Below are 879,583 nucleotides of genomic sequence, written 5' to 3'. Positions count from 1 at the left end.
ACCAGCCAGACACCGGCAAGCGCGGCCGACTCCCGCCTTCACCCACAAAAGGCTCACACCACTTCAGCCAAGGCCAGCACACGTCTGACCACGGCAGCCAGGGTCGGCAGCAGCTTTAGGATCTGCGGCATGGCAACAAGACTCGTGCAGATCAATATGAAGGCCCAGGACGACTCCGCGCTCGGCCGGTTCTGGGCAGAGGCACTCGGCTGGGGTGTCGACAGCGAGGCCCCCGGCGTCACCAACCTCGAACCCGTGGGTTTCGCCTACCCCGACCCCGCGGCCGTCTGCATCGACCTCATCGCCCGCCCGGAAACCAAAACGGTGAAGAACCGGGTCCACCTTGATCTGGCCACCACCTCGACCGCCCACCAGGAGGAATTGGTCGCACGCTTGAAGGATCTCGGCGCGACCCTCGCCGACGTAGGGCAGGGCGACGTTCCCTGGACGGTCATGGCCGACCCGGAGGGCAACGAGTTCTGCGTCCTGGAGCCCCGCCCGATCTACCAGGACACCGGACCGATCGCCGCGGTGGTGGTCGATTGCACCGACCCACGGCGGATGGCCCAGTTCTGGGGCCAGGCGATGGACTGGACGCTGCACGAGGTCACCGACGACCACGCGAGCATGCGATCCGCCAAGGGCGTCGGTCCCTACCTGGAGTTCATCCCCACCCCCGACACCAAGAGCGTGTGGAACCGCGTCCATCTCGACGTCCGCCCCTACCCCGGTGACGACCCGGAGGCAGAAGAAGCCCGGCTGCGCGCCTTGGGTGCCGCCGACCCCGGTATCGACCAGTCCGCAATCTCCTGGACAATTCTGACCGACCCGGAGGGCAACGAGTTCTGCCTCCTCGCTCCTGGCTGACCTCCATCAGCGTCTCCAGCCGGTTGGCCGGTTCCGGGGCAGGGGCAAAGACCACGTGACATCAGCACATGCCATTGGAGGCAAGGGAAGAGGACGGCAATGACACGGTGTTCGCCCCTGCCTGCATCCAGGCCGGGGAAGACATCGATGCCGCCCATGCCGATCATCTGCAGCCCCCTTCCACCACACTCCCGGCAGGCCCTGCCGGGCACCGAACCGCCACATCCACGTCACGAAGAACCTTCCGAAACCAAGGGCCGAGAGGCGAGAGGCAAAGGCTGAGGGCCGAGGGGCCGAGGCTGCCCCCTCAGGTCGCCGGATCGCACCTGAACCTGGCCGAGCGCAGGCCCTCGACGGCATTGAAGGTCTCCTCCGTGAACCGGGCGCAGCCCTCGAAGACCGCCCCCTCGAACCAGCCGTCGCCCTGGAAGATCGCCGCGTCGAACACGGCCTTGCCACCAAAGGTCCCCGCAGGTCACCGCAGGTCACCGCGTTGAACCATGCGTTGCATTCGAAGACCGCCGACACGCACCGGGTGCCACCGATGGCGGGCTCTCCGCCTGCGTAGCTGTCGCGCAGGACATCGAGCGGGGAATCCCAGAGACGGACTTCGAAGAAGGGAAAACCACCCACGGACCTGGGCGATAAGCGGTCGCGATCCTGGCAGGCGCGCCGTAGCGTGCGCGCGTGGACGTGGGAGATCCGAAGGAAATGGTCCGTCGCGGGTACGACGTGCTCTCGGGGCACTACGAGCGGGCGTTCGGCAGCGAGACGAAGTACGGGCCGTGGATCGAGGAGTTGCTCTGTCGGCTTCCCGGGACGGGCACGGTCCTGGACGTCGGTTGCGGCAACGGTGTTCCCGTGGCCCGGTCCCTGGTGGCGGCGGGGCACCGTGTGACGGGTGTCGACATCAGCGAGGTCCAGATCCGCAGGGCCCGGGAGCTCGTGCCGGGTGCCGACTTCGTCCGGGCCGATGCCACGGAATTGGAGTTCCCCCGAGGAAAATTCGACGCAGTCGTCTGCATGTATGCCCTGATCCATGTGCCGGTGGAGGAGCAACCGCCCCTGCTGGAACGGATCACCTCCTGGCTGCGGCCCGGCGGCTGGTTCCTGGGCACCACCGGGCATCGTGCCTGGACCGGGACCGATGAGAACTGGCTCGGCGGTGGGGCCGCGATGTGGTGGAGTCACGCCGACGCCGCAACGAACCGCGCATGGCTCGTACGGGCCGGACTTGACGTGATCCACGAGGAGTTCGTTCCCGAAGGCGACAACGGCCACGTCCTGTTCTGGGCCCGACGTCTTCCGGAATGACAGCGGCCGGCCGAAGAAGGCAGGCAACGCCCCCTGAAACAGAGGGGGTTCCGGACGATGAACAAGGTAGCGGACCGGGAAGGACCTGGCCTGGCCGGACCGTACGGGCACCGGGTCCGCCGCCGCACCTCGTGGTCTGGCGTTATTGGGGTGTGGCGAGGCCGGTGATGGTACACACTTCTTCGCCGTGGAGATCATGAAGGGCGAGCTGCGGCGTCTTCGGTCCGGGCCGGGGGCCGAGGACGGTCGGCAGCGGCCGTTTCTCGTACAGGTCCGGTTTGCCGCCGAGGACCCCGCCCAGGTCATTGCCAATGCGCGTGCGGCGCTGGCGTGCGTGCTCGAGCGGGCAGACGACTGGCCCGCATTCGAGCAGTGGCAGCCACTGCTGCCGGAACGATTCGTCCAGCAGTGCGCACCCGAGCCCGCGGAGCCGGAGCCCGATGGATCCTTCGACACCGAGGCATGGTCGCGGCAGTGGCGGACAATGACGCCGGAACAGAAGAGGGCCGCCTGCCAGGGGCCGTGGTCGCTCTCGGATTGGCTGCACTGCTTCGACCCGACCGGGGAAGGGGCCGGCAGCGACCGCGGCTGGTGGTGGTGGCACGCGGGAACCGACGAAGCGGGAGGCGGCTGGATCCAGGTGGCCACCACCGGCTGGCCGTTCGGCAGCGGTTCGCTGTTCTGGCTGATCGAGGCCAGCGGCGGCACGGATCTCGCCTACGAACCGTGAGCGTGGCGCACCGCACGCGGCACGCCCGCAGTAACGGCTGACAGAGCAGGACCGTGCCCCACGACTCGGGTGCCCGGCCGGACCCTGTGCCATGCCGGGCCATGTGCCGCGCCGGACCGGGCCGTGTTCCGTTCCATGCCGTGTGCAGTGCCCTATCCCTCCTGCCCCCGATGGTCCTGCACCCGCTGTGCGCTACGTGCGGGCACTCACAGCCCGACCACTCCCGGGGCGAGCCGACCCTATGCCTTCACGATTACGGGCACAGCAGCTGGAACAACGACAGCTACGGCAACGACCGGTGAGGATACGGCGGTTCGTGCGACTGCGCCGAGTTCCGGCCCAAGGACCACACCATATGAAGCCATGCCCCCCACGGCCACCAGAACTCAAGCCACCCCCGGGCTCGGGACGTACACATACAAGAGCTGGTTTCAGCAGTCGTTCTCGACGAGCTTTCGCACCCCGTCACCACAATCGCGCTCCGGCCCGGTCGCCACGGTCATTACCGGTCTCCGGATGGGCATTCCCGGGCTCATCACGGGCACGCAGTGGGCGCTGAACGATCCGTGAGCCGGTGTGTTCGTCGTCCTGTTCGGTGCGCCGGCGCTTGCCGCGGAGATCAGTCTCTCGCGCAGGCCCGCGCGGAGGCGGTTCGGCGGATGAGTCCCCGAACGGCGCGATTTCTTCTACGGCACTCTCCTCTCCAGTGTTCAGGGGGCCAAAGAGGTGCGGCTGTTCGGGATCGGTGACTTCCTGCGCGACCGCATGATCACCGAGCGGCGCCCCGTCGACGCAGCGAAGCGGGCCGTCGTCCGGCGCGGGCTGTCGGACCGGGCCGGACTGGGCACGTTGTCGGCGCTCGCTGCGGGCGGCGGGCTGCTGTGGTCGATCCACGCCGCGTACGAAGGCCGGCTCTCCGTCGGGGACGTCATGGTCTTCACCAGCGCCCGCACCCTGCCGGGCCCGTAGGGATACCTCCAAGGCCGCGTAGTCAGGGGGACAGTGGCCAGTTGGAACTCCCCACGGGCGGCCAGTGGGTGGGGAGGAATCTGGCTGCCCCTGACCACTCAGCGTGGTGGGTTTCGAGGTGGGTGGTCTGCTGATCATGTGCCGCGACCGCCGGGATGGGCGCGTCGACTCGTGCCCGCTGCCCGTCAGGCTGACAGGTTCACAGCCGGGCCGGGGATGGCTACGGGGGGATTTCGCCAAAGCTCACGCGGTGCCCACGGGCCGTGTCCACGTACTCGCGGACCCGGTGGATCAGCTCGTCCCGGAGTTCGAAGACGAAGCAGTAGCCGTTGCTGTAGTGGTTTCCGTCAGTGAGCGTTGCCGTCAGGCTCGCCTCCCCTCTCCCGCCCGCATGTCCGGTACATGGCCGGGTGGGTGAAACCGTTCGAGACCGAAAAGCACAGCGCATGCCAAGCGGCCGTTGTCGTTCCGACCTCGGGCAGCTCGAATCTCGGACAGTTCCGATCTCGGACAGTGCTGACCGAACGGAAGTCTCGGCGGGCGGCTTCGGCGGGGGCGAGGTCTGACGCCAGGGCCCGGTCGGCAGCAGATCCAGGCCGAGCGTGGTGTGATCACACCACCAGACGGTAACTTTAGTTGCCGAACTCGGGGTCGTAAACTATAGTTGTCGCATGATGGTGCCTCAGATCACCCGAGAAGAACAGGTAGAACTCGACAAGGCTCTGTATGACGCCTTGAACCCGTTGGCCTCGGCCATTCGCTCCCGCGAGACCGGGCTTTCCGCGGACCGCATGTGGGACGCGGACCCCGTAGCGGTGGCTCTGTCGGTCCTTGCCGCTTGGAGGACGGTGGACGCGGAGGTCAAGCGACTGACCGCGAAAGCGGCAGCGACGGCAGGCTCCTACGGGGCAAGTTACGAGCAGTTGGGAGCCGTGTGGGGCATCACCCGCCAGGGTGCCCGCAAGAAGTGGCCCGACGCCATCACCCGCCCGGTATCTCCGACAGCGGGCCCGACCAGCCTTGAAGTCTTCGGGGGGACCGCCGAACTGGTCCAGGCTCCATCCGGCGGCTGGAGCTGGACGGGCGAGGGCGCCGACGGAGCATTTGGTGCGGCCGACGACGGGGCGTGCTGCGCGACCGCGGAGGAGGCCGCAGCCCATGCGGGCGCATTCCTCAAGGAGCACGCAGCTGACACTGACGGACGGCCCTGAGCGAGTCCACCCGACGGCGAGCGGCCGGCTCACGCTCTTCGAGCAGTCCCACGACCGACAGCAGCCTCACCCTCCGCCAAAGCGACAACTCGACAACTCGACAACTCGATGACCCGACACCCCATCGCTCCCCGAGATCACCGGCCCCTCGCCCGAACAGAAGAAACGCAGCCCTCGAGCCCGGAAGGACAACAGCCACTACGGCTGGGCCAGCTCCTGGAAGAGCGCGTCGATCTCCGCCCGGTCGGCGACCAGCGGGAGGGTGTCGAAGTACAACTCCCACTCGCCGCCCGGGCCGAAGCGCTCCACGATCCCGAACGGGATGTCCTTGCCCTTCGGCCCGGAAACCGTGCCGTGCCACTCCACGTAGGTCGTGGTCCTGCCGAAGGCGACCTGACCGGCCTTGAAGCGGACGTCCGCCGCGCCGAAGAACCGCTGGAGGTAGGCCCGCTTGCCGGACTCCGTCGCCAGTGGAGCGGCCGGCCCCGGCCCCGACAGCCGTGCGTTGCCCATCCGGGCGAGCAGGGCGTCGACGTCCTCCCCGTTCCATGCCGCCAGGCGGTCCGGGAGTTCCGCAGCCCGCAGGCGCTCGGGCTCCGGGCCCCGGGCGGGAGCCGGGCCGGAGTCCGCGATCCCGTCGAACAGGCCCTCGGGCACCAGCTCCGGGACCGTGTCCCGGAACAGGACGTAACGGTCGTAGTAGCGGCGGGCCTGGAGGGTCCTGCCGTCGTCCCCCAGGACATTGCGCGCGATCTGCGGGTAGGCCACCTTGTGGCCCTTCAGCATGGCCTCGTTCCACTGGCCGAACATCATGACGCCGCCGTCGGCCACCACGTCCGTGCCCCGGTAGCGCAGGTCGGGGACCAGCCGCAGGGACCCGGTGATGGAGGTGCCGATCACGGTGTGGCCGCGCTGCGGGGCGCTGCCCGCCTCCCAGAGGGTGGCCTCCTCGTCGAAGATGTCGAGATAGGCCTTCACCCGGGGGTGGCTCAGGTCCCCAAGGGCAGGCGGGGTGCCGGTCGGCAGCTCGCCGAAGGCGATCTGGCGCTGCATGAACGCGCAGGCGTTCGGGGTGATCCGGCCCTCCAGCCGCTCGACCTCGGCGCGCACCTCCGGGCAGTCGCCCCGGGTGGCGGCCTCCTCACCGCCCGGCAGCGCCGCCGCTGAGGTCGTCACCCCCGCGACGACCGCCGCCACCACGACTCCCACCACACCACGTCGACCCGCGAACATTCCGTACCTCGTCTCGTTCCCACCCGATGCGGCCCGTTGCCGCCCGTGGGGGACAACATGCCTGCCGCCGGGACAGGGGTCGATTACGCCTGAAGTAATGGCCCAGGTCGGAGAGGCATTAGCCTTCCTGACGGTGGGTCAGGAGCAGAGAGTCGCGGCCCGCTCGGCAGTCGCCGCCCCACATCGGCCGCTACGACGGCCGTACGCAGAAGCGGCGGGACCGATCGGCAAGACGGGCCACAGCCAGGCGGCGGACTGCCACAAGAGGGAAATCCGCCGGCAGGCCAAGGACGCCCAAGGAGTACCCAGGGAGTGCCCGAGGGGCCCCTTGGGGATCCGCGGGAAAAGGAACGACGGCATGGGGAGTGCCTCCTGCCGGGTCCGTTTCCTTCGATCACCCTTCGGGTTCGGCAGCGGCCTCGACCCCCGTGTCGATGGTGAGGTGCAGCGAAACGAGGGTTCGGACAGGAGGTTCGTTCAGGGCCCCGTCGGCGCAGCGCGGGCCTCGCGGTCCGGGGCCCCCAGGGCTGCCGAAACACCGGTGCCCCTGTCCCCGGAGGGTCAACACCCCGTCCCTCGCGGCGTGTTCATACCCGTTTCCCCGCGGCAGTCCTTGTCCAGGGGGTTGGCGCTGCGGGCTCGCATGCCTAACGTATGAGCAGAACATGAGCCCAACTCACATTTAAGGATTCATGTGATGACCACGGTTCAACTTCTGCGCCACAGACTCGGATCCCTCGCGGTGGTGTCGCTGCTCCTCACCGTGATGGCGCTGGTGCTCGGTCCGATGCCCAGCTCCGCGGCGGAGCCCGGCTGGTGGGATCCGGTCGCGCGACCCGCGCCCGACTCGCAGGTCGACGTCACGGGCGAGCCCTTCAAGGGCACCGACGCCCAGGGCCGGGTCAGGGGCTTCGCCGACGTCCATGACCACATCATGTCCAACGAGGGCTTCGGAGGCCGTCTGATCTGCGGCAAGCCGTTCTCGGAACAGGGTGTCACCGACGCCCTCGAGGACTGCCCCGAGCACTACCCCGACGGCTCGCTCGCCGTCTTCGACATGATCACCAAGGGCGGCGACGGCAAGCACGACCCCGATGGGTGGCCCACGTTCAAGGACTGGCCCGCCCATGACTCGCTGACCCACCAGCAGAACTACTACGCCTGGATCGAGCGGGCGTGGCGCGGTGGCCAGCGGGTACTGGTCAACGACCTGGTCACCAACGGCGTGATCTGCTCCGTCTACTTCTTCAAGGACCGCGGCTGCGACGAGATGAGCGCCATCCGTCTCGAGGCGCAGAAGTCGTACGACATGCAGGCCTTCGTCGACAAGATGTACGGCGGTCCGGGCAAGGGCTGGTTCCGGATCGTCACCGACAGCAAGCAGGCCCGCGAGGTCATCGAGCAGGGCAAGCTGGCCGTCGTCCTGGGGGTCGAGACCTCCGAGCCGTTCGGCTGCAAGCAGATCCTGGACGTCGCGCAGTGCGGCAAGGAGGACATCGACCGCGGCCTGGACGAGCTGTACGGGCTGGGCGTGCGCAGCATGTTCCTGTGCCACAAGTTCGACAACGCCCTGTGCGGGGTGCGCTTCGACTCCGGCGCCCTCGGTACGGCCATCAACGTGGGTCAGTTCCTGTCGACCGGCACCTTCTGGAAGACGGAGACCTGCCGCGGCCCGCAGCACGACAACCCCATCGGCAACGCGGCGGCGCCGGAGGCGGAGAAGCGGCTCCCGGAGGGCGTGTCCGTCCCCACGTACGCCTCGGACGCGCAGTGCAACACCCGCGGGCTGACCGACCTGGGTGAGTACGCGGTGCGCGGCATGATGAAGCGCGGCATGATGCTGGAGCTCGACCACATGAGCGTCAAGGGCGTGGGCCGGGCCCTGGACATCCTGGAATCCGAGTCGTACCCGGGTGTCATCTCCTCGCACAGCTGGATGGACATGGGCTGGACCGAGCGGCTCTACAAGCTCGGCGGGTTCGCCGGTCAGTACATGAGCGGCTCCGAGGCGTTCAGCGCGGAGGCCAGGCGCACGGACGCTCTGCGCGAGAAGTACGGGGTCGGCTACGGCTACGGCACCGACATGAACGGTGTCGGCGGCTGGCCGGCCCCGCGGGGCGGGGACACCCCGAACCCGGTGGAGTACCCCTTCCGCAGCACGGACGGCGGATCGGTGATCGACAAGCAGACCACCGGCGAGCGCACGTGGGACTTCAACACCACTGGCGCCGCGCACTACGGCATGGTCCCGGACTGGATCGAGGACATCCGGATCGTGGGCGGCCAGGAGGTCGTGGACGACCTCTTCGCGGGTGCCGAGTCCTACCTCCGCACCTGGGGGAACTCGGAGAAGCACAGGTCCGGGAAGAGCATGGCCTCGGGCGCGACGGTCTCGGCGTCCTCGACGCAGTGGTGGAACCCGTTCGTCAGTTACGCGCCCGGCCGGGCCGTGGACGGCGACCCGGGCACCCGCTGGGCCAGCGAGTGGAACAACGACCAGTGGCTGCGGATCGATCTCGGATCCACGGCCCCGGTCGAGCGCGTCACCCTCGACTGGGAGGAGGCGTACGCGAAGTCGTACCGCGTCGAGCTGTCGGAGGACGGCACGAACTGGAAGACGGTGTGGTCCACGAGCACCGGTGACGGCGGCCTGGACACGGCGCGGTTCGACGCGACCCGCGCGCGTTACGTGCGGGTCCAGGGGTTGGAGCGCGGCACCAAGTGGGGCTACTCGCTCCGGGAGGTCGGCGTCTACGGCGGCTGACGGCGCCGGTACGAAGGTGTCTGCAACGTCTGACCGCATCGGCACGAAGGCGTCCGCAGCGACTGACGGCGCCGACACAACGGCGTCCGCAGCGACTGACGGCATCGGCACCACGGGGCCCGCAGCGACTGACGGCGCCGGGGCGCCGGGGCCCGGGGCCGGAACGTCCCGGATCGGTTCTCCCGGTCCGGGACGCCCCCGGCCGGCCTTCCGGACCCCGTCGGCTTCCCCGCTGCGCAAAGCGCATTCGGCAGCCCCTGTCAGGGGGTTGGCGTCGCGGGCTCGCTTGCCCCACACATGGACAGAACATGATTTCAGCTCACATTTAAGGATCTGCGTGATCACTCACCACTCCGAAGCCCGCCTCTGGCTCCTGAGCACCCCCCGCACCTCCTACGCCTTCCGGTTGGACGCCGACGACGTACCCCGGCACGTGCACTGGGGCCGGCCGCTGACCCCGGAGCAGGCCGTCGCGATCGCGGCCGACCTGCCCGCCGAGGACCCCGGTGGTGACGATCCCGGCAGTGAGGAGTACGTGGTCGAGGGAGGCCTGCGCTTCGGGGCTCCGTCGCTGACCATCCGGTTCGCCGACGGCGTCCGCGGCTTCGAGTGGCGGTTCGTCTCGCACACGGTCGAGGACGACCGGCTCACGCTCTCCTTCACCGACCGCGTCCGCTCCCTCGGCCTCGACCTGCACTACCGGATCCGGGACGGCCACGACCAGATCGAGCGCCGGGCCGTCCTCACCGCGCAGGAGCCGGTGGACGTCCTGCGGTTCGACTCCGCCGCCTGGACGCTGCCCGCCCGCGACGACTACCGGGTCAGCCACGTGGTGGGGGAATGGGGCCGGGAGTTCCAGCTCCGGCGCGACCGGGTGCCCATCGGGGAGACCGTGTTCACCAGCCGCCTCGGCATCACGGGACCGCATGCCGGCCCCTGGCTGATGCTCGACGCGCATGACGCCGCCGAGGAGCACGGCGAGGTCTGGAGCGCGTCCCTGGCCTGGAGCGGCAGCCGCCGGATCACCCTGCGTCGTGACCCCTACGGCCGCGTCTCCTGGACGGGCGGTTTCGGCCACGAGGGCCTGGTCTGGAAGCTGCTCCCCGGCGAGCGTCTGGAGAGCCCCGTCTTCACCGGGCTCTACGCCCCCGACGGCTTCGGCGGCACCAGCCGCCGCTGGCACGCCTACGTCGAGGACCAGGTGCTGCCCGACCGCCCTGCCGAGCGCCCGTTGATCTTCAACTCGTGGGAGGCGACCGGGTTCGACATCACCGAGCAACAGCAGACCGAACTGGCCGAGTCGGCCGCGGCTCTCGGCGTCGAGGTCTTCGTCGTGGACGACGCCTGGTTCGGCGCCCGCACCGGCGACACGGCCGGGCTCGGCGACTGGTGGCCCAACCCCGACCGCTTCCCGAACGGTCTGGGCCCGCTCGCCGACCGCGTCCGCGCGCTGGGCATGGGCTTCGGCCTGTGGGTCGAGCCCGAGGCGGTCAACCCCGACAGCGACCTGTTCCGCGCGCACCCCGACTGGATCCTCTGCCAGGACGGCCGTACCCGCACGCAGCGCCGCCACCAGCACGTGCTCGACTTCGCCCGCCGCGAGGTCCGCGAATGGGCGGTCGAATGGCTGGTCAGGACCGTCACCGAGCTGGATGTCGTCTTCCTCAAGTGGGACATGAACCGGCCCTTCAGCGAGGCGGGGCGGCCCGGGGAGGCCGATCCCGACCGGGTCTGGATCGAGCACACGCGAGGTGTCCACGAGGTGATGGACCGGCTGCGCGCCGCGTGCCCCGGCCTGTACCTGGAGTCGTGCGCGGGCGGCGGCGGCCGGGCCGACCTGGGCGTACTGGCCCGCGCGGACCAGGTCTGGACGTCCGACAACACCGACGCCGCCGACCGGGTCGCGATCCAGCACGGGTACAGCCAGCTGCTGCCCGCCCGGACCATGGGCGCCTGGGTCACCGACAGCCCGAACGGCTTCAGTGCCCGCCCGACCTCGATCCGGTACCGCTTCCACGTCTCGATGGCCGGGGCGATGGGCATCGGCGGCGACCTGCGGAAGTGGAGCGAGGAGGATCTCGCGTGGTCCCGGATGCTGGTCGAGCAGTACAAACGGATCCGGCCCGTGGTGCACGGCGGCGTCCAGTACCGCCTGGAGCACCACGCCGTGCAGTACCTCACCGAGGACGAGGTCGTCGTCTTGCGGTTCCAGCCGTCCGCGCTGACCCGTACGACCGCCCGTACCCGTCTGAAGGGCCTCGACCCCGACGCCCGTTACCGGGACGAGGACACCGGCACCGTGCACGAGGGCGCCGTCCTGCTCTGCCACGGTCTCCCGCCGCTGCTGCCCTTCGACTGGACGAGCGAGCTGGTCCACCTCAGGAGAGTGCCCCGATGACTCTCGCCTCCGAACGGCCCGAGGCCCTCGCCGAGCCGACCCGCAGGGTCGGCTCCGGCTGGGTCGCCCTGTACGTCCTGGCCAATGTCGGGATGTTCATCCCGATGCAGGCACCGACCACGTTCCTGATGCCCGAGCAGATCGCCCTGATCGACCCGGCGGGGAAGGTCGGCAGTTACGCATGGGTCAGCATGATGGGCGCGATCTCGGGAATCGTCATCGCGCCGCTGGCCGGCGCGCTCAGCGACCGCACCACCAGCCGGTTCGGCCGCCGTCGGCCGTGGCTGATCGCGGGCTCGCTGATCTGCATGACGGCGCTGGTATGCCTCGGCGTCCAGACGACGGTGGTGGGGGTCGCGCTCGGCTCCCTCGTGCTGTCCGCCTCCTTCATGGTCATCGGCGCCGGGCTCTCCCCGGTGGTGCCCGACCGGGTCCCGGTCGGGCAGCGCGGTGTGGTGCTGGGCTGGGCCATGGTCCCGCAGGCCGGCAGCATGATCGCGGGCGGGCTGCTGCTCGGGCTGGTCACGGGCTTCCCCGCGCAGTATCTGCTGATGGCCGCTCTGCCGCTGCTGATACTGCTGTTCGCGACCGTCATGAAGGACCCGCCGCTTCCCCTCCGGCACCGCGAACCGTTCTCGCTGCGCGCCTTCCTGGACGGCTACCGGATCAGCCCGCGCGAACACCCCGGCTTCGTCCGGGCGATGAGTTCCCGGTTCATCATGGGGCTGGGTTACGGCCTGGGCACGCTCTACATGCCGTACTTCCTGGACGACGTCCTGCACTACGAGCAGTTGTTCCCCGGCCGGTCCACCGAGGACGGCCTGCTCATCGTGATCGGCGTCAACTCCCTGGCCACGATCTCGACGGTGGTTCTCAGCGGCTGGCTGTCCGACAGGCTGGGCAGGCGCCGCATGCTGGTCTTCCTCGGCGGCGTCACGATGGCCGTCGCCGCGATCCCGCTCGCGCTGTCGCCCACGTGGCCCATGACGCTGGTCGCGGCCGCCGTCATGGGCCTGGGCTACGGCGTGTACCTGGCCGTCGACACGGCCCTGGTCACCGAGGTGCTCCCGGCCTCGGCGGACCGCGGCAAGGACATGGCCCTGGCCAACCTGATGACTTCCCTGCCCTACGTCCTGGTTCCCCCGATCGCCGCGGTGGTGCTCGGCAGCCCGGGGGGCTACCGCTCGCTCTTCCTCTGCTCCGCGGCCATGTCCGCACTGGGGGCGACACTGGTCTGGAAGATCGAGGGAGTTCGTTGACGCCCGTTGACGTCCGGTTGACGTCCGTTGACGTCCGGTTGACGTCTGCTGACGCCCGTCGACGTCCGTCCTGCGGCCCCGGCAGCCCGGCGGTCAGGATCCGATGAAGCTCACCGTTTCCATCATGTCCACCCGCCCGGTGCGCAGCCGGGGAACGCCCGCCTTCTCGAATCCGACCGCGACGCCGCAGAACAGCGCGAGTCCGTCATCGGCTCCGACCGTCTCGGATACAGTCCTGCGGTACATCGTCCACATCACCTGGGGGCAGCTGTGCAGCCCTTCCGCCCGCAGCAGCAGCATGACCGTCTGCAGGTACATCCCCGCGTCTCCCCACTGTCCGGGGCCCATCGCGCGGTCGAGGTAGCAGAACAGGACGACCGGCGCCCCGAACGCCTCCGTGTTCAGGGCGGCGATCCTCTTGGGCCGCTCGGGGTCGTCGCGCTCGATTCCCAGCGCCGCGTAGCGCTGGGCGGCCGCGGCGGAGAAGCGGTCCAGGTACGGCGAGGCCAGGTCGGCCGGGTACATCGGGTACTGCCGCTCGTCACCCGGGTCCCCGGCCAGTGCCCTCGCCGTCGCACGCTCCTTCAGCCCGGCCAGGGGTTCGCCGGTCACGACGTACACGTGCCACGGCTGGAGGTTCCCGCTGGACGGAGCCCGCGTGGCCGCGGCCAGCACTCGTTCGAGAGTCTCCCTGGGCACGGGCTCATCGCTGAACGCCCGTACCGCCCGGCGGCTGTCCACGGCTTCGTACACGTCCACGACTTCTCGCCCTCCCGCTCGCTCGTTCCCCACTCGATGACGGATCAGCTGGTGCGGTTCTCATCCGACCCGGCTCCGCCCGTGAACGCCAGGACGGTCCCGGTCAGTTGCCGGCGGGCCGGATCCGGCCGTTCAGATAGCCGTTGAGGACCCGTTTGCACTCGGCGATCAGCTGGGAGTCGCCCTGCGGATCGGTGCGGAAGGCCAGTTGCAGCACGCTGTCCGCGCACTCCAGGGCCACCCGGACGGTGATCTCGAGGTCGGCGCCGCCCTGGACCCCGGTCAGGGTGGCGGTCAGCGCGCGCAGCCGTTCGGCGACCGCGGTGTTGTTGTCCAGGACCGGTTCCAGGGTGTGGTCCTGCCCCACCGCGCCGAAGTCGACCACGCCGAAACCGGTGATGGTCCGGCGCATGGTGACGAACTCGTCGACGGTCGCGTCCACCAGGCCCGAGACGTCCTCGGGCTTCTCGTGCTCCAGCCGGGCCGCGACCCGCTCCAGGAAGGTCTCCAGATTGCGGGCGGCGAGCGCGCCGATCAGTCCCTCCTTGTCGGAGAAGAACTGGTAGAGGGTGCCGATGGGCACCTCGGCCCTGCGTGCCACCTCCTTGGTCGTCAGCGCGGCATGGCCGACCTCGTCCAGGAGTTCGGCACAGGCGTCCAGCAACCGTTCGAAGCGCTCGACGCTGCGCTTCTGGACCGGCAGCCGACGCAGCGTCCCTGCGGTGCGATCTTGATTCACGCTTCCATCATCCCACCGGACGGATTAACATGAGCACCACTCATGTTTCAGGAGGTTGGGTGTGACACTGGACCATCTGCCTGCGGACTTCATCTGGGGCGCCTCGACGGCGTCGTACCAGATCGAGGGCGCCACCGAGGAGGACGGCCGCGGACCATCGGTATGGGACACCTTCACCGCCCGCCCCGGTGCGGTCCGCGACGGGCACACCGGTGACGTGGCCTGCGACCATTACCACCGGTACGAGGAGGACCTCGCGCTGATGGCCGAGGTGGGCCTCACCGGCTACCGGTTCTCCATCGCCTGGCCCCGGATCCGGCCGACCGGCAAGGGCGAGGTCAACCCCCAAGGCCTGGACTTCTACGACCGGTTGGTCGACGGCCTGCTCGCGCGCGGTATCGAACCCGTCCCGACCCTGTTCCACTGGGACCTCCCGCAGGGCCTCGAGGACGACGGCGGCTGGCTGAACCGCGACACCGCGCACCGCTTCGCCGAGTACGCCGCCGTCACGGCCGACAGGCTGGGCGACCGCGTCCGGAAGTGGATCACGCTCAACGAGCCGTTCATCCACATGGTCTGGGGTTACGGCCTCGGCACCCACGCGCCGGGCCGCGCCCTGTTCCTGGACTGCCTGCCGGTCGCCCACCACCAACTGCTCGGCCACGGGCTGGCGTCGGAAGAACTGCGGGCACGCGGCCTCCAGGTGATGATCGCCAACAACTGCACCCCGGTCCGGCCCGCCTCGGACGCCCCCGCCGACCTGGCCGCCGCGCAGGCCTACGACAACCTGCACAACCGCCTGTTCAACGACCCGGTCCTCATGGGCGCCTACCCCGACCTGGCGGCCTTCGGAGCGGACGCCACCCTCGGCGGCTCCGTCCGGGACGGCGACCTCGAACTGATCTCGGCCCCTTTGGACGCGCTCGGCATCAACTACTACAACCCGACCCGGATCCAGGCTCCGACGTCCGAGGGGCTGCCGTTCGAGGAGGCCCCCATCGAGGGCTACCGCCGCACCGCCTTCGGCTGGCCCGTCGTCCCCGACGGACTGCGGGAACTGCTCGTCGGCCTCAAGGAGCGCTACCCGGCGCTCCCGCCGGTCCACATCACCGAGAACGGCTGCTCGGCCGAGGACGTCGTCACCGCGGACGGCACCGTTCCCGACCTCGACCGCATCGACTACCTGGACGGCCACATCCGGGCCGTCGACGCCGCCGTGGCCCAGGGCGTGGACGTGCGCGGCTACTTCACCTGGACCCTGATGGACAACTTCGAGTGGGCCGAGGGCTTCCACCAGCGCTTCGGGCTCGTCCACGTCGACCACGAGACCCAGGTCCGCACCCCGAAGGCGTCCTTCGCCTGGTACCGCGACCTCATCCGCGCCCAGCGCGGCCGAGCCGCCCACCGCCCGTCGGCCGCACCGCTCCGCACGGCCGGCGGCGCCCGGTGACACGGACACCGACGTCTGCGCCGCCTCCCCCACCGGCGAGGGCGACGCGGCGACCTGACACTCCGTCCGTACGGTTCCGGAGCACCTGGTCACAACACCTGGCCGCTCCGGGACCGTGCCCGTCGTACCTGCACGCATGCCCGCACACATGCACGCGCGTACGCATGCCCCGCGCATGCCTGGTGCACGCCCGCGCACATGCCCCTACGCATGTTGTGCACAGCGCCTGCACACCGGGCGCCCACATTTTGCGCGACCGTCACCTCTGCCCGCCTTCCCCCATTCGGGGTCCTCTTGAATACTCCCGTTGCCCCTCTTCTTCGTGGACGGACATCACCGAGGCAACAGGAGGACCCCACTCATGACCGGGATCGATCGGCGTCGCTTCCTCCGGATCGCCGGAGCCGCCACGGGGTTCGCCGCCCTCTCCGGCTCCATCGAACGTGCCGCCGCCATCCCCGCGGCGCGCCGCAGCGGAACCGTCCAGGACATCGAGCACATCGTCGTCCTCATGCAGGAGAACCGCTCCTTCGACCACTACTTCGGGTCGATGAAGGGCGTCCGGGGCTTCGGTGACCCCCGCCCGGTGACGCTCCCCAGCGGCAAACCGGTCTGGCACCAGACGGGCGGCGGCAAGGAGACCCTGCCGTACCACCCGGACGCCGCCAACCTGGGCATGCAGTTCATCGCGGGCCTCGACCACGACTGGGCCGGTGGTCACAGCGCGTTCAACAACGGCACGTACGACAACTGGATACCGGCCAAGGGGACCGGCACCATGGCGTACCTGACGCGCGACGACATCCCGTTCCACTACGCCCTCGCCGACAGGTTCACCGTCTGCGACAGCTACCACTGCTCGTTCATCGGCGCGACCGACCCGAACCGCTACTACATGCTCTCCGGCCACGTCGGCAACGACGGCACCGGCGGCGGCCCGGTCCTCGGCAACCAGGAGGCGGGCTACGGCTGGACGACGTACGCCGAACGGCTGGAGAGGGCGGGCGTCTCCTGGAAGGTGTACCAGGACATCGGCGACGGCCTCGACGCGGCCGGCGGCTGGGGCTGGATCAACGACGCGTACCGCGGCAACTACGGCGACAACTCCCTGCTGTACTTCAACAACTACCGCAACGCCGAGCCCGGCGACCCCCTGTACGAGAAGGCCCGCACCGGCACGAACGCCAAGGCGGGAGACGGGTACTTCGACATCCTCGAGGCCGACGTCAAGGCCGGGAAGCTGCCGCGGATCTCCTGGATCGCCGCCCCCGAAGCGTTCTCCGAGCACCCCAACTGGCCGGCGAACTACGGGGCCTGGTACATCTCGCACGTACTCGACGCGCTCACCTCGAACCCCGACGTGTGGAGCAGGACCGCCCTGTTCATCACCTACGACGAGAACGACGGCTACTTCGACCACGTCGTGCCGCCCTACCCGCCGGCCTCCGCGAGCCAGGGCCTGTCCACCGTCGACACCACGCTCGACCACCACAAGGGCAGCATCGGGTACGCCGCCGGTCCCTACGGCCTCGGGCAGCGCGTCCCGATGATCGTCGTCTCCCCGTGGTCCACCGGCGGGTACGTCTGCTCGGAGACCTTCGACCACACCTCGATCCTGCGCTTCATGGAGAAGCGGTTCGGGGTGGCGGAGACCAACATCTCGCCGTGGCGGCGCGCAATCTGCGGCGATCTGACGTCCGCCTTCGACTTCTCCCTCCGGGTCACGGACCCGGCGGACCTGCCGGACACCGCGGGCTACGCACCGCCGGACCGCGACCGCCACAACAGCTACGTCCCGAAGCCGCCCGCCCGGGGCGCCCTGCCCCGCCAGGAGGCGGGGGCACGGCCGAGCCGCCCGCTCCCGTACGAACCCTACGTCGACGGGGCCGCGGACCTCTCGACCGGCAAGTACAGGCTGACGTTCGGTGCGGGAGACCGGGCGGGGGCCGCCTTCCAGGTGCGCTCACAGAAGCGCACCGACGGCCCGTGGACGTACACGGCGGCGGCCGGCAAACCGGTCTCCGACAGCTGGAACTCGGTCTACTCCGGCGGTGGTTACGACCTCGTGGTGCACGGCCCGAACGGCTTCTTGCGCGCCTTCCGGGGCGACAACAAGGCCGCCGAGCCGGAGGTGACGGCACGCCACGACGGCGTCACCGGCGGCCTGCGGCTCGTCCTGACCAACCCGTCGGCCGCCGCCGCGCGCCTCACCGTGACCAACGCCTACGGGGGCGAACCCCTGACCTGCACGGTCCGCGCCGGTGCCGCCCTCGAGCAGAACATCGACCTGCGCGCCACCAAGCGCTGGTACGACCTGACGGTCGTCGTCGAGGGCAACGCCGGATACCTGCGGCGACTGGCCGGGCACGTCGAGAACGGGCAGGCCGGCACGAGCGACCCGGGCATCGCGACCGTGTGATGAGGGCGACGGGCCGGGCCCGAAGCGCCTTCCGTACCGCTCACGAGCCTCCGGAACCGCCCCGGCCGGGACGGCGGTGCCAGCCGGCCGGTTCGGCGGCGAACCGGAGGCATGGCGAAGCTCCCGGTGGGCGCGCACGACTCCTGTCGTGCGCGCCCACCGGGAGCTTCGCCATGCCTCGGAACCGTCCGGCCCGCGATCAGGCCTTCTTGACCACGCTGGACTTGAGCTGCATCGCGCCGAAGCCGTCGATCCTGCAGTCGATGTCGTGACCGGCGACGCCGTCCTCGATGAGGCGGATGCCCCGGACCTTGGTGCCGGCCTTGATGCCGGTGGGGTGCCCCTTGACCTTGAGGGCCTTGATGACGGTCACGGTGTCGCCGTCGGCGAGGACATTGCCGACCGCGTCCTTGATGACGTGCGCGCCGGTGTCGGCGGACACGGCACCGGCGGATGCCGGGGACCATTCGTGCCCGCACTCGGGGCAGACCAGGAGGGCACCCATCTCGTAGGTGTAGACGCTCGCGCACTCGGGGCAGGGGGGAAGATTTTCGCTCACGGCCGTAGTCTATGAATCGACTAGCTGAATTGCGAAATTTCGCAAGTCGTTAGAATCTGAAGATGGCCGCGCCCCTGCTTCCCCACCCGGTGTCGCTCGCACGGAGACGCGGCCGCCCGTCGTGCGCGCGCCCTCGCGGGCGCTGGTCCAGGAGAGGATTCCGTGTCGGTTCCGCTGTATCAGGCCAAGGCCGAATTCTTCCGGATGCTCGGCCATCCCGTACGCATACGAGTGCTCGAACTGCTCCAGGAAGGGCCGACCCCGGTACGGGACCTGCTGGCCCGGATCGAGGTGGAACCGTCCGCGCTGTCCCAGCAGCTGGCGGTGTTGCGCCGCTCCGGGATCGTGGCCTCGCGGCGCGAGGGCTCCACGGTGGTGTACGCCCTGGCCGGGGGCGATGTGGCCGACCTCATGCGGGCCGCCCGGCGGATCCTGACCGAGATGCTCGCCGGGCAGAACGAACTCCTTGCCGAACTGCGCGAGGCCGAGCAGGGCCGGGCCGAGCCGTACCGGGCCACGGAGGACCGGGCCCAGCGGGGCCGGACCTCGGAGGGCCCGGCCGAGCAGGGCCCGACCGAGCAGGACCGGGCCGAGCCGTATCGGAGCGCGGAGGACCCGACCGAGCGGTATCAGGCTGCGGAGGACCGGGCCCAGCGGTATCAGGCCGCGGAGGTCACGACCTCATGAGTTCCGTGATGGGCCGGGCCCTGAGTTCCGTGCGTTCCCTCCTGCCCACCCGCGCCGATCTGGCGCAGATGGGCCGTGATCCGCGTCACAACCTGCTCGCCGGTCTGACGGTGGCGATCGTGGCGCTGCCGCTCGCGCTCGGCTTCGGTGTCACCTCCGGGCTCGGCGCGGAGGCGGGCCTGGCGACAGCGGTCGTGGCGGGAGCCCTGGCGGCCGTCTTCGGCGGATCGAATCTGCAGGTGTCCGGGCCGACCGGCGCGATGACCGTCGTCCTGGTGCCGATCGTCGCCCAGTACGGCCCCGGCGGCGTCCTGACCGTCGGCCTCATGGCCGGTTTCATGCTGGTGGCGCTCGCGGTGCTGCGCGCGGGCAAGTACATGCGGTACGTGCCCGCACCGGTGGTCGAGGGCTTCACGCTCGGCATCGCCTGCGTGATCGGACTGCAGCAGGTCCCGAACGCGTTCGGGGTGGCCAAGCCGGAGGGCGACAAAGTCCTCGTGGTCACCTGGCGGGCCGTGGAGGAGTTCGTGAAGGCACCGAACTGGACGGCGGTCGCCTTCGCCCTCGCGGTCGCCGCGATGATGCTCGTCGGCGCACGGCTGCGCCCGACGGTCCCCGTCTCGATCGTCGCGGTGATCGCCGCCACCGTCGTGGCACAGGTCTTCCACCTGGACGCGGCCGAGCCCATCGGGGACCTGCCCGCGGGGCTGCCCTCGCCCTCCCTGGCCTTCCTCGATCCCGGGGCGCTCGGTTCGCTGCTCGCACCCGCCGTCGCGGTGGCGGCGCTGGCCGCGCTGGAGTCGTTGCTGTCCGCGTCCGTCGCCGACGGCATGACGGTGGGGCAGAAGCACGATCCGGACCGGGAGCTGTTCGGACAGGGCCTGGCCAACATCGCCGCCCCGTTGTTCGGCGGCGTACCCGCGACCGGCGCCATCGCCCGCACCGCCGTCAACGTGCGCACCGGTGCCTCCTCGCGCCTGGCCTCCCTCACCCATGCCGTGGTCCTCGCGGTCATCGTGTTCGCCGCCGCCCCGCTGGTGTCGAGGATCCCGCTCGCGGCGCTGGCCGGCGTGCTGATCGCGACCGCGATCCGGATGGTCGAGGCCGGCTCGCTGCGCGCCATGGTGAAGGCCACCCGTTCCGACGCCCTGATCCTGATCCTCACCGCGGTGGCGACGGTCTGCCTCGATCTCGTCTACGCGGTCGTCATCGGGCTCGTCGTGGCCGGTGCCCTCGCCCTGCGCGCCATCGCCAGGCAGTCCCGCACGGACCAGGTGCCGCTCGATCGGGGCGAGCACAGCGCGGAGGAGCACGCGCTGCTGGCCGAGCACATCGTCGCCTACCGCATGGACGGGCCGCTGTTCTTCGCGGGCGCCCACCGCTTCCTGCTCGAACTGACCGAGGTCGCCGACGTCCGCGTCGTCATCCTGCGCATGTCCCGGGTGATGACGATGGACGCGACCGGTGCGCTCGTCCTCAAGGACGCGATCGAGAAGCTGAACCGGCGCGGGATCGTTGTCATGGCCTCCGGAATACGGCCGGGCCAGCGCCAGGTCCTCGACTCCGTCGGCGCGCTCGCCCTGTTGCGTCACGAGGGCCGCGAGTACGCCACCACCCCCGAGGCCATCGCCGGTGCCCGGAGCCATCTGGAGCGCGCAGGGGTCCTGCCCCCGGACCCCTCCCGGAAGCCGGGCCCCACCGGGACCGCCGCGCACGAGGAACCCGCTCGATGACCGACCGCACGGACCGCCCCGGGAACCCCGCCCCGCACGTTCCGTACATCCTGTAAATCCCGCATGTTCCGTACGTCCCGCACCAGTTGGTCGAGGTTTCCGGCGCCGTGGCGGCCGTGCGGGCCCGCCGGTGCGGTGGCCGCGCGCCTTCGCACCCGGGGGTGGGACCGGGTGCGAAGGCGCAGGGGCGGGGACGGGGGCGGTGTCAGCTGACGCGGTTGTAGATCGCCGTGCCGGGGCAGGCGGTGACGCCGAGGCGGGTGGCGCAGCCGGTGTACTGGCTGGAACCGTTCCACCAGGCCCAGCCGCCGATGGTGCGGCCGTTCAGCCAGGTGTACTGGCCGTTGTAGTTGGCGTCGTACGTGCGCAGGCTCCAGTGCACGTGGGCTCCGGTCGCGGAACCGCCGGCGCAGGTGTCGGTGCCGATGTTGCCGAGCAGGGCACTGCGGGCGATCGACGTCCCGTTGTAGTAGGTGGTGTTCCACATGTGGTAGTAGTCCGTCGAGAAACCGCCCGGGTGGATCACCCTGGTCCAGCCGCCCCCGGCGCCGCACATCGAGGTCGCCGTTCCCTCGCGGGACGAGCGGACCCGGCCACTGGCGTTGCCACCGGCGAAGTCGAGGCTGCTCCAGTAGCCGGTCGAGCCGGTGTGGGAGTGCGCGCCGCCGGTCAGGGTCATGTAGTAGTCGGGCATCCAGGGCAGCAGCAGCCCGTTGGTGTTGGCCAGGGTCCCCACCGACGGCCTCTGCTCCTGCGGCGTCGCCCTGCGCTGCGCGTATGCCGTCATGGTCTGCCGTTCCGCTGTGCCGACCAGGGGGGACTTCGCCACGTGGTCGGCGAATTCGCGGTCGCCCTCAAGGCCGGAGACCCACCGCCCGTCCTTGCGGTGGGCGATGTAGAGCCAGCCCTCCGGCTCGCCGTGCCGGGTGCGCGGCGCCTCGACGTAGGCGACGCCCCGGGCCCAGTCGCGCGAGACGGTGCGGACGTCGACGACCACCTTGCGGCCCTCGTCGGCGAGCTTGTCGACGGCTGCCTTCGGGGTGAGGCCCTTGGCGTCGTGGGACCGGGAGAGGACGTCGGCGGAGACGGCGTCCACCAGGGCCCGGCGGCCGGTGCCGAGGCGGTCGGCGACCGCGGACGGCATCTTCACGGTGACCCCGGCGGACGGCGACTGGGCGGTGGTCGCCGGGGTCGCGGACGGCGTCGCGGACGAGTCCCGGGAGGTCGCCGTCGCCGAGGGGGCGGCGACGAGCAGCCCGGTGACGGCGAGGGCGGCGAGGGCGGTTCTCACGGCGGTTCTGGAGAGCACGGGTGGTGTCCCTTTCTGTGCGGGGGAGGGTATGCCGGGGCCGGGGGTGGCGAGCGTGCGGGGGAACGCGGGCTGCGGCGCCGTGGTGGCTCTTCTCGGCGTACGGCCCGGCCCGCCCGTTGTGTTTCCGTCGCGCGGTGGGGCTTCGGGGTCGGCGCGGGGTGGGGTGGGCCGGGGTCAGATGCCGCAGTCGGGGGCGGACCAGTGCCGGCCGGTGCCGCCCGCGACGTGGACGTGGTCGTCGTGGTCCGGGTAGCCGGGGCCCAGGATCTGGGTGAAGCCGTGTTCGCGGGCCTCGAGGGCCAGGGCGCAGAAGCCCTGGGAGCCGGCACTCATGTCGGCGGCGAGGCCGTACATGTGGAGGCTGTCGGGGGCGCCGCCGACGGCGTCGTTGCAGGCGTGGTCGCGGAAGCCGTCGTTGATGCCGATGGGCCGGTCGCCCATCGCGTGCCGCAGGGCCTGGAGCTTCCACATGGTGACCAGGACGTTGGCCCGGACGGTGCCGGCATCGACCTGGCCGCCCGACCAGTCGGTACCGCACTGGTTGAGTTCCGACCAGTCGAAGTTGGCCGGGGAGCAGTCGCCCTTCTGGAGTTCGTAGAGCTTGCCGAAGGTGAGCGGGCCCGCGATGCCGTCGGCCTCCAGGCCGTACGCCGCCTGGAAGCGCTGCACCGCGGCTCTCGTGGCCGGGCCGAACTCGCCGTCGATGGCCAGTTCGCCGCCGAATCCGGGGTAGCCGGCGACCCGGATCTGGAGCTGTCGTACGTCCTCGCCGGAGGTCCCCTCACCGAGGGACCTGTTCCAGGTGAAGCAGGCGTTGGCGGGTGCGAGGCCGGCGGAGGCCGAGGCGGGCGCGAGGAAGGGGGCGGGCGCGAGGGAGGGCGCGGGGCTCTCGAACGCGGGGCTCGCGGACGCGGGTGCGGGTGCGGTGAACAGCAGGCTGACAGCGGCCAGGGCCGACGCGAGCAGCAGGGATGAACGCGATGTCATGTGGGGGGCCTCTGTTCGGACGGCGACATGGTCAGGGGCGCAGCCTCGCGAGTCCACCAAACCATTGTCAATGTCCAGTCAAGAAGTGGTGTGACCGGAAGCTGCCAGGCCGCGCCGGGACCGGGGTCGCACAGATGCCGTACGCGTGGTCCCGCCGTTGTGACGGCCACGGTCCCGGGGTCTTCCTGACAGCCGTTCACCGTTCCCGTCCCCGTTCGCCGCTCGTCCGGGCCGGGCTTTCACCGTGTTCCGGAAGACCGGTCGACCGGTACGGGTCCTCCCCCTCCGCTTCCCGCCGCGAGAGAGTGGCGCCCGGGCGGTGCCACTCGATCCAAAAGATCGTCCAGAACAGGGTTACGGGCGATCAGAAGTGAGCACATACCGTGATCGAGGCACTCTCAATCGTGTTGATCATCACTCTGGAGCGGTCAATTCCATGGGCTACCGTTCCCAACCATGATCATCTCTAGCCCCTCTTCCGGCCGTGCCATCACGACGACGGCAGCGCTCACCCGGGTGCTGTTCGGCGAACAAATGGAGCAGCATCACGAGCCGTGGCGCAAACTGTTCGGCACGGAGCCGTTCCGTTTCCGGGAAGGACTGTCGCCCGAGGAGCGTTCCGCTCTGTCGTACGAGCGGTTGGGATTAGTCAATGCCGCGCTCGAGAGTCCTGTCGACTTCGCCGGTGACGTGCAGCGGCTGACGGCGCTCCATGAATGGGTGGGCCCCGTGGATCCGGGGCTGGGGACGGTGGCGAGCATCCACTACAACCTGTTCCTCGGAAGCTTCTTCGACCACTCCTCCGGGCAGCCCGGCCACGACCTGCGGGAGTTCGCCGAACTGCGGCGGACGGGAACGTTCCTGTGCACGGAGGCCGGACACGGCAACAGCGCCTCGCAGTTGGAGACCACCGCCACGTACGACCACGCCGCCGGGGAATTCGTACTGCACACTCCCCACGCGGACGCGCGGAAGTTCATGCCGAACACCAGTTCCACGGGCGGCGCCAAGTCCGCCGTGGTCGCCGCCCGGCTGATCGTCGACGGCAGGGACCGGGGCGTCTTCCTGTTCCTGACCCCGCTCAGCGACGAGGACGGGCGCACGTTGCCCGGCGTGGAGATACGCAGGCTGCCGCAGACGGCCACGGCGCCGGTCGACCACTGCATCACGTCGTTCGACCACGTGCGGCTGCCGCGCGAGGCGCTCCTGGAGTCGGAGTACGGGCGCCTCACTCCGGAGGGCGCCTTCGTGAGCTCGATCGGCAGCCCCCGCAAGCGCTTCCTGAAGTCCATCGGCCGCGTGACGGTCGGCAAACTGTGCATGAGCGGCTACAGCCTCGGGGTCACCCGGCATGCGGTCGCCGTGGCGGTCCGGCACGCCCTCAACCGGCGGACGGCCGGGGTGACGACCGGTGGCAGCGTTCCGCTGTTCGCCCACCGGAGTCATCACACCCCGCTCCTCGAGTCCGTCGCCAGCACCTATGCGGCGACGCTGCTGCACCGGGCCGCGGTCCGGCGTTGGGTCGAGGCGACGGAGCAGGGGCAGGAGTCGGAGCAGGAGGACAGCGAGCGGTTCACGGCCATCGCGAAGGGCTGGATCACCTGGCAGGCGCGGGAGGTCATGACCGAGTGCCGGGAACGGTGCGGCGCTCAGGGGCTCTTCCTCGCCAACGGCATCGCGGGTCAGCTCGCCGCCAACGAGGGGACGATCACCGCGGAGGGCGACAACCTGGTGATCTGGGTGAAGGCGGCCGGCGAGATGCTCCTGGGGCACTTCACCCCGAAGCAGCCCTGCGACCTGGACCCCGCGACCCGGGACCTCGCCGACACCACGTTCCTGCAGGACCTGCTGGGCGACATCGAACGCATCTGGCACCAGCGGGCGCGCAGGCGCCTGCGCAGCGGACCTCCGGGAGATCCGCTCAACCGGTGGAACAACACCGTCAATTCGGCCCTGAAGCTGGTCGACGCCCATGCGGTGCGCCAGGCGGGCCAGGCCCTCCTGGACGCGGCGGCGGAAGCCACCGACGACGAGGCTCGACAGCAACTGGTCCTGCTTTACCGGTTGTTCGCGTTGCGCCAGGTCATGGCACACAGTGGTGATCTGCTCGCCGACGGGCACCTGACCGGCGGGCAGGTGCGGGAGTTGCAGGACGCTTCCGAAGGCGTCGTCGCGGCTCTCGTGCCGCACGCCGAAACGCTCGTGGCCGCGTTCGCCGTCGTCGAGGACGTCCTCCTCGACCATCCCATCGCCCGTCCCGAGGGGTTCGACGAGCAGCCGGTGCCGTCCTGGGACGGTACCGGGTCCGCGCCGCGGCGGGCTGTCGCCGCGGCGACGCCTGCCTGACCCTTCACCGCCCGGCCCCGGGCCGCGGGGGGTGCGCCGCACGGCCGCCCCTGTCATGACGCCCGGGGATCGGGGCGGGTGGGCCCGGTCCCGGGCGGCGAACTGTGACGCGGGGCCTCGGTGGGCTCACCGCACCGACGGAGGGCGGTGGGTGGCCCAGTACTCGGACGCGGTGATGCCCATCAGCACCACGTCGTGGTAGCCGCCGGCGAAGAACTCGTGCTGGCGAAGCCGTCCTTCCTCGACGAAGCCCAGAGCCCGGTAAAGGGCGAGGGAAGCGTCGTTGAAGGCGTGGATCTCCACTTCGCACTTGTTGCAGCGTTGTTCGGCGAACATGTAGGTGAGGAGCAGTTCGGTGGCCTCGGCCGCGTAACCCTTGCGGCGGTTTTCGCGGGTGATCCCGATGCCCGTCCTGAACCTTCCCGCCCGGCTGTCGAACGCGCCGACGGTCACGGATCCCGCGAAGGCCCGGTCGGCCAGCCCCTCGACGACCAGCCGGAACGCCTCCCCGCCCGGTGGACGTCCGGCGCGCTCGGCGGTCCAGGCACGGAAGCTCTCCTCGGAGCGGGGAGGATCGATCAGGTCGGCGGCGCGGACGTCCACGGTGTACCGGGCCAGGTCCCGGAAACCTTCCCAGTCCTCCGGCTCGACACCCCGCAGACGTACCTTCTCCCCGGTCCACATGTCGTCCATGACGCCCCCGCTTCCGTCGGCTGCAGGCGCTGTCCGCCGTGCACACGGATGCCGGATGATATCCCCGCCCCCATGATCGGGCGTCGTACGCGGAGTTCGGGTCCGTCTCAGGAAGCCGATGTCGTGTGCAGGAGTGCGGCGGGCTCGCGCAGGTGGGTGGCCGCCGTTCGCCACGCGGTGGTCACCGCGGTGCGGGCCCGCGCCGTCCGGTCGACGCGGGTGCCGGTCAGTTCCAGCGGCGCGCCCACGTGCACATGGAGGTCCGGTCGGCGCAGGGGTGCGGTGACCAGGCCGGCGAGCTGTTTGACGGGGTTGCCCGAGGTGATCCGGCGGGCTCCGGCCTGGCCCACGGGTATGACGGGGGCGCCGGTGCGCTCGGCGAGCCGGGCCAGGCCGCTGCGGAAGGTGCCGGGCTCCTCTTCCGCGGCGTCCTTGCGGCGGGGCAGGCCCCCTTCGGCGTAGATGAGGACCAGGCGCCCCCGCTCCAGGGCTTCCGCCGCGGTGTCCAGCGCCGCCGCGGCACGCCGGTCCCCGCGGAAGACGGGGATGTGTCCTTCGCGGACGAGCGCCCGGCCGAGCACCGGGACGCGCCACAGCCCCGCCGCCGCCATGATGACCGGCTCGGCGCCGAGGCGGCGCAGGGCGGCGACCACGATCGCGGGGTCGGCCAGGGACGTGTGGTTCGCGGCGACGATGCTGCCGGGCGCGAGTTCGACGCCGGGGTCGGTGGTCACCGACAGGCGGCCGACGGCGGGCACCAGGATGTCGGCGATGCGGCTGAGCATGAACGGTCTCCCCGTCTCGACGGTGTCGATCTTCATCGTCGGGGCGGGGGCCGGTCAGGACGTGAGTAGTCGTACCTATTTTCCGTAGGAGACCATCTGTTCGAGCCCTTGGCGGGGTCCTCGGTTCGAGGGTCCGGCCCTGCTCCCGGCTCCCGCGAAATGGTTCTCGCACCGGCCAGCACCGCCGCGCCGTGCCGGGCGAGGCTGTACAGGATGAGAACGTGGAAGGGCTTGATCACGGCGAAGTAGGCCCGTCCGGCGTACTTGTGGTAGCGCACGACCGTGGTGGTGACGCCCTCCCAGCCGTGCGGACCGGGGCGGACCTTGAAGGTCGACCGGTAGCTGAGGTGCTTGTCGTCCTTGCCCGCGACGACCGCGTCCTCCCCGACCCGGTACAGGCGGAGCGGCCCCGCCCTGCGGCCCTCCTCGATCCGGGTCTCCTCGCTCCGGTCTGTGCCCTTGAGCCCGAAGGGTTTCACCAGCGCGTCCCGCAGCCTCAGAAGACGGGTCGTCGACGCGGGAGGCGTGCCCAGCATCGCCTGGACGAAGTCGCGCGCGCTCGTGCCCTGCGGGACGTCGATGGCCACGGCGTCGATGTGGTCGCAACCACCGAGCATGCCGATGGTGTCCGCCGGATCGGGCTCGACGTGGCGGCTCCGGGGAACGGCTCGTCGGCCGTTCACCGGGTTCGCCCCTTCCGGGATTCCGGAGCGCGGACGCGGTTCCGGTCGGGTCGGGTGCGGTCCTTGTCGGGTCGGGTGCGGCCCTCGATCGCCGCCGCCGCGTCACGGAGCAGGCCGGGGGCCAGTCGGCGGTGGACGGCGGACAACGGGGGCCACACCCTGTGGCCCGGGCGCCTGGCGTAGTGCAGGAAGGTCCCCAACGACACCTTTCCGCCGGCCGCCCGCACGACGAGGTTGCCGGACAGGAACCAGGAGGCGGCCTCGAGCCGGATCCAGTCCTCGCCACGCCCGGTGACGCGCCAGCCCGCCACGGTGTCCGGCGAGCGACCCCGGCTGAGCCGAAGCCCCAACAGGCCTCGCCAGATCACTTGTTGGGCGAAGCCGGGGACGTCGCCGAACATGGCCCTGGCCCACTGCTCCGGGGTCGCCGAGGCGTCCGTCGCGAGGGTGAAGCGATCGGCGTAGTCGATGGCCGGCAACGAGCCGAGGGCGCGGAAGGACTCGGGAAGGGCGTGCACCCCCACGGCCGCGTCGACCACGGCCACGGGCATCCGCCCCCTCGGGCCGTCGGGTTTCACGAGAGCCGCCGGGCGGAGCCCGCACACGGGGCGAGCGGCCCGGACTCCGCGCCGGGACTTGCGTTCACGCTTGCCGAAGCTTGCTGACACATCACGTCTCCGCTCGTATATACGGTAGCGTATAGAAGAACGGTAACCCAGGTATACGGTGCCGTATACCTGGCGACGAGGTGAGGTGAGGCACATCGTGGGCGCGACGCGTACGCCACGTGACAGATGGGTCGAGGAGGGCCTGGCCGTACTGGCCGCCGCCGGGCCGGACGCGGTGCGCGTCGAAGTGCTGGCGAAGCGGCTCGGTGTCACCAAGGGTGGTTTCTACGGGCACTTCACCGACCGCGACGCGCTGCTGGAGGCGATGCTGGACGCCTGGGAGCGGGAGAGCACCGACGAGGTGATCGCCCGCGTCGAGCGCGAGGGCGGCGACCCGAGGACCAGGATCCACCGCGCGGGCATGCTGACCTTCTCCGACGACCGCCTGCTCCCCATCGACCTGGCGATCCGCGCCTGGTCCCGGCACGACGAGTCGGTCGCCGAGCGCCTGCGGCGCGTCGACAACCAGCGCATGGCCCTGCTGCGCGAGATGATCGGCACCTTCTGTTCCGACCCCGACGAGGTCGAGGCCCGCAGCCTGCTCGCCTTCTGCGCGGCGATCGGCGCCCACTTCCTCGCCGCCGACCACGGCGAGCGCACCCGGGCCCAAGTGCTCGCCCACGCCGCCGACCTGGTGCTCGATCGCCCCCGGAAAGACACGGGTTCCTAGAGCGTCTTGTCCCGGACCGGCCATGGGACTTGTTCCAGCGGGTGGTGCCGGGGGCGCCGCCACGTCCGCGAGGCGGCGGGCGACGCCCTTGAGGGGCCGGTTCGACTCAGGCCGCGTCGCGGGCCTTGCGGCGGTGCATGACGGCGGCGGTGCCGCCACCTGCGACGATCAGGGCACCGGCCGCACCGGCGATCTCCGCGGTGTGGTCGCCGGTGCCGGTTTCGGCGAGTGCGGAGCCCTTGTCGGCCACGCCGTTCGTTGCCGTGCCGGTCGCGGCCGTGCCGACCGTGACCGTGCTGCTCGTTGCGGGCCCGGAGCCCTGGTCGGCGGCCGGGCGCGCGTGGGCGGGGGCGTTGGCCTTCATCGTCCTGGTGATCCACTCCACGTAGGCGGGTGCGCTGGTGTAGAGGCCGGGGCCCTCGGAGCACGGCACCTGCGGGGCGCCGGGTCCTGAGGTGACGCCGATCAGCTCCCAGCGGCCGCCCCGGCCCTTCTTGATCTGCGGCCCGCCGGAGTCGCCGAAGCAGGCCATGGAGTTCGGCTTGGTGGTGATCGTGCACAGGCGCGTGCGGTCCGCGTAGCCGGGCGCGCATTCGGACTCGGCGCCCCTGCGGGTGTTCAGCTCCTGCAGCCGGTCGGGGAAGGTGTGCTCGGTGTCGCTGGTGGTGCCGAAGCCCAGGAGCCGGGTGGGTGTGCCGGGCCGCCCCGGCTCGTCGGCGATCCTGATGGGCTTCTGGGTGACTGGGCGGTCCAGGCGTATCAGCGCGATGTCGTTCTTGTTGGCGGCCTTGTTGTCACCGTTGACGTAGCCGGGGTGGACGAAGGACCGGTCGATCTTGCGGACGGTGCCGCCGGACTTGCGGTGGTCGGCGCCGACGCGCACGATGCCGTCGAGTTCGATGCCCTCGACAGCGAGGCAGTGGGCCGCCGTCAGCACCCACTGCCGGTCGATCAGCGACGCCCCGCAGTTCCCATCGATCAACCCCTGCGACGGCGCCGACTCCGGGATGACCGCCATGAAGGGATAGGTCTCGCTGGAGTCCGACCCGTTGACGATGGCCGTGGCGCTGCCGCCCATCACGGTGGTGCAGGCCGCGACGGCGAGGGCGCCGACGACGACGGTACGGACGGCGGCGGTGCGGACGGTACGGCGGCCCAGGGGCTTGAAACTGAACACGGGTGGGTTCCTTTTGCTTGGTGGATCCTGTGCGTTCAGCCTCGTCGTGCCGAGTCGGACAGACCATCCGGGCAGCAGGCCGGTCGGTCCTGTGGGCAGCCCCACCTGCGCACGGGGGGAAACGAGGACCCCATGCTCCGACGAACCGGCCCGGCGGTACCCGTCCCGGGAGATGGCCACGGGCCAGAGGCGGCCGGTGAAGTCCTGCGCGGGCAGGATCACCAGGTCGCTCGCGCGCTGCCGCCGGGGTCGTGCACGTAGGACAGGAGGGAGCCGCCGTCCTCGCCCCCCCGCCTCGCGGCGCGGCGAGTCAGGTACCCCGGCCCCTCGGCGGGGCCCCCACCCTCTCTCGGGCACGTCGAGCGGAGGGTGTGCCCGATGACGTCACGCGGGGTCGGAGTCGTCCCACTTCCATCCGGTTTCGGGAAACCGTCCGAGCAGGTCGGACAGCGAGGGTGCCTGGGGGACGGCGGACGACCAGTCCTGGGCGGAGACGTCGAGGAGGACCAGCGGCGGAGGGTCCTGCTGGAAGTCGTAGGTGAGCATTTCGCGGCTTCCGTCCCCACCGATGACGAGGCTGCCCGGGAAGCGTTCCTGGAACTCACCGGCTTCGTTGACCCCGATGAGCTCCGCGACGGCGTTGATCATCAGGAAGTCGTCCGCCGGGGGCACGAACCGGCTCATGCTTCCCTCCGTCATCAGGAAGTGCCGGTAGTCCTCGGGGAAGCGGACTCCGAAGTGGCGTTCGGCCTGCGCGATCCGGTCCTCGTTCGAACTCACGGGGTCATTCTGCCAAGCCCCGACCGGCATCCCGGCGTCCGGACGCCCCGGTGCCGTGGTCACAGGATCACTTCGCTGCCGACCGGAATGAAACCGCAGGCCAGGAAGGCGCGCAGCGAGCGGGCGTTGCCCGGGGCGACGGCGGCGAAGACCGGTTCGCCCTCCGGTACGAGGGAGAGCGCGTCGGCGAGGAGGCCGCGCCCGCGGCCCCGGCCCGCGTCGTGCGGGGCATGGAGTTCGATGCTCAGCTCGCGGCGTCCGGCAAGGCCGTGGGCCAGGGTGACGATGCCCCGTTCGTCGCCGTGGACCGTGACGTCGTCCCGCAGTTCACGGGCGCGGAGGACGCGGGGGTGGGTGTCCGTTCCCTCCGTCCGTTCGGCGAGGCGGGGCGGGGCGGGCCGCCGGTGCCGCGTGCGGTGAGGGTGACGTCGACGGTGTCGATCCAGCCGTCGGGGCCGGCGAGGCGACGGAGGAAGTCGGGCGCCAGGGAGGCGCCGAAGCCGTCGGGCCGTCCGGCGTGCACCTCTGCCGCGGACAGGGCGGTGGCGACGACCGCGTGCCCGGTGAAGGCGACGGAACATTCCAGCCCTCCGGGCAGCGGCGGCAGCACGGTCACCCCACCGTCGCACGACGGGAACCGGCCGTCGGAGGCGTCGGTGAAGTGGGCCAGGAGCGGGTGGGGTTCAGGCATGGACGGTCACCTGTGCGGCGAGGGGACCTGCGGGGCCGTGACGGTTCATTCCGGGCACTCCAAACCCCCGTGGCACACCACCCTCGGGGGCAGGCCCTCCAGCGGGCGGTGGACCGGGTAGCCGATCGTCAACGGCTCGTCCTCCGCCACCCCGGCGGTCGGGTGGATGCCGGAGAAAGGTGGCAGGAGCATCGTCGCGCAGCCGTCGACGTCGAACTCGAAGTACTCCTCCAGGGGGCACGGCACGGGCAATGTGCCGGCGGGACGCGCCATTCCATCCATCAACCGTGCCGGGTAACTGCCGACCCCGCCCCTGCCGGGCGAAACCCCGTACGGACGTCGCCGTCCGTCGATAGCCTCTTGATCATGTCATCGCGTGATCGCGCGATGACAGAAAGGAGAGAGCATGGTCATGGCAGAACGTGGGGTTCCGTCCCGTGTGGTGGCTGCGGAGCGGGTCGCCTCCGAGATGGGGTTCAAGAAGAGCTGCATCCCCGAAGTGGGCAGGCTGCTCGGGCTGGCCGCCGCCTCGAAGCCCCACGGGGTCCTCGCGGAGAGCGGTACCGGCTCGGGAGTGGGCACCGCCTGGCTGCACAGTGGTCTCGGTCCCGGCGCGCGGCTGGTCACCGTGGAGCGCGACGAGGCGCTGGCCCGCCGGGCGGCCGGGATCTTCGCGGACGACGAGCGCGTCAGCGTTCTCACCGGGGACTGGCGGCTGCTCGATCAGCACGCCCCGTTCGACGTCTTCTTCTGCGACGGCGGGGGCAAGCGCGACGACGCCCAAAAGGTCGTCGAGCATCTCGCTCCCGGGGGCCTGCTCGTCCTGGACGACTTCACCCCCTCGCCGCACTGGCCGCCCCGCTTCGAGGGCGAGGTGGACGATCTGCGGCTGTTCTACCTCACGCATCCGGCCCTGGAGGCCACCGAGTTGCTCACGACACCCACCAGTTCGGTGATCATCGCCACGCGCCGCACCTGACCGGTGTTCCCCGCCCGGCCACCGGATCGGCAGGGCCGGATACTTGGGCGGTACATCCCCAATGCGTACCCGGCACACTCCCGGTACTTTCCCGGCATGAGCGTCGACGGCACATCACCGAAGGCCGGCCCCGTCCCGGCGGCCCGGAACGTTCCTCCTTTCGACCCCGAACTGGGCGCGGCGCTGGCGGATTCGGGGGGCGGGGCGAGGGAGCCGTTCACCCCGGAGAACCTCGCCTCCCGGCAGGAGCGGGACGCCTCGGCCCGGCCCCGGCCGACGGTCCGGGAGCTCCGGGCCGACGGCCGCTTCGAGGTGGAGGAGTTACGGGTGCCGGGAGCGGCGGGCGGGCAGGACGTGACGCTCGTGAGCGCGCGGCCCGCCGGGACCACCGGGCCGCTGCCCCTGCTGTACTACATGCACGGCGGCGGGATGATCATGGGCAACGCGTGGTCCGTGCTTCCTCGGCTGCTGCGCGCATGGGCTCTCCCGCTGGGGCTGGCTGTCGTCTCCGTCGAGTACCGGCTGGCACCGCGGGTGCGGCACCCCGCCCCGCTGGAGGACTGTTACGCCGGTTTCGTCCACGTGGTCGCGCACGCGGACAAACTCGGCATCGACGCGGACCGCGTCGTCGTCGGGGGGAAGAGCGCCGGTGGCGGACTCGCCGCGGCGCTCGCCCTGCTCACCCGTGACCGGGGCGGGCCCACGCCGATCGGGCAGTTGCTCCTGTGCCCGATGCTCGACGACCGCGGGAACACCTTCTCCAGCCATCAGATGGCCGGTGTCGACACCTGGGACCGGACCTCCAACGCGACCGCGTGGCAGGCGTTGTTGGGCGACCGGTACGGCGCCGCGGACCTGCCGCCCTACGCGGCTCCCGCCCGTGCGACGGATCTGTCCGGGCTGCCCCCGGCCTACCTCGACGTCGGTTCGGCCGAGACCTTCAGGGACGAGAGCGTGGCCTACGCCCATGCGATCTGGCGGGCCGGGGGCCGGGCCGAACTGCACGTATGGCCCGGTGCCTTCCACGGCTTCGACACCCTCGCGCCGCAGGCGGCCCTCAGCCGGGACGCCCTCGATGCCCGTACCCGCTGGCTCCGGCGCGTCCTGCGTCCCTGAGACCCCACGAGGGCGGTCGTGGCCAAGGCCGTGGGCGTCCGTCAGCCCGTGTCCGGAAGGCCCCGGTCATCAGGAAGGTCCCAGTCGTCGCGGTGGTCCCAGTCGTCGCGAAGCCCCCGGTGGTCGGGGAGGTCGAACAGGCGCTGCGTCCTGCGGTCGTTCTCCCGCCGGAGCGCGGTGGCCCACGGCCAGGGGTCCTCGGGCCGGAGGCGGGGACAGACCGTGTGGTGCGCGATGCGGCACCGGGTACCGGGAAGGGGTTCCGCGTCCCACGGGTTCATGGCGGCCCCGTCCATGGTGATGATCCAGCGCCGTCGTGGGGGCACGGTGTGGGCGGGGACGAGGACGCGGGGTTCGAGGAGGATCCAGTGACCCGCGTGGAGGGTGGGGTAGCGGTCCTGACGGAGGTCGCAGAAGGGGCAGTCGGGCGGATCGGGCGGGCGTGGGGCGACGGCGCCCTCCAGGAGGGCGCGGAACATGTCGTCGGTGTTGTCCGGACCTGGTGTGTTTTCGGTGTCCCCCATGCTCTTCAGGATCCGGACGGGTTCACGGGGCCGGTAGGTCACGATTCGGCCGTGCCGGGTGAGGGAGCGGCGGTACCCGTTGTGCCGAACCGGTGTGCGCCCTGTCCGGCGCACGCCCGGGCAGCGGTCGCGGGGGCCGGGCAGCGGACGGGCACGGTGGACCACCCCCATGCCACCGGCCCCGAGTCCGCCCTCCAGCGTGTACGCGCCGATGGAAAGCGGATCCCCGTCCTGCAGCGTCACCTGTGCTGCCCTCTCCGCCTGCTCTTCGTCCTTGAATGGCTGGCAAAGCGGCCCCCGTGATGTCCGTGCCGGAGACGGCGGAGAATATCGACAGCAGGGTGGCGCGGAGCGGTGCACCGGCTCTCGCGAGCAGGCCGCGCGCCTCACTCCGACGAAGCGGCCGGAGGGCCGGGCCGAGCCGGGCCGTTACAGGACCACCCCGGGCTTGTCACGGCGTCTGCCATGGAGTGGTCGTGCCGGTCGCGGTCCCGGACGGGCGGCCCGCGACCGGCACTTCCATCACGTCCTACCGCTTGTAGCGGTTGTGGCCCGTGGCCTTGACGGACTTGCAGGTACGGCTGGTGTCGGACCCGGAGCGGACGGCCGGCGCCTTCACGTTGTAGTAGTTCACGGTGTAGGTGTTGCCCGAGAACGTGTTGCCGCCCTTTCCGCACGTGTTGGCCCTCGGGAACACCCAGTAGGTGAACATCCCGTAGTTGCCGTTGCCCCGGATCTTGCCCCGGTAGTCACGCCCCTTCGCGAAGGTGTTGTCCCGGACCTTGTTGCCGCTGCTGCCGTCGCTGGCGCGGACCGGATCGCCGGAGATGACCTTGAAGGTGTTCCCCGCCACGGTGTTTCCGTTGCTCCCCGGAGTCCGCTGCGTCTGGTTGAAGGCGAGGTAGACGCCGTGGGTGTTTCCCCGGTTTGTCTTGTTCTCGAGATTGAGGAACCGGTTCTTGGTGATCTTCGCCTTCGACACGTAGTTCAGGTGCACTCCGGCAAAGCCCTTGCCGCCCTTGACCCAGGCGTTGCCGATCTGCTTGAAGGTGATCCCGTTGACCACGAGTCCCCTGACCGGGCCGTCCTTCTTGGTCCCCGTGGCCTTGATCCCGCCGTCGCCGTAGCGCTGCACGGTGTACGGCCCCTGGAAGTTCAGCTTGGGCGACTTCGGGCCGACCTTCGTCCAGTACCCGGCCTTGGCCTTCCGCCCGTCGAACGTGACGGGGCCCGTTCCCGGCTGGGCCCTGACGGTGACCGTGCCGTCGGCGATGCCCGGCGCCCATTCCACCCCTGCGTCGTCGTAGGTGCCGCCGCGGAGCAGGATCGTCGCGTTCCTGGTGTGCCCGGCCGCGAGCACGGCCTGCGCGTCACGCAGCGAGCCGACCGGGTTCCGTGCCGTGCGGCCGGCTCCGGACGCCGCCTGTCGGAGCGGCTTCCCCGAGAGCCCGGCGAACGAGGTCCCGCCGGGGCCGACGTAGACGGTGATGTCTTCGCCCCCGGCCGGGGCGGCCAGTGCCCCGGCCCCGCCGGGAGCCGCCATCACGCCGGCCGTCGCCAGGCACAGCAGGCCGATGCTCAGGTGTTTGCGCATGGATGTACCCCCTGGTCCAAAATCATGCGAGGCACGGCGGGGCGGGAAGTCCGCCCCTTTTCCGGCCGTGCGACAGGAACGCTGCCGGGCCCGTATCCGCACCACAAGCGTTCCGCGCTGTCCGGGGCTGTCCCGGACAGCCCCGGACACCTGGCCGGAGGGCCGTGGCACCGAGCTGCCGTGGCACCGGACGACTGTGTCCCGGGCAGCCGTGCACCGGACAACCGTGCGCCGGGCGGGTCAGTGCCGGGCGGCAGTCCGACGGCGCGACAGTGCGCCAGTGCAGCAACACCCGGATGGGCGGAAAATGGCTTTTGTTGGGGATTTGCCCGCTCCGGTCGAATCCCCCGACGTTGCTCGCCCGCAGCGGAGGACTTCAGGAACAGCGGCGGAGGACCTCAGGAGCACATGTCCCGAGCGAAGGGAGCCATCCCCATGAAATCCCTCGAGCGCGCCCCGGTCGGCAGGCGTCGCACGGTCGCCGCCGTGCTTGCCGCCACCGCGGCGATCGGCGGCGCCGCAGCCACGACCGCCGCTTCTCCCTCGGACGCCGGTAGCGGTGTCCGGACAGGCGTCGTCGCCGCCCTGCCGGGCACCGACAACGACGACAACGACGACGCGTTGATCAAGAACGCCAAGGTGGACATCAAGCAGGCTGCCGAAGCCGCCGAGAAGTCCGTCGCCGGCACGGTCACCGCGGCCGACCTGGACGGCAGCATGGACAAACCGGTCTGGAAGATCGACGTGACGGCCTCCGACGGCACCGAGCACGAGGTCACCGTCGACGCGACCGATGGCAAGGTCACCGCCACCCGCACGGACAAGGACCAGGACCCCGACGACCGCAGTTACGACGCCGCCCTGGCGAAGTCCGCCAAGACCGACCTGGCCAAGGCCGTCGACGCGGCCCTGGACGAGGTCAGCGGCACCGCGACCTCCGCCGGCCTCGAGAAGGACCACGGCACCACTCCTGCCTGGCACATCGACGTCACGAACCCCAAGGACAAGGACAAGGGCAGGGACCACGAGGTCACGGTCGACGCGACCACCGGCAAGGTGACCGCCGTCAGGACCGACGAGGAGGACAACGGCCGCAACGCCGACGACCGTTCAGGAGCCGTCCGGCTGCCGGCGTGACCGCCTCCCCCACGGCCACGGCCCGGCACTCCGGGAACGCGTTCGGCCCCAGCGACAGGCCTCGGACCCGGTTCGCCTCCGGCCCGCACCAGTCCGCACCGGTCCGTACCGGCGCCGTTACGCGGACGGGGTGATGCCCGTCCCGCGGCGGATCAGGGTGCGCGGGTGGGCGGCGGGGCCGAGCCAAGCCCGTTGCTCCGGGCGACCACCTCGAAGCGGGACTCTCTTCCCTCGATCAAGCGGCACGCCGGGGCGAACCGCTCCCCCGTGCGCCATGCCGACGGTTCGTTCCCCGTTGCGCCCGGAAACGGCGGTGCAGCATCACGGGGCCGACCGCCGCGCGCCGACCGGGGCGGCGGATCCCCGGCCCGGCCGACACCGTCGGTCCTCCCGCCGTCCTACGGCTCCGTCGACTCCGTCGATTCCGGCTCGTAGCCGTACGGGCGGGTGATGATCTCCATGCCGTGACCGGCCGGATCCAGGAAATACAGGCCGCGCCCGCCGTAGTGGCGGTTGATCTCGCCCGGCTGCTTCAGATGCGGATCGGCGTAGTACGTGATACCCGCCTCCTCGATCCGCGTGAAGGCCGCGTCGAACTCCTCGTCCGAGATCAGGAACGCGTAGTGCTGCATGACGATCGACTCCGCCGGAACGGTGGCGAAGTCCAGGGTGACCCCGTTGTCGGTGGCGACCGGAATGAACGGGCCCCACTCCGTTCCGACCTCCAGCCCCAGGATTCGGGCCAGGAACTCGGCGGACTCCCGGTTGTCCCGGGCGTGGATGATGGTGTGATTCAACTCGACTGACATGTTCGGAATGCCTCCGCAAGGCATCTCGCTGCACCTCCATGCCTCACCCGGTCGGTGACCAGCACGCGATGCCGTACTCATGATCGAACACTGTTCCTCGTGTTGTCGAGGGAACCCCACGAACGCGGACGACTTCCGGCCACCGGGGTCCACGACGCATCGGGCCGTCGTGCCGCCCCTCCGGCCGACCTCGCCACCGCCCTGACCGCCTGCACCGCCCGCACCGCCGGATCCGCCCATGTGAACGGCCACGACGACACCGGCAGCCTGCGCCCGGGAACCTCTCCGGCCTGGTGGTCCTGGACCGGGACCTCCACCCGGGCCCCGCCGGAGGAGATCGCCGGGGCCCGGGTGGAGCGGACGTACGTCGGCGGCCGGTTCGTCCACGCCTCCTGACCGCGCCGCACCCGCAGTCGTACCCGCCCCGCCCGACCGATCGCCCACGCAGCCGTGCCTTGTTGTGGCCGGCGACGGTCGGAGCCGTTCAGAACGTCTCGGCTTCCTTGTAGCGCTCGGCGGCCCCCGGCTCGTGCGGGCTTTCCGGGTCCTCCTCCAGGTAGAACTCGGCACCGTCGTCGAGGCACCAGACCAGGACGCTGCCGCCCACGGCGGGGACGTCCGCGGGTGCGGTCGTGAGCGTTTCCACGACGGTGCGGGTTCCGGAGGGTGTCTCGAAGCGCGCCTCCACGGTGAGCACCGGACCGCCGTAGCTCCAGGACGAGCCATGGCCGACGCCGAGCACCTCGGCCCGCACTCTGGTGCCGTGTCCCCTGACGCGCGCGATGCGGTCGTGCCGGGCGGCGATCTTCCGCGCTTCACACATCCGGCCGCGCGTGACGAGGACGGCGGCGAGAGCGGCGAGAGCGCCGATGACGGCCACCACTGTGCCGGCCTTCCCGCCCTCGGTCACGGGGGCGGCCGCGCACGCGACGGCGATGCCGGTCAGGGCCGGTGCGAAGCCCTCGGAGTCCTCACCGAGTTCTCGCGCATCGCGGCCGGCGGCGCCGGGGACCTCGTCGATGTTCGGCGGCAACGCGCGGGTCCGCCGGTACATCCGCCGAGCGATGCGCGAGCACGGAATCGTGAGCAACACGCAGATCAGCACGGCCAGGATCGTCCAGTCCCCCGGAGCCTCCCCTTCGGGGCCGTCGACGGACATCGAGACGATGCCACGGGTCGTCAACAGTGTCGCGGCCCCCGCCAGGAGGGCGATCACCACACGCATCGCGTACAGCACCCGCGTCATCCCCTCGCCCCTTTCGCCCCGTGCCTTCTCCCACTCGTACTCATATACCGGATGGAGTTCCCGGCCGGGAGCGGATGCGTCGACTCCCCAGGCGATCGGCCGAGTTGGCACAGTCCCGGCGTGCTCCCGCAGAAGGGTGCCCGTGCACCGAGCGTGTTTCTGCTCCAGTAGCTTTCGCCCGGTGCAGTAGCTTGCCAACACCGCCCGAACCACCGGCTGCCGTCCACCGGGAAGCCGGCAAGAGACCGTCAAGAGCCCGTCAAGAGATCGCCCAGGAACCAACGAGAAACCGACGAGAAACCGTCGAGAAAGCGGAGAGCCGCCCATGCCCCGAAAGGCCCCCTACCTCGCAGTGGCCGACGCGCTGCGCGCCCGGGTCCTCGCGGGAGAGTGGGCGGTCGGAAAACGTCTGCCGTCCCGGGCGCGACTCGCCGAGGAGTACGGGGTCGGGCGCAACGTCGTGCAACGGGCCGTGGACGGCCTGATCATCGCGGGGCTCCTCGAAGGGCGCGCGGGCTCGGGCACCTACGTCCGCACGCCGCGCGAGCGCCTGCGGATGGTGCGTTCGCGACACCTCGGGCGCCGGGGCGGGTCGCCCTGCCCGGCAGCCATGAAGGAGCGGGGCAGGGCCGGTGCCTGGGACGCGCACAGTCAGGTGCGGGTTCCCGCCCCGGGGGCGATCGCCGAGCGGCTCGCCATCGGGCCCGGGGACCTCTGCGTCAACACCCACTACGAGTTCCTCGCCGACGGGCAGCCCGTCCAGCTCTCCGAGTCGTGGGAGCCGATGGCCCTCACGGGCGGAACGCCGATCATGCTGCCCGAGATGGGGCCCCTCGCGGGCAAGGGCGTGGTCGAGCGGATGCGTTCCATCGGTGTGGTCGTCGAGACCGTGGTCGAGCTGCCGCGCCCGGCCCGTGCCACCCGGGCCCAGGCGAATCTGCTGGGCATCGGCGTCGGGGACCTGGTGCTCCGGATCGAGCGGATCATCCACGACACCGACGGGCGTCCGGTGGAGACCGCCGACATCGTCATTCCCGATGTGCGCCGCGAAGTGGCCTACGAGTTCGGGGTCGACCTGTCGTAGCCACCGCCTCGGGCGGAGACGTCGGGAGACACCGAGCGGGGACGCCAGGGGATACCGGGCGGAGACGCCGGACGGAGACGCCGCGAGGCCATCCGCCGAACGCCCCTGCCTGAACGGAAATCCGGGTCCGACACCATTCGGCAACACTCGAAAGCAGGCGATGCACATGACGAAGTCTTCCCGGCCCGGGCTCCTGCGCGATCCGGACTTCGGGCGGCTGTTCGCCGCCACGGCGCTCGGTCAGCTGGGCGACCGCGTCGTCTTCCTCGCGCTGCCCCTGGTCGCGCTCGTGGCCCTGGACGCCGACGAGTTCCAGATGGGTCTGCTGACCGCGATGACCACGGTGGGCTCGCTCCTGGTCGGGCTGCCGGCCGGGGCGTGGGTGGACCGCGTGCGAAAGCGTTCGGTGATGATCGGCACCGACGCCGCGAGGTCGCTGATCCTCCTGACGGTACCGGTGGCGTGGTGGGCCGGGCTGTTGACGATCCCGTGGCTTTACGCGGTCGCGTTGGCCCATGGGGTGCTGACGGTCTTCTTCGATGTCGCCCACGTCAGTTATCTGCCGCATCTGGTGGGGCGCGGGAATCTCGTCGAGGGGAACTCGAAACTCTCGGCGATACGCTCGGTGACCAGTATCGGCGGACCGGCGACGGCGGGCCCGTTGGCCGGCTGGATCGGAGCCCCCGCGACCCTCCTGGTGAGTTCGGTGGGGATGGCCGCATCGGGCGTCCTCGCGTTCCGCATCCGGAAGCGCGAGCGGAAGCCGGAGACCGGTCTGCGTCCTCGGTTGCGCCAGGAGGTCGGGGAGGGGCTGAAGTTCGTCCTCGGGCATCCCGTCCTGCGCGCGACCATGGCGGGGGACGCGGTGTTCAATCTCTCCCTGGTGATGTACCAGACCATGTTGTTGGTCTTCCTGAAGAGGGAGTTGGGCCTCGGGCCCTTCGGCATCGGGCTCGTTCTGTCGGGGATGGGGTGCGGCGCGTTGCTGGGCGCCCTGCTGGCGGCCAGGCTCTCGAAGCTGGTCGGGCAGGGCCCGGTGGTGTGGCTCGCGCCCCTGGTCACCTGCCCGTTGACGGCCCTGATGCCGTTGGCGCGGCCCGGTTGGAGCGTGTACGCGGCGGCGGTCGGGCTCGCGGCTCTTTCGCTGGGCGGGGTCGTCCGCGTGGTGGCCCAGTCCAGTTTCCAACAGGCCCTCACACCGGACCGTCTCCTGGGCCGGATGAGCGCGACGGTCCGGTTCGTGTCCTGGGGCGGTCTCCCCCTGGGCGGGCTGCTGGGCGGGCTCTCGGGCTCCGCGCTCGGGGCGACGGCCACACTGTGGCTCGGCGCGGGCGGTATGACGCTGAGCTTCCTCCCGAACTTCCTGTCACCGCTTCGTTCCCTGCGCACGCTGCCCGGGGAGCACGCCCCCGAGACCGTGCGTCGTGGTGTGCCCCTTCACCGTCCCGGGGCGCGGATGCCACGTCCTCGGTGACAAAACCTCTGCGGTGGTCGGCCGTTCACCCCAGAGCCCGGTACTCGGCCGGCGGTTCGGCCAGCTCGGGATGGTCCACGGTGTACCGATCGCCGTGAATCGCCAGCATCGCCCAGTGCCACGACTCGTCGTGGAAGACCAGTCCGCGGAACGGCGCGTCGGCCGGTTCGTAGGGATACCAGTCCACAGCCTCCGCCCAGGCCTTCTCCGGGGTCCGATTGCCGTACCGCTGCATCACCCACGCATAGCATCGGCGCTCGCTCTGCAGGTACTCGACGTACTCCGCCTCGCTCCAGGTCATGCAGCGATTCTAGATTCTGCTGTTTCAGGTCCGGTTGTTCCAGGTTCCGTGGTTCCAGGTTCCGTCTTCCGGGCCGGCCCCGTGCTCGCACCGCGACGCCGGCGCGGGTTCCGGGTCCTGGACCCGGGCCCCGGGCCGAGGTCCGGGAGAGCGCGGTGCGTCAGGGCACCGCAGGCTCCGGTGCGTTGTCCGCCCCTTCCGGACGCTCACCCGGGGTCGAGCCCTCCGCCCCCGGGCGCCTCGTCCCGGCCGCGCCGCGCAGCAGCACGAGCGAGAGGACACCGGCCGCGGCCATGACGGCGGCCGCTCCGATCGCGGCGGAACCCATGCCGCGGGTGAAGGCGTCGCGCGCGGCCGTCAGCACGGTGTCCGCCGTTCCGGCCGGGAGCCGGGCCGCCACCGCCATCGCGCCGCCCAGGGTTTCGCGCACCGTCTCGGCGTCCGGCACCCCGGCCGGCAGGGCGTCGGTCATGTCGCGGCTGTAGACCGCCGCGCCGACGGAGCCGAGGATCGCCATGCCCAGGGCGCCGCCCAGTTCCTGGCCCGATTCGAGGACGGCCGCGGCGGAACCCGCACGCTCCGGCGGGGCGGCGCCGAGGGCCAGTTCGTTGGCCAGGGCCATGGCGGCGACCAGGCCGCCCGCGTAGACCGAGGCGCCGACGAGAACGAACCAGAGGGCCGAGTCGGTGCGCACCTGGGTCAGCCAGAGGAATCCGCAGGCGGAGACGAGGAAGCCGCCGCCCATGACACAGGCGCGGTCGACGCGCTGCGCGAGTGCCGCCGCGGCCGGGGCCGTGACGGCGACGCCCACGGCCGGGACCGTGCTCCACAGCGCGCCTTCGAGCGGGCTCATGCCGAGGACGGACTGAAGGTACTGGGTGAGGAAGACGGCCATGCCCACCGTGGCGAACATCGCCAGGAGATCGGCGAGCACCGGACCGCCGAAGGCGCGCCGTCCCAGCAGGCCGAGGTCGATCATCGGATGGGCGAGCCGCTTCTGGCGGCGTACGAGGACGAGGCCGAGCAGCAGCCCCGCGGCAATGCCGAGAACCGGTATCGGCTCGTATCCGTGCCGGGCCAGTTCCTTGATCCCGTGGACGACCGGGAGCAGGGACGCGAGCGAGAGCGCCGCGCTCGGCAGGTCGAATCGGCCCGGCTGCGACGCTCTGAACTCCGGTACCAGGAAAGGCACCAGCACGAGCAGCAGCACCATGGCGGGCAGGTTGACCAGGAAGACCGAACCCCACCAGAAGTGTTCGAGGAGCAGGCCGCTGACCACCGGGCCGAGGGAGATGCCGGTGGTCATCACCGCCGTCCACAGTCCCACTGCCCGGCCGCGCTGTTTCCCGTCGCGGAACAGGTTGCGGATCAGGGCGAGCGTCGAGGGCATCAGGGCGGCGCCGCCGAGCCCCAGCAGTGCGCGTGCGGCGATGAGCAGGTCGGCCGAGTGGGCGTACGCGGCGGCGACCGAGGCCGCGCCGAAGACCGCGGCGCCCCCGAGCACCAGCACGCGTCGGCCGATCCGGTCGCCGAGCGCGCCCATCGTGATGAGCAGTCCGGCGAGCACGAACCCGTACATGTCGAGGATCCACAGTTGCTGGGTGGCGCTCGGCTCCAGATCCCGGCTGATGTACGGGATGGCGAAGTAGAGGATCGACACGTCCATCGAGACCAGCAGCAGGGGCAGCATCAGGACCCCGAGCGCGGTCCATTCCTTGCGGCCCGCGCGGGGGCCGGGTGTGTTCTTCATGGAGCGGTACGGAACCGGATCGGTGCGTACGCCGCAAACAGCTGCCTAGTGCACCTGGCATCGATCCGGCACCGACCAGGCATGACACCTTCCTGGTGCACTAGTACGGTGGAGGCATGGCAGCCGATCCGCCCTATCTCCGTATCGCCGGGGACATCCGTCGTCGTATCGATTCCGGCGAACTCGCCCCCGGCGACCGCGTCCCCTCCACCCGGCACATCACCCGGGAGTGGGGCGTCGCGATGGCGACCGCCACGAAGGCGCTCGCCGCGCTGGGCCAGGAGGGCCTGGTGCGGGCCGTGCCCGGGGTCGGCACGGTGGTCGCGGAGCCGGGGCGGGCGCCCCACGCCGCGCCCGGCCGGGCCCTGACCCGCGCGCGCATCGTCCGTGCCGCGATCACACTGGTCGACACGGAGGGGTTGCCCGCCCTCTCCATGCGCCGGGTCGCGACCGAGTTCGGAGTCTCCACCATGGCCCTGTACCGGCACGTGCCGAACAAGGGCGAACTCGTGCGGCTGATGTCGGAGGAGGTGTTCCGCGAGGAACCGACGGGGCCGCGACCGTCCGGCTGGCGCGAGCAACTGACCCTGGAGGCCAGGTGGTTGTGGGAGCGGTACGAGCGCCATCCCTGGCTGGCACGGGCCCTGGCCGCCCTCACCCGGCCGATGGCCTCACCCCACGCGATGCGCTACACCGAGCACATACTGAGCGCCTTGAACGGGCTGGGGCTCACCCCGGACCAGATGCTCCACATCCATCTCTCCCTCCTCGGGTACGCCCAGGGCATCGCGACCGCCATCGAGTTGGAAACCCAGGCGCGGCAGGACACCGGCATGAGCCCCGAGGAGTGGCTGGCCTCCAACGAGCCGCGAATGGAGGCGATCCAGCTCACCGGCGCCTATCCGGTGCTGTCCACGCTCTTCGACCGGGACGAATTCGGTCTCGAACTCGGCGCGCTCTTCGAGTTCGGGCTCGAACGCATCCTGGACGGCGTCGAGGTGTTCATCGGGCAACACCGCCGGGCGGACCCCCGGCCCTCGCACGGCTCCGGTCCGCGCCCCTCCACCCCCGGTCCGCGCCCGCGCGCCTCCGCCCCCCGCCCGTCCGCCTCCGGGCCGGCGGAAACGGATCGGCCCCGTTCGTGAGTCCATGACCAGCCACCCCAATGCATCCATCTCAATACATCTAAAGTGATTGGTTATGTTGTGGGTGTGGCCACCGCCACGGCGGCCACACCCACAGGAGGACGACATGACCACAGTCCGGAACGCCACGCTCTCCGCGCCCGGGGCCGATCTGTACTACGAAGTCCGGGGCGAGGGGCCGCTGTTGCTCATCTCGGAGAGCGGTGAGGGCGATGCCCGTCGCAGCATCGACCTGGTCGGCCGCCTCGCCACCGACCACACCGTGGTGACGTACGACCGCCGGGGACTGTCGCGCAGCACCCGCACCGACCCGACGGTCCCGATCACCCTCGCCCGGCACGCCGATGACGTCCACCGGCTGCTCACCGAGCTCACCGACGGACCGGCCACCGTGCTGGGCCTCAGCCTCGGCGCCGTCATCGGGCTCCACCTCGCCGTCGAACACCCCGACCCGCCGCTCACCCTGATCGCGCACGAACCGGTGGCCCCCGGCTGCTGCCGGCCCCCGAACGCGCCCACCACGAACGCGAACTCGCCGCCATCCAGCAGCTCTGCACGAGCCGGGGACCGAACACGGCCTTCGGGGAAGTGGCACGGGTCCTCGGCATCGACCTCGCCGCCCAGGACACGGAACCCGGCCTGACCGCACAGCCGTTGACACCCCGGCGCATCGCCAACTTCGACTTCTTCCTCACCCACGACTTCACCGCCGTCATCGACGACACCCTGAGCGTCGAACGGGTGGCCGCACTGCGGAACACAACGGTCCGGATCGTTCCGGCCCTCGGCCGCACCACCCCGCACACCGTCTTCGACCACCGCTGCGCCCGGGAACTCGCCGCTCTTCTCGGCACCGGCCCGGTGGAGTTCCCCGGCGGCCACAACGGCAATCTCACCCACCCCTCCGCATACGCGTCCCGGCTCCGCGAGGTGCTCGCGACCATCCCCGGGTGGGGCGAGGCGGAACGGGAGCCGACGGGCGGAGCCGCAGCGGGACCGGGGCCGGACCCCGGGGTCCGTGACCCCGGGCTTGTCAGTGGGGTGGTGCATGATCGGCACGTCGGACTCCACCGAGCGAACGAGGCACCATGCCGATCACGAACCAGCAAGTGACCGAGGACTTCCTCCTGCACCAGATGTACACGGACGAGTACTTCCCGGATCACATCGTCGACAAGGGCAAGGCGATCCTGCTGCGGCTGTGCGAGCGGATCGAGGCGGAGCAGCCGGCGGACCTGCCGGCCCTGTATGTGCTCACGCAGGCGGCGACGGAGGAGTTCAACCTCCTGGAGAGCGAGTTCGAGGCGGCGGGGAGCGAGATCGAGACCGTTGCCCGCGAGGACATAGCCGAGAGCTTCTGGTTCGTGGCGACGGCCTACGGGTTCACGGACGCGGACGTGGAGGAGCTGATCGCCACCCGGGACTGGTGAGCGAGGGCCGCGAACGGAGGCCGGGGTGGTGAGGAGCCCGGGCTCGGAGCGCAGCGCCCGGGCCCGGGGCTCAGGGCTCAGGGCTCAAAGTCCGGGGCGCGGGGCCCGGGGCTTGAAACTTTCGGGGCGGGTCGCGGTGACCAGCCAGACGGTGCTGAGCAGGCGGACCGACCCGTTCTCCTCGTGGCCGCGCAGGTGTTCCTCCAGGGCCTCGCGGGCGCGGTCCCGGGCCTCCTGGGGCGCCTGGCCGGTCAAATGGCGCCCCGGGCCGGTGCCCAGGAGGAAGCTCGCCGCCTCCTCGGCGTTCCGCCCCCAGTCCCCGTACGCCTCGACCCGGCGCAGAGCCGTGCGTACGAAACCGGCTCCGGACAGCACCTCGCGGATGCGGTCCGGGTCCGCCAGGGAGAACATCCCGGGGCGTCCCGCGGTCCCGAAGTCCCCGAGGGGCAGGTGGTCCCGCAGTGCCGCCATGGCCTGCACCCAGCCGTTGAGGCCGGCATCCGCGGCGCAGACGAACGCCAGTCGGCCACCGGGACGCAGGGCGCCTCCGATGTTGGCGAACGCGGCCGTGGGGTCGGCGAAGAACATCACCCCGTAGCGGCTGATCGCCGCGTCGAAGGCACCGGGCTCGAAGGAGTGGACCTGGGCGTCCGCGCGCTCGAACGTCACGTTGCCGAGGCCCTCCCGCTCCGCGCTCGCGCGGGCGCGTTCGAGCATGGGTCCCGACAGGTCGACGCCGAGGGCCCGTCCGTTCACCGCCCGGCGCGCGGCGAGCCGCGTCGTCCGCCCGGCTCCGCACCCGACGTCGAGCACCCGGTCGTGCCCGCCGATGGCCGCGGCGGTGAGCAACGGCTGGTCGAAGCCCGCGTTCACGGCGTCCCAACGGTCCTGGTTGCGGGCCCAGTACGTGCCTTCGTAGCCGTTCCACGCCTGGGCCTGTTCAGTGTTGACGATGTTGCGCATCGGGTGCCTTCCTGTCGGGCGCCGAGGGGGCGAGCCTATGATGGGCGGGTGCCCATACAGTATGGGCACCCGCCCATACTGGCAATCCCCCATATGGCCGGGGCGGACGGCGACAGCACCGGGAGGGGCTCATGTCACCGCGTGGAGTGGCGATGCCCGACGTCAGGGAGCGGCTGTTCGCCGCTGCGGAACGCGTACTGGAACGGGATGGTCCGGGCGCCCTGACCAGCAGGGCGATCACCGCCGAGGCGGGATGCGCCAAAGGCATGCTGCACGCCCGTTTCGCCGGGCTGGACGAGTTCGTCGCCGAGCTGTGCCTGGACAGGTTCGCGCGCACCGCGCGGCGGGCCGAGGAGCTTCCCGGCCTGGCGGGCTCGGACACGGTGACGGCGAACCTCACGGGCGTCGCGACCGCGCTGCTCGACTCCGGCGGCCCCGTGATCGCCGGCCTGGCCATGACGCGGCCCGCCGCCGCCCTCCGGATACGGCAGGAACTGGAGGGCGGGGCACCGGGGTTCTCGGCCGTCCAGGAAGCGATCGCGCGCTACCTGGACGCCGAACAGCGCCTCGGCCGCATCGCGGAGGGCACGGACACGGCCGCTGTCGCGCTCGCGCTGGTCGGAGCCGTTCACCATCTCCTGATGACCGGTTGGCCCGGCGCGCCCGATCCGCGTGAGCAGGTGGACGGGCTGGTGGCCATGCTGGTGGGCGGGGCCACCGGGGCCGTGCGCGACGGCGCTTCGACCGAGGGGTGACGAGCCCGGCCCTGCCCCCGATGACCGGTCCCGGCAAGAGGGACGCTCCTCGGGAGGGATGCCCCGAAGGGCGTGCCCCGTAAAAGGGTTCGCCCCCGCCGGACCGGTCCTCTACGCTCCCCGCAGCGGGACTGCGCAGTTCCCGCAGGTTGCGGGGCTGTGGCAGAGCGACCTATTGCGATCGGTGTGGGTGAGGCCCTCCCACACCGATTGACGGGGATCAGGGCGGGCCTGCCCCCCACCGTCCACGGGTTCAAATCCCGTCGGCACCCGCAACCGACCGGCCGCCACCCTCCGATTCCGCGTTCCTGCGATTCCGCGTTCCTGTCGGGGCCTCAGCGGTTGGAGCCTCAGCAGTCGGAACCTCGGCGGTCGGAACCTCAGCAGGGGACGGCGACGGAGAGCCGGGCGCACTCGCGACAGGCGCGCGCCGAGGCGGCGACCTTGGCGTGGAAGACGATGGTCACCGCCCCCGCAACCAGACTCGACGGCCAGTTCGTCGCGAGCACCGAGGCGAAGGCGAGCGTGAGGGCGCCGACCCCCAGGGTCACCGCCGTGGTGGTGGCGGTCCAGGCGACGACGAGCGGTAGCCGGTGCGGGGTGGGAAACCGGCGTGCCAGGACGCCGGTGACGCCGAGGGCCGCCGCCGCCAGGAGCGAGGCCGAGACCGCGACGCCGCCCAGGTGGGCGACCAACAGGGGAACCGGGTCGGGCAATCGGTGCCCCGTGAAGTCGTCCCACGCCCGCACCAGGTACCAGCACAGGAGCAGCAGAGGGGCGATCAGCGCGACCGTGCGGGCGGTGTGGCGGGCCTGGGCGATGGTGAGTTCACGCTGGAAGCTCGGCGCGATCTCGGCCACGGTGCCGAACTCGCACACCGCTCGGCGGGCGGCGTCGCAGTCGGATCCAGGTCCGTGCGAAAGGTCCGAGGCGGCCTCGAGGAGTCCTTCCCGGAACTCCGTCACCATCCGGGACTTGGCCTGGGCGGGACCGTGGAGCGCCGCGGCCAGTTCCGCGACATGGGCCTCGATGGGGTCGGCGTCACCGCCGGACGTCCTCACGTCGCGTGTCCGGGGCCCGGAGCCGGCTCCAGCACGGCGCCGATGGCGGCCGTGAACTCCTTCCACACCGACCGCTCCGCCGCCAGGCTGCGCCGCCCGGCGTCGGTGAGTTCGTAGCAGCGCCGACGGCGTTCACCCTCGGACTCCCAGACACTGCGCAGCAGTCCGAACCGCTCCAGCTTGTTGAGGGCGGGGTAGATGGTGCCTTTGCGCAACTCCAGCACGCCGTTGCTGCGCTCCTGGACCGCGGTGATGACCGCGTAACCGTGCAACGGGCCGGATTCCAGCACGGACAGCAGAAGCCCGTCCAGATGCCCGCGTACCGCACTCGCCTTCATGGTCAGGCAGCCTACCCAAAGCGTGCCCGGGCGTGCTACCTATAGGTAGGCAGTCAATCCATTGGCGAGCAATCCATTGGCGGGGAACCCATGGGTGGGCAACCCGTCGACAGGCGATCCGGAAGGGTTCCGATGACCGAACTCCTGCTCTCGGTGCATGTGCTGGCAGCGATCCTGGCGATCGGACCGATCACCGTCGCGGCCTCGATGTTCCCCCGTTACATCCGGGAACCGGACGCCGAGGACGGCGGGCCGGAAGGGCAGAACGTCCGTACTGCGGCGCTCCTGCACCGGGTGTGTCGCGGGTACACCGTTCTCGGCGTCGCCGTTCCGGTCTTCGGGGTCGCCACCGGCTCCCGGCTCGGTGTCCTGACCGACACCTGGCTGCTGGCGTCGATCGTGCTGACCGCCGCCGCGGCGGCCCTGTTGCTGTTGGGGATCCTGCCCGGACAGCAGCGGCTGCTGGACCACCCCGCAGGAACGAGCACCGGCCTCGCCCCCGGGACCGGGGGCGAGGCCGGTGCCGGGGGCGGATCGGCCCCCGGGACCGGTGCCGGGGGTGCCCCTGCGACCGTGGCGACGACGCGGTCGGCGGCGGCGCGGTTGGCCATGATCACGGGCATCTTCAACCTGTTGTGGGCGGTCGTCGTCGTGCTGATGATCGTGCGCCCCGGCTCCACCACGGGGGTCTGAGCCTCGTGCGCGCCGCGGATCGCGGTCGGCCGAGCGGTGGCGGTTACCGCAGGAAGCTGACGACGTGGGCGGTCACCTCGTGGAGGTTTCTCCCGTCTCCCGGTGTGCGGGGTCCGGGGTCATCGGTCGCCTCCGAGCGCCCTGTCGATGCGCTGGGCCTGCCGCCACCGCTGGAACTCGGGCAGGTTCGCGAGGTCGGTGAGATCCTCGAACTCGGGTTCGCGGGTGAGGACCTGGTCGGCCACCCGGTAGGCGTCGTCGGTGCGGCCGAGGGCGAGCAGGACGCGGACCTGGGTGTCGCGGATGAAGTCGTGCGACGGGCCCTCGGCCTCGGCCAGTGCCTGTTCCACGGCGGTCAGCGCACGCTCCGGTTCACCGTTGCGCAGCAGGTGCCAGGCCAGGGCGTTGCCCGTGCGGCGCCTGACCTCTTCCTGGAAGGCGCCCTCGTCGGTGAAGTGCCAGATCGTGTCGGGCAGCAGGGCCATGGCCCGCTCGGCGTACCGGACGAGTTCGGCGTCCAGGGCGGGGCGGTCGGCGTCCGACGCGTTGTCGGCGAGTTCGCCCAGAGTGTTGACCAGGGCGTAGTGGGCGTAGAGCTGGTCGTAGTCGGAGTAGCAGGCGCCCGGCACGCAGAGCGCGATGGCTTCCTCGTAGGCGGCGATCGCCTCCTTGGGTGCCTTGCGGGAGCCTTCCCCGACCAGGGCGTGCACGGCCTGCCAGTTCGGGTCGTGGACGACCTCCGTGCCCCCGATGTCCCTCAGGTCGAGCCGGGTGCGGGGGAACGTCTCGCGCAGCCGGTCCAGCGTCGGCCGGTCGAACTTGGCGCCCTGGAACGTCGCGGACTCCAGGTGGCGCAGGGCGAAGAAGGCTTCGGGAAGGGTGGTGAGCTCGTTGAACGCCAGGTCGATGTGGCGGAGGTTCGGCGTACGGGCGAAGGCGTCGTCGGGCAGGGACCTGAACGCGGTGCGCACCTTCTCCCCCTCGAAGGCCGCCCGGCCCCAGCGGTCGAGTTCCAGGTGTTCCAGGGTGGTGATGTCCCAGATGCCGGTGAGCAGGTCCCTGGAGGCCGGGGACTGTCCGGTCCACGGGGTGTGGCCGCTGAGGCGCAGTACGCGCAGACGGGGCAGCCGGGCCAGTTCGGGCAGGCGGGTCAGCCGGGCGGACGGGCAGGAGTTGAGGTTCAGTTCCTCCAGTGCGGCCATGTCCAGCAGCGTGTCGGGGACGGACTCCAGCCAGGTGTTGGACAGGTCGAGGGAGCGCAGTCCCGTCAGGCGGGTGACGGCCTCGGGGAACGCGACCGGGGTGTCGCAGTAGTGGCGCCCCTGGTTCAGCCGGGACAGGTCCAGCTCGCGCAGTGAGCGCAGCCGGTCGATCCATTCGGGGAGCCGGCAGGTCAGGTGCGCGGCACGCAGGACCTCCAGCCGGTCGAGGCCGCCGAGGGACTCGGGGAGTTCCGTGAAGCGGTTGCCGGATATGTCCAGCACCCGGAGGTGGTGGAGGGCGCCGATCGATTCGGGCAGCCCGGTCAGGCCCGTTCCCGACACATCGAGTTCTTCCAGGGCGGTGAGTTCGCCGATGCGGGCGTCGAGGGCGCCGAGGTCGGCGTTGTCCGCGAGGGAGAGGGCGCGCAGCCGGGGGAAGGCGAGCAGCTGTTTTGGGAAGCCGCGGAGCTTGCGTCCGGAGAGGTCGAGTTCGGTGACCTCGTCGGCCCGGTCCAGCAGGAGGTCCAGCTCCTCCAGCGCGATGACGTGGCTCGGACGCACCCCGGCGCGCAGTATCTGCCGCCCCTCGGCCATGGCGCGCTCGATCAGCCGCGCCTCGGCCTCGCCGTCCTCGCCCAGCAGCTCGGGCAGCAGGATGCGGTCCAGTTCGTCGTCGGTGAAGTCGACCGGGCGGTTGGTGCGGTAGGGGTCGGCGACGAGGAGGGCCTGCGGCTGCTCGGCAAGGTCCAGGCCGAAGTACAGCATGCCGATGACGAGCGCCGCGCGGACGCCGCCGCGCACCGTGAGGATACCGCCGTCGTCCCCGTACGAGCCGCAGAAACCGCCCGTCACCTCCAGGTTGCCGCGCACCAGCACGTTCGGGCAGCCGGACAGGAACACGTTCCGGGCCCGCAGGTCGCCCGTCACGACGAGGAAGTTGCCGCTGCTGTTGTCCCACCAGTCCAGGTCGCCGTCGACGGTGAGGTCGCCGTCCACGACGGTGTTGTACGGGACCCAGTCCTCGTCGCCCTCCGGCTCGAGGTGCCCCGCGACGTGCAGGCCGCCCTCGTACAGCCGGATCTCCTGCTCGTCGGCGAATCCGGCGTACGGGTAGCCGATGTCGTCCGAGATCCGGAAGCGTTCCTCCGCCTCCTCGACGGTGATGACGCGGTACCCCGCGGGTGAGTGGACCGTGGTGATGGGGTCCTGATCGGTCATTCCTGGTCGCTCCCTTGCTGCTGTCCAAGTGGCCCGGGGGCCTGTTCGGTGGGGCTGCGTACGGGCCGGGCGGCCGAGGGGACGGGCCCGGAGCGGTGCTGTCGGGGTTCTCGATGCCCCTGGGGTTCTCGGTGCCTCGGGGTTCTCGGTGCCTCGGGGCGTGCGCCGGTCATGGTGACGACCACCGCTGCCGGTGTCCGCCAGCAGCGTTCTACCGCATGGCTGTGACAACGCCGCTCCCCGGCTGCCGTCCCGTACGAGCGGCGGCGGGACCGGGGCGGTCGGCGGTGCGGCCCCGTCGAGTAGCCTCTGCGGGAACGGAACCGAACGAACCGAATGAATCCGAACAACCTGTGAGCGAGCAGTGATTCGAGACCTGTACAACGTCCGGTGGCAGCCCGCGGAAGACGGTCCCACGCCGCTCACCGACGAGGAGGAGCGGCGTGTGCGGGCGGTGCTGTTCAGCGAGCTCGGCAACACGATCGCCGACCGGGGCTGGGTCCGGTTCCCCGCCTACTCCCCCGAGGAGCGCCGCCGGCTGATCGACGTCGCGCACCGCCTCACCTCCCACTGGGGGCAGCAGGTGTTCGTCGAGGCCGAGGACCAGTGCTCGTTGCGGCTCTTCCTCGCCGGGCACGAGGCACGGCCCGCGCAGCCGTCGCTGCCGCAGCCGTAGCAGTTCCCCACCCTGCCGGCCGGGAGAGCCGGCCGGTCGGGAGAGCTGGCCGGTCGGGAGAGCCGGCCGGCGTCACGCCGGGGCGAACCACTCCTCGGCGAGCGAGGACAGCGTCCGCTTCTCCGGTACCCCCAGTTCCCGCAAGTACCAGGGAAGGTTGCTGTACACGTGCAGCAGCGTGTACGCGAGGAGTTGGTCCGGTTCGAAGGTGCGGCCGTACGCCCCGGTGAGCCGGGCGAGCAGTTCCGGGTCGCCCCGGGTGACGAACACGCCGACCCCGACGAAGTCGTACGCGCGGTCCCCGATCATGGCCGGCTCGAAGTCGAAGAGCCCGGTCAGGCGCCATCCGTCGGGATCGACCAGGAAGTGCTGCCGCATGACCTCGGTGTGCAGCAGGGAAGGGTGCGGGTCGCGGGGCAGCGGGGTCGAGGCGAGGAACTCCGGGATCTGCTCCAGCCACTCGGCCGGCAGTCCGTGCCCGCGCTGCTGCTCCACGGTCTCCGCGCGTCGGCGGTCCAGGAAGGCACCCCAGTCCCCGGGGCCGAGGACGTCCGCGAGGGGGCCGGGGTCGAGGGAGTGCAGAACGGCGAGGGCCTCGCCGATCTCGGCGACGAGCCGTTCGCGGTCGGCCCGCGGCACCCGGTCCCAGGCGTGGGCCAGGTTCTCGCCGCGGAGCCGGGACATCAGGACGTACCGCCAGCCGTTCTCGTACGCCCCGGCCTCGCGCACCCTCGGGGTCTCCACGGGCAGCCGCCCCTGGAGACGGGACAGGACGCGGCCCTCGGCGACACCGTCCTGTGCGGCAGCGCCGGGGAACAGCTTGAGGACGTGTTCGTCGCCCACCGCGTAGACCGGCTGCGATCCTTCGGAGAACCGGGTCAGCGGTTCACCGGCCAGCCCGAGGCGCGCGCAGAGATCCTCCGCCCCGGGCCGCATCACCGTTTCGTCGGGGACGATCGCGTCCCATTCCTCGTCCGTTTCCACCGGGGGCAGCATGATCCGGACCGTAGGCAGCCCGGCCCGGTGGAAGCAACAGGATTTCCCGTACGACGGGATTTCCCTACGCCGGAATTCCGCCGTACGCCGGGATTTCCTGTACGCCGGAACTTCCCGGGCGGCGGAACTTCCCGTACGCCGGTGCCCGGCCGCTCAGCCGATGTGCTCCCTGCGGCGGTGCGGGTGGGCCGGGTACACGCCGAGGATGCGCACCTCCGACGAGAAGAAACGCAGTTCGTGCAGGGCGAGTTCGACGTGGGACTCGTCGGGGTGTCCCTCGATCTCGACGTAGAAGCGGCTGGCGTTCAGCCCGGCGCCCATCTGGTAGCTCTCGATCTTGGTGAGGTTCACCCCGCTGCTCGCGAACCCGCCGAGCGCCTTGAACAGGGCACTGGGGATGTTCCGCACACTGAAGAAGAGGCTGGTCATCGTCGGTTCGCCGGTGTTCGGCGCGAGAACGGAGTCCCGTGAGAGGACAACGAACCGCGTGGTGTTCTCCGGGTCGTCCTCGACCTGCGACCGCAGCACCTCCAGACCGTAGATCTCCGCGGCGGCAGGCGGGGCGAGCGCCGCGTGCCGCGGGTCGCCCAGCTCCGCCACCTCGCGGGCCGCCCCCGCCGTGTCGTCGCTCACGAGGGTGCGCCAGCCGCCCTCGCGCAGGATCTTCCGGCACTGCCCCAGGGCGTGCACATGGCTGCGTACGTACTCCACGCCTTCGGGCGTCGCACCGGGAACGCCCATGAGGTCGAAGCGGATGGCGAGGAAGTGCTCGGCGATGACGAACAGGCCCGATTCGGGCAGCAGTTGGTGCACGTCCGCGACGCGTCCGGCCGCGGAGTTGTCCACCGGGATCACCGCCACGTCGGCCATGCCGAACGTCACGGCGTCCAGGGCCTGCTCGAAGCTCGTGCAGGCCAGCTCGCGCCCCTCGGGGTACAGGACGCGGGCAGCGGTTGCCGAGTTGGACCCGGGCTCACCTTGGTATGCGACGGTCGTCACCGTGTTTGGCCTTCCGCTGTGAAATGTCTCGCCGGGTGGAAGAAGGTCCACCGCGAGCCGTATGTGCTGCAAGTGGCAGTAGCAGTATCGGTGCGTCTCCCGTGACCGGGGAACGCGGGAACGGCGGTCGGCACCGTCGTCCGCGCGAGGGGACACCGGCCGGTTCCGCCCGGATCGCCCCTCGCCGACGCCGTGTTCCCTATGACGCCGTAATAGGTCCTGGTATTACGCCGTAATAGGTTCCGGCCCCGCCCCGGGAGGGTTCCTCCTCCGGGCGTAGGCCGCGGGGCCGCTGCTCCCGGCGCCCGGTCGGGCGGCAGGAAGCGTTCACCCCGGTGTGTGGGTCCGACTGCTCGTCAAGTTCCCCTTTCTACCGCATCCTTGGCCCCGCTTCTATCGCGTGCTCGACCTGTCCGTGCGCTCCGCCGGATGCTGGCATGATCTTCGGCCATGGGTGACTGGTTCATACAGGCGGGCCACGGCGTGCGGTTCGAATGGGGGCCTGACGGGGCGGCCCTCCTCGCGAAGGACGCCGCCTGTCTGGTCGTCGTCGATGTGCTGTCGTTCACCACGTCGGTGACGGTCGCGGTGGAATCGGGGACCAGGGTGTTTCCCCAGCACCGGCGCGACGAGACCGCGGCGGCCCTCGCCGAGGAAGTGGGGGCCGGTCTGGCCGTGGGCCGGAGCATGGTCACCGAGTCCTCGCCGTGGTCGCTGTCCCCGGCCGCGCTGCGCCGCGCTCCCGTCGTTCCCCGGCTGGTGCTCCCCTCGCCGAGGAAGTGGGGGCCGGTCTGGCCGTGGGCCGGAGCATGGTCACCGAGTCCTCGCCGTGGTCGCTGTCCCCGGCCGCGCTGCGCCGCGCTCCCGTCGTTCCCCGGCTGGTGCTCCCCTCGCCCAACGGCTCCACCATCGCCGCGACGGCCGGGGGCTCGACCGTGGTCGCCGGCTCGCTGCGGAACCCGACCGCTGTCGGCCGGTGGCTGGCCGACCAGGGGTACGGAACGGTCGAGAGGCCCGTCGCGGTGATCGCCTCGGGCGAGCGCCGGCCCGACGGCGCTCTCAGGCCGGCCCTGGAGGACCTGCTCGGCGCCGGGGCCGTGATCGCCGCGCTGCGCCGGCACGGCCGGGACCGGCTCTCGCCGGAGGCCGCCATGGCGGCCACGGTCTTCGACGGGACGCCGGACATCGGCACCGCCGTCGCGGACTGCGCGTCGGGACGTGAACTCATCGGCCTCGGTTACGCCGACGACGTCGCCGTCGCGACGGAGCTGGACGCCTGCGCAATCGTCCCCGTCCTCGTCGACGGAGCGTTCACCGCAGCCACCTGAGCCCCTCGGACCTCCTTCGCCATGGAGTGACCGCACGGGACGGGGGCGTGCAACCTTTCGGCCGCCGTACGGGAGCCATGACGTGACGCGTTGTCGGCTCGGGAGCCATGACGCGATGCGTTGTCGGCTGTCGGCGACCGGCGCCTTGGAATCGCGGGGCGTCCTGCCGGTGAACGGTCCGGGGTCCAATCCGCTGAACGGGTCGGCGGACGGGCGGGGGGCCATGACCGTCCCGTCACCGCCTCGCGGCACTCCCCGGGAGGTACGCCGACGCGGGCAGTCGTCCCGACCGGCGGTCAGGGGTGCGGCCCCGGCTCCGTGGCCGGTCCAGGGGCGGTCGTACCGGTCACCGCGCGCAGGGCGAGTTCCCGGCTCCTGCGGACGTGGAGGAGGGTGATCGCCCCCGCGGCGTCGGCGTCCCCGGCGGCGATGCGTTCGTACATCTCGCCGTGCTGCGCGCGCATGGGGGGCGGGTTCCGTGTTCAGGCCGAACAGCAGTCGCAGCTGACCGCTCAGCCGCTGCATGAGCTGGGCGAGCAACGGGTTGTCGGCAAGGGCCACGACCTCGTCGTGGAAGGCGGTCCCGGCATCGTTCTCCCGGGTCCGGTCCCCGGCGGCGGCCGCGGCCTCCGCCCGTTCCAGTACGGCCCGCAGGTCCGCCATGATGCCGGGTCCGTCGGGACCCGCGAGGGCCACCCGGCGGGCCGCCAGGCGGGACGCCTGGATGGCCAGGGGCTCCCACACGTCGTACAGGTGCTCCACGTCGGCGCGCTCCAGTCGGCGCACCCGCGCACCGCTGTGCGGCAGCAGGTCGAGCAGCCCTTCCTCCACCAGGGCCCGCAGCGCCTCCCGCACCGGCACCCGTGACATCCGGAGGTTCTCGGCGATCTCGCGCTCCACGACCCGGGTGCCCTGGGCGTAGCTGCCGTCGATGATGCGTTCCCTGACGGCCCGGCGCGCGATTTCGCTCAGCGGTGTGCGCGCCGTCGGCGCGGACGGCCGTTCTCCGTCCCCGTCTTCCTTCCGGCCGGTGCCTGCCGTCACGTGTGCCGTCCTCCCTCTGCCTTCCCGCCCTGTCCCCGCCCTGTCCCCGGACGGGCGCGGCGTCGGGGCCGCGCGTTCGCCGGGCGGGTGAGCCGGCGACAAGGAGGCGGCCGGGGCCGACGGGGATCGCGACATGGAGATCGCAGGACGGGAGGCGGGCGCCGGATTCGCCGTCGGCCCCGGTGACGGCCCGAGGGCGGCACCCCGACGGGGTGCCGCCCTCCTGTGTCCGACCGGTCACCGCTCACCGGCGGCCGGCCGCCGGTCAGCAGACCCAGGTGTTGGACTTGATGTAGTGGGACGCGCTGTCGGACTTCTTGTATCCCCTCGGGATGACTCCGTGGGACCCGCTGTAGTTCTTCCCCGAGTACCACTTGAAGTCGCAGGAAGCGCCGTGGTTGTACCACGACTTGAAGTTCTGGAAGACCGAGTACTTGGTCAGGTCCGGGTTCTTGCCCGCGACCTGCTGACGGTGGCCGGTGTAGTTCTGCCCGGCCCAGACGCAGAGGTAGCCGGACGGGCAGTCCGCCGCCGCCTGCGGAGTGACCGGTGACGCACCGGCGGAGCCCGCGGTCCCGACCAGCAGACCACCGGTCAGCGCGAGGCCCCCGGCCACGGCTGCGAGCTTCCTGGTCATGTTCATGTGCTCTCCCCCTTCGGGTCCTGAGTGAGTCGCCCGCACCGGCCGGCTCGACATCGAGACTGCGGGACGGGGGGCGGGGGCCGCCACGGTCGCCGGGGCGATGACGTCCTCACGGGACGGCCCATGCTCCGACCTGCTGGGACGTGGTCCCAGGTGGCGGGACGACGGGAAGGGGACGGGCGTCCCTCATGCTGTTGCCTCACCCCGTGCGGTTGTCCCACCCCATACCGGATGTCCCACCCCGTACGGGTCTCCCAATCCGTACGGGCCTCCCAATCCGTACGGGCCTCCCCACCCGTACCGGATGTCCCGTTCCGTGCGAGTCCCCGCCCTTCGCACGGACGGACGGCCCGCCCCGTCGGCGAGGAGGTATGCGGCCGGCGCCGGTCAGTGGGCGGCGACCGTCATCTCGAACGAGTACCGCGAGGCGCGGTACAGATGGGAGCCGCGCTCGACCGGGTTGCCCGAACTGTCGTACGCGGTACGGGTCATGGTCAGCAGGGTCGCGCCGCGCGCCTCGTCGAGGAGCCGGGCCTCGGCGGCGGTGGCCCGGCGCGCGCCGATGGTCTGCGTGGCGCTCCTCAGGTCCGTACCGGAGCGGCGGATCAGCTGGTACAGGCCGTTGCGGGTGAGCGCCTCCCCGGTCAGTTCCAACAGACCGGCCGGCAGGTGGTTGCGGAGCAGGGCGATGGGTTCGTCGTCGGCGAACCGCAGGCGCTCGACGGTCACCACGTCGGCCCCCTCGTCCACCCGCAGCGCGGCGGCGACGTCGCGGTCGGCGGGGACGGTCGCCAGGGAGAGAACCTCGGTGCGCGGCCGGCGCCCGTCCCGTTCGAGGTCCTCGTGGAGGCTGGTGAGCTCGACCTGGCGGCGGATGCGATTGGTGACCACCTGCGTGCCGACCCCGCGCTTGCGGGCCAGGAGCCCCTTGTCGACGAGGTGCTGCATGGCCTGGCGCACGGTCGGGCGGGAGAGGCCGAGCCCGTCCGCCATGGCGATCTCGTTGCTCAGGCGCGTGCCGGGGGGCAGCACCCCGGTCTCGATGAGTTCCTGCAGCTGCTGCGCGATCTGGAAGTACAGCGGTATGGGACTGCCCCGGTCGATGGTGATCAACTTCGTGAACGGCTCCACGTCACCCCTCCTGGGACTGCTGCCGACGGATGCAAGTATGTCCCAGCCCATACTAGCTCCGTACGTCCTTATGTCCTAACAATTAGATCACCGGCTTTTGTTGGAACTCCATAATCTCCTGCTCTCAAATCGGTCGAATCCTCTCCCACTTTTCCCCTCGAAAACTGGAAGGATCCCCAGGAGAGCAAGTCAAGAGATATGTAGCTTTCATACAATCCAAGGGGCTCGCATGACTGATAATGACCGGGTGCTGGTGACGGGTGTCGGGGCGATGACTCCGTTGGGGGCCGATGCGCCCTCGTCGTGGTCGGGGCTGCTGGACGGCAAGTCGGGAGTGCGTTTCCTGGACGAGGAGTGGGCCGCCGACCTGCCCGTGCACGTCGCGGCCGGGCTCACGGTGGACCCCGCCTCCCTGCTGCCGAGGACCCAGGCCAGGAAGCTGGACCGCGGTGAGCAGGTCGCCCTCCTCAGCGCGCGGGAGGCCTGGGCGGACGCCGGTGCCCCGCAGGTCGAGCCCGAACGGTTCGCCGTCGTCATCGGTACGGGGACCGGTGGCGTCATCACCACACTGGAGCAGGACGACGTCTTCGAGCGCGCCGGGGCCCGTCGGCTGTCGCCGTTCGCGGTCCCCATGCTCATGCCGAACGGGCCGGCCGCCTGGGTGAGCATGGACCTGGGCGCGAAGGGAGGCGCCAGGACCGTGGTGAGCGCCTGTGCCTCCGGGGCGGAGGCCCTCGCCGTGGGGCAGGACCTGATCCGCGGCGGGCGGGCGGACGTGGTCGTCGCAGGCGGGGTGGAGGCGTGCCTGCACCCCTTCACCCTCGCGGCGTTCGCCCAGATGAAGGCCCTGTCGACGCGGTGCACGGACCCGGAGGCCGTGTCCCGCCCGTTCGATGTCGAGCGGTCCGGGTTCGTCATGGGCGAGGGCGCGGGGATGATGGTGCTCGAACGCGCCGAGTTCGCCCGGGCCCGTGGCGCACGCGCCCACGGCACGCTGGCCGGCAGCGCCGTGAGTTCGAGCGCGAACCACATCACGGCCTCCGACGCGGAGGGCCAGGCCTTCGCCATGGAACGGGCGCTGCGCGACGCCGGCCTGGCCCCGGCGGACATCGGGGTCGTGCATGCCCACGCCACCTCGACGGAGTCCGGCGACCTGGCGGAGGCCGAGGCGATCGGCGGGGTGATCGGCGACCACGCGGCGGTGACGGCGACGAAGTCGATGACGGGTCACATGATGGGGGCGTCCGGGACGATGGGAGCCATGGCCGCTCTGCTCGCGCTCCGGGACGGCACGGTGCCGGCCACGCGCAACCTCGACGAACTCGACCCGCGCGTGGAACTGGACGTGGTGCGCGGTGAGCGGCGTACCGGCCGGTGGTCGGCCGCACTGGCCAACTCGTTCGGGTTCGGCGGACACAACGTCAGCCTCGTCTTCACCACGTGACGAGGCCCCCTGCCCCGCACCGGCCGCCGCGCCGACCGCTCCCCGCCCGCCGCACCGGCCGGTGCGGGGCAGGGCGGGGCAGGGCGTGTCTCAGGCGGGCAGGGCGGCCAGCCAGTCGGTCAGGATCCGGTTGATCTCCTCGGGGCGCTCCTGCTGGATCCAGTGCCCGCAGCCGTCGAGGATGTGCGAGGCGACCAGACCGGGCAGGGTGGTGGGGTACGCCCGGATCGCGTCGGCCAGCCAGGTGGTGGAGGCGTCCAGCGCCCCGCCGATGAACAGGGACGGCTGGGTGAGGGGCCTGCCCCGGAAGCCGGCGAGGTCCTCCCAGTCCCGGTCCATGTTCCGGTACCGGTTGAGCGCCCCGCTCATGCCGGTCCGCTCGAACTCCCCGGCGTAGAAGTCGAGATCGTCCTCGCCCAGCCAGGCGGGCGGCCCGTCGACGGGGAACCGGTCGCGCAACGTCCCGCCGCGGCCCGCGAAGTGCGGGTCCGGGGCGTCGGCGGCGGGCATCGTGTCGGCGGAGAAAGCGGCGTAGAAGCCCGCGAGCCAGCTGCGGACGTCCGGTTCGATCTCGGCCTCCGCCCGGCCGGGCTCCTGGAAGCGGGAGATGTAGAACTCGTCGTCCCCGCCCATCCGCGCGAAGACCTCACTGGGCCGCGGGCCGCCGGGCGGCGCGTAGGGGACGCTCAGCAGCCCGACCGCGCGGAAGACGTCCGGCCGGAGGAGGGCGGAGTGCGCGGCGATGGCCGAGCCCCAGTCGTGCCCGACGATCACCGCGCTCCGCTCCCCGAGCGCGTGCACCACGGCGACGGCGTCCTCGACCAGTTCGAGCATCCGGTACGCGGCGACCTCGCCGGGCTTGGAGGAACGCCCGTAGCCGCGGACGTCCACGGCGACCGCTCGGTATCCGGCCGCGGCCAGCACCGGAAGCTGGTGGCGCCAGGAGTACCAGGACTCCGGGAACCCGTGCACCAGCAACACCAGTGGCCCGGTGCCCTGTTCCACCAGATGGATACGGCCGGCGGGCGAGGCGACCAGTCGATGCGTGATGTCTGTGGACCAGGTGGACTGCGGCATGAATCCTCCGTGGTGTCGTTCGGTACGGGGCGTTCGGTACGGGGCGCTCGGGTCGGGTCGGTCGGTACGGGTGGCACGACGCGGGCTGCCGGCCGCGGGCTGCGGACTGTGGACCGCGGCCCGGAACACGAGCATGCGCCGGATACGGGGACCGCCGCGAGCCCTGTTGCCGCTTCGGCAAACCGTGAGCCGTTCCGGCGCTTCGAAGGCACCCGCCCGGCGCCCCCGCCCGCGACGCCTCGTCGTTCCCGATGAGGCGGACGCCCCGCACGAAGCGCCGGGCGCTGCTAGTTTGCGGGCGTGGATCTCTTCTCGCGCTCCTGGACGGCGTTGCGCACAGCGGTCGCCGAGCTCTCGGACGAGGACTTCGCACGGCCGTCCGGCTGCACCGGCTGGCTCGTGCGGGACCTGGTGTGCCACCTGGTCATCGACGCCCAGGACGTCCTGATCACCCTCGCCACCCCCGCCGGAACGGAACCGACCCGGGACGCCGTGACCTATTGGGAGGTCACCGCGGAGCCGCCGACCGGCGACGACCCGCTCGATGCGCTGACCGTCCGTCTGGCCGCCGCGTACCAGGAGCCGTGGCTGCTCAAGTTCCACCTCGACGACATCGGTTCGGCCGCCGGGCGCGCCGCCGGACTCGCGGACCCCGCGGGCCGGATCGGCACCCGGGACGAGGTTCTCACCACGGGCGACTACCTCTCCGCGTACGTCCTGGAGTGGACGCTGCACCACCTCGACCTGATCGCGTACCTCCCGGACGCCGCGGAGCCGCCCGCCGAGGGGCTCGCCCGGACCCGCGAGATGCTGGAGAGGATCGCCGGTGCGGTGTTCCCCCCGTCGTTCTCCGACAAGGACGCACTGCTGATCGGCACCGGGCGGCGTGCCCCGACCGAAGCGGAGAAGGCCGAGTTGGGCGAACTGGCCGCGCGGCTCCCGTTCGTCCTCGGCTGACCGGCCCGGCAGGCGCGCGTCCGGCCGGTCGCGGCAGGCGCGTGTCGACCAGGTCCATGTGCCCGGCGGGCATGCGCGCACCGACCGGTGAACCGTTCCCGGCAGCCCGGGACCGGAGCCGGAAACGACGGAGCAACCTCGGGGCCGGGCCGACGGATTGGGGGGGGTGTCGTCGTCGCCCTGGGTGGGAGCACGGTCGTGGGGCGGCGGCGGGCGGTGTCAGTGGGGGGTGATACCCATGGGCTCCATGCCCATGAATGTGGATCACGCCCTCCCCGCCGACCTGGAGGCGCTCCGTGCCGCCTTCGACACCGACTCGTGCTCCCCGCCCCTGGGGTGGGACGCGGTGTGCGCCTTCGAGGCCGCGCACGGGATCGTGCTGCCCGAGCCGTACCGGACGTTCGTCGCGGAGATCTGCGACGGGTCCTTCTCGGGGCCGCCGTACTACGGACTCGTCGCCCTGACCGAGATGCCCTCCGACTGGGGGGACGGCCGCCCCGAGCGCGTACTGGCCAAGCCCTTCCCGTTGACCGGCGCGTGGGCGTGGGACGGGGAGGAGGACGATCCGCGGCCCCAGGAGGAGATCGACGCGGTTCTGGAGCAGGTCTTTTACCACGGCTCGATCGTGCTGGGCACCGACGGATGCGGGATGTACTGGCACCTCGTCGTCACCGGCCCCCATCGCGGGCACATCTGGAACATCAGCGGCGAGGGCGCCGTGCCCTTCGGCGCCGAGTTCGGCCACACCACCTCGGAGCCCGGCTTCGCCGGCTGGGTCGGGCACTGGGCGGCCGACAAGGACTGGTACGACGCTGCGTGAGACCGGGTCCCTTCGGGGCGTGGCACCACGGACACGTACAGGAGGAGGGGGAGCGGCAGTGAGCACGACACCCGGAACGGCGGCGCTCGAACAGGTCGTCCCGACGGCGCCCGGCGTCGACGAGCGGATCGACTGGAGCGAGGTCGAGGGGATCTGGGGCACCCGGTTCCCGGCCGACTACGTCGCCTTCATGAAGACGTACGGGGCGGGCCGGCTCAGCCGGGACATCGGCATACTGCTGCCGGTTCCCCGGCCCGACGCCTGGTCGGACGGGTCCGGTCTGCGGCAGGAGACCGCGAACGCCCGCGGCACCTGGGAGATGCGCGGCGGGAGAGCGGCCCTCGACGTGGACCCGGAGTCCATCCTGGCCTGGGGCGTCACCAGCGGCGCGGACATCTACTGCTGGCTGACCACGGACGACGATCCCGACCGGTGGCCCGTGCTGGTGTGCGGGCGCCACACCGCTCCCCCCTTCCAGGTCCATCCCTTCGGGATGGCGGAGTTCCTGCACCGGCTGCTCACCGATGAGGAGTTCCAGGAGGAGACGATCAGCGTCGTCCTGCCGAAGGAGCATTCGTTCGTCAACTGGCGTGAAGAGAAACGGCGTTGGGAGGCCGGGCTCGATCCGTCCACCGGGGATCCCTGGTAACGGCCGGGCGACGGGGCGTGCCGCACCCCGTCGCCCGGACCCCGGCCGCCTCAGGCCGCGTTCAGGGCCACCGTCGGGTGGAGGCGGGAGGCCCGGATCGCCGGGTAGAGGCCCGCGACCACGCCGATCAGGAGGGTGGCGGCCAGGCCGCCCGCCAGGGATTGCGGCGGGACCACCGCCGTCCATCCCTGGAACCGTGCGAAGCCGTACGTCGCCGCCGCGCCCAGCAGCGCGCCCGTCACCCCGCCCAGCGCCGAGAGCAGCAGTGACTCGGTCAGGAACTGGAGCCGGATCGCTCCCCGGGTCGCGCCCAGCGCGCGGCGCAGGCCGATCTCCTGGCGGCGCTCCAGGACGGAGATGACCATGGTGTTGGCGACGCCCACCCCGCCGACCAGGAGGGCCACCGCGCCCAGGCCGAGCATCAGGTTCGTCAGGCCCTCGTCGGTGGCGGCCTTGGCGGCCAGGGCGTCCGAGGGGCGGGAGACCTTGATGCCCGCCTCCTCGCCGGGGCTGATGGTGCGGGCCAGGATCGCCCGTACGTCCTCCACCGAGGCGTCCGTGGAGCGCTCGAAGACGGTGGTGGGGTGGCCGTCGAAGCCGAAGTAGCGTTCGGCGGCGGGGAATCCGACCATGGCCACCCGGTCCAGGTTGGGGACCAGTTCGAGCGGTTCGAGGATGCCGACGACGGCCACCCTGGTCCCGTTCATCATGATCGTCTCGCCGACGCGGGTGATGCCCAGCCGGTCCGCCGCCACCGCGCCGAGGACCGTCGTCGGGAGGCGTTCGCCGGCCGGGTCCAGCCAGCCGCCCTCGTGCACCTCGCCGCCGAGCGCGGACAGCAGGTCGCGGCGGACCGCCTGGGCGGTGACGCCCGCGGTGCGTTCCTCGGGGACCACGTCGCTGCGGCGGATGCGGACGTCGATGTCGGCAGTGGCCGTGGCGTGCTGCACCGGCCCGATGCGCTCGACCATCGCGACCGCGCTCTTGGGGAGCTTCACCTCATCCCCCAGGGCGTTCTTGCCCGCCTCGGCGGTGAGGAGGTTGGTGCCGAGGCGGTCGAGCCGGGCCATCAGGTCCGCGCGGCTCGACTCGGACAGGCCGACGACCGCGACCATGGTCGCGATGCCGATGGCGATGCCGAGCGCCGAGAGCACCACGCGCGCCCGGCGGGCGCGGAGACCGACCGCGCCGACGCGGAGGACGTCGCGGGGCGAGAGGCGGGAGGGCCTGAGGTCGTTGCTCATGTGCCGTCCTCCGTCGGGCGGGAGGCGGGGGAGGTACCCGGACTCGCGCCCCGGCCCCCACCGAAGCCCCTGCCGGAACCCGGGGCCGAGCCCGTACCTGAAGCCGTGTCCGAGGCCGACGAACGCGCCCCGGAGCGGGTGTCCGAGACGATCTCGCCGTCCCTGAAGCGGACCCGGCGCGGCAGCGCGTCCGCGATCTCGTTGTCGTGGGTGATCACGCAGACGGTGGTGCCGGAGGCGTTCAGCTCGTGCAGCAGCTCCATGACGATCCCGCCGGACGCGGTGTCCAGCGCCCCGGTGGGTTCGTCCGCCAGCAGCAGCCAAGGATTTCCCACCAGGGCGCGGGCGATGGCCACGCGTTGCTTCTCGCCGCCGGACAGTTCGTTCGGCGTGTGCGAGGCGCGGTGGTCCAGTCGCACCCTGGCCAGGGCCTCCCGCGCCCGCGCGCGCCGTTGCCTCAGCGGTACGCCCCCGTACAGCAGCCCGTCGGCGACGTTGTCCACCGCGTCGCGGCCCGTCGCCAGGTGGAAGTGCTGGAACACGAAGCCGATGTGGCGGGCGCGCAGTGCGGAGAGCCGGGAGTCGGAGAGCCCGGACACGTCGTACCCGGCGATCCTGACGGTGCCCGTGGTGGGCTTGTCGAGGGTGCCCATGATGTTGAGCATCGTGGACTTGCCGGAGCCGGACGGGCCGACGACGGCGAGCAGTTCGCCCGCCTCGACGGTGAGGTCCACTCCGCGCAGGGCGTGGACGCCGCCGGGGTACGACTTGGTGGCGGCCCGCAGTTCGACCACCGGGGGCACCGTCATGACGCCGCCACCCCGACCTTCAGGCCCTCGCGCAGGTCCGGGCCGCTGACCTCGATCTGCCCGTCGGCGGTCATGCCCGTCTCGACCCGCACCATCTTCGACGTGGTGCCCCGGACGATCTGGAGGCCGTAGCCGCCGTTCTCGCCCCGCAGGGCGACGACCGCCTCGACGGGTACCGCGAGGACGCCCTCGCGCGCCTCGCTGACGAACTTCACGCTCGCCGGTGTCTTGGGGTCCTCGCCGGACACGGCCTTCGCCCCGCCCTCCAGGACGACCTCGACGGTGATGCCCTCCTCGGCGCCCGCGCCGCCGGACCCGGACTCCTCCGGGCGTACCGTTCCCGCGACCTTGCCGGCCACGGTCCGCCCGCTCGGCAGGGTGACCTCGACCTTGGTGCCGGACGAGGTGAGCGGGCCGTCGGTCTGGTCCAGCTGTGCCCGTACGACGGGTTTGGTGGAGGCGACCGTCAGGACCGGTCCGTCGGGGCCCACCTGGTCGGCGAGCGCCGCGTCGGCGGAGACCACCTTGACCGGTCCCGGCTGGAAGACCACGTCGCCCTTGCCGACCCGGCCGGTGGTGTCGCGGTTGAGGGACTTCTGCCACCGCTTGACGGCGGCCTCGGTGTCCTTGTCGTACCAGACGTCGACGTACAGCCCCGCCCCGTAGCCCAGGTCCCGCAGGTTGCGCTCCAGCTGGAGCACGTCGCTGCCCCGGTCGCCGGTCTTCATCTCGCGGAACATCGGGACCGGCCCGTAGAGGAGGGTGACGGGCTTGTCGTTCAGCTCGTACAGCGCCTGTCCCCTGGTCAGTGTCCGCCCCTCGACGGCGGCCACCGTGACGGTGCCCTCGACGGCGGACTTGACCGGGCGGCGCTGCGCGAAGTCGAGCCTGCCGTCGACCGTCTTGGACTGCACGAGGTCGGTGCGGACGACGGTCGTGGTGGCGGGCGGCAGGTCGTCGCCGCGCCCCGGGGTGTCCCCACCGCTGTCGCCGAGGAGCAGGACTCCCCCGGTGACGGCGACGGCGGCGGTTGCCGCGCCGAGCGCGCGCAGAGCGGTGCCGCGCCTCACTGCATGCCGTCCAGACCGTCGAGCAGCTTCGGCGCGCACGTCTCGCGGGCCTTCTTGTAGGCCGGCGAGTTCGAGTCGATGGACGGGGACATCGGGTTCGGGTCGCCGCCCGGCTGGGCGTTGCCGCCGCTCATGGTCGGGTTGGTGAACCGGGAGACGCCGTTGTCACGCATGCACTTGGCGTGCGCGAGCATCGACTCGTAGGACTTCTGCTGGTCGCGTTCGGGCTCGGCCGCCAGGGCGTCCTGCAGCTCGGTCACGCAGACACCGTTCCTGCCGCCCTTGATGCCCGCGTTGCGGCCGGGCTGGGCACCGATCTCGTTGACCTTGTCCCAGTCGAGGTACCCGCTGAGCTTGGGGTCGGGGAAGTCCTTGTAGCCGCCCTTGGCGCGCATGCACTGGACGTACTTCAGCTGGGCGTCGTAGAAGGCGCTCTTGCCGGCGGGCGGGGCGCTCGGCCCGTCGTCGTCCTTCCCGGTGCCCGCCGTCGGGGCGTCCGGTACGTCGGCGATCGCGGTGTCCTTCTTGTCCGCCCCGTCGGATTCGCCGCCACCGCAGGCGACGGAGAGTGCGAGGAGGGGCAGTGCCACGAGGGTGGCCAGGCGCAGCCGGGCGGTGGCACGGGGGTTCGTGTCGGGGAAGTTCATGCGTCCCACGCTCGCCGCCGCGGATGATGGCCCGTCCATGGCCACATGATGGGAACGTAACAATGCCTCCGGCCTGGGCCTCCGTCCCGGTCCGGGGTGGGGGAAACGGTTGCGGCATGCCCATAATCGGCCCCATGCCGCATGTACTGCTCATCGAGGACGACATGTCCGTACGGGACGGGATGGAGCTCGTGCTGCGTCGGCACGGATACGACGTAGAGACCGCCGCCACCGGGGAGCTGGCCCTCGCCCTGCTCGACGGCCCGGCCGGCAGGAAGGTCGAGCTGGCCGTGCTGGACCTGATGCTGCCCGGCATGGACGGCTTCGAGGTGTGCCGCCGCATCCGGGCCCGGACCGCCGCCCTGCCGATCATCATGCTGACGGCGCGCGGCGACGACCACGACATCGTGACGGGTCTGGAGGCGGGCGCCGACGACTACGTGGTCAAGCCGGTCACCGCGCCCGTGCTGGAGGCCCGCATCCGGGCCGCGCTGCGCCGGGCGGAGCCGTCGGCGCGCCGGGGCCCGGACGCCGATCTCGCCGGGCTGGTGATCGACCGCGCCGGGCTGACCGTCACCAAGAACGGCACCCCCGTCCCGCTGCCGCCCACCGAGCTGCGGCTGCTGCTGGAGCTGTCGGCCTCCCCCGGCCGGGTCCTCAGCCGCGAGCAGCTCCTCGAATCGGTGTGGGACCACACCTTCCTGGGCGATTCGCGGCTGGTGGACGCGGCGGTGGGGCGGCTGCGGGCCAAGCTGGAGGACGTACCGTCCAAGCCCCGGTACGTGCAGACGGTGCGGGGCTTCGGCTACCGCTTCGGGCCGCTGTGAGCCGTACGAGCGGCGGCGGCAGGGGCGGGGGTCGTGCTCCGGAGCGGCGTCGTCGGCAGTTCACCGGGGGCCTGCGGGTACGGCTCCTCGTCGCCTTCGTCGTCGTCGCCCTCCTCAGCGCGGCGACCGCGACCGCCCTCGCCTACCGGGACGCCCGCACCGCCGTCCTCCAGCGCACCCAGAACGCGGCCGTGGACGACTTCCGGAAACAGGTCGGCGCGGTGGCCGCCGACTTCGACCTGCCGCCCGACCAGCGGTCGCTGTCCCGGTTCGCGTCGAAGGTGTCGGAGCGCGTCGGCGGGAAGATCGTGGTCGCCCGCTACCAGGACCTGTCCGCCACCTCCGACTCGCTCGCCGACACGAAGTCCCGGATCACCGTCGAGCTGCGCGCCGCCGTCATGACCGGTGACGGCGCGGGGTTCCAGCGGGTGCGGTGGCGGGGCGAGCCCTACCTGATCGTCGGCACGCCCGTCATGTTCGCCGACGGGGACCGCCGGGCCTCCGGTCTGGAGGTCTACGCGATCACCGATCTGCGGGCCGAGAGCGAGGACACGGCCGCCCTGCTCGACTCCGTACGGGCCGGCATCGTGCCGGTGGTCCTGCTGGCCGCCGTCCTGGCGCTGCTGGCGGCGGGGACGGTCCTGCGTCCGGTGCGGAAGCTGGGCCGGGCCACCCGCGAGCTGGCGGCCGGGGACCTCGGCAGCCGGGTCGCCGTCACCGGGCGCGACGAACTCGCCGATCTGGCGCGGACGTTCAACGAGACCGCCGACGCCCTCCAGGCGTCCGACGCGGAGCTGCGCGAGCAGGAAGCGAAGGCGCGCCGTTTCGTGGCGGACGTGTCGCACGAGCTGCGCACGCCCCTCGCGGCGATGACGATGGTGGCGACCGTCCTGGAGGAGGACGCCGACCAGTTGCCGCCGGACGCGGCGCGGGCGGCCCGTACCGTCGGCGCGGAGACGGCCCGGCTGTCCCGGCTGGTCGAGGACCTGATGGAGATCTCCCGCTTCGACGCCGGGGCGGTGCGGCTGAACGCGGCCGAGACCGACCTCGCCGACACCGTACGGGCGTCGCTGGCGTTGCGCGGCTGGACGGACCGGGTGCGGACGGATCTTCGCGAGGGCGTGCGGGCGGTGGTGGACCGGCGCCGGATCGATGTGATCGTGGCGAACCTGGTGGGCAACGCGCTGCGGCACGGCGCCCCGCCGGTCACCGTGACCCTCGGGACGTCCCGGGCGGCGGACGGGGAGTGGGTGGTCCTCTCCGTCGCCGATCACGGCCCCGGGCTGCCGCCCGAGGCGCGGGAGCGGGTCTTCGACCGGTTCTACAAGGCGGACGCGGCCCGCACGCGCGGTGCGGCCGACGACAGCGGACAGGGCAGCGGTCTCGGTACGGCGATCGCGCTGGAGAACGCCCGGCTGCACGGCGGCACGATCGAGGTGAGCGACATGGCCGAGGCCGCTGGTACGGCCGAGGTGACCGGCACGGCCGCCGACGGGCCGCGGCGCGGCGCGGTGTTCACGCTGCGGCTGCCCCTGCGACGGACGGGAGAGGACGCGGAGTGAGGGTGCGACCGGCGGGGGCGGCTGCCGTGTTGGGGATGGTCCTGGTGGGGTGCGGGGTCCAGCCGACCGGGGTGGTGGACGCGGGCGAACCCGCGTCCGGGCTGACGCGCGGCATGCGGCTGTACTACGCGTCCGCCGACGGGCTGCGCGCGGTGCCCCTGATCGACAGGGAGGTCGACGACCTCAACGGGGTGCTGAAGCTGCTCGGCCAGGAGCCGCCGGAGGGGCTCATCTCCCTCGTCCGTCTCGGCGGCTACTCGGCGACCGGCTCGGGCGCCCGGGTGACGGTCGGGATCGACGGCCTCTACGGCGACTCGGGGCGCGACCAGGGCACGGGCCAGCTGGTGTGCACGCTGGCACGCGCCCAGTCCGTGCTCGAACCGGAGGTCGGGCCCGATGACGTGGAGGTGACCCTGCGGCCGTCCGAGGGCGCCGCGCTGGGCCCCTACCGGTGTGCGGACTTCCTCAACAGGTGAGCCGGGCCGGGCGGGTTCGCGACGGCGGACCGGGCGGGCGGGTTCGCTGTGCGGCGGGTCCTTGAGCAGGAGCGCGGCCCTCGCTCCTCGCGCACGGCTCCCCGGTGCCGGTCCGCCGCCCGAGAAAGGTGTCCGGCCGGTGTCACCGGCACCGGCCGGACACCCGTGCGGTTACGCGGCCGCGCGCGATTCCTGTACGCGGGCCGCCAGGGACCGGACCGTCGGCGCGGAGAAGAGCGCCGAAACCGGCAGGGAGACGTCCAGTTCCTCCCTCACCTTCGCCATCAGCCGTACGGCCTGCAGGGAATCTCCGCCCAGTTCGAAGAAGTTGTCCAGGACGGAGAGCGAGGACGTCTCGAAGAACCCTTTCCACAACGAGAGCAGGGTCCGCTCCTCCGCCGTGGCCGGGCGTGCGTTCTCGTCCTCCGTGTCCGGTTCCTCCTCGTGCCGGGCCAGCGAGGCGCGGTCGACCTTCCCGTTCGCCGTCAGGGGCAGGGCGTCCCACACGGTCACCAGGGCCGGGACCATGTACGGCGGCAGGAGCTCCCCTGCGGCCTTCTTGATGTCCGCGCCCGTCCGCCCGGCGCCCGCCTCCAGCACGACGTGCGCCACGAGCCGCCTGCGCCTGCGGTCGCCCGGGGCCGTGACGACAGCGCCCGCGACCTCCGGGCACCGCAGCAGCGCGGCTTCCACATCACCCAGCTCGACCCGGTGGCCACCGATCTTGACCTGCATGTCGTCGCGACCGAGGAACTCGATCTCGCCGTTGGGCAGGAGACGTCCCCAGTCACCGGTCCGGTACACGCGTTCCCCGGTGTGCGGGGAGACGGTGAAGCTCTTCGCCGTCTTCTCCTCGTCGCCGAGGTACTCACGGGCCAGGCCGGTGCCGGCGATGCAGATCTCCCCCACGACCCAGGTGGGGCGTGGCCGTAGGAGCGTGTCCGCCACGAAGACCTTCTGGTTCCGCATGGACGTGCCATAGGGGATGGACGGCAACGCCATGTCCTCGGGCACGATCCGGTGCCGGATCGACCAGATCGAAGCCTCGGTCGCGCCTCCCAGGCTCCACTGTTGTGCCCGGGGGAAGAAGCGCCGGATCTCGCCGGGCAGGGCCACGGGAATCCAGTCCCCGCTCATGAGGACGGCGCGCAGTGCGGACGGGGCGTCCGGGGGCCGGGGGTCCGGGTACTGCGACGACGTCAGGTACTCGCACACCATGGCCATCAGGGCGGGAACGCCGTTCCACACCGTGACGCCCTCCTCGGCCATCAGGGAGAGCCAGTTGCCGGGTTCGCGCGCGTCCTGCGGACCGGGCAGCACGACCGCGCCGCCGACGGAGAGGGGGCCGAAGATGTCGTAGACCGACAGGTCGAAGTGGAGGGCCGAGAGGCCGAGAACGCGGTCGTGCGCGGTGAGCGACAGCTCGTCGTTGACGTCCAGGATCGTGTTGACCGCCGGCCCGTGCTCGATCACCACCCCTTTCGGGACGCCCGTGGAGCCCGAGGTGTAGATCACGTACGCGACGTCACGAGGTGTCACCGGGCGGTCCGGCGCCGTGCGGGCCGCGTTCCTCCCGAACGGGGTGGGCGCCTCGACGTCCAGCACCGTGAGGCCCTCGGGCCAGTCGACGGCGTCGCGCACCGCGGGCTGGGTGAGGATCGTGTCCAGTCCCGCGGCCGCGATCACGTCGGCCAGACGCCGGGCCGGCCAGTGCGGGTCCATGGGGACGTACGCGCCTCCCGCCCGCAGCACGCCCAGGCTGCCGACCACCTGCTCCCATCCCTTGTGCATCACCACGCCGACCAGCGTTCCCGTGGTGGTGCCGTGTCCTGCCAGGAGGGACGCCACACGAGCCGATTCCGCGTCGACGTCGGCATAGCTGAGCCGCCGGTCCCGGGCGATCACGGCGACGGCGTCGGGGGTACGCGCAGCCCGTTCGGCGAAACGGGAGTGGAGCGTGTGGTCCGGGGGGAACTCGGGCTCCGGAGCGGGCCGGAGCCTGCCGGGGCCCAGCTCGGGGTCGTTCGCCCAGGCGGGCGCGAGCCAGGCGGAGCCGGCGACAGAGTCAGCGACAGAGTTCACGAATCAGCCTTTCGTAGGCCGCGAACATGCCGTCCACGACACCCTCCGGGAACACTTCCTCCACCACGTCCCAGTTGAGGATCAGACCTCCGTTCTCCTCGAACGCCGTGTGGTCGAGGATGACTTGCGGGGTGCGGACCCCGCTCCATACCGGTGTGCCGGTTTTCCCCATGCGGCACAGCCAGCCCACCGGTCCGGTCTCCCGGCCGCCCGCCGGGGCCCCACCGATCGTGCTGTTGAAGACGACCGGCATACGCGCCCGCCCCGCGCTCGCGTCCCTGCGGCCGAGGTCCCTGAGCACGTCGAGGCCGGAGTGGGCCGTGTGTTCCATGTCCTGCATCAACCGGCGCTGGATCCGCCGGGCCGTGTCCCGGAACGGAGCGGCCTGGTCGACATGCACTTCGAGCAGGCTGGTGGAGGAGAAGTTCCCCATGACGTTCGATGTGTCCACGCCGGCTGGCGCGTCCCGCTGCGACACCAGGCAGGTGACCGTGAAGTCCGGTGTCTTGGACCATGCGGCGAGCACGTGGCAGTACGCCCCCAGCACCGCGCCCGACGCCGTCAGACCGGCTGCCGCGGCATTGCGCCTGAACCGTTCCCAGTCCGGGGCCTCGATGCGTACGAAGCGGTTGGTGAACACGGGGCGTCGTACATCGGCGAGGCGGACGGCGAGGGGCAGTTCCGGAGCAGGGGGCAGGCTCGGGAGCCGGTCTTCCCAGTACAACCTGCTCCGCCCGCTTTCCGCCGTGGTGGCCTGCTCGCGCATTCCGAGCACGAACTGGTCGAATCCGGACCGGAGTTCGGGGAGTTCCCGGTCCGGGGCTTCATGGAGCTGCGCCCATTCCCGAAAGAGGACGGAGGTGCTGCTGCCGTCCGAGACGAGGACGTCGATGCCGAAGTGCAGTCGCGTCACGGTCGGGCTGATGACCGTGGCACGCACCATGAACAAGGGCCAGGTCGTGACGTCGAACTCCTTGGCCTTCAGCTCCGTGTGTATCGCGGCGAGCCTCTTCTCGCGCTCGTCCTCGGTGAGCCGGGTCAGGTTCTCGACGGGGATCGACACCCGTGGCACCGTGCCCAGCACCCGCTGGCTCCCGCTCTTCGGGTCGAAGACGGCCCGCAGCATCGGGTGACGCCGTACGAGCCGGTCGAGCGCGCGCCCGGCTGCCGCCACGTCGAAGTCGGTCAGGTCGACCTCCACGTACAAGTACGTGGAGACATTGCCCAGTTCGAAGTCGCCCGCCCGCCCCGCGAGATACGCTTCCTGCAGCTTGGTCAGGGGAAACGGGGCGAAGTCGGGCGCGGAGGGCTCGTCCGCCGCCGGGGCCGGCGCGGAGCCCGGTTCGGTGACCCGGCCTGGGTCGGACTCCTCGGAGTCGTCCGACTCCTGCCCGTCGTCGGGCCGGAAGAGCTCCACGACGTGGGAGACGAGTGCCTCCGGAGTCGGGTGGTCGAAGACCACGGTGGCGCCCAGCCGGATGTCGAGCCTGCGGCCGAGACGGACGCGCAGCTCCATGGAGGTCAGGGAGTCGAAGCCCATCTCGTAGAAGGACTGCTGGGCATCCACGCGCCGGGGCTCGGTGCCGAGCAGTTCGGCCACGCTCTCCTTGACCACCGCGAGCAGGCCGGCGACGCGTTGGTCGTGGGAGGCCTCCGCCGAGTTCAGGAGATCGAGGATGGCGGCCGTCTCCTGCGGACGGGTGGGCCGGGCCGCGCCGGCACGCGGCTGAGCGGAAACGGTGGGCGCCCCCTGCGCTTCCTGTGCCTGCCGCGTCACCTGTTTCTCGTGCGCCTGCTGCGTCATCTGTTTCTCGTGCGTCTTACACGTCTCCCGCGGCTCCCTCGTCTCCCTCGTCTCCCGCAGCTCCTGCGGAACCGGCACCGGTGGGACGACGGTGGGGGTGGGCGTCCGGGCCTTCCCGGTCCGGGCCTTCCCGGTCCGCGCCGCTTCGATTTCCGCGAGGCGGGAGAACAGGAACGGGCCGTCCTCCGCCGTGTCGGACACCGCGAGACGCGCCGCTGTCACGGCGGTGGTGCCGCTGCTGAGTGCGGCATCGAACAGGGCGAGTCCCTCCGGCACCGTGAACGGCGCCACTCCGTTGCGCCGCAGTCGCAGCAGATCCGCCTCGTTGAGGTGGCCCGTCATGCCCGTCGCCTCGTCCCACAGCCCCCAGGCGACGGAGTTCGCCGGCCGGCCCCGGGCCCGGCGCCATTGTGCGAAGTGGTCCAAGAAGGTGTTCGCCGCAGCGTAGTTGGCCTGCCCGGGGCCCCCGAGCACGCCGTACAGGGAGGAGAAGACGGTGAAGAAGCGGAGGTCGTCCTCACGGGTCGCGGCGTCCAGGGCGAGTGCCGAGTCGACCTTGCTCGCCAGGACCCGTCGCAGTTGTCCGGGGGTCATGTTCGGCACGATGGCGTCGTCGAGGAGCCCCGCGGCATGGACGACGCCGGCCAGGGGACGTTCCGTGCGCAGTTCGGCCAGGATCGTGCGCAGGCGCTCCGCGTCGGTGACGTCGGCCTCGCACACGCGGACCGAGGCGCCCAGGCGCTCCAGTTCGGAGGTGACGGCCGCGATGCCGGGGGCCTGCCGGCCGCTGCGGCTGAGCAGGGCCACGGACCGTACGGACCTCCGGGTGACGAGGTGGCGGGCCAGGGCACGGCCGATCGTGCCGGTGCCACCGGTGATCACGACGGTGCCGTCGCCGCAGTCCGGGAAGGCGTCGGCGACGGGGGCGTGCGGCCACAGATACGGGCGCAGTACCCGGCCGGCGCGCACGGCCAGCTGGGCCTCGGACCGTTGCAACGCCGCCTCGATCGGGCCCGGTCCGGCGACCGCGGCGTCGTCGACGTCGATGACGCGGATGTGCCCCGGGGTCTCGGTCTGCGCGGTGCGCACCATCCCCCACAGAGCGGCCGATGCCAGGTCGTGCGCGTCGTCGCCGGGCACGGCCACGCTGTTCCGGGTGACGAACGTGAGCTGGGCCCGTCCGGCGAGGTCCTCGGCGAGCATCCATTGCTGGACGGCCTTCAGCGTCCACTCCGCCGTGTCATGGACGTGGGCCGCGGTCCCGGAGCCGGTGGACGGGGCGGCCAGGACGACCTGCCAGTCACCGGGCAACGCCCTGACGACCATGACGGCTTCGCCGAGCGTGGCCACGGTGATCCCGTCGTGTGCGGTGGCACGCAGGGACGGGGCGAGCGGCCCGTCGGCGCCCACGACGCACAGACGGCGTTTCGCGCCGGGTTCGCCCTCGGCCTCCGCCCAGTCGGTCGTGTAGAGCCCGGCCTCGTCCCGCTCCGGCTGCCGGGCGGGTCGTTCGAGGCCGCGAACCACCATGCGGTCGACGCTCAGCAGCACGTGTCCGTCGTCGTCGGTCAGGGTGAGGGCGATCGCGTCGGGGGCGACTCGCCGGGCAACGGCCCAGCACTGGTCGGCGTCGTCGCGGTCACCGGTGCGCACGCCGTTGAAGACGAAGGGGACCGCGATGTCCCCGGCCTCCGGCGTGTCGATCAGGCCACAGGCCACGGCGGCGTGCAGGGCCGCGTCGGACAGTGCCGGGTGCAGCGCGAAGCCGCTGTGGTCGATACGGGCGCTGTCCGGGAGGACCACGCGGGAGCGGCTCCAGCCGTCGCCGTGCTCTCCCTCGCGTACGCCCTGGAACGCATCGCCGTAGCCGTAGCCCCTCTCGCGCAGCCGCGAGTACAGCGTGCCGGTTTCCAGGCGTCCGGCACCCGGTCCGGCCGGGAGACCGGCGGGGGTCGGCCGCTCGGTTCCGGGGGACACCAGGCCCTCCGCGTGCTGCCGCCACTCGGTGCCGGCCGTCGGGCGCGAGTACACGGCCACGGCCCGCTGCCCCTGTTCGTCGGCGGGGCGCGCGGTCACCTGTACCTCCACCCGGGCCCCGTCCACCGGCAGGAGCAGCGGGTCCCGGAGCACCATCTCGTCGAGGGCGGGACAGTCGAGTTCGCGCCCCGCCGACAGCAGCAGTTCCGCGAAGGCTGTGCCGGGCAGCAGGGGCGTGTCCTCGACCCGGTGATCCAGCAACCACGGGTGGCTGCGGACGGACAGCCGCCCGCTCAGCACCGTGGTGCCGTCGACCGTTTCGAGCACGGAGGTCAGGAACGGGTGGCCGCCGGCCGATATCCGCGTCCTGTCCGGACTCGGCCGAACGGTGGTCGGCGCGGGGGCGGCCATGGCGTCCATCTGGGACGGGAGCCAGAACCGGCGTCCTGCGAACGGGTAGGTGGGAAGGTCCTCCGGAACCGGAGCCCCGGACCAGGTACCGGTGTGCAGGGCGGCCCAGTCGATGTCGTGCCCCTGTACGTGGGCTTCGGCGGCGGCCGTCAGGAACCGCTCGTACGAACCCTGGTCCCGGCGGAGGGTCGCGCACACCGGGGCGTCGCTGCCGGCCTGTTCCAGGATCTGGTGCAGCGAGGTGAGGAGCACGGGATGGGGGCTGATCTCGATGAAGGCGTCGTAGCCGTGCGACACCATGGTCGCGACGGTCTCGGCGAACCGGACCGGCTCGCGCAGGTTCCGGTACCAGTACGCGGCGGTCAGATCCTGGCCGCGCACCCGGTCGCCCTCGACCGTGGAGAAGAAGGTCACGTCCTCCGCGGACGTCTGGAGGTTGTCGAGTCCGGCCTTGATCGGGCCTTCGAGTTCGGCCATGACGGGGGAGTGCGAGGCGCACTTGGCCGGAACCCGGCGGGCGTAGACGTCCCGGTCCTCGCACTGGTCCAGCAGACGTCGCACACCGGGTTCGTCGTCACCGGACAGGATGGTGAAAGCGGGCCCGTTGATCGCCGCGACGGTGAGCCGCGCATCCGCCTCGCGGGTGGCGGTCACCGCCTCCTCGGCGTCGAGCGCCACGGCCACCATGCCCCCGCGTCCCTCGTTCTCCAGAATGCGGCTGCGGCAGGCGACCACCCGGGCCGCCCCGTCGAGGCTGAGCGCACCGGCGAGGCAGGCGGCGGCGACCTCGCCCTGGGAGTGACCGACCACCGCGGCGGGCCGGACACCGGCGAGCCCCCACATCGACGCGAGACCCAGCATCATGGTGAAGATGAGCGGCTGGACGACGTCCGTGCGTTCCCGGTCCGTCTCCCGGTCCTCGCCCCTGAGCACTGCCAGCACGTCGTAATCGAGGTAGGGCTTGAAGGCTCCCGCGACCTCCTCGACCCTCAGCCGGAAGACGTCGGAGCTCTTCAGGAGCTGCACGGCCATGGCGTCCCACTGGGATCCCTGGCCGGGGAACACGAAGACCGGGCGCCGAATGCGCCGGGCCTCGGCGTGCATGACTTCCGGGGAGTCGGTGTCGTCGGCGAACGCCCGGAGCGCGGCGGCCAGGTTCTCCCGTCCTCCCGCGACGGCCACGGCGCGGTGGGGGTAGTGCTCGCGCCGGGTCGCGAGTGTCTGGGCGGTCGCCGCCACGGACGAGGTCCCGGAGGTGAGGTGTGCGGCGATCCTGGTGGCGTGCAAACGCAGCGCGGCCGGTGTTCTGGCGGAGAGGGTGAGCACCTGCGTTTCGTGGTCGGAGGTGTCCGCCGGGGGCGTGGGAGCCGTCGACTCCTCCTGCCAACTCTCCAGGATGACATGGGAGTTGGTGCCGCTGACGCCGAACGAGGAGACGGCGCACCGGCGCCGGCCGTCCGTTTCCGCGGGCCATGGCCTGCTCTCCCGCAGGACGTTCACCGAGGAGGACCAGTCCACGTGGGAGTTGAGGTTCTCGACGTGCAGCGTCTTGGGCATGGTGCCGGCGCGCATCGCGCTCAGGCATTTGATGACGCCGCCGACCCCCGCCGCGGCCATGGTGTGGCCGACGTTCGACTTGAACGAGCCGATCCACACGGGTTCGTCGCCGCGGTCCGCTCCGTAGGTGGCCTGAATGGCGTTGGCCTCGATGGGATCGCCGAGCTTGGTGGCCGTACCGTGCGCCTCCACCAGCTGGATCGCGCCGGGCGCGAGCCGGGCGTCGGCGAGCGCCTGCTGGATCACCTTGACCTGGGCCCTGCCGCTCGGTGCGGTGAGGCCGTTGCTCGCACCGTCCTGGTTGACGGCGGTCCCCTTGATGACGCCGAGGATGCGGCGCCCGTTGCGCCGGGCCTCCGAGAGGCGTTCCAGGACGAGGACGCCCGCGCCTTCGGCCCAGACGGTTCCGTTGGCGGTGTCGGAGAAGGTGCGGCAGCGCCCGTCCGGTGAGAGGGCGCCCTTCTTGGCGTAGTCCACGAACATGCCGGGCCCGGTGAGCACGGTACAGCCGCCCGTGAGCGCCAGGTCCGTCTCGCCGCTGCGCAGGGACCGGACGGCGGTGTGGATCGCCACGCCGGACGACGAGCAGGCGGTGTCGATGGTCAGGGCGGGGCCTTCCAGGCCCAGGAGGTAGGCGATCCGTCCGGACGCCACGCTCGGTGAGGTGCCGGTCCCCATGAACCCGGCCGTCGTGTCCTGCCACTTCCACAGCGGCATTCCGTACTCGTTCGGCATCAGCCCGACGAAGACGCCGGTCCGGGAGCCCTTCAGGCTCGAGGGAACGATGCCCGCCCGTTCGACCGCCTCCCAGGCGACCTGCAGGAGCACCCTCTGCTGCGGGTCCATGGAGATCGCCTCGGCGGGCCTGATCCCGAAGAATTCGGCGTCGAAGACGTCCGCGTCGTGGAGGAACCCGCCCTGTCGCACAAAGCTCGGGTCGTAGAGGTCCTCGGTGTGCCACTCGCGGTTGTCGGGAAAGTCGGTGATGGCGTCCCGGCCCTCGTCGACCATCGCCCACAGCTGTTCCGGGGTGTTCATGCCGCCGGGGTAGCGGCAGGCCATGCCCACGACGGCTATGTCCTCGGGCCCCGTTGTGTTCTCAGCCACGCAGTGCCTCCAGTTCGGTGTTCAGGTGTGCCGTGAGGTCGTTGATCGTCGGGTGGTCGAAGAGCGCGGACTCCGGGAGTCGCACCGCGGTGGCGGCCGTGACGAGGTCATGGAGCTCCAGCAGGGACATGGAGTCGACCCCCAGGTCCTCGAAGGTGCTGTCGGGGTCCACGCGCGGGGGCTCGTCGCCCGTCTCGCCCAGGACACCGAGGAGGGTGTGCTCCAGGAAGGAGCGGATGAGCCAGAGCCGTTCCGAGGGGTCGGCGGTCTTCTCCCAGTCGTCGAGCAGGGGGCGGGCGGGGAAGTCCTCCGGGGCCTCTTCCGGCAGCGCGGGGGCCGGTGCGGCGGGGCGGGGCGGGGTGGGTCCGTGAAAGGTGTCGTGTTCGAAGGGGTACGTGGGCAGGCCGGGCACCTTGCGCAGTCCTGTTCCCAGGCGGGCCGCGACCTCGGCGAGGTTTCCGTGGGCGGCGTAGGCGCCGGCGACGGAGACCCGGGCGAGCCGGTCGGTTCCTCCCTCGTGGAGCCAGTCCTCCGGAATGGCCAGGTCGTGGCCCGCCACGACCTTGCGCAGCCCGTCGCGCATCTCGTCCCAGCAGCCGCCGACCACCGCGGCCCGGTGTTCGCCCTCGTCCCGCTGGGCGAGGGACCACGCCACATCGCCCACGGTGCAGCGCTCCCCGGGAAAGGGGTGTTCGAGGAAGGCGCGGGCCAGTGCGCGGACCGCTTCGCGGGTGCGGCCGGAAAGACACCACACGGTGTCCGGGGCGGGGCGCCCGGAAGGGTCCGTCGTATCGGGTGGACTCGCCAGGACGACATGGACGTTGGTGCCGCCCATCCCGAACGAACTGACCCCGACGACTTCGCCGGCTCCCAGGTTCTCCTCCCGGTCCGCACCGACGACCCGGAGGTTGAGGTCCCCCAACGGCAGTTCCCGGGGGCTTCGGTGGTGGTGCAGGGTGGGCGGCAGCTGCCCGTGGTGCAGTGCCAGGCAGGCCTTGATGAATCCGGCGATGCCCGCCGCCGACTCCAGGTGCCCGATGTTCGACTTGACCGAGCCCACGAGCAACGGTGTGGTCCGCGAGCGCCGCTTTCCGATGGCCTCGCCGAGGGCGGCGGCCTCGACCGGATCTCCCACGGGCGTGCCCGTGCCGTGCAGTTCGACGTAGCCGACCGACGCCCCCGTGACTCCCGCGACGCGGTGGGCGGCTTCGATCACCTCGCGCTGGGCGTCCGGGCTGGGGATGCCGAGACCGGCTCGGCCCCCGTCGTTGTTGGTGGCACTGCCGCGCACCACGCAGTAGACGTGGTCGCCGTCGCGTACGGCGGTCTCCAGCGGCTTGAGCACGACGACTCCGCCCCCTTCGGCGCGGACGTATCCGTCGGCCTGCTCGTCGAAGGTGCGGCAGCGGCCGTCGGGAGACAGGCCGCCCCAGAGCTGAATCTGGTCGGTGACGTCCGGCAGGAGGTTGAGGTTGACGCCGGCGACGAGCGCGGCATCGCATTCGTCCAGCCGCAGACCCGCGATCGCCCGGTGGACGGCGCACAGGGAGGACGACTGGCCGGTGTCGACGACCTCGCTGGGGCCGCGCAGGCCGAGGTGGTGGGAGACGCGCCCCGCCAGCAGCGAACGGCTCGAACCCATGTGCCCGAACCTGTCGAGGCGCCCGGAGGCGAAGTACTGCGTCCTGAAGTCGTCGGCGCACGCTCCCACGTAGACGCCCCAGCGCGTCGCGCGCAGTTGGTGCGGGGAAACAGCGGCGTCCTCCAGTGCCTGCCACGCGAGTTCCAGCAGGAGTCGCTGTTGCGGGTCCATGTGCTCCGCCTCGCGCCGGGCGATGCCGAAGAACCTGGCGTCGAACTGGTCGATGCCCTCGATGAAGCCGCCGTGCCGTATGGAGGTGCGGAGTTCGGCGGGCGCGGGTCCGACGCGCTCCTCCCAGCGACCGGGCGGAGCGGTGCCCACGCTGTCCGTCGCGGACATGAGGTTGCGCCAGAACTTTCCCGGGTCGGTGGCGCCGGGGAAGTGGCACGACAGACCGATGACAGCCATGGGGACGGCGCCCGGTTCCCCGTACGACGGTGCCGGTCGTTGCCGGTGGGTCGGTGCGGTCATCGGGCTGCTCCAGCTGCTTCTGCCGGGCCCGGGCGGGACGGCCGGGGTCCCGGGGCGACGACGAGGTTCCTGAGTCCCCGGAAGGTGGGGCTGGCCTTCCACTCCATGTCCTGGGGCGGGGTGCGGACGGAGAGTTCCGGGCAGCGTCGGACAAGGGCGTCGAACGCGACTTCCGCCTCCAGGCGCGCGAGGTGTTTTCCGATGCAGTTGTGGATGCCGCCGCCGAAGGCCAGGTGTTCACGGCGCGGCTCGTCGACCGTGAAGCGGTCGGGGTCCTCGAAACGCGCCTCGTCGCGGTTGGCCGCGGCGAAGGCCAGGAACACGATGGAGCCGGCCGGGATGGTCACCCCGCCCACGTCGACCGACTCGGTGGCGTACCGGTACAGCGACAGGTTGAAGGGGGACTGATGGCGCAGCATCTCCTCCACGGCGGTCGGCACGAGCGAACGGTCCTGCCAGACGCGGGCCTTCTGCTCCGGGTCCGACTCCAGCGCCAGCAGCCCCGTGACGATCAGGTTCGCCGAGGTCTCGTACCCGGCGGCGAGCAGCGCGTACGCCTGGGCGACCGCCTGCGGCTCGGTGAGCGAGACGGCGAGTTGCGTCAGGATGTCGTCGGTGCCCGTCCCGCGTCGCCGCGCGATGAGGCCGCGCAGATAGCCGACCATCCGCTGCGCATCACGCCGGAGCACCTCGGGGGCCGCGTCACCGGTGATCGTCTGTACCCAGTGGTGGAACGTCTCGCGGTCCTCGCGCGGAACCCCGAGCGTGTCGCAGATGACTCCGATCGAGTAGGGGAAGGCGAAGTCCTGGACGAGGTCGAACGACTCCTGTCCCACGACGGAGTCCAGGACCGAATCGGCCAGTTCCCGCATGGCCCGGCGCTTGGGCGCCACGGCCCGCGCGGTGAAGTGACTGTTGAGCGGCTTGCGCAGGGCGGTATGGATCGGTGGGTCGTTGTTCGCCATGTTGTCGTAGAGCAGCGAGCTCCGGTCCTGCCCCTGTCCGTTGTCCCGGGCGCTCGACGCGAACAACGGCATGGCTTCTTCTATGCTTTTACGGAACCGAGGGTCCCGCAGCACGAATTCGACGTCCTCGCAGGAAGTCACCAGCCAGGCGTGCAGGTTCGGCGGCAGATAGGCCATACCCGTTTCGAGAACGACCCGGGTGGGCTTGTTTCCGTTTTTATTTATCGCCCGGTAGACGGAGTGCGGATCTCTGTAGAAATCGACGTCGAGACGGATGGGACACTTCTCGTGCATCTCGGATTTCATGGGTTTCTTCCAAGGGTCTCGTGAATGTCGGGCATGGCCGGGGGTGAGCGGGATGCCGCACCCGTCAAATCCGAAGGAATTGACCAATACGGCCCCGAACCGTCCCGTGCGCAGCTCGTCCGTGACCGCATTCGGATCGATGCGCGCATCCGTTTCCCGCAGGTCGCGGGTCGCGGGTCGCGGGTCGCTGGAGGGCACCGCCGCACGGCGCCGGGGTCATGGCGCGCGCCCGTCCCGCCACAGCCCGGGACGGTGGTGCGGGCGGCGGGGGCGGACCCGCAGGCCCTCCACCCCGCCGGCCCCCACGAGGGGCGGACCCGCCGGCCCCGACGACATGGCGTGGCGGTCAGGGGAAAGTTCCGGAGAGTCGGCTTCCTGCTGGGCCTCCCCGGGCCGTGCCGGGGGCGATCCGCCCCGTACGGTCGAGTCGACGGACTCCGGTTCGCGCCCGGCCGGCGGCGGGATCCGCCGCGGGGCTCCCGGCGATCCGGACGGACAGCCCCCGGGTCCACCCGTCCGCCCTGCGCCCAATTCCGTCGGCACCGCTCCGCATTGCGGCCCATGCCCTCGGCACGTCCCCGCCGAGCGGTGTCACGGCGCCCGGGGCGGCAAACCATGAGTCCACTGTTCCGTCATCCCTTCACTACTGCCGGTCGGGACCCGTTCCCACAAATCCGGTATAGGGCTGGGTTTTTCCCGGGCAAGCGCCCCTGTGTCATACGCATACCGCACTGCCGGGAGAGGTTTCGTGAGGCGTTCGCACGCTAGCCAATGCCCGGACGTGTCGCAAGAAGCCCTCATCCGGAAAGGCTTTGATGATTAGGGGGGTGGGAGCCACCCCTAATTCTCCGCGCCCCGGGACCCCGACCGATCCGGCCACGGCCCCTGCGGCATCGCGGCGCGCGGGCCTCGACATCGTGAAAATCACTGGGATAGGGGAAACCTCGCGGGGCATGCTCTGATTGCATGAACAGTACACACGGCCGAAAACAGGTGTCTGAAAAGGAGCGATGTCCGGAATGGAGTTGGCAGAGCGATGTCGAGCCCAACAACTTCTTGACAGACTTTTTAGGAATGCCCGTGACGGTAGGGGACAGGCCGCTCTGGTTCTCGGGCCCCCCGGGGTCGGGAAGACCGGGGTGGTCGACTACGTCAAAGGCCGGGCCGAACGGGCGGGCGCCACTGTGCTGAGCGCCACGGCATCGGCTGCGGAGCGCTCGTCCCCGCTGGGCGTCGTCGCCCAGCTCCTGTCCTCCCTGGGTTGCTCCATGGACGAGATCGCGGCCATGTGCGATTCGTCGGCCCAGGTCGCCGCTGCGGTGCACGATGCCGTCAGTCTGCTCGCCGAGCGCACCCCCGTGATCGTCACCGTCGACGACATCCACGAGATGGACCACGAGTCCCTGCGGTGTCTGCTCTACGTCATCCACCGGGTGGCCCCTCTGCGCGTTCTCGTCCTGCTCACCGGAAGTTCCGCTCTCCCCCAGCAGAGCCTGTTGCTGACCGCCGAGTACATGCGCAATCCCAACTGCTCACTGGTGCGCCTTGCCGCGTTGTGCGCTTCGTGTGTCGAGGAAGTGCTCGTCGAGCACATGGGGAGCGGCGTCTGCGACCGGACCGTGGCCCTGTGGCGTCGGGCCTCCGGAGGAAGCCCGCTTCTGCTGCACGCGCTGCTGAAGGACTGGTCGGGTTCCGGCGGAGCGGGCCGGGGCCCGGTACCTCCTCCTCCCGGGGGCGACGCGGTCCGGTTCGCCGTGCAGTACCTCCACGGTCTGATGACCGAGGACGGGCTGCGGACCGCGCGGGCTCTCGCCGTCCTCGGGGAGTCGGCCACCGCGGAGCGGGTGGAGCGCCTGCTGCACCACCTGGGCATGTCCGCCGGAGAGGCCGCGCGTTCGCGCAATGCCCTGGATGCAGCCGGTCTGACCGACGGCCTCCGCTACCACCTGGAGGCGGCGCGTGACGTGGTGCTGGACAGAATTCCCGGCGACGAACGGGCACTGCTGCATCGAAGCGCCGCGCTGGCACTGCGCGAGAGCAACGCCGAACTGGGCGAAGTGGCAGGCCATTTGATTCACGCCCGGCCCGGCCCGGAACCGTGGGCCGTCATAGCCCTGCGGGAAGCGGCCGCCCAGGCCCTGCACGAGCACGACGCCGAGCGGGCCATCGCCTTCCTCCGTTCCGCGTACGACGCGTCCGCCGACGGCTCGACCCGTGCGGTGGTCCGGGCCGAACTGGCGCAGGCGGAGTGGGAGATGGACCCCGGGGCGGTGCGCTGGCACCTGACCGATCTGCTCGATGAGCATCGGGCCGGCCGGCTGAGCCGGGAACACAGTCTGCTGCTGGGCATGTATCTGCTGTGGTCGGGGCGGACGCAGGAGGCCGGCGCCATCCTCACCGAACTCGAATCCGTGCAGGAGGAGTTGTCCCAGGACACACGTGCCCGCCTGAAGGCCCTGCGCGTCTGGTTCGCGTACTTCTTTCCCACTTACGGCGCGCGCTACCGGGACGACCCCCTGGAGCCCCCGCACGATCCGGGCCAGGGCATCGTGTCCGTGGATCCGCAGTGGGACGGGGCGCTGGTGCTCGCCTCACTCCTGGCCGAGGGCCCCACCGAGGACGCCTGCGAGGCCGCCGAGCAGCTCCTGCAGGCACAGGTGCCGCATCGACCGCAGCTGGCCCCGACGATGGCCGCGTTGATCTCGCTGATTCGCGCCGCGCGCCTCGCCCGGGCCGCGGACTGGTGCGACCGGCTGGTCGTGGACCGCTCGGAATACACGACCACCTGTCAGGCGCTCCTGCTGGCCGCCAGCGCGATCCTGGAGAGCTGGCTGGGCAATTTCACGACCGCCCTGACCCGCGCGGAACAGGCCCTGGCACTCCTGCCTCCCTCGGCCTGGGGGGTGGCCATCGGCCTGCCGCTCTCCGCCAAGGTTCTCGCCTGCACCGGTCTCGGGGATCTCGACGCGGCGGCCGAGTGCTTCCGCACCCCCGTACCCCAGTTGATGTTCCAGTCCCTGCCCGGACTGCACTACCTGCAGGCACGGGGCCGCCTCCACCTGGCCGCGGGGCGCCACCAGGCGGCGCTCGGCGATTTCTACGCGTGCCGGGACCTGATGGACGCGTGGAACCTCAGGGTGTCCGTCTTCACGGCCTGGCGCGTCCACGCCGCCGAAGCGCTCGCCGAACTCGGCGACAGGGACGAGGCGGTGCGCCTCCTGACCGAGGAGCTCGCCCAGCCCGACACGGGCAGTCCGTGGCTGCGCAAGCAGGCGCAGGCGCTGTACGACCGGTTGTGCGGCGTCTGCGCGAGGCCGCCGGTGGTGACCGAAGAGCTTCCTGCGCTGAGCAGGGCCGAACACCGGGTGGCCCAGCTCGCGCAGGAGGGTCTCACCAACCGGGAGATCGCCGAACAGCTCGGGGTCACCCCCAGTACCGTCGAGCAGCATCTGACCCGTGTCTACCGGAAGCTGGGGGTGCGGGGCCGTACGGGACTCTCCCCGGCGCTGAACTCGGCGGCCGTCCTGCGGGCATGAGCGGGATCTCACGCCCTGCGCAGCCCCCGGCCCGTCTTGCGCCCGAGGTGACCTCCGTTCACCAACTCCCGGAGCACGGCCGGCGGTTCGCAGCCGGCCCCGGGGAACGCGGCGTGCAGGCGTTCCAGGATCGCCAGGGAGACGTCCAGGCCGATGACGTCGAGCAGAGCGAACGGTCCCATCGGGTGTCCGAATCCCCGTTGCACCGCGGTGTCGAGCGCCACGACGTCGAGAGCTGCGTCGTCCAGCAGCCGCACCGCGTCCGCGAGGTAGGGGAAGAGGAGCCGGTTGACGATGAAACCGGCCCGGTCGGGGCAGGCCACGGACACCTTGCCGAGGCCGGCACAGAACGCGCGGCCCACGTCCATCACCTGGTCGGCCGTGTCCGGTGTCCGCACCAGTTCCACCAGTTTCATCACCGGCGCGGGGTTGAAGAAGTGCAGGCCCAGCGTTTCCCCGGGGCGGCCGGCCGGAGCGGTACAGGCCGCGACGGACAGGCTGGAGGTGGTGGTGGCCAGGATCGCGCCGGGCCGGCACACCGCTCCGAGCTGCGCGAAAACGCCGCGCTTGACCTGGAGGTCCTCCGCGACGGCCTCGATGACCAGGTCGCAGTCGACGAGTGCCGAGACGTCGTCGACGGTGGCGAGCGCGGCGCACGCCGCCCCTTTTCGGGCCGGGGTGATCCTGCCCCTGCGCACCGCCCTGACCAGCGATGCCTCGATGGCCGTCGTGGCACTTCGGGCCTTGTCGGTGCTGCGAGCCACCAAGGTGACGCGGAGCCCTGACGTGGCACACACCTCCGCGATGCCCCGCGCCATCGTGCCGGAACCGAACACACCGACGTGGCCCACGGGCCGGTCGGCCGCCGGCGATTGCGCACGGTCCTCCTCGCCGGGGGCCGGCGCGCCCGGCAGTCCTTGGCCGTCGTGACCGTAAAAGCCCTGGCCGGTCCTCCTTCCCAGGAGGCCCCTTCGAAGCATCGAGGTCAGGAGCGGCACCGGGCGGAATGCCTCCTCGCCGGTGCGGCGCCAACGGGACTCCAGGTAGTCGTGAACCCTGTCCACGCCCAGCTCGTCGATCAGCTCCAACGGCCCGGACGGCAGTCCGCAGCCGAGCCGCATGGCGGTGTCGATGTCGCGGGGGGAAGCGAAACCCTCCACGACCATGGCGACGGCGCGGTTGAGACAGGGGTGGACGAGCCGGGTGGCGGTATCACTCGCGCATTGCCCGAGAACGGCGGGTTCGAGGCCGATGGCCGTCGTGAGGCGTTCCGCCGCATCGGCCGTTTCGTCGGATGTCAGTGAGGTGCGTACGACTTCGGCACACCTTCCCCTCGCCGGCGGGCGCAGCATGCGAAGGCCGGCGATGCGGTCGGGGCACCCCGAGGCGGTGGCGAGGGGGAAGAGAGGCAGTGCGGAGGTGGTGGTGACGATCGCCGTATCGGGCGGGCAGACCTGACGCAGCCGGCGAAGCACGTCGCGTTTGGCGGCCGGATCCTCGGCCACCGCCTCCACCACGACACCGGCACCGGCCAGCGCGGTGATCTCGGTGGTCAGCGTGCAGGCGGCGGGCTCCCCGGTCTCGTCGCCGCCCGTGTGCTTGAGGCGTTGCCCGACCCGGGTGATGACATCCGGGTCGTGGTCCACGCCGACCACCGGGCACCCGGTGGCGGCCACCATGTTCAACAACGACTCGCCGACCGTCCCGAGTCCCACGATTCCGACGGCACGGCCGGGTCCCACTATGTCCTGCACGGCTGTTCCCCTGGTTCTCATCGGCTTGGGTTCCGGATGCTCAGGTCCGTGGTGGTGTGCGGAACAGGTTGATGGCGTCGATGTGCTTCTCGCGCATCTCCCGGTCCCGGACGCCGAGTCCCTCGCGGGGGGCCAGGGCCAGCACGCCGACCTTGCCCTGGTGGAGGTTGCGGTGGACGTCGTAGGCGGCCTGGCCGGTCTCCTCCAGGGAGTAGACCTTGGAGAGGGTGGGGTGGATCTTTCCCTTGGCGACCAGGCGGTTGGCCTCCCAGGCCTCGCGGTAGTTGGCGAAGTGCGAGCCGACGATCCTCTTCAGCGACATCCACAGGTAGCGGTTGTCGTACTCGTGGTGGTAGCCGGAGGTGGAGGCGCAGGTGACGATGGTGCCGCCCTTGCGGGTGACGTAGACGGAGGCGCCGAAGGTCTCGCGGCCGGGGTGCTCGAAGACGATGTCCACGTCCTCGCCGCCGGTCAGCTCGCGGATGCGCTTGCCGAAGCGCTTCCACTCGCGCGGGTCCTGGGTGTGCTCGTCCTTCCAGAACTTGTAGTCCTCGGCGCTGCGGTCGATGATCGCCCCGGCGCCCATCCGCCGGCAGATCTCCGCCTTCTGCGGCGAGGAGACCACGCAGACCGGGTTGGCGCCGCCGGCCAGGGCGAACTGGGTCGCGTACGAGCCGAGTCCGCCGCTGGCGCCCCAGATCAGCACGTTGTCGCCCTGCTTCATGCCGGCCCCGTTGCGCGAGACGAGCTGGCGGTAGGCGGTCGAGTTCACCAGGCCCGGGGCCGCGGCCTCCTCCCAGCTCAGGTGCCGCGGCTTGGGCATCAGCTGGTTCGACTTCACCAGCGCGAGCTCGGCCAGGCCGCCGAAGTTGGTCTCGAAGCCCCAGATGCGCTGCTCGGGGTCGAGCATCGTGTCGTTGTGGCCGTCGGAGGACTCCAGCTCCACCGACAGGCAGTGCGCGACGACCTCGTCCCCGGGGTTCCAGGCGTTGACGCCGGGCCCGGTGCGCAGGACGACGCCCGCCAGGTCGGAGCCGATGACGTGGTACGGCAGGTCGTGGCGCCGGGCCAGGTCGCTGAGCTTCCCGTACCGCTCCAGGAAGCCGAAGGTCGGCATCGGCTCGAAGATCGAGGTCCAGACGGTGTTGTAGTTCACCGAGCTCGCCATGACGGCGACCAGGGCCTCGCCGGGCCCGAGCTCCGGCACCGGGACATCCATGAGCTGAAGGGATTTGCGGGGATCCTTCACCCCCGAGTCCAGTCCATCGAACATTCCGATGTCCGTCTTGCGGACGGCGATGCCTCGGTAGCTGTCGGGGAGTGGCAGCGCCGCGTAGTCGTCGGGCGTCGCCTCGGTGGAGACGATGGCATCGACTATTTCCTTCACGTTTCCTCCGGGGGCGAGTGCGAGGTGGGGCAGTGCACGCCCTTCTCGCCAGAGGTTAAGCAGGGTCCTTTCGCACCGAAATCCCCTACTGCCGACGACCGGTTTCACCTGCCCCCCTACCGGCCCGCTCCTCGGGAGTAGGGGGATTGCTGCTGTCATGCCGTCCGGGCATCATGTGCAACCGCGAGGCTTCGCCCGGTTCATTGGGAAGAATGATTTGGAGTGCGCGGCGTGGTGGGTAATCCCGTGGAAGAAACAGCTTGGGTGCGCAGGTTCCATCCTTCGCCCGAGGCTCGATACCGGCTGCTCTGTTTCCCTCATTCAGGCGGGTCCGCCAGCTTCTTCTTTCCGTTCTCGCACAGGCTGGCTCCGGAGATCGACGTGTGGTCCATGCAGTACCCGGGGCGCCAGGACCGCAGGTCCGAAGCCAATATTCCGCACATTCACGAGCTGGCCGACCGCGTCGTGGAGGCGGTGGGGCCATGCCTCGACGGCCCCTACGCCCTGTTCGGACACAGCATGGGCGCGACGCTCGCCTACGAGGTCGCGCTGAGGCTGCAGTCGGACGGAAAGCCGCCCGAAGCCCTCTTCGTCTCCGGGCGGCCCGCCCCCCACCGCAATGTCGACAAGGGACTGCACCGGCTCTCGGACGAGGAGATGGCCGATGACATCCGCGCACTCGACGGCACCGGCTCGGAAATGTTCGGCGACGCGGACGTACTCAAGATGTTTCTCCCCGCGATTCGGAGCGATTACCACGCCGCGGAGACGTATGAATACACCCCCGGCCCCGTTCTGAAATGCCCCATCCGCGGTTTCACGGGTTTCTCGGATCCACGAGTGGAAGTCGGCGAACTGCACCATTGGAGCGACCACACGGAGGGACCTTTCGAACTGGACGTCTTCTCGGGAGGTCACTTCTATCTCGTCGACGGCCAGGAAGACATGGCCGTCGAAATCGAGCGCACCCTCCGTGGTGCCGGCCACCGGTGAGGAAAACGCGGGGCATTTCGGGCGATCGGGCACCGGTTCCTTCCTGCCGAGACGTACGGCCGGCATCGGGGAGCCGGCGGCCCCGACCGGCACCGCCCGGGAGTGGACCGACCGCAGGTCGTGAGGTCCGTGACCACGTGACGCGGGAACTCCCCCGTGCCGTTCACGGCTTGCCCACGCCCCCTCGCGTCCCCCCGGAAGAGCTCCGCCGCTTCCTCCCGCACCAGACCGACGGGGCGATGCTCGCGGGGTTCGGGGACGGAACGAGCACGGGAACCTCCCCGCCCCGAGGGAATCACCGGCTCGCTCCAGGACGACAACGACGTAAGGACTGACATGGATCCGTTGAAGGCACTCCCTCCTCTGCCCGCCGAGCCCCCGCCGGGCTGTCCCTTCTCCCCGCCGCAGGAATACGCGAAACTCCGTATCGAACAGCCGGTCAGTCGTGTCGCACTGGCGGACAAGAGCTGGGCGTGGCTGCTGACGCGCTACTCGGACATCCGCAGCGCCCTGTCGGATCCCCGGTTCAGTTCCGACGTGAACGCTCCAGGGTTTCCCCGGAGCGGAATGGTGACCGCGGGCGAGGGCGCCAGCCTCATCCGCACCGACCCTCCTGAGCACGGCCGCCGGCGCCGGATGCTGACGCACGCCTTCACCGTGAAGAGTGTGTCCCGGCTGCGCCCCCGCATCCAGCAGATCACCGACCAGCTGTGCGACGAGATGGAGGAACAGAAACGCAAGGACGGATCCGGCGGCTCCGTGGACCTGGTCCGGTCCCTGGCGCTTCCGCTTCCGTCTCTCGTCATCAGCCTGCTGCTCGGTGTGCCGTACGAGGACCGGGACCTCTTCCAGTCGATCACCGCCACCGTGCTCTCCCGGGTGAACACGGAGGACGAACGCACCGCGGCCCGTAAGGAACTGCGCACCTACCTGGGCCACCTCGTCGCCGGCAAGGAGGAGAACCCGGGCGACGACATCCTCAGCGAGCTGGTCCACGATCGGATGCGCGAGGGCCAGTTGACCCGGGAAGAGGTGACGGGGACGGCCACGCTGCTGTTGATCGCGGGGCACGAGACCACCGCCAACATGATCGGGCTCGGCGCGCTGACGCTGTTCCAGAATCCGTCGGCAGCCGACGAACTGCGCAAGGACCCCTCCTTGATGCCGGGAACCGTGGAGGAAATGCTGCGGTTCCACAGCATCACGCGCAGCGGGCCGCGGCGGGCCGCCATCGCGGATGTCGAAGTGGGCGGCCGGCTCATCAGGGCGGGCGAGGGAATCATCTGTGCCGTCGCCTCCGCCAATCGGGACCCCGAGCAGTTCCCCGACGGCGACACCGTCGACATCCGGCGCCGGAACGCCCAGCACCACATCGCCTTCGGGTACGGCGTGCATCAGTGCCTGGGCCAGTCCTTGGCCCGTGCCGAGCTGGAGATTGCCCTGAACACGCTGCTGGCCCGCTTCCCGGGGCTGCGGCTGGCAGTGGATTTCACGGAAGTCCCGTTCCGCAGCGACATGTTGGTCTACGGCTGCCATGCGCTTCCGGTCACCTGGTGACCGGCCGGCAAACCACCGAGTCGGCACCTGAGGAGGAGAACCATGAGAATTTCCATCGACACGGACATGTGCTGCGGCGCCGGACAGTGCGTACTGGTCGCGCCGGAGATCTTCGACCAGGACGAAGACGGCATCGTGATCCTTCTGGACCCCACGCCTCCCGAGGAGCTGCGGGGCGCGGTCGAGGACTCCATCGCCATCTGCCCGGCAGATGTGATCCATGTGGCATGACACCGAGTGGCGGCACCGGTTGCCGGGGTCGAACGTGATGTGACCATCTTCGAGGGAAGGACTGATCGCCATGTGCGGTATCGCCGGCTGGGTGTCGTACCGTCGGGACCTGACGCAGCAGCGGCAGGTCCTCGACGACATGAACGGCACCATGGCCTGCCGCGGTCCCGACGCGGGAGACACCTGGGTGGACCGGCACGCCGCCCTCGGCCATCGGCGGCTCGCCGTCATCGACCTGCCCGGCGGTGCGCAGCCGATGAGGGTGGGGACCGGCGACGGCGACGTGGTGATGGTCTATTCGGGAGAGACCTACGACTACACCGAGCTGCGCGACGAACTCCGCCGCCGCGGTCACCGTTTCACCACGGCGTCGGACACCGAGGTCGTGCTCCGCGGCTACGTGGAGTGGGGCGAGGCGATCGGTGAACACCTGAACGGCATGTTCGCCTTCGCCGTCTGGGACACGCGCACCGAGAAGCTCGTCATGGTCAGGGACAGGCTGGGCGTCAAGCCCTTCTACTACTACGAGACCGAGGACGGCGTCCTCTTCGGCTCCGAGCCCAAGGTGATTCTGGCGAACCCGCTCTGTTCCGCCGTGGTGGGCCTGGACGGACTGCGGGAGATGTTCTCCTTCGCCAAGACCCCGGGGCACGCGATCTGGGAGGGGATGCGCGAGCTCCGCCCCGGTCACGTCGCCGTGGTCGATGTCAACGGGCTGCGGGAGTACGCCTATTGGAGCCTCGACGCCGAGGACCACACGGATGACCGGCAGACCACCGTCGCGCGTGTCAGGGAGCTGCTGGAGGACAGCATCTCCCGGCAGCTCGTGGCGGACGTCCCCCGCTGCACACTGCTCTCGGGCGGTCTGGACTCCTCCGTCATCACCGCCATCGCGGCTCAGCGGCTCCGGGAGCAGGGGGAGACGGTCCGCAGCTTCAACGTGGACTTCCCGGGCCAGGAGGAGAACTTCAGGGCGATCGCCCTCGCCCCCACCCTGGACACGCCGTACGCGCACGCGGTGGCCGAGCACGTACGCAGCGACCACCGGGACATCCTGCTCCACGGCAGCGCGCTGGCCGACCCGGAGGTACGACGGGCGGCCGTCGGCGCACGGGACTTCCCGAACGGGATCGGCGACCGCGACAACTCGCTCCATCTCCTCTTCAAGGCCGTCCGCGAGCACTCGACGGTGGCGCTCTCCGGGGAGTCGGCGGACGAGTTGTTCGGGGGCTACCCGTGGTTCCACGAGGACAGGTTCCGCTACGCGGACACCTTTCCCTGGCTCGCGGGCAAGGGCTCCCTCTTCGAGGCGGGCGGCCTCCTGAGCGACGAGCTGTCACGTCGGCTCGATCTGGAGACCTACGTCCAGGACCACTACCTCGACGCCCTGAAGGAGGTCCCGCTGCAGGAGGGCGAGACCGGCCTGGAGAAGCGGATGCGCCAGGTCTGCTACCTGAACGTGACGCGGAAGATGCAACCCCTCCTGGATCGCAAGGACCGGATGAGCATGGCGGCCGGGCTCGAAGTGCGGGTCCCGTTCTGCGACCACCGTCTCGTGCAGTACGTGTTCAACACCCCGTGGTCGCTGAAGGCGTTCGACGGCAGGGAGAAGAGCCTTCTGCGTGCCGCGACACGCGATCTGCTGCCGCCGGCCGTGGCCGACCGCAAGAAGAGCGGCTACCCCAGTACCTTCGACCCGCGGTACCTCGCGGCGATCCAGTCCCAGGTCTCCGACCTGCTCGCCGGCGATCACCCGGCGCTGGCACTGTGCAGCCGGGAGCGGCTGGGCGAGGCGATGAAGGCGGACAAGGACACCATCAGCCTCCAGCAGCGGACGGTACTGGAACGGTCTCTCGACCTGGCGACGTGGCTCGATCTGCGCAACCCCACACTGAAGCTCGACTGACCGGCCGCCCTCGGGCCGGGTTTGCGCCCCCTGACGGGGCCGGGCCCGGCCCGAGCCTTCTCCTTGACCGGAGAAGACACTCACTGCGGTCGTCCGGGGGGTCGGTATCGGCCTGGAGTTGGGCGTGGTCCCGGAGCCGGACGTCGACCCGGATCTCGGCATCGCCACGGAGCCTTGCGCGGCCGACACCGCCGGCGAAGGCCGGTCCGGCGAGCCCACTGCGGTGGAACGCGACGAGCCCGAGCCGCTTCGCAGGCGGAACGACGAAAGCAATGGTTGCAATTTAAATATTTCTGGTTGCAGGATACAAAATCTTTCCCATGAAACGCGGAAGCTGACGACGGATCATGTAACTTGGCACGCCCTGACACCGGGCGTTCCGGACGTCGAGAGGGCCGGCTGTCGTACGAGGTGACGCCGGGTCAGCGCGGAACAAGCGCCCCTTCGGCTCCCACGACCTGCAAGAAACGCGACTGGCCGGGAGGGTCGTGACCGATGCGAGGCACCGGGTTCGTTTCGACGACCGGGGCCGCCCGGTTCCCACTCCCTGCGCGCATCGGTCCGTCGGCTCGCGCGGGCGACCACCGTGCTCGCGACGTGCCGCCGCCCCTGGTCCACGATGGCGAATTCACGTCTGTGGGAATCGGCCGGCTCGCGGAGAATGGTCCAATGGACCCGGAGGGCCCTCTTTTCCCCTCACCTGTATCCCGAAGCCGGCCTGCGGAGAATTCGGGCACGGGCGGGCGGAAGAGGTGACGACATCAATCTGACAGAAGGAGACCATGTCCAGCGATGCGGCGAGCACCCAGGTCACTGGAGACTCGGTCGGCCGGAAATCTGATCCGGGCGGTGGGCCCGGTCTGAAGCTGGCCGCTCTCGCGGCCGGGTTCGTCATGGCGACGGTCGACGCCACCGTCATAAATATCGCCGGCACGAAGATCCAGGATTTGTTGCACCTGAGATTCTCCGAACTCACTTGGGTGATCGACGGATATGTTCTGACCTTTGCTTCGTTGCTGCTCCTCGCTGGTTCGCTGGCAAACAGCTACGGCGCCAAGAAGATCTATCTTCTCGGCATGGCGGTATTCGTAGTGGCATCAGCCGCGTGCGGGTTGTCCTCGAACGGTCCGGCACTGATCATCTCGAGAATGGTGCAGGGAGTGGGAGCCGCCCTGTTCATGCCGGCCTCACTGACGCTGCTCACGAGCTCCTTCCCCGATCCCAAGATGCGGACCCGCATGGTGGGTCTGTGGACGGCGATCGTGTCCACGTTCACGGCGCTGGGACCGGTGATCGGGGGTGTCCTGGTCGGCACGCTCGGCTGGCGCAGCATCTTCATGCTCAACCTGCCGATCGGTATCGCGGGAATCCTTTTGGCCAGACGATATGTCGCCGAGATCCCGGCACAGCACGTCCGGCCCCGAGTCCTGGGCAACGCCTTGGGAGTTCTCGGGCTCGTGGCGCTGTCCTTCACGCTGATCGAGGGGCCCTCCCTCGGCTGGTCGTCGGTCCCCGTTCTCCTGTCCGGTGCAGCAGCCGTGGTGTTTCTCGTCACGCTGGTGGTACAACAGCGCCGCAGCTCAAAGCCCATCGTTCCGCTGGAGCTCTTCCGTAATTCCTGCTTCACCGCATCCAATCTCGTCGGATTCCTCATCAATTTCGGACTCATGGGAGGGATCTTCATGCTCGGTCTCTTTCTGCAGAACGCGCGAGGAGTCTCACCTTTCCTGGCAGGAATCCAGATGCTGCCCATGATGGTCGGCCCGCTGGTCGGCAACCTGGTATTCGCCCGGTACAGCCCCCGCTGGGGCGCGCGTCGACTGCTGATCGCCGCCCTGTCCCTCGCGGGCGTGGCGTCCGCGGCGCTCCTCGGCATCAGCGACTCCACGCCGTACTGGATGCTGGCCACGGCCGTCGGCATCGCCAACTTCGGTATCGGTCTCGGCGCGCCGGCCATGACCTTCGCACTGATGGAGTCCGCGGGTCCGAAGCACGCCAACATCGCCAGTTCGACGCTCAACGCGAACCGTCAGTTCGGTGGACTGGTCGGTGTCGCCGCGGTCGGCATCGTTCTGACAAATCCCGACAGCTGGTACGAGGGAGCGCGGGCCTCTTTCCTCATCACGGCCATCTGTTACGGTGCGGCCGCCCTGCTCACACTGAAGTACGTCACGTTGGGCGACCGTCGGACGGTGTGACCCGTCTCCGGATCCCGGCCGGCCCCGATCCCGCACGAGGGTCCGTCAGCTTGCCGACGGACCCTCCCTGGCGTTCCGGACCCGGGTTTCGTGTGGGGCGCGGCTGGGGGCCGGGCGCCGAAACGGAAACGGAACGGGGGCACGATCGGGGTACGGGTCGTGTGAACTGGCCAGGAGGCCGACGGCGTGGGCCTCAGCGGAACGTCAGTCGTACCGCCGCCCGTGCGTCGGTGCTCCGGCACACGAGTGCGGGGACACGACGGGGCCGTGCGGCAGTTCTGCCGCACGGCCCCGTCGCGGGGTGGGATCACTGACAGCTGCGCTGCCAGTTCCAGCCGATGAAGGTGTTCTTGAGCTCGACGTCGAAGCGGCAGCTCGCGGTGCCGTCGGCCTTCAGCTCCACGTACGAGTGGTGCGTGTTGGCGTACCGGTCGCCGGAGACGTCGAAGATCCCCTTGTAGGAGAACGCGGCGTGCGCCTCGTTGTTGGAGACCGCGCAGTCGGCGAGGCAGTCGGCGTTCTTGCTCGACGACACCAGCGACCAGCCGGCGTTCCACGGCTCGCGGTTCCACTGCTGGGTGGCGTCGGTGGAGGCGGTGGTGATCCTGGTGCCGTCGGTGGTCCAGGTGGAGGTGGTGTAGAGGCCGGTCATCCGGATGTTGCAGCAGTCGTACATCTCGGACGCGCTGTTCACCTGCCGGGTGCCCGCGGCGACGGCGGCACCGATGGTCTTCGCCGAGACCTCGGCCGCTCCTGCGCCGTCCTTCGTCACCCGCTGCACCGGGCCCAGCTGCGGCTTGCAGTCGGGGCCGATGGTGATCTGCTGCTTCACGGCCGTACCGGCCGGAGGCACGGGCAGCGACCCGGACAGCTTCACGTCCGTGCACGCCTGTCCGGCCCGGGCACCCGTCGAGGCCTCACCGAGCGGGGCGGCCGTTGCGGGAGCGGCCGACAGCATGAACAGACCGGCCGCCGCCGCGATGGCGAGTGTCATTCGGTTACGCAATGGCCTTGCCTTTCCTAGAAGTTCGGACGGAGCGTAACCACGCTTGTTGGAATCCGCGTCGACGGCCGAAAGGTTGGCACGAAGCTGACGGCCACCCCGTCCCGTACCGCCTTCCGACCTGGCAACTTCCTGCCAGACCGTTGTCCGACGGCCGGCCGCGACGGAAGAGTGGGGCCGCCGCTTCCACCCGGGACGATGCTTCCGACCAGGGCGTTGCTGTTGCCGTCGGGCGATAACCTCGGCCGCATGGACGAGATCGATGGGGTGGAAGTCATCGCGTTCGCGGACGCGGAGGCATTCGAGAGCTGGCTGGCCGAGCACGGCACGCGCTATGAGGGCGTGTGGATCAAGGTGGCCAGGAAGAAGTCCGGCATCCCGTCGGTCACCGACGACGAGATGGTCGACATCGGACTGTGCCACGGCTGGGTCTCCGGCCAACGCCAGTCGTTCGACGATCAGTACTACCTGCAGAAGTACGTGCCGCGCCGCCCCAGGAGCCTGTGGTCACAGGTGAACGTGGACAAGGTGGCGAAGCTGACGGCGGCGGGCCGGATGCGCGAGGCCGGACTGGCCGAGGTCCGCAGGGCCCAGGAGGACGGCCGGTGGGCGGCGGCCTACGCGTCGCAGCGAACGGCGACGGTACCGCCCGAGTTGGCGGCGGCACTCGACGCGGATCCCGGGGCACGCGAGGCGTTCGAGGCCCTCGACAGGACCGCGCGGTACCAGCTGATCCTGCCGTTGCTGCAGGCGCTCACCCCGGCCACCCGGAAGGCCCGACTCGACAGGATCCTGCACGCGCTCGCCCGTGACGAACGTTCGTGACGACCGGTCATGACGAGCCGTGGCGACGACCGGTCGTGGCAACCAGCCGTAGCAACCGACCGTGAGGACCGACCATGACGGTCGGTCGTGACAGCCGGTCGGCTTCGGGGCCGCCGGGACGAAACTCGATGTCCAGGACGGTCCCGTCGGCGTTAACGTGCACCGTATGACCGACACGGATCTTCCCCCGCGCCTGACGCGGCTCACCTTCCACGGCCCCTTTTCCGAGGCCCGCGCCGCGCGGACGGTCGACCGGCTCGGCCGGGCGGCACCCGGTCGGATCCTGGACATCGGTTGTGGCTGGGGGGAGTTGATGCTCCGAATCCTCGAAGCGGTGCCGGGGGCGACCGGGGTCGGGGTCGACCTCGACGCCGAGAGCCTGGCCCGGGGGCGTGCGAACGCCGAGGCCCGCGGACTGGGCGGGCGCGTGGAGTTCGTCGAGGGGTCGGCGGCTGAAACGGACCACGGGCCCGCCGACCTCGTCCTGTGTCTGGGGGCCAGTCATGCCCTCAGCGGGGCGGAACCCCCGCAGCACATCACCGAGGCGCTCGACGCACTGCGCCGGACGGTCGCGCCGGGAGGGCGGGTCCTGCTCGGCGAGGGCTTCTGGCAGCGTCCCCCCACCCCTGCCGAACTCGACGCGATGTGGCCGGGCGCCCATGCCGGCGAGCACCAGGACCTGGCCGGACTCGTCGACCTCGCGGTGTCCGCCGGATTCCGGCCCTCCTGGATCGAGACGGCCGACGCCGGCGAGTGGGAGGACTTCGAGTCCGGCTACCAGTCGGACGTGGAGGAGTGGCTGGCCACCCACCCGGACCACCCGCTGGCGGAGGAGACCCGCGAGCGCGTCGACCGGCACCGGGCAAGCTGGCTGAGGGGCTACCGGGGAGTGCTCGGGTTGGCCTACCTCACGCTGGTTCCCGTCGGCTGAACGGGCTGCTCCCTCCCACGGGAGGGACGGAGCGGACGAACACGACCGGGCGTCCGCCCCGACTCCCCCGCGCCCCGCCGCGGTTCGTCCGGGCGCCCTCTGGACTGCCGGACCAGACTGCCGAACCGGACTGTCGGACCCTGGGGTTATGGTCACTGCCATGGCCAACCGTTCTTACCTCTACTCCACGAGCACGCCGCCGGACCCGGACTCGAACCCGAAGAAGATCCGGTGCATCTCCGAGCACAACTGGAGCATCCCGCTGGCGCACCAACTGCTCGTCGGGCGTGGGACGACCAGGGTCCCGTCCATGATCTGGAACCTGCGCATCGGCATCGCCGCGGACTTCGACGGCGGCGCCACCCTGCTCGGCGACCTCCTGCGTGTGGTCGGGCAGGGGCTCGAGGGAGACAGCGAGTTCACCGAGTGCGTTGCCAGGACCACGGCCCACCTGGAGGAGCAGCGGGATCAGTTCTTCGTCCTGGAGACGGGGGAGATCGTCTCGCTCCAGGAGGGCGAGGATCCCGAGGAATCGGTGGAGTACCTGGTCACCCACGAGATACCCGACGCCGTTGCCCGTGCCGAGGCCGCGATCGCCGGGAATGACGACGCGTGGCTCGCCTCCGTCCGGAAGGACTGGCGGGACCACTTCGCTTCTTTCTACAGCGACGCGCTCTACTTCTCGTTCCCCGAAAGGTGACCGGAGCGGGGTCGTACCCCAGCCATGGGACCCGGCAGATGACCCGCCGGACCCTGCACGCGGGGCGGGAACCCCGCACGGGGTCCGGCGGAAGGGCCACCGGGCCGGGTGCAGGTGGTCGTCAGCCCTGTTCTGCCCGGCGCATCAGCAGATGACCCCGGCGGAACCGCTCCCCCTCCTGCGGTTCGCGCAGCATCCGGCCGATCTCGACGAATCCGGCTTCGCGGGCCATCGCCGCGAGGTCGTCGAGCGGCCACCGGTAGGCCGTCGTCACCTTGTGGTCGAACGCCGTGACCGGTTCGCCCTCCGACTCGAAGAAGCCCAGCAGGAGGTGGCCGCCGGGCGCGAGCACCCGGCGGAACTCGGCGAAGTACGGGGGCACGTCCCGCGGCGGGGTGTGGATGAGCGAGTACCAGGACACGACGGCGTTCAACGTTCCGTCGGCCAGGTCCAGGGCGTCCATGGAGCCGACCTCGAACCGCAGGTCCGGGTACGTCTCGCGGGCGAGGTCGATCATCACCGGCGACAGGTCGATGCCGGAGACGTCCAGCCCCGAGTCCCGCAGGTGCGCGGTGAGGTACCCGGGGCCGCACCCCAGCTCGACGACGGGTCCGCCGCCCGCGGTCGTCACGAGTTCGGCGAACGTGGCGAGGAACGAGCGGTCCAGCGGGAGGACGTCGAGCGAATCACGGACGAGTTCGGCGTAGGGGACGGCCACGGCGTCGTAGGCGTCCGCGGTCGTGTTCAGGTACGAGGAGAGTTCGGTCACGAGTGAGGACATTAGATCCTTCCTCGTTCGACATGTAATCCCCCCATACGCACATGGAACGTGAATCGTGGCCGTACGGATCGTTCCCCTCGCGCCCCACCGGTTACGGTACGCATCGGAAAGACGGCCGGCACGACGAGAACACCGACACGAACGGGAACGAGGACGTCGAAGCGATGAGGACACGCGCCCTGAGATTCGGTCTGTACGCGGACGAGCAGGGGCTGGCATGGGTCCAGGGGCTCGTCGACGCGGCCGTGGGTTCCCGGAGCGCCCGGATCGTGGACAGGGCGGTGGTTCACGAGCTTCCCGGGAGCGGGCTGACGACCGCCGACGCGTACGACCACCTGACGGAGCAGTGGGACTGGGAGAACCCCGGCCTGGACAGGGGTGCGCGGGAGGCGGTCGAGCTGCGCGTCCGCCTGGTGTGCTCCCTGCGGACCTGGCGGGTGATCCGCAGGACGGTGATCAGGACGTTGTGCCCGGCGGGCACGGCGCCCCACGTCTGCCGCGTTCCCTGGGCCGCGGCCTGAGGACCGTCCCGTGATCCCGGCGGGCGCACGACGGCGGCCCGGCCCTTCCGACCCGGTTCGGAAGGGCCGACGGCTTCCGGCGCGACACCGGGCGGAGGGCACCGGGCTGACGGCACCGCGCCATGAGCGGCGTCGTGGCGCGGGTGGCCGGTTCGTCGCCTACCGGCCCGGTGCGACGGGTTCGCGAGGCGGTACGCCGTCCGGTTCCGGTGCCCGGAGCCGCACGACGCCGTCCCCGTACGACCGGGCGGACCCGGCGGGCCGGGCGACGGACAGCTCGCAGCGGCCGTCCACGCACGACCGTCGCAGCCGCCCCTTCGAGATGGTCTGCAGCAACCCGATCGTCCAGCACATGGGGCATCCGCGCAGGACGAGCAGCCCCACCGGCACGAGCAGGAGTGCGGCCGGTCCGACCGCCGGGATGAGCAGGACCGAACCGGCCAGGGCTCCGAACCCCAGCCCACCGCGCGCCAGGTGCCGGGGCACTGAAGCACTGGCAAAGTTCTGACGGTCAGTCATGAATGGCTCCCCGGAACGAATCGGGTGTCTCCTGCAGCGCCCGGCGGACCGTCGTACGGGCGCGGTGCAGCCGCGACTTCATCGCGGCGGTGCTGAGGCCGAGTGCGTCGGCGACCATCCGCCCGCTGTGGCCCTGGATGTCCCGCATGATCAGCACGCGTCGCTGGTCGGCGGGCAGGGCGGCGATCGCCGCCGCCACCCGGTCCGCTTCCAGTCGTTGCAGCACCTCGTCCTCGAACGAGGGCACGGCGGTCTCCGGAACCGGCCCGTGACTGCGCAGCCTCAGCCGCGCCCGCCGCAGGCACTCGTTGCGCACGATGCGGAACATCCACGACGCCAGCGCACCGGAGGCCCGCAGCATTCCGATCTTGCGGTACAAAATGATCAGCGCTTCCTGCGCGGCGTCCTCGGCGTCCTGGGGCGAGGCGCACAGGGAGTACGCGAACCGCTGCACGTGCGGGTGCGAGCCCGACACCAGAGCGGCCGCGGCCTCGACGTCGCCCTCCTTCGCCGCGACGATCAACTGCTCGCCGGGCCAGGTGGAATCAGCCATGCGAGCGCCCCCGCCGACGCCGCACGGCGACACTGCACGCGCAGATGAGCACGGCCCCGACAATGACGGCACCAATGATCACGACAAACCTCCGGTTCCTGTGCCGACCCTGTTGTCCGCACAGGAACAAGAGGCGCGACCACCGTCAAAGGATTCATCACGGCAGCGACATCATGATGTCCGCCCGGGCATCATGACCGACCACCCCGTTCCGGCCGGGGAAAACGGACCGGTCGGGGAACGTAGTGGCCGGGAAACGGAGCGGCCGGAAAAAACGTGCTGGTCGACCGATGCCCGGCTCCCGAGCGGGGGCTCACCGCCGTATCGCGACCGAATCGTCCCGGCCCTTCCGCGGCGCGGGCAGCGCCAGGGCCAGCACCGCGACGCCCGCGCACACCGCCGCCATCGCCACGAAGACGGTCCGGTACGCCAGGTCCGGTCCGCCGTCGGCGGTGGCGAGGGTGACGAGGGCGGCGAGCCCGACCACACCGCCCAGCTGCCGGGTGGTGTTCATCAGCCCGGAGGCCGCCCCCGCGTCCTGCTCGCGGATGCCGGAGGTGACGGTGGTGATGATGGGGGTGATGAGCAGGCCCATGCCGGCGGACATGACGATCGCGGGTCCGAGCAGGCCGTCCGAGTAGCCGCTGTCCGTGTCGATACCGCTCTGCCAGAGGAAACCGAGGGCGCCGAGGACGGCGCCGAGAACGATGAGACCCCGGGCTCCGGTGCGCTCCATGGCGGCGGGGGCGAGGCGGGCGGCCGCGATGCCGACAAGCGTGTGAGGCAGGAAACCGAAGCCCGTGGCCAGGGCTCCGTAGTGGAGGACCTCCTGCATGTACAGCGACAGGAAGTACCACATCGGGATGAAGCAGCCGCCGGCCAGCAGCATGGCGGCGTTGCCGACCCGGATCGGTCGCAGCCGTACCAGGTCCGGCGGCACCAGGGGAGCCGCCGCGTACCGGGTCTCCGTCACCGCGAACGCGATCAGCGCCACGACGCCGACCGCCAGGCCGGTCAGGACGGCCGGCCCCGTCCAGCCCTGCGTTCCGGCCCGGCTCACCCCGAGGACGAGCGCCGTGACACCCAGGGTGGCCAGCACCGCCCCGGGCACGTCGAGTCGGCCGGACACCGCGCGGGAGCGCTCGGACGGCAGCAGGTACAGGGCGGCCAGGACGGCCACGGCACCGATCGGCACGTTGATCAGCAGGATCCACCGCCACGACAGCGCGTCGGTCAGGACGCCGCCGATCAGGTTGCCCGCCGCGCCTCCGGCGGAACTGACCGCGGTCCAGATCGCCAACGCCTTGGTGCGACCGGGCCCTTCGGGGAAGGTGGTGGTCAGAACGGTCAGCGTGGCCGGGGCCAGCACCGCGGCGCCCAGGCCCTGCACCGCGCGCATGGCGATCAGCAGGCCGGGGCCGGTGGCGAGCCCGCCCACCAGACTGGAGACGGAGAACAGCACCAGCCCGCACACCAATGTCCGCCGTCGGCCGTACAGGTCCGCGAGTCGGCCACCGAGAAGCAGGAAGCCCGCGAAGACCAGCGCGTAGCTGCCCACGACCCACTGCAGCCCCGCCGCGTCGAGGCCGAGCGCGGTCCGGATCGACGGCAGTGCGACGTTCACCACCGATACGTCGAGCACCACCATGAACTGGGCCGCGCAGGACAGCCACAACAACGCCGCCCGACGGGGTGCCGGTGCACCCGTCTCTTTCCCGGTGTCGATTCGTCCCTCGGTATCACGGGCCTCGCGTCGTCCCATGCTTCTCCCCATCGTTACGGCGAGCTTTTACAGTACAGCGGTACTATGAAAACGGAGCGGACGGGAAGTCCGACGGGAAGCCGGACAGGAGGGGGACACGGTGCCGAAACGGGTGGACCACGCCCAGCGCCGGGCGCACATCGCCGATGCCCTGGTCCGGGTGGCCGCCCGGGAGGGACTGCACGCGGTGACCATGCGCGCGGTCGCGGCCGAAGCGGGCATGTCCTTGAACCTGGTGCAGTACTACTTCGACACCAAGGCCCAGTTGATGCACGCCGCGTTGCAGCACCTGGAGAGGCAGAGCCACGAGCGGTGGTCGGCACGGCTCGAAGGCCCGGACGGCCCCGGTTCGGCACGCGCCCGTCTGGAGGCACTGGTCGACGAGGTCCTGCCGGCCGACGCGGACAGCCACACCTTCCGCCTCGTGTGGACGTCCTACGCGGTACTGGCCATGACCGACCCCGAACTGGCGGAGCAGCCCTTCGTCGAGGGGCCGAACCGGCTCGAGCGGCAGCTCACCGACATCCTGGCCACGGCGCGGGCGGCGGGGGAGATCGAGGCACATCTGGATGTCTCCGCCGAGGCCGCGCGCCTGCTGAGCCTCAGCCACGGTGTCGGAATCAGCGTGCTGGTCGGGCAGCGGTCGGCGGAACAGGCCCGGTACGTGATGCGCTACCACCTCTCCCGCCTGTTCGACGACCCCACTCCGCCCGAAGACCCCGACCGGTGCGCAGCGGCGGTTTCCTGAGCCGACCGGAGTCGGCCCTGCTCTCGCCGAGCACCCGCGCGCCTCCCCGGCAGGGCCGGGTGCGTCAATCGCGAGCCGGGGTCTCCGTGGAGGGCCCCTCGGAAGGAATCGACCCGCTTGCCGCCCGGGGCCGGGCGTCCGCGTCCGTCCGGTCACGCAGTGTGGCGGCGAAGTCCTCGGCCATCGCCAGGCGTGCGCGGAGCGTCTCGCACCGCGCGTCGGCCACCTTGCGGTACGCGTCGAGTCGCGCACGGAGCCGCTCGCGCTCCGGAGGCGCGGGCGGATCGTCCCGGGTGCCGAGCCGGTCGGTGATCTCCAGCAGGTCGCGCATCTCCTCGAGGGAGAAATCCAGCGGCTTCATGCGCCGGATCACCATGAGCCGGCCGACGTCGGCCTCCGTGTAGAGACGGAAGCCGCCCTTGCTGCGGGCGGAAGGGACGATGAGGCCGACATCTTCGTAGTGCCGGATCGTGCGCAGCGACAACCCCGTCCGCTCGGCGACCTCGCCGATCTGCATGTGCCGCTCCTGCGTCATACCGCCCCGGATCCTCTCCACCGTCCCACCGCCCCACCGTCCCCGCCCCGTCGGCCTGCCGTCCCGCCGCTCGACCGCCGAACACCAACTCTCACGTTACGGTAGAGTCCATGGCGGGCCGTTCACTGCCCGTTCCGTCATGTTGGGGCCGATGACGCTCCCGGTGAAGATCCGAGTCCTGCGGGAGAGACGCGTGCGCGAGTCCATGGTGGCCTGCGCCGCCGCCTGGCCCCCGTGACGCTCCGCCCCTGACCGGAACCCGGGCTTCGCGCGCGTTCACGCCGTCCCGGTTCCCTCCCTCTCGACTTTCCGGCCCCGCCTCCGATGGGTCGGCCCCGGATGCCGGCCCGGTATTCCGTACTTCCTTACTTCCTTCGCGCGCCCCGCCCTGCCGCAGGGGTGTGCCCGAGCACGACGGGTTCTCGTCTTGTCCACGTCCACTGTGTCCCCGGCCGCGCGGTTGCGGGGCCTGCGTCCTGATTGGCTGTCCGACCCGAAGGTCTGGCGCACCGAGGTCCTGGCCGGCCTCGTCGTCGCTCTCGCGTTGATTCCCGAGGCGATCTCGTTCTCCATCATCGCCGGAGTCGACCCGGCGATCGGTCTGTTCGCCTCCTTCACGATGGCCGTGACCATCTCGGTCGTCGGCGGACGCCGGGCCATGATCTCGGCTGCGACCGGCGCTGTCGCGCTCGTGATCGCTCCGCTGAACCGTGAGCACGGCTTCGGGTACCTCGTCGCCGCCGTGATCCTGGCCGGCATCTTCCAGATCGTTCTCGGGGCGCTCGGGGTGGCGAAGCTGATGCGGTTCGTGCCGCGCAGTGTGATGGTCGGCTTCGTGAACTCCCTCGCGATCCTGATCTTCATGGCCCAGGTGCCGGAGATGCACGACGTGCCCTGGCCCGTCCACCCGCTCATCGCGGCGGGGCTCGCGCTCATGGTGTTCTTCCCCAAGGTCACCAAGGTGATCCCGGCCCCGCTCGTGTCGATCGTCGTCCTCACGGTCATCACGGTCGCCGCCGGGATCGCGGTGCCGACCGTGGGTGACAAGGGCGACCTGCCGTCCTCCCTGCCCGTCCCCGGCCTGCCCGATGTGCCGTTCACCATGGACACCCTGACCACCATCGCCCCCTACGCGCTCGCCATGGCGCTGGTCGGCCTGATGGAGTCGTTGATGACCGCGAAGCTGGTCGACGACATCACCGACACCCGCTCCTCCAAGACCCGCGAGTCCATCGGTCAGGGCATCGCCAACATCGTCACCGGCTTCTTCGGCGGCATGGGCGGCTGCGCCATGATCGGGCAGACGATGATCAACGTGAAGGTCTCCGGTGCCCGCACCCGTCTGTCCACCTTCCTCGCCGGCTCGTTCCTGATGGTGTTGTGCATCGTCTTCGGCCCGGTGGTCTCGGACATCCCCATGGCCGCGCTGGTCGCGGTGATGGTCATGGTGTCGTTCGCGACGTTCGACTGGCACTCCGTCTCCCCGAAGACGCTGAGGCGGATGCCGGCCGGGGAGATCACCGTCATGGTGATCACCGTCGCGTGCGTGGTCGCCACCCACAACCTGGCCATCGGCGTGGTCGTCGGCACCGTCACCGCCATGGTCGTCTTCGCCAAGCGCGTCGCCCACCTCGCCGAGGTGACCGCCGTCACCGACCCCGACGGCAGCACCGTTGTCTACCGGGTCACCGGTGAGTTGTTCTTCGCCTCGTCCAACGACCTCGTCGGCCGGTTCGACTACGCCACCGATCCCGACAGGGTCGTCATCGACCTGTCCGCCGCCCACATCTGGGACGCGTCCTCCGTCGCCGCCCTGGACGCCATCGGGACCAAGTACAAGCAGCGCGGCAAGACGGTGGAGATCACCGGTCTGAACGAACCCAGCGCCCACCTCCACGACCGGCTCAGCGGAGAACTGGCAGCCGGCCACTGACCGGACCACCTCCCCACGGGCCCGCCCCTGTTCCACGTCGCCGGGGGCGGCCCGTCGTTCCTGTGCCGCAGACTCCTCTCTCCCCCACGGCACCACTCGCACGGGGGATACGGGCCCGCACATGGCCTGCGCGGCCTGCTCGCCGTTCTGCAACGGTCTCCACGGTCTCCGCCGGCTACACGGTCTCCGCGGCCTCTGCGGTCTACGCGGCGAAGCCGATGTTGGTGACGTACTCGTACTGTCCCCACTGCGACCCCAGGTCGACGATCGTGTCCACCCATGCCTCGTCGAGGCCCTGGCGGTCGCCGGTGGCCCAGGCGTCGACGATGCGGTCCCAGCGGCGTACGTTCATCGTGCGGTACTCCACCATCCGCTGGAGCGGCCTGGCCACCTGTGACTGGTTGAGGGGGTGGATCTCCACCCGGGTGCCGCCACCGGCGTTCAGGCGGGCGAGGAGGTGCCGGGCGACGTTCTGGCGGCGCACCCGGCGGTAGGCGAGGTCGATGCGTTCGAGGTTGGCGCGCGAGGGCCGGCGCTTCTCGTCGAGCCAGGCCCTGAGGGTGCGGTCGGTGACGGTCAGACCGGCGTCCCTGGCCGCCCTGCGGCTGTGGTCGGTCCTCGTGAGGTAGTGCAGGCGCGCCATCAGGCCGCGCTTCACAGTCACGGGGGTGACGATGCCGCCCGACAGCTCGTCCAGTTTGCGCGCGACTGCTTCGCTGCCCTTGATTCCCCGGGCGCCGAACTTCCCGAAGTCGATGGTCCTCTCGGGCATCTACTCCCCCTCTCCCGGAAGATCCCCGGTCTCGCCCGTGTACCCGGTGTCGCCCATGTCGCCGGTGTCACCGCTGCCCGCGGTGTAGATGTCCTTCGTCTTGACCTCGGTGACGCCGCGGCCCTCGGGGAAGACCCGCTGCCAGTCGCCGATGACGTGGAGCTCGTCCGTGCCCATCGCGCGTACGACGGTGAGGCCCTCGTCGTGGGCCTTGAGGGCCTTCAGCCAGAGGTTGGAGAACGCCTGGCTGCGGATGATGTGCATCCAGTCGGGGCGGTAGAGCTCCCGGTTGTAGTTCGACTCCCCCATCGTGGAGACGAACTTCGAGTACATCGCCTTCACGTACTCCAGCGTCACCTCGTCGTCGGCGGCGATCGCCGCGTCCCGGGCGTCCTTGAGGACGACGCGGAACTTCTCCAGCAGGTTCTCCGTCGCGCCGGACGTGTAGGACTCGTGGATCTCGGGGGGCGCGCACAGGGCGTGCTTCGGGCCGGAGAGGCGCAGCAGGAGGCGCAGGGTCGGTTCGGTGACCCACAGCGGGCCGGGCTCGTCCCGGTTGCCGATCGGGTTGGGGAGCACTGCTTCGTGTTCCCACTCCGGCGGGGTGATCAGGTGGACACCGGCGCGGCGGCGGTCGTGGGGCAGGCCGGCGGTGTGCTCGAGCTGACCGAGCGGCAGGTGCGTCTTGAGGGCGGAGAGGTAGGCGCCGTTGATGTCGAGCGCGGTCACCTCGTGGCGGCCCGGCGGCAGTTCGCGGCGGGTCCACTTCGGGCGGGCCTCCCACACCTGGTCGGCGCCGCGGGAGGTCTGCTTGCGCAGGATGTCGGGGATCCACGGGTGCGCGACGATGTCGTACCGGGCGCCCTTGCGGGTCTCGTCCAGCAGCCGCATCGCGTCCGGGATCGCCCGCTTCAGCAGCGCGGCGAGGGCCGCGTCGACATCGCCCCCGTGTTCGTCGAGCGCGGCCCGGACCGCCTCGCCGATCAGGTCGCCGGGCCCGTGGGGTTCCTGGAACGCGCGCCCGGCCGGGCCCGTGGCACGCCCGGAACGAGGCGCCCCGCTCCGTCCGCCCCGTCCCTGCGACGCCGCCGCCCCGGGGGCCGGTGCGGGCGGTTCCGGGGCCGGTGCGGGTGGTACGGCAGTGGCGGCCGAGGAGGGTTCCCGTGCCCCGGGGGCGGTGGCGGGCCGGCAGTCGGCCGGGTCCAGGTGCTGGGCGAAGCCCGCCACGCGGTGCCCGGCCGGTGAACCGCACAGCACGCACGGCTCGGGGACGGTCAGGGACTCCACGTCGTCCTCGACTTCACCTTCACCTTCGGCCGCGGTCGAAGGTGAAGGTGAAGTCGAGAGGGAGGGCGGGGGTGCGAGTGAGGGTGAGGCCGAGGGCTCGGTGCCGGGTCCGGCGGGGAACTTGGCGGCCAGTCCGTCCAGCAGGTACGCGTACCTCTTCCGGGTCTCGTCCACCGGGTCCCGGCCGCTCTCCCAGCCGCCGACCGTGCTCGGGCTGACGCCGAGCGTGCGGGCCACCTGCGCCTTGGAGAGCCTGGCCCGCTCCCGCAGTTCCCGTCGTACGTCCGGCGGCGGGAGCTCGGCCTGGGGGCCGACGGCCGCGAGCAGCGCGTCGATCGCGTCGAAGTCGCTCACCGGAGCCGCCCCTTCCGTACCGTCGCGCCGGTCGTTCCCCGGGGTGTGCGCCCGGCGGCCGGGTGGAAGGAGCGGATGCCCGGTCCGGTGTCGGCCATGGCCGTGGGCCTCTCTTCGTCGTGCGGCGGTGCCTGGAGCAGGAGCGTCATGGGGCCGCGTCAGATGTAGGTGACGGGGTTGCGGGACAGGTGCGGGCTCCCGGTGGGGCGGCCGACGCGGGGGTCGTCCCGCAGGAGCTCGCCCTCGAGAGCGTAGCGGTCGCCGTGCTTGGAGATGCCGGTGATCCTCGCGACCGCGAGGACGGTGCCCTCGGCGTTGATGATCTGCGCCTCGTCCTGCGACAGGGCCCGGTCGGCGTTGAACTTCCAGATGCCGCGGCCGGCCTCCCACGCCTCGCCCTCGGTCATGCCCCGGCGCCATCCGAGGGTCGTCCGCATCAGGCGGTCGTCCGCGTCCGCGGCGCGTTCGGCACCGATCCGGATCTGCAGCATCCGGCCGCCTCCGAGGGGATCCAGGGGATTTCGAAGATACTGTTCAACTTGTTGCGAAGTTAGCATCCGGCCACTCCCTCGACCAACCTGACCTGGCCCGGGTCGCCGACGGCGGCGTCCCCGGGACGCACGCGCGCCGTCGGAGTGGGACGGGGCGTGCGACGGCGCCCCCATCGGCGCGTCTCGAAGGAGCCGGGCCGCCCGCTGGGGACACTCTGACCATGACCGAAGCACTGAAAGCAGTCCTCGAGGGCGGCCCCGACGATCTCCCCGACCGCACCGTCCCCCTCCCTGACCCCGGGCTCGACGTCAAGGTCCCGTTCCGCGGCGGATACGAACACTTCAGGGCCACGACGCGCCATCAGGAGACCACCGAGGGGCGGCTGCCCGTCTACGAGTGGTGGGAGCGCACGGAGATCCCCGGCTGAGAACCCGGGCGGAAATCCGGACAGGAGCCCGGGCAGGGGCCGACCCCGAAACTCCGGTCCGAGGACCGGATGCCCCCTCGAAAGCACCCGTGTCACCCGTATCGCCCGCATCACCCGTCGCCCCCTGCCCCTCCCGTAACGCGGGAACGACCGTCGCTCAGGCGGTCTCCCGCGCCCCGTGCGGGAGCAGCCGCTCGCACAGCTCGTCGATCAGCTCGCCCGCCGAGCCCATGAGGACGTCGGGCACCGTGAGGTCGTCCACGATCATGCCGTGCACCGCGAGGTACATCAGGATCACCGCGATACGGTCGCCGGGCAGGCCCGCCCCCTCGTGGAAGCGGATGTTGTCCTCCAGCGTCGCGCGGAGGCGCTTGTTGAGTTCGGCGCCCAGTTCGGGCCGGCGGACGCCCTCCATGCGCAGTTCCAACATGGCCAGGTAGCTGCTGCGGTCCGCCTCCATGCGCTCGTGGACCTGGCGCAGCAGGAGGGCGACCAGTTCGGGGGACTTCGGGGCCTTCATGGTCTCGGCGAGCGCCTCCGGATCCGGTGTCAGTCGCTCGGTGGTGCGTTCCATGATCTGTCGCAGCAACTCGGCGCGGTTGGCGAAGTAGTTGGAGGAGGTGCCGACCGGCACCCCGGCCCCGGTGTCCACGGCCCGCAGGGTCAGTCCGCGCGACCCCTCCCGGGCCAGTACTTCGATGGCCGCGTCGAGCAATGCGGCCCTGCGCGCCGGGTTCTGACGCATGGAAACCTCCCAAGGACGTTGACACCACTTCAAGTGAAGTACTACATTCGAAGCACTCCAAAGGGAGTACATCGCAACGACACAGGGGAGTCAACATGCGAGCCAGCACGACCGCCCGGCGTGGTTCCAGCACCTTCATCGAGTTCAACCGCGGCGGGCGCAACCCCCAGCCGCTGAAGCCCCGGTCCGTCCCCCGTCCCCGACCGCTCCCCAAGCCCGGCACCCGACGGTGACGGGGGCGGGTCGATGACGGCCTCGGCCTGTGGCCCCGGTACGAACGGGGCCGAGGAGAACGACGACGAACGGCGTGGCCCGAAGGCCACGCCGTTCGTCGTCGTTCGGGGCTCCCCCGGAGTTCCGTTCAGACCGCGGGAGTGGCGCGGCCGTGGAGCTTCAGGCTGTGCGCCAGGCAGCCCAGGGCCGCGGTGCACAGCAGGGTGCGCATGATGTTGGTCGCCTCCCAGGTCCCCTTGAACTTGTCGACGACCGACAGGTCACCGGCCTTCACCGGGTTGCCGATCGCGGCGAGTTCGTTGTTCAGGGGGATGTTGACGGAGAACGTCACCAGCAGCGCCACCACGTAGAGGCCGGCGGCGACCCCCGCCCACAGGGCGACCTTGCGGTGTCCCTTGCGGTACTCGAGTACGGCGACGGCCACCGTCACGGCGAGCGCGCCGAGGAAGACGAGCACGAACAGGCCGCTGGTGTCGATCACCTCGTTGAAGTTCTGCATGGCCTCCGCGTACACCCGGTCGTCGGTACGGGCGAGGCCGGGCATGACCGACACGTCGTAGGCGAAGAACAGACCGGCCATCAATCCGACGGCGATGACGGACGCCATCAGCAGAATGCCCGCGGCCCGGCCGGGCCGGACCGGAGGTGTCTGCGGCGGAAGCGGCGCACCGGGGCCGGGAGCGCTGTAGGGGGAGTACGGACTGGCGGTCATCGAAGTGTCCTCACTGTGGACTTCGGCCGATCGCTCGGCGCGCGAGCGGAGAGAGCATAGGCGTGGCGCGCGGAACACAACCAGGTGGTTTCGACCCGTTCCCGAGCGGTCCTCGAGCGCCCTCCCCCGGCCCCTCGCGCGAGCGGGCCGGGAGCGGGGACGGGGCGGGGAGGACTCCACCGGGCCTCCGCCGGGTCTCCAGCGGGTCCCGAGGGGCCCCGAGGGGGTCGCGGCCCGGATCGAGCCGTTGCGCACCACCGCTCCGCCCCCTCACCCCGTGGGCAGGCGGTGCGGGGAGGTCGGCCAGGCGTGCAGGTCGGTGGCGCGCAGCAGTGCGGTGCCGATCAGCAGGCCCCGGTACCCGGCGGCCAGCAGCCGGGCGGCCTTCTCCGGGCTGTCGATGGCGCTGGCGCTGACCGGGCAGGGGGTGCCCGCGGCCCGCAGCGCGGGCAGCAGGTCGAGGCTGCGGCCGATGTCGCCGGCGTCCCGCTCGCGCGCGGTGATGTCCTTGTTGTTGACGGCGATCACGCATTCCCCGGCGTGCGGGACCACCTCCAGTTCCGCCTCGTCGGTGATCTCCACGAACGGGGTCAGCCCGGTGCGCAGCGCGGTCTCGACCAGGGTGCGCATGCTCGACGCGGGCAGCAGTGCGGCGGTGAGCAGGACGGCCGAGGCGCCGAGTTCCCCGGCGGCGGCGATCTGGTCGCGCCGGGTGATGAAGTCCTTCTGGAGCAGGGGGAGTTCGGTGAGCCGGGCGACGTCCCTGAGCAGTTCGGTCGTGCCCGCGAACCAGCGACCGGTCACCACCGAGATGCACGGTGCGCCCGCCGCCTCGTAGGCGGCGACGATGTCCGCGGGGGTGCGGCCCGCGATGAGGTCGATGCCGTGGGCGTCCCGCCGCTTCACCTCCATGATCAGCGGGCGCTCGGCGGTCAGCAGGGCCTCGATGAAGCGGGAGGTCATGGGTGCTCCTTCGGGTGCGGGACGGGGTGCCGGGCGGTCCGCCAGGCACGGGCCAGGGCGGTCACCGCGTCCGCGTCGAAACGGCCCCGCCCGGCACGGGCCGCGGTGTCCACGTCGATCCCGTGGAAGCGCGGATGGTCCGCGACGGCGGCGAAGTCGGCCCTGCTGCGCGGGGTGATGCCGCCGGCCAGCCAGAACGGCAGCGTGAACCGTTCAGCGAGGGCCAGCACATCGGGCTCGGCCAGTCGCAGCCCGGTGCTGCCGACCCGGCCGTCCCCGGACGTCGCGTCCAGCAGGAACAGATCGGTGCCCGCCCGTTCGTACGCGCCGATCAGCGGGCGCTCCGGGCAGGTGCCGTCCCGCACGTGCAGGACCTTGATCAGTACGGCGTCGGGCAGTGCCGCGCGCAACGCCCTCACGAAGGCCGGGGGTTGGTAGGCGTGCAGTTGCAGCCGGGACACCCCGGCGCGGCGCGCGACACCGGCCAGGGCATCGGGGTCGTCGAGGAAGGTGACCAGTACGGGTTCGAGTACGCCGGTGGCGCGGGCCGCCGCCGCGAGGGCGGTCAGCTCGCGCTCCGGCAGATCGGCCGGGCCGCCGGGTACGCCGTGCCAGAGTCCGACACGGTCGGCACCGGCGGCCGCCAGTACCTCGATGTCCTGCGGGGCCGTGGCCCCGCAGACCTTGAGCACCGGTGCGGGCGCCCGGGTCATTTGCCCAGGCCCAGCATCGAGGCGATCCGGTTGTACTGGATCTCGTTGGTGCCCGAGTAGATCGTGCCGCCCACCGCGTTGCGGACGTCCTGTTCGAGCCCGTACTCGGTCATGTAGCCGTGTCCTCCGAAGATCTGGACGGCGGTGATGCTGCTGGCCAGATTGGATTCACTGGTGAGCAGCTTGGCGATGGCCAGGTCCGTGGTGACGTTCTCGCCGGCGACGAGCCGTTCCGCGGTGTCGTACAGCCATTTCCGTGCCGTCTCCAGGCCGATCTTGGTGTCGACGATCTTGTTGGCGATCGACTGGTACGAACCGATCGGCTGCCCGAAGGACTTGCGGGTCTTCGCGTACTCCACGATGCGTTCCAGGCGGTGTCGCATCTCGCCGGCGTTGACGATGAAGGAGAACAGGATCTCCCGCTTCATCACGTGGTCGAGGACGATGAATCCGCCCCCCACCCGGCCCAGGACCCGGTCCCGGGGCACCCGGCACCCGTCGAAGTACAACTCGCTCAGCGGCGAGGTGCGCAGACCCATCTTCTTGACCGGTTCGCCGACCGCCAGGCCCGGGGTGGCGCGGTCCACCAGGAACGCGGTGACCCCGAGCGCCCCGCCGTCGGGACGGGTCCGGGCGTACACCACGAACACGTCGGCGACGGGGCCGTTGCTGACGAAGGTCTTTCCGCCGGTCAGGACGTAGTGATCGCCGTCCCGCTCCGCGCGCGTGGTCATCGCCATCGCGTCGGAGCCGCCTTCCGCCTCGGTGATGGCGTGGGCGCCGATCATCTCGCCGGAGCAGATCAGGGGCAGGTACCTCTCCTTCTGTTCGGGGGTGCCGAACTTCTCCAGGGGGACGCCGGTGCTGGCCAGGGTGGTGGTCACCGAGAAGCTCAGTCCGGCGTCGCGGCAGTGCTCGCCGAGTCCTTCGAGCACGTACATGGTGGTGAGGAGCGACTGGCCGAGGCCGCCGTACCGCTCCTCGAAGGGCAGGGCGAGGATGCCCGTCTTCTGCACGAGCTTCCACTTGTCCCAGGAGAACGCGGCGCGCTCGTCCTGTTCCAGGTGGTCGGCGCTGAGCGCCTCACCCCACCGTGCCAGGCCTTCCCGCAGGTCGACCTGGTCGGTGTTCCATCGGATCACTGGGAACCGCCTTCATAGGTGCTTTCTTCAGTACGCGGAGGACACGTGCGCGTCGAGGCTGTGCACCTCGTCGCCCTGGAGCGCCGGGCTGAAGACGCAGACGAGCCGGAGGTCCTCGTGCGGGCTCGCCACCAGGTAGTGGGCGTCGTGCTTGTCGAGCGCGTACAGGACACCGGGGGTGATCGGGTGCGAGGTGCCGTCGAGTTCGACCACCTCGCCGGAGCCCGCGATGCAGTAGCAGGATTCGAGGTGGTTGCGGTACTCCAGGCGGGACTTGGTGCCGGCCCGGACGACCGTGTCCGTGAGGGAGTAGCCGACGCCGTCCGATGCCAGCAGGAAGCGGCGGCTCAGACCGTTGCCCCACTCGACGGTCTTCACGTCCTCGATGTCACGAATGATCATTGCTCAACTCCTGTTTCTGTCGGGTGCGGTGGCGTCGACGGCCTGCCGCACGGGCTGGACGGACCGGACGAAGGCGCGGAAGCCGGTGACCGGATCGCCGCCCCCGTCGAGGGCTTGCTCGATCCGCTCGACACCGGCGGAGCCGATGATCACGGCATCGGCTCCGCAGGCGTGGACGGCCGCCACGTCGTCGCGGGTCCTGACCCCGAAGCCGACGGCTATCGGGGACGCTGTACGGGCCCGGAGCGCGGCGACGGTGCCGGCCAGCGCGGTGTGTCCCGCAGCGGGGGCGGTGCCGCTGCGTCCGTAGTGGGCCACGAGGTAGAGGTAGGCGGAGGCGTGGGCCGCGGCCCGGTCCATGGTCGCCGCGGAGCTGTTCTGGTAGCAGGTGGTCACGACGGGCAGTCCGGCGGCGCGGGCCGCCGCGTGGTACGCGGTGCCCAGCCGGGGCGGCAGGGCGTGGACGAGGAGTCCGTCCGCGCCGCTCGCGGCGATGTCGCGGGTGGCGTCCGCGAGGTCCCGGTGTTTGAGGGAGTGGCTCCAGTCGGTGAGCAGGGCGATGCGCAGCCGGTGCAGCCGGGGGCGGACGCGGGCGATGAACTCCAGTACGCCTCCGAGGTCGGTGCCCCGGTCCAGGGCGCGGCGTGCGGAGCGCCGGATGACCGGTCCGTCGGTGACGGAGTCGGGGAAGGGGACGGCGAGTTCCAGACAGTCGACGCCCTCCTCGTCGAGCATGAGGACGAGGTCCTCCAGGACGTCGAGGGGCGGGTCGCCGGCGTTGAGGAACAGGGCGAGGCCGGGGCCGGTGCTGTGGTGGTCGCGTACGAAGAATTCAGCCACGGCGTGCCCCCGTTCCGGCTCCTGCCCCTGCGGGGGTGGTCCGGGCCCGCATCCGTTCGGCCAGTTCGCGGGCCGCGCCGTCGGCGACGGCGCGTTCGGCGGCCGCGAGGGCGGGACGCCAGCCGGTGCTGTGGCCGCTCGCCACCGCGAGCGCGGCGGCGTTGAGGCAGAGGGTCCGGGTGGTGGTGGCGGTGGTGTCGCCGCAGAGCACGGCCAGGAAGTGGTCGGCGGCGGCGGTGGGCGCGACGGGGCGCAGGTCGTCGAACGACCCGTCCGGGGCAGTCAGTTGACCCGCCTCCAGCAGGATCTCCCGGTCGGTGGGGTCGTTGGTGTGGATGGTGTTGTCGGTGAAGGGCAGGAGTTCGTCGGCCCCCTCGGGGTTGGTGGTCAGCCAGATCCGCCGGTCCGTCACCCGGTCCGCCAGGGCGCGCAGCGCGGTGTGGGGCATGGTGTGCGAGACGCCGGTGACCTGGGCGGTGGTGGGCAGGTCCGCGAGGAAGGGGCCGAGCGCGTTGAGGAAGCGGCCGAAGGGTTTCATGCCGAGCGGGGCGATGGTGCGGGCCAGCCGGGCCAGTTCGACCGGGTAGACGAAGGGTCCGGTGAAGGCGATCCCGTACTGTTCCAGGGCCCGTTCGGTCTGTTCGTACGAGGCGGTCGGCCGGACGCCGAGGCGTTCGAGCAGGTCGACCGAGCCGAGGCCGGAGGTGTAGGCGCGCGAACCGGACTTGACGACCCGTACGCCCATGGCCGCCGCGACGAACGCGGAGGCCGTGGAGATGTTGAAGGTGGCGGGGCCGCCGCCGGTGCCGACGACGTTGACGGTGCCGTGCCAGTGGCCGGCGGGGACGGCGGGTCGCCGTTCGAGGAGGGATTCCCGCAGGGCGTGCAGGGTCTCGGGGCCGGGGAGCCGGGTGGTCAGTGAGGCCAGCAGGGCGACGGCCTGCTCCTTGTCCAGCGAGCCGTCGCCGAGCCGGTCCCACAGTGACCGCCAGGTCTCGCGCCCGGCCACCGGACGCCGTGCGAGCAGCCCGGTGAGCGCGTCGTGCATGGCTAGCCGGTCACCCCCTGGCGGGAGTCCGCGATGAACGCGTCGATCGCCGCCACGCTGCGGAAATTGTTGGGGTCGAGGTCGGCGTCGCCGACGGCGAGTTCGAAGTGGTCCTCGACCCAGGCGATCAGTTTCAGCACGCCGAGGCTGTCGATGACGCCGTCCGAGAGGAGGTCGTGGTCGTCGGCGAGCTCGTGGGTGCCGAGGTCGGGCAGGAACTCGTCGATGACGAACCTCTTGATGGTGGTGGTGTGACTCATGACGTCCTTCCTTCGTTCGTGACTGCTGGGCGCCGCTCGGCGGGGCGGTCGAGCGCGTTGCGGTCGACCTTTCCCGTGGAGGTCTTGGGGAGCGGGTCGTCGGTGATCCGCAGGACGGTGGGGACGGCCGCCCCGGGCAGGCCGCGGGCGCAGTGCTCCTTGAGCTGGAGGCTGTTGAGCCCGGTGCCGGGGGCGCGGCGGACCCCGGCGACGAGGGTGCGGCCGGTGAGCGGGTCGGGCCGGGCCACGACACCCGCTTCGAGCACGGCGGGGTGGCGCAGCAGCACCTGTTCGATCTCGGCCGTGTTGACGGCGATGCCGCGCACCTTGACCTGGAAGTCGGCGCGGCCGGTGAGGTGGAGCCGGCCGTCGGTGTCGCGGCGCACCAGGTCGCCGGTGCGGAACCATGGGCGGTCGTCGAGGCCGAGCGGATGGCCGGTGAACTTGCCGCGGTGGCGGGTGGGGTCGAGGTAGCCGGGTGCCTGGAAGGGGGTGGAGACGTACAGTTCGCCGGAGCCGGGGCCCTCGACGGGGGTGCCGCGGTCGTCGAGGACGAGGGCCCGGACGCCGGGCAGCGGGAGGCCGAGGGGGACGGGCGGGAGCCCGGTGGTGCCGGTGTCGACCTCGTGGACGAAGCTGTCGTTGGTCTCGGTGCAGCCGTAGACGTTGTACAGCCGCGCGTTCGGGAAGAGCCGGGGCAGCTCGGTGAAGGTGCGGTCGGGCACGGCGTCGCCGGTGAACAGGACGTGCCGTACGGAGGGCAGGGCGGTCCCGGTGCGGCGGGCGGCGTCGGCGAGCAGCCCGTACAGCATCGGCACGGCCTGGACGACGTCCGCCTCGTGCCGGGCCACCAGGTCCAGGACGCGTCGGCCGTCGGCGGCGACCGCCGGGTCGACGAGGACGACCCGGCCGCCGTGCGCGAGGGTCGTCCAGACGTCGAACAGGCACAGGTCGAAGTTGAGCGGGGCGTGGTTGAGGACGGTGGTGCCGGGGCCGATGCCGAAGGCCGGGCCGGCCCAGGCGGTGAACCGGTCCACGGCGTCGCGGCCCAGCGGGACGATCTTGGGCAGTCCGGTGGAGCCGGAGGTGGTGAGCATGAAGGTGGTGCCGGCGGGTGGCGGGAGCGGTTCGGCGGTGACCGTCGGCAGGGCGCGTTCCGGTTCGCCGCGGGGGGCGAGGACGTGCCGGCAGCCGGCCCGGGCGAACAGTTCGGCGAGCTGGGTGTCGGCGAGCGCCGGGGAGGGCAGCAGGAAGGGCCGTCCGGTGAGCAGGCAGGCCAGGACGAGGGCGATGGTGCCGGGGGACTTGGGGGCGAGGACGCCGACGGGTTCGCCGGGGGCGAGGGAGAGGCGGGCGAGGCGTTCGCGTTCGTGGCCGGCCATGTCGTGCAGCGTGCGGTACGTCGTCTCCTCGTCGTGCTGGAGGAGTGCGGGTGCGTCGGGGCGCTCGCGGACGTGGGTGAGGAAACCGGGGAGGAGTTCGCCGGCCGGGGGCCTCGGGGGTGTGTCAGTCATGGGGGCCGTCTCCTTCCGGTGCGGGGGCGAGCTCGGCCCGGCCGGCCTTGACCGCGATTCCTCCGGCGGTGCGGCAGGTGAACCGCACGACGGTGTGGCCGGCGTCGGGCTGGAGGGTGATGTCGAGCGGTTCGTCCGGGAGGACGGGGGCGGAGAACCGGCCGCTGACGGCGCGGATGCGGGCGATGTCGCCGTGCGCGTACCGGTCGGCGATCTCCTCGCAGACCAGGGCGACGACGCTCATGCCGTGGGCGATGACGTTCTCGAAGCCGGCGGCGCGGGCGGCGGCGGGGTCGAGGTGGATGGGGTTGAGGTCGCCGGAGGCGTGGGCGTAGGCGCGGATGCCGTCCGGGGTCGGCTCGTGGGTGGCGGTGGCCGGTTCGCCGGGCGGGCCGGCGGGGGCCGGGGCGCTCCCCTGGGGGATCTCGCCGAACGGTTCGATGCCGTTCGCGCCCACGAGGAGGGCGGCGGTGACCAGTTCGGCGAATTCGGTGCCGTCGTGGCCGGTGAGCCGGGTGCGTACGGCGACCCGGGTGCCGCGCGGTTCGCGCCGGGCGCCGAGCACGTCGAGCGTGATGCCGACGCTCTCGCCGGGCCGTACCGGCCGCCGCAGCCGGATGTCCTGTGCGAGGTGGACGACCGATGCCTCCTGTCCCGCGATCAGCGACCGCACGGTGCGGTCGGCCTCCGCGTGGGCGAGCACGAAGGCGTGCACGGGCGACGCCTGGTCGTTCGCGGCCGGGGGCAGTCCGGCGCGGGCGGCGGCCCGGTAGGCGGTGATCTCCTCGGTGGTGACGGTGTGTTCGGTGGTGCTCGAGGTCTCGGTGGTGTGCGGGGTCTCGGCCGTCGTCGTCATGCCGGCACCACCACCAGCGAGGCGTTGTGTCCGCCGAAGCCGAAGGAGTTCGACAGGGCGGGGCCCGAGGCGATGGGGCGGGGCTTCTCGTGGACCACGTCGATGTCCATTCCTGGTTCGAGGCGTTCGTGGTTGGCGGTGGGCGGCACCTCGCGGGCCCGCATCGCCAGCACGGCCGCGATCGTTTCGACGGCGCCCGCGGCGCCGATCAGATGGCCGATGACGCCCTTGGGGGCGGTGACCGGGGGGCCGGCGGTGCCGAACACCTTCGTCAGGGCGGCGGCCTCGGCCCGGTCGTTGTGCGGGGTCGACGTGCCGTGGGCGTTGACATGGGCGATGTCGGACGGGGCGAGGCCCGCGTCGGCGAGGGCGGCGGCCATCGCACCGGCCGCGCCCGCGCCGTCCGGCAGCGGCATCGACAGGTGGTGGGCGTCGGAGGTGGCGCCGTACCCGGCGACCTCGGCGTAGGCGCGCGCGCCGCGCGCCCGGGCGTCGTCGGCCCGTTCCAGGACGACGAAGCCGGCCCCCTCCCCCATGACGAACCCGTCGCGGTCGGCGTCGAACGGCCGCGAGGCCCGGTCCGGCTCGTCGTTGCGCAGCGAGACGGCGTTCAGGTTGCCGAAGCCGGCCAGGGTGACCGGGGTCAGGGTGGATTCGCAGCCGCCCGCGACGACCATGTCGGCCCGGTGGGTCCGCAGCAGCAGCGCCGCCTGGCCGATGGCGTCGGCGCCGCTGGCGCAGGTGGTGGCGATGGTGGTGGCGGGCCCCGTCCAGCCCAGTCGCATGGCGATCTGCGCGGCGGCCGCGTTGGGCATGGTCATCAGGGGCATCAGCGGGTTGACCCGGTGCGGGCCGTCCGCGGTGAACAGCGCGGACTCCCGGTCGCTGGTGGTCCGTCCGCCGACCGCGTTGCCGACGACGACCGCGGTGCGGCCCGGGTCCGGGGCCGGGGAGCCGGCGTCCCGGTGGGCCGCCAGTGCGGCGGTCGTCCCGTACAGCGCGAACGGGTCCATCCGGCGGGCGTCCTTCGCGGACACCAGGTCCATGGTGTCGAGGCCGCGGACCCGGCAGCCGATGCGCACCCGGTGGCGGGTCAGGTCGAGGTGGGTGAGCTCGGCGGCGGTGGACCGGCCGGCGCGCAGTCCGGCCCACAGCTCGTCGGGGGTGCAGCCGGCGGGGGTGACCACGCCGATGCCGGTGATCACGACCGCTGGTCCGGTGGAGGTCGCCATGGGGGCACGTCCTATCGGGCGGGGAGGATGCCGCACTCTCGGGCGGACTTGAGGAAGACCTCGGCGGCGAAGTCGATGTCGGCCTCCGTGTGGCGGGCCGTGACGGCGATCCGGAGCCGGGCGAGGTCGTTGGGGACGGCCGGGGTGACCACGGGCAGTCCGATGACGCCGTTGCGGCGGCAGGCGGTGGCGAGGTCGTACGCCGCCTCGTCCGAGCCGGCGATCAGCGGCAGTACCGCGGTCTCGCTGTCCTGGGTGCGCAGTCCCTCGGCGTTGATGAGGGCGCGCAGCCGTTCGGACTGGTGCTGGATGTGCGCGACCCGTTCCGGTTCGCGTTGCAGGATGCGCAGTGATTCCAGGGCGGCGGCGGCCTGGGCGGGGCCGAGGGCGGCGGAGAACAGGAACGGCCGCGCCGCGTACCGCAGATGGCCGATCAGCCGCTCGGGGCCCGCGACCCAGCCGCCCATGGAGGGGATCGCCTTGGAGAGCGTGCCGAGTTTGATGTCGACCTCGACACGCCGGTCGAAGTGTTCCTCGATGCCGCGTCCGGTGGCGCCGATGACGCCGAGCGCGTGTGCCTCGTCGACCATCAGGAGGGCGTTGTGTTCGTCGCACACCTTGCGCAGTTCGGGCAGCGGGGCGATGTCGCCGTCCATGGAGTAGACGCTGTCGACGACGACGAGGCGTACGCCGTCGGGTCCGGCGGCCCGCAGCCTGCGGTCGAGGTGGTCGACGTCGTTGTGACGGAAGCGGGTGACGGTGGCGCCGGAGAGGCGGCAGCCGTCGACGATCGAGGCGTGGTCGTACTTGTCGATGAAGACGGTGTCGCCCGCGCCCACGAGGCCGCCGACGGTGCCGACGTTGGCCGCATAGCCGGAGCCGAAGACCATGGCCGTCTCGCGCTCGGCGAACCGGGCGACCTCGGCCTCCAGTTCCTCGTGCAGTGGAATGGATCCGGCCAGCGCGCGCACGCCGTGGTTTCCGGTCCCGTAGCGGTCGACGGCGGCCTTGGCGGCGGCGACGACGCGTTCGTCCCCGGCGAGTCCGAGGTAACTGTATCCGGACATCATCAGCAGCCGGCGTCCGTCGAGATCGGCGTAGGCGCTGTCGCGTTCGACGGTGTAGGCGACGAAACTGTTGCGGCGTTCGGGTTCCGATTCGAGCGCCTGCACCCGCCGCCGGGTGGCCGCCAGTTTCGGTTCGAGGCGTTCCCATGCTCCGGGTGCGTTCACGTGCGTCTCCTCTTCCACGGCTTCGTTCGGCTTCTTGGCCTTGTCCCAACGCGACGTCATTTCTAGAGGTCGGCCGCAAGACGCGCGCAATACGGCACGGACGGCTCGAATTTCCTTCGCGAAAAGGTCGAACGACGAGTCGCCAAATACCGGAAGGAACGGTTCCGACTATTCGCCCCGGTATGTTTACGGCCACGGTTGAACAGGTCGACCGACCGCCGGTACGGTCGAATGCACGGGAAAGAGAATGTAAAAGGAGTGGCGATCCTGTGATCGTCCCCGAAATGGTCCACGATCCATTCCGTGCCGCACCCACGCGCTTTCGGCCAGGGGGAGCCGCCGATGTCTTGGGGAGCCAGATTTGCTGATCAGACTCGTAGGACTCGTCACCGTGGAGCACGACGGAGCCCCGCCCCAGCACCTGTCGAGCGCCCAGGCCCAGGTGGCCTTCGCCCGGCTGGTCCTGGAACGCTCCGCGGGGACCGGCCGCGACCAGCTCGCCGACACCGTGTGGCCGGAAGGACTGCCCGACACCTGGGCGTCGGCCCTGCGCAGCGTCGTCAGCCGGGTGCGCGCCTATGTCAGCGATCCGCGCCAGAGGCCGGGTGAGACACCGCTGGTCGCCCACAGCGGGCGCTATCTGCTGCGACTGCCCGACGACGCGGCGGTCGACCTGGAAGCGGCCGACGCCGCGGTCACCGAAGCGCAGGAGGCGTTCGCGGAGCACGCCTATCCCGTGGCGCAGCAGCTCGCCGCCGGGGCGGTCTCCAATCTCCGCGGCTCGTTCCTGCCGGCGCACGACGGCGAGTGGGTGAGCAGCGTCCGGGAACGGGTGGATGAACTACGCCTGAACGCACTGGAGTTGGCGAGCCTCTCCGCCTCGGCCCTGGGAGACGAGCACCACGGGCTGCGGTACGCGGACGAGGCGGTGCGCCGTGCGCCGTTCCGGGAGAGCGCCTACCGCTGCCAGATGGCGGCGTACGCGTCGGCCGGCAACCGGGCGGACGCCCTGCGCGCGTACCAGCAGTTGCGCGAGGTGCTCGCCGAGGAGCTCGGCATCGACCCGGCGGCCGAGACCCAGGCGGCGTACCTGAACCTGCTGCGGGCCGTTGGTCCCACCCTCCAGGCCCGCCCGCCCCGCGCGATCCGCCGCTCCGGCACCCTGGACCCGCTGCTGATGGGCGCCTTCGAGGCCCTGCCCCCGCCGAGGTAGCCGCACACACCCCGGCGGGGCCGGTCCCGCCGGGGGCGTACGGCCAACCCTGCCCGGGATGTACGACCAACTCCGCCCGGCGCGTACGACCACCCCTGCCCGGGGCACATGTACGAGGTCAGGACGTTGTTGACGCGTGATGGCGTCGCCGAGGCCGGCGGTTGGCCTTCGTGTGCGCCGTGGGGTCGGCGATAGTTGTAGTGCTGGTTCCAGACCTCGAGTGCGGCAGTGCGTTCCCCTTCTGTGTGCCAGGTGCAGGCGTAGAGGAACTCCTCGGCAAGGATGCGGTTGTAGCGCTCGGTCTTCCCGTTGTGTCGTGGCGTGCACGGGGTGATCCGCTGGTGCCGGCTCTCGCCCATTGCCTCGGCGAAGACGGCCGCGCGGTAGCAGGAGCCGTTGTCGGTCACGATTCGCTCGAGCCGGGTGATGCCGTGAGCTGCAAACCATGCTCGCGCCCGGTCGAGGAAGGCGACTGCTGTTACAGCCTTCTCGTCAGACAACGCTTCAGTGCAGGCGAGCCTGGAGTAGCCGTCGATCGCGGAGTGGAGGAAGACGTAGCCGGTCTTCGCACCGCGCTTCTTTGTTCTCGCTACGGCTTTGGCTTCGATGCTGCTCTTCCCATGCACACGCCAGCCGCTGCCGTCCGGGATGCGGCCGGTCTTCTTCACGTCAATATGCACCATGTGGCCGGGACGCTCGGCGATGATCTTCTGTGGCTCCCGGTTCGTCTCGCCATTCGGGTCGATGAATTTCCGCCGGTTCAAGCCGAGCTGCGCGAGCAGCCGTGTGATGGTGCGGCGACTGACCGGGGTTCCGTCTTGATGCAGCTCGAACGCGATGCGGGATGCTGACCACTTGTGCTCGCGCCGCATCGATTCGGTCCGCTTCACCAAGCATCCGGGCGTCGCGGTCGGCTGCCGTGTCGGAGCGGACGATCGGTCGATGAGACCGAGCTCGCCGAACTCCTTGTACCGGTTTACCCACTTCGACGCGGTGGCTCGGGAGATACCCGTCTCTGCGGCTACGTGTGCGATCGGACGGGTGCGGCATCGTTCGATCAGCCGCTTGCGCCCCTCGGGCGTGAGGGGCGCGTTCCGGTGAGAGCGCGGGGGCGTCGTGCCGGAGGGGGCGCGTCTTGAGGTATCGGCCACTCAGAGCGCGAACGAGAGCACGAGAACTGTGATGGAGAGTGCAAGCATGCCAAGGCAGTTGAGCCAGAACGCCTGCCCGGTGAAGCGGGCTCGGACATGGGCCGCGGCGGCACTCACGAAGTAGACGATCACGCCAGTGTTGGTAGCCAGAGCGATGCCGGGAATCCAGATCCCGGCAATGAGCCCGATCACGGCGAGGGTCTTGATCACGATCAGCGTCCACCACCACTCGCGAGGGAAGCCCACGCCGTTCAGGCAGTCGCGGATGAACTTCGGCGGCCGCAGTGACATCGCCGCGTCGCTGAACAAGGCGATGGCGAGGACGGCCGGGGGCCACCACGGATCGGGGGTCAGGGGCATGGGGTTACTCCTTGCAGGTGCAGATGGCCGCGAAGGTGGTTCGGAGGCTGTCCGTGAGGCCGGAGGGATCGGCGGAGCCAAGTGCCGACCAGGTGAAGAGCGTGCCGACGTAGGCGGCATAGAGCGCCTTCGCCTTGGCCGGTGCGTCAGCCTGCGAGCTGCACCCGCGCATGGTGATCGCGGCCGCAAAATCGTCGATGAGCTGGGCGGCGAGGTCAGTGAACAGCGAGGAGGAATGCGCGCCGGATACCAGGATCGACGCGTACGATCGCGCCAGCTCGGGACTGTCGGTGAACAGTAGGACGAACGGCTGGACCAGAACGCCCAAGCGGTCCACGCAAACGTCAGGGCCAGTTGATTGCAGGTCGATGTCGGCGCGCCGGGCATGCTCCGCAGCCACCATCGAGTCGAAAACCCTGACCAACAGTGCGTTCTTGTCACCGACCATCATCACGGTCCCGGTGCTGACGCCGGCCGCCCCGGCGATATCCCGTACCGTCGTGGCGGCGAAGCCGCGCTACCGAACCCAGCTGGGTGTTCCGGGAGCAGATCCGCTGCGACCAGATGACGCCGAACACGGCATCTGTCGGTTGTGTCTTCACCAAGTACACGCCCACCTTCGAGCTGAAGCACAAGTACGTCGAAGGCGCCGCCCTCTATTACATGGAGATGCGCGACAAACTCGCCTGGCACCCCGGCAGCAAGAAGGACAACAGCCCGCTGCATCGTGAGTTCGACTCTGCCGAGCGGGACGCGAACCGAGCCGTGGTCTGCCCGGACTCCGGCCAGTACGCACTGGCACTGCACCCGCAGGCAACCGGTGCCGGCAAGAAGACCCGGTGCGACGAGTACGCCTTCGCGGCAACCAAGGAGAGCGGCGGATCTCAGCAAGGTGCCGAGAACGGCACACAGTGCCTCCAGGCTTACGCCCGTAAGGACGCCGATGACAAGTGGCGTCTCTATGACGACCTGAGGGCGCCGAACACCGCACCCACTTGCCCCGAGAAGTGCGCCCGCACCACCCTGCCGGGCGCCCAGAACGAGCGTGCCGGATCCCGCCTGTCGGGCTTCTGCACGAAGCAGCGCATGCTGGACAACGACGCGTACTTCATCGACGTACCCGGCCTCACCAGACCGTGGCGAGCGACGGCACAGCCGACGGCAGCTCCCTCCCCCACAAGCGGGGCGAGGGAGCTGTCCCTGTTCCTCACCCCTCCCGCCGGGGCTTCTCCAACGCCCAGGTGAGACGACGGGGCGGGTCCTCGTCCAGGCGTGGGACGCGCACGTACTCGCGCGCGTACGGCATGGCCTCTCCCGATTCCAGCGAATCGGCCATCAGCCGGATCATCTCCCCCAGGCTCCTCCAGCGGGCCGTGACGACCTCGGTGCCCTCGTAGTCGATCTCGATGACGGTGCCGAAGCCGTCGCCGGGCCGGTGGTCCACGACGAGGCTCTCCCCCGTGTGCGTACCGGCGACGGGCAGCCACAAGGGGTCCGCCCACGGTTCCTGGATCCAGGCCTCGGGATCCTCGTCGCGCTGCTCCTCCCACTCCTCAAGCATCTCCGCCATGTACGCCGGTCCGGCCATGAGCGTTTCGAGATCGTACGGAACGTAGCCCCCCGGCCAGACGGGAGCGTCGTACAAGGGCGCGCCCGCGTGGATGCCGAGCCACTGCACGAGATGCGGATGAAGCGGATAGGGGATGGCCCGGCGGAGGGACTGGACGGCCTCCTCCGAAGCGGGCGGATGCAGTTCGAGGAGCGTGCCGGCGCATCGGTGTTGCCGATGCCAGCTCTCGACGCGCGTCCAATTGCGTACGAGGTCGTCCATCCACGCCTCCTGGCACGGCTCTCCGCCTGACCGCCAACGGCCCGCGGCGTTGCCGCACGTCTCGCTGCGGCTTCGCAGATCGACTTCATCGTTCGCGCCCCGGGCCGCGTTTCCACTCGGCCGACCGGCCGCGTTCAGCGAACCGGCACCCAGTGCTCGGCGGCGTCCATCAGCCACGAGTTCCGCGGGTCGTCCCATTGCCGATCAGGTCCCGGCCGCCGTGCGCCCCCTTCGCCAGGACCCCCGCGGCTCCCACGACCACCGCTCCCACGACCGCTTTGCGTCCCACCTCCGCGGTCGCGTTCCTCAATTGCGCCGGGTCCCGGGCCGCGTCCCACCAGCGTGTCGTCTCCAGCGCGGGCCGGGCGGACTCGATCCCGAGCGGTCGGTGGAATTCATCGACGGTGATGCCGACGTGGTTGACCGAACCCACCACCGCCCGGTGCGCGGACAGATGCAGCAGCACGTTCGAGTTGACCCTGTCGGCAGCCGCGTCCAGGCGTGCCATCAGGTGCTCGATCCTCCCCGAGACGAGTTCCCGCCGCCTCCGCCGGTCGACGGTCAGCGCGCGCCGACGCCCCTCCAGCACCTCCGGAGACTCTTCCAGCGCCCTCGCCAGTCGCAACGCGTCGAGCGCGGACTGCAGTTCGAAGCAACGGGCCACGACGACGAGCAGCTCCTGGACCTCGAACTCCGCCTGCTTGGCCGTCCGCACGAGATCACCGATCCCGGTCGTGCCCTCCGCCCTCTCCGCGAGCGCGTCGAACCGGCGCAGCGCCCACCCCAGGGCGTCCGTGATCGTGTGAGTCCTGGCCTGGACGGTCGACCAGGTGTCGTCGTCGACCCGGCCCTCCACTTCCAGGACGGTCATGGCGGACTCGATGTCGAGGCCCGCCCCGGACACCTTCCCCAACTCGGCGTCCTTCTGGGCGCGGATCACGTCGTCGATCTTCCTGTCGATCGTCGCGAGACAGTCCCTGATCTCGCCCATCTCGTGCTGCCGCGCGAGCTGGGCCATGATCCCCGCGGCACCGGTGAGCACCGCCGGGCTGGTCAGGAACGAGCCGGTCCCCTGCACGATCTGGAGCCATGACCCGATCGCCCCCGGCTTCCCCACCATCGCGTGGCTGATGCCCGGCGTCCGGCTCTCCATCAGCCCGAACTTCTTGACGAGTTGAGCGGACTCCTCGGTCAGTTTCACCCAGCGGCCCGAATGGGCGGCGATCTCGGAGGCGGCCCGCGCCACTCCGGACCCGGCGCGGAGGAGAGATCCGAGGCGGCGCAGCCCGAGGTCCTTCGACAGCGACAGCAGCCGCTCCGAGGCGAGGAAGTGCTCGACGTCCACCGGGCTCCCGACGACCGCGAGTCCGTCGCCGTCACTGATCAGCTGAATCCTGTTGTCCATCGCCCGCCCCTGTTGTGACTTCCCCGGTCGAGGGTAGTGGGTGGTGGGCGGCGCAAGAGCCTCCGTCCGGGCCGGAACAGCCGTTTAATCGGGTTGCGCGGCCGACCGGGCCGCTCCAAGAATCTGCCCATGACCACGACGACTGCTTGCCTGCTGCCGATGCCCTCCGCCGCCGTTGCGGGACCGGGCCGACAGCAGTCCGGCCGTCCGGGAAGGCCGACTCCGCACCGCACATGAGCGCGGCCCTGGTCGCCGGGCTCCTGGCCGGTTATGGCATCGCCATGCCGGTGGGAGCGGTCGCGACGTATCTCGTGGCCCTCACCGCGCGGACGTCGTGGCGGGTCGGTGCCTGTGCCGCTCTGGGCATCGCGACCGCCGACGGCCTGTACGCGCTGATCTCGATGGTCGGGGGCTCGGCGCTCGCGCCCGTCATCGAGCCGATCGCGCTGCCCCTGCGTCGGGCCTCGGCCGTGGTGCTCCTCGCGCTGGCGTGCCGGAGCGCTGTGACGGCCGTCGCCGGGTACCGCAAGGGGCAGGACGTGGGCGGGGCGAACCGCGAACCGATGAGTCCGGTGCGGGTGTATCTCGGGTTCCTGGGCATCACGCTGATGAACCCGATCACCGTGATCTATTTCGCGGCCCTGGTGCTCGCCGGCCAGGGTGCCGCACCGGATCACTGGGCCAAGGCCGTGTTCGTCCTGGCGGCCTTCGCGGCCTCCGCCAGTTGGCAACTGCTGCTCGCCGGTGGCGGAGCCCTGCTCGGCCGCGTGCTGACGGGTCCTCATGGTCGTTTGTCCACCGCCCTGGTGTCCAGCGCGGTGATCGTCGGGCTCGCCGTCCATCTGCTGGTGGCCCGGCCGTGATCGACGAGCCGACGCGGCCCGCCCGGCTCGACCGGGCGCCGGAAGGGGAGCCCGGTCACGCCGCCCGGAACGGGGCCTGCCTCAGACGTCGAGCACCACGTCCGTGACCGGCACCGCCTGGCAGGTCAGCACCTGGTCGTCGGGCAGGTCCTCGGCCGGGGCCACCAGGTGGGCGACCTGTCCGCCCAGGACGGTGACGGCGCAGCTCTCGCACTGTCCCAGGCGGCAGCCGTTCGGCAGCTTCAGCCCTGCCCTCTCGCCGAGTTCGAGCAGTGTGCCGTCCGCCCGGGTCCAGGTCAGTTCGCGTTCCGAGCGCGCGAAGCGCACGGTCGCGGTGGCATCCGCCGGGACCTCGACGTTCCGCGTGGTGACCTGGAACCTCTCGGCGAAGATGTCGAACTTCGGGACTCCGCGGGCCTTCAGTCCGGCGGTGACGCCATCGATCATCTCCTGGGGCCCGCACAGGTAGAAGCGGGCGCGGCGGCGGATCAGTTCCTCCTCGACCGCGTCGGCGGTGATCCGGCCGCGGACCGAGTAGTGCACTGCCTCCACGTCCTCGGCCACCGGGCGACTGTAATGGTCGATCACCGTCAACTGCGGCATTAATGAGGCCAGTTCCCGCAGCCGGTCCGCGAACGCGTGGGTCCTGCTGTTGCGGTTGCCGTAGTGCAGGACCACCTCGGGGACCGAACCGCCGACGGAACCGAGCGTTTCGAGGTAGCCGAGGAAGGGGGTTATGCCGACACCGGCCGCGAGCAGCACCACCGGTTGGCTGTGGTCGACCGGGATGGCGAACAGGCCGGAAGGAGCGGTCACCCGTACCCGGGCCCCGGCGGTGAGGCCACGGTGCACGAGCGGGGAGAACGCGCCGCCCTCGATCCGCCGGACGGCCAGCCGGTACGTCGCGAGGTCGTCGCCCCGGGCCACGCCGGTCAGCGAGTACGCCCGGGTGATGTCGGGGGCGCCGTCGTCGGCGATGGTGACGTGCTGGCCGGGGCGGAACTCCGGCAGCGGGCCGCCGTCGGCCGGGCGGAGCAGCAACTCCCGTACGTCTTCGGTCACTTCGTCGGAGGCCTCGACAACGAACTCGCGTGGACCGGACCATGTTCCGGTCGGTGTCCGGCGGACCTCGCAGGCCGTCGAGCGCAGCGGTGCCGAGCCGCTGATCGGGTCGTGCGCGGTGTCGCCGACCAGCAGGTTGTAGTTCTGTCCGCCGTCGGCCAGCGGGTCCGATCCGGGCAGTGCCAGGTCGGGAGTGCTCTGCCACCACCCGTACTCGGCAACCACGGTGTCGGGGTGCAGGCCCGGGTCCACCCGGGCGCGCATCCGCACGGTGGCGTTGCGTGTCGTGATCTCCACCATGTCGCCGTCGGTGATGCCCCGGTCCGCGGCGACCTGTTCGCCGATCTCGACGAGGGGTTCGGGTGAGCGTCTGCGCAGTGAGGCCAGTCCACGTTGCTGGCTGTGGCAGAAGTACCCGTTCTTGGCGCAGCTCAGTGTCAGTGGGAAGTCGGGGTCGGCGGGCGGGTCGCCGGCTTCGGGGACCGGGGAGTAGCCGTGGTCGAGCAGTCGTTGTGAGTACAGCTCCACCCGCCCGGTCGGGGTGGCGAATCCGGTGACCCGCCCGTCGGGCGTGGTCTCGGCGTACTTCCGGTACCGCATCGGCAGCGGCACGTCCACGCCGCCCGGGGCCGCGCGCAGGTCGTCCACGGTGAGGCCGAGGGGTTCGAGCTGGTGGTTCCAGGCCGCCTGGATGTCTCCGCCGAAGAAATCGTCCCCGAGGCCGAGGCGGCAGGCGAGGTCGAAGGCGATCTCCAGGTCGGAGCGGGATTCGCCGAGCGGGTCGAGCATGCGGGGGCGCAGTTGCACGCGCTGCTGGGCCTGCTGCGATATCTCGAAGCCCGCGCGCAGCCCTTCCCGCTCCCAGGGAGTGTTGGCGGGCAGGAGGATGTCGGCGAACCGGGCGGTGGGGTTCTCGAACAGGTCGATGTGCACGCCGAATTCGAGCTGCCGCAGGGCTTCGGCGGTGCGTATCGGGTCGGGCTGCGACAGCAGCAGGTTGCCGCCGAAGGAGACCAGGGCGCGCACGCGGTACGGTTCCCCTTCGGTGATCGCCCTGCACAGGGCCCGCGCGGAGATCCAGCCGGATGCCGGGGGGCCGAGGGGGTGTTCGGTCAGGCCCAGGGTCTTCGCCGCCTGTTCGGGCACGGGCGGCAGGGACACCTTGGTGGTCGGTTGCTGCGGCAGGACGACGTTCCCGCCGGGGGCGTCGTGGCAGCCGGTGAGTGCGTACAGGGTGGCGATGGCGCGTTCGGTCTGTGTCGCGTCGACGTGCTGGCCGACTCCGGTCCACGTTCCGTAGCTGACCGCGCGCGAGGTGGCCAGGTCGTCGGCGAACGCGATGAGGGTGCCGGGGTCCACCCCGGTCACCGAGGAGGTGCGTTCCAGCGGCCAGGCCGCCACGGCGTCGAGGTAGTGCTGGAACGCCGGCCGGCAGGTGACCGTTCCGGAGCGGGTGCGGACCCGGTGGGTGCCGCGCAGGGCGAATCGCTGCGGGGCGGGGGCGGCCCGGGTGGTGTCGTAGGGCTCGGGCCGGCCGGCGTGCTCGTCCCACACCACGTGGCCGACGCCGTCGGGGCTCAGCTCGTCGGCCTTCAGGAAGCGGCCGTCGTCGTCGCGCACCAGCAGCGGCCCGTTGGTCCAGGCCCGCAGGAACTCCTGGTCGCCGCCGTGGCGGCGCAGCACGAGGTCGGCCAGTCCGAGGGCGAGGGCGCCGTCGGTGCCCGGCCGTACCCGCAGCCAGTGATCGGCCTGCATCGCGGCGGCCGTCCGGCGCGGGTCGACGACGGCGAGGCGGGCCCCTCGTGCGCGTGCCTCGGCCAGGGCCACCGACCGGGACAGCCAGGTCTTGGCGGGATTGTGCCCCCACATCACGGTCAGGTCGGTGTGCGGGAAGTCGGGTGCGGGCTGGGCGCTGCCGAAGGTGAAGGCGTGGGCGAAGTCCTTGTGCCAGTTGCAGATCTCGGTCGAGTAGGAGATGTTCGGACTGCCGTAGAGGTGGACGAACCGCTCCACCCATTCGAGGGCGTCGCTCATCGGCGTGCCGCTGGCCGAGGTCACCGAGAAGGCGACGGACTCCGGCCCCGTGGTGTCGCGGAACTCCGCGAGCCGGCTGCTGATCTCCGTCATCGCCTCCTCCCAGCCGATCTCCCGCCACTTGGGATCGGGGTCGGTCCGCGGTGTGGTGCGGCGCAGCGGGCGGGTGAGACGGGCCGGGCTGTGCACGAGTTCGGGTGCGGCCCGGCCCTTGGGGCACAGCGCCGCGCCCGTGGGGTGATCCGGGTCCGGGCGCACGCCGACCATGGCTCCCGATTCGATGGTGTAGATCGCGCCGCAGCGTGACTTGCAGAGGGTGCAGTAGCCACGTGCCTCGGTCATCGTCCGTCGTCTCCCCTTGGTAGTGGTCGGGCATCGGGCTCCGGTGTGCCGGAGGGGTGCGGAGGGTTCGGGTCGGGCCGTCCGGGCACGAGAACGGGTCCGGGAACGGGAACGGTCCCGGTCGGTCTTCCCGCACTTCCGGGTACCCTGGTGGGGTATCAAGAAGTACACCCCCCGGGGGTAATGCCGCAAGCCTTTGATCACACCTCGACCGACAGGGAACGATGGGAGGGGAATGTTTCAGCCAACCCTGATACCACCCAGGGGTATGTAGACTGCATAGGGGAACATACCCCCCAGCCGTATACGCAGGGAGCTCGCCCCATGTCCGACGTCACGGAACGCACGCAAGCACCGAAACTTCGCTCGGCCGTTGTCGCCGCGGTCACGTCCCAGGCCGGACGGGCCGTGCTCCAATGCCTTGCCGCCTGTGCGCTGCAGGCGCTCCAGAACCGGGGGACGGCGTGCGGCTGCACCCGGCCGAGGTAGCACGACGGGAGGCGCCCCCATGAACGCCAAAACCGGGCCGATGAACGCCGGGACCGGGCCGATGAACGCCGGACCGATGGGCGCCGGGACGGACACCGCCGTCGCGGACTCGATGCACACCTTCCCCAAGACCTCCCCTCCGTCGACGACGGTCCGGCAGGCGCGGGAGCTCTTCAGGAACGACAAGGTGCACGCCCTGCTGGTGGTCGACGGCGGCGTGCTGATCTCGGTCGTCGAGCGGACCGACCTGATGGGACGGGACGACCACGAGCCGGCCGCGCCGGCGGGACGGCTGGGCGACCGGGTGGTCGCGCCGTCCGCCGGGCTGCGCGAGACCTGGGACGCGATGGTCGCCGCGGGGCGCCGCCGGGTCGCCGTCACCACCGAGGGCGGCCGGCTGGTCGGCCTGCTCTGCCTGAAGAGGTCGGGGCTCGGCTTCTGCTCCGACGCCGGCGTGCGGGCGCGTGCCGAGGAACGCGCGGCGGCCGCACGGGGCCGATGACCCCCAGCCGGGAGACAACCGATGACATCCGCCGGGCAAGGCAAGGACGGTGCAGACGTGGGGATGACGAGCCCGTACACGCTCATCCGGCAGCCTGCTCCAGGCCGGCCGGCAGCTCATCGATCGGCTTCGCTGGGGGCAGGTGCCGGCCGACCGGCACCTGCATCCAGTGGAGTTTCCCCGTACCCACGCACCCACCCACGCGCAGGCGCCCGGCCGGGAGAGCCCGGCCGGGCGCCTGCGTGAACCGCTCGGGGCCGGTGGACCCGGCCGTGTGCCGCGACGGCCCCCGGACGTCACCGGGGCCCGGGCCCCTGCCCCGCACGCGGGGTCAGGTGATGGAGACCCCGCTGTCGATGCTGATGACCTGCCCCGTCATGCAGTCCTGGTCGAGGAACAGGCCCGCGCTGCGGGCCACCTCCTCCACCGTCACGAAGCGCGGTACGGGGGCCTTCTCCTCCATGCTCTCCTTCACCCGGTCGGGCAGGCTCTCCGTCATGCCCGTGATCATGAATCCCGGGGACAGGGCGTTGACGGTGACCCCGCGTCGGCCGCACTCGGCGGCCAGGGTGCGGGTGAAACCGATCAGACCCGCCTTCGACGCGGAGTACGCCGTCTGGCCCGCGGTCGCGATCAGACCGGACGGCGAGACCACGTTGACGACCCTCCCCCACCGCTGCCGCAGCATGTGCGGGACGGCCGCCCGCGCGGTGTGGAACGAACCGATCAGGTTCGTCCGGATCACCTGGGCCCAGTCCTCCGGCGACTGCATCGCCATCAGCGCGTCCTTGCGGATCGCGCCGTTGTTGACGAGCACGTCCACCGGGCCGAGCCGTTCCCCGATCTCCCGGTACATCGCGGTGACGGCCTCGTACGAGCCGACGTCCCCGGTGACCACGACCGAGTCGTTCGTCAGCTTGTCCTGTACCGCCCGGGCCCGCTCCTCGGAGCGGTTGTAGTGGACCGCGACCCGGCAGCCGAGGGCGTCCAGCTCGATCGCCAGGGCCTGGCCCAGCCCGCCGGACGCGCCCGTGACCAGGGCGACCGGCCGCTGTGGCCGGGTTCCCACCGGTTTTGCGCTCAACTGTCTCCTCCGCCCCATTCCAGGAGGACCGATCCCCAGGTCATGCCCGCGCCGAAGCCGGCCAGCAGCACCAGGTCGCCGTCCTCGATCCGGCCCTCGTCCAGGGCTTCGGTCAGTGCGATGGGAATCGACGCGGACGCCGTGTTCCCGTACTTGTGCAGATTGGTGACCAGGGCCTCCGTGCGCAGACCGGTGTGGCCGAGGATGGAGTTGATGATCCTGATGTTGGCCTGGTGCGGGATGACGTGGTTCACGTCGGCCGCCTCGACCTTCGCCTCCTTCAGGGTCTCCCGCACCGTGCGCACCGTGTAGCGCACGGCGTTGAGGTAGATCTCGTTGCCGTTGATCTGCGCGTAGTGCAGTCCCTGGCGGACGGTCTCCTCGGTGGTGGGCATCCGGCTGCCGCCGGCCAGCACCTTGAGGCTGCCGGTGCAGCTGCCGTCCGCGCCCAGGTTCCAGGCCAGGACCCGGTCCCGGTCCGCCGGCCGGAGCACCACGGCGCCCGCGCCGTCGCCGACGAGGATCGACAGGTCCCGGTCGGCCGGGTTGGCGGTCAGGGTGTGGGTGTCGGAGCCGATCAGCAGGATGGGCCGGGGGTCGATCCTGATCAGCGCCATGGCCTGGACCAGTCCGTACACGAACCCCGCGCACTCGGAGTTGACGTCGTGCGCGCTGCCGGCGATGCCGAGTTCGTGGTGGACGAACGCGGACGTGGCCGGGGAGGGCTGCTCGGGCGTGGCGGTGGCGACGATCAGATGCGCGATGTCGCCGCCGCTCAGCCCTGCCTTCTCCAGGGCTCGCCGGCCGGCCTCGACAGCCAGGGAGGCGGTCGTCTGGCCCGGTCCGACGGCCCGGCGCTCACGGATCCCGCACCGGCTGACGATCCAGTGCTCGTCGACGCCGAAGCGCTGCGCCAGCTCCTCGCTGGAGACGACGCGTTCGGGTACGGACATGCCCCACCCGGTGATGTCGAAGCCGTTCACGGGCGGCCCCGCTCAGGCCCGCGCCGGCACGAGCGCGAGGATGCGCTCGTGGACGACGCGCAGGGTGGTCGTGTCGTCGATGTCGGCGAACAGCGACTCGTCGGCGGGGATGTCCGGGTACCTGTTCTGGAACCCGTACAGCCACTCCATCAGGTCCAGCGAGTCCACGTCCGCGATGTGCTGGAGCGGGTGGTCCGGGTCGACCTTCTTGGCGCCGGAGACGGCTTCGAGCTGGCTCGCCAGTTCTTCAATGGTGGGCATGGACATGATGTGCGGTCCTCTCTCGCGGGGCTCGGTCGTTCGGAAGGAATCGAATCCCGGCCCACGCAACGCGTGCGCAACACGGGACCGCCACCGCCGTCTTGCACATCTGTTGCGAGCGACCCGGTTTTCTCGTCTGCGACATCCGCACGCCGCCGGACAGGAGTTGACGAAGAATGACGACGGTCGCAGACAGGTCGGTCCCCGAGGTCGACGCGATCAGGCACCACTACGAGGTGAGCAACGACTTCTACCGCCTCCTGCTGGGCCCGACCATGATGTATTCCGGTGGGTACTGGGAGGAGGGCGAGGGCCTGACCGAGGCCCTCGACGAGGCCCAGGAGCGCAAGCTCGACACGTTCGTCGAACTCGCGGGGGCCGCCGGCGCCCGCCGGGTGCTGGACGTGGGCTGCGGCTGGGGCACCATGCTCAACCGGCTGACCACCGTGCACGGCGTGGAGCAGGCCGTCGGCCTCACCCTCAGCCGTACCCAGGAACAGTTCATCGCCGGCCTGGACAACCCCAGGATCACCACCCGGGTCGAGTCGTGGGAGGACCACGTCACCGACGACCCGTACGACGCGGCGTTCTGCATCAACGCGCTGGAGCACTTCGTCTCCTCCACGCTGCCGCCGCGCGAACGCACCAAGAAGTACCGGGTGTTCTTCAACAAGGTGGGCGCGGCGCTGAAGCCGGGCGGCCGGTTCGTGCTGCACACCATGACCGCCGAGGCCCTGCCGATGAACCGGCAGCTGCTCGACGACCTGAAGTTCCTCCAGCGCTCCGAGTTCGAGAACTGCCACATCCCGCACCTGCACGAGCTGACGCAGGCCGCCGAGGGGCTCTTCGACGTCATCGAGATCGTCAACGAACGCGAGTCGTTCGCCGTCGCCTGCCGCGCCTGGCTGAAACTGCTGGCCGCCCGCCGGGACGAGGCCGTCGCCCTGGAGGGCGAGGAGGTCGTGGCCCGCTTCGAGCGCTACCTGGACATCTTCGCCTACACGCTGGAAGACAAGTTCTTCAACAACTTCCGCGTCACCATCGCGCGACGCTGAGGAGGCCGACGTGACGAGCATTCTCGAACCCGCGCGCGACGACGGCGTCGCCGCGCCCGCCGCACCCCGGCCGGGCGGCGGCGGACCCACCCGGCACCTGCGGGTCGCCGTGATCGGCAGCGGCTTCTCCGGACTGGGCATGGCGATCCGCCTGCTGCGCGGCGGGACCGACGACTTCCTGGTCTTCGAACGGGCCGACGAGGTGGGCGGGACCTGGCGGGACAACACCTACCCGGGCGCCGCCTGCGACGTGATGTCCCATCTGTACTCCTTCTCGTTCGCGCAGAACCCGGGCTGGAAGTCCACCTTCGGCAAGCAGGAGGAACTGCTCGCCTACCTGCGGGACGTGGCCGACCGGTTCGGGGTCCGCCCCCACATCCGGTTCAACCACGAGCTGCTCTCCGCCCGTTGGGACGAACCGACCCGGCGCTGGTACATCGAGACCTCGCAGGGCGACTACACCGCCCAGGTGCTGGTCTCGGGCACCGGCTACCTCTCCGAGCCGGCGTACCCGGACATCCCCGGGCTCGAAAACTTCGAGGGCACGGTGTTCCACTCCTCGCGCTGGGACCACGGCCACGACCTGAAGGGCCGCGACGTCGCCGTCATCGGCACGGGCGCCTCCGCCATCCAGTTCGTGCCGAAGATCCAGCCCGAGGTGGGACGGCTCGACCTGTACCAGCGCACCCCGGCGTGGATCGGCCCGAAGAACGACAAGCCGACCAGCGCGCTGCAGTCGAAGCTGCTGCACAAGGTGCCCGGATACCAGAACTTCCGACGCAACTTCAACATGTGGGGCCGCGAGATCCTGGCCTTCGTCATGAAGCGGCCCAAGGTCGCCGGGAAGATGCAGAAGATGGCAAGCGACCACCTGGTCAAGTCCGTGCCGGACGAGGCGCTGCGCGCCCGGCTCACGCCCGACTACGTCATGGCGTGCAAGCGGCTGCTGTTCTCCAACACCTGGTACCCGGCGATCCAGCAGCCCAACGTCGACCTGGTCACCGACGCCATCACCGAGGTGCGCGCCAAGTCGGTCGTCACGGCCGACGGCACCGAACGCGTCGTCGACACGATCATCCTCGGCACCGGGTTCAAGGCCACCGACCGGCCGGTCGCCGGACGCATCACGGGCCGCGACGGCCGACTGCTGCGCGACGTGTGGCGCGAGCACGGCATGGCGGCGCACCGCGGCACGACGGTCGCCGGATTCCCCAACCTGTTCCTGCTCCTCGGCCCCAACACCACCCTCGGGCACTCGTCCCAGGTCGTGATGATCGAGGCGCAGATCGGTTACGTACTGGACGCCCTGCGGCACATGGAGCGGCGCGGTCTGGCCAGTGTCGAGGTCCGCGAGGAGGCCCAGCGGGCCTGGAACGACGAGGTGCAGGGGCGCCTCGACGGGACCGTGTGGAACGCCGGGAACTGCCGGAGCTGGTACCTCGACGAGCACGGGCGCAACCCGTCGATCTGGCCCACCTACACCTGGCGGTTCCGCCGCCGCACCCGCCGCTTCGACCTGTCCGAGTACCGGCTGGCCACCTCGGTCGGGGCCGGCAGACCCACTCTTGACCACGCATAGCCGAAGGAGAGGAACGCAGATGAACACCACGCTCTCGCGGCGCAAGGTGCTGGGCGGCATCACGGCCGCGGTCGTCGGATGGAGTGCCGCGAGCCAGTCGTGGGCCACCGCGGCCGAGGTGTCCGGCGGCGCTTCCGTGGCGCCGGTGCCCACCCTTGACGGCACGCTGACCACCTCGGCCGCGGACCTGGACCGCTTCCGCCAGGACTTCGGACGGCTGAAGGGCTCGGCCCCCTGGGCGGTGCTGCGCCCCGGCTCCGACCGGGACATCGCCAGGATGGTCTGCTACGCCCGGACGAACGGTCTGAAGATCGCCGTGAACGGGCAGGGCGGCACCGGGACCGACCAGGAGTCGCACTCGGTCTACGGCCAGGCGTCCGTCCCCGCCGGCGGCATCTCCATCGACGCCCGCGCCAGGTCGAGGATCATCAGGATCGACTCGACCAGTGCGGTGGTGGAGGCGGGCGTCACCTGGGGCCAGCTGACGGACGCCGCGCTGAGGTCGGGCCTGACCCCGCCCGCGCTGCCCGACTACATGCACCTGTCGATCGGCGGGACGCTGTCCATCGGCGGCATCGGCGGCACCGTGCAGAAGTACGGCCTGCTGTGCGACACGGTCCAGTCGCTGGACGTCGTGACCGGCAACGGCGACCTGCTCACCGTGTCCCCGTCGTCCTGCGCCGACCTGTTCGACTCGGTGCTGTCGGGCGGCGGCCAGACCGCGATCATCCTGCGCGCCAAGGTGCGGCTGGTACCGGCCCCCGAACGGTCGGTGGTCTTCAGCCTCTTCTACGACGACCTGGCGACCTATCTCGCGGACAGCGAGAAGGTGATGGCGGAGAACCGCTTCCACATCCAGGCCGGCGAGACCCTGCGCAGGCCCGACGACTCGGGCTGGCGCTACAAGATGGAGGTCGCCGCCAACTACTCGGGCGGCGCCGTCCCGGACCGGGCGAGGCTGCTGTCGGGGCTGCGCGACAGCCGCGCCGAGGCGGTGATCGAGGACATCGGCTACCGGGACTACATGTTCCGGCTCGACGGCTACGAGGCGTACCTCAAGGAGAGCGGCCACTGGTACCAGCCCAAGCCCTGGCTGAGCCTGTTCCTGCCGGCCTCGAAGACCAGGACGTTCATGGAGATCGTCGAGAGGGAGCTGACCGCGGCCGACCTCGGCGGCGGGTTCCTGCTCTTCTACCCGTACTACACGCGCAAGGTGACCCGGCCGCTCGCGGTGCAGCCGGCCGAGCCGGTCGGCTACCTCTTCGACCTGCTGCGGTTCCCCGACCCCGGCGAGACCGGCATCCGGGCGATGCTGGACCAGAACCGCCGGCTGTACGACAAGGCCGTGGCGATGGGTGGCAAGCGGTACCTGGTCGGTGCGGTGCCGGGGATGACGAGGGCCGACTGGAAGGCGCACTTCGGGGCTCGCTGGGACGGTTTCTGCCGGGCGAAGCGGCGCTACGACCCGTCGAACGTCCTCACCCCGGGTCAGGGATTCTTCGGCGGAGAGGCGGGCTGATGACCAGTTACGACCTGATCGACGAGGCGGTCGTCGACGCGCCCCGGGAGGCCGTCTGGGACGCGCTGCTCGCCGAGTTCCGCGGCGGGGGGCGCTGGTGGGTGCCGGCCAACACCTTCGCGGTCTCGTCCGGCGCGCCGGACGTGGTGGGCGGCGAGGTCGCGGTCACGGTGCACACCAAGGGCGTCGACAAGGGCGGCCCCAAGCTGCGGTTCACCGCGCGCACGACCGCGGTGGATCCGGGGCGGCGGCTGTCGGTCGAGTACGTCGACGGGGCGTTCCGGGGGGTGAGCGACTTCGTGCTCGACCCGGTGGACGACGGCGCCCGGACCCGGATCGGGATGCACTTCCGGGGCCGCCCGCACGGCTGGCTGCGGCTGCTCGCCAAGGTCGCCGACATCGGCGCGGAGCATTCGCGGGCGACGAGCGCCGCGTTCGTGTCGCTGAACCGGGTCCTGGCGAAGGAACGGGCCCTGGCGAAGGAGCGGGCATGACCGCGGTCGCGACCGCGCCGGTCGCGGAGACGGTTGCGTACCCGAGTGACGGGGGCCTGCTCGCGCTCACCGTCCTGGCCCCCCTCGGCACCCCGTCGGGCACCACCGTGGTCCTGTCCCACGGCTGGGCGGCGTCCCGGCGGGTGTGGGGCACGGTGGCGGACCGGCTGATCCGGGAGGGGCACCGGGTCGTGCTGTACGACCAGCGCGGGCACGGTGCCTCGGTGCCGGGCCGCGAGCCGTTCGGCATCGCCCGCCTCGGCGAGGACCTGGGCACCGTCATCGACCGGGTGGACGCCCCCGACGCGGTGGTCGTGGGCCACTCCGGCGGCGGCTTCGCGGCCCTGTCGTACGTCTCCTCGGGGGCGCGCGCGCTGAAGGGCCTGGTGCTGCTGGGCACGGCGGCGCACGGCCAGGACACCCCGGACGGCGAGGTGCGGATGATGGGCAGCGCGCTGTTCTCCCGGGCGCTGTCCCGGCCGGCGCTGGGCCGCAGGCTGCTGGGGCAGACCATGGGCAAGCGGGCCGACCCGCGGGCCATGGAGGTCAACCGGCAGATGTTCGCGGCCACTTCGCCCCGGGTACGGGCGGACGCGTTCCGCTCCTCGCGCGGCATGGACCTGCGCGAGGCGCTCGGGAACGTCCGGGTGCCGACGGTCGTGCTGGCGGGCGAGGGCGACCGGGTGATCGCCCCGGAGCTGGGCCGCGCGGTGGCGGACGCCCTGCCGAAGGCCCGGTTCGAGGAGCTGGGTTCCGTGGGGCACATGCTGCCCCTGGAGGCTCCGGACGCGGTCGTGCGGGCGGTGCGGGAGCTGGTGTGAACGGACCCCGCACCGCGGGCGCCGGGTCGTGACGACATCCCACGACCCGGCGCCCGCACGTGTCCGTGCCCCGTTCGGGAGCCGTCGGCCCCGCCGCACACGCCCCGGGGTGCGCCGCAGCGCACCGACTACCCTCCCGGTATGAAGATCACTCTGGGGAGTCTCGTCGCCGGGGCGGGTTTCGGGACCGTCACCTCGCTCGCCAACGCGCTCTCGTCGCCGTACACGGAGATCGGGGCGCCGCTCAAGGGCACGCCCGGGGGCAGGACCGCCAAGGTGCTCAGTCTGCTGCTGGACTCGGGCTGGGCCTGGGCCGCGCTGGCGGTGGCGGCGGGCTGGCTGGCCGGGACCCTGGTCCGGGGCGCGCTGGCCGGGACGCTGTCGCTGATCGCCGCCACGGTGGCGTACTACCTGACGGACGCCTATGTCGCGGACGCCGAGTCCGCCATGGCCTATTGGGCGGTGGCGGCGCTGCTGTTCGGGCCGGCCCTCGGCGCGGTGGGAGCGGCCGTCCGGCGGCCCGGACGGGTCGGCCTGTTCGCGGCGCTGACGGTCCCGGTGGGCGCCGCCGTGCAGATGGTCGTGATGCCACCCCGGCCGCACCTCACCCTGACCCCGTCGATCGTGCTGGCCGAGGCCGTCGTCTGGACGGGCGCCGTACTGGGCGTCGTGCTGGCCGTCCGCCGCTTCCGGGCCGAGCGGCGGACGGTGACGGTGTCGCCCATGTGACGTCGGTCGCCGGCATGACCGGCCGCGGGGCGTCAGTCGCCCAGCACGACCGTCTGCGACGGGGCCGCCGAGGGCTGCACCTCCCGCGAGGCGCCGTTCGTGCGGTACTCCTGCGGGCTCATCCCCCGTACCCGTTTGAAGGCCGAGCTCAGCGCGAACGCGCTGCTGTAGCCGACCTGACGGGCCACCGTGGCCACGGTGGCGTCGGGTTCGCGCAGCAGGTCGGCGGCCAGGGCGAGCCGCCAGCCGGCCAGGTACGTCATCGGCGGCTCCCCCACCACCTCGGTGAAGCGGCGGGCGAGGCCCGCCCGGGAGACGCCGACCTTGCGGGCCAGCGACTCCACCGTCCAGGCGCGGGCCGGGTTCTCGTGCAGGAGCCGCAGGGCGGGGCCCACGACCGGGTCGGACTGGGCCCGGTACCAGGCGGGCGCCCCGGCGTCCGGTTCGGCGAGCCAGGTGCGCAGCACGTTGACGAAGAGCAGGTCGAGCAGACGGTCCAGGACCAGTTCCTGGCCCGGCGCGTCGCGCCCGATCTCCTCGGCCAGCAGGGGCACGAGCGGGGTGTCGTCGAGGGCGGCGGGGCGGACCAGGAGGGCGGGCAGGGCGTTGAGCAGGCGGCGGCCGATCTCGCTGGGCGCCTGGTACGTGCCGCTGAGCATGACCGCCGAGCCCTGGCCGATCGGGTCGCCCCAGGTGCGGACCCCCAGGGCCATGGTGTCGGTGACGTCCTCGCCCTCGGTGGTGCTGCAGCGCTGTTCGGGGCCGACGGTGACCTGGACGGGGGTGTCCGGGGCGTCGGCGATGGTGTACGGGTCGGGGCCGCGCAGCACCGCGACGTCACCGGGGCCGATGCGGGCCGGGACTCCGCGGTCGGGGATCACCCGGGCATCGCCGTGGACCATGGTGACCAGGGAGATCGGGGCACGGTCCTCGACACGCAGCGACCAGGGCGGGTTGAAGACGGACTTGAGCAGAAAGGCGCCGCGCGCCTTGGGCCCCTCCAGGAGGCCGGTGAGCACGTCCATGGGGTGGTCCGTCCGTTCCGGGAGGATGGCGCCCGCCCTCCGGACGGGGGATGGCCGGAGGGCGGGCGCGGTTCGGGGGCCTGTCGGGGCCGGGATCAGGGCCGGGACGAGGCCAGGGCGCGGCCCAGACAGACCAGGGCCGCCGTGCAGGCGAGTGTACGGGCCGCGTTGGAGCGCACCCAGGTGGAGGTGAACGCCCTTCGCAGTTCGGCGAGTTCACCGGCGGTGCGGCCCGATGCGGCGAGGCGCCGGTTGAGGGGGATGTTGACGGTGGCCGTCAGGGCGAGCGCGGTGGTGTAGAACCCGAGGGCCGCCCAGGTCCACCGGGCCGCGGTGCGCCGCCCGATGCGCCGGAGCTGTCCGCCGGCGACGGCCGTGGCGAGGAAGGCGCCGATGAAGACGAGGCCGAACAGGCCGTTCTCGATCGCCTCGTTGATGTGGTTCATCGCGGTGAGGTACGTCCGGTCGTCGCCCCGGTCCAGTCCCGGCATCACGGAGACGTCGAAGGCGAAGTACAGACCCGCGCTGAGCCCCATGGCGATGGTGGCGGCGGTGAGCGCGGGCTGGGCTGCCGTGGACATTGCGGGGTTCCTTCCGTCGGTTCCGTCGGCCGGGGGGGGTGACGATCGGTTCCATCGGCCGGGGTGACGATCAGTTCCGTCGGCCGGGGAGTGATCAGTTCCGTCGGCCGGGGGTGGCGATCGCGGCGAGTCCGCGCTCGTAGCGGCGTCTGAGCACCGTACGGCCGAGGAGGCGTACCGGTGGCGGCATCGTCGCCGCGACCAGGGACACGGACCGTGGTTCCGCGCCGTCGAACATCCACGGCGGGAGGTACGTGAGGACGCCCCGCGGCGCGGTGCGCACCAGGCGTTGCTCCAGTGCCAGGTAGTCCCGGGCGTCGAGGCGGGCGAAGAGCGGGAAGACGACCTTCTCCTCGGCCGCGAGGTGTTCGTGCAGGACCTCGTCGAAGCGGGCGGCCGCCGGTGTCATCGCCGCCGGGTCGGCACCCGGCCGCAGGGCGGCGCCCACTCCGTCCATCGCCGCGTCCAGCTCGGCGTGGTCCCCGTCCAGGGCCCGTGCCACGTCCTCGGCGCCGGGCAGCCGGCGCAGCAGTTCGGGCCAGAGCAGTTCGTCCTCGCTGTGGTGGTGCCAGTCGATGACGTCGCGCAGCCGTTGCCACCACTCGGCGACGGCCGGGTCCGGTCCGGTGGCGGCGAGCCGGGGCGCGGCGGCCGTCAGCCGTCGCGCGTCGCGGCGCATCGCCACGTGCATGAGCGCGAAGCCGTGGAAGTGTCCGGGCAGGGTGTCCAGGCGCTCGCTGGACATGGTGCTGCTCATGGTCGCCTCCTGGGGCCTCTCGTTCGGATCATGCCGTGCGCGTGGTTCAGGCCGTGCGCGGTTCGGGGTCCGGTGCCGCGGCCGGGAGTCCGTCGGGTGGTCCCCGACGGACTCCGGGGCCGTGGCGCCGGGGTTCCCGGACCGGTTCTCAGACGTTCCAGACGCCGGTCGCGGCGGCGTCCTTCGCGAAGTCGGAGAAGTCCCGCGGCTTGCGGCCGAGGGCCTCCTCCACCCCGTGGACGACGCTGGCGTTGCGTCCGTCGAGGATCAGGCCGAACAGGTCGGCGAACTCGACCGGCAGCCCGTTCTCCCGCAGGACCGCCCGGTAGTCGTCGAGCCCGACCGGGATGTAGGTGATCTCCCGGCCGGTGGCCTTCGACAGTTCGGCGGCCACGTCGTGGAAGCTGAGCAGCCGGGGGCCGGACAGTTCGTAGGTCCGGCCGATGTGCTTGTCGTCGGTGAGGGCCGCGGTGACGACGTCGGCGATGTCGTCGGCGTCGACGAACGGCTCCACGGCGTCGGCGGTCGGCAGGGCGAGCTCCCCGGAGAGGACGGGCTCCAGGAAGAAGCTCTCGTTGAAGTTCTGGTTGAACCAGTTGGCCCGTACGACGGTCCAGTCGGCGCCGGACTCCTTGAGCTTGTCCTCGCTGATGACCGCGCCCTCCTCGCCGCGTCCGGAGAGCAGCACCAGGCGGCGCGCGCCCTTCTTCACGGCGAGTGCGGAGAAGGCTCCGACGGCTTCGGCGGCGCCCGGGAAGGCGAGGTCGGGGTAGTAGGTGACGTAGACGGCCCCGACGCCGTCCAGTGCCGCCTCCCAGGTGCCGGGGTTCTCCCAGTCGAAGGGCGGTTCGCCGTTGCGCGAGCCCACACGCACCGGCAGCCCCCGTGCGGTGAGCCGCTCCGCGACCCGGCGTCCGGTCTTGCCGGTGCCGCCGATCACCAGGGTCGTCTTCTTCTCGGTCGTCTGTCCGTTCTGCGTGTTCGTCATGCCGATCAGTCAACTCCAGTCCGATGAGACGGGCCATAGCCACAACGCTCAACTCCATACGCGGGCGTCCAGCTTTTCGGCCCTGCGGAGGAACGGAGTGCCCGAGGCGCCCCACCGTAGGCGGCGGCGGGCGCGGCGGCCACCGGGCCGGACCCGTTCTCGACCGTTCCCCTACCGGTGCTGTGGGCGCGACCGCCCGACCGGGGGCGGACGGGGCGGCCTCCACCGGGTCCGGGTCTGTTGTGGAGCGAGACTTGAGCGTTCTTCCAGGGGTTCCGGTGAATCTCGAACCATCCACTGCCGGGCCCAAGGAGAAACGAGATGACAGCGACCGACACAGCGCTCCGGCACGAGCTCTCCGCCTGGTGCGGTTCCGGAGGGGCGGAGGAATTTCCGTACGACGGTGTCATCGGCCGTCTGCGTGCCGTGGGAAAGCACTTCCTCGACGAGGAGCTCCTGTCGCTCCTGGCCGAATGCCGCGCCCTGCTCCTCGCAGCGGACGCGGGTGGCGCCGGAGGTGTCCGGGACGCCCATGCCGGGCCCTTCCTCGACGTTCTCCTGGACAAGTTCGACGGCCGCTACGACTACCCCAGCTACACGGCGCTGGCGTTGCTGCGCCGGGGCGCGCCGGACGACCGGGCGGGCTGGGAGGTGCTGCGCCGGCACCGCGACCGCACGGTGCTCCTGCTGCTCGCCGACCTGATCGGTTTCGAGCGCCTCGTCCTGGACGGCACCCCGCACGATCCGCAGGGGATGCTTCCGGACGCCCTGCTCCTGAACAAGCGGCTGCGGCTGGCGGTCCGGGTCATGGAGCCGGCCGCGCTGCGGGCGCTGGACGGGGCCGTCGACCCCGTCGCCGTCGCCGCGACGCCGGGCCGCACGCCGGCCGGTGAGCTGGCGGACGCCGTGCTGCGCACCACCACCGCCGGGGAGCGGCTGCTGCTGCGCACCAGTGTCCAGCCGGTGTACGTGCTGCACGACGAGTACCTCTTCCTGCGGGTGCTTCAGTCGTTCGAGGCCACGTTCGCCTTCATGTCGGCGACGCTGGACGAGGCGGTGCGCACGCTGCGCGCCGAACAGCCGGGCGACGCCGCCGCGTTGATCGCCGCGGTCGCCGACGTACTGCGCGAGTCGCTGCCGCTGTTCTCGTTGCTGGCCACCATGCAGCCCGAGTCGTTCCGGCTGTTCCGGCAGTTCACGGAGGGTGCGAGCGCCATCCAGTCCGAGGGTTACAAGACCTTCGAGTCGTACTGCTCCACCCCGGCTCGAGCAAGGCTGGACTCGTCCGCGTTCCTCTCTGTTCCGGACGTGCGCGGCGAGGTGCTGGCCGGCCGGGAGACCGTGCAGGGCACCTGGGAGGACGTGATCTCCAGTGGCTGGCTCACCGAGCCGGACGCCGCAGCCGTGCGGGCCGCGGCCCTGCAACTGGAGGCGGTGCACCAGCGATGGAAGCAGACCCACTACCGACTGGCCGTGCGGATGATCGGCACCCGCACCGGCACCGGTGCCACGGAGGGCGTGCCCTACCTGGCGTCGGTGATCTCCCAACGGCTGTTCCCGGCCATGGAGAAGCAGCCGGCCGTCGGCTGACCACGATCCGCGAACCGGAGGACCCCGAAGCCCATGAGCAAGAGAGCCACCACCGGACGGCCGGGCGCCGCGCGCCGCGCCCTGAACCCGGATGCCGCGGACCCGCAGCTCGTCTACGAGTACGACCGGGGCAGCAACTACGAGAAGGACACCCGGCTCACCACCGCGCTGTCCGCCCTGCTCCCCGAGGACCAGCTCGTCCACCCCGACCAGCGGCTGTTCCAGTCCGTGCACCTGATCACGGAGTACGCATGGGCCGCGATGCACTTCGAGATGGGCCGTGCGGTGGCCCTGCTGGACGACGACGACCCGCTGCTGGCCACGCAGGTGCTGGAGCGCGCCGCCTCGCTGGGCCGGATACCGGTGCAGGCGCTGAACACCCTGGTGGAGTACCTGCCGCAGACCGGGCTGCTCACCATGCGTGACACCTTCCCCGAGAACACCACGGGCCTGGACTCCCCCGGTGCCCGCAACCTGCGCCGCGCGGCGCAGCCGCTGTGGCGGGCCTTCACCCGGGCGCTGGAGCGCGCCGGGCTCACCGTCGTGGAGCTGATCTCGGCGCAGGGCCGGCTCGTCCCGCCCGCCGGGCACGAGCGGGCCGCGGTCGATCTCGCACTGGTGCGGCAGGGCCTGATGCGGCTGGACGGGGCGATCGGGGACTGGAAACAGCTCCATCTGCGCATGGTGTGGGGTCAGTTGGGCGGGCATCCCGAGGCCGAGCCGCATTCGGTGGGCGGCCGGGCCTGTCCCGCCATGCCCACGAGCCTGCGCGGGGAGTCCACCGCCGGCCTCGTCCGGATGTCCGAGCGCACGCTCTTCCCGCAGCTGTGGGATGCCGTGGACGCCACCTACCGACGATTCGTCCCCGCCGTGCCCGCTGACGCGGCGTCCTGATCCCGAAGGAGACCTCCCATGACATCGGCGCTTCCCCCCGCGGGCGTGACGAGCGAACTGGCGTCGCTGGTGCGCACCGCCTGGGCCGACAACCTCGGCCACGACGAGTTCCACGACGACGAGAACTTCTTCCTGGTCGGCGGCCACTCGATGTGCGCGCTGCGGATCGTGCGCGCCCTCAAGCAGGAACTGGGCATATCGTTGACGGCCCGTCAGTTCTTCGCCCATCCGACCGTGGCCGAGCTGGCGCTCTTCCTCACCGGCATCGTCCCGGCCCGCGGCGAGGAGCCGAGGCGTGCGGAGGCGGGGGCGTGACCGCGGCCTCCTCCGCCCAGCTGGAGATCTGGCTCGCCGACCGCTGCGAGCCCGATTCCGGCCGGTACAACATCCCGCTCTGCCTGGAGTTCCGCGGCGAGCTGGACGACCGGGCGCTGCGCACGGCCCTGGCCGACGTACTGGCCCGCCATCCCGCGCCGGCGGGGCGGTTCGAGACGGTGGACGGTGCGCTCCGGCACACCGCCGAGCCCGCCGCGACGGTGCCGCTGCACATCGCGGTGCGCCCCGGCCGCTACGACCGCGAGGCGGCGCTCGCCGACGCCTCCCTGGCCGCGGCGCGCCCGCTCGACCCGGGCACCGCGCCGCTGCTGCGGGCCGAGGCGCTGCGGTACGACGACGGGGCCCTGGTGACCGTGACGGTGCATCACATCGTGGCGGACGGCCGTTCCGTCGAGGTGCTCGCCGAGGACCTGGTCACCGCCTACCGGGCCCGGAGCTCGGGCCGCGACCCGCGTTTCGTGCCGGTGCCGGTGCCCGCCCCGCAGCCCGTGGCGGCGGCCCCCGACCCGTACTGGACGGCGCTCCTGGACGGCGAGCCCGCGCGGCTCGCCCCGCTGCCGGACCGGCTGCGCCCCGAGGACGGGCTGCGCGGCCGGGCGGGCTGGACCGAGCGGGAGCTGGACCGGCGGCGGCTCGCCGAGGTCCGCGCGCTCGCCGCCCGCGAGGGCGCCAGCCCCGCGATGGTGCTGCTCGCCGCGTGGGGGCTGCTGCTGCACGCCTGGTCCGGGGAGGACGACGGGGTGCTCGGCATGCCGTTCGCCGGGCGGCACGAGCCGGACACGGAGGACGCCGTCGGGCTGTTCACCCGGGTCCTGCCCGTCCGTACGGTGCACGAGGCGGCCCGCCCCTTCGCCGACTACGCGGCCGCGCTCGGCGAGCAGGTCCTGGAGTCCATGGAGGCGCACGCGGAGTCGGGCGACCTGCCGCCGGGCACGGCCCCCTCGTACGGGGCGGTCTTCCTGCACCAGCCGCAGCCCGCGTCGGCCTGGCAGGTGCCGGGCGCCGAGGTGCGGCTGCTGCACCCGCAGAGCGCGGTGGCCAAGTACGACCTGGCGTTCGCAGCCGTCGAGGCCCCCGACCGGCTCGTGCTGCGCATCGACTACGACCGGGCCCTGTACGCGCCGGCCACGGCCGAGCTGATGGTGGAACAGCTCGACCGGCTGCTCGCGGCGGCGTCCCGGCCCGGTGTCACCTGCCGCGAGCTGCTGACCTCGCTCGCGCCCCCGCCCGGCATCGGCCGGCCGCGCCCCGGTGCGCCGGTGACCGCGGCCACCGTGCCGCAGCTCGTGCTGGAGCAGGCGCGCCGCACCCCCGACGCCCCCGCCGTCGTGCACAACGGGGCCCGGCTGAGCTACGGCGAACTGGTGCGGGACGCCGCGCGGATGGCGCACTGGCTGCGGGTACGGGGGGTGCGCACGGACGATGTCGTCGCGCTGCTGCTGCGCCCCGGCCCGGACACCGTCACCACCATGCTGGCGGTGGGGCTGGCCGGAGCCGCGTACCTGCCGCTCGACCCCACCTACCCCGACGCCCGGCTGGAGCTGGTGGTCCGCGACGCCCGGCCCCGGCTGCTGATCGCCGAGCCGGGCGAGGAGCACCGGATCACCGGACTTCCCGTGCACACCCCGCAGGCGGTCCGGGAGGCCGCCGCGCCGATGCCGGTGTCGGCGCCGACCACGTCGGCCGGACCGGACACGGCCTTCAACGTGCTCTACACCTCCGGCTCCACGGGCCGGCCCAAGGGGGTCGTGCTGCCGCACGGCGGGGTGCTGCGGATGATGCACCGCCCCGATTTCGTGCCGCTGGGCCCCGACGACGCGGTCTCCCACCTGTCGCCCCTCAACTTCGACGGGGCGACGTACGAGATCTGGGGCGCGCTGGCCCACGGCGCGAAACTGGTCGTGCTCGACAAGGAGCTCGTCCTCAGCCCCCGCGAGCTGCGCACCGCGCTGCGGGCCCACGGGGTGACGACGCTGCTGGTCACCACACCGCTGCTGAACCGGCTGATCGAGGACACCCCCGATCTGCTCCAGTCGCTGCGCCGGGTCTACTTCGGCGGCGAGATCATCTCGGTGCCGCACGTCCGCAAGGCGCTGCGCTGGGCGCGCCCCGGCACCCTGCTGCACAGCTACGGGCCGACGGAGAACTCCTTCACCTCCTCCTGGTACCCCGTCGAGGACGTGCCGCAGGAGGCCCGCAGCGTGCCGATCGGCCGGGCGGTGCCGGGCACCCGGCTCCACGTGGTCCTGGAGGGCACCCTCGATCCGGCGCCCCTGTACGTGCCCGGCGAGCTGGTCCTCGGCGGCTCGGGCGTGGCCCGCGGCTACCTGGGCGACCCGCGCCGCACCGCCGAGCGGTTCGTGCCCGACCCGTTCGGCGACGAGCCGGGGGCGCGGCTGTACCGCACCGGGGACCGGGTGCGGTGGGCCGCCGACGGGCAGCTGGAGTTCATCGGCCGCGCCGACAACCAGGTCAAGATCCGCAGCCAGCGGGTGGAGCTGGGCGAGGTCGAGGCGGCGCTGCGCGCGCACCCGTCGGTGCGGGGCGCGTTCGTCACCACCCGGATCGACGGGGCCGGTGCGAAGGAGATCGTCGGCTACGCGGTCCTGGAGCGTCCGGCGGACCCGGAGGCGGTGCGGGCCCATCTGCGTTCCGTACTGCCGCAGTTCGCCGTGCCCTCGCACCTGCTGGCCCTCGACGAGCTGCCGCTGACCGCGAACGGCAAGATCGACCGCAAGCGGCTGCCCGCCCCGCCGGACGCGGGGACGGATCCGGCGGCGGACATGCCGGCGGCGCGGGCCGCGGCGCCGGGTGCCTCCGCTGCCCGGGAGGAGTCGGCCGAGGGGGTGACCGCCGCGGTCCTGCGGGCCTGGCGCAAGGTGGTGCCGGGCCGGGTCTTCGGCCGGGACACCAACTTCTTCGACGCGGGCGGTCATTCGCTGCTGCTGGTCAAGCTCCAGGACGCGTTGCGCGAGACCACCGGCACCGGCCCGGCCGTCGCCGACCTGATGCGGTACACGACCGTGCGCTCCCAGGCCCGGCTGATCGGCGGTCCGGCCGCCGACGAGGAGCCGGCGGAGCCGGGGCTGGCGCCCCGGGCGACGGTCCGCGAGGACGACGACGCGATCGCCGTGGTCGGGATGGGCGCGCGGTTCGCCGGCGCCCCCGACCTGGACGCCTTCTGGGACAACCTGGTCGCGGGCCGCGACTGCTTCACCGAGGGCCCGGGGCCGCTGATCACCGAACGGGGCGACGGCACCCGCCGGGTGGCCCGCTGGGGCATGCTCGCCGACGGGACGGGGTACGACGCCGGTCTGCTCGGCCTCACCGCCGACGACGTCGAGTCGGGCGACCCCCAGCACGGTGTGCTGCACGAGGTGCTGTGGGCGGCCGTCGAGGACGCGTCGCTGCGGCTGTCCGACATCGCCCACCGCACCAGCCTGTACGCGGGCTGCCCCCGGCTGGTGCACACCGACGGCGAGGCCCGGGTGGACGACGTGGTGAGCGTCGACCCGACGTTCGTGGCGTCGCGCTTCGCGTACCTGCACGACCTGTGGGGCGAGGCGCTACTGCTCGACACCGCCTGCTCCACCGGTCTGTACGCCGTGCACCTGGCCTGCCGGGCGCTGCTGCGCCACGAGAGCGACTACGCGCTGGCCGGCGCGGTCTCGCTGGACGGCGAGTCCGACGGCTCGTACGTCCACCGGCCCGGTCTGCTGTACGCCGACGACGGGATGTGCCGCCCCTTCGACCGGCGGGCCTCGGGCACCGTCGGCGGGTTCGGTGCGGGGGCGCTGCTGCTGCGCCGCCTCCGTGACGCCGAGCGGGACGGCGACCCGGTGCACGCCGTGATCCGGGGCAGCGCCGTCAACAACGACGGGCGGGAGCGCGTCGGTTACTCGGCGCCCGGGATCGAGGGCCAGGCCCGGGTGATCCGCCGGGCCGTCGCCGCCGCCGGGGTCACCGGGGCCGACATCGGCTACGTGGAGGCGCACGGGACCGGCACCCGGCTCGGCGACGCGATCGAGGCGACCGCCCTCGGCGCGGCGCTGGGCACGACGGGGCCGCGGGTGGCCGTCGGCTCCGTGAAGGCGTCCATCGGGCACTGCAACACGGCCGCGGGGATCGCCGGGCTCATCAAGACGGTGCTCGCGGTGCGGCACGGGGTGCTGCCCGCGACGCCGAACGTGAGCGATCCGATCGACGAACTCACCGCCCGGGGAGGGCGGTTCGACCTGCTGACGGAGGGCCGGGCGTGGGACGCCCCCGCGGGCCGGCCGCGCACGGCGGGCGTGAGCTCGTTCGGGGTGGGCGGCACGAACGCCCATGTGGTCGTGCAGGAACACGTACGGGAGAGGGTGTGAGTTCCGCGATGGGGACGACGTTTCTGGCAGGGCCCGGCGCACCGCGCGTCCTGGCCGTGTCCGCCCGGGACGGGCGGGCCGCGGCGGACGCGGCCGGGCGGCTGGCGGACCGGCTGGCGGGGGACCCCTCCCTGGACCCGGACGACGTGGCGCTCACCCTCGTGCGCGGACGGGAGCGGTTCGCCGTCCGGCACGCGGTGACCGGCACGACCGGCGCCGAACTGGCGGACGCCCTGCGGGAGTCCGCGGCGCGCCCGCGCCGGGAGGCCCCGGTGCCCGCCCTGGTGCCCGCCCTGGTGCTCGACCTCGGTGACGGTTCGGCGCTGCCCGGCACCCCCGCGCTGCCGCAGGTCGTCGAGGCGTCGGCGGTCGCCGGGTCCGTTTCCCCGGCGGCGACCGTGCGCACGGCGGCGGAGCTGTACGGCACGGCGTCCTGGCTGGCCGCCCACGGGGTGCGTCCGGAGACGGTCGTCGGCCGGGGTCCGGCCGCCGCCGCCGCTGCCGCCGCCGTGCGCGGCGACCTGTCCCTGCCGGACGCCCTGCGGGCGGCGGCGACGGGCGCGGACGTCCCGCAGGGGACGATTCCGCAGGACCCGGAGAAGGCGGTGCTGGTGGTCCGGGTGGGCGACGGCGCCGACGGCCCCGGTGCGCTGGGGCTCGACCCGCTCGACCCCGCCTCGTACGCCCGGCTCTTCGCCGCGCTGTGGGAGCACGGCTTCGACGTGGACTGCACGCTCGGCCGGGGCGGGAGCCGGGTGCGGCTGCCCGGGTACCCCTTCCGGCGCTCGGGTTCCGTCACCGCCGCGTCGCCCGCGCCCGGGCTGCGCCCGCTCACCCCGCACGAGCAGCGCTGGCTCTTCCACGACCTGGTGCGTTCGGGGAGCGCGGCCGAGCACGCGCTGTGCGCCACGGCCGTCCTGCCCGGCACCGTGCCCGGGGCCCCCGACGCCGACGCCGCGCTGGCCGCGCTCCTGGACCGCCACCCGAACCTGCGCACCGTCTTCACCCGGGACGGCGGCCGGTGGTTCGCCCGCGAATCCCGCCGGCCGGTCGCCGCACGCCTCCTCGCCCCGGCCCCGGGCGCCGAACCGGAGGCGCTGGTGCGGGCCGCCGCCGTGGACGAGACGTTCGCCGCGGCGGACGTCCCGCTGGTCCGCTGCGTCCTCGCCCCGGCGGACGGGGGCCGGGCGGTGGCGCTCGCCGTGTACGCCCCGGTCGCGGGCGGCTCGTCCGCGGACGAACTGCTCGCCGAATGGGCCGAGTTCGCCGGGACACCGCTCCGCCCGGCCGCCGGGGCCGGGGCCCGAACGGCCTGAGCCCCGGCTCCCCTCATCCTCGACCCCCGTCCCCGACACTCGTCCGCAGCAGCACCTCGTCCCCGACCTCCGCCCGCCCGTGCAGCGCTCGCCCTGGCCGCCCCCATCAGCGCATCCCCACCGCACACGCCCTCATCCACGCACCCCTCATCAGCACACTCGAAAGGACTCCGCCATGACCGTCGTCCAGGACCTCAGCACCGCGGTGCCCACCCCAGCCGACTGGGCCGGCGCCGCCCCCGCCCCGATGGGGGTGGACCAGGCGTTCAACGGCTACGTGGCCGGTACCGTCATCAACGCGCTCGACCGGCTGGGCGTGTGGGACCGGCTGGCCACCGACCCCCTGATCGACCTGCGCGTCCTCGCCGCCGAGATCGGCCCCGCCGTCCGCGAGCGGGTGCTGCGCGAGGTCGTCCGGGCCGCCGCCACCTGCGGCTGGGTCCGGCTCCAGGACGACGGCGACACCGCGCTGCTGACCACCGCGGGCCAGGAGATCATCCGCATGCGCGGGTACTTCACCTGGGGCGTCGGCGGTTACGACGAGGTGTTCGCGCAGGCCCACCGCATCGTCTCCGGCGAGGCAGCGTTCGGCACGGACGTGCTGCGCGACGAGGCCATGGTGGCGCTCGGCTCCGGCCAGAACGACCGCTCCTTCATGGCCGGGACGCTCGACTCGGTCCTGGCCGACGTGGACTTCTCCGTCCTCGCCGACCTGGGCAGCGGCATCTCCGCCCGGGTCTCCCGGGTGGTCGGCGAGCGTCCCGGCACCCGGGGCCTCGGCCTGGACATCAGCGGCCCGGCCACCGAGCTGGGCCACCGCACGATCGCCGAGGCGGGCCTGGCCGACCGGGTCCGGGCGATCCGGACGGACGTGCTGGACGTGTGCCACCGGGCCGCGCACCGCGACACCCTCGCCGAGGTCGACACGGTGATGAGCTTCTTCCTGCTGCACGACCTGCTGGCGGACCCCGTGACCCGCCCGCACACCTTCACCCGGCTGCGCGAGGCGTTCCCGGCGGCCCGCACGTTCGTCCTCGCGGACACGATGCTGCGCCCCGACTCGGAGAACTCGCGGACGCTGCCCGTCTTCTCGCTCGGCTACGAACTGGCCCACGCGCTCATGGGCGTCCCGCTGCACACCAAGGAGACGTACGAGGAGCTGTTCGCCGGCGCCGGCCTGGTCCCGCGCCGCATCGTGCCCTTCGGCACCCCGCACTCCTGGCTGTACGTGCTGGAGGCCCGGTGATGGCCAACCCCCTGGCGGTGCTGCGGGAGTTCTCCCCGCGCACCCGTGTCGTGCTCTGCGTCAACGCGCTCAACTCCTTCGGTGGCGGCCTGGTGCTGCCGTTCCTGTGGATCTACCTCAGCGACGTGCGCGGGCTGCCCTCCTGGGTGCCCGCCGTGACACTGGCCGTGCAGGCGGCCACGGCCGTGGCCGGCGGGCTGCTGTGGGGCTCGCTGCTCGACCGCTTCCCGCCGCGCACCACGGTGCCCGTGGTGATGGCGGTGGCCGGGGTCGGCACGGCCCTGTACGCGCAGGCGACCGGTGTGTACACCGCGCTGGCCGCGGCGCTGGTGTACGGCTTCGGGATCAGCGGCGTGGGCACGGTGCTCCGCTTCCTGTACGCGGGGGCCCCCTCCGCCCGGGAGAGGGGACTCGCCTACTCCGCCGACTACGCGGTGTTCAACGCGATGACCGGGCTCGGCGTGCTGGCCGGCGGTCTGGTGGCGTCCCTGGACGCGGGGTCGCGCGCGGTCCGGTTCGCCCTGCTGTACCTGGCGGACGGGGCGACGTTCCTGCTGGCCGGCGCGGTGCTGTTCTGGCTGCTGCCCAAGGTCGTCCAGGCGGGCGACGGGGCCGGCGACGACTCCGGCGAGAAGCGCCGGGTGGGCTACCGGGACGTACTGACACAACGTCACATCGGTGTGCTGCTGGCTGCTCTGACGGTTTGTTCGCTCGTCTCGTACGGGCAGTTCCGTTCGGGTCTGCCGGGTTATCTGACGCAGGGCGGGGCGCTCGGGCCCGAGGGCATCTCCGGTGCCTTCGCGGTCAACATCCTGGTCGCGGTGGGCGCGCAGGTGCTGCTGGCCGATCGCATCCAGCGCGTCCGCCGCAGCACGGTGCTGGCCGTCTCGGGCGCGGTGTGGACCGTGGCCTGGGCGCTGGTGCTCGCCGCGGGCCTGCAACGGGGCGGCAGCGCGCTCGGGCCGGCCCTGGCCGGGGTGGTGCTGCTCTCGGTGGGCGAGGCGCTGGTCTTCCCGGTGGTGACCTCGCTGCTGAACGACCTGGCGACCGAGCGCATACGGGGCCGGGTCAACGCCCTGCTCTCGGTGGCCGTCTCGACCGGTTCGGTGGCCGGGCCGGCGCTCGCCGGGGCCCTGCTGCCGTGGGCCGACGGGCTGGGCCTGATGGTGACGCTGCTCGCGGGCTGCCTGGCGGTCGTCGCCGTGGCGGTGCGGCTGCGCACGTCGCTGGGGCCCGGTGCGGACCTGCCGAAGCCGGAGGAGAGCGCGGCACCGGAAGAAGCCGGAACCGCCGCACCGGAAGAAGCCAGGACCGCCGCACCGGAAGGAACCGGGATCGTCACACCGGAAGGAACCGGGACCTCCGCGCCGGAAGCACCGTCGGAGAAGGCCGCCGCCGAACCCGTCACGGCCGCCGTGTAGCGCACGCCCCGGCCCGACCGCGTCCCGCCCCCCTCTTCCCCCTTCACTCCCTACGACGTACCGAGGTGCCGTACACCATGGACAACTGGCCGCTCGCCCGCATCGGCGTGCGCACATCGCGCATCGAGCTGCGCTGGCCCACCCCCGAGGATCTCGACGCGCTCGCGACCCGGGCCGTCGAGGGCGTCCACGCCCCCGGCTTCATGCCGTTCTTCTCCCAGTGGACGGACGGCACCCCCGAGCAGGTCGCCCGCCGCGTCCTCCAGCGCCACTGGCACGCCATGGCCACCTGGACCCCCGAGGACTGGACGCTGTACCTGGTCGTCGTGGCCGACGGCGAGGTGATCGGCTCGCAGAGCCTGGGCGCGCGGGACTTCGGCGTCACCCGGGAGGTGCTGCTGACCTCGTGGCTGGCGCTGGACCGGCAGGGCGAGGGGCTCGGCGGCCATGCCCGTGCGGCCGCCCTGGAGCTGGCCTTCACCGGGCTGGGCGCCGAACAGGCGTTCTCCGTCGTCCGTCGCGGCAACGACGCCTCGCAGGGCGTGTGCGCCAAGTTCGGCTTCGAGCGCGACGGCAGCCAGATCAACGCGGTCCGCGGCGAGCAGGTGGTCAGCGACCGGTTCCGGCTCTCCCGGGAGCGCTGGGAGGCCCACCGCTCCATCGGGGCCGAGGTGACCGGTACCACCGCCGCGCTGCCCCTGTTCGGCGCGACGGCCCCGGCCGCCGCCCGGAACGTGACCGCCGTTCCCGGCGTTCCGGTGGCGAGCGTGCTCTCCGGAGTGCGCTACGCCGAGGAGTCCGACCAGTCCGCCGCCTGAGTGCCTGCCCGGGCCGATCCGACCCGGCCCGATCCGCGTCCATGCCATGCCGTGCCCATGCCACGCCCCGCCCTGTCATACCGTGCCCTGCCGTGCCCTGCCGTGCCCTGCCCGAAGGACTGATCCATGTCTGAGCGTCCCGTCATCGCCGTCGTCCTGGACCGGGGGTCCGCCTCCCTCCTCGACATCGTCGACGGCCTGTCCCCGCTGGGCGAGCCGTTGCTGGCCCTGTGGCCCGGCGACCACACCGACGAACTGGCCCCGCTGGCCGAGGAACTGACCACCGTCGTACGGCTGGACGCCACGGACCACGACGCATCGGCGCGGCGGCTCGCCGCGCACTCCCCCGACGCCATCGTGACCTTCAGCGAGTCCCGGCTTTCGGTCACCGCCGAGATCGCCGAACGGCTCGGCCTGCCCTACCACTCGCCGGCCACGGTGGAGCTGCTGCGGAACAAGTACGCGCAGCGCCGCCGGCTGCGGGAGCGGGGCGCCGACTCGGTGCGTTCGTTCGCGGTGCGCCGGCCGGAGGACTGGGCGGGGGCGCTCGCGGCCGTCGGGCTGCCGGCCGTGCTCAAGCCGCTGTGCGGCGAGGGCAGCCGCAGCACCCATCTGATCGTGGACGCCGAACGGGGCACGGCTCTGGTGGAACGGCTCCTGTCGGGTCCGGGCAGGGAGAACTCCCTGGTGCTGGAGGAGTATCTGCGCGGGCGGGACTGCGGCCCGTACGGCGACCACATCTCCGTGGAGTCGGCGGTGACCGACGGCCGGGTCTCGCACTGGGCGGTGACCGGGAAGTTCCCGCTGGAGCCGCCGTTCCGGGAGGTCGGCCATCTGCGTCCGGCGCCGCTGGCGGAGGCGGAGCGCGCGGCGGCCCTGGAGGTGGTGACCGCCGCCCTGCACGCCCTGGACATCACCACGGGCATCACCCACACCGAGCTGAAGCTGACCGCCGACGGCCCGAGGATCATCGAGGTGAACGGGAGGCTCGGTGGTTTCCAGCCCCAACTCGCGCGTCTGTCCGGCGACTTCGACGCGATCACACTGGCCGGGCGGGTGGCGCTCGGCGAGGACGTGTCGGACGTGCGGGCCGGTGACCGGCGGGTGGTGTTCGCCCGGGCGGTGCCCGCGCCGCCCGGCGGCGGCACCTACGTGGGGGTGCGCGGGCTGCGCGAGGCGCTCGCCGTGGAGGGCGTGGAGAACGTCGTCGTCCCGCACTCGCCCGGCTCCCGGCTGGCCTCCGGTGTGCAGACCGGGGAACTCGCCTGGGTGGAGGGCTCGGTGGCGGACCACGAGACCATGCTCCAGGTGATCGAGCGGGTGCTGTCGGTCCTGTCGTTCACGGTGGCGGCCCCGGACGGGACCCACCGCGTGGTGACCGGGTCCGCCGGGACGGCCGCCGCCGTCCCCGTGGCCGCCGTGGTCCCGGCCGGGCGGCGGACCGGGGCGACGGCCCGGCCCGTCCCCGTGTGGTGAGCGGCCCCGGACCGTACGCGCCCCCGGGGTGAACTCCCCCTGGCCCGTGCCCTCGTGGCGCGGGGCGCCCCCGTCGTCCGGGCGGGTGCTCCACCGGCGCTCTAGTCGGGTCGAGGACGCTGGTCCCCCTCCACAGGACCGTAGCAGCCGGAAGGGGAGTGCCCTCCGTGGCAACCGCTGAGATCCGTACCGACGTACCGCAGTTCCTGCCGGTGGCCGGTCACCACGACCCCGCCCCCTTCTACCTCACCGCCGACATGTTCGGCGGGGTGCCGGTCCAGCTCGCGGGCGGGCCGATCGACCATCTGGTGGGCCGCCCCGTGGCCGACCCGCACCGGCACGAGGTCGCCGAGATCTACTTCCTCGTCTCGCCCAACCCCGGCGGCGCCCGCATCGAGGTGACCGTCGACGGCGAGACCCAACAGCTGTCGTCCCCGGCGCTGCTGCACGTCCCGGCCGGGGCGGAGCACCGCTTCCTCACCCTGGAGGCGGAGCCCGGCAGTTACTGCTTCGGCATCCTGCTGGGGGACTCCGCATGACGATCGCCGCTCCGCGTACGGGCCCGGCCCGGCTGCACCTGAGCGAGAACGCCCACGGCGCCAGCCCGCTGGCCCTGCTGGCCGCGCGGGAGGCCCTCGACCCGACGGCCGTCTACCCCGACCCGGCCCGCTCCGCACCCGCGCAGGCCGTCGCCGCACGGCTCGGCGTCGGGGAGCACCAGATCGCCGTCGCCAACGGCAGCGACGAGCTGGTGCTGCTGTCCGCGCTCGCACTCGGCGACCGCGACCGCCCCGGCGTCACCACCGCCGGCACCTTCCCCGGCTACCGCGTCTGCCTGACCGCCGTGGGGCGCGGCTGCGAGGAGATCCCGCTGGACGGCGTCCAGGTGGACGCGGACGCCGTCGCCGCCGCGATGGAGCGCGCGGGCATCGTCTACCTCTGTCACCCGCACAACCCCTCCGGGGCCGTCCTGGACCGGGGCCGCATGGATCTGCTGGTCGAGCGGGCGGCCGTCACCGGCACTCCCCTGGTGGTCGACGAGGCGTACCTGGAGTTCGCCCCGGCCGGCACCCCGCAGCTGCGTGACTACCTGGGCAGCGGTGCCCCGTTGCTGTCGCTGCGTACGTTCTCCAAGGCGTACGGGCTGGCCGCGCTGCGGCTCGGCTACGCGGTGGGCAGTGCGGAACTCGTCGCCCGGCTGCACGAGGTGCAGGGCACCATGCCGTTCAGTGCCAACGCCGTCGCCCAGGCCGCCGCCGTCGCCGCGCTCGCGGACCGCGACCACCTGGACGAGGTGCGCCGCCAGAACGCGCTGCAACGCGCCTGGTTCCGCAGCGAGTTGACGCGCAGGGGGCGACGATCGCTGCCTTCGGCCACGAACTTCGTGGCCGTCGCCGTCTCCGACCCGGCCGCCGCCGAACGGTTGTTGGCGCAGGATCATGACATCCTCGTCCGCGATGCCGGACGTTTCGGTTTCGCCGGACATCTGCGGGTGTCCCTCGGCCCCGCCAAGGACCTGGTGCGGTTGATGGACGCCCTCGATCTGATCGACCCCGTCCGCTGACGGGCCGTAACCCCCCTCAGGAGAACTTGTGACCCACGCAGTCATCGTCAACGACCGGCAGCAGTACGCCCTGTGGCCGAGCGGCACCGGTCTGCCCGAAGGCTGGCAGGCCACCGGCTGGACCGGTGGCGAGCAGGCCTGTCTGGACCGGATCGCCGAGCTGTGGAAGGACGGCCGGCCCGCCCCGGTGCGCCGGGCCGTCGCCGAGGACGCCGCCCGGCCCGCCGTGCAGCTGCTGGTCACCCCGCGGCTGTGGATGCGCGAGGTGCTGCCCGAGGAGGCCGGGCAGATCACCGAGGGCGGCACCGCCGGGCTCGAATGGCTGGGCGGCGCGCCCAGCGCGGAGACCCGGATCGCGGCGAAGATGCTGACGCGGGCCGCCGGTGCCGGGGTGCACGTGCCCGGCTGGGGCATGTACCTGCTGCTGCGCACGCAGGACGCCCGGGTGGTCGGCGCGATGGGCTTCCACGGCCCGCCGTCCGACGGCTCCGCGGAGATCGGCTTCGACCTCGACGGCGAGGCCAGGGGCCGGGGTTACGCCACCGAGGCGCTGCGCGAACTCGCCGCCTGGTCGCTGCGGCAGGACAAGGTCGACACGGTCGTCGCCACGACCACCGAGGACAACGTCGCCTCGCAGCGCGTCATGGAACGCGCGGGCTTCGAGCTGCTGCCCGAGCGCGATGCGGAAGGTCTGTTCGTCTACCGGCTCACCCGCTGACCGGCTGTCCGCCGGTCCGCCAGAGGAATTCCGAGGAACAAGGTGTCCCGTTCACTCCGTGCCGAGGCGGCCCCCGCGGACATGGCCGCCGAGCCCCTCCCCCAGCCCTACACGTACCGCCGTCACGAGGCGGTGGAACCGGACTGGCGCCGCTTCCCCGGGTGGCGCGACGTCACCGAGCGGGAGTGGTGCGACCCCCAGTGGCAGCGCGCGCACTGCGTCAAGGGGGCCGGGGAGCTGCGCGCGGTGGCGGGCCCCGGCCTCGACGACGCGTTCTACGACGACGTCGAGGCCGACCAGCGCGCCCACGCGACGATGCCGGTCCTGCTGCCGCCGCACGTCCTGAACACGATCGCCCCGCACACCGGGGTGGAGACGGCCGCCTGGTACGAGGACCCGGTGCGCCGCTACATGCTGCCGGTCGCCTCCGACCGGCACCCGTTGTGGCCGAGCCACCCGCTCGCCTCCCGCGACTCGCTGCACGAGGCGGAGATGTGGGCGGTGGAGGGACTGACCCACCGGTATCCGACCAAGGTCCTCGCCGAGCTGGTGAGCACCTGCCCGCAGTACTGCGGGCACTGCACCCGGATGGACCTCGTCGGGACGTCCACGCCGCAGGTCACCAAGTACCGCTTCGTGCTGCGCCCCGCCGACCGGCTGGACCGCATGATCGAGTACCTGCGGGCCACCCCGACGGTGCGCGACGTCGTCGTCTCGGGCGGCGACGTGGCCAATGTGCCCTGGCCGCGGCTCGCCTCGTTCGTCGGCCGGCTCCTGGAGATCGACTCGGTGCGGGACATCCGGCTCGCCAGCAAGGGCCTGGTCGGGCTGCCGCAGCACTGGCTCGCCCCGCAGGTCCTCGACGGGGTCGCGGAGCTGTCCGCGACCGCCCGGGCCCGCGAGGTGTCGCTGGCACTGCACACCCACGCCAACGCCGCCCAGCAGGTCACCCCGCTGGTCGCCCGCGCGTCCCGGGCCCTGCTCGACGCGGGCCTGCGCGACATCCGCAACCAGGGGGTGCTGCTCGACGGGGTCAACGGCACGACCGAGTCGCTGCTCGACCTGTGCTTCGCCCTGCTGGACACCGCCGGTGTCATGCCCTACTACTTCTACCTCTGCGACATGGTCCCCGGTGCCGAGCACTGGCGGCTGCCGCTCGCCCGCGCCCAGGAGCTCCAGCGTTCGCTCATGGGGTACCTGCCCGGGTTCGCGACCCCGCGGCTGGTCTGCGACGTGCCGTACGTCGGCAAACGGTGGGTGGACCAGGCGGACGGCTACGACCGGGAGCGCGGCATATCGTCCTGGACGAAGAACTACCGCACGACCGTCGACCACGACGACCCGGCGGCGCTCGACCGGGTGCACCACTACTACGACCCGGTGCACACCCTGCCCCGGCAGGGGCGGGCGTGGTGGACGAGTGCGCAGGCGCTGATCGGCGGGGTGTCGTGAGCACCGCGCTGGGGCTGCACCGGGTGCGCGAGCCGCGGGGGGTGCTGCCGCAGGCCGCCCTCCGGCTCGACACCGATCCGCGCCCGGCCCCCGACGAGGTGCGCATCGACGTCACCTGTCTGAACCTGGACGCGGCGTCCTTCCGGCAGTTGCGCGAGGCGCACGGCGGGGACGGCGACGCGGTGCGGGCGGCAGCGTGCGCGCTGGTGCGCGACCGGGGCAAGATGCACAACCCGGTGACCGGGTCGGGCGGCATGCTGATCGGCACCGTCGCCGAGGTGGGGCCCGAATCCCCGCTGGGGCTGCGGCCCGGCGACCGGGTGGCGACCCTGGTGTCGCTGACCCTGACCCCGCTGGAGATCACGGACGGGCTGCGCGACTGGGACGGCCGCGGCGAACGGGTCCCGGCGCGCGGGCACGCCATCCTGTTCGGCCGCTCCGTCGCCGCGGTCCTGCCGGACGACCTGCCGGACGAGCTGGCCCTGTCCGTCCTGGACGTGTGCGGTGCCCCGGCGCTGACCGGGCGGCTGGTCGCCTCGTACGCGCGGGGCGGTGCCGCCGCTCCCTCGGTGCTGGTGCTGGGGGCCAGTGGCAAGTCGGGTTCCCTGTCGCTCGCCGCCGCCCGCCGCGCCGGGGCCGGCCGGGTCGTCGGGGTGGTGCCGGACGCCGCCGAGGAGGCGGCCCTGACCGCGGCCGGTCTCGCGGACGAGGTGGTGCGGGCGGACGCGAGGGACGCCGTCGCCCTGCACGCCCTGCTCGACGGCCGGGGCGGCCCGGCCGACGTGACGGTGGTGTGCACGGACGTGGCGGGGTGCGAGCACGCGGCGATCCTGGCCACCCGGGACGGCGGCACGGTGGCGTTCTTCTCGATGGCGACGTCGTTCAGCACGGCCGCGCTCGGGGCCGAGGGGCTGGGCCGTGACGTCACGATGCTGATCGGCAACGGGTACCAGCCCGGCCACAGCGACCTGGCCCTCGGCCTGGTGCGCGAGGAGCCGGGGGTGCGTGCCCTGTTCGACCGGGTACCGGGAACGGCGGCCCGTACGACTGCGAACGTCGGGGCCCTGGGGAACGGAGCGGTCCGGTGACCGCCCCCGCGCCGCCCGTCCACGGCAAGCTGGACCTCGACCCGGACGTCGTCGCACGGGCCCGAGCCCTGGCCGTCCGCGCCGGACGCCCCGTCGTCGACCTCGCCCGCTCCCACACCACCGTGTCCGTCGAACGGGCCACGCTGCGGCTGGCCGGGCTCGACGGCGCCGACCCCGAGGGCATCCCCTGGGTGAACCGCCTCGTCGACGCCGTGGCCGATTCCGTCGGCCTGGAGCACGGCGTCTGCCTGCCGGTCTGGGACGCACTGCGCACCGGACCGTACCGCGACCTCACCGACCTGGCGGCGCACGCCGCCGCCCGCACCGTGCCGTTCCGCCTCCCCGAGGGCGCAGACGCCAAGGAGGCCGCCGCCGGGGCGCACCGCGCGGTCGCCCGCGGCCTGGCCGCCATCGATGCCCGGCGCGCCGAACGGGACCGCATGGTGGGCGAGTTGGGCGATCCGCCCGCGCCCTGGATCTATCTGATCGTGGCGACCGGCGACATCCACGAGGACATCCGGCAGGCCCGCGCGGCGGCGCGCGGTGGCGCGGACGTGATCGCGGTGATCCGTTCCACGGGCCAGTCGCTGCTGGACTACGTGCCGCAGGGCGCGACCCGGGAGGGCTACGCCGGCACCTACGCCACCCGGGAGAACTTCCGGCTGATGCGGGCCGCGCTGGACGAGGTGTCCGCCGAACTCGGGCGCTACGTACGGCTCACCAACTACGCGTCCGGGTTGTGCATGCCGGAGATCGCGGCGCTGGCCGGTCTCGAACGCCTCGACATGATGCTCAACGACTCGATGTACGGCATCCTCTTCCGCGACATCAACCCGGTGCGCACCTTCGTCGACCAGCGTTTCTCCCGGCAGTTGCACGCCCGCGCGGGCATCCTCATCAACACCGGCGAGGACAACTACCTGACGACCGCCGACGCGGTGGACGCCGCCCACACGGTGACGGCCAGTCAGCTGCTGAACGAGTACTTCGCGAAGGAGGCGGGCCTGCCGGACGGGCAGCTCGGCCTCGGGCACGCCTTCGAGATCGACCCGGACCGGCCGGACTCGTTCCGGCTGGAGCTGGCGCACGCGATGCTGGCCCGTGAGCTGTTCCCCGACGCGCCGCTGAAGTGGATGCCGCCGACCCGGCACATGACCGGTGACGTCTTCCGCGGCTACCTCCTCAACGGCTTCTTCAACCTGGCGGGGGCGCTGACCGGGCAGAGCATCCTGCTGGTCGGGATGATGACCGAGGCCGTCGTCACCCCGTTCCTGTCCGACCGCGACCTGGCGTTGCAGAACGTCCGTTACGTCCTGGGCTCGGCGGGTTCGCTGGCCGAGGACTTCCGCCCCGCCCCCGGCGGTTTCATCGCCCGGCGCGCCCATCACGTGCTCGACGAGGCGGTCGGTCTGCTGGAGCAGATCTGCGACCGGGGCCTGCTGGACGCCATCGGGCACGGCACGTTCGGCGGGATGCGGCGCCCCGCGGACGGCGGGCGGGGCGCGGACGGCGTCGTGCGCCGCGCACCCGGCTACCGCAATCCGGCCACCGACCTCCTGGAAGGAACCGAGGCCCGATGAACACCGACCCGTGGGCCCCCGGGCCCCGCCCCGAGAACCGGCCCGGCCCGCCCAAAAACCTGCCCAAAAACCTGCCCGAGGACCTGTACGAGAGCCTGTACGGCGGCCCCTCGAACGGCCCGGGGGGCGGTCCGGAGAGCACTCCGAAGGCCGACACCATCATCCGCCCCTACGGCGACACCACCGACGACGGCATGGTGCAGCTGTCCTTCACCCTGCCCCTGCCGCACGGCCCGCGTGCCGAGGGCGCCGCGCTCCAACTGGCCCGTCGCATGGGCATGGAGCGCCCCCTGGTCGTGCACAGCAAGGCGGTCGGCGGCACCGACTTCAGCTTCTTCGTGGTGTACGGGGCCGTCGCCCACACCGTGGACCTCGACCGGGTCGTGGTGGCCGAGCGCGACTACCCGCTGCTGTCCGCCAAGGAGGCCGACGCGGCGGTACGGGACCGGCTCGGCCGCAGACTCGTGGTGCTGGGCGCCTGCATCGGCACGGACGCGCACACCGTGGGGATCGACGCGATCCTCAACATCAAGGGTTTCGCCGGCGAGAAGGGGCTGGAGTACTACCGGCAGATGCGGGTCCTGAACCTGGGCGCGCAGGTCCCGGTCGGGGAGCTGGTGCGCCGGGCCGGGTCCGAGCGCGCCGACGCCGTCCTGGTCTCGCAGGCCGTCACCCAGCGGGACGCCCATCTCACCAACGTCCGGGAGCTGAGCGCCGAACTGCGGGCCTCGTTCGCCGAACACGAACGTCCCCTGCTCGTGGTGGGCGGCCCCCGCTTCGACCCGGCCGCCGCGGCGACGCTGGGCGCGGACCGGATCTTCGGCCGCGGCACCACGCCGGGCGACGTCGCCAGCTATCTGGTGCACGCCCTGGTGCCCGCCGCCGCCCCCGCCGTGTCCGCAGCCGTTCTGGAGGACGTCGGATGAGCGACACCCCACCGCCCGTCTCCCCCGCCCACCTGGGAGGTCCCATGAACACCCGCCCCGAGAACGGTCCGGGCGGGCTGCCCGGACTGGACCGGCTCGCCGATGACGTCGGCACCCTGCTGGACGCCATCGGCCGGCCCCCGGCCCGCCCGGCGGAGTCCGCCGATCGCCTCGACACCCGGTTCACCGCGGTGGCCGCCCGCCATGCCGCCCGCACCGCCGTGTCCGACGCCGAGGGCGAGCTGAGCTACCTCGAACTGGAGTGGCTCGCCGACGCCGTCGCGCAGCGCCTGGAGGGCCGCACCGGGCCCGGCCGGCTGGTCGCGCTGCGCGCCGCCCGCACCCGGTACGCCCCGGGGGCGGTCCTCGGCATCCTGCGTTCCGGTGCCGCGTACCTGCCCGTCGACCCCGGTTATCCGGTGGCCCGGCAGGAGTACCTGCTGGAGGACGGCGCGGTCGAAATGGTCCTGTCCGACAGCGGTCTGCTGGCGGACGAGACGCCGATCGCCAAGGCCGGCCCGTTCGTCCTGGCGACCCGTGCCGTGGCCGGTGCGGGCACGGGCACGGCGCCGGCCGGGCCGAGGGTGCCCGAGGACACCGCGTACGTCATCCACACCTCCGGCTCCACCGGCGCCCCCAAGGGCTGCGTGGTCGGGCACGGCCAGGTGCTGGCCCTGCTGGACGCGGCCGTGCCGCTGCTGGGCACGGGCCCGGACGATGTGTGGACGCTGTTCCACTCGCCGAGTTTCGACTTCAGCGTCTGGGAGCTGTGGGGTCCGCTGCTGTACGGCGGGCACGCCGTCGTCGTCGACCGCGAGACCGCCACGGAGCCCGCCGAGTTCGCCCGGCTGCTCGCGGACCGGGGCGTCACCGTCCTCAACCAGGTGCCCTCCGCCTTCGGCAACCTGGTCGTCGAGGCCGCCGCCGAGAAGGCCCGGCTGCCCGCGCTGCGCCGGGTCGTCCTCGGCGGGGAGGCGCTGGTGCCCGCCGACGTGCGGCGCTGGTGGGACTCCGGGATCGCCCCGGACGCCGAGCTGGTCAACATGTACGGGATCACCGAGACCACGGTCCATGTCACGTACTGTCCGCTCACCCCGGCCGTCCTGGCGGGCGCGGGGCCCGGCCGCACCCCGATCGGGCGTCCACTGCCGCATCTGTCGGTCGCGTTGCGCGACGCCGAAGGCCGGCCCGTGCCGCCGGGCGGGCGCGGCGAGATGTGGGTCGCCGGCAGCGGGGTCGCCCACGGGTACCTGGGAAGGCCGGAGTTGACGGAGCAGCGCTTCGTCGACGCGGGCGACGGTTCCGGCCGCCACTACCGCAGCGGGGACTGGGCCGTGGCCGACGAGGACGGGCTGCTGCACTACGCGGGCCGGCAGGACGGCCAGGTGAAGCTGCGCGGTTTCCGCATCGAGCTGGGCGAGGTCGAGTCGGCGCTGCGCGCGGTGCCGGGGGTGTCGGGCGCGGCCTGTCTGGTGACGGAGACCCGGCACGGTGACCAGTCGCTCACCGCGTACATCGTGGCGGAGCGGACGGCCGTCCCGGCGAGCGCGGTACGGTCCGCACTGGCCGCGCGCCTGCCCGCGCACATGGTGCCCCAGCGGGTGTGCCATCTGGACCGGCTGCCGGTGACGCCCAACGGCAAGCTGGACCGGGCGGCACTGGCCGCGTAACGGGGAATCCGGGGCCTGAGCCGCTGACGGATCCGGCCCCGGCGTCCGATCCGGTTCGCCGGGGCCGACCACCGCTCCGGGTGACGCCCGGCCCGGCTCGGTGTCCCACCGGATCACCTCATGAGTTCCGGTGAACGAGAACGCCCCCATGTCCTCTACATGCCAGCCGCGGAACTTGACAATTACGCCTTACGCATTACCGGTCCGGAATAACAATCCGGCACGGATCAATACCGACGGCACCATTTCGACGGCCTACTCGACAAGCACAATTCCCGCTGCTACGGTCGCTCGCCAATCGGGCGGCCACTCCAATTCCTCGCGGTGCGGCCCGGGTTGCCCCGGAAGCTCCTCATGCCCGTAATTCCGCAAAGGAGGCGCTCATGCGCCGCGGCATCGCCGTCGCTCTGACCATGTTCCTCGCCTGCCTGGGGGTCACGGTTCCGCTCGGGTCCGCGCACGCGGCCCCCGGCGCCCCGTTCAAACTCCCCTATCCCGCCGGATCGGCGTACACGATCACACAGACGCCGGGCAGCGGTTATTCGCACAACGACGACTACAACCGCCATGCCGTCGACTTCGCCATGCCCACCGGAACTCCGATCGTCGCTTCCGCGGCCGGCACCGTCTACTTCGAGGGATGGTCGACCGGCGGGGGCATCATGGCGCTGATCGACCACGGCAACAATCGGTGCAGCCAGTACGCCCACCTCAATTCCACGATCGTCGACGCCGGGCAGAGAGTGGCGCAGGGCCAGCGGATCGGCACGTCCGGGGCCACCGGCAACGCGACCGGTCCGCACCTGCACTGGAACATCGTCCACTGCAACAGCCAGCTCAGCCGCGAGATACCCAACTCGGTGGAGACCGGCACCCATTACCCCACCGGCTACGCACCGGTGAGCCGGAACGGCCTGCAGACGCTCTGGCCCGACGGTGAGCGGGTGTCCGACTTCAGCGGCGACGGCAAGTCCGACGTACTGGGCGTCAACTCCTCGGGGAACCTGCTGTACTACCCGCACAACGGCACCGGCCTCAGCAACCCCGTGAAGATCGGAAACGGCTGGGGCACGTTCAAGCACGTCATGGCCGCCGACTGGAGCGGCGACGGTGCCGCGGACGTGCTCGGCATCGACGGGTCGGGGAGGCTCCTGTACTACCCCAACAACAGCTACAAGCTCACCGCCCCCACGCAGATCGGGCAGGGCTGGGGCACGTTCAAGCACGTCATGGCCGCCGACTGGAGCGGCGACGGCAAGGCCGACGTACTGGGCGTCGACGGGTCGGGGAACCTGCTGTACTACCCGCACAACGGCACCGGCCTCAGCAACCCGGTGAAGATCGGGCCGGGTTGGGGAGCCTTCAAGCAGGTCATGGCCGCCGACTGGAGCGGCGATGGCAGGGCCGACGTACTGGGCGTGGACGCGTCGGGGAACCTGCTGTACTACGCGCACAATGGTGCCGGGCTGAGCAGCCCCGTGAAGATCGGACACGGCTGGGGCACGTTCAAGCACGTGTTCGCCTCCGATTTCAGTGGGGACGACAGGGCCGACGTACTGGGCGTGGACGCGTCGGGGAACCTCCTGTACTACCCGCACAACGGCACCGGGCTGAGCAGCCCCGTGAAGATCGGACACGGCTGGGGCACGTTCAAGCACGTGTTCTGATCCGCCCTTTGACCCGTTCGTGGTGTCCTGTACCGACGAGTACGGCCACCGCTCCGCGGAGCGATGGCCGTACTCGTGTCCGTAGCCGGTGGTCGTCGGTGGGCGGGATCAGGAGCGGTGGTGGTCGGGCTTGTACGGCCCTCGGCCTCGCCCCCGAAGGCGTCGGGGTGGAGGCGGGCGACCTTGAAGGCCGGGAAGTCAGCGGGCGGCTGCGAGGGCCTGTGCACTCCTTGTGCCCCGAATTCCCTGAGTGCCCTGAGTACTCCGGGCAGTACGGGCAAGGTGGGTGTGCTGGAGGTTCCGGTGGATCTCCAGCGTCGCGGTGGACCGGTTGAGCGTGATGTAGTGCAGCCCTGGAGCGCCTTCGGCGAGCAGGCGGTCGGCCATGGCGGTGGCGTACTCGACACCGATGCGGTGGCCGTCGGCCGGATTGTCGCGGGCGGCGTCCAGGCGCCGGGCGAGGTCGTCGGGGAAGGTGGCGTTGCTGAGTTCGGCGAAGCGGCCGATCTGGCGTACGTCGGTCGCCGGCATGATCTCGGGAATGATCGGTGTGTCGCAGCCCGCGGCGGCGACCCGGTCGCGCAGGCGCAGGTAGTCCTCGACCCGGAAGAACATCTGGGTGATGGCGTAGTCGGCGCCCGCGCGGCACTTGGCGAGGAAGTGCCGGATGTCGTCCGCCCAGTCCGCCGAGCGCGGGTGCCGTTCGGGGAAGGCCGCCACACCCACGCTGAAGTCGCCCGACCGGCGTACCAGCGAGACGAGTTCATGGGCGTGGGTGAAGCCCTCCGGATGCGGGGTCCAGGGGGCGGAGGGGTCGTCGCCCGGCGGGTCGCCGCGCAGGGCGAGCACGTCGCGCACGCCCGCGTCCGCGTACTGGCCGATGATGTGGCGCAGTTCGGCGGTGGAGTGGCCGACCGCCGTCAGGTGCGCGACCGGCCGCAGTGTGGTCTCGGCGGCGATGCGCTTGGTGACCTCGACGGTGCGGTCCCGGGACGTGCCGCCCGCACCGTAGGTGACCGAGACGAACGTCGGGGCCAGGGCCTCGATCCGGCGGATCGCCTCCCACAGCGTGCGGGTGCCGGCCGCCGTCCTCGGCGGGAAGAACTCGAAGGAGAACGAGGGCGTACCGCTCGCCAGGAGTTCGGGCAGTGTGGTCATGGCCTACGGCCTCCCGCGTTGAAGTATCTCGCTTCGGGGTGGTGGATGACGATGGCGTCGGTGGACTGTTCGGGGCAGAAGGGGTCGGCAACGAGGCCATGGACGTACTCCCTGGGATGCGGGGGACGGAGTGGCCCGACCGGTCAGAGACCGGCCGCGGCCTTCAGCCGCTGGGCGCGGTCGGTGCGCTCCCAGGTGAAGTCGGGCAGCTCGCGGCCGAAGTGGCCGTACGCCGCGGTCGGGGAGTAGATCGGGCGCAGCAGGTCGAGGTCGCGGATGATCGCGGCCGGGCGCAGGTCGAAGACCTCGCCGATGGCGTGCTCGATGCGGTCCTGGGCCACGGTGCCGGTGCCGAAGGTCTCGACGAACAGGCCGACCGGCTCGGCCTTGCCGATCGCGTACGCGACCTGGACCTCGCAGCGGGCGGCGAGGCCGGCCGCGACGACGTTCTTGGCGACCCAGCGCATCGCGTACGCCGCCGAGCGGTCCACCTTCGACGGGTCCTTGCCGGAGAAGGCGCCGCCGCCGTGCCGGGCCATGCCGCCGTAGGTGTCGATGATGATCTTCCGGCCGGTCAGACCGGCGTCGCCCATCGGGCCGCCGATCTCGAAACGCCCGGTCGGGTTCACCAGCAGCCGATATCCCTCGGTCTCCAGCTTGATGCCGCTGTCGGCGAGTTCGGACAGCACGTGCTCGACGACGTGCCGGCGGACGTCCGGGGTCAGCAGGGTGTCGAGGTCGATGTCGGAGGCGTGCTGCGAGGAGATGACGACGGTGTCGAGACGGACGGGGCGGCTGCCCACGTACTCGATGGTGACCTGGGTCTTGCCGTCGGGGCGCAGGTACGGGACGGTCCCGTTCTTGCGGACCTCGGAGAGTCGGCGCGAGAGGCGGTGGGCCAGGTCGATCGGCAGGGGCATCAGGGACGGGGTCTCGTCCGTGGCGTAGCCGAACATCAGCCCTTGGTCACCGGCGCCCTGCTGGTCGAGCTCGTCCCCCTCCCCACCTGCGGCGGAGCCCTGGAGGCGCTGCTCGTAGGCGGTGTCGACGCCCTGCGCGATGTCGGGCGACTGCGCGCCGATGGACACCGAGACGCCGCAGGAGGCACCGTCGAAGCCCTTGCCGGAGGAGTCGTAGCCGATTTCGAGGACCTTGTCGCGCACGAGGGCCGGGATGTCGGCGTAGGCCTTGGTCGTGACCTCGCCCGCGACGTGCACCTGGCCGGTGGTGATCAGCGTCTCGACGGCGACGCGGGACCGGGGGTCCTCACGGAGCAGTGCGTCGAGGATGGTGTCGCTGATCTGGTCGGCGATCTTGTCGGGGTGGCCCTCGGTGACGGACTCCGAGGTGAACAGGCGGCGGGACATGGCTCTCCAGAGGTGTGAGGTCCGTTGAACGGTTCGAGGTCCGTCGAACGGTCGGTCGTCGGCGGGCCGGACGGCCCGGGGACCGTCCGGCGGGCGTCCGGCGGATTCGTCATCCGGCGCGTTCGGCGGCGGATTCGAGCAGTCGGGCGAGGTCTGCGGCGGAGGTCGCGGTGCCGGTGAGCACGATCAGCGGCGGTCGGCCGCCGTTCTCCGCGATCAGCCGGGTGATCCCGTACGCGGCGACTCCGCAGCCGGTGAAGCCGCCGAGCACCAGGGGGCCGCCCGCGTCGATCAGCGGTCGCAGCGCGTCGTACCCGGCCCGCGCGTCGTCCGGCGGGGTGCCCAGCAGCACGAGGGCCTCGGGGCCCCGGTAGGAGCGGGCGAGCAGGTCGTGACGGAAGCGCGGGGTGCTGTGTGCCGGGACGAGGCAGACGGTACCGGCGCCGGGTTTCCGGGACGGCCGCAGGGTGATGATCGCGGACGCCCCACCGGGGCCGGTGCCGGCCCCGGTCCCGGGCCCGACTTCGGTGCTGTCCCCCGCTTCGGATTCGGCTCCGTCGTCCGTGGCCGGGCGGGCTTCCGCCCCCGTGTCCGTGCTCGCGTCCGCGTCCGCTGCGGACAGGAGTTCCAGCACCTCGGCGACGGTGGTGAACTCTCCTGCGACCCTGGGGAGTTCGTCCAGCAGATACGCGGCGTGTGCCAGGACGCCGCCGATACCGGCCAGTCGGTCGCGGTCGTAGGTGACGGTCATGACGAGTCCGCCCGCTTCGTCGTGGTGGGCGGCGAGCGTGAGAGGGAAGGCCGTGCGGGCGCCGAGCGTCTCCGGGGGGCCCACCCGGATTCCCCGGGCGGCGAGTTCGGGGGCGAGGTCGTCCGTGTTCCGGGGCCGGCCGTCGAAGGCGACGAGGCTGCCCTCCGGTCCGGTCGGCCGGTCCGGGGTTCCGGTCCAGCCGCGGATGCGGCCCGCCGAGGCCCACTCGTACGCCGCCATGTCCAGCGCCCGGTCGCGCAGCAGGGCGAGCAGCCCGGGCACGCTCGCCCCCGGGTCGACGACGACGGACATCGGCAGCGGGTTGCGCAGCGAGCCCGGCAGGCGTTCCACCGAGTCGAACGGGATTCCGCGGCCGGACACGGTCACGCTGAAGCGGACCGGCCGCGGGTCGGCCGAACCGGTGGCCCGGTACAGCAGCAGCGCCCACACGGCCTGGAGCGCGCCGCTCTCGGTACTGCCCCAACCGGCCGCCCAGGCGCCGAGCCGTGCCGTCCGGGCGGCGGTCAGGCGCAGCCGGGTGCGCCCGGTTCCGGTGCCCGTGCCGTGAAAGTCGGAAGCAGGTGTGTCGGAGGTGGCGGGGAGCGGGGAGTGCGCGGCATCGGGCGGGGGTGCGGCGTCCGTCCAGAACTCCCGTGCGGGGCCGATGTCCTGGCGGGCGAGCCACTGCGTGTAGTCGCCCATGTCGGGGCGGCGTTCCCCGCCGGGCAGGACGCCGTCGGCCAGGTAGGCGCGGTAGAACTCCCGCAGCAGCAGGCGTGCGCTCCAGTCGTCGAGCAGCGCGTGGTGGTAGGTGAGCAGCACCCGGGTGGGCGGGGCGGTGACCGACACGACGGGGCCGCCGCCCAGCACGGTCACGCGCAGCGGTCCGGGGCGGCGCGGGTCGAGGCCGCGTCGCCGGTCGTACTCGACCACCGACGCCCAGTCCTCGGTGCTGTGCGGCAGCCGTACCACTTCGGCCCGGACCCGGTCGTGCACCACGATCCGTGGTTCGGGGCCGTCGTCGAAGGCGGAGCGCAGCACGCTCTCCCGGTCGAAGAGGGACTGCCAGGCGGCGGTGAAGCGTTCCGGGTCGAGCGGGCCGTGCCAGTCCCAGGCGAGCTGCTCGACGTGGCGCCCGGTGCCCGGGTGCGCGTCGGCGTCGGCGAGCAGTTCGAGCTGGAGCGGGCTCGCCCCGGCCGTGCGCACGCAGCGGCCCGTCAGGGGCGGGTCCGTGAGCAGGTCGGCCAGCAGTCCGGCCGGGAACTCCCCGGGGGCGCCCATGGTGAGTCTCAGGGTGTGCAGGCCGGGGCCGTGGGGCCGGAGCCGGTGCTGCCAGGCCGGGCCGTCCGGCCGGCGGGCGGCGAGCCGGTCCAGTGCGGCCTCCAGGCTCCGGGTGTCCAGGGGGCCGCGGAGTTCCAGGAACGGCGGAGCGTCATAGGGGGGTTCCCCGGGGTCGACGACCACGGTCATCGGTCCATCCGGAGAGACCTGCGACATCGGTGAGAAATGGTTGGCGGTCATGATGTGTTCGGGGCGCGCACCCCCCCTCCCTCCCCTCTCTGCGAGCACGGAACGAGTATGCGAGGCCCGCCCATACGGACCTGATACGGCGCTGACACGGCGATGGGCCGGGATCTCCGGCCATCGGCACGGTGTTCGGTGGAGCGGACTCGGTGTTGCGGCGTTGCGGTGCTTCGGTGAAGCGGGTTCTGCGTTCGGTGGTGCAAGTCCGGTGGTTCGGTGGTGCGGATTCGGACGGTGCGGGTAGAGCCGGTCAGGGGGACGGGCTGAGCGGTCGGCGCAGTCCGGCCTCGAACGCGTAGACCACTGCCTGGACCCGGTTGCGCAGGCGCAACTTGCCGAGCAGGTTCTGCACGTGCGTCTTGACCGTGTGCTCGGAGAGCGTCAGCGAGCCGGCGATCTCCGTGTTGGTCAGACCGTGGGCGAGCAGGCCCAGCACCTGCCGCTCGCGGTCGGTGAGCTGTTCGGGGCCGACGTCGGAGATGACCGGGGCGGCGGGCCCGGTCCCGGGGGCGGTCGCGGGTGACGGCCCGTCGGACCGGGCCGCGACGGTGTACCCGGCGGCGGTCAGCACGACGGCGGAGGCGAGCTGGGCGGCGGTGACGGTGCCGGGCAGCCGGCTGTGCGCCGGGCCGGGGACCGCTGCCGGTTCCGGGCCGCCGATGGTGAGCAGCCGGCAGTCCGGCGGAAGCGTTCCGGGGTTCGGGGTGCCGTGCGCGAGGACGACGTCCGGGCCGGCGGTGGCGATGTCGTCGGGGCAGGTCTGCCCCGGCTCGCCGTCGCCCACGACGTGGATGGCGGGCCTGCCGTCGAGCAGTGCCCTGATGCCGCCGCGGGCCAGGGCGTCGGTGCCCAGCACGTACACCCGTACCGTCGTGGTCGCTCCGGCCGCGTGCGGCGCGGCGGGTGGTGCACCGCCGGGCAGTACGCGCAGGGTGGCGCGGCGGGCCGCGAGTGCCGAGAGGTCCCTTTCTCCCACGACCAGCCTCCTCGTTCTCCGTATCCGCAACCGTTCCCCGGCACGCTAGCCGGGTACGGGGGCGGGGCCGGATTTCTCCAGCCGCCCTGGACGGATCCGCGAACGGCCCTGTGGGCCCGCCCGCGACGGAGGGACCGGGAACGGCCCGGTTACCAGTTAAAGGAAATTTCCGGTAACCGGCCCCACGGTGTCAGTCGGGGTCGAGGAGTCCCGCGACGGCCCCCATGAACCCCTCGTCGAGCATGGTGCGGGCCGCCGTGTCGCGCGAGGTGTCCAGTCCGGCGTCGTGGCAGGCCACGCTGACCAGGTAGCGACCCAGCACGCGACGGGTCGTGAACGCCCATTCGCCGCGCGCGGCCGGTGTGCCGTCGGGGGCGAGCAGCCCGCCCTCGCCGATGCCGAAGCCGAACTCGGTGAAGCCGAGCCGCAGTCCCTGGCCGAGTGCCTTGGTGTACGCCTCCTTCAGGGTCCACAGCCGCAGCAGCTCCGCCGTGCGTTCCGTCTCGGACAGTTCGGCGAGGGCCGCGCGCTCGGTGGGGGTGCAGACGTGGCTCTGGAGGAGTTCGAACGACATGTGCCGGTCGGCGGGTTCGGCGTCGACCCCGATCCGGCCGCTGCGGCTGATGCCGACGGCGATCAGGTCGTCGGTGTGGGTGAGGCTCACGTCGATCTGGTCGAGGCCCCGCAGATAGGGCCGTCCGCCGATCTTGTACGCGAGGTCGAGTTCGGCGGGTCCGGTGCCCAGCGCGGCGGCGGCCGTGAACTTGGTGGCCAGCCGGGAGGCGACGAAGCGGAAACGGATCGTGGGGTCGGTGGTGCGCCGGTAGCGCTGCCAGTCCCGGCCGAGCAGCGGGCGCAGCGAGGGGTCGGCGAGGGCTCCGGTGAGCCACTCCCCCCAGGTTGTGTGGATCACGGCGTTGCCGCGCAGGTCCATTCCCTCCCGTACCAGGTCCCACGGTCCGTCGGGGCCGCTGACGTGGATCGGCTCGGTGATGCGTTCCTCGGTCGGTGGCGGGGGCATCGGCTGTTCGATGGCCCTCACGTCGCCCGCGCCCGGTATCCCTGTCATCGGCTCTCTCCGCGTCAACGGTCTTTCCTCCCCTGCTCGTTGCTCCGTCGGTGCCTGCCCGTTCACCGGGCCAGGGCGATGGCGTCCAGGTCGCAGCTGCGGCCCGTGCGGTATCGGCGGACCAGTTCGTCCAGTACCTGTGCCGGACAGCCGTCGGGCAGGTCGGGCACGGGCATGCCGAGGCGTTCGCCGAGGCGGGACAGGGCGAGTACCGCCCAGGCCGGGTCGGCGAGGAACGGGTCCAGGCCGTCCTGGCCCTCCCACACGCCGAGCACCGCGGCGGCGGCGACGATGAGGCTGTAGCGGTCGCTGAGTACGCAGACGGCGGGGTCGGCGAGTGCCGTGGTGCCGTACGCGGGGAGCCGGCGGCATTCCTCGCGCAGCGCCCGCAGTTCGGTGACGAAGCCCTCGGCCAGCTCGGCGAGGGCGGCGATCTGGCCGCCGAGGCCGCGGGACGCGGCGAGGCGGGCGGCGGAGCCGACGAGGGAGGCGGCCATGAAGTCGCCACCGCCCGCGATGCCCAGCGCCCGGTAGTCCAGGGCGGGCAACTCGGCGCCCCGGCGGAACAGTTCGGGCGGCGGTTCCTCCTCCGCGAACCAGGAGCGTTCGGCGAGGCCGCGCAGTTGCGGGACGATGACGGCCTGGCAGGAGGCGGTTCCGGCGTGGCCGAGCCCGGCGACCGGCAGGTCCCGTACGAGCTTGTCGAGTGCGCCGTACTCCGGGTTGTGGTGCTCGTAGCCGCGGGCGCCCAGGACGGTGGAGAGTTCCTCCAGGTTCTCGCGCAGCAGGTCGGGCACCACGTACTTGACGGCCGCGGCGAAGACGTGGGCCCGGGCGGGCAGCAGGCTCAGTGCGCGCAGGACGACGGTGGCCATGCTGTCGCAGGCCAGCAGGTCGGCGAAGACCCCGGTCAGTGGTTTGTGCCAGCGGCGTGCGATGGTGCTGCGTCCGGTGGTCGCGGCCCGTACGGCGGAGTGCAGAACGGTGTCCGCGGCTGCGGTGACGACGCCGCAGATGAGGCTGCGGTTGACCTGGAAGGTGCGCAGGGCGAGGGGGACGCCGTCCCCGGTTTCGCCGACGCGGGCGTCGTCGGGGACGGTGTGCCCGGCGAACTCCAGTCCGGAGAAGAGGGCCCCGCGCATGCCGGAGGTGGGGACGCGCGGCAGGTGCCGTACGGCGGTGCCCTCGTGCCGGCCGCGGTCCAGGAGCAGCACGGAGTGGCTGTGCGGTCCGCGGGCCGGGTCGGTGCGGGCGTAGACGACCTGGGCATCGGCCCGCGCGGCGTTGATGATCACGTCCTTGCGGCCGTCCAGCCGGTATCCGCCGGGGATGGTGCGGGCGGTGAACTCGTGGCGCAGGATCGCGTTGGAGTGGGCCAGTTCGTGGTGGAGGATCGTGGCCCGGCCGCCGCCGAGCAGCAGGTCGGCGACGCGGCGCCGCTGTTCGGGGGTGCCGGCCGCCCAGACGGCGCCGGAGGCGAACAGCGAGATAATCCCGGAGCCGAAGCCGAGGGCGACGTCACGGCGGAAGACCGGGCGCAGGACGCGTGCGAGCAGGTCGGCCCGGGTGAGCCGGCCGCCGTGCTCGACGGGTACGAACTCGGCGCCCAGTCCCGTCCCGGCGAGCAGGTCCTCCGTGTCGGCGGGCGGAATGTGCCGGGCGTCGGCGGCGAACAGCGCGCGCAGCCCGTGCGGGTTGGCGGGGTCGTAGGGATCGCCGAGCAGCGTCTCCAGCCGGGTCGCGCGCGTGCGCGCGTCGGCCTCCCACCGCCTGCGGTCGGCATCCGTGGTCTCGATGGTCTCGGCAGTGATGGTCATGGCAGCGGGTGTCAGCTCCGTCGTCGCAGGATGCGCGCCAGGTATCGCGCCCGTACGCACGACCCTGACGGCAGCGGCTCGCGCCGCGCTGGAGCGGAACTCGACTCGTCGTCCGCGATTTTCCGAACGGCCGCCGAGCCGTCCGGAACCAGACCCCTTTCCTTTCCCTGTCCGAATACGATCCCGTTCCGAGCACGCCCCTTCTCCGCTTCGAGTGCGAATCAAGCCTTCCCGGCAACGATTCGACCGGAATTCCAGCAACACTCGAGCATGATTCGAGCGGAATTCGAGCGATATCCGGTCGGAGTTCGATCGGAGTTCTATCCGAATTCGAGTATGCCGGGACAGCAAAAAGGCTGCCGCCCTCCCCTGCGGGAGGGCGGCAGCCTTTCCGTCCGGTTCGCTTCACCCGGTCTTGCGGCGGAAGTACCTCTTCTTTCCGGCGGATCCACTCATGTTCTTGACCTTCAGCCGCCCCTCCTCGTGGGCCTTCCTGGACTTCGTCGCGCTGCTCTTCCGCTCGAGCGCCTCGCGGAATTTCTGCCGGGGGCCGTTCTCCTCGACATCGATGAGCCGCTTGTCGGTCATGCGAACCTCCTGAACGCAATTGACAGCCCGGCCAGCCTGACACAGGAGTTCAGGACGGGCCAGATTTACTTTCGGTCAGAGAAAATCGGATTCTTCTTGCGCCGATCACATCGGCTCCATCGACCGCACCTGCTTCATCGGCTGCACCTGCCTCACCGGCTATACCGGATCCGGTACGAGATGCCCGGCCGTTCCTTCGTGCCCGTTCTTTCCTTCGTGCCCGGTCTTTCCGTCGTGTTCGGCGGATTCGGCCGCGGCATCGCTTTTCCCCGCGGCCGCGGCGTCGCTGCCCGGAAGGAAGGAGCTGAGCACGGTGGTCAGTACGAAAACGCCCACGTTGCACCAGAGCACCGAAGACGTCACGGAGCTGAAGTGTCCGGGGCCGGCGCTCGCCCCCACCCCGCCTTCCACTCCCCCGAAGTAGAGGGCGCCGAGGATCGCCACCCCCGCGGCGGTGCTGAACTGGATGGCGGCGTTGAGCACCCCCGAGCCGGCACCCGCGTCCTGCGGGGGTACGTCGCCGAGGACCACGGCGGTCAGCACGGGCGTGGTCAGCCCCATGCCGCAGCCCATGACCAGCTCGGCCCCGGCGAGTTGCAGCCAGGACAGCTCCCCGCTCCCGGCCGACCCCACCGCGAGCAGGGTCCACAGCGCGCCGCAGGCCATCAGGAAGGAACCGACGCGTACGCACAGCCTGCCCCGGCCGGTGCCGAACTTCCAGGCGATCTGGAAAGTGGCGGTGATACCGACCGGCCACGCCGCGGTGACCAGGGCGGTCTTCACGATGGACCAGCCGAGACCGGTCTGCAGGTGGTAAGTGAGGACGAGGAAGAACGACGCGACGCCGCTGAAGACCAACAACGTCACTGTCAGACCCACCACGGTGGAGCGGTGCTTGAAGAGCGTCGGCGGAATCAGCGCGGATCCGTCGCGCCGGTGCCGGCGACGCTGCTGCCCGACGAACAGGGCGAGCACCAGGACCGCGACGCCCATGAACACGAACATCCAGCCGGGCCAGCCCTGTTCACGCCCCTGGATCAGCGGATAGAGGATTCCCAGGGAAGCGGTCGTCAGCAGCACCACACCGACGAGGTCGAGGCGCAGCGCCTCGTCCGAACGGGACTCGGGCATGCTGTGGGCGGACAGCACCAGGGCGATCACCCCGAGCGGCACGTTGATCAGGAAGATCGCGCGCCAGCCGAGGCCGAGGACGTCGAGTTCGGTCAGCATCCCGCCGAGGAGCGGCCCCCCGACACTGCCCAGGCTCAGGGCGGCCCCCAGCACGGCGAACGCCCGTGCCCACTCGTCCCGGTGGAACATGGTGACGATGACGGAGACCGCCTGCGGAACCATCAGGGCCGCCATGAACCCCTGCGCGAACCGCCCCGCCACCAGCACTTCGGGCAGCACCGCGGTGCCGCACACGATGGATGCCAGGGTGAAGCCGGCCACCCCGAACATGAACAGCCTCTTGCGCCCGTAGATGTCCCCCAGCCGGCCGCCCGTGATCAGGAACAGGGCGTAGGCCAGTGCGTAGCCGGCCAGGGTCCACTGAGCCGCGGTGAAACCGGCGCCCAAATCCCGCTGAATGGTGGGAAGGACCACGGTGACGGCGTTCGCGTCCAGGTTGTCGAGGAACGAGGCCAGGGTGACCACGGTCAGGGCGATCCACCGGTGCTGCGACGGTGCGCGGTCGCCGGACTCCCCGGCCGGGCCGGCCGGCTCCTCCGGCCGGTCCGGGGTTCTTGAGGGCTGCGACAATCGCGATTCAGAAGTTTCCGTTTTCATCACAGGCTTTCCTCACATCGCTTTTCCGAGGACGGCATCGAGTGCCCGGTCCATGTCGTCGTCCGACAGTTCGCTCGCGGCCTGCAGCGCTTCCTCGGCCGTGCGCGCCCCGCCGGAGGAATCCGTCTGCGGCTGTGCGAGCTCCAGCAGTTGCGCCAGCAGTCCGCTCTGCAGCAGTTGCTCGGGGGTCACCCGTCCGAGCGCCCATTCGGCGGCCTTCGCCGGGTCCTGCGGCGGGCCGGCCTCCCCGGACGCCGTGCCGAGGTCCAGGCGTACGTACAGGAACTCGGCGATGGCCCGCGAGGTCGGGTAGTCGAACGCCAACGTGCTCGGCAGCGCCACCTCGGCGTACGCGGAGAGGCGGTTGCGCAGTTCCACCGCCATCAGCGAGTCCCAGCCGAAGTCCCGCAGCGACTTGTCCGCGGGAACCGCGTCCGCGCCCTGCAGACCGAGCACACCGGACACCTCCTGCCGGACCGTGCGCAGCAGCGTGGCGACCTGGTCCTCCGCGGACAGCCCGGCCAGCCGTTCGCGCAACGACTCGGCCCGTACGACGGCCTCCTGGGCCCGCCGCAGCCTCGGCCGTACCAGAGCACCGAAGAGCGGGGCGACCTCGTCGCCGGAACCGTGCCGCAGACCGGCCACATCGAGCTTGATCGGTACCAGGCGGGTCTCCGGGCGCCCCAGCGCGACGTCCAGCAGCCGCATTCCCTCCTCCGCGGACAGGGCCTGCGAGCCCCGCCGACGCAGCCGGGCCAGCTCCGCCTCGCCCAGGCGGGCGGTCATGCCGACGCCCGCCTGCTCCCAGAGCCCCCAGGCCAGGCTCACCGCGGGGAGACCGAGCTTGCGCCGGTGCGCCGCGAGCGTGTCGAGGAACACGTTGGCCGCCGCGTAGTTGCTCTGTCCCGGCGCTCCGAGCGTGCCGGCCGCCGAGGAGAAGAGCACGAACGCGGAGAGTTCCAGCCCGGCCGTGAGCTCGTGCAGATGCAGCGCGCCCGAGACCTTGGGGGCGAGCACCCGCGCGAACCGCTCCGCGCTCTGGTTGCGCACCACGCCGTCGTCGAGCACGGCCGCCAGGTGGAAGACCCCGGTCAGCGGGTGTTCCGTACCGATCTCGGCCAGGACCTGCGCGACCTCCGCGCGCTTCGACACGTCGCAGGCGAGCACCCGGACGCTTTCGGCGCCCGCCCCGGTCAGCTCCGCCACGATCTCCTCGGTGCCCGGCGCCTCGGGGCCGCGGCGGGAGGTCAGGACCAGGTGCCGCACACCGTGCTCCACGACCAGGCGCCGGGCGACCAGCCGGCCGAGTTCACCGGTGCCTCCGGTCAGCAGGACCGTGCCCGCGCCGTCCAGGGCCTGCGGGACCGTGAGGACCAGCTTGCCCGTCGTACGGCCCTGGGCCATGATCCGGAAGGCGCCGGGAGCCTCCCGCACGTCGAACGCCGAGTACTGGAGCGGTGTGACGGCCCCCTGTTCCAGGAGGGCGACGAGTTCGCACAGCATTTCCTGAATGCGATCGGCACCGCTGTCGACCAGGTCGAACGCGCGGTAGCGGACTCCGGGGTGCGCCGCGGCAACCTCGTCGGCGTCCCGCACGTCCGTCTTGCCCATCTCGAGGAACTGACCGCCCCTGGGCAACAGCCGCAGCGACGCGTCGACGAACTCCCCGGTGAGGGCGTTGAGCACCACGTCGACACCCGCGCCGTCCGTGGCCGCCAGCCACTTGCCCTCGAACTCGGTGTCCCGCGAGGACGCGATGCGGTCGTCGGTCAGGCCGAGCTGTCGAAGCGTCTCCCACTTGCCGGTGCTCGCCGTGCCGTAGACCTCGCAGCCGGCGTGGCGGGCGAGCTGCATGGCGGCCTGCCCGACACCACCGGCCGCCGCGTGGACGAGGACCTTGTTCCCCGGGTTCAGCGTCCCGAGGTCCGTGAAGGCGTGGTGCGCGGTGAGGTAGGCCAGGGGGACGGTCGCGGCCTCGACGAAGGCGAGCGAGTCCGGGATGCGGACCATCCAGCGGGCGTCCACCCGGACCTCGGAGCCGAAGGTGCCCACCGCGAGGCCCATCACCCGGTCGCCCACGCGCAGGTGGTCGACCCCGGGCCCGGTCTCCAGGACGACGCCCGCGCATTCCAGGCCCAGCTTCGGGGCGTGCACCATGTCGAGTGCGTTGAGCACGTCGCGGAAGTTCATCCCGGCGGCCCGGACGCCCACCCGGACCTCGCCGTCGGCCAACGGTCCGCCCCGGTCGACGGGCCGGAAGAAGAACGTGTCCAGCCGGCCCTTCTCCCGGATGTCCAGGTGCCAGGGCTGCTCCTCCGTCTCCGGGACGAGCGTGTCCGGCGAGCCGGACTTCTGCACCCGCACGAGCCGGGGAGCCAGCACGCCTTCCCCGCGGACCACCAGTTCGGGCTCGGTGTCCGTGGTGAGGACCCGGCGCAGCAGGTCCCCGTCGGGCAGGTCGGCGCCGAGGTCGACCAGGCGGATTCCCCGCTCGGGGTGCTCGGCCCGCGCCACCCGGACCAGCCCCCACAGCGGTGCGTGCGCCAGGGATCCGATCGTGTCGACCGGTCCGGCCGAGACCGCCCCCCGGGTCACCCAGACGACGTCGATGCCTTCGGAACGCGGATCGTCCAGGAAGGTCTGCAGCCACTCCAGCGCCCCGGTGACCACGGTTCGGGCGCGCAGGTCGACGGCGTCCCCGTCCCCGCCGTCACCGGCCGCGTCCGGCGCGGTCAGGTCGACGACCACCGTACGGGGCCGGCCCTCGTCGAACTCGGGAAGGGCGCCCACGGGTGCGACGGCCCCGGTTCCCAGGGTCCTCGCGACGATCCCGTCCGGCCCGATCACCAGCAGGTCGTTGGAGTCCTCCGCGGACGACAGGGGCTCCTCGGGGAGCGTCTGCGGCTGGAACTCGACACGGTAGAGGTGCTCGGCGTCGTGGGTGCCGGTGCCTCCGAGCTGTGCGGCGCCGGCCCGCTTGAGCTCCAGGCCCACCGCGCTCGCCACGGGTTCTCCCGCGGCGTCGGAGACCAGGATCGTCGCGGTCGAATCGCCGGTGAGCTCGATGCGGACCCGGAGTTCCCTGCCGCCGGTGGCCGACAGCTCCACCCCGGACCACATGAACGGCAGCAGGACTCCGTCGGTGTCCCCCTCGGCGTCCTCCTCGTCGGCTCCGAGGCCCGTGGCCGCGAAGGCGTGGAGGGCCGCGTCGAGAAGCGCCGGATGGATCGCGAAACCATCGATGCCGGAATGCGCCTCTTCCGGGAGGCGGACGAGACCGTACGCGGTGCTTCCCTTGCGCCACAGCTCGGTGAGGCCCCGGAACGTCGTTCCGTACTCCAGGCCCTTCTCGAACAGTCCCTCGTAGAAGCCGTCGAGAGCCACCCGCTCGGCACCTGCCACCGGCCACTCGCGCAGCTCGGCCACCGCGGTCTCCGGCGCCGCGCCGGGCGAGACGTCGGTCAGCGAACCCGTGGCGTGCTTGGTCCAGGGAGCCGCGTCGGGCGAACCACCCGGCCGGCTGTGGATCTCCACCTGCCGGCCGTTCCCGTCGGAGGCGGAGCCGACCCGTACCTGAAGGCGAAGCTCCTCGCCGGCGGCGAGCACCAGCGGCCGGGACAGCGTCAGTTCGCCGACCCCGGCGGCACCGACGTGATGTGCGGCGGTGAGCGCGAGTTCGAGGAGACCGGTGCCGGGGACCAGGACGGTTCCGAGGACAGCGTGGTCCTTCAGCCACGGCTGGTCGGTGAGCGAGAGCCTGCCGGTGAACAAGTGGCCTCCGCCGTCGGCGAGTTCGGTCACCGCGCCCAGCCAGGGGTGCGGCGAGGTCTCCAGGCCCAGCGATCCGGCGTCGCCGGTGGCCTTCGGGACCGGAAGCCAGTAGTGCTCGCGCTGGAAGGCGTACGTGGGCAGGTTCAGCAGGCAGCCGGTGTCCGGGGCGAGCCCGAGGGCCCGGTCCCAGTCGATCTCATGGCCCTGGACGTGCAGCAGGCCCAGGTTGCGCAGGAGTTGGGCGTGGGTTCCGTGGTCGCGGGCGAGGGAGCCGACGACGATGCCGCCCCGGTCGGCGCTGCCGTCGGTCAGCGGCATGGACAGCACGGGGTGGGCGGAGATCTCGACGAACACGGTGTGCCCGTCGTCCAGGAGCTTGTCCAGGGCGCGGTCGAAACGGACGGGCTCGCGCAGGTTGCGGCACCAGTAGCCGCCGTCCAGGCCGGTGCCGTCGGACACCTCGCCCGTGACCGTGGAGTAGAACGCCAGGTCCGCGCGCTGGGGGACGAGGTCCTTGAAGTGGGTGGCGAGGCCGGGGAGCAGGGGGTCCATCTGGGCGTTGTGGGAGGCGTAGTCCACATTGATCCTGCGGGCGTAGATGTCCCTGGCCTGGAGTTCGGCCACGATCCGTTCGACCGCGTCGGCCCGGCCGGAGATGATCGTCGACCCGGCGGTGTTCACCGCCGCCACCGACAGCGCGTCCCCGTAGGGGGTGAGGTACTCCTCGACCTGGGCGAGGGGGCGTTCGATGAGGGCCATGCCGCCCTGCCCGGCGCAGGCCAGCACGGCCCGCGAGCGCTGGGCGACGATCTGCGCGCCCTGTTCCAGGGTGAGAGCACCGCTCACCACCGCGGCCACCACCTCCCCCTGCGAATGCCCGACCACGGCGGCCGGCTCCACGCCCAGCGACCGCCACAGCGCGGACAGGGCCACCCCCATCGCGAACAGGGCGGGCTGGACCACGTCGACCCGGTCGAACGGCGGATGGTCGCCTTCCGCACCGGCCAGGACCTCCCGCACCGACCAGCCCGTGAACGGCAACAGCGCCGCATCGCAGGCGTCCACGGCTTCCGCGAACACCGCACTGGAGGACAGGAGTTCACGGCCCATGCCGATCCACTGCGAGCCCTGGCCGGGGTAGACGAAGACGACCTTCCCACGGCGCCCAGCCGTACCCGTCACCACCGCCTCGTGCGACCGGCCCCCGGCCAGCGCCTCCAGCGCCTCCACCAGCCCCGCCGCATCCGACGCCACCACACTCGCCCGCGACTCGAAGTGCGTACGATGCCGGGCGGCCGTCACCGCCACATCCGCCACCCGCACACCCTCACGCCCGGACAGGTCCGAAAGCCAGGAAGCCCAGCGCCCCGCCTGCTCCCGCAGCGCCGCCTCGTCACGACCCGACACCACCACCGGGAAGACACCCTCACCGACGGCACCGACCACCGGGTCCACCAACGGCGGTTCCTCCACGATGACGTGCGCGTTCGTCCCGCTCAGCCCGAACGACGACACCCCCGCACGCCGCACCCGGTTCTCGTCCCGCGCCCACGGACGCGCCTCCTGCAGCAGGGCGAGCCCGCTGCCCTCCCAGTCGATCAGAGGGCTGGGCTCCTCCGCGTGCAGGGTCCTGGGCAGCACACCGTGCTGGAGCGCCAGCACCATCTTCATCACACCGATGACACCGGCGGCGGCCTGCGCGTGCCCGATGTTCGACTTCGACGAGCCCAGCCACACCGGACGGCCCGCATCCCGCCCCGGACCGAACACCTCCCCCAGCGCGCCCGCCTCGATCGGATCACCCAACGAGGTGCCCGTCCCGTGCGCCTCGACCGCGTCGATATCGGCCGGCACGAGCCGGGCGGCGGCCAGCGCCTCCTGGATCACCCGCTGCTGGGACGGACCGTTCGGGGCGGTCAGCCCCTGGCTGCGCCCGTCCTGGTTCACCGCACTGCCCCGCAGCACCGCCAGCACCCGGTCACCCGCACGCTCGGCATCCGACAGCCGCTTCAGCACCAGCACGCCCGCACCCTCGGCCCAGACGGCACCGTCCGCAGCGGCCGAGAAGGACTTGCAACGTCCGTCCGCGGCCAGGCCGTTGAGGCGGGAGAACTCCACGAACGGGGTGGGGGTGGACATCACCGTGACGCCACCGGCCAGCGCGACATCGCATTCGCCCTGGCGGAGGGCGGAGGCGGCGAGGTGCATCGCCACGAGCGACGAGGAGCACGCCGTGTCGATGGTGATCGCCGGGCCCTGCAACCCCAGGGCGTATGCCACCCGGCCCGACACCACGCTGCTCGCGTTGCCGGTGCCGACGTACCCGTCGAGCTCCTCCAGTCCACGGCCCTGCTGGTTGCTGTAGTCGGAGCCCATCGTGCCGAGGTAGACGCCGGTACGGCTCTCGGCCAGGGCGTCGGGCCGGATACCGGCCCGCTCCAGCGCCTCCCACGACGCCTCCAGCACCAACCGCTGCTGCGGGTCCATCGACACCGCCTCGCGCGGCGAGATCCCGAAGAACCCGGCGTCGAACCGCTCGACACCGTCGATGAAGCCGCCTTCACGGATGCTGCTCTTGCCGAGGGCGTTCGGATCGGGGTCGTACACGTCCAGGGCGTCCCAGCGTTCCGGGAACGTCCCGATCGCATCGCGTCCACCCGCCAGGAGCTCCCAGAAGCCCTCCGGGGTGTCGATGCCGCCCGGCAGCCGGCACGCCATCGAGACCACCGCGATCGGTTCGTCGGCCGTCCGGTCGGTGTCCACCGGACGGGCGGCGGGGGCCGCGGCGGGAGCCAGTGACAGCCGGTCCAGCAGCAGTCCGGCCACCGCCACAGGAGTGGGGTAGTCGAAGGCGAGGGTGGGCGGCAGCTGAACGCCCGTGGCAGTGGACAGCCGACGACGGAGTTCGACCGCGATCATCGAGTCCATGCCCAGCTTCTGGAACACCTCCTGCTCGCCGACGCTCTCCGGCCGGGTGCCTCCCAGCACGACGGCGGCTTCCTGCCGCACGAGCTCCACGAGTGCCGCGCGCCGCTCCTGCTCCGGGAGCACGGCCAGCCGGTCGCGCAGCTGCGAGCCGGACCCCGGGACCGGGTTCGTGCGGTGCCGCCGGGTACGTACGAGGTCCCGCAGAAGTGCGTGGACCTCACCGCCGCGGTCCGCCTCGCGCTGGACCGCGGTGAGCACGAGCCGTACGGGCACCAGGTGGGCCCGGTTCCCGGCCAGGGCTTCGTCGAGTGCTCGCAGCCCCTGGCGTCCGGTCAGCGCGCCGATGCCCTGTCGGCGCATTCGGGCGATGTCCGCCCGGCCGAGCCGGGCGGTCATGCCGGCCCCGTTCTGCTCCCACATCCCCCACGACAGGCTGACGGCCGCCCGGCCCTCGTTCCTGAGACGTGCCGCCAGGGCATCGAGCCAGGAGTTCGCGGCGGCGTAGTTGCTCTGGCCGGGGCCGCCCAGGAGCCCGGACACCGACGAGAAGAGGACGAAGGCGGCCAGGTCCAGACCCTGCGTCAGCTCCGCCAGGTGTGTGGCACCCGCGACCTTGGACGCCATGACCCGGTGGAGGCGGTCCCGGTCCTGGTCGGCGAGCAGCGCGTCGTCGGTGACACCGGCCAGGTGGAACACTCCGGTCCACGGGTGCTCCGGGGCGACGTCCGACAGCAGTGCGGCCGTCTGGTCCCGGTCGGACACGTCGCACGGGACGACGCGGACGGTCTCGGCGCCGGCCCCGGTCAGCTCGCGCACCAGGTCGTCGGCTCCCGGCGTCTCCGGGCCGCGCCGGGAGGTCAGCACCAGGTGCCGCACGCCGTACGCGCGCACGAGGTGGTGGGCCACGAGGTGTCCGAGTTCTCCGACGCCCCCGGTGACGAGTACGGAACCTCGCGGATCGAACAGCGGCTCCCCGCCGTCCGTGGCATCGGCCGTGGTGTCGGCCGTGGCCGTGGCGGTCCCGGGAACGAGTCGTGGCGTCAGCACCTCGCCCCGGCGTACGGCGATCTCCGGCTCGTCGGTCGTGGCCAGCGCACGGGCGACCACGCCGGGGTCGGTGTCCTGGCCGCCGAGGTCGACGAGGCGTATCGACCGGTCCGGGTGCTCGGCGCGGACGGCGCGGACGAGTCCCCACACCGTGGCGTTCGCCAGTCCGTCCAGGCGGTCGTCGGCCGAGGCCACAACGCTGTCACGGGTGACCCAGACGAGCTCGGTGGAGTGCAGCCGCTCATCGGCGAGAAGGAGCTGGGCGGTGCTCAGCGCGCTCTGCGCCGACTCATGGGCGGCGGTGTACGACGCTTCGGGCGTTCCGTAGTCCGTCGCGTCCACGACGACAGTGCCGGGGGTGGCCCGGCCCTCGTCGAGGCGGGCCGTCAGCTCCTCGATGCCGGTGCAGCGGTCCACCGCCGCGCCGTCGACGAGGCCGTCGAGGGACGGGGCGAGGGTGCCCCGGCCGTCGTCCAGCACCCAGACCGGGCCGGTCGGGGCCGACTGGTCGGGGTGCCGGGGCGGTCGGAAGGCGAGTTCGTAGACGTGCTCCACCGGTTCGGCGGCGCCGATCTGTTCGGCCGTCGCCTCGCGCAGCCGCAGCGCGGCGACCTTCAGGAGGGGACGGCCCTCGGCGTCCGCCGCCCGCAGCGCGGCGGTGGAGGTCGTACGGTCGAGATCCACCCGCACCCGCAGGGTGGTGCTCGGCTCGGCCGAGCACTCGACACCGCTCCATGCGAAGGGCAGCAGGACGCCGCGGTCCCCGCCCCGGTCCTCCGGGCCCGTCCGCTCCCGCAGGGCCGCGAGGCCGTGCAGCGCCGCGTCCAGCAGGGCGGGGTGCACCCCGTACTCCCCCGCCTGCGTCTCGTCGGGCAGGCGCACCAGCGCGTAGACGGTGTCGTCCTTGCGCCACAGCTCGGTCAGTCCCCGGAAAGCCGGCCCGTATGCCAGTCCCAGCCCGTCGAACTGCTCGTAGTAGTCCTCCAGTTGTACGTTCTCGGCGCCCGGGACCGGCCACTGCCGCAGTTCCCCGGCGTCGTCGTGCGCCAAGTCGGTTCCGTGCTCCAGCAGTTCGCCCGAGGCATGCTGTCGCCACGCTCCGTCGACGGCTTCCTCCGAGCGGCTGTAGATCTCGACCGTGCGCCCGGCGTCCTCCCTCGCGGGACCGACCACGACCTGCAGACGGACCGTGTCGCGCAGGACGAGCGGTTCGAGCAGGGTCAGTTCGCCGACGCCGGCCGCTCCTGTCCGGTGCGCCGCCGCGAGGGCCAGTTCCAGCAGGCCGGTGCCCGGCACGAGCACGGTGCCGTGGACGACGTGGTCCTCGAGCCAGGGGTGCTCGGCCGGCGACAGCTTGCCGGCGAAGAGGTGGCCCTCCCCGTTGGCCAGCATCGCGGTGGCCCCCAGCCAGGGGTGCTCGGAGTGCTCCAGGCCCACGGCGGAGAGGTCGCCGGAGACGGGTGCCGGCTCCAGCCAGTAGTGCTCGCGCTGGAAGGGGTACGTGGGGGCGGGCAGCGGCGCGGCGCCGGGGTTCGGGGCGACCCGGTCCCAGGCGATGTCCTCTCCGTGGACGTGGAGGTTTCCGAGCGCCTGCGCGAGCGTGCGGACCTCGTCCACCGGTCGGCCGTCCCGGGTGTCCGCCCGCTGGGAGGCGACGAAGACGCCGTCCCGTTCCGAGCAGGCCGCACCCATCGCGGACAGCACCGCGGCCGGGCCGCACTCCAGGTAGCGGGTGACACCCGCCCGGTCGAGTTCGCGTACGACGTCCAGGAACCGGACCGCGTCGCGGGCCTGGCGCACCCAGTAGCGCGCCGACCGCACGCCCTCGCCCGGTGGCAGGCTCTCGTCGGCCCGCTCACCGGTCACCGACGAGACCAGGGGAATGGCCGGGGCGGCGAACCGGCAGCTCTCGGCCACCGCCTCGTACTCGGCGAGCATCGCGTCCATGTGCGGCGAGTGGAACGCGTGCGACACCTCCAGCCGCCGCGTACGCCTGCCCTGCTCGGCGAAGCGGCCCTCCACCGCCGCCACCGCGGCCTCGTCACCGCTGACCACCGTCTGGGCGGGGCCGTTCAGGCCGGCGATCGAGATCCGGCCCTCGATGCCCTTGAGCACCTCGGTCACCTCGGACTCGGACGCCTCCACCGATGCCATCGCGCCGCCGCGCCCGCACGCCTGCATCAGCCGGCCACGCGCCGCCACCAGCCGTGCGGCGTAGGGGAGTTCCAGTACTCCTGCCACATGAGCGGCCGCCAGTTCACCGATCGAGTGACCGGCCACCGCGGCGGGCTGGATCCCCCAGTCCTGCCACTGCCGGAACAGGGCCACCTCGAACGCGAACAGGGCGGGCTGGGTGAACTCCGTCTCGTGCACGAGTGCCGCGTCCGCGCTGTCCTCGTCGGCGAAGAGCACCTCGGTCAGGGGGCGGGTCAGGTGCGGGTCGAGGGCCGCGCACACCTCGTCGAACGCTTCCCTGAAGGCGGGCAGGGCGGTGTGGAGCGCGCGTCCCATTCCTGCCCGCTGGCTGCCCTGGCCGGTGAAGAGCACCGCCGACTCGCCCGACCCGGCCACCCCTTCGGTGACCGCCGGATGCGCCCGTCCCTCGGCAAGGGCGGTCAGCGCCGCCACGAGTTCCGCGGTGTCGGCGGCGACCGCGCTCGCCCGGTGCTTGAAGTGGGTGCGGTGGGCTCCGGCGGTACGCACCACCTCGGCAAGGCCGATGTCGTCACGGCTCGACAGGTCCGACAGCCAGGACGCCCAGCGCCCGGCCTGCTCCCGCAGCGCCGCCTCGTCACGCCCCGACACCACCACGGGGAACGGCCCGTCGGGCGCCTCTGCCGGTTCCGTCGCCCCGGCGACCGGCTCCGCCGACGGCGGTTCCTCCACGATGACGTGCGCGTTCGTCCCGCTCAGCCCGAACGACGACACCCCCGCACGACGCACCCGCCCCTCGTCCCGCGCCCACGGACGCGCCTCCTGCAGCAGGGCGAGCCCGCTGCCCTCCCACTCGATCAGAGGGCTGGGCTCCTCCGCGTGCAGCGTCCTGGGCAGCACACCGTGCTGCAACGCCAGCACCATCTTCATCACACCGATCACACCGGCGGCGGCCTGCGCATGCCCGATGTTCGACTTCGACGAGCCCAGCCACACCGGCCGGCCCGCATCCCGCCCCGGACCGAACACCTCCCCCAGCGCACCCGCCTCGATCGGGTCACCCAACGACGTACCCGTCCCGTGCGCCTCGACCGCATCGATATCGGCCGGCACGAGCCGGGCGGCGGCCAGCGCCTCCTGGATCACCCGCTGCTGCGACGGACCGTTCGGAGCCGTCAGCCCCTGGCTCCGCCCGTCCTGGTTCACCGCACTGCCCCGCAGCACCGCCAGCACCCGGTCACCCGCACGCTCGGCATCCGACAGCCGCTTCAGCAGCAGCACACCGACACCCTCCGACCAGCCCGCACCGTCCGCACCCGCGGCGAACGACTTGCACCGCCCGTCGGGCGCCATGGCCTTCAGCCGCGAGAACTCCACGAAGAGGGAAGGAGTGCTCATGACCGTCACGCCGCCCACGAGAGCGAGTTCGCATTCGCCCTGGCGGAGGGCGGAGGCGGCAAGGTGCATCGCCACGAGCGAGGAGGAGCACGCCGTGTCGATGGTCATCGCCGGACCCTGCAACCCCAACGCGTACGACACCCGGCCCGACAGAACACTCGACGCCCTGCCCGTACCCACATACCCGTCCAGGGCCTGCAGATCATGCGCCCGATGATCCCCGTAATCGGAATTCATCGTGCCCAGATACACACCCGTCCGACTCCCCGCCAACGACTCCGGACGCACCCCCGCCCGCTCCAGAACCTCCCACGACGCCTCCAGCACCAACCGCTGCTGCGGATCCATCGACACCGCCTCACGCGGCGAAATACCGAAGAACCCCGCGTCAAAACCCTCCACATGCCCATCCGCCAGAAAACCCCCCTCACACCCATAACTCTTCCCCTCCACCCCAGGATCGGGATCGAACAGATCCAGACCCCGCCACCGCCCCGGAAACCCCCCGACCGCATCCCCACCCCCCGACAACAACTCCCAAAAACCCTCCGGCGAATCAATCCCACCCGGCAACCGGCACGCCATCGACACCACCGCAACCGGCTCGGTGCGGGCGGCCCGTTCCGAGTCGAGCTCCTTCTCCGCCTTGAGCAACGCAGTCGTGGCACGCCTCAGATAGGACTCGAGCTTCTCGACGTCGGACGCGCTCATGAACTGACTCCAAACTTCTCGTCAAGGAACTGCAGAAGGTCTTCGGTGTTGTCGGCTTCCAGCTCGACCGTCGTGTCCGGGACGACGACGGTCCTCGCAAGCCCGTCCTTGAGGTCGAGGAAGGCCGATGCCAGGCCCTCCGTCTCCAGTTGCCCGGGCGTCGCCGCCCGCAGCAGTTCCACCAGGCCGTCGATCTGTGCCGCCGTCAGGGCGCCCGCGGCTCCTCTGCGGGCGGGAGCCCTGCCCGGGGCCTCGGGTGGGGCGAGCCGTTCCAGCAGGAACGTGGCCACGGCATCGGGTGTCGGATGGTCGAAGGCGATCGTGGCGGGCAGGGCGATCCCCGTCTCGGCCGACAGGCGGCGGCGCAGCTCGACCGCCATCAGGGAGTCGAGTCCGACCTCCTTGAAGACCTGCTGGGCGCCCACGCCCTCCGAGTCCGGCAGGCCGAGCACCACGGCGGCCTCGCGTTGCACCGTCCGGAGCACCGTGCGCCGGCGTTCCTTGTCGGACAGCTGGACCAGCCTGTCCTTGAGGGCCGCCGCCGGTGCTCCCGGGTCCTGGGCGCGGCGGAGCCGGCTGCGGAGCATGCCTCGCAGCAGCACGGGGACGTCCTGCCCCTTGTCGTTGCCCCGCTGCAGTGCTTCCAGTTCCAGCCTGACCGCCACGAGGTGCGGTTCCGGGCGGGACAGCGCGGCGTCCAGCAGCCGCAGGGCCTGCTCCGAGGTGAGGGCGGAGATGCCCTGGCGTCGCATCCGGGCCAGGTCCGCCTGCCCCAGGTTGTCGGTCGGCCCGTTGCCCGCGGCCTCCCACAGTCCCCAGGAGATGCTGGTGGCGGGCAGTCCCTCGGCACGGCGGTGCGCGGCCAGGGCGTCCAGGAAGGTGTTCGCGGCGGCGTACGTGGACTGGCCGGCGCCACCGAACACCCCGGCCACCGAGGAGAAGAGCACGAACGCGGACAGGTCCAACTCCCGGGTGAGTCGGTGCAGATGGACGGCGCCGGCCACCTTCGGGCCCAGCACCTTCCACAGGCGCTCCGGGTCCTGCGCCGTCAGCAGCCCGTCGTCCAGAGCGGCCGCCAGATGCACCACGCCCGTCCAGGGGTGTGCGTCCGGCACCGCGGCCAGGAGCCGCGCGAGCTGTTCCCGGTCCGTCACGTCGCAGGACTCGATCCGGACGGTCGTGGCGCCGGCCGCCTCCAGTTCGTTCACGAGGTCGGACGCGCCGGGGGCCTGCGGGCCGCGCCGCGAGGTGAGGACCAGATGGCGCACCCCGTGCTCGCGGACGAGACGGGCGGCGACCTGGCGGCCCAGTTCCCCGGTGCCTCCGGTGATCAGGACAGTGCCCCGGGGGTCCAGGCGGCGGAGTGCTCCGTCGTTGCCGGCCGTGTCCCGGACCCGGACCAGGTGGGCGGCGAGGATCTCCTCGCCGCGGACCACGAGTTCCGGCTCGTCGGTCACCGCCAGTGCCCGTTCCAGGGCCGGTGTGTACGCATCGGTGTCGATGAGGCGGACCGTCCGCTCGGCGAACTCCGTACGTGCCGAGCGCACCAGGCCCCACAGTCCGGACCGGGTCAGGTCCCGGACGTCGTCCCCGGCATCTCCGGCGTCCCCGGCGTTCCCGGTGTCTCCCGTGTCCACGGCTCCGCGGGTCACCCACACCAGTTCGACAGCGGCCGTCCGGTCGTCGGTGAGCAGCCGCCGCAGGGTCGCCAGGGCTTCGGCCGTCAGCCTTCGGACAGTCTCGATGCCGTCGTCGTCCCTGTCCTCCGACGCGCCTCGCGCACCAACGGAGTCCGGGTCCGGGTCCGCCGTCGCGTCGACAACCAGTCGAACGGGCGTCTCCCACCCGTCTCCGAGACCGGCAAGGAAAGCATCCACATCAGCCACATGTTCCGTCCCCAATGCATTCGAAAGAACACCGTCACCACCCAGGACCAAGGTCCGTACGGCCGCCGAGGGGGCCGTGGGGCGCACCGGCCGGAATCCGACCCGGTACAGGTGCTGCACGGGCCGTCCCGACCGGATCTGTTCCGCGCTCGCCTCGCGCAGCCGCAGGGTTCCCGCGGCGGCCACGGGCCTGCCCTGCGCGTCCGCCACCCACAGCCGTGCGCTGGACCGCGCGGTGTCCAGGTCGACCCGGACGCGGAGGGTCGAGCTGCCCCCGGCGTGGAGTTCCACGTCCTCCCACTCGAAGGGCAGCAGCACCCGGCGGTCGGCCTCGTCGAGGTCCCGGACCGCCTGGAGCGTGTGGAGTGCCGCGTCCAGGAGGGCCGGGTGCACCCCGTAGTCCTGTCCCTGCACTCCTTCGGGCAACCGGACCAGGCCATAGGCCGTGTCGCCGTCGCGCCACAGCTCGGTCAGCCCCCGGAACGCCGGGCCGTACCCGACTCCCTGGGCGGCGAGCCGTTCGTAGAACCCTTCCAGGGAGACCGGTTCCGCGCCGGCCACCGGCCAGGACCGCAGGTCGTCGAAGCCTTCGTCACCGGTGTCCGCGCCGCCGTCGAGCAGTCTGCCCGTGGCGTGGCACGTCCAGTGCTCCGGTTCCGACTCGGGCCGTCCGTAGACGGCGATGGACCGCTCGCCGTTCAGGTCTGCCGCGCCGACCGTCACCTGGATGTGCACTCCGTCGCCGTCGAGGATCAACGGTTCGGACAGGGTGAGTTCGCCGACCCGTCCCGCGCCGCTCTCCCGCGCGGCCACGAGCGCCAGTTCCAGCAGCCCGGTGCCGGGGGCCAGAACGGTGCCGAAGGCGGCGTGGTCGAGCAGCCACGGGTGGGTGGCCGTCGACAGGCGACCGGTGAGCAGGTGCCCTTCGCCGTTGGCCATCGCGGTGACGGCCCCCAGCCAGGGGTGCCGGGCCGGGGCGAGCCCCATCGAGTTCGCGTCGCCGACGGGATGGGTGATCTCCGTCCAGTAGCGCTCGCGCTGGAAGGCGTACGTGGGGAGGGGGACGAGGGTGCCGGTGGGTGCGCCCAGGGCCCGGTCCCAGTCGATCTCCCGGCCCTGGACGTGCAGCAGGGCGAGCGTTCCGAGCAGTTCGCCGAGGCCGCCCCGCCCTCGCTGGAGGCTCGGCACCACGAGGCCGTCCGTCTCGCCGAGCCCGTTCGTCAGCGGCATGACCAGCACGGGGTTCGGGCTGACTTCGACGAAGACGTCGTGCCCGTCCTCGATCAGCTTCGCCTGGGCCAGGTCGAGGCGGACCGGCTCGCGCAGGTTGCGGCACCAGTAGTCCGCGTCCAGTTCACGGCCATCGACGAGGTCTCCGGTGACCGTCGAGTAGAACGGTACGTCGGTCTGCCGGGGGCGCAGTACGGCGAACCCGGCCCGCAGTCCGGGCAGGAGCGGGTCCATGTGGGCGCTGTGCGACGCGCAGGCCGCGTTGAGCTTTCCGCACGCGACGTCCGCGTCGTCGAGCTCGATCAGTACGTCCTCGACCGCGTCGGCGTCGCCGGAGATCACGGTCCACCGGTCGGTGTTGACCGCCGCGATCGACAGGGCGTCCCCGTACGGTGCGATGTGTTCGCGCACCTGGGCGAGGGGCAGTTCGATCACGGCCATCTCGCCACCGCCGCCGTCGGACTGGAGCACCCGGCTGCGGAGCGCCACGATGCGGGCTCCCTCGTCGACGGTGAGTGCGCCGGCGACGACGGCCGCGGCCACTTCTCCCTGACTGTGGCCGACCACGGCGGAGGGTTCGAGTCCCAGCTCCCGCCAGGCCGCGGCCAGGCCCACGTACATGGCGAACAGCACGGGCTGGACGACGTCCAGCCGCTCGAACGGCAGGCTTCCCCGGTCCTCATCGCCGCGCAGCCGGTCGAGCACCGACCAGCCGGTGTGGGGTCGCAGTGCCGCGTCACACGCGTTCACCGCTTCGCGGAAGGCGGGGCTCTGGTCCAGCAGGTCCCGCCCCATGCCCTCCCAGTCGGTGCCCTGTCCCGGGAAGACGAACACGGTCCTGGTCCGCTCGACGGCCCGGCCCTGCACGAGGCCGGGGTCCGGGGTGCCGTCGGCGAGGGCCCGGAGTGCTTCCACGGCCCGATCGAGGGTCGGGACGGTGACGGCGGCGCGGGAGGCGAAGTGCGTACGGTGCCGGGCGGCCGTCACCGCCACGTCCGCGAGCCGCACCTCCTCACGCCCGGACAGCCAGGACGCCCAGCGACCGGCCTGCTCCCGCAGCGCCGCCTCGTCACGCCCCGACACCACCACGGGGAACGGCCCGTCGGGCGCCTCTGCCGGTTCCGTCGCCCCGGCGACCGGTTCCGCCGACGGCGGTTCCTCCACGATGACGTGCGCGTTCGTCCCGCTCAGCCCGAACGACGACACCCCCGCACGCCGCACCCGCCCCTCGTCCCGCGCCCACGGACGCGCCTCCTGCAACAGCTCAAGCCCACTGCCCTCCCAGTCGATCAGAGGGCTGGGCTCCTCCGCGTGCAGGGTCCTGGGCAGCACACCGTGCTGGAGCGCCAGCACCATCTTCATCACACCGATCACACCGGCGGCGGCCTGCGCGTGCCCGATGTTCGACTTCGACGAGCCCAGCCACACCGGACGGCCGGCATCGCGTCCGGGACCGAACACCTCGGCCAGCGCGCCCGCCTCGATCGGGTCACCCAACGACGTGCCCGTCCCGTGCGCCTCGACCGCGTCGATGTCGGCCGGAGCGAGCCGGGCGGCGGCCAACGCATCCTGGATCACCCGCTGCTGCGACGGACCGTTCGGAGCCGTCAGCCCCTGGCTGCGCCCGTCCTGGTTCACCGCGCTGCCCCGCAGCACCGCCAGCACCCGGTCGCCGTCACGTTCGGCATCCGACAGCCGCTTCAGCAGCAGCACACCGACACCCTCCGACCAGCCCGCACCGTCCGCACCCGCGGCGAACGACTTGCACCGCCCGTCGGGCGCCATGGCCTTCAGCCGCGAGAACTCCACGAAGGTCGCCGGTGTCGACATCACGGTGACACCACCGACCAGAGCCGCTTCGCATTCGCCCTGGCGGAGGGCGGAGGCGGCCAGGTGCATCGCGACGAGCGAGGAGGAGCACGCCGTGTCGATGGTCATCGCCGGACCCTGCAACCCCAACGCGTACGACACCCGGCCCGACAGAACACTCGACGCCCTGCCCGTGCCCACATACCCGTCCAGGGCCTGCAGATCATGCGCCCGATGATCCCCGTAATCGGAATTCATCGTGCCCAGATACACACCCGTCCGACTCCCCGCCAACGACTCCGGACGCACCCCCGCCCGCTCCAGAACCTCCCACGACGCCTCCAGCACCAACCGCTGCTGCGGATCCATCGACACCGCCTCACGCGGCGAAATACCGAAGAACCCCGCGTCAAAACCCTCCACATGCCCATCCGCCAGAAAACCCCCCTCACACCCATAACTCTTCCCCTCCACCCCAGGATCGGGATCGAACAGATCCAGACCCCGCCACCGCCCCGGAAACCCCCCGACCGCATCCCCACCCCCCGACAACAACTCCCAAAAACCCTCCGGCGAATCAATCCCACCCGGCAACCGGCACGCCATCGACACCACCGCAACCGGCTCATCGGAGCCGTGGTTCCGGGGCTCGTCCCGGCCCGCGCCTCCGGCTCGGCCGGCGGTCCCAGTTCCCGTCCCCGTCTCTGTGGCGGAGTCCAACGCCAGCCGCTTCAGCAGCAGTTCGGCGATGGCCACCGGAGTGGGGTGGTCGAAGGCGAGGGTGGACAGAAGGGTGAGGCCCGTCCTGGCGGAGAGGCGGCGGCGCAGTTCGACCGCCATGAGCGAGTCGAAGCCGAGGACCTTGAAGACCTGTTCCTTGCCGACCGCGCCCGGACCGGACATGCCCAGGATCGTCGCGGCCTCGGTGCGCACCAGGTCCGTGAGCTGGGCCAACCGGTCGGCCGGCGGGAGTACGAGCAGTTGACCCCGCAGATCCGAAGGGGCCGCCTCCGCACGACCGGCCCGGCGCCGCGGCGCGCGCAGCAAGGAGCGCAGCGCGGCCGGCACGGCCGACTCCCCTTCACCGTCCAACGCCTTCTGGAGTCCCGCGAGTTCGAGCTTGACCGGGACGCAGTGGGGGTGGGCGGTGGTGAGGGCGGTGTCGAGGGACGCGAGTGCCTGGGCGGGGGTGAGGGCCCCGATGCCCTGGCGGCGGAGTCGGGCGAGTTCGGCCTGCCCCAGGCTCGCGGTGAGGCCGGTGCCCGCCTGCTGCCACAGGCCCCAGGAAAGACTGGTGGCGGGCAGCCCGTCGGCACGGCGGTGCGCGGCCAGGGCGTCCAGGAAGGCGTTGGCCGCGGCGTAGTTGGACTGGCCGGCACCGCCCAGGACTCCGGCGGCGGAGGAGAACAGCACGAACGCCGCGAGATCGAGGCCGAGTTCCTCGGAGAGGTCGTGCAGGTACCGGGCGCCATCGGCCTTGGGAGCCCACACGGGGGTGAGACGTTCCGGGGTCTGGGCGGTGAGCAGTCCGTCGTCCAGGACCGCGGCGAGGTGGAAGATCCCGGTCCAGGGGCGGGCGCCGGTGGCGGTGAGCAGGGTGCGGACCTGGTCGCGGTCGGCGATGTCACAGGCCCGGATGTCGATGTTCTGGGCCCCGGCATCGGTCAGGGCCTCGATCAGGTCCTGGGCGCCGGGGGCGTCGGGGCCGCTCCGGGAGGTGAGGACCAGGTGGCGCACGCCGTGGGTGCGGACGAGGTGGGTGGCCAGGGCGGTGCCCAGTTCACCGATGCCGCCGGTGATCAGGACCCGGCCGCCGGGGGCGAATTCGGGCATGCGGTCGCCGCCGACGACGCGGGTCAGCCGTGCTGCCCGGAACTCTCCGCCGCGTACCGCGATCTCCGGTTCACCGGCGACGAACGGTGCGTCGGCGGCTTCCCCGGTGTCGAGATCGACCAGGTGAACGGCGCGTTCGGGGTGTTCGGAGCGGGCGGTGCGCAGCAGGCCCCACAGCGGTGCGTGGGCCAGGTCGGCGACGCCGTCGCCGGTGTCCACGGCGTTCCGGGTGACCCACACGAACTCGGCGTGTTTCAGGCGTGGTTCGCCCAGCAGCCGCTGGGCCAGGGACAAAGCGTCTGCCGTCGCCGCCCTCGGGTCGTCGACCGCCGCGGTGGCGTCCACCACCACGCGCTCCGGCGCTCCCTCGCCCGTGTCCATGCGTACCGACAGCTTGTCGAACCCGTCGGGGTCCGCCAGCTCCAGGACGTGGGCGGTGTCGGTCGGCCGGGCGATGAGTCCGGGCAGGGCCCGGAAGTCCATCCGGTAGAGGTGCTCGGCGGAGGACCCGGCGGTACGGATCTGCTCCACGTCGGCCTCACGCAGGTGCAGGTCCGTCCGGACGACAGGCTGTCCGGCGGGGTCGGCCGCCAGGAGCCCGAGGGTGTTCTCCCCGTCCAGGTCGATCCGGACGCGCAACTCAGTGCTGCCCGCGGCGTACAGTTCCGCGCCGGCCCATTCGAAGGGAAGCGGTACGTGTCCCTCGGCTCCCGTGCCTCCCTGCACCGCCACCATCGCGTGCAGGGCGGCGTCCAGAAGGGCGGGGTGAATGCCGAAGGCGTCGGCGTCGAGGCCGTCGGGGAGGCGGACGGTCCCGTACGCGGTGCTCCCCTTGCGCCACAGTCCGGTCAGGCCCTGGAAGGCGGGGCCGTACTCCAGTCCGCGCGCCCGGAACGCGTCGTAGAACCCGTCGAGGTCGACCGGCTCGGCGCCGGGGACGGGCCAGTGGGCCAGTTCGTCGAAACCGGTGGTCGCGGACTCCGCCGCGACGTCGCTCAGTTCGCCGCTCGCGTGGTGCCGCCAGGGCGCGTCGTCGGAGGCGTCCTCGGAGCGGCTGTACAGGGCGATCGTCCGACGGCTGCCGCCGGACGGGCCTGCCACCACGGCCTGGATGCGGACGCCCGCCTCCTGCGTGATGACGAGGGGTTCGAGGAGGGTCAGTTCGCCGACTCCGGCCGCGCCGACGTGGTGCGCGACGGTGAGGGCCATGTCGAGGAGACCGGTGCCGGGGACCAGGACGGTTCCGAGGACCGCATGGTCCTTCAGCCACGGCTGGTCGGCGAGCGAGAGTCGCCCCGTGAACAGGCTCCCCTCGTCGTCCGCCGTCACCGTGACGGCACCCAGCCACGGATGCCCGGCCCGGTCCAGGCCGACGGCCCGGATGTCACCGGTGGACTCCTCGGTCCGGAGCCAGTAGTGCTCGCGCTGGAAGGCGTACGTGGGGAGGTTCAGCAGGCAGCCGGTGTCCGGGGCGAGCCCGAGGGCCCGGTCCCAGTCGATCTCATGGCCCTGGACGTGCAGCAGGCCCAGGTTGCGCAGGAGTTGGGCGTGGGTTCCGTGGTCGCGGGCGAGGGAGCCGACGACGATCCCGCCCCGGTCCGCGCTGCCGTCGGTCAGCGGCATGGACAGCACGGGGTGGGCGGAGATCTCGACGAACACGGTGTGCCCGTCGTCCAGGAGCCGGTCCAGGGCGCGGTCGAAACGGACGGGCTCGCGCAGGTTGCGGCACCAGTAGCCGCCGTCCAGGCCGGTGCCGTCGGACACCTCGCCCGTGACCGTGGAGTAGAACGCCAGGTCCGCGCGCTGGGGGACGAGGTCCTTGAAGTGGGTGGCGAGGCCGGGCAGGAGCGGGTCCATCTGGGCGTTGTGGGAGGCGTAGTCCACATTGATCCTGCGGGCGTAGACCTCCTTCTCCTGGAGTTCGGCCACGATCCGTTCGACCGCGTCCGCCCGGCCGGAGATGATCGTCGACCCGGCGGTGTTCACCGCCGCCACCGACAGCGCGTCCCCGTAGGGGGTGAGGTACTCCTCGACCTGGGCGAGGGGGCGTTCGATGAGGGCCATGCCGCCCTGCCCGGCGCAGGCCAGCACGGCCCGCGAGCGCTGGGCGACGATCTGCGCCCCCTGCTCCAGGGTGAGAGCACCGCTCACCACCGCCGCCACCACCTCACCCTGCGAATGGCCGACCACGGCGGTCGGCTCCACGCCCAGGGACCGCCACAGCGCGGACAGGGCCACCCCCATCGCGAACAGGGCGGGCTGGACCACGTCGACCCGGTCGAACGGCGGATGCTCACCCTCCTCACCGGCCAGGACCTCACGCACCGACCAGCCCGTGAACGGCCGCAACGCGACATCGCAGGCGTCCACGGCTTCCGCGAACACCGCACTGGAGGACAGGAGTTCACGGCCCATGCCGATCCACTGCGAGCCCTGGCCGGGGTAGACGAAGACGACCTTCCCGCGACGCTCCGCCGAACCCGTCACCACCGCGTCGTGCGAACGGCCCCCGGCCAACGCCTCCAGCGCCTCCACCAGCCCCGCCGCATCCGACGCCACCACACTCGCCCGCGACTCGAAGTGCGTACGATGCCGGGCAGCCGTCACCGCCACATCCGCCACCCGCACACCCTCACGCCCGGACAGGTCCGAAAGCCAGGACGCCCAGCGCCCCGCCTGCTCCCGCAGCGCCGCCTCATCACGACCCGACACCACCACCGGCACCGGACCGCCGGAAACCCCCACCGGCTCCGGCGTCCCGACGACCGGCGCCTCCTCCACGATCACGTGCGCGTTCGTCCCGCTCAGCCCGAACGACGACACCCCCGCACGCCGCACCCGCCCCTCGTCCCGCGCCCACGGACGCGCCTCCTGCAACAGGGCGAGCCCACTGCCCTCCCACTCGATCAGAGGGCTGGGCTCCTCCGCGTGCAGGGTCCTGGGCAGCACACCGTGCTGCAACGCCAGCACCATCTTCATCACACCGATCACACCGGCGGCGGCCTGCGCGTGCCCGATGTTCGACTTCGACGAACCCAGCCACACCGGCCGGCCCGCATCCCGCCCCGGACCGAACACCTCCCCCAGCGCACCCGCCTCGATCGGGTCACCCAACGACGTACCCGTACCGTGCGCCTCGACCGCATCGATATCAGCCGGCACGAGCCGGGCGGCGGCCAGCGCATCCTGGATCACCCGCTGCTGCGACGGACCGTTCGGAGCCGTCAGCCCCTGGCTCCGCCCGTCCTGGTTCACCGCGCTGCCCCGCAGCACCGCCAGCACCCGGTCACCCGCACGCTCCGCGACCGACAGCCGCTTCAGCAGCAGCACACCGACACCCTCGGCCCAGCCCGCACCGTCCGCAGCGGCCGAGAAGGACTTGCAACGCCCGTCCGCGGCCATCCCCTTCAGCCGGGAGAACTCCACGAACAGCGACGGGGCGCTCATGACCGTTACCCCACCGGCCAGGGCCAGTTCGCACTCGCCCTGCCGCAGGGCCTGCACCGCGAGGTGCACCGACACCAACGACGAGGAACACGCGGTGTCCACCGTGATCGCCGGGCCCTGGAGACCGAGGGAGTACGCCACCCGGCCCGAGACCACGCTCGAGGCCTTGCCCGTGCTGACGTACCCGTCGAGCGCGTCCAGGTCGCGGCCCAGATCGCCGTAGTCGGAACTCATCGTGCCGAGGTAGACGCCGGTACGGCTCTCGGCCAGGGCGTCGGGCCGGATGCCGGCCCGCTCCAGCGCCTCCCACGACGCCTCCAGCACCAACCGCTGCTGCGGGTCCATCGACACCGCCTCGCGCGGCGAGATCCCGAAGAACGAGGCGTCGAAATCCTCGACACCATCGATGAACCCGCCCTCGCGGGCGTAGCTCTTGCCGACCGACTCCGGGTCCGGGTCGAAGAGGTCGAGCCCTCGCCAGCGTTCCGGCAGGCCGCCCACCGCGTCCCCGCCGGAGGCCAGCAGTTCCCAGAACGCCTCCGGCGTATCGATACCGCCCGGCAGTCGGCACGCCATCGACACCACCGCGATCGGCTCATGCTGCCGAGCCTGCTTCGCCTCCAGATCCGCGGCACGCTTCTGCAGCGCACGGATCGCAGGCAGTGCGGCTTCCATCCGATCCTGGTTTGAGATCGACACCATCGAGCCCTTCTCTACGGCCACCGCGAACAACAGCGTCCCGGAGCGACAAATCAGGGACCTGCCCACCCAATCCGTCGCCACTTGAGCCGCAGTTGACGGTGCCTGGATGCCCCGGCGCGTACGGCGACCGCGTTCGCGTCACCGGACCGGTACGCCGACGGGGCCAGGTCCGTCAGGCACAGCAGCGGCAGGAACCGGCCCATCCGCCCCGCCGGAACAGCTTCCGGGTCCACTGCTCCATGGCATCGTCGAACCAGTCGTACGGGAACGCCCGAGGGCCCCGGCGATCGGACGATCGCCGGGGCCTTCGGGGCTTGCGCGGGGCCGACGGGTTGTCGGGCTCCGCTCGTCCGCTCAGTCGAGGTCGAGGTCGAGGCCCGAGGCCTCCAGCAGTGCGTTCAGTTCGGCGTTGATGTCGTCCACCGAACGCTCCTCCTCGGCCGGTGCGACCGGCGGTGCGGCGACCGCCGCGGTGCCGGGGCTCTCCTGCCGGGCCAGTTCGACGAGTTGTTCCAGCAGTCCGCTGCGGTGGATCCGGTCGGCGGAGAGCTGTCCGAGGGCCCAGCCGAGTACGGACTCGGGGTCCTCGTCCCCGGACGCGCCGTTCCCGGGCGCGCCAGTCGCGGGGGCCTCCGGGGGCAGGTCCAGCCGGCCGAGTATCAGCCGTGCGATGTGGTCGGGGGTCGGATGGTCGAAGGCGAGCGTCGCGGGCAGGGAGATGCCGCTCTCGGCCGACAGGCGGCGGCGCAGCTCGACCGCCATCAGGGAGTCGAGCCCCAGGTCCTTGAGGACCTGCTGCGGCGAGAGCGAACCGCCCCCGCTCACGCCGAGCACGGTGGCGACCTCGCGCAGCACCATTTCCGTGACGAGGTCCTGGCGCCGGTCCCCGGGCGCGGCCAGCAGTCGTTCGCGCAGGCCGGTCGGGCTCGTCGCCGGGTCGGCGGAGGGCGCCCGGCGCAGTCGCCGCCGTACCAGTGCACGGAACAGGGCGGGGACGTCCTGGCCCTGCTCCGCCGCCCGCCGCACCGCCCGCAGGTCGAGCTTCACGGGGACGAAGTTGTCGGCGGGGCGGGCGAGCACCGCGTCGAGGAGGGCCAGGCCCTGCTCGAAGGGGAGCGGGGCGATGCCCTGGCGGCGCATGCGTTCCAGTTCCACCGCGCCCAGGTGCGAGGTCATGCCCACGCCCGCCTGGTGCCACAGCCCCCATGCGAGGGAGGTGGCCGGGCGGCCCTCCGCCCGTCGCCGGGCGGCGAAGGCGTCGAGGTAGGTGTTGGCCGCGCCGTAGATGCTCTGGCCCGCCGTGCCGACGGTGCCGGCCGCGGAGGAGAAGAGGACGAAGGCGGCGAGGTCGAGGTCCCGGGTGAGTTCGTCCAGGTAGAGGGCGCCCTTCACCTTCGGGGCCATCACGCGGGAGAGTCTCTCCGCGTCCTGGCCGAGAAGGACGCCGTCGTCCAGAATTCCCGCGAGGTGCAGGACGGCCGTCCAAGGCCGGCCCTCCTCAGCAAGACCGAGCACCTGCGCCACGTCATCTCGCCGAGCGACATCACAGGCCACCACACGTACGCATCGCGCACCTTCCTCTTCGAGTTCGTGGACGAGTTCCGCGGCTCCGGGGGCCTCGGCACCGCGCCGCGAGGTCAGCACCAGGTGGCGGACGCCGTGGTGGCGTACGAGGTGCCGGGCGGTCTCGCGGCCGAGTTCGCCGGTGCCACCGGTGATCAGCACCGTGCCTTCGGGGTCGAGCGGTCGTGCGGTGACCCCGCTGGCCATGAGGGCCCCGTCGGCCGTGGCGGCCGTGGGGGCTTCGCGCACCAGGCGGGCAGCGAGCACCTCGCCCTCGCGGACCGCGAGTTCGGGTTCGCCGGTGACGGCGAGGGCGCGGGCGAGCGCGTCCCGGTCCGCGTCGTCGGGGCCGAGGTCGATCAGGCGGAGGCCGCGCTCGGGGTGTTCGGCGCGGGCGGACCGGATGAGCCCCCACAGCGGTGCGTACGGCAGCCCGCCGAGCCGGTCGCCCGGAGCCGCGGCGACACTGCCACGGGTGACCCAGACGAGTTCGGTCGAGTCGAGCCGGTCGTCGGAGAGCAGTTCCTGGAGCTGTGCGAGGACGTACTCGGTCGCCTTGTAGGCGGCCTCGGGCTCGCTGTAGAAGGGCGGCCGACCGGTCGTGTCGACGACGACACGGGCGGGTGCCTGCGGGCCGGAGTCGAGCAGGGCGGTCAGCTCGTCGATGTCGGACAGGGTCCGTACGCCGATCAGGGCGGCGAGTTCGCCGGTGCCGGTCAGTACGGCGTCGGCGACCGCGCCCTGCGGGGCGGGGGCCCTCACCGGCTGGAACTCCAGGCGGTGGAGGCCGTCGGCGCCGGTGTTGCGCGCGGCCCGGAGCTGTTCGGCGGTGGCCCGCCGGAGGTGGAGCCCACCGATCCGTACGACGGGTTCACCCGTGGCGTCGGCGGCCCGGACCCGGATCTCCTGGCCGGCCTCGGAGGCTTCGACGTCGATGCGGACGCGCAGCTCGGCGCTGCCCGCCGCGTACAGCTCGACGTCGCTCCACTCGAAGGGCAGCAGCGCCCCTTCCGGCTCCTCCGCGCCCCGGGCGGGGATCACCCCCTTCATGATGTGCAGGGCCGTGTCGAGGAGCGCGGGGTGCAGGTGGTACTCGGCCCCGGCCGCGGCCCCGGTGGGCGCGGCGGCGGCCCCGGTGGACCCCGCCGTCCCGGGCAGGCGGACGATTCCGTACGCGGTGTCGCCCTTGCGCCACAGCTCGGTCAGGCCCCGGAAGGCGGGGCCGTAGTCGATGCCCTGGGCGCCGAACCGGTCGTAGAACCCGTCGAGGTCGACCCGCTCGGCCCCGGCCACCGGCCAGTGGCGCAGCTCCGCGAAGTCGTCCGGGGCCGGGTCGGCCGACTCCTCGCGCAGTTCGCCGCTCGCGTGGCGGGTCCAGTCGTCCTGCGTGTCGTCGGGGCGGCTGTGGATCGTGAGGTGTCGACGGCCGTTCGCGCCGGGTGCGCCGACCGTGATCTGTATCCGCACCGCCTCGTCGATCACCAGCGGCTCGGCCAGGGTCAGTTCGGCGACCCCGGCGGCACCGACGTGATGTGCGGCGGTGAGCGCGAGTTCGAGGAGACCGGTGCCGGGGACGATGACGGTCCCGAAGACCGTGTGGTCCTTCAGCCACGGCTGCTCGGTGAGCGAGAGCCTGCCGGTGAACAAGTGGCCTTCGCCGTCGGCGAGTTCGGTCACCGCGCCCAGCCAGGGGTGCGGCGAGGTCTCCAGGCCCAGCGATCCGGCGTCACCGGTGGCCTTCGGGACCGGAAGCCAGTAGTGCTCGCGCTGGAAGGCGTACGTGGGCAGGTTCAGCAAGGAGCCCGCAGCATCCGGGGCGAGCCCGAGGGCCCGGTCCCAGTCGATCTCATGGCCCTGGACGTGCAGCAGGCCCAGGTTGCGCAGGAGTTGAGCCGCTCCGCCGGTCCGTCGTGCGAGGGAACCGACGACGATGCCGCCCCGCTCGGCGCTGCCGTCGGTCAGCGGCATGGACAGCACGGGGTGGGCGGAGATCTCGACGAAGACGGTGTGCCCGTCGTCCAGGAGCTTGTCCAGGGCGCGGTCGAAGCGGACGGGCTCGCGCAGGTTGCGGCACCAGTAGGTACCGTCCAGGCCGGTGCCGTCGGAGACCTCGCCCGTCACGGTGGAGTAGAACGCCAGGTCCGCGCGGCGCGGGGCCAGGCCCTCGAAACCCTGGGCCAGGGCGGGGAGCAGGGGGTCCATCTGGGCGTTGTGGGAGGCGTAGTCCACGTTGATCCTGCGGGCGTAGATCTCCTTCTCCTGGAGCTCGGCCACGATCCGTTCGATCGCGTCCGCCTGACCCGAAATCACGGTGGAACCCGAAGTGTTGACCGCGGCCACGGACAGGGCGTCGCCGTACGGGGCCAGGAACTCCTCCACCACCGCGACGGGGCGTTCGATCAGGGCCATGCCGCCCTGCCCGGCGCAGGCCAGCACGGCCCGCGAGCGCTGGGCCACGATCTGCGCCCCCTCCTCCAGGGTGAGAGCACCGCTCACCACCGCGGCCACCACCTCACCCTGCGAATGGCCGACCACGGCGGCCGGCTCCACGCCCAGCGACCGCCACAGCGCGGACAGGGCCACCCCCATCGCGAACAGCGCCGGCTGCACCACGTCCACCCGGTCGAACGGCGGATGCTCACCCTCCTCACCGGCCAGCACCTCCCGCACCGACCAGCCCGTGAACGGCAACAGCGCCGCATCACACGCGTCCACGGCTTCCGCGAACACCGCACTGGAATCCAGGAGTTCACGGCCCATGCCGATCCACTGCGAGCCCTGGCCGGGGTAGACGAAGACGACCTTCCCACGGCGCCCAGCCGTACCCGTCACCACCGCATCGTGCGACCGGCCCTCGGCCAGCGCCTCCAGCGCCTCCACCAGCCCGGCCGCATCCGACGCCACCACACTCGCCCGCGACTCGAAGTGCGTACGATGCCGGGCAGCCGTCACCGCCACATCCGCCACCCGCACACCCTCACGACCCGACAGGTCCGACAGCCACGACGCCCAGCGCCCCGCCTGCTCCCGCAGCGCCGCCTCGTCACGCCCCGACACCACCACCGGCACCGGACCGCCGGAAACCCCCACCGGCTCCGGCGTCCCGACGACCGGCGGCTCCTCCACGATCACGTGCGCGTTCGTCCCGCTCAGCCCGAACGACGACACCCCCGCACGCCGCACCCGCCCCTCGTCCCGCGCCCACGGCGTGAGTTCGTCGACCACCCGTACCGGCAGGTCGTCCCAGGCGATGTTCGGGTTGCGCGGCGAGCTGTACCGGGTGCCGGGCAGGGCGTCCTTCCTGAAGGAGGCGAGCATCTTGCAGACACCGGCGATGCCGGCCGCCGACTCCAGGTGGCCGATGACGCTCTTCGCCGTACCGAGCCCGAGTTCCCGGCCCGGCTCGCGGCCCTCCCCGTACACGGCGGCCAGCGCCTGCACCTCGATCGGGTCGCCCAGCGCGGTGCCCGTGCCGTGGCACTCGACGTAGTCGACGTCCTCGGTGGACAGGCCCGCCGAGCGGAGGGCGGCGCGGATGACCTTCTGCTGGGAGGAGCCGTTGGGGGCGGTGATGCCGCTGCTGGCGCCGTCGTGGTTGATGGCCGTGGCCCGGATGACGCCCAGTACCGTGCGGTTCTGCTCGATCGCGTCGGAGAGCCGCATGACGGCGATCACGCCGACGCCCTCGCCGCGCCCGTACCCGTCCGCCTCGGCCGAGAACGCCTTGCTGCGGCCGTCCGGGGAGAGTGCGTGCGAGCGGCTGAGGGCGATGAACGCGCCGGGGTCCGTGAGGACCTGGACGCCGCCCGCGAGAGCCAGTTCGCACTCGTCGTTGCGCAGCGCCTCGCAGGCCAGGTGCAGGGCCACCAGCGACGACGAGCACGCGGTGTCGATGGACAGCGCGGGGCCCTGGAGCCCGAGGTGGTAGGAGAGGCGGCCCGCGTTGAAGCTCGGCAGGGTACCGGTCAGGGTGTACGTGTCCGGGGCGCCGTTCGGGCGGTACTTGCCGTACTCGCCCACGCCGGCGCCCACGAAGACACCGGTGCGGGAGTCGCGCAGCTCGCGCGGGCGGATGCCGGCGTTCTCCAGGGAGTTCCAGGCGGCCTCCAGGAGCAGCCGGTGCTGGGGGTCCATCGGTTCGGCCTCGCGCGGCGAGATGCCGAAGAAGGCCGCGTCGAAGTGGGCCACGTCGTCGAGGAAGGAGGCGTGGCGGGCGTACGTCCGGCCCTCGGCGTCCGGGTCCGGGTCGTAGAACGCGTCGATGTCGAAGCGGTCGGCCGGCACCTCGCGCACCGTGTCGCGGCCTTCGGCGAGCACGTCCCAGAGGCTGTCGAGGTCGTGTGCGTCGCCCGGCATGTGCAGGCCGACGCCCACGACGGCGAGCGGTTCGTCGCTGCGATGCGCGGCGACGGCGGCGGAGGTTTCGGTGAGGGCGGAGGTGAGGGCGGGGGCGATTTCGCCGAGCAGCCACCGTGCGGCGGCCGCCAGGTTGGGGTGGTCGAAGATCAGGGTCTTGGGTGTGATGACGCCGGTGCGCTTCTGTACGCGCACGCTGAGGTCGACGGCCATCATCGAGTCGAAGCCCAGGTCCTTGAAGCCGCGCTCGAGGTCGAGCGACGCGGGGTTCTCGGCGCCGAGCACCGCCGCGGCCTCGACGGCGAGCAGGGACCGCAGGTGGTTCTCGCGGGCGTCCTCGGGCAGGGCGAGCAGGGTGGTGCGCAGGGGGTGGGCCTGCTCGGCGGGGGCGTCCGCGATCGCTGCGCGGGCCTCGGGGACCTCGTGCAGGAAGGGGCGGTCGCCGCCCTCGGTGTACGCGGCGGCGGCCCGGGGCCAGTCGATCCCGGCGACGACGGTCGAGCCGCCGCGGTCGAGGGCCGTGTCGAGGGCGTCCAGGGCGCGTTCGGCGGGCATCGGTTCGAAACCGATGCGGCGCAGTTGGTTCTCGGCGGCGCCGTGGGTCATGCCGCCGTCGGCCCAGGGGCCCCAGCCGATGGAGACGGCGGGCAGGCCCTCGGCCCGGCGCGCGGCGGCGAGGGCGTCCAGGGCGGCGTTGGCCATGGCGTAGTTGGCCTGGCCGATGTTGCCGAGGGTGCCGACGACCGACGAGTACAGGACGAAGGCGTCGAGGTCGCGGTCGCGGGTGAGTTCGTGCAGGTGGGTGGCGGCGGTGAGTTTGGGTGCGGCCACGGCGGCGAGGGCTTCGGCGTCCAGGCGGTCGATGAGCCGGTCGTCGAGGACGCCCGCGGTGTGGAAGACGGCGCGCAGGGGTGCCTCGTCGTGGTCGAGCGCGGTGAGGAGTTCGTCGAGCTGCCGCCGGTCGGTGACGTCGCAGGGGGCGAGGGTCACGCGGGTGCCCGCGGCTTCGAGTGCGGCGGTGAGTTCGGCGGCGCCCTCGGCGTCGGGGCCGCGCCGGGAGGCGAGGACGAGGTGTTCGGCGCCGCGTTCGGCGAGGCGGTGGGCCAGGTGGGCGGCGAGTGCGCCGCTGCCGCCGGTGATCAGGACGGTGCCCCGGGGGGTCCAGGGCCGTGCGGTCGCCGTTGCGGTACTCGTACTCGTACGGCGCAGCCTGCGGACGAGGCGGTCGGCGGGGCGCAGCGCGATGTGTTCCTCCGCGCCCGGGGTGCCGTGCGCGGCGAGGGTGGCCAGGAGTCGGCGGAGCGTCGTCGGGTCGGGTTCGGCGGGCAGGTCGACGAGTCCGCCCCAGCGGTTGGCGTGTTCGAGGGCCACGACGTGGCCCAGTCCCCAGGCGAGGGCCTGGGCGGGGGCGGGGGCGGGGTCCGTGTCGTGGGCGCGGACGGCGCCCTGGGTCACGAACCACAGCGGGGCCCGTACCGAGGTGTCGCCCAGTGCCTGTACGAGCGCGAGGCTCCGGGCGGCGCCCGTGGTCACGGCGGGGTGGTCGGGGTGCGGGGCGGTGTCGGCGGCGGTGAGGGCGAGGACGCCGCGCAGTGGTTCGTCGCCGAGTTCCGCGATCAGGTCGCCGATCGACGCGGCGTACGCGGCACGGTCGGTACCGGCACCGGAGTCCGTGTCCGTACCGGCGCCCGTGTCCGTGTCCGTGCCGGTGTCGGCGGTCAGGAGGTGCGGGGAGGCGCCTGCGGCGGTCAGTGCCCCGGCCAGTTCTCCGGCGAGGGGTTGCGCGGCGGCGGGGGCGACGATCAGCCAGTGGCCGCGCGGCAGTGGGGCGGTGCGGGCCACCGGGGAGGGCTGCCAGGTCTCCTCGTAGCTCCAGTCGGCGACTTCGCCGGCCCTGTCCTGCTGTTCGCGCCAAGTGGCGAGGTAGGGCAGGAGGGTGGCGACGGCGGAGCTGTCGGTCACGCCGAGGAGTTCGGAGACGCGTTCGCTCTCTCCGCTGCCGACGGCCTGCCACAGGGCGTCGTCGGCGTGCGGGCGTCCGTGGCCGGTGTGCTTCCCGGCGTTCCTTCCGGTGTTCCTCCCGGCCTTCGGTTCGATCCAGTGGTGCTTGCGCCGGAAGGCGTACGTGGGCAGGTCCACCGGCGTCCCGCCGACCAGCACCCTGTCCCAGGCGATGTCCTGCCCCGAGACGTGGAGTTCGCCCAGGGCCCGCAGCAGGGACCGGACCTCGTCGACCGGCTCGTCCGCGCCGCGGGGAGTGCGCTGCGAGGCGGTGAACACCGCCTCGCCCTGCACGCATCCCGCGCCCATCGCGGACAGCACGCCCGCCGGGCCGCACTCCAGGTACCGCGACACCCCGGACCGTTCCAGACACCGCACCGCGTCCAGGAACCGCACCCCGTCGCGCACCTGGCGCACCCAGTACCCCGGATCGGCCAGTTCCTCCCCCGACACCACCCCGCCCGTCACCGTCGACACCACCGTGATCCCCGGGGCACCGAACACACAGCTCTCCACGACCTCCCGGTACGCATCGAGCATCGCGTCCATGTGCGGCGAGTGGAACGCGTGCGACACCTCCAGCCGCCGCGTCCGCCTCCCCAGCCCCGCGAAGTGCTCCACCACCGCGTCCACCGCGGCCGTGTCCCCACTGACGACCGTCTGCGCCGGACCGTTCAGCCCCGCCACCGACACCCGCACCGCCACATCCGCGAGGACCTCCACCACCTCCGGCTCCGACGCCTCCACCGACGCCATCGACCCGCCCCGCTCACACCCCTGCATCAACCGCCCACGCGCCGCCACCAACCGCGCCGCATCCCCAAGACCCAGCACTCCCGCCACATGCGCGGCGGCCACCTCACCCACCGAGTGCCCGGCCACCGCACCCGGCACCACACCCCACGACTCCCACAACCGGAACAACGCCACACCCACCGCGAACAACCCCGGCTGCGTGAACTCCGTCTCGTGCACCAACACCGCATCCGCACTGTCCTCGGGAGCGAACACCACCGCGGCCAACGGCACCCGCAGATGCGGCTCCAGCGCCGCGCACACCTCGTCGAACGCCTCCCGGAACACCGGGAACGCCCCGTACAACTGACGACCCATCGCAATCCGCTGACTGCCCTGTCCCGTGAACAGCACCGCCAGCTCACCACCGACGGCACAGCCCTCGACCACATCACGGTGCGCCCGCCCCTCCGCCAACGCCAGGAGCGCTTCCCGGGCCCGGTCGGTGGTGCTCGCCACGGCGCTCGCCCGGTGGTCCAGGTGGGCGCGGTGGTGTGCGGCGCTGTAGGCGATGTCGAGCAGTTCCGCGTCGGGCCGGCCCGTCAGGTGGTCGGCGAGCCGGGCGGCGTTCTCGGCCCGTGCCTCCTCGGACTTGCCGGAGACGGTGAGGACGACGGGGGTCTTGAGCGCGGGCCGGTCGGAGCGGCCGTGGACGGCCGTCCAGCCGATGTCGTGGCCCTCGCACCACAGGCGGGCGACCAGGTCCTCCAGGCTCCGGCGGGCGGGCCGGTCGCGTCGGCAGGTGGCGAGGGCGGCTGAGCGGGTGGCGCCGAGCGCGGTGAGCGTCCGTTCCAGGGAGTGCCGGGCGACGGGGTGCGGGGCGATCTCCACGACGGTCAGTCCGTGCGCGGCGGCGGGCCCGGTGCGGGTGAGGGCGGCGACGGCCTCGGCCACCAGCATGGGGCGGCACATGTTGCGCGCCCAGTACTCGGCGCCGAGTGCGGTGCCGTCGACGAAGTCGTCGTCGACGGTCGACCGGAAGGGGATGGACGTGACGCCGGTGCGCAGGGTGCCGAGCCTGCGGACGAGTTCGGGGGCGAGGTCCTCCAGCCCGGCGCTGTGGGACGCGTAGTCGATGTTGACGCGGGCGGTGCGTACGCCGTTCTCGGAGAGTTCCCGTTCGGCGGCGGCGACGGCGTTCGCGGGGCCGGACAGGCAGACCTGGTCGGGTGCGAGGTGTCCGGCGACGGAGAGGCCGTGGTCGGCGGCCGGGCGGGCGGCTCCGTCGGCGGTGAGGTCGCAGACCAGGAGGGCGCCGTGGCCCGAGGCGCGTTCGGCGATCAGCGCGGACCAGGTGGTGATGAGCCGGGCGCCCTCGTCCAGCGGGAGGGCGCCCGCGACGACGGCCGCGGCGACCTCCCCGATGCTCTGGCCGAAGACGGTGTCGGGTTCCGGGCCCCAGGCGGTCAGGGTGCGGGCCAGGGCGACCTGTACGGAGAAGAGGACGGGCTGGACGACGTCGGTGCGGTCGAGCCGGGAGGAGGCCGGGTCGGCGAGGAGTTCGTCGGTGACCGACCAGCCGGTGTGCTCGGCGACGGCGCGGTCGCAGTCGTCGAGGGCGGCGCGGAAGGCGGGCTCGGAGAGCAGGTCGCGGCCCATGCCGAGCCACTGTGCGCCGTGGCCGGAGAAGAAGAAGGCGAGGTGGGGGCGTTGTCCGGACCGGGTGGGTCCCGCGACGAGTTCGGCGCGGCCGGCCGGGGCGGGGGCGACGACCGCGCGATGGGTGCCGGTGGCGTCCGGGGCCGGGGCGACGACCGCACGGTGAGGGCCGACGGCATCCGGGGCCGGGAGCGGGCCGGTCGTGGGGTCCTCCGTGGTGGCGGCCCCGGCGATCGCCGCGTTCAGCGCCTCCTCGGTCGCGGCGGCGAGGGGGACGAGGCGGCGGCGGACGCAGGGGGCCTCTTCGAGGGCGACGTGGGCGTTGGTGCCGCCGAAGCCGAAGCCGCTGACACCCGCGTAGCGGCGGCGGGCGGCGGGCCAGGGGCGGCGCTCGGCGACGACGCTGAGCTTGTTGGCCTCGAAGTCGATGTGCGGGTTGGGCACGTCGAAGTGGAGGCTGGCGGGGATCTCGCCGTGGTACAGGGACAGGGCGGTCTTGAGGAGGCCGGTGACGCCGGCCGCGGGCTCCAGGTGGCCGAAGTTGGTCTTGGCGGAGCCCAGGTGCAGGGGTTCCTCGCGGCCCTCGGCGAACACCGTGCCGAGGGCTTCCGCCTCGATGGGGTCGCCGAGGAGGGTGCCGGTGCCGTGCGCCTCCACGTAGGAGACGTCCTTGGGGTCGACGTCGGCGTCCTGCCAGGCGGTGCGCACGACGTCGACCTGGGCACGCGGGTTGGGGGCGGTGAGGCCGTTGGAGGCGCCGTCGTTGTTGACGGCGGTGCCGCGGATCACGGCGTACACGCGGTCGCCGGCGGCCAGGGCGTCGGAGAGCCTGCGCAGGACGACGGCGCCGCAGCCCTCGCCGCGCACGTAGCCGTTGGCGCCCGCATCGAAGGCGCGGCACTGGCCGTCGGGGTTCATGCCGCCGAACTTGGTCATGGCGACGGTGGTGTGGGGGTGGAGCATGATGTTGACGCCGCCCGCCAGGGCGAGGTCGGTCTCGCCGCGGCGCAGGCTCTGCACGGCGAGGTGGGTGGCGGTGAGCGAGGAGCTGCAGGCGGTCGCGACGGCCATGGCGGGGCCGTGCAGGCCCAGGGTGTAGGCGATGCGTGCCGGGATGATGGAGTTGTCCCAGCCGACGGCGGAGTGCGTCCCGATGTCGTCGGCGTCGGCGCCGGTGGCGAGGTGGTACTCCTGTGCCATCGTGCCGAAGAAGACGCCGGTGCGGGTGCCGGCGATGGCGGTGGGGACGATCCGGGCGTCCTCGAGGGCGGCCCACGCGACCTCCAGCGCCATGCGCTGCTGCGGGTCCATGTGCTTGGCCTCGGCGGGCGAGATCCGGAACAGGTCGGCGTCGAACCCGGCGACGTCGTCGAGGAAGCCGCCCCAGCGGGTGTTCATCCGGCCGGGGGCCCGGGGGTCCGGGTCGAGCCATTCGCGGGCGTTCCAGCGGTCGGCGGGGACCTCGCGGATCGCGTCGAGTCCGTCGCACAGGCTCTCCCAGAGCGCCTCGGGCGTCTCGATGCCGCCGGGCAGCCGGCAGCCGAGGCCGACGATGGCGACGGGTTCGTTCGCGGCGGCGGGGGTCCGGCCGGGGCGCGGTGCGGCGGCGGGGGGCGCGTCCTCGCCGGCCAGGTGGGCGGCGAGCCCGGCGACGGTGGGGTACTGCCACACCACCCAGCCGGGCACGGGGCGTCCGAGGTGTTCCGACAGCACCGCCACGAGGGACAGGATCCGGACGGAGTCCAGTCCGAGGTCGCGCAGCGGCCGGTGGGCGTCGACGGTTTCCGGCCGTACGTCGAGGGCTGCCGCGACGGCGTCGCGCAGGAAGCCGGCGATGTCCTCGGCGCCCGGCAGGGGGGCGGCCACACCACTGTTCAGCTGGGCAAAGCTCATCTGCTCTTCCTTGCTCGTCGAACCGGACTTCCGGCGCGGAGGGGGCACGGGGGGCCGTCCGGACGGAGCGGCCCCCCGGTGTGTTCGGGCGGCGTCAGCGGGTGGTGCCGGCCGCGGTCTCCGGGGCGAACGGCCCCGTACCGCCGAATTCCTGCCTGGTCTGCGAGGACAGGGAACGCGACCCGGCGATCTCCCGGTAGAGCGGCACGGAGCTCGTCGGGATGCGCTCCATGGTGGTGCGGTCCACCTGGTAGAGCCCGAAGCGTGCCGAGTAGCCCGACAGCCACTCGAAGTTGTCGAGCAGGCTCCAGTGGTAGTACCCGCGGACGTCGACCCCGGCGGCGCGGGCCTGGGAGATCTGCTCCAGGGTGCGCACGATGTGCTGGGAACGGCGGGTGCCGTTCTCCGTCGCGATGCCGGACTCGCTCACCAGGAGGGGCAGTCCGCGGTAGCGCTTGCCGTACTCCTTCAGCACTCCGGCCATGCCCTGGGCGGACGCCTCGTAGTTCATCGCCGGAACGAAGTAGGACGGGTCCTTGTAGGGGAGGCAGGGCGCGGTGGTGCACAGGTCCACGTCGAGCACCGGGTAGCTCGGGTCGCCGCCGCCGGACGCGCCGGGCGCGGAGACGCCGATGCGGGCGTACAGCTGGGGGCCGAGCCAGTCGAGGGTGCCCGTCCACTCGGGGTGCCACTCGTCGACGGTGCCGTCCAGGTCGCTGTCGAACGTTCCGCGCCACAGGGCGTCGACGAAGCCGTAGTCGGTGTACTGGCGGTAGCGGTCGCGGGCCGCGATGTCGCGCGGGTCGGTGCTGACCTTGCCGTTGCGGATCGGCACGTACTCCTGGGCGCCGACGGTCAGGCCGACGCTGGACGGCGCGCCGTCGCGGTCGGCGTCGACCCGGTCGGCGGACTTGATGGCCTTGTACATCGCGACGTGGGCCATGATGTAACGCCGCTGCGCCATGGTGAACTTGCTCAGGTTCGCGGGGTTCAGGTTGGCCTTGCCGGGCGGGCCGGCGCCGAAGGCGTGCGCGAAGGTCATGTAGACCATCGGTTCGTTCAGGGTGACCCACTCGTCGACCCGGTCGCCGAACCGGTCGGCGATGAGCTCGGCGAACTCGGCCATCTCCTCGACGACGAGCTCACCGCCCTGCGGGTGGTCCAGGCCGCACAGGTTGGTGTCGCTCGGGCCGTTCGCGCAGCCGAGGTCGCGCGGGTCGTCGACCCACACCGGGTTGGCGAAGTGGTGCAGCGTGATCATCGGGCGGATGCCCTTGGCGGCGAGCGCGTCGAGCTGTTTGCCGTAGTGGTCGAGCGCCGCCTCGTCGATCTTGTCGCGTTGGGGTTCGATCCTGGACCACTCGATACCGAACCGGTACGAGTCCACATTGAGGTCCTTGACGAGGCCGACGTCGTCGAGCGCCCGGGTGTAACCGCCCACGCCGTCGCCGACGAAGGGGCTCTTGCCGAGGCCCTCGGGGGCCGGTTTGCTCCAGAGGTACCAGTCGTTGTTCTCGTTCCGGTCCTCGATCTGCGTCGCGGAGCTGGAGACGCCGAACCGGAAGCTTCCCTTGCCCGAGGGCTGGGAGAGCGAGCCGATGCCCGGGAAGGACACCGTCTCCCCCCGGGTCCTGCCCTCTTCCGTCATCGTTCGGCCCTGGGCGCTCGTGCCGGGCAGGAGGACCACGGCCAGCAGGGTCGCGGCCAGGGTTGTGCCTATCAGTCGTTTCACGCTGTCTTCCTCGATGCGGAGACGGATTCATGTGGCGAGCCACCGGCTCCCCGGCGTTCGACCCGGCGGACAGAAAAACACCGGCCACGTCATCCCGCGCGGGATGACGTGGCCGGTGTTGTGACGGGAGTGCTCCCTGGTCGAATCAACAGCGGCGGACGGAACTCGCGGGATGCCACATCGACATCGTCGCGCCGTCCGCTCGAGCTCGACTTGAACTCAGCGGGTGCCCTCGGTCAGGTACGACTCGACGGTGTCCGCGGCGACGGCGGGGCCGTCGACCTTGCGCATCGCCTCGCCCATCGCCCGGGTGCGGTCGGCGACGGACGTGTCCGCGGACACCTCGTCGATCGCCTTGCGCAGGGTTTCGAGGCTGAAGTCGTCGCGGGTGAGCAGCCGGCCGAAGCCGAGCTCCTCGACGCGGAGCCCGTTGGCGCGCTGCTCGCTCATCAGCGGGTTCACGACCATGGGGACGCCGTTGTAGAGCGACTCCATGACGCTGTTCATGCCGCCGTGCGTGAGGAACAGTTCGGCGTGCCGGAGCACGTCCAGCTGGGGGACGCTGCGTCGTACGTCGAAGTTCGGGGGCAGGTCCCCGAGTTCGGCCGGGTCCATGTTGTCGCCGACGGCCATCACCACGTCCCAGCGGGAGTTCGCGAGGGCCTCGACACAGGTCCGGAAGAACTCCGGCCAGCCGGTCGCGGCGGTGCCCAGCGAGATGAGGAGCACCGGGCGGTCCTGCGACGGGGGCTGCCAGGTGCCCTGGAAGGCCGAGCGGTCGCCGAGGCACGGCCCCGCGAACACGAACCGCTCGTCGAAGGTGTGTCCGTCGTAGTGGAAGTCCCGCGGGAGGAAGATGATGCCGCGCTTCGGCGGCTCCATGAAGAACTCCATGGACGTCATGCCCGGGAACCCGAGCTCCGGGAGCATCCCGTCGAGCTTGGTGACCATCTCCATGACCTTGGGGTCGGTCATCTCGGCCATGGGGAACTTGGCCTGGATGGAGAAGTGCTCGTTGACCCCGTACGAGGGGAACAGCCGTACCGTCGGAATGTCCTGCTGTGCCGCGTAGAAGCGGGCACCCCACGCCATGAAGTCGTGGAGGATCACATCGGGCCGGTTCTCCCCGTAGAAGCCCTCCACCTGGCTCACCAGGGACGTCGCTTCCTCGAGCGTCCGCAGCCCTTCGCCCGAAATGGCTTCGGGGGTGAAGGGGTTCGTGTAGTACTGGCCGAAGACGGAGGTGTAGCGAACGGCTTCCGCCCCCACCGCCTCGATGGCCGGGGCGAAGTGATCCGTGGTGGTGCAACTGACCCGATGACCACGTCGAACGAGTTCTTCCACGACTCCTAGAGTCGGATTCAGATGTCCGAATGCGGGAAAGTTGAAGAACGCGATGTGGGATGTCATCGAACACCTTCTCTGAGGACGACACGAATTCCGTCGGTGGCAGTCCGGCACTGTACCAGCGGCCCAGTGCCGGCGCTTCCGCCGACAACTGGCCTCCCTCAGAAGGGAACGGTCATCCCGAGGGCGCCACGCAGACTTCCCAGCTGACCGCCGTGGTAGGCGTCATGCATTTGTACCAGGGAGAGCGCGGAACCGAGCTTTCCTAGACGCTTCTTCCAGTAATCGTCAAGCGGAGCTTGAATCTCGACCGGGCACTCGCGGTGCAGGTCCTCCGCGCCCAGCGTGGCCACGAGTTCACGCAGTCGGGCATGAATCCTCTTGTAGAGGCCGAGCATTTCGTCCAGGGAAGGCGCACCCTCCCAGTCGACCTTGTCGCAGTCGCCCGCCCATTTGTCGTAGAACTCAAGGGAAAGGGATATGCCGCCCTCCTGATAAAGCCCTGAAACGTAGTCCTTCGAACACATCAGGTGGCCGAGGAACCAGAGGGCGGGCATATGCCCTTCCGGTGCGGTGCGCGCGGTCTCGTTGTCGAAACCGTCAATGAGTTCCAGGATCATCTCGTAGGCGAGGTCGAATTCCTGGAGCAGGTGTGCAACCAGTGCGTCCGTCTTTTCGGGTGCCACCGCGGTGATCGTCACTTGTTCCTCCTCTGCCGGGCCAGCCTGGCCCGTACCTCGTCAAACGTGGGAAGTGTCGGCGAGCTGCTCACCCAGCGCGTCCCCTCCCACCCGTACGCGAGTTCCTTCGTCCTGCGCACCGCGTTCATGTGCCCCTCGGACTGCAGAAAGCCCATCAGCGCCTCCTCGTCCGTCCACACGGCGAGGGCGCGCGAACTCATCCAGCACTTCTGGGAGATGGCGAATGTCGCCGCGAGCAGGCCCTCCCGTTTCCACAGCTCTTCCAGGAGGACCCGGTTCAGCTCGGTGGCGATCTCGATCGCACCGGGCTTGGGCCAGCCGCCGGAGGTGGCCACGACGTAGGAGTCGGGCAGCGGTCCCTTCAGCCCACCGGTTTCCGGGTCGATGGCGGGCCCGGTCCAGGGCACCATGATCTCGAGGTCGGACTCGTCGCAGGCGGCGAATTCCTCGATGGTGGTGGGCACCGGCCGGGTCTCGTTCCCGAGGCTCTGTTCCACCGTCATGCCGTCCCCTCCTTGCGGCGGACCGGGAGCTGCACGAACTCGGAGATGAGCAGGCGCAGCACCAGCATCTTCGAGTCGCCGTGCAGTTCCAGGGTCGGCAGCACGGGCAGCAGGGCGCGGAACATGGCGCGCAGCTCGGTCCTCGCCAGGGCGGCCCCGATGCAGCGGTGCTCCCCGTTGCCGCCGAACGCGATGTGCCGGTTCGGGCTGCGGGTGATGTCGAAGCGGTACGGGTCGGGGAAGGCGTCCGGGTCGCGGTTGGCCGCCGGGAAGAACATGGCGACGGTCTCGCCCTTGCGGATCTTCCGGCCGCGGATCTCGGTGTCCTTCATGGCGGTGCGTGCCATGACCACGGCGACCGAGGTCCAGCGCAGGATCTCGTCCACGGCGCCGTCGAGCAGGGTGGGGTCGTCGATCAGCTTCCGCAGCTGGTCGGGGTTCTCCAGCAACACCTTGATGCCGCCGGCGATGGCGTTGCGCGTGGTTCCGTTGCCCGCCTGCACCAGGTTGAACAACTGGTAGGACATGTCGTGGAATTCGAGGGGGCTGCCGAGGACGGTGGCCTTCGCCAGCCGGCTCAGCACGTCGGTCCCGTTGCTGCCGCCCTCCTCCATGCGCTTCTTCGCGAGACCGGACATGTACTGGTCCAGCTCGATCATGGCGCGCATGAAGCGGGCCTGTGCCTCCTCGCCCTCCTCCTGCTTGTAGCCCTTGTGGAAGGCCGAGGCGGTGTCCTGGTGGACGCGGAAGAGGTGGTCCCAGTCCTCGCCGGGCACCCCCAGCAGTTCGAAGATGGCGGCCAGCGGGAGCCGGGCGGCGAGGTCGTGCGCCACGTCCGCGGTACCGTGCTCGTCCAGCCGCTTCACGAAGTCGGCGACGTACGAGGTGGAGAGCTCGAAGAAGCGCTCCTCCATCGCCGCCATGGCCTTGGGCGTGAAGCAGGGGTACATGGCCTGCCGGACCTGGCGGTGCAGCGGCGCGTCCATGAAGCCCAGGCCGGCGGGGTAGTCGGCAACGTGGCCGTAGACCTGGCCGCGGCGCTCGCGCTCCGTCTCCCACGGCTCGATCTCGTCCGGGGTCTCGATCGCCGTGCGCTCGCGGCAGGAGAAGACGTCGGTGTTGCGGGCGACCCAGGAGATGTCCTCGTGTTTGGTCAGGGCCCAGAACGGCTCGTAACCGGGGCGGTGGTACCAGTGGACGGGAGACTCCTCCCGCAGCCGGTCCCACTCCTGCCACGGATAGCCGTTCTCGTCGTAGAACTGCTCACTCGTGATGTCGATCTCTGCGAGCGATCGCATGGCGTGCTCTCCTTCCTTCAGCTCGGGTTGTTCTTCAGCAGGAACTCGACGATCAACGCCACGGTCCTCGCCCGCCGCCCGGGCCCGGCGAAGCCCGGGTCGAGGAGGGTCGCCTCGGGGGCCTCCAGGGCGATCCGCCCGGCCAGGGCCTCGGGGCGGTGCGGGGCGCTGCCCGGCAGTACCAGCAGGGGGGCGGGGAACTCGCCGATCCACTCGTCGGGTACGGAGAAGTGGGCACGGCCGTCCGGGAACATCGCGTCACGGAACCGCACCAGCAGCGTGACGTACTTCTCGCGCCGGAAGGCGAGGATCTCCTTCTGGAATTCGCTGTCGTCGTGCAGCCGCTGCGCGAACGGTCCGGCCTCCGGGTTCCGTTCGAAGACGCCGTCGCGGGCGGCGGCCTCGAAGACCGCGCCGAGGCCTTCCGTCTCCGGGTCGTCGAAACCGGCCGCGCGCGGAAGCCGCATCGCCGGGTCGAAGAGGCCGAAGAAGTCCCCCAGGGTGTTGGTGTCGTCGCGGCCCGCCGGTTCCTGGGCCACCACCGACCGCACCCGGCCCGGCGCGTCGTGCGCCAGCCGCCAGGCGTGCACACAGCCGAACCCGGCGGCCACCACGTGGGCCTGCTCGGCCCCGGCCTCGTCGAGCACCGCGAGCTGGTCCGCGACCGTCTGCTCGTACGAGAAGGGCACTGCGGGCGCGGCGCTGCGGCCGGCGTGGCGCTGGTCCATCGCGATCACCTTGAAGTGCCGCGACAGCTCACGCACCGGGTGGAAGAAGTTCTCCTCCCACGACTCGATCCTGCTGCCCACCGGGTCGGGGGCCAGCAGCAGCACGGGAAAGCCCTCGCCGTGCACCTCGTAGTGGATCCGTGCGCCGTCCGGCCGGACTGCCTCAGACATTCTTCTCTCTCCTGCCTTTCCGTATCGCCGCCACGAGTTCTGCGGCCATCGCTTCGCTGTTCTCGATCGGCGCCGCGTGGCTGCCGTCGATGACGCGGTGCTCGAACTCCCCGTCCGTCAGGTTCTGCCAGCCCTGTGTCGTCCCCTCGGGAAGCACGGGGTCGTCCTTCGCGGCGACGGCGACGACGGGGATGCGGAGCCGGTCCCGTTCGGCACCGACCAGCGAGTCCCGATGATTCATCGACAGGGTCGCGTCGTGGTGGAGCGCGGCGCTGTACGTGGTGAGGAGCTCGGCATTCGCCAGGATGTCGTCGGGCAGGATTCCCTTGAAGGCGACGGCCAGTTCGTCGGTGGTGGCCCGGTCGAGGTTCCTGGCCAGCTCCTCCATCCGCCGCATCGCCGGTGGCATCTCCACGAAGGGCGGCAGCGCGCAGGCCGGCACGAACGTGAGCGGGGGCGGTTCCGGAAGGGCCGAGAGGGCGTGCGCCAGTTCCCAGGCCATCCATGACCCCTGGCTGTGGCCGTAGACGACGGTCGGCACGGGGGCACGGTCCGTCAGCTCGGCCGTGATCGCCGCCACCACGTCCTTCATGGAGGTCGCGGGGGCCTCGTCCGCCCGGCTCTCCCGGCCCGGCATCTGCACGCCGAGCAGTTCGACGCCGTCCGGGATGTGCCGGATCAGGGGCACGTGACCGGCGGTCGTTCCGCCGCCGCCGGCGACGCAGACGATCCGGGCGGTCGGCTCGGCCGCGGGCTTCAGGGTCCGCAGCCAGCATCCCCGCGTGCTCCCGGCGGTCGCGTCCCGGTCCCCGGCCAGCCCGTCGACCAGGTGCTCGGCGATGCCCAGGCAGCCCGTCTCGCCCAGGATGACCTGGACGGGGACGGTCAGACCGGTCGCGCGGGCGATGCGGCTGCGCAGGCCGACCGCGACCAGCGAATCCACCCCGAGCTGGAACAGGGGCTGATCGGTGACGATGTCGTCGCCCGGCACACCGACGGCCGTGGCCGCCTCCTGGACGACCAGTTCGAGCACCGCCGACAGCCGGTCGTGCCCGGCCATCGCGGCCAGCCGCTCGCGCAGGCCGGTCCTGCGGCCCCGGGACACGGTCGCGCTCAGTCGTTCCGCTTCGGCCTTCTCCGCCTGCTTCCTGAACCAGTCCTCCAGGAGCGGGAGGACGTCCGTGACGCTTTCCTTCAGGTTCTCGGGGGCGCCCAGCACCTCCATGACCTCGGCGGTGCTGCCGGTGCCGACGGCCCTGCGGAGCGCCTCGCCCGCCTCGGCATCGATGGCCCGCGGCGACCGTCGTGCGTCCTTCCAGTAGTGCTCGCGCTGGAAGGCGTAGGTGGGCAGGTTCAGCAGGGATCCGGTGCCCGGGGCGAGCCCGAGGGCCCGGTCCCAGTCGATGTCGTGGCCCTGCACGTGCAGCAGGCCCAGGTTGCGCAGGAGTTGGGCGTGGGTTCCGTGGTCGCGGGCGAGGGAGCCGACGACGATCCCGCCCCGGTCGGCGCTGCCGTCGGTCAGCGGCATGGACAGCACCGGGTGGGCGGAGATCTCGACGAACACGGTGTGCCCGTCGTCCAGGAGCTTGTCCAGGGCGCGGTCGAAGCGGACGGGCTCACGCAGGTTGCGGCACCAGTACGTACCGTCCAGGCGGGTGCCGTCGGACACCTCGCCCGTGACCGTGGAGTAGAAAGCGATCTGTGCACGCTGCGGGACCAGATCCTCGAAGCGGGCGGCGAGGCCGGGCAGGATGGGGTCCATCCGGGCGCTGTGGGAGGCGTAGTCGGCCTTGATCCTGCGGGCGTAGACGTCCTTGGCCCGGAGCTCCGCCACGATCTGCTCGATCGCGGCCACCCGGCCCGAAATCACGGTGGAGCCGGCGCTGTTGACCGCCGCGACGGACAGGTCGTCGCCGTACGGGGCGAGGAACTCCTCCACCACCGCGACGGGGCGTTCGATCAGCGCCATGCCACCCTGGCCCACGCAGGCCAGGACGGCCTGCGAGCGCTGGGCGACGATCTGCGCCCCCTGCTCCAGGGTGAGAGCGCCGCTCACCACCGCGGCCACCACCTCCCCCTGCGAATGGCCGACCACGGCGGCCGGCTCGACGCCCAGGGACCGCCACAGCGCGGACAGGGCCACCCCCATCGCGAACAGCGCCGGCTGGACCACCTCGGTCCGGTCGAGCAGCAGGTGCTCGTCTTCGGCTCCCGCGAGGACTTCCCGCACCGACCAGCCCGTGAACGGCCGCAACGCCGCATCACACGCATCGACGGCTTCCGCGAACACCGCACTGGAATCCAGCAGCTCACACCCCATCCCGACCCACTGCGAACCCTGGCCCGGGTAGACGAAGACGACCTTCCCGCGATGCCCGGCACTGCCAATGGCCACCGCATCGTGCGACCGGCCCTCGGCCAGCGCCTTCAGCGCCTCCACCAGCCCCGCCGCATCCGACGCCACCACACTCGCCCGCGACTCAAAGTGCGTACGGTGCCGGGCGGCGGTCACCGCCACATCCGCGAGCCGCACCTCCTCACGCCCGGACAGGTCCGACAGCCAGGACGCCCAGCGCCCCGCCTGCTCCCGCAGCGCGGCCTCGTCACGCCCCGACACCACCACCGGGAAGACCCCGTCGTCCTCGGACGGGAGCGGTTCCGCGGCCTCCGTCACCGGGACCTCTTCGAGGATCACATGCGCGTTCGTACCGCCGAGGCCGAAGGCACTGACCCCCGCGCGGCGCGGGCCCTGCGTCTGCTCCCAGTGCTTCAACTCCGTGTTGACGTAAAGGAGTTCCGGATCGAGTTCCATCTCGGGGTTCGGCTTGTCGAAGTTCAGGCTCGGCACCAGCTGTCGGTGGTGGAGGGACAGCGCCGCCTTGATGAGGCCGGCCACGCCCGCTGTCACATCCGTGTGACCGATGTTGGTCTTCACCGAACCCAGCGCGCACGGCTCGGTGCGGCCGGCCGTCGCGAGCACCTGTTGCAGGGCCTGGACCTCGATCGGGTCCCCGAGGGTGGTTCCCGTGCCGTGCGCTTCGACGTAGCCGATGGTGTCCGGGGTCACGCCCGCGTCGGCCTGGGCCGCCGCGATGACGCGGGCCTGGCCGTCGACGCCGGGCGCGGTGAAGCCGACCTTGTTGGAGCCGTCGTTGTTGATCGCGCTGCCGCGGATGACCGCGTAGACCGTGTCCCCCGAGGCCAGCGCGTCGGAGAGGCGGCGCAGCACGACGATCCCGACGCCGTTGCCGAGAACCGTGCCCGCCCCGTCGGCGTCGAACGCCCGGCACTTGCCGTCCGGTGAGAACACCAGACCTTCCTGGTGGAAGTAGCCCTGCTCCAGCGGGTAGCTGAGCGAGGCCCCGCCCGCCAGGGCGATGTCGGACTCGCCGCGCAGCAGGCTCTCGCGGGCCAGATGGGTGGCCACGAGGCTGGTGGAGCAGGCCGTCTGGACGGTCAGGGCGGGTCCCCGCAGGTTCAGCTTGTGGGCGACCCTCGTGGCCAGGAAGTCGTTCTTCGTGCCGACCATCGTGCGGTAGAAGTCCGACATCTCGGTGGCGTCGTCGCTGCTGCGGTACCCGCCCTGGCCGGCGCCCGCGAAGACCCCGATGGCGCCGTCGAACTCCTGCGGGACCTGGCCCGCGTGCTCCAGGGCCTGCCAGGCGCATTCCAGGAAGAGGCGGTGCTGGGGGTCCATCGTCTCGGCCTCGGCGGGCGAGCAGTCGAAGAACTCCGCGTCGAAGAGGGCGGCGCCCTCGACGAAGCCCTTGGCGGGTACGTAGTCGGGGTCGGACAGGGTGTCCTCGTCGATCCCGGCCGCCCTGAGCTCCTCGGGGGTGAACCGGCGGATCGACTCCGTACCGTTCTTGAGGTTGTTCCAGAACGTGTCGGCGTCCGGGGCGCCCGGGAGCCGGCAGGCGAATCCGACGATCGCGACCGCCTCGTCGGGGGTCGTGCCCCGGCGGGCCGCGGCCGGGCCGGGGGCGGTGGTCCGCGACGCACCGCCGAGGAAGGCGGAGAGCTGGCGGACGGTCGGGTAGCGGAAGAGCGCGGAGAGGGGGAACTCCCGGCCCAGGCCCTCGCAGATCGTCCGGTGCGCCCGGAGCGCGGTCATCGAACTGGCGCCCAGTTCGAAGAAGCCGCGGTCGCGGTCCACCCGGGCGAGGTTGAGCACCTCCGCCCAGGCCCGGGAGACGAGGCTCTCCAGCGAGTCGTCGCCGTTCCGGGGCGTCGGCGGGGCTGCGGGGCCGGGCGCCGGCAGTGCCAGGATGGCCTTGCGGTCCACCTTCTTGTTGGGCGTGTGCGGCAGCTCGTCCATGCCGACGAGCTGCGACGGCACCATGTAGGACGGCAGTTTGGCCAGGAAGTGGCGGAGCAGTTCGTCGTCGTCCACGCCACCGGCGTCGTCGCCGCGGACCCAGTACAGGCAGAGCCTGGGGTCGCTGCCCTCGTCCCGGCGCACCACGGCCGCGCATTCGGCGACGGCGGGGTGCTCCCCGGCGACCGCCTCGATCTCGCCGAGTTCGATCCGGTGGCCGTACAGCTTGATCTGGGCGTCGCCCCGGCCGCAGTACTCCAGGCTGCCGTCCTCGCGGTAGCGGACGACGTCCCCCGTGCCGTACATCCGGGCGCCGTCCGCCTCGGCGAACGGGTCGTCCACGAATCGCTCCGCCGTGAGTTCCGGGCGGTTCAGGTATCCGCGGGTGACGCCGAGGCCGCCGATGAAGAGTTCGCCGCGGCTGCCGCGGGGCACCCTGGCCCCGTGCCGGTCGAGGACGTAGAGGCTGGTGTTGCGCACGGCGTCGCCCAGGGACACCTCGCCGGGCTCGGCGTGCCAGGTGGTGGACCAGACGGTCGTCTCGGACGGGCCGTAGATGTTCGTGAGTCCGCCCCGGCAGGTGTTCATGAGCCTGGCCGCGAGCCCGCGGTCCAGCGCCTCGCCGCCGACGATCATCCGGTCGAGGCCCCGGAGCAGGGCCCGGCCGGCGGAGTCCGCGAGGAGCATCCGGGCGAGCGAGGGGGTGCACTGGAGGTGGGTCGGCGCGTACGTGCGGTAGGAGGGCCACTCGCCCACGCTGCCCTGGGCGATCACCACGCGGTAGCCGCGGGTCAGGGTCCAGAGCAGCTCCACGGTCGCGATGTCGAAGGAGGGGCTGGTGACGGCGAGCCAGGTGTCACCGCTGCCGCCTCCGATCCGCTCGTCGACCGCATGGCAGAAGTTGACGAACTGGCTGTGCTCGATCTGCACGCCCTTGGGCCTGCCGGTCGAGCCCGAGGTGTAGATGACGTAGGCCAGGTCGTGGAGTGCGGGAGGGGTGATCTCCGGGAGCGCGTCGCCGTCCGGGACGGGCGCGTCGTGGAGGTCGTCGGCGAACAGCAGCCGGGCCCCGGTGCCGGCCAGGTCCGCTTCGGTGCCGGCCCGGGTGATGACCACCTCGATGCCGCTGTCCTCGATGACGTACGCGACCCGTTCCTGCGGGTAGCCGGGGTCCACCGGCAGATAGGCGCCGCCGGCCAGCCAGATGGCGAGGGCCGAGACGACGAGCTGGGAGGACCTGGGCAGATGGACCCCGACCGGGGTCTCGGGGCCGACGCCGGCGGCGCGCAGCTTGTCCGCCAGGGCGGAGGCGTGCCAGGCCGTCTCGCGGTAGGTCAGCTCCTGTCCGTCGGAGATCAGCGCCACGGCGTCGGGGGTCCGGCGGACCTGGTCCCAGACCAGTTGCAGGGCGGACGCCGTGCCGGGGGCGTGCGGGGTGACGCGGCCACCGCGCTCGACCAGCCAGCGCAGTTCCTCGTCGGCGAGGAGCTCCAGGCGGCTGAGCGGGCGGTCCGGATCCCGGACGATCGATTCGAGGAGGGTGGTGAAGTTGTTCACCATGCGTTGGGCGGCCGGGCGGTCGATCACGTGCCCCTGGTACTCGAACTCTCCTCGCAGCTCGTCCCCGCAGGGGATGAGCGTGATGCCGAGCTCGAACTTCGAGGCGCCCCGGACGTTGCCCGCGAGGCTGCCGGTCGGGGGCAGGTGCCACACGGCGTCGCCCTCGCCCACGGTGGGCATGGCGGCGCCGCCGTAGTTGAAGACGGCGCGGAAGAGCGGGTTCTCGTCGCCGGTGCGGGCGCCGCCGACCGCGCGGACGACCTCGGTCAGGGGGACGTTCTGGTGCTCGAACACACCCCTGACGCGGGGGGACATCGAGGCCAGCAGTTCTTCGAAACGGGGGTTCCCCGTCAGCTCGCAACGCAGCGGCAGGGTGTTGGCGAGGAAGCCGAAGGTACCGTTCATTCCCGGGAGTTGGCGGTTCGACCAGACGGTGCCGATGGCGAAGTCGTACTGGTCGGTGGAGCGGGCGAGCAGTGTGGCGAAGGCGCTGACCAGGACGGTGTACGGGGTGACCGAGGTGCGGGTGGCGAGCGCCTCCAGTTCGGTCCGGAGCTCGGCCGGGACGGTGAAGTAGAGGGTGTCACCGCCTTCGGCGCCGTCGGGGACACGGTCCGGGCCGGGTGGGAACTCCAGCCGTTCCACGCCCTCCAGCTCGGTGCCGAAGAAGTGCAGCGCCTCCTCGAAGCGGCCCTCCGCGATGCTGCGCCGCTCCCAAGCCGCGTAGTCACCGAGGTGGAACTCGGCCTGCTCCGGTTCGGGTTGACGCCCCGCCAGGAACTCCTGGTGGGCGTGGAAGAGTTCCATCAGGAAGAGCGAGAGCGACCAGCCGTCGGTGACGGCGTGGTGCAGGCTGAAGCACACCACCTGGTCGTCCGCGGCCAGGTCCAGGACGCGGCAGCGGAACAGCGAGGTGCCGCCGAGGTCGAACGGTTCCTGCTCCTCGTGGCGGATGTGCTGCTCCAGCGCGTCGGCGCCGGATTCGCGCAGGTCCTCGAAGAGGACGGGGACCGGCACGTCCGGGTGCACGACCTGGACGAGCTCGTCGCCCCTCATCTCCAGGCCGGTGCGCAGCGCCTCGTGCCGGGCGAGGACCCATGCGAGCGAGCGGGTCAGGACGGCGTGGTCGAGCGGTTTGGCGGTCCGGATCCGCATCGCCACCTTGTACTGGGCCGATCCGGGGTTCATCCGTTCCAGGAACCACAGCCGGCGCTGGCCCTCGGTGGCCGGGTGGACGTCGCGGGCCTCGGCCCGCTCCAGGGGCAGTACGGCCGGTTCGCCGTCGGATCCGGTGAGGACGTCCGACAGCAGGTGGGCGGCGAGGGCCCCGGCCGTGGGGTGGGTGAAGGCGACGTTCGTCGCGAGCGTGCTGCCCGTCAGGTCGCACAGGCGGTTGCGCAGCTGGAGGCCCATGATCGAGTCCAGGCCGAGTTCCTGGAGGCGCTTGTCCGCGGGTACGGGTCCGGCGGCGCCGAGCACCGCCGCGGCCTCGCGCCGGATGACGTCGGTCAGGGCGTCGAGCCGTTCGTGGTCGGCGAGGCCGGCGAGGCGTCCGCGCAGTCCGGCGGGCTCACGGGTGCGGGCGCCGTCCCGTGCCTCGGCGGCGCGTCCCGGCGTCCCGGCGGCCGGGCGCGGGCCGGACACCGCCGGCGGCAGGTCGACCCAGTGGTACTGGCGCTGGAACGCGTACGTGGGCAGGTCCGCCGCGGGAGCGGCCGGTACGCCGCCCAGGGCGCGGCTCCAGTCGACCGGGTACCCCTGGACGTGCAAGGCGCCCAGGGAGCGCAGGAGTTGGGACATTCCGCCGCGGTCGCGGCCGAGGCTGCCGACGACCGCGCCGTGGGCGTCCGCGGTCGCGCTGGTCAGTGCCATGCCGAGGACCGGGTGCGGGCTGATCTCGATGAAGACGTCGTGGCCGCCGTCCACCAGTTCGCGCAGTGCCAGGTCCATGCGGACGGTGTCGCGGACGTTGCGGCACCAGTAGGCGGCGTCCAGCTCCGCCCCGTCGAGCAGGCCGCCTGTGACCGTGGAGTAGAAGGGCACGGTCGAGGGGCGTGCTTCGAGGTCCCGGAGCTGCTCGGCCAGCCAGGGCAGGACCGGGTCCACGTGGGCGCTGTGCCCCGCCGTGTCGGACTGGATGCGGCGGCTGAACACGTCGCGGCCCGCCAGCTCCGCCAGGAGCGACTCGACCGCGGCCACGTCACCGGAGACGACCGTCGAGGTGGGGGTGTTGACCACGGCCACCGAGAGCGTTCCGCCGTACGGGGCGATCAGCTCCTCGACGTCGGCCACCGGCATCTCGACCAGGGCCATGGCGCCCCGGCCGCTGCATTCGCGCAGCTGGCCCCGGGAGCGCAGCGCCGTGAGGCGTGCGCCGTCCGCCAGGGACAGCGCGCCGGCGATCACCGCGGCCGGGACCTCGCCCTGGCTGGAGCCCACCACGGCGGCGGGCTTCACGCCCAGCGACGTCCAGAGTTCCGCCAGGCCGATCATGACCGCGAACAGGGCGGGTTGCAGGACGTCGATCCGTTCCAGGGACGGCAGGTCCTCGTCCGTCTCCCCGCGCAGCAGGTCCAGCACCGACCAGCCGGTCCACGGCCGCAGCGCGGCGTCGCAGTTCTCCACCGCCTGCCGGAACACCTCGGACTCGGCGAGCAGCGCCCGGCCCATGCCGGCCCACTGGCTGCCCTGGCCCGGGAAGACGAACACGGCCCTGCCCCGCTCCCGTGCCGTGCCGACGACCGTGTCGGCGCTCGGGAGCCCCTGCGCCAGGGCCCGCAGCGCGTCGGCGGCGGCCTCGTGGCCGGGGACGAGCAGGGAGGCCCGGGTCTCCAGGTGCGAGCGCTGCCGGGCCGCCGTGCGCACCACGTCGGCGAACGGCACGTCGTGGTGGTCCGTCAGCCATGCGGCCCAGCGTTCGGCCTGGGCGCCCAGCGCCTGCTGGTCGTGGCCCGACAGCACCAGGGGCAGTACGGTGGGCAGGCCGGCCGGGGGCTCGTGCCGCGGCTCGGGGGCCGGGTCCTCGGCCGGCGGGGCCTCCTCCAGCACCACGTGCGCGTTGGTGCCGCTGATGCCGAAGGCCGACACGCCGGCGCGGCGGGTGCGTTCGCCCCGGTGCCAGGGGCGGGCCTCCCGGAGGAGTTCGAGGCCGCTGCCCTCCCAGGCGATGTGCGGACTCGGCTGCTCGGCGTGCAGGGTTCTGGGGAGGGTGTCGTTCTGGAGCGCGAGCACCATCTTCATGACGCCGGCGACCCCGGCGGCGGCCTGGCTGTGCCCGATGTTGGACTTCGAGGACCCGAGGTACACCGGTGTTCCGGCGGTGCGTCCCGGTCCGAACACCTCCGCGAGCGCGCCCGCCTCGATCGGGTCGCCCAGGGGGGTGCCGGTGCCGTGCGCCTCGATCGCGTCGATGTCGGCGGGGGTGAGCCGGGCGGCGGCGAGCGCGTCCTGGACGACCCGCTGCTGTGCCGGGCCGTTGGGGGCGGTGAGTCCCTGGCTGCGGCCGTCCTGGTTCACCGCGCTGCCGCGGATGACCGCCAGCACCTGGTCGCCGTCGCGCTGTGCGGCCGAGAGCCGTTTCAGGACCAGGATGCCGGCGCCCTCGGACCAGCCGCCGCCGTCGGCGTCGGCCGAGAAGCTCTTGCACCGCCCGTCGGGGGACATCGCCCCGAGCCGGCTGGACTCCACGAACATCCCGGGGGAGCTCATGACCGTGACGCCGCCGGCGAGGGCCATGTCGCACTCGTCGTTGCGCAGCGCCGTGACGGCGAGGTGGATCGCGACCAGCGACGAGGAGCACGCGGTGTCCACCGTCACGGCGGGGCCCTGCAGGCCCAGGGCGTACGAGACGCGGCCGGAGATGACGCTGCCCGACACGCCGGTGCCCTGGTAGCCGTCGAGCAGCTCCAGGTCGGTGCGGATCGTCTCGTAGTCGGGGCGCATCGCGCCCACGTAGACGCCGGTGCGGCTCCCCTTGAACCGGTCGTCCCGCAGCCCGGCCCGTTCCAGCGCCTCCCAGGCCGTCTCCAGGACGACCCGCTGCTGTGGTTCCATCGACTGCGCCTCGCGCGGCGATATGCCGAAGAACGCCGCGTCGAACTGCTCGATGCCGTCGAGGAATCCGCCCTCGCGCGCGTAACTCTTGCCCCGGGCGGTGGGGTCGGGGTCGTACAGGTCGAAGGCTTCCCAGCGCGGGGGCAGGGGGCCGATCGCGTCCCGTTCCCCGGCGAGGAGGTCCCAGTAGTCCTGCGGGGTGGTGATCCCGCCCGGCAGCCGGCAGGCCATGGCCACGATGGCCACCGGTTCGTGGCGTTGGTTCTCGAGTTCCGCGTTGCGTTGTTGGAGTTGCAGGACGGCGGCCATGGCCCGCCGCAGTCGCTCCTCGTTGGCTTGAGCGTTCATCTCTGCTTTCCGTCCCTCTCCAGCAGTGCGGTGGCGGTGTGTCGGGTGGGTGGGTCCGTGGTCAGTGCTCGACCATGACGTCCATGTACGGCGGGAAGCCCTGGATGCGGGTGCCGTCGTGTTCGAGGACGGACACGTCGCCGTTCCTGCCGACCTCGCGGAAGCCGGAGAACTTGTAGGTGACGAACATGGTCCGGTTGCGGCTGGTGGGCACGAACTCGGCGCGCAGTGCGACGCCGGCGTCGTGGGCGCTGCGGATCAGGTGGTTGAGCAGTACGGAGCCGACACCGCGGGACATGACGCGGCAGGACATCAGCAGCAGTTTCACGGTCCAGGCGTCCTCGCCGCGTTCGACGAGGGCGAGGCCGATCTTGCCGTAGGTGCCGTAGGTGTCCTCCAGTCCGGCCACGAGGAGGTCGTGGTCGGGCGAGCGGCGGAAGGCGTCCAGCTCCTCGTAGGAGTAGGTGTAGCCGGTGGCGTTGAGCTGGTTGGTGCGTACGGTCAGTTCCTCGGCGCGCTGGAGGTCGCGTTCCTGGGCGGGGGCGATGGTGAAGCGCATGCCGAGCGAGGCGAGGAAGTCCTCGTCGGTGCCCCGGTGGGCCTGCTCGGCGTCCTTGCGCCGGATGTCGGCCCGGTAGAGGTGGCGGCGTTCGCGGGAGTCCGCGGTGACGAACCGGGGCTGCATCGCGGGCAGTTCGGGGATTCCCGGGGCGTCGAGGGCGTCGATGCACAGCACCTGCGGGTGGGCGAAGCCGACCTCGTCGCGTTCGAAGGGCTGGTCGTCGACGAAGGCCAGGGTGTCGATGCCGATGTTGATGGCCTCGGCGACCGCCTTGACGGAGTCCGACTTGTTGCCCCAGTGGATCTGCGGGTGGAGGAAGTACTCGGCGATGCCGAACTCCGCCAGCTTCGCCGTGGCCGCGTCGTGGTCGTTGCGGCTGGCGATCGAGTGGAGGATGCCGCGCTCGTCGAGGGTGCGGATCGCCTCCACGACGGCGGGGCGCAGGGTGACGTCGCCGTCCTCCAGCAGCACCCCGTCCCACACCGTGTTGTCGAGGTCCCACACCACGCACTTGACGGTCGTCACGGTGGTCGTCGTCATCGGTCACTCCTCGGTCCGCGTTCCTGGAACGCGTACTCGGCGAGCCCCACCTGGTGGAGCTGTGCGCTGCCCTCGATGATCTCCATGACCCTGGAGTCGCCGAGGAGGCGCTGGACGGGGTATGCGGAGCTGCAGCCGTTGGCGCCGTGGATCTGGACGGCGTCCGCCGCGGCGCGGCCGGCGGCGGTGGCGGCGAAGTACTTGGCGGTGGAGGTCGCGGCCAGGGCGCCGGGGTGGCGTTCGTCGCGCAGCCGTCCGGCCTCCAGACACAGCAGCCGGGCGGCGTGCGCGTCCGTGTACATGTTGCTGATCATGCTTCTGACGAGCTGGTGCTCCTTGATGAGGGAGCCGAACTGCTCGCGGGTCGCGGCGTAGTCGACGCTCGCCTCCAGGCAGGCGTCGAGGATGCCGACGCAGCCCCAGCCGACGGTGTAGCGGCCGAGGTCGAGGGCGGCGCCGACCACGTGGGAGACCCCGAGGCCGGGCCTGGCCAGGACGTTGTCCGCCGGTACGCGGCAGTTTTCGAAGCGTACGTGGGAGGTCATCGAGGCCCGGATGCCGATCATGTCCTCGATCAGCTCGGTCCGCAGTCCGGGGGTGTCCCGTTCGACGAGCAGGGCCGTGGGGCCCTCCGGGGAGCGGCCGACGACCAGGAACAGGTCGGCGCTCCCGCCGTACGTGATCCATTTCTTGTGGCCGTCGACCACCCAGTGGTCGCCGTCGCGGACGAGCCGGGTGGTGACTCCCGAGGCGTCGCTGCCCGCGCCCGGTTCGGACACGGCGAGCGCGCCGATGCGTTCGCCGCGGGCCAGCCGGGGCAGCCAGGTCTCCTTCTGGGAGCGGCTGCCCCAGCGGGCGATCGCGTGCGCCACCATCGTGTGGACGGTGAGCAGGCTGCGGAGCGAGGAGCAGGCCCGGCCGAGTTCGCCGGCGAGCAGGCCGAGGGTGACCGCGTCGCAGCCGCCGCCGCCGTACTCCTCGGCGACGGGGAGGCCGAGCAGGCCCTCGTCGGCGAGGAGCCGGATGGTCCCGGGCGGGGTGCGCTGGGTCCGGTGGTGTGCGTCCGCGTGCGGGGCGATGTGCCGGTCGGCGAAGGCCCGGAACTCCTTCTGGGCCTGCGCCTGCCGGTCGGTGAGCGCTCCGGTCATCGTCGTGTCCGCTCCCGTCCTACTGCGGGACCGGAACGGACAGCTTGCGGGCGACGAACGCGTCGAGGGCGCCGATGGAGCGGAAGTACTCCAGCTCCAGGTCCTCGTTCTCGACGGTGATGCCGAACTCGTGCTCGACGAAGGAGACCAGCTGCATCGCGAACATCGAGCTGACGAAGCCGAGTTCGAAGATGTCGTCGTCGTCCTTCAGGTCCTGGACCGGGAAGAACCGGGAGAGGTACTCCGCGATCCGGGTCCTGTTGTCCGTGCTCATCTCTTCATCCGTCCTGTTGTCGTGGGGTGCGGCGCCGGGCGGGTGGCCCGGTCGGGCCACCCGGGCGGTTGTCAGTGGTACTTGTGGAATCCCTCGCCGCTCTTCCGTCCCAGCAGGCCGGCGGCGACCATCTTCTTGAGCAGCGGGGCGGGCCGGTACTTGCTGTCGTTGAAGCTCTCGTGGAGCACCTCGACGGACTTGAGGATGGTGTCGAGGCCGATCAGGTCGGCGGTCTCCAGCGGGCCCATCCGGTGGTCGAAGCAGGTCCGGAAGATCCGGTCGACGTCGGCCGCGGGGGCCACGCCGTCCTGGACCAGGAAGGCCGCCTCGTTGATGGTGAGCATGAGGACCCGGTTGGAGACGAAGCCGGGGACGTCCTCGACGACGATGCACTCCTTGCCCATGCCGGCGAGGAAGCGGCGGGCGGTGTCGATGGTCTCCGGCGTGGTGTGGTGGCCGCGGATCACCTCGACCATCGGCTTCATCGGGACCGGGTTCATGAAGTGCATGCCGATGACGCGTTCGGGGCGGGTGGTCACCGAGCCGACGCGGGTGATGGAGATCGCCGAGGTGTTGACGGCGAAGACCACGTCGGGGCGGACGATGCGGTCGATCCGCTCGTACACCTGCTGCTTGATGCCCCAGTCCTCGGTGACGTTCTCGACGACGAAGTCGGCCTTGGCCAGCAGTTCGTAGTCGGTGGTGAAGTCGATCTTCTCGAAGACCGCCGCCGGGTCGACGCCCGAGCCCTTGTTGAACAGGGCGTGGGCGCGGAGGCTGTTGCGCAGTTCGCGGCGCGCGTTGTCGAGGACCTCCTCCGAGACGTCGACGAGCACCACCCGGTGACCGGTCTGCGCGAGGTTCTGCGCGACGCCGACGCCCATGACGCCCGCGCCGACGACTCCTGCTGTCGTGAATTCCATGTCCTACGACTCCGTTAGCGTGCGCCGCGTACGGCGTAGATGTTGTGGATGTCCGTGCCGACGTACAGTTCGTCCTGTTCGGCCCTGACCGTGAAGCCGCGGTTCTCCAGCAGCTCGACCAGGCGGCCGACCTCGCCGTCCGCGTCGTGCGCCTCCAGCACCATCTGCTGGATCTTCGGCCAGTCCTCGTCGGCGATGCCGTCGATGACCTGCCGCTCGCTCTTCTGCACGTCGATCTTGATCAGGTCGATGCGTTCGATGCCCTGTTCGCGGATGACGGCGCTGAGCGGGCGCAGCGTGGCGGTGAACTCGATCGCCTCGAAGCGGACGTCGAGCAGCTCGTCGCCGGAGACCAGTTCGGCGACCTCGGCGTCGGCCTCGGTCTTCTGCTGGTTGGCGATGATCGTGCGGAGGTTGTGCTTCTCCTCCTCCTCGTCGGGGTGGAACGAGGACATGCCGGAGCTGCGCGGGTAGAAGGTGAAGTTCGCCTCGGCCTCGGTGTCGGAGATCCCGATGTTGAAGAGTTTGGCGTCGACGCCGTGCTCGGCGACGTTCTGACCGAGCAGTTCGAACATCGGGGGTGCGGGTTCGAAGGTGAAGACCCGTACGTCCTTCGCCTCGTAGTGCGCGAAGAGGGTGAACAGGCCGATGTTGCCGCCGACGTCGACGACGGTGGCGCCGTCCGGGACGGAGATGCCGTTCTTGGCGTAGGTGCGGTGGTCGAAGATGTCCTCGTAGAAGTGGCGGGTCTCCGCCTCGTTCTGGTGGGACACCGTCAGGCCGTTCGGCAGGGTGAAGCGGGCCCGGGAGTTGCCGGTGTGCGAGGAGCCCTCCCGGGTCGCGGTCAGTTCGCCGCCGGCCCGCAGGGTGTCGATCGCGGCGGCCATCCGGGGCAGGGTGGCCCACTCGTAGACCTGGCGCAGCGACAGGTCGGTGCCGAAGGTCCGCTTGATGCGCAGGATCAGCCGGGTGGCGAGCAGCGAGTTGCCGCCGATCTCGAAGAAGCTGATGTCGCGCGGCAGTTGTTCGGCCTTCAGCAGCCTGGCCCACAGGCCGTGGAGTTCCTGTTCGGTGGGGGTGGGAGTGGGCCCGTCGTCGGCCAGGGCGGCCGTCGCGGCGCCGTCGGCCACGAGGTCCAGCTCGGAGGCGGGGAAGCCGGTCCAGTCGATGTCGGCGCCCGCGAGCCAGAGCCTGCCCAGTGCCTTGAGGGCCACGGCCGAGTCGGAGCGGCTCTCCAGGGGGTGGCGCATGGAGGCGACGACGGTGCCGGCCGCGCTGCCGCGGACCACGGTGGCCATGCTGCTGAGGGTCTGGCCGGGGCCGGTCTCCAGCAGCAGGTCGGCGGCGGCGAGGGCGGTCAGCCCGTCGGCGAAGCGGACCGGGCTGACCAGGTGGCGCGCCCAGTAGCCGGGGTCGGTGGCCTCCACGTCGGTGATGGGGCGGCCGGTGACGTTGGAGACGTACGGGATGCGGGGCGGGGTCAGGGTGAAGGTCCGCGCCAGCTCGGTCACCTGCTCGGCGATGGGCTCCATCATCGAGGAGTGGAAGGCGTGCGTGGACTGCACCCGGCGGTGGACGACGCCCTGCCGGCCGAGGTCCTGCTCCAGCGCCTCGACGTCGGCGACCGGTCCGGCCACCACGCAGAACTCGGGGCCGTTGACGGCGGAGAGCGAGAGGCCGGTGCCGAGCAGCGGGCGGACCCGCTCCTCGGGGAGCATCACGGCGAGCATGGCTCCCTGCGGCAGGGCGTCGATGAGCGCGGCGCGGCGGGCCACCAGGGTCAGCGCGTCCGGCAGGGACAGCACCCCGGCGAGGGTGGCCGCGACGTACTCGCCGAGGCTGTAGCCGATCATGATCGAGGGCCGGGCGCCCCAGGACTCCCAGAGCCTGGCCAGGGCGTACTCGATGACGAAGAGGGCCGGCTGGGCGAGGCGGGTGGCGTTGAGCCGGCGCTCGTTCTCGCCCTGCGGGGTGGTGCCGCGGCCGAGCATGCGGCGCAGGTCGACGGCGGGGGCGGTGCGCTCCTGGGGCGTCGGGTCGGGGAAGACGACCTCGCGGATGTCCAGGCCCAGTTCGGGGGCGAGCGCGTCGGCGCAGTCGTCGACGGCGGTCCGGAACACCGGGAAGTCGCGGTACAGGTCGCGGCCCATGTCCAGGTAGTGGTCGCCGAGCCCGGGGAACATGAAGGCGACGGATGCCTCGGCCCCGGCGGGCGCGCCCGCGCCCAGCTCCGTGGCCGCTCCGTCGCCGGCCAGGACCGCGCCGCGGTGGCCGTCCCCGGCGCTGCCGAGGGTGCGGATGCGCACGGGCACGTCCTCCCGGGCGGGGGACTCGGCGAGGCGGGCCTTGAGCCCGGCGAGTCCGGCGTCGAGGGAAGTGCCGTCGGCACCGGCGAGCAGGGCGAGGTGCCACAGCACCGGCCCGTCGGACGGCCGTGCCGTCCGGTCGTGGGTCTCCCCGGCTGTGATGGTGTTGGGGCTCATGCCTCTCCTAGGGGTGTGCGGCCGGCCGGAAAAGGGTCGAGCGCCCACTGCTGCCGCCCCGTTCCCCTCCGAGGAAGTCCGTCGGAGCAACTTTCACGGCGACGGCTAGAGCGGGGCCGGAGCAGCGGTGGACGCTCCACCGTGCCGGGCATTCAGGGTTGTTCCGGTACGCAGGGTTGTTCCGGTACGAAGGTGCCGGCGCCGGAGCATGTGCCAGTACCGGCGCCGGAAGGTGTGCCGGCGCCGAAGCGTGCGCCGGTCACAGGACGCGGATCGCGGACTCCGCGTGGCGTTTGGCCAGGTTCAGGGTGGCCGTGGAGTTGCGGCCGAGGGCCTCGCGGACGTGGCGGCGGGCCCGTGCGAGGTCGGCGCCCTCGCCCAGAACGCGTTCGACGGCCTCCTCGCGCAGCACCACGTTGTGCTGCGAGATGACGGTCACGCCGGACTCGTCGGGCAGCACCGACCATTCGCCGGTATGCGCCTCCATCAGCGCGGGGGTGCGGGTCTGCTTGTAGACGATGCGGCCCGCGTGCGGGAAGCAGATCCGCACCGACTCCGTGGTGTGGGTCGCGCCGTCCGCGGTGCGGGTGTCCATCGCCATGACCTGGACGCCGGGGGCGTCCTCGGTCAGGTCGAGGCGGGCGACGTGCGGCACCAGCTCGGGCCAGTCGCCGACCCGGTACAGGAAGTCGTAGACCAGCTCGGCCGGTCCCTTGACCCGGACCGCGTCCTCGAAGGACAGCACGAGTTCGTCGAGCCGGGTCCAGCGTTCCGCCAGGTGCTTCACCTGGGCCAGTTCGGCGGTCGAGTTGGTGTCGACCGCCCGCCTCGTCCAGGACACGTCCTCGGGCCGGTCGTCGATGACCGTGAAGTCGTGCAGCAGGGTCAGCAGGCTCGTCCCGCCGGGCCGCTCCCGCACGCTCCAGGATCCGTTCATGGACTCGACCGGGGCCTGCGGGTGCTGCTGGCGGAAGTCGATCCGCCGGGCCTCCGGGTCCTGCACGCGTCGCGAGAGCCACGACCGCACCTGCCCGTTGGCCACCGCCCACATCCGCAGCCGTTCGTCCCGGCCGTCGAACTCCAGCCGTTCGACGTGCACGTTCGGCGGGAAGAACAGCGGCCATCGGACCGCGTTCGAGATCATTCCGTAGACGACCCCCGCCGGGGCGGCCACCTCGACCGCATGCGTCGTACGGTGTACACGCTCACCGGACACCACAGATCACCTTCCTCATGGTTTTCAGAAATTGCCCAGGCCGCCGCAGACGTTGAGCGCCTGTGCGGTGATCGAGGCGGCGGACTCGGAGACGAGGTAGCCGACCAGTCCGGCGACCTCCTGCGGGGTCGAGTAGCGGCCGAGCGGGATCTTCGCCTCGAACTGCTCCTGCACGTAGTCCTCGGTGGTGTCCCAGGCCGCCGCGTAGCCCTGGCGCACCCGTTGGGCCATCGGGGTCTCGACGTAGCCGGGGCAGACCGCGTTGACCGTGACGCCGGTGGGGGCCAGCTCCCGGCCCAGTGCCTTGGTGAAGCCGACGACGCCGTGCTTGGAGGCGCTGTACGGGGCGCCGAGCAGCACGCCCTGTTTGCCGGCCGTCGAGGCGATGTTGATGATCCGCCCGCGGGCGTTGCCGGTCAGGCCGCCGTTCTTCAGCACCTCGCGCGTCACCAGGAACACACTGTTGAGGTTGGTGTCGATGACGTCGTACCAGAGCTCGTCGGCGATGTCGGCGGTGACGCCGCCGCCGCTGCGCCCGGCGTTGTTGACCAGTACGTCGAGGGGTCCGTACGTCTCGACGGCGGCGTGCACGAGCGCGGCGACGGATTCCCGGGAGCGGACGTCGGCGGCCTGTCCGGCCGCCTCCAGGCCCTCGTCCCGGAGGTCCTCGACGGTCTGCTTGACGTCCTGTTCGGTGCGGGCGCACAGGAACACGCGGTACCCGGATCCGCCGAGCCGGCGGGCCACCGCCAGTCCTATGCCGCTGGTGGCCCCGGTGATCAGGGCCACGGGGTGGTGGTCGGTCACGGTCAGTGCTCCTTCAGCCGTGGGGCGGGGGCCGGGAGTGCGAGTCCCGGTTCGGTCCTGGCCGCTTCGGCGAGCGGCTCGGCGGGGCGCAGCGGGGCGAGCGCCCGGCCCAGGGCGTCCCTGGTCAGTGCAGTGGCGCGGGCGGCGGTGTAGCCGTCGGGGCGGGCCAGCAGCCAGCCGCCGGGGGCCAGGCCGAGCGCCGAGCGCAGCCGTCCGTCCGGGTCGGCGAGCGGGGCGGGTCCGTCCGGTCCGGTGCCGCCGACGGTGCGCACCGACAGCCACTCGGAGTACTGGGCGGCGGCGGTGATGGCCACGCCCACGGGTATGTCGCCGGGTCCGGTGCCGCCCGCGGCGAGCAGCAACGACCAGCGGGGGTCGCGCAGTTCGGCACGGAGTGCGGCGAAGGCTGGGTCGTCGGGGTCGTGGACCGCGGCCCGGGTGACGCGTTCGCCGGGGGCGGGTGCGGGGGTCGGGTCGGGGCCGGCGGCGACGGCGGCGTTGGACGGTGCGGCGGTGCCGGGGACGTGCCGGAAGGTGTCGACGGTGGTCAGGGAGGAGTCGCCGTAGTGGATGCGCAGCCCGGACATGCCGCCGAGCACCTTGCGCTGGATGGCCCGGCGCAGCGGGGTCACCTTCCGCACCACGGAGAAGACGACGGGCAGCACCAGCGGGGCTAGCGTGTTCTTCAGCTGGACGAGGAAGGTGGCGGTGCGGGTGGAGCCGAGCAGGGCCCGGCCGATGGGCATCCGTTCCTCGCCGTAGGTGTCGAGGAGTTCCCGGCCGGCGTGGCCCCGGTGGACCATGGCCAGTTTCCAGGCGAGGTTGTACGCCTCCTGGATGCCGGTGTTCATGCCCTGCCCGGAGGCGGGGCTGTGTACGTGGGCGGCGTCCCCGGCGACGAGGACGCGGCCCTCGTGCATGCGTTCCACCATGCGCTGCTGGAAGGTGAAGACCGAGGTCCAGTCGCTCTCGCCGACCCGGACCGGGCGGCCGAGTCCGGCCGACAGCTTCTCGCCCAGCCGCTCCTCGACGGCGCGCGGGTCGGTGTCCCGCCGGGCGGGGGTGGTGTCCAGCAGCCGCCAGTACCCCTCGCGGGCGTAGGGCACCATCATCAGCGCCTGTCCGCCGGTGTGGGTCCAGTAGATGGTGTCGGGCGGCAGGTCCATGTCGACCGGTGCGTCGGCGAGCATCCAGGTCTCGCCGGCTCCGCCGACCAGTTCCAGGCCGAGCAGTTTGCGCACGGTGCTGTGGCCGCCGTCGCATCCCACCAGCCAGGGCGTCTCGACGTGTTCCTCGGTGCCGTCCGCCTTCTCCAGGGTGACCCGTACGGTGTCCGCGTCCTGCCGGAAGCCGGTGAGCCGCACTCCCCATTCGATCTCGACTCCCAGCCGGGCGACGGCACCGCGCAGCACCGCCTCCGTCTCGGTCTGGCCGATGACGAGGGTGTACGGGTAGGAGGTCGGCATCGTGGCGTAGTCGGCCTCCAGCCGCACCAGCCGGCGCCCTTCGGCGTACATGGTGAAGGCGCGGTTCTTCCGCCCGCGGCCGAGCATGTCCTCGACGACGCCCATCTGGTCGTACGTCTCCAGGGTGCGCGGATGCGTGGCCACGGCCCGGCTGGTGCGGGCGGGGCCGCGGGCGGCGTCGACGAGCCGCACCCGCAGGCCCCGGCGGGCCAGTTCGTGCGCCGCGGTCAGCCCGACGGGGCCGGCGCCCGCGACGAGCACATCGGGTCGGTCGGTGCTCATGGGCAGTCCTCCGTGAGTGGTCAGGCGGCCCGGAAGGGCGGAGTGGGGTCGTCCGGGCGGCGGGGGCCGGGGGTGGTCGTTCAGGCGGCCGACGCAGTCGTCCGGGTGGCTGCCCTGGTCTTCAACCGCTGTCGCAGGGCGCGTCGTTCGGGCTTTCCGGTGGGGGTGCGGGGCACCGCTTCCAGTACCTCCGCCAAGCGGATGCGTTCGAAGTCCGCGAGCCGTTCGTTGGCTCGTGCGGTGATCGCGTCGAGGAGGTCGGCGGGGGTCGCGGGGTGTTCCCCGTCCGGCCCGGTTCCGGTGTGCGGTACGGGTGCCGGGGCGTCGCGCAGCACGACGCCGGCCCAGACCAGGCCGCCGTGCACGTCGTCGGGCCAGTCGGCGACGATGCAGTCGGCGACCCTCGGGTCCTCGCCGATGACCTGCTCGACGCGGCTCGGCGAGACGATCTCGTTGTCGTGCTTGAAGATGTCGGAGAGCCGGTCGACCAGGCGCAGCGAGCCGTGGTCGTCGAGGTAGCCGACGTCCCCGGTGGAGAACCAGCCGTCCTCGTCGATCCGGGACGGGTGGCTGTCGTCGAGGTAGCCGGCCATCAACTGCGGCCCCCTGACCTGGACTTCTCCGGTGGACCAGATCTCGACCGGGGTGCGGGAGTCCACGTCGACGAGGCGGCACTCGGTGCCGGGGACGGGTTCGCCGACCTCGCCCGGCCGGTAGCGGTCGGGGCGCTGGCAGTGGGTGAGCGGGGAGAGTTCGGCCATGCCGTAGCCCTGGATGACGGGGACGCCGAGCCGGTCGCGCAGGGTGCGCGCCGCCCCGGGCCGCAGTCCGGAGCCGCCGGAGAGCACGGCCGTGAGCCGGCTGCCTGCGGGGGCGGGCCGGGCGTCGGCGAGGCGTTCGTCGGCGGCGAGGCGGTGCAGCCGGGCGGGCAGTCCGTAGTAGTGGGTGGCGCCGGCCGCGGCGGCCGCGGCGAGCGAGGCGAACGGGTCCGGGTCCTGGCACAGAACCTGGCAGGCCCCCGCGTGCACCGCCGAGTTGAGGTGCATGACGTGGTACAGCGGCAGGTGGTTGAGGGTGACCGAGGCACAGTCCAGGCGGTGTGCCAGGGCGGTCTGCTTCGCGTTGGCGACCAGGTTGCGGTGGGTGAGCAGGACGCCCTTGGGGCGGCCGGTGGTGCCGGTGGTGAACTGGACGCAGGCGATCGACGCCGGGTCGGACGGGCCCCCGCCGGGGGTTTCCGGGGCCGTCTCCAGGGCCGGGTGCAGCGGTACCGCGTCGCCGGGGGTCACCCCGTCCGGGGCGTCGGTCACCACGATCGTGCGGAGCCGGGGCAGGGCGCCGCGCAGCTTGGTGAGCAGTTCGGCCGTGGCCGCGGGGACGAACACCACTTCCACCCCGGCGGTGGCCAGGACGTGCCGCAGCCCCTCCGCCCCGACCAGCGGGTTGACCAGGACGGCGGTGGCGCCGCTGCGGATCGTGCCGTAGTAGGTGGCGGCGAAGACCGGGTCGAGGACGTTGGCGACGCCGGTGCGCACCCCGCGCCGGTTCCCGTTCTCCCGCCGCAGCCAGGCGGCGACGCGGTCGGTCAGCGCGTCCAGCTCGCCGAACCCGAGGTCCGTGTCCGCGGTCCGTACGGCGATGCCGTCGGGGTCGCGCACGGCCGCCCGGCGCAGCAGGGCGTCCAGCGGAAGGTCCGGAAAGGCGAGGTTCGGCATGGCTCGTTCTCCTCCGGCTGGTCGGTACGCGGCTGCCGTTCGGCATCCGGCAGGCGTGTACACGTTCGACCGGAACGCTTGAGGAATCTTCGAAGAGCGCTCGATCCGCACCGCAGAGAGTGTCCGCATCCGACGGAACGGAGGACGGTCACATGACCACCGAGATGCTCAACCGCACCGGCACCGCCTTCGCGGTGCCCGACGGGGTGCGTGCCCCCGAGGAGGACTTCGGCGTCCTGTACGCGCGGGTCCAGCAGTTCTACGCGCACCAGATGCAGCTCTTCGACGCGCACGAGGCCGAGCGCTGGGCGGGAACCTTCACGGAGGACGCCGTCTTCGACGTGCCGACCCTGGACGAGCCGGTGCGCGGGCGGGCCGCCCTGGCGGCGAACGTGCGGCGCAACGAGGTGCAGCAGGCGCGCAGCGGGGAGCGGTTCCGGCACTGGATCGGGATGCTCGACCTGAGTCCGCAGCCGGACGGGACGCTGCGCACCCGCTGCTACGCGCTGGTGTACGTGACGCCCGCCCGGGGCGCGTCGGCGGTGCACCGGGTGTGCGTCATGGAGGACGTGCTCGTCCGCTCGCGCGGCAAGTGGCGCACCCGCCACCGCGTCGTGACCCGTGACGACCTCGGCTGAGGGCCTGCCGGGTGGTTTCCGGCCGGGCGCTCACGCCCGGCCCGCCCGCCGCCCGGCGGGCTCCCCGCAGAAGAACGCGCACATCGGCCGGGCGACCGGAGAACCAGGAGACACAGGATGACGACGTATGCGACCGAGCCGCGGCTCGGCACCGACCGGACCGCGCTCTACGTGGAGGTGCAGCAGTTCTACGCCCGGCAGGTCCGGCTGCTCGACGACCTGCGGGCGGAGGAGTTCGCCGCGACGTTCACCGCCGACGGGGTGTTCGCGCCGTCGCCCGGCCTCCCGCCGGCGCGGGGCCGCGAGGCCATCGCGGCGGAGCTGCGCGCCGCGCACGTACGCCGGTTCGGCACCGAGCCGGTGCGGCGCCGGCACTGGTACAACATGCTGAGCGTGGACCCGGGGCCGGACGGCAGCCTGGTCACGCACTACTACACGCTGGTGATGGTCAGCCGCCCCTGGGACCCGGCGCCGGCCATCGGGCCGAGCGGTGTGGTGGAGGACGTGCTGGTGCACGAGGACGGGGAGCTGCGCACGCGCGAGCGCCGTGTCACCCCCGACCACCAGTCCTTCTGAGGGGCGGGGCCGGTTCGTCGCGGCCGTCCGTCAGGCGTGGCAGGCCGGTGTCCCGCCGTGGTGCTCGGACATCTCGCGGAACAGTGCGGGGATGTCCAGCGGATCGCCGGGCGCCGCGCCGCGCTCCTCCGCGTAGGCGCGGTGCAGGTTGGGCACCAGCCGCTCGGCGTCCAGCAGACCGGCGTACGGTCCGGGGCCCGCCTCGCGGGCGACCTGGAGCGGGGTGAGTCCGGCGGCCAGCCCCTCCCGGGCGAGCCGCTGGAGGCGCAGCAGGTATCCCTCGTTGTCGTCGAACAGCTCGGGTCCGCCCACCGGTCCGTGGCCCGGCACGACGGTGCGGGCACCGAGGGCGCGCAGGGTCCGCAGCGCCTCCAGGGAGCCGGCGACCGAGCCCATCGGGCAGAACGGGGTGGCGCCCGACATGACCAGGTCGCCGGTGAACACCACCCGCTGTTCCGGCAGCCACACGACGGTGTCGCCGGTGGTGTGCGCGGTCCCCGGGTGGATCAGTTCGGCCCGCAGCGGGCCGACGTGCACCGCCATCCGGTCGCGGTACGTGACCTGCGGGGGCACGACCTCCAGGTCGCCCCAGCACACCTCGGGCCAGAGTCCGGCCATGTGCAGCCCGGCCGCCTCGATGTCGGCGCGCGCCCGCTCGTGGCCGATGACGACGGCCTCGGGGAAGACGAAGTTGCCGAAGGTGTGGTCGCCGTGGAAGTGGGTGTTGACCAGCAGGCGCGGCGGGGCGCCCGCCGCCCGCAGCACCTGTGCGCGCAGGTGCCGGGCCCGTGCCTCGGTGGCGACGGTGTCGACGAGGAGCGGGCCCCCGGTGCCGTCGCCGACGAGCAGTCCGGCGTTGTTCAGGCACCAGCCGCCGTCGGGCTGGACGTAGCCGAGGACGCCGTCGGCGATCTCGGTGAGTCCGGGGGTCGATGACACGGTCGGCTCCTCGACGGGTCTGTGACGGTACGTCAGGCGGCGGCCCGTGCGGACAGGGCGCGGTTGACCAGGTCGAGGTACTGGCGCGGGGTCTCCGCGTCCTCCAGCACCTCCTCGTCCAGCATCACCTCGTAGTCGCGTTCGATGATGCCGGTGACCTGCAACAGGGCGAGCGAGTCGTAGCCCAGGTCGAGGAAGAGGGTGTCGAGGACGTCGCCGTCCAGGTCGACGCCCTCGCCCTCGCCCGCGCAGCTGCGCAGCAGGGCGGTCAGTTCGGTGAGCTCCAGCCGGTCCACAGAAGTGCCTTTCTCGTCGGTCGGGGGTCGGTGTGCGGGGCGGGCGGGGGCGGTGCGCGACCCGGTCGGGGTTGGCGCGGGCGCGCCCCGTTCCCGGGTCAGCGCGCGGCGCGCACCACGGTGGCGGCGTTGAACCCGCCGCGACCGCGGGCCAGTACCAGTGCGGTCCGCAGTCCGGCCCGGCGCGGCGCGCCGACCACCAGGTCGACGGGGCAGTCCTCGGCGGCGCGCGCGGTGCCGGTCGTCGGCGGGATCACCTGGTCGCGCAGGGCGAGCAGGGCGGCCGCCAGATCGAGGGCGGAACCGCCCGCCGAGAGCCGGCCGGCCATCGACTTGGGCGCGGTGACCGGCACCCCGTACGGGCCGAACAGCTCGGCCAGCGCCCAGGCCTCGGCCCGGTCGGCGTCCCGTTCGCCGGCCGCGTCGGCGAACACCACGTCGATCTCGCCGGGGGTGGCCCCGGCGTCCGCCAGGGCCAGTTCGGCGGCGGCCCGCAGCCGGGGCTCCCCGGTGCCGGGCGCCGGGTCGAACGTGGCGGCGCAGCCCGCGACCGTGCCGTGGACCGTGGCGCCGCGGCTCCGGGCGGCGTCCCCGTCCTCCAGGACGAACAGCGCACCGCCCTCGCCGACGACATGGCCCGACGCGGCGGCGTCGAACGGCAGGTAGGCCCGGTCCGGGTCGTCGCCCGTGCTCAGTCCGCCGCCGGCCAGGTACGCCGTCCAGCCCCAGGGGCACAGCGCCGAGTCGACGCCGCCGGTGACCACGGCCCGGACGCCCCTGCGCAGTTGGCGGCGGGCCTGGGCGACGGCGTCGAGGCCGCCCGCCTGCTCGGAGACGACGACCCCGCTGGGGCCGCGCAGCTTGTGCCGGATGGAGATCTGGCCGGAGTTCGCGGCGTAGAACCAGGCGAAGGACTGGTAGGCGCCGACGTGCCGGCTGCCCTTGCTCCACAGCGCCTGGAGCTCGTGCTGCCCGAACTCGAAGCCGCCGGTGGCGTTGGCGGTGACGACGCCGACCGCGTAGTCGGGCAGCCGTTCCGGGTCGAGGTCCGCGTCCTCCAGCGCCTGCGCGGCGGCGGCGAGCGAGAACCGGGTCACCCGGTCGGTCTGCGGGAGCAGCCGGCTCGTCACGTGGTCCTCGTCGACGAACCCGGTGACCTCCCCGGCGAGCCGGGCGGGGTAGCCGGAGGCGTCGAAACGGGTGACGGGCCCGATGGCGTTCTCGCCCCGCAGCACGGCCGCCCACCACTGCTCGGTGCCGACGCCGCCGGGCGCCACGACACCGATGCCGGTGACGGCCGCCTCCACTCCGCGGACGCCGATCAGTCCCGCCTCCTCGGCGGCCACGGCGGTCATGCGGCCACCCCCGTGTGCCGGTTGGTCAGCACCATCGCGCTCTGGAAGCCGCCGAAACCGCTGCCGACGCTGAGCACCGTGTCGGTGCGCTGCCGGCGGGCGACGAGCGGGGTGTAGTCGAGGTCGCAGGCCGGGTCCTGGTCGTGCAGGTTGGCCGTCGGCGGCACGGTGTCGTGCTCGATGGCCAGGGCGCTGGCGGCGATCTCCAGGGAGCCGATCGCGCCCAGCGAGTGGCCGATCATCGACTTGATGGAGCTGACCGGCACCCGGTGGGCGTGTTCGCCCAGGCTGCGCTTGAACGCCGCGGTCTCGTGCTTGTCGTTCTGCTTGGTGCCCGATCCGTGGGCGTTGACGTAGTCGACGGCCGTGGCGTCCAGGCGCGCCTCGTCCAGGGCGACCCTGATCGCCTCGGCCATCTCGCCGCCGTCCGGGCGCAGCCCCGTCATGTGGTATGCGTTGGAGCGGCTCGCGAAGCCCGCGATCTCCGCGTACACATGGGCGCCGCGCCGCAGCGCGTGCCCGTGCTCCTCCAGGACGAGCACCGCGCTGCCCTCGCCGAGCACGAAGCCGTTGCGGGTGCGGTCGAAGGGGCGGGAGGCGGTCTCCGGCTCGTCGTTGCGCGCGGACGTGGCGCGGATCGCGTCGAAGGACGCCAGGGTGATCGGGGTGACCGGTGCTTCCGACGCGCCCGCCACCATCACGTCGGCGCTGCCCTCGCGGATGAGTTCGGCGGCGTGGCCGAGCGAGTCCAGGCCGGAGGTGCAGCCGGTGGAGACGACCGCGACGGGCCCCTGCGCGCCGATGTCGCGCGCCACCTCGACGGCGAGGGAGCTGGGCACCAGGTAGTCGGCGAGCCGTTCCTCGGCCCTGGTGTGGTCCAGGAGCCAGTGGCCGCCGCGCTCGCTGACGTGGGCGTAGCTCTCGTCGAGCCCGGTGCTGCACCCGACGGCGCTGCCCAGGGTGACCCCGGTGCGCTCCGCGCCGTCGGCCGGGGTCAGGCCGCTGTCGGCGACCGCCTCGCGGGCGGCGACCAGCGCGAACTGGGCCGCGCGGTCCAGTCGGCGCGCCTCCCGCGGGCCGAAGCCGTGTTCGGCCGGGTCGAAGTCGACCTCGGCGGCGATCTGCGAACGGAACGAGGAGGCGTCGAAGAGAGTGATGCGGCGGGTCGCGGTGCGGCCCTCCGTCAGCAGTGACCAGAACGCCCTGGTGCCCACCCCGCCGGGTGCGACCACCCCTATCCCGGTGATGACGACGCGTCTCATCGGCTGTCCCTCATGGTGTGTGTCCTCCTGTGGTGGGCGGCGGTCAGCCGCAGGCCGCGGCGGGGGCCGGTGCGGTGCGTCGTACGACCCGGCAGGCCCGCCCGAGCAGGCGCGGCAGCTCGCGGCCGCGTACGAAGAAGTGGTCGCCGGGCACGGTCCGGGCCACCACCCGTCCGGTGGTCCAGCGCCGCCAGCCCGCCATCACGTCCGGCTGGGCCAGCGGGTCGTCCGTGCCGGCGACGACCAGCATCGGCACGGACAGCGGCGTGCCCTCCACCGGTTCGCGGGCGCCGGCCCGCAGGTCGTCGGCGAGCTTCAGGTCGTCGCGCAGCACCGGCAGCACGGCCCGGTGCCAGAACCCGCCGGGTCCGGCCCCCTCGGGGAGGGCGCCGACCTCGCCGAGCAGCTTCAGCAGGTGCTCGTCCGGTTCCCCGACGGAGTCCGAGAGTTCGGACGCGGAGTCGGGCGGCGGACAGGCCCCGAGGGCGAGCAGGGCGGGGCCCGGCAGCCCGGCCTCGTGCAGGGCCCGGGTGACGGTGTAGGCGATCATCGCGCCGAGGCTGTGCCCGTACAGCACGTACGGGACGTCCGGTGCCGGGGCGAAGGTGCCCATCACATCGGCCAGGAGTGCCTCGCGCCCCGTGATCCGGGGCTCGCGGCGCCTGGCCTCGCGCCCCGGCAGCAGCCTGGGCACCGGTTCGACGCCGGGGCCCAGGTCGCGGGGCCAGCCGTAGAAGGACGAGACGCCTGCTCCGGCGTGGGCGAAGCAGTGGAGCGGTACGGGCTGTTCGTCGGGCATCCGCTGTGCCTCCCTCGTGGGCGGGTTCGTCAGGCCGCGTACAGATCGAAGGTGGAGCCGCGGCGCGGTCCGCAGGTGACGTCCAGGGCCGGGTCGACGGCGAGCATCGCCTGGTGCAGCCGCTGGAGCTGCGGCGAGGGCTCCACGCCCAGCTCCTCGATGAGCCGGGTCCGCAGCCTGCGGTAGACGTCCAGTGCGGTGGCCTGGCGCCCGGAGCGGTACAGCGCCACCATCGCCTGCGAGTGCAGTCCCTCGTGCTGGGGGTGACGAGCGATCAGATCGGTGAGTTCCGCGAGGAGTTCGCCGTGCCGGCCGAGCCGGAGGTCGGCGTCGATGCGTCGTTCGACGGTCACCAGCCGGCTCTCCTCCAGCCGCAGGACCTCTATCTCCAGGATCGAGCCGAGCCGTACGTCCACGAGCGCCGTTCCCTGCCACATCGCGAGCGCCTCGCGGTACAGCTTCCCGGCCCGTACGTCCTCGCCCTCGTCGAAGGCGCTCCGTCCCGCCGCCACCAGTCGCTCGTAGCGGTGCACGTCCACGGACTCCGGCGGGATCTGCAGCAGGTAGCCGCCGTGCCGGGTGGCCAGCACCTCCTTGGCGGTGCCGGGTGCGTCGGGCCCCATCGCGGTGCCCAGCCTGCGGCGCAGCTGCAGGATGTACGTCTGCAGCGTGGTCATGGCGCTCTGGGGCGGGTTGGTGCCCCAGATCTCCTCCATGAGCGTGGGCACGGGCATGACCCGGCCCGGGTAGAAGGAGAGCAGCGCCAGGATCTGGCGCGGCTTTCCCGCGGTCGGAACGATCGACACTCCGTTGACGTCGGCACTCAGTGGACCCAGAACCTGAATCTCCACGTTTTCCTCCCCGCATGCCCGGTCGATTCCCCCGAGCTCGAAGCCGTCGGCGTTCCGCACGCTAGCCCCGTTCGCCCCGCCCGCCCCGTACCTCGACCTGGGTTCGAGCGGCCTTCCAACGGGACGCGGGCGGGGCCTTCGGATGCGCGGGCGGGCCGGCCGGGCCCGCCGTCAGCGGTCGGAGAGGTCCTCGGGGAGCAGGAGCCGCAGGTCGTCCATGCTGGGGGCGGGGACCGCGCTCAGCCGTCCCGCCTGGCGGGTCATCATCCGTTCCAGGGTCTGGCGCGCGAGCCGCGCGTTGCCGAAGCCCGCGCCCCTGGGGATGGTGTCGAAGTGTTCCCGCAGGGCGTTCGCCGTGCCCGGCGCGCACTCGTAACCGTTCTCGGCCGCGTGCCGGCGGACGATCGTGACCAGTTCGTCCGAGGAGTAGTCGGGGAACGCGATGTGCCGGGGGAAGCGCGAGGCCAGGCCGGGGTTGGAGCCCAGGAAGCGGTTCATCTCGTCGGTGTAGCCGGCGACGATCACGACCACCTCGTCCCGGTGGTCCTCCATCAGCTTCAGCAGGGTGTCCACCGCTTCCTGCCCGAAGTCCGCGGCCCCGGCCGAGCGGGGGGTCAGGGTGTACGCCTCGTCGATGAACAGGACGCCGCCCAGGGCCCGTTCGAAGGCCTCCCGGGTCAGTTGCGCCGTGTGTCCGACCCAGCGGCCCACCAGGTCCGCGCGCGAGACCTCGACGAGCTGGCCGCGCGGCAGCACGCCCAGGGAGGTCAGCAGTTCGCCGTACAGCCGGGCCACCGTGGTCTTGCCGGTGCCGGGCGGGCCCGCGAAGACCAGGTGGTTGCCGATCCGGGGCGCGGGCAGCCCGGCCTCCTTCCTGCGCCGTGCGGTGGCGAGCAGGTTGACCAGGTCGCCGACCTCGCGCTTGACGTCCGCGAGGCCCACCAGGGACTCCAGCCGCAGCAGCGGGGCGTCGTCCTGCCCGGCGTCCGGGGTGTCGCCCTCCGGGAGGCCCACGTCCACCGCGGTCAGCAGGGCCAGGTCCCGTTCCCCGGCCTCCGGCAGGGCGGCCAGGCGGGACGCCTGCCGGTCCACCATCTCCTCGAAGACCTTGCGGGCGGTGCGGCCGTTGCCGAAGCCGGCGTCCCGGGGGATCCGGTCGAAGCGGGTGCGCAGCGCGGTGCGGGCCGCCGGGTCCAGTTCGTAGTGGTGGCCGGTGCACATCCGCTCCACGATCGTGACCAGTTCGTCCGAGGTGTAGTCGGTGAACTCGACGCTGCGGGTGAAGCGGGAGGCGAGTCCGGGGTTGGACGCCAGGAACTCCGTCATCTCCTTCGGGTAGCCGGCCGCCACGACCACCACGTCGTCGCGGTGGTCCTCCATCAGCTTGACCAGGGTGTCGATCGCCTCGCGGCCGAAGTCGGCGCCGCCCCCGCCGCCGTCGGAGAGCAGGGTGTACGCCTCGTCGACGAACAGGACCCCGCCGAGCGCCTTGTTGAAGGTCTCGGTGGTCTTGATGGCCGTCCCGCCGATGATCTGCGCGACCAGGTCGGCGCGCGACACCTCCACCAGGTGTCCGGAGCGCAGGACGCCCAGCGAGGCGAGGATGGAGCCGTAGAGCCGGGCGACGGTGGTCTTTCCGGTGCCTGGCGGCCCGGCGAAGATCAGGTGCCGGCTCATCGGCGGGGCGGGCATGCCGATGCTGGCCCGGCGCTGCGCCATCCGGTTGAGGTTGATCAGTGTCAGGACCTGCTGCTTGACCTCGTCGAGGCCGATCAGGGACTCCAGTTCGGCCACCGGGCCGGAGTCCTCGCGGGGCTCGGCCGCCACCGGGACCGTGCCGCCGGGCAGCCGCCCGTCGTCCGTCGCCTCCCGTTCGCTGCCCCAGGCGTCGGGGGAGCCGTTGTCCGTACTGGTCAGTCCCTCGACGGCGAGCCGGTCGCCGGGCACCACCTGGCGCACCCCGCTGCCCCGGTTGTCGCGTACGGTGCAGCCGATCAGCGCCACCGCGTCGGTGCCCTCCACCCGGATGCCGTCGGCGCCCGAACCGGTCGCCTCGCAACTGTTGAGGGAGGCCCGCGCGCCCGCGGCCACCAGCACGCCGTGCTCGCCGGAGTCGGTCACCGTCGCGCGTACGGCGGCCAGTTCGCCCTCGGCCTCGATGTGCACGCCCGCGCCGCCGGACTTCTCGATGCCGGTGTCGCGCAGGGTGAGCGTGCCGAGCGCGCCGATGCGGACGCCGGCCTCGGCGGAGCCGGTCAGCCGGCCCTTGCCGAGGTACAGGTTGCCGTGGCCCGAGACGTGCACCGCCGAGCGGCCCGACGTCTCGACGACGCTCTCCTCCAGGCGGCCCCGGCCGTCCTTGACGACCTCCACGCCGTGCCCGCCGGACCCGGTGACACAGGAGCGCCGCAGCAGCGGGTTGGCGCCGCTGCGGATCACGATGCCGGACCCGCCGCAGCCCTGGACCCGGAGCCGGTCGAACTCGGCGGCCGAGTCCTCGTCGAGCAGCACCCCGATGCCCTTGGCGTCCCGGACGACGGTGTTCGTCAGGACCGGCGAGGAGAAGCCGGTGACCCGTACGGCGGGTTCCCCGGCGGCGGTGAACGCGCACTCGTCGAAGACGCCGCGGCTGCGTTCGGTGACCAGCAGGCCGTGTCCCTCCGTGCGGTCGGTGCGGCAGCGGGACAGGGTCGCCGAACCGCCCGCGCCCAGCACGAAACCGTGCCCGGTGGTGTCGCTGACCAGGACGTCCTCCAGGGCGACCGGTCCGGAGCTGTTCACGAACACCCCGACGGCGGCCTTGTGGATCGTGCTGCGCACCATCCTGACCGAGCTGTCCTCCTCGACGGCGACGCCCGGTTTTCCGGCGGACGATATCTCGCAGTCCTCCAGCAGGACGTGCGCCTGCCCGTTGGCGAGCACCCCGTTGCCGTGCGTGTCCCGCAGCCGGCCGGCGCGCACGGTGATGCGGCCCCGCTCGCCGGCCACCACGGCGGACGTCCCGAGGTGTTCGACGACGCAGTCCTCCAGGAAGCTCTCGGCCCCGGAGGTGGACACCACACCGGCGCCCGCCGCGTTGCTGATCCGGCACTGACGCAGCGCCAGGGCCCCTTCCTCGCGGGCGAAGAGCGCCGACCAGGACGAGCCGTGGACCTCGCACCGGTCCATCGCGAGCTGTCCGCGCGGCGCGTCGACCACCGGCAGTTCGTCGTCGTGCCCGCGCAGCACCAGGTCCCGGACCATCACGGCGTCCCCGGTGAGCGTCAGCGCCGTTCCGCGCCGGGGCGCCAGCTCCACCGTGCCCCGTCCCTCCTCGGCGGTCAGGGTGATCGCGGCCGAGATCGTCAGGCGCTCCTCGTACCGGCCCGGGGCGATGCTGACGACGGCGCCGGGGCGGGCCCGGACGACGGCCTCCCCGATGGTGCGGTGGTCGCCCGTCCCGTCGGCGGCGACGGTGAGCATCTGGCGTGACACGTTCCTACCTCCCGGCCCCGGCGCCGTGGGTACGGGGCGGGGACACGCGGCATGTGCGGCATGGGAAACTACTGTGCTCATCATGCCTGTTGGCGCAGGTCGTCCGCCATGGTGGTCGGTGTTCCGAAGCCGGTCGGGATCGCTACGATCGGCCCATGCGATCTTCGAGGTCCCCGGTGTCCCACGCCCTCGGACCGGTGGCGCTGGCCGCCCTGCTCCTGCTGTCCGGCACTGCGGCTCCGGCCGTCGCGGCGGAGGGGGCGGACAGTCCCTCGTTGCCGGGGGTGCCCGCCGTGCTCGCCGACGGCCGTCCCTGTACCACGGGCTCCGCCAAGAAGTCGGCCCAGGTCCCCTGGGCGCAGAGCTTCCTGGGGGTCGACCGGGCCTGGGAGCTCAGCCGGGGCGCGGGGGTGAAGGTCGCCGTCATCAGCACCGGGGCGGACCTGCGGCGGGTGCCGGCCCTGAAGGGCGGGGTCACCGGCGGCCGGGACGTGGTGGCGGGCGGCACCGTGCGGGACGACTGCGTGGGTTACGGCACGTTCCTCGCCGGCATCGTGGCGGGCAGGCCGCAGCCGGGCACGAAGGCGGCCGGGGTCGCCCCCGGGGCCGAGGTGGTCGCGGTGCGGGCCACCGACCGGTCCGGCGCCACGACCCCCGAGCGGCTGGCCGGGGCGATACGGGCGGCGACGGACACCGGGGCGCGGATCATCCAGGTGGCGCTGAGCGTGCCCTCGGCGCCGAAGGCGCTGAAGGACGCCGTGGCCGCCGCGCAGCGGGCCGGGGCCCTGGTGGTGGCGCCGGCCTCGGCGCGGGAGTGGGAGGGCCGCCCGGGAACGTCCGGGGCGGTGGCCGGTCCGGCCCATCCCGCGGCGCTGCCCGGGGTGCTGGCCGTGTCCTCGGTGGGGCCGGGCGGGAAGGTGCCCGAGGAGCCCGGCGGCGCGAAGGGGCGGCGCACGCGGCCCGTGCTGAGCGCTCCGGGCGAGTCGGTGACGGGGCCGGGGCCGGGCGGCGCCGGGCAGTTCGTCGGCCGGGGCGACGCGGTGGCCGGGGCCTTCGTCTCCGGGGCCGCGGCCCTGGTCCTCTCGTACCATCCCCGGCTGACCGCCGACCAGTTGGCGCACCGGCTGAGGAGCACCGCGTACGGGGCGGCGGGCGACGCACCGGGGATCGTGGACCCGGTGCGGGCGCTGTCGGCCGTACTGCCCGAGGAGCACGAGCGGGCCGCGGCCGGGCCGAAAGACGCCGCGACGGCGGTCGTGCCGCCGCCCGCCCCGCCGGAGACACGTGACCGCGCCCTGGTCGTGGCCGCCTCGGCGGGCGCGGTGTCGCTGCTGGTGGCCTTCCTGGCGGTGGTACTGCCCAGGGGACGGCGCCGGGGCTGGCGCGTGGTGCCGTCCCACCGCTTCGGCGACGACCGCCCCTGATACCCCTGCGCGGCGACCGCCCGGCACCCGGCGAACGGGTGCCGGGCGGTCGCCGTCCGAGGCTTCCCTACCTTGAGGGGGGACGTGCCCGCCCGGCTGCGTGACGACAGGCTGGGGGGCGTGTGTCCGTCGCACAGGTGGTCCGCCGGGGGGTTTGGTTCGGCGTGCTCGTCGCCGCATGGCCCGCGGTCCTCTTCGGGTCGCTCTGTCTCGTCGGCACCGCCGCGCAGCTTTCCACGGGGACGCCGGGGAAGGCCCTCGACGTTTTCCGGAGCGGCGTCGTGGCGATCGGCGGAAGCATGGCGGTCGGTGTCCTGCTGGGGGCCGCGACCGGGGGCGCGCTCGCGCTGGCCCCCGGCTGGTTCACCGCCCGGGCCCCGTTGCGGGGACTGCTCGCCGCAGCCGTCGCGAGCACCCTGTTCCTGGCCGAGGTGCCGGTGGTGTTCGCCGCCGGCACCGGCCCCCTGCCGGCTCTGCTCATCATCCTGGGCGCACCGGTCGTCGGCCTGGTGGCGGCGGCCCGCAGCGGCGCCCTCATGGGTTGCCCCCGGCACCACCCCTGACCCTCGATGCGCCGACCGCCCGGCACCCGATGGACGGGTGCCGGGCGGTCGTTGTCCCGGGGGCTTCCGGCATCCGGGCTACCGGTTCGCCTCCTCCGTCTCCGGGAGCAGGGCGGTCTGCACCTGGACCACTCCCCTGCGGGTGATGAACTGCGCGCGTCCGGGCGTGAGTTGCATCGGCTTGGTGTCGTTGAACAGATAGCCCTCCGAGGGCGGGCAGGAGAGCAGCGCGGCCGGTGTGTTCACCTCCATCAGGCGGCGCAGCAGCGGGTCGCTCATCGCCCGGGCCGCGCCGTTGGCGCTGCGCGCCACGATCAGGTGCAGGCCGAGTTCGGCGCCCTGGGCGAGGTACTCCAGCAGCGGGCCGAAGTGGTTGGACATGCTGCCGGAGACCATGTCGTAGTCGTCCACGATCAGGAAGACCCGCGGGCCGCTCCACCAGTCCCGCCGCTTCAGCTGGGCGGGTGAGACGTCCGCGCCGGGCAGCCGTTCCTTCATGGCCCGTGCGACGCCGTCCACCGCCTGCTTGAGGATGTCGACGGAGACCGCGTAGCCCAGCCGGTGCGCCTCGGGGACGTTCTCCAGCAGCCCTCGCCGGTAGTCGACCAGCATCACCCGCGCCTCGGCGGGGGTGTAGCGCTCGGCGATCGTCCGGCAGACCGTGCGCAGCAGGTTGGTCTTGCCGGTCTCCGCGTCGCCGACCACCACCAGGTGCGCGGTCTGTGCGAAGTCGTGCCACATGACGTCGAGCCGGTCGCCCTCCAGGCCCAGCGGCATGCGCAGGTCGCCGTCCGCGCCGACCTCGGCGGCGGGCAGTTCGGCGGGGTCCAGGAGGACGGGCAGGGTGCGGACCGGGGGTGCGGGCGGGCCGGCCCAGTGCCCGGCCACCCGCGCCACCGCGTCGGCGACGCCCGCCCCGAGGTCCGCGGCGCTCTCGCCGCCGTCCACCCGGGGCAGGGCGGTGAGGAAGTGGTGCTTGGTCTCGGTCATGCCGCGGCCGGGTGCCTTGGGGATGGTCGCGGCGGCCCGCATGTTGATCATCGAGTCCATGCTGTCGCCGAGCCGCAGCTCGAAGCGGGTGCCGAGCTGGTCCCGCAGCGAGGTGGAGATCTCCGCCCAGCGGCCCGCCGCCACGATGAGGTGCACCCCGTAGTTGAGGCCGCGCGCCGCCAGCGCCGTGAAGGCGTCCATGGTGTTCATGAAGTCCTGGCGGATCGTGCCCCAGCCGTCGACGACGAGGAACACGTCGCCGTACGGCTCGTCCGGCAGTTCACCGGCGGCGCGGCGGGCGCGCAGGGTGGCCATGGAGTCGATGCCCAGCTCGGCGAACTGCTTCTCGCGCCGGGCCACCAGCGCACGCACCTCGGACAGGGTACGGTGCACCCGTTCCGGGTCCAGCCGTCCCGTGACCCCGCCCATGTGCGGCAGGTCGCGGAGCGCGCCGAGCGAGCCGCCGCCGAAGTCCAGGCAGTAGAACTGGACTTCGCGCGGGGTGTGGGTGAGCGCGAGGGACATGATCAGGTCGCGCACCAGGGTGGACTTGCCGCTCTGCGGGCCGCCCGCGATGCCGATGTGCCCGCCCGCGCCGGACAGTTCGGCGATCAGGGGTTCGCGGCTCTGGTCGAAGGGCCGGTCGACGATGCCCACCGGCACCGTCAGACGGCCGTGCAATCCGGGGTCGACGGTGGTGAGGCCCCGCTCGGGGTGCGGTTCCAGCCCCATCAGCAGGGTGTCCAGCGAGAGCGGGGTGTCCAGCGGCGGCAGCCAGACGCGGTGTGCGGGCCTGCCGCCCTCCCGCATCCGGGCCACGGCCAGCGCGAGCAGGGTCTCCTCGCTCTCCTCCTCCTGCGGCTGCGGCTGCGGGTCCGGTTCGGGTGCGGGGGCCGCGGGGGCGGTCCAGTCCGTGCGGTACGGGACGACCTGGCCGGCGACGGCCGAGGCGCCGACCCTGCGGACGCCCTGGTAGGGCCCCGAGACGTAGGCGGCCTTGAACCGGACCAGGGTGCCGGTGTCCTTCTTGAGGATGGCGCTGCCGGGTACGGAGGGCAGCTGGTAGGCGTCCGGCACGCCCAGTACGCCCCGGCTCTCCATCGCGGAGAACGTGCGCAGCGCGATCCGGTACGACAGGTGCGACTCCAGCTGGGTCATCCGGCCCTCGTCCAGCCGCTGCGAGGCGAGCAGCAGGTGGACGCCGAGGCTGCGGCCGAGGCGCCCCACCATCACGAACAGGTCCATGAAGTCGCGGTGTGCGGAGAGGAGTTCGCTGAACTCGTCGACCACCACGAAGAGCGTCGGCAGCGGTTCCAGGTCGGTGCCCGCGGCCCGGGCGGTCTCGTACTCGAACGCCGAGGTGTAGTTACCGGCGCTGCGCAACAGCTCCTGGCGGCGCATCAGTTCACCGTGCAGGGCGTCCTGCATGCGGTCGACCAGGGCCGATTCGTCGGCGAGGTTGGTGATCACGGCCGAGGTGTGCGGCAGGCCCTCCAGGCCGAGGAAGGTGGCACCGCCCTTGAAGTCGACCAGGACGAAGTTGAGCTTCTCCGAGGAGTGGGTGAGCGCCAGGGCGAGCACCAGGGTGCGCAGCAGTTCCGACTTGCCGGAGCCGGTCGCGCCGATCAGTACGCCGTGCGGCCCCATGCCGCCCTGCGCGGCCTCCTTGATGTCCAGTTCCAGCGGTGTGCCGTCGCCGGTGAGTCCCAGTGGCACCCGCAGCCTGGCCCGCTCGCTCCGGTCGGCGCGCACCGCGTCCAGGTCGACGGTGTGCAGGTCGGGGAGGCCGAGCAGGTTGGTCAGCTGCACGTCCGTGGTGAGGGCCTCGCCGTTGTCCGTGGCGACGCCCATCCGATAGGGGGAGAGCAGGCAGGCCAGTGCCCTGGCCCGGCGGGGGCCCATCGCGTCGGGCCTGCCGAGCGCGGTCGTGGTCTCCTTCCCCGACCGGTCGGTGCCGACCAGTTCCAGTCGCTGTTCGGCGATCCGCAGCCGCAGCGTGTGGCGGGCCTGGCGCCAGGGCAGGGAGCCGGACACGTCCAGCGTCACGACGTTGCGGTAGCCGTCGGTGGCCAACCGGGAGTCGGCGGGCGTCCGGGCGCTGTCCAGCACCACGACACAGTAGGGTTCCTCGGCGCTCGGGGTGGCGTCGGCCTCGAAGGCGGGCCGGCCGGTGAGTTCCTCGCCGAGCAGCGATTCGAGGCCCAGGACGGAGTCGGTGACCAGCCGGACGGATCCGCCGCCGTCGACGTCCGTCGGGTGCTGGGCGTGCGGCAGCCACTTCACCCATTCCCAGGCGGTCCGGCGGTCGTGGTCCGCCAGCACCACGATCCGCAGGTCCTGCGGCGAGTGGAACACGACCAGTTGGGCCAGCAGGGCCCGCACCATCGCGTGCACCGCCCCCTCCTCGCCCTGCAGCAGGACGCGGGCGTAGGTGCGCAGGTAGAGCGCGACCGGCTGGTCGGGCACCGTTCCGTACGCCTTGATGAAGCGGCGCAGGGCGTGCGCGGACAGCGGTTCCAAGTCCTCGACCGGCTTGGTGCTCAGCGGTGTCAGCTTCGTCGCCAGCTGCTGTTCGCCCACCGCGATCCGCACCTCGGCGAAGTCCGCGTGCGACGCCCGCCGTTCCCACAGCCTGCTCGTGGGCACCAGGCCCCACAGGGAGGCCGGGTCCGGGTGCGCCCACGCCTGCGCCTCCCGCTGCTGGGTGATCACCTTGCGGACGCGCCTGCGGCTGATCGACAAGTACCGCATGTAGTCGCGCCGTTCGCCGAGCAGTGCCCGCTTGCGGTCCCCGGAGGCCCGGACGATCTGTGACAGCAGCATGCCGACGGCCGACAGCGCCATCAGCCCGATGGCGACGTACATCATGGGTCCGCCGCCGCTGCCCGGCCGCAGGAAGATGAGGACCATGCCGAGCGAGCTGAGCGCCATCGGCATGTACGTGACCATGTTGCCCATCGCGCTCTGCGTCTCGGGCACCGAGGGCGGTTCCTGGAGGCTCAGTTCGCCCTGGGGCATCTCGGGGCCAAGACGCCTGGGAGGCCTCTTGAAGAGGACCACGCTCAAAGGGGATCGCCTTCCTGGGGGGTGCCGACGGTTGTTGTGTCATGTCTTCGAAGTGACGGGACGACAAACGCCCGGGGTACGGCCGGCGGCGAATGTGCGCAGGCCGGGGTGGGTGGACGCGGGGTTGCCGATCATGACGGCACCCCACAACGTACAGACTGCACCCACAAGTTAATGTGATCAATCCGACCGCGTCGACCACCGTCCTGGAAGGCGATGAAACGCGCTTGACTGACATATCCGCGGCCCCCCTGTGCCGCCTCACGGTGCTGACGCCCGACCGTTCCGTCGAACTCGCCGTGCCGTCCGACGTCGTACTCGCCGACCTGCTGCCGACCATCGTCGACCACGGGGGCGACGACCTCCACGAGCGCGGGCTCCAGTCCGGCGGGTGGGTGCTCCAACGCCTCGGCCAGGAACCGCTCGACGACGAGAACACCCTCGGCGACCTGGGTCTGCGCGACGGCGAGACGGTGCACCTGCGCCTGCGCGGGGACGCCCTGCCCGAGATCCATTACGACGACCTGGTGGACGGGCTCTCCGGCCGGTTGCGGGAACGCCCAGACTCCTGGCGGCCCCTGTGGTCGCACCACCTCATGACCGCGCTCGCCCTGTGCGCCCTCGCCACCGGCCTGCTGCTCCTGCTGCAGCCCGGCCCCGCGGGGCTGCGGGCGGTCTGCGCGGCGGCGACCGCGGGCGTCCTGCTGGCAGGTGCGGGGGCCGCCGCACGGGCGGTCGGCGACGTCGGGGCGGGCGGTGCGCTCGGCGCGGCAGCCGTGCCCTTCCTCGCCCTGGCCGGTGCGCTGGTGCCGCAGGGGTCCGGGACCGATGCGGAACTGGGTGCCCGGCTGCTGGCGGGCTGCTCCGCGGCGGCCGGGGCCGCCGTGCTCGGGGTCGCCGCCGTCGGCGCGTGCGCCCCGTTGTTCCTGGGCACCGCCCTGGCCGCGGTGCTCGGCGCGATCGGGGGCGCCGTCATGCTGTTCGGCGCACCGGCCGCCGCCACGGCCGCCCCGCTGGTCCTGGTGATCGTCCTGCTGGGGAACTTCCTGCCCTCCCTGGCGTTCCGCCTGTCGGGCCTGAAGGTGCCGCTGCTGCCCACCAACGCCGGGCAGCTCCAGGAGGGCATCGACCCCACCCCGGACGAGCAGATCGCCACCCGGGGCGCCGTCGCGGACGGCTACCTCACCGGTCTCTACGGCGCCACCGGCCTGGTGGCCGCGGGCTGCCTCACGGTGCTGGCGTTCGAGACGTCCTGGGCGCCGCTCACCCTGGCCTCGGTGCTGTGCGCGCTCCTGTTCACGCACGCGCGGGCGATCGGCGGCGCGTGGCAGCGCCTCGCCGTCGTCCTGCCGGCCGCCTACGGTGCCGTACTGCTGACGGTGCGTCTGGTCCTGCACGTGCCGGACGGCTCCCGGCCGCTGCTGCTCGCCGGTCTGCTGGCCGTCGCCGCCGTGCTCGCCATCACGGGGTGGACGCTCCCCGGCCGCCGGCTGGTGCCCTACTGGGGGCGTGCGGTCGACCTGCTCCACCTGCTCTTCGCCATCGTTCTCGTCCCGCTGGCCCTGCTCGTCGCCGGCCTCTACCAGTACCTGCGGGGCCTCAACGGCTGAGCCCGTCGCCCGGCGGCGGACGCCGGACGACGGCCCGGTCCCGGGGTTCCCCGGCCGAAGGCCCCGACCCCCGGGGCCCTGGTCCTCGTGTGCCGGGCGGTGCCCGGTCGGAAAGGCAAGGAATGCAGTCCAGGCGGGACCAGGTCCACGCGCACATGTTCGTCATGAGCCGGCTGTCGCTGGGGATGCTCCGGGACGACCCGGACGCCCCCGAGTCGGCGCACCGGCGGACCTCCAAGGGCTTCGTCATCGGCCTCGTCGTCGCGGTGCTGGCCGCGCTCGGCGTCACGGTGTACGGGCTGGTGGTACCGGGCGGTTCGAACGCGTGGAAGGCCACCGGGACCCTGGTGATCGACGAGCGTTCGGGCGCCCGCTACCTCACGCTCGACGGCGTCCTGCACCCGGTGCTGAACGAGACCTCGGCCAAGCTGCTGGCGGGCAGCCGGATGCGGACGGTGGGCGTCGAGCCCGCCTCCCTGGAGGACGCCCCGCGCGGTGCGACCCTGGGCATCGTCGGCGCGCCGGACCCGCTGCCCCGGCCGGGCTCCCTCAGCCGGGACGCCTGGTCGGTGTGTGCCGCCCCGGCCGGGGACACCGGACAGCCGCGGCTCGTCCTGGCCGTCGGCCTGGAGGCCGAGGGCAGGCCCGTCACCTCGGACCGGGCCACCCTGGTCCGCAGCGTCCCGGGCGGGGTCACGTACCTGCTCTGGCACGGCACCCGGCTGCGGCTCGACACCGCGAACTACGCGGTCCAGGCACTGGGGCACGACCGGAGCGGGGTGCGCCCGGTCCCGGACGCCTTCCTCAACGCCCTGCCCGCGGGGCCGGACCTGGCGGTGCCGGAGGTGTCGGGGCGCGGCAAGGCGGGCCCGGCGCTGGCCGGCCGCCCCACGAGGATCGGGCAGCTCTTCGCCGGCTCCGGCCGCCACTACCTGCTGACGGAGCACGGCCTGACCCCGGTCACCGCGCTGGAGGAGGCGCTCCTGAAGGGCGATCCCCGCACCCAGCGGACCGCCTACGCGGGAGGAGCCGTCACCCTTCCCGAGATCGGCCCGGACGATCTGGCACGCCATCAGGACACCAAGCACACCCGGCTGTTGGCGGCCGGGGGCGGCACCGTCCCGACCGAGCTGCCCGAGCCCATGCCGGCCGCGGCGGACGAGGCCGTGTGCGCCGTCATCGGCACCGCGGACGGCCGGCCGACCGTCTCGGTCGTCCTGCCCGGCGCGGAGCGGCTGGGGGGCCGCCCGGTGTCCAACCAGCCCGGGATCTCGGCGAGTTCCGGCACCGCCGACCTCTTCGCGGTACGTCCCGGGGGCGGCGCCCTCGTCACGGCACTGTCCTCCGCGGGCACCGGCACGGCCCACTACCTGGTCACCGAGACGGGTGCCAAGTACCCGGTGCCCGGGGGCAAAAAGACGCTCGAGCAACTCGGCTACGGCACCGAGCAGTCCGTCCCCGTACCGTCCGCCGTGCTCGGGATGCTCGCGTCCGGACCCGCGCTGGACGAGGCCGCCCTGTTGGCGCAGGGGCTCGTGGAGGCGTCGGCGAACGAGGCGTCCGGATAACCGACTGCCCTGCTCCTTAAGGGAATTGAGCTTTCCTTGAGGATGGGGAGGCCTTCGGGCACGCGCTTTCTGCCACATCACCGCAGCTCACACGCATATCGAAGATGAACATTCAGATTGCCCGTGAGCGCGCGTACCAAGATCCCGCACCGCGTATTAATCTGATGATCAGCCGACCTGGAGGGATTCATTCCCGGTGCGGTCGGCCTGCCGTGCACCCGTGGTGTCACCGTGTTCCAGCAGAGTCCAGGAGGACCTCCATGCCTGATGTCTCCGGCTTCAACATCAATTCGGCCGACGGCCTGTCCAACGACGAGACAGCGATGCTCGAAACGCTGAAGACGCTGGACCGGCACCTCACCGACATGGACGAGGCGGGCGTCAAGGTCAAGACCATCCAGGGTCAGGTCCGGGCGGCCTACCAGGCGGTTTCCTCGGAGACCCACGCCGCGGGCATCGACGAGTGGCTCAAGCTCCACAACAGGGTCATGCAGCGCACCCAGTTCTTCCGCGAGGGCACCGCGATGGCCAAGCAGCTCCTCGTGGACGCCGAGTTCGACGCGAACACCTACGCCGCCGGCATCTCCGGCGAGATCAACCCCAAGTAACTCTCCCGTCACTCGCCCCGCCCCCGACCTTCCCGATCTCACCGCCGCCACACGAGGAGTTCTGCCATGACCGTCAAAATCAGCCACCAAGGGGTCCAGGACGCCATCCGGAACATGCAGACGGCCCAAACGGAAATGCGTGAGGCCCTCACCTGGATGGAGAACAACTTCACCGCCCTGCGCGACACCCTGACCGGTCAGACCCGTACGTCCTGGGAGGAGTTCAACGACGAGCTGAAGAGGATCAAGGTCCAGCTCGAGACCCAGTACGGGACCGCCATGACGACCCTTCAGCGGATGCACTCCCGGCAGATCGACGGGGACCAGGAGGGCGGCCGCACCCTGGGCACCCTCCAGGGCAGCTGACCTTCCCGACCGAGTCGACTTCCACCAGGTGAGGTACGGACATGGCCGCTGACGAGAACCCGGGCGACATCTTCCAGTCGACCGACGGCGTCTATCTCAAGTACGCCAACCAGGAGATCCCCCGCTTCCGGCGCGACCTCACGGTCAACCCGAACTACGTGAGCATGGGGTCGAAGATCCCCCTCGCCATCGGGAACCCCGAGAAGAGCATGTCGGCGAAGGCGCTGGAAACCGAGCTGGAGATCTATCGCACCAACATGCGCACCCGGTACGACAACGCCATCAAGCTCCTGGACAGCTTCTCGGCCGCCCTGCGGGACGTGGAGGGCGCGCACAAGGAGGCCGAGGACGACTCCACGACCATGGGTGGCTCCCTCGCCGACGAACTCCTCGAGATCCTGACCCCGAAGGGAAAGTGAAACCATGGCCGAGGCACCTTCCGGAATGCCCGCCAAGTGGGAGGACATCCTCGCCATGTTTCACGACGGGACCACCAAGCTCCCGGACCGGAACCAGGTGGCGGGTCCGGGGTCCAAGCGGTGGATCACCAAAGAGGTGAATGGTGCGTGGTTTGACGGCAACCCGGAGCACCAGGCGAAGCAATGGGGCCTGGACGGGTACTACGCGTTCGCCTTTCCCCTCCGGGAGGACGAGCAGTGGCTCATGTTCGGGTTCGGCTACAACTGGGCGGACTTCGGCAACGGCCCCGGCGCCCTGAGCGAGTTCACGGCAGCGCCGGGCCCCATTCTGAAATCCGTCCTGGCCGGGACCAACAAGGACGCCGATCCGCTGGTGTCGAAAAAGGCGGCCGAGATCCTCGCCAACATGGACGCGTGGACGGACGGATGGATCGCCGAGTTCAACAAGTGGGCCGAGAACGTGGGGAACGGGTCCGAGGAAATCGAGGGCGAGTCCGCGGAAATCTTCGAGGCCACCCTCCAGGCGGTGAAGCGCGCCCTCCAGGAGACCCAGTCCTACTACCTGGGGGGAACGCTGAAGAACAATCTCACCGATGTGAGCACCCAACTGACCGCCAGCATAAAAAAGTTGCAGGAAAACTTCTCCACCTGGTTCGACACGAAGACATCGGTTTCCTTCAATGGAGCGACGAAGGAAACCGGCTCCGTCGCCATGGCGTTCACCCACCTGAACGGCGAGTTCCTCAAGGTGATGGACAGCCTCAACCCCTCCTCGGACCATGACGCCACGGTCAGCGGTCTCGACTGGAACAGCATCGAAACCGCCGCCAAGAACCAATGGCTCGCCCACGTCAAGACCGGTCTCGACGACGCGTCGGCGGAGACGATGACCAATCTGGCGAACACCTACAACATCGCCAGCCGCAAGTTCTCCGACGCGAACTCCATCGTGAAGTCGACGTTCACCATCTCGCTGACCTCCGAGGATCAGGAGAAGTTCTACGGTCCGGCGGGCGGCGGAGCCGGTGGTGCCGGTGGTACCGGTGACGAGTTCCTCAACAAGTTCAAGGAGATGTTCGGCGGCGGGGCGGGCGGCGAAGGCGGCGGGGCCGGCGGGGAAGGCGGTGGCACGGGCGGCGACGGCTCGAGCATCGACGTGCCGCCCCCGGTGACCGGTCCGAGCGGGGGCATCGGCGGCTCCTCGGCCGACCTGCTCAAGAACAAGAACCTCAATCTCAGCACTCCGAACCCGGTCACCGGCCCCAGCGGCGGCACGGGCGGCACGACCGGACCCAACGGCGGGCCCCTGACGGTTCCGTCCGGCTCGCGCATCGACCCCAGGACCGGTGCCGTCACCGACTCCAAGGGCAAGCCCGTTCTCGGCCCGGACGGCCTGCCCCTGGTGGTGCCGCCCGGTTCGACCATCGGGTCCGGCGGGAAGATCGTTCCCCCCGCCACCACCGGCCCCAAGCCGCCGACGTTCCCGAGTGGTTCCACCTCCGGTGACCTGACGCGGGGCTTCCGTGTCGACGCCGAGGGCAACGTCGTCGTCCCCAAGGGCACCAAGGTGGACGCCCAGGGGAACCTGATCGGCCCGGACGGCAAGCCGCTGACCAACGTCTACGGCGGAAAGCTCACCGTGCCGCCGGGCTCCCGGGTCAACCCCGACGGAACCCTCACCGACCCGCAGGGAAAGCACATCACCGAGAGCAGCAACAACCTGCGGACCCGCGCCCCCAAGACCGTCGAGGAGCTGCTGAACGGCCAGCGCCGTCCCCCCACCACGAGCGGCGACCTCTTCGGCGGGTCGAAGAACACCACCGACACCCTGCGCAAGCTGGTGGACAACAACGGCAACGCGATCCGCGAACCGGTCTCCACGGTGTCCGGGATCAGCAACCGGGCGCGCACCGCCCTGGGGCTGCCCCCGGTGCCCACTGCCACCACGGCGGTGACCAGCGGCGTGCCCACCCAGTCGCTCGGCGCCCTGGGCCGCACCGCCCAGACCTCGGGCACCGGGGGCATGCCCTTCATGCCCCCGATGGGCATGGGCGGCGGTGCCCCGGGCGGGGGCAACGGCGCCGACCGGCAGCGCAACGTGTGGCTCTCGGAGGACGAAGAGGTGTGGGGCACGGAGTCCGGCACCGGAACGGGTGTGATCGGGCGATGAGTTCCGCAGGGGAAGCGACGGACGGCGCCGACGCCACGGGCGGGAAGCCCGCCGTACCGCCGGTGCCCGACGACATCCGGGCGGCGGCGCGCGCCGCGCCCGACCACTGGTTCGGCATGGTGGACCCCGCGTGGCGCGGGGAGGGCGAGCCCCCGTTGTGGGCGGTGATCGGGCAGTGGCGTTCGGACGCCGCCGGCGAGATCGCCGAATGGCAGCACAACGACGGGTACCGGCCCTCGCCGGGCATGCTGGGCTGGCCCGAACCGACCGACGACGTGGACGCCGCCATGCAGTTGGCGGCCACCGGTTACGGGCCGGTCGAGGACGTCGCCCTCGCCGTGATCAGGGCCGAGCTGGCCGTACTGACCGCGCCCGGCGGTGGCGCGGTGAGCGCCTGCACCCCGGACGGCGACCCGGTCGTGCCGGTCTTCACCGCCCCCGCCCACCTGGAACGGGCGGGGGCGCTCGCCCATCGGGTGCTGCCCGTCGCCGAGGCGTTCGCGCTCGTGCCCGAGGGGCAGGACCTGTACCTCAACCCGACGGGCCCCGTGGCCCTGCGGCTGTCCGCCGCGGACCTGACCCGCGCGGTGGACGCACTGGAAGCGGCGGAGGCCGCGAAGGACGCGAAGGACGAGGAGGAGCAGGACTGATGGTGTCGTTCCAGGAGCAGTTCGCGGAGGCCATGGCCGGTCTCGCGGAACAGACCAAAAAAATCCAGCGGGTTCAGGAGGAACTCGCCACGGCGTCCGCCACGGCGACCTCCAAGGACCGGATGGTGACCGCCACGGTCAACGCCCACGGCGAGGTCCTCTCCTTCAAGTTCCACACCGAGGGCTACCGCACGATGCCCGCGGCCCAGCTCGCCGAGGTGCTGAAGACCACGGTCAATGCGGCCCGGCTCGAGATGACCAACAAGGTGAGCGGCTCCGTGCGCCCGCTGATGGGCACTCAGGACGACCTGGCCAAGGGCCTCTTCGGCGGGGGCGAACTGGACGAACTGCTCGCCCCGCTGCGGGAGATGCAGCCCGACGGTCTGACCGGGACGGTGCTGGGGGACCGGAAGAAGCCGGCCGGTGGCCGCGGCGAGGAGGACGAGTTCTATGGCTGACGGGACCCTGAGCGTTCCGCAGGACCTGAAGCGGCGTTTCACCCAGTTCGGCGACATCTCCAGGATCGTCGGGGAACTCGGTGTGCTCAACGACCGCATCAACCTGGAGAACAAAACCGCGGGCGGCAAGGACGACGTGTACGCGAAGGAGTACCACAAGTTCGTCAACTCGACGGGCCAGGGGCTCACGTACGGTCTCGAAGGGCTCTCCGAGCTGCTCGAGATGGTCGGTATCAGCGGAAACAAGGCGTCGAACATCCTGAACGACGCCGAGAACGACGCCAACCACATGGCCGCCGGCTGAGCCGGCCGAACTCCGAAGACGCGGCAGCACAACGATGGCGATCGAGGTTCCCGAGGGGTGGGCGACCCTCCTCAAGACCCTGACAGGCATGCCCTTCCCGCAGGCGAACGAGGACATGCTGCGGGTGGTCAGCGACGAGTACCGTCAGATGGCGGAGAAGTTCCGCGAGGTCGAGGATCTTCTCCGCCAGGTCGTCACCCGGGTGGACGAGGACTTCGAGGGCGAGACGGCGACCCGGTTCGTGGCGTACGCCCGTCAGTTCGTCCAGGCCACGAACGGCAACCAGAGCATCCTCGAACGGGCCTACGAGGACGCCCTCAAGCTGTCGAAGAACGCCCACAAGACGGCTGCCGACATCGAGTACACCAAGTGGGCGATCTTCGGCCAACTGGCCCTGCTCGTCGTCCAGATCGCCCTGGCACAGGCCCTGATGCCGGTGACGGCCGGGCTGTCCGAGATCTGGGCGGCGGCGGCGATCGGCGCGTTCCGCGCCATGGCGCTGCTGATCCTGAAGCTCCTGGTGACCCAGATCATCATGCAGACCATCACCGGCATCGTCGGCGGTCTGCTGCTCGACGCCATCCTCCAGCTCACCCAGATCGGTCGCGGCGACCGCACGGAGTGGAACAAGGACTTCACCGGGAACGCGGCGAAGTTCGGTGCCATCGGCGGTGTGCTGGGCGGCCCGTTCACGCTGATCGGCGGCGTGTTCGGCAAGCTCCTCGGCAACCTGGGCGGCAAGGGGCTCGGCAAGATCCTCGGCAACGACGCCGGGAACGTACTGGCCAAGGGGCTGGGCGGGGGCGGCAAGGGCATCGCGGGGGGCGCAGGTGCCAAGGGTGCCGCGGGCGGCCTTGGGAAGGGTGCGGCAGGAGGGCTCGGCAAGGGGGCCGGCGGCGCGGGTGCGGGCGCGGCGGGCGGCGGTGCGGGCAAGGCCGCGGGCGCCGCGGGAGGCGGGGCCGGAAAGGGCGCGGGCGCCGCGGGAGGCGGCGCCGGAAGGGCGCGGGCGCCGCAGGGGGCGGTGCGGGCAAGGGGCGGGCGCGGCAGGAGGCGGCGCCGGAAAGGGCGCGGGCGCCGCAGGCTCGGGGGCCGGGAAGGGCACGGCCGGGGTCGGGGGCGGTGCCGGGAAGGGCGCGGGCGCGGCGGGAACGGGGATCGGCAGCGGGGCTGCCGGTGCCGGTGAGGGCGTGGCCGGTGCGGGCGGAAAGGCCGGGGCCGGGACGGGGGCCGCGGGCCGGACGATCTCCGAGGGATCCGCCCGCGAGCTCGGCGAGAACCTGGGCAACATCCTCGGCAGGACCAGCGATTCCCTCAACCACGTGGGCGCGGACGGCGCCAGGGGAGCGGCGGCGGGCGCAGTCGGCAGAGAGGTCGTCAAGGACTTCGCGAACGCCTTCGAGAAGAACCTCGGCGGTTCCCTCGGCAACGAGACCGCCCGCAACCTGGGCCGCGAATACGGGGAGGCCCTGGTCAAGAACTGGGGCGGCAAGGCCGACTGGCAGGGGCTGACCCATTCGCTGGACGACGCGCTCAAGCCCTACGCGAAGCACCTGGGCGAGTCCGGCGTCCGGGCCCTCTCGCACGATCTGCCGGGTTCCCTCGTCCAGACCATCAGCAAGAACATCGAGGGGAACCTGGGCTACCGGATCGGCAACCTCATCGGCGGGCTCGCGGGTGATACGGCGCACGCCGTGGTCACCGAGGGCATGTACAACCTGATCTTCGGCCCCGACCACACGTTCAAGGTCAGCGGCTGGACGGCCGCCGCCGGTGCTGCGGGCGGCCTCATGGGCCGGGGCCTCGGCCATGGCTTCCAGACCTTGCACCAGTCGATGCAGGGCTCGGGCCCGGCGGCCACTCCGCCGCCGCGGCCCCCGGTCTTCTCGTCCGACTCGCCGTCCGCACCGACCGCCACGCCCCGGCCGAGCACCGAGTCGGGCGCCACGGTCCGCGACGGCTCCGGGACGGTGCGCGAAGGTTCCGGGACGGTGCGCGACGGCTCCGGTGCGAAGGCCGATACCGACACCAGCACCGACGCCGGCACCAGAACCAACACCCGCACCAATGCCGACGCCGACGCCGACGCCGGTACCAACACCGACAGCAAGCCCTCGACGAGGCCGGTCACGGAGTCCGGGCCGGACACCCGTTTCCTCCGGGACGGCGACGAGGCCGCCTCGGACGGTGGTACGCCGTTCCCGCGCGGCAACGACACAGGCGTGCCGCACCACTCGTCCGACGCGTCCGCCCCCTCGTTCGCCACCAGTTCGGACAGCGGGACTACCTCGTTCGGGTCCGACCAGCGCCATTCGACCGGTGACACCCCGGGCACGACCTCCGGCGACACCATCTCCGGCGACACGGCCTCCGGCCCGTCGGTCCCGCCCCTCGTCCCCGACGTCTCCGAGACGCCCGTTCCGCCGGACATGGTGTCGGAGGTGGATCTGCTCCTCAACAGCCTCCCGGACGACGTCCCGGCGCCGCTCTCCCCGGACACGGTCACGGACGTGAACAACCTCCTGGCGGACCTGCCCGATGTCCCTGATACCCCCCTGCCCGGAAACACCCCGCCGGACGTGAACAACCTCCTCGCGGACCTGCCCGACGTACCCGACACCCCACTCCCCGGAAACAACCCTCCGCCGGACGTGGCCGGGCTCCTCGCGGACCTGCCCGAGGTGCCGCGGCACGACCTCCCGAGCCCGTCCGGTGACGACTCGGCGGGGCCGTCCGCCACCCGCTCCGACGACTCCGGGCCCGGGCGCCGGGGTGGAGACGACTTCGAACAACTCCAGAACCGGCTGAACCGCCTGAAGGACCGGCAGGACACGCCGGACACCGACCAGGACGCCGAACTGGCGGCACGGTTCGAGCGGTTGACGGACGGAAACGGCCCGAGTGGGTCGGGTAGGCCCGCGCGTGTCGACATGCTCCGCGAGCAGTACCGCCTCGCCCTGCAGGACGAGGCCGCCGGCACGTCGAAGTCCGACGGGTCGAAGTCCGACGGATCGGAGCCCGACGGGTCGAAGCCCGACGGTCCGGAGTCCGACGGGGACGACCTGGTGTTCCCGGACGTCCCGCAGCACGGGCCCGGCGCCCTGCCCGGCCCGGAGAACACACCGGACCTCGTGTTCCCGGACGTTCCCCTCACCGCCCCCGGCTCGGGCTCAGGATCGGGCTCCGAGGGCGGGAGCCAGCACGGTACGCCCAGGGTCGAGAGCGACGGCGGCGGCGACAACGGTAGGGGCACGGACAAGAGCGGTGCGGACAAGAACGGCGCGGATGAGAGCGGCAGCGACGACCCGTCGGGGCCGATGCGCACCGAGACCCCGGACGACCCCCTGCCCTTCCCCGACGGCTTCGACTCCGATGTCGACGCGCTGATCACCCGGCTCGAAGAACTGGGCAGCGTCTCCGACGGCCCGGCGACCCGGCTGGACGAACAGCTGCCGGCCGTTCCCGACACCGTTCCGGCCGCCGAGCGGCGCAGGCTGGACGCGGAGGTGCGGCGCGAGCTCGACTCCCTGCTGGCCGATGCCCGCCGCGTGGATGTCGACAGTGACGTACGGCAGAGGCTGGACGAGGGCATCCGGTCCGACCTCCGGGCGGGCAGGCACTCCGAGGCGGCCAGGAAACTTCGGGAACTCGACGACCTCGTCGCCGTGCACGGCCTCGGCGAGCGCCTGCGGCATTTCCGTTCCCATGTGGACGGCGGGTACGAGGCACGGGCCGCGCAGTTGGGCATGCGCCGGACGGAATGGCTGCGGCACGCCCTCGACATCGAACAGTCGGCCCTCACCAACGACCGCCACCGGACGACCCAACTGCTGGACGAGTTCGAGAACCGCCTCGGCACCCTCAGGACGGAGCTGGAGGCCCTCGGCGACCACTCCCCCGAGGCGCTCCAGCAGCGGCTGGACGACACCGCGCGGGCCGAGGCCGAGGCAGCGGGCATGGACCGCGAGCGCATCCGGGAGTGGGAGGAGCGACGCTCGCAGGCCGAGACCCCCGAGGACCTCCACAGGGTGCAGTCCGAGTACCGGGCGGAGCTGGAGACGTCGCGGCGGCTCTCGGACCTGCGGGAGCTGGGTGCCTCCGAGGCCGAACTGGCCTCCTGGAAGAGGAGGTTCGAGGGGCAGGGCCGGGGCGACGACCTCGACGCGCAGTACGAGCGCCGCTTGGACACTCTCCGCTCCGAGGCCGAACTGGCCGGTTTCCAGGAGAGGTTGGACGCCCTGCGCGCGGGCGACTTCGCCCAGGACCCGGCGGACCGGCCCACGACGCGCCCGGACGAGGACGTGCCGGAAGGTGCCAGGTACGAGAACGACCGGTGGCTGGAGGAGCGGCTCGACCGGCTGAGCGAAGGAACGGATGCCCCGAGACTGTCGCGCGAGGAGCGGCAGCAGTGGGAGACCCGGCGCGCGGAGGCCGAGGACCCGGCCGCGCGGGAGGCGGTCGAGCGGGCGCAGCTCGACCGGATGGAGGCGCTGGAGCGCGACCGCCGGCTGAGGACACTGGCCGACGGCGGCCCCACGGGAGCGGAGCGCACCCCCGAACAGCAGGCCACGTGGCAGGCCCGGCTGGACGAGGCGGCGGGCGACCCCCGCGCCGTCGACCGGGTCCTCGACGACTACGACGCCGAGACGGCACGACTGCGGCACGAGGGCCGGGAGAGCCTGGAGCACGAGCTCCGCTCCCCGGACCGGCTGCGGAACCTCGACCAGCGCATCGACCGCTCGCTCGACAAGCTGCCCGAAGCGGTGCGCGAGCAGGCGGCCCGTGACGCCCGCACGCTCGTGGAGCGCCTGCGGGACCTGAAGCCCTCCGACTCCCCCGGCTCCCCCGATTCGTCCGACCGTTCCCCGTTCCGCCCGGACGACACGCCCGAGTCCCCCCTGGGGGACGGCTCCGCGCCGGGGAACAACACGCGTGTCCAGAACATGGACCTGCCCGACGGATCGGGCCGGGGGAACGCCGAAACCAACCGGCCCCCGGCCCCCCGGCCGGACACCGACCCCACGAACAGCCCGAGCACGTCGGGAGAGCCCCGTCGGCGTGCCGGCTCGAACGGGGACGAGCAGCGCCCGACAACGCCGGGCGAGCAGATGGAACCCCTGCGCCGGCAGGAGAGGACCCGGGAGTCCGGGGGGACGGACAAGGACGGCACCCGCTCGCAGGACCGGGAGGACCTGCCGTCGCCGAACACCCGGCGCATACGCACGCAGTCCGGGGACGAGACGGACACGACGTCCGAGACCGAAGTGCGGTCCAGGACCGACAGCGAGCAGGAAAACCACTCCGGGACCCACCAGAAGCAGGAACCTCGCCCTGAGGCCGACCCGGAACACAACACCCGCCCCGAGACCCACCAGGAACACAACACCCGCCCCGAAACCGACCCGGAAGGCGACACCCGCTCCGAAACCGCGCCCGGGAAGACCGACGACTCCAACGCCGGGAATTCCCTCCCCCACGACTCCCACCGTTCCCGGCGACGGAACGACGAACCGCCCGGGGGCCCCGGCGGAGACCGTACGCCGGGCGGGAGCGAGCAGGACGCTGCGACGTCCCCGCAGACGGCCCGCGACAAGGCACTCGGTGCGCTCTCCGCGGACGAGTACGAGCAGCGGATGTACCGCGCCTACCGGGCCTCCCCGGCCTACCAGGCCCGCCTCGACCAGCCGAACCTGGTGCCCGATGAGCAGCTCCGCGACGAGGTGTTCCGCCGGGATGAGCAGCTCCGTGACGAGGTGTTCCGCCGGATGGAGAATCCGGGCGAGCCGGTGGTGAAGCCGTCCTTCGCCGATCCGCTGCTGGAATCCGACGTGCCGCCGCTGCCCCAGCAGCCGGCCGACAAGTTCATCACGTTCGACGACAACGCGATGCTGCCCAGGTCGTTGCACGGCCATGGCCACGGCCACGGGAAGATCACCCTCAGGGGGGTCGACGGGCTGGTCGAGTCCATCGCGACGAACCTGCGTCTGCGGCCCGACGCGCTCGACGAGCTGAAGCTCGTGCTCACCCAGAGTCCGCACACCCTGCTGAACCGCCGGGCGTTCGTCCTGCCGACCCTGGACGGCGGCCACCGGGAGATCTCCCTGGAGTTGGAGAGCTACGGGAACTGGCGCCGCCATGCCGAGCCGTCGCCGCTGGCCGTGCCCCCCACGGCCACCACCGCGCAGGTGGGAACCACCAGTGCGGAAAACGCGGAAAGCTCGAAGGGCGCAGGGACCGGGGAAAGCTCGAAGAGCGCGGAAAACACGAAGAGCACCGACACGGAGGCCACCAAGACGAAGGCGAAGGACGACGACGCCCCCGTCAAGGTCGAGACGGAGATGCGTGCCCGCCCCGGGGCCACGGAGACCAAGACCCTCGGGACGTCCCGCGCGTTCGGCCTGGCGATCCCCCTGACGGCCGCACCGGTCCCTTTCACGGGGTTCGGGTCGTTGGCGTTCAACGTCCGGCGCATGGAGGCCAGTTACACCTACAGCCAGGAGAGCCGCGCCCAGAGCAGTGTCACCGCGGTCGGCAAGGCCGGCAGCCATCTGCACGTGAGCGATCTGCACGTCACCGTCGAGTCGCCGCACGTCTGGGACAAGAAGGGCCGCGAGCTGCTTGCGGACCAACAGCCCACCACCCCGCCGAGGCACTACCGGATACGGGACGGGGTCGCCTGGCGAGTGCCGGACAGCGTCACCGACCCGGCGATCCCGGACCGGCTGCCTGACAAGATCGGCTTCGCGGCCGACGACCGCCCCCGGCTGCTCGCACCGTTGAGCGTCACCACGGAGACCCGGCTGCTGGACTGGCTGCTCAGGAACTACCCCGAGGCGGCTCCCGGCACCTTCCTCCGCCGCCAACTGGCCGAGCTGGTGGGGGACGAGAGCCTGCGCCTCATGATCGCGCAGAGCTACGGCGAGACGGTGATCAGCGCCCCGCTCTTCGCCGACCCCAAGGGCCGGTCGCTGGGCTCCCTCGAATTCCGGCTGACCCCGGTCGAGGCCACACTGCTCCAGGCGTCCGACAAGACCGAGATCAAGAAGGCCGACGCGCAGCGCCTCACCGCGACCACGGAGAAGCGCAACACCCAGGGCGGCGGTCTCGCCCTCTCCCTCGGCCCGCAGGTCTCCCCGCTCCAGCCCGTGACGGCCCTGGGCATCCAGCTCTCCGGGACGGCCGGGGCGTCGACCCAGCGCGCCGAGAGCAGCTACAGCGGCAACACGGCCGAGTCCGTGCGGACGCTCAACAGCCGCGGCCACTCGGGGCTCTACGACATCCGCTTCCGGATCGAGCTGCGCAAGCAGGGCGGTAGGTGGGAATCGCCCCGCCAGGAAACAGCGGCCGACCAAGAGGTGTTCTTGAGGGCCACCGTCCAGTTGCCGCGTGCCGAGGCCCGCAGGCTGGCCGGCTGGGACGACGGCATCGCACCCGTGCCGGACGCCGAGGCGCCTCCCGCCCCCGCCTACCTGTCGCCGTCGGATCCGGCGACGTTCGGACTGCACGCGGTCCTGGAGCTCTCGGCCACCCAACCGCCGGAGAGCCCCACCCCGATCTTCCTGGCGAACGAGCTGGCCGACCGCATCCTGGCGGGGCTGCACCGCGCCCACCCCGGCCTGGTGCTGCCGCCCCTGGCGGAGGGCCGGACCATCGAGGGCGACCGGACCATCGAGGGTAACCGGACGTACAACAACGCGGTGCGCAACACCCATCTGCTGCGCCAGGCCGTCTCCCGTGCGGTACTCGGAGGCTCCCTCGACCGGTTGGTGAGCACCGGGCTGCGGATCCAGCTGGAGCAGCTCGACAACGTCCTGAAGCGGTACGTCGTCGTCACCCTGCGAGCGCGGGCCACCAACCGCCGGTTCCGGGGCACGCACCACGATCTGGGCCTGGCCAACAACCTCCTGTCGACCCGTCGGGCCGACAGCGCGACCACCCGCACCCACGGCCTGACCTTTGGTTTCGACCTGGGGCTGACCGGGATCAGGTCCCTCGGCCCCGCCGACACCGGGGGCTACGGCGGCACGGCGAGTGTCGGCTACCGGTACACCCGGCAGACCGCCTACGGCATGACGTACGGCCCGACGCTGACCCCGGACGGTGGCATCACCAGTTCCGGGGCGCAGCACCTGTGGGCGTACGACCTGTCGTTCACCGCCGAGGCCACCAGCTTCTCCCGCCCGCGCCAGTTGCTGCGGACGGCAACCGGCGAACTGCTCAGCACCCGCTGGTTCGTGAAGGAGGCGCCCGGCAGCATCGACGTGCTGGACACCGGGGGCCGGACCGCTCAGGGCGACGCGCCGACCGCCCCGGCCTCGGTGACCGGGCACGTCATCCTCGCCGTACCCGCCTCGCTGTCCGTCGCCCCCTCCCCCCTGACCGCTCCCGGCCTCGTCGCCCCGGCGCCCCGGCCGGACACGGCCTCGGTCGCGTTCACCCCGATGACGCCGGCCATGGCCGAGCTGCTCTCCTCCGGGAAGCCCGTCCCTCCGGAGAGCTGGGCCTCCCACCCCCTCTTCGAGGGCCTGCACCAGGTGCAGAGCGTCACCCGTCCCGAGATCGTGGTGGACCACCTCAAGCAGCTGCTGGCCTCCGTCTCCCACAACTCCTGGGTGTACCGGATGGACGGGACGCCCGCCTCCGGCGCGTTGGCCGAGGCATTCGCCAGTGGTCGCAACGAGGCGGACTTCAGCGACGCGGCACAGACCGGCAAGCACGTCAGTGACCTGTTCGGCAGGACGGCCGTCACCGACATCACCGCCTCGGTCAGCGCCTGGCCCGCGGTGCGGCGGCCCCGGGTGATCGCCGTGGTCGACTCCACCGACCTCGCGCTCTCCGCCATCGGTTCGGGCACCAGCGGGGCGGGCCACTCGGTCGCCCACGTCCGGGGCCACGCCGTCTCGGGTCTGCTCGGCTTCCGGGCCAAGCACACCGACGCGCTGCAGACTGCGGGCACCTACGGGATCACCGCGACCCCGTACCAGAGCACGCGCACCGCGACCACGGCCCTGACCTTCTCGACGAACCCGGTGCACACGGTCCAGTACACCGGTCCGATGGCCCTGGTCTCCGCCGACGTGGCCTGGCACCTCGCGGCCCGCTCGCAGCCGTCCGGTCTGCTCCAGCGGCCCATGAACCTGGTGCGCGGGCGCCGCCCCGAGGGCCGGATCGTGGAGATCCCCGACGGTCTGCTCGTGTGGGTGCCGCTCGCCGAGGCCAGACGGGCGGGCCTCTTCGACGACGGCCTCGCGGCCCCGCCGCCCCAGCCGCTCTACACGGCCGTCCCCGCGGCCGGTCACGCCACGCTCACCGTCGGCCGCATCGACCTGGTCCGGGCGATCGGCCGGTTCACGGACGAGCTGCGGACGGTCCTGCCCTCGCACAAGGACTGGCTCGGTCCCGCACACCTCCTGGAGGACCAGCTCGGCAACATGGCCCGGCAGATGGCCGCCCTGTCGCCGTCCGGGGTGCGCGCCCTGCAGACCGGCATGGAGAACGGCGGCACGTCCCTGCGCCTGGTGCGCAACAAGGTCTGGTCGACCAGGAACGCCAGGCTCACCGTGACCCTGGAACGGGGCGGCCCCACCCGGGGCGGGCTGCGCCACGACGTGAAGCCCACGATCACCCGGCCCACGACCACGGCGGAGACCGTCACGGAGAAGCTGGCGCGCGGGCGCGATGCCGGCTACCGGCTGGCCGAGGCGCCCACCGTCGGCAACAACGTCGTCCGCAACACCGGCTTCACCCTCGACGACAAGGCCGGCTCCACCAGCTCCTCCGCCCTCGCGCACGCCGTCACCGACGCGGTCAGCGCCCAGGTGGCCTTCGAGGGGCCGGTGGTGAGCGGCCGGGCCGCGTTCCGGGTCACCTTCGCCCTGGAGCTGTCCGGCAAGCCGCCGGTGAGCAGGACGTATGACGTCGGCGACACCGAGGTGGTCCTGCCGCTGAGCCTGGCCCGCCCGCAGGAGGTCCCGGCGCCCGTGACGGATCCGCCGCCCCCCGCACGCCCCCGGCTGCTCCCCCGCCGGACGGACGGGACGGTGGCCCTCCGCGAGGCGTACACGGCGGGCAAGAACCTGTTCGCCACCGGGCCGGAGCACGTCGTCGTCACCACCGTCGGCGGCATCACCGCGCTCCGGGAGGCCGGGGCGTACGCCGTGGACCGTGCCGTCTCCGGTAGCCGCTCCACGACGGACACCGCGACGGCGATACCGGGGAACGCCGAGAACCCGTACGTGGGGAAGTCCCCGCTGACCCGGCCCGGCACCGCCGCCGGCGAGGTGCTCAACGGCGGCATCAACTCCGACGTGCTGAGCGCCTACTTCCCGCAGATGGTCCGGGACTCCCTGACCGTCACCCTGCACGACACCACGTCGGAGATCGGCGGGACCGACGCGGACCTGAAGATCTCCGTGGGCGTCGACCTGTCCGGGACCGTGCTGCTGGCGGTGGATCCGGGAGCGGGTATCAGCGGCAGCCGGCGGACCATGGAGAACGACACCTACACCGGGGACACCACCGACACGCACACCCCGGCGCTGACCCTGGGCCCGGGCTTCCAGACCCAGCCCATGGTCCAGTCCACCGGCACCATGCCCGGCTGGACGGACTCCGACGCGTCGGGCGGCGCCGCGGACCGCCGGACCTCCGCGCTGAACACGCTCAAGCCCTTCGCGGGCGGCGCCGTGCTGGTCCGGGCCCCGCTCCACGTGTGGCAGACGGCGACGGCGACGCGCCGGATCAAGGACATGCCGGTCGTCTCGACGGTGCTCGCAGCCGTGTCGCCCTCCGGGGCCGCCTCCCGGCACCCGGTGACCGTCGAGCACACGGTGCAGGACGGCGTGACCATGTGGGTCTCGTTCGACGTCGCCCGGGAGCACGGTCTGCTGCCGGCCGAGGTCGAGGCCGCCGCGAAGATCGTGAAGGAGCAGACCAAGAAGTACACCGAGGCCGCCACCCTGGTGGAGACGGCCGAGCGCCGGCTGCGCGCGCTCGGCGACGAGGTGGCCACCCTCCACGAGGAGCTCCGACAGCTCTCACCCGCGGAACGCCCTGCGGAAGCCCCCGCAGAGGACTCCTCGGAGCGTCCTGCGGAAGCCCCCGCAGAGGGCCCCACGGAGCGCCCCGCAGAGGACCCCGCCCCGGTGGCCGCGGCGAAACAGCGGCTCGCCGCCGCGCTCGTCCGGTACGCCGAGGCGCACCAGGACCTGGCCAACCACCGCCGCGACCTCGCAGCCGCCGAGCGGCGTCTCGCCGGTGCGGCCGGGGCCGCCTGGCGGGCCGTCGACCACTACACCATCAGCGGGCCCCGCCCCACCGGTACGCCGCCGGTCCCGTGGAGCGAGGACACCGGGGCCGCACCGGCCACCGAGCAGACCCCGGTCACGGTCCCCGGCTACCCCTCCCCCACCGAGGCCTTCACCGAACCACTGGTCCTCGTCGAGCGGAAGGAGGTCCTCGACCGGACGGCGAGCTGGCTCGACGGCAGCCGGCCCCTGGCAGAGGTCGCCCCCGTGCGCTGGGAGCAGATCAAGGCGGCGGGCGCGGCACAGCGCCTGCGGGCGGCGGACGCCGCGTACCGGTCGGCCCTGGAAGCGGCCCGGGCCGCCCGGCAGACCATCAAGGAGGCCAAGGCCCAGGAGCGGAGGGCCGAGAAGGCGCGGGCGGGCGAGGAGGCGCGCGCCCGGCTCGACCGGGCCCGGGACACCCAGCGGACGACGCAGCCGGTGTACGACCGGGCGATCGAGCAGTTGCCCGCGGCCCACCGTGAAATCGCCCTGGCCCTGGCGAACTTCGAGGCGGCGACGGCGTCCGCCGCCCAGGTCTTCGGGCCGCGCGCCCCGGGGCAGGAGTTCACCCCCTGGCACCCCGAGCCGGAACCCGAGGGCCACGTCCGCCCGTCCGACGCGACGTCCCGCCCGGAGCCGTACACCGTCCACCGCGAGGACGCGGAGGGCCGGACGGTCGCTCTGAAGGACCCGGACGGCCGGGTCCTCGAACTCGTGGAGCCGCCGAGCAGCACGCCCCCGTCCCTCGACATCGGTACGAGCTTCCACCGCGCGCTCCTCGACGCGGTCGAGCGGGCCCGCCCCGGGCTGCTCACCGAACTGGCGCTGCGCAGGCCGCACGGGAAGGGCCTGCCCGGGGCCGACGTCGTACGGTTGAAGCAACGGCTCGCCGAGCAGCTGCGGGCGGACCGCGAGGAGCTCGCGGCGTTCCTCGCGATCGACCCCCAGGAGCGGTTCACCGCCCAGGAGTTGGCCGACGCCAGGGTCACACTCAGCGAGCACGAAGAAGTCGAGTACGTCGACGGGCGCTACCGTCTCCCGCAGGCCGTGGCCGCCCGGCTGACCCCGGTCCAGCGGCTGGACCTGGCGCTCGTGGCGCTGCTGCGCCCGGCGGGCGAACAGATCGGCCACCGCAAGGACGCCGGCTGGAACCACGGCGCGGGAGACCTGACGGCGCTGCTCGCGGCCCGGGTGCTGGGAATTCCCGTGACCGTGGTGCAGGAGGACCTGAACCATCAGACGTTCGACGCCACGGGACCGACCACGGCGGGGCCGGCCACGGCAGGGGAGACCCGGCCGCCCGGCGTCGTGCTGCACCTCGCGGACAACCTGTACCGGGCCGCCGTGGCCGCCGTGGCCGTCGACGCCACCGAGGCCACCGACGCCACCGACGCCACCGAGGCCACCGAGGCCACCGAGGCCACCGAGGCCACCGAGGCCACCGAGGCGAACGACCCGCTGCTCAACGCCGACACCGACGCCGGCACAGACCTTGGCACCGACGCCGATGCCTCTTCCTCGGCACAGCACGCCGGGGCTTCCTCGGCGCAGCACGCCGACGCGACGCGGTCCGAGATCGTCGAGAGCCCGCCGGTGCCGACGACGACTGCTCCCGCCGCCCCGACCCACTTCGTGGGCAGCGGCAGCGGACCGCTCACCGCGATCCCCAAGGAAATCAACTTCGTCTGGATGGGCGGCCCGCTGGAGGAAGCGGCCCGCGCCAACATTCGGAACTGGGTGCAGAAGGCGCAGGAAGCCGACTGGAAGATCTCGGTCTGGACGAACAGCGCGGGAGGCCGTAGCAACGAGGGATTCCTGAAGGACCTCGTCGCCTCCGCCCCCGACACCGTCCGGCACAGGCCGACCAAGTCCCTGTTCGCCCCGGAGAAGGGCCCCACCGGGGAAAGGATCCCGCCCCACGCCACCGCCCTGTACCGGGCCGCGAAGAAACTGAACAGCTTCGCGATGGCGTCCGACGTCGCCCGGTACGCGCTCCTCCACAAGCACGGCGGGGTCTACCTCGACGTGGACCTGGGGCCGGGAACCGTGGTGCTGCCTCCCGACGGCCTGTTGCTGCCGAAGGGCGATGACACCCTTCCGATGCTCGGCCCGCTGCTGCGGGATGCGTCCGGCGTGCGCAGGACCCTCGGCCTCGACGAGGAGGCCCCGATCACGGGCCGTGTCCGGGAGGCCGCCGTCGCGGCGTACGAGAAGGGGGATTTCGGCAACCAGTTCCTGGCCGCTCACCCCGGGAGTTCCTTCATGAGGCGGGTCCTGCACGCCCTTCCGGACCCCGACAACCAGGACCAGTACGCCAGGGCCATTCTGGAAATGGCCATGAAGGAGAAGAACGTCGGCGAGAAGTCCGGCCCGCTCTTCATCTGGAAACAACTGGTGGAGCACACCAGACCCCCGCAGGCCGTCGGCGGCCCGAGGGGCTTCTCCGCCCCGGGGCACACCCGGTTCCGTGTCCAGTTGTCCGACTGGGAGAACTGGACCGGTCTGGAGTGGGTGACGCCCGAGAGCGAGAACCAGGAGACTCCCCCGGCAAAGTCCGCGCCGTCCGCGCGAAGCACCCTGATCCGGCGCATGAGCACCGCCCTCGGGAACCTCACCCAGCGGTCCGGCGGGACGCGGACGCGGCCCACGGTCCTGCCGACCAACGAGACGGGTTCGGGCGGCCTCCGCATGTCGTCGGAGCCGCCCGCACGAACCACGCAGTCCCTGGGCGAGCTCGTGGGCAGCGACGGCCGGAAGGTCTCGTACGAGAAGGTCCGCGAGAACCTCCGGACGATCCGCGACGCCTCCGGGTCCGTCGTCGGGTACGCGTCGCACAGCGACACGGACTGGGCTCCGCGCGAGGGCTTCTACGCCAAGTACCGTGCGGACGAACTGTCCTCCACGTCCTACCGGAAGACGGACAACGGAAAGTTCGTCCCCCTCACCGACAGGACCGCCCCGCCCCCCGAGTCCCCCTGGCGCACCGGCACGAGCAGCACGTCCCCCGGCCAGAGGCAGCCGGAGCCGCTCTTCTTCGACGCGCACGGCTCCCGCAACGGCGTCAAGCTCCACATCCGCGGCGAACTTCCGCTGGAGGTCGACGGGGCCCAGTTCGCGCACTTCATGGAGACGCTGCGCGACCCGGCCCAGCCCCCGGCCCCGGTCGTGGTGGTCGCCTGCAACACCGCGAGCATCCGGTCGACGGACGGCGGGAGCTTCCTCACGGACGCGGCACGGGCCATGCCCGGACGCCGCTGGTACGCACCCGATGTCGCCGTGGGCCACGTGGCGTCGAGGAGCGGAACGGGCGGGCACGTCGACACCGGCGTGTTCGCGCTGCTCCCGGTGCCGGAAACCCAGCGTCCGGGCCGGTGGATGGCCGCCGGCGGGAGCACCCCCAACGCCCCGAACACCTCAACCGCATCGAACACCTCAACCGGACCGAGCACCTCGACCGCACCGAGCACCTCGACCGCACCGACCGACCTGACCGCGCTGGACACCCCGGCCCCGGCCCCGGCCCCCACGGATTCCCGGCACAGGACCGGCCCGCTCCTGCTCAACTCCCCTTCCGGGACGCAGTCGTCCGCCACGCCCGGCGGGCTGACGCTGGGCGGCGGTACCGAGAACCAGCAGCCGATCCCCAAGAGCCTGCACTTCGTCTGGCTGGGCGGCGAGATGACCCGGGCCGCCCGCACGAACCTCCGGGACTGGGCGGCCAAGGCCGACGAGGCGGGCTGGGAGATGAAGCTCTGGACCGACAAGGAGGGCGCGAAGAACAACCAGGCGTTCCTGGCGGAACTCGCGCGGACCCGCCAGGTCAAGAACCCTTCCGTCGACCAGCTCTTCGAGAAGAACTGGCACGACCTCTCCTTCAAGGACCCGTTGGCGAAGGCCAGGAATCTCTACAAAATGGGCCAGGAGTACCGGAGTTACGCCATGGCCTCGGACGTCGCCCGGTACACGATCCTCCGTGAGCAGGGCGGGGTGTACATGGATGTGGACCTGGCGCCCGGCCGGCTCGACCTGCCGCAGGGCGGCGTACAGATGTCGCACGGCGACGTCCTGCCCATGCTCGGCCCCCTGCTCCGGGACGAGGAAAGCGTACGCAAGAGGCTCGGCCCCGCCACGCCGAACACCACGCAGTCCTCGACCGCCGAACCGCTCACCGTCCCCGTCACCGAACCGCTCACGATCACCGAGGAGCAGGCGCCCGCGCTCCTGACCCCGGAGAACATCCGCGACGCCGCCGTGCACTGCTACGAGACCGGCGAGTACGGCAACCAGTTCATCGCCGCCCACCCGCAGAACCCCTTCCTGAACTATCTGCTGGACAACCTCGTGAGCAAGAAGGGGCTCGTGGACCAGTACGAAAAGGATCTCGGGAAGAAGAGGGGCAAGGAGTACGCGGACCTCCTGTGGGAGGCGAGGAAGAAGGAGATGCGGGAGCGGAACGTGGCCGGCATCACGGGCCCGGGGTTCATCGACAAAATGATGAACAGCTACGGGATGGGGAGGAACCCGTCCCAGCAGGAGGGCACGCAGCGGGGAGCGGCCAGGTTCAAGCCCACGGAGGCCGTCCGGAACACCTGGATCGACCTGGAGTGGGTGACGGCCGAGAGCGCGAACCAGGAGACCGCGTCCCTGAACGTCCCGGACGAGCCGGTGTCGCAGTCCGTCGGACGTTCCGGCGCCCTGCGGGAGAGGCTGGGCAGGCTCACCGGCACGCTGCGCAGGAACCCCACCGGTCACGAAACCGGCTCTTCCTCCTCCTTCTTCTCCGGAACGCAGAAGTTCTTCTCCAACGGCCGGACGACATCGCCCCTCGCCGAGGACGGCCTCTCCGCGCCGTCCTCTCCGCTCTCCTGGCCCTCGGACGGACCGCCGCCCCTGTCGACGTCCGCCCACGCGACACCGGACGCCGTCCTCACGGGCAAGGACGGTCGCCAAATCTCCTACGGCCGTGTGTACGAGGGCCTCCAGGTGATCCGTGGCGCCGACGGCCGCACCCTGGGGTACGCGTCCCACAACCCGCAGGACTGGGGCCCCCGCAAGGACTTCTACGCCACGTACCGGCAGGACGGAACGGTGTTCACGCACCACCGGGCCGTGGGCGACGGGACGTACGTCCTCGACACCGACGAGGGTCCCGCGACCGGCAAGGTTCCCTGGCAGGCCGACGCACAGTCCCAGAAGGCGAAGGAGCAAGGGTCGAAGAAGCCGGTCGGCCCGCTCTTCTTCGACGCGCACGGTTCCGAGGACGGCGTCGAACTCCACCTGGTGGGCGACAAGCCGCTGGTGGTCGACGGGGCCCGGTTCGCGCGCTTCATGGAGACCCTGCGCGACCCGGCCCAGCCCCCGGCCCCGGTCGTGCTGGTCGCCTGCAACACCGCGAGCCCCCGGCCGACGGACGGCGGGAGCTTCCTCACGGACGCGGCACGCGCCGTACCCGGACGCCGCTGGTACGCACCCGACGTCGCGGTCGGTCACGCGAAACCGACGACCGTGACCGATGCCGGTTCGGGGGCACTGGGCCTTCTCTCGGACCCGGTCACCGGCCGCCGCGGCCGATGGGTCACAGCGGGCGAGGACATCGAGGACATGACGCCCACTCCGGACCGGTCGGACCAGGAGGACCAGCCGTCCACGTCCGTGCCCGCCTCCACGTCCACGTACTCGGACATGATCTTCGAAGCCCTCAACGTCGTTCCGCCCACCAGCACCCAGGACACGACGGAGCAGACGGCTTCCCCCGATCCGACGACGAACACCCCGGAAACCGATCAGCAGCCCCAGGAGAGCCGACAAACCCAGCAGCAGACCGACCAGCAGGCAGGACAGCAGACCGAGCCCGAACCGGTGTCGCTGGACATCGCCTTCAGGAACAACGACGGCACCGAGCAGATCCTGCATGCCGGTGACAAGGCGGAGGTGCAGGCGTACCTCTTCACCGCGATCGACAGGCACGACATGGACGCCGTGGACCTGCTCTTCAGTCGTCTGGCGGACTCGGGCCTCCCACCGAGCCACCTGAAGGACCTGCGCTCGCTGGCCGAACCCCTCCTCACCGGGATCCCGGCTCCGCCGGAGATCCCGCGCGAGCTCCACTTCGTCTGGATCGGCGGGGACATCCCCCCGGCCGCGCTCACGAACATCGCCGACTGGACCGCGAAGGCCAAGCAGGCCGGTTGGAGGACCAACCTGTGGACGGACGGGAACACGGCGCTGAGTCTCACCAGCAAGGCAAAGATCCGGATCACGCCGGGACTGGTGCGCAGGACCATCGAAGGCGTCATCGACGAGCGCCTGGCGTCCACCTATTCGACGGCGAGCAAGGGCAAGGCGTACCCGTTCGCCTCCGACCTGGCCCGGTACAGCATCCTCAGGACACACGGTGGTGTGTACGCCGACGTGGACCTGGGGCCGGGGACGGTGGACCTCGAACCGAACGTCCCCAAGCTCCGCAGGAACGACCTGCCCGTGTTCGGCCCCCTCATCCGGGACCATAGGAGCCTGGGAGGAACGCTGGCCGACGCGGCGAGGGCGAGCGACATGCCCCTCGCCCAACTGCTGGAGGAACCCCTCGCCACCCAAATCAGCATCGCGAGGGAACATCTGCTGCACACGGGCGGCTACGGCAATCACTTCATCGCCGCGCAGAGGGACTCCGTCTTCATCGACGCCCTGATCAAGAAGGTCCACGAGAACATCAGGCAGAAGGGCCTTTTCGAAGCCGACGAGATGCTGATGTCCGGCCCCGCGGCCAGTGGCCCGTTCCCCCTCCTGCAAGTGCTGGAATCCCATCTGAGCAGGGAGTTCGGGGTGCGGAACCTGCAACCGGGCGAGTTCGAACTGTTCCAGCGTGCGGGAGGCCATCTCCAGCGCGCCATCGCGTGGCTGACCGCCGAGAGCGAGAACCAGGCCTACGAGAAGTGACACAACGTCAGGTGTTGTGCCGAAGAGCGAGCGAAGGGACGAGAAGGGTCAATGGCAGGGAAAGAGGGGCGATCGGTGGAGCGAGAGCGAGCCGACGAGGAGAGCGAGTCCGCTCGCGGTCGGGGAGAGGCCATGGACGCACCGTCCGAGCCGTCGTCCCGCACGTCGACGGAGAGCGGCACCAGCATGACGACCGGCGGCAAGGTCAGCAGTGGGGCGCGGATGCCGGCCATCACTTCGGAGTCCGGCCCGGAGGAACCCGACGAGCCTGCTGAGCCCGCTGAGGAAACCGCGGCGGTGGTGCACGCGGTCGGGGTCTCCATCGGCAGGAACACGTCCGAGTCCGAGCAGCAGCCGGACGGCGACGACGCGACGGCAGCAGTAGCCGCAGCAGCGGCAGCGGCCCAGGAGGAGGCACCGAAGCCCCGGAAGGCCGCCCCCCGCCCCAGCACCGCCTCCGTGGCCGTGGGCGCCCCCACCACCTCGTCGGACACCGCGGAAGCGGAAAGCGGACCCGAGGCGAAGGCAGCGACCCCCTCCGCCTCTGCTCCCGCCTCTGCCTCCGCCTCTGCCTCTGCCTCCGCCGAATCGGCCACCGCGAGCGCGTCCGCCACCACCGAGCAGACCGCCACCGCCACCTCCACGGCCTCCTCCACCGCGACCGCGACCGCTTCCGCAACGGCCTCGTCCGTTCCCCCCGCGGAGGGCTCGGCAGGTCCGGACGACGCACCGGAACGCCCCGGCCGCGTCTCGCGTCCGATGGTGGTCGCGGCCGCCTTCGCCGGCGCGCTGCTCCTGGCGACCCCCTTCATCGTGGCGGGGGCGCAGCAGGACGAGCCCGACAGGAAGACCAAGGAAACCGCGGCGGCGTGGAAGGACAACGGCGAGGGCGGCGGCTACGTCCCGGGCACCGACCCCGACCGCGCCCAGGGCAAGGGGCCGGCCGGTTCCAAGGACCGGAAGGACACCGCGGCCCGGCACGGCAAGGGTCCGGCCGGGGATCTACGGGCGGACACCGGGGCCGGTGGGAAGCCCGTGAACAACACCACCGACACGAAGACCGGTGACACGAAGGACACCAAGTCCTCCGAGTCCTCCAAGTCCACCGGGGGCGGGACCGAACGGCCCTCGAACAGCGGTACCGGCGGCAGCTCCTCCGGCGAAAAGGACCCGGGCACCCCCGCCAAGGCCCCCTCGACCGGCACGGCACCCAAGTCGACCACCAGCGTGGTGTACAGCGGCGTGTCCGGACCGGAGTGCGACACCCAGCGCTTCCAGCAGGACGGCTACTACACCGACGGCAAGGAGGGCTGGGCCACCCACTCCGGCGGGTACGGCGGTTCCGGCTGCGACGGGAAGTACCTCTCCATGCCGATGTCCGGCAGCGCCTCCAAGGACTCGGGCGGCTCGGCGACCTGGCTGTTCGACCTGCCCTCCACCGCCAAGAAGTGCAGCGTCTCCGTCCACGTCCCGGGCAGCTCCAACGTCGTCCAGGTGGGCGGGAACCCGAGCTACTACACGGTCTACGACCGCTTCCTGCCCAGGACCAACAACCTGGTCGGCTCCTTCACCATCCGCCAGACGGATCGCCGCGGCACCTGGTACAACGTGCCGGGCACCTTCCCCGTGGACGCCATGAAGCTCTCCGTGCGGTTGCACGACCGGGGCGAGGACGACCACTACGAACACCACGCGATATCCGCGGTGAAGGTCACCTGCACCGGCTGACGAAACCCTCTCCGGCCCCTCTCCGGCCCGGTCCCGCACCCCGTGCGGGACCGGCTTCCCCTCGTGCGCGGCGTCGTGGAGCGTCCAGGTGAGGTGCACACATGCTCGAACCGGGCCGGAGGGGCAATCACCGTTCGCGCGCATCGGCTAAGGTCCGGTACTCCGACCGAAAACCACGTCCCACAAGACGGAGTAAGCATGGAACTACGCCTGTTCGTGTTCCACCACGCGGGTGGTTCCCATCTGCTCTACCGCGACTGGCCCGGCCGTTTCCCGGCCGGCTGGGAGGTACGGCTCGTCGACGCCCCCGGGCACGGTCTGTTGGCGGACCAGCCCGCCATCGGGGACGCCCATCGGCTCGTGGACCACTTCCTCACCGAACTGGATGCCGAACTCACCGGCCCCTATGCCCTGTTCGGTCACAGCATGGGCGGTCTCGTCGCCTACGAACTCACCCGCAGGATCCTCGCCGAGGGCCGTACCCCGCCGGTCTGGCTGGGGCTGTCGGCGCGCGGCACGCCGCGTCCCGAAGGTGACGGAACCCGTCGGTACCTGCTCGACGATGCCGGGCTGCGCCGGGAGCTGGCCGCGATGGGCGGCACGCCCGCCGTGGTCCTGGAGGACCAGGAGATGTGGGAGTTGTTCGGGCCGGTCATCCGGGGTGACCTGCGGCTGGTGGAGACCTGGCGGCCCGCTCCCGACCAGGTGCCCCTGCCCGTGCCGCTGTCCGTCTTCGGCGGCACCGGCGACACGGTGGCGCCGCCCGCCCGGCTGTCCGGCTGGGCGGAGCGGGCGGAGCACTTCCTCGGCCTGCACCTGTTCGAGGGCGGGCACTTCTACTTCCAGCCCGATCCCGCCGCGCTGACCTGGCGGATCACCGAGGAAGCCCGGCGTGCGCTCGCCCTCGCCGCGTCCGCCCCCGAGATGCCGTGATGTCCGTGCTCGAACCCGCCCCGCCCCGGCCGCCCCGGTCCCGTCGAACGCCCCGGTGACAGGTCCATCCCCCGTCCTGCTCCCTCCTCCCTCCGCGTTCCTCGTGCCGGAGTGGTGAGACGATCTCCTCCACCACATCGACGGGAATCGGCCCGGGTGGTCGGCGGAAAGGACTCTGGGGGACCGCGTGAGTACAGGGGGCGGGGCGCTCGGTGCGCCCGGCAGTCGTATCGGCTCGTACACCATCGAACGCAAGCTGGGCGAGGGCGGGATGGGGAGTGTGTATCTCGCCCGGTCCCGCGGCGGGCGGGCCGTCGCCGTGAAGGTGGCCAGGTCCGAGCTGGCCGCCGATCCCGTCTTCCGCGAGCGGTTCCTCGCCGAGGTCGCCGCGGCGCGTGCCGTCGGCGGCTTCCACACCGCGCCCGTCGTCGACGCCGATCCGGACGCCCCGACGCCCTGGCTCGCCACCGCGTACGTCCCCGGGCCCACGCTCGCGGAGTTCCTCCGGATGCAGGGCCCCATGGACGAAAGGGCGTTGCGGGCGCTCGGTGCCGGCCTGGCCGAGGCGCTGGAGGCCATCCACCGGTGCGGGCTCGTCCACCGCGACCTGAAGCCCGGCAACATCATCATGGCCGAAGACGGTCCCCGGGTGCTCGACTTCGGCATCGCGCGGGCGGTCGAGTCCACCCGGCTGACGGCCACGGGTCACGCCTTCGGCACACCGGGTTTCCTCGCCCCCGAGCAGGCGACGGGCGACGAAGTCACCGGTGCGGCGGATGTGTTCGCGCTCGGGGCGGTCCTTGTCGCGGCGGCGGGCGGCAGCCCGTTCGGCGAGGGAACGCCCATGGGGATGATGTATCGCACGGTGCACGAACCCGCGAACCTCGATGCCGTGCCCGGCGGGGTACGGCATGTGGCGGCGGCCTGCCTGGCGAAGGAGCCGGAGCGGCGCCCGACGACCGACCAACTCCTGGACTGGTTCGAGGCACCTGCGGAACCGACGGAGGGAGGCCAGGAGCCCGGCCCCGACCCGCGCCGGCTGCTGGCATCGGACCCGACACCCCCGCCGGCTCCCGCCCGGATTCCGAATCCGGCTCCGGGTCCGGCTCCCACTCCCCACCCGCTGCCGACCCCGACTCCGGGTCAGGCTCCGGTGGCGCAGGCCGTCCCGTACGTACCGACGTGGTTGGACATTCCGCCGAAGCCCGCCCACGTCCCGCACGTCCCCACACCGCCCGTCCCCGCCCCGCACACCTCCTCCCCCTCCGAGGAGGAGGTGGTGTTCATCGCCGCGGATTCCGACTCCAGCATCCTGGTGGACGCCGACGGCGTGATGTTCACCCTGTACCGGAGCGGCGCCCCAGACCGGGGCGCGAAGGACGATGACCCCGAACAGCCGGACGTGGAGGCCGAGTTCGCCTGGTCCGAGATCGCCAATGCCACCGGCCGTACCGTCCGCCGCACCCGGCTGCTCGTCACCCTCGCACTGCACGACGGTTCGTCGTACTCCTGCGAGATCAACGCCCGCCGCGCCGCCCACCTCCACACCTGGCACCAGGGCCTGGCCGGTGCCCTGCGGCGGTACCTGCGCCCTTGAGGCGGGCCGGGAGACCGGCCGCGGCCCCGCTCAGACGGGAACGGGCTCCGGGTCGACATGGTCGAAGGGGGGATAGTTCTCGCCACCCATGCGCTCGGCCGCGTCGATGTAGCCGGCAAGGGCGTCACGGGACCGGGCGAGGCTTCCCATCCGGTCATCCAGCTGCCGCAGCCGTGACCGCATCGCGGCCAGCAGTTCGGGACACCCGGCCAGCTCCGGAGCCTCCCCGACCGCGCAGGGCAGCAGGTACGCGATGTCCTCGGAGGACAGACCAGCGCCGAGCAGGTGCCGGATCTGCTTCACCCGCAACACGGCGCTCTCGTCGTACTCCCGGTATCCGTTCGCGCCCCGGTCCGCCTCCAGCAGGCTCTGGGCTTCGTAGTAGCGCAGCTGATGGGCGTTGACGCCCGTTCGGCGACTCAGTTCACCGATCCTCATCAAAACCTCGCTTGACCTTCATACCGGTATCAACGTTGAGGATGCTGCCATGAACAACACAACCGCTGCGCCCGTGACCGTCATCGGGCTCGGGCTGATGGGTCAGGCGCTCGCCGGCGCGTTCCTGAAAGCCGGCCACCCCACCACCGTGTGGAACCGTACGGCCGCCAAGGCCGACCGACTGGTCGCCGGAGGCGCACAGTTGGCACCTACCATCGGTGCCGCGCTCAAGGCTTCCCCCTTGACGGTCATCTGCCTCACCGACTACACGGCCGTGCACGAACTGCTCGGCGCGGACGATGTCGTGCCGGCCGGTACGACGCTGGTCAACCTGACCTCCGGCGACTCGGCCCGGGCCCGGGAGACGGCCCGATGGGCCGACCGGATCGGCGCCCGCTACCTGGACGGCGCCATCATGGCCGTCCCACCAACGATCGGTACCGCCGAGGCGGTGGTCCTGCACAGCGGGCCGCAGGAGGACTTCGAGACGCACCGGTCGACGCTCGAAGCACTCGGCACCGTCACCCACCTCGGTGCGGACCACGGCCTGGCGGCCCTGTACGACGTGGCGGGGCTGGCCATGATGTGGAGCATCCTGAACGCCTGGCTCCAGGGCACCGCCCTGCTCCGTACGGCCGGTGTCGACGCCGCGACGTACGCGCCGTTCGCCCAGCGGATCGCCGCCGGTGTGGCCGAATGGCTGCCCGGCTATGCCGAGCAGATCGACAACGGCTCCTTCCCCGCCGAGGTGTCGGCCCTGGAGACCGACGCACGGGCGATGGAGCACCTGATCGAGGAGAGCAGGGCGGTGGGCGTCAACGCCGAACTGCCCGAGTTGTTCAAGGCGATGGCCGACCGGGCGATCGCCGCGGGGCACGGCGGGGAGCAGTATCCCGTGCTGATCGAGGAGTTCGACAAACCCCACGACGACGACTGACCGATCCCGACAACAGTTCCCGGCGGCGCCCGACGGATACCGGCCCGACGAGAGCCGGCCCGACTCTCCGGGCCTGGGCCTGGGCCTGGACCGAATTTTCCCATCACGGCCCTGTTCTCCCGAAGTTACGGTGAAGTAACAAATAACTCTCTTCAGCGGATCCGGGGTGTGCTTGTCAGTGGTTTGGATCTTCTGGGGCTGTCGGGGGCCGTGCTCGGTGAGGTTGGTCCGGTCATGACGGTCGGAGGGGGCTTCTCGGTGGACGACACCGAGGCGGACCTGCGCGAGAATGAGCCCGACATGGACCAGATCCGTGCCGACCTCACCGCCGTGACCGGCACCGCGGCGTTCACCGACTTTGCCGATACGGTGCCGTATCACCTGCTGTTCACGTTGCCGCGGGGAGTCGCACGGGCACACCGAGGAGATCAATATGGCGACGATCACGGTGGACGTGGCGGTTCCCGACGCGCTGCGGCCGGTCGTGGATGTGGCAGCGTTGCCGGCGGCCCTCGGTGACGCGGGGCCGGCGTGGCTGGTGCTGTCCGAGGGCGGACGGCTGGCGCGGTGGACGCCGACGACCGGCGAGGTGCAGGACGTGGCCCGGTATCGGGAGGAGAGGCCGGCGTCCGAATACGGTGACGGCGTTCGACTGCGGCTTCATGCGTCTCGGTGTGGCCGTTGGGCGGCGGTGGTTCAAGACCGCGGTCGGTACGGCACCGTCGTCGATCTCACCACCGGTTCGCCGGCGTTGAAGTTGGACGGCGGGGATTACTGCTGTGAAACCGTCCCGTTCGCGTTGGCGTTCACCGAACACGGTGGTCGGCCGGTTGTCGTCCATCGCACTGACTGGAACCGGTTGGATGTCACCGATCTCGCGTCCGGCGAGGTGCTTACGGCGCGAGACAGCCCGGACAGAGATGAGGAAGGTGCGGAGCACGACCTCGATTACTTCCACGGCGCGCTGTCGCTGAGTCCTGACGGGACCCGTGTCTACGACGGCGGTTGGGTGTGGCAGCCGTGGGGGATGCCGGCGGTGTGGAGCCTGACCGCCTGGCTGCACGACAACCCGTACGAGTCCGAGGACGGGCCCAGCCATGCGGTGTATCCCGAGGTCTCGAAGTGGAACTGGCCGGTGGTGTGGATCGACGACAGGCGGATCGCGGTGTATGACCGGGACGATGCCGGCAGCGGTACCGTCCACGTCCTCGACCCCACCTCGATCGAACTGCGCTCGCCGGGCGTCCGGTGGATCAAGGCAGTCGCAACGTTCCCCTGGCCGGTCGGCGATTTCGGCTTCTTCACCGACGGAGAGCATCTGCTGATCGTCGGTGAGGCCGGTCTGCAGGGCGTCGACATCACCAGTGGACAGCAGGTGTTCGCGATCGACGGGTTCCGCCCGGTACGTCAGGATCGGCATACCGGAACGCTGATCCAGGTCGGCAGCGCCGATGCCCGGTTGTGGACGCCGCCGGAGTGGACTGCGCGCGTCGGCTGAGCTGTCATTTCCCGCAGGGTGCCGAGCGGGAGAACCTCCGCGATGTCCACACTGGAAGGGCTCGACACCACCTCTCGCAAGGGCAAGCACGGCGGCCGACCGCCGGTCATCACCGACGACATGCTGCACACCGTGCTGCGGCGCCGCGCGAACGGCGAGTCCGTCGAGCAGATCCAGCCCGCCCCGATCATCCCCACCGGCAAGCGCAAGGGGCGCAACCCCTCGGTGGCCGGCGTCTGCCGGGCACTGCGCGCCACGAAGTCACCGAACGTACCTGACCACCCATCAGCTAACTTTTCCACCGCGGACTGCTCAACGACGCCGAACACACCACGTCACGAAGTGTCGTTACAGTACTACTCCAGTCGCAATTCGCTGTTCCTGCTGGTCAGGAGCGTGTATCTGAGTATACTCGGCTGACGTGTTGTCAGGTTGGGTGAGTTCGTGACCTCGGGTACGGCGGCGGTAATGACAGCGGCGGGCTACTGCTTGGTGTCGGCGCCGCCATCGGGACCAGTGCGGTATGTGGTCGATGCGCCGACGGCGCGTCATTGCGGGGCGCCCCGCTGCCAGGAGCCGCCGTATTTCTGCCACGGTGAGCGGGACCAGCGCGCCGGAACCGTTTCTGCTGCCCCCTTTTGCGCTGCCGCGGCGGCCATGGCGGCGAGGAAGGCATGGGCGAGCATGGCCAGGGTGATGTGCCGGTACCAGCCCGGATACCGGCGTACCTCGTACTGGTCCAGGCCGCACTCGTTCTTCGCCGCTTGGAAGGCTTCCTCGATCGCCCACCGCGTCCCGGCGACCCGCACCAGTTCGGCGACGGTGGTGCCGGTTGGTGCGTAGGCGAGGCAGTAGGCGATCTCGTCCGGGCGGGCCAGACTGCGACGGGCCGGCACCCACCGGCCGTGGGTGGGCTCAGGACCGTCGAAGTCGTCGATCGGCGGGAGCCTCGCGGCGGCCCAGTCGTAGACGCGTGGTCCCTTCGCTCCGGCCCCGCACGACTGACGCTCCCAGGCGTCATCCGGGGCTCGGGAGAAGGCGAAGTCGATGCGGCCCGCCGCGTGAATGTGCTGGGACTTCGGCACGGCCAGAACACAGCCGACCCCGACCTCTTCGAGCATGCGGCGCAGCCTCTGGTCCTGGCCGTAGGCAGAGTCGGCGGTTACCCGGGCGACAGGCAGCAGGGAGCCCAGGGCTCGTCTGATCATGTCCTTCGCGAGATCGCCCTTGGTCGCGAAGGCACGCTCCCCGGGAATCCTTGCCTCTGCACAGCGGTCCGTATCCGAGGTCCAGGACTTCGGCCCAGTGCCGGGCCGTTCTTCACTCGTGGTTCGAGGCCGTAACCGTCCATTCGGGGCAGGTGCAGCAGCATCGTGAACCTGGTCGTGCGCTCGACGAGCGTGCCGATCGCCGAATGGTTCAGGCCGATGATCAGGTCGCCCTCCCAGTGCCCCGGGACCGCTCGGTCCTCGGCCTCAGCCGGTCGTTCGCTGATCATCAGCTCAGGCGTGACATGGCCACCGGGACGCCGCCGCGTTCGAGCACGCGGGACGCGCAACGCTCGCCCGGTGCGCAGACAGGCGACCAGTTCGCGCTTGAGCGCGCCGCGGCCCTGGACATAGAGGGCCTGGTAGATCGCCTCGTGCGAGATGCGCATGGACTCATCATCGGGGAAGTCGGCCCTGAGCCGGTTCGAGATCTGCTGCGGACTCCACGACGTCGCCCACCGCCGGTCTCGCCGCCTGGGCTTGTTGCGGCCTTTCCACTGGGGCGTTGCAGGCCCCGGCACAGGCCTCCCGTCTGCAGCCCGGATCACCCCGGCGAGCCTGTCCTGCACGTATCCACACAGCCGCTCATTCCCCGCCAGCTTCGCGGTCTTCGGCCTCTGTGCTCTGCGCTCGGCATGCCACTGCGCGGTGGTCGCCCGATACTCCAGACGGTAGGTGCGCGTTGACGCGTTCCGGCGTAGCTCCCGCGAGATCATCGGCGGCGAGCGGCCCAGCCGACGCGCGATCTCACGGACCCCGATGTTCTGAGCCCGCCACAGGGCGATGTCCTCGCGCTCCGCAAACGACAGATAGCGTCCCGACACCGTCGGGGAGAGATTCGGTCCCACGCCGCCAGCGTGGCGAAACCACCGTGTCCCGACTGCGGGCGACACCCCGGCCTCGACTCCTGCCTCCTCCGACCGGAGCCCTCGGGCGATCGCAGCCCAGAACCGCACGCGGTCCTCACGCCACGCAACCGTTGGCCGGCCCGGCGACGGCATCTGCCCCCGGTACTCACGAACCCTGCGCTGCTGCGGGCCAACACCCATTACTCCACCTCCGACTACGAGGTGTTGCGACGATCAGTTGAATCCACCCTTGCTTCCCACCTGGTGCTACTTCCTCTGGAACCTCAGGATCCCAGTCTCCAGGTGTCCACGATCAAGAGGAAGCTTCATGCCTTCCGTACGCCCTTGACCGGGACACGGATCTCCCGCGCGCCCGCGACGGGCACCTCCTCCCCGGGGACGGGAGCGGCGCGGCGTTCGGCATCGGCCGCGGGCGTGTCGGCGCGAAGTGGCGTGTTCGGCGGGTTGCGAAGCAACCTTCCGTGCACGTTCTCCCTCTCCTGCTTTGACATAGTCAGCGGGTGAACAGCCTTACTGGTGTGGCCAATGGGGCGTCCCACCCTCGATGGAGACAGAGGAGAGCATGAGAGTGAGAACAGGTGTGACCGGGCTGATGACCGCCGCGTGCGCGGCCGTCCTTCTGGCACCGGCCTCAGCCGCGGCGGCCCCCCAGAAGGAGCCCCAATCCCACTGCGTCGTCGACACCGCCACGCGGAAGACCACCTGTTACGACACGTTCCGCGAGAGCATCGCCGCTGCGACCGGCGGCCGGATCAACAACGCGTCACAGGAGGAAGCCGCCAAGGACAAGCACTTCCTCGACAAGCTCAACGCGTCGGCCAAGGCCCCCGCCGGCACGCAGAGCTCACGCACCTCCGCCAGCGCCGCTTCCCCCTTCGTCCTTAGCATCTTCTACGACGATTGGGACTACGAGGGATCCTCCCTGACCTCCACGGGAAATGCGGCATGCAAGAACGACGGAAAGTGGGACTATCAGCAGAATTACATCGAATCGGGTTGGAACAATCACGTCACTTCCCTGAAGCTCTTCAGTAACTGCTACGTCGAACTGTTCTCGGGAGCAAATTTCACGGAAGCACGCCAGTTCTTCACTTCTGACACGCGCTGGGTCGGCGAAGCGATGGACAACCAAGCCAGTTCCGTAGCCTGGACATGATGTGGAGAGCGGGACGGCATCGTGGTCGCAACGGCGCGGCGTCGGGTTCCCCGGCTTTCTGCGCCGGTCCGGGGGTGTCCTGGTCGGTCCGGGTGCTGAACGAGCCGCCTCGCGACGGCTGGTTCGGCTGGGGCACGATCACCGCCCCCGCCCACGCTGCGGCGCCTCTTCCTCCCCCTCACACGGAGGAAGAGGCGCTGGCAGTGCCCAACGGGGCCCGGGGCCGCAGGTGCCCCCGCGCCCGGCCCAGCCGCTCGCCATGCGGTCGGCCCACGGACAGCCCGCAAGTTCAGCGTGATCGCAACGCCCGTCGTGCTGCACAAATGAGGTTCTGCGCATCAACGCCGTACACGGCGGACCGTTGGCCGCCGGGCCGCCGAAGTTCGACGCGGCCGATTACAAAGAGCGCCACGCGGTGGAGTGCGGCATCAACCGCCTCAAGGTGCGACACGAGGTCGCAGTGCGCCGTGAGGCGCTGAAAAACCGTAGGAGGTGCAAGACCTCCTCGCTGACCAGAGACTGCGCCGCATGCTCGAAGAGGTCGGGGTCGGCTGTGTTCTGGCCGTGCCGAAGTCCCAGCACATTCACGCGGCGGGCCGCATCGACTTCGCCTTCTCCCGAGCCCCGGATGACGCCTGGGAGCGTCAGTCGTGCGGGGCCGGAGCGAAGGGACCACGCGTCTACGACTGGGCCGCCGCGAGGCTCCCGCCGATCGACGACTTCGACGGTCCTGAGCCCACCCACGGCCGGTGGGTGCCGGCCCGTCGCAGTCTGGCCCGCCCGGACGAGATCGCCTACTGCCTCGCCTACGCACCAACCGGCACCACCGTCGCCGAACTGGTGCGGGTCGCCGGGACGCGGTGGGCGATCGAGGAAGCCTTCCAAGCGGCGAAGAACGAGTGCGGCCTGGACCAGTACGAGGTACGCCGGTATCCGGGCTGGTCCCGGCACATCACCCTGGCCATGCTCGCCCATGCCTTCCTCGCCGCCATGGCCGCCGCGGCAGCGCAAAAGGGGGCAGCAGAAACGGTTCCGGCGCCCTGGTCCCGCTCACCGTGGCAGAAATACAGCGGCTCCTGGCAGCGGGGCGCCCCGCAATGACGCGCCGTCGGCACATCGACCACATACCGCACTGGTCCCGATGGCGGCGCCGACACCAAGCAGTAGCCCGCCGCTGTCATTACCGCCGCCGTACCCGAGGTCACGAACTCACCCAACCTGACAACACGTCAGCCGAGTACACTCAGATACACGCTCCTGACCAGCAGGAACAGCGAATTGCGACTGGAGTACTAACGGCCCCAGCGCAGCAGGGTGGTTCCGAGGGTCATTCCGCCGCCGAATCCCGCCAGCAGCACCAGGTCGTCGACCGGCCCGTCCGTGCGGCGGGCATGGTCGAGGGCCAGCGGGATCGAGGCGGCCCCGGTGTTCCCGTGCCGTTCCACCGGGAGGTGGACCCGTGCCGAGGTCAGCCCGAGTCCGGCGGCCACGCTCCGCAGCATCTCGCCGTTGGCCTGGTGCGGTACGAAGTGGTCGACCTCGGCGGCCGTGAACCGGAAGGCGTCGAGGGTGCCCGCGACGGCGTCCGGCAACTCCCGTTCCACGAAGGCCCGTACGTCTCTCCCCCGCATCCGGAAGAAGTGGTCGCCGCGGGCGACGGTCTTCTCCGACGCGGGTTTCCTGCTGCCGCCCGCGGTGACGCCGATCAAGTCGTGCAGATGGCCGTCGGTGCGCATGCCCGTGCCCAGGAGACCGCGCTCCCCGGACACCGGACCGAGCACCACGGCGCCCGCCCCGTCCCCGAACAGCGGTGCGGTCCTGCGGTCCCCGGGGTCGATGATGCGCGAGTAGACCTCGCTGCCGACGACGAGCCCCAGGCGCTGCCGCCCGTCGGTCCCGGGCCCGGACAGCAGTCGGGAACAGGTGTGCAGCGCGGCGATGAATCCGGCGCACACCGCGTTCACATCGAAGGCCGCCGCCCGGCGCGCCCCGATCCGGTGCTGCACGAACGCGGCCGTGGCCGGTTGCGGATGGTCGGGGGTGGAGGTGGCGACGACGATCCAGGCGAGGTCCTCCGGCCCGGCCCCGGCATCGGCCAGGGCCCGTACGGCGGCCTCGGCCGCGAGGTCCGACGCGGCCTCGTGGTCCGCGGCGTAGCGCCGCTCGCGGATGCCGGTCTTGCGCTCGATCCATTCGGCGGTGACCCCGGCCCGGGCGGCGACCGTCTCGTTGGTGACGACCCGTTCGGGCAGGTACGAGCCGGTGCCGAGGATGCCGGTGCCGCCCGGGGCGGGCGAGTACACGGTCATGCCGCCACCGGGGTCCGGGCCAGCCGCTCCCGGACCGTGCGGAGCACCTCTTCCTGTTCGTCGACGAGGAAGAAGTGCCCACCGGGCAGCACCCGCAGGCCGAAGCCCGAACGGGTGTGGTTCACCCATGCCTGCACGTTCTCGATGCTCGCCTTGGGGTCCCGGTCGCCGGTGAACGCGGTGACGGGGCAGTCCAGGGCCGGACCCGGACGGTAGCGGTAGCCGCGCACCGCCCGGTAGTCGGCGCGCAACGCGGGCAGGATCATGCGCAGCGTCTCCTCGTCGTCGAGCAGCGCGCCCCCCGTCCCGTCCAGCTTCCGGATCTCGGCGACGACCTCCTCGTCGGTGTCCGGGTACCACGCGTCCGCGCGGTCCAGGGAGGGGGCGCTGCGGCCGGAGACGAACAGTTCGACGGGGCCGTTGCCCGCGGCCTCCATCCGGCGGGCCACCTCGAAGCCGACGACGGCGCCCATGCTGTGCCCGAACAGCGCGTACGGCCGGTCCGCCCACGGCCCCAGCGCCTCGGCGATCCGGTCGGCGAGCGACTCCAGGTCGGTGGCGGCCGGCTCGGCGCGGCGGTCCTGCCGGCCGGGGTACTGGACGGCCAGGACCTCCACCTGGGGCGAGAGCTCCCGCGCCACCGGGAAGTAGAAGCTGGCCGAACCGCCGGCGTGCGGCAGGCAGACCATGCGCACGGGGGCGTCGGGGGCGGGCCGGTAGTTCCTGAACCAGGTGCTGTCGCCGGGGATTCCCGTCATGAGTTCTCCTAGCCGATCCGAGTGGGGCCTGCGCACAGGATGGGTGCGCGCCCCGCTCCCGGTCCTCCCCTAATCACCCCCTATGACCGGGCGCGCGCCTTCTGGGGGCGGACAGGGGTGCCCCATGGGCGGTGCGGTGCCCCACGCTGGACGGACACCCGTGACGGACATCCGGGACGGGAATCCGGGCCGGACATCTACCAACAGACACCCGTGACGGACACGGGGCCCGCTTCGCTCTCCTCGGCTCTCAAGAGAATCAGGGAACTCACGTGGACGAGATCATCAGTGCTCTTCTCTCCGAGGACGCGACGCCGCAGGACTTCGCGGGTCTGCGGCTCCCGGAGAGCTATCGAGGTGCCGTTGTCCGCAAGGAGGACACCGGCATGTTCGAGGGAATGGCCTCCGCGGACAAGGACCCGCGCAAGTCGTTGCACCTCCAGGACGTGCCGACCCCCGAGCCCGGGCCGGGCGAGGCCCTGGTCGCCGTCATGTCGAGCGCCATCAACTACAACACCGTGTGGTCGTCGATCTTCGAGCCGCTGCCGACCTTCGGTTTCCTGGAGCGGTACGCCAGGCGGTTCCCCGGCGCCGCCCGCCACGACCAGCCGTACCACGTCCTCGGTTCCGACCTGGCGGGCGTCGTCCTGCGCACCGGGCCCGGGGTGAACCGGTGGCGGTCCGGCGACCGGGTCGTGGCGCACTGCCTGTCGGTGGAGCTGGAGTCGGCGGACGGGCACGACGACACGATGCTCGACCCGGAGCAGCGCATCTGGGGTTTCGAGACCAACTTCGGCGGCCTGGCGCAGCTCGCGCTGGTGAAGTCGAACCAGCTGATGCCCAAGCCCGAGCACCTGACCTGGGAGGAGGCGGCCTCCCCCGGTCTGGTGAACTCGACCGCGTACCGCCAGCTGGTGTCGCGCAATGGGGCGGGCATGAAGCAGGGCGACAACGTGCTGATCTGGGGCGCCAGCGGCGGACTCGGTTCGTACGCCACGCAGTTGGCGCTGGCGGGCGGCGCCAACCCGATCTGTGTGGTCTCCAGCGAACGGAAGGCGGAGATCTGCCGGCGGATGGGCGCCGAGGCGATCATCGACCGCAGCGCGGAGGGCTACCGGTTCTGGAAGGACGAGCAGACCCAGGACCCGCGCGAGTGGAAGCGGTTCGGCCGGCGCATCCGCGAACTGACCGGCGGCGAGGACGTGGACATCGTCTTCGAGCACCCCGGCCGCGAGACCTTCGGCGCCTCGGTGTACGTGGCCCGCAAGGGCGGCACGATCGTCACCTGCGCCTCCACGTCGGGGTTCCGGCACGAGTACGACAACCGCTACCTGTGGATGTCGCTGAAGAGGATCGTCGGCTCGCACTTCGCCAACTACCGCGAGGCGTGGGAGGCCAACCGCCTGCTCGCCAAGGGACGGATCCACCCGACGCTCTCGAAGGTCCACTCCCTGGAGGAGACCGGCCAGGCCGCGTACGAGGTGCACCGCAACCTCCACCAGGGCAAGGTCGGCGTGCTGGCCCTGGCCCCGCACGAGGGACTCGGCGTCCGGGACGAGGAAATGCGCGAGAAGCACATCGACGCCATCAACCGGTTCCGGGAAGAGGAGGCGCGGACCTCATGACTGCGCGACAGAGCGACCCCACGCCCGCGGCAAGCACCAGCACGCCCGCACCCGTGACGGACGCACCCGTGACAGGCACCCCCACCCCCGTGACGGGCATCGTCGGCCTGGGCTCGACGGGCGAGGCACTCCTGCACCTGCTGCACGGCGCGGGCCACACCGTCGTCGCCGTGGACACCGACCTGGACGTCCTGGCCCGCGTGGCCGGGCGGCTCAAGGCCACCATCGCCGCCATCGCCGCCGGGGACGGCCCCGACCGCCCCGACGGCCCCAACCACCCCGACGTCACCTTCACCGCCGACCACACCGCGCTGGGCGCGGCCGGTCTGGTCATCGAGGCGGTCCCGGAGGACCTCGCCGCCAAGACCGACGCGCTCGGCAGGATCACCTCGGTCTGCCCGCCCGGCACCCCGGTCCTGACCACCACGGCGACGCTGCCGGTCACACGCCTGGCCATCGCCACCGGCAGGCCGGCCGACGTGGCGGGGCTGCGCCTGTTCACCCCGCCCGCCCCCGGCGGCCCCGTCGAACCGGTGCGAACGGCCCTGACCTCCCCGGAGACCGCCGCCGCCGTGGACGCCCTGGTGGCCTCGGCCGGGCTCACCCCGGTCGCGGTCGGCGCCCGGCCCGCCGCCGACGCCACCGCCCTGGTGCTCGGGTTCCTCAACCGTGCCGTGATCCTCCTCGACGAGGACTACGCCACCCGGCACGACATCGACACCGCCATGCGGCTGGGCTGCGGGCTGCCCGCCGGGCCGCTGGAGACGCTCGACCGCATCGGGCTCGGCACCGCCCACGCCGCGCTGACGGAGCTGTGGCGGCGCACCGGCGACAGCGCTTTCGAGCCCGCCCCGCTGCTCAGCCGGATGGTGGCGGCCGGGCGCCTGGGCCGTACCACCGGCGAGGGTTTCCACACGTACGACGAGACCGGTGGCGTGCTCGGCCGGCCGGCCGACAGCTCCGGTGAACCGGACGGCGCGCCGGTGCGCCGGGTGGGTGTGCTCGGCTCCGGTGCGATGGCGCGCGGCATCGCCGAGGTCACGGCCACGGCGGGGTACCCCACGGTCCTGGTGGCCCGTGACCCGGAGAAGGCGCAACGGGCGCTGGACGCCGTCGCCGACTCCCTGACCAGGGGCGTACGGCGGGGCAGGGTCACCGTCGAGGCCAAGGCGTCGGCCGGTGAACTCCTCACCGGCGCCCACGACATGGCGGTGCTGGCCGACTGCGACCTGGTCATCGAGGCGGTCGCCGAGGACCTCGACGTCAAGCGCGCGATGTTCGCGGCGCTCGGCAGGATCTGTGCTCCCGGCACGGTACTGGCCACCACCACGTCCAGTCTCCCGGTCGCCGCGTGCGCCGAGGCGTCCGGCCGCCCGGCCGATGTCGTGGGCATCCACTTCTTCAACCCGGCCCCCGTGATGAAGCTGGTGGAGCTCGCGCACACGGACACGGTGGCCCCGACGACCCTGGCGACGGCCCACGCCTTCTGCCGCGCCCTCGGCAAGACGACGGTGACGTGCCCGGACCGTACCGGCTTCATCGTCAACAGCCTGCTGTTCCCCTACCTCGGCGCGGCCCTCGCCCTGCTGGAACGGCACGACACGGACCTCGAGGAGACCGACCACGCGATCCGGTCCGGATTCGGTTACCCCATGGGCCCGTTCGCGCTCCTGGACACCATCGGCCTCGACGTCTCGCTCGCCATCCAGAACCGGTTGTACGAGTGCTTCCGCACCCCCGAGTACGAACCAGCCGCAGTCCTGGACGAGTTGGTGTCCGCGGGCCTGCTCGGCCGCAAGAACGGCCGCGGCCTGCGCACAGCGGGCCCCCGCCGCTGACGGACCCTGCCGGTGCCTTTCCCCTGATGCCCCGTCACGGGAAAGGCGCCGCCCGCACCTGCACACCTGTGCACCTGCCCCTGTGCCCCTGCATGGCTGCGTAGACTCCGGGGCCGTGGTACCAGGGGAAGGAGCCCGAACCATGTGTGAACCGCGGCGCGTACCGATGTCCGGGCAGGTGTGGGGCCTGGCGGCACCGGATTCCGGTGGGCCCGTCTTCATCACCGGCTACGACGGCAAGGGCCTGTCCACCACGGTGCTCACCGCCGTGGACGTGGACGGAGAGGTCCTGTGGCGCCGCAGGTTCGACGGGCACCCGGGCCCGCCGCGCGTCGGTCCGGGCGGGTCGGTGTGGGTCGCCCATCGCGGGCCGAGGGATGTGGTGCTGACCGAACTGGACGCCACCGGCTCGACCCTGCGCTCGGTCACTCCCGACCACGAACCCCACGAGCACCTCGGCGCGTTCGTGGTGCTGCCCGACGGTGTGTGTGCGTCCTGGCTGCCCGCCGGGCGAGACCGGGTCGTCCCGGCCGGCCGTCATCCGCGGGTCGCACGTCACAACGGGGACGGCTCGGTGCGATGGTCGACACCGGCCGTGCTCGACCGGTTGTCGTTTCCGGGCCGTGTCGAGATCGGTGCGAAGACGGGCTGGGAGCTACGGCCCTCGAAGCCGTGGACTCCGCGGACGGTGGAGGCGCACCACTGGGAGCCGTTGCTGGTCGCGGGTCACCGCGTCGCCGCGACGTTCGCCGACGGCAGCAGCGGCATCTCCGTCACGTTCTTCCTGGACACCGCCACCGGTCGGCCCGTCGCCGCGAGCCGCCCCGGGCCCGGCCGCCACAAGGCGATCGTCGGACCGGGCGAGTTCCTGATCGGCTCCCAGGGCTACGGCGCGTGCGGCACGGCCCATCACGACTCCTCCGGCGCCGTGGTACGGGAATGGCCGACGCACACGATGCCGCTGGTCGACCGACACGGCGCCATCAGCGGACCCGAGTCCGAGAACGTCCTGCCGTCCCGTTCGCGCTTCGTCCGCCTCGACCCCGACGGCACGGTGCGGCATGGACCCGCGCTCTCCGGCTACTACACCGCCTACCCGGCCCTGGACGACGAGGGCACCGCGGTGTTCTGGCGGGACGGCCGACTGCTCGCCGTCGACGCCGAATCGCGGATGCGGGAGCTGTTCGCCCTGGAGGACGAGGAGCGCGCCGTGATGAGCAGAATACTGCTGCTCGACCGGGGGCAGGGGCTCTTCGCCCTCGACGACGAACTCTTCGTCCTGCGGCGGACGGGCCTCGGCCCCCTGGACAGTGGCGTCTGGCCGTGCGCGGACGGCGGCCTCCACGGAAACCCGGTGACACACCAGTAGTACGGAGGGTACTGAGGAACTGATCCGAGTGCAGAGGAAGTTCGGTACGGGCGGGGCTCAGTGCGGGCGGGCCGTCACCAGGTGTGCCAGGTCCCCGCGCGACTTCACGCACAACTTGCGGTAGACCCGGGTCAGATGCTGCTCCACCGTGCTGGTGGTGACGTACAGCCGGGCCGCGATGGCCCGGTTGGTGCAGCCGTCGGCGGCCAGTACCGCGACCCGGCGTTCGGCCTCGGTCAGTCCGGCGATCGGGTTCCCGTCCGCGGCCTCCTCCCCGCGCAGCGCCCGCAGGGCATCGGCCGCCGGGGTGCCCCAGTCGACGGCGCCCCGCAGTTCCGGCCGCCACCCGGACAGCACGTCCCGGCAGGCGTGGAAGTCGCCGAGTGCGGCCTTCGGCCGTCCGACGGCCAGCTGGTGGTGGCCCCTGGCCAGCAGGTAGTGCAGCCCGGCCCGGGTGCGGAACATCGCGGCGGGCACCGGGACGCGCAGCCACCGTACGGCCTCCTCGTGCGCACCCCGGCGCGTCGCCGCCAGCACGGCGGCGGACAGCGGCATGCCGATGGCCACGCCCCACGCCCCCGGCGACATCAGGGACAGCGCCCGTTCCGCGTGCCCGGACGCGATGTCGTACGCCCCGGTGCGGCCGTGCACCACGGCCGCCGCAGCGGCGGCCACCGCCCGCCGGGCCGTGGTGGCCCCCGTCCGGTCCCCGTCGGCCGTCAGCCCGCACCACCGGGCGGCCCGCCCGGTCTCCCCCGTGCGCAGGAGCGCCGAAAGGATGGCGGCCACGGACGCCGGTGGCGCGTGGTCGTAGACGATCGACACCAGCACCCGCTCGGCGGCCTCGTCCCGGAGCTCGGCCATGCTGGCGGTGTCCCGCGCGGAGAACCCGTCCCCGCAGCCGTGGAACGGGGAGGGATCGACGCCGTCGACGCCGTCGGTGTCGTCGGTGCTGTCGGCGCCGTGCGGGTACGGCCCGACGCCCGTACCCGGGTAGACGTACGCCAACGCCGCGGCCGGTCCGTCCATCCCACCGGTTCCGTCCATCCCACCGGTTCCGTCCGCTCCCCCGATTCCGCCGGGTCCGTCCGCACCATCCGCACCGTCGAAACGCGGGGCTCCGGACAGGGCCCGTGCCACCTCGGCGGGGCGCCCGTGCCACAGCAACAGCCCCATCGCTCCCGCCGTGTCCTCGGCCGTCCGCCACCGGGCGTCGGCGAGGGTCCGTCCGAGGGCGGGCAGATGCCGGATCACCGCCGCGGGGTCGGCCTCCCACTCCGCGCGGGCCAGCATCGTCAGCAGCCCGGCCGCTTCCTGGCCGCCGGTCCGGTGGGCGGTCCGCAGGAACTCCGCGGCCTGCCGCGCCCCGCCGGAACTCATCGCGTGCCGGGCCGCCTCGGCAAGCAGGGGAACGGCCCACGCCGGGCCGGGCCCGCCACCGGCGGTGTCCGCGGTGACCAGGTGACGGGCGACCGAGGCCGGTTCGGCGCCGTTCTCGTACAGCATCCGGCCCGCCGTGGTGTGCAGCCGGCTGGACTCCCGGGCGGACAGTTCCTCCAGTACGGCCGCCCGCACCCCTTCATGGCGCAACCGTCCGCCGTCCAGCAGTCCGATCGCGTCGAGCTCGGCCAGGCAGGGGCCGACCGCGCGCTCGGGAAGTTCCAGCAGCCGGGCGAGCAGGGTGAGCGTCGCCGCGTCGGCGAGCACGGCCAGGGCCCGCGCGACCGAGACCGCCGGGTCACCGGCACCCCGCAGACAGCCGGTGACGGCTCGCCGGAACGCCGTGCCCGCCACCGGACGGGACGGCCGCACCGGCTCGCAGTCCCGGTGGTCGTCGAGCAGCCCGCACAGCAGGCGCGGGTTCCCGCCGGTGAACCGGTGCCAGTCGGGGGCCAGCCGCCGTGCCGTCGGCAGGTCCGTCGCACCGCCGGGAGACGCGGCCAGGAACGCGGCGACGCCGTCCTCGTCGAGGGGTGCGAGCGGTACGGGCGTGCAGCGGGGATGCCTCAGCAGCTCGGCCAGCGGCAGGGGCAGCGGGGGCCGGGGGCGGGGCCGCGGCGGGCCGCTCATCACCAGCAGCACCCGGTTCGCGGCGAGCCGCCCGCACACGTACAGCAGGCATCGGGCGGAGACCTCGTCCATGTGGTGCGCGTCGTCGACGAGGACCACCACGGGGGCGGTCACGGCGAGATCCCGCAGGGCCTCGTGGAGCACCGCGGGGTCGTCGCCGGGGTTCCCGGTCGGAACCGGCCGGGCGGGGGAACGGGGCGACGAAGGCTCCGGCCGGTGGTGTCCGGCGTCCCGGCCCGCGCCGCTGAGCAGTTGCCCCACGACGCCGAACGGCAGATCCGTCTCGGCCGGTGAGGCGGACGCGTCCAGCACCAGCGCGCCCGAGTCCCCGGCCCGCTCGGCGAAGGCCCGCAACAGCGCGCTCTTGCCGGTGCCGGGACTGCCGGTGACGAGCACCGCACCGCCCCCGCCCCGCCGGGCGGACGTCAAATGCCGCTCGATCAGGTCGAGTTGTGCGTCCCGCCGGACCAGCCGCACCGGCACCCCCACGTCGTCAGGCCACCCGGATGGCCGCCGTCCTCTCCTGGGAAGTCTGCACAGGAACGTGGAAGCCTCGCTGGTACCAGACCAGAGCCCCGCTCGAGCCGTTCGTGCGCACCTCGGCCGGGCTGCCCAGCAGCAGGTCGTGATCGCCCGCGGGTACGACGTCCGCCAGGGTGCAGCGCAGCAGCACGGACGCGTCCGGCAGGTACGGCAGGCCCCTGCCGGGCCATGGCTCGAACTCCCCGCCGGCGAACCGGTCGGCGCCGGTGGTCGCGAAGCGCCGTGCCAGTGCGCCGTGCCGGGCACCGAGCACGTTGACGACGAACTCCCCCTGTCCGAGGAGGGGTTGGTGACAACTTGAGCCGCGGGTGACACCGACCAGGACGAGTGGCGGGTCGAGCGAGACGGAGGTGACCGAACTGGCGGTGAACCCCCGCGGGCGGCCGTCGCCGTCCACGGTGGTGATGACGGTGACGGGCGCGGCGAGCAGCGCCATCGCGTCCCGGAATTCCTGGGCACCCGTCGCGGCAGCCCGCGGCGGTGTGTACGGCACGGTCACAGAAGGGGCTCCCTCGGTCGACGGCCGGCCCGCGCGCGGGTACGACGCGTCGCGGCCGGCCCGCGCTGTCTCGTACGGGTCGGCTACCGGCCCGTACGTGGGCGCACCCATCGTCGGCCGGTCCACCCACCGCCCGGAACCCCGAAAGCCCCCCTGTCCTCGCCCCCTACAAAACAACTCCCCGCCCCGAACAGCCCTCTACGAAACGACTCCCTCTGCCGACGCACTCTCTGCCGGCACTTCCTCTGCCGGCGCACTCTCTGCCGACTCCCTTTCCCTGCCGACTTCCTCTGCGGGACGGCTCCCTCTGTGGGACGGCTTCTACGCCGCCATGGCGACCGGCTCCGGCAGTGCCAGCAGCCGGGGCGCCCCCCGGTCCCACGGAAAGCCGTGGTGCAGGTGGAAGACGGGCGGGACGTCCGTGTCGGCCGCCACGGCCACGGCCGCCAGGACGTCGGGCACGGGTTCCAGCTCCAGGAACCGCCACGGCAGCGCGGACCCGGCCTCGGGCGGGCGGAAGCCCACCACCCCCCGGTCCTCGGCCAGCGTGAAGGCGAAGCTGTCGAAGGGCAGTCCGAGCCCCAGCCCGCGCGCCTTGGAGTACGCCTCCTTCAGCGTCCACAGCCGCAGCACCCGGCGGTCCCGGGGGCGGCCCGCCGCGGCCCGCGCCACCCACTGCTGCTCCTCGGGCGCGAAGGTCTCCACGATCGCGTCGAACCCCTGGTCGCCCCGGTCGAGCCGTTCCACGTCCACCCCGATGCGGTGGCGCCGGACCACGCCGAGGAAGTTGTGGCCGTGCGCGTGGGAGAGGTTGAAGTCCAGCTCCCGGCCCCCGCGCGGCAGCCCCTCCACGGGTTTCTGCAGGAACGGCCGCCCCCTCGAGGAACGCCAGATCACGGCCTCCGCCTCGGGCACGCCGCTCTCCAGTGCCAGCACCCGCCGTACGAGCGTGTGGGCGACGAGGTACTGGCGCCGGTCGCGCTCGAACAGGAACCGGCTCGCGATCTCCTGTTCGTGCTCGTCCAGCCAGTGCGTGGCCAGGGTCGCGGCGATCCCCGGGGTGAGTTCGTCGTTGGGGCAGAACCACAGTTTGACGGGTTCGGGCCGGGCCGGCGCGAACCTGTCGACGGGGCGTTCCACCACCGAGAGGCCGGTCATCCGGACGCCCCCTTCTCCTCCGTGCCCTCCTGCGTGCCTTCCCGGCCCCCCAGCCACAGGGAACGGCGCAGGAACGCCGAGGGCGGCAGCGGCACCAGGGTCTTGCCCGCGTCCGGCCCGGACTCCAGCGCGGCCCAGTCGATGTCGAGCCCGGACAGCCAGAGGCGCGTCAACTGCTCGATCCGGCCGGCCCGCCACAGCGCGCCGAGATAGTCGCCGGTCTCCGGCACATCGCCCAGGCCCAGCGGATCGGTCCCGCCGGTGCGCAGATCCGCGTACCGCACCCCACCGACATCGACACCAACGTCAACGCCGACATCGACACCAACACCAACACCGATGGCGCGCGTGCCGGCTGTCCCCTCGACTCCGCCGACATCCACCCAGGAGCTGGCGAACTCCCGCAGGGAATTGACCAGTTGGGACAGGTCGCGGGCGAGCAGTGCGATCCGGCAGGACCGCGCCTCGCGGCCGACGCGCAGGGCGCGGGCCACATCGACGAGCGCCACCCGTTCGTCCCCGGTGGTGGTGTCCCCACTCCTGCCGTTGTCCGAGGCCAGCCAGTCGGCCAGTCTGGTCGCCGTGGCGGCGAGATGACCGGGGGTGGGGGCGGAGAGCAGGATCAGCTCGTCCCGTCCGGCACCGCCACTCCCATTGCCCTCACCGGGCGCATCGGTCTCACCCGTCGTACCCGCCCCGTCGGCACGGCCGGCCTCGCTGCGTCCGTTCCCGGCTCCGTCCCCCGGACGCCGGGCCGGTACGAACTCCTCCAGGACGGCGTACGCGTCGAACGCCCCGGTCGTACCGGTCACCTCGGCGACGGCCGTGCGGGGCAGCTCGTGTCCCTGTGCGTCATGGGGCCTCGGCCACGGCGTGGCCGTGTCCTCGCCCCGTGCGGGGGCGAGGACGCCGTACCGCAGTTGGAGCACGGCGGCGGTCAGCGCGGCGAGGCCGGTGACGGCACCGGCGTCGCCCACCCGGCAGGCGGTCGTCCCCCTCGTCTCGCGCAGTCCGGGCGAGCCGGTCCAGGAGCCGGTGCCCGCCGAGGTGGACCGTACGACGGCGTGCACATGATCGCCGTCGGACAGCGCACGGGCCAGTGGCTTGAGCACCACGGCGCCCACGCCCTCCCCCGCCCCCTGCCGGCCGCGCGAGGGGTGCAGCAGCAGTTCGACCCCACCGGCCACCGCCGCCGCGCACTCCCCGCGCCGCAGTGCGCCGACGGCGAGGTGCACCGCCACGAGGGCGGAGGACTCCCCGGTGTCGACGGCCTGCGCCGGTCCGCTCAGTCCCAGCAGGCCGGAGAGCCGGCCCGCCACGCTCCAGTGCCCGCTCTCGGGCATCTCCCGCCCGCCGCGCGCCCATGCCTCGGCGGCCACCAGCGAGTAGTCGGCGGCGCTGACCCCGACGAACACCCCGAGGCCGCGCGGCGTTCCGCCCGGACCGGTCAGGGCGTCGAGCCGGGTGCCGGTGCAGCCGGCGTCCTCCAGCGCCTCCCAGACGGTTTCGAGGAAGAGCCGCTCCTGGGGGTCGATCAGCCTCGCCCGCCGGTCGGTCAGCCCGAAGAAGTCCGCGTCGAAATCGGCGGCTCCGTCCAGGAAGTGCCCGCACTCTCCCGCGCTCAGCAGCGACGCACCGGGGCGGCCGAGCGGCGCGCCCGACGAGGTGTCCCGCCCTTCGCGCAGGTTCTGCCAGTAGGTGCGCAGGTCGGGGGCGAGCGGATAGCGACCGGCGATCCCGACGACGGCGAACCGGTCCTCGACGTCCGTGCCCCCATCGGTCCGGCGGGCCTGCGGCAGGCCCTGCGGAAGGGCCGCCGACGGGTCCGCCGGAGAGAACGGTGCCGGTACTGGTACCGGCACGGGTCCTTGTCCCGGCGTCTGTGCCCGTGGCCGTACCGGGCCGGGGACCGGCGAGGACACCCGGTCGTGGGCCTCCGGCGCCACCGCGACCGGCGCCTTCGACGTCACCGGGCCCGTGGTCCCGTGCGTCACCGGGTTCGTGGGCCCGGGTGGCACCGGACCCGTGGTCCCCGAGGCCGCCGTGTCCGGGGCCGTCGGCAGGACCGGCTCCGGGGGTGGGCCGGGTACCGCCTTCAGCCCGGCCAGCAGTCGCACGGCCCGGTCCCGTTCCAGGGTTCCGGCCTTGAAGCGGGTGAGTATTTCTCGTTCGTCCATTGCCTTCCGCCCGTTCACGCCCGCCTGGGCAGCAGAGTGAGCGCCTCGTCGACGGAGAGCCGGTCGTCGCGCACCGCGTCGAGCAACGCCCGCAGCCCCGGGTCCTCGGCCTCCGCGACCGACTCCGCCACCGGTGCGGGCGTCGCCCCGGCCATCGGCATCGCCCCGGCCATCGGCATCGGCGCGACCACCGGCGTCGGCGTCCCCGTGGTGGCGAGGGCGATGTGCGCGGCCATCGCGGCGAGACTGGGGTGCTCGTAGAGCGCGACCGGCCGCTCCTCCATGCCGTACGTGCCGTTGATGACCTCCATGAACTGGGCGCCGACGATGGAGTCCACGCCGAGGAGGTTGAACGCGGCCGCGGGGTCGATGTCCCACGGGTCGCAGCACAGGATGCGGGCGAGTTCCTCGCGCAGATGGTCGAGGATCTCCCGCGCTCCGACCGGCGAGGAAACGGTCACGGGCAGCGGACCGCCGGACGGCGGGGCGGCCACGGACACGGACGCGGTTTCCGGCACCGGCCCGACCGGCGCCGGCGCCGCGGTCCCCGCCACCGGCCCTGCGGGCACTGGGCCCCAGCCCCGACCCCAGCCCCGACCCCGGGCCGCGACCGGGGCCCCGGCACCGGCACCGGCACCGGACGACGGCACCGCCCCGGTCGCGGAATCCCGTGCCCCCAGCTCACCCACCACGTGCCGGGTGAAGGCCAGTGGAGTCGGATGGTCGAGCAGGGCGGCCGCCCTGACGGCCGTGCCGTACCGGGCGTTCACCGTGGCGACGAACTCCACGGTCAGCAGCGAGTCGAGGCCCAGCGAACGGAACGTCTGCTCGGGATCGATCTTCTCCGGCTTCAGTCTCAGTACGTCGGCGAGGAGCACCACGACCTCGGTCACCACTGCCTCGGTCACCACGCCCTCGGGCATCGCGTCGGGCGGCGGTGCGATGACATCCGCCCGGAGGGAATTCTGACGTTCATGGGGCATGGATGGGCTCCAAAGTGTCCGTCCCGGCTGGCCGACGAAGGAAGTATCGAAGGCGCGTCCGACCGGCGGCTATCGCCGTCCGTGCTGAAATGTGCGGCCGCGGGCTGGTCCCCGGGAGGGAGCGCTCCCCGCGACTACTCCGTACGAGCGAGCCGTGTCATCGTGCACGGCGTCCCGGCGCCGCTCAGGCGGCCCGGTCCCCGGCCGGACTCCCGGCGGGGAGAGCCGGCTCTCCGTTCGCACCGCCGACCGGCGCGGGGGCGCCCGTCGCGGGCACGGGGGTGTGGGCACCGGCAGCGGCCACCGGCCGGTGGGCGTCCGCGTGGGAAACCGGCGCCTGGGAAACCTGGGTGCGAGAAATCTGAGCGCGGGGGCTTTCGGCGACGGCCTGCGGCCGGGGGTTCCCCGCGGTGGCCGGCGGGTGGGTGCGGTAGCGCGCCGCGTCCCCGGAGGGTACGAGCGCCGACAGCAACGGTTTCCACAACGCCGCTACCCGGTCACCGAGTTGCGGGTACGGCATGCCGGTGCCGGCCAGTACCCCGATGCCGCACACCGTCGCGGACAGCAGCGTCTCGGGCCCGTCCACCGCCTCGCGGTCCTGCAACGCGCCCTCCGCCCGGGCCTGGCCGAGGAGCCGCAACACCTCGGTGATCCACGCCTGGTGGAAGTCGGTGACGGGCGGCTGCCGGCCGGTGCACTCGTTGGTGATCCGGAAGCTGGCCCGGATCACCGGGTCGTCGTGGAACGTCCGCGCCAGCCAGTGCGTCATGTCGATGAGCACCTGCACCGGCGGTACGCCCGCCTCCCGGTGCTCCCGGATGAAGTCCTGCAGCATGTCGCGGCCCCGCTCCTGCACCGCGTCGGCGAGTCCGTCCTTGGAGGCGAAGTGGAAGTACAGCGCCCCCTTCGTCATCCCGGCGGCCCCGGCGATCTGTCCCAGCGTCGCGTTGGCGTAGCCGTTCCGGTTGAACATCTCCGCGCCCGCACGCACCAGCCTCTGGCGGGTCCGCTGCGATCTGGCCTGCATCTTCGTCCCCCTCCCCCTCAGCCGACCCGGCTGAGGCGCTCGCGCCCCCCGCCGGCGGCGGCCGGGTCGAGGGCGGACTCCGGGCCGGACATCAGGATCGACCGCTGCAACCGCCGCAGCCCGGCGGACGGCTCGAACCCCAACTCCCTCACCAGGACGGAGCGCAGTCGCTGGTAGACGTCGAGCGCCTCGCTGCGGCGCCCGGAGCGGTGCAGCGCCAGCATGAACTGGCCGTGCAGATTCTCGTGCGTGCGGTAACGGCTGACCAGCATGGTCAGCTCGCCCAGCAGTTCCCGGTGCCGGCCCAGCCGCAGATCGGCCTCGATGCGCTGATCGAGCGCGCAGAGCCGGGTCTCGTCCAGCCGCCGGGTCTCCATCTCCAGCTGCATCCCGGTCTGCACGTCGGCCAGCGCGGCGCCGGTCCACAGCGCGAGCGCGTCGCCCAACTGCCGTGCCGCGCCCGGGAAGTCACCGGCGTCCATCGCCCGGTACCCCAGCCCCGCCAGCCGCTCGAACTCGCGGACGTCGCTGGTGCCGCCGGAGGTGTTGAGCAGATAGCCGCCGGGGGTGGTGACGAGCACGTCCTTGGCGGAACGGGGCCCGGTCCCCTCCGGGTCCTCCCGCAACGCGACCGCGATCAGGTCCCGCAGCTGCAGCACGTACGTCTGCAGGGTCGTACGGGCACTGCGCGGCGGCCGGTCGCCCCAGAGCTCCTCGATCAGCGTGGCCACGGGCACGACCCGATCGGCGTGCAGAGCCAGCAGGGCCAGGACCTGCCGCGGCTTCGGCGCCGTCGGCGTCACCGAGAGCCCGTTCTCACGGACGGCCAACGCGCCCAGTACATCGATATCCACGCCGTCTCCCCTGTTCGTGCATGAATCATGAGCTCCGAAGTACCTCGAGTAAAAAACAGGACGTACGGTTTGTCAATATCAAACCGAACGCGCTGTTTCTTTTAACTCGCCCCTGACACTCAACAACCCATCCCACCTGGCACTTTGATGAGACGGCAGAAAGAACAACCCCTCCGCGCCCGGTGGGCGAGGAGGGGTGTCGAGTAGGGGTCACTCGCGGCGAACCCTCAAAACAGCATGATCAGTCTGTTGGCCGTGCGGGCCGTACGACCCGATGGCCGGAGGCTCCCGTCGAGGGCGGCCCGACCGGCACCGGCTGTTCCCGCCCGCCCGCCAGGCCGGGCAGCACCAGCTCCCAGAACCCGTCGATCGCCTCCTCGGACAGCCACGCCTTGTCCTCGGCGCCGAGCACCTCGAAGCCCACGGTCGCCGCCATGATGGCGGGCAGGGCATCGCCCGGTGACACCCCTTCGGCCAGCTCGCCCCCGTCCTCGGCGTGCCGCAGCATGTCCTCGACCCACTGCTGCCACTCACTCCTCAGCAGGGACTCCTCCCCCCGGGCCGGGTCGCCGCCCAGCTCGAAACCGGCCCGGACGACGATGTCGTCGCCCAGTCGGCCCATCAGCTCGCGCGTGGTGTCCATGAGCGTCCGCAGACCCCCTCCCCCGCCATCGAGCGCCTTCCCGATGATGCCGCGCACGACCTGCACCGCTTCTTCCTCCACGGCCCGGGCCAGCGACTTCTTGCTCTCGAAGTGGAAGTGCAACGCGCCGTTGCTCACCCCGGCCCCGCGGCTGATCGCGGTGAGCGAGGCGGGCGCGAAGCCCTCCCGCGCGAACACTTCGGCGGCTGCACGGATCAACGACTGACGTGTGCGGGCCGCACGGTCCTGCTTGACCATCAAATGTCTCCTGGCTACGGGACCGGCAGCACGACCCCCGATCGGGGCCGGTCCCGCCGCGCCCCGTCGTTCATGACTTACTGGGGCGGATTGCCGTGTTTACGGGAGGGCAGGTCGGCGTGCTTGTTGCGGAGCATGGCGAGTGAGGCGATCAGGACCTCGCGGGTCTCGGCGGGGTCGATGACGTCGTCGACCAGGCCGCGTTCGGCCGCGTAGTAGGGGTGCATCAGCTCGGCCCTGTACTCCTTGACCATGCGCCGGCGCATGGCCTCGGGGTCCTCGGCGTCGGCGATCTGCCGACGGAAGATGACGTTCGCCGCACCCTCCGCGCCCATCACCGCGATCTCGTTGGTCGGCCAGGCGTACGTCAGGTCCGCACCGATGGACTGGCTGTCCATCACGATGTACGCACCGCCGTACGCCTTGCGCAGGATCAGCGAGATCCTCGGCACGGTGGCGTTGCAGTACGCGTACAGCAGCTTCGCCCCGTGCCGGATGATTCCACCGTGCTCCTGGTCCACGCCGGGCAGGAAGCCGGGTACGTCCAAAAGAGTGATGATGGGGATGTTGAACGCGTCGCACATCTGGACGAAGCGGGCGGCCTTCTCGGACGCCTCGATGTCCAGGACCCCGGCCAGGGACTGCGGCTGGTTGGCCACGATCCCCACGACCTGGCCGTCCATCCGGGCCAGGGCGCACACGATGTTGCGGGCCCAGCGTTCGTGGACCTCGAGGTGGTCGCCGTCGTCGACGATCTCCTCGATGACCTTGTGCATGTCGTAGGGGCGGTTGCCGTCGGCCGGGACCAGGTCCAGGAGGGTGTCGCCGCGCCGGTCGGCGGGGTCGGTGCCGGGGGCGGCGGGCGGGTTCTCGCGGTTGTTGGAGGGGAGCAGGCCCAGGAGGTAGCGGACCTCGGCGATGCAGGTCTCCTCGTCGTCGTAGGCGAAGTGCGCCACGCCGGAGGTCTCGGCGTGGACGTCGGCGCCGCCCAGGCCGTTCTGGGTGATCTCCTCGCCGGTGACGGCCTTGACGACGTCCGGGCCGGTGATGAACATCTGCGAGGTGTCGCGGACCATGAACACGAAGTCCGTCAGCGCGGGGCTGTAGGCGGCGCCGCCGGCGCACGGGCCGAGCATCACGCTGATCTGCGGGATCACGCCCGAGGCCCTCGTGTTGCGCTGGAAGATCCCGCCGTAGCCGGCCAGCGCCGAGACACCCTCCTGGATGCGGGCCCCGGCCCCGTCGTTCAGCGACACCAGCGGCGCACCCGCCGCGATCGCCATGTCCATGATCTTATGGATCTTCGTCGCGTGCGCCTCCCCCAGCGCACCCCCGAAGATCCGGAAATCATGCGCGTACACGAAGACCGTACGCCCCTCCACCGTCCCCCACCCGGTGACCACCCCGTCGGTGTACGGCTTCTTCTCCTCCAGGCCGAAACCCGACGCCCGGTGCCGCCGCAACTGCTCGACCTCACGGAACGAACCCTCATCCAGCAGCAGACCGATCCGCTCACGCGCCGTCAGCTTCCCCTTCGCATGCTGCGCCTCGGTCGCCCGGTCACTCGGTCCACGACGGGCCTGCTCACGCAGCGCCAGCAGCTCGGCCACCCGGCCACGGGTGTCGGTCGGCTCGCCCGGCCCGGCAGCTGTACTCACCGGCATGCCCCAGCCCCTCTCCACATCGCCTTCCGGCATCGGCCCCAGAATAACAAACCAGTTGCGCGGTTTTCTGCTCGCGGGTGACCCTCTTTGCAGCATCTCCGCACGTGACAGCTATCGCCAGCTGTGCGGAGCCCGGTACGGCGCCCGCTCCCACCGCCCCCAGGCGCCGGGCCGAGACCCCGGATCACCCCCGCGCGCACGCGCTCTGTCCCGGTTTCTGACGAGTACGGAGAGCAAAGCCTTGGTCAGGGCGTCCACTTCATCCTGATTCGGAGCACCTCGCTCCACCCGAACCAGCTCGGTCGCCCCACGGTGAAATCCACTCACGAAGACCCCCTCAGCCGTCAGGACACCGTGGAGCAGCAGGGTCGAAATCCGGTCGAGATCCACTCGACGCGCCCGCTCACGGGCGGACGGAGGGGCACTCCGAGGGAAAATAGATCTTGCGGTTTTGGTTCCGGCGGACGTGACGGAAGGCTGGAAATTAAACCGGGTGGTATGTATCTTTGGTGTCCCGCGAGGGGCTCAACGAGTTCTCGTCACCGTGGTTTTGGGGGATAGATGACTGCGACAACGATCCAGCCTGCCGGACCGGTCACGCACGAGGCACCCGTACGGGACAGCCCGGCGGCCGCGCCGATCGCACCTCCGCTGTTCCGCTTCCCGTCGCTGACGACCACCGTTCCCAAGGAGTTCGTCCACCGGGCCGCCGTCGCCGAAGTCATGCTCACCGACTGGAAGCGCGAGGACGACACCCACTTCAAGGTGACGGCCCAGTGGCCCCGCGGCCACAGCTTCTTCAGCCCCATCGGCGCCCATCACGACCCGCTGCTGGCGGCGGAGACGATCCGTCAGGTGGGTTCGCTGCTCGCACACGCGGAGTTCGGTGTCCCCCTCGGCCACCACTTCCTGATGTGGGACCTCCAGTACACGGTCGAGCCGGATCAGATGCTCATCGGTGACACGCCCGCCTCGCTCGACATCGACATCACCTGCACCGAGGTCAAGCAGCGCGGTGGCGCGCTGACCGGGCTGCGCTACGAGGCGGTGGTCCACCGCGACGGCCGGCCGGCCGTGACCGGGAGCGCCTCCTACACCTGCACCACCCCGGCGGTGTACCGGAGGCTGCGCGGCGACCGCGGCACCCCCGAGGGCCCGCCCCGGCTCGCCCTCACGGCCCCCGCCTCGCCCCAGAGCGTCGGCCGCATGTCACCCATCGACGTGGTGCTCTCCCCCGTCGGCGAGACCAACCGCTGGCAGCTCAGGGCCGACACCCGGCACCACGTGCTCTTCGACCACCCGGTGGACCACGTCCCCGGCATGGTGCTCCTCGAAGCCGCCCGACAGGCGGCGGCAGCGATCTGCGAGGGTTCCGCGGTGCTCCCCGTGGACATCGCGAGCGAGTTCCACCGGTACGCCGAACTGGACACGCCCTGCATGATCCAGGCGCAGCCCCTGCCCGACGCGGTCGGCGGCGAGCAGTCGGTCCTGGTGACCGGCCACCAGGACGGGGAGCTGGTGTTCACCTCCACCGTGAAGGCTCTGTCGCACAAAGGCTGAACCGGTCACGTGACCGCCATCGCCCTCATGAGGACGTCCCGGGGGCGAAGGCGGTCACGTGGTCCCCGGCCCACTCGTCGAACCTCCTGGCCGGCCGGCCCGTCACCTCGGCGACCCCGCCTCCCACCGCCGCCTTGGCCCCGTCGCGCTGCCGCCGCGCGCTGCCGAGCAGCGCATCCGCCAGCTCCTCCGGGTACCGGCGCAGCAGTGCGGCCCGCGCCTGTTCCGGCTCCAGTTCCTCGAAGCGCAACGGCACCCCGAGCGCCCGTGCGAGGCGGTCCGTCTGCTCCACCGCGCTGATCGCCTCCGGCCCGGTCAGGGTGTGGACCGCGCCGCAGTGCCCCTTGTCGGTGAGTGCGCACACCGCCACCTCCGCGATATCGCGCGGGTCGACACACGCGTTCACCGAGGTTCCGTACAGCGCCCGTACCACCCGTTCGGAGCGGATCGACCCCGCCCATGACAGGCAGTTGGACATGAACGAACGGGGCCGCAGCAGGGTCCAGTCCATCCCGGACCCCCGCAGGAGGTCCTCGTTGGTGCGCTGCCAGCACGTGATCAAGTCGTCCGCTCGCTCGTCCGCGACCGCAGCCGCAGAGAGTTTCACCACATGGCGCACGCCCGCCGTCCGCGCGGCCCGGAGGAAGACCGCGTCGTCGTCACCGCCGACCCGGTTCGTGACGAGGAAGGCACCGCGCACCCCTCGCAGCACCCGGGCCAGCGAGCCGGGATCGGCGTAGTCCCCGGCCACGACCTCCGCCCCGGGCCGAACTCCCGTGACCTGCGCGGGGTTCCTGGTCATGAGGCGCAGCGGCGCGCCCGCCGGGAAGGAACGGACCACTTCCCTGCCGACCGTTCCGGTCGCACCCGTCACCAGAATCATCGCTCCCCCGTTCCTCGTCCCGGCCTTCCGACGCGGCGCGGAAGGTGGCCCCCGACGCCGCGGTTCCAGGTTCGGTCGGCCCCGTCATCCGTCTCGATCATGCCGTTCCCCCATTCGCTGTGGGCGCCGATCACTGTAAGATACAAACTAGCCGGTTTTTTTCATGAGGTACGGCGGAACTCAGATACATCGACCACGTAGGTGAAGGAGGCGAGAGTGGCGAAGCAGGATCGAGCCATCCGTACACGTCAGACGATCCTGTCTGCAGCGGCCAAGGTGTTCGAGCTGCACGGTTACCAGGCGGCCACGATCACCGAGATACTCGCCGAGGCGGGAGTGACGAAGGGGGCCCTGTACTTCCACTTCCAGTCCAAGGAAGAGCTGGCCCAGGGGGTGCTCAGCGAGCAGGACCAGCGACTGGCCGTCCCCGATCGGGCCTGCAAGACGCAGGAGATCGTGGACGTCATCATGCTGCACGCCCACCGGTTGCAGACGGACCCCATGGTCCGCGCCGGTGTCAGGCTGTCCCTGGACCAACAGGCGCAGGACCTCGACCGCAGCGCCCCCTTCCTGAACTGGGGCCAGGTCATGCGGGAGCTCCTGGAGAAGGCGCAGGCCCAGGGGGAACTCCTCCCCCACATCGTGCCCCACGAGACCTCGGACGTGCTGGTGGGCAGTTTCGCCGGCGTCCAGGCGATGTCGCAGGCACTCAGCAACTACCGGGACCTGGACGACCGGGTCTGTTCCCTGCTCCGCCATCTGCTGCCCAATGTGGTGCTGGCGTCCGTGCTCGCGTCGGTGGACCTCTCCCGGGCACGGGGCATGACGGTCTTCACCGAGCTGACCGAATCGCTCGACGAGAAGGTCGGCGTCCCGGTCGGTTAGGACCGACCGACCAGAACCGGTCGATTCAGAGACGGTCGACCAGGAGTGGTCGGCCAGGACTGGTCGACCAGCGCTGGTCGGCCAGGATCGGCCGCCGGAGCCGCCCGGCAGCTGGCCGCCTGAGCCGACCGGCCAGCGGCGGTCGGTCGGGGGCGGCGGGGCCCGACCGGAGGCCCGGGGCCGGACGGACCCTGGGCCTCCCCTCACGCCGGCCCGGGAACTGCCCACCCGGATTCGTCGGAGTGCAGCGGCAAAAGCACACGGGGGCGGTCCTGCCACGGGAGTCGTCGCCCCCACGTGCGTGCTGCCCGGCGATCAATGCAGAGGCTGATCGGGCGCCGGGCCTACTGCCCGGGGCGCGGCAACCTTACGACGGCCGTTCCCGCGGTCAGGTCCACCGTCGTCCTGTGCGGCGGAGCGCCGTCGTCCTCGTTGTCCGGCATGACCAGGGCCGACTGCCGCTCCTTCAGCTCGTTCTGCTTGCCCGGCGAGAGGCTCGCGTGCAGTTGCTCGAACCCGGTCGCCGATATCTGCCCCTGACGTGCGCCGTTCCGCCACGGCAGCACTCCGGCCCGGCCCGCGCGCAGCAGCAGCTGGTCGACGAAGGCCAGCAGAGTCAGCACGATGACCAGCCCTGGCAGGGTCATGAGGGCGATGAACTGCATGCCCCCAAGTATCAAGGCCGGGCGCCCACTTGTCAGGTGGCGGCGTCGTTGGTCGTCGGAGGGACGGCGCACGAGCGGAGAACCATGAGGGGGCCCTCCGGTTCCGCCACCATGGCGAAGGGGAACCGGTCGAGTTCGAGGCAGAGTGCGACGTCATCGGGATGGGCTCCCTGACGCACCCCTTCGGTGAGTTCGGTGGCGGCACGCGACCCGGCGGCACGGCGGAGGAACCCGGCGGCCTCCGCCTCGGCCCCGGCGGCCCTCCGGGCGATGTACTGGGCGCACGCCAGATCCTCCTCGGCCCGTCCGTCCTCCCCGGTGACCACGTACGTGACGTCGTTGCCCCCATGTGCCCGCAGGAGCCGGGCGGTCGCCTCCGCCACCACGAAGCCGGCGCACAGCACCAGCGACGCCTCCTTGACCGCGAGGGCGCCGACCGTCCCCGCCGTGGTCTTCTGCACGACGGTCCGCCCGCCGAGGTCGACGGACCGCAGCAGCCCCGGCGAGTTGACGGCGTCGAACCCGGGCGCGGGCGGGCCGTCCTTGAGCGCCACCCAGTCCGGGTGGCGGGCCTTGAGCGCCAGGGCCTCGTCCAACGACTCGGCGAGCACGATCTTTTCCGCCCCCCGGGCAAAGGCCCAGGCGGCAACGGTGCAAGCGCGCATGACGTCGACCACGACCGCCACGGAGGGGGTCTCGGTCAGCTCGGTGATGCCGAGAAAGCGAGCGTCCATTCCGGTCATGATCGTGCACGCCCGGCCCGAAGCATCCCGGGAGTGGTGCACATCACGTCGATGGGGCCGGGGCCTCGGGGTGCCCCTGCGGGACTCGGGGCGTCAGCGGCGGCCGGTCGCGGCGGGTACCCGGGCCGGTGCGGAAGACGCCCCCGGGCAGGGATCCGCGTCCACCGCCGTCCCCGTTGCTTTCTCCGCGGTTCCCTCCGCTCCCGTCTCCGTCTCCGTCTCCGTCCCCGCCTCCGTGCCGAGCAGCGACACCAGGGCATCGGCCAGTGGTTCACCGCCGTCCGAGGCCCAGGCGATGTACCCGTCGGGGCGTACGAGCAGGGCGTCGTACGGCAGGGCGTCCGTCGGTGCGCAGTGCGCCACGTGCAGGACGCGGGCCCAGGCGCGCGCCGTGTCCGCGCAGCGCCTGCCGCCCTCGCCGAGGAGCAGCAGAAGCGGTTTGCCGCTCCTCCCCAACAGCCCGATCACGTCCGACGCGCCCCGGGTCGTGGCCAGTTCGACGTTGTCGAGGAAGGTGCCTTCCCGCAGCGAGCGGTAGCGGCGGCGGGGGCTCGACGGGAGGACGGTGTCCTGGGCACTGATCATCGCGCTCAGGAAATCATTGCCGCGGCCCGACTCCAGGAGTCCGGCGAGCAGCGCCCGCAAGGAGTCGGTCTCGGTGCCGGGGCGCATCAGCGCGACCTGGGCACGGGTGTTGTCGATGACCCGCCGGGCGGCGGGCCGGCGTTCCGGGCCGTAGGTGTCGAGCAGCCCGTCGCCCGCGGCGCCCCGTGCCACGAGGCCGAGTTTCCAGCTGAGGTCGAGGGCGTCCAGCACCCCCGTGCTCAGGCCCTGGCCGCCGATCGGGAAGTGCACGTGCGCGGCATCCCCGGCCAGGAAGAACCGTCCCGCGCGGTAGGTCCTGGCCAGCCGGGTGTAGTCGCTGAACCGGCCGAGCCAGCGGGGGTCGGTCATCTCGATGTCGTGCCCGGCGACCCATGCCGCCTTCTCGCTCAACTCGGCCAGGGTGAGCGGAAGATGACGATCGTCCGAGGCATCCCCTTCGGTGAGCGTGTGGATCAGGGTGCGTCCCTCGGGACCTTCCTTGACGATGAGCCAGCCCCTGGGCGTCCGGTGCCAGCCCACCGGGGCGGCCTGCGGGTCGGGGAGGCGGACCAGGCCCGTCAGCGCGGACATGGTCGGCAGGCCGACGTCGGAGGCGATCCCCGCCTTCTCGCGGACCGTGCTGCGGGCCCCGTCCGCCCCCACCACGTACGCGACGGTGAACGAGCGGCACCCCTGCGGGCCCTGTGCGGTGACCCGCACGCCGCCCCGGTCCTGCGACATGTCCGTCACCCGGTGCTCGCGCAGCACCCGGACGCCGTTGGCCCGCGCCCTGCTCTCGAAGAGCCGTTCCAGTTCTGCCTGGGGGGCCTTCAGGATCGGGACGGGTTCCGCCTCCGGGGCGGTGATGGACAGGCCCGGGATGCCCGCGAAGTGGAAGGGCATGGCGGCCGCGCCGCCCGCGGGGCGCGGCTCCGGCGCGAAGAAGTACCCGCGCCTGGCCAGGCACTGCACCGCCCGTGCGTGGAGCGTGGTGGCCCTGGGCCGTTCCGAAATGGCGGCCTCCGCCTCGAGGACCAGGGTGTCGACCCCCTGCGCGGCCAGTTCGGCCGCGACGAGCATGCCGACCGGGCCTCCTCCGACCACCATCACCTGTGCGTGCATTCGGCCTGCCATCCTGGGCCTCCCCCTTTTCCGCCCGGAACGTCCCCACGCTCCTGGTCGTCAACGGACCACATACGGAAACGCAGAAGAGAGCCTCGTTCCTTCGGACCTTTCGGAGCACGGCTCCTCTCCGGTCGATAAATATACCGGCTGGACGGTTCTTTGCAATGAAAGCACCCCGACTTCGGGCCACGACCTCACCGAAGGTGCCCGAACACCCATCAGAAGGTGAGCATGAACGGGGCATATGCCTGATCACGAGCCATCGACGCACAGGAGAAAACAACACAACAGTTTGTTTTCACAGGTGAAAACGGACTCGAACACAAGATCCTCTCCCGTCTCAGCGCGGCCCGACACCCCGGTCCGCAGCCCGCGCCGCGCCGCGCGCGGGCGTACCCCTCCCCTCGGGACGGGGCCATTCCCTCCGGCGAAGCACGGCGCGGCACAGGCCGGCACAGGACGGGCCAGCCCAGATCAGCGGATCACAGATCAACAGGGCGCAGACCGGCACAGCACAGGCCGGCACAGATCAGTTCGGCACGGGCCGGCCGGAGGGGGCGGCCCTCCGCCTCAACGGGCTTCGGCAGGCGGTCGGTTCACGGCCGGACCGCGGCGCGCAGTTCCTCCAGACGCATGAGGGCGTCCCGGGCCGCGTCCCGTTCCTCGGCGAGGAGGCGGATACCCGAGGCCCGGACGAGCGCGGACGCCGCCACCTCCTCGTCGCCGAGGCGCCCGGCGACATCCGCGCGCAGCACGAGGAGCCGGAGGAGCTGCACGCGCGTCGGCTCCTCGTCCTCGACCCTCAGCGCGCGGTCGATGACCCGCGCGGCACCCGCCAGGTCCTCCCTCGAGTCCGCGAAGAGGGACGCGTGGTGCAGGGCCCGGGCGAAAGTCCCCTCGGGCGCGGGCCGATGGTGCAGGTTCTCGCTCGTCCGCCGGACCACGCGGATGCAGTTGCCGCCCGGGTCGGTCATGAGGAACTGCCGCACACCGTAGGACATGTCCTTCAGCGGCCCGAGGCGCGGCAGCCCCCGGACCGGCACCCTCCCGCACGCGGCCTTGAGGCCGGCCCGGAACTCCTCGTGCAAACCGTCGACGTCCTCGGTCGCGATGAGGCACGTGCTGTACGAACCGGCCGGGTCGTACTGCTTCATCCCGAAGAAGTGGAGCTCGATGCCGTCGCGTTGCACAACCGCGTAGGGGTTGGGGCTCCGCTGCTGGAAGGTCGTCCCGAAACCGAGGGCGGTGTAGAAGTCGAGGACGGGCCGAAGGGTCCGGCACGGCAGGATCGGAATCATCTTCTCGCTCATGCCCCCATCTAATCAAATTTGATTAGATGGGGGAAGGAACCCTGTTGAGAGCTCGGCCAGGATCGTTCACAACAACTCTTTCGAAAGAAGTGTTGTAGGTCTATCTTGGCGCGCATGACCGCTTCCCCCGACACTTCCCCCACCGCTTCCCCCGCTGTTTCATCCGCCGAGCCGCCCGACCATGCCCCGGCGGACTCGGACATCGAGTTGGACACCGCCGCTCTGCGGGTGCTGGCCCACCCCCTGCGTATCAACGTGCTCGCGCTGCTGCGTCGGGGCGGCCCGTCGACCGCGACCAAGGTGGCCGGTGAGCTCGGCATCAATCCCGGGGCCGCGAGCTATCACCTGCGCCGGCTGGCGGCGGGCGGGCTCGTCGTGGAGGAACCGGGGCGCGGCACCGGGCGTGAGCGGTGGTGGAGGGCCGCCCACCGCCAGTCCGTCCACGATCCGGCGTCCGCAGCTCCGGAACAACAGGAGGCCGGGCGCGCCTACGCGCACGCCGTGGCCCTCGCCTGCACGGAGCGGCTGCGGGCGGCGGCGCAGGAGGTGCCGTCGCTGCCCGAGGAGTGGTTCGAGGTCAGCACGTTCGGGGACTTCGTCCTGCGGCTGGCCCCGAAGGACGTCGCCCGGATGCGCGACGAGGTCTTCGCGGTGGTCTCCCGGTACCGGCAGGTTGCGGACCGGGGCGCCGAGGAACTCGTACCGGTGGCGGTGCAGGTGCAGGCGTTCCCGGTGCCGGGCACGGTACCGCCGCGGTCCGCCGGTTCATGACCGGGCCCGCCACGACCCTGCCCCGGCCCGCGCACCGGGACGGCAACGTGTTGCGCTGGCTCGCCGCGTACACTGCGTCGGTCACCGGCGACGTGATCTACTTCCTGGCGCTGTCCTGGACCGCGACCCGCACCGTCGGTCCGTCGCAGGCGGGCCTGGTGGTCGCGGTCGGGGCCCTCCCCCGGGCGGTGTTCATGCTCGTCGGGGGCGTGGTGGCCGACCGGTTCGGTCCTCGGCGGGTCGCCGTGGCCAGTGACGCCACCCGCTGTCTGGTCATCCTGGTGTCGGCCGCCGTGCTGGTGTCGGCGGCGCCGGGGCTGTGGCTGCTGGTTCCGCTCGCCCTGGTCTTCGGCGTGGTGGACGCGGTGTTCATGCCCGCCGTGGGCGCGTTCCCGCCCCGCATCACGACCCGGGACCAACTCGCCCGCCTCCAGGGCATGCGGGGGCTGTCGGTCCGGCTGAGCAACTCCCTCGGCCCCGCAGTGGGCGGCGTCGTGCTGGCCGCCGGTGGGGCCGGGGGCGCCTTCGCCGCCGCGGGGGTCCTCTTCGCCGCATCGCTCGTCCTGCTTCTCGCCGTTCGCATCACCCCCCTCCCGGCTCCGACCGCCCCCGAACGTCTCACGACCCGGCAGGAGTTGGGCGCCGGGCTGCGCTACGTACGCCGCCACCGGCTGCTCGCCCCGCTGGCGGGGGTGATCGGGCTGAGCGAGATGTGCTTCAGCGGCCCGGTGGCCCTGGGACTGGTGCTGCTGGCGGACGAACGGGGCTGGGGCGCCTCCGGCACGGGGTGGATGGCGAGCGCCTTCAGCGTCGGGGCGGGGGCCGCGGCCCTGTGGTTCACCGTTCTCCCGCGTGTCGCCCGCGCCGGGCGGGGCATCGTCGTCGCGCTGCTGGTCACCGCAGTGGCCACGGCCGCCCTGGGCCGGGCGCCGACCCTGTGGTCCGCCGTCGCCCTCACCGTGCTGATCGGCCTGGCCGGCGGCACCACGGTGACGCTCACCGGCGCCCTGGTCCAGGCGGAGACGGACCCCCGGTACCTGGGCCGGGTCACCTCCCTCACCACCCTGTGCACCCTGGGTCTGGCCCCCGCCCTCTTCCCCGTGGCGGGCATCACCGCCCAACTCTGGGGAGCGGCCGCCTTCTTCGCCGGATGCGGTGCGATCAGCCTGCTGGCGGGCGCGTTGGCCGCCGCGGCCCCGGCCCTGCGGCGCGCCGAACTCCAGGGCGCGGGCGTCTGAACCGGCTCCTGCCCGGACCCGCTCGCAGCCGGAACCGCCCGTACTCGTCCGGCCGTGCCCGAGCCCGTACGCGTACGGGCTCGGGCACGGCCGGAAGGCGCCCCGGACACCGGTCCCCGCCGATTTGTGACACCTGCGGACGGTCGAACACATCACATCGGCATGCCGTCACACGGGCCGGGGCGCAGGCGTCTTGTGTCCGTACGGTGCGACAGCACGCGAGACCACGAGTGAGGACGAAGTCATGGAACCCCGTTTCAACCTGTTCGACAGCCCGACCGCCGCGAAAATCGCCAAGCGTTTCTACAACGCCGCCCTGCCCCTGGAGCAGTCGACTTTGCCCAAGTCCCTTCAGGAACTGGTGGAGTTGCGGGTCGGGCAGATCAACGGCTGCGGTTTCTGCGTGGACGCCCACACCAAGGAGGCTGCGGCCGCCGGTGAGACCGCGCTCCGGCTCAACCTGGTCGCCGTCTGGCGCCACAGCACCGTCTTCACCAAGGCCGAACGGGCCGCGCTGGCACTCGCGGAGGAGGGCACCCGGCTCGGCGACCGCGGGGTGGCCGACGAGACCTGGGCCGAGGTGCGCAAGCACTACGACGACGACCAGGTCGGTGCGCTGGTCTGTCTGATCGCCCTGATCAACGCGGCCACCCGGATGAACGTGATCGTGCACAACTTCGGGGGTTCCTACGAGCCCGGCATGTTCGCTGCCCTGTCGGACTGACCGGCGGACGGGGCACGGCCCGCTCCTGGGGCGGTCGGCCCCGTACCCACGAAACACCCGAGGTATCCGAGGTACCCGAAACACACGAGGCACCCAGTCGTGCGAGGCACACGAGAGCCCCCCACCGGCGTGCGGTGCGGGGGGTCTCGGTCCGGGCGGGGCCGCTACGGGGCCGTGGATTCCGGGGAGTCGAGGGTGATGGCTCCGGCGGGGCAGAGGCCGACGGCCATCCGGGCGGCGGCCCGGTGTCCGGCTTCCGGCACGGGGTGCAGGAGCACCACCAGGCCCTCCTCGTCGTCCTGGTCGAAGACCGCAGGAGCGGTCAGGGCGCACATGCCGGCTCCTACGCAGCGGTCTCGGTCGACGTCGATACGCAGTGGTTCTCGTGAGTCGCTCATGGGGTCACTCCTCGTCCCAGGTGACGGGCAGACGGATTACTCCGTAGATGTTGGCACGGTCCCGCAGCGGCACCTCCTGCGGCGGCACGGCCAGGCGCAGCCCCGGGAAGCGGGCGAGGAGTGCCGGGAACGCGACGGTCATCTCGACGCGGGCGAGCTGCTGGCCCAGGCATTGGTGAATGCCGTGGCCGAAGGCCAGGTGCCCGGTGGCCCGGCGGTGGATGTCGAGCCGGTCGGGGTCGAAAAACTTGTGCGGATCGCGGTTGCCGGCCTGCACGGAGACGGTCACCGACTCGCCCGCCCTGATGAGCCGGCCCTCCACCTCGACGTCCTCGAGCGCCGAACGCACCAGCGGGTCGGCCACGCTGAGGTAGCGCAGCAGCTCCTCCACGGCCTGCCCGGCGAGTTCGGGGTCGGCGCGCAGGGCCGCCAGTTGGTCGGGGTTGCTCAGCAGGGCGAAGGTGCCGAGGCCGAGCATGTTCGCGGTGGTGTCGAGCCCGGCGGCGAGCAGCATCCCGCCGATCCCGGCCAGTTCCTCGTCGGTGAGGTCGGAGGTGGTCAGCTCGCTGAGCAGGTCGTCGGTGGGCTCGGCGCGTTTGGCGAGGACCAGTTCGTCCAGGTACTGGATGAGTTCCGTGTAGGCCCCGGCCCTGGCCTCCGCGTCAACCGCCTGGTCGAAGATCGTCGCCACCTGGCCCCGGAAGCGCTCCCGGTCGGTGTACGGCACGCCGAGCAGCTCGCAGATCATGAGCGCGGGCACGGGTTGCGCGAACGCTGCCACCAGGTCGGCCGTGGGCCCGGCCTGCTCCATCGCGTCCAGGCATTCGGCGGTGAACTGCTCGACGTGCCGGGTGAGTTGACGCATGCGACGGACGGTGAACCGGCCGGTGAGCAGGCGCCGGTAGCGGGTGTGCTCGGGGGCGTCGAGGCCGATGATGTCGCCGACCGGTGCCGGCGGTAACTCCCCCGGCACGCCTTCCACCGGCACCGGCATGTGCATGAATTCGTAGCGTGAACTGAAGCGCGGGTCGGCGAGGACCGCCCGGGCCGCGGCGTGCCCGGTGACCAGCCAGCCCAGGTGTCCGTCGGCGTAGTGCATGCGGCGCACGGGCTCGTCGCTCAGCGCGGTGAGTCCGGCCGGCGGATCGAAGGGGCAGCCGGTGCGCCGGTCGGTGGGAAGGGTGGGCGGCTCCTGCGCGGTGGCGTCGGGGGGCGTCGGGTCGTACGGCATGGGGTCCTCCCGGGCTCGTCGGACGGTATGCGGAGTGCGGTGGGCGGTGGGCGGTGGGCGGGATACGGAGTACGGGTACAGGTGGTTCGGATCGGTGAAGTCCCCCGGGAAGAAACGGTGGTTACCGCTTGGCGCCGGCCCTGAAGGTGCGGCGCGCCCACAGATAGCCGACCAGGGAGAGCCCCACGCACCAGGCGAGGCCGATGGTCGCGCTGGAGCCGATTTCGGTGCCGAGCCACAGCCCGCGCAGGGTCTCGATGATCGGCGTGAAGGGCTGGTACTCGGCGAACCAGCGCAGGCCGGTGGGCATGGACTCCGGCGGCACGATGGCGCTGCCGATGAACGGCATGAACGTCAGCGGCATCGGGATGTTGCTGGCGGTCTCGGCGTTCCTGGCGATCAGGCCGATGCCCGCGGAGATCCAGGTGAGGGCCAGGGTGAGCAGGGTGAGCAGCCCCAGGGCTGCGGCCCATTCGAGGGTGGTGGCATCGGGGCGGAAACCCATCAGGAGGGCGGTGCCGATGACGAGCGCGACGCTGGTCATCGTCTGGATCACCCCGGCGACGACATGGCCGGTCAGGAACGAGGCCCGGGAGATCGGCATCGTGCGGAAGCGGTTGACGATGCCTTCGGTCTTGTCGATGCAGATGCTGATCGCGGTGGTCAGGGCGCCGGAGGTGGCGGCCATCAGGATGATGCCGGGGGCGATGTAGTCGATGTATTCGCCACCGCCGGTGGGCAGGTCGCTGATGCCGGTGCCCAGGGCCCTGCCGAAGACGTAGTTGAACAGCAGCAGCATCATGAGGGGCATGATGACGACGGTGAGCATCAAGGACGGGTAGCGCAGAGCCTTCTTGAGGTTGCGCCGCAGCATCGTCCTGGAGTCCCGGACGGCGTAGGACATGGTGGCCATCAGACGTTCTCCTCGATCGATGCGGCGGTGGCGGTAGTGGTGGCGGCGGGGCGGGGCCGGCCGGTGAGGGTCAGGAAGACGTCGTCCAGGTCGGGGGTGTGCACGGTGAGCGAATCGGCCCGGACGTCGGTGGATTCCAGGGTGTCGAGGACGGCCCGCAGGTTGGGGATGGAGCCGTCGCCGGGGATCCGGAGGGTGAGGGATTCCTCGTCGCGCGTGGCGATGCCGAAGATTCCCGCGGCGTCGTCCAGGCTCCGGGCATCGGCGAACCGCACCCGGATGTGGCCGCCGGGGATGCGCTGCTTCAGCTCGTCGGCGGTGCCCTCGGCGATCAGCTTGCCGTGGTCCAACACGGCTATCCGGTCGGCGAGTTGGTCGGCCTCTTCGAGGTACTGGGTGGTCAGGAAGATGGTCACGCCGTCGTCGGCGACGAGACCGCGGATGATCTCCCACATGGTGCGTCGGCTGCGCGGGTCGAGTCCGGTGGTGGGCTCGTCGAGGAAGATGACCCGCGGATCGCCGACCAGGGTCATCGCCAGGTCCAGCTTGCGCCGCATGCCGCCGGAGAAGGTGACGGCGGTCTTGCCGGCCACCTCCGACAGGTCGAAGCGGCGCAGCAGGTCCTCGGCCCGCCGTCTGCCCTCGCGCCGGTCGAGGTGGTGCAGGTCCGCCATGAGGAGCAGGTTCTCCTCGGCGGTCAGCAGGTTGTCGACGGCCGAGAACTGGCCGGTGACGCCGATCACGGAGCGCACCGCCTCGGCGTCCCGGGTCAGGTGGTGGCCCGCGACCCGGGCCTCGCCGGCGTCGGCGCCGATGAGTGTGGAGAGGATCTCCACCGTGGTGGTCTTGCCGGCGCCGTTGGGACCGAGCAGGGCGAAGACGGTGCCTTCGGCGATGTTCAGGTCGATGCCGTCGAGCACGATTTTGTCGCCGTAGGACTTGCGCAGTCCGGTGGCGGTGATCGCCCGTGCCGTCGCGTTCGCGGCGGTCGGCGCGGATGCCTGGATGGCGGTCATGCCGTTTTCCCTTCGGAGATGGAGAGTTGACAGGCTGACGGGTTGACGGGTTGACGGGCTTGCGAATGCGCGGGTCGGCCGCGGGTCAGGCGCGGCGGACGACGATGTCGCCGGTCGCGGTCCGGGCGTACACCTCGGCGGTCTCGTCGGAGTCCGCGGGGCCCGCGGAGGATTCGAGCAGGTTGCGCACCCTGCCGTACTTGGTGTTCAGGTCGAGCCAGGCGGCGGTGCCCTGGTGGATGCCCACTTCGAGGTTGCCGACGGAGGCACGCAGATCGGTCCGGCCTCGGATGACGTCGCCGACGCGGATGCCACCGTTGGAGCACATCGCCTCGACCCCGGCGTGGGCGACGTCGATCTCGATCCGGCCGTTGGCGGACTTGGCGCCGACGGCGCCGTGTGCCACGCCGACGGAGATGTCGCCGTTGGCCGCGTTGGTCTTCAGGTTGCCGGTGACCTCGCCGATCCGGGTGGCACCGTTGCTGTTCTTGACGGTCGCGGTGCCGGTGACCGTGCCGATCTCGATCCGGCCCCCGCCGACGACTTCTGCGTCCCCGGCCGAGTGGGCCAGGCGGATGTCGCCGTGGTCGGTCCTGAGGTCGGCGCCGGCCGCCTCGTCGACCTGGATGTCGCCGAGCGAGGTCTTGAGCACGACCTCCCCGAAGCCGCCCTCGCAGAAGAAGCTGCCCATGCTCGACCTGCCCCGGATGTCCGACCCCGCGGGCAGTTCGATGCTGACCTCGATGGAGCCGGGCTTGCCGAACAGGGTCCGCTTCTTGAGTGTCCTGATCGTGAGCCGGCCGCCCGAGCAGGTGACCTGGGTCTGCTGCACGGCGCGTACGTCGTTGTTGTCGGAGCCGTCGCGCGGCAGCACCTCCACGACCGTGTCGGTACGCTTGCCCGCGGTGATGCGGGCGGTACCGGCCTCCAGTTCGAGGGTGGCGGAGATCGGCTCGGGGGTCTCGAAAGAAGGCATGGCTGTTCCGTCCTCTTGGCTCGCGTGGGTGTTCCCGCTGGTGGGGCGGGTGATGAATGACGTCGGCGGGTCAACGGTCCGCCGGTGAAATCGGGTCGGGTCCTCGAACCACCGTTATGGATCGTCCGGTGGACGGCGGTTCGAGGACCGGGTATTGCGGGACGGTCTCAGCGGACCCAGCCGGTGAAGCCCCGGCCGCCCGACTCCTTGCCGTGGCCCGGCGGGCTCGTGCGCCCCCCGCCGTCGAGGGCGACGGAGACGGCCCGTACCAGCCAGGCGTTGACCGACAGCCCCTCCGCCGCCGCGGCACTCTCGGCACGGGCCTTGAGGTGGGCGGGGAGGCGGAAGTTGATCCGCGCCATGGTGCCGTCGTCGGCCTCCGCGGGCGGCGGGGGCAGCACGGGTGCGGCGAGGGGCTCGGCCGGTTCCCGTACCTCCCGGAACGGCTCGGGCGCCGGCGGCGCCGTCACCACGAACTCCGGGTCGAGGCCGCGCAGCCGTACGTCGACCGAGCCCGGCGCCAGCTCCCGGGTGACCTCGCCCATGGCGGCGGACAGTGCGTTGAGAAGGGTCAGTCGGGCGGCCGATTCCAGGGGGGCGGTGAGCCGCTCGGCGAGGGCGCGGGCGTCGTCGCCGCCGGCTTCCGCGGCGACGGCCAGTTCTTGCCGAAGGTTGTCGACGTAGGGCGTGAGGTCCATGACGCCATCATGGCACATCAATGGCGCCACAGCGAGCCGCAACGCCACTTTTTTGGCACACAAGGCCTCGACCTGGCATTTCTTCCCCGAATCACTGCGCCTCAGTGTCACAGCAACGACGAAATGACTCGCCGCGACACCAGGAAGGCGCCATGATGGCACCACTCGAAGGGCATGAATGGCGCCACCCGGCGGCAGGCATGACATCGCCGCACTCCCCTGCAGCACCGGCCTCGGGAGTGGCGAGCTCGCGCGTTCAAGGGCCGCCAGTTCTGACGCCGGGGAGACGCGGCAGTCAGTGACCGTTCGCGTTCGCCAGGAGACAGGGATTGCGTACGGTCAGGGCCCCAGGAGCCTGGTCGCAAGGAAGCGGGGATCAGTCCCACGCTCGAGCGATCACGGACCAAGGAAGATCGGACTCCACGCCCTCTCATGGGATCCGATTCACCGCCAAACCCCGGAATCACCGGGTTCATTGGACGCCGGCCGGACCTGTCGCCATTCGATCGTTCGGCGACAGGCGGCCGAAACGTCCGAGTGATGCAGCCGGGACGGACTGCTGTCTGCCATCGGTGAACACCACCCCGAGCGGACGCAGCGATCATTACCGTCCGGTCGCATGGCGACAATCACCACCCGCACGGTCGAATACCCGGCCGACAACCTGACGATGAGGGGATACCTCGCGCTCCCGGCCGGTGCCGAGCGCCGGCCCGCAGTCCTGATCGGGCCCGAGGGGATGGGGCTCAGCGATGTCGAACGCCGACGGGCCGAGGCTCTGGCTGAACTGGGGTACGTGGCACTGGCCTTCGACCTCCACGGCGGACGCTATTTGGAAGACCCGGAGGAGATGCTGGCCCGCTGCCTGCCGCTGCTCGCCGATCCCGATCGCATGCGAGAAATCGGTCACGCCGCGCTCAACGTGCTGCGTGCCGAATCACGGGCCGACCCCGACCGGACCGCCGCCATCGGCTACGGCACCGGGGGCGCAGTCGCACTGGAACTCGGTCGCGATGGCGCCGACCTGCGCGCGATCGGGACAGTCAACGCACTGACCACGGGCCGACCGGGCGAGGCGGCACGCATCCGCTGCCCGGTATGGGCCGGCGTCGGATCGGAAGACCCGATCATGCCGCCCGCGCAACGGGAGGCGTTCACCGCAGAGATGCAGGCCGCGGGTGTCGACTGGCGCCTCGTGGTCTACGGAGGAGCCCTTCACGCCTTCCACCACCCCCCGGTCGACCACCCCGCGCCTCCCGGCGTCGGCCACCACCCACGGCACGCACAGCGAGCCTGGCAGGACATCCTCGCCCTGCTCGCCGAGTGCCTGCCCCTCACGGATTGATCCGACCGGCTCCTGATCCTCCCCCTGCCCGCCGCCGTCTTCGTCCAGTTCTGGGGCATCCGCGTCACGCAGCGGGCGCAGAGCGCCGACGGCCGGCGCAGCCGCTCCAGCTCCGAGAACCGCGAGCCCTCCGGCGTCTCCAGCATCACCACCAGGTCCCCGGCAAGCCCCGGGTCCGCTGGCCTCGCGGCCCCGCGACCGTGCCGTGCAGCCGCTCTTCCGCGACCTTCCGTGCCTCCGACACCCGCCGGGCCGGCACCGGGACCCCGATCGTTCTCAGCGCCACCCGCTGTGCCGGTGTGCCAACCGCCGCCAATTGCATCGGATGCGAACTCGCGTCAGTCGGCGAATCTGCCCGGAAGGAGAGGCAATCGCGTTGCGGTCCTGCGAAGTTGAGCGCGATCTCTGGCGGGGACGATATCCGGCCGCCGGGCTCGACTGCGACTCGTACGGAGGGCTGAACTGGGCCTCTGTGGACGACTCGCACAGGACGCGGTTTTCTCGCCTCTGATGCGAGTCACGGAGAGTGGTGAAGCGGTGGGGTTCAACGAGTCGATACCGGGGACGGCGAGGCTGCACCTGGTCGCGGGGGTCGCGCTGCTGCGGCTGGAGGAACAGGTCTTCACAGCAATGCTGACCGGATTCGCAAACCAGCAGCTGGCCCGGAATCTTGCCCGCACGACCGTGGAGGGCCGGGAGAACACGGTGAAGGCGTTCGCCGCCCACGTAAACACCTGCCCCTGGCTCTGGACGCCGGCGATGGTCGACGAGTGGCTCGGGGACCTGCGCTCGCTGCGGGGCCTGAAGCGCTCCGCGATCCGCTCGCACTCCGAGGCCGTGCGGGCGTTCTGCCACTTCGTCACCGATCCGCTCCACGAGTGGTCAACCACCTGCGAAGAGCGGTTCGGCACCCACCCGGTGCAGGTGGTGCACGAGTGGAACACCGCGGTGCACGTTCAGGACAACGAGGCGGACGCGAAGAAGCGCGCGTTCACCAAAGCCGAACTGCATGCGTTCTTCGCGCACTGCGACGACGAGGTCGCCCGCATCCGGGCCTTCGGCCGCAAGGGCTGGCTGCCCGCCTTCCGCGACGCGACCCTGTTCAAGACCGCCTACGCCTCGGGGAGCCGGCCTCGCCCGTTCCCGCACCGGTCGCTGACCTGCTGCTGGAGCACATCGCGAACCGCGACAACATGAACACCGCCACCAACCCCGCATCCCGCTGGATCTTCCCGGGCCGCCGGACCGGCCAGCCGGCCCGCCCCGACCACCTGTCCGCGCTCCTGCACGAGGTCGGAGTCCCGGCCGTCGCCGCCCGCGGCGCCGCCATCCGCCAGCAACTCCTCGAACTGCCCGCCCCCGTCGTCGCGGACGCTCTCGGCTACCACGACAAAACCGCCAGCCGCCTCCTCAGGGAGACCGGCGGGACATGGAGCCGATACGCCCCCGGTGACCACACACGGACACCAAAAGGTTGGACCCCGCCCCCGCGATAGTCCGTTCTCATGAGTCACGAGGCGAGGTGGGCAGACGCTCCGTATCGCCGCCAAAGGGCAGGAACACGGCTCGGGTGGCGAGGAGCCACTCGCCGTCGACCTTCTGAAATGTGTCCTCGTAGTGGCCGACGTTGGCAGGGAGCCGCGGCGGAAGCATCCCGTCAACGTAACCGTCGACACGGTAAGTCGCCAGGTATGAGGTCGCGGTCGCTGTCGTTGCGGAACCCACGGTGACGAGGATGTTCGTCATCATGCGACGCGACAACCGGTCCGCCGGCCGAGAGCCGAAGTATGCGCGCAACGCTTCCCGGCCCTCGATACGACGGCCACCGTAGGGCCACTCCCAGACCCCGTTGGCGGTGAACAGATCAGCTACCGAACCAGGGTCTCCAAGATCGAGACGGTGGACGAAGTCGACGATCAGACGTTCGCAGGCTCGCTCCGCGAGCAAGTGGTCCATGGGGCCAATCGCTTCACCGATCATCTTCACTTCCTACCAGTCCCGCCCCGCTGCGGGACAACACTTTTCCGAGCTCCCCGGTCGCTGTCCGTCAAGAACACCATCCGAGGACGGGGAACTGGCGGCGGTTGAATAGGCGAGCCCACCAGTAGACCGCCGGTTCGTACACTGCGAGGGTGGAAGACCATACGGCCACCAGGATCTGTGCACGTCCGGCGCCCGCCTTGCGGCGGTACGTCGGCTCGTACGTCGGTTTCGATCTTCGTGGGTTCCCGGCGGGGGTGCACTGCGGTCCGCCGGGCCGCGTGCTCACTGCGGTGATCAGTCTGTCCGGCCCTTTGGAGGTGGCGGCGGGCGTCGACGACGGGTCACCGGTCACCCGATTCGACAGCGTGGCCGGCGGTCTGATGCGCCGGTCCGTCGCGATCCACCACGACGGACGCCAGGAAGGCGTGCGGGTGTCGCTGACACCGCTCGGGGCCCGGGCCGTTTACGGCATGCCCGCCGCTGATCTCGCCCACCGACTGGTCCCCCTCGACGAGCTTCTCGGAGCGCTCGGCGTCGAACTGGTCGAGCGGCTCCGCGCGGCAACGACATGGGCCGCGCGGTTCATCGCGCTGGACGAGTTGCTCCTGCGAGCCGTCGGCCGCGGCGCCGGCGGCGACCCCGTGTCCCGGGTGCGCCCCGAGGTGGCCGAGGCCTGGCGCCGTCTCTTGGCCGCGCGGGGCCGCGTCCAGGTGGGGAGGGTCGCCGCAGAACTGGGCTGGAGCCGTCGGTACCTCACCGAGCGGTTTCGCGGTGAGGTGGGCCTGTCGCCGAAGACCTTCGCCCGGGTTTTGCGCTTCGAGCACGCCCACGAACTGGCCACCCTGCACGCCCCGCTTCCGTGGGCCGATGTGGCGACCGTCTCCGGCTACGCCGACCAAGCCCATCTCGTCCGGGACTGGAGCGAGTTCACGGGCCGATCGCCGACAGTATGGCGTCGCGGCGAAGTCCTGCTCGGGGCTGGGTAGTCGCCGACCGGCCGCCCATCGCGTCGGCTTCCGTTCCCTTTCCTTCAAGACCACCCTGTTGCTGTCCTGTGACGATCGTCGGCATGAGACTCGTCAATCACGAATCCAACGCCATCGACCTGCGGACCACCCCCGTGCACCTCGGGCTGGGGTCGAGAGCGAACCCCGTCGAGGGCTTCGCCTGGGACCCGGAGGTGCTCCAGGCCTACAGCGCCGCGGTCGCGGCGGACGGCGCCGAGGGCCGGATGGTGACGATCTTCGACGGCGACGGCCTCGGCGACCATTGGGAGCGCCACCCCGCCGGCGACGAACTGGTCGTCTGCCTCAGCGGGTCGGTGACGGTCACCCGCGATGTGGACGGAGTGCCCGACCGGGTTGTGCTCGGGCCGGGCGAGGCCACCGTCAACCCGGCCGGGACATGGCACGCGGTCGACATGGCGGGACCGGCGTCCATCCTGACCATCACCGCCGGCCTCGGCACCGACCACCGTCCCCGGACCGAAGCCCGCCCGACCGAGCACGTCGGCACGTCCGGCCCGCGAACACCGTGACGACCCGTGTCGCATGCCTTGGCGACAGCCTCACCCGCGCACAACTCAGCGTCGACTACCTGGACCTTCTCGAACGACGCCGACCTCCCGGCGACGTACGGCTCGCCCGCTTCGGCGTCAACGGCGACTTCGCCCACAACCTCTCACAGCGCCTCGATGCCGTCGTCGCGGACCCACCCGACGTGGTCACCGTCCTGATCGGGACCAACGACGCCCGAGCGAGCCTCGCCGGCTACCCCGTCGAGCGGGCCATGAAGCGCAAACAGCTCCCCGAGCGCCCGTCGGCCGGCTGGTTCCAGCAGTGCCTGGGAGCCGTCGTCGAACGGCTGCAAACGCAGACCGACGCAACGATCGCCCTGCTGTCCCTCCCGGTCCTCGGCCAACAACTCGACGGAACCGCGGCACGGGCATCACAGACGTACAGCCGCATGATCGCCGAGGTCGCCACCACCACCAAGGTGACCTACCTCCCGCTCCACGAACGCCAGACCGAGGAACTACGCCAGGCGGACCCACCGCCGATCCCCTACCGGGACCCGCCGCCCACAGCGAGCGTCAGCGTCCTCGTCCGGCGCACCTTGCTGCGCCGCAGCCTCGACACGATCTCGCGGCGCCGGGGTCTCGTGCTCACGACCGACCACATCCATCAGAACAGCCTCGGCGCCGCCCTTGCCGCCGAGGTCATCGACACCTGGATCCCGCCCCGGAGCGCGTAGCCGGTTCCGGCGGCGGCCCATTTCCTGCGTATTCGGTTCCCACCCCTACCGGGCAGGCAACGACGACCGGACCATCCCGAACGCTCTCGGCCACCACGACAAAAAACACCACCCGCCGGCTCAACGAGACCGGCGGGACCTGGAGCCGATACGCCGTCGGGGATCACACACGGTCACCGGCAGGTTGGGTTCCTCCGGGAACTGGCGACAGTTGATTACGAGGGTCCGCCAGTAGACCGCCGCGTGACCAGCGGTCCGGCTTCGGCTGGTCGCGGACCAGCGGCGATGGTGCGCTGGACCGAGCCGCTGCGCGTCACGCTGTCCGGCTTCGGCGGGCAGCGTGACGCAGATGCCGGAACTGTCGGTCCCGGCCGGGGAATTGACGGATCGAGGTGGGTGCCTGGACATAATTCGCAGGTGTGCGGCAATGGCAAGGACCTATTCTGCCCGTCATGATCGACTGGAAGAGCGTAGAGGCCGCCGACTGTGCCGTGCCCGCCGACCGGCCCATGGACGACCTCGTCCGCGAGCTGTCCCGCGCGCTGGCGGATCCCGATCCACTGGTCCGGGACGGCGCGCCCCACACCGTCCTCCGCCCCACCAGCGAACTGCCCGCACAGCCCCTCCACCACCGCGACGCGTTCAAGTCCGCCATCGCCACCGTCCTCGACCGGATCGTCAGACGCTGACCGACCACATCCGGTCCGGCCGGCCAGGCCGGCGCACACGCCCACCACAGACGACGGGGCCGGCACCGGTCGCGCACACCGGCCACCTCCTCGAGGAGAGCAGCGGGACGCGGAGCCGTGGCACGATGTACCGCATGCAGACGAACCGAAAGGTCCATGCCGCGTAACCGTCCAGGGCGCCTCCGGGCCGACACCGCCCGTCGCCGGACAGCGGAAACAGGGCCCGCGCCCGCCATCGACGGCCTGTCCTCGCGTGCGCTGTCCGAGATCTTCCGCCTCGAACACTCCCGCAACTACCTGCGGCCGGGAGACGTCGGCGCGGCCGTACGCCGGTGGAAGGACTACGCGCACCGCTCCGAACGCCAACTGTGGGACGACCACGAACAGGGCGACACGCACTGGTACTGCTGCGGCGACCCCTTCGAGGCCCGGGCCCTCCTCGACACCGTGATCCAGGCCATGTCGCCCCGGAACGCCCGGCAGCTCCGGCGGATCGTCAGCCGGCTCGACGCCGCCCCGAAGGGGACCTGAAGGGCCGGAAGGTCACCGGATCGGTGCTGCGGCGCCCGCCCGGCCTGTCCGGTTCGCCTCTGCCTGTGCCCCCGCCCCTGCGCCCGCCTCGCGCCGCTGCCGCGATCACGCCCGAAGGAACGGCTCCGTCAAGTGCGGTGTCGCCAGGTGCAGGGTGGTGCCGGTTCCGTGGTCGAGCATGCGCCGCCTCGAGCGTCCGGCCGCCTCGGGGTCGGTCTCGTGCGCGTAGGCGAGTGCGGGGTGGAGCAGTTGGAGCGCGTGCACCAGGAGGTCGCCGGTGACGAGCACCGACTCGCGCCCCTCGGCGACCAGCACGCTCTGGTGTCCGGGCGTATGGCCGGGCGTGGCGATCGCCCGCCCGGTGCGCAGCGGGGTGTCCCCGTCGAGGAGCCGGAGCCGGCCGGCGGCCGCGAGCGGGTCGGTGAGGGTCTCGCGAAGCTGCGGGTTGAGCGCGTCGAGGGCGTCGAACTCGGCTCGCTGGAACAGGTATTCGGCATTCGGGAAATAAGGACGACGGCCCCCGGCCGTACCGTCGCCGGCCACCGCGCCGCCACCCGCCGACGGTACGGCCGCCTCGGTCACGACCGCCCACCCGACGTGGTCGGTGTGCAGGTGCGTGAGCACCACGGTGTCGACCTCGGCCGGGTCGATGCCCACGGCGGCGAGCGACTCGGGGAGCACACCGGGCACGGGCGCCCACGCGGCGGCCGGGCCGTCCGCCGGACCGATCCCGGCGTCCACGATGGTGATGCCCTTGTCGCCGCGGATCGCGTACGCGCGGAACCGGAGCCACCAGCGCCCCTCCGCATCGACCGCGCCGGGGTCGTAGCGGTCGGCCTCGGCCCACTGGGCGGCCGTCGCGCCGGGGAAGGCGTCGGCGCGCGGTGAGAAGAACGGGCCCTCGCCGTCGGCGAGGGCGATGATCTCGGCCGAGCCGATCCGGAGGCGGGGAACGTTGAGGGGCATGGCCGCGATCCTGCCATGCCCATGAGGAGCACCGAGCCGGATCGCGCACCGGAAGCGGCCCGGCCGGAACAGGAGTGCAGAAAACCGCAAAGAGTTCTTCGCGAATAACTCTTTGCGAAGAACTCTTCGCGGTCTAGGGTGGGTGGCATGACAGATGCGGCGAAGAGGCCGGACACCCCGGCCGTCGAAGAGAACTCGGTCGTTCTGGACGCCAAGGGGCTGCGTGCCCTGGCCCACCCGGTACGCGTGCAGTTGGTCGGACACCTGCGGAAGTACGGCCCGTCCACAGCCACCCGCCTGGCGGAGCGGCTGGGCGTGAATTCCGGGACGGCCAGTTACCACCTGCGCCAGCTCGGCGCGGCCGGCTTCGTCGAGGAGGACACGGAGCGCGGCAACGCGCGCGAGCGCTGGTGGCGTTCGGTGCACCGGACGACGGAGCTCAGCGACCGGGATCTGGCCGAACAGGAACCCGAGGCCGCGCTGGCGTATCTGCAGTCCGTCTCCGCCACCTACACCCTTCGCGCCCAGCAGGCTCTGAACGAGCTGCAGACGATGCCCCGGGCGTGGCAGGGCACCTTCGACATGAGCGACTGGGCCCTGCGGCTCACGCCCGAGGAGACCATCGCCCTGCGCCAGGAGTTGTGGGACGTGCTCGCCCGTTACCGGTGGGACACGCCGGAGACGGCGGCGACCGCCCCCGAGGGAGCCGAGCGCATCGGCGTCATCACGCACATCCTGCCCGAGCTGGACACGTCCGCCCCGTCGGAGGAACCCGCTCCCGGGACGGGTTCCTCCGACGGGGCGGAGACGCCATGACGACGGACGCCCCGGGCGTCGACGAGATATCCGGCAGACGGTCCTCAAGGCCACTGGGCGGGGTACTGACGGCCATGGCCGTGTCGCTGACCGGTACCCGGATCTCCGTGGTGGCGCTGCCCTGGTTCGTGCTCGTCACGACCGGCAGCGCCACCATGACCGGGCTGGTCGCCTTCTGCGAGATGACGCCCTACGTGGTGGTCAAGGCGTTCACCGGGCCGCTCGTGGACCGGATCGGTCCCCGGTCCGTCTCCTGGACCACCGACCTGGCGAGCGCCGTCGCTGCTGCCGCCGTTCCCCTGCTCCACGCCCTGGACCTGCTGTCCTTCCCGCTCCTGCTGGTCCTGGTCGCGGCGATCGGCGCGGCCCGGGGACCGGGCGATCTGGCCAAGGAGGTCATGGTCCCGGAAGCCGCGGAGCGCAGCAGGGTGCCGCTGGAACGGGCCACCGGCCTGTCCGGCGTGATCGAGCGGCTCGCCTCCACCGTCGGCCCGGCGGCCGGCGGCTCCCTGGTGGCGCTGCTCGGCCCCATGGCGGGGCTCGTCATCAACGCGGGCTGCTTCGCCCTCGGCTCGGTGGTCATCGCACTGGCGCTGCCCCACGGCATGGGTCACGGGACCGCGGAGGACCCGTCGGGGAACGGCGGGAAGGAACCGGGCTACTGGCAACGCTTCGGCGAGGGCTTCACCTTCCTGCGGGGCGAACCGTTGCTGCTCACCCTCATCGTCATGGTGGGGATCACCAACCTGCTGGACGCGGCGATCTCCACGGTCCTCGTTCCCGTCTGGGCCAAGGAGTCCGGCAACGGGCCGAGCGCGATCGGCCTGACGGGCAGTGCGCTGGGAGCCGCGGCGGTCGCCGGGAGCCTCATCGCCGCGATGGCCGCGCACCGGCTGCGGCGCAGGACGATCGTGCTCGTCGGATTCCTGCTGGCGGGGGCGCCGAGGTTCCTGGTCCTCGCCTTCGACGCCCCGCTGGGGGCGGTACTGGCCGTCTTCGCCGTCAGCGGGTTCGGCGCCGGTTTCATCAACCCGGTGCTGGGGGCCGTCCTCTTCGAACGGGTGCCGCGCCGGATGCGAGGCCGGGTCAACGCGCTCGGCGACTCGCTGTCCTGGGCCGGGATCCCCCTCGGCGGACTGCTCGCCGGAGCAGCGGTGACCGCGGTCGGACTCGTGCCGGTGCTGCTCGTCTGCGGAACCGCGTACTTCCTCACCACGAACCTGGCGGGACTGCGGCCGGAATGGCGCGAGATGGACCCGCCGGGCGGGCGGGGCGCCCTGCCACCCCCGGGGGGCTGACCCCCGCGTGACGTCGCGCCGCACGGTCGGTGCCCCTGCCACCTGATCGCGGGGCGTGGCCGAGCCGTCCGGGCCGACCATGCGCGGGCCCCGTCCGCAGAAGCAGGCGCGCCGCAGGAACGGGCCCGGGCGCGGTTCACTTTCCGCTGTCCTCCGCGAGGGTGTGCGCGACGAGCGCGTTGGCGTGGCCGTGGCCCAGGCCGTGCTCGGTCTTGAGCCAGGAGACGAGCTCCATGTGCTTGGCCAGGGGCGAGGAGCGGATCAGGTCCTTCCACTCGGCGATCGGGCGGCCGTACTTCTTCTCGATCGAGGGGAAGTAGCTGGCGGGGCCCTTGACTGCTTCGGTCATGTCGAATCCCATCCGTTCGTGCCAGTGATCTTGTGTTGCCCGTCGCCCTGCCGGAGGGGCAGCGCGCGGGGCGGACCCGGTGACCGGGGCACCGATGGTCCGGGCCGTGTGATGTCTTCCGCGACGAGAGCCAGCATTGGAACTGGACGGTTCAGTACTGCTGCGGAACTGGACGGTACAGTACCCATGCAAGAACTGGACTGTCCAGTACCGAAAATCGGGAGGCGGCATGGAAACGAGCGAGCAGGGCCGGTCGGCGCTCAAGCGCCGGGCGATCATGGAGGCGGCGACCAGCGCGTTCCTGAGCAAGGGCTACTCCGGCACCAGCATGGACGACATCGCGAAGCTGGCCGCGGTGTCCAAACAGACCGTGTACAAGCACTTCTCCGACAAGGAGAAGCTGTTCGCCGAGATCGTTCTGGCCACCACCGACCGCATCGACGGCGTGATCGACACGGTGGCCGCCATCCCGGCCGACGCCGACACGCTGGAGGAGAACCTGACCCGTCTGGCCCGCCGACTCCTGACCACGCTCACCCAGCCCCAGGTCCTCCAGCTGCGGCGCCTGGTCATCGCCAACGCGGACGCCTTCCCCGAACTGGGCGCCAACTGGTACGAGCAGGGCTTCGAGCGGGTCCTGGCCACCCTGGCCACCACCCTCCAGCAACTCGCCGACCGCGGACTGCTCCGGATCGACGAACCGCTCCTGGCCGCCCACCACTTCTCCGGCCTGCTGCTGTGGATCCCCGTGAACAAGGCCATGTTCCACGGCAGTCCCCAGCACACCGAGGCCGAGCTGGACCACTACGCCGCCGCCGGCGTCCGGGCCTTCCTGGCCGCCTACCGCTGACCCCGCCGTCCCCCGTCCGACAACCCGTTCTCGAAGGAGTCACATGACCTGGTCCGAACGCACCGTCGTGCGCGACCACGTACGCATCTCCTGTCGCGACTGGGGCGGGACGGGAACGCCCGTCGTCCTGCTGCACGGGCTGGCCGGGCACTCGGGCAAATGGGACCCGATCGCCCGGCGCCTGCGCTCCCGGCACCGGGTCGTCGCGGTCGACCAGCGCGGCCACGGCGGCAGCGAGCGGCGCCCCCACGACCGCTCGCGCGCCCCGTACGTCGCCGACGTCGTCGCGGTCCTCGACCGGCTGAGCCGGCTGGACCTGCGACGGCCCGTCCTGGTCGGCCAGTCGCTCGGCGGCCCCTCACCGACCGCCCCCTGAACGCCGGCTGAGGCTCCCTCACCTGAGGGGCCGTGGAGCGCCCGTGGTCGGCGTACGGGGGACGCGCGGGGGCTACAGCGGGAGGGTTATGCCCATTTCCTGCATCGCCGGGGACGGCGGGCCGCCCTCGGAGCGGGCGGTCTTGCGGCCCTTGCGGCCCGGCTCCAGCGTGCGCGGGTCCACCGCCTCCGCGGGGGCCCCGATGGCGTACAGGCCCTCCGGTTCGCTGTCGCGGTCGTGCGGAAGCAGCCAGAAGACCCGGCGACGGAACGTACCGGACGAGCGCGACGCCTTCGCCTTGGGACCGAGCAGGGTGTACCCGACCATGCGACCGTCGCGGTGGTAGGCGGGCTTGCCCCGGCGGGTCGGCAGCCGGTCGAGGCTCTGTCGTACGTAGTCGAGGTCGGCGATGTCCTCCAGCCAGACGAGGTCGACTTCATGATTGATCTCGTCCTCTGCGATGAGGGCGCTCATGTTGTCTCCTGATCAGCGAGCAGTCCAATGCCCGGGTAGTACTTCCGCTGGTTGGACAGGATCATTTCCTTGGGCGACGCCAGTCCAACCGTCTCGCGGACCCTGGCCGCGAAGGCTCGCGACGAAACGGCCGGGGCACCCTCATTGTGACACCAGGACTTGTACGCCGCGTAGAGCGCTGCTTGTTCCGCCCTCAGCTCGGGGTCGACCCGGCAGGATTCGCTGATGAAGCGGCCGGTGTGGTCCTCGGTCTCGGCGTAGGCGGTCGTGGCGATGCGGACCCGTTCGGGGCCGGTGAGGACCTTCTCCCCGGCCAGGTAGCGACGGGCGCCCTCGATGAGCCAGTTGAGGATTCCCGGGCCTTCCTCGGTGACCAGGATGTCCGCCAGGTTGTCGATCTTGCGGTCGTCGGAGACCACGCGTTCGAACGGGATGAGCCGCATGCGGCGCCAGAACGCGAAGCCGCCGGTGCCGACCTCCGGGCGGTGGTTGCCCAGCAGCCACAGCTTGTGGGTGGGCTCGAAGCTGAAGAAGTCCTGCCGCATGCGGCGGGCCTTGATGCGGTCGCCGCCGGTGAGGAGCTTGACCCGGGCCTCGTCGAACTTGTCGCCGGGCTTGACCTCGCTGCACACGATGACCCTGCGGCCGTGCAGTTCGGCCAGGTCGGTGGGGTGCCCCTCGTAGGGGCGGGACATCAGGAAGCCGGGCGGGGCGGCGTCCGCGTAGTCGCCGAGCAGCTTCATCAGGACGTCCAGCAGTACCGACTTGCCGTTCTTGCCGGAACCGAACAGAAAGGGCATGACCTGCCCGCCCACGTCCCCCGTGATGGAGTAGCCGAGCAGCAGGTGCAGGAAGTCGACCATCTCCTCGCCGTCGGCATCCGCACCGAACGTGTCGGTGAGGAACCGGTGCCAGCGCGGGGTGGCCACGGCCTGCGGGGCCGCGCTGGTGGAGCGGGAGTGGAAGTCCTTGTTCGGGTCGGGCTTCCTGATGAGCCCCGTGTGCAGGTCGACGATCCCCGAGGGCGTGCACAGCGCGTACGGGTCGGCGTCCAGCCGCGCCGCGTTGAGCACCATGCCGGGGGCGGACTTGGCCTGGGTGAGCATCGCGTTCATGCCGCTGGTGCTCAGCGCGCGGCTGCGGTGCCGCTGGAGCGCCGCGCCGGTGAACACGCCGCGCGGGTCCGCGGAGGCGATGCTCTCGGCCAGGTCCCCGGCGGCCCAGATCACCGTGTCGTCCTCGTCGATCTGCCATCGGGTGCTGTCCCAGCGGTACCAGCCGAGTCCGGGGACGTGCCGGTAGTCGTTGGCGTACAGCTTGACGAACAGTTTGGCGTTGCCCCGGTCGGTGAGGGTGTCGGGCAGCAGGCCCGCCGCGGTGGCCTCGCCGTCCGGGGACTGGCCCGGGCCGGGATCGCCGCCCTGCGCGGGCAGGGGCGTGGGGACCTGCGCGAGGATCTGCGCGGCGACGGCCTGCGGGTCGAAGAGTGCGTTGTCGTCCCGGGAGATCACGCGCGGCCTCCCGGGGACAGTGGGCGCAGCAGGCCCGCGTTCAGACCGCTGCGGATGATGGCGCCGTAGCGTCGCTCCTGGCCGGGGCGGGCCTGTTCGGCGGCGTCCCGCAGTGCCTGCTCCGCGGCGTCCGCCGAGAGGTGGCCGCTCGCGACCAGTCCCCCGACGGTGTACGCGGCCCGGTTCAGCTTCGCGGAGAAGGCCGCCCCCTCGGGGACGCTCGCACAGGCGGCGACCTCCCCGAGGACCTTCGCCAGGGCCCGGCCCGCCGCGTCCCGGCCGCCACCGGCCGCCAGCACCGCCTGCCGGGCCCTGGGGGGCACGGGACGCGGTGCGGGGACGTGAGCGGGTGGGAGGTGCCCGGTACGGGCGAGCTCGCGGGCCAGCCAGTCGGGGAGGGCCGCCGGTTCGCGTGCCGGGCCGATGGCCGTGTAGGTGCCCGCGGCCGTGGTGGTGCCGGGCGCGACGATGTACCCGCCGTGGGCCCGGACATCGACCTGCCAGGCCAGGGCGCGGGTGCTGCTCGAACCCGCGGAGCACTGCCAGCGGTGGCTGCCATGGGCGCGGTACCACACGTGAAGGCCTCCGGACGGCGTGCGTACACGCAAGGTCGTTTCGTCGTCCGCCGGGCTGACGGCGCCCCGCAGGGCGGCCAGCACGCCCAGGGTGTGGAATCCGTTGGCCAGGCCGCCCAGGTCCACGCTGCGGGGAATCGGGATGCCCGGCAGCAGGCGGTCCCGGTCCGGGGGCTGCTGCCGGTGCGCGTCGATGTCGATGACCACCAGGTGGGCGGGGCCGCAGGCGACGCCGACCCCGAGGCCGGGGTGGTTGAACCACCACTGCTCGATGCGGGCGAAGTCCAGGGTGGCGGCGTGGAAGCCGTGGCACCAGCGACCGGCCTGGATGCAGGCGCACCCCTTGTGGGTGTGGCCGGGCTGCCGACACCTGTCGCAGTTCGCCGTCGGGGTCTTGCGGCCCGGTGTCAAGGGATGGACCGGCCAGCCACGGCTGGCACACCACCTGGCAAGATCCACGCTGCGCGGAGCGACTACCGGCGGAGACCCGGGTCGCTCCCGGTCGCTGGGTGAAACGTCCAGCTCATGCGCCATGCGCACCCCCCATCAGCGACCAAAGCGACTCAACGACGAACATAGATTATCGAAGCCCGGGTTACCGAGGGGGGCTCTGGGCGAGAAACCGCTTCATCGTGTCGGCGAGAAGCGCATCCGGCCGACGAAACGGTCATCAGCGACTGAAGCATCGACGCACCAGCGACTCGGAACGCTTCGGTCGCTTTCTCAGTAGCTGAGAAAAAGCCCAGGTCAGAGACTTACAAAACCCCAAACAGCGACTGAAGCGACTCAAGGCCCGTATATATGACGCACACGCGCACGCGCGAATGTCCTCATATACCCGATACTTCAGTCGCTCCAGTCGCTATGGCCCCTGAAAACCTGCTCTGACCTGGGCTTTTGAAAAAACTCTGGAAGCGACCGAGAAGTTCTTCGGTCGCTCGACTTCAGTCGCTGCCCCGATGACCCCCAGCGACTCAGCGATCCAGCGACCGAACCCAGCGACCGAAGCCCGCCCCCGCGCGGCCTCTTCCGCAGGAATTCGGAATTCCGGGTTCAGAGTCGCTTCAGTCGCTTGGGTAGCTCCGGTCGCTGCCCCGCCGCACCAGGGGGTTCACCTCACCGATGCGTCCATCGAGATGGTCTTGGTGATGACCCCGGTTCGCCGAGCGATGCAGAGCTGAAGCCCTCCGCCCCGCCCCTGGCAGGAAGAGAGAGGCAGCCCCTGCGGCCGTCGGGCCCGAGGCCCCACCGCCCACCAGGTGGTTGCCCTCCGTCCGTCCGGACGATCGGAGCGGGCCGGCCGGCCTCCAGGCGTGCGCGAGGGCCTCGGGGCGAATGCGGCCGGGCCCGCTCATGATTCGTCCGCTGCGCCGCCGTCACCGCTGCCGCCGGCGCCGGGCCGCTCCTGCTCGTTCAGCAGGGGGAACAGCCGGGTGACCGCAGCCACGGCCATGGTGCCGGGCGGGCGGGCGGCGGGGTGGCGGTCCCGTTCGTGGTAGCCGGCCAGCAGGAGGCGGATGGAGGCGGCGAGTTCGGCCATCTCCTCCGGGGTGAGGTGGACCACGGCACTGAAGGACTCGTCGTGCCGCCACTCGGCCGGTGCCAGGTCCCGGTGGGCCAGCCAGTGCTGGTAGCTCTCGTCCTCCAGCCCGCGCGCGAGTACGTCGAACTCCTCCGGCGTCTCCCCCTCGGACGGCTGGGAGTCCTCCCAGCGCAGCCGCCAGGGCCGGGTCCGCCCGTCCTTGTGCGGCACCTCCTCGATCAGCCCGTGCCGGGCGAGCTGGCGCAGGTGGAAGGAGCAGAGCCCCGAACTGAGACCGAGGCGGGCGGCGGCCCGGGTGGACGTGACGGTACCGACCTCGGCCAGCAGGTCCAGCAGGGCGATGCGCACCGGATGGTCCGGGAGCGTGTGCCGGGTGGGGCGCGGGGACGGGTCCGTGGGCGCGGGTCTACGGTTCTCCTCACTCATTTTGCAAAGAGTGCTACTTTGCAAAGCATTCGGTCAAGCTGAACCGCGGTCGGCCACGGTGCTTCTCCGGCCGGCCCGGGCGCGTACGGAAGGCGTTGATGCTCCATGGCTGTTCGGTTCGGTGACACCCCGCAGGACCGTCGGGTGCGGGTGCAGGGCGAGCCCGTCGATTCGTATCCACGGCTCGCACCGGAGGTGGAACGGGGAGCGGTGCGCCGCATCACCGTCGTCGGCGAGGAGATCCTCGGCCGACGGTGCCAGGAGGTCACCGGCTTCGGCACGCCCGAGTTGTCACGGCTGATCGACGACATGTTCGCCACGAACCGGGCGGCGGAGGGCGCGGGGCTGGCGGCCAACCAGATCGACGTGGACCTGCAGCTGTTCGTCTGGGACATCACGGACGAGTGGGGCGTGCGGCACGTCGGGCACATCGCCAACCCCGTCCTGGACGAGGTGGCGGCCGAACACCGCGTACTGGTCGAGGAGTCCGAGGGATGCCTGTCGGTCCCCGGCCCCTACCGCGTGGTGCCCCGCCTCGACCGCGCCGTCGTCCGGGGCCGGGACAAGGACGGCAACCCACTGGTGATCGAGGGCCGGGGCTACTTCGCCCGGTGCCTCCAGCACGAGACGGACCACCTCCACGGCCACCTCTACCTGGACCGGCTCGCCCAGCGGGAACGGAAGACCGCCCTCCGGGAGATGGCCGGGGCCAAGGAAGCGGTGTTCGCCCGCCGCGCCGCCCTGGCCGCGGAGTTGGGCAAGTGACCGGCGCGTGACGGCCGGACCCGGAACTCTCGCAATTGGAAGCCCGTATGGAAAGTCCGTATTGGAGGTCCGTACTGGAGGTCTGTTCGATCGGGGCTGACAGAATCGAGGCATGGGTTTGAACATGATCGTCGGTGTGCCCGCCCACGCCGAGAACGACTGCACCGGGACGGCCAGCGCCGACCTCGCCGTGATCGGGGAACTGCTGGAGCGGGCGGGAGCGCAACCGTGGACCGGGCCAGGGCCGGCCGAGGCGCGGGGCACGGATTTCGAGATGTGGGGCTACTCGGGCCTGCACGCCGTGCGTCGACTCGCCGTGCACCTCGAGGCGCACGGACGGCTGCCCGAGCCGCTGGACGGGAGCCAACGGGCAACCGACGATCCGCTCCTGATCGAGGTCTACCAGTCGCTCCCCGGTGATCCTCCCGGACCGTTCGACCATCTGATCCATCATTCGGACTGCGAGGGCTACTACGTGCCCGTGGACTTCGCCCCCGTCATCGTCGACGAGAAGGTACTGGGCGGCCACCTCGGCTCCTCGGTGCGGCTGCTGGCGGAAGTCCGTCGGATCGCGGAGGCCCTCGGCCTTCCCGAAGACCTCGATCCGGACTCCGAAGAGGTCGTCGACGCCGCCGACGCCGAGGAACCGGCCGCCGAGGGATGGCAGCGCTACGGCATCGAATCCCATGACTGCCTGCAACTCCTCGCAGCCGCGAAACTCTCCGTCGCGACCGGGGCGGCCATCGCCTTCACCTGAAAGTCGCGGAGTTCCGCGGCCGGGCCCGGCAAGAGGTTTGCAAGAGGCCCCGCAAGCCGGATCGCGGTCAATGCCACCGCTCGCGATCCGGCTTTCGATATTCCGGTTCCAGAGTCGCTTCGGTCGCTTCGGTCGCTCCGATCGCGCAGACGCCGGCACCTCGTCCACCGGGCCGAACGTCGGCGCCGCATGCCAGGCCCCGGGGCCGGGTACGCCAAGCCGGCAGGCCAACCCCGTACGTCACATGCGTCTCGCGTTCGGCGTTTCGGCCACCCGGCGGTGTCGTACGACGGCTCCAGTACGGCGATTGCACGTTCGAGCCCAGGGGATTCAAGGGCTCCAACGAGTCCGAAATCGAGCGTGTTCGATTCCTCTGTCGCGTCGTTGAGCCGTGCACTGCCGGACCGTCCAGGTGCGGCATCGACCCCTTGGAGGGATGCGGGTGACCGTGACCGACACCTCGACCGAGAACGTGAAGACCCCTCCCCCACCGCCGCCCGCCTCCATCACCTACGGGGGCGAGCAGGGCAAGAACCCGCTGGCGGACGTGAGTTTCGGGGCCATGTGCCATCGGCTGCCCTCCGTGCTCGGGCGCACCGCCCGCATGGCCTGGGCCGTCGACAGGACCGGCGTCGTCCTGCTCCTGGCCTGCCAGCTCCTCACCGGCGTCGCCGCCGCCGTCGTCCTCGTGTCCACCGCGCGGGCCATGACGCACGTCCTCGGCACCGGCACCGTGTCCGAACGCCTGCACGCCGCGCTCCCCGCCCTGATCGTGGTAACGACCGCGGCGGCCGTCAGCCGGACCAGTGCTGCCCTGGCCGCGTACGCCGACGGGCGCATCGCGCCCCTGCTGCTGACCGAGGCCGATGTCGCGCTGGTCTCCGCGGTCTGCCGCGTCGAGGCATCCGCGTACGGCGAGGACGGGTTCGCAGACCGTCAGGAGGCCGCCGAAGTCGGCGTCATCCGCACCCGGATGATGGTGCAGGACGCCCAGCGGTTCATGGCCGCGCTGATCCGTATGGTCGCCGCGAGCGGAGTCGTCACGGCGCTGCACTGGACGATGCTCCCGTTGCTCCTGCTCGCCGTCGTACCGGCCGGCGTCGGTGCCGTGCTCTGTGCACGGGTCGACTACGAGATCCACTACGCCAACGTGGGCGACCGCAGCGTCCGCGGCATGATGCGCTGGTGGGCCACCCACTCCCGGCACGGCGACGAGGTCCGCGCCAACGGGATGACCGGCTACCTCGTCCACTGGTACCGCTCCCTGTCCGACCGCATCGACCGGCGGACCCTCACCGCCGCGCCCCGGATGCTCCGCATCGTCCTGGCGAGCAGCGCCCTGGGCGGCGTGTTCCTGCTGGGCACCTGGGCCGCCCTCGCCTGGCTGGCCGGCACCGGCCGCGTCGCCCTTCCGGTGGCCGCCACCGCGGTGATCGCCGTCCAGACGACGCTGGCCGCCCTCTCGCAGTTCGTCCTGCACGGCGCGGCGATGTTCCACACCTCCCTGTACCTCGCCGACATGCGGTCCTTCCTCGACCTGGCCGCCGAGCGCGCCCCGAAGCGCGGCGGACTCACCGTCCCCGACCGCGTCGACGAGATCCGGCTCGACGAAGTCGTGTACCGCTACCCCGGCAAGGAGGCACCCGCCGTCGACGGCGTCTCGCTCACCCTGCGCCGCGGCGAGATCCTGGCCGTCGTCGGCGAGAACGGCTCGGGCAAGTCCACCCTGGCCAGGCTCCTCACCGGCATCCTGCTCGCCGACGAGGGACGCGTCCTGTGGGACGGCACCGACCTCGCCGAGGCCGATCCCGAGTCCGTGTGGAAGCGCACCGCGCTCGTCCCGCAGAACTTCGCCTGCTGGCCCCTGCGCGCCAGGGAGAACATCACCCTCGGCCAGCCCCGGACGTTCGACGACGTGCCGGTGTGGGAAGCCGTCGACGCCGTCGGGATGCGGGACGCGATCGAGAAGCTGCCCCACCGGCTCGACACGCTCCTGGCACGCGAACTGTTCGGCGGGGTCGAGCTGTCCGGCGGCCAGTGGCAGCGGCTGGTGTGCGGCCGGGCGCTGTACCGGCGAACGCCGCTGCTGATCCTCGACGAACCGACCTCGCAGATGGACCCCCGCGGGGAGCACCAGATCTTCCTGGAGATCAGGCGCATCGCCGCCGAGCGCATGACCGTCGTCGTCACGCACCAGCTGGAGAACACGCGTCTGGCCGACCGGATCGTCGTCATGCGCGACGGCCGCGTGATCGAGCAGGGCGGGTACGAGGAACTGGCCGGTGCGGGCGGCCTGTTCGCGGAGTTGCTCGCCCTGGCCAAGGACCGGTGACCGGTGAGGAAGGGGCGGCTTCTCACCGGGAGCGGATCCGTCTCTCCAGCCCCTCCAGTGCCTCCCAGCCTTCCCCCGGCCCTTCCTCGCGCGCCAGGAAGGGCCGGGGGAAGGCCAGGGAACGTCGAGGTCACGGCTGATCGGGATCGGCTTCCAGCCGGGCCGTTCGCGTCCGCAGCCATGAGGTCAGATCGCGGACGCGGGTGTCCTGTTCGGGCGGTCGGCGGCTGAGCAGGTGGTAGCTGGTGCCATCGGGGACGAACCCGAAGGGGGCGGCGAGCTGTCCCCGTTCCAGGTCGTCGCGGACGACGGCGTACGGGGCGATTGCGACCCCGACGCCGGCCGCAGCGGCCTGGAGGGTCAGGTAGAAGTGCTCCAGGGTCTGCTGCGCGGCCGGCTCCGCCGCCAGGCCGGTGATGCGCCGCCAGTTGTCCCAGGCCCGCGGCCGGGTGCCCGTGTGCAGGAGGACCGCCGCCGTCACACCATCGGCGGCCGTGAGCCGGGCCGCGAGGTCGGGTCGGCAGACCGGCCCGATCCGCTCGGCGAACAAACGGGTGCCGGTGGCCTCCTCGGGGAAGGGGAAGTCGTCCCGGCGGATCGCGAGGTCGACGCCGTCCCGTTCGAAGGAGACGGGGCCGCCCCCGGCGGACAGATGGACGGTGGCGTCCGGCACTCTCGCGTTCAGGTCGGGCAGCCGGGGAATGAGCCACCGCATCAGGAGCGTGGGCTCGCACGAGAGGGTGAGCGGCCCGGCGGGAGTGCGCCGGGAGCCCTGCCGGGCCGCCGCGGCGATCTGGTCGAGCGCGTCCCGGACGACGGCGGCCAGTTGGCGCGCCTCCTGGGTGGGGTGCAGGGCGCGTGCCCGCCGTTCGAACAGTGAGGTCCCGAGGGCCCGTTCCAGGTTCTGGATCTGCCGGCTCACCGCGCCGTGCGTCACGTGCAGTTCCCGCGCCGCCGAGGTCACGCTCGCGTGCCGGACGGTCGCCTCGAAGGGCAGCAGGGTGTTGAGAGGAGGAAGGACCGACCACCGCATCTGTGAATTTTACTCACGCGACCTGTGAGAACGAATCGTTTGTCCTGCTCATTCGGCTGCACGACCATTGACCCGGTCACGGATGGATCCGGCAGGACTGACCGAGTCGGCAGGACTGGCAGGGTCAACACGACTGCCGGAGCCGGCAGGTCCGACAAGACGGGCAAGACCGGCAGTGCCGCAGGGGTACGGAACGGCCGGAGTCGGCAGAGTCGATCGACGGAGAGGTGGGGCATGGCATCCCGCAATGGCGCCGGGCCGGACATCGTCATCCTGGCGGATGACCTGACCAGCGCCGGGGACGGTGCCGCTCCGTTCCGCCGTACCGGCCACGAGGCGCGGATCCTGCTCTCCGCCACGCCGAGGGCGCCTCGGCACGTCCCGAGCGGGCGAACCGCTCCCGTCCCGGGCGTGCGGGCGATCGACCTCGGCAGCCGTCTGCTGGCCGAGGAAGCGGCCGCCACGTGCACGGAACGGGCCGCGCGCCTGTCCGCCGATGCCGCCCTGCTCCTCAAGACGGTGGACTCCACCCTGCGCGGCCATGTCGCCGCGGAGGTCCGGGCCGCGTGGGCGGGTTCGGGGCGGCGGGCCGTCATCATCGCCCCGGCCTTTCCCGCGGAGGGTCGGGTGACGGTGGACGCTGTCCAGTACGTGCGGGGGGTGCCGGTGCACGAGAGCGACTTCGCCCGCGACCCCGCGCACCCGGTGCGGTGTGCGGACCTGACGGAGTTGTTCCCGGAGGCCGTCGCGGTCGGCCCGGACCGGGTGGCCGACCTGCCCGCACGGGTCGGTGACGGGGGCCCGATCGTCTGTTCCGCCGCCTCGGACGCCGATCTCGACCGTCTGGTGGCGGCGGTGCCGCACCTCGACGACGTGCTGTGGGTCGGCTCCCCGGGACTTGCGGCGGCCCTGGCCCGCAGATGCGCCCGCCGGTCCGGTGCCGGGGTCACCGTTCCCGTACCCGTCCCGGCCCGCAGGCCGCTCATCGTCGTCGGCAGCGCCAACCCGGCGACCCGGCGGCAGTTGGCCGCGCTCCACGACCGGGCGGACGTCCGGGGAGTCACCATCGGCGACGACCCGGACGCGACGGTCCGGGCACTGCGCGACCTGACGGCCCCCGTCCTCACCCTGCGGACACCCGATGAGCGCCGTACGCCGACGACCGCGCGGGCGCTCGCCCGGTCCTTGGCCACGGTCGTACGGACCCTGACCGGGGAGGGCCTCGTCGACGCGCTCGTGGTCACCGGAGGGGAGACGGCCGCGACCGTGCTCCGGTCCCTCGGCGTGACCGGCGTCGACCTGCTCGACGAACCCGAGCCCGGAGTCGCCCGCGGCACCCCGCTCGGAGCCCCCCGCGTCCCCGTACTGATCAAGGCGGGCGGCTTCGGCGACGACGGTCTGCTCCTGCGCCTGTGCGACCTCGTCCGGCAGCCCCTCGCCCCCCGACAGGAGCACATATGACCCCGCTGGCCGTCACCATGGGCGGATCCCTGCGAAATCGGCCCCGAGATCACCCTCAGGGCCTGTGCCGACCCGCGTCGCACCGTGCCCCTCGTCGTCATCGGCGACCCGGGCGTTCTCGCCCGCGCCGCCGAGGTCGTCGGCCCCCGGCTGGCGCTCCGCCCGATCCCGTCCGTCGACCGGGCGGCACACACCCCCGGCACGGTGGACGTCATCGCCGGGAGCGACCTGCCCGACGACCTGCCCCGGGGAACGCTCGACGCCCGCGCGGGCGCGGCGGCCTTCCAGTACGTACGCCAGGGCATCCGGCTCGCCCTGAACGGCGACGTACGGGCGCTGGTGACCGCACCGATCAACAAGGAGGCCCTGCGCCTGGCCGGAGTCCCGCCACCCCGGGCACACCGAGCTGCTGGCCGATCTGTCCGGCACCACCGACTACGCGATGATGATGGGCCAACGACGAGCTGCGCGTCGTCCTGGTGACGGGCCACCAGTCCCTGCGCACGGCGCTCGACGCGATCGACACCGAACGCGAACTCGGCGTCATCCGGCTCACCCACCGCACGCTCCGACGCGGCGGTCTGCCCGCCCCGCGCATCGCGGTCGCCGGGCTCAACCCGCACGCCGGGGAGAACGGCCTGTTCGGCCGCGAGGACCTGGACGTCATCGCCCCGGCGATCCGGGCAGCCCGGGACGAGGGAATCCTGGCGAGCGGGCCCTGGCCCTCCGACACCGTCTTCATGAGGGCCCGCGCCGGGGAGTTCGACGCCGTGGTCGCGCAGTACCACGACCAGGGCCTCATCCCGGTCAAGTACCTGGGGCTGGAACGCGGCGTCAACATCACCATCGGGCTGCCCTTCGTCCGCATCGGTGTCGACCACGGCACGGCCTTCGACCTCGCGGGGACCGGGAGGGCCGATCACACCAGCCTGCTCACCGCCCTGCACCACGCCGACCGGCTGTCCTCGATGACCGGCTGTCCTCGATGACCGGCTGTCCTCGATGACTGGCTGTCCTTGATGACCAGCTGTCCTTGATGACGCCCGACCGCCGTGACTGACGCGACTGTTGAACTGCCGTGACCGACATGGCTGATGCGGTCGGCGTCGGCGTGGCCGATGTACGGGGAGGCGCCGGTGGACCGGGAGGGCCGTTCCGTCCTTCAGTCGCGGCGGTACCTGGCCGCCATCGCGTGGAACACCTTCTTCGGCTCCCAGCGGGTCCCGTCGAGCATGCGGACCACACCGTAGGAACCGAGATCCGCGTCGCCCGGCCTGCTGTAACCGGCAAAGGTGAACCAGAGCGCGGTGTCCACGCCCTCCTCCTCGAAGATGTCCAGCATCTCGGTGAGGTGGCGGACCTGCTCGTCCTCGTCCGGTACCGCGTCCTGCGGGACCTGCCAGGCCGAGCCGCCGCGCTCGCCCGCGCCCCGGTAGGCACAGGTCCCGTACTCGGTCACCGCCACGGGCTTGTCGTGGGCGAGGTGTCCCCGCAGTTCGGACCGGAAGGTGTCGGCGTTGTGGGTGGAGCGGTAGGCGTCCACGCCGACGAGGTCGAACGGGCTCCAGTCGACGAACTCCCAGGGAGCCGCGGCGTACGTGACGCGCCCGCCGAAGTGGGCACGCACCGTTTCGGCGACCCGGAGGAGGAAGTCGTTGAGCCGTTCCTGCACCGGGCCGAGGCCGTTCCACCACTCCATGTCGGCCTCGGCCATGGTCCGCAGGCGGTCGCCGTAGGTCTCCCCCGGGATGAAACCGCCGCAGAACGCGCTCATCTCGCAGCCCGCGACGAACACCACTTCGGCACCGCTCAGCCGTAAGTCCTCGGCCCGGCGGGCGCAGTCGGCGAAGAACGGCAGCAGCCGGTCGGCGGGAAGGTCCACGGGGAACGGGGCGAACCACACCTCCAGGCCGAGGTCCGCCGCGCAACGGGCGGCGATGTCGAGCCGTTCGGGATCGCGGCCGGATATGCGTACGGCATCGCAGTGCAGCTCGCCGGAGATCACCGCCATGTCGCGCCGGGCCGCCTCGGGGTCGAAGACCTTGCGGGAGAGGTCCTGGCCCGGGAGGAACCCGGTGTCGTAGTTGATGCCCCGTGCGCGCATACCATCGCTCCTTCGGGTCGTTCTCCGGACGGCGGGTGGTTCTCCGGACGGCGAGTGTGCCCCGCTCGGTGAGTATCCGTGATGTCGTAACGGCGGGTGGCGGAACCCCAGTCTCGGTCTCAGTCCGCGGCCGGAGGCGGCGGTGCGGCCCCGCGCCAGTCCTCGGTGGCGTCGATGTTGGCGGTGGCGCTGCGGGCGGCCCCGGTGACGTCCCCCGCGCGCAGGGCGGCGAGGAGCTCCTCGTGTCCCCGGTGGTCCGCGCCGTCGAATCCATCCGCGTCCCAGTGGGCGGAGGCCGAGCGGCGCAGGGCCGGGCCGAGAGCGGTGTAGAGGTTGTCCAGCAGGGTGTTCCCGCTGCCGGTGGCGACGCCCTGGTGGAAGGCGTAGTCGGCCTCGACCCAGGCATCGCGGTCGCGGTCCTGCCAGGCGGCGGCCCGTCGGGCGAGCAGTTCGTCGAGGTGGGCGAGTTCGTCAGGGCGGATGCGGGCGGCGGCCAACCGGGCGGCCTGCGCGTCCAGGGCCTGGCGGACTTCGAGCACGTCGCCCAGTTCGCTGTCGAGGCGCTGGATGGCGCCGGACAGCTCGCTGGTGGCCCGCACATAGGTGCCGTCGCCCTGCCGCGCCTGGAGGAGCCCGGCATGGATGAGGGCTCGGGTCGCCTCGCGCAGGGTGCCGCGGGCGATGCCGAGTTGTTCGATGAGCGCCGTCTCGGTCGGGATGCGGTGCCCCACCGGCCACCTCCCGGAGGTGATCTCGGCGCGCAGCCGCTGGATGACATCGTCGACCAGTACCGAGCGACGGGCGGAGGCGAGAGCCACGGAAGTCCTTCCTGACGGGCTGCGTGCACGGGGCCAACCAGCACAAGCACGAGTACGAGTACCAGCCTGGCAGCGCGGGAGACGAATGCGGGCGTTCACCACCGATCCTACTGCTAAAGATTGGACGTTAAAGGTCAGACGTTTTATGTTTTCTGGCATGCTACCGACTCACCGCTCTCACTCTCGCTCCCGTTCCCACTCCCCCACCGCCACTGTCCGTCCTGTCGTCTCCCGCGCCCGGGCCGCCTGGCTGACCGCCGTCGGAATCGTGCTGATCGCCTTCAACCTGCGACAGGCCATCAGCAGTTCCTCCGCATTGCTGGAACAGCTCCGGGACCAACTGGGCTTCGGCCCGCTCGTCACGTCCCTCGTACCGACCCTGCCGACCCTGTGCTTCGCGGCCGTGGGCGCGACCGGCGCCCTGCTGGCCCGCAGGATGGGGACCGAACCGGCCGTCCTCCTGGCCCTGGCGGCGCTCTGCGCCGGACTCGCCGTCCGCGCTGTCCCTCAGACGTGGGCGCTCCTGGCCGGCACGTTGCTGGGCTCGGCCGGACTGGCCCTGTGCAACGTCCTGCTGCCCGCCGTGGTCAAGGCACACTTTCCCGGCCGCGTCGCACTACTGACCGGGGTGTACACGACCGCGATGGCGCTCGGCTCGGCCCTCGCCGCAGCGGTGGCGGTGCCGGTCGCGGACCTCGCGGGGCAGCCCTCCCTGGGCCTGGCCGCCTGGGCCCTGCCCGCCCTGCTGGCCCTCGCGGTGTGGGCACTGCGGCCGGGCTCCTGGCGGGCCTCGGCACGGCGCGCCGACAGCGGAGCGGCCCCTGTCTCGGCCCTGGCCGTCGGGCGCACCCGGTTCGGGCTGCTCGTGACCGCGTTCTTCGCCCTGCAGTCGCTCAGCAGTTACGCGGTCATGGGATGGCTTCCGACCGTCCTGACCGACCACGGGCTGAGCTCCGACCGGGCCGGGGCCATGCTGGGTCTGGCCCTGCTCGTCGGAGTGCCCTCCACGTTCGCCCTGATGCCGCTCACCCGGACCGCGCCGCGGCTGCGACTGGCCTTCTGCGTGGTCGGCGTCTCGCTGATGGCCGGATATCTGGGCCTGCTGGGCGCGCCGCTGGCCCTGCCCGCGCTCTGGGCCGTGCTGACCGGTCTCGGGCTGGGGGCCTTCCCCCTGGTCCTGGCCATCATCGGCACCAGTGGCCGGAGCCCGCAGGAGACCGCGGCGCTCTCGACCTTCTCCCAGAGCACCGGTTACCTGCTGGCCTCGGCCGGCCCCTTCGGCATCGGACTGGTGCGCTCGGCCACCGGGGCCTGGACCGTTCCGCTCGTCGTCCTGCTCGTGCTCGCCGCGCTCCAACTGCTCGTCGGGCTCTGCCTGACCTCGCGGCGGGCGCTCCGCGGCTGACTGCGGCGGTCTTCCTTTTGCATCGGTCGGCCAGCAGGACGGGGCGGGCGAGATCGGTCGTACGGAGCTTGCCGCCCAGCAGTGGCCGTACAGTGCTTGCCGCACAACAATGGCCGCACAGCGCTTACTTGCTCCACGGCGCTTGTCGTGCACGGGAGGGGAAACAGCATGGCCGATCACTGGGTGAAGCTGGAACTGGACATCGACTCGTTCGATGCGACCCACTTCGAGGAGTACGTGACCCGGTGCCGCGCGGAAGGCATCCGGTTGGCCACCCTCGACGAACTGGGAGACACGCCGGAACACCGTCGCGCGCTGTACGAACTGAACAAGGAATGCTCCGCCGACATCCCGGAGCGCGGTGAGTTCTACTCGTTCGAGAAGTACGTCGAGCTGCGCTTCGAGGCTGCCGCGTACGACCCCCGGGGCGTCGTGATCGCCATGGACGGGGACACCTGGATCGGCATGGCGGCGACGTCGAACCACGGAGATTTCGTCTTCAATGAGATGACCGGCGTACGGGCCGGCTACCGGGGCCGGGGCATCTCGATCGCCATGAAGACCTTCGGGATGGGCTTCGCCAGGGGGTCCGGAGCAGACAGGGTGCGGACTTTCCACCACCCGGCGAACGCGAACGCGATAGCCATGAACCGCAGGCTGGGATTCATGGACTCGGAGGGCTGAGCCCGGCCGGGCCGCCCGGGGCCGGGAAGACCCGGCCCCGTTTCGGAAGGCCGTGCGTGCCCGGGCTCAGGACTGCGCGCGCCTGGGCAGCCGCCAGCCGGGGCGCACGAAGTGGCAGGTGTAGCCGTTCGGGTAGCGCTGGAGGTAGTCCTGGTGCTCGGGCTCGGCCTCCCAGAAGGCCCCTGCCGGAACGACCTCGGTCACCACGGGGCCCGGCCACAGCCCGGATGCGTCGACGTCCGCGATGGTCTCCTCCGCCACGCGCTTCTGCTCGTCGTCGAGGTAGAAGATGGCGGACCGGTAGCTGAGCCCCACGTCGTTGCCCTGCCGGTTCTTCGTGGTGGGGTCGTGGATCTGGAAGAAGTACTCCAGAACGGTCCGGTAGTCGGTCCGGGTCGGGTCGAAGGTGATCTCTATCGCCTCGGCGTGGGTGCCGTGGTTGCGGTACGTCGGCTTCTCCACGTCACCGCCGCTGTATCCCACCCGTGTGGTCAGGACGCCCGGGAACGTCCGGATCAGCTCCTGCATGCCCCAGAAGCAGCCGCCGGCCAGCAGCGCCCTTTCCTCGGTCCCGCTCATCACACATCACCCTTCCTCGTCGTTCCCACAGACTCGCACGAGGGATGCGGACAGGAAAGCCGTTCCTGCCCGCAACGCTCCGCGTCCGCGCGAGCATGCAACATGTCACCCCTTAAAGCAGTGATGCATTCATCATAACGCAAGCCGTCACCATTCAAACAGGTGACCCTAATGGAGGGCGCCGAGCGGGACGGGGAAGCGAAGCCGAGGTCGAATCCCCCGATCGACACTTCAGGAGCCTCTTTTTCCCGAGAAGAGCCCGCCACCCCCAATCGGCCTTTCCCCGGAGAATCGTTCTGAGCGAAGAATCGAACTGTTCGAGTAGGGCATGAAGAACGTCCCACGGGGCGTATCCCGCACACATCATGGTGACGGGATACGCCCCGTGGGACGTTCTGGGCCGGCCAAGGCCCGTCGGCTGCTTCTTCCGTTACGAGGTCGCCCGCTCGCGCCTATGGGTGTTGAGGATGTCCAACATCCGGTCGAACTCGGCCTCTCCCATCTTGTGGATCAAATGCCGGGCGATGAAAGCGCCGTCGTCATACGGCAGCGGCCGGGACGCGGAAGACGTGGACTCGCCCGAGCCCGCTTCGGCGGTGGGCGACGCGCTGTCGGACCGGGGCTCCGGTACGGAGGACTCTCCCCGCTCCGACACACTCTCGGGCTGCGAAGCGCGAAGCCCCTCCCCTGCTTCGGACTTGGCCGCCGCCGCAGCCGAAGCAGGAGCCGGAACTGGCGCCGAGTGGGTGGAGGTGGGAACGACCGGGGCGGCTGCCTGGGCGGGGGCTGGTACTGGAACCGGAGATGGGGCAGGGGCCGATTCCGGCACCACCGCCGCCACCAATGCCGACACCGGAGCCACAGGGCCTGAAGCCTCAGGGTCTGAAGCCGCAGGGGCTGAAGTTGCGGGTTCCGGAGCTGCGGGTTCCCGAGCTTCCTCCGGCGGCAGGACGGGGGCCGGTGCCGGGGCCGGCGCGGGGGCCGGGACCGCGGCGGCCGCTGCCCGTTCCTCTTCCTTGCGGGCCCGTTCCGCCTTCAGTTCCTCAAGCGCGGCTTCCTGGCGGTCGTGCGGCTGCTTGGCGACGGTACGCAACAGCTCGACGGGTTCTTCTCCCACGACAGCCTGAAGTTCGGGGGTCAGATTGAGCAGGGCGAGCCGCTGCGATACCCAACCCTGCGATTTACGAAGGCGCTTGGCGAGCTTGACCTGCGATCCATGAATGGCCAGCAGCCGCTGCAGGGCCCGCGCCTCGTCCAGCGGGTCCAGGTCGTTGCGGTGGACGTTCGCGACGAGCGCGGACTCCAGGATGGCATCACCGTCACTCCCCTGTTCGTCGTCGACCATCACGTTCAGATGGGTGAGACCGGCTTCGCGGGCAGCAGCCAGGCGGCTGCTGCCGTCCACCACGACATGAGTCGTGTCAGGGTCTAGGTCGCGCTCGCGTTCGGGGTTGGCCCTGACATAGGCATCGCGGTTCATGACCGTGATGGCCTGCTTCTGACCGTGCTCCGCGAGGCTGCCCGCAAGTTCGGTCAGATCTCCGAGTGTGGTGCGCGGGTTGTCGGGGTTGGAGTTGATGCGTGTGACCGGCAGCCGGGTCGGCGGGGCGACCCGTTCGGTCGGTACACCGGTGGCGGCACCGATGGCAGCACGGCGCGCGCTGACCGGCCGGGCACCACCTCCGAACCGTCCGGCTCCGAGCTGATCCGCCTTGCTCATGAGATCTCCCGGGTGAGCGCACGCATGCCTACGGCCTGCTGCGAAGTCGGCGCGTAACTCAGCAGCGGCTGCTTCATCCGCACGGCTTCCTTCTGTTCCTTGAGGTCGTTGATGAGGCCGACGACCCGTGGATCCTTTATGTCGATCCAGCCCTGGAGCGACGAGGTCGCGATGTATCCGCGACGACCGTCGTACAGGTTGACCACGATGCCCAAGTAGTCGATGTCGAGACCGAGGTCGCCGCGAAGGTCCTCGATCTGGTTGGTGAGCAGGTCATAGGCGTCGGCGGAGCTGTCCTCGGCCTGGACGACGATGAGGGCTCCGGACTGGCCGGGCCGCTCACCGTCACGACGTCGCCCGTAGTACGCGGCGGCATCCATGCTGAGGCCGAGGCTGGGCGGGCAGTCCACAAGAATGACGTCGTAATCGGCTTCCAGCGGCAGCAAGGCACGCTCCAGAGCCGCCTCACGGGCCCGCACCGCCGACAGCCGGACGTCGAGGAGGAAGGCGTCGTGGCAGGCGGGCAGCAGATGCAGCCGGCCGCCGAAATGCTCCTCGTCGACGGAAACGATCAGATCCCGCAGGTCGCCCTTCGGGTCGCCCGCCATGTGATTGGTGAGGCTGTCACCGTTCATGGCCAGAGGGGCGGCCCCCAGCTGGTTGGTCAGGTGGCACTGGGGGTCGAAGTCCACCAGGAGGACGCGGAGTCCGAGGCCGGGAAGCTTCTCGATGTCGAGCGGATCGGCACTGCCCGCCCCCGCCGTGCCACCGTCCGCCTCGCCGGCACGCAGAGCGGTGGCCAGGGCCTTGGCGACACGGACAGGGTGCAGGGTGTTGGAGTCCTCGGCCAGGGCCTCCCCCACCCCTGCCGTGATGGCCGTCTTGCCGACACCACCCTTCTGGTTGCACACCACGATGCGGCGGGTGATGTCGGGCCGCTTCACGTCGGGAGCCGGGTTGGTGTCGAGCCAGAGCTGCACGGACTGGGCGAGCCCCTGGATGAGGGAAACCCGACGGTCCTCGGCGATGCCCCTGAACTCCTCCCACTGAGCCGGAGGAAGGAAGGTGGAGTAGGACTCGGCTCCCGCGGTGTCGACCGCGGTCGTCGCCGACGCGAGCCCGACCCAGGCGGCGATTCCCTGCTCGACCGCGGTCTGGATCTCGATCCCTAGCTGCGCGGTTCTGACCTTGAGGTTCTGCCGGAGCCATCCCGGCAGCTTGGAGACGACTTTCACTCGGTCGCTCGAGGTGGATGGCATACTCATGACGCTACCTTACTAACGCCTTGGGTCATTTGCTGCACCGACACGTTAGTTTGCACAACTTGTTGGGGCGTCAGGACCCGCTCCCCTATTACGCCGTAATAGCTCGGCCGGGCTCCCCTTCCCTATTACGGCGTAATAGCCAGGCAGGGATCCCCCTCCCACCCAGCCGATCTCCCCTTCCCGACGAACAGTGAACGCCGAACGCCGAACGATGAATCGGACCGGCCGGGCCCCGCGGCAGCAAGAACGATCGCGCGGAGCTGCGCTTCGGCCGTCGTACGAAGACGCGCAGAGCAGGGGGTGTCGCCGACCTCCGCAGCCAGCTCCTAGACCCAGCCCGTCCATCACTCGCGACGATGACGACCCCCAGGCCGAAATGCGCGTCAGGCAGATCGGCCCTGAACATCTCTCGCAACGCCTTGCGCGTTGCCCGCATATCGGCGTCGTACCGCTTCCTCGCTGCTTCCGGATTAGCAGCAGGTCCTTCAGCTCACTGCTCCATCGTGGTCCCTCTGTCCGGATGGGGCCTGGCACGGAAGCAGTCCTTCTCCGAGTGGGCACCAACGAGCCCCCACCCTGTCAAGCCGAACCTATTACGGCGTAATAGACGGGCGGAACCTATTACGCCGTAATAGGTTCCGCCCGCCAGCACAAGGGACCACCTGGCGGCCCGCTCCTTGTCGACGGCCGCAGCACAGTTGACGACGCTGGCCACACCACCCGCCCGGAGCACGTCCACGTCCAGCCCCCACGTCGTCCGCCTGCGCCCAAAGATCACAACGAGGAACCCCCAAGTGTCAGGCGCCAGATCAACACCCGCCGGAAGCACTGCCGACCGCCACAAGGTCAAGGAGTCGGACTTCAGCAACCCATCGTCTTCAACGCCCCATCGCCGGGGAACCGACCTCGTCGCTCCGTTCCTCGTTCAGGAACTCCGTAGCGGCGGACAGCGCGAGACGCGCCTCTTCAGTGAGCGAGACAGGGCGGGCCGTTCGCTGCTCCACCTTGCTCAGAGCCCGTACGGCCGCCTGGAGGTAACGGTGGAGGCTCACCATCTGGAGCGGCGTATGACAGTTGGGCAGCACCGTCTCGATTTCCTCGAACCAGTACTCCGCGTCCTCGTCCGGCACCAGTCCGTCGCGCTGGTTCAGCAGCCGATCGGCGACGGGCACCAACAGTTGGTGCCGCCTCTGTGCAGCCTCCTGAGCACGGCGTTCCGCAGCCTGCTCCAGAATCAGTCGGCGTTCGGCTCTCAGAACGGCCTCCGGGGTACGACGTACCGGCCGGGCTTGAGGAGTCTCATCGGTGAGTTCAATGGCCTTCAGCCGCTTCGCCTTGTTGTAGGCCGCGCTCGGGGCCACCACTGCCAGGGCCGGGGCGAGCTGCGCCCATTGCGCTCCCGCGTTCCGCGCGTCCTCGATGGCTCGTGATTGATGGACCTCCGCCTGCTCCCGGAGGAACTCCCACAGCTGCACCCGTTTCATTGCCGCAGCCTTTCGGACGTCGAGCGGCCGGGCCTGCAGAGCATGCGCCTGCTTCTCCGCATAGAGCAGCGCACCGAAGAGTTCCTCATCGGCAGGCATACGTTCCACCAACGGATCTTCTGCTTCCTCATGCATCCGGCGGAGCTCACCGACAATGGCCGGGGCATCCAGTGGCCCGATCCGAACAGGTGCTTTGACCAGGGGCTTTGTGGGCTGTACCAAGCTTCGTGTGCGCTTCGCCATGGGAGGATTCTGCCCTGCGGGAGATCGATTCACAGAATGTGAATCGTGTCCTGAACTGGGTACATCGATTGGCCGAAACGATGGGAGAGCTCCTCGACAACCCTGGCCTGCGCAAGGGGCGCCCCTTGGACGAGCAGGAAAGCAGAGACGGGGGAGTGGAGGAGAGGGGCGACACTCATCTGCCCCGAAGCTTCCTGCGGAGTGAGCCTCGGAAGGACCGAGTTACTCCGCGCCCAGAGAGCCGAGGCGCGGGTGGGACGAACGGGGTGCGCGGGATGAGCGGGTTGAGTGGGACGGTTCGCTCGAGGCCGCGGCATGCTCGTTCCGTTCCTGGGCGGCCATGACCTCATCGCCGTGCTCGAAGGCCCAGGCACCAAATGCGTCGATCGGGCCGAGCAACGTCCGTCCCAGAGCAGTCAGCTCGTACTCGGCGCGGGGCGGTACCTCGGCATAGGCATTGCGTGCGACCAGTCCGTTGAACTCCAGCCGCCGCAGCGTCTCGGTCAGGACCTTGGGGCTGATGCCCCCGATGCGCTCGCGCAGTTCGCCCGGCCGCTGGGGGCCGTTCCGCAGGACCCAGATCAGTACGGCGTTCCAGGTGTTGGAGAGGAGATCGAAGGCGAGGCGGGCGCGGCAGTCGGCGAGATAGGCATCAGTCGTCACTTACCAAATGGTGCCTGACGAGTTTTCTAGTGTCGTTCCGAAAGCGATTGAGGCAGCTGAGGAGAGGGACGGATCCTTGAAGATCGGTGTGCTGGGTACCGGAAACATGGCGGACGCGCTGGCCACGCACTGGGGGAGGGCCGGGCACGAAGTGCTGGTCGGAGGCAAGGACGAGCAGAAGGCTCAACGGCTCGCGCTGCGCATGGGGAACGGTGCGAGGCACGGAAGTCTGCGGGCGGCGGCCGAGTTCGGCGAGGTGGTGTTGGCCGCGTTGCCGTACGAGGCGGGGTGGCTGTCGTCGAGGAGCTTCGGTCGGCGCTGGAAGGGAAAGTCCTGCTCGACTGTGCCAATCCGGTCGGGCCCGGTTTCTGCCTGCTGACGGCGGACGGCCCTTCGGCGGCCCGACGACTGGCTTCGACGGCACCGGGCGCGCATGTCGTCAAGGCGTTCAACCTCTGCCACGAGGATGTGTGGCGGATGATCCCACCGGTCTTCGACGGGCAGCCCTGGTCGTTCCGGTATGCGGGGACGACCAGGCAGCACTTGCGCGGGTGTACGAACTGGTCAGGGACACGGGCTGCGAGCCGGTGGCCGGGGGAGGGCTGGAACGAGCCGGACTCCTGGAAGCAACCGCCGCGTTGTACATCGGACTGTGGGTGGGGGAGCAGGCGGACGTACGGGCGATCGCGCCGCCGCTGGCCTACGCCACGGGCCCCGATACCGGGACCATATGAGCAGTGCAGACCGTTGTTCGGACTTCTTTACGGGCTCGACCTATTACGCCGTAATAGGTCGAGCCCGGGTCTCAGCCCCCGGGGCCCGGGTCGCGGTGTGCCGGTGTCGATGTCACCAGACCTATTACGCCGTAATAGGTTCTCGCCTCAGAACCTCGTTCCCTGTGCAGTGGGCACGGTCATCAGACCCCCCTCGTTGCCTTTGCCGGAGCAGACGTAAGGTGCCTCGCCATGAACAGCGAGACAGACAGCGACCAGTTGCACGCCATGGCCAGTACGGCTGGATACGGTGAGGCGGCGGAGGCTCTTGCCGAGCAGTACGAGAACGTGACCTTCGACGAGGTGCACCGTGAGGTGCTTCACCTGTTTCCCTCCCGGCCGAGCTCCGTACTGGACGTCGGGGCAGGCAGTGGGCGCGACGCGGCGGCCCTGGCCGCCAGGGGACACCGGGTCGTCGCCGCCGAACCCACCACCGAACTGCGCGCGCTGGGCCGGCGTCTCCATGCCGACCATGAGATCGAGTGGGTCGACGACGCGCTTCCCGAACTTCCCGAGCTGACCGCACAGACACGCCGCTTTGATCTGATCCTGCTGACGGCAGTCTGGATGCATCTCGACGAACGACAGCGCACCTCGTCCATGGCCCGCCTGGTCGGTCTGCTTGAGCGCAGAGGCCGGGTCATCCTCTCCCTGCGTCATGGCCCGGTCCCGGCAGGTCGCCGTATGTTTCCCGTCTCCGCCGAGGAAACCATCAGCCTCGCCCGGCGCCACGGCCTGGAAGTCGTCCATGAAACTCAGCGTGTGGATCTGCACGGACGCCCAGGGGTGACATGGACCCGCCTCGGCCTCCAACGTGATGCAGGACGGGAACTTCCTGGCATCATCACCCAGCGGTAGCCGCCCCTGCTTGAGTTCGGCATGGGTGTGTGCGGCGCAGGTCCATGCCGAGGCCTGGCGCCCGGGTCACACCAGAGGGGCTGCCGACTGAGCAGCGCGTCGCCTTTGGGTTTCTCCGGCTCCATCGCACCTGTAGCCGCGGTTGCGCTCGGTCCACTGCCGACCAGGACGGCTGGAGCTCAAGCGGGACGAACTCGTCCGGCTGAGGCCAGGCGGTGAACTGATGCTCCTATGAGGCAGTCAAGCGGTGTGGTGTGCCTGGAGGCCGGTCATGCGCAGGAGCTCACGGTTTCGGGCGTCGGCGGTCCGCAATACTTCAATGCATGGCGCTGACACAGCAACTCGCACGGGTGTCCCCGCAGTACCTGGCTCAGTGCCGTGCAGCCGCGGAAGTGTCAGCAGACGGCAACCCCGGCTGGGATCCGCCTGCGGAGGACACGGTGGATCTTGACTGGGCGATCGGGGGCTTGCTCTGGTTCTGTCAGCGCATGCGCATCGAGGGGCCGTGCGTTCAGGTCCTCCAGCGGAGCATCTCGGGAGACCCGGGCGGCGGCATCGAGTTCCTTGACCACCCCGAGGTCTATGACGGCTTCGGCTCCCCTCCAGCCCTTCTCGCTCCTGCAGCAGTGGTCGAAGTGGCCCGGGGGCTGGCCGCTTTGGATATCGGCGAAGTACTCAGCTGCCTGCCTGCGGACCACTTGGAAGCTGCCGAAGCATGCGGATTCCGAGGGTTCAACGGACACCCGCGCAAGTACCTCGTCGAGCATTTCGAGCTGCTGCAGAGCTTCTATCTCACCGCCGGCCAACGTGGGCTGGCAGTTCTGGTCTGGACAGACTGAGCACGGTCCCAGGAGAGCGGTCGAGCGACGGTGAGCCAGTCCCGATAAGCGTGGGCGAGGCCGTCGTCGCGGCGTGTGCCTCGTCCGATGCAGGAGATCACTGTCGGCCAGACACCGAAGTACTCGGCGACGGTGGTCAGGGTGATGTTCTTGGCCTGGCGCACAGACCGGAGGTCAGACATCCCATGCCGCAGCGGTGTCAAGCTGCGGCTGGGAGGGTTGCGTGGTGTGACCATGCGGTGGCTTCGTCGTAGAGGGTGCGGGTCTTGAGGCATCCGTGGAGGATGCCGACGAGGCGGTTTGAGGTTCCCCCGCTGTGCGAGAGGTGCTGATCAGCTGGTCAGAGAGGGGTGACGGGTGTTCAGGTTCGTCGGTTCGGCCGTCGCCTGTTTGTGGAGGGCGTCGGCGAGGCGGTCGTTGCGTGCGTGGCGGGCGTGGACGGCGTGGGTCCTGCCGGAGGCGCGGGTGATCGGGCTGGTGCCGGCGTAGTTCTTGCGGGCCTTGGCGGAGGTGTAGCGGGTGGGGTCGTCGCCGGACTCGGCCGGCACCCGGGCGCCGGTGATCTCGCCGGTGCCGGGCATCGACAGGTGGATCTCAGCGTCCGGGTGCGCGAGAAAATGCGCGCTCACCTGCTCTTCCAGCGCGGCTGTCTGTTCGTTCAGCGCGATCAGCAGGTTGGCGTGCGCGGTTGCCGCCGCGGCGTGGGCGGCGGCAGCCGGGGCGGCAATGGCGGGCTGGGGCTCGCGCAGGCCGGCCTGGATCGCGGCGGCCCGCTGGTCCCGGTTGCGGCGGCGGTGCCGGGCCAGGACCGCGGTGATCTGCGGTTTCGTCAGCTTCGCCGCAGTCTCGGGCGTCGGAGCCCTGACCAGCAGTTCCAGCGCGTCGGTGCTGGTCAGTGCCAGACCCGCGTAGGCGTTCAGCGCGCCGGGGAAGTACTCGCGCAGCGTGTTGCGAAGCCGCTGGAAGGCGCGGGTGCGTTCCCAGATCAGAGTCTGGTGCGCACGGGCGACGACCTTGATCGCCTGGGCCTGGCCGCTGTCCCCGGCCACCGGCCGCAGCTGGTCGCCGTCGATGCGGACCATGTCCGCGAGCGCGTGGGCGTCGCCCTTGTCGCTCTTGGCCCCTGAGGTTCCGTACCGTTCTTTGAACCGTGCCGCCTGACGGGGGTTGACCGCGCAGATGCGGTAACCGGCCGCGATCAGCGCTTGCACCCACGGGCCGCGGTCGGTCTCGATCCCGACCGCCGCCTGCCCGGGCTCCAGGTCCTCGCCGCCGTGGCGGGCGACGAGGGCGTGCAGCTTCGCGATGCCCTCCACGCCCTCCGGTAGCCGCGCGGTACCAAGCCTGCGGCCCGTCGCGTCCCGGACCTCGATGTCGTGATGGTCTTCGGCCCAGCCATCGCCGGTGAACAGCACCAGCACCCGCCCCTTCGCTCTCGTCCCATCATGATGCGCAGCCTGCGGAAGGCACGGCTCGCTCTCCAACGGATCAAGTGCTCACGCCCAACTGCCCGGCAGGCACGCCATCCCATCAGCAGTCAGGCCTCCCGGCCGACCAGCGGGGGCACGGTCCGACCTCAGAACTCGCAATGGCTCGGAGGCTACGAGTGCTCACCTACTGGCGGCTACGGACCGTAGTCTTCCCCACGGCCCGACGAGCCCCATTAGAGCCTCCGGGGCGGTGATCAGTGTGGTGAGGTAGCGGAAGACCTCCCGGGCGATCGCCCGCTTGAGCAGGCGGACGATTTCTTTCTTTGTGCGTCCGGCGGCGGTCTGCCGGGCGGCGTAGTCGCAGGTGCGGGCGTCGCTGGACCTGCGGACGGGAGCAATCCGGTGGAGAGCGGCGCTGGCCTTGTGGTCACCGCCTCGGGGGAGGCGGGGGCAGTTGGTCCTGCCGCTGGGAGTCGGGGACGGGCGCGGCGCCGCAGAGCGCCACGAAGGATGCCGCAGTGCGCAGGCAGTCGGGGTTTCCTCCGCCGGTCACCAGGAGCTGGGCCGTGGTGTCGGGGCCGACACCGAACTCGGCACGCAGGCCGGGGCTGCTCTCGGTGGCGGCGAGGTCCAGGACGGGGACGTCAGTCACCCCTGAGCCACGACCACCGGAACCTGCTACACGTATCAATGTCGGGCCCGGCTCCTACGATGCCGGTCATGGCGCACTTCGAGGATCTTCAGCCCTCTTTCTGGGATACCAGCAGCGACTACGGAGTACAGCCGCCCCTGACCGACCGGGCGGTCGCGGAGGCCGAGCAGCTTCTGAACGTCACACTCCCCGACTCTCTGTTGGACCTGCTCCGCGCACAGAACGGTGGCCGGGTCAGCGACAGCCGGAATGCCTTCCCCGTAAGTCGACCGGCCTCCTGGAGTCCTGACCACGTCCCGTTCGACAGCGTGATGGGCATCGGCCGCCGTCAACGGATGCTGTCCATGCTCGACAGCCCGTACCTGGTCGAAGAATGGGGGCTGCCCGCAGCAGTGGTGCTGATCTCGGGGGACGGGCACTACTGGATCGGGCTCGACTACCGGAGCTGCGGCCGGCACGGGGAACCGTCCGTCGCCTGGCTGGATGCGGAGGACAACTCTGAACTGGCCCTCACACCGAACTTCCACTTCTTCATCAAAGGACTCACCTCTGCCCGGGAGTTCGAGAACGAATAGCCAAGATGGGCCGGGCAAGGACACGCCGTTCTCTGGGGAGTCGGTGTCATCCACCCTCCGCACCTTCGGCCGGGGCGCCGCCACCACCATCCCGACGGGCTTGCCCCGCAAGGCTCCGGAGCAGGAGCGAACCGCATCGCCCCAGGCGCCGGGGCTGCGGTAGTGGTTCTTGTGCCCTGCCGTGAGCACATGACGCAGTTCTGCAAGGTGGCGAGTGTCCGCGTCATTGCCGAGTACTTCGGTGAAGGCCGTCGCGGAAGTGGTGTGGTCTTCGAACCAGTCCACCCACAGCGAGTACGTGATGGCTTCGGCATCCCGCTCCGCCTCCAAACGCTGCCGGTAGCCGTCCCACAGCACATCGGCCGGCAAGGGGGCCTCCGCACTCTCGTTCGCGAAACGGATCTCGCACGTGACCCAGTACTCGTCGAGGAGGTCCAGCAGTCAAAAAGCCAATTGCACCTGATCTGCTGCGTCCAGGTCTTCGGCGAACACATCACCAACCCAGGAATGCGTCACTTGGTCGGCCGTCAGAAGCTCGCCCGGCCTCTCGTCGCTCATCCACCCCTCGCGTACCTGGCTGACGCCCTGATCAGCCAGCCAACGCCGCGCCGCTTCCACGGCCCGTACCCCCATCCGGGCGGTATGCCAAGCCCTGCCAGAAGGCAGCTGTCCCAGGACTCCCGGGGCCGGAAAAAAGCCTGCCCAGCAGGGGAGCGGCCCGGGCGCGCGGGGCTTTACTCGCCGAGCATCACGCTTTCGTGTGTGACGAGGCAGAAGGGGTGCCCCACTGGGTCTGCGTATACGCGATAGCCGATCGGCTTGTCCGACCCTTCGAGCAACGTGGCACCCAGTGCAAGTACCTTCGGCTCGGCGAGGTCCAGGTCGTCGACCAGCACATCCACATGCGCCTGGGCCGGGCGGTCCGGGTCGCGCCAGCGGGGCGGGCGGAAATCCTCGACACGTTGGAAGGCCACGATCTCCGCGCCTGTCGTACTTCTGAGTACTACGTAGTCGGTCGTCTCCTCCACTCTCGGCAGCGACAGCAGGCTCTCGTAGAAGCCCGCAAGCTCGGAGGGGTCGGGGCAGTCGATGACGAGAGAGAACAGACGTCCGATCACGTTGATCACTATGCCAGGCACAGATCTACGAGAGCCACGTACTTGATTGTTCGGACCGTCTTTCTCTCCGGCCCTCGTGGAGCGACGGTCGAGACAGGCGGGGGAGAGGTGCTTCCTTCGCCGCCGTACCTATTACGACGTAATAGGTCGAGGCTGTGGATCTTCGCGGTCCAGCAGGGATTGCAGTGCCTTCTGTGCCGCCCCTCGGGCAGAGACTGAAGCCCGCCGGGGCCGCAGGGACTGAAAGATCCTTCCCGGCTTCGGCCGGGTTCCCGCCCGGTTCGGTCCCTTCACCTCGCACAGGCCGTAAGCACCCCGACCAGGTTTCTGCCGAGGGACCGAAAGGGGCCAGGGACCAAACTCGGGGGACTGAAGTGTCTGGCGTCCCTCGGTGAAAAACTTCAGTCCCTGCATGTTTTCGCAGGTCAGAGCGGTGTAGCCCGATCCGGCAGGGACCGTAGGGACTGAAAAGCGCAATTATGACGTAGACAAGAGATAGGGGTTCATACGCGCGGGCGCGTGTCACACATACATCAGGTGTAGCTCATAATTGCCGAGTTGAGTCCCTAGAGTCCCTGTTTGGATGTGGTGAAAGGCTCTGACCTGCAAAAACGCGCAGGGACCGAGCTCAGGGACCAGTTTCGTCAGCCCCTGGCCGTTTGGTCCCTGGCCCCTGTTCCGCCCCTGTCCGCCTTTCTCTCAGGCCCTCCGACCGGCCTTCTGGTGTCGTGCGTGCTTGATACGGCCGGTCCCTGGCTTGCGGTCCTAGGGTGAAGGTGCCCAGCCGGCGAGCCCTGCCCCGCAGGTTGTTCTTCTCCTCAGGTGCTCCTCTGGCCGACTGCGGATCGGGGGAGTGCCCCGCCGCCCCGGGTGCCAGGCATGAAGGAACACGTCCCTGCCCCCCAGGGACTCAAGGGACCAAGGAAACTGATAGAAACGGCACGCGGACCCGGGCGACTCATTTTTCGGATGCTGGGCCCTAGACTCTCTTCTGCACTACAGTCCCTTCGGTCCCTGACAGTGGGTCACCCAAACAACCGGTGGCCCGGGAACGATCGAGCAACCGAGATGTGACGAGGACGGTCCGCGTGCCGCGCGAAGGCGAAAAACGGGAGCGTGCAGCCCCAGGCAGGTCCGTACTTCCGCACGCGGTCGCGCGCTGGTGCGCCGCGCAAGGCTGGCCCGTCCACCCCCTCGCTCCGGGACGGAAGACTCCCGCGGGCAACTGCCCCCGTTGCCGGGCCCACCGGCACGAGCCGTCCACCTGCCCGTGCCTGCCCGCAGGACGTCCCTGCCACGGCTTCCACGCGGCGACGACCGACCCCGAGCGCATTGACAAGTGGTGGACCGACACCCCCGCTGCCGGGGTCGGAGTGGCCTGCGGACCCGCTGATCTGCTCGTGATCGACATCGATGCCCACCAGGCCCCGGTCGCCGACCGGTCACGGCTGCTGCCGGGCATCCCGATCCCCGAGCAGGTGAGCCTCGACGGGCTGGCCTCCGGCTACGACACGCTGGCGCTGCTGGCGGCCCTCCGAGGCGCGCCCGATCCGGCCGAGGACACCACGACGCTCCGGGTTCGTACGCCTTCCGGAGGGCTGCACATCTGGTACCGGAACCCCGACCCCTCGACCCGTTTCCGGTGCTCGACGGGCTCGGGCCGGAATGCCGCGCTCGCCTGGCAGGTCGACGTACGGGCCGACGGCGGTTACATCGTCGCCCCGAGCACCCGTGTTCCCCAGGGCGCCTACCGGGCCGTGGGGACCGCCAGGATCCCTGCGGACCTCCCCGTCTGGCTCCGGGACGAACTGGTCCGTACAGGGCACGTCGTGACGCCCCAGAAGCCTCAGGACCTGTCCCCCGCCCCCGAGTTCCGGAAAAGCTCGGAACGGCCCGCACACGGGCGCCGAGCGGCTTCGGCCGAGCACGTCCTGGATCCGTTGATCGCGGAGGTCGCAGGATGCGCGGCCGCGTCGGAGGGCACCGCGTTCTCAGAGAAGCTCAACCGCGCCGCCTACACGGCCGGTGGTCTGGCCGCCGCAGGCCACCTGGAACTGCCCGACGTCCGGGACCGGCTCGTCCGGGTCGCCCACTACGCCAGGCCCTGGCAGCAGGCCAGGAACGAGACGATCGTCGACGAGGCGCTCGCCGTAGGGTCCGCCCGCCCGCTCCACCTCAGGGGACGTTCATGAGCAGCGCCGAGAGCTCGCCGCGCTTCGACCCGCAGGCCGCAGCTCAGCAGATGCTCGACCTTCTGGGCACCGAGCAGCCTGCTCCCTCTCTGCTGCCCGCCCAGTACGCGGCGATGGCCGCGGCCCCCGCCCCCGGACCTGAGCCCACTCAGGCTCCCGCCCCCGGACCAGGAGCTTTTTCTGCCGGGGCCCCGTTGCCCCCGTCGCTGTCGGACCGGGGCAACGCACGGCTCTTCGTGCAGCTGCACCGGGACCAGTTCCGCCACGTGGAGGGACTGGGCTGGTTCGTCTGGGACGGCTACCGCTGGAAGCGCGGCGGAGGGGAGAAGGCCGCGCTGTGGGCCGCGGGCGAAATGGCCGAGGACATGCCCGAGACCGACGCGCGCGGGGTGTTCAGCAACCGTGAGATCGCCCAGCACAAGCGTCGCACCCTGTCCACCACCGGCATGAAGGCCCTCCTCACCCAGGCCAAGGCGTCGCCGGACCTCTCCGTGGACCCGGACTGCCTGGACGGGGACCCCTACGCCCTGTGCACCCCCGCGGGCGTGGTCGACCTGAACAACGGTCACCTGCGCAAGGCCGACCCGACCCTGGACCTCCACTCCCGGGCCACCAGCGTCGCCCCGCAGCGCATGGAGACCCCCCGCTGGCACCGCTTCCTCACCGACACCTTCGGCGACGACGCCGAGGGCCGGGAGATGATCGACTTCCTGCACCTGCTGCTCGGCTACTCCATCACCGGCGACGTCGGCGCGCAGGTGCTGCCCTTCCTGCACGGCGAGGGCAAGAACGGCAAGTCCGTCCTGCTCGACATCATGATCCAGATCCTCGGCGACTACGCGGACGCCGCCCCTCCGGGCTTCCTCATGGACCGCGGAGCCTTCTCCGAGCACTCCACGGAGCTGACCGAACTGCACGGCCGCCGCCTGATCGTGTGCAGCGAGCTGAAGCCGAACGACAAGTTCGACGAAGCCCGCGTCCGCCTCCTGACCGGCGGCGACAAGATCAAGGCGCGCCGCATGCGGCAGGACTACTTCTCCTTCACGCCCACCCATCACCTGTGGCTGCTGGGCAACCACCGCCCCGAGGTCTCCACGGGTGGCTTCGCCTTCTGGCGTCGCATCCGCCTGCTGCCCTTCACCCGGACGGTGCCCGCCGAACGCAGGATCGACAACCTCGCCTTCGAGCTGGTCCGGGACGAGGGGCCGGGCATCCTGCAGTGGCTGATCGAGGGGGCGCAGCGGTACCTCGCCACCCGGGACCCCCTCGAAGGCCCCGATAGGGTGCGCATCGCCACGACCGCCTACGCCACCACCGAGGACCACATCGGGCGCTTCCTCGCGGAGTGCTGCACGCGCGACGGCGACCGTGCGCGCGACCTGAGGGTGGAGCAGGGACTGCTGTACACCGAGTACAGCTCCTGGTGCCAGGCGGGCGAGGGGATCAGGCCCGCGACGCCCCGGGCCTTCGCCAACCGGGTCCGTCAGGAGGTCGGTGTGGCCTCGCCGGCCGACATGATCAAGTCCAACGGGCGGAAGTACTACCCGGGCATCGCGCTGCTGGAGTACGCGTGACGCCCCGCCGGGACCGCCGCCGTCCTCACCACGCGGCCTACACCGTTTCCGGTAAGCGCTCTACGATGAATGCCAGGCCCCGTACACGGTGGCTCCCACAGGACGGTCCGCCACTGCCCGAAGCGCGGGCCGGAGCACCACGCACACAATGCCGGGCCGTATCCCCCTCCCCAGGGGGTACCCGGACGAAGGAGGGGCTGCAGCCATGAGCTCGCTGTTGACCGAGAGCGACCTCATCCACGAGGCAGAGGTGGTGTGGCTGGAGAACCTCGACGAGCTGGACTACGTGCGTCAGGCACTGGACAAGACCAGGCGTCGCAACACCAAGCCGCCCTACGCGAGGGACGGCCGCATGGTGGGCTACGCACTCCTCGACGACCAGGCGTCCCCGGACCCGGACAGTGGCCTGTACAAGCGCCGGGTCTTCTTCCTCCTGCCGCACGACCGCGACAGTCTGCCCGACGGGCTCTACCGCGAGGGCGCGCCGGGGGAGGCCGTGGACCCCCGTACCATCGCGCCGAAGAAGCCCGGGGCGAAGACCCCCCGCTCCCAGTGCGGATCCGAGGCCATAGCGACGTCCGCGCCCTGACCCCGGAGGCGGCGTCCGCGTTCTGGAGACTGCCCGGGGCCGGGCGGGTCACAGGATCCCTGAGGACGGGGCGGCGCGGGGGAGGGTGAAGTTCCTGTGCCCGTGCCGCTGTTCATGTCGTGGCTCTGTTCACGTCATGGGCGTGCAGCTGCTGTGTTCCTCTCGGACGCCCCACCGCGGCAGCGGGTGACTGCGGCGTCCAGCCCGAGGTGTAGTGAGACGAAGCGGGACGCCGACTTCGTACCGCTGCGCGAGCAGGACCCGGCCGCGGTCGGCTTCACCGTGGCCGCCTGATCCCCCCTGGGCGGGGGTGTTGTCATGCCTGCTGGACGGGGCGCTTGGGCTGCGCCCCCGCCTTGCCTGCCGCATCGACAGTCCCGGACGGCCCGGCCCATGAACGACTCCAAGCCCGGGACGCACCGCGGCCCGGGTACGCGGGGTGCATACCCGGGCCGCGCGGTGGGTGACCCTGGAGTGTCAGGCGGAGAGGGTTGTGTGGAGGGCGTCGAGGCCGTCGGTGTAGATGCCGGTGAAGAGGTCGGTGACTTCCTGTTCGGTGGCGTTGTGGGGGTTGAAGCGGCCGGACCACTGGACCTCGGCGACGTCGTCGTGGCCGGGGACGGTGTGGACCCGGAGGGTGGAGACGTAGCCGTTGACCGGGAACGGTGCCTGGAGGATGGCGTAGCTGTAGTGGCGTTCGGTCTCGTTGAAGTCCACGAGGCGTTCGATGATGACGTCGCCCTGGGGGTTCTTCAGGCGGCGGACGCGGCCGCCTTCGGCGGGGGTGCTCTCGGGGATGTAGGGGAGCCAGTCGGGGAGGGCGTCGAAGCCGCCGATGAGGTTCCAGACCTTGTCGGGGGAGGCGGGGACGATGCGGGAGACGGAGGTGGAGGCCATGGTCGTTCTCTCCTGGGGGTGTGGGGGTCAGGCGTGGTGGGGGAGGGGGGCGGTGGGGCTGACCAGGCCGGCGGTGCGCAGGTCGGTCCAGAAGGCGGCCGGGACGGTCTCGTTGAGGGCGGCGGTGTCCTCGGCGATGCGGCTGGGGCGGGTGGCGCCGGGGATGACGGCGGCGGTGGCGGGGTGGGCGAGGGAGAACTGGAGGGCGGCGGCCTTGATGCTGGTGTTGTGCTTTTCGGCGAGGGCCTTGAGCTTTCCGACGCGTTCGATGATCTCCGGCGGGGCCTGCTGGTATTCGAAGTGGGTGCCGCCGGCGAGGATGCCGGAGCTGTAGGGGCCGCCGACGACCATGTCGACGCCCTGTTCCTGGGCCGTGGGCAGCAGGCGCTGGAGGGCGTGGGCGTGGTCCAGGAGGGTGTAGCGGCCGGCGAGGAGGAACCCGTCGGGGCGGGGTTCGTCGAGGGCGAGGGTGAGCTCGATGGGTTCGGTCTTGTTGACGCCCAGGCCCCAGGCCCTGATGACGCCCTCGTCGCGCAGGCGGGTCAGGACCCGGAAGGCGCCGGTGCGGGCCTCCTCGAACTTGCTCAGCCATGCGTCGCCGTGGAAGTCCTGGGCGATGTCGTGGACCCAGACGATGTCGAGGCGGTCGGTGCGCAGGCGCCTGAGACTGCCCTCGATGGAGCGTTCGGTGGCCTCGGCGGTCCACTCGTGGAGCATCTTGTTGGGGTTGCCGTGCTCGAACAGGCCGCCCTTCTCGCCGAGGTCGCGGGCGCCCTCCTCGGGTTCGTCGAGGATGACGCGGCCGACCTTGGTCGACAGGACGTACTCGTCGCGGGGCCTGGCGGACAGGACCTCGCCCAGGCGCTGCTCGGCGAGGCCGGCGCCGTAGAAGGGGGCGGTGTCGTAGTAGCGGATGCCCTGGTCCCAGGCGGCCTCGACGGTGGCGCGGGCCTCGTCGTCGGGGATCGCGCGGAACATGTTGCCGAGCGGGGCGGTACCGAAGCCGAGACGGCCGGGAAGGATGTCCTTGAGAGCCATGATGATGCCTTTTCGATCGGTGTCTCCGTGCCGGGGGTGTCCCTGACACGGGAGGGGGGAGACACGGGGCCTCTGTGGGAGCCGCCCTGCCGACGGAGCCGTGGCACTGGAAGTGCGACGGACCCCTGTCAGGGCCGGGGCGCCACAGCAATTAATGCATGAGCGCCTTATGCGCTTAGACAATAATTGCAGACGCGCTGTAATGCAAGGGGTCCACTCCTGCGGGTCCGTCCCTGCGGATCCACTTGGGCGGTCCGGCCGATGCGGGCGCAGTGGGGCGATACTTCCGGCCTCACTGCGGTGCGGGCGGGGCCGCAGGCCGAAGGTGCCCGTACGGGGATCGTCTCGACCCCATGGCGGGCGCCCGTCTCAGGGGAGGATCGTGGGGACGAGGCCGCCGTCGACGCCGAGCGCCCTGCCCGTGGTCGCCGAGGCCTGCTCCGACGCCACGTACGTGACCATGGCGGCCACCTCGTGGGGGCGGATCAGGCGCTTGAGCAGGGAGCCGGCCGCGCGGTTCTCGGCAAGGTAGCGCCGCTCCTGCTCGCCGGGGTCGAGGCCGGGGTAGAGCTCGTCGAACATCGCCAGCACGCCGTCGCTCATCGTCGGTCCCGGCAGTACGGAGTTCACCGTGACCCCCGTGCCGGCGACCTCCTGGGCCATGCCTCGGGACACGGCCAGCTGTGCCGTCTTGGTCATTCCGTAGTGGGCCATGTCCGTCGGCGTCTGCACGCCCGCCTCGCTGCTGACGAAAATCACGCGGCCCCACCCGCGCCCGGCCATCCGTGGTGCGTAGTGGCGTGCCAGTCGTACGCCGGAGAGCACATTGACCTCGAAGATCCGCAGCCAGTCCGTGTCAGGGATCTCGAACACCGGCCTGGTCTCGAAGATGCCGGTGTTGTTGACCAGGATGTCGACATCGGGCAACTGCTGGATCAGTTCGGCCGCCCCCTCGGCCGTCCCGACATCGGCCGCGACTCCGCGTCCGCCGAGTCGCTCCGCCGTCTCGGTGACGCGGTCGGCGTTGCGGCCGTTGACCACGACATCGGCCCCGGCGGAGGCCAGTGCCTGCGCGGTTGCTTCGCCGATGCCCGCTGTCGAGCCGGTGACCAGCGCGGTACGTCCGCTGAGATCGATCTGCATCGGGTGAACACCTCTCCAGAAGTGGCGGTGGGTCGCGTCCGATCCGTCCCTCCGAACCCGAAATGGCCAGGACCGGTCAAGATGGGTCGGGGTCGGCCCATGGTGAGCGGAAGCCGCCCGGAGCGGCGGAAGCGGCCGCGACGAGGAACCAGCCGTAAACGATTCTTCGGCAGGCCGACGGAGCCCGCACCTCGCCGGTACTCCACCCGGCTCCGGGTCGAGCTTCTGTATTTGCATACGCCGAATAATGGCTTGAGCCGGTATTTTCGATAAGGGCATATCCTGAACTTCAGCCACCTCTGGAAGGACACCCGGACCCATGACCACCACGGACCCCGCACTGACCGCCCTCGCCAACGGATGGGCGGCCCTCTACCTCCTGTACGGCAGGATCGAGACGCATATCGAGCGCGCCCTGCAGGCGGGACACGGTCTGAGCGTGCGGGAGTACTCGTTGCTCGACGTGCTCAGCCGCCAGCACGACGGCGAGGGCGGGCACCTGCAGATGAAGCAGCTCGCCGACGCGGTCGTCCTCAGCCAGAGCGCCACCACCCGCCTCGTCGCCCGCCTGGAGGACCGCGGCCTGCTCTCCCGCTACCTGTGTCCGACCGGCCGCCGTGGCATCTACACCGACGTCGGCGAAACGGGTCTGAATCTCCTGCGGGAGGCCCGGCCGACCAATGCGACCGCTCTCCGCGAGGCGCTCGACGAAGCTGCGAGGACCCCCGAACTGGCCCCTCTGGTCACGGCAGTCGAGGTGAACCCGGCGCTTCGACCCCCCACCCCCCTTCCGGCGCGGTGAGAAGAAGCGTTCGCCCTCGTCGAGGAGGCCGACGGCATCGAGCAGGCCCGGCTGCCCGGCTGTCCGTCAGGGCTTCAAGGCCAACTCATTGCCTCTTCGGCACGTATCCGGGCCGCACCCGATCTTGGTCTTCTCTCCCGACGGTGACCGTGCGGTCGTGCGGCGGAACGGATGAGACGGAGGGGACGGATGAGGTGCCGACCTCGGGTTCCAGGCTCAGGGTTCCGGGCTCCCTTTTCCAGGCTCTGGGGCGGGTCAGTGGGCTGACGCGGTCTTCTTGCGGGCGCGGTAGGCGGCAGCCTTGATCTTGTTCCCGCAGGACTCCATCCCGCACCACTGCCGCCGCATGCCCCGGGAGCGGTCGATGTAGACACGGGTGCACTCGGGGTTGCCGCACTCCTTGAGCAGGGGGACGTCCGGCCCGCTCAGGACCTCGACCGCCAGGCGGGCCACGGCGGCCAGGGCCTCGTCCGGCGTCGCCTCCGTCCAGCGCCCCGACGGGGTGAGCTGCGGGGCGGCCGTCGGCTTGCGTGCCGCGCCGTTCAGCACCTCCAGCGCCTCGTCCGGGTACTCCTCACCGAGGCGACGAGCCGTGATCAGCTGGTAGACCGCTTCCCGCACGGCCTTCGCGCGCTCGACGTCGGCCTCCCGGCAGGGGGAGACCGCGTCGACGATGCCGGACTCCAAATACCACGCGCCCAGCCTGTCCGGCGTCACGAACATCTCGAACCGCGTCGAGCGCCGCGCCCTGAGCGTCGCGGCGAAGTCGAGGGCCGGATTTCCGCATACGAAGACATGGTCCAGATTCACATCACCATTTTGACAGGTGACGAATGGGCCTGCAAGGCTTCGTCACCTCCGTGCCGGTGGCCGTTCCGTTCCCCGCCGGTCCCTTCTGCTCCGTTCCGTCGCTCACCCTGCCGTGCCGCCGTCTCGCCCCGTGCCGGATCACCGCGCCACGGCGTTGTCCTCCGCCCGGCCCCGGGCCGCGGGGAGCCGGAGTTCGCGGCCCTGCCAGCGCCTGCGCAGCCAGCGGTCGTGACTGGCCAGGACGATCGCCCCGGGCCCGGGGCCCAGAGCGGCCTCCAACTCGTCGCACAGCCGTGGGGACAGGTGGTTCGTGGGCTCGTCGAGCAGCAACAGCTCGGGCGGGCATGCCACCAGGAGCGCCAGCGCGAGCCTGCGGCGCTGGCCCACCGACAGCAGGCCGACCGGCTTGTCCAGGTCCGCCCCGTGCATCAGTCCCAGCGATTTCAGCGGAACCGCCTCCGCCCGTTCCGCGCCGAGCGAGAGCTCGTAGGTGGCACGTACGGTCCGGTCGGGCCGCGCGAACACGGTGTCCTGGGTCAGCAGTCCCACCGTCACTCCCTGCCGTCGCCGTACGTCGCCCTCGGCCGCGAGCCGCCCGGCGAGCACCGACAGGAGCGTCGACTTGCCCGTGCCGTTTCCTCCCGTGACAAGGAGACGTTCGGCGGTGAGCACGTCCAGGCGCCCGACGGACAGCCTGCCCGGCACGCGCACCCCGCGCAGGGAGACGAGGACGTCGCCCACCGACGTCTCGGACCCATGAGATGCCCCCGACACGTCGGACGCCTCGGACATTTCCGGGCCCGGTTCCAGTTCCGGTTCCGTTTTCGGTTCCGGCTTCCGTCCCTCGGCGAGCGCGGTGACGTGGAAGCGCAGCGGCTGCGGCGGCTCCCCGACCTGTGCGCGTTCCAGCCCGTCCAGCCTGCGGGAGGCGTTGCGCACCCGTCGCGAGATCTGGCTCTGCACCCGGCCGCCCTGGTGCCCGTACCCCATCTTCTCGTTGTCCGTGCGGCCCCGGTCCGGGGCGACCCGGCGCGCGGTCACACCGACCGAGCGGCGCAGCGCCGCCAACTCCTCCTGCTCCTCGGCGTACCGCCGTTCCCAGCGCTCCCGTTCCGCCCGCTTCTCGGACTGGTAGGCGCTGTAGTTGCCGCCGTACCGGACGGGACCGTCCGCGGCCGGATCGAGGTCGATCAGGTCCGTGCAGACGGCGTCGAGGAACGCCCGGTCGTGGGCGGCCACCACGACGACGCCGGGCAGGCCGCGCACCTGCTCCTCCAGGAACGCGGCCGCCCCGTCGTCGAGGTGGTTGGTCGGCTCGTCCAGCAGGAGAGCCGACGGGCGGCGGACCAGCAGGGCGGCCAGTGCGAGGCGCCCACGCTGGCCGCCGGACAGGGAGCCGAGCGCCCGGTCGTGCGGGAACGCGCCGAGGCCCAGCCCGTCGAGCACGATCGCGGCACGCCGGTCGGCGTCCCACGACTCCCGTTCCTGGGCCCGTTCGAGCCGACGGCCGTACAGGTCGAGCAGTTCGGCACAGTCGGGGGAGTCCTGTGGGACACGGGCCAGCTGTGCGGTGAGGCGGTCGAGCTCGGCCAGGTCGTCACGAGCCTCGCGCAGGGCGTCGTCCAGCACGTCGGCGATCGTCGACGTGGCGTCGAACGGCATCTCCTGGTGCAGGAAGCCCAGGTCGGCCGGGCGTGTGATGCTTCCGGCGTCGGGTTCGTCCACTCCGGCGAGCAGCCGCAGCAGGGTCGACTTGCCGACGCCGTTCTCCCCGATCAGTCCGATGCGGTGGCCGGGGGAGGCGGTGAGGGAGACGCCGTCGAGCACCCGCCGGGTACCGAGGGTGCGGATGACGTCGTGGGCGAGCAGGGCGGGTCGGGGCATGGTGGTTCCACCTGACGTGATGCGAGGTTCGGCCCGCGGGGTGACACACCTCGGCGCGGGCCCGGTCGACACGTCAGCGGGTCACACCTCGGGCGCCCCCGTCTCCGTCAGCTCGCCGCCGGCCAGTCGGAGCCACCGGTTCACCCCGATCCGGGAGAGGAACCGTTCGTCGTGGCTGACCACCACGAACGCCCCTTGGTACGAGCCGAGCGCACCCTCCAGCTGACCGGCGCTGACCAGGTCGAGGTTGTTCGTCGGTTCGTCGAGGAGCAGCAGCTGCGGGGCCGGTTCGGCGCACAGGACGCAGGCCAGGGTGGCGCGCAGCCGCTCGCCGCCGGACAGCACGCTCACCGGGAGGTGGGCCCGGGGGCCGCGGAAGAGGAAGCGGGCGAGCAGGTTCATCCGCTCCGCCTCCGGCCGGTTCGGGGCGAACGCGGTGAAGTTCTCGGCGACGGTGCGGTCGGGGTCCAGCAGATCGAGCCGTTGCGAGAGGTAGGCGATCCGGCCGTCGGCCCGCTTGATCCGTCCGCCGTCCAGATCGAGGTCACCGTTGAGCAGCCGCAGCAGCGTGGTCTTCCCGGCCCCGTTGGGTCCGGTCAGCGCGATGCGCTCGGGGCCCCGGATCGTGAGGTCCACCCCCGCCGCGGCGAACAGGGTCCGTCCGTCGTGGCTGACCTGCATCTGTTCACCGAGGACGAGCGTGCGTCCGGCGGGCACCCCGGTCTCCGGCAGGTCCAGGGTGATGCGCTGCTCGTCGCGCAGGGCCCGACCCGCCTCGTCCAGCCGGGCCTTGGCCTCGCCGACCCGGGAGGCGTGCATCTGACCCGCCCGGCCCGCCGACTCCTGGGCGCCGCGCTTCATGTTCCCGGCGAAGATGCGCGGCAGCCCTGCGCTCTTGAGGTTGCGGGCGGCATTGCTTGCCCGGCGTTCGGCGCGTTCGCGGGCCTGTTGCATCTCCCGCTTCTCCCGCTTCAGCTCCTGCTCGGCGTTGCGCACGTTCTTCTCGGCGACCTCCTGCTCGGCCCGTACCGCCTCCTCGTACTCGGTGAAGTTTCCGCCGTAGAAGCGGAGTTCGCCGCGTTCGAGTTCCGCGATGCGTTCCATGCGGTCGAGCAGGGCCCGGTCGTGGCTGACCAGCAGGAGACAGCCGCCGAAGTCCTCCAGTACGTCGTAGAGCTTGTGGCGGGCGTCGAGATCGAGGTTGTTCGTCGGCTCGTCGAGCAACAGCACGTCGGGCCGCTTCAACAGCTGGGCCGCCAGGCCGAGTGAGACGATCTGACCGCCGCTGAGCGTGCTCAGGCTCCGGTCGAGAGCGAGGCCGGCGAGGCCGAGCCGGTCCAGCTGGGCGCGGGTGCGCTCCTCGATGTCCCAGTCGTCGCCGATGGTCGTGAAGTGTTCCTCGGCGACGTCCCCGGACTCCACGGCGTCCAGGGCCCGGATCACCGCGGCGATGCCCAGGACCTCGGCCACCGTGAGGTCGCCGGTCAGGGGGAGGTTCTGCGGGAGATGCCCGAGCGTGCCGCTCACGGAGACGGACCCGGTGCCGGGCCGCAGCTCACCGGCGATCAGTTTGAGCAGGGTGCTCTTCCCGGAGCCGTTGGGCGCGACCAGGCCGGTGCGGCCACTGCCCAGGGTGAAGGACAGCTCCTCGAACACCGGGGTGTCGTCGGGCCAGGCGAAGGAGAGGTTCGAGCAGATGACGGAGGCGTCGGACATGGAGAGACCTCGGGTGAAGAAACGGGCAGGCGCATGGGCCGGTACCCGGAAACGGACTGAGGGGACGACGAAACGGGCCACAGCGGCGGCACTCCTGGGCACCTGCCGATGGCCTGTCGGGTCGGGGTATCACCCCGAGATGTCGTCTTCACCCACTATGTCCGGCTCTCCTTCGTTGCACGCGTTGCGCACATTGCGCGATCAACGCCTGTCGAGCCTAACAGCCGGGCTCCGGAGGGGCTCCTGATTTATGGGTCCGGGGATTCGGGGGCCCGTGACGGGGTCTGCGGCTGCGAAATGTCATTGAGCTCGTGGTCGGTGATCGAGAAGGCTGCTGCCGTGAGTTCCCGACGTTTCGTGACACTTGACCAGGACGGCACGGCCGACGGATGGCTGCACGTGGTCGTCGAAGCCTCGACCGGTGTCTTCTATCAGCAGCAGTACGGGGGTCACCTGTGCAGACAGGGGCAGACGGAGGGCTTCCCGGTGCCGGTGTTCGGCCCCGACGCGCTGGACGCGCTGCGCCGGCTGTTCGAGGAGGGGGTGGGGACGGAATGCGAGCGAAACGTGCCACGGTTTTGTTCCGCCGCTGGTAGAGGCCAGCGCGGGGCGTCTTCACGGGGATCGTTAGGATTCCGTCGTTCTGGCCCCCTGTGATCTTCGAGGTGTGTGTTGACTTCGATCGACCGCACTGCCTACCCGAGGTTCCGCAGGACCGTCACGGCGCGGGAACTGGTCGAGTCGTTCACGCCCACAGCGGACGAGGCCGGCTGGGCGCGGGGAAAGACGACCTCTGACCAGGCCTTCCTTGCGCTGGTGATATGGCTGAAGTGCTATCAGCGGATGCGCTGTTTCCCCGGCCTGGATGAGGTTCCCGATGTGGTGGCCGGTCACATCCGCACCGCGCTGGGACTGCCGAACAGGGTGGCGGTCGGGGCGGAGGCGGTGCGGTCGGCTGCGCGGTATCGCGACTACGTGCGCGGGCGGCTGGGGGTGAAGTACGACGCGGCGGATGTGCGCGGCGTCGCCGAGACGGCAATCCGGGTGGCAGCGGTCACGAAGGACAACCCGGCCGATCTGATCAACGTGGCGTTGGAGGAGGTGCTGGGGTCTGGTCGGGAGTTGCCCGGTTATACCACGCTGGACCGGATGGTGGCCAGGATCCGCGCCGAGGTGAATCGGGACGTGTTCGCCACGGTCGCCGGCCGGATCACTGCGGGGCAGCGCGCGAGGCTGGCCGAGCTGCTGGTGGTCGACCCGTCCAGTCGGCGCAGCCGGTTCGACCGGCTGAAGGACCCGGCGAAGGCCGCGACGATCGGCAAGTTCAAGGTCCGTCTGGCGCACCTTGCTGACCTGGACGCGCTCGGGCCGACCGAGGTATGGCTGCAAGGGGTCCCGCCGGGCAAGATTTCGCACTTCGCCGGCGAGGCGCGGGTCACCGATGTCGCGGACCTCGCCAAGGTCGGCGAGGAGAAGCGGTTCACACTGCTGGCCAGCTTCATCCACGTGCTGCGGACCTCCGCTCGGGACGAGGTGACCGAGATGTTCTGCAAGCGTATGGCGGTCATCCACAAGAAGGGCCGGGCCCGGCTGGAGGCGCTGCGCGAGGAACACCGCGCCGAGTCCGAGCGGCTGCTGGAGGTGTTCGGTGATGTCCTGGCCGCAGTGCGCGAGGCTGCCGAACCAGCCGACATGGCGAGCGCTCCCTGCGCCGAGAACGACACCGGCACCGCGACGACCGATGCGACCGGCAGCGGCATCCTCGACAGTACGGGTGGAGCCGCGGCCGAAGAGGGGAGGTCCGCGGCGGCGCGGACTGGAGAGATGGTCTTGGCGGCGCTGACGGCTGGCGGAGGCATCGCGGCGCTGAGCGCGTCGCACGAGGCGGTGGCCGCGCACCATGGCAACAACTACCTGCCGCTGTGCGAGCAGTACTACAAGTCTCACCGGCCGGTGCTGTTCACGCTGGTGGACGCGATCGAGCTGGAGTCGACGTCCGCGGAGCGGTCGGTGCTGGACGCGCTGGAGTTCGTCAAGGCCAACCGGGACCGGCGCGCGGAGTGGATCGAGGAGAGCGTCACTGTCAAGCGCGACGGCAGGGACGTGGTGGTGACGGTAGAGGTCGACGCCTTCGCAGGGTCTTTGTGGAGGCGCACGCTGCGCGACCGGCGGCGTCCGGGGATGCTGGCCCGCAGGCACCTTGAGGTGTGCGTGTTCTCCTATCTGGCCGCCGAGCTGCGGTCCGGGGACATCGCGGTGGTCGGCTCGGACTCCTACGCGAACCTGCACTCCCAGTTGATGAGCTGGGAGGAGTGCGAGGACAAGGTCGCAGAGTTCTGCACCCAGGCCGGCATTCCGACCGACGCGAAGGCGCTGGCAGTGCACTACCGGATGCTGCTGACGAAGACAGCCACGGAGGTCGATGCAGGCTACCCGGCCAACACCGACCTGCGGCTGGAGGGCGGACGGCCGGTGCTGGCGCGGCGCAAGGGCGCCGATCGGCGGCCGGCAGCGATCGCGCTGGAGGCCGCAGTGCTGGACCGGGTGCCCGACCGCGCGCTGCTGGACATTCTGGCCCGCACTGCCCACCTGACCGGCTGGCCGCGGCATTTCGGCCCGGCCTCCGGTTCCGATCCGAAGATCCGCGACACTTTGGGCCGGTACGTGGTGACCGCGTTCGCCTACGGCGGGAACCTCGGGCCGACCGAGGTCGCCCGGCACATGCGCGGGGTCAGCGCCCACGAGATCTACACGGCCGGAAACAAGCACGCCACCCCCGACAAGATCTACAAGGCGTCGGCGGACGTGGTCAACGCCTTCGCGAAACTGGATGTCGCCGCAGTGTGGGGCGATGGGTCGACCGCGGCCACCGACGGCTCACAGATCGACACCTGGGAAGACAGCCTGCGGGCCGAGTCCCACGTCAGGTACGGCGGGTTCGGGGCCCTTGCGTTCCGGCTGGTGTCCGACAACTACATCGCACTGTTCTCCCACTTCATCCCGTGCGGGGTATGGGAGGCGGTGTATCTGCTGGACTCGCTGCTGTCCAACGTCTCCGACATCCAGCCCGACACGATCCACGCCGACACGCAAGGGGCTTCGCTTCCGGTGTTCGGCCTGGCCGCCCTCCTCGGATTCGACCTCCTTCCCCGCATACGCAACTGGCACGACCTGAACTTCTACCGACCTCATGCCAAAACGCGATACAAGCACATCGACTCCCTCTTCGACGACAACGTCATCGACTGGGCCCTCATCGAACGCCACTGGAAGGACCTGCTGCGCACCGGGATCTCGATCCGGGAGGGCCGGCTGTCCTCGGTGACACTGCTGCGCCGTCTGGGCAACCACTCCAAGCGCAACCGGATCTACAAGGCGCTGCGCGAATTGGGCAGGGTTGTCAGGACCGTGACGCTCCTTCGATACCTGTCCGAGCCCGAGCTGCGCGACCAGATCACCGCGATTACCAACCGCACGGAGGCGTTCCACGGCTTCGCCGCGCATCTGATGATCGGCGGACGGCTGATCGGGCACAACGACCCGGACTACCAGGAGCGAGTCGTGAAGTTCAACGAGCTGATCGCCAACTGCGCGATCTACTCCACCGCGCTGGACATCACCGACGCCGCCAACGCCCTCGCCGCCGAGGGCCATCTTGTGGACCCCGACGACCTGGCCACCGTCAGCCCGCTGATCACCCGCACGATACGCCGCTTCGGCGACTGGCACTTGGACCTGACCCCGCCCGAGGGCATCGTCGCCACCAGGTTGGACCTGGCTCCCGGAGCGCTGTTTCCTGCCGCACCGGTGTGAAGCCGCGATCGGCCGACGGCTGTCCGTCTCTGCGGATGGCGTTTCGCAGTGACTGGGGGAGCCGATTTCCGCCCTTGTGCATGATCGATGTCAGCGTGTTGTGACGCCCCTTAATACCTGTTCCGATGCGGACATGCCAGGCCACTGAGGCGAACAGTTGTACGGCCGCTGGTCCGTTGTCTACGATGCGTGCGCATGCCCGTACTTCAGGAACAACAGGTCCTGCGGTTGCTGCGGCCTCTGATGCGGACGCGCACCGTACTGGAGCCGGCCCAGCGCCCGCCCGGGACACGCGCGCGTGGTCGCCGCCGACGGCACGCCGAACCTCCGTCCGTTCCCGTGCAGCCCATGACGCGGGAGTCCGTCGCCACGCGGTTCGGTGGGTTCCCGACGGTGGAGGAGGGCGAGACCTGGCCCCTGTGTGACGGCTGTGCCGGCGATCTCACGTTCGTCGCGCAGGTCGACTACTCCCGCGACGGTCTTCACGACAAGCTTCCCATCGTGTTCTTCACGTTCTTCTACTGCTGGGTGTGCCATCCGTGGGGCCAGGATCGCGAAAAGGGCAGGTGGCTCGTGCGTTCCTACACTGGGCTGCGGCGCCCCAAGGTTCTCGTGCAGGGCGACGGGCCCGCCTTCGTGGAACGCCACGCGGTGCCGCGCCTGGCGAAGTCACTGCCCGACGGGGCGGGAATGCACCTGCACTGCCGTGAGCTCTGGGACCTGGTACCGGGCGAGAGCGGTTCCCGGGAAGCGTGGGCGAACTGGGATGTCGTCGACCGTGCCGCACTCCGTCTGACACAGGAACGCGCCCCACGGCCGCACATGCGCAATGCCGGGGTGGCAATCGGCGGATACCCGTACTGGGTGAACGGCGGGGACAAGACACCGGTCTGCACGCAATGCACACGGCCGATGGAACTGCTGCTGCAGATCCGGCCCAGCGAACTCACCGACGCGGACTGGGGTGACGTCGGAACCCTGTACCTGTTCATGTGCCGAAAGCACACCCAGCGCACCGGGCTGCGCATCCAATGCACATGAAACATCGGGTCACCCCAGGTCGGGGGGAGCCTCACACCAGCCCTGACGGTCGTGTCCATGATGCCGTCCAGGGTCCACCGGCTCGTCATCTTGGGGTCCCAGTAGTTCCCGCCGAAAAAAACGCAAAGGACTGAGTCGCAGGTCAGGCCGTGGATTCCAGAGGGACCGTGGCTGTCTGCTCGTCGTGCTCGCGCAGCATGCGCATGACGGTGGCCGGGGCGGGGTGCTGGCCGCGCTTCTTGCCGGTGCGGATGACGAGGCGGGAGGCGATCTCGCGCAGGGAGAGGCATTCGTCGTGGCGCAGGCGCAGGGCGGGGGCGAGCATGTCCTCGTCGGAGACCTTGACCCCGCCGATCGACTTGCCCTTCGTACGGGCGGTCTCCTGGCCTTCGAGGGTCTTGTCGCGGATGTAGTCGCGCTCGGACTCCGCCATGGCGGCGAAGAAGGCGAACAGGGCGGCCCCGTGGCCAGCCGGATCGTGCTTGCCCACCAGGGGGCCAGTGAGGAACTCCAGCTCGATCTCAGCGTCCCGCAGTTCTTCGGCGACCTTCAGCAGCTCCAGGGCGCCGCGGCCCAGGCGCTTCATCTCGTGCACCACGAGGGTGACCTTCGCGCCCAGCGAGCGGTACTCGCGGGCCGCCGCCAGGGCGGCCTTCATCTCGGGGCGTTCCCTGACCCGGGTGCTGATCTGTTCCTGGAACAGCCGGTGCACGCCGGAGGCTTCGAGGGCGTCGACCTGGGACTGGATCTCCTGCGTCCGGCTGGAGACGCGGGCGTACGCGAGCCGGACCTCCATCGGGACGGCCGGCGCCGCGAGCTTCTGGACCGGCAGGGCCGTCCAGGCGGAGCCGGGATGGCGTACGGCCGGGGTGGCGACGTGCAGTTCGGACCGGAGCGCGGGGACGAGCTGGAAGCGGGCGGTGTGGTACTTGAGCGCGACCTTGCCGGAGGTGGTGCGGCAGGGCGAGCCCGCCGGGGCCTGACAGGTGGACATCGGGCAGGCGTGCGACTCGACGAGCCGGTACGGGTCGGTGATCACGCCGGGATCGTTTCAGGAGTACGTTTCACCGGCCAAGGAGAAGGAACCGACCGGTGAAACGAACCGGCCTGCGGCGATGCCTTCGGCGCCCGGTGTTGAAACGGGGACCACCTATGAAACAACCTCAGTGCCCGCGTCGTCGTATCTTCGAGTTGGTGGACGTCCGCGCCACCGCCTACGGGCACCGGTTCGCGCATGTGACCTACTTGGCCGCTGGAGCGTGGCACGTATCGCTCGTATTCCGGTCTCACCCCAGGAGGAGTTCGCCGGTGCCGGTACGTGGAACTACTCGTGGCCGGATGACGAGCGTGCGAGGCTGCGCGGGATCGTCGAGAGCATCCCTGTACTGGGCGTCCGACGGCCACATGGAGGAGCTGCACACCCTGAGGCTGGACGGGAGCCGGTTCCGCGACGCCGACGAGGCCTGGGTACCGGTGATCACACCGGACGGTCCCGAGGTGCTGCTGTGGGCCAACTCGGACTGACTCGGACTGACTCGGACTGAAGCAACGCGGTGATCGGCCGCCCGTGCCGGGACGGAGGGCCGACGCCTTCGGGGCGGGGCTACAGGCCGAGGTCTGCGGCCCAGCAGGAGAAGGACATCCACGAGCTCTCCGGGTCGTACGTGTCCTTCACGGACTTCTCCGGGGAGGCGGCCCTCACCTCGACCATGTCCTCGTAGGAGATGCGCCCGGGCAGCTTGCCGAACCTCTCGTGCCGGGCTGCCGCGGCCTGGTCCGTCGTCGTCGCGCTGTCGGTGTTCACAGTCAACCTCCGCTCCATATGAGTGGCGGATTGTGCCGTCTGCTCGTGGGTACGAGGCTCGCACTCCATTCGTCACCTGTCAAGCCGGTGACGATTCTTCGTGGGGGTGCCGGCGCGGCGAACGTGCTCTGGTTGAGTGAAAGTTGTCGGGCCGGGGTCGAGGGGGATCGCGGATCTTCGATGGGGACGACGACGGCTTCGGGAACGGACACCGGTCCGGGTGGGGCGGACGGTCCGGGTGGGGCGGGTGGGTTGGATGGCCCACACGATTCGGATGGGCAGCGCGATTCGAATGGGCCGGACGTTCCGGACGTTCCGGATGTTCTGGGTGTTCCGGACGAGGTGCGGGCACAGGTATGGGTGCTGCGGGTGCCGGTCGCGGCGGCCGGGCCGCTCTCCGGGATCGATGCGTCGGTGCTGGACGAGGAGGAGCGGCGGCGCATGGCCGCTTTCGCCCGGGACGAGGACCGCGTGCGCTACGGCTTCGCCCGTACGGCGCTCCGTACGATCCTCTCCACGCGTACCGGTACGGCCCCCGACGCCCTCCGGTTCGCCCGTGATCCCTGTCCCTGCTGCGACGAGGCGCACGGGCGTCCCGTGCTCACCTCCGCGGCGGCGGAGTTCTCGCTGTCCTACGGCAGGTCCCTGGTTCTGATCGGCGTCGCGCCGGTGCCGGTGGGTGTGGACGTGGAGCCCGTCCCCGAGCCCGAGGCGGCGGAGCGGCTCGGGAGGATGCTGCATCCGGCGGAGTCCGCGGAGGTCCTGGCCGTGCCCCCGAAGGAGCGTCCGGCGGCCTTTGCCAGGCTGTGGGCCCGCAAGGAGGCGTATCTCAAGGGGTTGGGCACGGGTTTCGGCCGTGACATCGCGGCGGACGACGTCCGGGGTGACCTCCCCGGCTGGTGTGTCACCGACCTCCCGGTGGGCCCCGGTCATGCCGCCGCCGTCGCGGTCGGCTCCGCGCGGGCCCGCACGGTCGTCCGTGTCCACCGCACCCTCCCGGAGCTGTGAACCCGCCCCCATCTCGTGCCGTCCGCCCGCTTCGTCCTGTGTTGTTCTTCCATTCCGTCCCGTGCAGGGCCTTCTTCCGGGCCGGTTCGGCTTGACCTTGACACGTTGACAAGGTCTTCACTGTGGCCGAGGAGGTGGTCCCGATGATCATGCCGAAAGAGGACACGAACACGATGCGAGCGCTCCGGGGACTGGAGAACGACAGCTCGTCGACCCGGCTGCAGGCGGCGTTGGCGGTCGGCACGCACCCGGACCCGGGGTTCATCGGCAAGCTCGTCGAGCGATGCGCGATCGAGCCCGAGTTCTACGTACGCGAGATGCTGACATGGGCTCTCACCCGTCACGCGGTGTCGATGACGGTCCCGGTGCTCCTCGACGAAGTCCGGGCGGGGGGTGCGCAGGCCCGGAGCCAGGCGTTGCACACGCTGTCCAAGATCGGGGACCGGCAGGCGTGGCCGGTGATCACGCCGGCACTGCTGGCCGACGCCGACGACGAGGTGGCCCGGAGCGCCTGGCGGGCGGCGGTCGTGCTCGTACCCGAAGGTGAGGAGCGCGAGTTGGCCGTAATGTTGGCGACGCAGCTCGGGCGTGGCGAACGCGAGACGCAGCTGAGCCTCAGCCGGGCGCTGATCGCGCTCGGAGAGGCGATGCTGCCGAGCCTGGGCTCGGCGACCACGGATCCCGATCCCCGCGTGCGCACGCACGCGATCGCCACGGAACGGCTGTGGCGCGACCCGGATGCCGGATTCGAGTTCGCGATCGAGGAGGCGAAGCGCGTCGTGGCCCTCGGCGGGAGCGACCGGGAGGAGGAGCGGTAGGCCGTGCTGATCGGTGAGGTCGCACGCCGGGCCGGGGTCAGCGCCCGCATGCTCAGGCATTACGAAGCGCTCGGCCTGGTGCGGCCGACGGGTCGCACCGACTCCAACTACCGGGAGTACTCCGGCGAGGACATCCGGCGGATCTTCCACATCGAGAGCCTGAGGTCGTTGGGCTTGTCGCTGCGCGAGGTCGGGCGCGCGCTCGACGACCCCGGATTCACCCCCGCGGAACTGGTCGACAACCTCATCCGGCAGACGCGGGACCGCCTCGCGGCGGAGGCGGAACTGCTCACGCGACTCCGCCGGATCGACGCCGCGGAACCCGCCGCCTGGGAGGACGTCCTCCAGACCGTCGCCCTCCTCCAGGCGCTGGGGTCGAAGAGCGCGGGGGCGCGGCAGCGCGCGGCCCTGTCCGCAGCCGAGGAGGTGCCCGTACCGGTGGAAGCACTGGTCGAGGCCGTGCTCGACGAGTCGGACCCGAACGTCGCCGGAGCCCTCCGCTGGGCGCTGGCGCAATCGGGCGAGGAGGGGGCGGCGCTGCTGGCGGAGGGCCTCGACTCGCCCTCGGCCGAGGTGCGGAAGCGTGCCGTCCAGTCCCTCGCCGAACTCCCTGAGGCCGGGACGACCCCGCTGCTGCGCGACGCCCTCACGAACTCCGACGCCGTGGTCCGCGGGTACGCGGCCCTGGCGCTCGGGGCGCGTGGCGCGGCCGACGTGGTCCCGACGCTCATCGACATGATCGTCGAGGAGCGGAACGACGTCGACGCGGCCGATGTGCTGAGCGGGCTGGCGGGTGACCCCGCGGCGGCGGACCGGATCGCCACCGCGCTCCTCGACCGCCTCGACCGCCTCGACCGTCTTGACCGTCTTGACCGTCTTGCCCAGGACGCCATGGGATCGTCCGCCCGCCGTCGGCTGACCCAGGCGCTCGCGGACATCCCGGGGGAGCTGACGGCAGGTGCGCTCGTGGACCTGTCGCACGACGAGGACCGTGCCGTCGCGCTCACCGCGACGTACATCCTCAAGCTGCGCGAGACGCGGTGACGGATCTTTCCGGGGCTTGAAGCGGGGCCGTTCCTGCAACGGGGGTGAAGCGGAGGTGGAGGTGGAGGCGCGGGGGAGCAAGCACGGAAAAGGCAGCGGTCCGGCGTGGTGCCGGGCCACTGCCTCGGGGGTCGTTGGTCGTGGGTCGTTTTCCGTCGGTCTACTCGGCGACGTAGGTGCAGCCGCTCCAGGCGAACACCTGGAGTTCCTGGTCGGCCGCGACGACGGTCTCGTCGGTCGGTTCGAAGTGCTCGTACCGGTTGCCCGAAAGTACTTTCACCTTGGAGTTCCTGTCCGCGACGTAGCGCACGCGGTCCTTCTCGTGGATGAGGAAGGTAGGGCCACCGGTGAGAATGACGTTGGGATTCTCCATGACTGCCGTCTCCTTCGGCGCAGGTGCGGATTGTTCGGAAGTCCTCAGTGCTTCGGCTTGGCAGTAGGGGGTGCTTCGCTGCGCGCAGGATCGGCGGTCGCTCTAAAGCCTGTCTAAAGCGTTCAAAGCGTCCAAAGTGTTCAGGGCGCCCAGGGTGCCCAGGGTGTCCGGGACGCCCAGGGCCTCCAGAGCGTTCAGAGCGTTTTCCGGTCGGTCGGCCCGGCTGTTGCCGCCGCGGTGCCGACGGCCGGGCCGGTGCGGGGGCCGACTTCGGCCGGAGTGGCGACGGTGGGCATGGCGACGGTGGGCGTGGCCGGGGCGGTGACGGTGGCGGGTGTGCGGGGCTTGGTGTGGTTGCGGATCAGGAGGCAGGCGAGCAGACCGGCCACCAGGACCGCGATGGGCAGGGCCACCGCGCTGTGCAGTGTGGCGAGGAAGGCGGCGGAGTGGCTCTGTCCGGCCGAGAGCCCGGCGGAGAGCTGTCCCTGGACGAGGGCGCCGACTGCGGCGGCACCGATGACCGAACCGATCTGGCGGACGGTGTTGTTGACGCCGGAGGCGGCACCGGCGAGCCGGGGCGGTACGTTGCGCATGGCCTCGGTGGACATCGGGGTGACGATGCATCCGACGCCGAGCCCGGTGAGCAGGGTGGCGGGGACGAAGGCGTACCAGGAGGTCGCGGGGCCCGCGATCAGAGCGATGGCGAGGATGCCGGACGCGTACAGGGTCAGTCCGGTGATCAGCAGGTACTTGCCGCCGATCCGGTCGGACATGCGCCCGGCGAACGGGCCGAGGGCCATCGACACCAGGGAGGAGGGGGCCAGCACCAGGCCCGCCTTCATCGCGCTCATGTGCAGGACGGACTGGAGGTAGAGGTTGAAGGGCAGCACCAGCCCCAGCATGGCGATCGAGACGAGGCCGACCAGCACGGTCATCACGGTGAAGTTGCGGTCCTTGAAGAGCGCGAAGGGAACGAGCGGCTCACGGTCCTGCCGGCCGCGCTGGTGCAGCAGGAACCCGACGGCCAGGGCCGAGGCCGCGGCGAGCAGCGCCCAGATGCCCGGACCCCAGTGGTAGCGCTCGCCCTCCTGGAGACCGAACGCCAGGCAGAACAGGGTGGCAGTGGCGAGGAGGACGCCCATCAGGTCGAAGCGGTGGGTACGGGCGGGACGGATGTCGGGGATGATCAGGAACGTGAGGACGAGCGCGGCGATCCCGATCGGCACGTTCACCAGGAAGATCCAGCGCCAGCCCACGGCCGAGACCAGCATGCCCCCGAGGGTCGGCCCGGAGAGGGTGGCCAGGCCCGCGACCGTGCCCCAGATGCCCAGTGCGGAGCCGCGTCGTGAAGCCGGGAAGACGGACACGATCAGGGTCATCGTCTGCGGTACGAGGAGGGCGGCGCCCAGCCCCTGTACTCCGCGGGCGGCGATCAGGGCCGCCGCGTTCGGGGCGAATCCGCAGGCGATGCTCGCCAGGGTGAAGACGACCAGGCCCGCGGCGAACAGGTTGCGCGGGCCGCGCATGTCGCCGAGCCGGCTCGCGGTGATCAGCAGTACGGAGAGCGCCAGCGCGTAGGCGCTCACCACCCACAGGGTCTGGTCGAGCGAGGCTCCCAGGCCGTTGATCATGTCGGGGATCGCGATGTTCACGATCGTCAGGTCCAGCAGGGTCATGAAGAACCCGAGCGAGAGCGTCACCAGGACTGCCCAGGGGTTCCCGCGCCACTTGAGCACGACCGTCTCCTTCATCCGTCGATGGCCGGTGTCCCGGCGTCTGCTTCGAAGTTAACCCATCTTCTTCGATGCATCAAGATAGATGTATCGAAGTAGTTGCATCCATTGGGGGTGCATCTACGGGAGATGCATCTGCAAGAGATGCATCTTGGGGGGATGCATCTCTGGAAGATGTATCGAACGCGATGTAATGTGGCGGCATGGATGGAGTCGAGCTGTTCTTGCTGGGACGCACCCTCATGAAGATCGGGGAGGGCGCGATGCCCGAGCCCGAGGGCGGCGCCGCCCGTTACGGAGGCGGTGTGCGCTCGGTCCTCATCGTGGTGAGCGATCTGGCCACCCACCCCGACAGCGCGGTCGGCGAGATCGCGGCCCGTACCGGCCTTCCACAGAGTCAGGTCTCCACTGCGGTGGCCCGGCTGAAGGAGGCCGGCGCCGTGGTCACCAACCCAGACCCCGCCGACCGCCGCCGCCTCCTGGTCCGGCAGTCCTCCCGTCCCTCCGATCGGATGGCCCAGGTCAGGGCGACCTCCATCGAGGGCGCGCTGGCCGACGCGCTAGGCGACGATGCCGAGGGGCTCAAGGAGGTCACCGAGGCCCTGGACGTGTTGGCCCGTCATCTGTCCCCACAGGCCCGCTCCCGCAAGCAGGGTTGACCGACGGGCGTCGGGCCGGTGCGGCTGCAATGCGGCTCTGCCGCGTCGGCCCGGATGTCCGCGGCGGTGATCGGTGACCGGTGACGACCGACGTCCCGGCCGTGCGCACAAGCTCCGCTTAACCGGGAAGGGCTAGCTTCCCGGTACATGAGCATCCACGAAACCGAAGCAGAGCTGTGGATCCGGCGCTTCCACCCGGCTCCCGAGAAGCCGATCAGGCTCGTCTGCCTGCCGCACGCCGGGGGTACCGCCTCCTACTTCTTCCGCTACTCGCAGATCCTCGCGGCGACCGCGGACGTGCTCACGATCCAGTACCCGGGGCGCCAGGACCGGCGGCACGAAACTCCGTTGACGACGGTGAGCGCCCTGGCGGACCGGATCCACCGGGTGCTCACCCCCCACCACGACCGCCCGCTCGTCCTCTTCGGCCACAGCATGGGCGGCATCCTCGGCTTCGAACTGGCCCGCAGGATGGAACGCGAGGGCCGGCCGCCCAGCGGCCTCATCGTCTCCGGGCGGCGCGCCCCCGACATCTACGCTGCGGACAACGTGCACACCCGCGGGGACGAGGCGCTGATCGCGGAGATGGGCACCCTCTCGGGCACCGACCCCGGGGTCCTCGCCGACGAGGAGATCCTGCGCATGGTCCTGCCCGCCATGCGCGCCGACTTCAAGGCGATCGAGACCTACCGCTACCGGCCGGACCGGGAGGGGCCCGCCCTCGACTGCCCGCTGAGCGTGCTCACCGGAGCCTCCGAGCCGCGCGTCACCCTGGAACAGGCCAGGGCCTGGCAGAAGTTCACCAATGGTCCCTTCACCTTCCGCAGCTTCCCGGGCAGCCACTTCCTCCTGACCCCGCAACAGGACGCCGTCACCGCGGCGATCGCCCAGGACCTGGCCCCGCTCGCCCAGCCCGCCACTCACTGAACCCGTGGCGCACGGGAAGCTGCTGGCCATCAGTGACCTGCACATCGGTTACCCCGAGAACCGCCTCCTCGTCGAAGGACTGCGGAGCACCACCGATCAGGACTGGCTGATCGTCGCCGGTGACATCGGCGAGCTGGTGGAGGACCTCGAATGGGCGGTGCGGCTGCTGAGCGAACGCTTCGCCAAAGTGGTGTGGACCCCGGGGAACCACGAGCTGTGGACCCCGCCCGACGACCCGGTGCAGCTGCGGGGCGAGGAGCGGTACCGGCACTTGGTGTCGCTCTGCCGGGCCGCCGGCGTCGTCACCCCGGAGGACCCCTACCCCGTGTGGCACGGCCCCGGCGGACCCGTGCTCGTCGCCCCGTTGTTCCTGCTGTACGACTACACCTTCCGCACCGGAACGGCCCGGAACAAGGAGGAGTCGCTGGCCCAGGCGTACCGGAGCGGCGTCGTCTGCTCGGACGAATTCCTCCTGCACCCCGATCCGTACCCGAGCCGCGAGGCATGGTGCCGCGAACGGGTCACCGCCACCGAGCAACGGCTCCTGGCCGTCGACCCCGCACTGCCGACCGTACTGGTCAACCACTTCCCACTGGTGCGCGAGCCGACCAGGATGCTGCGCCACCCCGAATTCGCCCAGTGGTGCGGCACCGCGCGCACCGCCGACTGGCACCTGCGCTTCCGCTCCCGGACCGTCGTCCACGGCCATCTGCACATCCCCCGCACCAGCTGGTACGACGGGGTGCGCTTCGAGGAGGTGTCGGTCGGCTACCCCCGGGAGTGGCGCACCCCGGGCCATCCCCGTACCGTCCCGCGCGTCGTTCTCCCCGGCTGAGGGGCGCGGGGCGAACTTGCTGCCCCGCAGGTTGTGGCCACCGCTCCACGACCCCCACTCGCCCGGAACGTACCTAGCCTGCTGGTCATGACGCTGCTGAGCCGAGACGCCGAACGGACGCAGCTCGACGACGCGCTGGCCGCCTGCGTGCGGGGCGGCACCGGACTCGTGCTGGTGGAGGGCGCCGTGGGCTGTGGCAAATCCGCCCTGCTGCGGTACTGCGCCGATGCCGCGCACCGCCAGGGCGTCACGACCGTGCGCGCCGCGTACCCGGACTGCCCCACGGACCTCACCACCGCGCTCGACGACGTTCCCGAGCCGACCCCCGTGGTCGTCTGCCTCGACGACATCCACCACGCGGACGCCGCGTCCCTGGGCCGGCTGACCGCCGGGGTGCGCACCACGGCCCACCCGGCCCGGGACGGCGGCCTGCTGCTCGTGCTCGCCGCGACCGACGCGCCGTACCACGACGCCGGACTGGCCACCGAACTGCTGAAACACCCCGCGTGCACGAGAATCCGCGTCGGCCCCCTGGACCGCACCGCGACCGCGGCACTGGTGCGTCGGCACACCGGCGAACCGACCGCCCCCGCCGTGGCCGACGGCCTGTACCTCGCCAGCGGCGGGAACCCGTTGCTGCTGCGCGCCCTGCTCGCCGAACCCGGACACGTCCCCGAGCCGGGCGGCCCCTTCTCACGCGCCGTCCTCACCTGCCTGGAGCGCTGCGGCGCGCCCGCCCCCCACCTGGCGCGGGCGCTGGCGGCCCTCGGGGACAGCGCGACGGCGGAACGCGCCGCGAGCGTGCTCCGCACGACACCGACCGAGACCGGCCGCACCCTGACCGCACTCCGGGCCGCGGGCCTCGCCCTCGGCGACCGGCTGCGGCACGCCGCGGCAGCGGCGGCGGTGCTGGACGACATGGACCCGGAGGAACGCGAGGGACTGCACCGAAGGGTGGCCCGCGTCCTCCACGCGTCCCGGGCCGAAGCGGCCGTCATCGCCGACAGCCTGCGGGCCTGCGGCGGCATCGACGGCTCCCAGGGCTCCGGGGGCTCCGGGGGGGACCGGGGGGTCCGGAGGTTCTGTGGGTTCTGTGGGTTTTGTGGGTTTCGGAGGGTTCGGGGGCTCCAGGGGTTCCGGGGGGCTTCGACGATTTCGACGGTTCCGACCGTGGCTGGGTCGTACCCGTACTGCGCGAGGCGGCACAACAAGCCATGGCGGTCGACGAACCCGAGCGCGCCGCTGCCTGCCTGCAACTTGCCCACGCCTCCTGCGCGACCGACACGGACGAACACGCACGCAGCGAGATCATGCTCCAACTCGCGGCCCTCACCTGGAGGTTGAGCCCGGCGGCGGCGGAGCAGCACCTGGAGGCACCGCTTGCCGCGCTGCGCGCCGGACGGCTCGGCACCGCCACCGCCGGGCACCTCGCGAGACTCCTCGTCGCCCAGGGACGCATCGAGGAGGGCGCCGAGGCCCTGCGCCGCGCGACGGATGCCGACACCACGAGCCGTGCCACGGGCCGCGTGACGGGTGTCGATGTCACGAGCCGCGCCACGATGGCCGAGGCCACGAGCCGCGCCACGGGGGCCGAGGCCACGAGCCGTGCCACGGGGGCCGACGTGCTGCGGGAACTCTTTGCGCTTCCGCCGGGCGGGAGTTCCCCCGCTCCGCCCGGCGGAGAACACCTGAACGCCTGCGCGGCCCTGTGGACCCACCCCGGCCACCAGGACGACGCGCAGGACGCCGGGCGCTTCCTCGAAGGCGCCCCGGCCACCCAGGGCACCCACGAAGCCCTGGCCCAGGCCGTACGGACACTCATCCACGCCGGCCGGCCGCGCAGGGCCGCCGACTGGTGCCGACGCCTCCAGGAACGGACCGCCCCACACCGGGCCCCTGGCCTCCGGGCCTTGTACGGCACCCTGCACGGCGAGGCACTGCTGCGCCTGGGCGACCTCGCGGGCGCCGAACGGGAGGCGTTCGATGCGGCGTGCTCCTTCCTGGACCGGGAACTGGCCCAGGAACTGGGCAGGGGCTCGGTGGGGTCGTTGCGGGAGGTGGTGTTCGCCGGGCCGGGCAGCAAGGCGGGGCGCCTGCTGGACGAGACGGTGTTCACGCAGGCGGGGCTGTTCGCGGTGGAGTCGGCGCTGTTCGCGCTGGTGTCCTGGCTGGGGGTGCGCCCGGACGCGGTGATGGGGCACTCGCTCGGGGAGATCACGGCCGCCTGGGCGGCCGGGGTGTTCTGCCTGGAGGACGCCTGCACCCTGGTCGCCGCCCGGGGCCGGCTCATGCAGGCCGCCCGCCCCGGGGGTGCGATGGCCACCATCGCCGCCCCCGAGACGGAGGTCACCGAGCACCTGGCCGGGTATGGGGGGCGGGTGGCGGTGGCGGCGGTCAACGGGCCCGCCGCCGTGGTGGTCTCCGGCGCCACCGACGCCGTCACCGAGATCGCCGACCACTTCCGCGCACAGGGGACACGGACCAAGCACCTGACCGTCTCCCATGCCTTCCACTCCCCGCACATGGACACCGCCGCCGACACCTTCGGCCGGGCCCTGGCCGGCATCACCTTCCACGAACCCACCCTGCCCGTCATCTCCAACCTCACCGGCACCGTGGCCGAACCGGGCACCCTGACCACCCCCGCCTACTGGGCGCGCCACATCCGGGCCGCGGTCCGTTTCCACGACGGCATCACCACCCTCCACACCCGGGGCATCACCGCCTGCCTGGAACTGGGCCCCGACCCGGTGCTGACCTCCATGGCCCGCGATGCCCTGGACGGCCAGGGCATCGCGGCGGCCTGTGTGCTCCAGAGGGACAAGGGCGAGGCCCGGGCGCTGCTGCGTGCCCTGGCCGTGGCGTTCACCTCCGGCACCCGGACCGACTGGGCCCCGCTGCTGGGCCCCGGCCGACGGACCGCCCTGCCCACCTACCCGTTCCAGCGCAAGCGGTACTGGATCGACGTCCCCGGCCTCACCGCCCCGGCCCCCGGCCCCGGCGCCCTCACCGGTGCCCCGGCCGACAACGAACCCGAGGAGGAGGACAACGAGAGCTGGGCCGGTCGGCTGCGCGGGCTGACCGACGGGCAGCGCATCACGCTGATCGCCGACCTGATCCGCCGTCACACCGTCGAGATCCTGGAGTACGACACAGAGGACGAGGTCGATCGGGCGCTCCCGTTCAAGGAGTTGGGCTACAACTCGTTGACGTGGGTGGAGCTGCGCAGCCGTCTGGCCGCCGACCTCGGCATCGCCCTGCCCTCCTCCCTCGTCTACGACCACCCCACCCCGAGGTGCTGGCCGGTCACATCGTGGCGGCGCTGCTCGGGACCGCCGGCCCGGCCGACCTGCCCACGGCCGCGAGCGCCGCCTACGACGAGCCCCTGGCCGTCGTGGGCATGGCCTGCCGCTACCCGGGCGGTGTGACCTCGCCCGAGGACCTGTGGCAGCTGGTCGCCTCCGGCACCGACGCCATCGGCCCGCTGCCCGACGACCGGGGCTGGGACCTCGACGCGCTGTACGACCCCGAGCGCGGCACCCCCGACACGACGTACACCCGGCACGGCGGTTTCGTGTACGACGCCGACGCCTTCGACGCCGAGTTCTTCGGGATCAGCCCGCGCGAGGCCCAGGCGATGGAGCCGCAGCAGCGGCTGCTGCTGGAAACGGCCTGGAACCCCTCGAGACCGCAGGCATCGTTCCCCACACCCTCAAGGGCAGTCGCACGGGTGTGTTCGTCGGGGCGATGACCCAGGAGTACGGGCCCCGTCTCCACGAACCCGCGAAGGACGCCGGAGGCTATCTCCTGACGGGGACGACGGCGAGTGTGGCGTCGGGGCGGGTTGCGTATGCGTTGGGTCTTGAGGGTCCGGCGGTGACGGTGGACACGGCGTGTTCGGCGTCGTTGGTGGCGTTGCATCTGGCGGCGCAGTCGTTGCGCAGTGGTGAGTGCGGGCTGGCGTTGGCGGGTGGGGCGGCGGTGATGGCGTCGCCGGGGATGTTCGTGGAGTTCTCGCGTCAGCAGGGGGTGTCGGGGGACGGGCGGTGCCGGGCGTTCTCGTCGGACGCGGACGGGACGGCGTGGGGTGAGGGTGTCGGGGTGGTGGTGCTGGAGCGGTTGTCGGATGCGCGGCGCAACGGGCACGAGGTGCTGGCGGTGCTGCGGGGCAGTGCGGTCAACCAGGACGGTGCGTCCAATGGTCTGACGGCTCCGAACGGTCCGTCGCAGCAGCGGGTGATCCGGCAGGCGCTGGCGAACGCGGGTCTGACGGGTGCGGACGTGGACGTGGTGGAGGCGCACGGTACGGGTACCCGGCTGGGTGACCCGATCGAGGCGCAGGCGCTGCTGGCCACCTACGGCCGGGAGCACACGCCCGAACGACCTTTGTGGCTGGGGTCGTTGAAGTCGAACATCGGGCACAGCATGGCCGCCGCGGGCGTCGCCGGGGTGATCAAGATGATCGTCTCGATGCAACGGGGCGTACTCCCACAGACCCTGCACATCGACGAACCGACTCCGCACGTGGACTGGGCGTCGGGAGGCGTGGAACTGCTCACCGAGTCCCGTTCCTGGCCGGAGCTGGACCGTCCGCGCCGGGCCGCGGTCTCCTCGTTCGGCATCTCCGGCACCAACGCCCACCTCATCCTGGAGCAGGCCCCGGAGGGGAACGGGGGGCCGGGCGAGACGGCCCTCGCCGGGGGCCCGGTGCCGTGGGTGGTGTCGGCGCGGAGTGGCGCGGCGTTGCGGGAGCAGGCCGCCCGGCTGGCCGGTTTTGTCGCCGACCGGCCGGAGCTGGATCTGGTTGCGGTCGGGTCGGCGCTGGTGCGTGCCCGTACGGTTTTCGATCACCGGGCGGTCGTGGTCGGTGCTGACCGGGAGGAGCTGCTGCGGGGGCTGGAGGCGGTGGCGGAGAACGGGGAGTCGCGGCCGGCCGTATCGGGGCGGACGGTGTTCGTTTTCCCTGGTCAGGGGTCGCAGTGGGTGGGGAGGGCTGCGGGGTTGTATGCGGATGCGCCGGTGTTCCGGGCGCGGCTGGAGGAGTGCGGGCGGGCGCTGGGCCCGTTTGTGGAGTGGGATCTGCTGGAGGTCCTGCTGGCCGATCGGGGTGCCGGGTTGCTGGAGCGGGTGGATGTGGTGCAGCCGGCTCTGTGGGCGGTGATGGTGTCGCTGGCGGAGCTGTGGCGGTCCTTCGGTGTGGTGCCGGATGCGGTGGTGGGGCATTCGCAGGGGGAGATCGCCGCGGCCGTGGTCGCCGGGGCACTGTCGTTGGAGGACGGTGCCCGGGTGGTGGCGTTGCGGAGCCGGGCGCTCGTGGTGCTGGCGGGGCGGGGCGGGATGGTGTCGGTCGCGCTGGGCGCCGACCGGGCACGCCCGTATCTGGAGGAGTGGGCGGGTGAGGTGGCGGTGGCCGCGGTCAACGGCCCGTCCTCGACCGTGGTCTCGGGCTCCTCGACCGCCCTGGACGGTCTGGTCGCCGTGCTGGAGGGGGAGGGGGTGCGGTGCCGACGGGTGCCGGTGGACTACGCCTCCCACTCCCCGCACGTCGAGGCGATCGAGGAGGAACTCGCCCGCCTCCTGGCCCCGGTGTCCCCTCTCGTCCCGGCCGTTCCGCTGTATTCGACGGTGACGGGCGAGATCGTCGACAGCGCGTGCCTGGGGGCGGGGTACTGGTACCGCAATCTGCGGGGCACGGTCGAGTTCGAGAACGCGGTCCGGTCCCTGCTGGCGGACGGGTTCACCGCGTTCGTGGAGTGCAGCGCGCATCCGGTGCTGACGGTCGGGCTCCAGGAGACCTTCGAGGCGGCCGAGGCCGGCCCCGCCGTGGTCGCGGTGCCGTCCCTGCGCCGGGACGAGGGCGGCAGGCGGCGCTTCCTCACCTCGCTGGGCCAGGCATGGGCCCACGGCGTGGACGTCGGCTGGGACCGGGTCCTGCCCGAAACCCACCGCCCTGCCGGGCTGCCGACGTACGCCTTCCAGCGCAGCCGGTACTGGCTCAACTCCGCGCACAACGAGACCGCTGCCGTCTCCGATCTGGGTACGGCCACGGCCGGGCACCCGATTCTGGGACCGGCGGTCGAACTGCCCGGCTCGCAGTCGCTCCTGTTCACCGGACGGCTGACGCGGTCCACGCACCCGTGGCTCACGGACCATTCGGTGGCCGGGACCGTCCTGCTGTCCGGCACCGCCCTCGCCGACCTCGTCCTGTACGTCGCCGACGAGACCGGCTGCGGACGGGTCGACGAACTCACCCTCCATGAACCCCTGGTCGTCCCCGAGAGGGGCGGCGTCCAGCTCCGCGTCGAAGTGGGAGAACCCGACGAGGCCGACCGGCGCGCCGTGTCCGTCCACTCCCGCCAGGAGGGCCGGGCCCCCGGCACCCCGTGGACCGGTCACGCCGACGCCGTGCTCGACGCCGAGGGCGAATCGCCGTCGTGGGACCTGGAGGTCTGGCCGCCGCTCGACGCCTCCGCCGTGGACACCACCGGCCTCGACGGGGTGCACGCGGCCTGGCGGCGGGACGGGGAGCTGTACGCGGAAGTCGCCCTCGACGGGGAGGAGCGGACGGGAGCGGACGGATTCGGCATCCACCCGTCCCTGCTGGACGCGGCACTCGGACTCACGGCGCTCATCGACGCCTCGCCGGACACCGGCACCGAACCGGACACCGGCACCGAACCGGACACCGGTACCGAAGCGGACACCGGCACCGAACCGGACACCGGCACCGAGGCAGACACCGGCACCGACCCGAACACCGGCACCGAGGCAGACACCGGCACCGACCCGAACACCGGCACCGAGGCAGACACCGGCACCGAGACGGGCACCCGTATCGAACCGAGCACCGACATCCGGCAGCAGCGGCCTCTCCTCCCGATGCTCAGCTCCCCCCACCACTGGCGCGGAGTCACCCTCCACGCGGTCGGCGCCCGCGCGCTGCGCGTCCGCGTCACGGGCCGGGACCTCGAGAGCCTGTCGCTCGCCGTCGCGGACGACGACGGGGCCCCGGTGGCCACCGTCGATGCCCTGGCGCTGCGGCCCGAATCCGTGGAACGGATCGAGCGGGCCGCGACCGCGCAGCGCGGCGGGCTGTACCGGGTGCGGTGGACCGAGGTGAAGCGGATGCCGCGTGCCGTGTACGAGCCCAGGACCTGGGCCGTCGTGGGCGAGGACCCGTTCAGTGCGCGTTCCGGGCTGATGGCCGCGGGCGTCTACGCCGAGGCGTACCCGGACCTGAACGCCCTGGCGGCCGGGATCGAGGCCGAGGGCGCGCCGTCCCCCGACGTCGTCCTGGTCACCAGCGACCCGGACGAGGACGGCACGGCAGCGGCCGTGCGCCGGGCCGCGCAGGACGCGTTCCGGTGGGCCCGCACCTGGCTCGCCGACAACAGGTTCGCCGCCTCCCGGCTGGTCCTCCTCACCCGTGGTGCGACCGCTTCCGACGGCGGGGCCCCCGCCGCGGCCGCCGCGCGGGGGCTGGTCCGGTCGGCCCAGGACGAGGCGCCGGGCCGGTTCGTACTGGCGGACACCGACGGCAGCAAGGCGTCCTGGCGCGCTCTGGTCAAGGCGCTCGCGACCGACGAGGACCAGGTGGCGCTGCGCCGCAGCACCGTCCGGGTGCCGAGGCTCGTCCAGGCCGGTCCGCCGGAGGAGGCGTACGCCGCTCCCCAGGACGGGGCGGATGGGCCGGAGGCAACGGGCACGACCCTGATCACCGGGGGAGGGGGACACCTGGGCGGCCTGCTCGCCCGGCACCTCGTCACCCGGCACGGCGTGCGCGACCTGCTGATCTGCGGACCCGGCAGCACGGCGGCGGAAGCCGAGGAGCTGGCGGCCGAGCTCACCGCAGCCGGTACCGGTACCGGCACCGTGGCCGAGCCCGTCGTGTGCGACATCACCGACCCGCAGGCGCTGAAGGAGCTGGTACGGAACCTGCCGGCCGACCGTCCGCTGCGCACGGTGATCCACGTGGCTGGCACCCGTGGCCGTACGGCCGGTGCGCCGGGCACCGTCGGGGAGGCGCCGCTCGCCGAACTGACGCCGGAACGGCTGGTCGAGGCGCTGGACGCGGAGACGGCGGCCGTACGGGCGCTGCGCGAGGCGACGGAGGACCTGGCCGAGGCACCGAGGTTTGTTCTGCTGTCCTCGTCCGCCGGGACCGTGGACGGGGCGGGCCACGCCGCCGACGCGGCCTCCGGGGCGTTCCTGGACGAGTGGGCGCGCGAACGCCGGGCGGCAGGGGTGCCCGTCGTCTCGGCGGGGGTGGCCCCGGACGTACGGGATCCGGAGCTGTTCGACGGACTGCGCCGGTCGGCCGATGCGGCCGTCGTCGTCGCCGGGCCGGACTTCGAGGGCCTGGCCGCGAGGGCCGCGTCCGGGAGGCTGCCGTCCCTGTGGCGCGGTCTCGTCCGCACGCCGGGCCGCCGCGTCGTCAAGCAGGACGACGCGGGCCGGGGCACCACGTTCAAGCAGCGGCTGATCGGGGCGGACGAGGCGGAGCGCGAGCGGCTCCTGCTGGCCCTCGTCCTCGACCACGCCGCCGCCGCGCTGGGGCACGGCTCGCCCGGCGCCATCGACCCGGACCGCAAGTTCCGCGACCTCGGCTTCGACTCCCTGTCGGCGCTGGCCCTGCGCAACTCGCTCAACGACGTCACCGCACTGCGGATGCCCCCCGGGCGTGGTGTTCGACCACCCCACCGGCACCGAACTCGCCCGGCACATCGAGCAGCAGCTGCTCGGCCGCTGAGAGGGGCGGCCCCGGCCGGGGCCGCCCGTACGCACGAACGGGAAAGCAGCCCTTACTACGAACGGGAAAGCCGTCCCCCGTCACGCACAGGAAAGGAGACGTGGTCGTGAGAACAGAAGGCGTGTTCATCAACTCGGTCGGGGTGTACCTGCCCGATCGGGTGAGCACCGAGGATGCCGTGGCCGAGGGCCGCTACGACGAGGAGGTGTACAAGGCGAGCGGGCTGACCGGCACGCACATCGCCGAGGGCATCTCCGCCCTGGAGATGGCGGTGACAGCGGCCGGCCGCGCGATGGAGCGCTCCGGTCTCGACATCGAGGACATCGAGTCCCACGTCCACAGCGGTGTGTACCACCAGGGCCCCGACGGTTCCTACCCGCCCGCGTACATCCTGCGAGAACTCGGCACCGGGGACATCCCCTCGCTGCACATACGACAGGGCTGCAACGGGATGCTGGCGGCGCTCGACGTCGTGATCGGCCAGATGACCGGCGCGGCCGAGGTCGAGGCCGCGCTGCTGACCACGGGGCAGAACTTCGCCACCCCGCTCATCGACCGCTGGCGCGGCTTCGGCGACTCGTACATCCTCGCCGACGGCGCGGCCGCGGCCGTCGTCACCCGCGACAGCGGCTTCGCCGAGGTCCGGTCCCTCAACTCCGGGACGTTGCCCGAACTGGAGCGGTGGCACCGCGGCGACGAGTCGCTGCTGCCGCCGCAGGACGGGTCCGGCCGGGAGGTCGCGGTCGCCGAACGGGCCGCGCTGTTCAACGAACGGGAGATGTCGCTCGCCGAAACGGTCGAACGGATCAGCGAGTTCGACCTCTCGATCGTCCAGCGCTCACTGGTCGACGCCGACCTGAACGCCTCCGACATCGCCAAGGTCGTCCCCATCAACCAGGACGGCCGCATGATCGAGTACGCGATCATGGGCCCGTTGGGCCTGCCCATGTCCCGCTCCAGCTGGGACTTCGGCCGCACCGTCGGCCACGTCGGCGCCGCCGACCTGATCATCTCCCTCGACCACCTGGTGCGCACCGGTGAGGTGGCGCCGGGGGATCACGTCCTGCTGCTCTCCCAAGGCCACGGCTGGATCAGCTCGGCCGGCGTCGTGACGATCAAGGAAGTTCCGCAATGGTGACAACCGGCACGGTGCCCGCCCCCGGCACCGATCTCCACTACGTGATGCAGGGCACCGGCCCCCTGCTGTTCGCCATGGACGGCGCCGGAGGGGACGCCAGGCGCATCCCCGGCCTCGTCGACCGCCTGACGGACTCCTACACGGTGGTGACCTACGACCGTCGCGGCATGTCGCGGAGCCCCGCGGGCGACCCGGTGCCGCCGCTGACCCCGCGGACCCACGCCGACGACCTGGCCCTGCTGCTGAAGTCGCTGGCCGACGAACCCGCGCTGGTCTTCGGCACCAGTCTGGGGCCCAGGTCGGGCTGCACCTGCTGGCCCGCCACCCGCAGCTGGTGGACACCCTGGTGGCGCACGAACCCTCCGAGTTCCTGTTCCTGATCGAGGAGGAGCGGGCGGAGGCCGGGCAGGTCGTGCTGACGGCGTACGAGACGTACAAGAAGGAGGGGTTCGGCGCCGCCATGTCCCGCTGGGCGGCGTTCAACGGCATCGACTACGGCAACCTGGAGTTCGAGCCGGGTGCCCAACTGTCGCCCATGACCGACGAGCAGCTGGCCAACATCGACTTCTTCATCACGCACGAGATGCCCGCCTACAGCACCGTCCAGCTGGACGAGAGCGGGCTGGACGTCGTACGGGCCGAGAAGGGCCGCCTCGTGCTCGCCACCGGCACCGCCTCCGAGCGCAACTGGTCCTACCGGTGCACGCACGGTCTCGCCGCCCGGCTCGGCCTGCCGGTCGAGGAGTTCCCCGGCGGGCACGTCGGGCTCAAGACCCACCCCACGGCGTTCGCGACCCGTCTGCGCGAGGTCCTGCGGGCCAGGGGGCGCTGACACCGAACGCGCGGGCACAGCCGTACAACGCGGACACGACCGTACGGGGAAGGGGGTGCGACCACCGGTTCGCGCCCCCTTCCCCGGCTGCGGGGTGGGGGCGGGCGGAGGTGCCCAGGCACGATGGTTGTCACCATCGGCATCCGCTGACCTGCGGCTTCAGTAGGACAAAGCATGGTGGTCGGGTGACTCGGCAAGCAAACTGCCGTGCCGGCAAGGCATCTGTCGTCACGGGCAGATGTCGGTCTCACGGACTGTGCCGAAGTGCGGCAGTCGTCACCGAGGCGCGATAGCCGTCACCAAGGTCGAAACCTGTCGCCGAGCCCGGCCGGCAACCGCTGCCGTGCCATCCGCTCCGGGCCCCCATGGCCCAACACCGCCGGGGAGCCCGTCGGGAAACCGGTACCGGCAGACTGTTGGTATCGCGCGCCGCCGGTGGGGTCAGGACGCGGCCGCACGCGCCGCCTCCAACTCGGCCACCAGTCGCTTGACCCGTTTGTTGGTCCGGCCCGAGCTGTGGCCCGCCAACATGTGCAACTGGTCCGTCCCGCCGGAGGCCAGCACCAGCTCCGGGACGTCGGACGAGTAGACCCTGCCCTCCAGGACGGCCACTTGTACCTCCCGGATGTCCGCCCACGCGTAGGAGCGCGACCTGAGCAGCCCGGAGTACTTCAGTCCTGTCGGTCCGTAGGAGACGCCGAACACCGGCGCACGGAACGTCAGCACCGCACCCGGCACGCCGAGGATCAGGATCGGAATCAGGTATTCCGGGTTTTCCGCCCATATGCGGATCCCCTTCGCCGCCATGCCCGTGACCATCACCACGGCGACCAACAGGCACGCACCGCCCAGCAGGAAGTAGGTGATCGACGACCCGCCCGCGCGCCTCTTCCGCTTCCGCATGTCCATGCCCCCTTTCCATGGCATGCGGCGCCGTCCCGAGTTCGGGGGTGCCGCCACCGCCCGTGCACAAGCATACGAACAGTGGTCACGCTATCGGGGCAAGGCGCCGGCGCGACCCCCAGCCCCCTCGTCGTCCTGCCCCGACCCTGTTCCTGCCCGCCACCTACGCTCTCGCGCCGGCCGCCGTCGTCACTCAACCCCTCGCCGAGGTCATCGGCACGGCCGCTTTACGTCCACCTCGTCCCCCCGCCGGCGACACGTTGGCCCCGACACCGGTCAACCGGCGACGGAACCGCCCAGCGCCCGGCGAAGATGACAAGTAGCGCGAGCCGTTGGTGACAACCCTCGTGCGCCGCTCCGTCGGCTCCGACCACGTCAGCCGATACGCCGGTGGCAACCAGCGCGCTTTGGCACACGGACGAGCACTCCGGCGCTGGAATTGATCTCGAGCCTGGGCTGTGGCCCAAAATGATCGGACGTCCGCCGCCAGGACCTGGTAGAACCGGATTCCGGTGGCACTTGGGCCACGAGGCTCTGGGGGCGGTATGCCGGGACCGGCAGTTGGGCTGTGGCTGTTCGAGCCACGCGGGTTCGGGGACATCCTGGCCGATGTGGTCCCGTGGTTGGAGACCTTCTGTGACCCGGTGGAGGCCAAGGCCGGCGGCGACGTGGATTTCCGGGTGCGAGACGGCTCCGCCCTGGGCCTGCGGGCCTTCGACCCAGCCGGTGTCGGTGTGTTCTTTCTGTCGGAGGACGAGGAGATACCTGCCGCGGACGAGGACTACTCAGCCTTCTTGCGTCCACCCGCGCAGGGGCTGATAGTCGGCGCCGGCTGCTCGGGCCCGGTGAACCACGTGCTGCTTGGCCACCTGGCGCTCGCTCTCGCCCCTCGCCTCGACGCGTTGGTCGACTTCGACGGTCTCCTGAGCCGCCACCCCGCTGCGGGAGACGACACGGGAGACGAGGCGATGCCGGCCCGGGCGAGAGCACTGGCGTCGGATCTACCGGGGATCGTTGCTGAGGTCTCCTATGACACCTGGGACGGAGAGCGGGGACTCCGGCACGTCGGAGACGTGCAGTTTCTGCAGGCATGGCTGCAACACCCTGATTTCCACTTGATCAAGTAACGCCCCGGTGTCGATCCTCTTGGCGAGCGTCCGGCGGCTGTTCGGCTTCGATGTGCCGTGGAGCATGGAGCGGTTCGCCGCAGGTGACATGGGCCCAGACGAACGCGGAGGCTTCCTGGTGTACTCGGTCGTCCAGGTTGGGGCGGACGGGGCCAGGGACGGGCGGAAGCCTGGTGATGATCTCGGTCCAGACATCGGACGACAGGGACCAGCCTCGCAGTACCTCGTGTCGGTGCTGATAGTTGGTGGGGTCTGTCGCACGGTCCAGCTCCTCGGCCAGGGTGTGCAGAGCCGCGTTGAAGGCATTCTGCCCGTCCCTGAGCCACCGCAGCAGCGTGCTCGTGGCCGCGAACTGCCCTCCGGCAGGGCTGATGCCGAGAAAGTCTGCGGCGTCACCCTGTGCCCTGCCAGATGCCTGTTGGACGAGGAGGACGGCTGCGAGACGGCGTACGGACTTGGCTTCCGCGTGGCCCGGGGCGCCGGTATGAACGGGCAGCAGGGGCAGCGGCTTCCCGCACGAGTGGCGAGCGGGTGGAACTGGGACGCTCGAAGACATGGGCCCAGGGAATCCGGCTGAGCGGGCCGTTCACGGGTGTGAGTAGTTGAGGTACAGGAAATCCCGGTGAGAACGATCTTGCTGGAGTCCGCCTGCCTCGTACGGGCTTCGAGTTGCCGGTGGAGGGTGCCGACGCGCAGTTCGCGCAGGTCGGGGATGCGGTTGTAGAGGGTGCCTGGGGAGACGCCGAGGAGCTTGGCGATCGAGGTGATGGAGCGGCCAGGGTCGGGCAGCAGGTCGCGGGCGGCCTTGATGACTTCCTCGGTGGCGACGGTGGGGCGCCCGCCGACCCGGCCGCGGGCGCGGACGGCGGCCAGACCCTCGTCGGTGCCGATGACGACGAGTTCGCGGATGAACTCCGCGAGGGCGGCGAAGACGTGGAGGACGAGCCGGCCGCCGGGGTGGTGGTGTCCAGGTTCTCGTGCAGCGAGGTGAAGCCGATCCCGCGGTCGCGTAGCTCGGCGACCATGTTGATGAGGTCCTGGAGGCTGCGGCCGTAGCGGTCGAGCGAAGGGACCACGAGGGTGGCGCCGGCGTCGAGGAAGGCGTGGCACGCCTTCAGTTCGGGGCGGAGGGCGTTCTTGCCGGACTTCTTGTCCGCGAAGATCTTCCGGCATCCGGCGGCGGCGAGGGCGTCGACCTGCCGTTCGAGCTTCTGCCCGCCAGTGGAGACTCTGGCGTATCCGATCTTGATTTCGGTGCGGACGAGCGGTTCGGCGACGAGGAGGTCCGGTCCGTCGGCCGGTTCGAGGGCGGTCATGGCCCCGGATCATGTGAGGAAACGGTGGTCCGAGGTTGTTGAACGGGGGCTGAGGAACATCCGTGTCAGATCGTGCGCTAAGCGTTCGCCGGGCTGGTTGGTGCTTTGACCTGGGGTGATTGAGCGTCGGAGCCTTCGAGGGTCGTTGTTGTCGATCTTCGGAGAGCTGTTGTGGCGGTCGAGTTCCTGACGGATGAGCAGGCGGCCCGGTACGGGTCGTTCCATGAGGTGCCCTCGCGGGCGGAGCTGGAGCGTTGCTTCTTCCTGGACGACGCGGACCGGGAGGCGGTGCAGGCCAAGCGGCGGTCGCACAACCGGCTCGGGTTCGCGGTTCAGTTGACGAGCGTGCGGTTCCTGGGCCGGTTCATGCCGGACCCGCGGCAGGTGCCGGCGGAGGTGGCCGAGTATCTGGCCGGGCAGTTGGACATTGAGGACGCCTCGTGCCTGAAGCTGTACGGCGAGCGGGACGGTACGGCCCGTACGCACGCCGGGGAGATCCAGGAGGCCGGGGGCTGGCGGGACTTCGCTGAGGTCCGCGAGGAGCTGGCGGGGTGGCTGGACGCGCGGGCGTGGACGACGGGGGCGGGCCGAAGGCGTTGTTCGACGCGGCGGCGGGGTGGCTGCGCGAGGCCCGGGTGCTGCTGCCCGGGGCGAGCCGTCTGGCCCGGCTGGTGGGCTCGGTGCGGGAGGCGGCGAACCAGCGGCTGTGGGACACCCTGTACGGGATGCTGAGCGTGGGGCAGCGGGCTGTGCTGGATTCCCTGCTGACCGTGCCGCCGGGTGAGCGGGTCTCGGAGCTGGACCGGTTGCGGCGCGGGCCGGTGCGGGTGTCGGGGCCGCAGATGAAGCGGGCGCTGGAGCGGGCGGAGGAGATCGCCGGGCTCGGGATGGGTGCCCTGGATGTGTCGGGGATACCGCCGCGGCGGCTGGCGGAGCTGTCGCGCTACGGGGTGGACGGCAAAGCGTCGCTGCTCCGCCGGCACTCGGACGCCCGGCGGCTCGCGACGTTGCTGGCCACCACGGTCTATCTGACTTCGCGGGCGGTGGACGACGCGCTGGACCTGCTGGAGGTGTTGATCGCGACGAAGCTGCTGGCCAGGGCGGAGCGGGAGAGCGCGAAGGAGAAGCTGAAGACCCTGCCCAGGGTGGAGCGGGCGTCGGCGAAGCTGGCGACCGCGTTTCAGGTGGTGTTCGACACCACGAGCGAGCAGGTCGACACTGACACCGGGGAAATCGCCCCGCCGAAGGTGGAGAGCCTGGAGGGGATGTGGGCGGCGATCGAGCAGGTGGTGCCCCGGCACGAGCTGGCCGCGGCGATCGCCGCGCTGTTCGAGCTGACTCCGCCGCTGGACTCGGACGCCGACGAGGCATGGCGGGCGATGCTGGTCAACCGGTTCGGTACGGTCCGGCCGTTCCTGCGGCTGCTGGTCGCCGTGGTGGACTTCGACGCCACCCCGGAGGGCGAGGCCGTGCTGTGCGCGCTGCTGTCGCTGCCGGAGCTGATGGGCCGCAAGAAGGTCGGCCCGGCCGAGATCGACGCCGGTCTGCTGACCGGATCATGGCGTCGTCTGGTCCTGTCGGCGCCGCATCTGGAGCCGCGGACGGTGGACTGGAAGGCGTACACGTTCTGCGTGCTGGAGCACCTGCACCGGATGCTGCGGAGCAAGCAGGTCTTCGCCAGGAACTCATCGAAGTGGGGTGACCCGCGGGCGAAGCTGCTGGCCGGCGAGGCGTGGCAGCAGGCAAGGCCGACCGTCCTGGCCTCGTTGAACCTGCCCGGCGAGGCCGGCGGGCATCTGGCGGCGCGGGCCGCGTTGCTGGACGGCACCTACCAGGAGGTCGCCGGCCGCGCCCCGGACAACGCGCAGATCGTCTTCGACGATGACGGGCGACTGCACTTCGCCGCCCTGGAGCCGGAGCCCGAACCGGCCTCCCTGCTGGATCTGCGGGCTGCGGTCAACGCGATGCTGCCGCGCGTGGACCTGCCCGAAGTGCTGCTGGAGGTCTTCTCCTGGACCGGTGCCGACCAGGCGTTCACGTCGATCACGGGCGGCGAGGCCCGGTTGCGGGACCTGCACGTCACGATCGCCGCGCTGCTGGTCGCCCACGGCTGCAACGTCGGCTACACCCCAGTTCTGGGCAACGTGGACGCGCTGAAGTACGGGCGGCTGTCCCACGTTGACCAGACGTATCTGCGGCTGGCGACCTACCGGGCCGCGAACGCCGCCCTCATCAGTCACCAGGCGTCCATCGGCCTCGCGCAGAGCTGGGGCGGGGGCCTGGTGGCCTCGGTGGACGGGATGCGGTTCGTCGTGCCCGTGCCGTCGGCGTACGCGCGGCCGAACCCGAAGTACTTCGGGCGCCGGGGCGGCGCGACGTGGCTCAACATGATCAACGACCAGGCGGCCGGGCTCGGCGGGAAGGTCGTGGCCGGCACCCCGCGCGACTCCCTGTACGTGCTGGACCTCCTCTACGACCGCGACGGCGGCAAACGCCCGGAGATGATCGTCACCGACACCGCCTCCTACAGCGACATCGTGTTCGGCCTGCTCACCCTGGCAGGGTTCGCCTACGCCCCGCAGCTGGCGGACCTGCCCGACCAGAAGATGTGGCGCATCGACCGCACGGCCGACTACGGGGTCTTCCAGGACGCGGCGCGCGGCCGGGTGGACCTGGCCCGCATCGAGGGGCACTGGGAGGACATCCTGCGGATCATCGGCTCCATCCACACCGGCGCCGTCCGCGCCTAACGACGTCATCCGGATGCTTTCCCGGGACGAACGGCCCACCCCGCTCGGTGACGCGATCGCGCACTACGGGCGGATCGCGAAGACCCTGCACATCCTGCGCCTGGCCGACGAGCCCGGCTACCGGCGCCAGATCAAAGTGCAGGCCAACCTTCAGGAAGGCCGCCACGCCCTCGCGCGGAAGATCTTCCGCGGCCGGGCAGCTCTACCAGCGCTACCAGGACGGCATGGAGGACCAGATCGGCGCACTCGGCCTGGTCCTCAACGCCCTCGTGCTGTTCAACACCCGCTACACGGACGCCGCCGTCTCCCAGCTCCGCGCCGACGGCTTCGACGTCCGCGCCGTGGACGTCGCCCGCCTCTCTCCGTTCGTTCGCCACCACATCAACGTGCTCGGCCGGTACTCCTTCCAGCTCCCCGATCTGCCCGGCGGGCTGCGGCCTCTGAGGAACAAGCGCGCCACTGACGACGATTGACAGGCCCGTGCCCAGCGGCAGGTGGCACGGGTGCCTTGCCTCGCTTCTCGCGCAGGGCCCGCTGCTGGTGGGTCAGGGACTGTGCCCCTTCCGTATGCCGGGAGCCGCCGGGGGAAGAGGGGCACTGACGGCCGCAAGAGACTTGCCGACAGACTGGATCTTCCTCTGCTCCGAGTGGTGCGGGGGATGGTCAGTGCTGTGCGGTGGCTTTCGTTGCGCCGGCGGTGTCGGCGCTCGTCCCGGTGGGGGCGGTGGCCGAGTTCGAGGGGGCCTTGGTACGGCCGGGGAGGAGGAGAGTCATGGGGATGCCGAGGGCGGTGAAGGCGGTGGCCCACCAGAAGGCGGTGCCGAAGCCGTCGGCGAGTGCGGTGGGGCTCTGGGCGCCGGTGAGGGTGTGCTGGAGGATGACGGCGAGGGCGGCGGTGCCGACGGAGCCGCCGATCTGCTGGACGACGCGCTGGAGGATGCTGGCGTGGGGGACCTCGGTGGGCTTGAGGCCGACGTAGATCGCGCTGGTGAGGGGGATGGTGGCGGCGCCCATGCCGATGCCGCGCACGAGCAGGACGGCCATCAGCCAGATGTTGCTGGTGGAGTCGGTGACGAACGCGAAAGGGAGGGTGCCCAGGGCGACAACGGTGAATCCGGCGAACGCGACCCAGCGCGGTCCGATGCTGTCGGTGTACTTGCCCGCTAGGGTCCGCGACATCAGGGTGCCCACGCCCTGGGGGATGAGCAGGAGCCCGGCGGCGAGGGCGTCGCGTCCCTGGACCTGCTGGAAGTACAGGGGGAGCAGGAGCATCGCGCCGTAGAGGGTGATGCCGGCGATGAAGCTGAGCGCGCTGGCGGCGGTGACGTTTCGGTGCCGGAAGAGCTTGAGGTCGACGACCGCGCTCGCGCTGCGCGGCCAGGCCCAGGCGACGAATGCGGCGATGAGCAGGAGGCCGGCGATCAGCGGGGTGAGGACGCGGGCGGAGGCGAAGCCGGAGTCGCCCTCGATCTGGGACAGGCCGTAGATGAGGGCGGCCACGCCCGGGGAGAGCAGCAGCAGACCGACGGCATCGAGACGGGGGCGGGGAGCGCCAGGTGCGGGCTTGTCGTCGGGGAGGTTGCGCACGGCGAGGTACAGGCCGAGGAGGCAGAAGGGGATGTTGACGAGGAAGATCCAGTGCCAGTTGCCCAGGCCGAGGATGATGCCGCCCAGGACGGGGCCGAGGATCGGGCCCAGCGCGGTGGGCAGGGTGATGGTCGCCATGACCTTGCCGAGGTTGCGGCCCCGGGCTGCCTGCATGATCAGGGTGGTCATCAGCGGCATCATGATGCCGCCGCCGATGCCCTGGACGACGCGGAAGGCGATCAGGCTTTCGGCGTTCCAGGCCAGCGCGCACAGCACGGACCCGAGGAAGAAGACGCTCAGGGAGGCGAGCCACAGGCGCTTGCCGCCGAAGCGGGCCTGGGCCCATCCCGTCAGCGGGATGGTGATGAACATGGCCAGCAGGTAGGCGGTGCTGACCCACTGGATGGTGCTCAGCGACGCGTTCAGGTCCGCGGCCAGGTCGTTCAGGGCCACGCTGAGGATGGTGGTATCGAAGACGACGGCCATCGCCCCGGCGATGACGGTGAAGGCCAGGCGCCACACGGCCGGGTCGACCTTCTCGGAGTCCGCCGGCGGCGAGGCCGGGCTGGTGGGTGAGGTACTCACGAACGCCCCTAAGATGCGAGAATGAATCTTAAAGCAGCGTAGGACGTGAAATTAAGATGCGCAACCGCATCTAATGGCGGAAGGGGCAGTCATGGCCGAGCGGCGCCGAGGCGCAGAACTGGAAGGCGCCCTACTGGACGCGGCGTGGGACGAACTCGTGGCCGTGGGCTACGCCCACTTCACCCTGGACGGCGTCGCCGCCCGCGCCGGGACGAGCAGGCCCGTCATCCACCGGCGCTGGCCCGACAAGCAGCAGCTGATGATCGCGGCCCTCGCCCACGCCGCCGCCCGCCACCCCGTCTCCGTACCCGACACCGGAAGCCTGCGCGGCGACATCCTTGCCCTGCTGCGCGACATCAACGCCACTCGCGCGCACTTCGTCACCGCCATGAGCATCCAGCTCGCCGCCTACTACCAGGAGACCGGCACCACTCCCGCCGACCTGCGCGATCGCCTCCACGCGGGATGCCCCACCACCCTCGGCGCCGTCTTCGACCGTGCTGCCGACCGCGGCGAGATCGACCCCGAACGCGTCACCGACCGCATGAAGTCCCTTCCCTTCGACCTCCTGCGCCACGAACTGCTCACCACCAACACCCCCGCAGCCGACACCGTCCTCGAAGAGATCGTCGACACCCTTTTCCTCCCCCTTGTCCTCACCTCCGCGACCGTGGTCCACGGCAAGGCCGTGCACTGAGTCAGAGGCACGAACAATCCGCGGAGCGCCACTGCCCGCACTCGTCAGCGCCGTGAGTCACCTGGCGCCAGAAGACTGGTCAGCTCCGAGATCGCCTCGGACGACGGCTTGAAGTAGCGGCGGACGTTCTCCGGCTTCTTGTGCCGGGACTTCGCCATCAGCATCAGCAGAGAGGCGCCCTGCTCACCGAGGTGGGTCAGGGCGGAATGGCGGTACTCGTGCAGGTCCCAGCCGGTTCCCGGCCCGCGCACGGCGGTGTGCTCGTCCAGCAGCGCGCGGGCCTGGCCGTAGGAGAGGCGGGCCAGGCCGGTGTCCGGGCACACGTCGCGCGGGCTGACGACCTTCCCCGGGCCGGGGCGACGGTGGGTGACGAACACCGGTCCGCGAGTGCGGCCGCGCAGCAGCCGGGGCAAGAGCCGGGCGGTGCCGGCGTCCCAGTAGACGGTCTCCAGCACGAATTCCTCCCGCGCCTGCCCGCGCCGGCGGGCCTTGCTCCGGGCGCCCTTGGCCTTGACCGGGCACCGGCGGGCAGCGAGGTCCAGGTCCTCGATGTTCACGCCAAGGATCTTCTCCGACCGTCCGGCGGTCTCGTAGAGCATCCGCCACAACGTCTTCTCCCGCAGATGGACCTCGCGCCGGGCGACGAGCCGGTCCACGGCCATCTTCGAGCGGGCCGGGGTCTCGGAGTCCGGCACCGCCAGCCGCTTCGTCCAGGCCGGGACCGCCGGGCCGTCGTAGCCGTACTCCGCGCACCAGCCCAGCCACGACAGCACCGCCGCCCGGCGGGCGTTCCAGGTGTTGACCGCCGCGGTGCCCACAGCAGTTCCAGGGCCTCGCCGATCTCGTCGTCCGCGACCGACCCCAGCGGGCGGCCCTCCCCGATTCGCTCGGCGGTCTTGCCGACGCCGGTCGCGTAGCTGCGGACCGTGTTCGGGTTGCGGAGCGAGTCGAGGAAGGCGTCGGCCGACGCATGGACGGTCAACGCCTTCCCGGCCGGCAGTTGCGCGACGGTGGGCACCGCCTCCCCCTTGCCACGGATAACAGGGCCGCTTCACGTACGGCCCGGAGAACGTCACCGCAGGTGACGAACCACTCTCCCGCAGATAATAGGGCGTTATCCGTGGAACGACTTCACATCAGTCTCACGGCCGACGCTCCGCCAGTCGCCCACCAGGGCCGACGAGCGCTTAGCGCACGATCTGACACGGATGTTCCAAGCGCCGCATTCTCAGTTGCGCCTGCTTGACGGAAGTTCTGTGTCGTCCAAGGCGGCCCGAGCCGCCGACGTGAAGCTGCCGAGGCGCTCGGAGACCATGGTCACCTCGACGGCGTGACGTTCAACGAAGTTGACGTTGCGATCGGGGGAGCCCGAGGAATCCCGCCAGGCCAGGAGAGTCGTATGCATCGAGTGGAGCCCTAGGTGGACGCCGTGGGCGGCTTGCTCCACCGACTCGGGCCCCTCGACTGCGAGGCTGGCCCAAGCCGCCTGCACCAGAACCAACTGATCTTGCGCGATCTGGAGCCGTCGATCAGCCTCCGCCACATCCGGGGCATCGCCTACAAGCGCTCGTGCAGCCATCTTCAGAGCGCTGCGAGACTCGTTGGCCGGAGCGAGGAAGGCGCTGTACGCGTCTCGCCGCAGTTGTCTGCGCCACTGGGAGTGCTCAACTCTGGCTTGCCCTTCCATCTGCCGCCGAGTCGACCCGCTGGAGATCGCCGACGCCACGACCGTGCCGACAACGCCTACCGTCGCACCCAATAACGCCGCAAGTCCCTGATCCATAAAGATGATTATTCACTCTCGTGAGCACGTACGGTCACCGGTGTGGCGGGCTTCACGGGGAACTGGCGACAGTTGAATACGCGAGCCCGCCAGTAAAGCGCCGCGTGACCAGCGGTCCGGCTTCGGCTGGTCACGGACCAGCGGCGATGGCGCGCTGGACCGAGCCGCTGCGCGTCACGCTGTCCGGCTTCGGCGGGCAGCGTGGCACAGACGCCAGAACTGTCGGTTCTGGTCGGGGAGTTGACGGATTTAGGTGGTTGCCTGGACATAATTCGCAGGTGTGCGGCAATGGCAAGGACCTATTCTGCCCGTCATGATCGACTGGAAGAGCGTAGAGGCCGCCGACTGTGCCGTGCCCGCCGACCGGCCCATGGACGACCTCGTCCGCGAGCTGTCCCGCGCGCTGGCGGATCCCGATCCACTGGTCCGGGACGGCGCGCCCCACACCGTCCTCGCGACCTGGATCGCCCGAGGCGTGATCGGGAGGTCCCGGCGGCTGGAGCTGGGCGACGAGATGGCCGACCGGTTCACCGACCCGCGGGTCGAGGCCCGCGCCTTCGCCCCGCTCGTGCTCGGCATGCTGGTGACCGCGGGGGACTTCAAGGACGGCTGGGTGGACGCGTTCGAGCGCTGGTACCCGGCCGAGCGGGATCTACGCGGACACGACGAGACGCTCGGCTGGCTGCACGCGGTGGCCCACGGTGCGGACCTGCTCGCCGGCTTCGGCTGCCACCCCGAGGTGGCGCCGGCGCGGATGCTGGACCTCGCCGCCGCGCGGCTGACGGCGCCCACCGACCATGTCTACGACCAGCTGGAGGACGACCGCCTGGCCCGGGCGATCGCCCGGGTCCTCACCCGCACCGACCTGAGCGAACACGACGCCGTCGGCTGGCTGGACCCGATCGCCGACCGCTTCGGGGCCGACCGCATCAGCGTCCCGGTGCCCGCCCACATCAGCAACTGCCTGCGCACCCTGCGCCTGCTCTACATCCTCGCCGACCGCGGCGTGAGCCCCACCAGCGAACTGCCCGCACAGCCCCTCCACCACCGCGACGCGTTCAAGTCCGCCATCGCCACCGTCCTCGACCGGATCGTCAGACGCTGACCGACCACATCCGGTCCGGTCGGCCAGGCCGGCGCGCACGCCCACCGCAGACGACGGGGCCGGCACCGGTCGTGCACACCGGCCGCCTCCTCGAGGAGAGCGGCGGGGCGCGGATCCGTACGCCGCCGGCGATCACACAGGGTAACCAGTCGGTCGGACTCCTCGGAGAACTGGCGACAGTTGAATACGAGAGCCCACCAGTATCAGCCCCCTGTTCTGACTGCCTGCGTGTGCTGGTTCAGTAGGTCACGAAGATCGGGAGCTTCGCGGAGGTCGGCGGCTGCAGTCAGGATTCCCGCCGTTGCGATCGAGTCCCGGGGAGGCTGATCGTGGGCTTGACGTTGGCCTGCACCAAGTGCGCGGATGTGTGCGGTGACCGTGTGGCGTGCGCCGGACGGGACCGGCTCCTGCCCGAGCGGCCAGGACGCGCGGAGCAGTGCGGCGAGAACGCGCAGGTAGCTGAAGTAGGAGTCGGCGCCCGAGTCGTGGGCGGCCGGGGCCGAGGAGGTCCAGGATCTGCAGCTGGGTGTTGAGCACGGGCGGATCGGGGCGGAGCCCATCGAGGTGTTCGAGCTGGTCGAGCCGGACCCCGCAGGAGCAGAGGCCCTTGATCTTCACGCCCCGGCGGCCGTGGATGCGCCTGACCTGGAGCCCCGGAAGGAACCGGTAGTAGGGCTCGGGCTGGGGGATCTCCATCGCGAAGCCGGTCCGCTGCCACCACCTGGCCGGGCCTGGTGACCAGCACATGCCCGTCCTTCCCGGGTAACGACCTCGAGTTGTCGCCCGGTGCGGTCATCGGGCCGGCCGGGTGCGGGAACCGCGCGGACGCCGGGCTGCTGCTCGTGCACCCGGTGGCCCTGGTGACAACTATCGTGCTTCGACTCGGCGTAACGTTCGACGACCGAATCTCTGAATGTGCGTCAAATCTAAACATAATCAGGGGAGTTGTAATAAAAATCCGAGTGAGGGTTGAACGCTTGCGCCAGGGGTGAAAACCATCTGCGCCCGGCTTTCCTCACGGCCCGGATGCCGCGCCGGGCACTCCGAAACCCAAGGTGTTCAGGAGGTTCGAATGACCCATGAGGCTGAACCCGACCGGGCCGGGGCCCAGGGCGTCCAGCCCGCTTCACCGCCGATTCCCCCGCAGGCCGATCCCCGGGCCGACCCCCGGACCAGGCGTCTTCGCCTACTTCACCCACTTCATTCACTTCGCCCACTTCGTCCGGTCGTCCTCGCCGCGCTCGTCCTGGTCGTGCTCATCGGCGGCGTGGTGTGGTGGAAGTGGCCCGCCGCCGACGGGCCGCGCGTGGTCGAAGGGACGGTCCAGGCGACCGTGTTCACCTCCCGGGAAGTCAGTGAGACCGTCGGTACGACCTTGAACACCGAGACCCGCATGAGTGAGCCGGCGCCCTCGACGCGGACCGATCCGCCCGGATGCTCGGTGGCGGTCGGCCCCGCGACCACCGTCGTCTACCAGCGCGGATGGACGGCCTTCCTCTCGGTGGTCCATCAGGACTCCGACACCGCCGCGGAGCACACCGTGACCCAGGTCGTGGGCCGGTACGCCACCGGCGCCCGGGCCGGGGAGGTCTTCGGCGCCCTCGCCGAGGGCATCGACGCCTGCACGAGCGCGGTGCGGAGCACCCCCGGGGGAGGCGCGTCACGGTGGACCTACCGGGTCGACAGGGCCACGGACGACACGCTGGCATGGACGGCCACCCAGGACCGGGGCGAGGGCTGGGCCTGCTACCGGGAGGCGCGGCTGAAGGCATCGACCGTCCTTCAGACCGCGGTCTGCCAGGCCGGTGACGGCCGGCCGGCCTCCCGGGCGCTCGCCGACCGGATGGCGGGGCGGGTGAAGTGAAGAATCCGATGCGCCGCATTCGGGCCATGGTCCTGGCGGCGGTGCTGGCGGTACTCGTCGCCGTGGCGCCGGCCAATGCCGAGGACGGTGCTCCCGCGGCGGGCCGGGCCGCGATCGAACCGGTCGCCCAGAGTGGTGCCTACCCCGCCACGCTCAACGCGCAGATCGCGTCGTTCAACCGGCAACTGGCGAATCTGCCCAGCCGGAAGAGCCTCGACGACAAACAGACCGCGCTGGACGGGCGGACCAGGGCATACAACAAGGAGTCGCGCGCGGTCCTCGCCGCCCTCGATGCCAACGACGGAAAGATCAGAAAACACAACGCCCGTGTCGCCCGGTACCCCAACGGTGCGCCGTCGGCCGTCGCCGACGCGCTCAACGCCGAGGCCGCCGCACTCAACGCCGAACAGCGGAGGCTCAAGAAGAAGGCCAACAAGATCGCGGACCAGGGCGATGCGATCAAGGCGGCCCAGAAGAAGCTGGACGCCCGGAAGAAGGCGCTGGAAACCAAACTCGACACGCTGCGGAAGAATCGCCGGCAACTGATTCTGCAGATGGCGACCGCTGCCGCGAGCCTGCTCGTCCCGCCGCCGCCCACGAGCACCGGGCAGCAGCTGCACGGTGGTGACCAGGCCCGCCCCGCGACTCCGGAGACCCGGATCGACGGCGGTGACAGCGCCTCCGGCACCGTGCGGAACAAGCCGCTCGACCGGTACGCCGATCTCCACGACGTCGAGATCGACAGCCGGCCGGTCGAAGCCGTGCTGTCCCCCGACACCGTGGCCAAGGCGTCCGCCGACAACCTGGGCACGCTTCGGCCGACACGGGTCTTCGACGGCCTGATCAAGAAGGACGACGGGACCTTTCGCGCGGTGTACCTCCGCAACCCGGAGCAGCCGCCGACAGCGGAACAGAAGGCGTTCGACGAAGTCATCGACGACGGCGGCAGAGCCGTCGCCGTCGTCGATGGCACGAAGGTCCTCATCACCGATGTGCAACCGGTCGACGCGCCGTCCGAGCCGCAGATGCCCCAGGAACAGCGCAACCTCGCGCTCGGACTCAGCGGCCGGGTCCAGAAGTTCGCCGAACGGTACGACTACGAACACCTGATGGACCTGAGCATCTCCGAGCTGCGTCGGGAACTCATCGGCCGGCTGGATTCGCCGAACTACCGGATCCACGTCTGGCTGAAGGACATGAGCAAGACGGACTATCCCAACGTGCTGGCCCGTGGCGAGGCCTATGACCGGGGCGAGCGGAGGTTTCCCTTCGACGCCGACGGAAAGATCCCGCCGTACGCCATCAACTGGGAGCGGGCGCCCGGCGTCACGGACTGGGAGATGTACCTGATCCACACCAGACCGGGAGTGCTCGAACGGACCACGTTCTACGACGAGAACGACAACGTCGTGCCCAGCCCCTTCTGAGCCTGCCCCGCAGGGCAGGGCGGTGCCGCCCGCGCCGTCACGGGCGGCACCCCGGGGCCCGGCGTCAGGGGCGCGGGGCCGGTCCGTCGCCGATGTCGGCGATGATCTGCTCCAGGTCGGCCGGTACCGCGCTCCGCAGAAGGGGAGCGGCGGCATCCGTCCTGTCAGCACCACTGATGTACCCGACGGACTCGACGCCGTCGACGGGCCGTTCGGCCGGATCGGACATGGAACCTCCTGCACGGTGGAGAAGGGCAGCGCCGACCGGCCCACGTGGCCGGTCGGCGCAACCATCCGGTCCCGGCTAAAGGCAGGCATGCGCGGACACTGCGGGAGGCCGCCCTGCGCGGACGCTGCGGGAAACCGCCCCGCGTGAGTGCTGCGGGAGACTGCCCCGTGAGGAACGGGGCCGGTCCTACGCCGCCGTGCACAACCGCCAGACGCCGGGCTGCACCTCCGACCAGCCGGGGCGCCTCGGCCCTTCGGAGTCCAGCTCGTCCAGCCGGCGGCGGGCGTAGGACTCCAGCCGGGCATCGACCAGGGACGCGGCGTACGTCAGACACGTGGTGAAGTGCCCCTGCGCCGAGTCCCGTTCACCGGACTCCAGGGCCAGCAGCCCCAGCACCCGATGGGCCTCGAACCCGGTCCGCGCGTCCTGCTCCGCGCAATCCAGCGCGGGCGGCACCAGCGCGGTGGCCGCGTCCCTCGCCCCGGCGTCGAGACGCAGACCCGCGAGACCGGTCAGGGCACGGCAACGCTCGATCTCCGCCCCCGCCACATCGGCGGCCATCAGGGCGCGCTCGTACAACTCGCCGGCCGTGTCCAGACGGCGCCGCTGCCAGGCGAGATCGCCCAGCGACCGCAGCAGCCGGGCCTGCGCCGCCAGATCACCCAGGTGCTGCGCCGCCTCCAGCGCCAGGCCCTGGCACGCGTCCCGCTCCTCCCAGGCCCCCAGCACCTCCAGGAAACCCGTCATGCCGTCCACCAGCCGCAGGCACTCCGCCCACAGCCGGGCCGCGTGCGTCTGCCGGACCACGGCCATCAGCGCGGGCAGCCGCAGGCGGAACCACTCCAGCGGATGCGCCCCCTCGACCGTCGCGGGCCCGGACGGCCCCGCTTCCTCCACCGCCCTCGCGAACGCCCCGCACAACCGGGCCAGCGCCGCCCGGACCGCCTCGGGATCTTCCTCCGCGTCGAGCCGCTCCCGGGCCAGCAGCCGCAACGGCTCCGGCATGTGGTGATGCTCCGGGCGCCCCGCGGACGGCAGCTCCGCGCACAGCAACCGCGCCCGCACCAGCGAGTCCGTCGTCGCACGTGCCGTCGCCACGTCCGTGTCCAGCACCGCCGCCGCGGCCTCCGGTGCGAAAGGACCGGCGGGCAACAGACCGAACAGCCGGAACGCCCGCAGCCCGGCCGCACCGACCCCGTCCAGGGCGTCGCACAGCCGGGCCCGGAAGCCGGGGCTCGCCGCCTCCAGTTCAGCGAGCCGGGTGCGTTCGTCGCGCAGCCGGGCGGCGAGGCCGCCGAGCGGCAGCCGCGACCGGCCGGTCAGCGCGCCCGCCGCCGCCCGCAACGCCAACGGCAACCGGCCGCACGACTCCACGACATCGGCGCACTCCGCCCCCTCCGCGACATCCGTCGGCTGCCCGGCCGCCGCCGCGAACAGCCGCCGCGCCTCCCGCACCCCCGGCACGTCGAGGCGGACGACCCGCCCGGCGAGCCCCTCGGGCACCCGCCGACAGGTGACCAGCACCGTACCGTCCGGCACCGCCGACAGCACCGGCCGCACCTGCTCGGCGTCGGCCACGTCGTCCAGGACCAGCAACACCCGCCGCCCGTCCGTCGACTCCGCCAGCAGGTCGCGCAGTTCGTCGACCCGCTCCGGCAACGGCCCCCGGACCCCGTACCGGCGCAGCACCCCGGCCAGTACGCCGACGGCGTCCAGCGGACCGCGCCCCTCGGGACACAGCCGCACGAAGACCGGTACGTCGAACAGGTCCCCCGTGCGACGCGCGACCGTCAGCGCCAGGGCGGTCTTGCCGACCCCGCGGCGCCGGTGACGACCACGAGCCTGCCGCCGGGCGCACCCAGCACGTCCCGCAACGCCGCCAACTCATCCTCGCGTCCCGTGAACAGCTCGTCGGAAGGCGGCAGTTGAGCCACCGCCGAGCCGCCGGCCGGGGCATGCGGGCGGGGTGCCGCCGACCCCGGGGCGGGCCCGGAACCTGAAGCATGCCCGGAACCCGAAGCGTGCCCGGCGTCCGAATCGGGCCCGGTACCCGGCGCGTGTCCCGAAGCCGTGACGTGTCCGGCCCGTACCGTCGGCTTGAGCAGCGCGGGGTCGCCCACCAGGATCCGCTGGTGCAACGCCTGGAGCGAACGGCCCGGCTCTATGGCCAACTCGTCCACCAGCCCCCGGCGCAGCCGCTCGATCGTGGAGCGGATCTCGTCGGCCGTGAGCGGCTCCCCGTCGGACGGGGGTTCCGGTAGAACTCCACCGTCATCAACCGCACTTCGGTCGGATCCGCCGGATTGACCGGCAGCACCCCGAACTGGCCGCTCGGGTACGAGCCCGCTCTGAACAGCGCTTGTGCCTCGTCGTCCACGACGACATCGGCGATGACCCCGTAGTTACGAGGGGGCGAGGAGATCGAACTCGAAGCCGGCCGCCCCGGCCACGACGCTGCGGGGGCCGTCGCACCCGACGACGTAGGAGGCGCGCAGGGTGCCGGAACCCTCCGGTGAGACCACCGTGAGCGTCACGCCGTCCGCGTCCTGCTCGATGTCGATGACCTCCTGACCGAGCCGCACCTCGACGCCCAGCTCGACGGCCCGTTCCCGCAGCAGCTGCTCGCTGCGCCACTGGGGGACGATCAAGTCGTAATCGGTATCGGCCAGTTCGCCGTCGATGTCCCGGTAGACGAGACCGAAGTGACTGCGCCCCCAGGCGGGCGTGTCCGGTGTCCGGAAGCGTTCCTCCAGACCTCTCTTGCGCAGGAAGTCCGCGATGTGCGCGTTGAGGAGCATGCCGCCGGAACGCTCCGGGAGCTCGGTCCTGCGCTCCAGTACGACCGTGGCGGCCCCGGCCAGCCCCAGCTCGCACGCAAGCGTCAGACCAGCGGCGCCACCACCGACAATGACTATGGGATCAGACATGGTCCCAGCTTCCGCCACCGGGCTTAAGCGGCCGCAAAGCGCCAGGGCCTATGGGCGAGAGGCGCTGGACGGGCCGGATGGATCGGATGCACCGGATGGATTGGCGCGGCCCCGGAACCGGAACCGGCACCGGAACCGGTCCCGGGCCCGCGCCGATCCGCGTACGAGAGGCTCACGCCCGGCCGCAGCTGCCGCACTCGCCACGCCGCCGCAGGTGGTACGAGTACGTCGCGGCGCCCAGCGCGAGCCCCCACAGCCCTCGGAAGCGCCGGAACGGACCGGGCCCTTTGCGGGCGGCCGAACCGCCGCTCGTCCCCGCGCTGCGCCGCGCGACCGAGGCCCTGGTACGCCACTGCACGGCGGACGGCACCGCCCCGATCCGGCACATGATCGACTCCTCATCGGCCCTGCGGGAGTACGAGGAGTCCATGAGGCTGCGTCACGCGGAGACGCTGGCGACGGCCATCGCCGCCGACCCCGACCTGCCGCAGACCGCAATGGCCTGCCGGGTGGTCGCGAGGTTCGTGATCGACGCCTATTCGCTGGCCCGGGAGGCGGCCGATCCGGAGGCCGCGCTCGACGAGGTCTTCCGGATGATCGAGGCGGCCTGGGAGGCCGCCCGCCCCTCGGGGGAGCGCAGCCCGGCGGCTTCCCGACCCGGAACGGCCCCTGAATCGGAAGGCCCTTGCCTCGGAAGGCCCCTGACCCGGAACGGCCCCTGAGCCGGAACGACGGCCTTGCCGCAGTGGCGCCGGGGCGGCGATGCTGGGCCGGTGCCAGGACAGCGGAAGAGAAAACGCCAACGGGAGGCCGGGCCGCGGGCGGCCCTTCACACCGGTTCCGGCGACGGCGCGGGGGAGTGGCGGGTGGTCTTCGAGACCCAGGACGTGACGCAGTGGCATGCCCACTTGCGCCGCCTGCGTGCCGGGGAGGAGCGGATCGACTGGGCGATGACCCGGATCGACACCCTCTGCGGCCGCCTGGTGCACCCGACCACCTACCGGCTGAGCCTGTTCGTGCCCGACCCCGCGCGCGATCCGGACCGGGAGCGCCCGGATTGCTCCTGGCCGTGAGCGTCAGGGCGGTTGATCCCGCCGGCGTCCGGTAGGGGGAGGTCCGAGAGACGGAGGAGGAAAGGCGACACAAGGTGTCCGGTTTCGAGCCGAGCATGGTTCCGCCGACAGAGGTCGGCAAGCGTCGATAGACGTCGACAAACGCCGGCAGTCAGAAGGCGTCGGCAGTCGGAAGGCGTCGGCAGTCGGAAGGCGTCGGCAGTCGGAAGGCGTCGGCAGTCGGAAGGCGTCGGCAAGTACCGACGCGGCCGACGCGGGCCGAGGCGGGCCGACGCCCGTGGACGGAGAAGAGCGGAACCGAATGAAAAGGACACCGGGGGAACCCATGCCCGACAGGACGACACCGGACCTCGAAGGAAAGATCGCACTGGTCGCGGGAGCCACGCGGGGCGCGGGACGCGGCATCGCCGTCCAGCTCGGTGCGGCGGGCGCCACCGTCTACGTCACCGGCCGCACCACCCGGGAACGACGCTCGGAGTACGACCGGCCCGAGACGATCGAGGAGACCGCGGAGCTCGTCACCGCCGCGGGCGGAACGGGTATCGCGGTTCCGACCGACCACCTGGAGCCCGACCGGGTCCGTGCGCTGGCCGAACGCGTCGACGCCGAACAGGGGCGGCTCGACGTGCTGGTCAACGACATCTGGGGCGGCGAGCGGCTGTTCGAGTTCGACCGGCCGGTGTGGGAGCACGACCTCGACAACGGACTGCGGCTGCTCCGGCTGGGCGTGGAGACCCACGCGATCACCAGCCACTTCCTGCTGCCCCTGCTGGTACGCCGACCGGGCGGCCTCGTGGTCGAGATGACCGACGGGACCTCCGCCTACAACACGGCGAACTACCGCAACTCCTACTTCTACGACCTGGTCAAGAACAGTGTGTTGCGCATGGCGTTCGTCCTCGCGCACGAACTGGAACCGCACGGCGGGACGGCGGTGGCCCTCACCCCTGGCTGGCTGCGATCGGAGATGATGCTCGACGCGTTCGGCGTCACCGAGGACAACTGGCGCGACGCGCTGGCCACGGTGCCGCACTTCTGCATCTCGGAGAGTCCGGCGTACGTCGGACGGGCCGTCGCCGCGCTGGCCGATGACCCCGACGCCACGCGCTGGAACGGCCGGTCACTGTCCAGCGGCGGGCTCGCCCAGGAGTACGGCTTCACCGATCTCGACGGTTCCCGCCCGGACTGCTGGCGCTACCTGGTCGAGGTCGAGGCCGCGGGTGCACCGGCCGACGCCACCGGTTACCGGTGACCGGATCCACCGGCTGTCGATGACCGGATCCACCGGTTTCCGACAGCCGGTGGCGTCGGCTTCCGGTGACTGGATCCACCGGTTTCCGGTGACCGGCGGCGTCGGCTCCTGGTGACCGGCTCGGGCCCGGGCGATGGGGGCGGCGACTGCTCAGCTGCCCGTCCGGCGAGCGGGTGCCGCCTGCGGTACCGGTGCGGAGGCCGGGGCGCGTCCCTCGTGATCGACCGGGCGTCGGGGCAGCCGCGACGCGGGCAGCAGGCCGAGAGCGGCGAGTGCGGCCAGGACCAGCAGGGTGGGCCCCATCGTGGACTCAGTGGACCCGGCGGACCCGGTTGCACCGGCCGCGACGGCGATCCCGAGGGTCGGCCCGATGTTCATGGCGGTCTGCTTGAGTCCGCCGACGACCCCGGCGTACCCGGGCGGCGCGTCGCCGACGACGGTCCCGGTGGCAGTGACCATCACCGTGGCGAACCCGGCACCGACGATGGCGAAGGCCGAGGCCATGGCCGTCCACGGAGCGGTCGGGCCCAGCCGGGACAGCCACACGATGCCGACCACGACGAGGCCCGTGCCGACGATCGCCGTGCTGCGTGCACCGTACCGGCGCAGCGCGACGTTCGCGGCCGGTGCGCCGAGGACCATGAGCGTGGTCAGCGGAAGAACGCGCAGACCGGTGGCGAGCGGGTCGAGGCGAAGGGTGTCCTGGAGGTGGAACGTGGCCCTGAACAGCGCGCCGAACAGACCGGCGGTGACGACCAGCAGGATCGCCATCGACGCCGTCACCGGTGTGGACCGCGCCACGGCGGGCGGAACGATCGGGTGCGCGGCGCGGCGTTCGTGCCGGACGAGCACCGCTGCGACGCCCGCGACGGCGAGGAGCTCGAGCAGCGTCGGCGCGGCGGTCCACCCCCGCGCGGGCACCTCGGCCAGGGCGTGCACCAGGAGCGCGAGTGCGATCGCGAGCAGGCCCGCACCGGTGAGGCCGAGCCGCGAAGAGCTCGTACGCCCGGGCGCCGGTGCCCGCACGGCGAGGACGAGAGCGGCGATGACCAACGCGACGGGCACGTTGATCCAGAACACCGAGCGCCAGCCCAGATGTGCCACGAGCACCCCGCCGAGGATCGGACCGGCCCCCGCCGCCACCGCGATCGCACCGGTGCGGATGGCGATGGGCGTGCCGAGCCGGTCCGCGGGATACGTCGACCGCAGCAGCGCGAGCGTCGCGGGCTGCAGGAGCGCGCCGAACCCGCCCTGCACCGCGCGCAGGATCATCACCCAGCCGACGGTCGGCGCGAGCACGATCCCGGCCGAGGCGGCCCCGAAACCGAGGACGCCGACGAGCAGCAGGCGCGGATGCCCGTACCGGTCCCCGAGGCGCCCGGCGATGACCAGCAACGCGGCCACCGCGACCAGATAAGCGGTGCTCGTCCACTGGACCTGCGCCATGTTCGCGCCGAGATCACGCTGCAGGCTGGGCTGCGCCACGAGCAGGACGGTGCCGTCCAACGCGACGATCATCGCCCCGGCCACGCTGACCAGAAGTGCGAGCCGCTGCTGTACGGGTGTGGTCACGGGGTCACCGGGCCCAGATGTGCGTCCAGAACCGCCGCGATGATCCGGTCGCGTTGGCCGTGGTCGGGGTCACTGCCCAACGGCTGTTCTCCCAGGGCGAGTTGCAGACTGCCCCAGGCCCACAGCTGGGCGACGCCGTGCAGGTTCGCCCACAGGGCGGCGGCGACCACGGCGGGCGGTGGTACGGCTTCGTCCGGCCTGTCGGTGCGTCGCGCGGCATCCTCCTGTTCCGCTCGGCACCGGGCGACGAGTTCGGTGATGTGGCCGAACAACGGGAGGGTCGACTCGCGCAGCCGGGGCTGGTCCGATGCCTGCGGAGTGCTGTCGAGCAGGTCGTGCCGGAACATCAGCTCGAACATGCCGCGCCGTTCCAGCGCGTATCCGACGTACACGCGCGCGAGGGCCTCCAACTGACCACGTGGTGCGCTCGTGCCGGCGACCGCGGCCTCGAACCGGGCTCCGAGGTCCTGGAAGCCGCGCCGGGCGACAGCCGAGAGCAGCGCGTGGTGGGTGGGGAAGTACCGGCGCGGCGCCCCGTGCGACACCCCGGCTCGACGTGCTGTTTCCCTCAGGCCCACGGACGCGGAGCCCTCGCTGAGCACGAGGTCCACCCCGGCATCGATCAACCGCTCGCGAAGGGAGCTTCCATCAGTCATGGGCAGTGTCTACCAGGACGGGGTAGACACTGTCTACTCGCGTGGGTGGCGATGCTCCCCGCCCGCGGGCAGGGGTGCTGGGGTGCCGGGGCGTCGTGGTGCCGGGGCGCCGGGGTCAGGAAGGGGTGCACGCCGCGGCGATCGACACGCTGTTCTCGTAGAGGTGGTGCCGGGTGATCCGGCCCTCCTCGACGGTGAGGCGCAGGGCGAAGGGGCCCTCGAAGGACTTCCCCGTCGCGCGCACGGTCCCCGAGAGGTGCCCCATCAGGACGGCGTCGGTGCCGTCGACGAGGAACGTGTCGACGGAGACCCGGGCGTTCTCGGCCACCGTGTGCGCGGCCAACTCCTCGGCCTGGGCGGCGCATTCGGCCCCGGTGGAGCGCGGCCGGATCCACGGAACGACGGGATTCTCGGCGAGCATCCAGTCGACCTCGTCGGCGAAGAGTGCGACGATCCGCCCGGTGTCCCCGGCGATCCGGGCGGCGAGGAACTCCCGGACGACGCGGCGGGTGGTGTCGGCGACAGAACTCGCTTTGTTGTCGGTGGACTTGATGATCATGGCCGCTCCTCGGTCCTGGACGCCGGAAACCTTGTCGGGGATCTCGTCGGGATCTCGTCGATGTGCACCACACTGCCGCGGCGGGGGAGTGCGGTCGATTACCTCGGAGGTAATGGCCGGGCGGGGGACTTTGCTTCTTTGCCTCCTTGCTTCCTTCGCCCGTGCTCTGCGCCCGCACTCTCGTCACTCATGTGGGTGATGACCGTGGGTGCGGCTGACGGTACGTTGAGTATGCGTGTGCATGGGGGTGGGCATCAGCCCTGGTTCCGTTTTCTGTTCCGTTGCTTGTCCCTGATGCCTGTCCTGGTCCTCGTTCCAGCTGTCACACTGCACGCCGCGCATCGTGCGTAGCGCACTGCACGCCGCGCATCGTGCGTAGCGCACTGCACGCCGCGCGTCGCACACCGCGCAACATTCCGTATTCCGCCTCCCTCGCTTCCCCCTTGCGCATGCCCCATCGCGCTGGGCGGACGGCGCGACCTTCTCAAGGATCTTCCAAGTCCCGCTCTGTGCAGAGGAGTTGCTTTGGTCGAGCGCTGTGCTTTCGTGTTTCCGGGGCAAGGGGCTTATCTGCCCGCCGTTCTCGCCCGGCTCGCCGTCGACGAACCACTGGTCGAGGAGACACTGCGCCCGCTGGACGCCACCGCCGTCCGCCTCGGGCGGAGCGCCCCCTCCCGTCTTCTGCTCGACGAGCGGGCGCCGGCCCTGTCCGAGCTGGTGGACGAGGCCCCGGCGGATCTGCACACGGCGCTGTTCGCCGCCGAGATGGTGCTGTTCCGGTTATTGACGGAACGTCATAAGCTGTGTCCCGACGTGCTGTTGGGGCACAGCTTCGGCGAGTTGGTGGCCCTGACCGCAGCCGGGGTGTACGAGCCGACGGAAGGCATGGCGTTGGTCACCGCCCGCGACGAGGCGTTCGCCGCCCGCCCTCCGGAGCACGGCGGAATGCTGGCACTGGAGATGTCCGCCCCCCGGGCCGAAGCACTGCTGGTGGGCCTCGGGGAGTGGGAGGTGACCTTGGCCGCGGACAACAGCCCCCGCCAGTGCGTGGTGTCCGGCCCCGTGGAACCGTTGGGCCGGGTACGGCGGGCCGCCGGGGCGATCGGTGTCGGAGCGACCCCCTTGCGGGTCCCGTACGCCTTCCACCACCGCATGCTGGCCGCCGTGGCGGGTGACTTCACCCGTCGGGCGACCGCGCTGCGGGCCGGGCCCGCGCGGCATCTGCTGCACTCGGCGATCCTGGGACGGCGGGTGGACGACACCGACGCGGTGGCCGACCTGGTCGCCGCCCACCTGGTACGTCCCACGCGGTTCACCGACGCGGTCCGACTGCTTCACGCGCAGGGCGTGGAGGTGTTCGTGGAGTGCGGCCCCCGCGGCACCCTGAGTGATCTCGTGACGGCGACGGTACCGGGCGTACGGGTGGTCGCACCGCTGCGCCGCAGGGTGGGCGGCCCCGAGCTGGCCGAGTCGCTGAGCGGCCTGACACCGGCTTCCCACACATCCACCGCTCCCCATGCGTCCCCGATACCCACGGCACCCCCGACAGCCCCATCACCCCCGACAGCCCCATCACTCCCGGTGGCCCCATCACCCCTGGCGGCTCGGGTCCACCGGCCCGGCCCCGCGGCCGAGGGGACCCCGTCGGGTGCGGAGGCGTTCCCGGACCGGCGGTCCGTCGTGGCCACGCTGCGGACCCTGTACGCGGCGGCGTTGGGATATCCGCCCGAGGTCCTGACCGACGACGCCGACCTGGAGGCGGACCTCGGAGTGGACTCGATCAAGCAGACCGAATTGTTCGCCCGGGCCGCCACACGCTTCGGCCGTACACTGCCGACGGACGGCTCCCGCCTGACCAGGTACACCACCCTGGACGCGTTGGCCGGGCTGTTGAGCACACTGCCCGCGGACGGCACGGGTACGGGGGCACCGGCATGAGCGGCGGCCGGCCCGAAGTGCCCGCGGCACGGGATCTCGCCGGAAAGATCGCCCTGGTCACCGGGGGTGGCAAGGGGGTCGGGGCGGCGATCAGCCGTGAACTGGCCCGGCACGGCGCCCTCGTGGTGGTCAACTCCTTCCACTCGCCGCGGGCCGCCGAGGAGACCGTCGCGTCGATCCGTACCGCCGGGGGCCGGGCGGAGCCGCTGCGGGCCAGCGTCGCCAAACACGACCAGGTGACCGCGATGTTCGCGACCCTGGCCGAGCGGCACGGCGGCGTGGACATCCTGGTCAACAACGCGGCGCGGGGCGTGTTCGCCCGTTTCGACGACCTCACCGACTCCGAGTGGCAGCGGGCGCTGGACACCAACCTCCACGGAGCCCGCTGGTGCGCCCTCGAAGCGGCGCCGCTGATGGCCGCGCGCGGTGGCGGTGCCATCGTGAACGTCTCGTCCGTCGGTGCCGGGCTGGCCATGGACAACTACCTGCTGGTGGGGGTGTGCAAGGCGGCGCTGGAGGCGATGACCCGGTATCTGGCCGCCGATCTCGGCCCGTCGGGAATCCGGGTGAACACCGCGTCGGCCGGGCTGCTGGACAATGCCACGGCCGCACTGTTCCCCGGCGCGGACGCCCTGCGGGCGACCTGCGCGGCGGCGGCCCCGCTCGGTGGGGTGGGGCATGAGGACGACCTCGCCCGGCTGGTGGCCTTCCTCGCCTCCCCGCAGGCCCGCTGGATCTCCGGGCAGTGCCTGCTGGCCGACGGCGGACTGTCCGTGGGCCGCGCCATGCTCACGCCCCACGGGGCCGCCCCGACTCCTCCGCCCCCGCCCCCTCCGTTCCCCACTCTTCCGTCCCCGCCCCCTCCGTCCCCGGCTCCGGCTTCGTCTCCGGTCCAGGTCCAGGTCCCGGCTCCGCCCCCTGTTCGGGCCGATTTCGCGTCGACCACGCGGCCTCCCGCCACGGAGCGGAACACGGCGCGCACGGTGGCTGTGGTGGGCATGGGCCTGGTGGTTCCGGGCGCCGAGGGGCCGGAGGAATTCCGGCGGCGGCTGATGGAGGGCGTCCCCCAGTTCGACGAGCCAGGAGAACGGTTTCCCCTGGAGGACTTCTGGTCGCCGGAGGCTGCCCCGGACCGTACCTACAGCCGGGTCGCCGGTTACGTCCGCCCCGCACCGGACACCGAAGAGGGCACCGGGCAGCACATCGGGAAGAGGGCCGACGAGAACGCGAAGGAAGAGGACTTCCTCACCGTGTGGACGCGCACCGCGCTCCTCCAGTGCGACGCCCCGCGTCTGGCGTCCGGAGCCGGTGTCCGCACCGCGTGCTTCGCCGGTGCCTGGGCCGAGGGATCCCCACACATGGAGGAGAGCCTGCTCGTCGAGGCCGCCGCCGACGGCATCGCGGAGCACTGGGACGGAGAGCAGGCCGAGGATCCCGAGGACCCCGGGGCGCTGCGCGCCCTGCTCGTCCGATGGCTGCGGTCCGCACACCGGCACGCGGGCGCACCGGCCGGACACCTGCCGACGGCGGCCCTGCGCGCCGCCGTCGCGTCAGTGCTTCTCCGGCCGGTACCGGTCCAGGTCGTCGACACCGCCTGCTCCTCCGCGCTGTACGCCATCGACCTGGGCGCCCGGGCCCTCCTGGACGGCGAGTGCGATCTCGCCCTGTGCGGCGGGGTGTTCTCCCTCGGCCCCCGTTACAGCGTGCTGTTCTCCCAACTGCGCGGGCTGAGCCGGTCGGGCGCGGTCCGGGCCCTCGACGCCGACGCGGACGGGGTGCTGTTCGCCGACGGGGCGGCGTTCGTCACCCTCAAGCGACTGGACGCCGCCCGGGCCGACGGCGACCACGTCCTGGGGGTGCTGGCCGGGTTCGGCGCGGCGTCCGACGGGCGCGGCCGGGCCGTCCACGCCCCCAACTCCAAAGGGCAGGAACGGGCGTTGAGCCGGGCTCGGGCCATTTCCGGCATCGCACCGGAGCAGATCGACTGGGTGGTCGCCCATGCCACCGGCACCCCGGTCGGCGACCGGGTCGAGCGCGGGGTGCTGGCGGAGCAACTGCCCCACGCATGGTGCACATCGAACAAGTCGGTGTTCGGTCACACCGGCTGGGCGGCCGGTGCGGTGTCGGTCGTCCACGCCCTGCAGGCCATGGCCCACTCCACGATCCCGCCGCAGATCCCCTACCGCTGCCCCGACCACGCGCCGCCGCTACGGGTACCGACCGAGCCGGTGGCCTGGCCGCGCCCGGCCGACCGGCCACGAACCGTGGGGGTTTCGGCGTTCGGTTTCGGCGGGACCAACGGGCATCTGCTGCTCCAGGACGCCCCCCGGCCCGGCGAGACCGCACCGGCCTCCTTGCCCGCCCCCGTCGAGGACGATCCGGTGGTCGTCGTGGCCTGGTCGGCCCACCTGCCCGGAGCCCCGGACGCGGCGGACATCGCACGCCGTCTGGCCGACGGACGCAACCCGGCGGCACGGCGCTCGTTCGGGGCGCGGTACCCGATCCCGTCCTTCGCCGAGGTACGCATCCCCGCGTCCACCGCCGCGGGCATCGACCGGGCCCAGCTCATGGCGTTGCAGGCGGTCGCCGCACTCGTTCCCCGGGACGCCCCGCCCCGGTGGGAGGGGCTGCGGGAGACCTGCGGGGTCTTCGCCGCCCACACCGGCGTCCCCGCCGCCTCGCCCGACACGACCGTCCGGTGCCACGCCGCTTCGCTGACCGGGGCGGTCGGGCGACCGCTGCCCGACGGACTCGACCGCACCGCGCTGCGCAGGGCCACCTCGGCGTTCCTCGACGCGGTGCGCGAGCGCACCCGCCCGGGGGAGGACACCCTGGCCGGGCTGATGCCGAACGTGATCCCCGCCCGGATCGCGGCCCTGCACGACCTGCACGGTCCCACCATGATCCTCGACACCGGGCTCACCTCGGGACGCAGCGCCCTCGGGGCCGCCGCCGCGCACCTGCGGCGCGGGGAGCTGGAGATGGCGCTGGTGCTGGGCGTCAACGGTGCCACCGGGCCCCTGTTCACCCGCCTGCACGACCCGGCCGGTTCCCGGCAGACGGCGGAGGGGGCCTTCGTCCTGGTGCTCACCCGGTCCTCCGTGGCCCGCGCCCGCGGCTGGCCCCTCCTCACCACCCTCGACACCCTGTCCGCCCGGCTGTCCGCCGGGCATTGCGCACCGGACGGACCCGGGTGGAGCTACCCGGGGGCCGACGACCTGGTGACCGCCCTACGACACATCGTCACCCACCCGCCGCATCCCACACCGCCGGACTCCCCACTGCCGACCCCCACACCGTCCAACCCCACACCGCCGGACTCCGCACTGCCGACCCCCACACCGTCCAACCCCACACCGCCGGACTCCGCACCGTCGAACCCCACAGGGTCCAATCCCGCACCGCCGGCCCCCACACCGTCCAACTCCACACCGCCGCACCCCACATCACCGGAGCCCACATCACCGGAGTCCACATCGCCGCACCCCACGCCGATGGCCCCGCCCCCGATCACCCGGCGGCACACCCTGAGCTGGGAGGCGGCCGGACCGTGCGGTACCGGTGCACGGCCGCTGCCGGCCCGCACCCTGGTGATCACCGCCTCCCGGCACACGAATGCCCTGCGCGCCATGGTCGAGGCCGGTGGCCGCTGCCGCCTGGTCGCCGTCGACGGGGACCAGGACCCGCAACAGGCCCTCGACCACGTCCTGGACGAGGCCCCGGAGGGGTTCCGGCACCTGAGGGTCGTCGCCGACCTGCACCCGGCACCCGCCTGGCCCGCACCGCCCGCCGCCGACGTACTGGCCGTGCAGGAGGCGGCGTTCTGGGCGGTACGCCGACTGCGCGACCGGCTCACCGAAGGCGGCACGGTCGCGGTGGGAGTGGCGGCGCCGTTTCTCGGGGAGGAGGCCGCCCCGCACGCCCATCTCTTCACCGGCTTCGTCAAGTCCCTGGCCTGGGAGCTGACCGGCTGCACCGTGCGCGCGGTGGTCGGCGACAGCACCGAGCCCCTGGCCGTACTGGCCGCTTTGGAGGGTGAACTCGCCCGCCCGGCCGACGGGTTGCCCGTGGTCCGCCACCGCGGCGCCACCCGCTACGTCCAGCGCCTCACCGAGAACGCCCCTCCCGCGCCGGACGGGGCCCCGCCGCTCGCCCCCGGCGCGGTGGTCGTGGCCACGGGCGGCGCCCGCGGCATCACCGCCGCCTGCCTGCTCGGCCTCGCACGCCAGGTGCCCCTGCGGATCCACCTCGTGGGGGCCGGCCGCCCCGGCGACGTCCCCGACGACCTGCTGCACACCCCCGACCAGGAACTGCTCGCGGCGCGCGCCCGCTACATCACCGACCAGTGCTCCCGCGCACCACGGCGGCCGGTGGGCGAGATCAACGCCGCCTTCGACCGCCTCCTGCACGCCCGCGAGTCCGCCCTGACCCTGCGGGCCCTGCGCGAGACGTGCGGCGCCGACCAGGTCCACTTCCACACCTGCGACGTCACGGACGCGAACGCCGTACGCGCCCTGGCCGACGCCGTCCGCACCCGGGAGGGCCACGTCGACCTGTTCGTCAACGGCGCGGGGCTGCACCACCCGGGTGACATCACCCGTAAGACCCTGCCCGACATGCGCCGTGTCCGCGACGTCAAACTGTTCGGCCACCACCATCTGCGCGCCGCGTTCACCGGCGCTCTCGCCCCGCGCCTGTGGTGCAACTTCGGCTCGGTCACCGGAGTGGCCGGCCTGCCCGGCGAGAGCGACTACTCCCCGGCCAACGACTTCCTGTCCGCCGCTGCTTACGTCGGCGACGACGGCGAGTTCACCATCGCCTGGACCATCTGGGACGAGACCGGTCTCGGCTCCGGGGCCGTCGTCCGGGCCCATACCGCACGCACCGCCCGGCTGTCCCGCATGACCACCGCCGAAGGAGTCGCCCACTTCCTGACCGAACTGCGCCGTCGTACCCACGACGAGGGCGGGAACGACCGGCTCGTCACCTTCATCGGCGAAGCCGAACACCGCTCCTTCGACGCCCGCTTCCCGGGCCTGCGCACCATCGGGAACACCGACCGCCACCACTCGGCCGACACCCCCCGGGCCACCCCACTTACCCCACCCATCCCGTCCGGGCTGCTCGGTGAACCCGTCACCCGGCACGCCGACCACGCCGTCTGGCACCTGGTCCTCGACCTGGACGCCCACGGCTTCCTGCGCGACCACCTGGTGGACGGCAGACCCACCGTGCCGGGGGTGATGCTGGCCGACATCGCGGTCCAGGCGGCCCGCGCACTGGCCCCCGGGCTGCCGCCGCGCGGCATCGACGACCTCGCCTTCAGTGCCTGGGTCCGCGCCCGCACCGACGGCAGACCCGCCCGCTACCGCGTCGAGGCCCGCCGTCGCGACACCAGGACGGCCTGCGCGGTTGCTGTGACCATCCGCTCCGACGTCGTCGCCCCCGGCGGACGCGTTCTGGCACACGACCGGGAACACGTCCGCGCCACGGTCCGGCTGGGCGGCACGGCCCCGCTGCCCGAACCGTACGGCCCGCTCGTCGGCCCCCACCGCACGGTCGACGACCCGTACTACGACACCGCCTCCCCGGTCCTGCTCACCGGCGCCTTCCGCGCCACCGACCGGTGCCGCGCCACCGGCTCGGGCACCGGGGCCCGCTGGCGCCCCGACCCGGAACGGCTGTCCGCACTGCCCCGGCTCTCCACCCCGGTCGTCCTCCTGGACGGGCTCGCCCGCACCCCCGCCCTCGCCCCCGCCCCGGACGGCCACCACCCCGTCGCCGTCCCCCACCACATCGAACGCATCACCCTGTACGGGCACGGCGACGACCACGACCTCGTCCGGGCCCACCCCACCGGGCTGCGACTCCACCACTCACCCGCCACCGGCACCAGCACCGCCACCACCCCGGACGGCCGCGTGGTCGCCCAGATCTCCGGCATGCGCGCCACCGTCCTCGCCCGCGTCCCGGCCCGCCCCCGCACCGCGACCGCCGCGACCCTCACCACTGCCGTGCGGGCCGCGACCGGACCGACCGCGGCCGGTCACCGGACCGAGGACGACACCCCGTGACGCCGGCGATTCCCCCACTCACCGGCGCCCGCCACCGCCGGGTGGTCTCCGCGGCGGGCCCGGTCGACCTCTGGTGGTACATCGCGCCGGGAGGATGCCCCGTACCCGGCCGGGTCCTGCTGCGCCACGCCGTCGCGGCGCGGCAGGCCCGCCCGGCCGAGACCGTCACCCTGGTCCGCGACCCGCTCGGCCGCCCCGCCCTCGCACCGGAACAGAACCTGCCGCCCCTGCGTCTCACCGCCGCCCACTGCGGGCCCGTGACCCTGGCCGCACTGGTCGCGGCGCCCCGGGGCGGCATCCGGATCGGCATCGACATCGAGCACCTGGCCTCCCCTCCACCGCCGGACCTGCTGCGGTACGCGCTCCGCCCGGGCGAGGCCACCGTGTCGGCCGACCGGCCCGAGACCATACGGAGGGAGGAGTTCCTCACCCTGTGGACGGCCAAGGAGGCCATGGCCAAGGCACTGGGATGGTCCCTGCTGCGGGCCCTCGTCGATGTCGAGATCACCCTGCGGCCCCGGCTCTCCCTGGCCCGACTGGGGCACGAACCGGCGCCCCGCGGCTGGCAGTTGCTGCCCCTGAACCTGCCCGGCACACCGCACACGATCACCCTCGTCACCCACCATCCGCCCTCCGGCCCACGACAGGAGAACACATGGACCTCACCGGCAGGACCGCGCTGATCACCGGAGCCACCCGCGGCATCGGCCTGGCCATCGCCCACACCCTCCACGCCCACGGCGCCCGGCTCGTCATCACCGGCCGCTCCGAGGAGGTCGGCCGGGCGGCCCTCGCCCGGCTGGACGCCGGGGACGACATCACCCTGTGCGTGGCCGACGCCACCGACCGGGCCGACGCCGAACGCGCGGTCGACGAGACGGTGGACCGCTACGGGCACCTCGACATCGTCGTCAACAACGTGGGCGGCGCCACCGACTTCGCCACCGTCGCCGACATCACCGACAACACCTGGCACCACACCCTCGCCCTCAACCTCGACTCCGCCCTCTACACCACCCGCCACGCCCTGTCCCACCTGATACCGCAGCACTCCGGCCGCATCATCAACATCGCCTCCATGGAAGGCCGTGACCCGGATCCCGGCCTGTGCGCCTACGCCGCCGCCAAGCACGCCCTGATCGGGCTCACCCGGGTCCTGGCCAAGGAAGTGGGTCCGTACGGCGTCACCGCCAACTGCGTATGTCCCGGTGCCGTGGAGACCGACTGGTTCACCGAACAGGGCCCCCGGGCCGCGCGCGTTCTCGACACCGACTACCCCGGTCTGTTACGCCACTTCACCGACCGCACCGCCACCGGCCGCCTGACCCGGCCCGAGGAGGTCGCCGCCGCCGTCCTGCTCCTCGCCTCCCGCGCCGGCTCCGGCATCACGGGCGCGTGCATCCCCGTCGACGGAGGCGCCACCGTCTGAAAGCTTCCCGGTACGGCACCGGGACCAGTGGCTTTGTGTTGAGGACAGCACGGCCGCCGCTCTTCGCCGCGACCCGCACCGGCAACCGGAGCGGCGTCCCGTCACGACACAACACAACACGACTATCGGCCGAACCAGTCGCCTCGGCCGACAGGAAACCGACCGAGCCGCACAGCGGGGCCGCCGACCGGGCCCACTGCGGAAGGCTCACCGGGGCGCGGGGGAATCCCCGGCCGCGCGTCGTCGGCCGGGCCACATGTCGTCGTACGCCGCGTCCATGAACCGCGCCTGCGGCCCGCGCAGCGCGGACGTGTCGTTCGTCCCGCCCCGGGCCGCCTCGGCGAGGCCCGCCGCGTAACGGTAGGTGGCACCCCGCAGCGGCTCGCTTCCGGCGGCCAGGTCGATCTCCGCCTGGGCGAGCCACAGGTCATCGACGAGCGGGTCGAGCTCCGGGTCGACCGCGGCGCCGTCACCGGACGGACGCCTGAGCACCGCCTTCTCCACCTGCGACGCGATGCTCAGAAACTTCAGGATCGCATCCTTCAACTCGGCCCGGTGCGCGGTCGATTCCTGGAACTCCAGCTGCCGGGCACTCATCCGCGAAACGAGGAACTGGCCGAACAGAGACCCGCCCGCGCCGAGTGCGACACCCGCCAGCGACAACAGCGCCGGCCCCAAGGTTCCCCAAGATCCCATGGCCGGATTATCTCAACACCGGTTCGGCGGGGTTCTCGGACCCGGGGCGACCGGACGATCGCGAAGGTCCTGCGCGTCCTCACCCCGCGGTCGACCCGCCACGGCCGTGGCGACCGCGCCCTCCACCGCGGCACCGCACCGCCCCGCCCCGTATCACCAGACGGGGCGCCACGGCGGGATCGAGTCCCCGGCCAAGGTGCGGATGAGCGCGGCGAGTTCGGCTCGCGGAACCTCCCGGCCGGCTTCGTGGAGCTGCTCGGCCAGCTGCCCCTCCAGTTCATGCAGGATCCGCCCGGCCGCAGTCAGGTGCTCCAATGCCTTCCCGGTCAGGACGACGAGCTTGCGCCGACCGCCGGCGGGGTGGGGCCGGCGCTCGACGTAGCCCCGCTTCTCCAGGTCGTCGACGATCTGGCCGGCGGCCTGCTTGGTGACCCCGAGCTGCTCGGCCAGTTCGCTGCTCGTCGCGCCGGAACCACGCAGCGCCTGGAAGACGAGCCCGTGCATGGGGCGCAGATCGGCATGGCCGGCGGCGTCGAGGCGGCTCACGAACTCGGAGAGGACGAGCTGGAAGGCCATCCCGAGCAGGAAGGTGAGCTCGGCACGCTCGAGGGGGTCATGGGGCTTCACCGGTTCATCTTGACACACCTGAATAAAGACACTTTACTCACTGCAAGTAAAGGAGCTTTATATGAGGGGTGCGCACATGTACGTGGTCAGTGAGAGCGATCGGCGGACGACCAGGACTCCGGCCGGCTCCATGTTCGGCCTGGCTGCCCCCAGCCAGGGCAGTACCGAGGTCAGTACCTGGCGGGTGGAACTGGGTGCGGACTCCGCCACGCCGGTGCACGTCATCGACCGCGAACAGGTGTGGATGCCCCTGTCGGGCGAGTTCGAGATCGAGGTGGAAGGCGAGGCCGGGCGCGCCGGGGCCGGTCAGGCCGTCATCGTGCCCGCCGGCGCGGTACGGCAACTGAAGGCCGCGGGCGGCCCGGCGGGGGCTCTGGTCGCCATGGCCGTGGGCGGCAAGGCGATGCTGCCGGGCGGCGAGGAGAAGATCCCGCTTCCGTGGGCCGAGTGACCCCTTCACCTTTTCCCCCGTGTGAACGGCCCGGCCGGGCCGTTCACACGGCCGACAGCACCCGCAGGCAGGGCGGGATCGGCCTTGCGAGCACCTGGGACGCGCGGCTCGCAGGCCCGGCGTTCCGGACGGGTCAACTCCCGGGAAGTGGACCGGCAGCAGGGGTTCCCCGACCGCCGACGAAAGTGACCGTTTCGGCGAGCGGAGCCCGGCCGATGCGGTCGTGACACGCGTCCGGGGCCTCGAGCCCGAGGGGTGTGGTCGTCCTCGCGCGGAAGGTCTGCCGGTAGGTCAGGGGCGCCACCCCGATCGTGAGCGCCATGTGCCGGCGCAGGGAGGCGCCGGTGCCGAGGCCGGCCTCCTCGGCGATGCGGTCCACCGGGAGGTCGGTGACCTCCAGCAGGCGGCGTGCGTGTTCGACGCGTTGCCGGGTCAGCCACTGGCCGGGTGTCATTCCGACCTCGTCCCGGAAGCGGCGCGAGAAGGTCCGTACGCTCATCCCCGCGTGCCGGGCCAGTTCGGCGAGCGCGAGGGGGCCGACGAAGCCGGCCGCAACGGCGTCCGGGCCGTGTTCATGGCGGTGGAGGCCGACCGCGCGGGCATGCGGGCCCTCGCCGAACTCGCCGAAAGCGGTGCGCTGCGTCCGCACATCGCCGAGGTGCTGCCGCTCGCGCGGGTCGGCAGGGCGCACGAACTCTCCGCGTCCGGCCGCACCAGCGGAAAGATCGTCCTGACCACCGACGCCCACCGCTCCACCTCCGAGGAGGAGCCCCGGTGACGGCGCACGCGGATCCGGCCGTGCCGCCGCGCGGTGTCCGGCCCGGCCGCGGTGTCCGGCCCGGCCGCGGTGTCCGGCCCGGCCGCGGCTCGCGTGCCGGACGCGCGGGGTGCGGTTAGGGTCGAGAAGCTGCTCGGCGGCAGGGGAGCCGACGCACGGCCGACAACGGTCATGGGGGTGCTGGTTCCGACGAAACGAGGAGCGTGGTCGGTGTGGCCCGGAATCGCCGGTTGATCCTGAGTTCGCCGTCCGAGGTCTGGGACCTGCTGTCCGACGGCCGTCGCTACGGGGAATGGGTCTCGGGAACACAACAGATCATCGACGTGGACCCGCACTGGCCCGGAGTGGGCGCCCGGCTGCAGGTCAGGGTCGGCGTCGGGCCGCTGACCCTCGACGACACCTGCGTCGTACGCATCTGCGAGCCGCGGCACCGCCTGGAACTGGAGGCGAAGGCGGACCCCTTCGGGGCGGCCCGCATCGCCATGAAGCTGATCCCCTGGGGCGAGAACACCCTCTTCGTCCTCGAATGGCACGCCCTGCGGGGGCCGGGCATCCGGATGCACGGCCTTCCCGTGGACTACCTCGTCTCGATCCGCAACGGCATGATGCTGACGAAGCTGGCCCGGATCGCGGTGCGCGAGCACCACGACAGTTCCGGTGACGTCCTGCGGAACACCCGGAGCCGATGAGCGCCTCCGTACCACGACCGACCCCGCTTCCGGCCCCGCTTCCGTCTCCGCCATCACGTGCGAGAACGCCCCGGCGCGTTGCCACGGTGGCCTCCGCCCGCACCCGGGCGGAGGCCACCGGCGCGGCCGGACCCCCTCGGCCGGACGGCCGGACGCTCAGCCCGCGTGCTGGTCCATCCAGGCCTCGACCTCGTCCGCCGACCTCGGCAGGCCCGCCGACAGGTTTTCGTGGCCGTCCTCGGTGACGACCAGGTCGTCCTCGATCCGGACGCCGATGCCGCGCCACTCCTCGGGCACGGTCAGGTCGTCCGGCTGGAAGTACAGGCCGGGTTCCACGGTGAGCACCATGCCCGGCTCCAGCACGCCGTCGACGTACTCCTCGTTCCTGGCCTGCGCGCAGTCGTGGACGTCCAGGCCGAGCATGTGGCCGGTGCCCGCCATGGTGAAGCGGCGCTGGAGACCGAGCTCGTACGCCCGGTCGGCCGGGCCCTCGATGAAGCCCCACTCGACCAGCCGGGCCGCCAGATGACGCTGCGACGCCTCGTGGAAGTCCCGGAACGCGGCACCCGGCTTGACCGCCGCGATGCCGGCCTCCTGGGCCTCGTACACCGCGTCGTAGACCTTGCGCTGCACGGGGGAGAAGGTGCCGCTGATGGGGAGCGTGCGGGTGACGTCGGCGGTGTAGAGGGTGTGCGTCTCCACGCCCGCGTCGAACAGGAGCAGGTCCCCCGGGCGCACCGGGCCGTCGTTCCTCGTCCAGTGCATGATCGTGGCGTGCTCGCCCGCGGCGCAGATCGAGCCGTAGCCGACGGCGTTGCCCTCCAGCCGCGCCCGGCGGAAGAACGTGCCCTCGATCCACCGCTCGGACGATGCGATCGCCCCGGAGAGGTCACCGATCGCATCGACGAATCCGCGCACCGTGGAGTCCACGGCCTTGCGGAGCTCGCCGATCTCCCAGTCGTCCTTGACGAGGCGGAGGCCACTGAGCGCCTCCTCCAGCTCGTCGTCGCGCTCCTCGTCGGTGGTGACGGCGGCCTCCAGGGCCGGGTCGACGCCGCGGACGATCCGGGTCGGCGCGCCGGAGGCGGCGGCCAGGTCCTCGGCCGCCCCGCGGACGTCCCGGCAGGGCAGCCCGAGCACGACCTCCGCCTCGGCGAGGGAACGGCGCCGGCCCATCCACAGCTCCGCCGTGACACCGGTCCAGAACTCGTCGTCGTCCCGGCCGTCCCGCGGCAGCTGGTAGCAGTAGGCGTCGTGGCCGCCGTCCGCGCGGGGTTCGAGGACGAGGGCGCCGTCCCGGGCCTGGTCCCCGGTCATGTGCACGTAGCCCGAGTACGGCCGGAACGGGTAGGTGTCGTCGTTGGAGCGGACCTTGAGGTTCCCCGAGGGGACGACGAGACGTTCGCCGGGGAAGCGCGCGGAGAGCGCGGCACGGCGGGCGGCCGCGTACGGGGCCTGCTCGTCGGGCCGCAGGTCGTGCCGCTCGGTGTCCGCCCACCCCGTCCGCATCAGGGCGGACAGTTCATCGGAGATCCCTGAGTAGAGACCGTTCTTACGGCCTTTCGCCACGGCGTGCACCTTCTTCCGGGTGGGTTTCCTCAGCTCAGCGGCGAGGGGCGGAGCGAGCCCTCCCGACCGGCTTGTCCCCGGTACGGCCCGGCCCCCTCGCAGCCACCGTTCGGCGGCGGCCCCGGGACGGTATCCCGTACCACCCGCCCCCGGTGCCCGGAAGTGCCACTGGCACGGATCGGACACGACACCGGCCGGAGTCGTCGACAATGAGGCCCATGGCGAACGCGAAAATCGGCGAGGCCCTCCGGCTGCTGGGCCTCGATCCCGCGGCGGTCCGGGTCTACCTGGCGCTGCTCGAACTGGCGCCCGCCCCGTTGAGCGGGATCGAGGCCGCGTCCGGCCTGGACGGTGCGGAACTGGCCGAGGCGTACGGCACGCTGGTCGCCGCCGGGCTGGCCAGTGCCGCCGAGGCGGGCGCGGACATGGTGGCCCCGGTTCCGCCCGCCGCGGGCCTGGAGATCCTCGCCCGGCACCGGGCGGCCGAGATCGAGGAGTCCCGCATCACCGTCGGGGGCGCGTTCGAGTCGTTCCGGCGGCAGCGGCTCGCCGCGTACAACGACGATCTCGTCGAGGTCGTCACCGGCGAGGCCATCGGGCCCAGGATGCGGCACGCCTGGGCGAGCGCCCGGGAGCAGATCCGGCAGTTCGAGTCACCGCCGTACTTCCTCCTGTCCGAGGCCACGGACGACGCGCTGGCGACGCTCGCCCGTGGGGTGACGCAGCGCGTCGTGTACTCGCGGGAGTCGCTGGAGTACCCGGGCCGGCTGAAGGACGCCATCGAGCCGTGCATCAAGGCCGGCGAACAGGCCAGGGTGCTGCCGTCGGTGCCGGTCAAGCTCGTGATCATCGACGAGGCGTACGCGCTCGTGTCGTTGTCGATCAAGGAGGCCGACGTGCACAACACCATGCTGGTGGTGCAGCCGTGCGGCCTGCTCTCCGCGCTCATCGCCCTGTTCGAGCAGTCCTGGCGGAACGCCCTGCCGTTCCACGGCCGCACCACCCGGCCGGGCGGCCTGCCGCCCGCCGACCGCCGGCTGCTGTGGCTCCTCGCGGGCGGTGCGAGCGACGACGTCATCGCCCGCGAGCTGGGAATCAGCCGCCGCACGCTGTTCCGCCGCCTGCAGGTCCTGATGGCCCGGCTGGGCGCCGCGAACCGCTTCCAGATGGCTTTGCAGGCACAACGCTCCGGATGGTTGTGACCGGGCCGCCACCGGAGCACCGGACTTCCCGCCGGACGCCAGCACCGCGGAGGCGGGCCGGCGGGCCGACGGGCGAGATGCCGGCTGACCGGCCGGGCGGCGGGCCGCGTCACGCCACGGTGGTTCCCTGTTGTGTCGATGCTCAGCGCCAACTGCGCCGCCATGTCGCCGTCGTGCCGGGGCCGGCCGTCGCCGCTCATCGCGGTCTGCCCCGAGAGGTACAGGGTCCGGGTGCGTCCGGAGACGAGTTCACCCTGGTTGAACCCCCTCTCCACCGACCACGTCACCGGGTTGACCGCCGTGTGTGATGATCGCCCCGAACCACGAGGAGGATGCGACACGATGAGCAGTCGGACGGACGGGGCCGGGACGGACGAGCCGGGCACGGGTGGTCGTGACGTCCGGTTCCGGCCGGGGGACGTACTGAGGCTGGAATGCCCGTTCACCGGGACCACGGTCGCCGGCGTCTCCCGCTTCCACGTCTCCGTGCGGTGGCCCTGGTCGGAGGTGGACCCGCAGGCGGAGAACTTCGGGTGGAACGGTCGGCGGGCGCTTCCGCTGCCCGAGGCCCACGAATGGGAGCTCTTCCGGACGCGACCGGCCGAGACCGAGCTGAAGCCGGACGACACCTGTCGGGTGGGAATCCCCCCGACCGTGGTGCACGTACTGTCGGTGTGTCACTTCGATCCGCCCCGAGTGACCGGGATGCTGCCGCGGCCCGCGACCTATCTGGAGGTCCTGCGGCAGGGCGAGACCCACGACCCCGAATTCGAGGACCAGGGCTACGCGTTCGACCCGGCGGGCGATGAGCCGATCCGCTTCGAACTGCTCTTCCGCCCCTACGCCTTCCTCGAACCGGGCGACGAGGTCACCGACCGGAACGGGCGCGCCTGGCGGTTCGACGCGGCCTGGGAGTGGCACGCCTTCGACGGAGCGGGACCGGGCGTCCCGGCCTGGCCGCTGACGCTGCTCTCCCGCGCCGGTGGGCCCACCACGCCCGAGGAGACGGCCGCGGTCGCCGGGGCGACCGCGGCCGGTGACCACGCCGAGGAGCTGGAGCGGTGGACCGAACTCACCGGTGCGAGCCCGGTGCCCCGGCAGTGGTGACCCGCCGGGGCCGGGCGGGACCTTCCCCGGGCGCGATGTAATTCCCCTGGAACTACGGAAGTTGACGAAGAGTCAGGCCCGTGCTTCGCGGAACCGCTTCACCACATCGCCCGCGCTCACCGCCAGTACCACCACCGCCGTCACGGTGTAGAAGGACTGCGGGGTCTGCCAGGCACCGTTGAGATCGGCCAGGAAGACCGGGTTGAACAGCTTCTGCTGGTGCAGGACCCACACCAGTGGCAGTGCGAAGGCCGCCTCGGCGCCGACGCTCCAGTACGCCAGCGAGAGCGTCCACGGCCGCACGGACCGGATCACGTCGAGCGCCACGAGGCCGGCGAGCCCGGCCAGGATCGGCCAGATCCACCCCGACCACAGATCCGGGTCGAGCACGTCGAGGGGGGTGCCACCGTCGGTCCGGTACGGCATCGCGGTGTGCTGCCAGACGATCAGGGCGATCAGCAGCGCGTGCCACGCCACCCGGGCGTGGACCGCCGGGTCGCGCTTCTTCGGCGCGGCGCGGTCGGGGAGGTCGTCGGGGGTCCAGGTCCTGCCGAGCGCGCCGGGCAGCTTGCCGGACCGCTCGACCAGGGCGAACACCACGGTGAGCCAGGCGAGCATCTGGGCACCGACGACGAGCACCGTCCCGACGGCCCCGCCGATCACCTCGCCGATGCCCCGGCCGTCCAGTACGTCGAGAACCGCGCTCAGGACGGTGACCGCGGGCAGCACGGTGGACAGCAGCACCGTGAGGAACCGGGTGTACGTCGGATAGAGGTCGGGCCCGATCAGGGCGAGCGGCCGGTCCGCGTACCGGGCGGCGAGCCGGATCGGGTCGCCCATCCCGGTGAGCACCTCGCGTTCGACGGCCTCCGGGGCGGCCGGGTCGCGGGCCTCGACGGTGTCGGCGATCGTGGCGCGCAACTCGTCGGCCACGTCGGTGCGTTGGTCGGCCGGTAGGCGCCGGACGACCTCCCCCACGTAACGGTCGGTCAGTGTGCCGGTGCCGGCCACCTGCGACTTGCTCAACGGTCCCCCTTGGTCAGTCGTGATATCGAGGTACAGAGGTCCTGCCACTCGCGCAGCAGTCCGGTGCGGACCCGGGCACCCTCCGGGCTGACCCGGTAGAACTTGCGGGGTCTGGACTCCTCGGTGTTCCACTCGCTGATGAGCAGCCCTTGTTTCTCCAGGCGGCGCAGCAGCGGATAGAGGGTGTTGCCGTCGACGGACACGCCGGCGTCGCCGAGGGTTTCCAGGAGCGCGTAGCCGTACTGCGGCTCCTCCAGGAGCGCCAGACAGGCCAGGACGACCGTGCCGCGGCGCAGTTCCTGGGCCTGGCTGAGGATCAGTTCATCGGTGCCCACGCATCACACGATACTGTGCGCCACACACTAATGTCACGTCGCGGGGTCAATGGCGCGGTCGAGGTGGGGGTGGCGCGGTCGACGCGGAGGGGAGTCCTTCGCGGTCCTTCGCGCACACCGTCCGTTCGTCGGCTTCTCGCCTTCGCCTGACGGAACATGACAGCCCGTCATCTCTCTCGGTGACGCCCTCGCTCCGAGCATCCGGTTCCCGCGTGCCGATGGCGGTTTCGTGCTGACATCTTCCTGCAACGCGCTTGCCCCGATGTGCGCGCACTGACTTACATGAAAGCGGTGGGCCCCCCACGCATCACGCCTGCCCCGCACACGTCTCGTCGTCGCCCCCGACTCCGTCGGCCCCGGTGACGGCGCCCGTGTCCGCTCAGCCGACCCCGCCCGGTCACAGGCCCGACCACCTGTCACCCGGCCAAACAGTCGAGAGTTAGAGGGCGCATGTCTGTCCACGGGGACTCCCTCCTTCCATTGACCGCCGCCCAGTCGGGCATGTTCTACGCACAGCGGCTCGACCCCGCCAACACCGTCTACAACGCGGGTGAGTACCTGGAGATCCACGGCGCGGTGGACACCGGGCTGTTCGAGGCCGCGCTGCGACGGGTGGTCGGGGAGGCCGACGCGCTGCGCATCCGGGTGGTGGAGACCGATGACGGGCCGCGCCAGCTCGTCGAGCCCGCCCGGGAGTGGCGGCTCGAGGTCGTGGACCTCGGCGGGGAGGCGGACCCCCGGGCCGCGGCCGAGGACCGGATGCGCGCCGCACTGGCGCGGACCGTCGACCTGACGGCCGAACCGCTGTTCCGCTTCGCGCTGTTCAGGGCCGGGCCGGAGCGCTGGTTCTGGCTGCACCACTACCACCACATCGCCGTCGACGGCTTCACCGTCGCGATGATCGCCCGGCGGGTGGCGGCGGTGTACACGGCCATGGTCGCGGACGAGGAGGTGCCTCCGACCCCGTTCGCACCGCTGGCCGAACTCGTCGCCCTCGACCAGGAGTACCGCCGGTCCGAGCGGTTCACCGCCGACCGCGACCACTGGGTGGCCGAACTGGCCGGCCGTCCCGAGCCGGTGAGCATGTCCGGGACGAAGCCGGGCACGGCACGGCGGCTCGCCCGGCGCACGGCGCGGCTGGACGCGGCGAGCACCCGCCGGCTGCGGGAGCTGGCGCGGGCGGCGGAGGTGCCGTGGCCGGCGCTCGTGCCGGCCGCGAGCGCCGCGTACCTCCAGCGGATGACCGGGCAGTCCGAGGTGGTGCTGGGGCTGCCCGTCACCACCCGGCTGGGCAGGTCGGCCCGCTCCGTGCCCGGCATGGTCTCCAACGTGCTGCCGCTGCGGCTGTCGGCCCGCCCGGGGATGACGGTGGCCGAACTGCTGAGACACACCCACGGCCGGATGCGCGGGGCGATGCGCCACCAGCGCTACCGGTACGAGGACCTGCGCCGCGACCTGCGGCTGCTGGAGGACGACCAGCGACTGATCGGCCCGCAGGTCAACATCATGATGTTCGACTACGACCTGCGCTTCGGCCCGCACCGCAGCACCGTCCACAACCTCTGCATCGGCCCCGCCGACGACCTGTCCGTGATCGTCTACGACCGCGGTGACGCCGACGGCCTCCAGATCGACTTCGACGCCAACCCGGACCTGTACCCGGACGAGCTGATCGAGGCGCACCAGGAACGCTTCCTGACCTTCCTGGACCGGCTCGCGGCGGCCGGACCGCAGGCGCTCATCGGCCGCATCGACCCGGTCGACGCGGCCGAACTGCCGGGCGTCGCCGCCCCGGTCCGGACCGGCGGGACGCACGGCAATCTGGCGGAGCTGTTCTCCGCGCAGGCCGCCCGGGTGCCGGAGAAGGTCGCCGTCGCCTTCGAGGGCACCGAACTCACCTACGCGGAACTGGAGGAGCGGTCCAACCGGCTGGCGCACCTGCTGATCTCCCGGGGGGCGGGGCCCGAGGGCTTCGTGGCGCTCGCGGTGCCGCGCTCGGCGGAGATGGTCGTCGCGCTGCTCGCGGTCATCAAGTCCGGTGCCGCGTACGTGCCGTTGGACCCGGACTACCCGGCCGACCGGATCGAGTTCATGCTCGCGGACGCGGCACCGGCCCTGGTCGTGACCGCCGGCGGCGACCGGCCCGGGACACCCACCGTGGACCTCGCCGACCCCCGGACCGGGGCGGCGCTCGCCGACTGCCCGGCCGACGCGCCCACCGACGCCGACCGCGGCGCGCCACTGACCCCCGCCACGCCCGCGTACGTCATCTACACCTCGGGATCGACCGGCCGGCCCAAGGGCGTCGTGGTCCCGCACGCCAATGTGGTGCGGCTCTTCGACAGCACCCGGCACTGGTTCGGCTTCGACGACGACGACGTCTGGACGATGTTCCACTCCTACGCCTTCGACTTCTCGGTCTGGGAGGTCTGGGGGCCGCTTCTGCACGGCGGCAGGCTCGTGGTGGTGCCCCACGCGACCAGCCGCTCCCCGGAACAGTTCCTGCGGCTCCTGGCCGACGAGCGTGTGACCGTGCTCAACCAGACCCCGTCGGCCTTCTACCAGCTCATGCGCGCGGACGCCGAGAACCCCGAACTGTCCGCCCGACTGGCCCTGCGCTCCGTGGTGTTCGGCGGCGAGGCACTGGACCTGTGGCGGCTGGGCGACTGGTACGCGCGGCACGACGACACCGCTCCGGTACTGGCCAACATGTACGGCATCACCGAGACCACGGTGCACGTCTCCCACATCGCCCTCGACGCGGCCGTCGCCGCCGAGGGCCGGGGCAGCGTCATCGGCGGGGCCATCCCCGACCTCGCGGTCCACGTCCTGGACGACGCCCTGCGGCGGGTGCCGCCGGGCGTGGCGGGGGAGATGTACGTCTCCGGCGCGGGCCTGGCCCGCGGCTACCTGGGCCGCCACGGCACCACCGCCGAACGGTTCGTGGCCGACCCGTTCGGCCCGCCCGGCACCCGGATGTACCGGACCGGCGACGTGGCCCGGTGGACCGGGGACGGCCGGCTGGAGTTCGTCGGCCGGGCCGATGCCCAGGTCAAGATCCGCGGCTTCCGGATCGAACCGGGCGAGATCGAGGCAGTGCTGTCCGGGCACCCGGCCGTCGCCCAGGTCGCCGTGATCGCCCGCGAGGACCAGCAGGGCGACAGACGGCTGGTCGCCTACGCGGTGCCTGCCGAGGGACAGACCCTGGACGGGCTGCGGGAGTTCGCCGGACGGACGCTGCCGGACCACATGGTCCCCTCGGCGGTGGTGCCGATGGGCTCCCTCCCGCTGACCGCCAACGGCAAACTGGACGCCCGCGCACTGCCCGCCCCGGAGTTCACCGCCTCCGGCGGCCGGGGACCGCGCACCCCGCAGGAGGAGATCCTCTGCCGGCTGTTCGCCGAGGTGCTCGACGTGCCCGGGGTCGGCATCGACGACAGCTTCTTCGACCTCGGCGGACACTCGCTGCTCGCCACCCGGCTCACCGGCCGGGTCCGCGCCGCCTTCGGCGTGGACGTCGGCATCGGCGCGTTGTTCGCCGCGCCCACGGTGGCCGGCTTCGCCGAGCACGTCTCCCGCGACGGCGACCGGGACAGTTCGCTCGACGTCCTGCTGCCGCTGCGCCCGCACGGCGAACTGCCCGCACTGTTCTGCGTGCACCCGGCCGCCGGACTGAGCTGGATCTACTCCGGCTTCCTGCGCCACGTGGAGGCCGAACGCCCGATCTACGGGCTCCAGGCCCACGGCCTGCGGGACGCCTCGGCCGCGCCGGACTCCATCGAGGAGATGGCCGCCGCGTACATCGCCGAGATGCGCAAGGCGCAGCCGGCCGGCCCGTACCACCTGCTCGGCTGGTCCTCCGGCGGCGTGGTCGCGCAGGCGATCGCCACCCGGCTCCAGGAAGAGGGCGAGGAGGTCGGGCTGCTGGCCGTCCTGGACGCCTACCCCGGTCTCGAACTGCCGCCGCTGGACGAGCAGGAGATCATGGCGACCCTGCTCGACTTCGCCGGCTTCGACCGGCGCCGGCTGGGCCCCGAACCGCTGGAGTTCCAGCGGGTCGTGGAGTTGCTGCGGAAACTCGACAGCGCCCTGGCCGGCCTCGGCGAGAAGGACATCACCGCCATGGCCCGGGTCTACGGCGAGGCCGGCGAGCTGATGCGGCGGTACCGGCCGCGGCGCTTCACCGGGGACATGCTGTTCTTCGTGGCGACCCTGGACAAGGTCGAGTTCTCCCCGACCCCCGGGACCTGGCAGCCGTACGTGGACGGCGAGATCGAGGTGCACTTCGTCGAACGGGCCCACACCGATCTCCTGAAACCGGCCCCGCTCGCGGAGATCGCCCGGGTGGTGGCCGAACGCCTCGCCGCCACCGGCGAGCCGGCTGCCGACCGGGAGCCGCGCCCCGACCGGGTGCCGCTCTCCGCCGGGCAGCGCCGACTGTGGTTCCTCAACCGCCTGGAGTCCGGGCAGTCCTCGCCGGGCACCTACAACGTCCCCTTCGCACTGCGGCTCTCCGGGCGGCTGGACCGGGAGGCGCTGCGGCTCGCGCTGGGCGACGTGGCCCGGCGGCACGAGAGCCTGCGCACCGTCTTCCCCGACGTGGACGGGGTGCCCCACCAGGTGGTGCTCGACTCGCCGGTGGCCACGGCACCCACCCTCGTGGTCCGCCGCGCCGGCGACCACGAGGTCGCGGAGATCCTGGCGACCGCCGCCGCGACCCGCTTCGACCTGTCGGCCGAGCCGCCGTGGCGTGCCGAACTGATCGGGACGGCACCGTCCGAAACGGCCGACGGCGAACCGGTCGAGCAGCACCTGCTGTCACTGGTGGTCCATCACATCGCCTGTGACGGCTGGTCGCTGGGGCCGCTGACCCGCGACCTCGCCACCGCCTACACCGCCCGCCGGGCGGGCGCCGCCCCGCGCTGGACACCGCTGCCCGTCCAGTACGCCGACCACACCCTCCGGCAGCACGTGCTGCTGGGTGCGGAGGACGACCCGGACAGTCGGCTCGCCACGCAACTCGCCCACTGGTCCGAAGTGTTGAGCGGACTGCCGGACCGGATCGAGCTGCCCACCGACCGGCCCAGGCCGCCGGTCGCCTCGCACCGCGGGGACACCGTCGACATCGCCCTGGACGCCGAACTGCACACCCGCATGGCGGAGTTGGCGCGAAGACGGGGAGCCAGCGTCTTCATGGTGCTCCAGGCGGGCCTGGCCGCACTGCTGACCCGAATGGGAGCCGGCACGGACATCCCCGTGGGCAGCCCCGTCATGGGCCGGTCCGACGAGGCGCTGGAAGACCTCGTCGGCTTCTTCGTCAACACGCTGGTGCTGCGGACCGACACCTCCGGCAACCCGGGCTTCGGCGAGCTGGTGGACCGGGTCCGCGAGGCGGACCTGACCGCCTTCGGGCACCAGGACGTGCCGTTCGACCGGCTGGTGGAGGTGCTCCGGACGCCCCGCTCGCTCGCCCGCCACCCGCTGTTCCAGGTGATGCTGGCCTTCCAGGAGGACCCCGGCACCGAGGTGCGGATGCCCGGCCTCGACGTCCGGCCCCACCCCGTCCCGCGCCGCAGCGCCAAGTTCGACCTCACCCTGGACCTCACCGAACGGCGCGCCGCCGACGGCACCCCGGCCGGTCTGGACGGCGTGCTGGAGTACGCGACCGACCTGTTCGACCGGGACACCGTCGACCTGCTGGCCGCCCGGCTGGTCCGGCTGCTCGACGCGGCCACCGCGGATCCCGGGACGCCGCTGGGCAGACTGGCCCTCGACCGCCCCGGCGACCGGCACCAGGTGCTCGTCGAGTGGAACCGCACCGACCGCCCCCTCCCGGCCACCACCGTCCCCGCCCTGTTCGAGCTCCAGACCTACCGCACGCCCGACGCCGAGGCCGTCACCGCGGCCGGCCGGACCGGCGACGCCCTCGACTACGCCGAACTCAACGCCCGTGCCAACCGGTTGGCGCACCACCTGATCCGGCAGGGCATCGGGCCCGAGGACTTCGTCGCGGTGTCCATGCCGCGCACCCCCGACCTGGTGGTCGCCGTGCTCGGCGTGATCAAGGCGGGCGCGGCCTACCTCCCGGTCTCGCCGGACCACCCCGCCGACCGGATCGCGTTCATGCTCGCGGACGCGGCGCCCGCCCTGGTCCTGACCGGCCTCGCGGAGCTGCCGACGGCCCAGCTGCCCGACCACAACCCGACCGACGCCGAACGGGTCCGGCCGCTGCTGCCGCAGCACGCCATGTACGCCATCTACACCTCCGGCTCCACCGGCCGGCCCAAGGGCGTGGTGGTCTCCCACGCGTCGGCGGTGGACCTGGCGCTGTGGGCGGGGCAGGCGCTCGGCCCCGACGCGCTGGCCCGCACCCTCTTCTCCACCTCGCTCAACTTCGACGTCTCCGTCTTCGAACTGTTCGGCACCCTGCTCGCGGGCGGCCGGGTCGACATCGTCCGCGACCTCACCGCACTCCTCGACCGGCCGGACGGGCCCTGGACGGGCACGCTGATCAGCGGCGTCCCCTCGGCGGTCGCACCGATCCTGGCCCAGTCGCCCCCGCCCGCCACCGCGGGCACCGTCGTCCTGGCCGGCGAGGCACTGCCCGCGCACCTGGTCCACGACATCCGCGCGGCACTGCCCGGCGTCCGGATCGCCAACATCTACGGCCCCACCGAGGCCACGGTGTACGCCACCGCCTGGTACGCCGACCCCGGCCTCGACGTCGAAACTGCGCCGCCGATCGGCCGGCCCGTCACCAACACCCGCGCCTACGTCCTGGACGCGGCACTGGAACCGGTGGTCGTCGGAAGCACCGGCGAGCTGTACCTGGCCGGGACCGGCCTGGCCCGCGGCTACCTGGGCCGCCCGGGACTCACCGCGGAACGGTTCGTCGCCAACCCCTTCGGAGCCCCCGGCGAACGGATGTACCGCACCGGGGACCTGGCCCGCTGGACCGCGGACGGCGAGATCGAGTACCTGGGCCGCACCGACAGCCAGGTGAAGGTCCGCGGCTTCCGGATCGAACCGGGCGAGATCGACGCCGTGCTGGCCGGTTTCCCCGGGGTGCGCGAGGTCGTCACCCTCGCCCGCGAGGACCGGGCGGGCATCAGACGGATCGTCTCCTACGTGGTGGGGGACTCCGGGAACCCCCTCGACACCGAGGAACTGCGCGCCCACGCAGCCGCGGCGCTGCCCGACTACATGGTCCCGGCCGCCTTCGTGGAGCTGGAACGGCTGCCGCTCGGCCCCAGCGGCAAACTGGACCGGGCCGCGCTGCCGGCGCCGCAGCTCGCCGCCCCCTCGGAGCAGACCGCCGGAACCGACGCGGAGCGACTGCTCTGCGGTCTGGTCGAGGAACTGCTCGGACTGCCGCACGTCGGCCCCGACGACCACTTCTTCACGATCGGCGGCGACAGCATCGTCTCCATCCAGTTGGTCAGCCGGGCCCGGAAGGCGGGGCTGCTGATCACCCCGCGCGACATGTTCCAGCAGGACAGCATGGCCGCGCTGGCCGCCGTGGCCCGCCCCGTCGACACGGTGGACGCGCTCGCGGACGTGGCCGACGTCGGCACCGGCGAGGTACCGGTACCGCCGATCGTGCACTGGATGCGCGAACGCGGCGGTCCGTCCGCCGGGTTCACCCAGTCGATGCTGCTGCGCGTCCCGGCCGACCCCGGCCCCGACCGGCTGGCCGCGGCCGTCCAGGCGGTGCTCGACCACCACGACGTCCTGCGGCTGCGCCGTACGCACGCGGCCAACGGCAGCGGCTGGGTGCTCACCGTCCAGGAGCCCGGCACCCTGGACGCGGCCGACTGCCTGCTGCGGGTGGACGTCTCCGAGGTCCCGGCCGACCAGCTGGACTCCGTGATCGACGACCACGCCGCGGAGATCCGGCTCGTGCCCGCCGAGGGCCGGATGATCCGGCTGGTGTGGTTCGACGCCGGACCCGGACGGCCCGGACTGCTGCTGCTGGTCGCGCACCACCTGGTCGTCGACGGCGTGTCCTGGCGCATCCTGGTGGCCGACCTCGCCGCCGCCTGGAACACCGGCGACGACTCGGCCCTGACCCCCGTGCGCACCTCCTACCGGCGCTGGGCGCAGCACATCGCCGCCCTGGCCCACGAACCCGCGCTCCAGGCCGAGCTGCCGACCTGGCGGGCCGTGCTCACCGGCCCCGACCCGCTGCTCGGCGAACGCCCGCTGGACCGGACCCGGGACGTGCTCGGCACCTCGCGCCACCTGGTGGCCACCCTCCCGGCAGAGGCGACGGCGCCCCTGCTCGGCACCCTGCCGACGGCGTTCTCCTGCGGCGTCGACGACGTACTGCTCACCGCGTTCGCCGCGGCGCTCGCGGACTGGCGGCGCAGGCTGGGCCTCGGCGCCGGCACCGAGGTGCTGCTCGACCTGGAGGGCCACGGACGGGACACCGCCGAGTCCCTGGACGTCTCCGGCACCGTCGGCTGGTTCACCACCCTCCACCCGGTGCGGGTGGACGCGGGAGCGACGGTGCCCGAGGATGGCGACGCGCTCGCCCGCGGCCTGAAACAGGTCAAGGAGCAACTGCGCGCGCTGCCCGGCAAGGGCCTGGGCTACGGGCTGCTGCGCTATCTGGACCCCGAGGCCGGACGGGAGCTGTCGGCCCTGCCGGCCCCCCAGATCGGCTTCAACTACCTGGGCCGCTTCCCCGCGGCGCAGGACGCCGACTGGGCCATGGTCATCGGCGACGACGCCCTGTCCGGCGCAGCCCGCGGCGTCGACCCCGACATCCCGCCGGCCCACCTGCTGGAGTTCAGCGCCCTGGTCGAGGACGGCGCCGAGGGGGCACGGCTGTCGGTGGTGACCGCCTGGCCCTCCGCCCTGCTGCCCGAGTCCGACGTCCGCGCCCTGGTGGACACCTGGCTCCGGGCGCTCACGACGCTGGCCCGGCACGCCGAACGGCCCGACGCCGGCGGCGTCACCCCCTCCGATCTGTCGGTGGCCATGAGCCAGGACGAGATCGACGAATTCGAGATCGACCTGCTCAGCGATTGGGAGTCCTGATGAAGCCCCGCCTGGTGGACGTACTGCCCCTGTCTCCGGTGCAGGAGGGGCTGCTCTTCCACTCGATGTACGACGACGGCACCGACGTCTACACCGTGCAGCTCGCCTTCGACCTGGAAGGCCCGCTGGACGTCGACCGCCTCACCGGGGCCGCCACCCGGGTGATCAACCGGCACGACAGCCTCCGCACCGCGTTCCGCCAGCGCAGGAGCGGCGAGTCGGTGCAGGCCGTGCTCAGCGAGGTGCCGGTCAAGGTCGTCGAGCACGACCTGTCCGGCCTGGACGGGGCCGCCCGCGAGAAGGAACTCGACCGGCTGGCCGACGAGGACCGCACCCGGCGGTTCGCCCTGGACCGCCCGCCGCTGCTGCGCCTGACCGTGGTGCGCACGGGCGGGGAGCGCCGCCGCCTGCTGCTCACCAACCACCACATCGTGCTGGACGGCTGGTCGACCGCGATCCTGGTCGGCGAGCTCTTCGCGACCTACGCGGACCCCGGGACGAAACCGGCCCCGGCCACGCCGTACCGCGACTACCTGGACTGGCTGGCCCGGCAGGACCGGGACGCCGCGGTGGCGGCCTGGCGGGAGACGCTGGACGGGGTCACCGGGCCCACCCTGGTCGCCCCCGCGGACCCGGAGCGGACCGCGGTGGTGCCCAGCAAGCTCGTGGTCACCATGACCGAGGAGGAGACCGCCGCCCTGGTGGCCTCCGCACGACGCCTCGGACTCACCCTGAACACCGTCGTCCAGGGCGTGTGGGGCGTGCTCGTAGGCGAATTGACGGGGAGTCAGGACGTGGTGTTCGGCACCACGGTCTCCGGTCGGCCCCCGGAGCTGCCCGGCATGGAGTCCATGGTCGGACTCTTCGTGAACACCGTGCCGGTACGGGTGCGCACCCGCGCGGACGAACCGCTGGCACACCTGCTCCGGCGGGTCCAGGACGAGCAGGTGCGCCTGCTCCCGCACCAGCACCTGGGGCTCAGCAGCATCCAGAACCTGGTGGGCACCGGCGAGCTGTTCGACACCAACATGGTGCTGGAGAACTACCCCGTCGACCCCGACGCCCTCCAGGGCACCATCGGCGACGACCTGCGCATCCTCGGCCTGGAGGGGCGCGACGCCGCACACTACGTACTGACCTTCTTCGCCGCGGTCGTCGAGGGCCGGATGCACCTGCGCCTCGACTACCGCCACGACCTGATCGACGGCGAGAGCGCGCGGGGCGTCGCGGACCGCGCCCGGCGGCTCCTGGAGGCCTTCGCCACCGAACCCGACCGCCCGCTGGGCGCCGCCCGGGGACTGGCCCCCGCCGAGCGGCACCGGGTACTGCACGAGTGGAACGACACCGCGAACCAGCTGACCGACCGGTCGCTGCCGGAACTCTTCGCGGAGCAGGCCGCCCGCACCCCCGACGCGATCGCGGTCGGCTTCGGGGACGAGGAGATCACCTATGCCGAGCTGAACGCCCGCGCCAACGCCCTGGCGCACCGGCTGATCGGGATGCGCATCCGCCCCGAGGAACCCGTGGCGATCCTCCAGGACCGCTCCGTCGACCTGATCGTCTCGATCCTGGGCGTGCTCAAGGCGGGCGGCGCGTACGTACCGCTGGACGACCGCTACCCGACCGAACGGCTCACGCACATCCTCGGCGAGACCGGCACCGGTGTCGTGCTGGCCGACGCCGCCCATGTGAGCGGGGACCTCACCGGCGTGGTGACCCTGGTGGTGGGCGGCGAGCCGCACGACGACGCCGTCACCACCGACCCCGAACCGGCACCGCACAGCGGCCAGTTGGCGTACGTGATGTACACCTCCGGCTCCACCGGGGTGCCCAAGGGCGTCGGAGTGACCCACCGCGACGTCGCCGCGCTGGCCCGGGACCGCTCGTTCGGGACCGGGGCGCACCGGCGGGTGCTGCTGCACTCGCCGCAGGCGTTCGACGCCGCCACCTACGAACTGTGGGTGCCGCTGCTGTCCGGCGGCCAGGTCGTGGTCGCGCCGCCCGCCGAACTGGACATCCCGACCCTGGAAGAGGTGATCGCCCGGCACCGGGTCACCGGACTGTGGCTGACCGCGGGCCTGTTCCGGCTCCTCGCGGAGGAGAAGCCGGGCGCCCTGGCCGGGGTCCTCGAGGTGTGGACCGGCGGCGACGTCGTCCCCGCCGAGTCCGTCCGACGGGTCTTCGCACACTGCCCCGGCCTGGTGCTGGTGGACGGCTACGGGCCCACCGAGACCACCACCTTCGCCACCCGGCACCGTCTGGAGCCGGACGCCGAGGTGCCCGCTTCGGTGCCGATCGGCACCCCGCTGGACAACATGCGGGTCTACGTGCTGGACGCCGGACTGAACCCCGTACCGGTCGGCGCGGCGGGCGAACTGTACATCGCCGGCGCGGGGGTGGCGCGCGGCTACCTCGGCCGGCCCGGGGCCACCGCCGAACGCTTCGTCGCCGACCCCTTCGGCCCGCCCGGCGGCCGGCTGTACCGCACCGGTGACCTCGCCCGCTGGAACCCCGCGGGCGAGATCGAGTACCTGGGCCGGGCCGACGACCAGGTGAAGATCCGCGGCTTCCGCATCGAACCGGGTGAGATCGAGGCCGTCATCGCCCGGAGCCCGCAGGTCGGCCAGGTCGCCGTGGTGGTGCGCGAGGACCGGCCGGGCGACAAACGGCTGGTGGCCTACCTGGTGCCGGCCGCCGAACGCGACGAGGCCACCGAACTCGAAGCGGTCTCCGAATGGTCCGACCTCTACGACAAGATGTACACCGAGCACGCCGGGACAGGCGGCTTCGGCGAGAACTTCGGTGGCTGGAACAGCAGCTACACCGGCCGTCCCATTCCGCTCGACGACATGCGCGCATGGCGCGACGACACCGTCGAGCAGATCCGCGCCCTGCGCCCGCGCCGGGTCCTGGAACTCGGCGTCGGCAGCGGCCTGCTCCTCGCCCCGCTGCTGCCGCACGTCGAGGAGTACTGGGGCACCGACCTGTCCCCGGTCGCCATCCACAACCTGGAACGCGTCCTGGAACGGCAGGGCGAGCACACCGACCGGGTCACCCTGCGCACCCAGCCCGCACACGACTTCGACGGGCTGCCCAGGGGCCACTTCGACACCGTCGTCATCAACTCCGTGGTGCAGTACTTCCCGCACGCGGAGTACTTCACCGACGTACTGCGCCGGGCCGTGGAACTGCTCGCCCCCGGCGGCGCCGTCTACGCGGGCGACATCCGGGACCTGCGCCTCCAGCGCGCCTTCCAGACCGGGGTCCGGCTGGCCGGTGCCGAACCCGGCACGGACGCCGGGGCCCTGCGCACCGCGGTCGACCGGGGCGTCCGGGCCGAGAACGAACTGCTCCTCGCTCCCGAGTACTTCGCCGCGCTGCCGTCCGTGATCGACGGCATCGGCGCCGTCGACATCCAGCTCAAGGGCGCCTCGTACCACAACGAACTGAGCCGCTACCGGTACGCGGCCGTACTGCGCAAGGAACCCGTGCGCGCCCTGTCGGCGGCCGACGCCCCCGCCGTCGCCTGGGGCACGGAGGTGCACGACGTCGAGGAGGTCGCCGCCCGGCTCGCCGACGGCCCCGAACTGCTCCGGGTGACCGCCGTGCCCAACGCCCGGACCGCCCCCGAGGTCTCCGCGATGCGCGCGCTGGACGCGGGGGCCGACGCCGAGGAGGTGCGCCGCGCCCTCACCGAAGGACCGGCCGCGATCGAACCGGACGCCTTCCGCGCCCTGGCCGCCCGGCACGGCTACCGGGCCCACCCCACCTGCTCCGGGCCCGAGGCGCTGGACTCCTTCGACGTGGTGCTGGTCGCCGACGCGTCGGCCGGCCGGCCCCTCCACGGCACCTGCCCGGCCCCCTCCGACGGCCCGACGGCGTACGCCAACACCCCGGTGACCGTCCGCGATCTCGCCGGAGGCGTCCGTGAGCTGGTGCGCGACCGGTTGCCGGAGTACATGGTGCCGACCGCGTTCGTCACCCTCGACGCACTGCCGCTGACCCCCAACGGCAAGGTGGACCGCAAGGCGCTGCCCGCCCCCGACCTCGCCGCCGCCACCGGAGGCCGCGGCCCCGGCACCGCCGCCGAGGAGACCCTCTGCAGGCTCTTCGCCGAGGTGCTGCGACTGCCCGCGGTCGGCGTGGACGACAGCTTCTTCGACGTGGGCGGCGACAGCATCTCCTCCATCCAGCTGGTCAGCCGGGCCCGCAAGGAGGGACTGGTCTTCACCCCGCGCGACGTCTTCACCCGGAAGACCGTCGCCGGCCTCGCGGCACTGGCCGCATCGGACACCGAGCGCGCACCCGTCGTCGCGGAGCACCCGGACGCGGGCATCGGCGAGGTGCCGCTGACCCCGATCGTGCACTGGCTGCGCGAACTGGACGGCCCGGTCGACGGGTTCAGCCAGTCGATGCTGCTGACCACCCCGACCGGGCTGGAGAGCGGCCCCCTGGCGACGGTCCTCCAGTCGCTGCTCGACCACCACGACGCCCTGCGGCTGAAACTGACCCGCCGGGACGGACACTGGTCGCTCGAAGTGGCACCGCGCGGCACGGTCCAGGCCGCCGCACTGCTGCGCCGCGCCCCGCTCGCCGACCTCGACCGGGAGGCCGCGGCGGCCCGCGACCGACTCGCCCCCGACGAGGGGGTGATGGCGCAGGCGGTCCTGTTCGACACCCCCGACGGAGAACCCGGCCGACTCCTCCTCGTACTGCACCACCTGGTCGTCGACGGGGTGTCCTGGCGGGTGCTGCTGCCCGACCTGGCCGAGGCCTGGCAGGCGGTGGCCGCCGGCCGTACCCCCGCGCCCGGACCCGTACCCACCTCGCTGCGCCGCTGGTCCCAGGGCCTGACCGAGGCCGCCCGCACCCGGACGGACGAACTCCCCTTCTGGCAGCGGACCCTGGCGGAGCCCGACGCCCAGCTCACCGACCTCCCGCTGGACCCGGCCCGGGACGTGGCACGCACCGCGAACACGCTCTCCCTCACCCTGGCGCCCGAGGTGACCGGACCGCTGCTGACCACGCTCCCCGCCGCCTTCCGGGCCGGTGCCAACGACGTACTGCTCACCGCCCTCGCCCTGGCCGTCGCCGACTGGCGCCGACGCCGCGGCGGCGACCCCGCCGGCGCACTCCTCGTGGACCTGGAGGGCCACGGCCGGGAACCGGTGGTCGACGGCGTCGACCTCTCCCGCACCGTCGGCTGGTTCACCAGCATGTGGCCGGTCCGGCTGGACCTGGCCGGTACGGACACCGCGGCCGCGCTGGACGGTGGCCCGGAGGCGGGCGCCGCCCTGAAACGGATCAAGGAACAACTGCACGCGGTGCCCGACAACGGCATGGGGTACGGGCTGCTGCGCCACCTCAACGAGGACACCTCCGGCCCCCTGGCCGAACTCGCCCGCGCCGCCCACCCCCAGATCGCCTTCAACTACCTGGGCCGGCTGCCCGCTCCCTCCACCACCGACGGGACACCGGGCGAATGGGCCCCGGCACCCGAATCGGGCGTGCTCGGCGGCGGCGGTGACGGCGACCTGCCCCTGGCGCACGCGCTCCAGATCAACGCACTGACCGAGGACCACCCCGACGGACCGCGGCTGTCCGCCACCCTCTCCTGGCCCCGGGCCCTGCTCGGCGAGCCGGACGTCCGCGACCTGCTCGACACCTGGGAACGGGCGCTGACCGCCCTGGTGCGCCACGCCGAGGCGCCCGGCGCGGGCGGACTCACCCCCGGCGACCTGCCCCTGGTCTCCCTGACCCAGCGGGAGATCGAGACGTTCGAGGCCCGGTTCCCCGAACTGGTGGACATCGTCCCGCTGGCACCGCTCCAGGAGGGCCTGTTCTTCCACGCGGGCTTCGACGAGGGCGACCGGGACGACTACATCGTCCAGACCTTCTTCGACATCGAGGGCCGGCTGGACACCGCCGCACTGCGCGGGGCCGGCCGGGACCTGCTCGCCCGGCACGCCAACCTGCGCTCCGCCTTCTGCCAGCGGACCGGCGGCGCGGTCCAGGTCGTCCTCCCCGAGGCCGAACTCCCCTGGCTGGAGCTGGACCTGCGCGGGCTGAGCGAGGAGGACGCCGCCGAACGGTTCGAGCAGACCGCGACCGCCGACCGCGGCACCCGCTTCGACCTCGGCCGGCCGCCGCTGATCAGGCTGATGGCGATCCGGCTGGCCGACGGGCGCCACCGGATCGTGCTCACCAACCACCACATCCTGCTGGACGGCTGGTCCATGCCGCTGCTGGTCGCCGAGCTGTTCCAGCTCTACGCCCACCGGACGCTCGGCGCCGCCGCCCCGCCCGCCCCCACCCCGTACCGGGAGTTCCTGTCCTGGGTGGCCGGACGCGACACCGACGCGGCCCGCACGGCCTGGGCGAAGACGCTGGACGGGCTGGAGGGGCCGACGGTGCTGGCACCCGCCGGACCGGCCGGCCGGAGCGCGGTGCCCGAGCAGGTGATCGTCGGCATCACCACCGGGCTGACCGACGCGCTGACCGCCCGCGCCCGCGAACTGGGAGTGACGCTCAGCACCGTCCTCCAGGGCGCCTGGGGGCTGCTGCTCGCCGCCCTGTCCGGGCGGGACGACGTGGTGTTCGGCGGCACCGTCTCCGGGCGGCCCGCCGAGATCCCGGGCATCGAGTCGATGGTCGGCCTGTTCATCAACACGCTGCCGGTACGGGTACGGATCGAGCCGACCGAGACCCTGGGCGACCTGCTCGGCCGTCTCCAGGCACAGCAGGCCGAACTCCTCGACCACCAGCACATCGGCCTCACGGAGATCCAGCAACTCACCGGTTACGCACCGCTGTTCGACACGATCACGGTCCTCGAGAACTATCCGCTCGACGCCGAGGCGATGCGCGAACCGGTCCCCGGGCTCACCATCGACGCCGTGGACGGCCGGGACGCCACCCACTACCCGCTGACCCTGGCCGGACTCCCCGGCGAGGAACTGCGCCTGCGCCTGGGCTACCGGTCCGACCTGTACGGCGAGGCCGAGGCACGGGACCTGGTCGCCCGCCTGATCCGCGCCCTCACCCGGATCGCCGAACGGCCCGAAACCCCGGTGGCCGCCCTCGACCTGCTCGTGGACGGCGAGCGCGACCGGCTGCTGTACGGCTTCAACGCCACCACCATCGAACTGCCGCCGGCGGGCACGGTCCACGACACGTTCGCCCAGCAGGTACTGCGCACGCCCGGCGCTGTCGCGGTGCGCTGCGACGGCCGCGACACCTCCTACCGCGAACTCAACCTCCGCGCCAACGCGCTGGCCCACCGGCTGCGCTCGACGGGCGTCGGCGCGGGCGACCGGGTCGCGGTGCTGCAGGACCGGTCCGTGGATCTCGTGGTGTCGCTGCTCGCGGTGCTGAAGGCGGGCGGCGCGTACGTCCCGCTGGACGACCGCTACCCCGTGGAACGGTCCCGGCGCGTCATGGCGGACACCGGGGCCCGGATGCTGCTGGTGGACGCGGCGCACGCGGACGTCGGCTTCGAGCACGGGGCCCGGGTCCTGCGCGTGGACGAGGGGGTGGACGGCGCGCACTACGACCTCGGGGTGCCGATGCGGGCCGACCGGCTCGCGTACGTGATGCACACCTCCGGCTCGACCGGCGAGCCCAAGGGCGTCGCCGTCACGCACGCCGACATCATCGCGCTCGCCTACGACCGCGCGATCGCCCCGATCGCGCGCGGGCGGGTCCTGGTGCACTCGCCGCAGGCGTTCGACGCGGCCACCTTCGAGATCTGGGCACCGCTGCTGTCCGGCGGGACGGCGGTGCTGGCCCCCCACGGCGAACTGGACCTGACCGACCTGCGGGACGTGTTGCTGGGGGAGCGGATCGACACCACGTTCCTCACCTCCGGACTGTTCCGGCTGCTGGTGCAGGAGCACCCGGAAGCCCTCGCCGGAGTCCGGGAGGTGATCTCGGGCGGCGACTCGGTCCCCGCCGAGAGCGTGCGCAGACTCCTCGAACACTGCCCGGGCACCGTGTTCAGCCACGCCTACGGGCCCACCGAGACGACCACGTTCGCGACCCTGCACCGGATCGCCATGACCGAGGACATCGGCCGCGTCCTGCCGATCGGGCGCCCGCTGGACAACATGCGCGCCTACGTCCTGGACTCCGCCCTGCGCCCCGCCCCGATCGGCGCGCCGGGCGAGCTGTACCTGGCGGGCGCGGGCGTGGCCCGCGGCTACCTGGACCGGCCCGGTCCGACGGCCGAGCGGTTCGTGGCCGACCCGTACGACCCGACGGGCCGCCGGATGTACCGGACCGGCGACGTGGTGCGGTGGAATGTGCGCGGGGAGCTGGTGTTCGTCGGCCGGGCCGACGACCAGGTGAAGGTCCGCGGCTTCCGCATCGAGCCGGGAGAGGTCGAGGCCGTGCTCGGCCGGGTCGAGGCGGTCCGCCAGGTGACGGTCCAGGTGCGCGAGGACCGTGCCGGTGACAAGCGCCTGGTCGCGTACGCGGTGTTCGACCCGGCACTGCCCGTCGAGCGGCGCCCGGACCTGCGGGAGGCCGCCGCCCGCACACTGCCCGCCTACATGGTGCCCTCGGCCGTCGTCGCCCTGGACGCGCTGCCGGTGACCGCGACCGGCAAGGTCGACCGGCGCGCACTGCCCGCACCCGGGGCCGGGACCGGGGACGGCCGGGTACCGTCGACCGAGGCCGAGCGCGTGATGTGCGAACTGTTCGCGCGGGCGCTCGGGGTCCCGGAGGTCGGCGCGGACGACCAGTTCTTCGAGACCGGCGGCAACTCCCTGCTCGCGGCGGGCCTGATGGTCCGGGTCCGCGAGACGTTCGGCTGCGAACTCTCGGTACGGGCACTGTTCGAGGCACCGACCCCGGCGGCGCTGGTGGCCCGCCTCGACGGCTCCGGCCGCGCCGACACCTCGCTGGCGGTGGTCTTCCCGCTGCGCGCGGCGGGCGAGCGGGAACCGGTGTTCTGCGTCCACCCGGGCGCGGGCCTGGGCTGGCCGTACTCGGGGCTGCTGCCCGAGCTGGCGGGCCACCCCGTGTACGCGGTGCAGGCCCGGGGCCTGACCGAGCCGGACGCACTGCCGGCGACCGTCGCGGAGATGGCCGCCGACTACGTCGAGCAGATCCGCAAGGTCCGGCCCGCCGGCCCCTACCATCTCCTGGGCTGGTCCTTCGGCGGCATCGTCGCGCAGGAGATCGCCGTCCAGCTCCGGGAGGCCGGCGAGGAGGTCGGCCTGCTGGCCATGATGGACGCCTACCCGCACCCCTACGAGGGCGAGTACGAGCCGGTCACCGAGCCCGCGCAGGTCCTGGAGATGATGCTCGACTTCGTCGGCCAGGACCGTGCGGCGGCGGGGGAGGGGCCGCTGACGGCGGCCGGGGTGGTGGAGGTCCTGCGACAGGGCCACAGCAGCCTGGCGGACCTCACCGAGCAGCACGTCGCCGCGATGAGCCGGGTGATGGTGAACAACATGCGGCTCGCGGCGGACGCCCGGCCCCGGCGGCTGGAGAGCGACATGCTCTTCTTCGTCGCCACGGTGGAGCGGGCGGGCCTGCACGTCGACGACTGGCTGCCGTACGTTGGCGGCACCATCGAGATCCGCCAACTCAACTGTCGGCACAGCGAGATGACGGCCCCCGAGCCGCTGGCCGCCATCGGCCGGCTGCTCGCGGAACGGCTCGGCACCAGCAACGGCACCGACGAGGAAGGCCAGTCATGAACGAGCGTCCGCAGGACACCGGAACCGGCGGCGGACACCCCGCCGCGGGCGGCACCGGCGACCCGGCCGGCCCCCCGGCGAGGGGCTCCGCGGACGGGCCGGAGCGGCCCGTCCTGGACCGGCTCGTCCCGCGCTGGGACCGCGGCGAGCGCCACCGGCTGCGGGTGGACGCCCCCGCGGCCGCGGTGATCGACGCGGCCGACGGCCTGACCTGGGGCGAGGTGCCGAGCTTCCGCCTGGTCATGCTCCTGGCGGGGCTGGGCCGTACGCCCTTCCCCAAGGACGGCCGGGTGCTCGACATGTTCCTGGACAACGGCTTCCGGATGCTGCACCGCTCCGAGAGCCAGCTGGTGATCGGCGGGATCCAGCGCATCTCGCGCAAGCAGCCCATCGTCCCCATGGGGGACGACCCGGCGAAGGAGTTCCGCGACTTCGAGGCGCCCGCGCACATCCTGACCTCCTTCGACTTCCGGTTCTCCGACGGAGTGCTGACCACCGAGACCCGGGTGCGCTGCACCGACCGGCGGGCGCGACGGCTGTTCGCCGCGTACTGGCTGCTCATCCGGGCCGGCAGCGGCGGCATCCGCCACGTCTGGCTGCGCGGGGTCCGCCGCCGCGTCCGGGCACGCGCGGCCGAAGCCGGCCGAGGAGGCAGGTGACCGCGAAGGGAACGGCGCGAAGGGCCCGTACCGCCGGTCCCTTCGCGCCGCCCGTCGTACGCACCCGCCCGGGTCGGTCGGCTACCGCAGGACGAAACCGGTGCCGAGCCCGTCCGCGGGATCGAGTTCGAAGAGGTGCTCGCCGGTCCGGTACGCCGTCCCCGTGACCTCCGCGACGACGGCGGGGCGGCCGTGGACGGTCAGCTCCTCGACGATCCGCGCGTGGAAGCGGGTGCCGACGATCGAGTCGTGGACGAGGGTCCGGCCCGGTTCGAGGCGACCGGTCGCCGCGAGCACCGCGACACGGGAACAGGTGCCGGAGCCGCACGGGGAACGGTCGACCTGGCCGTCGGCGAAGACGGTGACGTTGCGCTGGTGCGGGTTGCCGTCCTCGTCGTCGCCGAGATCGTCGTACAGGATGGTGCCGTAGATGCCGCTGAGGCGGTCGTCGACGGGGTGCCGGGCGTACTCGGTGTCGTTCAGCGCCCACTTGACCTCGCGCCCGATCGCGATGAGGTCGGCGTAGTGCTCGGGGGTGACGGCCAGCCCCGCACCGGCCGCGTCCAGGTGCGCGTAGATGGCACCGCCGTAGGCGACGTCGACGAGGACGTCCCCGCGGGACGTGGCGACGGTGACGCGTTCGGCGAGCCGGTAGCCGGGGACGTTGACGAAGTCGACCCCGGTGATCCGCTCGCCCTCGGTGCGCACGCGCAGGGTGACCCGGCCCGAGGGCACGTCGATGACGACCGTGGTGACGCCGGAGGGATCACGGGTGACGCGGCCGGTCCGCACGGCCCAGACGGCGAGCGCGATGGAGCCGTGGCCGCAGGCCGTCGAGAAGCCGTCCTTGTGCCAGAACAGCACGCCGAAGTGGGCGCCCTCGTCGTCGGGCGGGGTGATGAACCCGCCGTACATGTCGGCGTGCCCGCGGGGTTCGAGGCACAGCAGCCTGCGCAGGCCGTCCACGTCGGGGTCGCCGATGGCGAACGTCCGGCGCTCGGCGACGGTGGCCCCCTCGATGGCGGCCGGCGGCTCGGGGACGATCCGGAACGGTTCGCCCCCGGTGTGGTAGTCGACGGTGCGTACCTGGCGGATGGTCAAGAGGTCCTCCTCGGTCCGGACGCCGATGCCGCGCCGGCCCCCGGGCCCGGCGAGGTCGTCCGGGCGGGCCGCGCCGCTCCCCCGCCGCCGTTCGGCGGCGGCTCCCGGACGATATCCCGCACCGTGCCCGCCCGGTGCCCGGAAGTGCCACTGGCACGGATCGGCCGGAGCCCCGACCGGGCCACCGCCACGCCCGGCCCCGGCCATGAGGGGCCGCCCGGACCGCGGTCAGTGGTGACCGGTGTGGCCGCTCGGGGCCAGGCGGCGCGGGGTGGTGTCCTCGGTGCCCGGGGGCACGATGACGAACTGCCCCATCATGCCCTTGTCCTCGTGCTTGAGGATGTGGCAGTGGTACATGTACGGGGTCCTCGGATCGATGTGGCGGCCGAACTCGACGGCCAACCGGACCTTCGTCTTGCCGGGGACGTAGACGGTGTCCTTCGGGCCGCGCAGATGTGCCGGCGGCCGCTCCCCGTCGATGTCGAGTACCCGGAAGACGACCTCGTGGATGTGGAAGTTGTGGGAGAAGGTGATGTTGTCCAGCTCCCAGATCTCACGGGCACCCGCCGGTACGACCTCGTCGATCCGGGCCATGTCCATGGGCTCGCCGTTGATGTGCGAGCCGTACAGCGTGAAAGTGCGGGTGCGGTCCCCCTCGGCGGGCGGGGCGAGGGCCGCGAGCCGGGCGGGCAGCGGGGCGGAGGGGGCGAGCCGCGGGGCGGCCGTCAGCTTCAGCAGGTCGTAGCTGCCCTCCTCGATCTCGTCCCCGCCCGGGAAACCCTTGAGCAGGACGTTCTCACCGGCCTCGAAGGAGGCGACGATCTCGAAACGCTCGCCGGGGCTGATCCGGAGCCGGCGCACCGCGACCGGCCGGGAGAGCAGTCCGGCGTCGCCCGCCACCACGTGGAACTCCCGTTCGTCCGCGAAACCGACGGTGAAGACGTGCGCGTTGGAGCCGTTGAGCAGCCGGAACCGCACCCGGCTCGTCGTCACCCGGAAGAACGGGGCGTAGGTGCCGTTGATCAGGACGTCGTCGCCGAGCGGCCCGAACGTGCCGCCGAAGTCCTCGTCCAGCTCGCCGTCCTCGGTGAACTTCCGGTCCTGGATGATCAGGGGGACGTCGTCCTTCCCGTACGCACGGGGCAGCCCGGGGCCGTCGGCCTCGCCGATGCCGTCGGTGCCGTCGGTCCTGTCGTCGAGGAGGAACATCCCGGCGAGCCCCCGGTAGACGTGGACGGCGGTCCTGCCGTGCGGGTGAGGGTGGTACCAGGTGGTGGCGGCGGGCTGGTCGACGGTCCACTCGGGGGACCAGGTGGCGCCCGGTTCCACCATCTGGTGCGGGCCGCCGTCCATCACCGCGGGCAGCCGCATGCCGTGCCAGTGCAGGGTGCTGGCCTCGCCCAGCGCGTTGGTCACGGACATCGCGACGCGGTTGCCGCGCCGGGCCCGGAGCGTGGGGCCGAGGTGGGCGCCGTTGACGCCCCAGGTCCTGGCCCGCCTGCCGGGCAGCAGCTCGCTGCGCCCCTCCTGCAGACGCAGCGCGAAGCGCCGCACCCCGTCGGGGCCGGGCGGGGGGTCGAGGACCGGCGGGATGTGCAACGGATTGCGGAACGAGAGGGTGCCCTCGTTCCCCTCCGCGCCGCCGCATCCGGTCAGGGCCAGTCCCGCGAGTCCGGTCAGGGCCAGGAAGCTGCGTCGTCTCATGGCCCGGAATCCTGCGGGAGACACGGGGCGAAGTCGTCGGCCCGGAACGGCAACCACGGCGTACACCCGGGGCGGCAGTGTCATACCCCGGCGGTACGGGACGGTGCCGCCGCCCGGCCGACGCGGCGACGGCGGCCCCTCCACCAGGCTGACCCCCATGGATCGACGACTTCTCCCCGCGGCCCCGAAGGAGCAACCGCCCTTCGGCGCCCACGCGTTGGTGACCCGGGGCCGCGCCCCGAACAGTGACAGGATGTTCGCGGCGCGGGGAGACGCGCGCCCCGGTGGCGGGGCGGGGACGGAGGGGCGGGAACGTGTCACGAGCGGGTGATGCCGCGCTGGGGGCCGGGCTGGTGTTCGTCGTCCTCGTCGGGGGCCTGCTGGAACTGGGCCCGCCCGGACCGTCCGGCCCCATGGGCCCGGGAGCCGTCGTCCTCGCCGCCGTGGCGGGCGCCGCGACCGTCCTGCGGAGGCGTTTCCCCGTCGGATGCCTCGCGGTGGCCGACGCGGTCACCTTCGCCTGGTTCCACTTCGACTACCCGGGCAGACTCATCACCGCCGCCCCGCTGATCGGCTGCTACGCGCTCGCGGCCGGCCGGGGCTGGCGGGCGGGGGTGGCGGGCGGGGTGCTGACCGCCCTGTGCACGCTCCTGACCGTCCGGTTCGGGCTGAGCGGCGACTGGTTCACCGACCAGGTGTTCAACGCCGTTCCGCTGGTGGCCGCCGCCACCGCGCTCGGCGTGGCCGTGCACTCCCACCGGGCGTTCGCCAGGGGCGCGCGCGACTGGGCGGAACGACTGGCCGAGGCCCGCTCCGACCAGGCCCGCCGGCAGGCGGCCGAGGAACGCCTGGAGATCGCCCGTGAACTGCACGACGTCTTCGGCCACACGATGGCGGCGATCAGCGTGCAGGCCGGGGTCGCCGTCCATGTGATGCGGCGCCGGCCGGAGCAGGCCGCCGAGGCGCTGAACACCATCAAGCGGATCAGCGACGAGGGACTCGCCGAGGTGCAGGTGGTGCTCGGCGCGATGCGTTCGGAGAACCTGTGCACCGCCACCGGCGGCCTGGCCAGGCTCGACGAACTGCTCGACATCCCGGGGGTGCGGGTCGAGCTGACGCGCACCGGCGAGAACCGGACCGTCCCGGTCACGGTGGACCTCGCCGCGTACCGGATCGTCCAGGAGTCGCTGACCAACGTGCGCCGGCACGCGCACGGCGCCACCCGGGTACGGATCGAGCTGGCCTACGGCGAGCGGCTGCGCATCGTCGTGCGCGACGACGGAAGCCCCGGCGACGTGTCCACGACCGTCGGCGGCAACGGCATCGAGGGCATGCGGGCGCGGGCGGAGAAACTGGGCGGCACGCTCACCGCGGCCCGGACGGCGGACGAGGGATTCGAGGTGCGGTGCGAGCTGCCGATCCGGAGGGACACCACATGATCAAGGTACTCATCGCCGACGACCAGGCCCTCGTGCGGGGCGGGTTCCGGGTACTGGTCGACAGCGAGCCCGACATGACGGTGGTCGGCGAGGCGGGCGACGGCGCGAGCGCGGCCGAACTCGCCCGCGCCACCCACCCGGACGTCGTGCTGATGGACGTCCAGATGCCCGGCGTGGACGGTATCGAGGGCATCCGGCGGATCGTCGCGGACCCGGCCCTCGCCACCGTGCGCATCCTCATCCTCACCACCTTCGACGAGGACCACTACGCCATCGAGGGGCTGGCCGCGGGCGCGAGCGGATTCCTGCTCAAGAACACCGACCCGGCCCAGCTCCTGCACGGGGTGCGGGTCGTCGCGGGCGGCGAGGAACTGCTGTCCCCCGGCCTGACCCGGCGCCTCATCGCCCGGATGACGAAGCCCGCCGCCGCGGTCGACGGCGACGTCTTCGCCCAGCTCACCACCCGTGAACGCGAGGTCGTGGCGCTCGTCGCCCAGGGCCTGAGCAATGAGGAGATCACGCGCGAACTCGTCATCAGCCCGGCCACGACCAAGACCCATGTCAGCCGTGCGCTGGCCAAGCTCGGCGCCCGCGACCGCGCCCATCTGGTCGCCCTCGCCTACCAGAACGGCCTGATCCGGCCGCACTGACCGCACCGGGGACGGGCCCCGGCCCCCCGGGCTGGTATCCGGCGGGCGGCCGGCGCTCCGGGCCCGTCCGGCTCGGCTCAGTCGGTGATGTACCAGTTGCCCTTGAGGTACTCCAGGGTGCTGCTGCCGATGTCGCCGTCGGAGAAGACGACGGAGGACCTGACCGAGTCGGCCGGCATCTCGAACTTGTCGGGCGTGACCATGGAGACGCGCTGCGGGTCGACCGTCGCGGTCCGCAGGGCCTTCTTCTGCGTGGGCGAGAACAACCGGAACGTGACGAGGAACGTCGACGTGCACGGGCCGAACCCCTGGTCCTCCGCCTGCTTCGCGGCGGGCCCGGCCACCTCGCAGACCGTGTCGATGTCCTCGCGGCCCACGGCGCGGAGGTACTGCTCGTACCGCTGGATCGCGCCCTCCTTCGTCCGGGGCACGGACGGGCCGCCGGTCGGCGGCTTCTCGGACGGGGCGGCCGGGGCGGACGCGGACGGCTCGGCCGACGGCTCCTCGGCCCGCGCGGACGCGGACTGCTGCGAGGACTTCTCCGGCTTCGCCCCCGTGTCGTCCCGCGCCTCCTCCGGACCGCAGGCGCACGCCACCAGCGCCACACCGACCACTACCGCCGCGCTCATCAACGCCCGCGCTTTCATTCCGTCCCCTTCACCGGCCGACAACACGTCAAGAGGTCACGCAGGATCCGGGAGAACGGTTCCCGGCCGACGCGGTCCCCCACATCAGCCCCGGCCCCGCCCGGGAAGCCTCTTCGAGGGAGCCCCCCTCAGCGCACGCCCTCCCACAGGAGCCGTTCCTGCGCGCGCGGGTCGGCGACCGGGGCGGACGCGAGCGGGGCGGTGAAGGCCATTGTGGTACGGGTCGTGGTGTCGTACGTCTCCCAACCGGGGTTTCCCGTCCTCGCGAAGGAGACCCACGCCCCGTGCATGGCGTCCGCGAGGGCCCGGGGCGGGTGGGCGCCGAGCAGCGGTGCGCAGGAGGGGTCGTCGAGGCGGTCGAAGACGAAGGGCAGCTCCAGGGCGTGGCAGGCGCCGAGGGCCCCGTCGAACCGGGGGGAGCGCCAGCCGAACTCGTACAGGTACGAGTTCGGCACGGACTCGGCGAGGCGGATGGCGGGGATGCGGTAGAACCAGTCGGTCGCCACCGCGGCGAACAGTTCGCCCGGCGACGCGGCGGGGCGGGCGGTCCGGTAGACGGGGAGGGCCGCGACCGGATCGAGGCCGTAGGCCGCGGTCGCGGCGAGGAGCGCGGACTCGGGCAGGGTGTGGAGGAACCCGGTCGGGGCCAGGAAGAGGCGGTACTCCTCCGCGTTGCTGCCGATCAGGAGGTCGACGCCGCAGTCGGGGCCGGGCAGCGCGAGGGCGGGCCGTACCGGTTCGAAGGGCATCAGGTTGAGTACTGCCTCGCCCCAGCGGGCCGGATCGGGGTCGGCGCTCACCTCGGCGCGCAACTCCGCCTGGGCCGGGAGGAGTTCCGGCAGCGGGACGGCGGCGAGGGCCTCCGCCGTCCGCTCGATGCCCAGTTTCTCCGCCAGCCGGGCCGCCACCAGCGCGGCCGATGACGGGCGCAGGAAGTGGTGGCAGGCCCCGCTCTGCAGGATCGCCCTCCGGAACAGGCCCCGGGCCGCCTCGGTGGTCAGGAGCATGCCGATGCTCATGGCGCCCGCCGACTCGCCGAAGACCGTCACCCGGTCCGGGTCGCCGCCGAAGAAGGCGATGTTGTCCCGGACCCAGCGGAGGGCGGCGATCTGGTCGAGCAGACCCCGGTTGTCGGGGCGGCCGGGAAGGCGCAGGAAACCGTCCGCCCCCAGGCGGTAGTTGAGCGTGACGCAGACGACTCCGTCGCGGGCGAAGGTGCTCCCGTCGTACGCGGCCGTCGAACCGGAGCCGTTGGTGAACGCCCCTCCGTGCAGCCACACCATCACGGGCAGGCCGGCGCCCGGCTCCGGGGCCGGGGTCCAGACGTTGAGGTTCAGGCAGTCCTCCCCCTCGACGCCGTCGTCCGGGATGAGGACGTCGAAGGGCGGGGCGTAGGGGGCGTGCGGCACCGTCGGGCCGTGGACCGTGGCGTCGCGCACGCCCGTCCGGGGCTCGGGCGGGAAGGGTTCCCGGAACCGCCGCGCGCCGAAGGGCGGCGCGGCGTACGGGACGCCGAGGAAGGACGTCACCCCGTCGGGGGAGGTGCGGCCGCGGACCGCCCCCTGCCGGGTGTCGCACACCGTCATGCCGACAGGACCTCCAGCAGCGCCTCGCGGAACTCGCCGGGGCGTTCGAGGTGGACCGCGTGCCCGGCGTCGGCCACCGCGACCTCCCGCACCGTGCCGCCCGAATCGGCGTAACGGCCCAGGGCGTGCCGGGTCTGCGCCACCATCGGCTGGGCCGGTGTGCCGTCCCACCCCGGCACGACGCCGGTCGCGCCCAGGTGCGCCAGGTCGAACATCGAGGTGTCCGAGACGATGACGTCGTCCTCGCCCCGTATCCACAGCACCGGGGGCTTGGGGTCGATCAGGTGCAGGTCGTCGATGCGGAAGTGGGTCGGGGCGAGGCAGTTGAGCACGCCGCGCGTGCCGGGCGCGATGCCGGGCCAGTCGGCGGACGTCCTGCTGTCGCCCGGGTAGTGGTCGTCCCCGGTGCGCGTGGTGAGCATGGACTCGACGTACGCGTCCTCGTGCTCGGGACGCAGCGGCGGTTTGACGTAGCAGGAGGCCAGGACGGAGCGCGGCGAGAGCGCGGAGTCCTCGCCGCGGTCGCCCCGGGCGAGCAGCCGCACGAACTCGGGGTTGGCCGTCCCGCCGCCCGATCCGGCCCCGTCCGCGGAGTTGAGGGTTCCGTCCACTCCCCGCGTACCGCCGAAGCCGTAGGGGGAGACCGGGTTGACCAGGGTCAGGGAACGGACCCGGTCCGGGTGGTCGCGCAGGTACTGCATGACCACTCCGCCGCCCATGGACCAGCCGACCAGGTGCGCCCGGTCGATCCGGAGGGCCGTGAGCAGCGCGGCGAGGTCGTCGGTGTAGTCCCGCAGGCCCCGGGTGGCGTCGACGGGCAGCGGGTCGGTGCCGCCGAAGCCGCGCAGGTCGACGGCGATGGGACGGTAGCGGTCCGGCAGCCCGCTCAGGGTGGTGTGCCAGAACGCGGAGGAGGAGACGTTGCCGTGGACGAAAACGACGGCCTCGCCCTCGCCCTCTCCATCGGTTCGTGCTTCGGTGATCTGCTGGGTCAGCCGGTCGGTGGCGACCCGGCGGGTGCGGAGCGTGTTCATGTGCGAGTTCCTTCGAGTTCCTTCAGGACAGCCAGGTGGCGACCTGGGCGACGGCCGAGGAGTTCCAGCCCAGTTCGAGGTGGTTGGCGCCGAGGACGGTCTCCCTGCCTCCGACGGTGGGGATGCCCGTGGTGTCGAGCGCGCTGTCGATGAAGACGACACCGTCGCTGGGGCCGCGGTTCTCGTTGAAGATGCCGAGCACGTCCGGTGAGCCGCCGGCCAGCAGATACGTCGTGACCGAGGCGGGCACCCCGGCTTCGTGCAGCGGCTCGATCAGCGAACCGGCGTCGATGGCGGCCTGGATGCCGCTGCCGGCGGTGTAGAAGCCCTGGCCGCCGTAGTACGTCGTGTACCAGTCCTGGGCGGCGCCGTCGACTCCGTACTTCCCGTCCCAGCGGGCCAGCATCTGGCGCTGCCCGGGGTAGTTGTCGTACCCGCCGGACGGCGTCATGGAGAACTCGGGGCGGGCCGTGTACAGCCCGTAGCAGGTCATGTGGGAGTGCGGGGAGGGGGCGTTGATCTTGCCGCCGCACTCCGGCCAGACGGAGAAGTCGTGGGCCCAGCCGTGGGCGTAGGGGTAGTCGTAGCCGCCGTTCGGGCCGCCGAGGGTGATCAGCCGGCGTACGTCCCCGGCGTAGGCCCGCCCCCAGCCCGGCTTCACGGACGACACGTACGCGCGGGTCGACATCTCGCCCTTGCTCCAGCCGACCAGGTCCACCTTCTCGACGCCCAGCTTCGCCTTGATGACGGCGATCGCGTCACCGACGACCTGCGCCTGCATGAGGTTGTCGCCCTGCTTGTGCGCGAAGCCGACGGCGAAGACCCGGTGGCCGCGCGCGGAGAGGTACTGCATCAGCCCGGTGGACGGGCAGACGAGGGCGCCGCAGCCGTAGCCGCCCGACTCGCCGGGGTTGGCCCAGGCCCGGTCCGCGGTGTCGTTCGCGCCGTGCACGAGGAGGACGGGCGTGGTGCGGCTGCCGGTGTTCCAGCCGGGGGCCGAGTAGAGCAGGAACCGGTCCGAGGAGGGGCGGGTCACGCCGCCGAAGTACGTGACGCGCTTGCCGTCCTGGTCGCCGCGGCCGTCCGAGGGATAGCCCTCGGTACGGAACCCCGTGGTCGTGTCGCGGTAACGCTCGACGCTCTCCCAGCCGTTGGTGACGGTGCCGGCCCCGTAACCCGCCTCGCGAGTGAGGTACGGGGGCGGCGCGGCGGAGCCGCCCGCCGTCGCGCCGCTCGCGGTGGTGTGCGGTGCCACCACGGCCGCCGCGACGACCCCCACCACCGCCATGACCCGGGCGGCGCGCAGCCGCCACCGGTGCCCCGGACCTCGTCCCTCGGCCATGCCCCGGCCCCTCCCGTTCGTGCGCCCGCGGCGCGCCGCCCGGCGCCGCCCCGGCACCGGGTGTGCACACGCTAGGCGGACGGACGGGTGATGGGGCATGTGGGCGCACCACACAAAGGAAAGGACATACATGGTCGGTGACTTCACAACCGGCGCCGCGCCCTCCCCGCGCCGAGCGACGGGACGGGGCGGCGCTCCGTGGAGGCGGCGTGCGAGGTGTCACCTGGGGGACGATGGTGGCGGACGGGGCGTCATGACGGGGGTGCCTTCGTCCGGGCGGGGATTTCCGTGGGTCACGACGGCGGAGGGGGAGCGGATGGACGTCACCGAGCGGGAGCTGACCGATCCCTGGGAAGGCGTTCTGTTCACTCCCGCCCGCGCCGGCGACGTCGGCGTTCTGGTCCTGGCCGGGTCCAGCGGGCGCGTCGAACGCGAGCGGGCGCGCCTCCTCGCCCGGCAGGGCTTCACGGCCCTGGCGATCCGCTGGTTCGGCGGGCCCGGGCAGCCCCCGGGAATCTGCGAGGTCCCCCTGGAGACCTTCACCGCCGCCGTCGACCTCCTCCGGGCGGCCGGGGCGCGACGCGTCGGAATCCTCGGCACCTCCAAGGGCGCCGAAGCCGCTCTGCTCACGGCGGTGCGCGACTCGCGCGTGGACGTGGCCGTCGCGTTGTCGCCCACTTCGTGGGCCTGGTGCAACGTCGGCCCCGGCCACGACGGGGCGCACCACCCGTACCGCTCGTCCTGGACCTGGCGGGGGAAGCCGCTGCCCTTCGTCCCGATGGACGACTCCTGGACCTCCCCGGAGCCGGACGGCGGCGCCGTCGCCATCCGCGGTTGGTACGAACTGAGCGAACGGACCTTCGCCCGCTCGCTCCCGGCCGCGGAGATCCCGGTGCGGACGGCCCCGCCCGAACTGGTCCTGGTCGCGGGCGGGGACGACGCGATGTGGCCGTCGCTCCCCTGCGCCCAACGGCTGGCCCGGAGGCGGCGCTCCGCAGGGGCGGCCGTGCGCCTGATCACCCACGCCGCCGCCGGCCACCGCCCGCGCCTTCCCGGCGAGGGCCCGGCAGCGGCGTCCCCGCGCTTCGAGTACGGGGGCACCCCCGAGGCCGATGCCCTCCTGGGCCGGGCCGCCTGGCCCCACATCCTCGACGCGCTCGGCGGCAAGGGCTCATCGACAAGGTCGTCCCGGGAATCCGGTTGACGGCGGCCGGAGAATTTCTGGCATGGGAACGGACATCAATGGTTTCGTCGAGTGCCGGGCGTGGCGGCTCCACGAGGACGGTGAGGAGTCGGTCTGGCATGCCGCCATCGACCTCTTCCTCCTCAACATCACCCGGAACTACGACGCGTTCGGCTGTCTCTTCGGGATCCGCAATTACGCAGGCTTCCGCCCGCTGGCCGAGGAGCGCGGGCGGCCACCGGACGCGTCGGACAGGGTCCGGGCGGAGCTGGACCGGTGGTCGGACCAGGTCTTCGGCATCACCTGGATCACCTGGGCCGAGCTGAGGGCGACCGACTGGACCGAGCCGGCGGAGGACACCGACAGCCGACTCCATCAGTACCGGCGGACGGCCGACGGGCTGGAGTACGTGGGCAAGTCCATGTGGTCCCGGCAGTTCGCCGAAGCCGTCGGCCTCCCCGAACAGGAGATGGGGCGGACCTGGCCCGAGGGCAGCGAGTGGCACATCGGCGACATCGTCTACCGGTCCGAGCGGATGAGCCGCCGCGAGGCCGTCGAGGACGGCGGGGAATGGGAGCCGGTCTGGACGGTCATGGAGGCGCTCGCCTCGCAGCACGGGGACGACAACGTCCGGCTCGTGGTCTGGTTCGACAACTGAATGGAGGTGGGTGGCGTGTCGGGATCGGGTGAGGTCTGGCGGCTGCTGGGGCAGGACGCGCCGGGCGGGCCCGTTGCCGAGTTCCTGCTCCACATCGAGGGCGACCGGGCGTGGTTCCGCTGGAACGACGAGCCGTTCGAGTAGCCCCCGCCCCGCCGGTGGGGACCTGGGCCGGTGAGGTCCTGACCACGCAGTGGAGGGGCGGCGTCCCGGCCGATGGGCGGCGCCCCGGCCGTTGAGCGGTGCCCGGCCGGGCGGTCCGGCACGAACCCGGCCGGGCGTCGAGGTCCCGGGCCGGTCCCGGGCCGGAACGATCAGTGACCCCCTCGTGAGATTGAGGCCCTCAAGGCATTCCGGAATACCCCCGGGGGGTATATGGTTATGATCGTCGTCCTGAAGGGGCAACGCCACAAGACGCATCACACCCATGGAGATGTCATGAGGAACCACACCGGTCACGACCAGGCCAACCACGCCGACCACAGCAACCACCAGGGCCACGGTGGCCACCACGGCCACGGCGACCACAGTGCTCATGGCGGTCACGGCAACCATGGGGCTCACGGCGGAGGCCGGCCCGGTGGGCTGTCGGTCTCCGAGGACGGCTACACCCTCGAATTCGACTCGACGATCCTCACCGCCGGCCCGCAGCGGCTCGGCTTCCGGGTGATCGGCCCCGACGGGCGGGCGGTGACCGAGTTCCTCCCCGAGCACGAGAAGGAACTGCACTTCATCGCCGTCCGCCGCGACACCTCCGGGTTCCAGCACGTGCACCCGGTGCGGGACGGGAAGGGCACCTGGAGCGTCGAACTGACCCTCGAACCGGGGGACTGGAGGTTCTTCACCGACATCCACCCGGCCGGCCACGACGGGCCCATGACGCTGGGGGTCGACGTCGCCGTCGCCGGGGCGTACGACCCGAGGCCGCTCCCCGAGGCCACCGGGGTCGCGCGGATCGGCGAGTACACCGTCGCGCTCGACGGCGAGCTCCTGCCCGGCGAGGCGAGCGAACTGACCCTCACCGTCAGCCGGAACGACCGCCCCGTCACCGACCTGCAGCCCTACCTGGCCGCGTACGGGCACCTGGTGGCCCTGCGGGTCGGCGACCTGGGCTACCTCCACGTCCACCCGGAGGGCGAGCCCGGTGACGGCGTCACCGCACCGGGGCCCGAGATCGCCTTCATGGCCGTCGCGCCCTCGGCCGGCACCTACCGCCTGTACCTGGACTTCCAGCACGACGGCGTCGTACGGACGGCCGAGTTCACGGTACGGACCGCCACGACCGCCCACCCCCAGGACCCGGCACCCGAGGACCCGGCACCCCGGGCCACTCCCCAGGCCGCCCCCGAGCACGGAGGCCACCACGACCACGCACACCACGGCCACCACACGCACCACTGACCGCATGGACACCACCGATCGACTGCTGCGCCATCCGGCACCGCCGAGGGGCACCGGCCCCGCCGCGCCCCACCGCCCCGGCACCCACCCCGCCCCGGAAGGAGCGTCATGCCACGCCTGACCCGACTCACGCCCGACACGGCGGTCGGAGCCTCGCGCGACCTCCTCGCCGACCTGGTCTCCCGCCATGGCCACGTCGGTGACATGGTCTCCACGATGGCGCACTCGCCGGCCGTACTGGGCGGATACCTCCAGCTCGGCCGGGCCATGGGACGAGCCAAGCTCGACCGCCGGATCAGCGAACGGATCTCGATCGCTGTCCAGGCGCTGCAGGGCTGCGGACTGTGTCTCGACGCGCACGTCGGTGCCGCCCGCGCCATGGGAGTGGACGAGGAGGAGATCGAGCGGGCCCGCACGGGCACCTCGGCGGATCCCGCGATCGCGGCGATCATCGCCCTCGCCCTCCAGGTCTACCGCGAACCGACGTCCATCACCGACGAACAGGTCGACGCGCTGCGCGAGCACGGCTACAGCGACCGTGCCATGGCCGATGTGGTCGGCGTCGTCGCACTGAACATCCTCACCGGCGCCTTCAACCTGCTCGCCGGTCTCACCCCGGGGAGCGACACCGGTGAGTGAAGACACCCCCGCCTGTATGCGCGGGACACGGTCCCCACCCCGGGGCCGTGCCCCGCCGCATGGACACGGAAGGACCCGCCATGCGTCTGTTCGCCATCCGCGACTACCGCCACCTGTTCGGCGCCCAGGTCATCGCCCTGTTCGGTACCGGGCTGACCACGGTGGCCCTCGGCCTGCTCGCCTACGACCTCGCCGGCCCGAACGCCGGCATGGTGCTCGGCACCGCCCTGACCATCAAGATGGTCATGTACGTGGTCATAGCCCCGCTGGCCGCCGCGTACGTCGACCGGTTCCCCCGAAGAACCCTCCTGGTCCTCCTCGACGTGGTCCGGGGCGCGGTGGTCCTGGCACTGCCGCTGGTCACCGAGGTCTGGCACATCTACGTCCTGATCGGCCTGCTCCAGTCCGCCTCCGCGGCGTTCACCCCGACGTTCCAGGCCGTCATCCCCGACATCGTCACCGACGAGTCCGACTACACGCGGGCCCTGTCCGCCTCCCAGGTCGCCTCCACCATGGAGAGCCTGCTCAGCCCGGTGCTGGCCGCCGTCGCCCTGACGTTCATGAGCTTCGACCGGCTGTTCCTGGGCACCTCCGCCGGATTCATCGCCTCCGCCCTGCTCGTCCTGGCGACGCGCATTCCGGACGCCCGCCCCAGCGCCCACACCAAGGCGTGGGACAAGGCGGCCGCGGGGATCAGGACCTTCCTCAGGACACCGCGGCTGCGCGGCATCATGGCGCTCAACCTCGTGGTCGCGGCGGCAGGGTCGATCGTCGTCGTCAACACCGTCAACTACATCCGTGACGAGCTCGGCGGCTCCCAGTCGGCCGTCGCCTGGATGCTCGCGGCCTCCGGCACCGGAACCCTCCTGGCCGCCCTTGCACTGCCCCGTGTCCTCGACCGGGTCGCCGCCCGCACCGTCATGACGACCGGCGCCGGCGTCCTCGTCGGCGGCACGACCGCCGCGGTGACGCTCATCGCGGCCGGCCTCGCCACCTGGACCGGTACGGCGATCATCTGGACCGTGATCGGCATCGGCATGGCACTGATCATCACGCCGACCGGCAAGGTCCTGCGCGCCTCCGTCGGACGGAACGAGATCCCCGAGGCGTTCGCGGCCCAGTTCTCGCTGTCGCACCTGGCCTGGCTGATCACCTACCCCATCGCGGGATGGCTCGGCACGAACGCCGGCTTCACCCTCGCCTGGTCCGTCCTCGCGGTCCTCGCCGGGGCGGGCGCGATCGGCGCCCTCCGCCTGTGGCCGCGCCACGACGGCCGGGGAGCCGTCGCGGCCGGCCCCGCGACGCTCGTCCGGCACATGCCCGGCAAGGACCGGTCCACCCTGTCCAAGGCCGCGTGAAGTGCCGAATGCGGCGACGAAGTACGGGCGGCGGCAGAACGGGCGGAGAACCGGCGTCGGAACAGGCGCCGGAGCGGGCGCCGGAAGGACGGCAAAAAGAAAAGGCAAGGAGATCGATCTCCTCGCCACTCTCAACTTATAGCGCACCGGGGGGCTTGCGGCAAGGCCCCGGTGGTGCCGCAGAATCGTCCGCCGAGCCTGCAACCTGCGGAAATGAGGGACACACCGTGCGTGTGCCGTGGTCGATGTACGAGGGACGCGATGACGTCCGACCGGTGGTCGTGCCGGTGGTCGTGCCGGTGGTCGCACCGGTGGTCCGGGCAGCCGGTGAAGCGGTGCGGCGGAACGGGACCGACCCGGTGGAGGTGTCGCGGTGACCGAGCAGTACGTGCTGGACCTCCAGGAGATCGACGAGTCCCGGGTCGAGGCCGTCGGCGGCAAGGGCGCGCACCTGGGCGGGCTGTCGCGGATCGAGGGCATCGACGTGCCGGACGGCTTCTGCGTGACGACGGACGCCTTCCGGCTGATCATGGCGAAGACGCCGTCGATCGACGAACTGCTCGATCGGCTGGCACGCCTCCACCCGGACGACCGGGAAGGAACTCGCGTGCTCAGCGCGGAGATCCGCCGGACCGTCGAGGAGACCCTCGTACCGGACGACCTCGCATCGGCGATCACCCGCGCGCTCGCCCGGCACGGCGACCGGGCCGCCTACGCCGTGCGGTCCAGTGCCACGGCGGAGGACCTGCCGACGGCCTCCTTCGCCGGCCAGCAGGACACGTACCTGAACGTCGTGGGGCCGGCGGAGATCCTTCGGCACGTCAGCCGGTGCTGGGCCTCGCTGTTCACCGAGCGGGCCGTGACCTACCGGCGGCGCAACGGCATCGACCACCGTACGGTCCACATGGCCGTGGTCGTGCAGCGGATGGTCTTCCCGCACGCGTCCGGCATCCTGTTCACGGCCGACCCCGTCACGGGCGACCGGAGGACCGCCACCGTGGACGCCGGCTTCGGTCTTGGCGAGGCGCTGGTCTCCGGTCTGGTGAACCCGGACGTCTTCACGGTGCGGCACGGCGAGGTCGTCACCAGGACGATCGGCGCCAAACAACGCGCGGTCCGGGCCCTGCCGACCGGCGGTACGCGGGAGGTGGAGATCGACCCGCGACAGCAGGAGCAGCCCGCGCTGACGGATGCCCAGGTCGTGCGGCTCGTACGGGCGGGGCGGCGGATCGAGGCGCACTTCGGCCGCCCGCAGGACATCGAGTGGTGCCTGGTCGACGACGGCTTCCGGATCGTCCAGAGCCGGCCGATCACGACGCTGTTCCCCGTCCCCGAGAGCGACGACCAGGAGAAACACGTCTACGTCTCCGTCGGCCACCAGCAGATGATGACCGACGCCATGAAGCCCCTGGGCCTCTCCATGTGGCAGGCGACGGCCATGGTGCCGATGCACGAGGCCGGGGGAAGGCTGTTCGTCGACGTCACCCGGCGCCTGACCTCGCCCGCGAGCCGCGCCGGCCTCCTGGACCTGCTGGGGAAGGGCGATCCGCTGGTCAGGGACGCCCTGGAAACCGTTCTCGACCGCGACGACTTCGTCCCGTCGCTTCCCGACCCGGAGCCCGGCAGGCCGCCGGGCGACGGTGCGCCTGCCCCGATCGGGACCGATCCGGCCATCGTCACCGAACTGATCGGGCGCAGCCGGGAGTCCGTCGCCGCCCTGGAGCGCGACATCCGGACGAAGACGGGACCGGAGCTGTTCGACTTCCTGACCGAGGCCTTCGAGGAGCACAAGCGGGTCCTGGGCGACCCACTGAGCATCCAGGCCATCATGGCGGGAATGGAGGCCACCTGGTGGCTCAACGACAAGCTGGGGGAATGGCTGGGCGAGAAGAACGCGGCTGACACGCTCACCCTCTCCGCCCCCGACAACATCACGTCGGAGATGGGGCTGGCCCTGCTCGACGTCGCGGACGTGATCCGGCCGTGGCCGGAGGTGGTGGAGTTCCTCCAGGACGTCCGGGCCGCTCAGGATGCCCAGGGCGTCCGGGATGTTCGGGACGCCCTGGGTGTTCGGGATGTTCGGGGTGTCCCGGCCGAGGACTTTCTCGACGGGTTGGCGCAGCGCGAGGGCGGGCCCGAGGCGCGCGAGGCCCTGGAGGCGTACCTCGACCGGTACGGCATGCGCTGCGTCGGCGAGATCGACATCACGAGGCCGCGTTGGCGCGAGCGCCCCGACACCCTCGTGCCCCTGATCCTCGACAACGTCAGGAACTTCGGGCCGGGCGCCGCCGAACAGCGCTTCGAGCAGGGGCGGCAGAAGGCGCAGGAGAAGGAGCAGGACGTGTTGTCACGCCTGCGGGCCCTGCCGGACGGGGACCGGAAGGCCGACGAGACCAAGCGGATGATCGACCGGGTCCGCACCTTCATCGGGTACCGGGAGTACCCGAAGTACGGCATCGTCAGCCGCTACTTCATCTACAAGCAGGCCCTGTTGGCGGAGGCCGGGCGTCTGGTGCGGGCCGGTGTGATTCCCGAGCAGGAGGACGTCTTCTACCTCACGCTCCAGGAGTTCCGCGAGGCCGTGGTTTCGCACCGGGTGGACGCCGGGATCGTCCAGCGGCGCAAGGAAGCGTTCCGGTCGTACCGGGCGCTCACCCCGCCCCGGGTGCTCACGTCGGACGGCGAGGCCCTCACCGGGGCGTACCGGCGCGACGACGTGCCGGCCGGTGCCCTGGCCGGTCTGCCGGTCTCCGCCGGGACCGTCGAGGGAAGGGCCCGCGTCGTCCTCGACGTGGCGGAGGCCGATCTCGAACCGGGCGACATCCTGGTCACGTCCTTCACGGACCCCAGCTGGTCGCCGCTGTTCGTCGGAATCGCGGGCCTGGTGACGGAGGTGGGCGGCCTGATGACCCATGGCGCGGTGATCGCCCGGGAGTACGGCCTGCCGGCCGTCGTGGGCGTGGAACGGGCCACCCGGCTGATCCGGGACGGGCAGCGGATCCGCGTGCACGGAACCGACGGGTACGTCGAGATCCTGTCCTGACCGACTGCACCGGCCCGGCCCGGTCCGGTCCGGCTCGGTTTTCGGCCGACTGCTCCGGTCCGGTTCCAGGCAGGCAGGCAAGGCAGGCAGGCCGATCGAACCGGTCCGGTTCCCGGCCGGGGCCTCGGCGTAGCAGACTTGGGGCAGCAGAACGAAGGAGAGATCTGTGACGGCTCAGCCCGAGCACCCCGCGGACCCCCGGGTCACCGGTGTCCCGCACACCATCAACGCGATCGGGGACGCGTTGAGCGGTGCCGAGCGCGCCCGCTTCTACACCGAGGTCCTGGCCGCCGAGGAGAGCGACGTACCGACCACGATGCGCCGCTGGTGGAAGGTGGCGATGCTGCACCGCGCCCCCGCGGCCGCCCGGAGCCGGGCCAATGCCGAGGCCGGCCACTCCCTGGTCTCCGTCGACGAGTTGTTCGTGGACGGGGCCCGGTGAGCTGGTCCGTCTGGACGGAGGAGATCCCGGCACGGACCGTGCTCGACATGCCCGTCGACCTCCGCCGGAAGACGGCCAACTTCCTGCGGGCCCTGGCCATCGAGGTCGGCGGCGCGGTCGATCTCGGCAGACGGCCGCCGGGTGACGCGCTGGACGACATCGAGGTCCGGTACTCCCTGGAGATCCCGGGCGAGCCGGTCATCATCGAGTACATGATCATGCGGGACGCCAAGGAGATCCGGGTTCCGGTCCTGGTCTGGTTCCACTGAGGGCCCCGGGCCCGGTCCGGTTCCACCGGGAGAACGCGGCGCCCGCCGAGGGCACCGACGCCCCCGCTACCGCAGGGTGTTGGTGCCCTCGGCGGCGTTGCCGGAGGTGGGGAGCGGCTGGTGTCCCTCGTCCCAGTGGTTGGACCATCCGCAGAGCCCGCATGCGTACCGGCCGTTGAGGCCGTGGATCTCGGCGTCGCAGCCGCGGCATCGGGTGGTGGTGATCTCCGGGGTCACGGCGGGACCGGGTGCCGTGGACGACCAGCCGCATTGATTGCTGCAGGTCCAGGACCCGTCGGGGCCCTGGGTGGCTGCTGCGCCGCAGTTTCCGCACGTCATGGTGGCCTCCAGGGGGGGTGCTCCCGCCGAGGGGGGTGTGGCGGGGCCGGGGCCAGTCTGGCAGGAGTGGGGAGCGCGGGGGAGGGGGCCGGGGCGAGGGCGACCCGTTTCGGGGCGGTTCGGCGCGTCGTTCGCATCGACGCTCGAACGGGAGAGCGCCCTCGCGCCACCGCCCCCGGGATCGACCCCTTCGGGAACGCCCGGGGCCGGGCTTCGCCCCGTATGCGAATTGAATTGAGGCGAGACGGTTCGTCTTGTTAAGGTGAGTGCATGGCTTTCTTCTTCGTCTGAGTCCGGGCACGGCCGATGCCGCCGTTTCTGCTGCCCGTAGACCCTTCGCATGCCCGGGGAAAGTCATATGCGCGACCGCGCCCGTACCATCACCCTGCCCACCGCAACCCCCGCTGCCGTGGCGCAGCTGTCCGTCAAGGACGTCACCAAGTCCTACGGGACCCGGACCGTCCTCGACCAGATCTCCTTCACCGTCCGGCCGGGCGAGAAGGCCGCCGTCGTCGGCGAGAACGGTTCCGGCAAGTCCACCCTGTTGCGGCTGCTCGCAGCGGCCGAGACGCCGGACGCGGGGGAGGTCACCGTCGGCTTCCCCGGCGGCATCGGCCACCTCGCCCAGACCCTCGACCTCGATGCCGTCCGCACCGTGCAGGACGCCGTCGACCTCGCCCTGACCGAACTGCGCGCCATGGAGCGGGGGCTCCGTACGGCGGAGGAGTCCCTCGCGGACGCGTCGGACGAGGAACTCGCCGCGTACGGCGAGCTGTTGACCGCGTACGAGGAACGCGGCGGATACGGGGCGGACGCCCGGGTGGATACCGCGATGCACGGGCTCGGACTCGCCCGGATCACCCGGGACCGCCCGCTCGGCTCGCTGTCCGGCGGGGAGCAGTCCCGGCTCGCGCTCGCCTGCGTCCTGGCCGCCGCCCCCGAACTGCTGCTCCTGGACGAACCGACGAACCACCTCGACGCGGCGGCCGTGCACTGGCTGGAGAAGCACCTGCGCGCACACCGCGGCACCGTCGTCGCGGTCACCCACGACCGCGGCTTCCTGGAACGCGTCGCCACCACGATCATCGAGGTCGACCGGGACGAGCGCACCGTGCGCCGGTACGGCGACGGCTGGGCCGGCTACCGCGCCGCGAAGGCCGCCGCCCGGCGGGGAGCGGAGCAGCGGTACGCGGACTGGGTCGAGGAGGTGACCCGCACGGAGGAACTGCTCGATGCCGCGGGAAGACGGCTCGCCACCACCGGCCGCGACCCGAAGCAGGGTTTCGGCAAGCACCGCCGGTCCAGCGAGGCGAAGCTCGGCGGGCAGGTGCGCTCCGCCCGGGAGCGCCTGGCCCAGCTGCGACGCCACCCGGTGGCGGAGCCGCCGGCGCCGCTCCGGTTCACGACGGCGCTGTCGGCGGCGGACGGCGGCCCGGCCCAGGATCCCCTCGTCGAGCTCGACGACGTACGGGTCGGCGAACGCCTGTGCCTGGACGGGCTCCTGACGATCGCCCCCGGACAGCGGCTGCTGGTCACGGGCGAGAACGGCGCGGGCAAGACGACACTGCTGCGTGTCCTGGCGGGCGACCTGGAGCCGGACGCGGGCACCGCCCGCCGCCCCGCCCGGATCGGCTACCTCGCGCAGGAACTGCCCGCGCGTTCCACCCGGCTCCCGCTGCTCGCCGCGTTCGCCGCCGGGCGGCCCGGACCGCCGGACGAACACGCCGCACAGCTGCTGGCCCTGGGCCTGTTCCGGGAGGAGGACCTGCATGTCCCGGTCGCGTCCCTCTCCGCGGGACAACAACGACGGTTGCAGATCGCGATCCTGGTGACCCGGCCCGCGGACCTCCTCGTCCTCGACGAACCCACCAACCACATCGCGCTCGACCTGGTCGAGGACCTTCAGGCCGCGCTCGTCGCGTACCCAGGGGCGGTGGTCGCGGTCTCGCACGACCGGGGCTTCCGCGCACGCTTCGAGGGGGAGCGTCTGGAGCTGCGCGCCGGCCGCAGGCACTGACCCCCGCCGGGCCCGTTCCGTCACCAAACCCCCTTCACCCGCACCCGCCCCACTCCTCAAGAATCCACCGAAACGAGGCATTCATGACCCCCTCGACCACCTTCCTGACACCACGACAGCTCGCCGACCGCACCGCCGCCGCCGTCGGGGCGGCCGTCGCGGCCGGACGCGGGCTCGGCCTGACCGTCACCGACCCCACGGTGCTCCACGACGTCTTCTCCGTCGTCGTCCACCTGGCGCCCTCGCCGGTGGTGGCCCGGGTCCCCACCGTCCTGCCCGACGACCCGGCCGCCCTCGCGCGCCGCCAGCAGGACGAGCTGGACGTGACGAGCTGGCTCGACGGCCGGGGAGTCCCGGTGATCGCGCCCAGCCCGCTCGTGCCGCGGGAACCCGTGCGGCGCGACGGGTTCTCGATGACGTTCTGGCCGTTCGTCGAGGAGGCCCGGGACAAGGAACCCGACTACGTGGCGAACTCCGAAAGCGTCGCCGACCTGCACGCGGCACTGCGCGCCTACCCGGGCCGCCTGGAGTTCCTGTCGACGGCCGAGCCGCAGTTCGTCGCGGACAGCCTCGACCGGCTCGACCGGCACCCCGACCTGATCGGGGCGGCCGAACTGGACCGGGCCCGCCGCGAATGGCAGGTCCTGGAACCCCTCGTGCGCTCACGCGAGGCCTTCGAGGCCCGGTTCCCGGGCGTCGACCTCCAGCCCGTCCACGGCGACTGCCCGCCCGCGAACATCTTCTCCGGGGTGGACGGCGACCTCTACGCCGACTTCGAACTGGTCACGCTGGGGCCCGTCGAGTGGGACCTGGCCGCACTGGGGCCCGAGCACGAAGCCGCCTACAACCGCGGCGCACGGCGCAACGGCACGAGGCAGCTCGACGAGGAGGTGCTCGGTTTCGCCCACACCCTGGGCATGCTGCGGATCATCGCCACCCTCACGCTGGCCCCGCAACTGCCCGCTCTGACGGGGTACCTCAAGCCCGTCGTCGACCAGTGGCAGACGAAGCCCTTCGCCGGCGGCATGAACGGCTGACACCGACCGTCCGCCGAGGTTCTCGACCATCGGCCGGCCGGTGGGGTTTCGGGGGCCCCACCGGCCCGTTCCACGCCACCCGCACGAAGCAGCCCGATTTCGCCCGGTCCCGCCCGGTCCCGCCCGGTCCTGTCCGGGCCCGTCCAGTCCCGCCCGTGACGGGCCATGTCGGGCCGGACGGCCCTCAGGAGCGGGTGGCGGTCGCGCAGTTGGCGGCCGTGGCCGTCGTGCCGCCGGTCGTGTCGACCGGCTTGCTGCGGTCGTACGGGTCGACCCGGCGGTCCTTGTCGGTGGGCTGCTCGTCGGCCGTGCCGAAGGGCGGAACGAAATAGCCGGTCGGGGCGGAGCAGCCGCCGTTGACCATGTCGAGCGCATACGAGACGAGGGACATCGTGCCCGGTTCGATGATGACCTTGGCCGGATCGTCCCAGCTCATCACCACCTCGCGCCGCACGATCGTACGGACGACCTCGGAGTCCCGCCCGCCGCCGTCCGCCGGGGTGACCGGGTACACGAAGGTGACGTCCGCCGTCACCTCGACCGCCCCTTTGTCCCCCTCCCGGTACGTGAGCCGGCCGCGGGTCTTGACCACGTCACCGACCAGCCGGGACTGCTCCGGCCGGAAGCGGCTGAACAGCAGCAGCGGATCGGTCCTGGGCGTGGGCTTCTTCGACGACAGGGCGGTACGGAGGTACTCCTGGACATCCTTCTGATGCGGGTTCAGCAGCGCGATCGCCTTCGTGGGCCGCTCGCCGCGCAGCACACGGGAGTCGAGCCCCGCAGCCACCAGGAAGTCCCGGCCCTGCCGCAGCGCCCGCTCGACCTGGGCGGCGTCCATCCAGCCGGTCGCCCTGGCCGGCGGCACCGTGATCCCCGCCGCTCCGTCGGCCCACCGGGCGGCGGGCGAACCCCGGAAGGGCTCGTCGAGGGTGGGGGGCAGTCCCCGCTCGGCGGCGGGAGCCTCCCGCGGGGTCTCCGACTCGGCGGCCAACGGGGCCCCGTCCTGCCCACCGTCGTCGCCACCGAACCAGCCGAAGACCTGCTGCGGGAAGAGCGCCACGGCGAGGAGGGCCGCCACCGCCACCAGCCCGGCCACGTACCAGCCCTTCCTGCGCCGGGGCCGGGCCGGTGAGTACGTACGCCAGCCCTCCGGCTGCCCGGGTTGCTCCCGCAGCCGCCGCTCCACCTGACGGGCGCGCGCCGACGGCTCCACGGGAGCCCCGGCCACACCCGCCACCGATTCACGGAGGAACCGTTCCCACTCCTCGTCGGGTACGGACGACTCGTCCCGCTCCCCAGCCCCGCTCACGCCGCACTTCCGTTCTCGCTCGATTGCCCATGCCCGATGTTCGATACCCGATACCCGACGCCTGTTGTCCGTTGTCCGATCGGTCGTCGGCGCACCGGCCCATCGAGAGCCGCTCGTATGATCGCATGAACAAGTCCTCGTCCTGCCGGGGGTGGTGAACGGTGCTCGGCCACGTACCGCCGCATGTGCACCGCACCTCTGATCTCCGTGAAGCTGTTCACCGGGCTTGACCTCGACCGTGGTTGATGTCGTGGGGTGAGTGACGGCGGCGCTCACAGCCGTCACTCGAGCGATTCGGTACGGAGAAGGGCACCGTCATGACGAGCGACATTCTTGTGGTGGGGACGATCTCACCGGAGACCCGGGCAGCGGTGACCGGTGTGGTGAAGGGGTTGGAGAAGGCTTTCAACGAGAAGGACCCGGTCGCGCTGGGCGAGCAGTACGCCGAAAACGCCTCCTGGACCAACGCGAAGGGCACGCGTCTTGACGGCAGGAAGGCGATCGTCGAGTTCGGCGCTCCGGCGCTGAAGAGCTTCCTGCGCGATTCCTTCGCCCGGTACGACGTGGTCAAGATGCTGGCGATAACCCCTGACGTGATCGCGGTGAACGTGGTGCAGACACCCACCGACAGCACGGGCGGACCTGCCGACGGGCCGTGGGGCGCGACGCTCTACGTGATCGCCGAACAGACGGACGGCTGGCGCATCGTGGCCGGCCAGAACATGGCTGTCGCCCCGCCGGCGCAGACCGTGTGACATCAGGGCCCGATACGGCAACGGGCGGCCCTCCCGACGGTACCGGGGGCTCGACGATGTGGTTCACGGGGACGAGCGGGGCCACTGCCCGGCCGGTCGCTATCGAGTGGGCCGTGACCAGCCGCCGGCTCGTTTCTGGGCCTGCTCACCGCGTCGGCGGCGGGTTTGGCAGAGCAGGCACAGGTCCGGAGCCTCCTCGTCCACGGCCCCGTAGGGGTGCTCCCGGCACCTGGTGTGCGGCTTCGGCCCGGTGGTCGCCTCCAGGAGCGCGAGGGCCTTCTGCAGGTCGGTCCGGATCTCGTGGAGCTTCTCGACGGGGGTGGTGCGGGTGATTTGGTCCCCGTGCTCACCGAGAACGCGCAGCGCCCGGCCGAGTTCGGGAAGGTGGTTCGGATTCATCGATGTCCGTTCTCCAGGAGGGCGCCCGCCGACGATCCGGGTCGACGGGCGCCCTTGAACACAACGGCAAGGGGAAGAGAAAGGCGTCTCGCTCTGCTGCTCACGGTTCTCCAACGACCGCGAGCCCCGGAAGGGGACGGGTCCGCCGACCGCACTGCGCCGTCGCCCGCCCCGGCGGAGTGTGACAGTGGCCCGTGAGACAGTCGGGAGACGGCTCACCGATCGTCACCGAGGAGAAGAAAAAATGAGAGCGCTGCCCGCCGTCGTCGACCGTGGTGAGTTCGATGCTCTGGTCGTCAGGACCGACCACCACGACGACCGGGCGTGGCAGAACGTGGTGGCGGCGCTGACGGAACCCCGGGGAGACGAGCAGTACGAGGCGCACATCCACTTCGTCGACGATCCGGCCTGGGCGGAGGCGACCGTTGACGAGGTGCTGACCGCGGTCCGCACCGACGAGGACCTGTCCGTCGTCTTCCTCGCCGACCGGACAACCATGCAGGCCGGAAACCACGCGCTGCTGGCGGTCACCACTCTGACGCGGGAGGACTGCGAGGACGACGAGGACTACGAGCAACTGATTGAGTTCGGCCGAGAGTTCCGCACCGTTCCCGCAGGGGTCCACGAGATCCACGCGAACCTGAGCATCGGCAACCTGGGCTTCGAGGAGTTCGCGGCAGCGGCCCACGACGACCCCGAGGGGATTCACCGCTCCCTTTGAAACACCGGCTGGTGCACGCCCAAGTCCCCGGGGAGGAACGGCCGTCGAGTCGGCCAACCCCTACGGCATGTCTCCGGGTGGGCTGGGGGATCGTTCCGATGGCCCGTACGCATCCCGGGTAGCGACGGTATGGGCATGACATCGGTAACACGCACCACTCGACTGCTCTGTTCCCTCGTTCCCCTCCTGCTGTTGTTGTACGGCGTGCTTCGTCTGATCGACGGCATGGACGGCGACCACGGCCCGGGGGCGGCCTGGAACCTCGGTCACACGTTCTTCCTTGCCGCCTTCCTCCTGTTCGGCGCTTTGGTCGTGATGCTGCGCAGCCTCGTTCCCCTGGCCACCCTCCGGATGAGAACCGCTGCCGGTGTCGCCACGGTGGCCGGGGTCTTCGGCGCGGGCTGTTTCGTCCGGGTGATCCTCGGCGATCTGTTTCCCGGCCTCGCCGAGTACGCCCCGCTGCCCGGCTTTCTCGAGTTCGTGGGGCCGATGGCCTTCCAGCTCGGCATGCTCGCCCTGCTGATCATGATGGCGGCCGCACGGCCCAGGCGGCTGCCCATGTGGAGCCCGGCACTCGTGTTCGTGTCCTTCGCCCTGATCGCGGTCGATCTCGATCTGATCCCGCTCGCGGCCGTGGTCCTCATGGCCGGGCTCGCACCACTGGCCCGCGGCCGCACACCGGGTACCACCCATCCCTCGGCGAGGACCACATCGAAGGGGGCCTCGGAGTGACCGCCCACGCGCCGCTGGAGGAGATGAGGAGAAAAGCGTCCGGTTGCGTCAGTTGCGCACCGCCACAGTGGCGGCCCGCTCCGACGCACTGCTCGCCTTCGGGAAACCGCCCACGCCGTCGTCGCGGGGGCGGGCCGCACGCCAGGGGCGCCCCGTCCCGGCCGTGGGCCGGCCGGCCCGTGACTCTTCCCTTCCCGGCACCTCCCGGTACCGCCTTCCCGTTGCGTCCGGGGTGGAGGTGGTACGCAGGGTGCACGTCGGCGGCCCGTCCTGCTGCGGCTGACGTACCGGCAGTTCGTGTCGCACGGCGATGCGCGCGGGCGGGGTGCGCTGGAAGGCTCGACCTGCCCGGCCCGGACGCTCTCCGGACCGGCCGTGTTCGTCACCGTCAGGAGAAGCACCATGACCACCCCCCGTACCGTCGTACGGCGCGCCTCGGCCGCAGGGATCGTCCTCGCCGCCGGCCTCACCACCGGCCTGGCCACCCCACCCGCCACCGCCGTGACGCCCACCGCCGTGACGCCCGCGGCCGCCGACGCGGCCCCTGCCGCCGGGCTCGGCCGCTACTACCAGCAGCGCCCCCACTGGCACCGCTGCGCCCAGGGGGCGGACGACGAGACGGGCCGTGCCCTCGACGCCGCGGGCGCACGCTGCGCGGACGTGACCGTGCCGCTCGACTACGGCAAGCCCCGGGGCCGGACCATCACCGTCGCCATATCCCGCCTGAAGGCCACCGACACCCGGCACCGGATCGGCTCCCTCCTGATCAACCCCGGAGGTCCGGGCGGCCCGGGCCTCGGCACGGGGCTCGCCGTGCGCCCCGTGATGAAGGAGACCGGTGCCCGCTACGACCTGATCGGCATGGACCCGCGCTTCACCGGCCGCAGCACCCCCCTGGACTGCGGCCTGTCCTCCGGCCCCGGCCTGCTGTCGGCCGGCCCCGACCGGGCCGGCTTCGACCGCCGGACGGCCCGGGCCAGAAGCGTCGCGGAGCGGTGCCGGGCCACCAACGGCCCGCTCCTGCCGCACGTCACGACACGCAACACCGCCCGCGACATCGACGTCGTCCGCAGTGTCCTCGGCGAGCGGAAGATCTCCTACCTGGGCTACTCCTACGGTACGTACCTGGGCACGGCCTACACCCAGATGTTCCCCACCCGCCACGACCGGGTGGTCCTCGACAGCGCCCTGGATCCCGACCGCTACAACCCCCGCCTCCTGAAGGGGGCCGATGCCGAGAACGAGAAGGCGTACGACGACTGGGCCGACTGGACGGCCGCACGCCACGGCACCTACGGCCTCGGCCGCACCCGCGAACAGGTACGCGCCACCCTCGACGACGTGATCGCCGCCTCCGCCCGCGAACCGCTCACCGTCGGCACCGCCCCCGACGTCTTCCGCCTCGACGGCAGCCAGGTCCCCGCCCTGCTCTTCACCGAACTCGCCGACGACACCGACCCGGCGCGTGCCTCCCTGGCCGAGCACATGTCCCTGCTCGCCCGGGCCGCCGAAGGCCGCCCCACCACCCTGCCGCCCGCCTTCGCCGGCCTGCTGCGCAGCGTGTTCACCCCCGCCGGTTCCTCCGTCGCCAGCGCCCAGACCGCGATCCTGTGCGGCGACGTCCCCGCCCCGCGCGACCCCGAGACGTACTGGCGCGACATCGAACGGGGCCGCGCCGCCCACCCGTTGTTCGCCCCGCTGACCGAGAGCATCACCCCGTGCGCCTTCTGGGACCGCCCGCGCGAGGCACCCGTCCGGGTCCGCCACGACACCCGGGCCCTGATCGTCGCCTCCACCGGTGACCCCCGCGTCCCCTACACCCACAGCGTCGCCCTGCACGACCGTCTGCCCAGCTCCCGCCTCCTCACCCTCGCCGGCGCCAACCAGCACGCCAATTACGGGGTTTACGGCAACGCCTGCATCGACTCCACCGTCAACTCCTACCTCGCCACCGGCCGTTTGCCCGCCCGCGACCGCACCTGCGCCAAGTAGCCCGGCAGCCACACCACGAGCCCTCGGGCCGGCCGTCCCCCGACGCCCGGACCGAGTGCCCCGTTTTCCCCGGCCCCGGCACGTCGCCGCCCAACGGGGTCCACGGCGAGCGACTGCGTGCGAACGATGCCGATCCCGCAGCGCTCCCGCCCTGCCGGGGCCGACGGCGCGGACACCGCACACCCGGTGACACACGTGATGACCCCGTTCGCGGTACGCGGACGGGGTCGAGTGAGGACTGTGAGGTCAGTGTCGGGTTTCGTCGGGCTTGCGTTGCGTGGATCGAGGGAGGTGACGGCCGTTGGCGCGGCATGGTGGGCCCCTGTGCGGCGTACGGTGCGGGCTGATGGGCTGTACGTCCCCGGCAGGCTTCAGCCCACCCCCATCCACATACCTCATACATCACGAGATGCAGCCAACTCACCGGACTCATCAAGGGATTTCAGGAAATATCATTCTCATGATTCGAAGTCAGTCACTACCGCACAGTTTTGATGGACATGGAGAGCCGTCGCCCCGTGGAGGTCCCGCCCGGACACTCGCCGAGGCCCTGGCCGCCCGGCTGCCCGCCCACCCCGGCGTCGAAGTGATCCGTTGACGTCGAAGTGATCCGTTGGATTTTGCCTCGGGCCAGTTTGCCTCGAAGCCGGGGTTTCGCAGGGGTGCGGCGGTTATGATCGGTTCCCTTCAGGGGGTGACCATGACTACGACGCAGAGTCCGGCGGCGCCACCCGCTTCACGGGACGCCGGGGCCAGGCAACTGTCGTGGTGGGGGCAGTGGACGGGACCGCGCACGCCGGCACGGTTGCGCCGCGTCGGGGTGCTGCTGACCTTGGCCGGCCTGGTCACTGCCGTGTTGAGTCTGATCGGTGGGTCTTCGCGGGCCGGCGCGGTGACCGACGCGGCCGGCCGGGACACCACGCTCACGCAGCACGCCGGTGAGATCTACCAAGCGCTTGCCCACGCCGACGCCATGGCCACCAGCGGCTATGTATCCGCCGGCCAGGAGCCCGCGGCGATCCGTACCCGGTACGACGAGGACGTCGCCAACGCCGGTCAGCGCCTTGCCAAGGCGTCCCGGCAGGTCGCGCCGGACGACCCGGCCGCGAAGCCGCTCGACACCTTGATCACCGGCCTGCCCGCGTACACCGGATTGATCGAGACGGCCCGCACCTACAACCGTCAAGGGCTGCCGCTGGGCCAGTCGTATCTGGCGCAGGCGTCGCAACAGATGCGCACCGAACTGCTGCCCGCGGCCGAAAAGTTTCGACGCATCGAAGCCGAAGCGCTCAACACCGACTACCGCACCGCCAGTTCGCTGCCGATCGCCGTGGTCGTGTTCGGGATCGCGTTGTTTCTCGCGGCACTCGACCTCGCCCGCCGGGAGTCCCTGCGCACGCAGCGCCGGCTCAACCTCGGGGTGGCCGGGGCGGCCGTGCTCGTCGTCGCAGGCGTGTTGTGGTGGACCCTGTCGACGTTGGCCAGTGAGAGCGCGCTCGCCGACGCGAACAAGGCCGGCGACGCGACCACCGCGCTCGACGAGGCCGGCGCGCTCGTGCTGCAGGCCCGAAGCAACGAAAGCCTGGTGCTGGTGGCCCGCAGCGGCGGCAGCGCGTCCGACTCGGGCTTCACCGAACAACTCGACCGGCTCACCGCCAAGGACGGCCCGCTCGGCGTCGCCGAGGACCGCGGCGCCGACGTCGACGACATCCGCGCCGCCACGACTGCGTGGTCCAAGGCACATGCCCAGCTGCGCCGGTTCGACGACAGCGGTGACTACCAGAAGGCCGTCCGGTCGGCGGTCGGTACCGACGCCGGTAGTTCCGGTGCCGCGTTCGCCGCTCTCGACAAGTCTGTGAGCCAGGCGGGCACCGAGGCCCAGAAGCGGCTCGCCACCGCGACATCAGCCGCCAGTGACGCGACGACGTTGCTCGCGTCCGGGCCCGCCGTGTTGTTCACGTTGGCCGCCGCAGGCTTCGCGATCGGCGTCACACGTCGGGTGGAGGAGTACCGATGACCAGTCCCCACAACGGTTTCCACACGTCGATGGTCAACGTCCGGCGCCCGTTCCTCCTCCTTTCCATCGCCGTCATGCTCTCCCTCGTCGGGCTCGCGCTGCCCGCGTTGCACGGCACCGACGCGAACACGAGCGACGGCGACCAGAGCACGTCGCAGGCGCCGCCGCCGTCGAAGCCCGAGTGCACGACCGTGAAGGACAGCCTGCGCCCCGAGGGTGTGCTGCCCAAGCCGGGTGCCATGCCGTCCGGGTCGACGATGGCAAAGATTTACGCACGCGGACGGCTGATTGCGGGCGTCGACCAGGGCAAGTACCTGCTCGGCTACCGCAACCCGCAGACCGGGCAGCTCGAAGGCGCCGACATCGACATCGTCCACAAGATCGCCCAGGCGATCTTCGGCGACCCGAACAAGGTCCAGTTCGTGGTGCGCGACGTGGCCGACCGGGCGCGGATGATCGAGCAGGAGCAGGTCGACATCGTGGTCAACACATTCAGCGCCACTTGCGTACGGCAGCGCACGGTCGAGTTCTCCAGCGCGTACTACAACGCGACGCAGCGGTTGCTGGTGCCGACCGGTTCCGACGTCAAGGAAGTGGAGCAGCTGGCGGGCGAGAAGCTCTGCACTTCCAAGGGGTCCACGACCGAGGCCACGTTGCGGAAGCTGCCGGTGCGGTTGGACGTGGTGACGTTGCCCAGCATCCCGGACTGCGTGGTCGCGCTGCAGCAGAGCAAGGTCGCCGCCGTGTCCAGCGACGACGGAATACTGGCAGGGATGGCGGCGCAGGACCCGCAGACCAAGGTGGTCGGGCGGTCACTCGCCAACGCGTACTACGGTGTCGGGATGAGCCCCGAGCAGCCCGATCTGGTGCGGTTCGTGAACAAGCTGCTGGAACGGGATCGTGCCGACGGGAGCTTGGCGGCCAGCGCGCGGAAGTGGCTGGGGAAGGAGTTGCACCCGGTGCCCGCAATCCCGCCCGCCGCTTACCGCGACTGACACTTTCGCCCGGGCTCGGTGGAATGGGATCCAGTCGTGGTCTTCCCGGTGTCGTACAGGAACGGGACTGCCACTCCCCTCGTTCCGCGGAGCCCGTGACGGCAGGAGAAGCCGAGGCTCATGGGGCCCAAGTTCACTGCCAAGCGCATGACGGACGGCGATTTCGGCGCCAACCGCCTGTGCCCGGCGGGCCTGCCCCACGAGATCTACCTCAGCGACCCCCGCAGGACCGTCATCTGTACCTGCGTGGCGCATCGCCCAGGCAGTGGTACGTGCTGGGCGTCCAGGAGCCGTCCGGCGGATCACTCCCGAAACCATGACCGGGACACCGTGAAGCGTCATCGGCGCGATCTGACGGGTATGGAATCCCGCAGTTCCTTGTGTGGGGCATCGGCCTGTACATCGCCGCCCGCTCCTACCACCACCACACATCACTGGGGCAATTGAGGTCTGCCCAGGGGATCGTCCGGGCGTCCGACGCAGTCGTCCGGCAGGGGCAGGGGCAGGGGCAGGGGCAGGGGCAGGGGCAGGGGCAGGGGCCTGGCGGCGGGGTGGTCCGGGGGTGGGGGAGGAGGCCGACGGGGCGTTGTCAGTGGACCCGCTTACTGTGACAACAGCTGATCGAGGGATCACGCTGCTTGGAGCGGGTCGAGGAGGGGCTGTGCAGAGCTTGCCGGACGGGAGCGACGGTTCGGTGCGGGGCGAGGAGGTGCCCGGCGCTTCCGGTGGGACGGTGGTGTTCCCGGACGAGGAGACCTTCGAGGTGCCGTCGTCCTGGCGGCGGCTCGTGCATCCGCGGCGCGGCGGCTTCCCGCAGCCTGTGCCGGACCTGGACCCGGACGCCGGACAGGTGGCGGCGAAGGGCCTCGCCGAGGAGTCCCGCTGGCTGGAGGAGATGCTCTCCTCGCCGGACAGCGATCCGGAGATCGTCGCCGCCACCCGCGCCCACCTGGCCGGCAGCCCGAATCCGCTGGGCGCCGCCGCGGTGGCGGCCGTGTCGCTGCGCTGGGACCACCGCCCCGGCGTGCTCGTGGACGCCTGGGTGCTGGCCCACGGCCTGTCCTTCGCCGCCCGGGCGGTCGTCGAGTACATCGACATCGAGGCGATGTGGACACAGCACGGCTCCGTCCGCTCGGACTCCCGGCTGCTGCGCCGCCCCGCCGACGGTTCGGCCGACCACTACTGGGCGCGGCCCCGGTTCGCCGACCGGATGCGCGCCCTGATCGCCGTGTCCGGGGACGAGGAGTACGAGCAGGTCGTCTCCGACCTCGCCGGTTGCCGGACCGGCCTGCGTCGCCGCTGCGCGGTGTCCTACCTGGTGCCCGGCGAGCAGCACTGGGTCGACGAGTGCTGCGCGGAGGCGGACGGGGCCGGGGCGACCCTGCGCGCGATGCTGTTGTGCTCACTCGGTTCCCCGGAACAGATCGAGAAGTTCCCGCGCTCGGTGAACCTGCCGTGGAACGGCTGGGACATGGAGCTGGTCGCCACCCTGGCCGAGGGCGTCGGCCAGGCGGTCGCACCGCTTCTGACGGAGGCGCTCGCCACGGCACCGGGCGCCGACCGGACCCGCACGGTGGCCCGTGCCCTGGTCGCGCTGCCGACCGACGACGCCTTCCGTGTACTGCTGTCCCACGCGGACGACAAGCACGTCCGCACGAGCCTGGTCGCGGCGATGGACCGCTACCCGGTGCGGGCCCTCCGGCTGCTCGCCGAGGCGGCCTCGGCCCCGGGCGGCCAGGACCGGGCGGCGCAGTCGGCCGACCGCATGCTCGCCCACCACGTCATGACCCACCGCGCGTTGGTGAAGGCCGCCCTGCCGGGGCTGGCGCCCGGGGTCGCGGCCCAAGTGGAGCCGCTGCTCGACGAAGTCGACCGCGTCGCGGACGCCCCCGCCGAGGCCCTGCCCGCGCTCCTGGTCGATCCGCCGTGGACGCGCAAGCGGGCGAAGGCCCCCGAGAAGCGGGAGGCCGCCCGGATCCCCACGGCTCCCGGACCGAAGGCCGTGTGGCAGCCCGGCGAGCGGGAGAAGTGGTCGGCCATGCCGGCCTGGCTGGCCCGGCGTGACTTCCCGGCCGAGCAGTGGACCGAGCGCCTCGAGAAGGCGCGCGGGGACCGAGGGTGGAATCACCTGGCCCAGTGCGCCCACCTGTTCCTGCACGGCCCCGAGGACGAGGCCCGGCAGGCCGTACGCGCGTACAGGCCCGCGGGGGGTTTCGGGAACCCCGATGTGCTCAGGCCGCTCGCCGCCCGGTTCGGGACCGACGTCCTGCACCTGGTGCTCGAGGCGTCCGCGGACTTCTCCGTGAAGCTGGGCGACCTGGTCCTGCCGTTCCTCAGTACCGAGGTCGCCGCACGGATCGGCGACTGGCTGATCCGCCTGAAGTCGGCCAACGCCACGGCCCGCGGCTGGCTGGGGCGCCACGGCCTCGCTGCCGTCCCCTACCTGCTGCCGCAGGCGGTCGGCCCGACGGGCCCCGCCCGCAACGGCGCGGAGACGGCCCTGAAGGTCATCGCCCAGAAGCACGGTGTCGACGCGGTCCGCGAGGCCGCCGCCACGGCCGGGGGACCGGAGGCGGCGAGCATCGTCGCGGAGATCCTGGACGGCGACCCGATGGCGTTCGCCCTGCCCAAGAGGATGCCCGCGGTGGGCCCCTGGGCCGATCCCGGACTGCTGCCGCAGATCCTCCTGAAGGACGGCGGCGCGCTCCCCGTCGGGGCGGCCCGTCACGTCCTCACCATGCTCGCCCTCTCGAAACCGCACGGCGTCTACCCGGGCATCGCCGTACTGAAGGAGCACTGCACCCCCGCTTCCCTCGCGGCGTTCGCCTGGGGCCTGTTCGAGCAGTGGCAGTTCGTCGGCACGCCGGCCAAGGAGAGCTGGGTGCTGCACGCCCTCGGCCTGCTCGGGGACGACGACACGGTGCGCCGCCTGAGCCCGCTGCTGCGGGCCTGGCCCGGCGAGGGCTCCCACAAGCGCGCGGTCGACGGCCTCGACGTGCTCGCGGCCATCGGCAGCGACGTGGCGCTGATGCATCTGCACGGCATCTCGCAGCGGGTGAAGTTCAAGGGCCTCAAGGCCCGCGCCCAGGAAAAGATCGCGGAGGTGGCCGACGGACTCGGCCTCACCGGCGAGCAGTTGGGCGACCGCCTCGTCCCGGACTTCGGCCTGGACGCCGACGGCAGCACCGTCATCGACTACGGCACCCGACGGTTCACGGTCGGTTTCGACGAGCAGCTGCGACCGTACGTGAAGGACGCCGACGGCACGGTCCGCAAGGCCCTGCCCGCACCCGGGGTGAAGGACGACCAGACGCTCGCACCGACCGAGCGGAAGCGGTTCGCGACGCTGAAGAAGGACGTCCGCACGGTCGCGTCCGACCAGGTGCGGCGGCTCGAACAGGCGATGGTGACCCAACGGTCCTGGACGGACGACGAGTTCCGGGAACTGTTCGTGGACCACCCGCTGATGAGGCATCTGGTACGCCGCCTGGTGTGGACGGGCGAGACGGGCGGCGCGGTGACGACGTTCCGCGTGGCCGAGGACAGCACCTTCGCCGACGCCGAGGACGAGTTGCTGACCCTGCCGGAGGGGGCGACGGTACGGCTCGCCCACCCGCTGCACCTGGGTGGGGAACGGGACACCTGGGCGGAGCTGTTCGCGGACTACGAGATCCTGCAGCCGTTCCCGCAGCTGGGCCGCCCCGTGCACGCCCTCACCGGGGAGGAGGCCGCCGGACACCGGCTGGCCCGCTTCGAGGGGGCCACCGTCCCGGTCGGCAAGCTCCTCGGCCTGACCAAGCGCGGCTGGGAACGCGGCACACCGCAGGACGCCGGCGTGGAGTGCTGGATATCCCGGCCGGCCGGCCCGGGCCGGTACCTGGTCATCGACCTCGACCCGGGCATAGCCGTCGGCATGGTCAACGAACTCGGGGACCAGACCCTGGAAGCGGTCCGGATCGACAGTTCGCCCGACTACTACCGCACGGGCGACGACCACCCGCTGCGCCTCGGCGACCTCGACCCGGTGCTGGCCTCCGAACTGCTCGCCGACCTCACCGAGGTGACGGCGGGATGACCGCGACCGGCCCGCCCCGGACCGAACTGCTTCCGGCCGCCCCGGAGGTGGGTCAGCCGGTGGCAGTGGAGCGGGGTGTTCGCGGGCCGCCCCGTTCGCGCCACTCGCAGAAGGGAGAGACCTCCGCCAGCCCGGAACGCACCGCCACCAGTCCGTCGGCGAAATCGGCGGCCAACTCGTCGAGCATGGCGAGGAGTTCGCCCTGTGGCAGGCGTTCGCACTCCGGGTCCGGCACCCACCGCGTGCGCGAGGCGCAGTGAATGGCCACGACCCCGGCTTCCGGGCGGAAGGTCAGCGTTCGCTCCAAGCCCTGGGAGTAGAGGTCGACCTCCACTTCCCGGTGCGCCCGCACCCCCGCGAGCAGGTCCGGAAGCTGCTCCATGAACGCGGACAGGTCGTACGCCACGTCCACCGGCCACTCGGGGGTACCGAAACCACCCATCCGGAAGGCGCCGTCCCCGGCCTCGGCGAGGGCCTCGCACGCCTCCATGACCAGGGTCTCGTACTCTTCGTCCGGCTCCGGGGGGACCGGGTCGCCGAGGGGGGCATCCTTGGGGGCGGGCGGACGGAACGATACCGAGAAACTCATGCTCCCCAGTCTCCTACTCCAGGTCGACGACCGGGTACGCCGTGCGGTAGAAGCCGCCCGGACTCGGGACGAGGGTCGCCGCCCGGGCGGGGGAGATGGTTCCGTCCGGCATGATCACCTGCCCGAGCCCCTCCGGGATGCGCACCGTACGGGGACCGGAACCGGGTACATGGACACTGCGCAGGAACTGCGCGGCGGCCTCGTTGTCCAGCCACTGGCCCTGTTGGTTGCCGGTGCTGCGGGCGCGGTCGGTCAGCGCCTTCGTGTTCTTCGCGCCCGCGCCATGGGTCTTGAAGGTGTGTCCGAAGGTCTTCACGCTCCTGGAGGACCAGTTCACGCAGTTTTCGTCACCGACGGGCCGCGCTACGGGCTGCGCCACGGGACGGGCCGGGCGGTCGCGAGAGAGGAACGCCGCGATGTACCAGGCCTTCAGGACTCCGCCCCGGACCGACTGCCCGGGAACACTGAGGGCACCGGGAACGCTGAAGGCGCCGGGGACAGCGGGGACACCGGGGACAGCGGGGACACCGGGGGCAGCGGGGGCGCCGGGGGCACGGTGGGCCACTCCCGAGGCGCTGCGGGACACGGGGCAGTCGGCGCCGTCGCGTTCCTGCCGCACCTTGTCGACCAGCTTCTTGACCTCGGTCGTCGCCAGGGCGCGGGCGGTGATCAGGGTGTCGGCGCGGTAGGGGATGCGGTACTGGACCGGGCGGCCGCCGCTGGCCCGGGAACGGGCCCGGGCCTCGGCCTTCTTCCGCGCCTCGATCGAGGCGAAGGTGGGACCGGCGCCGGGGTTGGAGCAGGACAGGCTCCCGGAGACACCGGTGCCGGTGACCGCGAAGGAGCGCTGCGGGCTGGTGCACCGGCCCGCGGACCTGCCGTCGACGCTGAAGGAGGCGGCCATCACCGCGGTGACCTTGCCGCCCACGAGGCGGCTCCTGGCGTCGGTGGTGATCCGCCCGGTGAAGCTGTTCCTGGCCGTGCATCCGCCCGAACCGCACTTCACCGTTCCCGAGCCGCTGAGGGCCAGGGAAATGCCGCTGTCGGTGGCGCCGTTCAGCTCCTTGGCCTGCTTCTCCAGGGTGTCGAACATCGGATCGACGGCATCCCCGGTGACCGGCTCCAGGCCCAGGCCCCCGGAATCGCTGCCGTCGAGCGGACCCTCCGTCACCTCGGGGGTTTCTGAGGGGCCCTCGTCCCCGGAGGAATCCTGGCTCTGGCTCTGGCTCCGGTCCTGAACCTGGCTCTGACCCTGGACCGCGGCAGCCGCCGATCGGGCCGAGACCGCCCGGGCCCGACCGCCGGAGGACCCGGACGAGGGGGAGGAGCCGTAGGGCTCCAGGCGCAGCACCCGATGGGGCTGCTTGTCGGTGACGAGCAGGCGACCCATCGAGGTGTCCGCCACGAGTACGGGTGTGCCGTTCACCGTGGGGGGCTCGGTGGGTTCGTCGGGAGCGGGCGTGTTCTCCAACATGTCCAGGGACTTGGAGAGCTGGATCGCCAGCAGGGCCGGGGAGGGCCTGCGCTCCACGAGCTCCCGCGCCTCGTCGTCGCTCTCCTGCGCGACCGTCCACGTGCCGGAGGTCCGCGCGTCCGACCCCGTGCCGGAGGCCGGGTCCTTCTGCCGGGTGAAGGTCCTGCCACCGATGTTCAGGAGCTCGCGGGCGAGTTCGGTGTCGCCCGACCCCGTGGTGCCGAAGCGGCTGCCGGAGGCGGTGACCGTGACGTCCCGCTTCATCGCAACGGTGGCGGAGTCCTGGTACCGCAGGCCGGGGGCGTCGGCCAGCGCGGCCACGGCCTGCCGGAACGGTTTCAGGTCCCGCTCGGCCTCCGCTTTCTCCGGCCCGAGGACGCCGTTCCAGATCAACAGCCCGGCCAGCAGCGCCACGACCAGCGCACCGATGCCGCCGAACAGCAGGAAACGCCCGCGCCGCCGGGCGAGCATCCCCGGCCCGCCCGGCGGCATCGGGGGCTGAAAACCGTACGGGTGGCCGGGCCCAGGCCCGTGGGGGAAGTTCGGCGACGATACGGGCGGCGGGCCCTGCGGAGAGTACGGGCCGTTCGGGTAGTACGAGCCCTGTGGCGGCGGCCCGAAAGCGCCGGGCGGTGCGGCGTAGGGGGAGTCCTGGGGCGGTACGGTCGGCGGGGCCGGGGGCGGTGGCCCGAAAGCGCCCGGCGGCGGGCCGTGGGGAGAGTCCTGCGGCAGGTGGCCCGCCGGGGGCCTGGGTGCGTCTTCGTGCTCTGTCATGGTCGTTCCCCCGTATATGTGGGCTGTGGGCCGGGCCACCGTCCAGTGGGCGTGGCATCCGTGCGTCCGGCCGTCGCGGACCCCGGGCGGGAACAGGCGTCGGAGGCGGCAGGACTTCGATCGTCAGGGGAACAGTGTGAAGGTGACTCGACATCAGACGCTGCCGGTTTTCGGATATTCGACCGGAAGTGAAGTGGCGACAAAGCTGTGTTCGCGCCCCTGCCGGACGCCCCCGTCGACTGCGCGGTTCGGTCGGGGTCCGGCGGATGTATCGGGGCATCGAGGGTTACGTGACCGTGGTCGGCGAGGCCGCTTGCTTCGGATGTTCGACGGGTCCGCGCCGTCGCCCACGGTCGGCGAACCGAGTGGTGTGCCCCCTGCCACCTCTGCCACGAGGACGGTGACGGTGACACGTTCGTGCCGGAGCACTGGCAGTCTCCATGCGACGTGCCCGATGCATTCGAGATGAGGTTCGCCCCGCGCCACATCGAAGCCGCTCGCCGGGTGAAGCCCGAAAACGGCACCGATCGCCGTGGAGTGCCGGGCCGGGGCAGGCGTGTCGGCGAGGGCGCTTACCATGCCGGTCCGGCTCCGAAGAGGCCGACTCAGCGGCTCACCAATCGACGACTACACCACCGATATCTGGTTTGTCGATGGCGACCTGCACGTACCCGGCGACCTCGACCTGGCACAGGAGCGCGTCCACCTCTTGGTCGTGCTCGGCGATCTGGTCGTCGACGGCGCGTACGGCGATAGCGGCTATCCCGAGTCGTTTGTGCTGGTGACCGGCAACATGCGGGCACGCGACATCGTGACCGCCGGTTGGCTGGAGGTCCACGGCGACCTGAGTACCGATCGGCTCATCGGTGATGGCAACGACTGCTCCGCCTCCATCGGCGGCGATGTCCACGCCCGGCTCTTTTGTGGCGAAAACCATCACTTCACCATGGGCGGCGCGCTCATCGCCGACGCGGTGATCGGTGAGCCGAGCCTGGAGATCGCGATTCCACCGACCGTGATCGACCTGGATGACCCCCGCATGCTGGACCATTTCGACCGCGATCTACTGGAGGTGTACGACGACGAAGACGACAGCGGCAACGAAATCACCTGTGTAGAAGGTTTCGACGACTTCAGCGAGCTGAAGCGACGCGTCAGCGCAGGGCTACCGCTCCGAACTAGGGCGCGTATCGAGTCGTGATCAAGCGGTGGTTCTGGTGAGGTCTTTGATCCAGATCATTGCGCCGCGAAGGTGGAGGCCGGCGAGGTAGCTCGCGGGAGTCTTGTCATAGCGAGTGGTGACGCCTCGCCAGGCCTTCAGCTTGTTGGTTGGGTAGGCCGCGCGGCGAGGTGCCTGCTCTGGCAGGCGAGCTCTCCAGTGATCCGGACTTCCTCTCCTCGCACCTGCCGCTCTGGGCATCGATGGAATACCGGGCCGTTGGCAGCGGGGAGGAGGAGTTCGCCGCCTTGGTGGGTCCGAACATCGGCGAGATCTGGTGGTCGAGCTTGATCTGGCCTGACGTACCGGACTGTGGTGTCTACGGCGAAGCCGACAACGCCCGGGTTTCGCTGCTGTTCAACTGCCGCGCCCAGGGCCTCGACAAGTGTTCCGATGACCACACCGTGCTCGTCCATGTGCGCCGCAGGAATCGCGACGGTTCCGCGGAACGGCACACCTCCTGGCTGGCAGAGCAGATCGGCCAGTCCGTCATCGGCCCACCACAGGAGTAGCCCCCCGAACGAGCCCAGCCGCTCCAGGTCGATCACGTGACTGCCCCGTCTTTTCGTCGTTCGGGGTGGAGATGGAGCGGGGTGATCTGAGCGATGCGGAGTGGGAACGGCTGCGACCGTTCCTGCCGGTCAGTAACAGGCGTTGGGGCAGGTGGCGGGATCACTGGCAGGTGATCAACGGGATTCTGCACCGTGTACGGACCGGGGTGCAGTGGCGTGACCTGCCCGAACGGTTCGAGCCGTGGAAGACGGTCTACGAACGCCATCGGCTGTGGTCGGCCGACGGAACCTGGGAACATCTGCTCCAGCAGGTCCAGGCCGCAGCGGATGCGGCGGGTGAGATCGACTGGGATGTCTCAGCCGACTCCACTATCGTGCGGGCGCATCAGCACGCGGCCGGTGCCCGAGCCGACCCGCCGCCAGCTCCCTCACCAAAGGGGGAATGCGGCGACAGAACACCAGGACGAGACGTCGTGGCAGAGCCTCCTTGCCCGCCTGGCGGAGGTGGTGCCGGAGGGTGGGGGCCTGGGCCGCTCGCGCGGCCGAGCGTCTCACCTCCGCAGGCCGGTCGATCGGTTCCGCCCGGACCCGAGCGGTTTCGACCGTCCGGGCGAAGCCCTTTGAGGGCGGGTGGCGGAGCGTGCCGGGTGCCGACGGTGTGGTGGTGCGTGCGTACGGACGTCGAGCCGGCCGAGACTGTCCCAGTCGATCTCGTCGGCCGCGTCCGCCTCGGCCCGGATCCGCCGGAGGAGCATTCCCCACGTTCCGTCCGCCGACCAGCGGCGATGCCGCTCGTGCACCGTCTTCCACGGTCCGTACCGCTCCGGCAGGGCTCGCTACTGCACGCCCGTGCGTATCCGGAACAGCACCCTGTTCACGACCTGACGGTGGTCCCGCCACCTGCCCCAACGTCTGTTGCTCACCGGCAGAAGCAGCTCCAGGTGCTCCCACTGGGCATTCGTCAGGTCACTCCCACTCCCCATAGGCGTATCAACGACCCAACGGGGCGGCAGCCGCGGCCAGGAGCGCGAGGAGGACGATCCACCCTCCCTTTCCACTCTCTGCCAACCGCCCGGCGAAGACAAGACTGCAATTTTTGCTGTCAAACCAGGAAAATCGTTCCCGAGCGGAGGTTTGCCCCGCTCTCCAACGGGAGGACATCCATGTCAGACGTCTGGGATCCGCATGGCAGCCTGCGGCGCGCGTTGTGGATCGGCGGCGCACAGTGGTCCGGCAAGACCACTGTTGCCGAACTCATTGCCGTAAAGCATGGATTGACGGCATATCACTACGACTATCACGACGCCCGCGGCCACCAGGATCGCCGGATCGCGCGTCGTGTCGCCCTGGGGGAGCCCGTGGAAGATCCCACCCCCGACCAGGTCTGGCTGGACCAGGGCCCGGAGGCGATGGCTGCCGAGACGCTGGCCGGCTTCCCGGTCCGCTTCGAATGGGCGTTGGACGACCTGCGCGCACTGTTCACCGGCCGGCCGGTTGTTCACCGGCCGGCCGGCGATCGCCGAGGGATGGGGGCTGCGACCGGAGCTGGTCGCGCCGCTGCTCGACTCACTCCGGCGAATGGTCGTCCTCGTCCCCACCGAGGACTTCCGCCGGCACCAACTCCGGACCCTCCCGCGCGCGGGAACCCTCAACGCCCCTGTCACTGACCCGGTTCGCGCCCAGGCCAACCGTCTGGCCCGTGACCGGCTGGTCGCCGAGGACGCAGCACGGAACGCCCGCCGCCTCGGCATCCGCGTCATCGAAGTCGACGGGACGCTCGACGCGGTGGCTGTGGCGGCAGAGGTCGCCGAGCATTTCGCGCCCTACCTCGGCGCGGCGACGGCTGCGTGATCGCTCGGGCCAAGAGGTTTCCGCTGTTGACCGCCAGGACAGTGCCTACGGCCACACACGACAGCTGAGCCTCCGCTGCAGAACGGGGTGGGGCGAGGTTTGTTCGCCGCCGGACCCCGGGGCGCGGCCACCCGGCCCCCGGCGTCCGGCCCCCGGCGTCCGGCCCCCGGCGACCGGCCCCCCTCGTCCAGCAGGCCACCACGTCTTCCGGCGACCGCTCCTGCCATGCTGCAAAGTTGTGGTGCCGGCCCCCGTGGACCACGTCCAGCACGGTACGCCTCTGGGGCTTGCCGCGTGGCCGACCTCCCAGGGGCGTACCGCTGTCGGCGTTTCAAGGGCGGTGGTGGTAGATGGGGGCGGTCAGCCGGGTATGATGGACCGTCAGGGTTGGAGTGCTGACGTGCTGCTCGCCCCGGACCGGTGGTCCGGCCGGGCTCAGTCGATCGTCTTGATGGCCCGGGCGGGAACTCCCGCGACCAGGGTGTGGGCAGGAACATCACGGGTGACTACCGCGCCTGCGGCGACCACCGTGCCGGCGCCGATGGTCACTCCCTGCGTGATCGTTGCTCCCGCACCGATCCAGACGTCGTCCTCGATGACGATCGGGGCGAGGGAGAGGTACTCGCGGCGCTCGGCGAGGGGCAGAGGGTGTCCCCCGGTGATGAGATTGACCTTCGGGGCGATCATGACATTGTTCCCGATGCGGATCCCTCCCTTGTCCATGAACGTGCATCCCTGGTTGACGAAGACGTTCTCCCCGAACGTCGTGTTCAACCCGCACTCGGTGAAGAACGGCGGGTAGATCGTCACCGACTCCGGGAGCGGGCCGCCGAACACAACAGAAAGCAGTTCGGCACGGCCTTCGGCGTCGCTGAACGGCAGCACGTTCAGCCGGGACGTCGCGTCGGTCACCTCCATGACCCGTTCCACATGGCGTGCGAACTCGGGCTTCCGGACATACATGATCTGTTCTGTGCGAGTGGACATGCGCTGATCCCACCACCCCGAAGAACCCACGATCAAACAACCTCGAGACCGGTCGGCGACAACCAACCGTTGTGAAATTAGGGTGGGAGGGTGGATGTTGAAGCGATGCGGACGTTCGTGGCCGTCGCCGAGACCGGCCAGTTCCGGGCGGCGGCGGACGAGCTCGGGATCAGCCAGCAGGCGGTCTCCAAGCGGATCGCGACCCTGGAGAAGCACCTCGAGGTCACCCTCCTGGTGCGTACCTCCCGCGGCTCCCGGATGAGCCCGGACGGGCAGGTCTTCCTGCCGCACGCCAAGAAGGTCCTGGCCACCGTCGAGCAGGCCGAGCAGGCAGTGCGCCCCGGCAGCCGGCCCTTGCGCATCGACGTCCTCAACCGGCGCATTGCTCCTGCCCAGGCCGTCTACCGGTTCCACCGCTCCCATCCCGGGATGAACCTCGACGCCGTCACACTGAGCAAGGAGAACGCCGCGCAGGCCACCCATGCGGTGCTCGACGGGACTGTCGACGTGTCCTTCCGTGCTCTGCCGGCAGGCCAGGTCCCGGCCGGGATCAGCGCCGAACGACTCCTGGACGGACCACTGGAGCTCCTGGTCGGCCCCGGCCATCCGCTGGCGGACGCGCCCTGGGTCAGGCCTGCGGACCTGGTGGGCCACCGCATCTGGATCCCCGGGATCAGACCCGGCACGGAGTGGGCGGCGTTCTACCAGGCGCTGTCCGAGACCTTCGGTCTGAGCATCGACGCGCTCGGCCCCCACTTCGGTGACGAGGCCCTGATGGACGCGCTGGCCGACTCGGCCTCGCCGGCCACCCTCGTCGGCAGCGGGGACCGGTACGTGTGGCCCCGGCCCCACGACCTGCGACGCATCCCGTTGCGCGAACCGACCCCGGTGTACACGCACATGCTGCTGTCCCGTACCGGAGACCGGCACCCCGTGCTGACCGCGCTGCGCGACCATCTGCGCACCTCAAGGCCGCGCACCCCGGACAACGTGTGGGCACCGGACTGGACAGACCGCTGACCAGACCACAGACGGCTGACCAGACCGCTGACCACAGACGGCTGATTCAACGAACAAAAAATCCTAGGCCGAGGCCCTGCTCCGATGGTTCTGGCCGGGCAGGAGCCGCCCGCCGAGCAGCAGCACCGCGCAGGCCCCGACCGCCAGCAGCCCGCCGACGAGGAAGGTGCCGCGCACATCGGCGAGCGGCAGGACCAGCCCCCCGAGCGCGGCGCCCGCCGCGAGGCCGGCGTTGTAAGCGCCGGAGTTCGCCGCGAGCGCGATGTCGGTGCGGCCCGGTGCGCAACGCAGCATCTCGTTCTGGGTGGCCATGAACACCGGTCCGAGCGCACCGCCCATCAGAGCCAGGAACACCACCGCCGCCACCGGATGGGGACCGGCGGCGTACAGGCCGAGCATGCCCACCACCTGCACGGTCACGGCGGTGGTCAGCGCGGACTGCGGGAAGCGGTCCAGCACCGCCCCGGTGATGCCCACCCCGGCCAGACACGCGATGCCGAAGAGCATGAGCAGGGCGCTCACCGCGCTCGGGGAGAACCCGCTCACGTCGCCCAGGAACTTCACGATGTAGGTGAACCCCGTGAACGCCCCGGCGGCGGACAGGGTTCCCGCCGCCAGCACGATCCCGAACCTGCGGGCGTCGGGATTCGTCGCGTAGGCGGCGGATTCCTCCTCCGGGCGCGAGGTCGGCAGCAGCACGGCGACCGTCACGAGGGAGAGAAGCCCCAGGGCCGCCGGTATGCCGACGGGCACCTCCCAGCGGCTCTGCTGGCCCAGCCAGGTACCGGCGGGAACACCGAGCACGAGGGCGAGCGAACCGGCGACCGACAGCGCCCCGACCACACGTCCGCGAACCGAGGGCAGGAACAACCCCACCGCGACCGGCCCCATCACGGCCCAGAACAACGCCTGGGCGAGTGCGGTCAGCAGCCGTGCCGCGAGGAGCAGCCAGTAGGAGGTGGCCAGCGCCGCGACGAGACTGGACACCACCAGCGCGGCCAGCACCCCCGTGAGCACATGCCGCCGGGGCACGGCCCGCATGGCGTGGGCGAGCGGCAGGGACGCGACGGCCACCGTCACGCCGTACCCGGTGACCAGGAGACCGACCGCCGACGTGGACACCTGCAGGCTTTCGGCGATGAGTTCCAGAAGGCCGACCGGCAGGTTCTCCGCGGTGTTGAAGGTGAACGCGGCGAGCATCAGCACCGCGAGCACCGCGAACCTGTGCCAGGAAGCCGGTCGCGTCGCGGCAGCCGGTCGCGTCGCGTCCCTGCGGTCCTGCTCTGTTCCGGCCTGTCGGGCCTGCTCCGTATCACCGTCCATGGAAGCACCCCACTGCTCCCGCACGTCCCGCCGCAACCGAATTTGCCCGTCGTACGGGGGTGTTCGAACGAATCGAGTCGATGTCTCCAGTCGGTGAGTCGGCCGATCCCGGGCAGAAAGCGTCCGGTGCGGGCGGCACAGGTCTTGTACGCGGGGCCGTGCACGCCGGTGAGGTACGGCTCCTCGACGACCCGGACCTGGAGTCGGACCGCAGTGACGAGGGCGGCCAGGGCGAGGAGGGAGATTTCGTTCGGTACGGTCGGGACCAGGCCCGTCGCGGTCATGGCCATGGCGGTGAAGACGGGATTGCGCACGTGCGCGAACAGTCCGCCGGTGACCAGAACGGTCCGTCCGCCGGGGCCGACGCCGAAGCCGACGCGCCAGGAGGTCCCATGTTCGTCTGCGTGGCCAGGGTGGCCGCCGTCCCCGCCGGTGTGATGCCCAGCCCGGCCCTGCTTCCGCCCTGTCCCGTCCTATCCGTCCTGCTTTCGCTCGCCCCGCTCCCGCTTACCGTTCCGTTTTCCGTCCACTTTTCCGCTTTCTCACCCGTCAGAAGGTCCTGCGCTGTGCTCGTCGCCCGTTCCGTCGCCCTGTTCGTCGTCGCCGCCCTGTTCGAGATCGGAGGCGCCTGGCTGGTGTGGCAGGGCATCCGCGAGCACAAGGGCTGGATCTGGATCGGCGCCGGTGTCATCGCGCTCGGCCTGTACGGGGTGGTGGCCACCCTCCAGTCCGACGACAACTTCGGGCGCATCCTGGCCGCGTACGGCGGGATCTTCGTCGCGGGGTCGATCGTCTGGGGCATGGTCGCCGATGGCTACCGCCCCGACCGTTTCGACGTCATCGGTGCCCTGGTGTGCCTCGCCGGGATGGCTGTGATCATGTACGCCCCGCGCGGCCACTGACCGGCCGGGCGCTGCTCGGTGATTCACCGGGCGGCGCCCGGGCGCACATCGCGCGCGAGCGAGGGCGACCGGCGGCCGGCGACCGTCGGCCGGGTGCTCGACGACGGCGACAAGCGGTGCGGTTGCGCAGAGCGGGAATGTGTATGTGCAGGCCAGCATACCCCCGCCCGTATTTTCCCGAAGGGGGAGGCGTTTCGGGTTCCCTGGTGAGTGGATACCCAGGGGGGTATTTGACTTCTTGTGCGGGGCGACTTACGGTCGAGTACATAAATACCCCGGGGGGTACTCGAGAGAGCGAGGGATGCCTCGATGTGTGAAGTGGACCTGGAGGTCTTCGCCGCGGAACTGGCCGCCGGCGCGTTCGTCATCGACGTCCGTGAGCCCGACGAGTACCTGGCCGGGCATGTGCCGGGTGTCCACAGCGCACCGCTGTCCGCGTTCGACTCCGTCCCCTACGCCCTGCCCACGGGCGGGCCGGTGTACGTGATCTGCGTGAGCGGCAACCGGAGTCTGTGGGCCGCCGCGCAGCTCGTGGCCCGCGGGGTCGACGCGCTCTCGGTCACGGACGGCACCGCGGGCTGGGCCCGGACAGGCCGGCCGCTGGTGAGCGGCGCGGACGCCTGATCGCCCGAGCCGGCCGGTCGGCCGGTCCCGTCCCAGGGGGCGCGCCGCCCCGTGACCCAACCTTTCGCACCCGCCGCGGGTGAGTGTTCCTCAGGAGGGAAATCGCCGTGTTCTTCACCCAGTACTACCTCGACTGCCTCTCCCAGGCGTCGTACATGATCGCCGACGAGGGGACCGGTCGGGCGGTGGTCGTCGACCCGCGTCGTGACGTCTCCGAGTACCTGGCCGACGCCCGCGCCCGGGGCCTCACCGTGGTCGGCGTCATCAACACCCACTTCCACGCCGACTTCGTCGCCGGCCACCTGGAGATGGCGGACGCGACCGGCGCCTGGATCGGCTACGGCCACCGCGCCGAGACCGAGTACCCCATCCGCAAGCTGGCGGAGGGCGAGCGGATCTCCCTCGGTGACGTCACTCTGGAGATCATGGAGACCCCGGGACACACCCCGGAGTCGATCAGCGTCCTCGTGTACGAGCGGGCCGACGACACCGTCCCGTACGGCGTCCTGACCGGCGACGCGCTCTTCATCGGCGACGTCGGCCGCCCCGACCTGCTCGCCTCCGTGGGCGTGACCGCCGAGGAACTGGGCGGGATGCTCCACGACAGCGTCCAGAACAAGCTGATGTCCCTGCCCGACGAGGTCCGCGTCTTCCCCGCGCACGGCGCCGGCTCCGCCTGCGGCAAGAACCTCTCGACGGAGAAGCAGTCGACCATCGGTGAGCAGCGCGCCACCAACTACGCCTGCGCCCCGATGGGTCGCGAGGAGTTCGTCGCGCTCGTCACCGCCGGCCAGCCCGCCGCGCCCGGCTACTTCGCCTACGACGCGGAGCTCAACCGCAAGGACCGCGTCCGCTACGACGCGACGGCGGCGACCCGGCCCCTGACGCTGGAGGAGTTCGCCGGGCTGAGGGAGGGCGGTGCGGTCGTCGTCGACGCCCGTGACCCGCAGGAGTTCGCCGCCGGGCACCTGCGCGGCGCGGTCAACGTGCCCGCCGACGGCCGGTTCGCCGAACAGGCCGGCACCGTCCTCGACCCGGCCGGCGAACTGGTCGTCATGGCACCGCAGAACCGCGAGGAGGAGGTCGTCACCCGCCTCGCCCGCATCGGCTTCGACCGGGTGGCGGGCTACCTGCGCAACCCCGAGGACGCCCTCAGGGCGATGGAGGACGAGGTCACCCCCGCCAGCCGCCTCACCGCCGCGCACCTGAAGGCCGCCCTCGCCGGCGACAACCCGCCCGTCGTCGTGGACGTCCGCACCTGCGGCGAGCGCGAGGCCAACGGCTTCATCCCCGAGGCCCTGCACATCCCGCTGAGCGAACTGGCCGCGCGGGCGGCCGAACTCCCCACCGACCGGCCGCTCGTCCTGCACTGCGCCGGCGGCCACCGCTCCTCCATCGCGGCCAGCCTCCTGCGCCACCGCGGTGCCGAGGACGTCTCCGACATCCTCGGCGGCTACGCGGCCTGGGCCCTCGCCGCGGAATCCACCGGCGCCTGACCGCCCGCGAGCCGCCGGTCGACGGCTCCCCAGGGGCGTACGCCCCACCCGGGCTCGTACGTCCCCCGCTCAGGTCCGTACGCCCCGCCCGGGGCCGTACGCCCCCGTGCCCCAAGCCCGCACAACCCCCTCGCATCCCCTCGTATACCCCCGTGGGTATATCTTCCTTCCGGAGTCATGCATGAGTGCCGAGCGCACCGTTCAGTCCATCACCCCTGCCGTACTGCGCAAACTCACCGAGGAAGGCCGTGCGCCGCGTCTGCTGGACGTGCGCACCCCCGCCGAGTTCCGCACCGCCCACATTCCCGGCGCGTGCAACGTTCCGCTTCACGTCCTGCGCGAGCACCGCGCGGAACTGCTTCCCCACCTCGACGAGGACGTCGTGCTCGTCTGCCGCTCGGGAAGCCGTGCCGCCGGGGCCGAGCGGCTGCTCGCCGAGGCCGGCCTGACGAATCTCCGCGTCCTGGCCGGGGGCATGAACGCCTGGGAGGCGGCGAGCGCGCCCGTGGAGTGGGGCCCCGAGCGCTGGGACATGGAGCGCCAGGTCCGCCTGGTCGCCGGGTCGATCGTCCTCACCACCGGTCTCGTCGGCATTCTCGTGCCCGGCGTCCACCTCGTCGGAACGGCGGTCGGCGCGGGCCTGACCTACGCGGCGATCAGCAACTCCTGCGCCATGGGCGTCCTGCTCTCCAAGCTCCCGTACAACCGCGGCCCCCGCACCGACATCGGCGCGGTGATCGCGCAGCTGCGGGGCGCGCGGTGAGACATTGAAGCACCCCCGGCGTCACTGGGCGCCGGAAGGCCCCGGGGCATCACCGGGCACCGGGAGGGGGAGTGGAGGAGGAAAGTCCGTGCAGGTGGACGAAGAATCGATGAAGCCCGTCCTGAACCGGCTCCGCCGGGCCCAGGGGCAACTGGCCGCCGTCATCGCCATGATCGAGTCCGGCCGTGACTGCGAGGACGTCGTCACCCAGCTCGCCGCCGTATCCCGGGCCCTGGACCGGGCCGGCTTCAAGATCGTGGCCGGTGGCATGCGTCAGTGCCTCGTGGGGGAATCGGACGCCCCGCCCATGACCCAGGAAGAACTGGAGAAGCTTTTCCTCGCCCTCGCCTGACGGGTTTCGAGCCCGGCCGGTACAGCCCTTGTACCAGCCGGGCTCGGGCGTTCCCGGGCAGCGGCACGGTGGTGGCACGGCGGCAGTGCAGCGGCGCGGTGGTGCGGGCTCGCTGTCCGCAGCGGAATCAGGGGTTCCTGCAAACGCAATTGCGAGGTACGGTCCTGCAAACAGGTTTGCAGAATGCTGCGTCTCGTACCAGGGAGCAAGGCCCGTGTCCGCATCGCAGAACCATGACCCCACCGACGGCGACGGCCAGTGGCTGGGCGACGCCCTGCCCGACGTGCCGTTGTCCAAGGCCCAGGCCCGGGTCGTCGACGTCATCGTCCGCAACCCGCAGCTGTCCTCGTACGCGGAGATCGCGGAGATCGCCGAACGGGCGGACGTGAACAGCTCGACGGTGGTGCGGGCGGCCCAGACGCTGGGCTACCGGGGCTGGCCGGATCTGCAACGCGAGTTGCGGGCCCGCTACCTGGTGCACATCTCCACCGAGGAGACCCTGACCGAACACGGCGAGCACCGCAGCCCGCTGCACGACTCCCTCACGCACGACATCGAGAACCTGCGCCAGACCCTGGAGAGCAACTCCGCCGCCGACGCGGAGGCGGCCATCGCCACCCTGGCCTCGGCCCGGTCGATCCTGGTGGTCGGGGCAGGCTCCTTCGCCGGTCCGGCCACTGTCATGGCCCACCTCGGCTCCACCATGGGCTACCCCGTCACACTGGAGAACCGGGCCGGTGTCCACCTGGCGACCGCCGTCAACTGTCTCGGTCCGGGCGACGTGCTCGTGGTCGTCAACATGTGGCGCTCCATGAAACAGATCATCGTCGCCGCCGACGCGGCCCGTGCGGCGGGCGCCACGGTGGTGGCGATCACCGACATGCGGCGTGGCCGGCTCGCCACCTCCATCGCCCACCACCTGCTGATCGTGCCGTCGGAGGGCATCTCCTTCTTCCAGTCCGTCACGGCCGCCACCTCGGTGGTCTACGGACTCCTCGCCGGCATGCAGACGGCCCGGCCCGAGCGCAGCCGCGCCGCCATCCGCCGCACCCAGCAACTCTGGAAGGACCTGGACGTCTACCTCGACTGAACCGTTCCCCCTCGTGCCGCGCGGACGTCCGATCCGGTCCGCGCGGTCGGCAACATCCCAGACACAACCCCGAGCACAACCGATCCCCGCACAACCCCTGGCCACCCCCCAGCACAGTCCCCTTCCGGGCGGCGCGCCCCATCCCTCGCGGCCGCCCCCCGCCGCACCCGCTCCCGCGCCACCCGACCGGTGCCGCCCCGGAGCCCGAGCGCCTGCACACCTACGTTTCTGTGTGCCTGCGCGCCTTTCGACCCACCCCTTTCGATGCCGCGTGCGAGCGCCGGCCGCGCCGGTCGCGCCCGTCGTGCCGATGGCCTTGCATCCCGGACCGGCCCCTTCCCGAGGGCCGCTTCCCAAGGCCCGCCGGGACCACTGAGAACCGTTTCCCCCGGGCCGCCGAGGCCCTTTCCCCGGCCTCGCCCGGGTCCGTACGCACACATCCCCTCATGACAGGAGCACTGAACTGATGAGCAAGCACATCGCCGTCGTCGGCCTCGGCTCGATGGGCGGTGCCATGGCCGCCACCCTGCTGCGTGCGGGGTGGCGGGTACGCGGATTCGATCCGGCGCCCGCCGCCCGGTCCGCCGCCGGGGAGGAAGGCGTGGAGGTCGTCGAGGACCTCGACCGGCTGGCCGGTACGCCCTACGTGCTCCTGTCGCTGCCCTCGGCCCGGGTGGTCGAGGCGACCGTGCCCGCTCTGCTGGCGCGGCCGGGCACACGCGCCGTCGTCGACACCACGACGTCGGAACCGGGCACGTCCGCCGAGGTCGCGGCCCTCGCGGCGGAACAGGGCGTGGCCTTCGTGGACGCCCCCGTCTCGGGCGGCCGCGAAGGCGCGGCCGCCGGCCGGCTCACCGCGTTCGTCGGCGCCGAACCCGACGCGCTCGACGCGGCCCGGCCCGTCCTGGACGCGCTCACCGGCGGCCGGTACCGCCACCTCGGCGCCCCCGGCGCCGGAAACGTGGTCAAGCTCCTCAACAACGTCCTCGCGGCGGTCAACCTGGTCGCGGTCGGCGAGGCCCTCGCCGTGGCGAAGGCGTACGGCGTCGATCCCGCCGCCGCGGCGGCGGGCATCAGCGGCGCGTCCGGCGCCAGCAAGGCGTCCGCGGCGATGTACCCGGACTGGGTGCTCACCGGTACCTACGACTCCGGCTTCGCCCTGGGACTCATGGCCCGGGACGCCGCACTCGCCGTCGAGACCGCCGGGCGGCGCGGGGCGACCCCGCACCTGCTGGCCGCCGCCAGCCACATCTGGCAGGAGGCCCTGGCCGCGCTCGGCCCCGACGCCGACTTCACCGAGATCGCCCGCACCGTAGCCCCCTCCCTCACCTCCGAAGGAGCCACCGCAGCATGAGCACCACCACCACTGCCTTCCCGTCGGCCCCGGGCACGTCCGGCGCCGCCACCGCCCGTGCCGCTCTCGACGCCGCCTTCCCGCAGGGCCTCGGCTCGTTCGTCGACGGCCGGGTCGTCACCGGTGGCGGCGAGAGGGTGCACCTCACCGCCGCCGCGACCGGAGAGGGCTTCGCCGACTACGCCGATGCCGGGGCCGAGGGGGCCGACGCCGTGCTGGCCTCCGCCGTCCGCGGGGCCGAGGTGTGGGCCGCGACCGACCCGTTCGAACGGGCCGCGATCCTGCGCGAGGTGGCCCGGACGATCGGCGCCCACACCGAGGAACTCGCCCTCCTGGAATCCGCCACCACCGGAAAGCCCGTACGCGACACCCGCGCCGAGGCCGCCAAGGTCGCCGAGATGTTCGGCTACTACGCGGGGTGGGCGGACAAACTGCTGGGCCACACGATCCCCGTACCGGGCAACTGGCACACCTACACCGAACGGGTCCCCTGGGGTGTCGTGGTGGCCGTCACCCCGTGGAACGCGCCCCTGTTCACGGGCGGCTGGAACTCGGCCGCACCGCTCGCGGCCGGCAACGCCGTCGTCGTCAAGCCCAGCGAGTTCACCCCGGCCTCCACCCTGCGGCTGGCCCAGCTGGCCCACCGGGCGGGGCTGCCGGACGGGGTGTTCAACGTCGCCACCGGCCTCGGCACCACCGTCGGTGCCGCCCTCACCGCCGACCCCCGGGTCGGCAAGGTGTCCTTCATCGGTTCGGTCGCCACCGGCCGCCGGGTGGCGGTCGCCGCGGCGGGTGCCGGCATCCCGACCGTCCTCGAACTCGGTGGCAAGAGCGCCAACATCGTCTTCGCCGACGCCGACCTGGACCGGGCGGCCGACGGCGCCGTGTCGGCCGTCTTCTCCGGAGCGGGCCAGTCGTGCGTGGCCGGCTCCAGGCTGCTCGTGGAGCGTTCCGTGCACGCGGAGTTCATCGCGCGCGTGGCCGAGCGGGCGTCCCGGCTGAGGCTGGGCGACCCCCTCGACCCCGCCACCGAGGTCGGCCCCATCATCACCCGGCCCCAGTTCGGCACCGTCACCTCGCTGATCGAGGCCGGGCTCGCCGGAGGCGCCCGTCGGGTGACCGGCACCCGGCTGCCCGACCGGCTCACCGGCTCGGCACTGGCGGGCGGACACTGGGTGCCGCCCACCCTGCTGGACGGGGTCACGCCCGCCAACCCGCTGGAGACCACCGAGGTCTTCGGGCCGGTGGTCGGCGCCGACGCCTTCGACACCGAGGCGGAGGCCGTCGCCCGCGCCAACGCCACGGACTTCGGCCTGGCCGGGGCGGTCTGGACCCAGGACGTCGCCCGCGCCCACCACGTGGCACGTGCCGTGAAGGCCGGCACCTTCTGGATCAACGCCTACAAGACCATCCACGTCGCGGTGCCCTTCGGCGGCTTCGGGGACTCCGGGCACGGCCGTTCCTCCGGCCCCGGAGTGCTGGACGAGTACACGCAGACCAAGGCCGTCTGGACGCCCACCCGGGCCGCCGGCGCCCCGTTCCCCTCCCTGAGCTACTAGGAGACACCGTGGCCACGAACCATCTCACCAGTTCCACCAGCCCCACCAGTCCCGCCGAGACCGGCCCTGCCAACGGAGCCGAGACCGGAGCCGGCACCGGAGCCCACACCGGAACTGAGACCGGAGCCGGCACCGGAGCCGATGTCCGCAACCGGCTCAGGGCCGGCACCTCCACCGGTGTGTCGGACTGGCAGGACCGCGTGCTCGAACTGGCACGCACCCTGCACGCCCACCCCGAGACCGCCTTCCAGGAGACCGGGGCCGCCGCCGCGATCACCGAACTGCTCGCCGGGGGCGGGTTCACGGTCGAGCACGGCACGGGCGGCCTGCCGACCGCGTTCACCGCCACCGCGGGCAGCGGCGAGCTGACGGTCGCGCTCTGCGTCGAGTACGACGCGCTGCCCGAGATCGGCCACGCCTGCGGCCACCACCTCATCGCCGGCGCCTCGGTGGCCGCCGCACTGGCCCTGGCCCCGTACGCCGACGAACTCGGCATCACACTGAAGGCGATCGGCACCCCGGCCGAGGAGCACGGCGGCGGCAAGGCGCTGCTGCTGGAGGCCGGCGCGTTCGACGGAGTGGGCCTGGCCCTGATGGTCCACCCGGTGCAGGACGGGATCGGCCACAACCCCGCCGGCAGCACCTCGCAGGCGGTCGGCCGGTACCGGGCCGTGTTCCGGGGGCGCGCTGCGCACGCCGCGGCCGCACCCCACCAGGGCGTGAACGCCGCCGACGCCGCCACGCTCTCCCAGGTGGCCGTCGGTCTGCTGCGCCAGCAACTGCCGGGCGACCAGCGGGTGGCGCTGTTCGTCTCCGAAGGCGGTGCCGCCACCAACATCATTCCCGAGCGGGCCGTCGTCGACTTCGAGTGCCGGGCGTTCACCCTGCCCGAGTACGGGACGCTGCTGGAGCGCGTCCGGCGGTGCTTCGAGGGCGCGGCCCTGGCGACCGGCACCGAGCTGACCGTGGAGGCCACCGAGCCGCTCTACGAACCGCTCGTGCAGGACGAAGCACTGGCGGGCTTCTGGACGGCGGCCATGGCCTCCTTCGGGCGGGACGTCACCTCCGGCGGCCGGCTCGTCGGCGGCTCGACCGACATGGGCAACATCAGCCAGGTCATCCCCAGCCTGCATCCGTGGCTGAGCATCCCGGGAGCCGAGGCGCCCATCCACTCCCACGCCTTCGCGGCCCTCGCCGACACGCCCGTGGCGTACGACATGATGCTCGAGGCGGCCCGCGCCCTCGCCCGGACCGTCGTGGACGCGGCGCTCGACACCGAACACCGGCCGCGTTTCGTCGCCGCGGCCCACCGTCGCGACGGCGGCGAGGGGGTGGTGACGACATGAGCGCCCCCACCACCGGCCTCGAGGACCGCGTCGCCGGGCCGCGTCAGACCCTGCCGATCGCCGCTCTCGCCCTGGTCATCGCCCTGGTCGTGCAGGCCGTCGGGCAGCTCGACATCGACCTGGGCGTCGGTTCCGTCATCGTCTTCCCCATGGTGTGGGGGCTGATCCTGGGCCTGCTGGTGTCGGTCCAGAAGGTCCGCCCCCTCGGCATCCGCCTCCAGAAAGTGGCGTCCGCGCTCGTCGGCGTGGCCGTGATGCTCCTCGTCGCCCGGCTCGCCTTCAACATCGGCCCCAGCCTGCCGACGCTCGTCAAGGCCGGGCCCGCGCTGCTGCTCCAGGAGATCGGCCACCTCCTGGGCACGGTGGCGGTGGCCCTGCCGCTCGCCGTCCTGCTGCGCCTGGGCAGGGCCACGGTCGGGGCCACCTTCTCGCTGGACCGCGAGCCGTCCTTCGCGATGGTCTCGGAGAAGTACGGGCCGGACTCCGACCAGTACCGCGGCGTCCTGGCCATGTACGTGTTCGGCACGATGTTCGGAGCGGTGTTCATCACGCTCCTGACCTCGCTGGTGTCGAACTGGAACATCTTCGACCCGCTGGCCCTCGCCATGGGCGCCGGCGTCGGCTCGGGTTCGATGATGGCCGCCTCCTCGGCCAGCATCGTGGCCGCCTACCCGGGGCACGAAGAGGCCATCCTCGGCATGGCGGCGGTGTCGAACCTCATCACCACCATCCTCGGGGTCTACGTGGGCATCTACGTGGCACTGCCGCTGGCGGACCGGTTCTACCGCTTCCTCACCCGCCGCCAGAGCACCCGCACGCCGGGGACGACGCCGCCCGAAACCTCTGACGCCCCGGCCGTTTCGGCTGCCCCCGGCGCGCCGGAAGCTCCAAATACTCCCGACGCCCCGACCGCGTCTGCCGTCCCGACCGCCCCGGGCGTCCCGACTGGCCCGACCGCGTCTGCCGTCCCGACCGCCCTGGACGTCCCGACTGCCCCGACCGCTTCTGCGGCCCAGGCCGTCCAGAAGGACGACGCAGCCGCGAACCGCGCCTTCCGGGAGGAAGTCGCCGCCGCCTCGGACGAGATCAGGATCCCGCTCGGGCTCTCGCTCGGCGTCCTGACGGTGCTCGGCCTCGGCACCGCCTCCGTCGCGGCCGGCACGATCGGCTGGGACATCGTCGGCGGCTACGCCGTGCTGCTGGGCCTGGTGCTGCTCGGCCTGTTCCTCGCCAAGGTCAGCCGGAAGGTCTCCGCGATCGTGTGGGTCACCACGGTGGGCGCGTACGTGTCCAGCCCGTGGTTCTTCGCCTCCGACAGCCTCAACGGCCTGGTCGGCTCGGTGGACTTCCTGTCCATCGCCACGATCATGCTGACCCTCGCGGGGCTGTCACTGGGCAAGGACCTGCCGCTGCTGCGCCACATCGGCTGGAAGATCATCCCGGTCGGACTCGTCGCGATCACCGCCTCGTTCCTGCTCTCGGCGGTGATCGCGGAGTTCACCCTCGGCGTGTGGGGCTGACCTTCGCCGGTGCCGTCGATCCGTACGAGCAGGACCGGGGCTCCGGCGCGGTGGCCGCTTCCTCGCAGCCGTCCTGCCGGACGCAGCCGCCCCGTTCCGTACCGTTCCCTACCGCGCCGTACCGTTCCCCACCGTCCCGTACCGTTCCGCACCGAACGGTACGGGACGGGACGCCGGGCATCAGGCCCGTTTGTCGGGCGCGGGGAACGCGTCGTCGTAGAGGCAGAACACCCGAGGCAGGGGCGCGGAGGCGTCCCGGGCCGCAGGGAGCGTGCGCAGGGCGGCCCAGCACTCCTGGGCGAGCCGGCGGGCGCGGCTGCCGGCCCAGGGCCGGGGCAGCAGCTCCGGAGGCAGCAGTGGATCGGGGGTCATGGCGTGACTGAACACCGCGGCGAGCTCCACGGCCAGGGTGAGCCGCTCGGCCCCGGACAGCTCCGTCCCGCGGGCCAGCCGGTCGGCGCAGGACTCGGCGAAGGCCGCGAGGAGTTCGTGCCGGGCGGCGATCGTGTCCAACGGCCAGATGGCGGCGGCCAGTTCACGGGGATCGGTGGTGTCCCCGATGTGCAGGTCGGTACTGGTGAGGAAGGTGACGGAGTCGAGCACGTCGAGCTGACGGGCCCGGCCCCCGACCAGGTCGGCGATGGGATTGGCGGCGACGTACAGCCCGCCCTGGATGGGCGCCGCGCCCAGGTGCAGCAGGGTTTCCCGCAGTGTGTCGCGGACGGCGCGGCGCGCCTCCGGGACCGCGAACGCGAAGAGGTGCCACGTACCGTCCCAGGGCGCGAGCCCGCGGTCCTGCCGGTACGCGTGGCGGACGTGGTCGGCGTCGGGGGCGACGGCGCCGGTCGCGGCGTCGGCCACGGCCCGCAGCACGGCCTTGCGCCCCCGCCCCTCCTGGAGGAACCGCCCCTCGGCGACGAGGCGTTTGATGCACAGCCGGACCTGCTGGTCGGTCATGCCCAGCAGTCCTGCGACGGCGTAGAGCTCACCGGCGTCGACGGTCCCGTCCTCACGGACCAGGGCGTGCACGAGCAGCCGCGTGGGGATCTCCGGACGCCACACGGGGTCCGGCTGCGGGTGGGTCATCGGGGGTTCCTCCGCCCAGGTCGTCGCGGGTGACGGGGTGATGCATGGTGGTGACGGCTCCGAATCCCATCAGTGTTCTCATGAGCGGGGTCCGCCGGGTGCGCACGGCCTTCCTCGGTGCGACCGTCGCACGTCTTCGTAGCTCACCGTCCATCGGCCATCGGCCATCATAATGCGCTCGTTTTCCGTACGACCGTTTTTGATTCAGTAGATTCAAGGTGTTGTGAAGGTCCGCCCCCGTACGGCGGTGCGGACCGCGGGGGCGCTGCTCGGGTCGACCTCCGCACTCGCGCCCGCCGGCGCCGCACCCTGAGCGCCGATGTTCCACGGCGCTCAGGGTGTCCCGCTGGTTCCGGCACGGCACGAGGCCCGAGACCCACCGGGACACGGGCACGGGTACGGGGACGGGAATCGCGTCAACGCCCTCGCGAGTACGGCCGGGTTGTGGTCGGCGGCCGTGCGTCAGCCGTTCACCGGGAAAAGCGAGGGCGAGGGTTCAGTGCTCGCACAGGGAGAACGGTCGCGCGTAGAGCTCTTCGTTGTGCTCGGCGATGAAGAACTTGCGTTCCTGCATGAGTTGTTCGCGGTATTCCTTGGCCTGTTCCAGCGTCATGGTCGAGGTCTCCGCCCACGGCTGCTGCGGCGGCACGTCGGAGGTCGAGACGATCCTTTTCGACGGGTCGACCAGGAAGAACGCGAGGATCTTGCGGTGGCCGGGCGCGGTGGGGTCCGCGAGGCGGAACGAGCCGACGCGGTGCTGCAGGACGTTCGGGAACGCCAGGCAGCGGCCCGCCGGGGTCGATGCCGATCCCAGCAGCTGGTTCAGCGGGTCCTCGTTCGACAGCCCGTAGGCCTCGCTCACGCCGGTGTCGTCGTTCTGTTCGTAGTCCGGGTCGTCGAGTGCCGCCCGGAAACTCAGTTGGCTCTCGGTGATGTTCTCGCTGTCCCAGTAGTAAATTCCGGTCGAGACGATCCGTTCGTTCAACATTCCCTCGACATGCCAGGAACCGCCGGAGTACTCGGGCTTCTCCGGGGTGAGGTGAATGGTGGCGAGCTTGACGATGACCTGGAGGCGACGGCCGCGCAGGTCGATTCGGGCGGAGTCGTCGGGCAGTGCGGGCGGGACGAATTCCGGGGCGTCCGGGATGACCGGGCGGCGGTCGTACCACCAGTTGTCCTCGGCCTTCTCCCAGGCCGCGTAGGCCTCGTCGTCATCGTCGTCGACGGGCTCGACCGGCTTGCCCGGGGCCTCGTCGTACCACGTGTAGGGATTGACGTCGATCCGCGGGGGACGCGGATTGCGCAGATCGGTGAGCACGTTCTCCAGCAGTGGGCGCATGCGCGCGAACAGGTCCGGCAGGACGGAGGCGAGCTCGGCGTGAGCCACGGGATGGACGTTGTTGACGTACGAACGGAAGACGACGTCGCCGTCGTCACCGACCTCGACATCCGTGGGCAGCCACTGGAAATTCTTCGAGAATTCGTACTGTGACCTGCTGGCCTCCGAGCTCCTCCAAACCTCCTCGGGCGCTCCGCTCGCCTGCCGCACGAGGCAGAACAGCGAGGGATGGACCAGATCCAGCACCTGGCCGTCGGAGCCCGGATGCCAGTCCTTCTCCGCTTCGGGAACCTGCTCCAGGGCCCGGACCGCCTCGCGCAGCCGGGACCTGAGCTCTTCGTCGATCAGCGTGTCCGACTGCCACACCCCGTCGACGGCGGACACCTCGATGCCGGTTCGCTCGTCCCGCAGCCCGGCGTAATGCCTCAATTCGGCGAGCACATAACGAATCTGGGCTTCGGTCAGACCCTGGTCGGTCGCTTCTTTCGTCCACTTGGCAACGATTTCGGCGTCGTTCATCTTGTCGAACCACCCCGATTTCGCCCGGATGTGGGCGCTGCACTGCATCATCTCCAGTTCCCGCAGCGTTCGGGGTTTCTTGAACGATATTCCGTAGGAAGCAAAAAAGGGCAGTGGGAAAGCGGACAGGCCGGTCAATTCTCTCGATCCTCCCAGTTGATGTTCAGCGGCCGGAAGGATACTTCAGCGGACTGACACCGCAGCCGTGACCGCAGCCGCAGCCGCAGCCGCAGTTGCAGTTGCGGTCGCGATCACAGTCCTGGTCATGGCCGGTGCGGGTGGGGCGCGGGCAGGTAAGGGGTGATGTTGCGCCAGGCGCGCTCCATGTACTCCTCCTTCTCGCCGACCGGGGCGACATAGTGCAGTGCGCCGTCGGCGGCCTCCTTGCCCGCGAGGCGGGCGATGATCCAGGCGGCGAGGTAGTGCGAGGCCAGGCAGCCGCCGGCGGTGGCGATGTTGCCCTTGGCGTGGAAGGGCTGGTCGAGCACCTCCACGCCGGCGGCGACGACCCAGGGCCTGGTGATCAGGTCGGTGCAGGCGGGGACGCCGTCGAGCAGGCCGAGCCTGGCCGACACGAGCGCGCCGGAGCACTGCGCGGCGATGAGCTGGCGCGAGGGGGCCAGGCCCCGCAGGACGCTCATGATCGCCGGGTCCTCGACGACCTCGCGGGTGGCGATGCCGCTGCCGATGATCACGGCGTCGGCGGCGCACGCCTCCTCAAGAGTGGACATCTGCTCGATGACCACTCCGTTCATCGACGTCACCCTGGGGCCCGGGGTGGCGAGGGTGACGCGCCAGTCGTCGGCCCTGACGCGGTTGAGCACACCGAGCGCGATCAGGGAGTCGAGTTCGTTGTAGCCCTCGAAGGTGAGGATGGCGATGTGCACGACGGCTGTCCTTCCGGGTGGGTGGGCCCCGACGGTAGGAAGCCCTGAGCAGGACAGTCAAAGAATTGTCATGGGTACAATCCGGCGCATGGCAGTCCCGCGGTACAAAACACTGGTCGACGCGTTCGCCGCCGACATCCGGACCGGGCGGCTCGCCGCGGGCGTACGGCTGCCGACGCACCGCGGACTCGCCGCCCGTGAGGGCATCGCCGTGGTGACCGCGACCCGGGTGTACGCCGAGCTGGAAGCGATGGGTCTGGTGAGCCGGGAACAGGGCCGCGGCACGTTCGTGCGCGACATCGCGGTTCCCGCCGGTCACGGCATCGACCAACAGGCCGTCGCCACCGACGCGGTCGACCTCAACTTCAACTGTCCGTCGCTGCCCGGACAGGCCGGCCTCCTCCGGCAGGCCCTGCGCGAGGTGGCCACCTCCGGCGACCTCGAATCGCTGCTGCGCTACCAGCCCCATCGAGGGCGCCCCCAGGACAGGGCCTCGGTCGCACGGCACCTGAGGCGCCGGGGAATCACCGCCGACGCGGACCGGGTCCTCATCGCCAACGGTGCGCAGCACGGCCTGGCCATCACCGTCATGGCCGCGCTCGACGCCGGCGACGTCGTCGCGGTCGATGCACTCACCTACCCGGGTTTCAAGGTGCTCGCGCACGCCTTCCGGCTCGACCTGGAGCCCATCCCCGCAACCGCCGACGGCCCGGATCTCGACGCCCTCGAAAGGCTGTGCGCGACCCGCCCCGTGCGCGCGATCTACACCATGCCCACCTTGCACAACCCCCTGGGCCGGGTCATGTCGGCCCCCGACCGGATCCGCCTGATCGGGATCGCCCGCCGGTACGGCCCGCTCATCATCGAGGACGCCTCCTACGCCTACCTGGTCGAGGACCCGCCACCGCCTCTGGCCACGACCGCGCCGGACATCACCGTCCACGTCTCGGGACTGTCCAAGAGCGTTGCCACCGGCCTGCGGGTCGGCTTCGTCGTCGCCCCGCTGTCCGTGGTGCCGTCGCTCGAACGCGCGATTCGGGCGACCACCTGGAACACCCCGGCCCTCACCACCGCGCTCGCCTGCCGCTGGCTCGACGACGGCACGGTGGACCACTTGGAGGCGCGGAAACGGGACGACGCCAAGGCGCGCCAGGCAATCGCCGGACAGGAGCTGGCGGGGCTCCCGCTCATAGGCCACCCCTCGTCCTACTTCACCTGGCTGCCGCTGCCCGACGACGCGCGCGCCGATCGTCTGACCGCCACCCTCGCCCGTCAGCACATCTCGGTGGCCACGGCCGAGCCGTTCACCACCTCGGCCCACACACCACAGGCGATCCGCCTCGCCCTGGGCTCGACCGATCCGGACAGCCTCCGGTCGACGCTGCGTACGGTGCGACGGGTCGTTGTCGAGGACGCCTACGCCTGAACTCCTCCGGGGAGCCGGCTGCTGCCCACACTGGATTCCTGTCCCTGCCGGCTGCCGGCCCGCACCGGCTGCCGGCCCCCTCGCCCCTGCCCGCCCCGGTGTCGAAAGGCTCACTGGCCCCGGTTGCGGTGGGCGGCGACCCGGACCCGGGTTCCGCAGCGGGTCGAACAGTAGCGTTGCGGCGCGCGGCGCCCCGTGTCGATGAAGTAGCGGTCGCATCCCGGCGCGGCGCAGCGGCCCCATGCGCAGTAGCCGCGTTCGCTGAGCCAGAGCGCCAGGGCGAGCGCGGCGGTGGACAGCAGCCACGGGGCCGGGCGCGCATCCCGGGGCACCTGGGTGTGGAGCGACCAGCGGCGCCCCGGCAGACGGGCCAGCCGGGGCCGGGCGGGGTACCGGTCGAGCAGGGCGTTGATCGCCTCGGCGGCGCTGTCCTCGTCCTTCATGTCCAGGATGCCGGCGACGACCGCGACGGCCTCCCGCACCTCTTCCGCGGTGGTCCCGGTCAGCCGCAGGGCCGGGCCGCCGTGCGCCTCCACCACGGCTTCGAGCCCGGCCGGTGTGGCTCCGCTCCCGTCCTGCACGGCGTTGACCAGATCGGTCAGGAAGTACAGGCCGCGTGGGTTGTCGTCGGCGAATCGCTGGTCCATGGGCTTCTCTCGCTTCGGTGGGACGGCATCACCCCACCATGGTAACGTCTAAAATATAGTTAGTCGTTACGTGGACGTTCGTGCAGGAAGAAAGAGGCCCTCCGTGACCGAGTCGCATACGTCCGTGCTGGTCGTCGGGGGCGGACCCGTCGGTCTGGCCCTGTCCTGTCTGCTGTCGGGCCACGGTGTGGACCACGTGCTGACCGAGGCCCGTCCCGCCACCTCCCGCCATCCGAAGGCGCGGGGTGTCTCGGCCCGGTCCATGGAGATCTTCCGGCGCATCGGCCTGGAGGAAGCGGTTCGCGCCGCGGGGCTGCCGCCCGAGCAGGTCCGCTTCTACCGGGGTCGCGACCTGGTCGACCCCGACCACGTCCGCACCGGTCTCGTCCAGGAGCCCGACGAGGGCCCCGAGCACACGCCGTCGCCGGGCCTCATCTGCTCCCAGGACGTCCTGGAGCCCCTGTTGCTGCGGCGCGCCGAGGAACTGGCCGGCTCCCGGGTCCGGTTCGGCACCCGTGTGGTTTCCTTCGCCGATGACGGCCTCGGCGTGCGGGCCGTCGTCGAGGAACGGGCCACCGGCCGCCGGTACCGACTGAGGACGGACTGGCTCGTCGGCTGCGACGGCGCCGCGAGCACCGTGCGGGCCGGGGCCGGGATCGCGATGGAGGGCCCGACCGGTCTCGGGCGGTACCTGAGCATCCGCTTCGAGGCACCCCTGGGCCCGGTGGTGGCCGACCGGGCCAGCGCCTCGTACTTCCTCACCGTCCCGGGGCGGGGCGGGTTCATGGCCGTCGACAACGACCGCCACTGGATCTACCAGTACCCCCTCGGCGCGGACGCGGCGGCGGATCCGACGGACCATCGGTTCCTGGCCGGGCTCATCCGTACGGCCGCGGGTATCCCCGATCTGGACGTGACGGTCCGCGACACGATGACCTGGCGCATGGACGCCCAGCTCGCCGACGCCTACCGCCGCTCACGCGCCCTGCTGGCGGGCGACGCCGCCCACGTCATCCCGCCGACCGGCGGCCACGGCATGAACACCGGCATCGGCGACGCCGACAACCTCGCGTGGAAACTCGCCGCCGTCGTCGCCGGGTACGCCGACGAGGCCCTGCTGAACACCTACGGGGCCGAGCGGCGCCCCCTCGCACGCCAGGTCATCGACATCTCCACGGCCAACGCGACGAACCGGGCCGGCTACCGCATCGACGACGAACTCCTCCTGACCGCCACCTACCGCTCCGCCGCCGTCATCCCCGACTCCGTCCTCGGGCCCGGATCCGCCGACGTCCCCGGCCCCGGATCCGCCGACGTTCCCGCGCCCGGCCCCGGATCCGCCGACGTCCCCGGGCCCCTGAACACCTACGGTTACCGCCCCGGCTGCCGGCCGGGGGAGCGCGTCCCCCACGTCCGCCTCACCGGAGGCCCCGCGGGAGTGACCTCCACCCTCGACCTCATCGGCTCCGGCCTCACCCTGCTCGCGGCCGACAGCGACCCGGAGTGGCAGCGACAGGCCGAGGCCGTACGACAGGCGGGCATCCCCCTCACCCTCCGTACCATCCGCACCGCCGCCCAGCGGGAGGCGGAACCCGGCCAATGGGCGAGCGTGCTCGGCACCGAACACGCGGACGCCGCACTCCTGGTGCGCCCCGACGGGCACATCGCCTGGCGCGGTGCCCGCCCGGCGGACCTGTCGACGTTCCCGGCCCTCGTACGGCGCGTACTCGCGACCCCGTGACCCCCACCGGCACGGTTCGGCGGCTCGGCGGGACGAGGGCGGCTCCTCACCGGCATGGCCCCAAGCCCCGGCAACGCCCGAGTGCCGCCGCTGTCCGCGTCCAGGCCCGCGAGTGGACGCGGTCCGTCCTCGCCGGGGCTGCCGGGGCTGCGGACAACACCAACGGTTCCATGCCCGACTCGTCCGGTGGCGCGAAGTTCCCCTGATACAGGTTCAGCAGTCCGCTCAGCGGGTGCCGGTACGCCGTGCGTCCGTGCGGGGGACGGGCCCGTCCCGGGCACCGGCCCGTCCCAAGGGGCCGGTCCGCCGGGGGAGTTGGTCCGGGGCGGGAGTCAGTCCGGCATGGGAACGCCCAGGATGGCGTGCATGCCGCACAGCGCCCAGTCCTCCGCCCGGCTGTCGCCGTGGAGGAGTCGCGCCGGGGTGATGCCTGCGGCCAGGGACTCCAGTCCGTAGACGACCTGGGGCGCGTCCGTCCCGGGCGGGAGGTCCCCGGCGGCGACGGCGGCGTCGATGTCGTGGCGAAGGGTGTCCCGCCAGCGGGTGCGGCCCTCGGCGATCCGGTCGTGCACGGCGCCGGTGCGGCCGTCGTAGTCGTAGGTGACCTGGGTGAGCAGGCAGCCCCCGGAGTAGCCGGGATCGGCGGCGTAGCGCACCCAGGACGCGCAGAGGGCCAACAGCCGGGGCAGGCCCGCGTCGAGATGGCGCACCGGTTGCCAGACCCGGGTGCGGACGTCCTCCAGGACCAGATCCACCGTCTCCAGTTGCAGCTTCTCCTTGCTGCGGAACTGGCCGATCACACCCGCCTTGCTCATCCCCAACCGGTCCGCGAGCCGGCCGATGGTGACGCTGTCCAAGCCCTCCGACGAAGCGATCTCGGCGGCGGCGCGCAGCACCGACCGCCGGGTTTCGAGCGCTGCCTGAGCCGATGCACGTCCTGCCATGCCCGACAGCTTAGCAAACGACCGTACGGCATTGACGTACGAACGATCGTACTCTTAAATCCTTGCCATGACGCCCTCCGCCACCACCCGCCGGGCCTCCCTCGCCCTGTTACTCGCCTGCGCGGGCACCTTCCTGAGCTTTCTCGACGCCACCGTGACCAACCTGGCGGTGCCGCCGATCGCCGACGACTTCGACGTCTCGCTGACCACCGTCTCGTGGGTCGCCACCGCCTACGTGATCCCCTTCGCCGCCCTCCTCGCCCCGGCCGGGCCGCTGGCCGACGCGGTCGGCCGCGCCCGCCTGTTCCTGATCGGCGTCGCCGTTTTCACGGCGTCGTCGCTGCTGATCGCCGTGGCCCCGGCCCTGCCCGTGCTGCTCGGGGCCCGCGCCGTCCAGGGCCTGGCGGCGGCTCTGCTGGTACCCGCGTCGCTGGGGCTGGTGCTCGCGGAGATCCCCGCCGAACGCAGGCGCGCCGCGATCGGCATGTGGAGCGCGGCGGGGGCCCTGGCCGCCGCCGCTGGACCCGCCGTCGGCGGTGTCATGGTCGAGGTGCTCGACTGGCGGGCGCTGTTCTGCCTCAACCTGCCGGTGGGCTGCTGGGTACTGATCGCCGGGAGGAAGCTGCTGACCGGCGAGTCCCGTACCGGCGAAGGACCCGACCTCGTGGGCGGCCTGCTGCTCGCCCTCTGCATCGGCTCGGCGGTGTACGGCCTGACGCAGGGCCCCGACCACGGCTGGACCTCGGTGCACGTGTCGGCCGCCTCCGGCGTCGCCGTGCTCTCGGGCGCGGCGACCGTGCTGCGGGCGCTCCGGCACCCGCGCCCGGCGCTGCGACTGGACCTCTTCCACAGCCGGTCCTTCGCCGTGGCGAGCGGCGTCTCCCTCGCGTACGGCGCCGCGCTGTTCACCACGATGCTGCTCGGCGTGCTCTTCATGACCGACGCCTGGAACTACTCCGCCCTGGAGGCCGGTCTCGCGATGAGCCCGGCGGCGCTCGTCACCGCCGTGGTCGGCATCGGCATCGGACGGCTCCCCGTCGCTCTCACCCCGCGCACGATGGTGGCGGGCGGCTCGGCCCTCGTCGCCGCCTCGACGGCCGTGCCGGCCCTGCTGATCGACACCGAGCCACGCTTCTGGACGCTCTGGCTGCCGACCGGAACGGTGATGGGCGTCGGCGTCGGCATGGCCACCGTCGGCATCTCCAGCGCCGCCGCCCTCTCCGTCGTGCCCCGGCACTTCGCCGCCGCGACGGGCATGGTCATGGCGGCCCGTCAGGTCGGCGGCGGCCTCGGCATCGCCGCCACGGCCGTGATCGTCGCGGAGGTCTCGGGCCCGGGCGCGCAGCCGTACGCCGCCGTGTACTGGTTCGCCACCGCCGTCAACCTGGCCGCCGCCGTGGGCGGTCTCGCCCTGCGCCTCGCACCTCCGCCCCTGCCGAACCCCGCACCCCCGGCCGACCGGGCCCCGGCCGCCGCCCGGACCCTCGAAGGAGACCAACGATGACCTCCCAGCCGTACCGAACCCCCGTCCGGGCCCGGCCCGCCGACCCCGCCGACCCCGCCGACCCCGCCGACCCCACTGTCTCCGCCGGTCTCACTGCCTCCGCCGACCCAACCGACCTCGACGGCCGTACTGCCCCCGCCGACCCCCTGCCCTCGCCGACCTCACCGCCCCCACCGACCTCGCCGCCGAGCTGTCCGACCCGTACTGCATGGCCCCCGACACCGCCGCCGAACTGCTCCGCGAGCTCCCCTGGAACCGGCTGGCCGTAATGGGGGACAGCGTCACTGCCGGGGTGATGGGCCCCCTGCCGGGCTATCGCGAGCGGTCCTTCGCCGACCGCTTCACCGACGCCCTCGCCGCCACCCGCCCCGGCTTCGCCGCGGTCAACCTGGCCACGCCCCACCTGCTTCTCGACGAGATCCGGGACCAGCAGCTCATCCCCGCCCTGGACTTCGGGCCGGACGTGGTGATGGTGAGCGCGGGCGGCAACGACGCCTTCCGCAGCTTCGACCCGGAGACGCTGCGGGCGGAACTGGCCTCGTTCCTGACCCCCCTCGCCGAGAGCGGTGCCCTCGTCATCACCATCGGCCTGTTCGACCTCGCCCGGTCGGGCCTCGTCCCGCCGGAACACGCCGACAACATGGCCCGCCGCTTCGACGAGCTCGACCGCATCACCGTCGGCCTGACCCGCGCACTCGGCGGCATCCACATCGACACCCACCACCACCCGCTCGCCGCCGACCCGGGCATCTACGCCGCCGACCGCGTCCACGCCAACGCCCGCGGTCACGCGGTCGCCTTCGCCGCCATCGCGACCACCCTGGCCCAGCACGCCCGGGAGCACACGGACGGCTGAACCGGCCCCTCCCTTCCCCCGTCAGCCGGTGCCGCCAGCACCGGCCCCGGGGCGCTTTCCGGGTGCCCTCTCGGACTCGGACACCAACTCCGCCATGACGGCCGCCGGCAGGGACGGGTTGGCGGCAGCGGCTTGCCCCACCTGCCAGTCGCGGTCGGCGAGCAGCTCGACGATGACCTCTGTCGGCAGGGCCGGATGCCCGGCAGCCACCCGCCGCGCCTTCCGGTCCGCCAGGCAGACGAGTAGCGCCGGGCCGGTCGCGCCGGGGTGCCGGGCGATCTCGCACAGCGCCTTCCGGACAGGCGGTACGTGTCCGGCCAGATCCTCCAACAGGGCGGGCGGGGTATCCGGGTTGGCCGCCACCCCGGCGACGACCTGGGCCCCGTGACGTTCGACCATGGACCGCAGCCGGGCCTCCGAGAGGCCGGGGTGCCGCGCGACGGACTTGACCACCTTCGCATCGGGGTCGTCGGCCAGCGTGTCGCGTATCCCGGCCGGCAGGTCGCGCCGCTCGGCCAGGAGCATCCGCAGCACCGGATTCGACGACCTCGCCAGGTCCTCGACCTCGGCGGGAGAGGCGGAGGCCATCCGCGGCAGCAGGGACGAACCGATCCTGGTGGCGGCGGCCAGGCCGGAGAGCACGTCCAGCGGCACACGAGGGTGGTGTGCCAGACGGCGCCGCACCTCGTGGTCGCGGTCGGCGGCCAGCACACGGATCACGGCGTCGTCGATCGCCGGGTTCCCCGCGAGTTCGGCCCGGACACCGGGAACGGGGTCGCCGGAGAGCCGCGCGGCGGTCTCCGGCGGCAGGCCGGGGCGGGCGGCGAGCAGGCCGCGCAGCAGCGCCGAGGGATGATCGGCGAACCCGAGAAGTACCCGGATCGGCGTGGCGGGGTTCTGCAACGCCTGCTGCGCCAGCTCGTGGAGGGTGGACTCGTGCGAGCCGTCGCACGAGGCACCGGGCCGCAGGTCGCAGTCGAGCCGTGGAGAGTGCGGATCGTGCGCGCAGGGCGTCTCCTCCGCGTCGCAGACCAGGCACCGCTCCGTCGGCGGTAGCCCCTCGCCGCTGACCAGCATGGCCAGGACCCGCGGTGGTGTGGCCTCGTTGGCCGCCACCGCGCGGCGCACCTCGGCATGCGGGTGGTGCGCCAGCCGGGCCGTCAGGTCCGCCGTGGTCCACAACGCGAGCTCCACGACGACCCGCACGTCCGGGTCGGCGGCGAGCGTCTCCCGCACATCGGCCGGAAGCCCGGGACAGGCGGCCAGTTTCAGCCGGCGTTCGACGTCGGGGTCCCGGGCGAAGAGCCGCGCCCACTCCGGGTCGCCGGAACGCTCGTCGAGCAGGGCGAGCGCGGCCTGCGGCCGGGTGCGGGGGTCGATGTCGGCAGCGGTCAGCCGGCCCTCGTACGCGAGCTGCACGGCGCTCTCCTCGACGCGGGCGGCCAGGGCGACCGCCTGCTCGCGGCCGAGGTCCGCGCGACGGGCGAGGCTGTGGGCAACGTCCTCGTCCGCGACCGCGATCAGACGCCCGACCAGCTCGAAGGGCAGGGCCTCATTGGCGGCGAGGCCGCACAGCACGTGGTTCACAGAAGGCATCACAGCACATGGTTCACGGAAGACATCCTGCCCGGGCCGCGGCGGTCGAACGGCCGGGGTCCAGTCCGAGCGAGGACCGGCCCGGCGACGAGTCCGGCAACGATCCCGGCTACGAGTCCGGCGACGAGTTCGGCAACGATCCCGACCACGATCCCGGCAACGAGCGAGTCCGCGTTAATCGCTGGTGCACGACCCGGGAGCCCTTGTACGTTGGCAGCGCGACCGCGCCTCCGATGCGCTCGGCTGCGGCTACTTCCTCATGACAACCAAGTGACGCCGCCGCCCCTTTGATCTCGGCAGGCGCGGGCGTCTTCACCCCGTCGGGCCCCGGGCCGGGGGTGTCCGATCCCTTGAATCCCGGAGGATTCGCTGCCCCGTCACACCCCGCGCGTCTCCAAGGTCTGGTCCGAGATGCTCGTGAGCCCGCACGTCTCGTCGATTGCCCGCTCCCGGCCCCAGCCCCGGCCCCAGCCACATCCCCTGCTCCTGCCCCTGTCCCCGTCACAGCCTCGACGCGAGCCCGACGGCCCGGGCTTCCGCACCTACGACGGTGGCCCGGCCTTCGTCCGCGAGCCCCGCGAGGAGCTCTTCCTCCTCGCGGTCGGCAACTTCGTGTCCCAGCAGACCTTTTACGAGAGCGGTGAGGAGCGGGACGACCGGTACACCCGTCTCGTCGGTGAACTCGCGGTCCAGGACCCCGTGTGGACGGCCGGCCTGCTGCGCTGGCTCCGTGGCGAGGGCAACATGCGCACGGCGTCCCTGGTGGGCGCCGCCACGTACGTCCGGGCCCGGCTCGAGGCCGGGGCGTCCGAAGGCCCGTCCAACCGGTCCGTGATCGATTCGGTGCTCCGGCGCGCCGACGAACCCGGAGAGTTGCTCGCCCACTGGGTCTCGGCGTACGGGCGGAACGTGCCGCAACCCGTGAAGCGGGGCATCGCCGACGCCGTACGCCGGCTGTACACGTCCCGGTCCCTGCTCAAGTACGACACCGAGTCCAAGAACTTCCGCTTCGGCGACGTCCTCAACCTGGTGCACGCCTCCCCCGACCCGGAAAAGCCCTGGCAGGGGGCGCTCTTCCGATACCTCCTGGACCGCCGGTACCACCCGGAGCGTGCGGTACCACCGGACTCCGACCGACTGCTGACCGCCCACCGGGAGTTGATGGGCACGGCCGTGGACGAGCGGCGGGCGGTGCTGACGGGGCCCGGCGGCCCCGAGCGGCTGGCCGCGGCGGGCATGACGTGGGAGGCGCTGGCGGGCTGGCTCCACGGACCGATGGACGCCGCAGCCTGGGAAGCCGTGATCCCCACCATGGCGCCGATGGCGCTCCTGCGGAACCTGCGGAACTTCGACGAGGCGGGGGTCTCGGACGAGGTTGCGGCCCGGGTCGCCGCACGGTTCTCGGACGCCTCCGAGGTCGCCCGGTCCCGGCAGTTCCCCTTCCGCTACCTGGCCGCCCACCAGCAGGTGCCGTCGCAGCGCTGGGCAGCCGCGCTGGAACGGGCCCTGGGCCACTCCCTGGCCAACGTACCGTCCCTGCCCGGCCGGACGCTGATCATGGTGGACCGGTCGGACTCCATGTTCTGGGACACCGTATCCGAGCGGTCCAAGCTGACTCGAGCGGACGCGGCAGCCGTGTTCGGCACCGGACTGGCCATGCGCGCCGAGCAGGCGGATCTGGTGGAGTTCGGCTGGCGCAGCGCCGAGGTGCCGTTCGAGCCGGGCGAGCCGGTGCTCGAGGTGCTGAAACGGTTCCACGCTCTCGGCGGCACCCACACCACGAAGGCGGTGCGGACCCATTACCGGGAACACGACCGGGTCGTGATCGTCACCGACGAGCAGGCTGCCCCCTGCGGCCCCCGCGGGCCGGCCGAACCGGTCCCGGACGACATCCCCGTCTACACGTGGAACCTGGCGGGGTACCGGCCCGCCCACGGCGCCGCGGGCCCCCACCGGCACACGTTCGGCGGCCTCACGGACGCCGCGTTCCGGATGATCGGTCTCATCGAGGCGGGCCACGAGGCATCCTGGCCGTGGGCTGCTGAGCCGTCCTGAGCCGTCTTGAGTTGGTCTGATTCGGTCTGATTCGGGTGCCGGGTTCGTGGTCATGGGGGCGGAGCCGACGGTCTACCGGTCCGGGTCGCCACCGGCGGCGGGCCGACTGGAGGAAAGCAGCTCCGCCCAGCGGTCCGGTACGGCCAGCAGGGAGTTGCGGTCGGCGTCGCTCACAGCACTGCAGCGGACCAGGTCCGTGGTGCGGGTGAACGAGACGTAGGCCGGGAAGCCCTCGAAGACGTTGAGGAGCAACGCCGCCGAGCACAGCGGCGCGCCGAAGGCGGTGAACCCGCCGGGCACGGTCACGCTGCTGACGACGAGCGGCGTGACGCGGGCGCGCAGCGCGGCCCGGTACGCCCGGGCGGCGGCCTGGGGAGCGGCCCGGCTCTCCAACAGGGCGCGCAGTGCGTCGCGCTGACGGCTGTTCCGGACGGCGCCGGTCTGCCGGGCCACCGCCGCGATGGATTCCTCCAGGGTGCCGGCCCGGTGCGGGAGGACCAGCCGGTGGACGCCCAGACGGTTGCCGGGGAGGTGGCGTTGCTGCGGCGTCCTGGTCGACACGGCGACGGTCGCCATGACGTCGCGCCCCGTGCCCGTCGTGTGGTGTTCGCGCCGCAGCCGTGCGAGGGCCATGCCGAGGGCGGCGAGGGCGACCTCGTTGACGGTGACGCCGTGGATGTCGGCGAGGTGGCGCAGCACCGTGAGCGGCACGGCGCGGCCGGCGGTGCGATGGGAGGGGGCGGGGCCGGGCGCGGGTGGGGGAGTCCAGGGGCGGGGGCCGGCCAGGGTACGGGTGAGGTCGTGCAGGGAACGCACCAGGGCCCGGGCGGTGGGCGCGGCCGGCGGGTGCAGGCGGGCGCCCTCGGCGGACGTGTCGGACAGCAGCGCGGCGGCGGCGTGGGTCGCGCCGACGCCGTCCAGGAAACCGTGATGGGCGCGCAGACAGACCCGGAAGGAGCCGGGGCCGGTGATCAGCCGCACGTCCCAGGGCGGGACGCCCCCGGTGAGGTCGAACGACAGTTGGGAGATCCGGTCCGTTTCCCGGTCGAGCGCGGCGCCGTCGGCGGCGTCGGTGTGTTGCACCCGCAGGTTCGAGGCGGGGGTGGCGCGGAACGTCGGCAGGGCGGGCGCGCGCTCGGCGATCCGCTGCCGGAGCACGGACGGGGCGGGCGGCGGGCCGGCGAAGTCCAGTGCGAGGGTGACCACCGGCTGCTGCGGCCCGTCGAAGGACAGCAGGGCCCGGTCGAGCGGGTTCGGGACCGGAGCGGGTGCGGGCAAGCGGCCCGGGGTGGCGGGAGGTTCGGAGGATGCCGGGTGCGGATCGGTGGTGGCGGGGTCGGTCACAGCAGGACGTCCAGACAGGCGGGGCCGCGCTCGGCGAAGCCCGTACGGGTGGGATCGAAGGAGGAGTTGGGGCGCGGACCATTGATGCTACCGAGCAACGGGCGTGATCCGGTGGGGAGTTCGAAGCGGGACCGTGGCCACGGCGCCTCGAACGGCAACCGGATGTGCGGAACCATGAACGAGGCCGACGGCGACGACAACGAATGGGGAGAACAGGCCCAACAGGCCCAACAGGTCCAACAGGGAGAACAGGCCCAACAGGGAGAACAAGGCACGGACAGCGGGAACAAGGCATGGGCAGCGGCACCCGACAGCCTCCTCACCCGACCACGGCGGACGCCCCCGGCGCCCGGATCCGACCGCCACCGATAACCCGCCCGTGAACGGCCGGGTCACGGGCCCGCTCCCGTATTCCACCCGATTACCTGACCTGCCCGCCCCACGGCCGGGAACGAGCGGGGTGGGGCGCGCCGGTGCTCAGCGTCGGTACGCGGCTGTGGCGATCTCGACGAAGGACCGGACCAGCGGGTTGGTGTCGCCTTCGTTCCACACCGCCACCACCCGGCTCGGCGCCATGTCGATCAGCGGCACCATGACCAGCTCCGCGGGCAGGTCGTGCCCGAGCGGGGCCAGGCCGACCGTGCCGTTCCACAGCACGGCCTGCAGGCATTCCTGGACGGCGCGCACCACCGGCCCCTCGCGCGGGCTGCCGCCGTTCCAGTACGACTGCCAGAGGGGGTCGGTTCCCTGCGGGAACTGGAACCATCGGCGGTCGCCCAGGTCGGCCGGCCGCAACTCTTCGCGTCGGGCCAGCGGGTCGTCGGCGCGCAGGACCACGCCGACCGGATCGGTCCGCAGCGTACGGACCGTCAGGGCGGTCTCGTCGAAGGGCGCGCGGGTGAGGGCGACATCGACCAGCCCGGCGCGCAGCCCGCACGTCGGATCGGTCAGGTCGGTTTCGCGGACGTGGATGTCGACGCCGGGGTGGCTCCGGCGGTAGGCGGCCGCCAGCCCGGGCACGCCCGGGTCGGTGCCGTCGCCGAGGATGCCGACGGTGATGGTCGCGACACCGGCCGCCGCGCTCACGCGTCCCCGGACGCGGTCGGCGTGGTCGAGCAGGGCCCGGGCCTCGTCGAGCAGCACCGCGCCCACCGGGGTGAGCGCGACCCCGGCCGGCGAGCGGGCGAACAGCAGGGCGCCGAGGTCGGCCTCCAGCCGTTTGATCGCCCGGCTCAGGGGAGGCTGGCTCATGTGCAGTCGGATGGCGGCCCGGCCGAAGTGGCGTTCCTCGGCAACCGCCACGAAGTAACGCAAGGTCCGTAGCTCCACGCTGCAACGATACCCATGAGGTATCGGCGCGGCAGGACAGGTCTTGGACACTTCCGGGCCCCCGGCGGTGCACTTGGAGCATGGCCGAAAAAGCGAGAAGAAGCATGACCGGAGAAGCGAGAACCAGTGAGCCGCGGACCGCCCCCGCCGTGTCGGTGGTGGGCCCCGGAGAGGGCGAAACGATCGTCCTGGGGACCACGCGCATGCGCGTTCTGGAGGACGGCAGCCACACCGGGCACCGCCTCGCGATCGCCGAGTCCGTCCTCGCCCCGCACACGCAGGGACCGCCGCAGCACCGCCACGCCCGGCACGACGAGGGCTTCTACGTCCTCTCCGGCACCGTGCGGTTCACCGTCGGCAACGAGGACCACGACGCCACCGCGGGCACGCTCGTGATGGTCCCGCCCGGCACCCCGCACACCTTCGCCAACCCGACCGACCGACCCGCCGTCATGCTCAGCACCTTCACCCCCGACCTGTACGTGCAGTACTTCCGGGACCTCCAGGAAGCACTCGCCGACGGCCGGCCGCTGACGCCACGGGCCAACATCGAGGCGATGGGCCGCTACGCGACCGAGCCCGCCACCGACCTGGCCTGAGCCGACGGAGCGGGCCTCCTCCAGGGCCCTTCCGGCACTCGACGCACCCGTGCGACCGGGGCCGGACCGCTTTCGACCGTCGACCGTACGGTCCCTGGGCCCACCCGTCCCCGGGCCCACCCGGCCCCAGGGCACGTGCCCCGACATCGGCGGGAACTGGAGGAGACGGCCGTCCGACTCCTGTCATGTCGTCACTCCAGGAACAGGAGCACCCCATGGATCGCAGACAGCTACTCCGCGCCACCACCGCCCTCGGCGCCACGGGTGCGCTCGCGGCCACCGCCACCACCGCCCGGGCCACCGGATCGGGACCGGCCGGCTCCGATCCGGCCCGGCCGCTGCGCGTACAGGTCGTAATGTTCGACGGCGTCGAGGAGCTGGACTTCGCCGCCCCGTACGAGGTCTTCTCCGCCGCCGGGTTCTTCACCCCGCGCCCGGTGGAGGTCCGGTACGTCTCCGCCACCGGCGCCCGCCGGGTCACCTGCGCGTACGGCACGGTCGTCCGGGACATCCGCCCCTGGGCTCCCCGTGAGGCGGACGTGCTCGTCGTCCCGGGCGGTGGTTACGGGCGGCGCGACAGCCCCGGGGTGTGGGCCGAGCTCGACCGCGGCACGCTGCCTCGCGCCCTGGCGGACGCGCCCCGCCCCGGGCTGACCGTCTCGGCCCTCTGCACCGGCGTCATGCTCCTCTCGGCCGCGGGTCTCACGAAGGGCCGCCCCTGCACCACCCACCACAAGGCCAAAGCGGATCTGGAGGAACAGGGCGGCCTGCTGAGGAACGCCCGCGTCGTCGACGACGGTGATCTCGTCACCGCGGGCGGCATCACCTCCGGTCTCGACCTCGCCCTCTGGCTCGTGCGCCGTGAACTCGGCCCGGACGCGGCGACGAACCTGGAGGGGATGCTGGAGTACGAGGCCCGGGGCACCGTCTGGACTTCCCGCCCGACCCGCTGAGGCCGGGCCGGAGTTCCCCCGGCCCGGGGGTGGATGGGGAGTTGCACGTCGAGGCGGATGCCGTCGAGAACGTACGGGCGCGGACGAGATCGTCCCCTCGTCCCCTCGTTCACGAGGGGACGGCCTGCCTTGGGCCGTGGTCGCGGGCTGGTGCTCCGGCCGGAGCACCGGCCCGCGAGGGGTGACCCTCAGGCGGTCCGCGCCAGGGTTTCCGCCTCGCCGTGCTCCAACTGCGCGGTCAGGGCGGTACGCGCGCGGGCCACCCGGGAGCGGACCGTGCCGACCGGGCAGCCCGCCGCACGGGCGGCCTCCGCGTAGGAGAGCCCGAGCAACTGGGTGAGGACGAACGCCTGTCGGCGGTCGTACGGGAGCGTGGCCAGGAGTTCCTGGAGCGCCACCCCTTCCTCGAAGCCGGGCAGCCCGGTCGGCTGGGCGCGTTCGACGGTCGCGCGCCAGTCCTCGGTGTCGGCGAGCAGGGGGCGCGCGGCGGCCCGGCGGAAATCGTCGACGACCGCGCGGCGCGCGATGGTGAGGAGCCAGGTACGGGCCGAGGAACGGCCCTCGAAGCGGTGCAGGGTGCGCAACGCGCGCAGGAACGTGTCCTGCGCGAGGTCCTCGGCGGCCTGCGGGTCGGCCGACAGGTGGGCCACGTACCGCACGACGTCGCGGTGCAGGGCCCGTACGAAGGCGTCGGCGGCCTCGCGGTCGCCGTCGCGGGCGGCGAGCGCCCAGCCGGTCGAGACGGCGTCCTGCGCCGTCCTGTCGCGCGGGACGGCGGCGCACTGGGACCCGCGCGGGGCGGGCAGCGTGGTGTTCATCGCCAGGTGTGTCCTTCACGGATCGGTCCGGCACCCGGGCGTCCGGCGACGGCGCCGGGCGCGCCGTTGCTGCGGCGCGCGGGGCGGCGGTACGGGACGGGTCCGGGTCTCCGGTGCATGGGGCACCCGAGCCCTTCGGGGCCGGGTGTGCCGGAGGACTCCCGCTGCGTGCGGGCACGGCGGCGGGCCGGTCGGCCGACCGGTCGCGGGCCGGGTCTCGTACGTCCTCCGGAATGCCTGCCGCGTCCTCAGGGCGCGGCGAGCACCCGGGCGGCCCGCGCCGGTCCCGCGCGCGGGCGCACCGCAGGCCCAGCGGCAACCGGTCGCTCAGGCCCCGGCGGGGGCGCAGCCGGCGGCGCGGGGCCGGCAGCGGTGCCGTGAGGAGGGGGTGGAGAGGAGCGAGCAGCCGACTCGCGACCGCGCGCAGGACCTGGAAGGCGGCGCGTTCGCCACGGGCCAGCCACACGCCGCAGAGGAGGGCGGCGAGGACGTGCGCGGCGAGCATCCCCGTCGAGGACATCCCCGCCATGTTGTGGCCCATGTGGCCCATGGAGCCCATGTGGTCGACGGGGCTCATGTGGCCGATGTGGGCCATCGAACCCATGGGGTCCATGGCGAAGGCGTGTTCCGTGCCGGCCATGTGTCCCGTGCCGGCCATGTGCTCCGTGCCGGTCATCGCGTCACTTGCACCACTCGCGCCACTCACGTCACTTGCGCTGTTCATGCCGCTCGCGGCCGAGTGGTCCATGCCCGCCATGGGATGCGCGCCCGCTGTGGCGTCCGGCGGCGCCGCACCCGCTCCGGCGACGGTCCGCGCAGCCGCGTCCCCGACCGTGCCTCCGACGGTTGTGAGGGCGGACTGCGCGGTGGCGAAGGCGTTGTGCAGCACGCCCTGGGTCGCGACCGCGAGGCCCGTGACGAGCCAGGGGCCGCGCTCGCGGGCGGCGAACCACCAGCCGGGAACCGCGAGTGCGAGGAAGCCGGTGGCGAGCACCCAGAAGGGAATCGGGTCCTCGGACATGAGGACGTGTCCGGTCGCGGCGAGCGTGACGGAGACGGCGGCGAACATCGCCGCCCTCACCGTACGTCCGACCGGCCCCGCCTCCATGGCGCCTCATCCTCCCATCGTGGAGGGCCGGACGACATGGCGGCTCGTCCGGTCCGCCGCGAATGCCGGAAAGGCGACTGCTGGGGCCGAGTTCCGGCATATGCGGCGGGAACGGGCGGCGGTGCGGGGCCCGGTGCTACGGGGCATGGCGCTACGGGCGGAGCGGGCGGCCCGTCCCCGTACCCGGCCGGACCACCACCGCCCGGACCCTCAACGGCTTCCCGTGCGTGAAGCGCAGCGTGAAGGAGACCTCCGTGCCGGGCCGCCACGTCCCCTTCGGACGTACGGTCACGTCGATCCCGTACGGGGACATCGTGAGCCCCTCCCCGGCCGGGACGGTGACGGAGTCCACCGGTCGCCGGTACGCGGCGCCGGAGGACGTCATGCGGTGTTCGCTCAGCGCGGGGGGCGCGGCCGTGTCGGGCGAGGTGACCTCCACGAGCCGGTCGGCGGAACCGCCGTCGTTGGTGAGGGCGAGGAAAGCGGCGGTCTCCGGCGTCGAGCCGGACGGCTGGAAGACGTACGCCCGCGTGACGGCCACGCGCGGCGGGCTGCCGGCACGTCCGCCCGCCGCCCAGGCGCCGAGACCGGCGAGGGCGAGGCCGCAGGCGAGGACGGGAACGCCGACGGCGGCGAGCGGGGCGCGCAGGCGCGCGGGGACGGCGGACATCAGAAGGCCGCCCTCGGGGAGGGGCGTCGGCGCCGCGCCACGGCCGCTGCGGCGGCGGGCTGCCAACGGCGCAGACGGAGGCTGCCGAGGACGACGAGGACCGAACTGAGGGACATCGCGGCGGCGGCGAGCATCGGGTTGAGCAGTCCCACCATGGCGAGCGGAATGGTGACGACGTTGTAGCCGAAGGCCCACAACAGGTTGCCGCGGATGGTGGCGAGGGTACGGCGGGCGAGGCGCACGGCGTCGGCCAGGGCCTCGATGTCGTCCCGGACGAGGGTGACGTCGGCGGCGCCGATGGCGACATCGGCACCGGTGCCCATCGCGATGCCGAGATCGGCCCCGGCGAGCGCCGCCGCGTCGTTGACGCCGTCCCCGACGACCGCGACCCGTTTCCCCTCCGCCCGCAGCGCGCGGACGAGCTCCGCTTTGCGCTCGGGGGTGCAGCGGGAGTACGTCTCGTCGATGCCGAGCGCGGCGGCGACGGCCCGCGCGGGCTCCTCCCGGTCCCCGGTGGCGAGGACGGGGTGCACCCCGAGGCGGCGCAGCCGGTCCACGGCGCGGTAGCTGCCGGGACGTACGACGTCGCCGAGCGCGAGGACGGCCTCGGGCCGTCCGTCGACCCGCACCAGGACGGGGGTGTGGGCGGCCTCCAGCGTGGCCTCCAGGGCGGCGGCGAGGGCCGCGCCCAGTTCCCCGGGCGACTCGTCCCCGGGGGCGCCGACCTCGACGAGCCGTCCGTCCACGCGCCCGCGCACGCCGCGGCCGGGCGTCGCGGTGAAGCCGCTGAGCGCGTCGGGTCGTACCGCACCCTCGGGGAGGGAACGCTCGGCGTGGCGGACGAGGGCCCGGCCGAGCGGGTGCTCGGAACCGGTCTCGACGGTCGCCGCGAGCCGCAGCACCTCCTGCGCGCCGGGGCCCTCCGGGCGGGTGGTGAGGGAGGTGACGGTGAGGTGGCCGGAGGTGAGCGTGCCGGTCTTGTCGAGCACGACGGTGTCGATCCGGCGGAGGGTTTCGAGCGCCTGCGGCCCCTTGACGAGGACGCCCAGCCGGGCGCCCCGGCCGGTGGCCGCCATGAGCGCGGTGGGGGTCGCGAGCCCGAGCGCGCAGGGGCAGGCGACGACGAGGACGGCGACGCACGCCGTGAAGGCGGGCTGCGGGTCCGCCCCCGCGCCGAGCCAGAAGCCGAGCACGGTGACGGCGAGGACGAGGACGACCGGCACGAAGACCCCGGCCACGGTGTCGGCGAGCCGCTGGGCGCGGGCCTTCCCGGCCTGGGCCTCGGTGACGAGGGCGGTGATGCGGGCGAGCCGGGTGTCGGCGCCGACGGCCGTGGCGCGTACGAGCAGGAGCCCGCCCGCGTTGACCGAGCCGCCCGTGACGGCGGAGCCGGCCGAGACCTCCACGGGCCGGGTCTCGCCGGTCACGAGGGACAGGTCCACGGCGGACGCGCCCTCCACGACCTCGCCGTCCGTCGCGACCCGCTCCCCGGGCCGTACGAGGAAGACCTGGCCCACCACGAGGCGTTCGGCCGGAACGGTCCGCTCCACGACCCCGTCCCGCACCGTCACCTCCTTCACGCCGAGCTCGGCGAGCGCACGCAGGGCGGCCGAGGTGCCGCGCCGGGCACGGGCCTCCAGGTGGCGGCCGACGAGGACGAGGAGCGGGATGCCGACCGCCGCTTCGAGATAGACGTGCGCCGTCCCGTCCGACGCGGTGGGCAGCAGCGCGAAGGACATCCGCATGCCGGGGGCGCCGGCGCCCCCGAGGAAGAGCGCGTACGAGGACCAGCCGAAGGAGGCGAGCACGCCGAGCGAGACGAGCGTGTCCATCGTCGCCGCGCCGTGCCGCAGCCCGCGCCGGGCCCGCTCGTGGAAGGGCCACGCGCCCCAGAGGACGACGGGCGCGGCAAGCACGAAGCACAGCCACTGCCAGTTGCGGAACTGGAGCGGAGGAGCCATCGACAGTACGAGAACGGGGACGGCGAGCAACGCGGTCACCAGCAGCCGCTGCGGGACGACCGGGTCGCTCTCCTCGTCGCCCCGCTCCTCCCCGGAGGCGGATGGCTCGGGGAGACGGGCGCTGTACCCGGCCTTCTCGACGACGGCGACGAGCACGTCCGCACCGAGCTCCGCCGGATGCTCGACGCGGGCCGTACCGGTCGCGAGATTGACGGTGGCGCGCACGTCCTCCAGAGCGCCGAGCTTCTTCTCGACCCTGCGCACACAGGCCGCGCACGTCATGCCGCCGACCACCAGATCGGTCGTGACAAGGGTGCGCGGAGCGGTCTCCCGGCCCATCAGTGGCCCATCCCGTCCATTCCGCCCGTTCTGTCGGTGTTGCCCATGTCGTGCGGGCCCGGGGCGTCATCTTGGTGCGAGACCCCGCGCAGGTCGGGGGCGACCGGCCCGGCGAGACGCCCGACCCCGTACGAGACGGCGAAGAGCGCGACGAGCAGAAGCAGGAAACCCCCGAGCGGTGCGTACGGCACGGGGGTGGAACGCCGTCCGGCGGAAGGCGTCACCGAGTGATCCATGAGGGAGGCTCCGGCGAGAGTGCGAGCTGTACGGTCCAGAGGTCGGCCGGACCGGGCCCCGAGTTCCCCCGCTTTCGAGTGACGCGCATCACATGTGGCACACCTGCCACACACGCCCCAGGGCATTGCGGTCCGGGTCGCGCGCCCGGAGCCCGGGGCGTACGCGGTGGCCTGGGACCGTACGGATCGGTCGGCGCCCGGGACCGTACGAGGCGGCGCCCGGGGGCGTACGGGCCGAGGCCCGTTCAGCCGGCGTCGCCCCCACGCGGATCACACCATTCACACCATCACGATGAACATCACCGCCATGCCCAGCGCCATCAGCCCATGACAGCCCAGGTCCCACGCGGCGTGCACCGCGCTGCCCGGCCTGGTGCTGTCCGTACCCGCGCTGTCCGCACCTGCGCTGCCAGGGCCCGCGCCGTTCGAAGCCGCGCTGCCCGCACCTGCGCTGCTCGAAGCCGCGCCGTTCGTCGTGCGGGGTGCGAGGCGGCCCGTGTCGAAGCCCTTCGCGAGCCACCACAGCGCGAACGCCAACAGGACGAGGGCGAGCAGCACCGCGCTCCAGCGGTCGGCGGTGTCGTCGAGCGTCATCGTCGCGGTCGCTCCCGGGGCCGACATGTCCATCCCGGGCATGTCGTGCGCGTGGCCCCCGCCCGTCGCACCCATGGACATGGCCGAGGACATCGCGGCGACCATCCACGCCATCGCCCCGGTCATCACGGCGTGCGGCAGCGCATCCACGAGGGCGCGCGCCCGGGGCCCGGGGCCGTTCGGAACGGCGAGGGCGACCAACAGGAACCAGGCCGCGGCGACGGAGAAGAAGACCACCTGCGGTGTGCCGGGCAGGTCCATGCCCCAGGACCAGGCCATCGCGAACATGGCGAGAGCCATGACCGCGTGCAGGGCGTGGGCGAGCCGCGCGGTCCACGGGTGGGAGCGGGCCGTGAGGGCGCGCCACAGTCCGTGGGCGGCGAGCGCGCAGAAGAGCAGCGTCAGGATCCAGCGCAGTCCGGTGGCGGCGATCATCGGCCCATCTCCTTCGATGTCCCGGCGTGCGCCTCGAAGCGCACGCGCTCGCGTCGGCGTACCTGCGCGACCGTCAGGTCCACGAGCAGGAAACAGATCAGGGGCAGCCCGAACAGCGGCAGGCAGTGGGCGAGGACGGCCGCCACGACGACGAGCGGCGCCATGATCCTGCCCGGCACCCGGCGCCAGGCCCCCCGCACCGGCGGACGGCCGAACCGTGTCCCGCCCGCCCGGGTGGGCCTGCGCAGCCACCACATGCGGTAGCCCCAGAAGAGCATCCCGATGAGCGCGACGGCGATGAGCGCGAGGACGATCTGGTTGGCGGGACCGAAGAGCAGGCCCATGTGGGCGTCGACGCCCCAGCGGGTGAGCTTGGCGAGGACGGGGAAGTCGTCGAAGAGCAGCTTGTCCGTGACCTCGCCGGTGGCCGGGTCGATCGCGATCGAGTCCTGCTGCTCCGGCCAGTGCCGCGTGTTCTCGCGGACGACGTACGCGCTCCCGGTGTCCGCGGGCGGGGTGATGACGAGCTTGCCGCGCAGCCCCTCGGAGCGGGCGATGCGGACGGCTTCGTCGAGATCGACCTTCGTGGCGGGGGAGCCGGTGAGGGAGTCGGCGGGGGAGTCGGCGGCGGAGCCCCCCGGGCCCGCTCCTGCCCCCGCTTCCGCTTCTGTTTCCGCTTCTGTTTCCGCTTTCGCTTTCGCCGAGCTGTCGTGCGTGCCGCCGTGGTCGAGGGTCGAGGACACGGAAGGCGTCGCCCCGCCCAGCGAGTCCTGGAGCCTGCCGATGGTCGCGCCCGCGTGCGCCGACCAGGTCAGCCCGGTCGCCGAGAGGGCGAGGAGGCCGATCGACACCCACAGCCCGACCACCCCGTGCCAGGACAGCGTGCGCCTGCGCCCCTTCGGGCCCCGGCGCGGCACGAACAGCCCGCGCAGCCGTTCCCGGCTCCGCGGCGCCCCGAGCCACAGCGCCATTCCGCCGATCACCTCGACCCACAGCCAACTCGCGGCGATCTCGCTGTAGTTGCGGCCGAAGTCGCCGAGGTTCAGGGTGCGGTGCAGGTCGTCGAACCAGGACCGCACGGGCAGCCACTCGCCGGTGGTGCGCAGTGTGCCGCGCACCTCGGCGTCGTACGGGTCGACGAAGACGGTTTGGGTGCGGCCCTCGGGCAACCCCTCGACCTCGAAGCCGACCCGGGTCGTGTCGTCGGCCCCCGCACCCTTGGTGACGGAGACGAGCCGCCCGCCGGGCACCGCCTCGCGGGCGGCGTCCACCTGGGCGGTGAGCGGCTTCGGCTCGCCGTGCGGGGTGACCTTCAGTTCATGCCGGTGGACGACGGACTCGATCTGCGGGGTGGCCGTGTAGAGCAGTCCGGTGACGGCCGCGACGAGCAGGAACGGGCCGATGAGGACGCCCGCGTAGAAGTGCAGGCGGAGCAGGAGCGGGCGCAACCCGCTCCAGGTTCCGCCCCCGCCGCCCGGCGCGGACGTGGTGAAGTCCTCGACCGGGACGGTCCCTTGGGCCGGGGCGGCCTCATTGGTCGGGTGTTGCCGGGACGGTGGCGATGAGGCAGGCGTGGTCTCGGGCATCGAATCTTCCTCATACGTGGACCGGTGGGGACGGTGACGTACAGGAGTCGGTGCGAGAGGTGCGCGAGTTCCCGCACCCGCGGTGTGACGCGGGTCACGGGGCGGGGGCGGGTTCTGCCGACCGGCGGGGGCGGGAGCCGATGCCGTCCGCTCAGGTCGTTTCGGCCGCCGGGGCGGTGGTGCCGTCGCTCGGGGCGGCAGGCCATTCGCGGGGTCCTTCGTCATGCCAGAGCGGGCGCCGGTCGACCCGCAGGCCGAGGATCTCCGGCCGTGCGTAGTGGCCGCGGGAGTCGACCCAGACCTTGACGGCGTCGATGTCGGCGAGGTCGATCTCGGCGGTGACGAGCTTCTCCTCGGCGCCGGTGTGCGGGCCGGCGAGGTACTGGTTGAAGGGATGGATCACGGCCGACCAGCCGCCGCCCGCGGTGATGTGCTTCTGCGGTCCGACAGTGGACTCCATCCACCGCAGGCACGTCTCGTCCACCGGGTTCCCGGCGGAGACGACGAACGCCTGAGCCGTGAGCGCGTGGGTCTTCATCATGGCGTCGATCTGGATGTCGGCGACGGCCTCGAAGCCGGCCATGGTGGACAGGCCGGGCCATGCCGCCGCGTGGATCTGCTGTCCCTGGGTGATCAGGGACTGCCGGGCCAGGTTCATGGTGTGTTCCCAGCAGGCCAGGCCGCCGATCCGGCCCAGGGCGCTGTCGAAGACGCTGAGGGTGGCGCCGCCGCCCTGGGCCCACACGATCCGTTCGGCGTAGGTGGGCTGGAGCTTGCGGTGGACGCCGAGGAGGGTGCCGTCGGGCTCGACGAAGACCTGGCTGTTGAAACACGTGCGGGTCCCCGAGAGCCGTTCGCTGACACCGAGGACGACGCCGGCCCCGGCGCGGGCACAAGCGGCTTGGACCCGGGCGATCTGCGGACCGGGCACCTCGACGGACGCCTCGGCGTAGGCGGCGTTGGCCCCCTGCTGGTCCAGCGGGGCGTAGGCCTCGATCCAGTACGGGTAACCGGGCACGAAGGTCTCGGGAAACACCAGCAGGTCGATGCCTTCCCGGCCGGCCTGCTCGACGAAGCGGACGACCTTGTCGACGGTCGCCTCGGTGTCCATGAACACCGGAGCGGCGTGCACCGCTGCGACGGTTCGTTTCGTGGAAGCGGGAGATGGCATGGCGGAGCCCTTCTCGGAAGTGGGGTGCACCGGCAGGAACAGGCCGTCGGACGGTGTCCGGGGCGCACGTCCGGGTGCGGACGAGTGGGTGAGCGGTGAGCCGGTCACGAAGAAGCCTGCCATCGTTCGCAGTGACATGCGCCTACGCCGACCAGCTCGGACAGGACGCGTCAAGTTCTATCAACTCATGGCACGAGAGGAGGAGTTCGGGGCCGGAGTGGCGAACGGGTCTCCCCGCCGGGCGGCACCTTCGAGGAGGGATACGGCCCGAATTCACTCGTAACGCAGACGCAGCGACTCGCGCTCGGCCTCCTCGACCTGCTCGACGGTCAGGTCCGGCAGGTTCAGCTGGGCCAGCGTCACCTCGGCGCTGGTGGGCTGGGCGTCGGCGGGCACCCACTGCTCCGGCCGCCAGGCGTCGGCGCGCATCAGCGACTTCGGGCAGTGCGGATAGACCTGCTCGACCTGCACCACGAGCGCCGTGACCGGCGGCTTTCCGACGGGAGTGAGCCGGGCGAGCAGCTCCGGGCGCGCCGAGATGCAGGCGCGGCCATTGACGCGCAGTGTGGTCGGGCGGCCGGGGACGAGGAAGAGCAGCCCGAGGTGTCCGGTCTCCAACACGTTGTGCATGGTGTCGAGCCGCTTGTTGCCGGTCGCGTCGGGGATCACCAGGGTCCGTTCGTCCAGCACCGAGACGAATCCGGCCGGGCCGCCACGCGGCGTCACGTCCGCCCGGCCCCCGGCGTCCGCACTGCCGATGAACACCAGCGAGGAACAGCCGATCAACGCCCGGGCCTCCTCGGTCAGATGGTCGGTCTCCTTGCGGAGCGAGTTCGGGTTCGGGTTCGGGTAGAGCTCGCGCAGCTGGTCCGGGTCGGTGAGGGCGTCCGCCCGGAGGGATTCGAAGAGCAGGCCGGCGGCTCCCGTGTGGATCGTCATGCGGACCACCCTAGAAGACGACCGAGGGGCGGCTCCGGGCCGCCTTCGCGACAGGTGGCTCCGACTGTCCCGCTCCAACTCCCGTGCTTCCACGGGCCGTGATCCGCAAGGTCACCGCGCCGGGGCCCGGTGCGCCGCCGTCATCCGCCCCGGGGAACGGAGCGTGCCGGGGGCGGACCGCACCGTGGCCGACGACAACAACAACCGCGGGCACCGACTGCCGCCTCGTACCGGCCCCCTCGTACCGGTCCCCTCTCTACCGTCGCGGGTGCGACTTCTGGAAGCGCTCGGACTTGGCGCGGTTGCCGCAGACCTCCATCGAGCACCAGCGGCGGGAGCCGTTCTTGCTGACGTCGTAGAACCACAGGACACACCCGGGGCGCGCGCAGTGGCGGACGCGGTCGGGCCGTTCGGTGAGCAGGCGGACCAGGTCGGCGGCGGCGGTCCAGGCGGGCAGCCAGGCAGGGTCGTCCACGACGGTGGCGACCAGCGGCGCCCCGCCGCGCAGTCCGGGCCGGTGGAAGCCGTGGGCGAGGACACCGTTGAGCGGGCCGTCGTCGCCGTCCTCCAGCGCGGCCCGCAGCGCGGACCGGGCCTGCACCAACGCGTCGCGGATGGTGTCGCTGTCGGCGTCGACGGTGCCTGACATGTCGTGGTCGGCGAGCCAGCTCTCCAACCCGTCGGGCTCGTCGAACTGGTCGAGGCGGCGGCCGTGGTCCACCCAGACGGAATTGACCAGGTCCAGGGCCAGGGGTTCGCCGGTGAGCGGGCGTGTCATGTCGCACAGTCTACTCAACCGGTAAAACGCACTTGACCGGTTGGTCGTGGCCGTCTTACGGTGATCCGGCCGTCAACCGGCTAAATGAATTTAGATGGTTGGAGAAGATCATGACCGCAGTGCGCCACCACACCGTCCGGATCGACGGGCTCGACGTCTTCTACCGCGAGGCCGGCGACCCGACCGCACCCACGCTCGTCCTGCTGCACGGCTTTCCGACGTCCTCGGTGATCTACCGGGACCTGATGGCCGACCTGTCCGACGAGTTCCACCTGATCGCGCCGGACTACCCCGGCTTCGGCCTCAGCTCCGCGCCGCCCGCCGACGCGTGGGACTACACCTTCGACCACCTGGCGGACACGGTGGACGCGCTGCTGGAGGAGCTGGACATCACCCGGTACGCGCTCCACGTCCACGACTACGGCGCGCCCGTCGGATTCCGCCTGGCACTGCGCCACCCCGAGCGGATCACCGGCATCGTCACGCAGAACGGCAACGCCTACGAGGACGGCCTGACACCGTTCTGGAAGTCGATTCGCAGCTACTGGGCCGACCCGTCCACCGAGAACCGCGACGCGCTGCGCGGCATGTTCACCGCCGAGGCCACGCACTGGCAGTACACCCACGGCGTCCCGGACACCACGCTGGTGGACCCGTCGCAGGCGCTGCACGACCAGGCACTGCTGGACCGGCCGGGCAACCACGAGATCCAGCTCGACCTGTTCCTGGACTACGGCACCAACCCGCCCCGCTACGCCGAATGGCAGCAGTACCTGCGCACGCACCGGCCGCCACTGCTGGCGGTCTGGGGCCGCGGCGACGACATCTTCGGCCCGGACGGCGCCCGCGCGTTCGCCCGCGACCTGCCCGACGCCCGGATCCACCTGCTCGACGCGGGCCACTTCCCGTTCACCACCCGGCGGATGCGGAGCGCGGCGCTGATCCGTGATTTCCTGCGCGGCCTGCCCGACTGAACACGGGGGGCCGGCCCGCACCCCCCGGCGAGCCGCTGTCGATGTCAGAGGTCCCCGCTACGGTGAAGCCGGTCTACGGAGTTGCCCGCATCCAGTGCGGCAAGAGAAATGGTGACCTCTCGTGAAGGCCATGGAGCACGCCCACTTCGGGCGCGTGGAAACAAGGGCGCTGGACGGCGCGGGTGTCGTTTGGGAAGGCGCTGCGCGACTCGGGGACGCCGAGGTCGAGGCCCGGCTGTGGGCCGGACCGTCCGGCGAGCCGGACCACGAGGAGCTGGACGCGCTTGCCGCACGCCTCTCCGACCTGCCGACCCTCGACGCAACGGCCCGCCCGGCGCTGCGCGCGTACCTGCGCGAGGACCGCTCCTTCGTCGACCACCACATCGAGGAGCTGGAAGACAGCGAGACGGTTGCCCGCCTCGTGCGGGACGCGGCCGGCGAAGAGGTCGGAGCCGATCCCTTCGCCGCCGCCATGCGTCTGAGCGGTGTCGGCCTGTGGCTGAGCGGAGTGTCCGACGGACCCCCTGTCATCTTGGACTACGTGTTCGATCCCGAGCTCAGCGATCAAATACTTGCCGTCAAACTGACCCGGGACGGAGCGGTGGTTTCCGTCGACTGGGAAAGCTGACGACTGACTCCATCGCCGCCCGACGCGAGAGCGCGAGTGCGGATGCGGCGGCGGTACCCCTGCCGATACGGCGCGCTCCTCACGGGCCACCCCGTTCCTGCCCGCACAGAGCCGTGCCCGGGCCCGCCCGGCGGAACCGGCCGCAACCACCGGGGGCGGCTGAGGTACCTGTTCGAGCTTCCGGGGCGATCGACCGTGGGCCCAAAGCCGAGCGTCGGGTTCGGCATCCCGCGCGCCGCCGGCCCGGCCGACGGCAACCGTAACGACCTCACGCATCCGTAGGCCACGATCGCCAGCAGGAAGCCGCCGAAGAACACCCGGCTGTTGCCGTAGCGATTCATCAGGCGCGGGGCGCCGGGGTCAGTAGAGCCAGCGGTCCAGGAGCCCCGGCCAGAGAAACCCCTCGTAGCCGTTGAAGGCCACTGGGTCGATCTCCTTCAGCTCCTCGGCCAGTCGGTTCAGTTCGGCGAAAGCCCGCTCTTCTTCCTCCTCGGAGAGGTACTCCTCGGGGCCGTCCGGCTCGCCGAGAAGCTCCAATACCGTGACGCGGCTGCCGTAACGGTGAAGGGCGTCGAGCCACACGTCGACACCCGAGTTGGCGAACCACGCCTCCCCATCCGGCAGGACGAAGTGGACCACGCCGGTCTCAGGCTCGGCCCCGAACCATGAGCGTTCAGCCGGTGAACCGGAGTCGGTCTCCTCCGTGAGGCGGTAGAGCGGACCACGGGACGTGAGCAGGACCGGATCAGCCCCGCTCTGCATCACGGATCGCCCGATAAGACGTGGAGTCACCGGGATGCCCACCTCGACGAGCTGTGCCTTCATGAACCCCGGGATCCACCAGCCGGCCACGACGTCCCGCCCGGCTCGCGTGACATGTCCCGGGCCGGCCCACTCGGTCAGCCGGCCGTACGTCACCATCGGACGTTCCTCTTCCGTCGGTTGCGGTTCCGACCCTACCGAGCCGACCTCGGGCCAAGACACGGCCGCACTCGCGGGACGGCCTTCAGGAGTCATCTCATTCGGCGCGACAACCACTTGGAAAAACCAAGTACAACGGGATACGCTGCCGCTCCATGATCGCCGGTGGTGGAAACAACGGGTACGAGTTCTCGACGGACCCGGATCGACTCGACGTGGAACTGGTGCACCGTTGGCTCTCGACGGATGCGTTCTGGGCCCTGGGGCGCACTCGGAAGACTGTCGAGGGGTCGATACGCGGTTCGCTGAACTTCGCCCTCTACGACGCCGACGGCAACCAGGCCGCCTACGCTCGCGTGGTCACCGACCGGGCCACCTTCGCTTGGCTTTGCGACGTCTACGTCGCCCCCGCCCACCGGGGCAAGGGGCTCGGGACGTGGCTTGTGACAGCGGTTCGTGACCATCTTGCTCCCTATCGACTCAAGCGCGTTCTCCTGTCGACCCTCGACGCGCACGAGGTCTACGCGAAGGCCGGATTCACCCCCGTACCGAACCCGGAGAGCTTCATGATTCTGAGTGCCGAGTAGTGAAGGGAACGGACAGCCTGCGGTAGCAGATGGGGATGCGGGCGATGCGGTGCCGGACGCCGCGCTGCGGCAGCCATTGCCGAACAACCTCAAACCGCATCTCTCCACTCCGCCACAGAACGCAGAGCGCAGAGCACGGGCGGGGCACAGGGCAACACCACACAAGTTGTGGCACCTTGCGGCGGACCGGCCGGATATTCATCTGTACTCGCGGGAGACAGGCGGCGTGCGACGATCGTGGTGCGGAGCGGCTGGAGCGATACCGATCTTTCCCGGGAGCGGAGTCAGGGTGAAGGACGACGAGATACGCGCGAGTTTCGACGGCCGCGGCCGCGTCGAGTTACGGATCGGTCATGTCACAGCCGCGAGGCGGCGTCGGATCGAGGAGATCGCCCACGCGCTCGGCTACCGGCTGGTCATGGTGGAGAACCTCGGCCAGCTCGGTATCCGGCTCGTCCATGAACGCGACGACGGCCCGATCGCACGCCGTCGCGCCGAGTTGACCATTGCCCGGCTGCGCGCGGACGGCCCGCTGCTGCCTGCGGTGGAGCCGCCGCCGCCCCCGCCACCGGGCCCGCCGCCCCCGGCCCCGTCACAGGTCCGGCCCCGGCAGCCCGACCGTCCTCGGTGGGGGCCCCACCACCGCCACCACCACCGCCCTCCCTCCAGGCCCCAGCCCGCCCACGGCTCCCACCCCCACCCCTGATCCCTCCGCCACCGGGCCCCCGCCTCAGCCACCCGCAGCCCCATCCTCTTGACGGTGTTCGCCCGTGCCTGAAGCGTTGCCGTTGGGCGACTCCACCTCGACGAACTCGGCGCCCGGGGCGAGTTGGCCCGGCTCCGGTGCGCCATGGACTCCGTCAGCCTCCGGGCCGCACAAAGGGGCCACGGAGGGGACCGACTCCGACCGACCGCGGCAAGGCCGCATCGAACGCTACGAACGCAGGGCCGAACACTTCCTGGTCTTCGTCGGCACGGCCGCCGTTCTCATCTGTCATCGCTGCCTCACGCAGTTGACGCCCTAAAACACTTCAGGCAGGGCGGTTGCGAGCCAGAAAAGTCCGACCAGAACCCATCCTCCTCCCACCAGACGAAACGTCCCACTCCCTATTGGGCGGATGAGGGAAAAGTAATCGAAGAGTCGATCTGCGAGGTTCCACAGGTTCGCCAAGAGGCAGATCCCGAAGCCCGCGACGAACGCTCCCACCATGACAGCAAGCATCAGCCATTCTTTCTGTGCTCACGTGCTCAGACGAGCATGCATCTTCGTGCCCTGCTGCCCCGAGCAGCCCCCGCACAACGAACTGATCGGTTGCCCTCGACCAAGCCGTCCCACCACGAGAAACGACCTCGAAGTCGTTCTTCGACCCCGACCGACCGGAGCGTCACATTGCCTGGAAGGGCTGCCGGCGAACGGCTGAGTTTTCCACGGCCGAAGAACGCCCGGCCCGCACGGTGCCGGTGCCCTCTCGGGCGATCAGAGGGTTCGCGCCAAGTCCCGGACCGGGCGACGGTACTTGCCGTGACCGCACCCGCGGCCGGCGTCGAAGCAGGCCCGGCGTGAGGATCCTCCCTTACTGTTTCGCGTCATGACAGCCCTGATCATCGGCGGCAGTGGGTTCCTGGGCGCCGAACTGGTGCGCCAGGCGGTGGCGGCCGGGAACGCTACGGCCGCGACCTTCGCCACCAGGCCCGGCAGCATTCCGGGTGTCGCGTGGCACGCCCTCGACCTGCGGGACCCCGAGCGCGTCGAGGCAGTCGTGGCCGAGGTTGGCCCGCGCTTCGTCATCAACGCCACGAGCGGCAGATCCGATTGGGCGGTTACGGCCGAGGGCCCCGTCCGTCTGGCGATGGCCGCGGCGAAGCACGGCTGCCGCCTGGTCCACGTGTCCAGCGACGCGGTGTTCTCCGGCGCCCGCGTCCACTACGACGAAAGCTGCCCGCCCGACCCCATCACCCCTTACGGTGCGGCCAAGGCCGCGGCGGAGACGGGCGTTCGCCTCGTGCACCCGGACGCCGTCGTCGCTCGCACCTCGCTGATCATCGGCGACCGGCGGTCCGCGCACGTGCGTCTGGTGCACGATCTCGCGGCCGGTATCCGAGACGGGGCCCTGTTCACCGATGACATCCGCTGCCCCGTCCACGTCACCGATCTGGCCGCCGCGTTGCTGGAACTCGCAACCGGCAACGCGAACGGCGTCCACCACCTGGCGGGAGCCGACGCCGTGAGCCGCCACGAACTCGGCCTCCTCATCGCCGGACGTGACGGGCTCGACGCCTCCCGGCTGCCTGCGGGACTACGGGCCACCAGCGCGCTTCCCGGAGCCCTCGACGTCCGCCTCGACAGCCGCGCCACCCGGCGCAACCTGCGCACCGTGCTGCGTGGCGCCCGGCAGTTCCTGGCGACGGGAACTTGACCGCCTCCCTGCCGACGAGGACGGGACGGGCCCTCGACCTGCCGTTCAGATCCCCATGACGAGCATGACGACCACCAGCAGGGTGACGTAGGCGACGGAGTGCACCCGGTCCGGGACGCGGGTCGCGACGCGGCGGGTCAGGGCGATGGTGGGCAGCGAGCCGCCGAGCAGCGCGGCGCAGGCGAGCAGATCGATGTGGCCGAGCCGTCCGGCCCCGGCGTGCAGGGTGGGAACGGCGAAGGCGTAGACGGCGGTGCCGACCACGGCGACGGGCACGCTGAGCGGGTTGGCCATCGCCGTCGCCTCGGCCATCGGCAGGCCCCGGCGGCGCAGCAGCGGTACGGTCATGACACTGCCGCCCACGCCCAGGCAGGCGGCGACCGAGCCGATCCCGACCCCGCCCAGCGTCCTGACCGGGCGGCTCGGCGGACGCGGCTCCCGGTCCTGCGGGACCGACAGGAAACCCTTGCGCAGCAGGCTGTCGGCGATCGTCACCAGCAGATACGCGGCGAACAGCACCCGCAGCACGGGGCCGCTGATCCGCGTCGCCGCGAACGACCCGGCCACCGCGCCGACCAGCACGAACGCGGCCATCGGCCAGATGTACTCCCGACGCAGCCGGCCCTGGCGCCACTGCGCCAGGGTGGCGAAGACCGAGTTGACGACCATGACCGCCGTCGACGTGGCCACCGCCACGTGCATCGCGTCGGCGCCGGCGCCGGGGTGCGTGGTGACGCTCCAGAGGCCGTAGACGACGGGAACGGTGACGAAGCCGCCGCCGAACCCGAAGAGCACCGTGGTGATCCCGGTCAGGCAGCCGAACAGAAGAAGTACGAGGTATGAGGTCAGCACTGCCACGACGCTACGGACCCGGCCGCATGGCGGGCAATCGAATGAACGCCAGATGCCTTCGCCGATCGGACAGCGGCTCCGGAGCCTAGTCTGACGGTGTGCGCAACGTCCGTATCGACGAGGTCGATGCCATCGACCGTGCCGTCCTGGCCATCGGCACCGACTACCCGCCCGGCCACCTGCTGCCGTACCACGAGCACCGCCGGGCCCAGGTGCTGTACGCCGCGACCGGCGTCATGGAGCTGGCGACGGCGGAGGGCACCTGGACGGTGCCCATCGACCGCGCGGTGCTGATCCCGGCCGGGACCCGGCACCAGGTCGCCATGCCCGGGGTCAGCACCCGCAGCCTCTACATCGAACCCGCCGCCGTGCCGTGGTTCCCCACCCGTTGCCGGGTCGTCGAGGTCTCCGCGCTGTTGCGAGAACTCCTCCTGGCAGCCGTCGACATGAAGCCGCTCTACCCGGAACACGGCCGTGACGCGGCCCTGATCGGCCTGCTCCTGCACGAACTGGCCGACCTGGCGCCGCTGCCCCTGGACATCCCGCTGCCCGCCGACCCGGCACTTCGGCGGCTGTGCGACGCGTTCCTACGGCGGCCCGACGTCCACGACCCGCCCGCCCGTTGGGCCGCCGCCCTGGGCGTCAGCGAACGCACCCTGGGCCGGCGGTTCCGCGGCGCCACCGGGCTGAACTTCGCGCAGTGGCGGCAACGGGCCTGCATCGTGCACTCCCTGCGGCACCTGGCCGCCGGCACGCCGGTCACCCGGATCGCGGCCGACCTCGGGTACGACAGCCCGGCGGCGTTCACCACCGCTTTCCGCACCCTGCTGGGCCGGCCGCCGAGCGCCTACCGGGCCACCGGACAGGCCTGATGACGGATGGCCGACCCCCGCGACCTGCCGGACGATGCGGACGACCCGGCAGGAGTACGGGCGAAGGCCCCACGTGCCGGACAGCCGGTTCCGGAAGTCCGGGCGAAACCCCTTGCCCAATGGTCAAGAAACGTTGACCATTGGGGGCGTGGCCGCTGAAGACCTCCCCGAGACGTTCCACGTCACCACTGACGAACAGCTACGAGCCGTCTCCAACCTCACCCGTCACCGGATCATGGCCGTGCTCCGCTTCGAGCCCGCGACGATCACGCAGATCGCCGAGCGGGTGGGCCTCGCCAAGGGAAGCTCCAGCTACCACGTCCGGCTGCTCGAACGGGCCGGCCTGGTGAAGGTGGTGCGGACACGGAAGGTCCGGGGGGTCACCGAGCGGTACTACGCGATGGCCGCGCGGTCGATCGTGCTGCCGGATCCGGGCGAGGGAGGACCCGACGTGCTGATGCGGCATGCGGTGGCGGACCTGGAAGCCGCACCGGCGGAAAGCGAACGGCACGTACGGATGGCCCATCTGCGGCTCACCGAGGAGCAGTTCGCGGAGCTGGGGGAGCGGCTGCAGGCGCTGGCGGACGAGTACCGGAAACTGTCCGACCCGTCGTTGCCGGACGCGTCTCTCGTCTTCGCGCTGTTCCGCCCGGCACCGCGCGACCGGACCGAAGAGGGCGCCAAGTAACCTCGGACGTACGGAAGTTGCCGCCCGGGTTCGGACGGTTGTGGGCCGCGCAGACGATCTCCTCGCTCGGTGACGGGGTGTCACACGCCGCGCTGCCGCTGCTCGCACTGACGTTGACGCGGGACCCGATGGCGCTCGCCGTCGTCACGGCCGCAGGAACGCTGCCGTGGCTGCTCTTCGGGGTGCTCGGCGGTGCGTTGGTGGACCGCTGGGACCGTCGGCGCACGATGTGGGTCACGGACGCGGCACGCGCGGCGCTGCTCGCGATACCGGCGGCAGCGGCCGTGCTCGACGTGCTGAGCATTCCGCTGCTCGCCACCGTCGCCTTCCTGCTCGGCCTCGGCGGACTCTTCTTCGACACGGCCGCCACGGCCCATCTGCCGGACCTGCTCGGCCGCGACCCCGCGCTCCTGGAGCGCGCCAACTCCCGCCTGCGCGGCACCCAGACCGCCGCGTCCGGTTTCGCGGGACCGCCCGCGGGCAAGCACCGCATGATGCACGAGGAGAGGCTGGCCGAGGCGAGGGAGCGGCTCGACGAAGCGGTGGAGGCCGTGCGGGACGACGACGAGATCCGCGTCGACCTCCGTGCACCGCCGTGCCACCAGGCCGGTCGGTGCTGACGCTGCGCGAACTGGAGATGGTGCACGGCGCGCGCGTGACCGGCGGGTACGGCCTGTACGGTCCCGAGCGCGTCGCCCTGGTCGGGCGCAACGGCGCGGGCAAGACGACACTGCTGCGCACCATCGCCGGGGAGCTGGCTCCGGTGTCGGGGGAGGCGACGGTGCACGTACCGGCCCGGTTCCTGCCGCAGCGGCTGGACATCCTCGACGGGGAACTGAGCATCGCGGAGAACGTGGCCCGTTTCGCACCGGGCGCCACCAACAACCTGATCAGGTCGCGGCTGGCCCGCTTCCTGTTCCGGGGTGCCGTCGCCGACCGGAAGGCGGCGGCCCTGTCCGGCGGCGAGCGGTTCCGGGCGGCGCTGGCCGCGCTGATGCTGGCCGATCCGGCGCCGCAACTGCTGATGCTGGACGAGCCGACGAACAACCTGGACATGGCGAGCGTCCGGCAGCTCACCACGGCCCTGGAGGCGTACGAGGGCGCACTGCTGGTGGCCAGTCACGACCTGCCGTTCCTCGCCTCGTCGGGCATCACCCGGTGGCTGCTGCTGGAGGAGGGAGAACTGACGGAGACCACACCGGAGACGGTGGGCGCCATGGCCGGCTGACGCGGTGCGCGGCGGCCGACGTTCGGCAGTCGGCGTTCGGCGGAGGGTTCGGCAGGAGGCGGGACGGGACCGGGCGGCGGGTGCTGCCGGCCGCATGGTGAGGCACTCCTCGAAGGCCACCGGGGCCGCATGGTTCGCCGGGGGCATTCGCTGTCGTGCGATCGCGTCCTACGATGCATGTGAGGGGCTGGTCGGCAGGCCGACCGCCGTGGTCGCGAACCCGGGGAGCGCCGCACGGATGACTTCGTCCCTCCGCCATGCCGGTTTCGTACGTCGCATGCTGTGCCGGCTCGGGCTCCACCGCGACCGGTGCTTCACGCCCGGCGAGCTCGGGCGCCCTGCCACCCGGTGCCTTCACGAGTGGCGGTGCGTGTTCTGCGATCGGCTTCGGCAGTCCGGTGTGCTGCACCGGTACGGGGGTGAAAAATTGACGAACGACCCGTGCCGAAAGATTGCTGTCTGTGTCCGTTGCGGCCATGAACTCGAATGCGTCCAGCACGCGAACCACCTCGTCCCGGTGGCCGGGCTCCCGGCGACGCAGCGGCCGAACTACGTCATCGGCTACCGCAGAGCCACGCCCTGCGACTACGTGCAGATCTGCCAGCGCTGTGGCGAGACGGACAACAACGTGGTCACCGAGCACGACTGGGACGATCCGTGGTGGGGCGACAAGTGCCGACGATGTGGCGAACGGTGGGTCGACGACGGGGACTGACCCCGCTGCGGGGAGCGACCGGTGCGGGGTCCACGGAGGGTTCGTGGGAGCACCCGCACGGGCCGCGCCGGCAGTTGTGAACGGTGCCGCCGCCGTGGCAGCAGCAGTGAAGGCGACGACCGGCCATACCCCGCCGACGGGGCATTCGTCTCCGGCCCGGCGAAGCCCCCTGCGCGGCGCGGGCGCAGGGGGCGGCCGCGGCGTTGCGCCGCGCCTGGACCGCGGGGAGGCGCCGTCTTTCAGGCAGGTACTCGACGGTCACGACCGTGGGGAGGCGCCGCCCTCCGGACAGGTGCTCGACGGCCACCGCCCCGCGGTTCCGACGGGGTGTGTCAGCCCGCCCAGACCTCGGCCTCGTCGGCCGGGACGGTGGTGGCCAGGCCCAGCTCCTTGCGGGCGGCGACCGACTTGTTCGGGTCGATGCCGGTGAACGCCGGGTCGTAGGCGATGTAGAACGCGTCGGCGTCGGCGGCGTTCGCGGCCTTCTTCCAGTTCCCGGCCGCCTTCGTCAGCGTCGTGCGGAGCTTGCCGACCTCGGTGCCCTTGATGCCCTCCAGGCCCTTGAGGTGGGTGTCGAGGGCGGCAGCGACGGCCTTGGCCTGCGCCTTGTAGCCGGCCAGGTCGTCCTCGACGGAGTCCTTCTCGGACTGGTTCGCCCACAGGGCCTCATAGACCGCGTTCGAACCCTTGAGGTACGTGGTCTGCTCGGGCTTGAGGGACTTCGCGGTGGCCAGCGAGCCGCTGAACGTCCCCTTCTCCGCGGTGTAGGTGCAGCTCACCGCACGGTCACCCGTCGCCCAGCTCTCCTTGGTCGGGGTGTAGTAGAAGAGGGCGACGCCCTTGGGGTACGCCCAGGTGTCCGGGGCGTACTTCTGCGCCTCGACCGGGCAGCGGCTGTCCGCGATCGTCGAGACCCCCTCCTCGCCGGGGTACTCCTTGCCCTTGTCGAGGGCGAACTCACCGACGACCTGGCCCTGGTGCGCCTCCTCGCAGGGCACGATCTCGACGGAGTACGCCGTCCCCTCGGCCTTGCCGTTGGGGTTGTAGCAGTCGCCGACGTCCAGCGAGAACACCGAGCGCTGGCGAGCCACCTTCTTCGCGCCGTCCTTGGCGCTGTCGACGGCGTCGGAGACCTCCGAGCATCCCACTGCGCCGATCGCGAGCAGGGCGACAACGGCGGATATACCGCGAAGGGAACGATGCGAGGCGCGGATTGCCATGACGTGTACATCCTATTTAAGTGATCTTTATGTGACTGCGCGCATCATATGCCATTCCTGTGACACCGCTGTGCGGAGGCCCTCGCCCCCCAGCGGCATCTCTGACTCGCGATGGGCCGCGAGGGTTGTATCCGGACTGCTCGCAGGGGGCCGGTCTCGCCGATCGGGGCGGCGAAGCGGACTCCTGGAGCCTGTTCCGACCGGGAATGCCCGTGTTGTGTCTCCCGCTGTGTGGCGATCTCCGACCACTGCCGCGCCCACCGGCCGGGGGCGGGCCGCAGCCGTCGTTCCGGCTGTTCCGGACAACGGCGGAGGCCGCGCTGCTGTCGCACACGGCGGTGGAGCTTTGGCGAATGCTGCGCGAAGGTGACCGCACCGGTCTCGACACGGGCGGATCATCGGACGAGGCATCCGCGGTGGACGTGGTGACGAAACGTCCGCCACGGACGTGATGACGAGGCGTCCGCCGTGGACGTGATACGGGGAAAGGGCTGAAGCCGGCGTGGTGGGCGGGGTGTGGCGGGTCGGGCAGGTCGTGGACGGGCGTTACGAGGTCGCCCAGGTGCACGAGGGCGGCGGCATGGGCCTGATGTACCGGGTCCGGCACCTGGAGTGGGCGACCGACCTGGCGGTGAAGTGCCCCCGGGCGGAACTCTTCCGTACCGACGCGCAACGGGACCTGTTCACGGCCGAGGCGGAGATCTGGGTGTCGCTGGGCCTGCATCCGAACGTGTGCGCCTGCCACTACGTACGCGTCCTGGACGGGCTTCCGCGGGTGTTCGCCGAGTACGTCGCCGACGGCAGCCTGCACGACTGGATCGACGACCGCCGCCTGTACGCGGGCGACCCGGCCGAGGCGCTCGCCCGCATCCTCGACGTGGCGGTGCAGGCCGCCTGGGGGCTGGACCACGCGCACGGGCGCGGTGTGGTGCACCAGGACGTCAAACCCGCCAACGTGCTGCTCGACGCCACCGCGGACGGAATCGTCGCGAAGGTGACCGACTTCGGCCTGGCCCGGGCGCGGGCCACGGTCACCGGGCCGGGGCCCACGGGCACCCCGGCGGACAAGAGCGTGCTGGTGTCCAACCGGGGCCTGACGCCCGCCTACGCCTCGCCCGAGCAGGGGATGGGCCTGCAGGTGGGCCGGCGCTCCGACATCTACAGCCTCGCCGTGTCCGTACTGGAGATGTTCACCGGCGGGATCAGCTGGATGCTCGGTGCCGTGGCCGGTGAGGCGCTGGCCATCCGGCGCACGAGGGCCGAGCCCGGCATACCCGACCTGCCGGACGGGCTGGTCGACCTGCTGGAGCGGAGTCTGAGCCCGGACCCGGCCGCGCGGCCCGCGTCCATGGGCGAGTTCGCCGGTGAACTCATCGGGATCCACCGGCAAGTGACCGGATCTTCGTATCCGCGAGCGGTCCCGGTGGTCGCGGACCTGCGGGCCGACGAGCTCAACAACCGCGGGGTCTCCCTGCTCGACCTCGGCCGCCCGGCCGAGGCGGGCGAGGCGTTTGCCACCGCGCTCGCCGTCGATCCGCAACACCTGAACGCCACGTACAACGCCGGTCTGCTGCGATGGCGGCGCGGCGAGATCACCGACGAGGACCTCGTCGTGGCGCTCGACACGGCCGCCGCCGGGCAGTCCGGACCCGGAGAGGCCCGTCGGCTCCTCGCCGAGGTGCACCGGGAACGCGGCGACCGCGAAGAGGCCGACGCGCTGCTCGGCCGACGGCCGCCGACCCGGTCCGGCGGAGGGCGGTCGAGGGGCACGCGCCGCCTCGCCTGGTACGCGCACCGGAAACGCGAGGCCGTGTACGACCCGTTCTTCGACATGGAGGTCATGCCGGCCACGCCGTCCATCCGGGTCCGCTTCACCGACGACGGCACACGCGCGGTCAGTGTGTGCGACGGGGTGCTGCGGGTGTGGGACGTCCACGAGGGGCGGTGCCTGCGGGAGGTGGCGGCACCGGTCACCCCGAAGGAGGAGCCCGTCAGGCTCGGCATCAGTGGCGACGGCCGGTACGCGATCACCGCCGGGCTGTACACCGTGCGGTTCTGGGACCTGGCCGAGGGGCGCTGCCTGCGGGTCTTCGACGCCGTTTTCGACGGCCGCCGGGAAGGGCTGGACCGGATCCTTCACTGGCCCAACTCGGTGGACCTCAGCGGCGACGGACGGGTCGCCGTCGTGGCGTACCACGGCGGGATCGTACTTGTCTGGGACTTTCCCAGCGGTGCGCTCCGACTGGTCCTCGACGGGCACGACAGCAGGGCGACGGCGGCGGTCGATCACCACGGGCGATTCGTGCTCGGCGCGGGCCGTGCGGACGGCACGGCACGGGTGTGGGACGTGACGACGGGCCGTTGTGTTCACGTGCTCGACAGCTGCGAACGCGTCCACGGGGCCTGGCTCGCCGCCGACGCGGAACGGGCGGCGGTGGCGGGCGACGGGGAGATCCGGGTCTGGGATTTCCGCAACGGGCGCGCCCGCGTGTTCCAGGGCGTGGGCAGGCTCCCCCGGGTGGCGATGGCGGGCGATGTGGTGGTGTCCATGGACGTGGACGACACGGTTCGCCTGTGGACGATGGAGGACGGACGGTGCCGGCGCACCCTCCGCGGCGACGGAAGCCGCGTGCTCGCCGCCCATGTCGACCCGGAGGCGGGTGTCCTGCGCACCGCCTGGCAGGACGATCGACTCCGCTGGTGGGCACTGCCCGAGCGGTACACCGCACCGCCCCGGCCGAGCCGACCGCGCCGGCACCCCGAACTGAGCATGTTCCGCAGCAGGGTGGCCGACCTGACGAACCGTGCCCGGACGGCCGACGAGCCGCGCACGGCCCTGGAGTTGCTCGCCGAGGCCAGGGCGGTGCCCGGGCACGAGCGTGAGCCGGGGCTGCTCGCCGCGTGGCGCGAACTCGGGCTGTCCGCGACCCGGGTGGGCCTTCGCTCCGCGTGGCCCGCCGGAGTGTTCGACGCCGGAGCCGACGCCGGGCAGGTGGCCCTGGACACGAGCGCCGACGGCCGGGTCGCCGTGTCCGGCGGGGTCGGTGGCACCGTGCGGGTGTGGAACCTGGAGAGCGGAACCTGCAAGCGCGTGACGGAGAAGCGGCCCCACCTGGTCGGCGCCGTCGGGATCAGTGACGACGGGACCCGGGCGATGTACACGACGGGCGGAGTCATCACCGCATGGTCGGTCCGGAGCGGGGAGCGGGTCACCGTTGTGGACCACCCGTCGGCGTTGGGCATGACCGCGTTCGACTCGGCCGCGCGGATGGCATTGGTGGCGGGCCATGACGCGCTCCGACTGTGGAACCTGGACACCGGGGCGTGTGAGCGGAAACTGCCACCGCATCCGCACACCACCGCACTCTGGTTCGGGCCGGGGCTCGCCGTTTCCGGGGGAAGGGACGGGACGGTGCGACTGTGGGACCTGGACACCGGACGGTGTGCACGGACGTTCCGCGGCCACACCCAGCAGGTGATGTCGGTCTGCCTGAGCGCGGACGGCCGGCACGTTCTCTCCTCGGGCGGGTACACCGACCGCACGATCCGACTGTGGGACGCGGCGACGGGCACGTGCCTGCGCGTCTTCGGCGATGACCCCGACAGCCGGAGAGGGATCGGCTCGGTGCCCAAGGTGCCGTCCAAACGGGTGCGGTTCAGCCCTGACGGGCGCTTCGCCATCTCCGGCGGAAGCGACACCACCGTACGGATCTGGGAACTCGCCACCGGTCGGTGCCTGTGCGTTCTGGAGGGCCACGAGGGCACGGTGTCGGCCGTCCTGATCAGCCCGGACGCACGGTTCGCCCTCTCCGCCGGCACGGGCGGGGCGGTACGGCGCTGGGAACTCGACTGGGATCTGCGGGTGCCCTGACGCGACGACCCGCCCGGGGCCGCAGCCCTCGAAGCGGATCCATGGTCCGCGCGGCCGACTCGCCGGCGTGGTCGGCCGATGCCCGGCCCGTGACGGTCTCCGCCCGGCGGGTGAGGCCGGGACCGGACTCCGTACCGGCTCCGCACCGGCCGCATCCCCTTCGGGCGGGTGGGGGTGTGCCGGGTGCTGGGGCGCCTCAGGTCCCCGGATGGTTCAAGGTGCGCATGAACTGCTCCGTGAGCTGTTCGGTGTCGATGTCGTCCGCGCTGCGCCCGGACAGGACGTGGAAGAAGGGCGGGCCGATCAGGAGTGCGGTCGCCTGTTCCAGGGTGAGGGCGGTGCCACTCGACTTCCGTGCCGCCTCCACGACCTCTGCGGCGCTTTCCCCGAGGATGTCGCGGGAGGCGAGCAACGCGGCCACGTTCGCGTCGTGTTGGGCTTCCCCCATGAGTGCACGGTAGGCCGCGCCCGCGTGGGAGCGGGACAAGAAGGCGACGAGGGCGTCGAGATATGCCTTGAGATCCTTGCGGGGATCACCGGTGCCGGACACGGACAGTTCGTGCTGGGCATCGATGGCGCTGGCCTCGTAGAGGACCTCCGCCTTGTTCGACCACCAGCGGTACACGGTCTGCCGGCCCACGCCCGCCCGCTCGGCGATGCCCTTCATGGTCAGCGCCGCGTACCCGACCTCGACCAGCAGGTCATCGACGGCGTGCAGCACGGCGGCGCGTGCGCTTTCACTGCGAGGCCGTCCGCGACCACTTCCATCCACCATGCCACCACTTTATACGAGGCGCGGTGTCTCGCATGTGTTACCTTTTCGGTACACGGTGACTCGTAATTAAGTGTCCGGCCGTGCTTCGTGCACTGCCATCCCGGAAGGAATCGAGAGCAATGGCTCCCATACCGGAGGGCGCTCCGCGCCCGACGCGGCGATCCGGTCCGGTGCTCGCCTGCGTGAGTGTGTGCACTGCCCTGGTCGTCGGATTCGTTGCGGCGATCAACCTGGCAGTGCCGCAACTGGCCGCGAGTTCACTGCGACCGACCTCGTCGAACCTGTTGTGGATCGTCGACGCCTATGTCGTGATCTTCGCCTGCCTGGTCATCCCCGCCGGGGCGGCGGGCGACAAGCTCGGCCGCAAGGGCGTCCTCCTGGCGGGGCTCGGCATATTCGCGTTCGGCGCCGTCGTGTCGGCCGTGGCACCGAACGTGGCGGTCATGCTGATCGGGCGCGCCATCACGGGCCTCGGCGCGGCGTGCGTCCTGCCCAACTGCGTCGGCGTCCTCCTGCACGCCACCGCCCCCGAGCGGCGCCCTCACGCGCTGGCCGTCTGGGCGGCGGCCACCGGTATCGGCGGCGTCGTCGGCAACGTCGGAGGCGGCGCGGTGCTGAGCGCGGGCTCCTGGCGCGCGTTGTTCGAGACGGTGGCCCTGATCGCGGTCTGCTGCTCGGCATGGGTGGCACGTTCCGTGCCGCGCAGTGCCCGGCTCGACCGCACCCTCGACCTGCCCGGCACGCTGTTGTTCGTGGCAGCTTTCGTGGCACTGCTGACCGGAATCATCGAAGGGCCCGAACAGGGCTGGGGCAGCACGGTCGTCCTCGGCGCCTTCGCCTGCAGCGTTCTGCTGAGTCTGTGGTGGGTGCGTGTCGAACTGCGCGCCACCCATCCCATGCTCGACCCGCGGCTGTTCCGCAGCGCGGCACTCAGCAGCGCCGGCCTCGGCATGACCATCACGTTCTTCGGAAGCTTCGGGCTCTTCTACGTCAACGCCTCACTCCTCCAGTACGGGCGCGGCTTCTCCGTCCTGCAGGCAGGGCTCGGGATCATCCCCCTGACCGTCCCGCTCCTGGTGGGCACCCGTTACGTTCCCGGGCTCATCCGCCGCATCGGTGTCCCCGCGACCCTCTCCGCGGCCTTCGCGCTCACCAGTGCCGGCCTGCTGGGCCTCTCGTACGCCTCGACCATGGCCTACCCCCTGTACGCGGCCGCCCTGTTCGTCATCGGGCTCGGCATCATGCTGGCCGCGCCCTGCCTGACCGCTCAGATCGCCTCCGCCCTGCCCGTGGAGAGGGCGGGCATCGCCGGAGGTCTCCAGTCCGCGACCCGCGAACTGGGCAGTGCTCTGGGGGTGGCTGTCGTCGGCACCGTCCTCACAGCGGGCTTCACCCACCACCTGCCCGACGACCTGAGCCGGCACACACCGCTCCCGCGTACGGTGCGGGAAGCGCTCACGCTGGCCCCGGCCGACCACACCGCCGTCACCGAAGCGTTCATCCACGGCGCCAACACCGCACTGCGCACCGCGGCCCTCGTCGTACTCCTGGCCGGAGCCCTGGTCGTGGCCGGTGCCCGCCGCGCCCGGCGGACCGCCCCGCGGTAGCGGAAGGCTCCTCTCGGCTTCGCCGCCGGTTTTCCCGCCCCCGCCATGACCACGTCCAGCAACGCGACCAGACAGCTTCTCTCCTGGAAACCCACCGGCCCGTCCCCGCCCTCGGACATCGATCCAGGCACCCCCACGGCCTGACGGGACGGCATCCACCCACCGCACCACCCGAAGGAGTCAGTACTGTGCCCATGCAACCCTGCACCCTCGCAGAACCACGTGTCTCCGCCGCCCTGACCCGCATGTTCGGAGCCGCAGCCCGTGACGAGGAGACCGCGGCACGCCTGTGGAGCATCCCGCTCGACGACCGGGGATCGCTGTCGGCGCAGGAACTCGCCGACGCGGCGCAGGAGATCTACATGCCGGTCTCCGCCGACGGCGGCAAGCTCCTCTACAACCTCGTCCGCGCCACCAAGCCGACCGGCGTCGTCGAGTTCGGCACCTCGTACGGAATCTCCACCCTGCACCTGGCCGCCGCCGTTCGCGACAACGGCGCGGGCCGGGTCATCACCACGGAGATGAACCGGATCAAGGCGGCCTCCGCCCGCGACACCTTCGCCGCCACCGGCCTCGACGACGTGATCACCGTGCTGGAGGGAAACGCCCTGCAGACGCTCGCCGCACTGCAACAGCCGGTCGACTTCTTGTTCCTGGACGGGTGGAAGAACCTCTGTCTGCCCGTTCTGAGGCTCCTCGAACCACACCTCGCCCCCGGCACCCTCGTCGTCGCCGACGACGTGGACCTTCCCGGCCTCGGCCCCTATCTCGACCACGTCCGCGACACCTCCAACGGCTACCACAGCGTCACATTCCCCGTCGAGGACGGCCTCGAAATCAGCTGCCGCCTCTGACCGGGCTCCTTCTGGCGAAGTCACGGTGGCGCATCGAGCACGACCGCGCCGTCGCCGCGACGGCGGAACATCGCGCGATACTCCCCCGGTCGCCGGCCCGTGTGCCTGACGAAGATGCCGCTGAACGCCCCGGCGTCGAGGTATCCGACGTCGGCGGCGATGCTTGCGACGGTCTTGTCGGTCGTCTCCAGCAGGAGTCTGGCCCGACGCACCCGGGCCGTCTGCAGGTAGGCGAGTGGCGTCTGGCCGGCTTCGTCGCGGAAGCGACGGAGCATGGTTCTCGTGCTGACGTGGAACTCCTGGGCGAGGGCGGGCAGGGCGTAGCGGACGCTGAGGTTCTGGTCGAGCCACCGCTTGACGCCGAGCGAGAACTCCCCGCCCGCAGTGGGTACGAGCCGCGAGTCGACATAGGGGGCCTGGGTGGAACGTGCGTCGTCGACAAGCGCGATGCGCGCGGTGCTGCGGGCGACGCGCGGGCCGTCGTGCTTGCGGATGAACTGCAGCGCGAAGTCGTACATGGCGCTGAAGGCCGCTGTGGTGGTCACCCCCCGGTCGGTCACGACCAGGCTCTCCGGGCGGAGGCGCACGTCGGTGTACCGGCGGGCGAAGCGTTCCGCGAACAACCAGGACGTGGTCGCTTCGCGCCCGCCGAGCAGCCCTGCTTCGGCGACCAGGAAGGCGCCCACGCAGATCGATACGACAGCGGTTCCCGAAGCCGCCTGCGATCGGATCGATGCCACTTCCGGTCCCAGGTTCGCGAGGGTCGCGTCGAGGTCGAGCGTGGGCGAAAGTTCAAAGCCCGGCACGATCAGAACATCCACCGGGTGAACCGCCGAGACGTCGATGGCCGAGCCCCCGGACGCGATCACCCGCCGCCGGGGCGAGATGACCGACGCCGCGTAGGCCGGCTGAACCGAGCCCTGTGCCGCGGCGACGTGAGTGGCCATCGCCAAGAGGTCGGGTACTCCGAACACCTCCGACGCGAAGCAGCCGGGGTAGGCCAGCACACCAACTCGCAGCGGACTCATGCCGCCCCTCCCGCACCTCGGGAACAGGTGGCGATATTACCGGGAAACGTGGCGATGCCGCCGCTTCTCGGGAGGGCAGCCCTCCTGCATGATCCCGATCATGACAATCATGCGAGGGCAGAACGACCCGTTGGACGACTTCTCGCGGAGAGTCGTCGGCGTCGATGGCGTCGACAAGACCGTGTACGTTGCCGGGTCGGGACCGGCCGTCATCCTCATGCCCGAGATGCCGGGCATCAGCCCCGACGTCGCCCGGTTCGCGCGTTGGGTGCGCGACGCCGGCTTCTCCGTGTACATGCCCTCCCTTTTCGGCGTCGACGGTGCCTATCCGCTGGCCGAGGCCCAGGAGACCGTCGTTCGACGCGCGTGTGTCAGCGCCGAGTTCCGGGCGTTTGCCGGTGGAGGCACCAGCCCCGTCGTCACCTGGCTGCGCGGCCTCGCTCGCCTGGCGCACGCCGAGCGGGGCGGGCCCGGTGTCGGCGCCGTCGGTCTGTGTTTTACCGGCAACTTCGCCCTGACCATGGCGCTCGAACCCGCTGTCATCGCACCAGTGGTGAACCATCCGTCGCTTCCGCTCGACGACGCCGGCGCTCTGGAGATCGGTGCCGAAGACGCCGCTGCCGTGGCCGAACGCGTAGCGCGAGACGGATTGAAGGTTCTCGCCTACCGCTTCGACAACGACAGGTGGTGCACCGGCCGGCGGTTCGCGGCCTACCGGGCACTGCTCGGGGACGCATTCGACGGCCGCGTACTCCAGGCCGGGACGGCGAACACGAACCCACCGCCCTTCTTCCGCGATGTCGTCGGTTGCGCCCACAGCGTCGTCACCGCGCACCTCGTCGACCAGGACGGTCACCCCACCACACAGGCCCGGAACGAAATCATCGCCTTCCTGGCCGAGCGGCTCGAGACACCGCAGGAATGAACCCTTCGGATGGTTCTGGCCGGAGACCTGTTCGTCGGCCCGTCCTTCGCCTCGTGGGTGCCGGGACGGCCCGGGCGGTGACGCAGCGGGGGCTGTTCGAGACCGGGGCCGAGCACGCGCGCCGCAAGACGTCGGCCTGACGGCGGCACATCCGCGAGGTTCCGCGAGGTGGAGTCCGGCCTGCCCGACGGGTCCGGCACCGGAAGAGTGCCGCATGCCGTGGCCTGCCTCCGCCGGCGCGCCGTCCCCTGTCGTGGTGCGAGTGGCCCGGAGCCGGGGTGCGGGCCACACTGCACGCCCGGCCGGCCGCGTACGACAACCGCGGGGAGGTTACGGGCATTTCGCCTGGCTTGACCGGCCCCGGTCTCCGTCCACGAGCTCCGTCCGCAAGGCGCGCGACCCGGGCCGTGGCTCTCCACCACGGCCCGGGTCCCGCCGTCCTGGTGCCGGGAACAAGCCCCGCCCGGAGCGTCAACCGGAGGTCGTGGTCCGCTCCGTGTAGTTCAGCCCGTGCCCGAACGAGAACAGGGGGCCGGCAGTGTCGAAGGGAACGTCGGAGCGGCTGGCCACGACGGCCTCCATCGACGAGGGCAGGTCGAAGGGGAGCCTGCCCTGCGGCTCCGCCTCGCCGAACAGCACCTTCACGAACGCCTCTTCGGTGGCGTCGAAGTTCGCGGTGAGCGCGGCGGCGTCCTCGGCCAGAGGGGTGAGGACGGCGGGACGGTCGAGGTAGACGTCGATGACGGTGGGCACGGTCCGGCAGATGCGGCGGACCCGCTCGATCTCCTCCTCGGGGAAGTCGAGGGACCCGGCGTGGAAGAAGTACTCCAGGGTGCCCTCCTCACCGCGCTGCTCGAAGGGGGCGGCCAGCCGCAGCACGGCGACATCGGCCTCTTCGGGGGCGTCGACCAGGTGCGCCCGGTTGCCCAGGGCAGCGGCGGACAGCCCCTCGGCGTAGAGGCGCAGCGGTTGTGCGGCCAGGGGGAGCTGCGCGGGGCCGGAGCCGTTGGCGAGCAGGACATGCGCTGCTGCCTGGGCTGCGAGCCCTTCGGCGCGCGCCTCGTCCGTGCCGACCCGGATGTCGGCGGCGGCCGTGTCGACGAAGGGGTTGTCGAACAGGCCGAGGCGGAACTTCTCGCGCAGCAGGCGGTGCACGGAGGTGTCGAGGCGCTCTTCGGTGACCTTTCCGGCCTTGACCAGGTCCGTGAGTGCCTGGGGCCGGAACTCCCCGCCGAACTGGTCGACTCCGGCGTCCAGTGCCTTGATCATGCGTTCCTCGAAGGAGAGGTGCTCCACACCCCCAGTGGGTGCGGCTGAGAATCCCCCAGTCGGTGCACACGATTCCGTCGTAGCCGAGCGTGTCACGGAGCAGTCCGCCGATGATGCCCTTGTTGAAGCCGAAGCCGACTTCTTCGTATTCGGTGCCGATCGGCATGCCGTAGTACGGCATCATCTGGGCAACACCGGCTCCGATGACGGCCTTGAACGGTTCGAGGTGGTGGTCGAAGTTGCCGCCCGGGTACACCTGCTCGCGCCCGTAGGCGAAGTGCGGGTCCTCGCCGTCCAGCTGCGGTCCGCCGCCGGGGAAGTGCTTGGCCATCGCCGAAACCGACTCCGGTCCGACCTGGTCGCCCTGGAGGCCCTGGACGTAGGCGACGGCCAGTTCGGAGGTGAGGGAGGCGTCCTCGCCGAAGGTGGCGCTGATGCGTGCCCAGCGCGGCTCGGTCGCGAGGTCGATCTGGGGGTGCAGCGCGACCCGGATGCCCACGGCGAGGTACTCGCGCCGCACGGTCTCGGCCCACTTCTTCACGAGGTCGGGCGAGCCGATGGCGGCGAAGCCGAGGGGCTCGGGCCACTGGGAGAACGGGCCGGCCATCAACGCGGTCGCGGGGTTGTCGGTGAAGGAGTGGCGCGGGTCGCTGGAGATGGTCACGGGGATTCCCAGCGGCTGTTCCAGGGCGACCCGCTGGATGGCGTTGTGCCATTCGGCGAGCTCATGTGCGCTCTTCGCCCACAGGATGTTGAAGTGGTTGATGCGCCGGGAGAGGAGGGTGGCCATGCTCGGCATCCCGAACAGGCCGGGCTCGTCGAGGGCGGCGACGCTGCCCATGGCGTGGAACATCAGGCCGGCCTTGGCCTCGACCGGCATGCGGGTGAGCAGGTCCTCGACCCTCTGGTCGATGCTCAGGGCCGGGTCCTGGTAGGGGAAGCGGGATTCGGTGCCCATGGCGGGGTGCCCTTCTTCGGTGGTTGGGGTGGGGGTGGGACGCGGCCGACGGGGTGGACGGAGCGCGGCCCGGGTGGGGGTGTCAGTCGGCGTTCTTGATCCGGGTCACGAGCAGCGCCCCGATGAGGCAGAACAGTGCGGCGACGGCGAACCACACCGAGTAGCCGGAGCCCGCGAGCAGCGAGTCGCCCAGCGGGATGACGACGAGGCCGGCGAGGAACGGCGACAGGGAACTGGGCAGTGTGTTGGCGATGTTGAGCACGCCCAGGTCCTTGGCGGTGTCCTCCTTGTTGGGCAGCAGGCTGATGCTGAGCGCGTTGTCGACCGCGAAGAACATGCCGGCGCCGCAGCCGATAACGGCCTCCAGCACCAGCAGGGTGCCCAGTCCCGCACCGTCCAGGAACGGTGTGACGATCACGGCGGCGAGTGCCGCGGACATGACCAGGCCCGAGCCGATCACGAACGGCTTGCGACGGCCGGTGCGGTCGGACAGCACCCCGCCGACGATGCTGAAGATCACGAGTGCGGTCACGTTGACACCGTTGGCGAGGGCGTTGAACCGCAACTGCTCGGCGGTGTCCTTCATGCCGAAGTCAGCCGCGAGGAAAAGCGTCAGGTAGCCGGTGAGGGCCCCGTAGCCGAGCATGATGAAGAACTTGCTCAGCCAGACCCAGCCGAGGTCGGGGTGCTTGCGCGGGTCGAAGACGAACGACAGCAGCAGGCTGCGGATGCCCAGAGGCTGGGAAGGCGCCTCGGTACACACCCGGTCCGGCAGCCGGAAGGCGAACCACAGCCCGAGCACGAGCGCGACGAGGGCCGGTACGAGGAACCGCAGCAGGTCGCTGGGGAGCGCGGACAGGAGGACCGCCCCCGCCAGCATGCCGACCGGTCTCACCGCCCCGACGATGCCGGACACACTGCCTCGTCTGGCGTCCGGCACGTGGTCGGCCACGGTTGCCCCGGCGGCGGCAAAGGCGAAGTTCGCCGCGCCCTGGGCGATGCACCAGCCCACCAGCAGTACGGGAATGTTGGGCGCGACCGCGCAGACCGCCAGGCCCGTGGCCATGGCGGCCAACCCGCCGATGATGAACGGCCGGCGCATGCCGAACCGGGAGGTGCAGCGGTCCGAGAGCCGGCCGGCCAGCGGTTGGCACACCATGGCGAACGCCGCGCCGGTACCCGTGACGAGCCCGAGACGCGAGGGGGCGGCCGTCACTCCGACCAGATGCTGGATCTTGACCGAGAGACCACCGATCACCGGGGCGAGTACCGCGAGGTACATCCCGAACTGTCCGATCGCCAGGCGGCGCACGAAACCGCGCGGCACTTGCGACGGCTCGGCCGCGACAAAGGGCGGAGATGTATCGAGCATGAGGGCTTCTTTGGGGCCGGCCACGCCGGCCTGGCAGTTCGCCCAATTGCTACATGTGTGTAACTTTCTGTCAAGCTCCCCTGATACCGTTCCTCCATGCCACCGTCAGCTCAGGCGCCACTGTCCCCGCCCGCCCCCCGTCGGTCCGGAGCCGGGCAGCAGGGCGGCTACGCCAAGGGCCGCGCCCGGCGCGCCGCGATCATCCACACCGCCGCCGAGCACTTCGCGCAGCACGGCTTCACATCGGTGACGATCGTCGAACTGGCCGCCGCCTGCGAGATCTCCCGGGCCGGACTGCTGCGCTACTTCCCCGACAAGGAGTCGCTGCTCCAGGCCGTCCTGGAGGACCGGGACCGTCTGGACCGCGACCGCTTCCAGCCCTACACACGAACTCCGGGCGGCCTGGGCATCCTGCGTGGAATGGTCGACCTGGCGGGCCACAACGAGCTCTCGCCCGTTCTCATCGCACTGTTCGTGCGCCTCTCCGCGGAGGCCTCCGACCCGGACCACCCCGCCCACCCGTACTTCGCCCGGCGCTACGCCCGCATCCGGCAGGGCACCGCCCACGCGATATGCAAGGCCCGCGACGCCGGCCACGTACGCCATGACGTGGATCCCGACGAGGCCGCAGTGCGCCTGACCGCCCTGATGGACGGCCTGCAGGCGCAATGGCTGTTCGACCGCGACGTCGACATGGCTCACCACGTACGCAGAGCGATACTCGACCTCCTGACCGAACAGGGCAGAGCCACGTTCGACACCACACGCTGAGACGACAGCGCCCCCACTCCCAGGACATCCCTCCGGCGGACACCGAGGTTTCCCGAGGCGCGGGGGATGGGCGGCAGAAGACCGGCTGGGTCTCATGAGGGGAGCCCAAAGGAGGCCTGCGCGGAGGAAGCGCCCGCCGGAGTTGCGTGGGCGTGCGGTCCGGATGTGCCGGACCGCCGGACCACCGGACCGAAGCCCATGATCCGCCGCGTGGCGGGGGAGCCCGGGGTGCCTCACGAGGCCCTGCGTCACCGGGGCCGCCAGGCCGAGGCAGGTGTCGGCGAACGCGGCGGCGGGCCTTCCCCCGCTGATTCGCACGCGCCAGCGGCGCGAACACCTCCCTGGCCTGGCAAACTCCTCCAGCCGACCACGACACGCCGCGAGCCCATCCACCCCCACATCGGCAGGAAACCACCACCATCGCAGTCTGCCCGGACACGTAACAAAGCCCTACTGGGAGCCTCCTCGATCATGTTCGGTTTCCGGGGCTTGCTCAAGTACCGGTGATTTGGCCGGCATCAGGATGCGGAGCGGCCGATCGCATCGAGTACCTGGAATTCCTCCTGCGTCAGTCGGAGGGCCCCCGCTGCCACGTTGTCGACGAGGTGTTCCGGGTTGCCCGTCCCGGGGATGGCCAGCACATGGGCGCCTTGCTGCAGGATCCACGCCAGGCGGACCTGTGCAGGTGAGACGTCGTGCGCGCGGGCCACGGCGTGGACCTGGTCGTGCTCGGTCCGGACGGCTCCGGCCTCGCGCCCCTCCCCGGCGATGGAGAAGAAGGGCACGAATGCGATTCCGTGTTCCGCACACGCCCGGAGCATCTCGTCCCCGCCGGGTGCGTCGATGCCGTAGCGGTTCTGGACGCAGACCACCGGTGCGATCTCCAGGGCCTGGTCCAGGTGTTCTGGGCGGGCGCCGGAGATGCCGAGATGGCGAACGAGCCCCGCGTCGCGCAGTTCGGCGAGGGCCCCGAAGTGGTCGCCGATGGAGCCCTGGTCCATGAGGCGGAGGTTGACCAGGTCGAGGTGGTCGCGGCCGAGTTGGCGCAGATTTTCCTCGACCTGGCCGCGCAGCTGGTCGGGCCGCGCCGGGGTGGCCCACTCACCGCCGGCATCCCTGACCGGGCCGACCTTGGTGGCGATGACGATATCGTCCGGACAGGGCGCCAGCGCCGTGTTGATGAGTTCGTTGGCGGAGCGCAGCCGGGAAAGTAGAACGCCGCGGTGTCGATGCGGTTGACGCCGACCTCGACCGCGCGGCGCAGGACGTTGATCGCCTGGCTGCGGTCGCTGGGGATGCCCTGGTGGAACGCGGCACTGCCGGTCAGGCGCATGGCGCCGGAACCCATCCGGTTGACCTTGAGGTCACCGAGCATCCACGTGCCGGCGGCTGCCGCAGAGACCGTGCACGACGTCATCTTTTCCATCAGCTCCATCCGGTCGGCCATCGCCCGTCAACGGTTCAAGGCGCGGCGGTCCTGGAGTATGCGCAGGTGGCAGCCGTGACGGGAAGGCGTGGAGCGTTGGGGGAATGTCACAGCGCGACCGGGAATCCTGAACACGAACTCCGAGTTGTCACTGGTGATGCTTCCGTTCCATGAGCGCCTGTCAGGAGCGGAGCCAGATGAGGAGTGCGGCGGCTGTGAGGGTGCCGAGGTGAACGTGGGCGCGCTTGTCGTAGCGCATCGCGACCGCTCTGAACTGCTTCACCTTGTTGATCGCCCGTTCCACCGAGTTCCGTGCCCGGTGGCGGGCCTTGTCGAACCCCGCAGGCCGCCCGCCACGTGACCCGCGCTTGCGGCGGGCGGCACTTCCCGTCCGCGCGCAGGTGCACCCTGGTGGTCAGCCCGCCGCGGGAGCGACCGAGGGCTTCGCTTCCCGCCCCGCCTCCTCCAGGAGCAGGTTCAGGCGCGCATGTGCGCACGCAGGTGAACTGAGCTTTGTACGACCCTCTTTGAGGCCGTGGACGGTGTCGGAGGCGGGGCTTGCGGGGCGTCGGCGGTGTGCTGATGGGCACGGATGGAGGTGGAGTCGTCGACATCGCCCTCGGCGTCGGCAACGGCCTGCACATGCTGGAGCAGCCTCTCCCATGTACCGTTGGCTGACCACAACTGATGGCGCTCATGAACGGTCTGCCACGGACCGAAGTGTTCGGGCAGCTTGCGCCACTGACGGCCGGTACCGAGTCGATGAATGATCCCACTGATCAACTGGCGGTGATCCCGCCACCGGCCGCACCGGTTGTTGCCCTTGGGCGGTACTGGCTCCAGCACCGCCCGCTCGCTGTCCGCGAGATCCCCCTGCTGAGCATGCCCAGATCAACGAGTCACTTGATCGAGGAGACCTAGATGACGATCGGGTTGACTTCCACGGTGCACCCCGTCCCGATCACCACGAGCGTCTCCACCGGCACGGTCTCCAGGATCTTGCCGAAGACGGCGACCGAGTCGGTGCAGTACAGCTGGGTCGAGCCCTTCCCCGGTTCCTTGGAGCGGAGCACGACCGGTCCGCGATTCGGGTAGGGCTGGACCTCGGAGTACGGATCGGTGCGCTCTTCCTGCTCGCAGCCCAGGCCGAGAGCCTCGGGATCGTTCAGCCCCAGCCGCCGCGCCGCCTCGTGGACCGCGTCGACGGAGAAGCCGAGCGGGGGGTGGTTGAGATCGACCGTGCCCAGCGAGCACATCCGTGCCGGGGTGTCCTGGGGAGCCGCCTCGGCGGGCGAGGCCAGGGCCAGGGCGACCAAGGCGGCGGAAACGACAGTGAGAGTCCTTTTCATGCCACTGATGATCGCCCGTCCTCGACCGACAAAAGCGGTCTTCAATGCTTGAACACGAACTCTTCGCGCTTTCTCGGTATACACGCGCCCCCTCCAGCCACGTACCCCGGGCCGAAGGGCGCACGCGGAGGGCCGGTCGCACCGGCCCGTCACCCCCGGGCGCAGCCGCCCCGCCGAACCCGCAACCACAGGGGCAGGGCAGGTGTCGTCCCCAGGACGATGCCGTGCGGCCGACCGACCGGCCGGCCCGAGCGCCGCGCCGGCCTGTGCCGGCGCCGTACGCTTCCCACCGGGCGGGCCCGGGGCGCGGTCGTCATGAGCAGGGGGAGGACTCGGCACGGAAGCCTTTGTGACGGTCCGTCGGGACGGTGCAAGTGGTCCGTTTTTGCCAGGTGACCCACCGGTGCTTTCGCCGCGCTCCGTGGATAGGGTCCACGGATGGTCCACTCCTCATACACTCTTCTACAATCCTCGGCCGCCTTCTCCCTCGCGGCCGAACGGATCGGGGACGCGTACGCCCGGGTCAGGGGCGCACTCGTCAGGGACGCACTGTTCGCCCGGGACGCCGACATGTACGGCGTCACGGTCGACGAGCTCGACCGGAGAATGCGGCAGCCGCCCGACCGGCTGGACAGCGAAACGTCGTGGGACTGGCTCGACGGCCCCGACCAGTACCGGTGGGCGGCGCTGCGGGTCCTGGCGGAGGCGTATCCGCCGGCGGACGAACAGGAACTCGCGGGGCGCACCGTAGTGCCGGAGAACACGATCCATGTGATCGCGGCCGACGTGCACGTCGACGGGGACCTCGTGCTGGAGGAACAGGCGATGCTGTTCGTCCTGGGCAGGCTGCGGGTCACGGGGGCCCTGGTGGGCCGGGCAGGTTATTCCGTGGTCGCCGGGCGGGAGATCGAGTGCGCCGATGGTGCCACCGCGGGCGAGGTTCTGGCACTGGACGGCATCCGGTGCCCCGGCACCTTCTACTTCGGCCACAACGACTGCTCCGCCCGTGCGGCGTCGTACGACGGCGGCGTCCTCGTCGACTTCGAGCGGGACAACGCGTTCGGCCGGGTCGATGTCCAAGAGCGGTTCACCGACTGGGACTTCCCCGCCGCGGCCCGGGCCCTGGGACTCCCCGAGGACGAGGACGACATGCTGGAGGCGTACACGAAGAAGCTGCTGGGCGAGCAGGGCGGGGTGTGATCGCGCGGTACCCCGATTCGCCGTAGAACACGTCGGCCGGCCGCTGGCGGGCTGCGACGATGCCTCTTCCCAAGCGGAAGGCATTTGTTCATTTCCGTACGGGTGGGGGCCGCGGCGTCGAGCTGACCGCCCCGTTGTCCCAGGTCGTCCTGCCGACCCGGGCCCATCAGTAGTACGGCAACGGGTTTCGGCTTCCGGTGCTCATGGAACCGTGGACGTTCGCCGGGGAGCCGGAGCCCGGGCGGCCGTCGTGAAGGCGGGGGACGAGATCGATCCGGACGAGGCGGCGGCCCGCGGCATCCAGGTAATGGCCCGCAGCATCCAGGCGATGGCCGCAGCATCCAGGCGCTGGTCCACGCCCTGGCCGGGGCCGCGCCCGGTGGGGTCGTCATCGCACCGCGAGACACCCGTGGCGTCGTGCTGCTCCCGGAGAAGCGCGGCGGCGCCTGCGGCGGCCTGGACGGGTCCGATGGCCCCCACATGATCTGTGCGGTGTGCGGTCTGCCAGTGGCAAGCCGGATCGACGACTGCTTGCCACTGGCAGGCCATGCGGCTTGCCCCGGACGCCGTGCGCCGCCCGGTCGCGAGAGGCGCGCAGGCGGCGGGCCTCGCGGTGGTGGTGGCGGTCGGCTGATGCGGGCCCACGGGCACGACGGTGCCGATGCCGGGCAGGCCGTCCGGGTAGTGGCCGTTCCCGGTGCATGTCCTCCCTCTGGCAGCTGTGGGCAGCGGGCCGCCCCCAGCTGCTGGTCGGTCTGCTCCCGCACTTCGGCGATGATGGCGGCCGTCATGCCCGCCCGCGTAGCGAGAGCGGCGGCGGGGAGCGCCGTGGCCATGTTGTGTTCGCCGAGGGGCGGACTGCTGCAGCGGGTCAGCGCGACCGGGTGGGCGGCGCCTTCGAGTAGCAGCCTCCGCTCTTCGTACATGCGGGAGATCCGTTCCCTGAGCAGTGCCAGTCGGGCATGCAAGCCCGCTGCGTGCTCCTTGGGGGCGGGCCCGGCGGCGGTCGCACCGGGGAGGCGTACCGCGTCCAGGCCCGAACTGGCCGTGTCCTACGGGTGGTCGGGGTGACGGTGGGCGTGCACCGGGCGGCGCGACGGGGTCGATGGGCAGCGGGTCGAGCGCCGCCTCGCTGGTGCGGTGGACGGTGGCCACCGGGGGACGCCGGCCCTTGTTCTTGCCCGAGGTGATGACCGGCCTCCGGGCGATCTGCGGTACGGGCACGCCGTTGGCCCGCAGACTGCGGGAGCAGTCGGCCATGTCGTCGTCGACGACCGCGGGGCGCCCGCCGTGTCGGCCGCGCTCGCGGGCGGACGCCTGGCCCTCCAGGGACTTCTCCCGGATGTACTCGCGCTCGGACTCCGTCATGGCGTGCAACCGCACGGCGTCGATGCAGGCGCGGAAAACCGCCCGCCGTTCGTCCCGTTCCGTCATCGGCAGCATGATCCCCTTGCTCGATCTCTTCTTTCGTGCAGATAATGCATGTGTGCAGTTGCTGCGCGAGAGCAGTTATTGTGGTGCGGTTGCCGCCGTGCCACCACCACTGAACGGAGAGTCCTCGCCATGAACCGCAAGATCGTCAAGCGCGCCGTCCTGGCTTCCACGCTCGCCCTCGTCCTCGGCGCGACCGGCGCCTATCTCTATCTCGACGTCACCTCCGACGTGCAGCGCATCGGCGCCGAATCCTGTGCCGAGGTGATCCCGGCCGACGCCGACCGCCGCGACGGCAAGGCCGTCTGCGCCACCCTCGATGCCCTCAGCGACGCCTGGGAGCGTGGTGACGCGGAGGCGTACGGCCGTCAGTTCACCGAGGACGGCACGTACACCACCTACATCGGCAGCCACTACGAGGGCCGCGCCGACATCACCGCGAGCCACCACGCGCTCTTCAATGGCTTCCTCAAGGGCAGCAAGCTCGCCGCCAGGTATCTCGACATGCGCTTCCTGACCAAGGACGTCGCCGTCCTCACCAGCCGCGGTGCCGACTACACCGGTGACGAGCCCGACGCGGACGAACTCTCGAAGGTGACGACCTTCACCCTGGTCCGCGAGACCGACGGCGCCTGGCGGATCGGCGCGTTCCACAACACCGAGCGCAGCAACGTCATGGAGCGCTTCTCCTTCCTCTACGCCCCGGACACCGCCCCGAAGGCGGAAAAGTGACCCGCGCCTTGATCACCGGCGCCACCGGGGGCATGGGCCACGCCCTTGCACTGGCCCTCGCCGCCGAGGGCCACATCATCACCGCCGTCGCCCGCACCGAACGCCACCTCAAGTCCCTGATCGGTGAACTCGGCGGCCCTCACGATTACTTGACCGCCGACCTGGCCACCCAATCGGGTCTGCGCGACACCGCTGCCGCACTGCGCGCCAGACCCTACGACCTCCTCGTCAACAACGCCGCGCTCGCCCCTTCCGGGCCGTTCGACCACACCGATCCCGATGCACTCCGGGCGGCGATCCGCCTGAACTGCGAGGCCGTCGTCGCCCTCTCCCACGCCTTCCTCGCCACCGCCCGGCCAGGAGCCGCTCTCGTCAACGTCTCCTCGACCCTCGCCTTCGTGCCCAAGCCCGACCGGGCGGTCTACAGCGCCACCAAAGCGTTCGCCACGTCTTTCTCCGAGGCCCTGTGGTACGAGCAGAAGGGGCGCGGCGTCTACGTACTGGCGCTCTGCCCCGGCCCCACCGCCACTCGCCCCGGCCTGCACGCGGACACCCCGTCCGCCCTGGTCCAGTCACCGGAAACAGTCGCCGCCACCGCGGTCACCGCCCTGCGCGAACGCCGCCGCCCCGCCGTCGTCTCCGGCCGCGCGAACACGCTCTTCGCCGTAGCCACCCGCCTCCTCCCGCGCGGAACGGTCCTCCGCCTCCTCGCCGACGGCTGAGGCGGCCCCTCCGCCCGGTGAGTGGCAGCGGGAGCGGGGCCGGGTGTCCCTGAGCGGGCCGGGCGCCGCACGATCCCGGAGAGGTGTGACCAGGCGGACCAACCGCAGAAAGCACTGTCCCGACGGTGGCCGGCCCGGTGGGCCCCTCTCCTCATCCGCATCGCCCTGCCGGCCGGGCGGGGTCAGGGCGGCTCGGCGTCGACCGAGTTCCTGACCCCGTCGATCCTCCTGGGGTTCCTGCTCACCTTCGTTCCCGCGCTGCTCGCCCGGAGGCTGCTGAGAAATCGCTTCCTTTGGTGATTTGGCTCGCTGTGCTGGGCGTGACGAGCCAAACGAGATGACGTCGTCTGACTCCCGGATCCTGTACCGTCCGGACCTGGCCGACGACTGCCCCACTGGCATCGGCCTGATCATGGACGGCTGACCAACGTTCAGTCGTTTCGCGCCAACAAAAGGCATGGCAGGGGCTCAGCCGCCGTCATAGGGTCAGCCGGCATGGCCGACAGTCATCACGACAAGCGCGTCTTTCCCGAACTCGAAACCGGCATCGCCGGATTGACGTTACGTGTGCTCACTGCGGAGCAAGCCGATGAGTATTACGCGCTCATCGGCCGAAACCACGAACACCTCACTCAGCACGGCGACTACCAGGAGCTGGTCGCATCGGACTACGAGACAGTACATGCCGAGCTGCTCAACGACCCCAATCCGTCCCTCCGTTGCGGCATCTTCCTGCATGGCGCCCTCATCGGCCGCGTTGACCTTGTGGCTGTCAACCCGCCCTGGTACGGCTTCGGATACTGGCTCGACCGCGAGGCAACGGGACATGGATACGCCACAGCAGCCTGCCGTGTGCTGATCGAGTACGGAGCCACTGCGCTGGGTGCCACCGACATGTTCGCGGGCGTTACCCACGGAAACGACAAGAGCGGCGCTGTGCTGACCCGGCTCGGCTTCAAGGCCACCGAGGTCTTCGAGACCTACACCCGATACCACCGGCCCCTCGTCGCCCAGCCCTGCGCGTATCCCCCACAACGGTGCTCCTGAGAGCAGGTGCGCGAGCAGCTGAAGGCCGAACTCGGCGCGGCCCACGAAGAGTTCTCCCTGGACTTCGGCCCCCACCCCCACCCCTCTTGCCGCCGCCTTCTCCGTGGGCGCGAGAGCCGGGGTCGGTGACGGTCGACCCTCGACGTCACTGATCGCGCAACTGCTCGGCGGCTTCCTGGTACGCCGTGGCGGCACGGGCGAAGTAGTCGAAGAGGACATCGAGCTGCTCCGGCGCGTAACTGCCGAAGATCTGACCGATCTTCTCCCGGGCGGGCGCCATGACGCGGTCGAGCTCGACGGGTTCGCCGACCGGCTCGACGCTCACCTTGCGCCGGTCGCTGGAATCGGGCACACGGCGCACGTAGCCCGCCTGCTCCAGGCGGTCGACCAGACGGGTGGTCGGCCCGGTCGTCAGGCCGGTGCGCGCCGCCAGCTCGCCCGGCGTCATCGCACCCACCAGATGAAGGATGTTCAGCGCATACAGATCCGTGGCGCCGAGGTTGCAGGCATGGGCGCTCGCGTGGCCGTGCAGCAGCACCGCGCTGAGGTACTGGCGGTAGACCTCGCCCGCATCAGGGCGCATCGACGGCGTTGACAAGGGTTCCTCCACTCCTTGGTCTCTTCTCAAGAGAAGAAGTTTCCTTCATGTAGTGAATTCTCTTGGGAAGTTATCACGGGAGGGTACGCCCATGAACGCCGTCAGCACCCCATACCCGGAGCAGGCCGAGCCCACTGAGGGCCCGAGGCGCCGCTCGCCCTCGCCCACTGGCTCGTCCCCGGCGAGAGAGTGGTTCTGCGCAGCTTCCCACCGGACCTGGACGTCGGCTTCCCGGGCAGCCGCTTCTCCGGCGATGACGACACCTTCTACTTTCTCCACCTGCGCGATGCCCAGCGCTTGAAGCCCTCCCCGTCACTGCCCACCCGCATCGACGGCGTACCCCTCGACATCGCTGCCCCCGCCGACATGACTGAGCCGCCACCGTTGTACGGCGGTGTCACACCCCTGAGCCGCCCGGTCCGCCCGATCTGTCCAGCTTGCCCGGCAGCGCGGGGCCTTCTCCGACTCGCGCGATGCCCGGCTCGTACGCGAACACCACCGCCTGGGCGCGGCTGCGGAGGTTCAGCTTGGCCATCAGCCGGTGGAGGTGGGTCTTGAGGGGGGAATCGCTGACGCACAGGCGCTCGGCGATCCCCTCATTCGCCAGGCCCTGGGCGATCAGGCCGAGCACCTCGATCTCGCGTCCGGTGAGCAGGCTCGTCGCGTCGGCCCCGGGCCGGACCGCCTGCTGGGGCTGTTGATCCTGGACGGCGTGCTTCTGGATGAGGCGGCGGATGTGGGCCGGGGCGACCAGGAGGTCGGCGAAGAGGGCCGCGTTGACGGCGCTGATCAGCTGCTCGGGCGCCACGTCCTTCAGCAGGAAGCCACTGCAGCCGGTGCGCAGGGCCGCGTAGACGAACTCGTCTTCGTCGAAGGTGGTGAGGACGACGATCCGTGGAACCGGGTCGAGACCGACGGCACGGGGACCGCGCCGTCCGGCTCTGCGAGCGTCTTCTCGACCAATGACCGCCATCCGGATGTACTCGAATGAACGTCGTGTATGGGTCGGCCCACGGCGACACTTGAGGAAAACGCAACCGGAACCGCCCGTACCAACGATCAACGCGCCAACGAGCATCGTGCCTGGGAACAAACGCCCCGGACAGCTCGACCGGACGAGGCTCCCTCATGAGCTGAGCATATGAGACATCGCCGTCGGACCCCTGAAGCCCGGTATCCCGTCGGCAAGTCCTTCCGAGCCCGGCATGCCGGGCTCGAGCACAAGGCTTTCATCAAGGCTCAGTGAGACACCCCCACCTTCACGCATCACCTGACCCACAACTCCTGACAACTGTGCCGGCGTGACATCCTCTCCCGTCACCCGGATGGCGTCGGCGGTCTGCTGGAGGAAGTAGCTGCACTCGCTGGACTTGTAGTGGCCGGTGAACATCGCAGTCACCGGGATCACGAAGCTGATCCCGGCTGGGGTGACACACTGTCAGGTCATCTCCTTCTCAGTCGAGGCGGTCGTAGGCGCCCGGTTCCCAGTCGACGAACAGCGTCAGCGCTTTCTCGGTCTCGGTGCGTTCCGGTTCGGTGGCGGTGGCCGGCCACCAGTTCTCGACCCGGTGGGCGTCCACGAGGACACCCTCGCGGTACCCGTCGAAGTCACCGGGGTCTTCCGCCACACCGATGTGGATGGGCGCGTCGTCGGGGAGGTCCTTCAGCGCGTCGCGGAGTTGCGCGGCGTTCCAGATCTGCGGGGCGTGCTCGAAGATTTCGGTCATGGGCGCAGGCTGCCGGAGCGGGAGCTCCTGGCAGGGGAGGCGCGACTGTGTTCCCGGGCCAGAGCACTGGTTCGGAGGTACCGGGGCCGGAGTGAAAAGCCGAACACCGGTGGTGGATCAGCCCCAGCCGGTGGACCCCGTACCGTCAGCCCGCATCGAACTGGTCCGGCCATGTGCGGGAGCGGCTTCCGAAGGGTTCCGCACCGTTGTGCAACATGGTTCCTCATGGTCGGGCCCAGGTGATCCGCCCCAGGGAAAGCTGAGCAGCTCTCGTCGGAGGCCGGTGACTGCTCTGGTCGATTCGCTCGTCGGCTCGCGTTCGCAGCGCGTGGTGGAAAAGCGGTGGACGAAAATCGCACGAGCGGCAGACTGACCCGCGTGAAACGACTGCTGGTGGATGTGGAGAGCGTCACTGCTCGGTTGGTACGTCGATTCGGTCCCCAGGTTGCCGACTGGTGCGCCGACGCGCCGGATCTCATTGCCCGGCTGACCTCCCAGTGGGGACTTTCGCTCGGCGAGTCCCTCCCGGACGGTGCTTCGTCGGTCACGTTGCGGTGCCGTTGGCCCGACGGCACGCCTGCGGTGCTGAAGATCAGCCCGGAGCAGGCCCTTATGGCCGAACAGGCCGGAATGCTGGGATGGTTCGCCCCCTCGGGCCGGGTGCCCTCTGTGCTGGCCGTCGACGAGGAGGCGGGCGCAATGGTGCTGGAGGAGATCGTGCCCGGAACGCCGGCGGAGGACATGCCCGCAGCCTCGCTTCCGGAACGGTGGTCGGAGCTGCTCGCCGCCCTGCACGGGGTCGCTCCGCCTCCGCTGCCGACGCGTGTGCTGCGTGAACGGTGCGAGGAGGCCTTCGCCCGGGTCGGCAGGCGGCTGTCCGAACCTGCGATCAGCGCACGGATGGACGTCACCGTGTGGGACAGGGCCCTCCAGCGGTGCAAGCGGCTGCTGGACACGGAAGCGACGACCGTACTGCTCCACGGCGACCTGCACCTGGGCAACGTGCTCGACGGCGGCCCGAAGCGCGGGCTCATGGCCATCGACCCGAAAGCCTGTATCGGTGATCCGTGCTTCGACGCCGTGGACTACGTCGTGGCCGGCGCCGGACTGGAGGGCGTCGAGACCCGTTGCGCGCGCGTGTCGGCGGCGTGCGGGCTCGACGGCGACCGGCTCCACGCCTGGAGCCAGGCGATCGCGCCGTTTGCGGCCATCGCCCACCTCGGTGCCGGCGGTGAGGGACCGGTGATCGATGAACTGCTCGCGTTGACCCGGTGAGCACACCCGGTATCCCCGATCGCCTCGTGCCCCGCACTCCGCGCCTGGCTGGGGACGGCATGTCCTTCGCTCGATCTTCCCTACGCTCAGCCTTGGCAGGGCGGAAGAACGCGTACCCGCCGAGGGAACCTGCTCGGCCGCTACAGTTTCACCACCTCGACTCCGTCCGGGACGTCAGGCTGACCAGCAAGGCGCTGGTGGGAGCGGCAGGTGACGGCGGGGGAGGGCCAGGCATGCGCCTGACCCTCCGGCCGGAGCAGTGCCCGCCCCGGCGGCCCCTACCGATAGTCGCTGAGGCCGTCGGCGAGCTCCTCCTCGTCGCCGTCGCGCTGCGCGTAGAGAGCCTGCTGGAGGGCGAAGGTGCCGCGGATCGCCGAGATTCGCTCGGCCGTTCCGTTGTCGGCCCAGCCGCCGAGCGCGAGCACCCGGCCCAGCAGTTCCTCGCCGTAGCTTGCCCCGATGGCGGCCAGGTCCTCGGCTGGGTCGCCGATGCCGACCTCGTCCCAGTCGACGACGCCGCTCAAACGCGGCACGCTGTCCACTGTCTCCCACAGAACGTTCTCGCCACCGAGGTCACCGTGGACCATGGCGGTGGTGAGATGAGGCAGGGCGTCGAGCGCGACGAGCTCGCGCTCGGCACGCTCCCGGCCGCCGGCGGACATCAGCGGAAACAGTTCGGCACGTACCCCCATGGCGAACTCCTGCCACTCGCCCGCAGGCGCCTCCGGCAGCGCGGCGCGCATCTTCTCCTCGTTACCCGCCGCCGCGAGCCCGGACAGCAAGGTCACGTACTGCCGGGCAACCGCCTCCGCCACCTCGGGGCTGCCGAGCACATCCTCCTCCAACGGCGCTCCAGGGATCCGGCTCAGCACCAGGTACGGCGATTCGTCCGTGCCTTGCTCGCCCTCCTCGGAGAGCGGCTGGGGGGTGCGGAATCCGAGGTCGATCCTGGCCAGGGCGCGCAGCATGGCCGCCCTGCCGGCCAGCCGATCGGCAGCCGCCTGGGTGCGGGCAAGGCACACCACCCGGTCCGAGCCGATCACTACATGGTGAAACTGACCTTCATGGACGGTGAGTTGGTCCACCGTGTCCTCAGGCAGCAGCCGGCTCAACAGATCGCGGTGCATCTCAATGATTCCCATGGTGGGCGAACTCTCCACTTCTCAGATGCTCGTCGGCTGACGCCTGGTGCATGCCGACGTGTCGAGTCATCAGAAACAGGGGTGTGACGATGGATCCGGTCGAATACGAGATGCTGCGGCACATGTGGTTCCTGGTCGCCCGGGTCCCCGACCTGAAGAACGGCGTCGCGAGTGGCAGCATCCTCGGCGAGGAACTCGTGGTCTACGGGAACGAGGGCTCCGTCACCGTCGCGCAGGGCTTCTGCCCGCACCGAGACGTGGCGCTGCGACTCGGGCAGCTACGCGACGGAGCACTGGAATGCCCATACCACGGTTGGCTGTTCGAAACGGGCAGCGGGCGGTGCACGTGCATTCCCTCGCTCCCGCCAGGCCGGGGCAGGGTGCACACGGCACTGCGCACCTATCCCGCCGAGGTCGCCTACGGTCTGGTGCGGAGCTGTCTGGGCGATCCGTTCCTGCCTCTGCCACGGCTGCCCGAGTACGTCGATGACAGCTGGCGGCTCGGCGCATGCGAGCCGTACACACCGAACTGCGGTATGCGGCTGCTGACCGAGAGCTTCCGGGACAAGGCCCGCTTCCCCTTCGTTCACGCGGACTCGATGGGCCACGTGGACAAGGTGGTGAAGCCCTATCGCATCACCCGGGACGGCCGGCGGCTCGGCTGGTCTTCTTCGCCGGGCTCCGAAGGGGTGCCTGAGGATCTGGCCGGGGAGTTCAGCCATCGGCTGGATTACCACATCACCATGCCGGTGTTCGCCTTGATCTGCGTCTCCTCGCCGTCCGGCGGGCGCCGGCTGGTCGCACAGGTGGCCACTCCCGTCTCGGCGGACGGCAAGACGGTACGGCAGTTCTGGCTGGCGGGCACGGACGCCGAGTCGGCCGCGCAGGAAAGCCGCCCTGGCCGACGTACTCGGCTTGAACGGCAGGTCTTCGAGGAGGACCACCCCCATCGTGGAGAACCAGTGGTCCGTCGAGCGCACCGCTCGACGTTCACTTTCTGTTTTAGGTAGCGGGTGAACCGCCCCGGGTGAAGTGGAGACTCGATTTCATGAAAGGATCGAGTCATGGCACGACCTTCCCGTTACCCGCTTGAGCTCCGCCGACGTGCGGTGCGCATGGTCGCCGAGGTGCGCGACGACCACCCGAACGAGACCGCCGCCTTGCAGGCGGTGGTCGAGAAGCTGGACATCGGCTCCCGCGAGACGCTGCGGAACTGGGTGAAGCAGCACGAGATCGACGCGGGGACCCGTCCGGGGACCACGACGGAGGAGGCCGCCCAGGTCAAGGCTCTGAAGAAGGAAGTCGCCGAGCTGAAGCGGGCCAACGGGATCCTGAAGGCCGCGGCGTCTTTCTTCGCGGCCGAGCTCGACCGGCCACACACACGCTCGTAGCGTTCATCGACGAGCACCGGGACCGCTTCGGCGGCGTCGAGCCGATCTGCCGTGTGCTGAGCGCACACGACTGCAAGATCGCCCCCTCCACCTACTACGCCCACCACAAGCGCCGGACCGTGCCGTCCGCCAGGACCGTGCGGGACGGCGAGCTGAAGGAACTGATCCAGCACGTCCACGACTCCAACTACCGTGTCTACGGGGCGAGGAAGATCTGGCGTGAGCTGAACCGGCAGGGCCACCGCGTGGCCCGCTGCACCGTCGAGCGCCTGATGCGCGAGCTCGGCATCGCCGGAGCGGTCCGCGGCAGACGTGTGATCACCACGCTGCCCGGCGGCCAGTCCGAACGGGCGCCGGATCTGCTGGACCGCGACTTCGTCGCCGCTGCCCCGAACCGCTGCTGGGTCGCGGACTTCACCCACGTCAAGACCTGGTCCGGTGTCGTCCACGTCGCCTTCGTCGTGGACACCTTCTCCCGCCGGATCGTGGGCTGGTCCGCAGCCACCGCGAAGGAGACGGTCTTCGTCCTGGACGCCCTGGAGATGGCCGTGTGGCAACGTGACCGAGACCAACATCCGGTGCGGCCAGGCGAGTTGATCCACCACTCGGATGCCGGATCGCAGTACACGAGTTTCCGGCTCGCCGAGCATCTGGACACCGCCGGCATCGCCGCCTCGATCGGATCGGTCGGTGACGCCTACGACAATGCCCTGATGGAGAGCACGATCGGCCTGTTCAAGACCGAGCTGATCAAGCCCCGGCGGCCCTGGAAATCGCTCGCCCAGGTCGAGTTGGCCACCGCAGAGTGGACCGACTGGTACAACCACCGCAGACTCCACGGTGAGATAGGCCACGTCCCGCCCGTCGAGTACGAAGCCAACTACTACATGGAATCCACGAAACCCCAGGTCACAACCACAATCTGAGATCTCTACCGAACCCGGGGCGGTTCAGGGTGAGTCTTGGGCGGATAGTTCTTCCGCCAGTTTCATACAGCGCAGACGGGCCGGAGAGAAGCCGTAGGGCATCTTGCCGGTGGCTTCGAACACGCTCATGGAATCAGCCTCCCGCCTGCCAGAGCCGAGGTCGGCCTCGTCCTCGTCGTCATCGGCGGTGGCAGGGTGCAAAGTGTCCCAGGCGTCAAAGAGGGCATCGTCGTCCTTACCCAGGCCGGACTCCTCGATGACGGCCTGCAGGGCGCTTTCGAAGGCGTGCCGCTCGAAGGCCACTTGAGCCACCCGTGGATCATCGACGGCGACACTGTCATCAAGTGCCTCCTCGGCGTCATCGATGCGGTCGGAATCCTCCCGCAGAGTGGGATGCGTGGCCAGGGCGACGAAGCGGGTGGCCTGGACGGCTGCGCCGAGGGGGCCGAAGATCCGCTCAGTGACCAGCAGACTGTCCAGGTCCGCCTGGCGCAGGGAGCCCTCGGGCAGGCTCTTGAGGCGTTCGGTGACGAAGCCGGAGAGCAGGCCCATCCGGCTGCCTTCGGTGCGCATCCGCTGCACGGCGGTCCGTTGCCGCCGCAATTCCGCCTCCTGCTCGGCGAGGGTTTCCTCCAACCGCTCCAGGATGCCCGCGATACCGTCTCCGCTGTCCGCACCGGCGGAAGCCGTGCCGGTGGTAAAGGCGTCACGGATGTCGTGCAGGGCGATCCCGGCATCGGCCATCTTGCGAATCCACAGCAGGCGGATCATGTCCTCGTACCCGTAGCGGCGGCGGTCATCGCCGCCCCGCTCGGGCTCGGGGAGCAGGCCGATCTCGTGGTAATGGCGAATCGCCCGTGGCGTGCTGCCGACGAAGGCCGCCGCGTCACCGATCTTGACCTGGCGGGGTGGCATGAAAGACGAATGCATGAGCAGGGACCTTCCTCAAGGCATCGGGACGTAAGTCCACCGGATCACATGCCGCTACGGAAGGTGCAACCCCATACACACCGCGCCGTGCCAATACCAGGAAATGTGCCCTTCCTCCGTAATGACCGCAAGGCCGTCCTTTGCTGCTGGGGCATCCGCGCGACGGCAGGCTGAGGGTTCACCGCCACGCCCGCGGCGCCTGCGGGTGCGGACCTGATCGGCCGGCTCAGGAATCGTGCACCTGATGCCACGTCTGCGCAGGGAGGCGCGATTCGCGCGTGAAGAGTACGCCTTATCGCCTCGCACCCGCAGCGGGCGGCTTCTCGGCCGACCGACTCCAGGCCGGGGTACCCCGATCGCGTTCAGGACCGGCTCGAACTGCGGACTGTCGCCGCGCTGCCCGGCGGTGATCAGCAGCGACAACGGCTTCTGTCCCTGCTCACACGTCAGGTGAATCCTCGTGGTGGGGGCTCTTGAGACGAGCCGAAACCTGCGAACCCGACGATCCCCGCCTCGGTTTCGGCTACCAGTACTCCCGATGATGGCCACCGTGCCTCGGTGATGCGTGTCCTCCACTCGGACTCTTTGCGGCTTGGATCCATGGCGTCGAGGTGGTGCTGTGGAACATGACCCGCAAAGGCTGCCTGTCAGGAGCGAACGTGGACCTCGGCGACCACTGATGCGCCATCAGACCATGCCTGTCGGACCTGCATGGCCGTCATTTTCCAAGTCCCGTCGATCCGGACCAAGTTCTTTTCCCGAGGGTGATGCCGAGTGCTCGGCTGTGTGTTGCAGCAGTGCCCGTGCGGAGTCCGTGTAGCGCATCGCGGTCTTCTCGTCGGGCCCGAACACCTCGGCGAGGTGGAGCGGATCGGTCCCGCGGGTCAGGGTCTGTTCGAGCTGCCGGTCGACGCGGAGCCGCTCCAGCGCCGCGTCCTGCCCGCGCATTGGGGCGCTGATCCTGTGGTTACTGGCACGGCTGGTCTTGGTGGCGGTTTGGTTGTTGATCAGCAGGTGGATGTTGGTGGTGTTCGGCCACCGGTTTCGCCGGTGCTCCAGCCGACCCAGCAGCAGTTTCACGGTGAGGTCATCGAGCGGGCGGACGCGTCGCATGAGTTCCTGTCCCCGCTCGCCTGCCCCGCCCGTCGCCTGCCTTTCTGCTCGCGGCCTTCGCCAGATTGCCGACAACACCGGTGGAGACCCGTGAGACGGCCTCGCCGGGCTTCCACCAAGTGCTTGTCGCGCACCAGGCCGTCGTGACCATGAGCCGCGTCGGCCCTTCGGTCGCGGAGGCTGTGGAGTGGCATTCGGCGGGGGTGAGGGAACTCCGCTTCCAGGCGTTACCCGAGCCGGAGGCGGCGGCCGACAACCCGTTGGCCCGGATCGAGCCGGCCCCCACCGAGCGCTGCCGCCAGGCCCACGTCTTCCCTGCCTCGGCCCGGTGGCGGGCCCGTGCGGAGCGCGGCGAGAACGGCCGGAACGGCGGCCGCGGTTCCGCAGGCGGTGCTGGTGGGCAGAACCGCATGAAGGACTGGCCCCGACGAACCGTTCGGCTCCGAGACCGCCACCGGGGTACCGACCTCTCGGGGCCACGCCCAGAAGCCTTCAGCTCCGCGAGCTCACGAAGGCATGGGGGCACGGAAGCATGGGGCGCGGAGACGAGGATTCAGTGGGTGGGTGGGACGAACTCGGGCTGGTCGAGCAGGCGCAACCAGCTTCCGTCGGGCTGGCGGCGGACGACCTGCGCCCGGGCACCGGCCCCGTCCTTGGGGGGAGTCGAGGTGAGGGCGATGCCGTCACTGATCAGTGTCGGCAGCGGTTGTTCCTGCTCGAAACGGGGACGGTTGGCCAGCACCTTCTCCCACAGCGCACGAATCGCCTCCCGGCCCACCGTCCGGTTGCCGGGCGGGTAGGCGACCACCGCACCCTCTTCGTAAAGTGCGGCGACCCCGGCCGCGTCACCGGCGTTGGATCGTTCGACGAACAAGCGGGTGATGTCCTCGGGCCGCATGGCCTTCTCGTACTCCGGCATGAATTCCTCCTGACGTCGGGCTTCGACGCTTCCCAGCATGGCCATCGACTGGCCAGAATTCCAACAGATGAATCTTCTGGAAACTAGAATCTGCAGTCATGGAACTGAGACAGCTGGAGTACTTCGTCGCGGTGGCCGAGGAGCAGAACTTCACCCGGGCCGCCGAGCGGGTGCACATCAGCCAGTCCGGCGTCAGCGCCCAGATCCGCCAGCTGGAACGGGAACTCGGAGCCGAGCTGTTCGACCGGTCGGCCCGCACCGTCACCCTCACCGTCGCGGGCAAGGCCGCACTCGAACACGCCCGCGCCGCACTCGCCGCCGCCGGGGCAGTCGGCCAGGTGGTGGGCGAGGTGACCGACCTGCTCCGGGGGCACCTCACCGTCGGAATGGTCATCGGCTGCACCATCACCCCGCTGTTCGACGCCCTCGCCGCGTTCCACCAGGCACACCCCGGTGTGGAGATCTCACTGCTGGAGGACAACTCCGACCGGCTCATCGAGGGGGTGCGCACCGGCACCGTCGACCTGGCACTCATCGGGGCAGCAGCCGCCACACCCGAAGGACTGGGCGCTCTGACCATCATCAGCGAGCGGCTCGTCGCGGCAGTCCCCGCCGGGCACCCCTTGGCGAAACAGCGGCGGGTCACCCTGCGCGAGCTGATCGCCCACCCGATCGTGTGCATGCCGCCCGGCACCGGCCTGCGCGCGGTATTCGACCAGGCCTGCGCCGCGCAGAACCTCCACCCCGTGATCAGTCTGCAGGCCAGCGCCGCGGATGCCATTGCCGAGCTCGCCGCCCGCGGGCTCGCCGTCGCCGTCCTCAGCGACTCCATGATCGCGAGCTACCGAGGCCGGCTCACCGCCCGCACCATCGATGATGTCGATACACCCGCATTGCTCGCCCTGATCTGGAAGAACACCTACAACCCGGGGATGCGTGAGTTGCTCGTGCACAGCCGGAAAGCATTCACCAAATCCTCTTCTCACGAACAGCCGGAGAGGTAGGCGCCTCCCGAATTGTCGTCGAAACACTGCTTCGCGACGCGAGCAGACCACAACAGATCCCCGCCCTTCCGTCTCCATCAGGTACCTATGTGGACCGTCTCTGAGGGACCGACAGGGGCCACATCGAGGGCGACCAGGTCGAGGACGTACCACCGGCGCAGAGAGTGCTGTGGCCGGGATGGTTCACCGGGCTATCCGTGGGCGGTGTCTCGGTCGGCTTTGCAGGTTTCCCGGCCGGGCCACGGGATCGTTGCCGTGCGGAATCGCTCGTCGATTTGAGCGTGCACGGCTGTCCGTCGGCCCAACGATCGGCGCCGGCAGATACTGCGGCATGCACAGCCTCGTACTCCTCCTGAGGCAGGAGAACGCTGTCGCTGCGCTGGGGCATTTGATCCATCCGCTGACAATGGGACTTACGATTGCCAGGTGTCCTGGTAGTTGGGGTGGTCGGCGTAGGGCAGGACGAGCAGGCGCACCACAGGTTCGAGGATGCGGAGACAGGGGCGCCAGGTATCCCGGGCGAGCCAGTCGTCGGACGCCGCGCCTCGGACGGCCTCCTCGTACTGGGCAAGGATGCTCCGCTTGGCTTCGACCTCGCGCAGGACGCGGGCCGGGTCGTGGCGGGCGATATGGGCGGCATGCTCGTCATCCGTACTGGGCTTGTGGGTGACCACCATTCCGGCGTCATCACTTACCAGTCCGCTTCCCGAGCCGTGGTCCAACCAGCGGAGCCCGTCAGTGCTGCCGCCTCCGGCAGTGCGTGCCACGGATTCGTCTTCGTCGAGGCGGTCACGAAGGAACTGCATCAGTTCGTCCATGGGGCCATCCTCTCGTGGCGGTGGATCCGGGGTGGGCGGAGTGGCAGATCGGGATATTGGCAGATCGGGATAGTCGGGGGAGACCTCACGCGGCCTGCTGCTCACCCTCGGCCAGGAAAGAGGACAGGAGGAAGAGAGCAGGAAGCCGCCCGGGGTGCATCCCGTACGTCACCCAGTGCTCGACCTTCACGGAGCGGCGAACGGGAATCCCGAGGCACGGCAGCCGGGCCCGGAGATCGACCACCTCCCCTCCCTTCCCCTGCCCGTGCTTCTGGAGATGGTCGAGGGAGGCGGAGGGCGGAGGGGGTACACCGAGCCGGTCCCGAGGAGGGCGCGGACGAGGGAGTGCGGCTGCTCCTGCTGCGCCTCGGCGGGCATGGCCGGATCGGGCGCCCCTCTTCTCGGTGCGGCCGGCGCCGACGATGATGACGTCAGCGGCCAGGGACCTCGTCTCCTTCCGCTGCCGTGGTGGCCGTGGGCGCAGGGGATCGGTTGCGGAGGAGCACTGTGGGACCGGTGGTCAGGTTCCGGTCCCACAGCGGTCGGTGGGGCGGGTCAGCCGGTGATGTGCAGCTCGGTGGAGAGGGTGGGAGTGGCCGCGGCGTGGGCGGCGTGGACGGTGGAGCGGCCGGGAAGCGTGGCCCAGGAGCCGGACGTGGTGTCCCAGATCTGGAACGCGCGCTCCGGCAGGGTGATGTCCACCTCGGCCGCCCGGCCGGGGCTCGCGGTGAAGGAAGCGAAGCCGGCCAGCCACCGTTCGGGGCGTTGAGGTCCCTCGGCCGGGGTGGCGTCCGGGGGGCTCACATAGATCTGGACGACGGCGCGGCCCTGCCGACTGCCGGTGTTGCGGGTCCGGACGCGTACGGTGCGGGGACCGACGGGCTCGATGTGCTCGTACTCCCAGCTGGTGCAGCCGAGTCCGAAACCGAAGGGGTACGCGGGCTCGCTGTCGTGCCGCTGCCAGGCCCGGTAGCCGATGAACACGTCCTCGTCGTAGCGCAGGACACCGGCTCGCGGGGTGACCTCTCGGACAGGCGCCTCTTCCAGGCGGGCGGGCCAGGTGGTGGGGAGCCGGCCGGCGGGTTCGGCGCGGCCGAGGAGGACATCGGCGAGGGCGGCGCCGCCCTGCTCCCCGGGGAACCAGGTCACGAGGACGGCGGCGACGTCGTTCCGCCAGGGCATCTCGACGGGGGCGCCCGCGTTGACCACGACGACGGTGCGGGGGTTGGCGGCGGCGACGCGGGCGACGAGTTCGTCCTGTCGTCCCGGAAGGCGCAGACTGCTGCGGTCGAAGCCCTCGCTCTCCACGGTCTCGGTGGTGGCCACGACGACGATCGCGGTGTCGGCGGCCGTCGCTGCGGCGACCGCCTCCTCGATCAACTGCTCGTCCTCGCCGACGGGTTCATGGTGGGCGAGTCCGAAGGTCACCCCTCGCAGGGATCCGTAACTCATCTTCGGCGTCGAGGCCAGGAGTCCGACCCCGACCGGCACACCGGCAGGGAGGTCCACGACACCGCGCTCGACCGGGGGCCCGGTGAGGGCGGCGAGAGGGTCGGCGTCGGCAGGGCGGTGCACGCCGTCGAAGAGTGTCGCGCCGCCGACGGTGAGGCGGAAGGCGCCGAGACCGCGGGTGCCGAACGTGTGCTGCCCGCCGGTCCGGGGGACGAACGTGCCGACGAGCTCGCCAAAGCACTTGAAATGCCGCATGGACTTCATATCCGACAACTGGGAACGGTCGTCGGAAACGTAGGCGCACCCCTCAGCGGCCCGCGGTTCCAAGGGAACGGAACAGCCCGCGAACTGGCGGACGCAGCCCTCGAATACCATGTCATAGACACCACAGAAAAGGCGCCGCTCTCGTGACCAACCCTCGCCCGTGCCCCCGGGGCCGCTGCCCGGGACGCCGCGCAACAGCTCGGCCCGAGCACGCGATCCCCTGCCATCCTCCATGACCATGCCGCCACCGTTTTCCTGCTTCCGGCGGAGGGCCTGGGGCTGCGAGTCGACCCGGAGGACCGGAGGCCCGGAGCGTGAGCGTGGCCAGAGCCGTGACCCTGGTCCGGTGTCTCACGGAACAAGGGTTTCCAGCCCCCGGGGCAGCGGACGTTCCCCGGTCCGCACTCACAGCCGAACGCATCGTCACCACGTGGAAGTACTGTCCTCAGTTGCCCGGCACGCGAACACCCGGCACGCGAACACCCGGCGCGGAGCACCTCGGAACCCTGCTCGGAATGCTGCATTCACTCCCTATGCCTCATGCCTCCCCTCGAACTCCCTGCCGAACAACCGCTCTTCCCGCTCCGCGGGACGCTGGACAACAGCACCTCTCCGCCACATGGACCGGCCTGCCTGTTCGGGCGCGGATCCGCGACATGCACTCCTCTCGGCTCCTGCGTCGAGTGTGCCGACCGGGACGACCCCGAGAAATCCCAGGAACTGGAGAACCGAATCGGAACCATCCGGCATCCGGCAGGGAGACACCCGAACTGCCGGGTCCGCAAGCTGAGATGAAAGGAAATTCATCGCCCGGGCAAAGGGGTACTGCTGCGGAAGCCCTGAAAAACATCCCGAAAGGCCGGAGGGGAAACCTCCTGGGTGGTGAATTTTCCATGATACGGAAACCTCTGCGCATCCGAACCTGTCGTGACGCGGAGAAAACAAAGCGAGGTCGCACATGAACGAAAAAAATGAACCGGAGATCCTCACCGGCGTGCCGCACTCGGCTCGCGTGTGGAATTACTGGATCGGCGGCAAGGACCACTATCCGGTGGACCAGGAACTGGGGGACCAGGTCATTGCGGCCTACCCGCAAGCACGGGACCTCGCCCGGGCGTCGCGGGCCTTCCAGGCACGCGCGGTGCGGCATCTGGCCGGTGAGGCCGGGATCACCCAGTTCCTCGACATCGGCACCGGGCTGCCCGTCCAGAACAGCACCCACGAGGTCGCCCAGAGCGTCCAGCCGAAGGCGCGCATCGTCTACGTCGACAACGACCCGCTGGTCCTGACGCATGCCCGCGCCCTCTTGACGAGTGCGCCGGAGGGTATGACGAACTACGTGCACGCGGACATACGGGACGCCGAGAAGGTACTGCAAGAGGCCGGACAAACCCTGGACATGACGCGGCCGGTGGCCGTCATGGTGCTGTCCACGCTGGGACACGTCGAGCCCCAGGCCGGCATCGATCTCATGCGCCGGTACATGGCCGGCGTCGTACCGGGCAGCTACCTGGTGCTCTGCGACACCGTCGCCACCCCGCAGACACTGGCCGCGCAGGAGGCGTACGCCTCGGGCGACACCCCGCCCTACCTGGTGCGCCGGCCCGAGGAGATCCTCGCGAGCGCGGACGGGATGGAGCTGGTCGAGCCGGGCTTCGGTTCCATCTCCCTGTGGCGTCCGGGCCCGGGTGAAGGCGATGCCGAGCCCGTCGACCAGTGGGGCTTCGTCGCCCGGAAATGACCCGTGGCGCGTGTCCGGCCTCCGGACACGAGTTCATGCCCAGGGGCGCCGGGGAGCTGCTTGCTCATTCGGTTCCGCACACGGGGAAACTCCCCGCGCCCCGAGGCGCAGTCCGCGGGCCGCGGACCAACTGCGGCCCACAGCTTGACCGGTGCGATGCGGCGCGGTGCAGTGCGATGCGGCGCCGCCCGGCCGGAATCACGCCTCTGCCCCCTATACGGCCCAGTGCGAGAAAGAGATTTCACCCATGATTTACGAGACACCGATCTACAGCCGTCTTGTCGAGGAACAGGGCGATGTCCCTGCCGACGTCCGCGGAGAAGCCCAGCGAATAGAGCAGGACTTGGCAAGATTCATACGGCTCACACCTTTTCCCGAGAACGCCGGCCCCACCGGCGCCGCCCCCTTCCGGTCCCACATCTGACCCGAGAGCCCGCCCCACCGCCCGGGCGCACACGACTGCCCTGACAAGATGTGAGGACGACAGGCCCGCCCACACCCGGCCAGGATGAAGTTGCGGACGAGGGAGGCGAAGACCCCGTGGAGCCGGCACGGCCTCCCGTTGCGTGGCGCTCACCGGACGTTCAGTACACGGCGGGCCGGGCAGGCCGGTTGGTGCCCCGGTGGGCGCTCAGGAGCTGCGCGCCCCCTCGGGTGAGAAGTCCGACGTCGGTGCCCACTGCGATGAACTGGCAACCTGCCGCCCTGGCGGTCTCCGCGAGCTGTTCGCTGCCGGCCAAGGTCCCTACGGGTTTGCCCGCGTGGTGGGCGCGCCGGGCCACGTGGCGGAAGGCTGCAAGAACATCGACGTGCGTCGGCTCGCCGAGGTGGCCCATCGTCGCGGCGAGGTCGGACAGGCCGATGAAGACCGCGTCCACGCCGTCCACGGCTGCGATGTCGTCGATCGAGGCAACGGCTTGCGGGGACTCGATCTGCGCGATCACGAAGGTGCGACGGTTCGCGGTCGACAGATATTCCGTGTCCTGTCCCCAGCCCGATGCGCGAGCCAGTGCGCTGCCGACACCGCGTGTTCCCTCTGGTGGGTAACGAGTGGCGGCGACTGCCGCCGCCGCCTGCTCCGGCCCGTCGATCATGGGCAGCAGGAGGGTGTGCGCGCCGATGTCGAGGTACCGCTTGATGGCCTCGGGCCGGGAGGTCGGCGGCCGTACCACGGGGACGGCGGGTGTTGCGGCGACCGCCTGGAGCTGGGAGACGACGGTCCGAAGGGTGTTGGGGGCGTGCTCGGAGTCGATCAGCACCCAGTCGAACCCGATTGTCGCGCAGAGCTCGGCCGTGTACGGATTGGCCAGGCCGAGCCACAGGCCGAGCGCCGGGCACTCCCGGCCGGCTTCGAGGAAGACGGGTCTGTTCATGTGCCCGACTCCCCGGTGGGTGTGCTGAACCGGCACGCGATGGCACCCAACGGTCCGTAGTCGACGTGAAAGGTGTCTCCGGGATGGGCGAGCACCGGCCGGGTGAACGATCCCGACAGCACCACGTGGCCGGGTTCGAGCACCACGCCTCGAGCAGCCAGCCGGTTTGCCAGCCAGGCGACACCAGCTGCCGGATGGTTGAGGACCCCTGCGGCGACACCGGTCTCCTCAATCACCGCATTGCGGTAACAGACGGCGCTGAGCCACCGCAGGTCGAGGTCGGCCGGGCGCACCGGCCGTCCGCCCAGGACAACTCCGGCGTTCGCGGCGTTGTCGGAGATGGTGTCGAGCACCGTCCGGGTCCGTCCGGTGTCCCGGTCCCGCTGTTCTATGCGCGCGTCGATGATTTCGAGTGCGGGCACGACGTAGCGGGTGGCGTCGAGGACGTCCATGATGCTGCACCCCGGGCCCGACAGCTCGACGTCGAGGACGAACGCGAGCTCCACTTCGACGCGGGGGACGATGAAGGACTCGATGGGCAGGTTCGCGTCGTCGGCGAAGAACATCTCGTCGAGCAGAACCCCGTAGTCGGGTTCGGTGATGTTCGACGACATCTGCATGGCACGGGACGTCAGCCCGATCTTGTGGCCTCGAATGCGTTGTCCGGACCCGGTCTTGACGGCCATCCATGCCTGCTGGACGGCGTAGGCGTCGTCGATCGTCATCTGCGGATACGACAGCGACACCTGCCGGATCTGCTGACGCGTGCTCTGCGCGGTTTCGAGTTGCTCGGCGACGCTCTGGATTTCGGCGGCGGTCAGCACTGCTTCCTGTCTCCAATCGGCTCGTGGTTGTGGTCGGGGGTTCCCAGCGGGGACATGGTTCGGCACCCTGATGGTCTGGCACCTAGACTGTTGGAATGTCCTTGCCACAGAACAGCGCTTCCGGACGCCGCCGGCGGCTGGCGGCCACCCGTATCCGGCGGACGGCGGCGGAGGCAATGCGTCCGGTGCTGCGCGTGATGTCGCGATCCGATCCGGCCCGCGACATCAGCCCGGCTGCACTCGGACTGACCATGCTCTGGGTGGCAGACGATGTGATTGCCGCCGTGAACCGCAAGCTGGACCGGCTCGGCATCTCGGAGAACAAGCTCGACGTCCTGATGATTTTCGCCGCACAGTCCGCCGAGGACGAGAAGTCGCGGGCCATGCGGCAGACACCCAGCGGGATCTCGGACTACTTCGGGATCTCCAAGGCCAGCGCCACCGGGGTGATCGACTGGCTCGAGAAGCGCGGGCTCATCGCCCGGACCCGGCAAGTCCAGGACCGCCGCAGCACGCCCATCGAGATCACGCCGACCGGTGAGCGGTTCGTCGCCGACGCGGTACCGGTTTTCGAGGATGCGTGCCGGGACCTGGTCCGTACGCTGAGCGACCGGGACCGCAAGGACCTGCAGCGAATCCTCAACAAGCTGTGGGTTCACCTCAAGGACCCCGAGACCTGATCGCCCGACGGCGATGGAGTCCGGGGCCGGTCCTCGACCGGGATTCGGGGAAGGCGGAACGGGGCGGTGGTGGTCGTGTACCAGCCGCCCCCGTGCATCCGTCCCACCAGGTTCATCCGCGCCGCGTCGATGTGTCCGCGGTCCGGGTTGAGGACCACACCGTCCTCGACGTGGGCGTAGATGATCTCGCCGATGATCAGATTGCGGCCCTGGCCGAGTTCGACGCTGCGCGTGTAGGTGCATTCCAACGCGACCGGACTACGAGCGATGCGCGGCGGGCCGACGGCATGCGACGGGAGCGTCGCGAGGCCGGCCTCGGCGAGTTCGTCGACGTCCTCGGTGAATTCGATGGCGGTGACGTTCATCGCCCCGAGCAGCTCTTCGCTGACCAGGTTGATCACGAAATCGCCGGTTTCGACGATGTTGCGGGCGGAGTCCTTCGGGCGCCCGGCGCGGTTGCCTATTCCGAGGACCACAACGGGGGGAGTCCCCGCCATCAGGTTGAAGAGGGAGAAGGGCGCCGCGTTGAGCCGGCCGCTCGCGTCGCTGCTGGTGACCCATGCGATCGGCCGAGGAACGATCAACGAAGCCAGCAAGTTGTAGCGAGGTCTGGCGGCCATGGCGGCGATATCGAAGAGCATGGTGTTTCTCCTGGTGCATCTGGCTCAGGCGGGGGCTGTCTCCCGACACTCGGGGTGACCGTGTCGGGGGACAGCCGGCGGGTGTGTCACGCGACGCAGTGGTCATCACCGAAGTACGGCAACGGAACTCCGGCAGGGGACTGCTGTGCGCTCGGGTGCGTGAGCCATGTCCGTCGAGTGGTACGTCAGCTGGAGGGACCGGCCGGCGCGGGCCGCTGACTCCTGCGGCACCGGCACAACCCGAGCTGGTGAATCTCCACGAGGTTGTTCGCGGGATCACGCAGGAAGAGTTGCTTGAGGTTCGGGGAAGCGACGTTGTCGAGCGTGAAGTACTCCACGCCAAGGCGTTTGAGCTCTTCCTCGGCCTCGATGATGTCGTCGACGGCCAGCGCGATGTGATTTTCCACGGGGTCCTTGCCCGGCCCCTTGCTGTACGGCGACGGGCCGTCGCTGCCCAGCAGGTGAATCTGCACATCGCTGGGGATGTCCAGGAAGTAGCCGTGGATGCCGGGGATGTGCCATCTCCCGGCGTCCTGCGTCAAGTTGAGCACATCGCGGTAGTAGTCACGCGCTTCATCGGCGGTCGCGTTGTCCATTCCCAGACCGACATGGTGAAGCTCACGAATCTGAACAGCCATCCTCACTGCCTCCGAAGACTTTTTAGTAAGGTACACGTACTATCTGGTTCACGTACCATCCCGTGTGCCGAACGGCGCTGTCAAGGTCGCGCCGACGGCGAATTTCTCTCAGGGGCGCCGGAGGCCACCGGCCGGCGGCCGGGCCGAGGACGAGCTCGGTGAAGTGGCTGGAGTGTCATACCCGTGAGGCAGGATGAGGCCGGGCGGTACGAGGCGGAGCAGAAGTCACGGCTTCCGATCGTGCCGCCCGCCACCGGCCGTCCCCCGCCCCCGGTCGACTGCCCGGGGGCGTACGCGCGCATCACCGGGCGATGCGCATCCTTCAGGAAGTGAGGCACCCATGGCACCGTACGACGTCAAGCGGGAGCGGAAGGAGTTCTACGCGCCCAAGAACACGGCATGGGCCGTCGTGGACGTTCCCGAGCAGCAGTTCATCGCCGTCGACGGCAGGGGAAACCCCAACACGGCTCCCGCCTACGTCCACGCGGTCGAGGCCCTTTATGCGGTCGCCTACACCCTCAAGTTCGCCGGCAAGCGCACGGCGGGCGGCGATTTCGTCGTCGCCCCGCTGGAAGGACTGTGGTGGGCGGACCGGCCCGAAGCCTTCACCGGCGGAGCCAAGGACACCTGGCAGTGGACCATGCTCATCAGCATGCCCTCCTGGATCACCCAGGAGATGATCGAGGACGCCAAGCAGACCGCGCTTGCCAGGAAGAAGACGCCCACGATCTCCCGGATCCGGCACCTCACCCTCCACGAAGGCCCCAGCGCCCAGGTGCTGCACATCGGCTCCTACGACGACGAGGCACCCGTGCTGCACGAACTCCACCACTCCTACCTCGCCGCCAACGGCCTGCGCCCGACGGGCCTGCACCACGAGATCTACCTCAGCGACCCCCGCAGGACAGCCCCCGAGAAACTGAGGACCATCCTGCGCCAGCCGGTCGAAGAGCTCGACGGGTAGCCGAAGACTTCGACGTCACTGCGCCGGTGACGGTCCCGCCACGGCGACTGGAGGGGGCTCCGCCGCCTTTGAGACGGAAGCCGTTTGCCCCGTGCGCGCCTCGTTCGTTGTCCGGGCGGCCGGGCGACGCTGCCCTGAAGTACCTGGTCGGTCGCTCCCTGGTCGCGTATGCAGGAAGGGTCGAATTCTCCTGCGTCGGAAGAGACCTCCTTGCGCGACCACGAGAACGTCGGGAAGACCGGAACCGAGGGCGTCCGCAGGGTGGACCGCAGCCTTGAAGCCGCATCAAGCCCTCCACCGCCCGGACTTCTCCCGCTGCAGGCCACCCTGGGGAACGCCGCCGTGGTCCAGATGCTCCGCCGGGCCGGACACCTCTGGGCCGAGGAGACGCACCGGCACTCCGCCGAATGCGGCCCCGACCGGGCCGAACAGCCCCCCGTACAACGCTCCGTCGCGCAACGCCCTGCCGTGCAACGTTCCGCCGTCCATGACGTCCTGCGCGCCCCGGGCCGCCCCCTCGACGACGGGACGCGCGAGGAAATGGAGGCCCGCCTCGGCGCGGACTTCTCCGACGTCCGTATCCACAACGACAGCGCGGCGAAGGTCTCCGCCGCCGAAGTCGGTGCCCGCGCCTACACCTCGGGCAGCCATGTGGTCGTCGGCGAGGGCGGCGCCGACAAGCACACCCTGGCGCATGAGCTGACACACGTCATCCAGCAGCGGCAGGGACCGGTCAGCGGCACCGACGACGGTGCGGGCCTGCGGGTGTCGGATCCTTCGGACCGGTTCGAGCGGGAGGCGGAGGCCAACGCCCGTCGGGTGATGAGGGGCCCCGCCCCAAAGGACGGCCGCTCGGGCGCCGACGCGGCCCCTGCGCCGGGTGGCGGGAGCTCTGCCCCCTCCTCCCTCCCCGTGCAGCGGGTCTTCCAGGGCGACCTGAACGGTTACGACACTGCTCGGGCGATCAGGGAACTGAAGGAGCAGATCCCGGGGTCGGCGCCGAAGTGGAGCAGGGTCGATGCGGCACGTGCCGGCACGGAGGTCTACGACAACCTCGGCGCCCTCGCGGAGGCGCTGGGCCTCCCACTTCCGCAGCAGCCCGGGACCGTGTCGGCATCGGGGGCCACATCGGCCACGGCGGCCACGGCGGCCACGCAGGCTACAGAGGGCGCTCCGGATCCTGCGCCCGCCACCCCGGCCCGTCCTCCGCAGCCGGGGCCCAAACCCAAGCCCAAGCTCAAACCGAAACCGGCCTGGGCCGTCAACCCGGGGCAGCAGTCGAGTTCCGCCGCCACCCGGCAGGAGGTCCCCTCGGTCCCGGCGCCTGCCCCGGCACCGCCCGCCCGCACCACCGCACCTCCGGAGCCGGTCGGGGAACGGAAGAAGGGGGTCGCCGAGCAGGTCTCGATGGAGGGCTTCACGGCGAACTCCGCGCAGGCCCGGGCCGAACTGGAGCAGGAGCGGGCCGAGCCCCGCACGTACCTGCGCCGACGGGCGGGGAGCCGACTGGACGACGAGGTGTTCCGGCAGATGGCCGGATCCGTGAAGATCGGCAACAAGAAGCAGGTCATGCCCCACCTCATCGCCCAGCTCTACAGCTGCCTGGAGTGGACCGGCCGGGCACCCATCGCGGTCTTCACCCATGAGGCCCAGGGCAAGGGCGACTTGATGCTCGGCGTCAAGACCGTCGACGCGCTGCGTGAGAACTTCCCGCGAACCGAGGCGAACAAGAACGACATCGCACTGCTGACCGCCGGCGCGGCGTACAAGAAGCAGCCGGGTGTCTTCGAGGACTCCGGCCACCCGTTCACGGTGCTCGACGGCACCACTCCCGACGCTCCGCACCTCGGTTCCGGCGAGGCCCCCACCCACGTGGTCGTCGCCCCGCAGCTGGCTGTCACCAAGAGATTCCAGCAGAGCGTCGGCAAGTGGGGCAGCACGGTCTCCGCGATGACCGAGTACTCCAAGGAGGAGCCGCTGCCATCAGGCGCCGACGGGACCGGCTACACCACCGGACTCGGTACGAAAGAGGTCGGCATCACGTTCGACGCCGGTCTGCGGGCCTACAAGCAGCACCAGGACGGAATCGAGGGCGAGGAGAACAAGCGGGCCGCCCGGTTGGCGCACCTCCAGGCACTGAGGTCCAAGGAGCTGCTCACCGCGCTCTTTCCCGAGAACCAGGAGCAGGCGGCGAAGGACTACGCCGCCGCCGCTTCTTCCCGGCTGTACTTCGCCTACTCCAACAAGAGCGCGATGCGGTTCGCGCTCACCGTGGCCGAGGTCGAGAACGGCAAGAGCAACGACGTGCACGTCGTCCAGTCCTCGCCCAAGTGGATGCCGGAACTCGACGAGACCGCGAAACGCGAACTCGCAGAACTCGGGGTGGCCGAGGTCCGACTGGTGGAGGTGTCCTCCAAGACGCAGGCCCTGACGGTCACGACCCAAAGCACCGGTGGCACCGGCAAGACGATGCACTGGATCACGACCGACCGGGTCCCGCACGACGACATGCTGACGCTGATCAGGGCGAGCGAGCCGATCGTGATGACGACCGGCAACCAGAGCACCTCCGAGGCACTGTCGGCCGGCAAGACCATCATGTACGAGAGCATCGGCATGCAACAGAGCAGGGATTTCCGGAAATCGCTGTACGCCGGTGCCGGGGTCGAGCAGAAGGACATCGACAGCATCGCCGCCGTCAGCAGGGACTACGACCAGAAGGGCACCCCGGCCCCTGGACAGCCCGAGTTCAAGGCTGCGGCGACGGCACTGCGGAACATGCAGCAGGAGGACAGGATGGGGGCCTTCAGCGACCGGGCCTCCGCCACCAAGGACCTCGGCCGCTGGGTCGGCGGTCAGCACCTGCGCGGCTTCCTGATGAAGACCCACCTCGCCTCCGACCTGCAGAAAGAGGAAGAGAAGCTCGAATCCGGCTACAACAAGCCCGATGCCTACAAGAGCTTCGTCGACCACCTCCTCGGACTCCCGGGCAGCGATCAGTGACTCTTCGGGGCGGGTTCGCCGGTCAACGGGCCAGTTGGCGGCTGATGACGAGACGCTGGATCTGATTGGTGCCCTCGAAATGGACAGGCTCTGGCACATGGGTTCGCAGGAGCTGGGAACGGTCGAGGACTTGCTGCCCGGGTCGTCCCCGATCCACGCCACCGCGCCGCCCAGCGCCGTCGTGCCCGCCACCGTGGAGTGCCGGATCGCGTCGGCCGCCCGGTCCAGCCCCGGGTTCTTCCCGTACCAGAATCCGGTGACGCCCTCGTGGCGCCGCCCGGGGACCTGCCCGAGCATCTGGGTGTCGGCCACGGCCGTCGCCGCGAGCTCCTCGTTCAACCCGGCCCGGAACACCACACCGGCGGGTTCGAGAAAACGACGTGCCCGGCCCATTTCCAGATCGACACCACCGAGCGGCGAACCCTGGTAGCCGCTGACGAAGACCCGGGTGTCCAGACCGTGCGCCTCGTCGAGACGACGCTGCTCCAGGGTCAGGCGGACCAACGCCTGGACGCCGGACATCAGGACGCGACCGCCGCGTGCGGCGTACTTGTCGTCCAACGTGACAGAAGTGGGGTCCGTGCCCATGCGAGCCTCCTCGGAGTGATCGGTGCGGGAGCGCCCAGGACAGCAAGACATCCCTTCCAGACGCAAGCAAGTTGCGGCTGATGGGAGTAAGACGCAAAATACCGTCAAGAACAGGTTGGTTCGATCAAATAAATTGCTTCGACCCTTGTGGCTGCTGCCGCCGAGCCGGGAGCTCCGAGTGACCGAGATCGACGATGTGGACCACCAGCTGCTGCGCATGCTCAAGGAGGACGGCAGGCGCACGTTCTCCGAGATGGCCCCCGAGGCGGGGCTGTCGGTCGCCGCGGTCAAACGCCGGGTCGACCGGCTCCGGGAGAGCGGCGTCATCACCGGCTTCACGGTCCAGGTCGATCACTCGAAGCTCGGATGGTCCATCGAAGCCTTCGTCGAACTCACCTACACGGGCACCACACCGGTGGGAGAAATCGTCCGCACCGCCTACCGGACGGCTGAGGTGCAGGCCGTCTTCACCATCGCGGGCGCCCCGGACTCCCTCGTGCACGTGCGCGTACGCGACATCGGGCACCTGCAGCACGTCATCGACGGACTGCGCCGCACCGGCAATGTCACCGGCACCAAAACACTCATGATCCTGGGCTCGTGGACGAGGAACTGAGCGCTCCGCACGCGGGACGAGGGGCGGTCCGGCTCACCGGATGTGGGCCGGCACCCCGCGCTGCCGACGCAGGGCGAGGTGCATGGCGGCGCGTCCACCGAGTTCCAGATCGTCCTCGAGGGCGCGGAGCGCGACCTCACCGCCCACCCGGAGCTGGTCCACGAGGTGACGGTGCGCCGCGGCCAGCCGCGGCGCCGAGAAATCGGACCGGATCGTCGCGAGCATGCAGTTGAGCTCGTTCTGGCAGGCCCGGTGCGCCGCCACCACCCGGGCGTTGCCACCGGCCTCCACGATCTTCGTGTGCACCGCGCTGTGCGCCTCGACCACGTGACGCCACGGCGTCTTCGCGGTGAGGGACTCGAGCCGCTCGACCGCCTCGGAGACGGCCGAGAAATCCGAGCCGTGGGTGAGGGCCAGCCTCAGGGCACCCAGTTCCAGGATCGCCCGGTACGAGCACATGTCATCGATACGGTCGGCCGTCACCGCGGGAACGACGATTCCCTTGTTGCGCTGGTGCTCGAGAAGCCCCTCGGACACCAGGGCCTGCAGACCGGCCCGCACGGAATGCCGGCCACACCGAAAACGGGCGCTCAGCGCTTCCTCGGTGAGCCGGGCCCCGGGTTCGAGGACACCCGCCAAGAGGTCGTCGCGCAGGGCGCGCGCGATGCTGTCCGGCGTACTGCTCGCCCCGGCTCCCTCACGCAATGTGCTACTCGATTCGGCAGAGGCTCCCGGCATGACCGGTCATCATAGTCTCTCGCCCCTCGTGGGGCACAGCGAGGCGTGTTCCGCGGACAGTTCGTCCGTGCTCGTCACGCCGAGAAGCCGCATCGTCCGCGTGTACTCGGTGTCGAAGATCTCGATCGTCCGGTCGACGCCCTGTTCCCCGGCCGCCATGAGGCCGTAGAGGTACGGTCTGCCGACCATCGCCGCGGAGGCGCCCAGCGCTCGCGCGGCGAGGAGATCGGCGCCGGTTCGCACGCCGGTGTCGATGAGGATCTCGCAGGCGTGCCCGACCGCGTCGACCACGCGCGGCAGCAGTTCGAGCGGAGTCGGCGCCCGGTCGAGTTGCCGCCCCCCGTGGTTCGAGAGCACGATCGCGTCCACGCCGTGCTCGACCACCGTCCTGGCGTCCTCGATGCTCTGGATTCCCTTGACGACCAGCTTTCCCGACCAGCGCTCCCTCAGCCACCGCAGATCCTCGACGGTGACCGAGGGATCGAACATCCTGCCGACCAACTCCTCGACCGTGCCGTCGAAGCTGCTCAACGAGGCGAACCGCAAGGGCTCGGTGGTCAGGATGTTCATCCACCAGGCGGGCCGCATCGCCATGCCCGCGAGCGTGCGCAGCGTCAGGGTGGGCGGGATGGTGAGGCCGTTGCGGATGTCGCGCATCCGCGCCCCGCCCACCGGCGTGTCGACGGTCAGGACCAGGGCCTCGTACCCGGCCCTCGCCGCTCGTTCGAGGAGCGCCTCGCCGGCCTCGCGGTCCTTCCAGAGATAGAGCTGAAACCACTGCCGTGCCGTCGGGGCGCAGGCCCGGACGCTTTCGAGGTCGGTGGTGCCCATCGTCGACAGCACGTAGGGGATGCCGGCCCGGGCCGCCGCCCTGGCGACGGCGATCTCGCCCTCGTGGTGCATCATGCGGGTGAACCCGGTGGGCGCCAGCACGAGCGGGAGGGCCGCCCGCGCGCCGAGGACGTCGGTGGACGCGTCGACCCGTGAGACATCGCGCAGCACCCGCGGATGGAGTTCGATGTTCTCGAACGCGCGGCGCGCTCTGCCGATGCCGATCTCCTGCTCCGCCGCGCCGTCGACGTAGTCGAAGACCGACCGGGGAGTGCGGCGTCGTGCGATGGTGCGCAGGTCCTCGATGGTGTGTGCGTGTACGAGGCGGCGTTCGCGGGCGTCGAACCGGGGCGGTCGGAACTTGACGAGCGGAAGGATCTCCGAAGGCCGGGGGAGCCGGCGCTTCGGCCTTTCCCTGGGCAGCCTCTCGGGCTCGGGGCCGGAAGTGGTCATTCGCATACTCCTCATCGCCGGAGCGGAAGAACTCGTGGGTGATGTGCCTGGCCGCGATCTGTACACAATGTCAACGCGCATGTGCAGGTCATGTATGAGGGATTGTCGGACCGCATTCCCTTGCCTGCCGTGGCGCCCGTATTGCACGCAGATGGATGCGCTCCATCGGCTCCAGATGAACTCCTGGGGCCGTTGTCGGTCTTGACGGGCAGGCCTGTTCGACACCGCCCTCCGCGGCCGGTCAGATCCCGGGCCGGCCGCCGATGCAGGGATTGTTACACAATGCTGGGCGACACTCCATGGGCGCGTGACGGTCGGACGGGAGAGGGACCGGCCGACGCATCCCGCCGTGTCCGGCCGTCGGGGCCCGGATGGTGAAGGGTGCCGCGCCCGCCGTCAGCGGGTCGCGACGCGCAGGGCGCGCAGGGTGTCGAAGGCGCGCTCGAAGGCGATGCGGGCGAGTGCCGTGCGATTGGGGCAGTCGAGCTTGATGAGCGACGACTCGATGTGGCTTCGGACGGTGCGGACCGCGATGCCCAGTTCCTGGGAGATCCGTTCGTTGGGCCACCCCCGGGCGACCAGGCCGACGACATCGAGCTCGCGGCTGGTGAGGTGGCCGAGCGCAGGGGCCCGGCCGATCCGGACGAGGACCGCGCCCGGCCGGCGCACCGTGCGCACGCGCCACCAGCTGCCGTCGGCGGCACGGTGGTGGAAGCCGGTGCGGTCGCCCGTACTGGCGACGGCGGATTGCACGGCGAGGCGGAGCTCGGTACGGGTGAGCGGCACCCGGTCGAGGCCCCCGGTCCTGACCTCGACCAGGTCCTGCGAGATCCAGAGGACCACCTCGGCCGCGGCGTCATCGCCCTCGGCCCCGGGGTCGAGGAGTGCGGAGAGATCGTGCGACAACATCGTCAGCGCGAGACACGACTCGTCGTCGAGCGGAGTGGCGTGCCTCGAACTCATCGCGAGGAAACCCGGAATCGGCGCACCGGCGGCGGGCGGAGCCAGTGGCAGGGTCAGTCCTTCACGGAAGCCGTTGGGCAGGATCGCGTCCCGGTACGTTCGGGTCTCGCGAATGTCGAACGGCACGTCCGCGAACCGCATGTGGGCGCCCCGGCGGATGGCGAGCTGATGGACCGGGCACGTCCGGCTGTACGTCGCCGTGATGTACGCGAGGGTCTCCACCGGATAGTCGAGATTGGCGACGGCGGCGTGCGTGTGGCCGCCGGAGCGCGGGAGCCCGGAGGCGACCAGCGCGGCACAGTCGAAACCGAGCTTGTCGCGCACGGAGCGGAGAGGGGCCTCGACGGGCATCTCGCCCCGGCCGGCTGCGCGGATCTCCCCGGCGAGCCGGACCCACCACTGTACGTCCGCAGCCATTCGGAACCTCCCGATATCGGACGAATCATGACGGTGGTCACAGAGCAGTGTCAAGCCTGTGGATCGTCTTTGCGGGTCTTCTTTGTGGAGCGATTTCGGCACGTGAACGATGTCAGGCCCGAAGCAGTTGTTCCCCTCTTCGGGGCGCCCGCATGCCCGACGTCCGCTTCCCGATGCATATCCGCGGCGCGGGGGGATCGGCTTTTCGGCCGAGGTGCGGAACCTCACAGGCTCGTAACTTGCGGGTGGCCGGCCGGCCGACAAGCCACATCCGCGTCACGGCAAGAGGAGATCTTGATGAACTTCGAAGAATACGCCGCTCTCGACGCGACCGCTCTCGCCGCGGTCATCGCATCGGGAGAGGTCACCGCCGACGAGGTCGCCGCACTGGCCACCGAGGCCATCGCCGGCGTCGACAAGGAATTGAACGCGGTCGCCGAGGGGCCGTTCGACCGCCCCCTCGACCACGCGGCCGACGGCCGGTTCGCCGGCGTCCCGTTCGCGATCAAGGACCTCGTCTGCCACGCGGCAGGGGTGCCGACGCGCATGGGGACGCGCCTGCTGGGCGAAGGCCACGTACCTTCTGCCGACACACATCTGATGGAGCGTTTCCGCGCGGCCGGCCTGGCGACGCTGGCCGTGACGACAACACCTGAGCTGGGCTTCAACGGCAACTCCGAGGCGCTGGCCTACGGCTCGACGCGCAATCCGTGGAACACCGCCCACAGCGCCGGCGGGTCCAGCGGCGGCTCGGCCGCGCTCGTCGCCGCCGGGGCGCTTCCGGTCGCGCACGCCAACGACGGTGGCGGATCCATCCGCGTGCCCGCCGCCTGCAACGGACTGGTCGGGCTGAAGCCCAGCCGGGGCCGGGTGCCCTCCGGCCCGGACTGGGCGGAGGGGCTCTACGGGATGGGCGTCGAGCTCGCGGTGACCCGGACGGTCCGCGACACCGCGGCACTGCTCGACGAGGTGGCCGTGAGCTACCCGGGCGATCCGTTCGTCATCGCCCCGCCCACGCGCCCGTGGATCCAGGAGGTGGGCGCCGATCCGGGCCGGCTGCGGATCGCCGTGCACACCGAGTCCTGGGCGGGCAGTCACGTCGACCCGGAGGTGGCCCGGGCGGTCGAGGAAACCGCCAGGGTGCTCGAAGCGGCGGGACATCACGTCGAACGGGGGACGCCGAACATCGAGTGGGAGGCCCTTCTCGACACGAACCTCGTGCTCTGGTCGTCCTTCCTGGCCGGTTCCGTCGCCGGGATCGAGGCGTTGACCGGCGCGACGGCGGGCCCGGAGAACCTCGAACGCACCTCGTGGGCATGTGTCGAGTACGGCCGCAAGGTCGGCGCGCTCGAACTCGGCAGGGCCCTCACCGCGCTCAACACCGTCTCGCGCGAGGTCGGACGGTTCTTCACCGAGTACGACCTCCTGCTGACGCCCACCATGAACACCCCCGCACCGCTGCTCGGCCACCTCGATGCGAACGCGGACCTCAGCGCGTTCGAGTGGACCGCGCGGATCTTCGATGTCTGCTCCTTCACCTCACTGTTCAACCAGACCGGCACCCCTGCGATCAGCCTGCCGCTCGGCCAGTCCACGCAGGGCCTGCCCATCGGCGTCCAGCTCGCCGGTCCGGCCTGCTCCGAGGCGATGCTGTTGTGTGTTGCGGGCCAGCTGGAGGAAGCGATGCCGTGGGCGGGCCGACGTCCCGCCGTCCACGCGGCCACGTTCATGTCCCCCACGGCGTAGGCGCCCCCTCACCGGCGCCGCACCGGTGCAGCGAATCGCAGCCCCGGTGGCACGAATCGCCGCACCGGTGGGACGAATCGCCGCACCGATGGAACGAATCAACGGCAACGCCTCCACTCACCTGGGACGGCGACGAGGATCCCGACGCCCTGTCAGGCCGTGCGAGAGGAAACCATGAGCAGGACGCCCGATCTGATCGTTGTCAACGCCGCAGTATTCACAGGCGATCCGGCGGGAACCACGGCCGAGGCGTTCGCCGTCGTCGACGGCGAGTTCACCGCCGTCGGAAGCTCCGAGGAAATCACGCGGCTGGCCGGTCCGGAAACGGCAGTCGTCGACGCGGACGGCCGGATGATCATGCCGGGAATCTGCGACGTCCACACCCATCTCGGCCTGGGCGGGGCCTCGGTGGCGTGGGACCTTCGGATCGCACCGCACCACGGACTCGATGAGATCTGCGAAGCGGTCGAGGCGCGGGCGGCGGAGCTGGAGCCCGGCGAATGGATCGCCGGCGGGGTCATCGGTTCGACGACGATGGCCAAGCTCTCGAACGTGGACGCACTCGCCGGGCTCGACAGGGCGTCCGGCGGCCATCCCGTGGTGATCAAGGACGACACGCAGCACAACCGGTGGGTCAACAGCGCCGCACTGGAGGCGATGGGGGTCATGGAGGACTCGCCCGACCCCGAGGGCGGTACGTACGTCCGTGACGAGGCGGGCCGCCTCACCGGCGTCCTGTGGGAACAGGCGTCCCGCGTGGCGGAGGAGGCCTTCGCCGCGAGCATCGAGAACCCGGAGGCGCGGAACCGCGTCACCTTCGCGACCGCCGCGAAGGTCTGCAACGAGGTCGGGGTCACCACCGCCTGCGACGCCGCGACCACGGAGCCGGCACTGAACGCGCTCTCGACGCTGGAGGCCGAGGGCGAACTCACCCTCAGGGTCGTGACGTCCACGGTGGCGCGCCCCCTGCTCGCGGAAGCCGGGATCAGCGGCAAGGAGCTGCTCGCGGTGTCCGAGCGGTTCGGTTCCGAGCTGCTCCACGTGGGATTCGTCAAGGTGTTCCTCGACGGTGTTCCCATGACCCGGACCGCCGCCATGCTGGATCCCTACCTGCCGGACGGGTGCTCCTCCCACGGGCCGGGTTCCGGGGAATGCCTGTACGACCTGGACGGGCTCGTCGACGAACTCGAGGAAGCGGTCTCCGCCGGGCGCGGGGTGAAGATCCACGCGGCGGGGGACGCCTCGGCGAGGATGGCCCTGGACGCGATCGAGGTCATGCGCCAAAGGCACGGATCGGGGCCGGCCTTCCACATCGCGCACCCGCTGTTCGTCGACCCGTCCGACGTGCGGAGGTTCGCCGAACTGGGCATCGTCGCGGACGCGTCGCCGTACCTGTGGTACCCGAGCATCATCCAGGACAGCATGGCGGCCTGCGTGCCGGCCAGGACCCTCGAGAAGTCCTACCCGCTCGCGGATCTGCTGAGTTCCGGGGCCAACGTCTCGGCCGGCTCCGACTGGCCCGCCGGGGCTCCCATGCCGCACCCCTGGACCGGGATCGAGACGATGGTCACCCGGGAAGCGCCGGGAGGAAGCGAGGAGACGATCAATTCCGCGCAGCGGATCACGCTCCAGGAGGCGCTGGTGAGCTTCACCCGGCGCCCGGCCGAGGCGCTGGGTCTCGGGGAGCGCGTCGGCAGCATCGAGGTGGGCAAGTCCGCGGATTTCCTCGTCCTCTCGCAGAACCTCTTCGACGTCGACGTCCGTCGGATCCACGGGACGAACGTGCTGGCGACCTATCTGCGAGGCACCCGGGTCCACGACGCGAACGCGTGATCGTTCCCGGGCCGCCCGACGCCGTGGGCCCGGTCGTCACACCAGCCGGTGTGATGGCCGGGCCCACGGCGTCGGCGCGATGCCTTGCCGCAGGACCACCGGGCGTGGTGCCGCCGCCCGCCCGTCCTCGGGTGTGCGCCCCAACTTTTCCTTCCGGTGCGGGCCGTCGTCCGTGCCCGTCGTGCACCTCCACCGGTCGCCCTTCATCGACAGTCATAGTACGCTCGTTTTTGAAACGAGCGTTTTTGGTTGGATAGATTTGAGGTGCTGTGAGCGACCGACTCCGCATGAAGAGCCCCCCGCGCCCCGTCCCCGAGGAGGCGAAGCGGCAGCACGGCAGCGGTGCCCGGCTGGCAGACGTGGACGTCCTGCGCGGCTTCGCGCTGTTCGGCATCCTGATGGTCAACATCACCTACATGGCCTCTGCCCATCACGGCACCGGCCTGGAGGACCCGGCCTTCGGCGGCCCCCTGGACGAGGCCGCCCGCCGGCTGGTGGCGGTGCTCTTCGAGGCGAAGTTCTTCCTGCTGTTCTCGTTCCTGTTCGGCTACAGCTTCACGCTGCAGATCGACTCCGCCGAACGGCGCGGCGCCCGGTTCACGCCGCGCTTCCTGAGGCGCCTGAGCGGATTGTTCGTGATCGGCGCCGTGCACGCCGTCATCCTCTTCCCCGGCGACATCCTCACCCTGTACGCCGTCCTCGGCCTGGTCCTGCTCGTGCTGCGCAACCTCCGGCCCCGTACGGCGGTGTGGACCGCGGGGGCTCTGCTGGTGCTGACCGCCGTCGGCTACGCGCTCCTCGCGTTCGCCCTCGACCGGGCGGGCGGGGGCGGCGTCCCGCCGTCCACGGGAGCCGCCGCGGCCCGGGCGACCGAGGCCCTGCGCGGCGGACCGGCCTCGGTCATCCACGCCCACCTCGATCAACTGCCGGACGTGGCCATCCTGTTGATCTTCTTCCAGGCGCCCTCCGCGCTCGCCGCCTTCCTGCTGGGCCTGGCCGCCGGACGCCGACGGGCCCTCGCGAACACCGACCGGCACCAGCAGTTCCTGCGACGGCTCCAGTGGGCCGGCTTCACGGTCGGACTGCTGGGCGGCCTCGTGTACGCGGACGCGAGCCTGAACCACTCCGGCTCCGCTTACCAGGTCCTCGCCCTGGGCCTCGACGTGATCACCGCCCCGCTGCTGGCCGCCGGCTACGCGGCGACCGTGCTCCGGATCGCCCACGGCCGCCGCGGCAGGGCCGTGACCGCCGCACTCGCGCCCGCGGGCCGCATGTCGCTGACCAACTACCTCGGTCAGTCCCTGGTCTGCGCCCTGCTGTTCACCGGCTTCGGGGCCGGCCTGGTCGGCCGCGTCGCGCCCGCAGGCGTCGCGGCGATCGCCCTGGCCCTGTTCGCGGCACAGGCGGTGGCCTGCCGATGGTGGATGCGGCACCACACCTACGGTCCGCTGGAGTGGCTGCTGCGCGCCTGGACCACGCTCTCGGTACCGCAGTGGTGGCGGAGTGGCGGAACACCGTCGCGTCAACCGTAGTGCCCGCAGATTCAGTCACTTGTCCCGGTTCACGAAGAAGGGCGCATCGATATGCAAGGCAGGGACGCGGCAACCACGGTTCGGCAGAAGACGTCGAACCGCGTTCTGGTGGCGGCCGGATTCCCGGTACTGGGGGCAGTGGCCGGACTGCTGCTCAAACTCCTGGCGAACTGGGCGGCCTCCTGGCCCTGGACCCCCTGGGAAGACCCGGTCGAATTCATCGACAACGCACCCGAACCGACGGCGACGGTGGTGAGCCTCCTTGTCGGCGCGCTGGCCGGAGGCGCCCTCGTCCTCCTGGCCGAGCACGGCTATGTCACTGTCACCATCGAGGACGACCAGATCACAACGGCTCGTGGCGGTTCCTGCCAGAGTGCTCCCCGGACCGCGGTCGGCGCGGTGTTCGCCGACGGCAAGCGACTGGTGGTACTCGGCAAGGGGAGCGAGGAACTGATCGTGGAGCACAAGAACGAGGGCGCGGACCTGCCCTCGGTCGCACAGCTCGCGGAGGGCTTCCGGGCCCACGGGTATCCGTGGCAGCCGGACGGGGACCCCTACCAGGACGTGTACCGGCGATGGGTCGAGGAGATGCCGGGCCTGCCGGTCAGTGCCAACGCGCTCTTCAAGGCGCGGGCCGAGGCCCTGAAGAAGGAGGACGAGAAGAACATCGCGGAACTGAGGCGGGAACTGGCACGTCTCGGGGTGGTCGTCCACGACAGGGGATCCAGACAGTGGTGGCGCAGCGTCCAGCAGCCGGATCCCTGGTGAAGCGCGCGGGCGTGACCGCTGACGGAGGGGCCGCGCGCTGCTGACGACGCGTCGATGCCGACCCGCTCGTCACCGGCGGCCCCCACCCGGTTCCGGAGCGGTGCCCACAGTGATGGCACGTGGGCACCGCTCCCCCCTGGTCACTCCACGGCCGGGACCACGTATCGGGGCCGTCCTCCCACGCGTTGCTCACGCGCCGGCCCCGGCCGAAGCACGGTCAGTGGTCCCAGACGGCCGGCACGAAACGGAAGGTGCTGCCGTCGGCTCCCACGTGGCAGACGGACGGGAACGGCAGGTGCGTGGCCAGCAGTTGCCCGCCGCTCGCCGCCAGCTCGGTCAGGAGACGGACCCGGACACGGGCCGATTCCTCGGGGTCGTGGTCGAAGCCGTTGTGCCAGTCGGGCTTGTCGAACCCGGTCTGGAACACGGCGTCGCCCGCGAACGTCAGCCGGTCGCCGCCGGACTCCAGACGGATGATGCTGTGGCCGGGGGTGTGACCACCGGTGCGCTGCATCACCACCCCCGGCGCCACCTCGTACTCCGTCTCGAACGTCCGCAACTGGCCCCGGTACACGTCCAGGAACTGCGAGGCGGTCTTTCGCAGCACGTCCGGTACCGGGGCCGGCATGACGGTGCGGGAGAAATCGGGGGCGTCCCAGAACTCGGCCTCGGCGGACGCCACGTGGACCCGCAGGTCCTGGCGCAGCCGGCCCCTCAGCCCCTCCACGAGCAGTCCGCCGATGTGGTCCATGTGCAGGTGGGTGAGCACCACATCGGTCACGGACCCGGGGTCGATCCCGGCGGCATCCAGCCGCATGGCCAGCTGCCCGGCCCGCGGGAAGCCCGGGAACTCCGTCCCCAGCCCGGAATCGACGAGAATGGTCCGGTCACCGCTGCGCACCACGGCGACGTTCAGCGGCCAGTTGCACACCTCCGGAGGCAGGTACATGTCGCGGAGCCAGGCCGCCAGGTCCTCCTCGGCGGCGTTGGTGGCCAGCGTCGTGGTGGTGATCGGCAGCACGCCGTCGCTGATCACCATCACATCGATGTCGCCGACCTCCAGCGCGTAGCGCGACGGAACCAGTTCGTCATGCCCCGACGCATGGGAGTGTGCGATGTTGATCCGGCTCATGTTGTTCTCCTCTGGAAGAGCGTTGACCGAAGACATCGACGGCGCCATGGGTCACACCGTCCGGTCATCCCTTACGACCGGACGGCCACCTGGTTTGTGACAGCCGCCTCGCTCCCTCGCCCCACCTGATGAGTGACATGGATCACCGACTGCCCTCGGGCGCTGAACCTGGACTGTTTATCAAGGGAGTTGGACAACCCCTGCGTTCCTGCCACTGATGTGGGACCGAGAGGGCCGGGGGCAGGTGTGGAGTACGTCGTTCGAGGCCATGGAGCCGGTCCGCGGCTTCCGCGACGGCCGACAGGGAAGAGCAGGGCCCGGGGAGGCCGGGCCGTGAGGTCGTCGGATCCACCGCGCTTGCGCGCAGATCGGCAGGAGCCGGTTATGGGTTCCAGACCATCGTCTGCTGATGGAGTTGTTTGTCGCCGTACCTGATACCAGGGACCAGCGGAGTCGGACCGTGTTCGGCAAAGCCCATGCGCCGGAAGAACCGCACAGCACGGGTGTTCTCGACCAGGGTCTGCAGGTGGCATCCGGGCGAGCCGGTTTCCTCGAGCCGGTCGAACCATCGGCTCATCAGCGCGTCAGCCACACCGGTGCCCCGCGCCTCTGGCGCCACGTTGATGTGCAGGTGCGCCGGCCACCGGGCATCGTGGAAGTCTCCTGCGGTGGGCTTCCGCCGGAGGGCGGCCCACGCCGTGTCGAGCATCGCGCGGGCGAAGAAGGAGAGCGTCCTGGGCCGGAGGATCAGCCGATGCTTCCGAATGGCTCTGCTGATGCGCTCGTCCTCACCGGGGAACTTCGAGCTGTCGAGGCACCCCGTCAAGTATCCGACCAGGACTCCGTCGATCACGGCGACGAAGAGCGAATCCGGCGCCAGATCCATGTATGAGTCCAGGTAGATGGCTGCTTCGGAATCCTCGTGGCCCCACAAGGAAGCAGTGGGGGATCCTTCGCCGGCGCGGCCGAACAGCTCACGCAGCTCCACGCGGTCAGTCTCCGCGAAAGAACGGATCTCCATCGCACCCACCGAATCCCAGCATCTACCGGTCAGATGCCCCCAGTTTCTCACGCCCACGATCACTCACCCCGGTGAAGTCGCCTGAGGAAAGCGGGACTTGAGGCTCGCGTGGGTAAAGGTACGGGGCCGTGAACGATGTGTTGCCCTGCGGGGCGCAGAGCCGATCGGTCCGACTTCAGCGCCAGGCAGTCCAACTCCAGGGTCAGCGGACCCCGACGCTCACGGACGTCGTGCCACAAAGACGAATTCGCTTCCCGGCCGGTCAGGTGCCTCGCGAATGTCCTCCACCACGTAACCGTGCGCGACCAGATCCCCTTCCACCTCTTCCCGCTCCCGGAAACGCAACGTCGAATCCGATGTCAGTACCTGCCCGTCCGCCACGAACACATAGGTCTGACGGAACGTCACCAGCGGTCCGTCCACCTCGGTCGACTCGACCCAGTACTCGACGGCGCCGACGCCCGGGATCTCGGTCACGCAGTAGGAGGCGTCGCGGGTCCACTCCTCCCAGGCGCGTCGGGCAGGGTCACGGGTCTCGAAGACCAGACGCCCGCCGGGCCGCAGCGCTTCGTGGGCTCCCCGAAGCGTCCCCTGCCAGGCGTGCGGGTCGGCGATGGCCTGGGCGACATTGCCCGTCATCGTCGCCAGGCCGACCTGAAGCGGCGGGAGGTCCGTCGCATCGCCGTCGATCCAGCGCACTCGCTCACTGCCCGGTTTGGCCCGGGCGACGACGAGGGACGCCGGAGCGGGATCGACCCCGGTGACTTCGATCCCGTCGTCGGCCAGGAGAAGCGCGAACTCCCCCGTGCCGCACCCGATGTCCAGCACCTGGCGCGCCTCGAACTCCTTTGCCGTCCGGTGGTAGGCGTCGAGATCGCGACGGTTGGAGTGGAGTGCGTCATAGATCGCGGCGAGCCGCGGGTGCGCGAAGCAGTCGTCAGCCATGTGGCCGAACGTACGCAGATCCGTGCGCGGACCGCCACTGGGTTTCGTCGGTGTTTCTCCTGCCGTGTCCGCCCTTGGGCCGGGCGGGCCGGCCACGACATCCGCTTCCCCGCCCCCGACGTTCGGCGAGGGCGCCCGGCCTCCGCCGCGAGAGGTCACCTCGACGGCGGAGCCCGGGACGCCGTGCCGAGTGAACGCCCACAACACGAGCCCGAGGCAGCTGAACGGGACACCCCTCGAATCCGTCCCCGCCCCGGCCGGGCGACGGCCGAACCCCGAGGACCCCATCGTCCACAAGGTCTCTCCCTCCCCGGTGACCTGCGCCGGGACCCGGGCTCGGCCGGCCCTCTCCCGCCGGTCGTCGTGCGAACTCGTCGCCTTCGGAGGGGGGCGGCCCGCGCCCGGAGCGGCGGGTGTGTCACCGTGATCGCATGACGTGGAACGGTGACGAGTACCAAGCCCGGTTCGACCGCATCGCCGCGGAGGGCGGAGACGTTCACGGTGAGGCCGAGCTGGTCCGCTCCTTCGAGCCCACCACCGTCCTCGACGCGGGCTGCGGAACCGGGCGGGTGGCCATCGAGCTGGCCCGCCACGGGATCGCCGTGGTCGGCGTGGACGTCAGCGAGTCGATGATCGCGACCGCCCGGCGCCTGGCGCCGGACATCCGCTGGCACCGGCGCGACCTGGTCGGCCTCGAACTGGGACTGTTGTTCGATGTCGTGGTGATGGCGGGCAACGTTCCCCTGTTCACCCCGCCGGGAACGGAGCCGGCTCTGGTGGCCGGGGTGGCGGGCCACGTCTCTCCCCGTGGTCGCCTCGTCGCGGGCTTCTCCCTGGACCGCGGTTACACGCTGGACGACTACGACGCCCACTGCCGTGCGGCGGGACTCACCCTGGAAGCCAGATACGCGACCTGGTCCCGAGCCCCTTGCGCCGGCGGGGAGTACGCCGTGTCCGTGCACCGCAGGCCCTGACCGCCCGCGGCCCGGGAGGCCGGCGCGGGTGAATGTCGGTATTGACGCGTATTGTTGGCTATTGATGTGAACGTTTCGCGCGAAATGCGAACCTCGTGCCACGGCAGGGTCCGGCACGAGGTGTGAGCAGAACACAGCCGAAGGAGCCGACTCGAAGTGAAGGCCGCACGCTATTACGACCGTGGTGACATCCGGATCGAGGACGTCCCGGAGCCCGCCGTCCGACCGGGCACGGTGGGCATCGACGTCGCGTACTGCGGGATCTGCGGCACCGACCTGCACGAGTACCTCGACGGACCGATCTTCGTCCCGCCGGCCGGTCACCCGCACCCGGTCTCCGGCGAGTCCGCGCCCGTGACGCTCGGCCACGAGATGTCCGGCGTGGTGTACGCGGTGGGCGAGGGCGTCGAGGACCTGAAGCCGGGTGACCGCGTCGTCGTCGAGCCCTACATCCTGCGCCCCGACGTCGACACCAGCGAGAACAATCCGGCCTATCACCTCTCGCCGGACATGAACTTCATCGGGCTGGGCGGGCGCGGGGGTGGGCTCGCGGAGAAGATCGTCGTCGAACGCCGGTGGGTCCACCCGGTCGGAAACGTCCCGCTGGACCAGGCGGCACTCATCGAGCCGCTGTCGGTGGGATACCACGCGTTCCAGCGCTCGGGCGCAAAGGCGGGAGACTTCGCCCTCGTCGGTGGTGCCGGCCCCATCGGACTGCTCACCTGCGCGGTGCTCAAGGCGATGGGCGTCGAGGTCGCGGTCACCGAGCTGAGCTCGTTGCGCCGGCAGAAGGCACTGGACACCGGGGTCGCCGACCACGTCATCGACCCCGCCGTCACCGACGTCACCGAGGAGGTCCGCCGTCTCACCGATGGCAAGGGCGCGGACGTCGCATTCGAGGCCACCTCCGTCAACGTGGTCCTCGACACGCTGTTGGACGCCATCAGGCCCGGCGGTGTCATCACCGTCATTTCGATCTGGGGCAAGCCGGCCTCGCTCGACATGCAGAAACTCGTCCTCAAGGAGGCCGACCTGCGCGGCACGATCGCCTACGTCAACTCCCACCCGCAAACCATCGAACTGGTACAGGAAGGGCGCATCGACCTGGCGCCGTTCATCACCAGGACCATCGGCCTGGACGACCTCGTGACCGAAGGCTTCGAGACCCTGATCCACCACAACGAGACGGCCGTCAAGATCTTGGTGGATCCCCGCTCCTGACCCTGACCGTCCATGTTCCCGCCCTTGCCGGAGCGAGCCGGTGCAGACGGGCGGGTGGTACGCGCCCCAGCCGGCGAATGGCGGGAGTCTTCGACGCCGAGGACCGTACTCCTCCCGAACGGGCGGAGAAGGCACACGCTGACAACAGCGCCCAGTCGCCTCGCCGGGAGGTCGTCGACGATCAGCCGAGGAGGGTTCTGGTGGCCGTCCGGGCGGCCCGGGCGGCCTGAGGGCTTCCGGTGATGGAGGCCGTGACGATCGCCCCTTCGGCCAGGAGGCACACGGGTTCGGCCGGGGCGTCGGTGGCCGCGTCGACCCACGCGGTGATCCGGTCGTGGAACGCCTTCTTGTGCGTACGCACCTCGGCGAGGACCGCGGGTGAGGCGGAGCCCAGTTCGCCGTGGGCGTTGATCCATGCGCAACCGCGGAAGCCGGGCTCCGCGAACCACTGCTCCAGCCAGTCGAAGAGCGACAGGACGCGCTCGCGGGGGTCCTCGTGCCGCTCCACGTACTCGACGAGGCTTGCCTGCCACCGGTGGTCCCGCCGCCGCAGCATCGCGACGACCAGGTCCTCCTTCGTCGCGAAGAGCACGTAGATCCGCTTCAGCGACAGCCCCGCGGCCGCGCGGACGGCGTCCATGCCGACGGCCTGGATGCCGCGCTCGTAGAAGAGCGCTTCGGCGGCGGCCAGGAGCGCTTCGCGGTCGCGGGAGGTCTGTTCTCCGCTGATCGGGGCCGGCACGCGAGGATCTCCTTGACGTCGAGAACGGGCGTTCTCTACGGTAGCCGAAACCAGTTGAGAACGAACGTTCTCCTTGAGGGGGATATCTGTGAGCGAGTCCCGACCACCGTTCCCGCCGTTCACCGAAGAGACCGCGCTCCAGAAGGTGCAAGCGGCCGAGGACGCGTGGAACACCCGCGACCCGCACCGCGTGGCGTCGGCCTACACACCCGATTCGGCCTGGCGCAACCGGGATCTGTTCGTGACGGGGCGCGAGGAGATCGTCCGCTTCCTGACCGCCAAGTGGGAGCGGGAACTCGACTACGCCCTGCGCAAGAGCCTGTGGGGATTCCGCGGGAACCGCATCGCGGTCCGGTTCCAGTGCGAGTGGCACGACGCGGCCGGCCAGTGGTGGCGCAGCTACGGCAACGAGCTGTGGCAGTTCGATCCGCGAGGACTGATGGAACGGCGCGAGGCCAGTGTCAACGACGTGCGGATCGACGGGGCCGACCGGAGGATCTTCGGCCCCCGCCCCGAAAGCGAACGGGGCATCGAGATTCCTCTCCAGTAATCGGGATTCCTCTCCAGTGGTGGGCGCGGCCCCCCGTGCTCGCTCATCGCCCCCCGCACAGCAGGAGCTGTCGCTTTCCGTCGGTGGAGAAGGCGGCAGGGTCCAGGTTCCGCTCTCCGGGCGTCACCTCGGAGGAACATGGCGAAGCCCCTTCCCTCGTCGGGAAGGGGCTTCGTGAGCGAGCGCTGGGCAGGCCTTGCACCTGCATTTCCCCACGGGAAGTGGGGCGTCTTTCCTTGGACCACCAACGCATTGTCGGTCGCTGTGTGTTGCGGCGAACCGGCAAGATCAACTATAGCGCATGCGAGCCGTCGGTCGAGCCACGGAGCCGCGCACCCGGGGAGGCGCTTACCGAACCGTGTCGATGCAGTGGGGAGATGCGGCCGGGATCGCAGCCGGCCGTGACGCGACGACCTGCTTCCGCGGCCGTCATCGGGTGAAGCGGGCCAGACCTGTGGTCACCCACCACCGCATCAGCTCCCACCGGCGTGGAGACGGGCAGGAGAGGTTCGGCGAGGGCGCTCACGAAGGGCTCGGCCTTCAGCGGCCGTCGCACGGGTCGTCGTCCGCAGACACCGGCTTGGTGTCTGCCGCCAGGCAGGAGGAGTACACCCGCGGCGGCGTGGGCGGCGGCTTCGGTTTCGACGTGGCGCCCAGGGCGATGATTGCCCCGGCGCCGATGAGGACAAGCCCGGTCATCGCGGCGAGCCGGGTACGGCGGCTCACTGATCGCCACGGAAGTGGTTACGGAGATCGTCATCGCAGTCGTCCTCGGTGCCGATCCGGAGTCGCGAGAAGGCCAGCACTTCCTCTCCCGTGCCTTTCTGCTTGACCTTGGCCAGCTGCTTCTCGATGCCCGCGATGAGCTCGGCGCACTCGGCACTGACGGAATTCTCGGGCTGCGGGTCCGGTGCCGAGGAAGCGTTCAGTCCGGCGGTGGCTGCGAGACCGGCCGCGCACAGCACCGCCCACGCGGCAGTCCGCGAGCGGTGGTTCATCCGTATCGGCTTGGGCATCCAGGCAATCCTACGAGTGCCGTGGCGGGCTGTCTGGCACCGAATCGGCCTTTCTCGACCAGGAGGATGTCGCCGACCGCTGGTCACTGTCGGAGGGCGGCTTCTTCTCGTCGGTCCCGGCAGGAGGCCGCTACTTCCTCAAGCGCATCTTCCACGACTGGGACGACAAGCAGTCAGCCACGATCCTGCGCAACTGCCGACAGGCCATGGCACCCGGCGGACGCATCCTCGTCATCGACGCCGTCGTGCCGCCCCGGCAACCTGCCCCCATCAGCCCAAGACCCTGGACCTGATGATGATGGCCTTCCTCGGAGGAAGAGAGCGTAGCCATGACGCCGGCCGGATGCTGGCTTGCCGTCCAGGGCTGGTACGCAGGTCTGCCCGAGCCGATGCCGGACCGCAACCCCTGACAACCTCGTGCGTGGTCGGGGCTGTTGGGCTGATGGCCGACGTTCTGATCACGCAGGTGTGTTGGGCGGCGCGTGTGCCTTCGTGTGGCGGAGCGCAAATGGCGTCACCTGCCCGGCCCTCTGCGCCGTTCCGAGCCCCTGAAGCAGGCGCGAATCGGCCGACTTGATCGTTCGAGAATTCTCGCACTATTATCGTGCGAGAATTTTCGAACGATGAGAGGTGGTTCCGAGATGTCACCGCCACGGGTGTACGAGCATCCTGAGACCGAGGAGATCGCGATTCCTCGGGTGTTGTTCGCGTTGAGCGAGCCGCTGAGGCTCTCGATGGTGCGGATGCTCGCAGAGCGCGGTGAGGTCGACAGCATCGAGCTGGGGCCCGATCTGCCCCGGTCGACGCTGACGCATCACACCAGCCTCCTGCGTGAGTCCGGGGTCGTGTTCGTCCGCGCGGAGGGCCGCAAGTGCATGATCCGGTTGCGCCGCGATGACCTGGAAACCCGCTTCCCGGGCCTGATCGACACGGTGCTGAGCGGATACGAGGACTCCGCCCCCGCAGGGGAGGGCGCATGATCCGCCGGGTGTGGCCGCTGGTCGCGGCCTCGATCGCGCTGGGGATCGACGCCTATGTCCTGGCGGGAGTGCTGCCTTCGATCGCGGGTTCCCTGACCACGACCGCGGCGATGGTGGGTCTCGGGGTGACGGCCTTCACCGCCGCCTACGCGCTGGCCGGACCGTTGTTGTCGGGGATGCTCACGCGTGGCGGCACCGCCGGCGCGTTGCTGATCGCGCTGGGGGTGTTCAATCTGGGCAACCTCATCACCATGGTCTCGCCCGGGATCGAGGTCTTCCTCGCCTCCCGGGTGATTGCCGGCGCAGGCGCGGGGGTACTGACCGCGGTCGCGACCGCCACCGCCGCCGCAATGGTCGCCGACCACGAACGGGGGCGGGCGATGGCGATGGTGACCTTCGGCCTGTCCACCGGAACGGTCGCCGGAGTGCCCCTCGGGATGCTCATCGGCGACCGGCTGAACTGGCGGTGGACGATGGGGCTGGTCGTCGCCGTCGGCATCCTCAGCATGGTTGCCCTGGCTGCCACGGCACGTTCCATTCCGCCGCTGCCCGGCGTGCGCGGCCCCGTTTTCGGCGTGCTGCGCTCGGCGAAGGCGGCCGTAGGAGTCGTGGCGGCGTTCCTGCTCGGAGTGGCGAGTCTCGGGCTCTACACCTACCTGCTGCCGATGGCGGAGGAGCAAGGGCTTCAGGGGTGGGGCTTCGCGCTCGTGTGGGCGTGGGGGATCGGCGGTGTCACCGGCGCCGCTCTGGTCGGCAGGCCGCTGGACGCTTTCGGGCCCCGCGCGCTGCTGATCGCCCTGCCCCTCGTGCTGTTGGCCGGCTTCGCCGCGATATGGCTGTTCGCGTCCCCGGTCGCGTGGCTCGTGGCGGCGACCTTGTGGGGTGCGGCCGGGTGGTCGAGCGTGCCCACCCTGCAACAGGCGCTCACCGGCGACCGGCCCGAACAGGCCATGCAGATCGTCGCGTTCCAGATGGCCGCGACCTACCTCGGCTCCGCCGCCGGAGCCGCAGCGGGCAGCAGCCTGCTCGCGGCCGGAACCGACGCGGGCGACCTCGCCGGGTGGGCGATCGTCCCTGCGGCACTCGCGACTCTGCTCACCGGATGGCTCGGCATGGTCGCGCTCCGCCCACGGGCCGCACAGCGGGCCGTTGCCCCCGTGTGCGAAGCGACACCGTAGCGAACCGCCCTGCAGGACAGGGCGGTGACACGGGGAGGATGACGCGTTCGGTGGCGTCCAGGAGCGGCCCCGTGCAACTGCGTGACCAACGCGGCTGCACCCCTGGGAGACCGCACGGCTGGGCGCCATCGACGCCACCCGGCTGATCCGCCCTCAGCAACTCCCGGAAGGGGAAGACCGCCTCCCGGTCTCTCGCCGAAGGGCGGATCCATGGGCCGGGCCAGATCAACAGCCCGTAGTCAGCGTCATTTTGATAGCTCGTCAACTTCCTTTCCAAGCAGTGCATTTCGATTCTTCGGGTGTTCGACGTGCTCGTTTTCGTCGGTGCGGGACGCGGGTGTCGTGGTGTCTCGGTCGATGCAGGGCATCCGCCGGTCAAGCGCGTACCGCAAGGGAATCACGTGCGGGTGGGTGGCCGGGGGCGGCCGGTCCCGCAAGCCCTCGCTGACGGCATTTTCGCAGGTCAGAGCGTTTCTTCATGGTGATGACAACGGTCACCAATGCGGCCTTTGCCATGGATGCGCCATATGCGTTTCACTCTGCTGAGTCACCACCGCTACCACCGGGGAGGACCGGCGATGAGCATGAAACGCGACCACGGACACGATCACGGAAACAAGCACGAACATGGCCACGGTCACGGACACGACCGGGCGCACGGACATGACCACGGGCACGGGCCCGGCGGTCACTCGCACGGGGTGTCGGCCGATGCCGACCGCCGCTGGCTGACGCTGGCGCTGGCAATCATCGGCGGATTCATGGCCATCGAGGTCGTCGTCGGCATCGCCGCCAAGTCCCTGGCGCTCCTCTCCGACGCGGCCCACATGCTGACCGACGCGGCGTCGATCGTGTTCGCCCTGATCGCCATGCGACTCGCCGCCAAGCCGGCCAAGGGCGCTTTCACCTACGGCCTCAAGCGGGCCGAGATCCTCTCCGCGCAGCTCAACGGGCTGTCCCTGCTCCTCCTCGGGGCCTGGCTGGCCTACGAGGCCGTCCAGCGCCTGATCGATCCGCCACAAGTCGAGGGCGGTCTGGTCCTCGTGACCGCACTCGTGGGCATCGCCGTCAACGTCGTCGCGGCCGTGTGCCTTTCCAGGGCGAACCGCAGCTCGCTCAATGTCGAAGGCGCCTACCAGCACATCCTCAACGACCTCTTCGCCTTCATCGGCACCGCGGTCTCCGGTCTGGTCGTCGTACTCACCGGCTTCGTCCAGGCGGACGCCATCGCGACCCTGGTCGTCGTCGCCCTGATGGCCAAGGCCGGCTACGGCCTCATCAGGGAATCCGGCCGCGTCTTCCTGGAGGCGGCCCCCGTACACATCGACCCCGACACCCTGGGCGACCGTCTCGCCGACGAGCCGCCGGTGGTCGAGATCCACGATCTGCACGTCTGGCAGATCACCTCCGGTCAGAACGCGCTGTCCGCACACGTCCTGGTCGACGACGAGGCCGACTGCCACACCACGCGCCGGAACCTCGAGCGGTTCCTCGCCTCGGACTACGGCATCACCCACAGCACCCTCCAGGTCGACCACGCGCGGCACGCCGAACTCATCGGCGTCGGAGCCGGCCACCGCGAAGAACCCCACGGCCCCGTCCACCGCCCCGGCCCGCACGAGCACTGATTCCTGTCGCCCGGTGCTCCTGAAACCCCGTCAGCGGGACGTTCGGAGCGGGCGAGCACGGACGCGCGAACGGTGTCGTCGGCCGATTCCAGCGCGTTGCCCGACTCGGTGAACAAGCCGAGAAGAACGACGAGACGAGGAAGGCCGCACCCGGTTTCTTCCTCGACCCCGAAGATCCTGAACTGTTTACTGGAGGTCTGCAGTGTCCCGACGCTCTCCCATGCCGCCCGCCCTGTTCGAAGCGTTCACCGCCGAGATGGCCGCGGCCCGCGCCTCAGGGCCCACGGCACAGCGGTGGCGGGCCGTGGAACGGGCTCACATCCTGTCCCAGCCCTGGCCCTGGCCCCATACCCGCACCCACGGCGTGATGTTCCGTCTCGCCCTTCAGGACCGCGACGTGTGGGAGATGCTCGGCCAGGTGGTGCGCCTGGTGGTCGCCGCTCCCGGTTCCGCGGCCGGGAAGTACCCGGACGGCAACACCGGCCGCACCCGGGTCGGGATCAACACTCCCATGCCGATCCCGGACGACCTCGCCGCCCTGCTCCGCGAGGCCGGCATCGCGTTGCAGCCGTAGGCAGGCCCGCAAAAGGCTTGTCCTTCGAAGCTCGCTCTGCGGGGCCGCCCGGCCCCGCAGAGCCTTCGAGGATTCCTTCGGAAACCGGGACCGTTCAACAGCCCCGGGCCACCGTGCTCACGCGTGACGGTGGTGGATCTGCGGATCCCCCTCCTTCTTGCGGCTGATCTGCACCAGCTTCGGGTAGTCGACGGCGACTCCGCGCAGCAGGGTGTGCACGGCTTGTTCCACCACGTCGTCGCTGGTCACGGCGTGACCGAACAGAACGCGGTAGTGGACGAGTGAAGCGAGCAGATCGAGCAGCAGGTCGCGATCGGTGTCGTCGCGCAGGTCCCCGCGGGCGAGAGCGCCGTCGAGCACGTGGCCGACAGCGGCCCGTGGCGGGTCGAACAGGGCGGCCATGAAGGCCTCCCGCCGCTGCGGATCTTCTCCGCAGTCGGCGAGCAGCGAGGCGAGCGCCTCCGGCGGCATGCGCTGGAATGCGGCGACGTACAGCTTGATCGCGTCGCTGAGATCGCAGATCGTGCAGTCGGTGCTGGGCGCCTTGAGCCGGCCCAGGCGTGCGGTCAGGGCGTCGAGTGCCAGGTTCGGCAAGGTGCCCCAACGCCGGTAGATCGCCGGTTTCGTCGTACCGGCGCGGCGCGCCACGGCCTCGATGGTGAGCCGGGTGTAACCGACCTCGTCGAGGAGTTCGAGCACCGCGTCGAGGATCGCCCGGTCGATGGCCGCGTCGCGTGGCCGTCCGCCCGGGGCCCGGCCGCCAGGGGCTTGTTTCGCTTGCCTCATTCCGCCAGTCTAAGGTTATGTTACGGGTCGACTCGTAACATAACTTTGAGAGGCTGATCATGACCGTTACCAGCGGGAAACCAACCGCGTCGGAGGCCGGATGGGGAGCGCTGTTCGGCCGCGAATACGGACCCGTCGCCGTCACGCTCGCCGCCGGTGTCGCCCTGCACGCAGTGAACGTCTACCTGGCGACGACCATCATGCCGTCGGTCGTCGACGACATCGGTGGTGCCGACCTGTACGCCTGGGCGACCACGGTCTTCGTGTTCGCGTCTGTGCTCGGGTCGGCGGGCGCGGCCGCCGTACTCGGGGCCCGCGGCCCGCGCTCGAGTTACCGGTTCGCGGCCCTCCTGCTCGCGGCCGGTTCCGCCGTCTGCGCGCTGGCTCCCAACATGGTGGTCCTGCTGGCCGGACGACTTGTCCAGGGCCTCGGGGGCGGCCTGCTCTTCGCCCTGTCCTACGCCATGGTCCGGATCACCCTGCACGAGGCGTTGTGGCCCCGCGCCATGGCGCTCGTCTCCGCCATGTGGGGAGTCGCGACGCTCGTAGGCCCCGCCCTTGGCGGCATCTGCGCCCAACTCGACGCCTGGCGCAACGCCTTCTGGGGCCTGCTGCCGTTCCTGCTGTTCTTCGGCTTCTGGGGGGCGATGCGCCTGCCCAAGGGAAGGACGGGCGGAGCGACCCCGCGGATTCCCTGGACGAGTGTGAGCCTGCTCGGCCTGGCCGTGCTGGTCATCTCCGCGGCCAGCATCTCGTCCCGGCTCGCGGTCAACGCCGCCGGCCTCCTGGTGGCGGCGCTGCTGCTCGCCGGCTGGCTGCGCCGTGAGCGCCGTACGACGCTCCGGCTCATCCCGGCCACCGCGTTCGGCCCCGACGCGCGGCTGCGGTTCGTCTACCTCACCATGGCACTGCTGGTGATCTCCAGCACGGTGGAGGTCTACATCCCCTACTTCGGGCAGCGGCTGCAGGGGCTCGGGCCGCTCGCGGCCGGCTATCTGGGCGCCGTCCTGGCCGCCGGCTGGACGCTCGGCTCGATCGCGTGCAGCGGCATGTCCCACCGCAGCCGATCGATCATCGGCATCAGTCCGGTCTTCACCCTGGCCGGACTCGCCGTACTCTTCTTCGCCGGTCCGGTGCACTCGGGCTCGGTCGCGACGATTGCGGCGGTGAGCCTCGGACTGCTCGTGCTGGGCTGGGGGATCGGCATGGGGTGGCCTCATCTGCTCACCCGGGTCCTGCGGTTGGCGCCGGACGAGGACCAAGAACTCGCGGGCTCCTCCGTCACGACGATCCAGCTCGCCGCGACGGCGTTCGGATCGGCGCTCGCGGGGACGGTCGCCAACGTCGTCGGGTTCTCCGACAGCGTGGGCACCGGCGACCTGCAAAGCACCGCGCGCTGGATGTTCGGACTGTTCGCTCTCGCTCCCCTGGCCGCCGTGGTCACCGCCCGGTACGCCCGCCGCTGACACACTTCACCGCGGGCGGGCGTGGGCTTTGCCCGCCCGTCCTGCTGCCCGGTGACCCACCGGCCGAGGTCCCGCTCCGGACGACCGTCGTCCCCGCAACCGTCCGGAGCGGGCCGGCGGCGGACCCAGTGGTGATGGGCGACCGCGCGGAGTGGTTCGCCACCGAAGGGTTGGCGGGTTGCCCCGGCCCTGCGGTCATCGCTTCCGGGGGCCGTCCCGGCCCCGTGGTCGTGGCTTCCCCTGGAGTGGGCAGTTACCTCAGGTGCCGCTGGTAGTGCGCGAGTTCAATGCGTTCGCCGGAGGGCGTGCGGTCGACGTCGGTCCCTGTCCGGTTGAATCCGCCGCGCTCCAGGCATCGCTGGGACGAAAGATTGCTGGTCGAGGTGCGTGCCGTCAGTTCGCTCAGGCCACTGCGGACCCCCAACACCACCGCGAGTTCCAGCGCCGCGGCCGAGTGGCCCAGGCCCCTCGAGTCGGGGTGGAGCCAGAACCCGACTTCGGCGGTCCTGTCCGTGACATCGAAGAGCACCAGGCTGCCGAGGAACGTGTCCGCGTCGTCGACGATGCTGAGCACTGCGAGGTCTCCGGCTTGGAGGCCTTGAGGAACGACGTCGTCGGCGAGACGGGTCACGCTCTCAGGGGTGTACTCCGGTTCAGGCAGGTGTCCGTACTTCCGTACGAGTGGATCCTGGGTTCCGGCGGCGTACCGCTCGGCGTCGTGAGAGGACAGGGGGCGGAGTGTTCGAAGGCCATCACTGATGGGGAGCAGGGCTGCGTCGATCATGCCACTAAACTAACAGTGATCGCTTAAGGAGAGGTGAGGAGGGGCATGAGCTACTGGGAGCACGCCAGACCTGTGAGGCGCGTCCGGGCTCTCGATCCGGAGGCCATCGCGCGCGCGGCCGTACGCATCCTGGATGTTTCGGGGATTGACGGGCTTTCGCTTCGCGCGTTGGCGAACGCACTGGAAACGGCACCGGCAAGCCTGTACTCGCGCATCAACGGCATCTCGGACGCACTCGACCTGGCGCTCGACCACGCCCTGGAACGTGATGGCGTGGTTCAGCGCGCTGTCCGTGAAGAGGAAGCGTCGGAGATCCTGCTGTCGCTGTACCGCCATCTTCTCGAGCACCCGTGGGCTGTCCAGGTCATCGCCATGCGTCCTCCACGAGGGCCGGCCTACCTTGCGTTCTCGGAATGTCTCTCCGAGCGACTTGGCAGGTCAGGCGCAGCCGCGCCACTGTCGATCGCGTACTCGGCGACCAACCTCGTCATTGGAAGCGCCATCACCCACCGAGTTGCTCGGCTGGAACCCCGGACCCCGGGTGACGCGAGCGTGGCGCCGGTGTACGAGGAGCTGAGGCGCGCCCCGCACGACCCGGAGGAAGTCCTTCGACAGGCACTTCACGTGCTTCTTGCGAACGCGTGACCGCCGTCGACAACGCACGCGGCCATGAACCGCAGTACCGGGAGCGAGCGCGGACAGTCCCTGGATCCCAAAGACACTGACGATGTTTTCCCCTGCTCAGGGAGGTGGCGACCGGGCTGCGGGAGGCGATGGACGACGTCCGGTACCCATGACGGTGCCTGCCGCCCTGTTCCTCGGCGTCACACCCCATGCCTGCCTCGCACACGAGAACACCGACGGCGGCGTCGCGGCAGCCGTGGCCGCAGGCATGGACGTCATCCACATCCGGCATCAGCCCTGGCAATGAACCGGACCGGGCGCGCTGCCGGGACGCCCCTTCCGAAGAGGCGAGGCGGCAACGCCGAGTCGGCCCAAGCGGTCGGCCCGGGGCGGACGGTGTCGTCCGATGGGGTCGATTCGGCCGGTTGGGGCCGATGGGTCGTGCTCGGCGCAGGATGTTTCGTTACCCTGCGGACTCCCTCGGATGATCAACCGAAGCGGGAGCGGCACGTGTCCAAGATCGCCTTGTTCGGTGCGACCGGCACCATCGGATCCCGCGTCCTGGATGAGGCGCTGCGGCGCGGCCACCGGGTGACGGCGGTCGTGCGGGACCCGGCGAAGTTCACCCGGACCGACCCCGACCTGTCCGTGGTCACCGGCGACGTCCTGGACCCGGCGTCCGTTGCCGAGGTGGCCAAGGGACAGGATGCCGTGATCAGTGCGGTCGGCGGTGGCGACGGGCCGGGCCACATCGCGACCATCAAGCCCGCCGCCGAATCCCTGGTCGCCGGCCTGCGCACGCTTGGTGCCGACGCCCCCAGGCTCATCCTGGTCGGCGGTGCCGGTTCCCTGCGTACGCCGGACGGAAAGCAGGTCTGGGACGCCGAGGGCCTGCCGGAGTTCCTGCTCCAGATCATGCACGCCCACGGCGACGCCCTGGACTTCTGTCGCACCGTCACCGACGTGAAGTGGACCAACCTCAGCCCTGCCGCCACGATCACACAGGGCGAGCGCACCGGCGCCTACCGCATTGCCCTGGAGGACTTGGTCGTCGACGCGGACGGCAGCAGCCGCATTTCCACCGAGGACTACGCCGTCGCCCTCCTTGACGAGGTCGAACGTCCGCAGCACATCGGCGAGCGCTTCACTGTCGGCTACTGACCTTGCATCCCGGCGGGGGCCGGGCGCGTCCTGGCCGCTTCGGATTTCGATACGCCGGTGCCACCAGTGCAGCTGCTCCGCGGCTGACACGGACGAGCCGGGCCCTGATTCCGAAAATCTCAGCGGGGCAATTCAGTTGACTGAGTGTCAGTTATATTTGGTCAGCGTCCTTGATCGACGACGTCGTGGAGATGCTGCATGGCGAGCTTCTCGGCGTGGTGGCGCCGTTCGACGATCGCTCCACCGGCATCGGGCCATCGGCGGTGGAGAGCGACGGTGGCGAGGAGCGCCCGCCCTGCTTCATGAGGGCATAGCCGCACAGCGTTGCCCGCAGGGCGCGCTTCTTCGGGTGCGATGGTCTCCAGGTGGCGTACACCGCAGGGGATCGCGCCCACTCGGCGGGCGGCCAAGGGGCCGAGCACGGTCTCGCGCAGGTAGATGAGGAAGCCGATGGTCTCGAACAGTTCCCCGCGGCCGGGCTTCGTCGCGCCGTAGTGCACCCAGACCCGGAACCGGCCCTCGACCCACTGGGGACGAACGCCGGAGCGGCCGGCGGCTGCTGGGCGAGGGGGCCGGCCAGGACGCCGTCCCGGTCCCACAGGATCTCCGGGTCCGCTGCCTGCCGCAGAACTTCGGTTACCACCCGGCCTTCTCCATGACGGACTTCGCCCGCTGCCGCGCCTGGCGGCGTGAGATTCCCTGCATGTCTCCCCGCCGGGAGAGCCGGGCCTGGCAGGCCATGGATGACCTCCTGGTGCGGTGGCCCGACGGCGGGGTGTCCATGTACCCGGATGTCGACGAGAGCGGCCTGAACCGCGAGATCACGCTGGTGTACCCGCCTGTGCAGGGCCCACCTTCCGGCCGGGGAAGAGGTTTCCCGGGAAGAGCCCTTCCTTGCCGGAGGCAAGGCGCTCGCGCACAGCCTTGCTGCGCTGGTGGACCCGTCCACCTGCGGGCCCGACTCTTGTCGCGCGCCGCTTCTGAGCCTGCCGTGTAATGGTTGTAGTGCCCCGTGCAATTACATCAGTCTGTCTTCATGCCCACTTCGATACTCGGTGCCCGGGGACACCTGCGCCTGCGGCGTGTGTTGACCCCCGGTCGTGCGCGAATGCCGTTCTTCTCCGGAAGGGACGCATGGTGACCGGCCGCTTCGTGACGTCCGCCGGACCGCCCATCCCGGAGATGGCCCGCCGCGCGGCCGAGCATCGCGCGCAGGGCCGTCACATCGTCGATCTCACCCTCGGCGAGCCCGACTTCGCCCCGCCCGGCCGTGTGATCGCTGCGGCCCAGGAGGCAGTTGCCCGCGTACGGGGCCACAGCCCCGCCAACGCTTCCGGCAATCCCTCCGGTGCCACCTACAGCCATGGTGAACTGGCGGCGCTCGCCGAGGTGTTGCGGCGGCATCCCGCGGTGACGGTCCTTTCCGACGAGATCTGCGCACACATCCGCTACAACGATCAGGAGTACATCGGCCCCGCGCAGGTCGCGCCGGATCCGTGGGAGCGGTTCCTGCTCGTCGACGGCGTTTCCAAGGCGTACACGATGATCGGCCGGCGGGTCGGGGCACCGGGCCCTTTGCGGTTCTCCTTCACCACCGACATCGCCGCACTGGAAGAGGGCTGCCGCGCCGTCGTCGATGTCCTGGACGAGGCCGCCTCGTGATCGCACTGACACTCAGGGCTCTGATGCCCGTCGTCCTGCTGATCGGGCTGGGTTTCGCCCTCAAACGGTGGATGATCCAGGGCGAGAGTTTCTGGTCCGGGGCCGAGCGCCTGGGCTACCGGGTGCTGCTGCCGGCATTGTTCCTGCACGGCCTGGCAGCGGCCGACACCCATGACCTTCCGGTGAGAACACTGGCAGCGGTGCTGACCGTCTCCACCGTGGTGGTCGCCGTGGTGGTCGTCGCCTTCCGGCCGCTGATGCGGCTGCCCGGCGACGGCTTCACCTCGGTCTTCCAAGGCAGCATCAGATTCAACAACTATATCGGCGTCACCATCGCCTCCGGCCTGTACGGCACTCGGGGCGTGGCCATTGCCGCGGTCTGCAATGCCACGATCGTACCCACGGTCAACGTGTTGTGCGTCCTGGTCTTTGCCCGGTTCGGCGGCGCCCGCCTGAGCCCGATGGACATCGCCCGGCAGCTGGTGACCAATCCACTCATCCTCGCCTGCGTCGCAGGCGGCCTCCTCCAGGCCCTGGACCTGGCTCTGCCACCGGGTATCGAGCCGGCACTCCAGTCGCTGGGAGCCGCATCGATGCCGCTGGGACTGCTGTGCATCGGCGCCGCGCTGCGCTTCGGCCAGGCACGCGCGTGGACCGGCCCGATCGTCATGTCCTCGACCGCGAAGTTCGCCCTCTTGCCGGCCGTGACCTTCCTGGTGGCCCGGTCGGCCGGCCTCGGGGCGTCGGCGCTGCTCGTCGCCGTGCTCTTCCAGGCCCTGCCCACGGCGTCGTCCTCGTACATCATGGCCAGACAGCTCGGAGGAGACGCACCGATGATGGCCGGCATCACCGCGACGCAGACGCTCCTGGGCCTCGCCGCCGTCCCACTTGTCGCGACCCTGGTTCCCACCTGACGGCCGCGGGCCCTCGGACCCGCGGCCGGGGCCGCTTTCAGCCCTGCTTCACACGGTGGCGGCGGACCGCATCGGTGTTGGCGCAGCGAGCACAGCAGTAGGCGCGGCGACCATTGCGGCTGGTGTCGGCGAAAGCGGTTCGACACGTATCCAACGCGCACACACCCAGCCTCCGGCCCTCGGCCTCCACGGCGAAGATGGCCAGCGCTCCCGCGGTCACCGCGCGCACCCGGCTCTGCACGTCCTTGCCGTCCGGCGTGAAGTGCAGATGCGGCCGCAACCCGTCGTGCGTGGTCAGATAGACCCTTCCGGCACCGTCGGCGAGCAGGGCGTTGATCGTCTCGCACCGTTCGCCCTGCGAGACAGCCTCGAAAACGGGTCGCAACCGGCGCGACCAGGCCCTGATCTCCTCTCCGGCCGAACCGGTGACACGTGGGCGACGGATCGCGTGACGCTCAAGGACCTGCTCCAGGGCCCCGGCCCGCCACGAGCCACCCGCCTCAAGATTCACCAACGAGACGGCCAGGCGGACACCGACCATGTTGTCATGCTCAAACTTCATTCACCCATTGCAGCACGTATCTGCCATGTGTCGGCGCGGGACGCCATCGCTTTGGGGGGCGGAGTCCCCGCGGACGGTTGTCGATACCATCGGGGGGTGAGTGCTGGAACCGTCAAGAGTCTGAGCCGCGGGCTCGACGTGCTGCTCGCGATGGCCGACGACGCAGGCCCGGCGACGGCGACCGTGCTCGCCGACCGGCTCGGCCGCAACCGGGTTCAGGTCGCCCGCACGCTGAACAGCCTGGAAGCCGCCGAGCTGGCCGTCCGTGACGAGCACACCCTGGCCTATGACCTCAGCTGGCAGCTGTACAGCCTGGCGACCCGCACGGTCAGGGCACGTCTGCTGCGGGAGGGGCCGCAGTTTCTGCGGGAAGCGGCGGAGGCGACGGGGGCGAGCGCCTTCCTGGCCGAGTTGCGCGGGGACGGGTCGGTGGCATTCCTGGAGGAGGTTCCGACGGGTCTGTCCTGGGTGGGGCGTTCATACCCGCTGTACTGCGACGACGCAGGGCAGGCGCTGCTGTGGGACTCCGGTCGGGAGGAGCTCGAGATCGTGTTCGCCGACACGGAGTTCGTGGCTTTTGGGCCTGCCGCACCGGCCGATGTCGCCGAATTCGAGGCGCGCCTGATCGCGGCCCGGCAGCGGGGCTACGCCGTCGTGGACGGGGAGTCGGAGCCGGGCGTGTTCGCGGTGGCCGCACCTGTCCGGGACTTCACCGGTGAGATCGTCTGCGCCCTCCACACGCAGGGGCCGTCCGAGCGGCTCGCCCCGCTTGCGCAGCGGCACGGCGAGGTGATCACGGAGCTGGCCGGCCGGCTGTCCGCTCTGCTCGGCCGGCGGCCCTGACCTCCAGTGCGTGGGCGGCCTCCCGGACGGACGCGGCGACCTCGGCGCAACGGCCGGCCAGCCGGAACCGTGGCACGGCGAGGCTGACCGCTGCCACGATGCCTCCGGCTCCGTCCCGGACCGGTGCGGAGAAGTCGACGACGTCGTGCTCGAACTCCCGGTCCGCGATCACCACACCTTCCACCCGCGCGGCGGCGTTGTAGCGCGCGAGCGCCGCGGTGTCGCGGGCTGCTCGCGGTCCGCCGCCGACGAAATCGACGTCGGTGAGCAGCCGGCCGAGCTCCGCCTCGGAGTGGTCGAGCAGCAGGGCCCGCCCCGCGCCGGTGCACCAGATCGGCAGGCGGGCGCCGAGGTTCGCCGCGACATTGGATGACCAGTGGCTGAGCTGGGCCTCCACGGTGAGCGCCATGTCCCCGGAGCGCACCGAGAGCCAGGCGGGTTCGTGCCAGCGGGCCACGAGACCGCGCAGCAGCGGCCTGGCCGGGACGAGCAACTGCCGGTCGCCCGCTGCCTCGGCGAGTGCGAAGTACCCGGGGCCGACGCGCCAGCCCCGTCCCTGTTCGTCCCGTTCGACGAGTTTCGCTGCCGCGAGGTCCTTGAGCATGCGGGAGACCTGTGTCTGGTCCAGGCCGACCTGCTCGGCCAGGTGGGCGTTGCCGGGGTAGCCGGCCGGGCCCAGTTCCGCCGCGAGCACCGCGTGGAGGAGCGCGAGTCCTTTGTCGAAGGTCGTAGTCACCCCCTCACCCTAGTGCGATCAATATGAGCAAGAAGCATTGACGATTTTGAACTCCCTCTCTCATGATGGGCGGCATCCCACCACGAAGGAGGCGGCATGTCGTCAGCCGATCCGCCCCAACCCCCCTTTGCCCTGCGACGTTTCGACGCGATGGCCATGCTGCTGTGCGCGATCGTCGGCCTCGACACCCTCGGCTCGGTCGCGGCCCACGGCCCCGAGGGACTGGTCTGGATGGCCGTGCTCGGGCTGCTGTACTTCGCGCCCTACGGGCTCCTGATCGCCGAACTGGGATCCGCCTTCCCGCAGGAGGGAGGCCCGTACGTCTGGACAAAGCTGGCCTTCGGCCGCTTCACGGCGGGCATCAACCAGGTCTTCTACTGGATCTCCAACCCGGTCTGGCTCGGCGGTGCGCTGTGCGTGACGGCGATCACCACCTTCGAGTCCTTCTTCCTCCCCCTGCCCGGCGGCTGGAAGTACCTTGCCGGGGCCGTCTTCATCGGAGCGGCCGGACTCACCGTGCACGCGTCGGTACGGTACGGCCGCTGGGTGACGATCGCCGGCGCGGTCGCCAGGATCGTGCTCCTCGGCTTCTTCGTCGTATCGCTGGTGCTGTACGCCCTGCGCCACGGCGTACAACCGCTGTCCGTCGGGGACTACACGCCCACGTACGTGGGTCTGGTGGCACTCGCCCCGGTCATCGCCTTCAACTACATGGGATTCGAGGTGCCCAGCGCTGCCGCCGGGGAAATGGCCGACCCCAAGCGGGACGTGCCCGCCGCGCTGCTGCGGGGCGGACTGCTCTCCGCCCTGCTGTACGGGGTGCCGATCTTCGGCACGCTGCTGGTGCTCCCGGGTGACCAAGTGGGCTCGCTCACCGGGTTCATCGACGCCTGCCGGGCCGTCTTCACCGTGTACGGAGGCCACATCGGCGCGGACGGCACGGTCGTCCTCACCGGTGCCGGTTCGGTGCTGGCCATGGTGGCGGCGGCCGGACTGATCATCGGGCTTCTCACCAGCGGCACCGCCTGGGCGATGGGCGTGAGCCGGGCCCAGGCGGTGGCCTGCGCGGACGGCGCCGGACCGCGTTGGCTCGGTACGGTCTCGGCCCGGCGCGGTACTCCGACCCGGGTCAACCTCGTCTCCACGGCCATCGCCGCGCTGGTGATGGTCGCCTCACTCGCCCTGAGCGGCGGCGACGCGCAGAAGTACTTCACCGCGGGGATCGGCCTGGCGATCTCCGCGACGGCGATCTCCTACCTGCTGACGTTCTCCTCCTTCATCGTGCTGCGCCGCAAGTACCCCGACGTGAGCCGCCCCTACCGGATACCCGGGGGCCGGGTGGGGGCCTGGACCGTCACCGTCCTCACCGTCGGCACCATGCTCTTCGCCGTCGTCGCCCTGATCTGGCCGGGCCTGGGGGTCGGCTGGTTCGGCACCTCGGGCGACCCCGCCGACTATCTGCCGACCGGATTCGAGGGACAGCGCGCCGCCTACACGGCCTCCCAGCTCGTACCGGTCGCCCTCATCGTCTCGCTCGGATGCCTCCTCCACGCCCTCGGGGCACGGCATCGCCGCACGATCACCTCCACCCCTTTGACCGCCCACCCCGACCGAGGAGCCTTCGTTGAAACCCACTGACCACGTGGACATCGTCGTCCTGGGAGGCGGCACGGCAGGATGTGTCGTCGCCGGCCGACTGGCCCGCGAGCACAACGTGCTGCTGGTGGAGGCCGGCCCCGACTACGGGCCCGACCGGGCCGACTGGCCCGCCGATCTGCTGGATGCCACCACGCTCCCCGCCTCGCACGACTGGGGCTACCGGGCCGGCCGCCATGTCTTCGAACGCTGCCGCGCCATCGGCGGCTGCTCCACCCACAACGGCTGCACCCAGAGCTCCGGCTGGGCCGGTGACTACGACGCGTGGGCCGCCGACGGCTCACCGGGCTGGGACTCCGCATCGCTGCGGCCGTTCTTCGACAAGGCGGCGCAGGCGCTGCGCCTGCGGAACTACGCCGAGAGCGAGATCCAGCCGTTCCAGCGGTCCTTCATCGCCGCGGGCGCCGCACTCGGCCTGCCCGTGCGGCACGACTTCGACCGGCTCGAAGGAGAGGCGGGCATCGGCTGCGCCCCGGTCAACATCACACCGGACGGCGTGCGCGTCAACACGGCCTTCGCCTACCTCGACCCGGTCAGGAACCTGGGCAGTCTGACCGTCGCCGCCGGCATGACGGTCGACCGGATCGTTCTCGAGCACGGCCGGGCGGTCGCGGTGGAGGTCATCGACGAGAGCGGAGAGCGACACCGGATCGGCGCCGGTCTCGTCGTACTCAGCGCCGGGGCCTACGGCAGCCCGGAGGTGCTGCTGCGCTCCGGCATCGGCCCGGCCGCCCACCTCACCGACATCGGCATCGAGGTCCGGCACCACCTGCCCGGGGTCGGCGAGAACCTGCACGACCATCCGTCCATCCAGCTGGAGTTCGCCGGATCGGCTGAACTCGCCGCAGAACTGGCCGACTTCGCGAGCACCCACATGCTGCCCGACGAACAGGCCATGGCCAAGCTCCGCTCGCCCCAGGCCGGAGACGCCCCGTACGACCTGCACGTCTACCCGTGGACCGAACGGGATCCGGCCCTCGAACACGGCTGGCGGTGCATCGTGCCGGTCGGGCTGCTCCGCCCCCGCTCCCGCGGCACCGTACGGCTGCGCTCCGCGGACCCGCACGCCCTCGCCCAGGTGGACCACGCCTATCTGACCGACCCCCGCGATCTCGACGCCCTCGTCCACGGCGTCGGCCGGGTACGGGAGCTGGACCTCTCTCCGTACCTCGGTACCCCGCTGCTCGTCCCCGACGGGGACATCCGCGGCTGGATCAGGGCCCACCACCAGCACTACTGGCACCCGGCGGGCAGCTGCCGGATGGGCCCCGCCGGTGATCCGCTCGCCGTCGTCGACCACACCGGCAAGGTGCACGGTCTCGACGGCCTCCACATCGCCGACGCATCCGTCTTCCCCGACATACCCCGCAGCACCCCCGCCCTGCCGACCACTGTCGTCGGCGAGCGGATCGCCGCCTTCCTCCAGGAGCTCCTGTGACCTTCCTCGACATCACCGACCCGCGCACCGGCGAGGTCTACGACAACGTCCCGAACGCCTCGGCCGAAGAAGTGGACCACGCGGTCCGCACGGCGGATTCGGCGTTCGGTGCCTGGCGGTCCCTCACGCCCGGAGAACGGCACGACGCCCTGCTCGCCCTGGCCGACGCGATCGTCGCGCAGTCGGAGCAGCTGGCCGCCGTCGAGTGCCGCAACACCGGAAAGGACGCCGCCGAAGTCCTGACGGAGGAAATTCCGGCAGCCGTCGACGAGATCCGGTTCATGGCCGGTGCCGCACGGGCCGGGCAGGGGCCGATGGCGGGGGAGTACGTCAAGGGCCACACCTCGATGGTGGTCCGGGAACCGGTCGGGGTCTGCGCCCTGATCGCACCCTGGAACCATCCCCTGGGCTCGGCCGTCGACAAGCTCGCCCCGGCGCTGGCCGCAGGGAACACCGTGGTTCTCAAACCCGCCGAAACGACCCCGATGAGCGCCCTCCTCCTGGGGGAGATCTGCGACAAGGTGCTGCCGCGAGGCGTCGTCAACGTCGTGTGCGGCGACCGGGACACCGGGCGCGCACTGGCGGTCCACCCGCTCGTCTCCCTGGTCTCCCTCACGGGCAGCACCCGGGCCGGCGCGGAGGTCACCGCCGCGGCGGGACTCGCCGGGATCAAGCGGCTTCATCTGGAACTCGGTGGGGACGCCCCCGCCATCGTCCTGGCCGACGCCGATCAGGGCCGGGCGGCCGACGGCATCGTCGAAGCGGCCTTCTACAACGCGGGGCAGGACTGCACCGCCGCCTGCCGGGTACTGGTCGCCGCCGAGGCGTACGACGGCTTCGTGGCCCTGCTCGCCGAACGCGCCGCGCGCGCCGAGGTCGGCCCGCTGAACAACCGGGCCCACCTCTCCCGGGTCAACTCCTACCTCACGGAGCTGCCGGGACACGCGACCGTGGTGACCGGGGGCGCCCCCGCCGCCGGCCCCGGCTTCCACTTCCAGCCGACCGTCGTGACGGGCGTGCGGCAGCACGACCTGATCGTGCAGCACGAGGTCTTCGGTCCGGTCATCACCGTCCAGCCCTTCGCCGACGAGGACGAGGCCGTCCGCATGGCCAACGACGTTCCCCTCGGCCTGGCGGCCTCCGTGTGGACCGGTGATCCGGCGGCCGGGAACCGACTGGCCCACCGCATCGACGCGGGCACGGTATGGCTCAACACGCACAACGTGTACGCCACCGAGATGCCCCACGGGGGCTTCAAACAGTCGGGATACGGAAAGGACCTGTCCACCTACGCGCTGGACGCCTACACCCGGACCAAACACATCATGAGCCGAACCAGCCCCTGACCGGTGTGACCCCCTCCTCCAGCCGGTTCCACGCCCTACGGCATCGCCCGGTCGGCCGCCGGTTTCCCGGCAGGACGACCGAGGCGTCGGCCGGGCGGGGAAACCGGACCTCCGGGCGATGCCGGGGGCAGTCCTCACGGTCAGGCGAGGGTGACCTCGACGGGCAGCTTCTTGATGCCGTTCACGAAGTTGGAGCGCACCCGCGGGACGTCCCCGGCGAGCTCGATGCCCGCCAGTCGCGGGATGAGCTCCTCGAACATGATGCGGATCTCGGTGCGCGCGAGCAGGTTGCCCAGGCACAGGTGGGGGCTGCCCTTGCCGAAGGTGACGTGGTCGTTGTCCTGACGGGTCACGTCGAAGTCGTAGGGGTTGCCGAAGACTTCCTCGTCGCGGTTGCCGGAGGCGAACCACATGACGACCTTGTCGCCCTCCTTGACCTGCTTGCCGCCGAGTTCGATGTCACGCGTGGCCGTGCGGCGGAAGTGGTAGACGGGGGAGGCCCAGCGCAGGAACTCCTCCACCGCCGTGGGGATGAGGGAGGGGTCCTCCTGGAGGCGGGCGAGCTGCTCGGGGTGCTGGAGGAGGGCCAGCATGGAGTGGCTGATGGTGTGGCGGGTGGTCTCGTTGCCGGCGACGACCAGGAGCAGGAAGTAGTTGTCGAAGTCCTGCGCCGAGAGCGGCACCCCGTCGCGCGGGGTCTCGTTGACGAGCTTGGAGATCAGGTCGGTGCCGGTGCCGCCGCGCCGCTGCCGGGCGAGTTCGCGGCCGTACGCGAAGACCTCCAGCGAGGCGGGCGAGCGGAACGGCAGGTCGCGGTACTTCTCGCTCTCGTCGCTGTGCAGGAGGACGTCGGCGTAGTCGGGGTCGGTGTTGCCGATGATGCGGTTGCCCCAGTCGATGAGCTGTTGGTTGTCCTCCGGGGGCACGTCCAGGAGGCGGGCGAGGACGTTGATGGGGAAGTCGGCGGAGACCTCCTTGACGAAGTCGAAGGTGCCCTTGGACAGGGCCGCGTCCAGTGTGGTGGCGGTCAGGCCGCGCAGGAAGTCGGCGTAACTGTTGATGACGCTCGCACCGAACTGGCGCTGCAGGAGGCTGCGCATGGCGCGGTGGCGCACCCCGTCCAGCTCCAGGATGGAGGCGCGCTTCTTGATCTGGTCGTCGTCGACCTCCTCCAGGTTCACGAACCTGGACGAGGTGAAGGTCTCGGCGTCCCGGTCGACGCGGGCGATGTCGGCGTGCCGGGTGACCGCCCAGAAACCGGAGTTGGGCGCCTCTTCCGGCTGCCAGTGGACGGGGTCCTCGTGGCGGAGGGTGTGGAACATGCGCCACGGGGTGACACCGTCGGTGAAGTTGTCGAGGTCGGCCAGGTTCACCTGGTCCAGGGGCATCGGCTCGTCGATGGCACCGGACGCGGACGGTGTGGTCGTCACGGAGGTCATGGGGTTCGTCTCCTCGGCATTACAGGTGGTAGGCGTACTCGGTGAACTCCCAGTCGGTGACGTGCCGATGGAAGCGTGCGACCTCGTCGCGCTTGTACGAGAGGTAGGCGGTGGTGAAGTCCTTGCCGAGCACGTCGGTCAGAGCGGTGTCCGCTTCCAGCGCGTCCAGGGCGTCGGGCAGGGTCATCGGCAGGAGGGCCGACCTGGTGGTGTCGTAGCCGTAGCCCTCCAGCGGGGCGGCGGGTTCCTCGCCGGCGACGACTCCCAGGAGCGCCGCCGCGACGGTTCCCGCGATCAGCAGGTAGGGGTTCGCGCTCGCGTCCCCCAGGCGCAGTTCGAGGCGGGTGCCGGAGCCGCGTTCCGGCGGGATGCGGACCATGGCGCTGCGGTTGTCCAGCCCCCAGTCGATCAGCCAGGGCGCGAGGGTGTCGGGGCCGAAGCGCTTGTAGGAGTTGACCGTCGGGTTGGCCAGCGCCGCGAGTGCCGGGGCGTGGGCGAGGACGCCGGCCACCGCGTGGCGTGCGACGGTGCTCAGACCGTACGGTGCGGACGGGTCCGCGAAGGTGTTGCCGCCCTCGTCGTCCACGCAGGACAGGTGGAGGTGGAAGCCGGATCCGCCCGCGCCCTGGAAGGGCTTGGCCATGAAGGTGGCCAGCCGGCCCTCCTTGCGTGCCAGTTCCTTGATCGCGGACTTGAAGCGGAAGGCACGGTCCGCGGCCGTCATGGCGTCGGAGTGGTTCAGGTTGATCTCGAACTGCGAACCGTCGAACTCGTGGTTTCCGCTGCTGATGTCGATGTCCAGGTCGCGTAGCAGGCGCAGGGTGCGCAGCAGGTGGTTGTCGCCGTCCGCGCGCAGGCCCGCCGTGTAGACGACGCCCGCGGCGTCGCTGTAGCGGCGCCAGCCCTGCGGGTTCCCGGGGTCCGCGTCGCACAGGAAGTACTCCAGTTCCGGGCCGACGACCGGGTTCAGCCCGTACTCGCCGCATCGCTCGACGACCGTGCGCAGCAGGTCGCGGGGCGACTCCGGGGCGGGCCGTCCGGTGGCCGGGTCGGTGACGTCGCCGAGGCAGCTGGCGACGCCGGGTTCCCAGGGCAGGGCGGTCAGGGTGTCGAGGTCGGGGCGTACGCAGATGTCGGGCAGGCCGGCGTCCAGCCCTCCCGCGACCGGGACCACATCGCCCTGGGGGTTGGTGTGGTAGACGGCGCGGCAGAAGGCGAGGCCGTGCTCGCAGGCCGAGGGCAGGTGGTCCAGCAGGACGTCCCGGGCCCGTTCGGTGCCGATGAGGTCGGGATAGGTCACCCGGACCACGTCGATGCCCTCGGCGGCCAGCCGCTCCATGTGGCGGCGGACGGATGGGATGTCGGATGCGCTCACCGGTGTCTCCTCAGGGGGAAGTGGGGCGCCTCCCCAGCGCTCGCGGCACGGGGGGAAACGGGGTGCGAGGGCTTCGGACTGCGGGGAGACGCAGGAGACCGCTCGCTTGTTGGTGGCAAACGGTAGGGACGCCGGTCCCCCTCCCGCAAGGGTTCCGGCGCAGAAATTTATCCATCCGGATAGCTATTGACCGGAGCCCGGCCGGTTCCTATGTTGTTTGACGCCAAACGAGTTAAGGGTCGGTGTTCACCGCACCCCTTTGGCAGGGGCCCGGTCCCCCGTGGGTCCGGGTCCCTCTTTCTTCCTCTCTCCCCTTTTCCCTTTCCCGACGCTCCCCCCAGCACCAGGAGGAACGGTCATGCAGGTCGTCGTCGACATGAACAAGTGCCAGGACCACGGCCAGTGCGTCTTCGCCGCCCCCGACGTCTTCCGCTTCGACGACGAGGGGCGCCTGGCCCACGTCGCCGCCCCCGACGAGTCCCTGCGCGCCGAGGTCGAGGAAGCCGCCGACGTCTGTCCGCTGCAGGCCATCCGGATCGAGGACTGAGCCGTGAACGCACCCATCGTCGTGGCCGGCGCCGCCATGGCCGGGCTGCGCGCCGCCGAGCAGCTGCGCGCCGCGGGCTGGACCGGGCCGATCACCCTCGTCGGGAGCGAGCCCCACATGCCCTACAACCGGCCTCCGCTGTCCAAGGAGGTCCTGGCGGGCAAGGCGTCCTTCGACTCGCTCGCCTTCCGCCCCCGGCCCGACGTCCATGACGTGCGGTGGCGCCTGGGCACCACGGTCGTACGGGCCGACCTCGACCGGCAGGTCGTCGAACTCGACGACGGCGAAACCCTGCCGTACCGCGGTCTCGTCGTGGCCACCGGCATGCGCCCCCGGCGACTGCCCTGCCCCGGCCCCGTTCCCGGACGGCACACCGTCCGCACCCTGGACGACGCCCGGGGGCTGCGCGAGGCGCTGACCCGGCCGGGCGTACGCGTGGTCGTCGTCGGAGCCGGATTCATCGGCTGCGAGGTGGCCGCCACCGCCATCGCCCTCGGCGCCGCCGAGGTCACCGTGGTCGACCCGATGCCGCTGCCCATGGCCGGTCCGCTGGGCGAGCTGCTCGCCGGGGCGCTGCTCGGGCGCCATGAACAGCGGGGCATTCGCTTCGCCCTCGGCACGGGAGTGACCGCCTTCCACGGCGACGACCGGGTCACCGGGGTGGCCCTGGCCGACGGCAGGGTCCTCGCCGCGGACGTGGTGGTGGAGTCGGTCGGCTCCGCGGCCAACACCGAGTGGTTCGAGGGCAACGGCCTGGACCTCTCCGACGGCGTGCTCACGGACGAGCACCTGCGGGTCGGCGGGCGCCCCGAGGTGATCGCCGTCGGCGACGTCGCACGCTTCCCCAACGCCCGGTACGACGGCGTCCCGCGCCGCGTCGAGCACTGGTCCATCCCCACCGACACGGCGAAACACGCCGCGAAGGTGCTCACCGCACACCTCACCGGCACCGACGCGGGCCTCGCGCCGTTCGCACCACTGCCGACCTTCTGGAGCGACCAGCACGACTTCCGGCTCCAGTCCTTCGGCGCCCCGGCCCTCGGCAAGGACGACGTACGCGTCCTGGACGGCGACCTCGACGGGGACGTCCTGGTCGGCTACCACCACGCGGACCGCCTGGTCGGCGTCGTCGCCCTGGGCGGCCGGGCCGCCGCGGCGGCCGCCGCCCGCTACCGCGCCGAGCTCCTCAAGCAGCCCTCCCTCATCGCGTAAGGAACCCAAGTGGCCAGTGTCCGTGGATACTTCCACCCCAAGACGGCGACAGGCGCCTCGTCGCTGCTCCCCCCGCCGCCGTGGCGCTACTCCGGCGACCTCCTCACCGTCGAATACCGCACCGACCCGTCCCGCGTGCGCGAGCTCCTGCCCGAACCCCTGGAACTCGCCGACGAGGACCCCGGCGCCGTCGCGCTGATCTGGGCCGACTGGCAGTCCTGCTCCGCCTCGGGGCAGGAACTGCTCGACCCGGTGCGCGCCCAGTACAAGGAGGCGTTCGCGGTCGTGCGCTGCATGTACAAGGGCCGGACCTACACGCGCTGCGTGTACATCTGGGTCGACAAGGACTTCGCCATCGCCCGGGGACTGCACCAGGGCTACCCGAAGAAGCTCGGCTCCATCCACCAGACCCGCCCGCACCCCTACGGGCCCGCACCCCGCATCGAGGCCGGCGCCCGGTTCGGCGCGACCCTCGCCGCAGCCGACCGCCGCCTGGCCCAGGCCGTCGTCACCCTGCGCGAGCCGTCCGGGACCAACGGCTTCGTCAACGGCCATCCCATGGCCCACCACCGCTGGCTGCCCTCCATCGAGAAGGGCGGGGGACTGGCCCTGGACGAGCTGGTCGAGTCCGGCGCCGCCTCCTTCGAGGGCGGCGAGCCCTGGGTGGGCGACGCCGATCTGGAACTGTTCGCATCGCCCACCGAGGAGCTGGCCCGGCTGGAGGTCCGCGAACCGATCGCCGCCTACTACCGACAGGTCGGCGTGGTGTGGGACGGCGGCCGGCTGCTGGAGTCGAACACCTCCGGCGCCGAGTGAGCCCGCACCGCACCGACCACGAGGACCTTGAGAACATGAGCGAACACATCACCACCGTCGCCGGCGTCGCCGTCGACACCCGGCACTGGATCGGCGGCGAACGCATCGCGTCCACCGAGACCTTCACCGACACCTCCCCCATCGACGGCAGCGTCCTCGGCGAGATCGCCCGCGGCACCGCGATGGAGGCCGCCGCGGCGGTCGCCGCCGCCAGGGCCGCCTTCCCCGCCTGGGCCGCCACCCCGCGCTTCGAGCGCGCCCGCATCCTGCACGCCATCGCGGACGGCGTCGAGCGGCGCCTCGAGGAACTGGCCGCCGTGGAGACGGCCGACAACGGCGCCCTCCTGCGCTCCCACCGCCGCGGCGTCATGCCCCGCGTCGCCCACAACTTCCGGTTCTTCGCCGACTGGCTGCTGCGGCTCGGCCACGAGGACTTCGACACCCGCGGCCACACCAACCACGTCAGCTGGGATCCGGCCGGCCCCTGTGTGCTGATCACCCCGTGGAACGCCCCACTGATGCTGGCCACCTGGAAGATCGCCCCGGCGCTGGCGGCCGGCGACACCGTCGTCCTCAAGCCCGCCGAATGGACCCCGCTGACGGCCTCGCTGCTCGCCGACATCGCCGCCGGGGCCGGGCTTCCGGCCGGTGTCCTCAACATCGTGCAGGGGTACGGCTCCGAGATCGGCCACGCCCTCACCTCCCACCCCGACGTACGCCGCATCAGCTTCACCGGCTCCGTGCCGACCGCCCGGCACATCGCCGCGTCGGCCGCGGCCAACCTCACCCCGCTCAGCCTCGAACTGGGCGGCAAGTCCCCGCTGCTGGTCTTCGCCGACGCCGATCTGGACCTCGCCGTCGACCTCGCCGTCGAGCAGTACGACAACGCCGGCCAGGTCTGCCTGGCCGCCACCCGCATCCTCGTCGAGGAGACGGTGGCCGAGGAGTTCACCCGCCGCTTCACCGACAAGGCCGCACGCCTCCGGCAGGGCGACCCGCGCGACGAGACGACCGACATCGGACCCAACATCCACTCCCGGCAGCTGGAGAAGATCGACGGCTTCGTCCAGCGGGCCCTCGCGGCCGGGGCCCGCGCCGTGATCGGCGGACACCGGGGCGAGGGGCAGTACTACGCCCCGACCCTCCTCACCGACGTCGCCCAGGACTCCGAGATCGTCCAGGAGGAGGTCTTCGGGCCCGTCCTGACCCTCCAGACGTTCACCGACGAGGACGAGGCCGTACGCCTGGCCAACGACACCCGCTTCGGCCTCGCCGCCACGGTCGCCACCGGCGACGCCGGGCGCGCCGAACGGGTCACCGCCCGGCTCGTCGCCGGCACGGTCTGGGTCAACTGCTTCTTCGTCCGGGACCTCCGGGCCCCGTTCGGCGGCTCCCGCCACTCGGGCGTCGGCCGCGAGGGAGCCACCTGGAGCTTCGACTTCTACTGCGACCTCAAGAACACCGTCACCGCGCCGAAGGGATGGAAGGACCATGGGTGAGATCGTCGGGGCGGGCCTGCTCGCCCACGTCCCCACCATCGTGCTGCCCGAGGAGACCAGACGGGAGCTCAACGAGGGCAAGGAGATCACTCTCGTCACCGGCCTGCGGCAGCTGCGCGAGGACGTCTTCGAACGCGACGACTACGACACCGTCGTCGTCCTGGACTCCCACTGGGCGACCACCGTCGAGTTCGTCGTCACCGCCCAGCAGCGCCGCGCCGGCCTGTTCACCTCCGAAGAACTGCCGCGCGGCATGAGCCGCATGCCCTACGACTACCCCGGCGATCCCGAACTCGCCCACAACATCGCCTCGTTCGCCGAAAAACACGGCACCTGGATCACCCCGGTCGACGACGCGTACCTGCCGGTCTACTACGCCACGATCAACCTGTGGAAGTTCCTCGGCGAGGGCCTGCCGGACAAACGGTGGGTGACCATCGGCGTCTGCCAGACCGGCGACATGGAGGACCACCTGCGCCTGGGCCGCGCCCTGGCCGACGGCATCGCCGCCACCCCCGGCCGACGCGTGCTGCTGATCGCCTCCGGCGCGCTGTCGCACACCTTCTGGCCACTGCGCGAGCTGCGCGACCACGAGTCGAGCGACCCGGCGCACATCTTCACCCCCGAGGCGCGGGCGGCCGACCAGGAGCGGATCGCCTGGTTCAAGGAGGGCAGCCATGACAAGGTCCTCGACACCATGGACGAGTTCTGGAAGTACAAGCCCGAGGCCAGGTTCTTCCACTACCTGATGATGGCCGGCGCCCTCGGCGAGCAGGCCTGCAAGGCCAGGGCACGCCAGTACGGCGAGTATGAGAACTCGATCGGCACGGGCCAGGTCCATCTCTGGTTCGACCGCCCGCAGGACGGCTGGACAGGCGCCGGCCAGGATCCTTCGTCCGGATCGGCCCGGCATGACCCCGACGAGAGGCCCTAGGACCTCGACCGGCAGGCCCGCCCCCGCCGCGACGGACAGACACTGCCCCGCCGTAGTCGAACGGTCCGCCCCCGCCGCGACGGACAGACACTGCCCCGCAGCAGCCGAACGGCCCGCCCCCCGCTGCGACGGGCAGACGCTGCCCCGCGGCACCGGCGCAGCTCCCGGCCCTCGACCCCCGCTCCCCACACCCCCTCAGCCACGCCCGGAAAGGCTCCCGTCATGCCCGAGTACCGCCGCATCCTCCTCGACGGCGCCGTCGTGGAGACCCTTCGCGACGGCGATGAACTGGTCGCCGGTGACGGCCGGCGCGTCGCGATCGCCGACGCCCGTCATCTGCCGCCCGTCGTTCCCTCGAAGGTGATCGCCGTCCACCTCAACCACCGCAGCCGGGTGGACGAGTTCCGGATCGACCTGCCCGAAACCCCCACGTACTTCCACAAACCGACCTCGGCGCTCAACTCCCACCAGGGCGCGATCGTGCGGCCCGAGGGCTGCAAGTGGCTCAACTACGAGGGCGAGGTCGCCATCGTCATCGGCAGGACCGCGCGCAACATCTCCCCGGCCGAGGCGGGCGAGTACATCGCCGGCTACACCGTGGCCAACGACTACGGCCTCCACGACTTCCGTGACACCGACGCCGGCTCCATGCTCCGCGTCAAGGGCTCCGACACGCTGTGCCCGCTCGGCCCCGGACTGGTCACCGACTGGGACTTCCACGGCAAGCGGCTGCGCACCTACGTCAACGGCGAGGTCGTCCAGGACGGCTCCACCGACGAGATGAAGTGGGACATGCACTACCTCGTCGCCGACATCGCCCGCACCATCACCCTGTACCCCGGCGACGTGCTGCTGTCCGGCACCCCGGCCAACTCCCGGCCCGTCCGGCCCGGGGACGTCGTCGAGGTGGAGGTCGAAGGGCTCGGGCGGCTCACCAACCACATCGTCACCGGACCGACCCCGGTCCGGGCCGACGTGGGGGCCCAGCCCACGGAGTCGGAGGAAGTGCTGTCCACCGCACTCGGCGGCGACTGGGAGTTCCGCGGCATCCGGCCGCCGAAGCGCTGACCGGCAGGCCCCGGTAGGGTCGACCTCATGACCGACCCCGTGGAGCCCGCCGGCGAGCGCAGCCCCCGCAAGCGCGTGACGAACTACGGGACGGGCCGGGTGGCCCTGCTGGACGCCGCCGTACGCGTGGTGGCCCGGGGCGGTCTGCGCAAGCTCACCTACCGGGCCGTCGCCCAGGAGGCCGGAGTCACCCATGGGCTCGTCGTGCACCACTTCGGTTCGCGCGACGCGCTGATCGAGCAGGCCGTCACCCACGCCATCCGTTCCTCGCTGCACAGCAGCGCGCTCGACGGGGGCACGGGCAGGCCGGCCGACTTCGCCGCCGGCCTCCCGGACATGGTCGACTCCGGTCCCGAACTGCAGGCGTTCCAGTACGAGTTGCTGCTGGAGGCCCGGCGCAGGCCCGAGCTGCTGTCGCACCTGCGCAACCTCTACGAGGAGTACTTCGAGGCCACTCGACGTGAACTGGACCGCATCCTGCCCGGCCCGGTGAGCCGCGGCACCTCCCGGCTCGCCTTCGCCGCGCTGGAGGGCCTGGTGCTGCACCAGCTGGTGTTCGGCGAGCGCGAGGCCACCGAAGAGGCGCTGGCGGAGCTCAGGAGCCTTCTGGAGGAACTGGCCGAGGAGCCGGACGGGCGCTGAGCCGTTCCGTCGGACTGCCGGTCGTCGGGCTGCCGGTGGCCAGGCTGTCAGTCATCGAGGACGCCAGGGGCGCGGTGCCGGCCACGCCCGCGGCCTGGGACATGCCCATGGTCCCGGTCGCGTACGCGGCCCGGGATGCGCCCGCAGTCCCGGTCACGTACGCGGTTCCGGTCACGTCCTCGTAAAGATCAGGGCGACGGCTGGTCCTCCTGCCCCTCAACCCCTTGCCAAGCGGATAGTTGCGCCCCACGATGAGGCAACTCGTTTGGCCTGAAACGAACCCTCCTCATCTGGCAGGTGATCCGAGTGGACAGTCGGACGGCTTCCGCCGAGCGGACCGTACGGGACGCCCCCACTGCAACCACGCTCAAACCCAATGCCCTGGGTGTCCTGGGCATCCTCTTCTTCGTGCTGTCCGGTCAGGCCCCGCTGACGGGCATCGCGGGCGCCGCCCCGATATCGGTCGCCATCGGCAACGGCTCCGGCACCCCCGCGGCCTATGTGGTGGCGGGGGGAGTGATTCTGCTCTTCTCCGTCGGGTTCATCGCGATGGGCCGGCACGTCGTGGACGCCGGCGCCTTCTACACGTACATCGGCGCCGGTCTCGGCCGTGCCGCCGGCGCCGGCAGCGCGGGCGTCGCCCTGCTCGCCTACTGCCTCATCCAGGCGGGGATGTACGGCCTGTACGGCTCGATCGTCAGCGGGCTCCTCGCCGACCACACCTCGCTCCACGTTCCGTGGTGGCTCTGCACACTGCTCACCATGGCCGTGGTGCAGGTCCTCGGTGCCGCGGGAATCGAGATGGGCGCGCGGGTCCTGGCCGTGTTCGTGCTCGCCGAATTCAGCATCCTGCTGCTCTTCGGCCTGGTCACCCTGTTCAAGGGCGGCGGCCCCGAAGGGCTGGGGATGGCCGAGAGCTTCTCCCCCTCGGCCGCTCTGCAGGGTGCGCCGGGCGTCGCCGTGATGTTCGCCCTGGCGTCGATGTTCGGCTTCGAGGCCACCGCCATCTACGGCGAGGAGGCGAAGAACCCCAAGAAGACGGTGCCGCGGGCCACGTACCTCTCGGTGATCGTGGTCACCGTCTTCTTCGCCCTCACCTCGTGGAGCCTGATCTCGGCCCACGGCGCCTCGAGGGCGCCGGGGGCGGCGAACACGGCACTGGCCGCCGGTGACTCCGCAGGCTTCGTCTTCGGGCCCGTGTCCGGCCTGTTCGGCGGCTGGGTCAACGGCGTGCTGCCGGTCCTCCTGGCCACCTCGCTGTTCGCCGGCGTCCTGACCTTCCACAACTCCGCCAACCGCTATCTGTTCTGCCTCGGTCGTGACGGGCAACTTCCCGCGGAACTGTGCCGGTTGAACGGCCGGCACGCCCCGTGGATCGCGGGCCGGGTGCAGACCGCCATCGCCGCGCTCCTGGTCGTGCCCTTCGCCCTGGCCGGCAAGGACCCGGTGCTCACCCTCTTCTCCTGGTTCAGCGGGCTCGCCGTCCTGGCGATGATGCTGCTCTACCTGCTGACCTCGGTGTCGGTCGTGGTGTTCTTCCGCCGCCCGGGGGCGGACGCCGGAGTGTGGAACACCCTGGTCGCCCCCGGGCTGGGCGCGCTCGGCATCGCGGGTGCCATCTGGCTCATCCTGGCCAACTTCACCACCCTGATCGGCGGCGAGGCGAGCACGGCGCTGTGGCTGGTCCTGTCGGTGCCCGTCGTCATGGTGCTCGGTGTGGTCAACCACCGGATCCGCCGCCGACGCACCGCACCCGGCACCGGCTGACCCCTCGTTCCCGGCGTGCGCCCGGCCTCCGGGCGCACGCCACAGGGATACGGCCCCACCGCACGCCAGGGGCCCGAGTCCCGTCCCTCCGCTTCTGATCTGCTCCGATCCGCTCCGTTTCACCGACGTGGTCTGGAGGACCGCATGACCCGCGCCACCTACGACGACTGGCTCCGCCGGGCCGAGACGCTGAAACCGGCCGGCGCGCACCTCATCGACGGCGCCGACGAAGCCGGTGGCGGCGGCACGTTCTCCGTGGTGTCGCCCCGCGACGGCCAGGTGCTGGCCGAGGTCGCCGATGCCGGCGCGGCCGAGGTCGACGCGGCCGTCGCCGCCGCCCGCCGTGCTTTCGACGAGGGCCCCTGGCCGCGCCTGTCTCCCGCCGAACGAGGTCGTGTCCTGCTGCGGTTCGCCGATCTCCTGGAGGAGCGGCGAGCGGAGGCGGCGCTCACGATCAGCCTGGAGATGGGCAAACCCGTCACCGATGCCCATGACATCGAAATGCGGGCCGTCATCAGCACCTTCCGCTGGTACGGCGGTCTCACCGACAAGCTCACCGACGAGTCCCCGCACACCGCACCCGACGCCCTCGCCCTCGTCACGCGGGAGCCCGCCGGTGTCGTCGGCGCGGTCGTCCCCTGGAACTTCCCCCTCACCCTGGCCGGCTGGAAGATCGCCCCGGCGCTGGCCGCCGGATGCACGGTCGTGCTCAAACCCTCGGAGAACTCGCCGCTGTCGGCGCTGCTGCTCGGGCGAACCGGCCTGGAGGCCGGGCTGCCACCGGGTGTTCTCAACGTCGTGGCCGGCGACGGACCGGTGGCCGGACGGGCCCTCGGCCTCCACCCGGACGTCGATGTCCTCGCCTTCACCGGTTCCACCGCCGTCGGCCGCCACTTCCTGCGCTACTCCGCCGACTCCAACCTCAAGCGGGTCTGGCTGGAACTGGGCGGAAAATCGCCCAACATCGTCCTGCCCGACGCCCCCGACCTGGAGAAGGCCGCGGCCGCGGCCGCCTGGGGCATCTTCTTCAACCAGGGCGAGATGTGCACGGCGCCCTCCCGGCTGCTGGTGCACACCTCCGTCGCCGAACAGGTCGTCGAAGCCGTCGTGGCCCGCGCTCAGGCACTGCGCGTGGGCGATCCCCTGGACCCCGCCACCGAGATGGGCGCCCTGGTCGGCGAGGACCATCTCGGCCGCGTGCTCGGCCACGTCCACACCGCCCTTGACGACGGCGCCCGCCTGCGCACGGGCGGCGCGCGCATCCGGACCGGGACCGGGGGCTTTTACCTCGAACCGACCGTCTTCGACCAGGTCGCCCCGGACAGCCGCCTGGCTCGTGAGGAGGTCTTCGGCCCCGTGCTGTCCGTCATCACGTTCGACGACCTCGACGAGGCCGTCGCCCTCGCCAACGCCACCGAATACGGCCTCGCGGCCGGACTGTGGACCTCCGACCTGTCCACCGCCCACAAGGTGTCCCGTGCTCTCAGGGCCGGCACGGTCTGGGTCAACTGCTACGAGGAGGGCGACCTCACCGTGCCGTTCGGCGGCATGAAGCAGTCCGGCAACGGACGCGACAAGTCCGCCCACGCCCTGGAGAAGTACACCGAACTCAAGACCACCTGGATTCAGCTGTGACCCACCGCCCGCTCATCGCGATCCCCGCCCGTTTCGCCGCCACCGCCTCCGCCCTGCGCCACGCCGCGGAAGTCAACGCCCGAGCCCTGATCGACGCCGTCTGGCGGGCGGGCGGCGAACCCGTCACCCTCCACCCGTACGCTCCCGAAGGCACGACCGATCCCGCCGAGGTCCGCGCCCGGCTCTCCCGGTTCGACGCACTCCTGCTCCCCGGCGGCGGCGACATAGCACCCCATCGCTACGGAGCCCCCCACGTCCATGAGGCCGTCTACGACGTGGACGACGAGCAGGACGCGTTCGACCTGGAACTCGCCCGGCAGGCCCTCGCGAGCGCACTGCCGTTGCTGGCCGTCTGCCGCGGACTCCAGGTGGTCAACACGGCCCTGGGAGGCACCCTGCACCAGGACATGGGCGGCCCCGGACACGAACACCGCAACGTCCGGCACCCCGTCTCCTTCGTCCCCGGCTCCGCCCTGACCCGTATCACGGGTACCGACAAGGCCGAGGGGTCCTGCTACCACCACCAGCACGTGGACCGGCCGGGGGAAGGGCTGACCGTCGCCGCCCGGGCCGCCGACGGAACGGTCGAAGCCCTCGAACTCACGCGGCACGACGGCTGGTTCCTGGCCGTGCAGTGGCACCCCGAGGACACCGCCCACGAGGACGCGGCCCAGCAGCGCATCTTCGACGCACTGGTGTGTGCCGCGCGGGGAGCCGCCTGAATCCGCGTTCCCGGTCCGTTTTCCCCGGCGCCCCACCGTCGGCACATCGGGAGATACGGCGAAGGGGCCGGTCCACGCCGGTTCGTGCGGACACCGTTGTGAACGGCGCGGCCCCGGACGTGCCACGCGTGGCACGTCCGGGGGCCGATCGACGCCGTGTCAGCCGCGGGCCCGCCGTCCGCTGCGGCGCGGCGCGGGTTCCTCGCCGTTCAGCAGCGACCGGCGCCGTTCCTCGCCCTCTTCCTCGACCTGGAGCACCACACGCCGCAGCCCGTCGGCGAGGCTGCGGCACTCCGCATCGCTCAGCCGCGAGGTGACGAACGACTCCTCCTCGTTGAACGCCGGGAACACCCGGCGCATGAAGTCCTCGCCGTCCTCGGTGAGCGCGAGTAGCACCAGCCGTCCGTCGGTGGGATGGCCGATGCGCCGCAGCAGGCCGCGCGACTCCAGCGTGCGGGACACCCCGGTCAGCGTGCCCTTGGAGATCCCCGCCTCCTCGGCGACGTGCCGCGTCTCGGACTCGCCCCAGACCCACACCACCCACAGCACCACGAAGGCGGTCCAGGTCAGGTCCGAGCCGCGCAGTACGGAGTTCTCCAGGTGCTGCCGCACGGCGGACGCGGCCCGGTAGACGTTGGCCACAGCGGCCATCCGTTCCCGGCGGATGGGGACGCCGCCGAGCTTCGCCTCCACGAGCCTTTCCGCCTCGTTGATGGACCGCTGGCTGGGCACGCGTGCTCCCTCGAATCGTCACCGCACCGCGGACCCGGCCGGGCCCGAGGCCGTTCGGTGTCGCATTCTACGGGCGGCCGGAACCGCGTGTGTCCGGTGGCCGCTCGGGTCCGGGGAAGAGCCACCGACGCCACATCGTTGCGGGCCTGTTGTGCAACGCATTCGGCACCACCCGCCCCACGACCTCATCCCTCCCACCGGACGACCGGGAACCTCCCGCCGGACAGCCAGGAACTTCCCACCGGATGACCGGGAGCTTCCCCCGGATGACCGGGAACCCCCCACCGGACGACCGGGAGCCTCCCCCGGATGACCGGGAGCTTCCCCCGGATGACCGGGGACCCCCCACCGGACGACCGGGAACCCGTCGGACGACCGGGAAGCAACGCCCGTCTTCCGGCATGCCGCAGAGCGATTACGGGACGGTGCTCAGCCCTCCATCCCCTCCAGCGATTCGCCCGCCGCCCTGAGGTGGAGCAGCAGCTGCAGTTCCAGTGCCCGCTCCGGAGTGCGCCAGCGCTCGCCGAGCAGGCTGTCCGCGGTCGCCAGGCGCTGGTAGAGCGTGTTCACATGGATCGCCAGTGCGGTGGTCGCCGGACGGGGACGGCGCCCGTGGTCCAGGAACACGCGCAGCGTCTCCAGCAGTGGCACCGCACGGCGCTGCTGCTCGGCCGGCAGGGGGCCCAGCACGTCGTCGAACGCCTGGTGCAGGTCGCGTCGCCCGGTATGGCCGAACAGGATCCGGTACAGCCCGAGCTGTCCGGCGGTCGCGGCCTCGCCGGTGCGCCCCAGCGTTTCCAGGGCGCTGAGGGTCTGGCGTGCCTCGTGGAAGCAGCGCCGCAGCTCCTCCTGCCCGCGCGCGGGCCCGGCGACCCCGGCCGTGGGGGCGTCCGCATCGCGCGGCCACTCCCGCCGGATCGTGTCGGGAGCGGCGGGAGCCACGACGAGCAGGCGACCGTCGTGCTCGGCGACGACCGCGCCCACCAGCGACGGGGTTCGCTCGATGTGCGCCCGTGCGGAGGCGGGGGCGAGCATGAGCACCGAGTACGGCGTCGACGCGTCCAGCCCGGCCTGGCGCAGGGCGCGCGGGCGTTGACGTCGTGGTGAGCAGGTCGACGAGGAGTGCCGCGCGGGTGTGCCGGGACGCCTCGGCCGCCGCCCGCTCGGCGACCAGCGCGAGCGCGAGTGCCGGGGCGGCCCGTTCGAGCAGCAACCGGTCGTCGGGCGCGGGCTCGCCGTCGCCGCCGTCGCGGAGGCGGGCCTGGTGCCCTCCGCGCTGGAACTCGTCGACCGGCACTGCCTGGCCGCCGTCGACGAGTGGAAACACATGGGCCTGTCGACCGAGGCCGACGTGCTGCTGCTCGGCCGGACCGACAGCCCGGGGCCGGCGGGCGAGCTGGAGGCGGCCGCCATGCCGGCCTGCTTCGAGCGGGCGGGGGCGACGTTCGCGGTGCGCTCGACCGACCAGTACGAGGCCGACGCGCTGTTCGAGGCACGGCGCCTGGCCTACCCGGCGCTCGAACGCCTGGGCCCGGTGCTGACCGAGGACATCTGCGTGCCCAAGGCCGCGGTGCCCGAGATGCTGGCCCGCATCGAGGAGGCCGCGGCCCACCACGACATCCTGATCGCCAACATCGCACACGCCGGCGACGGCAACCTCCACCCGCTGCTGATCACCCCACCCGGCGACGAGGCCGCGAAACGGCGCGCACAGGCCGCGTTCGAGGACATCATCGCCGCCGCGCTGGAACTCGGTGGAACGGTGACCGGTGAGCACGGGGTCGGGCTGCTCAAACAGGACGGTTTCAGCACCGAGGCCGGCCCCGTCGTGCTCGCACTCAACCAGGCGGTCAAGGACGCACTGGATCCCCACCGGATCTTCAATCCGGGCAAGGTGATGACGTATCAGCCGGAAGGGACGTGACGATGGAAACGGTCGTCCACATCGGACAGAGGTCGGTCAGGGGCGCCGTGGCGGAAGGGGTCCGGGTCTTCCGGGGCATCCCGTACGCCGCCGCCCCGACGGGCGCGGACCGCTTCGCGGCGCCGCGGCCCGCGGACTGGAGGGGCGAGTGCGACGCGCGCGCCTTTGGGCCGACCGCACCGCAGATCGACCTGGCCGACCTCCCCGGGCCGCCCGACCTGAAGGTGATCTTCGGCGCCGGCCGGGGCAGCACTCCGCTCGAACTCCTCAGCGCCATACATGTTCGCAGTGCCGACCGCCCGCCTCGCCGAGGCACACGCCCCGCATCCGGGGGGCACCTGGCGCTACGAGTTCACCTGGCGCTCTCCCGGATACGACGGCATGCTGGGCGCCCGCCACGGCCTCGAACTCCCCTTCGTGTTCGACAACATCGGCCGCGTGGACCACGGAGCACTCGACGTCCGGCAGAACGAGGCGACCGTACGCAAGCTCGCCGAGCGCATGCACGCGAGCTGGGTCGCCTTCGCCCGGGACGGCGACCCGGGCTGGCCACGCTTCACCTCGAAACCCCCGCCGTGCAGCGGATCGGCACCGAATGGACCACCACGACGACAGCGGACGGGCCGGAAAGGGCACTCTGGCAAGGCATCCGCTGACCGCCCGGACGGCGATGGGGGTGGGTTCCGTGGTGAAGAGGCGGGTCCCGATGGTGCCGGGCCAGCAGGTTTCCGCTTCTTCACCCGGCTCACCCGACTCACTGTCCTCGACCCCGACACGGCCTCGGCACCGACGACCTCGCCGGGCCGAGGGACTGGGCGACCGGCTCGGACCGGTGATCGTTACGCTGGTCCGGCCCGCCACGGAGGCGGGCCGGAACAGGGGTGGGACATGGACAGAAGGATCGCCGCGCTCGCCGTGGTGGGAGCGGTCGCCGCAACAGTCATGGTGGCGCCGACCGCACACGCGGAGGGGCGCGGTGACATCCGGGTCACCAAGGTCGTCGTGAATGGCGGCAGCAATGTGATCGTCGGGATCAAGAGCGTCAAGCGTTTCCCGATCACCATGACGATCAAGGACAACTCGGGTGTGAAGAAGGTAAGTTCGGTGTCGGCGTACAACCGGACCAACGCCTACGGGCCGGTGGACCATCTCGGCACGACATGCAAGAAGGTCAGCAGGACGACCTCCGTGTGCACCGCGACCATGCAGATCGACCCCTCGTGGATCGACTTCTACGGAAGCGGCAACGAGGGCTGGGACGCCAATTCGGTCGCGGGCGAGTGGACGGTCAACGCCACGGTCAGCGCCAATGACAGGGACTACTGGATCTCGGACAACATCGCCTCGTTCAAGGTGAAGCGCGCCGCGACCCTGAACACCGACGCCTCGCCCGAGCCCGTCCGGAAGGGCGGCACGCTCACCATCACCGGAAAGCTGTCCAGGGCCAACTGGACGGACCTGAAGTACCACGCGTTCACCAAGCAGGTGGTGAAGCTTCAGTACAAGAAGCCGAACGGCAAGTACAGCACGGTGAAGACCGCCACCACGGACAGCAAGGGCCGTCTGCGCACGACGGTGAAGGCCGTCGCCCCGGGCAGTTGGCGCTGGGCTTTCCTCGGTACGAACACGACCATGAAGGTCGTCTCGAAGGGCGACGCCGTCGTGGTGAAGTGATTTCGAGGCGGGCCGGGGGACCGGCCCGCCTCACCTCGCGCCGATGACGGCCTTGCTGCGCATCAGGGAGTCCGACGGATGGCTGTCGTGTGAAGAACCCCAGCCGTCCCTCGGGGAAGGCACCCTGGGCGAGACGGCAATTGTCTTCGAGGGGCTGCGGCCCCGGCTCCAGGCGGAAGAGCTGGCACTCGCGCTGCTCCTGGTCATGGAGAAGCCGGCGCCCATGGAGCGGGCGGTGTACCTCCTGCGGGAGGCTTTCGAGTACACCTGTGCCGACGTCGCCGGGAGGCTGCACATCGGTGTCGCCAACGCCCGCAAGATCGCAAGCCGGGCCCGCAGGCGTCTCGCGGCCGAGCAGCGGGAGACCGCGGACGCGGTGGAGCACCGGCAACTGACGGAGGTCTTCGTCACGGCCGCCCGGACCGGGGACCTCGCTTCCCTGGAGTCGCTCCTGGCCCCGGACGCCTCCGGCGGTCCGCCGGCCGGGGGCCACGACCGGCAGAGGCGCACGGTCCTCCTGGAGGAGGACATATGACGCGGTGAACGGCCGTGGCCCCGCTCGCCGTCCTGTCCGACGAGAAGGGTGGGGGGCCGCCGTACGGCGCACTGCCCCCGGTCCGAGGACCGGGGGCAGTTCTACGGCCGGACGCGAGAGGGGACGAGCTCTCAGGGGCGCCGCTTGGGGTCCAGCAACTGTTCGCGCAACGCGGTGAGTTGGTGCGAGGATTCCACCGCCCGGGTCTCGTCGAGCGTGGCCAGCGCAAGCAGCAGGGCGTCCGCGACGAGCAGCCCCGTCAGCGATTCCGCCGTGATCCCGGTCGGGGTGTGGGGTGCGGTCAGGACCGCCTCGACCCGGTCCGCATACGCCTCGCCCAGTTCGTCCGTCACGAGTACGACCTTGGCGCCGACCGCACGGGCCCGCTCCATCATGACGGTCAGCTCCACCAGCCGACGGCCCGGCTGGAAGATCACCACGGCGTCGCCCTGCTCCAGGGCCAGCAACTGGTCCGCGAGGGCGAAGCCCGTCTCGTGGACGAAGCGGGCCCGCCGGCCGATCCGGCCGAGCGCCAGCGCCAGGTGACGGGCGCCCGCTTCGGAGGCGGCGATGCCGTAACAGAACACCTCGCGCGCCTCGGCGAGGGCGGTCACCGAGCGCTTCAGGGCCTCCGGTTCGGTGAGGCGCCGGGTGTGGTCGATGCGGTCCCGGGCCTCGTCGAAGACATCGGTCCAGATGGACTCCAGGTCCTGGCCCACATGCGCGATGCGCTGCTTGAGACGCTCCTCGGGGGCGACGGCCGCGGTGAAGTCGTTGGCCAGCTCGCGCTTCAGGGCGGGCAGCCCCGCGTACCCGAGTCGTTGCAGCGCCCGTACGACGGTGGCGTTGCTGGTGGAGCTGGCGGCCCCCAGCTCCTGGGCGCTGACGAAGAGCAGTTGCCCGACGGGAGCGCTGACCAGGTGCTGTGCGACGGCTCGCTCAGATGCGGACAAATCATCCCATTGATCGCGAATCGCAGCGCGCAGCCGAGTCGCTCCGGCCCCGTTCTCTGGAATTTCCATTACAACCATTGACTTCCGTGTGACCGACGTTACTGTTCCTGGGCAGTGCTTTCCAATCGGAACGCAACTCGTAATCGACGTTACAGGATCGCCTCCGTGGTCTCGTGGCCCCGTGGTCCCGTGACGCCGTTCGGAGCGCGTTCCAGAGCGAGGAGAAGCATGGCACCCCGCCCCACGGCCCCCGGGCCCGCCCGGGTCCTCCCGGTCATCGAGATCTCAGGCGGCCCGCTCCAGCGCGGGCGCCAGTACGGCGAGTCCGTGCGGTCCCACGTGCACGCCGCGCTCGGCTACTACGAGGAGGCGTTCGGCCGGTCCGCAGGACTGGTCTGGGACCGGGTCACCGCCCGGGCCGCCCACTGGCTGGAGCCCGTACGCGCCTACGCACCCCACCTCGTCGAGGAGATGCAGGGCATCGCGGACGGCGCCGGGGTCGGCCTGCTGGACGTCCTCGCCCTGAACGCCCGCGGCGAGGTCATCTACGACAAGTCCTTCGCACGGATGGAGGCCGACGGGCGACCGGGCGAGGAAAGGCCCGCCGGGGAAGAGCCCGCCGGGGAAGAACCCGCCGAGGGCTGCACCTCCTTCGCCGTCCACGGCGAGGCCAGCGGCGACGGGCACGTCTACGCCGGGCAGAACTGGGACTGGCGGGCCGGCGTCGCCGACACCGTCGTCATGATCAGGATCGTCCAGCCCCCCAAGCCGACCGTGATCATGCAGGTCGAGGCCGGACAGATCGGCCGCCAGGGCGCCAACTCGGCGGGGATCGCCCTCAACGCCAACGGCCTCGGCGGCCGGTTCGACGATGCGATCGGGCTGCCCCAGACCGTCGTGCGCCGAAGCGTCCTGGACCGGAGCAGCATCACCGACGCCCTCGACGTGCTCTGCCGGACCCGGGCCCATATCGCCAGCAACGCCCTGCTCACCTGCCGTGAGGGCTTCGCCATCGACCTGGAGACCACCCCGGCCGGGCACGGCTGGATGTATCCGACCGACGGCCTGCTGGTGCACGGCAACCACTACCAGGCAGGCGTACCCGCCCCGCTGGCCGCCGCCGGCTACCGGCCCATGTCGTCCGACTCGCTGGTCCGGGTCCCCCGGGCCGCGGAAGGGCTGAAGGCGCTGTGCGGCTCCGCCGGCCCCGACGAGTCGCGCAGGATCATCCGGCGGGCGATGTCGGATCACCTCGGCCACCCCGAATCCCTGTGCACCCACCCCGACCCGCGCCGGCCGGAGATCGAGCGGTGGACCACCCTCGTCTCCTCCCTGGTCGATCTCACCTCCGGCGACTACCACGTGACCGCGGGCAACCCCTGCGACCGCGAGTACCAGCACCTTCCCTGGAACCTCTACGACGGCCCGTACGGCCAGAACTGACAGGAACGCAGTGATGACGCACACCCCTTCAAGAAGGACGGCCCTGGCCGCGGGCCTCGTCGCGACGGCCGTCATCGCGGTCGCGGGCTGCAGCGGAGCGACCCGGGACACCGCGGGCGGCGCCCGGACCGCCGACGCGGCCACGCTCGACCTCACCCCGACCACCGCCCCGGCCACGGGCGAACTCGCCCACGCCAACTGGCTCCTGGAGGACGAGCCGGACTCGCTCGACCTGGACACCCAGGGATCGAGCGCGGGCCGGATCGTCCTCACCAACGTCTGCGAGCGGCTGTACCAGCTCCAGCCGGACATGTCGACGAAGCCCCTCCTCGCCGAAAAGGCCGAAACTCCCGACGACAAGACCCTCGTACTGACCCTGCGCTCCGGTGTCACCTTCCACGACGGCACCCCGATGACTGCCGACGACGTGCTCTGGAGCCTGAAACGGCACGCCGACCCGGACATGGAGCAGGGCGACGAGTTCGGCAACATCGCCACGATGCGGAAGACCGGCGACCGGCAGATCACCCTCACCTTCAAGACGCCCGACGCCATGTTCTTCAAGGCACTCGCCGGTGACGCGGGCATCGTCTGGAACAAGGAACAGGTCGAGAAGGCGGGCAAGGACTTCGGTACGCCGGGACAGCCCGACGCCTGCACCGGCCCGTACCGGCTGGCCGGCTGGAAGTCCGGCGACTCGATCACCATCGAGCGCCATGACGGGTACTGGGGGAAGAAGCCCCTGACGAAGCGGGTCACCTTCCGCTGGGCCTCCGACAGCGCCCTCGTCAACGCGCTGACGACCGGCGCCGCCGACGGCACGTACGCCGAATCGCCCAACACTGCCTCGGCCCTCCGCGGCAAGAAGGGCATCGCACAGTACTACGGCCCCTCCACCGCCTCCCTCGTCCTCATCCCCACCGAGCGCGGCGGGCTGGCGGACCCGAGGATCCGCCGGGCCCTCTCGCTCGCCCTGGACCGGAAGGGCATCGCCGCCTCCGGCTACGGCGGCATGGTCCAGCCCTGGGCCACCCCGGTCGGCTCCGGGGCCTGGGGCTACGAGAAGCCCGTCTTCGAAGCCGCCCAGAAGGCCGTCACCGGTGCCCCCGCCGCCCCGGACGCGAAAGACATCGCCGCGGCCAGGGAACTGGTGAAGGAGGCGGGAGCGGACGGCTCCGGGCCGATCGTGATCGGCACGGACGCCGGCCAGGGCCGTACCGTCGTCGCCAACGCCGTACGCGCCGCACTCCGGAAGATCGGCCTCCAGGGGCGGATCAAGACGGTGCCCACCTCGCAGTTCGAGCAGTTCTACAGCACCCCCGAGGCGCGCGCGGACATCGACGTGCTGGTCGGCGACTGGTACATCTCCAAGGCCGACCCGATGGGCTTCTACGACAACGCCCTCTCCGACTCCTCCAACAACTGGGCCGGCTTCAAGGACCCCGCGTACGACGCCCGGGTGAAGAAGGCGCTCGCCACGCTCGACGACGCCGAGCGCGCGAAGCTCGCCGTCGGCATCCAGAAGACGTTCACGGACGCCGCCGTCTGGATCCCGGTCGCCCAGGTGCCGTCCGTCCTCGTCCTCGACGAGGAACTGACCGGCCCGCCCGCCTCCATGGCGTACCTCTACTACCCGTGGGCCGCCGAACTCGGCTCGAAGAAGGGCTGACCGCACATGCTCGCCCGGATCTCCCGGCGGCTGGCCGGACTGCTGGCCACCCTCCTCGCCGCCTCCTTCGTCATCTTCGCCGCCGTGTACGCGGCCCCCGGCGACCCCGCCGTCTTCCTCGCCGGAGGCCGCGACAAGCTCTCCCCGGAAAAGCTGGAGCTGGTCCGGGCCCAGTACCACCTCGACGAGCCCCTCGTCGTGCAGTACGGGCGCTGGCTCGGCGACTGCCTCCAGTTCGACCTCGGCCGCTCCTTCAAGTACAGCGACCAGGTCGCCGACCTGCTGGCCGCCCGCTTCCCGACCACGCTCGCCCTCGTGGCGTACGCGACCGTGCTCTTCGTCGTCCTCGGGGTCGGCGCCGGCGTGCTCGCCGCCGTCCGCCGCGGCACCTGGGTCGACTCGGCGGTCGTCGGCGGCACGACCCTGGCCGCCTCCGTGCCCTCCTTCGTCTCGGCCATCGCCCTGGCCGCAGTGTTCGGCGTGCAGCTCGGCTGGTTCCCGGTGACCGGCGGCGGCGAGGGCTTCACGGGCACCGTGCACCACCTGACGCTGCCCGCCCTGTCCCTGGCGCTCGGCGCGCTCGCCCTGATCAGCCGGGTGACCAGGCAGTCGATGGTCGACGCGGGCGCGGCCGACCACGTCGAGGTCGCCCGGGCATCCGGTGTCCGCGAACGGGAGATCGTGGTCCGGCACGTGCTGCGCAACGCGCTCGGCCCGATCGTCACCATGTGCGGTCTGGTCATGGCGGGCATGCTGGCCGGCACGGTCGTCGTGGAGACCGCCTTCGGGCTCAGCGGCATCGGCTCGCTGCTCGTCGGCGCGATCAACACCCACGACTTCCCCGTCGCCCAGGCCGTACTGCTGCTCATGGTCACCGGGTACATCGTCGTGACCACCCTCGTCGACCTGGTGCACCCCCTGCTCGACCCACGGGTGAAGGAGGCCACGGCATGAGCGAGCTCACCCTCGGCCGCGTCGGCCCGACAACGGGAAGGAAGCGGCCCCCGGCAGGCGTCGTGGCAGCCGGCGGGACACTCGTCCTGGTCGTCCTCGCGGCGCTGTTCGCCCCGCTGCTGTCCCCGTACGCCCCCGACGCCATCGACCTGTCCGCGTCCCTGGCCGGCACCGGCCCGGACCATCCGCTCGGCACCGACGCCTCCGGACAGGACCTGCTCTCGCGGGTGCTGCACGGGGCCCGCACCAGCCTGATCGCCCCCCTGTTCCTGCTGGCCATCGCCGCCGTCCTCGGCGTCGCCCTCGGCACGCTCGCCGCATGGCGCGGCGGCTGGGCGGACACGGTCGTCTCCCGGCTCACCGACGTCATGTACGCCTTCCCGGGGCTGCTGTTCACGGTGCTGATCATCGCCGTGTTCGGCGCCGGAATGACGACCTCCGTGCTCGCGCTCGGACTCGCCTACACGCCGACCGTCGCCAAGTACACCCGCTCGGTGGCGCTCTCCGAACGCCGCAAGCCCTACATCGACGCCTACCGCGTCCAGGGCATGGGCGGGGCCCGGATCTGCGCCCGCCACCTCGTCCCCAACCTCGGCCGCTCGGTCATCGGCTATCTGGTCGTGCTGTTCGGCGAGGCGCTGATGTCCCTGGCCACCCTGTCCTACCTGGGCTTCGGCGCCCAACCACCCAGCTCAGACTGGGGACTGATGGTGCAGGAGGGACAGGCGGCCGTCGTCCAGGGCGCATTGCTCCCGGCCCTGGTGCCCGGCTTCGCCATCGCCCTCGTCGTGGTGTCCTTCAACGTCGTCGGGGTCTGGGCCGCCGACCGACTCGGCAGCAGGAGGTAGCCGCATGCTCCTCGACATCGAGAACCTCACCCTCGAACTCCCGGGCACCGCCCGGCCCGTCCTCAACCGGGTCTCCCTGCGGGTGGCAGGCGGCGAAGTGGTCGGCCTGGTCGGCGAGTCCGGCTCGGGCAAGTCGACGACCGCCAAGGCGGCGCTGCGCACCCTCCCCGGCAGCGCGGCCGTCTCCGGTTCGGTCCGCGTCGACGGCACGGACGTCCTCGCCCTGACCGGCGACGCCCTGCGCCGGCACCGGGCCCGTACGGTCGCGATGGTCCACCAGGATCCGCGCTCCGCCCTCAACCCGGTCCGTCGCATCGGCGACTTCCTGGTCGAACGGCTGACGGGGACCGGAGTCGACAAGAAGGCGGCCCGCGCCAAAGGCGTCGAACTCCTCGACACGGTCGGCCTCTCCGACCCGGAACGCCGGTTCCGCCAACGCCCGCACGAACTCTCGGGCGGCATGCTCCAGCGCGTCGTCATCGCGGGTGCGCTGGCCGCCGGGCCCGGGCTGCTCCTCGCCGACGAGGCGACCAGCGCCCTGGACGTCACCACCCAGGCCGAGATCCTCGCCCTCCTGCGCACCCTGCGCACCGAACGGGGCCTCGGTCTTCTGTTCATCACCCACGACCTGCAACTGGCCGCCGCGTACTGCGACCGGGTGTACGTGATGTACGCGGGCCGGGTCGTCGAGGAGCAGCCCGCCGGAGCCCTCTTCGACCGGCCCCGCCACCCGTACACGAAGGGACTGCTGGCCTGCTCCCCGACGCTGGGGGAGGGACGGCGGACGATCCTCCCGATCCCGGGGCGCCCGCCGTCGCTCGCGGACGCGTTCGGCGGCTGCGAGTTCGCCGACCGCTGCCCGGATGCCGAACCGGAGTGTTCGGCCTGGCGGCCCGAACCGGTGCCGCTGGACGGCGGGGGCGCCGCGGCCTGCCGCCGCCTGCCCGTGCCGGCGGGGCCGGGCACCGAGAGGAGGAGCGACCGATGACCACCGCACTGCCGAAGGCCGCACCCCTGCTGGCCGTGGACGGACTGCGCAAGACATACGGGCTGCCCGGCAAAGCCCGTCTCACCGCTGCCGACGACATCACCTTCACCGTCCCGGCGGGCGGCTCACTCGGAATCGTCGGCGAGTCCGGCTCCGGCAAGACGACCGTGGCCCGGATGCTGGTGGGTCTCGTCCGTCCGGATGCGGGCAGCATCTCCGTCTCCGGCCGGCCCCGCGCCCCGCGCACCCCGCGCGGCCGGGCGGCCCGGCTGGCACGGGCCCGGGAGATCCAGATGGTGTTCCAGGACCCGTACGTCTCCCTGGACCCCCGGCTCACCGCCCGCCAGTGCCTCACGACGGCCCTGCGTCTGCACGGCCGGGAGGAGACCGTGGCCGACGGGCTGCTCGACCGGGTGGGGCTCGGCGCCCGGGAGGCGGAGGCCCGTCCGCACGGCCTCTCCGGCGGCCAGCGGCAACGGCTGGCCATCGCCCGGGCGCTGGCGGTCGACCCGAAGGTACTGGTCCTCGACGAGGCGGTGGCCGCGCTGGACGTCTCGATCCAGGCGCAGATCCTTCAGCTCCTGAGCGAGATCCGCCGGGACACCGGGGTGGCCCTGGTCTTCGTCAGCCACGACCTGGCGGTCGTCCACCACATCACGGACGAGGTCCTGGTGATGCGCCGCGGCACGGTGGTGGAGCAAGGGCCGACGGCCGAGGTGCTGGCCGGTCCGCAGGACCCGTACACCCGGTTGCTGCTGGCCTCGGTGCCACGGGCCGGCTGGGATCCGGCGGACGCGGTCACCGCCCGGGCCGCCATGGCCTGAGCCACTGACCCGGCGCCGAAGAACGCGCGGCCGTCGGCCGTCACATGCCGGGCGAACAGGGGTCGTCGACCGAGCGGGTGCCCACCGCGTGGAGGGCCCGGCACCGCTCGGCCGACGGCCCCGCGGGAGCGGGAACCCGCCGGGGACGACGTGCGGGCCCGATCCGGCTTCGCACCGGCGGGCCATGACGGGAGCGGGTATCGGTGGGATGACCGATGTGCGGAGGGTACGGGCGCGGCCATAGTCCTCGGGAGAACGTTCGCGGGTGGCCGTGGTGCCCCCGACCTTCGAAAGGACTGACCTTCTGTGGGCATGCATGCGGATCTGGTGTTTCTCGGCGGGAAGGTGGTCACGGTCGACGCGGAGTTCTCCGTCGCCTCGGCCCTGGCGGTGACCGGCGGGACCATCAGTGCCGTCGGTGGGCGGGACGACGTCGCGCCGCTCGTCGGACCCGACACCCGGGTCATCGATCTGCGGGGGGCGACGCTGCTTCCCGGCATCAACGATTCCCACCTGCACGGATGCGCCTTCGGCATGGCGACGCCGCCGCTCTCCCTCGACGTCGGCCATCCCGCCGTGTCGTCCCTCGCGGACGTGGCCGAGGCGGTGCGGGAGGCCGTCGGCCGGGCTCCGGCCGGGCAGTGGATCACGGGGCACGGCTGGGACCCCGGTTACCTCGACGAGTGCGTCGCCGACCCGTCGCGGCAGCCCTCGCGGCACGACCTCGACGCCGTGAGCCCGGACCACCCCGTCGTCCTGTACTCCTTCTCCGGGCACGCCACCTGGGTCAACTCCAGGGCACTGGAACTCATGGGGGTCGACCGGGACACCGTCGCGCCGCCCGGCGGAGCCATCGTCGCGGACGAGTCCGGGGAGCCGACCGGGCTGCTCCACGAAGGGGCCCAGGACCTCGTCCAGAACGCGCTGCCGCCGCTCAGCCGGCAGGAGCGGACCGACGCGGTCAGGTCGGCCCTCGCCACGCTGGCCCGCCTCGGCGTGACCAGCTACACCGAGCCCGGCCTCGGCCCCGGCGGCGACGGCATCATGCGGGGCGCGCTCGGCGCGGAGACCCTCGACGTCTACCGCGAGCTGCTGGCCGGCGGCGAACTGACCGCCCGCGTCGGCGTCCTGCTCCTGCCCACCGGCATGGCGAGCACCTCGGAGGAGTTCGCGCGCGCCCTCGCCGCGGCCGGTGATTCCGGCGACGCCGATCCGCGCCGCCTCGCGGTCCTCGGGGTGAAGGTCTTCGCCGACGGTGTCGTCCCCAACAAGACGGCCTGGATGCACGAGCCGTACGTCGGCGGCGGCTGCGGCTCCCTGTGCGTCGGGGGCGAGACCGACGCCGAGCGGACCGCCGAGATCGGCGCCATGATCCGGCATGCCCACGCCGCCGGGCACCAGCTGGGCATCCACGTCACCGGCGACCGGGCGATAGACACCGTCGCGGACGCCTTCGCCGCGGCCATGGCCGAGCACCCGCGGCCCGACGCGCGCCACTACGTCATCCACGGCGACTTCCTCACCGCGCACAGCATGAAGGTGCTGGCCGCGCACGGCTTCGGCGTCAACATGAACCCCACCATCAAGTGGACCGTCGCCGACATGGAGGAGGAATTCGTCGGTGCCGGACGGGCCGCGTACGCATGGCCCTACCGCGACGCCCTCGACGCCGGCGTACGGGTCGCCAGCGGCTCCGACGCCCCCGTCACGCACCCGGACTGGCGCCAGGGCGTCGCCACCATGATGCTGCGCGAGTCGAAGGCGGCCGGCCGGGTCAGCGGCCCCGAACAGCGCATCGGCCTGGCCGAGGCGCTCCGTACGTACACGATCGACGCGGCCTGGCAGGACTTCGCCGACCAGTGGAAGGGCTCCCTGGAACCGGGCAAGGCCGCCGACCTGTGCGTGCTCGACGGGGACCTGCTCACGGCCGACCCCCACGACATCCCGGAGATGCCCGTCGTCCTCACGGTCATGGACGGGCAGGTCGTGCACGACACCCTTCGCGATTGACGTATTCCGGGCGGATGATCATCCTTGCACCATGGCAGCGGAGCGGAGCACGGCGGACATCCTGGACGCGGCCCTCCACGTCCGCGAGGCCGCCCGGAGCGTCACGAGCGGCGGGAGCGGCGTCGGCACGGTCCTGACGGCGCTGTCGCAGGTGATGGAGTACGACCACGCCTCCCTGGCCCGGTGGGACCCACGGCGCCGGCGCCACACCACCCTGGCCGGGAGCTACCCGGACCGGGCCACGGCCTACATCGAGAACCGTCTCCACCACGATCCGATGTTTCCCGTGCTCCGCGCCCCGGCCCGGGGCGGGCTCTGGCTCAGGGACGCCCCTCGGCACCTCCTGGCCGCCTCCCCGGGCTTCCAGGAGGTGCTCTCTCCGCTCGGCATCGAGGACGGCGTGGCCCAGTGCCTCTTCGCCGCCGACGGCCGGTACGTCGGCATGCTGAACGTCAGCACCCGCGGACCACGGCGCGCGCCCGATCCGGCGCGCGCCGTGGTCACCCTGCTCACCGAGGCCCTCGCCGCGGCGGTCGGCCCCCGCGCGGCCCCGCCGCCCGAAGAAGTCCCCGCCCCCGCCCCGGACGCGCGGCGGCCCGGCGGACTCTCGCCACGGGAACTCCAGGTGCTGGCCGAACTGACCGCCGGCCGGACCAACCGGGAGATCGCCGGACGGCTGCACATCACACCGCGCACCGTGGGAACCCACATCGAGCACATCCTCGCCAAGCTCGACCTCCCCAACCGCGCGGCCGCCGCCGCCCGAGCCGCCGCCTGGGGAATCGGCCCCTCCCACTGACGCGGGCCGGCAGGTGACCGGTTCGCCCGCGGGACCGCGGCCGCCGGCGGCCTCACCACCCCGGAACCGCGAGAGCCCCGACCGGAATCGCCATGACCGCGCACCGGCCGTCCGTCCGGCCCGGAGCGCCGTCGCCACCACCAGGACCGCACCGGCGGCCCTGCCTCCGCCCCTGCCCCCGCCGGTGTGTGAAACGGGCGTTCCTGGCTCCCGATGGCGGAACAGTGCGCGCCGGAATCGTCCACCATGTACTTACCTGGACATATCTCCGTAGGGGCTGTAGAGGCTAAGGACAGCGGGATGGACGCATCCACTGATGATGCTTGGGGCCGGTCGTTCCCGTTCGATGACATCGCGACGGCGGTGCTCGATGAGCGGGGCACCGTGCTGCACTGGTCCCGGGCGGCCTCCGACCTGCTGGAGTTCACGGCCGAGGAAGCCTGCGGCTCCCCGGTGTGGAGCTTCCTCGCCGATCCCTCCGCCGGGCGGTGCCGGGAGGATCCCCCGGCGTCCGGGATCCCGCCGACGGGCCGCGCGGTGCTCCGCCGCTCCTCCGGCGACCGGGTCGAGGTCGCCTTTCGCGTGGTGCGGCTGGAAGGCTCGGCACAGAGTCTCGTCCTGGCCCTCCCCGCCCAGCACCTGGACCTGTGGAACCAGAGCACCGCCCTCGCCCGGGCCCTGTTCGCCCAGGACCGGATCGAGATCGGCATCCTCGGCCCGGACCTGGGCACGGTACGCACCAATGCCGCCCCCTCGGAGACGCCCGGCGGTTCCCCCGCGTTCGCGGGCGGCATCCTGGGGAAGGCGCTGTCCCCCGGGGAAGCGGAGGAGGTCGAAGCCGGGCTGCGCCGGGTCCTGGAGACGGGGGTGCCGCTGATCGGCGGGGAGCCGGGATCCCCACGGGTTCCCGGCCGGCAGTGGTCCCTGTCGGCCTTCCGGCTGGAGGACGCCCGGGGCCGGCCGACGGGCGTCGCCACCCTGTTCATCCCCTCCACCGCCCAGCAACGGGACCTCCACCACCTGGATCTGCTCCACGAGGCATCCGAGCGGATCGGCACCTCCCTGAACATCCTGCGCACCTCGCAGGATCTGGCCGAAGTCCTCGTCCCGGCCTTCGCCGACATGGCCTGGGTGGATCTCGCGGAGGCCGTGTTCCAGGGCGACGAGCCCCCCAAGCTGGTCGGCGCCGGCCTGTGGCACCTGCGCCGCGCCGTGGCGGTCTCGGCCACCGGGCCCATTCCCGGCGGCCTCCTGCAACCGGGCGAGCCGATCCCTCCGTTGCCCGACCCGCCTGCGCTGCGGAAACTGCGGTGCGGGGAGACCGTCCTGGCCTCCGTACAGGAGGCGGTCGAGCAATTGGGGCCCGAACTGACTCCGCTGTTCGTCCCCGAGCGCGGCCACTCGGTCCTCCAGGCCCCCCTGTTCGCGCGCGGCCTTTTGCTCGGCGCCGTCCTGGTCTGGCGTACCGACCGGCCCGAGCCCTTCGTCGAGGAGGACCGCAGACTCCTGGCGGAGATCGCCTCCCGCGCCGCACTGAGCGTGGACAACGCCCGCCGGTACACCCGGGAGCACCACGCCTCCGTGGCACTGCAACGGCGCCTGCTGCCCCGTACCACCAGTGACATTCCCGCGGTCGAGGCGGCGGGCAGCTATGTGCCCGCCGGAGGCGGGGCCGACATCGGCGGTGACTGGTTCGACGTGATCCCGCTGCCGTCGTTCCGCGTGGCGCTCGTCGTGGGGGACGTCGTCGGCCACGGTCTGCACGCCACCGCGACCATGGGGCGGTTGCGCACGGCGGTGCAGACGCTCGCGGATCTCGAACTGGACCCCGGCGAGCTGCTCACCCACGTCGACGACCTGGTCCAGCAACTCGCCGAGGAAGCAGGCCCCGCCCAGCCGAGCGTCGTGGGCGCGACCTGCCTGTACGCGCTGTACGACCCGATCAGCCGCCAGTGCGCTGTGGCCAGCGCCGGTCATCCACCACCCGTTCTGCTCGGCCCGGACGGCACGGCCCGGTTGGTCGAGATCACCCCCGGACCACCGCTCGGGGTGGGCGGCATGCCGTTCGAGGTCACGAACCTCCCCCTGGAGCCGGGCAGCATTCTGGCCCTGTACACGGACGGGCTCGTCACCCTCGACGGGCAGGACATCGAAGACGGCATGGCCCAGGTGGTCGAACGTCTCGCGGCGCTCTGCGACGGCGACGGGGCGGCGCCCCTGGACGGGGTCGGCCGGTCCCTGCTCTCCCGGGCGACCGAGGCGCCGCCCCGCGACGACGTGGCCCTGCTGCTGGCACGCACCAGAGCACTGCCGGACGACTCGACCACCGCCTGGGAGTTCCCCGCCGACCCGGCCGTGGTGGCCGAGGCCAGGGAGGCCGCCACGGGACAACTGGCCGCCTGGGGCCTGGACCACCTCGCCTTCACCACGGAACTCATCGTCAGCGAACTGGTCACCAACGCCATTCGTTACGCGGGCGGCCCGATCGTCCTGCGGCTCATCCGCGGCAACGTGCTGATCTGCGAGGTGTCCGACCCCAGCAACACCCAGCCACGGCTGTGCCGGGCCCGTTGGACCGACGAGGGAGGCCGCGGCCTGTACCTCGTGGCCCAGCTCACCACCCGCTGGGGCAGCCGCTACGGCCGGCGGGGCAAGACCATCTGGAGCGAGCAGCCCCTCGCCCCGGCCATGGAGCAGCAGGCGTGACGCGTACGCGGCCGTGAGGTTCCCGGGCGGGTCCGCAGCGATCCGGTGTGCGGCGCGAGCCGAACCCCGCGTCGGGGCGGACCTCCAGGGTGCTGTCGATCACGGCTGGCGTCGCATCCGGGGGAACATGACGAGGCCCTTCCCCGGCGGAGGGAAGGGCCTCGTGGGCGAGCGCTGGGCAGGCCTTGCACCTGCATTTCCCCACGGGAAGTGGGGCGTCTTTCCTTGGACCACCAACGCATTGCCGGTTGCTGTGTGCTGCGGCGAACCGGCAAGATCAACTATAGCGCATGTGTGCGGTCGGCCAAGCCCGGCCGGGGCATGACGGTCTGCCAGGATTCCGGCTCGGGCCTCGCGCATCGCGGTGGGGCCGGCTTGCCCGCGCCGCGGGTGCGGTTCACGCGGAGCTGTGGACCGCGCGGTGCCGGCTGGGCGTGGTCCCGTAGTGGTCCAGGAAGACCTGCCGCATCGTCTCGGCGGAGCTGAACCCGCAACGCCTCGCGATCGATGCCAACGGCAGTGTGGTGGAGACGAGGAGCTGTGAGGCCGCCTCGGCGCGGGCGATCCGTACGAACTGTGCCGGTGTCCGGCCCACGTGGCTGAGGAACAGCCGAGCCAGATGACGTCCGCTGACACCCGCGAACGAGGCGAGCGCGGCCGTGCCGAGGTCGCCGTCCAAGTGCTCCGTGATGTGCTCGATGGTCCGCTGCACGGTCCGGTGAGCCGGAGCCGGCGCGCCGACGAAGGTGCTGATCTGGGCCTGGTTGCCCGACCGCTGGAGGTAGGTCACCATCATCCGGGCCAGCGACCGCGCCAGGGCCGGGCCGTGGTCCTCCTCGACGAACGCGAGGGTGAGGTCGAGGGCTCCGGTGACCCCGGCCGACGTACAGACGTGCTCGTCGCGGAGGTACAACGGAGTGGCGTCGACGTCGACGGCCGGGTAGCGCTGCGCCAGCTCCTGGGCGTACGCCCAATGGGTCGTGGCGCGCCGCCCGTCGAGCAGTCCCGTCTCGGCCAGCACGCCGGCGCCCGTACACACCGACGCCACCCGGCGGCTGACGTCGGCCAGGCGGCGGACGTGGCCGACCAGCGAGGTGTTCCGGGCCGCCGCGAGGTGGCCCGGTCCGCCGACGACCAGCAGTGTGTCGACCGGTCCGCGAGTGCGCTCCAGCGCCGCCTGTCCCGCCAGGACCAGTCCCGAGGAGCAGCGCACCGGACGGCCCCCGGGCGTGACCAGGCAGGCGTCGTACGGCGGACTCGCACCGAAGCGGTTCGCACCGTCGAGGGCGGTGGTCACGCAGGCGATCTCGACGAGTTCCGCATCGTCGTAGGCCACGACCACCACCCGGCGGCGATTACCTGTCGACATGCCCCGATGCTACAAGCCTTGTCCGGAAGACAGGTATCCAAGGATTCCGGACATGAAAAGCAGCGGGCCCGGTCTCCGGTGGTGAGGGCGGCGGAGGGTGGTCGAAGCGGCGTTCCGCGCCGCCCATCCGTCCATTGCCACCGATCGTCAGGAACGATGTCATGACCGAACCGTCGCCCGCCTCGTCCGAGGCATCCGTGAAGACCATCGCCTTCGTGCTGTACCCCGGCCTCACCCCGCTGGACATGGTCGGACCGCTTCAGGTCCTCGGCGCACTGAGCGAGCTGGTCCCCGGATACCGCACCGTCGTGGTCGGCGAGCGCATCGAGCCGATGGGCAGCGACATACCGCTGCAGCTGGTGCCCAGCCACACCTTCGAGGACATGCCCGACCCGTACGCCCTGATCGTGCCCGGCGGCGCAGTCCCCACCCTCGCCGCGATGGCCGACGAAAGTCTGCTGCAGAAGCTGCGCGACGCCGCGGCACGGTCCCAGGTCGTCGGCTCCGTGTGCACCGGCTCGATGCTGCTCGCGGCGGCCGGCCTCCTGGAAGGGCGCGAGGCCACGTCGCACTGGATGTACCGCGATCTGCTCGCCCGCTTCGGGGCGACACCGGTCGCCCGGCGCTGGGTCGAGGACGGGCCTGTCATCACCGCCGCAGGAGTGTCGGCCGGCATCGACATGGCACTGCACCTGGTGGACCGCCTGGCCGGCCGCGAGGCCGCGCGCATGGTCCAGCTGTTCATCGAGTACGACCCCGAACCGCCGCTCGGCCCGATCGACTGGGCGCCGGCCGCCGCCGGGACGTACGCGCCCATCGCCCAGCAGTTCCTCCGGACCGCCCTCGCCGACCACCCGGCCCTGCTGGCACGCCTGACCGATTGAGCGCCCGCCCACACCGGTGAATGCCAGGAGGTGCCGTCCTCGGACGGCACCTCCTGACGCATTCCGGAGCACCTGCGTTCCCCGGGCTCGTGGCGTGCGCACAACGGATCGCATGACGTGCGCGCACCTGCTGCCCGCTGCCGACTGCCCACGCTGCGATCCGGCGGCAGCGCCGTGCACCGACCCGGGCGAGCACGACAGCGACGGGGACTGCCTGTCCATGGGCCCTCTCCCCTCGGATTTCCCAGAAACGGCAACAGAAGTTGCTTGTCGTGCGGCGTTGGAGCACCTTGAGTTCCGGAGGTGATCGCAATGATCAGGACGACGGTGAACACAGGCAGCGACGGCGCGGCATCGACCGGTGAGGAGATCCATGACGTGGCGGTGATCGGTGCCGGTGCGGCCGGTCTGAGCGCCGCGCTCCTGCTGGGCCGGGCCCGCCGCAAGGTGGTGGTGATCGACGCCGGCGAGCCGCGCAACGCGCCCGCCGCGCACATGCACGGGTTCCTGTCCCGTGACGGCCTGTCCCCGGCGACCCTGCTGGACCTGGGACGGGCCGAGATCGACCGCTACGGCGTCGACCTCATCCGGGGAAGGGTGGAACACATCGACCCCGGCTACGACGTGCGCCTGGAGGGCGGCCCCGTGATCAGGGCCCGTCGCCTCCTGGTCGCCACCGGGCTGCGCGACGAACTGCCCGACCTCCCCGGGGTCCGCGAGCGGTGGGGAAGGGACCTGTTGCACTGCCCGTACTGCCACGCCTACGAGGTCCGTGACCAGCCCCTCGCCGTCCTCGGCACCCACCCGGGGGCCGTGCACCAGGCCCTGCTTCTGCGCCAGTGGAGCGAGGACGTCGTCCTCCTCACGCACACCCTCGAACTCTCCCCGCAGGAGCACGAACAACTGGAGGCGTTCGGCGTCACCATCGTGGAGGGCAGGGCCGCGCGGCTCGTCGTCGACGACGACCGCCTGCGCGGCGTCGAGCTCATCGACGGCAGGGTGATCCCCCGGACCGCGGTCTTCGTCTTCCCCCGGCCCGTGCCGCGCGACGACCTCCTGACTCTGCTCGGCTGCACCAAGGACGAGCAGGGCTGGGTCGTGACGGACCGGACCGGCCGCACCAGCGTGCCCGGGGTGTGGGCCGTCGGAAACGTCGCCGACCCGCGTGCCCAGGTCGTCGCCGCCGCGGGCATGGGCTCCACCGCCGCGTTCGCCCTCAACACCGACCTGCTCCATGAGGACGTGGAGCAGGCCGCCGCACGACACCGCGCCGCGGCCGTCCCGGCGTGAGCCGCCCGGCAGGCCACGGGTGATCCCGTCGTGGCGGCCCGCACGGCCCCGCGGGGGATCCGGGTGAGCAGATGACCGGGCGACCGGGCGACCTCGCAGGCCCGGTCCCGGAGCCGGGCGCGATCTCACGTCGCCGGATCGCCCCGGCGTCCGCGCATCCGTTCACAACACATCGACAAGGAGAGTTTCACCATGGCAGCAAAGCGCGGCGGTCCCGTGGACAGCGTCACGGAGCAGACGTTTCCCGCCCGCGTACTGCAAGCGAAGCGGCCCGTCCTGATCCAGTTCTGGGCCCCCTGGTGCGGGCCCTGCATCAGGATCACCCCCATCATCGAGGAGATCGCCACCGAGCGCGCCGGCGTCCTGGACGTCGTCAAGATCAACGTCGATGAGGAGCCCGGACTGGCGGACCGGCACTCGGTCTCCTCGATCCCCGCTTTCGTGGTCTACGCCGGCGGCGCCCCCGCGACGGCATGGACGGGCGCCGCCCCCAAATCCATCCTGGAACGGGCCCTCGGCCCCTTCCTCCGCTGAACTCCGGCGGGCACCCCACCTTCCGCCGCGCCGGAACGCGCGATGCCCGCCGTCCGCACCTCCGGCCAATCCCCTGTACGGCAGGGGCCGTTGCCCCCGCCCGGCAGGCCATTGACACAGGCGGAACGCCCGTAACCGCCGCCCCCCGACCCAGAAGGGCGTGCCGGACCCCGCTCATCCGGGCCGACAGCCGACTCCTGGTTTCGTGCGCCTCGATCCACCGGACCGACCCCAGCCACCGCCTCCGGATCGGAGTACCTCATGCATCACCACGCCCACCACACCCATGAGCACGCCCACGACATCGACTGGGACGCCCTCTCCGCTCACCTGGAACGCGAGGCCGAACTGCACACCCCCGCCCTCACCCGAGCCACGCACTGGCTGAGCGACCTGCTGGGCGGCGCCGACGTGACTCGGGTGCTCGACGTCGGCAGTGGGCCCGGCGTGGTCACCGGCCTGCTCGCCGACGCATTCCAGGACGCCGAGGTGGTCGCCGTCGACCAGTCGCCCGCCCTGCTGGAGCGCGCCCGGGTCCGCTCGGGCGGCCGTATCACCACTCAACAGGCCGACCTCCCGGACGAGTTCGGCACGCTCGGCCCGGCCGATCTGATCTGGTCCGCCAACGCCGTCCACCATCTCGGCGACCAGCAGGCGGCCTTGACCGCCCTCGCCGCCTCGCTGCGCCCCGGTGGACTGCTCGCCGTGGCCGAACGGGGTCTGCCCGTACGGTTCCTCCCCCGTGACATCGGCCTGGGCCGTCCCGGACTCCAGGCCCGTCTGGACGCCGGTCACGAGGACGGCTTCACCACCATGCGCGCCGAACTCCCGGGCTCTGTGGACCGGGTCGAGGACTGGCCCGCCATGCTGGCCTGTGCCGGTCTCGTCCCCACCGGCACGCGCACCTTCCTCACCGACCTGCCGGCCCCGCTCGGACTCCCGGCCCGCGAGTACCTGCACACCCGTCTCGCCCGGCAGCGGGACCAGTTCGGCGAGCATCTGGACGACCAGGACCGCGCGGTCCTGGACGCCCTCCTGGATACCGAAGGCCCCACCGGCATCCTCTGGCGTTCCGATGCCTTCTACCTCACCGCCACCACTGTTCACACCGCCCGCTTCTGCACCACGGAGTAGATCCGGGGGCCATGTTCCGGCCGCGCCCGCTCCGGCGCGAGGCCGGAACACCACGTGGGTGCGGAGGCTGAGGGCCTCCGGAACGCTGCGTGTGTCCGGAGGTACGGGCCGAGGAACTGGCACCGGCCCGACCGGATCCCGGACGCCTGCCGAAAGGCCTCCCTGCCGGGGTGACGGCCCTTTTCGTTCAGGCCGGCGGCTCCGCCCGGGACTGGGGCTTGGCCCGGACGTGCACGCGCTCCCCCTGGGGGCCGAACAGGTTGAGCACCTCCACGGGGGAATCTCCCGCCGGGCCGACCCAGTGCGGCAGGCGGGTGTCGAACTCGGCCGCCTCACCCGGCCCCATGACCAGGTCGTGGCCGCCGAGGACGAGCCGGACCTGCCCGGACAGGACATACAGCCACTCGTGCCCCTCGTGGGTGACCGGCTCAGGCCGGTTCTGTTCCGCGGGGATGATCGTCTTCCAGGCCTGCAGGCGCCCCGGCTGCGTCGACAGCGGAACCACCGTACGACCGTGGTGGACGCGCGGCTTGCAGCGGATGCGCGGGTCGCCGACCTCCGGCGCCCCGACGAGTTCGTCCAGGGGCACCTGGTGGACCTGCGCGATGGGCAGCAGCAGTTCCAGGCTGGGGCGGCGCTGCCCCGACTCCAGCCTCGACAGGGTGCTCTTGGAGATGCCCGTGGCCTCGGCCAGCGCCGCCAGGGACACGCCGCGCTGGGAACGGATGCGCCTGAGGCGGGAGCCGACCTGGGCCAGCGTGGCGGCGATCGGTGTTTGTTCGTCCATGCCTCCATTCCACCTCGTGCGTCCCGGAAATGGCAACAAAGGTTGTCGTTCCAGTGGCGGGCGCGCACTGCTGCGGCAGGTTCTTCGACTTCTTCGCCCTTTGGCCAAAGGGCGGAAGGCGGAGGGCGGGGAAGGCGTTCGACGGGCATTGTCAGTGGATCCACTTCCCGTGGCCACAGCCGATCGAGGAATCACACTGCCGGGGATGGGTCGCTGCCCGGCCTACTTCGCACGGGTGTTGCGTCGGGCGGTGATGTGCTCGGGCGGTTCAATGCCGGCCGGGAGGAGCGGATCGGTTTCCGGTTCGCCCCAGGTGGTGACGAGCGGGAGGACGCCCGCCCAGATCCCGAGGGCGGCGTCGGGGCCCTCGCCGTCCTCCGGGCCGCCGGTGCGTATCTTGACCGACGCCTCGTCGAGCGGGATGGCGAGCAGGGCGGTCGCCGCCATCTCCTTGCGGTTCGGCTGTCGTGCGTGGTCCCACTGTCCGGGTGCGGCCTGCTCGGTCAGGCAGCGCAGCCCCTCCCGCTTCTCCGCCGCATCCGTGACCAGGCGCGGCACACCATAGATCATCGCGCTGCGGTAGTTGATGCCGTGTTCGAACACCGACCGTGCGAGGACGAGGCCGTCCACGTGCGTCACGGTGACGCACACCGTCGCACCGGGCGAGGCGACCAGGCTCCGGCCGGCCACGGACCCGTGAAAGTAGAGGTTCCGCCCGTCGCTCCCGTAGACGGTGGGCACGACCATGGGGTGCCCGTCGATGACCAGCCCGAAGTGGCACACGAAACCGGCGTCCAGAATCGCGTCGAGTTCGGCACGGTCCGGGCTCCCCTGTTCCCGCAGACGGCGGTGACGGGTGCGGTCCGTGTTTGACAGGGGAGTTCGGAGTCGGCTGTCGTTCACGGCAGCTCCTTCACAAGTGCGGTGGCAGGGGCGTTGGGCGGGTCGAACACGGGCGTGGTCCGGTCAGCCTGTCGGTGCACTGGCGGCGAGCTGATCGGCCCAGTCCCGCTGGTGGGGTTTCAGGTTCAGCCGGGTCCGGCCCCACAGGTCGAGGTACAGCCCCTCGGCGGTGGCCGCGATCCGCGTGTCGCACGGTTCGCCCGGTGCCGCCGCTCCGGTGCGCACGGTCGTCGAGGTGAGTTCCACCAGCCAGCGGTCGCCCGTGTCGGTGCTGTGCACCTCGATCCGGCCGGTGCGGGAGAAGAGCCTGCCGTCGCGCGCCCCGGCGGCCAGATGGACGGCGAGGATCTCGTCCACGCCGTCGGCGGCCACGTCCGCGGGAATCGTCAGTGATTGCCCCACGGCGTCAGCGACGTCCCAGCCGTGGACGAACGCTTCGTGGGTGAGACATCGTGGCCAGAAGGAGACGATGTGCGGCCGGGTGGACCAGTTCCACGCGTCGGCCAGGGGGTCGGCTGCGGCGAGGCGGTCCAGAACCCCGTCCCATTCCTTGGCGGCCCACGCGATCAACCGGCCGTCGGGGAGCATCTTGGCGTCGGTGAACCCGGGTTCGCCGCCCCCCTGCTCGACGCAGGCGTGGACGAAGGAGGCGACGTTGCCGAGATGGTGAACCACGTCGCGGATCCGCCACTCCGGACAGGCGGGGACGGAGTCGTCGAGCCGGTTCTCGGCCATGCGCCATACGTGCATGCCCACCGCCCGGCTCTCCTCGATGTGGCGGGCGGTGTCCAGCAGGTTCATCGGGTCGAGCCTTTCGACAGCGGAGGTTCGGTGACTGGTCGGGTCGAGTGGTCCGGGAGCGGGGTCCGGCGTCCGATCAGCTGGGCCACGGCCTCCGGCGCGGGGCGTCGACCGCACCGGCCGTCGGGAGCGCCGTGGTTCGCCCCGGCGTCCCGTCGGCGACCGAGCGGTTCGATGAGCCCCTCCGTGTCCGTACGCAGGACGAACGTGTCCGTACGCGGGACGAACGTGTCCGTACGCGGGACGAAGCCGCCGCGCAGCGGGGTGGGCGGGCAGCCGGGGTCTTCGTGCAGGCCGATCCATGCGTGGGGGGCCGCGACCGTACGGAATTCCCCTCCGGGGACCAGGGCCCGTCCACGTGCTGCTGCTCTCATGGCCACCCGCCCACTGTTCTGGTTGGAGCGATCGATCCAGAGCATACGGCAGGCTGGATCGATCGTTCCAACCACTACACTCGCGGTCATGGCAGCCCCCGTCCCGCACGACCGCTCGTCCGACGCCGACACCCGTCACCGGATCATCCGGGCCACGGCCACACTGCTTCAGCAGCGGGGATACGAGAGCACCTCGGTCAAGCGCATCGCCGCCGCCGCACAGGCATCACCCAGCTCCGTCTACCACTTCTTCCCCGGAGGCAAGCAGGAGCTCGCCGCCGAGGCGATGCGCCACGGCGCACGGGAGTTCGGCGAGATGCTCACGAAGGGGCTCTCCTCCTCCGCCGACCCGGCCGACGCCACGGCCGCCTGCGCCCTGCTGCTCGCCGACGATCTCAAGCAGTCGGACTGGAGCGACGGCTGCCCGGTCGCGGTGACCGCCCTGGAGACCATCGGCCGCGCCCCCGGCCTCCAGGAAGCCGCCACCCGGTCCCTCACCGAATGGCGGGACCTCGTCACGGCCAAGCTGACCGGGAGCGGCATCGCCCCGGACACCGCCCGCTCCCTCGCCGGGACGGTCATCAGCACCCTGGAGGGCGCCGAACTGCTCAGCCGCGTGACCGCCGACGACACCCCCCTTCGCAACGCCGCCGTACACCTCGCACAACTCGTCAGGGCAGCGCCCCGGAACTGACCTCCCCTCCCCGCCGACGACGCGGCCCCCGGCAACCGCCCGCCGGGCGAGAACCGCCTGGCCACCGGCGCGGTGCGCGAGAGCAACGGCAAGAGCCGCCACCCCACTGCCCGTCGGGAGCCGCCGCCACTGCCCCGCGAGGGGGCCCTGCCGGACATGCCCGGCCCGTCCGTCGTGGCTCTTCGGCTCCGCCGCGGCCCGGCTCAGTCCGCCGACAGCCTGGTGTCCGGTACCCGCCAGGCGGCGATGGCGAAGGCGATGAGGGCGACGCCGACGCCGGCGAGGAAGGCGACCTGCATGGCGCCGACGTAGCCGTCGAGGAAGGGCTGGGCCACGTGGGGGTCGAGCGCGCGGAGGAAGGCGGAGTCCTCCGGATTCACACTGCCGTCGGCGCGGAGCACACCGTCGAGTGCGTGGGCGTTGTGCGGTTGCGCGGCGAGGCGGCGGAAGACCGGGTCGTCCTCGGCCGCGGCGAGGCGTTCGGCGATCCGGGAACCCGCCAGGGAGAAGAGAATGGAGAGGAACGCCGCGGTGCCGACCGTACCGCCGTTGGAGCGGAAGAAGTTGACGGATGCCGTCGCCGCCCCCATGTCGCCGCGGGGCACCTCCGACTGGGCGAGCGTGGTGATGGTCTGCATCGCGGCGCCGAGGCCGGCCCCCAGGCAGAGCATGCCGATGGAGACGTACCACAGGGGGCTGTCCGACCGGAGGGTCGCGAACACCACCATGGAGAGCGTCAGCGAACCGATGCCCGCCACCAGGAACACCTTGAACTTTCCCGTCCGGGCCATCAGCCGCCCGACCAGCAGCGTCACCGTCACGTTCGCGACCACGACGGGCAGCGTGGCCAGGCCCGCCGCCACCGGGGTCATGCCCCGCGCCAGCTGGAGGTGGAGCGGAAGCGTCGTCAGGGCGCCGAACATGGCGATGCCGACGACGAAGTGCAGAGCGGTCCCCAGCCGGAACGCCCGGATGGAGAACAGCCGCATCGGCAGCAGGGCGGCATCGCCCGTCCGGCGCTCCAGCGCGACGAAGAGGACCAGGCCGGTCAGGCCGAGGAGGTACGCCGCCAGGGCACGACCGGAGCCCCAGCCCCACATCCGGCCCTGTTCGGCGACGACGAGCAGCGGGACGATGCCGATGGCCAGTGCCACCGCGCCGCCGTAATCCAGCCGGTGCGGTACGGGCCGGTGCGGCACATGCAGCACGCGCAGGACCACCACGACGGCCAGTGCCGCCAGCGGCACGTTGAGCAGGAAGATCCAGCGCCAGCCGGCGATTCCCCACAGGGTGTCCTGACCCGCGAGCATCCCGCCGAGGAGCGGCCCGGCGATGCTCGCCCCGGCGAAGACCGCCGTGATGTACCCCTGGTACCGGCCGCGTTCGCGGGGCGAGGTCAGGTCGGCGATGACCGTCATGGCGAGCGACATCAGTCCGCCGCCGCCGAGCCCCTGGACGGCGCGGAAGGCCGCGAGTTCGTGGATCGACGTGGCGAACCCGCACAACAGCGACCCCGCGGCGAACAGCACGATCGCGCACACGTACACCGGGCGGCGGCCGTGGATGTCGGAGAGCTTCCCGTACAGCGGGGTCGCGATGGTGCCGGTGACGAGGTACGCGGTCGTCACCCACGCCTGCGCGGTCAGCCCGTCCAGGTCGTCGGCGATGGTGCGCAACGCGGACGAGACCACGGTCTGGTCGAGGGCCGCGAGGAACATGCCGAGCATGAGTCCCCACAGGACGGTGACGATCTGCCGGTGCTCCAGCCGTGCGGGAGCGGTGTCGGAGGCGGTCATGCCGTTGCCCCGGCCCGCACCTCGACGCCCGGCGCACCGGTGGGGGCCGCGCGCCGGGTGTCCACGAAATCCGCGCCGTCCTGGCCGGAGGGTTCGAGCGGCGCGCAGCCGTGGAGACGGATCGAGGCGGGGGCGGTCGCCCCGATGACGGCGGGGGACGGGGAGGAGGGCATCGGGACCTTCTTCGGGGCAGAGCGTGAGGGGGAGCGCCGGTACCTCCGGGGCCCGGAGGTACCGGCGGGGTGTCAGACGAGCTTCTCCAGATCGGCGACGGCGCTGTCGATCTCCGGCAGGGCCAGCATGGCCAGCCGGGCCGCGCGGGACCTGGCGCCGATGGCCGGGTCGGCCAGCACCGCGCGGACGGCCGCGGTGATGCCGTCGGGCGTGGAGTCGGTGACGTGCCGGCCGAGCCCGAGCTCCTGGACGCGGTGTGCGTTGCTCAACTGGTCGCCGAACTGGGGGAGTACGGCCATGGGGGTGGCCGTGCGCAGCGACTCGCGGATGCTGTTGAAACCGCCGTGGGTGAGGAACACGTCGACGGACTCCAGCAGCAGGGGCTGCGGAACCCGGTCGGTGACGTGCACGTGCGGAGGCAGGCCGTCGGTGTCCGCCGGGATGCCCGAGGTGGAGACGACGACGGTGCACTCCTCCAGCCGCGTCGCCGCCGCGATCATCGACCCCAGCGTCCGGACGGTGTCCGGCATCGAGACCGGCAGGTGCCGCTCCTCGCCGTCGGCCGCCATTCTCCGGAACATCGGGAGTGCGGTGCCGAGGGCGGCGAGCACCAGGGGGCGGTCGGTGGGCAGGTCCGCGATCCAACGGGGCAGGACCGAGCCACGGTCCACGGCCACGGTCTGCCGGTAGGACCAGGAGGGCGGCAGGTGCTGGGCGAACGAGAAGGCCGCCGGCACGTAGTCGATGCGCCCGTGGGGAACGATCGACAGCGGGTCCTCCTGGACGGGCAGCCCCGACTTCTCACGCAGGCCGTTGAGGCCGGGCAGCACGTCGGCGGGGTCGATCAGGTTGCTGGCGCCGGAAGGGGTGGGCAGCTGCGGGATGCCGAGCTGTTCCGCGATCACGCAGGAGCTGAGGTCCATGCCGTCGCGCAGGATGAGGTCGGGGCGGAACTCCTGGGCCACCGGCAGGACCCACTCCCGCAGCTTCCCGGCCATCGGGCCGGCCACGGCCCGGGGCAGGAGGCGCTCCAGGTCCTGCTGCGTCACCTCGCCGTCCGGGCCGGAAGGTGCCACCTGTTCGAGCACCTCAGGGGTGATGAAGTTCTGCGGGGTGAACTCCTCCATGGGGATGGTCACACGGACGTCGTCCTTCTCGAAGACGGAGACGAGGGCCGGGGTTGTGGCGACGAGCACCTCGTGGCCGGCCGCCGCGAGCGCTCGCGCCAGGGGTAACTGGGCGCGGCCGTGCGAGGGGCTGCCGAGGGTGGTGAACAGTACGCGCACGTCAGACCTTTCTGTCGGGATCGAGGAATGGGGGTGGGCGGTGCGGCGCGCGGTCAGTGCGCCATCGCCGGAGTACGGCCGACGCCCTCCCAGGACAGTGCGGCCTCGCCGAGCCGTCCGGGGTCGAGGAGGTTGCGGAAGTCGTAGACGAGCGGCGTGCCGAGCCGTCCGGCGACGGCCTCCCAGTCCAGGTCGCGGAACTGGGGCCACTCGGTCAGTACGACGCAGGCGCGGGCCCCGTCGACGGCTTCGAGAGGCGTGTCGACGACCGTGAGCAGATCGCTGAGGTCGGGGCGCAGTTCGCTGAATGCCGGGTCGTAGGCGTGCAGTTCGGCGCCCTGTTCCCGTAGCCGACGGGCGATCGCCAGGGCGGGGGAGTCGCGCAGATCGGAGGTGCCGGCCTTGAAGGCGAGGCCGAGCAGACCGATCCGGACGCCGCGCAGCGAGCCGTCCGGCCCCGCGCAGCCGGCGACCACGCGCTCGACGAGACGGCGCTGGTGCTCGACGTTGGTCTCGATGGTGGCCCGCAGCAGCGGGAACTCGACGCCGGACTCCTCGCAGACGTTCAGCAGGGCGTGCGTGTCCTTGGGCAGGCAGGAACCGCCCCAGCCGGGGCCCGGGGCGAGGAATGCCCCGCCGATGCGCGGGTCATGGCCGATGCCGGCGATCACGTCGTCGACATCGGCGCCGAGCCGTTCGCAGAGGGTGGCCAGGTTGTTGGCGAACGACAGTTTCATGGCGAGGAAGAAGTTCGCGGCGTACTTGGTGAGTTCGGCACAGGCGGTGCTGGTGAGCACGCGCGGCGCGTCGATGCCGACGTACAGGTCGGCCACCTGCCGCGCGGCCTCGGCGCCGGGGCCGCCCACCACGATGCGGTCGGGGTGGAGGAAGTCGCTCACGGCGCGACCCTCGCGGAGGAATTCCGGGTTGCTGACCACGACCACGTCGGGGCGGCCGAGCAACGCCGCGACGCGCTCGGCGGTGCCCACCGGCACGGTCGACTTGTTGACCACCAGGCAGCCGTGCGGCAGCCGGTCCCGGACCTCGTCGGCGACCGCTTCGACGGCGGCCAGGTCGGCGGCGCCGCCGACACCCATCGGGGTGGGCAGGCACAGGAAGACCACCTCGGCCCTCTCGACGGCCGTCCGGGTGTCCCGCACGAACTCCAGACGGCCGGAGTCCAGACCGTCGCGGACGATCTCCGGCAGGCCGGGTTCGAGGATGTCGACCTGCGCCCGCCGCAGCCGTTCGACCTTGCCCGCATCGGCGTCCGCACACACCACCCGGTGTCCGAGGGAGGCAAGACAGGCTCCGGTGGTCAGCCCGACGTAGCCGGTTCCTATGACAGTGACGTTTCGAAGAGCCAAGGGATCACCAGTTCTTCTCGTTCGAGGGCCGGTGCGGGGGTGTCCCGCCACCTGACGCCGTCGTGGGGACCGGGCCGGCGCAGGACTGACGACGGAGGCGGGCCCGGGACACGGGCAGCTGAAGGCCAATTGCCCGCGTCCACAAGCTACTTCGCCCGCCGAGACAGTTGTCAACGATCGATGACATTGGCTGACGGGTTTTGGACAGGCCGGGCGGGACCGGGGAGCATGGACCGGACACCCGAGCGGAGGAGCACCAGATGGACAGCCCGGACGCGGCGAAGCGGAGCGGCGGCGACCGCATCACTCCCCGCAAATACGACTCGGCAGGCTCCCGCGCGGCTCTCATGAGCGCCGCCGCCCAGCGCTTCTCGAAGTACGGGTACGACGGCACGAGCATCCGTGACATCGCCAGGGAGGCCGGTGTCGACGCCGCTCTCGTCTATCGGTACTTCGGCTCAAAACATGGCCTTTTCGAAGCCGTCGCGAACCGCAGCGGCGCCCTGTTCCAACCGCTGTGTCACCTGCCGCTGGAGGACGTGCCCGAGTGGATCCACCGGCTCGCCTTCGACGGCCCCGGGGAGAGCGAGATCCCGAATCCGGTGCTGACGATGCTCCGCTCGCCCAGCCGGGAGGAAGCCGTCGGACTCCTCCGCTCCGACGTGACCGAAATCTTTTCGGAGCGCTTCGCCCGACGCCTGGAGGGCCCCGACGCCGAGGTGCGCGCGGAACTGCTGGCGGCGTGGCTGCTGGGCATGACCCTGATGCGGCTGGCGGTCCAGACACCGGCCCTGAGCTCGGTGCCGGACGGCACCGTTCTGCCCTACGTCAGGAAGGCTGTCGACCTGTTGCTGAAGCCGTGTGACGTGGAGGAGGAGGAGGCGGTGGAGGACGACTGCCGGTGCGGGCGGAGCGGGGACACGGGGCCCTCATCCGATCCGGCGGTGGGTTGACCGGGCGGGCGCGACCGCGGACGACGGACACAGGGTGACCCTGTGCGTCCCGGTGAACGGGGCGCGAGCCCAGTACGAGGTTCGCCCAGAACGGACGTCAGCCGACTCGCGGGATCGGGCGATGAGCACGCCGAGCGCAAAATGAATTTCACGGAACTCGCTGTCCGGGACGAGCGACACGCGCCCGCCTCCCGAAGGGGAGGTGAACGACCTTACGGGAAAGGTCAATTGGCCCTCTCGAGGTGTTTCGTGGACGCGCACGGCCGCCCCTGCCCTCAGACGCCGGCATGCGGAGGCGATGCGCCATGCGTCATATTTCCCTTATGGCCGCCTGGTTTCCGTGCGATGCCGCCTGTTCGGGCGGCGGGTTCCTGGCTCCCGGCGATTGAGCAAAGCACTGAGAGCTGCGATAGACATGGTGTGCCCCATCGCCCGAGCCACCCCGATGGCGCCTGCGTGAGCCCCTGCTGCCCTGAGCCGCCGACTCGATCCCTGTCCCTGGAGAAACCTGATGCGAGCCCGCCGTCCCCGTGAACTCGTCGAGCTTCCGTACGCGCACCGCCTTGCGCCGTTCACCGGGGGAATGGAAAGGGAGGGCACCTACGAGTGGCTCCACTTCGACGGCTGCGATTTCGAGGACGTGAACGGCGGAAGTTCCGGCTTCACCGAGTCCGCGTTCTCCGCGGTGACTTTCACTCGTGGCCGTTATCGGCGTTCCCAGTTCGACGACGTCTGGCTGCGCACCGTGCGCATGGTGGGGACCGACCTCGCGGAGACCACCTGGATGGACAGCGAGTGCGACGAGGTGGTCCTCGCCGGCACGGAGCTGTCCGGTTCCCACCTGAACCGGGTCACTTTCCACAACTGCAAGTTCGATTCGGTCAACGCCCGCCTGGCCAAGCTGAGGAATGTCTCGTTCGTGGACTGCCTCCTGCGCGACGTCGACTTCGGCGGAGCCGTGCTCACCGACGTCACCTTCCCCGGCTCCACCCTGGAGCGGACACACTTCGACAACGCCAAGATGACCAAGGTCGACCTGCGAGGGGCGGCCGGGCTGCACATCGCTTCCGGAATCGATGCCTTGAAGGGGGCGGTGATCAGTACCTGGCAACTCCTGGACATGGCGCCGGCCCTGGCCGAGGTCATCGGCCTCACGGTGAAGGACGAGTAGACGCGATCGGCCGGGGGCCAAGGCCCACGCCCCGCTCTGCGGGTGATCACCACGGGGTGCGGTGCGTCACGAGTGGAGGGACGCCCCAACACATCCGGCACTCGGGCGTCCCTCCGTACTGCGCCGCGCCGCACCGCGCCCGCCGCCGCCCGCCGATCCATCAGGGGCGACGGGACGGCTCTCAGGGCGTCGCGGGCACCCTGGCCAGTGCGCGCAGGTCGGCGGCGGGGGAGACCAGGGCCTCGACGGCCACAGGTGTACGGCGCTCGATCAGCGTGCGCGCCGATCGCAGTTCCCTGGGGCGGCTCATTCCGGCGGCGGCGACCAGGACGCCGCGGCGGGTCCAGAACCCGAGGAATCCGTTGTCCGCCTCCTCGTCGCGGAGGACGAACTCGTCCTCCGCCCCGGGCCGCCCGTACATCTGGATGGTCCGGCCGAACTGCTCGGAGTAGAAGTACGGCAGCGCGGTGTGCTTCTCGCGCACGCCCGCCATGACGGCTCCGGCCACCGCACCCTGCTTCTGGGCGTTGTCCCAGTGCTCGATGCGGCCACGACCGGCCAGATACGGGTTCGGTTGATTCGTGACGTCACCGGCGGCAAGTATCCAGGGAACACTGGTGTGGCAGTGCTGGTCGACGACGATGCCCCGGTCGCAGTGCACTCCGGCGCGTTCCGCGAGGGTGGTGTCGGGCCTCACCCCGATGCCGACCACGACGGTCGCGGCCGGCAGCACCTCCCCGGTGGACAACCGGACCCCGGTGACGGTGTCCGTGCCGGTGAAGGCGACCACGGACACCCCGGTACGCAGTGTGACACCCGCCCGTTCGTGCATGTCGGTCACCCGGGACGCCAGCACCGGGCCGAGCGGGCCTTCCAGCGGCTGTGCGCCCATCTCGACGACGGTGACGTCCAGCCCGGCCTCCCGGGCGACCGCCGCCACCTCCAGCCCGATGAAGCCACCACCCACGACGACCAGCGGCCCGCCCCCGCTCAGCCGTGCCGCCAGGGCCCGGGCGTCCCGTATGTCGCGCAGGGTGACGATGCCGGAGAGGGCGGAGCCGGGTACCGACAGGGTGAGGGGGACGACTCCGGTGGCCAACAGCACCCGGGCGGCACGCAGCGCCTGGCCGTTGTCGAGCACCACGGTCCGGTGCTGCGGATCGAGGGCGTGGACCCGCGTGCCCAGGCGCAGATCGACGCGGTACTCGTCGTACACCTCCCGAGGGGCGATGGGGTGCAGGAACCCCGCTTCTCCACCGGAGAGGGCCTTGGACAACGGAGGCCGTTCGTAGGGAAGTTCACCGCCCGCCTCCACGACCGTCACGCGCCCGGCGAATCCGTGCTGCCGCATCGAGAGGGCGGCCGCGATCCCGGCCGCGCTCCCTCCGACAATGACATGGTGGTGTTCCGCACCGTCCATTTGTGCCTCCGCTCTTCCCCGCCCCACTGGGCGGACGCCGACAAGGCTAGGAGCGGATTCCCGGCCGGGCGGGGAAGTGTTCCGGTGGACGGGACGCCGGATTACGGGCCCGGCGGGCGGGTGGCGGACATGACGCCGGACACACGGGCCCGGAGCCGCCCCCCTCGGGCGGCTCCGGGCGAGAGCAGGTCGCCGTGGCCCTCGACCACCCGGCGGAACCGGGCGGCCTCACGGGCGCAGCACATCCCGCCCCATCCGAAACAGCCCGAGCGTCCGCCGGACGCTCGGGCTGATGCGTGGGTCAGTCACCACCTTCCCGCGGGTTCAGGGCCGGGGCGGGACACCGACACTGCTGACGTCGATCACCGTTCCCGTGGTGGTCGTCGAGTCCTTCGACGCGAGCAGCACATACGGCCCCACCACATCCTCGGGCCGGACCACGACCCCGAGCGCCGTGCCCTTGCTGACGATCTCCTCGAGCGGCAGGACCCGATCGAGGTGGGAATCCGCCAGCCCCATCGACTCCGGGCCGCTTATACCGGTCTCCAGAACGCCGGGCGCCACCCCGTTCACCCGGACGTCGGGCGCCAGTTCGTAGGCGAACTGGCGGAGCAGACCGAGTGCCGCGTGCTTGGCCGCCGTGTAGATCGGGCCTCCTCCGGGGCCGGGGAAGAGCGCGGCGCTGGAGAGAGTGAAGATCATGCTCCCCCGCGACGTGCGCAGGAGTGGTGCGGCGGCCCTGGCCCCCAGCAGGTACCCCTTGACGTTGATCGCGAACAACTCGTCGAAGCCGCGGGACAGCTCTTCCACGGGGGTCCCGGTCAGCGACCGCCCGAAGTCCCACAGACCGGCGTTGGCGACGAAGGTGTCCAGGCCGCCGAACTCCCGCTCGGCGAGGGCGCAGGCGCGAGCGTTGTCCTCGTAGGAGGTGACATCACCCCTGGTGGTACGGACGGCGTCGCCCAGGTCGGCACCCAGTTGATCGAGCCGCTCCGCGGACCGGTCGAGTACGACCACGCGCGCGCCCTCGGCGACGAAACGCTCCACTATCGACCGGCCGAGCCCACTGGCGCCTCCGGTGACGAGGGCCGATGTCCCATCAAGCCAGCCCATCGCGGCCCCCGGTCCTGCTCGGACCCGCAGGGGCCGGGTCCTGCTGTTCGATGCGTACGTACAGCTCGTCACCGTCCACACGCACCTCGTGGGTCCGCAGCGGCCGGTAGGCGGGTGTGGAGAGCGCCGCGCCGGTGCGCAGGCAGAACTTCGCGAGATGCAGGGGGCATTCGACGGAGCAGTCCTCCACCCAGCCCTCGGCCAGCGAGAAGTCCTCGTGGGTACAGGTGTCGTCGACGCAGAAGAACTCGCCGTTCGTCCGGAACACCGACACGGGGGGTGTGGTGTCCAGTCGCAGTGCCTGCTCGTCGGCTATCTCGTCGACCCGGCAGGCGCGGATCCACGACGATGTGGTGTGGTGTTCGCTCACAGGAAGACACTTATGCTCGGGGCCAGCAGGGTAGTGGTGTCCAGCACGATCTTGCGGCGGGCCACCTGGAATCCCGGTTCGTCCGGGAGCCGGCGCAGCAGATCGGTCCGCTCGCCGAAGAAGGTGTCGTGGTGGCGTTCCGCCCTGCTGCGCAGGACATGGAAGTTGACCCGTACCTCGAAGGTGCCGTCGGCCAGCTCCACGGGACGGATGTTGGTGATCAGCCGGCGGGTCCTGGACGGCGGTTCCTCCGACCATGACTGGCCTGACGTGAGACGGCGCACCCGCCCCCTCAGAAACGTCTTGTCGTCGTCGAAGAAAGCCGCGCCGTCCGGGCCCGCGACTTCGAGGCTCCGCTCGCGGACGGTCCGGGTCACCCGGGTCGGCAGCCAGTAGTGCACGTCCTCGCTGAACAGCTCCAGCCACTCCTGGAACCGCTGGTCGTCGAGGAGTTCGGCCTCCCGGTACAGGAACTGCTCGATCCGGTGCTGGGTCGTCGGGTCGACGGGCGTGCGGGTGTCGGATGCGGTGGTCATGCCGTGTGCACCTCCTGCTGCTGCCTGTTCCGGTCGAGCTCGGCGATCTGCTGCCAGGACAGGCCGGACATGAGGTCGGCCCAGCGCTGGTACATGCCGCGGGCAGCCATCTCGGTGTACATGTCCTCGGTGACCCGGACGGAGGTGCCGTCCACGCCCTGCTCCTCATGGCCCAGGCCCATCTGGGCGTTGAAGAGCGACTTGCGGGCCATGTGACCACGCAGGACCTGCTGGATCTCCGTCCAGTTCTCACCGTCGTCGGTCTCGAAGACCCCGGCGGGGCTGAAGGACCGGATGGTGCTGGTCCGGATTTCTTCGCGGACCTTCTCCGGTGCGCCCTTGGGGACGAAGGTCCAGGCCCACACCTCGATCTGCCCCGGTCCGCGCGGATGCCAGACCCGCATGGTGTTGTTGATGTCGAGCCACGAGAAGTTGGGGAAGACGGTGTTGTGACCGTTCGCGGCGAGGGCACGCTGTTCGCCGCCGCGGCGATGGATCTCTTCGCGGTGGGTGTCGAGCCAGGCGTCGAACTCGGGCCCCGACTGGGAGGGGATGATGTCGGGCCGCACGGCGAACCCCGAGCCGTGACCGTTGCCGGAGAACTGACGGCCCGGCACGGTCAGGTTCATCTCGTGCAGCTGGGCGAGTTGCTGCGGGTCCTCGATGAGAGCCACCAGGGCGGACGTGTGGGAGGACGGCACGTGGTACATGTCGCTGCCGAACTGTTCGGCGGCGAACTTCCAGTTGCAGTCGATGACCCACTTGGTGGCGCCGGGGATCAGGGTGATGCCCTCGTCGTACCGGTCGGCCATGGCGTCGAGCTGCCACGCCATGTCGCCCAGGTACTCCTCGAAGGAGGGCGCGTCCTCGTCCCACGTACCGAAGTAGAAGCCCTTGTGGTTGTGCACCCGCGGAACCCGCCGCGGGCCCCACTTCGACTTGTCGATCTCGTTGTGGTAGGCGCGCTCCTGCATCGGTACGTTCACGAGCTCGCCCGCCAGGTTGTACGCCCAGCCGTGATAGGTGCAGGTGAACGCCCTGGCCACGCCTTCGTCGCTGCGGCAGATGCGCATTCCGCGATGGCGGCACTGGTTGAGGAACGCCTTGACCGAACCGTCGCGCTGGCGAACCACCAGCACCGGGTCCTCGGCCATGTACGTCTGTATGAAACTGCCGGGCCCGGGCAGCTGGCTGTCGTGTGCCAGGAAGAGCCAGCTGCGGGCGAAGACATGCTCCAGCTCGGCCTCGTAGACCTCGGGGTCGGTGTAGATGCTGGGGTGGATCAGCCCCTTGTCGGGCTGGACCAGCTTGCCGATATCCAACATGACGATACCTTTCGCAGCTGTCAGGCGGCCGGGGGAGCGGGCGGGGCGCTGAAACGGTGGCCCCAGTTGCTGGTCGTCTCGTAGTGACTCACGGTCCAGTCCCGGTCGTCGATGACACGGCCGTTCCAGCCGTACTCGATGTCGAACCCGGAGGGCGTGCGCACGTAGAAGGACGTCATGCGGTCGTTGGAGTGCTCCCCGAGAGTGATCGGCACGGGGGCGTCCGCCCGGTTGACCGCGTCCATCGCCCGGCCCACCGCGTCCAGGGTCGTGACCTCCAGCATCAGATGGCCGATGCCCGCGGCCGGCGCGCCCTCCAGCGCGGCGAACGCGACCGAGTGGTGGCGGGGATTGCAGTGCAGGAAGTGCGCGGACTGCGGGCCGAAGGAGATCGTGTCGGAGAGCCGGAACCCGAGGTTGTCCAGGTAGAAGGCGGCGGCCTTCGCCACGTCTTCGGCCAGCAGGAAGGCGTGCCCGATCCCGATCTCGCCGTACTCGGTCTCCCCGGCGACGAAGGTGACCCCGCGGGGGGAGGAGAAACCGGCCCTGTCGACGGTCGCTCCCCAGTACGCCTCGACACGGTTGCCGCAGCCGTCGCGGAAGGTGACCAACTGGCGGACCCGGCGGCGCTCGGCCAGGGCCGCGTCCTCGCGCACCTCCACGCCGCGCGAGCGCAGCGTCTCCGCCAACCGGTCCAGTTCCTCCCGCGACCTGACCTCCAGGCCGAGCGCGACGAGGGATTCCGGGCCGGCGGGTGCACCGGCCTCCACCGCCAGCCGCCAGGACCGGCTGTCGTTCTTGAAGAAGAGGGTGTCCGGGTCCGGCGACCGGCCCAGCTGAAGCCCCAGCACCTCCGTGCCGAACTGCTTCCACTCCTCCAGGGGGCCCTGCACGACGACATAGCCCAGTGCACTCACGGTGCTCATGATTCTTCTCTCCGTCGGGTATCGGCCGGCTACAGCTGTCCGGCGAGGAACGAACGGGTCACGGCGTTGAAGTGGGCGGCCTGCTCGATCTGCGCCCAGTGCCCGCAGTGCGGGATCAGGTGCAGACGGGCGTTGGGGATACGGCGCGCGAACCACTCGCTTCCCTCCGGCGGGACGATCACGTCCTCCCGCCCGTGCACCAGCAGCACGTCGTGGGGAATGCGGTTCAGGGCGATCTCGGGGAGGCCGGGGCCCGTGCCGGGCGCCATCGTGAACGTCTGCCGGTGGGAACGCTCCACCTCCGGGCGCACCGCCACCGCCAGTCGCTCCTCGGCGATGGTTCCGAGCCGGTCGCCGAACAGGTCGGGGTCGTGGAGCATGAAGGAGATCAGTTCGGCCATGGCCCGGGGTGTCGGGTCGTCGTAGAAGTTGATCAGCCGCATCATCGCCGGGGTCGGCCCGGTCATGTTCCCGGCGCCCGCGGCTCCCATCAGTACCGCCTTGCCGAAGCGCTCCGGGGCACGGGCCAGCAGGTGCAGGGCGAGGGCGCCGCCCATCGAGTTGCCGACCAGATGGACCCGGTCGAGGTCGAGCTCGTCGAGCAGTTCCAGCACGGCCTCGACGTTCTGCCGGATGCGGGCGCCGGGCGGTGTGTCCGGGTGGCTGGAGTCGCCCCAGCCGACCTCGTCGATGACCAGGCAGTCGTAGGAATCGGCGAATGCCGGGATGGTGCCGCTGAAGTTGGACATACCGGTGGCGCCGGGGCCCGAGCCGTGCAGGAAGAGAACGGCATCCGCGTTGCCCTCCCCGGCCCGGTTGAGCCGGATGCTGTGCTGTCCTGCTCTCACATCGGATGTGACGATCGAGTTGCCCATGAGTCTTGCTCCATTGATTGAGTCACCTTGGTGCCCACGGAACGGCCCGGGGCCACCAGCCGCCCGGACCCGGGGACGAAGCCGGAGGGCTCCGTCACCGCGGCGGGCCCGGCGGGGACGCGCGGGTGCGGGAAAGGTGCGCTGCCGTCAGCCCGTACGGTGGAGACGACCGCGATGAGAGCCACGGAGCGTCACCGTGATCGCCTCCACCGAGGGTGAGTCTCGGCCTGCGGGACCTCGCGCGGGGAGGATCGTTCCGGTGGCCGGAACACCACCGCATCCGCATCGCCGAATGCGGGATCAGTCGCCTCCGGTACGCGGCCGGACGGGGGGTGTCCCGGCCATCGGAACAGCGGCCCCTCGCCGCGACGGCCGCTGGCTACGGTGCCGCCATGCCAAGCCCTGTGGACCAACCACCCGCCCCTTACGGGCGCCTGCTGTTCGCCCTGTGTTTCGCCGGCGTGGTCGCCGGGGCGATGCCGGCCGTCGTCGTGCCGGTCCTGCCCAACATCGCGCAACAGCTGAATGTCTCCGTCAGCACGGCCAACTGGTCGGTCACGGCAGGCCTGTTGATGTCGGCCGTCACCGTCCCGGTGTTCGGCCGGCTCGCCGATCTGCGCGGTGGCCGCAGGGTGCTGTTGTGGTGCCTGGCGGTGCTCACCGCCGGCGCGGTGCTGTCCGCCCTCGCCCCGTCCATCTGGCTGCTGATGCTCGGCCGCACGCTTCAGGGCGCGACAGGAGCGGTGTTCCCCCTGGCCATCACGGTGCTGTACCGCGAGGTGGCAGGGGAGCGCCGCACCTCCGCCATGGCGCTGATGTCCGGAACGCTCGCCGTGGGCGGCGGGCTCGGGCCGGTGATCGCCGGTGTGCTGAACCGGGTCGAACCCGATTACCGGGTGCTGTTCTGGCTCTGCGCCGCGCTCGGAACGGTCTCGCTGCTCCTGGTGGTCCTGTTCGTGCCCCGGCGGGAGGCAGCCGTCGGCACCGGACGGGTGGATGTCACGGGAGCCACTCTGCTGGGCACGGCCCTGGTGCTGGTGATGCTGCCGTTGTCACAGGGGACCGCCTGGGGCTGGACCTCGGCACCGGTCGTCGCGATGGCCGTCGGCGCGGTGGTGACGTTCCGGCTCTTCCTGCGGGCGGAGAACCGCCACCGCGACCCCCTGCTGGACACGGAACTGCTGCGTCGCCGACCGATCATGATCGCGAACCTGGTGTCCGCGCTGGTCGGCGCCGCCATGTACCTCTCCTCGTTGGTACTGAGCCACCTCGTGCGCAGTGCACCGGAGTCCTCGGGCTACGGCTTCGGCGCTTCCGCGCTGACCACCGCGTCGGTCTACCTGCTGCCGTGCGCCGTCGCGGCCGTGCTCGCCGCGCCGGTCGGCGGCCGGCTGGTCGTCCGTTTCGGCAGCCGCGCCACCCTCGTCGTATCCGGCCTCACGGGCATCGTGGGCTTCGCCGTCCTGGCCCTGGCCCACGACCGGCCCTGGCAGGTGGTGGCCTCCAGCTTCACCATCGGGGTGATGGTGAGCCTGGGGTACGCCGCGCTCCCGGCGCTGCTGGCCCAGTTCGTGCCCCCGTCCCGGGTCGGCATGGCCAACAGCGCGAACGCGCTGACCCGTTGGGTGGGCGGCGCGGCGGGAAGCAGCCTTGTCGCGGCAGTGCTGGCCGCCTTCACCCCGGAGGGAGGCGGTACGCCGGGCGAGAGCGCCCTCGTGGTGCTCGCGGCGACCGGAGCGGTCATGGCCGCGGCCGTCGTTCTCCTGGCGCGGTTCGGACTGTCCGTGCCCGGTGCCGCCGGTCCTCCGGGGCGTCGGGGCTCAGGGGGTGGTCGCCACTGACCGGCCGGCGGCGCTTTCCCTGATGGTCATCAGGACGAACTGGCGCAGGCGCCGCATCCCCATGGCGACGCCGCCTGCCCCGTTCTCGGCGAAGACCACCAGTCCGGCGGTGAACGACACGGTGAGTTCCGCCAGTTCCTCCGCGAGTTCCTCGGCGTCCGGTGCGCCGCACTCCCGGGCGACCGGTTCGATGGCGGCGGCCAGCTCGTCCCGCACGCGGCGGCGCGCCTCGTGGACCAGGGGCGCGATCTTTCCGTCCTTGTCCTCCTGCAACTGCAGCAGGAACATCAGCCGCATGAAAGGAACCCCGTCGCGCATGACCTCGGCGGCCCGGTCGTAGTAGGCCCCGAGGCGGTCGAGCGGGTCGGCGCCGCCCAGTTCCTCCACCGCGGGCAGCTCGTCGAAGAAGAGGGTGGAGGCCCGGTCGACGACCGCGGACAGGAGACCGAACTTGTTGGTGAAGTGGTGATAGATCGAACCGACCGGCAGCCCGGACGCCTGGCAGACCTGGCTGATGGTGACATCCGCGTAGCCCCGCGAGCTGAACATGCTCTCGGCGGCGTCCAGGATCTGATCCCGGCTCGACCTGGTCGTATCCATGGCGCCCACCTTATCGACCTGCCGCGAGAAGCTGGAGGGCCGAGCCGGACACCAGCGAACGGGAGATCGCCCCGGCGGCCTGGCGAAGCGAGCTGACCAGGACGTGCCCGCTGCCGGCCGAGGCCGCGAATCCCACCGAGACGGCGGCGACGGCACGATGCTGGGCCAGTATCGGCACCGCCACGCAGGCCAGCCCCTCGACGGCCTCCTCCCGGTCGACCGCGAATCCGTCGGTCCTGATGGCGGCCAGTTGCCGACGGACACCTTCCGCCGATACCAGGGAGTGGGCTGTCCTGCGCGGCAACGGCCCGGCCAGGGCATCGGCCACCACCCGCTCCTGCGAGAACGCCAGCATGGCCTTGCCGATGGCGGTGCAGTGGGCGGGCAGTCGGCCGCCCACCACGGCGGGGGACGGATCGTATTTCCGGCTGCGGAGCTTCTCCAGGTAGACGGCCTCCCCGTCGCGCAGAATCGCCAGGTGCAGTGTCTGTCCGGTGACCCGGTGCAACTCTTGGAGATGCACCATCGCGGCGTCCCGAAGGGCCACTTCCGGGGGCAGGGCACCGAGGGTGAACATGCGCAGCCCCACGCGGTATCCACCGTTGTGCTGCTCGACCGCGCCCACCTCGAGCAGCATGGCCAGCACCCGGTGCGTGGTGGACTTCGGCAGCTCGCTGCGGCGCATGATCTGCGCCAGAGTCAGTACCCGCCGGCTGTGGCTGAACGCTCCCAGGACCCGGAATGCCTTCCACAACACCGACGGAGCCAGCGAGCTTCCCGGGACGTCGACGGGGGTCGGGGCCGGCAACGGTTGATCGGTCATTTCTGGGATCACCTCACCACGTTAGAACGATTGCTCTAGAATCATCGTTCTAAGAAGCTACTGGTGTATCGCGACCGGGTCAACAACCGGAAGAGGACAACGACGGGTGAACGGGCCACGAGCCGGCCCGGGGCCCCGGTGTGCTTTTCCACGAGCGGTGCGGACGTCACCGCGAGCGACATGCGCAGGTCAGCGCATCAGCTCGGTGACGAGCGTGAGGATCATCCCCAGGCCCAGGACGGCGAGGAAGCCACCGGCGGCCTTCGTCAGCCACGGGAGGACACGGGAGAGCTTCGCGAGTGCGCGCTCGGAACCCAGCGCGACAGCGACGAAGAGATCCCAGACGAGCACGATCGTGACCATCCACACGCCGTAGAACACCAGCGACACCGGGCCCGCGTCGGCAAGAGCCGCGGCGAGGCTGACGTAGAACAGCGCGTTCTTCGGATTGAGCAGGCCCGACGCGAGCCCGAGGCCCAGGTTCTTCGCCCAGGTGGTGTGCCCGGCCCGGGGCTGTTCGGCGAGCTCGACGCCGGCCTCGGCCCGGAAGAACGCGATCCCGATCCAGACGAGGAACACGCCGCCGGCCGCCTGGATCGCGTGCAGGACCATGGGCGCCGAGATCAGCGACAGCCCCGAGAACGCCGCAGTGATGAAGATGCCGTTCGCACCGGCGATCCCGACACATATGGCCGCGGCGTTGCGTCGGCCACCGGCCGTCGCGGTGCGGGCGATGAGGAAGAAGTCCACTCCGGGGATCAGTAGGGCGAGGAAGTGCGCGACCGCGACAGCGAGGAACTGCTCCATCTCTTCTCCAGAGGCGTTGACGATGATCTGTCCCGCCGAACTCTGGGGTGGCAGCGCACTGGGGTCTTGTACGAAGTTGCGTCAGCGACGGTACGCGCCGGGAGTGGCGGCGACGTGGGCCCGGAAGACCCGGTGGAAGTGGCTCTGGTCGGTGAAACCGAGCGCGTACGCGGTCTCGGCGAGCGAGCGCCCGTCGCGGAGCATCGCCCGCGCGGTGATGATGCGGTCGTTCTGCCGCCACGCCAGCGGAGGCAGCCCGGTGGCGCGCTTCATGGCCCGGATGAGTTGGTACTTGTCCATCCCGGCGACCTCGGCCAGCTCATCGAGCCCCGGGGCCGGCTCGGCCTCGTGCAGCCGGTCGATCACTGTGCCCAGACGGGCCAGGAGGGCCGCGTCGGTGGCGGGAGCGATCCGGTGGTGCGGGGCGAGCTCTGCGCAGTCGTGAAGGACCTGACGGAATTCGGTTTCGGCACGTTCGGCATCGGCGCCGAGAAACAACAGATCGTTGATGGTGCTGAACCGGTCGTGCAGGCCCGGGTGACGGAAGACGCTGATCTCGGTCGGCAGGCTCCCCGGCTCATCGGGCAGGAGTGTGGTGATCCAGTCCTGATCGGCCTGGATCATCTGATACCTCCAACGACCGTTCTCCGGGTTGCAGGCGTGGACGTGCCCGGCAGGGATGAGGATCACGTCGCCTGCGGCGAGCGGAAGGGCCTCGCCCGCCGCTCCGGCGAACGTGGTCAGGCCGGAGTCGATCAGCCCGATCGAAAAGCGGTCGTGGGTGTGCGGCCGGTAGCAGGTGATTTCCTGACAGGAACGCCGTGACTCCAGGTGCGGCAGGAGTGCGCTGTGCCAGAACTCGGGCATCAGCCATCACCCGCCTTGCGTCGAGAGACCAGGAATCACCGCGGCCGGGCCGACGCCGGCACCGCCGTTTCGCAAACAAGCTTATCGGCGCCACCGGCGTCGGCGGATCCCCGCCGAGTGCGCCCTCTCACTCCTTCAGGAGCACCGCCTGAGTCTGGACGGTCATGCCGACACGGCGCTCCTCGTCGTACAGGTTGGTCTGGACCGTGATGAAGCGCCGCCCGGTGTGCACCGGCCGGGAGATGGCCCGGACCCTGCCCTTCTTCACCCCGTGAAAGAAGTTGGTCTTGGACTCGATCGTGGTGGTGGCCGCCCCGGGCGGCAGGTTGAGGAAGGCGCACACGGCGCCGACGCTGTCGGCGAGAGCCATCAGCGCCCCGCCGTGCAGGGCGCCCCCCAGCGTCGTGTGTTCCGGGCTCCAGTCCAGATGGCCGCGGACCTCATCCGCGGTGGCGTGGTCGAGGGCGACGCCGATGCTCCGCGCGTGCGGCATCGCCGCCACGAGTTCGTTGTGGGACGGCTGCGGGGTGTTCGTCATGATGGGCCTGCCTCGGCTCGACGGTCGGAAGAAGGAATGGGTGGAAACTTCGGGAGCCGGGGCTCAGTGGGCGTCTATGGCCTCGACGTACCGGCCCCGGCTCATCAGGTGTTGCAGTCGGCCATCGGCCGCTCCGGTGGTGCCGTGCGCCTGCTTCACGTACAGGTTCCCGAAGGCAGCGCGGACCCCGGGCGTCATGTGCCGGTCGTCGCCGCACACCTACCCCCTGGCTCCCGCTTCCCACGGCTCCCCCACCTCGTCCACCACCGAGGCCGGACGGGCGACGCCCGCGCGGAACGCCTCGTCCACCCCGCCGTGTTCGATGCCGGGCCCGAACCGTCCGGCCCGCTCCCTCAAGGCTGGTACCGGAGCGCCAACAGGAACGGAGGGATCGGCAACGGGGGAGTCGTCGGGGGCCGCGGAGTGGGGCGGGACGATGGCCTCGATCATGTAGGTGTTCCACTCTGGCAGAGTTGGCCGGGCAGCCATCAGCGGATGGCCCGCTCCCAGCTTTGTGCCATGCGAGACACATGGACCGACTCTCTTCTACAAGAACTGGTAGCCGCCGCCACCGTGCGAGGGCTTGTATTCCCGCCCGGGCCCGGCACTCATGGTGACACGGCACGCGCAGGAGGAGCGCATGAACTACACGGGGCGCCGGCCGGACCACCCACCGGCCGCCCAACTCCCAGAAGCGGACAGTGAATCGGCGGTCTTCTGGCGCAACCGTGCCACCGGCCTGTTCGACCGCCTCCCGCTGCTCCTGGCCTTCTGCAGGGCAGACGGCACGATCATGCGGGCGAACCCTGCGATGGCGGCCGAGTGGGACACGCTGGCCGGGGCGCTGACAGGCCGCAGTGTCCTCGACCTCTTCTACCCGGAGAGCAGGAAACAGCTCCGCTCGGTCACGGAGGCGATCCGGCTGCGCCGTCGCTCCCGGTACTCCGTCGCCGTCCGCTGGACCACCGCGGCCGGAGTCGAACGCCAGGGAGAGGTGATCGTGGACCTGGTCAGCGACACTCCTCGCGAGGAGCCTGATCTGCTGCTCCTCGTGCGGGCCGAGGAAGAAGGCCCCGTACCGGCCGACAACGGCGCCCGGTTCCGCGAGAAGACGGATGACACCGAGACCTGCATCCTGGCCCTGACCGCGGGCGGTCGCACGACCGCGCAGGTGGCCTCGGCCGTCGGTCTCACCGCTGACGGGGTCAACTACCATCTCAAGCAGTTGTCCCGCCGCTGGGGTGTGTCGGGCAAGGCGGCCCTGGTCGCCCGCGCCTACGCGGAAGGCGTCCTCGCCCCCGGCACCTGGCCGCCCGCGCCCACGCGGGCCGCCACCCCGCCGCGGGCGGATTCATGAGGTGAACCGCCTGCGGACGGCAGGCGGGATGAGCGCCCGTGCGAGCTCCCACAGTTCGCGCGGCGCGGCGAGGACAGGCCGACGGCCGAAGCGGGCACGGGCCCGTGTTCGAGCAGGTCGGCCGACCACTTCATGCAGCTCCGGCTCCAGAGCCATGACTCGGGATGGTCGGATCGGTGGGACTCCATCCCTCGACGGCAGGACACGAGAACTTCTATACTGACCGAAAAGCAGGACATGCATCTTTACATTCAGGACGGGTGGAGATGGATGTGAACCCTGCCCCGGGCCGGCGGCCCGCGGCACCCAGGATCGAGCGGCCTCTCACCCCGCATCTGCGGGCACCGGGGTGGTGCCAACTGCACCGGATCCGTGGCCGGATCGCCCGGGGTGCAGGCGCTCGTCCACGAGACGGTCATGCTGTCGGCGTGGCAGGAGAGCGGCGACGACCTGAACTTCCTGGCGGCCGAGCAGGGCGCCCCGGACGGTCTCCGCGGCGACCTCGGCCGGCCCGCTGCTACGGTGCCCCGCCCGCCTCGTGAGGCCGGGCCCGACCCTGCGGCAAGCTAATATCAAGATTCAGGATGGATGTCCCGCATGGTGGAGCACCAGCGTTCGTGATGACTCCGCCCCTTCTCGGCCCCCTCATTCCCTCACCCTCGAAGGACCTCGTGATGAGCGACCAGCACACCTCCGACGCCGTGCAGACCGACTGGCTCACCGTGGCCACCGCCGACGGCCCGATGCGCGTGTACGCGGCGCGCCCCGCCCGGCCCGCCGACCGGGCGGTGATCGTCCTCCAGGAGGCGTTCGGGGTCAACGACCACATCCAGGACATCGCCCGACGCCACGCGGCCCGGGGCTTCCTCGCGCTCGCCCCCGACCTGTTCCACCGCAACGGTGTCGGCACCCTCGCCTACGAGCAGCACGCCGAAGCCATGCCGCTCATCGGCGCCATCGGACCGGACGCCATCATCATGGATGTCGAAGCCGTCCTTGCCCACCTCGCCGGCCAGGAAGGCGTTCCGGCTTCCCGCGCCGTGGTCAACGGATTCTGCTTCGGTGGCCGCGCCGCCTTCACCGCGGCCACGGCCGTCCGGGGGCTCGGCGGCACCGTTGTGTTCTACGGGCCCGGCATCGCCGCCGGGCCGCACGCCGTCGTCGACCGGGCCAAGGACATCGACGCCCCCGTGCTGCTGCACGTGGGCGCCGAGGACCCCACCATCCCCGCCGATCACGTCGCGGCCGTCGACGCGGCACTGCGCGACGCCGGCGTCGACTTCGAGAGCTACGTGTACGAGGGCTCCGGGCATGCCTTCGCCTGCGACGCCCGCCCGCACATGTATGTCGAGGACAGCGCACGGACGGCGTGGCGGCGCACCTACGCTTTTCTCGACAAGCACGTGCCCCCGACCGCCTGAACGCCCTTCCGGGACGAACCTGTACCGTTTCCTGTATGTCAGGAATCAATCCTCGCGAAACGGGAAGCGGTCAGGGCTACCGGGGGCGCAACTCCACCGCGGACCGGGCTCTCGACATCTTGCTGATGTTCGACGAGGACCGGCTGGTGCTCCCCGCCACCGAGGTGGCGGCGCGCCTCGGCGTGGCCCGCTCCACCGCCTACAGGTACCTGCAGAGCCTCACCTCGAACGGTTTCCTCGAGGAGAGCGAAGGTTCTGGTTTCCGCCTCGGCCCCCGTGTGCTCGACCTCGCCCGGCTCGCCCGCAAGGGCATCGGCCTGTCCGACCTGGCCCGGCCCGTGATGCGGGACCTGGTGGAGCGCACCGGCATGCCCGTCCTGCTCACCCGCAGGGCCGGTTCCGCCGTGGTGTGTCTGGAGCGCGAAGAGGCGGGCACCTTCCTGCGCCTGTCGTACGAGCGGGGCCAGGTCCTGTCGGTCAACGCGGGAGCCGCCGCTCTGGCCCTGCTCGCCTGGGCACCCGACAACGAACTCGACGAGCTGCTGGCCGAGCCGTTGCCCCGGTACACCGACGCCACCCATACCGACCCGGACGAACTGCGCGTCCACCTCGCCGAAGTCCGCGAACAGGGCTATGCCGTCAGCCGGGGTGAGCTCGATCCCGATGTGCTCGGCGTCGGAGCCCCGGTGAGAGGGGAGACCGGTGCCGTGGTCGCGGCGATCAGCATCGCGGCACTCTCCCACCGGGTTCCGGACCGGGAGGTCCCGCGCTTCGTGAAGGCCGTACGGGAAGCGGCCGATGCGCTGTCCGCCCAAGTGGCGCGCATGGGGGCTTCTTGAGGGTGGTGCGCATGGGGGTTTCGTGAGGCATTCCTCCGACAACCTCCACCTCGGCCGCCACCCGAAAGCGGCGGCGCGCTGCCCGTACCCCGCACCGGAAGGCGGACAACGTCGGTGTTCCAGGAGACCCCGACCCACCGCCGCCTCATCGCGGAGCGCGGCGACGCCCCCGTTCAGGTACGCCGCGAGGCCGAGCGGATTCACCACCACCTCGCCGCAGGTCATGCCGTCCCGGCAGGCGCCCCTCACCGGTCCGCCGAAGCAGTGCAATGAGCCGCCCCGACGGGTCCGCGGTTCCCGCCCGGGCGTCGGGTGACAGATGCCCCACTCCGTGCGGGGTGGGGCATCTGCTTGCTCCTCAGCGTCAACTGAGAAGATATGCAAGGGTCAGGCCGGGGTGGGGACCGGCCAGTCGAAGGCCGACAGGTCGATCTCGGGATGGACCGCCGCGCAGTCGGCGCAGGTGCGTGCGCGAAGGTCGGCGGTGAATCGGGCGCAGGCCGCCGCGTACATGCGGCCGGCCGGTGTGTCGTCGTCGTGCTCCCACTCGTAGCGGTGCAGTTCCTTCTCGCACCCCGGGCAGAACCAGACCGCACCCTGCAGGCCGGCCTCGAGCGGCAGGTACCGGATCGTGACGCCCTGCTGGAGGGGCACGATCCGGTGCGGGGTTCCGGCAGGTACGTAGACGTGGTCGCCCAGGTCCATGCGGAACCGGTTCACCGAACTGTCGCGCAGGTGCACCTGCGCCGCCCCGGACAACTGGCTGAGCACGGTGTCCTTCTCGCAGACGAGATGGAAGGGCTGAGGCAGCCAGTTGCGCGACAGATAAACCTGGGGGTCGGTGTCGGCGGGCAGGACGGCGACGTCCTCGTAGTTGCCGATCCCGAGGGCGGCGTCGAGGGCGTGGAGCGTGCGGCGGCGGTTCATGACTGCTTCTCCTGCTCGGTCGGGGTGGGTGCGGCATCACGCAGGGCCCGGTGGGACGAGTTCACGGCGCGGGTCTGGGCGACCTCTCTGCCCCAGCCCCAGATCGCACCGGGAAAGGGAGCGTTGACGTGGCCACAGGTGTCACACGTACGGCCCTCGTCACTGTTGCGCAGCTCGATGAATTCGGTGGAGCCGAGTGCGGTGGCGAACTGGCGTACCGGGACGCCCGGTTCGCCGTGACGCCCGGCGTCGTAGCCGGGCAGTGGGAAGGGGGTCGCGTCGTAGTCGTGCCGGACGATCTCCGCCTTGCAGTTCGTGCAGCGGGCTATCAGGGCCTCGGTCTGGTCGCCCTCGTCGGACTGATGCTGGGTGACCACGATGACGGCGAAGGCCTCGGGGTTCTTCTCGTCGCGCAGGAAGGAGTTCACCCCGTGCAGGTTCTGGGCCGCCATGATCTGGCCGGAGGCCAGCATCGACTCGTGGGAGCCGTAGTTGACGACGACCTCGTTGACGGCGTTCCAGTGGAAGAAGTGCCCGTACTCCTTGTCGGGACCGCCGAACATCACGCTGCCGCACGGCACGATGGCGCCCGCGTGGTCGTAGGGGAACAGCGGAGTGAGCTGCGCAGCGGCCTTGGCCATCTGCTCGTAGACGTTGGCTTTGAGAGGTTCGCGGTCGGGGTCGGGCGAGGGGATGCGTCGCGTCTCCTTCAGCTTCTCCGACTTGATGACCGATGGGCTCAGAGGGCTCACAACTTCTCCTTCTGGCAAGGATGTTGCACCATGCGGAACAGTGGCCGCTATTTTGATACTTGGCATCGCCGAATGGCAAGCAGCACAGACATGGAGAAGTGGCTGGATCTCTGCTCTCGGGTTCGCTCGCTCCTGTGCGCCCACAGGGGTTTGCCAGTCGTGTGGACCGGGCCGGATCTGGCCTGATCTGGCCGGAGTCGGCAGCGTGGGTCGATGCCACGCGTTGCGGAGCGGGAGGGGGAGCCGGGGTGGGGACCTGGCCGGCTGACGGCAATGCGGCGATGCGGCTCGAGTGCCGCCACACGACAGCGCGCTGCTCGTGGGCGTTGTCGGTGGAAGTCGGGGGCGGGGCGTCAGGGCCGCCGCCTCCGAGCCGACGCCGCGGAGGGGCGTCGGCCGGGTGGCTTGCTGTTCGGGCGGTGCCGGGACCGGTCGGGCGCCGGGTCGCGGAGTCCTCGGCCCTCTGTGGTGGTCCGGCCGGTTCCGTCCCCGCCAATGGCTCGGGCGGCAGCGACCGGAGGGGCTTCCCGTGGGGTCGGACAGCTCATGGCGGCACGGCGCCCTTCCGTGCTCCGCCGTCCGGGATCATGCGAAGAAGAAGCGTTCTGATGCCGTGGCGGGCAACGTCTGCCCGCTGCACCGTGCTTCAGCCGAACCGGGAGCCCAGCTCACGCGCGACGGCCACGGTTGCGCTGCCGGTCTCGGCGGCCCAGCTGGCGCCGGAGCGTGACAGTGGTGCCGTGGTGGCGAGCGCGGCGCGCGGACGGCCTCGCTTGTCGCGCACCACGGCCGCGACCGCTCTGACGTCGTCCTCGCTCTCCGCGTCATTGAACGCGTAACCGACGCGCCGCACCTCGGTCAGCTGCCTGCGCAGCTCGTCGAGAGTGGTGGCGGTGCGAGGGGTGGCGGAGGCGAGTTCGCCCGAGGGGTAGAGTGCGACGAGCGCGTCGTCGGACAGTTCGGCGAGCAGAGCCTTGCCGGCCGCGGTCCCGTGTGCGGGCAGCGTCCGCCCGACCCGGCCACCGGTGCGCACGATGTGCTTGCTCTCGACGCTGTCGAGGTAGACCACCTCGGTGCCGCGCAGGAGCGCCAGATGGGCGGTCTCGTTGGTCCTGTCGCGCAGCTCCGTGAGGGCGCTGTGGGCCAGGCCGCGGATGTCGATGTTGTCGAGCACGGCCAGTCCGATGTCGACGAGCGCGGGTCCCGGCTTGTAGGCGCGGGAGAATTCATCCTGCTCGACGAACCGGTGATGGCTCAGTGTGGTCAGCATGCGGTGGACGGTGGAGCGGGACAGGTTCATGTCGCGGGCGACCTGATTGACCCGGATCATCTCGTGATCCTCGAACAGGCGCAGCATGCGCAGCACGTTGTCGACCGCTCCGATCAGCCCGCTGGGGCGGTCGGCAAGGTCTGGTTCCTCGGCGTTTTCGCCTCTCTTCGCATCCACGGAGAGCACAGTAGCGCAGCGATTTCCAGCCCTTATGAACACTTTGATTTAGTAGCAGGATGCGGTCTACTGTTCCGCACAGTGACACATTCACGAATGAGGGGGATGGGATGTCTCTCCACGGAAGCCCTCACCGGTCCTCCGGCCTGTCGCCGGAGGACATCGCGGGCAACACATCGGCCCACGGGGCCGACACCGTTTTAGCCGCGGAGCGGGAGCTCGAACGGATCGGCTTCTCCTCCGACCCCACCGGCAGGGTCCGCGCCACGCGGAAGGTGACCGGGCCGGCCACGCTCGTTGACGGGGGAAGCAATGACTGACACGCCGCGCCTGAGGCGCCCGGTCACCCTCCAGTTCCGTGGCGACTGGGGGCAGGCCAACATGCACCGCATCTGCGGCTGGATAGCCCAGGAGATGGGCGACCGGGCGCCCAAGGGCTCCCGGTTCGCGATCTGGTCGGGCACCGGCGGCCTGGACCAGATGAAGGCGCTGCGCGCCGGCGAGTGCGACATCACTGTCGTCACCCCGGCCGCCGCCGTACGGATGCTCCACCGGGCAGGCGAGCTCGAGGGCCTGGCCGCGTTGGGAGTCATCGGCCAGCGCGACCGTCTCGTCGTGGCCGTGGACGCCGCGCTTCCGGTGCAGAACGCCTCCGAACTGGCCGCGATCGCCGATCGGTTGGTCGTCGCCACATCGCCGGACGACGGCGTCAACCTCGTCGGGTTCGCGGTGCACAAGGCGCTGCGCCTTGCGGGTGTCGACCCGGACCGGCTCACCTTCGCCTACAGCGAGCGCCCCTTCCCGGCCCTCACCCGCTTTGCCTCGGGCGGCGCGAACGTGCTGATCCACGAGGCGTTGATGACTCCGCCGTGGCAGCGCATCGACCAGGTCCGCCCGGTCAGGTACGTGCCGTGGGGCGACGAGGTCCTGCGGGCCTTCGCCGCGGAGGGCTGGCCCGACGCCGTGGTGGAGGCCGGATACCTGCCCGGTCTCCAGGAGGACCTGCGCACGCTCGAGTTCTCCGACTTCGTGGTGCTGTGCCGCGACGATCTGCCCGAGGACGTGGCCCATCTCGCCACGTGGTGCATGGTGCGGACCCGTCGAGCCCTGGAGGCGCAGTACGCGCACCTTCCGGTGAACCACACGCCGGTCACGTATCCGATCGTTCCCGCCGACATGGCGCGTACGCCGTTGCCACTGCATCCCGGAGCCGCCAGAGCCTACGCCGAGTCGGCCTCCGCGGACGCACTGGACGAATCATTGATGTGGGGCTGACCATGTCCATACCCGCTCCGGACCCGGAACCGAGGACTTCACGGACCGAGTTGCTGATCATCGGAGCCGGCCCCGCCGGCCTCTTCGCCTGCTTCTACGCGGGCATGCGCGGCCTGGGAGTCACCCTGCTCGACAGCCTGCCGCACCTCGGCGGGCAGGTCGCCGCCCTCTACCCGGCCAAGGAGATCTTCGACGTCGCGGGCTTCCCCGCGATCACCGGACAGAGCCTCGTCGACCGCCTGGTCCGACAGGCCCGGCTCGCCGAACCCGTCATCCGGCTCAACGAAGGTGCGGGCGCGCTGGATCACGGACCCGACTCGGTAACGGTGTCCACGAGCAGTGGTCACCGCATCCGGGCCGGCGCGGTTCTCATCACCGCGGGGATCGGCCGCTTCACCCCGCGCCCCCTGCCGGCCCTCGAGAACCATCACGGAAATGGGGTGCACCACGTGGTGGCCGCGCCCGAGGAGTACGCGGGCCGGGACGTGGTGATCGTCGGCGGCGGCGACAGTGCCGTCGACTGGGCCAACACGCTTGCCCCGCATGCCCGTCGGGTCACGCTCGTCCACCGGAGAAAGCGATTCAGCGCCCATGAGCACTCGGTGAACCAACTCATGGAATCCACCGTCCAGGTCCTGACCAACAGCGAGATCGCCGAGGTCCACGGCGCCGGCCAGGTGGAAGCGGTGACCGTACGCGACCACGGCACACAGGCACTGGCGCGCCTTGACGCCGACGTGGTGATCCCCGCTCTGGGACACATCGCCTCGCTGGGTGCCCTCAAGGACTGGGGACTGAACCTGAGCGGCCAGCAGATCGAGGTCCGTACCGACATGTCCACCGGTGTCGACCGCGTCTACGCCGCCGGTGACATCACCACCTATCCCGGCAAGGTCCGGCTCATGGCGGTCGGGTTCGGGGAGGCCGCCACCGCGGTCAACAACCTTGCCGCCCTGCTGCGCCCGGGACTTGACGTCTTCCCCGGTCATTCCTCGGACCGGGCGCACCGACCCATCCCCCCGCATCCGCAAGAAGAGGCGACGACATGGCGTATGTGATCAACGAGAAGTGCATCAGTGAAATCGACGGCTCATGCGTCGACGTGTGTCCCGTGGATTGCATTTACGAGGGCCTCACCAAACGCTACATCCAGCCCGAGGAATGCATTGAATGCGGTGCCTGCCTGACCGAATGCCCGGTCGCCGCCATCACGGCGCCCGCCGGCACGGATCCGGCCTGGGCCGAGGACAACAAGACGTTCTTCGCGCTGCCCCTGCCCGGCCGCGGCGCACCGCTCGGCAGTCCCGGCGGCGCCATGGGGACCGGACCGATCGGCGTGGACACCCCGCTGGTGGCGAACTGGACCAGGGGATAACCAATGCAGCACATCCTCCTGCTCGTCAGGGGGCAGGCCGGGCACGACGGCGGCGACACCACCCCGCCCTCCGCGACCAGGCCTTCAGCCGCCGGAATCCCGACGACTGCACCGACATGGGCCGGCTGTACCAGCCGGTCGCCAGTTGACCGGAAGTTGTGATGAAGGAAGAGATCGAACACACTGTACGCGCCGGCCGCGCACTGGCTGCCGCGGGTCTGACCGACATGGTGTGGGGACATGCCGCCGTGCGCGATCACGACGGTCACGGGGTCTGGATGAAGGCCGCCGGCTGGGGATTCGAGGAAGTGGACGCCGAGCGCGTACTCCTCGTGAGCAGGGACGGGGAGGTGCACTACGGCCGGGGCGAGCGCCACATCGAGTACCACATCCACACCGAGATCATGGAGCACCGCCCCGACGTCGGTTGTGTGGTGCACACCCATGCCCCCGCGCTCGCCGCCTTCGCCTCCCTGGACACCGAGCTGCGACCCATCTCCCACGACGCAGTCCCCTTCTGCGCTCCGCAGTTGCCGCGCTTCACCCATACGGGCGCGCTCATTGCGACTGCCGAGCTCGGCGTCGCTCTGGCCCGGACGCTCGGTGATGCGCACGGCTGCCTGATGCCGAACCACGGCGCTGTCACGGTCGGGCCCGACGCGGCCACCGCCGTGATGTACGCGGTCCTGCTGGAACGTGCCTGCCGTACGCAGCTCATGGCCATGGCGGCAGGCGGTCCGAGGGTGTGGTCGGACCCCGTCGAAGCCGAGTTCAAGAACCGTCAGGTATGGAACTCCGCCCAGCGCGAGGCGGGTTGGCAGTACCTCCAGCGGCTTTCCGCGAGGAAGTACCCATCCTGATGTCCCGCCGCACGGGTGACGGGGCGTTCCCCCGGCCCTCTCGTGCCGGTGTTGTGGAGGGGCACCCGCCGGCGGGCATCACAGATTAATTCAGTTTTTTCCATGATTTTCAGGCGTTACGATCGAACGGTGGCGAGCGAGAACCCAGCAGGTCGGGCGTGGCCGGGGCGACGACCGTTCGGCGCGACTTCCTGGGGAACACACGACCTGGACGGCGGCTCGCACGCCGGTCCGCCGCCGCAGTGGTTCCGTGGCGTACGCCGGTGGTGAGGAAGGGCCATGCAGTGGTGGTGTTCCTCGCCGATGTCCGCCCCGGGCCGGATCCCGGGCGCGACCACCCGCCGGTTCACCGCCTGGAAAGGTCAGCCGCGGACGACCTTGCCCCCATGGCCCTGCGGCAGCGATCGAGTCGCGGCTCCCGAGGGGAGCCGAGCCGCCACGGGTTCCGGGCGGCCACGTGCCCGAGCCCAGTGAGCGGCGTGCCGGCGACAGCCACACCCAGAATCTCTGGTCCTCCGGCCTTATGAGCGACCAGAGCAACCCCCCATGAAAGGTAGGACCCTGTGAGCGGGACACCGCATCACGGCCTCGACCCGCGCGCACTGCGTGACCGGGTGACCGCCCCTTCGGCCATCGACCTGCCCGCGGTTGGTGAGGACCTCGTCTGGCGGCCGGTCACCGCCGCCGACATCGACCTGATCCTCGACCTGGAGCGCGCCGCCGGCGAGGTCGACCACCCGCGCTCGCTGGTGTTGAGGGACGAGTTGGAAGAGGAGTTCGCCGACGAGACCTTCGTGCCCGAGCACGACGCGGTGATCGCACTCGACCGCGACGGGAGAGCCGTCGCCTACGGCTCGGCCACGGCTCCGTCGAGCCCGGAGACGATTTTCTGGGTGGAACTCGACGGAACGGTGGTCCCGGACCGTCGTGGTGAGGGCATCGGCAGCGCGCTGCTGGCCTGGCAGGAGGCCCGTGGCCTCCAGCATCTCGCCTCCTGCGAATCCACCCTGCCCGGGTGGCTGGCCGTGGGCGCGGACGAGCGTGCCACCCGTACGATCCGGCTCCTGGAGGCGAACGGCTACGAGCGCGCCCGGTGGTGGCTGGAGCTGGAACGCGACCTGGCGGCACCGCTCCCCGAACTGCCGTCACCTTCGGGGGTGCGCTTCGTGCCCTACGACAAGGAGTGGGCGGAGCCGACCAGATCCGCATGGAACGACGCCTTCCGCGACCACTGGGGCACTCAGCCGATGACCGCCGCCGAATGGGCCGCCGGTGACCGCCTGCAGGCGTCCCGCCCGGACCTGGCCGTGCTCGCCCTCGCCCCCGACGAGTCCGGGGGCGAGCGCGTCGTCGGCTTCGTTCTCGTGGACGTGACGCCGGAGGAATGGCCGCTGCGCGGAGGCTCGTTCGGGTACATCTCGTCCGTCGGGGTGAGGCGGGAGGCACGGGGGCAGGGGCTGGCCCGTGCCATGCTGGCCCACGTGCTGCGGACCCTGCGGGCCGAGGGCCTGGGCCGCGCCGTGCTGGACGTCGACGCCGAGAGCCCCACCGGCGCCCTCGGCCTGTACCAGAGCCTCGGATTCACCGTCAACGACCGCTCGGTCAGTCTCGTCAAGCGCTTCTGACCTCGAAGTTCCTCGGACCATGAAGACCTACGAGGAGTGAGTCGCTGCCCGTCGCCGGACCGGACACCGAGGCGGGCAGGACGGCGGTGGGATCAGTGGGATCACTGGCAGGTGATCGTTGGGATCGTCTACCAGTGCCGGCCCGGGGGCACCGTGGACGGACCTGCCCCACTATCGGGTGAGGGGCAGGAGTTTCTCTGTCCGGGCTCGGAAACGGGTAACCGAGGGCCCCTGGGAGAAGGCACTCATCGCCCTCATTGCTCAAGCCGACTCCGTAGAAGATCCTGACCGGGACGTCGCGGACGACTTCATGGCCGTTCGTGCCCTCCGGCTCGCGTTCGTGTCCCCCGGCTCGGCGCCGGCGCCGCTTCCGGCGATCCTGGCCGCGAGCCGGAGGAACGGTCCTGCGAAGAGCCGACCCCCAAGGCCCGCCTCGCGCCCGAGGCGCGGTGATCAACCCCCGGGGCGGGCCTGCTCGCCGTCGGCGGGTGCTTGCGTCCTGGCCCGGTGGGCACGCTTCTCGGCGAGGGCGCCGCAGGTCTTCGAGGGCGCCCCAGGTCTTCATCGAGCATCGGCGGCGGGCGCCCGCGCGGGAGCGCCCCCGCCGAACACATCACTCCGGCCGTGGATACCGTACGGGCGGGGCACGGCGGTGAACGGGCCCGGCCACTGCCGCACGCGGCCCTGACCGTCGGCGCCCTCAACGAGTCCGAGGGGGCTCGCCCGCTTCTCCAGCCATGGACCGTGCACGTACGGCAATGGGCTCAAGCCGGACGTCACGGTTCCCCCGTCGAGGGATGACCGTCCGCGTGGAAAATCTGGCCGTGTCTCGGAACGACCCCGTCGCCCGACGAGCGTGCGTTTCCGAACCGAACCCGATCACGACAGACCCCTGGCAGTTGCCGCACCGGCTCATGCGAGACACAGTGGGAAGGAGGAGCACCTACAAGATGCGAGTGCGCCCGTGTCGTGCCGATTCACGCCTGGGCGCGAGGTCGGACACGGTGGCCCGGCGAGGGCATTACTGGTGGAACGACCGGGTAATCACTCGTGACCCCCGGTAGTCGCGAGTGATTGCCCATCGCGCGAGTGATTGCCCATCGGCGGATTACGCCGGAAATGGTGAGGGGCGGGGCATCTCCGGCAATTCTTCGTTGCTCGGCAATCGGCGGGCGGAGGAGCCATGTCGACCGGAACCCTCATAGCAATCATTGTTGCGGCAGTGGTCGTCCTGCTGCTGTGCGCACTCGTGGCACGGCAGATCGCGCGCAGACGTCATCTGAAGAAACAGTTCGGCCCGGAGTACGAGCGACTCGTGGAGGAGAAACAGAGCCGCACGGCCGCAGAACACGAACTCCGCGAACGCGAACAGCGCCATGACGCTCTGGAGATCAAGCCGCTCTCGGCGGCTGATCGAGAGAAGTACGCCCAGGGCTGGAACCAGGCACAGGAGCGGTTCGTCGACCACCCCGACGACGCAGTCCACGAAGCCGACCGGCTCGTGGCCGCGCTGATGAGTGAACGCGGCTATCCGACCAAGGAGTTCGAGCAGCAGGCCAGCGACCTGTCCGTCGAGCACGGCCGTACTCTGCAGAACTACCGCATGGCCCACGAGGTCAGCGACCGCAGCAGCCGCCACCAGGCGACCACGGAAGAACTACGGGGCGCGATGGTCCACTACCGGGCTCTGTTCGACGAACTGCTCCACAACGGCGGGCGGCCGCGCGAGTAACGGATGGAGGAAGAACAATGGCGACGGGACCTCGAGATCCCCTCCGGGCCGACACGGGCAAACTGTCCACCGACGATCTACGCGGTGGGGGCGCCTCGGCTGCGCAGGCCCGTGAGGCTCCGACCGAAGTTCCACCCACCTTCCCGGGCGAAGCCACGAGGGATGACCCCGGCAGCCTTCCGGGCGGGGAGGAGGAAACACAACACGCACCGGCCTCCACCCCCGAGCCCGAAGCGGCGACCGCCGACGAGGGGGACGACGGGAATGAGCCCCTTCTCGGAGAGGAGCAGGAAGCGTTCCGAGGGCGGTGGCAGCGGATCCAGGGTAACTTCGTCGATGACCCCCGGGAAGCGGTCAGCGCTGCCGACACCCTGGTCGCGGAAGTGATACAGGCACTCGCCCGGACCTTCTCCGATCACAAGCAGGGACTCGAAGGCCAGTGGCAGCGGGGCGAGGAAGTGCCCACCGAGGAACTGCGTGTCGCTCTGCAGCGTTACAGGTCGTTCTTCAACCGGTTGCTGAACATGTGAGCGGACTGCGTGTCCCCAGCCGGGCTCTTGGATGACGCGCTCATCGGAAGACCCACCCGCGACTCCGCCGACAGCAACAGTTCGAGCAGCTTTGTGATCACCCTGAACTGCTTGCCGACCTACGCCCGCGTGTTTTTCCCGGGCGGCCGGGAGAGGTCCCGTATCAGGACCTTCCGACCGCTCGAAGCGGTGGGCGGCCAGGGCCGTCAGGGCCGAACTCCGGGCCGGTGCGGGCAGCCGCACCGTCGAAACCATCGACCGGGCCTGCGCGTTGAAGTGGTCCCGGAGCGATCGGGGGTGCCGCACCGGCATTTCTGTTCGGTGCGGCACCATCACGACCGGAGCCGGAAGGAACCCGGGAACGAAACGGTCGGAACCACTCGTCACGCGCCGGTGGTTCGCAGTGCCCGAAGACCACCTTGCCCGGATCCGCCCCGCCACCGGCGACCGGACGGAGCCGGGCACCGGCCACCACCAGGCGCGGCACGGCGACGTCGAACGCGGCGAACAGGTCGGTTTGAAGGCGCCCGTCAGACGCGGCTTGAGCCGACCCGGCCTCAGCGGGCTGGTTCACCGGATCAACCTCAGCGGGCCGGTTCGGCGGATCAGCCTCAGCGGGCCGGTTCGGCGTCCGGCTCCTCGTCCGGAGGGGTCATCGGGCCCGGGTCCTCGGTGTCGGTGTCGAACGGCGGTGCCTCCTTGGTCCACTTCATCGAGGTGATCGTCGTGTATCCCTGCAACTCGCCCCTGCTCGTGCCCTTGCCGTCCCGGGTGGTGGCCGTTTCGGTGCCGAGGGGCATGCCGGTGAACTTGTCGAAGATCAGGCGGATTTCGACGGGCCCGTGGGGGCTGGGGAGGGCGACGGCGTAGCCGGGGCGGCCGGTGTGGTCCTTGACGTCGCCGAGGGAGCGCACGCCGGGTTCGGCGGCGAGGAGGCGGTAGGCGGCGGCGCGCAGGGCCGGGGTGGACGGGAGGGTCGTGGCGAGTTGGACGGCTGTGTCGACGACGATCCGGTCGAGGATGTTCTCGGGGGCGTTGTAGTCCTTGTCGACCAGGGCGAAAAGGCGCTTTCGGAGGGCTTTTTCGTCGGTGGGGAGCGTGGCCAGGACACGGAGGGGGAGATCGCCCATCGAGACGGTGTCCGCGATTCCGCCGGGGGCGTCGTGCTGGATCTCGCCCTTGCCGGCGTAGGTGAAGGTCTCACCCTTCAGGTTCCACGAGGTGGGGGAACCGTCCGCCTTCCACACCGCCTCGTCGGCCTTCGTGGCCGGGCGGGCCCCCAGGTCCACGAGCTGCGACCACTGCTTGTTCTTGGCGGCGGCCGTCCAGTACCGCTGCTCGGTGCGGACGGCGACGGTGTAGTTCTTGCCGGGGATCTCGCGGAGAGAAGCGAGGTGTTCCTCCACGTACCAGTACGTGCCGGAGCCGACTGGCTGCTGCTCGACGTGGGAAGCGGCGGCGAGAAGGACCCGGCTGCCGGAGCCCGGCGTTGCGGAGGGCGCAGGCCCTGTCTTCTCCGGTGCGGTGTCGGCGATCACCACAGCCACCACTGCCGTCGCCGCGGCCAGGGCGAGACCGGGGAGGAGAGGGCGGCCCGCCCGCCGCGGCCGGGCGGTGGCGCGGGCCGTGCGCGTCGCCCGCGGGCGGGCCGTGACCGTGGTGAGCTCCTCTTCCCGAACCGGCGACGGGGTGGGGCGGTCGGGATCGAGGTGGGCGGGGCGGGCGGCTGCCAGGCGGTGCAGGATGTCGTTCGTCACCGGGCTTCCTTTCCTAGGGTGATCCGGGCTCGGGTGGACACATGCCGCACGGCTGCGGCCTCCTCCACGGGCGGGCAGGCGGAAGCGGCCTGGGTGAGCCGCTTGCGCGCCCGGTGCAGACGGACCCGCAGGGCGATGGGCGAGCAGCCGACCACCACGGCCGCCTGCGCGGGGGTCAGACCCTGCCATGCGGAGAGGATCAGCAGTTCCCGATCGTCCTCCGGCAGCGTGGCCAGCGCTTTGAGCAGCGCGCTTCGCTCGGATACCTCCTCGGCGATGTCCCCCTCGGCGGCTTCCGCCCAGGAGCACAGTTCGGCGGTGAACGAAGCGCGCCTGGCCTCCGCCCGGATGCTGTCCCGCAGGATGTTGCGGGCGACTCTGAGCAGCCATGGCAGCGGCGGTTCGGGGACGTCGTCCAGCTTGCGCCAGGCCACGATGAACGTCTCGTTCACCACTTCGTCGGCGACCTGCCGTCCCGCACGGCTGACCACGTAGGCCCACACGCGTTGCCGACAGCCGTCATAGATGGCGGTGAAACGATCCGCGTCATAGTCGGGCACTGCCGCACCTCCTGTCCTTTCCGGTGTGTCCTGTCGTCAGGTAGTGGGCCGAGCGGGGTGATCGTTACAGCGCCATGCCGGAAAACATGTCCGAGAGACGAGGCGTACGTCACATCAGGGTCCGCAGCCACGTCCGATGCCCTCACCGGGACAAGGGCCCTCGGCCGCCCGGTCGGCAGCGGCACCACCGGCACCATCGGCTCCTCACAACCTGGTCGACGCCGAGGGCGACGCCGCCGTCCTGCCGACCATCGAGACCGGGTTCTGTTCGAGGGAAAGGCCTGGGCGAGTGACCGACTGGAGCGGCAGTGCCGACCGAGAACCTGGGCATGGCTGCCCACTGAGCAGCAGGAGCGGTTGCCGGGCTTGGCATGCAGCCGGCTGAGGCCTCCCGGGGCGATCGCAGATCGGCCCACCTCCTGGAACGAGCTCTCCGACGGCCGGTAAACACTCCTCACCCGCCTCCCGGGCCGAATCCCACCTCCAGCGGCAGGAGTTGCCAGACCGTGTCGTGGTGGAGGACACCGAGGATGCCCTGCAGAAACAGCCGGTCCGACACCGGCCGCGGTCCCGGCGACCGCTCCGGCCACGGAGGCAGCGACGGCTCGTTCAGGACCCCCGACTCATCGTCCACGATCCGCGGTCGAGTACCCACACCTTCACGAACGGTCGAATCATCATCACACCGGCCACGGCCCACCAGGACGTTCCGGCGTGATCGTGTCACGAGCTCTTATGCGCCCACCGCACCTTGCACGAATCGCCGAAGGTGCGCACGCACGGTGTCAGGCTGCTCCAGCCAAGGCTCGTGCCCAGCACCCTCGATCAGTGTCAGCGGAAGATCGAGCCGGAGCGCAAGTGACTCGAGAGCCGATACGGGACGGGGATCGTCGACCCCACCGAGTAGCTCCGTTCGCGCGGGCAGGCACGCGCGCAGCTCGGTCAGATGCTCATCGAGCGGGTCCGCGCGCCTTTCCTTGCCGAGCTCACCATTCATGGTCCAGTTGACGGGGCGGCGCCGCCGGGCGCCCTGCGCGGCCCAGTGCCAACCGCGTTCGGGATCGGCGTGGTCGGTGAACCAGGCCAGTGTGAGCAGCTCGACTTCCTGTTCCTCCGTGCGGTCCGGCAACTCCTCCAAAGCGCGAAGTCGTTCCTGCTGTGCTGCGGACATACGGCGATCGCACTCCGCCTGGTATCCGGAGCGCCAATCACCGACGAACGGCCCGCACATCAGCAGCATCGCGGCAACCCGGTCACGGTGCGCCAGGCAGAACCTGCTCGCCAGATCGGTGCCATAGGAATGCCCGATCAGCACGGCCCTGGGCACCTCCCATGCGTCGAGCAGCTCGGCGAGATCGTCGACATGCCGAGCGAGGGAATGGTGCCCCTGCCATGGCGACCGGCCCGTGCCACGCTGGTCGTACCGGTACACGGGCGCGAGGTCCGCGACCATGGCGGCGACATCGCCCAGGTAGTCCGGCAGACCCGGACCACCATGGAGCATGACTACAGGCGGCTGCCCGGTGGTGTCTCCCAGCGCTGTCCAGCGCACCTGCGCCTCATCCGTCATCGACACGAGGCCCTGCGTCTTCATCGAGGTCACCGCGGAGAACCTACCGGTCTCACCGGGGCTCCGCCAAAGGATGAACAACAAGGTGAATAGCTGTTCCTGATCCTCGGCGTCTTCGGGCGGTGTTGGTGTGCGATGTCGTGACGCGGTGAGGTGAAGCCGGAGCCATGAGCGTCAGCAGCGGGCGTCCGGTGAGTGCCGAGCAGGTCTGTGCGGTGTCGGTCGCGTCGGCGGCTGGGCCGGTGGCGGATCCGGAACTGAGATCGGAGGGGCACGTGACGAGCCCTGCCGGGCAAAGCCGTCATCCCACGCCGACACCTCCACCCGCGCGATGGCCGAGGGAGAGGTACCACCCGGAGCAGAGAGCGGGGGGCGTCGGGCCTGGACAGTCCGGCCGCGAAGCGCCGTATGCAAAACCGTGCGGCGCGGGGTGGGCATGCGGAACCGGCGCGGCGTGAACTCGAACCTCGAGTCCGCCCCATGGACCGTCGGCCTCGCCAGGAGGAAGGTAGTGGCGCAACCGGAGGTGCGGGGCTATCGGCCCGACCGGACCCCCTCGACCCCGTCTCTCCTGTCCGAACAACCCTGTCGAACGGCGTTGTCAGTGGTGCGCGGTAGCTTCGGGGTTGTTCGAGATCACGGGGCGAGAGGGATGAATTCGTGGGTATCAGGCATGCGTTGAGCGTCGTCCTGGTCGACGTCAACGACGGGGTGGTGAGGGCCTGGCGGTCCGCGTTCGCGGATACGCCGGAGGTCGAGATCAGGCGGGGTTCTCTGCTCGATGTGGATGCCGACGCCTGGGTCTCTCCCACCAACGAGCGCGGCCGGATGGACGGTGGGGTCGACGCCGTCGTCAAGCGGTACCTCGGTGCGGGCATCCAGGTGCGGGTGCAGCGGGCGATCCGCGACCGGTTCGGCGGACGGCTGCCGGTGGGCAGCGCGGTGTGCGTGCCGTCCGGGGCGGACATACCCCGGTACCTGATCTCGACGCCCACCATGCGCCAGTCGTCGCAGAACATCAGCGACACGATGAACGTGGCCCTGGCCTGCGCGGCCGCTTTCCAGGCGGTGCATCTGCAGAACCGGGCGAAGCCGGGCAGCATCCGGTCGGTGGCCCTCGTCGGGATGGGCGCGCAGACCGGGCAGGTGCCCGCGAAGGTGTGCGCCAACTTGATGTGGACGGGCTATACCCTCTTCCACGACCACGGTTTCACGGACTACGACGAGTTGCGGACCGCCGTGCTGGGGCAGCTCGACGACATCGAGGGAGCGGGGTCCGTGCGGCGGGTCCGGATCAACGTGCCGCAGCGGCCTTCCTTTCGTCACTGACCCGAAGACCTTGCAGGCCTCGCAAACCTCACAGACCTCGCAGGCCGGTTCCGCCCAGGGCGCGGACACCGGCGACGGCCCTGCCGCATTTGTTCAGCATGCCGGGGTGCCCGAGGAGGCGTCCGGTTCGAGTATGGGGAGTTCCACCCTCGTGAGTGATGTCGACGTGACGGCCGCGGGCGATGCCGGTTCCCCGACCGGGGATCCGCTGGGACTGGCCGACCTGTTCACCGGTGGCGGCGAGCCGTGGCTGCCGCTGCTCAAACCGGTGATCGAAGCGCAGCCGGGAGCCGCCGACTTCATCGGCCCGAAGCGCAGCCCGGAGGTCGTTCCGGTGCGCGAGCTGACGTTCCAGGCGTTGAAGCCGCATCCGCCGGAGAAGTGGAAGGTGGTCGCCTTCGGGCAGAACCCCTATCCGCGGGCGGAGAGCGCGACGGGCATCGCGATGTTCGACAACACCTTCAACGACTGGAAGGACAGTCAGTTCGGCCGGGTCGTGAGCATCCGCTGCCTCATCAAGGCGGCTGCGATGTGGAAGTACGGCATCGTCAAGAAGACCCCGATCGCCGAGGTCCGCGCCCTGCTGAAGAAACAGGACACGGTTCAGCCGCCCGAGTGGTTCCAGGCGATGCTCACCCAGGGCGTGCTGCTGCTGAACGCGTCCCTCACGGCGAGCGCGGACGGGGCGATGGCCACCGATCGGCACACGTCGTTCTGGCGCCCCGTGGCCGAGCAGATCGTCGAGGAGATCCTCCGGGCGAAGCAGGACGCGGTGGAGGAGGACGACCGGGGGGTGGTGTTCGCCTGGTGGGGCGCGCACGCCCGGAGTCTGAAGAGGGTCGTCCAGCGGCTGGAGAAGAAGTACCCAGGAGTGGAGGTCCGTCACCTGGACCACGCCAATCCTGCCGCGCAGGGGGATCTTTTCTGCGAGGGCGACCACTTCGCCCAGGTGAACGACGCCCTGGCGGCGGTGGGGGCCGAGCCGGTCGACTGGCTGCCGCAGAAGGGCTGGGACCAGGGGCCGGGCGGGGCCGACGGGCCGGAGGACGGTGGTGTCGCGCAGCGGATGGGGGCGTTCATCGCGTCCACGATGGAGTTGCACCAGCTGTATCTGGAGCGACTCACCAGCGTCAAGGACGAGGGTCTCGTCCTGCCGCCCGTCACCGGGGTGTTCGACACGCCGCTGATGGACTTCCGGAAGGCCGTCGAGCCGGTCTCGCAGGTGCTCGGAAACCTGGACCGGCACATCGATCTGTCGAGCCGTTTCGGGGAGACGAAGGCCGCCGCGGAGGCGACGTCCGCGGGCGCGCCGTCCGGGGACCTCGTGAGTGCTTTGTCGGCCGATGCGATTTCGGCTCTCTACCTGTACACGTGCGAGTCGGGCTTCTACCGCGAGCTCAACGCCGTGCTGCGCTCGTCGGACCGCGAGCGCGTGGTGCCGTACCTGCCGTACCTGCGGTTGCTGTTCTCGGCGATGGAGGCGCTGCCGGTGCAGACGCGGCCGCTGTGGCGTGGGGTGGCGCTGGACCTGCGGTCCCAGTACCCGCTGGGGCGGACGGTGACGTGGTGGGGCGTGTCGTCGTGCACGTCCGAACTGGGTGTGGCCCGCGCGTTCCTCGGCGGGCGCGGCCGGCGGACGCTGTTCGAGGTGACACCCGCGCGGGCGGTGGGGATCCGGCGATTCTCCGCATTCACGGGTGAGGAGGAGTACATTCTCGCGCCGGGGACGCAGCTGAAGGTGACAGGGGTGAAGGCCGAGCGCGGGGGGCTGTGCACCGTGCAGCTGACCGAGCTGGAGGGGGCCGGCCTGGTGTCGTGACGCCCCAAGGACGGACCGGCCCGGTGTCGTGACGTCTCAGGGGCGGTCCGGTCCGGTGTCGTGATGCCCCAAGGGCGGGCATACGAGCGTCCCATGACGGGTCGGCCGTGCCGTGGAAGGGACTGGAAGCACGACGACAGTCGTGCAGCCCGCACCCGGACACCGTCGGTATCGCCCACGGACTCGGCAACCCCGACCCGTACATCGGCACCCCGGCCGAAGAGGCTGGGGTGCCGTCTGCGAAAACGCCTGATGACCGACCGCGCCGGTGGACATGTCGAGCTGTGCGCTTCTGCTTCTGATCCGGCTCAGGCTCCAGCTCCGGCTTCTGCTTCTGCTTCCGCGGAGCGGTCCTCCCGGAGCATGGCATCGATCCGGCCGTTCTCGTCACGCGGACATGGAACTCGTGCTGCCCCTGGGTGAGGGGCCGGGAGGCGAGCTGCTCGACCAGGCAGTCATTGTGCGAGCGCAGGCCCCTGCAACACAGCTCTCCGACCCCCTCCACGTGGATCGTCTTTCCTCCTGATCTCCATCAAGGAATCTGCCGTATGGGTCCGGTAGTTGAGGTGGCCCGCTTTTTGCGGGATGGGGGTGGGGCGTGGGCAGGATGTCGGCGGGGTGTCGCCTGTCCGGCAGGGCTGTCGACGATCTGTGGGTGAGGTGTCGGCAGCCATTGGGACCGTGGGGGTCGAGTTGCCCGACCGAGCAGCCGCAGCCGCCTTTCACAGCGAAGGAGCCCCGTCCTCATGTCACCCGTGTCCTCCACCCTGTTGTGGGACGTCCATCGGCTGCCGCGTGCCGATGGCCGTGTCTTCCTGGTCACCGGCGGCAACGCCGGCATCGGGTACTTCGTCGCGGAGCAGTTGTCGGCGACCGGGGCCACTGTCGTGCTCGGCAGCCGGAACCCCGCCAAGGCCGGGGCCGCCACGGCCTCGATCCGTGCACGGGTCCCCGGGGCGCGGGTGCGGGCCGTGCGTCTGGACCTCGCCGATCTCTCGTCGCTCGAAACAGTGGTGGAATCACTGGAGGTGGAACGCCTCGACGCAGTGGTTCACAATGCCGGCGTCGCGCTCGACGAACCACCCCGCAGGCGGACCGGCGACGGACACGAGCTCATGTTCGGCACGAACCACCTCGGGCACTTCGCGTTGACCCGGTGGCTGATGCCGCTGCTGTCGGCCGCGCCCGCGGCCCGGGTTGTGACCATGGGCAGCTTCGCGGCGAAGTCCGAGCGGCTGGATCTGGACGACCTGCAGTCCCGGAAGGACTACCGGCCCAAGCGTACCTACGGCCGCTCCAAGCTGGCGCAGATGTGCTTCGGCGTCGAACTCGACCGCCGCCTGCACGCTGTCGGCAGCACGGTGGCGAGCGTGGTGGTTCATCCCGGTGGCGCGCTGGACTCCCTTACCCCGTCCCGGCCGCCGGTCCATGTGCGGACCGTCGGCGCACGGCTGAGCGCGGCACCCGCGGCTCTCTTCGTTCAGGGCAAGCACGCCGGTGCATGGCCCGCAGTCCGGGCCGTGCTCGACCCGGCCGTGCGCGGAGGCCAGTTGTGGGGGCCACGCGTCTTCCGTCTGCGTGGCGAGCCCCGACGCGAACCTGTGTGGAACCACCTTGCCGACAGCTCTGTCGCGGCCCGATTGTGGGACGCAAGCTGTGATCTGACCGGCGTCGACCCCGGCACCGTCCTCAGGTAGCCCAGGACACGCGCGTCGGCAGAAGAGGGTGCTGGAGAGCGGGCTGGTTTGATTTCCCTTCAGCTTCACCGCGCCCTCGCCGACCAGTTGCAGGACGTCGTGGCGACGAACGTCCTGGTGTGGCTGCCGATCGGCACGTGCCCGTTTTTCAACCTCGGCCTCGACCTCAACCTCGGCGTCGGACGTGTCACCGTCTCTACAGCCCGTCAGGCCGCCCACCGTGAAGCCGCCCACCACGGTCGCCCCAGCGATCCGTGACGGCGGCCGACGGTGGGCGGCGCACCCGACTGATGCGGAACGGTGCGCGGCGCTATTCGCGGATGCCCATTCCCTCGACCGGCGGGGTGCGGAGGAGCCGCCCGACCGGGATGACCGTGGAGACCAGCGCGAGCGCGGCCGTGCCGCCGATGATGGCAACCAGGCCCAGCGCCGGAACGTACGGGACGGGCTGCCCCGCGACGGCGTTGACGATCGAGGACAGCGTGACCGCCGCGACCGCGACGCCGATCGTGAGCGCCACGCCCAGCAGAGCGGCCTGCTCCGCGCTCGCCATCCGCTTCACCTGGCGGCGGGTCACCCCGACCAGACGCAGCAGCGACAGCTCCCGGCCCCGGGCCAGCGCGGCCATGATGAGCGTGTTGGCGGCCGCGAGCACCGCGTACCCGACCAGCACGGCGACCAGCAGCCGATTGAGCCAGGAGCTGATCGCCAGGTCCTCGGCCGGCTCACCGGTGAACTGGTCGGTGCCGGTCACGGTGCTCCCCGGGTACGCGCCCGCGAGCTTCGTCAGGGCCGGCCCCACGTCGGCGCCCGGCGTACTGCGGATCAGCACGTGGTCGTCCAGGCCGGTCGCGGTGTGTCCGGCGAGCGTTTCGTCGGTCAGTGTGACGTCGCCGAACCCGAAGCCCCGGCCGTAGACGGCGACGACCTTCAGGGCGACCGGTGTGCCGTCCCCGAGCCAAAGCTTGGCCGTGCTGCCGACCTTCCAGCCCGAAGTGTCCGCCTGGGACGAGGAGACCGCCACCGTGTCGCGGCCCCGCAGGCCGTCCAGGTTCCCGGACGTCACCTTCAGGTCCATGGTCCTGCTCGCGTCCTGGGGATCGATGCCTTGCGCGACCACCGCCATCGCCTCGTCCATGAAGGGCACGAGCACCGAGGTACGACGGACCCCGGTCGCGGCGAGCACCCCGGGGATCTGCCGGGCCCGCGTGGTCGCCTCGGCGGGCAGGCCCGCGCCGCCGACCAGCGCGTGCTGGGCGATCGTGCCCTCCTTGCTCTGGATCACAGTCTGGCGTTCCAGGTTGTCCTGCAGGAACCAGATGGTGCCGCCGAACCCCACGGAGAGCACCAGCGCCGTCAGGACGGCGACCATGCCGCGCGCGTTCGCCCGCAGGTTCGCGGCGGCCAAGTACCCGCTGTCGCCGAACACCGTCCGCAGAACCGGGGCGAGCGCCACGGCGGCGGCCCGGTTGATCCACGGGGCGAGCAGCGCGACAGCCAGAACGAACGTGCACAGCATGCCCACCGCGGAGCCCATGGCGGCCTGGCCGCCGGTGCTGCCGGCGAGGGCGATCAGCGCGAACGCGACGCCGAGGAGCGCCACGCCGGATATGATCCGGACCTTGCCGCCCGGCGTCGGCTCCACGGCGGCCTCGCCGAGCGCCTCGGTGGGACGGATGCGGGTGGTACGCCGGGCGGCGATCCAGCCGGAAAGCAACGCGACAGTGGTTACCGCAGCGGCCACCGCCGGAGCGGCCAGGACCCCGCCGTTCATGGTGAACGTCTCCGGGACGAACCCGCGCGTCACCAGCTCGGTCCTGAGCCGGAGCCCGGCGAGCAGGCCGAGCGGGACACCCACCACCGCTGCGAGCAGGCTGAGCATGCCCACCTCGCCGAGGATCAGCATCCGCACCTGGCCGGGGGTCGCCGCGACCGCCCGCAACAGGGCGAAGTCGCGGCGGCGGTGCCGCACCGACAGACCGACCGTCGCGGCGACCACGAAACCGGTGATCAGCGCGGCGTAGCCGCCGAACGCGCTGCCGGCCTCCACGGTGAAGCTCCTGGCGGCCGCCGCCTCGGGCTGTTCGGCCAGCCCCCGCTCGTCACCCGTGTAAACCTTCGTCCCGGTGCCGCCCGCGATGCGCTTCACCGTAGCGGTGACGGCCGCCCGGTCGGCGCCCTTCGCGGGAAGCACACCGATCGCGTCGACAAGACCGGGACGGGGATGGAGCCGGGCCGCCTGTACGTCGGTGAAGAACACAACCGCCTGCGGCCCGTGCGCGCCGGACGTCCCGACGACGCCGCTCACCCGGACCTGCCGAACGGCACCGCCGACGAGCAGCGTCGTGGTGCTGCCGGGACGCAGCTTCCCCGCCGTTGCGAGCCGCCGGTCCACGGCGACCTCGTCCTCGCCCCGCGGCGCGGTGCCGGACACCACCTCGTAGGGGGTGAGCGCCGTGCTTCCCCAGCCGTGGCCCGTGACCGGCATCTTCGGCGCGGCCACCGCCGCGACGGCGATCGTCCGGTCTCCCACCGCCCGAGCCACGCCAGGGACCGCGGCGACCTTGTCGACCAGTGACTCCGGGACGCCACCGCGCTCGGGCAGCGTCACCGTGCTGGTCTCGCGCTCACCGAACCGTTCCGGCCCCTGCACCGTGAGCTCGTGCTTGGCGACGACGGCGAATGCCGCGCCGTACCGCCCCGTCTCCCCGTTGTACCGCAGTCCCGACTCCACGAGCACCCCGCACACCGTAAGGATCACGACCCCGGTGGCGAGCGCGATGAACGTCGCGATGAAAGTGCCCTTGCGGTACCGCAGCATCTGTGCGGCGAGTCCGAGCACCGCTCAGCCCTCCCGGCTCGCGACGGGCTGCTGCTGACGGCGGTCGAGCGTCGCCGGCTGTTCGGCGATCCGCTGGACGCCCGGCTGCGGCATGTCCCGCATGATCCGGCCGTCGGCCAGCACCATGACGCGGTTGGCGTACGACGCGGCGACCGGGGCGTGGGTCACCATGACCACTGTCTGCCCGGCCCGGTCGACCATCGACCGCAACAGAGCCAGCACCTCGGCGGCTGTCTGCGTGTCGAGTGCCCCGGTCGGCTCGTCGCAGAAGATCACCTCGGGTCGGGTGACCAGCGCCCGGGCGATCGCCACCCGCTGCTGCTGGCCGCCGGACAGTTCCGCCGGGCGGTGCCCGAGCCGGTGGCCCAGCCCGACCCGTTCGATCACCTCCGCGAGCCACGCCGGGTCCGGGCGCCTGCCGGACAGCCGGGAAGGCAGCAGGATGTTCTGTTCCACGGTGAGCGCGCCGACCAGGTTGAACGCCTGAAAGACGAAGCCGATCCGGTCACGGCGCAGCTCGGTCAGCCGCTTCTCCGACATCGACGACAGATCGGTGGTGCCGATCATGACACGACCCGAGGTGGGCCGGTCCAGTCCGGCCGCGCAGTGCAACAGGGTGCTCTTCCCGGAACCGGACGGTCCCATCACCGCCGTCATCGTCCCGCGGAGGAACCGGACATCCACCTCGGCCAGCGCCGTGACGGGTTGATCACCTCCATAGGTCTTGCTGACCCGCTCAAGGCGGACGGCGTCGGTGGGCAAGGGCACTGACATGGGCGGGCACCTTCCAGGAACCTGAGTGCAACAGCCTTCGACGGTAGGAAGAGCGCCCCGTCCCAACAATGCAGCCAGTTGCCCAGGTGAAGTAGTGCAGGCACCACCGAACGCCTCTCTTCTCGACACCGACCGTGATCAGCGCCCCACACAACGGGTGTCGGTGGTCAACCTCGGCAAGGACACGAACGCCCGAGAGGAGCGCACGGTGGCCCCGGCGGCCGACGTCACCGGCGTGCGACTCCGCAACGGTCCGAGGCACCTTCTCCACGAACACGACTGCTGCTTCGATCTTTTGATGAGGTGTCATGGCCGTACGGAGACGGCGGGCGACGGCGCGCCTCAGGACCACGGCCCGCGACAGGGCGTCGCACCGACTGAGTCTCCGCCGTGCCGCACTCGGCCGAGCGGAAGCCTCTCGTGACGTGTTCCCGCTGGCGCAGCACGCACCGCCACGACCGCCGAGATCCATCAGACCCAACGAAGTACTACTGGTCCTTCAGGACCCCCAACCCGGTCAGCAGCCCGGTGACGATCACGAGAAGCACCAGTGCTGCTGCCGCAGCCGTTGCCACCCGGCGGTGCCGACCGTCGAACAGGCGGTGCAGGCAGCCGATCAGGCGGTGCAGGCTGCCATCGGACGGAGTCATGCCGGCCCGTTCGGAGCCGTCGCTTTCCCCGGCCACCGCGGGAACTGCAACGGGGCCGCCGCTCCTGCCCGAGTGCCGGGCCGATGGCTGTGGGACGAACCGGGCGGGTGCTGCCTGCTGCGCGAAATACATCCGTGGATCGAGCGCGTTCGGTTCGTACGCCTGCGGTGGCTCAGGTTCGTACGCCTGCGGTGCCTCCGGGGCGGTCGGCTCGCACGACGGCTGCGCCGATGATACGGACCCGGCCGGTGCCGTCGAATCCTCGGCCGCCGTGACCGGGCGCCACCAACCCTCGCCGCGGGCCAGTGTCATGCCCTTCGCCGCCGCGACCCTGTGGCATTCTTCGATGATTTCGGAGGGCACGGGCCGCTTCCCCGGTTCCTTGGCCAGACAGCGCGCGATCAGGGGACGCAGCGGCTCGGGACACGCGGCCAGGTCCGGCTGCCGGGTCACGATCCGGTACAGCAGGGCGTGCCCGTCGCCCTCGCCGAACGCATGCCCACCGGTTGACGCGAAATATGCGATGAGACCGAGCGCGAAGATGTCGAGTGCCGATGTCGCGGGTTTGCCCTCCGCCTGTTCCGGCGACATGTACGCGGGTGTGCCCAGGCGCACGTCGGTGCCGGTCAGCGCCGTCGCCTCGGCGGACCGTGCAATGCCGAAGTCGATGACACGGGGGCCATCCGCAGCGAGCAGCACGTTCGACGGTTTCAGATCGCGGTGCACCACGTCGGCCGCGTGAATGGACTGGAGCGCCTCGGCCACACCCGCGGTCAGCAGCAGTACGGTCCGCAACGGCAGCGGCCCGTGCGTGAGCACGGCGTCCGCCAGCGAAGGGCCGGGGACGTACGCGCTGGCCATCCACGGCTGCTGCCCGTCGACGCTGCTGTCGAGCACTGCGGCGGTGTACGCCCCCTGCACCCGGTGTGCCGCCTGCACCTCGCGGGCGAAACGCCGCAGGAATTCGGGGTCCTGCGCGAACTCACGCCGAATCACCTTCAGGGCAACGGGCTGCCCGCCTCGGGTGTGGGACAGATAGACGCTGCCCATCCCTCCTTCGCCGAGCTTTCCACGCAGCGTGTAACCCGAGATCTCGGCCGGATCCCCCGGCCCCAAAGGCTCGAACATGGTGATGTTCCTGCCCGCCCTCTCTCTTTCTCGTACTCAAGTCCGTTGGCCGGGCGGGTGGTTCCACGATGTGCGGCGAGCATCCCCGAACGGCGGTCCCGGCCGTGAACGGTTGTCGGCCTCATTCGGAAGGCGGCGGGTGCAGCCTGCTGCACCCCGGCCCGGGGTGTGCGCGGCAATGATCCGTGCTCCCGCAACTGGTGTTCCGAGCAGGCCAGTCGATGCAAACCGGAAGAGGCGTTCTGCTTCGGCTCCTGGGCGTCCTGCCCGGCTCCCCGATCAGCGGTCCGCTGCGGGGTGTGTGGCGTCTGCCGTTGTTCCTGGTGGAACGGGGCGGCCGACCGAAGGTGTCCTGGTGGCAGCGGGCGGAATTCGTCGCTGCCGCCATCGCCTTCAGGTCCGTGGCGACCCGGGTGTGCAACTGCACCGGCGAGAGCCTGCCGTTGACCCTACGTGTTGCACGTCGGCGTCAACAACTACTTCTCGGTCGCCGCGCGGATGGCTTCGCGGCAACGGACGGTTTCGCAACGGCGGCCGGCTTCGCAACGGCTGAAGACTTCGCAGTGGCTGAAGACGGCAGAGCTCATCGACGGCTCCGCAGACGGCGCACGGCCAGCACGGTGACGCACACCGCGGTGACCCCGCCGAAAGCCAGCTGTGCCCCGCTGCCCACCGCACCGTACGAAACCACCATGTTGCCGATCACACTGATGACCAGGGCCATCCGGAGCAGGACGCCGACCACGTCCGCAGGGCTGATCCCGGCCTGCGCCCCGCCCCGGCTGTCGGCCGGGATGAGACGGTAGGGGTCCGTGTGCGCCACGGGAACTCCTTCCAGAAGTCTGCGGTGCCACCGACACTACGGACCGGTCCCTTCCGGGCCCATCCCTCGTACCGCCGAATCGGTGGTACAGCAGGCTGTACCACCGAAGCCCGCCATGTCGGCCCAGGCATAGGGTGGTTGGCGCATCCGGAAAGCGAGGCGGGGAGGAGCGGGGTGACCATTCAGCAGGACTTCAGGGCCGCCGACCGGGCCGGGGCCGGTGCGACGAGCTTCGTCAAGGAGGTCGTCGGTGCCGCCTCCGCCGCGCTGGGACAGCTCGTGAGCGGCTTCGGTACCGCCCTGCTCGCGCTGGTAGTCCTCGGCCGGCTCGTCCTGACGGCCGCGGCCTGCCTGGTGGGCGTCGGCCTGCTCGCCGCGCCGGCCGGGCTGCGCGCCCTGCACGCGCTGGCCGGTCAGGAGCGCGACCGGCTCAACCACCACGGTGCCGAGGTCGTCGCCCCGGACCCGCCGCCCACCCAACTGCGCCTCGCCCTCGCCGATGCCACCACCCACCGCGAGGCCGGCTGGCTGGTGACGCACGCCACGCTCGGCCTGTTCCTCGGCCTGCTGGGCATTGTGCTGCCGATCGCTGCTGTCCGCGACACCGCCTTCCCGCTGCTGTGGCCGTTCGCGCCTGCGGATGCCACCAGCACCGCCTTGGGGTTCGGAACCGCGGAATCCTGGCTGGACGCCGCCGCAGTGTGCCTGCTCGGTGTGGGCTGGATCGCCATCATCCTCGGTCTGGGCCCCAGCCTGGCCCGGCTTCAGGCCTGGCCCGGTGCGCGTCTCCTGACGGCCGGACCGGACACCGATCTCTCCCTGCGCATCATCGAGTTGACCGCGACCCGGGCCGCCGCGCTGGACGCCCACGCGGCCGAACTGCGCCGTATCGAACGTTCCCTCCATGACGGTACCCAGAACCGCATCGTCACCGTCACCGTGCTGCTCGGCGCCGCCCGCCGTATGGTGGCCCGCGACCCGGCCGGCGCCGACGAACTGCTCGAACGCGCCCAGTCCGCCGCCGAACAGGCGCTGGCCGAATTGCGGACCGTCGCCCGCGGCATCCTGCCGCCCGTGCTCGCCGACCGCGGCCTGGCCGACGCGCTCTCCGGGCTGGCCGCACACTGCGCGGTGCCCTGCCGGACCGACGCCCTTCTGCCGGAGCGGTGCGCCTCCTCCGTCGAGGCGACCGCCTACTTCGTGACGGCCGAAGCCCTCACCAACATCGCCAAGCACAGCGGCGCCACCCAGGCCACCGTCACCGTCCGAAGCCGGGGCGGCCGGCTCCTGTTGCGCATCGAGGACGACGGCCGGGGCGGCGCCGACGAGAAGGGCGGCTCCGGCCTCACCGGCATCCGCCGCCGCGTCGCGGCCCATGACGGAACTCTTCGTCTGACCAGTCCGCTCGGCGGACCGACAACCCTTGAGGTGAATCTTCCATGCGGATCGTGATAGCGGAGGACGACCCGTTGCTGCGCGAGGGCCTCGCTCTCCTGCTGCGCGCGGAGTCGTTCGACGTGGTGGCCAAGGCCGGAACGGCCGACGAGGCGCTGGGCGCCATCGACACGCACCGGCCCGATGTCGCCATCCTCGACGTGCGAATGCCGCCCACCCACACGGACGAAGGCATCCGCACCGCCATCGAGGCCCGGCGCCGGCACCCCGGTCTCGCCGTCCTCGTCCTCTCCGCATACGTCGAGCAGACTTTCGCCACCGAACTGCTCACCGGCGGCATCAGCGGCATCGGCTACCTCCTCAAGGAACGTGTCGGACGGGTCGAAGAGTTCCTCGACGCACTGCGACGGGTCGTGGCCGGCGGTATCGCCGTCGACCCCGAAGTCGTCGCGCAGCTGTTCACACGCTCACACCAAAACACCCGGCTGGAACGCCTCAGCCCACGTGAGCGTGACGTACTCGCGCTGATGGCTGAGGGGTTGGGCAACAGCGCCATCGCCGAACGGCTCGTCGTCACCGACGGCGCCATCCACAAACACATCCGCAGCATCTTCGCCAAGCTCGACCTCGTGCCCACCCAACAGGTCGACCGGCGCGTCGCCGCCGTACTCCACTACCTCGAGGACACTCGCCGCCGGGCCTGACACCAGCCCTTGGCCCGGTTCCTGGTGGTCGTGGCGGGGCACGCTCCGGCTCGTGGATCTTGGTGAGACGGAGAAGCGCCCCAGGGACCTCGGCGATTTCACGGCCGAGGTCTTCGCATTCCAGGCGCGCAAGGACCGACGCCGACAAAGAGGGGAGCCGGGCCCCTTGCGGCCCTCGACTTCGACAGGGCGGGTACTGACGGACACCACACCATGCCGCTGCTTCGAGGACGAGACAGGCTTCCACCGCCGTCCGCCCCGGGGACGCACCCGGGGTCGGCGCGGCCGCACGCCGGTCGTGACGGTCGGCGGCCGACGCCCGGGACTGAGCGCCCTGCGGCCGGGCTCGCACACCCGGCTGTGCCACCGCCTGCGTACCCACCCCGTGGGCAAGGGGCAGCGCCGCAGCATGGGCGAGCGCGACTTCATCGCGCTGGCCGACGGCGCGACCAGCTCGTCAAAACACCCCTCGTGCTGGTCCGGGACCGCCTGAACACCCACATCTCCCACACCATGCGCGAGTTGATCGCCGAGCGAACCCGGCTGACGGTGTTCTGCTTCCCGCTTCCCATCCACTCGCCCGACTACAACCCCCGTCGAGTGGGTCCGGGCGCACGTCGGACGCAGCCTGGCCAACCTTGTCCAGCGCACTCATTTCCTGACCGGCGACCGCGGAGCCGGACGGCGGCCGCGACCCGTGGGTGTCAGGAGTTGCGCGGGGCGACCAGGCCGGATTCGTAGGCGAGGATCACGAGTTGGGCGCGGTCACGGGCGTGGAGCTTGGCCATGGCCCGGTTGATGTGAGTTTTCGCGGTCAGGGGGCTGATCACCATGCGGTCGGCGATCTGGTCGTTGGACAGGCCCCGCGCGACCAGGGCGACCGCCTCGCGTTCGCGACTGGTCAGCTCTTCCAGCCCGGCCTCGGCACCGGTGTCGAGCGGCTGGGAGATGTACCTGTCGATCAGCTTGCGGGTGATCGAGGGGGCGAGCAGGGCGTCGCCGCGTGCGGCCACCCGGACGGCGTGCAGGAGGTCGTCCGGGACGATGTCCTTGACGAGGAATCCGGCGGCGCCGGCGCGCAGCGCGTCGAAGACGTACTCGTCCATGCCGTAGTTGGTCAGGACGACGACGCGCACCTGGGCCAGGGCCGGGTCCGCGGCGATGCGCCGGGTTGCCTCGATGCCGTCGACCACCGGCATCTGGATGTCGATGAGCGCGATGTCGGGCAGGTGTTCCCTGGCGAGCTCCAGGCCCTCCTCGCCGTCGGCGGCCTCGGCGACCACCTCGATGTCGTCCTCGAGGTCGAGGAGTGCGCGGAATCCGCTGCGGATGAGTGGCTGGTCGTCGACCAGCAGGACGCGGATCATGACGTGTGGTCCACGGGAAGTTCGGCCTGGACGGTGAAGCCGCCCTCGCCACGCGGTTCGGCGCGCAGCAGGCCGCCGAGGGCGGTGACGCGTTCGCGCATGCCGAGCAGCCCCACACCGGGCACCGGAGCAGTGCCCGGCGTGGCCTTCCCGTCGTCGTCGACGCGTAGCGCGAGGGCGTCGGGCCGGTAGTCGATCCGGACCGACGCCGTGGTGGCGGCGGAGTGCCGGACGACGTTGGTCAGCGACTCCTGAACGATCCGATAGACGGTCCGACCCACCGCGGCCGGCACGTCATGCTGCTGCCCCTCGATCGTCAGCGTCGCTTCCAGACCGGCCCTCCCGGCCCGCTCCACCAGTTCCGGTACGTCGGCGAGCCCGCGTGGCGGGGCCGTGTCGTCGTCGCGCAGCGCCTCCAGGGTCGCGCGCAGCTCCCGGCTCGCCTCACGTCCGGCCTCCTGGATCGCCAGCAGTGCTTCCGGCACCTTCTCGCCGCGTCTGCGGGCCACGTGGACGGCGACTTCGGACTGCACCTTGATGATGGAGATCTGGTGGGTGAGCGAATCGTGCAGTTCCCGTGCGATGTGCAGTCGCTCCTCATCGGCGCGGCGCCGCGCGGTCTCCTCCCGGGTGCGCTCGGCCTCCTCCGCCCGCTGCTCCGCCTGCCGCAACGCCTCCCCCGCGGCAAAGGCAGCGATGAGCCAGGCGATCTCCAGGGTGCCGCGGGCCCGCACCAACGCCTCGCCCACGGGCCCGTCGCGGACGACCAGCGCCGTGAGCTGGAGAGCCACCAACAGGGTCACGGACGCCGTCACCGCGAGGGCACGGTGCCCGTCCCGCACCGCGCCGTACACCGCGACCAGGTACGCGACGGCGAGCACGTCGAACCCGGCTGCCTGGTACCCCACCGCACACAGCCCCGTGACGGTCAGGACGACGACCGGAGCCCGGCGCCGCGCGCCCAGGGCCAGGCCGCCAACCATCAGCAGCGCGTAGCCGAGCAGGCCGGGCCCCGAGCCAGTGTGCTTCCCGGACCACCCGGTGCCCAGCATCAGCGCCGCCACGCCCACAGCGATCACCCAGTCCCCGGCACCGGCCGGGACGGCGAACCGTCGTTTGTCCATGCGCGCACCCTAGCCAGATGCCTGCGCGGGCGAGTCCCGCTCGCGGACGAGCGGCCCTCTACCGCGTCCGCGGTACGTGCGCGGCTCCTGCCGCGTCCGCAGTAGCCGCGGGCGCCATCGGCGGCAGCGCAAAGTGCGTCCGCCTGCGGGACGACCGGCGGTGGGTCCGACGGCCAGGATCGGGCGACATCCAACAGCAGGAGCTGTACGAGGAGAAGGAGCACCTCATGTCCGTCCGTTACATGCTTGCCGTCGGCGCAGGCTCTCTGTTCGGGGGGTTCGGGCTTGCCGCACCGGCGACCGCGCACGCCCCGGTCCGGCCGATCGCCGCCGGTGCCCATGAGCTGACCGCCGGGCGGTTCGTGGGCACCGGGGCCGCACTGGTGGCGCTGGCCGGCGTGGTCATCGGCGCCCTGACCCTGGCCCGCTCCGCCGGCCGAACCGGCAACGGCAACGGGAAGAGGGGAGCCCTCGTGTCCCTGGTGGCGGGACTGATCGGCATCGTCGTCGGCGCGGTGAATCTGGCCGTCGCCGACGGCGGCCCCGGCACCGGCAACGGAGTGATCGGTGGTGCCCTGGCCCTGCTGCTGGGGCCGATCGCAGCGGTCCTCGGCCGACTGGCCCGGGTCCGCTCCCGCCGCACCGACCGGCTGACCACCCCGACCACGAGCGCGCGTTCGCATGGGAGAGGCACAAGGGCAGGGGCTTGAGGAGACGATGACGGCAGCCGAAACCGCCCCTACGGACGGAACTTCGGCGGGACTGGGCCGCTTCTGTTTCCGACGCCGCCGCCCGGTTCTCCTGACCCGGATCGTCGGTGTGATCGCGGTGGCGGCGGAGTTGCGCGGCGTTCCAGATCTGCAGGGTGTGCTCGAAGATTTCGGCCGTGGGCGCGGACTGCCGGAGCGGGACCTCCTGGCAGGGGAGGCGCGGCTGTGCTCCCGGGCCGGAGCACTGATCCGGGATCCAGGGGCCGGTGAAAAGCCGAACACCGGTGGTGAATCAGACCCAACCGGTGGACACCGTGCCGTCGGCCCGCGGCGGGCAGGTTCCCCAGGCCGGAAAGCCGGCGGCGGGGCATGGTCCACCGGGCGGGCTCGGTGCACGAGTGCCCGCCCGGTGGCGCCCGGGGGTGTGGGTCAGCCGAGTGGCAGTTCCAGGACGGCTTCCTGCCCGGTCGGGGAGGTGATGGTGGTGGTGGCGTCCTTCGTGCCGGTGAACGCGTAGAGGCGGTCCCGGCTGTTGACGACCAGGGCGAGGCGGTGGCCGTGGGCGAGGTCGTAGGCGGCGGGCTGGAGCGTCCAGCCGACGGTCCGGTCCGTGCCGGTGTTCAGGCCGGTGGTGGTGAGGGGCTCGTGGGTGATGATCCGGGCGGTGCCGTCCGGGGCCACGTCGAAGAGGTAGGCGACCAGGGTCGCGGCGTCGCCTTCCTCGATGCGGACGGTGAGCCTGAGCCTGGCGGCGCCGCGGATGCGGCGTCCGCCCGCCAGTTCCTCGGTGGACCAGACCAGGAGCCGGTCGCGGTCGAAGCCGGCCGGGTCGTAGGTCTTGGGGTTGCCGAACCACTCCTTCTGCCCGGTCTCCATGATGTCGTCCATGGCGGTGGCGGTGGTCTCGTGCCCGGCGGTGAACGCCCGGCTCCAGCCCGCGGACGGCTTGTCGGACAGGGCGGCATCGCCGTCCCCGTTGGTGCCGCTCAGGTACCAGGACTCGGTGCCGATGGTGGCGTCGGACCAGGAGCGGAGCGGTTCGCGCCGTGCTTCCTTGACGATCCGGTCGCGGCCGATGCCGGTCGGTTCGGTCTCGTAGGTGAACATCACCTGGCTGCTGACCACCGGCCAGTCCGGCACCTTGTTGGCCGCGCCGAGCAGATGGTGGTCGAGCCAGGCGTAGGCCTCCGTCATCGGTGTCAGGTAGCCCCAGAACGGGGTGCCGCTCGGCATGCCGGTGATGCCGACGCCTTCCGGGGCGCCGTGGTCGCCGATCCACAGGTTCAGGTGCTTGGGAACGGTGAGCTTCTCGAAGGTCGCGATCGCCTCACCGGCGGGGAACAAACTCTCGTGCCAGGTGTTGGAGCAGAAGGTCGGGATGGACCGGGCGTTGGTGATGTCCACGTAGGTCTCCGGGGACCGCACGGTGCCCCACTCCACCACCTCCTCCATGTTCTGCCCGTCCTGGAAGTTCTGGAGAACGCGCCACGTCGCCTCGTCGAACTTCTCCTTCTCCTTGCCCTCCTCGGCTCCGGTGAAGCCGATCAGCAGCTCCACGGCCTTCTCGTGCCGGGTGCCGTTGTCGTAGAGGCTGGTGGCCAGATTGCCCCACGTGCTCAGGGCGACCACGGCAGCGACCCGGTTCTTCGCGTCGTGCGCGGCGACCAGCTGGCTGATCCCGGAACCGTAGGACAGGCCGAGGAACCCGACCTTGCTCGGCGTGAACAACTCTTCCGCGTGGTCGATCACCACCGAGCCGTCCGACCAGTCGTCCGGTCCGGCGACGCCGATGAACCCGTCGGACGTGAACGGCCCGCCCGGCTCGCCGAACCCGCGGGGCGTGTAAGCCAGAACGTGGTAACCGCGCGCCGCCAGGGAGAGGTAGCCGACCATGAACGGCATCCAGCCGTACGGGTTCCACCCGGCGGGCACGATCACGACCGGACGCGGCTCCGAGGTCTTCTGCTTGATCGCGAACGCGGAGAGACCGATCTCCTCCGTCACGGCAATGCGCGGGAAGCTGACTCCGGCCTCCCGCAGGACCCGTTCCACCAGCTCCCGCAGCTCGTCGGGGAGCGCCCCGGCCGGGGCCGTGCCCTGGAGGGCCGCGAGCAGGGCCCTGGCGACGGTGAGCACCGACGGGTTGATGTCGAGGCTCGCGCCGCGCCAGATGCCGTGGGCCGCGATGTCGGCGAGGGTCGCGTCGGTGACCGACGCGATGGGCTCTCCGCCTTCTGTGGTCATATGAACCGCTCCGTTCTTCTGTGGCTGGGCAATCAGGACGCCCCTCGGGGCGCCAGGCGGATCATGGGCAGGAGCCCACACCCCGAAACGGAAGAGCGTCCGGTCGCACTCGATCGGATGGAGAACCCCGGACTGCGGCCCCGGGAAGCGGCGTATTCCGCGGCCGGGCCGGACGCGGCCGGTGGCCTTCTGCGGACCGGCCCGAAGAGGCGCGGCCACCGGCAGAGTCCGGTCACAGCGGCCGTGAGCGGACCAGTGACGCAACCATTGACAGGTTGACGCCCCCCGACAGGGCACCCGGCCGATGCGCCGGGCGGAGCGTCCGTCCTCGGAACGCCTGTACCTGCGCCGGCCCGGCGACCACGACGACACCCTGCGCAGAGTCGTGCGCCATGAGATCGGGCACCTGGGCGAGGCCACGGAGAAAGGCCGGCGTCGCCGCGAGGCCGGAAGGCGGGTACCCGGCGAGCATGTGTGCGGCCCCGCCGAGGTATTCGGCGAACCGCACGGGCGTGACGGCCGTTGCGCGAAGGGAAGGCAGGGCGTGCGTTGCCGGGTACGGGCAGCGTTGCAGTGCAACGGGCCGTGCCGAATGGGTACGCCACCGCCCTGATCAGCCGGAACGTTCACGGCCGGGCAGCTCCGGGCGGTGGCAACAGCACGATCGTTGCCACCTGTTCCCCGGTAACGGACCGCAACGGTTCGGGCGTCCTCCATCCTGTGATTCCCCTTCCGCAATCCGCCGGACGGGTGACAGGCTCCGTCGCTTCGACGGGGCGGACGAACGGAGATCCTGGTGGACCGGCCGCTGTTGTCACTGAGGACAACCTTGGTGCTCCTGCTCGCCCTACTCGCCGGCGCGGCAGCGGGCGGGCTGACCGCGCTCGCGGGCGAGAGCACGCCGCACAGCCTGCTCGCCGGTCTTGCCGCCGTGGGGCTGGCGGTGCCCTTCTTCAACCGCCTCATCGACGCCGAAGGCAACCAGGACCGGCACGTGGGCGCCGGGGAGGGAGAGAACCATGGGTGAGCTGCGGCCGCTGGGGGACGACCTCACGGATACCTCCCGGGCCCTGGCGCAGGCCCTGCGCGAGCTGTTCGAGGGGCTGGAGGTGTCCGTGCGCCGGTACGCGGCCCGGCGCCGACGTGATCCGGGGACGTTCTCGCGCTACCTGAACGGCACCCGCTTACCCCCGTGGCAGGTGATCACGGACCTCTTCACGGACCTCGCCGAGCACCGTGGAGCCGCGGTCACCACCGATGCCATCGAGTTCGTACGCGGGCTGTACGGAGCGGCCGTCGATGCCGGGGCCTCTCCCCGGCACGCGGTGGAGATCCTGGAGCAGCAGCTGGCCGACGCCGACCGGGTCTCCCGGCGGTCGAGTGTCCGCGGCGACGTCCTGGGCGACGCGCTGCTGGAACGTACGCACCGCATCGCGGACCTGGAGGTCCGCCTCAGCCAGCTGGAGGCCGACCGGATCGCCGAACGAAGACGGGCCGACGAACTCGCGGCGGCCCGCCCCGACATCTCCGGCCTCCTCCAGGAACGCGACGACCTCCAGCTGGACGTGCAGCGGCTGAGGACGGAGCTCCGCGAGGCACAGGCCCTGCGGACCGCGGCCGAGGACCGCTGCACTCTGCTCGAACGCCAGCTGGACGCCGTGGAGAAGCCCGCACCCCCGCTGCCCGCCGCCGCGCCCCGGGACATGCCCAAGATACTCATCGTCGACGACCAGCCGGGCAACCTCCTCGCGATGACCGCGGTACTGGCCTCCCTCGACCAGGAACTCGTCACCGTCTCCTCCGGGCGCGAAGCACTCAAGGCACTGCTCGACCACGAGGACTTCGCCGTCATCATCATGGACGTGCAGATGCCGGAGATGGACGGCTACGAAACCTGCGCGCACATCAAACGCCGCCCCCGGAACCGCGACGTCCCCATCATCTTCCTCACCGCGATGGGCGTGGACTCCGAACACTCCGCCCGCGGATACGCGGCCGGCGCCGTCGACTACATCAGCAAACCCTTCGACCCCTGGGCCCTGCGCGCCAAGGTCGCCGTCTTCACCTCCATCTACCTGGAACGCCACGCCCAGCGGTGACCACCCGCGTACCACGCCCCTCGCGCACCACGCCACGCGTGCGGTCCCGCCACCGGGGCGGGGCCGCGAAGGTCGCGCGGCAGCTCGAACGGCAACAGCTTCGTCCAAGGTGTGGGAACACGGTGCGCTCGTGGTGACACGGTTCCGGGCGGAACAGGCTGAGGCCGGTGGGTCTCCGCATCATGGCCGCACCCGCTTGCGTGCGCGTCCCCGTGCCCAGCGGAGCATCAGCAGGGCGAGGATCCAGCATGCGGCCAGGCGGGTTCAGAGGCTCTGCCGTTTGCGGGATGCCGGACGGAAAGGGGGGTGGCGAGCAGCACGGTGAGTCCTGCGATCCCGGTCATCGGGCCGATGGCGTACCCAGCATCGCCAGGATCGGCCCGGCGTCGCCGAGTGCGGGCCCGCCGGACAACACCCGTACGGGCACGGGGGATTGGTACGAGCTCAACAGCCCTGCGGTGGCCGGTTCAGCAGCCGGTGAAGCTGTGCAATGAAGCGGCGCGATACGCCGATGCGCAAAGAATCCGCAGGGAGATGATGAGTGTGGTGCCGGGCCATTCGGTGGAGGGAAGCGGCTGGTTTGCCGTTCTTCCGGACTGTGACGCGGCCCGCGCGGCTGCCGCACTGCTCCGCGCAGCCGGGACCCGCAGTGTGGAACACCCCTCCGGACGCCCATGGCTCGTGGGCCGCTGGACCGACGACGAGATGCTCGTCGCCGAGGCGGGCCGGGCCCGAGTCGCGGTCGTGGGCCCCTCGTCGATGACCCGGGAACACCTCACTGCTCTGTCGGCAGCGCACAGCGACGCGCTTGCCGCTCTCGACCGGATCGGCCGAGCCACCTCCGGAAGCTGCCACCTGCTCGCCTCACAGGACGGGTGCCTTCGTTCCCAGGGCACGGCTTCGAGACTGCGGCGGCTGTTCTTCACCCGGGTAGCCGGGGTCACCGTTGCCTGTGATCGCTTGGACGTGCTGGCCAACGCCACACGCGCGGACCTCGACGAACAACTCGTCGCGGCCCGGCTGATGGATCCGCTCCTTCCGCACCCGCTCGGCGATCAACCCCTGTGGCGAGGAGTATCGGCTGTCCCCGCCGGCACGGCGCTGTTCACCGACACCGACGGCACCGCCCGGACCCGCGCCTGGTGGAAGGCCCCCGAACCCGAGCTGTCCCTCGCCGAGGGCGCCGAACAACTCGCCCGGGCGCTCACGGACGCAGTCGCCGTCCGCACCGGGCCCGGCGGGCTGATCAGCGCGGACCTGTCCGGAGGGATCGACTCGACATCCCTGTGTTTCCTGGCCGCCCACGGGAAGTCCCGGTTGCTTGCCTTCACACTCGACGGCGCCGACCCTGCCAATGACGACCTCGCCTGGGCCCACCGGGCCGCCGCAGGTCTCCCGGACGTGGAGCACATGACCGTGCCGACAAGCGACCTGCCCGCACACCACACCGGTGTGCTGCACGCGGGCGAGGGGGTCGACGAACCGGGGCCGGGCCTGCGCGTCCGCGCCTCGTTCGCCGAGGTCGCGCGCCGACTGGCGGCCCGGGGATCACGACTGCGCCTATCCGGCGAGGGCGCCTACCAGATCCTGTCCGCCCGGACGCCCTACCCGCACACCATCCTGCGCACCCGGCCGCGCACGGCCATCACCCACCTGCGCGCGCATGCCTCCGCCCAGCGGTGGCGCTGGCTCCCGACCCTGCGCGCGCTGGCAGACAACCGGCCGTACGGCGACTGGCTCGCCAGAACAGCCCGAGACCTGTCACCAGTCCTCGCCCTGGACGGCACCCCGGCCCTGAGCTGGCAGATGACGCGCCCCCAACTCCCGCCCTGGGCAAGCCCCGAGGCGGTGACGCCGGCCCGAGAAGCACTCCTGCGGACAGCAGCGCAAGTCGAACCGCTCGCGACGACCCACGGCCAGCACGAGGCCTTGTGGTCCATCCGCAACGGCACCCGGCTGGTACGGCACCTCGCCCGGATCACCAGCGAGGCGGGCCTGCCGACGCACTACCCGTACTACGACGACCGGGTCATCGAAGCCGCCCTGTCCGTGAGGCTCGACGAACGCACCACCCCCTTCGCCTACAAACCCCTCCTCAAACTTGCGATGGGACAGACCGTGCCTGCCGAACTGCTCACCCGCAACACCAAGGGCGAGTACAGCGCCGAACTGCACGACGGACTGCGTGCCCACCGCACCCAGCTGGCAGAACTGCTCGACCAGCCGATCCTGGCCCGGCTCGGCCTCATCGACGCGGACCTGCTGCGCCGGGCATGCCTGAGCATGTACCCGCCCCGGCTCTCCCTCGTCGCACTGGAAGCCACCCTGGCAGTCGAGACCTGGCTGCGCGCCCACGCCCCGGCACCGACCGCCACCGCTCCCGGAAGGACAGTGGCCGCATGAGTATGACCCTGGGCAAACATGTCTCCGCCTCCGACGTCGAAGACGGCATGGTTCTCCTCGACGAGCGAAAAGGCCGCTACTTCAAGGTCAACCCGAGCGGTGCCCTCATCCTGCACGCCCTGCTCGATGGCTCCGAACCGGCCGACGTGATCAAGATGATCATGGAACGGTACGAGGTCAGCCAGGAACGAGCAGCAGCCGATGTGGACGCACTCACCGCCGAGCTGTCAGGAAACGGACTGGTGACCGTATGAGCGTGCCTGTCGTGTTCCGCGAACGAAACCGACTGCCGCTGCATCGCAGATTGCTGCCACTGCTGGCAGTCGCAGCCGCCCATCTGATCGGCCGGCTCTCCCCGCTCCGCATCCGGCGGATCCTGACCGCCTGCTCGCGCGGCGGGCGGCCCGCGACCTACGCCGAGGCCGCACGCGCACGGACCGAAGTGGTGTCCGTGAGCGTGCGGTGCGCGGGACAGGGGTGCGTGCCGCGCTCCATCGCGACCGCGCTGCTGTGCCGGGCGCGAGGGAGCTGGCCGACCTGGCGGACCGGGACGCGCACCGTCCCCATGATGGCGCACGCATGGGTGGAGGCGGAGGGCCGACAGGTCGAAGAACCCGCACTCATCCAGGGCACCCCGCCCCTCATCACGATCGCACCGCGGTCCTGACACCAACAGAAACCGGCATGCACGACAACGACATCGCCGTACGGACCGAAGAACTGAGCAAGTCCTACGGGACCGCAAGGCCGTCACCAGCCTCGACCCCCACACCCGTGTCGCCATCTGGGAGCACCTGCGACGACTGTGCCAGGAACACGACACCACCGTCTTCCTGACCACACACCACCTGCAAGAGGCTGAACACTGCGACCAGATCGCCATCATCGATCACGGCAGCCTGGCCGCGGAGGGGTCGCCCCGAGAACTGAAAGCGATGATCGGCGCCGACATCGTCACGCTGCGCACCGACGACGACGCACAGGTCGCCGAAGCCGTGCACCGGCTGCTTGGGCTACCCACATGGACCGGCCCCGGGGGAGTACGGCTCCGAACGCCGGACGGGGCCGCACTCGTCCCCCGGCTGTGCGCCGAACTTGCCGCGCTGGCCGTACCGGTGCGGGCAGTGACGGTCGAGCCACCCACCCTCGACGACGTGTTCCTGCACCACACGGACCGCCCCCTCTGATGCGTTTCACCGGAAAGCTTCTTTGGGAACGCAGAGGAGTCACCCTCATGCTGCCACCGACAATGCCCACCAGCACTGCCGTCGTTCCCCCGAGCACCGCCCACGACACCGGGCCGTACACCTCGGTCCTCCGCACCCTCGGGATCCTCTGGCGCCGCGAACTGGCCCGCTTTCTGCGCAACCGGGCCCGGCTGGTCATGGGCCTGGCCGCCCCGATGCTCTTCCTCTTCGTACTCGGCGGCGGCATGGGGTCGGCAGGCGGAGACCTCGGCCATTACCAGGCGTTCCTACTGCCCGGCATGCTGCTGATGATCGTGCAAGGCCCGGCCATCGCCGTGGGGACAGCGATCATGTGGGACCGGCAGTCCGGATTCCTGCGACAGATGCTCGTAGCACCAGTACGGCGAGGCGCACTACTCGCCGGAGTCTGCCTCGGCGGAGCAACAACCGGCGCCCTGTACACCCTCCCCGTCCTCGCTCTCGCCGGCCTGTGCGGGGTGCCCTACCACCCGCGTTTGCTGATGGTCCTCTGCGAGAGCACCCTACTGGCGTTCGCACTCACCGCACTGGGCGCGGCAGCAGCCGTGTACGTGCAACGCCCGGAGAGCCTCCAGGCCGTTTCCGGGCTGGTGATGGCACCAGCCGTGATGCTTTCGGGGGCGTTCTTCCCCGTGGGTTCGCTGCCGCCGTGGCTTGGCGCGACCGTGCTGGTCAACCCGCTCACCTAGGGCGTCGACGCCCTGCGCCGCACGATGCCCCTGCCGGAGGCGGACGTACCGGCGTGGTTCCAGGACAGTCCCAGGTGGTGGGGCTGGACGCCGCCGGTCACACTGGAACCCGCGCTGATCGTGCTGCCGGCCCTGGCCATCGTGCTGCTGGCGGGCCGGCGCTTCGGACAGGAATGAACCCCGAGTGGGCGTGCGTTCGACACACCCACTCGATGAACGGATCACTCGTCCCTTCTACGCCGCCCTGCATTGCGCCGTGACACCGCGCGGATCGCCCTTCGCAGGCACCACAGTGCTGCTTCCCCAGGACCGCCGCCTGCGTGAATGCAACTACGAGTGCCTCAACAGCTGACCCGGGCAATATGTGCCCCACTGCGGAGCCGGCACATCGACGAGTTCTGTGGATGTGTGGGGCGGCGCCAGCGGGTTGAGCGCCAGCGGGTCTTGATGGGGTGGGTGGCTTGCTGGACAGCGTGTTCGTCGTTGAGCGCTGTTGAGTCGTGGCTGTCGTGGGATGGCCACTTCGCTGTCACGGCGTGAGGATTTTGCCTGGTGTGATGCGCCAGGAACGACAGCTCTCGACGTCGCCGTTCCTGGCGCAGGACACTAGGTGAGGGGGCAGGTGAGCGGCAGGACCCGCTCGGTCAGTCGGCCGGTGAGACGGGTGGGGGTGACGGCGACTTCGGCGAGCCAGTCCGTTGCGGTCAGCTGGTCGGTCAGGGGCGACAGTTCGCCGGGCGTGATGGCGCACCAGGAGAAGAGCTGGTCCAGGTCGATGCCCTGGCCATCGGGGCCCAGATCGCCGTCGCCGTTGCTGTGGGTGGCCAGGACCAGGGCGAGCAGCCGGGTGGCGGCAGGGGCCTTGGCCTTGCGGAGCTTCTTGTCCGTGATGGTTCTCTGGGCCCACCCGGAGAGCTTGGGCCGCAGTTTCCTGCCGAACGTGAACGGTCCCGAGCCGTCCTCATCGGGAACCAGGGAGGGGACGGTGATGGCGGTGGGGTTCTCGGGCCGGGAAGCGAGCAGGTCGGCGAGGGTGGAGGAGAGGCGGAGCCAACCGCAGTCGACCAGTTGTGCGACCAGGTCCGCCGGCTCTCCCAGGCCCAGGTTGGTGAGGTCCTGGCCGACAAGATTGCCCGTGCCGGTGTGCGCGGTGCGCAGCGTCAGCATCACCATCAGCAGGCGCGCCTCCGGCCCGGGCAGCGGGGCGGTTTCGGTGACGTGGGCCAGGACGGACCGGGCACAGTCCCACTGGCCGGGGCGGGTCAGCAGGCGGGCCACGGCCGGGGTGTCGCTGCTCGTGCCCTGGCCGGTGCGCTGCTGGTGCTGGAGAAGGACAGTGGCGGCGGCCTGCTCGGCACGCTGGGCGTCCAGGCGCAGGCCCGGGTCGCCGGTGGCCTCGGCCCAGGCGGCGAAGGCGCTCGCCTTGCGGCTGTGGAGGTCGGCCAGGAGTTCCAGGTCGGGTTGGTCGCGCTGTTGGTAGGCGCGGAAGAGGCCGCCGAGTTCGACGAGTTCGTCCCGCAGGGCGACGGGACGCAGGGTGCGTGGAATGACCCGCTGGGCGATCTTCACCTGTCGGGGACGACGCCGCCCCGGCGCGGAGCGAGGAGCCGGAACCGGGCCGGTCGGCGCCTGGTCGGCGTGGGAGAACTGCGGCATGTTCGCGCCCGCCGCTGTCGCTGCGGGGGCCGGGCGGTCGGCAGGCCGGGAGGCAGTCGCGGTCCTCGCCTCCCGGGCGGTGGCCGCGGTCTTTACTTCCGGGGCGGTGGCCGTGGTCTTCGCTCCCGGGGTGGCGGCCGCGCACCGCGAGCAGCACTCCAGGGCCTGCCACCAGCGGCCTTCGCGATCGGTTGTCACGGCCAGGACCACTGGCCCGCCGCACCGCCAGGGTTCGGTACGTGCGTGGCGGTCGGTATCGGGCAGATGGGCGTGGCAGCCCTCGGCCCGGCATGCGCAGTACGTCCCGGACCTGGGGGCGGAGGCGGCGCGCAGGTGGGCCTTGAGGTGGGCGACGGCCGCCGCACGGCCGGCGGCCGCCGAGGGAAGCCGCTGTTCGGCGCAGGCGGGCCGACTGCACGAGACGCGCACCGACGTGCCGCCCCGGCCGACGGGGTCCAGCCGTACCGTCCACCGGCGTCCCGGCATTCGCTCGTCCAACTCGCTCACTGGGGCCTTCCTCATCCTTCTTCCCGGCCTCGATGCCTGCCGCCGCTTCCCGCCGGCCGGGCGGTGTGCGGGCGGCGAGTCCACCGTATGCGGCCGCAGGGGAGAAAAACGGTGAACTTGCCCTGTTTCCCCGCATGCGGCGATAATGCGCGCGTCATGTGGCCGGTATCTGCCCCGGGTCAGGCGTTCTTCGTCAACGCAGGGTGCGGCAGTCCGGATCGGTTCAGCCGTTGCCTCACCCCGATGGCCGGTCCTGGGATGGTATGTCCCGCCACTTCACGCATGCTCCGGAGCGACCGACGCACCGGGCGAGTCCCGGCACCCCCGCCCGCCCGGTAACGGGCTGTTCGACCGGTCGTGGGCCCCTGGACCGGCAGGGGTGGGCATCCTCTCCCGCACCACTGGCCACGGCGCCCCGGGACGCCGGCCCGTATCAGCCCCGGTCGTTCGCGTCGGCGGGGGCTCGGCGAGCGGCGGCGGGCGGGGTGCGCAGGGCGAGGATGGCCAGGTCGTCGTGGCCGTCGCTGGGGTGGTGGTCGGCGAGGAGGCGTACGAAGTCGTCCAGGGGCAGGTGGGCATGACCGGCGGCGTGTTCGGCGAGCCGGGCCAGGCCGTGGTCGATGGAGTGGCGGGGGTGTTCGACGAGCCCGTCGGTGAAGAAGACCACCGTGGCCCCGGCGGGCACCGGATGGGTGTGGTCGGGACGGTTCTGGTCGGTGTCGACCGCGAGCGGCAGGCCCGGTTCGGCATGCAGGTACTCCGTGTGCCCTTCGGGGCCGATCAGGAGCGGGGGAAGGTGACCGGCCGTGCTCCAGTGCAGCCTCCAGCCGTCTTCTGCGGGCTCGATACGGGCCAGGCAGACGGTGGTGACGGGCAGGTCGGTGATGCCGTTCAGGGTGCGGTCCAGCTGGGCGAGGACAGCACTGGGTGGGGCGAGCCGGTCGTAGAGCAGGGCTCGCAGCATGTTGCGGGTCTGGGCCATGGCGGCGGCTGCACGCAGGTCGTGGCCGACCACGTCGCCGATCACGACGGCGCACGTGTTGTCGGGCAGCCACAGGACGTCGTACCAGTCCCCGCCGAGATGGCCGGGACTGGAAGCCGGGCGGTAGATGGCGGCGCCGGTGAAGGGGTGCAGATCGGGCAGGGCGGGCAGCAGGAGGCGCTGGAAGTGTTCGGCGCTGGTACGGATCTGCTCGAGCAGGCTGACCTTCTCGATGGCGATGCCGGCGGCGCCGGCCAGGGTGACGACGATGTCCTCGTCGTCACGGTCGAAGGGCTGCCCGTCATGGCGTTCGGACAGGTAGAGGTCGCCGTAGATGGTGCCGCGGACACTGATGGCGACGCCCAGGAGGGTGCGCATGTGCGGGTGGCCCGGTGGGAACCCGGCCGAGGCGGGATGGGCACGGATGTCATCGACGCGCAGGGGCTCGGGATGGTGGATCAGATGCCCGAGAACACCGTGGCCCCGGGGGAACTCGATCCCGGCCAGGTGGTCGCGCTCGGACTCCGAAAGGCCCGCCGTGATGAACTGCTCCAGTTGCTCGCCGGACTCGTCCAGCACGCCCAGCGCGCCGTAGCGGGCGCCGACCAGCTCCCTGGCGGTGGTCACGATCCGGTGCAGGACCGCGGGCAGATCCACCTCCTGGCTGATCGCCAGCACCGCGTTCAGCAGCCCCTGCAGCCGGTCCTTGGCGGTGGCCAGTTCCCGCAACTGCGCGGCGATCCGGTCCAGCTGACGATCCAGCCGCAGGGTCAGGTCGACGGGAGACTGCTCGGGTTCCTCCTGCCGGCCTGCCATCATGACCGCCCGGCCACCGCAGCCGCACCGCGGTCACGCATCGACTCACCCAGCCACTCACGCGAGCGGTACACGTCGGCCTCCTGACCCTCCGTCATCGGACAAGGCCCCAGCGTGACACGACGGGGCGGCCCACCCCGGCCATTACTCCCGCGGCAGCACGCCCCGTTCGGCAAGGGGAGCTCGCCGAACGGGCCACGGCCTCCTGAAGGGGGAGGGGCCCGAATGTCGGTCGAGGTCCAGGAGCGCCGACCTGGTCGGCCGGAGCGGACGGAGTGCATTCGTCTCCGGCGAGAAGAAACAGAACGCCATGAAGGCCACCTCCGAGAACGCCCGAAAGCTGCCCCTGACACCACCTTCACCCAGGCCCCCCGGGGCGCCCCTCACCAAGGAGCCCGGCCTTTGTGCCGCGCCGACCGTGCGCAACCCTCCGGTACGCGGACGGTCCGAGGATTCCGCTCCCGTTCCTGCCGGCCGACGCGGGGGCAGGGGCGTCAGGCGGTGTCGAGGGTCTTCATGATGACGAAGCTGTTGACCGTGGCGACGCCGGGCAGGTCGGCCAACTGGTTGGCGTGGAACTCCTCGTAGGCGGGCAGGTCGGCCACCTCGACCTGGACGAGATAGTCGAAGCTCCCGGTGATGTGATGGCAGGCGACCACCCCGGACAGGGCCATGACTCCTTCCTCGAAGGCGACCACGTCCGCACGGGTGTGCCGCATCAGCCGGACACCGGCGAACACCCGTAGCCCGCGGCCGACCGCGGCCGGGTCGATCAGCGCCCGGTAGCCGCGGATCACTCCGGACTCCTCCATGTTCCGTACCCGCCGCAGACACGGCGAGGGCGACAGCCCGACCCGGGCGGCGAGCTCGTTGTTGCTGATCCGCCCGCTGTGTTCGAGCACGGCCAGAATCGACCGATCCACATCATCCATGAGCGGCAGAATATTGCTGAAAAGCCACCTCTTGCACAAGTAAAAGCCAGAGGTACGCGCAATATATTGCCAAAGTTGCGCTCGAACGCCTCTGGTCAAGGCGCGGACGAACAAACTGGAGGAAGCCACGACGCCGTACTCCCGAAGGGGCAGCCATGCCGGGCAAGACCACCGTCACCGTGCACGCCGATCGAGAAGTCCACCCCGATCGCGCGGTGGCGCCTCCGATCTACCAGACGGCGGCGTTCTCGGCCGAGGACGCCGAGACGTTCGCGCAGGGCGCCGTCGAGGCGCGGGGCAAGGACTTCTACACCCGCTTCGGCAACCCGAACCACGCGCAGGCCGCCGCCGTCGTGGCCGAGCTCGAAGGCACCGAGGCCGCCATGGTCACCGCCTCCGGCATGGCCGCCCTCACCACCGCCGTCCTCGCCCTGGTCTCTGCCGGCGACCACGTCATCGGACAGAAGTCCGCCTACGGCGGCACCACCTCGGTACTGCTGAACCTGCTGCCGCGCCTGGGCGTGTCGACCACCCTGGTCGACCAGACCGACCCCGAAGCGTTCGCCGGAGCCCTTGGCCCCAGGACCCGGCTGATCCTGGTGGAGACCCCGAGCAATCCTCTGCTGCAGATCACCGACCTGCGCGCGGTGGCGGACCTGGCCCGCGCCCACGACGTGATCACCATGGCGGACAACACCTTCGCCACCCCCCTCAACCAGCGTCCTGCGGAGTTCGGCATCGACGTGACCTGGCACAGCGCGACGAAGTACCTCAACGGCCACTCCGACGTGTCCGCCGGCGCCCTGGCCGGCCCGGCCGACCTCCTGGACCGCATCTGGGACACCGGTCTGCTCACCGGCGCCACGCTCGGCCCGATCGACGCGTGGCTGCTGCTGCGGGGCATGCGCACCCTCCCGCTGCGCGTGCCCCGGCACAACGCCAACGGCCAGGCGCTCGCCGAAGCCCTGCAGGACCACCCGGCCGTGAGCCGGGTGTACTACCCGGGCCTGGAGAGCCACCCGCAACACAGGCTCGCCACGGACCAGATGAGCGGCTTCGGCGGGGTGCTCGGCATCGAGTTCACCGGCGGGTTCGACATGGCCGACGCCTTCCTCGGCCACCTGAACTACTCCCGCCGCTCGGCCAGCCTCGGCGGTGTGGAATCCCTCGCCGTCCACCCGGCGTCCATGTGGCGCGGAATGCTCAGCGACGAACAGATCACCGACGCCGTCCCGCCGGGCCTGGTCCGGCTGGCCGCCGGTACCGAGGACACCGCCGACCTGGTCGCCGACGCCCTCGCCGCCGCCACTGCCGTACTCACCGAGGCCGCCATCGCCTGAGCGGCCGACCACGATGCAGGGGCCCCACCGCACGGAGGAGATCACCACCTGGGACAGCAGAGGGGGGAGCGGGTCGGCGCGGTGACGACGGTCGCGGCGGAGGCACGGAGGGGCAGGGCCGGGCCGGTGCCGCCGTCGGCGACGTCGTGGCGGGCCATGATCACCGTGCACGCCCCCTCCGGGCACTCTGGATCCAGTAACTGATCGTTTCAGAATGCGATCTGACCTCTCGGCTGAGACGGCGCTCAGTGGTGCGATGGAACTGGTAGCTCTGGTTGCGCGTTGGCTCCACAGGACTTTAGGGGGAGAGCCTTGTCGAACTTGAGCTTCCCGCCGACGCGGGCGGTCGGACGCGGGGCGGCCTGGTACCGCGGGGACTGCCATGTCCACTCGGTCCACTCGGATGGGGAACTCACTCCTGAAGAGTTGGCCGTTCGGGGGCGCGCTGCCGGGCTCGACTTCATGGCGACGACGGAGCACAACTCAGCTGCGAAATTCGGCGCGTGGGGGCACCTGGCTGCCGATGACTTCTTGATCATTCTTGGTGAGGAGGTGACCACGAAGACCGGGCACTGGCTCGCGCTCGGCATCAAATCCGGCGAGGTCATCGACTGGAACCACCAGGTCAGGGACGGGGTGATCGATCAGTGCCTAGATCAGGTCCATCAAGTCGGAGGGCTGTGCGTGGCCGCACACCCGCATGCGCCCTATCCGTCGGGCGACTTCATGTTCTCCTTCCGGGGCTTCGACGTGGTGGAAGTCTGGAACGGACTGTGGACTTCGGACCGACCGTGGAACGCTGACAACGAGGCCGCCTTGGCGGAGTGGGGGCGGAGCCTTGCAGCGGGCATTCACACGGGAGCGTGGCGGTCGGCGATGGGCAACAGCGACGCCCACTTGGAAGGGCAGATCGGCATCCCTCACACCGTGGTCTTCGCCGAGGAGCTGAACACCGAGGCGATCCTGGCCGGAATCCGTGCCGGCCGCAGTTGGATCGCCGAGTCGGCGGACGTGGACGTGACGTTCACTGCCAATGCCGACGGTCATGTTGCCGGGGTGGGAGAACAGCTCACAACTTATGGCGGGCAGGTTGAAGTGCATGCAGCAGTGCGAGGCGTGCCGGTGGGGACTGTCAGCTTCCACACCGATCGAGGAAAGGTTCACCGCGCTTCTCTCCCCGGCGATGGGGCAGGTGTGGTGCAGTGGGACACGACGGCGGAGGAGTCAATGTTCGTCCGCATCGAGGTCCGCCATCCCGACGGGGACGTCGCCGCCCTCACCAATCCGATCACCCTCGTCTGACCGCTCATTTCACCGTATGGTGCGCAGGCGACGGAGGCAGATGAGGCTGCAGGCCAGTTCGAGCAGGCCCTGATGGAGGTCGGCGCGTCGTTCGTAGCGGATCCGGAGCCGTTTGAACTGATGCAGCCAAGCAGAGGCTCGTGGAGAAGACCTCGCCCAGGTCGGTTCACGCCGCAACCGAGTACGCACCGGAAACAGTCCTGAACGGGTATGGGACCACGCGCGTTCAGGCGCCGGATCGTCCGCGAGTGGACGGTCGGCATCGAGCACGAGAAGAACATCGACTCCACGGCACCGTCCGACCTGGCCCATGCCGGCTGCGGAGAGCGACTTCGTCCCCCCGCTCCTTGTCCGGAAACCGGGCAACACGGCACCCCAACAGACCGGAGCGGCAACGCATCGGGGCATGCGAAACGCTCTGCTCGAGCGCGACGTTCCGATGAACAGCCCACGTTCGGGCCCGAGCTTGACCACAGGAGACGACGATGGCCTTCCAGCTCGCCCCCCCGACCTCCGCTGCCGCGGCGCCTGGAGCGATATCCGGCGCCCTGGTCCCGCGCGAGTCGGCCCCGCAGCTCCGCGAGGCGTACCGGCGGGCGATCCCGTTCCAGATCGCGTTGACCGGCGTGACCACGGGAGGCCTGTTCTTCGCCACATGCCTGGGGCTGTTCGACATGCTCGGGGTGACCCCGTTCGCCCTGCTCCGGGACAGCGCCGGGGGCGTTGCGGGCTGGCTGCTCGTCGTGTCGCTCGTGCCGTTCGCGTTCATGCCCCTCACCGACGGGCTCACCTCTTCCGTCGTCGGTGTGCTCGGCTGGGCGAGCCGTGGAGCGAAGACCGTTTCGGGGCATCATTCACTGGCGCCGGGTGCGTTGCGTCGGCTGCCGTCGGCGGTCCGCCTCGTCGCGGCGGGAGCCGCAACCGTGCTCGCGGGGGTGCTGGCACTCCTGTTCTGGAACCCCGATCCGGAGCAGACGCTGCTGATCGTGGTGCTCACGGTACCGATCGCGGGCATGCTGCTCACCCTCGGGATCCGCCCGCTCCCGGCCGCGTCCCGGGCGTGGCGGGCGGGCCTTGCGCACGCCGAACTCACCGAGCACATCCGGGCGACCGGCCGGCACTCGACGGCTGTCGTCACGGACGTCGAGCACCGGGGGTGGTGGCTCGATCAGCAGCCGGTGTTCCGGGTACGCGCCGAGACCCGGGAACAGCCCGTCACCACACTGGAGTTCCAGGTCGCGGAGTACCCCCGGTGGGCACCGGCGCCGGGCCACGTCATCGATGTCTGGGCCCGGACACCGCAGACCACCGACAGCGGGGACACCGGGGACACCGGGGGGTTCGATCCCGAACACACCGTTGTGGAGCGGCAGATCGTCGGGCAGCAATTCGACTCGCCGGGCGAGGAACTACGCCGGCCGGCCTCTGGCGGCGACGGACCGGCCATCGGCCCGGTCGCACCCCACTGGGCCGACGTGTTCAACCCAGGGGCCGGCACGCCAGGTGCCTGGACCGTCGGTGTGGTGGCCGGCCTCGTTGCCGTCGCCGGCGCGTTCCTGGCCCCCGCGGCCTGGTTCACCGGGGATCCCGACGGGCCGGCCTGGCTGCCCTGGTCGCTGGGCGCGGCGGTTCTCGTCACGATGTGGCAGAGCGCGGAGTGGCTCGGCCTCCGGCTGATGCCCCGTCGTGCCGTGGGCCGCGGCACGACGACACTCATGCCGGGGATCCTGGCGTTCCTCCTGATGTTCGTGAACATACTCTCCGCGGTGTTCACCTGGGGTCTGTCCGACCACTTCCTCGATGGGGACCGCGGCGGCCCGGTCGCGCTCACCTGCCTGGGCTCGGTGGTTGCGGGAGTGATCCCCTTCATCCTCGCGGTCGCCGGTCACGGCGCCCTCGTTCCCACGGTGACGAGCGCCCTGCTCGCTGCGGCACGCCGACGTACGGGCGGGACCGACGCCGTGCCCCTCAGCGCCGAGCACGTCCACGAGGCGATGCTCTCCGGCGACCCCGCCCGGACATCGCAACTGGAACGCGACCACGGCTTCGCCGTCGGGCGGCTCCTGCGGGCATGACCACGCCGGAGTTCCGGATCTTCAGCAGTTGGGCTGTTCCGGACCGGGGCACCCGTGTTTCCCCGCCACCGCACCGCGATCCTGCGCCGCACCGCCCGGACGCCGGCTGCTGGATGGAGCGGGACAGAGGGCCGTCCTTCTCCGTCAGGCTCACCGGCGAGCGCGATTGCCCGGGGGTGGTCCTCGAGGACGGGATTCTTCGACCTGGGGTGAGGCGGCGGGTCCGGGGCAGGGTGTCGGACGGGTTCAGCCCCAGGTCTTGCCGCTGACCTGCCCTGGTCCGAAGCAGCGGGAGGCGACGGAGGCGGGCGCCGGTAGGGGGCCGTCCTCCGGGCCGAGGCGGCCCAGTGCGTGCTTGAAGGTGTGGACCACACGGGTCCGCACCGCAAGCGTCGGCCCGCCGGGTTCGCCGCAGTCGTTGGTGGACAGCGGCCGGTTCTGCGGGCTCGCCAGGGCGAAGCAGGCCAGTGTCGTGCGACGGCCCTCGTACCGGAAGCAGTCGGTGATCGCCCGGTTGCCGAAGTCCATGGGGGCGAAGACGACGGCGATGCCCTCGTCTCCGTACGGGGTGGCCCGCAGCGTCGGCAGCAGGTCGAGCACCTTCTTACCGGAGGCGAGCAGCCGGGCCTCCTCGCGCGAGGGGCCCAGGGCGGGGGTGTCGTCCGGGTCCAGCACTTCTCCCGGGTACTCCTCGGTCCGCAGCACCGTGCCGACGGGGGATGCTTCCAGCGGGCCTGCCCGCTCACGCTGCCCCAGTCGAGACTCGCGTTCACACAGAGCTTGCCGGCGATGAGCGCCCACGGGGTCCGGACCACACGTTCGCGTGCCGGCTCGACCGCGAGTCGGCCGAACGCCTCCGGGCGCAGGAGAGTGGGCGCCGGGGGCGCGATGAAGGCGCCGGTCCAGATTCCCATGCCTCTCTTGTAACAACGGGGCACGGCCCGGCGCGACCGTGTTTCCGGGAAACACGGTCGCGCGGCGGGGGCGGGCGGTGAAGGTGAAGCGGGAGCTGGAGCGGTCGCTGGACGGGGCGTCAGCACCCCCCTGGGCTTGGCGGGTGGCGGCCTCGGGTTCGGTCAAGAAAGAGCACGGAACGTGCACTTTCGGTCATGGCGGAGGGTGGCTGCTGCAACATGACTGTGTGCGTCATCGATTGATCGGCTCCTGCCTCACCAGTCCGCACGGCCGACGGGGAGAAACCGTCCGGGTCCGGTTCAGCCGGTGATGGAGAAGAAGATCGATCCATCTTCGGCCCACCACCATGCGCCCTGACCTTCGGCCCATTCCGAATACCAGCTGTCGAGGGCCTCGATCAGCTCCTCCAGGTCGTACCGCAGGTCGGCGTCGACCTGGTCCAGCACCGCCCGGTAGGCCTTCACCGCGGGGCCGGCCTTCGCCAGCGGCCAACAGCCGATCTCCGGCGAACCCTCCAGGGGGCTGGGGATGCGGAACCCGATCTCCGCGGGCGGACCGCTGTAGATGTACTGGTAGGGCAGCAGGTCCGCAGGGACCCCGGCCGCGCTCAGCGCATCGTCCAGAGCGGAGAAGAGAGTGCTGGGGCTGCGGTAGCTCGCCAGGGTGGAAGGGTCGGAGGCATTGCGGTCGATGACGATCTGGAGGGCCGCGTAGTAGGCGCTGCCGGCGTACTCCGCAGCGGAATCGGCCCGACCGGAAATCAGCTCCTCCAACGCGTCCTGAACCGACAGCCCCCAGTCCACCTCCTGGGCATCGAGACCGTCCTGGCGCGCCCGTGCATGCGCCCGCATGTTCTCCAGGCGCCGCGATTCGTCGTCGCTCAGGTCCCGGGCAGGCAGGAAACGTGCGATCTCTCCGCGGTTCGCCATGGAGTAGTTGACTACTTTGCTCATGCGGACACCCTGCCAAAGGGCACTGACATTGATGCTGACACGGTCCGTTCGACCACGTCGTGGTCCCTGGTGAGGATGAGGCCGGGCTGCGTGTTCGCGGGCGGGGCCGTGGGGACCGGGACGGGCAGCCCCAGCAGCAGGTGGGACAAGGTTTCGCACGCTCAACGACGAGTCGGCCGACCGCTCACGATCCTCCGGCAGACCATTCCAGCCCCGGCACGCTGGGCGGCAGGGAGCCAACAGGCCGCACTCCCCGATCGATCGGGTGAACTGGCCCGCGAGAGAGGTCGTCGCCCATGCGGCTCAAGAGATCAGCAGGACTTCAACCGTCCGGCTGTTTCTCCACTTTCTGGGAGGCCCATGCGTACCCCTTCCCCGGTCGCGGCTTCAGCTGTGGCTGTGTCCGTCCTGGTCGGTATCGCGGACTCCCCTGAGAAAGCGGTCACCAAGACCGTCACCCTGGCGTGCGGAGCATGGAAGCGGAACGAAGTAGGACATGGACGGCGATCATCTCCCGGGCCGGACGGGGCTTGGTCGCAGACCGCACTTCGTCGGGTACCCCGGCAGCGTCGCGGTGCTCGGGACCGGCGCACCAGGACTGCTCGGGCACGTGGAGTCGGCGGTCGGCCAGCGCCCGTTCCCGGCCGGTGGCGTAGGCGAGGAACACCCCCACCTGGGAGTTCTCGACGCGCCCGGCAGTGCCGGTGTACTGGTGTTGTGCGCCCGCCGAAGCGTGATCCTTCTTCACGAAGCCGGTCTCGTCCACGGTCAGGACACCGCCGTCGGTGCCGAGGTGTTCGACAGTGTAGGCACGGATGTCGTCGCGGACGGCGTCGGCCTCCCAGCGGGTGTGGCGCAGCATCCGCTGCATCGGTCCCGGCCGGGGTGGGCCGGCCTGTTCGGCCGGCTGCCAGCAGTTCTTGCGCCCGACCCGCGACAGCGGCCCGAGCAGACAGGCGCGGGCAGTGGCCCTTGGTTCAACTCGGCTGAACCGCCCCGCGATCTGGTCCATGGCCTGGTCGAACATCGCCCGCCAGCGGCGGGGTTCACGCCATGGCCGGCGGTCGCCGCACGATCTTCGTTCGTCCACACACCAACCGATGATCATGCCGTGGCCGCGCCCATTCCCGGCCGGGCCCGTCACAAGATCTCGAAGTCGGAACGGACTACCAGGAACCCCGTCGCCCTCGACATTGGCCACCATCTTGCGCAGTACCTTGAGCGCGGCCACGTACTCCTCGTCGCTGATGCCCTTGTGGACTACGGTGCGTACCTCGGTCGCCAGCTCACGGAGCCGCGCTCTGGCGGCCTCCCCGGCATCCGTGAGGTGCAGGCGCTGCCCGTCATCGATCCTGAGCCACTCGCGGTGGAGCAACTGGTCGACGACCCTGGTGATCTCATGCGGCCCGTCGGCAAGGTGCGTCAGCTGCGCGACGACCTCCTCGCGGCTCGGCGCCGCGGGACCGCCGTTCACGCGGTTGAGCACCCAGTACTGCGGCTGCGTGACGTCGATCCTGGCCATCGCGTCACGCAGATGCCGGGTGACGGTCGCATGGGCCAGGCCGCTCCAGTAGCCGACCGGCTGAGTGGCCAGCATGTCATCGGTGGCGGCCGGGTTCGCCGGCGCCTGGTCGGTGGTGTTCCCGATCAGTGATTCCATGATCGCGACGCTACATTTCCCCGGCGCGCCGAACCATCGGAATGCTGCATTCACTGCAACTCGCCCTGGGTGCACATCGAAGGCGCCGATCAAAGTCCTCTTCGGGTCTGCCGCAGCCTCGCGCGCCACCATGCCCGGCCTGACGCGGCCACCGCCGACAACGGCTCGCCCAATCAGTCAGCGGGTAGATCACGAAACCACACCGGAGTACTAGGGTGTCGAGGATGCCGCTTGTCGAAGTGACCTATGCGTCCACGGTCCCTGAGTCCCGGCTACGTGAACTCGGCTCGGTGCTGCCACACCTGGTGTCCCTGGCCGTGGAGTGCCCCGAGGAGCCGTACGACGGCGAACTGCGACCCGGGGATGTCGAGATCCGCTTCCGGCCGCTGGGCCCGCTGGACCGGAGCGGCCTGACGGTGGTGATCGAGATCAAGTCGAAGTGGTCCACCAGCAGGGAAGCCAACCGCCAAGAGCGCGTGGACGCGCTGCACGCGGACATCCGCGCCGCCACCGGGCTCGTCGATTTCGGTGTCTATCTGTCGCTGCCGAGGGCCGCCTGGTCTCAGGGAGACTGATCACCCGCACACGACGGCGTCGTTCCCAGATCTCAGCGAAGGCGGGACGGCGTGCCGGCCTGCGGTGTGGGCCTGTTGGCCGAAACGCCCCTCGGACGAAGAGTCCGCCCTGCCGATTCCCGCCCTCGCTCATTTCGTCAGGAAGCCGAGCATCCCACGAGCCGGAATCGGCAAGTCGGATCGGCAAGCCGGATCGGCGAGCCGGAATGAGTGAATGCTCGCCGCAGTGCGGCACGCGCCGGCCGGACAGGCCGCGCCGATCACGGCCCTCACCGAAGCCGTGAAGCGCCCGCAGAAGCCGTGAAGCACCCGCACGGGCACGACGACCGCTCACGCCGTCGATGCCGGACGCGTTCCTTTCCGTAGCGAATCCGTACTTCCCCCTGCCCGGTGCCGCAGCGGCCTTTTCGACCTGCGCCTGAGCAGTGGCCGGCAGGGCCCTTCCGGGACTCACGGGGAGCGCCGTGAGCGACAGCCGCGCTGTGAATAATCGGCGCCGAACCGAGCAGAGGGAGGAAGACGTGGCGGTGCCCACGGCATCGGACGCGGACGCCGGGCCCGAGCGCGCCGAGGAGCGGCCGGTCATCGAGACCCGCGGGCTGCGCATGCGCTACGGCTCGAAGGACGTGCTGTGCGGCGTGGATTTCCACGCGCGCCGCGGTGAGGTCCTCGCGCTGCTGGGACCCAACGGGGCGGGCAAGACGACCACCATCGAAATCCTCGAAGGGTTCCGCAAGCGCTCGGCCGGTGAGGTCCGTGTCCTGGGAAGCGACCCGGACGACGGGGACGAGGCATGGCGTGCCCGGCTGGGAATCGTGCTGCAGTCATGGCGCGACCACAGCTGGTGGAAGGTCCGTGAACTCCTCGACCACCTCGGCCGCTACTACGCGCCGTACGGCACGCCGCTGCGCCAACGGCCCTACGACGTGGACGAGATGATCAGCCTGGTCGGGCTGACCGGGCACAGGAACGCCCGGGTCGGCGCACTGTCCGGCGGGCAGCGGCGCAGGCTGGACGTGGCCGTCGGCCTGATCGGCAACCCGGACCTGCTGTTCCTCGACGAGCCGACCACCGGTTTCGACCCGGAGGCCCGGCAGGAGTTCCACGCCCTGATACAGCGGCTGTCCGCCCTGGAGGACACGACGATCCTGCTCACCACGCACGACCTGGGCGAGGCCGAAAAGCTGGCCGACCGGATCGTGATCCTGGCGGGCGGCCGGATCAGGGCCGACGGCACGGCGGCCGAGCTGGCGCACCGGGTGGGGAGCAGGACCGAAGTCCGGTACACGCTCGACGGCAAGCCCCGGGCGGATTCGGTGAAGGACGCGACCCGGTACGTGCGCGGGCTGTTCGAGCGGCACGGCGACGCTGTCGGTGACCTCGAAGTGCGCCGGGCGAGCTTGGAGGACGTCTACCTGGCCATGGTGCGGGAGATGGAGGAGGCATGAAGCCAGGCGTGGTAGCGCTGCGCGCGGGGCTGCACCGCGGCTGGATCGAGTTCCGGCAGACGGTGACCAACGCGGGCCAGCTGGTCGGCTGGCTGTTCTGGCCGGTCCTCGCGCTGGCGGTGATGTACTTCCTGCGGGACACCACGGTGGGCGGCACCGACTTCTCCCTCGGCACCCACGCGGTGCCCGGAATCCTCGGGATCAACACACTGTTCACCGGCCTGATCGGGCTGGCGTTCACCTTGATCACCGACCGGGAGGACGGCACGCTGCTGCGCGCCAAGGCCACCCCGAACGGCATGCTCGGCTACGTCGTGGGAAAGGTGCTCGCGCAGGCCGGGACCACCGTGGCGGTCCTGCTCGTCCTGCTGGTCCCGGTGGCGTTCCTGTTCGACGGGCTGCGGCTGGGAGCGGTGTCGTCGTGGGCGACCCTGGCCTGGGTGCTCGCGCTCGGCATGCTCGCGATCCTGCCCGTCGGGGCGATCCTCGGCTCGCTCTTCCGCAGCACCCAGGGACTCGTCCCGATCATGGTGCTGATCATGGTGCTGGTGGGCTTCTCCGGGGTGTTCTACCCGCTTTCCTCGCTGCCCGGGTGGGTGGAGTGGATCGCGCAGGTCTTCCCGGTCTACTGGCTGGGCCTGGGACTGCGGGCCGCGTTCCTGCCGGACGCCATGGCCGCCTCGGAGATCGGCGAGTCCTGGCGGTTCCTGGAGATGGCCGGCGTGCTCGGGGTGTGGGGAGCCGTGGGCTTCCTGGTGGCCCCGGGTGTGCTGCGCCGGATGGCACGACGGGAGTCAGGCTCGGCCGTGGCGGCCCGGCGCGAGAGCGTCGCCAGGCGAGCGGCGTGAATCCGACACGTGGAGAGGCACACCGATGAGTACGGCCTTCGCACAGTGGAGCAATCTCGACCCGCGCCAGTTCTGGCTGCACGGCAAGGATCCCGACGAGCCGGTCAGCTTCGACGAGCAGTCCGGGATGTGGAACGTCTACGGGCACGCCGAAGTGCTCGACGTGCTCGCCGACACCACCACGTTCTCCTCCGACACCGCGCGACTGGTGCCCATCGAGGGCGAGTTCTCCCGCGGGAACCTGCTCAAGATGGATCCGCCCGAGCACAATAAGCTGCGCAAACTGGTCGGTCACGCGTTCACCGCGAAGATGATCTCGAGCCTGGAGCCGAGGATCGTCGCGCTGACGCACGAACTGCTCGACAAGTCCGCCGAATCCGGCCGGATGGAAGTGGTCGAGGACCTGGCGTACCCGCTGCCGGTGATCGTCATCGCCGACCTGCTCGGCCTGCCCAACAGCGACCGGGACCTGTTCAAGCAGTGGGTCGGCGAGGTCTTCGAGCGGCCCGAGGGATTCACCCGGGGAGAGCCCACGCCGGAGTCCACGCAGAACGCCGTGGACCAGATGGGCAAGCTGATCGCCTACCTGCACGAACACGCCACCGAACGCCGAGGGAAACCCAGGAACGACCTGCTGACCCGGCTCGTCGAGGCGGAGGTGGACGGCGAACGGCTCAGCGACACCGAGGTGGCGAACTTCGGTGCGGTCCTGCTGATCGCGGGACACATCACCACGACGATGCTGCTGGGCAACACCGTCCTGTGCATGGACACGTTCCGGCAGGCGCGTGCGGCGGTGGAGGCGGACCGCTCGCGCATCCCCGGGATGATCGAGGAGTCCCTGCGGTACCTGAGTTCGTTCGCGGCCATCTCGCGCTGCACCAACCGGCCCGGCCGGATCGGCGACAAGACCATCGAGGCCGACCAGTTGGTACTGCTGTGGCTCGCGGCGGCCAACCGTGACCCCCGGCGGTTCGAGCGACCGCACGAGTTCGACATCGGCAGGACCCCCAATCCGCACCTGGCCTTCGGACACGGCGTGCACTTCTGCATCGGAACCCAACTGGCCCGGATGGAGGGCCGAGTGGCGATGAACGCACTCCTCGACCGGTTCCCCCGCTTCCGCGTGGACCCCGACGACGCGCCGCAGTTCCAGCCGAGTCCGTACATGACGGGCGTCACCAGGCTGTCGTTGCTGACCGACTGAGGAAGGACGAGCATGCTGGGCAGAGTGGGAATACGGCCCGCCGAGATCGACAGCCATCCGTGGGCCGAGGTCGTCGACGCGGTCGCCGAGTTCGAGGACCTCGGCTACGGCACGGTGTGGACGGCGGAGGGGTTCGGACGGGACGCCCCGACCCAGGCGGCACTGCTGTTGTCCGCGACGTCACGGATCACCGTGGCCAGCGGCGTCGCCAACATCTACCGGCACAACCCGCACACCCTGGCGCAGGCGCAGCGCACCCTCACCGAGGCCTTCCCCGACAGGTACCTGCTCGGCCTCGGGGTCGGCGTGCCGCACCTGGCCGAGATGGTGGGCCGGACGTGGGGCCCGCCCGGTGCGACGATGCGCGACTTCCTCGACCGGATGGATGCCGCCCTGTTCACGGCCACCCCGCCGAACACCCGGCTCCGGACGGTCCTCGGCGCGGTCGGCCCGAGGATGCTCGCGCTCGCGGGGGAACGTACCTGGGGAGCGCACCCGTACTTCCTGCCGGCCGAACACACCGCGCACGCGCGGCAGATCCTCGGCCCGGACAAAGTGCTCGCCGTGCAGCAGGGCGTCGTGCTGAACGCGGACAGGTCGGCCGCACGCGAGACGGCCCGGGAGAACGTGCGGTACTGGATCGAGCACAGCTCCCAACTGCCCTCCCGCTGGCACGCGGTGCGGGACCTGCTCGGCTTCACCGAGGACGACCTGGCGGACGGCGGCAGCGACCGGCTCGTGGACGCGATGGTCGCCCACGGGGACGTGGACGCCGTCGCCCACCGCGTACAGCAGCAGTTCGCGGCCGGCGCGGACCACGTCTGCGTCGAGATCCTCTCCACCCCGGGGGCCGAGCCCACCCTGGCCAGGAAGCAGTACGCGGAACTGGCGGCGGCACTGATCTGAGAAACGCCCGTGAGGGGGCACCGGGGGAATGACCCCCGGTGCCCCCTCACGTGTGGCTCACACCGAAGCCCGGACTTCGGCGAGTTCGGGCACCGCGGCGGAGCCGCGGGGCAGAGCGGCGGCGACGAGCACGGCGAACAGCCCGACGACCGCACTGACGGTCAGCATCGTCGTGAAGGCGGACCACGTCGGAAACGTGGTCGACGGGATCACGTCGCCGGCCAGGGTGCTGCCGCCGATCTGGGCACCGAGGCTCCCGCCGACGGCCCGGACGACGAACATCAGCCCGGTCAGGCTCGCGGCCCTGGATGCCGGAACGGACGTCACGACGATGTTCATCGCCTGCGTCAGCCCGAGCCCGATGCCCAGACCCATCAGCGCCGACGAGGTGATGAGCAGCCCGAGCGAGGGCCGGTCCAGCAGCAGTACGCCCGGCGCCGCCAGGATCGGTACGCACGAGCCCACCATGAGCGCCTTCGTGCCCACCAGGCGTTCGAGCGGGCGGACGGCGAACGCGCTGAGGCCGGCGAGCACACCGGAGGGCACCAGGATCCAGCCCGTCACGGTGGTGTCGAGAGCGAGCCCGTAACCGGTCGTGGCAGGAGCCGAGGTGATCGTCGGGAGGGCGGTGTAGGTGGCGAAGACGGCCCAGCCGACGGCGAACGAGACGGCACAGACGACGAAGACGGTCCGCCCGCGCTCCCGCAGGTCGATCAGCGGACTCGCCAGCCGCCGCTGCGTCACGACGAACGCGGTGAGGAGCACCGCCGCCCCCAGGGCCGTGGCGAGGAACCCGCCGGAGGCCCAGCCCCACGTCGGGGCGAACGTCAGCCCCAGCAGCAACGTCAGCAGGCCGCCGCCCAGCAGCCCGGCGCCCAGCCAGTCCACCCGGCCGCGGGGCGTGGCGAAGGCCGTGGCCGGGCTCTCAGGAAGCACCGCGAAGGCCAGCCCGATCAGGGCCACCAGCAGGAAGAACGGCAGCCAGAAGAGCCAGCGGTACGACAGCACGGAGGTCAGCGGGCCGGCCAGCAGCGGGCCGGCCAGGACCCCCAGCGACGACGTCCCGATGATCATCGCGTTGCCGTTCTTGACCCGGTCCTCCGGCAGCGCCTCGCGCATCAGGCCGATCGACAGCGGCGTGAGCCCCAGTCCCGCGCCCTGCATCATCTGGCCGACCGCCAGCACGGGCACGTTCGTCGCCAGCCCGGCGAGTGCGGTGCCGAGCGTGACGATCGAGAGGACGGCGAGGAACAGTTTCTTCTTGTCGTGGAGATCGCCGAGACGGCCGATCAACGGGGTGCACACGGCCCCCGACAACAGCAGTCCCGTGAACACCCACGCGATGGAGGACGGCGTGCCGCCGACGCCCGCCCGGATGAGCGGCAGCGCGGGTGCGAGCATCGCTTCGAGCGTGCTGTAGACGAATGTGACTCCACCGACCACGAGGAGTATCGGCATGAGGCCTCAGTCCTTTGTCCTGCGTAGGAATCAGGCCGGAATGGCTTCCACGACCGACGCGGCCCCCGCGGTGGGCACGACGCGGCGCAGTTCGAACCCCGCCTCGGCCAGCAGCCGGCGGTACTCCTCCCGCGTGCGGTGCCGGCCGCCGAACTCCAGCAGCAGATCCAGGTCCACGACCTTGCCGAGGTGCGGCGAGCCGTCGTCCGGCAGGACCAGCGCCACCAGCAGCAGTTCACCGTTGTCACCGATGGACGCCCGCACCGAACGCAGGATCTCCACCGCCTTGTCCTCCGGCCAGTCGTGCAGGACGTGCTTGAGCACGTAGGCGTCCCCGCCGGCCGGGACGGCGTCGAAGAAGGAACCGCTGTGCACGGTGCAGCGATCGGCCACCCCCTCCTCCGCCAGTACCCGCGGTGCGCCCGCGGTGACCGACTCGATGTCCAGCAGCATCCCGCGGGCCTTGGGCGTGGCCCGGAGGATCGCCGCCAGCAGCCGTCCCTGCCCCCCGCCGACGTCCACGATCGTGTGGAACCGGCTGAAGTCGTACGCGTCCAGAATCGTGGGGATCTCGATGTTGGAGCTGAACGTCATGGCCTGGTTGAACAGGTCGGCGTACTCCTCGTCGCGCGCCAGGTACTCGAACACCCGCATCCCGCGCAGCTTCCAGAACGCCGGCTCACCGGTGACGACCGAGTGGGCCAACTGGCCCCAGGTCTCCCAGGTGATGGGATGGCCGGCCATCAGGACCAGGGCACGCACCGAGTTCGGCGCGTCGCGGCGCAGCGCGTCGGCCATCGGCGTGAGGGCGAACCGCCTGCCCGGCAGCTCGGTGAAGATCGACCGCGTGGTGAGGGCACGCAGCAGACGGTAGACGCCGTCCGGGTGCGCCTCGACCTCGGCGGCGATCTCGTCGGCGGTCCTGGGACCGTCGGCGAGCACGTCCGCGATCCCGAGCTTCGCGGCGGTGTGGATGGCTTGCGCGGTGCAGCCCGCGACCACCATCTCCATGAGGTCGTCGGTGGGGCTCAGTTCGATTTCGCCGGGCATGCGCACTCCTCGCGGGTGTGGTTCCGTGTCCGTTCCGAGACGTCAAACTAACGAGCCCCGCCGGTGGCGGGCGGACGTGCCGAGGTACTGCCGACACCCCCATCGCCGCAGGTCGGACCCCCTCTGCTGCCGTAGTGCTGTTTCGCTACGGAGCGGCGCCGCAGGCCGCCGTGCGCGCGGGGCGCCGTGCGCGCGGGTCACCCGGCGCGCTCCTCCTCGCCCCCGCCGAGCTGTTCGGCCAGGCGCCGCAGGTCGGCGTCGGCGGGCACGGCCCGTTCGCCGAACTCGCGGGCGAGCACGGCACGCAGCCGCTCGCCGACGGATCCCTCCTCCCCGACAGATCGCTCGTACCCGCCGGGTTCCCTGTCGGGGGCCGGGGCCGGGGCCGTCTCCGGGTCGGGGACGGTGACCACCACGCGGCCGATGAGCGCGCGGTCCTCCTTGAGCGCGTAGGCCTCGGTAACCCGGTCGAATGGCAGGACATGGGCGACGGTGGGGGTGACCTTGCCGGAGGCGAGGTGCTTCGCGGCGGCCCGGAGCACCTCGTCCCGGCGTTCCGGGTGCCGCAGGAAGAACTTCTTGGTGTTGAAGCTGTGGAAACTCTGGTTGTCGACCAGCCGCGACAGGTTCGGCCCGGAGGACGCCTGGAGACCGAACACCGCGATCTCGACGTACCGTCCGTCCGGGGCGAGTACGTCGATCCCCTGCTGCGCGGCACCGTCGCCGAGCGTGTTCACCACGACGTCGACGCCCACGCCGCCCGTCCGCCGCAGCACTTCGCCCACCACGTCCGCACGGCGGTGGTCGATGGCCTCCCGCACCCCGAGTCCGGCCAGGTGGGCGATCTTGTGCTCGCCGCCCGCGGTGGCGATGACCTCGGCCCCCGCGAGCTGGGCCAACCGCACCGCGATCAGACCGGTGGTGCCGGTGGCCGCCGGGACGAGCACCCGCTCGCCGGCCCGCACCGCGGCCCGCTCGAACGCCAGGTGCATGGCCAGGAACGGCACCAGGAAGCCGCACGCCTTCTCGTGGCTGACATGTGGGGGCTTGGCCACCGCGAAGTCCTCACCGGTCACCACCACCGACGCCTGGCCTCCCATCTCGGGCCGGGTCAGCGCGATCACCTCGTCCCCCGGGGAGAACCGGGTCACCCCCGGCCCGACCCGGCGGACCACCCCCGACACCTCCACACCGGGGGTGAAGGGGAAGTCCGGCATCATCGGATAGAGCCCCTTGGCGAGCAGGAAGTCCGAGAAGTTGATCGGGAACGCCCTGACCTGGACCTCGATCTCGCCCCGGCCGGGCGCCACCGGCTCGATCGGCACGATGCGCAGGTCCTGCGGCCTTCCGGGCCGTTCGAACCGGACGGCCCGGAACCCCGTGGCCGCACCCCGCGCGACCGCGGGGCCGGGGGAGGGCACCGCGTCCGGCAGGGCGGCCCGCTCCCGTTCCTGTGAGGGGGACAGGGCCGGGGGGTGCGGGGCGGGCCCCACACCGACGGCGTCGCCGTACCGCTCGACGATGTGCGCCGCGAGCGCGTCGACCGTCGGGTGCTCGAAGACCACGATCGTCTTCAGCACGACGCCGAGCGCGTCGCTGAGCTGGTTGGTCAGCTCCACGGCGACGATCGAGTCGAGGCCGAGGGCGGACAGCGGGGAATCCGGCAGGACCTTGCCGACCGGCAGCCCCAGACACCCGGCCACCCGCTCGGCGACGAGCGCGCGGACCTCCTCGCCGCCGCGCCCGACGGATGCCACCGGCCCGGCGGAACGAGGGGCGGCGGGAGCGGACCCGGCCGTGACGGCCCCGGTGGGCGCGGGCTCCGTAGGCACGGGTTCCGTGGGCACGGGTTCCGGGGGCGCGGTCCGGTGCACCCCTTCACCGTCTGCCCCCGGCTGCCGGTCGTCGGCGGTTCCGACGATCACCCGCTGCGGGAGGACCCCCGGCGCGGTGGGCGCACCGAGGACGCTCACGTCCCCGAAGCCCGCCCGCTCAAGGCGCTCGCGCCACATGTGCGGGTCCAGCAACGGCGAGCCGGGGAGCCTGCGATGGGGGTCGTCGAACCGCCACCAGCCGTCGAGCAGACCGAACGTCACGGTGTGGAAGGGCTGCACGACGGTCACCTCGCTCAGCACCAGCCGCCCGCCCGGAGCGACCAGCCGGCGCAGCTCGCCCAGCGCGGCGTCCAGGTCGCGCGTGGCGTGCAGCACGTTCCCCGCCACCACCACGTCGTACCGCTCCCCGGCGAACCCCTGCGCGTCGGCGGGGCGTTCGACGTCCAGGACCCTGAAGCGCACGCCCGGCCGCTCCAGCCGGGCCCGGGCCTGCCGGAGCAGACCGGGGGAGATGTCGGAGACGTCGTACCGGACCGCCGCACCGGCCCCGGCCAGCGCGGCCAGCACGGCCTCGGTCGTACTGCCGGTCCCCGCGCCGACCTCCAGCACCCGCAGGCCGTCGACGGCCCGGGCGACGACCTGCCCGGCGACCAGCGCGTTGCAGTAGTCGACCAGCGGCTCGCCCCGGTAGACCGCGGTGACCAGGTCGGCGGAACCGCCGGGGAACAGCACCTCGGTGGCCTCCCGGGCACCGGTGAGCACCTCGGGCAGGGCGTCGAGACAGCGCACCACCAGGTCCAGCCGGGCACCGAGGCCCGGGAACCGGGCGCGCAGCGGCGCCGGGTCGGGCGGCGCCGGCCGCGCCCCCGCCACCGGGACGGCCACCGCCCCACCCTCCTGCACGAGGTGGCCGCCGCGCACCAGGACCTGGACCAGCGCCCTGACCAGCCGCCGGTACCGGGGCAGCGCGCCGAGCAGCTCGGGCAGGTCCTCGACCGGATGCCGCTCGTGGGGGCGGGCGAACGGACCGAGGCCCCCCACGACGTGCCACAGCACTTCCCCGATGAAGGCGTCCAGCGCCTTCCGCTCGGCGGGGTCCCCGTCATGGGCGGGGACCCCGGGAGCCGCGGGGGCCACCGGGCCGCGCTCGACACCGATCGCGGTCAGTACCGCCTCGTCGGCGCGCAGCGCCACCACGCCGCGCTCGCCGCTCGCCAGCACGCGCTCGATCGTGTCGATGCCCTCCCGCGGTTCGATCGGCCGGTACCCGCGGGCGCTGAGGCTCTCGTGACGGTCGGCGACCCGGCCGACCCGCGCCCACGGACCGAACCCGACGTACTGCACGGGGAAGGGCAACTCGGCGGCGAGGCGGTGCGCGTACGCGTCCTGAGCGGTGGAGGCCGCCGCGTAGTTGGCCTGTCCCGCCGCACCGGTGAACGACTGCACCGAGGACAGCACCAGCAGGAAGTCCAGCGGATCGGCCGCGAACACCTCACCGAGCACGCGCATCCCGTCGGTCTTGGGGGCGAGGACGGCGTGGAACGCCTCCTCGCTCGTCCGCTCCACGATCCCGTCGCGCAGCACCATCGCCGCGTGCACGACTCCGTGCAGCGGACCGTGCGCGCGCGCCTCGGCCGCCACCGCGCGCATCGCGTCCGGGTCGGTGACGTCCGCCCGGTGGTAGGTGGCCCGCCCGCCCAGCCGGCCCAGCCGGTCCAGCGCGCGGTCGATCCGTTCGTCCCGCGGACGGCGTCCGACGAGGAAGATCCGGGCGGAAACGCTCTCGGCGAGATGATCCGCGAGAGCGAGACCGATGCCGCCCGCACCACCGACGACCAGATAACTGCCGCCCTCACGGAACACCGGCCGGGCGGGCGGCGGCAGGTGGACCGGACGCAGCCCGCGGACCAGCCGGTGGCCGCCCAGGAGAGCGACGTCCCGGTTGTTGTTCCGGTGAACGGGCTCCGCCAGCAGCGCGTCGGCGGCCTGCCCGGCGTCCACCACCGGGTCCGCGAGATCGACGCAGCTCACCCCGATCCGCGGATACTCCTTGGCCAGGGCCTTGCTCATCCCGGTCAGCTCGGCGGCGACCGGGTCGGTGACCCGCCTGCCCCCCACGTCCTGCGCGCCCGAGGTGACCGAGCGGACGGACCGCACCCGCTGGATCAGATCCGCCTCGGTGAGCCCGCGGACCAGCCGGAACAGCGCCCGCGCGCCCCCACCGCCGTCGGCCGACAGGGCGAGGAACCACACGTGCCGCAGCTCCCCGAGCCCGCGCAGGCGATCGGCCAGACCGGGGCGGGCGAGCTGTGCCACGTCGATCCGGTGCACCGGCCCCTGGTGACGGGCGGTCAGTGCGTCGGCCAGTTCCACCGAACCCGCCGAGTGGACGATCAGGGCGGGCCCGTGCACCGGCCCGGCGGGCGCCGGCCCGGCGGGCCGCCAGCAGGGCCGGTAGAACAGGCCGGGCCGCTGCGCCCGCACGACGACCCCGAGCAACAGCACACAGGGCCGGCCCGTTCCGTCGAGCACCGTCACGTCGTGCCCCTCCCCGCCCCGGGAGCGCACGTGCACGTGGCCCGCGGTCGGCACCGGGGCCAGCAGCTCGACGGAATCGGCCGCGAACGGCAACCGGGTGGTGCCCGGCTCCGCCCCGGTGAGCACGGTGACGGCCTGCAGCGCGGCGTCCAGGACGGTCGGATGGAACGTCGTCCGGTGCGGCAGGGGAACCTCGGCCGTGAAGCGGGCCAGCAGTTCGCCCTCGCCGGCGACCGCGTGCCGCAGCCCGCGGAACAGCTCGCCGTGGACGATGCCGATCCCTTCGAACGTGCGGTAGATCTCCTGCTGTCCGTACTCCTCGGCACACCGGCCCCGTACGGCGTCCAGGTCGTACGGAGCGGGCGGCCTCGCGGCGCCGTCACCGGGCACCCACAGGCCGGTGCTGTAGACGGTGCCGTCGGCCGTCCGGAGCTCGTGGGCGATCCCGCCGTCCCGCTCGGTGAGCCGGACCCGCACCTCGCACCCCTCGTCGGGCACCACCAGCGGACGCAGCCAGGCGATCCGGGTCAACCGGCGCGGCCCGCCCCGGTGCGCGGCCAGCGCGGCTGCGGCCAGCTCGGCCTGCACCACACCGGCGAGCACGGGCGAGCCGTGCACCCGGTGTTCGTCGACGATGCGGTCCGTGCGCTCCAGCCGGGCGCGGTAGACCGTGCCGTCGCCGTCCGGCGTGCCCGGCCCTTCCACCAGCGGGCGCGGGCCGTCCACCAGGGGGAGCGGTCCGTCCAGCGGGCGTTGACCGGGCCCGGCCGACCCCGGTATCCAGTGGCGGTCGCGGGCGAACGGGTAGGTGGGCAGGCTGAGCCGCTTGGGGGACCGGCCCGCGTGCAGAGCCGCCCAGTCGACCGGGGAGCCGACGACCCACCTCTCGGCCGGCTCGGTCGGACCGCCCTCGGCGGCAGGCCCACGACCGCCTTCCGCCACGCCCGTCCTGGTGCGGGGGCCCGGCACGCCGGAGGCGGCGAAGGCGGCCAGCTCGTCGGCGAGTTCGGCCGCCGAGCCGGTGACCACCGCAAGGCGGTGCGCCATCGGTTCACGGCCGGTCTGGAGCGTGTACGCGATGTCGGCGAGCGGGCCCGCCGGGGAGGGCCCGTCCTGTCCGCCCGGTGCCGTCCCCGCGGCCAGCTCCGCCACCGTCCGCGCGGTCAGCGTGTCCGGATGCCGGCCGGGCAGGCCCGCCGAATCCAGCCGGTCGGCGAGCAGCAGGGCCTGGTGCCGGGACATTCCCAGGTCGGCCAGCGGTTCGTCGAACGGCACGTCCCCCGGGTCCACGCCCAGTACGGCGGCGACTTCGGCGACCAGCTCCGCACCCGGCTCCCTGCCCGGCTCCGGCCCGGCCCCGTCGAGCGGCCGGACCGCGTCCGCGAGGAGGGCCGCGTACTCGCGCAGCCGCTCCTGGTCCTGCGCGGAGAGTACGAACACCTGCTCGCCGGGCGGGGCGGGTTCGCTTTCGGCGGCGACGTACTCCTCCAGGAGCACGTGCCCGTTGACCCCGCCGAAGCCGAAGGAGCTGACCCCGGCGCGGCGGGGGAGTTCGGTGCCGTCGTCGGCCTTCGGCCGGGGCCACGGCAGGGTGCGGTCCACGAGGGCCAGCCCGGAGCCGTCGAGCCTGATCTGCGGGTTCACCTCCTCCAGGTGCAGGTTCCCGGGGATCTGACCGTGCTTCATGGACAGCACCACTTTGAAGATGCCGGCCAGCCCGGCGGCCGCTTCGAGGTGGCCGATGTTCGACTTGACCGAGCCGATGAGCGTGGTCGGTCCGGTGAGCGGCGGCAGTCCGGCGCGCCCGCGCAGCTCGGTGAAGGCCCGTTTCACCCCGTTGACCTCGATGGGGTCGCCGAGCGCCGTGCCGGTGCCGTGCAGCTCCAGGTATCCGACGGTGGCGGGATCGACGCCCGCCTCTTCGAAGGCGCGCACGATGAGGTCCGCCTGCGCGTTCGGGTTGGGCGTGGTCAGGGTGTTGACCTTGCCGCCGTGGTTGACCGCGCTGCCCCGGACGACCGCGTGGATGTGGTCGCCGTCCCGCTCCGCCCGCGCGAGCGGCTTCAGCAGCAGGGCGCCCACCCCTTCCGCCCGCACGTAGCCGTCGGCTCCCGCGTCGAAGGTGCGGCAGCGGCCGGTGGGGCTGAGCATGCCCGCCCGCGCGAACGAGATGAAGATCGTCGGCGACAGCAGCAGGTTGACCCCGCCGACGATCGCGGTGTCGCAACTGCCCGCGCGGATCGATTCCACCGCGGAGCGCAGCGCCACCAGCGAACTGGAGCAGGCGGTGTCGATGGGCAGGCTCGGCCCCGTGAGGCCGAGCAGGTACGACACCCGGTTGGCGAGGATGGCGTGGAACATGCCGGTGGTGGTGAACGCCTCGACCGGCACGCCCGCGTCGCGCAGCAGGTCGTAGTAGTCGTGACTGGCGGCGCCGACGAACAGTCCGGTGCGGCCCTTCGCCAGGTCGGACGGACGGTAGCCCGCCTCCTCCACCGTCTTGTACGCGGTCTCCAGGAACAGCCGCTGCTGCGGGTCCATCAGCTCGGCCTCGCGCGGCGAGATGCCGAAGAAGCGGGCGTCGAAGCGGTCCACCTGGGGCACGAAGCCGCCCCACCGGCTGTTCGTCCGGCCCGGCCCGGCGGTCGCGTGGTAGTACGCGCGCCAGTCCCACCGGTCCGCGGGGATCTCGGTGACCATGTCGCGCCCGGCCCCCAGATTGCGCCAGAACTCGGCCAGGTCCGAACTGCCCGGCAGGATGCCGTGCATGCCGATGATCGCGATCGGTTCGTCCCGGGAAGGGCGGTCCCCGGAAGGGCGGGAGGGGAGCTTGTTGCTTGCGGGTGCGGGTGCGGGTGCGGGTGCGGGTGCGGGTGTGGGAGTGGTCGTGATCGCGGGCGCGGTCGTGGGCGTGGCAGCGGCCGGTTCGGGGGCCGTCCGGCGCGCAGGGGTGAGGCGGGCCGCCAGTTGCGCGGAGTGGGTCTCGGCGATGTGATGCGCGACGTCCTGGACCGTCGTGTACTCGAAGAACAGCGCCGGGGTGAGGTCCACCCCGAGCCGCTCCACCAGCCGGTTGGCCAGCGCGGTGAAGGACAGCGAGTCGAAGCCGTAGTCCCCGATCGGCCGCTCCCGGTCGATCCGTGACGGATCGAGCTTGATCACCGACGCCACCTCGGCGACGAGCACCTCGGCGACGGCGGCGGCGAAGTCGTCCGCCACCGCTTCGGCCCGCTCCCCGCCCCCGGCCGTCGGCACGGGCACTTCAGGAGACACGGGCGGCACGGGCGCTCCAGGGGTCACAAGCGACCCGGGCGATCCAAGTGACCCGGGCGACCCGGCGGTCGTGGGTCCGGCCGTCCCGTCGAGCACCCGTGCCAGTACGGCGCCGTCGCCCGGGGCGACCAGCACCTGCCGGTCCTCGCCCGCGAGCACCGCGGCCAGTGCCGCAAGCCCGGTGTCGGTGGCGAGCGGCCGCAGCCCGAACGCCACCCGCAACGCCTCGGCGGCCTCGGCGTCCACCCCCATTCCGCCATCGGCCCACAGCGGCCAGGCGACCGAGACGGTCCGGCCGGGGCGCTGCTCGGCGAAGGCGTCGAGGAAGGCGTTGGCATAGGCGTAGCCCGCCTGTCCCGCGCTGCCCACCGCGGCGGCCACCGAGGAGAACAGACAGAAGAAGTCCAGCCCCCGGTCCGCCACCGCCGCGTCGAGGTGCACGGCACCGAACGCCTTCGCGGCGACGACATCGCGGAGCCGCCCGGCATCCTGGTGCACCAGGTATCCGTCCCGCAGCACACCGGCGCAGTGGAAGATCCCGTGCAGCGCGCCGAACGCGGCCGTGGCCGCCCGTACCGCCGTACGGGCCCCCTCCGCCGTGGACACGTCGGCACGGACGTACACCGCCTGGCCGCCCGCCGCCCGCACCCGGCCGAGCACCCCGGCGACGTGCTCGTCCTCGGCGGAGCGGCCGACGATCACCACCCGGGCCCCGGCGGTCCGTGCGAGCCATCGGGCGACCTGGGCGCCCAGACCACCGGCCCCACCGGTGACCAGGTAGACACCGTCGTCCCGCACCGCCGGTGCCGTCGCGGGCGCGGGGGTGCGGCGCCGCCACCGCCGTACGGTGCGGCTGCCGTCGCGGTGGCGCACCTCGGTGCCCCCGGCGGCACCGAGCGCCTCGGCCGCCAGTTGCTCCGGGGCGGCGCCGACGACCAGCACGTGGGAGATGCGGGGGCTCTCCCGGGTGAGCGTACGCAGGAAGCCCCCGAGGGCCCGGTAGCCGGGCACGCCGTCCGCGACGGCGCACACCAGCCGCACGGGCCGCTTGTCATCGGCCCGCAGCAACGCCCCGACGAGGCGGAACAGGGGCAGCAGCCCGTCGGCCAGCTGTGCCTCCAGCTCGCTCTCCTCCGCCCCGGGCCACGCGAAGAGCACGGTGTCCACCGGTCCCGCCGCCGCCAGCAGGGCGTCGAAGTCCGCGTCGGAGTCCGGGCGCGGCCGGAAGGGGCCCGCTCCGGTGCGGTGGTCCCGGCGGGGCACCGCCACGGACGAGAGCACCGGCGTACCGGCCTGCCGGGACAGCTCACCGGCCAGCCGCGCGCCCGCGTGCTCCGTGGGCGCGAGGATCAGCGCGGACTCCGGGACGGCCTTCGCGCCCGGCTCCTCCTCGACCCAGGCGGGGCAGAACCCGGACCACGCCTCGCCACCGGGCCAGGGGCGGACCCAGAAGTCGAGCACCCGCAGCACGACGCGGCCGGACCCGTCGGCGAGGTGCACCTCCAGCTTGCAGCCCTCGGCGCTCGCCCTGCGCACCACCACGTGCGCCACCGGGGCGGCGGGCAGCTCCCCGAGGATCTCGATCGTGCCGATGCTGAACGGCAGGTACAGCCGCTCGAACCGCTGCCCCAGCAGCCAGAGCGAGGCCTGGAAGGCGGAGTCGAGCAGGCCGGGGTGCAGCACACAGCCGTGGCCGCCGTCCGGCAGGCGGAGTTCGGCCAGCGCCTCGTCGCCGTTCCAGTGCAATCGCTCGACGCCCCGGTAGAAGGGCCCGAGGTCGAGTCCGCGCTCCCGGACCGAGGTGTAGAGGCGTTCGCCGTCCGTTGTCCGCGTGCACCGGGCCCGGATCGCCGCCACGTCCAGGGGCGGCAGGTCCTCGGCGGGCGCCGTCTCGACCCTGCCGGTCACGTGGGTGGTTTCCGGGCCGGTGACCTCGTAGTCGCCGTGGTGCCCGTCCCGCAGCGACACCCGCAGGGTGCGGGGCTCCGGCACGGCGATCGGCGTCGACCACACGTTGTTGCGCAGCCGGACCAGCCGGCCCGCGCCCGGCTCGGCGTGTGCCGCCGCGCGGACCAGTTCCACGCAGCCGGCGGCGGGGAAGACCGGTGTCCCGTCCACCCGGTGCTGGGCCAGTACCGGCTCGTCCCCGGTGAACTCGACGCCGACGCCGTCCTCCCCGGGACTCTCGCGCACCCAGGGATGCGCGGTCCCCGGCCGGGTGTCCGGCGGCGCCGCTGTCGCCGTCGGGGGCAGCTCGGGCAGCCGGTGGTGCTCGCGCGCGAACGGGTAGCCGGGCAGCCGTACGTGCGGCGTCGGAGCGTCGTGCAACGACTCCCACGGCACGTCGGCGCCCGCCACCCACGCCCCGGCCACCGCGGCCCAGTCGCGCCGGGCGAGCGCCTGCGGCAGCCGCTCCAGCAGCCGGGTGCGGGCGGCGCGGTCCCGGACGGTGGTCCAGTGCTCGCCCGCCGGCTCCCGGCCCGCGGCGAAGTCGGCGAGCCGGTCCGCGAGTGCCGTGGGATCACCGACCAGGAGGGCCAGCCGCTCGGACTGCGGCTCACGGCGCACCTGCAGCTGGTAGGCGATCTCGGACACGCGCAGTTCGCCGGCCCGGGCACGGATCGCCCCGGCCAGGTCGGCGCAGTGCTCGGCCAGCCGCTCGCGGTCGTAGGCGGAGACCACGACCAGGTGCTCGCCGTGCTCGGCACCGCGCGGGTGCCGCTGCCGGGGCGCCTCCTCCACGACCACGTGCGCGTTGGCGCCGCCCGCCCCGAAGGCGCTGATGCCCGCGCGCCGGGGCGGGCCGCCGTCGGCCGTACCGGGCCAGTCGGCCGCCTCGCGCTGAAGGGCGAAGGGCGTGGCGGAGAAGTCGATGCGCGGGTTCGGCTCCGCGCCGTGCAAGGACGGCACCAGCGTGCCGGACTCCAGTTGCAGGAGCACCTTGGTCAGTCCGGCCATGCCCGCCGCCGATTCGAGGTGCCCGACGTTGGTCTTCACCGAACCGATCGCGCAGCTTCCGGCCGGCACCCCGGCGAAGGCCCGGGCGAGCCCCGCGATCTCGACCGGGTCGCCGAGCGCGGTACCGGTGCCGTGCGCCTCGACGTATCCCACGGTGGCCGGCGGGACCCCGGCCCGCGCGAGCGCGGCGGAGACGACCTCGGCCTGGGCGAGGGGGCTGGGGACGGTGTACCCGGTGGTCCGGCCCCCGTGGTTGACCGCGCTCCCCTTGATCACGCCGCGGATCGGGTCACCGTCGGCGAGCGCGGCGCGCAGGGGCTTGAGCAGCGCCGCGCCCACCCCCTCGCCGGGCACGAACCCGTCGGCCCCGGCACCGAAGGTGTGGCAACGACCGGTGCGCGAGAGCATCTGGAGGCTGCACAGCCAGTCGTACTTGGCCGGGTGGAGGTAGAGGTTGACGCCGCCGACGAGCGCCATCCGGCACTCTCCGCGCGCCATGCTGCGCGCCGCGAGATGGATGGCCGTCAGCGAGGACGCGCACGCGGTGTCCACCGGCATGCTGGGCCCGCGCAGGTCGAGCCAGTAGGAGACGCGGTTGGCGACGGACCACTGCGGCGACGGCGGCACCACCGGATGGCCGGCCCGCTGCTGGTCCGGCCCCCACAGCAGGTGGGTCTGCGTGGTGACACCGACGAACACGCCCACCGGGCGCCCGCCCGGAGCCCGTGGGTCGCCCAGGCGCCCCGGCGGGTACCCGGCGTCCTCGAACGCGTGCCACGCGGTCTGGAGGAAGAGGCGTTCCTGCGGGTCCATCAGCTCCGCGTCGCGGGGGGAGATGTTGAAGAACAGCGGATCGAACGCGTAGACGTCGTCGAGGAACGCGCCCCGCTCGCAGTAGGTCTCCGGGCCGGGGGTCCAGCGGCTCTCCGGTATCGGGGTCACGCAGTCGCGGCCCCGCAGCAGGTTGTCCCAGAAGGCGTCCAGGTCCGGGGCCTGGGGGTACCGCCCGGCGAGCCCGATGATCGCGATGTCGTCGTCCGCGACCTCGGCGTCGTCCGCCACTTCGGCGGTGTCCGGCACTTCGGCGCGGCGGGCACGGGCCGCCCCGCCGCCGCGCGCATCCGCCTCCTCGGCGCCGTGGCCGTCCGCCGCGTCGGGGCCGGCGTCGGGGGCGGGAACCGCCGCAGGTTCGGGCTCCGTGGCCGTGGCACCGTAGCGGGCGGTCAGTTCCGCCGGGCGCAGTTGCGCGATCCGCTCCGCGGCGGCCTCGAGCGTGCGGCTCTCGAAGAGCAGCGTCTCCCCGACGGAGCCGATCCGCGCCTCGGTCCGGGCGTTGAACTCGCTGATCACAATGGAGTCCAGCCCGTACTGGTCCAGTGTCAGGCCCAGATCCACGTCCCCGGCGGGGACCCCGCGCAACTCCCCGATGACCTCGGCCACGTACTCCCTGGCCCAGGCGACCAGCTGCGTCCGGTCGGCCGCCGGGGCCGGGCGGACCCCGCGCTCCGCCGGTCCACCGGCCGGGATGCCGGGATCCGGGACGGGGTCGAGCAGCTCGGGCACCCGGTGGGGGACGCCGTGGACGAACGGCCGGGCACCGGTGGCGCCCGCGAGCAGCCGGTCGAGCACCGCCAGCGCGGTGCCGGTCGGCATGGGCAGCACCCCGGCCCCGGGGCCGAGCACGCCCCGGTCCGTGACGGTCATGCCTCCGTCCCGCCACACCGGCCAGCCGATCGACAGGGTGCGCCCGGACCGTTCGCCCACCGCCCGCAGCGTCTCCCGGACTTCGGCGAACTGGTCGAGGAAGGCATTGGCGGCGGCGTAGTCGGCCTGCCCCGGGTTGCCGACCGCAGCGACCATCGACGAGAACAGCACGAACAGTTCCAGCGGATCGTCCCGGGTGGCCCGGTCCAGGTTGACGGCGCCGCGCACCTTCGGTGCGAAGACCGCGCGCAGGTCCGCGGCGGACTTCTGCGCCAGGTACCCGTCCCGCAGCACGCCCGCGGCGTGCAGGACTCCGGTCAGCGTGCCGAAGCGTTCACGCACCCGGCCGACCACTGCGCGCGCCTCGGCGGGGTCCGACACGTCGGCCCGGAAGTGGGCCACCCGCTCCCGCCCGTCCTCCCGGGGAGCCGGCGAGCGGCCCACCACGGCGACCCGTACCCCGGGCACGGCCAGCAGGTGCTCGGCGACCAGCCGGCCGACCCCCCCGGTGCCGCCGGTGAGCAGGTAGACGCCGCCGGGGCGGACGCCCAGGGCCGCGGGGGCGGCGGGGGCCGGACGGACGGGGACGTAGCGACGGGTGAGCCGGCCGCCCTCCGCGTGCCGGACGAGCTCCGTGCCGTCCGACCGTCCGAGTTCGTCCGCGACGGACTCCCAGGTGGAACGGGCGTCGAGGGCACCGGGAACCGCGATCGCGCGGAACGGTACGGAGCGGGTCTCGCGCGCCAGGCTCCTGGCGAGACCGGTGAGCGCGGCCAGCTCCGGCGAGACCGAACCGCCCACCAGCGGGCAGACCGCGAGCACCCGCGTGCCCCGGCCGTAGACCGCGTTCGCCACCCGCAGGGCCGCGACGGCCGTGTCGGTGGCCGACCCGGTGCAGCAGAGCACCACCGCGTCGGGTGCCCCGCCCCCGTCGACGGCCCGGCGCCACGCCTCGGGGTCGTCGTCCCCCGGCAGCGCCGCCGGGTCGACGGTGCGCACCCGGCCGGGCAGGCACGCCTCGGCGAGGTGCCCGACAGCGGCCCCGGACGGGCCGATCACCAGCACCCGGCCCACGGCGGGCGCGGGCACCCGCTCGGTGGCCTCCCACTCGGCCCGCAGCTCGACGACACCCTCCTCGACGGCGGGCTCGGGGGCCGCAGGCTCCGGCACCGTTTCCGGGGCGGCGGGCTCGGGGGCCCTTTCCCCGGCGGCGGCGGACTCCGGCACCGTCCGCCCGACCGGCGGGACCCGGTGCTCCACGCTGTCGAACCGGGTCGTCGGCAGGGGGACCTTGAACCCGGCGATGGCCACCGGATGGTCCTCCCAGCGCACGTCCACCCCGCGCCGCCACAGCTCCGTCAGCGGCCCGGTCAGGGGGTCGCTGCCGGAGGCGACCCGGACCTCGCCGGCGACGTCACCCGCCGAACCCACCGCACCCACCGAAACGACCGAGTGCCCCTCGGGCGCCGTTGCGGCGGACCCGGCCAGCTCCGCGAACCGGGCCCAGGCATCGACACCGGCCAGGTCGTCCGGCAGGCCGCCCACCCGGCGCAGCACCGGATAGCGCTCCTCGTCCGTCGGATCGGCACGGTCCGGATGGCGGGGGGCGACGGATTCACCGGCCAGCAGGTCGAGTACGTCACCCGGTTCGACCACGCCGTCGAGCAGCAGGTCCAGCAGTTCCAGCGCACTCGCGTCCGCCAGGTGCCGGGCGAGCGGCAGACCCCACTTGCGGTTCAGCCGGTCCAACGCGTTCTGCAGGGCCAGGGCGGTCACGAGCGGGTCGGTGGAGCCGTCCGGTTCCCGCGCCGGATCGTCGTCGCGGCCGCGCTCCCGCAGCGCCCGGCGCCAGTCGCCCACGTTGTGCCGATACGTCCGCTGGGCGTCCAGCCGGCCCGCCAGCTCGACCAGGCGGGCCAGCTCCGCACCCTCCACCGCGGCCCCCCGCAGCCGGGCGAGATGGGCGGCGTCCACCCGGAAGGGAGCCACCACCCGGTCGGTCCCCGGCACGGCCAGCGGCAGCGACGGGGCGCGCACCGTACCCCGCACCGTTTCGCCCCCGGCCAGGTCGGCCGCGCTCCGCGGGTCCAGGGCCCCCAGCGCGGCCAGCGCGGGCCAGCTGCCCGGCCCGCTCGCCAGCACCAGGGCCGGCCGCAGCCCGAAGCGCAGCAGCGCCGAGGTCACCGCGGTGGTGTACAGGCACCGCTGCCGCGCACCTCCCTCGGCGGTACGCAGCATTTCGGCCAGCGGTGCGTCGATCACCCGCGAGAACGCGTCCACGAACGCCCCGACGTCGTCGGGTACGTCCAGCAGGCCGACCCGCAGCGTCCAGGGCCCCTCCTCCGGCGTGGCGGCGGGCCGTTCCCCCTCCAGCAGGGCCGTGATCTCCTCGATTCCCGTGACCACGCCCCCGAGCCGGTACGGCAGGTGCGTGCGGCCGACCGCGAGAGTGGTGCACAGGTCGGCCGGCGGACCCTGCGGACCCGACCGCCGCCACCGCTCGGCGAGCTTCTCCAGCGATGTCGCCGAGGCCGCGGACAGCAGGAACGGCAGGGGGCGCGCGGGCCGGGCCGGGCGCTCGACGGGTACGTACTCCTCGACGACGAGGTGCGCGTTCACCCCGCCGAAGCCGAACGAACTGACCCCGGCCAGCCGGGGCCTCCCCGGAGCGGACGGGTGCCACTCGGCGTTGTCCGAGGCCAGCCGGAACGGCGAACCCTCCAGCCGGATGAGCGGGTTGAGGGTACGCATGTGCAGGTTGGGCACGATGCGCCGCTCGGACAACATCATCAGCACCTTGATCAGGCCCGCGACGCCCGCCGCGCCCTCCAGGTGCCCGATGCCGGACTTGACCGCGCCCAGCGTGCACCAGCCGGTGCCGCGCGAGGCCGGCGCGAACACCTGGCGCAGCGCCTCCACCTCGATCGGGTCACCCAGTGACGTGCCGGTGCCGTGGGTCTCCACGAAGGTGATGTCGGCCGGGCTCACCGCTGCCCGCTCGATCGCCTCGGAGACCACGTCGCGCTGGGACGCCACGGTGGGCGCGGTGATGGTGGCCCGCTTGCGCCCGTGGTTGACGGCGCTGCCGCGGATGACCCCGTAGACGTGGTCGCCGTCGCGCACCGCGTCCTCGAGCCTGCGCAGCAGCACCATGCCCACGCCGTCCCCGGGCACGAACCCGTCGGCGTCCCGGTCGAAGGTGCGGCAGCGGCCGGTGGGGCTGAGCATCCTGGACTTGGAGAACCCGATGTACTTCCAGGGGTGCAGGTTGAGGTTCGCCCCACCCGCCAGCACGTGGTCCGCCTCGCCCGTGGCCAGCGCCTGCATGCCCAGGTGCACGGCCACCAGCGACGAGGCGCACGCGGCGTCCACCGCCAGACTGGCCCCGCCGAGCCCGAACACCTGGGACAGCCGGTTGGCCAGCAGACAGTCGTAGACGCCGAGCACCGAGTGGCTCTCCACGGGGTGCCCGGGGCTGGTCAGCTCGGCCATGTGGTCGCGCTCCATGTTGCCCACGTAGACCGCGGTGCGGGAGGCCCCCAACGCGGCGACGGTGGTGCCCGCGTCCTCCACGCAGTGCTGGGTGACCTCCATCAGCAGCCGCTGCAACGGATCCAGCAGCCGGGCCTCGCGCGGCGCGATGCCGAAGAACCCGTGGTCGAAGTCGTACGGGCGGTCGACCAGGCCGCACCACTTGCTGACGGAGCGACCGGGGGCGCTCCGGTCCGGGTCGTACAACTCGGAGGCGTTCCACCGGTGGTCGGGGATCTCGCGGACGGCGTCGACCCGGTCGGTGAGGTTGGCGAGGAACTCATGGTGATCGTTCGCGCCGGGGAAGCGGCATCCGATGCCGACGACCGCGATCCCCGCGTTCCGCGGCTGCTTGCTCATTGGCTCACTCCTGCGAGGTGGTCGGCTGCGGCGGTCATCAGTCGATCCGCGATGTTCTCGACGTGGCGGTCGGGCCAGTGCTCCAGATCGGTGCCGGACACCCAGTCGTTGAACGCGGCGAGCGCGGGTCCGCAGTGGATCTGGAAGTCGACGCGGCGGTCCTTGTCGCCCTCGATCGCCAGGCGTTGGCTCTCCGCGAGGTACCAGCGGAAGACCAGGGCCATCCGGTGGTGCGGATCGCGCTCGGCACGCTCCGCCTCCCCCGGGTCGTGCTCCGCGAAGTACGCCCGGGTCTCCCGCCACACCTGCTCCAGCGGGCGGCGGAACCACCGCTGCTCCAGTATGGTGCGGGTCCGTACGTCGAGTTCCTCCAGCGAGGCGTGCGCACGGTGGAGTTCGAGCAGCTTGCGGGCCCGGCCCGGGAAGAAGACGCCGCGCCCCAGCACCTGCGTCTGCCCGCCCGTCTCGAACGCCCCCGCGCTCGGGGCGTAGTCCGTGTCGCCGACCGCGATGTTCTCCAGCATGTCCTTGGCCACGTCGCTGATCCCCGACTCGGCCGTGCACAGGTTCACCGACCCGGTGAGGACGAAGTCCGCACCGAGCAGGAACGCGGCGGCGATCGCCTCCGGGGTGCCGAGCCCGCCCGCGGCGCCCAGCCGCACCCCGTCGGCCCCGAGCCGCGCCCGCAGCCGCAGCACCGCCGGCAGCAGCACCGCGAGCGCACCGCGGTCGGTGTGCCCGCCGGAGTCCGCCTCCAGACAGAGGTCGTCGACGGCGGGAAGGAGCGCGGCGAGTTCGGCCTGCTCCGCCGTGATGGCGCCCCCGGCGCGCAGCGCGCGCACCAGCCCCTCGGGCACCGGCCGCAGGAACGCCTCGGCGGCCCGGGGCAGGGTGACCTTGGCCAGGACACGGTGGTGCGCCACCACCCCGCCGTCGGCGCCCCGGGCCAGCCCGCGCAGCCGGTAGCGCGCGAGCGCGGGAGTGACCTCGGTGAAACCGGAGGCCTCCACCGCGCTCACCCCGTGGGCCAGCAGCAGGTCCACCCTCGCCTCCTCGTCCGGCCCCTGCGGCAGGTTCACCCCGAAGGTGAGCCCGCCCAGTTCGCCCCGCAGCCGGCCCAGCGCCGCGTCGACCGCCTCGGGGGCCAGGCCGCCCGCGCCGTAGAACGCGAGCAGTCCGGCCCGGGCGGCCCGGGCGACCAGGGCCTCGGACGAGATGCCGCGGAACATGGACCCGCACACATAGGCGTGCCGGACCCCGTACGCGGCACGGAACCGGTCGCTGCCCAGGGCCCCGGCTCCCGGCGCGGAGGCACCTGCCGGGACCGCCGTACGGCCGTCGGCGACCCCCTGCCGCGCCGATGACACCGAGGGCGGTACGGGAACGGCCGGTACGGGCGTGGCCGGGGCAGCCATGGCTGGTACGGGAGTGGTTGGTACAGGCACGGCAGGTACGGGCGTGGTTGGTACTGGCACGGCCGGTACGGCGGCACGGATCTTGTCGAGCAGCTTGGTGAGCACCGTCCCGGGCCCCACCTCCACCAGCTCGGGCACCTGGGAGAGCAGGTGGCGCACGCTCTCCTCCCAGCGGACCGGGCTGGTGAGCTGGGCCGTGAGGACGGGGCGGATGTCGCCTTCGGGATACGGTGCCCCGGTGGTGTTGGCGATCACCGGCAACCGGGGCGCCCGCAGGTCGGTCCGCGCGAGGAAATCGGCGAAGTCCGCCGCCGCGGCCGACATCTGACGGGAGTGGAAGGCGCCGCTCACCCGGAGCGGAACGTATCCGGCGGCACCCGCGGCCAGAAAGGCGGCCTTCGCCCCGAGCACCGCCTCCCGGGGGCCGGACACCACCACCTGACCGGCGCCGTTGAGGTTGGCCACGTCGACGGCGGCCGACGCGCCCCCTGCCAGCACCCCCCGGACCTGGTCCTCGTCCATCCCGATCACCGCGGCCATGGCGCCCTCGGGCGCCGCGGCCATCAACGCGCCGCGCCTGCGCACCAGTCGCAGCCCGGTGACGAAGTCGAAGGCGCCCGCCGCCCACAGGGCGGAGTACTCGCCGAGGCTGTGACCGGCGAAGAACGCCGCCCGGTCCCCGTGCTCGCGCTGCCAGGCGCGGTAGTGCAGCGCGTTGGCGACGAACAGCGCGGGCTGGGTGAACTCGGTCCGGTCCAGCTCGCCCCTCGGGTCGTACCGGCAGAGCTCCTCGACCGAGTAGCCGAGCGTGTCGTCCGCCTCCGCGACCAGGTCGGGAAACTCCGCGAACAACCCCTCGGCCATGCCCCGCCGCTGGGACCCCTGACCGGGGAACAGCAGCGCCACCGGCCCGGCCGCCCGCCCGGCGGAAACCGGAGCGGGGACAGGGGCGGAGGCAGGGGCGGGGCTGCAGATTTCCTTGATCTCCTTCAGCGCCGTGTCGGGAGGCACGAAGGGGTGGAGCAGGGCCCTCGCCCGCGCTCCCGACCCGGCACGGAAGGAGTGTGCGGCGAAGCCCGCCAGCGTCGGGGACGGGCCGAGGTCGACGTAGCGCACCTCGTCGTGCTGTGCCTCCAGCGTCCGGATCGCTTCCCGGAAGCGGATCGGGCCGCGCACCGTGTCCCACATGTGCTCGGGCGTCACCTCGCCGATGACCGCGCCGGTCGCGCAGGAGACCAGTTCCACTCCCGGGGGCCTCAGCGCGATGCCCGCCATCATCCGCCGGTACGGTTCCGCCACCACGTCCACCTGGGAGGAGTGGAAGGCGTAGCGCACCGGCAGGCGCTGACAGGCCGTGCCCTCGGCGGCCAGCGCCCGCTCGGCCGCGTCCAGCGCGTCCGGTGTGCCGGAGACCACGAAGTGCCGCGCGTAGTTGACGGCCGCCAGTTCCAGCCCCCGCCAAGGGGGCTGCTCCGGGTCGAACCGGCTGACCTCGGCGAGCACGGCGAGCATGCCGCCGGGCGGGCACAGCTCCTCGGTGAGCCGCACCTGGGCGGCGACCGCACGGGTCAGGTCCTCACGGTCCAGGACCCCGGCCGCGGCAGCGGCGGCGTACTCGCCCAGACTGGTGCCCAGTACGTAGTCCGGCCCGACGCCCTCGGCCAGCAGCACGTCCAGCAGGCCCAGTTCGACCATGAGGATCGCCGGATGGGTGTGGGCGAAGCGGTCGAAGGAGTCCCGCGGCCCCCTGTCCGTGCGGTACAGCTCCTCCAGCCGGCCCGGCAGCCCGGCGTCGGCGAACATGGTGTCCAGCGTGCGCAGCGTGCGGTCGAACACCGGGTGTTCCGCGCGCAGTTGCCTGCCCATGCCGTAGAACTGCGAGCCCTGCCCCGCGAACATGAACACCGTCGGGTGCGCCACGGTCATTCCTCCTTGAGGTCGGCGGACGAGGGCTTCGCGGCGGGCAGGCCGCCGTCCGGGCTCATCGTCGCGGAGCCGGATGGCGGGGGCGGGTCGTTCGGCTGCCGGGCCGCTCCCCGCGAAAGCGCAGGCCGGCGCGGGGGCGGCGCGGACCTCATGGGCCCACTACGGGATCGGCCGGGGGTGCCGGGACCGGGTGGCCCTCGCGCAGGCGGCTCTTCAGCACCTTGCCCGCACCGGACAGCGGCAGTTCGTCGAGGAAGTCGTAGCCGCGGGGGATCTTGTAGCCCGCCAGCCGGGCGCGCAGGTGGCCGTCGAGTTCGGCGGCCGTGGGACGCCGGCCGGGGGCGGCCACCACCACCGCGTGCACCCGTTCGCCGTACCGCTCGTCGGGCACCCCGATCACCGCGCAGGAGGCCACGGCGGGATGCTCGCGCAGGGCGTTCTCCACCTCGCCGGACCAGACGTTCTCACCACCGGTGATGATCATGTCCTTGATCCGGTCGACCACGTACAGATAGCCGTCGGGGTCCAGGTAGCCCGCGTCGCCGGTGCGCAGCCAGCCGTCCCGTACCGTCTCGGCGGTCTGCTCGGGCCTGCCCCAGTACCCCTGCATGACGTGCCCGCCCCGGCAGGTGATCTCCCCGACCTCGCCGGGCGGTACCACCGTGCCGTCCGGGGCGACCACCCGGACCTCGGCGTGCGCGGCGGCCCGGCCCGCCGAGTAGCGGTGCGGCCCGCCGTGGTCGGCGGGGGAGAGCAGGGTGACCGCGGGCGACAGTTCCGTCATGCCGTACGCCTGTACGAGTTCGAGGTGCGGGAGCAGCGCGGTGACCCGGTCCAGCAACTGTCTGGGCATGGGCGAGGCCGCGTACACCAGCCGTCGCAGCCCGGCCATCGGCTCGGGGGTGAAGTCCTCATGATCGAGCAGCAGTTGAAGCATCGTCGGCACCAGGAACAGGTCGGTGACCCCGTGCGCGGGCACTGCGGCGAGCAGCGCGGCGGGGTCGAAGCCCGGGAGAGTCACCTGGGTGTTGCCCGCCACCGACTGCATGACCCAGTGCGCGAGGTCCCCGAGGTGGAACATCGGCGCGGTGTGCAGGAAACGCCCGCCGGGGGTGGCGAGGAACCCTGATGCCAGGCAGCCCAGGGCGGAGGTCAGCAGGTTGGCGTGGCTGAGCATGACGCCCTTGGGGGCACCCGTCGTGCCGCCGGTGTAGAACAGCGCGGCCAGCGCGTCACCCCGCCGGCGCGCGTCCGGCACCGGGGCGCTCGCGGCGATCAGCTCCTCGTAGTCCGTGCAGCCCTCGGGAGCGGGCCCCTCGCCCGCGTACACCACGTGCCGGACCCCCGGGCAGCTGTCGCGCAGTGCCGGCACCGCGGCGGCGAACGCGTCGTCCACGACGAGCAGCCGGGCCTCGCAGTCGTTCAGCGCGAGGGCCACCTCCGGCTCCGCCCAGCGGGTGTTCACCGGGGCGAGCACCGCGTCCGCCCAGGGGACGGCCATGAGGTGTTCGAGGTAGCGGTCGGAGTTCAACGCGTACATGGCGACCCGCTCGCCGGGGGCGAGCCCGAGCGAGCGCAGTCCGGCCGCCAGCCGGGCCACCCGGTCGACGTGGGTGGCGAAATCACGCGCCCGCTCCCCGTGCACGGTCGCGATCCGGTCCGGGTACTGCTGCAGGGCCCGGTGCAACGGCTGGGTCAGATACATCGGGGCCCCTCACCGGTGGGGTGCGCAGAAGACAGGAGCGGGCAGCGGGAACTCCGCCGAGGTGGCGCCGCATTCGAGCGCCCACAGCGCGGCCTCGGGACCCCGCTCGCGGGCGTACCGGCGGATGCGCCCCGGATCGGGTGCCAGTTCCGCGAGGTCCGCGACCCCGCTCGCGAACGCGTCCACGTCGGGACCGGGCGTCGGCGTGCCGTCGAACGGGCGGGTGCGCTCCGCCATGGACCGCACGGTGGCGGCGTCGAACCGGCCGGTGAGACCGAGCGCCGCGTACGCCCGCTCCCCGACGACGGCGCCCATCAGCGAAGACGCCTCGGGCCCCGGCGCGACCGCTTCCCGGCGGCCGACGGCCCGTCGGCGGCGGGGCGGCACACCGTGGGCGGCCCAGCGGGCGGCCCACTGGGCCACGATGCCCGCGGCGTTGCGGTCGGCCGGGTTGTGCAGTCGCATCATGTCCCACTTGTTGGCCATGGCCACCACGACCAGATCGAGGTGGGGGTAGACCCGCGCATCCCACCAGTACCCCCACGGGTAGGCGGCGGAGTGACCCCACCACCACAGCCGGCCGTCGCGCTCGGGACTGCTCATCTCCAGGCCCGTCCCCGCGAACGTGTCCGGGGTGACCGGGCTGGAGCGGGTGACCCGCGGACGCAGCATCGCCTGGAGACCCGCGGGACCGACCACCCCGTCGGCGCCCTTGGAGGTCCGCAGCAGCGACTGGAACAGCCGGGCGTAGTCGAGGGGAGAGGTCACCAGCCCGGCGCCCGGGTAGGTCGCCGAGTGGTAGACGGGCGAGGGCACGCACCACGGACCGAACCCCATGTACCCGGTGGCGTGGCCCGCACCGTCCACCAACTCGTCCCACCGGGACGGCTGCCCGGAACCGGTGGGCAGGGCGGAGGAGTCCATGCCCAGCGCCTTGAAGACCGAACGGTCCACGTAGGACGCGTAGTTCTCCCCCGCCACCTGCTCGACGGCACAGCCCACCACGGACATGCCGAAGCTGGAGTAGGCGAATTGGCCCGGCGGCCCGTAGAGGGGACACACCCCGCCGTACTCAGGGGTGGTACCGGCCTCGTGGCGCAGCGCCACGTACTCGGCGATCGGGCGGGGCCGGGTCAGCTCGGCGTCGATGATGTCGGTGCGGTACCCCCCGGTGTGCGAGGTGAGCATGCCCGCCGTGACCGGCTGTTGTGCCTCCGGATTGGCGGGCCGGGCACCAGGGGGGAGGAACGGCGCGATCGGGCCGTCCACCTCGATGTCACCGGCCTCGGCGAGCCGGGTGAGCGCCAGCCCGACCAACGGCTTGCTCAGCGAACCGGCGGTCGCGGACGAGGCCCCCGTCATCGGCACCCCCCGGGCCAGGTCGGCGTACCCCGCCCCCATCCCGCGCAGTTCGGTGCCGGTGGCGAGCGCCACCGCCACACCGGGGGTGTTCGTACCGGCCAGGATCTCCGGCAGGACCTCTTCCAGCGCGTCGGCCAGATCGTGGAACATGCGCACCTCCGGGCAGTCAGGACGCACGGGCGGCGTCGATGTGGGGCAGGACGTCGGCGAGCGAGGCGCATGCCGGATCGGTGAGCGCGCCCAGCGCGGCGGCCAGGGCGCGCCCCACGCGGTCCACCTGGGCCAGGTCGAACCGGCCGGTGTCGAACATCAGCCGCGCCGCGGGCCGGGGACCGTCCTCGACGATCAAGGTCAGCGGGTAGTTGTTGGAGTCCGCGACCCGCAGCGCCCCGGCCCCGCCGCCGTGCAGGGCCGTCCGGACCTCGTCGGCGACCGGATAGTTCTCGAACACCACGACCGTGCTGAACAGCGGCCGGCGCCTGCTGACCTCGGCACAGCGCGCGACGGCCGTGAGCGGGGTGTGCTCCGAGGGCATCCGGCCCCGCGCTTCCTGGATCCCGCGGAGCCAACTGCCCGGCGGGGAAACGGAGTCGACACGTACGCGCAGGGGCAGGGTGTTGATGAACATGCCGATCATCTGCTCGATGCCGGCCGGCCCCGAGCGGCCGGAGACGGTGGCGCCGAACACCACGTCGTCCGTGCGGGCGTGACTGGCGAGGACCAGTCCCCAGGCGGCCTGGAAGACGGTGCTGCGGGTGAGCCGGGCGGACCGGACGAAGGTGTCCAGCCGCTCACCGAGCCCTTCCGGCAGCCCGACCTCGTACAGCTGGTGGCCGCCGGGCCGGCCCGGTTCCCGGCCCGGCGGCAGGGGAGTGGGCTCGGTGAACCCGGCCAGGTAGCGGGTCCAGAACTCGTGGTCCGGAGTGCTGTCCCGGCCGGCCAGCCAGGCGAGGTAGTCCCGGAAGGGCCTGCGGGCCGGGCGGTGCATCGGGGCGTCGTCGCGGATGGCCCGGTACAGCGCCAGCACGTCGTCGACGAGGATCGCGCTGCTCCACCCGTCGATCACCAGATGGTGCGCCTCCATCAGCACCCGCCACCCGTCGACCCCCTCGTCGATCAGGGTGATCCGCACCAGCGGCCCCCGCTCCAGGTCGAACTCCCGCCCGGAGGCGAGCAGTTCGTCGAGCGCCCGGCTCCGTTCCGCCGCCGGCCGCGCCGACCAGTCCAGCCGGGCTACCGGGAACCGCGCCCGCTCGTCGACCACCTGGAGCGGCCGGTCGACCAGCCGCCACACGACCCGGGTCCGCAGCACGGGCACCCGGCTCGCCGCTTCCCGCCAGGCCTGCGCGAAGGCGTCCGGGTCCAGCCCGTCCGCCTGCCAGGACAGCCGGGTCGTGTAGAGCCGGGCGTCGTCGCTCTGCACCGTGTGGAAGAGGATGCCCTCCTGCACCGGGGAGAGCGGGCAGATGTCCTCGATGCCCCGACAGGAGCCGAACTGGCGGGCCAGTTCGGCAGTGGACAGCCCGGCCAGTGGAAAGTCCGCCCCGATGCGGAAGCCGGCGTCCGCTCGGGCGGCGGCCCCGGCGATCTCGGACAGCGCCGTGACCACTCCGGAGGCGAGGGCCTCCATGGTCCTCGCGGCGAACGCCCCGGTGTCGTAGGACAGCGCGACCCGCAGCCGGCCACCGGCCACCTGCGCGACGACCTCGACCGGGTAGGGGAGGGGCCGGGTGCCCGCGCCGAGCGCGCGCACCGGATCGCCGACGGTGGTGAACACCTCGTGCGCGGCGGCGGTGTCGTCCGTACGGCCCAGGTAGTTCAGCTGCACCTCGGCGCGGGCGAGCCCGGACAGCGGGCCCTCGGCCCCCGGCCGCAGGAGCAGCCCGTGGCCGATGCCGCGGCCGGGCACCGCCGCGACGCTCTCGCGCACCGCGGCCAGGCAGCCCACTACGTCGTCCGGGTCGACGCCCCGTACGGCGACCGGATGCACGGCGGTGAACCAGCCGACGGTGCGCGTCAGGTCGACCTCGGCGAACAGCGGCTCCCGGCCGTGGCCCTCCACGTCCACGAGCACGTCCGGCGAGCCGGTCCAGCGGCACAGCGCCAGTGCGAGCGCCGCCAGTACGGTGTCCTTCGCCTCCGCCCGGAAAGCCGCGGGCACCTCGGTGAGCAGGGCGCGCGTCTCCTGCTCACCGAGCTCGGCCCCGATGACCGCCGTGGCGTCGCGCGTGCCCCCGGCCCCCGGCCCGCCGCCCTCGCGCGGGAGCGGTGGCACCGCCTCGGGCACGAGACCGCGCCAGACCTCCGCCTCCCGCACGAGCTCCGGGTCGCGGGCCCGCTCGTGCAGCCGGTCCGCCCAGGCCGAGAAGGACGTGGTCCTCGCCGGCAGGTCACCGCCCCGGCAGAGGGTGCCGAGATCCTCCAGCAGCACCCGCCAGGACACCACGTCCACACACAGGTGGTGCACGGCCAGCACCAGCCGGCGGCCCGTCAGCGCGGCGCGCAGGACCACCCCGGCCCCGAGGTCGAAGCCGTCGACCGCGTGGCGCAACGCGGCCTCGGCCCCGACGGCCGGCCCCAGGCGCTCGATGCGGCGGCGGGGCTCGTGCGGGAGGATCTCCTGCACCCAGCCGTCGCGGTCGCGACGGAACGCGGCCCGCAACTGGTCGTGGTGCGCCACCAGCGCGTCGAGCGCGGTGTCGAGGACGTCCGGCGCCAGGTCCGGCGCCAGTTCGAGCACCGTGTACTGGGTGAGGTGGTCGCGCTCCGGGTCGCCCTCCGCGAAGAACGCGTGCTGGATCGGGGTCAGCGGGCAGCGGCCGGTGACCTCCTCCTGCTCCGCGACCGGTGCCCGCCCGGCCCCGACCGCCGTCGCCTCGGCTGCCAGGTCGGCCAGGACCTGGTGCTGGAACAGCTGGTTGGGCGTGATCCGGTACCCCGCCTCACCGGCCCGCGTGGCCACCTCGATGGCCCGCAGCGAGTCGCCGCCGAGGGCGAAGAAGTTCTCGTCGACCCCGACCTCCTCGAGCCCGAGCACGGCGCACCAGATGCCGGCGAACAGGTGCTCCTCGCGGGTACGGGGCCGCACCAGCGCGCCGCGCCCGGTGACGGCGGGCTCGGGCAGCGCCCGCTGGTCCACCTTGCCGTTGCGGTTGAGCGGCAACGCGTCGAGCGGCACGATCACCGCGGGCACCATGTACTCGGGCACCCTCTCGGCCAGGTGCGCGCGCAGCCCCGGGACCACGGAATCGTCCGCGGCCACGACGTAGGCGACGAGCCTCTTGTCCCCGGACGGGCCGCCGCGGGCCACGACGACCGCCTCCCGCACGCCGGGATGGGCCGTGAGGTGCCCCTCCACCTCCCCGGGTTCGATCCGGAAGCCGCGGATCTTCACCTGGTGGTCGGCGCGGCCGACGAACTCCAGGTTGCCGTCGCCGATCCACCGCACCAGGTCACCGGTGCGGTACACCCGGCTGCCGGGCGGGCCGAACGGATCGGGCAGGAACCGTTCGGCGGTCAGCCCCGGCCTGCCGTGGTAGCCGCGGGCCACGCCCGTGCCCGCCAGGTACAGCTCGCCGGTCACGCCCTGCGGCACCGGGGCGCCGTACCGGTCCAGGACGTACATGCGGGTGTTCCACGCCGCGCGCCCGAGCGGGATGCGGGTGATCCCCGGCTCCAGCCGCCAGAAGTTCGTCTGCCCCGAGACCTCGGCCGGCCCGTACTGGTTGTGCAGCTCCGCCCACGGCAGCACCTCGTGGAAGCGCTCCACCAGGTCCGGCGTGATCGCCTCGCCGCCGCAGTGCACCTGCCGCAACGAGGTGCACTGCGCGACGCGGGGCGTGGCGAGGAACTCGCGCAGCATCACGGGCACGAAGTGGACCAGCGTCACCTGCTCGTCCTGGACGAGCCGGGCCAGGTAGTCCGGGTCGCGCTGGCCGCCGGGGGCGGCGACCACGACGGTGGCGCCCGCGGTCAGCGGCCAGATCACCTCCCACATGGACGCGTCGAAGGTGAAGGGCGCCTTCTGCAGCAGCCGGTCGCCGGGGCCCAGGCCGTACTCGGCGGTGTCGCACGCGATGAGGTTGGCAGCCCCCCGGTGCGGGGTGAGGATGCACTTGGGCTCGCCCGTGGAGCCGGAGGTGTGCACGGCGTGCGCGATGTTGTCGGGACCCACACCGGTGACCGGTGCGGTGGTGGGAAGGTGGGCCGGCACCGTCAGGTCCGGGTCCAGCTCGACGACGGGGACGACATCGCGCGGCAGACGGGCATGCCCCGCGCGCCGGGTGACCACCGCCAGGGCGCCGGTGTCGGCCAGCAGGCGGCGCAGCCGGGACTCCGGCTGCTCCGGGTCGAGGACGACGACGGCGGCGCCGGCCTTCATCACCCCCACGAGGGCCACGACCGCCTCCACCGACCGCTCGGCGCAGACCGCGACGATGCGCTCGGGCCCGGCGCCCAGGGCGCGCAACCGGTGCGCCAGGGCATTGGCGCAGGCGTCGAGCCGGCCGTACGTCAGCTCCCGGTCCCCGTCGCGCACGGCGATCCCCGCCGGCCTGCGGCGGGCCTGGGAGGCGATCAGCTCGTGCAGACAGCGCTGGTCGGCATCGGGCCGCGCGGTGTCGTTCCACTCCTCCAGCACCCGCGTCCGCTCCCGCTCGCCCAGCAGCGGCAGTGCGGAGATCGGGGTGTCGGGCGCGGCGACGGCGGCCCGCGCGAAGGTGCGGAAACTGTCCGCGAAGCGTTCGATGGTCCCGGCGTCGTAGAGGTCGGCCGCGTACTCCAGCCGGGCCACCAGCCCGTCCGGCCCTTCGGCCAGCCCCATCGCGAGGTCGAAGTGGTGGGTGCCGGTACCGGTGGGGAACGCCGTCACCTCGACGTCCGGCAGGGCCGGCGCGGCCTCGCCCACACCGCCCTCGACCTGGGCCAGCAGCAGGTCCGTCGACCGGTCGCTCTGCTCGGTGACCTGGAAGCTGATCTGGTGCAGCGGGTGGACACTGAGCTGACGCACCGGCTGGAGCCGCTCGACCAGGACGTCGAACGGCAGCTGCTGGTGGTCGAAGGCGTCCAGCGCCGTACGCCGGACCCGGCCGATCAGCTCGCGGAAGGTGGGGTCGCCCGACAGATCGGTACGGAGGTTGACGCTGTTGATGAAGAACCCGATCAACGGCTCCAGCTCGGCGAGATCGCGCCCCGCCACCGGCGAGCCGACGACCACGTCCTCCTCCCCGGTGTAGCGGGCCAGGAGCGCGTCCAGCACCGCGAGCAGCACCATGAACAGCGTGGCCTGCTCCGCCACCGCCAGCCCGCGCAGGGCGGCGGAGGTGTCGGCAGGGACCGTGAACAGGTGCTCCGCGCCCTTGTACGTGGGCACGACCGGGCGGGGCCGGTCCTGCGGCAGGGTGACGATCTGCGGCGCGCCGCGCAGGGTGGCGACCCAGTGCTCCAGATCCGCCGCGAAGCGCTCGCGGGTGGCCGCGGAGCGCTGCCACGCGGCGAAGTCGGCGTACTGCACCCGCAGTTCCGGGAGTTCGCAGGGGCGCCCCGCCAGCCGGGCCTCGTACGCCGTGCGCAGTTCGCGAAAGAGCACGCCCAACGACCAGCTGTCGACGACGATGTGATGCATGCTCAGCAACAGCACGTGGTCGTCCGGAGCCAGGACGAGCACGGTCGTGCGCAGCAGCGGCCCGCTCTCCAGGTCGAAGGGCCGCGCCGCCTCCGCACGGGCCAGTGCGCGCGCCTCGGCCTCGGCGGCCGGGTGCCCGGTCAGGTCGACCACGGCGAGGGGAACCGGCGCCGGCTCGTCGATCACCTGCCCGGGTTCGGTTCCGTGCGTGGTGAACCTGGTGCGCAGCGCCTCGTGCCGCGCGACCACGTCGGTGAACGCCGCCCGCAGCGCGGGCACGGAGAGCGGCCCGCGCATCCGGTGGGCCAGCGGAGCGGTGTAGACGGGGCTCTCCCCGAGAAGCCGGTCCAGCACCCACAGCCGCTGCTGGGCGAACGAGAGAGGGAGCGGTCGGTCGCGAGCGGCCCGCCCGATCGTGTCCCGCGCGAGGCCGTCGCGACGCAGGAGCAGACCGAGGAGTTCCCGGCGGCGCGCCGCCGATTGATTTCCTGCCGTCATGTACGCATCGTCGTGGAACCGGGCCGCGCCCCGGAGACATCCGGTTGACGCGCCCCCGGGGGCAACTTCGCTGCTCGGCCGGGGCCGCCGGGCCGGCCTATGGGCACGCTACGGGGCAGCGCCCGCACCGGGGGCGGCGGGCACCGATTCCGTAGTCGACTCGCGGCCGCCGCCGCGTCGTGCGGCCCACCTGCGCATCCGCCCGGACGGGGTGCCGCGGCCGTGTCGCCCTCCCGGCAGGCGCGCCCTCCAGCATGGGCGTGAAACCCAGCCGGAGGATGTATGACCACCGAAGTCACCGCACCGTCGATCACCGGCGAGGTTCTGCCCGCCGACCGTTTCCAGCTGCACGAGAGCGAGGGCGCGCTCGACATCGAGCGCGTACTGGACGTCCTGAACGGCCGACTGGCCGCCTACCGGGTACGGCACTTCGTGCCCGCGGCCCAGTGCGCCACCCTCACGCGGAACTTCTGGGACTCCCCGCACCGCACCCCGCGCTACGGCGAGGGCGCCGAAGGCATCGAGGCCCACATCCTCGGCGCGTCGCACATCGACCTCTCCACCCGGGACTACCTCGAGGCCGCAGCGGACGCACGGGAGGCCGTGGCCGCCCTGTACGACGGCGCGTGGGACCCGATCGCCCGGCTGCGCGAGGCGCTGGCCGAGCGGATCGGCGTGGTCCGCCCCGCCGGACACGACGGCCGGGAAGCCGGCCCGTCCAAGGCGGTGTGCTGGAACAACGACTCCCGTGAGTTCCTGCTGCTGCCCCACGACGATCTCGCACAACTCAGCGATCCCCTCCAGGCCGGCTTCGAGATCCAGCGCGTCCGGCGGGTGATGGCGGTCAATGTCTACCCGCACGTCCCCGGGGGGCGGGGACAGCTGCGGCTGTGGAACATCGCGCCCGACGACCGGAGCCGCGCGCGCCTGGGCCTCAGCCACAGCGGGTACCCGTACCCTCCCGAGCTGCTGACCGGCCACGCCTCGCTGACCGTCCCGGTGGCGACGGGCGACCTGTGCGTGATCAACGGCAATCTGGTGCACGCCGTGCTCGGCGGCGGCTCGGCGGCCGAGCGCGGCAGGCTCCTGCTGACCTGTTTCACCGGCCTGGTCGACGACGAAGTCCTCTGCTGGACCTGAGAGAGCCCGTGCCGAAGCCCCGGCGGGGTTGCCCGCCGGGGCTTCGGCACGGACCACGACTCGGGGACAAGGACTCCGAGTCCGGCTCCGGGACACGTACGACGGCCTCGGGACCCGGACCACGAACCCGGAACTCCGGCCCCGGTGCACCGTAGCGGAACCGGTGCACGGAGGCCGGGCGCCCGGCTACGCCTCCTGTGCGGCCATCTGCTCCCGCAGGCTCCGGGGCCGCATGTCCGTCCACACCACGTCGATGTGGTCCAGACACTCCTGCTTGGTCCCCTGCGTTCCGGTCTCCCGCCAGCCCGCCGGGACCTCTCGGTGCGCGGGCCAGATCGAGTACTGCTCCTCGTCGTTGATCACGACGCCGTAGCGGGTCTCGTTCCCGTCACCCTCGTCACCGGTGCCGTTGTGCGTGCTCATGTCGTTCCCTCTCCCATCTGCGCCGTCACCGCGTCCCGGAACTCACCGAACAGCGGGGTCTCCCACACCTGCACCATGTCCACCTCGACCCCCAGTTCGCGCCGCAGGTAGGACACGATCCGGGTCACCATGATCGAGTCGCCGCCGAGCTCGAAGAAATCGTCGTCCTCGGTGAGCGCCGGCACGCCGAGCACCGCGCGCCAGGAGCCGGCGATCACCGCCGAGGGATCGGCGGGAGCGGCGGCCGTGCTCCCGGGGTTCTCGGGTCCTGCCCGGTCAGACATAGTTGCTCTCCGTCCGCAGCTGTGCGGCGCCGTCGAACCGCCGCGCGTCCAGGGGGCCGACGTCGACGAACGGCTCCCTGCCCAGCACCAGATCGCGCACGATCTCTCCGGCGGCCGGCGCCTGCATGAAGCCGTGCCCGGAGAACCCGGTGGTGTAGAGGAAACGGCCGACCTCCGGGGCCTCTCCGATCAGGGCGTTGTGGTCCGGGGTGACTTCGTACAGGCCCGCCCACCCGCCGGTGATACCGGTGCCGAGCACGCCGGGCACCCGCGTGGCCATCTTCTGCGCGAGTTCGGACAGCCACTCGTCCGTGCGGTCGAGCCGGAAGCCCGGCGGCTCCTTCGGATCGGACATGCCGAACATCAGGCCCCGGCCCTCGCGCCGGAAGTAGAAGGCCGAGGAGAAGTCGAGCGTCATCGGCACCGGCACGCCGGGCGCGACCGGCTCGGTGAACGCCAGTTGCCTGCGGTACGGGGTGACCGGCAGGCGGACGCCCACCATCTCGCCCACCGCGGACGACCAGGCGCCCGCCGCGCAGACGACCGTCGACGTCCCGATCCGGCCGCCGGTGGTGTGCACGGCGCGGATCTCCCCGCCCCGGGTCTCGATCCCGAGCACCTCGCAACCGGTCAGCAGCGTGGCGCCGTGGCGCCTGGCCCCGACGGCGTACCCGAGGAGGGCCGACTCCGGTGTGCAGTACCCGTCCTGCGGCGAGAACGCCCCGGCCAGCAGCCCGTCCGTCTCGATCAGCGGAGACAGCCGCTTGGCCTCGTCCGGCCCCACCATCCTGCTCGGCACGCCCAGTTCGTTCTGGAGGGCGACGCCCGCCTCGAAGGACTCCACGTCCTGCGGCCGCGAGAGCAGGAACAGGTAACCCGGGGTGCGCAGGTCCACGTCCTGTCCGGGCCGGCTGCCGAAGCGGTGGTAGGCGGCCAGACCGCGGGCGCCGAGACGGATGTTGAGCGCGTCGGAGAACTGCGCGCGCACCCCGCCGGCGGCCTTGCACGTGGAGCCCGACCCCAGCTCGTCCCGCTCGACCAGCACCACGTCGCGCACGCCGGCCTCGGCCAGGTGGAACGCGACGCTGGTGCCCATGATCCCGCCACCGACGATCACCACCCCGGCAGAGGATGGAACGTCCATTCCAGACTCCCTCACGCTCGTTCCGCACAGGCCGCCCCCATCGTCGCCCGCCGGCCTGGCACCTCCCGGCCGCCCGGGGACCGCCCGCGTGCGACGGAGACCGAGACCAGAAGGCCGTCCGGTGGGACGGCAGTGGATTCGGTACGGGAGACGACCCGGCCGCGCGTGCGGTGGACACTTCGGCGCCGTCCGCCGTGGGACTCCCGTATCGCCCCTGCCGAAGCGGCCCTGAGCAGAGACGATCGCCCGGCCGGGACGTCGGCGGCTGCCACCTCGGTGAGCACGCCCCCGGACACCATGACCTCTTGTGGCAGGCGCAAAAGCAACAGCGAGCGCGACCATCGGTCGCGCCTTCAACGGTCCTGCGCACTCAGCCCATGGCGGGTATGCGTGCGCGGTCTTCGCCCGCGCTTCCGGTCTGGAGCCGCCAGTGGCCGTGACGCTGCTCGCCGCCCCACCACTGGAAACCCCGATGGAGGTGAAGGGCGTCGGCAAACGTGTCTCCGTCCGCGCGGGCGACACCCTGGTCGCCACCGTCTCCTCGGCGGGCCGGGCCCCGTGGGCGGTGCCTCCGGTCGACCTCACCACCGCGCGGATCGCGGCCCGTCGCTTCCCCGGCCGCACCGAGCACCCGTTCCCGACCTGCTTCGCCTGCGGCCCCCGCCGCACCGACGGGCTGCACCTGACCCCCGGGGCCGTACCCGGCCGGCCGCACACCGTGGCCTGCCCCTGGACACCGCGCACCGACGACCCGGACATGTTGTGGTGCGTGCTCGACTGCCCCGGGGGCTGGGTCGACGGGCGTCCGGCCCCGCAGGTGCTCAGCAGGCTCTCGGTCGTCGTCCCCGGCCGCATCGAGCCCGACACGCCCCACGTGGTGGTCGCCGAGCGGCTCGGCGCGCACGGCCGCACGGTGAGCGTCGGCAGCTCGGTCCACACCGCGTCCGGTCACCTCGTCGCCACCGCCGCCGCGGTGTGGACGGCGGTCCCCGACGGGCTGCGGCACAGCCACTGACCGGCCCGGCCGGCGAAGCCGGAGAACCCAGCAGAGGAGGACTGCATGCACCACGCGAGCACCATCACCGCCGCGTTCGCCCGTCAAGTGGCCGCCCGGCCCGATGCCGTCGCGGTCAGCGCGCCCGACGCCACCCTCTCGTACGCCGAACTGGACGCGCGCGCCGGCCTCCTGGCCGGACACCTGCGCGAGCTCGGCGTGGTCCCCGAGTCCCGGGTGGCCGTCGACCTGCCGCGGTCGGCCGACCTGGTGGTGACCCTGCTGGCCGTGCTCAAGGCGGGCGGCTGCTACCTCGCCCTGGACCCGCAGCAGCCCGAGGAGCGCCGGGCACTGGTGCTCAAGGACGCGGGAGCCCAACTCGTGGTGACGCCCGAACTGCTGGCCGCCGCGACCGCCGCCCCGGACCCGGCGCCCCTGCCCGGATCCGGCCCCCAGAGCACGGCGTACCTCGCCTACACCTCCGGCTCGACCGGCGCCCCGAAAGGCGTGTGCGTCCCGCACCGCGCGGTGATCCGCCTCGTACGGGAACAGGAACTGCTGCCGATACGGCCCGACGACGTTTTCCTGCTCCTGGCCCCCGTGGCCTTCGACGCGTCGACACTCGAACTGTGGGGCCCGCTGCTCAACGGCGCCCGCCTGGTCGTCGCCCCGCCCGAGGACCCCTCCCCGGCCGGCATCGAGGACCTGGTCCGGCGGGAGGGCGTCACCACCCTGTGGCTGACCGCCGGGCTGTTCCACTCCGTGGTCACCGCCCACCGGCTGCGGGGCATGCGCGGACTGCGGCACCTGATCGCCGGCGGCGACGTGCTCTCCACCGCCCATGTCGAGCGGGCGCTGCGCGAACTGCCCGACATCAGACTGGTCAACGGGTACGGCCCCACCGAGAACACCACGTTCACCACCTGCCACGTGGTCACCGGGGCGGTCGGCGAAGGCCCGGTGCCCATCGGCGTACCCCTCACCGGCAGCACCGTGCACCTCCTCGACGAGCACCTGCTGCCGGTGCCCGAGGGCCGGCCCGGAGAGCTGTACACGGGCGGGTCCGGACTCGCCCACGGATACCAGGGCGACCCGGCCCTGACGGCGGCACGCTTCCTCCCCGACCCGTTCGCCACCACTCCCGGCGGACGGCTCCACCGCACCGGCGACCTGGCCCGGCGCCGCCCCGACGGGGCCCTGGAATTCCTCGGCCGCACCGACCTCCAGCTCAAGATCCGCGGCTTTCGGGTCGAGCCGAACGAGATAGAGGCGGCCCTGCGCACCCACCCGGAGATCGACGACGCCGCGGTCGTCGCCCAACGGCCGCACGGCGAACGGATCCTCGCCGCCTTCTACGTCACCGAGCGCACGCTCACCACGGCCGAACTCCGCACCCACCTGGCCGCACTCGTACCGCGCTACATGATCCCCGCGGTCTACCTGCGCGTCGACGAGCTGCCGCTGAACCGCAACGGCAAGACCGACCGCGCCCAACTCGCCGCGACGACCATGCCCGGCCGCCCGGAGCTGAGCACCGACTACCGCGCCCCGGCCGACGAGCACGAGAGATGGCTCGCCGAACTGTGGGCCGACCTGCTGCAGATCGACGAAGTGGGCGTCGACGACGACTTCTTCGAGCTGGGCGGACATTCGCTGATGGCCACCCGGATCACCGTCGAGATCGACGAGCGGTACGGACGCACGGTGGCCCCGGTCGCCTTCTACGAACACCCGACCGTCGCGGAACTCGCCGAGATGCTCGCCGCGGGGGAGGACCACAGGTGAGGATCACCGCCCCGCCCCACGACGACGGCCCCGGCCCCGGCGCGGTCGACCTGTCGGACCACGACTTCTACGCCACCGGCGACCCCCACCCCCTCTGGGCCCGGATGCGCCGCCACACCCCCGTGCACCTGAGCACCCTCCCCGACGGGCGCTCCTTCTGGTCGGTCACCCGGTACCACGACGTCAACACCGTGCTGCGCGACCACACCAGGTTCACCTCCAGCAGGGGCACCCTGCTGTCCGTACTGGGCGGCACCGACCCCGCGGGCAACCGGATGATGGCTGCCAGCGACCCGCCGGTGCACACCGCGCTGCGCAAGCCGATGGCCAAGGTGCTCTCCCACCAGGCCCTGCGCCCCTACAACCCGCAGGTCCGCCGCGTGGTGCACCGCATGCTCGCACCGCTGCTCGACGGCGGGGTGTGGGACCTGGCCGAGGCGGGCGCCCGCTTCCCGATGGCGTTCACCGGCACGCTGATGGGCCTGCCGGAGGAGGACTGGGACCGGCTGACCCGGCTGACCACCACGGCCATCGCCCCGCAGGACGCCGACTACCGGCACTCCGAGGGACACGGCACCCTGGCCGCCGCCCACCACGAACTGTTCGCCTACTTCTCCGGCCTGGTGCGCAGGCGCCGCCGCGACCCGGGCGACGACCTGGTGGGGTTCCTGCTCGGCATGGAGGCGGACGGGCGCCCGCTGCGCCACGACGAACTCGTCTACAACTGCTACAGCCTGCTCCTCGGCGCGAACGTCACCACACCGCACGCCGTCGCCGCCACCGTCCTCGCACTCGTCGACCACCCCCGGGAGTGGGACCGCTGGCGGGCCGACCCCTCGCTGACCTCCACCGCGATCGAGGAGGGCCTGCGCTGGTCGTCCCCGGCCAACCACTTCCTGCGCCACGCCACCCGCGACACCCACCTGCGCGGCCGGCACATCCGGGAGGGCGACGCGGTGGTGGCCTGGCTCGGCTCGGCCAACCGCGACGAGGAGATCTTCGCCGACCCCTACCGGTTCGACCTCACCCGCAGCCCCAACCGGCACGTGGCCTTCGGCTTCGGCCCGCACTACTGCATCGGCGCACCCCTGGCGAGGATCGCGCTGGACGCGCTGTTCCGAACGCTCGTCCCCGCCGTGGAACGCTTCACCCTCGCCGGCCCCGTGGAACACCTGGCGTCCAACTTCGTGGCCGGCATCAAGAGCCTGCCGCTGCGCGCCCGGCTCTCCCCGGGGGCGCGCCGCACCATCGAGGCGGCGGTGGCCGAGGACGGACCGGTGACCGTGTGAGGGCCCCGCGCGACAAGACCTTCCTGCGGCCCGTGCGCGACGACTGCACGGCCCGGCTGTTCTGCTTCCCGTACTCCGGACTCGGCGCATCCATGTTCAACCGGTGGCCGCGCCGGATCACGGACGGCGGCTCGGACATCGAGGTGTGCCTGCTGCAACCGCCCGGCCGGGAGAACCGCCTGCGCGAACCGCACTTCGGCACCTACGAGGAACTGGCCGAACAACTCGTCGGCAGCCTGGAACCCCACCTGGACCGCCCCTACGGCTTCTTCGGCCACTGCGGGAGCGCACTGGCCGCCTTCGCCACCGCGGTGACGATCGCCGGGAGCGGGCTCCCCGCCCCGGCCTGCGTGTTCGTCTCCTCCCAGGTCGCCCCGCACCTGGGCCCCTACGGACGCTACCTGTCGATGAACGACCGGCAGCTGACCGCCGAACTCGCCCGCCAGACCCGCGTCATGGGAGGCGAACCGCACCCGGACGTCCTGGCGCTGAGCCTGCGGGTGATGCGCGCCGACCTCACCGCCAACCAGCTCTACCGCCTCGACGAACCGGTCGTCCTGCCCAGCCGGGTGCGGTCGATCGGCTGGCGGTACGACGTGGAGATCCGGCCGCAGCAGATGGCCGGCTGGGCCCCGTACGCCGCGCCGGGACAGTTCCGGCACGTCGAACTCCCCGGGACGCACCACTCGTTCCTCGCCGCGCCCCGGGTGCTGCGGCAGGAACTCGCGGAAGGGCTGTCCCGTACTACCGAAAGGCAGATGTGATGACTGGGCACAACGACACCGCTACGGCCGGGCCCGTGTGTTCGTACACCGAATGGGACCCGCTGGAGGAGGTCATCGTCGGGATCGTCGACGACGCCAGCTTCCCGCCGTGGCACGAGGCGCTGCCCCCGGTGCTGCCGCAGGACATGCACGAGACGTTCCGCAGCCAGGCGGGCCGGCCCTTCCCCGCCGAGCGGGTCGAGGCCGCGCGCCGGGAGCTGGAGGAGTTCGCGCACATCCTCCGGGCGGAGGGCGTGGTCGTGCGGCGGCCCGAACCCCTCGCGCAGCGCACGACCTACAGCACCCTGCACTGGACCAGCAGCGGCATGTACGCCGCGATGCCGCGCGACGCGCTCCTGGTGGTCGGCGACGACATCATCGAGTGCCCGATGGCCTGGCGCTCGCGCTACTACGAATCGCTCGCCTACCGCCCCCTGCTCAAGGAGTACTTCCGGGGCGGCGCCAGGTGGAGCGCCGGCCCGAAGCCCGAGCTGACGGACGAGCAGTTCGACCAGGAATGGACCGAGCGCCCCCGCCCGGACGGCTCCCCCCACCTGGTCGTCACCGAGTTCGAACCGACCTTCGACGCCGCGGACTTCACCCGGTGCGGACGCGACATCATCGCGCAGAAGAGCAACGTGACCAACGACTTCGGCATCGAGTGGCTGCGGCGCCACCTCGGCGACGAATACCGCATCCACGTACTCGAGTTCAACGACACCCACCCCATGCACATCGACGCGACCCTGGTGCCGATGGCCCCCGGGAAACTCCTCGTCAACCCCGAGCGCGTGCCGAAGGTGCCGGACCTCTTCAGGGGCTGGGACGTCAGGCCCGCCCCCCGGCCGGTCCTGCCCGACACCCACCCGCTGTACATGACCAGCAAGTGGATCAACATGAACATCCTGATGCTGGACGAGGACCGGGTGATCGTCGAGCGCCAGGACGAGCCGATGATCCAGGTGCTCAAGAACTTCGGCTTCACCCCGATCCTGTGCAACTTCCGCAACTTCAACAGCTTCGGCGGCTCGTTCCACTGCGCGACGCTCGACGTGCGCCGCCGCGGAACGCTGTGCAGTTACCTCTGAGGAGTCACCGTGCGGATCTGGAAGCACACGCCCAAGGACGCGTTGCTGCTCGGCTACAGCCTGGCGCAGCCGGTGCTGACGGTCTGGGTGGCGGCACAGTGGCACTCGTCCCCGGTCCGGGCCGGGGTGGGCGGCGGGCTGCTCGTCGCGGTGATGACCGCCTACAACATCATCGTGGTCTCCCACCTGTTCACCCATGTCCCGTGGTTCGCCTCCGCCGGGCTGAACGCGGTGGGCTCCCTGCTGAACTCCGCCAACATCGGGCAGTCCGTGCAGGCGTACCACCTGACCCACGTGCGCAACCACCACCGCTTCAACAACGACCCCGTCGGCGAGGACGGCACCACCCGTGACACGTCCTCGACCTACCGCGACGGCCGGGACGGCGAACACGCCCCGCTGGGCCGCTACATCCTCCTCGGCGCGCTGGAGACCTTCGCGGACCGGGTCCGGGACGTCCTGCGGGCGCACCGGCTGTGGCGGGTCGGCCCGGACGAGCACAAGCTGCTCTCGCTCGCCCACAACCGGGAACCGAGACGCACCCGCGAACTGCGCCAGATACAGGCCGACCGCGCCGCGCACTGCCTGGCGCTCGCCGGACTCCTGTGGGTCTCCTGGCAGTGGACGCTGCTGGTCTACCTGCCGGCCTGCTTCGTCGCGCTGGTCCTCGTCAACGTCCAGAACTACTTCCGGCACTACGGCGCCGACCCGCTGGACCGGACCACCGACTCGGTCAGCTACTACGGCACCTTCTACAACCGCATCGCGTTCAACGACGGCTACCACCAGGAACACCACCTCAGTCCCGCCAGCCACTGGTCGCAGCTGCCGGAGGTACGCGCCCGGCGCCTGGACGGGGTGGCCCCCGGGGCCCGGATCATCAGCCCCGTGCCCGCCGTACTGGGCTTCCTGCACCGCGACCGCCCGCTGCTGCACCGCCGCGAGGCGGGTGGGACCCCGTGACCCTCCTCCCCGTGCACCAGCAGGTCGCGGCGCGGGCCGCCGCCCGGCCCGACGCCCCCGCGGTCACGAGCGCCCGGGGAGTGCTGAGCTACCGGGAACTGGACGAGCGGGCCAACCGGCTCGCCCACCACCTGGTCGCCCTCGGCGTCCGGCCGGAGTCGCGGGTCGCCGTCCACCTGCAACGGTCCACCGAGTCGGTCGTGGTACAGCTCGCCGTGCTCAAGGCGGCGGGGGCCTACCTCCCGGTGGACCCGGCCCAGCCGCCCGCCCGCATCGCGCACGTACTGGCGGACGCCGCACCCGCCGTCCTGATCACACGGGGGCCCGGGGAGGTGCCGGCCCCGCCCGGAGCGACGCACCTGGACCTCATCCGCGACGCGGCGGCTGTCGCGGCCCGGCCGGCCACCGCGCCCCACGTGCCGGTGCTGCCGGACAACCTGGCCTACGTCATCCACACGTCGGGCTCGACCGGAACCCCCAAGGGCGTCATGGTGCCGCACCGCGCCCTGGCCAACCTGGTCGCGTGGCACGTGCACCGCTACGGGCTCGGGCCCGGCGAGCACACCGCGCACGTCGCGGCACTCGGCTTCGACGCCGCGGTGTGGGAGGTGTGGCCCGCACTCGCCTCGGGCGCCCTGCTGCACCTGCCGGACGAGGAGGACCGGTCACGGCCCGAGCGGCTGCTCGCATGGCTGGCGGCCGAGGGGATCACCGTGACCTTCCTGCCCACCCCGGTGGCGCAGGAAGTGCTGCGGCTGCCCCCCGCGCCCTCGCGGCTGCGCACGATCCTCACCGGAGGGGACACGCTCACCGCCGCCCCGCCCCCCGGCACACCGTACGAGCTGGTCAACCACTACGGACCGACCGAAGCCACCGTCGTCACCACGGCGGCCACGGTACCGGCGGGCGCCCCCGGCGTACCCCCCATCGGCCGTCCGATCGCCGAGGTGCGGGTACAGCTGCTCGACGAGGACGCGCGGCCGGTCGCCGACGGGGCACGCGGCGAGCTGTACGTCGGCGGGGCCGGGGTCGCCCGGGGCTATTTGAACCGCCCCGGCCTGACCGCCGAGCGCTTCCTGCCCGACCCGTCGGGGCCGCCCGGCAGCCGCGTCTACCGCACCGGCGACCTGGCCGCCCGGCGGCCGGACGGCGCCCTGTCCTTCCACGGCAGGTCCGACGACCAGGTGCAGGTCCGCGGCTTCCGCGTCGAGCCCGCCGAGGTCACGGCGGTGCTGTCCGGGCACCCCGGGGTGACGCGGGCCGCCGTCGTCGCCCGTTTCGGCAGCCTGTTCGGGTACGTGGTGCCGCGCCCCGGCGAAGGCCCCGCCCTCGCGGAGGCCGTCCGCGAGCACGCCGCGGCCCGGCTGCCCGCGCACATGGTGCCCACGCGCGTCCTCCTGCTCGACGAGATACCCCTGACCGTCAACGGCAAGATCGACCACGGCGCCCTCCCCGACCCGCTGCCGCCGACGCCGGACGTCGTCGTCCCTCCGAGGGACGCGCTGGAGGAGCTGATCGCCGAGACCTGGTACGCCGTACTGGAGCTGCCCGAGCGCCCGGCGCACGTCCACGACGACTTCTACGCCCTGGGCGGCCACTCCCTGCTGGCGGGCCGGCTGACCGTCTGCCTGAACGACCTGTTCGGCGTGGACCTGCCGCTTCGGAGCACGTTCGGCGCCCCCACGATCGCCGCCCTGGCCCGGGAGGTGCGCGCGCGGGAACCGGCCCCCGGACACCTCGCCGACGTCACGGACCGCCACCGCCGGGTGGCGGCGATGTCCGACGAGGAGGTCGAGAAGCTCCTCGCCGAACTGGGCGAAGCCTGAGACCGGCGCCCGGCCCCGCCGCGTGGGTGCCCCGGCGGGGAGCCGGCCCGTACCCGTGGTCCTTCGCGACCGCGGGTACGCGCACGACCAGGACCCCGGGTACGAGCCGGGCCCGCCCGGTCAGCCCTTGCGCGGCACCACGTTGACCAGCCCGGGCGGGCGGACGATCACCCGGGCGGCCTCGGCGCCGTCCAGGGCCTGGACCACCTTCTCCGAGGCCAGGGCCAGGGACCTCAACGCGTCCTCGCCGATCGAGGGATCGACCTCCAGGCGGTCGCGGACCTTGCCCGCCACCTGCACCACACAGGTCACCTTCTCCTCGGCGGCCAGCGCCGGGTCGGCCTCCGGCCAGCCGTGCTCGATCACCGAGGCCGCACCGCCCAGGCGTTCCCACGCCTCCTCCGCGGTGAACGGTGCGAAGCACGACAGCATCCTGGCGAGGGCCTCGGCACCCTCGCGCACGGCGGGGTCCGCCGGCCCGGGGCCCGTGTCGACGGCCTTGCGCAGGGTGCTGGTCAGCTCCATCAGACGGGCGACGGCCACGTTGAAGCGCTTGTGCTCCATCAGCCTCGTGGTGTCGGCCACCAGGTGGTGCACCCGCCTGCGCAGCGGCAGCTCGCCGTCCTCGGGCGTGGCCGTGCCCCGGGGCGCGACGTCGCCGCACAGCCGCCACACCCGCGCCAGCCACTTCACCGAACCGGTCGGGGACACGTCCGCCCAGTCGATGTCGTCCTCGGGCGGGCCCGCGAACACCATGGTGACCCGTACGGCGTCGGGCCCGTACCGGGCGATCTGGTCCTGGAGGTTGACCAGGTTGCCAAGGCTCTTGCTCATCGCCTTGCCGTCCATGATCACCTGGCCCTGGTTGGTCAGCCGGGTGAAGGGTTCGACGAAATCGACCATGCCCAGGTCGTGGAGCACCTTGGTCATGAACCGGGCGTACATCAGGTGCCCGGTGGCGTGTTCCTTGCCGCCGACGTATTCGTCGACCGGCAGCCACCGCCGCACGCCCTCCGGGTCGAACGGGCCCTCGGTGTAGTCGGGGTTCGGGTAGCGCAGGAAGTACCAGGACGAGTCGACGAAGGTGTCCATCGTGTCGGTGTCCCGTTCGGCCTCCCCGCCGCAGCGCGGGCAGGCCACCCGCACCCACTCGGTGGCGCTCGCCAGCGGCGACACCCCGCTCTCCGGGCGCAGTTCGTAGCCGCTCTCCGGCAGGCGTACGGGCAACTGGTCGTCGGGGACCGGCACTTCACCGCAGGACGGGCAGTGGACGATCGGGATCGGCGTGCCCCAGTACCGCTGCCTGGACAGCAGCCAGTCGCGCAGCCGGTAGTTCACCGCAGTCTCGCCCGCACCGCGCTCCGCCAGCTCGGCGGTGACGGCGGCGATCGCCTCCTGTTTGCCCAGACCGTCGAAGCGCCCGGAGTTGATCAGCGTGCCGTCCGCGGTGGTCGCCACCCCGCTCTCGCCGGGGTGCGGCTCACCGGTGTCCACGACCACCCGCACGGGCAGCCCCATCACCCGGGCGAAGTCCAGGTCGCGCTGGTCGTGGGCGGGCACCGCCATGACCGCGCCGGTGCCGTAGCCGGCGAGCACGTAGTCGGCGGCGTAGACGGGGAGCTTCTCCCCGTTCACCGGATTCACCGCGTAGCGGTTCAGCGCGACGCCCGTCTTGGGCCGGTCCGTGGCCAGCCGCTCGACGTCGCTCCGCGCGCGCACCTTCTGCACGTACGCGTCGAGCTCGGCACGCTGCTCGGGGGCACACACCTCCACCGCCAGCGGGGAGTCGGCGGCCACCACGAAGAACGTCGCGCCGTACAGGGTGTCGGGCCGGGTGCTGAAGACCCGCACGGGCTCGGCACGGCCCTCGACCTCGAAGTCGATGTACGCCCCCTCGGAGCGGCCGATCCAGTTGCGCTGCATGGCCAGGATCTCGCCCGGCCACTTGCCCTCCAGCTGCGCCATGTCGTCGAGCATCCGCTGCGCGTACCGCGTGGTGCGGAAGAACCACTGGGTGAGCTCACGGGACACGACATCCGTGCCGCACCGCTCGCACTTCCCCTGGAGCACCTGCTCGTTGGCGAGTACGGTCTTGTCCACCGGGCACCAGTTGACCGCCGCGGACTTGCGGTAGGCGAGCCCCTTCTCGAGCAGGCGCAGGAACAGCCACTGGTTCCAGCGGTAGTACGAGGGGTCCGAGGTGTGCAGCCGGGTGCGCCAGTCGAAGGAGACCCCGATGTCGCGGAACGACGCGGCCTGGATCTCGATGTTGCCGTAGGTCCACTCCCGCGGATCCAGATCGCGCTTGAGGGCGGCGTTCTCCGCCGGCAGCCCGAAGGAGTCCCAGCCGATCGGGTTCAGCACGTTGTTGCCGCGCAGCCGGGCGAACCGGGCCGATGCATCACTGATCGAATACACCTCGGCATGGCCCATGTGCAGGTCACCGGAGGGGTACGGATACATGCTGACGAGCATGGAACGGGGCCGCCCGTCGCCCTCGTCGGCGGTGAGGCCCCGCGCCTCGAACACCCGCCGTTCCTCCCACACCCGGGTCCATTTGCCGATCACGGAGTGCGGGTCGTACCCGTCGTGGCTGATTGTCTCTTGCGCGGGCACTTTCTACCTTATCGCCGAATGTGTGTACGGACAGGAATTGACGAGCGACTGCGCAGCCAAAAGGGGTGTGAACCTGGGCCCGGCAGCGTGGGAAAGCACGCTAGTCGCAGGACGGCCTCTCGTCCAACCACCCGCTTTCCATCAGCACAGTTGTACCCGCGCGAAGTGAAATCCCATGGCCGGAAACAATCTGGCCGAACGTCGCACCCCCGACTCCGGCCTCCTTTTCCGGCCGATTCACCTTCGTTTTCCGGCCGATTCGCCTTCATACGTCGGCGGAGCGGGGAGAAAACCGTTCCGGACGAAGTACTCCAGGTACCGGTCCAGCAATGGTTCGTCGACCTCGGCGGCCGGCACGGGCGCCCCCGCCAGCGCGCGCTCGGTGTTGTCCCGGGCGAACACCACGGGGCCGAACCCGCCGCTGGACCCGCTCTGCGCGGCGACCAGGCTCAGCGACGGGTCCTCGGCGGCCGCCGAGGACAACCGCTCCCGCCACCGCGCGACCGGAAGCCGCACCAGCGGACGGCCCGCAACCCGCAGCCGGTCGACGACCAGACGCACCGGCACCGGCCGCGGGTTCGTCACATGGAACGTGGTGCCGAACGACCCCGGCCGTCGCGAAAGGTGCACGATCGCGCCCGCCACGTGGTCGACCGGCACCAGGTCGGCGGTGAGCCCGACATCGGGGGCCGCGCCGATGAGGCACATCGCACGCACCAGGTTCCAGAACGCGTCGGCGGTGCCCGCCGCACCGGTGACGGAATGACCGCTCACCCGGCCCGGACGGTACGTCACGACCGGTACGCCGCGCCCGCCCGCGACACGGACCAGCTCCTCGGCCACCCACTTGCTCGCCACGTAGCCGTTGGGCAGCACTTCGGCCGGCGGCACCCGCCGGTCCTCGGCCAGCACCGGCGGATTGTCGCCCGTGCCGTACGCCAGGCCGGTCGTGGACACGAAGTGCACCGGCTTCAGCCGCCCGGTGGTGGCCAGCCGCAGAACCTCCACCGTGCCGGACACGTTCGACGCCCGCAGCCGGCCGTAGGACTCCAGGTGGTTCACCCTCGCACCGTTGTGGTGAATGGTGTCCAACGTCCCCGCCAGATCGGCGAACCGCTCCTCACCGAGGCCGAGCAGCGCAAGACCCAGGTCACCCGCGAGGGCCGTCGTCCGCGCGGGCACCGTGTCGTCCCACAGCCCGTACGACCGCAGCACCTCCTCGACGCGCCGCGCGGCCTCGCCGTCGTCCGCGGCCCGGACCAGGCAGTACACCTGCGCGCGCGTACGGTCCAGCAGCTCGCGCAGCAGGAACGCGCCCACGAACCCGGTGGCCCCGGTGAGCAGCACGTGCCGGGGGTCGGCGACCCGCTCCGCGTCGACCGGCCGCACACCCTCCGCGGTGATCGCCGGATCGAGCCGGGCATCGGCGGCGAGCGGCAACGCGCCCCCCGCCAGGCCGCGTTCGCCCCCGCCGGCCATGCGCGCGGCCAGCTCGGCCACGGACCGCGCCTCGAACACCGCCCGCACGTCCGGCCCGGTACCGAACTCCTTGCCCAGCCGGTACGCCAGCTCGGCGGCCTGCAACGACGTCCCGCCCAGGTGGAAGAAGTCGTCGTCGGCCCACACCTCCTCCAGGCCGAGCAGCCCGGCGACGCACCCGGCCACCGTCCGCTCCGCGCCGTCGCGGGGCACCGTGCGCCGCTTCGCGGTCGGCGCCGGAGCCACCGGCGGCGGCAGCGCCCGCGCGTCGACCTTGCCGTTCGCCGTCAGGGGCAGGGCGTCCAGGCACACGTAGCGCGACGGCACCAGCTGCCGGGGGAGCGCCGTGGCCGCGGCCCTGCGGACCGCCTCCACGTCCACCCCCGCCCCGGGCGCCGGCACGAGGTACGCGACGAGGTGACCGACCTCCCCCTCGGAGTACGGGGTGACATGGGCGTGCGCCACGTCCGGACGGCCCTCCAGCACCGCCTGGATCTCCCCGGGCTCGATGCGCACGCCGTCCCGCTTGAACTGCCAGTCCGCCCGGCCCGCGTAGTAGAGACTCCCGTCCCGGCACATCCGTACGAGATCCCCCGTGCGGTACAGGCGGGCCCCGGGGACGGAACCGAACGGGTCGGGCACGAACCGCTCCGCGGTCAGCGCCGGCCGGCCGAGGTAACCGCACTCCGGGGTGACCGCGCCCCCGCCCTGGTACAGCTCGCCCCGGCTGCCCGCCGGCAGCGGCCGTCCGGCGGTGTCGAGGACATGGCAGCGTACTCCGGGCCTGGGCACCCCGACCGGTATTTCGGCCGGCACCTCGGCCCCCGGGGGAAGAGACCAGGTGGTGGCGTAGATCGATGCTTCGGTCGCCCCGTAGATGTTCACCACGGCGGCCTCCGGCGCTGACTCCCGTACCCGCCCGATCAGTTCCGGGGTGAGCGCCTCACCGGTGCAGAACAGCGCCCGCAGGTGCGGCAGCACCGACGGGCCGGCGGCCAGGAACGCGCGGACCAGCGAGGGCACCAGGAACATCGCGGTCACCCGCTGCTCCCGGGCGAGCCGGGCCAGCGCCCGCACGTCCGCAGCCGCGTCCGGCGGTACGACGACCACAGTGGCGCCGCAGCACAGCGGCCAGAACAGCTCCATGACGGAAACGTCGAACGTCAGCGGCGCCCGCTGCAGCACCCGGTCGCCGACACCGAGCGGCAGGACGCTCTGCTGATGGCGGATCACCTCCACGACGCTCCTGTGCGCGAGGGTCGCCGCCTTGGGTCGACCGGTGGAACCGGAGGTGTACATGACGTAGGCGTAGTCCGCCTCCGACCCGTCACCGGCGGGCGCCTCGGCACGGTCCTGCGCCCGCTCGTGCCAACCGGGCGCGAGCCGCACCACGGGGCAGTCCGTCACCGGCAGCGCCGGCGCGAGCCCGGCGGAGGTGACCACCACCGCGGGTGCGGCGTCGGCCAGCAGGAACGCGGTACGGGCGGGCGGCACATCGGGGTCCAGCGGCACGTAGTACCCACCGGCCCGGAACACGGCCAGCGCGACGACCGCGAAGTCGACCGAGCGCCCGAGGTACACCCCGACCGCGTCGCCGCGGCGCACCCCCCGCCCACGCAGCACCCCGGCCAGCAGATCCGCCCTCGCCCCCAGTTCCCGGTAGGACACCGACTCGGCGCCGCACACCAACGCCCTCGCCCCGGGCACGCGGGCGATCTGCGCGTCGAGCAGCTCGTGCACCGTGGCCGCCGGCTCCCCGCCCGGCGCGCTCCCGCCCGCCCGCACCAGCTCCGCCCGCTCGCCCTCCACCAGCAGCGGCAGCTCGGAGAGCGGCCGCCCCGGATCGGCGCAGGCCGCGGACATCACCCGGGCCAGCCTGCGCAGCAGCCGGTTCGCCGCGAGCTCGTCGAACACGCCGGTGTTGTAGGCCGCGACCAGCTCCAGCCCGGCCGGCTGCTCCCACGCCACCAGGTCGAGCTTCTCCTTGACGGCCCCACTGTGCAGCTCGACGACCTCGCCGTGCACGCCCGGCAGGTCGAGCAGCGAAGCGTCGGTGGCGTTCTGGAAGCCCAGCCGCACCTGGTCCAGAGGATTGCGGCTGGAGTCACGGTCGATACCGAGCTCGCGCACCAGCCACTCGAACGGCAACTCGGCATGACGGAACGCGCGCAGCACCTTCCCCCGGACCTGATGCAGCAGGTCACGGAAGGACGGATCGCCCGCGCAGTCGGTACGCAGCACGAGCTGATTGACGAACAGCCCGATGAGGTCCTCCAGCTCGGCCGCGTCCCGGTTGGCCGACGGGAACACGGTCGACACCTTCGGCACACCGGTGAGCCGGTGCAGCACCGCGTGCAGTGCCGTCTTGAGCACCATGAACACCGACACCCGCTCGGCGCGGGCGAACGCCTTGATCCTGCTCAACTCGGCCGTGGGGACGAGCAGTTGAGTCACCGCTCCCGCGTTGGCGCCGTCGCCGCCGGCCGGCAGCACCCGAGGCAGCTCGAACGGCGCCAGATCGTCCGACAGCTCCGCGCGCCAGTGGCCGAGATCGGCGGCAGCGGTGCCGGCGGCGGCGAACCGGTCGCGCTGCCACACGGCGTAGTCCGCGTACTGGACCGGCAGCACGGGCAGGTCGGGACCGCCTCCGGCGACCCTCGAGCGGTAGAACTCCGAGAGGTCCCGGAAGAAGACGCTGATCGACCAGCCGTCCCACACCAGGTGATGCACCGCCAGGAACAGCAAGTGATCGTCGTCGGCGAGCCGGTACAGGTGGAAGCGGCCCATCGGTCCGGCCGGGTCGATGTACTGCCCGGCCCGCTCCACGGCGTCCGCCACCGCGGCCGGGTACCGGTCCGCCGGCGCCAGCCCGGTGAGATCCGTCGTGGCCACGGCCGACGGTTCGGACGCCCGGACGCAACTCCACGGCCTGCCCTCGACGGTGCGGACCACGGTACGCAACACCTCGTGCCGCGCCACGATGTCGGCCACGGCCCCGGTCAGCGCGGCCCGGCTCAGCGGCCCGCGCAACCGCACCGCCATCGGCGTCGTGTAGGTGGGCTCGCCCGGGTGGAGCTGATCGGCGATCCAGATGCCGTCCTGGGCGGGCGACAGCGGCACCCGCCCGCCGGAGTCGGCGCGGCTCGGCACGAGCCGGCCCCGGGCGCTCACCTGTTCCCCTCCTCGGCCGCCACGACGGCCGGGAGCGGCGCGGCGGCCGCACTGCTGTCCAGGTACCAGACCCGCAGCAGACCGTCGTCGCCGACGTGCGCGTTGTCCGGCAACTGCCAGCCCGGAGTCCACCTCAGGCGGTCCTCGTAGGAGTAGCCGGACGCCAGCAGCACCCGGCCGCGGTCGTCCCGCTCCAGGATGGTGCCCTCGTAGAGAGTGATCTTGCCGATGTCCGTCATCACGGTGAACATCGGCTTCGCCCGGCCCGACGTCAGGCCGGACGAAGTGAGCCGCCGGGCCAGCCGCAGCCCCTCGTCCAGGGTCGTGCGATGGTGATCCATGCCCCGGATCGGTACGCAGTGGAACAGGTAGTGCATCTCGATGCGCAGCCCGCGCAGCTCCTCGACCAGGTCGACCAGGGTTCCCAGATCGTCGTTGACCCCCCGCAGCAGCACGGTCTGGTCGTAGAGCGTCACCCCGGCCTCCGACAACCGCCGATAGGCCTCCCGCACCTCGGGAAAGAGCTCACCCGGGTGGTTCACATGGGTGGCGATCTCGATCCGGAAACCCGACCGGGGCCGCAGGGCACGCACCATCCGCGCATCGACACGGCGCGGGTCCTGGAGCGGCACCCGCGTACCGATGCGCACCACCTCCACATTGGGCGCGTGCCGCTCCAGCGCGTCCAGCAGAAAATCGAGCCGCTTCACCAGCATCAGCGGATCACCGCCGGTCACGAGAACCTCCCGCACCTCCGCGTTCTCGGGAGCCGTCCCGCAGTACCGGGCGATCAGCTCGAGCTCGTCCTCGCCCAGGGTGAAGGTGTCGTACTGACCCCGGATGCACCAGCGGCAGTGCGCCGCACACACACTCGTCGGCTCGACCAGCACGGTGCGCCGGTACAGCTTCTCCACCCCGCGCAACACCCTGCCCTCGAAGAGCGCCTCGACCTCGGAGTGGTAGTGCCGGTCGACCTCCAGGGGCTTGCCCAACGGCTCGGCCGGGTCCACGAGGTACTGCCGGCGCAGGAAATCGGCCGATGTCCCCGCCAGCTTCTCGCGCAGGAACGGCGAGGTCTTCTCGTGGAACACTCCGTTTGTCGCTCCGGCCATGACGTGCTGCCTCCTCGCGATCAGGGCCCACCCACGGGTCGGGGCGATGACCGCCGCACGGCCCCGCGCACCCGGTCCGCCGTCCGCGGCGTGCGCCTTCGCGGCCCCGGCCGGTCGTGCTTCTCCCCGCTGCGGTCGGATCAGGGACTCCATCGTGAAGGGGCAACGGGTCGCGCACGGGCGCGCCACCGCCGGGCCCGCCCCACGAGCGGCCCTGGTGACGCACCGGATCACGCGGCGAAGCAGGGCCCACTGCGGTTTTCCTACGGAACCCGCGGCAGCGGACCGCCCCACGACCGGCCCCGCGCCCCGGCCCCGTAGCGCCTCCGCCGCAGCGCCGTCACGGCACGGCTGACCAGCATGCTCGGTGCCGCGCCCCCCGCAAGAGGTGTACGCCGGCCGTCGGGACGCCGCACCAGTATCGATGGCCGGGGAACTCGTTCGAGCGCCCCCGGCAAAGCACCGGTTCGACCTGGAAAGGACCGCCATGTCAGGCAACACCACTCTGAGCAGCCCCGCACGCACTGTCGCGGACGCGCTGTCCGGTACCGGCGAACACCTGGTGTCATCCCGGGAACTGTCGGAGATCATCGGTGCCACCCCCCAGGACTGGCAGCGGTTCGCCAAGAACTGGGACGACCTCGAGCCCGACACGTTCATGGCGGACGGGGGCTCCTACCGGTACCGCCGCTATGGCCAGTACGAGTACAGCCCGGGCACGGAAGAACTCACGCTCCTGCCGCACGAGCCGTACCGCCAGGAGAAGTTCTTCAACCACCTCAACGGAGGTGTCGACCGGGTGTACGAGCCGCTCACCGACACCTTCATCCAGGACCCGCTGCTGCGCAGCCTGCTGACCTCGCTCGGCCGGATCTTCACCGCGGTCGACGACACCCGCCGGTGGCTGATCAAACTCCACCCGGTCCGCATCGTCGCCGACGACAAGACGGGCCACCCGGCCCCCGAGGGCCGCCACCGCGACGGTGTCACCTTCGTCGGCTCGCTGCTCATCGACCGGCTGAACATCACCGGCGGCGAGAGCACCACGTACGACGAGAAGCAGAACCTGCTGCGCACCGTCACCCTGTCCGAGCCCGGCGACCTGCTGCTCGGGGACGACCAGCGCACCTACCACCAGGTCACCCCGATCGAGGCGGTCGACCGGGCCCGGGTGGGACACCGCGACGTCCTGGTCCTCAACTACAGTGCGCTGCCCGGGAGGCTGTCGTGATCACCCGGGCACTCGGCAGTCACGGCCTCACCACCTCCGCCATCGGCCTGGGCTGCATGGGCATGTCGCAGGACTACGGGCCCGCCGACGACAACGAGTCCGTACGCACCATCCAACGGGCGATCGACCTCGGCGTGACGCTCATCGACACCTCGATGAGCTACGGCGCCGGGCACAACGAGGAACTCGTCGGCCGCGGCATCGCCGGCAGGCGCGAGCAGGTCGTGCTCGCCACGAAGTTCGGCATCTGGCGGGAGAAGCAAGGAGACCCGCCCAGCCTCGACGCCCGCCCGGACCGGATACGCCGCTTCTGCGAGGACTCGCTCGCCCGCCTCGGCACCGACCACATCGACCTGTACTACCTGCACCGGGTCGACCCGACGGTACCGGTGGAGGAAAGCGTCGGAGTCATGGCCGAGCTGGTGGCCGAGGGCAAGGTGCGCTACCTCGGCCTCTCCGAGAGCAGCCCGGACGAACTGGAACGAGCCGCCGCCACGGCCCCGATCAGCGCCATCCAGTACGAGTGGTCGCTGTTCTGGCGGGAGCTGGAGGACGACGTGGTGCCCCTCGCACGGAGGCTCGGCATCGGCATCGTCGGCTTCAGCCCGCTCGGCCGGGGGTACCTCACCGGCAGGCTCAGGCTGGAGGAACTGGGCACCGACGACGACCGCCTTCCCGACCAGCGCTTCCAGGGCGACGCACTGGCGACGAACAACGCGAACCTCGCCGAGCTGACCAAGCTGAGCGAGGAACTCGGCATCACCCCCGGGCAGTTGGCGCTCGCCTGGCTGCTGGCACGGGGCGAGGACGTGGCGGCCATCCCCGGCACGCGCAGCGCGGTCAGGCTCGCCGAAAACGCCGCCGCGGCGGATGTCACCCTGACACCCGAGACCCTCGCACGCATCGATGCCGTCGCTTCCCGGTCGGCGTGGACGGGGGACAGGTTCTCCTACGCTGTCCCCCGCACTTCCCGCACGTGACCGCGGCCCACCCGGCCCGGTGACGGCCGGCTCGGCCGAACCTCACGAAATGTGCCGCAAGGGGCTGTCGACCTCCCAGGTGGTCGGCAGGTACCCCTCGCGCAACTCCTTGGCCAGAGCGGTCAACGACAGCCGGGGATCGGTGAGCGCCCGGGTCGCCATCGCGACCAACGCCGCGGGCAGCCCTTCACACAGCGCCAGGATCTCGCGCACGGCCTTCGGCTCGGCCATGGCACGGGCCGCGCCGAGCCTGCGCTGAAGCAGGGTCAGCGAGTCGGCCTCCGGCAACGCGTCCACGATCAACGGCCGGGCCCCTTCCGAGGCGACCAGCCCCGTAAGCGGGTCACGGCTGGTCACCAACGCCACACAGCCCCGGGAACCGGGCAGCAACGGACGTACCTGATCGGTGCTGACAGCGTTGTCCAACACCATGAGGACCCGCTTGCCTGTCAGCAGACTGCGCAACAACGCCGACCGGCCGGCCAGGCTGTCCGGCACTTGTCCGGCTCCGACCCCCAGCGCAAGCAGGAAGTCACGCACCACGTCGGCCGAGCAGGAGTCGCCCAGTTCGGCGTAGAGCTGCCCATCGGGAAACCTCTCGGCGACCCGGTGCGCCCAGTGCACCGCCAGACTGGACTTCCCCACCCCCGGCCTGCCCGGCAGCGTCACGATCATCACGGCCGACTGGGCCTCACCCTGTTCCCCCAGCGCATCGAGGTGGGCGAGCTCCTCGCGCCGGCCGGAGAAACCGTTGACGTCGGCCGGAAGCTGAGCCGGGACCGGCTGGGAGGGGACCGTACCCGCCTGCAACGGCGGCACCGACACCAACTGCGCCCGTGCGGGCACACCACGCAGGATGGCCTGATGCGTCTCGCGCACCAACTCCCCTGGATCGACACCGAGTTCCTCGGCGAGCTGGCCCCGCAGCGACTCGAACAGCTCCAGCGCGACGGCCGGCTGGCCGGAGCCCGCAAGAGCGGTCATCAGCCGGGCGTGCACGGACTCGTGCAGAGGATTGGATTCCGCGAAGCGGTACAGCGGAGTGAGCACCTCCTCATGCCGGCCGATGCCCGCCGCGGAGTCGGCGTACTCCAGGAGCGCCGTCTCCAGCTCGCGCCGGAGCCCCGCCATCACGGGGAGTTCCTGCACCGCGGGCAGGTCGACGAGCGGCTTGTCCCTCAACAGGCCCATGGCCTGCCGGTAGGAGATCACCGCGGCCTCGGTCCTGCCCGCCTCGCAGTCGCGCCGGGCGGAGGCCACCAGCCGGCGGAAGACCAGCAGGTCGAGCTGACCGTCGTTCACCTGGAGCGCGTATCCACCGTTCAGCGAGACCAGGACCGGCTCCTTCTGCCCCCTGGGCTGGATCCGCCGACGCAGCCGCGACATCTGCGAGCGGACCAGGTCCACTTTGGGGACGGCTCCCTCCCCCCAGCCCACGTCGATCAGGGCATCCAGGCTGACGGGGACGCCGGGCGAGATCGCGAGCAGCGCGAGCATCGTTCGCTGCCGCTCCGAGCCGAGATTGACCGGCTCGCCGTCGACCGAGATCGACTGGGGGCCGAGCACCCGAAGACGCAGGTCATGGGCCAGCATCGGCCCCAGTGACCCGACGCGCACGAGCTCATGGGTCTCGGCCGGAGACAGCTCCAGCGCAGCCGCGATGCGGCGCAGCGTGCTGACCCGAGGCCGCGTCACCCGCCGTTGTTCGAGGTCACGCAGCCCGGCCACGCTGATCTTGGCACGCTCGGCCATTTCACGCTGGGTGAAGCCGGCGCTGCGCCTCAATTGATGGATTATTTCGGCGAGTTCCCAGGGGGTCTCGTTACCGAACATCGAACCCCCTGGCACCTGTCCCCCGTAATCGCAGGGATACCCAATTCAAGCATCGCATAAACACTCCTGCGGAGATGGTGAGCAAAGTGCATCCCCGGCTTCTCGATTTCGAGAAGCCGGGGCCGGACCGCCTCGGATCCGGGAAGTAGCGCCTATGTATGCCCCGGTCAAGGGCAGGTCAATGACTGGTCAAGGATCAAGCTAGCACAGCGAGATGTGAATCGGGTGGATCCGATGGGAGGTGCTATTCCAGGAGAGATTCCGCCGTGAGCAGCCCCTGCAGCTGAGTTCCACCGATGAGCCAATCCAAAACATCTGAATGACGGGTTCTTCGATGTCGGCCCGGGTGTGGTTTCGCAGCTGATCCGACATTCCGGACAGGGTCTCATTTTCGCCCTGAAGGGCCACATGGCGCTGCTGGTCTTGTGCTGGGATGGCGCAAAACTGAACCTGCTGTCATCGAGCCGTCACGGAGATGTCAAGGAGGGCCCATGTCGCTCTCCGACACGCCGACCACCGGGGCAAAGACCTGAAGTCATCGGAAAATACAGGATCCTGCGGCAAGCAAAATGAATGAATCCACTGCTCCGGCCCTGCCCCCATGAGGCCGCACGAAGCGGCCGGCTCATGGATCAATGCCCTCCGCACACCGAATCCCGCGGAAGTCGAAAGTGCCCGCTGGATGGAAGGGCGCTGGCCACCGGAACGGCCGTGGATTGGCTGAATTGGTTGAGCGAACCGGCCGATACCTGAGAAGCAGCAGGCACGTTACGTAGTCGTGTTCGGCGTTACCTCCGGCAAAAACCCGCCATTACCCATTTCCGAAAAATCCCCCATGTCGCCCCCTGGTCAAGATGACAAAAACAGTCCGGGGAATCACTTTTCCGTGCAATCGCAGCACCCTGTCGTCAAGAAAGCGAGTGACGGGAATTCTTGACAAGGAATTCACAAACGTGCCCAGAAGCGGGAGGCGAGATGGAAGCCCTTCCGGTCCGAGGCATCGACTCCGGACCGGATGTACAGCATTCGCTCCACCCCGCAGCACGACCGCCGAAGACGGTGCGGGTACTGACTCGGTACTGACTTCGCGCAGACTCACGCAGCGTCGGAAACCGATGCGGGCTCACCCGGCCGCCGCCCACCGCGAGTCCCGACCTGATTGGCGGTCAATCGGCCCGACGAACCGCGCGCCCTGCGGGAATACGGTGCCGCCGATGCTCTGACGACCTGCCGGCGACGGACTCCTCGTCAAGCCCCGCGCACGTACAAGCCGCAGGCAAGCACGGACAGTTCGAGCCGCCCCACGCCGCGTCGGCGCTCCGCCCACGCGCTTGCCTGCTTCGAGGATGCGTTCAAGCAACCTGGCCGTTATCTGAACGCGTCCGAGGCCTGGCAGCCCGGACTGGAGGTGGAGTATGCCCGCGAAAACCTGGAGGAGGCCATGCTGCACCTCCCTCACGGTGCCCAGCATGATCTCGGCCGGTTGATTGCTCGCATCAACGACGAGTTTGAGCGTCGCACTTGCCGGGTCCTGGGTCGGTGAGCGATTGGAGGGAGGGCGGCTGGTGGTGGTCAAGGATCCGTGAACGCTGACGATGCTCACGAACCCTCATGGGTCCTGATCAGCTCGTGCCGGCCTGTTGTTCTGCGCGGGCGCGGACGGTGGCGAGGCGATAGGAGTCCGTGCCGGTGACATCCCAGTTGCGGGTGATCAAGGACGGTGCCGTCCTGCTGGAGCCGGTGACCGCCGACCCGTGGGAATTCCAGGCCGAGTGGGTCGAGGCGTTCGTCGCCTCGTGGGGGCCCGCGGGTTCAGCCCGGTGACGGTCGAAAACGACATTGGGCTACTGGAACGGACGCTGACTGCGCTGGGGCGGCCCGCGTGGGACCTCACCCCGGAGGACATCGACCGCGTCGTGGGCGACCTGGCCCTCGGCGGGCGGACGGCATCGAGCCGGCACGAGTATGTGCAGACCTTCAAGGGCTTTCATCGGTTCCTGCAGGTCCGCAAGGCCGTTGAGATTGAAGCGGGGGTCGGTGTCCGCCCGGTCTGCCCGGCGGACGAGTTCAATGCCTCGCGGCATGTCGGGGACGATTCCCCGGCTCAGCTGCCGCCGCCGACCCCGGAACGGGCGGCGGAGTTCTTCGACTTCCTCAAGGCCCGGATCGCCACTGCCCGCAAGTACGGGCCCGCGGCCAGGGACTACGCAATGTTCCGGACCCTGTATCACGTCGGCCTGCGCTCGGAAGAAATCTCCCTGTTGGAGCGTCCCGACGTCCACTTCTCGCGGGGCCCGTTCGGGAAACTCCACGTCCGTTTTGGCAAAGGCGCCCGCACTTCCGGCCCCAGGCCGCGCTGGGTACCCATGCTGGACAGCCTCGACCTCCTCCTGCCCTGGTTCCTCGACGATGTGCGGGGCAAGTTCCCCGACTCACCGGTGCTGTTCGCGGACGAGTCCGGCGGCAGCCTGCACCGCGGGACAATCCGCAACCGCCTGCGCTATCTGATGGAACTCGAAGGACGCCCGGCCGCCGACCGGTTCAGCCCGCATGCCCTGCGGCGGGCCTGCGCGAGCGCGGCATCGGCTTGCACGTCATCGAGCAGGGCATCGACACCTCCACCATGGAGGGCCGCGCCATGTTCGGCATGCTCAGTGTGATGGCCGAGCTCCAGCGGGAGCTCATCGTGGCCAATACGAATGACGGGCTCGCCTCCGCGCGGGCCCGAGGCCACGTCGGCGGGGACCGCCGCACTCACCAAGGCCGGGTACCGGCAACAGGTCGCCTACCAATCCGCCGGCAGTTTCTGGACCCTTCAATGGGTCGAGACCGGGCTCTGCCTCGGCCTCGCCCTGACGGGGTTCTGCGCCTGGTGGATCCGCCGCCGACTGACCTGACGGACGCCAGTCCCACTACAGGAGTAGCCGCGCGGGGCAGCCGACACCTGGCTGCCCCGCGCAGTAGTGACGGGCTACTGACCACTCCACCGGGCCTACGGCACGTTTCCGGCGTATTCCGGCTGCCCTCCAACGTGCGACCCGCACTCCCCGGGTGGCAATGGGTGTCCTGACAACGGTCCTCAGCTGAGAGAACCGGTTCCTTCCGCCTCAGTACTGTGACTTCACATGACCGACACCGAGATCGAGATCACCGCAGACCTGGTCCGCGACCTGCTGCAGGAGCAACACCCAGACCTTGCAGGGCTGACCATCCGGGAGGTGGCGGGCGGCTGGGGCAACCAAATGTGGCGCCTCGGGGACGAGTTGGCTGTGCGCATGCAGCGCATGGACCCCACTCCGGAGCTCCAGCTCAAGGAGCGGCGGTGGCTCCCGGTGCTGGCCCCGCGCTTGCCGCTCCCGGTACCGCTCCCGGTGCGGTTCGGTGACCCGTCCGAGCGCTTTCCCAAGCACTGGACCGTGATGACGTGGGTTCCCGGTGAGCCGCTGGACCACGGCTCGATCAGCCGCGGCGCCCACGCGGCCGACACCCTGGCGGGTTTCCTCCGGGCGCTCCATGTGGAGGCGCCCGCCGAGGCGCCGATCTCTACGGACTTCGGCTCCCATCCCAGGAACTGCACGGACGCCTTCGAGAACTTCTTCCAGGCCGTTGTCCCCGACGGCATCGCTGCTGACGTCCGAGCCGTCTGGGACGATGCCGTTGCGGCCGACGCGTGGGAGGGCCCGCCGGTGTGGGCACACGGCGACCTCCATCCCGCGAACGTCGTCGTCTCGGACGGAACGCTCTCGGGCATAGTCGACTTCGGTTGCATGTTCGCCGGCGATCCGGCGTGGGATCTCGCCGCCGCGTGGGTGCTGCTGCCCGCGGCTACGGCCTCACGGTTTTTCGACATGTACGCGCTTGCGGACGAGGCGGCGATCCGGCGCGCCCGCGGGCTGGCCGCGATGAAGAGCCTCTTCCTGATGCTCATGGGGCAGAACGGGGATCGGGGTCTTCCCGGCGGCAAGCCGCACTGGGGACCTGCAGGCCGGGCGGCACTTGATCGTGTTCTGAAGGGCGTGTGAGACACGCTTCTGTAAACCTGTTCTCGATCGCGGTCGAGGGCCATGCGGCAGCCCACCTTCGTGGGTTCATCGATCACCACGCATGGGGGGATGCCAAGGCCCACGGCCGTATGCTGTCCGTGGCCCCGCTCGAGTCGGCTGAGCTTCTCCTCGGCGCCGGCCAGGCTGATCTGGAGCCCCTCGACCTCGCCGAGCCGGCCTTCCGTCTCGGCTTCGGCGCTTCGGGTGATCAAGTTGTCGCGGACCTCGGCAGGCCGAGTCCGATGCTGTGCAAAAGGGTCTGCTGGTCGGGGTGGAGGGTCTGCCAGTTCCGGTGCCGGGTGTTGATCCACCGGCGTAGCGGTGGGGTGAGTGCTCTGCCGTTCAGGAGACGAACTCGGGTGTACATCCGTTGCCGGCTGATGTGCCGGGGCGGGTTCCAGTACGGGGCGAGGGTGTGCAGTACCTGGGCGCGGTCGGCGGGCAGCCGGTTCGAGGCTGCCCGTTGGCGCTGCTGGTCGAGCCAGGAGTCCGGCCCATGGCCGTTGTGGAAGGTGTTCGCGGGTTCGGTGAGGGGGGCCGTGCTGGGCAGCGTACGCGCGGGCATGGGCGAGATTGCGATCGAAGGTGTCCTGCTGGGTGACGCGGTGGGGCCGTGCGATGCGGGCGATGCCGATGTCGATCCCGAGGGCCGTGGTGCGCGGGTCGAAGGAGGTCGGCCGGTCGAAGGCCGTCGGCGAGCCCCCAGTTCGTTGAAGGCCCTCAGGTTCTCGTCGAGGGGCCGGCCCTGCTCGTTGCCGACCTTCACGGACGGCCGGACGGCCTTCGGCAGCTTGCGTTTGGTGAGGCGTTCCGCCTCGGCCAGGTTCTGAACGGCACTCGGGTCGTCATGGTTCGTTCCCTTCGCCTGTCCGCCCGGTGGTCCGTGCGGGGAGGCGTGCCCGGTGTTGGTGGGCGGGGCCACACTCGGGGCGGGTGTGTGACCGTGGGGCGAAATATAACTTACGGCAATAGTTGAATATTAAGTTTCCGAAATGTCGGCTCCGGACAGCTGCTGAAATGCCAGTTGCGTGTCATGCGCTCTTGACCATGGATGAAATATTTGTAACTCTCTGAGTCCCGCGGCCCTCCCGCGCCCTTGTGGGACCTGCGGCACGGAGGCGCGGCCCGACCGAAGAGGTAGACATGAGTTCTTCATCCACGGTGTTCGTGGCGACCAACGACCTGTCCGGCTTCACCCGGGGGCGTGCCGCACCGGGCAACGCGGCCGAGGGGGTGCTGCGCCGCGGAGTGGGGTGGGTTCCGGCCGATCTCGCGGTGACGGCCTTCGGGGAGATCGCTCCGAACCCGTTCGGCGCGACGGGCGACCTGAAGCTGCTGCCGGCGGAGTCCACCGGCGTCGACATCCCCGCCCGTGGTGATGTGCCGGGTGTGCGTCTGTATCTCGCCGACCAGGTGCTGCCGGACGGTACCCCATGGGACAACTGCCCGCGGACCTTCGCCCGCAGGGCGCTCGACGACCTCCGGCGTGTCACCGGGCTCGAGGTGGTGGCCACCTTCGAGCACGAGTTCATGCTTCCCGGACTCGACGGCAGCGCCCCGTTCTCCTTCGAGCGGTTCCGGTCCGCCGAGCCGTTCGGCAGCGAACTGGTGGCGCTGCTGGACCGGATGGGACTCGAACCGGAGACATGGCTGCCGGAGTTCGGCGCCGGCCAGTTCGAGATCACCCTGCGCCCGTCCGACGGCCTGACCGCCGCGGACCGCGCGGTCATCCTGCGGGAGGTGGTCCGCGACCTCGCGTCCCGGCACGGACACCGGGCCACGTTCGCGCCGCTGCTGCACCCCGACGGCAGCGGCAACGGCGTGCACGTCCACCTCTCCCTGCGCGACGCGCAGACCGGACGCCCGGTCCTCCACGACGAACAGCGCCCCGGCGAGCTCTCCGAGTTGGGCGGCCGGTTCGGCGCGGGCATCCTCCGGCACGCTCGCGCGCTGCTCTCGTTCACGGCGGGCAGCCCCAGCTCGTACCTGCGTCTGGCGCCCCGGCGCTGGAGCTCCGCAGGGGTCTTCCTGGCCGAACGCAACCGGGAGGCCCTGCTGCGGATCTGCCCGACGAGCAGCCTGGGCGGCGGTGTCACGGCCGACCAGTTCAACCTGGAGTACCGCGCCGCGGACGCGACCGCCAACCCGTGGCTGGTCCTCGGCGTACTGGTGCGGGCCGGTCTGCAGGGGCTGGAGGCGGACTACGGGCAGCCGCAGGTGTGGCCGGAGGAGGCCGGGGAAGCGGACCTCGCGGATGTCCCCTCCCTGCCCCGCGGAGTGGAGGAAGCCCTGCTCGAACTCGACAAGGACGACGTGGTGTCCGGCTGGTTCTCCGACGACCTGCTGGAGACCCACCGCTCGGTGAAACGGACGGAGCTGGCAGCGGTCTCCGGTCTGGACGAGCTCGCCGTGTGCGGACGGGTCGCCGATGTCTACTGAACTTCGCCGCCATATCGCCACGCTGCCGCTGGTCGACCACCATGTGCACGCCCCGCTCGCCGCGACGGTGAGCCGAGGCCGGTTCGAGACGATGATCACCGAGTCCGACCGTCCGATCCCGGCAGGGGTCACCCAGTTCGACTCCCAGATCGGGTTCGCGATCCGACGACACTGCGCACCGCTGCTCGGCCTGCCCGCCCACGCGCCGGCGGACGCGTACTGGAACGCGCGCCGTGAGCGCACCCCGGAGGAGCTGTCGGACCTCTTCCTGACCGAGGCCCGTGCCTCCGACTGGCTGCTGGACACCGGTTTCAAGAGCGACGAGCTGTTGCCGACGGAGACGCTCGCCGCCCGCATACCCGCCCGCTTCTCGGAGATCGTGCGCCTGGAGACCGTCCTGGAGAAGATCGCCGCCACGAGCAGCGCCGCGAGCCTCGCCGACGACTTCCGGGCGGCGCTGGCCGAAGCCACCGTGTCGGCGGTCGGCCTGAAGTCGATCATCGCCTACCGGTACGGCTTCGACTTCGACCCCGCCCGCCCCTCCGCCCAGGAGGTGGAACGGGCGGCCGGCGCCTGGCTGCGCGAGCCGGCGACGGCCACCCACGCCCGCGTGAGTGACCCGGTGCTGCTGCGGATGGTCCTGTGGGCGGGCGTGGACACCGGCCTCCCCCTGCAACTGCACGCCGGATACGGCGACCCCGACCTGGACCTGCGGCGGTGCGACCCGCTTTTGCTGATGCCCTGGCTCAAGGAGATCGAGGGCGCCGGAACCGATGTCGTACTGCTGCACTGCTATCCGTATCAACGCAACGCGGGGTTCCTCGCGCAGGTGTTTCCGCACGTCTATTTCGACGTCGGTCTCGGGGTGAACTACACCGGTGCCGCCTCCACCGCCGTCGTCGCCGAAAGCCTCGAACTGGCCCCCTTCACCAAGGTGCTGTACTCCTCCGACGCCTGGGGGCCGCCCGAGCTGCACCACCTGGGCGCCGTGCTCTGGCGGCGCGGAATGGCCCGGGCGCTCGGCGACTGGGTGGAGGAGGGCGAGTGGGCCGAGGACGAGGCCATCCGCGTCGCCACGATGATCGGGCGTACCAACGCGCAGCGCCTCTACGGACTGACCCGTGACTGACCTCGCCCTTCACGAAGCCCTGTGGGCAGCCCTGGACCGGCACCTGCCCGCCGCATTCGACCTCAGACGCCGGCTGCACCGCGAGCCCGACCTGTCCGGGGACGAGGCGTCGACCCGGGACACGGTGCTGGCCGCGCTGCCGGGGGCCGGCGCGGCGACGAAGACGGCCGACACCGGTGCCGTACTGAGGATCGGCGGGCCGGGACCGGCGATCGGCGTGCGCGGGGAGATGGACGCGCTGCCCGTCACCGAGGACACCGGTGTGGACTGGGCTTCGGCCCGGCCGGGTGTCATGCACGCGTGCGGTCATGACACCCACCTCGCCGCACTCGTCGCCGTGGCGGGAGCCCTGGCGGAGACCGGGCCTCCCGTACCCCTGCTCGCGGTGCTGCAACCGCGCGAGGAGACGTACCCGTCCGGGGCGCGGGACATCGTCGCCGACGGTCTCGTCGAGTCCGAGCAGTGCGTCGCCATGGTGGGTGCGCATGTCCAGCCCCTGCTCGCCCCCGGCGAGGTGGCGTGTACGCCGGGGGGCGTCAACGGTTCCTCCGACGAGTTCGAGATCGTCGTGCGGGGCAGGCCCGGACATGCGGCGTATCCCCATCTGACGGACGACGCGCTGCTGGCGATGTCCGAGATCGTCGTCGCGCTGCAGAGCGTGGTGAGCCGGTCCGTCGACCCGATGATGCCCGCCGTGCTGGGAGTGTCGTCGTTCTCGGCGGGCAACGCCGCGAACGTGATCGCCGGCTCGGCGCGTGCGACCGGCACCGTACGGGCGCTGGCGTCCTCGACCCGGGAGCTGGTCCACCGCAGGATCACGGAGGTCGCCGAGTCCGTCGCCCGGGCCCACGCCTGCACGGCATCGGTGACCATCACCCGCGGGGAACCCGTGCTCGACAACGACCCGGCGCTGGTCCGGAGCATCGCGCACGAGCTGGACCGCAGAGGGCTCGCCGTCTCCGGGGACCTGCGCTCCCTGGGCTCGGACGACTTCTCGTACTTCTGCGAACGGGTGCCCTCGGTCATGCTGTTCGTCGGCACAAGGACGTCCGAGCCGTTGCACTCCTCCCGCTTCCTGCCCGATGACGAGGACGTACGTGTCCTTGCCGCAGCCCTGCTGGCCGGCTACCTGGGAACGGTTGCCGCCATGGAGAGTCCCGCCGGTGTTTCCGGCGCCCCCGGTGTTCGGGGAACAACGGACGGACGGCCGTGACAGTCCGGGCAGCCCGTCAACTCCACGGCCCGGGGCCGGCCACCGCTGCTTCGCGGGGCCGGCCCCGGGCCGCTCGGGGAGCCGGGCGACTTCACGGAGCACGGGGCCGGCGGCCGGGCGCGCGCTGCCCTGGAGGGCGGGTTCGGGGTCCGGGAAGAGGAAACGCATGGCCCCGGACGGGATGTCCGGGGCCATGCGTTCAGGCGTGCTCGGTGGCCGCCTCGAAGCGTTCCATCCGCTCCCGGCCCGCGCGGCCCGCGGCGTCCGTCACGGCGGCCACCAGGCTCTCGCTCAGTGCCATCGCACCCACGAGGGAATCGAACGGCGAGGCGGACTCCACCCGTGCGGGGAGGACCACCTTGGCGACCTTGGCGATGGGGGAGAGCCAGTTGTCCGTCATCAGGCACACGGTGGCGCCCCGGGCGGCCATCTCCTCGCTGAAACGGAGGCTGGACTCGCTGTAGCGGCGGAAGTCGAGCATCAGCAGGACCGTGCCGGTGCCGGCGTCGGCGAGTGCCCTGCGGCGCTGCATTTCCTCGGGGCCGACCACGTCGACGTCCTCGCGCAGCTGCCACAGGTGGATGACCAGGTACTCGGCCAGCAGCCGGCTGAACCGGCCCCCGGTCACCCGTACACTTCGCGCCGGGTCGGCGAGGAGCTTGACGAGGGTGGCGAACTCCGACTCCGGCAGCTCCGCATAGGTGGCGTCCAGCAACTGTGCGAAGGCGTGGTGCGTTTCCGGAAGCACGCCCTTCGCGGAGGTCGAGGCCTTCTCGGCGTACTGCTTCAGAGGGGAGCCCGACTCCCCGTTCAACTCGTGGACGAGGCAACGCTGGAAGGCCGGGAATCCGGTGAAGCCGAGCCGAGTGACGAAACGGACCACCGTCGCCGAACTGACCCCCGCACCGACGGCCAGATCCGCGACGGTGGTCAGGCCGGCCGTGGGGTACTGGGCCAACACCGCCCGGGCGACCTTGCGTTCACCATTGCTCAGGCCGTCCATGGCGGAGAGCAGCAGCTTCCGAACCGATGCGTGACCTCCCGGTATCGTCTCCATCTTTCAAGGCTACCAAGACGGGGCGCGCACTGAAACATCTGTTACATCAGGCCGCCGCACGAGACCGGAACGGGCCCAGGAGACTGTACGGGGCGGAAACGGAACGGCGCACGAGCCGTCCCGGACGTCTGCCCGGAACAACGCGGCGGGCACGCGGGGCGCGACCGCGGGCCCGGCCCGTTGCGTGGGGGACACCACGCCCCCACGCAACGGTCCGGGCCGACGCGTGGTCAGCTCCGCGCATCGTCGAGGACGCCGGCCAGGGCGTCCACGAGCAGGTCGATCTCGTCCTCGGTCGCCACCAGCGGAGGGGCGAACCGTACGGTCGACCCGTGGGTGTCCTTGGCCAGCACGCCTCGCCGCATGAGGCCCTCGCAGGCCTCGCGTCCGGTCATCAGCGCGGGGTCGATGTCGACCCCGGCCCACAACCCCCTGACCCGTACCGCCAGCACTCCGGCACCGACCAGTTTCCGCAGGCGGGTCTCCAGTCGCTCGCCCAGGAAGCGGGCGCGTTCCTGGTACTCGCCCGTCGACAGCATGGCCACCACCTCATGGCCGATCGCGGCCGCCAGCGGGTTCCCGCCGAACGTCGAGCCGTGGGTACCGGGGGTGATGACACCGAGCACGTCGTCGTCGGCGGCCACGGCGGAGACCGGGTAGAGACCGCCGCCCAGGGCCTTGCCGAGCACGTAGACGTCCGGGACCACGCCCTCGTGGTCGCAGGCGAAGGTACGGCCGGTGCGGGCCAGGCCGGACTGGATCTCGTCGGCCACCATCAGCACGTTGCGGCGCGTGCACAGCTCGCGCAGCTCCTTCAGGAATCCGGGCGGCGGGACCACCACCCCGCCCTCGCCCTGCACGGGTTCGAAGAGGACGGCGACCACCGTGTCGTCGATCGCGTCGGCGACCGCCCGGACGTCGCCGTACGGCACCCGCAAGAACCCGGGCGTGAACGGCCCGTAGTGGTCGGTGGCGACCGGGTCGTCGGAGAAGCTGACGACCGTGGTCGTCCGCCCGTGGAAGTTGCCGCTCATCGTGATGACGGTGGCCCGGCCGGCCTCCACGCCCTTCACGGTGTAGCCCCACTTGCGGCTCACCTTGATGGCCGTCTCGACCGCCTCGGCGCCGCTGTTCATCGGCAGGACGCGGTCCTTCCCGGTGAGCCGGGCGAGCGCCTCGGCGAACGGGCCGAGCCGGTCGTTGTAGAAGGCCCGGCTGGTCAGGGCGAGCCGGTCGAGCTGCTCGTGGGCGCGCTGGACCAGGCGCGGCGGGCGGTGGCCGAAGTTCAGGGCGGAGTAACCCGCCAGGCAGTCGAGGTATCGGCGTCCGTCCACGTCGGTCACCCAGGCGCCGTCCCCGGAGGAGAGAACGACGGGCAGCGGATGGTAGTTGCGCGCCGCGAAGCGCTCCGTCTGCTCGACATGCTCCCGGGCGCCGTGCGGAGGAGCCTGTGCGAACGTCCGTCCCCCGTCTTCGACGCTTCCGCGGCCCTCATCGTTCTGGTTCATCCCAGTCCACGCCTTCCTGGCCGCCCGGCGTTCGGGCGTCCGAAATCTCGGATACACATGCTTCACTTAACGCCTAACATGAAAAATTCATTTCATCAAGGGTGGGGCAGGGGCGGGGAGGGCGCGAAGGGGTCTGCTGTGGTTCCGGAGGTCCAGGTGCGGCTTCGATGTGACTCCGCGTGCGAAGTTCGGTGTCTCCGTGCGCGGTTCGTCCGCGATCTCGATGTGTAACGCATATTTCGAGATTGGCTATTGACGCGTGAATCCAATCGCCTGTTTCATTCTGGCCAAGCGGCGAGGCCCGGTACCGAGACGGTGACGGGCACCGCACCATCCGAGTGCGCCAGTGGAGGCGTGATGAGCTCGCCCGAAGAAACTTCCCAGCTGAACCGCTTGATGTCCGTCGTTGACGGGCTGCGCGACGAGATGACGGCGACCCTGCAGGACCTGGTCCGGATCCCGTCCGTGAGCCCGAAATATCCAGGAATCGAGTACCGGGAACATGTCGGCCGGGAAGGTGAGGCCACCGCGCTGCTCACCGGCCTTTACCGCCGCGCCGGGGCATCCGTGGATGTCTTCGCCGTGGAGGAGGGACGCGACAACGCCGTCGGCCGGATCGCCGGCAAGAGCGGGGGGAACTCACTGATCTTCAACGGTCATGTGGACGTCGTCCCTGGTGGAGACCCCGCCGAGTGGGCCAAGGCCCCGCCCTTCTCCGGCGAGGTGATCGGTTCGCGGATGTACGGCCGCGGGACCACCGACCAGAAGTCCGGGCTCGTCGCCCAGGCCTATGCCGCGATCGCCCTGCGCGAGGCCGGCATCGAGCTGGGCGGCGAGCTGCAATTGCAGTGCGTGGTGGGCGAGGAGACCGGTGATCACGCCTGCGGGACGGGCGCGGTGGTCGAGCGCGGGTACGTCGCGGATGCCGCGGTCGTCTCGGAGCCGAGCGCGCCGCCCACACCGCTGTCGATCGTGGTCGGCAGCCCCGGACTGCTGTGGTTCTCGGTCACGGTCGAGGGCAAGAAGGTGCACGGCTCCATGCGGGGCACCACCATCCACCCCACCCAGTCCGGCGACTCGATCGGCGTGAACGCCATCGACAAGGTCTTCCTCCTCTACCAGGCGCTGCGGGCGCTCGAGGACGAATGGGCCCACACCCAGCGGCACGACCTCTGGTACAACGGCCACTTCTCCTTGCTGCCCGGTGCCATGCGCGGCGGCCCCGGCGAACTGACCGTCCCGTTCGCCCTGTCCGACTCGGCCACCATCGAGTACGGGGTCATGTACCACCCCGAGCGCTCCGCCGACGACGTGATGGCCGAGATCCAGGCCGTCATCGACCGTGCGGCGGACGCCGACCCGTGGCTCCGCCGCCACCGCCCGCGCTGTGAGTGGAAGCTCAACTGGGACCCGTTCCTCACCTCGCCCGACGACACCATCAGCCAGGCCGTCGCCGGTGCGTACCGGACCGCGGCCCAGGGCACCGACTTCTCCGACCAGCCCTCCTACACCGGGCTCTACGGTGTGTGCGACGCGACCGTGTTCACCCGGACCGGTGTGCCGTCCGTCGTCTTCGGCCCCGGTGACCTGCGCGTCGCCCACGGCAATGACGAGTACGTCGACCTCGACGAGGTCTGGCTCGCGGCCCGCACCTACGCCGTGCTCGCCACCCGGTGGTGCGGCACCGCTTCCGCCGCGTCCTGACCCGAGCGCCCCTTTCCCTCGCCGGGCGGCATGCCCGCTCGTGCGCGGTGCCTCTTTTCCTCGGGCGGGCGGTGTCTCCGCCCGCCCGAGGCACTTCCCCTCCTCGCCCGGCCGTGTCCGCATCCATGCCCGTGCCCGTGTGAGGCACTGCGGACGGGCGGTGTCCGGCTCCTGCGCCCGGCTCCTGTGTCCGGCGCCGAGGCGAACAGCCCACTCCCCTGAGGCGCCGCTCGCCGCCCCCTCTCTGTCCTTCTCCTCTTACCTCCGTCTTCCCCCTCGCCCGGATCAGAGGCTCTCATGACCACTGACATTCCCCGCAGACCAGGCCCTGAAGGCAACACACCGGAGTCCTACCGCCAGCCGACGGGAGTGGAGCAGTACGGCGTCGAACCCGTGCCGGACGACCAGCGGACCGTGCGCTGGTACGACCTGTTCCAGATCATCTTCAACGTGATGCTCAACCCCGGCCTGATCCTCATGGGAGGACTCGCGATCCTGACGGGGCTCTCGTTCTGGGCTGCGGTCACCGCCCAAGTACTGGGCATCCTCATCGCCTTCATCGCCTACACCGTCATGGCCACGGTCGGCGTCGACTACGGCCTGCCCGGAATCGTGGCGACCCGGGCATTCCTCGGCATCGAGGCCTCCCGCTGGATCGTCTCCGTACTGCGCACCATCAGTTCGGCCTTCTGGTTCGCCTTCCAGACCCTGGCCGGCGCCATGGGCATCCTGGCCGTCATCGATGCCTGGCTCGGGGTGAAGCTGTCGCTCATCGGCGTCAGCATCGTCTTCGCGGTGCTCCAGGCATCCGTCGCCCTCTTCGGATACAAGTTCCTCAAGGGGCTGTCGCAGATCGCCTTCCCGGTCAAACTCGTGATTCTCGGGTACCTCTTCTGGCTGATGGCCACCCACCAGGCGCCGGGATTCGCACCCGGTGAGGTCTTCTCCTACTCCGGTTCGGTCGGCTGGAAATGGGCGGTGTTCGCGGCATGGGTGAACGCCATCGCGGCGGCGTGGTTCAGCCAGGTGACGGACGCGGCCGACTACTGCCGCTACTCCAAGTCCCGCAAGGACATGTGGACCGGCACCATGGCCGCCGCGCTGATCGGAACGGTCGGAGCCACCGTCTTCGGCGCCTACGCAGCCGCCGCGACCGGCGGCAGGACGGCGAACGCCTTCGAGGTGATCCCCGGCCTCGGTGTCGGCTCGGTCACGCTGGCCCTCGTCCTGATCGTGCTGGTCCTCGACAACTGGACGATCAACGTGATGAACGTCTACACGGGCGGCCTGGCGCTGGCCAACCTCGCCACCCGGCTGGGGCGTTTCTGGTCGACCCTGGTGGTCGCCGCTGTGGGGACGGCGCTGGCCGCCTTCCCCTCGCTCATCGACCAGTTCAGCGACTACATGTCAGTCATGGGCAACTTCTTCGCCCCCATCATCGGCGTGGTCCTGGCCGACTACGTCTTCATCAAGCGGGGCCGCATCGACGTACCGGCCCTCTTCGACCCGCACGGTCCCTACCGCTACACCGGCGGCGTGAACGTCCTCGCCATCGGCTGGGCGGTGATCGGCGCCGCCGTCTTCTTCGCCGTGCCCGAATCAGCGATGCCGATTCCCCTTGTGGCGCTCGGCAGTGGGGTCGGCTACGTGTTCACGGTCAGGATGCGCTCGTCATGGCGGGGCGACTCCATGGCCCACGCGAACGCACCCGGTGAACGCGCGCAGCCCGCGGTCAAGGCCTGACCGGCCGGCGAGCTCGATTCGGCCCCGACCCTTGGTGACGGACCCTCCCCGGCCCCGCAGGCCGCGGGCTGGGCTCCGTCACCAAGGCGTTGGGGCCGGGGCGGTACGAGTGCGGTCGGTCCGGGCGGTCCGAGTGCGGCAGGGGGAGTGGCCGGTCGCGGACGCGGCGCGGCGGGCGAGGTTTCTGCCGTGCAGGTCCTTTTCCAGTGGCCCCGGCCCGAATCCGCCGTGCACCTTTCGGGACAGCGGGCTCTCCAGTGGTTACCGCGTGATTCCGGGGCCGGCCGACCTCGATCTTTCGTGACGGTCCGCCGGTTTCTCCGGCAGGCCGTTTCGGCGGTGCGGGCTGGTGGTGGGGATGCTGACGGCCCGGCTGTCGCGTCGGGTGGGCGCCGGGTCCACGGCTCCGGGGGAGTGCTTCGGGTTCGTCGGCATCGGTGAACCGGAACTGGGCATCGGGGCAAGGGGGTTCCTTGACCGGCGAACAGCCGACGCGGCCAGTGGCGCGGTCGCCCACCGCATCGTTCACCTCGGCCGGCGCCGACAGGGACACACCGCGCCAAGCACGCACGCGCCTGGGGCGGGGGCCCACCCGGGCCGGCATGGCGGCGATGGGTGATTGGCCGTCCATATCTCCGCTCCACCTCTCGCGTCCCGGAAATGGCAACAAAGGTTGTCGTTCCAGCGCCCGGCGCGCACTGTTGGGGCAGGAGGTTGTTCTCATGATCGAAACGACGAACGGCAAGAACAGCAGGGCGCGGCACGGTGACGTCGACGAGGTCCACGACGTGGTGGTGGTCGGCGCCGGAGCGGCTGGACTCAACGCCGCCCTGCTCCTGGGCCGCGCTCGCCGCAAGGTGGTGGTGATCGACGCCGGCGAGCCGCGCGACGCGCCCGCCGCGCACATGCACGGCTTCCTGTCCCGCGACGGCCTGCCGCCCGCGACCCTGCTCGAGCTCGGGCGGGCCGAGATCGACCGCTACGGTGTCCAGCTCATCCACGGGCGGGTGGAGCGGATCGACCACGGCTACTACGTCCGCATGGCCGACGGGACAGTGCTCAAGGCCCGCCGCGTCCTGATCGCGACCGGGCTGCGCGACGAACTGCCCGACATCCCCGGCGTCCGCGAACGATGGGGCAAGGACCTGCTGCACTGCCCGTACTGTCACGCCCACGAAGTCCGCGACCAGCCCCTCGCCGTCCTCGGCACCCACCCGGGAGCGGTTCACCAGGCGCTGCTCCTGCGTCAGTGGAGCGACGACGTCGTCCTCCTCCCGCACACCCTGGAGCTGACCGCGCAGGACCGGGAACAGCTGGAGGCGCGCGGTCTTCACCTGCTGGAGGGGGAGATCAAGCACCTCGTCGTCGACGGTGACCGGCTCCGCGGAATCGAACTCGCCGACGGCCGCGTCGTGCCCCGTACCGCCGCCTTCCTCTTCCCCCGCCCTGTCCCGCACGACGCACTGCTGACCCACCTGGGCTGCGACAAGGACGACGCCGGCTGGGTCACCACCGACCGCACCGGCCGCACGAGCGTCGCGGGCGTCTGGGCCGCCGGCAACGTCGTCGACCCACGGGACCAGGCCATCGCCGCAGCCGGCATGGGGTCCGCAGCCGCCTTCGCCATCAACACCGACCTGCTGGACGAGGACGTCGACCGCGCCGTCGAGCAGCACCGCCACGCGGCAGCTGTCACCCGATAGCCCACAGCACGGCGACGCCAGACCGCACACTCCCAGACGTCAGACCTCACATTCCCCCTTGTACAAGTCAGGAGCCCCCGTATGACCGCGCACGCCCCCCGCCCGGTGGACAGCGTCACCGAGCAGACGTACACCGCACGCGTCCTCCAGGCGGAGCGACCCGTCCTCGTCCAGTTCTGGGCCACTTGGTGCCACCCGTGCCGGATGGTCACCCCCATCGTGGAGCAGTTGGCCGCCGAACAGTCCGACCGGCTCGACGTCGTCAAGGTCGACCTGGACGAGGAGCCCGGGCTGGCCGCCCAGCTCGGCATCACCTCCGTGCCCGCCTTCGTCGTCTACTCGGGCGGTCGGCCCGTGGGCTCGTGGGTCGGTGCGGCGCCCAAGCACGCCCTGGAGAAGAAGCTCGCCTCGATCCTGCGGGCCGGGAGCGACGGCTGGTGAGAGCCGCAGCCGAACAGGCCGCACCGCGGGCGCAAGTCACCCGCGGGCGGCTGCCGTTCGGCGTCCATCTGCTCGCCTTCTGCCTGTTCGCCATGGGCAGCGCGGAGTTCCTGGTCGCCGGAGTGCTGCCGGCGATCGCGGACGACCTGCACATCACCTTGTCATCCGCCGGCGCCCTGATCTCGGCGTTCGCCATCGGCGTCGTCATGGGCGGGCCTCCGCCGGCCATCCTGACCCTGCACTGGCCGCGACGAACCACGCTCATCGCCACCCAGGCCATCTTCGCCGTATCCGTGGCAGCCGGTCTTCTCACCGACAGCTACACGGTGCTGATTGTCACCCGCTTCCTCTGCGGTCTCGCCCATGCCGGATTCTTTGCGGTTTCGACGGTCACCGCGATCAGCCTGGTCACACCCGACCGCACCGCCCGTGCCTCCGGTGTCGTCGTCAGCGGGCTCAGCCTCGCGATGACCGCGGGCGGACCGGCCGGCGCGCTGATCAGCCACTTCACGGGATGGCGGGGCGGATTCCGGGTAGTGGTCGTCCTCACGGTCCTCGGCGCGCTCTCCGTGCGCGGGACGCGCCGACCCTCGCCGGGGCCACCACCACCTCCGCGTTCCAGCTCGGCATCGGCCTGGCCTCCGCCCTGCGGGCCTCCGGCGCACTCACCACGTCGCTCTCCAGCGCGGTCTACGAACGACTGCCCAACGACACCGACTTGACGATCTTCGACGAAGCCGGCATGCGGGGTCTCAACTTCGCCTTCATGGACGGCTCCGCGCACTACCACACCGAGCACGACAGCATCTCCCGACTCGACCGCGCGAGCGTGCAGGACATGGGGGACGCGGCACTGGCGGCGGCCCGCCGGCTCGGCGGGGCGGACCTCTCGCAGAACGGTACGGACGCCACGTACTTCTCGCTGTTCGGCACCATCGTGTCGTACCCGGCATGGCTGACCCCGTCGCTCGCCGTGATGGTCGTCCTGGGCATGTTCCTGCTGCTGTGGTTCGGCCGATGCCGCGGGCTGTCCCCCGGCGGGGCCGGACGGGCCGCCGCGACCTTCCCGCTCACCCTGATCGGCGCGGCGGCCATCGGCCTGGCCGGGTGGTGGGTGCTGAGTCGGGTCCGACCGGACTTCGCCCTCACCGAGGGCAGTGTCCACCACGGCGGCCGGTATTTGCTGGGCGGCGCGTTGCTGCTCCTGGTGCTGCTCGTCGCCTGGTACCGCTGGGCCCGCCGCAAGGCGTCACCGTTGGACATCGCGGTGGGTGTGCTCGGATGGTTCGCGCTGCTCGCCGTGGTCTGCGCGGTGCTGCTGCCCGAGGGCGCCTACCTCTTCACCTGGCCGGCGCTGATCGGACCGGCGGTTGTTGCCATGACGCTGCGGTTCACGGCTGAGCAATCGCCGTGGCGGGCAGTGGCCGTGACGGCGACCGCCGTACCGGCCGTGGCACTTCTCCTGCCGGTCGTGCTCCTGCTGCTGCCTGCCTTCGGGCTGTCGTCCACCGCGGCGCCCCTGGTCCTCGCGGCGCTGCTCGGAGCCTTGCTGCTGAGCCTCCTGGAGCTGCTTCCCTCGCGCAGGACGGTCACCGCCGGGATGCTCGCGGTGGCGGTGGCAGGGGTGGGCACGCTGGTCGTGGGTACGGCCCTCGACGGCTACGACGCCGACGAGCCTCGGCCGGTCAGCCTCGGATATGCCTTGGAGTCCGATACGGGCAAGGCCACGTGGGTCAGCCTCGGCGACACCTCCCAGCCCGACATCGGTGAGCTGCTCACCGGTGAGCCGGCCCGTTATGACGACCGCATCCCCCGCTGGGCGGCACCGCACTCGCGAACGGAGTGGCCAAGGCCGCCCCCCTGGATGCCCCGCGTGCCAAGAACGCCTCGGCCACCGAGGCCGACGGTATCCGCACGATCCGGGTCCGTATCCAGGCCCTTGCCAACGCCCACAGCATCGACATCCACGCCGGCACCGGCGCTCACCAGATCCTCGATGCCACCGTGGAGGGCGCGAAGCTCACCGGCGGCCCCAAGCACTCGGAGAGCACCTGGGGTTGGAGCTTCACCTACGCCGCCCCGCCCACCGAAGGCATCGACGTCGTCATCCGCACCCGCGGCAAGGGCCCCCTGCCCCTCCGCGTGGTGTCCACAGCAGTCGGCCTGCCGGACGGAGTCGGCGCGCCCGCCCTGACCGCAGACCGGAGTTGGGCAACCTGGCCGTCGGTCGCCGGTCGGACCTTCGTCGTACGGACCTTCCGGTTCTGACCTTCCGGTTCCGACCGCATGCCGACGTCGGCTGAGAACGGGACCGGCCCGGCCGGTTGAAAAGTGACATGGTGATGGGGTTGGTCCCGGTTTCAGCCGTTGCCGTTGTCCTTGTCATCGGTGGTGGGGGCCCATCCGATTTCTCGCCCCTTCATGCGGTGGGAGTCGCCCTTGGGGAGCGGACCTCCGCGTGATGGTGAGCCGGCCGGGGCCGGCCTCCATCCACCCGTTTCGACCTGGCCGGCCCCGTACAGCTCGGGGCGGGGACGCGGGAGGGGTGCGCTGCCGCTTCACGTGCCACCCTGCTAAAGTAGCCGCATACCGTACCTCTTGACGGCCTCCTGTATCTCTCCATTCAGAGGTTTGCCATGCCGTCCTCACTGAAGGTGCGCCCCTTCCACCGCGACGATCGCGACCAGGTGACAGAACTGGTCAACGCTCATGTCGCCGCCGTCGTCCCCGGCCTCTCCGTCTCCGTGAACACGGTGCTGAGCCAACTGCAACGACGTCCCCAGGAGTTCATCCTCGACCCCTGGGTCGCCGAGCGCGTCACACTCGTCGCCGAGCAGCGGCAGCACGTCGTCGCCGCCGCCCACCTGCTGCGCTACCGTGCCGATGCTGCGACCGGTGCGGACTACCGCAACGCGGGCGTGATCGAGTGGTTCGTCTTCCGGCCCCCGGCCTCCTTCTGGCCGGACTCCGAGCGGGCGGCCGACCTTCTCATGGCCGCCTGTCTCGCGCAGTTGACGCGCTGGGACGTGTCACGACGCCACGCCGACGGACAGCTCCCGGCGCCCGGAATCTGCGGTGTCCCGGACCAGTGGGAGCACATCCGTGCCTCCTACCGGAGGGCCGGATTCACCCCGACCGGCCCCACAGAGGTCCTGCTGATTGCCCCAGTGGCCGACCTGAGAAGGTCGGCCGGGGCAGCGGTGCCGGGCTCGGACATCCATCGCACCCTGGGCGAGTGCGGAACCCGATTCTCCGCCCGGCTGGGCGACGAGGTCATCGGATACGTCGAGGTGGACACGTCTTTGGACCGCCCCGAACGATACGCACGCAATGGAGGACTGGCAGACCTGGCCGGCCTGCATGTCACCGAGCCCTACCAGGGCTCAGGGCTGGAGGAACAGCTCCTCGCGCACGCCGCGCAGTGGCTGCAGTTGGCCGGCGTCGACCGGCTGCTGGCTTACGCCACCGCGGACGACATCGAGGAGACCGAACAACTGGGCCGTCACGGCTTCCAGGAACTGTCCCGCATGGAGCGTGGATGGGAGCACCGGGCCGTACGTTGACTCAGCCCCGGACGAGGCAACGCTGTCACCAGTTGCCTCGTCCGGGAGGTCAAAACGCCCCCTGCCTCCGGTATTTCAACACCAAGATGAAACGGAAGCAGCCGTCCCGGTCGACCAGGAACTCCAGGCCGCGATCCGAGAACAGCAACGAGACGTCCTCACCCGTTGGCCAGGGGGCTCCGGTTCTCCTCCCGGGGCCGCTCGCGAACGTTGCCGGGACCTTCCGGATCGCGGGCGGCAGCCATCGTCGAAAGCTCAAGAGCCGGCAGGCCACCTGCGACGTCCCCCCGAACTCGGAAACCGTTTCTGATCCTGACGCAGCCGATCGGGTTTCCCTGAACGCTCCTATACTTGGCCCCCATGATCCGCCCTGCTGTTTCCAGAGACGCACGGGCCATCGGGGACCTGAAAGTCCGCGCATGGCAAGAGGCTTATGCAGGATTCATGAGCCGGGACTTCCTCCATGGGCTCGACCCAGTGAGGGAGGCCGACGAGTGGGCCGAGTATCTGGCCGAGATCCCGGATGAGCACCGTCTGTGGATCGCCCAGGAGTCCGATGTCGTAGTCGGGTTCTGCCGCACAGGGCCGGCCGACCGGGACCAGGATCCGGATCTCGGCCCTCGCGCTGCCGAGGTCTACGGTCTGTACATCGATCCGGATCGCATCGGCACTGGGCTGGGCAGGCAGCTCTTTGCATACGCGGTAAGCGATCTTGAGACGCGAGGCTACGGCCCGTTGTGCGTGTACGCGTACGTTCCCAACACTCCGGCGCTTCGCTTCTATGAACGAGCGGGATTCCGGCCCGATGACACCACTCGCACAGATGAAGAAGGTGGCATCGAGCTCCTTGAAACGCGGCTGGTGAAGGTGAGCTGAGATCTGAGTTTCTTGCTTACTTTTGGGCTGCTGAGAGTGGTTCAAGCGGCTTGTGTGAGGCCCTCGGGGCGAGTCCGGCTTGCGCATGCGGAGGGGCTTGCGGGTGAGAAGGCGGGTCATCAGCGTGGCCGCGGCCCAGGCGATGAGGGTTTCGGAGTGCTGGACGAGCCGTTCGTAGTCGGCCAAGGCTTCAAAAACCAGGTCGTCGCACCCGGTGCCGGCCTGGGCATCGACATCGAGATCGTCGCCCGCGACCCGCAGCTCAAGGGGTTCGTGCCGCAGCCGAAGCAGTGAAGGGCCGAGCAGACCTACGGGATCCTGATACTGCACCGGCGCCTGGTCCGCGACCACGAACACCACCCCTCCTCCTTCGCCTCACGCGTCTACTGGGCGATGACCCATGTCATGACCCGCCGGCTCACCGGCGCGAACGCCCCCACCTGGCGCAAGGCGCTGAGGGGCGCAGCGTGAACATCCAGCCGTTGCTCGAAGCCCTGGAACTGCAGGAACAAGCTGCCCGGGCCGTGGCGGACGGCCTCCGTGAACAGATCGACGGCCTGCGGAACCGGCTACGGGATGCCGAGACCCACCTGGAGCGTCTCGCGATCAGCCGCACGACCGTCACCGGCATCGCCGACCGACTGCCCGCCGCACCGGACCTGCCCGAGCACCCGGACCACCCCCGCATCCTCGCCGTCTTCAATCACCCGACCGGCCCCCTACGGGCCAGGGACGTCTGCCAAGCCTTGGGGCACGAACTGCTGCCGAAGAACGCCGAAGGGGCCCGTGCCAAGCTGAAACGCCTGGTCAAGCTCGGGATTCTCATCGAAGCCGACACCGGAAACTTCGCCGGAAGGCCGTAGTCGACATAGCCGTTCAGCGGCCTTGCCCAGCCTCGAGCAGAAACGGACATCACCTTACGAACCATCCACTCAACGTCGTCGGCATGGCTCAGTACGCCGACGCCGTCCGGACGCCGGCCAAGCCCTGCAACGTCGGGCGGCGCCCAGGTGAACCGCATGAGCGACCTGTGCGCCCCGTGCGTCCACCGGCCGGGCGACCGCGCCGGCGAGCACGCGTGCCCGTACACCGCCGGTCACCGGGTCTTCCTCCACCGACGCCGGGGCCTGCCGGCCGGCCACCAGTGCGTCGCCCGGCCGGTGCGGCAGTCGGACCGGCCCACCGACCTCGCGGACGTGTGCGGACAGGAACGCGGGCGGGGCGGCGCACCACCAGTCGATCCCGCCCGTTGCGCCGCTGAGGTGAGCTCGGTCTGTGTCGGGTGCCGGACGGGCAAGGAATCAGTGCATCCGCGACAGGACACCGGGCGGAAACGGTGCCGTGCATCCGCGACGGGACACCCGGCGGAAACAGTGCCGTGCGGATGGACCAAGAGCGAGAACAAGAGCGAGAAGGGGTTGTGCATGCCTGGACTGCCACCGATGGCGGCCCCACCGGCCGAACTCGTCGACAACCCTCTCACCGCGATCGACGCAGCGAACGCCGTCGGCACAGTCCTCGAGCGGGTACTCGACGAACGACTGCGTCACTCCCGTACCGTCGACGCCGTCTTCGCCCTGGAACTGGCCGACCGCCTGGCCACGCTGGCCGTGCGGGGAGGCAAACGCGTGCGCACCGCGTTCGCCCACTGCGGCTGGCGCGCCGCAGGCGGCTCGGGAGACACCACAGCCGTCCTGCGCACGGGAGCCGCCCTCGAACTGCTCCAGGCATGCGCCCTCGTCCACGACGACGTGATGGACGGATCCGCACAACGACGAGGCGCCCCGGCCCTGCACGTACACTTCGCGCGCGTGCACCGGGCGAGGGGCATGCACGGCCGAGCGGAGTCGTTCGGCACGTCGGCCGCCGTGCTCGCCGGTGACCTGGCGCTGGCGTGGGCGGACGACCTGCTGACGGAGACGGCACTCGGCACGCCGCACGGCTCGCGCCTGCACGAGGAGTGGCGGGCGATGCGCACCGAGATGGTCGCCGGACAGTACCGCGATCTGCACGCCCAGGCCGCCCGGTCCTCCGGTGTCGACGAGGCGTTGACCATCGCCACGCTGAAGAGCGCCCTGTACACCGTCGCCCGGCCGCTCACGCTGGGCGCTCTGCTGGCCGGCGCCGACGGGCCCGTGCTGGACGCGCTGCGGGCCGCCGGCCGGTGCGCCGGGCTGGCCTTCCAGCTCCGTGACGACCTCCTCGGCGCCTTCGGCGACCCGGCGCTGACCGGCAAGCCGGCCGACGACGACCTGCGCTCCCGCAAGCTCACCTACCTCCTCGCCGTCGCCGTCCGGCTCGCCGACGCCGCCGGTGATCACCGGGCTGCCACGGCGCTGGCTCCGGAGACGGACCCGAAGTCCGGGAAGGCCGTACGGCAGGTGCGGTCCGCGCTGCAGCGCACCGGCGCCCGGGACCTGGTGGAGGCGAAGATCGAGGAGCTGACCGGCATGAGCCTCGCGCACTTCGAGCGCGCCGGCGCCCGCCCTGCGGTGCGGCACGAGTTCGCCGCGCTGGTCTCGCGCGCGACGGGTGTGGCCCGGCGCCGTACCGAGGAGGTCGCGTGAAGCGGGTGCCGGGGCCGACCGACCACGTCGTCGTGGTGGGTGCCGGGCTGTCCGGGCTGGCCTGTGCCCTGCACCTGCTGGGTGCGGGCCGCCGGGTCACCGTCGTCGAACGGGACGCCGGTCCCGGCGGCCGGGCCGGCCGGGTGCGCCTGGGCGGCTACGAACTGGACACCGGCCCCACGGTGCTGACCATGCCGCACCTGGCCGACGAGGCGTTCGCCGCCGTCGGGGACAGCCTCCACCGCCGCGTCGGGCTGACGGCCCTGGACCCGGCCTACCGGGCGTGCTTCGCGGACGGTTCCTCGCTCGACGTGCACACCGACGGCGAGGCGATGGAGGCGGAGGTACGGCGCTTCGCCGGACCGGCGCAGGCGGCCGGGTACCGCGACCTGCGGCAGTGGCTGGAACGCCTGTACCGGGTCCAGATGCGCCGTTTCATCGACACGAACTTCGACTCGCCCCTCCAACTGCTGCACCCGGATCTGGCCCGGCTGGTGGCGCTGGGCGGTTTCGGACGGCTGGACGGCCGCATCGGCCGCTTCCTCTCCGACGAGCGCCTGCGCCGGGTCTTCTCCTTCCAGGCGCTGTACGCCGGGGTGGCCCCGGCCCGAGCACTCGCGGCCTACGCCGTGATCGCCTACATGGACACCGTGGCCGGCGTCTGGTTCCCCGAGGGCGGAATGCACGCACTTCCCCGCGCCATGGCCGACGCGGCGGCGGAAGCCGGAGCCGATCTGCGCTGGAGTGCCGAAGTGCGCACGCTGGAGCGCTCCGCAGACCGGGTACGGGCCGTCCACCTGGCCTCCGGCGAGCGCATCCCCTGCGACGCGGTGGTGCTCACGTGCGAACTCCCCGCCGCCTACGGGCTGCTGGGGCGGGCGCCCCGGCGGCCGGCCCGGCTGCGTCACTCACCGTCCGCCGTGATCCTGCACGCGGGCACCGACCGCACCTGGCCGCACCTCGCTCACCACACCCTCTCCTTCGGCGCCGCCTGGCAGCGCACCTTCGACGAGCTGACCCGCACGGGCGAGCTGATGAGCGACCCCTCTCTGCTCATCACCCGTCCCACCGCACACGATCCCGCCCTGGCACCGCCGGGACGCCACCTCCACTACGTCCTCGCCCCCTGCCCGAACACAGCGGTCGGTCCCACGGCCACCGCGTGGCGGGGCCTCGGCCCGCGCTACCGCGACCGCCTCGTGGGCGAACTGGAGCGCCGGGGCCTGGACGGGTTCGCGGACAGCATCCAGGAAGAGCTTCTGGTGACACCGCTCGACTGGGCGAGGCAGGGCCACGCCGCCGGCAGCCCCTTCTCCGTCTCCCACACCTTCGCCCAGACCGGACCGTTCCGCCCGCGTAACCTCGTACGGGGACTGGACAACGTGGTGCTCGGCGGCTGCGGCACCACTCCGGGCGTCGGCGTACCGACCGTACTCATCAGCGGCAAACTCGCCGCCACGCGCATCACCGGCGCCACCGGCACCCGGTCCGCGCGGACGGCGCCGTCCTCGATCGCGACCGACGCATCCTCCGTTCCGGCCCCGGCAGGTGCTGATGTCCCGTCGTGAACTGGACGCCGCCGGGATCACCGATCCCGCACTGCGCGCCGCCTACACCCGGTGCCGACGGCTCAACGCCCGCCACGGCAGGACCTACTTCCTGGCCACCCGCCTGCTGCCCCTCGAACGCCGCTCCGCCGTGCACGCCCTGTACGGCTTCGCCCGCTGGGCGGACGACATCGTGGACGACCACGACCGCCATCGCGCGCCCGAGGAACGCGACCGGCTGCTGCGACGCCTGGAGAGCGAGCTGGCCGGCGGGCTGCGCGCCGGAGCGGGCGACGAACCGGTGGTCCGGGCCGTCGCGGACACCGCCGACCGCTACGACATCGATCACGCCCTCTTCGCCGACTTCCTGTCCTCGATGCGTGCCGACCTGACCGTCACCCACTACCCCACCTACGCAGATCTGCAGGGGTACGTGCACGGTTCGGCGGCGGTGATCGGCCTGCAGATGCTGCCGGTCCTCGGTACGGTCACGGCCCGGGAGGAGGCGGCACCGCACGCGGCGGCGCTCGGGGTGGCGTTTCAGCTCACCAACTTCCTGCGCGACGTGGGTGAGGATCTCGACCGGGGCCGCGTCTACCTGCCCGGCGATCTGCTGGCCGCGCACGATGTGGACCGGTCCCTGCTGGAGTGGAGCCGGCGCACCGGGCGGCGCGATCCCCGGATCCGCGCCGCCCTCGTCGCGGCGGAGGCCATGACGCGGGGCGTGTACCGGACGGCGGAGCCGGGCATCGCGATGCTCGATCCGCGGGCGCGTCCCTGCATCCGTGCCGCGTTCACCCTCTACGGCGGGATCCTCGACGCGATCGCCGAGCAGGACTACACCGTGCTGCATCGCCGCGCGGTGGTGTCGCGCCGGCGCCGGGCGGCAACGGCCGCGGCCGGGGCTCTGCGCGTGGCCGGTGCCCGGTGGCTCACTCGCCCCGCGCACCGGGCGGCCCCGGCGGGCGGTCCGGCAACCGGGGGGAAGGAGCCGGTGCGGTGAGTGGCCGAAGGGACGGCAAGCGCTGGTCGCCACCGTTGCGACGACGGAGATCCGGCCCGAACTGGGCGGATCAGCCACCGACTTGGCGCCGGGCGCGGCCGGCGCTCGTCGCCGACGCACTCGAGCGGGCGTCCGCCCGTCCGTCCGGCAACTGGTTCGTGGTCGGTGCCTCCCGGAACATGCGCGCGGACGATCGCCCGTACGGCCGGACGGTCGGTGGTGCGGAGGTCGTGCTGTGGCGCTCGGAGGACGGCGAGCCCCATGCCGGTCCGGGCGTCTGCCCGCACCTGGGCGCTCCTCTGCGCGACAGCCGGGTGGTGTGCGGCACGCTGGTCTGCCACTGGCACGGGCTCGCCCTGGACGGTTCTCCGTCCGTCGGCTGGCAGCCGTTTCCCGTGCACGACGACGGCGTACTCGTCTGGGTGCGACTGGACGCGGTGGGCGGCGAGGAGCCCACCGAGCGGCCTGTCGTGCCCGCCCGACCGGCGAGGGGCCGCGGGGTGGACGCGGTGTTCACGGCGGTGGGACGGTGCGAGCCGCAGGACGTGGTGGCCAACCGGCTCGATCCGTGGCACGGCTCGTGGTTCCACCCGCACTCGTTCGTCGACCTGTCGGTGGTGCGGGAGCCGCGGGGGGACGAGGACGATGCCTTCGTCGTCGATGTCTCCTTCCGGGTGGCCGGGCGGCTCGTGGTTCCGGTGAGGGCCGAGTTCACGGCGCCGGAGCCGCGCACGGTCGTCATGCGCATCACCGACGGCGAGGGCGCCACGTCCGTGGTCGAGACCCACGCGACGCCGCTGACCGGGCCCGGCCACGGGCGTCCGCGCACCGCCGTGGTCGAGGCGGTCGTCGCCGCGTCGGACCGGCCCGGCTTCGCCCTGGCGCGGGCCGCCGCCCCCGTGCTGCGCCCGCTGATGCGCCGTACGGCCGGCCGCCTGTGGCGTGACGACCTGGCCTACGCCGAACGGCGCTGGACGCTGCGCAGCACCGGACGGTTCCCCGGCTGACCGGGCACCGGTCAGCCGGGGGAGTGGCGCCCCGCGACGGCTCCGAGCGCCCGGAGCAAGGGCGAACGGCCCGCCCGGGGCACCGTCCACAGGACCTGGCCGCGCACCCCCCGGTCGGCGAGCAGGGCGTTCGCGGCCAGGAAGCCCGTGGTGGCGGCCCGCTCCATGAGGGCGACGGGCAGGTCGCAGCGGATTCCGTCACCGGCCAGGGTCAGCCACGGATGAGGGGTGCGCACAGTGGGCCGCCGGCGGTGGGAGCCGGCCTCGAAGAGCGGGCAGTCCGAGCGCCACTCGTGCCGGGCGTCGACGACGCGCGCCTCGCGGGTCTCCGGGTACACCTGGTGCAGCCGGTCGACAAGCACGTCCTGCACCTCCTTCGGTTCGGCCGCGGGGTCCACGGCGTAGGCGTGCAGTTCCACCACCGAGCCCCCGGTCCGTGCGGCCCAGCGAGCGGCCTCGCCCTCGTACCGCTCCAGGACGCTGATGTTGTCGAGCCCGCCGTAGCCGCTGGTGCCGAGGAATCCGGGCCGGCCGGCGCGGACCGGCCGGTCGAGCCAGAACCGGGAGACGAGGAACGGCGGTGCGGTGCGCAGGGCCGCGACGTCCTCGCACCAGCCGGGCGTGCCCAGGCCGGGTGACGCGCCGACGATCCGGCACAGGCCCCCGGGGTCGAGGGCGAGCACCACGGCCTGGTGGCGCCCGGTGCCGGTGTCGGTGTGCACATGTGCTCCACCGTCGTCGAGGGGGAGCACACCGTGCACGGCGGTACCGGTGCGGATGTCCGCCCCGAGGCGCTGGAGGTAGTCGCCGAGCGGGTACCAGAGCGCCTGGGGGAAGGGTTCGCCCGGCACGTCGAAGAGCAGTCCCTCGGCCGATCCGAGGAAGTAGATGTGGAACATCAGCAGCAGTTCGGCGGCGGACAGTTCGCACGGGTCGGCGAAGAAGCTGCGTGAGAACACCTCGAACGCCAGGTGGTGCGCGGCTTCCGGAAAACTCACGCCGTCCAGGAAGCCGGTTGCGGTGACCTCGTCGAAACGTTCGTACACCTCGGGCACCCGCACGTCGAGCAGAGGCAGCGCCGCCCGGGCGTCCATGGCGGCGAGGTCCCGCCAGCCGAAGCTCGGGCTGAGGGCGACGAAGCCGAGCGCGCTGAAAGGCGGCGTTCTCGGAACCCGGGCGAAGCTGTCGGTCAGGCCGCCACTGTGCCGCAGGGGGTAGTCGGGCAGCGGCGTGAGCCGCGAAAGGGCGGGGTCGGTACGGCGGAGGAGCCCGCGCAGGTTGTAGTACTGGCGGAAGAAGGCGTGGAACCCGCGGGTCATGGTCACGCAGGAGCCGTCCGCCAGCCTGGTCGGCCAGCCGGAGAGCCGGCCGCCCAGTGCGTCCTCCTTCTCGTACAGGGTCACGTGGGCACCCCGCTCGGCCAGCAGGGTGGCCGCGGCGAGACCGGCGATCCCGCCACCGATCACCGCGATGGACGGCTCGTCCCCGCGCTGGAACCGGTCCCTGCCGGGTGGCGGCGCCAGGACCTCGGCCCTGCGGTCGCGGCCTCGTCGGGCGGCAGCGGTACGTCGGGCGGCAGCGGTACGGCGGGCCGTCACCGGACCCGGTCCCTTGCCGTGACCGGGCGGGCCGGGCCCGGGCCGTTGCGGGCGAGGAAGGTGTGCACGATGCCCGTCTGCCATCCGGCGACCGGGGCGACGCGCACCCCGGTCAGGCCGGCTCGCGTCAGCCGGTCGGCGAAGGCGGGGGCGGTGTCGAAGGCGATGACGCTGTGCCAGAGGTGACGGTACAGGTCCCGGTCGCCGGTGAGTGTGCCCGCCGGGATGACGAGGCCGTGGCACACCGCCGTCCACAACGCCCGGTGCAGCCGCCGGCCGCTCAGGGCGTACTCGTGGGCGCTGATACGTCCGCCCGGCCGCAGCAGGGTCCGGACGCCGCCCAGGACCGCGTCCGGGTCGGTGACGTTGCGGAACAAGTAGGCGGCGAAGACCGCGTCGAAGGGGCCCTCGCCGGCCGTCGTGATCTCCTCGGCGGTCAGGTGCAGGAACCGCACGCGTGCGGGCCACGGCTTGGCCAGGGCGCGGCGCAGCATGCCCGCCGACGCGTCCACGGCCGTGATCCGGGCCCGGGGCGCGGCCCTGAGCAGGGCCCGGGTGGAGGCGCCGGTACCGCAGCCGAGGTCGAGAACGTGCAGTCCGGCGCCGCCGTCGGGGAGCCGGAGCCGGCGGGCCGAGCGCAGGAGGTCGGTGCGGTGGCCGGGGTTGAGAGAGGTGAGGACGTCGTAGGTGCGGGCGGCGTGGTCGAAGGCGCGGGCCAGGTCGTGCTCGCGCAGCAGGCTCATCGGTGATCGTCTCCGGTTCTTGCGAAGGGCTGGGGGCGTCGGGGCACAAAGGGCAGTTCGGCGGCCGTACGAAGCATCGGCAGGACAGGGGTGCGCAGCCCGATGCCCCACTCCTCCCGCAGGGAGGTGGCGCCGTCGAGGAAGCGCAACAGGCGCTCCGCCGGGATCCGGCGGAACAGGTCGGTGAAGAAGCGCGGGCCGTCGATGCGCCCGGTGTCCAGGGCACGCAGCAGGACCGCGTCCATGACCGAGGCCCTCCGCCCGTGGGGGGCGGGGACGGTGGTGCGCCCGTCGCGCAGGGCGGCGGCGATGGCTCTGCTCTGTCGCTGCACCGCCGCGAAGGTGTAGCCGGTGGCCGCACGAGTGGCGCCCCCCGCGGTTCCGACACGGAAGTGGGCGGGACCGGCCCGGCGCGGAAAGCGGGCGTCGGTCATGGGAATGACCCCCTGCTCCGCCCGTTCCACGCTGAGTGCGCCGAGCCCGAGGACGTCTCGGCAGTAGTGACCGAGAGCCGATTCGTACGCCTCGGTGGTCAGCGCGCGGCCGGAGAACTCGGTGTACTCCACGAGCGCCCGGTCCGGCGCCAGCGGCAGGACGTAACCGAAGGCGAGTCCGTGCGCCGGCTGAGGAACCCGGAAGTCCATCAGATCCGCGACCGAGGGGTCGAACCGGTCGGTGGCAGTACGTACGAACCAGCCGCGGAAGTGCTGCAGCAACCGCGTGCGCGCCGGCGGGAGGACAGACAGCGGCCGCGAGTCGAACACCCGCCGACCGCGCAGCGTCGAGGACCCTCCCCCGGGCAGTGTGCATCGCACCTCCGCGCCTTCGGGCACACCGCGCACCGATTCCACCCTCGCGCGCAGGAGACGCCCGCCGTCCGAGCGGGCCAGGCGGCCGTGGACCAGCCGCTCGAAGTCGGCGGAGCGCACCATGCGGTAGGTGAACGGGGCAGGCCCGACCACGACCGGCCGGCGGTCGGCGCCGTGCAGACGCAGCACGGACCAGGACGCGCTGACCGCCTCTTCCAGGCCGTCGACGCCCGCGCCCCAGTAGCACCAGGTCCGTTCCGGGGGGCGGAGCGGACCGTCCGGCGGCTCGACCACGGTCACCGTGACGGCACCGTTCTCCGTCAGCCGGTGGGCGAGGCTGAGACCGGCCGCACCACCACCGATGACGATCACGTCGGATTCCCCGGCGGGGCGGGGCGTCACCGGGCTCGCCGTTCGAGGACGGGGCCTTTGCCGGGGCCCGGGTGCAGCCCGGCGCCGGCCTCCGGCGCGTCCGCGACGGCGCCGACGACGTGACGCGGGCCGCCGCCCTCCGGCAGGGGCGGGGCGGTGCCCGCCCCGGGGCGAGTCGCGAAGCCTGTGCCGAGATGACCCGGCCGGATCTCCAGTACCGCGACCTCGACACCGTTCTTCTCGGCCGCGCCGAAGGCCACCGACCCGAACGCGACGACGACGTCCTGTCCTGGGAGGGCTGCCGCTTCGTGCACGGCCCGGGCGCACGACCCGGGATCGTAGGCGCCGAAGCCGGCGGTCGGAACACCGGGACACACCTGCGCGGTGTGGGCCGGGCGGTCGCGGTCGCGCCCGGCGAGGGCCGCGCGGGCGCCCCGGCCGGCCGGTTCGGCAGTGATCGCACCGCCCAGCGCCCCCGTGGCACCAGTCCCCAGGACCCGGGCACCGCCCAGCGTCCCCGTGGCACCGGCCCCCAGAACACGGGCACCGCTCAGTTCCACGCTTCACCCCTCGATACGCCCAACGGGTTCATCCGATCGTCATTGCTTCGCGTCCAGGACTGTCCGCGGAGGCGGCCGGACACCGTTCACACCCCGGCGTCACCTCCTCGCCCCCCGGTCGGCGACCACCTCACGCGCGGCGCGCGCCCCCGACGCCATGGCGCCCTGCACCGATCCGGTCGCCCGGTGGTCCCCGCACACGTACCTGGCCGGGCGAAGGCGGGTGGTGCGGCTCAACGGCCAGGGGGGAAGCATCGCGGGCAGCGCACCCTCGACCGTGCCGGCGGCGACCTGCTGCCAGCCGCTCGTGTCGGTGCCGTACAACTCGGCCAGACGGCACAGCACCGCCTGTGCCCTGCCGGGGAGGTCGGTTCCCAGTACGGAGGTGGAGACCAGCGCAGTGCCGCGGGGCGCGTACGTGGGAGCGACTTCGCTGAGTACGCAGGTGTTCAGGATCGCTCCGGTGCTGTCCACCATCAGGGTCGGTTCGGCCAGCGGTGTCCTGCCGGTGGCGTGGTAGTAGGTGGTGACGGTGCGGGTGTCCGGCACGGTCAGGTCCGGCAGCAGGCGGGTGGCGGTCGCCGGGTCCGTCGCGACCACGACCGTCCGGGCCGGCACCTCGCTCCCGTCCTCCAGCAGCACTCCGGCGTCGGTGACCTCGGCCACGGGGGCGCCGAGCCGCAATACCCCGTCGGGCAGGCCGTCGGCGAGCTGGGCCGGAACGGCGCCGATGCCCTCTGCCGGCAGGCACAGAGTTCCTCGGACCATGCTCCGCCAGACCAGGTGGAAGAAACGTGCGGAGGTCTCCAACCGGTCCTCCAGGAAGACGCCGGACAGGAACGGTCGCAGGATGTCGGCGACTGCGGCGTCCGACACTCCCGCCCGGGCCAGGGCCGCCGAGGTGGAGCCGTCCTTGCGCCGTTCGGCGGCGGAAGCGGGCAGAACGGCGTCCCGCGCGGTGAGAGCCGCCAGCGCGGCCAGGTCGCGCGGCGAGACAACCCGCCCCGTCAGCAGAGCCCCCGCCGCACTGGGCTCCCTCGTCGGGTCGGCGAGGCGGACCGGCCCCTTCGACGTGTGCGCGACGACGCCCGCGGTGAACGGCCGCAGCCGCAGGCTCCTCAGATCCATGCGCTGCTTCACCTGCGGATACGAGGTGTTGAACACCTGGAAACCACGATCCAGCAGGAACCCGTCCCGCCGGTCCGTGCGCATGCGCCCGCCCACGCCTTCGGACGCCTCCAGCAGGATCACCCGCCATCCCGCACGGCACAGGTCCAGCGCGCACACCAGGCCGGCCAGGCCCGCACCGACGACGACCACGTCCGGTGCCCGGCGATGCTCCTCGCTCATGCTTCTCCTCGGTCGACGCCGTACCCGTGGCACCCGCACCTCACGGCCGTCCGCCCGGCCCCTTCCTCGGCCGTACCACTGACCCAGTGGGCACGGACCCGTGCCGGAACGTGGTGCGAAGGCAACGCTCGCCGGTGGACGAACGACGCGGCCGCGACCACTGGTCCAGCGGACCATGTTTCCCGGCCGCTGCCCAGGCGCCACGACCAAGCGCCGTCGGACGGCCACCCCTCACGACGAGGCCGACGACTCCAGAGCGGCGATCGCCTCGGCGAGTCCCGACGGGCACCCCGGGCCCGCCGCCTGCCCCGCCCGGCCGGGTCCCGGCGTCGGCACGACCGGCCTGCGACGGACACCGCGCACTCCCCACTCCATGGCTGCGACGTGCTGGGCCGACGGCCGACCGCCGACCGCCTGGAGCGTCGGCACGATCCCCTCGGTCCGGGCGGCGACCAATCCGTGTTCGGGGATCGCGGTGGGCAGCGTCTTCACCGTCGACGAATCCGAAGGAGCTCTTCCCACCCTGTCCGGCACCGGACGAAGGCAGGGGCACCCTGGCTTCGACAGCACGGTTTCTTCCCCCGGAAGGCCCAGGGGGCAACGACGACCGGCAGAAGCCACTGGGGCCCTCCACCGCACCGTCAAGCGCGGAACCACAGTCCCCTGGTCATATCAGAAAGGCGTAGGCGAGGAAGAAGGCGGCCACAAGCACCGCGACGACAATGATCACGCTCAGCGGGCCCCAGCCCCATCCTCGCGGGGGTTCATGGCGCGGTCCCGCTTCCGAGGTGCTGCTTTCGGCGGGTGGGGTTTCGCCGGGAGGGACGCCGCCGCCGGGCTCCAGGCCCGGGGTGTTGCGCGGATCAGGGTCAGGATTTCCTATATTCATGGGGGATATCACCCATCCGCGGTATGGGTATGGGACATGATTTTGCCGGGCGAACGCGTCGGTCCCGAGGACCCGAGAATCGGATCCGTGGTGTACTGCGCCGACGTGGCAGCGCCGTCTCCGTTGGTGCGCTGCGGGACCGAGGAGGCCGACCGGTCGTCCGTCGGCCGCGGACCGTGGCAGGGCCCCAGGAGCGCCCCCAGGCTCCCTGCAATGTCCCGCCGACGGGGTAGGGAGGGTGGGTGGCGCTCGGTCGGCTGCGGAAGGCGGCTGCGCGCCGCGTACACCTGGGGACTTTCTCGACGTCCCGCGCCGTCGTCGATGCTTTCGCGATAGCGCCTGTTGACGGGTGCGCCGGGCCGGTCCTGCGAGGTGCCCGACGCGTGCCGTTCGCCGACCCGATGTTGTGTTTTCGCCATCGGCCGTGTCGTCGCCCGGCATCCCTTTCCGTGCCGAATCCGTTCGCCAAGGACGCCGTGTGTTTTGACCGCGCCGTCTGCCGGCTGCGCGTTTCGCGCCCCCGGCCTCAGTCGGCCACGGAGCTCAGCGACTCGGATGGGGACTCCCGGTCGTCGTGCTCATAGTTCGCCAGGGCCAGGCCGATCGCGAAGAAGGTCGGTGCCCACTCGCCGACAAAAATGCCCCAGTGATCCGCGCGTCCGAGCCCGCGGCACTCCGCTTTCAACGACCCGGCCCACGAGGCCACCGCCAAACCGACGGAAAGGAAGCCGGCGCAGTATGCGTGCTCGGATTTCAGGCCCTTCTCATGCAGCATTTTGATGATCATGGCTCTCCCGAGAGTGACGGGCTTCCCCCTCCCACCACTGTCGCTCAGGAGGACACCTCCTGCATCCCCACCCGCGATCACCGGAGGCGAGGCTCGCGACCAGGAGCCGGGCAAGCCCTGCCACGGGCCGTTCCGCCGCCCGGACCTGACCCCGGGCAAGTCCGGAGGGACCTTGGGCAACCCGCCCGAGCAGCGCCTTGCTCAACTCGGCCGGGGGTGCGTCCAGGTGGTGCCCGTCCTGCCGGAGGTTCCGGCGGACCGTCCGGTCGCAGCCAAGCGTGTACGACTGGAACTACGGGCCCGCCGACTCGTGTGCGGGAACGCCCGGTGCGACCGGCGGACGTTCGCCGAGCAGATACCGAACCTGACCCGGCGCCACGCACGCCGCACGCACGCCCTCACCGCCCAGCCCACCAACCTGGCCCTGTTCCTGGACGGCCGGGCAGGAGCACGCCTCTCCGAACGCACGGCCATCAGCACGTGCAAAGACACTCTGCTCCGGCTGATCCGCGCGCTGCCGCTCCCTGCCTCGGGCCCGGTCCCGCTCCTCGGCATCGACGAGTTCGCCGTGCGACGCGGACGGAACTACGCGACGATCCTCATCGACATGTCCACCCACCCTCCGGTCGACGTTCTTGCCGATCGTGCCGCGAACACCTCGCGTCCTGGCTGCGAGACCACCCCGAGGTGCGGATGCTCTGCCGCGACCGCGCCGGCTCCTTCCGCGACGGAGCCCAAACGGGTGCTCCGCGGGCCCGGCAGGTGGCCGACGCCTGGCACCTGCTGCACAATCCGGCCGAAGCAGTCGAACGCGTCGTGGGCCGACACCGCGCCGTACTGCGAGAACGCCTCACGTCGCACGACGACCGGACTCAGGAGAACCCAGGCCGCGCGGAGCTGGACATCCATGGACGGCCGCAGCCTCTGGTCGCCCGCACCCGTGAACGCCACCAACAGGTCCACGAACGCATCGAACGCGGCGACAGCCTCCGTGCCGTCGTACGCGATCTCCACCTCAGCCGCGGCACGGTCAACCGCTTCGCACGGGCCGCCGACCTCACGGAACTCCTCCTTGCCGCCACCCACCGCCCCACGCTGATCGACGATTACCGCCTCTACTTGCACCACCGCTGGACGGAGGGCTGCACCAACGCCTCCGCTCCTGCCCGGGAGATCCAGCAACTCGGCCATCGCGGCGACGTCAACACCGTCCGCCGGCACTTGAAGCCTTACCACAACGGGACGATCCCACAAACCGCCCCCTTGCCCCACATGACCGTCCGTCGGGTCACCGGTTGGATCATGAGACGCCCCGAGCACCTCACGGACACCGAGCGCAAATGCCTCACCGAACCGTGCGAGCACAGTTCTGCGCCGGCCACGACCACCACCTACGCCCGCCGTCGCGGCCTCAGGGGGCGGCCGGCGTCGGCACGGTGACCGGGAGGTTCTGGCTGCGATCGTGTTCGTGGCCACGTCGGGCTGCACGTGGCAGCAACTGCCGACAGCGTCTTTCGGGCTGTCAGGGGCAACGGCTCATCGACGGTTACGACAGCCACGCCCTGATCCTGCTTCCGACCGGTCTCCTCGATCACTGGCTGGAGCGAAACGCTCGGCAGGCCGGCCACATCCCTGGCCCTGACCGCGGTGATCTCGGCGGTGTGGATCGCGATCGCCGGGCTCAGCCGGGTCCGCGAGCCCCTGCGGTGGTCCGCAGCGATCTCTTGCCTTCGTCGTTATCGATTTCCCAGACCTGCACCCGTTCAGCCAGGTGATCATTCTGACCGTCCGGTGCCGTCGGACGGACCGATCGGACGACACGCCACAGCGAGGCGAACGTTGTCTGATGCGGCACTGGCGTGGAACGGGGCCGAGGCTGCCCCCATTCACCGGTCCGGCGAGCGCTTTGGCGGGCGTGCGCCGGACCGGCTCATGCGGGATCAGGCGGGGCAGGGCCCGAGGTCTTCCCAAACGCCCCAGTCGCCGGTGGTGCCGGGCTCCTCGCCCTCGACCCACCACTTGGCGCGCCAGGTGCGACCCTTGTGGGAGACGGTGTCACCACCGGTGTAGACCTTGCTGGAGCTCCAGGCCGTTGCGGTGCAGTTGTCCGGGTCGGTGCCACCGCCGCCATCGGTGCCGCCGATGTTCACGTCGATGCAGGAGTAGAAGGCGTTGCCGGTGTCGGCCACATTCCAGACGGCGAGCACCTTCTGCTTGCCGGTGAAGCTGCCGAAGTTCACCTCGTGGCTGACGTCGGGAGCGGGCTGGGCGTTGTTGCCGTTGAACTCACCGATCTTCGTGTTGCCGATGAAGTACTGCCAGTTGGAGGTGGCGTGCCGCGCGGTGTGGTGCCACGTGAAGGTGTACGTGGAGCTGACGGGGGTGACGCGCCAGCCCTTGGCGTCGTCGTCCAGCTCGGCGAACTGGGCGTTGCCGCCGCTGCAGCTCTTGAGGCCCTTCGGCCCCTCGACGCTCTGCGGCTCATACTTGATCTGACCGCACTGGACGACGCCCGCGGCGCACTGGTCCTGGCGGCTGTTGGGCGAGGTCACCCATCCGTGGGCACTGGCGGAGCTTGCCGGAAGGCTGATGGCGAGCAGTGGAGCGACCAGGGCTCCGACGGCGACGGCCGCCCGTCTTTTCGCGTTCATGACATGCACTTCCTTCGATGCTTCTGGCGAGATTTGGTCTAGACCCGGGGTGCACTAGGTCTAGACCATAGCGATGAACGGGGCCCGGTCAAGAGGCAGCGCGCGCCGAACTGTTGCCTGAGCGGACCAAATTCACGAATGCCCCGTCCCCCGCGACTTCTTGAGGCTGTGGGACCCGAGCTCCGGCAGGGGGCCGGCCTGCTCGACGGTTGCGGTGCAGAGGCACGCCAGTGACTTCCCGACTTCGGCTCGTCAGGGTGACGTTGGGATGTCGAGAGTGAGGCCGGTCCCGGTGATGAAGCCGTCGAGGGTGTCGGGCCGGTAACCGGAGGAGTCTGAGCCGGTTGCGGACGAGTGTTTCCGGGCGGTCGAAGGCGACGACGGCGAGTGCGGCATCCGACGCCGGCCGGGAGGAGACAGCCAGATGGGCGGTGGCCATGCCGGGGTGCCGCGCCGTCACCTGCGTGGCCCGCTCGGCCAGGACATGACGGCCCCGTGCGTCCAGGCAACACCAGCGAGGGCGTCCTTGCCGGTCCCGTGCATCCATACACGGGAGCGGTGAAGATCGACATCGGCGGCGATGATGTGCCCCATCTCGCCGCTGTGCCTGCAGGCCGGGGTGAGCGCAGCCGCAGTGGCGTGTTGGGGGCGCCTCTATGCCCTTCGTCAAGTCGACGGTGTGGGGTTGATATGCCTTTGTCTCGGTCATGCGGCAGCGGCTTCGGTGGGGTGCGGGGTTCGTAGAGGTGGACCTTGACCCAAGGCCCAACCTCCACCTCACCCTGGAGATCGTCAGACGCACCGACGACACCACGGCCTTCGTGGTGCTGCCACGCAGGCGGGTGGTGGAAAGAACGCTCAGCTGGCTGATGCGTTCGCCCCGCCTGGGGCGCGACGACGAGACCCTGCCCGTCATGCACCAGGCCATGGTGCTGTGGCCGATGACGATGCTCATGAGCGGCCGCCTGGCCGGACGCCGCCCCGGTGCCCTCAGCCGGCCGGCACCACGAGCGCGATGAACACTCCCGGCCCCGTCTGCCGAGCCCACCCCCGCTCCACCAGGCGTTCTGCCTTCGACCGCAGCCCCTCGACCTTCGCTGGAACGACCTGAAGCCCCAGAGCCCTGGCCAACTGCTGACAGCGCATGCCCTCCCTGCCCGCTTCCGACTCCAGCACCGACACGATCCGCTGGTAGTCCGGCGCCAGGACCGACACCGTCATGCCGTCGGTCCGGTGGGGCACCACCGAGCCGGCCACTGAACCCCGATGCGGCTCCTCGACTGCGGAAGGCTGCTCGGCCAGCGCCTCGGCCACCGTTGCACGGGCATCCCCCAGCCGCCGAAGAGCCCATTCCGCCGCGCCGAGCGCGGCCTGCACCCGCTCCGCCTCCTCCTGCAACCGTGCGACCTCTTCCCGCACCTTCTTCTCCCGGGCTTCCAACAGACCGAACACCGAGGGCACCAGCCACCTCCACGAGCGACGCGAGCGAACGAACCGCCCGCATCACTCCCGCCGTCAGCCGGAGTTCATGCCCACCCACCCACCCAGCCCGAACCGAACGATCACGTTCGGAAAGCGGACGGCCTCTGAACGAAGCCGGCGGCTGACTTGAACCGGCCGCGGGGAGCCCTCCCCGTGCGGGCCCCCGCGGCCGGGGCTCACTCGTACTCGGTGCCGCCCTTGCGGGTCAGGTACGCCGGGCTGACCGCCTTGGCGATCGCCCGCCCGCCGACCACCGGGCTGTGGCGCTCGACGGCAGGACGGATCACCACGCCCTCACGCAGATGCAGTTCACGTCCGGAGACGGTCTCCCGCCCCGAGGCGAACTCCAGCACCTTGTCGATGTCGTACGGGCCCTCGTACAGCCTGGGTACGAGCGGCAGTTCACCCTCCAGCAGGTCTGCCGGATTCAGCCGGCGGACCTGTCCGGCTATTTCTGCGGACACGTCGAAGACCACGTACCCCAGCGTCTCGCCGCGGGCGTTCGCGCCGTAGTCGAGGTCCTGCACCCCGGCGCCGTACACCTCGCCGAAGATGCCGACGCGGGTCGCGCCCAGCTTCTCGGCGAGACGCGCCGCCGCCGCAGGCACGCCGTGGGCGTGGACCGCGCGCCAGTACAGATTGCGCGGGTCCTCCTTCAGAGCGAGCCCCTTGGCCCCGAACCCCTTGGACGACACCCATGTACGACCGTCCTCCACGGTGTACGTGACCAGGCAGGCCGAGCCGTGAACCTTCTCGGTGAGGACGACTTGCTCCCCGGGCTCGAAGATGCCCGGATAGCGCCGGACGTTCTCGATGTCGCACCAGGGCAGCAGCTCGGGCGCCGACTCCACCTCTCCGTTCATCGTGGGCGGGATCGGCGGCACCCACTTGGTGATGCCCAGCAGCTCGGCGAAGTCGGTGCCGTCCGCCGCCGCCCGGGCCAGGTCGACGTCCGCCAGCGCCCCCGGGCGGCAGACGATGCCCTGCGACAACTCCCCGCGCAGCCGGACCGCCTTCACCCGGTCGGCCGTGCTTCCGGCCAGCCGGCCGGTCAGGCCCAGTTCCTCGATCAGCCCCTGCGGGAGGACGGACTGCTCCGGAATGTAGACGGCAACATCACCGCTGCGGTACGCGCCCTTGGCGACGACGGCCCGGTACAGGCCCACCTGGGCCAGTTCGAGGGCGTCGGCGTTCGGGTGTTCGTGGATCGTCAGCGTTTCGGCGGTCACGCGCAGCGTCGACATGTCAGGGCTCCTCCGGTGGGGTTCTCATCGCCCCCTACTGTCCGGAACGCGGCCCGTTTGATCCACTGAATATTGTGAACGCCGCCGATGCCAACTCCCCGTTGGACCATGGCCCGTAGGCCGTCGAGCGGGGCCAGAACATCCTTCGGACCGACGTTCTGGCCCCGCTGTCCAGCAGCGTCACGGCCCGCTCATCTGCCCGCCATGACAGGTGCGTAGTCCTTCAGTGTGCGACCGGCCGCCCACCCCTGGGCCCTGGCCCTGGACACGTCCAACACGACTGAATGGGCGAGCTGGTCGATGGCGTAGTGGGTGAGCGGCGGCTCCGTGCGGCCGAGCAGCCGGGCCAGTTTCGGGGCGGCGCCCGCCGCAGCGCGGGCGGCGGGCAGCGGGATGTGGCCGATGCGCGCCCGTATGCGATGGGCGCGCAGGACCGTGTGGATCGCCTCGTCCCGGTCGTACGGTGCCGGATCGGCGATGTTGTACGCGCCCGGCGGCCAGCCGGCGGCCACGAGGCACGCCTCGGTGAGGTTCTCGACGGCCGTCAGGCTCAGGCGGACGCTCGGCCCCGGCAGCAACAGCAGCCCGCGGCGGACGCGTGACAGCAGCCGGGGCACCAGGTGCGGGTCCCCGGCGCCGTAGACCGCTCGCGGCCGCAGCACCACGGCGCCCGCGGCGAGCGCCAGCGCCTCGCCGGCGGCCTTGGTGCGGCCGTAGGCGTTCAACTGCCCGCGCACCGGATGGTCCTCGGTGACCCGGGACCGTCCGGGGCCGGGCGCGTAGACGCTGGCGCTGCTCACCCACACCACCGGCCGGCTGCCGGCCGCCCGAAGCAGCCGCGCCGTGCCGTCGACGTTGACCGCGCGCATGGTGGCCTCGGCCGGGGAGCCGGGCACGGGGTCGCCGACGGCTGCCGCGCAGTGCACGACGAGGTCGGCACCGGCCAGGTCCGGCACCTCGCACGCGGCGTCCCAGGGAATGTGCCGGCCGACCGGACCGGGGCGCCGTCCGACGCACAGGACGTCGGCGCCGCGGGCGGCGGCCGTGGCGGCGACGTGCGAGCCGCAGAAGCCGCTCGCACCGGTGACGGCGATCGTGGTCATCGGTTTTCCGGGGATCGAGGGGCGTCAGCCGCCCGGACGGTGAGGGAGCGCCAGCCGGGCAGCGCCGAGCCCCGGTCCACCCGGGCACGGACGACGGTGGGGCGGTGGGGGGCGAGCGCGGCGAGGGTGTCCTCGAGCTGGGCGCGGGCCAGGCGCGCGCCGGGGCAGGCGTGGGCGCCGGCGCCGAAGACGAGCTGGGTCACGGCGGGCGGAGCCGGACGACGGGCGTCGGGCAGTCGGTCGTGGGCCCGCGCGGCGTGCCGGGCCACCAGGATCAAGCGGTCCCCGGCTCGAACCGGGCAGCCGTCCAGCTGCGCGTCGGCCGCTGCCACGCGGGGCAGCAGCGGGGAGGGGGCGGTCACGCGCAGCAGTTCGTCCACCAGGGCCGGGCGCAGCCGGTCGTCGGCCGCCTGGTCCCAGAAGCCCGCGTCGGCGCACCAGGCCGTCGCACGGGGGAGGGCGGCGACGGTGGTGTTGACGGCGGCGACCGCGAGCATGGCCCGCAGGGCTGTGTCGGCTCCCGGGCCGGGACGGCCGGCCGGGTCGAGCAGGGACTCCAGCCCGGCCGCCGCCGCGGCGGCGGCCCGTGCGGCGCCCGGTGGCCGGGGCGGGGCAGATGGTCGCGCACGGCGGCGGCCGCCGCCCCGGCAGCGGCCTCGGCGATGGCTTCGGGGTCACCGGCGATGCCCAGGAGCGCGCAGACGGTGGCCCCGGCCAGTTCCCGGGCCACCGGCACGAGATCGACGTCGCGGCCCCCGGCGAGCGGGGAGAGCCGGCGGACGAGGACGTCCTGCCACACCGGGCGCAGCCGCTCCACCCCGGCCGCGCCGAGATCGGCGGCGACGGCACGCCGGGTGGCCCGGTGCCCCGTGCCCTCCTGGTCGAACAGCGTGCCGCCCGCGGACAGTTCCCGAGCGGCGCCGCCGGTGGTGCCGGCGGCGGTGCGGTCCAGCGGGATGCGGGTGAGGGCCTGCCGGTAGGGCTCGGTGCCGTGCACCAGCACCGCGCCGCCGACGCGGGTGACTGCGCGGCGGCGGGCTGCGGCGAGGAGGGCGAACAGTACGGGGTGGGAGCGGGTGTACACACGCTGGTCGCGGCGCCGGGCGGCCCGGAGGGCGGAGGAGGAAGGGGCGGTGGGAACGGTGGTCACCTGATGTGCACCTGCTTCGGGTCGCCGGGCAGGTAGCGGCGGTCCCAGCACCACAGCAGGGTCCGGCGGGCGCCCCAGGCCCGCAGGCGGCGCAGGCTGGTGTGCACGACCATCCGCTCGGCCCGGGCGATGCGGTCGCTGTGCTCGCGCGCCCGGTTGAGGAGGACGACGTCCTCGGGCGGTCCCTCCAGCGGGATGCGGGGCGTGCCCCCGCAGCGCAGGTAGAGCCCGGCCGTGATGGCGAGGTTGTGGCCGTGACAGAGCACGTACGGCGCGAGGTGGCGCGGGTGCCGGTGCCGGGCGCGGTAACGCCCGTACAGCGCGGTGGCCCTGACGACCGCCGGGAGCAGATACCGCTCGGCCGGTGACGGCGACTCGTCGCGGCGCGGAAGGCTGCGGCCGCAGACCATCTCCGCCCCCCGGGCGAACTCCCGGCGCGCCGCGGCGATCCAGTCCGCGGCGGGCAGGCAGTCGGCGTCCGTACGCACGAGCAGCGCGGCGCCGTGCGCGACGGCGTACCGGAAGCCGGTGTCGGCGGCGGCGCCGGTGCCCCTCTCCTTCTCGTGGACCAGGTGCACGGGGAAGGGCGCGCCGGCGGCGAAGCGGCGTACGACGGCGGAGGTCGCGTCGGTGGAGGCGTTGTCCACGACGACGAGGGCGAAGTCGGTGTCGGTCTGGGCGGCGAGCGCGGCGAGGGTCGCCCCGATCCCGGCCGCCTCGTTGTAGGCGGGCACCACGGCCCACAGCGTCGGCGCGGCGCCGTGCGCGGTCATCCCCGGCTCCGTTCGGCCAGGCGCCGGGCGGCGAGGCGCGCGGCGGCGGCGCGGTCGGGCTTGAGGGAACGGCCGGACAGCGGGATGTCGGCGAACAGCACCACGTCCGGCCGGGCGTCACCCATGCGTTCCAGCGGTTTGGCCAGAGCCGCCCGCAGCGCGACCCGGTCGGCCCCGGGGCCGGGCTGGACGACGGCGACCAGGCGTTCGTCGCCGTCGCCGGCCGGTACGCCCACGAGCAGGGCCAGTTCGACGCCCGGTACGTGCAGTGCCGGCTCGTACAGCCCCGGATAGATGTTCTCCGCGCGCCGCAGGATCATGTCCTTGCTGCGGCCCTCCAGCACGATCCGGCCGCCGTCGAGGCGCGCCCGGTCGCCGGTGGTGACCCACGGGGCCGGGGCCTCGCCCAGGTAGCGGTCCCGGGCGGCCGGGCCCGACAGCAGCAGTTCCCCGGCAGCGTCGGTCCTGGCCGCCACTCCGGGAAGGGGCGCACCGACCAGGTCTCCCTCGCCGGTGAAACCCGCTTTGTCGGCCTGTTCGACCGCTGCGGCGGGGAACAGCTCGGTCAGCGCGTACACGCCCCACGCCTCCTGAGCGCCCGCGCGCTTGACGCGGGTGAGGAGGTCGGCACTGGCCGGGGCCGATCCGGTCCATACCCGGCCGGTGAATCGTCCGCCCGCTGCCAGCAGCCGCCGGATCTGCGGCGGCGTCAGATAGGTGGCCTGGGGGTCGAGCCGGCGCAGTTGCCTCGACAGTACGGGCGCGGAGCGGGCGGGCAGCGCGACCGGTGCCCCGCTCGCCAGCGACGGTACGAGGACGAAGAAGGTGCCGCCGAGGACGGGCCGCCCCGCCTCGGGCCGTACCAGCTCGGCCACCGTCGTCATGCCGGCGGCGAGCGAGGACCGGCTGTGGACCACCGCGCGGGGCCGCGAGGTGGTGCCCGAGGTGAACACGATGACCGCGTCCCCGTCCCCGTCCACCGGGGGCGGCAGCGGTACGGTCCGGACGTCCGCATCCAGGGCGGGGGCGCACCCGGGCAGCCGGGGCCCGACCGTGGCCACCGGTCCCAGCCCGGCGAGGTCCGGCAGGGCCAGGCGGGCCCGGCGGGCGAGCGGGCGGGCCCACCCGGCGACCGCCTGGGCGGCGGCGTCGGCGAGGACGACGTCGGGGCGTGCCAGCGCGAGCCGGGCGCACAGCACATCCGGCCCGGCGCCGGGGTCGAGCACCGCGGCTCTGGCACCGAGCCGGTGCACCGCGAGCATCACGGCCAGCGCCCGGGGCCCCGGCCGTACGGCGACGCCGACGGTGCCGCCGCGTGCGATGCCCCGTGCGTGGAGGGCGGCGGTGCAGCGGTCGGCGAGGTCGGCCAGCTCCCCGCAGGTGGCCTTGGTGCGAACGGCCCCGGTGCGGTTGGTGCCGAGGACGGCGGGCCGGCCGGGGTGGCGCCGCAGGGTGTGGGCGAGTGTGTCGAGCATCAGCGCGGGTCCTCCCCGTGACGGCCCGGGCCCTTGTCGAGGTACCAGCGGGCGGTGCCGACGAGGCCGTAGGCGCCCAGCCGGCGGGTGGAGTTCTCCACGACCATGTCGCGGGCGTGGACGATGGCAGTGGTGCGGCGGCGCACCCGGTTCAGGAAGAGCCGGTCGGTGGGGGAAGGACGGCGCGGCATCCCGCCGACGGCCTCGTACAGCGCCGTGGTGATGGCCATGTTGTTGCCGGCGTGCATCCGGTAGGGGGCGAGGTATCCGTGCCGGCGGCGGTGGGCGGGGCGTATCCGGCCGAAGAACGCGGCGACGCGGACCAGGGCGCGGAACGCGGCCCGCCCGAGCGGCCCGTGCTCGTCGCGGCGTGCGTCGATGCGCCCGCACACCAGACCCGCACCGCGGTGCAGGGCATCGCGGGCACCGGCCGTCCAGCCGGGGCGCGGCAGGCAGTCGGCGTCGGTGCGGGCCAGCAGCGTCGCACCGTGCTTGATCGCGTACCGGAACCCGGTGTCCACCGCACAGCCCACGCCCTTGTCCGGCTCGGACAGGACGTGAACCGGGAAGGGCGCCCAGCGGGCGAAGTCGCACGCGACGGCGGCGGTCGCGTCGGTGGAGGCGTTGTCCACGACGACAAGGGTGAAGTCACGGTCGCGCTGGGCCGCGAGCGCTTCCAGCGTGGCGCCGATGCGCGCGGCCTCCTGGTAGGCGGGCACCACCACCCACAGGGCGCTCATGACTGCTCCCACACCATCGTCATGATGCTCACGCCCCCGCCCAGGCCCACGAACAGAACCCGGTCGCCGGCCTCCAGACCCTCGTGGACGAGGTCGAGCTGCACGCCGAGCGTGGCGCTGGCCATGTTGCCCAGCCGGGGTACGGTGACGACGAGCCGGTCCCGGGGGATGCCGGTGAGCTCCACGAACCGCTCCAGGTACGGCACGGTGACCTGGTGCACCAGAATGTGCCGGAAGTCGCTCCACCCCAGGCCGGTGCGCTGCCGCATCCGGTCGAGCACCGACGTGCCGACCTTCTCGAACACCTCGCGCAGCTCGCTGCCGTCCCCGTGGAAGTACGTGTACTCGTCCCCGCGGGGGTGGCGCGAGCCGCCCCCGAAGATTCCCCCGACCGACCAGTGCCCGGAGTGGGTCTCGGTGTCCACGTCGAGGATGCCGCCCCGCTCCACCCCCTCCAGGACGACCGCGGCCCCCGCATCCCCGAAGGTGTACCCCGCGAACCCCTCCCGGAGCTGGCCGGGGCCGGACGGCTCGTGCCGCACCGCGCGGCTCGGAGTCTCCCCGGTGACGACCAGAGCCCGGCGAGCGCGGCCGGAGAGGATCATCGCCCGTGCCGTGTCGATGCCGTTGACGAAACTGTTGCACGCGTTCGTCACGTCCAACGCATGTGCCCGGGAACCGAGTTCGGCCTGAACGATGTGCGCGGTCGCCGGTTCGACCACGTCCCGCGTGGCGGAGGCGAACACCAGCAGGTCCACGTCGTACGGGTCGAGCCCGGCCCTGGCCAGGGCGACACGGGCAGCCCGCACCGCGAGCGTCGATGCATACTCGTCCTCCGCCGCAGCCCGGCGCGAGACGATGCCGGTGGCCCGTTCGAGCATCCGGGCCGGCAAGGACAGCCCCGAGGCGGCGGTAATGCCCTCCTGGAGCTGCCGGGACGTCACTTCGCGCTCCGGCAGGCAAGAGGCCACCGCAGTGATGCCCGCCCGGCGCACGGGGCCGCGAGCAGTGTGGTCTATGTGCATGGCCTGAACGCTACGAGCGGCTCGGGACGGCCTGCCTGAGTGCTGGTACTCAACTGGACCGGGTGATCAGCCCCGTAGAGAAACAGTGGGTCCGACATCTGGAAGCAGCTTCAGCAGTTCGTGGACCTGGCCGGCTGCTTCCTGCCCGGCGCAGGTCCCGGCCCTGATCGACCGGTCGTCAGGGAAGACGGCGGGAAGTGCCCGGCGGAAAAATTTTTCCCGGCCAGGCGCCGTACGGCCTCCGCGCCGGGGCGCGTGGGACGCGGCACGGCCAGGGCACGGCCCCGCCACCCACTCCTGCCGGTGGCCGCGACGAGGGCCCGGACGGCGTGGTCCGCTGCGGGTCGTACTCGCTGCGACAGGCGGAGAACCGGGTGCGGGAGCTGGAGCTCCGGGCCGCTGCCTCCGTATGTGCTCAATTTTCTCCGACTGGAGAAAACTGGGGAACGGCGATACGCTCGCCACCATCGGGCCGGACCGTGCCGTCGGGGACGACGCGGCCGATCCGCCCCGAGGAGGGGAGGGCAGGCGAGGAGGTGAAACCGGCACGGGGCGGGAGTCCCGGGCGGCACCTGTGGGCCGGGGCGACCTGATCGTGGTGCCCACCGGCCGGGCGCCGTTCGATGCAGGCGCGGGAACCGGAGAGCCGCCGGTCGTATGTCTGCCGCGTGCGCTTTTTCTTCGTGCGTCATTCGTCGACATACGTGGATCACGGTATTGGCAGGCCGAAATTCGGTCTGCGGCATCGATGATTTGAACGCGCGAATTTCCGGGACGGCGCGTATTCCATACGGGGTTTCGCGTCGCCGTCAGACCTCGATAATGTGCGATGTCGCCCGCTCGAAAGTTCGGGGATTTCACGCCATGCGCCCCCGGTGTACTCGCTCGGCGGGCGCGAGGAAAATCTTTTCCGCCCGCCGGCCCGTGCGGCGCGTGAGTGACCGCTACCCGTCGTCCCGCAGTCGTGCGATCAGCTGTGTCCGGGAACGGACTCCCGCCTTCTCGAAGACGTGCTGCACGTGCGTCTTGACGGTGGCCACGCTGATGAACAGCGCGGCACCGATCTCGGCGTTCGCGGCGCCCTCGCAGACCAGGCGGACCACATCGCGCTCGCGCGGGGTGAGCCCCCACGCGGCGAGCGGCGGCCCGGTCTCGACAAGGTGGCGGCCGGCCTGGAAGGTGTGCTCCAGGAATGCATGGGCCTTGTCGAGAAAAGCCAGGTCGGAGGGGGTGAAATCGCCCAGCTCCGCAGTCCGCAGCAGGGACAGGCCACCCACGATCCGCGCCCCGCTGTAAAGGTAGAGCTCCGTCTCGTGGCGGAACCCGAGCGGAGCCATGAAGCGCCGGTAGTACTCGCCGCGCTCGTATCGCTCCGGCAGGTCGCGCATGGTCACCAGGGGCCGGCGGGGGCCGACGAAGCGCCGCGGGTGGAACGGATCGAGGCGGTGGTAGTGCGCGGTGTAGCTCCGGTTCTCGACCGGCCGAATCCGGTGGAACGCGTGATCGACGGCGTTCAGTCGCGCGTCGACGGAGTAGAAGACGATTCCGGAGCAGTTCACCATGTTCGCCAGGAACGTCATTGCCTCGGTCTTGAAGCTCCAGAGGCCTTCGTTTTCAGGAAGAAGTCGCATCGTCGTCGCCACAACCTCGAAGCGGATTTGCGCGATTCTAGCAGGAATCCGGGAAAGCGAAACAGGCGCGATCTCATACATTGGAATGATGCTCGGGGGCGAGCGACGGGCATAGCTTCGCCTCGGCGACCGGGAATACCGGTCGCAGCGGAGGAAGGGAATGCCCGAAGCAATGAATGGGACCACGGCCGGGCCGGCCACAGGGCCAACGACCAGGACGATCATCACCGGCGGACGCGTACACACCCTGAACCCGGCCGCCCCCGAAGCCGAGGCCGTCGTGCTGGAGCACGGCCGGGTACTCGCTGCGGGGCCGGACGACGACATGCTCAGCCTCGCGGGTCCGGCCGCGCACCGGATCGACGCGGAGGGCGCCTGGGTGGTGCCCGGCCTGATCGACACCCACCCCCACGTGCTGCACTTCGGCGGGCTCGCGGGCGGCCTGGTCGACCTGACCGACGCCGTCGACCACGCCGACATCGTCGAGCGGATCCGGGCCAGGGCCGCCACCACACCGGCCGGCGACTGGATCATGTGCACCCCGGTCGGCGAGCCGCACTACTTCATCCGCCGTTCCGAACGGGATCTCGCGGAGCGACGACTGCCCGACCGCCACACGCTGGACCGGGCCACCGCCGACCACCCGGTGCTGATCCAGGCGTGGGCGCCCAAGATGCCCGCCGTGGTGGCGTTCAACAGCGCCGGACTGCGCGCCGTGGGACTGGTCGGCTTCCTGCCGGACCGGGTCTGCGACGTCGAGATCGCCAAGGACGAGCACGGCGACCCGACCGGCATCCTGCGCGGCCCGGTCACCAACTACTACACGTACGACCCGTTCTGGGGCCAGATCCTGATGAAGCTGCCCGGTCCGGACCCCGCCGACGCGGTTCAGGGCACGATCGACGAGATGGCCCGCTTCACGGCCAAGGGCGTGACCGCGCTCTACGAGGCACACGCGATGGAGCCCGAGCACATCGACGTCTACCGCCGGCTGCGGGCCGCAGACGCACTCACGGCCCGGGTACTGGCGACCTGGGACATGGAATCGGCCATCTTCTACCCGTTCGATCCGCTGAGCCTCGACGCGTTCACCGAGCGCCTGCACCGCCTCGGCGCCCACTGCGTCGACCTCGACGACGACCTGCTGCGGTTCAACGGCCTCACCCTCAGCCCCGGCGGCCCGTGCTTCTCCGGCCACTTCGCGACCCACGAGCCGTACACGAACCCCTTCGGCCGGCCCGCGCAGGGTACCCGCTTCATCACCCTCGACAAGGAGGAGGCGTTCGTCCGCCACTGCGCCGAGCACGGCATCCGCGCGAACGTGTGCCTGGGGGCCTACCGCGAGCACGACGAGTTCCTGGAGATCGCCGAACGCGTAGTGCGCGAGCACGACTTCCGGGACCGGCGCTGGATCCTCCAGCACGCCATGACCATCACCCCGGCCCAGGTGCGGCGCTACCGTGCCCTCGGCTTCCAGGTCACCACGTCGGTCGGCTTCGCGTGGGGCAAGGGCACGATGTACGGCGAGCGGATCGGCACCCACGTGTGGCGTGACCTGACGCCACTCAGGCGGCTGCTGGACGCCGGCCTCGACCTCGCCGGAGGTACCGACTGGGGGCCGAAGAACCCCTGGGAACAGATCAAGCTCGCCCAGACGCACGAGTTCGCGGGCAGCGACCACCGCAACGACGGGCCGGACCAAGTACTCACCCGCGCCCAGGCGTTCGCGATGTGGACCACCGGCGCGGCCGAGGTGCTCGGCTGGTCGGACATCGGCGCGCTGGTCCCCGGCCACCATGCCGACATCGCGATCGTCGACCGCGATCCGCTGCGCTGCGACCTGGACGATCTCGCGGGCACGACGGTGCTGCGCACGCTGCTCGGCGGGCGAACCGTGTACGACACCGGTGAACTGCGGACCCTCGGCGACGAGCCGGCACCGATGGGGGCGTGACCATGGACGAGAGCCTGAACCACGACAGGGGCGTGCCCGGGTCCCCGGAAACGAGCACGCGCCAACGGGTGCTCACCCGGCTCGACCTGCTGCGCGACGAGATGCTGGACACCCTCACCGCCGCGGTCCGGATCCCCAGCATCACCCCGACCTACCCCGGTGAGGTCTACGCCGACCTGGTCGGCGCCGAGGGGGAGGTCTCGCGCCTGCTGGCCGGGGTCTACGCCGAAGCAGGCGCCGAGACCGACGTCTTCGCCGTGGAACCCGGCCGCGACAACGCGGTGGGTGTGATCCGCGGTACCGGCGGCGGGCGTTCGCTGATCTTCAATGGACACGTCGATGTGGTCCCGCCCGGGAACACGTCCGGCTGGCGCTCGGGCGACCCGTTCGACGGTGTCGTCGAGGACGGCTGGATCCGCGGCCGCGGCACCGTCGACATGAAGAGCGGCCTGGTCGCGCAGGCGTTCGCGGCCCGGGCACTGCATGAGGCCGGGGTGCGCCTGCGCGGTGACCTGATCCTCCAGGCGGTCGTCGGCGAGGAGAACCTGGAGAACCACCTCGGCACCTCCGCGGTGCTCGACCGCGGCTACACCGCGGACGGGGCCATCGTCTCCGAACCGACCGGCGGAGCCTCACCCCTGTCCGTCATGGCCGCGACCCCCGGCCTGCTGGTGATGCGGATCGAGGTGACCGGCAAGAGCTCCCACTCGTCGATGCGCGGGCGGATGCTGTACGGACCCGGCACGAACGGGGCGGTCGCGGCCAGCGCGATCGACCGCGGCTTCGTGATCTACCAGGCGCTGCGCCGGCTGGAGAGCGACTGGGCGGTGACCAAGTTCGATCCGCTCTTCGAACCGGGATGCTTCACCCTCGCGCCCGGCGTCGTGGACGGCGGCGCGCGCCACTCGCGCAGTGGGGCGTTCATCCCCGACTCGATGAGCATGGTGTACGCGGTGTTCCACCCTCCGGGGGAGGACCAGGCGGCCGTGCGCAAGGAGATCGAGGACCACATCGCGCACGTCGCCGCCACCGACCCCTGGCTGCGCGTGCATCCGCCGGTGGTGGAATGGACGTTGCGGTATCCGGGTTCGCGGGTCGATGCGACCCATCCGCTCTGCGCCGCGGTCACCGACGCCCGTGAACGCGCCGCCGTCGACACGCCATTGGCGGGCCGCCCGCCGGTGGCGGCGTTCCCCTCCGCGGCCGACTCCACGTGGCTGTGCGCCGCCGGGATCCCCGCGGTCGGCCTCGGGCCGGGCGAACTCGCGATGGCGCACGCGTACGACGAGCGCTGCGCGGTGGACGAGATCGTCTGCGCCGCACGCGCATACGCGTTGGCCGCGATGGACTGGTGCGGATCATGAGCGAGCCGGTCGCACCGTACCTGACCGTCGGCCTGTCGACGGTGGTCCGCAGCATCACCTCGCGCGCCCAGATCGCGCACAACCTCGACATCATCGAGGAGGCCGTGCACGCCGCGGTGTCCGTCGTCGGCATCAACATGCCGGTCAAGCTGATCGCGCTGGCCGAGGGCGCGTTGACCGGATTCGCGGACGAGATCCTCGACATCCCGCACGTCACCGCGGCCCGCGAGCTGTTCATCGACATCCCCGGCCCGGAAACCGGGCGACTGGCCGCGCTGGCCCGACACTACGACACCTACATCGTCGCGCAGTGCAAGGCGCGCTGGCCGGAGATCCTGCCCGACCGGTTCTTCAACACACTGTTCGTCATCTCCCCGGCGGGCGAGATCGTGCACCGTGCGGCAAAGAACCACCTGTGGTGCCGCGAACGCTCCTGCACGCCGCACGACGTGTACGACCGGTGGGTGGAACTCTTCGGCGACGGCATCGACGCGTTCTACCCGGTGCTGCGCACCGACGACATCGGCAACCTCGGCACGATCTGCTGCAGTGACGGCGAATACCCGGAAGCAGTAAGGGCGTTGGCCCTCCAGGGCGCCGAGGTGGTGTACCGCCCCAGCGAGGCGGTGCCAATGACCCAGGCCGGCCCCGACCCCGGAGGCACCTGGCTGCTGCAAAACCGGGCGCACGCCCACTTCAACAGTCTGTACATGGTCTGCCCGAACGCCGGACCGGTCTATCCGACGCCCGACTCCCTCCACCCGTACGACATCGCGGGCGGCAACGCGCACGTCGTCGACTTCCACGGGGCGGTGCTCGGGCACACCGCCTCCGGGTACAACTCCTTCGTGTCCGGAATCATCGACATCGAGGCGTTGCGGCAGTTCCGGACGATGAATCTCAACAGCAACTGGCTCAAGGACCTGCGCACCGAGGTCTTCCGGCGGATGTACGACGAACCGATCCACCCGGCCAACCTGTGGCTGACGGACGAACCGGTCCGGCACGCCGAGGCGGACGAGATCTACCGCGCGAACATCCGGCGGCTGGTGGAGCGGGGCGCGTACACGCCACCGGCGCACGCGTTTCCCGGCGCCCGCTACATCGCGCCGCCGGAGCCCGGTCCGGCCGGGTAGCGCCCGATCGTCGGGCGCAGCCGGGTGCGCCCGAAGTCGGGCTCGGGAGCGGCCAGTTGCTCCAGGAGGAGACCGTTGAGCAGCGTCGGCAGGCGCGCGGCGTCGCCTTCGGGGTCGTCGGCCCCGCGGCGGCCAGGTCGCCCGCCACTACGCCCCAGGACGGCATCCGGTGGCGGCGCTCAGAATCCCGGCGGACGGCGGAACCCGCCGATCACCTCCGCGAGGCGCCGCACGAACTGGACCGCGGTGCGGTCGTGCAGGTAGGGCGCGATCACCTGGATGCCGACCGGGAGCCCGTCCCGGGTCGCCCCGACAGGTGCCACCGCCGCGGGAAGGTGGTTGACGGACGAGGGCGCCATCCACGTGAGCATCTCGTGATACGGCCGGTCGACGCCGTCGACCCGCAAGGTCCGGACCGACCAGCCGGGGTCGGGCCGGTGGTCGTGGGGGAAGGCAGCCGTGGGGCTCACCGGGCAGATGAGCACGTCGACGTCGCGGAAGAACTCGGCCCAGCGGCGGCGGGAGTGCTGGCGCCGTTCGTCGAGGTCGTGCCAGTCACGGAAGCGGAGCGTCAGGGCCGAAGCGAACCCGCCGGCGGCCCCTTCCGCCATGGCGAGTTCCACGAGCCCGGCGTACGACTCGTCCGGCTCGACCAGCCCGCTCTGTGCCATCAGCAACGGCTGGTAGAGGGCCATCGTCTCTTCGAGCCCGACCGGTCCCTCGTCCTCGACCACGACGGCGCCCTCGGCCCGCACCGCTTCCAGCGCGGCCTGCATGAGCGCGGCCAGTTCGCTGTCGACGGGGCAGAACGGGTCGTCGAGCCATGCCGCCACCCGGAAGTCCCGCAGGGCGCTCGCCCGGGCGGCGGGCAGCTCCAGCCGCCATGCCGGGGCGCGGTCGTGGTCCGCTCCCGCGAGGACGTCGAGGCCCAGGTCGAGGTCGTCGGCGTGCCTGCCGAGCGGGCCGAGTACCGCCATGTCGAAATCCGCCAGAGTCCCAGGAGCATGTCCCGAGACGCTCCCGTACCTCGGCACGATCCCGAACGACGGGCGCAGCCCGTAGACGCCGCAGAAGTGGGCAGGCACCCGGATCGAGCCCGCCGTGTCGCCCCCGAGCTCCAGGCCGGTCAGCCCCGCGGCGACTGCCGCGGCGGACCCGCCGGACGAACCGCCGGGTCCGCGGGTCGGGTCCCACGGATTGTTCGTGGTCCCGTAGATCTCGTTGTAGGTCTGCCAGTCCCGGGCGTCGGGCGGCATGTTGGACTTGCCGAAGACGACCGCTCCCGCGTTCTTGAGCCGCGCGACCGACTCGGCGTCGCTCGTCGAGACATGGTGTCCCCAACGGGCCGAACCCCCGGTGGTACGCATGCCCGCAACTTCGAGACTGTCCTTGATCGTCACGGGGACGCCGTGCAGGCGGCCGAGCGGCTCGCCACGGGAGACCGCGCGGTCGGCCGCCAGTGCCGCGGCTCTCGCACCCTCCTCGTCCCGGGCGACGATGGCGTTCACCTTCGGATCGAGCCGCTCCACCCGGGCGAGGTAGTGGTCGAGCAACTCCAGGCTCGACACCTCCTTCGCCGCGACTGCTGCAGCGAGCTGACCTGCGGAGCGAAAAGCTGGATCGGTCATGCAATCTCCAGGAAAGGCCGGACCCGCGTCGGTCACATTGCTGTGGCCGACGCAAAACCCCAGTTCAGGGCGGGTCTGAGCCGACCTTAGCGGACGTGGGGGACCATGTCGGGGTGTGTCCTTTCTCACTTTCGGCAGCAGCTTTGGCCAGCATTTGGGCAGCGGCTGGAGGCCGACGGGGCCGGGAACGTTCACGAGAAACGGGAGGCGCCTCCCACCCGGCCCCAGCTGGTTCCGCAGCGCCTCGGTGCTCACGCCTTGGGCGGGCACAGGGCTCGGTCTGGTCGAGGATGTCGTGTTCGAGCCGGCCCTTCCTGGAGGTGCTGCAGGAACGACGAGGGCTGACAACACCGCTATGCGGCCGGGCGGGACCGGACTCCTTGGTACCGCCTGCGGCTGCCGCACAACCTGCGCGCCCGGGTCGGACACCGGCAGGGTCTCAAGGGGCGGCCCGGTCCTTGATCCCGGCGAGCACAGTGTCGGGCATCCGGTCGAACTCTGTCAGGGATCCGAAGTCGGCCATGAGAGGGCTGAGCGCGGCCATCGCCGGGTACGCGGTGGCGTCGAACGCGGGCACAGTGCTGGGCCCTTCGCCGGTGCGCGCCGGCAGGTGGCCGTTGAGGAAGCCGAACAGCACCATGGGCGCGTCCGCGACCATCTGCCGGACCGGCCTCGAGCTCTTGCGCGAGTCGCCGTACCCCCAAGCGCTCCAGGCCGTTGCGGTCGACCAGTGCCACGGCGGCGACGATGTGCGCACGGTCGAGTCCTGCTGAAGTGCCCTGAGTGCGTCTGGCCGCGACCATTCCCTCCCCGGCAAACCTGCACCGTAGAAATGCCCGTACGAGGGCACGACCTGCGGCGTAGGTTTCAGATGGGTGCTCTGCGCATCTGACCGAGGAGGAGATACGGGTGAGGTCACTGACACGGAACGGCCGCCCGAACCGACCTCCCGCTCGTGGTCCATGTGCACGGAGGCGGCTTCGTGGGCGCGGCGATGCATTGTGACGGGACCAACAGCCACCCCGCCGCGGTGCTGCCCGCGCTCGTTGTCCCGGTCGAGCACCGTCTCCCGGCCCCGGACAGCCCGCTCGCGAACACCGCCGACTCAGGCCCGTGGTCCGGGAATTGGCCCGAGAGCTGCAGATCGGTCGGCCCGGTCGGCGTGGTGCTACCGGACTTCCGGCCGGTCCGGCAGCACCGCGTATCCGTCGGCGGTCCAGCCGCCGTCGCTGACCATCACCTGGCCGGTGATGTTCGCGGACACCCCGGAGGACAGGAAGAGGGCGAGATGCGCGATGTCCTCGGGGCTGCCCAGACGGCCGCGCGGGGTCCGGCGGCGCAGCGCCTGTGTGTCGAGCCTCCCGGCGTCCGAGAGCCGGGTCAGCAGGTCGGTCTCGACGTAGCCGGGTGCGAGCGCGTTGACCCGGATGCCGAAAGGGGCCCACTCGACGGCCAGGACCTTGGTGAGGGCGGCGACGGCGGCCTTGGTCGCGCAGTATGCCGCGCGTTCCGGACCGGCGGTCACCCCGTACATCGACGAGGTGGTGAGG

The 879,583-nt window shown here is 71.4% G+C and carries 687 protein-coding genes and 32 pseudogenes (1 of these 719 only partly in view); 372 read left to right on the top strand and 347 right to left on the bottom strand.

Features of this window, described 5'->3' with window-relative positions:
• Nucleotides 1-129: 129 nt before the first annotated feature.
• Nucleotides 130-867, top strand: a complete 738-nt coding sequence (locus tag OCT49_RS38095; protein ID WP_283856746.1) for a VOC family protein — start codon at nucleotides 130-132, stop codon at nucleotides 865-867.
• Nucleotides 868-1,174: 307 nt separating this feature from the next.
• Here OCT49_RS38095 and OCT49_RS38090 read toward each other — a convergent pair whose 3' ends face one another.
• On the bottom strand, nucleotides 1,175-1,315 hold the full coding sequence (locus tag OCT49_RS38090) for a hypothetical protein (RefSeq protein WP_283856745.1): 141 nt from the start codon (nucleotides 1,313-1,315) through the stop codon (nucleotides 1,175-1,177).
• A 239-nt stretch (nucleotides 1,316-1,554) separates the two neighbouring features.
• Between OCT49_RS38090 and OCT49_RS38085 the strand changes: the two genes are divergently transcribed.
• The 4 genes from OCT49_RS38085 (at nucleotide 1,555) to OCT49_RS38070 (ending at nucleotide 5,091) form a co-directional block, all read left to right on the top strand.
• A complete protein-coding gene (locus OCT49_RS38085; protein WP_283856744.1) occupies nucleotides 1,555-2,181 on the top strand; it encodes a class I SAM-dependent methyltransferase in 627 nt (208 codons plus the stop codon).
• A gap of 196 nt (nucleotides 2,182-2,377) precedes the next feature.
• A complete protein-coding gene (locus OCT49_RS38080; protein ID WP_283856781.1) occupies nucleotides 2,378-2,911 on the top strand; it encodes an HMG-box domain-containing protein in 534 nt (177 codons plus the stop codon).
• A 726-nt stretch (nucleotides 2,912-3,637) separates the two neighbouring features.
• Complete coding sequence (locus OCT49_RS38075) at nucleotides 3,638-3,880, top strand: hypothetical protein (protein WP_283856743.1); 243 nt, start codon at nucleotides 3,638-3,640, stop codon at nucleotides 3,878-3,880.
• A 671-nt stretch (nucleotides 3,881-4,551) separates the two neighbouring features.
• Nucleotides 4,552-5,091 (top strand): hypothetical protein, encoded by a 540-nt coding sequence (locus OCT49_RS38070; RefSeq protein ID WP_283856742.1) that lies wholly within the window; start codon nucleotides 4,552-4,554, stop codon nucleotides 5,089-5,091.
• Between the two features lie 198 nt (nucleotides 5,092-5,289).
• Here OCT49_RS38070 and OCT49_RS38065 read toward each other — a convergent pair whose 3' ends face one another.
• Nucleotides 5,290-6,324 (bottom strand): hypothetical protein, encoded by a 1,035-nt coding sequence (locus OCT49_RS38065; protein WP_283856741.1) that lies wholly within the window; start codon nucleotides 6,322-6,324, stop codon nucleotides 5,290-5,292.
• Between the two features lie 697 nt (nucleotides 6,325-7,021).
• Here OCT49_RS38065 and OCT49_RS38060 point away from each other — a divergent pair.
• From OCT49_RS38060 to OCT49_RS38050, 3 genes are all read left to right on the top strand, one after another.
• Nucleotides 7,022-9,088 (top strand): discoidin domain-containing protein, encoded by a 2,067-nt coding sequence (locus OCT49_RS38060; protein ID WP_283856740.1) that lies wholly within the window; start codon nucleotides 7,022-7,024, stop codon nucleotides 9,086-9,088.
• 337 nt (nucleotides 9,089-9,425) lie between these two features.
• Nucleotides 9,426-11,486 carry an alpha-galactosidase gene (locus OCT49_RS38055; protein WP_283856739.1) on the top strand — a complete coding sequence of 687 codons (2,061 nt, stop codon included), beginning with the start codon at nucleotides 9,426-9,428 and terminating at the stop codon, nucleotides 11,484-11,486.
• A complete protein-coding gene (locus tag OCT49_RS38050) occupies nucleotides 11,483-12,745 on the top strand; it encodes an MFS transporter (protein WP_283856738.1) in 1,263 nt (420 codons plus the stop codon). Before OCT49_RS38055 ends, OCT49_RS38050 begins: the two co-directional genes overlap by 4 nt.
• Nucleotides 12,746-12,838: 93 nt before the next feature.
• Here the strand turns inward: OCT49_RS38050 and OCT49_RS38045 are convergent, their stop codons facing one another.
• Both OCT49_RS38045 and OCT49_RS38040 read right to left on the bottom strand, forming a co-directional pair.
• A complete protein-coding gene (locus OCT49_RS38045) occupies nucleotides 12,839-13,504 on the bottom strand; it encodes a nitroreductase (RefSeq protein ID WP_283856737.1) in 666 nt (221 codons plus the stop codon).
• A 103-nt stretch (nucleotides 13,505-13,607) separates the two neighbouring features.
• Nucleotides 13,608-14,243, bottom strand: a complete 636-nt coding sequence (locus OCT49_RS38040) for a TetR/AcrR family transcriptional regulator (RefSeq protein ID WP_283856736.1) — start codon at nucleotides 14,241-14,243, stop codon at nucleotides 13,608-13,610.
• A 61-nt stretch (nucleotides 14,244-14,304) separates the two neighbouring features.
• Between OCT49_RS38040 and OCT49_RS38035 the strand changes: the two genes are divergently transcribed.
• Both OCT49_RS38035 and OCT49_RS38030 read left to right on the top strand, forming a co-directional pair.
• The gene (locus tag OCT49_RS38035; protein WP_283856735.1) at nucleotides 14,305-15,693 is read left to right on the top strand and encodes a GH1 family beta-glucosidase; all 1,389 of its coding nucleotides are present in this window, start codon (nucleotides 14,305-14,307) and stop codon (nucleotides 15,691-15,693) included.
• 361 nt (nucleotides 15,694-16,054) lie between these two features.
• Nucleotides 16,055-18,112, top strand: coding sequence for a phosphocholine-specific phospholipase C (locus OCT49_RS38030; RefSeq protein WP_283856734.1), 2,058 nt, complete (start codon nucleotides 16,055-16,057; stop codon nucleotides 18,110-18,112).
• A 199-nt stretch (nucleotides 18,113-18,311) separates the two neighbouring features.
• On the opposite strand, the gene OCT49_RS38025 is transcribed toward OCT49_RS38030, so the two are convergent.
• Nucleotides 18,312-18,671: a zinc ribbon domain-containing protein YjdM gene (locus OCT49_RS38025; RefSeq protein WP_283856733.1), complete on the bottom strand. Its 360-nt coding sequence runs from the start codon at nucleotides 18,669-18,671 to the stop codon at nucleotides 18,312-18,314.
• Between the two features lie 162 nt (nucleotides 18,672-18,833).
• On the opposite strand from OCT49_RS38025, the pseudogene OCT49_RS38020 reads away from it, so the two are divergent.
• A pseudogene (locus OCT49_RS38020) lies at nucleotides 18,834-19,160 on the top strand (ArsR/SmtB family transcription factor); the annotation flags it as partial.
• Between the two features lie 194 nt (nucleotides 19,161-19,354).
• A complete protein-coding gene (locus OCT49_RS38015) occupies nucleotides 19,355-21,091 on the top strand; it encodes a SulP family inorganic anion transporter (RefSeq protein WP_283856732.1) in 1,737 nt (578 codons plus the stop codon).
• A 205-nt stretch (nucleotides 21,092-21,296) separates the two neighbouring features.
• Here OCT49_RS38015 and OCT49_RS38010 read toward each other — a convergent pair whose 3' ends face one another.
• Nucleotides 21,297-22,400 (bottom strand): M23 family peptidase, encoded by a 1,104-nt coding sequence (locus tag OCT49_RS38010; RefSeq protein WP_283856731.1) that lies wholly within the window; start codon nucleotides 22,398-22,400, stop codon nucleotides 21,297-21,299.
• 177 nt (nucleotides 22,401-22,577) lie between these two features.
• The gene (locus OCT49_RS38005; RefSeq protein ID WP_283856730.1) at nucleotides 22,578-23,390 is read right to left on the bottom strand and encodes a D-Ala-D-Ala carboxypeptidase family metallohydrolase; all 813 of its coding nucleotides are present in this window, start codon (nucleotides 23,388-23,390) and stop codon (nucleotides 22,578-22,580) included.
• A 456-nt stretch (nucleotides 23,391-23,846) separates the two neighbouring features.
• Between OCT49_RS38005 and OCT49_RS38000 the strand changes: the two genes are divergently transcribed.
• On the top strand, nucleotides 23,847-25,736 hold the full coding sequence (locus OCT49_RS38000; protein WP_283856729.1) for an acyl-CoA dehydrogenase family protein: 1,890 nt from the start codon (nucleotides 23,847-23,849) through the stop codon (nucleotides 25,734-25,736).
• Between the two features lie 126 nt (nucleotides 25,737-25,862).
• On the opposite strand, the gene OCT49_RS37995 is transcribed toward OCT49_RS38000, so the two are convergent.
• The 4 genes from OCT49_RS37995 to OCT49_RS37980 form a co-directional block, all read right to left on the bottom strand.
• Nucleotides 25,863-26,429 (bottom strand): GNAT family N-acetyltransferase, encoded by a 567-nt coding sequence (locus OCT49_RS37995; protein ID WP_283856728.1) that lies wholly within the window; start codon nucleotides 26,427-26,429, stop codon nucleotides 25,863-25,865.
• A 107-nt stretch (nucleotides 26,430-26,536) separates the two neighbouring features.
• Nucleotides 26,537-27,214, bottom strand: coding sequence for a lysophospholipid acyltransferase family protein (locus OCT49_RS37990; RefSeq protein ID WP_283856727.1), 678 nt, complete (start codon nucleotides 27,212-27,214; stop codon nucleotides 26,537-26,539).
• A gap of 32 nt (nucleotides 27,215-27,246) precedes the next feature.
• Nucleotides 27,247-27,897, bottom strand: coding sequence for a DUF2867 domain-containing protein (locus OCT49_RS37985; RefSeq protein WP_283856726.1), 651 nt, complete (start codon nucleotides 27,895-27,897; stop codon nucleotides 27,247-27,249).
• Nucleotides 27,894-28,448 carry a hypothetical protein gene (locus OCT49_RS37980; protein ID WP_283856725.1) on the bottom strand — a complete coding sequence of 185 codons (555 nt, stop codon included), beginning with the start codon at nucleotides 28,446-28,448 and terminating at the stop codon, nucleotides 27,894-27,896. The genes OCT49_RS37985 and OCT49_RS37980 overlap by 4 nt, the downstream gene beginning before the upstream one ends.
• Before the next feature lie 214 nt (nucleotides 28,449-28,662).
• Between OCT49_RS37980 and OCT49_RS37975 the strand changes: the two genes are divergently transcribed.
• Nucleotides 28,663-29,235 carry a TetR/AcrR family transcriptional regulator gene (locus OCT49_RS37975; RefSeq protein WP_283856724.1) on the top strand — a complete coding sequence of 191 codons (573 nt, stop codon included), beginning with the start codon at nucleotides 28,663-28,665 and terminating at the stop codon, nucleotides 29,233-29,235.
• A gap of 106 nt (nucleotides 29,236-29,341) precedes the next feature.
• On the opposite strand, the gene OCT49_RS37970 is transcribed toward OCT49_RS37975, so the two are convergent.
• From OCT49_RS37970 to OCT49_RS37955, 4 genes are all read right to left on the bottom strand, one after another.
• Nucleotides 29,342-30,412, bottom strand: a complete 1,071-nt coding sequence (locus OCT49_RS37970; RefSeq protein WP_349632847.1) for a trypsin-like serine protease — start codon at nucleotides 30,410-30,412, stop codon at nucleotides 29,342-29,344.
• Between the two features lie 384 nt (nucleotides 30,413-30,796).
• Nucleotides 30,797-31,192 carry an SMI1/KNR4 family protein gene (locus tag OCT49_RS37965; protein ID WP_283856723.1) on the bottom strand — a complete coding sequence of 132 codons (396 nt, stop codon included), beginning with the start codon at nucleotides 31,190-31,192 and terminating at the stop codon, nucleotides 30,797-30,799.
• Between the two features lie 244 nt (nucleotides 31,193-31,436).
• Nucleotides 31,437-31,883, bottom strand: coding sequence for a hypothetical protein (locus OCT49_RS37960; RefSeq protein ID WP_283856722.1), 447 nt, complete (start codon nucleotides 31,881-31,883; stop codon nucleotides 31,437-31,439).
• 45 nt (nucleotides 31,884-31,928) lie between these two features.
• Nucleotides 31,929-32,129: a hypothetical protein gene (locus OCT49_RS37955; protein WP_283856721.1), complete on the bottom strand. Its 201-nt coding sequence runs from the start codon at nucleotides 32,127-32,129 to the stop codon at nucleotides 31,929-31,931.
• A 160-nt stretch (nucleotides 32,130-32,289) separates the two neighbouring features.
• Here OCT49_RS37955 and OCT49_RS37950 point away from each other — a divergent pair, with 160 nt between their 5' ends.
• Together OCT49_RS37950 and OCT49_RS37945 are read left to right on the top strand one after the other, a co-directional pair.
• The gene (locus OCT49_RS37950) at nucleotides 32,290-32,862 is read left to right on the top strand and encodes an O-methyltransferase (RefSeq protein WP_283856720.1); all 573 of its coding nucleotides are present in this window, start codon (nucleotides 32,290-32,292) and stop codon (nucleotides 32,860-32,862) included.
• A gap of 96 nt (nucleotides 32,863-32,958) precedes the next feature.
• Entirely contained in the window at nucleotides 32,959-33,978 is a 1,020-nt protein-coding gene (locus OCT49_RS37945; protein WP_283856719.1) for an alpha/beta hydrolase, read from the top strand.
• 41 nt (nucleotides 33,979-34,019) lie between these two features.
• Here the strand turns inward: OCT49_RS37945 and OCT49_RS37940 are convergent, their stop codons facing one another.
• Both OCT49_RS37940 and OCT49_RS37935 read right to left on the bottom strand, forming a co-directional pair.
• Nucleotides 34,020-34,502 (bottom strand): DUF6083 domain-containing protein, encoded by a 483-nt coding sequence (locus OCT49_RS37940; protein ID WP_283856718.1) that lies wholly within the window; start codon nucleotides 34,500-34,502, stop codon nucleotides 34,020-34,022.
• Between the two features lie 529 nt (nucleotides 34,503-35,031).
• Nucleotides 35,032-36,096, bottom strand: a complete 1,065-nt coding sequence (locus tag OCT49_RS37935) for a right-handed parallel beta-helix repeat-containing protein (RefSeq protein WP_283856717.1) — start codon at nucleotides 36,094-36,096, stop codon at nucleotides 35,032-35,034.
• Between the two features lie 435 nt (nucleotides 36,097-36,531).
• Here OCT49_RS37935 and OCT49_RS37930 point away from each other — a divergent pair, with 435 nt between their 5' ends.
• A complete protein-coding gene (locus OCT49_RS37930; protein ID WP_283856716.1) occupies nucleotides 36,532-37,233 on the top strand; it encodes a PepSY domain-containing protein in 702 nt (233 codons plus the stop codon).
• 117 nt (nucleotides 37,234-37,350) lie between these two features.
• On the opposite strand, the pseudogene OCT49_RS37925 reads toward OCT49_RS37930, so the two are convergent.
• Together OCT49_RS37925 and OCT49_RS37920 are read right to left on the bottom strand one after the other, a co-directional pair.
• A pseudogene (locus OCT49_RS37925) lies at nucleotides 37,351-37,576 on the bottom strand (AraC family transcriptional regulator); the annotation flags it as partial.
• Between the two features lie 55 nt (nucleotides 37,577-37,631).
• Nucleotides 37,632-38,042, bottom strand: a complete 411-nt coding sequence (locus OCT49_RS37920) for a VOC family protein (protein WP_283856715.1) — start codon at nucleotides 38,040-38,042, stop codon at nucleotides 37,632-37,634.
• 99 nt (nucleotides 38,043-38,141) lie between these two features.
• Here OCT49_RS37920 and OCT49_RS39980 point away from each other — a divergent pair, with 99 nt between their 5' ends.
• Entirely contained in the window at nucleotides 38,142-38,438 is a 297-nt protein-coding gene (locus OCT49_RS39980) for a hypothetical protein (RefSeq protein ID WP_349632846.1), read from the top strand.
• 88 nt (nucleotides 38,439-38,526) lie between these two features.
• On the opposite strand, the gene OCT49_RS37910 is transcribed toward OCT49_RS39980, so the two are convergent.
• Entirely contained in the window at nucleotides 38,527-39,288 is a 762-nt protein-coding gene (locus OCT49_RS37910) for a hypothetical protein (protein ID WP_283856714.1), read from the bottom strand.
• Between the two features lie 325 nt (nucleotides 39,289-39,613).
• Between OCT49_RS37910 and OCT49_RS37905 the strand changes: the two genes are divergently transcribed.
• Nucleotides 39,614-40,372 (top strand): GntR family transcriptional regulator, encoded by a 759-nt coding sequence (locus tag OCT49_RS37905; RefSeq protein WP_283856713.1) that lies wholly within the window; start codon nucleotides 39,614-39,616, stop codon nucleotides 40,370-40,372.
• Nucleotides 40,373-40,538: 166 nt separating this feature from the next.
• Nucleotides 40,539-41,846, top strand: coding sequence for an MFS transporter (locus OCT49_RS37900; RefSeq protein ID WP_283856712.1), 1,308 nt, complete (start codon nucleotides 40,539-40,541; stop codon nucleotides 41,844-41,846).
• 25 nt (nucleotides 41,847-41,871) lie between these two features.
• Here the strand turns inward: OCT49_RS37900 and OCT49_RS37895 are convergent, their stop codons facing one another.
• Together OCT49_RS37895 and OCT49_RS37890 are read right to left on the bottom strand one after the other, a co-directional pair.
• Complete coding sequence (locus OCT49_RS37895) at nucleotides 41,872-42,147, bottom strand: hypothetical protein (RefSeq protein WP_283856711.1); 276 nt, start codon at nucleotides 42,145-42,147, stop codon at nucleotides 41,872-41,874.
• Between the two features lie 160 nt (nucleotides 42,148-42,307).
• A complete protein-coding gene (locus OCT49_RS37890) occupies nucleotides 42,308-43,897 on the bottom strand; it encodes an MFS transporter (protein ID WP_283856710.1) in 1,590 nt (529 codons plus the stop codon).
• Between the two features lie 116 nt (nucleotides 43,898-44,013).
• Here OCT49_RS37890 and OCT49_RS37885 point away from each other — a divergent pair, with 116 nt between their 5' ends.
• The 4 genes from OCT49_RS37885 (at nucleotide 44,014) to OCT49_RS37870 (ending at nucleotide 46,472) form a co-directional block, all read left to right on the top strand.
• Nucleotides 44,014-45,042 (top strand): TetR/AcrR family transcriptional regulator C-terminal domain-containing protein, encoded by a 1,029-nt coding sequence (locus OCT49_RS37885; protein WP_283856709.1) that lies wholly within the window; start codon nucleotides 44,014-44,016, stop codon nucleotides 45,040-45,042.
• Nucleotides 45,043-45,148: 106 nt separating this feature from the next.
• Complete coding sequence (locus OCT49_RS37880) at nucleotides 45,149-45,685, top strand: alpha/beta fold hydrolase (protein ID WP_283856708.1); 537 nt, start codon at nucleotides 45,149-45,151, stop codon at nucleotides 45,683-45,685.
• Nucleotides 45,631-46,155, top strand: a complete 525-nt coding sequence (locus tag OCT49_RS37875; protein WP_283856707.1) for a hypothetical protein — start codon at nucleotides 45,631-45,633, stop codon at nucleotides 46,153-46,155. The genes OCT49_RS37880 and OCT49_RS37875 overlap by 55 nt, the downstream gene beginning before the upstream one ends.
• Nucleotides 46,131-46,472: a DUF5713 family protein gene (locus tag OCT49_RS37870; RefSeq protein WP_283856706.1), complete on the top strand. Its 342-nt coding sequence runs from the start codon at nucleotides 46,131-46,133 to the stop codon at nucleotides 46,470-46,472. Before OCT49_RS37875 ends, OCT49_RS37870 begins: the two co-directional genes overlap by 25 nt.
• Before the next feature lie 84 nt (nucleotides 46,473-46,556).
• On the opposite strand, the gene OCT49_RS37865 is transcribed toward OCT49_RS37870, so the two are convergent.
• Nucleotides 46,557-47,435 carry a class I SAM-dependent methyltransferase gene (locus tag OCT49_RS37865; protein WP_283856705.1) on the bottom strand — a complete coding sequence of 293 codons (879 nt, stop codon included), beginning with the start codon at nucleotides 47,433-47,435 and terminating at the stop codon, nucleotides 46,557-46,559.
• Between the two features lie 131 nt (nucleotides 47,436-47,566).
• On the opposite strand from OCT49_RS37865, the gene OCT49_RS37860 reads away from it, so the two are divergent.
• Nucleotides 47,567-48,190, top strand: a complete 624-nt coding sequence (locus tag OCT49_RS37860; RefSeq protein ID WP_283856704.1) for a TetR/AcrR family transcriptional regulator — start codon at nucleotides 47,567-47,569, stop codon at nucleotides 48,188-48,190.
• Between the two features lie 380 nt (nucleotides 48,191-48,570).
• On the opposite strand, the gene OCT49_RS37855 is transcribed toward OCT49_RS37860, so the two are convergent.
• On the bottom strand, nucleotides 48,571-49,251 hold the full coding sequence (locus OCT49_RS37855; RefSeq protein ID WP_283856703.1) for a hypothetical protein: 681 nt from the start codon (nucleotides 49,249-49,251) through the stop codon (nucleotides 48,571-48,573).
• Nucleotides 49,248-49,589, bottom strand: a complete 342-nt coding sequence (locus OCT49_RS37850; protein ID WP_283856702.1) for a helix-turn-helix transcriptional regulator — start codon at nucleotides 49,587-49,589, stop codon at nucleotides 49,248-49,250. Before OCT49_RS37850 ends, OCT49_RS37855 begins: the two co-directional genes overlap by 4 nt.
• A gap of 132 nt (nucleotides 49,590-49,721) precedes the next feature.
• Between OCT49_RS37850 and OCT49_RS37845 the strand changes: the two genes are divergently transcribed.
• Entirely contained in the window at nucleotides 49,722-50,282 is a 561-nt protein-coding gene (locus tag OCT49_RS37845) for a hypothetical protein (RefSeq protein WP_283856701.1), read from the top strand.
• A gap of 119 nt (nucleotides 50,283-50,401) precedes the next feature.
• Here the strand turns inward: OCT49_RS37845 and OCT49_RS37840 are convergent, their stop codons facing one another.
• On the bottom strand, nucleotides 50,402-52,702 hold the full coding sequence (locus OCT49_RS37840) for a leucine-rich repeat domain-containing protein (protein WP_283856700.1): 2,301 nt from the start codon (nucleotides 52,700-52,702) through the stop codon (nucleotides 50,402-50,404).
• Between the two features lie 364 nt (nucleotides 52,703-53,066).
• On the opposite strand from OCT49_RS37840, the gene OCT49_RS37835 reads away from it, so the two are divergent.
• Complete coding sequence (locus OCT49_RS37835; protein ID WP_283856699.1) at nucleotides 53,067-53,378, top strand: hypothetical protein; 312 nt, start codon at nucleotides 53,067-53,069, stop codon at nucleotides 53,376-53,378.
• Nucleotides 53,379-53,450: 72 nt separating this feature from the next.
• Here OCT49_RS37835 and OCT49_RS37830 read toward each other — a convergent pair whose 3' ends face one another.
• A complete protein-coding gene (locus OCT49_RS37830; RefSeq protein ID WP_283856698.1) occupies nucleotides 53,451-54,374 on the bottom strand; it encodes a phosphotransferase family protein in 924 nt (307 codons plus the stop codon).
• A gap of 153 nt (nucleotides 54,375-54,527) precedes the next feature.
• Complete coding sequence (locus OCT49_RS37825; protein ID WP_283856697.1) at nucleotides 54,528-55,373, bottom strand: prephenate dehydratase; 846 nt, start codon at nucleotides 55,371-55,373, stop codon at nucleotides 54,528-54,530.
• Nucleotides 55,374-56,080: 707 nt separating this feature from the next.
• Between OCT49_RS37825 and OCT49_RS37820 the strand changes: the two genes are divergently transcribed.
• A complete protein-coding gene (locus OCT49_RS37820; RefSeq protein WP_283856696.1) occupies nucleotides 56,081-56,701 on the top strand; it encodes a 2-phosphosulfolactate phosphatase in 621 nt (206 codons plus the stop codon).
• Between the two features lie 296 nt (nucleotides 56,702-56,997).
• Here OCT49_RS37820 and OCT49_RS37815 read toward each other — a convergent pair.
• The 3 genes and pseudogenes from OCT49_RS37815 to OCT49_RS37805 all read right to left on the bottom strand — a co-directional run bounded on the left by OCT49_RS37815 (nucleotide 56,998) and on the right by OCT49_RS37805 (nucleotide 59,519).
• A pseudogene (locus OCT49_RS37815) lies at nucleotides 56,998-57,745 on the bottom strand (GntR family transcriptional regulator).
• A 265-nt stretch (nucleotides 57,746-58,010) separates the two neighbouring features.
• Nucleotides 58,011-58,388, bottom strand: coding sequence for a peptidase inhibitor family I36 protein (locus tag OCT49_RS37810; RefSeq protein WP_283856695.1), 378 nt, complete (start codon nucleotides 58,386-58,388; stop codon nucleotides 58,011-58,013).
• Nucleotides 58,389-58,775: 387 nt separating this feature from the next.
• A complete protein-coding gene (locus tag OCT49_RS37805) occupies nucleotides 58,776-59,519 on the bottom strand; it encodes a GntR family transcriptional regulator (protein WP_283856694.1) in 744 nt (247 codons plus the stop codon).
• A 229-nt stretch (nucleotides 59,520-59,748) separates the two neighbouring features.
• Between OCT49_RS37805 and OCT49_RS37800 the strand changes: the two genes are divergently transcribed.
• Nucleotides 59,749-60,963 (top strand): beta-ketoacyl-[acyl-carrier-protein] synthase family protein, encoded by a 1,215-nt coding sequence (locus OCT49_RS37800; RefSeq protein WP_283856693.1) that lies wholly within the window; start codon nucleotides 59,749-59,751, stop codon nucleotides 60,961-60,963.
• A 90-nt stretch (nucleotides 60,964-61,053) separates the two neighbouring features.
• Here the strand turns inward: OCT49_RS37800 and OCT49_RS37795 are convergent, their stop codons facing one another.
• Entirely contained in the window at nucleotides 61,054-62,040 is a 987-nt protein-coding gene (locus OCT49_RS37795) for an alpha/beta fold hydrolase (RefSeq protein ID WP_283856692.1), read from the bottom strand.
• Nucleotides 62,041-62,340: 300 nt separating this feature from the next.
• Here OCT49_RS37795 and OCT49_RS37790 point away from each other — a divergent pair, with 300 nt between their 5' ends.
• The 3 genes from OCT49_RS37790 (at nucleotide 62,341) to OCT49_RS37780 (ending at nucleotide 64,466) form a co-directional block, all read left to right on the top strand.
• The gene (locus OCT49_RS37790) at nucleotides 62,341-62,997 is read left to right on the top strand and encodes a maleylpyruvate isomerase N-terminal domain-containing protein (protein ID WP_283856691.1); all 657 of its coding nucleotides are present in this window, start codon (nucleotides 62,341-62,343) and stop codon (nucleotides 62,995-62,997) included.
• 253 nt (nucleotides 62,998-63,250) lie between these two features.
• Nucleotides 63,251-63,817, top strand: a complete 567-nt coding sequence (locus tag OCT49_RS37785) for an SMI1/KNR4 family protein (protein WP_283856780.1) — start codon at nucleotides 63,251-63,253, stop codon at nucleotides 63,815-63,817.
• A gap of 58 nt (nucleotides 63,818-63,875) precedes the next feature.
• Nucleotides 63,876-64,466, top strand: coding sequence for an SMI1/KNR4 family protein (locus tag OCT49_RS37780; protein ID WP_283856690.1), 591 nt, complete (start codon nucleotides 63,876-63,878; stop codon nucleotides 64,464-64,466).
• A gap of 50 nt (nucleotides 64,467-64,516) precedes the next feature.
• Here OCT49_RS37780 and OCT49_RS37775 read toward each other — a convergent pair whose 3' ends face one another.
• The 4 genes from OCT49_RS37775 to OCT49_RS37760 are packed head-to-tail and all read right to left on the bottom strand — an operon-like array spanning nucleotide 64,517 to nucleotide 68,275.
• A complete protein-coding gene (locus OCT49_RS37775) occupies nucleotides 64,517-65,710 on the bottom strand; it encodes an ABC transporter permease (protein WP_283856689.1) in 1,194 nt (397 codons plus the stop codon).
• Nucleotides 65,707-66,519 (bottom strand): ABC transporter ATP-binding protein, encoded by an 813-nt coding sequence (locus OCT49_RS37770; protein ID WP_283856688.1) that lies wholly within the window; start codon nucleotides 66,517-66,519, stop codon nucleotides 65,707-65,709. The genes OCT49_RS37775 and OCT49_RS37770 overlap by 4 nt, the downstream gene beginning before the upstream one ends.
• Nucleotides 66,516-67,589, bottom strand: a complete 1,074-nt coding sequence (locus OCT49_RS37765; RefSeq protein ID WP_283856687.1) for a peptidoglycan-binding protein — start codon at nucleotides 67,587-67,589, stop codon at nucleotides 66,516-66,518. The genes OCT49_RS37770 and OCT49_RS37765 overlap by 4 nt, the downstream gene beginning before the upstream one ends.
• Nucleotides 67,586-68,275 (bottom strand): hypothetical protein, encoded by a 690-nt coding sequence (locus tag OCT49_RS37760; protein ID WP_502963514.1) that lies wholly within the window; start codon nucleotides 68,273-68,275, stop codon nucleotides 67,586-67,588. The genes OCT49_RS37765 and OCT49_RS37760 overlap by 4 nt, the downstream gene beginning before the upstream one ends.
• Nucleotides 68,276-68,370: 95 nt before the next feature.
• On the opposite strand from OCT49_RS37760, the gene OCT49_RS37755 reads away from it, so the two are divergent.
• The 3 genes from OCT49_RS37755 to OCT49_RS37745 all read left to right on the top strand — a co-directional run bounded on the left by OCT49_RS37755 (nucleotide 68,371) and on the right by OCT49_RS37745 (nucleotide 71,101).
• Nucleotides 68,371-69,063, top strand: coding sequence for a response regulator transcription factor (locus tag OCT49_RS37755; protein ID WP_283856686.1), 693 nt, complete (start codon nucleotides 68,371-68,373; stop codon nucleotides 69,061-69,063).
• Nucleotides 69,064-69,134: 71 nt separating this feature from the next.
• The gene (locus OCT49_RS37750; RefSeq protein ID WP_283856778.1) at nucleotides 69,135-70,625 is read left to right on the top strand and encodes an ATP-binding protein; all 1,491 of its coding nucleotides are present in this window, start codon (nucleotides 69,135-69,137) and stop codon (nucleotides 70,623-70,625) included.
• Nucleotides 70,622-71,101, top strand: a complete 480-nt coding sequence (locus OCT49_RS37745) for a hypothetical protein (RefSeq protein WP_349632845.1) — start codon at nucleotides 70,622-70,624, stop codon at nucleotides 71,099-71,101. Before OCT49_RS37750 ends, OCT49_RS37745 begins: the two co-directional genes overlap by 4 nt.
• Nucleotides 71,102-71,272: 171 nt before the next feature.
• Here the strand turns inward: OCT49_RS37745 and OCT49_RS37740 are convergent, their stop codons facing one another.
• The 4 genes from OCT49_RS37740 to OCT49_RS37725 are packed head-to-tail and all read right to left on the bottom strand — an operon-like array spanning nucleotide 71,273 to nucleotide 83,423.
• Entirely contained in the window at nucleotides 71,273-73,183 is a 1,911-nt protein-coding gene (locus OCT49_RS37740) for a non-ribosomal peptide synthetase (protein ID WP_283856685.1), read from the bottom strand.
• Entirely contained in the window at nucleotides 73,167-80,039 is a 6,873-nt protein-coding gene (locus OCT49_RS37735) for a type I polyketide synthase (protein WP_283856684.1), read from the bottom strand. Before OCT49_RS37735 ends, OCT49_RS37740 begins: the two co-directional genes overlap by 17 nt.
• Nucleotides 80,032-82,152 carry a beta-ketoacyl synthase N-terminal-like domain-containing protein gene (locus tag OCT49_RS37730; protein ID WP_283856683.1) on the bottom strand — a complete coding sequence of 707 codons (2,121 nt, stop codon included), beginning with the start codon at nucleotides 82,150-82,152 and terminating at the stop codon, nucleotides 80,032-80,034. Before OCT49_RS37730 ends, OCT49_RS37735 begins: the two co-directional genes overlap by 8 nt.
• Nucleotides 82,149-83,423, bottom strand: a complete 1,275-nt coding sequence (locus tag OCT49_RS37725; RefSeq protein ID WP_283856682.1) for a cytochrome P450 family protein — start codon at nucleotides 83,421-83,423, stop codon at nucleotides 82,149-82,151. Before OCT49_RS37725 ends, OCT49_RS37730 begins: the two co-directional genes overlap by 4 nt.
• Before the next feature lie 1,010 nt (nucleotides 83,424-84,433).
• Here OCT49_RS37725 and OCT49_RS37720 point away from each other — a divergent pair.
• Complete coding sequence (locus tag OCT49_RS37720; RefSeq protein ID WP_349632844.1) at nucleotides 84,434-86,959, top strand: helix-turn-helix transcriptional regulator; 2,526 nt, start codon at nucleotides 84,434-84,436, stop codon at nucleotides 86,957-86,959.
• An 8-nt stretch (nucleotides 86,960-86,967) separates the two neighbouring features.
• Here the strand turns inward: OCT49_RS37720 and OCT49_RS37715 are convergent, their stop codons facing one another.
• Nucleotides 86,968-88,674 carry a 3-hydroxyacyl-CoA dehydrogenase family protein gene (locus OCT49_RS37715; RefSeq protein ID WP_283856680.1) on the bottom strand — a complete coding sequence of 569 codons (1,707 nt, stop codon included), beginning with the start codon at nucleotides 88,672-88,674 and terminating at the stop codon, nucleotides 86,968-86,970.
• 79 nt (nucleotides 88,675-88,753) lie between these two features.
• Nucleotides 88,754-90,100 carry a crotonyl-CoA carboxylase/reductase gene (gene ccrA, locus OCT49_RS37710; protein WP_283856679.1) on the bottom strand — a complete coding sequence of 449 codons (1,347 nt, stop codon included), beginning with the start codon at nucleotides 90,098-90,100 and terminating at the stop codon, nucleotides 88,754-88,756.
• A gap of 222 nt (nucleotides 90,101-90,322) precedes the next feature.
• On the opposite strand from ccrA (OCT49_RS37710), the gene OCT49_RS37705 reads away from it, so the two are divergent.
• The 5 genes from OCT49_RS37705 to OCT49_RS37685 all read left to right on the top strand — a co-directional run bounded on the left by OCT49_RS37705 (nucleotide 90,323) and on the right by OCT49_RS37685 (nucleotide 96,985).
• On the top strand, nucleotides 90,323-91,093 hold the full coding sequence (locus OCT49_RS37705; protein ID WP_283856678.1) for a thioesterase II family protein: 771 nt from the start codon (nucleotides 90,323-90,325) through the stop codon (nucleotides 91,091-91,093).
• Nucleotides 91,094-91,429: 336 nt separating this feature from the next.
• Nucleotides 91,430-92,650: a cytochrome P450 gene (locus tag OCT49_RS37700; protein WP_283856677.1), complete on the top strand. Its 1,221-nt coding sequence runs from the start codon at nucleotides 91,430-91,432 to the stop codon at nucleotides 92,648-92,650.
• A gap of 42 nt (nucleotides 92,651-92,692) precedes the next feature.
• Complete coding sequence (locus tag OCT49_RS37695; RefSeq protein WP_283856676.1) at nucleotides 92,693-92,881, top strand: ferredoxin; 189 nt, start codon at nucleotides 92,693-92,695, stop codon at nucleotides 92,879-92,881.
• 70 nt (nucleotides 92,882-92,951) lie between these two features.
• Nucleotides 92,952-94,787 (top strand): asparagine synthase (glutamine-hydrolyzing), encoded by a 1,836-nt coding sequence (asnB, locus tag OCT49_RS37690; RefSeq protein ID WP_283856675.1) that lies wholly within the window; start codon nucleotides 92,952-92,954, stop codon nucleotides 94,785-94,787.
• Nucleotides 94,788-95,569: 782 nt separating this feature from the next.
• On the top strand, nucleotides 95,570-96,985 hold the full coding sequence (locus OCT49_RS37685) for an MFS transporter (RefSeq protein WP_283856674.1): 1,416 nt from the start codon (nucleotides 95,570-95,572) through the stop codon (nucleotides 96,983-96,985).
• Nucleotides 96,986-97,292: 307 nt separating this feature from the next.
• Here the strand turns inward: OCT49_RS37685 and OCT49_RS37680 are convergent, their stop codons facing one another.
• Nucleotides 97,293-97,979: a hypothetical protein gene (locus tag OCT49_RS37680; protein ID WP_283856673.1), complete on the bottom strand. Its 687-nt coding sequence runs from the start codon at nucleotides 97,977-97,979 to the stop codon at nucleotides 97,293-97,295.
• Between the two features lie 258 nt (nucleotides 97,980-98,237).
• On the opposite strand from OCT49_RS37680, the gene OCT49_RS37675 reads away from it, so the two are divergent.
• From OCT49_RS37675 to OCT49_RS37665, 3 genes are all read left to right on the top strand, one after another.
• Nucleotides 98,238-98,813: a YdeI/OmpD-associated family protein gene (locus OCT49_RS37675; RefSeq protein ID WP_283856672.1), complete on the top strand. Its 576-nt coding sequence runs from the start codon at nucleotides 98,238-98,240 to the stop codon at nucleotides 98,811-98,813.
• Between the two features lie 166 nt (nucleotides 98,814-98,979).
• Entirely contained in the window at nucleotides 98,980-99,744 is a 765-nt protein-coding gene (locus tag OCT49_RS37670) for an SAM-dependent methyltransferase (protein ID WP_283856671.1), read from the top strand.
• 160 nt (nucleotides 99,745-99,904) lie between these two features.
• Nucleotides 99,905-100,444, top strand: coding sequence for a DUF7822 domain-containing protein (locus tag OCT49_RS37665; protein WP_283856670.1), 540 nt, complete (start codon nucleotides 99,905-99,907; stop codon nucleotides 100,442-100,444).
• A gap of 121 nt (nucleotides 100,445-100,565) precedes the next feature.
• Here the strand turns inward: OCT49_RS37665 and OCT49_RS37660 are convergent, their stop codons facing one another.
• Nucleotides 100,566-101,225 carry a class I SAM-dependent DNA methyltransferase gene (locus OCT49_RS37660; protein ID WP_391729616.1) on the bottom strand — a complete coding sequence of 220 codons (660 nt, stop codon included), beginning with the start codon at nucleotides 101,223-101,225 and terminating at the stop codon, nucleotides 100,566-100,568.
• Nucleotides 101,226-101,266: 41 nt separating this feature from the next.
• On the opposite strand from OCT49_RS37660, the gene OCT49_RS37655 reads away from it, so the two are divergent.
• Entirely contained in the window at nucleotides 101,267-101,746 is a 480-nt protein-coding gene (locus OCT49_RS37655; RefSeq protein ID WP_283856669.1) for a hypothetical protein, read from the top strand.
• Nucleotides 101,747-101,905: 159 nt separating this feature from the next.
• On the opposite strand, the gene OCT49_RS37650 is transcribed toward OCT49_RS37655, so the two are convergent.
• The 3 genes from OCT49_RS37650 to OCT49_RS37640 form a co-directional block, all read right to left on the bottom strand.
• On the bottom strand, nucleotides 101,906-102,265 hold the full coding sequence (locus OCT49_RS37650; protein ID WP_283856668.1) for a hypothetical protein: 360 nt from the start codon (nucleotides 102,263-102,265) through the stop codon (nucleotides 101,906-101,908).
• The gene (locus OCT49_RS37645; protein ID WP_283856667.1) at nucleotides 102,258-102,818 is read right to left on the bottom strand and encodes an RNA polymerase sigma factor; all 561 of its coding nucleotides are present in this window, start codon (nucleotides 102,816-102,818) and stop codon (nucleotides 102,258-102,260) included. The genes OCT49_RS37650 and OCT49_RS37645 overlap by 8 nt, the downstream gene beginning before the upstream one ends.
• A gap of 313 nt (nucleotides 102,819-103,131) precedes the next feature.
• A complete protein-coding gene (locus tag OCT49_RS37640; protein ID WP_283856666.1) occupies nucleotides 103,132-104,580 on the bottom strand; it encodes an MFS transporter in 1,449 nt (482 codons plus the stop codon).
• A 100-nt stretch (nucleotides 104,581-104,680) separates the two neighbouring features.
• Here OCT49_RS37640 and OCT49_RS37635 point away from each other — a divergent pair, with 100 nt between their 5' ends.
• A complete protein-coding gene (locus OCT49_RS37635; RefSeq protein ID WP_283856665.1) occupies nucleotides 104,681-105,328 on the top strand; it encodes a TetR/AcrR family transcriptional regulator in 648 nt (215 codons plus the stop codon).
• A gap of 64 nt (nucleotides 105,329-105,392) precedes the next feature.
• Here the strand turns inward: OCT49_RS37635 and OCT49_RS37630 are convergent, their stop codons facing one another.
• Complete coding sequence (locus OCT49_RS37630; RefSeq protein WP_283856664.1) at nucleotides 105,393-105,863, bottom strand: MerR family transcriptional regulator; 471 nt, start codon at nucleotides 105,861-105,863, stop codon at nucleotides 105,393-105,395.
• A gap of 442 nt (nucleotides 105,864-106,305) precedes the next feature.
• On the opposite strand from OCT49_RS37630, the gene OCT49_RS37625 reads away from it, so the two are divergent.
• Nucleotides 106,306-107,796 carry a SulP family inorganic anion transporter gene (locus tag OCT49_RS37625; protein WP_502963522.1) on the top strand — a complete coding sequence of 497 codons (1,491 nt, stop codon included), beginning with the start codon at nucleotides 106,306-106,308 and terminating at the stop codon, nucleotides 107,794-107,796.
• Nucleotides 107,797-107,998: 202 nt separating this feature from the next.
• On the opposite strand, the gene OCT49_RS37620 is transcribed toward OCT49_RS37625, so the two are convergent.
• From OCT49_RS37620 to OCT49_RS37610, 3 genes are all read right to left on the bottom strand, one after another.
• Nucleotides 107,999-108,568: a transcriptional regulator gene (locus OCT49_RS37620; RefSeq protein ID WP_283856662.1), complete on the bottom strand. Its 570-nt coding sequence runs from the start codon at nucleotides 108,566-108,568 to the stop codon at nucleotides 107,999-108,001.
• On the bottom strand, nucleotides 108,569-110,209 hold the full coding sequence (locus OCT49_RS37615; protein ID WP_283856661.1) for a helix-turn-helix domain-containing protein: 1,641 nt from the start codon (nucleotides 110,207-110,209) through the stop codon (nucleotides 108,569-108,571).
• A gap of 158 nt (nucleotides 110,210-110,367) precedes the next feature.
• The gene (locus OCT49_RS37610; RefSeq protein ID WP_283856660.1) at nucleotides 110,368-110,700 is read right to left on the bottom strand and encodes a hypothetical protein; all 333 of its coding nucleotides are present in this window, start codon (nucleotides 110,698-110,700) and stop codon (nucleotides 110,368-110,370) included.
• Between the two features lie 221 nt (nucleotides 110,701-110,921).
• On the opposite strand from OCT49_RS37610, the gene OCT49_RS37605 reads away from it, so the two are divergent.
• A complete protein-coding gene (locus OCT49_RS37605; RefSeq protein WP_283856659.1) occupies nucleotides 110,922-111,128 on the top strand; it encodes a DUF5988 family protein in 207 nt (68 codons plus the stop codon).
• A 157-nt stretch (nucleotides 111,129-111,285) separates the two neighbouring features.
• Here OCT49_RS37605 and OCT49_RS37600 read toward each other — a convergent pair whose 3' ends face one another.
• Nucleotides 111,286-111,873, bottom strand: a complete 588-nt coding sequence (locus OCT49_RS37600; RefSeq protein ID WP_283856658.1) for a TetR/AcrR family transcriptional regulator — start codon at nucleotides 111,871-111,873, stop codon at nucleotides 111,286-111,288.
• A 95-nt stretch (nucleotides 111,874-111,968) separates the two neighbouring features.
• Between OCT49_RS37600 and OCT49_RS37595 the strand changes: the two genes are divergently transcribed.
• Nucleotides 111,969-112,106, top strand: a complete 138-nt coding sequence (locus tag OCT49_RS37595; RefSeq protein ID WP_283856657.1) for a hypothetical protein — start codon at nucleotides 111,969-111,971, stop codon at nucleotides 112,104-112,106.
• A 128-nt stretch (nucleotides 112,107-112,234) separates the two neighbouring features.
• On the opposite strand, the gene OCT49_RS37590 is transcribed toward OCT49_RS37595, so the two are convergent.
• From OCT49_RS37590 to OCT49_RS37535, 12 genes are all read right to left on the bottom strand, one after another.
• Nucleotides 112,235-112,819, bottom strand: coding sequence for an anthrone oxygenase family protein (locus tag OCT49_RS37590; protein ID WP_283856656.1), 585 nt, complete (start codon nucleotides 112,817-112,819; stop codon nucleotides 112,235-112,237).
• Nucleotides 112,820-113,089: 270 nt separating this feature from the next.
• Nucleotides 113,090-113,782 carry a beta/alpha barrel domain-containing protein gene (locus tag OCT49_RS37585; protein WP_283856655.1) on the bottom strand — a complete coding sequence of 231 codons (693 nt, stop codon included), beginning with the start codon at nucleotides 113,780-113,782 and terminating at the stop codon, nucleotides 113,090-113,092.
• Complete coding sequence (locus tag OCT49_RS37580; RefSeq protein WP_283856654.1) at nucleotides 113,779-114,495, bottom strand: phosphoribosylanthranilate isomerase; 717 nt, start codon at nucleotides 114,493-114,495, stop codon at nucleotides 113,779-113,781. Before OCT49_RS37580 ends, OCT49_RS37585 begins: the two co-directional genes overlap by 4 nt.
• On the bottom strand, nucleotides 114,492-115,637 hold the full coding sequence (locus OCT49_RS37575) for an acyl-CoA dehydrogenase family protein (protein ID WP_283856653.1): 1,146 nt from the start codon (nucleotides 115,635-115,637) through the stop codon (nucleotides 114,492-114,494). Before OCT49_RS37575 ends, OCT49_RS37580 begins: the two co-directional genes overlap by 4 nt.
• A 27-nt stretch (nucleotides 115,638-115,664) precedes the next feature.
• Complete coding sequence (locus OCT49_RS37570; RefSeq protein WP_148838537.1) at nucleotides 115,665-116,039, bottom strand: ectoine synthase; 375 nt, start codon at nucleotides 116,037-116,039, stop codon at nucleotides 115,665-115,667.
• A gap of 3 nt (nucleotides 116,040-116,042) precedes the next feature.
• A complete protein-coding gene (gene trpA / locus OCT49_RS37565; protein WP_283856652.1) occupies nucleotides 116,043-116,879 on the bottom strand; it encodes a tryptophan synthase subunit alpha in 837 nt (278 codons plus the stop codon).
• Nucleotides 116,872-117,927: an anthranilate phosphoribosyltransferase gene (locus OCT49_RS37560; RefSeq protein WP_283856651.1), complete on the bottom strand. Its 1,056-nt coding sequence runs from the start codon at nucleotides 117,925-117,927 to the stop codon at nucleotides 116,872-116,874. The genes trpA and OCT49_RS37560 overlap by 8 nt, the downstream gene beginning before the upstream one ends.
• 2 nt (nucleotides 117,928-117,929) lie before the next feature.
• The gene (locus tag OCT49_RS37555) at nucleotides 117,930-118,187 is read right to left on the bottom strand and encodes a phosphopantetheine-binding protein (RefSeq protein WP_148838540.1); all 258 of its coding nucleotides are present in this window, start codon (nucleotides 118,185-118,187) and stop codon (nucleotides 117,930-117,932) included.
• Complete coding sequence (locus tag OCT49_RS37550) at nucleotides 118,184-119,701, bottom strand: AMP-binding protein (RefSeq protein ID WP_283856650.1); 1,518 nt, start codon at nucleotides 119,699-119,701, stop codon at nucleotides 118,184-118,186. Before OCT49_RS37550 ends, OCT49_RS37555 begins: the two co-directional genes overlap by 4 nt.
• Nucleotides 119,694-120,557, bottom strand: coding sequence for a MaoC family dehydratase (locus OCT49_RS37545; protein ID WP_283856649.1), 864 nt, complete (start codon nucleotides 120,555-120,557; stop codon nucleotides 119,694-119,696). The genes OCT49_RS37550 and OCT49_RS37545 overlap by 8 nt, the downstream gene beginning before the upstream one ends.
• Complete coding sequence (locus tag OCT49_RS37540; RefSeq protein ID WP_283856648.1) at nucleotides 120,554-121,789, bottom strand: beta-ketoacyl-[acyl-carrier-protein] synthase family protein; 1,236 nt, start codon at nucleotides 121,787-121,789, stop codon at nucleotides 120,554-120,556. The genes OCT49_RS37545 and OCT49_RS37540 overlap by 4 nt, the downstream gene beginning before the upstream one ends.
• Nucleotides 121,790-121,800: 11 nt before the next feature.
• Complete coding sequence (locus OCT49_RS37535) at nucleotides 121,801-123,021, bottom strand: aminotransferase class I/II-fold pyridoxal phosphate-dependent enzyme (RefSeq protein ID WP_283856647.1); 1,221 nt, start codon at nucleotides 123,019-123,021, stop codon at nucleotides 121,801-121,803.
• A 361-nt stretch (nucleotides 123,022-123,382) separates the two neighbouring features.
• Between OCT49_RS37535 and OCT49_RS37530 the strand changes: the two genes are divergently transcribed.
• A complete protein-coding gene (locus tag OCT49_RS37530; RefSeq protein WP_283856646.1) occupies nucleotides 123,383-124,234 on the top strand; it encodes an AfsR/SARP family transcriptional regulator in 852 nt (283 codons plus the stop codon).
• A gap of 110 nt (nucleotides 124,235-124,344) precedes the next feature.
• Here OCT49_RS37530 and OCT49_RS37525 read toward each other — a convergent pair.
• The 3 genes and pseudogenes from OCT49_RS37525 to OCT49_RS37515 form a co-directional block, all read right to left on the bottom strand.
• A pseudogene (locus OCT49_RS37525) lies at nucleotides 124,345-125,385 on the bottom strand (IS481 family transposase); the annotation flags it as partial.
• Nucleotides 125,386-125,745, bottom strand: a complete 360-nt coding sequence (locus OCT49_RS37520) for a DoxX family protein (protein WP_283856645.1) — start codon at nucleotides 125,743-125,745, stop codon at nucleotides 125,386-125,388.
• 4 nt (nucleotides 125,746-125,749) lie between these two features.
• Complete coding sequence (locus OCT49_RS37515; RefSeq protein ID WP_283856644.1) at nucleotides 125,750-126,199, bottom strand: hypothetical protein; 450 nt, start codon at nucleotides 126,197-126,199, stop codon at nucleotides 125,750-125,752.
• A 110-nt stretch (nucleotides 126,200-126,309) separates the two neighbouring features.
• Here OCT49_RS37515 and OCT49_RS37510 point away from each other — a divergent pair, with 110 nt between their 5' ends.
• Nucleotides 126,310-126,990, top strand: coding sequence for a hypothetical protein (locus OCT49_RS37510; protein ID WP_283856643.1), 681 nt, complete (start codon nucleotides 126,310-126,312; stop codon nucleotides 126,988-126,990).
• Here the strand turns inward: OCT49_RS37510 and OCT49_RS37505 are convergent.
• Nucleotides 126,953-127,576 (bottom strand): SMI1/KNR4 family protein, encoded by a 624-nt coding sequence (locus OCT49_RS37505; protein WP_283856642.1) that lies wholly within the window; start codon nucleotides 127,574-127,576, stop codon nucleotides 126,953-126,955. The genes OCT49_RS37510 and OCT49_RS37505 overlap by 38 nt on opposite strands.
• A gap of 169 nt (nucleotides 127,577-127,745) precedes the next feature.
• A complete protein-coding gene (locus OCT49_RS37500) occupies nucleotides 127,746-128,981 on the bottom strand; it encodes a hypothetical protein (RefSeq protein ID WP_283856641.1) in 1,236 nt (411 codons plus the stop codon).
• A gap of 233 nt (nucleotides 128,982-129,214) precedes the next feature.
• Between OCT49_RS37500 and OCT49_RS37495 the strand changes: the two genes are divergently transcribed.
• A complete protein-coding gene (locus OCT49_RS37495; protein ID WP_283856640.1) occupies nucleotides 129,215-129,844 on the top strand; it encodes a LysE family transporter in 630 nt (209 codons plus the stop codon).
• 81 nt (nucleotides 129,845-129,925) lie between these two features.
• Here OCT49_RS37495 and OCT49_RS37490 read toward each other — a convergent pair whose 3' ends face one another.
• Nucleotides 129,926-133,282 carry a molybdopterin-dependent oxidoreductase gene (locus OCT49_RS37490; protein ID WP_283856639.1) on the bottom strand — a complete coding sequence of 1,119 codons (3,357 nt, stop codon included), beginning with the start codon at nucleotides 133,280-133,282 and terminating at the stop codon, nucleotides 129,926-129,928.
• Nucleotides 133,283-133,790: 508 nt separating this feature from the next.
• On the opposite strand from OCT49_RS37490, the gene OCT49_RS37485 reads away from it, so the two are divergent.
• Nucleotides 133,791-134,273 (top strand): CBS domain-containing protein, encoded by a 483-nt coding sequence (locus tag OCT49_RS37485; RefSeq protein ID WP_283856638.1) that lies wholly within the window; start codon nucleotides 133,791-133,793, stop codon nucleotides 134,271-134,273.
• A gap of 331 nt (nucleotides 134,274-134,604) precedes the next feature.
• On the opposite strand, the gene OCT49_RS37480 is transcribed toward OCT49_RS37485, so the two are convergent.
• The 3 genes from OCT49_RS37480 to OCT49_RS37470 are packed head-to-tail and all read right to left on the bottom strand — an operon-like array spanning nucleotide 134,605 to nucleotide 136,601.
• Complete coding sequence (locus OCT49_RS37480) at nucleotides 134,605-135,357, bottom strand: SDR family NAD(P)-dependent oxidoreductase (RefSeq protein ID WP_283856637.1); 753 nt, start codon at nucleotides 135,355-135,357, stop codon at nucleotides 134,605-134,607.
• The gene (locus tag OCT49_RS37475; RefSeq protein WP_283856636.1) at nucleotides 135,354-136,340 is read right to left on the bottom strand and encodes a 3-oxoacyl-ACP synthase III family protein; all 987 of its coding nucleotides are present in this window, start codon (nucleotides 136,338-136,340) and stop codon (nucleotides 135,354-135,356) included. Before OCT49_RS37475 ends, OCT49_RS37480 begins: the two co-directional genes overlap by 4 nt.
• A 12-nt stretch (nucleotides 136,341-136,352) precedes the next feature.
• Complete coding sequence (locus OCT49_RS37470) at nucleotides 136,353-136,601, bottom strand: hypothetical protein (protein ID WP_283856635.1); 249 nt, start codon at nucleotides 136,599-136,601, stop codon at nucleotides 136,353-136,355.
• Nucleotides 136,602-136,777: 176 nt separating this feature from the next.
• Here OCT49_RS37470 and OCT49_RS37465 point away from each other — a divergent pair, with 176 nt between their 5' ends.
• The 6 genes from OCT49_RS37465 (at nucleotide 136,778) to OCT49_RS37440 (ending at nucleotide 142,798) form a co-directional block, all read left to right on the top strand.
• Nucleotides 136,778-137,656, top strand: coding sequence for a class I SAM-dependent methyltransferase (locus OCT49_RS37465; protein ID WP_283856634.1), 879 nt, complete (start codon nucleotides 136,778-136,780; stop codon nucleotides 137,654-137,656).
• A 10-nt stretch (nucleotides 137,657-137,666) separates the two neighbouring features.
• A complete protein-coding gene (locus OCT49_RS37460) occupies nucleotides 137,667-139,235 on the top strand; it encodes a flavin-containing monooxygenase (protein WP_283856633.1) in 1,569 nt (522 codons plus the stop codon).
• A 19-nt stretch (nucleotides 139,236-139,254) separates the two neighbouring features.
• Nucleotides 139,255-140,754 (top strand): FAD-binding protein, encoded by a 1,500-nt coding sequence (locus OCT49_RS37455; protein ID WP_283856632.1) that lies wholly within the window; start codon nucleotides 139,255-139,257, stop codon nucleotides 140,752-140,754.
• The gene (locus OCT49_RS37450) at nucleotides 140,754-141,248 is read left to right on the top strand and encodes an SRPBCC family protein (protein ID WP_283856631.1); all 495 of its coding nucleotides are present in this window, start codon (nucleotides 140,754-140,756) and stop codon (nucleotides 141,246-141,248) included. The genes OCT49_RS37455 and OCT49_RS37450 overlap by 1 nt, the downstream gene beginning before the upstream one ends.
• Complete coding sequence (locus OCT49_RS37445; RefSeq protein WP_283856630.1) at nucleotides 141,245-142,069, top strand: alpha/beta fold hydrolase; 825 nt, start codon at nucleotides 141,245-141,247, stop codon at nucleotides 142,067-142,069. Before OCT49_RS37450 ends, OCT49_RS37445 begins: the two co-directional genes overlap by 4 nt.
• A gap of 141 nt (nucleotides 142,070-142,210) precedes the next feature.
• Nucleotides 142,211-142,798, top strand: coding sequence for a DUF6518 family protein (locus tag OCT49_RS37440; RefSeq protein ID WP_283856629.1), 588 nt, complete (start codon nucleotides 142,211-142,213; stop codon nucleotides 142,796-142,798).
• A 32-nt stretch (nucleotides 142,799-142,830) separates the two neighbouring features.
• Here the strand turns inward: OCT49_RS37440 and OCT49_RS37435 are convergent, their stop codons facing one another.
• The 4 genes from OCT49_RS37435 to OCT49_RS37420 form a co-directional block, all read right to left on the bottom strand.
• On the bottom strand, nucleotides 142,831-143,823 hold the full coding sequence (locus OCT49_RS37435) for an AraC family transcriptional regulator (protein WP_283856628.1): 993 nt from the start codon (nucleotides 143,821-143,823) through the stop codon (nucleotides 142,831-142,833).
• A 95-nt stretch (nucleotides 143,824-143,918) separates the two neighbouring features.
• A complete protein-coding gene (locus OCT49_RS37430) occupies nucleotides 143,919-144,404 on the bottom strand; it encodes an anthrone oxygenase family protein (protein ID WP_283856627.1) in 486 nt (161 codons plus the stop codon).
• 94 nt (nucleotides 144,405-144,498) lie between these two features.
• Nucleotides 144,499-145,161 (bottom strand): hemerythrin domain-containing protein, encoded by a 663-nt coding sequence (locus OCT49_RS37425; RefSeq protein WP_283856626.1) that lies wholly within the window; start codon nucleotides 145,159-145,161, stop codon nucleotides 144,499-144,501.
• Between the two features lie 148 nt (nucleotides 145,162-145,309).
• Nucleotides 145,310-146,149 carry an NmrA family NAD(P)-binding protein gene (locus OCT49_RS37420; protein WP_283856625.1) on the bottom strand — a complete coding sequence of 280 codons (840 nt, stop codon included), beginning with the start codon at nucleotides 146,147-146,149 and terminating at the stop codon, nucleotides 145,310-145,312.
• Nucleotides 146,150-146,470: 321 nt separating this feature from the next.
• On the opposite strand from OCT49_RS37420, the gene OCT49_RS37415 reads away from it, so the two are divergent.
• The 18 genes from OCT49_RS37415 to OCT49_RS37330 all read left to right on the top strand — a co-directional run bounded on the left by OCT49_RS37415 (nucleotide 146,471) and on the right by OCT49_RS37330 (nucleotide 170,275).
• A complete protein-coding gene (locus OCT49_RS37415; RefSeq protein WP_283856624.1) occupies nucleotides 146,471-147,739 on the top strand; it encodes a tryptophan 2,3-dioxygenase in 1,269 nt (422 codons plus the stop codon).
• Between the two features lie 33 nt (nucleotides 147,740-147,772).
• On the top strand, nucleotides 147,773-148,633 hold the full coding sequence (locus OCT49_RS37410; protein ID WP_283856623.1) for a hypothetical protein: 861 nt from the start codon (nucleotides 147,773-147,775) through the stop codon (nucleotides 148,631-148,633).
• An 18-nt stretch (nucleotides 148,634-148,651) separates the two neighbouring features.
• Nucleotides 148,652-148,948, top strand: a complete 297-nt coding sequence (locus OCT49_RS37405) for an acyl carrier protein (protein WP_283856622.1) — start codon at nucleotides 148,652-148,654, stop codon at nucleotides 148,946-148,948.
• The gene (locus tag OCT49_RS37400) at nucleotides 148,945-153,333 is read left to right on the top strand and encodes a non-ribosomal peptide synthetase (protein ID WP_283856621.1); all 4,389 of its coding nucleotides are present in this window, start codon (nucleotides 148,945-148,947) and stop codon (nucleotides 153,331-153,333) included. The genes OCT49_RS37405 and OCT49_RS37400 overlap by 4 nt, the downstream gene beginning before the upstream one ends.
• An 8-nt stretch (nucleotides 153,334-153,341) precedes the next feature.
• Nucleotides 153,342-154,649: a CurL C-terminal domain-containing protein gene (locus OCT49_RS37395; protein ID WP_283856620.1), complete on the top strand. Its 1,308-nt coding sequence runs from the start codon at nucleotides 153,342-153,344 to the stop codon at nucleotides 154,647-154,649.
• Between the two features lie 175 nt (nucleotides 154,650-154,824).
• Complete coding sequence (locus tag OCT49_RS37390; RefSeq protein ID WP_283856619.1) at nucleotides 154,825-155,895, top strand: class I SAM-dependent methyltransferase; 1,071 nt, start codon at nucleotides 154,825-154,827, stop codon at nucleotides 155,893-155,895.
• Nucleotides 155,895-157,316, top strand: a complete 1,422-nt coding sequence (locus tag OCT49_RS37385; RefSeq protein ID WP_283856618.1) for an MFS transporter — start codon at nucleotides 155,895-155,897, stop codon at nucleotides 157,314-157,316. Before OCT49_RS37390 ends, OCT49_RS37385 begins: the two co-directional genes overlap by 1 nt.
• 77 nt (nucleotides 157,317-157,393) lie before the next feature.
• Nucleotides 157,394-158,134 (top strand): GNAT family N-acetyltransferase, encoded by a 741-nt coding sequence (locus tag OCT49_RS37380; protein ID WP_283856617.1) that lies wholly within the window; start codon nucleotides 157,394-157,396, stop codon nucleotides 158,132-158,134.
• Nucleotides 158,135-158,260: 126 nt separating this feature from the next.
• Nucleotides 158,261-159,610: an ATP-grasp domain-containing protein gene (locus tag OCT49_RS37375; protein ID WP_283856616.1), complete on the top strand. Its 1,350-nt coding sequence runs from the start codon at nucleotides 158,261-158,263 to the stop codon at nucleotides 159,608-159,610.
• A 167-nt stretch (nucleotides 159,611-159,777) separates the two neighbouring features.
• Entirely contained in the window at nucleotides 159,778-160,149 is a 372-nt protein-coding gene (locus OCT49_RS37370; protein WP_148838570.1) for a cupin domain-containing protein, read from the top strand.
• Complete coding sequence (locus OCT49_RS37365; protein ID WP_283856615.1) at nucleotides 160,146-161,174, top strand: pyridoxal phosphate-dependent aminotransferase; 1,029 nt, start codon at nucleotides 160,146-160,148, stop codon at nucleotides 161,172-161,174. Before OCT49_RS37370 ends, OCT49_RS37365 begins: the two co-directional genes overlap by 4 nt.
• A 28-nt stretch (nucleotides 161,175-161,202) precedes the next feature.
• Nucleotides 161,203-161,892 (top strand): GNAT family N-acetyltransferase, encoded by a 690-nt coding sequence (locus OCT49_RS37360; RefSeq protein WP_283856614.1) that lies wholly within the window; start codon nucleotides 161,203-161,205, stop codon nucleotides 161,890-161,892.
• A 42-nt stretch (nucleotides 161,893-161,934) separates the two neighbouring features.
• On the top strand, nucleotides 161,935-163,344 hold the full coding sequence (locus tag OCT49_RS37355) for a KamA family radical SAM protein (RefSeq protein ID WP_502963513.1): 1,410 nt from the start codon (nucleotides 161,935-161,937) through the stop codon (nucleotides 163,342-163,344).
• On the top strand, nucleotides 163,341-164,432 hold the full coding sequence (gene kdd, locus OCT49_RS37350; protein WP_283856613.1) for an L-erythro-3,5-diaminohexanoate dehydrogenase: 1,092 nt from the start codon (nucleotides 163,341-163,343) through the stop codon (nucleotides 164,430-164,432). Before OCT49_RS37355 ends, kdd begins: the two co-directional genes overlap by 4 nt.
• Complete coding sequence (kamD, locus tag OCT49_RS37345) at nucleotides 164,429-166,012, top strand: lysine 5,6-aminomutase subunit alpha (RefSeq protein WP_283856612.1); 1,584 nt, start codon at nucleotides 164,429-164,431, stop codon at nucleotides 166,010-166,012. The genes kdd and kamD overlap by 4 nt, the downstream gene beginning before the upstream one ends.
• Nucleotides 166,009-166,938, top strand: coding sequence for a lysine 5,6-aminomutase subunit beta (gene kamE / locus OCT49_RS37340; RefSeq protein WP_283856611.1), 930 nt, complete (start codon nucleotides 166,009-166,011; stop codon nucleotides 166,936-166,938). Before kamD ends, kamE begins: the two co-directional genes overlap by 4 nt.
• Nucleotides 166,935-168,608: an amino acid adenylation domain-containing protein gene (locus tag OCT49_RS37335; protein ID WP_283856610.1), complete on the top strand. Its 1,674-nt coding sequence runs from the start codon at nucleotides 166,935-166,937 to the stop codon at nucleotides 168,606-168,608. The genes kamE and OCT49_RS37335 overlap by 4 nt, the downstream gene beginning before the upstream one ends.
• Before the next feature lie 383 nt (nucleotides 168,609-168,991).
• Complete coding sequence (locus OCT49_RS37330; RefSeq protein WP_283856609.1) at nucleotides 168,992-170,275, top strand: peptidoglycan DD-metalloendopeptidase family protein; 1,284 nt, start codon at nucleotides 168,992-168,994, stop codon at nucleotides 170,273-170,275.
• A gap of 198 nt (nucleotides 170,276-170,473) precedes the next feature.
• Here OCT49_RS37330 and metF read toward each other — a convergent pair whose 3' ends face one another.
• The 27 genes from metF to OCT49_RS37195 form a co-directional block, all read right to left on the bottom strand.
• Nucleotides 170,474-171,433 carry a methylenetetrahydrofolate reductase [NAD(P)H] gene (metF, locus tag OCT49_RS37325; RefSeq protein ID WP_283856608.1) on the bottom strand — a complete coding sequence of 320 codons (960 nt, stop codon included), beginning with the start codon at nucleotides 171,431-171,433 and terminating at the stop codon, nucleotides 170,474-170,476.
• Between the two features lie 143 nt (nucleotides 171,434-171,576).
• Nucleotides 171,577-172,800, bottom strand: coding sequence for a methionine adenosyltransferase (gene metK / locus OCT49_RS37320; RefSeq protein ID WP_283856607.1), 1,224 nt, complete (start codon nucleotides 172,798-172,800; stop codon nucleotides 171,577-171,579).
• A 109-nt stretch (nucleotides 172,801-172,909) separates the two neighbouring features.
• On the bottom strand, nucleotides 172,910-175,021 hold the full coding sequence (locus OCT49_RS37315; protein ID WP_283856606.1) for a condensation domain-containing protein: 2,112 nt from the start codon (nucleotides 175,019-175,021) through the stop codon (nucleotides 172,910-172,912).
• A gap of 304 nt (nucleotides 175,022-175,325) precedes the next feature.
• Nucleotides 175,326-176,051: a response regulator transcription factor gene (locus OCT49_RS37310; protein WP_283856605.1), complete on the bottom strand. Its 726-nt coding sequence runs from the start codon at nucleotides 176,049-176,051 to the stop codon at nucleotides 175,326-175,328.
• A 190-nt stretch (nucleotides 176,052-176,241) separates the two neighbouring features.
• On the bottom strand, nucleotides 176,242-177,072 hold the full coding sequence (locus OCT49_RS37305) for a 4'-phosphopantetheinyl transferase family protein (RefSeq protein ID WP_283856774.1): 831 nt from the start codon (nucleotides 177,070-177,072) through the stop codon (nucleotides 176,242-176,244).
• A 110-nt stretch (nucleotides 177,073-177,182) separates the two neighbouring features.
• Nucleotides 177,183-178,937: an acyl-CoA dehydrogenase family protein gene (locus OCT49_RS37300; protein WP_283856604.1), complete on the bottom strand. Its 1,755-nt coding sequence runs from the start codon at nucleotides 178,935-178,937 to the stop codon at nucleotides 177,183-177,185.
• 405 nt (nucleotides 178,938-179,342) lie between these two features.
• Nucleotides 179,343-179,525: a DUF5302 domain-containing protein gene (locus OCT49_RS37295; protein ID WP_283856603.1), complete on the bottom strand. Its 183-nt coding sequence runs from the start codon at nucleotides 179,523-179,525 to the stop codon at nucleotides 179,343-179,345.
• A 159-nt stretch (nucleotides 179,526-179,684) separates the two neighbouring features.
• On the bottom strand, nucleotides 179,685-181,313 hold the full coding sequence (locus tag OCT49_RS37290; RefSeq protein ID WP_283856602.1) for an MFS transporter: 1,629 nt from the start codon (nucleotides 181,311-181,313) through the stop codon (nucleotides 179,685-179,687).
• 12 nt (nucleotides 181,314-181,325) lie between these two features.
• The gene (locus OCT49_RS37285) at nucleotides 181,326-193,265 is read right to left on the bottom strand and encodes an SDR family NAD(P)-dependent oxidoreductase (RefSeq protein ID WP_502963521.1); all 11,940 of its coding nucleotides are present in this window, start codon (nucleotides 193,263-193,265) and stop codon (nucleotides 181,326-181,328) included.
• A gap of 53 nt (nucleotides 193,266-193,318) precedes the next feature.
• A complete protein-coding gene (locus OCT49_RS37280) occupies nucleotides 193,319-204,229 on the bottom strand; it encodes an SDR family NAD(P)-dependent oxidoreductase (RefSeq protein ID WP_502963512.1) in 10,911 nt (3,636 codons plus the stop codon).
• A 354-nt stretch (nucleotides 204,230-204,583) separates the two neighbouring features.
• Nucleotides 204,584-216,436 (bottom strand): type I polyketide synthase, encoded by an 11,853-nt coding sequence (locus OCT49_RS37275; RefSeq protein WP_283856599.1) that lies wholly within the window; start codon nucleotides 216,434-216,436, stop codon nucleotides 204,584-204,586.
• Nucleotides 216,437-216,530: 94 nt separating this feature from the next.
• On the bottom strand, nucleotides 216,531-218,168 hold the full coding sequence (locus OCT49_RS37270) for a glycoside hydrolase family 1 protein (protein ID WP_283856598.1): 1,638 nt from the start codon (nucleotides 218,166-218,168) through the stop codon (nucleotides 216,531-216,533).
• A 219-nt stretch (nucleotides 218,169-218,387) separates the two neighbouring features.
• Nucleotides 218,388-219,578 carry a macrolide family glycosyltransferase gene (locus tag OCT49_RS37265; protein ID WP_283856597.1) on the bottom strand — a complete coding sequence of 397 codons (1,191 nt, stop codon included), beginning with the start codon at nucleotides 219,576-219,578 and terminating at the stop codon, nucleotides 218,388-218,390.
• A gap of 98 nt (nucleotides 219,579-219,676) precedes the next feature.
• Nucleotides 219,677-220,216 (bottom strand): DinB family protein, encoded by a 540-nt coding sequence (locus OCT49_RS37260; RefSeq protein ID WP_283856596.1) that lies wholly within the window; start codon nucleotides 220,214-220,216, stop codon nucleotides 219,677-219,679.
• Complete coding sequence (locus OCT49_RS37255; protein ID WP_283856595.1) at nucleotides 220,213-220,719, bottom strand: hypothetical protein; 507 nt, start codon at nucleotides 220,717-220,719, stop codon at nucleotides 220,213-220,215. Before OCT49_RS37255 ends, OCT49_RS37260 begins: the two co-directional genes overlap by 4 nt.
• Entirely contained in the window at nucleotides 220,716-222,017 is a 1,302-nt protein-coding gene (locus OCT49_RS37250; RefSeq protein WP_283856594.1) for a cytochrome P450, read from the bottom strand. Before OCT49_RS37250 ends, OCT49_RS37255 begins: the two co-directional genes overlap by 4 nt.
• A gap of 17 nt (nucleotides 222,018-222,034) precedes the next feature.
• Complete coding sequence (locus OCT49_RS37245) at nucleotides 222,035-222,916, bottom strand: alpha/beta fold hydrolase (RefSeq protein WP_283856593.1); 882 nt, start codon at nucleotides 222,914-222,916, stop codon at nucleotides 222,035-222,037.
• A complete protein-coding gene (locus OCT49_RS37240) occupies nucleotides 222,909-233,195 on the bottom strand; it encodes a non-ribosomal peptide synthetase/type I polyketide synthase (protein ID WP_283856592.1) in 10,287 nt (3,428 codons plus the stop codon). The genes OCT49_RS37245 and OCT49_RS37240 overlap by 8 nt, the downstream gene beginning before the upstream one ends.
• Nucleotides 233,196-233,256: 61 nt before the next feature.
• The gene (locus OCT49_RS37235; RefSeq protein WP_283856591.1) at nucleotides 233,257-234,297 is read right to left on the bottom strand and encodes an HAD-IIIC family phosphatase; all 1,041 of its coding nucleotides are present in this window, start codon (nucleotides 234,295-234,297) and stop codon (nucleotides 233,257-233,259) included.
• Entirely contained in the window at nucleotides 234,294-235,445 is a 1,152-nt protein-coding gene (locus OCT49_RS37230; protein ID WP_283856590.1) for an acyl-CoA dehydrogenase family protein, read from the bottom strand. The genes OCT49_RS37235 and OCT49_RS37230 overlap by 4 nt, the downstream gene beginning before the upstream one ends.
• Before the next feature lie 19 nt (nucleotides 235,446-235,464).
• Complete coding sequence (locus OCT49_RS37225; RefSeq protein WP_283856589.1) at nucleotides 235,465-235,719, bottom strand: acyl carrier protein; 255 nt, start codon at nucleotides 235,717-235,719, stop codon at nucleotides 235,465-235,467.
• Nucleotides 235,720-235,790: 71 nt separating this feature from the next.
• Complete coding sequence (locus tag OCT49_RS37220) at nucleotides 235,791-236,642, bottom strand: 3-hydroxyacyl-CoA dehydrogenase family protein (protein ID WP_283856588.1); 852 nt, start codon at nucleotides 236,640-236,642, stop codon at nucleotides 235,791-235,793.
• Nucleotides 236,643-236,656: 14 nt separating this feature from the next.
• Nucleotides 236,657-239,125, bottom strand: a complete 2,469-nt coding sequence (locus OCT49_RS37215) for an FkbM family methyltransferase (protein ID WP_283856587.1) — start codon at nucleotides 239,123-239,125, stop codon at nucleotides 236,657-236,659.
• A gap of 259 nt (nucleotides 239,126-239,384) precedes the next feature.
• Complete coding sequence (locus tag OCT49_RS37210; RefSeq protein WP_283856586.1) at nucleotides 239,385-240,341, bottom strand: aromatase/cyclase; 957 nt, start codon at nucleotides 240,339-240,341, stop codon at nucleotides 239,385-239,387.
• A 24-nt stretch (nucleotides 240,342-240,365) separates the two neighbouring features.
• Complete coding sequence (locus OCT49_RS37205; protein WP_502963511.1) at nucleotides 240,366-241,148, bottom strand: SDR family NAD(P)-dependent oxidoreductase; 783 nt, start codon at nucleotides 241,146-241,148, stop codon at nucleotides 240,366-240,368.
• A gap of 2 nt (nucleotides 241,149-241,150) precedes the next feature.
• Nucleotides 241,151-242,896 (bottom strand): FAD-dependent oxidoreductase, encoded by a 1,746-nt coding sequence (locus OCT49_RS37200; RefSeq protein WP_283856585.1) that lies wholly within the window; start codon nucleotides 242,894-242,896, stop codon nucleotides 241,151-241,153.
• Between the two features lie 80 nt (nucleotides 242,897-242,976).
• Nucleotides 242,977-244,611, bottom strand: coding sequence for a class I adenylate-forming enzyme family protein (locus tag OCT49_RS37195; RefSeq protein WP_283856584.1), 1,635 nt, complete (start codon nucleotides 244,609-244,611; stop codon nucleotides 242,977-242,979).
• A gap of 152 nt (nucleotides 244,612-244,763) precedes the next feature.
• Here OCT49_RS37195 and OCT49_RS37190 point away from each other — a divergent pair, with 152 nt between their 5' ends.
• Together OCT49_RS37190 and OCT49_RS37185 are read left to right on the top strand one after the other, a co-directional pair.
• On the top strand, nucleotides 244,764-245,249 hold the full coding sequence (locus tag OCT49_RS37190) for a nuclear transport factor 2 family protein (protein WP_283856583.1): 486 nt from the start codon (nucleotides 244,764-244,766) through the stop codon (nucleotides 245,247-245,249).
• A gap of 117 nt (nucleotides 245,250-245,366) precedes the next feature.
• Nucleotides 245,367-245,825 carry a nuclear transport factor 2 family protein gene (locus OCT49_RS37185; protein ID WP_283856582.1) on the top strand — a complete coding sequence of 153 codons (459 nt, stop codon included), beginning with the start codon at nucleotides 245,367-245,369 and terminating at the stop codon, nucleotides 245,823-245,825.
• Nucleotides 245,826-245,855: 30 nt separating this feature from the next.
• Here the strand turns inward: OCT49_RS37185 and OCT49_RS37180 are convergent, their stop codons facing one another.
• The 7 genes from OCT49_RS37180 to OCT49_RS37150 form a co-directional block, all read right to left on the bottom strand.
• Entirely contained in the window at nucleotides 245,856-246,764 is a 909-nt protein-coding gene (locus OCT49_RS37180; protein ID WP_283856581.1) for an MBL fold metallo-hydrolase, read from the bottom strand.
• Nucleotides 246,765-246,796: 32 nt separating this feature from the next.
• Nucleotides 246,797-247,060 (bottom strand): acyl carrier protein, encoded by a 264-nt coding sequence (locus OCT49_RS37175; RefSeq protein ID WP_283856580.1) that lies wholly within the window; start codon nucleotides 247,058-247,060, stop codon nucleotides 246,797-246,799.
• Nucleotides 247,061-247,158: 98 nt separating this feature from the next.
• Nucleotides 247,159-248,415, bottom strand: coding sequence for a ketosynthase chain-length factor (locus OCT49_RS37170; protein WP_283856579.1), 1,257 nt, complete (start codon nucleotides 248,413-248,415; stop codon nucleotides 247,159-247,161).
• Nucleotides 248,412-249,677 (bottom strand): beta-ketoacyl-[acyl-carrier-protein] synthase family protein, encoded by a 1,266-nt coding sequence (locus OCT49_RS37165; protein WP_283856578.1) that lies wholly within the window; start codon nucleotides 249,675-249,677, stop codon nucleotides 248,412-248,414. The genes OCT49_RS37170 and OCT49_RS37165 overlap by 4 nt, the downstream gene beginning before the upstream one ends.
• Nucleotides 249,678-249,720: 43 nt before the next feature.
• On the bottom strand, nucleotides 249,721-250,476 hold the full coding sequence (locus OCT49_RS37160) for a thioesterase II family protein (RefSeq protein ID WP_283856577.1): 756 nt from the start codon (nucleotides 250,474-250,476) through the stop codon (nucleotides 249,721-249,723).
• 29 nt (nucleotides 250,477-250,505) lie between these two features.
• A complete protein-coding gene (locus OCT49_RS37155; RefSeq protein WP_283856576.1) occupies nucleotides 250,506-251,327 on the bottom strand; it encodes an AfsR/SARP family transcriptional regulator in 822 nt (273 codons plus the stop codon).
• Between the two features lie 171 nt (nucleotides 251,328-251,498).
• Nucleotides 251,499-254,789, bottom strand: a complete 3,291-nt coding sequence (locus tag OCT49_RS37150; protein ID WP_283856772.1) for a right-handed parallel beta-helix repeat-containing protein — start codon at nucleotides 254,787-254,789, stop codon at nucleotides 251,499-251,501.
• A gap of 167 nt (nucleotides 254,790-254,956) precedes the next feature.
• On the opposite strand from OCT49_RS37150, the gene OCT49_RS37145 reads away from it, so the two are divergent.
• Nucleotides 254,957-256,225, top strand: a complete 1,269-nt coding sequence (locus tag OCT49_RS37145; RefSeq protein WP_283856575.1) for a S8 family serine peptidase — start codon at nucleotides 254,957-254,959, stop codon at nucleotides 256,223-256,225.
• Between the two features lie 164 nt (nucleotides 256,226-256,389).
• Nucleotides 256,390-256,788, top strand: coding sequence for a hypothetical protein (locus OCT49_RS37140; RefSeq protein WP_283856574.1), 399 nt, complete (start codon nucleotides 256,390-256,392; stop codon nucleotides 256,786-256,788).
• A 78-nt stretch (nucleotides 256,789-256,866) separates the two neighbouring features.
• Here OCT49_RS37140 and eccCa read toward each other — a convergent pair whose 3' ends face one another.
• Nucleotides 256,867-260,796, bottom strand: a complete 3,930-nt coding sequence (gene eccCa / locus OCT49_RS37135) for a type VII secretion protein EccCa (RefSeq protein WP_283856573.1) — start codon at nucleotides 260,794-260,796, stop codon at nucleotides 256,867-256,869.
• A 275-nt stretch (nucleotides 260,797-261,071) separates the two neighbouring features.
• Between eccCa and eccD the strand changes: the two genes are divergently transcribed.
• The 14 genes from eccD (at nucleotide 261,072) to OCT49_RS37065 (ending at nucleotide 291,476) form a co-directional block, all read left to right on the top strand.
• Entirely contained in the window at nucleotides 261,072-262,454 is a 1,383-nt protein-coding gene (gene eccD / locus OCT49_RS37130) for a type VII secretion integral membrane protein EccD (RefSeq protein WP_283856572.1), read from the top strand.
• Nucleotides 262,455-262,576: 122 nt separating this feature from the next.
• Nucleotides 262,577-264,022: a type VII secretion protein EccB gene (eccB, locus tag OCT49_RS37125; protein WP_283856571.1), complete on the top strand. Its 1,446-nt coding sequence runs from the start codon at nucleotides 262,577-262,579 to the stop codon at nucleotides 264,020-264,022.
• A gap of 260 nt (nucleotides 264,023-264,282) precedes the next feature.
• A complete protein-coding gene (locus tag OCT49_RS37120) occupies nucleotides 264,283-264,630 on the top strand; it encodes a hypothetical protein (protein WP_283856570.1) in 348 nt (115 codons plus the stop codon).
• A gap of 66 nt (nucleotides 264,631-264,696) precedes the next feature.
• On the top strand, nucleotides 264,697-264,996 hold the full coding sequence (locus OCT49_RS37115; RefSeq protein ID WP_283856569.1) for a hypothetical protein: 300 nt from the start codon (nucleotides 264,697-264,699) through the stop codon (nucleotides 264,994-264,996).
• A gap of 41 nt (nucleotides 264,997-265,037) precedes the next feature.
• Nucleotides 265,038-265,415 carry a hypothetical protein gene (locus OCT49_RS37110; RefSeq protein ID WP_283856568.1) on the top strand — a complete coding sequence of 126 codons (378 nt, stop codon included), beginning with the start codon at nucleotides 265,038-265,040 and terminating at the stop codon, nucleotides 265,413-265,415.
• 4 nt (nucleotides 265,416-265,419) lie between these two features.
• Complete coding sequence (locus OCT49_RS37105) at nucleotides 265,420-267,585, top strand: hypothetical protein (RefSeq protein ID WP_283856567.1); 2,166 nt, start codon at nucleotides 265,420-265,422, stop codon at nucleotides 267,583-267,585.
• Nucleotides 267,582-268,235 (top strand): type VII secretion system-associated protein, encoded by a 654-nt coding sequence (locus OCT49_RS37100; RefSeq protein ID WP_283856566.1) that lies wholly within the window; start codon nucleotides 267,582-267,584, stop codon nucleotides 268,233-268,235. Before OCT49_RS37105 ends, OCT49_RS37100 begins: the two co-directional genes overlap by 4 nt.
• Nucleotides 268,235-268,693, top strand: a complete 459-nt coding sequence (locus tag OCT49_RS37095) for a YbaB/EbfC family nucleoid-associated protein (RefSeq protein WP_283856565.1) — start codon at nucleotides 268,235-268,237, stop codon at nucleotides 268,691-268,693. The genes OCT49_RS37100 and OCT49_RS37095 overlap by 1 nt, the downstream gene beginning before the upstream one ends.
• Entirely contained in the window at nucleotides 268,686-268,997 is a 312-nt protein-coding gene (locus OCT49_RS37090) for a hypothetical protein (protein WP_283856564.1), read from the top strand. Before OCT49_RS37095 ends, OCT49_RS37090 begins: the two co-directional genes overlap by 8 nt.
• Before the next feature lie 34 nt (nucleotides 268,998-269,031).
• Nucleotides 269,032-270,180, top strand: coding sequence for a WXG100 family type VII secretion target (locus OCT49_RS37085; RefSeq protein WP_283856563.1), 1,149 nt, complete (start codon nucleotides 269,032-269,034; stop codon nucleotides 270,178-270,180).
• Between the two features lie 4 nt (nucleotides 270,181-270,184).
• Complete coding sequence (locus tag OCT49_RS37080; RefSeq protein WP_283856562.1) at nucleotides 270,185-287,218, top strand: glycosyltransferase; 17,034 nt, start codon at nucleotides 270,185-270,187, stop codon at nucleotides 287,216-287,218.
• 132 nt (nucleotides 287,219-287,350) lie between these two features.
• On the top strand, nucleotides 287,351-288,946 hold the full coding sequence (locus tag OCT49_RS37075; protein ID WP_283856561.1) for a hypothetical protein: 1,596 nt from the start codon (nucleotides 287,351-287,353) through the stop codon (nucleotides 288,944-288,946).
• Between the two features lie 198 nt (nucleotides 288,947-289,144).
• The gene (locus OCT49_RS37070) at nucleotides 289,145-289,879 is read left to right on the top strand and encodes a thioesterase II family protein (RefSeq protein ID WP_283856560.1); all 735 of its coding nucleotides are present in this window, start codon (nucleotides 289,145-289,147) and stop codon (nucleotides 289,877-289,879) included.
• 271 nt (nucleotides 289,880-290,150) lie between these two features.
• Nucleotides 290,151-291,476, top strand: coding sequence for a serine/threonine-protein kinase (locus OCT49_RS37065; RefSeq protein WP_502963520.1), 1,326 nt, complete (start codon nucleotides 290,151-290,153; stop codon nucleotides 291,474-291,476).
• A gap of 30 nt (nucleotides 291,477-291,506) precedes the next feature.
• Here the strand turns inward: OCT49_RS37065 and OCT49_RS37060 are convergent, their stop codons facing one another.
• On the bottom strand, nucleotides 291,507-291,914 hold the full coding sequence (locus tag OCT49_RS37060) for a MerR family transcriptional regulator (RefSeq protein ID WP_283856558.1): 408 nt from the start codon (nucleotides 291,912-291,914) through the stop codon (nucleotides 291,507-291,509).
• A gap of 49 nt (nucleotides 291,915-291,963) precedes the next feature.
• On the opposite strand from OCT49_RS37060, the gene OCT49_RS37055 reads away from it, so the two are divergent.
• The 4 genes from OCT49_RS37055 (at nucleotide 291,964) to OCT49_RS37040 (ending at nucleotide 294,769) form a co-directional block, all read left to right on the top strand.
• Nucleotides 291,964-292,851 (top strand): NAD(P)-dependent oxidoreductase, encoded by an 888-nt coding sequence (locus tag OCT49_RS37055; protein ID WP_283856557.1) that lies wholly within the window; start codon nucleotides 291,964-291,966, stop codon nucleotides 292,849-292,851.
• Nucleotides 292,852-293,019: 168 nt separating this feature from the next.
• Nucleotides 293,020-293,370 (top strand): hypothetical protein, encoded by a 351-nt coding sequence (locus OCT49_RS37050; RefSeq protein WP_283856556.1) that lies wholly within the window; start codon nucleotides 293,020-293,022, stop codon nucleotides 293,368-293,370.
• Nucleotides 293,285-294,349 (top strand): YncE family protein, encoded by a 1,065-nt coding sequence (locus OCT49_RS37045; RefSeq protein WP_283856555.1) that lies wholly within the window; start codon nucleotides 293,285-293,287, stop codon nucleotides 294,347-294,349. Before OCT49_RS37050 ends, OCT49_RS37045 begins: the two co-directional genes overlap by 86 nt.
• 42 nt (nucleotides 294,350-294,391) lie before the next feature.
• Complete coding sequence (locus tag OCT49_RS37040) at nucleotides 294,392-294,769, top strand: helix-turn-helix domain-containing protein (RefSeq protein ID WP_283856554.1); 378 nt, start codon at nucleotides 294,392-294,394, stop codon at nucleotides 294,767-294,769.
• A 128-nt stretch (nucleotides 294,770-294,897) separates the two neighbouring features.
• On the opposite strand, the pseudogene OCT49_RS37035 reads toward OCT49_RS37040, so the two are convergent.
• Nucleotides 294,898-295,650: pseudogene (locus OCT49_RS37035) on the bottom strand (IS701 family transposase); the annotation flags it as partial.
• Nucleotides 295,649-296,666 (bottom strand): annotated as a pseudogene (locus tag OCT49_RS37030) (IS30 family transposase); the annotation flags it as partial. The pseudogenes OCT49_RS37035 and OCT49_RS37030, both read right to left, overlap by 2 nt.
• A gap of 400 nt (nucleotides 296,667-297,066) precedes the next feature.
• Between OCT49_RS37030 and OCT49_RS37025 the strand changes: the two are divergent.
• Entirely contained in the window at nucleotides 297,067-297,642 is a 576-nt protein-coding gene (locus OCT49_RS37025) for a hypothetical protein (protein WP_283856553.1), read from the top strand.
• A gap of 516 nt (nucleotides 297,643-298,158) precedes the next feature.
• Nucleotides 298,159-298,743: pseudogene (locus tag OCT49_RS37020) on the top strand (IS701 family transposase); the annotation flags it as partial.
• A gap of 191 nt (nucleotides 298,744-298,934) precedes the next feature.
• Here OCT49_RS37020 and OCT49_RS37015 read toward each other — a convergent pair.
• Together OCT49_RS37015 and OCT49_RS37010 are read right to left on the bottom strand one after the other, a co-directional pair.
• Nucleotides 298,935-299,951 carry a 3-oxoacyl-ACP synthase III family protein gene (locus OCT49_RS37015; RefSeq protein ID WP_283856552.1) on the bottom strand — a complete coding sequence of 339 codons (1,017 nt, stop codon included), beginning with the start codon at nucleotides 299,949-299,951 and terminating at the stop codon, nucleotides 298,935-298,937.
• Nucleotides 299,948-300,709: a thioesterase II family protein gene (locus OCT49_RS37010; protein ID WP_283856551.1), complete on the bottom strand. Its 762-nt coding sequence runs from the start codon at nucleotides 300,707-300,709 to the stop codon at nucleotides 299,948-299,950. The genes OCT49_RS37015 and OCT49_RS37010 overlap by 4 nt, the downstream gene beginning before the upstream one ends.
• A gap of 272 nt (nucleotides 300,710-300,981) precedes the next feature.
• Here OCT49_RS37010 and ccrA (OCT49_RS37005) point away from each other — a divergent pair, with 272 nt between their 5' ends.
• The 3 genes from ccrA (OCT49_RS37005) to OCT49_RS36995 all read left to right on the top strand — a co-directional run bounded on the left by ccrA (OCT49_RS37005) (nucleotide 300,982) and on the right by OCT49_RS36995 (nucleotide 305,541).
• Entirely contained in the window at nucleotides 300,982-302,334 is a 1,353-nt protein-coding gene (ccrA, locus tag OCT49_RS37005) for a crotonyl-CoA carboxylase/reductase (protein WP_283856550.1), read from the top strand.
• The gene (locus OCT49_RS37000; RefSeq protein ID WP_283856549.1) at nucleotides 302,331-304,172 is read left to right on the top strand and encodes a 3-hydroxyacyl-CoA dehydrogenase family protein; all 1,842 of its coding nucleotides are present in this window, start codon (nucleotides 302,331-302,333) and stop codon (nucleotides 304,170-304,172) included. The genes ccrA (OCT49_RS37005) and OCT49_RS37000 overlap by 4 nt, the downstream gene beginning before the upstream one ends.
• Nucleotides 304,173-304,314: 142 nt before the next feature.
• Nucleotides 304,315-305,541, top strand: a complete 1,227-nt coding sequence (locus OCT49_RS36995) for a hypothetical protein (protein WP_283856548.1) — start codon at nucleotides 304,315-304,317, stop codon at nucleotides 305,539-305,541.
• Between the two features lie 57 nt (nucleotides 305,542-305,598).
• On the opposite strand, the gene OCT49_RS36990 is transcribed toward OCT49_RS36995, so the two are convergent.
• From OCT49_RS36990 to OCT49_RS36950, 9 genes are all read right to left on the bottom strand, one after another.
• Nucleotides 305,599-308,100, bottom strand: coding sequence for an AAA family ATPase (locus tag OCT49_RS36990; RefSeq protein ID WP_283856547.1), 2,502 nt, complete (start codon nucleotides 308,098-308,100; stop codon nucleotides 305,599-305,601).
• 4 nt (nucleotides 308,101-308,104) lie between these two features.
• Nucleotides 308,105-308,653: a flavin reductase family protein gene (locus OCT49_RS36985; RefSeq protein ID WP_283856546.1), complete on the bottom strand. Its 549-nt coding sequence runs from the start codon at nucleotides 308,651-308,653 to the stop codon at nucleotides 308,105-308,107.
• Between the two features lie 321 nt (nucleotides 308,654-308,974).
• Nucleotides 308,975-309,811: a 4'-phosphopantetheinyl transferase family protein gene (locus OCT49_RS36980; RefSeq protein WP_283856545.1), complete on the bottom strand. Its 837-nt coding sequence runs from the start codon at nucleotides 309,809-309,811 to the stop codon at nucleotides 308,975-308,977.
• Nucleotides 309,808-311,988, bottom strand: coding sequence for a beta-ketoacyl [acyl carrier protein] synthase domain-containing protein (locus tag OCT49_RS36975; RefSeq protein ID WP_283856544.1), 2,181 nt, complete (start codon nucleotides 311,986-311,988; stop codon nucleotides 309,808-309,810). Before OCT49_RS36975 ends, OCT49_RS36980 begins: the two co-directional genes overlap by 4 nt.
• 14 nt (nucleotides 311,989-312,002) lie before the next feature.
• Nucleotides 312,003-312,971, bottom strand: a complete 969-nt coding sequence (locus OCT49_RS36970; protein ID WP_283856543.1) for a phosphopantetheine-binding protein — start codon at nucleotides 312,969-312,971, stop codon at nucleotides 312,003-312,005.
• Between the two features lie 184 nt (nucleotides 312,972-313,155).
• Nucleotides 313,156-313,998: a ScbR family autoregulator-binding transcription factor gene (locus OCT49_RS36965; RefSeq protein ID WP_283856542.1), complete on the bottom strand. Its 843-nt coding sequence runs from the start codon at nucleotides 313,996-313,998 to the stop codon at nucleotides 313,156-313,158.
• 17 nt (nucleotides 313,999-314,015) lie between these two features.
• A complete protein-coding gene (locus tag OCT49_RS36960; RefSeq protein ID WP_148840242.1) occupies nucleotides 314,016-314,852 on the bottom strand; it encodes an AfsR/SARP family transcriptional regulator in 837 nt (278 codons plus the stop codon).
• Between the two features lie 241 nt (nucleotides 314,853-315,093).
• Complete coding sequence (locus OCT49_RS36955) at nucleotides 315,094-315,753, bottom strand: ScbR family autoregulator-binding transcription factor (RefSeq protein WP_283856541.1); 660 nt, start codon at nucleotides 315,751-315,753, stop codon at nucleotides 315,094-315,096.
• A gap of 77 nt (nucleotides 315,754-315,830) precedes the next feature.
• A complete protein-coding gene (locus tag OCT49_RS36950; protein ID WP_283856540.1) occupies nucleotides 315,831-317,417 on the bottom strand; it encodes an acyl-CoA carboxylase subunit beta in 1,587 nt (528 codons plus the stop codon).
• 561 nt (nucleotides 317,418-317,978) lie between these two features.
• Here OCT49_RS36950 and OCT49_RS36940 point away from each other — a divergent pair.
• On the top strand, nucleotides 317,979-318,977 hold the full coding sequence (locus OCT49_RS36940) for a ScbA/BarX family gamma-butyrolactone biosynthesis protein (RefSeq protein ID WP_283856539.1): 999 nt from the start codon (nucleotides 317,979-317,981) through the stop codon (nucleotides 318,975-318,977).
• Between the two features lie 25 nt (nucleotides 318,978-319,002).
• Here OCT49_RS36940 and OCT49_RS36935 read toward each other — a convergent pair whose 3' ends face one another.
• Nucleotides 319,003-319,860, bottom strand: a complete 858-nt coding sequence (locus tag OCT49_RS36935) for an NAD(P)H-binding protein (RefSeq protein WP_283856538.1) — start codon at nucleotides 319,858-319,860, stop codon at nucleotides 319,003-319,005.
• Nucleotides 319,861-320,076: 216 nt separating this feature from the next.
• Here OCT49_RS36935 and OCT49_RS36930 point away from each other — a divergent pair, with 216 nt between their 5' ends.
• Complete coding sequence (locus tag OCT49_RS36930) at nucleotides 320,077-320,745, top strand: ScbR family autoregulator-binding transcription factor (protein ID WP_283856537.1); 669 nt, start codon at nucleotides 320,077-320,079, stop codon at nucleotides 320,743-320,745.
• Nucleotides 320,746-321,089: 344 nt separating this feature from the next.
• Here the strand turns inward: OCT49_RS36930 and OCT49_RS36925 are convergent, their stop codons facing one another.
• The 4 genes from OCT49_RS36925 to OCT49_RS36910 form a co-directional block, all read right to left on the bottom strand.
• Nucleotides 321,090-321,410: a DUF6191 domain-containing protein gene (locus tag OCT49_RS36925; protein WP_283856536.1), complete on the bottom strand. Its 321-nt coding sequence runs from the start codon at nucleotides 321,408-321,410 to the stop codon at nucleotides 321,090-321,092.
• Between the two features lie 32 nt (nucleotides 321,411-321,442).
• On the bottom strand, nucleotides 321,443-322,144 hold the full coding sequence (locus OCT49_RS36920) for a 2-phosphosulfolactate phosphatase (RefSeq protein ID WP_283856535.1): 702 nt from the start codon (nucleotides 322,142-322,144) through the stop codon (nucleotides 321,443-321,445).
• Between the two features lie 102 nt (nucleotides 322,145-322,246).
• Nucleotides 322,247-323,860, bottom strand: coding sequence for an FAD-dependent monooxygenase (locus tag OCT49_RS36915; protein ID WP_283856534.1), 1,614 nt, complete (start codon nucleotides 323,858-323,860; stop codon nucleotides 322,247-322,249).
• 599 nt (nucleotides 323,861-324,459) lie between these two features.
• Nucleotides 324,460-325,173 (bottom strand): bleomycin resistance protein, encoded by a 714-nt coding sequence (locus OCT49_RS36910; protein WP_283856533.1) that lies wholly within the window; start codon nucleotides 325,171-325,173, stop codon nucleotides 324,460-324,462.
• 114 nt (nucleotides 325,174-325,287) lie between these two features.
• Between OCT49_RS36910 and OCT49_RS36905 the strand changes: the two genes are divergently transcribed.
• From OCT49_RS36905 to OCT49_RS36895, 3 genes are all read left to right on the top strand, one after another.
• Nucleotides 325,288-325,944, top strand: coding sequence for an ArsR/SmtB family transcription factor (locus tag OCT49_RS36905; RefSeq protein WP_283856532.1), 657 nt, complete (start codon nucleotides 325,288-325,290; stop codon nucleotides 325,942-325,944).
• On the top strand, nucleotides 325,941-327,182 hold the full coding sequence (locus OCT49_RS36900) for an MFS transporter (protein ID WP_283856531.1): 1,242 nt from the start codon (nucleotides 325,941-325,943) through the stop codon (nucleotides 327,180-327,182). Before OCT49_RS36905 ends, OCT49_RS36900 begins: the two co-directional genes overlap by 4 nt.
• Nucleotides 327,183-327,426: 244 nt before the next feature.
• Nucleotides 327,427-327,906: a carboxymuconolactone decarboxylase family protein gene (locus OCT49_RS36895; RefSeq protein WP_283856530.1), complete on the top strand. Its 480-nt coding sequence runs from the start codon at nucleotides 327,427-327,429 to the stop codon at nucleotides 327,904-327,906.
• 164 nt (nucleotides 327,907-328,070) lie between these two features.
• Here OCT49_RS36895 and OCT49_RS36890 read toward each other — a convergent pair whose 3' ends face one another.
• From OCT49_RS36890 to OCT49_RS36865, 6 genes are all read right to left on the bottom strand, one after another.
• Nucleotides 328,071-328,304 (bottom strand): ferredoxin, encoded by a 234-nt coding sequence (locus OCT49_RS36890; protein WP_283856529.1) that lies wholly within the window; start codon nucleotides 328,302-328,304, stop codon nucleotides 328,071-328,073.
• A gap of 4 nt (nucleotides 328,305-328,308) precedes the next feature.
• Nucleotides 328,309-329,535: a cytochrome P450 gene (locus tag OCT49_RS36885; protein WP_283856528.1), complete on the bottom strand. Its 1,227-nt coding sequence runs from the start codon at nucleotides 329,533-329,535 to the stop codon at nucleotides 328,309-328,311.
• Nucleotides 329,536-329,656: 121 nt separating this feature from the next.
• Nucleotides 329,657-330,448, bottom strand: coding sequence for an ABC transporter permease (locus OCT49_RS36880; RefSeq protein ID WP_283856527.1), 792 nt, complete (start codon nucleotides 330,446-330,448; stop codon nucleotides 329,657-329,659).
• A complete protein-coding gene (locus OCT49_RS36875; RefSeq protein WP_283856526.1) occupies nucleotides 330,448-331,464 on the bottom strand; it encodes an ATP-binding cassette domain-containing protein in 1,017 nt (338 codons plus the stop codon). The genes OCT49_RS36880 and OCT49_RS36875 overlap by 1 nt, the downstream gene beginning before the upstream one ends.
• An 85-nt stretch (nucleotides 331,465-331,549) precedes the next feature.
• On the bottom strand, nucleotides 331,550-332,440 hold the full coding sequence (locus OCT49_RS36870) for a DUF4097 family beta strand repeat-containing protein (protein ID WP_283856525.1): 891 nt from the start codon (nucleotides 332,438-332,440) through the stop codon (nucleotides 331,550-331,552).
• Nucleotides 332,441-332,607: 167 nt separating this feature from the next.
• Nucleotides 332,608-333,138 (bottom strand): toxin-antitoxin system HicB family antitoxin, encoded by a 531-nt coding sequence (locus OCT49_RS36865; RefSeq protein WP_283856524.1) that lies wholly within the window; start codon nucleotides 333,136-333,138, stop codon nucleotides 332,608-332,610.
• Between the two features lie 619 nt (nucleotides 333,139-333,757).
• On the opposite strand from OCT49_RS36865, the gene OCT49_RS36860 reads away from it, so the two are divergent.
• The 3 genes from OCT49_RS36860 (at nucleotide 333,758) to OCT49_RS36850 (ending at nucleotide 335,979) form a co-directional block, all read left to right on the top strand.
• Entirely contained in the window at nucleotides 333,758-334,483 is a 726-nt protein-coding gene (locus OCT49_RS36860) for a dienelactone hydrolase family protein (RefSeq protein ID WP_283856523.1), read from the top strand.
• Between the two features lie 510 nt (nucleotides 334,484-334,993).
• Nucleotides 334,994-335,680 (top strand): site-specific integrase, encoded by a 687-nt coding sequence (locus OCT49_RS36855; RefSeq protein ID WP_283856522.1) that lies wholly within the window; start codon nucleotides 334,994-334,996, stop codon nucleotides 335,678-335,680.
• Nucleotides 335,677-335,979, top strand: a complete 303-nt coding sequence (locus OCT49_RS36850) for a hypothetical protein (protein ID WP_283856521.1) — start codon at nucleotides 335,677-335,679, stop codon at nucleotides 335,977-335,979. The genes OCT49_RS36855 and OCT49_RS36850 overlap by 4 nt, the downstream gene beginning before the upstream one ends.
• A gap of 7 nt (nucleotides 335,980-335,986) precedes the next feature.
• Here the strand turns inward: OCT49_RS36850 and OCT49_RS36845 are convergent, their stop codons facing one another.
• The gene (locus OCT49_RS36845) at nucleotides 335,987-336,463 is read right to left on the bottom strand and encodes a nuclear transport factor 2 family protein (protein WP_283856520.1); all 477 of its coding nucleotides are present in this window, start codon (nucleotides 336,461-336,463) and stop codon (nucleotides 335,987-335,989) included.
• Nucleotides 336,464-336,615: 152 nt separating this feature from the next.
• On the opposite strand from OCT49_RS36845, the gene OCT49_RS36840 reads away from it, so the two are divergent.
• From OCT49_RS36840 to OCT49_RS36820, 5 genes are all read left to right on the top strand, one after another.
• Entirely contained in the window at nucleotides 336,616-337,452 is an 837-nt protein-coding gene (locus OCT49_RS36840) for an AraC family transcriptional regulator (RefSeq protein ID WP_283856519.1), read from the top strand.
• A gap of 83 nt (nucleotides 337,453-337,535) precedes the next feature.
• Nucleotides 337,536-338,003: a cupin domain-containing protein gene (locus OCT49_RS36835; protein WP_283856518.1), complete on the top strand. Its 468-nt coding sequence runs from the start codon at nucleotides 337,536-337,538 to the stop codon at nucleotides 338,001-338,003.
• Nucleotides 338,000-338,719: an SGNH/GDSL hydrolase family protein gene (locus OCT49_RS36830; RefSeq protein WP_283856517.1), complete on the top strand. Its 720-nt coding sequence runs from the start codon at nucleotides 338,000-338,002 to the stop codon at nucleotides 338,717-338,719. The genes OCT49_RS36835 and OCT49_RS36830 overlap by 4 nt, the downstream gene beginning before the upstream one ends.
• A gap of 452 nt (nucleotides 338,720-339,171) precedes the next feature.
• On the top strand, nucleotides 339,172-339,408 hold the full coding sequence (locus tag OCT49_RS36825; RefSeq protein ID WP_283856516.1) for a hypothetical protein: 237 nt from the start codon (nucleotides 339,172-339,174) through the stop codon (nucleotides 339,406-339,408).
• Between the two features lie 156 nt (nucleotides 339,409-339,564).
• Nucleotides 339,565-339,939: a hypothetical protein gene (locus tag OCT49_RS36820; RefSeq protein WP_283856515.1), complete on the top strand. Its 375-nt coding sequence runs from the start codon at nucleotides 339,565-339,567 to the stop codon at nucleotides 339,937-339,939.
• A 105-nt stretch (nucleotides 339,940-340,044) separates the two neighbouring features.
• Here the strand turns inward: OCT49_RS36820 and OCT49_RS36815 are convergent, their stop codons facing one another.
• Nucleotides 340,045-340,905, bottom strand: coding sequence for an MBL fold metallo-hydrolase (locus OCT49_RS36815; protein WP_283856514.1), 861 nt, complete (start codon nucleotides 340,903-340,905; stop codon nucleotides 340,045-340,047).
• 147 nt (nucleotides 340,906-341,052) lie between these two features.
• Here OCT49_RS36815 and OCT49_RS36810 point away from each other — a divergent pair, with 147 nt between their 5' ends.
• Together OCT49_RS36810 and OCT49_RS36805 are read left to right on the top strand one after the other, a co-directional pair.
• Complete coding sequence (locus tag OCT49_RS36810; RefSeq protein ID WP_283856513.1) at nucleotides 341,053-341,721, top strand: ArsR/SmtB family transcription factor; 669 nt, start codon at nucleotides 341,053-341,055, stop codon at nucleotides 341,719-341,721.
• A complete protein-coding gene (locus tag OCT49_RS36805) occupies nucleotides 341,718-343,019 on the top strand; it encodes an MFS transporter (protein ID WP_283856512.1) in 1,302 nt (433 codons plus the stop codon). Before OCT49_RS36810 ends, OCT49_RS36805 begins: the two co-directional genes overlap by 4 nt.
• Nucleotides 343,020-343,155: 136 nt before the next feature.
• Here the strand turns inward: OCT49_RS36805 and OCT49_RS36800 are convergent, their stop codons facing one another.
• A complete protein-coding gene (locus OCT49_RS36800) occupies nucleotides 343,156-343,368 on the bottom strand; it encodes a DUF4287 domain-containing protein (RefSeq protein ID WP_283856511.1) in 213 nt (70 codons plus the stop codon).
• Nucleotides 343,369-343,597: 229 nt separating this feature from the next.
• On the opposite strand from OCT49_RS36800, the gene OCT49_RS36795 reads away from it, so the two are divergent.
• Entirely contained in the window at nucleotides 343,598-344,218 is a 621-nt protein-coding gene (locus tag OCT49_RS36795; RefSeq protein WP_283856510.1) for a TetR/AcrR family transcriptional regulator, read from the top strand.
• A 43-nt stretch (nucleotides 344,219-344,261) separates the two neighbouring features.
• Nucleotides 344,262-344,573 (top strand): annotated as a pseudogene (locus tag OCT49_RS36790) (alpha/beta fold hydrolase); the annotation flags it as partial.
• Between the two features lie 93 nt (nucleotides 344,574-344,666).
• Here OCT49_RS36790 and OCT49_RS36785 read toward each other — a convergent pair.
• The 4 genes from OCT49_RS36785 to OCT49_RS36770 all read right to left on the bottom strand — a co-directional run bounded on the left by OCT49_RS36785 (nucleotide 344,667) and on the right by OCT49_RS36770 (nucleotide 349,123).
• Nucleotides 344,667-345,068, bottom strand: coding sequence for a DUF6009 family protein (locus tag OCT49_RS36785; protein WP_283856509.1), 402 nt, complete (start codon nucleotides 345,066-345,068; stop codon nucleotides 344,667-344,669).
• On the bottom strand, nucleotides 345,065-346,579 hold the full coding sequence (locus OCT49_RS36780) for a DNA primase family protein (protein WP_283856508.1): 1,515 nt from the start codon (nucleotides 346,577-346,579) through the stop codon (nucleotides 345,065-345,067). Before OCT49_RS36780 ends, OCT49_RS36785 begins: the two co-directional genes overlap by 4 nt.
• On the bottom strand, nucleotides 346,576-347,688 hold the full coding sequence (locus OCT49_RS36775; RefSeq protein WP_283856507.1) for a bifunctional DNA primase/polymerase: 1,113 nt from the start codon (nucleotides 347,686-347,688) through the stop codon (nucleotides 346,576-346,578). Before OCT49_RS36775 ends, OCT49_RS36780 begins: the two co-directional genes overlap by 4 nt.
• An 817-nt stretch (nucleotides 347,689-348,505) precedes the next feature.
• On the bottom strand, nucleotides 348,506-349,123 hold the full coding sequence (locus OCT49_RS36770; RefSeq protein WP_283856506.1) for an ArsR/SmtB family transcription factor: 618 nt from the start codon (nucleotides 349,121-349,123) through the stop codon (nucleotides 348,506-348,508).
• A 105-nt stretch (nucleotides 349,124-349,228) separates the two neighbouring features.
• On the opposite strand from OCT49_RS36770, the gene def reads away from it, so the two are divergent.
• From def to OCT49_RS36755, 3 genes are all read left to right on the top strand, one after another.
• Nucleotides 349,229-349,888, top strand: a complete 660-nt coding sequence (gene def, locus OCT49_RS36765; RefSeq protein WP_283856505.1) for a peptide deformylase — start codon at nucleotides 349,229-349,231, stop codon at nucleotides 349,886-349,888.
• Between the two features lie 112 nt (nucleotides 349,889-350,000).
• Nucleotides 350,001-350,645, top strand: coding sequence for a putative DNA-mimic protein (locus OCT49_RS36760; protein ID WP_283856504.1), 645 nt, complete (start codon nucleotides 350,001-350,003; stop codon nucleotides 350,643-350,645).
• 436 nt (nucleotides 350,646-351,081) lie between these two features.
• A complete protein-coding gene (locus tag OCT49_RS36755; protein WP_283856503.1) occupies nucleotides 351,082-352,977 on the top strand; it encodes an ATP-binding cassette domain-containing protein in 1,896 nt (631 codons plus the stop codon).
• Nucleotides 352,978-353,107: 130 nt separating this feature from the next.
• On the opposite strand, the gene OCT49_RS36750 is transcribed toward OCT49_RS36755, so the two are convergent.
• On the bottom strand, nucleotides 353,108-354,010 hold the full coding sequence (locus OCT49_RS36750; RefSeq protein ID WP_283856502.1) for a LysR substrate-binding domain-containing protein: 903 nt from the start codon (nucleotides 354,008-354,010) through the stop codon (nucleotides 353,108-353,110).
• Nucleotides 354,011-354,244: 234 nt separating this feature from the next.
• Between OCT49_RS36750 and OCT49_RS36745 the strand changes: the two genes are divergently transcribed.
• The 3 genes from OCT49_RS36745 to OCT49_RS36735 all read left to right on the top strand — a co-directional run bounded on the left by OCT49_RS36745 (nucleotide 354,245) and on the right by OCT49_RS36735 (nucleotide 356,460).
• Nucleotides 354,245-355,471: a four-carbon acid sugar kinase family protein gene (locus tag OCT49_RS36745; RefSeq protein ID WP_283856501.1), complete on the top strand. Its 1,227-nt coding sequence runs from the start codon at nucleotides 354,245-354,247 to the stop codon at nucleotides 355,469-355,471.
• Between the two features lie 84 nt (nucleotides 355,472-355,555).
• Complete coding sequence (locus OCT49_RS36740; protein ID WP_283856500.1) at nucleotides 355,556-355,954, top strand: 4-hydroxythreonine-4-phosphate dehydrogenase PdxA; 399 nt, start codon at nucleotides 355,556-355,558, stop codon at nucleotides 355,952-355,954.
• Nucleotides 355,951-356,460 (top strand): PdxA family dehydrogenase, encoded by a 510-nt coding sequence (locus OCT49_RS36735; RefSeq protein WP_283856499.1) that lies wholly within the window; start codon nucleotides 355,951-355,953, stop codon nucleotides 356,458-356,460. Before OCT49_RS36740 ends, OCT49_RS36735 begins: the two co-directional genes overlap by 4 nt.
• A gap of 173 nt (nucleotides 356,461-356,633) precedes the next feature.
• Here the strand turns inward: OCT49_RS36735 and OCT49_RS36730 are convergent, their stop codons facing one another.
• Nucleotides 356,634-357,575, bottom strand: coding sequence for a glycoside hydrolase family 113 protein (locus OCT49_RS36730; protein ID WP_283856498.1), 942 nt, complete (start codon nucleotides 357,573-357,575; stop codon nucleotides 356,634-356,636).
• A gap of 119 nt (nucleotides 357,576-357,694) precedes the next feature.
• Entirely contained in the window at nucleotides 357,695-358,393 is a 699-nt protein-coding gene (locus OCT49_RS36725; RefSeq protein ID WP_283856497.1) for a FadR/GntR family transcriptional regulator, read from the bottom strand.
• Nucleotides 358,394-358,550: 157 nt separating this feature from the next.
• Here OCT49_RS36725 and OCT49_RS36720 point away from each other — a divergent pair, with 157 nt between their 5' ends.
• Nucleotides 358,551-359,798 (top strand): MFS transporter, encoded by a 1,248-nt coding sequence (locus tag OCT49_RS36720; protein WP_283856496.1) that lies wholly within the window; start codon nucleotides 358,551-358,553, stop codon nucleotides 359,796-359,798.
• A gap of 168 nt (nucleotides 359,799-359,966) precedes the next feature.
• On the top strand, nucleotides 359,967-360,482 hold the full coding sequence (locus OCT49_RS36715; protein WP_283856495.1) for a GNAT family N-acetyltransferase: 516 nt from the start codon (nucleotides 359,967-359,969) through the stop codon (nucleotides 360,480-360,482).
• 66 nt (nucleotides 360,483-360,548) lie between these two features.
• Here the strand turns inward: OCT49_RS36715 and msrA are convergent, their stop codons facing one another.
• The 5 genes from msrA to OCT49_RS36690 form a co-directional block, all read right to left on the bottom strand.
• Nucleotides 360,549-361,061 (bottom strand): peptide-methionine (S)-S-oxide reductase MsrA, encoded by a 513-nt coding sequence (msrA, locus tag OCT49_RS36710; RefSeq protein ID WP_283856494.1) that lies wholly within the window; start codon nucleotides 361,059-361,061, stop codon nucleotides 360,549-360,551.
• A gap of 430 nt (nucleotides 361,062-361,491) precedes the next feature.
• On the bottom strand, nucleotides 361,492-362,781 hold the full coding sequence (locus OCT49_RS36705) for a ParB/RepB/Spo0J family partition protein (protein ID WP_283856493.1): 1,290 nt from the start codon (nucleotides 362,779-362,781) through the stop codon (nucleotides 361,492-361,494).
• Nucleotides 362,778-364,046, bottom strand: coding sequence for a ParA family protein (locus OCT49_RS36700; protein WP_283856492.1), 1,269 nt, complete (start codon nucleotides 364,044-364,046; stop codon nucleotides 362,778-362,780). Before OCT49_RS36700 ends, OCT49_RS36705 begins: the two co-directional genes overlap by 4 nt.
• Before the next feature lie 878 nt (nucleotides 364,047-364,924).
• Complete coding sequence (locus OCT49_RS36695; RefSeq protein WP_283856491.1) at nucleotides 364,925-365,773, bottom strand: hypothetical protein; 849 nt, start codon at nucleotides 365,771-365,773, stop codon at nucleotides 364,925-364,927.
• Between the two features lie 222 nt (nucleotides 365,774-365,995).
• Nucleotides 365,996-366,436, bottom strand: coding sequence for a winged helix-turn-helix transcriptional regulator (locus OCT49_RS36690; protein WP_283856490.1), 441 nt, complete (start codon nucleotides 366,434-366,436; stop codon nucleotides 365,996-365,998).
• Between the two features lie 76 nt (nucleotides 366,437-366,512).
• On the opposite strand from OCT49_RS36690, the pseudogene OCT49_RS36685 reads away from it, so the two are divergent.
• The 3 genes and pseudogenes from OCT49_RS36685 to OCT49_RS36675 all read left to right on the top strand — a co-directional run bounded on the left by OCT49_RS36685 (nucleotide 366,513) and on the right by OCT49_RS36675 (nucleotide 368,906).
• Nucleotides 366,513-367,170, top strand: a pseudogene (locus OCT49_RS36685) (NADPH-dependent F420 reductase).
• Between the two features lie 231 nt (nucleotides 367,171-367,401).
• Nucleotides 367,402-368,067: a class I SAM-dependent methyltransferase gene (locus tag OCT49_RS36680; RefSeq protein ID WP_283856489.1), complete on the top strand. Its 666-nt coding sequence runs from the start codon at nucleotides 367,402-367,404 to the stop codon at nucleotides 368,065-368,067.
• A gap of 323 nt (nucleotides 368,068-368,390) precedes the next feature.
• Complete coding sequence (locus OCT49_RS36675) at nucleotides 368,391-368,906, top strand: DUF1877 domain-containing protein (protein ID WP_283856488.1); 516 nt, start codon at nucleotides 368,391-368,393, stop codon at nucleotides 368,904-368,906.
• 199 nt (nucleotides 368,907-369,105) lie between these two features.
• Here OCT49_RS36675 and OCT49_RS36670 read toward each other — a convergent pair.
• Both OCT49_RS36670 and OCT49_RS36665 read right to left on the bottom strand, forming a co-directional pair.
• A pseudogene (locus OCT49_RS36670) lies at nucleotides 369,106-370,321 on the bottom strand (IS110 family transposase).
• A gap of 442 nt (nucleotides 370,322-370,763) precedes the next feature.
• A complete protein-coding gene (locus tag OCT49_RS36665; RefSeq protein ID WP_283856487.1) occupies nucleotides 370,764-370,988 on the bottom strand; it encodes a hypothetical protein in 225 nt (74 codons plus the stop codon).
• Nucleotides 370,989-371,056: 68 nt separating this feature from the next.
• On the opposite strand from OCT49_RS36665, the gene OCT49_RS36660 reads away from it, so the two are divergent.
• A complete protein-coding gene (locus OCT49_RS36660) occupies nucleotides 371,057-371,563 on the top strand; it encodes an SMI1/KNR4 family protein (protein WP_283856486.1) in 507 nt (168 codons plus the stop codon).
• A 441-nt stretch (nucleotides 371,564-372,004) separates the two neighbouring features.
• On the opposite strand, the gene OCT49_RS36655 is transcribed toward OCT49_RS36660, so the two are convergent.
• The gene (locus OCT49_RS36655; protein WP_283856485.1) at nucleotides 372,005-372,181 is read right to left on the bottom strand and encodes a hypothetical protein; all 177 of its coding nucleotides are present in this window, start codon (nucleotides 372,179-372,181) and stop codon (nucleotides 372,005-372,007) included.
• Nucleotides 372,182-372,297: 116 nt separating this feature from the next.
• Complete coding sequence (locus OCT49_RS36650) at nucleotides 372,298-372,681, bottom strand: VOC family protein (RefSeq protein ID WP_283856484.1); 384 nt, start codon at nucleotides 372,679-372,681, stop codon at nucleotides 372,298-372,300.
• A gap of 1,088 nt (nucleotides 372,682-373,769) precedes the next feature.
• Between OCT49_RS36650 and OCT49_RS36645 the strand changes: the two genes are divergently transcribed.
• From OCT49_RS36645 to OCT49_RS36635, 3 genes are all read left to right on the top strand, one after another.
• On the top strand, nucleotides 373,770-374,873 hold the full coding sequence (locus OCT49_RS36645; protein ID WP_283856483.1) for a bifunctional DNA primase/polymerase: 1,104 nt from the start codon (nucleotides 373,770-373,772) through the stop codon (nucleotides 374,871-374,873).
• Complete coding sequence (locus tag OCT49_RS36640; protein WP_283856482.1) at nucleotides 374,870-376,447, top strand: DNA primase family protein; 1,578 nt, start codon at nucleotides 374,870-374,872, stop codon at nucleotides 376,445-376,447. The genes OCT49_RS36645 and OCT49_RS36640 overlap by 4 nt, the downstream gene beginning before the upstream one ends.
• 205 nt (nucleotides 376,448-376,652) lie before the next feature.
• Nucleotides 376,653-377,036 carry a DUF6009 family protein gene (locus OCT49_RS36635; RefSeq protein ID WP_283856481.1) on the top strand — a complete coding sequence of 128 codons (384 nt, stop codon included), beginning with the start codon at nucleotides 376,653-376,655 and terminating at the stop codon, nucleotides 377,034-377,036.
• Between the two features lie 477 nt (nucleotides 377,037-377,513).
• Here OCT49_RS36635 and OCT49_RS36630 read toward each other — a convergent pair whose 3' ends face one another.
• The 3 genes from OCT49_RS36630 to OCT49_RS36620 all read right to left on the bottom strand — a co-directional run bounded on the left by OCT49_RS36630 (nucleotide 377,514) and on the right by OCT49_RS36620 (nucleotide 380,114).
• Complete coding sequence (locus OCT49_RS36630; RefSeq protein ID WP_283856480.1) at nucleotides 377,514-377,933, bottom strand: SRPBCC family protein; 420 nt, start codon at nucleotides 377,931-377,933, stop codon at nucleotides 377,514-377,516.
• A gap of 27 nt (nucleotides 377,934-377,960) precedes the next feature.
• Complete coding sequence (locus OCT49_RS36625; RefSeq protein ID WP_283856479.1) at nucleotides 377,961-378,971, bottom strand: aldo/keto reductase; 1,011 nt, start codon at nucleotides 378,969-378,971, stop codon at nucleotides 377,961-377,963.
• Nucleotides 378,972-379,340: 369 nt separating this feature from the next.
• Nucleotides 379,341-380,114: an SDR family NAD(P)-dependent oxidoreductase gene (locus OCT49_RS36620; protein WP_283856478.1), complete on the bottom strand. Its 774-nt coding sequence runs from the start codon at nucleotides 380,112-380,114 to the stop codon at nucleotides 379,341-379,343.
• A gap of 319 nt (nucleotides 380,115-380,433) precedes the next feature.
• Here OCT49_RS36620 and OCT49_RS36615 point away from each other — a divergent pair, with 319 nt between their 5' ends.
• Complete coding sequence (locus tag OCT49_RS36615) at nucleotides 380,434-380,916, top strand: MarR family winged helix-turn-helix transcriptional regulator (protein ID WP_283856477.1); 483 nt, start codon at nucleotides 380,434-380,436, stop codon at nucleotides 380,914-380,916.
• A 255-nt stretch (nucleotides 380,917-381,171) separates the two neighbouring features.
• Here the strand turns inward: OCT49_RS36615 and OCT49_RS36610 are convergent, their stop codons facing one another.
• From OCT49_RS36610 to abc-f (OCT49_RS36600), 3 genes are all read right to left on the bottom strand, one after another.
• Nucleotides 381,172-381,726: a CGNR zinc finger domain-containing protein gene (locus OCT49_RS36610; RefSeq protein ID WP_283856476.1), complete on the bottom strand. Its 555-nt coding sequence runs from the start codon at nucleotides 381,724-381,726 to the stop codon at nucleotides 381,172-381,174.
• 138 nt (nucleotides 381,727-381,864) lie between these two features.
• A complete protein-coding gene (locus OCT49_RS36605) occupies nucleotides 381,865-383,610 on the bottom strand; it encodes an ABC-F family ATP-binding cassette domain-containing protein (RefSeq protein ID WP_283856475.1) in 1,746 nt (581 codons plus the stop codon).
• Nucleotides 383,611-383,691: 81 nt separating this feature from the next.
• Nucleotides 383,692-385,326 (bottom strand): ribosomal protection-like ABC-F family protein, encoded by a 1,635-nt coding sequence (abc-f, locus tag OCT49_RS36600; protein WP_283856474.1) that lies wholly within the window; start codon nucleotides 385,324-385,326, stop codon nucleotides 383,692-383,694.
• Between the two features lie 318 nt (nucleotides 385,327-385,644).
• Between abc-f (OCT49_RS36600) and OCT49_RS36595 the strand changes: the two genes are divergently transcribed.
• The 3 genes from OCT49_RS36595 (at nucleotide 385,645) to OCT49_RS36585 (ending at nucleotide 390,180) form a co-directional block, all read left to right on the top strand.
• Nucleotides 385,645-385,983 (top strand): DUF6210 family protein, encoded by a 339-nt coding sequence (locus tag OCT49_RS36595; protein ID WP_283856473.1) that lies wholly within the window; start codon nucleotides 385,645-385,647, stop codon nucleotides 385,981-385,983.
• Between the two features lie 15 nt (nucleotides 385,984-385,998).
• Entirely contained in the window at nucleotides 385,999-389,139 is a 3,141-nt protein-coding gene (locus tag OCT49_RS36590) for a Tn3 family transposase (RefSeq protein WP_283856472.1), read from the top strand.
• Nucleotides 389,140-389,487: 348 nt separating this feature from the next.
• Nucleotides 389,488-390,180, top strand: a complete 693-nt coding sequence (locus OCT49_RS36585; RefSeq protein ID WP_283856471.1) for a DUF1963 domain-containing protein — start codon at nucleotides 389,488-389,490, stop codon at nucleotides 390,178-390,180.
• Between the two features lie 142 nt (nucleotides 390,181-390,322).
• Here the strand turns inward: OCT49_RS36585 and OCT49_RS36580 are convergent, their stop codons facing one another.
• A complete protein-coding gene (locus OCT49_RS36580; RefSeq protein WP_283856470.1) occupies nucleotides 390,323-391,219 on the bottom strand; it encodes a recombinase family protein in 897 nt (298 codons plus the stop codon).
• A gap of 299 nt (nucleotides 391,220-391,518) precedes the next feature.
• Here OCT49_RS36580 and OCT49_RS36575 point away from each other — a divergent pair, with 299 nt between their 5' ends.
• Nucleotides 391,519-391,704 (top strand): DUF6210 family protein, encoded by a 186-nt coding sequence (locus OCT49_RS36575; RefSeq protein WP_283856469.1) that lies wholly within the window; start codon nucleotides 391,519-391,521, stop codon nucleotides 391,702-391,704.
• Nucleotides 391,705-391,783: 79 nt separating this feature from the next.
• Here OCT49_RS36575 and OCT49_RS36570 read toward each other — a convergent pair whose 3' ends face one another.
• Entirely contained in the window at nucleotides 391,784-391,984 is a 201-nt protein-coding gene (locus tag OCT49_RS36570) for a hypothetical protein (protein ID WP_349632854.1), read from the bottom strand.
• A 342-nt stretch (nucleotides 391,985-392,326) separates the two neighbouring features.
• On the opposite strand from OCT49_RS36570, the gene OCT49_RS36565 reads away from it, so the two are divergent.
• The 3 genes from OCT49_RS36565 to OCT49_RS36555 all read left to right on the top strand — a co-directional run bounded on the left by OCT49_RS36565 (nucleotide 392,327) and on the right by OCT49_RS36555 (nucleotide 394,854).
• A complete protein-coding gene (locus tag OCT49_RS36565; RefSeq protein ID WP_283856467.1) occupies nucleotides 392,327-392,992 on the top strand; it encodes a 4'-phosphopantetheinyl transferase family protein in 666 nt (221 codons plus the stop codon).
• Between the two features lie 143 nt (nucleotides 392,993-393,135).
• Entirely contained in the window at nucleotides 393,136-393,810 is a 675-nt protein-coding gene (locus OCT49_RS36560) for a HEAT repeat domain-containing protein (RefSeq protein ID WP_283856466.1), read from the top strand.
• A gap of 3 nt (nucleotides 393,811-393,813) precedes the next feature.
• Complete coding sequence (locus OCT49_RS36555; RefSeq protein ID WP_283856465.1) at nucleotides 393,814-394,854, top strand: HEAT repeat domain-containing protein; 1,041 nt, start codon at nucleotides 393,814-393,816, stop codon at nucleotides 394,852-394,854.
• Nucleotides 394,855-395,014: 160 nt separating this feature from the next.
• Here OCT49_RS36555 and OCT49_RS36550 read toward each other — a convergent pair whose 3' ends face one another.
• A complete protein-coding gene (locus tag OCT49_RS36550) occupies nucleotides 395,015-395,227 on the bottom strand; it encodes a DUF5988 family protein (RefSeq protein ID WP_283856464.1) in 213 nt (70 codons plus the stop codon).
• A gap of 194 nt (nucleotides 395,228-395,421) precedes the next feature.
• Nucleotides 395,422-396,978, bottom strand: a complete 1,557-nt coding sequence (locus OCT49_RS36545) for a DHA2 family efflux MFS transporter permease subunit (protein WP_283856463.1) — start codon at nucleotides 396,976-396,978, stop codon at nucleotides 395,422-395,424.
• 185 nt (nucleotides 396,979-397,163) lie between these two features.
• On the opposite strand from OCT49_RS36545, the gene OCT49_RS36540 reads away from it, so the two are divergent.
• From OCT49_RS36540 to OCT49_RS36495, 9 genes and pseudogenes are all read left to right on the top strand, one after another.
• Nucleotides 397,164-397,619, top strand: a complete 456-nt coding sequence (locus OCT49_RS36540) for a MarR family transcriptional regulator (protein WP_283856462.1) — start codon at nucleotides 397,164-397,166, stop codon at nucleotides 397,617-397,619.
• Nucleotides 397,620-397,766: 147 nt separating this feature from the next.
• On the top strand, nucleotides 397,767-398,546 hold the full coding sequence (locus tag OCT49_RS36535; RefSeq protein ID WP_283856461.1) for a thioesterase II family protein: 780 nt from the start codon (nucleotides 397,767-397,769) through the stop codon (nucleotides 398,544-398,546).
• 4 nt (nucleotides 398,547-398,550) lie between these two features.
• Nucleotides 398,551-399,381, top strand: a complete 831-nt coding sequence (locus OCT49_RS36530; protein WP_283856460.1) for a metallophosphoesterase family protein — start codon at nucleotides 398,551-398,553, stop codon at nucleotides 399,379-399,381.
• Nucleotides 399,382-399,468: 87 nt separating this feature from the next.
• Entirely contained in the window at nucleotides 399,469-400,725 is a 1,257-nt protein-coding gene (locus OCT49_RS36525) for an AAA family ATPase (protein ID WP_283856459.1), read from the top strand.
• 629 nt (nucleotides 400,726-401,354) lie between these two features.
• Nucleotides 401,355-405,801 (top strand): annotated as a pseudogene (locus OCT49_RS40260) (acyltransferase domain-containing protein); the annotation flags it as partial.
• Nucleotides 405,802-406,260: 459 nt separating this feature from the next.
• The gene (locus tag OCT49_RS40255; protein ID WP_502963519.1) at nucleotides 406,261-408,240 is read left to right on the top strand and encodes a beta-ketoacyl reductase; all 1,980 of its coding nucleotides are present in this window, start codon (nucleotides 406,261-406,263) and stop codon (nucleotides 408,238-408,240) included.
• Entirely contained in the window at nucleotides 408,237-409,268 is a 1,032-nt protein-coding gene (locus OCT49_RS36505) for a ketoacyl-ACP synthase III family protein (RefSeq protein ID WP_283856456.1), read from the top strand. The genes OCT49_RS40255 and OCT49_RS36505 overlap by 4 nt, the downstream gene beginning before the upstream one ends.
• On the top strand, nucleotides 409,262-409,648 hold the full coding sequence (locus tag OCT49_RS36500) for an alpha/beta fold hydrolase (protein WP_283856455.1): 387 nt from the start codon (nucleotides 409,262-409,264) through the stop codon (nucleotides 409,646-409,648). The genes OCT49_RS36505 and OCT49_RS36500 overlap by 7 nt, the downstream gene beginning before the upstream one ends.
• A complete protein-coding gene (locus OCT49_RS36495; RefSeq protein ID WP_283856454.1) occupies nucleotides 409,603-410,100 on the top strand; it encodes a hypothetical protein in 498 nt (165 codons plus the stop codon). Before OCT49_RS36500 ends, OCT49_RS36495 begins: the two co-directional genes overlap by 46 nt.
• Before the next feature lie 441 nt (nucleotides 410,101-410,541).
• On the opposite strand, the gene OCT49_RS36490 is transcribed toward OCT49_RS36495, so the two are convergent.
• A complete protein-coding gene (locus OCT49_RS36490) occupies nucleotides 410,542-411,009 on the bottom strand; it encodes a hypothetical protein (RefSeq protein WP_283856453.1) in 468 nt (155 codons plus the stop codon).
• 539 nt (nucleotides 411,010-411,548) lie between these two features.
• Between OCT49_RS36490 and OCT49_RS36485 the strand changes: the two genes are divergently transcribed.
• The gene (locus OCT49_RS36485; RefSeq protein ID WP_283856452.1) at nucleotides 411,549-412,130 is read left to right on the top strand and encodes a DUF6368 family protein; all 582 of its coding nucleotides are present in this window, start codon (nucleotides 411,549-411,551) and stop codon (nucleotides 412,128-412,130) included.
• Nucleotides 412,131-412,522: 392 nt separating this feature from the next.
• Here OCT49_RS36485 and OCT49_RS36480 read toward each other — a convergent pair whose 3' ends face one another.
• On the bottom strand, nucleotides 412,523-413,446 hold the full coding sequence (locus OCT49_RS36480; RefSeq protein ID WP_502963510.1) for a recombinase family protein: 924 nt from the start codon (nucleotides 413,444-413,446) through the stop codon (nucleotides 412,523-412,525).
• A gap of 171 nt (nucleotides 413,447-413,617) precedes the next feature.
• On the opposite strand from OCT49_RS36480, the pseudogene OCT49_RS36475 reads away from it, so the two are divergent.
• A pseudogene (locus OCT49_RS36475) lies at nucleotides 413,618-416,669 on the top strand (Tn3 family transposase).
• Nucleotides 416,670-416,859: 190 nt separating this feature from the next.
• Here OCT49_RS36475 and OCT49_RS36470 read toward each other — a convergent pair.
• Nucleotides 416,860-418,368 carry an MDR family MFS transporter gene (locus OCT49_RS36470; RefSeq protein ID WP_283856451.1) on the bottom strand — a complete coding sequence of 503 codons (1,509 nt, stop codon included), beginning with the start codon at nucleotides 418,366-418,368 and terminating at the stop codon, nucleotides 416,860-416,862.
• A gap of 91 nt (nucleotides 418,369-418,459) precedes the next feature.
• Between OCT49_RS36470 and OCT49_RS36465 the strand changes: the two genes are divergently transcribed.
• The gene (locus OCT49_RS36465; protein ID WP_283856450.1) at nucleotides 418,460-419,065 is read left to right on the top strand and encodes a TetR/AcrR family transcriptional regulator; all 606 of its coding nucleotides are present in this window, start codon (nucleotides 418,460-418,462) and stop codon (nucleotides 419,063-419,065) included.
• Nucleotides 419,066-419,109: 44 nt separating this feature from the next.
• On the opposite strand, the pseudogene OCT49_RS36460 reads toward OCT49_RS36465, so the two are convergent.
• Both OCT49_RS36460 and OCT49_RS36455 read right to left on the bottom strand, forming a co-directional pair.
• Nucleotides 419,110-420,083 (bottom strand): annotated as a pseudogene (locus OCT49_RS36460) (tyrosine-type recombinase/integrase).
• Nucleotides 420,084-420,293: 210 nt separating this feature from the next.
• Nucleotides 420,294-420,848 carry a hypothetical protein gene (locus OCT49_RS36455; protein WP_283856449.1) on the bottom strand — a complete coding sequence of 185 codons (555 nt, stop codon included), beginning with the start codon at nucleotides 420,846-420,848 and terminating at the stop codon, nucleotides 420,294-420,296.
• Between the two features lie 313 nt (nucleotides 420,849-421,161).
• Between OCT49_RS36455 and OCT49_RS36450 the strand changes: the two genes are divergently transcribed.
• The 3 genes from OCT49_RS36450 (at nucleotide 421,162) to OCT49_RS36440 (ending at nucleotide 425,244) form a co-directional block, all read left to right on the top strand.
• Entirely contained in the window at nucleotides 421,162-421,953 is a 792-nt protein-coding gene (locus OCT49_RS36450; RefSeq protein WP_283856448.1) for a DUF2785 domain-containing protein, read from the top strand.
• Nucleotides 421,954-423,025: 1,072 nt separating this feature from the next.
• On the top strand, nucleotides 423,026-423,817 hold the full coding sequence (locus OCT49_RS36445; RefSeq protein WP_283856447.1) for a sensor domain-containing protein: 792 nt from the start codon (nucleotides 423,026-423,028) through the stop codon (nucleotides 423,815-423,817).
• An 8-nt stretch (nucleotides 423,818-423,825) separates the two neighbouring features.
• Nucleotides 423,826-425,244, top strand: coding sequence for a hypothetical protein (locus OCT49_RS36440; RefSeq protein ID WP_283856446.1), 1,419 nt, complete (start codon nucleotides 423,826-423,828; stop codon nucleotides 425,242-425,244).
• A gap of 64 nt (nucleotides 425,245-425,308) precedes the next feature.
• Here the strand turns inward: OCT49_RS36440 and OCT49_RS36435 are convergent, their stop codons facing one another.
• The 3 genes from OCT49_RS36435 to OCT49_RS36425 all read right to left on the bottom strand — a co-directional run bounded on the left by OCT49_RS36435 (nucleotide 425,309) and on the right by OCT49_RS36425 (nucleotide 428,400).
• The gene (locus OCT49_RS36435) at nucleotides 425,309-425,473 is read right to left on the bottom strand and encodes a hypothetical protein (RefSeq protein ID WP_283856445.1); all 165 of its coding nucleotides are present in this window, start codon (nucleotides 425,471-425,473) and stop codon (nucleotides 425,309-425,311) included.
• A gap of 186 nt (nucleotides 425,474-425,659) precedes the next feature.
• The gene (locus OCT49_RS36430; RefSeq protein ID WP_283856444.1) at nucleotides 425,660-427,219 is read right to left on the bottom strand and encodes a hypothetical protein; all 1,560 of its coding nucleotides are present in this window, start codon (nucleotides 427,217-427,219) and stop codon (nucleotides 425,660-425,662) included.
• Nucleotides 427,220-427,875: 656 nt separating this feature from the next.
• Nucleotides 427,876-428,400 (bottom strand): FAD-dependent monooxygenase, encoded by a 525-nt coding sequence (locus tag OCT49_RS36425; protein ID WP_283856443.1) that lies wholly within the window; start codon nucleotides 428,398-428,400, stop codon nucleotides 427,876-427,878.
• A 290-nt stretch (nucleotides 428,401-428,690) separates the two neighbouring features.
• Between OCT49_RS36425 and OCT49_RS36420 the strand changes: the two are divergent.
• The 3 genes and pseudogenes from OCT49_RS36420 to OCT49_RS36410 all read left to right on the top strand — a co-directional run.
• Nucleotides 428,691-429,122, top strand: a pseudogene (locus OCT49_RS36420) (TetR/AcrR family transcriptional regulator); the annotation flags it as partial.
• Between the two features lie 144 nt (nucleotides 429,123-429,266).
• The gene (locus OCT49_RS36415; protein ID WP_283856442.1) at nucleotides 429,267-429,473 is read left to right on the top strand and encodes a hypothetical protein; all 207 of its coding nucleotides are present in this window, start codon (nucleotides 429,267-429,269) and stop codon (nucleotides 429,471-429,473) included.
• 325 nt (nucleotides 429,474-429,798) lie between these two features.
• Complete coding sequence (locus OCT49_RS36410; RefSeq protein ID WP_283856441.1) at nucleotides 429,799-430,725, top strand: SDR family oxidoreductase; 927 nt, start codon at nucleotides 429,799-429,801, stop codon at nucleotides 430,723-430,725.
• 150 nt (nucleotides 430,726-430,875) lie between these two features.
• Here the strand turns inward: OCT49_RS36410 and OCT49_RS36405 are convergent, their stop codons facing one another.
• The 3 genes from OCT49_RS36405 to OCT49_RS36395 form a co-directional block, all read right to left on the bottom strand.
• The gene (locus OCT49_RS36405) at nucleotides 430,876-432,243 is read right to left on the bottom strand and encodes an MFS transporter (protein ID WP_502963518.1); all 1,368 of its coding nucleotides are present in this window, start codon (nucleotides 432,241-432,243) and stop codon (nucleotides 430,876-430,878) included.
• 50 nt (nucleotides 432,244-432,293) lie between these two features.
• Nucleotides 432,294-432,953 (bottom strand): TetR/AcrR family transcriptional regulator, encoded by a 660-nt coding sequence (locus OCT49_RS36400; RefSeq protein WP_283856439.1) that lies wholly within the window; start codon nucleotides 432,951-432,953, stop codon nucleotides 432,294-432,296.
• A 115-nt stretch (nucleotides 432,954-433,068) separates the two neighbouring features.
• The gene (locus OCT49_RS36395; RefSeq protein WP_283856438.1) at nucleotides 433,069-433,512 is read right to left on the bottom strand and encodes a nuclear transport factor 2 family protein; all 444 of its coding nucleotides are present in this window, start codon (nucleotides 433,510-433,512) and stop codon (nucleotides 433,069-433,071) included.
• 525 nt (nucleotides 433,513-434,037) lie between these two features.
• Between OCT49_RS36395 and OCT49_RS36390 the strand changes: the two genes are divergently transcribed.
• From OCT49_RS36390 to OCT49_RS36375, 4 genes are read left to right on the top strand one after another with little or no spacing between them, the layout of a single operon-like run.
• On the top strand, nucleotides 434,038-435,450 hold the full coding sequence (locus tag OCT49_RS36390) for an acyltransferase domain-containing protein (RefSeq protein WP_283856437.1): 1,413 nt from the start codon (nucleotides 434,038-434,040) through the stop codon (nucleotides 435,448-435,450).
• Nucleotides 435,447-441,524 (top strand): SDR family oxidoreductase, encoded by a 6,078-nt coding sequence (locus OCT49_RS36385; protein WP_283856436.1) that lies wholly within the window; start codon nucleotides 435,447-435,449, stop codon nucleotides 441,522-441,524. Before OCT49_RS36390 ends, OCT49_RS36385 begins: the two co-directional genes overlap by 4 nt.
• Nucleotides 441,521-442,207 (top strand): 4'-phosphopantetheinyl transferase family protein, encoded by a 687-nt coding sequence (locus OCT49_RS36380; RefSeq protein WP_283856435.1) that lies wholly within the window; start codon nucleotides 441,521-441,523, stop codon nucleotides 442,205-442,207. Before OCT49_RS36385 ends, OCT49_RS36380 begins: the two co-directional genes overlap by 4 nt.
• Entirely contained in the window at nucleotides 442,180-442,953 is a 774-nt protein-coding gene (locus OCT49_RS36375) for an SDR family NAD(P)-dependent oxidoreductase (protein WP_283856434.1), read from the top strand. Before OCT49_RS36380 ends, OCT49_RS36375 begins: the two co-directional genes overlap by 28 nt.
• A 207-nt stretch (nucleotides 442,954-443,160) precedes the next feature.
• Here the strand turns inward: OCT49_RS36375 and OCT49_RS36370 are convergent, their stop codons facing one another.
• The gene (locus tag OCT49_RS36370) at nucleotides 443,161-443,649 is read right to left on the bottom strand and encodes a hypothetical protein (protein WP_283856433.1); all 489 of its coding nucleotides are present in this window, start codon (nucleotides 443,647-443,649) and stop codon (nucleotides 443,161-443,163) included.
• A 153-nt stretch (nucleotides 443,650-443,802) separates the two neighbouring features.
• Nucleotides 443,803-444,276, bottom strand: a complete 474-nt coding sequence (locus OCT49_RS36365; protein ID WP_283856432.1) for a MarR family winged helix-turn-helix transcriptional regulator — start codon at nucleotides 444,274-444,276, stop codon at nucleotides 443,803-443,805.
• A 61-nt stretch (nucleotides 444,277-444,337) separates the two neighbouring features.
• Between OCT49_RS36365 and OCT49_RS36360 the strand changes: the two genes are divergently transcribed.
• Entirely contained in the window at nucleotides 444,338-444,727 is a 390-nt protein-coding gene (locus tag OCT49_RS36360; protein WP_283856431.1) for a cupin domain-containing protein, read from the top strand.
• A 133-nt stretch (nucleotides 444,728-444,860) separates the two neighbouring features.
• Here OCT49_RS36360 and OCT49_RS36355 read toward each other — a convergent pair whose 3' ends face one another.
• A complete protein-coding gene (locus OCT49_RS36355; protein WP_502963509.1) occupies nucleotides 444,861-445,226 on the bottom strand; it encodes a helix-turn-helix domain-containing protein in 366 nt (121 codons plus the stop codon).
• Nucleotides 445,227-445,232: 6 nt separating this feature from the next.
• Here OCT49_RS36355 and OCT49_RS36350 point away from each other — a divergent pair, with 6 nt between their 5' ends.
• Nucleotides 445,233-445,505, top strand: a complete 273-nt coding sequence (locus OCT49_RS36350) for a zinc-binding dehydrogenase (protein ID WP_349632842.1) — start codon at nucleotides 445,233-445,235, stop codon at nucleotides 445,503-445,505.
• Between the two features lie 212 nt (nucleotides 445,506-445,717).
• Nucleotides 445,718-446,194 carry an SRPBCC family protein gene (locus OCT49_RS36345; protein ID WP_283856429.1) on the top strand — a complete coding sequence of 159 codons (477 nt, stop codon included), beginning with the start codon at nucleotides 445,718-445,720 and terminating at the stop codon, nucleotides 446,192-446,194.
• A 156-nt stretch (nucleotides 446,195-446,350) separates the two neighbouring features.
• Here OCT49_RS36345 and OCT49_RS36340 read toward each other — a convergent pair whose 3' ends face one another.
• Complete coding sequence (locus OCT49_RS36340; protein WP_283856428.1) at nucleotides 446,351-447,763, bottom strand: aminopeptidase P family protein; 1,413 nt, start codon at nucleotides 447,761-447,763, stop codon at nucleotides 446,351-446,353.
• A gap of 218 nt (nucleotides 447,764-447,981) precedes the next feature.
• On the opposite strand from OCT49_RS36340, the gene OCT49_RS36335 reads away from it, so the two are divergent.
• The gene (locus tag OCT49_RS36335; RefSeq protein WP_283856427.1) at nucleotides 447,982-448,965 is read left to right on the top strand and encodes a helix-turn-helix domain-containing protein; all 984 of its coding nucleotides are present in this window, start codon (nucleotides 447,982-447,984) and stop codon (nucleotides 448,963-448,965) included.
• Between the two features lie 134 nt (nucleotides 448,966-449,099).
• Here OCT49_RS36335 and OCT49_RS36330 read toward each other — a convergent pair.
• Nucleotides 449,100-449,306 (bottom strand): annotated as a pseudogene (locus OCT49_RS36330) (RidA family protein); the annotation flags it as partial.
• A 1-nt stretch (nucleotide 449,307) separates the two neighbouring features.
• Between OCT49_RS36330 and OCT49_RS36325 the strand changes: the two are divergent.
• On the top strand, nucleotides 449,308-450,072 hold the full coding sequence (locus OCT49_RS36325) for a hypothetical protein (RefSeq protein ID WP_283856426.1): 765 nt from the start codon (nucleotides 449,308-449,310) through the stop codon (nucleotides 450,070-450,072).
• A gap of 72 nt (nucleotides 450,073-450,144) precedes the next feature.
• Here OCT49_RS36325 and OCT49_RS36320 read toward each other — a convergent pair whose 3' ends face one another.
• Both OCT49_RS36320 and OCT49_RS36315 read right to left on the bottom strand, forming a co-directional pair.
• Complete coding sequence (locus tag OCT49_RS36320; protein ID WP_283856425.1) at nucleotides 450,145-451,098, bottom strand: HAAS signaling domain-containing protein; 954 nt, start codon at nucleotides 451,096-451,098, stop codon at nucleotides 450,145-450,147.
• On the bottom strand, nucleotides 451,095-451,433 hold the full coding sequence (locus OCT49_RS36315; RefSeq protein WP_283856424.1) for a PadR family transcriptional regulator: 339 nt from the start codon (nucleotides 451,431-451,433) through the stop codon (nucleotides 451,095-451,097). The genes OCT49_RS36320 and OCT49_RS36315 overlap by 4 nt, the downstream gene beginning before the upstream one ends.
• A 480-nt stretch (nucleotides 451,434-451,913) precedes the next feature.
• On the opposite strand from OCT49_RS36315, the gene OCT49_RS36310 reads away from it, so the two are divergent.
• Genes OCT49_RS36310 through OCT49_RS36300 form a run of 3 tightly spaced genes read left to right on the top strand, consistent with a single transcriptional unit; the run spans nucleotide 451,914 to nucleotide 470,838 of the window.
• On the top strand, nucleotides 451,914-460,475 hold the full coding sequence (locus OCT49_RS36310) for a non-ribosomal peptide synthetase (protein WP_283856423.1): 8,562 nt from the start codon (nucleotides 451,914-451,916) through the stop codon (nucleotides 460,473-460,475).
• Nucleotides 460,475-470,179 carry a non-ribosomal peptide synthetase gene (locus tag OCT49_RS36305; protein WP_283856422.1) on the top strand — a complete coding sequence of 3,235 codons (9,705 nt, stop codon included), beginning with the start codon at nucleotides 460,475-460,477 and terminating at the stop codon, nucleotides 470,177-470,179. The genes OCT49_RS36310 and OCT49_RS36305 overlap by 1 nt, the downstream gene beginning before the upstream one ends.
• The gene (locus OCT49_RS36300; RefSeq protein ID WP_283856421.1) at nucleotides 470,176-470,838 is read left to right on the top strand and encodes a hypothetical protein; all 663 of its coding nucleotides are present in this window, start codon (nucleotides 470,176-470,178) and stop codon (nucleotides 470,836-470,838) included. The genes OCT49_RS36305 and OCT49_RS36300 overlap by 4 nt, the downstream gene beginning before the upstream one ends.
• Nucleotides 470,839-470,919: 81 nt before the next feature.
• On the opposite strand, the gene OCT49_RS36295 is transcribed toward OCT49_RS36300, so the two are convergent.
• Both OCT49_RS36295 and OCT49_RS36290 read right to left on the bottom strand, forming a co-directional pair.
• Nucleotides 470,920-471,939 carry a proline racemase family protein gene (locus tag OCT49_RS36295; protein WP_283856420.1) on the bottom strand — a complete coding sequence of 340 codons (1,020 nt, stop codon included), beginning with the start codon at nucleotides 471,937-471,939 and terminating at the stop codon, nucleotides 470,920-470,922.
• Between the two features lie 228 nt (nucleotides 471,940-472,167).
• Nucleotides 472,168-473,643, bottom strand: coding sequence for a multicopper oxidase family protein (locus OCT49_RS36290; RefSeq protein WP_283856419.1), 1,476 nt, complete (start codon nucleotides 473,641-473,643; stop codon nucleotides 472,168-472,170).
• 314 nt (nucleotides 473,644-473,957) lie between these two features.
• Here OCT49_RS36290 and OCT49_RS36285 point away from each other — a divergent pair, with 314 nt between their 5' ends.
• Nucleotides 473,958-475,082: a sensor histidine kinase gene (locus tag OCT49_RS36285; protein WP_283856418.1), complete on the top strand. Its 1,125-nt coding sequence runs from the start codon at nucleotides 473,958-473,960 to the stop codon at nucleotides 475,080-475,082.
• Nucleotides 475,079-475,732: a response regulator gene (locus OCT49_RS36280; RefSeq protein ID WP_283856417.1), complete on the top strand. Its 654-nt coding sequence runs from the start codon at nucleotides 475,079-475,081 to the stop codon at nucleotides 475,730-475,732. Before OCT49_RS36285 ends, OCT49_RS36280 begins: the two co-directional genes overlap by 4 nt.
• A gap of 77 nt (nucleotides 475,733-475,809) precedes the next feature.
• On the opposite strand, the gene OCT49_RS36275 is transcribed toward OCT49_RS36280, so the two are convergent.
• The 4 genes from OCT49_RS36275 to OCT49_RS36260 form a co-directional block, all read right to left on the bottom strand.
• Nucleotides 475,810-476,361 (bottom strand): hypothetical protein, encoded by a 552-nt coding sequence (locus OCT49_RS36275; protein ID WP_283856416.1) that lies wholly within the window; start codon nucleotides 476,359-476,361, stop codon nucleotides 475,810-475,812.
• Between the two features lie 146 nt (nucleotides 476,362-476,507).
• On the bottom strand, nucleotides 476,508-477,965 hold the full coding sequence (locus tag OCT49_RS36270; RefSeq protein ID WP_283856415.1) for a carboxylesterase/lipase family protein: 1,458 nt from the start codon (nucleotides 477,963-477,965) through the stop codon (nucleotides 476,508-476,510).
• On the bottom strand, nucleotides 477,962-478,999 hold the full coding sequence (locus OCT49_RS36265) for an alpha/beta fold hydrolase (protein WP_283856414.1): 1,038 nt from the start codon (nucleotides 478,997-478,999) through the stop codon (nucleotides 477,962-477,964). The genes OCT49_RS36270 and OCT49_RS36265 overlap by 4 nt, the downstream gene beginning before the upstream one ends.
• Nucleotides 479,000-479,021: 22 nt before the next feature.
• The gene (locus tag OCT49_RS36260; protein WP_283856413.1) at nucleotides 479,022-480,341 is read right to left on the bottom strand and encodes an esterase/lipase family protein; all 1,320 of its coding nucleotides are present in this window, start codon (nucleotides 480,339-480,341) and stop codon (nucleotides 479,022-479,024) included.
• A 316-nt stretch (nucleotides 480,342-480,657) separates the two neighbouring features.
• On the opposite strand from OCT49_RS36260, the gene OCT49_RS36255 reads away from it, so the two are divergent.
• The 10 genes from OCT49_RS36255 (at nucleotide 480,658) to OCT49_RS36210 (ending at nucleotide 489,334) form a co-directional block, all read left to right on the top strand.
• On the top strand, nucleotides 480,658-481,545 hold the full coding sequence (locus tag OCT49_RS36255) for an acyl-CoA thioester hydrolase/BAAT C-terminal domain-containing protein (protein ID WP_283856412.1): 888 nt from the start codon (nucleotides 480,658-480,660) through the stop codon (nucleotides 481,543-481,545).
• Between the two features lie 22 nt (nucleotides 481,546-481,567).
• Nucleotides 481,568-482,182 carry a hypothetical protein gene (locus OCT49_RS36250; RefSeq protein WP_283856411.1) on the top strand — a complete coding sequence of 205 codons (615 nt, stop codon included), beginning with the start codon at nucleotides 481,568-481,570 and terminating at the stop codon, nucleotides 482,180-482,182.
• 15 nt (nucleotides 482,183-482,197) lie between these two features.
• Complete coding sequence (locus OCT49_RS36245) at nucleotides 482,198-482,326, top strand: hypothetical protein (RefSeq protein WP_283856782.1); 129 nt, start codon at nucleotides 482,198-482,200, stop codon at nucleotides 482,324-482,326.
• 294 nt (nucleotides 482,327-482,620) lie between these two features.
• Complete coding sequence (locus OCT49_RS36240; protein ID WP_283856410.1) at nucleotides 482,621-483,583, top strand: DUF8832 domain-containing protein; 963 nt, start codon at nucleotides 482,621-482,623, stop codon at nucleotides 483,581-483,583.
• 108 nt (nucleotides 483,584-483,691) lie between these two features.
• Entirely contained in the window at nucleotides 483,692-484,222 is a 531-nt protein-coding gene (locus OCT49_RS36235; protein WP_283856409.1) for a carboxymuconolactone decarboxylase family protein, read from the top strand.
• A gap of 80 nt (nucleotides 484,223-484,302) precedes the next feature.
• Nucleotides 484,303-485,580: an MFS transporter gene (locus OCT49_RS36230; protein ID WP_283856408.1), complete on the top strand. Its 1,278-nt coding sequence runs from the start codon at nucleotides 484,303-484,305 to the stop codon at nucleotides 485,578-485,580.
• A 227-nt stretch (nucleotides 485,581-485,807) separates the two neighbouring features.
• Nucleotides 485,808-485,957 carry a hypothetical protein gene (locus OCT49_RS36225; protein ID WP_283856407.1) on the top strand — a complete coding sequence of 50 codons (150 nt, stop codon included), beginning with the start codon at nucleotides 485,808-485,810 and terminating at the stop codon, nucleotides 485,955-485,957.
• The gene (rph, locus tag OCT49_RS36220) at nucleotides 485,954-488,623 is read left to right on the top strand and encodes a rifamycin-inactivating phosphotransferase (RefSeq protein WP_283856406.1); all 2,670 of its coding nucleotides are present in this window, start codon (nucleotides 485,954-485,956) and stop codon (nucleotides 488,621-488,623) included. Before OCT49_RS36225 ends, rph begins: the two co-directional genes overlap by 4 nt.
• Nucleotides 488,624-488,789: 166 nt before the next feature.
• Entirely contained in the window at nucleotides 488,790-489,065 is a 276-nt protein-coding gene (locus tag OCT49_RS36215) for a hypothetical protein (protein ID WP_283856405.1), read from the top strand.
• Nucleotides 489,062-489,334 carry a hypothetical protein gene (locus OCT49_RS36210; protein ID WP_283856404.1) on the top strand — a complete coding sequence of 91 codons (273 nt, stop codon included), beginning with the start codon at nucleotides 489,062-489,064 and terminating at the stop codon, nucleotides 489,332-489,334. Before OCT49_RS36215 ends, OCT49_RS36210 begins: the two co-directional genes overlap by 4 nt.
• A gap of 66 nt (nucleotides 489,335-489,400) precedes the next feature.
• Here the strand turns inward: OCT49_RS36210 and OCT49_RS36205 are convergent, their stop codons facing one another.
• Complete coding sequence (locus OCT49_RS36205) at nucleotides 489,401-489,673, bottom strand: hypothetical protein (protein ID WP_283856403.1); 273 nt, start codon at nucleotides 489,671-489,673, stop codon at nucleotides 489,401-489,403.
• A gap of 358 nt (nucleotides 489,674-490,031) precedes the next feature.
• Between OCT49_RS36205 and abc-f (OCT49_RS36200) the strand changes: the two genes are divergently transcribed.
• Both abc-f (OCT49_RS36200) and OCT49_RS36195 read left to right on the top strand, forming a co-directional pair.
• Complete coding sequence (gene abc-f / locus OCT49_RS36200; protein ID WP_283856402.1) at nucleotides 490,032-491,690, top strand: ribosomal protection-like ABC-F family protein; 1,659 nt, start codon at nucleotides 490,032-490,034, stop codon at nucleotides 491,688-491,690.
• Between the two features lie 83 nt (nucleotides 491,691-491,773).
• Nucleotides 491,774-492,727 carry a phosphotransferase family protein gene (locus OCT49_RS36195; RefSeq protein ID WP_283856401.1) on the top strand — a complete coding sequence of 318 codons (954 nt, stop codon included), beginning with the start codon at nucleotides 491,774-491,776 and terminating at the stop codon, nucleotides 492,725-492,727.
• Between the two features lie 184 nt (nucleotides 492,728-492,911).
• On the opposite strand, the gene OCT49_RS36190 is transcribed toward OCT49_RS36195, so the two are convergent.
• Entirely contained in the window at nucleotides 492,912-494,036 is a 1,125-nt protein-coding gene (locus tag OCT49_RS36190) for a hypothetical protein (RefSeq protein WP_283856400.1), read from the bottom strand.
• A gap of 317 nt (nucleotides 494,037-494,353) precedes the next feature.
• Here OCT49_RS36190 and OCT49_RS36185 point away from each other — a divergent pair, with 317 nt between their 5' ends.
• Complete coding sequence (locus OCT49_RS36185) at nucleotides 494,354-494,791, top strand: SgcJ/EcaC family oxidoreductase (RefSeq protein ID WP_283856399.1); 438 nt, start codon at nucleotides 494,354-494,356, stop codon at nucleotides 494,789-494,791.
• Between the two features lie 99 nt (nucleotides 494,792-494,890).
• Here the strand turns inward: OCT49_RS36185 and OCT49_RS36180 are convergent, their stop codons facing one another.
• A complete protein-coding gene (locus OCT49_RS36180; RefSeq protein WP_502963508.1) occupies nucleotides 494,891-495,190 on the bottom strand; it encodes a hypothetical protein in 300 nt (99 codons plus the stop codon).
• Between the two features lie 244 nt (nucleotides 495,191-495,434).
• On the opposite strand from OCT49_RS36180, the gene OCT49_RS36175 reads away from it, so the two are divergent.
• The 6 genes from OCT49_RS36175 to OCT49_RS36150 all read left to right on the top strand — a co-directional run bounded on the left by OCT49_RS36175 (nucleotide 495,435) and on the right by OCT49_RS36150 (nucleotide 505,722).
• Complete coding sequence (locus OCT49_RS36175; RefSeq protein WP_283856398.1) at nucleotides 495,435-495,911, top strand: DUF6924 domain-containing protein; 477 nt, start codon at nucleotides 495,435-495,437, stop codon at nucleotides 495,909-495,911.
• A 135-nt stretch (nucleotides 495,912-496,046) separates the two neighbouring features.
• Nucleotides 496,047-496,643, top strand: coding sequence for a hypothetical protein (locus OCT49_RS36170; protein WP_283856397.1), 597 nt, complete (start codon nucleotides 496,047-496,049; stop codon nucleotides 496,641-496,643).
• A 402-nt stretch (nucleotides 496,644-497,045) separates the two neighbouring features.
• Nucleotides 497,046-498,635: an alpha/beta fold hydrolase gene (locus OCT49_RS36165; RefSeq protein ID WP_283856396.1), complete on the top strand. Its 1,590-nt coding sequence runs from the start codon at nucleotides 497,046-497,048 to the stop codon at nucleotides 498,633-498,635.
• A 700-nt stretch (nucleotides 498,636-499,335) separates the two neighbouring features.
• Nucleotides 499,336-500,652, top strand: a complete 1,317-nt coding sequence (locus OCT49_RS36160) for a GlnX family signal transduction membrane protein (RefSeq protein ID WP_283856395.1) — start codon at nucleotides 499,336-499,338, stop codon at nucleotides 500,650-500,652.
• Entirely contained in the window at nucleotides 500,649-501,647 is a 999-nt protein-coding gene (locus OCT49_RS36155; protein WP_283856394.1) for a glutamate ABC transporter substrate-binding protein, read from the top strand. The genes OCT49_RS36160 and OCT49_RS36155 overlap by 4 nt, the downstream gene beginning before the upstream one ends.
• Before the next feature lie 661 nt (nucleotides 501,648-502,308).
• Nucleotides 502,309-505,722: a DUF4132 domain-containing protein gene (locus OCT49_RS36150; RefSeq protein ID WP_283856393.1), complete on the top strand. Its 3,414-nt coding sequence runs from the start codon at nucleotides 502,309-502,311 to the stop codon at nucleotides 505,720-505,722.
• A gap of 52 nt (nucleotides 505,723-505,774) precedes the next feature.
• Here OCT49_RS36150 and OCT49_RS36145 read toward each other — a convergent pair whose 3' ends face one another.
• Complete coding sequence (locus tag OCT49_RS36145) at nucleotides 505,775-506,311, bottom strand: hypothetical protein (protein WP_283856392.1); 537 nt, start codon at nucleotides 506,309-506,311, stop codon at nucleotides 505,775-505,777.
• A 13-nt stretch (nucleotides 506,312-506,324) separates the two neighbouring features.
• Nucleotides 506,325-508,277 carry a hypothetical protein gene (locus OCT49_RS36140; RefSeq protein ID WP_283856391.1) on the bottom strand — a complete coding sequence of 651 codons (1,953 nt, stop codon included), beginning with the start codon at nucleotides 508,275-508,277 and terminating at the stop codon, nucleotides 506,325-506,327.
• An 859-nt stretch (nucleotides 508,278-509,136) separates the two neighbouring features.
• On the opposite strand from OCT49_RS36140, the gene OCT49_RS36135 reads away from it, so the two are divergent.
• The 3 genes and pseudogenes from OCT49_RS36135 to OCT49_RS39975 form a co-directional block, all read left to right on the top strand.
• Complete coding sequence (locus OCT49_RS36135) at nucleotides 509,137-509,760, top strand: hypothetical protein (RefSeq protein WP_283856390.1); 624 nt, start codon at nucleotides 509,137-509,139, stop codon at nucleotides 509,758-509,760.
• A 149-nt stretch (nucleotides 509,761-509,909) separates the two neighbouring features.
• Nucleotides 509,910-510,290, top strand: a complete 381-nt coding sequence (locus tag OCT49_RS36130) for a hypothetical protein (RefSeq protein ID WP_283856389.1) — start codon at nucleotides 509,910-509,912, stop codon at nucleotides 510,288-510,290.
• A 71-nt stretch (nucleotides 510,291-510,361) separates the two neighbouring features.
• A pseudogene (locus tag OCT49_RS39975) lies at nucleotides 510,362-510,733 on the top strand (IS5 family transposase); the annotation flags it as partial.
• Nucleotides 510,734-510,841: 108 nt separating this feature from the next.
• Here the strand turns inward: OCT49_RS39975 and OCT49_RS40250 are convergent.
• A complete protein-coding gene (locus OCT49_RS40250; RefSeq protein WP_502963517.1) occupies nucleotides 510,842-511,120 on the bottom strand; it encodes a hypothetical protein in 279 nt (92 codons plus the stop codon).
• Between the two features lie 664 nt (nucleotides 511,121-511,784).
• Between OCT49_RS40250 and OCT49_RS39965 the strand changes: the two genes are divergently transcribed.
• Entirely contained in the window at nucleotides 511,785-512,141 is a 357-nt protein-coding gene (locus OCT49_RS39965) for a hypothetical protein (protein WP_349632841.1), read from the top strand.
• 435 nt (nucleotides 512,142-512,576) lie between these two features.
• Here OCT49_RS39965 and OCT49_RS36120 read toward each other — a convergent pair whose 3' ends face one another.
• Nucleotides 512,577-513,104, bottom strand: a complete 528-nt coding sequence (locus OCT49_RS36120) for a sugar O-acetyltransferase (protein WP_283856767.1) — start codon at nucleotides 513,102-513,104, stop codon at nucleotides 512,577-512,579.
• 114 nt (nucleotides 513,105-513,218) lie between these two features.
• Between OCT49_RS36120 and OCT49_RS36115 the strand changes: the two genes are divergently transcribed.
• Complete coding sequence (locus OCT49_RS36115) at nucleotides 513,219-514,148, top strand: LysR family transcriptional regulator (protein WP_283856388.1); 930 nt, start codon at nucleotides 513,219-513,221, stop codon at nucleotides 514,146-514,148.
• Nucleotides 514,149-514,211: 63 nt separating this feature from the next.
• Here the strand turns inward: OCT49_RS36115 and OCT49_RS36110 are convergent, their stop codons facing one another.
• Entirely contained in the window at nucleotides 514,212-515,348 is a 1,137-nt protein-coding gene (locus tag OCT49_RS36110; RefSeq protein WP_283856766.1) for an MFS transporter, read from the bottom strand.
• 689 nt (nucleotides 515,349-516,037) lie between these two features.
• Between OCT49_RS36110 and OCT49_RS36105 the strand changes: the two genes are divergently transcribed.
• From OCT49_RS36105 to OCT49_RS36060, 11 genes and pseudogenes are all read left to right on the top strand, one after another.
• Entirely contained in the window at nucleotides 516,038-516,373 is a 336-nt protein-coding gene (locus tag OCT49_RS36105; protein WP_283856387.1) for a YnfA family protein, read from the top strand.
• A gap of 309 nt (nucleotides 516,374-516,682) precedes the next feature.
• Complete coding sequence (locus OCT49_RS36100) at nucleotides 516,683-516,997, top strand: rhodanese-like domain-containing protein (protein ID WP_283856386.1); 315 nt, start codon at nucleotides 516,683-516,685, stop codon at nucleotides 516,995-516,997.
• Nucleotides 516,998-517,104: 107 nt separating this feature from the next.
• The gene (locus tag OCT49_RS36095) at nucleotides 517,105-518,493 is read left to right on the top strand and encodes an MBL fold metallo-hydrolase (protein WP_283856385.1); all 1,389 of its coding nucleotides are present in this window, start codon (nucleotides 517,105-517,107) and stop codon (nucleotides 518,491-518,493) included.
• Between the two features lie 181 nt (nucleotides 518,494-518,674).
• Entirely contained in the window at nucleotides 518,675-519,256 is a 582-nt protein-coding gene (locus tag OCT49_RS36090; protein ID WP_283856384.1) for a rhodanese-like domain-containing protein, read from the top strand.
• A 109-nt stretch (nucleotides 519,257-519,365) separates the two neighbouring features.
• Nucleotides 519,366-519,608: a metal-sensitive transcriptional regulator gene (locus tag OCT49_RS36085; RefSeq protein WP_349632852.1), complete on the top strand. Its 243-nt coding sequence runs from the start codon at nucleotides 519,366-519,368 to the stop codon at nucleotides 519,606-519,608.
• Between the two features lie 214 nt (nucleotides 519,609-519,822).
• Nucleotides 519,823-520,698 (top strand): MurR/RpiR family transcriptional regulator, encoded by an 876-nt coding sequence (locus tag OCT49_RS36080; protein ID WP_283856382.1) that lies wholly within the window; start codon nucleotides 519,823-519,825, stop codon nucleotides 520,696-520,698.
• Nucleotides 520,699-521,143: 445 nt separating this feature from the next.
• Nucleotides 521,144-521,605 (top strand): annotated as a pseudogene (locus tag OCT49_RS39960) (NAD(P)-dependent oxidoreductase); the annotation flags it as partial.
• Between the two features lie 54 nt (nucleotides 521,606-521,659).
• Nucleotides 521,660-522,052, top strand: a complete 393-nt coding sequence (locus tag OCT49_RS39955; protein WP_349632851.1) for an NAD-binding protein — start codon at nucleotides 521,660-521,662, stop codon at nucleotides 522,050-522,052.
• Nucleotides 522,049-523,611 carry an aldehyde dehydrogenase family protein gene (locus OCT49_RS36070; RefSeq protein ID WP_283856380.1) on the top strand — a complete coding sequence of 521 codons (1,563 nt, stop codon included), beginning with the start codon at nucleotides 522,049-522,051 and terminating at the stop codon, nucleotides 523,609-523,611. Before OCT49_RS39955 ends, OCT49_RS36070 begins: the two co-directional genes overlap by 4 nt.
• Before the next feature lie 8 nt (nucleotides 523,612-523,619).
• The gene (locus OCT49_RS36065) at nucleotides 523,620-524,957 is read left to right on the top strand and encodes an amidohydrolase (protein WP_283856379.1); all 1,338 of its coding nucleotides are present in this window, start codon (nucleotides 523,620-523,622) and stop codon (nucleotides 524,955-524,957) included.
• The gene (locus tag OCT49_RS36060) at nucleotides 524,954-526,477 is read left to right on the top strand and encodes a DUF3100 domain-containing protein (RefSeq protein WP_283856378.1); all 1,524 of its coding nucleotides are present in this window, start codon (nucleotides 524,954-524,956) and stop codon (nucleotides 526,475-526,477) included. Before OCT49_RS36065 ends, OCT49_RS36060 begins: the two co-directional genes overlap by 4 nt.
• A gap of 180 nt (nucleotides 526,478-526,657) precedes the next feature.
• On the opposite strand, the gene OCT49_RS36055 is transcribed toward OCT49_RS36060, so the two are convergent.
• From OCT49_RS36055 to OCT49_RS36045, 3 genes are all read right to left on the bottom strand, one after another.
• Nucleotides 526,658-527,563, bottom strand: a complete 906-nt coding sequence (locus OCT49_RS36055) for a PaaX family transcriptional regulator C-terminal domain-containing protein (protein ID WP_283856377.1) — start codon at nucleotides 527,561-527,563, stop codon at nucleotides 526,658-526,660.
• Nucleotides 527,564-528,059: 496 nt separating this feature from the next.
• Complete coding sequence (locus tag OCT49_RS36050; RefSeq protein ID WP_283856376.1) at nucleotides 528,060-529,559, bottom strand: DUF4246 domain-containing protein; 1,500 nt, start codon at nucleotides 529,557-529,559, stop codon at nucleotides 528,060-528,062.
• Nucleotides 529,560-529,684: 125 nt separating this feature from the next.
• Nucleotides 529,685-530,308 (bottom strand): DJ-1/PfpI family protein, encoded by a 624-nt coding sequence (locus tag OCT49_RS36045; RefSeq protein WP_283856375.1) that lies wholly within the window; start codon nucleotides 530,306-530,308, stop codon nucleotides 529,685-529,687.
• An 88-nt stretch (nucleotides 530,309-530,396) separates the two neighbouring features.
• On the opposite strand from OCT49_RS36045, the gene OCT49_RS36040 reads away from it, so the two are divergent.
• A complete protein-coding gene (locus OCT49_RS36040; protein WP_283856374.1) occupies nucleotides 530,397-531,734 on the top strand; it encodes an aminotransferase-like domain-containing protein in 1,338 nt (445 codons plus the stop codon).
• A gap of 110 nt (nucleotides 531,735-531,844) precedes the next feature.
• Here the strand turns inward: OCT49_RS36040 and OCT49_RS36035 are convergent, their stop codons facing one another.
• Nucleotides 531,845-532,381 carry a CGNR zinc finger domain-containing protein gene (locus OCT49_RS36035; RefSeq protein WP_283856373.1) on the bottom strand — a complete coding sequence of 179 codons (537 nt, stop codon included), beginning with the start codon at nucleotides 532,379-532,381 and terminating at the stop codon, nucleotides 531,845-531,847.
• Nucleotides 532,382-532,484: 103 nt separating this feature from the next.
• Between OCT49_RS36035 and OCT49_RS36030 the strand changes: the two genes are divergently transcribed.
• Nucleotides 532,485-534,122 carry an FAD-dependent monooxygenase gene (locus tag OCT49_RS36030; RefSeq protein WP_283856372.1) on the top strand — a complete coding sequence of 546 codons (1,638 nt, stop codon included), beginning with the start codon at nucleotides 532,485-532,487 and terminating at the stop codon, nucleotides 534,120-534,122.
• Between the two features lie 332 nt (nucleotides 534,123-534,454).
• Here the strand turns inward: OCT49_RS36030 and OCT49_RS36020 are convergent, their stop codons facing one another.
• Nucleotides 534,455-535,066: a TetR/AcrR family transcriptional regulator gene (locus OCT49_RS36020; RefSeq protein WP_283856371.1), complete on the bottom strand. Its 612-nt coding sequence runs from the start codon at nucleotides 535,064-535,066 to the stop codon at nucleotides 534,455-534,457.
• Nucleotides 535,067-535,133: 67 nt separating this feature from the next.
• Here OCT49_RS36020 and OCT49_RS36015 point away from each other — a divergent pair, with 67 nt between their 5' ends.
• Together OCT49_RS36015 and OCT49_RS36010 are read left to right on the top strand one after the other, a co-directional pair.
• Nucleotides 535,134-536,570: a DHA2 family efflux MFS transporter permease subunit gene (locus OCT49_RS36015; RefSeq protein WP_283856370.1), complete on the top strand. Its 1,437-nt coding sequence runs from the start codon at nucleotides 535,134-535,136 to the stop codon at nucleotides 536,568-536,570.
• Between the two features lie 208 nt (nucleotides 536,571-536,778).
• Nucleotides 536,779-537,426, top strand: a complete 648-nt coding sequence (locus OCT49_RS36010; RefSeq protein ID WP_283856369.1) for an SGNH/GDSL hydrolase family protein — start codon at nucleotides 536,779-536,781, stop codon at nucleotides 537,424-537,426.
• A gap of 21 nt (nucleotides 537,427-537,447) precedes the next feature.
• On the opposite strand, the gene OCT49_RS36005 is transcribed toward OCT49_RS36010, so the two are convergent.
• Nucleotides 537,448-539,013, bottom strand: coding sequence for a hypothetical protein (locus tag OCT49_RS36005; protein ID WP_283856765.1), 1,566 nt, complete (start codon nucleotides 539,011-539,013; stop codon nucleotides 537,448-537,450).
• A 420-nt stretch (nucleotides 539,014-539,433) separates the two neighbouring features.
• Between OCT49_RS36005 and OCT49_RS36000 the strand changes: the two genes are divergently transcribed.
• Entirely contained in the window at nucleotides 539,434-541,077 is a 1,644-nt protein-coding gene (locus OCT49_RS36000) for a TROVE domain-containing protein (RefSeq protein WP_283856368.1), read from the top strand.
• A gap of 72 nt (nucleotides 541,078-541,149) precedes the next feature.
• Here OCT49_RS36000 and OCT49_RS35995 read toward each other — a convergent pair whose 3' ends face one another.
• A complete protein-coding gene (locus OCT49_RS35995; RefSeq protein ID WP_283856367.1) occupies nucleotides 541,150-542,355 on the bottom strand; it encodes a wax ester/triacylglycerol synthase domain-containing protein in 1,206 nt (401 codons plus the stop codon).
• Between the two features lie 543 nt (nucleotides 542,356-542,898).
• Nucleotides 542,899-543,750, bottom strand: coding sequence for a LysR family transcriptional regulator (locus OCT49_RS35990; RefSeq protein WP_283856366.1), 852 nt, complete (start codon nucleotides 543,748-543,750; stop codon nucleotides 542,899-542,901).
• A gap of 104 nt (nucleotides 543,751-543,854) precedes the next feature.
• Between OCT49_RS35990 and OCT49_RS35985 the strand changes: the two genes are divergently transcribed.
• Both OCT49_RS35985 and OCT49_RS35980 read left to right on the top strand, forming a co-directional pair.
• Nucleotides 543,855-544,349, top strand: coding sequence for a cupin domain-containing protein (locus tag OCT49_RS35985; protein WP_283856365.1), 495 nt, complete (start codon nucleotides 543,855-543,857; stop codon nucleotides 544,347-544,349).
• Nucleotides 544,350-544,564: 215 nt separating this feature from the next.
• A complete protein-coding gene (locus OCT49_RS35980; protein WP_283856364.1) occupies nucleotides 544,565-545,302 on the top strand; it encodes a DJ-1/PfpI family protein in 738 nt (245 codons plus the stop codon).
• Nucleotides 545,303-545,490: 188 nt separating this feature from the next.
• Here OCT49_RS35980 and OCT49_RS35975 read toward each other — a convergent pair whose 3' ends face one another.
• From OCT49_RS35975 to OCT49_RS35935, 10 genes and pseudogenes are all read right to left on the bottom strand, one after another.
• A complete protein-coding gene (locus OCT49_RS35975) occupies nucleotides 545,491-546,120 on the bottom strand; it encodes a sigma-70 family RNA polymerase sigma factor (protein ID WP_283856363.1) in 630 nt (209 codons plus the stop codon).
• Nucleotides 546,121-546,385: 265 nt separating this feature from the next.
• Nucleotides 546,386-547,228 (bottom strand): annotated as a pseudogene (locus OCT49_RS40245) (hypothetical protein); the annotation flags it as partial.
• Nucleotides 547,229-547,379: 151 nt separating this feature from the next.
• The gene (locus tag OCT49_RS35970) at nucleotides 547,380-547,898 is read right to left on the bottom strand and encodes a copper chaperone PCu(A)C (protein WP_283856362.1); all 519 of its coding nucleotides are present in this window, start codon (nucleotides 547,896-547,898) and stop codon (nucleotides 547,380-547,382) included.
• Entirely contained in the window at nucleotides 547,898-550,198 is a 2,301-nt protein-coding gene (locus OCT49_RS35965; protein WP_283856361.1) for a heavy metal translocating P-type ATPase, read from the bottom strand. The genes OCT49_RS35970 and OCT49_RS35965 overlap by 1 nt, the downstream gene beginning before the upstream one ends.
• Nucleotides 550,198-550,422: a hypothetical protein gene (locus tag OCT49_RS35960; RefSeq protein WP_283856360.1), complete on the bottom strand. Its 225-nt coding sequence runs from the start codon at nucleotides 550,420-550,422 to the stop codon at nucleotides 550,198-550,200. The genes OCT49_RS35965 and OCT49_RS35960 overlap by 1 nt, the downstream gene beginning before the upstream one ends.
• 291 nt (nucleotides 550,423-550,713) lie before the next feature.
• On the bottom strand, nucleotides 550,714-551,463 hold the full coding sequence (locus OCT49_RS35955; RefSeq protein WP_283856359.1) for a DUF5134 domain-containing protein: 750 nt from the start codon (nucleotides 551,461-551,463) through the stop codon (nucleotides 550,714-550,716).
• Nucleotides 551,460-553,049: a PepSY-associated TM helix domain-containing protein gene (locus OCT49_RS35950; RefSeq protein WP_283856358.1), complete on the bottom strand. Its 1,590-nt coding sequence runs from the start codon at nucleotides 553,047-553,049 to the stop codon at nucleotides 551,460-551,462. The genes OCT49_RS35955 and OCT49_RS35950 overlap by 4 nt, the downstream gene beginning before the upstream one ends.
• A gap of 151 nt (nucleotides 553,050-553,200) precedes the next feature.
• Nucleotides 553,201-554,220, bottom strand: coding sequence for a carbon-nitrogen hydrolase family protein (locus OCT49_RS35945; RefSeq protein WP_283856357.1), 1,020 nt, complete (start codon nucleotides 554,218-554,220; stop codon nucleotides 553,201-553,203).
• A 273-nt stretch (nucleotides 554,221-554,493) separates the two neighbouring features.
• Nucleotides 554,494-555,159 carry an MSMEG_1061 family FMN-dependent PPOX-type flavoprotein gene (locus OCT49_RS35940; protein WP_283856356.1) on the bottom strand — a complete coding sequence of 222 codons (666 nt, stop codon included), beginning with the start codon at nucleotides 555,157-555,159 and terminating at the stop codon, nucleotides 554,494-554,496.
• Between the two features lie 256 nt (nucleotides 555,160-555,415).
• Nucleotides 555,416-555,937, bottom strand: coding sequence for a CGNR zinc finger domain-containing protein (locus OCT49_RS35935; protein WP_283856355.1), 522 nt, complete (start codon nucleotides 555,935-555,937; stop codon nucleotides 555,416-555,418).
• Between the two features lie 110 nt (nucleotides 555,938-556,047).
• Here OCT49_RS35935 and OCT49_RS35930 point away from each other — a divergent pair, with 110 nt between their 5' ends.
• A complete protein-coding gene (locus tag OCT49_RS35930; protein WP_283856354.1) occupies nucleotides 556,048-556,911 on the top strand; it encodes an alpha/beta fold hydrolase in 864 nt (287 codons plus the stop codon).
• 121 nt (nucleotides 556,912-557,032) lie between these two features.
• The gene (locus OCT49_RS35925) at nucleotides 557,033-557,539 is read left to right on the top strand and encodes a DUF2004 domain-containing protein (RefSeq protein ID WP_502963507.1); all 507 of its coding nucleotides are present in this window, start codon (nucleotides 557,033-557,035) and stop codon (nucleotides 557,537-557,539) included.
• A gap of 360 nt (nucleotides 557,540-557,899) precedes the next feature.
• Here OCT49_RS35925 and OCT49_RS35920 read toward each other — a convergent pair whose 3' ends face one another.
• Entirely contained in the window at nucleotides 557,900-558,460 is a 561-nt protein-coding gene (locus OCT49_RS35920) for an SUKH-4 family immunity protein (RefSeq protein ID WP_283856353.1), read from the bottom strand.
• Between the two features lie 155 nt (nucleotides 558,461-558,615).
• Here OCT49_RS35920 and OCT49_RS35915 point away from each other — a divergent pair, with 155 nt between their 5' ends.
• The 4 genes and pseudogenes from OCT49_RS35915 (at nucleotide 558,616) to OCT49_RS35905 (ending at nucleotide 561,464) form a co-directional block, all read left to right on the top strand.
• A complete protein-coding gene (locus tag OCT49_RS35915) occupies nucleotides 558,616-559,047 on the top strand; it encodes a GNAT family N-acetyltransferase (protein WP_283856352.1) in 432 nt (143 codons plus the stop codon).
• Nucleotides 559,048-559,336: 289 nt separating this feature from the next.
• Nucleotides 559,337-559,753: a hypothetical protein gene (locus OCT49_RS35910; RefSeq protein WP_283856351.1), complete on the top strand. Its 417-nt coding sequence runs from the start codon at nucleotides 559,337-559,339 to the stop codon at nucleotides 559,751-559,753.
• Nucleotides 559,754-559,840: 87 nt separating this feature from the next.
• Nucleotides 559,841-559,977 (top strand): annotated as a pseudogene (locus tag OCT49_RS40240) (IS5/IS1182 family transposase); the annotation flags it as partial.
• Nucleotides 559,978-560,636: 659 nt separating this feature from the next.
• Nucleotides 560,637-561,464 (top strand): SDR family oxidoreductase, encoded by an 828-nt coding sequence (locus OCT49_RS35905; RefSeq protein ID WP_283856350.1) that lies wholly within the window; start codon nucleotides 560,637-560,639, stop codon nucleotides 561,462-561,464.
• 45 nt (nucleotides 561,465-561,509) lie between these two features.
• Here the strand turns inward: OCT49_RS35905 and OCT49_RS35900 are convergent, their stop codons facing one another.
• A complete protein-coding gene (locus OCT49_RS35900) occupies nucleotides 561,510-562,316 on the bottom strand; it encodes a sulfite exporter TauE/SafE family protein (protein ID WP_283856349.1) in 807 nt (268 codons plus the stop codon).
• 98 nt (nucleotides 562,317-562,414) lie between these two features.
• Here OCT49_RS35900 and OCT49_RS35895 point away from each other — a divergent pair, with 98 nt between their 5' ends.
• The 4 genes and pseudogenes from OCT49_RS35895 (at nucleotide 562,415) to OCT49_RS35880 (ending at nucleotide 565,819) form a co-directional block, all read left to right on the top strand.
• Nucleotides 562,415-563,188 (top strand): AraC family transcriptional regulator, encoded by a 774-nt coding sequence (locus OCT49_RS35895; protein WP_283856348.1) that lies wholly within the window; start codon nucleotides 562,415-562,417, stop codon nucleotides 563,186-563,188.
• Between the two features lie 148 nt (nucleotides 563,189-563,336).
• The gene (locus OCT49_RS35890; protein WP_283856347.1) at nucleotides 563,337-563,876 is read left to right on the top strand and encodes an ArsR/SmtB family transcription factor; all 540 of its coding nucleotides are present in this window, start codon (nucleotides 563,337-563,339) and stop codon (nucleotides 563,874-563,876) included.
• 17 nt (nucleotides 563,877-563,893) lie between these two features.
• Nucleotides 563,894-565,104: pseudogene (locus OCT49_RS35885) on the top strand (MFS transporter).
• Between the two features lie 427 nt (nucleotides 565,105-565,531).
• Nucleotides 565,532-565,819 carry a hypothetical protein gene (locus OCT49_RS35880; protein ID WP_283856346.1) on the top strand — a complete coding sequence of 96 codons (288 nt, stop codon included), beginning with the start codon at nucleotides 565,532-565,534 and terminating at the stop codon, nucleotides 565,817-565,819.
• A 332-nt stretch (nucleotides 565,820-566,151) separates the two neighbouring features.
• On the opposite strand, the gene OCT49_RS35875 is transcribed toward OCT49_RS35880, so the two are convergent.
• The gene (locus OCT49_RS35875; RefSeq protein WP_283856345.1) at nucleotides 566,152-567,039 is read right to left on the bottom strand and encodes a septum formation family protein; all 888 of its coding nucleotides are present in this window, start codon (nucleotides 567,037-567,039) and stop codon (nucleotides 566,152-566,154) included.
• Between the two features lie 502 nt (nucleotides 567,040-567,541).
• Here OCT49_RS35875 and OCT49_RS35870 point away from each other — a divergent pair.
• Nucleotides 567,542-570,910: a protein kinase domain-containing protein gene (locus OCT49_RS35870; protein ID WP_283856344.1), complete on the top strand. Its 3,369-nt coding sequence runs from the start codon at nucleotides 567,542-567,544 to the stop codon at nucleotides 570,908-570,910.
• Between the two features lie 196 nt (nucleotides 570,911-571,106).
• On the opposite strand, the gene OCT49_RS35865 is transcribed toward OCT49_RS35870, so the two are convergent.
• Nucleotides 571,107-571,685: a TetR/AcrR family transcriptional regulator gene (locus OCT49_RS35865; RefSeq protein ID WP_283856343.1), complete on the bottom strand. Its 579-nt coding sequence runs from the start codon at nucleotides 571,683-571,685 to the stop codon at nucleotides 571,107-571,109.
• A gap of 182 nt (nucleotides 571,686-571,867) precedes the next feature.
• Here OCT49_RS35865 and OCT49_RS35860 point away from each other — a divergent pair, with 182 nt between their 5' ends.
• Both OCT49_RS35860 and OCT49_RS35855 read left to right on the top strand, forming a co-directional pair.
• Nucleotides 571,868-573,292, top strand: coding sequence for an MFS transporter (locus OCT49_RS35860; RefSeq protein ID WP_283856342.1), 1,425 nt, complete (start codon nucleotides 571,868-571,870; stop codon nucleotides 573,290-573,292).
• A gap of 194 nt (nucleotides 573,293-573,486) precedes the next feature.
• Nucleotides 573,487-574,146 carry an O-methyltransferase gene (locus tag OCT49_RS35855; protein ID WP_283856763.1) on the top strand — a complete coding sequence of 220 codons (660 nt, stop codon included), beginning with the start codon at nucleotides 573,487-573,489 and terminating at the stop codon, nucleotides 574,144-574,146.
• A 20-nt stretch (nucleotides 574,147-574,166) separates the two neighbouring features.
• Here the strand turns inward: OCT49_RS35855 and OCT49_RS35850 are convergent, their stop codons facing one another.
• Nucleotides 574,167-575,174 (bottom strand): GlxA family transcriptional regulator, encoded by a 1,008-nt coding sequence (locus OCT49_RS35850; protein ID WP_283856341.1) that lies wholly within the window; start codon nucleotides 575,172-575,174, stop codon nucleotides 574,167-574,169.
• A gap of 88 nt (nucleotides 575,175-575,262) precedes the next feature.
• Between OCT49_RS35850 and OCT49_RS35845 the strand changes: the two genes are divergently transcribed.
• Nucleotides 575,263-576,099 (top strand): dienelactone hydrolase family protein, encoded by an 837-nt coding sequence (locus OCT49_RS35845; protein ID WP_283856340.1) that lies wholly within the window; start codon nucleotides 575,263-575,265, stop codon nucleotides 576,097-576,099.
• Nucleotides 576,100-576,570: 471 nt separating this feature from the next.
• On the opposite strand, the gene OCT49_RS35840 is transcribed toward OCT49_RS35845, so the two are convergent.
• The 3 genes and pseudogenes from OCT49_RS35840 to OCT49_RS35830 form a co-directional block, all read right to left on the bottom strand.
• On the bottom strand, nucleotides 576,571-577,395 hold the full coding sequence (locus OCT49_RS35840; protein WP_283856339.1) for a glycoside hydrolase family 3 C-terminal domain-containing protein: 825 nt from the start codon (nucleotides 577,393-577,395) through the stop codon (nucleotides 576,571-576,573).
• A 79-nt stretch (nucleotides 577,396-577,474) separates the two neighbouring features.
• A pseudogene (locus OCT49_RS35835) lies at nucleotides 577,475-578,158 on the bottom strand (glycoside hydrolase family 3 N-terminal domain-containing protein); the annotation flags it as partial.
• Nucleotides 578,159-578,408: 250 nt separating this feature from the next.
• Nucleotides 578,409-579,698 (bottom strand): MFS transporter, encoded by a 1,290-nt coding sequence (locus OCT49_RS35830; RefSeq protein WP_283856338.1) that lies wholly within the window; start codon nucleotides 579,696-579,698, stop codon nucleotides 578,409-578,411.
• Nucleotides 579,699-579,794: 96 nt separating this feature from the next.
• On the opposite strand from OCT49_RS35830, the gene OCT49_RS35825 reads away from it, so the two are divergent.
• Nucleotides 579,795-580,469 (top strand): TetR/AcrR family transcriptional regulator, encoded by a 675-nt coding sequence (locus tag OCT49_RS35825; protein ID WP_283856337.1) that lies wholly within the window; start codon nucleotides 579,795-579,797, stop codon nucleotides 580,467-580,469.
• Nucleotides 580,470-580,987: 518 nt separating this feature from the next.
• Here OCT49_RS35825 and OCT49_RS35820 read toward each other — a convergent pair.
• The 3 genes and pseudogenes from OCT49_RS35820 to OCT49_RS35805 all read right to left on the bottom strand — a co-directional run bounded on the left by OCT49_RS35820 (nucleotide 580,988) and on the right by OCT49_RS35805 (nucleotide 583,244).
• Nucleotides 580,988-581,886, bottom strand: a pseudogene (locus tag OCT49_RS35820) (aldo/keto reductase).
• A gap of 190 nt (nucleotides 581,887-582,076) precedes the next feature.
• Nucleotides 582,077-582,741, bottom strand: a pseudogene (locus OCT49_RS40235) (transposase).
• Between the two features lie 71 nt (nucleotides 582,742-582,812).
• The gene (locus OCT49_RS35805; protein ID WP_283856335.1) at nucleotides 582,813-583,244 is read right to left on the bottom strand and encodes a hypothetical protein; all 432 of its coding nucleotides are present in this window, start codon (nucleotides 583,242-583,244) and stop codon (nucleotides 582,813-582,815) included.
• A gap of 438 nt (nucleotides 583,245-583,682) precedes the next feature.
• Here OCT49_RS35805 and OCT49_RS35800 point away from each other — a divergent pair, with 438 nt between their 5' ends.
• Nucleotides 583,683-584,444 carry a hypothetical protein gene (locus tag OCT49_RS35800; RefSeq protein ID WP_283856334.1) on the top strand — a complete coding sequence of 254 codons (762 nt, stop codon included), beginning with the start codon at nucleotides 583,683-583,685 and terminating at the stop codon, nucleotides 584,442-584,444.
• Between the two features lie 201 nt (nucleotides 584,445-584,645).
• On the opposite strand, the gene OCT49_RS39950 is transcribed toward OCT49_RS35800, so the two are convergent.
• Nucleotides 584,646-585,089, bottom strand: coding sequence for a hypothetical protein (locus tag OCT49_RS39950; protein WP_349632840.1), 444 nt, complete (start codon nucleotides 585,087-585,089; stop codon nucleotides 584,646-584,648).
• 918 nt (nucleotides 585,090-586,007) lie between these two features.
• Between OCT49_RS39950 and OCT49_RS35790 the strand changes: the two genes are divergently transcribed.
• The 3 genes from OCT49_RS35790 (at nucleotide 586,008) to OCT49_RS35780 (ending at nucleotide 588,376) form a co-directional block, all read left to right on the top strand.
• The gene (locus OCT49_RS35790) at nucleotides 586,008-586,607 is read left to right on the top strand and encodes an SgcJ/EcaC family oxidoreductase (RefSeq protein WP_283856333.1); all 600 of its coding nucleotides are present in this window, start codon (nucleotides 586,008-586,010) and stop codon (nucleotides 586,605-586,607) included.
• On the top strand, nucleotides 586,604-587,329 hold the full coding sequence (locus OCT49_RS35785; protein ID WP_283856332.1) for an SDR family NAD(P)-dependent oxidoreductase: 726 nt from the start codon (nucleotides 586,604-586,606) through the stop codon (nucleotides 587,327-587,329). Before OCT49_RS35790 ends, OCT49_RS35785 begins: the two co-directional genes overlap by 4 nt.
• A gap of 495 nt (nucleotides 587,330-587,824) precedes the next feature.
• Nucleotides 587,825-588,376: a GNAT family N-acetyltransferase gene (locus OCT49_RS35780; protein WP_283856331.1), complete on the top strand. Its 552-nt coding sequence runs from the start codon at nucleotides 587,825-587,827 to the stop codon at nucleotides 588,374-588,376.
• 145 nt (nucleotides 588,377-588,521) lie between these two features.
• On the opposite strand, the gene OCT49_RS35775 is transcribed toward OCT49_RS35780, so the two are convergent.
• From OCT49_RS35775 to OCT49_RS35760, 4 genes are all read right to left on the bottom strand, one after another.
• Nucleotides 588,522-588,974, bottom strand: coding sequence for a MarR family winged helix-turn-helix transcriptional regulator (locus OCT49_RS35775; RefSeq protein WP_349632839.1), 453 nt, complete (start codon nucleotides 588,972-588,974; stop codon nucleotides 588,522-588,524).
• 397 nt (nucleotides 588,975-589,371) lie between these two features.
• Nucleotides 589,372-589,947 carry a LuxR C-terminal-related transcriptional regulator gene (locus OCT49_RS35770; RefSeq protein WP_283856330.1) on the bottom strand — a complete coding sequence of 192 codons (576 nt, stop codon included), beginning with the start codon at nucleotides 589,945-589,947 and terminating at the stop codon, nucleotides 589,372-589,374.
• Between the two features lie 153 nt (nucleotides 589,948-590,100).
• Entirely contained in the window at nucleotides 590,101-590,382 is a 282-nt protein-coding gene (locus tag OCT49_RS35765; protein WP_283856329.1) for a hypothetical protein, read from the bottom strand.
• A gap of 46 nt (nucleotides 590,383-590,428) precedes the next feature.
• Entirely contained in the window at nucleotides 590,429-590,701 is a 273-nt protein-coding gene (locus OCT49_RS35760; RefSeq protein ID WP_283856328.1) for a DUF6225 family protein, read from the bottom strand.
• 399 nt (nucleotides 590,702-591,100) lie between these two features.
• On the opposite strand from OCT49_RS35760, the gene OCT49_RS35755 reads away from it, so the two are divergent.
• Entirely contained in the window at nucleotides 591,101-591,976 is an 876-nt protein-coding gene (locus OCT49_RS35755; protein WP_283856761.1) for an aminoglycoside phosphotransferase family protein, read from the top strand.
• 278 nt (nucleotides 591,977-592,254) lie between these two features.
• Here the strand turns inward: OCT49_RS35755 and vph are convergent, their stop codons facing one another.
• Nucleotides 592,255-593,136 carry a viomycin phosphotransferase gene (gene vph, locus OCT49_RS35750; RefSeq protein ID WP_283856327.1) on the bottom strand — a complete coding sequence of 294 codons (882 nt, stop codon included), beginning with the start codon at nucleotides 593,134-593,136 and terminating at the stop codon, nucleotides 592,255-592,257.
• A gap of 71 nt (nucleotides 593,137-593,207) precedes the next feature.
• Here vph and OCT49_RS35745 point away from each other — a divergent pair, with 71 nt between their 5' ends.
• Together OCT49_RS35745 and OCT49_RS35740 are read left to right on the top strand one after the other, a co-directional pair.
• On the top strand, nucleotides 593,208-594,128 hold the full coding sequence (locus OCT49_RS35745; RefSeq protein WP_283856326.1) for a Rieske 2Fe-2S domain-containing protein: 921 nt from the start codon (nucleotides 593,208-593,210) through the stop codon (nucleotides 594,126-594,128).
• Between the two features lie 54 nt (nucleotides 594,129-594,182).
• A protein-coding gene (locus OCT49_RS35740) for an IS3 family transposase (RefSeq protein WP_283856325.1) occupies nucleotides 594,183-595,435 on the top strand; the annotation gives its coding sequence in 2 pieces (ribosomal slippage) (nucleotides 594,183-594,465 and nucleotides 594,465-595,435; 1,254 coding nt in all).
• Between the two features lie 24 nt (nucleotides 595,436-595,459).
• Here OCT49_RS35740 and OCT49_RS35735 read toward each other — a convergent pair.
• From OCT49_RS35735 to OCT49_RS35720, 4 genes and pseudogenes are all read right to left on the bottom strand, one after another.
• A complete protein-coding gene (locus OCT49_RS35735) occupies nucleotides 595,460-596,365 on the bottom strand; it encodes a MerR family transcriptional regulator (RefSeq protein ID WP_283856324.1) in 906 nt (301 codons plus the stop codon).
• A 144-nt stretch (nucleotides 596,366-596,509) separates the two neighbouring features.
• Nucleotides 596,510-596,830 (bottom strand): annotated as a pseudogene (locus tag OCT49_RS35730) (transposase); the annotation flags it as partial.
• A 222-nt stretch (nucleotides 596,831-597,052) separates the two neighbouring features.
• The gene (locus tag OCT49_RS35725) at nucleotides 597,053-597,445 is read right to left on the bottom strand and encodes a hypothetical protein (RefSeq protein ID WP_283856323.1); all 393 of its coding nucleotides are present in this window, start codon (nucleotides 597,443-597,445) and stop codon (nucleotides 597,053-597,055) included.
• 586 nt (nucleotides 597,446-598,031) lie between these two features.
• Nucleotides 598,032-598,397, bottom strand: a complete 366-nt coding sequence (locus OCT49_RS35720) for a YybH family protein (protein WP_283856322.1) — start codon at nucleotides 598,395-598,397, stop codon at nucleotides 598,032-598,034.
• Between the two features lie 98 nt (nucleotides 598,398-598,495).
• Between OCT49_RS35720 and OCT49_RS35715 the strand changes: the two genes are divergently transcribed.
• Entirely contained in the window at nucleotides 598,496-599,401 is a 906-nt protein-coding gene (locus OCT49_RS35715) for a LysR family transcriptional regulator (RefSeq protein ID WP_283856321.1), read from the top strand.
• A gap of 413 nt (nucleotides 599,402-599,814) precedes the next feature.
• On the opposite strand, the gene OCT49_RS35710 is transcribed toward OCT49_RS35715, so the two are convergent.
• From OCT49_RS35710 to OCT49_RS35700, 3 genes are all read right to left on the bottom strand, one after another.
• A complete protein-coding gene (locus OCT49_RS35710) occupies nucleotides 599,815-600,219 on the bottom strand; it encodes a DUF6221 family protein (RefSeq protein WP_283856320.1) in 405 nt (134 codons plus the stop codon).
• Between the two features lie 85 nt (nucleotides 600,220-600,304).
• Entirely contained in the window at nucleotides 600,305-600,463 is a 159-nt protein-coding gene (locus tag OCT49_RS35705) for a hypothetical protein (RefSeq protein WP_283856319.1), read from the bottom strand.
• 311 nt (nucleotides 600,464-600,774) lie between these two features.
• Nucleotides 600,775-601,926, bottom strand: coding sequence for a glycoside hydrolase family 3 C-terminal domain-containing protein (locus OCT49_RS35700; protein WP_283856318.1), 1,152 nt, complete (start codon nucleotides 601,924-601,926; stop codon nucleotides 600,775-600,777).
• A 967-nt stretch (nucleotides 601,927-602,893) separates the two neighbouring features.
• Between OCT49_RS35700 and OCT49_RS35695 the strand changes: the two genes are divergently transcribed.
• Nucleotides 602,894-603,676, top strand: coding sequence for an SAM-dependent methyltransferase (locus tag OCT49_RS35695; RefSeq protein ID WP_283856317.1), 783 nt, complete (start codon nucleotides 602,894-602,896; stop codon nucleotides 603,674-603,676).
• Between the two features lie 584 nt (nucleotides 603,677-604,260).
• On the opposite strand, the gene OCT49_RS35690 is transcribed toward OCT49_RS35695, so the two are convergent.
• Both OCT49_RS35690 and hpaH read right to left on the bottom strand, forming a co-directional pair.
• The gene (locus OCT49_RS35690; RefSeq protein WP_283856316.1) at nucleotides 604,261-605,049 is read right to left on the bottom strand and encodes an HpcH/HpaI aldolase family protein; all 789 of its coding nucleotides are present in this window, start codon (nucleotides 605,047-605,049) and stop codon (nucleotides 604,261-604,263) included.
• Nucleotides 605,046-605,873: a 2-oxo-hept-4-ene-1,7-dioate hydratase gene (hpaH, locus tag OCT49_RS35685; RefSeq protein WP_283856315.1), complete on the bottom strand. Its 828-nt coding sequence runs from the start codon at nucleotides 605,871-605,873 to the stop codon at nucleotides 605,046-605,048. Before hpaH ends, OCT49_RS35690 begins: the two co-directional genes overlap by 4 nt.
• Nucleotides 605,874-606,058: 185 nt before the next feature.
• Here hpaH and OCT49_RS35680 point away from each other — a divergent pair, with 185 nt between their 5' ends.
• Nucleotides 606,059-606,553: a MarR family winged helix-turn-helix transcriptional regulator gene (locus OCT49_RS35680; protein ID WP_283856314.1), complete on the top strand. Its 495-nt coding sequence runs from the start codon at nucleotides 606,059-606,061 to the stop codon at nucleotides 606,551-606,553.
• Here the strand turns inward: OCT49_RS35680 and OCT49_RS35675 are convergent.
• Together OCT49_RS35675 and OCT49_RS35670 are read right to left on the bottom strand one after the other, a co-directional pair.
• Nucleotides 606,529-607,194, bottom strand: coding sequence for a flavin reductase family protein (locus tag OCT49_RS35675; protein WP_283856313.1), 666 nt, complete (start codon nucleotides 607,192-607,194; stop codon nucleotides 606,529-606,531). The two genes, OCT49_RS35680 and OCT49_RS35675, sit on opposite strands and share 25 nt — an antisense overlap.
• 185 nt (nucleotides 607,195-607,379) lie before the next feature.
• A complete protein-coding gene (locus tag OCT49_RS35670; protein WP_283856312.1) occupies nucleotides 607,380-607,832 on the bottom strand; it encodes a VOC family protein in 453 nt (150 codons plus the stop codon).
• A 340-nt stretch (nucleotides 607,833-608,172) separates the two neighbouring features.
• Here OCT49_RS35670 and OCT49_RS35665 point away from each other — a divergent pair, with 340 nt between their 5' ends.
• From OCT49_RS35665 to OCT49_RS35650, 4 genes are all read left to right on the top strand, one after another.
• Nucleotides 608,173-608,796, top strand: coding sequence for a GyrI-like domain-containing protein (locus OCT49_RS35665; RefSeq protein WP_283856311.1), 624 nt, complete (start codon nucleotides 608,173-608,175; stop codon nucleotides 608,794-608,796).
• Between the two features lie 210 nt (nucleotides 608,797-609,006).
• Nucleotides 609,007-611,799, top strand: a complete 2,793-nt coding sequence (locus OCT49_RS35660) for an eCIS core domain-containing protein (RefSeq protein WP_502963506.1) — start codon at nucleotides 609,007-609,009, stop codon at nucleotides 611,797-611,799.
• A gap of 97 nt (nucleotides 611,800-611,896) precedes the next feature.
• On the top strand, nucleotides 611,897-612,229 hold the full coding sequence (locus OCT49_RS35655; RefSeq protein WP_283856310.1) for a hypothetical protein: 333 nt from the start codon (nucleotides 611,897-611,899) through the stop codon (nucleotides 612,227-612,229).
• A 336-nt stretch (nucleotides 612,230-612,565) separates the two neighbouring features.
• On the top strand, nucleotides 612,566-613,003 hold the full coding sequence (locus tag OCT49_RS35650) for an Lrp/AsnC family transcriptional regulator (RefSeq protein ID WP_283856309.1): 438 nt from the start codon (nucleotides 612,566-612,568) through the stop codon (nucleotides 613,001-613,003).
• Between the two features lie 33 nt (nucleotides 613,004-613,036).
• On the opposite strand, the gene OCT49_RS35645 is transcribed toward OCT49_RS35650, so the two are convergent.
• From OCT49_RS35645 to OCT49_RS35635, 3 genes are all read right to left on the bottom strand, one after another.
• Nucleotides 613,037-613,741: a GntR family transcriptional regulator gene (locus tag OCT49_RS35645; protein ID WP_283856308.1), complete on the bottom strand. Its 705-nt coding sequence runs from the start codon at nucleotides 613,739-613,741 to the stop codon at nucleotides 613,037-613,039.
• A gap of 9 nt (nucleotides 613,742-613,750) precedes the next feature.
• A complete protein-coding gene (locus OCT49_RS35640) occupies nucleotides 613,751-615,025 on the bottom strand; it encodes an alpha-hydroxy acid oxidase (protein WP_283856307.1) in 1,275 nt (424 codons plus the stop codon).
• A 396-nt stretch (nucleotides 615,026-615,421) separates the two neighbouring features.
• Nucleotides 615,422-616,405 carry a helix-turn-helix transcriptional regulator gene (locus OCT49_RS35635; protein WP_283856306.1) on the bottom strand — a complete coding sequence of 328 codons (984 nt, stop codon included), beginning with the start codon at nucleotides 616,403-616,405 and terminating at the stop codon, nucleotides 615,422-615,424.
• A 297-nt stretch (nucleotides 616,406-616,702) separates the two neighbouring features.
• Here OCT49_RS35635 and OCT49_RS35630 point away from each other — a divergent pair, with 297 nt between their 5' ends.
• From OCT49_RS35630 to OCT49_RS35615, 4 genes are all read left to right on the top strand, one after another.
• The gene (locus OCT49_RS35630; protein ID WP_283856305.1) at nucleotides 616,703-618,151 is read left to right on the top strand and encodes an amidase; all 1,449 of its coding nucleotides are present in this window, start codon (nucleotides 616,703-616,705) and stop codon (nucleotides 618,149-618,151) included.
• Between the two features lie 174 nt (nucleotides 618,152-618,325).
• On the top strand, nucleotides 618,326-619,984 hold the full coding sequence (locus tag OCT49_RS35625; protein WP_283856304.1) for an amidohydrolase: 1,659 nt from the start codon (nucleotides 618,326-618,328) through the stop codon (nucleotides 619,982-619,984).
• A gap of 287 nt (nucleotides 619,985-620,271) precedes the next feature.
• Nucleotides 620,272-621,516, top strand: a complete 1,245-nt coding sequence (locus tag OCT49_RS35620) for a DUF418 domain-containing protein (RefSeq protein WP_283856303.1) — start codon at nucleotides 620,272-620,274, stop codon at nucleotides 621,514-621,516.
• Between the two features lie 51 nt (nucleotides 621,517-621,567).
• Nucleotides 621,568-622,284, top strand: coding sequence for a YqeB family protein (locus OCT49_RS35615; RefSeq protein ID WP_283856302.1), 717 nt, complete (start codon nucleotides 621,568-621,570; stop codon nucleotides 622,282-622,284).
• 217 nt (nucleotides 622,285-622,501) lie between these two features.
• Here OCT49_RS35615 and OCT49_RS35610 read toward each other — a convergent pair whose 3' ends face one another.
• The 3 genes from OCT49_RS35610 to OCT49_RS35600 form a co-directional block, all read right to left on the bottom strand.
• Complete coding sequence (locus OCT49_RS35610; protein ID WP_283856301.1) at nucleotides 622,502-623,416, bottom strand: MBL fold metallo-hydrolase; 915 nt, start codon at nucleotides 623,414-623,416, stop codon at nucleotides 622,502-622,504.
• A gap of 382 nt (nucleotides 623,417-623,798) precedes the next feature.
• Nucleotides 623,799-624,404, bottom strand: a complete 606-nt coding sequence (locus OCT49_RS35605) for a GNAT family N-acetyltransferase (protein WP_283856300.1) — start codon at nucleotides 624,402-624,404, stop codon at nucleotides 623,799-623,801.
• A gap of 252 nt (nucleotides 624,405-624,656) precedes the next feature.
• Entirely contained in the window at nucleotides 624,657-625,382 is a 726-nt protein-coding gene (locus OCT49_RS35600; RefSeq protein ID WP_283856299.1) for a class I SAM-dependent methyltransferase, read from the bottom strand.
• A 431-nt stretch (nucleotides 625,383-625,813) separates the two neighbouring features.
• Here OCT49_RS35600 and OCT49_RS35595 point away from each other — a divergent pair, with 431 nt between their 5' ends.
• Nucleotides 625,814-626,356, top strand: a complete 543-nt coding sequence (locus tag OCT49_RS35595; RefSeq protein WP_283856298.1) for a class I SAM-dependent DNA methyltransferase — start codon at nucleotides 625,814-625,816, stop codon at nucleotides 626,354-626,356.
• A 156-nt stretch (nucleotides 626,357-626,512) separates the two neighbouring features.
• Nucleotides 626,513-627,577: a 2,3-butanediol dehydrogenase gene (locus OCT49_RS35590; RefSeq protein WP_283856297.1), complete on the top strand. Its 1,065-nt coding sequence runs from the start codon at nucleotides 626,513-626,515 to the stop codon at nucleotides 627,575-627,577.
• A gap of 181 nt (nucleotides 627,578-627,758) precedes the next feature.
• On the opposite strand, the gene OCT49_RS35585 is transcribed toward OCT49_RS35590, so the two are convergent.
• The gene (locus OCT49_RS35585; protein ID WP_283856296.1) at nucleotides 627,759-628,319 is read right to left on the bottom strand and encodes a TetR/AcrR family transcriptional regulator; all 561 of its coding nucleotides are present in this window, start codon (nucleotides 628,317-628,319) and stop codon (nucleotides 627,759-627,761) included.
• 88 nt (nucleotides 628,320-628,407) lie between these two features.
• Between OCT49_RS35585 and OCT49_RS35580 the strand changes: the two genes are divergently transcribed.
• Nucleotides 628,408-628,869 (top strand): nuclear transport factor 2 family protein, encoded by a 462-nt coding sequence (locus OCT49_RS35580; RefSeq protein WP_283856295.1) that lies wholly within the window; start codon nucleotides 628,408-628,410, stop codon nucleotides 628,867-628,869.
• Between the two features lie 540 nt (nucleotides 628,870-629,409).
• Here OCT49_RS35580 and OCT49_RS35575 read toward each other — a convergent pair.
• Both OCT49_RS35575 and OCT49_RS35570 read right to left on the bottom strand, forming a co-directional pair.
• Nucleotides 629,410-629,595, bottom strand: coding sequence for a hypothetical protein (locus tag OCT49_RS35575; protein ID WP_283856294.1), 186 nt, complete (start codon nucleotides 629,593-629,595; stop codon nucleotides 629,410-629,412).
• Nucleotides 629,592-629,885, bottom strand: a complete 294-nt coding sequence (locus OCT49_RS35570; RefSeq protein WP_283856293.1) for a hypothetical protein — start codon at nucleotides 629,883-629,885, stop codon at nucleotides 629,592-629,594. The genes OCT49_RS35575 and OCT49_RS35570 overlap by 4 nt, the downstream gene beginning before the upstream one ends.
• Between OCT49_RS35570 and OCT49_RS39945 the strand changes: the two genes are divergently transcribed.
• From OCT49_RS39945 to OCT49_RS35545, 5 genes are all read left to right on the top strand, one after another.
• A complete protein-coding gene (locus OCT49_RS39945) occupies nucleotides 629,780-630,178 on the top strand; it encodes a methyltransferase (RefSeq protein WP_349632838.1) in 399 nt (132 codons plus the stop codon). The genes OCT49_RS35570 and OCT49_RS39945 overlap by 106 nt on opposite strands.
• Nucleotides 630,179-630,526: 348 nt before the next feature.
• On the top strand, nucleotides 630,527-630,865 hold the full coding sequence (locus OCT49_RS35560; protein ID WP_283856292.1) for an ArsR/SmtB family transcription factor: 339 nt from the start codon (nucleotides 630,527-630,529) through the stop codon (nucleotides 630,863-630,865).
• On the top strand, nucleotides 630,862-632,043 hold the full coding sequence (locus OCT49_RS35555) for an MFS transporter (protein ID WP_283856291.1): 1,182 nt from the start codon (nucleotides 630,862-630,864) through the stop codon (nucleotides 632,041-632,043). Before OCT49_RS35560 ends, OCT49_RS35555 begins: the two co-directional genes overlap by 4 nt.
• A gap of 578 nt (nucleotides 632,044-632,621) precedes the next feature.
• Nucleotides 632,622-633,671 carry a cation diffusion facilitator family transporter gene (locus tag OCT49_RS35550; protein WP_283856290.1) on the top strand — a complete coding sequence of 350 codons (1,050 nt, stop codon included), beginning with the start codon at nucleotides 632,622-632,624 and terminating at the stop codon, nucleotides 633,669-633,671.
• Between the two features lie 202 nt (nucleotides 633,672-633,873).
• The gene (locus tag OCT49_RS35545; RefSeq protein ID WP_283856289.1) at nucleotides 633,874-634,245 is read left to right on the top strand and encodes a DUF3703 domain-containing protein; all 372 of its coding nucleotides are present in this window, start codon (nucleotides 633,874-633,876) and stop codon (nucleotides 634,243-634,245) included.
• 117 nt (nucleotides 634,246-634,362) lie between these two features.
• Here the strand turns inward: OCT49_RS35545 and OCT49_RS35540 are convergent, their stop codons facing one another.
• Nucleotides 634,363-635,031 (bottom strand): TetR/AcrR family transcriptional regulator, encoded by a 669-nt coding sequence (locus OCT49_RS35540; protein WP_283856288.1) that lies wholly within the window; start codon nucleotides 635,029-635,031, stop codon nucleotides 634,363-634,365.
• 59 nt (nucleotides 635,032-635,090) lie between these two features.
• Between OCT49_RS35540 and OCT49_RS35535 the strand changes: the two genes are divergently transcribed.
• Entirely contained in the window at nucleotides 635,091-636,497 is a 1,407-nt protein-coding gene (locus OCT49_RS35535; RefSeq protein WP_283856287.1) for an MFS transporter, read from the top strand.
• Nucleotides 636,498-636,750: 253 nt separating this feature from the next.
• On the opposite strand, the gene OCT49_RS35530 is transcribed toward OCT49_RS35535, so the two are convergent.
• Nucleotides 636,751-637,281, bottom strand: coding sequence for a GNAT family N-acetyltransferase (locus tag OCT49_RS35530; RefSeq protein WP_283856286.1), 531 nt, complete (start codon nucleotides 637,279-637,281; stop codon nucleotides 636,751-636,753).
• A gap of 45 nt (nucleotides 637,282-637,326) precedes the next feature.
• On the opposite strand from OCT49_RS35530, the gene OCT49_RS35525 reads away from it, so the two are divergent.
• The 3 genes from OCT49_RS35525 (at nucleotide 637,327) to OCT49_RS35515 (ending at nucleotide 639,066) form a co-directional block, all read left to right on the top strand.
• Nucleotides 637,327-637,926 carry a TetR/AcrR family transcriptional regulator gene (locus OCT49_RS35525; protein WP_283856285.1) on the top strand — a complete coding sequence of 200 codons (600 nt, stop codon included), beginning with the start codon at nucleotides 637,327-637,329 and terminating at the stop codon, nucleotides 637,924-637,926.
• Nucleotides 637,927-638,074: 148 nt separating this feature from the next.
• Nucleotides 638,075-638,212 carry a hypothetical protein gene (locus OCT49_RS35520; RefSeq protein WP_283856284.1) on the top strand — a complete coding sequence of 46 codons (138 nt, stop codon included), beginning with the start codon at nucleotides 638,075-638,077 and terminating at the stop codon, nucleotides 638,210-638,212.
• A 203-nt stretch (nucleotides 638,213-638,415) separates the two neighbouring features.
• Entirely contained in the window at nucleotides 638,416-639,066 is a 651-nt protein-coding gene (locus OCT49_RS35515) for an NAD(P)-dependent oxidoreductase (RefSeq protein ID WP_283856283.1), read from the top strand.
• Between the two features lie 161 nt (nucleotides 639,067-639,227).
• Here the strand turns inward: OCT49_RS35515 and OCT49_RS35510 are convergent, their stop codons facing one another.
• Nucleotides 639,228-639,566, bottom strand: coding sequence for a hypothetical protein (locus OCT49_RS35510; protein ID WP_283856282.1), 339 nt, complete (start codon nucleotides 639,564-639,566; stop codon nucleotides 639,228-639,230).
• A gap of 634 nt (nucleotides 639,567-640,200) precedes the next feature.
• On the opposite strand from OCT49_RS35510, the gene OCT49_RS35505 reads away from it, so the two are divergent.
• On the top strand, nucleotides 640,201-640,728 hold the full coding sequence (locus OCT49_RS35505; RefSeq protein WP_283856281.1) for an aminotransferase class I/II-fold pyridoxal phosphate-dependent enzyme: 528 nt from the start codon (nucleotides 640,201-640,203) through the stop codon (nucleotides 640,726-640,728).
• Between the two features lie 23 nt (nucleotides 640,729-640,751).
• Nucleotides 640,752-641,642, top strand: a complete 891-nt coding sequence (locus tag OCT49_RS35500) for an AEC family transporter (protein ID WP_283856280.1) — start codon at nucleotides 640,752-640,754, stop codon at nucleotides 641,640-641,642.
• Between the two features lie 37 nt (nucleotides 641,643-641,679).
• Here OCT49_RS35500 and OCT49_RS35495 read toward each other — a convergent pair whose 3' ends face one another.
• A complete protein-coding gene (locus OCT49_RS35495; RefSeq protein WP_283856279.1) occupies nucleotides 641,680-642,183 on the bottom strand; it encodes a CGNR zinc finger domain-containing protein in 504 nt (167 codons plus the stop codon).
• A 117-nt stretch (nucleotides 642,184-642,300) separates the two neighbouring features.
• On the opposite strand from OCT49_RS35495, the gene OCT49_RS35490 reads away from it, so the two are divergent.
• Complete coding sequence (locus OCT49_RS35490; protein ID WP_283856278.1) at nucleotides 642,301-643,047, top strand: IclR family transcriptional regulator; 747 nt, start codon at nucleotides 642,301-642,303, stop codon at nucleotides 643,045-643,047.
• Here the strand turns inward: OCT49_RS35490 and OCT49_RS35485 are convergent.
• Nucleotides 642,998-643,783, bottom strand: a complete 786-nt coding sequence (locus tag OCT49_RS35485; protein WP_283856277.1) for an IclR family transcriptional regulator — start codon at nucleotides 643,781-643,783, stop codon at nucleotides 642,998-643,000. The two genes, OCT49_RS35490 and OCT49_RS35485, sit on opposite strands and share 50 nt — an antisense overlap.
• Nucleotides 643,784-643,879: 96 nt before the next feature.
• On the opposite strand from OCT49_RS35485, the gene OCT49_RS35480 reads away from it, so the two are divergent.
• From OCT49_RS35480 to OCT49_RS35470, 3 genes are read left to right on the top strand one after another with little or no spacing between them, the layout of a single operon-like run.
• Nucleotides 643,880-645,421 carry an APC family permease gene (locus OCT49_RS35480; RefSeq protein ID WP_283856276.1) on the top strand — a complete coding sequence of 514 codons (1,542 nt, stop codon included), beginning with the start codon at nucleotides 643,880-643,882 and terminating at the stop codon, nucleotides 645,419-645,421.
• A complete protein-coding gene (locus OCT49_RS35475) occupies nucleotides 645,408-646,877 on the top strand; it encodes a GMC family oxidoreductase (RefSeq protein ID WP_283856275.1) in 1,470 nt (489 codons plus the stop codon). The genes OCT49_RS35480 and OCT49_RS35475 overlap by 14 nt, the downstream gene beginning before the upstream one ends.
• Nucleotides 646,874-648,223 (top strand): aldehyde dehydrogenase family protein, encoded by a 1,350-nt coding sequence (locus tag OCT49_RS35470; RefSeq protein ID WP_283856274.1) that lies wholly within the window; start codon nucleotides 646,874-646,876, stop codon nucleotides 648,221-648,223. Before OCT49_RS35475 ends, OCT49_RS35470 begins: the two co-directional genes overlap by 4 nt.
• 140 nt (nucleotides 648,224-648,363) lie before the next feature.
• Here OCT49_RS35470 and OCT49_RS35465 read toward each other — a convergent pair whose 3' ends face one another.
• A complete protein-coding gene (locus OCT49_RS35465; RefSeq protein ID WP_283856273.1) occupies nucleotides 648,364-649,662 on the bottom strand; it encodes a cytochrome P450 in 1,299 nt (432 codons plus the stop codon).
• Nucleotides 649,663-649,681: 19 nt separating this feature from the next.
• A complete protein-coding gene (locus OCT49_RS35460; protein ID WP_283856272.1) occupies nucleotides 649,682-651,037 on the bottom strand; it encodes a glutamine synthetase family protein in 1,356 nt (451 codons plus the stop codon).
• Between the two features lie 358 nt (nucleotides 651,038-651,395).
• Here OCT49_RS35460 and OCT49_RS35455 point away from each other — a divergent pair, with 358 nt between their 5' ends.
• From OCT49_RS35455 to OCT49_RS35410, 10 genes are all read left to right on the top strand, one after another.
• A complete protein-coding gene (locus OCT49_RS35455) occupies nucleotides 651,396-651,584 on the top strand; it encodes a ferredoxin (RefSeq protein ID WP_283856271.1) in 189 nt (62 codons plus the stop codon).
• Between the two features lie 3 nt (nucleotides 651,585-651,587).
• A complete protein-coding gene (locus OCT49_RS35450) occupies nucleotides 651,588-652,796 on the top strand; it encodes an NAD(P)/FAD-dependent oxidoreductase (RefSeq protein ID WP_283856270.1) in 1,209 nt (402 codons plus the stop codon).
• A 9-nt stretch (nucleotides 652,797-652,805) separates the two neighbouring features.
• The gene (locus tag OCT49_RS35445; protein WP_283856269.1) at nucleotides 652,806-653,612 is read left to right on the top strand and encodes an acetoacetate decarboxylase family protein; all 807 of its coding nucleotides are present in this window, start codon (nucleotides 652,806-652,808) and stop codon (nucleotides 653,610-653,612) included.
• Between the two features lie 35 nt (nucleotides 653,613-653,647).
• A complete protein-coding gene (locus OCT49_RS35440; protein ID WP_283856268.1) occupies nucleotides 653,648-655,111 on the top strand; it encodes an aldehyde dehydrogenase in 1,464 nt (487 codons plus the stop codon).
• A complete protein-coding gene (locus OCT49_RS35435) occupies nucleotides 655,104-656,045 on the top strand; it encodes a 3,4-dihydroxyphenylacetate 2,3-dioxygenase (protein WP_283856267.1) in 942 nt (313 codons plus the stop codon). Before OCT49_RS35440 ends, OCT49_RS35435 begins: the two co-directional genes overlap by 8 nt.
• A gap of 222 nt (nucleotides 656,046-656,267) precedes the next feature.
• Complete coding sequence (locus OCT49_RS35430) at nucleotides 656,268-657,113, top strand: fumarylacetoacetate hydrolase family protein (RefSeq protein WP_283856266.1); 846 nt, start codon at nucleotides 656,268-656,270, stop codon at nucleotides 657,111-657,113.
• Nucleotides 657,114-657,140: 27 nt separating this feature from the next.
• Nucleotides 657,141-657,755 (top strand): TetR/AcrR family transcriptional regulator, encoded by a 615-nt coding sequence (locus tag OCT49_RS35425; RefSeq protein WP_283856265.1) that lies wholly within the window; start codon nucleotides 657,141-657,143, stop codon nucleotides 657,753-657,755.
• Nucleotides 657,756-658,061: 306 nt separating this feature from the next.
• Nucleotides 658,062-659,522 (top strand): APC family permease, encoded by a 1,461-nt coding sequence (locus tag OCT49_RS35420; RefSeq protein ID WP_283856264.1) that lies wholly within the window; start codon nucleotides 658,062-658,064, stop codon nucleotides 659,520-659,522.
• A 144-nt stretch (nucleotides 659,523-659,666) separates the two neighbouring features.
• Complete coding sequence (locus OCT49_RS35415) at nucleotides 659,667-661,157, top strand: aldehyde dehydrogenase (protein ID WP_283856263.1); 1,491 nt, start codon at nucleotides 659,667-659,669, stop codon at nucleotides 661,155-661,157.
• Entirely contained in the window at nucleotides 661,154-661,879 is a 726-nt protein-coding gene (locus OCT49_RS35410; protein WP_283856262.1) for a gamma-glutamyl-gamma-aminobutyrate hydrolase family protein, read from the top strand. Before OCT49_RS35415 ends, OCT49_RS35410 begins: the two co-directional genes overlap by 4 nt.
• Before the next feature lie 159 nt (nucleotides 661,880-662,038).
• On the opposite strand, the gene OCT49_RS35405 is transcribed toward OCT49_RS35410, so the two are convergent.
• Together OCT49_RS35405 and OCT49_RS35400 are read right to left on the bottom strand one after the other, a co-directional pair.
• The gene (locus OCT49_RS35405; RefSeq protein WP_283856261.1) at nucleotides 662,039-662,611 is read right to left on the bottom strand and encodes a MarR family winged helix-turn-helix transcriptional regulator; all 573 of its coding nucleotides are present in this window, start codon (nucleotides 662,609-662,611) and stop codon (nucleotides 662,039-662,041) included.
• A gap of 429 nt (nucleotides 662,612-663,040) precedes the next feature.
• Nucleotides 663,041-663,691, bottom strand: a complete 651-nt coding sequence (locus OCT49_RS35400; RefSeq protein WP_502963516.1) for a PucR family transcriptional regulator — start codon at nucleotides 663,689-663,691, stop codon at nucleotides 663,041-663,043.
• Nucleotides 663,692-663,746: 55 nt separating this feature from the next.
• On the opposite strand from OCT49_RS35400, the gene OCT49_RS35395 reads away from it, so the two are divergent.
• The 4 genes from OCT49_RS35395 to OCT49_RS35380 all read left to right on the top strand — a co-directional run bounded on the left by OCT49_RS35395 (nucleotide 663,747) and on the right by OCT49_RS35380 (nucleotide 666,744).
• Complete coding sequence (locus OCT49_RS35395; protein ID WP_502963505.1) at nucleotides 663,747-664,535, top strand: FAD-linked oxidase C-terminal domain-containing protein; 789 nt, start codon at nucleotides 663,747-663,749, stop codon at nucleotides 664,533-664,535.
• A 2-nt stretch (nucleotides 664,536-664,537) separates the two neighbouring features.
• Nucleotides 664,538-665,191 carry a carboxylesterase family protein gene (locus tag OCT49_RS35390; RefSeq protein ID WP_283856759.1) on the top strand — a complete coding sequence of 218 codons (654 nt, stop codon included), beginning with the start codon at nucleotides 664,538-664,540 and terminating at the stop codon, nucleotides 665,189-665,191.
• 232 nt (nucleotides 665,192-665,423) lie between these two features.
• The gene (locus OCT49_RS35385) at nucleotides 665,424-666,209 is read left to right on the top strand and encodes a hypothetical protein (RefSeq protein WP_283856259.1); all 786 of its coding nucleotides are present in this window, start codon (nucleotides 665,424-665,426) and stop codon (nucleotides 666,207-666,209) included.
• Nucleotides 666,210-666,252: 43 nt separating this feature from the next.
• Nucleotides 666,253-666,744 (top strand): sigma factor-like helix-turn-helix DNA-binding protein, encoded by a 492-nt coding sequence (locus OCT49_RS35380; protein WP_283856258.1) that lies wholly within the window; start codon nucleotides 666,253-666,255, stop codon nucleotides 666,742-666,744.
• Nucleotides 666,745-666,875: 131 nt separating this feature from the next.
• Here the strand turns inward: OCT49_RS35380 and OCT49_RS35375 are convergent, their stop codons facing one another.
• Complete coding sequence (locus OCT49_RS35375) at nucleotides 666,876-667,766, bottom strand: MurR/RpiR family transcriptional regulator (RefSeq protein WP_283856257.1); 891 nt, start codon at nucleotides 667,764-667,766, stop codon at nucleotides 666,876-666,878.
• A 159-nt stretch (nucleotides 667,767-667,925) separates the two neighbouring features.
• On the opposite strand from OCT49_RS35375, the gene OCT49_RS35370 reads away from it, so the two are divergent.
• The 9 genes from OCT49_RS35370 (at nucleotide 667,926) to OCT49_RS35330 (ending at nucleotide 679,938) form a co-directional block, all read left to right on the top strand.
• Nucleotides 667,926-669,140, top strand: a complete 1,215-nt coding sequence (locus OCT49_RS35370) for a C45 family autoproteolytic acyltransferase/hydrolase (protein WP_283856256.1) — start codon at nucleotides 667,926-667,928, stop codon at nucleotides 669,138-669,140.
• A gap of 13 nt (nucleotides 669,141-669,153) precedes the next feature.
• Nucleotides 669,154-670,809, top strand: a complete 1,656-nt coding sequence (locus OCT49_RS35365; RefSeq protein WP_283856255.1) for an ABC transporter substrate-binding protein — start codon at nucleotides 669,154-669,156, stop codon at nucleotides 670,807-670,809.
• A gap of 6 nt (nucleotides 670,810-670,815) precedes the next feature.
• Nucleotides 670,816-671,763, top strand: coding sequence for an ABC transporter permease (locus OCT49_RS35360; RefSeq protein WP_283856254.1), 948 nt, complete (start codon nucleotides 670,816-670,818; stop codon nucleotides 671,761-671,763).
• On the top strand, nucleotides 671,760-672,611 hold the full coding sequence (locus OCT49_RS35355) for an ABC transporter permease (protein ID WP_283856253.1): 852 nt from the start codon (nucleotides 671,760-671,762) through the stop codon (nucleotides 672,609-672,611). The genes OCT49_RS35360 and OCT49_RS35355 overlap by 4 nt, the downstream gene beginning before the upstream one ends.
• A gap of 4 nt (nucleotides 672,612-672,615) precedes the next feature.
• A complete protein-coding gene (locus OCT49_RS35350) occupies nucleotides 672,616-673,599 on the top strand; it encodes an ABC transporter ATP-binding protein (protein WP_283856252.1) in 984 nt (327 codons plus the stop codon).
• Nucleotides 673,596-674,423 (top strand): ABC transporter ATP-binding protein, encoded by an 828-nt coding sequence (locus OCT49_RS35345; RefSeq protein WP_283856251.1) that lies wholly within the window; start codon nucleotides 673,596-673,598, stop codon nucleotides 674,421-674,423. Before OCT49_RS35350 ends, OCT49_RS35345 begins: the two co-directional genes overlap by 4 nt.
• A 312-nt stretch (nucleotides 674,424-674,735) precedes the next feature.
• Nucleotides 674,736-676,433, top strand: coding sequence for an amidohydrolase (locus tag OCT49_RS35340; RefSeq protein WP_283856758.1), 1,698 nt, complete (start codon nucleotides 674,736-674,738; stop codon nucleotides 676,431-676,433).
• Between the two features lie 31 nt (nucleotides 676,434-676,464).
• Nucleotides 676,465-677,232, top strand: coding sequence for a helix-turn-helix transcriptional regulator (locus OCT49_RS35335; RefSeq protein WP_283856250.1), 768 nt, complete (start codon nucleotides 676,465-676,467; stop codon nucleotides 677,230-677,232).
• A 300-nt stretch (nucleotides 677,233-677,532) separates the two neighbouring features.
• Complete coding sequence (locus tag OCT49_RS35330; RefSeq protein WP_283856249.1) at nucleotides 677,533-679,938, top strand: SpoIIE family protein phosphatase; 2,406 nt, start codon at nucleotides 677,533-677,535, stop codon at nucleotides 679,936-679,938.
• 397 nt (nucleotides 679,939-680,335) lie between these two features.
• On the opposite strand, the gene OCT49_RS35325 is transcribed toward OCT49_RS35330, so the two are convergent.
• The gene (locus tag OCT49_RS35325; protein WP_283856248.1) at nucleotides 680,336-681,307 is read right to left on the bottom strand and encodes a GlxA family transcriptional regulator; all 972 of its coding nucleotides are present in this window, start codon (nucleotides 681,305-681,307) and stop codon (nucleotides 680,336-680,338) included.
• A 161-nt stretch (nucleotides 681,308-681,468) separates the two neighbouring features.
• On the opposite strand from OCT49_RS35325, the gene OCT49_RS35320 reads away from it, so the two are divergent.
• From OCT49_RS35320 to OCT49_RS35305, 4 genes are all read left to right on the top strand, one after another.
• On the top strand, nucleotides 681,469-682,191 hold the full coding sequence (locus OCT49_RS35320) for a DJ-1/PfpI family protein (protein ID WP_283856247.1): 723 nt from the start codon (nucleotides 681,469-681,471) through the stop codon (nucleotides 682,189-682,191).
• 312 nt (nucleotides 682,192-682,503) lie between these two features.
• A complete protein-coding gene (locus tag OCT49_RS35315) occupies nucleotides 682,504-683,481 on the top strand; it encodes an NAD(P)/FAD-dependent oxidoreductase (protein WP_283856246.1) in 978 nt (325 codons plus the stop codon).
• Between the two features lie 192 nt (nucleotides 683,482-683,673).
• Entirely contained in the window at nucleotides 683,674-684,015 is a 342-nt protein-coding gene (locus OCT49_RS35310; RefSeq protein ID WP_283856245.1) for a thioredoxin family protein, read from the top strand.
• Nucleotides 684,016-684,276: 261 nt separating this feature from the next.
• The gene (locus tag OCT49_RS35305) at nucleotides 684,277-685,149 is read left to right on the top strand and encodes a class I SAM-dependent methyltransferase (RefSeq protein WP_283856244.1); all 873 of its coding nucleotides are present in this window, start codon (nucleotides 684,277-684,279) and stop codon (nucleotides 685,147-685,149) included.
• A 187-nt stretch (nucleotides 685,150-685,336) separates the two neighbouring features.
• Here the strand turns inward: OCT49_RS35305 and OCT49_RS35300 are convergent, their stop codons facing one another.
• The 3 genes from OCT49_RS35300 to OCT49_RS35290 all read right to left on the bottom strand — a co-directional run bounded on the left by OCT49_RS35300 (nucleotide 685,337) and on the right by OCT49_RS35290 (nucleotide 687,640).
• Nucleotides 685,337-685,936 carry a helix-turn-helix domain-containing protein gene (locus OCT49_RS35300; protein ID WP_283856243.1) on the bottom strand — a complete coding sequence of 200 codons (600 nt, stop codon included), beginning with the start codon at nucleotides 685,934-685,936 and terminating at the stop codon, nucleotides 685,337-685,339.
• A 222-nt stretch (nucleotides 685,937-686,158) separates the two neighbouring features.
• A complete protein-coding gene (locus OCT49_RS35295) occupies nucleotides 686,159-686,839 on the bottom strand; it encodes a pyridoxamine 5'-phosphate oxidase family protein (RefSeq protein WP_283856242.1) in 681 nt (226 codons plus the stop codon).
• 63 nt (nucleotides 686,840-686,902) lie between these two features.
• A complete protein-coding gene (locus OCT49_RS35290) occupies nucleotides 686,903-687,640 on the bottom strand; it encodes a maleylpyruvate isomerase family mycothiol-dependent enzyme (RefSeq protein WP_283856241.1) in 738 nt (245 codons plus the stop codon).
• A gap of 462 nt (nucleotides 687,641-688,102) precedes the next feature.
• On the opposite strand from OCT49_RS35290, the gene OCT49_RS35285 reads away from it, so the two are divergent.
• Nucleotides 688,103-688,708 (top strand): TetR/AcrR family transcriptional regulator, encoded by a 606-nt coding sequence (locus OCT49_RS35285; RefSeq protein ID WP_283856240.1) that lies wholly within the window; start codon nucleotides 688,103-688,105, stop codon nucleotides 688,706-688,708.
• Nucleotides 688,709-688,911: 203 nt separating this feature from the next.
• Here the strand turns inward: OCT49_RS35285 and OCT49_RS35280 are convergent, their stop codons facing one another.
• From OCT49_RS35280 to OCT49_RS35265, 4 genes are all read right to left on the bottom strand, one after another.
• Nucleotides 688,912-690,504: an MDR family MFS transporter gene (locus OCT49_RS35280; protein ID WP_283856239.1), complete on the bottom strand. Its 1,593-nt coding sequence runs from the start codon at nucleotides 690,502-690,504 to the stop codon at nucleotides 688,912-688,914.
• Entirely contained in the window at nucleotides 690,501-690,677 is a 177-nt protein-coding gene (locus OCT49_RS35275; RefSeq protein ID WP_283856238.1) for a hypothetical protein, read from the bottom strand. The genes OCT49_RS35280 and OCT49_RS35275 overlap by 4 nt, the downstream gene beginning before the upstream one ends.
• Nucleotides 690,678-690,749: 72 nt before the next feature.
• Complete coding sequence (locus OCT49_RS35270) at nucleotides 690,750-691,964, bottom strand: glycosyltransferase (protein WP_283856237.1); 1,215 nt, start codon at nucleotides 691,962-691,964, stop codon at nucleotides 690,750-690,752.
• A 53-nt stretch (nucleotides 691,965-692,017) separates the two neighbouring features.
• On the bottom strand, nucleotides 692,018-693,331 hold the full coding sequence (locus OCT49_RS35265; protein WP_283856236.1) for a UDP-glucose dehydrogenase family protein: 1,314 nt from the start codon (nucleotides 693,329-693,331) through the stop codon (nucleotides 692,018-692,020).
• Nucleotides 693,332-693,591: 260 nt separating this feature from the next.
• On the opposite strand from OCT49_RS35265, the gene OCT49_RS35260 reads away from it, so the two are divergent.
• The gene (locus OCT49_RS35260) at nucleotides 693,592-694,284 is read left to right on the top strand and encodes a TetR/AcrR family transcriptional regulator (protein ID WP_283856235.1); all 693 of its coding nucleotides are present in this window, start codon (nucleotides 693,592-693,594) and stop codon (nucleotides 694,282-694,284) included.
• A 511-nt stretch (nucleotides 694,285-694,795) separates the two neighbouring features.
• A complete protein-coding gene (locus OCT49_RS35255; protein ID WP_283856234.1) occupies nucleotides 694,796-695,455 on the top strand; it encodes a pentapeptide repeat-containing protein in 660 nt (219 codons plus the stop codon).
• Nucleotides 695,456-695,636: 181 nt separating this feature from the next.
• Here the strand turns inward: OCT49_RS35255 and OCT49_RS35250 are convergent, their stop codons facing one another.
• The 7 genes from OCT49_RS35250 to OCT49_RS35220 all read right to left on the bottom strand — a co-directional run bounded on the left by OCT49_RS35250 (nucleotide 695,637) and on the right by OCT49_RS35220 (nucleotide 702,020).
• A complete protein-coding gene (locus OCT49_RS35250) occupies nucleotides 695,637-696,875 on the bottom strand; it encodes an NAD(P)/FAD-dependent oxidoreductase (protein WP_283856233.1) in 1,239 nt (412 codons plus the stop codon).
• Between the two features lie 324 nt (nucleotides 696,876-697,199).
• Nucleotides 697,200-697,988, bottom strand: a complete 789-nt coding sequence (locus tag OCT49_RS35245; protein WP_283856232.1) for an SDR family NAD(P)-dependent oxidoreductase — start codon at nucleotides 697,986-697,988, stop codon at nucleotides 697,200-697,202.
• A complete protein-coding gene (locus OCT49_RS35240; RefSeq protein WP_283856231.1) occupies nucleotides 697,975-698,358 on the bottom strand; it encodes a bifunctional 3-phenylpropionate/cinnamic acid dioxygenase ferredoxin subunit in 384 nt (127 codons plus the stop codon). The genes OCT49_RS35245 and OCT49_RS35240 overlap by 14 nt, the downstream gene beginning before the upstream one ends.
• Entirely contained in the window at nucleotides 698,355-698,894 is a 540-nt protein-coding gene (locus tag OCT49_RS35235) for an aromatic-ring-hydroxylating dioxygenase subunit beta (protein ID WP_283856230.1), read from the bottom strand. The genes OCT49_RS35240 and OCT49_RS35235 overlap by 4 nt, the downstream gene beginning before the upstream one ends.
• Nucleotides 698,891-700,219 (bottom strand): aromatic ring-hydroxylating dioxygenase subunit alpha, encoded by a 1,329-nt coding sequence (locus OCT49_RS35230; RefSeq protein ID WP_283856229.1) that lies wholly within the window; start codon nucleotides 700,217-700,219, stop codon nucleotides 698,891-698,893. Before OCT49_RS35230 ends, OCT49_RS35235 begins: the two co-directional genes overlap by 4 nt.
• A 20-nt stretch (nucleotides 700,220-700,239) precedes the next feature.
• Nucleotides 700,240-701,145: a VOC family protein gene (locus OCT49_RS35225; RefSeq protein ID WP_283856228.1), complete on the bottom strand. Its 906-nt coding sequence runs from the start codon at nucleotides 701,143-701,145 to the stop codon at nucleotides 700,240-700,242.
• A 29-nt stretch (nucleotides 701,146-701,174) separates the two neighbouring features.
• Nucleotides 701,175-702,020: an alpha/beta fold hydrolase gene (locus OCT49_RS35220; RefSeq protein WP_283856227.1), complete on the bottom strand. Its 846-nt coding sequence runs from the start codon at nucleotides 702,018-702,020 to the stop codon at nucleotides 701,175-701,177.
• A gap of 392 nt (nucleotides 702,021-702,412) precedes the next feature.
• Here OCT49_RS35220 and OCT49_RS35215 point away from each other — a divergent pair, with 392 nt between their 5' ends.
• The gene (locus tag OCT49_RS35215; RefSeq protein ID WP_283856226.1) at nucleotides 702,413-703,861 is read left to right on the top strand and encodes an MFS transporter; all 1,449 of its coding nucleotides are present in this window, start codon (nucleotides 702,413-702,415) and stop codon (nucleotides 703,859-703,861) included.
• Here the strand turns inward: OCT49_RS35215 and OCT49_RS35210 are convergent.
• From OCT49_RS35210 to OCT49_RS35180, 7 genes are all read right to left on the bottom strand, one after another.
• Nucleotides 703,841-704,461 (bottom strand): TetR/AcrR family transcriptional regulator, encoded by a 621-nt coding sequence (locus OCT49_RS35210; protein ID WP_283856225.1) that lies wholly within the window; start codon nucleotides 704,459-704,461, stop codon nucleotides 703,841-703,843. The genes OCT49_RS35215 and OCT49_RS35210 overlap by 21 nt on opposite strands.
• 10 nt (nucleotides 704,462-704,471) lie before the next feature.
• Nucleotides 704,472-705,284: an IclR family transcriptional regulator gene (locus tag OCT49_RS35205; protein ID WP_283856224.1), complete on the bottom strand. Its 813-nt coding sequence runs from the start codon at nucleotides 705,282-705,284 to the stop codon at nucleotides 704,472-704,474.
• Between the two features lie 189 nt (nucleotides 705,285-705,473).
• Entirely contained in the window at nucleotides 705,474-706,091 is a 618-nt protein-coding gene (locus OCT49_RS35200) for a LysE family translocator (protein ID WP_283856223.1), read from the bottom strand.
• An 81-nt stretch (nucleotides 706,092-706,172) separates the two neighbouring features.
• Entirely contained in the window at nucleotides 706,173-706,958 is a 786-nt protein-coding gene (locus OCT49_RS35195) for a helix-turn-helix domain-containing protein (protein WP_283856222.1), read from the bottom strand.
• A gap of 127 nt (nucleotides 706,959-707,085) precedes the next feature.
• Entirely contained in the window at nucleotides 707,086-707,496 is a 411-nt protein-coding gene (locus OCT49_RS35190) for a PaaI family thioesterase (RefSeq protein ID WP_283856221.1), read from the bottom strand.
• A gap of 63 nt (nucleotides 707,497-707,559) precedes the next feature.
• Entirely contained in the window at nucleotides 707,560-707,694 is a 135-nt protein-coding gene (locus OCT49_RS35185; protein WP_283856220.1) for a hypothetical protein, read from the bottom strand.
• Nucleotides 707,695-707,715: 21 nt separating this feature from the next.
• Nucleotides 707,716-707,946, bottom strand: coding sequence for a hypothetical protein (locus OCT49_RS35180; RefSeq protein WP_283856219.1), 231 nt, complete (start codon nucleotides 707,944-707,946; stop codon nucleotides 707,716-707,718).
• 190 nt (nucleotides 707,947-708,136) lie between these two features.
• Between OCT49_RS35180 and OCT49_RS35175 the strand changes: the two genes are divergently transcribed.
• The 4 genes from OCT49_RS35175 (at nucleotide 708,137) to OCT49_RS35160 (ending at nucleotide 711,113) form a co-directional block, all read left to right on the top strand.
• Nucleotides 708,137-708,853: a helix-turn-helix transcriptional regulator gene (locus OCT49_RS35175; protein WP_283856218.1), complete on the top strand. Its 717-nt coding sequence runs from the start codon at nucleotides 708,137-708,139 to the stop codon at nucleotides 708,851-708,853.
• A gap of 372 nt (nucleotides 708,854-709,225) precedes the next feature.
• Nucleotides 709,226-709,423, top strand: coding sequence for a hypothetical protein (locus tag OCT49_RS35170; protein WP_283856217.1), 198 nt, complete (start codon nucleotides 709,226-709,228; stop codon nucleotides 709,421-709,423).
• A 104-nt stretch (nucleotides 709,424-709,527) separates the two neighbouring features.
• Complete coding sequence (locus OCT49_RS35165; RefSeq protein ID WP_283856216.1) at nucleotides 709,528-710,274, top strand: dienelactone hydrolase family protein; 747 nt, start codon at nucleotides 709,528-709,530, stop codon at nucleotides 710,272-710,274.
• A 35-nt stretch (nucleotides 710,275-710,309) separates the two neighbouring features.
• Nucleotides 710,310-711,113 carry an IclR family transcriptional regulator gene (locus OCT49_RS35160; protein ID WP_283856215.1) on the top strand — a complete coding sequence of 268 codons (804 nt, stop codon included), beginning with the start codon at nucleotides 710,310-710,312 and terminating at the stop codon, nucleotides 711,111-711,113.
• Between the two features lie 387 nt (nucleotides 711,114-711,500).
• Here OCT49_RS35160 and OCT49_RS35155 read toward each other — a convergent pair whose 3' ends face one another.
• From OCT49_RS35155 to OCT49_RS35145, 3 genes are all read right to left on the bottom strand, one after another.
• The gene (locus OCT49_RS35155) at nucleotides 711,501-712,040 is read right to left on the bottom strand and encodes a cupin domain-containing protein (protein ID WP_283856214.1); all 540 of its coding nucleotides are present in this window, start codon (nucleotides 712,038-712,040) and stop codon (nucleotides 711,501-711,503) included.
• The gene (locus OCT49_RS35150) at nucleotides 712,037-712,792 is read right to left on the bottom strand and encodes a hypothetical protein (RefSeq protein WP_283856213.1); all 756 of its coding nucleotides are present in this window, start codon (nucleotides 712,790-712,792) and stop codon (nucleotides 712,037-712,039) included. Before OCT49_RS35150 ends, OCT49_RS35155 begins: the two co-directional genes overlap by 4 nt.
• Nucleotides 712,793-713,438: 646 nt before the next feature.
• Nucleotides 713,439-714,239 carry an IclR family transcriptional regulator gene (locus OCT49_RS35145; RefSeq protein ID WP_283856212.1) on the bottom strand — a complete coding sequence of 267 codons (801 nt, stop codon included), beginning with the start codon at nucleotides 714,237-714,239 and terminating at the stop codon, nucleotides 713,439-713,441.
• 312 nt (nucleotides 714,240-714,551) lie between these two features.
• Here OCT49_RS35145 and OCT49_RS35140 point away from each other — a divergent pair, with 312 nt between their 5' ends.
• The 7 genes from OCT49_RS35140 to OCT49_RS35110 all read left to right on the top strand — a co-directional run bounded on the left by OCT49_RS35140 (nucleotide 714,552) and on the right by OCT49_RS35110 (nucleotide 721,636).
• Nucleotides 714,552-715,514, top strand: a complete 963-nt coding sequence (locus OCT49_RS35140) for a TAXI family TRAP transporter solute-binding subunit (RefSeq protein ID WP_283856211.1) — start codon at nucleotides 714,552-714,554, stop codon at nucleotides 715,512-715,514.
• 2 nt (nucleotides 715,515-715,516) lie between these two features.
• A complete protein-coding gene (locus tag OCT49_RS35135; RefSeq protein ID WP_283856210.1) occupies nucleotides 715,517-716,572 on the top strand; it encodes an NAD(P)/FAD-dependent oxidoreductase in 1,056 nt (351 codons plus the stop codon).
• Nucleotides 716,560-716,889 (top strand): ferredoxin family protein, encoded by a 330-nt coding sequence (locus OCT49_RS35130; protein ID WP_283856209.1) that lies wholly within the window; start codon nucleotides 716,560-716,562, stop codon nucleotides 716,887-716,889. The genes OCT49_RS35135 and OCT49_RS35130 overlap by 13 nt, the downstream gene beginning before the upstream one ends.
• Before the next feature lie 161 nt (nucleotides 716,890-717,050).
• The gene (locus OCT49_RS35125; protein WP_283856208.1) at nucleotides 717,051-717,749 is read left to right on the top strand and encodes a class II aldolase/adducin family protein; all 699 of its coding nucleotides are present in this window, start codon (nucleotides 717,051-717,053) and stop codon (nucleotides 717,747-717,749) included.
• 563 nt (nucleotides 717,750-718,312) lie between these two features.
• On the top strand, nucleotides 718,313-719,374 hold the full coding sequence (locus tag OCT49_RS35120) for a GNAT family N-acetyltransferase (RefSeq protein WP_283856207.1): 1,062 nt from the start codon (nucleotides 718,313-718,315) through the stop codon (nucleotides 719,372-719,374).
• Between the two features lie 1,183 nt (nucleotides 719,375-720,557).
• On the top strand, nucleotides 720,558-721,106 hold the full coding sequence (locus OCT49_RS35115; protein ID WP_283856206.1) for a hypothetical protein: 549 nt from the start codon (nucleotides 720,558-720,560) through the stop codon (nucleotides 721,104-721,106).
• Nucleotides 721,107-721,123: 17 nt separating this feature from the next.
• Nucleotides 721,124-721,636 carry a hypothetical protein gene (locus OCT49_RS35110; protein WP_283856205.1) on the top strand — a complete coding sequence of 171 codons (513 nt, stop codon included), beginning with the start codon at nucleotides 721,124-721,126 and terminating at the stop codon, nucleotides 721,634-721,636.
• A 611-nt stretch (nucleotides 721,637-722,247) separates the two neighbouring features.
• Here OCT49_RS35110 and OCT49_RS35105 read toward each other — a convergent pair.
• The 3 genes from OCT49_RS35105 to OCT49_RS35095 form a co-directional block, all read right to left on the bottom strand.
• Nucleotides 722,248-723,393: a CU044_5270 family protein gene (locus tag OCT49_RS35105; protein WP_283856204.1), complete on the bottom strand. Its 1,146-nt coding sequence runs from the start codon at nucleotides 723,391-723,393 to the stop codon at nucleotides 722,248-722,250.
• Complete coding sequence (locus tag OCT49_RS35100; protein ID WP_283856203.1) at nucleotides 723,390-723,953, bottom strand: RNA polymerase sigma factor; 564 nt, start codon at nucleotides 723,951-723,953, stop codon at nucleotides 723,390-723,392. Before OCT49_RS35100 ends, OCT49_RS35105 begins: the two co-directional genes overlap by 4 nt.
• A 733-nt stretch (nucleotides 723,954-724,686) precedes the next feature.
• Nucleotides 724,687-725,547 carry an alpha/beta fold hydrolase gene (locus OCT49_RS35095; protein ID WP_283856757.1) on the bottom strand — a complete coding sequence of 287 codons (861 nt, stop codon included), beginning with the start codon at nucleotides 725,545-725,547 and terminating at the stop codon, nucleotides 724,687-724,689.
• A gap of 636 nt (nucleotides 725,548-726,183) precedes the next feature.
• Here OCT49_RS35095 and OCT49_RS35090 point away from each other — a divergent pair.
• The 4 genes from OCT49_RS35090 (at nucleotide 726,184) to OCT49_RS35075 (ending at nucleotide 730,626) form a co-directional block, all read left to right on the top strand.
• Nucleotides 726,184-726,852, top strand: coding sequence for a macro domain-containing protein (locus tag OCT49_RS35090; RefSeq protein WP_283856202.1), 669 nt, complete (start codon nucleotides 726,184-726,186; stop codon nucleotides 726,850-726,852).
• A 151-nt stretch (nucleotides 726,853-727,003) separates the two neighbouring features.
• On the top strand, nucleotides 727,004-728,671 hold the full coding sequence (locus OCT49_RS35085; protein ID WP_283856201.1) for an ADP-ribosyltransferase domain-containing protein: 1,668 nt from the start codon (nucleotides 727,004-727,006) through the stop codon (nucleotides 728,669-728,671).
• A gap of 746 nt (nucleotides 728,672-729,417) precedes the next feature.
• A complete protein-coding gene (locus OCT49_RS35080) occupies nucleotides 729,418-730,368 on the top strand; it encodes an SDR family NAD(P)-dependent oxidoreductase (RefSeq protein ID WP_283856200.1) in 951 nt (316 codons plus the stop codon).
• Nucleotides 730,369-730,416: 48 nt separating this feature from the next.
• Nucleotides 730,417-730,626 (top strand): hypothetical protein, encoded by a 210-nt coding sequence (locus OCT49_RS35075; RefSeq protein WP_283856199.1) that lies wholly within the window; start codon nucleotides 730,417-730,419, stop codon nucleotides 730,624-730,626.
• Between the two features lie 52 nt (nucleotides 730,627-730,678).
• On the opposite strand, the gene OCT49_RS35070 is transcribed toward OCT49_RS35075, so the two are convergent.
• The 4 genes from OCT49_RS35070 to OCT49_RS35055 form a co-directional block, all read right to left on the bottom strand.
• Nucleotides 730,679-733,210 (bottom strand): FtsX-like permease family protein, encoded by a 2,532-nt coding sequence (locus tag OCT49_RS35070; protein WP_283856198.1) that lies wholly within the window; start codon nucleotides 733,208-733,210, stop codon nucleotides 730,679-730,681.
• 3 nt (nucleotides 733,211-733,213) lie between these two features.
• Nucleotides 733,214-733,984 carry an ABC transporter ATP-binding protein gene (locus OCT49_RS35065; RefSeq protein WP_283856197.1) on the bottom strand — a complete coding sequence of 257 codons (771 nt, stop codon included), beginning with the start codon at nucleotides 733,982-733,984 and terminating at the stop codon, nucleotides 733,214-733,216.
• Between the two features lie 488 nt (nucleotides 733,985-734,472).
• Nucleotides 734,473-735,762 carry a serine/threonine-protein kinase gene (locus tag OCT49_RS39940; protein WP_349632837.1) on the bottom strand — a complete coding sequence of 430 codons (1,290 nt, stop codon included), beginning with the start codon at nucleotides 735,760-735,762 and terminating at the stop codon, nucleotides 734,473-734,475.
• 583 nt (nucleotides 735,763-736,345) lie between these two features.
• Nucleotides 736,346-736,585, bottom strand: a complete 240-nt coding sequence (locus OCT49_RS35055) for a hypothetical protein (RefSeq protein WP_283856196.1) — start codon at nucleotides 736,583-736,585, stop codon at nucleotides 736,346-736,348.
• A gap of 174 nt (nucleotides 736,586-736,759) precedes the next feature.
• Here OCT49_RS35055 and OCT49_RS35050 point away from each other — a divergent pair, with 174 nt between their 5' ends.
• The 3 genes and pseudogenes from OCT49_RS35050 to OCT49_RS40230 all read left to right on the top strand — a co-directional run.
• Nucleotides 736,760-738,037, top strand: coding sequence for a sensor histidine kinase (locus OCT49_RS35050; RefSeq protein ID WP_502963504.1), 1,278 nt, complete (start codon nucleotides 736,760-736,762; stop codon nucleotides 738,035-738,037).
• Complete coding sequence (locus OCT49_RS35045) at nucleotides 738,025-738,684, top strand: response regulator transcription factor (protein WP_283856195.1); 660 nt, start codon at nucleotides 738,025-738,027, stop codon at nucleotides 738,682-738,684. Before OCT49_RS35050 ends, OCT49_RS35045 begins: the two co-directional genes overlap by 13 nt.
• A gap of 223 nt (nucleotides 738,685-738,907) precedes the next feature.
• A pseudogene (locus OCT49_RS40230) lies at nucleotides 738,908-739,324 on the top strand (transposase); the annotation flags it as partial.
• A gap of 64 nt (nucleotides 739,325-739,388) precedes the next feature.
• Here the strand turns inward: OCT49_RS40230 and OCT49_RS35035 are convergent.
• Entirely contained in the window at nucleotides 739,389-740,051 is a 663-nt protein-coding gene (locus tag OCT49_RS35035; protein ID WP_283856193.1) for a response regulator, read from the bottom strand.
• The gene (locus tag OCT49_RS35030) at nucleotides 740,048-741,175 is read right to left on the bottom strand and encodes a sensor histidine kinase (protein WP_283856192.1); all 1,128 of its coding nucleotides are present in this window, start codon (nucleotides 741,173-741,175) and stop codon (nucleotides 740,048-740,050) included. Before OCT49_RS35030 ends, OCT49_RS35035 begins: the two co-directional genes overlap by 4 nt.
• Nucleotides 741,176-741,402: 227 nt before the next feature.
• Here OCT49_RS35030 and OCT49_RS35025 point away from each other — a divergent pair, with 227 nt between their 5' ends.
• Nucleotides 741,403-741,885, top strand: a complete 483-nt coding sequence (locus OCT49_RS35025) for a DUF6223 family protein (RefSeq protein WP_283856191.1) — start codon at nucleotides 741,403-741,405, stop codon at nucleotides 741,883-741,885.
• Between the two features lie 429 nt (nucleotides 741,886-742,314).
• Here the strand turns inward: OCT49_RS35025 and OCT49_RS35020 are convergent, their stop codons facing one another.
• A complete protein-coding gene (locus OCT49_RS35020; RefSeq protein WP_283856190.1) occupies nucleotides 742,315-744,129 on the bottom strand; it encodes a CocE/NonD family hydrolase in 1,815 nt (604 codons plus the stop codon).
• Between the two features lie 796 nt (nucleotides 744,130-744,925).
• On the opposite strand from OCT49_RS35020, the gene OCT49_RS35015 reads away from it, so the two are divergent.
• The 8 genes from OCT49_RS35015 (at nucleotide 744,926) to OCT49_RS34980 (ending at nucleotide 750,723) form a co-directional block, all read left to right on the top strand.
• Nucleotides 744,926-745,156: a hypothetical protein gene (locus OCT49_RS35015; protein WP_283856189.1), complete on the top strand. Its 231-nt coding sequence runs from the start codon at nucleotides 744,926-744,928 to the stop codon at nucleotides 745,154-745,156.
• Nucleotides 745,149-746,228, top strand: coding sequence for a response regulator (locus OCT49_RS35010; RefSeq protein WP_283856188.1), 1,080 nt, complete (start codon nucleotides 745,149-745,151; stop codon nucleotides 746,226-746,228). The genes OCT49_RS35015 and OCT49_RS35010 overlap by 8 nt, the downstream gene beginning before the upstream one ends.
• Nucleotides 746,229-746,879: 651 nt before the next feature.
• A complete protein-coding gene (locus OCT49_RS35005; protein ID WP_283856187.1) occupies nucleotides 746,880-748,631 on the top strand; it encodes an asparagine synthase-related protein in 1,752 nt (583 codons plus the stop codon).
• Nucleotides 748,628-748,885, top strand: a complete 258-nt coding sequence (locus OCT49_RS35000) for a lasso peptide biosynthesis PqqD family chaperone (protein WP_283856186.1) — start codon at nucleotides 748,628-748,630, stop codon at nucleotides 748,883-748,885. The genes OCT49_RS35005 and OCT49_RS35000 overlap by 4 nt, the downstream gene beginning before the upstream one ends.
• Nucleotides 748,882-749,298: a lasso peptide biosynthesis B2 protein gene (locus OCT49_RS34995; protein WP_283856185.1), complete on the top strand. Its 417-nt coding sequence runs from the start codon at nucleotides 748,882-748,884 to the stop codon at nucleotides 749,296-749,298. Before OCT49_RS35000 ends, OCT49_RS34995 begins: the two co-directional genes overlap by 4 nt.
• Nucleotides 749,299-749,413: 115 nt before the next feature.
• On the top strand, nucleotides 749,414-749,818 hold the full coding sequence (locus OCT49_RS34990) for an ATP-binding protein DrrA1-3 family domain-containing protein (RefSeq protein WP_349632850.1): 405 nt from the start codon (nucleotides 749,414-749,416) through the stop codon (nucleotides 749,816-749,818).
• A 47-nt stretch (nucleotides 749,819-749,865) separates the two neighbouring features.
• Nucleotides 749,866-750,546 (top strand): ABC transporter permease, encoded by a 681-nt coding sequence (locus OCT49_RS34985; RefSeq protein ID WP_283856184.1) that lies wholly within the window; start codon nucleotides 749,866-749,868, stop codon nucleotides 750,544-750,546.
• A 24-nt stretch (nucleotides 750,547-750,570) separates the two neighbouring features.
• Nucleotides 750,571-750,723 (top strand): hypothetical protein, encoded by a 153-nt coding sequence (locus OCT49_RS34980; RefSeq protein WP_283856183.1) that lies wholly within the window; start codon nucleotides 750,571-750,573, stop codon nucleotides 750,721-750,723.
• A gap of 429 nt (nucleotides 750,724-751,152) precedes the next feature.
• Here the strand turns inward: OCT49_RS34980 and OCT49_RS34975 are convergent, their stop codons facing one another.
• From OCT49_RS34975 to OCT49_RS34965, 3 genes are all read right to left on the bottom strand, one after another.
• Nucleotides 751,153-752,709, bottom strand: a complete 1,557-nt coding sequence (locus OCT49_RS34975) for a hypothetical protein (protein WP_502963503.1) — start codon at nucleotides 752,707-752,709, stop codon at nucleotides 751,153-751,155.
• 433 nt (nucleotides 752,710-753,142) lie between these two features.
• Nucleotides 753,143-754,510 (bottom strand): PP2C family protein-serine/threonine phosphatase, encoded by a 1,368-nt coding sequence (locus tag OCT49_RS34970; protein ID WP_283856181.1) that lies wholly within the window; start codon nucleotides 754,508-754,510, stop codon nucleotides 753,143-753,145.
• Nucleotides 754,511-755,001: 491 nt separating this feature from the next.
• The gene (locus tag OCT49_RS34965; protein ID WP_283856180.1) at nucleotides 755,002-755,439 is read right to left on the bottom strand and encodes an Lrp/AsnC family transcriptional regulator; all 438 of its coding nucleotides are present in this window, start codon (nucleotides 755,437-755,439) and stop codon (nucleotides 755,002-755,004) included.
• Nucleotides 755,440-755,594: 155 nt separating this feature from the next.
• Here OCT49_RS34965 and OCT49_RS34960 point away from each other — a divergent pair, with 155 nt between their 5' ends.
• Both OCT49_RS34960 and OCT49_RS34955 read left to right on the top strand, forming a co-directional pair.
• Nucleotides 755,595-756,779, top strand: coding sequence for a trans-sulfuration enzyme family protein (locus tag OCT49_RS34960; RefSeq protein ID WP_283856179.1), 1,185 nt, complete (start codon nucleotides 755,595-755,597; stop codon nucleotides 756,777-756,779).
• A gap of 282 nt (nucleotides 756,780-757,061) precedes the next feature.
• A complete protein-coding gene (locus tag OCT49_RS34955; RefSeq protein WP_349632836.1) occupies nucleotides 757,062-758,081 on the top strand; it encodes a CehA/McbA family metallohydrolase in 1,020 nt (339 codons plus the stop codon).
• A 9-nt stretch (nucleotides 758,082-758,090) separates the two neighbouring features.
• On the opposite strand, the pseudogene OCT49_RS34950 reads toward OCT49_RS34955, so the two are convergent.
• Nucleotides 758,091-758,222 (bottom strand): annotated as a pseudogene (locus OCT49_RS34950) (IS5/IS1182 family transposase); the annotation flags it as partial.
• Between the two features lie 344 nt (nucleotides 758,223-758,566).
• Between OCT49_RS34950 and OCT49_RS34945 the strand changes: the two are divergent.
• On the top strand, nucleotides 758,567-760,156 hold the full coding sequence (locus OCT49_RS34945) for a hypothetical protein (protein ID WP_283856178.1): 1,590 nt from the start codon (nucleotides 758,567-758,569) through the stop codon (nucleotides 760,154-760,156).
• A 246-nt stretch (nucleotides 760,157-760,402) separates the two neighbouring features.
• Here the strand turns inward: OCT49_RS34945 and OCT49_RS34940 are convergent, their stop codons facing one another.
• The 4 genes and pseudogenes from OCT49_RS34940 to OCT49_RS34925 form a co-directional block, all read right to left on the bottom strand.
• Nucleotides 760,403-760,861, bottom strand: coding sequence for a hypothetical protein (locus tag OCT49_RS34940; protein ID WP_283856177.1), 459 nt, complete (start codon nucleotides 760,859-760,861; stop codon nucleotides 760,403-760,405).
• Nucleotides 760,862-761,370: 509 nt separating this feature from the next.
• Nucleotides 761,371-762,024, bottom strand: coding sequence for a DUF7691 family protein (locus OCT49_RS34935; protein WP_283856176.1), 654 nt, complete (start codon nucleotides 762,022-762,024; stop codon nucleotides 761,371-761,373).
• Nucleotides 762,025-762,529: 505 nt separating this feature from the next.
• Nucleotides 762,530-763,036: pseudogene (locus OCT49_RS34930) on the bottom strand (IS701 family transposase); the annotation flags it as partial.
• Between the two features lie 165 nt (nucleotides 763,037-763,201).
• Nucleotides 763,202-763,684 (bottom strand): annotated as a pseudogene (locus OCT49_RS34925) (MarR family winged helix-turn-helix transcriptional regulator); the annotation flags it as partial.
• 224 nt (nucleotides 763,685-763,908) lie between these two features.
• On the opposite strand from OCT49_RS34925, the gene OCT49_RS34920 reads away from it, so the two are divergent.
• The 5 genes from OCT49_RS34920 to OCT49_RS34900 all read left to right on the top strand — a co-directional run bounded on the left by OCT49_RS34920 (nucleotide 763,909) and on the right by OCT49_RS34900 (nucleotide 768,668).
• Nucleotides 763,909-764,259 (top strand): hypothetical protein, encoded by a 351-nt coding sequence (locus OCT49_RS34920; RefSeq protein ID WP_283856175.1) that lies wholly within the window; start codon nucleotides 763,909-763,911, stop codon nucleotides 764,257-764,259.
• A gap of 605 nt (nucleotides 764,260-764,864) precedes the next feature.
• A complete protein-coding gene (locus tag OCT49_RS34915) occupies nucleotides 764,865-765,707 on the top strand; it encodes an ABC transporter ATP-binding protein (RefSeq protein ID WP_283856752.1) in 843 nt (280 codons plus the stop codon).
• A complete protein-coding gene (locus OCT49_RS34910; protein WP_283856174.1) occupies nucleotides 765,704-766,555 on the top strand; it encodes an ABC transporter permease in 852 nt (283 codons plus the stop codon). The genes OCT49_RS34915 and OCT49_RS34910 overlap by 4 nt, the downstream gene beginning before the upstream one ends.
• 25 nt (nucleotides 766,556-766,580) lie before the next feature.
• On the top strand, nucleotides 766,581-767,762 hold the full coding sequence (locus OCT49_RS34905; RefSeq protein WP_283856173.1) for a cytochrome P450: 1,182 nt from the start codon (nucleotides 766,581-766,583) through the stop codon (nucleotides 767,760-767,762).
• A 12-nt stretch (nucleotides 767,763-767,774) separates the two neighbouring features.
• On the top strand, nucleotides 767,775-768,668 hold the full coding sequence (locus OCT49_RS34900) for a TIGR03620 family F420-dependent LLM class oxidoreductase (RefSeq protein ID WP_283856172.1): 894 nt from the start codon (nucleotides 767,775-767,777) through the stop codon (nucleotides 768,666-768,668).
• A 57-nt stretch (nucleotides 768,669-768,725) separates the two neighbouring features.
• On the opposite strand, the gene OCT49_RS34895 is transcribed toward OCT49_RS34900, so the two are convergent.
• The 7 genes from OCT49_RS34895 to OCT49_RS34865 all read right to left on the bottom strand — a co-directional run bounded on the left by OCT49_RS34895 (nucleotide 768,726) and on the right by OCT49_RS34865 (nucleotide 799,904).
• Nucleotides 768,726-770,126, bottom strand: a complete 1,401-nt coding sequence (locus tag OCT49_RS34895) for an MFS transporter (protein ID WP_283856171.1) — start codon at nucleotides 770,124-770,126, stop codon at nucleotides 768,726-768,728.
• Between the two features lie 30 nt (nucleotides 770,127-770,156).
• On the bottom strand, nucleotides 770,157-771,176 hold the full coding sequence (locus tag OCT49_RS34890) for a methyltransferase (RefSeq protein ID WP_283856170.1): 1,020 nt from the start codon (nucleotides 771,174-771,176) through the stop codon (nucleotides 770,157-770,159).
• 197 nt (nucleotides 771,177-771,373) lie between these two features.
• Nucleotides 771,374-787,375 (bottom strand): SDR family NAD(P)-dependent oxidoreductase, encoded by a 16,002-nt coding sequence (locus OCT49_RS34885; protein WP_283856169.1) that lies wholly within the window; start codon nucleotides 787,373-787,375, stop codon nucleotides 771,374-771,376.
• A complete protein-coding gene (gene fabD, locus OCT49_RS34880) occupies nucleotides 787,372-790,716 on the bottom strand; it encodes an ACP S-malonyltransferase (protein WP_283856168.1) in 3,345 nt (1,114 codons plus the stop codon). The genes OCT49_RS34885 and fabD overlap by 4 nt, the downstream gene beginning before the upstream one ends.
• A gap of 148 nt (nucleotides 790,717-790,864) precedes the next feature.
• On the bottom strand, nucleotides 790,865-792,421 hold the full coding sequence (locus tag OCT49_RS34875; protein WP_283856167.1) for a long-chain-fatty-acid--CoA ligase: 1,557 nt from the start codon (nucleotides 792,419-792,421) through the stop codon (nucleotides 790,865-790,867).
• 9 nt (nucleotides 792,422-792,430) lie between these two features.
• Nucleotides 792,431-793,933: a serine hydrolase domain-containing protein gene (locus tag OCT49_RS34870; protein WP_283856166.1), complete on the bottom strand. Its 1,503-nt coding sequence runs from the start codon at nucleotides 793,931-793,933 to the stop codon at nucleotides 792,431-792,433.
• A gap of 16 nt (nucleotides 793,934-793,949) precedes the next feature.
• Nucleotides 793,950-799,904: a non-ribosomal peptide synthetase gene (locus tag OCT49_RS34865; RefSeq protein ID WP_283856165.1), complete on the bottom strand. Its 5,955-nt coding sequence runs from the start codon at nucleotides 799,902-799,904 to the stop codon at nucleotides 793,950-793,952.
• 282 nt (nucleotides 799,905-800,186) lie between these two features.
• On the opposite strand from OCT49_RS34865, the gene OCT49_RS34860 reads away from it, so the two are divergent.
• Nucleotides 800,187-801,044: a hypothetical protein gene (locus OCT49_RS34860; RefSeq protein ID WP_283856164.1), complete on the top strand. Its 858-nt coding sequence runs from the start codon at nucleotides 800,187-800,189 to the stop codon at nucleotides 801,042-801,044.
• Nucleotides 801,045-801,230: 186 nt separating this feature from the next.
• On the opposite strand, the gene OCT49_RS34855 is transcribed toward OCT49_RS34860, so the two are convergent.
• The 3 genes from OCT49_RS34855 to OCT49_RS34845 are packed head-to-tail and all read right to left on the bottom strand — an operon-like array spanning nucleotide 801,231 to nucleotide 802,895.
• On the bottom strand, nucleotides 801,231-801,467 hold the full coding sequence (locus OCT49_RS34855) for an MbtH family protein (protein ID WP_283856163.1): 237 nt from the start codon (nucleotides 801,465-801,467) through the stop codon (nucleotides 801,231-801,233).
• Complete coding sequence (locus tag OCT49_RS34850) at nucleotides 801,464-801,751, bottom strand: phosphopantetheine-binding protein (RefSeq protein WP_283856162.1); 288 nt, start codon at nucleotides 801,749-801,751, stop codon at nucleotides 801,464-801,466. Before OCT49_RS34850 ends, OCT49_RS34855 begins: the two co-directional genes overlap by 4 nt.
• Nucleotides 801,744-802,895: an NAD(P)/FAD-dependent oxidoreductase gene (locus tag OCT49_RS34845; protein ID WP_283856161.1), complete on the bottom strand. Its 1,152-nt coding sequence runs from the start codon at nucleotides 802,893-802,895 to the stop codon at nucleotides 801,744-801,746. Before OCT49_RS34845 ends, OCT49_RS34850 begins: the two co-directional genes overlap by 8 nt.
• A 430-nt stretch (nucleotides 802,896-803,325) precedes the next feature.
• On the opposite strand from OCT49_RS34845, the gene OCT49_RS34840 reads away from it, so the two are divergent.
• From OCT49_RS34840 to OCT49_RS34810, 7 genes are read left to right on the top strand one after another with little or no spacing between them, the layout of a single operon-like run.
• Entirely contained in the window at nucleotides 803,326-803,910 is a 585-nt protein-coding gene (locus OCT49_RS34840; RefSeq protein WP_283856160.1) for a hypothetical protein, read from the top strand.
• Nucleotides 803,911-803,955: 45 nt separating this feature from the next.
• On the top strand, nucleotides 803,956-805,674 hold the full coding sequence (locus OCT49_RS34835; RefSeq protein ID WP_283856159.1) for a non-ribosomal peptide synthetase: 1,719 nt from the start codon (nucleotides 803,956-803,958) through the stop codon (nucleotides 805,672-805,674).
• Nucleotides 805,671-806,963, top strand: a complete 1,293-nt coding sequence (locus OCT49_RS34830) for a cytochrome P450 (RefSeq protein ID WP_283856158.1) — start codon at nucleotides 805,671-805,673, stop codon at nucleotides 806,961-806,963. The genes OCT49_RS34835 and OCT49_RS34830 overlap by 4 nt, the downstream gene beginning before the upstream one ends.
• On the top strand, nucleotides 806,960-807,727 hold the full coding sequence (locus OCT49_RS34825) for a thioesterase II family protein (RefSeq protein ID WP_283856157.1): 768 nt from the start codon (nucleotides 806,960-806,962) through the stop codon (nucleotides 807,725-807,727). The genes OCT49_RS34830 and OCT49_RS34825 overlap by 4 nt, the downstream gene beginning before the upstream one ends.
• The gene (locus OCT49_RS34820) at nucleotides 807,727-808,815 is read left to right on the top strand and encodes an amidinotransferase (protein WP_283856156.1); all 1,089 of its coding nucleotides are present in this window, start codon (nucleotides 807,727-807,729) and stop codon (nucleotides 808,813-808,815) included. The genes OCT49_RS34825 and OCT49_RS34820 overlap by 1 nt, the downstream gene beginning before the upstream one ends.
• A gap of 9 nt (nucleotides 808,816-808,824) precedes the next feature.
• On the top strand, nucleotides 808,825-809,778 hold the full coding sequence (locus OCT49_RS34815) for a fatty acid desaturase family protein (RefSeq protein WP_283856155.1): 954 nt from the start codon (nucleotides 808,825-808,827) through the stop codon (nucleotides 809,776-809,778).
• Nucleotides 809,775-811,604, top strand: coding sequence for a non-ribosomal peptide synthetase (locus OCT49_RS34810; RefSeq protein WP_283856154.1), 1,830 nt, complete (start codon nucleotides 809,775-809,777; stop codon nucleotides 811,602-811,604). Before OCT49_RS34815 ends, OCT49_RS34810 begins: the two co-directional genes overlap by 4 nt.
• Nucleotides 811,605-811,724: 120 nt before the next feature.
• Here OCT49_RS34810 and leuS read toward each other — a convergent pair whose 3' ends face one another.
• The 3 genes from leuS to OCT49_RS34795 all read right to left on the bottom strand — a co-directional run bounded on the left by leuS (nucleotide 811,725) and on the right by OCT49_RS34795 (nucleotide 819,982).
• Nucleotides 811,725-814,220: a leucine--tRNA ligase gene (leuS, locus tag OCT49_RS34805; RefSeq protein WP_283856153.1), complete on the bottom strand. Its 2,496-nt coding sequence runs from the start codon at nucleotides 814,218-814,220 to the stop codon at nucleotides 811,725-811,727.
• A 237-nt stretch (nucleotides 814,221-814,457) separates the two neighbouring features.
• Nucleotides 814,458-818,870 (bottom strand): non-ribosomal peptide synthetase, encoded by a 4,413-nt coding sequence (locus OCT49_RS34800; RefSeq protein WP_283856152.1) that lies wholly within the window; start codon nucleotides 818,868-818,870, stop codon nucleotides 814,458-814,460.
• The gene (locus OCT49_RS34795) at nucleotides 818,867-819,982 is read right to left on the bottom strand and encodes a radical SAM protein (protein WP_283856151.1); all 1,116 of its coding nucleotides are present in this window, start codon (nucleotides 819,980-819,982) and stop codon (nucleotides 818,867-818,869) included. The genes OCT49_RS34800 and OCT49_RS34795 overlap by 4 nt, the downstream gene beginning before the upstream one ends.
• Nucleotides 819,983-820,469: 487 nt before the next feature.
• Between OCT49_RS34795 and OCT49_RS34790 the strand changes: the two genes are divergently transcribed.
• Together OCT49_RS34790 and OCT49_RS34785 are read left to right on the top strand one after the other, a co-directional pair.
• A complete protein-coding gene (locus OCT49_RS34790; protein ID WP_283856150.1) occupies nucleotides 820,470-821,213 on the top strand; it encodes a 2OG-Fe dioxygenase family protein in 744 nt (247 codons plus the stop codon).
• Nucleotides 821,210-822,193: an aldo/keto reductase gene (locus tag OCT49_RS34785; protein WP_283856149.1), complete on the top strand. Its 984-nt coding sequence runs from the start codon at nucleotides 821,210-821,212 to the stop codon at nucleotides 822,191-822,193. Before OCT49_RS34790 ends, OCT49_RS34785 begins: the two co-directional genes overlap by 4 nt.
• 42 nt (nucleotides 822,194-822,235) lie before the next feature.
• On the opposite strand, the gene OCT49_RS34780 is transcribed toward OCT49_RS34785, so the two are convergent.
• Nucleotides 822,236-824,026 carry a BTAD domain-containing putative transcriptional regulator gene (locus OCT49_RS34780; RefSeq protein ID WP_283856148.1) on the bottom strand — a complete coding sequence of 597 codons (1,791 nt, stop codon included), beginning with the start codon at nucleotides 824,024-824,026 and terminating at the stop codon, nucleotides 822,236-822,238.
• Nucleotides 824,027-825,709: 1,683 nt separating this feature from the next.
• On the opposite strand from OCT49_RS34780, the gene OCT49_RS34775 reads away from it, so the two are divergent.
• Genes OCT49_RS34775 through OCT49_RS34760 form a run of 4 tightly spaced genes read left to right on the top strand, consistent with a single transcriptional unit; the run spans nucleotide 825,710 to nucleotide 828,048 of the window.
• The gene (locus tag OCT49_RS34775; protein ID WP_283856147.1) at nucleotides 825,710-825,850 is read left to right on the top strand and encodes a hypothetical protein; all 141 of its coding nucleotides are present in this window, start codon (nucleotides 825,710-825,712) and stop codon (nucleotides 825,848-825,850) included.
• Nucleotides 825,847-826,686: a tyrosine-type recombinase/integrase gene (locus OCT49_RS34770; RefSeq protein WP_283856146.1), complete on the top strand. Its 840-nt coding sequence runs from the start codon at nucleotides 825,847-825,849 to the stop codon at nucleotides 826,684-826,686. The genes OCT49_RS34775 and OCT49_RS34770 overlap by 4 nt, the downstream gene beginning before the upstream one ends.
• A complete protein-coding gene (locus OCT49_RS34765; RefSeq protein WP_283856145.1) occupies nucleotides 826,650-827,096 on the top strand; it encodes a recombinase family protein in 447 nt (148 codons plus the stop codon). The genes OCT49_RS34770 and OCT49_RS34765 overlap by 37 nt, the downstream gene beginning before the upstream one ends.
• Nucleotides 827,097-827,151: 55 nt before the next feature.
• Nucleotides 827,152-828,048: an aminoglycoside phosphotransferase family protein gene (locus OCT49_RS34760; RefSeq protein WP_283856144.1), complete on the top strand. Its 897-nt coding sequence runs from the start codon at nucleotides 827,152-827,154 to the stop codon at nucleotides 828,046-828,048.
• 229 nt (nucleotides 828,049-828,277) lie between these two features.
• Here the strand turns inward: OCT49_RS34760 and OCT49_RS34755 are convergent, their stop codons facing one another.
• The gene (locus OCT49_RS34755) at nucleotides 828,278-828,634 is read right to left on the bottom strand and encodes a hypothetical protein (RefSeq protein ID WP_283856143.1); all 357 of its coding nucleotides are present in this window, start codon (nucleotides 828,632-828,634) and stop codon (nucleotides 828,278-828,280) included.
• A 578-nt stretch (nucleotides 828,635-829,212) separates the two neighbouring features.
• Between OCT49_RS34755 and OCT49_RS34750 the strand changes: the two genes are divergently transcribed.
• From OCT49_RS34750 to OCT49_RS34740, 3 genes are read left to right on the top strand one after another with little or no spacing between them, the layout of a single operon-like run.
• Nucleotides 829,213-830,508 (top strand): glutamine synthetase family protein, encoded by a 1,296-nt coding sequence (locus OCT49_RS34750; protein ID WP_283856142.1) that lies wholly within the window; start codon nucleotides 829,213-829,215, stop codon nucleotides 830,506-830,508.
• On the top strand, nucleotides 830,498-831,637 hold the full coding sequence (locus OCT49_RS34745; RefSeq protein ID WP_283856141.1) for an amidohydrolase family protein: 1,140 nt from the start codon (nucleotides 830,498-830,500) through the stop codon (nucleotides 831,635-831,637). Before OCT49_RS34750 ends, OCT49_RS34745 begins: the two co-directional genes overlap by 11 nt.
• Nucleotides 831,630-832,850 carry a M20 metallopeptidase family protein gene (locus OCT49_RS34740; protein WP_283856140.1) on the top strand — a complete coding sequence of 407 codons (1,221 nt, stop codon included), beginning with the start codon at nucleotides 831,630-831,632 and terminating at the stop codon, nucleotides 832,848-832,850. Before OCT49_RS34745 ends, OCT49_RS34740 begins: the two co-directional genes overlap by 8 nt.
• 199 nt (nucleotides 832,851-833,049) lie before the next feature.
• Here the strand turns inward: OCT49_RS34740 and OCT49_RS34735 are convergent, their stop codons facing one another.
• Both OCT49_RS34735 and rocD read right to left on the bottom strand, forming a co-directional pair.
• On the bottom strand, nucleotides 833,050-833,907 hold the full coding sequence (locus OCT49_RS34735; RefSeq protein ID WP_283856139.1) for a MurR/RpiR family transcriptional regulator: 858 nt from the start codon (nucleotides 833,905-833,907) through the stop codon (nucleotides 833,050-833,052).
• Nucleotides 833,908-834,137: 230 nt separating this feature from the next.
• Complete coding sequence (rocD, locus tag OCT49_RS34730) at nucleotides 834,138-835,415, bottom strand: ornithine--oxo-acid transaminase (protein ID WP_283856138.1); 1,278 nt, start codon at nucleotides 835,413-835,415, stop codon at nucleotides 834,138-834,140.
• A 357-nt stretch (nucleotides 835,416-835,772) separates the two neighbouring features.
• Here rocD and OCT49_RS34725 point away from each other — a divergent pair, with 357 nt between their 5' ends.
• The 14 genes and pseudogenes from OCT49_RS34725 to OCT49_RS34660 all read left to right on the top strand — a co-directional run bounded on the left by OCT49_RS34725 (nucleotide 835,773) and on the right by OCT49_RS34660 (nucleotide 851,569).
• A complete protein-coding gene (locus tag OCT49_RS34725; RefSeq protein WP_283856137.1) occupies nucleotides 835,773-837,119 on the top strand; it encodes a M20 family metallopeptidase in 1,347 nt (448 codons plus the stop codon).
• Between the two features lie 297 nt (nucleotides 837,120-837,416).
• Complete coding sequence (locus OCT49_RS34720) at nucleotides 837,417-838,862, top strand: purine-cytosine permease family protein (protein ID WP_283856136.1); 1,446 nt, start codon at nucleotides 837,417-837,419, stop codon at nucleotides 838,860-838,862.
• A 722-nt stretch (nucleotides 838,863-839,584) separates the two neighbouring features.
• Nucleotides 839,585-840,565: an NAD(P)/FAD-dependent oxidoreductase gene (locus tag OCT49_RS34715; RefSeq protein WP_283856135.1), complete on the top strand. Its 981-nt coding sequence runs from the start codon at nucleotides 839,585-839,587 to the stop codon at nucleotides 840,563-840,565.
• Between the two features lie 81 nt (nucleotides 840,566-840,646).
• Nucleotides 840,647-841,006 (top strand): thioredoxin, encoded by a 360-nt coding sequence (gene trxA / locus OCT49_RS34710; protein WP_283856134.1) that lies wholly within the window; start codon nucleotides 840,647-840,649, stop codon nucleotides 841,004-841,006.
• A complete protein-coding gene (locus OCT49_RS34705) occupies nucleotides 841,003-841,728 on the top strand; it encodes an MFS transporter (RefSeq protein WP_283856133.1) in 726 nt (241 codons plus the stop codon). Before trxA ends, OCT49_RS34705 begins: the two co-directional genes overlap by 4 nt.
• A complete protein-coding gene (locus tag OCT49_RS34700; RefSeq protein WP_283856132.1) occupies nucleotides 841,725-843,200 on the top strand; it encodes a M28 family peptidase in 1,476 nt (491 codons plus the stop codon). The genes OCT49_RS34705 and OCT49_RS34700 overlap by 4 nt, the downstream gene beginning before the upstream one ends.
• A 442-nt stretch (nucleotides 843,201-843,642) precedes the next feature.
• Complete coding sequence (locus OCT49_RS34695; RefSeq protein WP_283856131.1) at nucleotides 843,643-844,569, top strand: GNAT family N-acetyltransferase; 927 nt, start codon at nucleotides 843,643-843,645, stop codon at nucleotides 844,567-844,569.
• Between the two features lie 360 nt (nucleotides 844,570-844,929).
• Nucleotides 844,930-845,445, top strand: a complete 516-nt coding sequence (locus tag OCT49_RS34690; RefSeq protein WP_283856130.1) for a GNAT family N-acetyltransferase — start codon at nucleotides 844,930-844,932, stop codon at nucleotides 845,443-845,445.
• 174 nt (nucleotides 845,446-845,619) lie between these two features.
• A pseudogene (locus OCT49_RS39935) lies at nucleotides 845,620-845,916 on the top strand (IS5/IS1182 family transposase); the annotation flags it as partial.
• Nucleotides 845,913-846,308, top strand: coding sequence for a hypothetical protein (locus tag OCT49_RS34680; protein WP_283856128.1), 396 nt, complete (start codon nucleotides 845,913-845,915; stop codon nucleotides 846,306-846,308). The pseudogene OCT49_RS39935 and the gene OCT49_RS34680, both read left to right, overlap by 4 nt.
• A gap of 561 nt (nucleotides 846,309-846,869) precedes the next feature.
• Complete coding sequence (locus tag OCT49_RS34675; protein ID WP_283856127.1) at nucleotides 846,870-848,012, top strand: polyprenyl synthetase family protein; 1,143 nt, start codon at nucleotides 846,870-846,872, stop codon at nucleotides 848,010-848,012.
• A complete protein-coding gene (gene crtI / locus OCT49_RS34670; protein WP_283856126.1) occupies nucleotides 848,009-849,580 on the top strand; it encodes a phytoene desaturase family protein in 1,572 nt (523 codons plus the stop codon). The genes OCT49_RS34675 and crtI overlap by 4 nt, the downstream gene beginning before the upstream one ends.
• Entirely contained in the window at nucleotides 849,567-850,562 is a 996-nt protein-coding gene (locus tag OCT49_RS34665) for a phytoene/squalene synthase family protein (protein ID WP_283856125.1), read from the top strand. The genes crtI and OCT49_RS34665 overlap by 14 nt, the downstream gene beginning before the upstream one ends.
• Nucleotides 850,559-851,569, top strand: a complete 1,011-nt coding sequence (locus tag OCT49_RS34660; protein ID WP_283856124.1) for a Rieske (2Fe-2S) protein — start codon at nucleotides 850,559-850,561, stop codon at nucleotides 851,567-851,569. The genes OCT49_RS34665 and OCT49_RS34660 overlap by 4 nt, the downstream gene beginning before the upstream one ends.
• Before the next feature lie 11 nt (nucleotides 851,570-851,580).
• Here OCT49_RS34660 and OCT49_RS34655 read toward each other — a convergent pair whose 3' ends face one another.
• The 9 genes from OCT49_RS34655 to OCT49_RS34615 form a co-directional block, all read right to left on the bottom strand.
• Complete coding sequence (locus tag OCT49_RS34655; protein WP_502963502.1) at nucleotides 851,581-853,251, bottom strand: FAD-dependent oxidoreductase; 1,671 nt, start codon at nucleotides 853,249-853,251, stop codon at nucleotides 851,581-851,583.
• Nucleotides 853,164-853,910 (bottom strand): methyltransferase domain-containing protein, encoded by a 747-nt coding sequence (locus OCT49_RS34650; protein ID WP_283856122.1) that lies wholly within the window; start codon nucleotides 853,908-853,910, stop codon nucleotides 853,164-853,166. Before OCT49_RS34650 ends, OCT49_RS34655 begins: the two co-directional genes overlap by 88 nt.
• Nucleotides 853,907-855,121, bottom strand: coding sequence for a lycopene cyclase family protein (locus OCT49_RS34645; RefSeq protein ID WP_283856121.1), 1,215 nt, complete (start codon nucleotides 855,119-855,121; stop codon nucleotides 853,907-853,909). The genes OCT49_RS34650 and OCT49_RS34645 overlap by 4 nt, the downstream gene beginning before the upstream one ends.
• Nucleotides 855,118-855,651: a hypothetical protein gene (locus tag OCT49_RS34640; protein ID WP_283856120.1), complete on the bottom strand. Its 534-nt coding sequence runs from the start codon at nucleotides 855,649-855,651 to the stop codon at nucleotides 855,118-855,120. The genes OCT49_RS34645 and OCT49_RS34640 overlap by 4 nt, the downstream gene beginning before the upstream one ends.
• 99 nt (nucleotides 855,652-855,750) lie before the next feature.
• Nucleotides 855,751-857,001, bottom strand: coding sequence for an NAD(P)/FAD-dependent oxidoreductase (locus OCT49_RS34635; protein ID WP_283856119.1), 1,251 nt, complete (start codon nucleotides 856,999-857,001; stop codon nucleotides 855,751-855,753).
• A gap of 231 nt (nucleotides 857,002-857,232) precedes the next feature.
• Complete coding sequence (locus OCT49_RS34630; RefSeq protein ID WP_283856118.1) at nucleotides 857,233-857,493, bottom strand: hypothetical protein; 261 nt, start codon at nucleotides 857,491-857,493, stop codon at nucleotides 857,233-857,235.
• Nucleotides 857,494-857,668: 175 nt separating this feature from the next.
• Nucleotides 857,669-857,890, bottom strand: a complete 222-nt coding sequence (locus OCT49_RS34625) for a DUF6480 family protein (protein WP_283856117.1) — start codon at nucleotides 857,888-857,890, stop codon at nucleotides 857,669-857,671.
• A 526-nt stretch (nucleotides 857,891-858,416) separates the two neighbouring features.
• Nucleotides 858,417-858,677: a hypothetical protein gene (locus OCT49_RS34620; RefSeq protein WP_283856116.1), complete on the bottom strand. Its 261-nt coding sequence runs from the start codon at nucleotides 858,675-858,677 to the stop codon at nucleotides 858,417-858,419.
• A 585-nt stretch (nucleotides 858,678-859,262) separates the two neighbouring features.
• Nucleotides 859,263-859,868: a hypothetical protein gene (locus OCT49_RS34615; protein ID WP_283856115.1), complete on the bottom strand. Its 606-nt coding sequence runs from the start codon at nucleotides 859,866-859,868 to the stop codon at nucleotides 859,263-859,265.
• Nucleotides 859,869-860,064: 196 nt separating this feature from the next.
• On the opposite strand from OCT49_RS34615, the pseudogene OCT49_RS34610 reads away from it, so the two are divergent.
• Nucleotides 860,065-860,232: pseudogene (locus OCT49_RS34610) on the top strand (transposase); the annotation flags it as partial.
• Between the two features lie 385 nt (nucleotides 860,233-860,617).
• On the opposite strand, the gene OCT49_RS34605 reads toward OCT49_RS34610, so the two are convergent.
• A complete protein-coding gene (locus OCT49_RS34605) occupies nucleotides 860,618-861,328 on the bottom strand; it encodes a lytic polysaccharide monooxygenase (protein ID WP_283856114.1) in 711 nt (236 codons plus the stop codon).
• 252 nt (nucleotides 861,329-861,580) lie between these two features.
• A pseudogene (locus tag OCT49_RS40225) lies at nucleotides 861,581-861,722 on the bottom strand (IS630 family transposase); the annotation flags it as partial.
• Between the two features lie 352 nt (nucleotides 861,723-862,074).
• Here OCT49_RS40225 and OCT49_RS40220 point away from each other — a divergent pair.
• Nucleotides 862,075-862,347 carry a hypothetical protein gene (locus tag OCT49_RS40220; protein ID WP_502963501.1) on the top strand — a complete coding sequence of 91 codons (273 nt, stop codon included), beginning with the start codon at nucleotides 862,075-862,077 and terminating at the stop codon, nucleotides 862,345-862,347.
• On the opposite strand, the gene OCT49_RS34595 is transcribed toward OCT49_RS40220, so the two are convergent.
• From OCT49_RS34595 to OCT49_RS34550, 10 genes are all read right to left on the bottom strand, one after another.
• The gene (locus tag OCT49_RS34595) at nucleotides 862,319-862,789 is read right to left on the bottom strand and encodes a hypothetical protein (protein WP_283856113.1); all 471 of its coding nucleotides are present in this window, start codon (nucleotides 862,787-862,789) and stop codon (nucleotides 862,319-862,321) included. The genes OCT49_RS40220 and OCT49_RS34595 overlap by 29 nt on opposite strands.
• Before the next feature lie 197 nt (nucleotides 862,790-862,986).
• Entirely contained in the window at nucleotides 862,987-864,054 is a 1,068-nt protein-coding gene (locus OCT49_RS34590) for an RNA ligase (ATP) (RefSeq protein WP_283856112.1), read from the bottom strand.
• 191 nt (nucleotides 864,055-864,245) lie between these two features.
• Nucleotides 864,246-865,157 (bottom strand): NAD-dependent epimerase/dehydratase family protein, encoded by a 912-nt coding sequence (locus tag OCT49_RS34585; protein ID WP_283856111.1) that lies wholly within the window; start codon nucleotides 865,155-865,157, stop codon nucleotides 864,246-864,248.
• On the bottom strand, nucleotides 865,154-865,519 hold the full coding sequence (locus tag OCT49_RS34580) for a cytochrome P450 family protein (protein WP_283856110.1): 366 nt from the start codon (nucleotides 865,517-865,519) through the stop codon (nucleotides 865,154-865,156). Before OCT49_RS34580 ends, OCT49_RS34585 begins: the two co-directional genes overlap by 4 nt.
• Entirely contained in the window at nucleotides 865,516-866,307 is a 792-nt protein-coding gene (locus OCT49_RS34575) for a cytochrome P450 family protein (protein ID WP_283856109.1), read from the bottom strand. The genes OCT49_RS34580 and OCT49_RS34575 overlap by 4 nt, the downstream gene beginning before the upstream one ends.
• On the bottom strand, nucleotides 866,304-867,080 hold the full coding sequence (locus tag OCT49_RS34570; RefSeq protein ID WP_283856108.1) for a glycosyltransferase family 2 protein: 777 nt from the start codon (nucleotides 867,078-867,080) through the stop codon (nucleotides 866,304-866,306). Before OCT49_RS34570 ends, OCT49_RS34575 begins: the two co-directional genes overlap by 4 nt.
• Nucleotides 867,077-868,555 (bottom strand): class I adenylate-forming enzyme family protein, encoded by a 1,479-nt coding sequence (locus OCT49_RS34565; RefSeq protein WP_283856107.1) that lies wholly within the window; start codon nucleotides 868,553-868,555, stop codon nucleotides 867,077-867,079. The genes OCT49_RS34570 and OCT49_RS34565 overlap by 4 nt, the downstream gene beginning before the upstream one ends.
• Nucleotides 868,555-869,295, bottom strand: coding sequence for a glycosyltransferase family A protein (locus OCT49_RS34560; RefSeq protein WP_283856106.1), 741 nt, complete (start codon nucleotides 869,293-869,295; stop codon nucleotides 868,555-868,557). The genes OCT49_RS34565 and OCT49_RS34560 overlap by 1 nt, the downstream gene beginning before the upstream one ends.
• Nucleotides 869,292-870,320: a 3-oxoacyl-ACP synthase III family protein gene (locus OCT49_RS34555; RefSeq protein WP_283856105.1), complete on the bottom strand. Its 1,029-nt coding sequence runs from the start codon at nucleotides 870,318-870,320 to the stop codon at nucleotides 869,292-869,294. Before OCT49_RS34555 ends, OCT49_RS34560 begins: the two co-directional genes overlap by 4 nt.
• A gap of 944 nt (nucleotides 870,321-871,264) precedes the next feature.
• A complete protein-coding gene (locus OCT49_RS34550) occupies nucleotides 871,265-872,032 on the bottom strand; it encodes a helix-turn-helix transcriptional regulator (RefSeq protein ID WP_283856104.1) in 768 nt (255 codons plus the stop codon).
• A gap of 91 nt (nucleotides 872,033-872,123) precedes the next feature.
• Between OCT49_RS34550 and OCT49_RS34545 the strand changes: the two genes are divergently transcribed.
• The 3 genes from OCT49_RS34545 to OCT49_RS34535 are packed head-to-tail and all read left to right on the top strand — an operon-like array spanning nucleotide 872,124 to nucleotide 876,405.
• Nucleotides 872,124-873,905 (top strand): amidohydrolase, encoded by a 1,782-nt coding sequence (locus OCT49_RS34545; RefSeq protein ID WP_283856103.1) that lies wholly within the window; start codon nucleotides 872,124-872,126, stop codon nucleotides 873,903-873,905.
• Nucleotides 873,906-873,907: 2 nt separating this feature from the next.
• Nucleotides 873,908-875,269, top strand: a complete 1,362-nt coding sequence (locus tag OCT49_RS34540) for an ArgE/DapE family deacylase (protein WP_283856102.1) — start codon at nucleotides 873,908-873,910, stop codon at nucleotides 875,267-875,269.
• Nucleotides 875,266-876,405: a nitrilase-related carbon-nitrogen hydrolase gene (locus tag OCT49_RS34535; RefSeq protein ID WP_283856101.1), complete on the top strand. Its 1,140-nt coding sequence runs from the start codon at nucleotides 875,266-875,268 to the stop codon at nucleotides 876,403-876,405. Before OCT49_RS34540 ends, OCT49_RS34535 begins: the two co-directional genes overlap by 4 nt.
• Nucleotides 876,406-876,584: 179 nt before the next feature.
• On the opposite strand, the gene OCT49_RS34530 is transcribed toward OCT49_RS34535, so the two are convergent.
• Both OCT49_RS34530 and OCT49_RS34525 read right to left on the bottom strand, forming a co-directional pair.
• On the bottom strand, nucleotides 876,585-878,033 hold the full coding sequence (locus OCT49_RS34530) for an amidase (RefSeq protein WP_283856100.1): 1,449 nt from the start codon (nucleotides 878,031-878,033) through the stop codon (nucleotides 876,585-876,587).
• Between the two features lie 439 nt (nucleotides 878,034-878,472).
• Nucleotides 878,473-878,790 carry a hypothetical protein gene (locus OCT49_RS34525; RefSeq protein ID WP_283856099.1) on the bottom strand — a complete coding sequence of 106 codons (318 nt, stop codon included), beginning with the start codon at nucleotides 878,788-878,790 and terminating at the stop codon, nucleotides 878,473-878,475.
• 174 nt (nucleotides 878,791-878,964) lie between these two features.
• Here OCT49_RS34525 and OCT49_RS34520 point away from each other — a divergent pair.
• A pseudogene (locus tag OCT49_RS34520) lies at nucleotides 878,965-879,144 on the top strand (alpha/beta hydrolase); the annotation flags it as partial.
• A 57-nt stretch (nucleotides 879,145-879,201) separates the two neighbouring features.
• On the opposite strand, the gene OCT49_RS34515 reads toward OCT49_RS34520, so the two are convergent.
• Nucleotides 879,202-879,583: the end of an SDR family NAD(P)-dependent oxidoreductase gene (locus tag OCT49_RS34515; RefSeq protein ID WP_283856098.1), read on the bottom strand. The gene runs 440 nt beyond the window's last position; only the last 382 of its 822 coding nucleotides appear in the window; the start codon falls outside the window, past its right edge — the gene reads right to left on this strand; the stop codon is at nucleotides 879,202-879,204.

The organism is Streptomyces sp. ML-6, from assembly GCF_030116705.1.
Lineage (GTDB): Bacteria > Actinomycetota > Actinomycetes > Streptomycetales > Streptomycetaceae > Streptomyces.
Note: the sequence above shows the minus strand (reverse complement) of the source record. Positions and strands in the feature narration are given on the sequence as shown.

What these genes read in the sequence shown, in the direction of transcription:
- OCT49_RS34715 (WP_283856135.1), top strand. Translation starts at nt 839,585, where the DNA reads ATGATCGAAACGACGAACGGCAAGAACAGCAGGGCGCGGCACGGTGAC.
- OCT49_RS34760 (WP_283856144.1), top strand. Translation starts at nt 827,152, where the DNA reads ATGACCGACACCGAGATCGAGATCACCGCAGACCTGGTCCGCGACCTG.
- OCT49_RS37415 (WP_283856624.1), top strand. Translation starts at nt 146,471, where the DNA reads ATGACAGCGACCGACACAGCGCTCCGGCACGAGCTCTCCGCCTGGTGC.
- OCT49_RS34750 (WP_283856142.1), top strand. Translation starts at nt 829,213, where the DNA reads ATGAGTTCTTCATCCACGGTGTTCGTGGCGACCAACGACCTGTCCGGC.
- OCT49_RS36100 (WP_283856386.1), top strand. Translation starts at nt 516,683, where the DNA reads ATGTGTGAAGTGGACCTGGAGGTCTTCGCCGCGGAACTGGCCGCCGGC.
- OCT49_RS35340 (WP_283856758.1), top strand. Translation starts at nt 674,736, where the DNA reads ATGCATGCGGATCTGGTGTTTCTCGGCGGGAAGGTGGTCACGGTCGAC.
- OCT49_RS35165 (WP_283856216.1), top strand. Translation starts at nt 709,528, where the DNA reads ATGAGCGACCAGCACACCTCCGACGCCGTGCAGACCGACTGGCTCACC.
- OCT49_RS35905 (WP_283856350.1), top strand. Translation starts at nt 560,637, where the DNA reads ATGACAGCCCTGATCATCGGCGGCAGTGGGTTCCTGGGCGCCGAACTG.
- OCT49_RS35080 (WP_283856200.1), top strand. Translation starts at nt 729,418, where the DNA reads ATGTCACCCGTGTCCTCCACCCTGTTGTGGGACGTCCATCGGCTGCCG.
- OCT49_RS37935 (WP_283856717.1), bottom strand. Translation starts at nt 36,096, where the DNA reads ATGCGCAAACACCTGAGCATCGGCCTGCTGTGCCTGGCGACGGCCGGC.
- OCT49_RS36395 (WP_283856438.1), bottom strand. Translation starts at nt 433,512, where the DNA reads ATGATCATCAAGTCCACCGACAACAAAGCGAGTTCTGTCGCCGACACC.
- OCT49_RS35700 (WP_283856318.1), bottom strand. Translation starts at nt 601,926, where the DNA reads ATGCGGCATTTCAAGTGCTTTGGCGAGCTCGTCGGCACGTTCGTCCCC.
- OCT49_RS37730 (WP_283856683.1), bottom strand. Translation starts at nt 82,152, where the DNA reads ATGACCGCACCGACCCACCGGCAACGACCGGCACCGTCGTACGGGGAA.
- OCT49_RS35330 (WP_283856249.1), top strand. Translation starts at nt 677,533, where the DNA reads ATGGACGCATCCACTGATGATGCTTGGGGCCGGTCGTTCCCGTTCGAT.
- OCT49_RS35360 (WP_283856254.1), top strand. Translation starts at nt 670,816, where the DNA reads ATGCTCGCCCGGATCTCCCGGCGGCTGGCCGGACTGCTGGCCACCCTC.
- OCT49_RS35190 (WP_283856221.1), bottom strand. Translation starts at nt 707,496, where the DNA reads ATGACGAACACCCCGCAGCCGTCCCACAACGAACTCGTGGCGGCGATG.
- OCT49_RS34565 (WP_283856107.1), bottom strand. Translation starts at nt 868,555, where the DNA reads ATGCTCGACACACTCGCCCACACCCTGCGGCGCCACCCCGGCCGGCCC.
- OCT49_RS37995 (WP_283856728.1), bottom strand. Translation starts at nt 26,429, where the DNA reads ATGGACGACATGTGGACCGGGGAGAAGGTACGTCTGCGGGGTGTCGAG.
- OCT49_RS37670 (WP_283856671.1), top strand. Translation starts at nt 98,980, where the DNA reads ATGACCGACACGGATCTTCCCCCGCGCCTGACGCGGCTCACCTTCCAC.
- OCT49_RS36965 (WP_283856542.1), bottom strand. Translation starts at nt 313,998, where the DNA reads ATGCAGGCCAGATCGCAGCGGACCCGCCAGAGGCTGGTGCGTGCGGGC.
- OCT49_RS36185 (WP_283856399.1), top strand. Translation starts at nt 494,354, where the DNA reads ATGACGAGCGACATTCTTGTGGTGGGGACGATCTCACCGGAGACCCGG.
- OCT49_RS35985 (WP_283856365.1), top strand. Translation starts at nt 543,855, where the DNA reads ATGACCGGAGAAGCGAGAACCAGTGAGCCGCGGACCGCCCCCGCCGTG.
- OCT49_RS37405 (WP_283856622.1), top strand. Translation starts at nt 148,652, where the DNA reads ATGACATCGGCGCTTCCCCCCGCGGGCGTGACGAGCGAACTGGCGTCG.
- OCT49_RS37540 (WP_283856648.1), bottom strand. Translation starts at nt 121,789, where the DNA reads ATGGCGACCTCCACCGGACCAGCGGTCGTGATCACCGGCATCGGCGTG.
- OCT49_RS37520 (WP_283856645.1), bottom strand. Translation starts at nt 125,745, where the DNA reads ATGCCCCTGACCCCCGATCCGTGGTGGCCCCCGGCCGTCCTCGCCATC.
- asnB (WP_283856675.1), top strand. Translation starts at nt 92,952, where the DNA reads ATGTGCGGTATCGCCGGCTGGGTGTCGTACCGTCGGGACCTGACGCAG.
- OCT49_RS35125 (WP_283856208.1), top strand. Translation starts at nt 717,051, where the DNA reads ATGAAGGAAGAGATCGAACACACTGTACGCGCCGGCCGCGCACTGGCT.
- OCT49_RS35430 (WP_283856266.1), top strand. Translation starts at nt 656,268, where the DNA reads ATGCCCGAGTACCGCCGCATCCTCCTCGACGGCGCCGTCGTGGAGACC.
- OCT49_RS36815 (WP_283856514.1), bottom strand. Translation starts at nt 340,905, where the DNA reads ATGCCCCTCAACGTTCCCCGCCTCCGGATCGGCTCGGCCGAGATCATC.
- OCT49_RS35770 (WP_283856330.1), bottom strand. Translation starts at nt 589,947, where the DNA reads ATGGCGGTCATTGGTCGAGAAGACGCTCGCAGAGCCGGACGGCGCGGT.
- OCT49_RS37620 (WP_283856662.1), bottom strand. Translation starts at nt 108,568, where the DNA reads ATGCCCGAGAGGACCATCGACTTCGGGAAGTTCGGCGCCCGGGGAATC.
- OCT49_RS34765 (WP_283856145.1), top strand. Translation starts at nt 826,650, where the DNA reads ATGGAGGGCCGCGCCATGTTCGGCATGCTCAGTGTGATGGCCGAGCTC.
- OCT49_RS35325 (WP_283856248.1), bottom strand. Translation starts at nt 681,307, where the DNA reads ATGTCGACAGGTAATCGCCGCCGGGTGGTGGTCGTGGCCTACGACGAT.
- OCT49_RS36035 (WP_283856373.1), bottom strand. Translation starts at nt 532,381, where the DNA reads ATGGACCAGCGATTCGCCGACGACAACCCACGCGGCCTGTACTTCCTG.
- OCT49_RS35845 (WP_283856340.1), top strand. Translation starts at nt 575,263, where the DNA reads ATGATCCCGATCATGACAATCATGCGAGGGCAGAACGACCCGTTGGAC.
- OCT49_RS36490 (WP_283856453.1), bottom strand. Translation starts at nt 411,009, where the DNA reads ATGGACATGCGGAAGCGGAAGAGGCGCGCGGGCGGGTCGTCGATCACC.
- OCT49_RS35625 (WP_283856304.1), top strand. Translation starts at nt 618,326, where the DNA reads ATGAGCAGGACGCCCGATCTGATCGTTGTCAACGCCGCAGTATTCACA.
- OCT49_RS36110 (WP_283856766.1), bottom strand. Translation starts at nt 515,348, where the DNA reads ATGCTCGCCGCGTTCACCTTCAACACCGCGGAGAACCTGCCGGTCGGC.
- OCT49_RS34795 (WP_283856151.1), bottom strand. Translation starts at nt 819,982, where the DNA reads ATGGCCGGAGCGACAAACGGAGTGTTCCACGAGAAGACCTCGCCGTTC.
- OCT49_RS36135 (WP_283856390.1), top strand. Translation starts at nt 509,137, where the DNA reads ATGCCGGTCCGGCTCCGAAGAGGCCGACTCAGCGGCTCACCAATCGAC.
- OCT49_RS35380 (WP_283856258.1), top strand. Translation starts at nt 666,253, where the DNA reads ATGACGGCCTTGCTGCGCATCAGGGAGTCCGACGGATGGCTGTCGTGT.
- OCT49_RS34585 (WP_283856111.1), bottom strand. Translation starts at nt 865,157, where the DNA reads ATGACCACGATCGCCGTCACCGGTGCGAGCGGCTTCTGCGGCTCGCAC.
- OCT49_RS34695 (WP_283856131.1), top strand. Translation starts at nt 843,643, where the DNA reads ATGCCGTCCTCACTGAAGGTGCGCCCCTTCCACCGCGACGATCGCGAC.
- OCT49_RS37335 (WP_283856610.1), top strand. Translation starts at nt 166,935, where the DNA reads ATGAGCGACACCCCACCGCCCGTCTCCCCCGCCCACCTGGGAGGTCCC.
- OCT49_RS37580 (WP_283856654.1), bottom strand. Translation starts at nt 114,495, where the DNA reads ATGACCCGGGCGCCCGCACCGGTGCTCAAGGTCTGCGGGGCCACGGCC.
- OCT49_RS36270 (WP_283856415.1), bottom strand. Translation starts at nt 477,965, where the DNA reads ATGACGGTGTGCGACACCCGGCAGGGGGCGGTCCGCGGCCGCACCTCC.
- OCT49_RS36865 (WP_283856524.1), bottom strand. Translation starts at nt 333,138, where the DNA reads ATGGACCTCACGCCCTACGTCGACAACCTTCGGCAAGAACTGGCCGTC.
- OCT49_RS36205 (WP_283856403.1), bottom strand. Translation starts at nt 489,673, where the DNA reads ATGACGTGCGGAAACTGCGGCGCAGCAGCCACCCAGGGCCCCGACGGG.
- OCT49_RS35940 (WP_283856356.1), bottom strand. Translation starts at nt 555,159, where the DNA reads ATGACGATCCACACGGGAGCCGCCGGCCTGCTCTTCGAATCCCTCCGG.
- OCT49_RS35555 (WP_283856291.1), top strand. Translation starts at nt 630,862, where the DNA reads ATGATCCGCCGGGTGTGGCCGCTGGTCGCGGCCTCGATCGCGCTGGGG.
- OCT49_RS35200 (WP_283856223.1), bottom strand. Translation starts at nt 706,091, where the DNA reads ATGGAGCAGTTCCTCGCTGTCGCGGTCGCGCACTTCCTCGCCCTACTG.
- OCT49_RS34870 (WP_283856166.1), bottom strand. Translation starts at nt 793,933, where the DNA reads ATGTTCCACGATCTGGCCGACGCGCTGGAAGAGGTCCTGCCGGAGATC.
- OCT49_RS35615 (WP_283856302.1), top strand. Translation starts at nt 621,568, where the DNA reads ATGCAAGGCAGGGACGCGGCAACCACGGTTCGGCAGAAGACGTCGAAC.
- OCT49_RS37240 (WP_283856592.1), bottom strand. Translation starts at nt 233,195, where the DNA reads ATGAACGCTCAAGCCAACGAGGAGCGACTGCGGCGGGCCATGGCCGCC.
- OCT49_RS36040 (WP_283856374.1), top strand. Translation starts at nt 530,397, where the DNA reads ATGGCAGTCCCGCGGTACAAAACACTGGTCGACGCGTTCGCCGCCGAC.
- OCT49_RS34590 (WP_283856112.1), bottom strand. Translation starts at nt 864,054, where the DNA reads ATGTCGACGCTGCGCGTGACCGCCGAAACGCTGACGATCCACGAACAC.
- OCT49_RS36720 (WP_283856496.1), top strand. Translation starts at nt 358,551, where the DNA reads ATGCTACCGACTCACCGCTCTCACTCTCGCTCCCGTTCCCACTCCCCC.
- OCT49_RS37295 (WP_283856603.1), bottom strand. Translation starts at nt 179,525, where the DNA reads ATGACCGACAAGCGGCTCATCGATGTCGAGGAGAACGGCCCCCGGCAG.
- OCT49_RS37010 (WP_283856551.1), bottom strand. Translation starts at nt 300,709, where the DNA reads ATGACGGGAATCCCCGGCGACAGCACCTGGTTCAGGAACTACCGGCCC.
- OCT49_RS36560 (WP_283856466.1), top strand. Translation starts at nt 393,136, where the DNA reads ATGATCATGCCGAAAGAGGACACGAACACGATGCGAGCGCTCCGGGGA.
- OCT49_RS37950 (WP_283856720.1), top strand. Translation starts at nt 32,290, where the DNA reads ATGGTCATGGCAGAACGTGGGGTTCCGTCCCGTGTGGTGGCTGCGGAG.
- OCT49_RS35950 (WP_283856358.1), bottom strand. Translation starts at nt 553,049, where the DNA reads ATGCCCGAGACCACGCCTGCCTCATCGCCACCGTCCCGGCAACACCCG.
- OCT49_RS36280 (WP_283856417.1), top strand. Translation starts at nt 475,079, where the DNA reads ATGATCAAGGTACTCATCGCCGACGACCAGGCCCTCGTGCGGGGCGGG.
- OCT49_RS35965 (WP_283856361.1), bottom strand. Translation starts at nt 550,198, where the DNA reads ATGGGCCGGGAGACCGCTCCGCGCACCCTTGTCACGACCGATCTGGTG.
- OCT49_RS37830 (WP_283856698.1), bottom strand. Translation starts at nt 54,374, where the DNA reads ATGCTGCCCCCGGTGGAAACGGACGAGGAATGGGACGCGATCGTCCCC.
- OCT49_RS36465 (WP_283856450.1), top strand. Translation starts at nt 418,460, where the DNA reads ATGGCCGAGCGGCGCCGAGGCGCAGAACTGGAAGGCGCCCTACTGGAC.
- msrA (WP_283856494.1), bottom strand. Translation starts at nt 361,061, where the DNA reads ATGAGCGGGACCGAGGAAAGGGCGCTGCTGGCCGGCGGCTGCTTCTGG.
- OCT49_RS35550 (WP_283856290.1), top strand. Translation starts at nt 632,622, where the DNA reads ATGAGCATGAAACGCGACCACGGACACGATCACGGAAACAAGCACGAA.
- OCT49_RS35355 (WP_283856253.1), top strand. Translation starts at nt 671,760, where the DNA reads ATGAGCGAGCTCACCCTCGGCCGCGTCGGCCCGACAACGGGAAGGAAG.
- OCT49_RS35975 (WP_283856363.1), bottom strand. Translation starts at nt 546,120, where the DNA reads ATGAACACCACGCTGCCCGCCCCGCGCGGGTCCCAGTGCGCCGCCGTC.
- OCT49_RS34780 (WP_283856148.1), bottom strand. Translation starts at nt 824,026, where the DNA reads ATGTTCGGTAACGAGACCCCCTGGGAACTCGCCGAAATAATCCATCAA.
- OCT49_RS37445 (WP_283856630.1), top strand. Translation starts at nt 141,245, where the DNA reads ATGACCGCGGTCGCGACCGCGCCGGTCGCGGAGACGGTTGCGTACCCG.
- OCT49_RS36545 (WP_283856463.1), bottom strand. Translation starts at nt 396,978, where the DNA reads ATGAAGGAGACGGTCGTGCTCAAGTGGCGCGGGAACCCCTGGGCAGTC.
- OCT49_RS37785 (WP_283856780.1), top strand. Translation starts at nt 63,251, where the DNA reads ATGAATGTGGATCACGCCCTCCCCGCCGACCTGGAGGCGCTCCGTGCC.
- OCT49_RS35425 (WP_283856265.1), top strand. Translation starts at nt 657,141, where the DNA reads ATGACCGACCCCGTGGAGCCCGCCGGCGAGCGCAGCCCCCGCAAGCGC.
- OCT49_RS36020 (WP_283856371.1), bottom strand. Translation starts at nt 535,066, where the DNA reads ATGGCAGGACGTGCATCGGCTCAGGCAGCGCTCGAAACCCGGCGGTCG.
- abc-f (WP_283856474.1), bottom strand. Translation starts at nt 385,326, where the DNA reads ATGTCCGACGCCTCCGTCATCTGCTCGAACCTCTCCTTCGCCTGGCCC.
- fabD (WP_283856168.1), bottom strand. Translation starts at nt 790,716, where the DNA reads ATGACCGTGGCGCACCCGACGGTGTTCATGTTCGCGGGGCAGGGCTCG.
- OCT49_RS35180 (WP_283856219.1), bottom strand. Translation starts at nt 707,946, where the DNA reads ATGATCGAGGCCATCGTCCCGCCCCACTCCGCGGCCCCCGACGACTCC.
- OCT49_RS37595 (WP_283856657.1), top strand. Translation starts at nt 111,969, where the DNA reads ATGCGAGCCAGCACGACCGCCCGGCGTGGTTCCAGCACCTTCATCGAG.
- OCT49_RS36250 (WP_283856411.1), top strand. Translation starts at nt 481,568, where the DNA reads ATGGGAACGGACATCAATGGTTTCGTCGAGTGCCGGGCGTGGCGGCTC.
- OCT49_RS36405 (WP_502963518.1), bottom strand. Translation starts at nt 432,243, where the DNA reads ATGATCGTCGCGTTGGACGGCACCGTCCTGCTCGTGGCGCAGCCCAGC.
- OCT49_RS37630 (WP_283856664.1), bottom strand. Translation starts at nt 105,863, where the DNA reads ATGACGCAGGAGCGGCACATGCAGATCGGCGAGGTCGCCGAGCGGACG.
- OCT49_RS36910 (WP_283856533.1), bottom strand. Translation starts at nt 325,173, where the DNA reads ATGAGCGAGAAGATGATTCCGATCCTGCCGTGCCGGACCCTTCGGCCC.
- OCT49_RS36160 (WP_283856395.1), top strand. Translation starts at nt 499,336, where the DNA reads ATGACTACGACGCAGAGTCCGGCGGCGCCACCCGCTTCACGGGACGCC.
- OCT49_RS37940 (WP_283856718.1), bottom strand. Translation starts at nt 34,502, where the DNA reads ATGGGGGACACCGAAAACACACCAGGTCCGGACAACACCGACGACATG.
- OCT49_RS37160 (WP_283856577.1), bottom strand. Translation starts at nt 250,476, where the DNA reads ATGCCCGACGAACAGCCCGTACCGCTCCACTGCTTCGCCCACGCCGGA.
- OCT49_RS36440 (WP_283856446.1), top strand. Translation starts at nt 423,826, where the DNA reads ATGCGCCGCATTCGGGCCATGGTCCTGGCGGCGGTGCTGGCGGTACTC.
- OCT49_RS36000 (WP_283856368.1), top strand. Translation starts at nt 539,434, where the DNA reads ATGCTCGTGAGCCCGCACGTCTCGTCGATTGCCCGCTCCCGGCCCCAG.
- OCT49_RS37960 (WP_283856722.1), bottom strand. Translation starts at nt 31,883, where the DNA reads ATGCCTGAACCCCACCCGCTCCTGGCCCACTTCACCGACGCCTCCGAC.
- OCT49_RS35955 (WP_283856359.1), bottom strand. Translation starts at nt 551,463, where the DNA reads ATGATCGCCGCCACCGGACTGCGCTGGATCCTGACGCTGCTCTTCTGC.
- OCT49_RS36275 (WP_283856416.1), bottom strand. Translation starts at nt 476,361, where the DNA reads ATGAGCGCGGCGGTAGTGGTCGGTGTGGCGCTGGTGGCGTGCGCCTGC.
- OCT49_RS37910 (WP_283856714.1), bottom strand. Translation starts at nt 39,288, where the DNA reads ATGACGCGGGTGCTGTACGCGATGCGTGTGGTGATCGCCCTCCTGGCG.
- OCT49_RS36155 (WP_283856394.1), top strand. Translation starts at nt 500,649, where the DNA reads ATGACCAGTCCCCACAACGGTTTCCACACGTCGATGGTCAACGTCCGG.
- OCT49_RS36070 (WP_283856380.1), top strand. Translation starts at nt 522,049, where the DNA reads ATGAGCACCACCACCACTGCCTTCCCGTCGGCCCCGGGCACGTCCGGC.
- OCT49_RS35030 (WP_283856192.1), bottom strand. Translation starts at nt 741,175, where the DNA reads ATGGACAAACGACGGTTCGCCGTCCCGGCCGGTGCCGGGGACTGGGTG.
- OCT49_RS34920 (WP_283856175.1), top strand. Translation starts at nt 763,909, where the DNA reads ATGCCGCTTGTCGAAGTGACCTATGCGTCCACGGTCCCTGAGTCCCGG.
- OCT49_RS36950 (WP_283856540.1), bottom strand. Translation starts at nt 317,417, where the DNA reads ATGCCGGTGAGTACAGCTGCCGGGCCGGGCGAGCCGACCGACACCCGT.
- OCT49_RS36055 (WP_283856377.1), bottom strand. Translation starts at nt 527,563, where the DNA reads ATGACCCACCCGCAGCCGGACCCCGTGTGGCGTCCGGAGATCCCCACG.
- OCT49_RS36935 (WP_283856538.1), bottom strand. Translation starts at nt 319,860, where the DNA reads ATGATTCTGGTGACGGGTGCGACCGGAACGGTCGGCAGGGAAGTGGTC.
- OCT49_RS34910 (WP_283856174.1), top strand. Translation starts at nt 765,704, where the DNA reads ATGAAGCCAGGCGTGGTAGCGCTGCGCGCGGGGCTGCACCGCGGCTGG.
- OCT49_RS37760 (WP_502963514.1), bottom strand. Translation starts at nt 68,275, where the DNA reads ATGGACGGGCCATCATCCGCGGCGGCGAGCGTGGGACGCATGAACTTC.
- OCT49_RS38005 (WP_283856730.1), bottom strand. Translation starts at nt 23,390, where the DNA reads ATGACATCGCGTTCATCCCTGCTGCTCGCGTCGGCCCTGGCCGCTGTC.
- OCT49_RS36885 (WP_283856528.1), bottom strand. Translation starts at nt 329,535, where the DNA reads ATGCCGTACGACCCGACGCCCCCCGACGCCACCGCGCAGGAGCCGCCC.
- OCT49_RS37675 (WP_283856672.1), top strand. Translation starts at nt 98,238, where the DNA reads ATGGACGAGATCGATGGGGTGGAAGTCATCGCGTTCGCGGACGCGGAG.
- OCT49_RS35250 (WP_283856233.1), bottom strand. Translation starts at nt 696,875, where the DNA reads ATGGACGGTGCGGAACACCACCATGTCATTGTCGGAGGGAGCGCGGCC.
- OCT49_RS36535 (WP_283856461.1), top strand. Translation starts at nt 397,767, where the DNA reads ATGAGCATCCACGAAACCGAAGCAGAGCTGTGGATCCGGCGCTTCCAC.
- OCT49_RS35130 (WP_283856209.1), top strand. Translation starts at nt 716,560, where the DNA reads ATGGCGTATGTGATCAACGAGAAGTGCATCAGTGAAATCGACGGCTCA.
- OCT49_RS35800 (WP_283856334.1), top strand. Translation starts at nt 583,683, where the DNA reads ATGGTCCACTCCTCATACACTCTTCTACAATCCTCGGCCGCCTTCTCC.
- OCT49_RS36770 (WP_283856506.1), bottom strand. Translation starts at nt 349,123, where the DNA reads ATGAGTGAGGAGAACCGTAGACCCGCGCCCACGGACCCGTCCCCGCGC.
- OCT49_RS34895 (WP_283856171.1), bottom strand. Translation starts at nt 770,126, where the DNA reads ATGCCGATACTCCTCGTGGTCGGTGGAGTCACATTCGTCTACAGCACG.
- OCT49_RS35830 (WP_283856338.1), bottom strand. Translation starts at nt 579,698, where the DNA reads ATGCTCGATACATCTCCGCCCTTTGTCGCGGCCGAGCCGTCGCAAGTG.
- OCT49_RS35610 (WP_283856301.1), bottom strand. Translation starts at nt 623,416, where the DNA reads ATGAGCCGGATCAACATCGCACACTCCCATGCGTCGGGGCATGACGAA.
- OCT49_RS34980 (WP_283856183.1), top strand. Translation starts at nt 750,571, where the DNA reads ATGCCCCTGCCGGAGGCGGACGTACCGGCGTGGTTCCAGGACAGTCCC.
- OCT49_RS35320 (WP_283856247.1), top strand. Translation starts at nt 681,469, where the DNA reads ATGACCGAACCGTCGCCCGCCTCGTCCGAGGCATCCGTGAAGACCATC.
- OCT49_RS35205 (WP_283856224.1), bottom strand. Translation starts at nt 705,284, where the DNA reads ATGACCGATCAACCGTTGCCGGCCCCGACCCCCGTCGACGTCCCGGGA.
- OCT49_RS37000 (WP_283856549.1), top strand. Translation starts at nt 302,331, where the DNA reads ATGACTGCGCGACAGAGCGACCCCACGCCCGCGGCAAGCACCAGCACG.
- OCT49_RS35930 (WP_283856354.1), top strand. Translation starts at nt 556,048, where the DNA reads ATGACCGCAGTGCGCCACCACACCGTCCGGATCGACGGGCTCGACGTC.
- OCT49_RS37725 (WP_283856682.1), bottom strand. Translation starts at nt 83,423, where the DNA reads ATGAAATCCGAGATGCACGAGAAGTGTCCCATCCGTCTCGACGTCGAT.
- OCT49_RS37655 (WP_283856669.1), top strand. Translation starts at nt 101,267, where the DNA reads ATGGAACGTGAATCGTGGCCGTACGGATCGTTCCCCTCGCGCCCCACC.
- OCT49_RS37110 (WP_283856568.1), top strand. Translation starts at nt 265,038, where the DNA reads ATGGCCGCTGACGAGAACCCGGGCGACATCTTCCAGTCGACCGACGGC.
- OCT49_RS35235 (WP_283856230.1), bottom strand. Translation starts at nt 698,894, where the DNA reads ATGACCACCGCATCCGACACCCGCACGCCCGTCGACCCGACGACCCAG.
- OCT49_RS35175 (WP_283856218.1), top strand. Translation starts at nt 708,137, where the DNA reads ATGAACTACACGGGGCGCCGGCCGGACCACCCACCGGCCGCCCAACTC.
- OCT49_RS37795 (WP_283856692.1), bottom strand. Translation starts at nt 62,040, where the DNA reads ATGCCGCAGTCCACCTGGTCCACAGACATCACGCATCGACTGGTCGCC.
- OCT49_RS37250 (WP_283856594.1), bottom strand. Translation starts at nt 222,017, where the DNA reads ATGCGATCGCTCGCAGAGATCGACATCACGAGTGAGCAGTTCTACGAC.
- OCT49_RS37435 (WP_283856628.1), bottom strand. Translation starts at nt 143,823, where the DNA reads ATGGACGTGCTCACCGGCCTCCTGGAGGGGCCCAAGGCGCGCGGCGCC.
- OCT49_RS36915 (WP_283856534.1), bottom strand. Translation starts at nt 323,860, where the DNA reads ATGCACGCACAGGTGATGGTGGTCGGAGGAGGCCCGGTCGGCATGCTC.
- OCT49_RS35370 (WP_283856256.1), top strand. Translation starts at nt 667,926, where the DNA reads ATGGCACCCCGCCCCACGGCCCCCGGGCCCGCCCGGGTCCTCCCGGTC.
- OCT49_RS37450 (WP_283856631.1), top strand. Translation starts at nt 140,754, where the DNA reads ATGACCAGTTACGACCTGATCGACGAGGCGGTCGTCGACGCGCCCCGG.
- OCT49_RS35970 (WP_283856362.1), bottom strand. Translation starts at nt 547,898, where the DNA reads ATGTCCGCCGTCCCCGCGCGCCTGCGCGCCCCGCTCGCCGCCGTCGGC.
- OCT49_RS37865 (WP_283856705.1), bottom strand. Translation starts at nt 47,435, where the DNA reads ATGCGCAACATCGTCAACACTGAACAGGCCCAGGCGTGGAACGGCTAC.
- OCT49_RS36335 (WP_283856427.1), top strand. Translation starts at nt 447,982, where the DNA reads ATGGCGAACGCGAAAATCGGCGAGGCCCTCCGGCTGCTGGGCCTCGAT.
- OCT49_RS35505 (WP_283856281.1), top strand. Translation starts at nt 640,201, where the DNA reads ATGGTGACCGGCCGCTTCGTGACGTCCGCCGGACCGCCCATCCCGGAG.
- OCT49_RS34890 (WP_283856170.1), bottom strand. Translation starts at nt 771,176, where the DNA reads ATGCCCGGCGAAATCGAACTGAGCCCCACCGACGACCTCATGGAGATG.
- OCT49_RS35570 (WP_283856293.1), bottom strand. Translation starts at nt 629,885, where the DNA reads ATGCCCAAGCCGATACGGATGAACCACCGCTCGCGGACTGCCGCGTGG.
- OCT49_RS36145 (WP_283856392.1), bottom strand. Translation starts at nt 506,311, where the DNA reads ATGAGTTTCTCGGTATCGTTCCGTCCGCCCGCCCCCAAGGATGCCCCC.
- OCT49_RS37505 (WP_283856642.1), bottom strand. Translation starts at nt 127,576, where the DNA reads ATGGACGACCTCGTACGCAATTGGACGCGCGTCGAGAGCTGGCATCGG.
- OCT49_RS36170 (WP_283856397.1), top strand. Translation starts at nt 496,047, where the DNA reads ATGACATCGGTAACACGCACCACTCGACTGCTCTGTTCCCTCGTTCCC.
- OCT49_RS37290 (WP_283856602.1), bottom strand. Translation starts at nt 181,313, where the DNA reads ATGAAAACGGAAACTTCTGAATCGCGATTGTCGCAGCCCTCAAGAACC.
- OCT49_RS35980 (WP_283856364.1), top strand. Translation starts at nt 544,565, where the DNA reads ATGGATCGCAGACAGCTACTCCGCGCCACCACCGCCCTCGGCGCCACG.
- OCT49_RS36585 (WP_283856471.1), top strand. Translation starts at nt 389,488, where the DNA reads ATGACGCGGGAGTCCGTCGCCACGCGGTTCGGTGGGTTCCCGACGGTG.
- OCT49_RS38095 (WP_283856746.1), top strand. Translation starts at nt 130, where the DNA reads ATGGCAACAAGACTCGTGCAGATCAATATGAAGGCCCAGGACGACTCC.
- OCT49_RS35185 (WP_283856220.1), bottom strand. Translation starts at nt 707,694, where the DNA reads ATGACGCCCGGGGTCCGCGCTGCCTTCGGGAACCTGTACGTGAAGCAG.
- OCT49_RS35025 (WP_283856191.1), top strand. Translation starts at nt 741,403, where the DNA reads ATGTCCGTCCGTTACATGCTTGCCGTCGGCGCAGGCTCTCTGTTCGGG.
- OCT49_RS35220 (WP_283856227.1), bottom strand. Translation starts at nt 702,020, where the DNA reads ATGGGCAACTCGATCGTCACATCCGATGTGAGAGCAGGACAGCACAGC.
- OCT49_RS37755 (WP_283856686.1), top strand. Translation starts at nt 68,371, where the DNA reads ATGCCGCATGTACTGCTCATCGAGGACGACATGTCCGTACGGGACGGG.
- OCT49_RS36255 (WP_283856412.1), top strand. Translation starts at nt 480,658, where the DNA reads ATGGACGTCACCGAGCGGGAGCTGACCGATCCCTGGGAAGGCGTTCTG.
- OCT49_RS37770 (WP_283856688.1), bottom strand. Translation starts at nt 66,519, where the DNA reads ATGACGGTGCCCCCGGTGGTCGAACTGCGGGCCGCCACCAAGTCGTAC.
- OCT49_RS37055 (WP_283856557.1), top strand. Translation starts at nt 291,964, where the DNA reads ATGAACAACACAACCGCTGCGCCCGTGACCGTCATCGGGCTCGGGCTG.
- OCT49_RS34855 (WP_283856163.1), bottom strand. Translation starts at nt 801,467, where the DNA reads ATGAGCACGCACAACGGCACCGGTGACGAGGGTGACGGGAACGAGACC.
- OCT49_RS36750 (WP_283856502.1), bottom strand. Translation starts at nt 354,010, where the DNA reads ATGCGGTGGTCGGTCCTTCCTCCTCTCAACACCCTGCTGCCCTTCGAG.
- OCT49_RS35390 (WP_283856759.1), top strand. Translation starts at nt 664,538, where the DNA reads ATGGAAACGGTCGTCCACATCGGACAGAGGTCGGTCAGGGGCGCCGTG.
- OCT49_RS37045 (WP_283856555.1), top strand. Translation starts at nt 293,285, where the DNA reads ATGGCGACGATCACGGTGGACGTGGCGGTTCCCGACGCGCTGCGGCCG.
- OCT49_RS34850 (WP_283856162.1), bottom strand. Translation starts at nt 801,751, where the DNA reads ATGTCTGACCGGGCAGGACCCGAGAACCCCGGGAGCACGGCCGCCGCT.
- OCT49_RS35825 (WP_283856337.1), top strand. Translation starts at nt 579,795, where the DNA reads ATGCCACCGTCAGCTCAGGCGCCACTGTCCCCGCCCGCCCCCCGTCGG.
- OCT49_RS37490 (WP_283856639.1), bottom strand. Translation starts at nt 133,282, where the DNA reads ATGACCGAGGCACGTGGCTACTGCACCCTCTGCAAGTCACGCTGCGGC.
- OCT49_RS37090 (WP_283856564.1), top strand. Translation starts at nt 268,686, where the DNA reads ATGGCTGACGGGACCCTGAGCGTTCCGCAGGACCTGAAGCGGCGTTTC.
- abc-f (WP_283856402.1), top strand. Translation starts at nt 490,032, where the DNA reads ATGCGCGACCGCGCCCGTACCATCACCCTGCCCACCGCAACCCCCGCT.
- OCT49_RS36875 (WP_283856526.1), bottom strand. Translation starts at nt 331,464, where the DNA reads ATGACCGCCATCCAGGCATCCGCGCCGACCGCCGCGAACGCGACGGCA.
- OCT49_RS36635 (WP_283856481.1), top strand. Translation starts at nt 376,653, where the DNA reads ATGAGCTCGCTGTTGACCGAGAGCGACCTCATCCACGAGGCAGAGGTG.
- OCT49_RS35345 (WP_283856251.1), top strand. Translation starts at nt 673,596, where the DNA reads ATGACCACCGCACTGCCGAAGGCCGCACCCCTGCTGGCCGTGGACGGA.
- OCT49_RS36640 (WP_283856482.1), top strand. Translation starts at nt 374,870, where the DNA reads ATGAGCAGCGCCGAGAGCTCGCCGCGCTTCGACCCGCAGGCCGCAGCT.
- OCT49_RS37375 (WP_283856616.1), top strand. Translation starts at nt 158,261, where the DNA reads ATGTCTGAGCGTCCCGTCATCGCCGTCGTCCTGGACCGGGGGTCCGCC.
- OCT49_RS36090 (WP_283856384.1), top strand. Translation starts at nt 518,675, where the DNA reads ATGAGTGCCGAGCGCACCGTTCAGTCCATCACCCCTGCCGTACTGCGC.
- OCT49_RS35035 (WP_283856193.1), bottom strand. Translation starts at nt 740,051, where the DNA reads ATGATCCGCGTCCTGCTGGTCGACGACCAGCCACTCATCCGCAGCGGA.
- OCT49_RS37585 (WP_283856655.1), bottom strand. Translation starts at nt 113,782, where the DNA reads ATGACCTCCCGCTTCATCGAGGCCCTGCTGACCGCCGAGCGCCCGCTG.
- OCT49_RS37150 (WP_283856772.1), bottom strand. Translation starts at nt 254,789, where the DNA reads ATGCTCACCGTCGCCGCCGACGGGACGGGCGACCACCGCACCATCGGG.
- OCT49_RS37860 (WP_283856704.1), top strand. Translation starts at nt 47,567, where the DNA reads ATGTCACCGCGTGGAGTGGCGATGCCCGACGTCAGGGAGCGGCTGTTC.
- OCT49_RS37945 (WP_283856719.1), top strand. Translation starts at nt 32,959, where the DNA reads ATGAGCGTCGACGGCACATCACCGAAGGCCGGCCCCGTCCCGGCGGCC.
- OCT49_RS35260 (WP_283856235.1), top strand. Translation starts at nt 693,592, where the DNA reads ATGGACAGCCCGGACGCGGCGAAGCGGAGCGGCGGCGACCGCATCACT.
- OCT49_RS34620 (WP_283856116.1), bottom strand. Translation starts at nt 858,677, where the DNA reads ATGATCATCAAAATGCTGCATGAGAAGGGCCTGAAATCCGAGCACGCA.
- OCT49_RS35540 (WP_283856288.1), bottom strand. Translation starts at nt 635,031, where the DNA reads ATGAGGCAAGCGAAACAAGCCCCTGGCGGCCGGGCCCCGGGCGGACGG.
- OCT49_RS35440 (WP_283856268.1), top strand. Translation starts at nt 653,648, where the DNA reads ATGAGCGAACACATCACCACCGTCGCCGGCGTCGCCGTCGACACCCGG.
- OCT49_RS37365 (WP_283856615.1), top strand. Translation starts at nt 160,146, where the DNA reads ATGACGATCGCCGCTCCGCGTACGGGCCCGGCCCGGCTGCACCTGAGC.
- OCT49_RS35310 (WP_283856245.1), top strand. Translation starts at nt 683,674, where the DNA reads ATGGCAGCAAAGCGCGGCGGTCCCGTGGACAGCGTCACGGAGCAGACG.
- kamE (WP_283856611.1), top strand. Translation starts at nt 166,009, where the DNA reads ATGAACACCGACCCGTGGGCCCCCGGGCCCCGCCCCGAGAACCGGCCC.
- OCT49_RS34885 (WP_283856169.1), bottom strand. Translation starts at nt 787,375, where the DNA reads ATGAGCAAGCAGCCGCGGAACGCGGGGATCGCGGTCGTCGGCATCGGA.
- OCT49_RS35945 (WP_283856357.1), bottom strand. Translation starts at nt 554,220, where the DNA reads ATGCCATCTCCCGCTTCCACGAAACGAACCGTCGCAGCGGTGCACGCC.
- OCT49_RS34835 (WP_283856159.1), top strand. Translation starts at nt 803,956, where the DNA reads ATGCACCACGCGAGCACCATCACCGCCGCGTTCGCCCGTCAAGTGGCC.
- OCT49_RS35195 (WP_283856222.1), bottom strand. Translation starts at nt 706,958, where the DNA reads ATGCCCGAGTTCTGGCACAGCGCACTCCTGCCGCACCTGGAGTCACGG.
- OCT49_RS37275 (WP_283856599.1), bottom strand. Translation starts at nt 216,436, where the DNA reads ATGAGCTTTGCCCAGCTGAACAGTGGTGTGGCCGCCCCCCTGCCGGGC.
- OCT49_RS36385 (WP_283856436.1), top strand. Translation starts at nt 435,447, where the DNA reads ATGAGCGGCGGCCGGCCCGAAGTGCCCGCGGCACGGGATCTCGCCGGA.
- OCT49_RS36680 (WP_283856489.1), top strand. Translation starts at nt 367,402, where the DNA reads ATGAACAGCGAGACAGACAGCGACCAGTTGCACGCCATGGCCAGTACG.
- OCT49_RS37980 (WP_283856725.1), bottom strand. Translation starts at nt 28,448, where the DNA reads ATGCCCGTGGCCGTGGTCGACGCGGCCGTGGGGGTGCACGCCCTTCCC.
- OCT49_RS35500 (WP_283856280.1), top strand. Translation starts at nt 640,752, where the DNA reads ATGCCCGTCGTCCTGCTGATCGGGCTGGGTTTCGCCCTCAAACGGTGG.
- OCT49_RS35465 (WP_283856273.1), bottom strand. Translation starts at nt 649,662, where the DNA reads ATGACCTCCGTGACGACCACACCGTCCGCGTCCGGTGCCATCGACGAG.
- OCT49_RS36085 (WP_349632852.1), top strand. Translation starts at nt 519,366, where the DNA reads ATGAAGCCCGTCCTGAACCGGCTCCGCCGGGCCCAGGGGCAACTGGCC.
- OCT49_RS35710 (WP_283856320.1), bottom strand. Translation starts at nt 600,219, where the DNA reads ATGGACGAACTGATGCAGTTCCTTCGTGACCGCCTCGACGAAGACGAA.
- OCT49_RS37990 (WP_283856727.1), bottom strand. Translation starts at nt 27,214, where the DNA reads ATGCTCAGCCGCATCGCCGACATCCTGGTGCCCGCCGTCGGCCGCCTG.
- OCT49_RS36120 (WP_283856767.1), bottom strand. Translation starts at nt 513,104, where the DNA reads ATGTATGTCCGGAAGCCCGAGTTCGCACGCCATGTGGAACGGGTCATG.
- OCT49_RS36620 (WP_283856478.1), bottom strand. Translation starts at nt 380,114, where the DNA reads ATGCAGATCGATCTCAGCGGACGTACCGCGCTGGTCACCGGCTCGACA.
- OCT49_RS37265 (WP_283856597.1), bottom strand. Translation starts at nt 219,578, where the DNA reads ATGACATCCCACATCGCGTTCTTCAACTTTCCCGCATTCGGACATCTG.
- OCT49_RS36435 (WP_283856445.1), bottom strand. Translation starts at nt 425,473, where the DNA reads ATGTCCGATCCGGCCGAACGGCCCGTCGACGGCGTCGAGTCCGTCGGG.
- OCT49_RS36485 (WP_283856452.1), top strand. Translation starts at nt 411,549, where the DNA reads ATGCCGGGACCGGCAGTTGGGCTGTGGCTGTTCGAGCCACGCGGGTTC.
- OCT49_RS37305 (WP_283856774.1), bottom strand. Translation starts at nt 177,072, where the DNA reads ATGCCCCCGCCACCGACCGAGGAACGCATCACCGAGCCGATCCACGTC.
- OCT49_RS36480 (WP_502963510.1), bottom strand. Translation starts at nt 413,446, where the DNA reads ATGACCGCCCTCGAACCGGCCGACGGACCGGACCTCCTCGTCGCCGAA.
- OCT49_RS37640 (WP_283856666.1), bottom strand. Translation starts at nt 104,580, where the DNA reads ATGGGACGACGCGAGGCCCGTGATACCGAGGGACGAATCGACACCGGG.
- OCT49_RS35415 (WP_283856263.1), top strand. Translation starts at nt 659,667, where the DNA reads ATGACCCGCGCCACCTACGACGACTGGCTCCGCCGGGCCGAGACGCTG.
- OCT49_RS35275 (WP_283856238.1), bottom strand. Translation starts at nt 690,677, where the DNA reads ATGCCCTCCTCCCCGTCCCCCGCCGTCATCGGGGCGACCGCCCCCGCC.
- OCT49_RS36410 (WP_283856441.1), top strand. Translation starts at nt 429,799, where the DNA reads ATGCCCGACAGGACGACACCGGACCTCGAAGGAAAGATCGCACTGGTC.
- OCT49_RS34545 (WP_283856103.1), top strand. Translation starts at nt 872,124, where the DNA reads ATGAATGGGACCACGGCCGGGCCGGCCACAGGGCCAACGACCAGGACG.
- OCT49_RS36445 (WP_283856447.1), top strand. Translation starts at nt 423,026, where the DNA reads ATGACCCATGAGGCTGAACCCGACCGGGCCGGGGCCCAGGGCGTCCAG.
- OCT49_RS35280 (WP_283856239.1), bottom strand. Translation starts at nt 690,504, where the DNA reads ATGACCGCCTCCGACACCGCTCCCGCACGGCTGGAGCACCGGCAGATC.
- OCT49_RS35225 (WP_283856228.1), bottom strand. Translation starts at nt 701,145, where the DNA reads ATGAGCACCGTGAGTGCACTGGGCTATGTCGTCGTGCAGGGCCCCCTG.
- OCT49_RS35560 (WP_283856292.1), top strand. Translation starts at nt 630,527, where the DNA reads ATGTCACCGCCACGGGTGTACGAGCATCCTGAGACCGAGGAGATCGCG.
- OCT49_RS34790 (WP_283856150.1), top strand. Translation starts at nt 820,470, where the DNA reads ATGTCAGGCAACACCACTCTGAGCAGCCCCGCACGCACTGTCGCGGAC.
- OCT49_RS35480 (WP_283856276.1), top strand. Translation starts at nt 643,880, where the DNA reads ATGTCGTCAGCCGATCCGCCCCAACCCCCCTTTGCCCTGCGACGTTTC.
- OCT49_RS34650 (WP_283856122.1), bottom strand. Translation starts at nt 853,910, where the DNA reads ATGAGCCTGCTGCGCGAGCACGACCTGGCCCGCGCCTTCGACCACGCC.
- OCT49_RS37900 (WP_283856712.1), top strand. Translation starts at nt 40,539, where the DNA reads ATGACGAAGTCTTCCCGGCCCGGGCTCCTGCGCGATCCGGACTTCGGG.
- OCT49_RS37245 (WP_283856593.1), bottom strand. Translation starts at nt 222,916, where the DNA reads ATGTCTGAGGCAGTCCGGCCGGACGGCGCACGGATCCACTACGAGGTG.
- OCT49_RS40255 (WP_502963519.1), top strand. Translation starts at nt 406,261, where the DNA reads ATGCTCAGCTCCCCCCACCACTGGCGCGGAGTCACCCTCCACGCGGTC.
- OCT49_RS37165 (WP_283856578.1), bottom strand. Translation starts at nt 249,677, where the DNA reads ATGAGACGCGTCGTCATCACCGGGATAGGGGTGGTCGCACCCGGCGGG.
- OCT49_RS34690 (WP_283856130.1), top strand. Translation starts at nt 844,930, where the DNA reads ATGATCCGCCCTGCTGTTTCCAGAGACGCACGGGCCATCGGGGACCTG.
- OCT49_RS36325 (WP_283856426.1), top strand. Translation starts at nt 449,308, where the DNA reads ATGAGCAGTCGGACGGACGGGGCCGGGACGGACGAGCCGGGCACGGGT.
- OCT49_RS37680 (WP_283856673.1), bottom strand. Translation starts at nt 97,979, where the DNA reads ATGACACTCGCCATCGCGGCGGCGGCCGGTCTGTTCATGCTGTCGGCC.
- OCT49_RS35805 (WP_283856335.1), bottom strand. Translation starts at nt 583,244, where the DNA reads ATGAAAAGGACTCTCACTGTCGTTTCCGCCGCCTTGGTCGCCCTGGCC.
- OCT49_RS37880 (WP_283856708.1), top strand. Translation starts at nt 45,149, where the DNA reads ATGACCACAGTCCGGAACGCCACGCTCTCCGCGCCCGGGGCCGATCTG.
- OCT49_RS35745 (WP_283856326.1), top strand. Translation starts at nt 593,208, where the DNA reads ATGGATCCGGTCGAATACGAGATGCTGCGGCACATGTGGTTCCTGGTC.
- OCT49_RS36195 (WP_283856401.1), top strand. Translation starts at nt 491,774, where the DNA reads ATGACCCCCTCGACCACCTTCCTGACACCACGACAGCTCGCCGACCGC.
- OCT49_RS35245 (WP_283856232.1), bottom strand. Translation starts at nt 697,988, where the DNA reads ATGGGCTGGCTTGATGGGACATCGGCCCTCGTCACCGGAGGCGCCAGT.
- OCT49_RS35935 (WP_283856355.1), bottom strand. Translation starts at nt 555,937, where the DNA reads ATGACACGCCCGCTCACCGGCGAACCCCTGGCCCTGGACCTGGTCAAT.
- OCT49_RS35290 (WP_283856241.1), bottom strand. Translation starts at nt 687,640, where the DNA reads ATGAACCTGCTGGACACCGCCCGCCACATCGAGGAGAGCCGGGCGGTG.
- OCT49_RS36260 (WP_283856413.1), bottom strand. Translation starts at nt 480,341, where the DNA reads ATGGCCGAGGGACGAGGTCCGGGGCACCGGTGGCGGCTGCGCGCCGCC.
- OCT49_RS37075 (WP_283856561.1), top strand. Translation starts at nt 287,351, where the DNA reads ATGGACGCACCGTCCGAGCCGTCGTCCCGCACGTCGACGGAGAGCGGC.
- OCT49_RS35850 (WP_283856341.1), bottom strand. Translation starts at nt 575,174, where the DNA reads ATGAGTCCGCTGCGAGTTGGTGTGCTGGCCTACCCCGGCTGCTTCGCG.
- OCT49_RS34945 (WP_283856178.1), top strand. Translation starts at nt 758,567, where the DNA reads ATGGCCTTCCAGCTCGCCCCCCCGACCTCCGCTGCCGCGGCGCCTGGA.
- OCT49_RS36265 (WP_283856414.1), bottom strand. Translation starts at nt 478,999, where the DNA reads ATGAACACGCTCCGCACCCGCCGGGTCGCCACCGACCGGCTGACCCAG.
- OCT49_RS36675 (WP_283856488.1), top strand. Translation starts at nt 368,391, where the DNA reads ATGGCGCTGACACAGCAACTCGCACGGGTGTCCCCGCAGTACCTGGCT.
- OCT49_RS34720 (WP_283856136.1), top strand. Translation starts at nt 837,417, where the DNA reads ATGACCACTGACATTCCCCGCAGACCAGGCCCTGAAGGCAACACACCG.
- OCT49_RS37895 (WP_283856711.1), bottom strand. Translation starts at nt 42,147, where the DNA reads ATGACCTGGAGCGAGGCGGAGTACGTCGAGTACCTGCAGAGCGAGCGC.
- OCT49_RS34900 (WP_283856172.1), top strand. Translation starts at nt 767,775, where the DNA reads ATGCTGGGCAGAGTGGGAATACGGCCCGCCGAGATCGACAGCCATCCG.
- OCT49_RS35645 (WP_283856308.1), bottom strand. Translation starts at nt 613,741, where the DNA reads ATGCCGGGAGCCTCTGCCGAATCGAGTAGCACATTGCGTGAGGGAGCC.
- OCT49_RS35665 (WP_283856311.1), top strand. Translation starts at nt 608,173, where the DNA reads ATGGCACCGTACGACGTCAAGCGGGAGCGGAAGGAGTTCTACGCGCCC.
- OCT49_RS37315 (WP_283856606.1), bottom strand. Translation starts at nt 175,021, where the DNA reads ATGACCGTGGTCGTCGACCCCGGGGAACCCCCCTATGACGCTCCGCCG.
- OCT49_RS37550 (WP_283856650.1), bottom strand. Translation starts at nt 119,701, where the DNA reads ATGACTGACACACCCCCGAGGCCCCCGGCCGGCGAACTCCTCCCCGGT.
- OCT49_RS37115 (WP_283856569.1), top strand. Translation starts at nt 264,697, where the DNA reads ATGACCGTCAAAATCAGCCACCAAGGGGTCCAGGACGCCATCCGGAAC.
- OCT49_RS36180 (WP_502963508.1), bottom strand. Translation starts at nt 495,190, where the DNA reads ATGAATCCGAACCACCTTCCCGAACTCGGCCGGGCGCTGCGCGTTCTC.
- OCT49_RS35305 (WP_283856244.1), top strand. Translation starts at nt 684,277, where the DNA reads ATGCATCACCACGCCCACCACACCCATGAGCACGCCCACGACATCGAC.
- OCT49_RS34905 (WP_283856173.1), top strand. Translation starts at nt 766,581, where the DNA reads ATGAGTACGGCCTTCGCACAGTGGAGCAATCTCGACCCGCGCCAGTTC.
- OCT49_RS37545 (WP_283856649.1), bottom strand. Translation starts at nt 120,557, where the DNA reads ATGACGACGACGGCCGAGACCCCGCACACCACCGAGACCTCGAGCACC.
- OCT49_RS35065 (WP_283856197.1), bottom strand. Translation starts at nt 733,984, where the DNA reads ATGTCAGTGCCCTTGCCCACCGACGCCGTCCGCCTTGAGCGGGTCAGC.
- OCT49_RS36850 (WP_283856521.1), top strand. Translation starts at nt 335,677, where the DNA reads ATGAACACCGCCACCAACCCCGCATCCCGCTGGATCTTCCCGGGCCGC.
- OCT49_RS36805 (WP_283856512.1), top strand. Translation starts at nt 341,718, where the DNA reads ATGACGACGGACGCCCCGGGCGTCGACGAGATATCCGGCAGACGGTCC.
- OCT49_RS36230 (WP_283856408.1), top strand. Translation starts at nt 484,303, where the DNA reads ATGCGTCTGTTCGCCATCCGCGACTACCGCCACCTGTTCGGCGCCCAG.
- OCT49_RS35875 (WP_283856345.1), bottom strand. Translation starts at nt 567,039, where the DNA reads ATGGCAATCCGCGCCTCGCATCGTTCCCTTCGCGGTATATCCGCCGTT.
- OCT49_RS35530 (WP_283856286.1), bottom strand. Translation starts at nt 637,281, where the DNA reads ATGATCGACGCAGCCCTGCTCCCCATCAGTGATGGCCTTCGAACACTC.
- OCT49_RS36455 (WP_283856449.1), bottom strand. Translation starts at nt 420,848, where the DNA reads ATGGATCAGGGACTTGCGGCGTTATTGGGTGCGACGGTAGGCGTTGTC.
- OCT49_RS37085 (WP_283856563.1), top strand. Translation starts at nt 269,032, where the DNA reads ATGGCGATCGAGGTTCCCGAGGGGTGGGCGACCCTCCTCAAGACCCTG.
- OCT49_RS37420 (WP_283856625.1), bottom strand. Translation starts at nt 146,149, where the DNA reads ATGACGAACACGCAGAACGGACAGACGACCGAGAAGAAGACGACCCTG.
- OCT49_RS35670 (WP_283856312.1), bottom strand. Translation starts at nt 607,832, where the DNA reads ATGGCTGTTCAGATTCGTGAGCTTCACCATGTCGGTCTGGGAATGGAC.
- OCT49_RS37850 (WP_283856702.1), bottom strand. Translation starts at nt 49,589, where the DNA reads ATGAAGGCGAGTGCGGTACGCGGGCATCTGGACGGGCTTCTGCTGTCC.
- OCT49_RS37455 (WP_283856632.1), top strand. Translation starts at nt 139,255, where the DNA reads ATGAACACCACGCTCTCGCGGCGCAAGGTGCTGGGCGGCATCACGGCC.
- OCT49_RS34560 (WP_283856106.1), bottom strand. Translation starts at nt 869,295, where the DNA reads ATGAGCGCCCTGTGGGTGGTGGTGCCCGCCTACCAGGAGGCCGCGCGC.
- OCT49_RS37590 (WP_283856656.1), bottom strand. Translation starts at nt 112,819, where the DNA reads ATGACCGCCAGTCCGTACTCCCCCTACAGCGCTCCCGGCCCCGGTGCG.
- OCT49_RS35435 (WP_283856267.1), top strand. Translation starts at nt 655,104, where the DNA reads ATGGGTGAGATCGTCGGGGCGGGCCTGCTCGCCCACGTCCCCACCATC.
- OCT49_RS36550 (WP_283856464.1), bottom strand. Translation starts at nt 395,227, where the DNA reads ATGGAGAATCCCAACGTCATTCTCACCGGTGGCCCTACCTTCCTCATC.
- OCT49_RS35780 (WP_283856331.1), top strand. Translation starts at nt 587,825, where the DNA reads ATGGCCGACAGTCATCACGACAAGCGCGTCTTTCCCGAACTCGAAACC.
- OCT49_RS35520 (WP_283856284.1), top strand. Translation starts at nt 638,075, where the DNA reads ATGACGGTGCCTGCCGCCCTGTTCCTCGGCGTCACACCCCATGCCTGC.
- OCT49_RS37500 (WP_283856641.1), bottom strand. Translation starts at nt 128,981, where the DNA reads ATGGACAACAGGATTCAGCTGATCAGTGACGGCGACGGACTCGCGGTC.
- OCT49_RS37890 (WP_283856710.1), bottom strand. Translation starts at nt 43,897, where the DNA reads ATGAAGAACACACCCGGCCCCCGCGCGGGCCGCAAGGAATGGACCGCG.
- eccB (WP_283856571.1), top strand. Translation starts at nt 262,577, where the DNA reads ATGCAGTCCAGGCGGGACCAGGTCCACGCGCACATGTTCGTCATGAGC.
- OCT49_RS36880 (WP_283856527.1), bottom strand. Translation starts at nt 330,448, where the DNA reads ATGGCCACCATGTCCTACGCCGTCCGGGACTCCAGGACGATGCTGCGG.
- OCT49_RS36450 (WP_283856448.1), top strand. Translation starts at nt 421,162, where the DNA reads ATGATCGACTGGAAGAGCGTAGAGGCCGCCGACTGTGCCGTGCCCGCC.
- OCT49_RS37385 (WP_283856618.1), top strand. Translation starts at nt 155,895, where the DNA reads ATGGCCAACCCCCTGGCGGTGCTGCGGGAGTTCTCCCCGCGCACCCGT.
- OCT49_RS35315 (WP_283856246.1), top strand. Translation starts at nt 682,504, where the DNA reads ATGATCAGGACGACGGTGAACACAGGCAGCGACGGCGCGGCATCGACC.
- OCT49_RS35620 (WP_283856303.1), top strand. Translation starts at nt 620,272, where the DNA reads ATGAAGAGCCCCCCGCGCCCCGTCCCCGAGGAGGCGAAGCGGCAGCAC.
- OCT49_RS34960 (WP_283856179.1), top strand. Translation starts at nt 755,595, where the DNA reads ATGCCGGGCAAGACCACCGTCACCGTGCACGCCGATCGAGAAGTCCAC.
- OCT49_RS36165 (WP_283856396.1), top strand. Translation starts at nt 497,046, where the DNA reads ATGACCACCCCCCGTACCGTCGTACGGCGCGCCTCGGCCGCAGGGATC.
- OCT49_RS35535 (WP_283856287.1), top strand. Translation starts at nt 635,091, where the DNA reads ATGACCGTTACCAGCGGGAAACCAACCGCGTCGGAGGCCGGATGGGGA.
- OCT49_RS37095 (WP_283856565.1), top strand. Translation starts at nt 268,235, where the DNA reads ATGGTGTCGTTCCAGGAGCAGTTCGCGGAGGCCATGGCCGGTCTCGCG.
- OCT49_RS34965 (WP_283856180.1), bottom strand. Translation starts at nt 755,439, where the DNA reads ATGGATGATGTGGATCGGTCGATTCTGGCCGTGCTCGAACACAGCGGG.
- OCT49_RS35160 (WP_283856215.1), top strand. Translation starts at nt 710,310, where the DNA reads ATGTCAGGAATCAATCCTCGCGAAACGGGAAGCGGTCAGGGCTACCGG.
- OCT49_RS36660 (WP_283856486.1), top strand. Translation starts at nt 371,057, where the DNA reads ATGGCGCACTTCGAGGATCTTCAGCCCTCTTTCTGGGATACCAGCAGC.
- OCT49_RS37190 (WP_283856583.1), top strand. Translation starts at nt 244,764, where the DNA reads ATGACCACCGAGATGCTCAACCGCACCGGCACCGCCTTCGCGGTGCCC.
- OCT49_RS35230 (WP_283856229.1), bottom strand. Translation starts at nt 700,219, where the DNA reads ATGTTGGATATCGGCAAGCTGGTCCAGCCCGACAAGGGGCTGATCCAC.
- OCT49_RS34570 (WP_283856108.1), bottom strand. Translation starts at nt 867,080, where the DNA reads ATGACCGCGCACGGCGCCGCGCCGACGCTGTGGGCCGTGGTGCCCGCC.
- OCT49_RS34755 (WP_283856143.1), bottom strand. Translation starts at nt 828,634, where the DNA reads ATGCCCGCGCGTACGCTGCCCAGCACGGCCCCCCTCACCGAACCCGCG.
- OCT49_RS37280 (WP_502963512.1), bottom strand. Translation starts at nt 204,229, where the DNA reads ATGGTGTCGATCTCAAACCAGGATCGGATGGAAGCCGCACTGCCTGCG.
- trxA (WP_283856134.1), top strand. Translation starts at nt 840,647, where the DNA reads ATGACCGCGCACGCCCCCCGCCCGGTGGACAGCGTCACCGAGCAGACG.
- OCT49_RS35715 (WP_283856321.1), top strand. Translation starts at nt 598,496, where the DNA reads ATGGAACTGAGACAGCTGGAGTACTTCGTCGCGGTGGCCGAGGAGCAG.
- OCT49_RS37660 (WP_391729616.1), bottom strand. Translation starts at nt 101,225, where the DNA reads ATGTCCTCACTCGTGACCGAACTCTCCTCGTACCTGAACACGACCGCG.
- OCT49_RS36525 (WP_283856459.1), top strand. Translation starts at nt 399,469, where the DNA reads ATGACGCTGCTGAGCCGAGACGCCGAACGGACGCAGCTCGACGACGCG.
- OCT49_RS35000 (WP_283856186.1), top strand. Translation starts at nt 748,628, where the DNA reads ATGAGTATGACCCTGGGCAAACATGTCTCCGCCTCCGACGTCGAAGAC.
- OCT49_RS36700 (WP_283856492.1), bottom strand. Translation starts at nt 364,046, where the DNA reads ATGAGTATGCCATCCACCTCGAGCGACCGAGTGAAAGTCGTCTCCAAG.
- OCT49_RS37145 (WP_283856575.1), top strand. Translation starts at nt 254,957, where the DNA reads ATGCGATCTTCGAGGTCCCCGGTGTCCCACGCCCTCGGACCGGTGGCG.
- OCT49_RS36355 (WP_502963509.1), bottom strand. Translation starts at nt 445,226, where the DNA reads ATGAGCGTACGGACCTTCTCGCGCCGCTTCCGGGACGAGGTCGGAATG.
- OCT49_RS37720 (WP_349632844.1), top strand. Translation starts at nt 84,434, where the DNA reads ATGTCCGGAATGGAGTTGGCAGAGCGATGTCGAGCCCAACAACTTCTT.
- OCT49_RS34625 (WP_283856117.1), bottom strand. Translation starts at nt 857,890, where the DNA reads ATGAATATAGGAAATCCTGACCCTGATCCGCGCAACACCCCGGGCCTG.
- OCT49_RS37440 (WP_283856629.1), top strand. Translation starts at nt 142,211, where the DNA reads ATGAAGATCACTCTGGGGAGTCTCGTCGCCGGGGCGGGTTTCGGGACC.
- OCT49_RS34745 (WP_283856141.1), top strand. Translation starts at nt 830,498, where the DNA reads ATGTCTACTGAACTTCGCCGCCATATCGCCACGCTGCCGCTGGTCGAC.
- OCT49_RS34970 (WP_283856181.1), bottom strand. Translation starts at nt 754,510, where the DNA reads ATGATGGCAGGCCGGCAGGAGGAACCCGAGCAGTCTCCCGTCGACCTG.
- OCT49_RS37430 (WP_283856627.1), bottom strand. Translation starts at nt 144,404, where the DNA reads ATGTCCACGGCAGCCCAGCCCGCGCTCACCGCCGCCACCATCGCCATG.
- OCT49_RS35655 (WP_283856310.1), top strand. Translation starts at nt 611,897, where the DNA reads ATGGGTTCGCAGGAGCTGGGAACGGTCGAGGACTTGCTGCCCGGGTCG.
- OCT49_RS36820 (WP_283856515.1), top strand. Translation starts at nt 339,565, where the DNA reads ATGCCGCGTAACCGTCCAGGGCGCCTCCGGGCCGACACCGCCCGTCGC.
- OCT49_RS37100 (WP_283856566.1), top strand. Translation starts at nt 267,582, where the DNA reads ATGAGTTCCGCAGGGGAAGCGACGGACGGCGCCGACGCCACGGGCGGG.
- OCT49_RS35140 (WP_283856211.1), top strand. Translation starts at nt 714,552, where the DNA reads ATGACTGACACGCCGCGCCTGAGGCGCCCGGTCACCCTCCAGTTCCGT.
- OCT49_RS35630 (WP_283856305.1), top strand. Translation starts at nt 616,703, where the DNA reads ATGAACTTCGAAGAATACGCCGCTCTCGACGCGACCGCTCTCGCCGCG.
- OCT49_RS37485 (WP_283856638.1), top strand. Translation starts at nt 133,791, where the DNA reads ATGAACGCCAAAACCGGGCCGATGAACGCCGGGACCGGGCCGATGAAC.
- OCT49_RS36845 (WP_283856520.1), bottom strand. Translation starts at nt 336,463, where the DNA reads ATGATCGGTGAAGCGATTGGCCCCATGGACCACTTGCTCGCGGAGCGA.
- OCT49_RS37200 (WP_283856585.1), bottom strand. Translation starts at nt 242,896, where the DNA reads ATGAGCACCGACCGACCCGATGTGCTCGTCGCGGGCGCCGGCCCCGTC.
- OCT49_RS38030 (WP_283856734.1), top strand. Translation starts at nt 16,055, where the DNA reads ATGACCGGGATCGATCGGCGTCGCTTCCTCCGGATCGCCGGAGCCGCC.
- OCT49_RS36715 (WP_283856495.1), top strand. Translation starts at nt 359,967, where the DNA reads ATGGCCGATCACTGGGTGAAGCTGGAACTGGACATCGACTCGTTCGAT.
- OCT49_RS35640 (WP_283856307.1), bottom strand. Translation starts at nt 615,025, where the DNA reads ATGACCACTTCCGGCCCCGAGCCCGAGAGGCTGCCCAGGGAAAGGCCG.
- OCT49_RS37905 (WP_283856713.1), top strand. Translation starts at nt 39,614, where the DNA reads ATGCCCCGAAAGGCCCCCTACCTCGCAGTGGCCGACGCGCTGCGCGCC.
- OCT49_RS35335 (WP_283856250.1), top strand. Translation starts at nt 676,465, where the DNA reads ATGGCAGCGGAGCGGAGCACGGCGGACATCCTGGACGCGGCCCTCCAC.
- OCT49_RS37300 (WP_283856604.1), bottom strand. Translation starts at nt 178,937, where the DNA reads ATGACCATCACTGCCGAGACCATCGAGACCACGGATGCCGACCGCAGG.
- OCT49_RS37650 (WP_283856668.1), bottom strand. Translation starts at nt 102,265, where the DNA reads ATGACTGACCGTCAGAACTTTGCCAGTGCTTCAGTGCCCCGGCACCTG.
- OCT49_RS37225 (WP_283856589.1), bottom strand. Translation starts at nt 235,719, where the DNA reads ATGAGCACGGACAACAGGACCCGGATCGCGGAGTACCTCTCCCGGTTC.
- OCT49_RS37060 (WP_283856558.1), bottom strand. Translation starts at nt 291,914, where the DNA reads ATGAGGATCGGTGAACTGAGTCGCCGAACGGGCGTCAACGCCCATCAG.
- OCT49_RS34535 (WP_283856101.1), top strand. Translation starts at nt 875,266, where the DNA reads ATGAGCGAGCCGGTCGCACCGTACCTGACCGTCGGCCTGTCGACGGTG.
- OCT49_RS37120 (WP_283856570.1), top strand. Translation starts at nt 264,283, where the DNA reads ATGCCTGATGTCTCCGGCTTCAACATCAATTCGGCCGACGGCCTGTCC.
- OCT49_RS34865 (WP_283856165.1), bottom strand. Translation starts at nt 799,904, where the DNA reads ATGACGGCAGGAAATCAATCGGCGGCGCGCCGCCGGGAACTCCTCGGT.
- OCT49_RS37040 (WP_283856554.1), top strand. Translation starts at nt 294,392, where the DNA reads ATGTCCACACTGGAAGGGCTCGACACCACCTCTCGCAAGGGCAAGCAC.
- OCT49_RS38050 (WP_283856738.1), top strand. Translation starts at nt 11,483, where the DNA reads ATGACTCTCGCCTCCGAACGGCCCGAGGCCCTCGCCGAGCCGACCCGC.
- OCT49_RS38065 (WP_283856741.1), bottom strand. Translation starts at nt 6,324, where the DNA reads ATGTTCGCGGGTCGACGTGGTGTGGTGGGAGTCGTGGTGGCGGCGGTC.
- OCT49_RS36175 (WP_283856398.1), top strand. Translation starts at nt 495,435, where the DNA reads ATGAGAGCGCTGCCCGCCGTCGTCGACCGTGGTGAGTTCGATGCTCTG.
- OCT49_RS36995 (WP_283856548.1), top strand. Translation starts at nt 304,315, where the DNA reads ATGTGTGAACCGCGGCGCGTACCGATGTCCGGGCAGGTGTGGGGCCTG.
- OCT49_RS36925 (WP_283856536.1), bottom strand. Translation starts at nt 321,410, where the DNA reads ATGCAGTTCATCGCCCTCATGACCCTGCCAGGGCTGGTCATCGTGCTG.
- OCT49_RS38000 (WP_283856729.1), top strand. Translation starts at nt 23,847, where the DNA reads ATGATCATCTCTAGCCCCTCTTCCGGCCGTGCCATCACGACGACGGCA.
- metF (WP_283856608.1), bottom strand. Translation starts at nt 171,433, where the DNA reads ATGACCACACTGCCCGAACTCCTGGCGAGCGGTACGCCCTCGTTCTCC.
- OCT49_RS34550 (WP_283856104.1), bottom strand. Translation starts at nt 872,032, where the DNA reads ATGTATGAGATCGCGCCTGTTTCGCTTTCCCGGATTCCTGCTAGAATC.
- OCT49_RS36955 (WP_283856541.1), bottom strand. Translation starts at nt 315,753, where the DNA reads ATGGTCAAGCAGGACCGTGCGGCCCGCACACGTCAGTCGTTGATCCGT.
- OCT49_RS35350 (WP_283856252.1), top strand. Translation starts at nt 672,616, where the DNA reads ATGCTCCTCGACATCGAGAACCTCACCCTCGAACTCCCGGGCACCGCC.
- rocD (WP_283856138.1), bottom strand. Translation starts at nt 835,415, where the DNA reads ATGAACCAGAACGATGAGGGCCGCGGAAGCGTCGAAGACGGGGGACGG.
- OCT49_RS36810 (WP_283856513.1), top strand. Translation starts at nt 341,053, where the DNA reads ATGACAGATGCGGCGAAGAGGCCGGACACCCCGGCCGTCGAAGAGAAC.
- OCT49_RS35045 (WP_283856195.1), top strand. Translation starts at nt 738,025, where the DNA reads ATGCGGATCGTGATAGCGGAGGACGACCCGTTGCTGCGCGAGGGCCTC.
- OCT49_RS34985 (WP_283856184.1), top strand. Translation starts at nt 749,866, where the DNA reads ATGCTGCCACCGACAATGCCCACCAGCACTGCCGTCGTTCCCCCGAGC.
- OCT49_RS37410 (WP_283856623.1), top strand. Translation starts at nt 147,773, where the DNA reads ATGAGCAAGAGAGCCACCACCGGACGGCCGGGCGCCGCGCGCCGCGCC.
- OCT49_RS36920 (WP_283856535.1), bottom strand. Translation starts at nt 322,144, where the DNA reads ATGGACGCTCGCTTTCTCGGCATCACCGAGCTGACCGAGACCCCCTCC.
- OCT49_RS34860 (WP_283856164.1), top strand. Translation starts at nt 800,187, where the DNA reads ATGACCACCGAAGTCACCGCACCGTCGATCACCGGCGAGGTTCTGCCC.
- OCT49_RS37380 (WP_283856617.1), top strand. Translation starts at nt 157,394, where the DNA reads ATGGACAACTGGCCGCTCGCCCGCATCGGCGTGCGCACATCGCGCATC.
- OCT49_RS35300 (WP_283856243.1), bottom strand. Translation starts at nt 685,936, where the DNA reads ATGGACGAACAAACACCGATCGCCGCCACGCTGGCCCAGGTCGGCTCC.
- OCT49_RS36400 (WP_283856439.1), bottom strand. Translation starts at nt 432,953, where the DNA reads ATGACTGATGGAAGCTCCCTTCGCGAGCGGTTGATCGATGCCGGGGTG.
- OCT49_RS36745 (WP_283856501.1), top strand. Translation starts at nt 354,245, where the DNA reads ATGGCATCCCGCAATGGCGCCGGGCCGGACATCGTCATCCTGGCGGAT.
- OCT49_RS37555 (WP_148838540.1), bottom strand. Translation starts at nt 118,187, where the DNA reads ATGAGTCACACCACCACCATCAAGAGGTTCGTCATCGACGAGTTCCTG.
- OCT49_RS36425 (WP_283856443.1), bottom strand. Translation starts at nt 428,400, where the DNA reads ATGTCTGATCCCATAGTCATTGTCGGTGGTGGCGCCGCTGGTCTGACG.
- OCT49_RS35635 (WP_283856306.1), bottom strand. Translation starts at nt 616,405, where the DNA reads ATGGCTGCGGACGTACAGTGGTGGGTCCGGCTCGCCGGGGAGATCCGC.
- OCT49_RS36010 (WP_283856369.1), top strand. Translation starts at nt 536,779, where the DNA reads ATGGCCCCCGACACCGCCGCCGAACTGCTCCGCGAGCTCCCCTGGAAC.
- OCT49_RS34605 (WP_283856114.1), bottom strand. Translation starts at nt 861,328, where the DNA reads ATGAACGCGAAAAGACGGGCGGCCGTCGCCGTCGGAGCCCTGGTCGCT.
- OCT49_RS35095 (WP_283856757.1), bottom strand. Translation starts at nt 725,547, where the DNA reads ATGAAGACGCAGGGCCTCGTGTCGATGACGGATGAGGCGCAGGTGCGC.
- OCT49_RS37870 (WP_283856706.1), top strand. Translation starts at nt 46,131, where the DNA reads ATGCCGATCACGAACCAGCAAGTGACCGAGGACTTCCTCCTGCACCAG.
- OCT49_RS35020 (WP_283856190.1), bottom strand. Translation starts at nt 744,129, where the DNA reads ATGACCACAGAAGGCGGAGAGCCCATCGCGTCGGTCACCGACGCGACC.
- OCT49_RS35255 (WP_283856234.1), top strand. Translation starts at nt 694,796, where the DNA reads ATGCGAGCCCGCCGTCCCCGTGAACTCGTCGAGCTTCCGTACGCGCAC.
- OCT49_RS37015 (WP_283856552.1), bottom strand. Translation starts at nt 299,951, where the DNA reads ATGACCGTGTACTCGCCCGCCCCGGGCGGCACCGGCATCCTCGGCACC.
- OCT49_RS34735 (WP_283856139.1), bottom strand. Translation starts at nt 833,907, where the DNA reads ATGGAGACGATACCGGGAGGTCACGCATCGGTTCGGAAGCTGCTGCTC.
- OCT49_RS36630 (WP_283856480.1), bottom strand. Translation starts at nt 377,933, where the DNA reads ATGGCCTCCACCTCCGTCTCCCGCATCGTCCCCGCCTCCCCCGACAAG.
- OCT49_RS34875 (WP_283856167.1), bottom strand. Translation starts at nt 792,421, where the DNA reads ATGTATCTGACCCAGCCGTTGCACCGGGCCCTGCAGCAGTACCCGGAC.
- OCT49_RS36775 (WP_283856507.1), bottom strand. Translation starts at nt 347,688, where the DNA reads ATGGCGCATGAGCTGGACGTTTCACCCAGCGACCGGGAGCGACCCGGG.
- OCT49_RS35010 (WP_283856188.1), top strand. Translation starts at nt 745,149, where the DNA reads ATGGGTGAGCTGCGGCCGCTGGGGGACGACCTCACGGATACCTCCCGG.
- OCT49_RS35690 (WP_283856316.1), bottom strand. Translation starts at nt 605,049, where the DNA reads ATGAACAGACCCGTCTTCCTCGAAGCCGGCCGGGAGTGCCCGGCGCTC.
- OCT49_RS39940 (WP_349632837.1), bottom strand. Translation starts at nt 735,762, where the DNA reads ATGTTCGAGCCTTTGGGGCCGGGGGATCCGGCCGAGATCTCGGGTTAC.
- OCT49_RS37920 (WP_283856715.1), bottom strand. Translation starts at nt 38,042, where the DNA reads ATGTCAGTCGAGTTGAATCACACCATCATCCACGCCCGGGACAACCGG.
- OCT49_RS34540 (WP_283856102.1), top strand. Translation starts at nt 873,908, where the DNA reads ATGGACGAGAGCCTGAACCACGACAGGGGCGTGCCCGGGTCCCCGGAA.
- OCT49_RS36705 (WP_283856493.1), bottom strand. Translation starts at nt 362,781, where the DNA reads ATGAGCAAGGCGGATCAGCTCGGAGCCGGACGGTTCGGAGGTGGTGCC.
- OCT49_RS37185 (WP_283856582.1), top strand. Translation starts at nt 245,367, where the DNA reads ATGACGACGTATGCGACCGAGCCGCGGCTCGGCACCGACCGGACCGCG.
- OCT49_RS35675 (WP_283856313.1), bottom strand. Translation starts at nt 607,194, where the DNA reads ATGCTCTTCGATATCGCCGCCATGGCCGCCAGACCTCGCTACAACTTG.
- OCT49_RS38015 (WP_283856732.1), top strand. Translation starts at nt 19,355, where the DNA reads ATGAGTTCCGTGATGGGCCGGGCCCTGAGTTCCGTGCGTTCCCTCCTG.
- OCT49_RS37390 (WP_283856619.1), top strand. Translation starts at nt 154,825, where the DNA reads ATGACCGTCGTCCAGGACCTCAGCACCGCGGTGCCCACCCCAGCCGAC.
- OCT49_RS38070 (WP_283856742.1), top strand. Translation starts at nt 4,552, where the DNA reads ATGATGGTGCCTCAGATCACCCGAGAAGAACAGGTAGAACTCGACAAG.
- OCT49_RS37470 (WP_283856635.1), bottom strand. Translation starts at nt 136,601, where the DNA reads ATGCCCACCATTGAAGAACTGGCGAGCCAGCTCGAAGCCGTCTCCGGC.
- OCT49_RS36370 (WP_283856433.1), bottom strand. Translation starts at nt 443,649, where the DNA reads ATGGGATCTTGGGGAACCTTGGGGCCGGCGCTGTTGTCGCTGGCGGGT.
- OCT49_RS34725 (WP_283856137.1), top strand. Translation starts at nt 835,773, where the DNA reads ATGAGCTCGCCCGAAGAAACTTCCCAGCTGAACCGCTTGATGTCCGTC.
- OCT49_RS37330 (WP_283856609.1), top strand. Translation starts at nt 168,992, where the DNA reads ATGCGCCGCGGCATCGCCGTCGCTCTGACCATGTTCCTCGCCTGCCTG.
- OCT49_RS37665 (WP_283856670.1), top strand. Translation starts at nt 99,905, where the DNA reads ATGGCCAACCGTTCTTACCTCTACTCCACGAGCACGCCGCCGGACCCG.
- OCT49_RS37885 (WP_283856709.1), top strand. Translation starts at nt 44,014, where the DNA reads ATGGCAGCCGATCCGCCCTATCTCCGTATCGCCGGGGACATCCGTCGT.
- OCT49_RS37685 (WP_283856674.1), top strand. Translation starts at nt 95,570, where the DNA reads ATGTCCAGCGATGCGGCGAGCACCCAGGTCACTGGAGACTCGGTCGGC.
- OCT49_RS37600 (WP_283856658.1), bottom strand. Translation starts at nt 111,873, where the DNA reads ATGCGTCAGAACCCGGCGCGCAGGGCCGCATTGCTCGACGCGGCCATC.
- OCT49_RS36940 (WP_283856539.1), top strand. Translation starts at nt 317,979, where the DNA reads ATGACTGCGACAACGATCCAGCCTGCCGGACCGGTCACGCACGAGGCA.
- OCT49_RS37570 (WP_148838537.1), bottom strand. Translation starts at nt 116,039, where the DNA reads ATGATCATTCGTGACATCGAGGACGTGAAGACCGTCGAGTGGGGCAAC.
- OCT49_RS36575 (WP_283856469.1), top strand. Translation starts at nt 391,519, where the DNA reads ATGACGAGCGTGCGAGGCTGCGCGGGATCGTCGAGAGCATCCCTGTAC.
- OCT49_RS36860 (WP_283856523.1), top strand. Translation starts at nt 333,758, where the DNA reads ATGGCGACAATCACCACCCGCACGGTCGAATACCCGGCCGACAACCTG.
- OCT49_RS35155 (WP_283856214.1), bottom strand. Translation starts at nt 712,040, where the DNA reads ATGAACCGCCGCCGCACGCTCCACGCCCTCGACGCCGCCCTCGGGATC.
- OCT49_RS36905 (WP_283856532.1), top strand. Translation starts at nt 325,288, where the DNA reads ATGACCGCTTCCCCCGACACTTCCCCCACCGCTTCCCCCGCTGTTTCA.
- OCT49_RS37235 (WP_283856591.1), bottom strand. Translation starts at nt 234,297, where the DNA reads ATGACGACGACCACCGTGACGACCGTCAAGTGCGTGGTGTGGGACCTC.
- OCT49_RS36625 (WP_283856479.1), bottom strand. Translation starts at nt 378,971, where the DNA reads ATGGCTCTCAAGGACATCCTTCCCGGCCGTCTCGGCTTCGGTACCGCC.
- OCT49_RS37510 (WP_283856643.1), top strand. Translation starts at nt 126,310, where the DNA reads ATGACGCCGAACACGGCATCTGTCGGTTGTGTCTTCACCAAGTACACG.
- OCT49_RS35855 (WP_283856763.1), top strand. Translation starts at nt 573,487, where the DNA reads ATGCAACCCTGCACCCTCGCAGAACCACGTGTCTCCGCCGCCCTGACC.
- OCT49_RS35695 (WP_283856317.1), top strand. Translation starts at nt 602,894, where the DNA reads ATGAACGAAAAAAATGAACCGGAGATCCTCACCGGCGTGCCGCACTCG.
- OCT49_RS34655 (WP_502963502.1), bottom strand. Translation starts at nt 853,251, where the DNA reads ATGGCAGACGGGCATCGTGCACACCTTCCTCGCCCGCAACGGCCCGGG.
- OCT49_RS35600 (WP_283856299.1), bottom strand. Translation starts at nt 625,382, where the DNA reads ATGGCTGACGACTGCTTCGCGCACCCGCGGCTCGCCGCGATCTATGAC.
- OCT49_RS36975 (WP_283856544.1), bottom strand. Translation starts at nt 311,988, where the DNA reads ATGGACGAACGAGAAATACTCACCCGCTTCAAGGCCGGAACCCTGGAA.
- OCT49_RS37560 (WP_283856651.1), bottom strand. Translation starts at nt 117,927, where the DNA reads ATGCACGACGCGCTCACCGGGCTGCTCGCACGGCGTCCGGTGGCCGGG.
- OCT49_RS36235 (WP_283856409.1), top strand. Translation starts at nt 483,692, where the DNA reads ATGCCACGCCTGACCCGACTCACGCCCGACACGGCGGTCGGAGCCTCG.
- OCT49_RS37230 (WP_283856590.1), bottom strand. Translation starts at nt 235,445, where the DNA reads ATGACCGGAGCGCTCACCGACCGGCAGGCGCAGGCCCAGAAGGAGTTC.
- OCT49_RS35135 (WP_283856210.1), top strand. Translation starts at nt 715,517, where the DNA reads ATGTCCATACCCGCTCCGGACCCGGAACCGAGGACTTCACGGACCGAG.
- OCT49_RS34615 (WP_283856115.1), bottom strand. Translation starts at nt 859,868, where the DNA reads ATGGCCGAGTTGCTGGATCTCCCGGGCAGGAGCGGAGGCGTTGGTGCA.
- OCT49_RS36825 (WP_283856516.1), top strand. Translation starts at nt 339,172, where the DNA reads ATGATCGACTGGAAGAGCGTAGAGGCCGCCGACTGTGCCGTGCCCGCC.
- OCT49_RS35365 (WP_283856255.1), top strand. Translation starts at nt 669,154, where the DNA reads ATGACGCACACCCCTTCAAGAAGGACGGCCCTGGCCGCGGGCCTCGTC.
- OCT49_RS37610 (WP_283856660.1), bottom strand. Translation starts at nt 110,700, where the DNA reads ATGCTGCAGATCCGGATCGGTGCCGAACGCGCCGCGGACGCGGACGAC.
- OCT49_RS36540 (WP_283856462.1), top strand. Translation starts at nt 397,164, where the DNA reads ATGGATGGAGTCGAGCTGTTCTTGCTGGGACGCACCCTCATGAAGATC.
- OCT49_RS36730 (WP_283856498.1), bottom strand. Translation starts at nt 357,575, where the DNA reads ATGCGCGCACGGGGCATCAACTACGACACCGGGTTCCTCCCGGGCCAG.
- OCT49_RS34845 (WP_283856161.1), bottom strand. Translation starts at nt 802,895, where the DNA reads ATGGACGTTCCATCCTCTGCCGGGGTGGTGATCGTCGGTGGCGGGATC.
- OCT49_RS35495 (WP_283856279.1), bottom strand. Translation starts at nt 642,183, where the DNA reads ATGGTCGGTGTCCGCCTGGCCGTCTCGTTGGTGAATCTTGAGGCGGGT.
- OCT49_RS34635 (WP_283856119.1), bottom strand. Translation starts at nt 857,001, where the DNA reads ATGAGCGAGGAGCATCGCCGGGCACCGGACGTGGTCGTCGTCGGTGCG.
- OCT49_RS35865 (WP_283856343.1), bottom strand. Translation starts at nt 571,685, where the DNA reads ATGGTGGATGGAAGTGGTCGCGGACGGCCTCGCAGTGAAAGCGCACGC.
- OCT49_RS37605 (WP_283856659.1), top strand. Translation starts at nt 110,922, where the DNA reads ATGACCGAAGCACTGAAAGCAGTCCTCGAGGGCGGCCCCGACGATCTC.
- OCT49_RS36300 (WP_283856421.1), top strand. Translation starts at nt 470,176, where the DNA reads ATGAACGAGCGTCCGCAGGACACCGGAACCGGCGGCGGACACCCCGCC.
- OCT49_RS37810 (WP_283856695.1), bottom strand. Translation starts at nt 58,388, where the DNA reads ATGAACATGACCAGGAAGCTCGCAGCCGTGGCCGGGGGCCTCGCGCTG.
- OCT49_RS37255 (WP_283856595.1), bottom strand. Translation starts at nt 220,719, where the DNA reads ATGACGGTGGAACAGAGCCTCGGGAACGAGACCCGGCCGGTGCCCACC.
- OCT49_RS36060 (WP_283856378.1), top strand. Translation starts at nt 524,954, where the DNA reads ATGAGCGCCCCCACCACCGGCCTCGAGGACCGCGTCGCCGGGCCGCGT.
- OCT49_RS35110 (WP_283856205.1), top strand. Translation starts at nt 721,124, where the DNA reads ATGGCGACGGGACCTCGAGATCCCCTCCGGGCCGACACGGGCAAACTG.
- OCT49_RS36835 (WP_283856518.1), top strand. Translation starts at nt 337,536, where the DNA reads ATGAGACTCGTCAATCACGAATCCAACGCCATCGACCTGCGGACCACC.
- OCT49_RS34675 (WP_283856127.1), top strand. Translation starts at nt 846,870, where the DNA reads ATGCCTGGACTGCCACCGATGGCGGCCCCACCGGCCGAACTCGTCGAC.
- OCT49_RS36900 (WP_283856531.1), top strand. Translation starts at nt 325,941, where the DNA reads ATGACCGGGCCCGCCACGACCCTGCCCCGGCCCGCGCACCGGGACGGC.
- def (WP_283856505.1), top strand. Translation starts at nt 349,229, where the DNA reads ATGGCTGTTCGGTTCGGTGACACCCCGCAGGACCGTCGGGTGCGGGTG.
- OCT49_RS36140 (WP_283856391.1), bottom strand. Translation starts at nt 508,277, where the DNA reads ATGCCGCCGGGCGGGCCGGGGATGCTCGCCCGGCGGCGCGGGCGTTTC.
- OCT49_RS36615 (WP_283856477.1), top strand. Translation starts at nt 380,434, where the DNA reads ATGACCACCACGGACCCCGCACTGACCGCCCTCGCCAACGGATGGGCG.
- OCT49_RS37840 (WP_283856700.1), bottom strand. Translation starts at nt 52,702, where the DNA reads ATGACCGATCAGGACCCCATCACCACGGTCCACTCACCCGCGGGGTAC.
- OCT49_RS35720 (WP_283856322.1), bottom strand. Translation starts at nt 598,397, where the DNA reads ATGCCGGAGTACGAGAAGGCCATGCGGCCCGAGGACATCACCCGCTTG.
- OCT49_RS35735 (WP_283856324.1), bottom strand. Translation starts at nt 596,365, where the DNA reads ATGCATTCGTCTTTCATGCCACCCCGCCAGGTCAAGATCGGTGACGCG.
- OCT49_RS36855 (WP_283856522.1), top strand. Translation starts at nt 334,994, where the DNA reads ATGCGAGTCACGGAGAGTGGTGAAGCGGTGGGGTTCAACGAGTCGATA.
- OCT49_RS35210 (WP_283856225.1), bottom strand. Translation starts at nt 704,461, where the DNA reads ATGGATACGACCAGGTCGAGCCGGGATCAGATCCTGGACGCCGCCGAG.
- OCT49_RS35115 (WP_283856206.1), top strand. Translation starts at nt 720,558, where the DNA reads ATGTCGACCGGAACCCTCATAGCAATCATTGTTGCGGCAGTGGTCGTC.
- OCT49_RS35215 (WP_283856226.1), top strand. Translation starts at nt 702,413, where the DNA reads ATGCCAAGCCCTGTGGACCAACCACCCGCCCCTTACGGGCGCCTGCTG.
- OCT49_RS37845 (WP_283856701.1), top strand. Translation starts at nt 49,722, where the DNA reads ATGACCGAACTCCTGCTCTCGGTGCATGTGCTGGCAGCGATCCTGGCG.
- OCT49_RS36760 (WP_283856504.1), top strand. Translation starts at nt 350,001, where the DNA reads ATGGGTTTGAACATGATCGTCGGTGTGCCCGCCCACGCCGAGAACGAC.
- OCT49_RS37695 (WP_283856676.1), top strand. Translation starts at nt 92,693, where the DNA reads ATGAGAATTTCCATCGACACGGACATGTGCTGCGGCGCCGGACAGTGC.
- OCT49_RS36895 (WP_283856530.1), top strand. Translation starts at nt 327,427, where the DNA reads ATGGAACCCCGTTTCAACCTGTTCGACAGCCCGACCGCCGCGAAAATC.
- OCT49_RS37425 (WP_283856626.1), bottom strand. Translation starts at nt 145,161, where the DNA reads ATGAGCAGCACCATGTCCAGCGAGCGCCTGGACACCCTGCCCGGACAC.
- OCT49_RS37700 (WP_283856677.1), top strand. Translation starts at nt 91,430, where the DNA reads ATGGATCCGTTGAAGGCACTCCCTCCTCTGCCCGCCGAGCCCCCGCCG.
- OCT49_RS36970 (WP_283856543.1), bottom strand. Translation starts at nt 312,971, where the DNA reads ATGCCCCATGAACGTCAGAATTCCCTCCGGGCGGATGTCATCGCACCG.
- OCT49_RS34995 (WP_283856185.1), top strand. Translation starts at nt 748,882, where the DNA reads ATGAGCGTGCCTGTCGTGTTCCGCGAACGAAACCGACTGCCGCTGCAT.
- OCT49_RS34555 (WP_283856105.1), bottom strand. Translation starts at nt 870,320, where the DNA reads ATGCACATAGACCACACTGCTCGCGGCCCCGTGCGCCGGGCGGGCATC.
- OCT49_RS36500 (WP_283856455.1), top strand. Translation starts at nt 409,262, where the DNA reads ATGGTGACAACCGGCACGGTGCCCGCCCCCGGCACCGATCTCCACTAC.
- OCT49_RS35285 (WP_283856240.1), top strand. Translation starts at nt 688,103, where the DNA reads ATGGCAGCCCCCGTCCCGCACGACCGCTCGTCCGACGCCGACACCCGT.
- OCT49_RS36980 (WP_283856545.1), bottom strand. Translation starts at nt 309,811, where the DNA reads ATGACCGGCCTCTCGGTGGTGGAACGCCCCGTCGACAGGTTCGCGCCG.
- OCT49_RS36015 (WP_283856370.1), top strand. Translation starts at nt 535,134, where the DNA reads ATGACGCCCTCCGCCACCACCCGCCGGGCCTCCCTCGCCCTGTTACTC.
- OCT49_RS36605 (WP_283856475.1), bottom strand. Translation starts at nt 383,610, where the DNA reads ATGCCCCGACCCGCCCTGCTCGCCCACGACGTCATCCGCACCCTCGGT.
- OCT49_RS37495 (WP_283856640.1), top strand. Translation starts at nt 129,215, where the DNA reads ATGAGCGCGGCCCTGGTCGCCGGGCTCCTGGCCGGTTATGGCATCGCC.
- OCT49_RS37465 (WP_283856634.1), top strand. Translation starts at nt 136,778, where the DNA reads ATGACGACGGTCGCAGACAGGTCGGTCCCCGAGGTCGACGCGATCAGG.
- OCT49_RS37105 (WP_283856567.1), top strand. Translation starts at nt 265,420, where the DNA reads ATGGCCGAGGCACCTTCCGGAATGCCCGCCAAGTGGGAGGACATCCTC.
- OCT49_RS36890 (WP_283856529.1), bottom strand. Translation starts at nt 328,304, where the DNA reads ATGAGCGACTCACGAGAACCACTGCGTATCGACGTCGACCGAGACCGC.
- OCT49_RS37065 (WP_502963520.1), top strand. Translation starts at nt 290,151, where the DNA reads ATGGGGAGTGTGTATCTCGCCCGGTCCCGCGGCGGGCGGGCCGTCGCC.
- OCT49_RS37645 (WP_283856667.1), bottom strand. Translation starts at nt 102,818, where the DNA reads ATGGCTGATTCCACCTGGCCCGGCGAGCAGTTGATCGTCGCGGCGAAG.
- OCT49_RS34530 (WP_283856100.1), bottom strand. Translation starts at nt 878,033, where the DNA reads ATGACCGATCCAGCTTTTCGCTCCGCAGGTCAGCTCGCTGCAGCAGTC.
- OCT49_RS35375 (WP_283856257.1), bottom strand. Translation starts at nt 667,766, where the DNA reads ATGGAAATTCCAGAGAACGGGGCCGGAGCGACTCGGCTGCGCGCTGCG.
- OCT49_RS37395 (WP_283856620.1), top strand. Translation starts at nt 153,342, where the DNA reads ATGGGGACGACGTTTCTGGCAGGGCCCGGCGCACCGCGCGTCCTGGCC.
- OCT49_RS36695 (WP_283856491.1), bottom strand. Translation starts at nt 365,773, where the DNA reads ATGGCGAAGCGCACACGAAGCTTGGTACAGCCCACAAAGCCCCTGGTC.
- OCT49_RS36305 (WP_283856422.1), top strand. Translation starts at nt 460,475, where the DNA reads ATGAAGCCCCGCCTGGTGGACGTACTGCCCCTGTCTCCGGTGCAGGAG.
- OCT49_RS38080 (WP_283856781.1), top strand. Translation starts at nt 2,378, where the DNA reads ATGAAGGGCGAGCTGCGGCGTCTTCGGTCCGGGCCGGGGGCCGAGGAC.
- OCT49_RS36785 (WP_283856509.1), bottom strand. Translation starts at nt 345,068, where the DNA reads ATGAGCGCCCTCATCGCAGAGGACGAGATCAATCATGAAGTCGACCTC.
- OCT49_RS36240 (WP_283856410.1), top strand. Translation starts at nt 482,621, where the DNA reads ATGAGGAACCACACCGGTCACGACCAGGCCAACCACGCCGACCACAGC.
- OCT49_RS36755 (WP_283856503.1), top strand. Translation starts at nt 351,082, where the DNA reads ATGCGGGTGACCGTGACCGACACCTCGACCGAGAACGTGAAGACCCCT.
- eccCa (WP_283856573.1), bottom strand. Translation starts at nt 260,796, where the DNA reads ATGCCCCAGGGCGAACTGAGCCTCCAGGAACCGCCCTCGGTGCCCGAG.
- OCT49_RS36290 (WP_283856419.1), bottom strand. Translation starts at nt 473,643, where the DNA reads ATGAGACGACGCAGCTTCCTGGCCCTGACCGGACTCGCGGGACTGGCC.
- OCT49_RS36800 (WP_283856511.1), bottom strand. Translation starts at nt 343,368, where the DNA reads ATGACCGAAGCAGTCAAGGGCCCCGCCAGCTACTTCCCCTCGATCGAG.
- OCT49_RS37215 (WP_283856587.1), bottom strand. Translation starts at nt 239,125, where the DNA reads ATGAGCCCCAACACCATCACAGCCGGGGAGACCCACGACCGGACGGCA.
- OCT49_RS35385 (WP_283856259.1), top strand. Translation starts at nt 665,424, where the DNA reads ATGGACAGAAGGATCGCCGCGCTCGCCGTGGTGGGAGCGGTCGCCGCA.
- OCT49_RS35790 (WP_283856333.1), top strand. Translation starts at nt 586,008, where the DNA reads ATGAACCGCAAGATCGTCAAGCGCGCCGTCCTGGCTTCCACGCTCGCC.
- OCT49_RS37170 (WP_283856579.1), bottom strand. Translation starts at nt 248,415, where the DNA reads ATGACCGCCGTGGCCGCCGAGGAGGCGGGACTGATCGGCGTCCGCGGA.
- OCT49_RS38060 (WP_283856740.1), top strand. Translation starts at nt 7,022, where the DNA reads ATGACCACGGTTCAACTTCTGCGCCACAGACTCGGATCCCTCGCGGTG.
- OCT49_RS35760 (WP_283856328.1), bottom strand. Translation starts at nt 590,701, where the DNA reads ATGACCGAAATCTTCGAGCACGCCCCGCAGATCTGGAACGCCGCGCAA.
- OCT49_RS35595 (WP_283856298.1), top strand. Translation starts at nt 625,814, where the DNA reads ATGACGTGGAACGGTGACGAGTACCAAGCCCGGTTCGACCGCATCGCC.
- OCT49_RS37070 (WP_283856560.1), top strand. Translation starts at nt 289,145, where the DNA reads ATGGAACTACGCCTGTTCGTGTTCCACCACGCGGGTGGTTCCCATCTG.
- OCT49_RS37775 (WP_283856689.1), bottom strand. Translation starts at nt 65,710, where the DNA reads ATGAGCAACGACCTCAGGCCCTCCCGCCTCTCGCCCCGCGACGTCCTC.
- OCT49_RS37800 (WP_283856693.1), top strand. Translation starts at nt 59,749, where the DNA reads ATGACTGATAATGACCGGGTGCTGGTGACGGGTGTCGGGGCGATGACT.
- OCT49_RS35920 (WP_283856353.1), bottom strand. Translation starts at nt 558,460, where the DNA reads ATGGTGACGTACGGCCGGCTGACCGAGTGGGCCGGCCCGGGACATGTC.
- OCT49_RS35915 (WP_283856352.1), top strand. Translation starts at nt 558,616, where the DNA reads ATGATCGCCGGTGGTGGAAACAACGGGTACGAGTTCTCGACGGACCCG.
- OCT49_RS35525 (WP_283856285.1), top strand. Translation starts at nt 637,327, where the DNA reads ATGAGCTACTGGGAGCACGCCAGACCTGTGAGGCGCGTCCGGGCTCTC.
- OCT49_RS36870 (WP_283856525.1), bottom strand. Translation starts at nt 332,440, where the DNA reads ATGCCTTCTTTCGAGACCCCCGAGCCGATCTCCGCCACCCTCGAACTG.
- metK (WP_283856607.1), bottom strand. Translation starts at nt 172,800, where the DNA reads ATGTCCCGCCGCCTGTTCACCTCGGAGTCCGTCACCGAGGGCCACCCC.
- OCT49_RS37220 (WP_283856588.1), bottom strand. Translation starts at nt 236,642, where the DNA reads ATGGAATTCACGACAGCAGGAGTCGTCGGCGCGGGCGTCATGGGCGTC.
- OCT49_RS37930 (WP_283856716.1), top strand. Translation starts at nt 36,532, where the DNA reads ATGAAATCCCTCGAGCGCGCCCCGGTCGGCAGGCGTCGCACGGTCGCC.
- OCT49_RS35455 (WP_283856271.1), top strand. Translation starts at nt 651,396, where the DNA reads ATGCAGGTCGTCGTCGACATGAACAAGTGCCAGGACCACGGCCAGTGC.
- OCT49_RS34935 (WP_283856176.1), bottom strand. Translation starts at nt 762,024, where the DNA reads ATGAGCAAAGTAGTCAACTACTCCATGGCGAACCGCGGAGAGATCGCA.
- OCT49_RS34820 (WP_283856156.1), top strand. Translation starts at nt 807,727, where the DNA reads ATGACTGGGCACAACGACACCGCTACGGCCGGGCCCGTGTGTTCGTAC.
- OCT49_RS36795 (WP_283856510.1), top strand. Translation starts at nt 343,598, where the DNA reads ATGGAAACGAGCGAGCAGGGCCGGTCGGCGCTCAAGCGCCGGGCGATC.
- OCT49_RS34665 (WP_283856125.1), top strand. Translation starts at nt 849,567, where the DNA reads ATGTCCCGTCGTGAACTGGACGCCGCCGGGATCACCGATCCCGCACTG.
- OCT49_RS36375 (WP_283856434.1), top strand. Translation starts at nt 442,180, where the DNA reads ATGGACCTCACCGGCAGGACCGCGCTGATCACCGGAGCCACCCGCGGC.
- OCT49_RS36360 (WP_283856431.1), top strand. Translation starts at nt 444,338, where the DNA reads ATGAGGGGTGCGCACATGTACGTGGTCAGTGAGAGCGATCGGCGGACG.
- OCT49_RS37195 (WP_283856584.1), bottom strand. Translation starts at nt 244,611, where the DNA reads ATGCCGAACCTCGCCTTTCCGGACCTTCCGCTGGACGCCCTGCTGCGC.
- OCT49_RS34915 (WP_283856752.1), top strand. Translation starts at nt 764,865, where the DNA reads ATGCGCTACGGCTCGAAGGACGTGCTGTGCGGCGTGGATTTCCACGCG.